The 922746-nt window shown below is 43.1% G+C and carries 814 protein-coding genes, 11 tRNA genes, 2 pseudogenes and 1 riboswitch (2 of these 828 running past the window's edge); of the genes and pseudogenes, 441 read left to right on the top strand and 386 right to left on the bottom strand.

Annotated elements, in window-relative coordinates; genetic code table 11:
* Positions 1-65, top strand: partial view of a 2-isopropylmalate synthase gene (locus tag DQQ10_RS00540; protein WP_112744849.1) — the 3' end only. It extends 1102 nt beyond the left edge of the window; only the last 65 of its 1167 coding nucleotides appear in the window; the start codon falls outside the window, past its left edge; the stop codon is at positions 63-65.
* 160 nt (positions 66-225) lie between these two features.
* The gene (locus DQQ10_RS00545) at positions 226-1074 is read left to right on the top strand and encodes a sugar phosphate isomerase/epimerase family protein (protein WP_112744850.1); all 849 of its coding nucleotides are present in this window, start codon (positions 226-228) and stop codon (positions 1072-1074) included.
* Here DQQ10_RS00545 and DQQ10_RS00550 read toward each other — a convergent pair.
* Entirely contained in the window at positions 1071-1493 is a 423-nt protein-coding gene (locus DQQ10_RS00550) for an acyl-CoA thioesterase (protein ID WP_245970211.1), read from the bottom strand. The genes DQQ10_RS00545 and DQQ10_RS00550 overlap by 4 nt on opposite strands.
* 73 nt (positions 1494-1566) lie before the next feature.
* On the opposite strand from DQQ10_RS00550, the gene DQQ10_RS00555 reads away from it, so the two are divergent.
* Together DQQ10_RS00555 and DQQ10_RS00560 are read left to right on the top strand one after the other, a co-directional pair.
* Positions 1567-2049, top strand: a complete 483-nt coding sequence (locus tag DQQ10_RS00555) for a hypothetical protein (RefSeq protein WP_112744852.1) — start codon at positions 1567-1569, stop codon at positions 2047-2049.
* A complete protein-coding gene (locus tag DQQ10_RS00560; protein WP_112744853.1) occupies positions 2046-3677 on the top strand; it encodes a WG repeat-containing protein in 1632 nt (543 codons plus the stop codon). The genes DQQ10_RS00555 and DQQ10_RS00560 overlap by 4 nt, the downstream gene beginning before the upstream one ends.
* Here the strand turns inward: DQQ10_RS00560 and DQQ10_RS00565 are convergent, their stop codons facing one another.
* The 5 genes from DQQ10_RS00565 to DQQ10_RS00585 all read right to left on the bottom strand — a co-directional run bounded on the left by DQQ10_RS00565 (position 3678) and on the right by DQQ10_RS00585 (position 7427).
* Complete coding sequence (locus tag DQQ10_RS00565) at positions 3678-4871, bottom strand: DUF3570 domain-containing protein (protein ID WP_112744854.1); 1194 nt, start codon at positions 4869-4871, stop codon at positions 3678-3680. It abuts the gene before it with no gap.
* Positions 4872-4883: 12 nt separating this feature from the next.
* Positions 4884-5102, bottom strand: coding sequence for a DUF4266 domain-containing protein (locus DQQ10_RS00570; protein ID WP_245970213.1), 219 nt, complete (start codon positions 5100-5102; stop codon positions 4884-4886).
* Entirely contained in the window at positions 5099-6037 is a 939-nt protein-coding gene (locus DQQ10_RS00575; RefSeq protein ID WP_112744856.1) for an FAD:protein FMN transferase, read from the bottom strand. The genes DQQ10_RS00570 and DQQ10_RS00575 overlap by 4 nt, the downstream gene beginning before the upstream one ends.
* Positions 6034-6468, bottom strand: a complete 435-nt coding sequence (locus DQQ10_RS00580; RefSeq protein ID WP_112744857.1) for a thioredoxin family protein — start codon at positions 6466-6468, stop codon at positions 6034-6036. Before DQQ10_RS00580 ends, DQQ10_RS00575 begins: the two co-directional genes overlap by 4 nt.
* Before the next feature lie 77 nt (positions 6469-6545).
* Positions 6546-7427 carry a DNA-3-methyladenine glycosylase family protein gene (locus tag DQQ10_RS00585; RefSeq protein WP_112744858.1) on the bottom strand — a complete coding sequence of 294 codons (882 nt, stop codon included), beginning with the start codon at positions 7425-7427 and terminating at the stop codon, positions 6546-6548.
* 146 nt (positions 7428-7573) lie between these two features.
* Between DQQ10_RS00585 and DQQ10_RS00590 the strand changes: the two genes are divergently transcribed.
* Genes DQQ10_RS00590 through DQQ10_RS00600 form a run of 3 tightly spaced genes read left to right on the top strand, consistent with a single transcriptional unit; the run spans position 7574 to position 9483 of the window.
* A complete protein-coding gene (locus DQQ10_RS00590) occupies positions 7574-8266 on the top strand; it encodes a 2OG-Fe(II) oxygenase (protein WP_112745710.1) in 693 nt (230 codons plus the stop codon).
* Positions 8267-8319: 53 nt separating this feature from the next.
* Entirely contained in the window at positions 8320-8580 is a 261-nt protein-coding gene (locus tag DQQ10_RS00595) for an Ada metal-binding domain-containing protein (protein ID WP_112744859.1), read from the top strand.
* A gap of 39 nt (positions 8581-8619) precedes the next feature.
* Positions 8620-9483 carry a bifunctional helix-turn-helix domain-containing protein/methylated-DNA--[protein]-cysteine S-methyltransferase gene (locus tag DQQ10_RS00600; protein ID WP_245970215.1) on the top strand — a complete coding sequence of 288 codons (864 nt, stop codon included), beginning with the start codon at positions 8620-8622 and terminating at the stop codon, positions 9481-9483.
* A gap of 143 nt (positions 9484-9626) precedes the next feature.
* Here DQQ10_RS00600 and panB read toward each other — a convergent pair whose 3' ends face one another.
* The 16 genes from panB to DQQ10_RS00680 all read right to left on the bottom strand — a co-directional run bounded on the left by panB (position 9627) and on the right by DQQ10_RS00680 (position 26770).
* The gene (panB, locus tag DQQ10_RS00605; RefSeq protein WP_112744860.1) at positions 9627-10445 is read right to left on the bottom strand and encodes a 3-methyl-2-oxobutanoate hydroxymethyltransferase; all 819 of its coding nucleotides are present in this window, start codon (positions 10443-10445) and stop codon (positions 9627-9629) included.
* A gap of 10 nt (positions 10446-10455) precedes the next feature.
* Positions 10456-10959 (bottom strand): phosphoribosyltransferase family protein, encoded by a 504-nt coding sequence (locus DQQ10_RS00610; RefSeq protein WP_112744861.1) that lies wholly within the window; start codon positions 10957-10959, stop codon positions 10456-10458.
* Positions 10960-10978: 19 nt separating this feature from the next.
* Complete coding sequence (locus tag DQQ10_RS00615) at positions 10979-11464, bottom strand: Lrp/AsnC family transcriptional regulator (RefSeq protein ID WP_112744862.1); 486 nt, start codon at positions 11462-11464, stop codon at positions 10979-10981.
* 92 nt (positions 11465-11556) lie between these two features.
* Entirely contained in the window at positions 11557-12642 is a 1086-nt protein-coding gene (locus tag DQQ10_RS00620) for a hypothetical protein (protein ID WP_112744863.1), read from the bottom strand.
* Positions 12639-13547 carry a glycosyltransferase family 61 protein gene (locus DQQ10_RS00625; protein ID WP_112744864.1) on the bottom strand — a complete coding sequence of 303 codons (909 nt, stop codon included), beginning with the start codon at positions 13545-13547 and terminating at the stop codon, positions 12639-12641. Before DQQ10_RS00625 ends, DQQ10_RS00620 begins: the two co-directional genes overlap by 4 nt.
* Complete coding sequence (locus DQQ10_RS00630) at positions 13544-14440, bottom strand: glycosyltransferase family protein (protein ID WP_133259498.1); 897 nt, start codon at positions 14438-14440, stop codon at positions 13544-13546. The genes DQQ10_RS00625 and DQQ10_RS00630 overlap by 4 nt, the downstream gene beginning before the upstream one ends.
* 278 nt (positions 14441-14718) lie before the next feature.
* On the bottom strand, positions 14719-15597 hold the full coding sequence (locus DQQ10_RS00635; protein WP_112744866.1) for an FkbM family methyltransferase: 879 nt from the start codon (positions 15595-15597) through the stop codon (positions 14719-14721).
* Positions 15594-16742, bottom strand: coding sequence for a glycosyltransferase family protein (locus tag DQQ10_RS00640; RefSeq protein ID WP_165823757.1), 1149 nt, complete (start codon positions 16740-16742; stop codon positions 15594-15596). The genes DQQ10_RS00635 and DQQ10_RS00640 overlap by 4 nt, the downstream gene beginning before the upstream one ends.
* Before the next feature lie 107 nt (positions 16743-16849).
* The gene (locus tag DQQ10_RS00645) at positions 16850-17707 is read right to left on the bottom strand and encodes an FkbM family methyltransferase (RefSeq protein WP_112744868.1); all 858 of its coding nucleotides are present in this window, start codon (positions 17705-17707) and stop codon (positions 16850-16852) included.
* Positions 17708-17716: 9 nt separating this feature from the next.
* Entirely contained in the window at positions 17717-18823 is a 1107-nt protein-coding gene (locus tag DQQ10_RS00650; protein ID WP_112744869.1) for a glycosyltransferase family protein, read from the bottom strand.
* Complete coding sequence (locus DQQ10_RS00655) at positions 18820-21108, bottom strand: N-acetyl sugar amidotransferase (protein WP_112744870.1); 2289 nt, start codon at positions 21106-21108, stop codon at positions 18820-18822. The genes DQQ10_RS00650 and DQQ10_RS00655 overlap by 4 nt, the downstream gene beginning before the upstream one ends.
* Before the next feature lie 24 nt (positions 21109-21132).
* Complete coding sequence (gene asnB, locus DQQ10_RS00660; RefSeq protein ID WP_112744871.1) at positions 21133-22998, bottom strand: asparagine synthase (glutamine-hydrolyzing); 1866 nt, start codon at positions 22996-22998, stop codon at positions 21133-21135.
* Positions 22999-23000: 2 nt separating this feature from the next.
* A complete protein-coding gene (locus tag DQQ10_RS00665) occupies positions 23001-23960 on the bottom strand; it encodes a glycosyltransferase family 2 protein (protein WP_112744872.1) in 960 nt (319 codons plus the stop codon).
* Complete coding sequence (locus DQQ10_RS00670; RefSeq protein ID WP_165823758.1) at positions 23945-24721, bottom strand: FkbM family methyltransferase; 777 nt, start codon at positions 24719-24721, stop codon at positions 23945-23947. The genes DQQ10_RS00665 and DQQ10_RS00670 overlap by 16 nt, the downstream gene beginning before the upstream one ends.
* The gene (locus DQQ10_RS00675; protein WP_221409648.1) at positions 24699-25940 is read right to left on the bottom strand and encodes an ABC transporter ATP-binding protein; all 1242 of its coding nucleotides are present in this window, start codon (positions 25938-25940) and stop codon (positions 24699-24701) included. Before DQQ10_RS00675 ends, DQQ10_RS00670 begins: the two co-directional genes overlap by 23 nt.
* Complete coding sequence (locus tag DQQ10_RS00680) at positions 25940-26770, bottom strand: ABC transporter permease (protein WP_112744875.1); 831 nt, start codon at positions 26768-26770, stop codon at positions 25940-25942. Before DQQ10_RS00680 ends, DQQ10_RS00675 begins: the two co-directional genes overlap by 1 nt.
* A 64-nt stretch (positions 26771-26834) precedes the next feature.
* Here DQQ10_RS00680 and DQQ10_RS00685 point away from each other — a divergent pair, with 64 nt between their 5' ends.
* Positions 26835-27926, top strand: coding sequence for a glycosyltransferase (locus DQQ10_RS00685; RefSeq protein ID WP_245970217.1), 1092 nt, complete (start codon positions 26835-26837; stop codon positions 27924-27926).
* On the opposite strand, the gene DQQ10_RS00690 is transcribed toward DQQ10_RS00685, so the two are convergent.
* Both DQQ10_RS00690 and DQQ10_RS00695 read right to left on the bottom strand, forming a co-directional pair.
* Positions 27875-29206: a hypothetical protein gene (locus DQQ10_RS00690; RefSeq protein ID WP_112744876.1), complete on the bottom strand. Its 1332-nt coding sequence runs from the start codon at positions 29204-29206 to the stop codon at positions 27875-27877. The two genes, DQQ10_RS00685 and DQQ10_RS00690, sit on opposite strands and share 52 nt — an antisense overlap.
* A 29-nt stretch (positions 29207-29235) precedes the next feature.
* Complete coding sequence (locus tag DQQ10_RS00695; RefSeq protein ID WP_245970219.1) at positions 29236-30489, bottom strand: tetratricopeptide repeat protein; 1254 nt, start codon at positions 30487-30489, stop codon at positions 29236-29238.
* 46 nt (positions 30490-30535) lie between these two features.
* Here DQQ10_RS00695 and DQQ10_RS00700 point away from each other — a divergent pair, with 46 nt between their 5' ends.
* Both DQQ10_RS00700 and DQQ10_RS00705 read left to right on the top strand, forming a co-directional pair.
* A complete protein-coding gene (locus DQQ10_RS00700) occupies positions 30536-31177 on the top strand; it encodes a hypothetical protein (protein WP_112744878.1) in 642 nt (213 codons plus the stop codon).
* 137 nt (positions 31178-31314) lie between these two features.
* On the top strand, positions 31315-34296 hold the full coding sequence (locus DQQ10_RS00705) for a glycosyltransferase family 117 protein (RefSeq protein WP_112744879.1): 2982 nt from the start codon (positions 31315-31317) through the stop codon (positions 34294-34296).
* A 267-nt stretch (positions 34297-34563) separates the two neighbouring features.
* Here DQQ10_RS00705 and lpdA (DQQ10_RS00710) read toward each other — a convergent pair whose 3' ends face one another.
* Positions 34564-35955, bottom strand: a complete 1392-nt coding sequence (gene lpdA / locus DQQ10_RS00710; RefSeq protein ID WP_112744880.1) for a dihydrolipoyl dehydrogenase — start codon at positions 35953-35955, stop codon at positions 34564-34566.
* A gap of 304 nt (positions 35956-36259) precedes the next feature.
* Positions 36260-37744: a LamG domain-containing protein gene (locus DQQ10_RS00715; RefSeq protein WP_112744881.1), complete on the bottom strand. Its 1485-nt coding sequence runs from the start codon at positions 37742-37744 to the stop codon at positions 36260-36262.
* A 258-nt stretch (positions 37745-38002) separates the two neighbouring features.
* On the opposite strand from DQQ10_RS00715, the gene fabG reads away from it, so the two are divergent.
* The 5 genes from fabG to DQQ10_RS00745 all read left to right on the top strand — a co-directional run bounded on the left by fabG (position 38003) and on the right by DQQ10_RS00745 (position 44252).
* The gene (fabG, locus tag DQQ10_RS00720; RefSeq protein ID WP_112744882.1) at positions 38003-38749 is read left to right on the top strand and encodes a 3-oxoacyl-[acyl-carrier-protein] reductase; all 747 of its coding nucleotides are present in this window, start codon (positions 38003-38005) and stop codon (positions 38747-38749) included.
* A gap of 209 nt (positions 38750-38958) precedes the next feature.
* Positions 38959-39939, top strand: coding sequence for a hypothetical protein (locus DQQ10_RS00725; RefSeq protein ID WP_133259499.1), 981 nt, complete (start codon positions 38959-38961; stop codon positions 39937-39939).
* A gap of 255 nt (positions 39940-40194) precedes the next feature.
* A riboswitch (SAM riboswitch) is annotated at positions 40195-40305 on the top strand.
* Between the two features lie 274 nt (positions 40306-40579).
* The gene (locus DQQ10_RS00735) at positions 40580-41902 is read left to right on the top strand and encodes an O-acetylhomoserine aminocarboxypropyltransferase/cysteine synthase family protein (RefSeq protein ID WP_112744885.1); all 1323 of its coding nucleotides are present in this window, start codon (positions 40580-40582) and stop codon (positions 41900-41902) included.
* A gap of 68 nt (positions 41903-41970) precedes the next feature.
* Entirely contained in the window at positions 41971-43017 is a 1047-nt protein-coding gene (locus DQQ10_RS00740) for a homoserine O-acetyltransferase family protein (protein ID WP_112744886.1), read from the top strand.
* Entirely contained in the window at positions 43014-44252 is a 1239-nt protein-coding gene (locus tag DQQ10_RS00745; protein WP_112744887.1) for a homoserine dehydrogenase, read from the top strand. Before DQQ10_RS00740 ends, DQQ10_RS00745 begins: the two co-directional genes overlap by 4 nt.
* 85 nt (positions 44253-44337) lie before the next feature.
* On the opposite strand, the gene DQQ10_RS00750 is transcribed toward DQQ10_RS00745, so the two are convergent.
* From DQQ10_RS00750 to recQ, 4 genes are all read right to left on the bottom strand, one after another.
* Complete coding sequence (locus tag DQQ10_RS00750) at positions 44338-44808, bottom strand: gliding motility lipoprotein GldH (RefSeq protein WP_112744888.1); 471 nt, start codon at positions 44806-44808, stop codon at positions 44338-44340.
* The gene (locus tag DQQ10_RS00755; protein WP_394341949.1) at positions 44805-46424 is read right to left on the bottom strand and encodes a PSP1 domain-containing protein; all 1620 of its coding nucleotides are present in this window, start codon (positions 46422-46424) and stop codon (positions 44805-44807) included. The genes DQQ10_RS00750 and DQQ10_RS00755 overlap by 4 nt, the downstream gene beginning before the upstream one ends.
* A 5-nt stretch (positions 46425-46429) precedes the next feature.
* Positions 46430-47716 (bottom strand): phosphoribosylamine--glycine ligase, encoded by a 1287-nt coding sequence (purD, locus tag DQQ10_RS00760; RefSeq protein ID WP_112744889.1) that lies wholly within the window; start codon positions 47714-47716, stop codon positions 46430-46432.
* A 110-nt stretch (positions 47717-47826) separates the two neighbouring features.
* A complete protein-coding gene (gene recQ, locus DQQ10_RS00765) occupies positions 47827-50019 on the bottom strand; it encodes a DNA helicase RecQ (protein ID WP_394341956.1) in 2193 nt (730 codons plus the stop codon).
* Positions 50020-50075: 56 nt separating this feature from the next.
* Here recQ and DQQ10_RS00770 point away from each other — a divergent pair, with 56 nt between their 5' ends.
* Positions 50076-51044 carry a KpsF/GutQ family sugar-phosphate isomerase gene (locus DQQ10_RS00770; protein ID WP_112744890.1) on the top strand — a complete coding sequence of 323 codons (969 nt, stop codon included), beginning with the start codon at positions 50076-50078 and terminating at the stop codon, positions 51042-51044.
* 72 nt (positions 51045-51116) lie between these two features.
* Positions 51117-52196 carry a mannose-1-phosphate guanylyltransferase gene (locus tag DQQ10_RS00775; RefSeq protein WP_112744891.1) on the top strand — a complete coding sequence of 360 codons (1080 nt, stop codon included), beginning with the start codon at positions 51117-51119 and terminating at the stop codon, positions 52194-52196.
* A 190-nt stretch (positions 52197-52386) separates the two neighbouring features.
* Here DQQ10_RS00775 and DQQ10_RS00780 read toward each other — a convergent pair whose 3' ends face one another.
* On the bottom strand, positions 52387-53304 hold the full coding sequence (locus DQQ10_RS00780) for a nucleotidyltransferase family protein (protein ID WP_112744892.1): 918 nt from the start codon (positions 53302-53304) through the stop codon (positions 52387-52389).
* 188 nt (positions 53305-53492) lie between these two features.
* On the opposite strand from DQQ10_RS00780, the gene DQQ10_RS00785 reads away from it, so the two are divergent.
* A complete protein-coding gene (locus DQQ10_RS00785) occupies positions 53493-54770 on the top strand; it encodes a sugar MFS transporter (RefSeq protein WP_112744893.1) in 1278 nt (425 codons plus the stop codon).
* A gap of 84 nt (positions 54771-54854) precedes the next feature.
* Here DQQ10_RS00785 and DQQ10_RS00790 read toward each other — a convergent pair whose 3' ends face one another.
* The 8 genes from DQQ10_RS00790 to DQQ10_RS00825 form a co-directional block, all read right to left on the bottom strand.
* Positions 54855-56474, bottom strand: a complete 1620-nt coding sequence (locus DQQ10_RS00790) for an NADP-dependent glyceraldehyde-3-phosphate dehydrogenase (protein WP_112744894.1) — start codon at positions 56472-56474, stop codon at positions 54855-54857.
* Positions 56475-56483: 9 nt separating this feature from the next.
* The gene (gene deoC / locus DQQ10_RS00795; RefSeq protein ID WP_112744895.1) at positions 56484-57137 is read right to left on the bottom strand and encodes a deoxyribose-phosphate aldolase; all 654 of its coding nucleotides are present in this window, start codon (positions 57135-57137) and stop codon (positions 56484-56486) included.
* A gap of 163 nt (positions 57138-57300) precedes the next feature.
* On the bottom strand, positions 57301-57669 hold the full coding sequence (locus tag DQQ10_RS00800; RefSeq protein ID WP_112744896.1) for a hypothetical protein: 369 nt from the start codon (positions 57667-57669) through the stop codon (positions 57301-57303).
* A gap of 170 nt (positions 57670-57839) precedes the next feature.
* The gene (locus DQQ10_RS00805) at positions 57840-58331 is read right to left on the bottom strand and encodes a thermonuclease family protein (protein ID WP_112744897.1); all 492 of its coding nucleotides are present in this window, start codon (positions 58329-58331) and stop codon (positions 57840-57842) included.
* 236 nt (positions 58332-58567) lie between these two features.
* Positions 58568-62047, bottom strand: coding sequence for a tetratricopeptide repeat protein (locus tag DQQ10_RS00810; protein ID WP_112744898.1), 3480 nt, complete (start codon positions 62045-62047; stop codon positions 58568-58570).
* Positions 62048-62271: 224 nt separating this feature from the next.
* Positions 62272-63078 (bottom strand): anti-sigma factor, encoded by an 807-nt coding sequence (locus DQQ10_RS00815; RefSeq protein ID WP_112744899.1) that lies wholly within the window; start codon positions 63076-63078, stop codon positions 62272-62274.
* Complete coding sequence (locus DQQ10_RS00820) at positions 63075-63629, bottom strand: RNA polymerase sigma factor (protein ID WP_317047920.1); 555 nt, start codon at positions 63627-63629, stop codon at positions 63075-63077. The genes DQQ10_RS00815 and DQQ10_RS00820 overlap by 4 nt, the downstream gene beginning before the upstream one ends.
* A 178-nt stretch (positions 63630-63807) precedes the next feature.
* Entirely contained in the window at positions 63808-64584 is a 777-nt protein-coding gene (locus DQQ10_RS00825; RefSeq protein ID WP_112744901.1) for a class I SAM-dependent methyltransferase, read from the bottom strand.
* A gap of 122 nt (positions 64585-64706) precedes the next feature.
* Here DQQ10_RS00825 and DQQ10_RS00830 point away from each other — a divergent pair, with 122 nt between their 5' ends.
* A complete protein-coding gene (locus tag DQQ10_RS00830) occupies positions 64707-65882 on the top strand; it encodes a GWxTD domain-containing protein (RefSeq protein WP_112744902.1) in 1176 nt (391 codons plus the stop codon).
* 740 nt (positions 65883-66622) lie between these two features.
* A complete protein-coding gene (gene rlmB, locus DQQ10_RS00835; protein WP_112744903.1) occupies positions 66623-67372 on the top strand; it encodes a 23S rRNA (guanosine(2251)-2'-O)-methyltransferase RlmB in 750 nt (249 codons plus the stop codon).
* A 91-nt stretch (positions 67373-67463) separates the two neighbouring features.
* On the opposite strand, the gene DQQ10_RS00840 is transcribed toward rlmB, so the two are convergent.
* From DQQ10_RS00840 to rocD, 5 genes are all read right to left on the bottom strand, one after another.
* A complete protein-coding gene (locus DQQ10_RS00840) occupies positions 67464-68336 on the bottom strand; it encodes an energy transducer TonB (RefSeq protein ID WP_165823759.1) in 873 nt (290 codons plus the stop codon).
* A gap of 63 nt (positions 68337-68399) precedes the next feature.
* Complete coding sequence (locus tag DQQ10_RS00845) at positions 68400-68810, bottom strand: energy transducer TonB (RefSeq protein ID WP_112744905.1); 411 nt, start codon at positions 68808-68810, stop codon at positions 68400-68402.
* 89 nt (positions 68811-68899) lie between these two features.
* Positions 68900-69604 carry a TapB family protein gene (locus DQQ10_RS00850; RefSeq protein ID WP_133259500.1) on the bottom strand — a complete coding sequence of 235 codons (705 nt, stop codon included), beginning with the start codon at positions 69602-69604 and terminating at the stop codon, positions 68900-68902.
* A 66-nt stretch (positions 69605-69670) separates the two neighbouring features.
* Positions 69671-70360 carry a TapB family protein gene (locus DQQ10_RS00855; protein WP_133259501.1) on the bottom strand — a complete coding sequence of 230 codons (690 nt, stop codon included), beginning with the start codon at positions 70358-70360 and terminating at the stop codon, positions 69671-69673.
* Positions 70361-70520: 160 nt separating this feature from the next.
* The gene (rocD, locus tag DQQ10_RS00860; RefSeq protein ID WP_112744908.1) at positions 70521-71759 is read right to left on the bottom strand and encodes an ornithine--oxo-acid transaminase; all 1239 of its coding nucleotides are present in this window, start codon (positions 71757-71759) and stop codon (positions 70521-70523) included.
* A gap of 211 nt (positions 71760-71970) precedes the next feature.
* On the opposite strand from rocD, the gene rmuC reads away from it, so the two are divergent.
* On the top strand, positions 71971-73287 hold the full coding sequence (gene rmuC / locus DQQ10_RS00865) for a DNA recombination protein RmuC (RefSeq protein WP_112744909.1): 1317 nt from the start codon (positions 71971-71973) through the stop codon (positions 73285-73287).
* Positions 73288-73658: 371 nt separating this feature from the next.
* Here the strand turns inward: rmuC and DQQ10_RS00870 are convergent, their stop codons facing one another.
* Positions 73659-74756 carry a redoxin domain-containing protein gene (locus DQQ10_RS00870; RefSeq protein ID WP_245970221.1) on the bottom strand — a complete coding sequence of 366 codons (1098 nt, stop codon included), beginning with the start codon at positions 74754-74756 and terminating at the stop codon, positions 73659-73661.
* Between the two features lie 173 nt (positions 74757-74929).
* Here DQQ10_RS00870 and DQQ10_RS00875 point away from each other — a divergent pair, with 173 nt between their 5' ends.
* Both DQQ10_RS00875 and DQQ10_RS00880 read left to right on the top strand, forming a co-directional pair.
* Entirely contained in the window at positions 74930-76054 is a 1125-nt protein-coding gene (locus tag DQQ10_RS00875; RefSeq protein ID WP_112744910.1) for a hypothetical protein, read from the top strand.
* Between the two features lie 4 nt (positions 76055-76058).
* Complete coding sequence (locus tag DQQ10_RS00880; RefSeq protein WP_112744911.1) at positions 76059-77135, top strand: trypsin-like peptidase domain-containing protein; 1077 nt, start codon at positions 76059-76061, stop codon at positions 77133-77135.
* Positions 77136-77206: 71 nt separating this feature from the next.
* On the opposite strand, the gene DQQ10_RS00885 is transcribed toward DQQ10_RS00880, so the two are convergent.
* The gene (locus DQQ10_RS00885; RefSeq protein ID WP_112744912.1) at positions 77207-80467 is read right to left on the bottom strand and encodes a S41 family peptidase; all 3261 of its coding nucleotides are present in this window, start codon (positions 80465-80467) and stop codon (positions 77207-77209) included.
* Positions 80468-80578: 111 nt separating this feature from the next.
* Between DQQ10_RS00885 and DQQ10_RS00890 the strand changes: the two genes are divergently transcribed.
* From DQQ10_RS00890 to DQQ10_RS00910, 5 genes are all read left to right on the top strand, one after another.
* Positions 80579-80953 carry a co-chaperone GroES gene (locus tag DQQ10_RS00890; protein ID WP_112744913.1) on the top strand — a complete coding sequence of 125 codons (375 nt, stop codon included), beginning with the start codon at positions 80579-80581 and terminating at the stop codon, positions 80951-80953.
* A gap of 41 nt (positions 80954-80994) precedes the next feature.
* The gene (locus DQQ10_RS00895; RefSeq protein WP_112744914.1) at positions 80995-81198 is read left to right on the top strand and encodes a hypothetical protein; all 204 of its coding nucleotides are present in this window, start codon (positions 80995-80997) and stop codon (positions 81196-81198) included.
* A gap of 396 nt (positions 81199-81594) precedes the next feature.
* A complete protein-coding gene (locus DQQ10_RS00900; protein ID WP_112744915.1) occupies positions 81595-82746 on the top strand; it encodes a helix-turn-helix domain-containing protein in 1152 nt (383 codons plus the stop codon).
* 89 nt (positions 82747-82835) lie between these two features.
* On the top strand, positions 82836-83672 hold the full coding sequence (locus DQQ10_RS00905) for a hypothetical protein (RefSeq protein ID WP_112744916.1): 837 nt from the start codon (positions 82836-82838) through the stop codon (positions 83670-83672).
* A gap of 4 nt (positions 83673-83676) precedes the next feature.
* Entirely contained in the window at positions 83677-84720 is a 1044-nt protein-coding gene (locus tag DQQ10_RS00910) for a S41 family peptidase (protein ID WP_112744917.1), read from the top strand.
* A gap of 42 nt (positions 84721-84762) precedes the next feature.
* Here the strand turns inward: DQQ10_RS00910 and DQQ10_RS00915 are convergent, their stop codons facing one another.
* A complete protein-coding gene (locus tag DQQ10_RS00915; protein ID WP_112744918.1) occupies positions 84763-85965 on the bottom strand; it encodes an acyltransferase family protein in 1203 nt (400 codons plus the stop codon).
* A gap of 193 nt (positions 85966-86158) precedes the next feature.
* Between DQQ10_RS00915 and DQQ10_RS00920 the strand changes: the two genes are divergently transcribed.
* Entirely contained in the window at positions 86159-87610 is a 1452-nt protein-coding gene (locus DQQ10_RS00920) for an aminopeptidase P family protein (protein ID WP_112744919.1), read from the top strand.
* A gap of 83 nt (positions 87611-87693) precedes the next feature.
* On the opposite strand, the gene DQQ10_RS00925 is transcribed toward DQQ10_RS00920, so the two are convergent.
* From DQQ10_RS00925 to pnuC, 5 genes are all read right to left on the bottom strand, one after another.
* Entirely contained in the window at positions 87694-88011 is a 318-nt protein-coding gene (locus tag DQQ10_RS00925) for a hypothetical protein (protein ID WP_112744920.1), read from the bottom strand.
* 65 nt (positions 88012-88076) lie between these two features.
* A complete protein-coding gene (locus DQQ10_RS00930; RefSeq protein ID WP_112744921.1) occupies positions 88077-89213 on the bottom strand; it encodes an AraC family transcriptional regulator in 1137 nt (378 codons plus the stop codon).
* Between the two features lie 3 nt (positions 89214-89216).
* Positions 89217-89489: an acylphosphatase gene (locus DQQ10_RS00935; protein ID WP_112744922.1), complete on the bottom strand. Its 273-nt coding sequence runs from the start codon at positions 89487-89489 to the stop codon at positions 89217-89219.
* Between the two features lie 2 nt (positions 89490-89491).
* Entirely contained in the window at positions 89492-90016 is a 525-nt protein-coding gene (locus DQQ10_RS00940) for an AAA family ATPase (protein ID WP_112744923.1), read from the bottom strand.
* On the bottom strand, positions 90013-90678 hold the full coding sequence (gene pnuC, locus DQQ10_RS00945) for a nicotinamide riboside transporter PnuC (protein WP_221409649.1): 666 nt from the start codon (positions 90676-90678) through the stop codon (positions 90013-90015). Before pnuC ends, DQQ10_RS00940 begins: the two co-directional genes overlap by 4 nt.
* Before the next feature lie 62 nt (positions 90679-90740).
* On the opposite strand from pnuC, the gene DQQ10_RS00950 reads away from it, so the two are divergent.
* A complete protein-coding gene (locus tag DQQ10_RS00950; protein ID WP_112744924.1) occupies positions 90741-91511 on the top strand; it encodes a hypothetical protein in 771 nt (256 codons plus the stop codon).
* On the opposite strand, the gene DQQ10_RS00955 is transcribed toward DQQ10_RS00950, so the two are convergent.
* Both DQQ10_RS00955 and DQQ10_RS00960 read right to left on the bottom strand, forming a co-directional pair.
* On the bottom strand, positions 91508-92950 hold the full coding sequence (locus DQQ10_RS00955; protein WP_112744925.1) for an aldehyde dehydrogenase: 1443 nt from the start codon (positions 92948-92950) through the stop codon (positions 91508-91510). The genes DQQ10_RS00950 and DQQ10_RS00955 overlap by 4 nt on opposite strands.
* Before the next feature lie 30 nt (positions 92951-92980).
* Complete coding sequence (locus DQQ10_RS00960) at positions 92981-93766, bottom strand: SDR family oxidoreductase (RefSeq protein WP_112744926.1); 786 nt, start codon at positions 93764-93766, stop codon at positions 92981-92983.
* A 92-nt stretch (positions 93767-93858) separates the two neighbouring features.
* On the opposite strand from DQQ10_RS00960, the gene DQQ10_RS00965 reads away from it, so the two are divergent.
* The 4 genes from DQQ10_RS00965 to DQQ10_RS00980 all read left to right on the top strand — a co-directional run bounded on the left by DQQ10_RS00965 (position 93859) and on the right by DQQ10_RS00980 (position 97592).
* Positions 93859-94389: a 3-hydroxyanthranilate 3,4-dioxygenase gene (locus DQQ10_RS00965; RefSeq protein ID WP_112744927.1), complete on the top strand. Its 531-nt coding sequence runs from the start codon at positions 93859-93861 to the stop codon at positions 94387-94389.
* Between the two features lie 3 nt (positions 94390-94392).
* On the top strand, positions 94393-94884 hold the full coding sequence (locus DQQ10_RS00970; protein WP_245970223.1) for a methylated-DNA--[protein]-cysteine S-methyltransferase: 492 nt from the start codon (positions 94393-94395) through the stop codon (positions 94882-94884).
* Complete coding sequence (gene kynU, locus DQQ10_RS00975) at positions 94884-96152, top strand: kynureninase (RefSeq protein WP_112744928.1); 1269 nt, start codon at positions 94884-94886, stop codon at positions 96150-96152. The genes DQQ10_RS00970 and kynU overlap by 1 nt, the downstream gene beginning before the upstream one ends.
* Before the next feature lie 105 nt (positions 96153-96257).
* Entirely contained in the window at positions 96258-97592 is a 1335-nt protein-coding gene (locus DQQ10_RS00980) for an FAD-dependent oxidoreductase (RefSeq protein WP_112744929.1), read from the top strand.
* Here the strand turns inward: DQQ10_RS00980 and DQQ10_RS00985 are convergent.
* The 3 genes from DQQ10_RS00985 to DQQ10_RS00995 all read right to left on the bottom strand — a co-directional run bounded on the left by DQQ10_RS00985 (position 97540) and on the right by DQQ10_RS00995 (position 103267).
* Complete coding sequence (locus DQQ10_RS00985) at positions 97540-99018, bottom strand: MltF family protein (protein WP_112744930.1); 1479 nt, start codon at positions 99016-99018, stop codon at positions 97540-97542. The genes DQQ10_RS00980 and DQQ10_RS00985 overlap by 53 nt on opposite strands.
* Before the next feature lie 226 nt (positions 99019-99244).
* Positions 99245-99970 (bottom strand): DUF4397 domain-containing protein, encoded by a 726-nt coding sequence (locus tag DQQ10_RS00990; protein WP_112744931.1) that lies wholly within the window; start codon positions 99968-99970, stop codon positions 99245-99247.
* Between the two features lie 27 nt (positions 99971-99997).
* Positions 99998-103267 carry a TonB-dependent receptor gene (locus DQQ10_RS00995; RefSeq protein WP_112744932.1) on the bottom strand — a complete coding sequence of 1090 codons (3270 nt, stop codon included), beginning with the start codon at positions 103265-103267 and terminating at the stop codon, positions 99998-100000.
* A 204-nt stretch (positions 103268-103471) separates the two neighbouring features.
* On the opposite strand from DQQ10_RS00995, the gene DQQ10_RS01000 reads away from it, so the two are divergent.
* The 5 genes from DQQ10_RS01000 (at position 103472) to lipA (ending at position 115563) form a co-directional block, all read left to right on the top strand.
* Positions 103472-106048 (top strand): M14 family metallopeptidase, encoded by a 2577-nt coding sequence (locus DQQ10_RS01000; RefSeq protein ID WP_245970225.1) that lies wholly within the window; start codon positions 103472-103474, stop codon positions 106046-106048.
* Positions 106049-106164: 116 nt separating this feature from the next.
* A complete protein-coding gene (gene ruvA, locus DQQ10_RS01005) occupies positions 106165-106758 on the top strand; it encodes a Holliday junction branch migration protein RuvA (protein ID WP_112744933.1) in 594 nt (197 codons plus the stop codon).
* A 116-nt stretch (positions 106759-106874) separates the two neighbouring features.
* Complete coding sequence (gene sov, locus DQQ10_RS01010) at positions 106875-114134, top strand: T9SS outer membrane translocon Sov/SprA (RefSeq protein WP_245970227.1); 7260 nt, start codon at positions 106875-106877, stop codon at positions 114132-114134.
* A gap of 121 nt (positions 114135-114255) precedes the next feature.
* The gene (gene gcvH / locus DQQ10_RS01015) at positions 114256-114630 is read left to right on the top strand and encodes a glycine cleavage system protein GcvH (protein WP_112744934.1); all 375 of its coding nucleotides are present in this window, start codon (positions 114256-114258) and stop codon (positions 114628-114630) included.
* Positions 114631-114678: 48 nt separating this feature from the next.
* Positions 114679-115563: a lipoyl synthase gene (gene lipA / locus DQQ10_RS01020; RefSeq protein ID WP_112744935.1), complete on the top strand. Its 885-nt coding sequence runs from the start codon at positions 114679-114681 to the stop codon at positions 115561-115563.
* A gap of 139 nt (positions 115564-115702) precedes the next feature.
* Here the strand turns inward: lipA and DQQ10_RS01025 are convergent, their stop codons facing one another.
* Entirely contained in the window at positions 115703-117208 is a 1506-nt protein-coding gene (locus DQQ10_RS01025; protein ID WP_112744936.1) for a M28 family peptidase, read from the bottom strand.
* A gap of 233 nt (positions 117209-117441) precedes the next feature.
* Here DQQ10_RS01025 and gcvP point away from each other — a divergent pair, with 233 nt between their 5' ends.
* From gcvP to queG, 6 genes are all read left to right on the top strand, one after another.
* Positions 117442-120324: an aminomethyl-transferring glycine dehydrogenase gene (gene gcvP / locus DQQ10_RS01030; protein ID WP_112744937.1), complete on the top strand. Its 2883-nt coding sequence runs from the start codon at positions 117442-117444 to the stop codon at positions 120322-120324.
* Positions 120325-120407: 83 nt separating this feature from the next.
* The gene (locus DQQ10_RS01035; protein ID WP_112744938.1) at positions 120408-120866 is read left to right on the top strand and encodes a hypothetical protein; all 459 of its coding nucleotides are present in this window, start codon (positions 120408-120410) and stop codon (positions 120864-120866) included.
* A 62-nt stretch (positions 120867-120928) separates the two neighbouring features.
* Positions 120929-121759, top strand: coding sequence for a Cif family virulence factor (locus DQQ10_RS01040; protein WP_112744939.1), 831 nt, complete (start codon positions 120929-120931; stop codon positions 121757-121759).
* Positions 121760-121837: 78 nt separating this feature from the next.
* Positions 121838-122749: an L-serine ammonia-lyase, iron-sulfur-dependent, subunit alpha gene (gene sdaAA / locus DQQ10_RS01045; RefSeq protein WP_112744940.1), complete on the top strand. Its 912-nt coding sequence runs from the start codon at positions 121838-121840 to the stop codon at positions 122747-122749.
* A 50-nt stretch (positions 122750-122799) separates the two neighbouring features.
* Positions 122800-125139, top strand: a complete 2340-nt coding sequence (locus tag DQQ10_RS01050) for an ABC transporter permease (RefSeq protein ID WP_165823760.1) — start codon at positions 122800-122802, stop codon at positions 125137-125139.
* Positions 125140-125161: 22 nt separating this feature from the next.
* A complete protein-coding gene (gene queG, locus DQQ10_RS01055) occupies positions 125162-126091 on the top strand; it encodes a tRNA epoxyqueuosine(34) reductase QueG (RefSeq protein ID WP_112744942.1) in 930 nt (309 codons plus the stop codon).
* 18 nt (positions 126092-126109) lie between these two features.
* Here queG and DQQ10_RS01060 read toward each other — a convergent pair whose 3' ends face one another.
* Positions 126110-126643 carry a hypothetical protein gene (locus DQQ10_RS01060; RefSeq protein ID WP_112744943.1) on the bottom strand — a complete coding sequence of 178 codons (534 nt, stop codon included), beginning with the start codon at positions 126641-126643 and terminating at the stop codon, positions 126110-126112.
* Positions 126644-127187: 544 nt separating this feature from the next.
* Between DQQ10_RS01060 and DQQ10_RS01070 the strand changes: the two genes are divergently transcribed.
* From DQQ10_RS01070 to DQQ10_RS01080, 3 genes are all read left to right on the top strand, one after another.
* Positions 127188-128642, top strand: a complete 1455-nt coding sequence (locus DQQ10_RS01070; protein WP_112744945.1) for a BatD family protein — start codon at positions 127188-127190, stop codon at positions 128640-128642.
* An 86-nt stretch (positions 128643-128728) separates the two neighbouring features.
* On the top strand, positions 128729-129802 hold the full coding sequence (aroC, locus tag DQQ10_RS01075; protein ID WP_112744946.1) for a chorismate synthase: 1074 nt from the start codon (positions 128729-128731) through the stop codon (positions 129800-129802).
* A 127-nt stretch (positions 129803-129929) separates the two neighbouring features.
* A complete protein-coding gene (locus DQQ10_RS01080) occupies positions 129930-130139 on the top strand; it encodes a hypothetical protein (protein ID WP_112744947.1) in 210 nt (69 codons plus the stop codon).
* Between the two features lie 70 nt (positions 130140-130209).
* Here DQQ10_RS01080 and DQQ10_RS01085 read toward each other — a convergent pair whose 3' ends face one another.
* The gene (locus tag DQQ10_RS01085) at positions 130210-131577 is read right to left on the bottom strand and encodes a dicarboxylate/amino acid:cation symporter (RefSeq protein WP_112744948.1); all 1368 of its coding nucleotides are present in this window, start codon (positions 131575-131577) and stop codon (positions 130210-130212) included.
* Between the two features lie 203 nt (positions 131578-131780).
* On the opposite strand from DQQ10_RS01085, the gene DQQ10_RS01090 reads away from it, so the two are divergent.
* The gene (locus DQQ10_RS01090) at positions 131781-132353 is read left to right on the top strand and encodes a NifU family protein (RefSeq protein WP_112744949.1); all 573 of its coding nucleotides are present in this window, start codon (positions 131781-131783) and stop codon (positions 132351-132353) included.
* Between the two features lie 315 nt (positions 132354-132668).
* On the opposite strand, the gene rpmA is transcribed toward DQQ10_RS01090, so the two are convergent.
* Positions 132669-132926, bottom strand: coding sequence for a 50S ribosomal protein L27 (rpmA, locus tag DQQ10_RS01095; protein ID WP_112744950.1), 258 nt, complete (start codon positions 132924-132926; stop codon positions 132669-132671).
* 43 nt (positions 132927-132969) lie between these two features.
* Positions 132970-133278, bottom strand: a complete 309-nt coding sequence (rplU, locus tag DQQ10_RS01100; RefSeq protein WP_112744951.1) for a 50S ribosomal protein L21 — start codon at positions 133276-133278, stop codon at positions 132970-132972.
* A 422-nt stretch (positions 133279-133700) separates the two neighbouring features.
* Between rplU and DQQ10_RS01105 the strand changes: the two genes are divergently transcribed.
* Both DQQ10_RS01105 and DQQ10_RS01110 read left to right on the top strand, forming a co-directional pair.
* Complete coding sequence (locus DQQ10_RS01105; RefSeq protein ID WP_112744952.1) at positions 133701-134684, top strand: ribonucleotide-diphosphate reductase subunit beta; 984 nt, start codon at positions 133701-133703, stop codon at positions 134682-134684.
* A gap of 56 nt (positions 134685-134740) precedes the next feature.
* Positions 134741-137200: a ribonucleoside-diphosphate reductase subunit alpha gene (locus DQQ10_RS01110; RefSeq protein WP_112744953.1), complete on the top strand. Its 2460-nt coding sequence runs from the start codon at positions 134741-134743 to the stop codon at positions 137198-137200.
* Positions 137201-137440: 240 nt separating this feature from the next.
* On the opposite strand, the gene DQQ10_RS01115 is transcribed toward DQQ10_RS01110, so the two are convergent.
* The 4 genes from DQQ10_RS01115 to acs form a co-directional block, all read right to left on the bottom strand.
* Positions 137441-138778 (bottom strand): hypothetical protein, encoded by a 1338-nt coding sequence (locus DQQ10_RS01115; protein WP_112744954.1) that lies wholly within the window; start codon positions 138776-138778, stop codon positions 137441-137443.
* Positions 138779-138908: 130 nt separating this feature from the next.
* Positions 138909-140852 carry an OmpA family protein gene (locus DQQ10_RS01120; protein ID WP_112744955.1) on the bottom strand — a complete coding sequence of 648 codons (1944 nt, stop codon included), beginning with the start codon at positions 140850-140852 and terminating at the stop codon, positions 138909-138911.
* Positions 140853-141074: 222 nt separating this feature from the next.
* Positions 141075-142967 (bottom strand): DUF4139 domain-containing protein, encoded by a 1893-nt coding sequence (locus tag DQQ10_RS01125; protein WP_165823761.1) that lies wholly within the window; start codon positions 142965-142967, stop codon positions 141075-141077.
* Between the two features lie 140 nt (positions 142968-143107).
* A complete protein-coding gene (gene acs, locus DQQ10_RS01130; protein WP_112744957.1) occupies positions 143108-145000 on the bottom strand; it encodes an acetate--CoA ligase in 1893 nt (630 codons plus the stop codon).
* 171 nt (positions 145001-145171) lie between these two features.
* Between acs and DQQ10_RS01135 the strand changes: the two genes are divergently transcribed.
* From DQQ10_RS01135 to DQQ10_RS01160, 6 genes are read left to right on the top strand one after another with little or no spacing between them, the layout of a single operon-like run.
* Positions 145172-146119 (top strand): nucleotidyltransferase domain-containing protein, encoded by a 948-nt coding sequence (locus DQQ10_RS01135; RefSeq protein WP_133259502.1) that lies wholly within the window; start codon positions 145172-145174, stop codon positions 146117-146119.
* Positions 146116-147579, top strand: coding sequence for a B12-binding domain-containing radical SAM protein (locus DQQ10_RS01140; protein WP_112744959.1), 1464 nt, complete (start codon positions 146116-146118; stop codon positions 147577-147579). The genes DQQ10_RS01135 and DQQ10_RS01140 overlap by 4 nt, the downstream gene beginning before the upstream one ends.
* Positions 147579-148376, top strand: coding sequence for a methyltransferase domain-containing protein (locus DQQ10_RS01145; RefSeq protein WP_112744960.1), 798 nt, complete (start codon positions 147579-147581; stop codon positions 148374-148376). The genes DQQ10_RS01140 and DQQ10_RS01145 overlap by 1 nt, the downstream gene beginning before the upstream one ends.
* A gap of 15 nt (positions 148377-148391) precedes the next feature.
* Complete coding sequence (locus DQQ10_RS01150) at positions 148392-149195, top strand: class I SAM-dependent methyltransferase (protein ID WP_112744961.1); 804 nt, start codon at positions 148392-148394, stop codon at positions 149193-149195.
* A gap of 8 nt (positions 149196-149203) precedes the next feature.
* Positions 149204-149989 carry a class I SAM-dependent methyltransferase gene (locus DQQ10_RS01155; RefSeq protein ID WP_112744962.1) on the top strand — a complete coding sequence of 262 codons (786 nt, stop codon included), beginning with the start codon at positions 149204-149206 and terminating at the stop codon, positions 149987-149989.
* 49 nt (positions 149990-150038) lie between these two features.
* Positions 150039-151772 carry an ATP-binding cassette domain-containing protein gene (locus DQQ10_RS01160; protein ID WP_112744963.1) on the top strand — a complete coding sequence of 578 codons (1734 nt, stop codon included), beginning with the start codon at positions 150039-150041 and terminating at the stop codon, positions 151770-151772.
* Here DQQ10_RS01160 and DQQ10_RS01165 read toward each other — a convergent pair.
* The 3 genes from DQQ10_RS01165 to DQQ10_RS01175 are packed head-to-tail and all read right to left on the bottom strand — an operon-like array spanning position 151753 to position 155031.
* Positions 151753-152886, bottom strand: coding sequence for a glycosyltransferase family 4 protein (locus tag DQQ10_RS01165; RefSeq protein ID WP_112744964.1), 1134 nt, complete (start codon positions 152884-152886; stop codon positions 151753-151755). The two genes, DQQ10_RS01160 and DQQ10_RS01165, sit on opposite strands and share 20 nt — an antisense overlap.
* Positions 152883-153989, bottom strand: a complete 1107-nt coding sequence (locus DQQ10_RS01170) for a glycosyltransferase (protein WP_165823762.1) — start codon at positions 153987-153989, stop codon at positions 152883-152885. The genes DQQ10_RS01165 and DQQ10_RS01170 overlap by 4 nt, the downstream gene beginning before the upstream one ends.
* Positions 153982-155031 carry a glycosyltransferase family 4 protein gene (locus tag DQQ10_RS01175; protein ID WP_165823763.1) on the bottom strand — a complete coding sequence of 350 codons (1050 nt, stop codon included), beginning with the start codon at positions 155029-155031 and terminating at the stop codon, positions 153982-153984. The genes DQQ10_RS01170 and DQQ10_RS01175 overlap by 8 nt, the downstream gene beginning before the upstream one ends.
* 281 nt (positions 155032-155312) lie before the next feature.
* On the opposite strand from DQQ10_RS01175, the gene DQQ10_RS01180 reads away from it, so the two are divergent.
* Positions 155313-156827 carry a B12-binding domain-containing radical SAM protein gene (locus DQQ10_RS01180; protein ID WP_112744967.1) on the top strand — a complete coding sequence of 505 codons (1515 nt, stop codon included), beginning with the start codon at positions 155313-155315 and terminating at the stop codon, positions 156825-156827.
* Positions 156828-156830: 3 nt separating this feature from the next.
* Complete coding sequence (locus DQQ10_RS01185; RefSeq protein WP_112744968.1) at positions 156831-157517, top strand: methyltransferase; 687 nt, start codon at positions 156831-156833, stop codon at positions 157515-157517.
* Here DQQ10_RS01185 and DQQ10_RS01190 read toward each other — a convergent pair.
* Both DQQ10_RS01190 and DQQ10_RS01195 read right to left on the bottom strand, forming a co-directional pair.
* Entirely contained in the window at positions 157488-158510 is a 1023-nt protein-coding gene (locus DQQ10_RS01190) for a radical SAM protein (protein ID WP_112744969.1), read from the bottom strand. The genes DQQ10_RS01185 and DQQ10_RS01190 overlap by 30 nt on opposite strands.
* A 106-nt stretch (positions 158511-158616) precedes the next feature.
* On the bottom strand, positions 158617-159411 hold the full coding sequence (locus DQQ10_RS01195) for a ZIP family metal transporter (protein WP_112744970.1): 795 nt from the start codon (positions 159409-159411) through the stop codon (positions 158617-158619).
* Positions 159412-159525: 114 nt separating this feature from the next.
* On the opposite strand from DQQ10_RS01195, the gene ruvB reads away from it, so the two are divergent.
* The 3 genes from ruvB to DQQ10_RS01210 all read left to right on the top strand — a co-directional run bounded on the left by ruvB (position 159526) and on the right by DQQ10_RS01210 (position 162833).
* Positions 159526-160560: a Holliday junction branch migration DNA helicase RuvB gene (gene ruvB, locus DQQ10_RS01200; protein WP_112744971.1), complete on the top strand. Its 1035-nt coding sequence runs from the start codon at positions 159526-159528 to the stop codon at positions 160558-160560.
* 88 nt (positions 160561-160648) lie between these two features.
* Positions 160649-162229, top strand: coding sequence for an FMN-binding glutamate synthase family protein (locus DQQ10_RS01205; protein WP_112744972.1), 1581 nt, complete (start codon positions 160649-160651; stop codon positions 162227-162229).
* Between the two features lie 97 nt (positions 162230-162326).
* Positions 162327-162833, top strand: coding sequence for a hypothetical protein (locus DQQ10_RS01210; protein ID WP_112744973.1), 507 nt, complete (start codon positions 162327-162329; stop codon positions 162831-162833).
* On the opposite strand, the gene DQQ10_RS01215 is transcribed toward DQQ10_RS01210, so the two are convergent.
* The 4 genes from DQQ10_RS01215 to DQQ10_RS01230 are packed head-to-tail and all read right to left on the bottom strand — an operon-like array spanning position 162814 to position 167277.
* A complete protein-coding gene (locus DQQ10_RS01215; protein ID WP_112744974.1) occupies positions 162814-163350 on the bottom strand; it encodes a hypothetical protein in 537 nt (178 codons plus the stop codon). The two genes, DQQ10_RS01210 and DQQ10_RS01215, sit on opposite strands and share 20 nt — an antisense overlap.
* A gap of 2 nt (positions 163351-163352) precedes the next feature.
* A complete protein-coding gene (locus DQQ10_RS01220) occupies positions 163353-165380 on the bottom strand; it encodes a sensor histidine kinase (protein WP_112744975.1) in 2028 nt (675 codons plus the stop codon).
* A gap of 5 nt (positions 165381-165385) precedes the next feature.
* Positions 165386-166363, bottom strand: a complete 978-nt coding sequence (gene hemB / locus DQQ10_RS01225; protein ID WP_112744976.1) for a porphobilinogen synthase — start codon at positions 166361-166363, stop codon at positions 165386-165388.
* A 20-nt stretch (positions 166364-166383) separates the two neighbouring features.
* Positions 166384-167277 carry a DUF3667 domain-containing protein gene (locus DQQ10_RS01230; RefSeq protein WP_112744977.1) on the bottom strand — a complete coding sequence of 298 codons (894 nt, stop codon included), beginning with the start codon at positions 167275-167277 and terminating at the stop codon, positions 166384-166386.
* A 93-nt stretch (positions 167278-167370) separates the two neighbouring features.
* Here DQQ10_RS01230 and DQQ10_RS01235 point away from each other — a divergent pair, with 93 nt between their 5' ends.
* Positions 167371-168321: an alpha/beta hydrolase gene (locus tag DQQ10_RS01235; protein ID WP_112744978.1), complete on the top strand. Its 951-nt coding sequence runs from the start codon at positions 167371-167373 to the stop codon at positions 168319-168321.
* 15 nt (positions 168322-168336) lie between these two features.
* On the opposite strand, the gene DQQ10_RS01240 is transcribed toward DQQ10_RS01235, so the two are convergent.
* Positions 168337-169122 (bottom strand): Rossmann-like and DUF2520 domain-containing protein, encoded by a 786-nt coding sequence (locus tag DQQ10_RS01240; protein ID WP_112744979.1) that lies wholly within the window; start codon positions 169120-169122, stop codon positions 168337-168339.
* A gap of 73 nt (positions 169123-169195) precedes the next feature.
* Positions 169196-170062 (bottom strand): peptide chain release factor N(5)-glutamine methyltransferase, encoded by an 867-nt coding sequence (prmC, locus tag DQQ10_RS01245; protein ID WP_112744980.1) that lies wholly within the window; start codon positions 170060-170062, stop codon positions 169196-169198.
* A gap of 29 nt (positions 170063-170091) precedes the next feature.
* On the opposite strand from prmC, the gene ribD reads away from it, so the two are divergent.
* Positions 170092-171129 (top strand): bifunctional diaminohydroxyphosphoribosylaminopyrimidine deaminase/5-amino-6-(5-phosphoribosylamino)uracil reductase RibD, encoded by a 1038-nt coding sequence (gene ribD / locus DQQ10_RS01250; protein WP_245970229.1) that lies wholly within the window; start codon positions 170092-170094, stop codon positions 171127-171129.
* On the opposite strand, the gene DQQ10_RS01255 is transcribed toward ribD, so the two are convergent.
* Positions 171130-171834 carry a glutamine amidotransferase-related protein gene (locus DQQ10_RS01255; RefSeq protein ID WP_112744981.1) on the bottom strand — a complete coding sequence of 235 codons (705 nt, stop codon included), beginning with the start codon at positions 171832-171834 and terminating at the stop codon, positions 171130-171132.
* A gap of 47 nt (positions 171835-171881) precedes the next feature.
* Here DQQ10_RS01255 and DQQ10_RS01260 point away from each other — a divergent pair, with 47 nt between their 5' ends.
* From DQQ10_RS01260 to DQQ10_RS01270, 3 genes are all read left to right on the top strand, one after another.
* Positions 171882-172247 carry a cupin domain-containing protein gene (locus tag DQQ10_RS01260; protein ID WP_112745721.1) on the top strand — a complete coding sequence of 122 codons (366 nt, stop codon included), beginning with the start codon at positions 171882-171884 and terminating at the stop codon, positions 172245-172247.
* An 11-nt stretch (positions 172248-172258) separates the two neighbouring features.
* Positions 172259-172744 carry a GAF domain-containing protein gene (locus tag DQQ10_RS01265; protein ID WP_112744982.1) on the top strand — a complete coding sequence of 162 codons (486 nt, stop codon included), beginning with the start codon at positions 172259-172261 and terminating at the stop codon, positions 172742-172744.
* Positions 172745-172809: 65 nt separating this feature from the next.
* The gene (locus DQQ10_RS01270; RefSeq protein ID WP_112744983.1) at positions 172810-174597 is read left to right on the top strand and encodes a MutS-related protein; all 1788 of its coding nucleotides are present in this window, start codon (positions 172810-172812) and stop codon (positions 174595-174597) included.
* A 122-nt stretch (positions 174598-174719) separates the two neighbouring features.
* Here the strand turns inward: DQQ10_RS01270 and DQQ10_RS01275 are convergent, their stop codons facing one another.
* From DQQ10_RS01275 to glmM, 3 genes are all read right to left on the bottom strand, one after another.
* On the bottom strand, positions 174720-175655 hold the full coding sequence (locus tag DQQ10_RS01275) for an NHL repeat-containing protein (protein WP_112744984.1): 936 nt from the start codon (positions 175653-175655) through the stop codon (positions 174720-174722).
* A 27-nt stretch (positions 175656-175682) separates the two neighbouring features.
* Complete coding sequence (locus tag DQQ10_RS01280; protein ID WP_112744985.1) at positions 175683-176822, bottom strand: cysteine desulfurase family protein; 1140 nt, start codon at positions 176820-176822, stop codon at positions 175683-175685.
* A gap of 65 nt (positions 176823-176887) precedes the next feature.
* Positions 176888-178291, bottom strand: coding sequence for a phosphoglucosamine mutase (glmM, locus tag DQQ10_RS01285; protein WP_112744986.1), 1404 nt, complete (start codon positions 178289-178291; stop codon positions 176888-176890).
* A 232-nt stretch (positions 178292-178523) separates the two neighbouring features.
* Between glmM and mazG the strand changes: the two genes are divergently transcribed.
* The 12 genes from mazG to DQQ10_RS01345 all read left to right on the top strand — a co-directional run bounded on the left by mazG (position 178524) and on the right by DQQ10_RS01345 (position 197888).
* Complete coding sequence (mazG, locus tag DQQ10_RS01290; RefSeq protein ID WP_112744987.1) at positions 178524-179339, top strand: nucleoside triphosphate pyrophosphohydrolase; 816 nt, start codon at positions 178524-178526, stop codon at positions 179337-179339.
* A gap of 111 nt (positions 179340-179450) precedes the next feature.
* Positions 179451-181631, top strand: a complete 2181-nt coding sequence (locus DQQ10_RS01295; RefSeq protein ID WP_112744988.1) for a cation:proton antiporter — start codon at positions 179451-179453, stop codon at positions 181629-181631.
* Between the two features lie 329 nt (positions 181632-181960).
* Positions 181961-183268, top strand: a complete 1308-nt coding sequence (locus DQQ10_RS01300) for a sensor histidine kinase (RefSeq protein WP_112744989.1) — start codon at positions 181961-181963, stop codon at positions 183266-183268.
* A 145-nt stretch (positions 183269-183413) separates the two neighbouring features.
* The gene (locus DQQ10_RS01305) at positions 183414-184703 is read left to right on the top strand and encodes a sensor histidine kinase (RefSeq protein WP_112744990.1); all 1290 of its coding nucleotides are present in this window, start codon (positions 183414-183416) and stop codon (positions 184701-184703) included.
* A gap of 72 nt (positions 184704-184775) precedes the next feature.
* Positions 184776-186317, top strand: coding sequence for a glycine--tRNA ligase (locus DQQ10_RS01310; protein ID WP_112744991.1), 1542 nt, complete (start codon positions 184776-184778; stop codon positions 186315-186317).
* A 4-nt stretch (positions 186318-186321) separates the two neighbouring features.
* Positions 186322-187119, top strand: coding sequence for a zinc-dependent peptidase (locus DQQ10_RS01315; protein WP_112744992.1), 798 nt, complete (start codon positions 186322-186324; stop codon positions 187117-187119).
* A 12-nt stretch (positions 187120-187131) separates the two neighbouring features.
* A complete protein-coding gene (locus DQQ10_RS01320) occupies positions 187132-187722 on the top strand; it encodes a phospholipid scramblase-related protein (protein WP_112744993.1) in 591 nt (196 codons plus the stop codon).
* A 124-nt stretch (positions 187723-187846) separates the two neighbouring features.
* The gene (locus tag DQQ10_RS01325; protein WP_112745722.1) at positions 187847-189169 is read left to right on the top strand and encodes a deoxyguanosinetriphosphate triphosphohydrolase; all 1323 of its coding nucleotides are present in this window, start codon (positions 187847-187849) and stop codon (positions 189167-189169) included.
* Positions 189170-189343: 174 nt separating this feature from the next.
* Positions 189344-190945: a sensor histidine kinase gene (locus DQQ10_RS01330; RefSeq protein WP_165823764.1), complete on the top strand. Its 1602-nt coding sequence runs from the start codon at positions 189344-189346 to the stop codon at positions 190943-190945.
* Positions 190946-191053: 108 nt separating this feature from the next.
* The gene (locus DQQ10_RS01335) at positions 191054-193486 is read left to right on the top strand and encodes an efflux RND transporter permease subunit (protein WP_165823765.1); all 2433 of its coding nucleotides are present in this window, start codon (positions 191054-191056) and stop codon (positions 193484-193486) included.
* A 164-nt stretch (positions 193487-193650) separates the two neighbouring features.
* Complete coding sequence (gene ileS / locus DQQ10_RS01340) at positions 193651-197124, top strand: isoleucine--tRNA ligase (RefSeq protein ID WP_112744995.1); 3474 nt, start codon at positions 193651-193653, stop codon at positions 197122-197124.
* Between the two features lie 44 nt (positions 197125-197168).
* Positions 197169-197888, top strand: a complete 720-nt coding sequence (locus tag DQQ10_RS01345; RefSeq protein WP_112744996.1) for a lipoprotein signal peptidase — start codon at positions 197169-197171, stop codon at positions 197886-197888.
* On the opposite strand, the gene DQQ10_RS01350 is transcribed toward DQQ10_RS01345, so the two are convergent.
* Positions 197864-198694 carry a DNA-methyltransferase gene (locus DQQ10_RS01350; RefSeq protein ID WP_112744997.1) on the bottom strand — a complete coding sequence of 277 codons (831 nt, stop codon included), beginning with the start codon at positions 198692-198694 and terminating at the stop codon, positions 197864-197866. The two genes, DQQ10_RS01345 and DQQ10_RS01350, sit on opposite strands and share 25 nt — an antisense overlap.
* A gap of 222 nt (positions 198695-198916) precedes the next feature.
* On the opposite strand from DQQ10_RS01350, the gene DQQ10_RS01355 reads away from it, so the two are divergent.
* Positions 198917-200431 carry an amino acid permease gene (locus tag DQQ10_RS01355; protein WP_112744998.1) on the top strand — a complete coding sequence of 505 codons (1515 nt, stop codon included), beginning with the start codon at positions 198917-198919 and terminating at the stop codon, positions 200429-200431.
* Between the two features lie 70 nt (positions 200432-200501).
* Here DQQ10_RS01355 and DQQ10_RS01360 read toward each other — a convergent pair whose 3' ends face one another.
* Positions 200502-200921, bottom strand: a complete 420-nt coding sequence (locus DQQ10_RS01360; RefSeq protein ID WP_112744999.1) for a nucleoside-diphosphate kinase — start codon at positions 200919-200921, stop codon at positions 200502-200504.
* A 185-nt stretch (positions 200922-201106) separates the two neighbouring features.
* On the opposite strand from DQQ10_RS01360, the gene DQQ10_RS01365 reads away from it, so the two are divergent.
* The 7 genes from DQQ10_RS01365 (at position 201107) to secDF (ending at position 208737) form a co-directional block, all read left to right on the top strand.
* Complete coding sequence (locus DQQ10_RS01365; RefSeq protein WP_112745000.1) at positions 201107-202117, top strand: DHH family phosphoesterase; 1011 nt, start codon at positions 201107-201109, stop codon at positions 202115-202117.
* A 46-nt stretch (positions 202118-202163) separates the two neighbouring features.
* A complete protein-coding gene (locus DQQ10_RS01370) occupies positions 202164-203057 on the top strand; it encodes an FKBP-type peptidyl-prolyl cis-trans isomerase (RefSeq protein WP_165823766.1) in 894 nt (297 codons plus the stop codon).
* A 23-nt stretch (positions 203058-203080) separates the two neighbouring features.
* Positions 203081-203986, top strand: a complete 906-nt coding sequence (locus DQQ10_RS01375) for an FKBP-type peptidyl-prolyl cis-trans isomerase (protein ID WP_112745002.1) — start codon at positions 203081-203083, stop codon at positions 203984-203986.
* A complete protein-coding gene (gene rdgB / locus DQQ10_RS01380) occupies positions 203983-204570 on the top strand; it encodes an RdgB/HAM1 family non-canonical purine NTP pyrophosphatase (RefSeq protein ID WP_112745003.1) in 588 nt (195 codons plus the stop codon). The genes DQQ10_RS01375 and rdgB overlap by 4 nt, the downstream gene beginning before the upstream one ends.
* Before the next feature lie 26 nt (positions 204571-204596).
* Positions 204597-205226: a uridine kinase family protein gene (locus DQQ10_RS01385; RefSeq protein WP_112745004.1), complete on the top strand. Its 630-nt coding sequence runs from the start codon at positions 204597-204599 to the stop codon at positions 205224-205226.
* Positions 205227-205303: 77 nt separating this feature from the next.
* On the top strand, positions 205304-205657 hold the full coding sequence (locus DQQ10_RS01390; protein ID WP_112745005.1) for a hypothetical protein: 354 nt from the start codon (positions 205304-205306) through the stop codon (positions 205655-205657).
* A 98-nt stretch (positions 205658-205755) separates the two neighbouring features.
* Positions 205756-208737, top strand: a complete 2982-nt coding sequence (secDF, locus tag DQQ10_RS01395) for a protein translocase subunit SecDF (RefSeq protein WP_112745006.1) — start codon at positions 205756-205758, stop codon at positions 208735-208737.
* 115 nt (positions 208738-208852) lie between these two features.
* On the opposite strand, the gene DQQ10_RS01400 is transcribed toward secDF, so the two are convergent.
* Positions 208853-209026: a FeoB-associated Cys-rich membrane protein gene (locus DQQ10_RS01400; RefSeq protein WP_112745007.1), complete on the bottom strand. Its 174-nt coding sequence runs from the start codon at positions 209024-209026 to the stop codon at positions 208853-208855.
* 188 nt (positions 209027-209214) lie between these two features.
* On the opposite strand from DQQ10_RS01400, the gene DQQ10_RS01405 reads away from it, so the two are divergent.
* Positions 209215-211620 carry an ABC transporter permease gene (locus tag DQQ10_RS01405; RefSeq protein WP_112745008.1) on the top strand — a complete coding sequence of 802 codons (2406 nt, stop codon included), beginning with the start codon at positions 209215-209217 and terminating at the stop codon, positions 211618-211620.
* Positions 211621-211698: 78 nt separating this feature from the next.
* Here the strand turns inward: DQQ10_RS01405 and DQQ10_RS01410 are convergent, their stop codons facing one another.
* Positions 211699-212085 (bottom strand): hypothetical protein, encoded by a 387-nt coding sequence (locus DQQ10_RS01410; RefSeq protein WP_112745009.1) that lies wholly within the window; start codon positions 212083-212085, stop codon positions 211699-211701.
* Between the two features lie 12 nt (positions 212086-212097).
* A complete protein-coding gene (locus DQQ10_RS01415) occupies positions 212098-213231 on the bottom strand; it encodes a hypothetical protein (protein ID WP_112745010.1) in 1134 nt (377 codons plus the stop codon).
* Positions 213232-213320: 89 nt separating this feature from the next.
* Between DQQ10_RS01415 and DQQ10_RS01420 the strand changes: the two genes are divergently transcribed.
* From DQQ10_RS01420 to recO, 4 genes are all read left to right on the top strand, one after another.
* A complete protein-coding gene (locus DQQ10_RS01420; protein ID WP_112745011.1) occupies positions 213321-213647 on the top strand; it encodes a 2Fe-2S iron-sulfur cluster-binding protein in 327 nt (108 codons plus the stop codon).
* Between the two features lie 78 nt (positions 213648-213725).
* Positions 213726-214325 (top strand): thymidine kinase, encoded by a 600-nt coding sequence (locus tag DQQ10_RS01425; protein ID WP_112745012.1) that lies wholly within the window; start codon positions 213726-213728, stop codon positions 214323-214325.
* Positions 214326-214335: 10 nt separating this feature from the next.
* Positions 214336-216564, top strand: coding sequence for a type IX secretion system anionic LPS delivery protein PorZ (porZ, locus tag DQQ10_RS01430; protein ID WP_165823767.1), 2229 nt, complete (start codon positions 214336-214338; stop codon positions 216562-216564).
* A gap of 3 nt (positions 216565-216567) precedes the next feature.
* The gene (gene recO / locus DQQ10_RS01435; protein WP_112745014.1) at positions 216568-217233 is read left to right on the top strand and encodes a DNA repair protein RecO; all 666 of its coding nucleotides are present in this window, start codon (positions 216568-216570) and stop codon (positions 217231-217233) included.
* A 6-nt stretch (positions 217234-217239) separates the two neighbouring features.
* Here recO and DQQ10_RS01440 read toward each other — a convergent pair whose 3' ends face one another.
* Together DQQ10_RS01440 and DQQ10_RS01445 are read right to left on the bottom strand one after the other, a co-directional pair.
* A complete protein-coding gene (locus DQQ10_RS01440) occupies positions 217240-218124 on the bottom strand; it encodes an SMP-30/gluconolactonase/LRE family protein (protein WP_112745015.1) in 885 nt (294 codons plus the stop codon).
* A gap of 181 nt (positions 218125-218305) precedes the next feature.
* A complete protein-coding gene (locus DQQ10_RS01445) occupies positions 218306-218935 on the bottom strand; it encodes an L-threonylcarbamoyladenylate synthase (protein ID WP_112745016.1) in 630 nt (209 codons plus the stop codon).
* An 87-nt stretch (positions 218936-219022) separates the two neighbouring features.
* Between DQQ10_RS01445 and mltG the strand changes: the two genes are divergently transcribed.
* The 3 genes from mltG to DQQ10_RS01460 are packed head-to-tail and all read left to right on the top strand — an operon-like array spanning position 219023 to position 221510.
* Positions 219023-220087 carry an endolytic transglycosylase MltG gene (gene mltG / locus DQQ10_RS01450; RefSeq protein ID WP_112745017.1) on the top strand — a complete coding sequence of 355 codons (1065 nt, stop codon included), beginning with the start codon at positions 219023-219025 and terminating at the stop codon, positions 220085-220087.
* Positions 220087-220494, top strand: coding sequence for an acyl-CoA thioesterase (locus DQQ10_RS01455; protein WP_112745018.1), 408 nt, complete (start codon positions 220087-220089; stop codon positions 220492-220494). Before mltG ends, DQQ10_RS01455 begins: the two co-directional genes overlap by 1 nt.
* Positions 220491-221510: a YihY/virulence factor BrkB family protein gene (locus DQQ10_RS01460; RefSeq protein ID WP_112745019.1), complete on the top strand. Its 1020-nt coding sequence runs from the start codon at positions 220491-220493 to the stop codon at positions 221508-221510. The genes DQQ10_RS01455 and DQQ10_RS01460 overlap by 4 nt, the downstream gene beginning before the upstream one ends.
* 45 nt (positions 221511-221555) lie before the next feature.
* Here DQQ10_RS01460 and DQQ10_RS01465 read toward each other — a convergent pair whose 3' ends face one another.
* The gene (locus tag DQQ10_RS01465; RefSeq protein WP_112745020.1) at positions 221556-222572 is read right to left on the bottom strand and encodes an SPASM domain-containing protein; all 1017 of its coding nucleotides are present in this window, start codon (positions 222570-222572) and stop codon (positions 221556-221558) included.
* Positions 222573-222647: 75 nt separating this feature from the next.
* Here DQQ10_RS01465 and DQQ10_RS01470 point away from each other — a divergent pair, with 75 nt between their 5' ends.
* Complete coding sequence (locus DQQ10_RS01470) at positions 222648-223844, top strand: lipoprotein N-acyltransferase Lnb domain-containing protein (RefSeq protein ID WP_112745021.1); 1197 nt, start codon at positions 222648-222650, stop codon at positions 223842-223844.
* Here DQQ10_RS01470 and DQQ10_RS01475 read toward each other — a convergent pair.
* The 4 genes from DQQ10_RS01475 to DQQ10_RS01490 form a co-directional block, all read right to left on the bottom strand.
* On the bottom strand, positions 223834-225186 hold the full coding sequence (locus DQQ10_RS01475; RefSeq protein ID WP_112745022.1) for a sensor histidine kinase: 1353 nt from the start codon (positions 225184-225186) through the stop codon (positions 223834-223836). The two genes, DQQ10_RS01470 and DQQ10_RS01475, sit on opposite strands and share 11 nt — an antisense overlap.
* Positions 225187-225239: 53 nt before the next feature.
* The gene (gene lpdA / locus DQQ10_RS01480; protein ID WP_112745023.1) at positions 225240-226637 is read right to left on the bottom strand and encodes a dihydrolipoyl dehydrogenase; all 1398 of its coding nucleotides are present in this window, start codon (positions 226635-226637) and stop codon (positions 225240-225242) included.
* Positions 226638-226784: 147 nt separating this feature from the next.
* Positions 226785-228314: a 2-oxoglutarate dehydrogenase complex dihydrolipoyllysine-residue succinyltransferase gene (odhB, locus tag DQQ10_RS01485; RefSeq protein WP_112745024.1), complete on the bottom strand. Its 1530-nt coding sequence runs from the start codon at positions 228312-228314 to the stop codon at positions 226785-226787.
* Positions 228315-228399: 85 nt separating this feature from the next.
* Positions 228400-231132 carry a 2-oxoglutarate dehydrogenase E1 component gene (locus DQQ10_RS01490; RefSeq protein ID WP_112745724.1) on the bottom strand — a complete coding sequence of 911 codons (2733 nt, stop codon included), beginning with the start codon at positions 231130-231132 and terminating at the stop codon, positions 228400-228402.
* A gap of 193 nt (positions 231133-231325) precedes the next feature.
* Here DQQ10_RS01490 and DQQ10_RS01495 point away from each other — a divergent pair, with 193 nt between their 5' ends.
* The 10 genes from DQQ10_RS01495 (at position 231326) to DQQ10_RS01540 (ending at position 238635) form a co-directional block, all read left to right on the top strand.
* Positions 231326-231865, top strand: coding sequence for a 30S ribosomal protein S16 (locus DQQ10_RS01495; RefSeq protein ID WP_112745025.1), 540 nt, complete (start codon positions 231326-231328; stop codon positions 231863-231865).
* A gap of 107 nt (positions 231866-231972) precedes the next feature.
* Positions 231973-232488, top strand: coding sequence for a ribosome maturation factor RimM (gene rimM, locus DQQ10_RS01500; protein ID WP_112745026.1), 516 nt, complete (start codon positions 231973-231975; stop codon positions 232486-232488).
* Positions 232489-232555: 67 nt separating this feature from the next.
* The gene (gene trmD, locus DQQ10_RS01505) at positions 232556-233236 is read left to right on the top strand and encodes a tRNA (guanosine(37)-N1)-methyltransferase TrmD (RefSeq protein ID WP_112745027.1); all 681 of its coding nucleotides are present in this window, start codon (positions 232556-232558) and stop codon (positions 233234-233236) included.
* A 92-nt stretch (positions 233237-233328) separates the two neighbouring features.
* On the top strand, positions 233329-233682 hold the full coding sequence (rplS, locus tag DQQ10_RS01510; RefSeq protein ID WP_112745028.1) for a 50S ribosomal protein L19: 354 nt from the start codon (positions 233329-233331) through the stop codon (positions 233680-233682).
* Between the two features lie 341 nt (positions 233683-234023).
* Complete coding sequence (locus DQQ10_RS01515; protein WP_112745029.1) at positions 234024-235094, top strand: class I fructose-bisphosphate aldolase; 1071 nt, start codon at positions 234024-234026, stop codon at positions 235092-235094.
* 67 nt (positions 235095-235161) lie between these two features.
* A complete protein-coding gene (gene accD, locus DQQ10_RS01520; RefSeq protein ID WP_112745030.1) occupies positions 235162-236004 on the top strand; it encodes an acetyl-CoA carboxylase, carboxyltransferase subunit beta in 843 nt (280 codons plus the stop codon).
* Positions 236005-236134: 130 nt separating this feature from the next.
* On the top strand, positions 236135-236677 hold the full coding sequence (locus DQQ10_RS01525; RefSeq protein WP_112745031.1) for an AAA family ATPase: 543 nt from the start codon (positions 236135-236137) through the stop codon (positions 236675-236677).
* Positions 236674-237924 (top strand): MFS transporter, encoded by a 1251-nt coding sequence (locus DQQ10_RS01530; RefSeq protein ID WP_112745032.1) that lies wholly within the window; start codon positions 236674-236676, stop codon positions 237922-237924. Before DQQ10_RS01525 ends, DQQ10_RS01530 begins: the two co-directional genes overlap by 4 nt.
* A gap of 40 nt (positions 237925-237964) precedes the next feature.
* Complete coding sequence (locus tag DQQ10_RS01535) at positions 237965-238402, top strand: DUF2721 domain-containing protein (protein WP_112745033.1); 438 nt, start codon at positions 237965-237967, stop codon at positions 238400-238402.
* A gap of 5 nt (positions 238403-238407) precedes the next feature.
* Positions 238408-238635, top strand: a complete 228-nt coding sequence (locus DQQ10_RS01540) for a hypothetical protein (RefSeq protein WP_112745034.1) — start codon at positions 238408-238410, stop codon at positions 238633-238635.
* A gap of 78 nt (positions 238636-238713) precedes the next feature.
* Here the strand turns inward: DQQ10_RS01540 and hemH are convergent, their stop codons facing one another.
* The 3 genes from hemH to DQQ10_RS01555 form a co-directional block, all read right to left on the bottom strand.
* The gene (gene hemH, locus DQQ10_RS01545; protein ID WP_112745035.1) at positions 238714-239718 is read right to left on the bottom strand and encodes a ferrochelatase; all 1005 of its coding nucleotides are present in this window, start codon (positions 239716-239718) and stop codon (positions 238714-238716) included.
* 69 nt (positions 239719-239787) lie between these two features.
* Positions 239788-240957: a hypothetical protein gene (locus DQQ10_RS01550; protein WP_112745036.1), complete on the bottom strand. Its 1170-nt coding sequence runs from the start codon at positions 240955-240957 to the stop codon at positions 239788-239790.
* A complete protein-coding gene (locus DQQ10_RS01555) occupies positions 240954-242789 on the bottom strand; it encodes a PAS domain-containing sensor histidine kinase (protein WP_112745037.1) in 1836 nt (611 codons plus the stop codon). Before DQQ10_RS01555 ends, DQQ10_RS01550 begins: the two co-directional genes overlap by 4 nt.
* A gap of 330 nt (positions 242790-243119) precedes the next feature.
* Here DQQ10_RS01555 and DQQ10_RS01560 point away from each other — a divergent pair, with 330 nt between their 5' ends.
* Complete coding sequence (locus DQQ10_RS01560) at positions 243120-244049, top strand: YdeI/OmpD-associated family protein (protein WP_112745038.1); 930 nt, start codon at positions 243120-243122, stop codon at positions 244047-244049.
* Positions 244050-244069: 20 nt separating this feature from the next.
* On the opposite strand, the gene DQQ10_RS01565 is transcribed toward DQQ10_RS01560, so the two are convergent.
* Positions 244070-244444 (bottom strand): helix-turn-helix domain-containing protein, encoded by a 375-nt coding sequence (locus DQQ10_RS01565; RefSeq protein ID WP_112745039.1) that lies wholly within the window; start codon positions 244442-244444, stop codon positions 244070-244072.
* 135 nt (positions 244445-244579) lie between these two features.
* Between DQQ10_RS01565 and DQQ10_RS01570 the strand changes: the two genes are divergently transcribed.
* Positions 244580-245032, top strand: a complete 453-nt coding sequence (locus tag DQQ10_RS01570) for a SpoIIAA family protein (protein ID WP_112745040.1) — start codon at positions 244580-244582, stop codon at positions 245030-245032.
* A 69-nt stretch (positions 245033-245101) separates the two neighbouring features.
* On the opposite strand, the gene DQQ10_RS01575 is transcribed toward DQQ10_RS01570, so the two are convergent.
* A complete protein-coding gene (locus DQQ10_RS01575) occupies positions 245102-245521 on the bottom strand; it encodes a 6-phosphogluconate dehydrogenase (protein WP_112745041.1) in 420 nt (139 codons plus the stop codon).
* Positions 245522-245717: 196 nt separating this feature from the next.
* On the opposite strand from DQQ10_RS01575, the gene purN reads away from it, so the two are divergent.
* Positions 245718-246305, top strand: a complete 588-nt coding sequence (gene purN, locus DQQ10_RS01580) for a phosphoribosylglycinamide formyltransferase (protein WP_112745042.1) — start codon at positions 245718-245720, stop codon at positions 246303-246305.
* A gap of 123 nt (positions 246306-246428) precedes the next feature.
* On the opposite strand, the gene DQQ10_RS01585 is transcribed toward purN, so the two are convergent.
* Together DQQ10_RS01585 and DQQ10_RS01590 are read right to left on the bottom strand one after the other, a co-directional pair.
* Complete coding sequence (locus DQQ10_RS01585) at positions 246429-246863, bottom strand: acyl-CoA thioesterase (RefSeq protein WP_112745043.1); 435 nt, start codon at positions 246861-246863, stop codon at positions 246429-246431.
* 31 nt (positions 246864-246894) lie between these two features.
* The gene (locus tag DQQ10_RS01590) at positions 246895-247374 is read right to left on the bottom strand and encodes a DUF456 domain-containing protein (protein WP_112745044.1); all 480 of its coding nucleotides are present in this window, start codon (positions 247372-247374) and stop codon (positions 246895-246897) included.
* A 45-nt stretch (positions 247375-247419) separates the two neighbouring features.
* On the opposite strand from DQQ10_RS01590, the gene gloA2 reads away from it, so the two are divergent.
* Both gloA2 and DQQ10_RS01600 read left to right on the top strand, forming a co-directional pair.
* Complete coding sequence (gloA2, locus tag DQQ10_RS01595; RefSeq protein WP_112745045.1) at positions 247420-247809, top strand: SMU1112c/YaeR family gloxylase I-like metalloprotein; 390 nt, start codon at positions 247420-247422, stop codon at positions 247807-247809.
* A 182-nt stretch (positions 247810-247991) separates the two neighbouring features.
* Positions 247992-248657, top strand: a complete 666-nt coding sequence (locus tag DQQ10_RS01600) for a DUF4230 domain-containing protein (protein WP_112745046.1) — start codon at positions 247992-247994, stop codon at positions 248655-248657.
* An 88-nt stretch (positions 248658-248745) separates the two neighbouring features.
* On the opposite strand, the gene DQQ10_RS01605 is transcribed toward DQQ10_RS01600, so the two are convergent.
* The 5 genes from DQQ10_RS01605 to DQQ10_RS01625 all read right to left on the bottom strand — a co-directional run bounded on the left by DQQ10_RS01605 (position 248746) and on the right by DQQ10_RS01625 (position 253270).
* Complete coding sequence (locus DQQ10_RS01605) at positions 248746-249489, bottom strand: LytR/AlgR family response regulator transcription factor (RefSeq protein WP_112745047.1); 744 nt, start codon at positions 249487-249489, stop codon at positions 248746-248748.
* A gap of 44 nt (positions 249490-249533) precedes the next feature.
* The gene (locus DQQ10_RS01610; RefSeq protein ID WP_112745048.1) at positions 249534-250667 is read right to left on the bottom strand and encodes a sensor histidine kinase; all 1134 of its coding nucleotides are present in this window, start codon (positions 250665-250667) and stop codon (positions 249534-249536) included.
* 224 nt (positions 250668-250891) lie between these two features.
* The gene (locus DQQ10_RS01615; protein WP_112745049.1) at positions 250892-252088 is read right to left on the bottom strand and encodes a pyridoxal phosphate-dependent aminotransferase; all 1197 of its coding nucleotides are present in this window, start codon (positions 252086-252088) and stop codon (positions 250892-250894) included.
* 251 nt (positions 252089-252339) lie between these two features.
* A complete protein-coding gene (gene recR / locus DQQ10_RS01620; RefSeq protein WP_112745050.1) occupies positions 252340-252948 on the bottom strand; it encodes a recombination mediator RecR in 609 nt (202 codons plus the stop codon).
* Positions 252949-252988: 40 nt separating this feature from the next.
* A complete protein-coding gene (locus DQQ10_RS01625; RefSeq protein WP_112745051.1) occupies positions 252989-253270 on the bottom strand; it encodes an ATP-dependent Clp protease adaptor ClpS in 282 nt (93 codons plus the stop codon).
* A 130-nt stretch (positions 253271-253400) separates the two neighbouring features.
* Between DQQ10_RS01625 and DQQ10_RS01630 the strand changes: the two genes are divergently transcribed.
* Positions 253401-254843 (top strand): sodium:solute symporter, encoded by a 1443-nt coding sequence (locus DQQ10_RS01630; RefSeq protein WP_112745052.1) that lies wholly within the window; start codon positions 253401-253403, stop codon positions 254841-254843.
* 170 nt (positions 254844-255013) lie between these two features.
* On the opposite strand, the gene DQQ10_RS01635 is transcribed toward DQQ10_RS01630, so the two are convergent.
* Positions 255014-255319, bottom strand: coding sequence for a hypothetical protein (locus tag DQQ10_RS01635; protein ID WP_133259503.1), 306 nt, complete (start codon positions 255317-255319; stop codon positions 255014-255016).
* A gap of 83 nt (positions 255320-255402) precedes the next feature.
* Positions 255403-255798 carry an MGMT family protein gene (locus DQQ10_RS01640; protein ID WP_112745054.1) on the bottom strand — a complete coding sequence of 132 codons (396 nt, stop codon included), beginning with the start codon at positions 255796-255798 and terminating at the stop codon, positions 255403-255405.
* A gap of 57 nt (positions 255799-255855) precedes the next feature.
* Here DQQ10_RS01640 and DQQ10_RS01645 point away from each other — a divergent pair, with 57 nt between their 5' ends.
* The 5 genes from DQQ10_RS01645 (at position 255856) to DQQ10_RS01665 (ending at position 259620) form a co-directional block, all read left to right on the top strand.
* Complete coding sequence (locus DQQ10_RS01645; protein ID WP_112745055.1) at positions 255856-257397, top strand: Ig-like domain-containing protein; 1542 nt, start codon at positions 255856-255858, stop codon at positions 257395-257397.
* Positions 257398-257516: 119 nt separating this feature from the next.
* A tRNA-Ser gene (locus DQQ10_RS01650) sits at positions 257517-257601 on the top strand.
* A 127-nt stretch (positions 257602-257728) separates the two neighbouring features.
* Positions 257729-257881: an AraC family transcriptional regulator gene (locus DQQ10_RS01655; RefSeq protein ID WP_112745056.1), complete on the top strand. Its 153-nt coding sequence runs from the start codon at positions 257729-257731 to the stop codon at positions 257879-257881.
* 72 nt (positions 257882-257953) lie between these two features.
* Positions 257954-258268, top strand: a complete 315-nt coding sequence (locus DQQ10_RS01660) for a VOC family protein (RefSeq protein ID WP_221409650.1) — start codon at positions 257954-257956, stop codon at positions 258266-258268.
* A 371-nt stretch (positions 258269-258639) separates the two neighbouring features.
* On the top strand, positions 258640-259620 hold the full coding sequence (locus tag DQQ10_RS01665) for a BtrH N-terminal domain-containing protein (protein ID WP_112745057.1): 981 nt from the start codon (positions 258640-258642) through the stop codon (positions 259618-259620).
* 317 nt (positions 259621-259937) lie between these two features.
* Here the strand turns inward: DQQ10_RS01665 and DQQ10_RS01670 are convergent, their stop codons facing one another.
* Positions 259938-260297 carry a hypothetical protein gene (locus tag DQQ10_RS01670; protein WP_112745058.1) on the bottom strand — a complete coding sequence of 120 codons (360 nt, stop codon included), beginning with the start codon at positions 260295-260297 and terminating at the stop codon, positions 259938-259940.
* A gap of 224 nt (positions 260298-260521) precedes the next feature.
* On the opposite strand from DQQ10_RS01670, the gene DQQ10_RS01675 reads away from it, so the two are divergent.
* From DQQ10_RS01675 to DQQ10_RS01690, 5 genes are all read left to right on the top strand, one after another.
* Complete coding sequence (locus DQQ10_RS01675) at positions 260522-261175, top strand: CPBP family intramembrane glutamic endopeptidase (protein WP_112745059.1); 654 nt, start codon at positions 260522-260524, stop codon at positions 261173-261175.
* A 68-nt stretch (positions 261176-261243) separates the two neighbouring features.
* Complete coding sequence (locus DQQ10_RS01680; protein ID WP_112745060.1) at positions 261244-261450, top strand: hypothetical protein; 207 nt, start codon at positions 261244-261246, stop codon at positions 261448-261450.
* Between the two features lie 504 nt (positions 261451-261954).
* Positions 261955-262028, top strand: a tRNA-Gly gene (locus DQQ10_RS27830).
* Between the two features lie 5 nt (positions 262029-262033).
* Positions 262034-262105 (top strand) — tRNA-Trp (locus DQQ10_RS27835).
* Between the two features lie 61 nt (positions 262106-262166).
* The gene (locus DQQ10_RS01690; RefSeq protein WP_112745062.1) at positions 262167-262808 is read left to right on the top strand and encodes an RNA ligase family protein; all 642 of its coding nucleotides are present in this window, start codon (positions 262167-262169) and stop codon (positions 262806-262808) included.
* Positions 262809-262926: 118 nt separating this feature from the next.
* On the opposite strand, the gene DQQ10_RS01695 is transcribed toward DQQ10_RS01690, so the two are convergent.
* From DQQ10_RS01695 to DQQ10_RS01710, 4 genes are all read right to left on the bottom strand, one after another.
* Positions 262927-263124 carry a hypothetical protein gene (locus DQQ10_RS01695; protein ID WP_112745063.1) on the bottom strand — a complete coding sequence of 66 codons (198 nt, stop codon included), beginning with the start codon at positions 263122-263124 and terminating at the stop codon, positions 262927-262929.
* Positions 263121-263399, bottom strand: coding sequence for a hypothetical protein (locus DQQ10_RS01700; RefSeq protein WP_112745064.1), 279 nt, complete (start codon positions 263397-263399; stop codon positions 263121-263123). The genes DQQ10_RS01695 and DQQ10_RS01700 overlap by 4 nt, the downstream gene beginning before the upstream one ends.
* Positions 263400-263775: 376 nt before the next feature.
* Positions 263776-265152, bottom strand: a complete 1377-nt coding sequence (locus DQQ10_RS01705; RefSeq protein WP_112745065.1) for a hypothetical protein — start codon at positions 265150-265152, stop codon at positions 263776-263778.
* A gap of 130 nt (positions 265153-265282) precedes the next feature.
* Positions 265283-265885 (bottom strand): FMN-dependent NADH-azoreductase, encoded by a 603-nt coding sequence (locus DQQ10_RS01710; RefSeq protein WP_112745066.1) that lies wholly within the window; start codon positions 265883-265885, stop codon positions 265283-265285.
* 120 nt (positions 265886-266005) lie between these two features.
* On the opposite strand from DQQ10_RS01710, the gene DQQ10_RS01715 reads away from it, so the two are divergent.
* A complete protein-coding gene (locus tag DQQ10_RS01715) occupies positions 266006-266383 on the top strand; it encodes a winged helix-turn-helix transcriptional regulator (protein WP_112745067.1) in 378 nt (125 codons plus the stop codon).
* Between the two features lie 189 nt (positions 266384-266572).
* Here the strand turns inward: DQQ10_RS01715 and DQQ10_RS01720 are convergent, their stop codons facing one another.
* From DQQ10_RS01720 to DQQ10_RS01760, 9 genes are all read right to left on the bottom strand, one after another.
* Positions 266573-269356, bottom strand: a complete 2784-nt coding sequence (locus DQQ10_RS01720) for a tetratricopeptide repeat protein (RefSeq protein ID WP_112745068.1) — start codon at positions 269354-269356, stop codon at positions 266573-266575.
* Between the two features lie 240 nt (positions 269357-269596).
* Entirely contained in the window at positions 269597-270496 is a 900-nt protein-coding gene (locus DQQ10_RS01725) for a hypothetical protein (RefSeq protein ID WP_112745069.1), read from the bottom strand.
* A 192-nt stretch (positions 270497-270688) separates the two neighbouring features.
* Positions 270689-271543, bottom strand: coding sequence for a DUF2911 domain-containing protein (locus DQQ10_RS01730; RefSeq protein ID WP_112745070.1), 855 nt, complete (start codon positions 271541-271543; stop codon positions 270689-270691).
* 8 nt (positions 271544-271551) lie between these two features.
* Positions 271552-271953 carry a VOC family protein gene (locus DQQ10_RS01735; RefSeq protein ID WP_112745071.1) on the bottom strand — a complete coding sequence of 134 codons (402 nt, stop codon included), beginning with the start codon at positions 271951-271953 and terminating at the stop codon, positions 271552-271554.
* 39 nt (positions 271954-271992) lie between these two features.
* Positions 271993-272562 (bottom strand): dihydrofolate reductase family protein, encoded by a 570-nt coding sequence (locus tag DQQ10_RS01740; RefSeq protein ID WP_112745072.1) that lies wholly within the window; start codon positions 272560-272562, stop codon positions 271993-271995.
* Positions 272563-272604: 42 nt separating this feature from the next.
* Positions 272605-273723: an epoxide hydrolase family protein gene (locus tag DQQ10_RS01745; protein WP_112745725.1), complete on the bottom strand. Its 1119-nt coding sequence runs from the start codon at positions 273721-273723 to the stop codon at positions 272605-272607.
* Between the two features lie 230 nt (positions 273724-273953).
* Positions 273954-274745, bottom strand: a complete 792-nt coding sequence (locus DQQ10_RS01750; protein WP_112745073.1) for a helix-turn-helix domain-containing protein — start codon at positions 274743-274745, stop codon at positions 273954-273956.
* Positions 274746-275038: 293 nt separating this feature from the next.
* Positions 275039-277639 (bottom strand): ABC transporter permease, encoded by a 2601-nt coding sequence (locus DQQ10_RS01755; RefSeq protein WP_112745074.1) that lies wholly within the window; start codon positions 277637-277639, stop codon positions 275039-275041.
* A 3-nt stretch (positions 277640-277642) separates the two neighbouring features.
* On the bottom strand, positions 277643-277969 hold the full coding sequence (locus DQQ10_RS01760; RefSeq protein ID WP_112745075.1) for a PadR family transcriptional regulator: 327 nt from the start codon (positions 277967-277969) through the stop codon (positions 277643-277645).
* A gap of 390 nt (positions 277970-278359) precedes the next feature.
* Between DQQ10_RS01760 and DQQ10_RS01765 the strand changes: the two genes are divergently transcribed.
* Positions 278360-279094: a hypothetical protein gene (locus tag DQQ10_RS01765; protein WP_133259504.1), complete on the top strand. Its 735-nt coding sequence runs from the start codon at positions 278360-278362 to the stop codon at positions 279092-279094.
* Positions 279095-279154: 60 nt separating this feature from the next.
* Here DQQ10_RS01765 and DQQ10_RS01770 read toward each other — a convergent pair whose 3' ends face one another.
* From DQQ10_RS01770 to DQQ10_RS01785, 4 genes are all read right to left on the bottom strand, one after another.
* Complete coding sequence (locus tag DQQ10_RS01770) at positions 279155-279520, bottom strand: DUF2200 domain-containing protein (protein WP_112745077.1); 366 nt, start codon at positions 279518-279520, stop codon at positions 279155-279157.
* A gap of 141 nt (positions 279521-279661) precedes the next feature.
* Positions 279662-280027 carry a nuclear transport factor 2 family protein gene (locus DQQ10_RS01775; protein WP_112745078.1) on the bottom strand — a complete coding sequence of 122 codons (366 nt, stop codon included), beginning with the start codon at positions 280025-280027 and terminating at the stop codon, positions 279662-279664.
* 5 nt (positions 280028-280032) lie between these two features.
* The gene (locus tag DQQ10_RS01780) at positions 280033-280614 is read right to left on the bottom strand and encodes an FMN-dependent NADH-azoreductase (protein WP_112745079.1); all 582 of its coding nucleotides are present in this window, start codon (positions 280612-280614) and stop codon (positions 280033-280035) included.
* 45 nt (positions 280615-280659) lie between these two features.
* The gene (locus DQQ10_RS01785; protein WP_165823768.1) at positions 280660-281487 is read right to left on the bottom strand and encodes a sigma-70 family RNA polymerase sigma factor; all 828 of its coding nucleotides are present in this window, start codon (positions 281485-281487) and stop codon (positions 280660-280662) included.
* Between the two features lie 114 nt (positions 281488-281601).
* Here DQQ10_RS01785 and DQQ10_RS01790 point away from each other — a divergent pair, with 114 nt between their 5' ends.
* Together DQQ10_RS01790 and DQQ10_RS01795 are read left to right on the top strand one after the other, a co-directional pair.
* A complete protein-coding gene (locus DQQ10_RS01790; protein WP_112745081.1) occupies positions 281602-282390 on the top strand; it encodes a hypothetical protein in 789 nt (262 codons plus the stop codon).
* Positions 282390-283505, top strand: coding sequence for a serine hydrolase domain-containing protein (locus tag DQQ10_RS01795; protein WP_112745082.1), 1116 nt, complete (start codon positions 282390-282392; stop codon positions 283503-283505). The genes DQQ10_RS01790 and DQQ10_RS01795 overlap by 1 nt, the downstream gene beginning before the upstream one ends.
* A 10-nt stretch (positions 283506-283515) precedes the next feature.
* Here DQQ10_RS01795 and trhA read toward each other — a convergent pair whose 3' ends face one another.
* Positions 283516-284160, bottom strand: a complete 645-nt coding sequence (gene trhA, locus DQQ10_RS01800; protein ID WP_112745083.1) for a PAQR family membrane homeostasis protein TrhA — start codon at positions 284158-284160, stop codon at positions 283516-283518.
* 102 nt (positions 284161-284262) lie between these two features.
* Between trhA and DQQ10_RS01805 the strand changes: the two genes are divergently transcribed.
* The 10 genes from DQQ10_RS01805 to DQQ10_RS01860 all read left to right on the top strand — a co-directional run bounded on the left by DQQ10_RS01805 (position 284263) and on the right by DQQ10_RS01860 (position 299343).
* On the top strand, positions 284263-285408 hold the full coding sequence (locus tag DQQ10_RS01805; RefSeq protein WP_112745084.1) for a helix-turn-helix transcriptional regulator: 1146 nt from the start codon (positions 284263-284265) through the stop codon (positions 285406-285408).
* 73 nt (positions 285409-285481) lie between these two features.
* Positions 285482-288352, top strand: a complete 2871-nt coding sequence (locus DQQ10_RS01810; protein WP_112745085.1) for a M1 family aminopeptidase — start codon at positions 285482-285484, stop codon at positions 288350-288352.
* 514 nt (positions 288353-288866) lie between these two features.
* Positions 288867-291329 (top strand): PAS domain S-box protein, encoded by a 2463-nt coding sequence (locus DQQ10_RS01820; RefSeq protein WP_112745087.1) that lies wholly within the window; start codon positions 288867-288869, stop codon positions 291327-291329.
* A gap of 1 nt (position 291330) precedes the next feature.
* Positions 291331-292080, top strand: a complete 750-nt coding sequence (locus DQQ10_RS01825) for a LytR/AlgR family response regulator transcription factor (protein ID WP_112745088.1) — start codon at positions 291331-291333, stop codon at positions 292078-292080.
* A gap of 168 nt (positions 292081-292248) precedes the next feature.
* Positions 292249-292683, top strand: coding sequence for an ATP-binding protein (locus tag DQQ10_RS01830; RefSeq protein ID WP_112745089.1), 435 nt, complete (start codon positions 292249-292251; stop codon positions 292681-292683).
* A gap of 353 nt (positions 292684-293036) precedes the next feature.
* Positions 293037-293324, top strand: a complete 288-nt coding sequence (locus DQQ10_RS01840; protein ID WP_133259505.1) for an STAS domain-containing protein — start codon at positions 293037-293039, stop codon at positions 293322-293324.
* 28 nt (positions 293325-293352) lie between these two features.
* Positions 293353-293745 carry a response regulator gene (locus tag DQQ10_RS01845; RefSeq protein WP_165823769.1) on the top strand — a complete coding sequence of 131 codons (393 nt, stop codon included), beginning with the start codon at positions 293353-293355 and terminating at the stop codon, positions 293743-293745.
* Positions 293746-294174: 429 nt separating this feature from the next.
* Positions 294175-297198, top strand: a complete 3024-nt coding sequence (locus DQQ10_RS01850) for a S8 family serine peptidase (protein WP_112745093.1) — start codon at positions 294175-294177, stop codon at positions 297196-297198.
* A 107-nt stretch (positions 297199-297305) separates the two neighbouring features.
* A complete protein-coding gene (locus DQQ10_RS01855; protein ID WP_165823770.1) occupies positions 297306-298208 on the top strand; it encodes a helix-turn-helix domain-containing protein in 903 nt (300 codons plus the stop codon).
* Positions 298209-298344: 136 nt separating this feature from the next.
* On the top strand, positions 298345-299343 hold the full coding sequence (locus DQQ10_RS01860) for an aldo/keto reductase (protein ID WP_112745095.1): 999 nt from the start codon (positions 298345-298347) through the stop codon (positions 299341-299343).
* A gap of 62 nt (positions 299344-299405) precedes the next feature.
* On the opposite strand, the gene DQQ10_RS01865 is transcribed toward DQQ10_RS01860, so the two are convergent.
* The 4 genes from DQQ10_RS01865 to DQQ10_RS01880 all read right to left on the bottom strand — a co-directional run bounded on the left by DQQ10_RS01865 (position 299406) and on the right by DQQ10_RS01880 (position 302009).
* A complete protein-coding gene (locus DQQ10_RS01865) occupies positions 299406-300080 on the bottom strand; it encodes a type 1 glutamine amidotransferase domain-containing protein (protein ID WP_112745726.1) in 675 nt (224 codons plus the stop codon).
* Between the two features lie 193 nt (positions 300081-300273).
* On the bottom strand, positions 300274-300840 hold the full coding sequence (locus DQQ10_RS01870) for a Crp/Fnr family transcriptional regulator (RefSeq protein ID WP_112745096.1): 567 nt from the start codon (positions 300838-300840) through the stop codon (positions 300274-300276).
* 54 nt (positions 300841-300894) lie between these two features.
* The gene (locus DQQ10_RS01875; RefSeq protein WP_112745097.1) at positions 300895-301533 is read right to left on the bottom strand and encodes a hypothetical protein; all 639 of its coding nucleotides are present in this window, start codon (positions 301531-301533) and stop codon (positions 300895-300897) included.
* The gene (locus DQQ10_RS01880; RefSeq protein WP_112745098.1) at positions 301530-302009 is read right to left on the bottom strand and encodes an RNA polymerase sigma factor; all 480 of its coding nucleotides are present in this window, start codon (positions 302007-302009) and stop codon (positions 301530-301532) included. Before DQQ10_RS01880 ends, DQQ10_RS01875 begins: the two co-directional genes overlap by 4 nt.
* Before the next feature lie 293 nt (positions 302010-302302).
* Here DQQ10_RS01880 and DQQ10_RS27725 point away from each other — a divergent pair, with 293 nt between their 5' ends.
* Positions 302303-302491 (top strand): hypothetical protein, encoded by a 189-nt coding sequence (locus DQQ10_RS27725; protein WP_133259506.1) that lies wholly within the window; start codon positions 302303-302305, stop codon positions 302489-302491.
* A gap of 56 nt (positions 302492-302547) precedes the next feature.
* Here the strand turns inward: DQQ10_RS27725 and DQQ10_RS01890 are convergent, their stop codons facing one another.
* Positions 302548-304509: a PAS domain S-box protein gene (locus DQQ10_RS01890; protein WP_112745100.1), complete on the bottom strand. Its 1962-nt coding sequence runs from the start codon at positions 304507-304509 to the stop codon at positions 302548-302550.
* A 160-nt stretch (positions 304510-304669) separates the two neighbouring features.
* Positions 304670-306751 (bottom strand): prolyl oligopeptidase family serine peptidase, encoded by a 2082-nt coding sequence (locus DQQ10_RS01895; RefSeq protein WP_112745101.1) that lies wholly within the window; start codon positions 306749-306751, stop codon positions 304670-304672.
* A 127-nt stretch (positions 306752-306878) separates the two neighbouring features.
* On the opposite strand from DQQ10_RS01895, the gene DQQ10_RS01900 reads away from it, so the two are divergent.
* Positions 306879-307430 carry a dihydrofolate reductase family protein gene (locus DQQ10_RS01900; protein ID WP_112745102.1) on the top strand — a complete coding sequence of 184 codons (552 nt, stop codon included), beginning with the start codon at positions 306879-306881 and terminating at the stop codon, positions 307428-307430.
* Positions 307431-307432: 2 nt separating this feature from the next.
* On the opposite strand, the gene DQQ10_RS01905 is transcribed toward DQQ10_RS01900, so the two are convergent.
* Complete coding sequence (locus tag DQQ10_RS01905) at positions 307433-309019, bottom strand: ABC-F family ATP-binding cassette domain-containing protein (RefSeq protein ID WP_112745103.1); 1587 nt, start codon at positions 309017-309019, stop codon at positions 307433-307435.
* A gap of 254 nt (positions 309020-309273) precedes the next feature.
* Between DQQ10_RS01905 and DQQ10_RS01910 the strand changes: the two genes are divergently transcribed.
* From DQQ10_RS01910 to DQQ10_RS01925, 4 genes are all read left to right on the top strand, one after another.
* A complete protein-coding gene (locus DQQ10_RS01910) occupies positions 309274-309849 on the top strand; it encodes a Crp/Fnr family transcriptional regulator (protein WP_112745104.1) in 576 nt (191 codons plus the stop codon).
* Positions 309850-309926: 77 nt separating this feature from the next.
* Positions 309927-310667 carry an SDR family oxidoreductase gene (locus DQQ10_RS01915; RefSeq protein WP_112745727.1) on the top strand — a complete coding sequence of 247 codons (741 nt, stop codon included), beginning with the start codon at positions 309927-309929 and terminating at the stop codon, positions 310665-310667.
* A gap of 252 nt (positions 310668-310919) precedes the next feature.
* Positions 310920-311426 carry a hypothetical protein gene (locus tag DQQ10_RS01920; RefSeq protein WP_112745105.1) on the top strand — a complete coding sequence of 169 codons (507 nt, stop codon included), beginning with the start codon at positions 310920-310922 and terminating at the stop codon, positions 311424-311426.
* A complete protein-coding gene (locus DQQ10_RS01925) occupies positions 311423-312469 on the top strand; it encodes a bifunctional transcriptional activator/DNA repair enzyme AdaA (RefSeq protein ID WP_112745106.1) in 1047 nt (348 codons plus the stop codon). Before DQQ10_RS01920 ends, DQQ10_RS01925 begins: the two co-directional genes overlap by 4 nt.
* Here the strand turns inward: DQQ10_RS01925 and DQQ10_RS01930 are convergent.
* Positions 312463-312711, bottom strand: a complete 249-nt coding sequence (locus tag DQQ10_RS01930; protein WP_112745107.1) for a DUF3820 family protein — start codon at positions 312709-312711, stop codon at positions 312463-312465. The two genes, DQQ10_RS01925 and DQQ10_RS01930, sit on opposite strands and share 7 nt — an antisense overlap.
* A gap of 101 nt (positions 312712-312812) precedes the next feature.
* On the opposite strand from DQQ10_RS01930, the gene DQQ10_RS01935 reads away from it, so the two are divergent.
* Complete coding sequence (locus DQQ10_RS01935; RefSeq protein WP_112745108.1) at positions 312813-313274, top strand: DUF4268 domain-containing protein; 462 nt, start codon at positions 312813-312815, stop codon at positions 313272-313274.
* Here the strand turns inward: DQQ10_RS01935 and DQQ10_RS01940 are convergent.
* The 4 genes from DQQ10_RS01940 to DQQ10_RS01955 all read right to left on the bottom strand — a co-directional run bounded on the left by DQQ10_RS01940 (position 313266) and on the right by DQQ10_RS01955 (position 317945).
* Positions 313266-314627 (bottom strand): serine hydrolase, encoded by a 1362-nt coding sequence (locus DQQ10_RS01940; protein ID WP_112745109.1) that lies wholly within the window; start codon positions 314625-314627, stop codon positions 313266-313268. The genes DQQ10_RS01935 and DQQ10_RS01940 overlap by 9 nt on opposite strands.
* Before the next feature lie 104 nt (positions 314628-314731).
* Complete coding sequence (locus tag DQQ10_RS01945; RefSeq protein WP_112745110.1) at positions 314732-315034, bottom strand: antibiotic biosynthesis monooxygenase; 303 nt, start codon at positions 315032-315034, stop codon at positions 314732-314734.
* Positions 315035-315061: 27 nt separating this feature from the next.
* Positions 315062-316534 carry a GlxA family transcriptional regulator gene (locus DQQ10_RS28070; RefSeq protein WP_221409651.1) on the bottom strand — a complete coding sequence of 491 codons (1473 nt, stop codon included), beginning with the start codon at positions 316532-316534 and terminating at the stop codon, positions 315062-315064.
* Between the two features lie 4 nt (positions 316535-316538).
* A complete protein-coding gene (locus DQQ10_RS01955) occupies positions 316539-317945 on the bottom strand; it encodes an RtcB family protein (protein ID WP_112745111.1) in 1407 nt (468 codons plus the stop codon).
* Between the two features lie 418 nt (positions 317946-318363).
* Between DQQ10_RS01955 and DQQ10_RS01960 the strand changes: the two genes are divergently transcribed.
* The 4 genes from DQQ10_RS01960 (at position 318364) to DQQ10_RS01975 (ending at position 321060) form a co-directional block, all read left to right on the top strand.
* Positions 318364-318816 carry a hypothetical protein gene (locus DQQ10_RS01960; protein ID WP_133259507.1) on the top strand — a complete coding sequence of 151 codons (453 nt, stop codon included), beginning with the start codon at positions 318364-318366 and terminating at the stop codon, positions 318814-318816.
* A 7-nt stretch (positions 318817-318823) separates the two neighbouring features.
* Complete coding sequence (locus DQQ10_RS01965; protein ID WP_112745113.1) at positions 318824-319411, top strand: Crp/Fnr family transcriptional regulator; 588 nt, start codon at positions 318824-318826, stop codon at positions 319409-319411.
* Between the two features lie 173 nt (positions 319412-319584).
* Positions 319585-320052 carry a DoxX family protein gene (locus DQQ10_RS01970; protein ID WP_112745114.1) on the top strand — a complete coding sequence of 156 codons (468 nt, stop codon included), beginning with the start codon at positions 319585-319587 and terminating at the stop codon, positions 320050-320052.
* A gap of 114 nt (positions 320053-320166) precedes the next feature.
* Positions 320167-321060, top strand: coding sequence for an NAD(P)-dependent oxidoreductase (locus DQQ10_RS01975; RefSeq protein WP_112745115.1), 894 nt, complete (start codon positions 320167-320169; stop codon positions 321058-321060).
* Positions 321061-321129: 69 nt separating this feature from the next.
* Here the strand turns inward: DQQ10_RS01975 and DQQ10_RS01980 are convergent, their stop codons facing one another.
* A complete protein-coding gene (locus DQQ10_RS01980; RefSeq protein ID WP_112745116.1) occupies positions 321130-321504 on the bottom strand; it encodes a winged helix-turn-helix transcriptional regulator in 375 nt (124 codons plus the stop codon).
* A 132-nt stretch (positions 321505-321636) separates the two neighbouring features.
* Between DQQ10_RS01980 and DQQ10_RS01985 the strand changes: the two genes are divergently transcribed.
* Positions 321637-322266 (top strand): DUF2306 domain-containing protein, encoded by a 630-nt coding sequence (locus DQQ10_RS01985; protein ID WP_112745117.1) that lies wholly within the window; start codon positions 321637-321639, stop codon positions 322264-322266.
* A gap of 17 nt (positions 322267-322283) precedes the next feature.
* Here the strand turns inward: DQQ10_RS01985 and DQQ10_RS01990 are convergent, their stop codons facing one another.
* Complete coding sequence (locus DQQ10_RS01990) at positions 322284-322874, bottom strand: Crp/Fnr family transcriptional regulator (RefSeq protein WP_112745118.1); 591 nt, start codon at positions 322872-322874, stop codon at positions 322284-322286.
* 99 nt (positions 322875-322973) lie between these two features.
* Between DQQ10_RS01990 and DQQ10_RS01995 the strand changes: the two genes are divergently transcribed.
* The 3 genes from DQQ10_RS01995 to DQQ10_RS02005 all read left to right on the top strand — a co-directional run bounded on the left by DQQ10_RS01995 (position 322974) and on the right by DQQ10_RS02005 (position 325150).
* Positions 322974-323420: a GlcG/HbpS family heme-binding protein gene (locus DQQ10_RS01995; protein ID WP_112745119.1), complete on the top strand. Its 447-nt coding sequence runs from the start codon at positions 322974-322976 to the stop codon at positions 323418-323420.
* Between the two features lie 17 nt (positions 323421-323437).
* On the top strand, positions 323438-324433 hold the full coding sequence (mgrA, locus tag DQQ10_RS02000; protein ID WP_112745120.1) for an L-glyceraldehyde 3-phosphate reductase: 996 nt from the start codon (positions 323438-323440) through the stop codon (positions 324431-324433).
* A 315-nt stretch (positions 324434-324748) separates the two neighbouring features.
* A complete protein-coding gene (locus DQQ10_RS02005; protein WP_112745121.1) occupies positions 324749-325150 on the top strand; it encodes a response regulator in 402 nt (133 codons plus the stop codon).
* A gap of 39 nt (positions 325151-325189) precedes the next feature.
* On the opposite strand, the gene DQQ10_RS02010 is transcribed toward DQQ10_RS02005, so the two are convergent.
* Complete coding sequence (locus tag DQQ10_RS02010; RefSeq protein WP_112745122.1) at positions 325190-327607, bottom strand: PAS domain-containing protein; 2418 nt, start codon at positions 327605-327607, stop codon at positions 325190-325192.
* 14 nt (positions 327608-327621) lie between these two features.
* Positions 327622-328122 carry a response regulator gene (locus tag DQQ10_RS02015; protein WP_245970233.1) on the bottom strand — a complete coding sequence of 167 codons (501 nt, stop codon included), beginning with the start codon at positions 328120-328122 and terminating at the stop codon, positions 327622-327624.
* A gap of 127 nt (positions 328123-328249) precedes the next feature.
* On the opposite strand from DQQ10_RS02015, the gene DQQ10_RS02020 reads away from it, so the two are divergent.
* Positions 328250-328648 (top strand): hypothetical protein, encoded by a 399-nt coding sequence (locus DQQ10_RS02020; protein ID WP_112745123.1) that lies wholly within the window; start codon positions 328250-328252, stop codon positions 328646-328648.
* 46 nt (positions 328649-328694) lie between these two features.
* Here the strand turns inward: DQQ10_RS02020 and DQQ10_RS02025 are convergent, their stop codons facing one another.
* From DQQ10_RS02025 to DQQ10_RS27840, 3 genes are all read right to left on the bottom strand, one after another.
* On the bottom strand, positions 328695-330101 hold the full coding sequence (locus DQQ10_RS02025; protein ID WP_112745124.1) for an RtcB family protein: 1407 nt from the start codon (positions 330099-330101) through the stop codon (positions 328695-328697).
* Positions 330102-330156: 55 nt separating this feature from the next.
* Positions 330157-331257, bottom strand: a complete 1101-nt coding sequence (locus DQQ10_RS02030; protein ID WP_112745125.1) for a slipin family protein — start codon at positions 331255-331257, stop codon at positions 330157-330159.
* Between the two features lie 382 nt (positions 331258-331639).
* Positions 331640-331700 (bottom strand) — tRNA-OTHER (locus tag DQQ10_RS27840).
* Positions 331701-332205: 505 nt separating this feature from the next.
* On the opposite strand from DQQ10_RS27840, the gene DQQ10_RS02035 reads away from it, so the two are divergent.
* The gene (locus DQQ10_RS02035; RefSeq protein ID WP_112745126.1) at positions 332206-333924 is read left to right on the top strand and encodes a phytanoyl-CoA dioxygenase family protein; all 1719 of its coding nucleotides are present in this window, start codon (positions 332206-332208) and stop codon (positions 333922-333924) included.
* 2 nt (positions 333925-333926) lie between these two features.
* Here DQQ10_RS02035 and DQQ10_RS02040 read toward each other — a convergent pair whose 3' ends face one another.
* The 3 genes from DQQ10_RS02040 to DQQ10_RS02050 are packed head-to-tail and all read right to left on the bottom strand — an operon-like array spanning position 333927 to position 335004.
* Positions 333927-334439 carry a GldL-related protein gene (locus tag DQQ10_RS02040; protein ID WP_112745127.1) on the bottom strand — a complete coding sequence of 171 codons (513 nt, stop codon included), beginning with the start codon at positions 334437-334439 and terminating at the stop codon, positions 333927-333929.
* Positions 334429-334725, bottom strand: a complete 297-nt coding sequence (locus tag DQQ10_RS02045; RefSeq protein WP_112745128.1) for a HigA family addiction module antitoxin — start codon at positions 334723-334725, stop codon at positions 334429-334431. Before DQQ10_RS02045 ends, DQQ10_RS02040 begins: the two co-directional genes overlap by 11 nt.
* 6 nt (positions 334726-334731) lie before the next feature.
* Positions 334732-335004, bottom strand: coding sequence for a hypothetical protein (locus DQQ10_RS02050; protein WP_112745129.1), 273 nt, complete (start codon positions 335002-335004; stop codon positions 334732-334734).
* Positions 335005-335548: 544 nt separating this feature from the next.
* Here DQQ10_RS02050 and DQQ10_RS02055 point away from each other — a divergent pair.
* The 3 genes from DQQ10_RS02055 to DQQ10_RS02060 all read left to right on the top strand — a co-directional run bounded on the left by DQQ10_RS02055 (position 335549) and on the right by DQQ10_RS02060 (position 336055).
* Positions 335549-335623, top strand: a tRNA-Pro gene (locus DQQ10_RS02055).
* A gap of 28 nt (positions 335624-335651) precedes the next feature.
* Positions 335652-335735, top strand: a tRNA-Tyr gene (locus tag DQQ10_RS27845).
* Positions 335736-335872: 137 nt separating this feature from the next.
* Positions 335873-336055, top strand: a complete 183-nt coding sequence (locus DQQ10_RS02060; protein WP_133259508.1) for a hypothetical protein — start codon at positions 335873-335875, stop codon at positions 336053-336055.
* Here the strand turns inward: DQQ10_RS02060 and DQQ10_RS02065 are convergent, their stop codons facing one another.
* Genes DQQ10_RS02065 through DQQ10_RS02085 form a run of 5 tightly spaced genes read right to left on the bottom strand, consistent with a single transcriptional unit; the run spans position 336056 to position 338751 of the window.
* The gene (locus DQQ10_RS02065; protein WP_112745131.1) at positions 336056-336433 is read right to left on the bottom strand and encodes a sensory rhodopsin transducer; all 378 of its coding nucleotides are present in this window, start codon (positions 336431-336433) and stop codon (positions 336056-336058) included.
* 2 nt (positions 336434-336435) lie between these two features.
* Positions 336436-336630 carry a hypothetical protein gene (locus DQQ10_RS02070; protein ID WP_112745132.1) on the bottom strand — a complete coding sequence of 65 codons (195 nt, stop codon included), beginning with the start codon at positions 336628-336630 and terminating at the stop codon, positions 336436-336438.
* Between the two features lie 27 nt (positions 336631-336657).
* The gene (locus tag DQQ10_RS02075) at positions 336658-337200 is read right to left on the bottom strand and encodes a DUF2721 domain-containing protein (protein ID WP_112745133.1); all 543 of its coding nucleotides are present in this window, start codon (positions 337198-337200) and stop codon (positions 336658-336660) included.
* Positions 337193-337570 carry a sensory rhodopsin transducer gene (locus tag DQQ10_RS02080; RefSeq protein WP_112745134.1) on the bottom strand — a complete coding sequence of 126 codons (378 nt, stop codon included), beginning with the start codon at positions 337568-337570 and terminating at the stop codon, positions 337193-337195. The genes DQQ10_RS02075 and DQQ10_RS02080 overlap by 8 nt, the downstream gene beginning before the upstream one ends.
* On the bottom strand, positions 337567-338751 hold the full coding sequence (locus DQQ10_RS02085; RefSeq protein WP_165823771.1) for a D-arabinono-1,4-lactone oxidase: 1185 nt from the start codon (positions 338749-338751) through the stop codon (positions 337567-337569). The genes DQQ10_RS02080 and DQQ10_RS02085 overlap by 4 nt, the downstream gene beginning before the upstream one ends.
* 89 nt (positions 338752-338840) lie before the next feature.
* Between DQQ10_RS02085 and DQQ10_RS02090 the strand changes: the two genes are divergently transcribed.
* The 4 genes from DQQ10_RS02090 (at position 338841) to DQQ10_RS02105 (ending at position 342809) form a co-directional block, all read left to right on the top strand.
* Positions 338841-340466 (top strand): alpha-amylase family protein, encoded by a 1626-nt coding sequence (locus DQQ10_RS02090; RefSeq protein ID WP_112745136.1) that lies wholly within the window; start codon positions 338841-338843, stop codon positions 340464-340466.
* A gap of 4 nt (positions 340467-340470) precedes the next feature.
* Complete coding sequence (locus DQQ10_RS02095; RefSeq protein WP_112745730.1) at positions 340471-341448, top strand: TIGR03885 family FMN-dependent LLM class oxidoreductase; 978 nt, start codon at positions 340471-340473, stop codon at positions 341446-341448.
* Positions 341449-341478: 30 nt separating this feature from the next.
* Complete coding sequence (locus tag DQQ10_RS02100; protein WP_112745137.1) at positions 341479-342336, top strand: helix-turn-helix domain-containing protein; 858 nt, start codon at positions 341479-341481, stop codon at positions 342334-342336.
* A gap of 83 nt (positions 342337-342419) precedes the next feature.
* Positions 342420-342809 (top strand): DUF5367 family protein, encoded by a 390-nt coding sequence (locus DQQ10_RS02105; protein WP_112745138.1) that lies wholly within the window; start codon positions 342420-342422, stop codon positions 342807-342809.
* A gap of 46 nt (positions 342810-342855) precedes the next feature.
* Here the strand turns inward: DQQ10_RS02105 and dctA are convergent, their stop codons facing one another.
* Positions 342856-344091: a C4-dicarboxylate transporter DctA gene (gene dctA / locus DQQ10_RS02110; protein WP_112745731.1), complete on the bottom strand. Its 1236-nt coding sequence runs from the start codon at positions 344089-344091 to the stop codon at positions 342856-342858.
* Positions 344092-344419: 328 nt separating this feature from the next.
* Positions 344420-346198 carry a M14 family metallopeptidase gene (locus DQQ10_RS02115; RefSeq protein ID WP_112745139.1) on the bottom strand — a complete coding sequence of 593 codons (1779 nt, stop codon included), beginning with the start codon at positions 346196-346198 and terminating at the stop codon, positions 344420-344422.
* A gap of 197 nt (positions 346199-346395) precedes the next feature.
* Between DQQ10_RS02115 and DQQ10_RS02120 the strand changes: the two genes are divergently transcribed.
* A complete protein-coding gene (locus tag DQQ10_RS02120) occupies positions 346396-347226 on the top strand; it encodes a substrate-binding periplasmic protein (protein WP_112745140.1) in 831 nt (276 codons plus the stop codon).
* 79 nt (positions 347227-347305) lie between these two features.
* Here the strand turns inward: DQQ10_RS02120 and DQQ10_RS02125 are convergent, their stop codons facing one another.
* Positions 347306-349600 carry a GH92 family glycosyl hydrolase gene (locus DQQ10_RS02125; protein WP_112745732.1) on the bottom strand — a complete coding sequence of 765 codons (2295 nt, stop codon included), beginning with the start codon at positions 349598-349600 and terminating at the stop codon, positions 347306-347308.
* Between the two features lie 282 nt (positions 349601-349882).
* On the opposite strand from DQQ10_RS02125, the gene DQQ10_RS02130 reads away from it, so the two are divergent.
* Positions 349883-350230 (top strand): hypothetical protein, encoded by a 348-nt coding sequence (locus DQQ10_RS02130; protein WP_112745141.1) that lies wholly within the window; start codon positions 349883-349885, stop codon positions 350228-350230.
* 157 nt (positions 350231-350387) lie between these two features.
* On the opposite strand, the gene DQQ10_RS02135 is transcribed toward DQQ10_RS02130, so the two are convergent.
* On the bottom strand, positions 350388-350834 hold the full coding sequence (locus tag DQQ10_RS02135) for a cold-shock protein (RefSeq protein WP_112745142.1): 447 nt from the start codon (positions 350832-350834) through the stop codon (positions 350388-350390).
* A 243-nt stretch (positions 350835-351077) separates the two neighbouring features.
* On the opposite strand from DQQ10_RS02135, the gene DQQ10_RS02140 reads away from it, so the two are divergent.
* Positions 351078-351527 carry a DUF2214 family protein gene (locus tag DQQ10_RS02140; protein ID WP_112745143.1) on the top strand — a complete coding sequence of 150 codons (450 nt, stop codon included), beginning with the start codon at positions 351078-351080 and terminating at the stop codon, positions 351525-351527.
* A 2-nt stretch (positions 351528-351529) separates the two neighbouring features.
* Here the strand turns inward: DQQ10_RS02140 and DQQ10_RS02145 are convergent, their stop codons facing one another.
* Positions 351530-351952, bottom strand: coding sequence for a secondary thiamine-phosphate synthase enzyme YjbQ (locus DQQ10_RS02145; protein ID WP_112745144.1), 423 nt, complete (start codon positions 351950-351952; stop codon positions 351530-351532).
* A 154-nt stretch (positions 351953-352106) separates the two neighbouring features.
* Between DQQ10_RS02145 and DQQ10_RS02150 the strand changes: the two genes are divergently transcribed.
* Positions 352107-352532, top strand: a complete 426-nt coding sequence (locus tag DQQ10_RS02150; RefSeq protein ID WP_112745733.1) for an SRPBCC family protein — start codon at positions 352107-352109, stop codon at positions 352530-352532.
* A complete protein-coding gene (locus DQQ10_RS02155) occupies positions 352532-352828 on the top strand; it encodes a helix-hairpin-helix domain-containing protein (RefSeq protein WP_112745145.1) in 297 nt (98 codons plus the stop codon). The genes DQQ10_RS02150 and DQQ10_RS02155 overlap by 1 nt, the downstream gene beginning before the upstream one ends.
* A 15-nt stretch (positions 352829-352843) precedes the next feature.
* Here DQQ10_RS02155 and DQQ10_RS02160 read toward each other — a convergent pair whose 3' ends face one another.
* Both DQQ10_RS02160 and DQQ10_RS02165 read right to left on the bottom strand, forming a co-directional pair.
* A complete protein-coding gene (locus DQQ10_RS02160; RefSeq protein ID WP_133259509.1) occupies positions 352844-353503 on the bottom strand; it encodes a hypothetical protein in 660 nt (219 codons plus the stop codon).
* A 24-nt stretch (positions 353504-353527) separates the two neighbouring features.
* Positions 353528-354196 carry a hypothetical protein gene (locus DQQ10_RS02165; protein WP_112745147.1) on the bottom strand — a complete coding sequence of 223 codons (669 nt, stop codon included), beginning with the start codon at positions 354194-354196 and terminating at the stop codon, positions 353528-353530.
* Between the two features lie 244 nt (positions 354197-354440).
* Between DQQ10_RS02165 and DQQ10_RS02170 the strand changes: the two genes are divergently transcribed.
* Complete coding sequence (locus tag DQQ10_RS02170) at positions 354441-354947, top strand: response regulator (protein ID WP_112745148.1); 507 nt, start codon at positions 354441-354443, stop codon at positions 354945-354947.
* 79 nt (positions 354948-355026) lie between these two features.
* The gene (locus tag DQQ10_RS02175; RefSeq protein ID WP_112745149.1) at positions 355027-356502 is read left to right on the top strand and encodes a sensor histidine kinase; all 1476 of its coding nucleotides are present in this window, start codon (positions 355027-355029) and stop codon (positions 356500-356502) included.
* A gap of 45 nt (positions 356503-356547) precedes the next feature.
* Here DQQ10_RS02175 and DQQ10_RS02180 read toward each other — a convergent pair whose 3' ends face one another.
* A complete protein-coding gene (locus DQQ10_RS02180) occupies positions 356548-357081 on the bottom strand; it encodes a DinB family protein (RefSeq protein WP_112745150.1) in 534 nt (177 codons plus the stop codon).
* Positions 357082-357307: 226 nt separating this feature from the next.
* Here DQQ10_RS02180 and DQQ10_RS02185 point away from each other — a divergent pair, with 226 nt between their 5' ends.
* Complete coding sequence (locus tag DQQ10_RS02185) at positions 357308-358393, top strand: adenylate/guanylate cyclase domain-containing protein (RefSeq protein ID WP_112745151.1); 1086 nt, start codon at positions 357308-357310, stop codon at positions 358391-358393.
* 110 nt (positions 358394-358503) lie between these two features.
* Here DQQ10_RS02185 and DQQ10_RS02190 read toward each other — a convergent pair whose 3' ends face one another.
* Both DQQ10_RS02190 and DQQ10_RS02195 read right to left on the bottom strand, forming a co-directional pair.
* Entirely contained in the window at positions 358504-359307 is an 804-nt protein-coding gene (locus DQQ10_RS02190; protein ID WP_112745152.1) for an SDR family NAD(P)-dependent oxidoreductase, read from the bottom strand.
* Positions 359308-359631: 324 nt separating this feature from the next.
* Positions 359632-360054 (bottom strand): DUF1801 domain-containing protein, encoded by a 423-nt coding sequence (locus tag DQQ10_RS02195; RefSeq protein WP_112745153.1) that lies wholly within the window; start codon positions 360052-360054, stop codon positions 359632-359634.
* Positions 360055-360145: 91 nt separating this feature from the next.
* On the opposite strand from DQQ10_RS02195, the gene DQQ10_RS02200 reads away from it, so the two are divergent.
* From DQQ10_RS02200 to DQQ10_RS02240, 9 genes are all read left to right on the top strand, one after another.
* Entirely contained in the window at positions 360146-360955 is an 810-nt protein-coding gene (locus DQQ10_RS02200) for a HipA family kinase (protein ID WP_112745154.1), read from the top strand.
* Positions 360933-361316 carry a DUF3037 domain-containing protein gene (locus tag DQQ10_RS02205; protein ID WP_112745155.1) on the top strand — a complete coding sequence of 128 codons (384 nt, stop codon included), beginning with the start codon at positions 360933-360935 and terminating at the stop codon, positions 361314-361316. Before DQQ10_RS02200 ends, DQQ10_RS02205 begins: the two co-directional genes overlap by 23 nt.
* 203 nt (positions 361317-361519) lie before the next feature.
* Positions 361520-364909 carry a ThuA domain-containing protein gene (locus DQQ10_RS02210; protein ID WP_221409652.1) on the top strand — a complete coding sequence of 1130 codons (3390 nt, stop codon included), beginning with the start codon at positions 361520-361522 and terminating at the stop codon, positions 364907-364909.
* 145 nt (positions 364910-365054) lie between these two features.
* Positions 365055-366671, top strand: a complete 1617-nt coding sequence (locus DQQ10_RS02215; RefSeq protein WP_112745157.1) for an amidohydrolase family protein — start codon at positions 365055-365057, stop codon at positions 366669-366671.
* Between the two features lie 79 nt (positions 366672-366750).
* Positions 366751-367635, top strand: a complete 885-nt coding sequence (locus DQQ10_RS02220; RefSeq protein ID WP_112745158.1) for a DMT family transporter — start codon at positions 366751-366753, stop codon at positions 367633-367635.
* A 74-nt stretch (positions 367636-367709) separates the two neighbouring features.
* On the top strand, positions 367710-368006 hold the full coding sequence (locus DQQ10_RS02225) for an antibiotic biosynthesis monooxygenase (RefSeq protein ID WP_112745734.1): 297 nt from the start codon (positions 367710-367712) through the stop codon (positions 368004-368006).
* Positions 368003-369172, top strand: a complete 1170-nt coding sequence (locus DQQ10_RS02230) for an iron-containing alcohol dehydrogenase (protein ID WP_112745159.1) — start codon at positions 368003-368005, stop codon at positions 369170-369172. The genes DQQ10_RS02225 and DQQ10_RS02230 overlap by 4 nt, the downstream gene beginning before the upstream one ends.
* Positions 369173-369252: 80 nt before the next feature.
* Complete coding sequence (locus tag DQQ10_RS02235) at positions 369253-369663, top strand: hypothetical protein (protein ID WP_112745160.1); 411 nt, start codon at positions 369253-369255, stop codon at positions 369661-369663.
* Positions 369664-369779: 116 nt separating this feature from the next.
* Entirely contained in the window at positions 369780-370658 is an 879-nt protein-coding gene (locus DQQ10_RS02240) for a hypothetical protein (protein WP_112745161.1), read from the top strand.
* Positions 370659-370715: 57 nt separating this feature from the next.
* Here the strand turns inward: DQQ10_RS02240 and DQQ10_RS02245 are convergent, their stop codons facing one another.
* Both DQQ10_RS02245 and DQQ10_RS02250 read right to left on the bottom strand, forming a co-directional pair.
* Entirely contained in the window at positions 370716-373373 is a 2658-nt protein-coding gene (locus DQQ10_RS02245; protein ID WP_221409653.1) for an ABC transporter permease, read from the bottom strand.
* 15 nt (positions 373374-373388) lie between these two features.
* Positions 373389-373733 (bottom strand): PadR family transcriptional regulator, encoded by a 345-nt coding sequence (locus tag DQQ10_RS02250; RefSeq protein ID WP_112745162.1) that lies wholly within the window; start codon positions 373731-373733, stop codon positions 373389-373391.
* Positions 373734-373973: 240 nt separating this feature from the next.
* Between DQQ10_RS02250 and DQQ10_RS02255 the strand changes: the two genes are divergently transcribed.
* Complete coding sequence (locus tag DQQ10_RS02255; RefSeq protein ID WP_112745163.1) at positions 373974-374378, top strand: DoxX family protein; 405 nt, start codon at positions 373974-373976, stop codon at positions 374376-374378.
* Between the two features lie 121 nt (positions 374379-374499).
* Positions 374500-375054, top strand: a complete 555-nt coding sequence (locus DQQ10_RS02260) for an RBBP9/YdeN family alpha/beta hydrolase (protein WP_112745164.1) — start codon at positions 374500-374502, stop codon at positions 375052-375054.
* A 22-nt stretch (positions 375055-375076) separates the two neighbouring features.
* Here the strand turns inward: DQQ10_RS02260 and DQQ10_RS02265 are convergent, their stop codons facing one another.
* From DQQ10_RS02265 to DQQ10_RS02280, 4 genes are all read right to left on the bottom strand, one after another.
* On the bottom strand, positions 375077-376000 hold the full coding sequence (locus DQQ10_RS02265) for a ribose-phosphate diphosphokinase (protein WP_112745165.1): 924 nt from the start codon (positions 375998-376000) through the stop codon (positions 375077-375079).
* A 114-nt stretch (positions 376001-376114) separates the two neighbouring features.
* The gene (locus DQQ10_RS02270) at positions 376115-377017 is read right to left on the bottom strand and encodes an NUDIX domain-containing protein (protein ID WP_112745736.1); all 903 of its coding nucleotides are present in this window, start codon (positions 377015-377017) and stop codon (positions 376115-376117) included.
* A gap of 99 nt (positions 377018-377116) precedes the next feature.
* Positions 377117-378220 carry an AAA family ATPase gene (locus DQQ10_RS02275; RefSeq protein ID WP_112745737.1) on the bottom strand — a complete coding sequence of 368 codons (1104 nt, stop codon included), beginning with the start codon at positions 378218-378220 and terminating at the stop codon, positions 377117-377119.
* A gap of 26 nt (positions 378221-378246) precedes the next feature.
* Positions 378247-378933, bottom strand: coding sequence for an RNA ligase family protein (locus DQQ10_RS02280; protein WP_112745166.1), 687 nt, complete (start codon positions 378931-378933; stop codon positions 378247-378249).
* 512 nt (positions 378934-379445) lie between these two features.
* Between DQQ10_RS02280 and yiaA the strand changes: the two genes are divergently transcribed.
* Positions 379446-379862 (top strand): inner membrane protein YiaA, encoded by a 417-nt coding sequence (gene yiaA / locus DQQ10_RS02285; RefSeq protein ID WP_112745167.1) that lies wholly within the window; start codon positions 379446-379448, stop codon positions 379860-379862.
* Between the two features lie 51 nt (positions 379863-379913).
* Here the strand turns inward: yiaA and DQQ10_RS02290 are convergent, their stop codons facing one another.
* The 3 genes from DQQ10_RS02290 to DQQ10_RS02300 form a co-directional block, all read right to left on the bottom strand.
* Complete coding sequence (locus DQQ10_RS02290; protein WP_112745168.1) at positions 379914-382202, bottom strand: transglycosylase domain-containing protein; 2289 nt, start codon at positions 382200-382202, stop codon at positions 379914-379916.
* Between the two features lie 179 nt (positions 382203-382381).
* Positions 382382-383524, bottom strand: a complete 1143-nt coding sequence (locus DQQ10_RS02295) for an MFS transporter (RefSeq protein WP_112745169.1) — start codon at positions 383522-383524, stop codon at positions 382382-382384.
* 147 nt (positions 383525-383671) lie between these two features.
* A complete protein-coding gene (locus DQQ10_RS02300) occupies positions 383672-384841 on the bottom strand; it encodes a vWA domain-containing protein (protein WP_112745170.1) in 1170 nt (389 codons plus the stop codon).
* Between the two features lie 177 nt (positions 384842-385018).
* Between DQQ10_RS02300 and DQQ10_RS02305 the strand changes: the two genes are divergently transcribed.
* Positions 385019-386968, top strand: a complete 1950-nt coding sequence (locus DQQ10_RS02305) for a tetratricopeptide repeat-containing sensor histidine kinase (RefSeq protein ID WP_112745171.1) — start codon at positions 385019-385021, stop codon at positions 386966-386968.
* Positions 386965-387702, top strand: coding sequence for a LytR/AlgR family response regulator transcription factor (locus tag DQQ10_RS02310; protein ID WP_112745172.1), 738 nt, complete (start codon positions 386965-386967; stop codon positions 387700-387702). The genes DQQ10_RS02305 and DQQ10_RS02310 overlap by 4 nt, the downstream gene beginning before the upstream one ends.
* A 21-nt stretch (positions 387703-387723) precedes the next feature.
* Here the strand turns inward: DQQ10_RS02310 and DQQ10_RS02315 are convergent, their stop codons facing one another.
* The 8 genes from DQQ10_RS02315 to DQQ10_RS02350 all read right to left on the bottom strand — a co-directional run bounded on the left by DQQ10_RS02315 (position 387724) and on the right by DQQ10_RS02350 (position 399523).
* Positions 387724-388239, bottom strand: coding sequence for a class I SAM-dependent methyltransferase (locus tag DQQ10_RS02315; RefSeq protein WP_112745173.1), 516 nt, complete (start codon positions 388237-388239; stop codon positions 387724-387726).
* A 4-nt stretch (positions 388240-388243) separates the two neighbouring features.
* A complete protein-coding gene (locus tag DQQ10_RS02320) occupies positions 388244-390229 on the bottom strand; it encodes a tetratricopeptide repeat-containing sensor histidine kinase (protein ID WP_112745174.1) in 1986 nt (661 codons plus the stop codon).
* 77 nt (positions 390230-390306) lie between these two features.
* The gene (locus DQQ10_RS02325; RefSeq protein ID WP_112745175.1) at positions 390307-391836 is read right to left on the bottom strand and encodes a GAF domain-containing protein; all 1530 of its coding nucleotides are present in this window, start codon (positions 391834-391836) and stop codon (positions 390307-390309) included.
* Positions 391837-391975: 139 nt separating this feature from the next.
* Positions 391976-392395 carry a hypothetical protein gene (locus DQQ10_RS02330; protein WP_112745176.1) on the bottom strand — a complete coding sequence of 140 codons (420 nt, stop codon included), beginning with the start codon at positions 392393-392395 and terminating at the stop codon, positions 391976-391978.
* A 449-nt stretch (positions 392396-392844) separates the two neighbouring features.
* Entirely contained in the window at positions 392845-394437 is a 1593-nt protein-coding gene (locus DQQ10_RS02335; RefSeq protein WP_112745177.1) for a GAF domain-containing protein, read from the bottom strand.
* Positions 394438-394603: 166 nt separating this feature from the next.
* Positions 394604-396376: a SpoIIE family protein phosphatase gene (locus DQQ10_RS02340; RefSeq protein WP_165823772.1), complete on the bottom strand. Its 1773-nt coding sequence runs from the start codon at positions 396374-396376 to the stop codon at positions 394604-394606.
* Between the two features lie 232 nt (positions 396377-396608).
* Positions 396609-397937 (bottom strand): cellulose binding domain-containing protein, encoded by a 1329-nt coding sequence (locus tag DQQ10_RS02345; RefSeq protein ID WP_165823773.1) that lies wholly within the window; start codon positions 397935-397937, stop codon positions 396609-396611.
* 215 nt (positions 397938-398152) lie between these two features.
* Positions 398153-399523 (bottom strand): glycosyl hydrolase family 18 protein, encoded by a 1371-nt coding sequence (locus DQQ10_RS02350; protein WP_112745180.1) that lies wholly within the window; start codon positions 399521-399523, stop codon positions 398153-398155.
* 356 nt (positions 399524-399879) lie between these two features.
* Here DQQ10_RS02350 and DQQ10_RS02355 point away from each other — a divergent pair, with 356 nt between their 5' ends.
* Entirely contained in the window at positions 399880-402582 is a 2703-nt protein-coding gene (locus tag DQQ10_RS02355) for a PQQ-dependent sugar dehydrogenase (RefSeq protein WP_112745181.1), read from the top strand.
* A gap of 224 nt (positions 402583-402806) precedes the next feature.
* On the top strand, positions 402807-403160 hold the full coding sequence (locus DQQ10_RS02360; protein ID WP_112745182.1) for a response regulator: 354 nt from the start codon (positions 402807-402809) through the stop codon (positions 403158-403160).
* A 1-nt stretch (position 403161) separates the two neighbouring features.
* Here DQQ10_RS02360 and dinB read toward each other — a convergent pair whose 3' ends face one another.
* The 4 genes from dinB to DQQ10_RS02380 are packed head-to-tail and all read right to left on the bottom strand — an operon-like array spanning position 403162 to position 406571.
* Complete coding sequence (gene dinB / locus DQQ10_RS02365) at positions 403162-404280, bottom strand: DNA polymerase IV (RefSeq protein WP_112745183.1); 1119 nt, start codon at positions 404278-404280, stop codon at positions 403162-403164.
* Between the two features lie 20 nt (positions 404281-404300).
* A complete protein-coding gene (locus DQQ10_RS02370) occupies positions 404301-404594 on the bottom strand; it encodes a YciI family protein (protein WP_112745184.1) in 294 nt (97 codons plus the stop codon).
* Positions 404595-404638: 44 nt separating this feature from the next.
* The gene (locus DQQ10_RS02375; RefSeq protein ID WP_112745185.1) at positions 404639-406018 is read right to left on the bottom strand and encodes an energy transducer TonB; all 1380 of its coding nucleotides are present in this window, start codon (positions 406016-406018) and stop codon (positions 404639-404641) included.
* Positions 406011-406571: an RNA polymerase sigma factor gene (locus DQQ10_RS02380; RefSeq protein ID WP_112745186.1), complete on the bottom strand. Its 561-nt coding sequence runs from the start codon at positions 406569-406571 to the stop codon at positions 406011-406013. The genes DQQ10_RS02375 and DQQ10_RS02380 overlap by 8 nt, the downstream gene beginning before the upstream one ends.
* Positions 406572-406658: 87 nt before the next feature.
* Here DQQ10_RS02380 and DQQ10_RS02385 point away from each other — a divergent pair, with 87 nt between their 5' ends.
* Positions 406659-408530, top strand: a complete 1872-nt coding sequence (locus DQQ10_RS02385) for a vWA domain-containing protein (protein ID WP_112745187.1) — start codon at positions 406659-406661, stop codon at positions 408528-408530.
* A gap of 58 nt (positions 408531-408588) precedes the next feature.
* Here the strand turns inward: DQQ10_RS02385 and DQQ10_RS02390 are convergent, their stop codons facing one another.
* On the bottom strand, positions 408589-409554 hold the full coding sequence (locus tag DQQ10_RS02390) for a glycosyltransferase family protein (RefSeq protein ID WP_112745188.1): 966 nt from the start codon (positions 409552-409554) through the stop codon (positions 408589-408591).
* Positions 409555-409803: 249 nt separating this feature from the next.
* On the opposite strand from DQQ10_RS02390, the gene DQQ10_RS02395 reads away from it, so the two are divergent.
* The 6 genes from DQQ10_RS02395 to mnmH are packed head-to-tail and all read left to right on the top strand — an operon-like array spanning position 409804 to position 415582.
* Positions 409804-410397: a sigma-70 family RNA polymerase sigma factor gene (locus tag DQQ10_RS02395; RefSeq protein WP_112745189.1), complete on the top strand. Its 594-nt coding sequence runs from the start codon at positions 409804-409806 to the stop codon at positions 410395-410397.
* A 6-nt stretch (positions 410398-410403) separates the two neighbouring features.
* Positions 410404-410679: a zf-HC2 domain-containing protein gene (locus DQQ10_RS02400; protein ID WP_245970236.1), complete on the top strand. Its 276-nt coding sequence runs from the start codon at positions 410404-410406 to the stop codon at positions 410677-410679.
* On the top strand, positions 410679-411248 hold the full coding sequence (gene gmk / locus DQQ10_RS02405) for a guanylate kinase (protein ID WP_112745190.1): 570 nt from the start codon (positions 410679-410681) through the stop codon (positions 411246-411248). Before DQQ10_RS02400 ends, gmk begins: the two co-directional genes overlap by 1 nt.
* Before the next feature lie 21 nt (positions 411249-411269).
* Positions 411270-411854, top strand: a complete 585-nt coding sequence (gene nadD / locus DQQ10_RS02410) for a nicotinate (nicotinamide) nucleotide adenylyltransferase (RefSeq protein ID WP_112745191.1) — start codon at positions 411270-411272, stop codon at positions 411852-411854.
* A gap of 16 nt (positions 411855-411870) precedes the next feature.
* Positions 411871-414531 (top strand): DUF5686 and carboxypeptidase regulatory-like domain-containing protein, encoded by a 2661-nt coding sequence (locus tag DQQ10_RS02415; protein WP_112745192.1) that lies wholly within the window; start codon positions 411871-411873, stop codon positions 414529-414531.
* Between the two features lie 46 nt (positions 414532-414577).
* Entirely contained in the window at positions 414578-415582 is a 1005-nt protein-coding gene (gene mnmH / locus DQQ10_RS02420) for a tRNA 2-selenouridine(34) synthase MnmH (RefSeq protein ID WP_165823774.1), read from the top strand.
* A 76-nt stretch (positions 415583-415658) separates the two neighbouring features.
* On the opposite strand, the gene DQQ10_RS02425 is transcribed toward mnmH, so the two are convergent.
* Positions 415659-415964, bottom strand: coding sequence for a hypothetical protein (locus tag DQQ10_RS02425; RefSeq protein WP_112745194.1), 306 nt, complete (start codon positions 415962-415964; stop codon positions 415659-415661).
* A 154-nt stretch (positions 415965-416118) separates the two neighbouring features.
* Positions 416119-416511, bottom strand: a complete 393-nt coding sequence (locus tag DQQ10_RS02430; protein WP_112745195.1) for a GxxExxY protein — start codon at positions 416509-416511, stop codon at positions 416119-416121.
* Positions 416512-416566: 55 nt separating this feature from the next.
* Here DQQ10_RS02430 and selD point away from each other — a divergent pair, with 55 nt between their 5' ends.
* On the top strand, positions 416567-417598 hold the full coding sequence (selD, locus tag DQQ10_RS02435) for a selenide, water dikinase SelD (RefSeq protein ID WP_112745196.1): 1032 nt from the start codon (positions 416567-416569) through the stop codon (positions 417596-417598).
* Positions 417599-417610: 12 nt separating this feature from the next.
* Here selD and DQQ10_RS02440 read toward each other — a convergent pair whose 3' ends face one another.
* Positions 417611-418483, bottom strand: a complete 873-nt coding sequence (locus tag DQQ10_RS02440) for a geranylgeranylglycerol-phosphate geranylgeranyltransferase (protein ID WP_112745197.1) — start codon at positions 418481-418483, stop codon at positions 417611-417613.
* A gap of 92 nt (positions 418484-418575) precedes the next feature.
* Positions 418576-421041: a TonB-dependent receptor gene (locus DQQ10_RS02445; RefSeq protein ID WP_112745198.1), complete on the bottom strand. Its 2466-nt coding sequence runs from the start codon at positions 421039-421041 to the stop codon at positions 418576-418578.
* Between the two features lie 411 nt (positions 421042-421452).
* On the opposite strand from DQQ10_RS02445, the gene DQQ10_RS02450 reads away from it, so the two are divergent.
* The gene (locus DQQ10_RS02450) at positions 421453-421950 is read left to right on the top strand and encodes an acetyl-CoA carboxylase biotin carboxyl carrier protein subunit (RefSeq protein WP_112745199.1); all 498 of its coding nucleotides are present in this window, start codon (positions 421453-421455) and stop codon (positions 421948-421950) included.
* An 89-nt stretch (positions 421951-422039) separates the two neighbouring features.
* On the opposite strand, the gene era is transcribed toward DQQ10_RS02450, so the two are convergent.
* Entirely contained in the window at positions 422040-422924 is an 885-nt protein-coding gene (era, locus tag DQQ10_RS02455) for a GTPase Era (protein ID WP_112745200.1), read from the bottom strand.
* A 338-nt stretch (positions 422925-423262) separates the two neighbouring features.
* Here era and DQQ10_RS02460 point away from each other — a divergent pair.
* From DQQ10_RS02460 to DQQ10_RS02475, 4 genes are all read left to right on the top strand, one after another.
* Positions 423263-423335 (top strand) — tRNA-Met (locus tag DQQ10_RS02460).
* Between the two features lie 114 nt (positions 423336-423449).
* Positions 423450-424760 carry a ribosome biogenesis GTPase Der gene (gene der, locus DQQ10_RS02465; protein ID WP_112745201.1) on the top strand — a complete coding sequence of 437 codons (1311 nt, stop codon included), beginning with the start codon at positions 423450-423452 and terminating at the stop codon, positions 424758-424760.
* Between the two features lie 74 nt (positions 424761-424834).
* Positions 424835-425032 carry a hypothetical protein gene (locus tag DQQ10_RS02470; RefSeq protein WP_112745202.1) on the top strand — a complete coding sequence of 66 codons (198 nt, stop codon included), beginning with the start codon at positions 424835-424837 and terminating at the stop codon, positions 425030-425032.
* A 77-nt stretch (positions 425033-425109) separates the two neighbouring features.
* Complete coding sequence (locus DQQ10_RS02475) at positions 425110-425736, top strand: SprT-like domain-containing protein (RefSeq protein WP_112745203.1); 627 nt, start codon at positions 425110-425112, stop codon at positions 425734-425736.
* On the opposite strand, the gene DQQ10_RS02480 is transcribed toward DQQ10_RS02475, so the two are convergent.
* The 4 genes from DQQ10_RS02480 to DQQ10_RS02495 all read right to left on the bottom strand — a co-directional run bounded on the left by DQQ10_RS02480 (position 425718) and on the right by DQQ10_RS02495 (position 428322).
* Positions 425718-426290, bottom strand: a complete 573-nt coding sequence (locus tag DQQ10_RS02480; protein WP_112745204.1) for a hypothetical protein — start codon at positions 426288-426290, stop codon at positions 425718-425720. The two genes, DQQ10_RS02475 and DQQ10_RS02480, sit on opposite strands and share 19 nt — an antisense overlap.
* Positions 426277-427092 (bottom strand): N-acetylmuramic acid 6-phosphate etherase, encoded by an 816-nt coding sequence (gene murQ / locus DQQ10_RS02485; protein ID WP_112745205.1) that lies wholly within the window; start codon positions 427090-427092, stop codon positions 426277-426279. The genes DQQ10_RS02480 and murQ overlap by 14 nt, the downstream gene beginning before the upstream one ends.
* On the bottom strand, positions 427092-427943 hold the full coding sequence (locus DQQ10_RS02490; RefSeq protein ID WP_112745739.1) for a BadF/BadG/BcrA/BcrD ATPase family protein: 852 nt from the start codon (positions 427941-427943) through the stop codon (positions 427092-427094). Before DQQ10_RS02490 ends, murQ begins: the two co-directional genes overlap by 1 nt.
* 136 nt (positions 427944-428079) lie before the next feature.
* A complete protein-coding gene (locus DQQ10_RS02495; protein WP_112745206.1) occupies positions 428080-428322 on the bottom strand; it encodes a cytochrome b5 domain-containing protein in 243 nt (80 codons plus the stop codon).
* Between the two features lie 35 nt (positions 428323-428357).
* On the opposite strand from DQQ10_RS02495, the gene DQQ10_RS02500 reads away from it, so the two are divergent.
* Together DQQ10_RS02500 and DQQ10_RS02505 are read left to right on the top strand one after the other, a co-directional pair.
* Complete coding sequence (locus DQQ10_RS02500) at positions 428358-429716, top strand: dipeptidase (protein WP_317047914.1); 1359 nt, start codon at positions 428358-428360, stop codon at positions 429714-429716.
* A gap of 201 nt (positions 429717-429917) precedes the next feature.
* Positions 429918-432758: a S8 family serine peptidase gene (locus DQQ10_RS02505; RefSeq protein ID WP_112745207.1), complete on the top strand. Its 2841-nt coding sequence runs from the start codon at positions 429918-429920 to the stop codon at positions 432756-432758.
* Here the strand turns inward: DQQ10_RS02505 and DQQ10_RS02510 are convergent, their stop codons facing one another.
* Both DQQ10_RS02510 and DQQ10_RS02515 read right to left on the bottom strand, forming a co-directional pair.
* Complete coding sequence (locus tag DQQ10_RS02510) at positions 432759-433793, bottom strand: DUF6807 domain-containing protein (protein WP_112745208.1); 1035 nt, start codon at positions 433791-433793, stop codon at positions 432759-432761. It abuts the gene before it with no gap.
* 99 nt (positions 433794-433892) lie between these two features.
* A complete protein-coding gene (locus DQQ10_RS02515) occupies positions 433893-435506 on the bottom strand; it encodes a S41 family peptidase (RefSeq protein ID WP_112745209.1) in 1614 nt (537 codons plus the stop codon).
* A 232-nt stretch (positions 435507-435738) separates the two neighbouring features.
* On the opposite strand from DQQ10_RS02515, the gene DQQ10_RS02520 reads away from it, so the two are divergent.
* From DQQ10_RS02520 to rodA, 11 genes are all read left to right on the top strand, one after another.
* Positions 435739-436494 (top strand): iron-sulfur cluster repair di-iron protein, encoded by a 756-nt coding sequence (locus DQQ10_RS02520; protein WP_112745741.1) that lies wholly within the window; start codon positions 435739-435741, stop codon positions 436492-436494.
* An 8-nt stretch (positions 436495-436502) separates the two neighbouring features.
* Positions 436503-436916, top strand: coding sequence for a Holliday junction resolvase RuvX (gene ruvX / locus DQQ10_RS02525; RefSeq protein ID WP_112745210.1), 414 nt, complete (start codon positions 436503-436505; stop codon positions 436914-436916).
* Positions 436917-437001: 85 nt separating this feature from the next.
* A complete protein-coding gene (gene def / locus DQQ10_RS02530; RefSeq protein ID WP_112745211.1) occupies positions 437002-437556 on the top strand; it encodes a peptide deformylase in 555 nt (184 codons plus the stop codon).
* Positions 437557-437737: 181 nt separating this feature from the next.
* Positions 437738-438874 carry a methionine aminotransferase gene (locus DQQ10_RS02535; protein WP_112745212.1) on the top strand — a complete coding sequence of 379 codons (1137 nt, stop codon included), beginning with the start codon at positions 437738-437740 and terminating at the stop codon, positions 438872-438874.
* 156 nt (positions 438875-439030) lie between these two features.
* A complete protein-coding gene (locus DQQ10_RS02540) occupies positions 439031-439855 on the top strand; it encodes an amidohydrolase (protein ID WP_112745213.1) in 825 nt (274 codons plus the stop codon).
* Positions 439856-440058: 203 nt separating this feature from the next.
* A complete protein-coding gene (gene purH, locus DQQ10_RS02545; protein ID WP_112745214.1) occupies positions 440059-441585 on the top strand; it encodes a bifunctional phosphoribosylaminoimidazolecarboxamide formyltransferase/IMP cyclohydrolase in 1527 nt (508 codons plus the stop codon).
* Between the two features lie 195 nt (positions 441586-441780).
* Positions 441781-442806, top strand: coding sequence for a rod shape-determining protein (locus DQQ10_RS02550; protein WP_112745215.1), 1026 nt, complete (start codon positions 441781-441783; stop codon positions 442804-442806).
* Positions 442807-442873: 67 nt separating this feature from the next.
* Positions 442874-443713, top strand: a complete 840-nt coding sequence (gene mreC, locus DQQ10_RS02555; RefSeq protein ID WP_112745216.1) for a rod shape-determining protein MreC — start codon at positions 442874-442876, stop codon at positions 443711-443713.
* Entirely contained in the window at positions 443713-444222 is a 510-nt protein-coding gene (locus DQQ10_RS02560; RefSeq protein WP_245970240.1) for a Rod shape-determining protein MreD, read from the top strand. The genes mreC and DQQ10_RS02560 overlap by 1 nt, the downstream gene beginning before the upstream one ends.
* Before the next feature lie 70 nt (positions 444223-444292).
* Positions 444293-446116 (top strand): penicillin-binding transpeptidase domain-containing protein, encoded by a 1824-nt coding sequence (locus DQQ10_RS02565; RefSeq protein ID WP_112745217.1) that lies wholly within the window; start codon positions 444293-444295, stop codon positions 446114-446116.
* Between the two features lies 1 nt (position 446117).
* Positions 446118-447395: a rod shape-determining protein RodA gene (gene rodA, locus DQQ10_RS02570; RefSeq protein ID WP_317047915.1), complete on the top strand. Its 1278-nt coding sequence runs from the start codon at positions 446118-446120 to the stop codon at positions 447393-447395.
* 124 nt (positions 447396-447519) lie between these two features.
* Here the strand turns inward: rodA and frr are convergent, their stop codons facing one another.
* From frr to DQQ10_RS02595, 5 genes are all read right to left on the bottom strand, one after another.
* Complete coding sequence (frr, locus tag DQQ10_RS02575) at positions 447520-448074, bottom strand: ribosome recycling factor (RefSeq protein WP_112745218.1); 555 nt, start codon at positions 448072-448074, stop codon at positions 447520-447522.
* Between the two features lie 23 nt (positions 448075-448097).
* Positions 448098-448805 carry a UMP kinase gene (pyrH, locus tag DQQ10_RS02580; protein WP_112745219.1) on the bottom strand — a complete coding sequence of 236 codons (708 nt, stop codon included), beginning with the start codon at positions 448803-448805 and terminating at the stop codon, positions 448098-448100.
* A gap of 177 nt (positions 448806-448982) precedes the next feature.
* Positions 448983-449354, bottom strand: coding sequence for a VOC family protein (locus DQQ10_RS02585; protein WP_112745744.1), 372 nt, complete (start codon positions 449352-449354; stop codon positions 448983-448985).
* A gap of 92 nt (positions 449355-449446) precedes the next feature.
* Positions 449447-450223, bottom strand: a complete 777-nt coding sequence (locus DQQ10_RS02590) for a helix-turn-helix domain-containing protein (protein ID WP_112745220.1) — start codon at positions 450221-450223, stop codon at positions 449447-449449.
* 13 nt (positions 450224-450236) lie between these two features.
* Positions 450237-450950, bottom strand: a complete 714-nt coding sequence (locus tag DQQ10_RS02595) for a superoxide dismutase (RefSeq protein WP_112745221.1) — start codon at positions 450948-450950, stop codon at positions 450237-450239.
* A 145-nt stretch (positions 450951-451095) separates the two neighbouring features.
* Here DQQ10_RS02595 and DQQ10_RS02600 point away from each other — a divergent pair, with 145 nt between their 5' ends.
* Together DQQ10_RS02600 and DQQ10_RS02605 are read left to right on the top strand one after the other, a co-directional pair.
* Positions 451096-452067 carry an isopenicillin N synthase family dioxygenase gene (locus tag DQQ10_RS02600; RefSeq protein WP_112745222.1) on the top strand — a complete coding sequence of 324 codons (972 nt, stop codon included), beginning with the start codon at positions 451096-451098 and terminating at the stop codon, positions 452065-452067.
* Positions 452068-452100: 33 nt separating this feature from the next.
* Complete coding sequence (locus DQQ10_RS02605; RefSeq protein ID WP_112745223.1) at positions 452101-453375, top strand: chromate transporter; 1275 nt, start codon at positions 452101-452103, stop codon at positions 453373-453375.
* Positions 453376-453390: 15 nt separating this feature from the next.
* Here the strand turns inward: DQQ10_RS02605 and DQQ10_RS02610 are convergent, their stop codons facing one another.
* Positions 453391-453645 carry a hypothetical protein gene (locus DQQ10_RS02610; RefSeq protein ID WP_112745224.1) on the bottom strand — a complete coding sequence of 85 codons (255 nt, stop codon included), beginning with the start codon at positions 453643-453645 and terminating at the stop codon, positions 453391-453393.
* A 218-nt stretch (positions 453646-453863) separates the two neighbouring features.
* On the opposite strand from DQQ10_RS02610, the gene DQQ10_RS02615 reads away from it, so the two are divergent.
* The gene (locus DQQ10_RS02615) at positions 453864-454826 is read left to right on the top strand and encodes an SIMPL domain-containing protein (RefSeq protein WP_112745225.1); all 963 of its coding nucleotides are present in this window, start codon (positions 453864-453866) and stop codon (positions 454824-454826) included.
* Between the two features lie 71 nt (positions 454827-454897).
* On the opposite strand, the gene DQQ10_RS02620 is transcribed toward DQQ10_RS02615, so the two are convergent.
* Positions 454898-454976: transfer RNA gene (locus DQQ10_RS02620), tRNA-His, on the bottom strand.
* 169 nt (positions 454977-455145) lie between these two features.
* A complete protein-coding gene (locus DQQ10_RS02625) occupies positions 455146-456483 on the bottom strand; it encodes a dihydroorotase (protein WP_112745226.1) in 1338 nt (445 codons plus the stop codon).
* A gap of 25 nt (positions 456484-456508) precedes the next feature.
* On the opposite strand from DQQ10_RS02625, the gene DQQ10_RS02630 reads away from it, so the two are divergent.
* Positions 456509-457771, top strand: a complete 1263-nt coding sequence (locus DQQ10_RS02630; RefSeq protein ID WP_112745227.1) for a DEAD/DEAH box helicase — start codon at positions 456509-456511, stop codon at positions 457769-457771.
* Between the two features lie 132 nt (positions 457772-457903).
* On the opposite strand, the gene rho is transcribed toward DQQ10_RS02630, so the two are convergent.
* Positions 457904-459526, bottom strand: a complete 1623-nt coding sequence (gene rho, locus DQQ10_RS02635; RefSeq protein ID WP_112745228.1) for a transcription termination factor Rho — start codon at positions 459524-459526, stop codon at positions 457904-457906.
* Between the two features lie 268 nt (positions 459527-459794).
* On the opposite strand from rho, the gene serS reads away from it, so the two are divergent.
* Complete coding sequence (serS, locus tag DQQ10_RS02640) at positions 459795-461069, top strand: serine--tRNA ligase (protein ID WP_112745229.1); 1275 nt, start codon at positions 459795-459797, stop codon at positions 461067-461069.
* 105 nt (positions 461070-461174) lie between these two features.
* Here the strand turns inward: serS and DQQ10_RS02645 are convergent, their stop codons facing one another.
* From DQQ10_RS02645 to DQQ10_RS02675, 7 genes are all read right to left on the bottom strand, one after another.
* On the bottom strand, positions 461175-462650 hold the full coding sequence (locus tag DQQ10_RS02645) for a glutamate synthase subunit beta (protein ID WP_112745230.1): 1476 nt from the start codon (positions 462648-462650) through the stop codon (positions 461175-461177).
* A gap of 38 nt (positions 462651-462688) precedes the next feature.
* Positions 462689-467248, bottom strand: a complete 4560-nt coding sequence (gene gltB, locus DQQ10_RS02650; protein ID WP_112745231.1) for a glutamate synthase large subunit — start codon at positions 467246-467248, stop codon at positions 462689-462691.
* A 326-nt stretch (positions 467249-467574) separates the two neighbouring features.
* Positions 467575-468261, bottom strand: coding sequence for a tRNA (5-methylaminomethyl-2-thiouridine)(34)-methyltransferase MnmD (gene mnmD / locus DQQ10_RS02655; RefSeq protein ID WP_112745232.1), 687 nt, complete (start codon positions 468259-468261; stop codon positions 467575-467577).
* Positions 468258-468743: a 2-C-methyl-D-erythritol 2,4-cyclodiphosphate synthase gene (gene ispF, locus DQQ10_RS02660; protein WP_112745233.1), complete on the bottom strand. Its 486-nt coding sequence runs from the start codon at positions 468741-468743 to the stop codon at positions 468258-468260. Before ispF ends, mnmD begins: the two co-directional genes overlap by 4 nt.
* Before the next feature lie 17 nt (positions 468744-468760).
* Complete coding sequence (gene truA / locus DQQ10_RS02665) at positions 468761-469507, bottom strand: tRNA pseudouridine(38-40) synthase TruA (RefSeq protein WP_112745234.1); 747 nt, start codon at positions 469505-469507, stop codon at positions 468761-468763.
* 106 nt (positions 469508-469613) lie between these two features.
* Positions 469614-469973: a four helix bundle protein gene (locus DQQ10_RS02670; protein ID WP_112745235.1), complete on the bottom strand. Its 360-nt coding sequence runs from the start codon at positions 469971-469973 to the stop codon at positions 469614-469616.
* An 82-nt stretch (positions 469974-470055) separates the two neighbouring features.
* Positions 470056-471255 (bottom strand): acetyl-CoA C-acyltransferase, encoded by a 1200-nt coding sequence (locus DQQ10_RS02675; RefSeq protein ID WP_112745236.1) that lies wholly within the window; start codon positions 471253-471255, stop codon positions 470056-470058.
* Positions 471256-471347: 92 nt separating this feature from the next.
* On the opposite strand from DQQ10_RS02675, the gene DQQ10_RS02680 reads away from it, so the two are divergent.
* The 4 genes from DQQ10_RS02680 (at position 471348) to DQQ10_RS02695 (ending at position 475757) form a co-directional block, all read left to right on the top strand.
* A complete protein-coding gene (locus DQQ10_RS02680; protein ID WP_112745237.1) occupies positions 471348-471821 on the top strand; it encodes a DUF4293 domain-containing protein in 474 nt (157 codons plus the stop codon).
* 119 nt (positions 471822-471940) lie between these two features.
* Positions 471941-472384, top strand: a complete 444-nt coding sequence (locus DQQ10_RS02685) for a hypothetical protein (RefSeq protein ID WP_112745238.1) — start codon at positions 471941-471943, stop codon at positions 472382-472384.
* Positions 472385-472910: 526 nt separating this feature from the next.
* Entirely contained in the window at positions 472911-474818 is a 1908-nt protein-coding gene (gene htpG, locus DQQ10_RS02690; protein ID WP_112745239.1) for a molecular chaperone HtpG, read from the top strand.
* A gap of 114 nt (positions 474819-474932) precedes the next feature.
* On the top strand, positions 474933-475757 hold the full coding sequence (locus tag DQQ10_RS02695; RefSeq protein WP_245970241.1) for a toxin-antitoxin system YwqK family antitoxin: 825 nt from the start codon (positions 474933-474935) through the stop codon (positions 475755-475757).
* Between the two features lie 8 nt (positions 475758-475765).
* Here DQQ10_RS02695 and DQQ10_RS02700 read toward each other — a convergent pair whose 3' ends face one another.
* Both DQQ10_RS02700 and DQQ10_RS02705 read right to left on the bottom strand, forming a co-directional pair.
* Positions 475766-477286 carry an outer membrane protein assembly factor BamB family protein gene (locus DQQ10_RS02700; RefSeq protein ID WP_112745240.1) on the bottom strand — a complete coding sequence of 507 codons (1521 nt, stop codon included), beginning with the start codon at positions 477284-477286 and terminating at the stop codon, positions 475766-475768.
* A 124-nt stretch (positions 477287-477410) separates the two neighbouring features.
* A complete protein-coding gene (locus DQQ10_RS02705) occupies positions 477411-477767 on the bottom strand; it encodes a YraN family protein (protein ID WP_112745241.1) in 357 nt (118 codons plus the stop codon).
* A 41-nt stretch (positions 477768-477808) separates the two neighbouring features.
* Here DQQ10_RS02705 and DQQ10_RS02710 point away from each other — a divergent pair, with 41 nt between their 5' ends.
* From DQQ10_RS02710 to DQQ10_RS02725, 4 genes are all read left to right on the top strand, one after another.
* A complete protein-coding gene (locus tag DQQ10_RS02710) occupies positions 477809-478816 on the top strand; it encodes a bifunctional phosphoglucose/phosphomannose isomerase (RefSeq protein WP_112745242.1) in 1008 nt (335 codons plus the stop codon).
* 64 nt (positions 478817-478880) lie between these two features.
* Positions 478881-479600 carry a lipoyl(octanoyl) transferase LipB gene (gene lipB, locus DQQ10_RS02715; RefSeq protein ID WP_112745243.1) on the top strand — a complete coding sequence of 240 codons (720 nt, stop codon included), beginning with the start codon at positions 478881-478883 and terminating at the stop codon, positions 479598-479600.
* On the top strand, positions 479597-480001 hold the full coding sequence (locus DQQ10_RS02720; protein ID WP_112745244.1) for a hypothetical protein: 405 nt from the start codon (positions 479597-479599) through the stop codon (positions 479999-480001). The genes lipB and DQQ10_RS02720 overlap by 4 nt, the downstream gene beginning before the upstream one ends.
* Positions 480002-480153: 152 nt before the next feature.
* Positions 480154-480870 (top strand): 3'-5' exonuclease, encoded by a 717-nt coding sequence (locus tag DQQ10_RS02725; protein ID WP_112745245.1) that lies wholly within the window; start codon positions 480154-480156, stop codon positions 480868-480870.
* On the opposite strand, the gene DQQ10_RS02730 is transcribed toward DQQ10_RS02725, so the two are convergent.
* A complete protein-coding gene (locus tag DQQ10_RS02730; RefSeq protein WP_112745246.1) occupies positions 480865-481554 on the bottom strand; it encodes a metallophosphoesterase in 690 nt (229 codons plus the stop codon). The two genes, DQQ10_RS02725 and DQQ10_RS02730, sit on opposite strands and share 6 nt — an antisense overlap.
* A 94-nt stretch (positions 481555-481648) precedes the next feature.
* Between DQQ10_RS02730 and DQQ10_RS02735 the strand changes: the two genes are divergently transcribed.
* From DQQ10_RS02735 to DQQ10_RS02745, 3 genes are all read left to right on the top strand, one after another.
* On the top strand, positions 481649-482635 hold the full coding sequence (locus DQQ10_RS02735; protein WP_112745247.1) for an AAA family ATPase: 987 nt from the start codon (positions 481649-481651) through the stop codon (positions 482633-482635).
* Between the two features lie 329 nt (positions 482636-482964).
* Positions 482965-484224: a hypothetical protein gene (locus DQQ10_RS02740; protein ID WP_112745248.1), complete on the top strand. Its 1260-nt coding sequence runs from the start codon at positions 482965-482967 to the stop codon at positions 484222-484224.
* A 296-nt stretch (positions 484225-484520) separates the two neighbouring features.
* On the top strand, positions 484521-487328 hold the full coding sequence (locus DQQ10_RS02745) for a TonB-dependent receptor domain-containing protein (protein ID WP_112745249.1): 2808 nt from the start codon (positions 484521-484523) through the stop codon (positions 487326-487328).
* A gap of 101 nt (positions 487329-487429) precedes the next feature.
* On the opposite strand, the gene DQQ10_RS02750 is transcribed toward DQQ10_RS02745, so the two are convergent.
* Entirely contained in the window at positions 487430-488128 is a 699-nt protein-coding gene (locus DQQ10_RS02750) for a hypothetical protein (protein WP_133259510.1), read from the bottom strand.
* A 60-nt stretch (positions 488129-488188) separates the two neighbouring features.
* Here DQQ10_RS02750 and DQQ10_RS02755 point away from each other — a divergent pair, with 60 nt between their 5' ends.
* The 4 genes from DQQ10_RS02755 (at position 488189) to DQQ10_RS02770 (ending at position 491846) form a co-directional block, all read left to right on the top strand.
* Positions 488189-489103: a TIGR01777 family oxidoreductase gene (locus DQQ10_RS02755; protein WP_112745251.1), complete on the top strand. Its 915-nt coding sequence runs from the start codon at positions 488189-488191 to the stop codon at positions 489101-489103.
* A 93-nt stretch (positions 489104-489196) separates the two neighbouring features.
* Complete coding sequence (locus DQQ10_RS02760; protein ID WP_112745252.1) at positions 489197-489949, top strand: LOG family protein; 753 nt, start codon at positions 489197-489199, stop codon at positions 489947-489949.
* A 57-nt stretch (positions 489950-490006) separates the two neighbouring features.
* Complete coding sequence (locus DQQ10_RS02765) at positions 490007-491023, top strand: lytic transglycosylase domain-containing protein (protein ID WP_245970242.1); 1017 nt, start codon at positions 490007-490009, stop codon at positions 491021-491023.
* Positions 491024-491072: 49 nt separating this feature from the next.
* Complete coding sequence (locus DQQ10_RS02770) at positions 491073-491846, top strand: creatininase family protein (protein WP_112745253.1); 774 nt, start codon at positions 491073-491075, stop codon at positions 491844-491846.
* Positions 491847-491856: 10 nt separating this feature from the next.
* Here the strand turns inward: DQQ10_RS02770 and DQQ10_RS02775 are convergent, their stop codons facing one another.
* On the bottom strand, positions 491857-492630 hold the full coding sequence (locus DQQ10_RS02775) for a segregation and condensation protein A (protein WP_112745254.1): 774 nt from the start codon (positions 492628-492630) through the stop codon (positions 491857-491859).
* Positions 492631-492868: 238 nt separating this feature from the next.
* Here DQQ10_RS02775 and dxs point away from each other — a divergent pair, with 238 nt between their 5' ends.
* The 3 genes from dxs to DQQ10_RS02790 all read left to right on the top strand — a co-directional run bounded on the left by dxs (position 492869) and on the right by DQQ10_RS02790 (position 496464).
* Entirely contained in the window at positions 492869-494797 is a 1929-nt protein-coding gene (dxs, locus tag DQQ10_RS02780) for a 1-deoxy-D-xylulose-5-phosphate synthase (RefSeq protein WP_112745255.1), read from the top strand.
* Between the two features lies 1 nt (position 494798).
* Entirely contained in the window at positions 494799-495563 is a 765-nt protein-coding gene (locus DQQ10_RS02785) for an alpha/beta fold hydrolase (RefSeq protein WP_112745256.1), read from the top strand.
* Between the two features lie 151 nt (positions 495564-495714).
* The gene (locus tag DQQ10_RS02790) at positions 495715-496464 is read left to right on the top strand and encodes a hypothetical protein (protein WP_112745257.1); all 750 of its coding nucleotides are present in this window, start codon (positions 495715-495717) and stop codon (positions 496462-496464) included.
* An 88-nt stretch (positions 496465-496552) separates the two neighbouring features.
* Here DQQ10_RS02790 and DQQ10_RS02795 read toward each other — a convergent pair whose 3' ends face one another.
* On the bottom strand, positions 496553-497290 hold the full coding sequence (locus DQQ10_RS02795; RefSeq protein WP_245970243.1) for a hypothetical protein: 738 nt from the start codon (positions 497288-497290) through the stop codon (positions 496553-496555).
* 74 nt (positions 497291-497364) lie between these two features.
* On the opposite strand from DQQ10_RS02795, the gene DQQ10_RS02800 reads away from it, so the two are divergent.
* A complete protein-coding gene (locus tag DQQ10_RS02800; RefSeq protein ID WP_112745259.1) occupies positions 497365-497769 on the top strand; it encodes an OsmC family protein in 405 nt (134 codons plus the stop codon).
* Here DQQ10_RS02800 and ytxJ read toward each other — a convergent pair.
* The 3 genes from ytxJ to DQQ10_RS02815 all read right to left on the bottom strand — a co-directional run bounded on the left by ytxJ (position 497759) and on the right by DQQ10_RS02815 (position 502511).
* Positions 497759-498100, bottom strand: a complete 342-nt coding sequence (ytxJ, locus tag DQQ10_RS02805) for a bacillithiol system redox-active protein YtxJ (RefSeq protein WP_112745260.1) — start codon at positions 498098-498100, stop codon at positions 497759-497761. The genes DQQ10_RS02800 and ytxJ overlap by 11 nt on opposite strands.
* Positions 498101-498103: 3 nt before the next feature.
* Positions 498104-500458 carry a hypothetical protein gene (locus tag DQQ10_RS02810; RefSeq protein WP_133259511.1) on the bottom strand — a complete coding sequence of 785 codons (2355 nt, stop codon included), beginning with the start codon at positions 500456-500458 and terminating at the stop codon, positions 498104-498106.
* 76 nt (positions 500459-500534) lie between these two features.
* On the bottom strand, positions 500535-502511 hold the full coding sequence (locus DQQ10_RS02815; protein ID WP_112745262.1) for an alpha-ketoacid dehydrogenase subunit alpha/beta: 1977 nt from the start codon (positions 502509-502511) through the stop codon (positions 500535-500537).
* Positions 502512-502635: 124 nt separating this feature from the next.
* Here DQQ10_RS02815 and DQQ10_RS02820 point away from each other — a divergent pair, with 124 nt between their 5' ends.
* The 5 genes from DQQ10_RS02820 (at position 502636) to DQQ10_RS02840 (ending at position 510260) form a co-directional block, all read left to right on the top strand.
* Positions 502636-505668: a sensor histidine kinase gene (locus DQQ10_RS02820; protein WP_133259512.1), complete on the top strand. Its 3033-nt coding sequence runs from the start codon at positions 502636-502638 to the stop codon at positions 505666-505668.
* 56 nt (positions 505669-505724) lie between these two features.
* On the top strand, positions 505725-506963 hold the full coding sequence (locus DQQ10_RS02825; protein WP_112745264.1) for a M16 family metallopeptidase: 1239 nt from the start codon (positions 505725-505727) through the stop codon (positions 506961-506963).
* A 170-nt stretch (positions 506964-507133) separates the two neighbouring features.
* Complete coding sequence (locus DQQ10_RS02830; protein WP_185147021.1) at positions 507134-508846, top strand: ABC transporter ATP-binding protein; 1713 nt, start codon at positions 507134-507136, stop codon at positions 508844-508846.
* Positions 508847-508913: 67 nt separating this feature from the next.
* Positions 508914-509636 (top strand): hypothetical protein, encoded by a 723-nt coding sequence (locus DQQ10_RS02835; RefSeq protein WP_112745266.1) that lies wholly within the window; start codon positions 508914-508916, stop codon positions 509634-509636.
* Between the two features lie 48 nt (positions 509637-509684).
* The gene (locus DQQ10_RS02840; protein ID WP_112745267.1) at positions 509685-510260 is read left to right on the top strand and encodes a hypothetical protein; all 576 of its coding nucleotides are present in this window, start codon (positions 509685-509687) and stop codon (positions 510258-510260) included.
* On the opposite strand, the gene DQQ10_RS02845 is transcribed toward DQQ10_RS02840, so the two are convergent.
* Positions 510257-512050 (bottom strand): ABC transporter ATP-binding protein, encoded by a 1794-nt coding sequence (locus DQQ10_RS02845; RefSeq protein ID WP_112745268.1) that lies wholly within the window; start codon positions 512048-512050, stop codon positions 510257-510259. The genes DQQ10_RS02840 and DQQ10_RS02845 overlap by 4 nt on opposite strands.
* A gap of 153 nt (positions 512051-512203) precedes the next feature.
* Here DQQ10_RS02845 and DQQ10_RS02850 point away from each other — a divergent pair, with 153 nt between their 5' ends.
* The 5 genes from DQQ10_RS02850 (at position 512204) to DQQ10_RS02870 (ending at position 516536) form a co-directional block, all read left to right on the top strand.
* Positions 512204-513304, top strand: a complete 1101-nt coding sequence (locus DQQ10_RS02850) for a Glu/Leu/Phe/Val dehydrogenase dimerization domain-containing protein (RefSeq protein WP_112745269.1) — start codon at positions 512204-512206, stop codon at positions 513302-513304.
* Positions 513305-513474: 170 nt separating this feature from the next.
* Positions 513475-514584 carry a transcription antitermination factor NusB gene (nusB, locus tag DQQ10_RS02855; RefSeq protein WP_165823775.1) on the top strand — a complete coding sequence of 370 codons (1110 nt, stop codon included), beginning with the start codon at positions 513475-513477 and terminating at the stop codon, positions 514582-514584.
* Between the two features lie 105 nt (positions 514585-514689).
* A complete protein-coding gene (locus DQQ10_RS02860) occupies positions 514690-514998 on the top strand; it encodes a YtxH domain-containing protein (protein ID WP_112745271.1) in 309 nt (102 codons plus the stop codon).
* A gap of 19 nt (positions 514999-515017) precedes the next feature.
* Positions 515018-515524, top strand: coding sequence for a DUF1573 domain-containing protein (locus DQQ10_RS02865; protein ID WP_165823776.1), 507 nt, complete (start codon positions 515018-515020; stop codon positions 515522-515524).
* A gap of 100 nt (positions 515525-515624) precedes the next feature.
* Positions 515625-516536 (top strand): S66 peptidase family protein, encoded by a 912-nt coding sequence (locus tag DQQ10_RS02870; protein WP_112745273.1) that lies wholly within the window; start codon positions 515625-515627, stop codon positions 516534-516536.
* Here DQQ10_RS02870 and DQQ10_RS02875 read toward each other — a convergent pair.
* From DQQ10_RS02875 to DQQ10_RS02910, 8 genes are all read right to left on the bottom strand, one after another.
* Positions 516528-517148, bottom strand: a complete 621-nt coding sequence (locus DQQ10_RS02875) for a LysE family transporter (protein WP_112745274.1) — start codon at positions 517146-517148, stop codon at positions 516528-516530. The genes DQQ10_RS02870 and DQQ10_RS02875 overlap by 9 nt on opposite strands.
* Before the next feature lie 31 nt (positions 517149-517179).
* Entirely contained in the window at positions 517180-518223 is a 1044-nt protein-coding gene (locus tag DQQ10_RS02880; RefSeq protein WP_112745275.1) for an ATP-grasp domain-containing protein, read from the bottom strand.
* 14 nt (positions 518224-518237) lie between these two features.
* Positions 518238-518759, bottom strand: coding sequence for a DinB family protein (locus DQQ10_RS02885; protein ID WP_112745276.1), 522 nt, complete (start codon positions 518757-518759; stop codon positions 518238-518240).
* A gap of 160 nt (positions 518760-518919) precedes the next feature.
* A complete protein-coding gene (locus DQQ10_RS02890; protein WP_112745277.1) occupies positions 518920-519390 on the bottom strand; it encodes a regulatory protein RecX in 471 nt (156 codons plus the stop codon).
* A 63-nt stretch (positions 519391-519453) separates the two neighbouring features.
* Positions 519454-519930, bottom strand: a complete 477-nt coding sequence (locus DQQ10_RS02895) for a YcxB family protein (protein ID WP_112745278.1) — start codon at positions 519928-519930, stop codon at positions 519454-519456.
* 27 nt (positions 519931-519957) lie between these two features.
* Complete coding sequence (gene nadC, locus DQQ10_RS02900; protein WP_112745279.1) at positions 519958-520815, bottom strand: carboxylating nicotinate-nucleotide diphosphorylase; 858 nt, start codon at positions 520813-520815, stop codon at positions 519958-519960.
* Positions 520816-520865: 50 nt separating this feature from the next.
* Positions 520866-521375 carry a DUF1648 domain-containing protein gene (locus DQQ10_RS02905; RefSeq protein WP_112745280.1) on the bottom strand — a complete coding sequence of 170 codons (510 nt, stop codon included), beginning with the start codon at positions 521373-521375 and terminating at the stop codon, positions 520866-520868.
* Positions 521376-521378: 3 nt separating this feature from the next.
* Positions 521379-521780, bottom strand: coding sequence for a DUF4783 domain-containing protein (locus DQQ10_RS02910; RefSeq protein WP_165823777.1), 402 nt, complete (start codon positions 521778-521780; stop codon positions 521379-521381).
* A 193-nt stretch (positions 521781-521973) separates the two neighbouring features.
* On the opposite strand from DQQ10_RS02910, the gene gpmI reads away from it, so the two are divergent.
* From gpmI to DQQ10_RS02935, 5 genes are all read left to right on the top strand, one after another.
* Entirely contained in the window at positions 521974-523500 is a 1527-nt protein-coding gene (gene gpmI, locus DQQ10_RS02915) for a 2,3-bisphosphoglycerate-independent phosphoglycerate mutase (RefSeq protein WP_112745282.1), read from the top strand.
* 14 nt (positions 523501-523514) lie between these two features.
* On the top strand, positions 523515-524144 hold the full coding sequence (locus DQQ10_RS02920) for a hypothetical protein (protein ID WP_133259513.1): 630 nt from the start codon (positions 523515-523517) through the stop codon (positions 524142-524144).
* Positions 524145-524146: 2 nt separating this feature from the next.
* Positions 524147-525931: an ABC transporter ATP-binding protein gene (locus DQQ10_RS02925; protein WP_112745284.1), complete on the top strand. Its 1785-nt coding sequence runs from the start codon at positions 524147-524149 to the stop codon at positions 525929-525931.
* Positions 525928-526344 (top strand): Fur family transcriptional regulator, encoded by a 417-nt coding sequence (locus DQQ10_RS02930; protein ID WP_112745285.1) that lies wholly within the window; start codon positions 525928-525930, stop codon positions 526342-526344. The genes DQQ10_RS02925 and DQQ10_RS02930 overlap by 4 nt, the downstream gene beginning before the upstream one ends.
* 160 nt (positions 526345-526504) lie before the next feature.
* Entirely contained in the window at positions 526505-527536 is a 1032-nt protein-coding gene (locus DQQ10_RS02935) for a TerC family protein (protein WP_245970244.1), read from the top strand.
* Positions 527537-527630: 94 nt separating this feature from the next.
* Here the strand turns inward: DQQ10_RS02935 and DQQ10_RS02940 are convergent, their stop codons facing one another.
* Genes DQQ10_RS02940 through DQQ10_RS02965 form a run of 6 tightly spaced genes read right to left on the bottom strand, consistent with a single transcriptional unit; the run spans position 527631 to position 533424 of the window.
* Positions 527631-528902: a co-chaperone DjlA gene (locus DQQ10_RS02940; protein ID WP_112745286.1), complete on the bottom strand. Its 1272-nt coding sequence runs from the start codon at positions 528900-528902 to the stop codon at positions 527631-527633.
* Positions 528903-528960: 58 nt separating this feature from the next.
* Complete coding sequence (purE, locus tag DQQ10_RS02945; protein WP_112745287.1) at positions 528961-529473, bottom strand: 5-(carboxyamino)imidazole ribonucleotide mutase; 513 nt, start codon at positions 529471-529473, stop codon at positions 528961-528963.
* A gap of 1 nt (position 529474) precedes the next feature.
* Positions 529475-530617 carry a 5-(carboxyamino)imidazole ribonucleotide synthase gene (locus DQQ10_RS02950; RefSeq protein ID WP_112745288.1) on the bottom strand — a complete coding sequence of 381 codons (1143 nt, stop codon included), beginning with the start codon at positions 530615-530617 and terminating at the stop codon, positions 529475-529477.
* A 41-nt stretch (positions 530618-530658) separates the two neighbouring features.
* Positions 530659-531042, bottom strand: a complete 384-nt coding sequence (locus DQQ10_RS02955) for a hypothetical protein (protein ID WP_133259514.1) — start codon at positions 531040-531042, stop codon at positions 530659-530661.
* 28 nt (positions 531043-531070) lie between these two features.
* Positions 531071-533191: a ferrous iron transport protein B gene (gene feoB, locus DQQ10_RS02960; RefSeq protein WP_112745290.1), complete on the bottom strand. Its 2121-nt coding sequence runs from the start codon at positions 533189-533191 to the stop codon at positions 531071-531073.
* Positions 533191-533424 (bottom strand): FeoA family protein, encoded by a 234-nt coding sequence (locus DQQ10_RS02965; protein ID WP_245970245.1) that lies wholly within the window; start codon positions 533422-533424, stop codon positions 533191-533193. Before DQQ10_RS02965 ends, feoB begins: the two co-directional genes overlap by 1 nt.
* 114 nt (positions 533425-533538) lie before the next feature.
* Between DQQ10_RS02965 and DQQ10_RS02970 the strand changes: the two genes are divergently transcribed.
* Positions 533539-533721 carry a hypothetical protein gene (locus DQQ10_RS02970; protein ID WP_112745291.1) on the top strand — a complete coding sequence of 61 codons (183 nt, stop codon included), beginning with the start codon at positions 533539-533541 and terminating at the stop codon, positions 533719-533721.
* 54 nt (positions 533722-533775) lie between these two features.
* Positions 533776-537036 (top strand): T9SS type A sorting domain-containing protein, encoded by a 3261-nt coding sequence (locus DQQ10_RS02975; RefSeq protein WP_112745292.1) that lies wholly within the window; start codon positions 533776-533778, stop codon positions 537034-537036.
* Here the strand turns inward: DQQ10_RS02975 and DQQ10_RS02980 are convergent.
* The 3 genes from DQQ10_RS02980 to DQQ10_RS02990 all read right to left on the bottom strand — a co-directional run bounded on the left by DQQ10_RS02980 (position 537023) and on the right by DQQ10_RS02990 (position 540919).
* Positions 537023-538021 (bottom strand): sulfite exporter TauE/SafE family protein, encoded by a 999-nt coding sequence (locus tag DQQ10_RS02980; protein ID WP_245970247.1) that lies wholly within the window; start codon positions 538019-538021, stop codon positions 537023-537025. The genes DQQ10_RS02975 and DQQ10_RS02980 overlap by 14 nt on opposite strands.
* Before the next feature lie 130 nt (positions 538022-538151).
* Positions 538152-540587: a bifunctional UDP-N-acetylmuramoyl-tripeptide:D-alanyl-D-alanine ligase/alanine racemase gene (locus DQQ10_RS02985; RefSeq protein ID WP_112745294.1), complete on the bottom strand. Its 2436-nt coding sequence runs from the start codon at positions 540585-540587 to the stop codon at positions 538152-538154.
* A 2-nt stretch (positions 540588-540589) separates the two neighbouring features.
* The gene (locus DQQ10_RS02990) at positions 540590-540919 is read right to left on the bottom strand and encodes a tRNA-binding protein (RefSeq protein WP_112745295.1); all 330 of its coding nucleotides are present in this window, start codon (positions 540917-540919) and stop codon (positions 540590-540592) included.
* 183 nt (positions 540920-541102) lie between these two features.
* Between DQQ10_RS02990 and DQQ10_RS02995 the strand changes: the two genes are divergently transcribed.
* Positions 541103-541468: a hypothetical protein gene (locus DQQ10_RS02995; RefSeq protein ID WP_133259515.1), complete on the top strand. Its 366-nt coding sequence runs from the start codon at positions 541103-541105 to the stop codon at positions 541466-541468.
* 65 nt (positions 541469-541533) lie between these two features.
* Here the strand turns inward: DQQ10_RS02995 and DQQ10_RS03000 are convergent, their stop codons facing one another.
* On the bottom strand, positions 541534-542526 hold the full coding sequence (locus DQQ10_RS03000; RefSeq protein ID WP_112745749.1) for an aspartate-semialdehyde dehydrogenase: 993 nt from the start codon (positions 542524-542526) through the stop codon (positions 541534-541536).
* 52 nt (positions 542527-542578) lie between these two features.
* Between DQQ10_RS03000 and DQQ10_RS03005 the strand changes: the two genes are divergently transcribed.
* Positions 542579-544906, top strand: coding sequence for a lamin tail domain-containing protein (locus DQQ10_RS03005; protein WP_112745297.1), 2328 nt, complete (start codon positions 542579-542581; stop codon positions 544904-544906).
* Here the strand turns inward: DQQ10_RS03005 and DQQ10_RS03010 are convergent.
* The gene (locus DQQ10_RS03010) at positions 544903-545622 is read right to left on the bottom strand and encodes a pyridoxine 5'-phosphate synthase (RefSeq protein WP_112745298.1); all 720 of its coding nucleotides are present in this window, start codon (positions 545620-545622) and stop codon (positions 544903-544905) included. The two genes, DQQ10_RS03005 and DQQ10_RS03010, sit on opposite strands and share 4 nt — an antisense overlap.
* A 65-nt stretch (positions 545623-545687) precedes the next feature.
* Between DQQ10_RS03010 and DQQ10_RS03015 the strand changes: the two genes are divergently transcribed.
* The 11 genes from DQQ10_RS03015 to DQQ10_RS03065 all read left to right on the top strand — a co-directional run bounded on the left by DQQ10_RS03015 (position 545688) and on the right by DQQ10_RS03065 (position 555533).
* A complete protein-coding gene (locus DQQ10_RS03015) occupies positions 545688-546140 on the top strand; it encodes a GatB/YqeY domain-containing protein (RefSeq protein ID WP_112745299.1) in 453 nt (150 codons plus the stop codon).
* Complete coding sequence (locus DQQ10_RS03020; protein ID WP_165823778.1) at positions 546137-546634, top strand: CvpA family protein; 498 nt, start codon at positions 546137-546139, stop codon at positions 546632-546634. The genes DQQ10_RS03015 and DQQ10_RS03020 overlap by 4 nt, the downstream gene beginning before the upstream one ends.
* 62 nt (positions 546635-546696) lie before the next feature.
* On the top strand, positions 546697-547449 hold the full coding sequence (locus DQQ10_RS03025) for an alpha/beta fold hydrolase (RefSeq protein ID WP_112745301.1): 753 nt from the start codon (positions 546697-546699) through the stop codon (positions 547447-547449).
* 80 nt (positions 547450-547529) lie between these two features.
* On the top strand, positions 547530-548168 hold the full coding sequence (locus tag DQQ10_RS03030; RefSeq protein ID WP_112745750.1) for a CBS domain-containing protein: 639 nt from the start codon (positions 547530-547532) through the stop codon (positions 548166-548168).
* A 77-nt stretch (positions 548169-548245) separates the two neighbouring features.
* On the top strand, positions 548246-549121 hold the full coding sequence (locus tag DQQ10_RS03035; RefSeq protein ID WP_112745302.1) for an NAD kinase: 876 nt from the start codon (positions 548246-548248) through the stop codon (positions 549119-549121).
* 53 nt (positions 549122-549174) lie between these two features.
* Positions 549175-550236, top strand: coding sequence for a DUF6089 family protein (locus DQQ10_RS03040; protein WP_112745303.1), 1062 nt, complete (start codon positions 549175-549177; stop codon positions 550234-550236).
* On the top strand, positions 550236-550922 hold the full coding sequence (gene porG, locus DQQ10_RS03045) for a type IX secretion system protein PorG (protein WP_112745304.1): 687 nt from the start codon (positions 550236-550238) through the stop codon (positions 550920-550922). Before DQQ10_RS03040 ends, porG begins: the two co-directional genes overlap by 1 nt.
* A gap of 109 nt (positions 550923-551031) precedes the next feature.
* Positions 551032-551724, top strand: coding sequence for an isoprenyl transferase (locus DQQ10_RS03050; RefSeq protein WP_245970289.1), 693 nt, complete (start codon positions 551032-551034; stop codon positions 551722-551724).
* Positions 551724-554411, top strand: a complete 2688-nt coding sequence (locus DQQ10_RS03055) for a BamA/OMP85 family outer membrane protein (protein ID WP_112745306.1) — start codon at positions 551724-551726, stop codon at positions 554409-554411. Before DQQ10_RS03050 ends, DQQ10_RS03055 begins: the two co-directional genes overlap by 1 nt.
* Positions 554412-554413: 2 nt before the next feature.
* On the top strand, positions 554414-554950 hold the full coding sequence (locus tag DQQ10_RS03060; RefSeq protein ID WP_112745307.1) for an OmpH family outer membrane protein: 537 nt from the start codon (positions 554414-554416) through the stop codon (positions 554948-554950).
* A gap of 13 nt (positions 554951-554963) precedes the next feature.
* Positions 554964-555533 (top strand): OmpH family outer membrane protein, encoded by a 570-nt coding sequence (locus tag DQQ10_RS03065; RefSeq protein WP_112745751.1) that lies wholly within the window; start codon positions 554964-554966, stop codon positions 555531-555533.
* A gap of 72 nt (positions 555534-555605) precedes the next feature.
* Here DQQ10_RS03065 and hpf read toward each other — a convergent pair whose 3' ends face one another.
* The 4 genes from hpf to DQQ10_RS03085 all read right to left on the bottom strand — a co-directional run bounded on the left by hpf (position 555606) and on the right by DQQ10_RS03085 (position 558466).
* Positions 555606-555908: a ribosome hibernation-promoting factor, HPF/YfiA family gene (gene hpf, locus DQQ10_RS03070; RefSeq protein WP_112745308.1), complete on the bottom strand. Its 303-nt coding sequence runs from the start codon at positions 555906-555908 to the stop codon at positions 555606-555608.
* Positions 555909-556023: 115 nt separating this feature from the next.
* On the bottom strand, positions 556024-556899 hold the full coding sequence (locus DQQ10_RS03075) for a tyrosine-type recombinase/integrase (RefSeq protein ID WP_112745309.1): 876 nt from the start codon (positions 556897-556899) through the stop codon (positions 556024-556026).
* A gap of 149 nt (positions 556900-557048) precedes the next feature.
* Positions 557049-557246 carry a 30S ribosomal protein S21 gene (gene rpsU / locus DQQ10_RS03080; RefSeq protein WP_112745310.1) on the bottom strand — a complete coding sequence of 66 codons (198 nt, stop codon included), beginning with the start codon at positions 557244-557246 and terminating at the stop codon, positions 557049-557051.
* 50 nt (positions 557247-557296) lie between these two features.
* Positions 557297-558466: an acyl-CoA dehydrogenase family protein gene (locus tag DQQ10_RS03085; RefSeq protein WP_112745311.1), complete on the bottom strand. Its 1170-nt coding sequence runs from the start codon at positions 558464-558466 to the stop codon at positions 557297-557299.
* Positions 558467-558627: 161 nt separating this feature from the next.
* Here DQQ10_RS03085 and DQQ10_RS03090 point away from each other — a divergent pair, with 161 nt between their 5' ends.
* The 12 genes from DQQ10_RS03090 to gldJ all read left to right on the top strand — a co-directional run bounded on the left by DQQ10_RS03090 (position 558628) and on the right by gldJ (position 575674).
* Positions 558628-559941, top strand: a complete 1314-nt coding sequence (locus DQQ10_RS03090) for a UDP-glucose dehydrogenase family protein (protein WP_112745312.1) — start codon at positions 558628-558630, stop codon at positions 559939-559941.
* Positions 559934-560923 (top strand): UDP-glucuronic acid decarboxylase family protein, encoded by a 990-nt coding sequence (locus DQQ10_RS03095; protein ID WP_112745313.1) that lies wholly within the window; start codon positions 559934-559936, stop codon positions 560921-560923. The genes DQQ10_RS03090 and DQQ10_RS03095 overlap by 8 nt, the downstream gene beginning before the upstream one ends.
* 25 nt (positions 560924-560948) lie before the next feature.
* Positions 560949-562007 (top strand): dTDP-glucose 4,6-dehydratase, encoded by a 1059-nt coding sequence (rfbB, locus tag DQQ10_RS03100; RefSeq protein WP_112745314.1) that lies wholly within the window; start codon positions 560949-560951, stop codon positions 562005-562007.
* 25 nt (positions 562008-562032) lie between these two features.
* Positions 562033-562893 (top strand): glucose-1-phosphate thymidylyltransferase RfbA, encoded by an 861-nt coding sequence (gene rfbA, locus DQQ10_RS03105; RefSeq protein WP_112745315.1) that lies wholly within the window; start codon positions 562033-562035, stop codon positions 562891-562893.
* A 6-nt stretch (positions 562894-562899) separates the two neighbouring features.
* Positions 562900-563523, top strand: a complete 624-nt coding sequence (locus tag DQQ10_RS03110; protein WP_112745316.1) for an HD domain-containing protein — start codon at positions 562900-562902, stop codon at positions 563521-563523.
* Positions 563524-563652: 129 nt separating this feature from the next.
* Positions 563653-564120 carry a ribosome maturation factor RimP gene (locus DQQ10_RS03115; RefSeq protein ID WP_112745317.1) on the top strand — a complete coding sequence of 156 codons (468 nt, stop codon included), beginning with the start codon at positions 563653-563655 and terminating at the stop codon, positions 564118-564120.
* Positions 564121-564128: 8 nt separating this feature from the next.
* Positions 564129-565397 carry a transcription termination factor NusA gene (nusA, locus tag DQQ10_RS03120; RefSeq protein WP_112745318.1) on the top strand — a complete coding sequence of 423 codons (1269 nt, stop codon included), beginning with the start codon at positions 564129-564131 and terminating at the stop codon, positions 565395-565397.
* 123 nt (positions 565398-565520) lie between these two features.
* Positions 565521-568364: a translation initiation factor IF-2 gene (gene infB / locus DQQ10_RS03125; protein ID WP_112745319.1), complete on the top strand. Its 2844-nt coding sequence runs from the start codon at positions 565521-565523 to the stop codon at positions 568362-568364.
* Between the two features lie 87 nt (positions 568365-568451).
* Positions 568452-569105, top strand: a complete 654-nt coding sequence (locus DQQ10_RS03130) for a lipid-A-disaccharide synthase N-terminal domain-containing protein (RefSeq protein WP_112745320.1) — start codon at positions 568452-568454, stop codon at positions 569103-569105.
* A gap of 24 nt (positions 569106-569129) precedes the next feature.
* Complete coding sequence (locus DQQ10_RS03135) at positions 569130-570305, top strand: class I SAM-dependent methyltransferase (protein WP_112745321.1); 1176 nt, start codon at positions 569130-569132, stop codon at positions 570303-570305.
* A gap of 282 nt (positions 570306-570587) precedes the next feature.
* Positions 570588-573962, top strand: a complete 3375-nt coding sequence (mfd, locus tag DQQ10_RS03145) for a transcription-repair coupling factor (RefSeq protein ID WP_112745323.1) — start codon at positions 570588-570590, stop codon at positions 573960-573962.
* Positions 573963-574453: 491 nt separating this feature from the next.
* Positions 574454-575674, top strand: coding sequence for a gliding motility lipoprotein GldJ (gene gldJ / locus DQQ10_RS03155; RefSeq protein ID WP_112745325.1), 1221 nt, complete (start codon positions 574454-574456; stop codon positions 575672-575674).
* Between the two features lie 436 nt (positions 575675-576110).
* Here the strand turns inward: gldJ and DQQ10_RS03160 are convergent, their stop codons facing one another.
* Complete coding sequence (locus tag DQQ10_RS03160) at positions 576111-576698, bottom strand: LemA family protein (RefSeq protein ID WP_112745326.1); 588 nt, start codon at positions 576696-576698, stop codon at positions 576111-576113.
* Positions 576699-576805: 107 nt separating this feature from the next.
* Positions 576806-577882, bottom strand: a complete 1077-nt coding sequence (gene prfA / locus DQQ10_RS03165; RefSeq protein WP_112745327.1) for a peptide chain release factor 1 — start codon at positions 577880-577882, stop codon at positions 576806-576808.
* 108 nt (positions 577883-577990) lie between these two features.
* Here prfA and DQQ10_RS03170 point away from each other — a divergent pair, with 108 nt between their 5' ends.
* The gene (locus tag DQQ10_RS03170; RefSeq protein ID WP_112745328.1) at positions 577991-578491 is read left to right on the top strand and encodes a hypothetical protein; all 501 of its coding nucleotides are present in this window, start codon (positions 577991-577993) and stop codon (positions 578489-578491) included.
* Here the strand turns inward: DQQ10_RS03170 and DQQ10_RS03175 are convergent, their stop codons facing one another.
* Positions 578492-578740, bottom strand: coding sequence for a Kazal-type serine protease inhibitor family protein (locus DQQ10_RS03175; protein ID WP_245970248.1), 249 nt, complete (start codon positions 578738-578740; stop codon positions 578492-578494).
* 100 nt (positions 578741-578840) lie between these two features.
* On the opposite strand from DQQ10_RS03175, the gene DQQ10_RS03180 reads away from it, so the two are divergent.
* The gene (locus DQQ10_RS03180) at positions 578841-580427 is read left to right on the top strand and encodes a M20/M25/M40 family metallo-hydrolase (protein ID WP_112745329.1); all 1587 of its coding nucleotides are present in this window, start codon (positions 578841-578843) and stop codon (positions 580425-580427) included.
* A gap of 98 nt (positions 580428-580525) precedes the next feature.
* On the top strand, positions 580526-581731 hold the full coding sequence (locus DQQ10_RS03185) for a DUF763 domain-containing protein (RefSeq protein WP_112745330.1): 1206 nt from the start codon (positions 580526-580528) through the stop codon (positions 581729-581731).
* Here DQQ10_RS03185 and DQQ10_RS03190 read toward each other — a convergent pair.
* Complete coding sequence (locus DQQ10_RS03190; protein WP_112745331.1) at positions 581723-582313, bottom strand: DNA-3-methyladenine glycosylase I; 591 nt, start codon at positions 582311-582313, stop codon at positions 581723-581725. The two genes, DQQ10_RS03185 and DQQ10_RS03190, sit on opposite strands and share 9 nt — an antisense overlap.
* Positions 582314-582317: 4 nt before the next feature.
* A complete protein-coding gene (locus DQQ10_RS03195; RefSeq protein WP_112745332.1) occupies positions 582318-582770 on the bottom strand; it encodes a GNAT family N-acetyltransferase in 453 nt (150 codons plus the stop codon).
* A gap of 153 nt (positions 582771-582923) precedes the next feature.
* On the opposite strand from DQQ10_RS03195, the gene DQQ10_RS03200 reads away from it, so the two are divergent.
* The 7 genes from DQQ10_RS03200 to DQQ10_RS03230 all read left to right on the top strand — a co-directional run bounded on the left by DQQ10_RS03200 (position 582924) and on the right by DQQ10_RS03230 (position 588039).
* Positions 582924-583250: a hypothetical protein gene (locus DQQ10_RS03200; protein ID WP_112745333.1), complete on the top strand. Its 327-nt coding sequence runs from the start codon at positions 582924-582926 to the stop codon at positions 583248-583250.
* A gap of 19 nt (positions 583251-583269) precedes the next feature.
* Positions 583270-583947 (top strand): hypothetical protein, encoded by a 678-nt coding sequence (locus DQQ10_RS03205; protein WP_112745334.1) that lies wholly within the window; start codon positions 583270-583272, stop codon positions 583945-583947.
* Between the two features lie 68 nt (positions 583948-584015).
* Positions 584016-584810: a sensor histidine kinase gene (locus tag DQQ10_RS03210; protein ID WP_112745335.1), complete on the top strand. Its 795-nt coding sequence runs from the start codon at positions 584016-584018 to the stop codon at positions 584808-584810.
* Positions 584797-585453 (top strand): response regulator transcription factor, encoded by a 657-nt coding sequence (locus DQQ10_RS03215; protein ID WP_112745336.1) that lies wholly within the window; start codon positions 584797-584799, stop codon positions 585451-585453. The genes DQQ10_RS03210 and DQQ10_RS03215 overlap by 14 nt, the downstream gene beginning before the upstream one ends.
* Positions 585454-585681: 228 nt before the next feature.
* Positions 585682-586083 (top strand): response regulator, encoded by a 402-nt coding sequence (locus DQQ10_RS03220; RefSeq protein ID WP_165823779.1) that lies wholly within the window; start codon positions 585682-585684, stop codon positions 586081-586083.
* A gap of 229 nt (positions 586084-586312) precedes the next feature.
* On the top strand, positions 586313-586762 hold the full coding sequence (locus DQQ10_RS03225) for a nuclear transport factor 2 family protein (protein ID WP_133259516.1): 450 nt from the start codon (positions 586313-586315) through the stop codon (positions 586760-586762).
* 35 nt (positions 586763-586797) lie between these two features.
* Complete coding sequence (locus DQQ10_RS03230; protein WP_112745339.1) at positions 586798-588039, top strand: BaiN/RdsA family NAD(P)/FAD-dependent oxidoreductase; 1242 nt, start codon at positions 586798-586800, stop codon at positions 588037-588039.
* A gap of 48 nt (positions 588040-588087) precedes the next feature.
* Here DQQ10_RS03230 and DQQ10_RS03235 read toward each other — a convergent pair whose 3' ends face one another.
* Positions 588088-588882: a DUF4382 domain-containing protein gene (locus DQQ10_RS03235; RefSeq protein ID WP_112745340.1), complete on the bottom strand. Its 795-nt coding sequence runs from the start codon at positions 588880-588882 to the stop codon at positions 588088-588090.
* 167 nt (positions 588883-589049) lie between these two features.
* On the opposite strand from DQQ10_RS03235, the gene fumC reads away from it, so the two are divergent.
* From fumC to DQQ10_RS03265, 6 genes and pseudogenes are all read left to right on the top strand, one after another.
* Positions 589050-590444 carry a class II fumarate hydratase gene (gene fumC, locus DQQ10_RS03240; RefSeq protein ID WP_112745341.1) on the top strand — a complete coding sequence of 465 codons (1395 nt, stop codon included), beginning with the start codon at positions 589050-589052 and terminating at the stop codon, positions 590442-590444.
* Between the two features lie 69 nt (positions 590445-590513).
* Positions 590514-591155, top strand: coding sequence for a coiled-coil domain-containing protein (locus DQQ10_RS03245; RefSeq protein WP_112745342.1), 642 nt, complete (start codon positions 590514-590516; stop codon positions 591153-591155).
* Between the two features lie 119 nt (positions 591156-591274).
* Complete coding sequence (locus tag DQQ10_RS03250) at positions 591275-592057, top strand: hypothetical protein (RefSeq protein WP_165823780.1); 783 nt, start codon at positions 591275-591277, stop codon at positions 592055-592057.
* Between the two features lie 5 nt (positions 592058-592062).
* Complete coding sequence (gene recJ / locus DQQ10_RS03255; RefSeq protein ID WP_112745344.1) at positions 592063-593763, top strand: single-stranded-DNA-specific exonuclease RecJ; 1701 nt, start codon at positions 592063-592065, stop codon at positions 593761-593763.
* Between the two features lies 1 nt (position 593764).
* A pseudogene (lptB, locus tag DQQ10_RS03260) lies at positions 593765-594487 on the top strand (LPS export ABC transporter ATP-binding protein); the annotation flags it as partial.
* 140 nt (positions 594488-594627) lie between these two features.
* Positions 594628-596148 carry a GH3 auxin-responsive promoter family protein gene (locus tag DQQ10_RS03265; protein WP_112745346.1) on the top strand — a complete coding sequence of 507 codons (1521 nt, stop codon included), beginning with the start codon at positions 594628-594630 and terminating at the stop codon, positions 596146-596148.
* Between the two features lie 37 nt (positions 596149-596185).
* Here DQQ10_RS03265 and DQQ10_RS03270 read toward each other — a convergent pair whose 3' ends face one another.
* Both DQQ10_RS03270 and DQQ10_RS03275 read right to left on the bottom strand, forming a co-directional pair.
* Complete coding sequence (locus tag DQQ10_RS03270; RefSeq protein WP_112745347.1) at positions 596186-597091, bottom strand: DUF6263 family protein; 906 nt, start codon at positions 597089-597091, stop codon at positions 596186-596188.
* A gap of 58 nt (positions 597092-597149) precedes the next feature.
* Positions 597150-597758: a DUF2179 domain-containing protein gene (locus DQQ10_RS03275; RefSeq protein ID WP_112745348.1), complete on the bottom strand. Its 609-nt coding sequence runs from the start codon at positions 597756-597758 to the stop codon at positions 597150-597152.
* Positions 597759-597909: 151 nt separating this feature from the next.
* Between DQQ10_RS03275 and DQQ10_RS03280 the strand changes: the two genes are divergently transcribed.
* The 5 genes from DQQ10_RS03280 (at position 597910) to tatC (ending at position 602653) form a co-directional block, all read left to right on the top strand.
* Positions 597910-598575 (top strand): TPM domain-containing protein, encoded by a 666-nt coding sequence (locus DQQ10_RS03280; RefSeq protein ID WP_112745349.1) that lies wholly within the window; start codon positions 597910-597912, stop codon positions 598573-598575.
* A gap of 26 nt (positions 598576-598601) precedes the next feature.
* A complete protein-coding gene (locus DQQ10_RS03285) occupies positions 598602-599372 on the top strand; it encodes a TPM domain-containing protein (RefSeq protein WP_112745350.1) in 771 nt (256 codons plus the stop codon).
* 31 nt (positions 599373-599403) lie between these two features.
* A complete protein-coding gene (locus DQQ10_RS03290) occupies positions 599404-600375 on the top strand; it encodes a TPM domain-containing protein (RefSeq protein WP_112745351.1) in 972 nt (323 codons plus the stop codon).
* An 81-nt stretch (positions 600376-600456) separates the two neighbouring features.
* Positions 600457-601725: a serine hydroxymethyltransferase gene (glyA, locus tag DQQ10_RS03295; protein WP_112745352.1), complete on the top strand. Its 1269-nt coding sequence runs from the start codon at positions 600457-600459 to the stop codon at positions 601723-601725.
* Between the two features lie 52 nt (positions 601726-601777).
* Entirely contained in the window at positions 601778-602653 is an 876-nt protein-coding gene (gene tatC, locus DQQ10_RS03300) for a twin-arginine translocase subunit TatC (RefSeq protein WP_112745353.1), read from the top strand.
* Between the two features lie 86 nt (positions 602654-602739).
* On the opposite strand, the gene DQQ10_RS03305 is transcribed toward tatC, so the two are convergent.
* A complete protein-coding gene (locus tag DQQ10_RS03305; protein ID WP_133259517.1) occupies positions 602740-604134 on the bottom strand; it encodes a hypothetical protein in 1395 nt (464 codons plus the stop codon).
* A 91-nt stretch (positions 604135-604225) separates the two neighbouring features.
* Here DQQ10_RS03305 and rbfA point away from each other — a divergent pair, with 91 nt between their 5' ends.
* From rbfA to DQQ10_RS03320, 3 genes are all read left to right on the top strand, one after another.
* Positions 604226-604594, top strand: a complete 369-nt coding sequence (rbfA, locus tag DQQ10_RS03310) for a 30S ribosome-binding factor RbfA (protein ID WP_112745355.1) — start codon at positions 604226-604228, stop codon at positions 604592-604594.
* A gap of 17 nt (positions 604595-604611) precedes the next feature.
* Complete coding sequence (locus DQQ10_RS03315) at positions 604612-605838, top strand: ABC transporter permease (RefSeq protein WP_245970252.1); 1227 nt, start codon at positions 604612-604614, stop codon at positions 605836-605838.
* A 153-nt stretch (positions 605839-605991) separates the two neighbouring features.
* The gene (locus DQQ10_RS03320) at positions 605992-608937 is read left to right on the top strand and encodes a DEAD/DEAH box helicase (RefSeq protein ID WP_112745356.1); all 2946 of its coding nucleotides are present in this window, start codon (positions 605992-605994) and stop codon (positions 608935-608937) included.
* On the opposite strand, the gene DQQ10_RS03325 is transcribed toward DQQ10_RS03320, so the two are convergent.
* Positions 608938-609888 carry a TolB family protein gene (locus DQQ10_RS03325; RefSeq protein ID WP_165823781.1) on the bottom strand — a complete coding sequence of 317 codons (951 nt, stop codon included), beginning with the start codon at positions 609886-609888 and terminating at the stop codon, positions 608938-608940.
* A gap of 71 nt (positions 609889-609959) precedes the next feature.
* Positions 609960-610814 carry a lysophospholipid acyltransferase family protein gene (locus DQQ10_RS03330; RefSeq protein ID WP_112745358.1) on the bottom strand — a complete coding sequence of 285 codons (855 nt, stop codon included), beginning with the start codon at positions 610812-610814 and terminating at the stop codon, positions 609960-609962.
* 69 nt (positions 610815-610883) lie between these two features.
* Between DQQ10_RS03330 and DQQ10_RS03335 the strand changes: the two genes are divergently transcribed.
* Complete coding sequence (locus DQQ10_RS03335; RefSeq protein WP_112745359.1) at positions 610884-611690, top strand: SDR family oxidoreductase; 807 nt, start codon at positions 610884-610886, stop codon at positions 611688-611690.
* Positions 611691-611692: 2 nt separating this feature from the next.
* On the opposite strand, the gene DQQ10_RS03340 is transcribed toward DQQ10_RS03335, so the two are convergent.
* Positions 611693-613609 (bottom strand): DUF3857 domain-containing transglutaminase family protein, encoded by a 1917-nt coding sequence (locus tag DQQ10_RS03340; RefSeq protein ID WP_112745360.1) that lies wholly within the window; start codon positions 613607-613609, stop codon positions 611693-611695.
* A gap of 4 nt (positions 613610-613613) precedes the next feature.
* Entirely contained in the window at positions 613614-615569 is a 1956-nt protein-coding gene (locus tag DQQ10_RS03345; protein ID WP_112745361.1) for a transglutaminase domain-containing protein, read from the bottom strand.
* Positions 615570-615680: 111 nt separating this feature from the next.
* Between DQQ10_RS03345 and radA the strand changes: the two genes are divergently transcribed.
* A complete protein-coding gene (gene radA, locus DQQ10_RS03350; protein WP_112745362.1) occupies positions 615681-617054 on the top strand; it encodes a DNA repair protein RadA in 1374 nt (457 codons plus the stop codon).
* Here the strand turns inward: radA and DQQ10_RS03355 are convergent.
* Both DQQ10_RS03355 and DQQ10_RS03360 read right to left on the bottom strand, forming a co-directional pair.
* Positions 617051-618331, bottom strand: a complete 1281-nt coding sequence (locus DQQ10_RS03355) for a T9SS type A sorting domain-containing protein (protein ID WP_165823782.1) — start codon at positions 618329-618331, stop codon at positions 617051-617053. The two genes, radA and DQQ10_RS03355, sit on opposite strands and share 4 nt — an antisense overlap.
* 206 nt (positions 618332-618537) lie before the next feature.
* Positions 618538-619560 (bottom strand): isoaspartyl peptidase/L-asparaginase family protein, encoded by a 1023-nt coding sequence (locus tag DQQ10_RS03360; protein ID WP_112745364.1) that lies wholly within the window; start codon positions 619558-619560, stop codon positions 618538-618540.
* Between the two features lie 470 nt (positions 619561-620030).
* Here DQQ10_RS03360 and DQQ10_RS28190 point away from each other — a divergent pair, with 470 nt between their 5' ends.
* The 3 genes from DQQ10_RS28190 to DQQ10_RS03375 are packed head-to-tail and all read left to right on the top strand — an operon-like array spanning position 620031 to position 622533.
* A complete protein-coding gene (locus DQQ10_RS28190) occupies positions 620031-620444 on the top strand; it encodes a TraR/DksA family transcriptional regulator (protein ID WP_245970290.1) in 414 nt (137 codons plus the stop codon).
* 42 nt (positions 620445-620486) lie between these two features.
* Complete coding sequence (scpB, locus tag DQQ10_RS03370; RefSeq protein ID WP_112745366.1) at positions 620487-621074, top strand: SMC-Scp complex subunit ScpB; 588 nt, start codon at positions 620487-620489, stop codon at positions 621072-621074.
* The gene (locus DQQ10_RS03375; protein WP_112745367.1) at positions 621058-622533 is read left to right on the top strand and encodes a pseudouridine synthase; all 1476 of its coding nucleotides are present in this window, start codon (positions 621058-621060) and stop codon (positions 622531-622533) included. The genes scpB and DQQ10_RS03375 overlap by 17 nt, the downstream gene beginning before the upstream one ends.
* 53 nt (positions 622534-622586) lie before the next feature.
* On the opposite strand, the gene DQQ10_RS03380 is transcribed toward DQQ10_RS03375, so the two are convergent.
* Positions 622587-623963, bottom strand: coding sequence for a sensor histidine kinase (locus DQQ10_RS03380; protein WP_112745368.1), 1377 nt, complete (start codon positions 623961-623963; stop codon positions 622587-622589).
* A gap of 147 nt (positions 623964-624110) precedes the next feature.
* Positions 624111-624183: transfer RNA gene (locus DQQ10_RS03385), tRNA-Phe, on the bottom strand.
* A gap of 113 nt (positions 624184-624296) precedes the next feature.
* On the opposite strand from DQQ10_RS03385, the gene DQQ10_RS03390 reads away from it, so the two are divergent.
* The 4 genes from DQQ10_RS03390 (at position 624297) to DQQ10_RS03405 (ending at position 629009) form a co-directional block, all read left to right on the top strand.
* Positions 624297-625607 (top strand): (Fe-S)-binding protein, encoded by a 1311-nt coding sequence (locus DQQ10_RS03390; RefSeq protein ID WP_112745369.1) that lies wholly within the window; start codon positions 624297-624299, stop codon positions 625605-625607.
* A gap of 42 nt (positions 625608-625649) precedes the next feature.
* Positions 625650-626417 (top strand): (Fe-S)-binding protein, encoded by a 768-nt coding sequence (locus tag DQQ10_RS03395; protein ID WP_112745370.1) that lies wholly within the window; start codon positions 625650-625652, stop codon positions 626415-626417.
* A gap of 102 nt (positions 626418-626519) precedes the next feature.
* Positions 626520-626942, top strand: a complete 423-nt coding sequence (locus DQQ10_RS03400) for a hypothetical protein (protein ID WP_133259518.1) — start codon at positions 626520-626522, stop codon at positions 626940-626942.
* Between the two features lie 36 nt (positions 626943-626978).
* Positions 626979-629009, top strand: a complete 2031-nt coding sequence (locus DQQ10_RS03405; protein ID WP_245970254.1) for an OmpA family protein — start codon at positions 626979-626981, stop codon at positions 629007-629009.
* Here DQQ10_RS03405 and DQQ10_RS03410 read toward each other — a convergent pair.
* On the bottom strand, positions 629006-629329 hold the full coding sequence (locus DQQ10_RS03410; protein ID WP_112745372.1) for a DMT family transporter: 324 nt from the start codon (positions 629327-629329) through the stop codon (positions 629006-629008). The genes DQQ10_RS03405 and DQQ10_RS03410 overlap by 4 nt on opposite strands.
* Positions 629330-629625: 296 nt before the next feature.
* On the opposite strand from DQQ10_RS03410, the gene DQQ10_RS03415 reads away from it, so the two are divergent.
* Positions 629626-630009 (top strand): hypothetical protein, encoded by a 384-nt coding sequence (locus DQQ10_RS03415; RefSeq protein ID WP_133259519.1) that lies wholly within the window; start codon positions 629626-629628, stop codon positions 630007-630009.
* Here the strand turns inward: DQQ10_RS03415 and DQQ10_RS03420 are convergent, their stop codons facing one another.
* The 5 genes from DQQ10_RS03420 to DQQ10_RS03440 form a co-directional block, all read right to left on the bottom strand.
* Positions 630010-630303: a hypothetical protein gene (locus DQQ10_RS03420; RefSeq protein ID WP_133259520.1), complete on the bottom strand. Its 294-nt coding sequence runs from the start codon at positions 630301-630303 to the stop codon at positions 630010-630012. It abuts the gene before it with no gap.
* Positions 630304-630512: 209 nt separating this feature from the next.
* Entirely contained in the window at positions 630513-632315 is a 1803-nt protein-coding gene (locus tag DQQ10_RS03425) for an acyl-CoA dehydrogenase family protein (RefSeq protein WP_112745375.1), read from the bottom strand.
* A 67-nt stretch (positions 632316-632382) separates the two neighbouring features.
* A complete protein-coding gene (locus tag DQQ10_RS03430) occupies positions 632383-633558 on the bottom strand; it encodes a thiolase family protein (RefSeq protein WP_112745376.1) in 1176 nt (391 codons plus the stop codon).
* Between the two features lie 3 nt (positions 633559-633561).
* Entirely contained in the window at positions 633562-635961 is a 2400-nt protein-coding gene (locus DQQ10_RS03435) for a 3-hydroxyacyl-CoA dehydrogenase/enoyl-CoA hydratase family protein (protein ID WP_185147019.1), read from the bottom strand.
* Positions 635962-636009: 48 nt separating this feature from the next.
* Positions 636010-636453, bottom strand: a complete 444-nt coding sequence (locus tag DQQ10_RS03440; RefSeq protein WP_112745378.1) for a MarR family winged helix-turn-helix transcriptional regulator — start codon at positions 636451-636453, stop codon at positions 636010-636012.
* Between the two features lie 157 nt (positions 636454-636610).
* On the opposite strand from DQQ10_RS03440, the gene DQQ10_RS03445 reads away from it, so the two are divergent.
* Positions 636611-637081 (top strand): MOSC domain-containing protein, encoded by a 471-nt coding sequence (locus tag DQQ10_RS03445; protein WP_317047917.1) that lies wholly within the window; start codon positions 636611-636613, stop codon positions 637079-637081.
* Here DQQ10_RS03445 and DQQ10_RS03450 read toward each other — a convergent pair.
* The 9 genes from DQQ10_RS03450 to DQQ10_RS03490 all read right to left on the bottom strand — a co-directional run bounded on the left by DQQ10_RS03450 (position 637078) and on the right by DQQ10_RS03490 (position 648801).
* Positions 637078-638979: a tetratricopeptide repeat protein gene (locus tag DQQ10_RS03450; protein ID WP_112745379.1), complete on the bottom strand. Its 1902-nt coding sequence runs from the start codon at positions 638977-638979 to the stop codon at positions 637078-637080. The genes DQQ10_RS03445 and DQQ10_RS03450 overlap by 4 nt on opposite strands.
* A 257-nt stretch (positions 638980-639236) precedes the next feature.
* A complete protein-coding gene (locus tag DQQ10_RS03455; RefSeq protein ID WP_112745380.1) occupies positions 639237-640925 on the bottom strand; it encodes an Ig-like domain-containing protein in 1689 nt (562 codons plus the stop codon).
* Positions 640922-641806, bottom strand: a complete 885-nt coding sequence (locus DQQ10_RS03460) for a class I SAM-dependent methyltransferase (RefSeq protein ID WP_112745381.1) — start codon at positions 641804-641806, stop codon at positions 640922-640924. Before DQQ10_RS03460 ends, DQQ10_RS03455 begins: the two co-directional genes overlap by 4 nt.
* Positions 641803-643665, bottom strand: coding sequence for a tRNA uridine-5-carboxymethylaminomethyl(34) synthesis enzyme MnmG (gene mnmG / locus DQQ10_RS03465; RefSeq protein ID WP_112745756.1), 1863 nt, complete (start codon positions 643663-643665; stop codon positions 641803-641805). Before mnmG ends, DQQ10_RS03460 begins: the two co-directional genes overlap by 4 nt.
* Before the next feature lie 105 nt (positions 643666-643770).
* Positions 643771-644190 (bottom strand): rRNA maturation RNase YbeY, encoded by a 420-nt coding sequence (ybeY, locus tag DQQ10_RS03470; RefSeq protein WP_112745382.1) that lies wholly within the window; start codon positions 644188-644190, stop codon positions 643771-643773.
* Positions 644190-644594, bottom strand: coding sequence for an ATP-binding protein (locus tag DQQ10_RS03475; RefSeq protein WP_112745383.1), 405 nt, complete (start codon positions 644592-644594; stop codon positions 644190-644192). The genes ybeY and DQQ10_RS03475 overlap by 1 nt, the downstream gene beginning before the upstream one ends.
* Before the next feature lie 15 nt (positions 644595-644609).
* Positions 644610-647981 (bottom strand): DUF4175 family protein, encoded by a 3372-nt coding sequence (locus DQQ10_RS03480; RefSeq protein ID WP_245970255.1) that lies wholly within the window; start codon positions 647979-647981, stop codon positions 644610-644612.
* Positions 647982-648080: 99 nt separating this feature from the next.
* Positions 648081-648467 (bottom strand): hypothetical protein, encoded by a 387-nt coding sequence (locus tag DQQ10_RS03485; RefSeq protein WP_112745384.1) that lies wholly within the window; start codon positions 648465-648467, stop codon positions 648081-648083.
* Complete coding sequence (locus tag DQQ10_RS03490; protein ID WP_112745385.1) at positions 648460-648801, bottom strand: carboxymuconolactone decarboxylase family protein; 342 nt, start codon at positions 648799-648801, stop codon at positions 648460-648462. Before DQQ10_RS03490 ends, DQQ10_RS03485 begins: the two co-directional genes overlap by 8 nt.
* 240 nt (positions 648802-649041) lie before the next feature.
* Between DQQ10_RS03490 and DQQ10_RS03495 the strand changes: the two genes are divergently transcribed.
* The gene (locus DQQ10_RS03495) at positions 649042-649593 is read left to right on the top strand and encodes a ComF family protein (protein WP_165823783.1); all 552 of its coding nucleotides are present in this window, start codon (positions 649042-649044) and stop codon (positions 649591-649593) included.
* Positions 649594-649639: 46 nt separating this feature from the next.
* On the opposite strand, the gene DQQ10_RS03500 is transcribed toward DQQ10_RS03495, so the two are convergent.
* Both DQQ10_RS03500 and DQQ10_RS03505 read right to left on the bottom strand, forming a co-directional pair.
* Complete coding sequence (locus tag DQQ10_RS03500; protein ID WP_112745758.1) at positions 649640-650257, bottom strand: thioredoxin family protein; 618 nt, start codon at positions 650255-650257, stop codon at positions 649640-649642.
* A gap of 22 nt (positions 650258-650279) precedes the next feature.
* Positions 650280-650750 carry a TlpA family protein disulfide reductase gene (locus DQQ10_RS03505; protein WP_221409654.1) on the bottom strand — a complete coding sequence of 157 codons (471 nt, stop codon included), beginning with the start codon at positions 650748-650750 and terminating at the stop codon, positions 650280-650282.
* A 320-nt stretch (positions 650751-651070) separates the two neighbouring features.
* On the opposite strand from DQQ10_RS03505, the gene DQQ10_RS03510 reads away from it, so the two are divergent.
* Positions 651071-652024: an NAD(P)H-dependent flavin oxidoreductase gene (locus DQQ10_RS03510; RefSeq protein WP_112745387.1), complete on the top strand. Its 954-nt coding sequence runs from the start codon at positions 651071-651073 to the stop codon at positions 652022-652024.
* 53 nt (positions 652025-652077) lie between these two features.
* On the opposite strand, the gene DQQ10_RS03515 is transcribed toward DQQ10_RS03510, so the two are convergent.
* Entirely contained in the window at positions 652078-652341 is a 264-nt protein-coding gene (locus DQQ10_RS03515; protein ID WP_112745388.1) for a hypothetical protein, read from the bottom strand.
* Between the two features lie 136 nt (positions 652342-652477).
* Between DQQ10_RS03515 and recG the strand changes: the two genes are divergently transcribed.
* From recG to hutF, 8 genes are all read left to right on the top strand, one after another.
* Positions 652478-654571 (top strand): ATP-dependent DNA helicase RecG, encoded by a 2094-nt coding sequence (recG, locus tag DQQ10_RS03520; protein ID WP_112745389.1) that lies wholly within the window; start codon positions 652478-652480, stop codon positions 654569-654571.
* A 95-nt stretch (positions 654572-654666) separates the two neighbouring features.
* Complete coding sequence (locus tag DQQ10_RS03525) at positions 654667-657399, top strand: triple tyrosine motif-containing protein (RefSeq protein WP_112745390.1); 2733 nt, start codon at positions 654667-654669, stop codon at positions 657397-657399.
* A gap of 38 nt (positions 657400-657437) precedes the next feature.
* On the top strand, positions 657438-658151 hold the full coding sequence (locus DQQ10_RS03530) for a hypothetical protein (protein WP_112745391.1): 714 nt from the start codon (positions 657438-657440) through the stop codon (positions 658149-658151).
* A 13-nt stretch (positions 658152-658164) separates the two neighbouring features.
* Positions 658165-660837 (top strand): PAS domain S-box protein, encoded by a 2673-nt coding sequence (locus tag DQQ10_RS03535; RefSeq protein ID WP_112745392.1) that lies wholly within the window; start codon positions 658165-658167, stop codon positions 660835-660837.
* 113 nt (positions 660838-660950) lie between these two features.
* Entirely contained in the window at positions 660951-662243 is a 1293-nt protein-coding gene (locus tag DQQ10_RS03540) for a D-alanyl-D-alanine carboxypeptidase/D-alanyl-D-alanine-endopeptidase (protein WP_112745393.1), read from the top strand.
* A gap of 10 nt (positions 662244-662253) precedes the next feature.
* Positions 662254-663528: a glycoside hydrolase family 3 N-terminal domain-containing protein gene (locus tag DQQ10_RS03545; protein ID WP_245970258.1), complete on the top strand. Its 1275-nt coding sequence runs from the start codon at positions 662254-662256 to the stop codon at positions 663526-663528.
* Positions 663529-663544: 16 nt separating this feature from the next.
* Positions 663545-664348 (top strand): N-formylglutamate amidohydrolase, encoded by an 804-nt coding sequence (locus tag DQQ10_RS03550; RefSeq protein ID WP_112745394.1) that lies wholly within the window; start codon positions 663545-663547, stop codon positions 664346-664348.
* A complete protein-coding gene (gene hutF, locus DQQ10_RS03555) occupies positions 664345-665709 on the top strand; it encodes a formimidoylglutamate deiminase (RefSeq protein ID WP_221409655.1) in 1365 nt (454 codons plus the stop codon). The genes DQQ10_RS03550 and hutF overlap by 4 nt, the downstream gene beginning before the upstream one ends.
* Positions 665710-665715: 6 nt before the next feature.
* On the opposite strand, the pseudogene DQQ10_RS03560 reads toward hutF, so the two are convergent.
* The 3 genes and pseudogenes from DQQ10_RS03560 to DQQ10_RS03570 all read right to left on the bottom strand — a co-directional run bounded on the left by DQQ10_RS03560 (position 665716) and on the right by DQQ10_RS03570 (position 671892).
* Positions 665716-666722, bottom strand: a pseudogene (locus DQQ10_RS03560) (DUF3500 domain-containing protein).
* A gap of 23 nt (positions 666723-666745) precedes the next feature.
* Entirely contained in the window at positions 666746-671581 is a 4836-nt protein-coding gene (locus DQQ10_RS03565) for a hypothetical protein (RefSeq protein WP_133259521.1), read from the bottom strand.
* A gap of 98 nt (positions 671582-671679) precedes the next feature.
* The gene (locus DQQ10_RS03570; protein ID WP_112745396.1) at positions 671680-671892 is read right to left on the bottom strand and encodes a DUF2905 family protein; all 213 of its coding nucleotides are present in this window, start codon (positions 671890-671892) and stop codon (positions 671680-671682) included.
* A 21-nt stretch (positions 671893-671913) separates the two neighbouring features.
* Here DQQ10_RS03570 and DQQ10_RS03575 point away from each other — a divergent pair, with 21 nt between their 5' ends.
* Positions 671914-672624, top strand: a complete 711-nt coding sequence (locus DQQ10_RS03575) for an SAM-dependent methyltransferase (RefSeq protein WP_112745397.1) — start codon at positions 671914-671916, stop codon at positions 672622-672624.
* Positions 672625-672708: 84 nt separating this feature from the next.
* Complete coding sequence (gene metK / locus DQQ10_RS03580; protein ID WP_112745398.1) at positions 672709-673965, top strand: methionine adenosyltransferase; 1257 nt, start codon at positions 672709-672711, stop codon at positions 673963-673965.
* Between the two features lie 183 nt (positions 673966-674148).
* On the opposite strand, the gene DQQ10_RS03585 is transcribed toward metK, so the two are convergent.
* Positions 674149-675504, bottom strand: a complete 1356-nt coding sequence (locus DQQ10_RS03585) for an acyl-CoA dehydrogenase family protein (RefSeq protein WP_112745399.1) — start codon at positions 675502-675504, stop codon at positions 674149-674151.
* A gap of 454 nt (positions 675505-675958) precedes the next feature.
* Here DQQ10_RS03585 and DQQ10_RS03590 point away from each other — a divergent pair, with 454 nt between their 5' ends.
* Positions 675959-677767 carry a M2 family metallopeptidase gene (locus DQQ10_RS03590; RefSeq protein WP_112745400.1) on the top strand — a complete coding sequence of 603 codons (1809 nt, stop codon included), beginning with the start codon at positions 675959-675961 and terminating at the stop codon, positions 677765-677767.
* 22 nt (positions 677768-677789) lie between these two features.
* Here DQQ10_RS03590 and DQQ10_RS03595 read toward each other — a convergent pair whose 3' ends face one another.
* A complete protein-coding gene (locus DQQ10_RS03595) occupies positions 677790-678320 on the bottom strand; it encodes an RNA methyltransferase (protein WP_112745401.1) in 531 nt (176 codons plus the stop codon).
* Between the two features lie 83 nt (positions 678321-678403).
* On the opposite strand from DQQ10_RS03595, the gene DQQ10_RS03600 reads away from it, so the two are divergent.
* The gene (locus DQQ10_RS03600; RefSeq protein WP_112745402.1) at positions 678404-679810 is read left to right on the top strand and encodes a GAF domain-containing protein; all 1407 of its coding nucleotides are present in this window, start codon (positions 678404-678406) and stop codon (positions 679808-679810) included.
* 114 nt (positions 679811-679924) lie between these two features.
* Positions 679925-682534, top strand: a complete 2610-nt coding sequence (gene mutS / locus DQQ10_RS03605) for a DNA mismatch repair protein MutS (RefSeq protein WP_112745403.1) — start codon at positions 679925-679927, stop codon at positions 682532-682534.
* A gap of 72 nt (positions 682535-682606) precedes the next feature.
* Here the strand turns inward: mutS and DQQ10_RS03610 are convergent, their stop codons facing one another.
* The 5 genes from DQQ10_RS03610 to DQQ10_RS03630 all read right to left on the bottom strand — a co-directional run bounded on the left by DQQ10_RS03610 (position 682607) and on the right by DQQ10_RS03630 (position 688673).
* A complete protein-coding gene (locus tag DQQ10_RS03610; RefSeq protein WP_245970262.1) occupies positions 682607-685021 on the bottom strand; it encodes a TonB-dependent receptor in 2415 nt (804 codons plus the stop codon).
* Between the two features lie 157 nt (positions 685022-685178).
* Entirely contained in the window at positions 685179-685790 is a 612-nt protein-coding gene (locus DQQ10_RS03615; protein WP_112745404.1) for a Crp/Fnr family transcriptional regulator, read from the bottom strand.
* A 38-nt stretch (positions 685791-685828) separates the two neighbouring features.
* Positions 685829-687058 carry a DEAD/DEAH box helicase gene (locus DQQ10_RS03620; RefSeq protein ID WP_185147020.1) on the bottom strand — a complete coding sequence of 410 codons (1230 nt, stop codon included), beginning with the start codon at positions 687056-687058 and terminating at the stop codon, positions 685829-685831.
* A gap of 141 nt (positions 687059-687199) precedes the next feature.
* A complete protein-coding gene (locus DQQ10_RS03625; RefSeq protein ID WP_112745406.1) occupies positions 687200-687970 on the bottom strand; it encodes an acyl-CoA desaturase in 771 nt (256 codons plus the stop codon).
* Positions 687971-688076: 106 nt separating this feature from the next.
* Positions 688077-688673: a sigma-70 family RNA polymerase sigma factor gene (locus DQQ10_RS03630; protein WP_112745407.1), complete on the bottom strand. Its 597-nt coding sequence runs from the start codon at positions 688671-688673 to the stop codon at positions 688077-688079.
* 217 nt (positions 688674-688890) lie between these two features.
* Between DQQ10_RS03630 and DQQ10_RS03635 the strand changes: the two genes are divergently transcribed.
* The 4 genes from DQQ10_RS03635 (at position 688891) to DQQ10_RS03650 (ending at position 690814) form a co-directional block, all read left to right on the top strand.
* A complete protein-coding gene (locus DQQ10_RS03635; protein ID WP_112745408.1) occupies positions 688891-689850 on the top strand; it encodes an acyl-CoA desaturase in 960 nt (319 codons plus the stop codon).
* 68 nt (positions 689851-689918) lie between these two features.
* Positions 689919-690473, top strand: coding sequence for a DUF1572 family protein (locus DQQ10_RS03640; protein WP_112745409.1), 555 nt, complete (start codon positions 689919-689921; stop codon positions 690471-690473).
* A 102-nt stretch (positions 690474-690575) separates the two neighbouring features.
* Positions 690576-690648, top strand: a tRNA-Gly gene (locus tag DQQ10_RS03645).
* Positions 690649-690728: 80 nt separating this feature from the next.
* Positions 690729-690814, top strand: a tRNA-Leu gene (locus tag DQQ10_RS03650).
* 81 nt (positions 690815-690895) lie between these two features.
* Here the strand turns inward: DQQ10_RS03650 and DQQ10_RS03655 are convergent.
* Together DQQ10_RS03655 and DQQ10_RS03660 are read right to left on the bottom strand one after the other, a co-directional pair.
* Positions 690896-691402, bottom strand: coding sequence for a GRAM domain-containing protein (locus tag DQQ10_RS03655; protein WP_112745410.1), 507 nt, complete (start codon positions 691400-691402; stop codon positions 690896-690898).
* A gap of 75 nt (positions 691403-691477) precedes the next feature.
* Positions 691478-692755 carry a flavin monoamine oxidase family protein gene (locus tag DQQ10_RS03660; protein ID WP_112745411.1) on the bottom strand — a complete coding sequence of 426 codons (1278 nt, stop codon included), beginning with the start codon at positions 692753-692755 and terminating at the stop codon, positions 691478-691480.
* Between the two features lie 613 nt (positions 692756-693368).
* Here DQQ10_RS03660 and DQQ10_RS03665 point away from each other — a divergent pair.
* Positions 693369-693791, top strand: coding sequence for a KGG domain-containing protein (locus tag DQQ10_RS03665; RefSeq protein ID WP_245970263.1), 423 nt, complete (start codon positions 693369-693371; stop codon positions 693789-693791).
* 59 nt (positions 693792-693850) lie between these two features.
* Here the strand turns inward: DQQ10_RS03665 and DQQ10_RS03670 are convergent, their stop codons facing one another.
* The gene (locus DQQ10_RS03670; RefSeq protein WP_221409657.1) at positions 693851-695020 is read right to left on the bottom strand and encodes an AIR synthase related protein; all 1170 of its coding nucleotides are present in this window, start codon (positions 695018-695020) and stop codon (positions 693851-693853) included.
* A 154-nt stretch (positions 695021-695174) separates the two neighbouring features.
* Positions 695175-695918, bottom strand: a complete 744-nt coding sequence (locus tag DQQ10_RS03675; protein WP_112745413.1) for a 1-(5-phosphoribosyl)-5-[(5-phosphoribosylamino)methylideneamino]imidazole-4-carboxamide isomerase — start codon at positions 695916-695918, stop codon at positions 695175-695177.
* A gap of 148 nt (positions 695919-696066) precedes the next feature.
* Here DQQ10_RS03675 and DQQ10_RS03680 point away from each other — a divergent pair, with 148 nt between their 5' ends.
* On the top strand, positions 696067-697644 hold the full coding sequence (locus DQQ10_RS03680; protein ID WP_112745414.1) for a PD40 domain-containing protein: 1578 nt from the start codon (positions 696067-696069) through the stop codon (positions 697642-697644).
* Here DQQ10_RS03680 and DQQ10_RS03685 read toward each other — a convergent pair whose 3' ends face one another.
* A complete protein-coding gene (locus DQQ10_RS03685; RefSeq protein ID WP_112745415.1) occupies positions 697645-698199 on the bottom strand; it encodes a DUF2911 domain-containing protein in 555 nt (184 codons plus the stop codon).
* A gap of 254 nt (positions 698200-698453) precedes the next feature.
* Between DQQ10_RS03685 and DQQ10_RS03690 the strand changes: the two genes are divergently transcribed.
* Together DQQ10_RS03690 and DQQ10_RS03695 are read left to right on the top strand one after the other, a co-directional pair.
* Positions 698454-699002: an LOG family protein gene (locus tag DQQ10_RS03690; protein WP_112745416.1), complete on the top strand. Its 549-nt coding sequence runs from the start codon at positions 698454-698456 to the stop codon at positions 699000-699002.
* Between the two features lie 46 nt (positions 699003-699048).
* A complete protein-coding gene (locus DQQ10_RS03695) occupies positions 699049-700278 on the top strand; it encodes an aspartyl protease family protein (protein WP_112745417.1) in 1230 nt (409 codons plus the stop codon).
* On the opposite strand, the gene DQQ10_RS03700 is transcribed toward DQQ10_RS03695, so the two are convergent.
* Positions 700275-700748: a hypothetical protein gene (locus tag DQQ10_RS03700; protein ID WP_133259522.1), complete on the bottom strand. Its 474-nt coding sequence runs from the start codon at positions 700746-700748 to the stop codon at positions 700275-700277. The two genes, DQQ10_RS03695 and DQQ10_RS03700, sit on opposite strands and share 4 nt — an antisense overlap.
* 128 nt (positions 700749-700876) lie before the next feature.
* Here DQQ10_RS03700 and DQQ10_RS03705 point away from each other — a divergent pair, with 128 nt between their 5' ends.
* Complete coding sequence (locus DQQ10_RS03705; protein ID WP_112745764.1) at positions 700877-701989, top strand: NAD(P)/FAD-dependent oxidoreductase; 1113 nt, start codon at positions 700877-700879, stop codon at positions 701987-701989.
* Between the two features lie 94 nt (positions 701990-702083).
* A complete protein-coding gene (locus DQQ10_RS03710; protein WP_245970264.1) occupies positions 702084-703073 on the top strand; it encodes a sugar phosphate isomerase/epimerase family protein in 990 nt (329 codons plus the stop codon).
* Positions 703074-703082: 9 nt separating this feature from the next.
* Here the strand turns inward: DQQ10_RS03710 and DQQ10_RS03715 are convergent, their stop codons facing one another.
* On the bottom strand, positions 703083-703976 hold the full coding sequence (locus DQQ10_RS03715; protein ID WP_112745419.1) for a UbiA family prenyltransferase: 894 nt from the start codon (positions 703974-703976) through the stop codon (positions 703083-703085).
* Between the two features lie 71 nt (positions 703977-704047).
* Here DQQ10_RS03715 and DQQ10_RS03720 point away from each other — a divergent pair, with 71 nt between their 5' ends.
* The 4 genes from DQQ10_RS03720 to DQQ10_RS03735 all read left to right on the top strand — a co-directional run bounded on the left by DQQ10_RS03720 (position 704048) and on the right by DQQ10_RS03735 (position 709168).
* Positions 704048-705151 carry a type III polyketide synthase gene (locus DQQ10_RS03720; protein WP_112745420.1) on the top strand — a complete coding sequence of 368 codons (1104 nt, stop codon included), beginning with the start codon at positions 704048-704050 and terminating at the stop codon, positions 705149-705151.
* Between the two features lie 2 nt (positions 705152-705153).
* Positions 705154-705861 (top strand): methyltransferase domain-containing protein, encoded by a 708-nt coding sequence (locus DQQ10_RS03725; RefSeq protein ID WP_112745421.1) that lies wholly within the window; start codon positions 705154-705156, stop codon positions 705859-705861.
* 87 nt (positions 705862-705948) lie between these two features.
* Positions 705949-706512, top strand: a complete 564-nt coding sequence (locus DQQ10_RS03730) for a hypothetical protein (protein ID WP_133259523.1) — start codon at positions 705949-705951, stop codon at positions 706510-706512.
* Positions 706513-706633: 121 nt separating this feature from the next.
* Positions 706634-709168 carry a M14 family metallopeptidase gene (locus DQQ10_RS03735; RefSeq protein ID WP_245970265.1) on the top strand — a complete coding sequence of 845 codons (2535 nt, stop codon included), beginning with the start codon at positions 706634-706636 and terminating at the stop codon, positions 709166-709168.
* Between the two features lie 86 nt (positions 709169-709254).
* Here the strand turns inward: DQQ10_RS03735 and tpx are convergent, their stop codons facing one another.
* The gene (tpx, locus tag DQQ10_RS03740) at positions 709255-709755 is read right to left on the bottom strand and encodes a thiol peroxidase (protein WP_112745423.1); all 501 of its coding nucleotides are present in this window, start codon (positions 709753-709755) and stop codon (positions 709255-709257) included.
* A 158-nt stretch (positions 709756-709913) separates the two neighbouring features.
* On the opposite strand from tpx, the gene rnr reads away from it, so the two are divergent.
* Genes rnr through DQQ10_RS03755 form a run of 3 tightly spaced genes read left to right on the top strand, consistent with a single transcriptional unit; the run spans position 709914 to position 713564 of the window.
* Positions 709914-712073 (top strand): ribonuclease R, encoded by a 2160-nt coding sequence (gene rnr / locus DQQ10_RS03745; RefSeq protein ID WP_112745424.1) that lies wholly within the window; start codon positions 709914-709916, stop codon positions 712071-712073.
* A 41-nt stretch (positions 712074-712114) separates the two neighbouring features.
* Positions 712115-713080 (top strand): polyprenyl synthetase family protein, encoded by a 966-nt coding sequence (locus DQQ10_RS03750; protein ID WP_112745425.1) that lies wholly within the window; start codon positions 712115-712117, stop codon positions 713078-713080.
* A gap of 28 nt (positions 713081-713108) precedes the next feature.
* Entirely contained in the window at positions 713109-713564 is a 456-nt protein-coding gene (locus tag DQQ10_RS03755; RefSeq protein WP_112745426.1) for a YybH family protein, read from the top strand.
* Between the two features lie 28 nt (positions 713565-713592).
* Here DQQ10_RS03755 and DQQ10_RS03760 read toward each other — a convergent pair whose 3' ends face one another.
* The 5 genes from DQQ10_RS03760 to DQQ10_RS03780 form a co-directional block, all read right to left on the bottom strand.
* Positions 713593-714780, bottom strand: a complete 1188-nt coding sequence (locus DQQ10_RS03760; RefSeq protein WP_112745427.1) for a glycosyltransferase family 4 protein — start codon at positions 714778-714780, stop codon at positions 713593-713595.
* A 108-nt stretch (positions 714781-714888) separates the two neighbouring features.
* On the bottom strand, positions 714889-715719 hold the full coding sequence (prmA, locus tag DQQ10_RS03765) for a 50S ribosomal protein L11 methyltransferase (RefSeq protein ID WP_112745428.1): 831 nt from the start codon (positions 715717-715719) through the stop codon (positions 714889-714891).
* Between the two features lie 12 nt (positions 715720-715731).
* Positions 715732-716496 (bottom strand): triose-phosphate isomerase, encoded by a 765-nt coding sequence (gene tpiA / locus DQQ10_RS03770; protein ID WP_112745429.1) that lies wholly within the window; start codon positions 716494-716496, stop codon positions 715732-715734.
* A gap of 111 nt (positions 716497-716607) precedes the next feature.
* Positions 716608-717630, bottom strand: coding sequence for a gliding motility lipoprotein GldB (gldB, locus tag DQQ10_RS03775; RefSeq protein WP_112745430.1), 1023 nt, complete (start codon positions 717628-717630; stop codon positions 716608-716610).
* Between the two features lie 24 nt (positions 717631-717654).
* A complete protein-coding gene (locus DQQ10_RS03780; RefSeq protein WP_112745431.1) occupies positions 717655-718143 on the bottom strand; it encodes a DUF6702 family protein in 489 nt (162 codons plus the stop codon).
* Between the two features lie 211 nt (positions 718144-718354).
* On the opposite strand from DQQ10_RS03780, the gene DQQ10_RS03785 reads away from it, so the two are divergent.
* From DQQ10_RS03785 to DQQ10_RS03820, 8 genes are all read left to right on the top strand, one after another.
* Positions 718355-718939: a HupE/UreJ family protein gene (locus tag DQQ10_RS03785; RefSeq protein WP_112745432.1), complete on the top strand. Its 585-nt coding sequence runs from the start codon at positions 718355-718357 to the stop codon at positions 718937-718939.
* 31 nt (positions 718940-718970) lie between these two features.
* On the top strand, positions 718971-721193 hold the full coding sequence (locus DQQ10_RS03790; protein WP_112745433.1) for a M1 family metallopeptidase: 2223 nt from the start codon (positions 718971-718973) through the stop codon (positions 721191-721193).
* Positions 721194-721225: 32 nt separating this feature from the next.
* Positions 721226-723454: a M1 family metallopeptidase gene (locus DQQ10_RS03795; protein ID WP_112745434.1), complete on the top strand. Its 2229-nt coding sequence runs from the start codon at positions 721226-721228 to the stop codon at positions 723452-723454.
* Between the two features lie 114 nt (positions 723455-723568).
* Complete coding sequence (locus tag DQQ10_RS03800) at positions 723569-725758, top strand: M1 family metallopeptidase (RefSeq protein ID WP_112745435.1); 2190 nt, start codon at positions 723569-723571, stop codon at positions 725756-725758.
* A 213-nt stretch (positions 725759-725971) separates the two neighbouring features.
* Complete coding sequence (locus DQQ10_RS03805; protein ID WP_112745436.1) at positions 725972-727261, top strand: peptidoglycan DD-metalloendopeptidase family protein; 1290 nt, start codon at positions 725972-725974, stop codon at positions 727259-727261.
* 104 nt (positions 727262-727365) lie between these two features.
* Complete coding sequence (locus DQQ10_RS03810) at positions 727366-729663, top strand: patatin-like phospholipase family protein (RefSeq protein ID WP_112745437.1); 2298 nt, start codon at positions 727366-727368, stop codon at positions 729661-729663.
* A 90-nt stretch (positions 729664-729753) separates the two neighbouring features.
* Positions 729754-731787, top strand: a complete 2034-nt coding sequence (locus DQQ10_RS03815; RefSeq protein ID WP_112745438.1) for an OmpA family protein — start codon at positions 729754-729756, stop codon at positions 731785-731787.
* Positions 731788-731798: 11 nt separating this feature from the next.
* Positions 731799-732497, top strand: coding sequence for an OmpA family protein (locus tag DQQ10_RS03820; protein WP_112745439.1), 699 nt, complete (start codon positions 731799-731801; stop codon positions 732495-732497).
* Positions 732498-732533: 36 nt separating this feature from the next.
* Here DQQ10_RS03820 and DQQ10_RS03825 read toward each other — a convergent pair whose 3' ends face one another.
* Positions 732534-733343: a hypothetical protein gene (locus DQQ10_RS03825; RefSeq protein ID WP_112745440.1), complete on the bottom strand. Its 810-nt coding sequence runs from the start codon at positions 733341-733343 to the stop codon at positions 732534-732536.
* Positions 733344-733466: 123 nt separating this feature from the next.
* On the opposite strand from DQQ10_RS03825, the gene DQQ10_RS03830 reads away from it, so the two are divergent.
* On the top strand, positions 733467-734900 hold the full coding sequence (locus DQQ10_RS03830; protein ID WP_112745441.1) for an aldehyde dehydrogenase family protein: 1434 nt from the start codon (positions 733467-733469) through the stop codon (positions 734898-734900).
* Positions 734901-735024: 124 nt separating this feature from the next.
* The gene (locus DQQ10_RS03835; protein WP_112745442.1) at positions 735025-738006 is read left to right on the top strand and encodes an AsmA family protein; all 2982 of its coding nucleotides are present in this window, start codon (positions 735025-735027) and stop codon (positions 738004-738006) included.
* Between the two features lie 78 nt (positions 738007-738084).
* Here DQQ10_RS03835 and DQQ10_RS03840 read toward each other — a convergent pair whose 3' ends face one another.
* The 4 genes from DQQ10_RS03840 to DQQ10_RS03855 form a co-directional block, all read right to left on the bottom strand.
* Positions 738085-740250, bottom strand: coding sequence for a hypothetical protein (locus tag DQQ10_RS03840; RefSeq protein WP_112745443.1), 2166 nt, complete (start codon positions 740248-740250; stop codon positions 738085-738087).
* A gap of 17 nt (positions 740251-740267) precedes the next feature.
* The gene (locus tag DQQ10_RS03845) at positions 740268-741821 is read right to left on the bottom strand and encodes an Rne/Rng family ribonuclease (protein WP_112745444.1); all 1554 of its coding nucleotides are present in this window, start codon (positions 741819-741821) and stop codon (positions 740268-740270) included.
* Positions 741822-742074: 253 nt separating this feature from the next.
* Positions 742075-742878 carry a tetratricopeptide repeat protein gene (locus tag DQQ10_RS03850; RefSeq protein ID WP_112745445.1) on the bottom strand — a complete coding sequence of 268 codons (804 nt, stop codon included), beginning with the start codon at positions 742876-742878 and terminating at the stop codon, positions 742075-742077.
* 39 nt (positions 742879-742917) lie between these two features.
* Positions 742918-743253 (bottom strand): HU family DNA-binding protein, encoded by a 336-nt coding sequence (locus tag DQQ10_RS03855; RefSeq protein ID WP_112745446.1) that lies wholly within the window; start codon positions 743251-743253, stop codon positions 742918-742920.
* Positions 743254-743349: 96 nt separating this feature from the next.
* Here DQQ10_RS03855 and mutY point away from each other — a divergent pair, with 96 nt between their 5' ends.
* The 4 genes from mutY to gldD all read left to right on the top strand — a co-directional run bounded on the left by mutY (position 743350) and on the right by gldD (position 746590).
* Entirely contained in the window at positions 743350-744411 is a 1062-nt protein-coding gene (gene mutY / locus DQQ10_RS03860) for an A/G-specific adenine glycosylase (RefSeq protein ID WP_112745447.1), read from the top strand.
* 63 nt (positions 744412-744474) lie between these two features.
* Positions 744475-744921 (top strand): single-stranded DNA-binding protein, encoded by a 447-nt coding sequence (locus DQQ10_RS03865; RefSeq protein WP_112745448.1) that lies wholly within the window; start codon positions 744475-744477, stop codon positions 744919-744921.
* Positions 744890-745972: a CBS domain-containing protein gene (locus DQQ10_RS03870; protein ID WP_112745449.1), complete on the top strand. Its 1083-nt coding sequence runs from the start codon at positions 744890-744892 to the stop codon at positions 745970-745972. The genes DQQ10_RS03865 and DQQ10_RS03870 overlap by 32 nt, the downstream gene beginning before the upstream one ends.
* 33 nt (positions 745973-746005) lie before the next feature.
* Entirely contained in the window at positions 746006-746590 is a 585-nt protein-coding gene (gene gldD, locus DQQ10_RS03875) for a gliding motility lipoprotein GldD (RefSeq protein WP_112745450.1), read from the top strand.
* A gap of 257 nt (positions 746591-746847) precedes the next feature.
* Here gldD and DQQ10_RS03880 read toward each other — a convergent pair whose 3' ends face one another.
* Positions 746848-747498, bottom strand: a complete 651-nt coding sequence (locus tag DQQ10_RS03880; protein ID WP_112745451.1) for an RNA polymerase sigma factor — start codon at positions 747496-747498, stop codon at positions 746848-746850.
* A 91-nt stretch (positions 747499-747589) separates the two neighbouring features.
* Between DQQ10_RS03880 and DQQ10_RS03885 the strand changes: the two genes are divergently transcribed.
* Both DQQ10_RS03885 and uvrA (DQQ10_RS03890) read left to right on the top strand, forming a co-directional pair.
* Complete coding sequence (locus DQQ10_RS03885) at positions 747590-748078, top strand: hypothetical protein (protein ID WP_112745452.1); 489 nt, start codon at positions 747590-747592, stop codon at positions 748076-748078.
* A gap of 190 nt (positions 748079-748268) precedes the next feature.
* A complete protein-coding gene (gene uvrA, locus DQQ10_RS03890) occupies positions 748269-751109 on the top strand; it encodes an excinuclease ABC subunit UvrA (RefSeq protein ID WP_112745453.1) in 2841 nt (946 codons plus the stop codon).
* A gap of 229 nt (positions 751110-751338) precedes the next feature.
* Here uvrA (DQQ10_RS03890) and DQQ10_RS03895 read toward each other — a convergent pair whose 3' ends face one another.
* Entirely contained in the window at positions 751339-753204 is a 1866-nt protein-coding gene (locus DQQ10_RS03895; RefSeq protein WP_245970266.1) for a M1 family metallopeptidase, read from the bottom strand.
* A gap of 131 nt (positions 753205-753335) precedes the next feature.
* On the opposite strand from DQQ10_RS03895, the gene DQQ10_RS03900 reads away from it, so the two are divergent.
* A complete protein-coding gene (locus tag DQQ10_RS03900) occupies positions 753336-753626 on the top strand; it encodes a DinB family protein (protein WP_112745455.1) in 291 nt (96 codons plus the stop codon).
* A gap of 43 nt (positions 753627-753669) precedes the next feature.
* Here the strand turns inward: DQQ10_RS03900 and DQQ10_RS03905 are convergent, their stop codons facing one another.
* Positions 753670-754236 carry a hypothetical protein gene (locus tag DQQ10_RS03905; protein ID WP_112745456.1) on the bottom strand — a complete coding sequence of 189 codons (567 nt, stop codon included), beginning with the start codon at positions 754234-754236 and terminating at the stop codon, positions 753670-753672.
* Positions 754237-754358: 122 nt separating this feature from the next.
* Complete coding sequence (locus tag DQQ10_RS03910) at positions 754359-754718, bottom strand: phage holin family protein (protein WP_112745457.1); 360 nt, start codon at positions 754716-754718, stop codon at positions 754359-754361.
* Between the two features lie 67 nt (positions 754719-754785).
* Between DQQ10_RS03910 and DQQ10_RS03915 the strand changes: the two genes are divergently transcribed.
* The 3 genes from DQQ10_RS03915 to DQQ10_RS03925 are packed head-to-tail and all read left to right on the top strand — an operon-like array spanning position 754786 to position 758529.
* A complete protein-coding gene (locus DQQ10_RS03915; protein ID WP_112745458.1) occupies positions 754786-756156 on the top strand; it encodes an exonuclease domain-containing protein in 1371 nt (456 codons plus the stop codon).
* A gap of 9 nt (positions 756157-756165) precedes the next feature.
* A complete protein-coding gene (locus DQQ10_RS03920; RefSeq protein WP_112745459.1) occupies positions 756166-757116 on the top strand; it encodes an SMP-30/gluconolactonase/LRE family protein in 951 nt (316 codons plus the stop codon).
* 54 nt (positions 757117-757170) lie between these two features.
* Entirely contained in the window at positions 757171-758529 is a 1359-nt protein-coding gene (locus tag DQQ10_RS03925) for a dipeptidase (protein WP_112745460.1), read from the top strand.
* A gap of 42 nt (positions 758530-758571) precedes the next feature.
* Here DQQ10_RS03925 and DQQ10_RS03930 read toward each other — a convergent pair whose 3' ends face one another.
* On the bottom strand, positions 758572-759639 hold the full coding sequence (locus DQQ10_RS03930; RefSeq protein ID WP_112745461.1) for a PA0069 family radical SAM protein: 1068 nt from the start codon (positions 759637-759639) through the stop codon (positions 758572-758574).
* 122 nt (positions 759640-759761) lie between these two features.
* On the opposite strand from DQQ10_RS03930, the gene DQQ10_RS03935 reads away from it, so the two are divergent.
* A complete protein-coding gene (locus DQQ10_RS03935; protein ID WP_245970268.1) occupies positions 759762-760664 on the top strand; it encodes a 1-aminocyclopropane-1-carboxylate deaminase/D-cysteine desulfhydrase in 903 nt (300 codons plus the stop codon).
* A gap of 104 nt (positions 760665-760768) precedes the next feature.
* On the opposite strand, the gene DQQ10_RS03940 is transcribed toward DQQ10_RS03935, so the two are convergent.
* Genes DQQ10_RS03940 through corA form a run of 4 tightly spaced genes read right to left on the bottom strand, consistent with a single transcriptional unit; the run spans position 760769 to position 764752 of the window.
* Positions 760769-761530 (bottom strand): sulfite exporter TauE/SafE family protein, encoded by a 762-nt coding sequence (locus DQQ10_RS03940; RefSeq protein ID WP_112745768.1) that lies wholly within the window; start codon positions 761528-761530, stop codon positions 760769-760771.
* A gap of 31 nt (positions 761531-761561) precedes the next feature.
* The gene (locus DQQ10_RS03945) at positions 761562-763064 is read right to left on the bottom strand and encodes a cryptochrome/photolyase family protein (RefSeq protein WP_112745462.1); all 1503 of its coding nucleotides are present in this window, start codon (positions 763062-763064) and stop codon (positions 761562-761564) included.
* Positions 763065-763124: 60 nt separating this feature from the next.
* Complete coding sequence (locus DQQ10_RS03950; protein ID WP_112745463.1) at positions 763125-763757, bottom strand: deoxynucleoside kinase; 633 nt, start codon at positions 763755-763757, stop codon at positions 763125-763127.
* A gap of 44 nt (positions 763758-763801) precedes the next feature.
* Complete coding sequence (corA, locus tag DQQ10_RS03955; RefSeq protein ID WP_112745464.1) at positions 763802-764752, bottom strand: magnesium/cobalt transporter CorA; 951 nt, start codon at positions 764750-764752, stop codon at positions 763802-763804.
* Positions 764753-764942: 190 nt separating this feature from the next.
* On the opposite strand from corA, the gene DQQ10_RS03960 reads away from it, so the two are divergent.
* Positions 764943-765812, top strand: a complete 870-nt coding sequence (locus DQQ10_RS03960) for a hydroxypyruvate isomerase family protein (RefSeq protein WP_112745465.1) — start codon at positions 764943-764945, stop codon at positions 765810-765812.
* Between the two features lie 57 nt (positions 765813-765869).
* Here DQQ10_RS03960 and DQQ10_RS03965 read toward each other — a convergent pair whose 3' ends face one another.
* Genes DQQ10_RS03965 through DQQ10_RS03980 form a run of 4 tightly spaced genes read right to left on the bottom strand, consistent with a single transcriptional unit; the run spans position 765870 to position 772451 of the window.
* Positions 765870-766403 carry a DinB family protein gene (locus DQQ10_RS03965; protein ID WP_112745466.1) on the bottom strand — a complete coding sequence of 178 codons (534 nt, stop codon included), beginning with the start codon at positions 766401-766403 and terminating at the stop codon, positions 765870-765872.
* A gap of 10 nt (positions 766404-766413) precedes the next feature.
* Positions 766414-769437 carry a ligand-binding sensor domain-containing protein gene (locus DQQ10_RS03970; protein WP_112745467.1) on the bottom strand — a complete coding sequence of 1008 codons (3024 nt, stop codon included), beginning with the start codon at positions 769435-769437 and terminating at the stop codon, positions 766414-766416.
* A gap of 53 nt (positions 769438-769490) precedes the next feature.
* Positions 769491-770372: a fructosamine kinase family protein gene (locus DQQ10_RS03975; RefSeq protein ID WP_112745468.1), complete on the bottom strand. Its 882-nt coding sequence runs from the start codon at positions 770370-770372 to the stop codon at positions 769491-769493.
* Between the two features lie 3 nt (positions 770373-770375).
* Positions 770376-772451: a TonB-dependent receptor gene (locus tag DQQ10_RS03980; protein ID WP_165823785.1), complete on the bottom strand. Its 2076-nt coding sequence runs from the start codon at positions 772449-772451 to the stop codon at positions 770376-770378.
* 162 nt (positions 772452-772613) lie between these two features.
* Between DQQ10_RS03980 and DQQ10_RS03985 the strand changes: the two genes are divergently transcribed.
* A complete protein-coding gene (locus tag DQQ10_RS03985) occupies positions 772614-772823 on the top strand; it encodes a hypothetical protein (protein ID WP_112745470.1) in 210 nt (69 codons plus the stop codon).
* Positions 772824-772842: 19 nt separating this feature from the next.
* Here the strand turns inward: DQQ10_RS03985 and DQQ10_RS03990 are convergent, their stop codons facing one another.
* The 3 genes from DQQ10_RS03990 to DQQ10_RS03995 all read right to left on the bottom strand — a co-directional run bounded on the left by DQQ10_RS03990 (position 772843) and on the right by DQQ10_RS03995 (position 775852).
* Positions 772843-774072 carry a 4-hydroxy-3-methylbut-2-enyl diphosphate reductase gene (locus DQQ10_RS03990; RefSeq protein WP_112745471.1) on the bottom strand — a complete coding sequence of 410 codons (1230 nt, stop codon included), beginning with the start codon at positions 774070-774072 and terminating at the stop codon, positions 772843-772845.
* Between the two features lie 116 nt (positions 774073-774188).
* Complete coding sequence (locus DQQ10_RS27850; protein WP_165823786.1) at positions 774189-774362, bottom strand: hypothetical protein; 174 nt, start codon at positions 774360-774362, stop codon at positions 774189-774191.
* Between the two features lie 14 nt (positions 774363-774376).
* Positions 774377-775852 (bottom strand): Do family serine endopeptidase, encoded by a 1476-nt coding sequence (locus tag DQQ10_RS03995; protein ID WP_112745472.1) that lies wholly within the window; start codon positions 775850-775852, stop codon positions 774377-774379.
* A 662-nt stretch (positions 775853-776514) separates the two neighbouring features.
* On the opposite strand from DQQ10_RS03995, the gene DQQ10_RS04000 reads away from it, so the two are divergent.
* A complete protein-coding gene (locus tag DQQ10_RS04000) occupies positions 776515-777702 on the top strand; it encodes a class I SAM-dependent rRNA methyltransferase (RefSeq protein WP_317047919.1) in 1188 nt (395 codons plus the stop codon).
* A gap of 14 nt (positions 777703-777716) precedes the next feature.
* Here DQQ10_RS04000 and DQQ10_RS04005 read toward each other — a convergent pair whose 3' ends face one another.
* On the bottom strand, positions 777717-779015 hold the full coding sequence (locus DQQ10_RS04005) for an amidohydrolase (protein WP_112745473.1): 1299 nt from the start codon (positions 779013-779015) through the stop codon (positions 777717-777719).
* A gap of 59 nt (positions 779016-779074) precedes the next feature.
* Between DQQ10_RS04005 and DQQ10_RS04010 the strand changes: the two genes are divergently transcribed.
* Positions 779075-779395 carry a Rieske (2Fe-2S) protein gene (locus tag DQQ10_RS04010; RefSeq protein ID WP_112745770.1) on the top strand — a complete coding sequence of 107 codons (321 nt, stop codon included), beginning with the start codon at positions 779075-779077 and terminating at the stop codon, positions 779393-779395.
* Between the two features lie 53 nt (positions 779396-779448).
* Positions 779449-780435, top strand: a complete 987-nt coding sequence (locus DQQ10_RS04015; protein WP_112745474.1) for a hypothetical protein — start codon at positions 779449-779451, stop codon at positions 780433-780435.
* Here the strand turns inward: DQQ10_RS04015 and DQQ10_RS04020 are convergent.
* The 7 genes from DQQ10_RS04020 to DQQ10_RS04050 form a co-directional block, all read right to left on the bottom strand.
* A complete protein-coding gene (locus tag DQQ10_RS04020) occupies positions 780427-781464 on the bottom strand; it encodes an MBL fold metallo-hydrolase (protein WP_112745475.1) in 1038 nt (345 codons plus the stop codon). The two genes, DQQ10_RS04015 and DQQ10_RS04020, sit on opposite strands and share 9 nt — an antisense overlap.
* Positions 781465-781539: 75 nt before the next feature.
* Positions 781540-782133 carry a hypothetical protein gene (locus DQQ10_RS04025; protein ID WP_112745476.1) on the bottom strand — a complete coding sequence of 198 codons (594 nt, stop codon included), beginning with the start codon at positions 782131-782133 and terminating at the stop codon, positions 781540-781542.
* A gap of 21 nt (positions 782134-782154) precedes the next feature.
* Positions 782155-782958, bottom strand: a complete 804-nt coding sequence (locus tag DQQ10_RS04030) for a hypothetical protein (protein ID WP_133259525.1) — start codon at positions 782956-782958, stop codon at positions 782155-782157.
* Positions 782959-783080: 122 nt separating this feature from the next.
* Positions 783081-785258 carry a TonB-dependent receptor plug domain-containing protein gene (locus DQQ10_RS04035; RefSeq protein WP_112745478.1) on the bottom strand — a complete coding sequence of 726 codons (2178 nt, stop codon included), beginning with the start codon at positions 785256-785258 and terminating at the stop codon, positions 783081-783083.
* 374 nt (positions 785259-785632) lie between these two features.
* The gene (locus DQQ10_RS04040; RefSeq protein WP_133259526.1) at positions 785633-786340 is read right to left on the bottom strand and encodes a hypothetical protein; all 708 of its coding nucleotides are present in this window, start codon (positions 786338-786340) and stop codon (positions 785633-785635) included.
* Positions 786341-786443: 103 nt separating this feature from the next.
* Positions 786444-787196 (bottom strand): PrsW family intramembrane metalloprotease, encoded by a 753-nt coding sequence (locus DQQ10_RS04045; protein WP_112745480.1) that lies wholly within the window; start codon positions 787194-787196, stop codon positions 786444-786446.
* Between the two features lie 104 nt (positions 787197-787300).
* A complete protein-coding gene (locus tag DQQ10_RS04050) occupies positions 787301-787849 on the bottom strand; it encodes a TlpA family protein disulfide reductase (RefSeq protein WP_112745481.1) in 549 nt (182 codons plus the stop codon).
* An 85-nt stretch (positions 787850-787934) separates the two neighbouring features.
* On the opposite strand from DQQ10_RS04050, the gene DQQ10_RS04055 reads away from it, so the two are divergent.
* Complete coding sequence (locus tag DQQ10_RS04055) at positions 787935-788669, top strand: class I SAM-dependent methyltransferase (RefSeq protein WP_112745482.1); 735 nt, start codon at positions 787935-787937, stop codon at positions 788667-788669.
* Here the strand turns inward: DQQ10_RS04055 and DQQ10_RS04060 are convergent.
* The gene (locus DQQ10_RS04060; RefSeq protein ID WP_112745483.1) at positions 788664-789257 is read right to left on the bottom strand and encodes a nitroreductase family protein; all 594 of its coding nucleotides are present in this window, start codon (positions 789255-789257) and stop codon (positions 788664-788666) included. The two genes, DQQ10_RS04055 and DQQ10_RS04060, sit on opposite strands and share 6 nt — an antisense overlap.
* 114 nt (positions 789258-789371) lie before the next feature.
* Here DQQ10_RS04060 and DQQ10_RS04065 point away from each other — a divergent pair, with 114 nt between their 5' ends.
* Positions 789372-790112: a hypothetical protein gene (locus DQQ10_RS04065; RefSeq protein ID WP_133259527.1), complete on the top strand. Its 741-nt coding sequence runs from the start codon at positions 789372-789374 to the stop codon at positions 790110-790112.
* Positions 790113-790119: 7 nt separating this feature from the next.
* Here the strand turns inward: DQQ10_RS04065 and DQQ10_RS04070 are convergent, their stop codons facing one another.
* Positions 790120-791223, bottom strand: coding sequence for an amidohydrolase family protein (locus DQQ10_RS04070; RefSeq protein ID WP_112745485.1), 1104 nt, complete (start codon positions 791221-791223; stop codon positions 790120-790122).
* Between the two features lie 216 nt (positions 791224-791439).
* Here DQQ10_RS04070 and DQQ10_RS04075 point away from each other — a divergent pair, with 216 nt between their 5' ends.
* The 4 genes from DQQ10_RS04075 (at position 791440) to DQQ10_RS04090 (ending at position 794863) form a co-directional block, all read left to right on the top strand.
* Positions 791440-792546, top strand: a complete 1107-nt coding sequence (locus DQQ10_RS04075) for a tetratricopeptide repeat protein (RefSeq protein WP_112745486.1) — start codon at positions 791440-791442, stop codon at positions 792544-792546.
* A 21-nt stretch (positions 792547-792567) separates the two neighbouring features.
* Positions 792568-793467, top strand: a complete 900-nt coding sequence (locus tag DQQ10_RS04080) for a diacylglycerol/lipid kinase family protein (RefSeq protein ID WP_112745487.1) — start codon at positions 792568-792570, stop codon at positions 793465-793467.
* Between the two features lie 98 nt (positions 793468-793565).
* Positions 793566-794165 carry an outer membrane beta-barrel protein gene (locus DQQ10_RS04085; RefSeq protein WP_112745488.1) on the top strand — a complete coding sequence of 200 codons (600 nt, stop codon included), beginning with the start codon at positions 793566-793568 and terminating at the stop codon, positions 794163-794165.
* A gap of 68 nt (positions 794166-794233) precedes the next feature.
* Positions 794234-794863: a response regulator gene (locus DQQ10_RS04090; protein ID WP_112745771.1), complete on the top strand. Its 630-nt coding sequence runs from the start codon at positions 794234-794236 to the stop codon at positions 794861-794863.
* Between the two features lie 61 nt (positions 794864-794924).
* On the opposite strand, the gene DQQ10_RS04095 is transcribed toward DQQ10_RS04090, so the two are convergent.
* The gene (locus DQQ10_RS04095; RefSeq protein ID WP_112745489.1) at positions 794925-795896 is read right to left on the bottom strand and encodes a YpdA family putative bacillithiol disulfide reductase; all 972 of its coding nucleotides are present in this window, start codon (positions 795894-795896) and stop codon (positions 794925-794927) included.
* A 110-nt stretch (positions 795897-796006) separates the two neighbouring features.
* Here DQQ10_RS04095 and DQQ10_RS04100 point away from each other — a divergent pair, with 110 nt between their 5' ends.
* The gene (locus DQQ10_RS04100; RefSeq protein WP_112745490.1) at positions 796007-796954 is read left to right on the top strand and encodes a pyridoxal-phosphate dependent enzyme; all 948 of its coding nucleotides are present in this window, start codon (positions 796007-796009) and stop codon (positions 796952-796954) included.
* Between the two features lie 18 nt (positions 796955-796972).
* On the opposite strand, the gene DQQ10_RS04105 is transcribed toward DQQ10_RS04100, so the two are convergent.
* From DQQ10_RS04105 to lysA, 3 genes are all read right to left on the bottom strand, one after another.
* Positions 796973-798913, bottom strand: coding sequence for a S9 family peptidase (locus tag DQQ10_RS04105; protein ID WP_221409658.1), 1941 nt, complete (start codon positions 798911-798913; stop codon positions 796973-796975).
* A 104-nt stretch (positions 798914-799017) separates the two neighbouring features.
* Positions 799018-801108 carry a protein-disulfide reductase DsbD family protein gene (locus tag DQQ10_RS04110; RefSeq protein WP_112745491.1) on the bottom strand — a complete coding sequence of 697 codons (2091 nt, stop codon included), beginning with the start codon at positions 801106-801108 and terminating at the stop codon, positions 799018-799020.
* Between the two features lie 82 nt (positions 801109-801190).
* A complete protein-coding gene (gene lysA, locus DQQ10_RS04115; RefSeq protein WP_112745492.1) occupies positions 801191-802423 on the bottom strand; it encodes a diaminopimelate decarboxylase in 1233 nt (410 codons plus the stop codon).
* 62 nt (positions 802424-802485) lie between these two features.
* Here lysA and DQQ10_RS04120 point away from each other — a divergent pair, with 62 nt between their 5' ends.
* From DQQ10_RS04120 to DQQ10_RS04130, 3 genes are all read left to right on the top strand, one after another.
* Entirely contained in the window at positions 802486-803268 is a 783-nt protein-coding gene (locus DQQ10_RS04120; protein ID WP_112745493.1) for an alpha/beta fold hydrolase, read from the top strand.
* 12 nt (positions 803269-803280) lie between these two features.
* Positions 803281-804213 carry a DMT family transporter gene (locus DQQ10_RS04125; protein WP_112745494.1) on the top strand — a complete coding sequence of 311 codons (933 nt, stop codon included), beginning with the start codon at positions 803281-803283 and terminating at the stop codon, positions 804211-804213.
* Positions 804214-804312: 99 nt separating this feature from the next.
* The gene (locus tag DQQ10_RS04130; protein ID WP_112745495.1) at positions 804313-804963 is read left to right on the top strand and encodes a YciI family protein; all 651 of its coding nucleotides are present in this window, start codon (positions 804313-804315) and stop codon (positions 804961-804963) included.
* A gap of 8 nt (positions 804964-804971) precedes the next feature.
* On the opposite strand, the gene DQQ10_RS04135 is transcribed toward DQQ10_RS04130, so the two are convergent.
* The 6 genes from DQQ10_RS04135 to polA form a co-directional block, all read right to left on the bottom strand.
* Positions 804972-805583 carry a 2'-5' RNA ligase family protein gene (locus tag DQQ10_RS04135; protein WP_112745496.1) on the bottom strand — a complete coding sequence of 204 codons (612 nt, stop codon included), beginning with the start codon at positions 805581-805583 and terminating at the stop codon, positions 804972-804974.
* Positions 805559-806482 (bottom strand): TIGR01777 family oxidoreductase, encoded by a 924-nt coding sequence (locus DQQ10_RS04140; RefSeq protein WP_112745773.1) that lies wholly within the window; start codon positions 806480-806482, stop codon positions 805559-805561. Before DQQ10_RS04140 ends, DQQ10_RS04135 begins: the two co-directional genes overlap by 25 nt.
* 73 nt (positions 806483-806555) lie before the next feature.
* Positions 806556-806927, bottom strand: a complete 372-nt coding sequence (locus DQQ10_RS04145) for a hypothetical protein (RefSeq protein ID WP_112745497.1) — start codon at positions 806925-806927, stop codon at positions 806556-806558.
* Between the two features lie 18 nt (positions 806928-806945).
* A complete protein-coding gene (locus DQQ10_RS04150) occupies positions 806946-807347 on the bottom strand; it encodes a hypothetical protein (RefSeq protein ID WP_112745498.1) in 402 nt (133 codons plus the stop codon).
* A gap of 50 nt (positions 807348-807397) precedes the next feature.
* Entirely contained in the window at positions 807398-807901 is a 504-nt protein-coding gene (locus DQQ10_RS04155) for a GbsR/MarR family transcriptional regulator (protein ID WP_112745499.1), read from the bottom strand.
* A 65-nt stretch (positions 807902-807966) separates the two neighbouring features.
* Entirely contained in the window at positions 807967-810702 is a 2736-nt protein-coding gene (gene polA, locus DQQ10_RS04160; RefSeq protein WP_112745500.1) for a DNA polymerase I, read from the bottom strand.
* A 143-nt stretch (positions 810703-810845) separates the two neighbouring features.
* Here polA and DQQ10_RS04165 point away from each other — a divergent pair, with 143 nt between their 5' ends.
* Positions 810846-812480 carry an AMP-binding protein gene (locus tag DQQ10_RS04165; RefSeq protein ID WP_112745501.1) on the top strand — a complete coding sequence of 545 codons (1635 nt, stop codon included), beginning with the start codon at positions 810846-810848 and terminating at the stop codon, positions 812478-812480.
* Between the two features lie 16 nt (positions 812481-812496).
* Positions 812497-813825, top strand: coding sequence for a hypothetical protein (locus tag DQQ10_RS04170; protein ID WP_112745502.1), 1329 nt, complete (start codon positions 812497-812499; stop codon positions 813823-813825).
* Between the two features lie 20 nt (positions 813826-813845).
* Here DQQ10_RS04170 and DQQ10_RS04175 read toward each other — a convergent pair whose 3' ends face one another.
* Positions 813846-814316, bottom strand: coding sequence for a DinB family protein (locus tag DQQ10_RS04175; protein ID WP_112745503.1), 471 nt, complete (start codon positions 814314-814316; stop codon positions 813846-813848).
* An 89-nt stretch (positions 814317-814405) separates the two neighbouring features.
* The gene (locus tag DQQ10_RS04180) at positions 814406-815020 is read right to left on the bottom strand and encodes a 2OG-Fe(II) oxygenase (protein WP_112745504.1); all 615 of its coding nucleotides are present in this window, start codon (positions 815018-815020) and stop codon (positions 814406-814408) included.
* Positions 815021-815072: 52 nt separating this feature from the next.
* On the opposite strand from DQQ10_RS04180, the gene DQQ10_RS04185 reads away from it, so the two are divergent.
* Positions 815073-815543 carry an LEA type 2 family protein gene (locus DQQ10_RS04185; protein WP_165823787.1) on the top strand — a complete coding sequence of 157 codons (471 nt, stop codon included), beginning with the start codon at positions 815073-815075 and terminating at the stop codon, positions 815541-815543.
* 87 nt (positions 815544-815630) lie between these two features.
* Here the strand turns inward: DQQ10_RS04185 and proC are convergent, their stop codons facing one another.
* Positions 815631-816428, bottom strand: coding sequence for a pyrroline-5-carboxylate reductase (proC, locus tag DQQ10_RS04190; protein WP_112745506.1), 798 nt, complete (start codon positions 816426-816428; stop codon positions 815631-815633).
* A gap of 191 nt (positions 816429-816619) precedes the next feature.
* Here proC and DQQ10_RS04195 point away from each other — a divergent pair, with 191 nt between their 5' ends.
* Together DQQ10_RS04195 and DQQ10_RS04200 are read left to right on the top strand one after the other, a co-directional pair.
* Positions 816620-817237: a hypothetical protein gene (locus tag DQQ10_RS04195; protein ID WP_133259528.1), complete on the top strand. Its 618-nt coding sequence runs from the start codon at positions 816620-816622 to the stop codon at positions 817235-817237.
* Positions 817238-817307: 70 nt separating this feature from the next.
* Positions 817308-818645 carry an MATE family efflux transporter gene (locus tag DQQ10_RS04200; RefSeq protein WP_112745508.1) on the top strand — a complete coding sequence of 446 codons (1338 nt, stop codon included), beginning with the start codon at positions 817308-817310 and terminating at the stop codon, positions 818643-818645.
* A 1-nt stretch (position 818646) separates the two neighbouring features.
* On the opposite strand, the gene DQQ10_RS04205 is transcribed toward DQQ10_RS04200, so the two are convergent.
* The 3 genes from DQQ10_RS04205 to DQQ10_RS04215 all read right to left on the bottom strand — a co-directional run bounded on the left by DQQ10_RS04205 (position 818647) and on the right by DQQ10_RS04215 (position 820908).
* Positions 818647-819564, bottom strand: a complete 918-nt coding sequence (locus DQQ10_RS04205; RefSeq protein ID WP_112745509.1) for a hypothetical protein — start codon at positions 819562-819564, stop codon at positions 818647-818649.
* Between the two features lie 38 nt (positions 819565-819602).
* Positions 819603-820544 (bottom strand): hypothetical protein, encoded by a 942-nt coding sequence (locus DQQ10_RS04210; RefSeq protein WP_133259529.1) that lies wholly within the window; start codon positions 820542-820544, stop codon positions 819603-819605.
* Positions 820545-820668: 124 nt separating this feature from the next.
* Positions 820669-820908 carry a DUF3253 domain-containing protein gene (locus DQQ10_RS04215; protein ID WP_112745511.1) on the bottom strand — a complete coding sequence of 80 codons (240 nt, stop codon included), beginning with the start codon at positions 820906-820908 and terminating at the stop codon, positions 820669-820671.
* A gap of 159 nt (positions 820909-821067) precedes the next feature.
* Here DQQ10_RS04215 and DQQ10_RS04220 point away from each other — a divergent pair, with 159 nt between their 5' ends.
* Positions 821068-822093: an RluA family pseudouridine synthase gene (locus DQQ10_RS04220; protein ID WP_112745512.1), complete on the top strand. Its 1026-nt coding sequence runs from the start codon at positions 821068-821070 to the stop codon at positions 822091-822093.
* Between the two features lie 66 nt (positions 822094-822159).
* Here DQQ10_RS04220 and DQQ10_RS04225 read toward each other — a convergent pair whose 3' ends face one another.
* The gene (locus DQQ10_RS04225) at positions 822160-822363 is read right to left on the bottom strand and encodes a hypothetical protein (RefSeq protein ID WP_112745513.1); all 204 of its coding nucleotides are present in this window, start codon (positions 822361-822363) and stop codon (positions 822160-822162) included.
* 214 nt (positions 822364-822577) lie between these two features.
* Between DQQ10_RS04225 and yajC the strand changes: the two genes are divergently transcribed.
* The 17 genes from yajC to DQQ10_RS04310 all read left to right on the top strand — a co-directional run bounded on the left by yajC (position 822578) and on the right by DQQ10_RS04310 (position 844978).
* Positions 822578-822889, top strand: coding sequence for a preprotein translocase subunit YajC (gene yajC / locus DQQ10_RS04230; protein WP_112745514.1), 312 nt, complete (start codon positions 822578-822580; stop codon positions 822887-822889).
* A 58-nt stretch (positions 822890-822947) separates the two neighbouring features.
* The gene (locus DQQ10_RS04235) at positions 822948-823889 is read left to right on the top strand and encodes a YbbR-like domain-containing protein (RefSeq protein WP_112745515.1); all 942 of its coding nucleotides are present in this window, start codon (positions 822948-822950) and stop codon (positions 823887-823889) included.
* A gap of 4 nt (positions 823890-823893) precedes the next feature.
* On the top strand, positions 823894-824490 hold the full coding sequence (gene coaE / locus DQQ10_RS04240) for a dephospho-CoA kinase (protein ID WP_112745516.1): 597 nt from the start codon (positions 823894-823896) through the stop codon (positions 824488-824490).
* Positions 824491-824552: 62 nt separating this feature from the next.
* Complete coding sequence (locus DQQ10_RS04245; protein WP_165823788.1) at positions 824553-825620, top strand: efflux RND transporter periplasmic adaptor subunit; 1068 nt, start codon at positions 824553-824555, stop codon at positions 825618-825620.
* A gap of 38 nt (positions 825621-825658) precedes the next feature.
* Positions 825659-828772 (top strand): efflux RND transporter permease subunit, encoded by a 3114-nt coding sequence (locus DQQ10_RS04250; RefSeq protein WP_112745518.1) that lies wholly within the window; start codon positions 825659-825661, stop codon positions 828770-828772.
* Positions 828759-830075 (top strand): TolC family protein, encoded by a 1317-nt coding sequence (locus tag DQQ10_RS04255; protein WP_165823789.1) that lies wholly within the window; start codon positions 828759-828761, stop codon positions 830073-830075. The genes DQQ10_RS04250 and DQQ10_RS04255 overlap by 14 nt, the downstream gene beginning before the upstream one ends.
* A gap of 137 nt (positions 830076-830212) precedes the next feature.
* Positions 830213-831025 carry a purine-nucleoside phosphorylase gene (locus tag DQQ10_RS04260; protein ID WP_112745520.1) on the top strand — a complete coding sequence of 271 codons (813 nt, stop codon included), beginning with the start codon at positions 830213-830215 and terminating at the stop codon, positions 831023-831025.
* Between the two features lie 4 nt (positions 831026-831029).
* Entirely contained in the window at positions 831030-831449 is a 420-nt protein-coding gene (locus DQQ10_RS04265) for a VOC family protein (RefSeq protein ID WP_112745521.1), read from the top strand.
* Between the two features lie 128 nt (positions 831450-831577).
* Positions 831578-834427 (top strand): excinuclease ABC subunit UvrA, encoded by a 2850-nt coding sequence (uvrA, locus tag DQQ10_RS04270; protein ID WP_112745522.1) that lies wholly within the window; start codon positions 831578-831580, stop codon positions 834425-834427.
* A gap of 48 nt (positions 834428-834475) precedes the next feature.
* Positions 834476-834724 carry a hypothetical protein gene (locus tag DQQ10_RS04275; RefSeq protein WP_112745523.1) on the top strand — a complete coding sequence of 83 codons (249 nt, stop codon included), beginning with the start codon at positions 834476-834478 and terminating at the stop codon, positions 834722-834724.
* 84 nt (positions 834725-834808) lie between these two features.
* Positions 834809-835873 (top strand): sensor histidine kinase, encoded by a 1065-nt coding sequence (locus DQQ10_RS04280; RefSeq protein WP_112745524.1) that lies wholly within the window; start codon positions 834809-834811, stop codon positions 835871-835873.
* Positions 835851-836573 carry a LytR/AlgR family response regulator transcription factor gene (locus tag DQQ10_RS04285; RefSeq protein WP_112745525.1) on the top strand — a complete coding sequence of 241 codons (723 nt, stop codon included), beginning with the start codon at positions 835851-835853 and terminating at the stop codon, positions 836571-836573. Before DQQ10_RS04280 ends, DQQ10_RS04285 begins: the two co-directional genes overlap by 23 nt.
* A 66-nt stretch (positions 836574-836639) precedes the next feature.
* Positions 836640-837521: a carbon-nitrogen hydrolase gene (locus tag DQQ10_RS04290; protein ID WP_112745526.1), complete on the top strand. Its 882-nt coding sequence runs from the start codon at positions 836640-836642 to the stop codon at positions 837519-837521.
* 193 nt (positions 837522-837714) lie between these two features.
* Positions 837715-838752, top strand: a complete 1038-nt coding sequence (locus DQQ10_RS04295; protein ID WP_112745527.1) for an agmatine deiminase family protein — start codon at positions 837715-837717, stop codon at positions 838750-838752.
* A 98-nt stretch (positions 838753-838850) separates the two neighbouring features.
* Entirely contained in the window at positions 838851-841529 is a 2679-nt protein-coding gene (locus DQQ10_RS04300) for a TonB-dependent receptor (protein WP_112745528.1), read from the top strand.
* Between the two features lie 2 nt (positions 841530-841531).
* Entirely contained in the window at positions 841532-842641 is a 1110-nt protein-coding gene (locus DQQ10_RS04305) for a DUF4249 domain-containing protein (protein ID WP_112745529.1), read from the top strand.
* Complete coding sequence (locus DQQ10_RS04310; protein WP_112745530.1) at positions 842642-844978, top strand: hypothetical protein; 2337 nt, start codon at positions 842642-842644, stop codon at positions 844976-844978. It abuts the gene before it with no gap.
* On the opposite strand, the gene DQQ10_RS04315 is transcribed toward DQQ10_RS04310, so the two are convergent.
* From DQQ10_RS04315 to rimO, 3 genes are all read right to left on the bottom strand, one after another.
* The gene (locus tag DQQ10_RS04315; protein WP_112745531.1) at positions 844975-845547 is read right to left on the bottom strand and encodes a 5-formyltetrahydrofolate cyclo-ligase; all 573 of its coding nucleotides are present in this window, start codon (positions 845545-845547) and stop codon (positions 844975-844977) included. The genes DQQ10_RS04310 and DQQ10_RS04315 overlap by 4 nt on opposite strands.
* Positions 845548-845560: 13 nt before the next feature.
* Complete coding sequence (bshC, locus tag DQQ10_RS04320; RefSeq protein WP_112745532.1) at positions 845561-847126, bottom strand: bacillithiol biosynthesis cysteine-adding enzyme BshC; 1566 nt, start codon at positions 847124-847126, stop codon at positions 845561-845563.
* 177 nt (positions 847127-847303) lie between these two features.
* Complete coding sequence (rimO, locus tag DQQ10_RS04325) at positions 847304-848617, bottom strand: 30S ribosomal protein S12 methylthiotransferase RimO (protein WP_112745533.1); 1314 nt, start codon at positions 848615-848617, stop codon at positions 847304-847306.
* A gap of 105 nt (positions 848618-848722) precedes the next feature.
* Here rimO and DQQ10_RS04330 point away from each other — a divergent pair, with 105 nt between their 5' ends.
* Positions 848723-849970, top strand: coding sequence for a DUF6452 family protein (locus DQQ10_RS04330; RefSeq protein ID WP_112745534.1), 1248 nt, complete (start codon positions 848723-848725; stop codon positions 849968-849970).
* Entirely contained in the window at positions 849954-850637 is a 684-nt protein-coding gene (locus DQQ10_RS04335) for a DUF6048 family protein (RefSeq protein ID WP_133259530.1), read from the top strand. Before DQQ10_RS04330 ends, DQQ10_RS04335 begins: the two co-directional genes overlap by 17 nt.
* A gap of 2 nt (positions 850638-850639) precedes the next feature.
* Here DQQ10_RS04335 and ftsY read toward each other — a convergent pair whose 3' ends face one another.
* The 6 genes from ftsY to DQQ10_RS04365 all read right to left on the bottom strand — a co-directional run bounded on the left by ftsY (position 850640) and on the right by DQQ10_RS04365 (position 855371).
* On the bottom strand, positions 850640-851596 hold the full coding sequence (ftsY, locus tag DQQ10_RS04340) for a signal recognition particle-docking protein FtsY (protein ID WP_112745536.1): 957 nt from the start codon (positions 851594-851596) through the stop codon (positions 850640-850642).
* Positions 851597-851738: 142 nt separating this feature from the next.
* Positions 851739-851894, bottom strand: a complete 156-nt coding sequence (locus DQQ10_RS04345; protein WP_112745537.1) for a DUF4295 domain-containing protein — start codon at positions 851892-851894, stop codon at positions 851739-851741.
* Positions 851895-851896: 2 nt separating this feature from the next.
* Entirely contained in the window at positions 851897-852079 is a 183-nt protein-coding gene (gene rpmG, locus DQQ10_RS04350) for a 50S ribosomal protein L33 (protein ID WP_112745538.1), read from the bottom strand.
* 18 nt (positions 852080-852097) lie between these two features.
* Positions 852098-852337, bottom strand: coding sequence for a 50S ribosomal protein L28 (gene rpmB / locus DQQ10_RS04355; RefSeq protein ID WP_112745539.1), 240 nt, complete (start codon positions 852335-852337; stop codon positions 852098-852100).
* 168 nt (positions 852338-852505) lie between these two features.
* Positions 852506-853162 carry an HAD family hydrolase gene (locus DQQ10_RS04360; protein WP_245970271.1) on the bottom strand — a complete coding sequence of 219 codons (657 nt, stop codon included), beginning with the start codon at positions 853160-853162 and terminating at the stop codon, positions 852506-852508.
* A gap of 25 nt (positions 853163-853187) precedes the next feature.
* Positions 853188-855371: a T9SS type A sorting domain-containing protein gene (locus DQQ10_RS04365; RefSeq protein WP_112745541.1), complete on the bottom strand. Its 2184-nt coding sequence runs from the start codon at positions 855369-855371 to the stop codon at positions 853188-853190.
* Between the two features lie 112 nt (positions 855372-855483).
* Between DQQ10_RS04365 and DQQ10_RS04370 the strand changes: the two genes are divergently transcribed.
* Together DQQ10_RS04370 and DQQ10_RS04375 are read left to right on the top strand one after the other, a co-directional pair.
* Entirely contained in the window at positions 855484-856767 is a 1284-nt protein-coding gene (locus DQQ10_RS04370) for a UDP-N-acetylmuramoyl-tripeptide--D-alanyl-D-alanine ligase (RefSeq protein ID WP_112745542.1), read from the top strand.
* A 136-nt stretch (positions 856768-856903) separates the two neighbouring features.
* On the top strand, positions 856904-857566 hold the full coding sequence (locus tag DQQ10_RS04375) for a DUF2461 domain-containing protein (RefSeq protein ID WP_112745543.1): 663 nt from the start codon (positions 856904-856906) through the stop codon (positions 857564-857566).
* Here the strand turns inward: DQQ10_RS04375 and DQQ10_RS04380 are convergent, their stop codons facing one another.
* Entirely contained in the window at positions 857567-859978 is a 2412-nt protein-coding gene (locus DQQ10_RS04380) for a TonB-dependent receptor (RefSeq protein WP_112745774.1), read from the bottom strand.
* A 152-nt stretch (positions 859979-860130) separates the two neighbouring features.
* Between DQQ10_RS04380 and DQQ10_RS04385 the strand changes: the two genes are divergently transcribed.
* Positions 860131-860433, top strand: coding sequence for a DUF4286 family protein (locus tag DQQ10_RS04385; protein WP_112745544.1), 303 nt, complete (start codon positions 860131-860133; stop codon positions 860431-860433).
* Here the strand turns inward: DQQ10_RS04385 and DQQ10_RS04390 are convergent.
* The gene (locus DQQ10_RS04390) at positions 860430-860912 is read right to left on the bottom strand and encodes a GNAT family N-acetyltransferase (protein WP_112745545.1); all 483 of its coding nucleotides are present in this window, start codon (positions 860910-860912) and stop codon (positions 860430-860432) included. The two genes, DQQ10_RS04385 and DQQ10_RS04390, sit on opposite strands and share 4 nt — an antisense overlap.
* A 109-nt stretch (positions 860913-861021) precedes the next feature.
* Between DQQ10_RS04390 and DQQ10_RS04395 the strand changes: the two genes are divergently transcribed.
* Together DQQ10_RS04395 and DQQ10_RS04400 are read left to right on the top strand one after the other, a co-directional pair.
* Positions 861022-863526, top strand: coding sequence for a zinc-dependent metalloprotease (locus DQQ10_RS04395; protein ID WP_112745546.1), 2505 nt, complete (start codon positions 861022-861024; stop codon positions 863524-863526).
* A gap of 84 nt (positions 863527-863610) precedes the next feature.
* Positions 863611-864363 carry a TspO/MBR family protein gene (locus tag DQQ10_RS04400; RefSeq protein WP_112745547.1) on the top strand — a complete coding sequence of 251 codons (753 nt, stop codon included), beginning with the start codon at positions 863611-863613 and terminating at the stop codon, positions 864361-864363.
* Here DQQ10_RS04400 and DQQ10_RS04405 read toward each other — a convergent pair.
* Genes DQQ10_RS04405 through hemW form a run of 3 tightly spaced genes read right to left on the bottom strand, consistent with a single transcriptional unit; the run spans position 864360 to position 866947 of the window.
* Complete coding sequence (locus DQQ10_RS04405; protein WP_112745548.1) at positions 864360-865394, bottom strand: nucleoid-associated protein; 1035 nt, start codon at positions 865392-865394, stop codon at positions 864360-864362. The two genes, DQQ10_RS04400 and DQQ10_RS04405, sit on opposite strands and share 4 nt — an antisense overlap.
* A gap of 8 nt (positions 865395-865402) precedes the next feature.
* Positions 865403-865771 carry a hypothetical protein gene (locus DQQ10_RS04410; protein ID WP_112745549.1) on the bottom strand — a complete coding sequence of 123 codons (369 nt, stop codon included), beginning with the start codon at positions 865769-865771 and terminating at the stop codon, positions 865403-865405.
* A 36-nt stretch (positions 865772-865807) separates the two neighbouring features.
* Entirely contained in the window at positions 865808-866947 is a 1140-nt protein-coding gene (gene hemW / locus DQQ10_RS04415; protein WP_112745550.1) for a radical SAM family heme chaperone HemW, read from the bottom strand.
* Between the two features lie 109 nt (positions 866948-867056).
* Between hemW and DQQ10_RS04420 the strand changes: the two genes are divergently transcribed.
* The 7 genes from DQQ10_RS04420 to porN all read left to right on the top strand — a co-directional run bounded on the left by DQQ10_RS04420 (position 867057) and on the right by porN (position 874745).
* Positions 867057-868151, top strand: coding sequence for a DUF4271 domain-containing protein (locus DQQ10_RS04420; RefSeq protein ID WP_112745551.1), 1095 nt, complete (start codon positions 867057-867059; stop codon positions 868149-868151).
* Positions 868152-868169: 18 nt separating this feature from the next.
* Positions 868170-868946, top strand: a complete 777-nt coding sequence (locus DQQ10_RS04425; RefSeq protein ID WP_112745552.1) for a uroporphyrinogen-III synthase — start codon at positions 868170-868172, stop codon at positions 868944-868946.
* 165 nt (positions 868947-869111) lie between these two features.
* Positions 869112-870062: a PorP/SprF family type IX secretion system membrane protein gene (locus DQQ10_RS04430; RefSeq protein WP_112745553.1), complete on the top strand. Its 951-nt coding sequence runs from the start codon at positions 869112-869114 to the stop codon at positions 870060-870062.
* Between the two features lie 132 nt (positions 870063-870194).
* The gene (porK, locus tag DQQ10_RS04435; protein WP_112745554.1) at positions 870195-871286 is read left to right on the top strand and encodes a T9SS ring complex lipoprotein PorK/GldK; all 1092 of its coding nucleotides are present in this window, start codon (positions 870195-870197) and stop codon (positions 871284-871286) included.
* Positions 871287-871344: 58 nt separating this feature from the next.
* Positions 871345-872163 (top strand): type IX secretion system motor protein PorL/GldL, encoded by an 819-nt coding sequence (gene porL, locus DQQ10_RS04440; protein ID WP_112745555.1) that lies wholly within the window; start codon positions 871345-871347, stop codon positions 872161-872163.
* Positions 872164-872221: 58 nt separating this feature from the next.
* Positions 872222-873820, top strand: coding sequence for a type IX secretion system motor protein PorM/GldM (porM, locus tag DQQ10_RS04445; protein WP_112745556.1), 1599 nt, complete (start codon positions 872222-872224; stop codon positions 873818-873820).
* Positions 873821-873827: 7 nt separating this feature from the next.
* Complete coding sequence (gene porN, locus DQQ10_RS04450) at positions 873828-874745, top strand: type IX secretion system ring subunit PorN/GldN (RefSeq protein WP_112745557.1); 918 nt, start codon at positions 873828-873830, stop codon at positions 874743-874745.
* Positions 874746-874795: 50 nt separating this feature from the next.
* Here porN and uvrC read toward each other — a convergent pair whose 3' ends face one another.
* From uvrC to porW, 3 genes are read right to left on the bottom strand one after another with little or no spacing between them, the layout of a single operon-like run.
* Positions 874796-876580 carry an excinuclease ABC subunit UvrC gene (uvrC, locus tag DQQ10_RS04455; protein WP_112745558.1) on the bottom strand — a complete coding sequence of 595 codons (1785 nt, stop codon included), beginning with the start codon at positions 876578-876580 and terminating at the stop codon, positions 874796-874798.
* A gap of 8 nt (positions 876581-876588) precedes the next feature.
* Positions 876589-878919 (bottom strand): transglycosylase domain-containing protein, encoded by a 2331-nt coding sequence (locus DQQ10_RS04460; RefSeq protein ID WP_112745559.1) that lies wholly within the window; start codon positions 878917-878919, stop codon positions 876589-876591.
* Positions 878870-881458, bottom strand: coding sequence for a type IX secretion system periplasmic lipoprotein PorW/SprE (porW, locus tag DQQ10_RS04465; protein WP_165823790.1), 2589 nt, complete (start codon positions 881456-881458; stop codon positions 878870-878872). The genes DQQ10_RS04460 and porW overlap by 50 nt, the downstream gene beginning before the upstream one ends.
* 96 nt (positions 881459-881554) lie before the next feature.
* Here porW and DQQ10_RS04470 point away from each other — a divergent pair, with 96 nt between their 5' ends.
* The 12 genes from DQQ10_RS04470 (at position 881555) to DQQ10_RS04525 (ending at position 890027) form a co-directional block, all read left to right on the top strand.
* Positions 881555-882403: a M23 family metallopeptidase gene (locus tag DQQ10_RS04470; protein WP_245970273.1), complete on the top strand. Its 849-nt coding sequence runs from the start codon at positions 881555-881557 to the stop codon at positions 882401-882403.
* A gap of 11 nt (positions 882404-882414) precedes the next feature.
* Positions 882415-882849, top strand: coding sequence for a bactofilin family protein (locus DQQ10_RS04475; RefSeq protein WP_112745561.1), 435 nt, complete (start codon positions 882415-882417; stop codon positions 882847-882849).
* Positions 882803-883039 (top strand): AtpZ/AtpI family protein, encoded by a 237-nt coding sequence (locus tag DQQ10_RS04480; RefSeq protein ID WP_112745562.1) that lies wholly within the window; start codon positions 882803-882805, stop codon positions 883037-883039. The genes DQQ10_RS04475 and DQQ10_RS04480 overlap by 47 nt, the downstream gene beginning before the upstream one ends.
* Positions 883036-883395, top strand: a complete 360-nt coding sequence (locus tag DQQ10_RS04485; protein WP_112745563.1) for a hypothetical protein — start codon at positions 883036-883038, stop codon at positions 883393-883395. The genes DQQ10_RS04480 and DQQ10_RS04485 overlap by 4 nt, the downstream gene beginning before the upstream one ends.
* A gap of 101 nt (positions 883396-883496) precedes the next feature.
* Positions 883497-884558, top strand: a complete 1062-nt coding sequence (gene atpB / locus DQQ10_RS04490; protein WP_112745564.1) for a F0F1 ATP synthase subunit A — start codon at positions 883497-883499, stop codon at positions 884556-884558.
* A gap of 65 nt (positions 884559-884623) precedes the next feature.
* Positions 884624-884872, top strand: a complete 249-nt coding sequence (gene atpE, locus DQQ10_RS04495) for an ATP synthase F0 subunit C (protein ID WP_112745565.1) — start codon at positions 884624-884626, stop codon at positions 884870-884872.
* Between the two features lie 73 nt (positions 884873-884945).
* Positions 884946-885440, top strand: a complete 495-nt coding sequence (locus tag DQQ10_RS04500) for a F0F1 ATP synthase subunit B (RefSeq protein ID WP_112745566.1) — start codon at positions 884946-884948, stop codon at positions 885438-885440.
* Between the two features lie 3 nt (positions 885441-885443).
* On the top strand, positions 885444-886004 hold the full coding sequence (gene atpH, locus DQQ10_RS04505) for an ATP synthase F1 subunit delta (RefSeq protein ID WP_112745567.1): 561 nt from the start codon (positions 885444-885446) through the stop codon (positions 886002-886004).
* A gap of 12 nt (positions 886005-886016) precedes the next feature.
* A complete protein-coding gene (gene atpA / locus DQQ10_RS04510) occupies positions 886017-887591 on the top strand; it encodes a F0F1 ATP synthase subunit alpha (RefSeq protein ID WP_112745568.1) in 1575 nt (524 codons plus the stop codon).
* A 32-nt stretch (positions 887592-887623) separates the two neighbouring features.
* Positions 887624-888511, top strand: coding sequence for an ATP synthase F1 subunit gamma (gene atpG / locus DQQ10_RS04515; protein WP_112745569.1), 888 nt, complete (start codon positions 887624-887626; stop codon positions 888509-888511).
* Positions 888512-888579: 68 nt separating this feature from the next.
* Positions 888580-889383: a UbiA prenyltransferase family protein gene (locus DQQ10_RS04520; protein ID WP_112745570.1), complete on the top strand. Its 804-nt coding sequence runs from the start codon at positions 888580-888582 to the stop codon at positions 889381-889383.
* A complete protein-coding gene (locus DQQ10_RS04525; protein ID WP_112745571.1) occupies positions 889383-890027 on the top strand; it encodes a methyltransferase domain-containing protein in 645 nt (214 codons plus the stop codon). The genes DQQ10_RS04520 and DQQ10_RS04525 overlap by 1 nt, the downstream gene beginning before the upstream one ends.
* A 58-nt stretch (positions 890028-890085) precedes the next feature.
* On the opposite strand, the gene DQQ10_RS04530 is transcribed toward DQQ10_RS04525, so the two are convergent.
* The 6 genes from DQQ10_RS04530 to gltX form a co-directional block, all read right to left on the bottom strand.
* A complete protein-coding gene (locus tag DQQ10_RS04530; protein WP_112745572.1) occupies positions 890086-891300 on the bottom strand; it encodes an NAD(P)-dependent oxidoreductase in 1215 nt (404 codons plus the stop codon).
* Positions 891301-891331: 31 nt separating this feature from the next.
* Positions 891332-891895, bottom strand: coding sequence for a DinB family protein (locus DQQ10_RS04535; RefSeq protein WP_112745573.1), 564 nt, complete (start codon positions 891893-891895; stop codon positions 891332-891334).
* Positions 891896-891952: 57 nt separating this feature from the next.
* Entirely contained in the window at positions 891953-892534 is a 582-nt protein-coding gene (locus DQQ10_RS04540; RefSeq protein WP_112745574.1) for a Crp/Fnr family transcriptional regulator, read from the bottom strand.
* A 6-nt stretch (positions 892535-892540) separates the two neighbouring features.
* Positions 892541-893314 (bottom strand): TIGR00266 family protein, encoded by a 774-nt coding sequence (locus DQQ10_RS04545; RefSeq protein ID WP_112745575.1) that lies wholly within the window; start codon positions 893312-893314, stop codon positions 892541-892543.
* Between the two features lie 63 nt (positions 893315-893377).
* Complete coding sequence (locus DQQ10_RS04550; protein ID WP_112745576.1) at positions 893378-893596, bottom strand: hypothetical protein; 219 nt, start codon at positions 893594-893596, stop codon at positions 893378-893380.
* 25 nt (positions 893597-893621) lie between these two features.
* Positions 893622-895157: a glutamate--tRNA ligase gene (gene gltX / locus DQQ10_RS04555; protein ID WP_112745577.1), complete on the bottom strand. Its 1536-nt coding sequence runs from the start codon at positions 895155-895157 to the stop codon at positions 893622-893624.
* Positions 895158-895347: 190 nt separating this feature from the next.
* Between gltX and DQQ10_RS04560 the strand changes: the two genes are divergently transcribed.
* Positions 895348-897006 carry a glutamine--tRNA ligase/YqeY domain fusion protein gene (locus DQQ10_RS04560; RefSeq protein ID WP_112745578.1) on the top strand — a complete coding sequence of 553 codons (1659 nt, stop codon included), beginning with the start codon at positions 895348-895350 and terminating at the stop codon, positions 897004-897006.
* 78 nt (positions 897007-897084) lie between these two features.
* Here the strand turns inward: DQQ10_RS04560 and DQQ10_RS04565 are convergent, their stop codons facing one another.
* On the bottom strand, positions 897085-897465 hold the full coding sequence (locus DQQ10_RS04565; protein WP_112745579.1) for a RidA family protein: 381 nt from the start codon (positions 897463-897465) through the stop codon (positions 897085-897087).
* A 67-nt stretch (positions 897466-897532) separates the two neighbouring features.
* Here DQQ10_RS04565 and DQQ10_RS04570 point away from each other — a divergent pair, with 67 nt between their 5' ends.
* Positions 897533-898198: a 3-hydroxyacyl-CoA dehydrogenase family protein gene (locus DQQ10_RS04570; protein WP_112745580.1), complete on the top strand. Its 666-nt coding sequence runs from the start codon at positions 897533-897535 to the stop codon at positions 898196-898198.
* A 32-nt stretch (positions 898199-898230) separates the two neighbouring features.
* Here DQQ10_RS04570 and glmS read toward each other — a convergent pair whose 3' ends face one another.
* The 3 genes from glmS to DQQ10_RS04585 are packed head-to-tail and all read right to left on the bottom strand — an operon-like array spanning position 898231 to position 902472.
* Entirely contained in the window at positions 898231-900066 is a 1836-nt protein-coding gene (gene glmS / locus DQQ10_RS04575; protein WP_112745581.1) for a glutamine--fructose-6-phosphate transaminase (isomerizing), read from the bottom strand.
* 5 nt (positions 900067-900071) lie between these two features.
* Positions 900072-901685, bottom strand: a complete 1614-nt coding sequence (locus DQQ10_RS04580) for a DUF4270 family protein (protein WP_112745582.1) — start codon at positions 901683-901685, stop codon at positions 900072-900074.
* Positions 901669-902472 carry a glycogen/starch synthase gene (locus DQQ10_RS04585; protein WP_112745583.1) on the bottom strand — a complete coding sequence of 268 codons (804 nt, stop codon included), beginning with the start codon at positions 902470-902472 and terminating at the stop codon, positions 901669-901671. The genes DQQ10_RS04580 and DQQ10_RS04585 overlap by 17 nt, the downstream gene beginning before the upstream one ends.
* 120 nt (positions 902473-902592) lie before the next feature.
* On the opposite strand from DQQ10_RS04585, the gene panC reads away from it, so the two are divergent.
* The 8 genes from panC (at position 902593) to DQQ10_RS04625 (ending at position 910219) form a co-directional block, all read left to right on the top strand.
* The gene (panC, locus tag DQQ10_RS04590) at positions 902593-903435 is read left to right on the top strand and encodes a pantoate--beta-alanine ligase (protein ID WP_112745584.1); all 843 of its coding nucleotides are present in this window, start codon (positions 902593-902595) and stop codon (positions 903433-903435) included.
* Between the two features lie 60 nt (positions 903436-903495).
* Positions 903496-903843, top strand: coding sequence for an aspartate 1-decarboxylase (gene panD / locus DQQ10_RS04595; RefSeq protein ID WP_112745585.1), 348 nt, complete (start codon positions 903496-903498; stop codon positions 903841-903843).
* A gap of 41 nt (positions 903844-903884) precedes the next feature.
* Positions 903885-904895 (top strand): lysylphosphatidylglycerol synthase transmembrane domain-containing protein, encoded by a 1011-nt coding sequence (locus tag DQQ10_RS04600; RefSeq protein WP_112745586.1) that lies wholly within the window; start codon positions 903885-903887, stop codon positions 904893-904895.
* Positions 904896-904969: 74 nt separating this feature from the next.
* A complete protein-coding gene (locus tag DQQ10_RS04605) occupies positions 904970-905665 on the top strand; it encodes a zinc metallopeptidase (protein ID WP_112745587.1) in 696 nt (231 codons plus the stop codon).
* Positions 905666-905789: 124 nt separating this feature from the next.
* Positions 905790-906929 carry an acyl-CoA dehydrogenase gene (locus DQQ10_RS04610; RefSeq protein WP_112745588.1) on the top strand — a complete coding sequence of 380 codons (1140 nt, stop codon included), beginning with the start codon at positions 905790-905792 and terminating at the stop codon, positions 906927-906929.
* Positions 906930-907035: 106 nt separating this feature from the next.
* On the top strand, positions 907036-909036 hold the full coding sequence (locus tag DQQ10_RS04615; RefSeq protein ID WP_165823791.1) for a formylglycine-generating enzyme family protein: 2001 nt from the start codon (positions 907036-907038) through the stop codon (positions 909034-909036).
* The gene (locus tag DQQ10_RS04620; protein ID WP_112745590.1) at positions 908978-909598 is read left to right on the top strand and encodes an RNA polymerase sigma factor; all 621 of its coding nucleotides are present in this window, start codon (positions 908978-908980) and stop codon (positions 909596-909598) included. The genes DQQ10_RS04615 and DQQ10_RS04620 overlap by 59 nt, the downstream gene beginning before the upstream one ends.
* A 51-nt stretch (positions 909599-909649) precedes the next feature.
* Positions 909650-910219 carry a hypothetical protein gene (locus tag DQQ10_RS04625; protein WP_112745591.1) on the top strand — a complete coding sequence of 190 codons (570 nt, stop codon included), beginning with the start codon at positions 909650-909652 and terminating at the stop codon, positions 910217-910219.
* 20 nt (positions 910220-910239) lie between these two features.
* On the opposite strand, the gene DQQ10_RS04630 is transcribed toward DQQ10_RS04625, so the two are convergent.
* The 5 genes from DQQ10_RS04630 to DQQ10_RS04650 all read right to left on the bottom strand — a co-directional run bounded on the left by DQQ10_RS04630 (position 910240) and on the right by DQQ10_RS04650 (position 914247).
* Positions 910240-910995, bottom strand: a complete 756-nt coding sequence (locus DQQ10_RS04630; protein ID WP_112745592.1) for a geranylgeranylglyceryl/heptaprenylglyceryl phosphate synthase — start codon at positions 910993-910995, stop codon at positions 910240-910242.
* Positions 910992-911396, bottom strand: coding sequence for a hypothetical protein (locus DQQ10_RS04635; RefSeq protein ID WP_112745593.1), 405 nt, complete (start codon positions 911394-911396; stop codon positions 910992-910994). The genes DQQ10_RS04630 and DQQ10_RS04635 overlap by 4 nt, the downstream gene beginning before the upstream one ends.
* Before the next feature lie 3 nt (positions 911397-911399).
* On the bottom strand, positions 911400-911756 hold the full coding sequence (locus DQQ10_RS04640; protein ID WP_112745594.1) for a phage holin family protein: 357 nt from the start codon (positions 911754-911756) through the stop codon (positions 911400-911402).
* A gap of 97 nt (positions 911757-911853) precedes the next feature.
* A complete protein-coding gene (locus tag DQQ10_RS04645) occupies positions 911854-912978 on the bottom strand; it encodes a Na/Pi symporter (protein WP_112745595.1) in 1125 nt (374 codons plus the stop codon).
* 81 nt (positions 912979-913059) lie between these two features.
* On the bottom strand, positions 913060-914247 hold the full coding sequence (locus tag DQQ10_RS04650) for a M20 metallopeptidase family protein (RefSeq protein ID WP_112745596.1): 1188 nt from the start codon (positions 914245-914247) through the stop codon (positions 913060-913062).
* A gap of 316 nt (positions 914248-914563) precedes the next feature.
* Between DQQ10_RS04650 and DQQ10_RS04655 the strand changes: the two genes are divergently transcribed.
* The 3 genes from DQQ10_RS04655 (at position 914564) to DQQ10_RS04665 (ending at position 920082) form a co-directional block, all read left to right on the top strand.
* Complete coding sequence (locus tag DQQ10_RS04655; RefSeq protein ID WP_112745597.1) at positions 914564-916462, top strand: family 16 glycoside hydrolase; 1899 nt, start codon at positions 914564-914566, stop codon at positions 916460-916462.
* A gap of 13 nt (positions 916463-916475) precedes the next feature.
* Complete coding sequence (locus tag DQQ10_RS04660) at positions 916476-918419, top strand: c-type cytochrome (RefSeq protein WP_112745776.1); 1944 nt, start codon at positions 916476-916478, stop codon at positions 918417-918419.
* Between the two features lie 100 nt (positions 918420-918519).
* A complete protein-coding gene (locus DQQ10_RS04665; protein ID WP_112745598.1) occupies positions 918520-920082 on the top strand; it encodes a hypothetical protein in 1563 nt (520 codons plus the stop codon).
* Here DQQ10_RS04665 and DQQ10_RS04670 read toward each other — a convergent pair.
* From DQQ10_RS04670 to secA, 3 genes are all read right to left on the bottom strand, one after another.
* Positions 920079-920819: a toxin-antitoxin system YwqK family antitoxin gene (locus DQQ10_RS04670; protein WP_112745599.1), complete on the bottom strand. Its 741-nt coding sequence runs from the start codon at positions 920817-920819 to the stop codon at positions 920079-920081. The genes DQQ10_RS04665 and DQQ10_RS04670 overlap by 4 nt on opposite strands.
* A 70-nt stretch (positions 920820-920889) precedes the next feature.
* Entirely contained in the window at positions 920890-921447 is a 558-nt protein-coding gene (locus DQQ10_RS04675) for an SPOR domain-containing protein (RefSeq protein ID WP_112745600.1), read from the bottom strand.
* On the bottom strand, positions 921410-922746 hold the end of the coding sequence (gene secA, locus DQQ10_RS04680; RefSeq protein WP_112745601.1) for a preprotein translocase subunit SecA. It continues 2020 nt past the right edge of the window; only the last 1337 of its 3357 coding nucleotides appear in the window; its start codon lies beyond the right edge, outside the window; the stop codon is at positions 921410-921412. The genes DQQ10_RS04675 and secA overlap by 38 nt, the downstream gene beginning before the upstream one ends.

Here is a 922746-nt window from a genome sequence, read left to right on the forward strand (position 1 = left end):
ATGTAAATGATGAAGACCTTGTTGCGCTTGTAGCCAACACACCGATACTCGTTGCTCAGAAATAATAACCAAACCAATTAAACCCGTCAATTTTCAAAAGTGCCCTCAATCGGGGGTACTTTTGATCTTGATGTCGCTCCGACGCTCCTACTTTCTCCTTATCGAGCGAATTGTTTCTTCAAAGCCTTTAATTATCTTCGGACCAGAGACTAAACGCTCCTGTCTATGCGGCTTTCTACCCCTCTCGTGATCTTGTCACTCGTTTTCGCTATTTCCATCCAAACGGTATGCGCGCAAGAAATTGGACTGCAACTCTATAGTCTACGCGAGCAATTCTCGAAAGACGTTACCGGCACCATGGCAAAAGTGAAAGCAATGGGTGTGACCGAAATCGAAATGGGCAGCACGTATGGACTATCTTTTCCAGAATTCATCAAGCTCATTGCTTTAAATAATCTAAAAGTCATCAGCTTTGGAACCAACTTCGAACGCTTAGAAAAATTTCCGCAGGCGGTTGCAGACGAAGCAAGATCTTATGGCGCCAAATATGTCGTTGTGTTTTGGATTCCCCACGATGGTGACATCTTCACTATCAACGACGTTCAACGGGCAACCGAAGTCTTCAACAAGGCAGGTAAGGTTATGGCACAAAACGGACTGCTCCTATGTTATCATCCACACGGTTATGAATTTCAAATTCACGAGAAAGGAACGTTGTTCGATGTGATGATGAAAAGCTTCGACAAGCGATATGTTTATTTTGAGATGGACGTGTTTTGGATCAAACAGGCTGGCCAAGATCCATTAGCGCTTCTTAAAAAATACAGTAGTCGATGGATTCTAATGCACTTGAAAGATCGCAAGAAAGGCACGCCAGACAGTATGAACGGACAGGTGGATCTCGACAGCAACGTAGTGTTGGGTACTGGTGATGTGGGCATAGAAGCGCTCTACAAGGAAGCGAGAAAGAATGGCATCCAACACTTTTTTATCGAAGACGAGTCGTCTGTTTCTGAAGAGCAAATCCCAAAAAGTATCGCTTATCTGAAAACGCTCAATTCAAAAAGTAATTAGAGCCCAAGCTTTTCTCGAAACGATTCGGGAATCACCGCTACTTTCTTGAGGTCATAATTAAAGCAGACAATGCCCGTCTTACCACGCGCCACTTCCTTTCCTGTGGTTTTATTTTCGACTTGATAGAGCATGTCGAATCCATACTTCGTCACATCATCGATAAAAATCTTCACCGTCAATACGTCGCCTAAAAATGATTCTGATTTGTATTGCAATGCAGCGTCTGCAATAATTTGTCCTACCGCTCCCTCGAAGCTAAGTTCATCTTTAAATCCAACACTGCGATAAAAGCCGATTCTTGCTTCTTGCATTAACGTGAGAATCGAATCGTGACCAACATGGTTACCGTAATTGAGATCGCTCGCGCGAACGATTATTTCGGTGATATAAATAAATTTCTCCGGAAGGCTAATATTCATGCGAGGCATGATTCAAAAATAAAAAGACAAGCCCGAAAGTCGGTAGTTTTATATATTTATAATATTACAGCTTATGGATTTTCCAAAATTTGCTTACGCTGTCGCCCTTGCCGTTTTCATTACACCAGCCATAGTAAGCTACGGCCAATGTGATTCGACTCTTCAATCACCATTAGCCCGCAAAATAACATTATGGCATTATCAGATCGGCAACGGAACAGATGCCGTTGATGCGCAACATGGGTTAGCCGACGCCAAGAATTTTAAAGTATTTGGAACCATGAATGGTGACGCGTGTTCGCCAGATAAAATTGCCTCGTTGATTGCGCTTCTCGATGCCGGAGTAAAAAAATTAACGCCTGAGGAAATTGATAAGTTAAAGAAAAATCAGTCGAGTGTTAGTTGGGGCATTCGCGGCGGCGTGGTTATTAAGTTTCGAACGCCTATTACTACCGCTCACCTTTTTACTATCCTGAATCAATGTCAGCACCATGAGGTATATGCCGATCTCATCGCCAATGAAATTTTAGTAACGACAAGAATACTTAAACAATGAAACAGATCAGTGCACTATTCTTAATCCTGGTATTGGTTGCTGAGTTTGATGCAGGGTTCTGTCAAGAAAAAACATCTGTCATTCAAAGCACCACAATGTACTTGCCTGGTGCAGATACCCATGGAAGTTTCGAACAGTATACAACAGCAACGCTGAAGGAGAGAAAACGTCGCTCTACAGAGGTTCTTTCAATCGCCTTCACCGTCAACTCATCTCCCGATCAAATCGACAAGCTACTGCAGAAGCATAAAACTTTACAGCTTTCAGAAAACAAAAAAGAAAAAGAAGCAAAAATACTCCGAACTAAAATCACGCTCCATCCAGCAGTACCATTGCAAAAATTCGTGGCCCTGGTTCATAAAATTGGTGAGCATACACAAACGTATGATATTGATTTCTCACGTAATGAGATATTCGTATACATTCTAGCGCAAGACGATCCTAAACGTGGGTGGCTATCGGGAAAATTTGAAGTTTTTGACGTTGAGTCTAAAAAGGGCGCACTTGACTTTAATGGTGATACGCTCATCCAACCTATCTATGACGAACTCGATTTCCGCGGCGATATTATTATCGCTACACGAGATCAAAAACAAGGAATACTCTCAACGACAAACAAAACGATAATTCCCTTGCGCTACGATGCCCTCGAAATTCTAAAAATGAAAGATGCCAGCGAAGTTGTAAAAGTTAGAGAAGGAGAACGATGGGGCATTGTTTCGATGCATGATGAGCCTTTACTACCGATCATCTACGATCAATTGGATTATCTTAATATCGACAACTTATTTCTCTTTTCTACAGAAGGCAAACAAGGGTGGCGGACGCTTCAAAAGGAGTTGACGACGCGGCGATATGATAGCGTAGATCCATTCTTCACGACGGGTTCAGTACTCTTTTTTACGAGCAATGATGGCTATTTAGATATTCGCGACAAGGATGACAAAGTAAGCCTCGTTCCGATGGGTACTATTATTGTCGAAAGATCAGGAGATCATTTTATTGTTAAGAAAGACAAAGCGGAAGGCGTGATGGATCTTAATCAGAAAATTGTACTGCCGACCATTTATGAAAACGTTTTTGCCACGCATAGCAATCGTTATTGGTTTGTGATGAAGAACAAAAAATATGGGCTAGCAGATTTAAAAACTAGTGACAATACGCCATTGATCTACGACGAAAAAGTAGAAAGCTTTGGATCCGAAGAACGCGGTATTTTCTGTTTCAAGTTACGAGTTAATAAAGCCAACGAGTTGAAATGTGGCGCGATCGATACAAACGGTAAGATTGTCGTTCCATTTAAGTACGATGCTATTGCGTCTCACGATGGTAATTTCATTGTAGTAAATGACAAACAAAAATACGGTGCATTCAATTTGGAACTCGGTGTTACTATAAACTTAGAATATGATTATTTGGAATCAGCATCTGACGTTGTCGCACAAGTGTATAAGCGCAATGGAAAATATGGATATCTGTATGAAGACGGACGTAAAATGACAGAGGCTTTATTTGATGAGCATCAGGCTTTTTCTACATCGGCCATGAACATCAGTGTTTTAAAAAACGGTAACGAAGTTTGTCTTACAGCCGAAGGTCAAATGTCGGATGGCGCCTGTGAAGAATAGTTATTTTCTTTGCTTGGCGTAGCTAAGAAAAAGCGACATCATGTGCGCGACGAGCCCATCCGATCGACCGTACACACTATAGCGAAACTCAATTTCTTCAAACGTTCTTCTCTTCTTCACAATAAAAGGCGCATAACGAAATCCCATTCCAACTTTCACACTTTCGAATTGTGAAAGGTCATAGTCCGAAGTATAAAAATCTTCGGCAGGAGCATGTGCTTTGTAAGGTTTAAAATAGTCGGAAGCAGACTGTGTATAAAACCTCACGGATGGAAGTAGTGTCCAAACACGTGACATTTTGTAAGGGGCATCAACGGATAGTGTATGCGCAGAAATACCAAAGTCATCCCAATAGAAACGATAGCTCGCTTTCAAAATAGTTTTGAATCCCAAAAACGTATTCAATTCAACACCGATCGGAATTTTTATTCTTGTATCCGGTAATACCTCTACCCTTAGGGCATTGTCCTCGAAATACACGCGATGAAAAGGTGTAGACAGAAGCCCTTGTTGAAAAACAAACCCCGGATAGAATCCAAGTGTCGTTCTTTTTGATATTGTCTGATGAAAATAGATCTCAGCATTTACCGAATACCGATTGTGTTCATCGAACCATTCTTTATACCGGAGCTCAGACGGGTAAAGTAATTTCTGAGCGCGTCCATTATCCAATCTACCCCACCGTAAATCATCTGCAAAACCTTGTATACTAGCCCCCAAAGATCGCGATTGATCGGCCGATACGTGAGCAACGTTTGCGCCGAGGCCAAACGATGTATAGTCCGATTCAATCGAAAACGCGCCATTAACACCCGCAGAAAAATTATTTTTTAGAACGCGGTCATACGACAAGTTTACATGTGACCTCACATCTTCGCGAGAGGCGGAGGAAAAAACGAAATTGATATTGTCCGTAGACGCCGAGGAAATTATATCTGCTCCACCATCAAGTGTAATGGTGTGTACCGAATCTTGTATCCACGCCATAGACAACGACGTTGCATAGACTTGGAGATCTTCCGTACCGATACCGCCAGTTACTGCGGAATGATCATTGTCTTGTGTGTAAAACGACATCAGCAACGATACATCTTTCGATCTTAACGACTGCTTTGTGTAGGGCGCTTCGGTCTGTTGAGCTTTCGCCGACAGAAATGCTGCTAAGAGTCCTACCACGATGTATCGTTTCTTCACAATCGAGGCGAATTAATTACAACCACAACCGCCACTAGTCTTTCCACTGCCGCCGCCCGAGGCACCTTCACGATAGGTGAACGCGTTTCGTTCCTGCTTTGTCGACGCGCGTTGACCTGGCTTCATCTCATGATCATTCAAATAAACGCGTTGATAAGGTTTCACCGTTTGACATGAAGAGGCGTAGATCAGTATCCCTAATGATAATATTGAAAACATTCGACGCGTCACATTCCCGTTGTGTTAAACTTCATATGTGACGTTGCTAATATTTTATTCTCCGCTGTAATCATCAGCGCATGAACTTGTGGAAGTTGCTCAATGAAATTCATACCTACATCAGGTCCCATAACAAACACAGCTGTCGCCAATGCATCAGACAACTCAGCGCTTGGACTCACAACAGTCACGCTCTTTACGTTGCTCACCGGTATTCCTGTCTTGGGATCTATTGTATGAGAATATCGCTTTCCATTCATTTCGAAATATTGTTCATAGTCACCCGAAGTTGCTAACGAAGCATTTTCTAAAGGAATAGACAACAACACTTTTGATTTATTATTAGGATCCGCGATTCCAACTTTCCAAGGAGAACCATCCGCGCGTTTTCCCCACACTGTTAAATCGCCGCTTGCGTTGATCACACCGCTTTCAACACCTTTTTGCTGCAACAGCGCTTTCACTTTGTCGGCCGCGTAACCTTTTCCGACACCGGCAAAAGTTAAACGCATGCCTTTATTCTTCAAGAATACATGCTGATCATTATGCATTTCAATCTTGTCGGTGCCAACAAGCGTTAACGTTCGATTGATATCAGATTGATCTGGAAACTTAAAATCACCGCCCTTAAAATTGTAAAGCTTCTTTAATGGTGCCGCGGTGATATCAAAAGCCCCTTGTGAAAGGGAGGAAATTTTCTTACAACGTTGAATGAGGGTAAACACTTCGTCGTCGACACGCACCGGCTTGAGACCGGCGTTGTCATTGATCATTGCTGTTTGAGACGTCTTCGAGAATTCTGTGAGCAACGCCTCGAGCCGTATTACCTCATCAATAGCATGCGTTAAATATATTTCAGACGAATCATCACCAACTACAACAAATTCAAAAGCCGATCCCATAAGGCGAGCTTGCTTTCGAAATTCTGTCTGCAATGTCGCGCTCATGGTGTTGAGGAAAGTAAGCGTTTGACGGAAGTAATAAAACTGTCGGCGTTCTGATGTTTGAAAGGAACGGTGGCTATCAAAGAGCGATCACCACGAACCAGCAACAACAAGGGAAAAATTCCTTTCGGATTATATTGCGTAGCGAGTTCTTCGTTTTGCGCTTGAAGTTCGGCAGATAATACTTTGCGCTGTGGGAAATCGGCTTTTAAAACGACCAACGATTGATCTGCAAAACTGGTAAACGAATCTTGCTGCATCACGTTCTTATCAAACTCAACACAAGGGGCGCACCAATCAGACCCAGAGAATACCAATAGTACTGGCTTACCAGTTTCTGCAGAAGTCTTAAAAGCTTCCTTAGCATTCGTAAAAGATTGGGCATTCGCTACTGCACAGACGAAGAGGAACACACACGACAAAATATACTTCATCACAAATCAATTACTCCGAATTTATAAAGGTAATGATTTCAATAAATATCTTACAATAGCTTAGAATACGTGACTGGTCAGAGGCTTTTCCACAGATACAGCGTTGCATACGCCTCCCAGCCTTTGTATTTTTTGAACGCACGTCTTACCTGATCTAAAGTCGGCTTAACTTTCATGTTCTTCAGATTCTTAATAGCATTATGTACGCCGGCATCTTCCAATGGAAATGCCTCAGGATAATGGAATGTTTTCATCAGCGCATAATTAGCCGTCCAATTACCAATACCCTTTATTTTCATGAGCGCTGCTTTCGCTTCTTCAAATGGTAATTGTTTGATTTGATCTTTCGATACTTGGCCACTCGCAAAAGCCTCCGCAAGAATTACCACGTATTTGCTTTTCTGTCGTGAAAATTGAAGTGGCAGAAGGTGACTATCATTCAACAAGGCAACAACTTCAGGCTTGGGGAACAAATAATAATCTTCATCGCGCATGACGAGCTTTTCTCCAAATTGTTCTACAAAACGTTGTTTCAATGTATAGGCAAAGGTGAGGTTGATTTGCTGGCCGAGAATAGCCCACGCAAGAGATTCAAAAAGATCCGGCTGACCCACGATTCTGTATCCGTAGAATTTTACAACCAAATCCTTCAACAACTTGTCATCGGAAGCCAATTGATAAAACGGTTTTAAATCCGTTTTCAGATCAAACCATTCACCCACGTAACGCACCACGGCCTGTTTGGTTTCCGGCGTCGCATCAACATTTAACACCTTCGCTTTCATTTTATCGCGCTGTCCGGAAAGTTCGAACAAAATCGTATCCTGCCCTTGGCGAATGAGTTTTCGCACTGTCACCTCGTTACAGCGGTGTAACAGTTCGCGAGGAGACCGCTTCAAAAAATCAAGACACAATTCGAAATCGAATTCTTGTGGCGTCGGAATATTAAAAGACTTCATGCTATCATTTTATCATGTTGTTCATGAGGAACGCGATAGCAATTTATAAGTTTTCAATGGTGTATAATGGTGAGGCATCCATAAAAATGATAAGCAAGAATCGGGTTGGCCTGGCTTTAGCTTGTTACGATTTTTGCTTGAAAAAAATGGATAACAATATTTCGTGGAAACATGTTTCACGTTCGCTTGATGAAAACGGTTATGCTTTGTTAAAAGGCGTTTTAAATGAAAGCACTTGCAAAGAATTCATCGCGATGTACAACAACGACACCTTATATCGCAGTGTAATTAAGATGGAGCGTTACCGATTTGGCAAGGGAGAATATAAATATTTTAACTATCCCTTACCTGATGCACTTTCCACGATGCGCGAAAAGTTTTATCATCAGTTGGCGCCGATCGCAAATGGTTGGATGAAAATGCTTTCTATCGATACAGAATTTCCGACTAAACATCACATGTTAATTGATTTGTGTAAGACAAATCAACAAATGCGTCCGACACCACTCATCCTTCGTTACGAAGCAGGAGGCTACAATACGCTACACCAAGATCTTTACGGTGAGGTGTATTTTCCGTTTCAAGTTGTATTCGCGCTTACACAAGCAGGAAAGGACTATACAGGAGGCGAGTTTGTATTGACCGAACAAGTTCCCCGGGCACAGTCGAAAGCACGTGTGATATCGCTAGACCAAGGAGACGCACTAATTTTTACAACGAACTTTCGTCCGGCCAAAAGTACACGCGGATATTACCGCGCTACCATGAAACATGGTATCAGTGAAGTAACCGGTGGTGTGCGCTATGCATTGGGACTAATTTTTCATGACGCAACTTAAAAGTATTCAGATGTTATACATCGCATACTGTAGATCACATCAATACCATTCTTTTGTTTCTTAATCATACAATATCAAAACGCGATATACTGCGCGCCATTAGGCGTGGCGATATTGTTTTTGCGGGCCATGCAAAGTTGAAAATTTTTGGACGTTTAAATTGTCGTTCTGGAAAGCGAATGAACAAAGTGCATCGCGTATTTTTTAGAAGTGAAGGTGAAGCAATTGCTGCGGATTTTCGTCCTTGCGGCCACTGCATGCGACAACAATATCTGCACTGGAAGAACGCAAGTTCCGGGTTGAAAATAGGATGATACAACGCGAAGTTTGAGTCACAAATTGATATTATCTTTATGGCAACAATCATGACTAACGCCGACGGACAATCGAACTACAGCCGCATTGAAAAGGCGATTCAATATTTAGAAGAAAACTTTAAGCAACAGCCCGACCTTGACGCTGTGGCTGAAAAGGTTCACCTGAGTCCTTTCCATTTTCAACGGATATTTAGTGAGTGGGCCGGTATAAGTCCAAAGCGGTTCCTACAATTTCTTACCGTAGATTTCTTAAAAACAAAATTAAGCGAGTCCAAAAATATCGTAGAACTTGCCGATGCTGCCGGGCTCTCTTCTCAATCACGCGTGTATGATCTTTTCACAACACTTGAAGCCGTAACACCACAAGAATATAAACAGCACGGTGCAGGTATTCGCATCAACTATGGGTTTCATGAAACGCCATTTGGTTTGTGTCTTCTAGGCGTCACCGAAAGAGGAATCTGCTGGCTTTCATTTTTACAAGCCGATGGAGATCCTAGGAATGAACTTGACAGTATGAAACATCATTGGAACAATTCAGTGTTCTATCAAGATCAACCATTGACCGCATCGTTTATCGATCAGATTTTTTCAAATCAACGTACCGCCACGAAAAAGCTTCATGCATTTGTAAAAGGTACTAACTTCCAAGTAAAAGTGTGGGAAGCGTTGCTCAGAATACCCATGGGTAACGTTGTGACATACCAAGACATCGCTGCACAAGTGAACAGTCCGAAAGCCGTACAAGCTGTTGGATCAGCGGTGGGCGCTAATCACATTGCGTTTTTAATTCCGTGTCATCGGGTTATCAGAAAGGATGGTATCCTTGGCGAGTACCGTTGGAGTGCAACGCGGAAGAAAGGAATTATCGGCTGGGAAATGGCAAAGTTTAAAGCTTAAAGCAGAAAGCGGAAAGCAGAAAGTCGACGATGGCGCCGTTAGCGACACGCAAGCTTGAAGACAGTACCATCAAGTTACACGAAGAAATGCAGCGAGTTTCGCGAAGGAATGTTTTAGATGTATTGCATCAACAACACATCACTTTAATACTTTTCATCTTGATTGGGAAAGTCTTTTGCTTTCACATCTGAAACGTACTGCTTTACGGCGCCATTGATAATATTGTTTAAATCGGCATAGCGACGAAGGAAGCGTGGTTTGAATTCTTGTGTAATGCCGAGCATATCTTGCATCACAAGCACCTGACCATCCACGTCGGGACCGGCACCGATGCCTATGGTCGGGATACGAATTGATTTGGATACTTCAGCTGCAAGTTTCGCCGGAATTTTCTCCAGCACCACGCCAAAGCATCCGCACTCTTCTAACATCTTGGCGTCTTCAACTAACTTCTTGGCTTCGGCTTCTTCTTTTGCGCGTACTGTATACGTTCCGAATTTGTAGATCGACTGTGGTGTAAGTCCAAGATGCCCCATCACAGGAATGCCAGCGCTGAGAATGCGAATCACAGATTCTTTTACTTCACTACCGCCTTCGAGTTTTACGGCATGAGCGCCTGACTCTTTCATGATGCGAATAGAGGATCGCAATGCTTCACCAGAACTACCTTGGTAAGTTCCAAAGGGAAGATCAACGACAACCAGCGCTCTCTCTACTGCACGCACAACAGAAGCTGCGTGATAGATCATTTGATCGAGTGTGATCGGCAAAGTAGTTTCATGTCCTGCCATCACATTCGAAGCAGAATCTCCCACGAGTATAACATCAATACCACCGCTGTCGATAATACGCGCCATGCTGTAATCGTAGGCTGTAAGCATCGCTATCTTCTCACCGCGATTCTTCATTTCTTGAAGCTGATGCGTGGTGATCTTCTTGATCTCTTGTTTGTGAACAGACATTGGAAAACTTTTAGTGCAAGTATACGGCTGTGTCCTTTCCGAGAACTACTTCGATGTGATCTTTAATTGTAGTCGACAATTCGTATCCGGTATATTGGGCATGGACTGGAAAAATAGTTAATCCACGGTCTACCAATACTGCCACTTCAATTTTTTTTACTTCCGTATCGAGAAACGGTTTTATGCCATAGGTAAAAGTGCGTCCGGTATTCAATACATCATCGACGAGGACGATACATTTTTTCCGAAGTTCTTTCAGATCACAGTCGACCGTGATTTCACTTTGTGCTGGCGCCGACTTATCGAGATGCAGCAGGACCAGTTTTACTTCCAAAGGTGAAATGTTTGCTACTTCTTTTGCCAGAAGTTTGGCCAATACATATCCTTGTCCGTCGATGCCTGCAAGCACAATTGTTTTTTCTTTCACATTGCGCTCATAAATCTCGAACGCCATGCGGCGAATCTTCTGCTTTACTTGCACGGCATCAAGGATGAGACTTTTCTCTGTTGTCATAAAACCGTAAACGGAAATATTAAGCTTGTTGGTTCGGCAAAGCTAACGATTTGCTGTCCTTGAACGTCGAAAGAATGACCATCGATTGTAGGCTATCGACGACTTCGATGTTGGATACTTTTTCAAGCATTAATTGCTGATACGCAGCGATATCAGCGCATACGATCTTCAAAATGAAGTCGCCTGCACCGGTGATATGATGACACTCTACAACCTCATCAATGCTTTTAATGGCAGAAATGAATTTGCTGATGTTGTCTTTGTTGTGACCTTTGAGAGATACCATCACGAAAGTGCTTACACCTAGTCCGACAGCTGCAGGGTCAATAACCGCGTGATAGCTTTTGATCACGCCCGTAGTTTCCAATTTATTGACACGTTCAAGCGTCGGCGCAGGAGATAATCCGATTTCTTTAGCCAATTGTGCATTGGTAATGTTGGAATTCTTTTGCAGGATTTCCAGAATTTTCTTATCTGTTGCGTCTAGTTTTATATTGCCTTTCATGGTTAATGAGGGGTTTATTCCAAATAAAATTTGGTCAAAAATAATGGAAATCACAACACTTTGCCTAACAGATGTTCAATAATTCTTAGAATTTATTGGGGCATTGAAGGCGAGGCTCGCAAGAAATCGAGGCTTCTATATTCGCCGACAATCACCAGCGTATCACAATGGCCCTTTGCAGCCATCACATTGGCAATAGATTGCTGGGGCGCCAGGTATTTATTGTAGTATGCAATGACGTTCTTACGCATTTCGGCCACAGCCGATGGCGGCATCGTAAGCGCTTCTTGAAGCTTGGCGACCAGGGTATGTTCATTTGAAAAGGCTAGACAATTTTCGCCGTCTACCAATGCAGGATGGTATTGCAGCGGGTTTTGAATAATCGGGATGCTGCCGAATGCCATGGCTTCAACAACGTTGTGACAGAGCGGCATCACCACGCCAGCGAAAGAGAGGAAAAATTCAGCCTTACTCAATGCCTTGTAAAGTCTATGCGGTGGGACGTTCACAATATCGCGATCAACAATAACAATGTCGCTGCGTTGTTCTTCAAGGACGTCAAGTGTGGTGGGTGTAATAACCATTCCCGTAAAGTTTTTCTTCACTAATGCGAGCTGCTCCAATCTACTATACATATTGAAATAGTCTTTTAACTCCGACCGGTTATATCCATCGCGCACAAATCTACCGGCAAAAAACACTTTTAGATTTCTAACATCATTTTGCTGATACTCTTTTGCGTATTGAAAGATCGGGTCGACATAAAACGAATCAACCATCGGCATCGATAAGTACCAAGCGCGTTCATGGTTGGTGAAATAGTCATGCGTAAGAAAAAAATCGAAGGCATGTTGCTTCCCACTGATATTGGTAACAGTTAGTACAGCGCTATCTGGTTTAGAGAAAGAAAAATATGCATTGACGTTTGCGCGAACTATCATCGATGTTGCCCAGCTCCCCAACAAACCATAGCGCATGCGAAACACAACGTTGTATCCGCTAATCTGAAAAAACAAACACCATGAATAGAGATAGCGATCGTAAGGATTACGCTCTAAGTCTAAATATACTATTCGTTTTTGATCGCTATCCCTTTGATAAAACCTCCCCATTCTCACCACATCTTTGATATTGATAAGAAACCATTTTAACCTTGAAACTCGATTGCGTAGGCTCATAGGTTTATCTTTTTCGATTTCTCGATTACCAAATTCTCGAGCTCGGGTATATCAACAAAAATATCGCCAGTCGCCAGCGTATTATCATTTCCCGACGAGTCACAAAACATAGCTCGATACTGGACATTCATAATCTCGCACAAGTCTTGGTACAAAACATCTTTTTGCATACCGGGGGCCGGATGATGCTGCAATTCTATCACATGTGAATTTTCGGATAGAAATAAAACGTTACTTAACCCAGCACCATGAATAGAAATCAACAGCTGAGCTTCGCACATCAATTGAACTTGTTCCCAAAACGTACGGTCTTCAAAGCATACTATTTCAAATCCGTATTGGTGCAACATGTGCTCTACCGCCACTTCGTTTTCGACCCGTCTGCGTGCAGCCTTCTTTCGCGAAATATATATCCTTTTTGACGGCACCAATTGTAGATTCAAGTACCCCATATAAAGCTCACGTAGCGCCTTCATTAGTGATGGTTCATAGCGTCCACTAAACGGATTCTCCGGAATCAGTAAGTCATCGACCAATAAATTTTTACTCTCTGGTATCCAAAAAATCTCGCCTTGATATAATGGTGCAAGGCTTGCGCCAAGTTTCTCTTGAAATGAAATTGGCAGCACCAGTATCCGATCTTCAAGCATCGTATGTACAGACAAAAGTCGTGGTAGTGCCTCTGTGATCCAATGGTAGTAGCCCGGACACCAATGATTATGAATCACAAAATATTTGCCTTTCAACTTAAGTTTCTTTCGAAAAAAGAATTGAAACAATGTGTATTTCCAAAAGTGTCTACGCTTCCCGGGATAGCGATGAATGGATTCGTCGATCAAACGAAATGCCTTCATGGCAATACCGCTCCGGGTCAGAAAAACATTATGAGCAACAATGGTTTTCATCCTATAAATTCATGAATGATACGATGATATGCTTTTTCCAATAACATGACATTGCGATATTGTCTAGCCAAAGCAAACTGCTTTTCACGCACATTGCTGTCGCTAAGTTGCATGGCAATTTGATGAAGGCCCGCAGCACCATCTTTATCCTCAAAACTAAAAATAGAGCCGCATCCCGAAGCATGTATAATGTCAGCATCGTCGCCAACGCCTTTGGTTAGCATAACAGGCAAGCCACATGACCAATATTCGCCTACCTTAATCGGGCTTAGAAACCGTTTTGACGGTGAAGGTTTATAGGTTGCAAATGCAAAATCAGACATCGACAAATATCGAGGCACATCGCGATAAGGAACATTTTTTACGATGTATTCATCTTCATCGAAGCCTGCACGCGTCATTTTCAAGGTAATTTCTTCGCTTGGGTGAGGCGTTAACACGATCATTTTAAACTTCGGAAAAATTTTCCGTGCTAGGGCGAATATTTCAAAGGCCTCACGATCGTAGTATAATCCATCAAACTTGCCAACGTAAATTCCGACAGTCGCGTCTTGTGAAATATTTAAAGCATTTCTTCCTTCTTGTGTGTGCTTCCTGACGAACAAGTTATGATCAACAACACAAGGAACGACCATTATCTTGCTTTTCGACACCCCCTGTTCTTCAAGAAAACTTGCATAATGGCTAGAAACTGGCAAAAGAAACGTAGCGGTTTTATTTTGTAATGCTTGAAAGGCTCTTTCAAGCCAGTATCTCGGATCCCATTTTTTCCACACCTTCGACTCTAGCATATAAAGCGCGTGTGGTTCATACGACTCCACGATGTACTTAATCCCCGTAGCCCGATGAACGAGATATCCAATCGCTCCGGCCAATGATGTCCGACAGATCATCAGCCCCACATTTTTTTCTCGAACAAGTTGCTGAATCGATTTACTGAATGTTACGAAATCGCTGACCTTATTTACGATTACGTTACTATAATTTTTGGATACGAGTGGCACATGTAAAATCTTCTCCCATTGAAATAGCGAAAAGGATGACTGTCGTTCAATTGTGCACAGCACAACTGATTCGACGCTTTCAAACGAAGCCAACAACTTTACATGCGGCACGACAGTGGATTGTGTCAGACCCTCGTCAATTCCCCAATATGATAAAAAAAGAAGCGTCAATGGATTTCGTTCATGTTTAGTAGTTCGGGCGTAACTAAGAAATTACGACCTTGACGGAAGGCAAGTGATTGCACTTTATTCAGTCCACCAGATTCGTGTATCGCATAAAACTGATAACCGGGAACAATTTCGTGAAGCAATTTTCCAACCGCTTCACCAGAATGCTCCGAAATCTCAATCACGATGGCAGGTTTAAACTTAGCGATGGTTGACCGCGCACCTTCAATCGCCGACAACTCATGCCCCTCGACGTCAATCTTTAAAAGGTCAAGCGCTTGAATGTTTGATTTTTCTACATAGCTATCAATTGTAATGGTTGGTACCGCTGTTGGTAGTAATGCTTTGTGATGGCGATGGCCAAGAACAAAATCCTTATCGAATGAGCCTATTGTATTGTCGTAGTCATCCATGTCATAGAAGGTGAATGTTCCTTCTTTATTAGACACGGCAGCCTGCACCACTGTAATATCATAACGATTGATTTCATTGTTCTTCGAAATTAAGTCGCCGTTTCTGCGAAGAGGCTCGAAACAAAACACCTTGCTATCAGGACGTATGCACTTACTGATCAACCCGAACAAACCAAAATTAGCGCCGACATCAAAAATATTCTTAGCCTTCGCGCTAAGTTTCACCCACAACTTCAGCGTTTCTGGCTCGTAGCCGTCGATACCTTTCCAAAATAACAAGGTAGGAACAGTGAGATTGTTATTGAAAATTCTAACGTGCCGCTCGCCGAAATGCATTTTAAATACGCCCTTGAACTTCAGGTAGCCCGCAATCGAAGCCCGCGGCTTATACAATAATCTTACGAAGTGATAGAACTGCGTCTTAAACGGGACAGCGAAGTATATTTTTTTGACTATCCGATTCATCCGATTTTAGCTAAGTGTGTAAAAAGGTCGACTAAACGTGAGGCATTAAACTTCGCCGAATACTCACTACCAACTTCTGACTTGGTAAAAAATGCCGCATCGTTCTGTAGGTATCGTTGATAAACGTGATACAAGAACGTTGCTAACTCTTTCACTTCTGTGAATGAAAAGCAATCTCCGAGTTTACCATGAACAACATCGTGCGTTGTACTGTGACGATTTGTTATGGCGATAATTCTACGCTGCGCAACCATATAGTCGAGCAACTTCGACGGAAAAAAAACGGCATGATTTGGATCGGGAATATCAGAATCAATATTCACCAAGATGTCAGCCTCGCGTTGCATCGAAACCACATCGCGATAGGCGATTACACCGCGGTGATTGATCCAGGAAATATGTCGATAGCGATCGAATATCTCTGTATTCGCGCGGGTCATCTCGCCTGTGAATAAAAATTCAATAGCGTTTCCAATTTCTGGCTGATGCGCTTTCCACAGGCTAGCAATAGCTTCAAGATATGGCAACGGCGATCGCGCATCGCCAAATCCGCCGTTGTACACGATCTTAAGCTTTTTACCACGAGCATATGGATTCGACTGAATCAACTCGTCATCAAATACATTCGGATAGTACACAAACTTCTCACGAAATTGTGGATAGATCTTCGCATAAAGGTCTATCGTTTTCTGTGATGTTAACGAAATCCGATCGGCGAGAGAAAAACATAACAACTCTTGTGCTTTATTCCACACCCTAGCACTCTCTGTAAATTTTGTTGCAGGAGAAAGAAAAGACGATGAAGACTGCGCCCAGGGATCACTCAGATGAAGCACCCAAGGGATATCCCACTTCTTTTTTAGCTGAAGCGCCAGAAGCGTCGAACTCACCGGATATGATCGCGAATATAGAATGTCGGGCTTATCCTTAATCGATGCAATTGCGCGCTGACTTTGCCACCAAAATGAAAATTTGCTATCGGGTCGCTGCAACCATGCGGGATTTACTTTTCGGATCAGATAGTTAATGTAACGATTCTCGACAATGTTTAAAGTAGTTGCTACATCTATACCTTCACCATAGTGAGAGAGTGAAGCATCAGGCTCCATGAACAGTGTCGGGTCCTTCGACGTAATGACCGACAAAGCAATTCGATTGTCCCGTTTCAAAAAACTACAATACTTAGCTACCTGTAGCGACTCGGGATCCCGCTTCGGTGGAAATGCGATGCTAGTTAAAAGTACCTTTACAATCATTTCACCGACGTTACACGTGAGAAGATACTTTCAATTGTTTTGATATTTTCATCAGATACAAACAAATAATTTGAATCATCAAGTACATCATGTACCCCAATGTCGTCGATCGGTTTAAGCGAGCCTGTGGTTTCAATACGAAAAATTTTATAGCCCGCTCCTTTCATTGCCATCACCAACCGCTGCTGTCGTTCAATACGAAAAGTATTTTGATTGGAATACGCTGGCAAGATCTCACAAATCACGTACGGATGGTCTTTTTCAATGATTGGCATGAAAGCCTCAACAACATCAACTTCGGCTCCCTCAACGTCAATTTTAATCACGCCCACTTTTCCAAGTCCAATATTTTGAATCGTCTTTGTTGATATGGTGGGTACAATCAACTGCTCCTTTCCAGCGGTATCTCTGAAATGCTGTATGATAGTTGCTTCGCCATCGTCCATTTGATTTTTGCTTCTGTAAAGGACAGACACGCCGTCCGATGCGCCAACTGCCGCCGGAATGATTTTTACATCCCGTATGTTATTACACTCTACGAGCCGTTTGAGAATAACAACACACGATGGATTAGGTTCGAAACCGAGATAGGCCAGACCACTATCAACACTCTTTGCCGCGAGCATGGTTTGACCAATATTCATCCCAACGTCGACAAACACTTTTCCTTTTACTTCAGGAATTAATTTTCTGAGAATAGAAAGCATCCAAGGCTCAAAGTCACCTAAGAGACCAAGGCCTGTTCGTCCATGCAGGGGAATACTATAACGTACTCCGTTGTACACCTTCCCCGACGTCAGGTTAAGGAATGAAAGAAGATTTAACTTATTTAAGATGCGTAACAACAGCAACATAATTGAAGTTTAGGTACGATTAATGGTTAGCGACCTATCGCTTAAGTTACGAAGAAGTAATTCAATCTCGCGTATTCGATCTTCATAGGTATTCGACTTCGCAAAATTTATTCGACTGCTGACTAGTGCTTCGCTATTGAGCTCCGTTAAGTGCGACAAAACATATTGAAATACATTTATAACAGAACGATTTTCATCGGACATCTCAAGTAAATGGCGCTTATCGGCATAGTCAGACAGATAGCTGCTTACAATCGCCTTACCCGCAAAAAGATATTCAAGTACTTTGTGCGCGTTGGTAAGTTGATCTGGAAACCGTTTCCAATCGTAGAGTAACAGAAGAATATCCGCTTGTCTGAGGTAATTCATAAGCAGATGATTTGGAATTACACCGCACTTAACAACATTTACACGTTCAATGATATGCTTACCACCCGAGCCAAAAAAAATAAAATCCACGTTTGGATAATCTTTTATTAGGGCGTTCAAACTTTCGTAGTCGAGGTACATGCTATCTAAATTACCCGCATATACCGCTTTCAATCGATTCGCGCCTGGCAACGTTACAGCTACTGTGGTGTGATTCGTATGGATGCCGTGAGATACGAGATACGCATTGTTGTTGAATTTATTTAAACGGCTCACGATTACGGGAGAAACTCCAAAACAAATATCAGCAGTGCGGGCAGCGCTTGCCAGTTGAAAATCTTGCGAATAGTCAACAATATGATTGATGGCCAGCACATGTTCTGGTAAAAATGTATAGTCAAAGAACACAGAATTATCGAAAGACCACACAACGTCGAATTTTGTCCCGGCAAGGTTTTCTAGTTGTTTATATTTTTTCCGAAAACACAGTCGTTGAAACCAAGACGGAAAAAAACGCAGTCCTTTTATGAAACGAGTATAGTTTATTTCCCATACATTCGAGTATGACGTTTGGTTAATCGACCACTGATCTCCCGGAGGATTAAGAAAAAAAACAGTATTACCGAGAGTAGCCAAAGCGATACTGTAATTATGTTTTGATACGAACAAGTGACTCCAAGATTCTGGAGAGATCAACAAGATCTTCTTTCCTGTCAAATAACGCTTATCTCGGATCGACAACTTCATGAAACGCCTCTCAATCGTTTTAACAATAGCCACATTGGCCGAACAAATTTTATTACCGGGAAGCGATCGTAAAAGCTCGGTTCTACACCATAAAATGAATGTGGCTTCACGGGGAGATTCATAATTTCTGTAAATTCCTTTTCCGATAGGTTAAGTTTCTTTAACACGAAATCATAATCGCTTTTGAAAAGCGCTTCAGGATAGGGGGCGGCCTTCAGTTCCTCGAGTGCCTCATCGCGTGTTAGCTGACGAGAACAAATTAGATTTGATAAATGAGCGCGACGTTTGTCTATTCCAAATTTTTTCGGAAGAATGTATCCCTGATAAAATCTTGTAAAGATCGATTCATAGTGTTTTCCACCATAATCGCGCCAGCCAAGTTCTTCTGTAATCAGTTTTTTTACGGCCTTCTTCTCGTAGGGTAGTGAGTCGAGTAGCGCCACACTTTGAATTCCTGCCCAAACCACACGCAACTTACGCGCGGATGTAAACAACGGGTATGTCTTCATTGGGACCTTCCCAAATTGTCTGTGGATATTTCGTATGTTAACATGATCCTTCTTACTATGAATCCATGTCGACGGCAGAATTGCCTCCGTCACAATGTTCGTTCCGCTCAACACGTAATCAATACTATGTTCCAGCGCTAAGTCATACAATTTGGTAATAATAGCATGGTCCGTCACCATCTCAATATCGACAACTGAGGCCTTCAGTACGGCCAGTTGAATATCACGAAACTCTTCCCAATCCACTACAAAAGTTTGCAAAGGAATATTAAGTTTCGTCACGATCCGTTCGATATTTCCAACGGCTAATTCTGAGTTCCAGCCATTATCAAAATGCACGGCCAGCGGCCTTAAGCCGAGCTTTTTAGCGATGTATGCAAGGTAGGTACTATCGACACCACCGCTGAGTCCGAGTATGCAATCATAGGGCTTGTCTTTGCCTTTTTCCTTGATCGTGTCAACAAGTTCAGTGAGATATTTTTCTGCCACCGCATCGCGACGAACATATTTAAACTCCACGATGCGATACGCTTGACAATGGTTACAGATGCCCGTGATATCAAAGATAATAGCGGGGTCATCATTTGTGTTGAGAACACAATTTACGCATTGTTGATACACACGTTCGCCATCATTTAACACGCGCTGATAGAAGCCAAGTATATTTCGCTCGAATGTTTCCTTTGAAAAAGCTGTCACAATTCGATCACGGTTTCTCTTGCTGTATCCAACTGTAGAGGCTTTATGAATTGCTTCAACGTACGCTGCTATATTTTTCTCAGGCGATAGAAATACCTCCTCATTACCGCCAATAAGCTCGCGAATACCGGAATGGTAAGTAGCGACTATAGGAAGTTCCATCGACATCGCTTCCATAATGGCGTTTGGAATTCCTTCCTGATCGTTGTGATCGGACGTGATGCTGTTATGAACAAATACATCGGTCTGTTCAAGTAATGCCAGAATCTCTCCCGGAGAAACCTTGCCGGGAAAATTTATCCTATCAGCAATAGGTCCTTTTTTTGCTCGGTCTATAAATACTTGTGCTTGCGCATCGATCCCTCCCGCAAAGTTCACTTCGAAATTCACTTCGGGATATTGCTCGGCAAATTTTTCGAATGCCTCAAGCGTATAGCGATGCCCCTTTTTCTCTCGAAAGTTGGAAATCTGTGTGAACACGATTTTCTCACGAGTTGCCTTATACGTCTTTCGCGTATAAAATTCTGTATTCGTGTTCGAATACACGACAGCACGTACCGGGTTCAGGGCAATAGATTTTTCCTGTAAGTTGTACATCAATGCATGACATACGAACACAGGATATACATTGGGCTTCGACAAATAATAATTGAGTTTGTCTCTGTATTTACTTAAGATCAGCAGCAGACTCGCATCGAAACCACGAAAAGTAATTACATACTTACGATCATCTCTGTAAAAGTTATCGAGCATGATCAAGGCATCGTAGCCGTACTGACAATGAATAATATCGGGATTAACATCAAGGACTACACGTTCAATTTCAGATGCTGTACGGGCGTCATATAGGTTCAAATACAGATCACTTAACTCCAGCTTTGTTTTAAGACGTTGCCACCTTCCCTGTTTCTGCTCGGAAAGCTTAATCACTTTAACATTCGAAATCTCGAGAGCCTTCGGCCGATCTATATCGAAGCAAGCATAGTAGCAGGTATGCGTGTCCGATACTTCGGTAACCTGACTGCCTATGAACGACGTGCTTTCAAAAACCCTCGAGAAATAAAGAATCTTCTTCATAAAGATTGTAAGATACGGTACGGATCAGAATTTATTCTCCTGTGCCCAGGTGTGAAATACGTATAACGCCCAAAGTTTTTCCGCATGATCCTCGCCCGACTTATGCTTCGCCAGTAGCTGTGCAATGAGCGTGTAATCAAGGTCTATATATTTTTGTTTTCCTTCCAATACACGTTCACGGAATTTTTTTTCAAGATCCTGTCGAAACCACTGCGCCATCGGTACGCCGAAACCCATCTTGTGACGATGCACGAAATTCTTCGGAAAATACTTTTCAGCAATCGCTTTCAATACTGACTTTGTTCCATGAGCTGCAAACAAGTCGTTACGCGTAAGCGTGGCTGCAAAACTAGCCAGGTCGCGGTCAAGGAATGGCGAACGCATTTCTAGCGATGCAAACATTGACGCGCGATCTACCTTCACCAGGTAATCATTCACCAATCTTGTATGAAGGAATGTCGCGAGAAGATTTTTAGATAAAGATTCTTCCTTTTTTGACGCATTATCCCAAATTGCACGGTGCTCGACTGTGGTAGCATTAACTGCCTCAGTGCATGTCGTTAATCGAGACATATCGGCGATAGAGAAACTCATATTACGATGGAGCAGCATATAATCATCCTTTCGCGCTGCGTCTAGAAGTTGCTTGAGTAGTCTTAAACGATACGATGGTGCAATTCGCGCTGCAGCATGGGCGAATGGCTTTAGGAATCCAAGATGCTTGACGCTATCGAGCTTATTTACAAAATGGTTGATGTGATAGCCAGCAAACAATTCATCGCCGCCGTCACCACCGCATACAACTTTCTCGGTTTTCGAAATTTCTTTACATACGAGATAAGTCGGCAACATAGAAGTATCCGCAAAAGGCTCACCGTACTCAGCGATGATGTCATCAATTAGACCAAGATCCATTTGCGACAGCTTGATTTCTGTATGATCTGTTCCAAATCGCTCCGCAACGAGTTTCGCATATTTACTTTCGTCAATCGATTCATCATCGAAAGAGACATTGTATGTTTTCACAGGACCAGACTGCAAACCGGCCATCATAGCAACCACCAACGAGGAATCTATCCCACCACTTAGCTGCGCCGACACCGGTACATCTGCAACAAGACGTTTGCGTACGGCCTCGCGAAGCAATTCTTCAGCGCGCTCTACGGTATCTGTCCATGGCAAATTGTTGCTACTACTGAAATCAAGCTTCCAATATTGCTGCTTTGTCAGACCTGATGCATCGAATTTAGCAAAGTAACCCGCGGGGAGTTTCTTAACTTCATTCCAAATAGTGTGCTCCCCCGGGCTCGAAAACTCGTACAGAAAATAGCCTAAACTATGATAATTGATTGTCAACGACAGCGACGGAATTGCTTGAAAGGAACGTACATCAGAACTTACAATGAGTCCTTCTTTTGTGCGAGCATACAAGAGTGGTTTTTTTCCAAAGCGGTCGCGTGCTAACCAAGTTTGGTGGGTACGTTTATCGAAGAGCATGATCGCGAACATTCCATCGATCAACTGCATGAGCTTCTCAAAACCCCAATAACGATAGCCATGGATTAACACCTCCGTATCGGATGAAGATTGAAAAGAAAATCCAGCTTGTAAAAGTTGCTCGCGTAGCAGCTTATAATTATAGATTTCGCCATTAAAAACGATCGCTATTTCCTCTTCACGATCCAACATCGGCTGGTGCCCCGTGGGTTGCAAATCGATGATGCTCAGCCGCGCATGAAACAATGACACGTTCACTTTATCATCACGATACTGCCAGTCACCTTGATCATCCGGCCCACGATATTGTAGGCATTTCGTGAATTGCATATGACGATTCCCCGGTAGGAGCTCCTCTGTACTAAAATTGATCACACCCGCTATTCCACACATATCTAATTACGGATTGAAGACAGTAAATATTTTCGAATACAATATTGCAACGTTCGCCAGTTTACGAACTGCATTGGTCGCAATCGAATCGCGGTTACCGACGCACCGATCGCTTGACGATAAAGTCTACCATACATGTAATGACTGGCATATTCGCGGTAAAGCCGCGCAGGATCATCAGCATAAGGTTGTGACAAGCCATCAAGAAATTGATTAAGTGCTTTCAAATTACCAGACTGAATGTCGTCTTTTCCGTTTTCCCTACGTTGCTTGGCGAGGTGCTGCACCAACGCACCACTGATCGAACGCTTAATACTTATTTTTTTGGAATTACCGCTCTCGCTTTGTCGATAATAATATAAGCGGTGGGGGATATTTATACTCTTATATTTTTCGGCAATACGATACGCCCAATCATAATCTTGATAAGCATAGTCGTTAAAAAATTCGCGATATCCACCGATATCCTGATATACTGACGCTCGGATCATGATCGTCGCGCCATTGAACTGACTAGCCGTTGGAAGCATCTGAAGAATTTCTTCATACGACGTTTTGCGTTCATCGGCATCGATAAAATTTCCGGTTAGATCAACGATGTTTGCCCATGTTCCCACCATCCCTAATGTAGGATCTTCGTCGAAAGCATGGCGTTGTTTTATGAGACGCTCCGGGTCGGCATAATCGTCGGCATCTTGAAACGTGATATACTCGCCACGGCATAAAGCAAATAACTTGTTGCAAGTTTTCAGATAGCCTAGGTTGTGATTGTTAGACAACACCGTGATACGCGGATCTGCAAAATTTTTGGCAATGGCTAACGTATTATCACGCGACCCATCATCACAAACTAACAATTCGAAGTGCGGGTAGGTTTGCCCGAGAACAGATCGAATAGCTTCAGCAATGTATTTCTCGGCATTGTAGGCCGGCATGATGATCGATATCACTGCTTTTTCCATGCCCTAAACTTTTGTCGTAGCCTGAGACAGAGTTTAAAAAAGAATGGAAAATAATATTTCCTATTCACCGCTATGATCCACCCACGATTAGGTGACTGATTTAAAAATACACTAACAAGCCCGGCTCCTGCGAGTTTGTTCACCAGTTGTTGTGTTGTATAGGACGAAGGTGCAAGATCTTCGTGATACAAGATTACAGCACATTTGATTTTTGCTAACAATGTGTCGGGACTGTTGATGAGAATATCGAACTCGGCACCCTCACAATTAAATTTAATTAAGTCTATTTCGCGAATTTGTTCCTTGCTCACAAACGTGGAAAATGCCAAGCCATCAACAACCTCAGAGGAGGCAGAAATTTCTTTTGAAATTGTATGCCCCCAGTTACCGTCCACAAGATTATGATAAAGCGTCACAGGTTGATCTATTGAGCAAAGTGCATTGTGAAAAACCTTAACTTGAGGGATAAGCTTATTCTCGCGTACATTGGTATCAAGAAGAGAAAAGGTATCCCTGCTCGCCTCAAATGCAAAGATCTTGGATGCAGGATATTTCATGCTGCTAAACATGGAAAATGTGCCGATATGCGCCCCTACGTCGACAATAACAGGCTTATCGCTTACTTTCAGGTAAGGCAGCTCTTGGTAAAAAATATCATTATCGAAGCTATCCGCTAAGACTTTCTCGTCTTCAGTTTTTTCTCTGAAGCGAATATTCAAATTTTTATATTGATGCTGATTAATTGACTGCACTCCACTCATTGCGTACGAAGAAAAATCCGTGTTGATTGATGTTGTGTATTTTGCCGGTTTGGAACACATCACTCTTTTCCACCTCAAACTTAAAGGCATTTTCCACAGTATGAAATGTTTCATAACCATCAGAACACCATAAATTAACGAAATAATGCGACGGTAATAATGGAAGGTCTTGAAGCACACATACAACAGTCTGCCGCCCGGTATGTAGCGTAAGCGGTTGGTTTGTGTACAAATTATCAAGCGTAAACAACTTATTCCCTCGATTATCAAAAACTGTTATCGCTATATACGTTTTTACGTGATGGGGTAAATCATTTTCGAGTGTTACTTCAAATCCAACATTTCCACTCGTGGCAATGCTGTTAACGTATCGCTTTTCGGCATTTTCAGATTGAAATAATTTGATCTCTGTAAACTTTACTGCCTTCGTTCCTGAAGCATTCTCTGCTGATATAATTCCGGAACTCGTGTACTTACTAGCTTGCAATAGATATTGCTGTACAACGTCGGATGCACTGCCCTGCATTTTTATATTGCCTTTCTCAAGTAAAATCGCACGTGAACATATATTGGTAATGGCTGCCATATCGTGACTTACCAACAGTATGGTTCTCCCCTCGGCCTTGTTCACTTCATTCATTTTACCCATGCATTTTTTTTGAAACTCTGCATCGCCAACAGCAAGTACTTCGTCGATGATGAGTATCTCCGGTTCCAGAAATGCAGCCACGGCAAATGCCAGACGCAACTGCATGCCACTTGAGTAATGCTTCAAAGGCGTATCGAGAAATTGTTCAACGCCAGAGAAATCGACGATCTCATCGAACTTACTAACGATCTCTTTTTTTCTCATACCCAAAATAGATCCGTTGAGAAAAATATTCTCCCGTCCTGTAAGTTCTTGATGAAACCCAGTGCCAACTTCTAACAAGCTCGCCATTCGACCGCGTGAGATAATCCGGCCCCGTGTTGGCGGCGTAATTTTCGAAAGCACTTTTAAAAGTGTTGACTTGCCCGCGCCATTCCGGCCGATGATCCCAACGGCTTCGCCAGGCTGAACATCGAACGAAACATCGTCGAGTGCCCAGAAGTTTTCCTTCTTGCTTTTACTGGCTTTAAACAAGTCTGTGATTTTATCGCGAAAACTGAGATAAGGACCTTGTTCGTGACCTATCGTAAATCGCTTTCCTATATTTTGAATTTCTAAGATGGGCTTCATCACGCGAGGTCTGCAAAGTAGCGTTCGGTTCTTTTAAAATATCCCGTGCCTATTAAAAACAGCAGTACTCCGCTGATGACACTCACAAGCAGCAATGTATTGGGTGTTGTATCAAACATCATTGGAGTTCTAAAAAACCAAATTGCTGCGAACATGGGGTTCATAGCCATGACGTACGTTACCCAGATGCTCGTACGTGGTGTGATCGGATAAATAATAGGCGTTAGAAAAAGAAGCGCTTGCAACAAAAAAGGAATGACGTATCGGAAATCGCGATACTTTACCATCAACGCGGATAACCAACAGCCTGCGCCCACCGACGCAATCAATGTTATCAATATTGCCGCTGGCCAATAATAAACTACGGAAAGGTTAACAGGTACTTGAAAAAAAAACAGTGTGATGATAAAAATCAGTAGTGCTATGAGCATATCAAAACCAGCGCTGATGACCGCCGATAATGGAATAACGAGACGTGGAAAATAAATCTTTTTGATAATATTCGATTGACTGACCATACTGTTACCAGCGTTGTTAACACCGGCGGAAAAAAAATTCCACAACACTAAACCTGAAAAAACAAACACCGGATATGGAAGTGACGATTCATAGTTCAACACCATTCGAAGTGAAAATGTAAAAATGAGCACCATGAACACAGGTTGCAGAAAAACCCAAATCAACCCCAGGGCAGTTTGCTTATATTTTACTTTGACATCTCTCCAAGTAAAAAAATAAAAAAGCTCACGATAGTCCCACAACTCTTTCCAGTTAAAAAAACTGGTATTATCTGGACCTATCACATATTCACGCTTTGACGCTGTTTCCATAATTACAGATCACAAATTAAGAGTAACTGATAGAAAAACAGGAGATTTTCACTTTTTTTGTTTTATGTCCGTGCTTCGTATTGTGTTCATTACGCCTTATCCTCAGGGTGAGGCACCCTCGCAAAGATTTCGATTTGAACAGTACTTCCCACTTCTCGAAAAAGCCGGATTTAATATTTCCATCAAACCATTTTTAGAAGGCGCCGACTGGAAGGTAATTTATCGCCCTGGTGAATGGACGAAAAAGGTGAAACTGCTTATTAAGAGTTTTTTTAAGCGCAGCATGCTCATCTTCACTTTGTTTTCTGCCGACTTTGTATTTATCCATCGCGAAGCTATGCCTTTCGGCCCGCCCATTATCGAATGGGTTATTGCTAAAATATTACGAAAAAAGATCATCTACGATTTTGACGATGCCATTTGGGCCACGGATAAAGTATCGGAGTCGCTTGTCAGTAGGATCATAAAATGGCGTTCTAAGACAAAAGCCATTTGCCAGTGGAGTTATCGCGTAAGTTGTGGCAACCAATATCTTTGCGACTTTGCCAGCCAATACAATAAGAATGTAATTAGAAACCCTACGACCATCGACACGGTCAACGTTCACAATAAAGAACGATTTGACAATTCCAAAAAAGACAACACACGCATCGTTATTGGGTGGACAGGCTCGCATTCTACGCTAAAATACTTGACAGCAATACAACCTGCGTTGAAAATTATTGCTGAGAATTTACCGCAGGTAGACTTTATGGTTATCGCCGATCGCGACCCACACCTTAATCTTCCGCGTTACTATTTTAGACCATGGTCGTTACAAACTGAAATCACTGATCTGTTGAAATTTGATATTGGCATTATGCCATTGCCCGACAATGAATGGTCACGTGGCAAATGTGGATTTAAAGCGCTTCAATATATGTCGCTAGGTGTTCCGGCTGTTGCGACACCCGTGGGCGTTAACACTGAAATCATCGATCATTCCAAAAATGGTTTTCTCTGTGGTCACGAAAGCGAATGGGTGGCTATACTCACGCGTCTTGTTGAAGATGCCGACTTGCGAAAGAAAATTGGTGCCGCCGGAAAAGAAACGGTTATAAATCATTACTCTGTTGAATCCAACGGCACTACCTTCTTGTCGTTCTTCCAAGCGTAATAAATAATACCAAGACCGATAAGGTAAAATGGCATCAACGGAATTTTATACCTTGCTAACGTTCCAAAATTGTAGGTCGAAACGCCCACACCAAAGGCAAAGATGATCGCAAACACCACACAAAAGAAAACTTCTGGAATCTGCATGTATCTAAAAATCTTTGTCCTTATTTTAATAAGGATAAACAGTGTGAATAAGAAATTCAATAAACTCTCCAAGGCAGAAAGGAGCATTAATGGATTTTTGACTTCCCACAAATAAGGTCTGAAGAGTGAAACATTCACGGCGGCAGGCGCAAGCCTAGCGACACTCCCAAAAGTACCGTCAAGTTCACCCAACGAATATCCCGACCCTGCATCTTTCCCCGTCCAATAACGAATATCATACGCCGTAACCCGCACAGTCTCTGCCAAATTATTCAGAGAGTAACGCGGGTCATCTTCTACAATTTCACTAATTCCTTTATATCCCATAAATGAAACACATAACACAACGAAAGGAATTGCCAGTAGTCGCAACGCGATGTTTTCGATTCGAAAATAAAACTTCGAAAAAATCCACAATAACGCACCCGCCAAAAAGCACATGAGAATGTATACCTTAACCGAAAAAATGACAAACAAAGAAAACAACAACAGAAAAATAAATCGAAGATTAATCCGCCATTCTATAAACAGTCTATTCACGCAGTAGGTTGCTATACAAAGGAATGATAATGTGACGGTATCTTTTAAAATTCCGGAGCCCCAAAAAACAATAGAGGGAATAAACAGACAACTGAATGCCAGCCAACCATGTAGCGCCGGATACTTCTTATAAAATGTTAGAAACAACATCCACCCACCTACAAAACTCAATACCGCAAACAATGTCGCAGTACCGCTGTAAGATGAAAATGTTAGCAGGTCCAGGACCGTTGCAATTCGAATGATCACGAAAGATTTCTGATCTCTAAAATACCAGATCTTTTCGCTAATGTCCCAGTTGCGACCATGCATTTCACCATTGGAAAAAAGGAGCTCAAATCCTCGCTCAGAAGATTCCATAAAAGCTTCCCATATGTGCCGGCTACCATGCGTATGATAAGCAAATGTATCACCTCCACCATAATAAAACTGGTAAATCACGCCCAACATGATAGCGCCAAATATCTTGAGGGAGAGTGCGGGAAAATAATACTTGTAATTAATGGAGTCCGTTACAAACGGCCTGATAATATACGCCGCCAAGAAAACTAGCAGAACAACAATAGGCGTTACAATTAGATCACGAAGCTCCAAATGAAAAATGATTTTCGAAAGATACCTTGTTAGTCACCTTTCTCCAAGCCCTTCAACCTGCGCTTAGCATCCTTGAAGGCTTCATCTTTCCGATCTGCCTTCTTTTTAACCAACTCAAAATATCGCTTCGCTTCCTTTTTGTCGCCTTGTTGCTCGGCAATTTCTCCCAATGCAATGAGGGAGTATAAATAATATCCTGTTTCTGTCGCTTCGATCTCTTCTGCATATTTCAAACAACGTAGATAAAATCCTTTCGCTTCTTCGGGCTTGCGACGCGCTTCGTAGATCTGCCCTAAAAAGAATGAGGCATAACGGCCACTGGTAGCTTCATATCCAACTTGCGCCGAGTCAATTCGAGCAATAATATTTCTGCATTCTGGCTCAGCTTCCGTAAACCTTCCCATCGAATAAAGCATGCGCGCATAATAGCGGTGGAAATAGGGATTGTCAGGATACTGTTCATGTAAGTACTTACTAATCTGGAAAGCTTGCGGCTGATCATTTTCGTAGCTGTTCAATATCCGCATCAGCCAAACCATCGCCTCCGTGCGTGTATAGAAGGCGTTGTAAGAAACTTCTTTGAGCTGTTTTAATCCTAAGGCCTTATCACCTTTTCTAAAAAACCACAGCACAGGTTTAAGCGCAGGATAATTTTCCGGCACCCACACAGAAAAGTAGTTGTACAGGGCATCGCCAAACAGCAACTCGGGACTTAAATTCTCTTTCGTTTTTCCTTCTTCAAGATAATCCAAGGCATCTTTTCCTGCAGAGGCCGCCTTGCGCCAATTTTTTCTTTCTTCATCAGAATACAATCGCCCCTTAAATCCATACGCGGCGGCTAAAAAGAAAGAAGCTTCCACTCTATACTGCGGGTAGTCATCATAAAGCTCTTCACCTACCTCGATTGTCGAATCCATATAGGCCAGGAATTTTTCATCGTGAGAGGTATCTTTTGTATTTGGCATGATCTTCCACCATTCGATAAGCCCCATCAGAAAGTAGGGTAATGGATGCCACTTGTACTTCGCGCGGAGATACTGAAACTGATATTCCGCTGCTGGAAATTTGAAATTATAAAGATCGTTTAACGCTTGTGTGCATTCGAGTTGGACGTTCGGATCGGAGATTAGAATGATCGTGGTATCTTTATCCGTGATATATTGTGCCGAAACTTGATTTTGCGCGACGAATAGAAAAAACGCGATGATCACGTAGCGAAAAGAATGTTTGACAGACCTGATGATCATTCGAAAAAATAATATAACGTCCTGATTTTTAAACATAGCAAGTTAACGCAAGATCGCCTCGACGGTTACGACAGCCTTTCCCATGAATCAACCTTCCTCAACACCCGAAACTAACGCATTCTTTGCAAGCGACAAAAGACTATTGTTTTTGCTGCTCTGCTTAACCACCCTGGCCCTGCTGTTCGTCAAAATAGCGTTCATCGAAAACGAAACCGCCGCTTTTGAATTCCTTCAAGATCGTCCTGAAGGGACCATTTTACGCCTGATGAACACCATCAAATATGTGTCCATTCCATTAATCTATGCCTGGAAATTTTTAGTAATCGCCTTCGTGATATGGGTGGGGTGTTTTATGTTCGGCTACCGCGTGAACTATCGACAATGCTGGGGTGTAGTTATCGCCGCTGAATTCATTTTCATGATACCCGAAGTGCTGAAAATTGCCTGGTTCATGATCGTTGAAACAGATCCGACTTACCACGACATCCGCGCATTCTATCCTTTATCGCTCATGCACTTTGTGGACTACCAAAGTATCCATCCCCGCTGGGCTTACCCCCTGCGCGCGTTAAACCTCTTCGAAGTGGCGTATTGGTTCTTGTTAGTCGCTGGCATTCACCACTATGCCAGAAAAAGTAAGCGCTATGTCTGGATCATCGTGGCGTGTTCCTACATCCTCATTTTCTTTCTCTGGCTGTTATTTTACGCTGGCGTCTACAAGTAATGATTCAACCCCCCTGCTCCCAAAACATCAAATGTCGCCGTTAGCAGCGAATAGTCGCCCACCAACCAACTAAAAGCTAACGGCTTAACGCCAAACGCCTTTTTTACTATCTTCGCCCCTTAAGTTTTTGAAAAAATATGAATTCAAATTTTCAGAAGTACAATAACATCGTTGGGTGGATTGTTTTCATCGTATCGCTCGGAACCTACTGGCTTACGATGGAAGAAACTGCAAGCTATTGGGACTGCGGTGAGTTTATTGCCGTTTCCTATAAATTAGAAGTGCCTCACCCTCCTGGCGCCCCATTCTTTCTACTCATTGGAAGAATCTTCTCCTTCCTCGCGTTACAAGATGTTACGAAAGTTGCCTACTGGATCAATTTCAGTAGCGTACTCGCGAGTGCATTCGCGGTACTATTCCTCTTCTGGTCAATTACCTTGTTCGGCCGTAAAATTCTCAATATCAAATCTGACGACGAAATCACTTCAGATAAAATCATTGGTCTCCTCGGTGCTGGCGTTGTTGGTGCATTGGCGTACTGTTTCTGTGACTCTTCATGGTTCTCGGCAGTCGAAGCTGAAGTTTATGCTATGTCTTCATTCTTTACGGCGTTCGTCGTATGGGCAATGCTGAAGTGGGACGTTATCGAAGATGATTCGAAAGCTAACCGTTGGCTCATCCTCATATTCTATATGATGGGACTTTCCATCGGCGTTCACTTGTTGAACTTGGTGACTATTCCTGCGCTCGCACTGGTATACTACTTCAAAAAATATCAACCGACATTCATCGGTGTTGTTATCACGATGATCATCAGTCTCGCGATCATCTTTTTCATCAACGACATCATCATCATCTGGCTTCCAAGTATTGCAGGCGAATTCGAATTATTCTTCGTCAACAGTATCGGATTGCCATTCGGACTTGGCGCTACTTTCTTTGCACTGCTTCTTTTCTCTGGATTGGCGTTTGCCATTTACTACTCACAACGAGAAGGCAAAGTGGTGTTGAATACATTCCTTAACGCGTGTGCATTCATCCTCATTGGATATGCGTCTTATGCATTGGTCGTTATTCGCTCGAACGATAATCCGCCGATCGATGAAAATGACCCACAAGATGTGATGAGCTTTGTGAGCTACCTAAAACGCGAACAGTATGGAAGCCGCCCTCTATTAGTTGGTCCTTACTTCACAGCACAGCCTGTAGATTATAAAGAAGGCGCTCCGATATACATGAAAGGGAAAGATAAGTATGAAATCAAAGATCGTAAAGGTGAGTACGTTTACGCGCCAGAAGATCAGACTATCCTTCCACGGATTTATTCAAGCGACCCAAGCCACGCCCAACTTTACCGTGAAAGTTTGAAACTCGGACCAAACGAAAAACCTACGTTCGGCGACAACATTAAATTCATGATCGATCATCAAATTGGTCATATGTATATGCGCTACTTCCTGTTCAACTTTGCCGGAAGAGAGAGCGACATTCAAGGTGCAGGTGTGCCATCGCCAAGCGAATGGTTTGAAAAACTCCCTCCAACCATTGCAGAGAACAAGGGATTGAACAACTTCTTTTACATTCCTTTCATTCTCGGCTTAATTGGTATGTTCTACCAAGCAGTAACCAATACCAAGAATTTCGTGGTTGTTGCCCTACTCTTCGTACTCACTGGTGTAGCCCTTGTTGTTTATTTGAACTCTCCACCTACAGAACCACGCGAACGCGACTACATCTACGCAGGTTCATACTATGCGTACTGTTTCTGGATTGGGTTTGCTGTAATCGGCATTGCACAAGCACTGACAGCCGTGATCAAAAATTTCAAAGTGTCGGCAATCATCGCGATCATTATCGGACTGACTGCACCAGCACTGATGGCTAAAGAAGGTTGGGATGATCACGATCGCTCTGATCGCTATTTCTCAGTTGACTCGGCTATAAACTATCTACAGTCATGCGCGAAAAATGCGATACTGTTTACGGGTGGTGATAATGACACCTTCCCTTTATGGTATGCACAAGAAGTGGAAGGCGTACGTACCGATGTTCGCGTGGTCGTGTTGAGCTATTACAACACCGACTGGTATATTAAACAATCCCGCGATCAGCACTACGATTCGCAGCCTTTCCAATACACGCTCACAGACAAAAATTATCAGCAAGGCGGATTAAACGATTATCTACCACGCGTTAAAACAGGCGTAAAAGAAATTCCGCTTCAACGCTTCTTAGAACTTCTTAGAGACGAGAATAAAAATCTCCTCCACCCAGAGTATCGTGGCACACGCAACATGCTCCCAGCAGATGAGATTGTCTTGCCTATCGACGTTGAGAAGATCAGAAAAATGGGTATCGTGCCTGCAGAACTCGACAGCTTGATCGTTCCTGAGCTTCGTCTTAAAGTTCGTGGTGGTGGTCTCGAGAAGAAAGATCTCGCCATGCTCGATGTATTGGCAACATCCGATTGGACACGTCCGATCTATGTTAACAACACGTCACTTTCGCAATTCTCCGTGGATCTTGCCCGCTGTGTTGTTCAGGAAGGAAATGCCTACAGAATTCTTCCGATCTACAACCCGCTTCCAAATGTATCGGCTACCAATGTGCGTATTGCCAATACAAAAGTTGCGAAAGAAAATATGCTCAAGAATTTCCAATACCGGAATCTTGACAATCCAAATGTGTACTACAGCGACGACTACCGCAAGTTCGTTCTCAATCACCGCAGTAGTTTGAATGCACTCGCACAAGCGATGATCGACCAAGGAAATACAGCTGAAGCACGTGAAGTCATTCTCTTCTCGTTAGCCAAAATTCCTGATGCCGCTATTCGTTACGATTACATTTCAGCGTTCACAGTTCCACTGTTGCTAGAGGTAGGTGAAAAAGAGAAAGCGCTGGAAATTGCAGAAGTGATGTCAAAACGTGCGGATGAAGTATCAGCCTTCTATATAGCAAAAGGTGAAATCAACGAGAGCGTTCAAGAGAGCATGCAAATCTTAAGCATCTTGCAACGTGCACTCTTGCGCTACGGAGAAAAAGACCTAGCCACTAAAATCGAAGAGATGTACAACCGAAACATCGGCATGTACGAAAAAACGCAAGGCGCGTTTTAGTTAGTTATCGGTTAATAGTCGATGCAACAAACCGATAACTAATAACGGATAACTGATAACTATCCCAAAGGGCTCATGGAGAAATCTGTGAGCCTTTTTAGTTGGTTATTGGTTATCGGTTATTTGGCATTTGTCAGTAGTAACCAAACCGATAACAGATAACAGATAACCGATAACAACCCACAAGTTGGAAAAAAAAAGAAAGGATACCGGTATCCGATATCCTTCTAGCAAAACTTATCGCTTATCGCTTGTAGCTTGCAACTATTAAATGTGAATCACTTCACCATAGGCCGCAGCAGCAGCTTCCATAATCGCTTCGCTCATCGTTGGGTGAGGGTGAACTGTTTTGATAATTTCATGACCTGTAGTTTCGAGCTTCCGCGCAGCAACAACTTCAGCAATCATCTCTGTTACGTTAGCACCGATAAAGTGCGCACCTAACCACTCGCCATACTTCGCATCGAAGATTACTTTTACAAAGCCATCTGTTGCACCTGCAGCTTTTGCTTTACCGGATGCACTGAATGGGAATTTGCCAACTTTGATTTCATAACCTGCTTTCTTCGCGCCTTCTTCCGTGTATCCAACAGAAGCAATTTCAGGTGAGCAATATGTACAACCTGGAATATTATTGTAGTTCAAAGGCTCAGGATGATGTCCTGCGATTTTTTCAACGCAGATAATTCCTTCCGCAGAAGCCACGTGCGCCAATGCTTGTCCTTTTACAATGTCGCCGATTGCGTAAACACCAGGTACATTTGTTTTATAGAAATCGTCGACGATAACTTTTCCTTTGTCTGTTTTTACACCCACTTCTTCAAGACCGATACCTTCAAGGTTTGTAGCCACACCTACTGCAGAAAGTACTACATCGGCCTCGAGCTTAACTTCACCTTCCGGTGTTTTTACCGTAGCAACACATCCGCTTCCTGATGTATCCACTTTAGTCACCTCAGAATTCACAAGCACCTTGATGCCGCTCTTCTTGAAAGACTTATCTAACGCTTTCGATACCTCTTCATCTTCTACAGGAACAATGCGCGGAAGGAATTCAACGATGGTAACTTCTGTTCCAAGTGAATTATAGAAGTATGCAAACTCAACGCCGATTGCACCTGATCCTACGACCAATAATTTTTTCGGCTGTTGTGGTAACACCATGGCTTCACGGTATCCAATAATTTTCTTTCCATCGATTTTCAATGCAGGAAGTTCACGTGAACGACCACCTGTTGCCAAGATGATATGTTTTGCTTCGTAATCAACTTTCTTACCAGCAGCATCAGTCACTTCTACTTTGCCACCTTTCTTCAGTTTACCGAAGCCTTCGATCAAATCGATCTTATTCTTTTTGAAAAGGAACTGCACGCCCTTGCTATTGCTGGCAGCTACATCGCGGCTACGTTTAATGATACCACCGAAGTCGGCACTAAAGTCTTTTACCTCTATACCATAATCTTTCGCATGGCTGATATATTCAAATACCTGCGCACTCTTCAAAAGCGCTTTGGTTGGAATACATCCCCAGTTCAAACAGATTCCACCAATCTCAGCTTTCTCAACAACGCCTACTTTCATGCCCAGCTGCGACGCTCTAATAGCGGCTACATATCCACCGGGACCGCTCCCGATTACAATCAGATCATATTTTGACATAGTGTGCTTTTTTAACAGCGGGTAAAGATAACAGCGGAGGCCGAATCGTGAAAATGAAATACAGGTCCGGGAGTCCGAAACACCGGAAGTCCGGAAGAAAAGACCGCCGATTTAGAAATTTATGGGCAATACCCGCGAAACGCTGGCCCGGGCTATCCGCTGTACTCCTCGTACCCCCGCACACAGCCCCTGCTACTGCGGGGTGCCGCTCCTATCCCTATTGCAGTTCGCCTATAATTCCCACAAAAAAAAGGGCCTGTCATCCAAAATGACAGGCCCTTTGCTATTTAAATCTCCTTAATATCTACTCATTAAAGAGCACCTGGATTTCGTCAACAGAAAGTGGTCTGTTGTAAATCCTGATGTCGTCTATTTTTCCAGTAAAGAATCGGGCAAGTTGGCCGCGTGAACCGATCGAGAGCGGCGCATCGTTAGCCGGGTTACACCATCCGCCATCGTAGGTTGTCGGATCTGTCGTTTCCGCTGCAAGCTCTCCATCAATAAATGTTTTTAAACTTGATCCGTCTTTTTGATAAACAATGTGAATAAATTGATTGCGTGGCACTACGGCTGTAAACGATTGTCCAATGTTACCACAATTCAATCCGTCTTGACGAACCGTTACGATTGAATTTGCATTGTACGGCGCACTTTGATCGAGCGATGCAATGCAATAAGGATAGCCTTGGTGATCGCCAACCCATTTTCTGATGATGTCGTTGATGCCGTTTGCATCTGTCTGATCACTGCTGATATCAACCCACACCGAGATCGAAAAGTTTTCATTGTATCCAAAGTCGATAAGGTCGTTGTCTTCAACAAGAATGTAGTCATAATCGCCATCAAAACGATAAGCAGCGTTTGCATTACCATGTCTATCCGTGGTGAGCGTAGCGCCTGTAACAACACCATGTAAATTGTTACGACTATCGTTGGCGTTTCCGTTGAAAAGGTATTCCGCCACAAGGCCATCGGTAGGAATGGTGTTATCATTTGGCCAAAGTTTTACGATCAACACATGGTCAGTAGTGTAGTAGGCCAATGAATCTTGAGAATACGTGGCCGTGAAAGGAGCATAACCACTCTTTGAAACGGTAAGTTTATACTGAGCATCTTTCTTCACAGAAACGCGATTTGTTTTTGCCGGAAGTTCTCCGTCAAAAAGAACGATGGCGTTATTGGCAGATGTAACCGTTACGCTGCTTGAGGTTAATTCAAAATTTTCTGTCGAAGGATCGTAAACGAACACACCGAGTTGAAAGCTCACTGTTTCCACTACGTTGAATGAGAACGTTGTGTAACCAAAATCTTCTGCATCTGAAAGTTCATCAATCGCGAGAACTTCAGGCGTAATTTTTTCGGTCTGATCGTCGGTGACATCAAAACTAATTGGAAGCGGATCGGCAACAAGATGCGCTAATGCCGAGCCTTCGAGAGGCGTAGCATAGATCACGTTACCATTGCTATCGAGCACAAGAAACTCAGTCAGGTTATAATGTCCGGGTTTGAGTTCAATTGGTTCACTAACAAAGTTGTTCCCAAATGCATACAAGGCAATTTTTTTCTTGTCGTACACTATGTTGCCAGCATCACTTTTAACAGACACAAGGAGAAATGCCGCATCAGTGTTTTTGACGCGTCCGTTGACAGATGTGCTTTTATTTCCAAAACTAAAAGTGACTTTGCCTGCTTTGTTTTCGGCGTCTTCCTGAAAACAAGAGGTGGTGATCAACGCCGTGGTCATGACAACGACGAGCGTCAAACTGCGATAATTCAAAAAACGTTTCATAAGATTTTAGTTGATTAAGAGGCGAACTGTTATTCCGAAAGGCACAGTGACGACCGCGAACTTAAGACGAAGAGATATTGGCTAAAGCAGCGTCCATTTGATGGCTTAAATCGGGGTTGAAACAAAAATAACAAAAATTTCGACACCGGATAGTCGTTGAAATTTAGGTGCAACTAACTATCCTTTCACGAATAAAACTATTAACGATTAACGGATAACGATTAACTTTGCTCCCGCCATTAAAAAATCCATTTAAGAATGAAATTACTCCAAGGCAAAACCGCGCTCGTAACAGGCGCTTCGAAAGGTATCGGCCGTTCCATCGCCATCCGGTATGCAGAACAAGGCGCAAACGTAGCCTTCACCTACCTCTCCAGTGTCGAACAAGGTCAGGCACTTGAAGCTGAACTCGCTGCAAAAGGTGTGAAAGCTAAAGGTTTCAAATCTGATGCATCTGATTTCGCACAAGCTGAAAAACTCATCAACGATGTGATCGCAGAATTTGGATCGCTCGACATACTCGTAAACAATGCTGGTATCACACAAGATACTTTGCTACTCCGAATGACGGTTGAGCAGTGGGATAAAGTAATCAACGTCAACCTCAAGTCTTGTTTCAACACCGTGAAGGCGGCGACGAAACAAATGATGAAACAGAAAAGCGGCTCCATCATCAACATGACTTCTGTTGTTGGTATTAAAGGAAACGCTGGACAAGCAAATTACGCTGCGTCGAAAGCGGGTATCATTGGTTTCACAAAATCAGTGGCGCTTGAATTAGGCTCACGCGGCATTCGTTCAAATGCGATTGCCCCTGGCTTCATTGAAACAGAAATGACCGCTGTGCTTGATCCGAAAACTGTACAAACATGGCGCGATGCTATTCCATTGAAACGCGGTGGCCGTCCTGAAGATGTTGCTGATGCCTGCGTATTCTTAGGATCAGATATGTCGAGCTATATCAGTGGACAAGTATTGCAAGTGGATGGTGGAATGCTTACTTAGAATGTATTGAGGTGTTGGTGTTCGGTGTACTTATTGCAAGAACTCACCTCACCCATTGCGAATGATTCAGAGAAAACTGTACAGCGGAAAGGCTGTTTAATTTAACAACTATGCGCCTTTCAAACATATGTCAAGAATTGTTAAATATCACGCGTTAGGAATCATTGGCGCGTGATATTTTTGATACTGAAGATCCCCAATTCAATAAAATGAAATTCATTTCTTTTAAGTTATCGATTGTTCTATTCTCCTGCATTATTATTTGTTCTGCGTGTGACAATAGCGACGACGAGGACAGCACTCCATCCAACAACATAACCGCTACCGTGAGAGGTGTCGTATCGGGTATCCTTAGAAATGGTGAACCGATAGAAGTTCCCTTCGAGTTATTATCTAAAAACGTGCATTCAATCGACAACTTTCTTAGTAGAAAGCAAATCCATATACATGCGGAAAACGATCCTCAATCGTTTACAAACATCAGATTAATTTTTGACCTCGACGGAAATCAAATCCTTGCACCAACATTGGAACATTTCGACCTAAGTCTTATGTCTCCCCTTTCACCCTCATCAATATTTTCACTTGGTGCAACTGCTGATTTTTACGAGCGCGATGCACTCGTTTTGATAAGTGACGAAAATAATGCGCCTTATAAATTGACTTATCTTGAGCACAATATGGATGTTGGTACTGGTCAGAGCGTTACCGTGAATACGCCGCTGGGAGCTTTTGTTCATGAACTTGGCAACTATTGTCACATGTTTAGAACATTAGATGAATCAAAGGAGATATATTTTTCTTTGCAACCCAACGGATACAATGAAGAGCTGGATTTAGACTATCATAGTTTTGTTGGAATCAGAGACGTTGCCTCTGGAGAATTTTCAGAAACATCAGCACTTTACGGTAGCTTGAAACTGGCTAGAAAAGTGTATAAGAATGCACAAGGGATGATTTTACTAGACGGCAATTTCACTGATCTTTCCACCACTACACTTTTGTCACGCGACGAAGCGTCAATAAAAAATATCGATTACGATCCAAACGACGGAAAGTTGTCATACGATTTTGTTATAGAAATGATCCGTCAGGATTTCACGGTTGATGGGAATCGAATTAACACCACGCACCATCCTCTAAAAATAACCGGAACGGTCGATTGTAAAATCTACAATGTAGTTCGTTAACACAATATTTACCGTGTCAAATCCACTATGCTATTTTCAGACATATTTCAATCATTGTTAAAATATCACGCGTCAGGGACCATGGCGCGTGATATTTTTCGGACTTCACGACTTTCGGACTCTACACACTGATTCTCAATACATTCCGAACGTATGTAAGGAAGACGTGTAAGATTTTTTCAACTTTTAATTTGGAAACACGTTATTCCAATTCTAGTTTTGTGTCCTCAAGTCGAAGAAGCGATCCGCTTTATCGATTTATAAAGAAGCGTGGAGAGACAGGCTCTTAGAAACGCTAGCAACCTCCTGAAAACAGAAAGGTGCTAAATCCTGATCCGATCTCAATTGGGACGGAAAATATAAACCGATTAAAAAATGAAAAATTTCATTTCAAACATTGCCGGTAACACCCTTAGCAGGTTGCGTTCGATCCATTCCACCAATTTCCAAATTATTTGTTGCTGCATGTGCGCCATGTGTTGTTGCGCATGCTGTTGCTGCTAATTCGTAAGCGCTCCGCTTCCAACAGCAAACTAGCCAATGACCTTGCCAAGTGACAAGCACGGTTACCGCTACGTCTAACATCGACTATCCAAAACAAGAGTTCCACGCGTCTTAAAACATTTAAAATTTTACAGTTATGTCAAACTTACATTTCGAAACCCTCCAACTTCACGCCGGACAGGAAATTGATCCTACTACACGTTCACGCGCCGTTCCGATTTATCAAACAACATCGTATACTTTCCGTGATTCTGAACATGGTGCAAACCTCTTCGCATTGAAAGAATTCGGAAACATCTATACACGGATCATGAATCCGACAACAGATGTATTCGAAAAAAGAATTGCTGCCCTTGAAGGTGGTGTTGCTGCACTCGCTACAGGGTCTGGACAAGCTGCACAATTCTTAGCACTCAACAATATTTTACAAGCGGGTGACAATTTCGTCTCGACATCGTTTGTGTATGGCGGAACTTACAACCAATTCAAAGTCGCTTTCAAACGACTTGGCATCGACGTTCGATTTGCTGATGGTGACAAAGTAGAATCATTCGAAAAACACATCGATAAAAATACGAAAGCACTCTACCTCGAAACGATTGGGAATCCTGGCTTCAACATTCCTGACTTCGAAGCCATCGCGGCGCTTGCGCGTAAACATGATCTTCCATTGATCGTCGATAATACTTTCGGTGCCGCAGGATATCTCTTCCGTCCATTGGAACATGGTGCCAACGTAGTAGTAGAGTCTGCAACAAAATGGATCGGTGGTCACGGTACTTCCATTGGTGGCGTCATCGTTGATGGTGGAAATTACAATTGGGCAAATGGTAAATTCCCGCAATTCACTGAACCATCAGAAGGCTATCATGGATTAAAATTCTGGGATGTGTTCGGCGAAGGAAATCCGTTGGGATTGCCAAACATCGCATTCATCATCCGCGCACGTGTTGAAGGTCTTCGCGATTTCGGACCCGCGTTAAGTCCATTCAATTCATTCTTGTTATTACAAGGACTCGAAACATTATCACTTCGTGTCCAACGTTCGGTAGATAACGCGCTTGCACTAGCGCAGTGGCTTGAAAAACATGAGCTCGTCGAAAACGTAAATTATCCAGGACTTGCGAGTAGCCCTTATCATAAGCTCGCGAAAAAATATTTACGCAACGGATTCGGCGCTGTACTCTCTTTCACCATAAAAGGAACGAAAGAACACTCCGCAAAATTCGTCGATCAATTGAAGCTTGTGAGTCACCTCGCCAACGTAGGCGATGCAAAAACATTGATCATTCAACCATCGGCAACAACACATCAGCAGCTTTCGGATGAAGAACAACTTGCCGCGGGTGTATTGCCAAACCTGCTTCGTATTTCAGCTGGTATTGAACATATCGACGACATCAAAGCAGATCTTCAACAAGCTTTCGCTAAAGTTTTTGAAGGTGAATTAGTATCCTAAGTTAAAGTTTAAATAGTGCTCCGACCTCTCCCGATTGTATTGGGAGAGGAAACGGAGAAAAGTAGAAAATGGAAAAGCACGATCACACCTTCCACCACAACCAAACCTTCACGCTCGAGAGCGGTGAAACTCTTCCTGGTTTTCAGTTGAAGTACACCACGCTTGGGAAATTGAATCATGAACGTAGCAACATTGTTTGGGTTTGTCATGCACTGACAGGTAGCTCTGATTTTACCGATTGGTGGGGAGAGCTTTTTCGTGAAGGCAGTACATTCGATCCGCAGCATTACTTTATCATCTGCGCGAACATGCTCGGTGGATGTTATGGATCAACAGGACCTCTTTCATTGAACGCATCTACCGGGAAACCTTTCTTTCATAGCTTTCCAACCTTAACGAATCGCGATACTGTTAAAGCGTTCGATCTTCTTCGTCAAGAATTAAAAATCGAAAAAGTTCATACGCTACTCGGAGGCTCACTTGGTGGTCAGCAAGTATTGGAATGGGCGATACAACAACCAGCGGTATTCGAACACATTATTCCCATGGCTTGTAATGCTGTGCATTCACCTTGGGGTATCGCTTTCAACGAAGCGCAACGCATGGCCATCGAAGCCGACCCTACGTGGAAAGAAAATGATCAGCGTGCAGGTAGTGAAGGACTAAAGGCAGCACGCGCGATTGGAATGATTTCATATCGTCACTATGAGACATTCAATCAAACACAAGCTGAAAAATCTAATGATAAGTTGGACGACTTCAGAGCAGCAACTTACCAACGTTATCAAGGCGATAAACTCGTTAATCGTTTCAATGCGTTCTCGTATTGGACATTGAGTAAAATGATGGATAGCAACAACGTGGGTAGAAACCGCGTGAGCGTTAAAGATGCATTAGCGACGATCAAGGCAAAAGCTTTGGTGATCGCCATCGACAGCGATATCCTTTATCCTCCAGTAGAACAAAAATTCTTAGCAGAGTATATTCCGAATGCCCAATTGAAAGAGATCACTTCACTTTATGGTCACGACGGATTTTTAGTTGAGTTCGACCAACTCGACACCATACTTAAACAGTTTTATCAACAAAAGAAATTTAGCACGGTATTATCATGAGAAAGAAATTGAAACTTGGGTTATTCGGATTTGGTTGCGTCGGACAAGGATTGTATCACGTACTTCACGAAACACACGGTGGTGTTCAGGCAGAAATAAAAAAGATCTGCGTAAAGACAAGAAACAAAGAACGTATTCTACCAGATCACTTCTTTACATTCGACCGTGCAGAAATCCTAAACGATCCAGAAATTGATGTTGTTGTTGAATTGATCGACGATGCTAGCGTCGCTTACGAAGTTTTAAAAACCGCCCTGGCACATGGCAAAGCAGTCGTGACGGCAAACAAGAAAATGCTTGCTGAACATCTTGAAGAAATTTATCATTTACAGAAAAAATACAATAAACCCGTCATCTACGAAGGAGCCGTTTGCGGGAGCATTCCTATCCTTCGCAACTTAGAAGAGTACTACGACAATGATTTGATCAGTAGCATTGACGGTATCTTCAACGGCTCTACAAATTTCATTCTTACAAAAGTATTTGAAGAGAAGAAAAGTTATGCTGAAGCGTTAAAGACTGCGCAGGAACTCGGATTTGCTGAATCCGACCCTAGCCTTGATGTAAAAGGTTTCGATCCAAAGTTCAAATTGGTCATCGCCATTGCGCATACCTTTGGACTTTTCGTTAAACCTGAGAATGTCATCAATATCGGTATCGATCACATCTCAGATCTCGATCTCAAGTTTGCACGTGAGAAGGGCTATACAATCAAATTGATTGCACGAGCATTCAAACAAAATGGAAACATCTACGGATTCGTAGCACCACAATTTGTCGACACACACAATCCGCTTGCTTCTGTGCGCAATGAATATAACGCCGTTCAGGTGCAGGGAGCGTTCGCAGAAAAGCAATTGTTTATTGGAAAAGGTGCCGGAAGTTATCCAACAGGATCAGCAGTATTATCTGATATCTCTGCATTGTCTTACGACTACTCTTACGAATACAAAAAGCTACACCAGGAAACTGGACTTACATTCTCTAATAACTTGTTACTCGACGCGTTTGTAAGCTTCGACCTCGATGTAAATATCACCGTTAAAGATTTTGAAAGACTTGATTCCGGCTATGCTGCCAATGGAAAACAATACATGGTCGGACAAGTGAAACTTGAAAAACTTCGCGAGTGGAGCCTCATTCCAAGTGTCGGCGTTATCCTTGCACCGGAATGCAAATTCGTATCGCAGGACGCTTCAACTAAAGAATCTCTTCTAGAGTTAAAAACTGTTTAAGATCATCTATAAAAAAAAGAGATTGGCTATCACTAACCAATCTCTTTTTTTTATTCCAATTTGAATATAATCTCTGCTTTAACCCTTACTTCGTCGCCCGTTCCACACGAAGCCCTACCGCCAGAATTCCTTCCAACGAATCCGTTCTCATGTAATGCTGGTACTCAACGGTAAATTTTCCTTTATATGGAAACTGAAAATCTTTCAAGAGCAGAAATTGATGATCAAAAATATCACCCAGGCCACTATTGCCGAAAGGCTCGCCTGACTTCGCATGAAACAGAAATTCGTTCAGCAAATTTTGCTTCAGTACAGCTCCTGTTGAGTCTTGCAGGGTGTAGTTCATAAAAAAACGTGACCATGGATACGAGACAGAGTTGCGCACGTTGCTGTAAACATTGTATCGCATGCTAGGATCGTCTATCACAAAATCAAACTTAGGTTTCTCGGCCATCTTCCATTGCTCTTCGTCGAAGTCATGGTACTGCTCAAACACGCGCGCATCATCGCACGACATACAGAGCATCATCAACGAGATTATCAACAAGTTTCTCATTCTTGATCTCCCGTTTTTGGTTGTTGATCATCAGAACGTTGTTCGCGCGGAGGACGAGGTTCACGTGGCTGTTGGTTTCCACCTTGACGCTGTTGATTCCCTTGACGCGGCTGACCTTGATTACCTTGGCCTCCTTGGCGATTTTGGTTTCCCTGATTTCCTTGGCCTCCCTGTCTATTCTGATTTCCTTGACCGCCCTGCTTATTCTGATTTCCTTGATTGCCCTGACCGCCTTGACGATTTTGATTGCCTTGCTCTCCTTGGCCACCACCTTGACGATTCTGATTTCTCTGTTGCCCCTGACCGCCCTGACGATTCTGATTGCCTTGACGATTTTGATTGCCTTGATTTCCTTGCCCCCCCTGACGATTCTGGTTTCCTTGCTGTCCTTGACGTGGCGGCTGATTTTCTCGACGCGGCTGTTGTTGCGTTTGTTGTTTCGGCGCTTGCTGTTCTGCAGTAGGTTGCGACTGCTCTGCTCCTCCTTCCGGCGCCTGGCCCTCCCGTTGTGGACCTTTCTTTTTCTTCTTCTTATTACGCGACTTGCTCTTGAACTTCTTGTCCATGCGATCGAGGTCGCTGTTCAACGTACTCGTCGGTATCTTTTCTTCTTCTTGATCGATATCTAAAGTAGCCGGACGTTTTCCCTCACGATTCATGCGAAGAATGTGATTAACACGTTCGATGTTGACTGGATACCAAGTGTTCTCTTCTTGAAATCCAAACCACATGATCTTTCTAAAAATATCTGTTTTCTGAAGTGTTGCCTCACCTTTTTCCGTGAGCAACGGTCCTTCAATTTTCGGAATATGCTCCAACGCTTCCATGTACGTATCAAGCTCATAGTTGAGACAGCACTTGAGCCTTCCGCATTGTCCTGAAAGTTTGCTTGGATTAAGGGAAAGATTTTGATAGCGTGCAGCACTTGTTGCAACGTTTTTAAAATCACTCAACCACGTTGAGCAACATAATTCACGTCCGCATACGCCAATACCGCCCAATCGACCTGCTTCTTGACGCAAGCTAATTTGGCGCATCTCTACACGGATTTTAAACTCGCCAGCAAGAATCTTGATGAGTTCGCGAAAATCTACGCGATCGTCGGCAGAGTAGTAGAAGGTTGCTTTTGTATTGTCGGCTTGATACTCAATGTCCGACAATTTCATTTGCAGTTTGAGGTCACGTGTAATTTCACGTGTGCGGTATAGTGTAGGAAGTTCGCGTTTCTTTACTTCCTCTAACTTTTCAAGATCTTTTTGCGTTGCTAAACGGTATATTTTTTTGATCTCGTCGTCGTCAGCAATTTTCTTCTTTTGCATTTGAAGACGAACCAATTCACCTTGCATGGAAACATATCCAACATGGTGACCATTCGGAACTTCAACGACAATAGCATCGCCCGTATGAAGGTTTAATCGTTCTGTATTTCTATAGAATTCTTTCCTTCCGTTTTTAAAGCGTACTTCTGTAATCGGAAACTTATCTTCTTTTGGCATATCCATGTTAGACAGCCAATCAAACACATTCATTTTATTACAACCACCGGTACCACAAGCGCCGTTGTTATTGCAGCCTGCTGTTTTTCCGTTCTTGGTTGTTCCACATGCACATCCCATCGCACTTAACTTTTATAGTTCATTAAATCCTGGCCGATGTCTTGTCGATAATACAATCCATCCCAATCAATTTGCGCGGCGGCTGCGTATGCTTTTTTACGAGCATCATCAAGCGAATTTCCTTTGCCTGAAATAGCCAACACCCGGCCACCATCGGTAACAACTTTTTGTTGATGTCCTTTAGTTCCTGCGTGAAACACAATCGCCTCGGTTTTCTTTTCCAAGCCGTTAATTTCTTTCCCGCGTTCGTAGTCGCCAGGGTAACCGCCGGATACCAATGCCAGTGTAACAACATGGCTATCGTCTATTTCAATTGTTTTTTCTTTTAAGCCCGTGCCTGCAGCTGCCACCAGAAGATCGAGAAAATCGCTTTTGATTCTCGGCATGACCGCTTGTGTTTCCGGATCACCCATCCGCGCATTGTACTCGATCACGTACGGCACGCCACCAACATTCATGATACCCACAAAAATGAATCCTTTGTAAGGAATACCTTCTTTGTGAAGTGCATCAATCGTCGGCTTCACGACTTCAGTTTCTACGCGTTTCATAAATACCGTATTGGCAAACACAACAGGCGAAACAGCGCCCATGCCACCGGTATTCGGTCCTGTGTCGCCTTCGCCAATGCGCTTGTAATCCTTCGCTTCAGGAAGAATCACATAATCTTTTCCATCGGTGAGCACAAACACAGATACTTCTATTCCGCTGAGGAACTCTTCAATCAATACCTTCGCACTTGCTTCACCAAATTTCTTGTTCACCAGCATGTCCTTTAAGACTGCTTTTGCTTCCGCCTGACTAAGGCTGATGATCACACCCTTACCAGCAGCCAATCCATCGGCTTTCAATACGATTGGTGGCTTGCATGTTGAGATATAATCGAATGCTGGATCAAGGTCGTTGGCGGTAAACGTTCTTGCTTTCGCGGTAGGAATACCGTTGCGAAGCATAAACTGCTTAGAAAAGTCTTTGCTGCCTTCCAATTGAGCGCCAAGTTTTCCTGGGCCAATCATGGGAATATCTTTGAGCGATGAGTCTGCTTCAAAGTAATCGCGAATACCTTCAACGAGTGGGCCTTCAGGACCGACCACCACGAGTGAAATGGATTCGTCTTTGCAGAACTGTCCAAGCTTCGCGAAATCATTGATCGCTATGGGTACATTTTGAGCTACCTCGGCTGTACCAGTGTTACCGGGGGCGACATATATTTTGCCACAAAGTGGGCTTTGGCTAATCTTCCAGGCAAGAGCATGCTCTCTACCTCCATTACCAATCACGAGAACGTTCATTCAGGTTGGGTTGAACCCCAAAGATAACCGCGAAATCGGTTAAATAAAACCCAAAAAAAGACCCCGGCAACGTGTTCGCTTCCGGGGTCTTCAAGTCCTAATGTAAACTCCTAATTGGCGTATTCCGACATGAATTTGATACGCATCAACCGAATCTCCTCTTCGGAGTAGTCGCCCATCGAATCATCATTCAAGGCAGCCTCAATGCTATCCGTATCGGCATTCATGAAGTAATCATGGATGTCTTCCTGCTTATGTGAGTCTATCACCTGATCAATGTAGTAGTTCAAATTCAGTTTTGTTCCAGAGTAGCAAATGTTCTCGATCTCTGTCAACATATCTTCGAACGAAAGCGTGGTCGTTTCGGCAATCTCCTCCAAATCCACTTTCCTGTCGATTTGTTGAATGATGAAGATTTTAGTTTTCGATTTATTGACCGACGACTTTACAACAACATCGTTGGCTGTTTCAATATCATTGTCGTCGACATATTGTTGTATTGTTTCTAAAAACTCTTTACCAAACTTATTCACCTTACCCATACCCACACCGTTCACTTGTGCGAGATCTTCTTTTGTGGTTGGATAAGTCGTGGCCATTTCTTCCAGTGACGGATCTTGGAAGATCACGTATGGTGGAAGATCTTTTTCTTTTGCAATCTTCTTGCGAAGCGCCTTCAGTATCTCGAACAGCTTAACATCATACGACTTCGCATTCACGGGAGCCTTCTCTGCTGATTCCTCCTCCTCATCGATATCGGTTGTGAAATCATGATCACGTGCGAGTTCCACTGGATGAGGATGCTTCATGAATTCAGTACCTTTCGCTGTAACCCTCAACGCGCCGATGTTATCGATATCTTTCTCAAGGTATTGATATATCAACGCTTGACGAATTACTGACTTCCAGTAATCTACGTCCTCATCACTTCCTTTGCCGTATACAGCAAGATCGAAATGACCATAGCTCTTCACGTATTCATCTTCAACACCGCGAATAACATTCACCAAGTGATTTAATCCGAAGCGTTCGTTAGTAAGTTTTGTTGTTTGAATAACAAGCTTCACAGCATCTGTTCCATCGAAGCGCTCACGAGGATGAACGCAATTGTCGCACATGCCGCAGTTCTCTTGCTTATATTCTTCACCGAAATAGTGAAGGAGTTGTCTTCGGCGACACACGGGTGACTCCGCATAGTATTCCATTTCCTGTAACAGGATGCGCGCATTCTCGCGCTCTTGCACAGGTTTATCTTTGTTGAATTTTTCGAGCTTGTTCAAGTCGTTATGACTGTAGAACATCAAACAGTGTCCTTCAAGTCCATCACGGCCAGAGCGACCAGTTTCTTGGTAATAGCCTTCAAGAGATTTTGGAACATCATAGTGCACCACGAAGCGAACATCTGGCTTGTCGATTCCCATACCAAATGCGATCGTTGCTACGATGATATCAACTTCTTCATTTAAGAAATCATCCTGATTTTTCATACGCACGTCTGGATCTAAACCAGCGTGGTAAGGTGCAGCTTTGAAACCGTTTACATTGAGAAGCTGTGCGATCTCTTCTACTTTCTTTCTGCTAAGACAATAGATTACACCTGACTTTCCTTTATTGTCTTTCAGGAATTTGATCAGTTGTTTCTTCGTTTCTTTTTTAGGGCGAACTTCGTAGAAGAGATTTTTTCTATTGAAAGATGAAATGAAGACATCGGCTTCTTCCATCTGCAAGTTCTTCTGAATGTCGATTTGGACTTTCGGTGTTGCTGTTGCCGTGAGTGCGATCACGGGCATATCACCGAGGTTCTGAATCATAGTTTTAATTCTTCTATACTCAGGGCGGAAGTCATGCCCCCACTCGGATATACAGTGCGCTTCATCAATGGCAACAAACGAGACATTTACTTTCTTGAGAAATTCGATTGTCTCTTCTTTATTGAGTGACTCAGGTGCAACGTAAAGAAGTTTTACGTTGCCGTTCATACATTCTTTTTTGAGTTTAGTGATTTCCCCTTTGCTTAGCGTAGAGTTCATGAAGCGAGCGTTGATGCCGTACGCGTTCATTTGATCTACTTGATTTTTCATGAGGGCAATAAGCGGGGAGATTACGATGGCAAGACCATTCGTAACCATGGCTGGCAACTGATAGCATAAAGATTTACCAGCGCCAGTAGGCATAATGACAAAAGTATTTTTTCCTTCCAGTAAATTCCGGATGATAGTCTCTTGATTTCCTCGGAACTGACTGTAACCGAAAATTTCCTTGAGTCTTTCTTTTAACGCGTCTTTCTCTTCGACCAACATCATTTCGTCTTGATAAATTGTATCTTTGCCCATAGGACAAAGCTAACTTTGAAAAGGAATTGAATTTAGTAAAAAATATTAAAAAAATTGCACAGGATGTGTTAATAAATGAATCCCGAGCAATTCACAATCTCATCAATTTTATTGATGACAACTTCGAAGCTTGTGTAAAAGAAATTTATTCTACAAAAGGGCGAGTTGTCATTACAGGCGTTGGCAAGAGTGCCATTATTGCCAATAAAATTGTTGCTACGTTGAACTCTACTGGAACGCCTTCAATTTTCATGCACGCTGCAGATGCGATTCATGGCGATCTTGGCATGATTCAAAAAGATGATATCGTGATTTGTATTTCCAAGAGTGGAAACACACCCGAGATCCGCGTTCTAGTTCCGTTATTGAAACGAAGAGGTTCAAAGCTTGTTGCCCTTGTGAGCAACACAAATTCATATTTAGCACAGCAAGCCGATTTCTTGTTAAATGCAACGATTGCAGAGGAAGCTTGTCCTCACAATCTCGCACCCACGACAAGCACGACAGCACACCTTGCTCTTGGAGACGCACTCGCGGTGTGTTTATTGGAGCTTCGCGATTTTTCGAGCAAAGATTTTGCAGAGTATCATCCCGGAGGATCATTGGGCAAACAACTCTACCTCAAAGTGTCTGACATTTACACACACAATCAGCTTCCCGCGGTAACGCCACACACATCCCTGAAAGATGTTATCCTTGAAATTTCCTCGAAAAGGCTAGGTTGTACGGCTGTTTTATCACCGGACAATAAATTGATGGGGCTCATCACTGACGGGGACCTTCGTCGAATGCTGCAAAAAAATTCCAACCTAACAGATGTAAAGGCGAGCGATATCATGTCGACCAAGCCGAAGACCATTGAAAAAGATGAATATGCGGTCAAAGCCTTACATCAAATGCAAGAGGCAAATATCACACAACTTGTGGTTGTCGATGGCGAAAAAGTTGCGGGATTTATACATTTGCATGACCTACTCAAAGAAGGAATCATTTAAATTGCGCAGAAATTCTTTGTAAAAATTTTGTGACACACCTCATTTACGAAACGTCTTACGTTTAAAATCCGAATGAACAAAAATTTATATGTAGTACTGATGGCTGGTGGCGTCGGCGTACGCTTTTGGCCATACAGTCGTAACTCAAAGCCGAAACAATTTCTGGACGTACTTGGCACCGGAAGAACATTACTTCAATCAACGATCGATCGCTTCTTGCCGATTTGCCCGGTTGAAAACATATACGTCGTTACGCATGAAGAACACACTGCATTGGTGAAAGAACAACTTCCTCAATTAGGGAGTCATCAAATTCTTTCCGAACCGATGCGTAAAAATACCGCTGCTTGTATTGCGTATGCGAGCTACAAAATCGCTCAGCAAAACAGTGAAGCCGTAATTGTCGTGACGCCATCCGATCATTTGATCCTGCGCGAAGAAGAATTTCAAGAAGTTATTCGCAAGGCAGCAGATCAAGCAAAAAGTCAAGACAAACTTATCACCCTTGGAATTTCACCGACAAGACCTGAAACAGGTTACGGTTATATTCAATATCACACCGAGAAATCTTTTGCAAAGAAAGTGAAAACCTTCACGGAGAAACCTGAGCTTTCGCTAGCAAAGAAATTTCTTGAAAGCGGTGACTTCGTATGGAACTCTGGAATTTTTATTTGGGGCGTTCAAGCCATTCTCCAAGCGTTTCACCTTTACTTACCAGAGATGGCGGAAGTATTCGACGAACAAGTTAAAGCACGGCTCAACACGAACGACGAACGCGAAGCTATTCTTAGCGCTTACTCGCAATGTAAAAGTGTGTCCATCGATTACGGAATCATGGAAAAAGCACAAAACGTTTTCGTCTGTTTAGGAAATTTCAATTGGTCTGACCTCGGCTCGTGGGGATCAATTCACGAAATCTCTTCGAAAGACGAAAACAATAACGCGATCAGCGCCAACGCCATTACGTACGAATCACGCAATTGCATTGTTAAAGGTTCACCTGATAAACTGATCGTTGTTCAAGGTTTGAACGGCTATCTGGTTGGCGAATTTGGCAACGTGGTAATCGTCTGTGAAAAAGACCGCGAAGATCAGTTTAGACGCTTCGTGAACGACGTAAAGGCAAGACCTAATTCAGGGGAATATATTTAAGTTTAAAGTTCAAAGTTCAAAGTTCAAAGTTTTGCTACATAGACATAGAAGACTTTGAACTTTATAACTTCAACTTTAATCTACTTGCGAAATCCATTTAGGTTAAAAGTCTAAGGTTTGAAGTTTTGTTACAGATGTACATTAAAGAACTTTAAACTTTTAACCTTAAACTTTAAACTTTGCACTTTCCTTACCAAAGCACCTCAGGATAGTCTCCCTTCTTAATCAATTCCTTGATCTTTGAAGAAACTTCTTCCTTATCTTCTTTATAGGTAACACCGAACCAGATATTTCCGCCACCGAGTACTTTTACTTTTCCTTTACCTGTTTGAATCATTTGATTGGCAATGAGGGGAACGTAAAATTCTGACTTAAGATTATCGTGATTGGTTTTCAAAAATTCATCAAACATTTCTGATGCAACATCCAATACGTTTGGACGGAAGCCCCAGAAGTTCATCGACGTTGGCGCAGTTGCGCTTAACTCTCGATCACCCTCCTTCTCTTTCGAAATGATCTTTCCATTTTCCTTCACAATGGTTGTGCGCTCAACAACAGATTTTAAGTAACCGTCTGCATCAGCTTCACCTACACCACGCGAAACACTTCCATGCTCAGAGAGAACGTTCTTCAACGTGAAACCTACCATCGCGTGTGAACCAGTAGTATCGTTGTTGAAAAAGTCAGCCATGGCCGCGAAAGAATCTTTACCATAAAAATCATCGGCGTTGATCGCGACGAATGGTTCTTTCAAAACATCTTTTGCGCATAACACGGCATGCCCTGTTCCCCATGGCTTGACACGCTCTGCATTTTGATATTCCGCAGGGATCATTTTATCGAGTGACTGCACCACATACGCTACTTCAACTTTGCCTTCAAGTTTCGGTTGAAATTTTTCGCGCACGATGTCTTTGATTTCATCACGAACGATGAACACTACTTTCGTAAAACCGGCACGTACAGCATCGAAGAGCGAATAATCCATTATTGTTTCACCGTTCGGCCCAAAGCCGTCGATTTGTTTAATACCACCGTAACGGCTTCCCATGCCGGCAGCGAGGACGAGTAAGGCTATATTTTTGCGTGTGCGATTTGGTGTGTCCATTATTGTTTCTTTTATTTAAAACTGTGTTTGCGCAAACATTAAGCTAAAATTGATATTTTGAAGCTTTATCGAATTCAAAAAACGCTATTTGGGCGCAAATTAAAGGATTCTAATTAAACATTGTGTGCGAAAGGCACACATTTAGCGAAGCAAACAAATACCTCAACCTTTAACCTATACCACGCATCATGACGAATCAGAAAAATTCATATGCCGTCCCGATGATTATCATTGGTTCGCTGTTCTTCATCTTCGGCTTTGTTACTTGGCTCAACGGTCCACTCATCACGTTTGTAAAACTTGCATTCAACTTACAAACCGATGGAGAAGCTTTTTGGGTAACGACAGCTTTTTATATGTCATACTTCGTTCTTGCACTTCCTTCCTCATGGATTCTTGAGAAAACCGGCATGAAGAAAGGTATGGCACTCGGATTACTTGTTATGGCTATAGGGACATTTTTGTTCGGGCATTTTGCTACAGCAAGAAATTATCACATGTCATTGTTTGGGCTATTTGTCATCGGCTCTGGACTAACATTTCTTCAAGCAGCTTCCAATCCTTATATCAGCATCATAGGGCCGATTGAAAGTGCTGCGCAAAGAATCAGCATCATGGGGATCTGTAACAAGATCGCTGGAATTTTAAGTCCAATCATCATAGGCGCATTTGTTCTTACCGGCGTTGATGAGTTCGAAAAAAATGTGAAGGCTGCGACAGACGAGGCTACGAGAGAAGCTTTGCTGAATGAATTTGCTGCCAAAATTTATACGCCTTACATGATCATGGCTGGCGTGCTCGTCCTACTTGCTTTTTGGATACTTAAATCGGGGCTACCTGAAATTAAAGCATCAGAAGTAAATCAAGAACCTGTCGGCACGTCTGAGAAAGGAAAGACAAGTTTGTTTCAATTTCCGCATGTATTACTTGGCGCCTTATGCCTTTTTCTCTACGTGGGCGTTGAAGTTATCGCCGGGGATGCAATCGGTACTTATGGCAAAGGTTTTAACATCCCGTCAGATGAAACCAAGTATTTTACATCCTATACATTGGGCGCAATGTTGGTTGGCTATCTCATCGGATTGTTCACAATTCCGAAGTACTTATCTCAGGCAAACGCATTGAAATTCTCCGCCATATCAGGCGTGATTTTCACAATTGCCGCAGTATTTACACAGGGATATACATCTGTAATTTTTGTCGCACTGCTTGGACTCTCAAATGCATTGATGTGGCCTGCTATTTGGCCACTTGCAATTAGCGGTCTTGGCAAGTTCACCGAAAAAGGTTCTGCGCTCCTGATCATGGGTATAGCAGGTGGAGCTGTCATTCCAAAAATCTTTGCTGAAATTAAAACTGACACTAACTTCCAGATGGTGTTTCTTGCACTCATGCTACCATGCTACCTTTTCATCCTCTATTATGGATCGAAAGGTTATCTCGTTGGCAAGACTAGCAAAGCATAGAAACAACTATTTTATAATCTAAAAATATCCTTGCGTTCCGCAGTTACCTTTCAATTAACTGCAAAAACGCAAGGATATTTTTTTCTAAAAAATGTAGTCTGTGCTTAAAAACTGTGATTCGTGATTGCGAATAATATTACTTATGATCTGTTTATTCGAATCGATATTCTTCGTCGCGACTATCGTTCTGATCGAGAACACACGGAGCGCATCGGCAATCGACAACGTTCCCTCCGCTGAATCTTTTCTTCCATTGAATGGGAAAGTATCTGGACCACGCTGACTTTGTGCGTTCAGATTGATTCTTCCAACCTGATTGGAGAATGCATCGATCAATACTGCAATTCTCTTCGACGTCGTGCCGAAAATACTTACTTGTTGTCCGAAGTTTGAGTTCACCACATAGTCAATCGCTTCTTGATCATCATCGAAAGGTACGATCGGAATAACCGGACCGAATTGCTCTTCAGCATACAACCGCATTTTTGCGTTCACCGGATATACCACCGCAGGATAAAAAAATGAGTTCAAATGTGCGCCGCCATTTTCGTTCATCACCTTTGCTCCATGCTGTTTCGCATCATCTACTAGCGCTTGTAGATATTCAACTTTACCGGGCTCTGGCAACGGCGTTAAAGCTGCGCCACTATCCCAAGGCATGCCGGGTTTCAACTTCTTTACACTATCATTAAACTTCGATATGAATTGGTCAACGACGCTGCGATGCACAAACAATATTTTAAGCGCGGTACAGCGTTGGCCATTAAAAGAGAGACTTCCTGTGATGCATTCATTTACAGCATTATCAAGATCTGCATCCGGCAATACGATGGCTGGGTTTTTCGCATCAAGTCCTAATATTGCCTTTAGACGGTGTGATTTCGGGTGAAGCTTCTTCAGTTCATTCGCGCCTTTGTTTGTTCCGATAAAAGCGAAGACATCGATTTTACCTGTTTCCATAAGCGCCCCTACTGTTTCACGTCCGCGTCCGTAAATGATATTGATTACACCTGCGGGGAAGCTTGTGCGAAAGGCTTCGATCAACGGCCTGATCAGCAGCACACCATATTTTGCAGGCTTAAATACAACCGTGTTGCCCATGATGAGTGCTGGTATCAACGTGGTGAATGTTTCGTTGAGTGGATAGTTATAAGGTCCCATACACAACGATACGCCTAGTGGCACGCGACGAATTTGCGCCATGAACCCTTGGTCTTCTGTTAACTTAGCCGACTCGCGATCAAGTTCTTTGTAAGCCTTTATCGTATCGACAATATAATCGCACGTACGATCGAATTCTTTCTCTGAATCCTTCAATGTTTTTCCAATCTCCCACATCAACAACTTGACAACGGACTCACGTTGCGCGCGCATGGCCACTAAGAATTTCTCAACGTGTTCAATACGTTCGGTAACGCTCTTCGTGGGCCACTCGCCATTTCCGAGGTTATATGCTTTCACGGCAGCATCCAACGCTTCAAGCGATTCCTTCGTTGTTAACAACGGGGTGCTTCCGATTACTTTCTGTTTGTATTCATTGCCTTCCTTTATAAAAACAGGACTCAACACTGGATTGAGATTCCCGTTCCAGATCTTCATTTCGCCATTGATAAGATATTCGCGTTGATCAACCGTCTCGTTGATTCTAAACTGCTCCGGAATGTTTTTTTCTTCCGGAAAAATCGTTGCTAAAAATTCACTCATTCTATTTGGTTATAATTTGGTTGTAGTCACAATTGAAATTCCCGACGATGTCCCGATTCTCGTAGCACCAGCGTCTATCATACTAACAGCACTTTCATATGATTTAATTCCACCCGATGCTTTTATGCCAACGCTTGCGGGTAAATTATTTTTCATAATTTTTATGTGTTCTACTTTCGCGCCATGGGGAGCAAAGCCCGTTGATGTTTTTACAAAGTCGGCACCGGCATCTGCGCAAATTTTGCACGCCTGTTCTATTTCGCTATCCGAAAGATAAGCGGTCTCAATGATTACTTTCAAAAGTTTCTGATGATCGTGCATTAGTTTGGCGCACTTCGCCACTTCAATCTTTGTCCATGGAATACCTGTTTTGAAAGATGTGATATTCCATACCATATCAACTTCATCGGCACCATTATCGATTGCGCGCTGCATTTCATCCAGCTTCGTCTCTGTCATGTTGTAGCCAAGGGGAAATCCGGCAACCGTGATCAGTGCAATTTTTGCACTGCCAATTTCCCGCTGCGCACGCTTCACCCAAAACGGAGGAACACAGATGCCGAAGAAGTTGTACTCAATAGCTTCCGCTACCAGCTCATCGATATCTTTAATGGTAAGCGTAGGACTTAGATTCGTGTGTTCGATGAAGGACGCAATGTTCATTACTACAAGTTACATGCTTGCCACTGAAATCCCAACGAGACGCCGAGTGTTACCACGATCAACGACTGTGTTCTCGTAGTTTATCCAATATTATTGGTGAAATCTACATGTCCCGTCATCGACAAATAAAAAACGCTTCCTTGTTAAAGAAGCGTTAGTATTGTTAGTGACGTATCCCACACTCTTTGCAAAACTTCATTTTGCGTGCAGATCTTTTCTTGGGTGGTCTTTTATGGCCGAAGTATGAAGGATCTGAATACTGTGGTTTCTCCATCATCTTTTCATTATGCCGTTTTGTTTTTTCCATCTGCTCACGGCGTGCATAATATTCTTGCTCTGAATCGTAAGTAGGGCCTTCATCCTTTCTCTTCGATGACTTCTTACGTGATGGCTGGTAATCTTTCTTTGGGTAATACGGCTCTAACGTATTATCGCTTTTCCGAGGGGAATCCGAGGACTTTTTCTTCTTGACAGACTGAGCCTGCGCTACACCGACTATCAGTGTAAAGCACAGCATGAGGAATAAACGCATGGCAGGTTTAAGGGACACAAATATATTAACTTGATCGAGCTGGAAAAATTATGTGCGTGTAGGTGAGCGGTTGTTTTCGTCGTTATACAGAAGTTGCTAACGATTGTAATGGTTAGCGCAATCGCTCGTTAGTCAATAACTGTAGGCGTATTCACAATTACCTTAAAAGTTTAGAGGCCTTTTGCCTCTAGCATCGTCTGCTGGCGACGATAGGTCCATGGCGGTGTCGGATTTTCAGATTGCCAAAGGCCTTTTCCTTTTTCTTGCGCCTTTAATTTGTATCCATCCAATTCCGGGTCAGAATTTTTTTCCGCTGTCCAAGCAAGCCCCTCTTTCAAGAGGTCGATACGTGGATCTTTGACGCCTTTTATTTTTACAACGGCGAGCCTATTGCCCCACCTGTCCTTCCCTTCCACTGCTATCGTCACATTTTTATGGAGAATCATTTTCTCAAGAAACGACTTTGCTTCTTCACCATATGCTTGACCGAGCTCTGGACAATCTATGCCCGTCAGCACGAGTTTATACTTCTGTTGATCTTTGCCAGCAACCTCGATGGTGTTACCATCTAAAACCGACACCACAGTGCCTTCCACTAAGTCATTTGCGCAAGCGCTAAACGCGCTCAACACCGCAAGCAAAGCCATCAATATGAATTTCATAAGCGATTCGGTTTAAACCATTTCAAAGCTGCAATCATTTCAGCAACTAATATCAGATGTTACTGCAACCGTCTTTCGTGTGTAAGAATTCAGCAGGAGTTGAAACGGATTTCAAAAAGGCTGCAAAAATTTAACCAAAACGCAGATCGTGCATTTCTAGAACGAAAAAAACATTCGCAACTTGTCTTATCGCGAATGCTTTTTATTATGGGAAGATTAGAGAATAGTTTGAGACGCTATTTGCAATAGGTATCAATCTGGAATTTTGCTTTCTGATCACCAAATTCAACGGCTTTACGCCAATCGAAGCATGCCTTTTGTTTGTCTTGCATCTGGTAGTAAAAATTACCACGTTGCTTGTAATAAGACGCATTCTTCGGTTCGAGTTTGATGGCTTCGTCCATGTCAGAAACGCCTGCACCGTAGTCATCCATGTTCGCTTTGCATGATGCGCGGTTGTAATACGCGATGGCGTCGTTAGGGTTCATATTGATTACCTTGTTGTAATCGAGGATAGCGCCTTCAAAATCTTCAAGTCCTTCTTTTACCAACGCACGATTAAAATGTGCATCAACATTTTTCGGATCAAGATCAACGGCTTTATTCAGTTCAAGTACGGCAGACTTGGGATCATCTAACGCAATGTAAGCGCGACCACGATTCAAATAAATCGCAACGGTCTTCTCTCCTCCTTTAATGGCATTTTCAAAATCACTTAAGGCACCCGTGTATTCTTCAGCTTCCATTTGCATGAGGCCACGTTTGTAAAAGACGTCTTTATCCTTAACACCCGCATCGACTAACTTATCGTAGTAGTCGCGCGCCGGCGTAAACTTTTTCACGTTGTAGTAAGAATCTCCCAACACTTTATAAAGTTCAGGCTCTGGTTTTTCGGTGAGCTTCTCCACCTCGCGATAATCTCTGATGGCTTCTTCAAACTTGTTTGACTTATAATATGCTTGTCCGCGGTTATCATACGCTTTGGTATAGTCGGGCTTACGATCTATCGCTTCTGTAAAATCCTTGATTGCAGCAGCGTTGTTGTCGGTTTTGAAATAAGCCTTACCACGATTATTGAAAAGGATGGGATCCTTAACGCCGAGTGTAATCGCTTGTGTATAATCTTCAATGGCTCCAGGTAAATTATTCAAACTAAATTTTGCATCGCCGCGATGGTAGTAGGCACTGCCAAGTTTCGGATCTTTTTCTATGGCTTCAGAGAAATCACGAATGGCTTCATCATAGCTCTTTGCATCATAGCGGCAATGACCACGCATATCGAAAGCAAGTGCATCTTTCGTACCGGTGTTGATTGCTTTATCAAGATCTGGGAATGCGCCTTTAAAATCACGCTGCTGATACTTCGCCGCACCACGGTGATAGAACAATTCGGTATCTGTCATGCCGCCGTCAATAGCTTTCGTGAAGTCGGGAATCGCTTTTTCGAAATCCTTCAGTTCGAAATAAGCGTTACCGCGTGCTGCGAGTACCTTCATATCTTTCGAACCCCCTTCTGCGGCTTTTGTTAGATCTGGCACTGCACCTTGGTAGTCTTTGGTGTTATATCGCGACAACCCAAGCATGGTATATTCATCGACGCCAGCTTCAGCACGCGCCGCTACGATGGCGAGATCGGCAATCGTTCCGGGATAGTCTGCAAGTTTATACTTTGCCGCTGCACGATTTTTCAAAGCTTGTGTATAATCCTTTTTTAAACCCAACGCGCGATCATAATCGACGATTGATTCTTTCACTTGGCCAGCGTTGAATTTCGCTTTACCACGATTATTAAAAATCACTTCATCGTTAGCTCCTAGTGTTACGGCTTTATCGTATGCTTCAATTGCGCCTGTAAAATTATTCTGCTTGAACCGTGCATTACCGAGTTGATAGTAGATGTCTTTATTTTTTGTTCCGAGCGCCGACGACTTCTCTAAATGCGGCAAAGCTTCTTTATCCTTTTGCAAGGCCATGTACGACAGCGCAAGATTTTCGTATGCAACGAGATCAGCCTTACCCTTTGCCACAACTTTCTCCAAGTCAATTGTTGTGGCATTGTAATCTTTCAGTTGGAAAGCCGATTTACCACGCTTCAAATAAATATCATCATCTTTTTCACCACCCATCTCTGCTGCAGTAAGCGCATCGATCGTTCCTTTGAAATCATTTGCATCAAATCGAAGGTAGCCTGCATACAGTGCAACTTTACTGTCCTTCACACCTGCTTGCAGCGCCTTATCTAAGTTCGGCTTCGCTTGATCTTTCTTCCCTGTGAGATAGTAGGACAAGCCAAGCATTTTTAAGAGATCAGCATTTTCACCTTCTGTCGTTTTCGATTTCTCTAAATCTGGCAGCGCTCCGGCATAGTCCTTTGTAGAAAACTTGGCTATCCCTCTATTGGCGGTAGCTTTTACAAGGTCAGGTTTAAGTTGGAGTGCCTTATCAAAATCGGGAATTGAACCTGCAAAATCATTTTGATTCATCTTCGCCTTACCGCGATTGTTAAACAAGATAGGATCGGTACTTCCTCCGGCAATCGCTTTATCATAGTATTTAACGGCATTCGGGAAATCACTCTTTAGAAATTTGATATCGCCGAGATTTTTAAACGCTTCTACATCTGTAGCACCAAGAGTGATTGCTTTCTCCAAATCTTTTACGGCATTGTCATAATCTTTCTGGTAGAAATGAGCATTGCCTTTCATCAGAAAAACTTCTTTCGACGCAACACCTGCTGTCACGGCACGACTAAACGATTCTATTGACGCGACGTACTCTTTGTTTTTATATTGACACGCTCCCAATTGATAGAACACATCTTTGTCGGTGAGTCCCATCGAAACAGCGGCGCTTAAACTCTTGGCCGCCTCTGTACATTCGCCTTGTGCCGTTAAGCTTAGGCCAAGCATTCTAAATATCTCTTTATCCTTTACGCCTTTTTGAACTACTTTCGATAGTGCATCCGAAGCAGCTTTGTTGTCTTTAAGATTGTAGTAGGCCGTTCCTACTTTCTGATAAATTTCAGTGTCGGATCTTCCACTGCTGATCAATTTCTCAAAATCAGTAATGCTTCCTTTCCAGTCTTGTACTTTATAGCGCGCTTCACCGCGATTTTCGATGGCCTTATCGTTACCCGGTCTTAGTTCAAGAGACTTATCAAAATCAGGAAGTGAGCCTTTGAAATCTTGAAGGTTAAATTTCGCCTTACCACGATTGTTATAAATGATGGCGTCTGCTTTTCCTGCAGCAACAACTTTGTCGTAATTGGTAATGGCTTCGCGATAATTATCCATGCGGAATTTAGCATTGCCCAGGTTTGTAAAAGTCTCCACACCGTTGGCACCCATCGACACCGCCTTATCGAGGTCAGTAGCGGCACCTTGATAATCATCCAAATGATACTTGGTATTTCCGCGGTGTTCAAAAAGTTCGGCCGTATTGATACGTGCCTTTACACTTTCATCGAAGTCAGCCTTAGCTTTTTCGTACTCTTTTAAATTGTAATAAGCTACACCACGTTTAAGGTAGATTTCCTTCAGTGGAAATCCGGCATTGATGAGCGACGTTAAATCTGTACTGGCGCCCGCGTAATCGGCGGACTTAAGCTTCTTTTGTGCTGCGTCCCACTGCAGTTGTTGCAGCGAATCGAGCTTAACTTGCGAAAAGGCTGGTGAAAGCAGGAATAGTAAACCGGCAATCAAAATGGATTTTCTCATGGTATGCAAATTACAAAAAGAAAGCCAAGGTTTGCAGGGTACGAATGCTGTTGCCAGTTGCCAGGGAGGCAGGTTGCCAGTTGGCGGAGTGTTTGCTAATCAGTGGAAAATAATCGCGATTTGCCGGCGACCACGTTGCCCATTACTCGTGAATATTTTTTGTGATTACGCTGCTAACCAAAACTGGAAACTGGTAACCGGAAACCGAAAACTAGCGAACCAAACTACCCCGCAACTTTCCCAGCAACCTGCATAGTCGAAAGTGTTGGCGATTCTTTTCCACCACGGGGCTCTATTGTAACAGCAAACATGGCAGCGCCATTAGCCACCTTTTTCATTTTAATAAGACCTGACATATCGGCATCAAAAACACCAGCGTCAACAGGTTTATTGTCTATAATTGCCCAGAGCTGGAACTGATTTTCTTGTGAGATCTCTTTCAAACTTTGAACATCGAGATATACCTCATTCGTGTTTTTGTTCCAATACACTGTTGCCAATGAGCCATCAGGAACGGCAGCAGGGCTCGTCATCGCTACGCGTTGGAAATCAGGATTTGAAGTGATATCAAGGTCGACTTCAATTTTATCGAGACGTTGATTTACTTGATTGTATTGTTCTGCAACACGTTCGTTTATGGCTTGTACTTCGGCAAGCTGCGTTCGCGTTTCAACCCATTGTGATCGGTACATAAACGCGAAATAAGACGCAATTAACGCTACGGTAACGGATGCTGCGGCGACCCATTTCCAAGGATTTACAGATGGCTTATCGCCATGCAACGGAATAACCTTTGCTTCTTCTTTACGCGAATCAATTTTTTCGAACAACGCATGCTTCACAGCTGCGCGCGGATTGATGGCCGCACTCATCAGCAACTGTTCCTGAACCTCTTCGATGCGTGCAAGCTCTTCCCTCAACTCAGCATAAAGGGCAAGGTTTTTCTCCACCTCGCTGCGCTCCGTTGCTGAGAGTTCTCCGAGTGCATACGCCTCTAGGATTCCGGACGATATGTATTCGTGTATGTTCACGTGAGTCCCAATGTCGTTCTTAATGTTTGCATCGCCATGCGTAGGCGTGTTTTCACCGTTCCCAACGGAATATTATACTCCTCAGCCAACTCCGACTGCGAGTATCCTTTCAAATACAAATATTCAACGACGAATTTTTGCTCCTCCGGTAGGGAATTCAACACCTCTTTTACGCCAATACCATCAATGCGCTGCTCTATATAATCTTCGCTATCGATTCTATTTACGAGATTATCGATACCGCTGGTTTTCTGTCCTTTGCTAATTTCTTTCGATCGTGTTTTATCGATAGCCTGATTGCGCGCAACATTCAATAACCACGTAAAAAGCTTTCCTTTCGAGGCCTCGTATTGATCAAACTTATCCCAAGCTTTCAGAAATACATCCTGAAGGACTTCTTCGGCAACTTCTTCCTTCTTGATGATTCTGAAGATGACGCCATACAACGCGCCGCTATAGTGGTCGTAGAGATAATCCAGCGCCGCGCGATCTTTGGCCTTTAGCCGTCTAACAAGATCGTGTTCTTCAATATGTGATTCGCCGCGGCTGATGGGTAGTCGATTTTATCCTAAGTAAGGTAAAAGAGTTGAGAGTTTAAAATCAGCTTGGAACTTCTTCAGCAATCAGGGTCACCGGTAATTCCAATAGTTGCCGTGTTAGGGCAAATCCCTCGATTCCTCGGGCCGCGCTATCCGCTATTGCAAATACCGCTTTAAAACAACGACCAAATTACTTCCTTACAATCAGCAACAAATCCAACGCATCTTTCGCATCGTCTACTACAATGTAGTCGCTATGATGAATGTCAGACACAAGTTTGTTATCGCCCGACTGAAGTTTGTTACGGTTGTAACGATTCAAGATCTCGTACGGAATTCTCAGGATTGATGCCGGGAGACGATATTGCAAATTGAATATATCAAAACGTGTAATCTTCTCTACCGACTTTTTATTCTCTTGATAGTAGCTCATCACTTTATTGTTGCCTGTGATGCCCTTCATTTCCACCGACGGAAATATTCTCTTGGCGAGGTCCGCTAATTCTTGTGGCAGATATTCACGAATGTGCCACGGGTTTCTCGACAACGACATTTTGCGATTCGGTGTCGTAATCAATGCAACACCACCTGGTTTAAGTACGCGGTGAATTTCCTTGAGGTACAGAAAGTCATTTTGAATGTGCTCGATTACTTGAAAACTAAAGATGCTGTCGAAAGTATTATCGTTCAGGCCAGAAAGCGGCGGGATATTCATACTCATGAACTTGCCAGCAGGAAAACGCTGCTGAAGTTCATCTATTACTGGCTTGATCTTATCTACTGCCGTAAATGATTTCGCTTTCTTCATTAACGTCTCTACACCGCGACCTTCGCCACAGCCAACTTCCAAAACATCGCCCGACACATAGTCTTCCGCCACAACATAAGCCTTAAACAATCGTTGATGAATAGGATTATCGGAGGCAATTTGCTCGCTCGCGATCTCGGTAGTATAAACTTTAGCCATATCGGCGGCAAAAATAAGGAATCTCTACATATTTAGAGGCCAATTATAGCAATCGAAGCGATAAAGAATTACCTCAGATTTATCCTTTGTTTTTTACTGTATCGGCCAATATTTTTACATCCATGCGATCTTTTTATACGACTATTCTTCTACTCGCCATAACGATGGCAGTGCAGGCGCAAACGTTACGCGACATTAACTACCGGTATCTCTACAATCCCGAAGAACCATTCACCTTCCAGATGCATCCCATTCGAACAAATGATGGCTGGACGACATTATTCAAGCTAACCCTACGCGACTCGTTGGCGGACCCGAAAGAATATAATATCCAATGGGAAATCAGAACGGACTTATCTGACAAGGAAGGAAAACAAGTCACTGCCGACACTATCGGCACTGCGTACCGTGTACAAAAGCATGGCTTCCGTGGTCAAGTCAATACAGCCTTCCAAACTGGCAAGGTCTACCTTACTGCAAAAGTTGTTCATCCTGGTCAGAAAAGGGCTTGGTATTTCTATCAATTCCTTGCTGAAAACCTTTCAACGAATTGTTACATTCAAAGCAACGGTCAGGCTATACTCGATGCGTATCTAAAAAAAGAAACGCCATTTCAAATTGCAGGCACAGGGGCATCATCGATCATCACCTACTATCGCGATCCTTTTCCCGCAGCTGCGCCACCATTCTCCGAATCGCAAGCGCGCGTCGCCAAACGTATTCAAGCTGACTCCATCTTTCAGTGGCAAGCCGGTATAACGTCGTCGCTAAAAAGCAAAGGGCTTTATCTCGTTCAGCAAGATACCGCATCACAAAACGGCATAGCCTTTCGCATCGAAGACGATTATCCTCGTTTAGGGAAAGTTGAAAGCTTGGCCGATCCACTGGTTTATATCTGCACAAAAGACGAATTCATCAGAGTGAAGATGGCCAAAGGAGATAAGAAGGCGTTCGACAAAATCATTCTCCAAATCACGGGCGATGCTGAAAGAGCAAAGACTTTATTCAGAAGTTATTTCCGCCGCGTCGAGCTCGCGAACGATTATTTTTCATCTTACAAAGAAGGCTGGAAAACTGACCGTGGAATGTGCTTCATCATCTTTGGATTACCAGAACAGGTATTCAAATTTGAAGACCGCGAAGTTTGGGTCTATAAGCAAGATGACTTCAAGCTGAATCTCAATTTCACACGCTCATCTACCTTGTTCGATCCTGACAATTTCGTTCTCACACGCGCTAAACGCTTCAATGAACTCTGGTTCTCGACAATTGATTTGTGGCGGAATGCGAGATTCTAGAGATGAGGTGAGTAAAAGTGTTCAAGTGTTCAAGTGTTCAAGTGTTCAAGTGTTCGAGTGTTCGAGTAGTGCAGGTGTTCAAGTGTTCGAGTGTTAAAGTGTTCAAGGGGAATATAACGGCATCTTTGAAAGAGCCAGCGGCCAGTACCATAACCCTGTGGCTGTTTTCTCGTAGCTCGCAACTCAAAACTCGCAGCTAAATAAAGTGTTCAAGTGTTCGCGTGTTAAAGTGTTCAAGAAATGCAATTGCATCTTTAAGGAAGCATAGTTTTTTTCGCTTGCCTCGTAGCTATTCCAGCCAGAAACCAGTAGCTCTTTTCTCGTAGCTCGCAACTCGCAGCTCGCAGCTAAATAAAGTGTTCAAGTGTTCGGGTGTTAAAGTGTTCAAGGGAATCGTAGCTATTCCAGTAGCTCTTTTCTCGTAGCTCGCAACTCAAAACTCGCAGCTAAATAAAGTGTTCAAGTGTTCGAGTGTTAAAGTGTTCAAGGGAATCGTAGCTATCCAATAGCTCTTTTCTCGTAGCTCGCAACTCAAAACTCGCAGCTAAATAAAGTGTTCAAGTGTTCGAGTGTTAAAGTGTTCAAGGGAATCGTCGCTATCCAATAGCTCTTTTCTCGTAGCTCGCAACTCAAAAGTCGCAGCTATTTTAGCATGAATAGATTACCAAATTAATGCTAGCTTCTCGCCAGTAGCAATAACGGTCGCAAATTGTTATTTTCGCGGCTGATAATACTTTACAATGGAAAAAGCGGATATGATCTATGGTACACGCGCGGTGATTGAAGCCATCGTTGCTGGAAAAACCATCGAGAAAGTGATGGTGCAGAGTGGAATGAACAATGATCTCATCCGCGAACTCATTCAAGTAGCACGCGAGCATAAAGTGCATGTCACGTTTATCCCGCCGGAAAAATTCAAGAAGATCTCCGCGAAGAATCACCAAGGTGTCATTTGTATTTTATCGGCGGTCAACTACGCATCCGTCGAGAATATGATCGACAAAGCTTTTAGCGAAGGACGCGAACCCTTCTTGCTACTACTGGATCGCATCACAGACGTAAGAAATTTTGGCGCCATTGCACGCACCGCCGAGTGCGCGGGTGTCGACGCGATTGTTGTTCCTGATAAAGGTAATGCACCCATCACGAGCGATGCCATGAAAACTTCCGCCGGTGCGTTAAACCATATCACGGTTTGCAAGGAACGCGATTTGAAACGCACCATGAAAACACTTCGAGAAAGTGGTATTCGTGTAATTGCCTGTACCGAGAAAACAGATAAGAACATTTATGACATTAATCTGAGCGGTCCCATTGCCATCATCATGGGATCTGAAGAAGATGGTATTTCAGATACACTTCTTCGCGATGCGGATGAGTTGGCAAGAATTCCTTTGCATGGGAAAATTGAATCGCTCAACGTATCGGTTGCTGCTGGTGTAGCAATGTATGAAGTGATCCGACAGCGAGGAAAAGAAAAGTCAGCCTAAAAAAGCTGACTTTAGCACGCATACTTTTTTCATTTATCTGTCTTCGTCTCACCCTCATTTGTAGGTCAAGTAAAAGACTCATCTTTCATTTTTACTTCTTTTCTTCCGGCAATTTAAACTTCACGGGAAGTACAAATTTTGTTCGTACAACCTTCCCCTGGTTCGAACCCGGCGTCCACTTGGGAAGCGTTGAAAGAACTCTAATGGCTTCTTTGTCCAACAATTCAGAAGCACTTTTCTTTACAACCTGAAAGTCCACCAACGAACCATCCTTATTAACAACAAAAATGACGAACACAGTACCTTCAACGCGATCCTTCAGTGCTTTCTTCGGATACTTCAAGTTGTCTTTTATTGTTTGATTCAACTTGGCCATTCCTTCTACTGGCTGCGGTGGTGTATCAACAACTGTGTAAATATGATTTTCATCGTAAGTCTCTTCTACCACAGGCGCAGGCTCATCAAACGATATTTCGTCAACACCCCTGACGTTTTCGGTACCAACTGCTGGTCTCTTCTCTTCTTCTGGTATTTCAAATTTTATGGGCAACACATAACGTGTGTCGACTTGCTTTCCATTTTTCATACCAGGCTTCCATTTGGGCATCAACGAAACAATCCGCAATGCTTCTTGATCACATTCCGGCGTTAATCCCTTGATGATCTTCGCATCGCTTAAACTGCCATCTTTTTTTGACACAACAAAACCAACAAATACTTTTCCTTCCTGACCTTGTAATTTGGCAACCGCTGGGTATTCCATCGTTTTCTTGATGAACCGGTCCATCGCAACGGTACCACCGGGATATTCTGCAGCAATTTCTACCGAGGTGAAAACAGTATTCTCTTCATCAGCCGTTGCTGTTTCCTTCTTTTCAACAACTATATCTTTTTTATCTTCCACTTGCGCATACGTGGAAAGCATCGTTAGTACTAATATTACCAGGAAAGTGTATTTTATCATACTTCTTGAATTTACGTGCATATAACGATCGTTCGAATTAGCTCATCGCCAGTGGAGACAAGGCTAGTTTGTCTTTAATTTCTTAGGTAGTCCGGTCAATTTAAAATTTATGGGACACACGTACTTAACCTTAACCGGCACGCCATCCTGATAGCCCGGCTTCCATGTCGGCATCAATTTAATGACACGCTCGGCCTCTGCATCGAGCAAAGTGCTAACGCCCTTTATCGTTCGGACACTTGTAATTTCTCCGGTCTCTGTGATCACAAATCCTACATAGACCATTCCTACTTCTCCTTTTTTTCGGGATTCTTTGGGGTAAGAAATATTTTGCGAGAGGAATTCCAGCATCTTACTCTGGCCGCCAGGATATTCTGGCATTTGTTCAACAACTGCAAAAATTTCGTCTGATGTTGTTTGTGAAAAAACTGTTGTGCCCGCGATCAGGCAAATAAGAAGTGCCAAGTATTTCATAACGTTAAATTGGGTTTACAAAGATAAACTAGCCGATACCAACTTTACTATTCGCACCCTTTATTTTATCGCGTCGACATTACCAAACATTATTTACTGACACTCAGCTTTGTCAGCTTCCAAGAAGAAACGTTCTTGTCCTTCTTATATACTTCAGATTTTACAACACCAAAGCCAGGCACAAACCACTCTATTAATTTTTGTTCCACGGGCGCATAATCGAGTTTATTATCCAGCGTCGTTCGACTTGTAATCTTGTATGCACTGAACGTACCAGCTGGCGTTGTCACCTCTTCTTTCATTTCAACTACGCGGCTTTCGATGGTAAATGTGGCCGTTGTTCCAACTTGATTATTTTTCGCCACCGCCGGACCAGCTTGCGTTGCTACCTTCGGCGCTTTTACCGCTACATACACGATCGTGGCGCGACGCAATTCTTGTCCAACTTCTAATCCTTTAGGATAAGCAATGAAAGATGGCTCTGTGCGCCACTTGTACGAAAAATCATCCCGCATCATGAAGTAATTTTTCATATCAACAAACAAGGTATCATGACGATCATGATTGGTCATGTCTATTTTCCTGGTTTGCTTTCCCTTCGCATCAAAACTTGTTGTTGTTATACGAATCTCTTTTTTGACGGTATCAACACGAACGACTTTATATGTAATGCGCTCGACTAACTTTCCTTTTTCGTTGTGCGTTTCTTTTTCCCACGTATTTCCCTCGCGAAACGTTGTTTGCGCACTCATGGATGACATCACAAAGAGAAAGAGGATAAAACAATATTTCATATCTGACCGTGCTTGTTAAATAACATGTAAAGATAAAATTTGATTTTATTCTTTCTTAGTCCATCCTCACGTCCTTTTTGTTAACACCGTCGAGCCATTGAGCTTACCATTCTTGTTATAGGACTCTGTCTTCACCATGCCAACCTTTGGCGCAAGCCATTCTACAGTTGAAAACTCAAACGTCATGTTAATACCCATTTGATTTTTGAACGTTCCCTTGCTGGTGATTTTATAACAATCGAATGTACCCGCCGGCGTAGTGACTGACTCTTTCGCCTCCACTTTTCGATCGGTGATGTTTACCGTCATCTTCATCGGCATCGGCGCGTTGGTAGCCGTTAGCGTAACTGTTCCGTTCTTTAACGTTTGTCCTACTGATAACGCGCTTGGCAATTCAAGATTTTCCGATTCCACCTTAAGCTCATAACTCTGCAACGCTTTCATTTGATCTTCATTGATGAAATTTCGCATGTCGATGTAAACCGTACCGCCCGCGCACTTAAGTTCAAGATCGCCCTTCATCAATTCTTTTCCCTTTTCATTTAAGGTCGTACTGTTGATGGTTGCTGTAAACCCACTTGCCGTACCATTGTACTGTATTACCCTTTGCTGATTTTTTCCCGTGAGCTTACCCTTGCCGTTGTATGTTTCCATTTCCCAGTAGCTACCATTTTGAATCGGGTAAAACTGATTGCATTGCGCTGCCGCAGAAGAAATTATAGCGATAGCCATAAGCATTGTTACAAGTATTTTCATAGCGTCGGTATTTTTGTTGAGACTAAAGACGCCATTATTGCGGTAAAATGGTACCGGGTTATCACCCATTGTGTCCTATCACAAACAGGCGTGGTAAGCATAGCGCAAAAAAAAATGCAGCACGGACGTACTGCATTTTATATTTCATTCGGAAATAATTCTATTTCTTGAACGCGAGCACGCACCGTTCGATGATGTCACAGCATTCGTGAACTTGCTCTTCTGTGATTACCAGTGGTGGCGCCAAACGAATAATGTTGCCATGCGTAGGTTTTGCAAGCAGTCCATTTTTACTGAACTCAATACAAAGTTTCCACGCTGTATCACTTGAAGGCGAATCGTTTATCACGATAGCATTCAACAAACCTTTTCCGCGCACGAGCGTGATCAAATCAGATTTCACAATCAACGACTGCATGCGTTCGCGGAAGATTCTTCCTAAGCGTGTTGCATTTTCTGCAAGGTGCTCGTCTTGCACAACTTGTAGCGCCTCCATACAGACCACGGCCGCCAATGGATTTCCGCCAAACGTAGAACCATGTTCTCCAGGTTTGATCACCAACATGATTTCATCATCGGCGAGCACACAAGATACCGGCAGTACGCCGCCAGATAACGCCTTGCCTAAAATCAAAATATCTGCGCGAACATCTTCATGATCGGATGCCAACATTTCGCCAGTTCGTGCAATACCGGTTTGTATTTCGTCCATCATGAGAAGGACGTTATGCTTGCGGCACAATTTCTCTGCTGCTTTCAGATAACCATCTGATGGAATGTAAACACCGGCCTCACCTTGTATCGGCTCAATCCATAAGGCGCAGACGTCCGGATTCGCGAGCGCACGTTCCATCTCTGCAAGGTTATCGTATTCGATAATCTCAAAGCCGGGCATGAACGGACCAAATCCGTTACGTGAATCCTGATCTGTAGAAGCAGAAATTATCGTTGTGGTGCGACCGTGAAAGTTACGTGTTGCTGCGACAATAACAGCCTGATTATTCGGGATACCTTTTTTTGTATAGCCCCATTTGCGAGCAAGTTTGATAGCTGTCTCATTGGCTTCAGCACCGCTGTTCATAAACAACGATTTTTGATAGCCAAACATGTCGCAAATAAATTTCTCTGCTAGTCCAAGCTTGTCGTTATGAAATGCACGCGAAGTAAGCGTCAATTCTTTTGCTTGATCAATTAATGCCTGAACGATTCGCGGATGACAGTGACCTTGGTTAACAGCGCTGTATGCCGATAGGAAGTCATAGTAGCGCTTTCCTTCAACGTCCCACAAGAAAACACCTTCGCCTTTGCTTAGGACGACGGGCAGCGGATGGTAATTATGCGCGCCATACTTGTCTTCCAATGCGATTGCCTCACGGCTCGATGTTATTGATTCTACCATACTGAGTGTATTTTTTTTCCAAAGCGAACTGCAAAGTTAACCAAACATGCCGGAAAACCCTAGCTGTTTTCACCGGAACGAAGAAGGCAAACAAATTGTTTATTTAAACTTTAATTTCGAACCTTTTTGATGATGCTGTATTGATAGATTTTTAATTCGATGCGAATAAAATGAAAGATTGCTACGTTCAAGAAATGAATACCTTTGCTTTATGGAATTCATTTTTTTAGCGCTCGGGGTCGGCACCGGCCTATTGTTGGGATGGTTTATTGCGCGGGCCAAGTCTGCACGTGATGTTAATGCCACGCAAGCAGGGCTTTTGGTAGAGCAAGAAAAAACAAAAAGTCTTTCATTACAGATTGCCGATATCAAACAAGAGCTGCAGTCAGCGCGACATCAACTGCTTGAGTCTAATAACGCATTGGCGGCCACAGAAGCCGACTACCGTAATTTGCAGGAGAAGTTACTCGATCAAAAACGAGAGCTTGAGTCAACCCACGAGAAGTTAGCACTGCAATTCAAGAATCTTGCAAATGAAATTTTTGAAGAGAAGAGCAAGAAGTTCACCGAGCAGAATAAGACACACATCTTCGATTTACTAAAACCGCTCGGCGAAAAAATTATTGACTTCGAAAAGAAGGTTGAAGAGACGCACAAAGACTCGATCTCCAGAAATTCAGCCCTCAAAGAACAGCTGGAGAATTTGCAACGGCTGAACGTCCAAATGACGCGTGAAGCCGAGAATCTTACAAAGGCGCTCCGTGGTGATTCTCAAACACAAGGTGCATGGGGTGAATTTATTTTGGAAAGTATCCTCGAGAAATCAGGGTTGGAACGCGACCGCGAATTCTTCGTACAAGAATCTTTTACCACTGCAGAAGGAAGACTTAGACCAGATGTTGTCATTCGTCTTCCGGAAAAGAAACACGTCATTATCGATTCGAAAGTAAGCTTAACAGCGTATAACAATTTCGTGAATGCTGTAACCGACGAAGACAAAATTGTATTTCTGAAAAGCCACTTGACTTCTGTTCGCCAGCACATGCGTTCTTTAGGCGACAAGAACTATCACAAGCATATCAGTGAAAGTAGTCTAGATTTTGTGATCATGTTTATTCCGATCGAACCTGCTTACATACTTGCAATACAAACTGAAAAGACTTTGTATGAGGAGGCCCTTGAACGACGTATTGTATTTGTGAGTCCGTCGTTGCTCATTCCGTCGCTGCAATTGATTAAGAATACTTGGAAACAAGAATATCAAACACGACACGTACTTGACATTGCAAATAAAGCTGGCGACTTGTATGATAAGTTTGTTGGCTTCACCGAAGATCTGATTACGCTAGGAAGGCACCTTGACACCTCAAAGAAGATGTATGAAGAATCGATGAAGAAACTTTCTATCGGCAGTGGAAATCTGGTACGTCGCGTAGAAGATCTTAAGAAACTCGGCGCAAAAGCGAGTAAGAGTATCGATCCGGGTTTACTGAAGCGATCGGAGGATCAGGGTGATCTTTTTGGGTAGGGCGTTAATCGTTAATCGTTAATCGTTAATCGTTAATCGTTTAAAGTTTGCAGAATTCGGTTCGCCAAAAAGAGCACGAGGAACACAACGCGGTACTTCGGCATTCCATTGTGAACATTGTGTTCTTCGTGGCTAAACTTATACACGCTCAGTAGATACCAGAATTCATTTCGCAACGAAGAGCACGAGGAACACAAGGCGGAACTTCGGAATTTACTTGTCGACGAGGTCACAAGCTAACCCGTAGACCTCGGACTGAAGTCCGAGGAAACATGAGTGCGAAATCCTACGGACTAAAGTCCGAGGCTATAGGGCTCAACAAGATTCTTTTTACGTCAACACCTCAACACATCAACACGTCCACAATCAAATCAATATATCCTGCCAATATGTTCGACGATGATTTTTTTAAGTTCGAGCGCATCGATTAAACCGGGTTTGCCGTAGATGATCTTTCCGCCAGGGGCAATAAACAGCGTATAGGGTAATGCGCCTTGCCAGTTCTTGTCAAGTGCTTCGATGAAGGCGTACTTGTTGCCGTTGAAAATGAAGTTTTTCATTGATGCTTGTTTCCGGGTAAGGAAATTCAATGCATTTGTTTTCTTTTCAAGATTATCCATACTGATCGTGATGAGTTCAAACTCGCGATTGCGATACATACGATTCATGTTCACGAATTCGGGAAACTCAGTAACACATGGTCCGCACCAGGTAGCCCACACGTTGATGAGCTTGTAATTTTGTCCCTCGTTTTTGAGTAAGGTGCTCAGTTGCTCAACCGTCAGTTCATCAAGCGCTACTTTTTCAGCGGCCCATTCATCTATTGCTTTGGCCGCATAGTCGCGTTTGTCAGGCCATTTGATAGAGCATCCGAATGTTTTAGTTTTTTCTACTGTTACTGGTTTACCTGCTAGCATTGCATCGATCGCTGCTTTTGCATCGTGCGTTTTAGCAGACCCGGGCTTTTCGCCGTCGTCAATTCTGCCTGTATAACGTAGTGTACGATTCGCATCGAATATAAAAACATGGGGCGTGGCCTGTGGTCCATATTTGATAGATGCCTCCGAGTTTTCGCCATCATAGAGATAGGGAAAATTAAAAGCGTGATCCTTCGCCCGTATCTTCATTTCGTCGAAGCTGTCGCTCACGTCAGTATAACCAAGTTCGTCTAACCGCACACTCATGGGGTCATTGGGAGATATGGCAATTACAGAAACACCTTTAGATTTGTAGTCGATCACCATCTGCTTGATCCGCGCTTCATAAGCTTGCGCCGTTGGGCAGTGATTGCACGTAAACACGATGACGAGGATTTTAGCATCGGCGAAATCCTTCAACGTGTATGTTCTGCCGTCGACACCAGGCAAGGAAAAGTCTGGTGCTTTGGCACCGATCGCCAACGGTTGTGGATCGATGCAAAAAGCTAAGGAGGCGATGAACAGCGAAAAGATGGTGAGCATTGTTTTCATAGCGTGAACATTTGATTAACGACTGGTGAATTTAACGATAAAATCATCAACTATTTTTCGTCATTTTGTTAACGATATGAGGACACTTTTATTTAAGTTTAAAAATTGTTGACGAAATTTTCTCCGTTGAAACATTTGTCCGCAAAGGTCATATTATAAACAATCAACCCTCTATGAACACCACTCCAATCTTTCATCGCACGTTGTGGGGAAACTTGCAGTCGCGTATGGACAGTTCGTATTGGCCCACTGCCACCGATGCGTGGAAGGAAGGTCGATACCTCGATTCTTTTTTTGCCGTTCTTGATTACATCAATCCTACGCTACGGAAGACGCGTGGCAACACTACCCAAAGCGATTTCAGTATTCCGCATGGATCTGTCGTCGTGAATCTTTCTATTAAGAATGATTCCCTTTATGTACATACGCCGTTTGTCAGTACTGCCGGCGCGTTACGAGTGCCGTTGTTACGTCGCGTAGCGGAATTAAATTTTTATCCGCTCGGTCTATCGCAAATTAAGCTTGAGGGAGAAAATCTCAACTTCCATTATCAATGCACCTTGGATACGTGCGAGCCTTTTAAGATCTACTATGTGCTGAAGGAAATTTGTAAAACCGCAGACCAGTACGATGATGACTTCCGCGAGAAATTTAAGACTAAAAATTTAGTTGAGCCGAAAGTGACGCCGTGTACGCCTCAAGAAGCAGAACAAGCATGGAAGACTCTTCAAGATATTATTACAGACACGCTAAATTTTGCAAACTACTTCGACAGTCAGCGCTGGTACAATCAAACTTTTGATATTCTGAACATCGGTTTAAAGCGGATTGATTTCGCTGTTCAGCCGCAGGGATTTCTGAAGAATGAAATCGAGCGTGTAAACGCAGAGATGGGAAATCAAAATGCAAACGTGATGGACCGCAATAAATATGCGCGTACGTTACTTGCGCAATTCCAACAACTCACGAAAGAAAAACTGGCAGAGAGTCTTTATAAGACAGAGGTCTTTGTTCCTGAAAAATGGAATTTGAATCTCGAAAGCACCCAGAAGAATTTAGAAGGGTTTGGCAACAATGCACGCAAGTATTTGAATGAGCAAAATTATATCATGGCGGTGATGGAGTGTATGTACGCATTCTACAATTTGTACTACAGCAACTACGTCGAGAAACGCATCTCCGATGAAATCAACGCGGGCCTTGAGGCAGCATCAGGTAAATCGTGGCAAGAAGCTGCGCCTGCGCTTGTTGGTGCGCTGAATAATGTAATGAGCGGAATATTCACTGTTAAAGCCTGATCACATGACACATAATTTTGAACCTTTTGTTTTCAAGGTAATCACTGCGTCCGGTTCAGGATCGAGCTTTTACCTGCGCGATAAAAAGATATTTGTAACCAACTACCACGTTGTTGGACAGTTTAAGAATGTTTCTCTTCAAGATCCGACGGGATCACGTCACCTCGCGCAAGTGATCTTGGCTAACCCGTACGAGGACATTGCGTTCTTGAAAGTCGAGCAAGATTTTGAAGTACCGTCACTAAACCTGCAAATGAATCCGGTGGCGCGCGGTGAACAAGTTTACGTAGCAGGATTTCCATTTGGAATGCCCTTCACGGTTACTGAAGGTATTGTTTCTGCACCAAGTCAATTGATGAATGGAAAGAACTATGTGCAAACCGATGCTGCTGTAAATCCTGGCAACAGTGGTGGTCCTGTTTTCAATCAGCATGGCGACGTCATCGGTATCACGACATCGAAATTCACCAGTGCCGATAACATGGGTTTTGCTGTTCCAATTGCGTCACTCGTTGAAGAGTTCGATAGTCTGCCGCACCTCGTTAACAATACTTTTAATCTCGTATGTGAATCGTGCTCAGCATTGATTCAAGAGCGTTCTGCGTATTGTAACAATTGCGGACAAAACATCGACGAGAAATTATTCGATGAACCATCCTTGACCGATCTGGCGATCTTTTGTGAGCAAGCCCTTGTTGAACTCGGTGTGAATCCGGTGCTTGCACGCCAAGGTCATGAGTTCTGGGAGTTCTATCACGGTTCTTCGCTTGTGAGAATGTTCGTCTACAATCAAAGTTATTTGTATGTAACCTCTCCGATCAATCAATTGCCAATGCAAAATATGCAAGCCTTGTTAGAGGAGATCACTTCGAAAGACGTTGAGCCTTATAAGCTAGGTATCTGGGAGAAAGAAGTGTATGTCTCGTATCGTATTCACATCACAGACATCTATGGACCACGCCATAACGAAGTGAAACAGAATATTGCTGGTCTCTATCGTAAAGCGAATGAGCTAGACGATTATCTGGCAGAGAAATTCGGCTGTAAGTTCTCCGTTCATTCTTTGAAGAATAGACAATAAAAACAGACTTCCACAAAAAAAGAAAGCCTCCATACTACTGGAGGCTTTTTATTTATCGCGAATTATTTTGATCAACGTACTTCGTATGCTGGCGTTTTTGGTGCCGTGAATTTTTTCGTTTTCAACAAGCTTTCTATTTCAACAATTGCGCGTTCAAGTTGCGCATCTTTTCCTGAAGCTGCTTGTGTTAAATCTTCTGGTACGGAAATATCAGGATCGACACCATGACCTTCCTTGAACCATGTACCATCGAGGTTATACATTCTGAAAGTCGGAACGGTGATGCTGCCACCATCGATCAATTGAGGCACACCACTGATGCCGATCAAACCACCCCACGTGCGCGCGCCGATCAATGGCCCAAGTCCTGTTTTACGGAAGTAATCTGGGAAAGCATCACCCCCCGAGCCACTCCATCCGTTGATCAACATTACTTTCGGACCGAAATGTCCTGCTGGTGGCCACGGCCATGATTGCCCATCGCGCGTTGCCCAAAATACCAATGGCGGACGGTTCAACATTTCAATAAAGCGATCAGGAATTTGTCCACCACTATTAAAACGTTCATCCACGACAAGAGACTTTTTGTTTAGCTGCGCGTTTAACTGACGTATCAATTCATTCTGCCCATCAATACCCGTACTTCGCACGTACACATACCCCGCATTACCGTTGGTAGCAACCTCAACGCGTTTACGATTTTGTTCGATCCACTCGAGGTGACGCAGACGTGATTCATCTTTTAGTGTTTCAACCACCGCCGTTTTAGCGCCCACTAGCGATGCCGTTGTATTGTAAGTGATCTCAATTGTTTTTCCACTCAAACCCTGAAAGGCAGCGAACGGATCTGACGTTGTTGACAACTTGATTCCATTAATGGCTAGGATGTAGTTGCCTTCTTGAATATTGATACCTGGTGCATCAAGCGGAGACCTAACTTCTGCATCCCACGGGGCGCCACGAACGATCCGTTTCACTTTATAAAACTCACCATCAGTTTGCCAATCAATACCCAGATATCCGACAGCAACAGACTTAGCAGATTCTTCACTTCCACCACCCTTATAGGTATGTGATGCATTCAATTCACCAATCATTTCACCCAAGATAAAATTCACCTCTTCACGCGTCAGTGCGCCTTTCAACATGGCAAGGTATTGCGTCTTTATCTTGTTCCAGTCTACACCATGCATAGTCGCATCATAGAAGTAATCACGTTGTAGTCTCCACGCGTCTGTCAAGATTTGCGTCCATTCCTCTTGTGGATCGACCAACAACTGCATTTCATCTGTGCGAATCTTCTTTTCTGTTTTTTGATTTTCTTCAGGTTTGATCACAAACAAGCCGCCTTCTTTATCGATCAGAAGTTTGTTACCGTCGGCAGAGAGTTGGTAGCCATCAACGTTTTCCATGATCGTTTTCTCTTCACGCTTCTTAAGATCAAAATACTTCAAGAAACGTTTACGATCGCTTGCACCCGTGTTCGCGAAATGATGATAGATAATTTTACCTTTCACCGCCGTAACGTTTCCATAATTGCCTGGCGATGGTGGCAATACAACAAGTCGTGACTCAAGACCATCAATATCAATATCAACAGGCGACACTTTCTTTGCAGGCGCTGCCTCTGATTTATCGTCCTTTCCTTTCTTATCTTTTTCTTTCGAAGGTTCTTCGGTTTTCTCTTCCTTTTCATTCACCTCATCATTCTGCGCGAACAATGGCGATTGCGTAGTCTTCTTCAAAGCAATGGCAGCGAGCTTCGTTGAGTTTGTGTAGATAAAAGTATTATCAAAGTCGCTGTAAGAAGGTTCAAAGAAGTTGCTTGTGAGCAAGTAGAGATATTTTCCTTCTGGATCGAAGTACGGTTCGAAAGCATTATAGTATCCGCTTGTTACAGGGTACAGTTTTTTACTTTGGTAGTCATACAAAAATACACCTTGGTGGTAGTTGTCTACGTCGCGGTCGTACGTTAACCATCGGCTATCTGCGGACCAGCTTGCAGAAAATCCTTCCAAGCCACCATGCATCATGCGCAGTCCTTGATCCACTTCTGTTGTTTGATTTGTTGCAAGGTCAAAGATTTTAATTTTCATGGCCTTGTCTATAAAAGCAATCTTTTTGCTATCGGGTGACCAGAACAAATGGTACCTGAAACCGGGGCCGTAAGAAGTTAGTTTCTTTTCAACGGAAATATTTTTGGTTTCGCGAAGGGTGAGTTCATACTCACCACTTTTGTCGCTCCAGTAAGCGATGTGTTTTCCATCGGGCGAGTATGATGGATAGCGTTCAAATGCACCCGACGATTGCGTGATGTTTTTAACAAAGCCATTTTCCGTAGGGAGTGTAAAAATTTCGCCATGCGCCTCGGCAAGTACACGATTTGCATCGCCGGCAATACCAACGTGAACGGGGGTACCAGCGGAAACCACCGATGGCTTCAAGCGCATACCATCTGTGACCACATCCACTTTTACTTCTTGGTATTTCGCATCTGCGATATTGTACAGGTATAGTTTTCCTCCGGCTTCGAATACAATTTCTCCTTGTCCAAGTGAAGGATAGTGTACGTCTACGTCAGCAAACTGCGTGATTTGTTTAAATGATTTATTGGTAGTACTGTATTCCCAAAGATTCATTCGCTTTTCGTTGCCGCGATCGGACAAAAAGAAAATACTCGTCCCTGACCACATCGGAAGTTCATCTGCCGTATTGCTGTTAAGGGAAATGTTTTCCGACGCATAGGTTTCCAAATTGAACGTATGAATTGCGGCGTTCCACCCACCGCGATAGCGCTTCCAGTTTCTAAATACTTGGGATCGGAACGTTAGCGCGATTTGTTTTCCATCGGGCGAGAAAGACGCAAATTCACCATAGGGAAGCGGAAGTTTTTCCGGTAGGCCACCCGTTGCTTTTGCTTTAAAAAATTGATTAAATCGTTCGCGGCCGCTTTCACGTGGGGACGCAAAGAGGATGTTTTTTCCATCAGGATACCAGTCAATCACGCGATCAGATTGTCCATGATAGGTTACGCGGGTAGGCACACCACCAAGCATCGGCATGGTGTAGACGTCATCATTGCCATCGTAATTGCCGGTGAAGGCAATCGATTTTCCATCAGGAGAAAATTTTGGAAATGATTCTATACCCGCAGGTGAACTCAAGCGATAGGCAAGTCCTCCACTTTTTTGAACGATCCAAAGGTCGTTTCCATAAGTAAATACGATATGCGTCTGCGAGACATCCGGGTACCGAAATAATCCGGCATGGATCTGCGCATTGGCCGCATGAAATCCAAAACACAATAACCCAATTAATAAGAGTCGATTCATAGCAAGCTAATTTTAGGGTGGGAAAGTAAAAGATACGATCTCGACAAAAGTATGTTTCATTGAAAAACTTTTTATGCGACATTTGCCTTTCTCTATATAAATGGTGAAAGAATGAAAATTACTGCCGATAATAAATTGAAAAAGTTGATTGTTGTGGGTGACAGGGTGTTGATCAAACCCACTCAGCAGAGCGAAAAAACCGCGAGTGGCCTCTATCTACCACCTGGGGTTCAAGAGAAAGAAAAGATTCAAAGCGGATATGTGATTAAAGTCGGCCCCGGATATCCACTACCGCTACCGGCGGATGAAGATGATGTTTGGAAAGGTAAAGAAGAGCAGGTGAAGTATCTTCCTTTACAATCGCAAGAAGGCGACCTCGCGATATTCCTACAAAAAGGCGCGATCGAAGTAATTTATGAAAACGAAAAGTATTTCATCGTTCCACAAGCGTCGATCTTGATGTTAGAACGTGAGGAGGATTTGTAATTGGCATTTTAATTTTACAGACACAAAAATTATCGGTGACTATGGCAGGGCTATCACTAGATGTACTACGGGCAGGCAAGAAATATCGCTTGATCAACTTCGGCGAGCGACATGATTTTGAAATTGAAAACGTGCTTGCCGATGGCGATTTCGAAGTGAAAGACCTTGATACGCTTGAACGTTATAATCTTAAAGAGTTGATCAGCTACGGCAAAGGCAACGACTTTTTGCTTGAAGAGCTATAATTGTAGGCCATCGCTTTCGCATTACTAATCTCCGGAGAAAGGTTTTTCATCTCGGCCCAAAAGCCGGATCGCACTTTACTCTTATCAACGCTTTGAATCTTCTAAATGAATTGATCTGATTTGTTCATGCATCGTACGCTGGTTACTTTTCTTTTTTGCCTCCCAAATAGAAAAGTAACAAAAGAAAAAGGGGAAACTTATCCCGATAGCTATCGGGAGCTGCCCATCACACATGCAGCCCCCCGCGTTTAAGTTGGGCCACCGCGCACACGCTTATCAAAATGAGTTTTTCGAGACGCCCTCTTTTTTAAGAACTTCACAAAAGATCGATTGGAGATTTGAAGCGCGCATTATTTTCAATACGAAAAATTCCCCGGACACCAGTACATTCGCCCCGTGAACATACTCTACACAGCCGCCACCCTACAAGGTATTATTCTCGCTGTCCTGCTTGCACGGACAAAAGTCAATCAGCCTGCAAACAAGGTGCTTGCCGTTTTATTAATCCTGCTATCATTTCATTTGGTGCTGGTTGGCAATGATAACCGCTCTTTCTTTATGTCATATCCACATCTCAGTCGTGTATCGTGGATAATTGGTTCGCTATATTGGCCCTTGATATTCTTATTTGTCCAAAGTGTAACCGAGAATGGCGAACGACGCAACCGTTACGACACATTGTGGTTTTTCATCCCGTTTGTTGTCTTGCTTATTTTGATGCTACCGTACTATATGTTACCTGCTTCAGAAAAGCGTAGTCTGCTGAATGACTTCAACAAGGCATCGGAAGCGGACTTTGGCCTCATCAATCAGATTGTGTCGCTCCTTCATCTTTTTTTTCAGACGTTTAATTTGATCTACTATTTAAGGCTTGAAAAGAAATGGCGCAATGAATATTCTGCCGTAGAATCTATCCGCATCGGTTGGCTAAAACAATTTCTCATGTTGACGTTAATCGCGACAATCTTAGCGGTGATGTCATTCTTTTTCCGAACGTGGAATATTCCCGTTTTTTCAAATCTTTATTCTTACCACTTCATCGGCATCGTCGCGATCTTCTACTGGATGTCGTACAAAGCGCTTAGCCATCCCGTTATTTTCGGATTAAGTCATGTTCCGAGCGTTTCCCCGGAACCCGTCACCATTACAGTTCAGGCACAGGAGAAGTATGCTAAATCTGGTGTTGATGAGCATCGCTTGCAAGAAATTTTTGATGCCGTTCAGACCGTTTTACGCGACGAGAAAATTTATACGAAGAAAGATTTGACCTTGAGCGAACTGGCGGACAAGATCGGCATACAACGTCATCAAGTCTCGCAAGCCATCAATGCAATTTACGACGGCAATTTCTTTGACCTGATTAACGCTTATCGTGTTGACGAATTTAAGCGTCTAGCGTCCGATCCTTCGAAAAAACATCTCACGCTATTGGGGATTTCGCAAGAATCTGGATTCAATTCGAAGGCTTCTTTTTATGCGATCTTCAAAAAGAAGACAGGGCTTACCCCTTCAGAATACATCGAAATGCAGTCTAATGAAGCAAAATAGTCCAAACGGATAGGATTGGACTCCTTTGCAATGCGGGCGGAGCAACTTTTCAGAGTGCGCGCGTTCATTAGCGCAAACAAATTTTTGACATGTTGAAATTCAAGATCACACTACTTCTGCTTTGCCTCTTTTGGAAGGTATCAGCACAAGAAACCGCCCCACCGTGGATGCCGATGCAAAACTGTATCGGGTTGGCTATTGGACTCGGCACGGTAAGCTGGCTCGACAAAAACAGCTCGCCCATCGATTACACCAGTAAACCCAAGCACGTGCGGCTTTTCTATAACCTCGAGGTGAAATCCATGTTGTTCACTGTCGACTTCGATATTAAGCTGGGTGGCATGCGCGCTAAACACCTCGCACAAAGAATGGTCTATTTCCAAGAAGAAAACTACAAAGGCAAAAAAGAGGACAAAAAATTTCCGGTTGGAGCATCCTTTCTTGCTGGGAAACTTTCTTTTGGTGCTTACTACAAAATGAAACAATCAGCTTCAGCTGAATTCAGGGTGGCCCCCGGCATTAAACTCTCAAATGAAATGTTCTATCCGCAAGGATGGGTATCGTCGGGATTGTTCAATGCGATCAGTTTCAGCCCTGCAGCGAATGTTCAGCATCGGATCGATGCAGAACATGATGTGACAGCAACTGTTAGCCTTCCCGTTGCGACTTACCTTGCAAGGTTAGCCTATCACAATACCGTATCGGCACCGAACAAGAGTCTCATCGAAGGCTTTATAAGAAACTCGGCGTGGGCAGGGCTCGGAAGGTTCTTCTCCCCTGCTGCGGAGTTGCAATATCACTATCAATTTCACAATCACATTGGAACCAGTTTAACATACGGATTCAATTATTATCTTATTGAGCAATCTCAACCGATGCGCGCTACAAGTCACACATTCCTTGCTGGTATTCACAATCAATTCTAAAAGTATGAACGCAATCAAAATATATTTTAAACGCACTACGATCATATTGATCTGTTGCACTGTGCTGATGGCAGCGCATCCGCCAAAACCGACACCAACAGAGAACTTCGAATATTTTTGGAAAACGTTCGATACACACTACGGACTTTTCGGTGTGAAGCACGTGAATTGGGTTGATGTATACAACCAGTTCAAGCCGCGTGTTCACGATAGCATGACCGACGAAGCATTGTACGCTTTACTTTCAGAGATGATCACACTACTAAATGATAATCATTTAAATCTTTATCCGACCAATGGAGATCTGCCTGCTTTTCCTGGCGGTATTCTCCGATACGTAAACGGTAAACTCACTATCTTAAAAGCGCAGGAAGATTACGATCTAGACGTTGTTAAAAAATATCTTACGAACTATCACGAGGCCACTGGAAGCGTACGTTACGGGATTCTGCCTGACAACATTGGCTACATCACCATAACATCGCATGGAGATTCGCGAAAAGACATTCAACAATCGATGACGACGATATTGGGAGCGCTGAAGGATACGCGAGGCATGATCATTGACGTTCGCGGTGACTATGGCGGGCACGACGCAATCGCCCAACTTATCGCAGGGTATTTTACGGCGGAAGAAAAGTTGTACATGATTACAAAGAAGAAAAATGGCCCGGCACATGATGACTTCACACGGCCGGAGCATTGGACAATTGCTCCTAAAACAAAAACACCGTATCTAAAACCGACCATCGTACTCACGTCGCGTTTCACCCAAAGCGCTGGAGAAACATTTACACTTGCTTTGCGTGAGCTATCGCATGTAAAGATCATGGGCGATACAACGGCAGGATCATTCTCTGATAATCCAACCACAGAGATGCCCAACGGTTGGATGTTCACCGTGTCTATTGGTGATTACCGCGATGCGCGTGGCAAAAGTTTTGAAGGCATAGGTATTGCGCCCGACGAATTCATTCGAACAACCAAAGAAGATTTACTGCAAGGAAAAGATGTGGCGCTAGAGGCAGCGCTCAAGAAATTTCAGTAGTGAAAAAGCGATGCGTTGTTAGTTTAACGCATCGCTATTACATTATTCCGCTGTTGCTACGGCACTCGCTGTTTGCGTTACCTCAACGGCTTTGCGATTTGGTTTCAGTCCAAAGAATAGTCTCATGATCGCGAAGGGTCTTATGCATGTCACATAAAACATAATGCAACTTATGCCAGCTAAGAGACTTATCGTCCAGAACTTCGCCGTTATACTCCAACTCCATTGACATACATAATATCCGATGGCGATGATTGCTGTTTGATGCAAAATATAAAAAGGGTAAACACCTTCATTGGCTCGCGACAACCAAGGATGCGGTCGATTGAGATAGCGTTGACCAAATGCAACGATTGTAACTACCCAAAACCAGCTACCGATGTTAGCGGATACATGGAAGACTACCTCGATCGTTTCCGGCTTCCAGGGCAACGTAATCGTCTTATAGAAATTAAAGAACATGAGATAGAAAGGGATCAGTACAATTACACTCGCGACCAAAAGGAACTTTCTATTTTTTTCAATGGAGCACCACAAGTTTTGATTTGAATAGAAGATCATTCCGAAGATGAAAAATGAGAGGTAGTAAACAAAGTAGGCCCAATCGTTAACCAACGCATGCGTTTCTTCTGGAAAGAATGGTCGCAGAAGTACTTGAGACATCACGATGATCGCGGCAGGTATGAGCAACATTCCCGCGGGACTTCCCATCGTTTTCCAAAGTTTATCACGAAATGACTGTGACCGAGGAGATCTTAAATAGGAAAGCAACGGGAGTGCGATCAATGAATAAATCAACAAGTAAAGTATAAACCACAGGTGGTGCCAACTGAAGCTCCCGCCTTGAGGGTAAGGTTTGAATTCGAAAACAGTTTTATAGAAGTCGCCATAGTTTTGGAAGCGGCTGATGAATTCAAAGTAGATCTGTGGCGGTACGACGACGAAGATTCCAAAAACGAGTGGGATAAAGAGTCGTCGAAAACGTTCCCCTGCAAATTGCGCCACTGTTCTTTTGCCGAGCGCCATATAGGTGCCTGCTCCCGAAATGAACAATAGTAGTTGCATACGCCATGCATGTGACCAAGCCATCCAGTAGCCGAAAGTGCTGCTGGTTTCGGCATTCTTAATATGAAAGTCCCATTTGTTGAAGATCATTCCTGTATGGAAAAAAAGGACGATGGCAATGGCGATTAGTCGGAGCCAATCCAAGTCGTACCGGCGTTCGGAAGCGTTGGTGATGTGCATATTTTTTTCTTCCAAAAGACGCGCGGGAAAGAGCCTCGCAACGACTTTTCTTATAATGTGGACGTACGATCTTATAAAAAAGCACGTCTATGGCAGCAAAAATGCCATTCACCAATTTAAAACTGCCGGAAATAAAGTCGGGAGGATGACGCACGGAAAAAAATTGCGACTTTAGGGCATAACTCATTAAACAATGAAACGACTTCTAACCCTACTCCTGACGGCCATTATCTCGGTAACGTACGCACAGGTTGCTGAAAAACCACAAGATTTTCTTACCAAGGAATTTCATAAAGATCGCCGGGCAAAGCTTCGTGAGAAACTACCTGCAAATTCGGTGGCGGTATTTTTTGCAAATGCTGTTCGCAATCGGTCGAATGACGTAGATTATGTCTACCATCAAGATCCTGATTTCTATTATTTCACTGGTTACAAAGAACCGAATGCCGTGTTGTTGATCTTCAAAGACAACCAAACTGCCGCTAACGGTAGTACTTACAACGATATCATTTTCGTACAGCCACGTGATATGCAGCGCGAGATGTGGAACGGAAAACGTCTTGGCACCAACGGCGTGAAGGATGAGCTCGGACTCACCAATGCGTTCAACAACGATGAGTTCAAAAAATACAATGTAGATTTTTCGAAATTCGATCAGATACTCTTCACCGATTTCCAAAACGATGTTCGTGATGAGCCATACGATTCAGCAGACCTTTATGATCTCATCGTTCAATTCAAAGGTAAGACAGGTTATCCATCGAAAGATAAGACGACATTGAACCTTGAGCCAAAAAAATCTAATCTCAACACGAACGACCTTGAAGGTATCATGAATGCTCTTCGTGGTATCAAAACAAAAGAAGAACTCGATCTTCTTCGCAAGGCTGTGAGCATTAGCTGTATTGGTCAACGCGAAGTAATGAAAGCGATCAAACCTGGTATGTCGGAGCGCGAGATTCAGGGTATTCATGAATTCGTATTTAAAAAGTATCAAGCGGAAGATCTTGGCTACCCTTCAATTGTCGGTGCCGGCAACCACGGTTGTATCCTGCACTACATCGACAACTATACACCGATGGTTTCGCCAAAAGATTTGATCTTGATGGATCTCGGTGCTGAATATCGTGGCTATACTGCAGACATCACGAGAACTATTCCGATCTCAGGCAAATTCACAAAAGAACAAAAAGCGATCTATGATCTCGTGTACAAGGCACAAGAAGAAGCAATGAAAGTTTGTAAGGCTGGTGGTAGCTTCAAAGATCTTAATGTTGCTACACGCGTAACGATCAACAAAGGACTGAAAGAGCTTGGCATCATCAAAACTGAAGATGAAAAGAATCAATATTACCCACATGGTTGCTGCCATCACATCGGTTTGGATGTACACGACAGAGGTGCTTATAAATTACTAGAAGAGAACATGGTGATTACGATCGAACCTGGTATCTACATTCCCGAGAATTCACCATGTGATCCAAAGTGGTGGGGTATCGCTGTTCGTATCGAAGATGATTATTTGATCACGAAGACTGGTTACGAGCATCTTTCATCAGGCGCTCCCCGTAAGTCGGAAGAAATTGAAGCGCTTATGAAGCAATCAAGTGCACTGGATGATTTTAATCTTCCTGCATTGAAATAGTCGAAAGATAAAATGACAGTAAAAAAGCGGGCTAGGTCCCGCTTTTTTTTATGCACGGTGTTCGCGCGTTATCGCGATAATATTTAGGCAAGTAGAAGGATCAGCAGGATAATCAGCAGCAATGCACCAACGCTGATGTAAACGCCACCGCTTATTTGCGCCATTTCTTTTTTAATTGCGCGGACCTCTTTTCGAAGGGCTCTCTTTTCGGCAGCAGAAAGACTTTTGTGATCCATTGATTTAATCTCTTCCAAGCGATGCTCAAGGCGTGCAACTTGTTCGGCTGGTGTCTCTGTCGGCGTGGCAGGAACCACGGGCTTCGTATCGACTGCAAATGAAGGATTGAAAGTAGTCAAGAGGATGGCCACGATCATGAATTTTACAATGTTGTGCGTTTTCATATAGAAATTTCTTTGCACACCATGACTAAAAAATTGGTGCCTTCGATCGTCTCGACGACTGCTCTCTACTTGCTACGAAATTCCGACGGTGTGAGCCCTGTGATTTTCTTGAAAGCCGTGTTGAAAGAAGATTTCGACATGTAGCCTACTTGCTCCGCGATCTCCTCAACTTTGATATTGGGTTGTTCTTTTAATAATCGTTGCGCTTCTTGCACACGGTACTCAGCCGCCATCTCGAAAAAACTCTTCCCTAAACTTTCATTGATTACTTGTGAAAGAACATGAACCGATACACCTAATCGTTGCGCAAGATCTGGCAGCGAAAATGAAGGCTCCTTATATGGTTTATCATTCTCCATTAGCCGTTTCAGACGCTCTAATGTCGTGTCATTGATCTCGGGTTGGAGTACCGTTTTATATTTCTTTGTGGGTTCAGTAAGGGTTGGCTGCGTAAAGAAACCAGAATGTTTCATCACGTCGAAACTAGTAATATAAACCATAATCGACGAGTAGGCAGCAAAAAGATGATCACCGGTGTCGTGTGACTTAATGAGTTTCACAATCAACACGAGTACAGACACACTGATACATTCAAACACACCCAATCGAAGGGCTCTCAGTACAGGATGCTTTGGTCGAAGCCACGATTCTCTTCTCGCACGGAATGCTTTGATCACGGCAATCAATCCGAGTATCGCATATACCGCTAAGCTGATCAAGATTACTGTCGTCGCATGATTCGTCACGCCATATCGGCCGTCCGTAATAAACACTTCTCTATACGGAAGTTCCGGATGATATGAGTAGATCCATGCATTGTATTTGGTATCTTCTCCGCGAAGCAGAAATTGAAGTTGCAGTATCAAATAAATGATAGGAACAATAAAATGCAACCATTGTCGACGATCCACCTTTCCATGGATTAAACTCATGGCCATGAGATAGAATGCTGGACCGATAATCAACGCAACAGATTCGGAGAAGTCTACCAGGTAAAAACAATGGACGATGTAGCCAGTATACATCAAAAATATTTCGAGCATGCACGCCGCCATCGACAGCAACATGATGCCATGAAAAACATTTGCTTGATTTTTTCTATTGGATGGAGAAAAGAAGAAAATAGATAAGAACACAGCCTGAACAATGCCAAGAAAAATAAAGACTGCAAACAAGTCTATTCGATAAGATTGTTCAATCATACGTTATCTTCTCACTTCGAAATTTTTAAATCCAGTTAGTGAAGCTTCGATTATATCGACAGCATTGACGTTGGCCATACGTGGACCTTGTTTACACCACGAAACAAACTGCTGCAATACGGCATCGTCACCCTCGACTTCGATATACACGCTGCCGTCATCTTCGTTTCTCACGAATCCTGTAAGCGCAAGTTGATCTGCAATTTCCTTGGTCGAAGCGCGGTAGAACACGCCTTGCACTTTTCCTGAGACTTTGATAATAAGATGTTTCTGCATGGCTACCGTTTCGGATGGATGTTCAGATTTCGTTTGATCCAGTTTACGATTACGTCTTCACGTTCGCGAAAGTCACCCTGCAACAAGGTGTAAGCAATGTTTCGTTTTTCCAACGCCGATTTAAAGATAGCAAACATCTCCTCACGTTTATGCCCTAAGTCGCGCAGACCATCGGCTACCCATGGAACATCGATGTCCATTAGAAAATAATGATCATACGACATTTCCGCTTCCAACTTGTAAAGGATTTCAGGAACGACCTGAAGATAATATTGCGCGTAAATTTGTGTGGTGATCACATCTGTATCACAAAACAGTATTTCATTCGCTGAAGAAAGTTTATCATTGATTCTCTCCGCGTGCGCTACGCCGATGTTGATAATATCTTGCTCAGAAAAATCGTTCGTGATCAGCATTTCTCTGGCTACTTCAGGAACGAAAGTGGTTTCAAAACGATGCGCAAGATTAATTGCAAGTGTGGATTTACCTGTGCTCTCCGGGCCGTACAAACAGATTTTTTTTATCATGCTCGCACTTTTTTATAGTCGTTGTGTTCTCGAATCCAATTGAGCAGTCCATACGATGCGAGGAAACAGAACACGAGGTATTCGAGCCCAAGGAATTTGACATCTTTAGAAAAGTATAATACCGTCGCAACAATATCAACGGCGATCCACATGATCCACGATTCAATTTTCTTTTGAATCATGAGAAAGGTGGCAAAAATACTCACGACCATCACGAAGGAGTCGGCGTATGGGAACGCGGTAGGTTCTTTGAAGATTTCAGGAAATAATCGATTGAGATTTTCGGCAAACATTCCGAGTACTACCGTGCCGATAGCCGATCCAATGGCGATCAACAATAGATCGCGTTTATTCATGTAGCTTATTTTCAGTTCGTGTTTTTGATCTTCTTCCTCCGGTGCAGGATGTGCCCATCGCCACCATCCGATCACGTTGGTAATCAGGAAAAACACCTGAAGAAACATATCCGGATACAATTGTATTTGATAGAACAGGAAGAAAAGCAGAACGACATTAATGACACCGATAGCCCAATTCCAGATGTTCGCGCGCGCCGACAACCATACGGCTACTGCTCCGGCGATGGTTCCAAAGAATTCGAGGTAGCTCATGGGATACCCCCAAACAGTAAAAAAGATGTGATCGATGTCGAAGAAGCTCATAAAAACAGGTTATCAAAGATGAGCAAAATTTGTATTTTTGAGGTCCCCATTTGACGACTTCTATGAAATATCTCCTTGCAGCACTCCTGCTGACCAATTCGTTACTGCAAATAACCGTCACAATCTCGGTCGCGCAAAAGAACGAGCCTCTAGTACATATGGGCCTCAACGCTCCATGGCAAAAAGGTAAAATCACATTACTAAACGGCGATATTCTTTTGGGGAAGATCCGTTACAACGATAATCAGCAAATTGTTTCTTTCCGATCCATCGTTGATGGTGAAGAAATAATGCACTCTTTCCGGACCAAAGATGTGATCTCTATGGTTCTTCTGGACAGTGTAACGAAAGAGAACAGACATTTTTTATGCCTTCAATTTAATCCTCGTGATAAAGAGGAGTTCAATGGAAATTTTGACGCCAAAGTACTCGTATCGTTTTTTGAAGTTCATTATGAAGGAAAAAAATTCGCAGTAGTGTCTCACATCAACGCTATAGAAGCTCAGCAACGTTACAACACTACCTCTTACGGTCCTGGTACGGCGCCGACAATAACTAACTCCTACATGCTAATAGAACAGCAAGAGTACATTTTCTTCGTCGATGAAGATGGCATCTTCGATCGCTATGTATCGATTAAAAAGCGTTCGATTGATGACAGAAAAGCAAAAACGAAAAGCTATGCACGCGAATTTAATATACTCGAAAAATATCTCGGAAACGATTGGCCGGTACTGAAAGAAATGGCCAAACAAAATGACCAAAATTTAAAAACATTGGAAAGTCTGAAGTGGCTCCTAGCGGAATACGATAAGATCTTACAAAGTCGCTAAAGCTTAATACAAACGTTCTTCGTGTCTGTAAAAAATTTCAGAGCGTCCCATCCACCTTCCCTTCCAACACCCGATTGTTTCATACCACCGAAAGGCGTACGCAGGTCACGGAAGAGCCAACAATTTACCCAGATGATTCCACTCTTCACCTTTGAAGAGATTCGGTGCGCGCGTTTTAAATTCTCTGTCCAAATTGTTGCCGATAGCCCATACGTTGTACTGTTTGCATACTGTAACACTTCATCTTCTGTGTCAAATGGCATAATGGTAACCACAGGACCGAAAATCTCTTCCTGATTTGTTCGGCAGTCATGTTTCAACCCAACGATTACAGTGGGCTCTACAAAAAATCCATCCGCACATCGCCCTCCAACGTGAACTTGGTTTCCGCCCGTCAAAATTTTTCCACCTTCTGTTGTCGCAAGATTTACATACGAGAGAACTTTCTTCATGTGTACTTCTGAAACAAGTGCACCAAGCTTTGTCATTTCATCCAACGGATCGCCAACCGTGAGCATTTTTGTTCGTTTCACAAATTCATCAACAAACTTTTCGTATAACGGCCGCTCCACAAAAATGCGCGAGCCACACAAACAAATTTCGCCCTGATTAGAAAAAGATGATTGCAACGAAACCGCAATGGCGTTTTCAAAGTCACAATCCGCGAAGATGATATTCGGATTCTTCCCGCCGAGTTCTAATGAAAGCTTCTTGAACATCGGCGCAGCGGTCGCGGCAATTTTCTTTCCTGTAACCGTTCCCCCTGTAAATGATATTGCATTCACGTCGGGATGCTCAACAATAGCTTGCCCGGCTTTTGCACCTAGACCATGAATTATATTCAGCACGCCTGCAGGCAACCCTGCTTCCATGCACAACGAAGAAAACAAAAACGCTGTCATGGGCGTGAGCTCAGAAGGTTTCGCTACAACGGTACATCCAGACGCCAATGCTGGCGCAATTTTCCACGTAAACAAATACAGTGGAAGATTCCACGGTGAAATGCAACCTGCAACACCCACCGGTGTGCGCGTTGTATAGTTGATAGCATCTTCATCGGTAATGTGCGCTTCGCTTGCAAAATGAATAGATGCTGTGGCGAAGAATCGCATGTTTGCAGAGGCGCGTGGAATATCAACAACCTTCGCCAGCTTCACGGGCTTACCGTTGTCAATACTTTCCGCAAGTGCGAGCTTTTGATGATCGCGATCGATGAGGTCTGCAATTTTGTTCAGGATTAAACTTCGTTTTTCCACGGGCATAGTAGACCACGACACGAACGCCTTCTTTGCAGCAGTAACAGCACGATCTACATCTTGCGCCTCCGAATCTGGAATCTGAGCATACACTTCTCCGGTAGCGGGATTAATGTTATCAAAATACTTTTCCGATACAGGGGGATGAAGAGCGCCCGCGATATAGTTTTGAATTTTAATCAAAGGAATTGTTTTTACATTTTGACTAGCACGCTACAAAGTTCCGGTTCTTCCGCCATCGACAGGAACATTTATGCCGTTGATATATCCCGCTGCCGGCGTCGCAAGAAATGCTACCGCTGCAGCAACTTCATAGGCATCCGAAATTCTCCCCGCAGGTATTTCACGAACCATTTCTTCCTTCACTTCATCGTATGACTTTCCTGATTGCTCAGCTTTGTTTCTGATAATGGCTTCTAAGCGCGATGTCATCGTAGCTCCAGGCAATACATTATTTACGGTAATGCCATAGGGCGCGAGTTCTACCGACAGCGTCTTCGACCAATTTGCAACCGCGCCGCGTATTGTGTTCGAAACGCCGAGGCCGCGAATAGGAATTTTCACTGAAGTAGAAATAATATTAATGATCCGCCCGTAGCGTTCGTTCTTCATTCCAGGTGTAAAGGTTTGCGCTAAAATTTGATTGCATAATAAATGACTCGCAAACGCTTTGATAAAATCCTCAGGATGTGCATCGATGGCTAAGCCGCCAGGAGGACCTCCGGTATTATTCACCAAAATATTCACTGGCCATTTCGCCGCATAAGCAGCCGACACCTTCTTAAGTTGTTCGGGCTCGCTAAAGTCAGCCACGAAATAATCATGCTTTTGTCCTGAATATACTTGCAGCTCTTTTACGGCAGCTTTCAATTTTTCTTCATTACGCGCAACGAGCGTAACGTGCGCACCGAGCAGCGCCAATTCTATTGCGGAAGCTTTTCCAATACCTTGTGTGCTTCCACAAACGACGGCGCGCTTACCATTCAAATCAAGATTCATATTCCGATCCAATAAATTCTTTAGTAATTTTAATGAATTATTGGATCAATCAATAGCGTGATGGTACGCTGTTCACTTAACAAATTAAAGCCATGCCTGTAAGAAGACCTTTCAATCTTAAGCAGTGGATCCAGGATAATCGCGATCTGCTGAAACCTCCCGTTGGCAATAAGAATCTCTATGCCGATGCTGGAGATTATATTGTCATGATCGTTGGCGGGCCAAATGCGCGAAAGGATTTTCACTTCAATGAGACAGAAGAACTGTTCTTCCAGCTAGAAGGTGACATCAATGTAAGGATACAAGAAGACGGCAAACCTGTTGATATTCCGATTCGCGAAGGTGAAATGTTCTTACTCCCGGCGCGCGTGCCTCATCGTCCAGAGCGACCAGCAAACACGGTTGGTTTGGTGATTGAAACAAAACGCCCAGAACAAGATGTTGAAGATGGATTAATTTGGTATTGTGAAAACTGTAATCACAAACTTCATGAATACCGGTTCCACCTTGATAATATTGAAAAAGACTTCTTGCCAAGGTTCCGCGAATTTTATGGCTCCAAGGAATTTCGGACCTGCAAGCAGTGCGGCACGGTGATGGAAGCTGACCCTCGCTTCATTTAGATTATGAGCATGCATCACCAAGGCATTGGTTATTATGAATCGCCGGTTGGAACGTTGCTGATCGAATCGCAAGACGACGCCATTACCACCGTTAACTTTTTAAAAGATATTCGACGACAACCGATTGTAACACCCGTTATAACACAGTGTATTGAAGAGCTCGATGAATACTTTTATAAAGGGAGAAAATTCTTTACGGTGGAGATCCAACTTAACGGCACCGATTTTCAGAAACGTGTATGGAATGAACTAACGACAATACCATTTGGTACGACAACTTCCTATGAGGATATCGCGCTTCGCATTGGCGATATTAAATCTATTCGTGCGGTAGGGGTAGCGAATGGTCAAAATCCTATTGCAATAATTGTTCCCTGCCATCGCGTGATTGGAAAAAATGGCGATCTTGTTGGCTACGGCGGTGGGATGGATAACAAAGAATGGTTGCTTCACCACGAAGGCTCACTGCTTAAACAACTTAGCCTATTTGATTGATGAAATTTGAGAACGCACTACGTTTTGCAAAGTCCTTAGATCAACAAGATCCACTTCAAAAATTCCGTTCACAATTTTTACTACCAAAAGTAAACGGTAAGACTGCAATCTATATGATCGGCAATTCATTGGGATTGCAACCGAAAGGAACGAAAAGATTCATAACAGAGGAGCTTGAAGACTGGAAGAATCTTGGCGGCGAAGGTCATCTACATGCACGAAGACCCTGGCTCTACTACCATAAATTTTCGAAGAAGGTCTTGGCTAAACTCGTGGGTGCGAAACCGACTGAAGTCGTCGCGATGAATCAGCTGACAGTTAACCTGCATTTAATGATGGTTTCGTTTTACAGACCAATTGCGTCACGGTACAAAATCATTTCTGAAGCTGGGGCTTTTTCTTCAGACCAATATGCATTCGAAACACAGATACGTTTTCATGGATTCCATCCTGATGATGCGCTTATTGAATTGCATCCGCGCGAGCATGAGGTCACACTTCGCACAGAAGACATCCTCGCTACCATATGTGAGCACGGTGATAGTGTCGCACTTGTTATACTCGGTGGTGTGCAATATTATACAGGCCAATTCTTCGATCTGAAAACCATCACGAAAGCAGCGCATGATGTTGGTGCAATCGCCGGATTTGATCTCGCTCATGCCATTGGAAATGTGCCTTTATCACTTCATCAAGATGATGTCGACTTTGCTGTTTGGTGTAGCTACAAATATCTTAATGCTGGTCCAGGCGCGATTGCGGGTGCATTTGTCCACGAGCGCCACGCAAAAAGCAACCGTCAACGTTTTGCCGGATGGTGGGGACACAACGAAAACGAACGTTTTCAAATGCAGAAAGGATTTCACCCGATAGAAGGCGTGGATGGATGGCAAGTATCGAATGTTCCTATTTTACAAAGTGCAGCACTACTTGCCTCGCTGGATGTTTTTCAACAAACCAATATGACAGCACTCCGAAAGAAAAGCGTTCTACTAACGTCGTATTTGGAATTTCTTCTGCACGACATTGATCCTGATCATAAACAGTTTCACATTCTCACGCCAGCTGACCATAAAGCTCGAGGATGCCAACTGTCAATTTTCATGAAACAAAATGGGAAGAAAGTTTTTAATGCATTAACAAAAGCAGGCATCATTGTCGATTGGCGAGAGCCCAACGTAATACGCGTGGCGCCTGTGCCGCTTTATAATACGTTTGTTGAAGTTTACGCATTTGCAGAAACATTGAGGAAAAGCTTGAAAGCTTAAAGCAGAAAGCTTAAAGCTTAAAGTTGAAAGTTGAAAGTTGATGGGCGGAAAGTATAAACAATAAAAATCACATTTAACCACCTCATTCATTAACCCGTTCACATTATGAAGAAACGAATCGCTATTGTTGGGGGAGGTCTTGTGGGTTCGTTGTTGGCCATCTATCTCGTGAAGCGTGGCTATGTGGTAAATGTATTCGAGCGCCGTCATGATCCTCGTAAAACTGATCTCTATGCAGGGAGATCAATTAATCTTGCGCTCAGTACACGTGGATTGAAGTCACTCGAAGAAGTGGGACTCGCTGCGAAAATTCGGCAAGAAGCGATTCCGATGCACGGGCGGATGATGCACAATATAAAAGGTGAACTGAGCTTTCTTCCATACGGGAAAGAAGGTCAATTTATCAATTCAATTTCTCGTGCCAGCTTGAACGTGATGCTGATTAATGAAGCTGAAAATCTCGGCGCCCAATATACATTCAACCATCGCTGCACACATGTCGATCTCGATAAGACTACGCTAACATTTCAAGACGAAGATCACCACATCACGCAGAAGCAGTTTCATCAAATTGTCGGTGCCGATGGTGCCTTCTCAGCAGTAAGGGGTGCAATGCAATTCACCGATCGTTTTGATTTTAGTCAAGACTACATCGATCATGGATACAAAGAGTTAACAATACCGGCTGGTCATTACGGAAGTTTTCAGCTCGAAAAAAATGCGCTCCATATATGGCCTCGCGAAAGCTTTATGATGATCGCATTGCCTAACCCGGATGGTAGTTTTACGTGCACACTCTTCTTTCCGTTTGAAGGAAAAAAATCTTTTGACGCACTGAAAGACTTATCCAACGTAGAAAAATTCTTTCAAGATCAATTCCCCGATGCTGTCAAGCTGATGCCCGATCTGTTGAAAGATTTCCAAGAGAACCCGACATCCTCGCTCGTAACCATGCAATGTTATCCGTGGTGCAAAAACAATACGTTGCTCATTGGCGATGCTGCACATGCGATCGTACCATTCTATGGTCAAGGTATGAATGCTGGCTTTGAAGATTGCCGCATTCTCAATAAACTGTTAAATGAAACGCACGATGATTGGTCCGCCGCTGCTGCAAAATTTCAAACACAGCGCAAACCAAACGCCGATGCAATCGCCAAGCTGGCGTTGGATAATTTCGTCGAGATGCGTGATCTGGTTGGAGATCCTGAATTTCTACTACGAAAAAAGATAGAATCACATCTGCACACCTTGTTCCCGACACAATGGATTCCGTTGTATTCCATGGTGACTTTTAATGAAAATATTGCCTACGCAGATGCATACGCGATTGGTCAGAAGCAAAAGAAAATCATGGATGAAGTAATGCGTGATCCGAACATTACCACTACCTGGCAGTCACTACCGTTTCAACAGATAGTTGATCAACTGAATCTCTGATGTGAACTTTGTACTCATCGTACCGGCTCAACACATGACGCACATAATTCACAGGTTCCTCACATTTGCAATAACCTGTCTTCGCCAGAGGATCACGGTAGTATTGTGGATCGGATTTCTTCAATAAGTAGTACTCTACATTACCATTCCAACGCGTCGAATCCTTTCCATACTTCGCGGCGAGCTTCTTTGCGTCGATAATATGTGACAAGCCAACGTTGTACGAAGCAAGAATAAACTTCAAGCGCTCATTGGGATCAGCAACAGATTTCGACCAGAATTTATCCAAATACTTAAGATACTTTACACCGGCTTTAATATTTTGAACAGGATCGTGAATATCCTTCACGCCATACTGACGCGCTGTTTCGGGCATCAACTGCATCAATCCTTTTGCACCTGCCCATGATTCATCGTCGGGAACAAATTTAGATTCTTGATACACCACCGATGCAAGTAATCGCCAATCCCAATTGAGCTGTGCCGCGCCGTCACGAATGAGATCATCATAAGGAGAAAGTTTATTTCCACCCAATGAAGAGTAATCACTATTCATGCGCATCACCGATGTGCGGGGGCTTTTAAAGTAGCGATTATAAATTACCATGAACGTTGGCTGCTTCTTCACTCTTGTTAACCACGTGTTGGTTGCCTTTAGTAACAGCGGCGAATTTTTGCGTACTGCCCATGCTATTTGTTGTGCAACACTGAGCACTGTACTCACATCAATGTTCGGATAGTATGAAGCATTTACACGCGCGATGGTATGATCAGAAACCGTGTACTCAATATCACCCATGGCCACACGACGAATAAGCGACTCACTCTCTGCGTTAAGAGTATCGAGCTCAATGTCGATGTCACCACCAATTTCCTCAGAAAGATTTCGAAGACGTTGTTCGTAGCTCGTTCCAGTAATCACACTCACTTTTTTTCCAACCAAGTCGACAGGGTTTCGAATCAAGCCTTCATTGATTTGATCTTCATTCATTTTTCGCCAGCCATCAGGTTTGCGTTGTACAAGAACTTGAAATGAGTTGTAGTGTGGCTTCGTGAAAGAGACAAAGTCTGTTCTATTTTTTGTTACTGTTAAAGGGAAAGCGAGTAAGTCGCCCTCACCACGATTAAGTTGATCGATCGCGTGCTCTACACCTGAAGTAACCTTTATGCGAAGTTCAACGTCGAGCTCATCAGCAAGCAAAGTGAGTAATTCGTACTCATAGCCCATCGGTTGTCCTTTGTAGATGAAATAACTAATAGAATTATTATCAACAAGCACATTGATGAAGCCGCGTTTCTGAATTGCATCAAGGTCCAATTCTACTCGTGGATTGGAGACGAAGGTTTTATTCTGCGAGGGATTGCAAGAAAAACCAAACAGTAGCAAGACAGCGACTAGAGATAAATTGCGCGATAAAGCAACCATAGCAACCCCAAAATTATTTATTTCTATGTTGAAACAAAAAGATGCCAAGGGCACACGGCATCGCAAATCGCTTACTACAATTTGTTAGGGGCGATTAAACGCCGTCTGCTAAGATTTCGAGACGTTGCGGTGGAAAAAATATTCTCAAAAAAAATTTCATGCCAGGGCTAAAAATAAAAAAAGAGGCTTCGGAAGGGAAGCCTCTTTTTATCAACCAAAATTATTATTAGTGTTTGAACACGCCATACGAAACAGCGAGATCAACAGTTCCATCAATAATTCCTTTCGCATAAAGCGTATAGATGCCTTTTGAATCAAGTTTCAAATTGTTGACAACAAAGATCACCTCATCATTTGCGTTTCGTGCTTCGAAATTATATGTGCCAGCGGGTATTGTGGTAAACCTTGCAAAGTCTGCTTTTGCATCATTAAATTTTCGTATTGAAAATGTAGTCGTTCCATCAGCTGTATTAACGATTTTCAAATCTGCAACACCATTCGCAAAATGGAAAAATCTCAATTTCGCCATACCAGGATCAGGCAATACTAAATCGTCAGCAACGCGTGTGACTACAGTTTTGTCACCATTAAGAACAATGAATGATGTGTTATTCGTTGCTGCTGTAGCGGCATAACGATCTGTCACGATATATGCATCGCCCGTATATTCAGTAACGGCAATATTTCTGTTTGGACCTGCTGGCACTGCGAGCGTAATTGTATTGTACAACTTACCATCAGGAGCTTTCACAAAACGGACCGTATCTTTTGCAGTAAAACGATTATCAACTCTGATTTTAAATCGTTTGTCCGTTGGATGCACATCGATGATCGTGAGCTTCGATGACAGCGTTGTTACTGACGGTGTTGGCTCTGGATAATCTGGTTCGCCGCAGCCTACCATTACGAACGCAAGCGAAAAAATTGAAATAATGTATATGAAATTTTTCATGTTATTGCTTTATACGTTGAGCGTTGATTAAAATATATATCGCAAGCCAAACTGCATTCTCCAAATAGATCCTACATTCGACACTTGATATGCTTCTGTCTTAGAATTATCGAAGCTATACACCGGACGTCCAGTGTTTCCTGGCCCTTCATAACCTTGAAGTGCTAGCAAATTGTAGCTATTGTTCAATACAAAATAATCGCGGCCATAATCCTGGTCTATAAGATTACCAACATTCTCAATATCTGCAGTGAGTTGAAGTGTGTGCTTATACTTTCCAAACTTCGCAAAGAACTCCATCATAAATCGCAAGTCAAATTTGCTTTCCCAAGGTGTTCTGGCCGCATTACGTGCCGCAATTTGTCCACGGTGGCTGTTTAGATAATCATCGTTCGCAATGAAGGCGTTAAGCTGTGACCATATCTCATCCGGAGTGCGAAGATCCGATGCAGACATTGGTGCTAGAAGAATTTCGTTCTTGTGACGCGGGATGTAAACCAAATCATTGCCAAATGCGCCATCACCGTTCAAATCACCATTGATCGTATACGAAAAAGGTTCACCAGATTGCCCATTGTAAAACACCGATACCGTAGCGGCCATAAAGCCCAGGAACTCTTTGCGATAGGAAATATTACCCACCACGCGATGTCTTAAGTCCCAAACAGAATAACTCAAGAATTGATCGTTGCTGTAACCTGGTGTTGGATTAAATTCCCATCCTGATAACGCTGTTGTATTGGTACCGCTATTCACATCACGAGACTGTCCATAATTGTACGCGATAGAGGCAAAAAGACCTTTATCCCAAGACTTCTGAAGTGATCCCGTCAAACTGTATTGATATCCTTTATTGGTGTTGTTGATCAACAACAAGTTCTGGAATTTAGAGTTCGCCAACGCAGCTGTATGACGTGGCCTTCCATCGCCCACAACTTTTTCGGTTGGATAAGTAAGGTTGACGTTCTCGTAATTTATTTCATTGATTGTTTTCGAATATATCGCCTCGAGTGTTGCTGTAATTCCCAATGGAAGTTTAACATCATAGGCGACGTTTGCACGGAACACTTGTGGGAGACGGAAATTACGATCCATCAAGTTCACTTCGGATGTCGGAATATTTTTCAATTCACTTTCAATTTTCGTGCGCACGGCGGGGTCATTCACATCAACGCCGAGTTGATCAGCCCAATAGTATTCGAGTATGCGATTGCCATCCGCATAAAGTGGCATAGCGCCATTGTTGCGATTAGCACGAATATCCAATGTTGCGAGCGTAGCACCAGAATTCGTGTATTGGTTTGCGACCCACACAAAAGGAATACGGCCAGTAAAAATTCCTACACCACCACGAATTTGGTGCTTACCTGATTCATTAACGTCATAGTTAAAGCCAAATCTTGGCGACCACAGGAGTTGACCTGATGGTACATCACGTGTATCTAGGCCGTATTCATCCATGAGTCCTTGATTAGCATTTGGTTTATCAATGAACACCGGAATATCAACACGTAATCCTGCTGTTAGACGAAGGCCTTTGCCTGCATCGAATTCATCCTGTGCATAGAATCCTGTTTGAAGAAAACGTAGTGTAACAGCCTTGAAGCGGTCATTAAAGTAATCGAGAGAATAAGACAAGCGAAAACGCCCCGTAGATGTAGTGCTTCCAAGTAAGTCGTTCTCAAAATCATTCAAGGTGGCATATTCGTAATGACCGTTGTAGCGATTTACGAACGAGTTGAAAATTTTATAATACTCGTTGTGTGTTCCAATGGTAATGGTATGCTTGTTCTTAAACCAAGTAAAGTTGTCGGTAATTTGGAGAATATCTTGGCTCTTTAAATTTCCTTGTGAGCTACGCTGACCACCAGCGCGAATAATTCTATTGCTCCCTAAGTTAATATCAAGGTGTGGAAATAATCCGTTCTTATTTTGTGATGACACGTCGCGATTGTCATCTACTGTTGTCCATCCTGCGATAAAACGATTTGAAGTTGTCGGCGAGAATCTGCTGTTTAGCTCGAGAATTGTCGAGTTGTTTTCATAATCAATAACAAATCCATGGCCCGAAAATTCTAACACAACCTGTGATCGCGCCAAATCATCTTGCTCTGCCTTTACGTAATTGTGTCGCAAAGTAAGCTGATGTTTGTCGCTGATGTTCCAATCTAAACGAGCGAATATCTTGTTATTTTCTGACGCTGGTGTAAATTTTCCATACGTACCTGGATCGTAACTGTAATTATCGATGAGATGCTTCCGAACGCGTTCTGCTTCTTCTTCCGAAATGAGCGATACGTTTGCTGGCAAACCATTCTTTTGAAGTTCTGTGAGCTCTGCTTGTTTCACCAGGTTTACCGCAAATGGTGTTTCTGCTTTCTGCTGCTCGAAACTTCCAAAAAAGAAAAGTTTGTTCTTAATGATGGGACCACCGATGCGGGCACCTGTTTGCCTATTGAAAAACTCGTTTTGACGCTGCCTGGTTTCACCCAACGTTTTTCCTGAAGTCTTCTCATTTCTAAAAAAATGGTAAACAGATCCTTCAAACTCATTTGTACCGCTCCGTGTTACGGCATTGATACCGCCCCCCGAAAATGATCCTTGGGTTACATCATAAGGAGATACAACGATCGAAACTTCTTTGATCGCGTCGAGACTCACGATTTCCGTACCTGCATTACTTCCTGGTTGACCACTTGAATTGAGACCGAAAGCGTCATTGTTCACAGCCCCATCGATTGTCACATTATTGTAACGACTATTTTTTCCTGCAATAGAAGTACCTCCATTACCAAGGCCTGATGCGGCTTGTGGCGTAAGTCTGGTGAAATCGCTTAGCGACCTAGAGATCGATGGATTTCTTTCAATAGTAGCTGAACTAATATTAGTTGCTGCTCCCGTACGACCTGAGTTGATCACATCATTCGGATTTGCCGTCACGACGATCTCGGTAAGTGTATTGCTTGCTTCTGATACCGTGATCGAAAGATTTCTATTTTCCCCAAGCGCCAGGGTAAACTCTGGTTCTTCGTAATCGGTATAACCAACGAACGTAACTTTCACACTATATGGACCGCCAACACGCACGTTGGGAAAATAAAATTTCCCGACTTCGTTTGTAACGACACCATATTGCGTTCCTGTTGGTTTGTGAACGGCCACTACCGATGCACCTGGCAAGGCACCTCCATTCTGATCTTTTACAACACCATTGATGGCTGATGTTGTAATACCTTGTGCCCACGCCGCGCTGGAAGCCGTGATCACAAAGAAAATTAACAGTAGAATTCTCTTCATAAGATGGGTTTAGATTAAAGGGTTATTGAGTCGGGCAAAAATACCGGAAGCAGAACAAAAATGCTTTACTGCTCCTTTAATTCTTTCCACAAAATGTTTACAATAAGTTAACAGGATTTGCGATGGATTTGACAAATTATGTACTGTTGTGTTAAACCAAAACCAACATTTTTTCGCTATTTGACCTTTCTAACGATTGCACTCATGATGACAAGAATTTTTGCACTGCTATTTTTTTTATCGGCGATCACCTTTCATTCACACGCGCAGCCTGCACTCGGTTATTATTTACCAGAAAATATTTCTTACAATCCACAAATTCCAACGCCCAAATCCATCGTCGGACATGAAATCGGCGCGTGGCACTTGTCACACGACAAGCTCATTCAATATCTCAAAGCCCTCGACGAATCTTCCGACCGAATTTCAATGAACGTTACTGGCGCTTCTCACGAAATGCGTCCACTCATTAATCTCATCATTACTTCTCCACAGAATCATCAAAATCTTGAAGATTTACGACAACAGCATGTCGCCCTTACAGATACAAAACTTTCCACCAACTTAGACACGCGAAAAATGCCGGCCGTTTTCTATATGGGCTTTAGCGTTCACGGCGATGAAGCGAGTGGAACAAATGCCGCCGCACTTACGGCTTACTACCTCGCAGCGGCCCAAGGAAAAGAAATTGACTCGCAGTTACAGAACGTCATCATCATTCTCGATCCATGTCTCAATCCCGATGGCATGCAACGTTTTAGTAGTTGGGTAAATGTACGAAAAAGTATCACACCTTCCGCAGATCCAAATGACATCGAGCATCGCGAAGCATGGCCCGGTGGACGATTTAATCATTATTGGTTCGATCTCAATCGCGATTGGCTGGTCGCGCAGCATCCAGAGTCGCAAGCACGCGTCAAAGTTTTTCATCTTTGGAAACCAAACGTACTAACAGACCACCATGAGATGGGCACGAACGCGACGTTCTTCTTTCAACCCGGTGTGCCATCGCGAAACCATCCGCTTACACCTTCAAAGAATTATGAACTTACCAAACGCATGGCATCCTTTCACGCGCGTGCGTTAGATGACATTGGCTCGCTGTATTACACGCAAGAAGACTTCGATGATTTCTATTATGGAAAAGGATCAACTTTCCCCGATGTACAAGGTGCTGTTGGAATTTTGTTTGAACAAGGCAGCGCTCGCGGACATGCGCAAGAAAGTGTGAATGGCATCGTGCGTTTTGAGTTTGCTATCCGCAATCAGTTTGTTACCTCGCTGAGTTCTTTGCGTGCCGTACATAATCTTCGTGAAGAACTCTTGAACTACCAACGTCAATTTTACAAAGATGCAACAAGCGAAGCCTTGAAAGATCCAATCAAGGCAATTGTTTTCGGCGCAAATGACGATAAAGTTCGCGCATTACACTTTGCTGAAATTTTACACCGCCAACAGATCGATGTGTACCCGCTTACTGCATCACAATCGATCAATGGAAAAAATTTTACGAACGAATCGAGCTACGTCGTTCCACTTCAACAAGCACAGTACAAACTCATCAAAAGCATGTTCGAGAAAAGGACGTCTTTTCAAGACAGCATTTTTTACGACATATCCGGTTGGACATTGCCGCTAGCATTCGGCCTTGATTATGAAGAACTCAAAACGGTGCCACAACACAATAACAAAACACCGACGTTTTCAATTCCTGCAGGAAAACGTATCGGTGATAAAACAGACTATGCCTACGCCATTGAAACCAAAGGCTTCTACACACCACGATCACTTTTCAAATTACTTGCGCATGGCGTGCGTGTTAAAATTTCAACCGCGCCTTTTAATCACGAGACAGGGAAAAAGTTTTCGAATGGTACCATCCTCATACCGCTGGACAACCAAGACCGCGTCAATGCAAACCAAATTGAATACCTCCTCGACGACATTGCAACGCAGGATGGAGTCGACGTATATGCATGTCGCTCGGGATTAGATCTTGAGGGAACGAGTTTAGGCAGCAACAGTTTTCAGGCGTTACGCAAACCAGAGATCGCATTGATTGTAGGCGAGGGTGTGACGGCTACAGATGCTGGTGAAATTTGGCATTTGCTTGACACGCGTTACCGTATACCCGTAACGTTGCTTTCTACTGATGTATTAAACCGCGCAAATCTTAGTCGATACAACACGATTATTCTTCCCTCCTACAGCGGAACTTCCATCAACGAGATTGGGCGCGAGAAATTAAAGGCTTGGGTTCAAAATGGCGGTGTATTAATCGGTTTTGAAAATGCTGTATCGTGGATCAACAACAATGGTTTGGGGAGATTTGAAATGAAAAAAGACGAAGTCGTTGCCGAAAAGAAAAATGACGTATTGCTCCGACCGTATGCGTCCATTGCGCGTTACACCGATGCACAAGCTACGAGCGGGGCTATTTTCGAAGCGCAAGCGGATCTAACGCACCCGCTACTGTACGGATATGACCACCTGACAATTTCGGTGTTTAAGTCGAACAACATCTTCATGGAAAAGTCAAAGAATCCCTACGCCAACCCGCTTGTGCTCACTGGCGCACCGCTCCAAAGTGGCTACATCTCCAAAACAAATTACCCAAAAGTGAAGGACACAGCCGTCGTGGGCGTTACCGGCATTGGACAAGGGCAAGTGATAGGCTTCACGAACAATGTTTGCTTTCGCGCTTTTTGGTTCGGCACGCACAAGCTTTTAACGAACGCGATCTTCTATGGGCCAATCATCAGCAGCAAGTCATCGCGGTGATCGGGGTTAGTATGATGAGAAAAATGTGAAGAGCCAAAAAAAGGTGCATTTCCCTGATAGCGAATCACGGATAAGCGATAAATTTTTCAAATCTTTGCACCGCAAAAAAACGATCCATGATTGCATTTTTAAAAGGTAGATTGGTGCATCTCGACCCAACGCATGTTGTAATCGACGTGAATGGTGTTGGCTATCACGCAAACATTTCGTTACAGACCTACTCGGACATAAAAGAGCAGGAAAATATTAGCCTGTTTACACACTTATCGATTCGAGAAGATGCGCATGTTCTCTTTGGTTTCAGCGGTGAAGCTGAGAAAAAGTTATTCCAGCAATTGGTATCGGTGAGTGGTGTTGGGCCAAGTACGGCGATCGTGATGCTGTCGTACATGAACAGCAACGAATTGAAGACTGCGATTGTGCGTGAGGATGCTGCAGCGCTCCAATCGATAAAAGGTATTGGTGGCAAAACCGCACAGCGTGTGATCATCGAATTGAAAGACAAACTGAAGAAAGAAACGTGGGAAGATTCACAGCCCGTTATTTCTGTGGGGCCTCACAATACATTACGCAAGGAAGCGTTATCAGCTTTGCTTACATTGGGTCTACCGAAAGCTGCGGCTGAGAAAAGTGTTGATGCTGTTCTGAAAAAATCAGGAAATACCATTACCTTAGAAGATTTAGTGAAGCAGTCTTTAAAAAATGCTTAATCAATTACCTAACCTGAAGTGCCATGTTGCTTGTGGCGTTGGTCTGCACATTCCGGCGGGTGGATATTGTTTGATTAACGACACAATTTAGTAACAACCTAAAACTACGGGTACGTTTGGCGCGCTCTATACTGAAGAATCAGATTTTGCTAACATGCAGACAGCTATTAGCATTTTGCTTGTTGTTCCTATGCCTTTCCATTCAAGTCGCGGCGCAGCAACGCCAAGACTCCACACGAAATGCGCAGGACACAACGAAGAATAAACCCTATCAGCCCAGTAAGAGGCCAACTTTCCGCCCTAACGATCGCTATGGCGATCCATTCTCCAATACACAAACTGAGTCGCCGCTTTTTCTGAAAGATCCCAATCAGATGAAGCTCGATGTTGAGATCGATACTGCCCTCAACTACACGATCTATGAAAAAATTGGCGACCTCAACTATCGCCCTACCTCGAGCATGTCGTTCGAAGAGTTTAAGCAATATCAAGACCGTCAAATACTAAAAGATTATTGGCAGAGCCGCGCGCGTGCTCAGGATGGCGAAAGCGCAGTAGCAAGCCGTGGTCTTATTCCGAAAATTTTCATTAGCCCTATACTCGACCGCATTTTTGGTGGCAGCTATGTGGAACTCGTACCCCGTGGATTTGTGACGTTGGATTTCGGCGTCTCTTCACAGCGTGTGAACGCCCCAGGTATGACGATACGTCAACAACGCAACACTGGTTTTGAGTTCGATCAACAAATCAACATGAGCGTGGTAGGTAAAGTCGGCGAAAAACTACAAGTCACCGCCAACTTCGACAACAACAACTCTTTCGACTTTCAAAACAACATGAAGGTTGAATACACCGGATACAAAGAAGACATTCTGCAAAAACTTGAAATCGGTAACGTCAGTCTTCCATTGAACAATACCCTCATTCAAGGCGCACAAAATCTATTCGGTATTAAAGCAAAACTACAATTCGGTAAACTCGACGTTACAGCAATCGCAACAACACAACGCGGAAAGACATCCTCCATCGACATCGGTGGTGGTGGCCCCGGTGGTGGTGGACAAGGAAGACCATTTGAAATCATTGCATCAAACTACGATGACAACCGCCACTTCTTCCTCGGGCATTTCTTCCGGGATCATTACGAGCAATGGCTCAGAAATCTGCCTCAGATTTATTCGCAAGTAATCATCAATCGTGTTGAAGTATATGTGCTCAACAGAACAACTGATACACAAACGTTAAGAAACATCGTCGCTTTCACCGACCTTGGGGAATATCGTCGATTGTTCAACAACGCCATTATTGCGCAGGGACCGAAAGGAACCGGCTCATTCGCATCGAACGACAACGAATCGAATTCACTGTGGAATCTCATCAAAGATTTAGATCGCACGAATATCGAAGCTGGTCTGCAAGGTTTGGGAATCAACATGCAAAACGAGTTCGACTATGAGAAGATTAATGGGGCACGTAAACTGTCACCGACAGAATTTACATTCCATCCACAACTCGGTTACATAACACTGTCACGTAAACTCCAAAACGACGAAGTGCTTGCCGTCGCATACGAATACACCTACAACGGACAAGTGAGAACAGTTGGTCAGCTTTCAGATCAGTATGGAAAACTAGACGACGAGCAGTCTATCTTCTTAAAACTTCTTCGTCCGCGCAGGCCAGCTATTCGCGACAACCAATCACGCATCTTTCCAACTTGGGATTTGATGATGAAAAACGTGTACAGTTTGAATGTAACACAACTTTCGCGTGAAGGCTTCCAACTGAGACTTATCTATCGCGACGATCGCACCGGTATTGACAACCCGCAGTTTCAAGATGGACCAACATCCGTACGAGAAAAGCAGTTGATAGAAATATTTGGACTCGATCGACTTAATCCATTAAATGATCCGGGGCGCGATGGCAACTTTGACTTTGTTGAGGGCGTAACTGTTAACACGGCGACAGGCCAAATCATCTTCCCTTACCTTCATCCTTTCGGAAGTCAGAAAGATGGGCCACTGCATCGTGCTTTCTCCACTACACCAGCATTACTTCAGAAATATTCTTACGACACACTTTACAGAACCACCAAAGCGGATGCTGAATTATTTGCAACGAAAAATAAATTTTGGTTGAAGGGACTCTACAATGCAGGATCTGCTAAAGAGATTCTCGTTCCTGGATTTGGATTATCACAAGGGTCCGTAAAACTTTTTGCTGGTGGAATTCCATTAGTCGAAGGCTCCGATTACACGGTAGATTACACCTTCGGAAAAGTTACGATCCTCAATGAGTCTATTCTCAGCTCAGGACAAAACATAGAAGTGCAATACGAACAATCAGATCCCTTTGCTTTCCAAACACGAAGCTTATTGGGAACACGCCTCGATTACCACTTGAACGAAGATGTCAATCTCGGATCGACGTTCTTGTACTACAACGAAAGGCCGATTATTAGTCGCAACCAAATTGGAACAGAACCTGCGCGCAACATGCAGTATGGCTTTGATTTTAACATCAACAAAAAAAGCAGATTACTCACGCGGATTGTCGACGCGATTCCGATCATTCAAACCAAAGAAGAATCCAGTGTTAACCTCACGGGTGAATTTGCGCAGCTCATCCCAGGTACATCCAACAAAGTAGATGGAGAGGGTACTGCATACATTGACGATTTCGAAACATCAGCCACGCCTTATTCTTTGATGAATCCGTCAACCTGGAAACTTTCGTCTATTCCGAAAGATTCGAAGTATGATCCATACAATGGCGCCGTTGACAATAACTTGTCTGGTGCATGGCGTGCAAAAATGGCGTGGTATCAAGTCGACAATCAATTCTATCGTGGTACAGGGCGCTTCAAGCCAGACAACATCACGGATGAAGACACGAAAAACCACTACGTGCGTGGAATCGGGCCAAAAGAAATATTTAAAGAACGTCAGCTTCCTCCGGCAGTGTACTTCGAGAATATTTTTGACATTGCGTACTACCCAGATTTACGCGGCCCCTACAATTACGATCCACAATTTAAAACAACCGGCGCTGCCGATCTGCGATCGCATTGGGCAGGGATCACAACAGCGGTAAACACCGAGGTCGACTTCGATAAAGCAAACATCGAGTACATTGAATTTTGGATGCTTAACCCATTCTTACCAGGTAAATACGGAAGAGTAATTACAGAAGGAAGAGACGTTGGGAAAAACAACGAAACCGGTGGAAAGCTTGTACTTCACTTGGGTAACGTATCAGAAGATGTTACGCGCGATGGACGACATGCATTCGAAAATGGACTACCTCCGTCTGGTGATACCAATCAAGCTGTTCAAACACAATGGGGATATACGCCAGGCACAAGCTATCTCAATAATGCGTTTGATAACAATGCTTCGAATCGACCTAATCAAGATGTTGGCTTGGATGGTATGTCTGATGGCATTGAAAAATCTGCTTCGAGTCCTATTCCAACAGAACTGAAAAACCTTGAAGATCCTTCAAGCGACAACTTCCGATATTTCTTAGACTCTTACTACGATGGGCGGAATGCACAAATCCTCGAACGCTATCGTGACTTTAACGGACATGATGGAAATACCCCAGTAATTACCGGAAGCGATCTTTTTACGCCTGCCGGAAGCACGATTCCAGACAACGAAGATTTAAACGCCGACAACACTTTAAGCACCTCTGAAGGGTACTATCAATACACCGTCAACTTAAAACCTGCCGACATGGTTGTAGGTCGTGGATACATTGTAGACAAAGCAGATCATACCGATGAGGCCACTGGCGAAACAGTGCGCTGGTTCTTATTCCGAATTCCGGTTCGTACACCTCCGTATGAGACCGTTGGAAATATCGAAGGCTTCAAATCCATTAAGTATTTACGAATGATCGCGACTGAATTTAGTGATCCAGTCGTTATGCGTATGGCGAACTTCCGGATGGTAGGAAGTCGCTGGAGAAAATATACAGGAACGTTACGTGAAGACGGTGTATCGAACACAACCGACTTTAGCAACATTACCGTTTCTGTGGTGAGCTTGGAAGAGAACGTTGCAGGCAGCGAAACAAAATCTCCTTATCGTGTTCCGCCAGGCATCAACCGTGATCGTGATCAAACGGCAGCGAACTCAAGACTGCTGAACGAGCAATCGATTCAAGCATGCGTTGAAGATCTTGAAGACGGCGATGCACGTGCTATCTACAAAAACCTTTCCGTGGATCTTTTCAACTATGGTCGTGTTAAGATGTTCTTGCATGCCCACAGTCAAAATACTGAAGACGGCGAGGTCAGCGCATTCTTAAGAATGGGGACGGACTTTGATCAGAACTACTACGAAATTGAGATCCCTTTGAAAGTCACAAGTCCTGCTTCATTCGAAGGCATGACCGACCGCGATGTTTGGCCAGAAGAAAACGAAATAGATTTAGCATTGAGCGAACTTTATCAACTCAAAGCCGAACGTGATAAAAATAACTTCACACTTTCAGAACCTTACCCAGCCGGTGGACGCGTGATCGGCAAACACAAAATACGCATCTTCGGTAGACCTGATCTTACGAGTGTTCAAGTGTTAATGATCGGGATCCGTAACCTTGAATCAAGCGATAAGAAATCACACTCCCTCTGTATTTGGGCAAACGAATTACGCGCAACTGATTTTAACAGAACCGCTGGATGGGCCGTAAGTTCTACGTTAAGTGCTAAACTTGCCGACTTCGCTACGGTTAACGGCGCAATCAGACATACATCATTTGGATTTGGTGGTGTAAGCTCGAAAATTTTTGAGCGCACACGTTTCGAAACTACCGCTTATGATGTTTCTGCCACGGTTAATCTTGATAAACTTATTCCTGGAAATACAGGAATTAAAGTACCGATGTTCTTGGGATACCAACGCGAAACCATCACGCCACTTTACGACCCTGCCAATCCTGACATGAAATTAAGTGATGCGCTGGAAGGTTTTGACTCGGAGGCCAAGCGTGAGAACTATTTGAAAATCGTGCGAGATCAACTTACAACGCGAAGTATAAACTTTGTGAATGTTCGAAAAGTCAAATTAAATCCAGAATCAAAAGTTCGTCTTTGGGATATCGAAAACTGGGCTTTCAGTTATTCTTACAGCGATCGCATTCGAACAAACTTCAATACGGCAGAAGATTTTCAACAATCGCACAAAGGTTCTGTTGCCTATACGTTCAGTCCGAAAGAGACAGGCATCGAACCATTCAAAGATTCTAAATCACTTTCTTCTCCATGGATAAAAGTGATTAAGGATTTTAACGTAAGCTTTTTACCGAGCAACATTTCGGTCCGTTACGATCTCGATCGTTCATTTGGACGACTTGTGTATCGAAATTCTTCTGGTGACGGAACCTTCGTGACATCGGCACCAAACTTCTTAAAGTATTTTACTTTCAATCGCACGTATAGCTTGCGTTGGAATCTTTCCAAAAATTTATCCTTCGAATACAGCTCACGCGCGAATGCCGTTATTGACGAACCTGACGGTGAACTTGACTCCCAAGAAAAGCGAGACAGCGTAATGCATAACCTTAAAAAGTTTGGTCGTATGAAAAATTTCGACCAGAGCGTTACCGTGAACTACACACTGCCGCTGGATAAAATACCCGTAACGGACTGGGTAGGCGCAGACTATCGTTATCAAGTAAATTACAATTGGAAAGCAGGGCCGGTAAATAAGCCAGACAGTCCAAACAAAGATCCATTCGACCTTGAACTCAATGATGCGTACGACTTCAAGAATACCATTCAGAACAGTCGCGAGCAGAGCTATACGGGGAAACTCGACATGGTTAAGCTTTACAACAAGATAAAATTCTTAAAGGACATCAATACACCGAAGAAGCAAAAGGCACCAACAAGGCCAACCACACAACGAACGCAACCTGTCAGGGCACAACAGCCGGATACACTGAAGACTAACACCACACGAGAAACGCCACCGTTGGCAAGAGGTTTTTTCAGAACGCTAATGTCATTGAGATCGATCAATGGAACCTATACGTTGAATGAAGGAACTATACTTCCTGGGTTTACGGAGACGCCCAAGTTCATGGGAATGGACGGCAACTGGTCATCGCCAGGGTGGAGCTTTGTATTGGGAAGTCAAAATCCGAACATCAGAAAAGAAGCTGGAGAGAAAGGTTGGCTCACCACCAACAGTAACCTTACGATTCCATTCCAGCAAGTAAAAAACCAAGTGATTAATATTCGCGCGAATGTAGAGCCATCGGCAGATTTCAAAATCCAAGTAGATTTCAGAAAAGAAAAAGCAGCGATGTATCAGGAAATTTACCGCAACATCGATACCACAGGCGCCGTTAATTTCGAGTCTCAAAATCCAGGGCGAAGTGGAAGCTATAAAATATCTGTACTGACAATTAACACGGCTTTCAATTCGTCTAATGGGAAAGTTGACTCTGATGTCTTCCGGGAATTTGAGCAAAACCTCACCGTTATTCAACGCCGGTTTTTAACAAACATTTACACGGGATCAAATGAAGAAGAAGTTTCAACCACATCACAAGATGTTTTGATTCCGGCTTTCATTGCCGCCTATACGGGCAAAGATGCAAATAAGGTATCACTCTCTCCGTTCCCAAACATGCCCATGCCAAATTGGCGAATTGATTACACGGGCTTAAACAAAGCAGCATTCTTCAAAGATATGTTTCAGTCGATCACGTTGTCGAATGGATATCAAAGCACGTATAGCGTAATGAATTATTCAAATTCACTTACAACCCAAGCTCCAGTAGAAAATCTTGAGCTTGATCGATCCATTGAAAGTTATAACTCAACCTACTTTGGAAATGTTGTTGATGGTAACTTGCAAGCAGCTTACGTCATTAGTCAAGTTGTTATTTCTGAACAATTCTCGCCGCTGATCGGTATTAACATCCGTACGAAAGGACGGTTATCAGCAAACTTCCAATACAAAACGAAACGTGATCTGGCGTTGAATATTTCCAATGCTCAAATCACGGAACTCTCGAACAAAGATGTTGTCCTTGAGCTTGGGTACACGAAGAATAATATGCGTCTACCATTCAAGTCGCAGGGGCGCACGATCGTGTTGAAGAACGACGTCACTTTCAGAATGAACTTTACGATTTCTGACAGCAAGACCATTCAACGTAGAATCAACGAGCTGGCTGTTATCACAAATGGAAACATCAATATTCAGCTTCGACCAAACATTACTTACGTGGTGAACCAAAAATTAAATGTGCAGGCATATTTCGAACGAAATGTAAATGAACCGCAAATATCGAGTTCACCTAGACGGGCCAATACCCGATTCGGTATACAAATCCGATTTAGTCTCGCACAGTAGATATCTACAGCCATCGAGAAGTCAGGTCAACCGCCTGACTTCTTCGTTTATAAGCGTGTACATTTTCAATGTCTTTAATCTTTCGTTATTTTTGCCGCTTACAAAACATAACTCATTGATCATGAACATTCCTGAAACACTTCAGTATACCAAAGACCACGAGTGGGTAAAGGTTGACGGCAATATTGCAACCGTTGGTATCACAGAATTTGCACAAAGCGAGTTAGGAGATATCGTCTACGTGGATATTGCTACAAAAGGCCAAGATCTTAAAGCACATGATATTTTTGGAACAGTTGAAGCGGTAAAAACAGTGTCTGATCTTTACATGCCACTTACAGGTAAAGTGGTGGAATTGAACGCGATTCTCGAGAAGAACCCAGAAAAAGTTAACGAAGATCCATACGGAGACGGCTGGATGATCAAGATCGAATTGAATGGCGCAGCATCAGGATTGCTTAGCGCAAGCCAATACAAGGAACTAATCGGCAAATAATTAGTTTATATTCCAGACCAACGCTGGTCTTGAAGTAAATCGACAACCATGATAGAGCTTCCTGTTATTTCTCCCGATGAAACCCGGAAACGCAAACCCGATTGGCTTAGAGTAAAACTCCCTGTTGGTCCGGAATATGCAAAAGTGCGTCGCCTGGTAGATAATTATAAGCTTCACACGATTTGTGAAAGCGGCAATTGCCCGAACATGGGCGAATGTTGGGGTGCAGGCACAGCTACATTCATGATCCTCGGCAATGTTTGTACACGAAGTTGCACCTTCTGCGCAGTAGCCACCGGAAGACCAACAGAGTACGACATGGATGAACCTAAGCGTGTTGCTGAGGCGATTAAATTGATGGGCGTAAAACACGCCGTCATTACCTCCGTCAATCGCGACGAGTTAAAAGATCGCGGTGCTGAAGTATGGTATCAGACTGTTATTGAAACAAAAAAATCAAGTCCGGAAACAACCATTGAGACACTCATCCCCGACACGAAAGGGAATTGGGATGCCTTGTATCGCATGATCGAAGGCAAACAAGAAGTTGTATCACACAATATGGAAACTGTTGGCAGACTTTACCGCATGGTTCGTCCGCAAGCGAAATATGAGCGAAGCCTTGAACAGATCCGAAGAATTCGTGAAGCGGGTATGCGTACCAAAACCGGTATCATGCTTGGCATTGGCGAAACAAAGGAAGAAGTTTTCAAAGCAATGGATGATCTTGCCGCTAACGGCTTAATGATCCTCACGCTGGGGCAATATCTGCAGCCAACAAAAATGCACCTCGAAGTCGCCGAATTCATTCATCCAGATACATTCGAGATGTATAAAGAAGAAGGCCTTAAACGTGGACTCAAATATGTGGAGTCAGGACCGTTGGTACGCTCAAGCTATCACGCGGAAAGACACGTGAATGTACCCCTTTAAGGGAGTGTTCAAGTTGCAAAGTGTTCAAGTGTTCAAGCGTAAAGCACACTAGCATTTATTAAAAAAAAAGGCGGAAGTAAATTCCGCCTTTTTTAGTTTATTTCAACTTGAGCACTTTAACACTCGAAAACTTGAACACTTATTTCTTATCTACCGCCAATCTCGCATCTCTGTTTGCAACTTCCCATGCTGTATAGAATACGGCTTGAGCGCGTTTTGACAAAAGATCGAATTCGATTTTAGAAACTTCATCCGAAGGCTTGTGATAATCTTCGTGAATTCCATCGAAGTAGAATACGATCGGAATGTTGTTCTTGGCGAAGTTCCAATGATCAGAACGATAGTACAATCTCTCCGGGTGATTTTGATCGTTGTAGGTGTAATCAAAAATCAAGTTCGTGTAAGTCTTGTTCTGATTCTCGTTGATATTATGAAGCTCAGTAGAAAGCTTATCTGATCCAATCACATACACATAGGGAGCAGAATCTTTGTGCTGAGGGTCTCTTCTACCAACCATGTCGATGTTTAAATCAACAACCGTATTGGCCAATGGAAATACAGGATGTTGGGTATAGTAGTCTGATCCTAGCAAACCTTTTTCTTCACCTGTTACAGTCATGAAAAGAATGCTGCGGCGTGGACCTTTACCATCTTTCTTCGCGGCTGCAAAAACCTTCGCAAGTTGAAGTACCGATACTGTTCCTGATCCATCATCATCAGCACCGTTGTTGATCAAGTCACCTTCTCCAGATGGCTTTTTGCCGATGTGATCGTAGTGCGCAGTGATTACAACGAGTTCATCTTTCTTGTCTGTTCCTTCCATGTAACCAAGTACGTTATCAGACTTCAATACTTTCACGTCAAGTGCAGTCTTGTAGCTGATCGTTGCAGGTTTGAACTTCTTCAATCCGTTTTTAGCAGCATCTTCAGCAGCGAGTGCTGTTAGTTTTTCAATTTTTGTATTGAAGATTTTTGCTGTTGCATCCGGTGAAAGGAAAAATACACCAGCGCTTTTTGCCGCACCAGGTTCCGGCTTGTTTACCGACATTGTACCGCCGCTGAGATACTCTTTAAATTGTCCGAGCAATTCATCGAACTCTTGACGATTCGGATTATAGAAAAACGCAATTTTAGCTTTACGCTCGCGTGCAATTTCAAGTGGCTTGCGGAAATTTTCATCGCTGGCGATTTGAATCACCACTGCTTTTCCTTCAACATTCAACTGATCGAAATCCTCTTTACGGCCACGGCCAGCAAATACAATTGGAAGCGTTTGTTCTCCACCACTGTCGGCATTTCCGTAATAAACTACTTCACTAAAGTTTGCCCATTTGTTTTGGCCAGCTTTGATATAAATATCTCCGGGGATACTGGTGTAAAGTTCAACTGGCTGATAGTAGCTGCCATCAACAGGTCCAGTCAATCCGAGTTCTTCGAAATGCGCGCGAATGAAAGCGGCAGCCATCTTCTGGCCACGTTTTCCGGTCTCACGACCTTCTAGCGCATCAGACGCCAAAATGGACAGATTTGCTTTTAGATCTTCGGGGGTAATCTGGTCACCGTACTTTTTGGCAACCGGGTCCTGTGCCTGGAGCGCAAAACTCGTTAGCGTTCCTGCCAGCACCATCATCTTGAATTTATTCATCGATTAATGAGTTAAATGTTAACGGCGAATATGTGGAGGATTTTTCAATTTTGTAACACCCTCCACACGGCACTTTTGCTTTTTTATAATGGCGGTCATTCAATTGTTTTGCGTAAGCGAGACTTTTCTATGGGCGGTCGACGGATAGCATTCAACTATATATTACCTTTGTGCCCTTACAGCCGTTTGGGGCTGGAGGTAACATATAAACATTTGATAATCACAATTATAAGATGAATATTGATTCACAGTACACCGAAAAATTTGAAAGTCGTCACATCGGACCGGATGCGCAACAGACAGCAGAAATGTTATCTGTAATCAAAGCCAATTCAGTGGATGAACTAATCGCGCAAACTGTACCTGCCAACATCCGTTTGAAAAAGGCACTACAACTCCCTGCCGCAAAATCTGAATTCCAATTCCTCCAAGACTTCAAAAAAACGGCTTCTAAAAATAAAATCTACAAGTCTTTTATCGGTACTGGATACTATAACACAATCACACCGGGCGTAATTCTCCGTAATATTTTAGAGAATCCAGGATGGTACACAGCATACACGCCATACCAAGCAGAAATTGCCCAAGGACGACTTGAGGCATTGATCAACTATCAAACATTAATCATCGACCTTACCGGCATGCAAATCGCCAATGCGTCCCTCCTCGACGAGGCTACCGCTGCCGCAGAGTCTTTGCATCTTCTCTACGCTTCTAAAAAATCTTCTAAGAAAGACGCCCATAAATTCTTCGTCGATCAAAATACATTCCCACAAACCATCGATGTATTAAGAACACGCTCTACGCCTATTGGTGTTGAGCTGGTGGTTGGTGATTTAAAATCATTAGATCTCGCTGATGCAAACTTGTTCGGTGTATTTGTTCAGAACCCGGATAACAACGGCGCGATCCACGACCATACAAACTTGATTGCTGCAGCACATGAGAAAGATATTTTTGTAGTCGTCGCTGCAGACATCATGAGCATGGTGTTGGTTAAATCTCCAGGAGAGATGGGCGCCGATGTTGTTGTCGGATCGTCACAACGTTTTGGTGTTCCAATGGGCTTCGGTGGTCCTCACGCAGCCTTCTTTGCAACAAAAGATGAGTTCAAGCGTCAAATGCCAGGACGAATCATTGGTGCGTCGATCGATGCCTCAGGAAATCCAGGCTACCGCATGGCACTCCAAACACGTGAACAACACATCCGTCGTGAAAAAGCGACGTCGAATATTTGTACTGCCCAAGTGCTCCTCTCCGTTATGGCAGGTATGTACGCGGTGTATCACGGCGCTGATGGCCTCAAAAAGATCGCAGGACGAATTCATGGCCTCGCCCATACACTCGATGCTGGTTTGAAAACCCTTGGCATCAAACAAGTAAATGAGTTCTTCTTCGATACACTCAAGGTTGACGTTGCTGATACGAAGGCTGTGCTCGCAGAAGCTGCAAAACAGCAAGTGAACTTCCGTGCATTCGACGACAACCATATCGGAATCTCCATCGATGAAACAACCACGGCAGATGACATTAACATCGTGCTGGCGATCATTGCCAATGCTTCCGGTAAAAAAGCGGCTGCCGTTTCTGCTAATGGAAAACAATTGAACTGGCCTGCATCGCTCATTCGCAAGTCGACTTTCTTAACACATCCAGTATTTAACACGCATCATTCAGAGCACGAAATGCTGCGTTACATTAAGCGTCTCGAGAACAAAGATCTTTCAATGGTACATTCCATGATTTCTTTGGGATCGTGTACGATGAAGCTCAACGCAACAGCAGAGATGATTCCTGTTACGTGGCCGGAACTCGGTGGCATTCACCCGTTCGCGCCAGTAGACCAAACGTTAGGTTACCAGGAAATGATCACGCAGCTAGAAGATTGGTTAAAAGAAATCACAGGCTTCACAGGTGTATCGCTTCAACCAAACAGTGGTGCTCAAGGCGAATATGCCGGCTTGATGGTTATTCGCGCATATCACCAAGATCGCGGCGATGATCATAGAACGATATCGCTTATTCCTGCATCTGCGCACGGCACAAATCCAGCAAGTGCAGTAATGGCTGGTATGGATGTCGTTGTCGTGAAATCTGATGAAGAAGGTAAAATTGACGTTGCCGATCTCAAAGCCAAGGCAGAACAATACAAAGACAAGCTTTCTTGTTTGATGGTAACCTATCCATCGACACACGGCGTATTCGAAGAATCAATCGTAGAAATTTGTGAGATCATTCATCAGAATGGTGGATTGGTTTATATGGACGGCGCCAATATGAATGCGCAAGTCGGATTAACATCACCAGCAAACATTGGTGCTGACGTTTGTCACTTAAATCTTCATAAAACATTTTGTATTCCGCACGGTGGTGGTGGTCCTGGTATGGGCCCAATCTGTTGCAACGACAAATTGAAACCATACTTACCAGGACATGCTGTTGTAAAAACCGGTGGTGATAAATTCATCCACGCAGTTTCTGCAGCACCATGGGGTAGCGCAAGTATTCTAGCGATCTCTTATGCTTACATTGCTATGATGGGCGGCGATGGATTAACAAACGCGACCAAGTATGCGATCTTGAATGCAAACTACATCAAAGAGAAACTAGCGGGACATTACAAGATCCTTTATACCGGATCAAAAGGTCGTTGCGCACACGAGATGATTGTGGATTGCCGCGACTTTAAGAAAGCCGGAATTGAAGTTGAAGATATCGCAAAACGTTTAATGGACTATGGCTTCCATGCACCAACTGTATCATTTCCAGTAGCCGGTACGTTGATGATCGAGCCGACAGAAAGCGAACCAAAAGAAGAACTCGATCGCTTCATTGAAGCACTGATTGAAATCAGAAATGAGATCCGTGAAGTAGAAGAAGGTAAGGCTGATAAAGCAATTAACGTATTGAAGAATGCGCCACACACAGCGGCTGTCATTACAGCCGACGAATGGACTCTTCCTTATACAAGGTCAAAGGCTGCGTATCCACTTCCATTTGTGAAAGAAGCGAAATTCTGGCCAAGCGTGAGTCGCGTCGACAATGCGTATGGTGACAGAAATCTGGTTTGCAGTTGTCTCCCACTTGACGTCTACGAAAAGGAGCTTACCGCTTAAACAATATCAGAATGAGCAGCATCCCTGCTCATTCTTTTTTTAAGGCACTATGTTTGTTTGATCATTCAAGAAATCGATTTGTGATGAAAACTTTGAGGATACTTATTTTGATTTTATTTCCGATTGTAGGATTTGCGCAGAAAAGCACATACAAAGGATTCCCTTCACTGATTTGGCCCAAGCTTTACGACATCACCTTCGTGAAAGCGACGGATGATCTTGGTGAATTTGACAAACCTGTTTTCACCGACAAAGTGAAGGCATTAAATGGAAAGTTAATCACACTTCCGGGATATATGGTTCCATTTGAGAATGGCATCAAAGGCGCGCATTTTATGTTTTCATCGATGCCGCTAAATGCATGTTTCTTTTGCGGCGTAGGCGGTCCTGAAACTGTTGTCGAAGTATTCAGTAAGGAAGTCGTTACCTATACCGAAAAACCGATTGAGATAAAAGGTATTCTTCGACTGAATGAAAAGGATCCTGAAAAGATGATTTACGTGATTGAAGGCGCGGAAATCATGGGAGAAGCAGGCTTTTAATAAGCACGAGTGCCGCTGTAATTTTGATGCGTTTTTTTCTACCAATTCGCAAATTCAGGCACATGAAAAATCTAATCTCTACCGCATTACTCCTGGGCTTGGTGGTGCTGGTTCGCGCGCAAGAATTCGAAGACAAAAACCTTCAGTCACTCGTCGAAACAGAGATTGATTTCGCGACACTCGCAAAAAAGAAAAACAATCGAGAGGCTTTCCTAGCCAACGTCGATCAGCAGTCAATCACGCTAAGTGAAAAAATTCAATCAACAAAAAGCAATTGGGAGAATACACCTGTAGATTCAATGTGGTTGAATTGGTATCCCTCGTTCGCCGATATTTCGATCCGGGGCGACATGGGATACACGTATGGTCCTTGGAGCGGGCATCCTTCAAAAACATCCGCTGCGCAGTTCGGCGGGCACTATGTAACCATCTGGAAAAAACAATCTGACGGTGCATGGAAAATAGCGATCGATGCCGGTATCAATTACGAAACATTTGCGCTAGTATCAACACATCCAGTAAAGACCACGAACTTAGAATCAAAATCACGCGCGAAAACAGTTAACGCAAAAAAGGAACTTCTCGAAACGGATATCGCATTACAAAAATCTCTCAAGCGAGATGGAGCTAAAGCATATCAATCTGTGATTTCTACCGAGATCAAATTTTTCCGACAAAATCACGCGCCGTTCACAGTTATAGACGTAGAGAAAATTGGCACTATCGGAACTGTAGGCCAACACGCGTGTGACGTATCTAGCGCTGGCGATTTTGGCTACACGTATGGCTTGCACGAAATACAAACCGGCCCTACTAACGCTCGAACATTCCTTCGCATTTGGAAAAAACAAGATGGCAAAACTTGGAAGCTTGTCTTCGATGCGGCATTCTAAATTCGTGACAGTTCCCTGCAATTATTCCCTGTGAACTATCCACTAATTTTCCGACCTTAGGGCAATAACGCATTAACCATGGCATTCCTTTTCGAATCATTTGAAGGGTGGAAAGAGTATTGTATTAAGCATCAACGAACACTTGAGCAAGTTGTTCTCGAATACGAGCAGCAACAAAAGGGACGAACACCCGAGGAAACACTTTCAGGATTACAAAAAGCTTGGGATGTTATGAAGGATGCTGTTCATACAGGACTTGAGGAAGATATGACGTCGCGTTCCGGAATGATTAACAACGGCGCTAAGAAAGTTTACCGCTATCCAAAACCTGTACTTTCAAAAGAATTTCAACAGCTCATCTCGCGTGCGTTAGCGGCAAAAGAAGTGAACTCATGTATGGGCCGCGTAGTGGCCGCGCCAACGGCTGGCGCAAGTGGTATTATGCCGGGTGTACTCTACACGCTGCAAGAAATACATCACCTCGGTGATAAAAAAATAATAGATGCGATGTTAGTGGCCGCTGGCATTGCGTTGATCATGGAACAGAAGGCTTCTATTTCCGGCGCCGTAGGAGGATGCCAAGCGGAGACAGGAACTGCCGCTGCCATGGGCGCAGGCGCGATTGTGTTTTGCTTAGACGGAAATATTGATCAAGTTTTTAATGCTGTAGCCATTACCGTTCAATGTATGCTTGGACTCGTCTGCGACCCGGTTGCAGGGCTTGTTGAAGTACCTTGTGTGGTACGCAATGCAAGTGCCGCTGCTATTGCTAATAGCTCTGCACAAATAGCGTTAGCCGATGTCAGCAGCGTTATCCCCGTGGATGAAGTAATTGAAGCAATGGGCGAAATTGGGGCGAGCATGGAGACGCGCTATAAAGAGACAGCACTCGGCGGACTCGCAGCAACCAAGACAGGGAAAGCAATCGCAAAAAAGGTTTTAATTCATGATATCGAAATCTTACCCAACGAAGAAAATACATCCGCTTAAATAACAGTTGTCACAAGTCGACCATGCTCCAAAACTTTATCAAAATCGCGATGCGCATTTTTTTGCGCCAAAAATTTTATTCATTTATCAATACCTTCGGTCTCGCCACAGGGTTGGTTTGCACGCTGTTTATCTCACTCTGGATCTACGATGAATATCGAAAAAACAAATTCCATGACGATGTTGACAATATTTATCAGATCGTTAGCAATGTAAAGTTAGATGGCCGCATCGTAACATGGGGCACGACACCTGGGCCGCTCGCCGATGAAATCCGTCTCAATATTCCTGGTATTGATCATGCCGCACGGACAGCAAACTATGGACAGTTGCTCATTCAATCGGAAGAGAAAGATTTTTTAGAAAACGGATTATTTGCCGATCCCGAATTCCTGGAGATCATGAGCTTTTCGTTGGTACAAGGCGACGATAAAAATCCACTTCCCAATCAGAATGCCATTGTTATCAGCACGCGTCTAGCAAAAAAACTTTTTGGTGATGAATCCGCCTTGGGTAAAGTGATCCGTGTCAATCAACAGTTCGATCAAAAAATCACTGCCGTTGTAGACGACCATGCCAACGAATCATCAATTTCATTCGACTTCCTCATGCACGTTGATCTATACAAAAAATTTAGAAATCCGGATTGGGGTAATTTCGAATATGATCTCTTTCTAAAACTGGCACCCAAAACTGACCATCGCGCAGTGATCGATAAAATTAACGCCCATGTCGCGCATGTTGCTGGAAAAGATGAAGACGATTATAAATCGGGAGATATTTCATTCTACATGCAACCATTCAACAACCGGTACCTATATGGAACTTTTGAGAATGGCATGCCTACCGGTGGAAGAATCGACTACATCAAGATTTTTGCATTCGTTGCAATCTTCATTCTCCTTATTGCGAGCATTAACTTCACGAACATGGCAACGGCACGCGCTGCTAATCGAAGTAAAGAAGTAGGCATTAGAAAAACAGCAGGCGCCGTGCGTTTCGGACTCATCTCGCAATTCATTTTAGAGTCGATACTCATCAGCGCTATCGCATTAATATTTGCATTGATTGTTGTTCAACTACTGTTGCCGATGTTCAACATGTTGGTCTCCAAAAATATTGTACTCCCATTTGATAGCGTTGCGTTCGTACTATCGCTGATTGCAGTTGTGATCGCCACAGGGGTATTAGCCGGAAGTTATCCTGCATTCTTTCTATCTGCATTCAGTGCAGCTCGCGTGCTGAAAGGAAATACAACGGCTAACCTAAGTGGCAGCAGACTACGCAAGTGGCTCGTAATTTTGCAATTCAGTCTAACGGTTATTCTCATTGCGAGCGCCCTGGTAATCTCTTCTCAAGTCGAATTCATTTACAATAGAAATCTTGGCTACAGCCGAGAATCTATTCTCGCATTTGATGGCCGGGCCATTGATCGTGACTTTGAAGCGTTCAAAAACGAAGCGTTAAAAAATCCAAATATCAAAACCGTCACCCGCGCAAGCGAAGTGCTGGTGCAAGTAAATAATCAAAACGGAAGTGTTCGCTGGCCCGGCAAACCGGAAAACACCCGCCAACTTTTCCGAACGGTGGTGGCTGACTATGATTTTATCGAAACGATGGGATTGCAAATAAAGGAAGGGCGATCGTTCTCAAAACAATACCACGATACCGCCAGTTTTATCCTTACACAAACCGCGGTTGACGTGATGGGGCTTCAACATCCAATCGGCACACAACTATCGCAATGGGGCACACAAGGAACGGTTGTTGGTGTGATTGAAGATTTTCACAGTCGATCGGTGCTTGAGGAAATTGATCCCATCATTATCATGAGCAAACACCGCGAAGTCAGCGTCGAAATAATCCATGTCGCATTCAATCCTGGCGCTTCCGAAAATGTTCTTCAAACGTTGGAATCCCTTTATAAAAAAGCGAATCCAGCATATCCATTTGATTACTCATTTTTGGATGATCGATTCGATAAACTTTATCAAAACGAAAAAGTAACATCATCGCTAGCGCTCGCCTTTACATTCATGGCCATTATCATCTCTGGGCTTGGCATGTTGGGGCTCGCTGCATACACGGCCGAACGCAAGCGGAAAGAAATTTCTATTCGTAAATCACTGGGAGCATCGGTGACTGGTATCGTCTCTTCAATGTCGATTGACTTTGTAAAGCTTAGTTTCGTTGCCACACTGATAGGATGTCCGATTGCCTACTTTTTGATGCAACATTTCTTGGCGGGATATGCCTATAGTACACCACTGAAGTGGACCGTCTTTTTGTATACCGCGATTTTTACCATGATTATCACAGTGCTGACAGTTGTATTTCAAGTCACAAAAGCGGCTTTGATAAATCCGGTAGAAGCCCTGCGGAGCGAGTGAGATAAAGCAATACCTTTGTCATATGCATCTTGCTGCACGAACACAATTTATTAAGGAAACGGCAAAGTCGTTGGGCTTTAGTTTCTGCGGCATCTCAAAAGCAGAATTCCTGGACGAAGAAGCGCCCTTACTCGAACAATGGCTGCGCAAACAATACCAAGGAAAAATGCTGTATCTCGAAAATCATTTCGACAAGAGACTTGATCCTACATTGCTAGTGCCTGGTGCAAAATCCGTGGTGAGTCTGCTTTACAACTATGCGCCTGAAAAAGATATTGCTGCAGAAGGAGACTTTAAAATCGCCAAGTACGCGTACGGAGAAGATTATCATTTCGTCATCAAAGACAAACTGAAACATTTTCTCCATCTGCTCGAAGAAAAAATCGGTCATGTTGAAGGGAGAGCGTTTGTTGATTCGGCGCCGGTCATGGAACGCGCATGGGCCAAACGAAGTGGACTCGGATGGATTGGAAAAAACAGTTTGCTTCTCAATCGCGGCATGGGCAGTTTCTTTTTCATCGCCGAACTCATCATCGACCTGGAACTTGACTACGATGGACCGATAAAAGATTATTGTGGTACCTGTACCGCATGCATGGATGCTTGTCCTACAGACGCCATTCCTCAACCTTATGTAGTCGATGGAAGCAAATGCATTTCCTATTTCACGATTGAACTTAAAGAAGAAATTCCTGCAGACGTCAAAGGAAAATTCGAAAACTGGATCTTCGGATGTGACATCTGTCAGGATGTATGCCCTTGGAATAGTTTCGCCAAGCCTCATCAGGAACAAAGATTTCAACCTTCCTCAACATTACGAGAAATGAGTCCAGGAGATTGGCGAGAAATAACCGAAGAAGTTTTCAAGACACTTTTCAAGAATTCCCCGATTCAGCGAACGAAACTGACTGGTTTGAAACGGAATATCAAGTTTGTGTCGGAATCAGGTTAATCGTTAATCGTTAATCGTTTAATTTTTGATTTTTTCTTTGTTATCCGGCTGCAGATAGAGTTGTGCTAATGGTTCTCCTCTTCTTTCGAAAGCAAGCAGAAAATTTTTTGTATCTCCGTTCATGACGAGTACATATTGTTTTTGGGGGTCGACGTAAACTTCATCTCTGGTTGCGCTTTGTAGTCGCGTTAAATTCTTTTCTCGAATAAATTGCTCAAGCGCTGCACTATCGAATTGTGAAGTAACCGACGATGCGTGTACAATATTTACACCACCTCGTGTGGCAAATCCAATGGCGTTGCAGTTCGCGCGATACTCCCACAGAATCTGTTTACCATACGCGTCGCGCCATCCTTCGCGGGTATACAGCATACTACTTTTTACTGAACCATCAGCTTTCACTTCTAGCGCTGTCCATCCTTTATTCTGCAGCAACAGCGGTGCAACTGTAGCGGAGCTATTAAATACTTCGAACACCTCATCTATGGATTGAGCGGCCAATGTATAAGAGAACAACAACTGCAATAGCAACAGAGGGATTTGTGTTCGCATGATGAATTAACATTCTTAATCTTCCTCTACGGATGATGGTCGATGATTATAAGTTTCAATAAAAAGTCAAAGCCTCCCTTGTGAGGAGGCCTTGTAGGTTTAGGTTTAGGTAAGTCAATTTGTTTAAGCAACCACGAAGCATCGATTCAATATCGCCTCATGTTCCATCCCAAATCTGGCATAGCACCAGTTTTTGAGTTCATTTACTTCATCGGCTATCAGCGCTCTGATCGCCTTTTTAAGCTCTTTCTCGAAAAGAAGAGCGTCAAAACTCACTTTAGTGAGCACAGTTTTGACATAGTTGAGCATGGCAAAAGTTAGATAGTTAAAAAAATCAAAGTCCTAACGAGCGTTAAGGTATAAAATTCTGTAGACATCCAAAAGAAGAATTTAAACTTTCGATCACAATCCTTAGCGGGTGCCATTTTATTTGGCAGTGTTCTACCTCCGATTAGGCCGCAAATTTGACCGTCAGGTATCTATTTTGTGCATCATTCCGCGGTAAAAACATATTTTTACAACCTTCGTATTTTTGAAAAAATTTATGCGCTTAAGGCTCTTCTCGATCATCTTTTTCTGTCTTCTGGCTGGCAACGCCCTAAAACTTAATGCCCAACAAATAAGTATTGTGTTGGGCCCCGACGAGATTGGCGAAAACCAATCCTGGACAATTACGATTACCGTACAAAATGAGCGTATTAAAAGCTATGACAATTTTCCTGAGATCGACGGCTTTAGAAAAAGAGGTACATCAAGCCAGCAAAGTGTGTCGATCATCAATGGACAAGTTTCAAATTCGCAAAGTCTAACGATGACGTATCTGCCAACGAAACAAGGCAAGTATACCATACCCGATTTTACGATGAAGGTGAATGATAAACCGATTCGCGTCGCGGGTAAAAAAGTAAAAGTTGGTCCACCACAGCAACGACAAGCTGATCCTTTTCAAGATTTTTTTGGACGACCTGATGACTTCGGCGGAAGAAATGAAACAGAGTTCGTCGACGTTAAAGACGAAGCATTCTTAGCCGTGCGATCAAACAAAGACGAAGTGTATGCGGGTGAAGGTGTCAATGTTACATTGGCATTTTATGTTCCGCGTTTCAACGAAGCACCACTTGCATTTTATGAACTCCCTCGACAACTCGGAGAGATTCTTAAAAAAATTCGCCCCGTGAATTGTTGGGAAGAAAAATTTGAAATCGAAAGCATCGAAGGCGAAAACGTTACCATCAACGGAAAGGATTACATGCAGTATAAAATCTATCAAGCAACGTTGTACCCGCTGAATTCCGAACCCATTCGTTTCCCGACCGTTGGACTTGAAATGATCAAATATAAGGTGGCGAAGAACCCGAGCTATTTCGGACAAAATCGTAAGGAAGATTTCAAAACATTTTATTCGAAGCCGAAAACGATCAAGGTAAAAGAGCTTCCACCACATCCACTCCGCGATGTTGTTTCCGTGGGCGATTACCATCTGCAAGAAGCATTGGGTAGCACTGATCTTGAAACTGGAAAAAGTACGCCCTACAGCTTCAACATTTATGGCGAAGGAAACATTGCATCGATTGAAAAGCCGACGGTACGTACGTCAAGCGCGTTTGAATTTTATGAACCCAATGTGCGCCAGGATATTAATCATGCAAACAATCGCGTAACGGGCACCAAGTCGTTCAACTACTTCATCATCCCGAAAGAACCAGGGCAATATAAAGTTGGTGATTATTTTCAGTGGGTATTTTTTAATACAAGTAAAAAACGATACGACACATTACGTTCAAACCTTACGGTATTTGTGAAGGGAGAAAGCAAGAAAAATCTGGCGATTGAATCGAATGATGCCGGTAGTTTTTACGATCGGATCAATGGTACCGAAAACACAATTCATCACATCCGGGATGATCGCTGGATGCGCTGGACCTTCAATGGATTTATTGTGCTTACGCTCGGCGCATCAATCTTTTTGCTTACACGTAAGCGCCAACGTAATTCATAAAACACAACCGGGATTTTGAAATTATTTGAATTTGTCTGCGCTCATTTGGAGCGACTATCGCAGCATCCTTATCTTCAAGGCTTGATATGAGTAACACGTTCGGAAAAATTTTCAAGATTACAACTTTTGGCGAGTCACATGGTGTTGCCATAGGCGTAACAATCGATGGATGTCCTGCTGGCCTCGATATAGATGAAGTTTTCATTCAGTCGGAATTGGATCGCCGCAAACCGGGGCAATCAAAGATCACCACACAGCGAAAAGAAGCCGATACCGTTAAGATATTAAGTGGCGTTTTTGAAGGGAAATCAACCGGAACACCTATTGCTATGGTCATCGAAAATGAAGACCAGCGCAGCAAAGACTATAGTCACATCGCAGAAACATTCCGACCATCACATGCCGATTATACATACGACGCAAAATACGGTGTCAGAGATTACCGTGGTGGTGGAAGAAGCTCAGCAAGAGAGACTGCTGCGCGTGTTGCTGCAGGCGCCATCGCGAAATTGTTCTTGAAAAAAGTCGGCATCGAGATCAACGCATTTGTATCTCAGGTTGGTGACATCAAAGCGCCGCATTACACCACATTAGACCTGTCTAAAACAGAAGATAACATCGTTCGCTGCCCTGACGCAAAAACAGCAGAGGCGATGATTGCCCTTATAGATGAAGTGCGTCAAGATCGCGATACCATCGGTGGGCTTGTAACCTGCGTAATCAAAAATACGCCTGTAGGTTTAGGAGAACCCGTATTTGATAAACTGCATGCTGAACTTGGCAAAGCGATGTTGAGCATCAATGCAGTGAAAGGTTTCGAATATGGCAGCGGCTTTGAAGGAATTCGTTTAAGAGGATCTCAACACAATGACGAATTTTATAACGACGCCGGAAAGATCAAGACGAAAACAAATCACTCTGGAGGTATTCAAGGTGGCATCTCTAACGGTGAGGACATTTATTTTAATGTTGCCTTTAAACCCGTTGCTACCATTATGCAAGATCAGCAAACCATCAATAAAGCTGGAGAAGAGGCCACAGTAAGCGGTAAAGGAAGACATGATCCCTGTGTCGTTCCTCGTGCGGTTCCTATTGTTGAAGCGATGGCTGCGTTGGTGTTACTTGACTTTCACCTCCGTAACAAGTCCTCTAAAATTTAATCGCCATTCTTCCTTAACAGGGGTAAATCTGTGGAAGATGTACCCCGTAATCGCCGTTCGCTCATGCATGGCACACGTGCTGCCATAGGGCACACACTTTTCTGCACGATCAGAAAAGATTACAACTATGAAAACAATTGGAATTGTACTCATCGTCCTCGGCGGAATCATGACCGTATTCACAGGCTTTAACATCATCACAAAAAAGGAAGTGGCAGATATTGGTCCGATCGAAATCAACAAAGAAGAAAAAACACCGATCTATTGGTCACCCATCACAGGCGCAATCCTGCTCGTCGCGGGGATCATAGTAGTGTTGAGTGCTCGGAAAAAATAGCGTCGACCATGAAGCTCCGAGTTTTATCCTCGGTCCTACTCTTGTAGCTCGAAGCCAGTAACTCGAAGCCTTACTCCGCAGAATCAGGAAACTCCCCTTCCCATCTGGCAACTACTGCAGTAGCTAGACAGTTACCAATCACATTGACAGATGTTCTTCCCATGTCCATGATAGCATCGACGGCAAGAATGGCAAATGCTTTGAAGGGATCTAGGCCCAGTTGCTCAACAGTACTGATGAGAATCAAGAACGATGCACCGCGTACACCGGCAACGCCTTTACTCGTCAGCATGAGTATGAGCACCATTTGGATTTGTTGCCCGATCGTGAGTTCCACACCGGAAGCTTGAGCGATAAACACAGATGCAAGGGAAAGGTATAATGTACTTCCATCGAGATTGAAACTATATCCCGTGGGTAACACGAACGCTACGATCTTCCGTGGTATGCCAAACTTCTCCAGATTCTCCATGGCTTTTGGCAAGGCCGCTTCACTCGTTGAGGTAGCAAACGCAATGGATACAGGCTCACTTATCGCAGCAATAAATCGTTTGAAAGGAAGTCGAATGATAAACCCTACGGGTACCAGCACCAATAGGATGAATGCGATCAGTGCCATATACAATGTGCCGACCAACATGAAAAGATTTTTGAGCACGCCGAATCCCATCGAGGCGACCGCGTAGGCCAACGCACCGCCTACTGCAAATGGTGCGACGTACATCACTAAATCTGTAAATTTGAACATCACCTCTGCCAAGCTCTCGGTGAAGTGCAGCACAGGTTTCTTTTTTTCTTCTGTGAGTTTCGCTAGCGCGACACCAAAAAGAACGCTGAATACAACGACTTGTAGCACACGATTCTCGCCGATTGCCTTCGCTAGATTTTCAGGAAAGATCTCAAGGATAAAATCGTGCGATTCTTTTCCTTTCTTCAAGCTCTCGGCCTTTTCAACCTGAGCTTGTTCTACTTTCATTTCAGCGCCTTCACCAGCGCGGGTAAGGTTGATCGCGACCAACCCCACAACCAAGGCAATGGTAGTGACAATTTCAAAATAGAGAATTGCCTTCAATCCCATGCGACCAACTTGTTTTAGGTTGGAATGTGCGGCAATACCAACTACCAACGTCGCGAAAATGAGCGGCGCAATGATCGTTTTTATCAAGCGAAGAAAAATTCCGCTGAGGACATTCAGTTTCAAAGAAATTTCCGGAAAAGAATATCCGAGTTCACACCCGAGAAACATACTCACCACGATCCAGGTTGTAAGTGATCGTTTTTGCACGGCAAAGGCAATAAAAGATAGCCAAGTGATCCACCGTGCGCCGGTGAGAATTTGGTCAGCGACACCTAAATTAAAATAGTATTGGGCGAGATGGAGAGCGGTTGCAATCGTGAAAAGGATAGCCGCGGAAAACACAATATGCTTCTGTTTCAATGGTCTTCGGTTTAGCAGTGAACAACTGTTAGGTCGCGAATATAGTGCTTAAAAGCAGAAAGTCGAAGACGGTGCGTTTCGCGATGCTAAAGCTTACAGCAGAAAGCGCGTTTCATGTTTATCCCGACAAAGATGGACGGTTGATAATACTTTAGTTACGAACTTTAATTCCGTAATTTTGTTCGCAGTATAAATCTGACATTATGTTACAGGCAGCTCCTAAAAACGTCCATATTTATTTGGAATCAAATCCCAATCCAAATTCATTAAAATTTGTGGTTAACGAAATGTTGGTTCCAGAAGCCATGAGCTTTGATTTTCCAGATGCGGAAAGCACGGGAATCTCTCCGCTCGCGAAGGAACTGTTTACCTTTCCCTTTGTGGACCGTGTATTTTTTGCTAGCAACTTCATCACGGTTACAAAAAAAGAGGACGTTGAATGGCTTGAAATTCAGAACACGTTAAAAGATCATATCAAAAAATATCTGGAGGCGGGTAAATTCATCATTGAAGTAAAAGAAGAAGAGGCGCCTTTAGAAGAAGAGACCGAAACGATCAAGAAGATCAAAACGATTCTCGATGAATATATCCGCCCTGCAGTGGAGCAAGATGGTGGTGCGATCACTTACCATTCGTTCCAAGAGGGTATTGTAAAAGTAAAACTTCAAGGTTCTTGCAGCGGTTGTCCGTCGTCGATGGTTACGTTGAAAGCTGGAATCGAGAATCTGTTTACACGCATGATGCCTGGCGAAATTAAGGCTGTGGAAGCGCTGTAAGAAGCTGCGAGCTTTGAGCTGCGAGCCACGAGTTTCTTTTAGAAAAGTTTTAAACAAAGTGCCCACACGCGTGGGCTTTTTTATTGGTGTGGATAAAGTCTGAACATGGGGCGTTTCATTGCCTGCAGCGGTCAAGCTGTCTCGCCGTCTTAGAAAGATCCGATAAACCAATACTGGATTTTGATTCGGTCAGAATCTCAACTTTACTAATGGCTTGTAACTTACGGCTTGCAACTTGAAGCCTTAACCCGTCTAAAAAGAAAAAGCACTCCGAACCTAATCGAAGTGCTCTTTATAATAATGTATTCTTACAAATTAAGCTTCTGCTACAACAGAAACGTAAGATTTGTCAGCTTTACCTTTTTTGAAAGTAACGATACCGTTAGTCAAAGCGAATAACGTGTGATCTTTACCGATACCAACGCCAGCGCCGGGGTGGTGTTTAGTACCACGTTGACGAACGATGATATTACCAGCGATAGCTTTTTGGCCACCGTAGATTTTAATGCCGAGGCGTTTGCTTTCCGATTCGCGGCCGTTCTTTACTTTACCTTCACCTTTTTTGTGTGCCATGGTATTGTGTCGTTAAGTCGTTAATGATAATGGAGGCTGCGGATTATCCGATGCTCTCGATCTGTACTTTTGTGAATTGCTGACGGTGACCGTTTCTCACGGCATAACCTTTTCTGCGTTTCTTTTTGAAGACAATAACTTTATTGCCTTTTACATGTTCCAGTATTTTACCAGAAACTGCGAAGCCACTAACAGTAGGGGCGCCAATAGTGATCGAACCACCATCATCAACGAGAAGAACTTTGTCGAACTTTACAGTTGCGCCAGCTTCTCCATCCATTTTGGGGGCATAGATATATTGATCTTTAGCCACTTTGAACTGTTTGCCTGCGATGTCTACGATTGCGTACATAGCTTTTTGAAAAATTGGACTGCAAAGGTAGCAAAAGAAACCAGATACACCTTATAGGGTTGAAATATTTTAGCAATCCTAAGGGGGAAAAATCCGTGAAAAAAAAGTTTAAAAATTTTAACCCGATATTTCAGGGATTTTAGGTGGTAACCGAGATGATTTAAGCAGCTATTTTACAGGAACTTATCTATCCACAAACCATCAACAAGTTATCCACAATCGTTGAAATCAAATCAAAAATGCAGTTTTGCATAATTAGCGGCGATCCCTTTCATTTGTACACTTGTCGCTGAGCAGGGCGATTTTCTAACTGCTCAACCAAGCAATCAAAGATTTTATTAAGAACTAAATACGGGTGTTGGCCTGCCTAACGTCCGAATTGATATTTTATTGGTTAGTACCCTTAAAAACCCATTTGTCGCATGAGCCAACTTGAAGAACCTATCCTCAAAGAGAACAAAGATCGCTTCGTTCTCTTTCCTATCCGACAACATGAAATCTGGAAGTTCTACAAGCAGGCGGAAGCAAGCTTTTGGACTGCCGAAGAAATCGACTTAAGTCAGGACCTCACGGATTGGGCTAACCTCAATGATGGCGAAAGACATTTCATCACACACGTGCTCGCTTTCTTTGCTGCAAGCGACGGTATTGTAAACGAAAACCTCGCCGAGCATTTTGTTTCAGAAGTACAGTATACAGAAGCGAAGTTCTTCTATGGTTTTCAGATTGCAATCGAAAACATTCACTCAGAAACCTATTCGCTCCTCATCGACACTTACGTTAAGGATCCAAAAGAAAAAGATAAGTTGTTCCACGGTATCGATACCATGGAATGCGTACGCAAAAAAGCAGATTGGGCACTCCGTTGGATCAGCCAGGGATCATTCCAAGAAAGACTTATCGCTTTCGCGGCCGTTGAAGGAATTTTCTTCTCAGGATCTTTCTGTTCGATCTTTTGGTTGAAGAAACGCGGACTCATGCCGGGTCTCACTTTCTCAAACGAGTTGATCTCTCGTGACGAAGGACTTCATTGTGATTTCGCTTGTCACCTTTACACTTCGCACGTAGTGAACAAGTTGCCAGAACAGACCGTTATCGACATCATTAAAGATGCCGTTGAAATCGAAAAAGAATTTGTTACCGACGCGTTGCCTGTTAACCTCATTGGTATGAATGCAGCACAAATGCGTCAATACATTGAATTCGTTGCTGATCGTTTATTGAATGAACTCATTGGCAAGAAAGTTTACAACGCTACTAATCCATTCGACTTTATGGACATGATTTCTTTGAGAGGTAAAACCAACTTCTTCGAGAAACGTGTAGCGGAATATCAGAAGGCAGGTATCATGAACAGTACAGAAAAAGATTCTGCACCTAAGTTTTCCCTGAACGAAGATTTTTAATTACATTCAGTCACTTTTTAATCTATCCTCCCACAACAACCACACTATTTTCAGAGATGCTTGTACTAAAACGCGACGGACACAGAGAATCAGTTAAGTTCGACAAAATCACCGCTCGTATTGAAAAACTCTGCTACGGATTAGATCCGAAGTTCGTCAACCCAGTTGAAGTGGCCATGAAGGTGATCAATGGCCTGTATGACGGTGTTTCAACTCAGGAGTTAGACAACCTTGCTGCCGAAATCGCAGCAACGATGACTACCAAACATCCTGACTTTGCAAAGCTTGCTGCGCGTATTGGTGTTTCAAACCTGCACAAGACTACAAGCAAGTCCTTCTCGAATACGATGAAGAGACTGTACACGTACGTTGATCCGAAGACTGGCCAAAATGCGCCGCTCATCTCGAAGGAAACGTGGAAGACTATTAAAGATCACGCGCAAACGTTAGATGACGCTATCATCTATGACCGTGATTTCAGCTACGACTATTTCGGATTCAAAACCCTGGAGCGTTCTTACCTCATTCGCATCGATGGCAAAGTGGTAGAACGTCCACAGCACCTGCTCATGCGTGTAGCTGTTGGTATCCACGGAGAAGATATTAATGCGGCGATCGAAACTTACAATCTCCTTTCAGAGAAATGGTTCACGCACGCAACGCCTACATTGTTCAATGCGGGCACTCCGAAGCCACAGTTATCATCTTGCTTCCTCCTCACGATGCAGGACGACAGCATCGACGGTATCTATGACACATTGAAGCAGTGCGCTAAAATTTCTCAGTCTGCGGGCGGTATCGGACTCAGCATCCATAACGTTCGCGCGAAAGGTTCATACATCAAAGGAACAGGTGGTACTTCAAATGGTATCGTTCCAATGTTGAGAAACTTCGACATGACTGCTCGTTACGTTGACCAGGGAGGCGGTAAGCGTAAGGGAAGTTTTGCGATCTATCTCGAACCATGGCACGCCGATATTTTTGATTTCCTTGACCTGAAGAAAAATCACGGTAAAGAAGAAATGCGTGCACGTGACCTTTTCTATGCACTTTGGATCTCTGACCTTTTCATGAAACGTGTTGAGAACAACGAAATGTGGTCGTTGTTCTGTCCGAATGAAGCGCCAGGTCTTGCGGATGTTTACGGAGAGGAGTTCGAAAAATTATACGAGAAATACGAGAAAGAAGGAAGATACCGTCGTCAAGTGAAAGCACAGGATCTTTGGTTCGAAGTGCTTGAATCACAAATCGAAACTGGTACGCCATACATTCTCTATAAAGACGCAGCAAACAAGAAGTCGAATCAGAAGAACCTCGGTACGATCAAGTCAAGTAACCTTTGCACAGAGATCATCGAGTACACTTCAGCAGACGAAGTAGCGGTTTGTAACCTTGCTTCTCTTGCCTTACCTAAGTTCGTAGACGAAAACGGTAAATTCGATCACCAGAAATTATATGAGATCACTAAAGTTGCTACCCGTAACTTGAACAAAGTGATCGACATCAACTACTATCCAGTAATTGAAGCTAAAAATTCTAACATGCGCCACAGACCAATCGGTTTGGGTGTTCAAGGATTAGCCGATGTATTCATTATGTTGCGTATGCCATTCGATTCAGAAGAAGCACGCCGCCTCAATGAAGACATTTTCGAAACCATCTACTTCGGTGCGATGGAAGCTTCAATGGAACTTTCAAAAGTTCAAGGTCCTTACGAAACCTTCAAAGGTTCACCTGTATCGAAAGGTATTTTCCAATTCGATATGTGGGGTGTTAATCCAAAGAGCGGTCGTTGGAACTGGGAGCAATTGAAACAAGATGTTAAGAAACACGGCGTACGCAACTCATTATTGGTTGCGCCGATGCCTACAGCTTCAACATCGCAGATTCTTGGAAACAACGAGTGCTTTGAACCATACACTTCAAACATCTACACACGCCGTACGTTATCTGGTGAGTTCATTATCGTGAACAAGCATCTCATGAGAGATTTGATGGCTGCTGGTTTGTGGAGTGAAACAATGCGTCAGAAATTGATTGCAGGTAACGGTTCAATTCAGGGCATTCCTGAAATTCCTCAGAACATTAAAGACATTTATAAAACTGTTTGGGAAATTTCTCAGAAAGCAATTATTGATATGTCAGCAGATCGCGGTGCTTACATCTGCCAATCACAGAGCTTGAACATTCACTTGACGAATCCAAACTTCGGTAAGTTGACGTCAATGCACTTCTATGCTTGGAAGAAAGGTTTGAAAACAGGTATGTACTACCTCCGCACGAACGCTGCTGCTGATGCGATCAAGTTTACACTTGACAAAGCTGCTATCGCGCAACCAGCCGCTGTTGAAGCAACTGTTGCCGCAGAAGGTGAAGTTGTAACAGTAGCAGAGCCAGTAGTTGTAGACGCATCACAACAGACATTACAATATGGCGGAATCAGCTACGAGCAGAAATTGTCAGATATGGCATGCTCGCTGGATAATCCAGATGCTTGTGAGGCTTGTGGAAGCTGATTAGAAGAAGTAAGAAATAAGTAGTAAGAATTAAGAAGCCTGGTCGAGAGACCGGGCTTTTTGTTTATCGCTGCGCTCAGCGCATTCGCGTTTTTGTGGTGAAAGAAGTTATCAACCATCTTGTTCGTAATTTCAATAAATGAAACGCTTTTTCACCGCGGACGAACAGGGGCGCAAAGATTTCGCAGAAATAAAAAAAGCCGCCTCTTACGAGACGGCTTCTTCATGAACAAATATCATCTAGTGGATCTCACAAAAGCGCTTGCGTTTTGACTTGCTGGCTGACCTTCCATTCGGACTCGTATACTTGTAAGTAATCTCTGTATACACGGTACCTGGACTGTTGAAGGCATTGATACCCGCCTCCTTTTTGCCGACGAAGTCGAGAAAATCATTGTATGAATCGATCGATTCGTGTTCATTTATTGTGTACTCTAACGGTGCATCAAATTCAGGAAAATATTCTTTTAATGCTTCTGGAATTTCGAATGCTGGTACTGATCTGCTTGTTGAGCTCTTTGGCAATAAATAATACCAATAAGCCTTGTCGCCGTCATTGTCATATCTGAACCCAGTGGTCAGAAAATCGAACTCACCGGTTGCAGCGTAAGTCAGTTTACCATTGCTAAAATCCATCGTCACATCAGATGTAATCTCCGGAAAACCAAGCGTTGCTGTCAGACGCGCGCCGTTGGAATATTCTATCGTTTCATTCTCCATGAACGTTTCGACATAATACTCCTGAAAAGCATTTCCTGGAAATAATATTTTATAACTCGGATCTTCCGGACCATTGCGGTAATAATCACCTATTCGATAAGGGTTACTATAATCCTTTTCATTTGGAAAGGCTGTCAATTCAGAATTCATGTAAGACATTCCGTCTGGCACCTGAACGGTTACAAACATATGCTCTTTACTTACATCGTTAAGATTGATCGTATTATTTCCCACAACGACATTGGAGAACACATTGTATCTAATCGTACCTTCGCTATTTCTTGTGAGATACAGCAAGCTTGGCGATTTTATCAGTCTTGCCGACGGAGTTCCTTCCCCATTGTAATCAACTTCATCTCCATTTGTCGTACCGTAATAGTAGCTGTCTTCGGCGTAGTTGGTAAACGTAAATTTTGCATCACCGACATACTCTGGGTCCTGTGCTGATTTCTCATAGAAAACAGACCAATCCTGGCCGCGTTGAAAATCAGCGTATGTCCATGCATTCACCTGAGTTTCGTCTATGCCATCGCCATTTACGTCACCGTCATAATAAACTACTTGTGTTAGGTAAAATTTATCACCTTTAAATTCCGAAGACGTTAAGGTAACGTTCTCGCCGTTCTTGTATTCTTTAGAAGTAATCAGTTTTCCATTTTCATCTGATAAGAAAACGAAACCGCGTTCTTTCATTTCCTCGCCATCCCAAAGTGCATCGTTAGGCACAGTAAAAGTTAAGAGTGCGTTTTCTTCAACGGAGGGTTCATTTTCATCATCGCTGCAGGATTGAAATCCGATTGCAACGGTAGACATGAGGATAAACGCAGCAAGCTGCTTTAGAGGATTCTGTAAAAGCATAATAACGGTTTTAAATTCTAAACGACAAAACTATCGCAAGGGGTTAGAGAAAAAACAGAATACATCCGAAAATAGTACATGCGTCGACCACGATGCCAACATCAAAGGAATGAAGCCACCGAGATAATTGTTATAACTCAAGAAAGATAAACTCAACACGCCTATTCAACAGTTTTCCTTCAGGGGTTTTGTTTGATGCAACAGGCTTCGTATTTCCATAGCCACGCGACGCAATACGATGACGAGCAACACCTTTTGAAGCGATGTAGTTAGCAATCTCTTGCGCAACTTTCAATGTTGAAGTTTTCACACCACTCTCCACGTGCGCACCAAGTTCTATTCTAATTTTCGGGTGAGCTGTTAAAAACTTCGCGAGACTATCAAGTTCGGGATATGACTTGGTAATATCCACCTTGGTACCAACATCAATCGTATTCAATCGAACAACTTGCCCGCGCTCAATAGGAGTTGCTGTGAGATCTTTTGCAATCACAACTTCGGAAGTCTCCTTGCTCACATCGATGATTTCATTTACCGGATAATATCCTTCAGCAGTAATTCTGATAATATGCTTTTCTTTTAACGGAAGTCGAATTTCATAATTTCCTGTGAGTGAATCGATCGCTGCTGTCAATGACTCAACACCTTCGACTTCCACTTTCAGCTTCAGTGAAGAAGACAACGGCTGTCCCGTTTTCCGATCGCGCAGTGCACCTGAAATGATCGCCATCTTCTCTGCATCGGCCTGGAGGTCGAGTTCGATTACTTCATAGCCATCAATATCCTTCAAATCCAATATCGCGGGAAGCGATTCAAATCGTTTGGCTACTACTTGTACATAGTAGTGCGTTCCATGATTCAACTTTAATTCATACTCTCCGTTCGACTTTATGATCGCTGAGTCTACTTCCATTCCGTCAACAACAATTTGTGGTTCTGCTTGGATAGGAATTGGTCGATCCATATTTTTTATGAGCGTTTTGCCTTTCAAAAGCACATATGGCGTTGGTATTTCTTCGAGGTCAAGTTTCATCGTTGTGTATTCTCGATATGCCGTCGCATCGACGGTAAATGACACAGGCTTGTAATGATCAATCGCGGCTACGACTGCATACTTTTTACCAAAAGGCAATTGCACCTGATATGTTCCCGAGTCTTTGTTTACCTCGAAATTCTTCGCGATGGTTCCATCGATCATAATTTGAACATCCTTCTTGCGAACAGATCGTTTGCTGACGTTGTTCAGTATTCTTCCAGAGACCAATACATACGGATGATCTTCGTACAACTTCACAACAAAAATATCTGACTTGCCCGTGGCCGTAACGGATGCATAATATCCCCAAGCTCCGTTGGGTGTTGTGTGCAACGCAGACTCAGATGCTACGGTGTTTATTGTATCACTTAAGAATACAGGCGTTTCCCAGTTGTTCCAATCTGTTCCGATACGTTTCGACTTGCAAAGATCAAGTGATTTGGTTTTTCTCGTCACCGAAAAAAACAAAGTACCATCGTCGAGTAGTACGGGTGATGTTATTTTTCCAATTGTAAACGTGTGGATCAATCTCGGAGCAGACCATGTCGCATCATCAAGGCGTTCTGTGAGATAAAGCTTATTCGACTTACTGAAAACTATTTGCTTTCCGTCGCCCGTCATGGATGCGTCGTGTGTGGCCTTTATCTTTAGTGGGCTGATGATTTTTTTATCAGCATCGTATAGCGACAATCCTTTATCATTGAACAACAAGATTTGTTTGCTATCATTTGTAATCGAAAGCACTTGATTATGTTTTCCTTCATTCAAGTGAGGCGCAAGCGATGCCGCAGACCAGATTCCTTTTTCGTCGCGTTGGGAGATCCAAATCGCAGAAGATTTTTTCGAAGCAATGTTATTCTCAGGATGATTGACTCGTGTGAAATACAAGGTTGATCCATCGGGAGAAATGAGCGGATGTGTTTCGTCAAAAGGTGTGTTAATGGCGAGCCCGAGATTCTTAGGAATAAATGACGACTGCGCGCTAGCAAACGAAACCCCAGACACAAAAAATGCAGAAAGTAAAAGTATTCTTATCATCGAAAAAGCCTTGTTAACTCGAGGTGCCTAAATTAGGATGTAGTCTTGGCTGGCGGAATAGGATGTAATAAAATAGAGGAAGTCGGAGAATCAGGAGACAAGAGTCAGGAGTCAGAAGCCAGAATTTTAAGGAATTTCAGATGAAAAATTTTACGACGGAAGCACAGGACACGAAAAGTGCCCTGCGCCTGGTTGTAAAAAATGTATCTATACGCACGTTTTTTACTCCAGAACCATCTGGTTTTGCTTTGGATAGCGAATGGCATATTTGAATTTCAGCAATTCAGATTTTCCAGGCTCAACTTCTTTCTTCCATTTCAAGATGCCGGTTTGTTCATTGTGCTCCGCCTTAGAGTCTTCAATTTTATCGACCGTGATCTCTTTGGTGTTCGGAATTGGCAGTTGGTCTTCGACAACGATTGTGATCGGAAAATTCTTTTTGTTTCGAACGGTAATGTCGTAAGCGAAAACAGACTTCTGGTTGGCGCCAATGAATTGCTTTGAAGAAAGATCCTTTACTTTCTCGCGCGTTACCACAACGTTTGCATCTCTGCCTAGCGACAGCGTAAGCGTATCGCCGGTGTTGTGCGCATCCATAATCGACTTGCCAATGTACTTTCCTTCAAAGAAGAGACTTGCTTCACCATCCAGAAAATTATACTCTTCCCAACCCAATACTTTCGCAACAAGAAATGCATCGTTATCCATCTTGGGCACGCAATAGTATTCATACAGTGCATCAAGATCGTATTCAACCATGTCAGTGATTCTGAATTCTCCATCGGAAGCGATTGTAAATTTATCTTCCAAAGTAAATTCAACTGTTGTCTGACGTACAACCGGCGTCGCGGTGATTATTCTTTTTTGTTTGAGTTCTTCTGCTTTTACGGTAGCGACCGCACCTGTCATCATACTTTTTTTCTGTGTACCATATCCCATCACCACAACTTCGCTCAACATTGATTGATCAGCGATCATTGAAACATTTACAACTTCGCGATTTCCAATGGGTTGCTCAATAGCCTGATAGCCGATAAAAGAGAACACTAATGTTTGTGCATCACGCGTGAGCATCAGCGAATAGTATCCTTCACTATCTGTAACAGCACCTACCGTTGTTCCTTTGATCATGACATTGACGCCAGGCAATGGTTGTCCTGCGTCGTCTGTTAAACGGCCGCGTACCATTCCCAAGGTAGCGTGTGATCCATCGGAGTTTGCAAGTGAACTGATCGCGCTTTTACTTACCTGATTATTGAATCCCAGAAGCCAGGGTTTGATCTCGGGCTTTGTTCCCGCCTGTGTTGGATTGCCCGAGGATATGGTAAGTTTAACGTTGTCCCAATCTTCTCCCGACTGTTGTGATATATTTGCTTTATAGGTAATGGCGACGGGCGATTTGATATCTTTTGCACGGATGTCGTAAGAAGGAAACCACTTTGCGTTTTGTACAAGATAACTCAGTGTCAGAGTTGTTTGCACGGCGCTCTTGGCCGATAATTTCACAAATATTTCACCGACTGATTTCAACTGTGCTTCACCACTAAGTTCCTTGATCTGCGCTTCGATTTTTCCAAGAGCTTCATTATGTTGTCGTATATTTCTATCAATCTGCAGTTCTTTTTGTTTGATCTCCGAGAATCTTATCCTGAAATAATCAGCAGCGGCTTTCAACTCATCTACTGCTACACCTTTTTGTCCACCCAATGATCGGTTGGCTTTCAGAACAGCTTCTTCCTCTGCATATACTTCGCGTTGTGACTTCTCTTCCGCAATCCTTTCCATTAATTTTCTTCGCTCTGATTCGAGAAGGGTCAATCGTTCTGGCTTTGTCGTTCCCTGAAGATAGTTCACCTGAAAAGATACTGACAAGATCTTTACCGCATCATTCGACGATTCCGCCCGTAAACTTTGCTCGATAATGACTGGCGCGATTTCCGATAGCTTGACAACCGAAACGCCTGCTTTCAATGTAAGTGGTGCCTGGCGCGTAATCTGCGCACCTTGCAGAAAAACGGTGACCTGTCCGATCCGGGACTTTGCATCAACCGTAATTTCCTGTGCATTAACTGCCGACATGATGATGCAGCACAACGCGGTAAGCATTCGTTTCATAAGCATTTGAGTTTAGTTCTAATGCCATGATGCCGCTTCTGCCGTTATTCCATAAAAATTAAAAGAAAATTTACGGCTGTATCCATAAAAAAACAGCATCACCGAAGCAATGCTGTTTCCATAAATTTCCTGTTTCTAACTTAAAGCGCTCCGGCTTTAATCTCATCCACAACATTGGGGTCCAGTAATGTTGTTGTGTCGCCGAGATTTGATGTATCACCTTCCGCTACCTTACGCAGAATGCGTCGCATAATTTTTCCAGAACGTGTTTTCGGAAGGCCACTTACAAATTGGATTTTATCCGGCTTTGCAATCGGACCGATGATCTTCGAAACCTTCTCTTTTATTTCCGAACGAAGTTTTTCTTCCTCTCTTGGCTTGTCGTAACAAATCACAAACGCATAAATGCCTTGGCCTTTGATATCGTGCGGGAACCCTACTACAGCGGTTTCACATACTGCCGTGTGTTCATCGATAGCACTTTCAATTTCAGCAGTACCGAGATTATGACCAGATACGATGATGATGTCATCGACGCGGCCGGTAATGCGATAGTATCCTTCATCGTCGCGCTTACAGCCATCGCCAGTGAAATATTTCCCTGGGAACGTCGAGAAATACGTATCCTTAAAGCGCTGATGATCGCCGTAAATTGTACGCGCCATCGATGGCCATGGGAATTTAATCGCAAGGCGTCCTTCAATATTGTTGCCTTGAATTTCCAGACCGCTTTCATTCATAACGGCGGGTTGAACTCCCGGTAGGGGTAACGTTGCAAGCGCAGGTTTCAACTTTGTTACGTTCGCGATTGGCGCAATCATGAATCCACCGGTTTCAGTTTGCCACCATGTATCGATGATAGGACATTTTCCTTTGCCTATATTTTCATCGTACCAGTGCCATGCTTCTTCATTGATTGGCTCGCCTACGCTTCCCAAAACTTTCAATGACGAAAGATCGTGTCGTTTAACAAACTCGGGCGGTGCTTGCTGCAAAGAACGAATGGCAGTGGGTGCTGTGTAGAATATATTTACTTTATGTCTTTCAATCGCTTGCCAAAATCTTCCCCAATCTGGCCATGATGGCACGCCCTCGAACATTACCGTTGTTGCACCGGCCGAGAGTGGTCCATAAAGAATGTATGAGTGTCCTGTAATCCATCCGATGTCGGCGGTACACCAGTAAACTTGTCCTTCTTGATATTGAAATGTTGTGCGAAATGTATAGTTCGTGTAAACCATGTAGCCGCCGCAAGTATGAACCATTCCTTTTGGTCTACCGGTTGAACCCGAGGTGTACAAAATGAAGAGCATGTCTTCAGCATCCATTTCTTCCGCATCGCATTGTGCTGAAGCCTTTTGAATTTCATCGTCCCACAGCACATCACGACCTTCCTTAATGGCAGCTCCTTTACCGATGTACTCCTTCACAATCACGCGCGAAACATCAGGACAACTTTCGAGTGCGGTATCAATGATACCTTTTAAGTTGATCGTTTTATCACCGCGATAAGATCCATCCGATGTGATGACGATTTTACATCCTGCGTCATTCACGCGATCACTTACCGATTTTGCTGAAAAACCTGCGAATACTACGGAGTGAACAGCACCGATGCGCGCACAGGCCAATATCACATAAGCGAGTTCGGGAATCATGGGTAAGTAGATGCAAACGCGATCACCTTTTTTCACGCCATTTGCTTTTAACATGTTGGCCGTTCTGTTTACCTCTTCGAACAACTGTTTATAGGTAATGTGTTTTGCTTCGTGCGCGGGATTGTTAGGTTCCCAAATGATCGCTGTTTGATTTGCTCTGGTTGCCAGATGTCGGTCGAGGCAATTTTCCGTGATGTTTAACTTGCCGTTGATAAACCATTTTACATCGGCATTGTTGAAATCCCAGGCTAATACCTTGTCCCACTTTTTTCTCCACGTGAATTCGTTGGCTATCTCACTCCAGAAAGCTTCGGGCTGGTCGATACTTTTTTTATACTGATCGTGATAATCTTGAAGGCTTGCAATACTGTGCATAGGGTCGGTTGTCGTTGTTTCTTAAAGTTTTTCTGATTGTTCCGTCACAGTTTTAGTGACACACTTTCCGGATAAAATTCTACTCTTTTTCCGGAAATTCAAATATTGTTACGACGTGTGTCTTCAACACATGATAGAATTTTCGTAATTTTCATTTTACCCTATAACACATTGAAAGAAGTTGAACACGATATTGAAACCAATGTGCTTCAAATACACATTATCAAGGCGCTTCTTTATTACGATATCTTCAATTATCCGCTAACGGCCTCCGAAATCATGCGTTTCCTAGGCACGCAACAAAAAGACCTTGCATCACTGCGGCATGAACTCGCCGTACTCACCGCATCCAAGCAGATATTTCAGTTCGATGAGTTCTACTCCATACAGAACTCACGTGCCAACATCGAGCGGAGGTTGCGGGGCAACGGAGAGGCTGCACGCTTCTTACCCATGGCAAAAACTAAAGCCAAATTTATCGCCCGCTTTCCATTTGTCCGTGCGGTGTTTGCTTCTGGTTCTTTATCAAAGGGTTATATGGATGAAAATGCAGACCTCGACTTTTTCATCATTACCAAACCCGGACGACTCTGGATTGCACGTACACTCTTGGTGATGTATAAAAGAATTTTCCTCTTCAATTCTTACAAGTATTTCTGCGTGAACTATTTCGTCGACTTTGATCATCTTGAGATCGAAGAAAAAAATCTGTTCACGGCAACGGAGCTTGCCACCGTGATACCATTGTACGGCGCTGAGTACTATCATCGCTTGCACAACAGCAACACGTGGCTCGGCTCGTATTTTCCCAACTATTCGAAACGGCCAACACAAGATGTGCCATCATCCGCGACGAATTGGTTTACACGTACGGTGGAAAATTTAATGAACGTATTGGGAGGAAATAAACTTGAAGAATACTTCATGAAAATCACCATGAACAGATGGCAGCGCGTACATGGCGATTCATATGGCAGTGATGATTTTAAGATCGCATTTAAATCGAAGAAGTACGCTTCAAAAAATCACCCGAGACATTATCAAAAGAAAATTATCAGCCTATATGCTGAAAAGCTTCAAGCGTATAACGACAAATTCAATCTCACGATGAAATTATGAAGGGCTCTGTTCTTTTTACGCATTCTTATTTTTACAAGTTAGACCCGAAGCAATGGCGATTCAAACAGCCTTATGCACCGCTTGCTACCCTACTGGCTGCTGCTGTTATTCGTGACGCTGGGTTTAATGTATCCATGTTTGACACCGGCTTAAAAGATTCGCCTTCAGAAATTATACCATCGATTCGTTCTCACAAGCCGGAATATTTGGTGATCTACGACGATGGATTTAACTACCTCACGAAAATGTGCCTCACCAATATGCGTGAAGCCGCTTTCATGATGACAAAAATCGGGAAGCGTTTTGGCTGTACCGTAATTGTATCGAGTTCCGATTCTTCAGATCACTACGAAAAATATTTACAAAACGGCGCTGACTATGTCGTTCGTGGTGAAGGTGAGGAAACACTGAAAGAATTGCTTTTAGCTTTGAAAGCGCGAAAGACTACGAGCGAACTAGCAGGCATCGCCTACTTACGTGGATTAGAAACCGTAGTTAATCCTGCGCGCCCCGTCATGCGCGAGCTCGACCATCTTCCGCTCCCCGCATGGGATCTTGTCGACCTTGATCCATATCGAAAGATATGGATAAAGCATCATGGCTACTTCTCGGTAAATCTCGCAACCACACGCGGTTGCCCTTACAAGTGTAATTGGTGCGCCAAGCCGATTTATGGCAACCGCTACAACTCGCGATCGCCGCAGCACGTGATTCGCGAAATTGAAATGTTATTATCGCAGTACAAGCCAGATCATTTTTGGATGAGCGACGACATCTTTGGATTAAAACCGGGATGGGTACAGGAATTCAACAAACTTGTTAACGCGAAAAAACTTTCCTTTAAATATAAAATTCAATCGCGTGTAGATTTGTTATTAGAGGAAGATAATCTTGCCGCGCTCGCTGAATCTGGTGCGGAAACGATTTGGGTGGGCGCTGAATCCGGCTCGCAGGCGATTCTTGATGCGATGGACAAAGGAACCAAGGTTGAACAAATTTATACCGCAGCTCGATTGATGAAGGAGAAAAACATTCGTGTCGCATTCTTCCTTCAATTTGGCTACCTCGGAGAAACAAAAGATGATATTGATGCAACCATTCGAATGGTGCTCGATTTAATGCCCGACGAAATTGGAATTTCCGTTTCATACCCGTTGCCTGGAACGAAATTTTACGAAAAAGTAAAAGGACAACTGAAGGATAAACAGAACTGGAGTGATTCTGACGATTTAGCATTGATGTTCTCGAGTACATTTAACAACCAGTACTATAAAGAGCTTCACCGTTATGTGCACAGCGTCTACCGAAAACATAAAGGTTATGATAGTTTGGGGAAACTGTTTGCCAATCCATTGCGTCTAACGTATAAAGATGTACGTGCTGGCCTCGCTACTTTGTATTATCTGCCAGCAAGTTTGATGCGCGAGAAAAAATTAAAAAAGCTGCAGACTGCTGAATAATGGCATTGCCCTTCGACCATATTGACGTAAAAAACGACACGCTCCTGACGCCTTACGCGGTTGGTCAATTTCAGCGTAAAATCGTGTGGGACTACCTTAGCCAACTCGCTATTACATTAGACGGTTTCGAGATTTTAGAGTTGAATGTGGGCAGCGGCGACGACGCACTTCTCTTCAGCGAAAAAGATTTTAACATCGTTGCAACAGACATTTCTGAAGCAACACAGCAAGTTACTACACAACGAAACACCACGCTCACATTTCAGAGAAACATCAGCTCTCAATATCTTGATCTTGAGGGTATCAATGAGACTGTGTTTCATAAAAAATTTGATTTGATATTTTCAAACTTCGGCGGCATCAACAGCATGAGTCCGGAAGTAGCGCAGAAACTATTTCAACGTATTCCTGCTATCCTAAAACCTGGAGGCCGCATTGTAGCGTTGGCGATGTCGCGATTTTGCCTTTGGGAGTCGCTGTATTTTTTACACCGATTTCAATTTAAAAAAGCATTTCGGCGTTGGACAAACACTGATGTAAAGGGATACTTGAACAATCAACAGTGCAAAACTTGGTTCTATTCTCCGGGACAAATCGGTGCTTGGTCGAAAGAACGTTTCAAGGTAAAGCGAATTATTCCTGTTGGAATTGCGCTACCTCCATTAAGTCTTGAGGGACTGTTTACGTCGCGAAAAAAATTACTACTGAGATTGAGTTCCATCGAACAACGTTTCAAAAACATATCTTTATGTTCGCGCATGTCGGACAATTTTTTAATCGATCTACAGCTCATTTGAAGTTCTTAATTGCAGATGATGTCTTCTGAAAATTTTGATGCAGTTAATAAAGCATTTAGTAAGCAATCGGGTACATTCGATGCCGACGATCGCGCAAACATTATCCTCACCGATATGCGCGAACAGGTTTATGCACACGTCAATACGTTCATAAAACCAAAAAGTGTAGTGCTTGAATTGAATGCAGGTACCGGCATAGATGCGTTGCATTTCGCTAGTCAAGGACACAGCGTTCACGCCACCGATCTTTCTGATGGAATGATCGAACAATTGAACGAGAAAATAAAAAAACACTCATCCCTATCCATCTCAAGTCAACAGCTCTCTTACGATTCGCTTGACGTTTTACATAAAAAAAAATTTGACTATGTGTTTTCAAACTTTGGCGGATTGAATTGTATTGATGATCTGAGAAAAGTAACGAAACATTTGCCGGGGTTACTTCATGCTGGAGCTTACGTAACATGGGTGATCATGCCGCCGGTTTGCCCTTGGGAACTCGCTGGTATTTTCAAAGGAAGATTTCGCGGTGCACTTCGACGTTTTCACCGCGACGGTGTGATGGCACATCTCGAAGGCGAATATTTCAAGACATACTATTTTTCGCTTCAGCAGATCAAGGAGGCTTTCGGAAATGATTTTGTTTTCATAAAATCAGAAGGACTCGGCGCTATCATCCCGCAGCCTCATCGACCTGATTTTCCGGTGAAGCATCCATCGCTTTACAAAGTGTTGCGTGCAGTTGATAAGGGGGTGAGGAACAATATGCCATTTAACCGCTGGGCTGATCACATTATTGTTACCTTTCAACGCAAATAGTTTTATCGATGTCAATTCAATCCTTTCTTGCAAATCATCCTGATTTCTATCGCGAGGGTTTGTTATTCTTCCAGCGACGTCTTGCAAGAGAATCGGATTTCGAAAAAGCCTACATTACGTTACGTGAAAAAGAAGGCCGTGTATATTCGGATGATGTAGTGAAAGCTCTGCCCGTTTATCGAGGTGGCGCAATGCTTGAAAAGGAATGGAAGATTCGAAAACGCTCTGCCGATAAACTGATTGGATATCTGAAGAAGAAGCCATTCAATTCTATTCTTGAGGTCGGTTGCGGGAATGGATGGCTTTTAAACTATATCAACCAATCGATGAAGATTGGCTTACTGGGCATTGATATTAACGAAACAGAACTTCGACAGGCTGCAAGCTTATTTTCTCCTAACATCTCATTTGCTTGTGCCGATGTGGATAGCGATCTACCGTCTAGCTTACGTGCTGATGTAATCTTATTGCCCAGTGCTCTGCAGTATTTTGAAAACCCTATAAAACTAATTACAACGTTGATAACTAAACTAAACCCGAATGGAGAGTTGCACGTCTTCGATTCACCACTGTACAATGCCAACGAAGTCGACGCTGCCCAATCGCGATCAAAAGAATATTTTACGAAACAGCGCGTCGAACCGATGAAGGGCATGTACTATCATCATGCCTGGAATATTTTAGAATGCTTCGAGCACGTAATCATGCACGATCCGCGTTCTATTCGTAACCGAGTTTTTGCGAAGGTGGGAACTGTGTCGCCATTCCCTTGGATAAAAATCAAGGCTAAGTAGTATTTATCGAATTATATGGCGAATATCAAACTCAAAACATCAACATTTTATGCTCAGGCATACGATCAGGGATGCGTTCAGATTGATTCGTCCTACGCAACGCACTAAGGGTGGACTGATCCTCTCGTTATTAATGATCCAATCCCTTCTTGACTTTTTGGGGTTACTATCATTTTTGCCGCTTTTTGGACTCATCATAAACCCGGATTTGCAAGATAGAATAGGGAATTATGGGAATGTATTCCCAGCTCTCAGCCAGCAAACATTGCTGATCGCCCTAACTCTTGCTGTTCTCCTTTTCGTTTTGATAAAAAATTGGCTAGGGCTGTTGATTGCAAAAACAAAAGCAAAATTTATTTATAATGTAGCCAAAGATTTATCTGCCCGTGCGATTGAAGCCTATACACGTCGGAATTATAATTCATTCTCGAAGACCGACTTCAGCAGAGAAGTGAACATCATTGCAAACTACCCATTCGTTTTTGCAACAAACATTATAACGCCGATAGCAACGTTGATATCAGAGACATTGGTAGCAACATTAATTCTCATAGGCCTGATCATCCTTGATTTTAGAATACCGATTTTACTGTTGCTGCTGGCCGCACCGCTATTCTTGCTGTATCGATCGCGAAAGAAAAAACTCGCTGCCGTCCGAGATACGTTGAAAGAACAGTACCCGTTACTTTTGAAAAACTCGCTTCAGCTTATAGAAGGGCTGATGGAAATTAAATCTTCAGCAAAGGAGCATTACTTCATAGATAAGCAGTCTGGGCCAAGTGCAAAACTGTCAGAAGCCTATGTGCGTGATCATGTAACGCAAACCGGGACAACAAGAATTACCGAAATCGTTGCAACCTTTATCATCTGCGGATTGATTCTTTACACCACGCTTGCTACAACGCACTATCAGGATACCATTTTTATGCTCAGCATCTACGCCAGTGCTAGTTTCAGAATCATTCCGTCTATCAATAGAATTTTATTAAGCATATTACAGTTTAGGACGCATGATCATGTGATCGCAATTTTGGGTGAGGCGACTAAGGCAGACGACACCATCAAGTCCTCCCCTGCCGAAAGCGTCCCATTATTTAATCGTCAAATTAGGCTTCAAAACATTAGTGCGAGATATGCAGGCGGCCCTTGGATTTTAAGAAATGCGAATATCACGTTGAACAAAGGGGATCGCATAGCGCTTACAGGTAAATCTGGTGAAGGCAAATCTACTTTGCTACTAGTTCTTCTCGGGCTTCTCGAAACAGAAGAGGGAGAATTTTTTATCGACGATGTGGCTGTAGGTGCATCATCGCTCAGGGATCTCATCGCTTACGTTCCACAAAACCCTTACATTCTTGACGCGTCTCTTATAGAGAATATTGCGCTGGGAATTCCTGAACAACAAATCGATCGTTTGAAGATCACAAAGATCATTCACGAGTTAAGACTCAATGACTTAGTTGCCCTGCTTCCTGAAGGAATGGATCAGGGCATCGGAGAAAGAGGTGTAAAGCTTTCCGGTGGTCAACAACAACGTTTGGCGATTGCGCGAGCGCTCTATTGCGACAAGGAAATCCTACTTTTTGATGAAAGTATGAATCAAATTCATGAATCGCTGGAAAAGGAAATTCTAGACCTTGTTTCTGGCTTGTCGTTAAAAGGAAAGACTGTTTTGATGATTACGCACAAAACGCATAACGCGAGTTTCTTCGACACTGTCTACACACTTGACAAAGGTAGTTTTACTAAAGTTAATGATACCGTCACTTTTTCCGACCGCTAATCCCATCCAAAAAATTCAGATAATTAAGGTAAGCATACCGGGCATCATGTTGTTTGATCCAATCACGGGCTGTGCGTGTGATCGAATCGTAACGGTGCTGATCGTGCACGAGCCGCAAAATTTCAGCAGCCAATTCATCTGTCGATTGGGGTTCAACGATGTTCGCATACTGATTTCCAAGATCGGCTAATATTCCAACATTCGTTCCACAAACGGCAACGCCACTAGCCATAGCTTCTTGAATTACTGCACAGCCGGTCTCGAATCGTGCTGTATGTAAAAGTATATGTGCGCGATCGTAGTATTCATGTAACTTCGCACGCGGAACAAACCCCACCCGCGTAACTTTATTTTCAACACCTAGTTCCGTTAACATCGCATTCACTTTCACATTATCGAAGCCGTAGCCGACCACAGTGAGATGACAATCTATTTGTGTAGCAACTTTGGCGAACGCTTTAAACATCGTATCCTGATCTTTCACGATACCATAAAACCCAACCTGAATAAAATGAACAGGGTATTCAATTTTTCGTTTACGGTAAACAAAATCATTGACGTTAATACGTAACGGTAACACGTCTATATGACGTGTGGTCGGGAGACTGGTTACAGCTAGCGTGCGCTGATAATCGGCAACGGTGATTAGCCTATCTGCGTGTTTACAGACAAATTTTGTAATAAATCGCCGCCACGGAATCACGAGTTGCACACTAACATCTTTAATCCGCGTCGCTTCTGAGGCGATCAATTGTACGAGCACTGGTCGATTTATAAGCTTACCCAAGACCAATGAAAAAAGTCCAGAAGGATACACCGAAACCGAGAACAGCAGAGTAAACCGATTTTGGATATGATCCGCTAGGGCATGAAAAAAAAGAATTAGATATTTTAAGCGCCAAGGAAATTTCATCGCGATGATTTGGCGCACGACAATATTCGTAGGAATATTGTCCTTCCTCACACGCGTAAAAGAATAGTAAACAATATCATATTGCTCAGACAGCCGTGAAAACAAATCAGCGATCACAGGAATTCCTTCGCCGGACTGATCTCCCCCAAGTGAGCCCACTCCAAAAAGAGCGATCCGAGGTTTATTGTTAGCATTGCTCATAGCGCCCGATAGATTTGTCTTGTTCGATCAATCGTCCAGTGAATGTCCTGTTGTGTTGCCCACCGACGAGCGTACATCAGACAATCATCGATCGCTTGATGATTCTTTAGTATTTCTAAAACCAATGTTGCAAGATGTTTATGATCCCCTACATCAGCGGTGAGGCATCCTTCACGCACATCAAACATTACGCCTACTCGGGTCCCACACACCAATAGTCCACTGCTCATCGCTTCTGTGACTACCTCACTTTGCCCTTCCGATAAAGATGTATGCAACAACACATCAGCAGCATCGTAATATGCTGGCAATGATTCGTAAGCCAACGGTTTCAATAACGTGACATCGTTCTTGAGTTCAAGTTCATTGACCAAATTAATAACTTTATTGTAGTCTGTTCCTTCTCCGATCATGGTGAGATGACCATCAACGTTATCCCGAATGATCCTAAACGCCCTAAGCAAAGTAGTTTGATCTTTCACGGGTGTTAAGTTGCCAATATGCAGGAACTTTACTGGTGCCGATATCTGTCTTGTCTTGAATGAGAACAAGGAGGTGTCTATTCCCCAGGGAACAACGACGATCTTTCTTTTCAATCCATGGCGTGTGAGGTTATCGACAAGATATTGCGTGAGTGCCATAGGGTGAGTTGCGTTGGTCAGTGTCCATAAGACCAATTTCCTAGTAAGCGGCTTTCGCAGCAGTCCATAGTTTATTTCCGGTACGGAAGCACCATCTCCACCTAAAACGCTTACAACACTTCGAATACCAAAAAGTTTTCCAATGAACACAGCGAGAAACCCTGAAGGCAAAGCCCAGAATCCATGAATGGCAACAAATTTATTTTGACGATGGAGTTTTCTGAATGCGTGCAGAAGTGCGACGCTTTTTCTAAATGTACTGCGAAAGGGAATACTGATTACCTGAAACCCATCAGGAATATAATCGGCATTCACCGGAAATAAGGAGAAGACCGTGATATCAAAATCCTTTGCCAGCATTCGAACTTGTCGCTCCAGTACGGGCACGCCAATGTTGTTTGCACCGGTGCCAATCCCACCGGGAACAATAATGGCTATGCGCAGTCTTTGTCGTTCATCCATCCGCACCGTCATTAATTACTGACAACATTTTGTTAGCAATCGCATCATGTGAAAGATGTTTCGAAAATTGCTGGAGAACTTGTTCGCGATATTTTTCGACATCAATGAATGAGCTCTTTTCTAACGCGTTGGCTAATGCTTGCGCGTTGCCGCGTTCAAATAAGAAACCAACTTTACCACGGCCCGTCATAAAAATAAAAGAAGGAATCTCTGACAGTACGGGAATGCATCCGCACGACATCGCCTCACAAACAGCAGTACCGCTTCCTTCGTAGTGCGAAGTGGCGATTACAAAGCTACTCTGATTATAATGATGTTCTAGTTCAATGTGCGGAACATCTTCAATCAAGATCACGGAACCTGAGAGTCGTTCCTCTTTTATTATTGCTTCAACTTCGCTTCTAAGTGTTCCGCCACGAAAAATAATTGTCAGAACGCAATGTGGATTTTTTTTCAAGAAAATTGAAAACCCATTTAACAATGTAAGCGGATCTTTATTGTGATCCAATCGTCCAACCCAAAGGTATCGTTTCTTATCCCGATCAACATTCGTGCATTGAAAGGAAGATGACACCTCCATTACTTCATGAACTTTTTCGTTACGTTTGATTTGCTGAGCATCTATCCACGGGCGAGCAAGTCCCGCTTCGGTAAAAAAATATCCCTCAATGCGTTGGTCTGCATAACGCTGAAAAAAAGCTTTATGAAATCGAAGCGGTTTCTCTGCGTGATGCTGCACAAAAATCCTTGAAGATTTACGTAACGTGTTCTGGAGCTGAATCAGCTGCCAAGGAAATATTAATCCATGAACGATAACAACATCAGCATCGAGTTTTGAAACATATTTATGTAGGCGCAATGGGAAAACGATTCCCAATTTTAATAGGCGTAAGAAATGATAAGTAACGTCATGCTGTTCAAGGGTACCCTCGTAATCGATACAATGCACGCTTTCAACTTTTACTTTTCGTGCCATGGCCTCAGCAATTCCAGTATAAAAAATTATTTTTTGAAGCCATGTTTTTGGATCTGACTGATTCATGACGCGCGCGTAAGAGAGAAACACCACCTTCATAAATTCATTAACATAGTGAGGAGAGTAGATATCCCACGCGTGAGGGTATTGGCCATAAACCGCACTGATACTTCTGCAGAACAGAGTGACCGTTAAGCAATTTCCGCAGCCGGTTCTTGAGCATTAAAATATGACGATTGTTTTGAGTAAAAATAAGACATCGTCATTTGGAATCAAAAGCTACGTTGTGATGTATTAAGTGTCATTAAATAATTGTTGGCGCCAATTAGGTTGCTTACTTTAGAGAGATGAATAAGGTTATACTATTCAATCCGAAGAGCGCGCGATCCAAACATCGCATACCGAATTCTATTTTGCAGGTGGCGGCATCCATCCACGGTAAATTCGAATATGTGATTGTAGACGGAAACATGGAAAAAGATCCATGGATTAAGATCAAACATTATCTCGACACAGGCGACTTCCGGTTCTTTGGTTGCACGGCGATGCCCGGACCACAATTGCGACAGGCCATTCCTTATACAAAACAAATCAGGCAATTATATCCAAAGGTGATTAACATCTGGGGTGGATACTTTTCTTCGAATCAACACCCGTCGGTATTGAATTCAGGCTACGTTGATTTCGTGATTAACGGCCCTGGCGATGAGGTTTTTCCACGACTCCTTGAAGCGCTTATTGAGGGGAAGCCGCATCATGAGTTTGAAAACCTGATTTATAAAGACAGCAACAACAAAATAATTAAGACAAGACAATCTGCCCTACAAGATCAGGATACGTTGCCGCAGCTACCCTATGATTATCTGAATCAATTTTATCCTGTCAGGAATTATCTTGGTAAGACTTTCCTTGGAAAACGGACCGCTGCGTATCATTCCAGTATGGGTTGTCCCTTCACCTGTTCATTCTGTGCTGTGGTTCCATTGTACAATGCGCGATGGAAGGGAAAATCTGCCAAGTTGATTTACGAAGATGTGAAGTATCTCAAAGATGTTCATGGTGCTGATGCGATTGAATTCCATGACAACAATTTCTTCGTGAGTGAAAAGCGTACAGTGGAATTCGCAAAGCTCGTCCGCCACGAAAATATCAGCTGGTGGGGCGAAGGACGAATTGACACCATTGACAAATATTCCGATGACTCACTCGCCATCATGCGCGATGCCGGGTGCCGCATGATCTTCTTCGGTGCTGAGACAAGCAATGATGAGCTTCTGAAAAAAATGGACAAAGGCGGCACACAGACAACTGCGCAAATGAAAAAGTTTGCTGCACGCATGATGAAGTTCGATATTATTCCAGAGTATTCATTTGTACTGGGTTTCCCTGGCGAAACACCAGAAAAAGTAATGGAACAAATCGATCGCGATATTGCCTACATCAAAGAAATTAAAGCGATCAATCCGAAGACAGAGATCATCATTTATGTATACAGTCCTGTGCCTGTTGAGGGTTCGGAGATGTATGAGATGGTGAAGAAGTCGGGATTCAAATTTCCCGAAGTGCTTGAAGACTGGCTTGGCGCAGAATGGCAAAACTTCGATTTGCGAAAAAATCCCCTGACGCCCTGGCTGACACCAAAGATGGTAAACAAAATACTTGGATTTGAAACGGTGCTCAACGCGCAATATCCGACGGTTTCTGATTTTAAAGTGACAAACCTCCAAAAAAAGGTGATGCATCATCTTTCCTCCTTTCGTTATCGATTCAATGTATTTGCATTCCCTTATGAATTAAAAGCGCTACAAAAGTTTTGGCTGCGCTATCGTCAGCCGGAGATTGAGGGATTTTATCAGGAATAGTGGATGAGAAAATTCTTTACAACCCTCGTCGGATTTCCGTTGCGTGTAGCCACACAGTGGTATCTTTCCAAAACCAGAATCTTTCGTTATGACGCGTTACGAATTCGAGTCTCTTCCGGGGTATTCCATCCAGGTTTTTTCTTTAGCACGCGTTACCTTCTTTCGTTTCTAAAGACGCAACAACTTACGGGTAAAAAATTTCTGGAGCTCGGGTGTGGCAGTGGTGTAATCTCCGTTTTTGCCGCAAAGAAAGGCGCAAGGGTCACGGCTTGCGACATCAATGAAAAAGCCGTTGCTGATGCAACCGAAAATGGCCTATTTAACAAAGTCCCATTAACCGTTGTGCATTCAGATCTGTTCAGCAACTTGACAGAATCATTCGACTGGATTGTTATCAATCCTCCTTACTATCCTGCCGATCCAAAAGACGAAGCACAACATGCGTGGTACTGCGGTGAGCATCATCAATATTTCGAAAGATTATTTTCTGATGTAGGAAAGTATACAACCCAAGATGGTAAAGTACTGATGATACTTTCTGAAGTATGCGATCTTCAAACGATATTCAATATTGCGGCGAAACACAAATTTGCATTTGAGACGATCAGCGAACGCAACGTATGGGCCGATGGAAAGAACTACCTCTATTGGATTGTCCCGTCAAAGCATCTGTCGAAGTCCGAGGTGTAGAGAACACACACATTTTTGACATGTGGCGTTTTCACGCATATTAAGATTCTTTCGATAAGCAATCGCTTGTTGTGAATTGACTATCTCAGAAAAGGAGTGTTTGTAAATATTCCCGTAAGCAGGAAGAAAGAAGCATGGCTTAACCTCGCCATCAGTTTCAATCACCGCGGATACCCAGGGCGCATTGCATTTTTTTGCAGGAAAATCAATCAGCCCTAATGAGGCACGATAGTATTGCACGATATCTAGCATCTTTTTCTTGGATTCCGCGACGAAACGTTGCTCATACAATTCCGCATAGTCCAGGAATGATTTCTCAATGATATCTTGAAGTTCATCTGTTTCATTTTTATCAAGACCAACCTCCACAACTTTGTCTTGCGTCCACGGATTTTCGCGATTGAAAGCGGTTGATGAAAGATCGGCGGGCAGGAAAGATATCTGATCTACCGCTAAAGATTTTGCTGCTTCCAGGATGTGTGGGAAGTCACGGTAGTTTAATTTCTGGATAACGGTGCGGGCGGTAATTCTAAAATTTGTCTTGATTATTTTTATAGCCGCGATTCCTTCCTGCAATTTCTCATATGCTCTTGGAAGGTTTCTGATTTGATTGTGAACATCATGCGATCCATCGAGGGAGACCGTTACCTCATCGCACCAATGTACGACTTCCTTTGCGTGATTTTTCAGCGTTATCCCAGTGGACAGCAAGGTGATTTTGACTCCAATAGTTTTGAGTTGTTCACACAGCTTCCAGAGATTATCATGCATCAACGCTTCACCACCGGAAAAAGCTACATGCTTCACCCCGAGTTTTCTAAAAGAATCAATGTGCAGCGCGAGTGTATCTGAATTTATCTCTTGTTTGTTATGATTTGCTTTCCAGATGTCACACATCACACAACGGCAATTGCAACGGCTATGCGGCATCAGCACCAGTACGGGTAGTGCAGAAATTCTGTTCGTCGCTAATGTCAGCAATCGATTAAGCATTCGGACAAGTTACGCAAGGAGATTAGTTCACAAAAGGTATGATGTCACTAAATAGTATCCGATCACGTGCCCACGTGGCGTACCTCTTTCGCGTTAGCGTTATTGGCTAATGCATCATCTGCTCCACCACCACAGCAAGCAATGCGCCCACAACGGCCACGGCCATCTTCTTTGCATTAAACCTATGCTCGGGACTGCTTTCAAAAACGATCGTTGTGGAGATATGCAAGAAATTACCACTCACCAATGCATTCAGTGCGATCATTCCTGAGGCCGTTAAAATCTCTTCGTTGGCGAGGTAGGTGCTGAGTAAAAGTCCGGCTGGGGCTGCAATTGAAAATACCAATAAATGCGGAAGGGCTTTTTTACGGGACTTCAACTGAAATGCAAGAACCGTCATCAAAGCAAAGGCTGCAGGAGCACGGTGTAACGCAATGCCCAAAAGAATTGCATTCTGATCGTTGTGCGTTCCGCCGAATGTCATTTGAGGTTGCGCTAACATTCCGCCTTCTAAAAATGCGTGAACGCAAAGGGCAATGAGCAATACGATAGCCGATACGGATTGCTGGGTTTGATCGAAATGATGATGGTGATGATGATCGTGGTTATGGCTGTGATCGTGGCCGTGGGAATGTAAATGGCCGTGCTCAATACCCGAGGTGAAGTATTCCAATAGCTGTTGCAGAAAAAATCCGCCCAACACAAACAAACCAATCCACTCGTATGATCCACTTTGGCGATAAAGCTCAGGAAGGATGTGGATGATGGTAATTCCAAATAAATAAGCGCCGGCAAAAACGAGTAAAAGCTTAAAGCTTGAATTCTTTCCCTTTGGAACAAAAAAAATAGAAAGTCCTGATAGTAACGGTGTTAAGAAGAGGACGGCGAGTTTGATTAACATCTCCTATATGCAATATTGTTGCAATTTAGCCCCTTTGACTTATTCTGCATACTCCATTAAGATTTTTGTTTTGCGGGCCGAAACAATCGTACTTTTGGGAAACTTTTTACGAGCATGCGCGAAGACTATTTAAAAGGAGAGAACGAAGGGTTAAGTGCCGGTGAAAAAGAATTTGAGAAAGCACTTCGTCCACTGTCTTTTGACGACTTCACAGGTCAGCAGAAAGTTGTTGACAACATCAAAGTATTTGTATTGGCGGCAAAACAACGTGGCGAAGCCTTAGATCACGTTCTACTCCATGGCCCTCCGGGTCTCGGCAAGACAACATTGTCGAATATCATCGCGAATGAACTTCAGTCGAATATAAAAATCACGTCCGGTCCTGTACTCGACAAGCCCAGTGATTTGGCTGGATTGCTTACGAATCTTGAACCTCATGATGTGTTGTTTATCGACGAGATCCATCGCCTAAATCCTATCGTAGAAGAGTATTTATATTCGGCAATGGAGGATTTTCGTATCGACATCATGTTGGATGCCGGTCCGAATGCTCGCTCTGTGCAAATCGGGTTGAACCCATTTACCTTGATTGGTGCCACAACACGCGCAGGACTCCTTACCTCTCCGCTTCGCGCACGATTTGGCATCAACGCACGGTTGGAATATTATGATTCGACATTGCTGACACAAATCGTAAAACGCTCGGCGACGATACTGCAAGCTCCGTTTGAGGATGACGCTGCGTTTGAAATTGCTAGGAGAAGTCGTGGCACACCACGTATTGCAAATAATTTACTGAGAAGAACGCGTGACTTCGCGCAGATTAAAGGTGATGGTGTCATTACAAAAGCGATTGCAGAGATGGCCTTGAAGGCACTTGATGTTGACCAAAACGGACTTGACGATATGGACAACAGGATCTTGCAAACCATTATCGAAAAATTCAAAGGTGGGCCTGTTGGCTTAAGTACCATTGCCACGGCTGTTGGCGAAGAGAGCGAAACGATCGAAGAAGTTTATGAACCCTTTCTAATTCAAGAGGGCTACATCAAAAGGACATCACGCGGAAGAGAAGCAACAGAGCTTGCGTACAAGCATCTTAAAATTGTGACGCCGCTCAATCGTAGCAAAGGTCTCTTCGACGCCTAACCCACATGTTTTTTCACGCCAATTATCGCTCATTGACATTCAATGAGTTCTAACAGAATTGTATATTTGATTCTATAGCCTCACCTCTATGAGAAAACTTTTCATTCTTACCAGTGTCATCCTTTCCGCATTATTGATGCTGTGGGCGATCTTCTGGCTTCCAGCACTTTTCGGATTTGCCATTGTTTTGCCGCTCATCATCATGGGCGTGCGCGATATGAATCAGACCAAGCAGTCTATTCGCAGGAACTTCCCCGTGCTTGGAAGATTGCGTTATGTTTTTGAAGATATGCGTCCAAAAATTCAGCAATACTTTGTTGAATCTGATACTGATGGTGTTCCGATCAATCGGAACGATCGCTCTGTCATTTATCAACGTGCGAAAAAACAAGTAGACACAACACCTTTCGGAACACAACTCGACGTCTATGCGGAAGGCTATGAATGGATGGGGCATTCTATCGTGCCGGTTGATTTTCACAAAGTAGATCATCATCCGCGCGTGTTGATCGGCAATAAAGATTGTAAGCAACCGTATAATGCCAGCGTGCTTAATGTTTCGGCGATGAGTTTTGGATCGCTCAGCGGAAATGCCATCGAAGCGTTAAATGCCGGTGCAAAATTAGGTGCGTTTGCGCACAACACGGGTGAAGGCGGAATCAGTCCACATCACTTAAAGAATGGTGGCGACATCATCTGGCAAATTGGTACGGGCTACTTCGGTGCGCGCGATGACAATGGAAATTTCTCGGCCGAAGCATTTAGCAAGAATGCTACGCGACCTGAGGTGAAAATGATTGAGTTAAAAATTTCACAAGGTGCTAAACCAGGCCATGGTGGAATATTGCCTGCAAAAAAGAATACACCTGAGATCGCAGCCATACGCGGCGTGAAAGCCGGTACGACCGTATTTTCACCGCCGTTTCATAGTGCCTTTAATTCACCACGAACGATGGTGTTGTTCCTAAAGAACCTGCGAGACCTTTCTGGTGGAAAGCCAGTAGGCTTCAAGTTGTGCATCGGTCGAAAAACAGAGTTTATTTCTATTTGTAAAGCGATGGTCGAGCTCGACATCTATCCGGACTTCATCACCGTTGATGGAGGCGAAGGTGGTACCGGTGCTGCGCCGCCAGAGTTCTCGAATTTCGTGGGCATGCCGCTTCTTGATGGTCTGGCATTCGTGGAGAACATGCTGAAAGGCTTCAATATTCGTCAGCACATCAAGATCATTGCCTCAGGAAAAATTCTCACCGGCTTTCAAATGATCCGTGCTATCGCGTTGGGTGCCGACATGTGTAACAGCGCGCGTGCCATGATGATGGCGCTGGGATGTATTCAAGCATTGGAATGTAACAAGAACTCCTGCCCTACTGGCGTTGCGACGCAAGATCCGGAATTGGTTAAGGGACTTGTGATTGACGACAAGAAGATACGGGTAGCCAATTACCACAAGCATACCGTTGAAAGCTTTGTAGAATTGCTGGCAGCCTCGGGGCTAGATAACCCGCGCAAATTGAATCGCCATCAAATCAGTCGCCGGGTATTTATGAACGAAGTCAAGACGCTCGAAGAGATTTATCCATCGGTGGAAGCAGGCGCGATGGTGAATGGAAATGTTCCGGAACGATACAAAATGTCGTACGAGCACTCCAGCGCGGATGAATTCTAAAAAATCTGAAAAAAGATTCCCAAAAATTTAGGGAAGAGACATCTTTACTTCAGTCTGTAAAAGGTTTTTTACTACTTTTGGGAAACTCTTAAAACCTGTGCTTCGAAAGTTTTTCCCCCGCGACAAAAACTACATTCTTGAACAAGCACAATTGTCTCTTGAAAGCAGCCTATTGCAGCACCTGGTTGACTTTGTAAAAGTTGAGTACCTGCTCAATTATAACCCACTGGGTATTTCCGACGCTGCTTCTGATAGAATTCAACACCATACCGGCACAGAGTACATCCAACTCCACGAGTTTTACCTGAACCTTGCTGGTGTATTCCGGTATAAGTACTACGGCGACAATCAGCTCGAATTTATTTTCGACGGTCGTGATCCTTTTGAGCGCTACACAGACGAATGGCAGACCGTTTTCAAACAATGGATTAAAGAATTTTGCAAGCACGAAAACTTCATCAAGGCCGTTCTTGAATTAACAGTTTTCTACCCAGAAGATTATACGCCACAGATGGCCGGCTTGCGCCTCAGCAACTTCATCACCAAGTTTTTCGACCTGAAGATTGATGGTCAAAAGGGTATCGTTAAGCACAAAGTAGCTTAGCCTGCTGCTCTGCCTTCACTTTTATTGCACGCAACATTTCTTTTCGAATCAAGCCGCTGAAAGGTCTGATAAAAAACCAGTATCGCGAAAATGATTTCTTGATCGCCTCATCGTTGCACGCAATTCTAGTTTCGGTAATTAATCGATTTCTTTCACCTTCTTTGACTAATGCAAAATTCCAAGTCGCTTTCGCATACGGGCCATGAAATGATTGAAATTCATGAGGCTCGAAACTTTGGAGTTCGCCAGTCGGTTTCCAGAACTGTCCAATCAACCCGATCAGTATTTCTTTATATTGAAGTTCTTCGAGGAGATTAAATTTCTGATCGCCCAAAACTTTGATGGTCACACCTTTTGCGGGTAATCCACGGAGAAAAAATAATGTCCTGATAATCCACGACCCACTGAAATCTTGATTCCGTATGATTGGGTAAATAATTTCCGACGATGCGTTTATTGTGGTTTCATGTACTTCATGAAAGTCATAAGCCGGAAGATATTTATCGTGCAGGCTCATCGTCAACCGTGTGAAGCCGTTGAAGGTATCGGCGCAGAGACTGGTGTATCGGGGAGCTCACAAGTAGCTTCTTTTGGCAGCGAGAAAAAGAATGTTGTGCCTTTGCCTTCTTCAGAATCGAACCAAATCTTACCGCCATTCTTTTCAATGAATTCATGGCAGAGCATAAGTCCAAGGCCAGTTCCTTTTTCAAGCTTCGTTCCTTGTGTGGTGATGCTTTCGATTGTGAAAAGTGTGTTCCTGTTCGCCAACGGAATGCCTACGCCTGTATCCGCCACGGAGATGATTACTTGCTGATCATTCATCCAACAGTTCAGGGCGATGGTACCACGCGCGCCCGTAAATTTCACAGCGTTCGTCATCAAATTACGCAGCACAGAACGAACCATGTTAGGGTCAGCAAATGCCGGAAAGTTTTGGGAAACATTATTCCGAATGGTGATTTCTTTCTTGCGAATATCTAATTCAAGAAGCCCTACTGTTTCATTAACAATCTCTGAAAGATCGATCGTCGTCGGCTCGAATATTTCACCTTTCAATTGGAGCGTTGCCCACTGCAGAAGGTTCTCGACAAATTCAGTTGTCTGTCCAAATCGCGTTTCGAGTGCAGAGGTCAGATGTTGAAATTCTTCAGGACTCACTTGACCGGTTTTCATCATCGTCAGGGCTAAGCGCAACGACCCGAGTGGCCCTTTGATATCGTGCGACACCAGAGAAAACAACTTATCTTTTACGCGATTCACTTCTTCGAGTCGCTCGCTCTTGGTTTGAATTTCTTCCGTCCGAACTTTTACCTCGTGTTCCAGTTTAACTTTCTCTTGCTCGCGGAGTTTAAGTTCAAGTTCTTTAGCCCGTTCCGTTTCACGCAAAAGTTGATTCCACCGATCGCCAAGCGCGAATGAGATGAAAAGCATCTGCAAAATACAGCCGATCATCAAACCGCTATAGTTTGTACTGAGGTATCCTGGTACAAAACCGAGATTACTCATGGTGAAAATAACAGTTGCTAACAAAACGCTCACCCACGCCAGCAAGTAGTATCGCGCTGGTTTATAATCGCGGTAGAAGCAGTATCCAGCCGCTGCTAAAACCAAGGTACAATGGATCAATACAAAGTAGTGATGATAACGATAAGAGATTTGGTTGTCAGAAAAATACATGGCAATACCGGCAACAACGTCGATTGTCATGTTGGCCAGCAACACCTTATCGAGAACGCCGCTGAAATATTTCAGGCTCAAGAATTCTCTGGTCAGCAGCGTTGAGAACAATAAGAAAATTGGTCCGGCAAACATCGCCATCACATCGTTGTAACTTGGTGTAGCCGGATAGACATACCAAAACGAATATCCTTGAAACATTGCGACTACGTTCGTCATCGACAATAACGCCATGACATAAAAGAAGGTAATCTTATCGCGGATAGAAAAGAACAAGAAAAGTTGATACAATGCCATCAACAACATGGCGCCGTAGAAAAGACCATTGATGATCTGTACATGAAATGAGGCCTCTACAAATTTATCGGGTACCCATAACGTAAGCGGAAACTGTATGGAAGAGTTACTGTTCACTTTAAAATAAACAGTCTTCGTTTCACCTTTTGCAACCGCCACTGGAAATACCGGGTGACGATAATCAATCTCGCGCTGCCTGATGGGAATGTGATCACCAGAAGACTTCACAATCCACTTACCCGTTGAGTCAGACTCATAGAAATCTACACGATCGAGCGGTGCAAAAGGCACTTCAAGAAGCCAATCTTCTTTTTGTGTTTTATTTTTTATCTCAAGCCGAAACCAATACGTCGCTTTGTCGAATCCGAAGTTAGGCGCTTCGGAGTGTCGGAGTGTTTTCATTTCCTGCCCTACTACCTCTTGAATTGTAGCAGTGCCTTTTGAATCTCGCCAATAAAATAAATCGTCGTGTACATCCATTCTGGCGCTGTCGCCAACAATGAATGCTTGCGCCGACGCTTGGAACGAGAAGGCAATAAAGAGAATGAACAATGAGAGGGTCCTGCAGATCACATTTTTTACGTTTTATTTAAGGCTGCAAATTCTTTTGCGAAGTAGGTGAGAATAACATCGGCTCCTGCGCGTTTGATGCTTAACAGCGATTCTTTCATGACACGCTCACCATCGAGCCATCCTTTTTGTGCCGCTGCTTTAATCATCGAATATTCACCACTCACATTGTATGCTGCGATGGGAAGGTTCGAATTATCTTTCAATAACCTGATGATGTCCAAATAGGCAAGCGCAGGTTTCACCATCAGAAAGTCTGCACCTTCTGCTGTGTCGAGCTCCGCTTCTATCAACGCTTCTGTTCTATTCGCTGGATTCATCTGATATGTTTTCTTGTCTCCAAATTTTGGTGCCGAATCAAGCGCATCACGAAAAGGATTATAAAATCCACTCGCATACTTTGCCGTGTAGCTCATAATGGAAACTTCCGTGAACCCATTCTGATCGAGAACTTGTCGCAGATAACCCACGCGACCATCCATCATATCAGAAGGCCCAAGTATATCTATTCCAGTTTCCGCCTGCGCAAGTGCCATCTTACCGAGAATCTCCAACGTCTCATCGTTCACGATCTTGCCGTCTTTCACCAAGCCATCGTGTCCGTCGGAGCTGTACGGATCCATCGCCACATCGGTGATGATACAAGCTTCCGGAAACCGTTGTTTAATTTCTTTCAACGTCTTTAAGTAAAAGAAATTACTATCGTAGCTCTTCGTGGCGTGTACATCTTTAAACTGATCTTCTACAGCTGGAAAAATATCGAAGGCTCTGATGCCCAAACGAAGGCATTCTTCAACCTCCTTTAACATGAGATCCGACGACAAGCGAAAGATGCCAGGCATCGATGCTACTTCTACTTTTTTATTTTTGCCATCAATCAGAAATAAAGGAAAGATCAAATCGTCGGTGGTGACTTTTGTCTCTTCGACCATTGCTCTAACGGCTTCACTTTTTCTGTTTCTTCTTGGTCTTCTAATATTCAACATGTAAAAAATAACATAAGGTTTTAAGATACATTCAAGAGGGCAATCACCATGTAGGCGACAAATACAAGGCCCAACCCAAGCAGGATCAACACGGTGGCAATCAATGACTTTAAAATCGTTTTCCACCACGATTGTTGATATAAATATCGTAAGGATATTGTTGTATAAACCATAATTAATCCATAACTGCTCCATTTAAGCGGCGAGTCGAGTATGGGAATTAAGAAAGCGAGGAGGGTAAAGACCAATTCACTCAGGAATGCAAACGACTGCAGGTGCATCGCGTAGATCAAATGATCTACATAGAACGATTTTCGACGGATATATAATATCTTGAAAATGAGCGCATAAAGAGGAAGTAGTCCGAACAGAATGAACTTCAGGTGACCGATGAACCGATCAAGGCCAATTGAAATTTGCTCCCGAGCATCACCACCCTTTTGCGCTTTTAAGGCATCAACATCAGTTACCGTGGAATCCGGAATATCTCTGGTCCAGGAGATAGATGCGCCGCTATCTTCGCCAATTTGCACCTTGGTTGTGTCATTGTCGGTAACGGTCGTCTTAATTATCCGGTCTTTGATATCATTCTTATAGTGCTCGAAAAATATCCCGCCCATCAGCACACCGATGACGACGATAAAAAAATACAAACGCAACGGATGGATATACGCCACGCGTCTACCGTCCCAATATTGCTTTGTTAAAAATCCAGGTCGAAAAAAAAGAAGCTTCATGCTCCTTAAGAACTTTGAATCGTAATGAAAATAGTCGGCCACAAAATGGCCAACCAAGTGAAAAAAGCTATCGTGTACTTCGATATTCTCTTGTCCACACGCGGAGCAAAATTTGCCTGTTACCTCGGCACCACAGTTTAGGCAGTCGGTTTCAGTACGATACTTGTTGTGGCTCATTGCGTAGGCGTTTTTTAGGGAGGTTAAAGGTACATCATCCGATAGATCAAAAAAAACCTGAATAGCATGACCTCCGTTTGATAACCATCCCCAATGAGCATGAAGAAATTATTGAAGAAACTCGCACTACTCATCGCAGCCGTATTTATTTTGATGAATGTTGTCGCCTACATCCACGCTTATCGTTTCACCCATTTTTCTACTACTGCGACAGCCCGAACGAAAGATCCTACTGAATTAACGATACTCGATAAATTGAAAGTGCTTTTTACTGGGATCGCCAATCCCCGGCCACTGCATCAAACAATCCCGAGCAATGCTTACGAGACGTTTTCAATCGCCAGTTCCGAAAAACTAGAATGCTGGCGTGCGCAAGTGCGTCACGCAAAGGGAACGGTTATTATGTTTCATGGCTATGCTGGTGAGAAATCATCGCTGCTGGAGCGTGCTGAAATTTTTCAATCCATGGGATTCAACACGATACTCGTGGACTTTGGTGGCTCCGGTGGTTCCGCAGGAAATAGTACAACGATAGGCTTTGATGAAGCACAGCAAGTAAAAGATTGTTATGATTTTATCGCACAACAGTCGGAGCCGATAATTTTGTTCGGCACTTCGATGGGCGCAGCAGCGATTCTAAAAGCGATTGACGATTACAAGCTCAATGCAAACGCCGTCATCCTGGAATGCCCTTTCGGATCTTTAGCAAAAACTGTTAGCGCACGTTTTACGATGATGAATGTTCCGCCATTTCCCATGTCTACGCTTCTTACTTTTTGGGGTGGCGTTCAGCATGGCTATTGGGCTTTTGGACACAATCCAATATCATATGCGAAGTCGGTCTCTATCCCTACTTTAATTCTCTATGGCGAACAAGACGAACGGGTAACACTCGAAGAATCGCAGGAGATCTATAAAAACTTAAACGGCCCTAAACGATTGGTCACCTATCCTCATGCAGGGCACAACGTGTTCTTGGTTGACAATCAAACTCGGTGGAAAAAAGATGTTACTGATTTCCTTCACCAATACAGTTCGCGTTAACGCATAGCCAGTCCGTTATTGATGATAGGTATTCACGATATGCTGACTTACCACTTTATATATGTCCGAAACCTCCTCGTCTTCATTTAAGAATTCCATATGACGATCTAAAATCTCCAGGTCACCTCTTCGGGCCGGGCCTGTCTGCGCTTTTTGAGGTCCTATTTCCAACCCCTTGTTTAATGTCTCGGCAATGAGCGGTTTGAGAAGATCAAAACTAAGGCGATGATGTTCCATTATATTTTCCGCTATGGTGAACATATGGTTCGTAAAATTGGAAGCAAACACCGCAGCAACATGGAGCGCCTTTCGATCATCGGAAGATATTTTCAATACCTTCTTACTTATCGCTTTGCCCATCGCAAGCAATATTTTTTCAGTATCAACATCTTCGCTTTCTACAAAAAATGGCACGTGCTGAAAATCGATCAGTTTACCTTTGGTAAAGGTCTGCAAGGGATAGAATACGCCGACCTTCGTTGTTGGCGCATAACCCAAAGCACTCAGCGGTTGGCTACCTGATGTATGTACCAAAATTGCGTCGTGAGGTAACTTCAAATCGCGCACTACGTCTTGAATAGCATCGTCAGCAACGGCAATGATAAAAATCTTAGACGTGCTCTCAGAAAAATCAAGCGTGGGATTGACTTCAGCTTCATATAATTTATCGACAATAGCAGCAGCATGTTTTTCATTTCTGCTGTAAACTTCACGGACGGCAAACTCTGTGTTGTCAAGCGCGGGTGCTAAATGCCATGCTACATTTCCTGCACCAATAAAAGATACTGTCGTCGATTTCATAGTGCGGTAAAAGTATATAGAAATGCTGAACCGTTTTTTAATTCTTTGATTCAAATCGGCAACACCGTCGGAATCACTGTTGAGGGTCGATGAACAGCCCGGACACAAATCGATCCTTACCGCTGGCATCCTTGTGGATGTTTACGTCGACGAATCCCGCTCGCTGCATGCATTGTGCCACTTCTTTCCCAAAACGTTCGTTGATTTCAAACCATAGACTTCCGTTAGTTTTCAGCATCAACTTCGATTTGTCAGTAATGACATCGTAAAAGAGCAGCGGGTTCTTATCGTCAACAAACAAAGCCAAATGCGGTTCATGATCGACTACATTCGAATGCATTGCTGATTTTTCTTCATACGCTATGTACGGTGGATTACTGACTACGATATCAAGGTCGCTGAGTACAGGTTGCTCGTGAAGAATATCACATTGCATAAAGTTCACAACAGCGTTTAACCACTCTGCATTTCGTCTCGCGGTAGCCAGTGCTTGGTCGCTAATATCAATTGCTGAAACCTTTGCGTGTTTATGCTCAAGGTTCAGCGTTATGGGAATACAACCGCTCCCTGTTCCAATGTCTAAAATGTTAAGTTGGCGTTCGTCTTTGGCATGGGTCGATAAAATCAAATGAACAAGTTCTTCCGTTTCGGGTCTCGGAATAAGCACTGATGGATTGACGAAAAAGTATCGGCCGTAGAACAAGCTTTTCCCAAGGATGTACTGCACAGGCTCATGGTCATTGATCCGTTGTGCGATCTGTGACAGTTTACTCGTTGTGAACGCGTCTGCAGGAATAGACTTTCCCAGCAAGATATCTGTTCGTGAGAGATCAAATTGCGCTTCGAACACCAAGTATGCCAACGCTGTTATTTCATCACGGCTTTCCGGAAGTGTTATTTCTTTTATGAAATCATCAAACAGTATTTTGGAATTCTTCATGGGTTGGCAATCTTTGCAATAATACGCCAATGAAGAAAGACAATCATCGCGAACACGAAATTTTCATGCGCCGCGCCTTAGAACTTGCCGGTCGTGGACGCGGTAAGGTGAGCCCTAATCCATTGGTTGGTTGTGTGATCGTTCACGATGGGCGAATTATTGGCGAAGGATGGCACCAGCAATACGGCGGACCTCATGCCGAAGTCAATGCTATCGCATCGGTTCAAGAAAAAGCGTTGTTAACAACCAGTACAGCGTACGTAACATTGGAACCTTGTTCGCATTTTGGGAAAACACCACCTTGCGCCGATTTACTTATCCGCGAGAAAATTCAAAAAGTAGTGATTGCCAACGTTGATATCAATCCACTTGTTTCTGGTGCAGGTATTCGAAAACTACGTGCCGCTGGAATTGAAGTCATCACGGGCATTTTAGATCACGAAGCAAAAGAATTAAATAAGCGCTTCTTTACTGCTATTTCAAAAAATCGTCCGTACATCATTTTAAAGTGGGCACAAACAACAGACGGTTTCGTAGCGCGAGAAAATTACGACTCAAAATGGATTAGTAATGAATATTCGAGGCAACTCGTACACCGATGGCGGACGGAAGAGGATGCCATTCTGGTCGGCATGAAAACCGCGCAACACGACAACCCCCAATTAAACGTACGCGATTGGACAGGTCGGAACCCAACACGTGTTGTCATTGATCGGTTTTTAAAATTAAGTCTGAAGCTCAATCTTTTTGACGGCACTCAGAAGACCATCTGCTACAACGTATTGCTGCATGAGGAGCGTGACAACAACTTGCGCATTCGTATTGCTGAAGAGAATTTTCTACCTGAGATGTTACAGGATCTTCATAAGCGAAAACTTCACTCATTAATTGTCGAAGGTGGATCACAAACACTATCGGCATTCATTGCATTGAATCTGTGGGATGAAGCACGCGTTTTTGTTTCTCCGCAGCGTTTTCAAAAGGGAATTGCTGCGCCAATAATCAAAGGAGAAACGCATTTTCAACAAATTGCAACAGATGTATTGCAAGTGATTTACAATCGCTAGTTACGCGTCAAAAGAACATTCATGAAGAAAGTCTAATACCAACGGATTGGGTTGTTCGAACGACGATACCAACGGTGGCTGAAACAATGTGCCGCGATAAAAACGATGCGCCTTTAATTCGAAAGCGCGAGCTTCTCCTGTAGGTGAAAACGCTGTGAACACAAATGGATATTGATTGATCATGCGTTGGTGAACAGGATTCACACCGTAATTGCAGTTAAAGTGCCCGGTGATCTTATTGGTTTGTAAGATCTTGTAAAGCCAAGAATCGAGATCGGTGATATGAACTTCCTCTTGTTGTCCCTTCAGCGAACAGCTTAATTTAGATACGATAAGTTGCTCTGCATTTGGATCACTTTCTTCATGAGCGGCATTTTTAATACCGATTACATGCTGAGCATATTCGATCACCATGTATTGAAACCCACCACATGTTCCCATGGCAGGAAAGTTATTTTCTCTACTCCAACGAATGGCCTCGTACACGCCATCATCGTTGAGGTAGGGCGAACCTGGGGTGAACCAAAATCCTTTATAAGGATTGTCGGCAAGAAAAAAACTATTTACCTCCTTTGTTGGAACCCACTCCGCTACTAATTCAAAATGTAGTTTCTTTCGGCAATGTTCAATACAATCATTTAGCGCGACGTGTGTATGTTTATTCGCGCTGAAATCGCCAATCAGTCCGACATGAATTCGTTTCATTGTTTATTTTTAATGGAAATTACGGTTTCAAATTATTTAAAAAGCCTATGACACCGAAAAAAGTTATCATCGCCGACAAAATGAATCAGTTCAGTGATCACTGGAACCCTCGTGTGATTGGTGAACTTAACGGCCAGCAAGTCAGAGCTGTAAAGCTGAAGGGGGAATTTGTATGGCATGACCACGACCACGAAGATGAACTTTTTCTCGTGATCAAGGGTATACTTAAGATGGAGTTCCGTGACCGAACTGAAACAATCTATCCAGGAGAATTCATTATTGTGCCACGCAAAACAGAACATCGACCTGTGGCCGACGAAGAAGTAGAGCTGTTACTCTTTGAACCCGCATCGACAGTAAACACTGGAAATGTTGTCGATGAAAGAACAAGAACTACCTTGCAGAAGATTTAACGAATTGATTTATGGCTGAAGAACTTATTGTGTCGACAACGGCAGACAAAGAAACGAAATACAACACGCTACTTCCACAGATAGAAGCCTTGGTAGCTGAAGAACCTGATATGGTTGCCAATCTTTCGAACATCGCGGCTGCGCTCAAACAAACGATGAATTTTTTCTGGGTAGGTTTTTACCTCGTCAAAAACGACCAACTTGTGCTGGGTCCATTCCAAGGGCCTATTGCTTGCACAAGAATCAATTTTGGGAAAGGCGTATGCGGTACTTCTTGGAAAGAAAAGAAGACGATTCTTGTGCCTGATGTTGAACTCTTTCCTGGACATATTGCATGTAATTCCGCATCAAAGTCTGAAATCGTATTGCCTGCCTTTAAGAATAATGAGGTTGCCCTTGTTCTCGATGTCGATAGCGACGCCTTAAATGATTTTGACCAGGTCGACCAAGTCGCGTTGGAAAAATTAATGCGGATCATTGAAAGATTTGTCCTCTAACCATTTCCTTAATGTTGTAATGGAAGCGTCGTTAGAGCGACTCATACCATATTCACTTGTCCGTCATGAATTCAAAAGACCTTCACGCGTTTTACACAGAAAGGGAAGAACGCTTTTCGCTCTCGCTCAAAGACATCACCAGCAAGATCAATGTTGTTTCTAACATCAGGTTGACGACGGCAGTATTATTTCTGGGATGCATATACCTTGCGCTCACCAAAAGCACTTCGTTCTTTTACCTTTTGCCAGTACTCCTCATTGCGTTTGTATGGATGATCTTCAAGCACGCACAACTTTTTAAACAAAAGGTTCATCTTGAAAATCTTGTCGCGATCAATGCGCGCGAACTAAAACTTCTTGAAAATCAGTATGAGAAAATATATTCAGGCGCTGAGTTCAATGACCCAACTCATCCGTATGCGCATGATTTGGATTTGTTTGGTGAAGGTTCATTTTTCCAAGCCGTTAATCGATGCAATACAATTCAAGGCAAGCATAAATTTGCGCATGGATTAAAGACACCGCTTCAGCACAAGCAAGCCATCATCGCGCGTCAGGCGGCTATCAAGGAACTAAGCCACCGCGTAGACTTTCGTCAGCATGTTGCTGCTGCAGGAAATGAAACTGAAGAAGAACGTGGCGACTACGATGAACTGTTGGCTTGGCTCAAGCAACAGCCTTTCGTTTATTCAAAGAAAGGATTTAAATTTTTACTCGTCATCATCCCCGCGATTACGACCGTGGCCGTGGCTGGAGCATTCTTCAATCCGTGGGTGAAGACGCTGGCAATTCTGTTGGCGATTTTTCAATGGGGCTTTTTAGGAATCTACATCAAACGTGTCAATGCCTTTCATGAGAGTATTGGAAGAAAACGCGGCATCCTCGAAAAGTACGCGCATGTACTTCACTTCTTGCAGCGGGAAAAATTTGAGTCGCCCGTTCTCACTGGGCTCACAAACAACGCACAACAGGCGGATCAAAAACTAAAACACCTTGCAAACTTAGTAGGATCATTCAACGCCAGATCAAATGCGCTAACAAGCATCTTCGTCAACAGTATTTTGATGTATGATCTGCAATACGTCTACCGGCTAGAACGTTGGCGTTCAGAAAACGAAAATAATCTTCGGCGATGGTTAGAAGCAGTAAGCGACATCGAAGTGCTAAATACATGGGCAACATATGCTTTTAATCATCAGCAATTTGTTTATGCCGACATCAGCGAAAACCTCGCGTTAAGCGCACATGAACTGGGACATCCGTTAATTGAACCGACGTCGTGCGTAACAAACAATGTCCAACTTGGTGAAGGAGAAAGTATTTTGATTATTACCGGCGCAAACATGGCGGGAAAAAGTACATTCTTGCGAACTGTCGGAATCAACATTGTGATTGCGCTGAATGGTGCGCCTGTATTTGCAACAAAGTTTAACTGTCCGTTGATACTTCTGCAGACCGGCATGCGCACAGCGGATTCGTTGAAAGATCATCAGTCGTACTTCTATGCAGAATTAAACCGGCTTAAATCAATTGTCGACCAACTTCGTAGCAAATTACCATTGCTTATTTTATTGGATGAAATCTTGAAAGGCACAAACTCCACCGATAAACAAGCCGGATCGATAGCGCTGGTGAAGCAATTGATACCACACCATTGCTTGGCGATGATTGCCACACACGATCTTGCATTGGGCGAGCTCGAAATTGAATTCCCCGATCATGTTAAAAATTTTCATTTCGAACCCAACATCGAAAACGATCAACTATCATTCGACTACAAGTTGAAACGCGGTATTGCCGAAAAAATGAACGCTACTTTCTTGATGAAAAAAATGGGTATCATCCCTAATTAAAAGGTCGTATGTTCATTATAGCTTAGAAAAAAGAAATCACCCGAAAACGGGTGATCCTATGATTGTGATTGATGGTAGAGCTTACGTTACTTATTATCAAAAAGCGCCATGGTGATGAGTGACTACTGATTATCGAAACGCAGAACAATGTGGTAAGACTCTACGCCTGTTAGTACCACCTCTACATCTCCTGTGCCATCAATATTTGCGCGCTTAATAACTTTGTTTGTTGGTTCTGTCCAATAAATTTTTCCTGAACCCAGGTCTACTGCAATACCAGCAGGGCGTGTAATATTGTCTTCGTCATCATAAATCATTTGATACGCCAATGACTGACCGTTGCCCACTGCCAACGTATTGAGTGTTTCGTCTGCCCAATAAACATTTTGGGAACGATCGTCAAAGAAAATCTGTGATGGATTTCTAAGCAAATAACTTTGCGCGAATAATCTGGACGGGCGTGTTGTTGTCATATTTCCAAGCGGGTTGACATAATATACACCTGCATATTGGCCAAAATCAGAAAAGAAAAAACCTTTAGTCTCATTATTCCAGGCCATCCCATAACTGTAGGTCAACACTTCTGCAGAGTCGTACATCTCATTCACGCTTGCAGATCCATCTTGGCTTCCTTTACTCAGTCGGCCTGTACCAGAGTTCGCCCAATACAAATCATTTGTTTCCGGATCGAACGTAACGGCAGTAGGCTCGTATACTGAGCTGTCACCGTTAGACAATTCATACAACACGTCGAGTGCGCCTGAACCATCGAGATTGAAGCGAACAATTCTATGCTTCAATTCTTCGGCTGCATACACTTTACCATTCACAAAATCGATAGCGATTCCAGCAACCGTATCCAATCCATCGGTTTCATCCATGATGGTTGTTGCCGTGTTCAAATTATTTAAATCAACAACGCCAACTTTCTTTCCACCAAAATCAGAAAAATATAAAGACGTAGCCTTCGGATAGGGTTGTTCGCCATCGTCGTTACTACATGATGTAAATACCACAACGACAGCAAGAAGACAGATAATGGACCAGCTAAATTTCATGATATGGATACGAATTGATTAATAGTGTTATGCAGGAATTTTACAGAGATCTGCAAGTGCCTTAACGGCAACGTCGACCTCCTCAGGTTTGTTGTATTTGCTAAATGAAAATCTTACCGCGCCGCGTTTTGAATCCGGATACAATGTTCCCAACACGTGCGATCCTTGTGTTGCGCCACTAGAGCAAGCACTACCACCCGACGCAGAGATACCTTGAAGATCAAGATTAAAAAGGATCATATCGTTTTCTTCCGATTCTGGTAAACATACGTTCAGCACGGTATACAAACTGCGCTCAATATTGTCAGAGTCTCCATGGAAACTAACACCTGGTATAGTGGCCTTTAGTTTATGGACCATTCTGATTTTTAATTCTTCAATATGTTTTTTATGATCAGCCATCTCGCGATAAGCAATCTCCAAAGCTTTTGCTAAGCCGATGATACCGTACACATTTTCCGTTCCGCCGCGCATATTACGCTCTTGCGCTCCACCATACACAAAGGGCGCAATCTTTTTGTCCTTTCTGATGAACATAAAACCCGCGCCTTTCGGACCATGAAACTTGTGCGCCGCAGCAGTGATACCATGTACATTGATCTTACTCAAGTCATGCACATAGTGTCCTACTGTTTGCACCGTATCTGAATGAAAATAGGCTTGGTAGTTTTTGCACATCGCACCAACACGTTCGATATCAAGCACATTTCCGATCTCATTGTTCGCATGCATCAATGATACCAGCGACTGTGGATTTTCTTTCAAAAGGGATTCAAGGTGATTAAGATCAACGTGCCCCTTTTCATCGAGATTCACCCACTTAATATTCACGAGTCCGCGCTTAGCAAGTGTTTCCACCGTATTTTCTACCGCATGATGCTCGATATGTGAGGAAATCACCGTTTTCAGACCATACGATTGAATACTGCTGGTAATAATCGCGTTATCTGCCTCGGTACCGCCTGAGGTAAAGATGATCTCACCCGCCGTACAGTTGAGTAATTCCGCAATTTTTTTTCGCGCCGATTCAATCGCAGCCCGTACTTTACGGCCGTGGCTGTGCGTTGACGACGGATTCCCAAAATCCTCCAACATAAAAGGCTTCATAGCCTCAAATACTTCAGGATCAAGGGGGGTAGTAGCCGCGTTATCCAAATAAACTCGCATGGTCTCTCTGCTTTTCGGGGTGCAAAGTTAATGGTAAAAGCTATTGGCTGTTAGCTCTAACCACCCTACGTAAGCGATTTTTCAGAAATGATTTCTTTGATATCCGAGATGATCTTCTTGGCGAGATTATCGGCTTTTATCTCCATGTCCGACTCGGCATAGATTCGAATGATCGGTTCTGTATTCGATTTGCGCAAATGAACCCACTCTTTATCAAATTCGATCTTCACACCATCGATCAAATTGATGGGCTGCTTCTGGTATTTCGCCTTTACCGCTTCCAATACCTGATCGACATTAATATCTGGTGTAAGCTCTATTTTGTTTTTGGAAATAATGTAGTTCGGATAAGATGCTCTCAAACGCGAAACGGATATGTTTCGCTTCGCCAACAGAGAAAGAAACAATGCGATTCCCACGAGTGCATCGCGTCCGTAGTGTAGCTCAGGATAAATCACGCCTCCGTTACCTTCTCCACCAATCACGGCATTGCTTTCCTTCATCATCGTCACCACGTTAACTTCTCCTACCGCCGCCGCAAAATATTCGCCGCCAGCTTTTTCAGTCACGTCACGTAGCGCCCGCGTTGACGACAAGTTCGAAACAGTATTTCCTTTTTTCTTCTTGCCTGCATTTAACACGTAGTCAGCAACGGCAACGAGTGTATACTCTTCGCCGAATGGCGTACCATCTTCATTGATCAACGCAAGGCGATCAACATCTGGATCGACAACAATTCCGAAATCGTATTTACCTTTCTTTATCTCACGACTGATGTCCGTGAGATTCTCCGGGAGTGGCTCTGGGTTGTGTGGGAAATGGCCTGTCGGTTCACAATAAAGTTCCTTTACTGAAACCCCTAATGCTTTCAACAGCATGGGCACTGCAATACCCCCAGATGAATTCACTGCATCGACTACCACTTTAAAACCCCTTGCGCGAATCGCTTCTACATCTACTAGTGGAAGGGCTAAAATCTGGTCAACGTGTTTTTGTAGATATGTATCGTTCTTCTCGTATTTACCGAGTTTTGTTACTGGCGCGAAATCAAATTCTTCTTGTTCGGCAATTCGCAGTACTTCTTCGCCGTCTTTGCCAGAAATAAATTCTCCTTTATCGTTAAGCAATTTTAGCGCATTCCACTGTGCCGGGTTATGACTCGCTGTCAGAATAATACCACCGGCCGCTTTTTCTATTGGCACAGCAATCTCAACGGTAGGGGTAGTGGACAAACCAAGATCGACTACATCAATGCCCAAACCTTGCAGAGTTGAAACGACTAATGCGTTTACCATTTCGCCAGAAAGTCTAGCATCTCTACCAATCACCACCTTCGTAGTACCTTTTTTCTTTTTCAACCACGTACCAAATGCGGCTGAAAATTTCACAACATCAACAGGCGTAAGATTGTCGCCCGCTTTTCCTCCAATAGTTCCCCGGATACCCGAGATCGATTTGATTAACGTCACTGAGATTTTTTTTAATTAGGTGGCAAATATACAAATGTTCATGGTTTACGGGACACAGGATGTATTCGTACGCATTCAAGTTTGTGTCATCATTTCATGGCAACGATCATTAACGTGTTAACTTTTTCACGACTTTTGTAGCTGTGTTTCCGGAAACATCGAACATAATTTGTGCTTCGCGTAAATTCAGCGTACTTGTTCACGCCAAACTGCCAACACGTCAACTAATCTTATGAAAAAAAATCTTTCCGCGCCTGATCCAAATCGTCAACAGAAACTTCAGGCCTTTGATCGTTTGCTCACCATCATGGATGAATTGCGGGAGAACTGTCCATGGGATAAAAAACAAACACTGGAAAGCTTACGACATCTCACCATCGAAGAAACATACGAACTATCGGATGCCATTTTAGAAGGCGACTTGCAGGAGATCAAAAAAGAGCTTGGCGACCTCATGCTTCACATGGTGTTTTACGCGCGCATTGCTTCTGAAAAAAAATCTTTCGATGTTGCCGACGTACTGCATTCCATTTGTGATAAACTCGTTGAGCGTCATCCGCACATTTATAGCGACGTCGTGGCAAATGATGAAGAAACCGTGAAAGCAAATTGGGAGAAGATCAAACTCAAATCTGGCAACAAATCTGTTCTTGAAGGTGTGCCTACATCACTTCCCGCCCTTGTAAAAGCAGTACGCGTACAAGACAAAGCACGCGGCGTTGGTTTTGATTGGGAAAAGAAAGAACAGGTGTGGGAAAAAGTCGAAGAGGAGATGCAAGAGTTCAAAAATGAATTCAACGTTAGCGACGATAAACCCATCGATCAAGAAAAAGCCGTAGCTGAATTTGGCGACCTATTATTTTCATTAGTGAACTATGCTCGCTTTATTAATATAGATCCTGAAGAAGCGCTGGAACGTACCAATAAAAAGTTCATCAAGCGTTTTCAATATCTCGAAACAGAATCGGCACGCGACGGAAAAAAAATGGGAGAAATGACGCTGGCAGAAATGGATGCCTACTGGGAACGTGCAAAATCAATTCGATAAAATAACCCTTCATCGCTAACAACAACGACTGGTGGAAACCTATCGTAGTTGTCTGGCAGTTTTTTGCGAAATCTTTATTTTTGACGGTTCGAAATATTTTAGCGAAGGCTCATGACGAAAAAACTTCTATTCTATCTTATTCTCATAGGGGTCTTCGGTGGACTGATTTATTGGGTAACCATCCAGGGAAGTCTGTTGGAAAGTCAGAAAGCTGTGAGTGACGCAACGCAAATAAAGGGCGACTACACACCCTTTGAAATGTTTCAGGATACTTTCCATCACAATCTCGTTCATCCGCTAGCAAGGTTAATTCTTCAGATTATTTCGATCATCTTGATTTCACGGATATTCGGTTTCATTTTTAACAAAATTGGTCAGCCAACGGTCATCGGAGAAATCATCGCGGGTATTGTGCTCGGGCCTTCTGTGCTTGGTATGTTCTTTCCAGAATTCTCATTGTTTCTGTTTCCTCAAGAATCACTCGGCAACCTGCAGTTTCTAAGTCAAGTCGGATTGATTTTGTTTATGTTCGTGATTGGGCTTGAACTCGATCTTAAAATCTTGCGCGGCAAAGCTAACGATGCTGTCGTGATCAGTCATGCGAGTATTATTATTCCCTATTTTTTAGGTATGCTACTCGCCTACTTCTTGTACGAAGAATTCGCGCCGGCTAACATTTCTTACATTTCTTTTTCTTTGTTCATGGGAATCGCGATGAGCATTACGGCATTCCCTGTACTCGCGCGGGTTATTCAAGAGCGTGACTTGACGAAAACGCGTCTTGGCATTATCGCCATCACCTGTGCCGCTGCCGACGATGTAACAGCGTGGTGCATTCTCGCCGCCGTAATCGCCATTGTGAAAGCTGGTACTTTTGTTAGCGCGCTGTACACCATAGCGCTCGCGTTGGGTTATGTTCTATTCATGCTCTTTGTTATTCAACCATTCCTAAAAAGAATTGGTACGATATACTCCGATCGCGAAACCATTAGCAAAACAATTGTCGCAGTTGCGTTTCTTGTACTACTCATTTCTTCTTATCTGGCTGAAATTATCGGCATCCATGCGTTGTTCGGTGCATTCTTAGCCGGGGTGATTATGCCACCGAGTTTTAGCTTCCGAAAAATTTTAACAGAGAAAATTGAAGACGTGAGCCTTGTGTTGTTGCTTCCGCTCTTTTTTGTGTTTACCGGATTACGAACGCAAATCGGTTTACTCAATGAATCTCATCTCTGGATCACGTGTGGTTGGATTATCCTTACAGCCGTAGTCGGAAAATTCGGAGGAAGTACATTGGCGGCACGTGTCGTTGGCACAAGCTGGCGCGAAAGTTTGGCGATCGGGGCATTGATGAATACGCGTGGATTGATGGAGCTTATCGTATTGAACATCGGCTTCGACCTCGGTGTGTTGTCGCCACCTGTGTTTGCCATGTTAGTATTGATGGCGCTCGTAACCACTTTTATGACAGGGCCTGCGCTGGACCTCATCAATTACTTTTATCCAGAACGCGATGGTGAAACATCGTCGGCAGCAAAGCTTTATAAAATACTCATCTCGTTTGGGCCACCTTTAAAAGGAAAAATACTATTGCGTCTAGCGGATCAAATCACGCACAAGAAAAAAGAAGAAGCTGCCATTACAGCTTTTCACCTCACACCAAGTGCAGATATCAACCCGAAAGAAGCACGCGAATATGAATTAGAAAGTTTCAAACTTGTGAAACAAGAAGCTGACCAACTGAAGATAGACATCACAACGCTTTACCGCGCAACAAATGATATCAGTAAGGAAATCACCACACAAGCCAATCGGGGCAAATACGATCTGTTGTTGGTGGGTGGATCTAAGTCGCTATTCTCCGCCGACGTTTTGGGCGGAAAAGTCAAGGACTACTTAGAAGATGTACATTGTCAAATAGGTGTTTTTGTTGACAAAGATTTCGATGTCGCTGATAAGATTCTGGTGCCGCTACAAGACAACACCGATTTATATCTAATTTCTTTCGCCGAAAGGTTCATTCAAAATAACAATGCCAAAGTCGTGTTGTATGACCGGAACCGACTATTGAAAACGAACATGATCTTCAGCATGGCTGTCGAAAAAATAAATACGGAGTATGCCGATAGCATTTCAGTTTTAGAAAGTCATCAAATCTCTGGCGATTATCTCAAGGCTTTTAATTTGGTGATGATGAGCTATGGACAATGGAAAGATTTTTCCCGCCAAAAAACTTCATGGATAAATTATACGCCGTCTGTGCTCATCTTGAAATCTCAAGAGAATACGTAGCCCATTCGTAAATCAGTTTTAAAGTTGCTGATTCCAACATTTTGGCACATTGTAGAGACTGAGCGCGATTCAGTATGGTTAGGTAAAATATTATTTGCCGTGTGCTCGTGCGGTCCAGAATAAAAATTCAATTGCCTGAATATCAAGGACTGAATTTTTGCAAGCCGATCGATAAAACGTAATTCGGGATTTTTGAAAAATGTCCGTCACACCCGAATATTCCGGCAAAACCTTATAAATCTTTTTGCTTTCGCCGGAAAAACTTGCACACCTGCCCTTCCGGTGTCAATGAAAAAGTCTGAGGCTGATGTTCGCCATAATTTTGTAGTGTGAATAAGCCGACAGAAATAAAATTATCACCGTTCAGGAAGTGGGTTAGGAATCTGATCATCGGGCCGGATACCTATATTGAGTCTTACGGCGAATTTAAACAGGTCATTCTCTCTGGACAGTTTGCGCTCATTGGCATCGTGCTCTGCCTCATGTACGCAACGGTTGGCGCTTGCCTCGGTAGCTACGTAGGCTTACCAATATTCATCACAACCATTTTTTTTCTCGGTCTTTCCATCTTCATTCATCGTCAAGGAGATCATTGCCTTGCCAATTATTTTCTGCTTCCTACCATAAACATCGCAGTATATCTTTTCGCCGCGAGTGAATCCGCAGGTAGCGGCGCTTTCTTGTTTTTTATCGTCAATACACTTGCCGCTTTTTGTGTATTCAATTACAAGCAGCGCCTGCTATCAATACTATTTGCTGTCTTCACGTATTTTCTTTTTGCACTCGCCTATTTTGTTGACTTCAGCATATTGCCATACCGTCACTATTCAGATGAAATTATGCTCTTCAAACTCGTGCTTAATTTCTCTGTTGCGCTTCCTTGTGTTACCATGGGGGTGTATCTTTTGATCAGCCTGAACCACTACAACGCTTTACAGTTAGTGCAGAGTAATGCCGAACTCGTCAAGACAAACACGGAGCTTGATCGCTTTGTATACAGTACATCACACGACCTTCGTGCACCATTATCGTCTGTACTCGGACTCATCGATATCGCCCATCGAAGCAACAGCGAACGTGAGGTGAAGCAGTATCTGGGAATGATGAAAGACCGTATCCATTCACTGGATAAATTCATCAAAGACATTACCGACTACTCGCGTAACAATCGACTTGAGATTATCCGCGAGCGAATCAATCTCCATGAACTCGCCAGCGAAGTGTGGGATAGTCTGAGATTTTCTCCAGAAGCCGAGCATATTAAATGTGAGATCGATATTCAAGAAGATCTTTACATTGAAACGGACAAAAATCGCTTGCGCGTAATCCTTGCAAACTTGATATCAAATGCCATCCGATATCACGACGTTCGGAAGAACAATAAGTTTATCCGTCTGCATTACCAACTCAATGGACGTGTTTTCTTTCTAAAAGTAGAAGACAACGGACAGGGTATTGCCCCTGAATATCACAACCGCATATTTGACATGTTTTATCGCGGCAATGAGCAATCGAAAGGATCGGGGCTTGGTTTGTACATCGTTAAAGAGGCGCTTGTCAAATTGTCGGGATCAATCCGTTTAGAGTCCGCACCCGGTGTCGGTTCTACCTTCATCGTGAAGTTGCCGCAGAAATAGCCTGTAGTTCACGGCTTTTCCGTTCACAGTTTACCGCATTCAGCTTACTGTCACTAATCCGTGATCAGGTTCTCGGTTTTATTGTATAGATTGTCTGTAATGTAAAACCGTATGCCGTAAACGGCACCTAAAGACACACCCCTCCATGAAATTCAAAATGCGGGATATCCTGCTTCGCAAAGACCTTTTCATTGCGTCGCAAAACAATTTTAAGCGTGCTATCCTTACCGGCTATCTCGCCTTGTTATCTACCCTCGTCGGTGTGTTTTACACAATCTATCACACCGCTTATCTTATCGACGACGCCTACTTTGGTTACTATATCCTGATGACAGGCGGCATCAGTTCACTTATCTTAAATCGTAATGGCTATCATACTATTGCCAAATCTATAGTGTTGGCTATTGGCACATTTGTAATTTTTCTATTCACGACAAAGTCTGATTTTGTAACCGACGCCCATTTCTACTATCTCATTCTCGCGATGAGTTCATTTGCCATCTTTGGGTATGAGAACCGCGGTTTCGCCATTGGGTATTGCTTCATTGTTGTCATTTTATTTTGGGTAAGCTTTGTAAGCGGATTTTCCATGTTGCCCAAAGCTGGCTACCCCGAGGCGTATGTAAAGTCAAATCAACTAATCAATTTTAGCATCGGCCTCCTCACGTCGGCAATGGTACTTTACTTTATGGTTCGTTTGAACTTCAAATCAGAAGCGATCCTCAATAGAAAGCAGGAGGAGATTAGTAGGCAAAACCAAGCGCTTACAAAAGCGAATGCAGAACTCGATCGATTTGTTTACAGCGCCTCTCACGATATGCGTGCACCGTTAACGTCAATGCTCGGCCTCATACACATCGCTCGAAAAACGGAAGACCCACGAGAGGTCGACCAATGTCTTCAAATGTTGGAATCACGGATCCATCGCTTGGACGAATTTATTCACGAGATCATTGATATATCTCGAAACGCACGAATCGATGTAATCAAACAACCCATCCACTTAAAGGGATTATTGAACGAGGTGCTCGAAAATTTACGGTACGCAAAAGATTCGTCGTTGCAGGTGAATGTCGAAATACCGGCTGACTTTAATTTCGATACAGATCCCGCGCGCATCAAAATCATCTTGAGTAACCTCATTGGCAATGCCTTCAAATATCAGGATCGACGTAAAGACACACCGACCGTATCGATACAAGCGCTTGCCGACTCACGCGGAATGACCTTGGTGGTTGAAGACAATGGTATTGGAATTTCGCCCGATCACCACGCCAAATTATTCTCCATGTTTTACAGGGCTAGCGATCAGGCCGAAGGGTCGGGGCTCGGCCTTTACATTACCAAAGAGGCTGTTGAAAAACTCTCCGGCACCATAAAATTCCAGTCGACACTTGGCCAAGGTTCTACTTTTACGGTTTGGCTCCCACGCTAACAGGCGTTAAGCCCCGCATTTTTTTTTACCTGGCTCACCGTCAACTGATCCCTAATATTATCTTTGCCCCTTATGGCAAATCAAGAAGACAACCTTTTTAAGAATGTAATCGCCCATGCGAAAGAGTATGGCTTTATCTTCCCTTCCAGCGAAATATACGATGGCTTAAGCGCGGTGTATGACTACGGTCAGAACGGGGCCGAGCTCAAAAATAATATCAAAGAGTACTGGTGGAAGTTCATGACGCTTCTCCACGATAACATTGTGGGTATCGACGCGGCTATTTTCATGCACCCCACGACTTGGAAAGCATCAGGTCACGTTGACGCGTTTAACGACCCGATGATTGACAACAAGGATTCTAAAAAACGCTATCGTGCCGATCAGCTTATCGAAGGATACATCGAGAAGCTTGAAGAAAAGATTGAAAAAGAAGTTGAAAAGGCTGCGAAACGTTTTGAGAATTTCGACCGCGACATGTTCATCGCTACGAATGGTCGCGTTGTAGAATACAAAAAGAAGATCGATGAGGTAAACGAGCGCATGAAAAATGCGATGGGTAGTGGCGATATGGTAGAGATGAAAAAGATCATCGACGACCTTGAAATTGCCGATCCTATTTCCGGTACACGTAACTGGACAGAAGTCCGTCAGTTCAACTTGATGTTCTCTACCGAGATCGGTTCATTGGCAGACGATGCGAATAAAATTTATCTCCGCCCTGAAACTGCGCAAGGTATTTTTGTAAACTTCCTCAACGTACAAAAAACCGGTAGGATGAAAATCCCATTCGGTATTGCACAAATCGGTAAGGCATTCCGTAACGAGATCGTTGCACGCCAATTCATTTTCCGGATGCGTGAATTTGAACAAATGGAAATGCAGTTCTTCGTTAAACCAGGCGAAGAAGGAAAATGGTACGAGTACTGGAAAGAGAAAAGAATGCGCTGGCACCAGACCCTTGGTTTGGGTGCAGCGAATTATCGCTTCCACGATCACTTGAACTTGGCGCACTACGCGAAGGCAGCTTGCGATATCCAATTCAATTTTCCGATGGGCTTCCGTGAACTGGAAGGAATTCACTCACGGTCCGATTTTGATTTGAAGAGCCACGAAAAATTCTCCGGCAAGAAATTACAATACTTCGATTCAGAAGACAACCAGTCTTACGTGCCCTATGTCGTTGAAACTTCTGTTGGCCTTGACCGCATGTTCCTTTCGGTGCTTGCGAATTCATACAAAGAAGAAAAACTTGAAGATGGCAGCGATCGCGTGGTATTAAGAATTCCTGCACCCCTTGCACCACATAAAGTCGCTATACTTCCATTGATGAAAAAGGACGGCCTACCTGAAAAGGCAGCTGAAATCATGAATGACTTGAAGTACGACTTGCGTTGTTTCTACGAAGAGAAGGATGCGATCGGGAAACGCTACAGAAGACAAGATGCCATTGGTACTCCTTACTGTATCACGATCGATCATCAAACACTCGAAGACAACACGGTAACCATTCGCGATCGTGACACGATGAAACAAGAGCGTGTTCACGTGAAAGATTTGAGAAGCAAACTCATCGATGCTTGTTCAATTAACAATCTTTTGAGAAAGATTTAATCCAATGGAAAGCGTAGTGATCGTATTGATCATTGTTGTGTTAGCCATGATGCGATACGCACAACATATCAAGCACGGTTACCAATATGTCGATCGGCAAGCGGCACCTGTGAAAGCAAAAGTTCTTCCGGTGCCGCAAGCTTATCGCGACATCCTTCAAAAATACTTTAAGTACTACCAGGCGTTATCACCTTCTGCAAAACTTACTTTCGAACGCAAGGTGACTTTGTTTGTGTACAGCAAACAATTTATACCACGCATGATCGACAGCATTACGCTCGAAGCAAAAGTGCTTATCGCAGCCTCGGCGGTGCAACTTACTTTTGGACTTCCCGATCATCCGTTACAGCATTTTAATAAGATCTTAGTCTATCCCAACGATTATTACTCCGGCATCACAAAGCGTTATCACAAGGGAGAAGTCAACCCACGGTTCGGCATCATCGTGCTATCGTGGCAAAGTTTTATCGACGGCTACATCAATCCTAACGATGCATTTAATGTGGGCCTTCATGAAATGGCACATGCCCTTCGATTAGAGTCGATGATGCGTGAAGAATCGCAAGTATTCGATGAAAATCTTTTTGATACATTCGATGATTATGCCGATCACATTTGTTTACAAATGGAAATTATCCCGAACAAAATCATTCGGCCTTATGCTTGCACGAATCGTCATGAGTTTTTCAGTGTAGCGGTAGAAAACTTCTTCGAAAGGCCTGCACAATTCAAGGCAGAACTACCTGAAGTGTATGGCATTCTTGGAAAGCTTTTACGACAAGACCCCTTAAATCTTAAATAACAAAACGTTTATATGAACCCCATCTTACAAAAGAACATCTTCTTTGTTAAAGAACATGTTGGCTTATTCAAAGCGTCAAGTAACTTCGATATCTACGATCCAACGTCGCAGCAAATGATCATGACCTGCCGCGAAGAAAATCTTGGTTTCTTCACCAAGCTCTTCCGTTTTACCGATTACAAGCGCATGACACCTTTTGACATCACGATCAAAACTGCCGAAGGTGCAAAAGTGATTGCAGTACGTCGCGGTGTGTCTTTATTCCTCTCCACTGTTGAAGTGCTCGATGAGAATGACATGGTTATTGGAAAGTTCAAACAGAAATTCTTTTCTATCGGCGGAAAATTCGAAGTACTTGATGCACAGGAACGCTCCCTATGTATGCTAAAAGGACATTGGGCAAGCTGGGATTTCAAATTCGTTTCGAGCGATAACCGCGAGTTTGCCAGCGTATCCAAAAAATGGTCAGGATTCGGTAAGGAGTTCTTCACGTCTGCTGACAATTATGTTCTGCAAATCAGCCCCGATGTACCTGAAAACAGTCCACTGCGCCAACTTATTCTCGCGGCCGTGATGTGTATCGATTTTGTTCTAAAAGAGTAATCGGTGACCGCTAATTTTTTACAGTTCGCGAGAGATCATGCAACGCGACATATTGCGCTATTACGCGAACTGTAAAAATTGTTAACGATGAACTTTCGCTACCTTGCACACCAAATTGAAATCTGTGAATTGGAAGTCCTTACTCTCTGCACAACGCTCCGAACGCACACCTGCATATTCAGAACCATCGCGGAGTGCCTTCGAACAAGATTATGATCGTATCATTTTCTCACATCCTTTCAGACGACTGCAAGACAAAACACAGGTGCATCCGCTACCAGAACATGATTTCGTACACACGCGCCTTACCCACAGCTTAGAGGTATCGAGTGTTGGAAGAAGTCTAGGTAAGAAAGTTGGTTCCGTTATCCTGGACAGAAACCCATCGCTAAAAACTGACTTTACGTTATACGATTTCGGTGCTATTGTGGCGGCGGCTTCTTTAGCACATGATTTGGGTAACCCGCCTTTCGGTCATGCAGGCGAAGATGCGATCTCAGATTTTTTTAACCTTCATCCGATCGGAAAATCTTTTCAAGACAAACTTTCGGTAGAAGAATGGTCCGACCTAACACATTTCGAAGGTAACGCTCAGGGATTTCGTATCGTGAATAAAAATCAATATGGTTTAAAACTCACGTACGCTACGCTTGGCGCTTTTACAAAGTACCCATGTACCTCCCATTTTCCTAATCGAGACAAGTCTAAACGGAGTCAAAAGAAATTCGGTTTTTTCGAGAGCGAGAAGAAGATATTTCAATCCATTGCCAGTGCGCTTCAACTCAAACAGCAAGATGAAAATAGCTGGCACCGCCACCCCCTCACGTATTTAGTAGAAGCCGCTGATGATATTTGCTACAGCATTATCGACCTGGAAGATGGTTGTAGCCTGGGACTGGTTCGCTACGAAGACGCGCGTGAATTATTCATGGGGGTGATCTCGAAGAATAAAGACAAACTGGCAAAGCTCGATCAACTATCAAGTCAGCAAGAAAGAATTGGCTACCTCCGCGCGTTGGCGATTGGTGATCTGATGGAAGAATGTAGTACACTCTTCCTTGATCATGAGCGAGAAATCTTGGATGGAAGCTTTGACCAAGCGTTGGCTGACCTTTGCTTTTCCCGTCATGCGTTAAAAGATATCATTGATGTTTCTGTAGACAAGATTTATCGCGCACGAAAGGTTGTAGAAATAGAAGCTGCAGGGCATCAGGTGATCCCGGGACTGCTAGAAGAGTTTACAACAGCGGGTGTACACTACATGGAGAAGTCCAAAAATCGAAAGTATAGTAATCTGCAGAAGCTTCTTCCAGCGGAGTTTGAACCTGCGATGGCCATTCATCCGAGCGATTACTATCGCATGCTAAGGCTCATTGTTGATTTTGTCTCGGGACTAACTGACAAGCACGCAATTTCGCTTTACCAACGTATCAAAGGTATGGCGTAGATGATGATTATGTGTGGAACTTTTGCCTTAGCTACTCCCTTTCTGCTGAGTTTGCGCAAACATATTTTGGCGAGGTGCATGTGCTTGCAAATAAATCCGCTCGCTTCCTTCGCGTCTTCATTGTTTCATCCTAACTTAAATCAATGATCGTGTGCGTCAATGACCGATCGAGGCATGACAAATCTGCGTGAGAAAAATTTTATTTATGTGGTGGTGGCGATCATTAACCTGCTCTTGCTCGCCGACATCCTGCTGACGTACTATAACAATACGATCATTGAAAAAAATCGTGCGCTCCAAAACGAGGCCGAGACGATCAAGCTCTTCACCGAACAAATTGGAAAGTCAACCATCCATGGTATCGACATCGGTATTCGTGGTTATGCCATCATTCGCGAAGAGAGATTCTTTTCACCTGTCGACAGTGCATTACTCCGAAAGGATTCTATTCTCAACAATATCGAAACGCGCCTTGTAAAACAGGGATACGATAAACTGGGTGAATTTCACGCCTTGCGCGATTCGCTGCAAAGTTACGTTAAGTTCTGCCTCGAGATGCGAAACCTACTCGCACAAAATCGCGACGATGATTTCAAAAAATTATTCACCTCCGACAGAGGCCTCTACTTATGGCTACAATATCTTCAATGCCAGAAAAATATTGCAACCTTCGAAGATCGCATCAATGCCGAAGCACAATCGCAATACGAATCGGCCTTAAAGCGAAATCATATTCTTCAAATCGTTCTCTTCTTAATCTGTTTACCGACATTACTCTACACTGCCTACCACACGCGTAAAACTTTCAAATTATCAACACTGTTGCACGAGTCAGAAGCCGACAAGAACAAACTGCTGACCGAGCAAAATCAGCAACTTGAAACCAATGTATCGGAACGCACCAAAGAGATACAACAGCAAAGCGATGCTTTACAACTTCAGTCAGAAGAAATTGCTGCACAGCGTGACGCCCTTGCTGAGCAAAACAAAAAGCTCCAGCACGCGCACAACATCATTGAGCGCCACAACGAGGTGTTAGAGGCAGAAGTAGACCTACGAACACAGCAGCTTAAACAAGCCAATCAAGAGTTGATTGAACAGAACAATCAGCTCGAACAATTCGCTTTCATTTCAGCCCATAACCTTCGCGCACCGCTTGCTCGAATATTAGGTCTTGCCCACGTGATGGAGCTCTCAGATTCACCACAGGAAAAAAATTCGGTGATGCAAAAGCTCGTCAGTTCAACAAAGGATCTTGACAATGTCATCCGCGACTTGAACACGATCTTGGACATCAAAAAACACACGAGTAATTTCATCGAGGTTGATCTTCAGGCTTCCCTTGACCGTGTGAGTAAAATATTAGAGCGCGAGTGTGAAGAAACAAATGCGCGGTTGAGCAGCAATTTTACTGAAATGCGAAAAGTTTACGCCGTTGGTCCTTACGTCGATAGCATTCTGTACAACCTGATCAGCAATTCGATCAAGTATCGTCATCCCGACCGTGTACCGGAAATTCAAATACAAACCCAACTCGAACACGAGTATGTTAAGCTGTCCGTTGTCGATAATGGATTGGGTATCGATCTCACCAAGTACGGCAACAGCATGTTTAATCTTTACAAGCGCTTTCACCTTCACATGGAGGGCCGCGGATTGGGATTGTATCTTATCAAAACCCAGATGGCAGCTTTAGGGGGAAAGATCCACGTAGAAAGCGAGCCGGAAGTGGGCACCACCTTCTCCGTTTATTTTAAGAAGGAAGCACTGGTGTAAAAAGCCCAGAAAAATGAGGGTCCAAACCAAAATTCGTTAGTTTTGGGACGGTATTTTGCGCTGTCGTCCAGACTACCGACCACAACCAAACTTTAAAGCGAAAAGAACATGTGGAATCGTCTTTCACAATGGATTATTGACTATCGATTAACCTCAATTTTGGTCATCATCGCCATTACCGGTGTAATGGGATACTATGCTACCAAAGTTGAAATGAGTTATGACTTTGCGCGCACCGTGCCCCTCGACGATCCTGACATGGTGTATCTTCAAAAATTTAAGGCGCAGTTTGGCGAAGATGGCAATATCATCGCCGTTGGCGTAAAGGACAGCGCACTCTACAAACTCGATAACTTCAACGCATTTCGTCAACTCACCAAAGAAATACGAACCATTGCCGGCGTAAATGAAGTCGTTTCATTGCCTGTTATAAAAGCAATCCAAAAAGATACTGCCAACACCAAGTTTTTCTTGGAACCGATCTTTCCAGAAACAATCGACTCCCAGCAAAAACTGGACACCGCTTTGGCTTTCGCACGCGGACAAAAAGTGTACATGGACCGCATCGTGAACACAGGAAACGGTGCAACGATGATGCTCATTTCCGTTCAAAAGGAAGTAATGAATTCATCAAAGCGTGAAGCATTGACAGAATCACTTCTGGCCGCAGGAAAAAGATTTGAAGACAAAACAAAAATCACACTCCGTTACGCAGGCCTACCTTTCATTCGCACGATTGTAGCCAACAAAGTAAAACGCGAGATGAATATTTTCCTCTATGCGTCAGCCATCATCACGGGCGTAATCATGTTCCTGTTTTTCCGTTCGTTCCGCGCCGTGATTTTTTCGATGATCATCATTGGCATCGTGGTGATTTGGACAATGGGCACACTCGGCATATTCGGTTACAAGATCACGCTTCTCACAGGTTTAATACCGCCCGTGATTGTTACGATCGGAATTACAAACGCCATTTATCTTCTCAACAAATACCACCTCGAATACGCGAAATCAAAAAACAAGCTTGAGGCTATTCGGGTCGTGGTGATGAAAATGGGATTGGCAACATTTCTCACCAACCTCACGGTGGCCATCGGCTTTTTAACATTACTCGCAACAGACATTATCATTCTTCGTGAGTTTGGTATCGTGGCCGGGATCAACATCATGTCGCTCTTCTTTGTAAGCCTCGTCATGATTCCAGGAATCTTCTCGTGGCTTCCTACACCATCCGAGAAACATTTGCGCCATCTCAACTTCAAAGTCATGGGTGGCTTCTTGCAATGGGTAGATGGAATGGTTCATCGTCACCGCGTCGCGATCTATGTTACGTCGATTGTATTTGGATTACTCTCCGTGTATGGCATTACCAAGCTGCATTCTGTGTCGTATATGGTTGATGACATTCCGGAAGAAAGTCAGATCAAAAAAGATCTCAAATTTCTTGAAGAAAACTTCAGTGGTGTAATGCCATTAGAAATTGTTGTGGAGGTTAAAACGAAGAAGAAGCGTCCCCTTATCGATTTAAAGACCATGACGAAAGTAGAAGAACTCGAAACGTTTCTTGACTCACTTCCTCATGTATCAAAACCCCTTTCAGTTCTCAGCTTAGTGAAAGCTTCACGACAAGGATTTTACAATAACAACCCTGCACGGTACGCTCTTCCAGACAAAGGTGATAGAAACTATGTCTTGAATTACATGAAGGGACAGAAAGACAACAGTGGTCTCTTCAAATCATTTGTCGATTCATCATTTACAAAGATGCGTATCTCCTGCCAGATCGCAGACATTGGTTCGGTAAAGCTAGATTCATTGGTTCACAACACCATCGAGCCGCGCATGGAGCAGATTTTCAAACCAACAGGTAAGGACACCATTCGCGCAACCGTAACGGGGTCTACGAAAATCTTTATCAAGGGAAACAAATTCTTGATCGACAACCTGAAAGAAAGTCTGCTCCTAGCATTTTTACTCATCACCCTCTCGATGGCAATCCTTTTTGCTAACGTAAGAATGATTGTTATATCGCTCGTTCCAAACCTTCTCGCGTTGATGATCACCGCAGGCTTGATGGGCTTTTTCGACATCCCGCTGAAAGCAAGTACGGCACTTATCTTCAGCATTACGTTCGGAATTTCCGTTGACAACTCTATTCGCTTTCTCGCGAAGTATCGTCAGGAAATTTTGTCGAATAATTTCTTCATACCAAAAGCTGTTAGCGACAGCATTCTTGAAACCGGTAAGAGCATCATGTACACTTCGATCGTGTTGTTTGCAGGCTTTATCATTTTTGCATTCTCCGATTTTGGAGGAACAATAGCCCTCGGGTTATTGACCTCCACGACGTTGGTGATTTCAATGTTTACAAACTTGATTTTACTACCAGCGTTGATCATGACGTTCGATAAACCGAAGCGAAAAAAAGGTGAGCACTTGCTTATCGACGAGTTTGACTCGGACTTCTATGGCGAATCTGAGGACGAAGAAATTGATCTCGACAAGATCAAAATTCACAATAGACATTCGGCAGCAGAGTAAACCGATTTCACTTATGAGGTTGTGACATCCTCATGAAACTCCCTGTCCCTTTGTGAAATAGCGTCTAAACTGGATGCATTTCTTTCCCACTTCCGGACCTCGGACTTTCGGACTCTTTGTTATCTTTGCCGTCTTATCAAAGAACCGAAGTCTAGTTAGTAATCATGGCGGGTAAGTACCAGGAGTTTAAAGAGTTAAATTTTGCAAAAATTGCGTCCGAAATCCTCGATTTCTGGAAAGCAAAGCAGGTTTTCGAAAAGTCAGTGTCAAACCGGGAGGGCGCCCAGACGTTCACGTTTTACGAAGGTCCTCCTTCTGCGAACGGTACGCCGGGTATTCACCACGTGATGGCCAGGACTGTAAAAGACATCTTCTGCCGCTATAAAACATTGCAAGGCTTTCAAGTGAAACGCAAAGGCGGATGGGACACCCACGGTCTTCCCGTTGAATTGCAAGTCGAAAAGCAACTCGGTATCACCAAAGACGACATCGGCAAAAAAATTTCCATCGAGGAGTACAATCAAAAATGCCGTGAAACGGTAATGATGTACAAAGATCAGTGGGACGACCTGACCATGAAAATGGGCTATTGGGTTGATCTTGAAAATCCTTACATCACTTACGAGAAGGAATACATCGAATCGCTCTGGTGGATTCTGAAACAATTCTACAACAAAGGATTGCTGTACAAAGGCTACACCATTCAGCCATATTCGCCGTCGGATGGAACGGGCTTAAGCTCACACGAACTCAATCAACCGGGTTGTTACAAAGAGGTAAAAGACACATCGATCGTTGCCCAGTTCAAAGTGAAACGCGATGCAAAGTCTGAATTCCTTTTCAGCGCACCGAAAGGAGATGTATTCGTTCTCGCTTGGACAACCACACCTTGGACACTCCCTTCGAACACGGCCCTTGCTGTTGGTGAGAAAATCACTTACGTTCAAGTCAATACGTATAACGCCTACACTCATCTTCCGATCAGCGTGGTGATGGCAAAAGACCTTGTTGGAAAATATTTCTCCGAGAAAAATAAAGACCTGAAGCTTGAAGACTACAAGAAGGGCGACAAAGCTGTTCCTTTCCAAGTCGTGCAAGAATTTACCGGCAAACAGCTTGTTGGCATTGCGTACGAACAATTGATGCCATACCTACTACCCGCATACGACGCCGATAAAGCTTTCCGTGTGATCGCTGGTGATTTCGTGACAACAGAAGACGGTACGGGTGTAGTACATACTTCACCAACCTTCGGTGCTGACGACTTCAGGGTAGCGAAACAAAATGGTATCCCTGGACTCACCGTAAAAGATGACGCAGGCAACGAGATGCCTACGGTTGATAAAAAAGGAAAATTCATCAACGTGATTGGTGAGAAGTTGAAAGAAGGTGTCGCCAAATTCAACATCAAAACACATAAGCCACTCAACGCCGATGATTTCTATGTGAAGAACTATACCGACGAAGATGAAAACCATCCCGACTACAAAACGACGGACGTTATCATCTCGATCATCTTAAAAGAAGAAAACAAAGCATTCGACGTTCGCAAGTACGAACACACCTATCCACATTCGTGGAGAACAGATAAGCCAGTGTTGTATTATCCGCTTGATGCATGGTTCATCAAAACCACGGCAGTAAAAGACAAGATGGTGAAGTTGAACAAAGATGAAATCAATTGGAAACCCGAATCAACCGGAACAGGTCGTTTTGGTAATTGGTTGGAGAATCTTGTTGACTGGAACTTATCGCGTTCACGCTATTGGGGTACACCACTTCCGATCTGGCGTTCGAAAGATGGTCAAGAAGAAATCTGTATCGGCTCCATTGCTGAATTGAATACAGAAGTGGCAAAAGCAGTAAAGGCCGGTTTGATGAAAACTGAACTCGCCAAAGATTTCGATTTGCACAGGCCATACGTTGACGACATTGTTCTTGTGTCGTCTACAGGACAAGCCATGTACCGTGAACCAGACTTGATCGACGTTTGGTTCGACTCCGGTGCAATGCCCTACGCACAATGGCACTACCCATTCGAGAACAAAGATATTTTCGCAAAGAGTTACCCAGCAGATTTTATTGCCGAAGGTGTGGACCAAACACGTGGATGGTTCTTTACACTCCACGCGATTGCGGCCATGCTAAGCGAAAGCAGCGACGAAATCAAAGCCGTAAACAAACAAGTTGGCAACGGTGGTGTTGCGTTTAAAAACGTAATATCCAATGGACTTGTACTCGACAAGAACGGCGAGAAGATGTCGAAGCGAAAAGGGAACGTCGTGAATCCTTTTGAAGCACTTCCTAAATACGGTGCAGATATCGTGCGCTGGTACATGATCGAAAACGCGCCACCGTGGGATAATTTGAAATTCGACATGGACGGCATCACAGAAGTTCAGCGTCGTTTCTTTGGAACGTTAATGAATACCTACTCTTTCTTCGCACTCTACGCCAATGTGGATGGATTCGTGAAGGATGAAATGAACAACGTTCCGCACAATAATCTCACACACTTAGATCGTTGGATCATTTCTAAATTGCAGTCACTCGTTATTGAAACGACAAAAGCATACGAAGAGTACGAACCGACACGTGCCGCACGGGCAATCCAAGATTTCGTCAATGATCATTTGTCCAACTGGTATGTACGTTTAAATCGTAAACGTTTCTGGAAGGGTGAGATGTCGGAAGATAAGAAAGCAGCGTACGAAACCTTGTACACTTGTTTATTGGTCGCTGATCAATTGATGTCACCGATTGCACCGTTCTATGCAGAATGGTTGTATAAAAATCTTACTGACAACATTCGTGATCGCGCGGTTGCAAACAAAACGCCGCTTCGCCACGAATCCGTTCACTTGACAGATCTAGTAAAGCCTGAGACTCAGTTGATCGATGTGGAATTGGAAAAATCAATGGAGTATGCACAACGCATTTGCTCTTTGGTTCACTCCATCCGCAAGAATGCTAAGGTAAAAGTAAGAACACCTTTGCAGCGCATCCTGCTTCCTGTGTTGGACAATGCATTCGCGAATAGAATTAAATCGGTAGAAGAAATTATTCTCGCCGAAGTAAACGTGAAACACATTGAATACATCGACGACACGTCTGGTATCGTCGTGAAAAAAGTAAAACCGAATCTTCCAAAACTTGGCAAACAATATGGCCCAAAGATGAAGGAAGTGTCGACTGTCATCAGTGCATTCACAAAAGAAGACATTGCTGCAATCGAGAAACAAGGAAAATTATCGAAGGACGGCTTCGACTTGGTACTGGAAGATGTGTTAATTTCTTCGGAAGACATTCCCGGATGGTCTGTGGCGTCTGAAGCAGGTCTTACAGTTGCGCTCGACATCACCATCACGGAAGCGTTGAAGAAGGAAGGTATTGCACGTGATTTCGTTAACCGTGTTCAGAACATCAGAAAAGACATGGGCCTTGAAATTCTCGACAAGATTAACATCGAAGTAGAGAAAGATGGTGAAGTTGTAACAGCCGCGCTTACCGAATTCAAAGAATACATCAGCACCGAGACACAAGCCTTATCGCTGGAGTTAAAAGAAAATTTGGGCAACGCTACGGAAGTCGACATGGATGAATTTATGTTGAAAGTGAAAGTGAGTGTAAAGAAATAAGTTGTTCGCAACAAGACGCAAATCGTTAAAGAACCGGCATTACCATGAAGATCTATAAATATTTTTTGCTCGCGCTGTTCATCATTCTCATCGACCAAACATCTAAAATTCTCGTGCATGAGTATATGCAGGTGGGTGATGAAATCAAAATCATTGGCGACGGTCAATATGGATTTCGTCTTCATTACTTGTTAAATCCGGGGATGGCACTTGGCATCCGCTGGGAAAATGAATTTGGTAAACTTGCGCTTACACTTTTTAGAATCGGCGCCATGTTCGTGATTGGCTATTACCTTTATAAGATGGCCTTGAAAGGTGCACATGCTGGTTTTCTCTGGTGTATGGCTTTGATTCTTGGCGGTGCTGTTGGAAACGTGATAGACAGCACATTCTACGGTGTCTTATTTGACAATCATCTCGTTGATTCGCCCACACCATGGTTCCACGGGCAAGTGATCGATATGCTATTCTTTCCGCTGTTTGAATTCACGTGGCCGTCGTGGATCCCTAAACTTGGCGGTGATTCATTCTTATTCTTCAGTCCAGTTTTCAATATCGCTGATTCTTCCATCTTCGTCGGCGTTGTTCTCATTTTGATATTTCAGCAAAGATTTTTCGCGCAACATGTTGATGGCGATGCAGAGGTCAGTGAAGGAGAACGCGCAATTCCTACTGTTGAAGACGCTAATGGCGCAGCAACGAGCAACGATGCAAGTGCATCAAACTCCGTACAGCAGGATCAAGAAACTGAACCGAAGCCGTGAGTTTCTTGCGCTTTAATTCGGTCTTGACATATTTTGATATAATCGACAGGTGCTACTTTATGAAGTAGCACATTTTCATTTTTTTCGATTCCAATAAATTTCCGATTTTCTAACAGCGCTGCCAGCAGGAAGCTACCGCTGCCGCACGCATTATCGAGCACTACATCACCAGGATTGGTAAACGTTCGAATTAAATATCGGCCGAGTTCGATCGGTTTTTGCGTTGGATGAACAACAGGGCCTTCTGTTTCTGCCGTCTTGACATAGACAAAATCATCAATATTTTGTTCTTCAATAAAAATCGTATCACTCGGATATCGAACGCCGTCGCTACGCACGTGCATTGGTTTAAACTCGTTATAACACCCAGTGTATTGATCTTTCCGAACGCCTTTATCATACGCGTTGCCGTTGATCATCTGCGGATGATAAACAGGCTGCTTCTTGTAGAAAACACAAATGTCTTCGTGCTTTCGGAGTGGTTGTTTTTTCGCGTTTAGAAAATTGGTCGACTTTGATTTAATCCACACAATTTTATAACGAAAGAGCTTTTCGTTGCTTAGAATCAGCTTAGCCGTAAAGAGACCCTGTGACGTAAGGGCAATGACGCCGTGATCTTTGATAATGCGTTCGTATTGGATCCACAACTGAGAAAGGTCTATCACCGAGTCCCACTTGTTCTGAGTGGTGCCATACGGAAGATCACAGAGAATCATATCGATACTTTTATCTGGGATCCCCGTCATCACCGCAAGGCAGTCGCCTTGGATGACTTGGTTGATATGGTGGCTCAGGTTTTGTTCCATGGGAAATTACCCTCCCTGGAAACGTTTGATATAAGATAAGTAAAAAGTAGCGAAGTGGAAGGTGGGGATGACGGATTTCGGTGGGGGGGTACCAGACTTTCAAACTTTCGGTCTTCCTTTCGCATAACACGCGTTAGCCAAATAGATTATTCTTCCTTACTTTAGGGCCGAATAACTTTTGACCTATAAACCTAATTTTCACTTTTAACCTTAGAAGAATTCATGAGTTTGTTTATTAAGAAGCCTCTGGAGCAGCTCCTTGCTCAGGCGGGGGACTCAGAAAAGGGAGGCTTGAAGCGCACGCTAGGTGCCGCCAACCTTGTGGCCCTTGGGATTGGTGCCATTATCGGTGCAGGCTTGTTCGTAAGAACTGCTGCCGCCGCTGGTCAAGCCGCAGGCCCTGCCGTAACCCTATCATTTATCGTTGCTGCCATAGGTTGTGCTTTCGCAGGATTGTGCTACGCTGAATTTGCCGCCATGATTCCGATCGCTGGTAGCGCTTATGCCTACAGCTACGTTACAATGGGTGAATTTGTAGCCTGGACCATTGGCTGGGCGCTCATCATGGAGTACGCACTCGGTGCTGCAACGGTATCAATCGCCTGGAGCGAATATCTCAACAAGCTCTTAGATAATCGAATACCCTACGAATGGTGTCACGCGCCCGCGGAAAGTTTTACAGACTCTGCCGGTGTACTACACCAAGGTATGGTTAACGCACCCGCGTTAATTATCCTGTTAGCCCTCACGTTGCTTCTCATCAAAGGAACGTCGGAGTCGGCTTTCGTCAATGCGATCATCGTATTTATTAAAGTGAGCATCGTTCTCATCTTCATCTTCGTAGGTTGGAAGTTTATCAATCCAGCAAACCATACACCTTACATGATTCCGGAAGGAACGCCAGCCGTTACTGATTCAGCAGGAAAAGTCATCGCCGACTATTCTGGTGTATTTAAACATGGTTGGGGTGGTGTTCTGGGTGGCGCTGCTATCGTATTCTTTGCATTCATTGGATTCGACGCCGTATCAACTGCTGCACAAGAAGCAAAAAATCCGAAACGCGACATGCCTATCGGAATTCTCGGGTCACTCGTGGTTTGTACAATCCTTTACATCTTGTTTGGCCACGTATTAACTGGTGTCGCCAACTGGCAGGATTTTGTTGATCCAGAAAAAGGAAGGGAAGCTTCTGTTGCTTATGCAATCACCACGTATATGCATGGCTACGGATGGTTGTCAACAGCTGTTACGGTTGCAATTCTTGCCGGATTCTCATCTGTAATTCTTGTGATGTTACTTGGCCAAAGCCGTGTGTTCTACACGATGAGCGGCGATGGTCTCATTCCAAAAGTATTCAGCGAACTCCACCCGAAATTCAAGACACCTTACAAAGCAAACTGGATCTTATTTGTATTCGTAGGATTGTTTGCCGCTTTTGTTCCAGGGCACGTAGCAGGTGATTTAACGAGCTTCGGTACCTTGTTTGCGTTCGTGTTAGTAAGTGTTGGCGTTTGGATTCTCCGTATGAAGTCGCCTAACATCGAACGTCCTTTCCGTTCACCACTTTCTTCACCAACGCTTCCGCTCGTACCGATTCTCGGTGCTGTGATTTGTACGGGTATGATCGTCGCACTTGACATCACAACATTGAAAGTTGCCTTCGGTTGGATGCTCCTCGGATTTGTAGTGTATTTCCTCTACAGCAGAAAACACAGCAATCTCAGAAAAGGTAAATAGGCTCACCCCTTTTAGAAAATAAAAGAGGCTGCTCCGAAAGGGCAGCCTCTTTGTTTTAAAGCTTTTGATATTAGAACTGTTCCGTTCCAGCAAAGAAGAAGCTACCTTCAATTGCAGCATTCTCGTCACTGTCAGAACCGTGAATCGCGTTTGCCTCAATTGATTTTGCAAAAAGATTACGAATCGTTCCAGGAGCTGCTTTCGTTGGATCAGTTGCTCCGATCAACTTTCTGAAATCTTCAACAGCATTGTCTTTCTCAAGAATCATCGGAACGATCGATCCAGATGACATGTATGCGCAAAGCTCACCGTAGAAGCCACGTTCCTTATGAACTGCATAAAATTGACCTGCACGCTCTTTGGTAAGCTGTGTTTTCTTCATCGCTACGATACGGAAACCAGCTTCCTCAATCAACTTCGTGATTGCGCCAGTATTGCCTGCTGCTACTGCATCAGGTTTGATCATTGTAAAAGTTCTGTTTCCAGCCATATTCAGTATTTGTTATTTTAATCTCTCTTAGGGCCCGACGGCCACAAACGGCCGCAAAAATAACAGATTAGTCCATAGTGGGCGAATGCCGGTACGTAGATTTTGAACTTTTCGGGCGCAACGGATCTTTTACAAGGTTTCGCATCTAAAAAATTCCCATTTTTGCGCCTCGCTTTCACTGACCTATGGAGAATATTTCCGAATTCAAGCAGTTTTTAAGTCAGCCGAGAAATGCTGTAATCCTTACACATTTTAAACCTGATGCCGATGCCTTAGGGTCGTCGCTGGGACTGGCTGGATATCTTAAGAAACGGGGCCACCAGGCTACGGTTATCACGCCAAGTGACTATCCGGATTTCTTGAGTTGGATGAAGGGCAACAGTGAAGTTGTTGTTTTCCAGAAGGACAAAGCAGCCATCGCACAGCGTATCATCGATCAAGCCGATATTATTTTTTGCCTGGATTTCTCAAGCCTTAATCGCATCAACGAACTTGGCTTAATGGTGAAAGCATCGTCGGCAAAAAAAGTGTTGATCGACCATCACCTCGAGCCAGAACGTTTTGCTGATTTTGAGGAATGGGACACAACTGCCGCCTCCACTGCACAGCTCGTTTATCACGTGATCAAAAACCTGGGTGATCAAGCATTTATTGATGCCGACCTTGCCGACTGCTTATACGCAGGCATCATGACTGACACGGGTGGCTTTCGACATGGCAACACGAATCATAAAGTGTTCCTTGCCGCCAGTGAGTTGGTAGCGTTGGGCGCGAACCCGTACCAAGTGTCGAAATTTATTTACGATACGAATTCTATCGAACGACTGCGATTGATGGGATACGTGCTCAGCGAAAAATTGAAAGTACTTCCAGAGTATAATACAGCGTACATTGTGCTGACAGCGGAAGACTTAAAAAAATACAGTTCTCAAACCGGCGATACCGAAGGACTTGTGAACTATGGTCTGTCGATAAAAGGTATTCGTTTGTCGGTGTTAATCTCTGATCGAAAGGAAAACATTAAATTATCATTTAGATCTTTAGGAGATTTCTCAGTGAATGACTTAGCCCGGAAACACTTCAATGGTGGCGGTCATCGAAATGCTGCGGGAGGACAAACCGCTTTAACGTTGGATGAAACGGTAAAACAATTTTTAGACTTATTACCGGCGTATCAACAACAACTTAAAAATTGAAAATCAATTACAACTTTATAATTCAAATTAGTGTCAAATCATGATTATGACGAAAAAATCTAGCGTGCTCATCGCATTGCTTGGGTTGTGCCTCTGCATGGCCTGTGAAAAACCGACTGAGAAAGTAACACCGAAGGGTGTAAAATTCACCGTCGTAAAATCGGGTACTGGAGAGAAAGCCAAAAAAGGTGAATCCATTGTATTCCACTATATCATCAAAGACTCAAAAGATTCTGTTTGGAATGATTCGTACATTAACGGTATCCCAGGCATTCTTCCAATCGAAGATAGTTCATCGCTTGAGCAAGAAATCGGAATTCAGCACATTGGTCGCATGATTTCTCCGTTGGACAGCGCAACGCTAACGCTACCCGCATCTAAATTCTTCAGTGAGATTTTCGGCGCCAACGTTCCTCCTGGTTTTGACACGACGCTGACGTTCACGCTTACTTTCCGCGCGAAAGAGATTATCGAATCGCACAAGGCACCGCAATACCTGGATGAACTCTTCAAGAAAAGAGTGCCCCTTCAAAAAGCCAAAGACATCAAAAAGATTGATGACTTTTTAGCATCAAAAGGTATTAAAGCAGAACAAGATACAAGCGGCTTACGCTATGTGCTTCACTCCAATAAAGGTGGTGTAAAACCTACTCCAGAGAGCTGTGTTGAAGTTTCGTATCAAGGTTTGTTCTTAGAAAATAATCAAGAGTTCGACAGCGCACCGAGTGCCGTATTTCCATTAAGACAAGTTGTTCCAGGATGGACATATGGCATTCCTAAACTTGGTGTGGGCGACTCTGCAACACTTTATCTCCCATCGGGCCTGGCATATGGCGCGCGTGGTAGAGGAAGAATTCCACCTGATGCCATTCTTGTCTTTAACGTGAAATTGATTCGCGTAGGCAATGCATTTGATCAGGCGACTGGCGCATGTCAATAAGTGAATCTTAAATAATTGATCGTATGAAAGTGAAGTATTTATCATGTCTGCTTCTCGCAGCTGGTTTAAGCTTGGGATTGCAAGGATGTCTTTCTGACCCACCGGAAGAAGACAAACAATTAAAAGCCGAGGTACTATTAATCGACGACTACCTGAAAGCAACAAATGCGCAGGGCGTATATTATGATAACACAAATGGTATTCGTTTTCAAATTTTGCAACCAGGTTATGGTGTGATGCCGAAGACGTCACAATCCATCGACGCTGAATACTTTGGTTCAATTCTTAATCCAGGTGGCACACTCTCTCCTTTTGATAATGACATTATCGAGGATCAGCTTTCTGACGTAAAACCAGAAGGATTAAAATTTATGTACTCTATCATGCAAGAAGGGGCGAGAGCGCGTATTTTTCTTCCCTCAAAATACGCCTTTGGAGAGGCTGGTACTTCGGGCGTACCGGCAAACTCTACCATTGTGTATGATGTTGAGCTTAATGAAGTGGTACGCAGTACAGCGGAACAAAACCAGTTTGTTGCCGATACAACAAAAATCGGGGAGTATGTACGCGAAGATGATCCTACAGCAGTGAAGGATCAAAGCGGTATCTACTACAAAATCACAGCAGTAGGATCAGATCTGAGTCCTACACCTTACGATGTAGTGACCTTCAATTACAAATTGAAATTGTTAACCAACGATGGTCCAAGTGCAAATCCGATCCAAAGTAGTACGCTAACACAAAGCTTGTTAGGATTAATTGATGGCTTTAGAATCATCCTACCAAAGATAAAAGAAGGTGGTAAGGTTACATTCTACGTTCCGTCATATCTTGGCTACGGCGCAAGCCGCGATCAGTCTGGCCAAATCCCAGCTAATTCAATTCTGATCTTCGAAATCGAGTTAACGGATGTTGTGAAACCACAATGATCGAGATTTGCTTCGCGACGAATAATAAGCATAAAATCGAGGAAGTTCAGGCGGCATTGGGAAACCAGTTCCGCCTGATCAGTCTCGATGAAATTAATTGCAAGGAAGAATTACCCGAAACACAAGACACGCTAGAAGGCAACGCACTACAAAAGGCCAACTATGTGTTTCAAAACTATGCAACACCTTGCTTTGCCGATGATACCGGCCTAGAAGTTTCTGCACTCAACAATGCGCCTGGCGTCTACTCCGCTCGCTATGCTGGCCCGCAAAGAAACAGCGACGACAATATCGAGTTGTTGCTCTCTAATCTCTTAGCACACAAAAACCGGAGCGCGCAGTTTCGAACTGTTATTGCGCTCGTTGGACTAACACCAGATCCCTCATTATTCGAAGGCGTCGTAAAAGGTATTATCACCCCTGAACGTCATGGTAGCCATGGTTTCGGCTATGATCCCGTATTTATGCCAGAAGGACGACAACATACCTTTGCCCAGATGGATCTCGTTCAAAAGAATACCCTTAGCCATCGCGGACTCGCCGTAAAAAAATTAGCTTCCTTTCTCAAAAATTATAAGCCCTGATTTCCGGTTCGTAATTTTACGCCACTATGGGCAAACCATTTATCATTGGCGTTACTGGCGGAAGTGGTTCCGGCAAGACACATTTTCTTAAACAACTCGAAGCATCGCTACCAGAAGGTATGTTATGCGTGATTTCACAAGACCACTACTACAAGCCCATTGAGCAACAAATAATCGACAAACAGGGCGTCCATCATTTTGACCTCCCCGAGGCTATTGATCGTGAGAAATTTCACGATGATGTAGTGCGCCTGAAGCATGGTGAAACGATCCATAAAAAGGAATACACTTTTAACAACCCACACGCTACCCCCACCTTCATCACATTCAAGCCCGCGCCTGTTATCGTTGTTGAAGGCTTATTTGTTCAGTATTTCGAAGAAGTTGCCAATGAGCTGGACCTGAAAATCTTTATCGAAGCAAAGACCCATTTGAAGCCTACACGCCGGATTATCCGCGATAACGATGAGCGTGGATATGATTTAAACGACGTTCTTTATCGCTTCCAACACCATGTAATGCCCGTCTACGAATCGCTTATCAGCCCCTTGAAAGACACAGCCGATCTGATTATCCCCAATAACAAAAGCTTCGAAAACGCACTTAAAATCGTTACTTGGGCCATCCGCTATAGACTCACTCAAACAGCGGAATAGCTCCCGGGCAATTCGCTTGCACATTTGAGCCAAATTTCTACTTTTGTACCCCGCCCTTGGGCAGGTTTTATCAATTTATGGGAAGAAAGCCACATTTAAGGATTTTTGCACTGATCATCGGTCTCATCACCGTTGGTGCAATCGTCTTTTCGCAGCTTTTCTATTTCCAAAATTCAGCCCAGGCGAAGGTTAAAAAGGAAACTAAAACGGAGCAACAGGAAGAAAATGAGCACGATGATGTCTTCATTTCTCTGCCGTCGCCAAGCCTCCCGTCGTCATCACACGTTATCCTTCAATTAGAATCATTTTGCCTTTTTGAAACGTCTTCTAACGACGAAGAAATTTCTGACAACGACACAGACATCCGTGTCCCCGTCACACAATTTTTCCAGACGCTCGTCGGCGCAATCATTTCGCCAAACGCTCCCTGATCTTCAAACCATGCCGAAGATTTCGATAGGTTGATTTCTTCGATCTATCTGCACTTGTATCTGTATTATTTTTCTTGAATTCTTATTTATAACCCTATATGCAAAACAAAGGTCTAGTCGTTTTCCTTTCTGTAGTCACCACGATATGGTGCTTCTACATGTTCTCCTTCACGGTCGTCTCGTACCGTGTGCAATCTAAAGCGGTGGCAGCGGCTACCGACAAGGATGGCAACATCGATTTATTAAAGAAGCAGAAATACCTTGACTCAGTATGGACTGCGCCTGTATACAACTTCCTCGGAATTGAGTATACATACAAAGAAGTTAAAGATTATGAATTGAGCCTTGGTCTAGATCTTCAAGGTGGTATGCACGTGACGCTTGAAATTTCACCTGCTGACATTATTCGCTCACTCGCCGCTAACAACCAAGATTCAGCCTTCAACAATGCATTAAAAACTGCATCGCTTCAAGCAAAGTCTAGCACGAAAAGCTACAGCACACTTTTCTTCAATGCATATCAGAAAGAAAACCCAGGCAGGCGTTTAGCATCAATCTTCAACAACGCTTCTACAAAGGGCATGATTTCCTCTACGGACACGGATGCAGATGTTATTGCAGCGGTAGAGAAATCAATCGAAAGCGCTATCTCTCGCTCGTATACGATCATCAGCAACCGTCTTGACAAATTCGGCACATCACAGCCTACAGTTCAAATTCTTCCTGGAACAGGACGTATTCAAGTAGAGATTCCTGGTGCCGACAACCCACAACGTGTTCGCAAACTCCTTCAAGGTGTTGCAAAACTTGAATTCTGGGATGTAGTAGAAGTTGGACAAAATCCACAATTGATGAACGCGCTCGCACAGATCAACAAAATTGTTGTTGACGAGGCGAAAGCTGCAAAGAAAACTACAGCTACAGCGGCAAGTGATTCTTCAAGCAATGAAAATCTTTCGTCTCTCCTTGGCGCCGACTCAACAGCGACAGGAAATGATTCAACAGCAACAAAAGGACTTGATTCACTCACCAATACAGACACATCGCCATTGTATGCTTTGAACGTTGGTATGAACTCACTTCGTTACCAATTAAAAGATACGGCACAAATCAACGACATTTTCAGAAAGCCACGCGTACGTGCGCTCATCCCACGTAACATTGGAATCTTCTGGGCTAACAAAGCCGACAAGAATTATCCAGGAATGCCTGAAGCGCTTGATCTATACTTCTTAGAACTTGGCCGTAAAGGCGAAGCGCGCCTTGATGGTTCTTCAATCACTTATGCGAAAGAAGATATCGATGATAAAGGAAGACATGCTGTAAGTATGAGCATGAACGCAACAGGTACACGCACATGGGCAGGGTGGACTGAAGAAGCGGCTAACAAGAATCCGCAAGGAAGAATCGCGATCATGCTCGATAACGTAGTATTCTCTGCACCGGTAGTAAATACGAAAATTCCAAATGGTCAGTCTGTTATCAGCGGTAACTTCACACTCGAAGAAGCAAAAGACTTAGCAAGTGTACTTCAAGCAGGTTCACTTCCAGTACCAACCAAGATCGTAGAAGAAACTTCTGTTGGTCCAACACTAGGAGCTGAATCCATTCGCAACGGTATCATTTCTATTATCGTTGGTTTCTTGATCATCATACTCTTCATGTTCGTTGTATACAATGCGTCAGGATGGGTTGCCGATTTGGCCGTAATTCTCAACTTGATTTTCTTATTGGGTATTCTTGCGTCTTTGAACGCAGCACTTACACTTCCTGGTATTGCCGGTATTCTATTATCACTTGCCATTGCCGTAGATGCTAACGTGTTGATCAACGAGCGCGTTAAAGAAGATATCAATTCTGGCAAAGGCATGGATGTTTCATTACGTGCTGGTTACAAAGGAGCATTCACAGCCATCATTGACTCGAACGTTACAACCTTGATCAAAGGATTTGTGTTGTTGGTATTCGGTTCCGGACTTATCTACGGATTCGCTGTTACCCTGATTATCGGTATCCTCTGTTCGTTCTTCACATCGGTATTCTTTACCCGTGTTATTTTCGAATACTACATTCGCAGAGGAAAGAACATCAGCTTCTCACAAGGCTGGTCTAAGAACTTGTTCCGCAGTATCAATATCAACTTCATTGGTAACAGAAAAATATACTACACTATTTCTTCAGCTATCATTGTAGCAGGTATCGCATTGGTTTCTATTCAAGGTTTCAACTTTGGTGTTGACTTCAAAGGCGGTCGTACTTATGTTGTAGGTTTCGAAAAATCACTCACGTCAAATGAAATCCGTGAGACGCTTAGCAAAAACTTCCCTGGATCACTTGAAGTGAAATCTTATGGTGGTAATGCGAAATACAAAATCACAACAGACTTCCTGATCGACGACGATTCTGACGATGCTACAGCAAAAGCAGAACAACAATTAACCGGGGGATTGGCGTCATTTGCTGGTAATAAAGCAACGATCCTAAGTTCTTACAAAGTTGGTCCAACCATCGCTAACGACATTAAGATCAACGCGGTCGTTTCATTGTTGGTCGCTGTTGTATTGATGTTCCTTTACATTCTTGTTCGCTTCAGAAAATGGCAGTTTGCATTGGGTACAATTGTAAGCTTGTTCCACACTGTATTTGTATTGCTTGCGCTGTTCATCTTACTTGAGCCGATTATGCCATTCACCATGGAAATCGATCAAGCTTTTGTGGCGGCTATCTTGACGGTAATTGGTTACTCAATCAACGATAGTGTCGTGGTGTTTGACCGTGTACGCGAATTCCTCGCGGGCAAGAAGAGCAATGAATCAACTGCGTTCGTTGTTAACAATGCCTTGAACGATACCTTAAGTAGAACACTTATCACCGGTATGTCGACGATTTTCGTAATCTTGATTCTCTTCATCTTTGGTGGAGAAAGTATCAAAGGCTTTACATTCGCGATGTTGATCGGTGTATTGATCGGTACATACTCTTCACTTTGTATCGGTACGCCAGTATTGGTTGACTTCTCTAAAGAAGACCTCAAGCAACCTGATAACAAACCAACTGCAAATAAGGCTGTAACAGCTTAAGCATGTTCGCTAAAAAGAAAAGCTGCTTCGAAAGAGGCAGCTTTTTTTATTTTCATCTAACTAACACATGAGAGGCTAATCCAAAATCATATGCGATCAATAAAATGGGGACAAATTAGATTTTGCTTTTCGCTTTCTCCGCTTTCAAAATAGCGTCAACATCCAGCGCGCCACATTTGCCACAGCCAGACGCACAACCAGATTTCGCTGTAAATTTTTGATAGATCATTTGGGCGACATAATACACCGCACCAATGAAGATTATGCCGATTAATATCTGCTGAATCATATTACAAAGGTAAGCAACACCAGCTAGTAACAAATCTGTTCATGGATTTAGTTCACGTTCAAAACCGGACGCCTTTGAGCATGAAGCGAACATTTCCAGAAATCAAAAACCGCTAAATTCTTACCAAATTGCATATTTCTGTCGTGGCATTGTACTTGGATAACGGACATCTCATAACTTAAAGTACGATGCTCAAAAACTATATCAAGACTGCCTTCCGTAACTTGCTAAGAGAGAAAGGAAGTACATTTATCAATATCGCTGGACTTACGTTGGGTATCACCAGCAGCTTGATTCTCTTTCTGATCATCACTTTTCATACAAGTTTTGATCAAGATCTTACGAAACGCGATCGCATCTACCGCATCGTGAATCAATCCAATGGAAATCAAGGAACAGAATATCAGTCTGGCGTACCTACCGTATTACCCGACGCTTTTCGCGTTGACTTTCCAGAAGCGGAAGAAGTAGTATTTTTCTCTTACCGTTCCGGCGTGCTAGTGCTCATTCCACAACCCGGCGGAGAATCCAAAAAATTTCAAGAAGACCGCGGCGTTGTATACACAGAACCGTCATACTTTAAAATTTTCGACCGCGTTGTCAAACAAGGTGACGCCATCAAAAGTCTTGACGAACCGAATGAAGCTGTCATCTCAAGTTCATTCGCGAAGAAATACTTCGGTCGCGATGAAGTGATTGGCGAGCTCGTTCGCGTTGAAAACAATGACTACAAAATATCTGCCGTCATTGACGACGCTGTGTCCAACAGCGATTTCCCCTTCAATCTACTCCTTTCCTACACGACGATAAAAAAAGAACGAGAAGAGAATGGATGGAATAGCATCTGGAGTGACGAGCAATGTTATTTCCTTTTGAAAGAAAACGCACAGATTGCTAGTGTAGAAAGTCGTATGGATGCGTTTTCAGTAAAACATCTTGGCAAGGACGATCCCGACAAAACCAGATTCTTCACACAGCCCGTTACCGAGTTACATTTTGATAAGCGATTCGACACGTACACATACATCAAAGCACCGCGCGCCATGCTGGTTTTCATGGGAACGGTCGCACTCGTACTCATTATCACCGCGTCAATCAATTTCATCAATTTATCAACAGCAGAGGCTATCAAACGCTCAAAAGAAGTTGGCATCAGAAAATCGCTGGGCAGTAGTCGCGCGCAACTCATATTTCAATTCCTCGGAGAAACAACATTCATCACGATCATTTCAGTTTTTCTGTCACTGGTTATCACCCAAGGATGCTTGTCATTTGTAGCGAACTTCTTAGAACTCGATCTACAAGTTGTATTCGGCTCTAACATGCTGATGTGGACATTCTTGATTTCAATCACAGTGGTTGTATCGCTGCTCTCAGGAATTTATCCCGCATTTGTAATCTCGGGGTTCAGTCCAGTGCTGGTTCTCAAGAATAAGATCAGCAATAAGAATTCCTCAAGCTATCTACTGCGCAGGATGCTAGTCGTTGTCCAATTCACTATCTCACAGCTACTCATCATGCTTACCATTGTCATAATCTATCAGGTGGACTATTTCAGCAGTAAGGATTTGGGATTCAATCAAGAGGCCATTGTCATGACCTCCGTTTCTACTGAACGTGATCGCGATGGAAAAAGTAACAGCAACACGATGCGCGTATTGCGAAATGAGATGGAACAAGTTCCTGGAGTTGCGTTGGCTAGTTTAAGCAGCGCACCGCCATCATCAGGGAACGTATCAGAAACAAATTTCATTGTAAAAGGTGAACCAGAAACCTATAGTACACAAGTTAAACTAGTAGATAAAAATTATATTGAGCTGTACGGATTAAAACTCCTTGCCGGTCAAAATGTACAAGACCTAGACACTACGGTTGGCTTCCTCGTCAATGAAAAGTTTGCACATGTTGCTGGTGTCCAAAATGCATCCGATATGATTGGAAAGGTGATTCGAATTTGGCGAAAAGAATATCCTGTTGTAGGTATCATTCAAGATTTTCACACAAGAGATTTGCACGAGACGATCGAACCTACCGTGATGTTTAATCGATCAGATAGTTATGATGTTCTTGCGTTGAAAATCGATCAAAGTAAAGCCGACGACATTTTGAGAGTATTAAAGACAAAATGGGAAGCCGCGTATCCTGATCAATTATTCAGCTACGAATATCTTGATGAAAGCATTCGCGAAATGTATGACAAAGAAAAAAAGATGTACTCAGTACTCGTAGCATTCACGATTATCGCAATTTTAATTGGCTGCCTTGGTCTTTTTGGATTGGCAACATTCATGGCAAATCAAAAAACAAAAGAGATTGGTGTGCGAAAAGTTCTTGGCGCTTCCGTTGAAAGTATCGTGCTGAGCTTCTCGAAGGAGTATCTAAAACTTATCCTCATTGGATTTCTGATTGCTGCCCCGGTTGCATATTTCGCTATCGAAGGATTCCTCTCCTTGTTTGAATTTAAGATCGACACCGGACCGGGCATTTTTATCATGGGACTTGTGATCACGGCATTTATCGCGATGTTGACAGTGAGCTATCGGTCTATCAAAGCTGCTGTTGTCAATCCCGTGCAATCGCTCCGATATGAATAGAAAATCGTAGTAGTTAGTTGTTATAAATGGTAAAAGGTCTTCGGGAAATCTGAAGACCTTTTTTATTTCTAGCGTTGGTCATTTAGTTTCTTGTGCATGAGATTTTCCACGGCCTTTTACGAAATGAACAACCATGGAAATCAGAAAGGCTAGTGATGCGAAAAAGCAAACATAGGGCAATCCTTGCTTACCTTCCTTCAAATACAAATATCCAACGAGCGCGATCACAATGCTCTCGAGCAAAAAAACATATGCCTTAAAATTCTTAATAAGGTGCTCAAACTTATGGTGAAACAAAGTACCAAGCGCGATCAATATTCCGACAATAATAAAGAAAATTGAAAACGCAAGTTTGTCCGGGTTCTCAAGTTTAGCTACACCTTTCATGATCACTACAAAAGCAGTGAGGTAGTGAGACACATTTTCAAGAAAGTGGAGTCGTTGCGTGCGCGCGTCGGTGCTCATGCTAGATGTACGTTAAGCAAAACGCCTTTCGACGAGTTCCATAAATTCATGAAACTCTTCGCTATCGTGATCCCATGTAGAAGCATATTCTTCTTCAAGATAACGCATTGCCGCTTGGATCGTGTCGAACTGATCTAATCTATCGATCGCTTTGCTGAATAAATCGAAGTCGCCATGAAACAATACTTTCGTAAACATGAACTTCTGATTGATCGTCAAGCTATCCTTTATGCGCGCAATCTTCGCGAGATTTTGAACGACCGTTGGTTTTTGTTCACGCACAGGCTCCGATACAATATGATTTTGTCTTGGAACATTGGCAGCCTTAGGCTGATTAACCTTTATCGGCTCTTGCTTGGGAGGCTCAGGTCTTGGTTGTTCAACCACTTTAGGCGCTTCCACCTTCGGCGGTTCTACTTTTGGAGGTTCTACTTTTACAGGTTCCTGCTTCGGCGATTCAACCAATATGATCGGCTCCGATTTTGTTTGCGGAATAATTTCGTCTAATGAATTCTTCGGTACATAGAAAGCAGAAGGATCAAATGGTTTCACCGCGGAAAACTTCGCGATGTAGTCATCAACATCTTCTGGCGTAAAATTCACTTCTTCTAAAATGATATCCAGCACACTGAATGCTTCATTCCCTGAAATTTCTTTCACACCTTTCTCTTCTAATTTGATCAACATTCGCTCTAGCGGCGCTTTGTTGATCTTTAAGTACTTGATCTCCTCCCGGAACGGTTCCACCTCCAGCTTGTTATTTTTTCCCGTGATAATCATTGAATAAAAATCGTACGGGTCGAAAATTACAAGCAAAGCCTGGCTTGTAGCTTTCTTTAAAAGCGGCGCGAAATGTGTTTTATGAATTGCGATATGTTGAGAAAGCACGTTGATAAAGTTATCAAGCGCTTCTTTGACGTCGGCGTTTTCGTAATCAAAATAAGGACTCTTCAGTTTTTTTGTTTCTTCCTTCCAGACTTTGAAGAGTTCACGTACTACAAACAAATTCACTTGCTGTACATTACAGAGTGTGAGAATCTCCTGGCCCGTAATCTTCTCCCGGTCGGCAAAAAACTTTTTCAACACATTTTCGGCATAGGCATCCCCATACAGGGCAATTGCTTCCAGACTGATCTTTTCGTCCATGTAGTGGTTATCGGTTTTAATGACTTATTTAGTCGGCTATAAAGTTAATGGATATTATGTCACCGCAAACTGCTAAGCAATAACGTTTTATGGCGTCAATTCTGATAGAAAATTTGGACCAACGGAAAGTTGAGGCGATCGACCTTTCTAGGCCTGTGTTGAAGCATCTTCAGGATCAACAAATTGACTGGATGTTTGCCTGCGGTGGCAAAGGGCGCTGCACGACATGTAAGTTTGAATTATGCTCTGATGCGCAGGCACTTGAACCCGATTCGGAAGCAGAAACTCGCTACCGACGGCAAGGAGCCCTAAAGAAAAATGAACGCTTAGCATGCCAGGCAAAGCTCACCGGAGACATTCGCATCAGAGTTCCAGACGAATGCAAGCTGCCCCATATGCACTACTCCGATGAGTAGGCCCGCATAAATCGCAACCAGCTTCGGAAACCTTTGTAGGTTCGTCGCACATTGCCGCATTCTTCATAATTTTAGCACATGTTTATTGAACCACACCTGGGCAGTAAATCACGCCAGGGAAACGCTGGATGGATCGAAGTCATTGCGGGATGTATGTTCTCCGGAAAGACAGAGGAACTTATCCGTCGCTTAAACCGGGCACTCATTGCCAAACAAAAAGTCGAAATCTTTAAACCCGTTGTCGACAAACGCTACGATGATGAAAAGATCGTGTCACATAACGCCAACGCTATACGCTCGACGCCCGTAAATTTTGCCAACGATATTCTGCTCCTCGCCGGAGACTGCGATGTGGTCGGTATTGACGAAGCTCAATTTTTCGATGAAGCAATCGTTGACGTCTGCAATACATTAGCTAACAGTGGAAAGCGTGTTATCGTTGCTGGACTAGACATGGACTTTGAAGGAAAACCGTTTGGCCCAATGCCTTTTCTATTGGCTGTGGCCGAATTCGTCACAAAAGTTCACGCCATCTGTGCTCGAACCGGAGAGCTGGCTTCGTTCTCTCATCGTCTTATTGAAAATGATAAACAAGTAATGTTGGGTGAAAAGAATGAATACGAAGCGCGAAGTAGAAGCGCATTTCTTGCCGGTAAACAACAGAAAAAAAGTAAATAACCCGTTGATCATGAAACGTCGCTGTGTCAACACGCTGATCGCCGCCTTCTCTATCCTGTTGTCAATTCTGTCAACGACTAAAAATTTTGCGCAAGATATCCCACTGGGTACATGGCGAGCACATATTTCCTACCAATCAATCAATAGCCTATCCATTACAAACGATAAAATATTTGCAGCTTCCTCCTCCGGATTGCTCGTCTTAGACCGATTGGACAAAAGCTTTCAAACTTTCGATAAAGTAAATCAGAGCTTATCTAACGTGGGAATCTCTGATATTGAATTCAACGATAGTCGCGATGAACTTATCGTTGCTTACGAAGACGGAACATTAGATGTAATACGCGACAATGACCTGATCACGATTAACCCCACCAAGAACGCTCAAGTTACCGGTTCGAAAAAAATTAATCATATCCTCATTCATCAAGCACTCGCCTATCTATCGACAGACTACGGTGTCGTTGTGATCAACCTCGCGCAAGGTGAAGTGAAAGAAACGTGGCGTGATCTTGGCCCGACTGGCGAAACATTAAAAGTTTTACAGGGAACCATTAAAGGCGATAGCATCGTATTTGCCACAGCAAAAGGTGTGATCATGGGCGATCTCGACGATAACTTACTAGATTTCAATAGCTGGAAACGATTTGACTCTGGCGCATTCAATACAACAATCAATTCCATTGTGCTCTTCAACAACCAGATCTATGCACCGATCAACGGCGTGGGAATCATGGCGTATGCAAACGGCGCTTGGATACAAGCTCCTTTTTTACCAGCCTTAAATTATACATCGTTAACAAATTCTCTAAATCATCTGTTCGTAATAGAGAACAAGAATGTTTGGCGTATTGATACTAGTAATGATGTAATTCAAATTGTTGACGACCACATCACACAACCGATGATGGTTACAGAAGATGCCGCTGGCGCGATGTGGGTGGGTGACAATGAAAACGGTTTACTTTCTAATGAAGATGGCCTCTTCAAAAGCTATCTCCCAAACGGGCCATCCATTACAGTACCTTTCCGACTCAAATATGCTTTTAATAAAATGTATCTCATGCCAGGTGGATATTCATCAACCTTTCAACCGTTAAGACGCGATGGCACCTTGAACATTTTTAACAACGGCATTTGGGAACAAGTCAAAACGAATATCAAAGACATCACCGACGTTGCGATCACTGAATCTGGCGATACATATATCAGCTCGTTTGGATCTGGTGTTGAGAAAAGATCGCGAGAAAACGATGTAACCTTGTACAACACGGAGAACAGCACATTGATCAACACAAGTCCTCCTGGTGATTTTATAACCGTGAGCGCTGCTGAAAATTCACGCGAGGGGATTTGGTTTGCCAACTACGGAACAGCAACCTCCCTTCATCTAAAAAAGAATGACGATAACTGGGAACAAGTTTCATTTGCTACTTCTGCGGCGAGATATCCAACAGACCTCGCTGTAGATTTTCTCGGCCAAGTTTGGATGTTGATTAACCCTTCTCAAGGCGGAGGGCTTGTCGTGTACGATCCGGCCAGCAAAGCAGAACGATACATTACAGAGGCTAATAATAACGGAGAATTGAGTAGTCGATCGGTTCGCTCAATCGCACTGGATCGTGACGGAATGTTGTGGGCAGGAACGGACTTTGGTGTTTGCTACTTTTATGCTGCTGATCAAGATGCCATCCGCCCGATTTTCGAAAATAGATTTCTCTTGCGTGATGATCGTGTAACGGCAATAGCTATCGATGGTGGTAATCGAAAATGGATGGGTACTGAACGCGGCGTTTGGTTATTTGATCCGACTGGCGAAAAACTCATTTATAACTTTACGACCGACAACAGTCCCCTACTCTCAAATGTTATTCATGATATTGAAATCCAAGGCGAAACCGGTGAAGTATTTATTGCCACACAACGAGGATTAGTCTCGTTTCGTGCGGATGCTACTGAGAGTACAAGTCGTTTTCAGAATATTAAAATTTTCCCCAACCCCATTTTAAGTACATTCACAGGAACGGTAGGCATAAGCGGTCTTGCTACTGACGCGACTGTAAAGATCACGGACATCAGCGGTAAACTCATTTGGGAAACCAAAGCTCACGGTGGCACCGCGAGTTGGAATGTAAAAGACTACAATGGCCGACGTGCTTCAACAGGTGTTTACATCGTATTCTGCGCTTTGTCAGATGGCAGCGAACATGCCGTAGGAAAAATAGCTGTCGTTAATTAGATCATGTTACACAAAACACAAGGCGTAGTTTTCAGATTCACGAAGTATGGAGAAACATCCATTATCGTTACAATTTTTACAACGCTTTTTGGAATCCAAAGTTATATCGTAAACGGCGTAAGAAGTAAATCACTGAAGAGCAAGATTGCGCTTTATCAACCGCTTACGTTGCTCGACTTGGTGGTGTACTATAAAGAGAATGCAAGCATCAAGCGGATAAAAGAATTAAAATGTTTGCATCCCTATCAGACAGTGACGTCCGACATTCGAAAATCATCTATCGCGATGTTTATTGCTGAAATTTTAAACAAAACGGTAAAAGAAGAAAGTCATGCGCAAGAGCTTTGCGATTTCATTATCACGTCTATGATCATTCTCGATACACACGAGAAGACCGAAAACTTCCATTTAATTTTTCTATTAAAACTTAGCCGCTATTTAGGATTCGGAGCGCAGTTTGTCAATGAAGTATTGGGCGGAAGATTTACAGATGAAGCAATCGAAAAAATAATTGACCAGCTGATCAAGGCCGACTATACAGATGTCATTTCGATGACCATAGCACAGCGAAGAGAAATCCTGGAATTACTGGTAAGCTTTTATGCCGATCACGTTGAAACAATTGGTGAACTAAAATCACTTGCCGTCCTTCGCGAAATCGTTAGCTGATGTCAACTAGAATTCTTTGCCCGCAATATCGTTCCGGAACATCTCCATACCTTTGCGATCTTGTAACGTGACAAATACTAGCTTTCCATTGAGGCCTCCAAAAACTAGATTGCTACAATTTTTTCCTTTCAATGTTACTTCACGAATAAGATCACCCGATGGTGACAGCACAGCGATCACACCCTTACCATAGCGCGTAACATATAGATTACCTTCTTTGTCGCATTTCATGCCATCGAATCCAAAATCTTCAAACGCTTTAAACAATCTTTTGTTAGAGATATTACCCTTAGCATCTACGTCAAACGCCCAGATTTTACGCTGCACACTTTCATTCACATACAACGTTTTTTCATCCGGACTTAACTCAATACCATTCGTAGTTCCCATTTGATCCGTTAATAAAACAGGTTTTCCTCCGCGATCAATTCGCCAAAGTTTCCCTGTGCTTTCCTTCCAATTCGGATCGGATGCAAAGAGCTGATTTCTGCTATTGATGCAAAGATCGTTTGGCTGATTAAACTGATCGGTATGTGCATACACGGAGACTTTCTTTGTCTTCATGTTTACTTTCAAAACATTATGCGCGGAAAAATCGGCGAGATACATATTTCCCTTGCTGTCAAATTTGATACTGTTTGCCGTTGAGCCTGCAGGTAAGGTGAGAAACAATTCAACTTTTCCATCCGGCTTTACTTTGCCAATCGTGCCATCTTTTTGAAAATTTACAACGTAGAGATTTCCGTCGTCATCGAAACACGGACCTTCAATGTTGTTGGTAAAAAGATTCTCTGCCGTGAAATCTTCCACCAAAAACAAACGCTGCATATCCTGTGCTTTTGCGGTGAACGTTACCATCAAAATCACCAACAAAGAAGTTACTTGTTTCATATCTATCATTTTAGGAAGCTTAAAAATACATCGCGATTCGAATCGTCGCGCATGAAGAATTATTTTTTGTAATTTTTTTTTACTTCTCCAACGTAGAAGTGTTACCAAACTGCACCTGTTCTTTCGCCTTTAACACATCACACAGTTTGCACACGCACACTACATTTTTTCAACAACTGAGTTATAAGAACTGTTCAATATCACCAAGTCCTTGTCGAAGGATTTGGATGTCATCGCTTGTACAATCGACAATTGTAGAAGGTACATTACCGCCAGGGCCACCATCAATTACCACATCAACGACGTGTTTAAAATCTTCATAGATCTCTTCAGGGTCGGTTGTGTATTCCTTGATCTTATCATCGTCCTTGATGGAAGAAGTAATCAACGGATTGCCTAACAGTTCTACAATCGTGCGCGGAATCATATGATCCGGAATACGGATTCCAACTGTTTTTTTATTCACATCTAAAATCTTCGGAACTTTTGTGCTCGACTCAAGAATGAATGTAAAAGGCCCGGGAAGGGATTTTTTCAACAGTTTAAATGTTGAGGTTTCAAGCCTTCTTACATACTCGGAAATATGACTAAGGTCGTTGCAAATAAAGGAAAGATCCAATTTTTGAGGTTTAATGTCCATGATTTGACATAACCGGGCGATAGCTTTCCGATTCATTAGGTCACAACCAATGCCATAAATGGTGTCGGTTGGATAAACGATTATACCGCCGTCACGTAAAACATCGACAACATGATTGATCTTCCGCCGTTCTGGATTTTCGGGATGAATTTTAAGTAATTCTGCAGCCATTTCAGGGGAAAGATAACGAATCGGTAGCTTAAAAAAACCGGCTGATCGTTACGCCAAGATTTGTTATTTTTGACGTTCACTTTTACTATGAAACCGAATAAGCGCCTCATTATTTTTATTGTCCTCTCTGTGTTGGGGATTTCATTTGCTTTCTACGCCTATCAAATGATTTATACGCCAAACATCCTGGTAGGCGATCATCCACAAGCAAGACTTTTTATCGTCGAGGATTCCATGACGTTTAAAGACATCCAAAAGAAGATGCATGAAGAACGTATCGTAAACGATTTGATGTCGTTCAGTTTCTTGGCCAAGCTCGCTGGATTCGATTCTGAAATTAAGCCTGGCCGCTACATTTTGAAACCTGGCATGAGTAACCTCGAAGCGTTGCGTTTAATGCGTTCGGGCAAACAAGAGCCTGTACAAGTAACATTCAACAATGTCCGGGTCATTAGCGAGCTCGCTGAAAAAATTACACGAAATCTTGGCATGCAGCCTGCTGAGTTTGAAGCTGCCATCATTAAGTTCTGCTCCGAGAATAAATTCGGCTTCAACGAGAACAACGTCATCTCCATGTTCATTCCGAATACCTATGAACTCTATTACAATACATCACCAGATCGCTTGATCGAAAAGATGCACGAAGAGTACGTGAAATTTTGGAATGAAACACGCGTGAATCAAGCGAAAGAAGTAGGGTTCACGCCACTAGAAATATCAACACTTGCATCCATTGTTCAAGCCGAGACTATTCGCGCTGATGAAGCGCCGATCATCGCAGGACTTTACATCAATAGATTAAAGAAAGGTATTGCATTGCAGGCCGATCCGACACTCGTCTTTGCTGTAGGTGACTTTGGATTAAAGCGCGTGTTGAATGAGCACAAAGCGATAGACTCGCCATTCAACACCTACAAATATCCAGGTCTTCCTCCGGGGCCTATCAGCATGCCTGAAATCAGATCGATCGATGCTGTATTGAACTACACTAAATCAGACTACTATTACATGTGCGCGAAAGAAGATTTTTCAGGGCGCCATAATTTCACCAATAGCTACCAGGAGCACATGCAAAATGCGGCGCGCTACCAAAAGGCACTTACTATCGAGCAGCGTAAGGGTGAAGCATTACGGAAAAAGCAACAGCAATAATGTATCAATCCGAAACTTCTGTACGTGTGCGCTATGGTGAAACCGATCAGATGGGCTACGTCTATTACGGATTTTATGCGATGTATTACGAGGTAGCGCGGGTTGAAAGTCTTCGCCAATTAGGATTGACGTACAAGGAAGTCGAAGAAATGGGCGTGATCATGCCGGTACTTGAGAATCATTCGAAATACATGGCGCCAGGGCGTTACGATGAACTTCTTCGAATTGTCACTACCATCCGTGAGAAACCTGGTGTAAAAATCAAATTTGAGTACGATATTTATAACGAAGCGAATACGCACATTCACCATGGCGAAACGTTGTTGGCATTTATCGATAAGAAATCCAATCGACCTTGTCGGCCGCCAAAAGCTATGGCAGATGTGCTCGAACCGTTTTTTAAATGAAGTATAAACACAAGCGCCTACTACTTCAATTTAACCCTGCGCGTGGAGTTTTCACGTGGATGAAACGCGTGCGATTTCAGAAATACGAAAACGTTTCGCTTTACAAAATCTTTAGGCTGTTCATCCAAAATCTAATGGATGATGAAATTCTCGATCGCGCGAATGGCGTTGCTTACAACTTTATTCTCGCTGTCTTCCCCGCGATCATCTTTTTATTCACACTCATTCCGTACGCCAATAACTTCTTCGCAGACGTAACTACAGAAACAATTATGGCGCGATTGGGTGAAGTGATGCCGCCCAGTATGTTTGAGGTGATCTCCCCTACCGTGTTGGACATCGTTAGCAACCAACGAGGAGGCCTGCTCTCATTGGGTTTTGTTTTCTCTCTTTACCTTTCGACAAACGGTACACTCGCTTTGATGCGCGCATTTAATGCTTGTTACAGAACTGTAGAGAGGCGCAGCGGATTTAAAACAAGACTGATCGCAACTGGTCTTACCATCAATCTTGCGCTTGTCGTTTTTTTAGCGATCGTATTGCTCGTCGTGGGGCAATTGGTGCTCGATTACATTACACAACTGGCGTGGTTTGACTTATCAGACTTTACTGTATTCCTGCTCTTCTCGGTGAGATTCTTGGTGATCTTTATTGTCTTCTTCATCGCAATCTCTACACTTTACTATTTCGGTCCGGCAATTCACTACAACTGGCGTTTCTTCTCAATAGGTTCTTTCGTTGCAACGCTTCTCACGATAGCCGTTTCTTACGGATTCTCTTACTACGTTACAAACTATAGTACGTACAATAAAGTATACGGATCGATCGGTGTACTCATCGCTATCATGGTATGGATTCAATTGATCACTGTGGTGCTTTTAATTGGATACGAAATCAATGCAAGCATTCACAATGCCATCCGCAAACAAGCGCTGTGGAATGCAAGAATGTATCGGAAAGACAAATCAAAAATTGATGTTCCAATCAGCACCGGAAGACCATCAAGCTACGAATAGGTTCCCAACTCGCCGTACACATTAAATGCGCGACCATACCATACCTTAACTATAAGTGCCTTCAGTACAATTCCGGCAAATATCAATTTCACTTCTCGAGCGAAATAGCGAAGCTCTGAAATCACCGTAAGCTTCTCCTCTCCAGATTTCGGAGAATGTGTTTTTAGAAAGATCGCCCAGTACATACTTTCCATCTTTATCGAAGCAGCATGGAACAACTTTACCATCCCAGGTTATTACACAGCTGTGCCACATCTTCCAACAACGATCATACATTTCGTTTTTAATCGCGTATGTACCATCGCCATTTTTTTGATATCGAGAGTATTGATCTTGTGTCGGTATGAAAGGAGACCCATTCTTGTAATCATAAACCTGCGCCGTCTTCAATACAACCTGATCAACACCAAGTTTCTTTGCGAGCGCAGACACGTCTGGAATCTGATGTTCATTCTGTCGAACCACGAGAAATTGAAAGATCACATGCGGCGTCTTCGCTTTCAACTTTTTTTTCCAACGAATTACATTCTCTGTTCCTTCAATCACTTTATCCAGGCTTCCACCAACACGATAGGATTCGTATGTATCCTGAGATGTTCCATCTATCGATATAATGAGTCTATCAAGACCTGACTCAACTGTAAGACGTGCTTGCTCATCTTTGAGATAATGTCCATTGGTCGAGGTCGCTGTATAGATCCCGCGCGCAGACGCATATGACACCATCGGAAGGAATTGTGGATGCAGATACGGTTCACCTTGAAAGTAAAATGTGAGGTATGATAACGTTGGTACAAGCTGATCAATTACGCGCTCGAACATGTCGCGATTTAACATTCCGGTTGGTCGTGTAAATGAACGTAATCCGCTGGGACATTCAGGGCAGCGAAGATTGCACGACGTAGTGGGTTCGATGGAAATACTGATCGGCAGACCGTGAATCTGAGGTTTTTGCAATGACCGCGATAGTTCATAGCTGGACATGATCTTCAATGCATTCAGTGCCCGACGCGGCGTCACCTTCTTTGCAAAATTCCATTGATCTGTCCATCCTCCCATCATAGACGCAAGATACTCGGTAATTGGCGTTTTGGATATTGATAATGTCGTTATCTTTCGAACGGTTTGAATCACATCATGAAACGAATTCTCCTTTTCGTCCTACTTTCGCTACCTGCCTTGTCAGGCGCGGCACAAATCAAGCTTTCACCCACTGCCAGAATTTCAGCCATCACCTGCGGGCCCGGCCAAGAAGAACTTTATTCTGCGTTTGGACATAGTGCATTCCGTGTTTACGACTCTACACAACGCCTTGATGTCGTCTTCAATTATGGCATGTTTGATTTCGATCAACCACATTTCTATCTCAACTTCACCCGCGGATACCTCTACTACCATGTTGCGGCTTACGACTATCGCGATTTCCAATACAACTATTTAGCGCGTCAACGATTCATTCACGAACAAGTATTGAATTTTACACCAGAACAAAATCAGCGTGTGTTCGACTACCTGGTGGATAACGTTCAACCTGGAAACGAATCTTATCGATACGACTATTTCTACAACAACTGCGCTACCAAACTACGTGATGTTCTTATCGCGGTATTGGGTGAAGAAATTGAATTTGATTATAGCCACATTAAAACACAGTACTCTATACGTGATCTCACCGACCTCTACATTGAAAAACAACAACCCTGGGGCGATTTAGGAATAGACATTTGCTTGGGACTACCGATGGATAAAATCGCTACACCATTCGAGTACATGTTTCTACCCGACTACATTGAATCATGCTTCGATCATGCTACGCTGTCGCGAAACGGCGAACGCGTACCGCTGGTGAAAAGAAAAGTTGATGACACAACTTTGATCAGAAGCGAATGGGAACCTGAGCAATCGTCGCTATACATTCATCCACTCACGGCAATGATCGTTTTCATGATGGTGTGCATCGCGCTTTCAATTTTTGAAATTAAACGAAATAAGCTCACAAACTGGCTCGACATCATCTTGCTCGTCATCACGGGATTGATCGGCCTTCTATTAACGATTCTTTGGTTCTTTACCGACCACGCTGCTGCTGCTAAAAATTTCAATCTCTTATGGGCATTTCCTTTAAATGCAGTTGCTGCCATGTTTGTAAGAAGAAGTTTCAACTGGCTAAAGTTTTACTTCCTCTTCATTGCTGTGATCGCGATGGCCGCTGTTGTTTTCTATAAACTGCTACCGCAAGAAATACACTATGTTTTAATTCCGCTGATGATTGGAATCAGCGTGAGAGGATTCACACAGTATTGGATCAGAAATAAGAATGCAATTAAAGGATAGTTGCATTCTCCTTTTGTTGCACAGGAATATCAGATGTGCGTGATGGGAGCGCTAATTTGAAAGACGTACCAGTTCCAACTTTCGAGAACACCGTTATTTTTCCGCTCAACTTTTCAACCGTTTCCTTTACAATGTAAAGTCCTAAACCGGAGCCCTTGGATTGGTTTGTGCCTCTGAAAAACATATTGAATATCTTAGGCAATAGATCCTCTTCAATACCCTGCCCGTTGTCAGCCACCGTTATGTTAAGCATATCGTCTGCAAAACTCGCATCGATGCGAATCCAAGGATCTCTAATGTCAAGGCGATGATAGCGAATGGAATTAGAAATGATATTGTTTAGAATGACCATCAGCCGCACGCGATCAACTTCAACCTGATGATCAAACTTAAAATTCTTTTCAAAGCGAATACGATCAGCGCCTTTAATGAAAGTAAAATTCTGGAGAGCATCTTCAATCAACAGCGCTACGTCGACCGGCTCAAGCTTAACTCCCATTTCAGAATTTCTTGCATAGTCGATAATGTCGAGCAAGAAACCATCGAGTTTTTGTGCACGCTCTTTCAGTAGCTGAAAGTATTCTAAGATGTGTTGATCTTGGACTTCACTCATCGCCGCGTTTATCACGCCCTTTATGTCCATCACAGGGATCTTCAAATCATGCGATGCACTATAGAAGAATCGATCCAGTTCGCGATTTACTTTTTCAAGATCATTATTCTTTTCTTGCACCTCCTCGGCCAACGCCATCAATTTAACTTCCGATTGCTCATTCATGTTCACCATGAATACAATGAAAAACACCAACACAGCAATACTGGAAACGAAATTGATGATGAAGGAACGCTGAATATCAACCGCCGCAAAATCTGCCGTACCAAATGCATCGAAGTCTGTTGCGAAAAGCATAATGGTAAGTACAATGGAAAGCCCAATGAAAAAGAAGCGATAGAAGTTCTCATCAATTTCGAAGACAACCGCGGCTAATCCAACCCAAGAAAAGTAATATAAATAAATACCAAGCTCATGATTCGCCAACGAAGAGTAAACGAAAAAGAAAAGATTTAAAAACGACAGCAATACTATTCGTGCGAGTTTATGACGTCCGCTTTCATTAATAACATAGCAAATGAAAATGGACACAGCCATGATAAAATCCATCATGGGCATAAAGCGTTGTCCGTCGATGAGGTCCTCTACGGCATGCAGCACGCCGACCACAGCGCCAAACAACGCAAACTGAGACAATAAGATGACACGCTTGTACTTGCGCAATCCTTCCTGATCGCCAGAAAACTGTCGGCTATATCTCGACCAATTTTTAGGAAGAAGGATATTCATAACGAGTGAAATTTAAAACAACGCGATAAAACACACGGCCAATACCGTTGCCATTACATATGGATCGGCCTATTTTCTGTAGCTGCCAAACAAGCTTCCTTCACTGCTTCCATGTACGTTGGATGCGCATGTGACATTCTTGACACATCCTCAGCAGAAGCGCGGAACTCCATTGCCGTTACCCCCGCCGCGATCATGTCGGCTGCGCGTGCTCCAATAATGTGAATACCCAATATTTCGTCAGTCTGTTTGTCCGCCAAGATCTTTACAAGACCATCAGTGTCCATACTCGCGCGAGCACGACCCAAAGCTTTATACGGGAAACTACCAACTTTGTATGCTTTACCGGATTCTTTCAACTGCTCTTCAGTGTATCCTACACTTGCTACTTCCGGCCAAGTATACACAACACCCGGTATCAAATGATAATTCACATGTGGCTTCTGACCAGCGAGCGTTTCTGCAACGTATACGCCTTCCTCCTCAGCTTTGTGTGCAAGCATTGCGCCACGCACTACATCGCCAATGGCATAAACATTATCAACCTTCGTCTTCAAGTGATCATCTACCGGAATTTGTCCTTTCACGGTTTCTATCCCGATTTTATCTAAGCCAAGTCCATCTGTGTAGGGCTTTCTTCCGATACTCACTAAGCAATAATCACCTTTCAATTCAACAGGTGCGCCACCGTTCTTAGGCTCTGCCTTTACGGTTACTTCGCTACCTTTATTTTCGACCGCAGTTACTTTGTGACCAAGGAACAAATCCATCTTTAATTTCTTGGCAATCTTTTGAAGCTCTTTCCCGAGGGTTGCATCCATCGTAGGAATAAGGTTATCCAAGAATTCTACAACCGTAACTTTTGTACCGATGCGCGCATAAACCGAACCTAACTCCATCCCAATTACACCACCTCCAATAACAATGAGGTGTTTCGGAATTTCTTTAAGCTCGAGCGCTTCAGTGCTCGAAATAATTCTCTTCTTATCGAATGCTGCAAATGGAAGTGGCGTCGGCTTGGATCCTGTCGCAATAATCACTTTCTCCGTCGTAATCGTCGACTCCTTACCATCTTTTGTTATTTTGATCGTGTTCTTATCCACAAAAGACCCGACACCTTTTAAAACGTCGATCTTATTTTTTTTCATCAGGAATGCGATACCGTCGACGTTTGCTTTCACCACATCACCTTTTCTTTTGATCATCTGACCAAGGTTAACTTTCGGTGCTGGAATTTCGATACCGTGTTCCTTAAAGTGTTCTTGCGCATTGATAAAATGCTCCGAAGAATCAAGCAGTGCTTTAGAAGGAATACAACCTACGTTAAGACACGTACCACCGAGTGTATCGTACTTCTCAATAATTGCTGTTTTAAAACCAAGTTGCGCGCAACGAATCGCTGCAACATATCCACCTGGGCCGGAGCCAATAACTGTTACATTGTATTGCATAATGATTTCTATTCAAGGTTGAGGTATCATGATTCACTTGAGACACCGGCACCGGTACGATGATTATTTTAAAAGATAAACGCCTGATTATACAAACAACACCCAGTCAGCATTTGTCGCGAAAGGGTGTTGTTATAAATGTTCTAACTAAACGCCAAGAATTAATCTTCCTGGATCTTCCAACAGTTCCTTTACGCGAACAAGGAAACTTACAGACTCTCTTCCATCGATAATTCTATGATCATATGAAAGCGCCACGTACATGATTGGCCTTACCACCACTTGTCCATCTTTCACTACGGCACGTTCTACGATATTGTGCATACCGAGGATAGCCGACTGTGGAGGATTAATGATTGGTGTCGAAAGCATTGACCCGAATACACCACCGTTGGTGATCGAGAATGTTCCGCCTGTCATTTCTTCGATAGAAAGTTTTCCATCTCGACCCTTTCCTGCCAAACGAATTACTTCACCTTCAATTTGTGCGAAGTTCAATTGATCCGCATTACGAATCACTGGAACAACAAGTCCTCGTGGTGTTGATACGGCAATTGAAATATCACAGTAGTCGCGATAGATTACTTCATCTTTATCGATAGAAGCATTTACGGCTGGAAACTCTTTCAATGCCACACAAACTGCTTTCGTGAAGAACGACATGAAGCCAAGGCCAACACCGTACTTCTCTTTGAATTTATCTTTGTATTTCGAACGAAGATCCATCACGGGCTTCATGTCAACTTCGTTAAAAGTTGTCAGCATGGCCGTTTCATTCTTCACTGACACAAGACGTTTTGCAATCGTCTTACGGAGTGATGTCATTTTTTCTCTCTTCTCTGTACGGCTTCCAGCGCCTGCAATGACAGGAGGGCCTGATGCCGCAGGTTTTGCCTCTGCAGGTTTAGTTGTTGGCGCTGATTGTGCCTTCTGCGCATCTTCTTTCGTGATACGTCCGCCGACACCTGATCCCTGTACCTGATTTGCTGCGATACCTTTCTCGTCGAGAATTTTTGCTGCGGCTGGCGAAGGATGTCCTGCTGCATACGTTTTATCTTCAGAAGCCGTTGCTGCCGTTGCAGATTGCGCTGCTTGCTTTGTAGAGGTTGCTGGCGCGCCTTCGGCGATTTCAATTTTGCAAATCAATCCACCAATTGGAAGGGTTTCCTTTTCCTTTGCTACAATCCGCAATATTCCTGTTGCTTCAGCGGGCAGTTCAAAGGTTGCTTTATCAGATTCAACTTCAGCAATGATGTCGTCTGTTTTCACAAAGTCACCATCCTTTTTCAACCACGTTGAAATGGTTACTTCGGTGATCGACTCACCGACAGCTGGCACTTTCATTTCTTTAACACCACCCGTTGCTTTCGGTGCTGATGTTGGCGCGGCTTCCGCTTTTGCCGGAGTAGCTGTGGGCGCAGATGATGCTGCTTGCGCGGCTTTTCCTTCCGCGATTTCGCAGATGACTTCACCAATTGGAACTGTGTCGCCTTGTTGTTTTAAGATTTTCAACACACCGTCGCTCTGCGCGGTTAGTTCAAATGTTGCTTTATCGGATTCAAGCTCTGCAATTACTTCATCGAGCTTAACGGTATCGCCATCTTTCTTTAGCCAGTTTGCAATAGTGACTTCTGAAATTGATTCACCTACTGCTGGGACTTTTACTTGTAATGCCATTTATCTTAAATGTTTACGATGTATGGATTGTTATTTAGCAACAAGGGTCTATTTCAACAAACAGACCCTTGTGTTTCTATTCTGTTTAGATTTCGAACGCCTGATTTACGATCTTCTCTTGTTCCACTTTGTGAATCTTAGAGAACCCGGTAGCCGGTGAAGCACTCGCTTTACGCGATACATATTCGATATCAACTTTCGGCATCATGCGCACGATATATGATTGCGCACCCATGTTTGCGGGCTCTTCCTGTGCCCAGACAATTTTAGCGTCTTTGTATTTTTTCAAAACAGCTTTCAACTGCTTCTCTGGGAATGGCGCAAGTTGCTCGAGACGAACAATAGCCGTGTCTTTATTCTTGCGTTTCTGTTGCGCTTCTAGAAGGTCGTAGTAAATTTTACCACTACATAAAATCACGCGCTTCACTTCTTTCGCAATAACACTGTTGTCATCCAATACTTCTGTGAAGGCTCCGGATGTAAAATCTTTTAAAGGAGAAATTACAGCAGGATGACGTAGCAATGACTTTGGCGAGAACACAACACATGGCTTTCGGAACGACCATGTAACCTGCCTTCTCAATAAATGGAAGAAGTTCGCTGGTGTCGTCGGGTTAGCGACGATCATGTTGTACTCTGCAGCTTGTTGCAAAAATCTTTCAGGACGGCAACTTGAGTGCTCAGGACCCTGGCCTTCATAACCATGCGGAAGTAACATCACCAAACCATTCATGCGCTGCCATTTTGATTCAGCACTTGAAATAAACTGGTCGATCATGACTTGCGCGCCATTCACGAAGTCCCCGAACTGCGCTTCCCATAATACAAGAGCACTCGGTGATGACATCGCATAGCCGTATTCAAAACCTAACACACCGAATTCTGATAGCAGTGAGTTGTAGATGTGGAACTTCGCTTGGCTCTTATCAAGGTTATTCAGTCCACAATATGGATCGTTCGTGTTTGCATCGAAGAAATAAGCATGACGATGGGAGAATGTACCACGCTTCACGTCCTGGCCAGACATACGAACTGGTGTCTTCTCTAATAAAAGCGATCCGTATGCTAGCAATTCCGCTTCCGCCCATCCGAGCGTTTTCTCTTCAAAGAACGCTGTCGTTCTATCCTTGATTAACTTCTCAATCTGTTTGAGCGGCTTAAATCCTTCCGGAATGTTTGTTAACGCCTTGCCTACTTTTTCAATAACGCTCTCTTTGATACCGGTATCAGGCGACTTATCAAAATCATCAGGCTTTGCCCAACGCATCTGCTCCCATTCCGCTTCGATCTTCTGCGGCTTATAGGGAAGAGGCTTCTGCTTCACTTCGTTGAGGCGATCTTGAAGTTGATTTCTAAAATTCTTATCAAGTTCATCTGCTAAAGCTGCATCAACTTCACCACGCTCAACGAGTTTCTTTACATAGATCTCGCGTGGGTTCGGGTGCTTCGCGATAATGTTATACAATTTCGGTTGCGTGAACTTCGGCTCATCACTTTCATTGTGACCGTGACGACGATAGCAAAGCAAATCGATGAATATATCTTTTCCGTATTTAATTCGATACTCGACAGCAAGGTTCGCCGCGAAACTTACTGCTTCTGCATCGTCGCCATTGACGTGAAGCACTGGTGCATCAACAATCTTCGCGATGTCCGTACAATAAATACTAGTACGTGCATCATCATAATCTGTGGTGAAACCAACTTGGTTGTTGATCACAAAATGTATCGTGCCCCCAGTCGTATAGCCTGGAAGTCCGGACATCTGCACCACTTCGTATACAATACCTTGCCCAGCAACCGCTGCATCACCGTGAATGAGGATTGCCATTCCTTTAGAAAGCTCTCCTTTATATTCATCGTCAATTTGACCACGCGTATATCCCAATACCAATGGATCGACGGCCTCTAAGTGCGAAGGGTTTGGCGTGAGCTTCACATAAATCTTCTTACCAGATGGTGTATTGATATGACTTGAATATCCCAAGTGATATTTCACGTCGCCGTCACCCATCGTTTGCTCGGGACTTACATTACCTTCAAACTCAGTGAAAATCTGTTCGTATGTTTTCCCTAGAATATTGGTCAACACGTTCAAGCGACCGCGGTGCGCCATCCCGATAACCACTTCTTTTACGTCCAGCTCTGCCGACTTATTAATGATTGTTTGCAGCGCAGGAATCGTATTCTCGCCGCCTTCAAGCGAGAATCTTTTCTGACCGAGGAATTTAGTATGAAGGAAGTTTTCGAATACTACCGCTTCGTTAAGCTTACCCAGAATACGCTTTTTCTCGTCTTGACTTGGGTTATAGGTGTAGTATTCCTTTTCAATTTTCTGATAAAGCCATGCGCGGATGTCGTCGTTACGAATGAAGTTGTGCTCAAAGCCGATTGGGCCAAGGTAAACCGCATTCAATTTCTCGATGATTTTGCGCAAGGTTGATTTTGGCATCCCTATTTCTGCAGCTACGTCAAATTCGGTGTCGAGATCGGCATCTGTAAGTCCGACGCTCTTATGATCGAGATTAACGTTGTGATTCCTGCGTTCGCGCACTGGATTCGTGCGTGATTTCAGGTGGCCAAACGAGCGGTATTGGAAAATAAGGTTTCTGACCTGCGTTTCTTTGATAGAAAGGGAGTCCGAAACTGTGGCGGTGGCGCCATTTCCGTTTTCGCCGTAACGTTGTTGGGAGAAGTCGTACCCTTCGAAGAACTTCTGCCAGGTAGCATCAACAGAGGTCGGATCTTGTTTGTAATTTTGGTACATCTGATCGAGGTATCCGACGTCCGCATTCGATATATATGAATATTTATCCATGTTTTTATTTTGAAAGCCAACAAATGTATAACGCGGAAATAACTTTAAAAAATTGCATAAACGAGTATACAAATACTCTTTCTGAAGAAGTTTTTTAGGTTTCTTAACGGAGTTGATTGCCAGGATTTCAAAATCCACTATCTTTGCGTCCTTTAAAAATTAGGACGAGTTCCAACATTTTAACAATTAACAAATGGTTAAGATTAGATTGGCCCGCAGAGGCCGCGCAAAACTGGCGTTATTCGATGTAGTCGTAGCAGATGCCAGAGCACCACGTGATGGTCGCTTCATTGAAAAACTTGGTACGTACAATCCGTTGACAAACCCTGCAACGATCAACATTAAAGATGATCGCGCTTTCCATTGGGTAATGAACGGTGCGCAACCTACCGACACTGTAAAAGCTATGCTTTCCCTACGTGGTATCCTTTTGAAAAAACACCTTCAAATCGGTGTTAACAAAGGTGCAATCACACAAGAAGCTGCCGACAAGAAACTCAACGAGTGGATTCAGGCTAAGGAAGCAAAATCTCAGTCTAAAGTTGAAAAACTTACTCAGTCTAAACAGGCTGAAGCTAAGGCTCGCAGAGAAGCTGAGACTAAAATCAAAGAAGCTCGCGCTGAAGCTATTCGTAAGAAAGCTGAAGTTGCTGCTCAAGCCGCTGCTGCTGCTCCTGCTGCTGCAGAAGGTGAAGCTGAAGCTCCTGCCACTGAAGGCGAAGCACAAGCTTAATTCGAACAACGATTATTCGAAATGCCAATGCGAAAGCGTTGGCATTTTTTTTAATACGCACGCCAACTTATGCTCAGGTATCGAAGCAATTCATTGTCGTTAAAAGAATGGACATTAATTCAAGCTATAAAGTAGGATACGTCCTCAAGCCCCATGGCCTTAAAGGCGAAGTAACCATTTCGCTAGAAGATGACGCGCCAGATTTCTCAGCAATCGAATCCGTCTTCCTCGAAAAGGATAATCGTCTGGTTCCTTATTTTATCGAGTCGATTTCTATTCGCGATGCTAAAGCCTTTGTGAAATTTGAAGAAGTAGACACCATGGATGCAGCGCAAGCTATTTCCAAACGCGCACTTTATCTTCCCAAATCATCGCGACCAAAATCTGGTCGTGGCGAATTCTACGACGACGAAATCCTAGGCTTCGATGTTGACGATGACGCTGCAGGAAATCTCGGAAAAGTTACGACTGTGGTCGACGCCGGCGCAAACAAACTACTGGTTGTCGTTGACGCCAACGCAAAAGAAGTATTGATCCCCGTGAACGGCCCTTTCATTACCAGCATCAACAAGACTAAAAAGAAAATAGCAGTTAGTCTTCCCGACGGTTTTTTGGATATTTGACCTATTCCCAAAAAGCTACACGCACACAGCCCACGCGAGCAAACATTAAGATTGAGACCACGCTATCATGCATATTGACATTATAACAGTATTGCCCAAGTTGATCGAAAGCCCTTTCAATGATTCGATTTTGAAACGCGCACAGAAGAAAGGACTCGTCACTGTCAACGTAATTGACCTTCGACCTTACTCGACCAACAAACACAACACGATCGACGACTATGCCTTTGGTGGTGGCGCGGGAATGGTAATGATGGTGGAACCCATCGATCGCTGTATCACTGACCTCAAGTCAAAACGTGAATACGACGAAGTGATTTACATGAGTCCCGACGGCACGCTATTAACGCAGCCCATCGCAAACGAACTCAGTATGAAAAAAAACCTGATTCTCTTGTGTGGGCATTATAAAGGGGTTGATGAACGCGTAAGAGAACACCTCATTACACGCGAGATCAGTATTGGCGACTATGTTTTGTCGGGCGGTGAATTGGCTGCGGCTGTGTTGGCCGATGCCGTTATTCGCCTCCTTCCAGGGGTGCTGTCGGATGAAACTTCGGCGTTGAGTGATTCTTTTCAAGATAATTTAATTGCGCCCCCAGTCTACACGAGACCGTCCGAATATCGAGGCTGGAAGGTTCCGGACGTGCTACTTTCTGGTCATGAAGCGAAAATTCAGGAGTGGCGTCATGAAAAATCCCTGGAACGAACCCGCGAAAGGCGCCCTGAATTGCTTAAAAAGCACTAAACCAGGCTTTTTTCAAAAACAATGAGGCCGACCTTCTGAAATGTCAATACTTTCTATACCTTTGCAGTCCAAATTTTGAAAACCATCGAGTTATGGCAACAAACTTCATTCAAGTAGTAGAGCAGGAATTTGCTAAAGTCCGTGAATCACATCCAAGCTTCAAGCCTGGTGATACAATCAACGTTCACGTGAAAATAAAAGAAGGTAACAAGGAAAGAGTTCAGCAATTCCAAGGCACTGTGATCCAGCGTCGTGGTGAGGCGAATGGCGAAACTTTCACAGTTAGAAAAGTATCTAATGGTGTCGGTGTAGAAAGAATTTTCCCTTTTGTATCTCCTTCAATCGATAAAATTGAATTGATCAAAGAAGGTAAAGTTCGCCGTGCGAAATTGAACTACCTCAAAGGACGTCACGGTAAAGCAGCACGTATCAAGGAGAAAATCTAGTCCGGAAGGATTATTTATCATACCAAAAAGCCATTCCAAATCGGAGTGGCTTTTTTATTTCCCTTCAGGTATAAAGCTGCAGCTCAGTTGTGAGCTTTGCGACACGAAATGAAATCGGTAACAACTACATTTTTTTCGTTCCCGTTACTACGCTTGTTTCATCTGACCGTTACGCGTTCGTTCGATCGCGCCAAAATTTAATTTTGCACTGTCACCGTTGATAATCTAATTCGATTGCATACGGTCAAAAACAGCGAAATTTTAATGGGTTAGCATACATTCAATTATTTAATAACTTTGTCCCCGCTCATTAAATTCCAATAACCAGACCGTAACCATTTATGGCTAAAAACATCGCTGAACTTTTGGGAAAGGATGCAGATTTCCTTCTCAAACACCAAAGCAAAACCGTCTCTAAAGACAGACTACACTTACCTAACCCGGAGTCCGTTGCTAACATCTTCGGACAATCAAATCGCTCTCCTCAAGTATTGAGAAGTCTTCAACAACTTCACAGCACTGGACGCTTAGCCAATACTGGATTTGTTTCTATTCTTCCAATCGACCAAGGTATCGAACACAGCGCAGGTGCTTCTTTCGCGAAGAATCCTGATTATTTCGACCCTGAAAATATCGTGAAGCTTGCTATCGAAGGTGGTTGCAACGGTGTGGCTACTACATTCGGCGCCCTTGGCATGGTGTCAAGAAAATATGCTCACAAAATTCCATTTATTGTTAAGATCAACCATAACGAACTTCTCACTTATCCAAATAAAGCTGATCAAATCATGTTCGGCTCTGTGCGTGATGCATGGAACCTTGGTGCTGTAGCAGTTGGTGCTACTATCTACTTCGGGTCAGATAATGCAACACGCCAAATCGTAGAAGTTGCTAAGGCTTTCGATGAAGCACATCAGCTTGGTATGGCTACTATCCTTTGGTGCTACACACGTAACAATGCTTTCAAACAAGGAGGCATCGACTACCACGTATCATCAGATCTTACAGGTCAGGCAAACCATCTTGGTGTAACGATCCAAGCGGATATCATCAAACAAAAGCTTGCTGAAAACACGGGTGGTTACAAAGCATTGAACACTGGCGGAAGCAGCTACGGAAAACTTGACGAAAGAATTTATTCTGAACTTAACTCAGATCACCCAATCGATCTCTGCCGTTACCAATTGTTGAATTGCTTCAACGGTCGCGCAGGTTTGATCAGCTCAGGTGGTGAATCTAAAGGCGCGAGCGATTTAGCAGATGCCGTTCGCACAGCCGTTATTAACAAGCGTGCTGGTGGTATGGGCTTGATCTCTGGCCGCAAAGCATTCCAACGTCCTTTGAAAGAAGGTGTGGAGATCCTCAACGCTATTCAGGATGTTTACCTCGACAAGTCAGTCGATATAGCATAATTTTATTACCTTTCAAGCCGGTGCTGTTCGCGGCGCCGGCTTTATTTTTTTATTTAAAACGATCAGTATGTCTTGGTTCAAACGCAGTGATAAAGGAATTCTAACACCTACCGAATCAAAACGCGAAGTTCCCGATGGACTTTGGTTCAAATCTCCTGCAGGAAAAATTGTTCATACACGTGAACTGAAAAATAACGCCTTCGTCGTACCCGATGAAGAATTTCACGTACGCATCGGCTCCGCTGAATACTTCGAACTCCTTTTCGATGAAAACAAGTTTACAGAACTCGATGTCAACATGGAGTCTGCTGATCCGCTTAAATTCAAAGACACTAAACCATACCCGAAACGCATCAAAGAAACTCAGGATAAAACTGAACTGAAAGATGCAGTGCGTACGGCCTATGGTAAAATGAATGGACTTGATATCACCATTGCTTGTATGGACTTCAGCTTCATCGGTGGTTCGATGGGATCTGTTGTCGGCGAAAAAATCGCGCGCGCAATGGACCACAGTATCAAGAACAAAATTCCATTCTTAATGATCTCTCGTTCTGGTGGGGCGCGTATGATGGAAGCAGGTTTATCGCTGATGCAAATGGCGAAAACATCCGCGAAGATCGCACTCATGGACGAAGCAAAAGTTCCTTACATTTCGCTACTCACAGATCCTACTACAGGAGGCGTTACTGCTTCTTACGCGATGCTTGGCGATTTCAACATTGCTGAACCTGGTGCACTCATCGGATTTGCTGGACCTCGCGTAATTCGCGAGACAATTGGCAAAGATCTTCCGAAAGGATTTCAAAGCGCGGAATTTGTACTTGATCATGGCTTCCTCGATTTTATCGTCGATCGCCGTAGCCTCAAGAATAAATTATCGACACTCCTAAGAATGATCGCACAGTAACTGGCTGCGAGTTTTAAGCTGCGAGCTTCGAGTTTTTTGTATTTACCTTTGCGTAACTTCACTTCCTTTGTGAAGCTTGTGGAATCCATTGCCAATGGTGGCGTCTACATAAAACGCGTAATAAAAAGACATGAACGCATTTGAACTTCCCGTTATAAAAAAGGTCGCGATCATCGGGCCTGAGTGCACAGGCAAATCAGACCTGTCAAACTTCCTTGCCGAGCACTTTAAAACGGTCTGGGTTCCAGAGTATGCACGTGCCTATATCGACCGCTTAACCCATCCATACCAAGAGCATGACTTGCTGACCATCGCGCATGGCCAATTGCGTTTAGAAGACGAATGGCTTCGTGATGCTAAAGATGTGCTGATATGCGACACAAACTTATATGTGATCAAGGTATGGAGTGAGTTCAAGTTCGGAACAGTTCACAAACAAATATTAGAATCTCTCGCAACACGCAAATACGATCTATATCTTTTAACATACGTAGACATCGCGTGGGAAGACGACCCTCAACGCGAACATCCTGAAAAACGTCAACAACTTTATGACATTTATTTGAATGAAATGAAGCAACAATCTGTTCCTTTCGTAGAAATCAAGGGCGAGCGTGATGAAAGAAGAAAGATAGCCGTTGAAGCCATTGATAATTTGCTAAAGAAAGGATGACCGAAATTAAGAATGATCCCTACGCACCGCTGCGTATTCCAGACTTCTCGCTTTTTATATCGGCGCGTTTTTTGGTGACGCTTGCTATTCAAATTCAGGGCACAGTAGTAGCATGGCAACTTTATGAAATCACGAAAGATCCCTGGGCTGTTGGACTTATTGGCGCAGCGGAAGTAATCCCTTCCATCACGGTGTCACTACTTGGTGCTGGTCACATTGCCGATGTAGTAGAGCGAAAGAAAATCATTCTCGCGTGCCTCACAACGTTGTTGTTGTGTTCAGCGCTGTTGCTTTCGTTTACCGTGAAGCCCGAAGCAACGATTGGCGTCTACGGCGCTATGCCGATATATGCTGTCATCTTTCTCAGTGGTATTGCACGTGGATTCTTAACTCCTGCACTCTTCGCATTCATGCCACAACTTGTGTCGCGCGAATTGTATAGAAGCGCAGTCACACTCAATAGCACGCTCTGGCAAATCGGATCCATTATCGGTCCCGTAATCGGTGGGCTCATTTACGGGTTCTATGATGTAACCGCAGCTTACATCGCCGACACAGTCCTTGTACTCGCGGGCGTATTGCTTGCTTTGAATGTAACGCGTAAACCGCTCCCTCCGCCAAGCCACAAAGAAGAAAGTATCTTTGATAAACTTTCTGCGGGACTGCGATTTGTATTCAACAACAAAATTGTACTCAGTGCAATTTCCTTGGATCTATTTGCTGTGCTATTCGGCGGCGCCGTAGCGATGCTCCCATTCTTCGCCAACGAAATTTTACATGCTGATAAAATCGGGTTAGGATTCCTTCGTGCTGCTCCCGGTGTTGGCGCAGTGATGATTGCGTTTTATCTTCTTCACTTTCCGTTGAAGAAAAACGCTGGAAAGATATTATTCCTTGCCGTCGGCGGATTCGGACTTTGCATGATTGGCTTTGCGCTCTCTACGTCGTTCTGGCTTTCACTATTCATTCTTGCGTTAAGCGGTGCTTTCGACGGTATCAGTGTATTGATACGGGGAACATTACTGCAAACTCTTACACCCGAAAATATGAAGGGCCGTGTTTCTGCGGTCAACAACATCTTTATTGGTTCTTCTAATGAATTGGGGCAAGTTGAATCTGGAGCCGCCGCGAAATTAATGGGTGGTGTGGTGCGTTCTGTTGTATTTGGCGGATGTGTTACGCTTGTCGTCGTCGCCTTCACCGCCTGGAAGAGTAAAACGCTACGCAACCTCCAAAAGCTAGATTAATTTTTATTATTTTAGACTACACTGTCCCACTACAGGAGATATGATTGCTACAACCCTATGCAATATATGGTCTAGTCCCCATAACATTTCGATTAATACTCCCGCACTTCTTTTTCCGGCGATCACGTTGCTAATGCTAGCCTATACCAATCGCTTTCTCGCCTTGGCAACATTAATCAGGAATCTTCATGCGAAATACAAAACGATTCAAGAAGAAAGAGAAATCATTAAGGCGCAGATAAAAAACCTCAGTCGCAGATTAAACTTAATCAAACTCATGCAAGCAGCGGGTATCATAAGCTTCTTCTTTTGCGTGCTCTGTATGCTGTGTTTTTATCTTAACTATGAGATGGCAGCAAACATTATTTTCGGTCTAAGTCTGGGATTCTTGCTGTGCTCGCTTATTCTTTCGTTGACAGAAATCTACATCAGCACGAAAGCACTTGAGATTGAACTAAAAGACATGCTCGACGAATAATCATCATGAGAACCTTCAAACTTGTGATCAGTTATTTGCTGATGTTTGCGGGCATCGGCCTCCTGGTTTTTGCGAACCAACGCGGAAAGCTTCCTTACAATGAAAGGGGAATGTATTTCGACACAGAAAACATGATTGTTTACCACCAACAAACTGTAGAGGTCATTGTATTTATTGGCGTAGTGTCAATTATTGTAGGCTTTGTAATCTGGGCTGTGACGGCTAGGATATAGTTATCGGTTATCAGTTATCGGTTATCGGTTGTTAAGCAAAGTTTCACCGGGTTTAAACCCGGTGAAACTTAAAACTCTTTAGCGTACCGCCAGGTCTTTCAAACACGCTATCCATGTAGGGTGCTCATTCAAACTTTCTACCAATTGAACTTTTTCGCCGCCATGTTCGTGGAAAATTTCCTGATACTCGTCGCCGATCTCAATGATTGTTTCAAGACAATCTGCCGTAAATGCAGGCGAGAAAATAAGTAGTTTCTTCATGCCCTTACGACCACATTCGCGAACCACTTCATCGGAAAAGGGCTTCAACCATTTTTGGTCTAGTCGCGATTGAAAACTAACGGTATATTTTTCTTGAGGGATATTCAATTTTGCTGCGAGCAATCTTGTTGTCGCGTAGCACGTTGCTTTGTAACAATATTCATTTTCTGCGGTGATCTCGTGTTCGCAATCATGATCTGAGCAAAGTCCTTCATTGTAAACTTTGTCCACTTGTCGTTCCGGCAGACCATGGTAAGAGAAAATCACATGATCATATTCATGGTGATTATATTTTTTGCCTCTTTCAACAAAGGCATCAATATAAAGCGGATGATCATAGTATTGTGAGATGATTTTCAGCTCTGGAATTACCCACCAGCTTTTCATGACACGCATAACTTCTTCGATGGCAGATCCTGTAGATGCTGATGCGTATTGCGGAAACATTGGAAGCACTACAATTTTTTTATACTGCTTCTTGCGCATCGTTTCCAACACATCAGGGATGGATGGATTTTTGTATCGCATGGCCAAGTGCACATCGTATCCTTCACCCAGAGATTGTTGCAATAGCTCCTTAGCCTGTTCGCTATAGTACAGTAGTGGCGACCCTTTATCGGTCCACAATTCTTTATAAACTTTGGCTGACTTAGGAGCGCGAAAGGGAACGATAATCAAATTGACTAACATCTTCCGCGATAGCCAAGGGATATCGATTACCCGCGGGTCGTTAAGAAATTGTGATAAATAAGAACGCACATGCCCAACTGACGGACTATCGGGTGTGCCAAGATTGATTAAAAGAACTCCTGTTTTTGTCATAACGGCAATTGCTGCAAACTTAGCATTAAACCATCCGAGATGAAAGAAGTTTATAAATCTTGAAAGATTCTATTTCAAGATCGGCGCGCGTTTAAAAGGCTTTGTCTCATCAAACAACTTCCTATACGTAGCATGCTGTTTGGACATCCTTCCTCCTACCTGAAGCACAACGTTGATCATTTTAGGATTAAAGTCGCCGATCCAATTCATCTCGTAGAAATCATATCGATCGTATTCCTCTTGGAGAACTCTCCGCGCCGCCATCACCATCGCGCCATCTAAACCTTTTCCTTGATGCTCAGGAACAATCCCAAACAGAATTCCGAAGGCCTTGCGATTTGTTTTTCTGAACGTGTGCCACAGAAACTTAAACTTGCCTATCAAGTCTAACTTGCCATTTACATACTTAAAAACTTGGTTGAGTTCGGGGAGCGAGATAAAAAACGACACAGGTTCTTTTTTGTAGAAACCAAAATAGATGAGCTTTAGATCCAATATCGGTTTCATTTGCTTTACCATGATTTTTGCTTGCGCCATCGTCAGCTCTGGATTCTCGGAACGATTTGCCCAAGCCCCGTTATAGACCTTTAGGATGTATTCTGGCAGCTGATCAATTTCATCCTTACGAATGTGTCGGAATTCATAATCGGTGTTCTGAGCAGTAATATCGGCCTTCTCCTGCAACCTCGGATCCAGACCATCTCTGATAGGACGGAAGTACGTATTTTGATAGAAGTAAACCTGAAACCCGTACGATTCAAAAAAATCCTTGTAGTAAGAGAAATTGTAATTGCATTGGTAGTTGGGCTCATGCTCAAACCCTTGGATTAACAGTCCCCACCAACGGTCGCGGCTTCCGAAATTAATCGGACCATCCATCGCTTCCATTCCCTTCGACTGCAACCAACTTTTACAGGTATCGAACAGGGTGAACGCAGCTTGGCGATCGTTGATACACTCAAAGAAACCCATACCGCCTGTGGGTTGGTCATTGCCTTTCTTCACGATCTTGTCGTTTACAAAAGCAGCAACACGACCAATTGTTTTGCCTGCGTCCGAGCGCAATACCCAACGAATACATTCGCCGTGCTTGAACGTTTTATTCTTCTCCGGATCAAAAACATTTTCGACGTCTTTGTCCAGTGGACGAATCCAATTTTTCTCCTGTTTGTACAGTTTAACGGGGAATAGCAAGAACTCCCGAATCAACTCGGGTGTAGTAACTTCAATAATTTTCATTGTTGTTGTTCAACGGCTCTAGGTGAAACACGTGTCATCACGCTATTGATTCGATTCGGTAGTACGATACTAAATCGCGTACCATGGTTTGGCTCACTAGCAACAGTCATTTGTCCGCCCAATTTATCGACGGCATTTTTTACGATGTATAAACCGATTCCGGATCCATCGGATTGTTCTGTCGCACGATAGAACATCTCAAAAATGCGTGCAAGGTTTTGTTCATCGATTCCAATACCGTTGTCGGCAAAGCTGATTTCAGCACGCAGATTATCGATCAGAATCTTGATCTTAATTTCAGGATCAGCAATGCTTAACTTCCGATACTTAATGGCATTGGAAATCAAATTGCGCAAGATTTCTGAAATTCTCCAAGGGTCACTATAGAAATCGATACCTTCAATCTTCACAATACGATTCATCTCTTGTGCACCGATCAGATAACTAAGCTCATTAAAAGTACGATCGATAATTTGCTCGAAGTCAACCTTACTCGTCGTGACTTCCATTTTTAAATTTTTCGAATGACTCAACACATCACCGATAAAATGATCCAGGTGTTCTACCTTGTCACCGATGATGTCAATGTAGTCACTTGGATTATCGGTATTACCGGGAAGTTTCGCGAGGTTTACCAATCCTAAGATCGACGACAATGGTGCACGAAGGTCATGAGAAACCTTGTACACAAAATTATCGAGCTCAGTGTTTCTGATTTTTAGTTCCTCCTCTACTTTCTTACGATCTGTAAAATCAACGTAAACACCGTAAATACCGAGTGTCTGATTTTCCAACACCACGGGCATACCGTAGAGAATTACATTGATAAATTTTCCACTGCGATGTTTTCGAATCGTCTCAATACTCACCACGCGATTGCTGGTAATTAAGTTATTGAGATCAACGCCTTCATGAACGAGATCTTCCGGAACGATAAAGTCGTTGATGCTATTGCCGCGAAGTTCTTCAAGACTATAGCCGAACATTTCTTCGAAGCCTTTATTTACTTGTTCTACTTTCCCAAGATCATTCAAGAGCACAACGGCCATTGGAATATTCTGGAAGAGTTGCGCAAGGAGTGTTTCGTTTTTCTTGATGCGTGCTTCTGTTTGCTTACGCTCAGTTACATCGCGGAAAATTACCTGAACAGATTGTTCTCCTTTAAAATTAAAGGGGAACGCCATGGTTTCAACATCAATCACTTTTCCATCGAAACGAACATACTTCTGTTCCGTCATCGGGAAAGGCATTCCTTCGGCAACTTCTTTCATGCGACGAAGGATACGCTGATGATAATCCGGATGAACAAAATTCATCACGTCGGTACCGATCAATCCTTTTGTTGTTTTACCGGCTGCAAGAATCAGATGTGCCTGTGCATTCGCGAAGAGTAGCTTGCCATTTTTATGAACTACTACACCGATGGGCAATCGCTCCATCAGTGAGAGATATTTTAATTCAGTCTGCTTGGCAGATTCTTTTCTTTCAGTGATATCCTGAATGATACCTCGTCGGATAATGGTACCGTCAGTTTGAAGTTCATGGTTTGATCGTACATCGACCCATACTACTTTTCCAAACACCATCATCCGGCCTTCCCAACTCCATTCCACTGCTTCGCGAATGCTGCGTTCGGAGCTTTCTTTTAGGCTTGCCAAATCATCTTCGTGCACAATAGCTTCGAGAACACTCGGATCTGCCATGACCGATTTCGGCGACAATCCCAAAATACTTTTCGATGCATCACTGATGAAAAGAAAGCGTGTGGTTCCGTCCGGATAGACAGCGTATTCATAAATTACGGCTGGAAGGTGCCTGATTAGATCCTGCATAGTTTACGATGACAATCAATTGACATTAATTTCACAGGGGGCCTTCGTTTAGCGTACAGATGGGTTCAGCAAACTTCGCAAGATAACCCGTTGGCAACCATAAAACAACCGTAAATGCTTCATTATCAAAATATAATTGTGCAAACCTAGCAGGCTATCAAAAACCGATTGCAAACAGCTTTTTTCCATTTCGTACATTAATTCATCCCCAAATTTCCGCATCTTCAGCTTTGGACACGGCCTTGAAATGAACCAAAATAGATTAGGAAGTAGCGGACAAGAAAATTCTCGGCATGCCAACGTCAATCACTATCGAAATAATTATCAGTCATGGCAAACGCTATTTTCGCTAAACTCAAAATCAAGCCTGGTCAGAAGGTACTGATCTTGAGCGGTCCTGCTGGTTATGCAAAAGCAACGGCCGACGTTCATTTAAAGATTGCCGCAAAACAGCAATACGATGCCATTCAACTATTCGCAAAAAATATCGCGGACGTTAACAAGCACATCGGCGCCGTACTCAAAGCATTGCATGACGATGGCCTGTTGTGGATTTCTTATCCGAAGAAAACATCTACTATTAAAAGCGATCTTTCGCGTGACCATGGTTGGGATAAATTAATTGCAGCCGGGTACGAAGGCGTGTCACTGGTGTCAATTGATGAAACGTGGTCGGCATTCCGTTTTAAAAAAACTAAAAAGCAGAAAGTAGAAACTTCTCAATCGAAAAAGGCGGTGAGCGAATCGAAAGACGAAGTTCAACGCGGGAAACTGGATACAAAAATCCAGGTCTTTAACGCAATCCTTGTAAAAGACCCAAAGGATAAAATGGATACTGCCTTTGTCAATATTCCATTCGATGTGGAAGAAGTCTATGGAACGAATGGCTTGGTAAAAGTAAAAGCTTTGTTTGATGGCCATCCGTACCGTGGAAGTCTCGCAAACATGGGCACGGGCTCTCATATTCTTATCGTGCGCAAGGATGTACGCGATGCGATCAAGAAGAAAGTGGGTGACAGAGTGCATGTTCAAATTCAGCGCGACACAGAAGAACGCGTCGTAGAAATGCCTGCAGATTTATTGGTGGCCCTTGGCGATAATCCTAAGGCAAGTGCAATCTTCGATAAACTATCTTTTACAAATCGTAAAGAATATGCGTCTTGGGTCCTATCCGCCAAGCGTGATGAAACGCGGTTGAAAAGATTACGAGAAACAATTGAGAAACTCATCAAAGGTAAGAAGAATCCCAGTGAAAAATAGCCCTCAGAAAAACGACAAACTTAGAAACTAACCTTCCCTTCCATCTGCTGAATGAGTTCTGATTTCTCTTCCATCAACTTGATGATCTTGCGGAGATAGTCAACTTCTTTTTTCGACAACTCAAGTTGATTACGATAGTCTGAGGCTTCGTGTTTAAGTTGTGTAACATTCTCGTTGTCGCCTTGTCCCTTTGGCGTCTCCACGTAGTATTGAAAGAAATTATGGTGCAGAACCTGGGAAATTTTCAGGAGTAGACCCGTATCGAGGTGACGTTTGCGAAATATGCGGTATACATTCTGGCGAACTGTGCCCAATTCGTCAGCGAAGTCAGTGAGTTTAATCTGACGGCTGTCAAATACTTCTTTGATTTTCTGACCAATCTCGACGTGTGCCATAAAGATGTGGTTAATGGTTTTACAAAGGTATGTAAAAAATAAGTTTACAGTCACGCTTTTAGGCACCTCGGGATGTAACTAAAAATTTTACAGTCCCGTTATTTGTCCGTAAAATTACAAACCAAAGCAGCTACCATGAGCTTTGCACAAACCCTCACAAGTTCACCGTCCATGATTAAGCCGTTTTACCAGGATGAATACGCCACGATTGAATTGGATGATTCCATTCCATGTATTCGTCTTACGCTAAATGGCCTTCCGCGTTACAGCGAGCACTACGAAATGGTGCAACAAAAGCGTCTTGAATTGATGCGCCAAGAAATCAAGAACTATCCCAAGCTACACATGCTTACTGATAGCAGCACAGCAGGCCCGGTTCTCGATGAGGATGTTCTTCACTTTAAAACGAAGGTGATGCCGGAAATGGAGAAAGCTGGTGTTCGCTACCTCGCCATAGTGATGCCGACCAGCAAGTTTACTCAGCTTACAATTCGGGAAATGACAGAAGATGTACGGCAAATTTCTGTCCGCTATTTTGATTCTATGCGTGAAGCAAGAGCATGGCTCCGCAAGATGACGCTGCTGTAATTAGATCGTTAATCGTTTTAATCGTTAATCGTTAATCGTTAATCGTTAATCGTTAATCGTTAAATAAAATTATTTACTAAGTCGTTCGACGCGTACGGCAAAATATTTTGTATCGCCACGCCAAGGGAACGCAGCATAGCGTTTGATAAAATGTAGGTTCACGTGTTCACCATTGAGGGCGGCGTCGCTCAAGTCTTTTATCAGTGCATCGTTACCCTTCTCAACGGAGAAATCAAAAGACTCTGCAATTGGGCTGGCTCCTTTTAGCGCACCAAATGTTTCAAGGTTGATCTTACCTTCATAGGTCTTGAAAATAACGCCTTTATGACTGATGCTGATGATTCGTCCTGACTTGAATCCTTCATCATAAGTTCCCCAGTAATAGAATGAAAAAATGCCAATGGCAGCAATCACAAGCGTTATGATGATAACACGAATTACCTTCTTTGTTGTGCGTTTTACTTTCGATCCAAAGCTTTCTGATTCCATCTTAATCGTTAATCGTTAATCGTTAATCGTTAATCGTTAATCGTTAATCGTTAATCGTTAATCGTTAACTATAAAACAAAAATAGCATTTAAAATGATCTTGGCTACTTTTCAGCTTCAAGTCGGTATTCATAAAAGCTCAGCCCGCTATACTTTAGACTTTAAACTTTAAACTTTACCACTATTTTTGCACTTCAATGTCAGATCATAAATTTCGTATCGCTATTCTCGCATCCGGGAGTGGATCAAACGCTGAAGAGATTTTTAAGCACTTCAAAAATCACCCTGCAATCGAAGTATCGTTACTTCTGAGTAATAATCCAGGAGCTTATGCGCTTGAGCGTGCTAAAAAATTTAATATTCCCGCAGCTGTTTTCACGCGGGAAGAATTTAAAAACGGCGCCATTATTCAGTCGCTTTTCGCAGAACACAAAATCACGCACATTGTTCTTGCTGGATTTCTTTGGCTAATTCCCGATTATCTGATCAAAGATTTTCCGAATAAGATAATCAATATTCACCCTGCCCTTCTACCAAAATTTGGTGGCAAAGGCATGTACGGCATGAAGGTTCACGAAGCGGTTAAAGCAAATCTAGAATCAGAAACGGGAATTACTATCCATGAAGTGAACGAACACTACGACGAAGGAAAAATCATTTTCCAAGCGTCATGTTCTGTTACTGGCGATGACACGCCGGAAAGCATTGCAAAGAAAGTTCATGCGTTAGAATATGAACACTTTCCAAAAGTGATCGAGCAATGGATTACTGGGTATCGAGCTTAAAGCAGAAAGCTCAAAGCAGAAAGCTTAAAGCTCAAAGCAGAAAGCTTAAAGCACAAAGTAGAAAGTTTAAAGTAAAAAGTTTAAAGTAGAAAGTCGGGTGTCTCGCGACTATCCGCCCTTACTTTATTTCCACTCGAATTCCGGCGACTTTGGAAATTTTTCGAAGACGTGTTGTACAAATTCATTAGGGATTGCAAGCTTTCGTTTTTCCATATCAATCCACGCGCCATCTAGATTGAGAATAGCGGCAAGTGTCCCATCCGCTTTAATGAATTGATGGCGCAGACTCCAACGTGAATAATCCTTTGTGGACTTTAAGAGCTCGACTGTAATGGTTACTTGATCTTCAAGCTTGATCTCTCTTTTAAACAAAGCTTCTTCCCGAAAAAGAATGGGACCAATTTTGAGTTCCTCAAGTTTCTGCGTTGTCAATCCTTGCGAATACAGCACGTGCATACGCATCATCGCTCCATAATCATAATAAACGGAGTGGCGCATGTGACGATTCTGATCGATGTCGGCCCAACGAATTTGCACGGGCATAGTGAAGTCAGTCATAGGTAGTATAGAGTTATCGCAAAGATAATGATCACGCGATGATTGTGTATTTGATAAAGTAGTAGGACATCACAAAACAAGCAACGAGTTTGATTAGCGTTCCGACCAAAAATCCTACAAACGATCCAAAAGCTGCGCGCCAAGCTTGTTTTGTATTTGTGTTAGCTATCAATTCGCCGATAAACGCACCGATAAATGGACCGAAGATTATACCCAGTGCGCCAAAAAATATTCCGATCACCAGTCCAATTGTACAGCCCCATACGCCATACGTAGAGCCGCCGAATTTTTTGGTACCATAAATTGGCACATAGTAGTCGAGGATCGTAATCGCGATGGTGATGCCTGCCCATACCCATAAAAACTCAGCGGTAAATGGCGGATCTGTTTTAAGCTGCTGCAATAATAACCCGACGAAACAGAGTGGCGGTCCTGGGAGAAAAGGAAGTACCGAGCCAGCAATTCCGCCAAGCATGCATAAAATTCCGAGTGTTAACCAAAGCCAATCCATTGTATATCGTTAAACCTTCCTGTAATTTATCATTAAATCTTTGTCATGCTTTACCTTCAGCATATTCATCACATCGCAATCATTTGTAGTGACTACCAAGCTTCAAAAACATTCTACACGAACGTGCTCGGGTTTCAAGTGCTCGCCGAACATTACCGCGTAGAAAGAAATTCTTATAAACTTGATTTAACCTTGAACGGACAATATTGCATCGAGTTGTTCTCTTTTCCATCTCCGCCTGCGCGACCGTCGGGCCCCGAAGCGTGCGGATTAAGACATCTTGCATTTCAAGTGCAGAATATTTCCGAGGCCGTCAACAAATTAGAAGCGGCAGGCATTGAAACTGAGCCGATTCGCCGCGACGAATTCACCGGCAAATATTTTACTTTCTTCAGAGATCCCGACAATTTACCGTTAGAACTCTACGAGCAATGATCGATTCCATCCACAGAAACATTTACTTGATACTTACGACGGTGTGACAAGGTGTGGCAGCAGAATTGGGGCAACTGCAGCGTTATCACTTGAAGACTATAGTACGCAGAAATCCATTGTGAAACGATTGGATTTGGTAGAACAGGTTCGGTATATTGCTTGACGAGATTCACTAACACGTTATGTTTTCGAATAGGAAAATCATTTTGCTGATCATTTTGCTGATCACGATTTGCTGTACGGCGTATTTCATTGTGGTGTACGTACCAGCGTCGTTAGCAAGAAAGAGTTACGATGGTGCAAAAGAAATTGGGAAAGATATCCGCGATCTTTTTCATTTCACGCCGGAGGTGAAAGTAAATAACACCGTTGTTTTGCAACAGCAAACACCCATATTAGAACTTGCCACGATCAACCAAACTTTTCAACACCGCCACGAATGGATGAACACGTGGATGAAGAGCACCAAAAAAATTACCATTACGGGTACCATGGAGGCGAAGGCGGGATTCGATCTCAATCAAAAATTTAGCATCGACATTCGAGATGACAAAGCTTATGTGACGTTACCTCGTGCAAAGCTGTTATCCATCGAAAGCAAAGGCGACATCGTATTCAAAGACGAAAACGGAATTTGGAATTGGGTTGACGCAGCAGATCGCTCAAAAGCCATTAATGCATTCACGAACAGTGCGCGTGATTACGCAGCAAATGCTAACTTCATTCAGGAATCTCAGAAGCAAGTCGTGGATAAGCTTACGCAAATACTTCAGGCGCATGGAAAAACGGTGATCATTCAATTCGACGATATGCCAGCAACTACGCCTGGGCCATTTATCGAGCAGTAGCGTAAGCTTTCAATACGTTCGCTAAAATGTTACCATGAAAAAAGGTCACCTTGCGAGTGACCCTTCTTGTATTCCTAAAAACAATATCTCAGACAACTTTCTTACGGATAAGTTTCGCATATGTGCGACTCACCGGGAAGCTTTTGCCGTTTTGCATTTTCACAACCATTCCGCCGTTAAAATGCTTTTCGATTTCTTTCAAGCTGTTGATGTTGATAATCGTACTGCGGTGAACGCGGATAAAGATCTCCGGATTCAAAATCTCTTCTAGCTTGCCAATACCTGACGAGCTTACGAACTGGTCATTTTTCGTTGTTAGTATTGTATAATCACCAGACGCTTCGAGGTACACGATTTCGTCTACAGGCAGATTGAGAAGCTTCTCAGATTTCTGAACGAAGATGTGGCTATCGTAGGAAGTTTTATTTTCTGTTTTAAGATTCCGTAGCAGTTCACCCACATTGTTCTGCTCCATCTTCATGCGGGCAATGGCGCGTTCTACGGCTTGTCTGAAACGTTCTTGATCGAGTGGTTTCAGAATGTAGTCGACTGCATTTTTCTCGAATGCTTTGATGGCATACTGATCATACGCTGTACAAAAAATCACATAAGGATCGTGCGTGATCTCGTCCAAAACATCAAAGCCGGTCATGCCAGGCATTTGTACATCCAGAAAAACGAGGTCTGGTTTCACCTTGTCGATAGTTTCAACCGCTTCTTTTCCTTTTGAACACTCAGCAACGATTTGAATGTTTGGAATCTGCTGAAGAAATTCCTGGAGAAGATCGCGGGCTAGTTTTTCATCATCAACGATGACACAAGTTATGTTCATGTATGTAGCGTTTTAGTAGGATTAATTGTTGTTGTTGTTGTTGTTTATACGGCTTGACTTTTCAAGGTTTCCTCGGATGAAGTTTGGCCTTCTTCCTCAAAAGGTATGAAGAAACTTACGGAATATCCCCATTCGTTAGAACGAATACGGAGACTAGATCCTGGACCAAAAATACTTCGTAAGCGTTGATCTGTATTTTTCATGCCTACACCGCTGGAACTACCATCGATTACCTTTTGGGCATTCGATCCCAGTCCATCGTCTTTTACCTCGAAGAAGATCATGTTGTTGAAACGTTTTACGGTCAACACAATTGTACCGCCGTCGTCTTTTGGTGCGATACCATACTTCACAGAGTTTTCAACCAATGGTTGTAAGATCATCGGTGGAATTGGAACATTGAGACAAGAGAAATCAACTTGTTTGATAAATTTCAGTCGATCGCCAAAACGCACTTGTTGGATGCGAATGTAGTTGTCGATAAAGTCGAGTTCTTGGATAAGTTTTACCATTTGATCGCCATGAGAATCCAACGCATAGCGGAAAATATCAGACAGTTGCGTGATCACTTTTCGCGCTTGCTCTTTACTTGAACCGATCAACGTATTGATTGAGTTTAGTGTATTGAACAAAAAGTGCGGATTGATTTGCGATTTCAATAGTGAAAGCTGCATCTCACGATTTTTGAGATTAAGCTCGCTCTTCTCTGTTTCTTCTTTTTGCAATCCAAGGAAATATCGGATTACGTAGTACACACCTATAGTAATGATATATTGATCATGGAAATGAAGACCTTCCCACTTCAGCAGACTAATGATGTGCGCCTTCCAAAATTCCCAACCGCTGTAACCGACCACATGATCTTCCACGATATACGACAGCGTTCCCATGATAAAGAAGTGCGTCATTGCGCCGGCCACGTGTCCAGCAACCTGGAAATAGACACTAAAGCGAAAGAGCCAGTTTGAATAAAAGAAAATAGCGATGATGAGTAGGCAGAGTGCCTCAAACATGTATAACGCGTTCCAGAAAATATATGGATCCCGAAGCTCTAATTTCCATTCCAAAAAGGTACCGACAGCATACTTTGCCGCATACCAAATACACAGGAGTAGATAAGCTCGCTTCCAAATCCGCGGTATGTCCTCTATAAATTTCAAGCCGATAAAATTCTGCATTAAAGTTACGCCATTCAAAGTAAAACCGTTTAGAATTGGTTTCCGGCGGTAAATCCTCGATTTAGGGGATTATAATACACATTATTTTGGTCGAGCTGCCGTCGGGTTATCTCTTTGATTTATAATGTGTTTGTGTGACGCGTCTTTTCCGCCATTCAATAAAAAAAAGAAGGTTCACAAGATTGCCCCATGAACCTACTCAGTCTTTATAAAACCTGTATGACTTATTTGAACGTTGCAAGCGTCGTTTTCAAACGCTTCATGGCCTCCACGAGGTCTTTTTCAGAGGCTGCGTAAGAAAGTCTTACACATGTTTCGTCACCAAAAGCGCCTCCTGGAACAAGTGACACGTGCGCAAGCTCAAGCATATACAAACAGAAGTCGTCGCCATTTTTAATGGTGCGTGTTCCATCCGATTTGCCGTAGTAGTAGCTCACATCAGGGAAGAAATAAAAAGCACCTTCAGGATAATTTGCTTTCACACCAGGAATTTCTTTCAAGAGATTGTAAACTACATCGCGACGCTTGCGATACTCTCCGACCATTTGATTTGTCGGTGCAATATCGCCCGTTACAGCCGCAAGTGCAGCACGCTGTGCGATAGAGCAGTTTGCTGAAGTCACTTGACCTTGCACTTTGTTACAACCATCGGCAATCCATTTTGGTGCTGCGATGTAACCTACTCTCCATCCCGTCATAGCGTACCCTTTTGCAAAGCCATTCACCGTGATGGTACGATCAAACATACCCGGGAAAGATGCAATACTTACTTGCTCTCCAGTGAAGTTGATATGCTCATAAATTTCATCAGCAATAACGAGCAGGTCTTCGTGTTTCAAGATTACATCGGCAATTGCCTGAAGTTCTTTTTTAGAAAACACAGATCCTGTTGGATTACACGGTGATGAGAAGATCATCAACTTAGTCTTTGGTGTGATTGCCTTCTCCAGCTGAGCCGCTGTTACTTTGAAATCATTTTCAATTCCACCTTTTACAATCACAGGCGTTGCTTCTGCGAGGCGCACCAATGCATCGTAGCTCACCCAATACGGAGAGAACACGATTACTTCGTCGCCAGGATTAAGGAGTGCGAGCATCGCATTTGAGATAGATTGCTTTGCACCATTCGACACAACAATATTTTCGGCCTTGTAAGGGACGTTATTTTCTTTCTGATATTTCGCTGCCAATGCTTCACGAAGATCTTGGTATCCTGCTACCGGAGGATATGCGAAATACTTTCCATCATCTATCGCTTTCTTCGCTGCATCACAAATGTGAATTGGTGTTTTAAAGTCAGGTTCTCCAAGACTTAAACTGATCACATCGATACCCTTCTGCTTAAACTCACGCGCTTTCGCGGCCATGGCCAGGGTTGCTGATTCTTCGATAGCTTCGATTCTGTTAGAAAGTTTTTTCATAAGCGGGTAAAATTAAACCGGGCAAAGAAAAGCATTATCTCCGTATGGTGTGTCGGAGACGTTATACTATTTTTTAGTCCTAACAATTGTTGGTTACGTTTTCCACGGAGGCCGTGGGCGTTAATCGTTAAAATGGTTAAACGTTAATTGTGAAAGCAAGGAGCTGCTCACGCTCCGTTCGATGTTAATCGTGCTTCCGGCTGATCTGCCAAACTTACTCGTGGCTCGAAGCTCGCAGCTGCATTAAAAAGCTATTGAAAAAGTGTTCGTCCGGCAATACTTCTTCCCAAGGTAATTTCGTCTGCATATTCGAGATCGCCGCCAACGGGTACGCCACGGGCTATCACACTCACCTTTACAGTGAAATCTTTGATCCGTCGGTTGATATAAAATGCTGTTGTGTCGCCTTCCATCGTAGGGCTCAAGGCAAGGATGATTTCTTTTACTTCGTTTTGTGCAGCACTGATGCGCGTTACGAGTGAGTCAATTTTTAATTCGGACGGGCCAATGCCATTCATCGGAGAGATTACGCCGCCAAGCACATGATAGAGCCCAACGAATTGGGCCGTATTTTCAATGGCCATCACATCTTTTGAATCTTCGACGACGCATATTACGGAGCGATCACGGCGCTGGCTTAAGCAGATAGAACACACATCGTGATCGGAAATATTATGACAGCTAGAACAGAACTTAATATTGCCGCGTAGCTTCACAAGCGCGTCGGTGAGGGCGTAGGTGTTTTCTGATTTGTCTTTGATAAGGTGCAACACCAAACGCAACGCCGTTTTTTTTCCAATGCCAGGAAGCTTTGCAATCTGGTTGACGGCATCTTCAATTAATTTCGATGGATACTCCACTCAGCTTTTATTCAACAAGATGGAAAAAACTAACGGTCGCTTACAGAATACGGGCGTCAATACCGGCTTCGCAGATCGCTTCACGCAAAGGCTTTAAGAATTCAAAGCTCCCGCTCTTAACAGGGCATTTTCCTTTGTAATGAATGATAATAGTACACTGCTCGGCTTGTTCGTTGGTGTGCTTACACACCCGGATTAACGTGTTGATCACGTGATCGAAAGTATTGAAGTCATCATTAAACACAACAAGATCCATCAGATCCGTGGTTTCCACGGCCTCCATCACATCGACTAACTCTTCTTCTTGGAATGCGTGCTTCATACGATTTGGGCAGATTTCATACAAAGGTAACAAATCGCACCGTCATTTTAATTCTTTCCACCGCCGATTTTCTCGACTCCATTTTGCTTTTCGTGGGAATTCACATTCTTTGCCAAAATATTTTTTTCTCATGACGCCCGGATTAGTTCTCTCCATCATGATTGTGTACTTCGGCATGCTGATCACGATTGCTTTCGTGACCGCCCGCGGTGCCGACACGAACACCTTCTTCACCGCTAACCGGCAATCGCCATGGTTCCTTGTTGCCTTCGGTATGATTGGCTCCTCGCTCTCCGGACTTACCTTCATTTCGGTTCCAGGAAATGTGGGCAAGATCGGCTTCACTTATTTTCAGATCGTGCTCGGATACCTCGTCGGCTATTGGGTTATCATCGGAATCTTGATGCCGCTTTATTATCGACTGAACGTAATATCTATTTATTCCTACCTGGAGCAACGCTTTAATACATGGTCGTATAAAACCGGTGCCTTTGTTTTTCTTGTGTCAAGAACACTGGGATCGTCGCTGCGACTTTTCATCGCTGCACAAGTACTGCAAATATTTCTTTTTGATGCGCTTCATGTTCCTTTCGCAGTCACCGTCGGCATCACGATCGCACTCATCTGGATTTACACTTTCAAAGGTGGCGTAAAAACGATCGTGTGGACCGACTCTTTTCAAACCATATTCCTCGTATCGGCAGTGATCATCGCCGTGTGGCAAATCACCGACCAACTCGGATGGTCATTCTCAGAAATGGTGAGCACGGTGAGCGCTAGCGACTACAATAAAATTTTTCAGTTTGAAGACCCACTTGCTGGATCATACTTCTGGAAACAATTTATCGGCGGTGCATTCATCACGATAACCATGACAGGTCTCGATCAAGAGATCATGCAAAAAAATCTGACGTGTAAAAACATCGGCGAAGCTCAGAAGAATATGTTTTGGTTTAGCATCATTCTCGTTATCGTCAATGTACTCTTCTTGATACTCGGCGCATTACTTTATTTCTATGTACAGAAAAATGGCATCAACTATACAGGGCCATCCGACGAATTGTTCCCCACACTCGCGTTGAACAACCTTGGACTCGCAGTGGGAATATTTTTCTTACTCGGTATTACAGCTTCATCATACGCTAGCGCGGATTCCGCTCTTGCCGGATTAACAACATCGTTTTGCATCGACTTTCTTGATTTCAAGAACAAGCCTGAGCCTGTTCGCAAACGTCAAAAGTTTATGGTCCACTTAGGATTCTCTGTTTTGTTTCTGCTCATCATTGTGGTCTTCCGTGAAATCAACAATCGATCTGTGATCGATGCAGTATTGGGCATTGCCACATACACTTATGCGCCGTTGCTTGGATTATTCTCCTTCGGATTATTTACAAAACGTCAATTGAAAGGATGGGCTGTACCGATTGTTTGTGTGATCGCACCAACACTTGGATACTTGCTGAACTTATATTCTGTAGAAATCTTTAACGGCTACAAATTCGGATTGGAGATTCTCTTGGTGAATGGCGTTATTACGTTTGCGGGACTCTTTGCTATTTCAAAGCGGGCATAAGGTAAATGCACAGAGATACAGAAAAAATACCTCTGTGTGACTTTGCGGTCTTCACGTTTGTCTGTGGAACAACCTGCATTAAAAAGGAAAAGGCTACCTCAACCCGAAGCAGCCTAGACCCGATTAAAACCAACCCCACTTATTTTGCAGTGCACATCGTGCAGCTGTTGTTATCGTTTTACAAAATGAAACTCTTTTGTTTCATCACCTTTTGAAACCCTAATCGTATACGTTCCGAATTTCACAGCATTGAAATCGATCACCACTTTTCTTTTTTCAAGATTTCCGGAAGTGATCACATTTCCGTTTGCGCTCAACACTTCGACTCTTGCACCGCGAAATTTTTTCTCGGCTTTCATGACGAATAAGTTGCGCTGCCTTTCTTTTTCATAATCACTTTCTTCTCTATCATTCGCTAATGCATGCGTAGATAAGAAGAGAAAGAAAATGGCGAGTATGTTGATGAGGGTCTTCATAGTCGATTCTTTCGGAATCACTATAGCGAAGGGTATGCCATCAGGAGAAAAATGGCATTTTCAGGAATATTTGAGCGATGAACCTATTGGCCCTCTCCAGATTTGGGACGTTTTTTGGCTCGTTTCTTCTCATTCAGAGACAGCTCTTCCGACGGATTCCAGAATACTTCTTTGAATCGCACAATTTTATCGTTAACCACCACTAGCTTTTCTTTTTTCAACAGCTCAGCCATCTTTGAAGGTGGTTTAAAGTGATGTTTTCCGGTGAGTAGGCCCGCACTATTCACCACACGATGTGCAGGAACATCTTTCGGGCAACCATGCATAGCCCAGCCTACCATTCGTGCGGAAGATTTTAATCCAAGGTAATGGGCGATTGCCCCATAGCTCGTAACGCGTCCAGAAGGAATTAATCGCACCACCGCATACACATCATCGAAAAAATTGTAATCCCCAGGCTTCTTTTTTATCGGTGGCATATCATACCATTTCGTTCTTGTTAAATTTACGCCGCATTAACAATACACAAAATTATCGTGAAGCGCATTGTCCTTTCTTTTTTGTTGATCCTCTCAGGTTTTTCATTTCTAAACGCACAGAACAACGGTCTGATCTTTCCTGATTCTGCCGGCTGGAACACGCTTAATGAAAATGAATTGCTTTCGTTTCAAGTGAAAAGTTCTCATGAAAGCGTGAAGAAGTTTTCCATCGAGGGCACAGAAGGTCTCGACATCCACTTCGATACATTGGGATATTTCTCATGGAAACCATCCTTCGACATCGTTGATCGTGTTACGAAATTCAAAGACTTCACCGTCATTTTCCAAGCACAACTTGCTGATGGCAAACGTGAACGAAAAGCAATTACGTTCACGCTCAATCACGTAAACCGTCCTCCTGTTGTTGACGAACTTCCAACAGCTTATGTCAAGCAATCGAACTTAAACACCTATCAGATCGCATCCGATTTTGTTTATGATCCCGATGGCGATCCCCTTGTGTTTAAAAGCATTCAGTCGCAGATGCCAGAAGGTGCAAGCATTTCTTCTGCTGGTCAATTTACATGGACTCCATCACGCACTCAGTTTGCCAACTTAAAGAACAATCCACTCAACATCGAGTTCATCGTACAAGATCAACCTGACAAAGCCGAGACGAAAGGCAAGATCAAAGTATCACAAACTCAACAAGACCTTCCTTCAGAAATTAACATCGTCCCTGGAGACACTTTGTTTTCGATCAAAGAAGATGAGACCCTCAACCTGAAGCTCTACATCTCAGATCCGAATGGCGACGACAACATCCGCAGCGCAGGATTTATTCCAACCGACAAGCGTATCGCGGCAACATCGCTTAAAGAAAACACTGCACAACAATATGAATTCATCTGGACACCAGGGTACGAATTCGTAGACGACACGCAAACATCATTAACCTCCGAAATCATTTTCTTCGTTCTCGACAAGTCCAACAACCGCGTTCAGAAAAAGGTAAAGATCAAAGTCTTCGACACCGAGAATATGGTGAAGAAAGATGCACATCTCTTCCAGAAGTACCGCACAAACCTCGTCGACGCTATGGTGCTGATTCAGCAACTCGACGCGCACCAGAAAAAATTAAATGGTGATTACAAAAAAGCGAAGAAAGGAAAGAAACATCGCTCTATCGTAAACGCATCGCTTGGCGCCGTAACAGGTTTTACGCCTATCGCCGTAGATAATCCGGATCAAGCGAAGGTGGTATCGGGCATTGGCGGAACAACGGTGTTGACGTTGGGTACACTTGAAGCGACGGAAGTGATCGGTCGTTCGAAGGAGAGTATTATGGACAAGATCAAGATCGGAATTGACATCCGGAATAAGACGCAAACAATGGGCGACGAATTTGCGCGTAAGTATGCGTTGAAGTCATCGCGTCGTAGTGCCGAGTTTGACAAGGACATTGAAAAGCTTCGAGCCGCGTTGAACGACCAGCGTATCGTGTTATTGGAGCTCGACGCGTATAATAAGAATGCCGGAAAAATCGACGATAAGGATATCAAGAAGGTTTTTCTTGATTACGGCGAAGAATCGAAGTAAAAAATGCACAAAGTTTGCGTTTTGGATTTGCCAAAACCCCGAAAACGTATAAATTTGCAGCCTCATTTTAGATAAACCGAGTCCCACCTGCGCTTTCAGAAGCTCGGGAGGGTAAACACAGAGGAGTGGTAGAGCGGTTTATTGCACCGGTCTTGAAAACCGGAGACCGTAACAGGTCCGGGGGTTCGAATCCCTCCTCCTCTGCTGAGTAAAAGTCAAACAAAGTCAAAACCTCGAAATCATCACGATTTCGAGGTTTTTTCGTTTTGGGGCCTACCAAAACAACCATAAAATCATAATCCTCTGGCGCTTAGAAAGGTAAAATGCATCCATGTTCGCCAATATCACCGAAGAAAAACTCAGAAACCTCGCGTTAGATTATGGCTATTATGACCAGTCACATTTGAATCACCACTTCAAAGAATTCACGGGCATAAGTCCAAAAGCCTACTTTAGCAATTTTATTTCAGCCGACAACGCATGACTCAATGTCGTTTTCATACAATGCAGCCTTTGCAACAGCGCCGACATTTGTATCACATTAAAAACGACACAAATGAATATTACTTCTTTATCTGTTTCCCTCACGGTGAATGATGTAAAATCTTCTAGTGATTACTTGATGCGCCACTTTGGCTTCAAAAAAAAAATTGCCGCCGATGGTTTTGCCTCGCTAATGCATGAAGCCTCTGGGATAAACATCATCTACATGCAAACGGGACTTGAAGTACTACCCACATTTTTAAGAGACGTTCCTGTTCGCGGTACTATACTCGCATTTGTTACCAACGACATTGAAGCAGAAGAAGCAAGACTGCAAAACGAGGGCGTTAGAATCTCACTGCCGCTGCAAAACCGAGGAATGGGGTGAAAAACTATTTATGGTTACGGACCCCAATAGCGTTGTTATCGAGGTCGTGGAATGGGTAAACCAACCAGAAGGTTCGTGGAATGGATAAGTTTTTTGAGTGATGGGCAATTGGTTACTAGCTAGTGTCCGTAAAAAAATTTTCATCACGGGCACAAAAACCGGATCGCACTTTACGCTTATCAGCTTTTGAAAGGCCCACTGAGTCGTCTAATTCAAGGCGTGGATTATTTGCAAAAATAAGAATTCCCCCAGGACACTCGTAGCCATTGGTAGCATGCTGTAAAAATCCGTTCTAAAGTTCTCGTGAATTATTTTGGCTTTATAAAGGACTGCTGACATACTGTTGACAGTGCGTCAATCAACTTTGTATCATGATCATAAAAAACATAGCAGCATTTGACGGACAGCATTGCGAAACCACTACCACTGGCACGTTGCTGCGTCAATTGGATATTAACCTTTCTGAGCCGATGTTGTTCGGGCTCGGCGAAGGATTAGCCTTCATCTTCTGGAAGATGAAGGCTATGGACTATCCTTTCATCGGGGGTCGTGTTAAACCAGATGTTCTTACACAAAACATCTGTCGTCATTTGAAGCTTGACTTAGTCTCGCAAGAAACGACTTCTATTTCAAAAGCGTGGGAGAACGTTACGCAACAACTCGACAAGGGAATTGTCGTGGGATTAAAACTGGATTGTTATTACCTAGAGTATTTTTCACACGCCATTCATTTTGCCGGCCACTATGCTGCGATGTATGGCTATGATCAAAACAACGCATACATGGTAGACACCTGTCAGCAGGGTGCCCTGGTGAAGACAAGTTTAAAAAGTCTAGCGTCGGCGAGAGCAGCAAAAGGTCCTATGTCATCCAAAAATTTATCGTACACCATCACTAAAACAAGTCGGACTTTTGATCTTCAAGTTGCTATTCAAGAGGCGATCAGAAATAATGCAAACGCTTACCTCAATCCGCCCATCAACAACATCAACTTCAAAGGGATAAAAAAAGCTAGCACTCAAATCATCAAATGGTTTAAGTCCAGCCGTGACATCACCGGTGACTTTAGCGGTGCGGCAGCACTCATGGAAAAAGCAGGCACAGGTGGCGCGCTGTTTAGAAATTTGTACCGTGATTTTTTGAAAGAAAGCTTCGCGCTATTGAAACACGAGTTGCTCGAAGAAGCACATCAAGATTTTATCGGCATTGCCGGCGATTGGACCGAAGTGTCAAAATTGTTCTTGAAAACAAGCGAAACCAAGGACATTAAATATATCGAACAGGCTTCCGAAAAAATGAATCTGTTATCATCGAAAGAAAAGGAAGCGATGGAGAAGCTTGCGCGCATTTAAAGTTTGACAAGTTGCGCTGAAAATCTCTTTCGCATCTGGAGGAAGTCGATGGTTTTAAACGGATCAAATGTTTCCATATGTGAAACGTGTAGACTTGCCGAAAAAACTTGATTGACTTCGCGTGAGGGATGGAGGCATTTGTTTGAGCCCGAAATGGCCCCGATAGCTATCGGGAAGTGGGTGGACTGGCGAGTGCCGAGAGCCCGACCCGAAGGGGCACGCCCTATTACAAGCACTCTTGCAAACCACATCTCACCGAGTTTAAAACTGATGAAACATGCCACTGAAGAAAACACTATTCAACGCAATTTCACCTCTTACAAATAACCCAAATCTTTCAAGGGCTTGTTAAAGTGTACGTCGTTTGTATTTGGATTAAGACACATTGCCACTGCCGTGTCTAGTGCGACAATTTTTTCTTCGTAGTCGTAGTACTCCTGTTTACCTTCGTATAAGGATAGGTCGTGATAGAGCGCTGGCACAACGCCGATCAGCTGATACATCACGTCTTTGGGAACGTCTTGTTTTGTTGCCCATTCTTTTTTTACAGTCTCTAAAAAATCATACAGCTTGTCAAGAAGATGGTAGTCTAGCCCGCGATTAAAATGGTACTTGATAAGTAGTCCATTCTCTTTGTTATATAGTAATTCGACCAGTTGATTTGCAAAATTTTCCATGTGTGATTAAAAGTAAAATTTCCTTTGAACTACCGCAATTATCGAAAGGTCTTCAAATAAAAAAAGCTCGCTAAAAAAGCGAGCTTAAATAAGCAGGGCAAAAGGCGATAAGCGAACGTTTTGGTGCTCTATCCGCTTTTTTTGGGATGGCCAGCGTGATCGTATTTTTCCAATACTTGATCCGGAGCCAAGAAAGGCGTTAACTTTAATAAATACTTTCTACGATGAACCCCACACCTATCATCAGTGACAAACGTCGACAACTCGAAATCTGCGCCGTAGTTTCTACTGGCATCGGGAAATTTGTTTTTATGGACTGGCTGGGTTGGAAACTTCCATTCATATCCGTCGCCATCATAGCGTGGGTCGCTTATGTGATTATCCGCCAGCGTCAAGAACCGGGTATTTTATCTTACTGGGGCTTTCGTACTGACAATTTTAAAGAAGTACTACGAATTGTATTGCCCTTCGGGATCGTGGCCGTGGTGCTTTTCTTCATCGTAGGTTGTTCCTTAAACACGATAAACCTATCATGGCATATACTACCGATACTCATATTGTATCCGATATGGGGCACGATACAACAATTTTTGGTGATTGGTCTCGTAGCCGGAAATTCAAAAGACCTGGAGCGTAACAAATTCTCCAACGCGTTGATTATATTCTTAACCGCGTTACTCTTCGGACTGCTACACTATCCGTTTTATTGGCTTGTCGCTGGCACTTTCGTACTCGCACTATTTTATGGTTATGTGTATTTGAAAGCGCGCAATGTTTACGTGATGGGAATATTTCATGGCTGGTTAGGTGGATTATTCTTCTACACTGTCGTTGGGCGTGATCCGCTCCAGGAAGTATTTGGAAAGTTTCTACATTAACGTAAGTAGTTGAGCGTTTCTTAGATCCTAAATTGTGATCAATTTCAACTTCAAATTGTAAACCATTCATGATTTTATTGATTGTAAAAATTCTTATCGCTATCGCAGGCACACTTGCCGCAGGCTTCTTTGTCGTGGTGGGTTTGACTAATCGCAGTCGGTCTTATGTTAGAACTGGGTTAATTGTTTTTCTTGTCACTGTTGCGATTGTGGCGATAGTCACTTGTCTGAATGGTGATTTCGGGGATTTAATGATGGGCGTTGACCGATATTGAGGAGATGTAACAATGGTAGAATCATTTTTTTAAGAAGCGCGACATTTGTCTTCTCCGACTGAAAATCAATTTACGTTCTAAAGTACAGTTGGGGCAATTAGAGCTTGATATCGAACTTACCTTAAACACATGATTCGAAATCAGAATAAAAAAATATTGTTACGCTTTAGGTAACAACAGAAAAGTTGCTTTACCTTTGTATCACAAGAAATCAAAAATGACAATGAAACTCGGCATCAATACATTACAACTCAGCTCATGGCTTCAGGGCACGCGTTTTTCAGCGGCTGGGGGGTCATGGCATTATCCGGGGACGTCTATATTATAGATAGAAATTCGATTCGCAAAGAATAGAAGCCCTGGGTAATCGCTCGGGGCTTTTTCTTTTTAAAGCTCCCGACTCGCATCAATAAGCATTCACATTCAAGGTTGATTTTATCATCCTCCTGGAAAGCTATTGCCTTGCGCATAGCGCTCACGTTGGATTGCCAAAAAAATTCATTTGCAGCATACGCATACATGGTGGTGCACCTGGCCTCCAACTAGGAATAGAGTCGGTTCGAATCCGACATGCTGCACATTTACATCGGAATGCCAATGGTGGCGAACTGGACTCCAAATCCGGTTGTGGTGAGTTCGATTCTCACGCGATGTGCAACAGCTACGGATCAAACTGTGCTGTTTATATTTTATAAAAACTAAAATTGGAGGTAACTATGAAAGAGTACCACAAAATTCAAACGGTGTTCCTGCGTACGCCGGAAAGTAAATTTAAAACCTTGATGGAAGGTCATTGGGCACTTCCTGAATTTGAGCTATTAAAGGATGTTCAATGGGTATGGTCAGAAAAGATTGATGGAACTAACATCCGGATTATGTGGGATGGAGAACAAGTCCGTTTCGGCGGTAGAACCGATGATGCTCACATTCCATCATTCCTACTAAATGTACTGCAAGAAAAATTCACACCGTCCCTATTGCGAGCTGTATTCAAAGACGCGAAGGCCGTCTGCATTTACGGAGAGGGATACGGTCATAAGATTCAAAAAGGCGAGCACTACATCGCCAACGGTTGTGATTTTATTCTGTTTGACGTGCTTGTTGATGGATGGTGGCTAACCCGTAGCAATCTCGAAGATGTATCCACAAAAATGAATATTGCTATCGTACCACTAATCGGTAAAGGTACACTGATGGAGGCTATCGACTTTGTGAAGAAAGGTTTTACATCAACGATCGCACAAAATAAAGCATACGTTGCCGAAGGTTTGATCTGCAAACCAGCGATTGAATTATTCAATCGACAAGGCACCCGGATTGTTGCCAAGATCAAACACCGCGATTTTATTGGCAAGTAATGATCAGGGCACACTACCTTGTGTGACCCTGATACATTAAACACATTTTACATAACCAAACCCGAATTGGTGCGTGTATATTACTTTTTTGATTATGGTCGAAGAACACATTATAGAACTAGAACGTCCAGCGCACTTGAGCTTCTGCGGAAATCTCTTCCGACTTCGCCTCAGGAATGTCTGAGATTTTAAAAGACGAAGACGTCATGATGTCGATGACGGTACAGCAAATGGTTTTTAATAACAGAACAGGAGAGATTACCGTCGTGAAGATAGAATAGCATTCGTGCATGGGTTGGGCGATGATTCCTCTCATCCCCCACTTCCAAATACTTCCTCAAACTTTGTTTTTATTGCCAACGCGGCCTTGTCGGAAATTTTATCGCGACTGTCATCGACGGTGTAGGTAAACTTGGCTGACGCATGTTGACGAACATTCACAAAAACATAAACAAGCTTCTTCACTTTGGTGGCTGCCTCCGCTCGCAATATCTCAGTGACGGCATCGGAGAAACGCTCTACCTTCGCCATCAATAGTTTTTCCTGAACGCTATTTTGTTTTATATCTGAAGCGAACTTTACGTGGGACATCGTTTGGTAAGGTTAATCGTTAATCGTTAATCGTTAATCGTTAATCGTTAATCGTTAATCGTTAATCGTTAATCGTTAATCGTTATTCGTTAATCGTAAAAAATTAATCTCTTCAAGAGAACACCATTGCAGGGCGGCTTGTTATCGTTATACGTTAATCGCCGTCAATTTAAAACAAACTAATGATTTCAATGTATCCAGTATAAATTATTTGCAACAAGGGCACGTGGAAACTACAGGTAAAAAGTAGTCGCGGCGTGTGTGGCACTTTTGCGTAAACACAAGAAAGAATGATGAAGAGAATCTGATTGTCCTCTTCATCATCATACTTGACGTTTTTAGATTTCCGATTTGTGAGGAAGATAACTTACTCTTCTTACTTTGCTGCCTTTCCGAAGGGTGTGTAGTCGCCATACTCTACATCTTGCAGCCAGAGGACGCGACCACCTTTGATCGCCGAGAAGTAGGCGTTGTATGTTTTTGGCTTATTCTCAATTTTCGAAAAAACAACTTGCCAATTTCCTTTCATCGTAAAAGTACCTGAAGACTTCGCGTTCTGTGCCACAGTGCCCCCATTCGTGCTGTTGGCCGTCCAGATCTGCCAATTGTAAGTTCGGTTAGTGCCGAATGAAAAATTCTGGCTCGATGAGTATGCATTGTATCCTGCATAAGACCCCGTGAATGTATTGTAATATTGCAGCGACGACGAAAAATCTGACGTCCACTTACCTTTCAAGTCATCTGACGACACTGCAAATCGATTGAGACCGGAAAGATTAAATAGTGCTTGCCATTCACCAAAATATGAATCCGGTCGATCCACACCGAACACTTTCACAAAGTCCGCTTTGGTAGGCATGATGACCTCAATCCAACCTGATTTCGCTTTCGAGAACAACGCAACGAACTGAGTCTTCCCGCTTTTATCGGTGAGATTTGCTGAAGCAAAATAGGCCGGTTCAAACGACGTATTGTATTCATAGAAAAAGAAATCGCTAGCACTTACATATCGCGGAGCGACTAAAAGATCCCAAAAACGTTTCGTTCTATCTACTTGCTGCGAGATATATTCACCGTCTTCCTTCCTTGGATAATGCAACACCACTTTGACATTGCCTTTGGTCGACTCAACCCAATCGGGTTTCACAACACTGGTCCAGCCATCATCAAAGTTTGTGGTACTGAAGTGAAATCCATCGGCAACGGTCGCGTCATTTCCTACCGGTAATTTTGATTCCGCGGGTTGCTGCTTCGACGACGTGTTCACAACCGTCGGCTGAGAAATTTGAATCGATGCAATGAATGCGTCGAACTTTGCACCATAGGCTGTTGTATTGCTCATGATAACAAAGCTTATGCAACGTTGACCGTCACTAAAACTGCTTAAGATGAGATTTGCGTTCTCGTTATTGAAAACAAATTTTCCACTGCCACTCCAGAAGTTCCATCCATTAAAGACTTGTTTATCGATCGCCTGTGGCTGTTGACTTGTACCGTATGGTGTTACGGCAAGATCTTTCCATTCACTTTGAAAATCGTTTTCCATGTTGCCTTTGCTAACAGTACTTTTCACAATACTGATTTGAGCCCACGTACGCTTCACATTATCAGTGAAAGAAAAGGCAATTGCATTTTCGCGTGTAATTTTAGTCCAACCGGAAGGTGGCGTGAACGAGAGCAAATCATAAGTCTGTTGCTGCGCAAAACTACCAACAGCCATCAAAAGCGAGAATGTGAAGATGACGTATTTCATACCAATGGAATTAGGGTATGCAAATTTCAATCAAAAACCAGATAAATAAAATCCCCGAAAAAAGGGATATACAGCACCTTCAATGTCTCTGTGCGATTTCCATCTTATGGGCTACTTAAACCACGCCCGTTCAGTCAATCACAATACTTGCTACGCCCCTTTCAAATCCCTGCTCTTTAATTCCCGTCACCTTCAAACCCTCGGCTCTAAATACGGATACGTCCGTTATGCCGAGGAAGCTAAAGAATGTTGTCAAGTAAGGCGCTACAAAGTCATACCCTTTCGCAGGACCTTCCGAATATACGCCGCCGGAAGACATCGCCACATACACTTTCTTACCCATTAATTTTCCCACCGGACCATGCTCACTATATGCGAACGTAATACCTGCGCGTGTAATGTGATCCATCCACGATTTCAGCGCACTGTGTACTGAAAAGTTATAGAGCGGCGCACCGATCACGATAATGTCAGATGCCATGAGTTGTTGCACCGCTTCGTCCGAATATCGTAATGCTGCTTTTCCTGCTGACGTCAGTTCTTCTTCAGGTGTAAACATCGATTGTAATGTAGCGGCATTAAGGTGTGGGAGTTCTTTCTCCACCAGGTCCACCCTCTCGACGGTACTGCCAGGATATTTCGCGATCACCTTCTCGACGATGGCGTTGCTGAGTTTTGTGCTGTATGCATTATTGCCTTGGATGCTTGAAAGCAAATGAAGAATCTTTTTCATTATCAGATAGTTTGTTTCGTTTCAATTTGTGATGACAAAATTATGCACAGCAGCTATGCAAAGGATAGTACTTACCTAAAGGAAAGCGCTTACGTTTAGGAAAGTGTGTACCTTTGCTCCATGGATGATCTTAAACTCGCGAGCAAAGAAGAATGTAACAGTTCATTGAAATATGTTTTCGACGCGCTGTACGTACTGGGTGGCAAGTGGAAGTTGCCGTTGATTTTATGTTTGATGCAATCGCCGAAGCGCTTCAACGAAATACAGCACGAGATGACCGGCATCTCTCCGAAAATACTGGCGCAAGAATTAAAAGATTTGGGACAGAATGAATTCATTACTCGCAACGTATATGCTACTACGCCTGTCACAATCATCTACGAAGCGACAGACTACAGCCGAACATTGAAGAGCGTGCTGAATGAATTGAGCAGCTGGGGCATGCAGCATCGGGAGCGGATTATGCGCGGACGAGTTGTGGAAGAAAAGATGGACTAAGCTATTCGATGAATAGATTCGTTAAGCCATTGTATGCTCCTCACCCAAGCGAAGGATTGCCGCCGAAAAAAAACGCAATGGAACACGAACCTCGTCCAATGATGCTAAATCTTATTACAAAGTCTCAAGGCCACTAAGGTTCGCTAAGAAACGGGGCTTCGTGATTTCTTGGTGGCAAGATAAATTTCCTCACACTCCACTAACTTGATTTAAATTCTTATTGGTTAATGGCAACCTAACGGTAAAGGTTGTGGCGACATTGACGATTGAATGAAGCGTGATATAACCATTAAGTCGAGAAGTAGCTTTGCTCGCAATATACAAGCCGAGGCCGTTACCTTTCGAGGATGCGTTCGCACGGAAATACATATCGAATACGCGCGGCTGGAATTCTTCAGCAATACCCTGCCCATTATCTTCAACTTTAATAACAATAAAGTCATTTTCTACCCTCGTCGTGATCTTGATATATGGGGCCTCGGTTGTTGAAAAATGTATTGCGTTCTCGATCAGATTTTCAATAATCACACGTACCAGTGCGGGATATGAATAAAACTGCGTATGATGTGATGTTTCTTCTAGCGTCAACTTTATTTTTTTTCGATCGACTTCCTCTTGAAATTCCACCATGATTTTAGAAATGACTTCGCGGATAACAACTTCCTTATAAATCAAATCTTGTGAACCCAGGTCGCTGATCGACTGCAATTTCTTCAACATCTTATCTAATCCCTGAGCGGTCTCTTTCACTTTTTCAAAAAGTTCGATAGCGTTATCGTCTTTAACCGTAATCTTTGCTACTTCTGCCAAACCCATAAATGTGGTCAATGGTCTTCGAAAGTCATGCGACGATCGGTAGAAGAAAGTGTCAAGTTCAAGATAGGCCTGACGCAATTGAGATGTTCTCTCGGCTACTTTTTCCTCAAGCGTCTTGTTCATCTGGGTAATAAAATCGTTGGCATCTTTCAATTCCGCCGCCTGGCTAGAAATCTCTACCTGCTTTTGCTGAATGTCCGCATTTAATAGCACCAGCGCTTCATTTGATTTAGACAGCGCTTCTGTTTGTACCAAAATCTCTTCTTGCTTTTCGGATAATTTCTTATTGAGCGTCGACAACGACTCATTTGTCTCACGCAACTCTATGGTGTGCGTATTTAATTGGTCATTCAACTGTCCTTGTTCCTGTCGCGCTAATACCAATCGCCGATTGAGTTTGATCACATAAGCGCTCACGAACACAACCAACACAAGGAGCAACGACCCGATAAAAATTATAATGGTTTGGTTTCTGATTCGAGCATCTTGCGATAAGATACGGCTTTCATCTAATGCCTTTTGACTATTCAGTAACTCAATCTCTTTTTCCTTTCGCTCTACCTGATAAAGACCTTGCATGTCGGCAACTTTCCGGCTGATGTTTTCCGAGAAAATACTATCATTAATGGACTCATACTTTTTCCTGAAAGCAACGGCTTCTTGAAAGTCATGTTTTCTTTCGAACAATTCAGCAAAATATTGATAACCCTTTCTTCTAATCAATTTCGAATTTGTAATCTGAGAAAGAGAAACAGCTTTCTCAAGATACGCTTGCGCTTCGTTTAGTCGATTTTGCTGCATGAGTACATGTGCTATTCCGAAGTAGGAATTAGCCACGCTATTTTTATCAATTACATTTTGCTTAAGCTGAAGCGATTCGTGCTGAAGTTGCAGTGCTTTGGTGAGATCGCCCAATGCTTCATAGTTGAGCGCAAGGTTAAAAACAGACGCGGCTACACCCTCCGTGAAATTGATCTGCTTGCGTAGCACGAGTGCCTTACGATGTTCCTCTATCGATTCCTTATATTTTTTTTCAGAAAAAAGCACTGCGCCGCGTGTGCCATGACTATCGGCAATTCCCTTTTGATCTTGGATACTATTGAAAATCATTTGTGCGCGATCCACATATTGCGTCGCCAATGCAAGATTTCCCAGGTCTTTATAATTCCATCCTATTTCATTATAAAGTTCCGCATTCAAAGGTTGCAATCCCGAAGTTTCCGTAATTGCTAAAGCCTTAAAATAAAAGCTTTGCGCAAGATCGTAGTCCGAAAGTTTCCGATAGATCTTTCCTATCCTAAAGTATAGCTGCGCGCGTTGTAAATGATAGTTAAATATTCTTGATGACCAAAGTGCCCGAAAGCAATGATTAAGCGCATCCTCGTAATGACCCTTTGCATAATCGAGATCTGCTTCGAAAAGAAAACACATCCCTTTGTGATAGTTATCGTCGATCTTCGCTGTAATTGCACACAGCTTATTCGCATATAACATCGCGTTTTCAAAGTCGAGGATATTGATGTACACCTTTGTACACGTCGCATAAAAATCAGTTCGACTATAGGCTGTTGAGTCTTGCTTGATCTGTTTTACGCGACTTAAATATTCAAGCGCTTTTTGATTCTGCCATCGTTGCGTAGAGAGCCTGGCGTAAGCGCAGTAAATGTTGGATAGCCGTGTAGTGAGATTATTTGTCGCTGCGATTCCTATGGCATTGTCAAATGCTAACGCGGCACTATCATATTGACCAACGTTGGATAACACATTTCCCCACTGTGTTAAATTGTAAACCGTATTATCAATTGATTCTTCCGAAGGGATTTCATTGGAAAGGCGAAAATAACGCAGCGCTTGCTGGTAATTTCCGAATGCATCTTCACCTATTGCCAATAGGGTGTAGGCATATTTGAGACCCCGACGATAATCCGACTTTTCCGCAATTTGAAAAGCTTCTTTTGCGTAGTTAACGGCAAGACTGTCGTCGAAGTCGAAATATTCCCAAGCGAGATTGTTCAGCGCGTCCACTCTCTCTTCCGAAGTCCTTGCTTTTGTTAGGCTGTCCTTTAATTTTCTTTTAACCTCGTAGGTCTGGCCCAATACGCGACTGCCGTTCACCAGAAACGAAAAAAAAATAAATATGAAAATTGCAGATTTCAAGACCCACTCATGGCTAAGACTCAGTTAAAATAAGACTATTATTTCAATCAAGTTTAAATTCGTCGAGAAGAATGTGATCGTGCTATCCTTCTCCTCAATGAGGCTACGCATTTAATCGATTGGCGGCCAAAATGTCTTAAATTGGCTGTTCAGAAAGCTTCGGTAATTGCATTTGTACATACAAAAAATGCGCACCGTTAACCAGGTACGCATTTCATTCTTACTGACGTTCATGTTTTTCTACCGAACTACATAAGCAAAAGTTCCAGTCACGGTCTTTTTCCCATCACAAGCGTTGGTATTGTTAGGCGTAGTAGCGGTGATCAAAAAATGTCCAGTGACTAATTCGCCAGGCGTAGTCGAAAACCTAGTAAACCTCCATCGCGAAGATCCATCCTTCCGGTAGTAGCAGTTATTAATCGCGGGTTCAACAAATACGGTATTGACCGTATCACTAGCCGTACCGTTGGATGTTGTAATTCGACCTAAGTAAGAACTGTGTGTTTCGTAGGCACTTCCCATCACTGTTGAATCTATACCCGCACGAAAATAGAATTCATTATTCTGCGCGCGAAAACTGGCGGGATTGGGATTCTTCGTTGATCGCAAAACAGCAAGTGTTAAATTCTCGTGATCAACGCCATCAACAGAAAAATTTAATGTCCCGTCAACAGCGATAATTGTCCAATCGCTAAAATGATCGACTTGTGCACTTAAGGTTTTATCTTCCTTATCAATTGTAAAACCATCGACCACTTGCCAGGCATCGGCAGAAGATGGACGTGTCATCAAACGAAGTAATTCGGGATGTGATTTTTTAGCCGCTACATCAGCGTCAGTGTACTTCAACTCAAGGGTTACGGGCTTCAAGAATTCCTGCGAAGTGAGTGAATATATTTTTCCCACACCATTCGTAAGGTCACTTACTGATTCCTTCACCTCTATATTCACCGATTCACCAACGGCGCCCGCAGGGATTTCCACGGAAATATTTTTATCGGAAGACTCGAGTGATCCACCATCTTTTGTAACCGTTGTGCCGGCAGGTTCTGGCTCAGGATCTGATTTTGAATCATCGCTGCAGCTAAACTGGACAAGGAGCATGCAAACAACTGCGTAGAGAAAGTGCTTTTTCAACATAGGGCTATTTTATAATTTATTAAGAATAGCCATAAATCGCAGTAATCAACATGATGTAACCGCCAAGATTAGTTTATGGCGTTGATCGTTCTTGAAATCCGACTAAACGCAAGGCTGCGTTTTAACCAAACCATACGTTCACTCCCTCATGAAAGCGCGCGACGCAACCGCTCCTTCATCGACACTGGGCAATTACTCCAAAGATTTAATTAAATTTTCGTTCAACTTAACGTAGTTATTCCTATTGTGATGTTCCTTTGCTTGTTGCAATGACAACTTCGCAGAAACTAGCGCTTCCTTCCCTCGCCCCAAGTCTTTCAATATTTTCGCTTTGTAGTAATGTTGCCAATAAGGCTTACCGTTTACTTTCTCCCATCCTTCAATGGCTTTATTAATCATCTCCAATGCAACCATTGGTTTGTGATCGTACTCATAATAAAACTGAGCAGCATACCAGTAATTGGGATTTGTGTTTTTCAAATCCGATTCGATCTGCGCGCGAAGTTTGTTAGTAATATCCGTTTTGATTGGTATCGTAATCGACCAATCTTCCCAGCTTAGCACAAGGTCACAGCGTTCCGCTTTAACATTATTAAACTCAAATGTAAGTGTCTCTCTAAAAAGTTTAGAATCTTGTTTGTTGGTTTGAACCCTACACACATCATCGCTTATGCTATAGCCATCGGAACCCCAGTTTTGCACGCCCTTATTAATGATAACAGTCCAGGTCTTCTTTGATGGGATTGTGTAGAGTACGTATCTACCAGAGTCGATTTTACATCCTTCAATTTCCACAGCATCAAAGAATGTGATCTTTGTTGCTGCATTTGCACCTGTCCGCCATACCGAATCGAAAGGTTCGACATAGCCGATCATCTTTCTGCCCTTTACGCCCGGTCGGGAATACTGCAACTTAATCTTCGCCATGCCGAAATCTTGAATGATCGTCTGCATTGGACTTGGATTCGGAAAATCAACTTGCGCGTTTGCACCGAGACAAAAGATGAATAACGCACAAGTGATGTTTACATATATTATTCTACGCATGAAACAAATTATTGTACTACGTGTGTAACCGCGATAACGGCGCCAACAGGGTCCTGAAGCATAGCATACACGTGATTACCATTGGCATCAAATACTTCTTTGATAATCTTACCACCAAGACGCTTACATTTTTCAACACTGTCCTTCACACTATCAACATTGATGTAAACAATCCACTGTGGTGGAATGCCCATGTTGCCACCTTGTGCATGACAAACGCCTGCTACCCAACTTCCCGCTGAGTCCTTCATGATGTAATCCACATACGACTGTTGTTCGCCCATTTTTAGTTCACCGGGTGTCCATCCAATTACTTGCGTGTAAAAATCTTTGAGTTCACCTGCATTGGGGACAGTTATGTCTGCAGATACAATTGCACCGACGTTATACTTCTTAACATTCTCACTCATATCGTTTCTAAGTTTAAGGAATATGCTAAATAGCATTTTCTAAGTTCCGATACTATAGTGAACAGCAATTTCGCCTTGCGAAAAACGAGTTGAATTCAAAAGCTTCATCCGCTTTACATCTTGTGGTTTGTCGAACAACGAAATCCCGTTGCCTAGCAATACCGGGTACATAATAATGCAGTATTCATCAATGACGTTAAGTCCTGCGAGTAGTTTATAGACCGACGGGCTGCCGAACATCAAGATATTTTTCCCTGTTTTGTTCTTCAGGGCGTTAACATTTTCAACGATGTGATCGGATATCACGGTGATACCACGAGCCTGTTCTTGACGTAAAGAATTTGACAACACGATTTTGTTGGCACTGTTATACCAATTCGAATATCTCACTTCACTGCTTGAAGCATTTTGATTAAGGTGCGCTGTCGGCCAGTAGGTGTCTAACATTTGAAACGAAACACGTCCAGCTAAAAGAGCGTCGGCGTCATCGGTGAGAGAACACACGAAGTCCAGATTCTCCGGACTTTGTGTTAGTTCATCAAATTCACCGGCTTCACCAGCGACAAATCCATCTATGGATGTATGAACGACGAATATCAATTTTCTCATATTCCTTTATTAACGTCTATACTTCATACGCGTATTCATCCCTTACTTCAGGGTGAAAAAGAATTTCTTCAACTCGGCTGCAAATACATCAGGAACCTCAAGTGCTGCAAAATGTCCTCCTTCTTTCATTTTTGTATAGCTAACAACATTCACAAATCGCTCTGCCCACTCTTTTGGGAACTGTGCTTCTCTCGGAAACACAGCAATGCCTGCGGGCACATTCGACTTCTGTAGTGGTGGTGTACCGCTCCACTGCGCTATTGCATCTGCCTTATACATTCGCATTGAGGTACCGATCGTTTGTGTGAACCAATAGATTGAGATGTTCGTCAACAATTCGTCTTTGCCACCGAACGCATTCTCTAAAATATCAGGTGTGGCACCGGCCGCGCCAAAGCTAACGATCCATGCTGCTAATCCCGTTGGAGATTCGTTTAAACCATATGCCAATGATTGAGGTTTCGTTGCTTGAACCATCGCATAAGCTCCTTCCGTATACCACCATTGTTGTACGAATTGAGCAAATTGTTTTTCATCCTCACTCATTGTAGTAGGATCTTCCTGTCCCATGGGGTAGCCGATATCTGTGAAGTGAACACCTGCAACGACATCAGCATATTTTGACGCTAATGCTTTCGTAACGCCCATACCTACATCACCGCCTGCAGCGTAGAATTTCGTGTAACCAAGATTTTCAGTCATCAACTTCTTCCAGAGATCTGCTACCGCTTCGGTTGTCAATGATTTTTTTTCGGAGAATCCGAAACCAGGAATCGAGGGAATCACTAGATCAAAGCTCTGCTCACCTGTTGTAAGCTGCGGAATAATTTTATGAAAGCGATAGTAGCTATCAGGCCAGCCATGTGTAAGAATGAGTGGCTTGCTATTTTTACCACTACCCTTTATGTATTGAAAATGAATTTTTACTCCGTCTACTACGGCAATGTATTGCGGGTATTTGTTCAGCGTCGCTTCTTGCTTACGCCAGTCGAAAGTTGTTGCCCAGTAGTTTACAAGTTTCTTCAAATAGATTTCGCTTGTGCCAAAAGTCCAGTCAGATCCTTGTTCTTCCCCGGGCCACCGCACATTCTTCAAGCGTGCTTTCAAATCATCAATGTCTGACTGTGGGATACTAACTTTAAATTCTGTTACGTTTTTCATAGTGCTTGTCTTCATGGATTGTGAATAAGAAATTTTAATACTCGCCACAATTGATAGCAAGATCATTGCAGTGCATTTCATCATCGTTTTGTTTTTTGAGTGTCCGTTAAATTGTTCTTCGCAGGAAAGCATCCGCGCATTATGCTCGATCGCAGGCTATGCTGTAAAAAATTCAGATGCTGTAAAACAAAAAAAAGGCAGGAAAGAAGTATAGAATAAATCCGACATCGTCACCCTGCGAGGAGTGATCCGCTTTCGGCAACAAGCTCATTTTTTGCACCTAAAAGCAAAGGCGTTAAGCCAGAAAATTGTTTGAACTCACGATTGAAGTGTGATTGGTCGGAATAGCCTAATTCGTAGGCTAAATTTGAAAGTGTTTGATAGTTTCCGCGTTGAATGCGAGAAAGCGCTCGCTCGAAACGAACAACTCGCTTATAATACGAAGGCGTAAACCCGATAGACTGCAGAAACTTACGTTCGAACTGCCGTTCACTAATGCCATAATTCTTCAACAGTTTGCCATAGTTCACGCTTGGGCAAAGATTCAAAAAATTCACTACCCGGGCATCGATTGACTTCAGTGCATAAAGGCGTTTCAGCAAACACGCTTCCAAAATCGCAATCCGCGAACGCGTATCTCGCGCAGCCATGATTCTTTCTGTGACATCATCTGGAAAAAAATGTTTCAACTCCATCACAGCGTCGAGCGTTTCATGGCCGTCGATTCCAAATAATGCTTTGACACCATGTGAGAAAAACGAAACAGCAAGGTGCGAATAGGTAGGCTCCATTTGAAAGAATGCTGGTTTCGATGTGATGCCTTTCAAACTTGCGGCATAGAGACAACTGTAGTGAGCGCTATGAAGAGCATTCTTGCCGTTTAAACATTGAATAACAATTCTTGGATAACGGTCGGCCATCACCTGAAGATTTAGCATCGATGCGCCGGCGGCATAGATGTCCAACGACCAGTAATACCTTACGTACGGTTTGAGAGCTGGGTGCGGTTGATAGATTAGCATCGGTAACGTGCGCTACTTTCGTTCAAGGGTAAAATGTGCGAGCATCGTGTTGCGCACAAACAAATTATAATAGAACATTCAATTTAAGCCAAACACACATTAAGTGTTAAATGAAAGTTCCGATGAATAAAACGCTAGTGCCGCTAAAACGTTGCTGGATTAGAATCAGAAAGATAAACAGATACAATACACTTATTAGTTTGCCCGTGCAGTACGTTTAAACATGCCACATGAATAAATAACGTTTTGCCCTTACGTTTTAGATCGCGCTAACCATGAGGCAGCATTACTTATCATTCACTCTTCAAACTATTCACGGGATTGTCGTATGCCGCCTTTGCAGTTTGCGTCGTCACGGTAAATAAGGCGACAAAAAGAATGAGAATTGTTGCCAATACAAAAATCCAAACTTCAAGATCTATCCGATAGGGAAACAATTCAAGCCAAGCAGTCATGGCAAGCCACGCTAGTGGTGCAAATATTAGAACAGAGATCGCGATTGGCTTCAATGACGAAATGCTCAACATCTTGATAATGCTGTACACCGATCCGCCCAACACTTTACGAATACCGATTTCTTTTTTCTTCACTTCAATCATGTACATCGCCATACCAAGCAGACCGATACTGGCAATGAAAATAGCCAACAATGTCGCTGCTGCGGAAACCATCTTCATAGAATCAAGAATTTCGAACTTCTGAGCATATTCCAGATCAGCAAAATGTAGTTCAAAGGGATAATCAACATTATACTGACGATGTATCTTCTCGAGACCATTCTTTAATTCAGCGAGAGATTTGGTATCATCAAGTTTAATATAAACAAATGACAGCGCTTCGCTGAACTCACATCCAAACAACACGACCGGCGACTTCCTCATGAACGGTGATACAAAAACGAAATCTTTCACGACGCCGACAATCTTCCAATCCTTGCCGTTATCTTTTATTGTTTCACCGATAGGATTTTCAAAGTTCATCAATCGCCATGCACTTTCGTTAATTACAACGGCATTCGAATCGCTGGGGAACTTATCAAGATCCAGGTCTCTACCGGCGATCAGCGTGAGCGATGACGTCGAGACGATTTCTTCATCCACCACAATTCTTTCTATATTTGTACGCTCTTCAGGGTTCTTGCCCGCCCATTGCATACCACCTGTACTGCTCCACTGTTCTGTAAAAGGTGTGCTCGTACGTGTGACTGAAGTTGCGAATCCTTGTGTCAATAATTCGTTCTTAAAGGCAGTAAAATTCTTGAGCATGTCGCCTGTGATGGGAACGTACGCGAGTCGATTCGTATCATACCCTTGATCCATTGCACGGAGAAATTGTGATTGCCTAAATACAACAGTAGCACCAACCATGAGCATGATTGCAAAACCGAACTGCACAACGACAAGACCGCTACGCATCAATTGATTCATTTTTCCAGAACCACTGAACTTAAAAACACGAATAGCACTAAGGGAAGAAAGATAAAAAGCAGGATAACCTCCGGCAACCAATCCAACACTCAGCACAGCAGCAGCAAAGCAGCCCCAAAACCAAATCGGTGCTTCTTGGAAACTAAGCTGCTCGTACATCATGATATTGAACCATGGAAGTAATAGATACGATAAAACGAGAGACAATGAGGCTGCAAGCGAACACATGATAATGGACTCAACAATAAACTGCATGATCAGCGATCGTCTAACCGCGCCAGTTACTTTTCGAACCGATATTTCCTTTGCTCTTTTCTGCGCGCGTGCCGTACTCAGGTTGACGAAATTAATACATCCGATGAGCACTAAACATACGGCGAGAATGCCGATCACTTTCAATTCATCAATTTTTCCACCGGTTTGAACGCCGTTCTCAAATCCAGAATACAACCGGCTCTTGAGGAGTGGGTGCAAGAATATTTCAATATGCTGACCATCTTTGAAGTGCTTTTTTTCTACATCCTTAATTTCCTCGGCAAGTTGGCTTTCGTCAATACCTTCTTTCGTCATCACCAGTGTTGTCACTGAATTATTTCCCCAAAATTCATCCACACCTGAAACGCTTTCCAGGAATGCGAAGGGTATAATGTAATCAAAATTAAACGCCGTGTTGCGCGGTAGTTTTTTAAGAACGCCTGTCACCTTTAATTCGAAAGTATATTCACCTTCACTTACTGTTATCATTTCACCGAAAGCTTCGTCATCGCCGAAAAGGTCATACGCAAAATCCTCGGTAATCACGATCGATTGAGGGTGCTCTAATGCAGACTCAGCATTACCTTTTATCAATGGGAATGAAAGCATTTTTAGAAATGCAGGATCTGTATAAACACCGCTAGTCTTTAACATTTTCTTATCGCCAACTTTGAACCGTTGCGTACCTTCCCATTGCGCAAAGCTCACCGCATGATCGACTCCAGCGAATTCGTTTTGTAATGTTGGCGCCAATACACGTGGGGTTGTGTTCCAGCAATTAATTTGGCCATTTTCAAATGACCTATTCCAAGCAATGTAAAGGCGATCTTTATTGGTGTGAAATTGTTCGAAACTGAATTCGAATTGTATCCAAAGAAATAAAAGTAAGGCACTGGTAAATCCTAAAGCAAGGCCGGAAATGTTTATTGCAGAAAACGTTTTGGTCCGCGCCATGACGCGAAAGGTGATCTTCGTATAATTTGCTAACATATGCGTGTGTGATAAAGGGTTCGAGAATCGATTTCTGAAGAGTATCCCTGGCCTGAAAAAGCGCAACGCATTCAAGAGTAGTCGCCACTTAGCCTTCCGCATACCGATATCTTTTACATCGTGATGATAAAGTTCAATTAAATCACCTTCTATCTGATCAACCAAGTGATCGGGACAAATCGCGCGGATAATTCTTTCTGCTAACGTCGGATATTCCTTCATGCATCAGATCGTTTTAAATTGCGGCATCATTCCCCAAAGCTCAACACGCTTTTCACGCATGGCTCTTAACACGGCTGTTCCAGCATTGGTAATCGTGTAGATCCGTTTACTCCTTCCCCCGCGTTCATTTGTCGCGCCACCAACTTTTGATTTGAGGTAGCCTTTGTCTTCTAACTTATACAAAGACACGTGCACCGCGCTAAGCGTTACTTTACGTTCAAGCCACTTCTCCAACTCCAACGTAATGGCCGCGCCATATGCGTCATCTTCCAAGACTGCAACACTGGTCAACACCAGTTCTTCAAACTCGTTTAAAAATTCACGGGCCATTTCCTTCTCATTTCAGAATCAAATAAAACTATCTTCGGTGAACATTGCAAATGCATCCAGGAAACTCTTTTTGAATAACGACCCTTCTAGCCAAATCAATATAGAGTTCTAAAGCCTGTAAAAAAGGCAATTGCATATGAAGATGGGCCGCATCCATACAAAATCATCTTTCTAACCGACGAATGTTAGTAGCGAGGCACGAGCACCGGATACACATTTTGTCGATATTAGTATGGTCAAAAAAACTGGTTGTGGTTATGGATTTATGGAAATGGCAACCAGACATTCTTACTCGCCTCCAAATGAATGATGATCCGCGTTTAATCTATGATGACCATTTGATGTAAAAACGTTATTATATTGGTCCTCAAAAGCTCATAACGCAAACAAATGAAACGACTGTCACTACTCTTCTTCGTCATCATAGGGGTGGCTACTAACCTGGCCGCACAAAACCTTTGGATTCAATCTTCCGGGAAGACGAACCGAGATTGCGGCAGAACAATTATGCATAAATCCGCAGACACGCTATATTTTTTTGATGCAGGAAAAGAACAGTGGCTTGGAAAATTCGAAGGTAACACCATCTCCTATACCATGCGGCATGACAGCATTTTTAGAAAGCCACTTGCCGGCGCGGAGCTCTATGCCCTGTCATCAACGCCTGAGACGTTACCTGATTCAATTAAAGGTGAACTATACCTCGGCATCATTCAAGGCGATAGTGTATTGACCTTTGAGATAAAAACAGCGTACGGCGTGAACAAGGAAATTTTTCTCAAACCATCGCCAACGAAAAGACAAAAATCATTCGAAAAAGAAATCATCACGTTGCTAACAACAAACAGTTTGATGATCGATGCAGCAGCCCTTGTAGGCTCCGACGATTCGGATGTGAAAACAATCGCGTATCCAGCAAAAAAAAATGCAGCATTTGAAGGCGATCCTTTTCCTCAAATTGATGGTGTGTATAAAATAAGAGGTATTTACTTTTTATTCGTGCCGTTCCGAGGCGAGAAACTTTTTCAAATAATCGAAGTTAATCAACAGGGGATGCTCATAGAAACGGTTTGTACTACCCCGCGTCGGCGCATTCAAATTTCGAAAGCGCCCAGAAAAAAATAATTTTTATATACTTCGCATACGACATTCATTTCTCTGACGAACACATTGTCTACAATGACCTTACGCGCTTCGTAAAATCTTCTCCATTTTTTTACCTTTCGCCAATTCATCCACAAGCTTATCCAAATATCTGACTTGTTGCGTTAATGGATTCTTGATCTCTTCAACACGATATCCACAGATGACACCCGTAATAAGATTTGCATGACGATTGATCGACGCTTGTTCAAAAAATTCCGCGAACGTCACCTTTTTAGAAACTAGCTCTTTTAACTTTTTGTCATCAAATCCTGTAAGCCAGGTAATGACTTCATGCAACTCCTCTTTCGATCTTCCTTTCTTCTCTACCTTCTGGATGTACATGGGATACACCGATGCGAATGTCATCGTTGCAATACGTTTGTCATGGTCTCTTGAATCGTTCATAGGCGAATCTGCTTTCTATTTTCGAATTTAATATAAGTTAGCAGTATACCGAACAGTACAAGCGTTTGCAAGCAAGCCACTCCAAATATAGGCACATCATGAAGTTGCCTCGACATTCACGGGCAACTTTCAAAACCGGATCTACTTCGGCACAATCCTTGGAATGTTATGAATAACTTTCCATTGACCGTTCGTATGGCACAAGTTTATCGTCGAATTGAATTTCAGGCGAGAACTTTCTAATTGTACTGTCGCATAGGCAAGATTTCCATCAATATTCACAGAATCAAATTGAATCGTTCGCGGTGCGCCGCCGAATCGTTTCGATCCTACGAGCGCCTTGTAATCTTCTTTTGAAAAAATGAAGATACCATGCTCATTGAAAAATCCATCCTGAACATTATGAAACTGTGGATGCAAGATATGTTCAAGCAATGAAACATCATTTGTATCGCCCGCTTTAACAAAAGTTGCAATTGCATCTTTTACCTGTTCTGTTGTATTCATAGTAATTAAATTATTTTCGTTATTCTTTGTTTAAGCAGCGGCAGCGTTTGGCTTAGGTATTCAGGATTAGTGGTACCATCCGCACAAAATATATTCGTATTCGACAAGCCGATGAAAGCAAGGATGCCTCTCAAGTAATGTTCGAAATTTTCATCTTGTGTGATGTCATCTTTTTTTCCACCCATTGTTGTGATCAGGTAGGAAGACTTATCGCGCAACAATCCCATATATTGTCCATCATTGTAAGAGAACGTCTTGTTCACACGAACCACATGATCCAAGTAGGATTTCAATGACGACGGGATTTGGAAATTGTACATCGGGCACGTGATCAAAATATCATCGCACGCAAGTAGTTCATTGATCAACCCATTCGACAAGGCTAGTTCATCATTATCCAACCCAGAAAAGAACGCTTGTACCGTCGCTTGGGACAAGTGCGGAACTTGCTCACTTTGCAAGTCGCGGGTAATGACGCGCGCTCCCGGAAATTTCTTCAACCAGTGCGAAACAAAGTGATCACCTAAATCTCGGCTAATGGAGCCAATATGTCTGATGCTCGAATCGATCCTCAAAAGTGTCTTCATATTTTTTGTATAAAGACAAATAAGTCCGCCACGAACGTGACAAGTTTATGTTGTTTTGATCAGTTTTAATTTTTCAGGATCTACTATCGAATAGATCGAATCTACTTTGCCTTCGTCATCGAACGAAAATACTTGACAATTATAGAGACGATTATTCTGCCAAAAACAAATGGCTGGCTGATGATTGATCATCATAAACGTATATTTTTTACCTTCGAGAAAAAGTGCATACACATGTTGAAGCATATGAAGCGTAGCATCGCGACCGATAGCGACATCGGCCACTACACGAACAGAGGCACCTCCGTCCGCCATTACTTTGATGTCGTTAGCCAAAAGGTTCTCAAGTGTTTTCACATCGGCATTCACAACTGCCTCAATGTAATCCGACAGCTTCTGTTGATGTTTCAGATGATCTTGAGGAGTATAATCCTGGAGTTCTTTCTTTGCACGACCATATAACTGTCTGGCATTATCGGGAGAAATCTCAATTGCCGCAGCAATTTCTTCGTGGGAATAATTGAATGCTTCCCGCAGAATGTAGACAGCGCGTTCCTTGGGATTCAATTTTTCCATGAGCACAAGCAATGTGTATTGGGCGAGTTGTTCGCGGTTCAATTGTGTTTCCGCTGTCTCGGTTGACACAGGTTCGGGTAACCAAACACCATACTGAGTACTTTTCTTAAGGCGTCCCTTAACATTGATGGAGTGATTGATTACCATTCTCGTGAGATAATGCACTTCGTTGTCGATCTTACTTTTATCGAGGTGGATGTATTTCTCCATCACGTCTTGAACGGCATCTTTCGCATCTTCAAAAGAACCTAAAATATTATACGAATAGGTGAGTAGCTTTCGATATGCCGCGTCCATAGTCATACTTTTCAACACTAGACAAATAGCCTGATCCAAATGTGACAAAAAAAGAACTTGTTTGAAAAAATAAATTCTTGCAATGCTTCTTCATGGAATTCACTATTTTAAGCTATGATTCTGAAACCGTTGGCTATCATCTTTCTACTATCGCCCCATGTCGTGTCGGCACAAATTGACGTTGACCTTGAAAAAAACATGGGATCCATCTCAATTGACTTCGGGATAGCCCATACACGTACCATCAACGAAGGGCTCGCGTTTGACAACTTTTTATTCGCTGGCAACGGCATTCCTGTTTCTATTCAATACGCAAATACAAATTCCCATCGACGCACCCGTGCATCATTCAAAGTTCTTCAATCAAACCTAAAGGCAAAACCTGACATTCCTGCCACACTTCTTCACGGTGCAATCAAGATCGATCACGTCCGTTCAATCACGCATTATCGAATCGCTAATCGGCAAATCAATCTCATGCTTGGCGCAAAGTTCAGCACCGACGTAAATTATTTTGAATCTCCGGCGCTGGACAATGAAGACGTTCTTACCATCAATGCACTGCACCTTGAAATCGTAAATACGATCGCACTTCCGAAGTCAAAATTGCTTACCGTTCAACTATCAATTCCAACGGTCGGTCTATGCAACAGAATCATACTTGATGGTGGGCTCCATGAACCTCAAAAAGAAAATGAAAATGTACTCGACGTTCTATTTCGCGACAGCGAACTCTGTTTCGCCAATACATATTCTCTAGAGATCGCGTATCAACATCCGCTGACAAGATTGACCCGATGGTCAACAATATATCAATTTGGCTATATCAGGAATAATACAATCGAAGCCGCACGGCTTTATCGAAACGAAATCAGAACAGGATTCACTTTTAATTTCCGATAATGAAAATTATCTCAATTGCATTCATAAGCGTTATTGCGTTCACATCTTGCGACTCGGTGCTGCTTGGCGATGATGACGGCGTTCCCTCACGCGAAGAAAATCTCGCAACCCCGCCGTTTTTGCAGGATGGCTTAGCCGTGGCATCGATGGATGATGAAGGAGTCGACGGTCAGCGGATTCGAGAATTGATTGCACAATTGCAAACAGATTCGCGCAACATTCATAGCATTCTCATCCTTAAAAACAACAAACTTGTCGTAGAGAGCTATTTCGGCGGATGGCACCGAAATAGATTTCAAAGTCTGCGGTCAGCCACGAAAAGCGTAACCTCCGCATTGATTGGAATTGCCATTGATCAAAACTATCTAAAAAACGACGAAGTCAAGATATTCGACATCTTCTCTGAGTATGGCGATCTAAGAACTGAAGCGAAAGAAACGATTCAGCTCAATCACATTCTCAGTATGTCGGCAGGACTACAGTGGGACCAAACGCGTTTTCCTGATGACGATCCTCGAAACGATGAAGCAAAACTTAGCGAAAGCGACGATGGGTTTCGCTACACACTTGAGAAAAAATACGTCGCTACACCCGGAACGCTTTTCAATTATAGCAGTGGTAACTCTGATTTGCTCGCCGGTGTTATACACCACACATCTGGATCATATGCGCACGAATTTGCAGAGAGATTTCTTTTTGCTCCACTACAAATCGACGACTATGGATGGCGCATGAACAGAAATGGTCATCCCAATGCTGGTTTTGGTTTACATCTCTACCCACGCGACATCATGAAGATAGGTAAACTATTTCTTGATAGTGGAGCATGGAATGGTCGACAAATTATTTCGAAAGCATGGATCAAAAAATCTACTTCAAAGCAAATCGCGTATCCACAAGATCCAAAACAGTTCTACGGTTATCAGTGGTGGATCCGCGAATGGTCGATACAAGGTGAGATTTTTTACACATTTCAAGCACAGGGTAACGGCGGTCAAGTTCTTTGTATTATCCCCGAAAAGCGCGCAGTAATTTTACTAACAGGAGGAAACTATGGTGAAAGGAGTCAAGTGCCTTATGCGCTGCTGCGAACGCACTTGCTTCCAGCCTTGTAAGAAGAAAAAATTATATCAGTAGCAATACCGAAAAAAAATGTGAGACGGTTCCTGCGAGAACAAACAAATGCCAAATGCTATGGTAATATCGTTTTTGATCTTTCAAAAAGAAGTATGTGCCCATCGTATAAAAGGCGCCACCTGCCATTAACAAAATAAAAGTCCAAAACGGAACGGCATCATACAGTGGTTTAATTGCAGGGAGAATAATCCACCCCATCATTACATAAAGGAACGTCGAAAGCTTTTCATATTTCCCTGTATGAAACGCTTTGACAACAATTCCAGCTGCGGCGCATGACCATACAATTCCTAATACAGTCCATCCAATCCAGTTGTTCAACACCGTAAGACAAAATGGTGTATACGTTCCGGCAATGAGCAAGAAAATTGACATGTGATCAAATTTTCTAAAGAGGTGTTTAGCACGATCATTCGTAAGTGCGTGATAGAGTGTCGACGACATGTAAAGAATAATCATGGTCGCACCGAATATTGAGAAACCGGCAACGTGCCACGCGGTTCCATGAATAGCACTGACCACGATGAGCAACACGAGCGCTGCAATAGAAAATAGGGCACCGATACCGTGGCTAATCGCATTCGCTATTTCTTGGCGGGTATCGAATATACTTGAAGGTGTCGTGGCGTTCATATTGCTTTGAACGCAAATCAAATCGAATTAGTGCCACGAGACAAAACATTTATAGGCCCTTTGGCATTGTCTTTGATATTTTCAGATACCGACCACCAACCTATGCAACTTAATTTCACTTGGATAAACCTGCTCATTCTTTTTGGCGCGCTCCAAGCGCTCATATTCACAATCGTCCTGCTATTTCAGAAACGACATCCCGGTCATAAATTTCTCGCGGCGTTCGTCTTTGCTTTTGCCTACAATGGTTTTGAAACATTTAACTGGAGTTCCGGCCTTGACCAACACTTTCTCTTCTTCGACATGTTTGGATTCATCGTCATCTATTTGATCGGGCCCAGTTTATACTTGTATGTTTGCAAACTAGTCGATGCAGAAATTTACTTTTCGAGGAAGCAAATATTCCTGCACTATTCAATCCCACTGTTTCAGTTCGTCTCCCGTCTCGGAATTATTGCATATCACATCTTGTGGATCAATAAAATTATCATAAGCGACGTAACATCGATGCAGCTAGTGAATATCGTTTGGTTTTACGCAGAGCCACTCAGTGTAATCGTGTTTGTATCTTACTATGTAGTAACAATCTTAAAGTTTAAAAAATACAAACAAAATCATGCAGCAAAGCTGAACACAAAGGAAAAGCAGATCACATCAAATTGGATCATGTCATTAATGATAAGCATGGGCATCCTTGCGGTAGCCTGGCCTATTACAGTTCTTGCGCCTGATGTATTCGAAGTTTCATTCGGCTCGCACTATTACCCGATAGAACTTGCTCTGGTCGTGTTTAGTTATTGGATCGTTTTCTACGGATTTCACAAGGTAAAAATGATCTCGTCAAAATTAACGACAGCGGCGCGTTCGAATGCCGTCGATGATAACAAAGTAGCGGCCTACCTATCGCGGTTGATTAACTGTATGGAAGTGGAAAAGCTTTACCTCGATCCGGACCTTACCATCCATAAGGTCTCGTCTCATACGGGTATCCATGTGAAAATAATTTCTACCGTGCTCAACCAACATAGCCAAGTCAATTTCAACGATTTTGTTAACAGTTACCGTGTAAAGGATGTACGTGATCGCCTTATCAATCCCGACAATCAACATTTAACGATTTCAGGAATGGCAATTGACGCGGGATTCAATTCCCAAGCGACTTTTCAGCGGGTATTTAAAAGCACGACAGGTATGACGCCTCGTGAATACATGATTTCGCACGCAGCAAAAACCACTCACATCGCATAAAACTTCCTCTCAAATCATGATTTGAGAAGATTTACAATCAGCCAGTACGGTTCTTTGGTTCAAAAAAAATCAAATGAAACGTATCATTATTTTATGCCTCATTGCTTTCGTCTGTAGCCGCTCGATGTACGGGCAAGAAAAATATGTAACGATAACAGGTCGTATTCTTGATGCGCAAACAAAAAAAGGACTTCCCTTCGCGAATTTGTATTTGAAGAAGTCCGGCGCAGGAACAGCAACGAACGCCGAAGGGGAATTTGTTTTCAAAATCCAACAATCGGACTTACCGGATACATTGCAAATCTCTTGCATCGGCTACACAACGCTTAATACCACCCAACATGTAGACAGGCAAACATTGAACATCGAACTTCAACCCGCAGTGGTAACGTTAGCCGCGGTCAACGTAAATGTGCAATCAGGACTTGACATTATCAAAGACGCGTTGCAGCACATACCACAAAATTATGACACTTCCGCCGTTCAATTCACTGCATTTTACCGCGAGCAAATTGTATTGGGAGATTTCGAACTAAATTTCAACGAAGCAGTTTTGGACATATACAGGCCATTCAAAGCAAGTGAAAAATTAAACGATCAAATTCGCATTTTAAAAGGCCGAAAGAAATCTATCGACTTTGGGAAAGAAGCTCAACTATACTATTGGATCAGTGGAATTTCAAATGGCGCGCGCGGGAGCCTATCTGAAGACTTAATCAAATATCGCGAAGCAAAAAACAGCCCATTCAATCCTAGCAACTTTCGTCACTACGACTATGATTATGTCGAGACAATAAATGAAGGTACGAGAAATATCATCGTGATCGACATTGTGCCAAAGCCAAAAGCCAGAAAGGGATACCTCCGTACAAAAGTATTTCTCGATGAGAAGTCTTTGGCAGTGATGCGCTATAATTTTGAGTTGACATCGCGCGGCCGACGAATGGTGAGTCGTAAAGATAAAGGTGTTGCTTACGCGATCATGTCGAAAGTAGTTGGCGCCTCACTTGAATACGATAAATTTCAATACACTATTGCTTATCAGGAGCATCAAGGAAAATGGTATCTAAACCGCGTGACACGTCATTGGGAAATGTTGGTTGACAGTAGACGAAGAGGATGGCAAGATCGTTTGTGGCGCGCAGACATGGACCTGATCATGACTGATTTAAAGACGGAAAATCCCGAACCCATTACTACAGGAGACATTGGCAAGCTTGAAGGCTCGATGAAATCTTTTATTGGGTCTGACTTCGATGAAAAATTCTGGGAAAATTACAATTACATCAAATCAGAGAAGATGGATTCCATTCGAAGAAACGACATCGGACGTCTACCTAACGTAGACTCGACAAAACAACACAGCAAACCAATTTCAAATCGCATCAACGGTTTTACACGCGCAGATACATTACGTGGGAAACTTACACCCATGCGAACATGTTATGACGTAAATTTCTATCACCTTGACGTTGTAATTGATCTTGACGAGCATGCTGTGAAAGGTAGTAACACAATTCGGTTCAAAACCATCACACCATTCACCCGTATGCAGATCGACCTATATGAAAACATGAAGATCAATCGTATCGAGCACAGGGGTAAAACACTTGCTTTCGAAAGAGCATACAATGCAGTGTTCGTTGACTTCCCAAAACCATTTACAATCGGAGAACAATCTGAGATCACGGTCTATTACGAAGGAATTCCACAAGTTCCTGATTTTAATATTCCGATGCATGGAGGCATTTTATGGGATCAAGATTCGTTGGGAAATCCGTGGCTGCAAGTCGTATGTCAAGGATCTGGCGCAAGTCTGTGGTGGCCAAACAAAGATCATCAATCAGATGAGCCCGACAGCATGAAGATATGGATCACCGTTCCAGCGGAGTTCACAGAAATTTCTAACGGTAGGCTTATACGCAAAAGCCCTATGCCGAATAACCACACCCGCTACGAATGGTTTGTGAGCTATCCTATTAATAATTACAACGCCACCTTCAGCATTGGTAAATATGTGCACTTCTCCGATCATTATATTAGTGGCGACACCCTCACCATCGACTACTATGTGATGCCTTACAATCTAACGCGAGCAAAAAGAATGTTTAAGCAGGTTATACCGATGTTGAGAACATTCGAAAAATATTTCGGAAAATATCCATTCCCACGTGATGGGTTTACGCTGGTTGAAAGTCTTTATCCAATGGAGCACCAAAGCGGTGTATGCATCGGAAAAATTACCGCAGAAAATTCTTCGGATACACATCCACTGATGTGGCATGAATCTGCGCACGAGTGGTGGGGTAATGCCATCACAACGAAAGATATTGCCGACATGTGGATTCATGAAGCGTTTGCAACGTATGCCGAAACGATCATCATTGAGGATTGGTTCGGAAGAGAAGACGCGAACGTTTCAATGCTCGATCAAATGGATGCCGTGATTGGAGAGGAACCTGTAACAGGTGTATACGGTGTAAATCATATCCACTACAACATTGGCGATATGTATAGCAAAGCGAGCTTGATGCTTCACACGTTTCGAAATATCCTGGACAATGACAGTAGATGGATTAGATTGCTTCACGGTATCATGGACCGTTTTAAATACAAGACTATTACTGCACAAGAACTCATTACCTTTATCAACCAAGAAACAAAGACAGATTACACCTATTTTTTCGATCAGTACCTCCATTTTGTGGACATCCCTCGATTACAAATTGAGCTAAAGGAAATCGGTAACAACCTACAAGTGAAGTACCGATGGGAGGCTGACGTGAAGAACTTTCGCATGCCCGTAAAAGCGACTCAGGCTGAAGGACGTTTTGCATTCATCTTCCCGACACCTGAATGGAAAACCATGACATTGAAGAATGTGGGACTTGAAGAGTTCGATGTTGACGACGAGAACTTTTACATCGATGTGCATATAGAATAGTTCGCATCAATTCATAGCTTACTATCGTCATGAACAAAATGTAAATAGCCAGTTGTCTTCCGCGAAGGACAACGTTGAAGTCGCTGTTTATAATACTGGTTGAAATTATCTTATTGATTGGTTCCGCTTTCCTTATTGGCAAGCTACCTCATTGAGGACCATACGCTAAAAATGGGTTTTACCCTTCCGTTAGGTTTTATCTTGTTGGCAGGTAGCAAAATGCTCAACGATCTGCAACGATTGAACGTTCTAAACCCTACGGTCGCACCTAAAGAATTGCACTTCGAAAACTATGGTTTGCCTGAGCGCGAGAAGGATCCACGCCGCAAGGGAACTAACAAATTGCCGTCTTTTCATGTCGTTTTATACGGCAGCAACGCTTAATAGTTTGAGTACACTCCGTCGCGATATGATATTGACGCCAACTTTTCTGAAAAGTCAATGACTCAAATGTTGATTTTTTTCTCACTACTGCCGTAAAAAATGTACCTTCATAATCCCAAATATTTGCACCGTGCGTAAGTTATTTCCTAAGCTCATTAATGTTGGCGTAACGCACGCCACGTCTATACGTCAGAGACGCAACATTCAATTGACCAACTTTATTGCGTTGGGTTTGATTAGCTGTATGATCCTTATCATCATATTTCGCTACCTCAACGGTGAGTTGCAAAATTGGTTTTTCTTCCCCTTAATTTTCGAAACGATCTTATTCGCCGTGTTGATCCTGCTTAATCACGTCGGCGCTACCACCGTAAGCCGCATATTGATTTGTTGGGCCCCTGCCATGATTCTTTTAATCGATGTCAAAATTCTATTCACTCATCTTCGAGTAGCAGAAAGTTCTCAGTATGTCGGATTGCGATTATTCCAAGTAGCATTTTCTTTTTTTCCGTTCTTGGTTTTTAATCTTTCGGAAAGAATACTGTTAACCATCGCAGCTTCTGTTCCGGCATTTTGCGCCATCTTCTACGACAAAATTTTAGAGGCATTGGGTGTAGGATATACGCAGGTGGGGCTTCATGAAACATCCTACTACTACAACAATTTCCGAACGATATTATCGCTCTCTCTGATTGCGGCTGCATTCATCTTTCTAAAACAACTTTTGGAGCGACAGGAAAGAAGAAACGAACATCTCATTCAAGAACTTGCGGTAAAGAACTTAGAACTACAGCGAAGCACAGAACGAGAATTGAAAAGAGCTTATGATCGCTTGAGTTTCCATATCAACAACACGCCGCTGGCGGTCATTGAACGTGATAAAAACTTTAACATCATCTTTTGGAATCGTCGCGCACAAGATTTGTTCGGATGGTCCGCCGATGAAGTGATGGGAAAACGACCAATGGACTTTCTCATTGACACACGTGACTTGGATTTTTCCATGCGTGCGATGATGGCGGCCATCGACACAAAAAGCGAGGCCGATCTTATGGAATTACGAACCGTGACCAAGTCGGGTGAGGTGAAAAATTGTTTGTGGTATTATTCTTTCCTACGTGACGAATCCGGCGAGCTCGAAACGATACTCTCGTTCGCAAGTGACATCACAGCACAACGAAGTGCAAACTATTCATTAAACGAAAGAATAAAAGAACTTCGCACCTTATATAGTGTCAGCCAACTATTAACCACATCTGGTAAATCTATGCCAGAAGTATTCGCGACATTTCCCGCACTGCTTCCGAATGGATGGCAATATCCGGAACTCTGCGCCGCACGGCTTACCGTATTCGACCAGTATTTCGAAACTGCAAATTTTGAAGACACACGCTTTCAACAATCGGGTGTGATCAAGATCGATGACCAAGTGATCGGATCGCTACAAATTGTTTATCTCAAAGAAACTCCGAATGAATACGAGGGACCATTCTTTAAGGAAGAACGAGACTTGTTGACGACGATTGTACAAATGCTTCAAGTATATATCGAACGTAAAATTGAAGAAGAGCGACTAGAGAAAGAGCGCGCAAACATGCACGCTACGATTAACAACACGGAAATCATGATCTGGTCGGTGGATGATAACTTCAAGTTGCTCTCTTACAATGAACCTTTCAAACGATACAACGAAGGTAGATTCAAATTCAAAGTATACACCGGTATGGATCACCGTAATTACTTTGATGCAGCGCTCGCGAAAAAATGGACAGAGCGTTATATGCGTGCGATGGCAGGCGAAATTGTATCCATAGAAGAAACTATTCAGGGAACGGACTATCGATTTTCGCTTAGCCCAATCATAGAGCGTGGAAAAGTCGCAGGCGTGAGTGTTTTTGCTGACGACATCACGAGTAAGAACCAACAAAACAAAGCGCTTACCGAAGCAAACAAAAAAATCTCCGAATTGCGGATGATGGCGCTGCGATCGGTAATGAACCCACATTTCATTTTCAACGTATTGAGCTCAATTCAATTCTTCATCACTAAGAATGATCAACTCAACGCATTAAATTATCTCACTTCGTTTTCAAAACTTATGCGCACAGTGCTGACGCGCTCGGTGGCAGAAACCGTATCGGCAAAAGAAGAACTCGACATGCTTCAAGAATACATCTGTCTTGAAATGTTACGCTTCGATGAGAAATTCGATTTTAAAGTAGAATACGACGAGGAGCTCGACCTTGACTCGTATCAAATTCCATCTTTGCTCATCCAGCCGTATGTGGAGAATGCAATCTTGCACGGCCTGTATAATAAAGAGTGCGCGGGTATGCTCACTTTGCGTGTGAAAACGGAAGAAGAGTATATTATCTTTGAAGTTGAGGACGACGGTATCGGTAGGGCACTGGCCGCACAAATAAAAGCGCGTAATGTCGTTTCTCGAAAATCCATGGGAACACAACTCACCGAAGAGCGCCTGAAATTATTCAATGGGACAGATGAAAATCCCGTGACCTTCTACGATCTTATGAAAGAAGGTAAAGCTGCCGGCACATTGGCCTGTATAAAAATAAAAGCTCACCTGAACTAATATGCTAACCTGTATCGTCGTCGATGATGAATCGAAGAGCCGTGAAAGTCTAAAATCTTTGATTGAAAATTTTTGTGATGACGTCGTCGTAAAAACAACCTGCCAAAATGGGAAAGAAGCCATAGAAGCAGTTTACATGCATCATCCCGATATTGTATTTCTCGATATTCAGCTGCAGCGCGAGACGGGATTTGATATCCTTGAACGAATCGACAAGATCAATTTCGAAATCATCTTTACCACAGCATATTCTGAATTTGCTGTGAAGGCATTTAAGTTTTCTGCTATCGATTATCTTTTGAAACCGATTGACATCAACGAACTCAGAAAGGCTATTGGTAAAGTTCAAAAACGAAAGGTCGGAGAACTCAATCAGCGTATGGAGTTGCTCGTTAACGCCATCCGCGGAAATGCTACACGCCCCTCGCGACTAGCTATACCTGCGAGTGACGGGTTAGTGTTTGTGAACATCGATCAAATTCTGTACTGTGAAGCATCAGGCAATTACACCAACATTCACTTAGACGACAACCGAAAATTTGTTGTCAGTCGCACATTAAAAGAGTATGACGATCTGCTATCGGAACACGACTTCTTTCGCATCCATAATTCATACGTCATCAACCTAAACGCGATCAAAAAATACATTCGCGGGGAGGGTGGCCAAGTAATCATGATTAACGACAAATCCCTCGATGTATCGAAAGCGAAAAAGAAGGGATTTCTCGAAAAGATTAAAATGACTGAGTAGCATTTTAATCGAGATATTCGCCGGTTAATCAATAAAAGCACCCAGTTACTCATTGGAAGTAAGATGGCATCATGGGTCTGCTATTTTTGAAATAAGCCCATTCTCACGTGTGGACTCTCAATCCCAAGTTGCACCTGCGCGTATTTTTTGGCAAGATCCCTTTCACTGATGCAACAAATTGACCAGCCCAAAAAAATCGAAATTCGCGAGTATTTGAGCCGTATTATCGATGTGATCGTAGCAACGCATCGAAATCCGCACCTCACGGTTTCATTTCAGCTTGACATCAATCCGATTGAATGTTCTCCTTATACAGCGATGAATATTGCGCAGCTCGTCAAAGAATTAATCGAAAATTCATTACGGCATGGCTACAGGGGCCGCGCTTTCGCGCAAATCAGCATTACCTTAAAAGAACAAGGGAGCCAATGTTCGTTAGTTGTTGCAGATAACGGCGGCGGCATGAACGGAAATAGCGATCCCTATAAAGATGTCTCATCGGGACTACATCTCGTTTCTGTATTTGTTGCCAATTTAAAAGGGCACGTCCGAATGATTCAGTCACACGGAACACGGTTCGAAATTGAATTTCCGAAAAATTAATTTCTACGCGCCTTCATTTGTCTGCTTAATCAGAAAAGCCGCCCACTTACTCATTCTCGATTCCCACCGACGCAATTTTTCTCGAACATTGTTTCATGATCGCGAAGTCAAAATTGGTTTTGAAAGTTTTGCAGCTTGGTAAAAGCTTGCAATCTCTTTTTAACACCATGGAGATTTTTCGAAGTGCGATGCTAATCAATAATGTGTGGTTGATCACGGCGGTGATGTTGACAGCATTCTTATCGATGCTATTTCTGCAACGAAATCAAAACGCGTAATCCGTATAGCGCACACGAGTGCGAAGACTTTGTTGTTTCACTGAATGATTTGGTGACCGTTTTATGAATACGAACATGACTATTGAAAGGGATGAAGATGGCACGCGCATAATTTGCAGCGGCGAATTTAACGCAGCGCGGGCAATCGCAATAGAGCAACTACTCGGGCAGAGCATGACGCGACGTGGTCAGGAGACCCTCGTGTTGACGCATGTTACGACAATGGACATCACGGGTATCAGGCTCGCGTACGCATGGCGTCGTGCGTTGGAGCTACAAAACAGAAATGCAAAAGTTGTGTTGCCAGCAAGTGGTGTAATCGGTAACCTTTTGGAGAGAACTGGAATTGCAAAATTGTTTTGATTAAGGATAACGATCGTAAATGAAAGAAATGAAGAAACGTATACTCGTAGTCGAAGATTTTGCAAGCATTAGAAAGTTTGTTTGTGAAACATTGGGGCGACGGGGATATGCGACGATCGGAGCATCCAACATGAAAGAGGCTTTGTCGCTTCTCGAGTTGGCTAGCGATCAAATTCATTTGGTGCTTACAGATTACAACATGCCTGATGGCACAGGCCTTGACTTGCTTACATTGATAAAAGAAAATGACGCGATAAAAAATATTCCCGTGATCATTCTCACAGCGGATACAAATCCAGATCGAATCAGAATGGCAAAAGCTGCGGGGCTTGCTGCATGGGTGAAGAAGCCTTATCGCGCGGAAACATTATTTACTGAAATTGAACAAGCTATAAAGGGCGGATGCCCACACATAGTTTAAAGGTCTCATACTAGGGGTTAGGGACGGCATCAATTACTTTTTCTTCATTAAGATGCCAAAAAACTGAGATTGGTAGCAGACGGTTGGCAATCTCTTTCTTTTTTTAAAGCGCGTGTGTATTCCGATCTTCTAACTGGTATAGTGTTTGTCGCCGCGCGGAAAATTCCGGTAGCATCAGCGCTAACGGTATGAGTACACGTCGATTACATTTTTCAAAAATTGTTATAACGCCATACCGTCTCATCATCTTTCACCTGAAAAATCGAGTCGTGATGTTACCCTCTACACCGCGGTCTTTTTCCCTTTTGTATCTCCTCCTTTTTCCGCTTACCTGAGTGGCTATACGCACAATACTTTTACTGCCGAATCGATTCACAGCGGATTCTGAAAAGCTGCAAAAGAGTAAGAGTTAAAACATGATTAAATGTTATGCAACCACAAACGTTACTGTTCCATTTATCTGGGTTGTTCCCCCAACGTCTGCACATCGTGCGCTTAGGTCTGCTTCTCATCGCGATGATCACAACATCGATGCAACTGATCGCTCAAGAATATTTTTACTATTACAAGGGCAAGAAGCAACCACTAACACTCAACACCGACTATGCCTACATTGTAGCACCGGGTAGCATTGGCGATGTTCAACAGCTGAACGCAATGCTGAATAGTAAGGCCGTAAGCACAAAACTAAATCGCATCGAACAAACACGAACGTTGAAATCTGTAGATGCAAATCTTCCTCCACAAGGTTTTTGGGGAGAATTGAAACTTCAAAACAAATTATCGTCTACACAATACCACAGCTATCTGAATCAATTAAAAGGAGCTGGCTTTAAGATTGCTTCACCATACTTCAGCAACGCCGCGGAGAAGAAGATTGGACTCACACAATATTTTTACGTGAAGATTAAATCCGCAAACGATATTGCATTGCTCCAAAAATTTGCACGCGATAACAAAGCCGTAGTAGTTGGTCAAAATCAGTTTATGCCTTTATGGTTTACACTCTCTACAACAGAGGCATCAACCAAAAATGCACTTCAGTTAGCCAACAGTTTTTATGAATCTGGATTGTTCACTTACGCAGAACCAGATTTGATGACCGAAAATGACGCCACAGCGCCCAACGATCCCCTATATGCGAGTCAATGGGGACTCAGCAATACAGGACTCTATGGTGGTACCGTTGGAACAGACGTTAATGCAGAAGCCGCATGGGAGTTGACAAAAGGATCACGCGACGTAATCGTTGCTGTTCTTGACGAAGGTATCGAGATGACACATCCCGACTTAGCAGGAAATATTTTCGGAACAGGCTTCGATAGTGAATCGGGAACTTCACCCGCGTTGGTTCTTGGTAATCATGGCACGGCCTGCGCTGGTATCATTGGCGCGATACAAGACAACAACGTTGGCGTTACAGGTGTTGCGCCGAATACGAGATTGATGTCGGTTAGCAATTCGCTGTTAGGCACACCGTTGTCTAGACAAAAACGTGCAGATGGTATCAACTGGGCGTGGATGAACGGTGCAAGTGTCATCAGCAATTCATGGGGATCTGGTGTTGCTTACGCGGTGATCGACGATGCAATCGACAACGCGTTGACGAATGGCCGTGGCGGACTCGGAACGATCGTCGTGTTTGCTTCGGGAAATAACAATGCAGGCGTATCATATCCTGCTAATAGCAATCCAGACATCGTTGTTGTTGGTGCAATGTCCGAGTGTGGTCAACGTAAGAGCCCGACATCATGCGATGGTGAAACCACTTGGGGAAGTAACTTTGGTCCTACACTCGATGTAGTAGCACCGGGCGTGCTCATGCCTACAACGGATAGGCAAGGCGCAGGAAGTGGCTACAATAGTGGTAGTGCGATACATCCCGGAAATAACGGAACTTGGTTAGCGTCAGATTTTGCCGACACAAATTATACAACATGGTTCAATGGAACATCATCGGCGACGCCTGTTGTTGCCGGTGTTGCAGCATTGATTCTCTCTGTTAACCCTTGTCTAACACATGATGAAGTGGAAGACATCATTGAAGCGTCAGCACAAAAGGTAGGTGGTTATGCGTATGCGGTTTCAGCCGGTAGACCAAACGGAACATGGTTCAATCAAATGGGATACGGTCTTGTAGATGCAGAGGCTGCCGTTCAAGATGCGCTTGACTTACTTCCGTCTAAAAGTGGCTTCGATCTTTTCACAAAAGATCGTCCATTTGATACTGGTGTCGAGCCGAATGCCGATACCGGGCCGATGTGGATCAGTGAAGACATCTGGGTGAGAAGAAATGCAGATGGCGGTGCATCACATCAAAATCCAGAATATAAAACATCATCACCGAACGCAGTATATGTACGCATTACAAACCGTGGTCGCTTAACCAGTACATGTGCAAATCTCTCGTTGTATTTTACAAAAGCATCAACAGGACTTGTATGGCCGACACATTGGTCTAATTATTTCCAAGCTACTTCTGCGGGAAGCATTCTTCATGGCGACAAAATCAACACCGTTTCCATCCCAGAAATTGCTCCTGGTGCAAGCTATGTTGTAGAGATCCCTTGGTTCCCACCTAACCCATCAGATTTCGACGCCGACATACACCACTTCTGTTTGTTATCGCGCATTGAATCACCTTCCGATCCGATGTTCAACGAACAAAATGGTGTAGGCGTAAGCATCAACGTAAAAAATAATAATAACATCGCATGGAAAAACGTAAGCGTCCTTGACGAAGAATCAGACGGAAGTGAAGCCGGAACTGCAGTCTTTATCCGAAACGTCGAACGTAAAGAATCTTATCTTGCGCTTCGCTTCTTTGACAGAGGATTCAAAGAAAACTTTAAGATCCGCTTCTTCGAGCGTGGTGGACAAGCGATCATTACCGGCGACAAATATTTCATGGAGCGACTCAAGACTGCAAAAATAAGCGGTAGTGTCAAACAGCTCGATGAAAAGACCATCCTCATCTACGGAGCAGACGCAGCCATTGGCGCGCTATTGGTTAAACCAAAAGAGACATTCTTGATTCAGCTTAAAACGAAAATTGATTTGGCCGAAGGAGAAGAGACAGTGCTGGATGTATTTCAACAAAATGAAAACACGAAAGCACTTGAAGGTGGGGAGCGATTTATCATCCGCCCAGGAAAAGATCAGAAAGGTTTGGCAATTATTGCTGACGATAAACGATCAACGATCACCACGTATCCTAACCCTGTAAAAGATGAGCTAACGGTTAAGTATACGACCTCAACCGAAAGCAGCGTTGTGAAAATTTCAGTGAACGCACTTTACAATACTTCGAAACAATCTGTGTTGTTCGAAGGCAAGCGACAACGCGGTGATCATCAAGAGCAGTTTAACGTGAAGAGCTTACCGAAAGGAATTTACTTGATCACCATACAAGTAGATGACCAGGTTTTGACCGAGCGATTCGTCATCGAATAGAAATAGTTGGCTTTAATCACGAAACAGGTGTCTTTTATCGGGCACCTGTTTTTTATTTGTAAACACTGGAATCTATCTTTGACCTGTTCGGTTTACGTTGAATGCACATGAAAAATGAAATTCCTGTCCTTGCGTCAGACTCCGTTTTCACATCCGTTGATCTCAAAAAATCAAGCAAAACAAATTCTGTTCAGCAATTTACATTTCAATATAAATGCTTGTGGCGCGATAAAATTCCTGTGCACCGCACTGACCAATACATGGTCGTGATGGTATTTGAAGGCGAAGGTATTCAGACTATCGGGCTTCGTGAGTATAGCATTGCGGAAAACATGATCTGTTTTATTGCACCGAATATGGTTTCATCGTGGCATGCAACGAGCGATAGCAAGCGAGGCTTCTCACTTACGTTCTCTGAGGACTTTTTTAATATTGGCAGAACTGACAAATCGTTCCTGTCATCACTTCCGTTTTTTCAGCTCGACGGCAATCCAGTGTTTCATTTGACGCCCGAAAGTTTTGCATATTTCGAATCATTATTCAGGCTACTCGAAGCAGAGTCGTTGAATCGTGAAGCTGCCAGTGATGATGTAATCCGTGGATTTCTTTTTTCACTGATGAATAAAGCGTTGTCACTTGAAGCAAATTCTCATCGTGTTGTGAACGTTACCAATCCGAATCTCCGTTTACTCAAACAGTTTACAGGTTTGTTTATGCAAGATTTTAAACCACTTGAAAAAGGAGAAAGTATCAGGCTTCAAAAAGTTTCAGCATATGCCGATTCCCTTGGCGTTTCCCAAAACCATCTGAACGACATCGTTAAAAAATTGACAGGAAAATCAGCGGGACAACTAATACAACAACAGCTTGTGAGCCAAGCAACTGTTTGTTTAAAGCATTCGTCGAAGACCGTTTCTGAAATTGCCTACCAATTTGGATTTGAAGATCCTTCGTACTTCGCACGATTTTATAAAACACAAACAGGACAAGCTCCATCGGCACTTCGTTAACATCTTTCCTGGGGCAACTTAGATTTTCATCTTCCATAAAAAGTACCTGACGATCCGTAAATCGTCCTAACCACGCCGTGACACTACATTGCACCTTTGTTCCACGACAACGACGTCGGAATCAAATAATGTAGTTATGGAATATAGACAACTTGGTCATTCGGGGCTTCGTGTTCCGGTTTTAAGTTTGGGCACAGGCACATTCGGCGGAACAAATGCGTTCTTCAAAACTTGGGGCGAAACAGATGTCAAAGAAGCATCACGACTCATCGACATATCGCTGGACAATGGTTTGAATTTTTTTGATACAGCCAATGTGTACTCTGGCGGCGACGCTGAACGCATACTGGGTGCTGCGCTAGAAGGCCGTCGCGACAAAGCAATTATTGCTACGAAATCCACCTTTACAACGGGACCTGATGTAAATGATTCCGGATCTTCACGCTTCCATATTCTAAGAGAAGTAGAATCTAGTTTGAAAAAATTAAAAACAGACTACCTCGATCTCTACATCATGCACGGATTCGATAGCCGAACCCCACTGCATGAAACATTGTCAACGTTAGACCAGCTCGTCAAGAGTGGAAAGGTTCGATACATTGGTGCATCAAACTTTACTGGTTGGCAGTTGATGAAATCGCTTAGCGTTTCAGAGAAGTTGGGTCTAGAAAAGTATGTTATTCATCAAGCGTATTATTCACTGATCGGAAGGGATTTTGAATGGGATTTGATGCCAGTAGGTCAAGACCAGCAGATTGGTACAATGGTTTGGAGTCCGCTTGGCTGGGGAAGACTCACAGGAAAAATACGTCGTGGTCAACCTCTCCCTGAAGGTAGAATAAAATCTGGTGGCGCAGCGGGCGGTCCAGAAATTGACAACGAATTGCTTTATAATGTTGTTGACGTACTGACAGAAATTTCGAAAGAAACAAACAAAACAGTTTCACAAATCGCATTAAACTGGCTTCTACAACGACCTACTGTTTCAAACATCGTCATTGGCGCGCGCAACGAAGACCAACTCCGGGAAAATCTTGGTGCGGTTGATTGGAAACTTTCAGTCGAACAAATCGAGAGACTAGAAAAAGTATCTGCACAAACACCGCGATATCCATATTGGGTTGGTGCACGATAAACAACTCAAATGGCAAACAAGAACTGGATCGTAATGCCAGTTCTTGTTTTATCTTATACAAATTAACGGCTTAGTAAACTCAGCATTGCTTCGCCAACAGACTTCGCTGATTGAGGATTTTGCCCCGTAACGATACGGCTATCAGTCGCTACATGGTTCTGCCATAGTCCAGACTTTTCAAACTTGGCGCCGCGCTCAATGAGTTTCGTTTCTAGTGCAAAGGGCACAACCTTCTCTAACCCAACAGCAATCTCCTCTTCATTGGTAAACGCATTTATCTTTTTGCCCTCTACCAGATACTTGCCATTACTCAGTTTAATATTCACCAAACCAGCGGGTCCGTGACACACCGCACCAACAACACCGTTGCTCTCGTAAATAATTTTTGCAATCTCCGCCAGGGTAACGTTTTCTGCAAAATCCCACATCGCACCGTGGCCACCAGCATAAAATATAGCAACATATTCCTTCGGATTGACTTGTGAAGGTTTCAATGTATTCTCTACTTTATGGCGATGTGTTTTATCATTCCAAAACTTATTATTCACCGAATCATCGAGATTAAATCCATCAACAGGAGCTTTTCCACCTTGAGGACTTACAAAATCAATTTCATATCCGGCATTGTGAAGAACTTCCCAAGGATGTGAAACTTCACCAAGGTAATAGCCAGTTGGCTCGCCAGTACTTCCCTTTTTGTCGTGACTGGTTACAACGAATAGAATTTTCTTTTTCATAGTCTGTGATTTTTTTGATTGCGCACCTGCCAGATTGAATACAAATATTGTTAACCCAATCGCAAGTAGGAGGTTCTTAAAATGATCATAGATGCTGCCCATATTTTTTATTTTTTTGATACCTCAAAATTGGGCAACGGGAAATCAATTGTCACAGGAGGTAAATCACAAGTTTCGTGTGACCTATATCACACTACTGAGCCGAGAGGCGGCTCAGCGTTTCTCTCGATACACCAAGGTAAGAGGCGATCAACGTTTTCGGGACACGTTGAAACAACGATGGGTGCTGCTTAAGAAGTTGTTGATATCTTTCTTTTGCATCATTATTCATCAACGACAAAATGCGCTGTTGTAAAGCAATGTATCCGAAGTTTGACTTTCGTCGAAAGAAGTGTTCAATCTTATGAAGATCAGCACACAACTTCTCACGATTTACCAATGATAAACAAAGGACTTCTGTATCCTCGAGGCAATCAACGTTCAACGTGGCATTTACCTGATTGAAGTATGCCTGGTAATCACAAACCCACCAATCTTCCATCGCGAATTGCAAGATATGTTCCTTCTGCTCATCATTTGTAAATGATGCCTTTACAAGACCGCTCACAACAAAAAAATCATTTGGCACAGCGTTGCCTTCTTGCACCAGAAATTGATGCTTTCTAAACTTCTTCGGCGTGAAATGAGAAAGTATATATTCGAACTCCTGGTCAGATATTGGCGTAATTCGTTCGATATGATGTTTGAGGGGATGAAGCATACGCGAAGATAACGATGAAAGATATGCTAAGCGAGTTCCGGCTGCGTCGCGCTTCTAATCCAATTCTTTTATGACGGCCTTCAATTGATCTAACTCATTTAGATCATCCTTAAATTTTTGGCTCTGGCGATCTTTAAACGCGCCGAGTTTATAGGCTATGAAGAGAATTAAAAAAGCAATTGAAATAGGAATAAGACGTTCAAACATCGCCGGCCAAAAGCCAAGATTGTCGATATTCTTTGGCAAGAAAGACAACGGAAATAAAATCGTTTGGCTTACAATAAATACATACAAAATATATTTCATGAATTTCTGCGGCCGCTCATAAATGGCAATGATCTCAGCTAGGGCGCTCCTTACACTAGCATAATCGATCGTGATATTATTCAGGCGTCGATACGATAAAAACATATTTACCACGATCACCACCAAGCACACACAATAAATAATCATCGGAACGAACTGGATTAGATACGTATAATCAAATGGGTTTCCAATGATTACCATGAGCCCGGCGCACATACAAAATGCTAACCAGCCAAAACCTATCCAGTAATTGCGTTTCACCGATTGAAATCTATTTTTTGAACGGTCGGCAATCATCGATAAGATGAGTCTTTCATTCAACAAATTTGTCGCTTGTACTTTTCTATCAAGCTTCTTCCATGCTTCCTTTAAGGCATCGGTATTCATAAGTCTAATGCTTTTACGATTTTTTCTAACTTAGATTTGATGCGGCTGATCTTCACGCCCACATTCGACAAACTAATCCCCAGAATGTCGGAGATCTCTTGATAACTTTTCTCATCGAGGTAGAGCATGATAATACCCTTCTCTACCTGTGTCAATTGTTGAATAGCCTGCTGCAATACCTCCATATCATCAGCCTGCTCCATCTCTGGCAACTGAAGCTCACGCATTGAAATACGCTGCGATATGGGCATACGTTTTTCCTTTCGCAAATATGAAATTGCCGTATTCAACGCGATACGATACATCCATGTGGTGATTAAAGCTTCATTTCGGAAGGATGGGTACGCGCGCCAAATCTGCATGACGATCTCTTGAAAAAGATCCTCCTGATAGTCACGATCGGCGCCATACAAGTGGCAAACCTTGTAGATCAGGCCTCTATGCTGATTGATCAGTGCGACAAACGCTTCTTCCATTGCTAAATTTCGACATAAGTCTCAACCAAAGCGCGCTTTCTTACACGACAACCGCATTATTTTTTCCGGCATTGGGATTCAACAGAAACGTCATCTAGTGATAATAGCCTTTAACTTCAAATACATCCTCCTGAGAAACAACGGCTAACAAAATGAAAAACTTCCAGTCGTGCGACTATTTGATTTATTGTGTTTGCTGCAAAAAAATAATTTACAATTCAAATGAATTTCTAATTCGCGAATTGGAACACTGGCAACGTTTACTGCGTTTTGACTACAAATTAAATAAAGACATGAAAGCGAAACGCACAATGTTAGATTATTGTCAGGCGATCTTAGAGAAAATGAGTTTTAGTGAAAAGCTTTTCGTCAAAGAGTATCGCAAAAGTTTGCAGTGGCTTTCTAACGCAGAGGCTATCCTTCTCAACCAGTGGGTTTATCGAACATTCGAACCCGCGTTGGTAAGACAGTTGCATTCCTGACTTCTTCTCCCGTCTTCATTTTGTCGAAGGCGGGAGAAGATATTTTTAATCGATAACTATACCCGCGCAGTAATATTCATTTGATCCAGTTGTTGCTCATAGAGCCGCGTTGCCAAATCCTCATCTTCAATCACATAGCGAACACCAATGTACTTGATCGGATTGCGATCATCATCTAATACAGGCGAGATCACTGCGTCAACCCAATAGTGGGTACCATCTTTTCTTCTATTTTTAACAATACCACGAAAAACTTCTCCTTTTTTTATCGAAGTCCACATTGCTTTGAAAACCTCTTTTGGCATATCTGGATGACGGACCGTTTTATGCGGTTTCCCGATCAGCTCTTCGCGCGTATATTGCGACACCTCGCAAAACTTATCGTTGATGTATGTAATTGTACCGAAGAGATCAGACTCAGACATAATTGTTGACGTATTGAGTGCAACAACACGCGCATCTAATTCACGATTCAACTTCGCCGTCTGCTCCATCTGTCGCTGAATTTCGTCTTGCGTTGCCTGCAGCTCTTCCATGTTCTGCTTCAATTCTTCTTCTTGCGCCTGTAACTCTTCTATATATTGCAGTTGATCATGTTCCGCCTTCACGCGATCTGAAATATCGCGTACAATCAGTGTGTAAATGCGTGCATCACCCAAGTCCGCGCTATTAACAGAAAACTCCGCAGGGAACATCACGCCGTCTGATTTTACAGCGTCTAGTTTTTGTGTCTTACCTGCACCATGTTGTTTTAATAAAAAATCTTTGAACGAAACTTCCTGATGATCTTGATGAGCAGGCGCGACGATGAGGTCTACATGCTTTCCGATGATTTGATCAGCATCATAACCGAATAGTTTGACACCTGCGTTGTTGATGGTTTCTATTATTCCCTTTTCATTGCTGGTAAGGATAGCATCAACAGCGGAGTCCAGAACTGCGTTTAGCTTGCCGTTCTGCGCAATGGCTTCCCGCGATTTCCGTTCAACAACTTCCTGCGTTGCGTGGAGCTCCTCTAAATTCTGTCGAAGCGTTTCTTCCTGACGCTGCAATTGTTCCCCTTGCTCGCGACTTTCAACCAAAAGTTTTTGTGTGCGCTCATTTACTTTGATCGCGTTGATCGCCGAACCTAGTATTGCTGCAACTTGAACAAGGAAGTCGATCTCAAATTGACGCCAAACTTGAAATGAAGCAAGCTCCAAAACGCCTTCCTTATCTTGATGATTTTTCAAGGGTACCAAAATCAAACACGACGGCGTTGCTTGGCCTAATCCCGACGTAATCGAAATATACTCTTTCGGTATTTCTTTCATGAAGGTCACTTCACCCTCAAGAAATGCCTGCCCAACCAAGCCCTCGCCGAGACCGACGGTTTTCTTTAAAAACTTCTTTCTCTCGTAAGCATAGCATGCCCGTAACTCCAAATTTTCATCACCTTGTACATCGGTAAGAACAAAAATCCCGCCTTGATTGGCTTTCATGTATCGAACCAACTCGCAAATAAAAGTGTCAAGAATTTGATCGAACGACTTATTCTGCGCACGCACAATCTCAGAAAATTTGGCAACGCCCACAGCTGCCCAATTACGTTGCTGCTCTTGCGAAGAAACGTCAATCATACTTGCCTTCATGCGGACCAACTCGCCGCTCAATGTTCCGGCATTTAAGTGCAACACTGATTGACCCATCCCCGGGTAGTCGTGGTTATAATTCCCGTTTGCAATGTGACGTACAAATGTCGCCGCATTTTTAAGATAATCGTCAACATGTTTCGTAGTCACGATCTGGTTCGATCCATCATTAAAAAGCTCCTTACGAATACTGCCGGTTACATCTTTTTGAACAAGAATTAAATTGCGATCAAGTTGACGCAACGACAAGTAAACAACAACGATCGACAACACACCTAGACAAAGTCCCGCGTAGAAATAAAGTTCATTCTGCGTAACATACAACAAACCAAACAGCACTAAAGCGCTGCCCATCATTGGCACTCCCAACATTCTTCTCACCATCATTCTATTCTTTTGCTCAAAATTAAAATGAGGCTGTTGGGATGACTATGTTGCCGATCATTGGAAATCCTGATTTTCGTCAGGTTTCTAAAAACTGACACAAGCAAAAAAAGCCACCTGCTGAAGACAAGTGGCCTTAGTAACGGTTACAGTGCGCTGAAATTTACCCTTTTAATTTCATAAGCAAATAAGAGAACTGTAGCGCGGCAATTTTTGCGCGTTGGTCGTTCGTAGATGATCCTGCATGCCCACCTTCGATGTTTTCAAAATAATAAACCGGATAACCGAATTCCGTCATGCGGGCTACCATTTTTCGTGCATGTGCCGGATGAACTCTGTCATCGCGTGTAGAAGTATAGAAAAACACTTCTGGATATTTTGACTTTTGTTTGACGTTATGATACGGAGAATATTTGCTGATATACTTCCATTCTTCAGGTTTATCTGGATCACCGTACTCACCCATCCAACTTGCACCCGCAAGCAAATGATTGAATCGTTTCATATCCAGGAGTGGCACAGCACAAACTACAGCGTTAAATAATTCAGGTCGCTGCGTGAATGCAACACCGACCAAAAGTCCGCCATTACTGCCGCCAGAGATCCCCAAATTTTTGCTTGATGTAATTTTCTTCGAGATAAGATCTTCTGCAACAGCGTAAAAATCATTGAAGACTATCTGTCGTTTTTCTTTGAGTCCGTCTTGATGCCACTTCGGACCAAACTCACCACCACCACGAATGTTAGCCAACACATAAACGCCGCCATTTTCCAACCACGCATTTCCAATAACCCCAGAGTACGATGGCAACATTGGAACTTCGAAACCACCATACGCATACAGTAATGTTGGATTCTTTCCATCATACTTCACATTTTTTGAAGCGACAACGAAGTAGGGAACCAACGTTCCGTCTGTAGATTTCGCTTTGTATTGCTCGACCTTGAATTTGCTTGCGTCAAAAAATGAAGGCAACGATTTATATACTTTCATACTATTATCGTTGGCATCTGCGACATACAGCGTTGATGGCGCTAAGAAATTTGTGAAGCTGAAAAAATAAAGATCAGAGAACTCATCGTCGGTAGCATTAACAGCGATGTTTCCAAAATCTGGTGCATTGACCTTCTTACGCGTCCACATACCATTATCAAACGAATAGATATATAGCTCACTTTTCACATTCGTCAACAGATTAACAAGTAATTTCGTTTTAGTTGTTGAAGAACTTGTAACGCTTGTAAATTCATCTGGCTGAATAATTACACTAACACGATGCTCTCCTGTTATAAGCGCCTTAAAATCAAGACTGATTAGCGATCCCTGCTTATAGGTGTTCCCACCCACATTCCAATCAGATTTAAGTTCTACAATCAATTGATTATTAAGAATGCCGTTGATACTTGCATCATCCTGAAGGCTAAGCTTAATAAGTTTTGAATCAATACGAACAAAATTAGAACGGGTATAGAACGTGATTCCTCTTCCGAACATGAGATATTTATTCTCCCCGTCACGCATCAGATATCCGTATGCCGATACATCTGTCGAATCGCCCTCCATCACAAGCTGCGCATCTTTCAACGGTGTACCGCGTTTCCAAATTTTAACTTGACGCGGATACCCAGAAGTGGTCATTGTACCTTCTCCGAAATCGACAGAAACAATCAATGTATTTTCATCGAGGTAACTTCCACCACCTTTAGACTCTGGAATGAAAAAACCATCCTCTATGAAAGCTTTTTTATTCACATCGAACTCCCGCGTCTCTGTGGCATCGCCGCCGCCCTTCGACAAACTGACAAGAAAACGATCGTACTTCGGATACAAGCCTCCCGCTCCTTTGAAGACCCATTTTACATTATCCTTTTTTGACATTTCATCTAGATCAATGAGTATATCCCAAGACGGATTTCCCGAGAGATAACTTGCCTTCGTCGCGCGTCGCCAAATACCCCTAACGTGTTCTTTGTCCTGCCAAAAGTTGTATACAAATTGATCGTATATGGCTGGCATCGCAATGCGCTCATTAGAATTGTAGATTTCTAAACTTTTGTCATATATCTTTTGATACGCCTTTTCGCGCGTGAGCTTGTTGATAGTCATTTCATTTTTTTGCTTGACGAACTCAAGTGCTTTTTCGCCGTTGACTTCTTCGAGCCATAGATAGGGATCTTCGGACTGTGCTTGGGACATGCTTTGATAAAATATAAGTAAGGAAAATAATAGGATGGTTTTCGTCATGTTCAGCTAGGTTAGGTTATCGGTCTAAAAGTAAACATTTTTTATATCGTGCTACCAGCCGCTGATACACATCAGGTATCATTTTTTAGATTTCACGCACTACTCGCTACATTCTTAACTTAACATTATGGCAAAGATCTTTGCAATCGAATGGCTGTCGGCAGATGGCTATATGGCTGGCCCCAATAATGAAACAGATTGGTTTGCTTGGGATTCAGACATCGCCGCTTACTACAAGAACATCCAAAAGCAAATGAGTACTATTTTGATAGGACGAAAAACATACGAAACCATGGTTGCCTATTGGCCAACGGAAGCCGCCAAAGAAGAAGATCGAGACATCGTTACGCACATGAATGACAGCAAGAAATATGTATTCTCTACATCATTACATGAGGCGACCTGGAAAAATACATCGATCATCGAAGCGATCGACACTAATTCTATCAATGAAATCAAAGCAAGTTCAAGTAGAGACCTTGTCCTGTATGGAAGCGCTTCAATACTAACACAACTTGCCAGTCATAACCTGATTGATGAATATCAATTCATGGTCAGTCCAATTGCGCTTGGAAAAGGGAAGACTGCGTTTTCCCATATTGCACAGCCTATCCCCTTGAAACTCAAAAATGTCGTTCATTTCAAAAACTGCGGCGCACTACTCGTCTATGCGCCATAAGATCACAGTGCAATTGACGCGGTTATTCCTATCGCATTCAAAAAATGTACGTCATGAGAAATAACCATCACTGTTCCTCTATAATCATTAATGGCGTTCGTCATGATCTCAATATTTTTTAAGTCTAAATTATTTGTGGGTTCATCTAACACCAGCAGGTCCGGAGTCTGATCACCGATGGTTAACGCACATAATATTAGTCGCATCTTCTCTCCGCCACTGAGCGACTTGCAAGGTTTATCCCAATCATCTTTCGAAAAAAGGAATCTTTTTAAACGAGCTTTGATTTCATGCTCCGGTAACGCACGCTGATTGAATTGTTGTGTCTGATCGTAAACAGACAAATGATCATCGACCACACTATACTCTTGGTCAACATACATTGATTTCAACATTGCGCGTTCGACAACGCCTACACTAGGCTGGATATTTCCTAAGATGATATTAAGCAAAGTTGTTTTTCCACTGGCATTTACGCCCTTGATAGCAACGCGATCTCCACTTCGAATCTGAAAACTTTTTGGCTCTTCCCATAACATTTCCTCACCGTACGAGAAATTGATCGATTGCGCCGTTACCAACACTTTTCCATCGTGAAGCTTTGAATTCAGAAGATCGACTTTCATCTTGTCAGTAATGGGCAAGGTGCTTCGAAGGTCATGCAGTTCTTTCGAGAGTCCACGCAATTTATCAGCATGTACTTCTTTCATTTTCGCAGTACTTCTTTCTGCGCTATTCTTCAAAGTCTTCATCATGATTGTTGGAAGCCCCGCCTTCTCTTGCTTTTTCTTTCCCCGTGAGTCTAATTTTTGTTGTCGTTCCATCGATTCGTTCTCGATCGCCGTCGCCTTCCGTAACGACCTCTCCTTGCTCCTCACGGTTTCCATCAGCGCCTCATTCTCAATTTTTTTCTGCTCCATGTAAAAATCAAAATTTCCGCCGTAGTATCTCAGGCCACGTTTACTCAATTCAGCGGTAACGTGTAAAAGATTGAGCAACGTACGATCGTGACTAACGACGACCAACGTCTTGGCGGTAGCGGTTAAAAACTGATACAGCAAGTGTCGTGCATCTCGATCTAAATGGTTGCTGGGTTCATCAAGTAAAATAATATCGGGTTGATGCACAGTTATACCCGCGAGAAACACCTTGGTCTTCTGTCCACCACTAAGCGATTGCATTTCTGTTTGCAGATTGATGTCGCCAAGTTGCCATTGTAAAAAAGCCTCATGACAACGTTCTTCTATTGACCAATCATTATCGAGCGATTGCATATTAGTGTCGGATACATCACCTTGAAGAATAGCAGACAGTGCCCGAAGTTTCGAATCAACACCCAACACCTCGGCAACTGTCAAATGATTAAACTGCCCGACGATTTGTGGAACGTAGTATGGACGTGACGCCGCGATGACAACGCCATCACTACACGCAAGTTCACCCGCTATGATTTTCAGCAACGTAGTTTTACCGACGCCGTTATCTCCGATAAGCGCAGTTTTATCGCCGCTTGACACGGCAAAATTTAAATTGGTGAATACACCATCACCATTAGGATGTTTATAGGTAACACCTTGTAGCGTAAGCATAATATTTCTTTCTTATTGAATAAAACAAAATCAAAAAAGCCTTCATACGGCTGAGATCCTTGTTTGAAAGAAATGCTACATGTGTATTGAATAGATTTTGTGCTGGCAAAGATATGGATTTTTCAGGAAAAATTCAGAATCTTTAATCAATGTCGTTGACATAAGCAAACTCCTTCAGGTATGGATTAAGCTTTGATTATCGACCCGCCGTTGTTGAAACAAAACCGTGAAAAGATTTCATATTTTTGCAATCCATGAACTCCGCCCTCGTACGTGCTCTTCATATGCTTACTCACCTTCCGCCGGAGGAAGAATCAAAGCTTCTATCGATAACACACGTCGTTGCGATTAACAAAGGTGAGCCTTTTATTCGCGAGGGAACGGTACCTCAAAAGTTTGCATTTGTGAATAGGGGACTTTTTCGATACTACTATTCAAACGAAAAAGGTACCGAATTTACAAAAGGGTTCTTCGCCGAAAACAGCTTCATCGTTTCGTATACTGCCATGAGCAAACAGTTACCATCGCATTATTCGATTGAAGCGCTCGAAGACGCGGAAATAATGGTCATCGACTACGCCGAATGGTTAAAGTTATTCCGCGCCCATCCTTGCTGGACGAAATTCCTACTCTCGCTTATCGAGAAGGGCTATATGAAGAAAGAGGCACGTGAACGCGAACTTCTTATTCTTAACGCATCGGAACGGTACCGCATTTTTCTAAGGGACTACCCACAATTAGAGCACCGCGTGAAACAACATCAAATCGCTTCATACCTTGGCATTACACCGGTCGCTTTGAGCAGAATCCGTAAAGAGATGACCTTATAAAATGCAAAAAAATACTTACTGTCATTAACATAGGTTAATGCAATTAGTGCGGGCGTCGTGTTCTTTCGTAAATGAATATGAAGCTACACAAACAAACCATCCTTATCACGGGCGGAAGTTCTGGTATTGGATTAGAACTTGCCAAGCAACTTGTTGCAAAGCAAAACAACGTTATTATTTGTGGGCGCTCTTCAGAACGCCTATCACAAGCGAAAGCTGAAATTGGAAATGTCCACACATTCACTTGCGACGTTTCTCAAGCCAGGGATCGCATCGAATTAATGGCATGGATATCGGCTTACCATCCCGCATGCAATATGCTGGTTAACAACGCAGCCATCGTTCACCGGACTAACTTTTGCGATGATCCCGAGATGTTGGAGAAAGCGGAACGTGAAATCAACACCAACTTATTTGCGCCGATAGCGCTGACAAAAATGTTTCTTGCCTTCAGAGACAACAAACCCAGTACTGCCATCGTCAATATCACAACGGGGTTGGTATACGCACCGCGGGCAGTCTACCCGATCTACAACGCTACAAAAGCCGGGTTACATGCATTTACACAAGTACTTCGTCATCAAAATGCGGAGTTGCCTTTAAAAATTATCGAAGTAATGATGCCTGTCGTGAATACACCATGGCATCAAGGGCATGCTCCAAAAATAGCGATCACGCCTGCGAAAGCCGTTCGCGAAATGATCACGGGTATTGAAAAAGGTAAACAGGAAATCAAAGTTGGTGCAGTAAAGCTTCTTTACATCCTCGCGAGAATTGCGCCATCTTTTGCGTTCAAAAAAATCAACCAGATATCTTGATGAACCTAACTCAACACAAACTCCCGTGTACAGCACAAAAAGTGCAAACCACGTCCCCATTAGTTTCGACGTAAGTTGCAAAAAGCCCTGAAAATTCTTGCGCCCTATGTAAAGCCAGGCATGACCGCCCTGCTGCTCACGAAAATTGTTCGACTCAAAACGTAACACCTCCTTTGAAAAGCTAAAAAAATGGTTGTCAATTTTTCGGTAGCCAATTACCGACGCCTATAGTTTCTTCGTGCAAAGAAATTTATGATCCGAATCGTCGTTTGTACCATCGCATGTAGTTTTATTCCCATCGTGACAGCCAACTGTCAATCTTCTATTGACCTCTATGGCCGCCTACCGCATATCATCAATTATCAATTCTGTGAAACCGCTGTTACCTATTCGCAAGCCGCTTCTTTCGGTCTTACTTACCGGTATAAAAAATTCTTCAACGATTTCGGTGCTTATGTCGCAAGCGATAATCACTATGGATACTACTGTTACTTTGGCCATCCCGTGGTCGAAAAACCGCTATCACATCGTATTTTTGCAATGAACATATTCGGTGAAGTGGCTTATGTTCCAAAACAACAAGAACAATTTCAGACTTGGGTGAAAATGGTAGGTGTCAGTCCTGTGTTTGTTGTACCCATCGATCACGGAGCGTTGGCCATTGCGATAACATGTGGCGCTGCATTTTCTAACGAAGTAAGTTTGACTACGCGCATCATTTTCAATTATTCACTTCCAATCATCAACGGCAAAAAATGACAACGTTAACGTTTCAACAAAAATATGACGCCATGTATCGTAAGGATGCATCTTTTGATGGCGTGTTTATCACAGCTGTAAAAACAACCGGCGTATTCTGTAGACCTGTATGCACCGCACGTAAGCCAAAGCCAGAAAACGTCGTGTTCTATGACACTACCGAAGAAGCGATACTTCATGGATTCCGACCTTGTCAAGTCTGCAAACCTATGCTCCAGCCAGATCAAATGCCTGATCACATCAAAGCGCTTGTCGATGAAATAGTAGCAAATCCCGAGCTGCGTTTAAAAGATGGAGACCTCAAGCTTCGTAACATAGAGCCGTCGCAACTTCGTCGTTGGTTTAAAAAGAATCACAACATCAGTTTTCAATCATTTCAACGTCAACTGCGAATTAACAACGCCTTCACAAAACTACACTCAGGAGAATCCGTCACAGCATCTGCATACGATGCAGGTTACAACTCACTAAGCGGATTCAATGAAAGTTTCAAATCCATATTTGGCGAAGCACCTACCTCAGCAAAAGAAAAAAGCATCATCAATATCGCACGTTTCACGACGAAGCTTGGACCGATGTACGCGTGTGCCACACAAAGTGGCATTTGCCTGTTAGAGTTTACAAACCGCAGAATGTTAGAACGTGAGTTCAACGATTTAAAAAGATTGCTGAACGCAGTGATTTTGCCTGGAAAAAACATTTATCTCGCTCAGGTTGAACGTGAGATAACGGAGTACTTTAACGGCGTAAGAAAAGAGTTTACTGTTTCTCTCCATACACCTGGAACAGAATTTCAAAAATCAGTATGGGATACATTAAGACGTGTTCCATACGGAGAGACGCGTTCCTACAAAACACTTGCTTCGTCCATGAACAATCCGAATGCTGTACGCGCTGTCGCTTCCGCAAATGGCTTCAACCGCGTAGCCATCATCGTTCCTTGTCATCGCATCATTGGTGAAAATGGAAACCTAACAGGTTATGGCGGCGGCCTTCCAAGAAAAAAATGGCTAATCGATTTCGAACGCGAAAAAAATCAATAACCCCCGGAATTATGAGCCTTACGTTTCAACGGTTCAAGTAAATAATCCAAACCATTGATTTTGATTTCATAAATTGTAGCGAGTAACATGCCTAATTTTCCAGGTGGGAAACCTTCTTTTGCAAACCACTCAAGGTAACTTACTGGTAGATTACAAAGCGTCGTGCCCTTATACTTTCCAAATGGCATGGGCATGCGTACGATTGTAAGAAGAATTTCTGAATTTGGTTCGGCTGTTTCCACGCATTTATCAAGAAGTAGCAAAGGTAAGAAGGTTTATCGTTGGCGCAATGAATATACATTCACCATTAATCAATTCTTGAAAGCATGCTGTACATTGCGACATGTTTAGTCGTGAAGAAACATCTCGCATTAAAGAAGAGTTTTGGACAACTTTCGGAAGATACATGAGCCCTGTTCCTTCCGTAGAGGGTAATAAGATTAATTGGATAAACTACCACACCGGCTTGAAGCACGTTCATTTCAGAATGATCACCGAATCCAAATCTGCGCTCATCGCCATCACCATCGAGCACAGAGACCTCGAAATACAATCGTTATTTTTCGAGCAATTTCTCGAACTAAAAACATTACTGCATGCAACACTACAGGAAGAATGGCATTGGAAGCTGCATGAAACAACGTCGTCAGAAAAGATTATTAGCAAGATCTACAAAGAACTAAACGGAGTTTCTGTGCTTAACAAAGCGCAATGGCCAGAACTCATCTCCTTTTTTAAGCCACGCATCATTACGTTAGATGAGTTCTGGTCCGATGCCAAGTACAGCTTCGATAGTTTACGGTAGTCTATTTGCTTCTACCCTGCGCGTGTCGCCCATAATCAACGCGAGTTTATAAATCATCCCGTCTTCATTTTTATCGAATTCTACTTGCATATCGCCTTCCAGAAAATAAAAGCGATTTGTGCCATGCTCTGCGCGTAGCGTAAGCGTTGGTTGTCCATCTGCCACCAATGAAAGCCTACCATCGACGACTGTCACTTTTATGTCAAATCTCGAACATGTATAATTGCCTTCATATTTCCTAAGATCCTCGTGCGACAACATCTCCTCCGTTTTAGTGAAAGGCAAAACATATTTCTCATTAGAAAAAATATTTAGAACAGCGCTGATGATCGATTGCATACCATAGCGTACTCCATTGGTGCAATACGCGATCGCTAATTTGTCATCGGGATAGTAGGTTAACATTGCATGAGACGCGAGATATCCGCCACCGTGACCGAACCCTTCCTTTTCCAAAAACGGCATGTTAAAAATTCCAAAGCCGTACATGTCACGCATCGTAGTCATTTGCGCTAACGATGCTGACGCAAGAAGTTTCCCATTAAATAAACTATAAATAAACTTTGCCATATCTGTGGGTGTTGCCACGATACCGCCCGCGGGCCCAGGAATAGGTGCACCAAATTCTCCCTCATCAACATATTGCCATGCATCGTTCGCATATTGATATGTTTCCGCTTTGTTTACAACCTTCTTTAATGTAGGAGATCCATAATAAGTATTCTCTAATCCAATAACATCGGCGATTCTTTTAGTCAATATTTTTTCGTAAGATTTTTTCTCGAGTCGCTCAAGGATATATCCCAAGAGTACATAGTTAGAGTTGCTGTACTCAACACGCTCACCAGGAAAAAAATCCGCAGGATACGAAGCGATCTTTCCCACGATACCCGGGTCATTTTCGATCACCTTTTCTTTTAATGAATCTACCGGATGCGTGAAGTCATGAATCCCGCTCGTATGACCAAGCATGTTTGCAATCGTGATACTATCTGCATTTGTTACTTGAGGAAAATATTTAGCGAGCGAAGTTTTCAGGCTAATCTTTCCTTCGGCAATGGCTTGTAGGATCATCGTAGCGGTATACATTTTCGTTATGGACCATATACGATATTTGGTGTCCACGTTAGCGAGAATCTTCTCACCGGTACGCACCGTTCGAAAACCTATGGCGCGTTGATAAGCAACTACGCCATTCTTCATTACACAGATACTTCCCATGGCTTGATCGTTTTTTGATAGCCAATCGAAAAGATCATCTAATTTCCTCTTCTGTGTTTGCTGACCAAAGGTCGCTGGGGGCGTAAGCAAGAGCAAGTAATACGCCATTGCTAAACATACATATTTTTTCATGTCGATATTTTTTAACAACAGTACCGACAATTTGAAAGTCAATTGAAAAAATGTGACTAACAATCTTGATTTTGTGATGAAGATGCGCGCTAACCGTTCGAATGTTAGACATTAAAAGATTCGTAGTGGAAAACTTTCTCTTCGAACTCGAGCAGCACACCGTCGTCCTCTGGGTAGTAGACAGCGCTCTCGTATTGATCGCCGGCAAACTCTTTAATGGAAGCAATGCTATCCCATTCGGTGACCGTATAAAAATGTGCACAATCCGGATCGATGCGACGCCAAACCTTTACCGATATGTTGCCGGAAATTTTCTTATAATCCGCCGTGCCCTTGTGAAGCAAAAAATTAAGATAGCGATCTGCATTTTCGAGCGACGTTCGCCCATGCCAAACTCGAGTGATCATTGAAGAAAACTTTAATGGTAATTGATTCTAGAAAATTGTAAAGGGAGATTGACTCTTTCTATCAATGTCGATTTGAAATGTCTTAGAACAAAATAGCGCGATGTCCCGATCGGAATACTTTTCAACCAGGTAGAGCATCAAATTTAAGAATGAAAACGCGCCACCATTAGTATATACGCCGCCTTGATCTGTAATGATTCGATCGTACACCAACTTTACATTGGGAAACAATTTTCGAAAATGATTGTACGCAGCCCAATGTGTCGAACATTCTTTGCCGTCCAAGATTCCAGCAGATGCAAGTAAAAATGCACCGGTACATATACTCGCAACTTCTGCACCTTGATCATAACGATTCTTTATCCATTCTACCAGCTTTTGATTTAATGGGATTGACTTTTGGTAATTGTGATTAAGCGACGGAATGATAATCAAATCAGTACGTTTAATCTTCTTAATATTTATGGGGTGAGCTGAAAACCAGTTTCCATGAAAGCGCACCGTATCCGACAGACCTGCCAATTCAATTTTAAAAACCGGTTGTCGACCTGCGCGTGTCATCACATCGTTCGCCCTGGAGAAAATTTTTAAGCTACCAACGATGCTACTCAAATTGTTTTCTCCTTCTGGTACCAGGATCGTAAGATGTTTCATGTTATTAAAGTTACACCTCAACATTATGCGGACCAACATTTTCTCCCATAGTTTGACAGAAGTGGCGCCGACCGAAAAACAAAAAACCCCGGGCATTCCGAGGGTTTTGCACATCTTTTCGTTGTTAGTGTCAGGCGCGTATTCGTTGAGGATATCCGCGAACGACCTGTTGTGAAGCGGATCGCGGTACTTTATTGGATCGCCGTCATGCGAGCGATAAGTATTACCGTTCAATAATTTCACAAGACGATCGCGCCGGTTACCAAACACAAAAAAGCGATCGATGTCGGCTAGTCTTTGTTCAAGATCAAAATCTTTTACACGAACTTTTGTAATCATATTTGGTTGCACGCGCAAAACAAATCGCCAAGGCTCAATAAATCTGAACATCTTCACTGGCTTTTTTGAATATTGAAAGTGAACGGTAACTTCATGGAAGTAGAAACGCTCTTGCTCCGTAAACTTCATTCGGTCAAATTGCCACGCATATAAATCCTGCAACCGCTGATCACGGTCTACATAAATCTTCTTTCCTCTGTGTCGACGTTTCTTTAAGAAATCCTTTCGCCAACTCCATTGTCGTGTGTTGATCTTTCGCAATAACTTTTCAAAAAATGGCCCTTGCTTTGATCGCTTCACATCGTCGCGTAACACAAATGTTCTAACGTATCCCTGTTCTACCGGAGGCTTAAGATCGACATATCCTAGTGCACGTATATCTTTCCGAATGGCGCGTTCTTCGCTGTACATACGGCGCAGCATTTTCTCCTCCGCTTCTATCTGCGATCGCTTCCGTGCTCTCGCCGATCGGAGTCGACTATGTACTATAAATTCGTTGCTATCCATACACTTAATCTTTTGCCATCCTTACAACGCGTGGTAAAAATTCGCCTTCGATAGCCACAAGCGTCGTCTGGCTTTTCATCACCAAATCGATGTCTTTGTATGCCAGCGGTGCTTCATCAACCCCACCTCCAATCAGCGTCACATTTTTACTTTGTAGTTCCTTTTTCAAACTGCTCATGGTGAAAGAATTTTTTGCGCGATCACGCGACATCTTTCTGCCGGCTCCGTGTGCCGCAGAATTTAACGACACATCATTTCCAAGTCCACGTACGATGTATCCTGCCGCGGTCATACTTCCCGGAATAATCCCAAGAACATCTTTCGCAGCCGGAGTCGCACCTTTCCGATGAACAATGTAGTCGTCGTCACCAATTCGTTCACGCCAAGCGAAGTTGTGATGATTTTCAATGTTTAATACTTGCTGAATACCCAGCGCCTCACAAAGATTCTTATGAATCCTATCATGACATGCTTTTGCATATTCACCTGCCAGATTCATAGACCGCCAATATTCTTCACCGGCCTCACTATTAAGGTCAAGCCATGCCAGATGTTTTGCCTCTCTTGGAAGCTTACATGTATTCATGGCAATGTTCGTGTAATGCTGCGCGATGTTCGCGCCCAAACTTCTTGATCCTGAGTGCGACAATAGTGCAGCATATCTTCCAGCAGGCAACGAGGTTTGATTGCCCTCATATAAGGTCACCACACCAAACTCCACGAAGTGATTTCCAGATCCTGAACTGCCCAGTTGTTTCACAGCTTTTCCATGCAGCTTTTTCAAGAGTGGCATTAGGGAAAAATCCGGATGATCAAGAACGTCATGATGTTGATCGAAGTCAAGAAAACCGTCATTACCAAAGTGTGTGTAATTTTCAAGCGCCTTCTTCAATTCATATCGTTTGTCTTCCACATAAGCATCGGTTTGTTCCAGAATCGTGAGACTCATTCTGCAGCCAATGTCCATACCGACCCCGTATGGAACTACCGCATTCTTCGTGGCAAACACGCCGCCGATGGGAAGTCCATAGCCCTGATGTGCATCCGGCATTAAAGCTCCCTTCTCAGCCACTGGAAGTCGCATCGCAAGCGCCATTTGATTGATAGCACTTACTTCAATATGCTTACTTCCAAAAACATCAAAGTGCTTAGGTTCATCATTAAGTTGAAACACTTCAAAAGGTTCCGCTAGTAGTATTTTAGCCGCAACTTTATGAGCCAGTAGCCCTAACGTTGCATGTTGCAAATACGATTCCGGGGTTTCCAGTACATGCTGAATAATTTTTAACTTCTCATCATTCGGTGTATGCTTAAAATGCCTGTTCATAATATTTAAAGCCACGCTTCGTGCAACATCCGACGGAAAATCAATTGCCGATAATAATTTTATATCTAATTTCTGTTTGGCCATAATTATAGCACCTCAGTTTTCGAATGAAAATGAGTATAGAGAATCATCAATCGTGCGCTTCTTAGTAAAAGAGCGTAACAGAATGATGCTCAAAGCGTGTGCTGAGCTCGGTTATTAAGTAAATTTTTAGATGACGACAGCTATCGTGACAAGTATTTTGTCCGTGCTGTTAAAGGGCGATATGTAAACTTAAGACCAACATAATTTCCTCTATTTAGATTGAACACAAGAGGTGAAATGCTTTTACAAAGCTAGCCGAAGTTTTTTGAACCACAATAGGAAGTTACAAAAAACGATTATTTAGATCGTTTCAACGATAAAGTACGAAACCTGATGCGCCAACCTCGCCAAACTTTATGACGAAATATTTATGGAATTCTACAAGGTTATGCATCTTCGTAGCATCAAATCCATCGATATGAAATTATTTCTAATCGCAATCATCTTTTTTATGGCAAGCTCCAATGTTCTAGCGCAAAACGACGATGCATCGTGGGGAAAAGATTTTACCATCACATTTTCTTTCACCGGAAGTATGGATGGGAGTCAAACAAAACTAACGTTCACGTACGACTCCATGATTTATACACGAAATTCAGGAATGACGGCACCGAAAACAGATCTGCATACAATGACTGCTTCGGATCGGACAATGATCATCAAAAAAATGAAAGCGCTAAAAATTAAAGAGGTTACTTCCGAAAGTAACATGGCGCCTGTGAATGATGGGTGGTCGGAAATGCTTTGTTATGGAAGTCATTGTATTCAAGGCGGAACCTCCGCAAAGATGACTGAGAAGAACAAACAAATATTTTCGGAAGCGTGCGAATTCTTACAAACATTTGCCAACGGAAAAAGTAAATCAAAATAAACGATCAATGTTCGATCTTCTCATTGAGAACATCAGGCGACGCGACGTGAAATTAACTCCGCGTCACATCGACACGATCAAATCGCTGTTCGTTCATAAAAAACTTAGAAAGCACCAATACATTCTTCAAGAAGGAGAGATCGCGACGCATGACAATTTTTTAATTAAAGGTCTTGCAAAAATGTATCGCGTTGACGAAAAGGGACAAGAACACGTTTTACGATTTACACCAGAAGAGTGGTGGGCAGGAGATCTGGCTAGCTTCCTGAGTCAACAGCCTACTATTTATAATGTTGATTGCGTAGAAGACACCGAAGTTCTTCGCATTAGCGCCAAGGATCTCGAAGTACTATTCAATAAAATCCCGGAGATGAACAAATACTTCAGGTTGCTTTATCAACGATCAATAATTTCTTACAGCAACAGACTCACATCCAATCTCAGCAAATCCGCCAGCGAGCGCTACAGTGAATTCATTCAGCAATATCCACTAATTGAACAACGCGTGCCGAATCATTTAATAGCATCCTACTTGGGAATCACCCCACAGAGCCTAAGTCGAATACGACGTCTACAAACAAAACGAAAAGTATAATCAACAGGATATCGTTTTTTCAATCAGAAAAAACATTACCCTATGTTAACGAAATTAGTTAACACACGCGCTTCAACTTCACGCTCACATTCTCGTTCATTTGTACCATCGATAGGCACTGACTAACACTTCTTTCGTGCCCATCACAAAGGTCTATTTAAAATTAAACAGAAATGAAAACATCTAAGATTTCAGACATTAGTCTGCTGATTCTTCGCGCTTCGTTAGGAATTATTATCGCAGCACACGGCGCACAAAAATTACTCGGCTGGTTCGGAGGATTTGGTTTCGATGCATCGATGGCATTCTTTACTAACACAATCGGGCTACCCTATGTACTGTCGCTTCTTATTATTCTGGCCGAAAGTATTGGCATGATTGCCTTAGCACTTGGATTGTTCAGTCGTGTATTTGCTGCATCCTTGATCGCCATCATGCTTGGCGCAATATTGACGACGCATGGTGAATATTTTTTTATGAATTGGTTTAACGCGCAGCCCAGCGAAGGCTTTGAGTTCCACATTCTAGTCATCCTCTTATCACTGGTCGTCGTATTAAATGGCGGTGGATCCTACTCCCTTGACGCGGTCATTCACGCGAAAATATCTACTAAACGAAAACTGGCGGCGCTTTTCTATTGAAGAAAAGCTGATCCTTTATTCCACGAGCAGAGAAAAATTATTCCCCATGGCAATAATTTTTCTCCGATTGTATGCATGATCGGTGATTATGATTTTTGATTAAAAGAAAATTTTATGAACACAGAAGGTCATGCAACAAAAAAAGTAACCGTTGTTGGTTTAGGACAGATGGGATCAACACTTGCCAAACTTCTCCTACAATCGGGTTATAACGTAACCGTTTGGAATCGTACACAAACTAAAGCTGAAGCATTAATACAAGCTGGCGCGCATTATGAAGCTAATGTATCGAGTGCGATAAAACGCAGCGACGTTATTGTCGTGTGCGTTTCCGATTACGCGACAACCCATACCATTCTCGCAGGTACCGACAAGGAAGTATTTTTAGGAAAAATATTCATTCAATTGACAACAGGAAGTCCACAAGAAGCTACCACAAGCTCCACATACTTCACCGAACGACATGCGCAATATCTTGACGGTGCCATTCAAGTTGCTCCAGACCAGATGGCAAAACCTGATACGACCATCTTCATTTCCGGTAATAGTTCAGCATTTAACCTCGTCAAGGAATTGCTCTCCGTATTCGGTGGGAACATTAAATATCTTGGCGAAAAAGTAAGTGCCGCCTCAGCAATGGATCTTGCTTCCTTATCTTATTTATATGGAGCACTCTTGGGCTTCTTTCACGCGGTGCAAATTGCAGATGTCGAAGGATTTAATATCGAGCTATTGGGTGAAGTTGTAAAAGACGTCTCACCTGGTTATGCTGAATTCATGGCTTATGAATCAAAAGTGATACAGTCTAAAAACTTCGAGATCACGCAAAGTCCACTTGCTATTAGTGTAGACGCCACAGAAAGAATACACCAGGCTTCACTGTCCTATGGAATTAATACCGAGTTGTCGCAGCTTATGGCTAGTTTTCTAAAACGCGCGAATGATGCTGGATTAGCAAGGCAGGAGCTTGCTTCTATTGTGAAAGTTTTCAACGCTCATCGGAATTAAGAATTCAAAAAACTGATCATTCCAAAATACCACGCGCCGGGATCGAGGTTCCGACGCGTGGTATTTTCGTTATCGAATAGCACGAAGCACCTTCATTGTCTCGTCTGCCTTCTTAACATGATCCTTATGCTGTATGCCCCACCGATCTAACATCGCGATAATGGGCAGAATCGTTTTGCCAAATTCCGTGAGCGAATATTCGACTTTTGGAGGAAGGCCAGGATAAATCTTTTTGCTCACAACGTTATAGCTCTCAAGTTCGCGAAGCTGCATATTCAATACACGCGGTGTAGCTGTTGGTATTGCACGATGAATTTCACTCGGCCGCAGACTACCACCCTTATTGATAAAATCAATCAAACATGGTTTCCATTTACCACCAAATATTTTCATAGACACCTCGATTCCACAATCGAGATCTTCTGGTTTCTTTTTGCTATACATGTAACAAATGTTTCAATACAAACCGATATCTGCAACCCAGGGCATAGGGAATAATTTTTCCCTACCGCAATAATTTATCCCTGATTGCGCAACCCAGGAGCCCTTGCCAGTTTTACAAAAACATCACAACTCATGGAAAAGATCACTAATCCCCTACTGTTCAAGGGAAATCGCGTCCGCATAATTACAACGGTGGCACTACTGGCGTCAATCGTGTTTTTTATGCGACAATACCATCACCTCTTTCAGTTCACACCTGCTGCACTTGGAAAATATTTCGACGTGAAGTGGTTGTTGTATGGCCACATCGTTCCAGGAAGTATTGCATTACTCACAGGACCATTTCAATTTATAACGGCAATCAGGGCAAAATATGAATCGTTTCACAACTGGGTGGGACGAGTTTACATACTCGCCATCCTTGTCTCCTTTATCTGTGCTACGTCGCTAACATTTATTACGACAGACCAAGTAAGCAAACTGTACACAGTATCGCTGTGGTTTCTACTTTTTATATGGATCACATCGACAGCCTTAGGCTATTGGACTATCCTAAAAAGAAAAATCATTGAACATGAAGAATGGATGGTACGAAGTTACCTCACGACATTTGCTTTTATAATCCAAAACTATGTATTGAAAATTCCTGGGTTATATTCACTTGGAAGCTTCACCGACGTATCACCCCATATTTTTTGGTTCTCGTGGGCTATTCCGCTTTTCATTTACCAAGCCTACCTCACCGTGAAGAGAACGCTTTAGGTGCAACTATGAAATAGCTAAGACGTTGTATCATTTTTTTGATGTCGCTTTCTGAGTCTGCTCAAAAATTCGGGCGATATACCGAGATACGAAGCAATGTAATGCTGCGGAACACGCTGGCTGATGGTTGGATATCGCTTCGTAAAAGCAATGTATTTGTCCATGGCGGTATCCGACATTGTTTTGAACAAACGGGTTTGAACTACCGTAAGATGTCTTTGGATCATCAATCGAAACATGCGCTCCAATTTCGGCACACGTCTTAGCAATTCCTCTTTTGATTTTCGTGACAACAAAAGCATCTCACAATCTTCCAGTGTTTCAATAAACATATTGCTTGGAGATTGTGTCTCAAAGCTCGTAATGTCGCTTACCCACCAATCTTCCACGGCAAATTCCATCGTTAACTCGACGCCCTTCTTGTCGATAAAATATTCCCGAATACATCCTTGATTGATATAACCTTCGAAGTCACAAATATCACCCGCACGCAACAGCATGGTCTTTTTCGGGATAACACGACGCTCAAGGCACTGGTCCACAACACTTAATTCTTCTGAAGTGAGCTGGACAAATCTCGCGATGTAGCGGTGAATATTTTGGTGCATAAATCTTCAATCGTGAACATTTCTTGATCTAGTTCAATGCTTTTCCTTCAGGAACATTCGAGTTTCGCGAAGAAAAACAGTTGAAATACCTGATAACCGATGACAAATCAAAATACAGCTACTGCTATCAATCAAATTCTCACCACCGTCGAAACACTCATTCCAACATACATGGCGGATCCGCTCGATCGTACCATTTCAAATGGTAATCTCGCCATTTGCATTATTGATGAACAAGGATTGGTGCATGGACGAATGTATGGCGTCGATAAACCACGCTTGCGCCATTCTTATCGCGTTGCTTGGACAAAAGCAAGTCAAGTTTGGCTCACGGGAATAAAAACCGGAGAGTACGAACGCAGATTATTCAACGGTGAATTTTCCGAAAATGCAAATGGCATAGAAGCACCAGATCTCATCGGATGGGTAGGGGGGCAACCTGTTACACTTTCGAATGGAACAACACTCGCTATCGGATTCAGCGGCTTCCGCGGTACCACAGATTTAGACATTGTCGTTCGCGCTATTCAAGCTAATAACCTTTAACATCAATATAACTACGCATGAACTACTTCGCATCTTCAAAGCGCTATCAAGACATGACATACCGTCGCTGTGGAAAAAGTGGATTACTCCTTCCAGCGTTGTCGCTGGGGCTATGGCACAACTTCGGACAGATTGATAGTCTTGACAACGCACGAAACATTCTCCGTCTTGCATTCGACAATGGCATTACACATTTCGATTTAGCCAATAACTATGGTCCTCCTGCGGGATCAGCAGAAGAAACATTCGGAACCATCTTCAAAAGCGATTTCAAAAACTATCGCGACGAACTCATCATCTCGACAAAAGCCGGATGGAAAATGTGGGATGGACCTTACGGTGATTGGGGATCAAAAAAATATCTCGTAGCAAGTTTAGATCAAAGTTTACAACGCATGGGGTTAGACTACGTGGACATTTATTATCATCATCGTCCTGATCCCAATACACCGTTGGAAGAAACAATGTCTGCTCTTGATCTCATTGTCCGTCAAGGAAAGGCACTATATGTCGGCATATCAAGTTATAGCCCATCAGAAACATCGCATGCTGCCGATCTCCTCAAGCAATTAGGAACACCTTGTGTAATTCATCAACCAAAATATTCAATGTTTGATCGATGGATTGAAGGGGGGCTACTTGATGTTTTAGAACAGAAAGGTATAGGCTGCATTCCGTTCTCGCCACTGGCGCAAGGACTCCTTTCCAATAAATATCTCAATGGTATCCCTAAAAATTCACGCGCCGCAAGTCATCGTGGTAATGGTGCGCTCGAAGAAGATCAAATTTCAGAAGAGAAAATACAGAAAGTTAAACGCCTCAATGAAATCGCGATGAAACGCGGTCAAAATTTGGCACAGATGGCACTCGCATGGATTCTCAAAGATCAACGTATCACCTCAGTATTGCTCGGCGTAAGTAGGCCTGAACAATTAACGGATTCATTAAAAAGTCTAGCGAACATTTCATTTACAAAAGACGAACTGGAATCCATCAATACAATTTTGAAATAAAAATTAAAACAGAGCACGTGATAGTTACGCGTGCTCTGCCATCACAAAATTTACAGATGGTGATTGGAAAAACTTTTCTTTCAAAGCATATCGATTGGCCTCATCACTAGACGAATGAATTCGGCATAAATAAGACCGCTTGACCTGCTACTTACAACCTAACAAGCAGCCATTAGAACAAAGTTATTTTTCTAGATTTTGCTTCATTCGCTTAAAACATAAAGCAGTTATGGTTAAATAATTCATCGTCGTTGATCAAGCAGATCAACTTTCGTAAATTCATCGATCTAATTCCGTTAACCAAACTCGACTGCTATGAAAAAATATTCATTCCTAAAGATTCTCATTGTTGAAGATGATGAAACCAATCAGTTGATTGTTCAAAAGAAATTAGACTCTGTGGGCATTCGTCATGAAACAGTGAATAACGGGGTCGAAGCAATCAAAGCGCTCAAAACACACGACTTCGATTTCGTGTTAATGGACATCAACATGCCTGAGACCGATGGACTAGATGCTGCACGATGGATTCGTGAAGAACAAGACGAATACTCTCGTACTGTTCCAATTTTCGCATTGACGTCGTATGATACAAAAGCTCACACAGTAGAAATCAAAGAGGCTGGTATGAATGAGCATTTACCGAAGCCGCTGGATCTTTTCGAACTTGGAAAACTAATCGAAAAGTATTTTTGGAATAAAGTTGAAAACAAATAGTAATAAAAGCACGCATCACATCCTTGAAGCGAAAATGAATCATTCAGGGAGGTAAATATTGAAAGTAGCACCCTCACCCAACATACTTTCCGCTTCAATAAATCCATTATGATTTTCGACAATCTTCTTTACGATAGCGAGTCCAACGCCAGTTCCTGAATATTCATGGCGACCATGAAGTCGTTGGAAAACTTCAAAGATTTTGTCTTTGTATTTATTATCGAATCCGATGCCGTTGTCGGCTACGATGATATGCGTGTAAAAATGATCCGGTGCTAAAAATTTATCCTTTAATAAAGCGCCTGGAATATGTGGCGTAGCCGTAATTGCAATTTTTGAAGTCCTGTCTTTTTTCGAAAACTTGATCCCATTGCTTATCAAGTTGTACATCACTTGTCTGAATTGAAGCGGAATTATTCTCACCACTGGCAAATGTCCAAATTCTATAATGATGTTGTTTTCAACGAGCGATTCTTGAAAATCATTACGCACTTCTTCGACGATCAAACTGAGTGACACTTCTTCAAATTCGGGTTCGACTTTACTCGTTCGAGAATACGCCAATAGATCTTGAATCAAATTCTTCATTCTATTTGCCGCATCTTGCATGCGATTAAAATAATCTTGCCCTCTCTCTGAGAGATTTTCTTTCTCTTTAATTCGCGAAGCAAATGTCTGTATTTTCCGAAGTGGTTCCTGTAAATCGTGACTTGAAACATAGGCGAATGACTGCAGCTCAGCATTCATTTTCTCAAGATCTCTATTCTTAAATTCAAGCTCACGCGTGCGCTCAAACACTTGCCGTTCTAATTCCGCGGTAAAACTTTTTTGAATTGCTTCTTGCTGCTTTTGCTCAGTAATATCGCGCAATGTACCCACCATGCGAATTGGAGCGTGTTGATCATCAAAAAATACCTTCCCCTTGCCTTCCATCCAATGCGTAGTACCGTCATTCCAAATTAAGCGTGCCTCGTAGTGTAGGATACCCGTTGCAAGTGCTCTTTTATATGCCGCTTCTCTTACGGGCATGTCATCGGGATGAATATGTTTGAGAATCTCCGCGTGCGTTAGTGATACCCTTTCTTGGTAGCCTAAGATCTGCAAGTATCGATCCGAATAGCTAATTTCTTGATTTACGAAATTTACCTCCCAAATACCTAACTCACTTGCATCAATCACAATGTTTAATCGTTGTTGACTCTCCTCAATACGTTTCCTGGCTTCTACTTTTTCTGTTACATCATTCACCGTAATCATGATTCCCCAAACGTTACCTGACACATCATGCAACGGTGTATATTCGAAATCAAGATAAAACATTTTGATACCATCATCTCCATGTACCAACGCTGGAGCCTCTTTCTCATTATGAATGATTCCCGTTGTATAAACTCGTCTTAGCAGGGCTGGATATTTCTGATCATTCAGTTCCGGAAAGACTTCAAGTATTTTCTTACCAACAACATCGTCAGGATTCTTTCGCCAAATTTTTTCGAACATTACTTTGTTGGCAACCTCTACAACAAAGTCCTCACCTTTGAAAATAGTCATGGGGATCGGCGACATCATCACCAGATCTTTAAACTTCTTTTCGCTTTCTTGAATTTTGAATTTATCAGCAATCTGATCCGTGACTTCCGAAGCCACCGCGATTACACCCGATATCGCACCGTTGTGCTCCCGTAGTGGGTGGTAAACAAAATTAAAATATCGCTCTTCAATGATGCCACGACGAAGCAAATTCACTTTAAACTCTTTTCCGTAGTAGGGAACTCCACTTTCCATCACCTGCATCAGCAATGGTCCTATGGTTGATTCTATTTCCGGAAGTATTTCGAAGAAAGGTTTATTGAGTACAGTTTCCTCGTGCTTATCGATTAGTTCAAGATACGTTTCGTTGGCCATCTCAACAATGAACTTCGGGCCACGAAAAATAACAATACCGATTGGCGCTTGATATACGATGTCGCGAAACTTGTTCTCGCTTTTCTCAAGTCTCTGTGTGTTCAATACCTTCTCAGTAGTCTCATGACAGATCACGAGAACACCGCAGACTTTTCGATCTACATCTGGAATGGGACTGTAGCTAAACGTCCAATAAATATCTTCGATTCTTCCGTTGCGATAGAAAGGTACGAGCAAATCTTCACGCCATATCGCTTCGCCACTTAAAGCCTGATCAATCAGGGGCTTGATGATCTCCCATATTTCTGACCATCCTTCACTACCACGACTTCCCAAAATAGAAGGATGTTTACCATTTACACCCAGGCTTGGTTTGAATGCGTCGTTGTAAAAACAAGTAAGTTCAGAGCCCCAAAACAAAAACATCGGAAATTTTGAATGCAGCATCAATTCCACCATTGTGGTAAGCATGGGTGGCCAGTGCTCACGCGCGCCAACAGGTGTGCTAGACCAGTCTTTACTGTAAATAAGATCTTGCATTTTCTGATTCATCGCCGAAGGTCACGTTAAGGTCTGATCACAAATTTATCCAATGCTACGCTTCCGTCGTTCTTAAAATCGTGATCAAGGACTTTACTGATTACTTTCTTAAGGTTGGTGAAATCGTCGGGCTTGCGAACGTACAAGTGAGCGCCCTTACTGTGAAGAAGTTTGACAACATCAAGATCAAAAGAGGTCGAAAAGATGACGACGGGCAATTCGTCGATGCGCGAATCTTTCTTGATCTCCTTGAGACAGTCGAAGCCGTTCTTCCGTGGCATATTTAAATCTAAAAAGAGAATGTCGGGTAGTGACGATGTCTTGGCAAGAAAGCTCAATAATTGTTCGCCATCATGAACGAGCGACAATTTCGACTGAAAAGGAAGTTCGGCTAATGCATCTTCAAACAGAAGGCAATCGTCCCGATCATCATCGGCAAGAAGTACATTTATTGGATTGCTCATCGGAAGATTTGCAGCAAAAAGATTTATGTCATCACCCTCGGGCACAACTAGCGAAGGCGCCACGTGATAACAGTGGGCCAAGGTAGTTATTTAGCTGCACTTCACAAATGAATGAACTACTGGTTTTTCATAGGCAGATCAGCTTTTACGATGCTTTTGAATTCAGTAATTTTTCGGCTCAATATTTCAAATGAATACAAAAATCCTCCTCTCTTCCAGTGCAATCGTTGTTGGCGTATTAGGACTCATCTGCAGTTTTGCACCACAGGAACTTCTTGCCAGCTTTGGTCAGCAAAGTGTTGACCTATTACCAACCATGATCCAGCTTCTCGGCGCCGCATATCTTTCGCTTGCCATCTTAAATTGGATGTCTAAAGGAATCATCATTGGAGGTATCTATGCAAGACCATTAGCACTCGCAAATTTTCTTCACTTCACCGTCGGTGGACTTGCACTCGCAAAATCATTGACCTACATCAGAACGGACGGATACGTGATCTACATACTCACCGCACTCTATTGCGTTTACGCGTTATGGTTTGCACGCGTACTTTTTACCCATCCGCTTAAAGCCGAATCAAAAACTTAACAATAAAAAAACAGGACCGAAACTTCTGTCCCGGTCCTGCTCCTTACTAATCTACTTCTTGAAATCGTTTATCGCCACACATTCTAACAATTTTCGGCATAAATGACCCCAGCACTTCGACAAGATCTTTTTGATGATCCATCACCTGATGAATATCCTTATACGCCATCGGGGCTTCATCTAGCCCGGCGCCAATTAGTTCAACACCCGCTGCTTTCAAAAACTTGTTCACCGTACCCTGCAAAATTGTTTGCTTTGCCTTGGTACGCGACATTGTTCTTCCTGCGCCATGCGATGCAGAATTGATTGATGCAGCAAGTCCTTTACCACGTACAATAAATCCAGGGGTCGCCATCGATCCAGGAATAATTCCGAGAACGCCTTTACCCGCAGGTGTTGCTCCCTTACGATGCACGATCAATTCATCACCCTGCGCATCTTTTTCCTTCCAAGCAAAGTTGTGATGGTTCTCGATCATCGCTAGCGGCGTAGTTCTAAGTCCTATCGCAATTCGTTCATGAATTTGATGATGGCAAGCCGAAGCATAATCACCAGCAAGATTCATCGCTAACCAATATTCTTGTCCCGCTTCGCTATCAAGATCTAACCAAGCTAAATGCTTTGCTACCTGTGGAAGCTTGCAAGTATTCATCGCTATTTGCGTGTAGTGCCGCGCGATATTTGCACCTAAACCTCTCGATCCCGAGTGCGATAACAAGGCAAGATAAATCCCTGGTGAAAGGTTAAATTCATTTATGGCATTCGTGATTTCCACTACCCCAAATTCAACGAAGTGATTACCACCACCTGAAGATCCGATTTGTTGCCACGCACGATCCTTTAAAGAACGAACAATCTCCAATTCAGAAAACTCTTTTCTCTCGAAGATCGCATGATCTTTAGGTCTCTTGAAAGTGGCTACACCAAATTGCGTATTGTTCAACAATATCTTTTTGAATTCATCTACGCGTGTTTCTAGTTGCGATGGTGGAATATCATAAATCGTCATGCACATTCTGCATCCGATATCAACGCCTACGCCGTAAGGTATCACCGCATTCCGCGTAGCCAGCACACCACCAATCGGCAATCCATAACCTTGATGTGCATCTGGCATCAACGCACCGGCTACCGTCACGGGAAGTCGCATCGCCGTTTCCATTTGGTCTAACGCACCTTGCTCAATAGCTTCAGCGCCATAAATCTGATAAGGCATTGCCGAGGCATGGAGTTCTTTCACATCAATGGCCGGCTTTTGCAACGCAACGGCTACTGGGCCAAATGTTTCGTCATCAATGAAAGCCTCCGTATTGGCAACGATCTTTTTCAGTATCTGGATTTTCTCCACTAATGGCGCAGTCGAATATTTTTCTTCTATCAACGTCAACGCTAACCCCAACGCATTCCCTTCCGGAAAACCTATTGCCAGCAAGTCATGTCCTGTCAATTTCATTTTGTAATATTTTTGTAGGCACCCAGCAAATTTACGCTAGGTGCCTGATGTAAAATTATTTTCTAGGGATAAAGATCTCTTTTAATTGGTCAACAATTTGCGTACCGCCAGACAAAGAGATCGTGTTGATTTTGTCGGCAATCTTTTCCACGTATTCCATTTCTTTCAATTTAAATAACATGGCGTTGTCCTCCATCAACTTCGCGGTATTCAGCAAGCTTCGCGTAGACGCTGTTTCTTCACGACGCATAATCACGTTGGCTTCCGCTTTTTTCTGCGCGACCAACACTTGATTCATGATCTCTTTCACCTCGCCTGGCAAGATAATATCACGCACGCCGCAATCTCGAATTTGTACGCCTAGGCGATTCGTCTTGTTCTTCAAGGTTTCGATCACGTAACCAGCGATAGCATCTTTTTTCTCAAGCAGATCATCCAGCGTATGCGTGCCCACAATTTCTCGCAGTGCAAGTTGCATCAAGATATAAAGCTGCTTCTCGTAGTCTTTGTTATCTACAAGTGCTTTCTCAATGTCAACAACTTGATACTGCGCAAAAAAGTTAATCCGCAAAGCCGCCTTGTCCTTCGTAAGCATTTCTTGCCCAGAAATCTCGAGCTGCAATTGCCGTAGGTCAATCTTCACCACCGTAATCACTATGGCATTATTCCAGAAGTAATACAGCCCGGTGTCGAGTACTTTAATCAACTTACCATCAACCATTAAAATTCCTTTCTGGAATGATTCGACTGTAAATACACGGACAAATGGCGCAAACTCTTTTCGTGGCAACGTCGCCACATCGATCGCTTCATTAATATCGACTTTGGTTAAATCCGCTTTCACAAAATCATACTTCGTAACACCCTTCCAGAATGCGTATCGTCCTGCTGTTAACACCGTTTTAAAATTTCCGTTCTCATGCTGCAACACAATTTCATTATCGCGAACCTCAACAACGATCAGCAACTCGGCTAATGCCGCGTCACGCAAAAGTATATTTAAATCAATCGGCGATTGAAAAGGTTTTGTAAGATCGTATTGGTATACCGTCTCATTCAGCATCAACCAATGAGCACCTTCCGATAACACGCGTTTATAGTTTTCGTTTTTGAATACTAAACCTACTCTGCCAGTTGTAATCCTGATCCTTTTCATTTTTTTAACATTTTACTTTATCTATCTCATTATCGTTTAGACGACTATGATTCTGTTTTAAAAAAAGGTAATCCGGTGTATGTCATCAAATGAATACGGAACGCTGATTTAGAAAGGTTTGTCTGAAAAAGTTTCATCACCGTATCATCACGTAAACAAGTGTCTTACGCAGAAGGCGACGTCGATAAAAGTTTTCCGCGTCACCTTTCGGTATCCTCACCGATCTAGTTTTCAAATGATTGATGGTGTATTTCCGCAGGCGGCATGAGATACATACATCAAACACACTCCGAACTACCTTCAAGAGTGACCATTTTAGAAGGGGTCGCCTTCTGCTGGGTGGATAAAAGTCCACTGCTCTACCGTTGAGCTACCACTGTTCAGGTGGGTAGGATTCGAACCTACAACGTCAACCTACTGCTCTACCAAATGAGCTATCTCACTTAAAGCGAGAGAAGGATTCGAACCTCCTGCACGTAGATGGTTGAAACAACATCGCACTAAGCAGCATATTGAGAAGCATTGCCGTCAATACTATGGCGCAAAAAAAAACGCACATCAGGTCTTAGTGTCCTGTCTTTCTTCGCTTTCACGTTCCTTTTGAATCGTGAAAGATTTTTCGCCGGCATTATTTGCACGACGTTGTGACTCTACCTGGATTCGAACCAGAATTCCCTCTCGGGCAACAAGGCTATAAATGCGCTTCCTTACTTTGTTTCTCCGAGCGACATTTCAGTGCATCTGCAAACGCTAGCCACTACTACGCGAAGTTGTAGCGGCGTATTACCTGTACACTATGGAACGTACTTTTACCATAGACTTTTCCTTTTAAGCTATAGAGCCATTTACAATACCATTCCGTTTGAATGATGACTCAAAGGTGAACCCCTTCTACGCAGTCTTTTTGCGCAGTGAATATTTTTTAGTTTTTTTATCAAAATTCTTTTTATGCCCGTCAATAGGAACGCCCTGATTCGTTATCGAACCATAGACAACTGCCTGAGAAACAGACAACGCCGTTGGACGCTAGAAGACTTGATAGAAGCGTGCTCTGAAGCACTTTACGAATATGAAGGTATTGACAAAGGCCTAAGCAAAAGATCTGTCCAGATGGATATTCAAATGATGCGCAGCGACAAACTCGGATACAATGCGCCCATCATCGTGCTTGAAAAGAAATACTATACTTACGACGATCCCGACTATTCGATCACCAACATTCCTTTAACAGATCAAGATCTCAATAAGCTTACTGAAGTGGTTGAGATTTTACGGCAGTTTAAAGGATTCAGTCATTTCCAAGAACTGAGTGGAATGGTGCAACGACTTGAAAACAAAATTCATTCCGCCAAAACGAAGCAAGAACCCATAATTGATTTTGAAAAAAATGAAAACTTGAAGGGCCTTGAGTACATCGAAACATTATATCAGTCCATCATTAATAAGTGCGCAATTGAAATTGTATATCAATCATTCAAGGCACGAAGCGCCAATACTTTTAACTTCCACCCTCACTACCTGAAAGAATATCGGAACCGATGGTTTGTTGTGGGCGTAAAAAAGAAGAACACACCGATCATGGTTCTTGCATTGGATAGAATCATTTCCGTTTCACCTTGCGCGCTTAAGTATGTTTCAAACCAAGTTAGTTTGCCAGAATATTTTAATGACGCACTCGGTGTAACGATAAATGTTAACGCAAGAGTTGAAAACGTTGTGCTGCTAGCAGACCATGAAACAGCGCCCTACATCGCAACGAAGCCGATCCATCACTCACAAGAAAAAATATCCAGCGATGCGAGTGGCGTAGTGTTCGCATTAAAAGTGCAAATTAACCCCGAACTTGAAAGGGAAATACTCGGTTTTGGCTCACGTGTTAGAATATTGGCTCCCGAGAAACTAAAAAAGCGCATCACTGGAATTTTCGCCGATGCCTTAGAATCGTACATGCACGAGTTCAGTCCGATAGCGCTCACTAACGCCGCGCAAAAATTAATTCATCGAGGATCCTCTATCATCAATCATGTATTCAACCGTAAAGAGGTGAACTACATGCGCACTGCCATCTACGAGTATTTTAAGAAAGCAGCGCTTCCAACCGACACCCATGCCGTTAGAAATCTATTTCAAGAAATTCCTGCATTAAATTTTTTGCTGCAGCACACCAATATCAAAACCATTTTAGACGCTGTAGCACCCAATCTTCGTTTAACGAAAGCCATCTACTTTGACAAAACACCCACTAGCAACTGGTACGTAACTTGGCACCAAGACATCATCATCAATGTGTCAGAAAAAATTGAAACGGAAGGGTTCACGGGTTGGACAAAAAAATCCGGCGTCCATGGTGTGTGCCCTCCTGATGAAGTTCTTAAAAATACCCTTACGATCAGAATACACCTTGATGACACAGATGAAAATAATGGTGCACTGAAAGTACTACCCGGATCACATCATAAACGATTTACAGACGAAGAGATTTCAACGATCACGAAGAACAGTATACCCAACGTTTGTGAAGTGAGAGCTGGTGGCGTTCATTTAATGCGTCCGTTGATTTTACACGCGTCGTCGAAAGCCACCTCCCAAAATCGGAGACGCGTTCTTCATCTCGAGTTTAATACAATGACGCTACCAAATGGCTTACAGTGGGCAGAACAAGAATAATCCTAAAAAAGTGAACGACGTCGGATGCCTTGATAGATGAACAACCCAAATGTTCCCCACACGAGGACATGACCGATAATCATTACAATTAACACATCGGTATCGCTATGAATCACAAAATCTTCGAGAAGCGGCTTCATCACGAATAGGAAAAACATCATGCAAGCTTTTAAATAGTCAAGTGTATTCTTTTCTGATTTAGAGAAGAAATAGATCGTATAGACAACGCCGACAGAAAATAGTGATATCACCAAGATCTGGTCTGCACCTGTGAGATGAAGTATCTTAAACAGTACGCCAATGATGAGTGCCGTAAAACAGAGCTGCATATATCTAAAGAACTTGGACTTACGAAGCGCGCTGTTTTTTAACATCATGACAAAAGCAAGAAACTGCGCTAGCGATAACGCATCAAATGAAGCGGGCCTATCGTCATTCGTAGGCAACAAAAATGTATCTACCAAACCGAATATCGCAAGTAATACTATTAATACAAATAGAAACTTATTCATCATCTTTTATCAATCGTTTCACCTTTATGTTCTTCGATTCTTTATACCCTCTTGCCAAATCGAAATTCAGTTGTGCTTGTAACCAAAACTCCGGCGTTGTATCAAATGCTTTGCTAAGCTTAAAAGCCATCTCGACAGAAATCGAATACTCTCCTTTAATAACGGCGTAAAGATTTTTCCGCGCCACACCCAATGCCTCGGCCACCTCGGTTATCGTTAAATGATGAGGCTTGATATAAAGCTCATCGAGAATTTGACCGGGGTGGCTTGGACTGTGTATACTGGGCATAAATGCTTATTTAAGGTCCTGTCTATAATTGAGGCGGCGTATCTCTCCGTCTACAAATTGAAATGAAAAAGTGCCCAGACCTTGAACGTAGAGACGATAACTCTCTCCGTCTTCTTCAAGGGTGCTCACTTTTGAAATGGTAACGTCACCAAGATCTTTTGCCGCATGCATGATGGAAAGCCATAGTAATAAAGATTTTTTCAACGTAGCCGAAAGACCGCGCGATGTACCTTTATCGAAAAGGTTCTTCAATTCACTATGTTTAATGGATGCGATCATCACGCAACTTTATACTTTGTTGACAACCCGTCAACGGATTTTTACGTTAGGGTCACAAAAGTAAAAAATAAATATTGTTACCCGTTAGGTAACAAATAAAAAACTTCACTACGTTTGTATCGTTAAAATAAAAAACATGACACCGAATACTACCATTCAAAATTCCCCCAGACACGAAGCGATTCGCTTTACTGTCATAGGTGGTTATTGGACGTATTTTCCGGGGCTAATGTATTAGACTAGATTCACTTGTATCTATAGAGCCCCGAGATTTCTTGGGGCTTTTTTATTGACCAAGCTTTTCCATCCCTACTCTTCATTATTTGATGAGGTGGAATTGCTTTGCCAAAAGAATAACGTACAAATGATGATGACCAATAATGCGTCAATCACAAATTGAAACGAAACTTTTTTGAATGAAATAACATGAAACAAACTTCATAAAATTTTAGCACCCGAATGTTCCTTGGTGGCGAATGTCAATTTTCATTGACGTTGAGGCAGGTTCAATTCCAGCCGGGTGGGTTCTTAAATATTCTTCTTACAGGGTGTGGCGTAGTTGGTCGAGCGCGCTTGCATTGGAAGCAAGAGATCGGAGGTTCGAATCCTTCCACCCTGACAAATATTTGTATTGCTCGATAAAGTTCCGGAGAGTAGCCCGTAAGTGGAAGCGGACCGGTCTGTAAAACCGATGCTTTTAAGCCTTGGGTGTTCGATTCACCCCTCTCCGACACAACCACGACTCACGTTCTGATTGGATTTGATGCTCATCACGAATTCCAGAATGCCGTTGTGCATTAGTCAGGCTTCCGAAGAAATTCGTGAAGCCTTTTGGCATGTTATTTTGGCTTCACCTCTAAAAGACAACATGAAAAAAGAAAAGAACAAGCAACCATCTTTGGACAAAAAGACAACTGCACTTAACAAGATGCCTGATCCAGATATCAATCCAGGTGAAGGAAAAAAAATCTCTGACACGCTTCGTCAGTACCCAAAGAAAATCGGAAAACATGGAATAGACGACGAGCGTACGTTGAATCCTGAAGAATAATTAATCCATCGGGAATGCCATCGTACTCATCAATGCATTCTCCGCTTGGCGTGAATCCAATCGTGTGTGCTGTACAACGATAGGCCTATCCGCCGTAATGACCGACGCATAATCCGTATCCGTGGGTATAGGTTGAGGATCGTACAAGTCATTAAATCGAACATGCTTCGTCCGGCGTCCTTCTACTTTTACTTTGTATGGACCGACTGGATCTTTATCAGCGAAATAAATTGTGATTTCGACATGAACAGCTTCTTCGTTTGTGTTGAGTATGCATGCCGTTTCATGACTCGTCATTTGTGGTGATGGACCGTTACTCCTCGATGGAATGTATCCTTCCGGAATAGCCCAAACTTTATGTCCAATAGCTGTTTTCATAGTCACTTACGTTCATCGTTTCTATCCGTAGATTTTTTTGCAGGCGGTGCTCCGGCCTTTACCCCTTCATATCCACCCATTTGCGGAAGCTCATTCAGGTAACTCAAATCTTTCCCCGTTGACGAATCCTGGAGATCCTTTCGAATTTCTACGGCCTCTTTCTTCGGTAAACTCGTATTGCTTTTACTTTTTTTCATACGCTATACATCAAAAAAGAAATGCCATCACATCTTTAACCACGCTCGCCAGTTTCTTCGAACAGATTTTTTCATCAACTCCGGGGCATGATTCTTACTTGATTCAATCACATAATCTACCTCGTCAGTGATCGCACTATAGGTAAGCCTGGACTCAACAATTAACACCGCCGCACTAAAGAAAAGAAATACAGATCCGATCAGCCCAAGTGCTGTAGGAATCCAGGTAAATCGAATATGTGTTATCGACACGATTCCGATTGCTAAACTCGTAGAAATAAAAATACCCAGACTCAAATAAAGGGTAGTCATCGCCCTCGTAAGCAACTTACTGCGTCTTGCACTTTTGCGAAGGAGCGTGTACAGAATTCTTCTTTTCCGTTCGTTATCAGATTCCTTATCACTGCTCTTTTCGATCTTCATGAATTCTTCGGAGATTTTACGCACGCGCTCAATCACGCGACTCAATCTTTGAGATGTTGTCATGATGAGCGAACCACTTGCCAAAATCAACACGGCCGGCGTAATCATACTCGACAAAATTCCAAGCATTGGTGTAGCGTCATTCATGGGGATGATAATAAGGTGTGACAACGATTCCAGCCAATTCGCGTTGTGCCGTAATGACACGACTAAATTGTACGATCACTGGAACACTTGATACAAGCACAAACGAAAACGGGGTATCCAACGGAATGGGTAGCGGATTGATTAGATCGTTAAATCTGATCTTCCTGAGCCTCTCCGATTTTACAACTATGCTCTTTACATCCATTTCACGATCATCCTCATAAAAAATGCTGATCGCTATATCGGCATCGCGATTCGTCATATTGAGAATGGAAATTTTATCATGACTTGTAAACATGGGCTCAGGTCCATGAGAATTTAGCGGAATACGTCCTGCCGAAAAACTCCATATCGTTTTACCGTGCATCATTTCTCAAAGACTTCTTTTAAGTGGTTGTTCATGTAAAAACCATTGGGATCGATCTTTTTTCGCAACGCATGAAATTCATTCCATCGTGGATAAAGTTTTTGCAACTGTGTTGATCGCATGTTATGCTTCTTAGCCCAATGCGGCCGCCCTCCGTACGCAATAAAGATCGGTTCGATATCATTGAAATACGCTTCGTATGGTAAACCCGCATTATGATGCAACGAAATAGAAATACTATCACGCCCTTGATGCGGACTTAGATAATTTTCATCCGCTGCGATTGACCTCACTAAAATCCTCCACGCAACATTTTTACGATGTCGTGCTTTCACACGCTTTCGAACTTCTTCGAAACACGATAACCCTGCCTCCCAAGGCAAAGCATATTCCATCTCATCAAATTTTAAAGTTCGCTTCTTCGGTAAAATCTCGCCTACATTTCCCGCTTCATCTTTTCGACAGTAGTACGAAAAATGAAATTGGTCTGTACCTTTTCCTGGTTCATTCAAAATTCGAATCTTCGTTTCGTCACTCCTCGGGTACCAGTAGAAATCAACATTTCTATTTACATTCGCGAGTTGTTCAAAGTTTTCAACGCACGTATTTGTATCCGTGAACATTTCAGTGCGATGTAGTTGGAACAATGGCACAACTGCCACGGTAATTTCCGTAAAAATTCCAAAAGCTCCCAACGACACACGCATCGCTTTCATCACATCAGCATTTTTGTCGTCATTAAAATCATGAACGTCGCCTTTATAGTCGATCATTCTTACACCTTTCAATACCGCAGCAAGGTTTTGCAACCTCCTTCCGCTTCCATGTGTTCCTGTCGAAATTGCGCCCGCTAATGTTTGCACGTCGACATCTCCCGTGTTAAAAAGTGCCAGATTATGCTGCTGTAGTAACATATTCGATTCATGTACCGTTGTGCCTGCATAAAGCGTAGCCGTTCCATTATGATGAATATTTTTAATTCCCTTCATTTGATTTAGATGGACTAATAATCCATCGGTTTCTACCAAAGGAGAGGATGAATGCCCTGCCGCTGCAAGCTTTATTTTTCCGCCCTTCGCAGATTGTCGCGCCACAATGTCTCTCAAATATTCCTCATGATCGGGTGTCACAAATTGTGCAGGCGAAAATTTCAGTGAACCACTCCAGTTTTCCCATTCCATCATGTCGTATACTCTTAAAATTGAATGCCTAATCAGGAAAACCAACTGGCGACAATAATGACTCATTTGGTACAAGTTTATTAGGATCTCAAATGATGACACGATGGTTTAAAAATGCGATTGTCTATTCGTTAGACGTAGAAACTTATCTCGATTCCAACGGTGATGGTGTGGGCGACTTTCAAGGACTTATTTCCAAGCTCGACTACCTTTCCGGTCTGGGCATCACATGCATTTGGCTGTTGCCATTCTTCCCATCGCCCAATCGAGACAATGGCTACGACGTGAAAGATTATTACAGCGTTGACAGTCGCCTTGGTGATCTTGGCGATTTCGTTCAGTTCATGTCCAAATGCCACGACCTCGGCATTCGCGTGATCATCGATCTTGTTATCAATCACACATCGATAGAGCATCCTTGGTTTTTAGACGCAAGAAAAAGTAAAGATTCCCCTTATAGAAGTTTTTACATTTGGTCAGATCGTCCGCTGCCGTTTAAGAAAAAAGAAATCGTATTCCCAGGAGAAGAAGACCAGGTGTGGACGTACGATGATGCTGCGCAACAATATTACTTCCATCGTTTCTATGCAGAACAACCAGATCTAAACATTGCCTGTGAACAACTGCGCAAAGAAATTCTGCGCATTGTTGAGTTCTGGCTCTACTTGCGGGTAGACGGATTTCGAATTGATGCCGCAGAACGCGTCATAGAGCTCGACGGTGCAAGTGGCAATCAACGAAAAATGCTAGATGATTTTTTTGAAACGCTACGGTCATTCGTCGCTTCCAAAAATCCAGATGCTGTATTGCTTGCGGAAGCAAACGTCGCTCCGAAAGATATCGGCTTATATCTGCGAAGAAACCAACGCATGCATATGTTGTTTAACTTCTACATCAACCAACATATATTTCTGTCGCTGGCAAAAGGCGATGCGAAAAGTTTACGCGCTGCATTTGAAAAATTACCGTTGTGCGATGATCAACAGCAATGGTTAAATTTTTTGCGTCACCACGATGAACTGACATTGACATTGCTTTCAGACGAACAAAGAGCGCTCGTGTTTTCCCAGTATGCACCACAAAAAACAATGCGCATATACAATAGAGGTATCCGACGACGTCTCGCGCCTATGGTGGCAAATGATCCGCGTCTATTGCATTTATGTTACAGTATCCTATTTGCATTGCCGGGCGCAGTGTTACTCCGTTATGGAGATGAGATCGGTATGGGCGATAATCTCAACTTGGATGGACGCGTCTCCGTGAGAACGCCTATGCAATGGTCGTCTTCTCATAATGCAGGATTCTCGACAGCAAACGCGCGAAAAATTGTCCATCCTATCATCAAGGAAGGCGAATATTCCTTTACCAGGATCAATGTACTTGCACAACAACGCGACCCCAATGCCTTGTTGAATTTCATTGAAAGAATGATCACCACGCGAAAACAGACTCCTGAAATTGGAATAGGAAAATACAGCTTCTCTAAAAATACGCCATCAGGGATACTCGCACATACATGTGAACATGACAATGTGAAGATGTTTTTCTGTCACAATTTCAAAGACGAAGTTACAACGTTAGCGCTATCCGACTTTATACCAGAGCATAGCGCAGTATTCGAAATACTTTGCGACGGTGAAAGCGCGGTTCACGACGGGTTGATCATCCTCGACGGCTTTGGGTTTATATGGCTTCGTGTTGAAAACAAAATTTAAACATATGGCATCAATTGGATACCACGCCTCGCATGAACAGTTCAAACCAAGTGAATTGTTACGTTATGCGTCACTTGCTGCACAACATGGATTTACATTCATAAACTCTTCTGACCACTTTCACCCATGGAGTAAGCGACAAGGGCAAAGCGGTTTTTCTTTCGCGTGGCTCGGTGCCGCCATGTATGCCGTTCCACTTCCGTTTGGCGTAGTGTGTTCGCCTGGCCAACGATACCACCCCGCAATCGTTGCACAAGCTGCAGCAACAATAGCGGAGATGTTCCCCGATCGTTTCTGGATTTCTGTAGGTAGCGGAGAAGCACTAAATGAAAGAATCACAGGCGAAAAGTGGCCCGCAAAAGCAGAGCGAAATGAACGCCTCAAAACAAGCGTTGATATAATCCGAAGTTTATTTCGCGGAGAGACGGTAACGCATCATGGCGTCGTAAACATTGAGGAAGCAAAACTATACACGCTCCCGCTTAGTCCGCCGCCTATTATAGGTGCTGCCGTTACCGCCGAAACTGCCGAGTGGATGGGCAACTGGGCCGATGGACTCATTACAGTAAGCGCGCCGTTACCAGATCTCCAAAAAGTTGTCGACGCCTTTTATCGTGGTGGCGGAAAAAACAAACCGATGTATTTGAAAGTACAGTTGTCGTACGATAAAACAGAAGAAGGTGCTATGCGCGGCGCCTATGATCAATGGCGAACCAATATTTTCGCTGGTACTGTACTCGCTGACCTCTGGAAGGTAGAACAATTTGACGCGCTCGGCGAGATGGTACAACCCCATGAACTCACCAAGATGATTAACATCTCACCTGATTTAGATGTACATGCCAATCATATCAAAAACTATATCGACATGGGCTTTGAAAAGATTGTGCTTCACAACGTAAATCGAGAACAAGAACTTTTTATAGAAGATTTCGGCAGATATATCTTACCAAAACTCAACGCATCGCAAAATAAAATGTAGTGATTTACGTCGATAAGAAAAAATATCGAAATGATCACTGACGTTATTTCTCTTGGAGCATATACTGTTTTAGTCGAGCAGTCCAATGCAAAAAAACCAAAGTTGGTAACATGTAACTTTCGTAGTGATGCCATTGGATTTGCTTTCTATGGTTCCGCCAATGTCCAACTCAAAGTGACGGCTGGGGATGCCAAGTACAGTTTCGAAAATACAACTGGAAAGGCAATTTCTTTCTTTGCAAATTCAAAGGTATCGTTCACTCACGCCATTGCGAGTGACAGACGGCTCCAGTGTATTACTATTTTTATTGAACGAAAGGACATCGCATTCTTACACGCCCATGAGCGCAATGTTTTTCATGATTTGCTTTTGAACTTAGTTGAAACAGAGAGCGACTTTCTAGGAGGCCCTCAATTGAGGATGCCGCCTACAATGCAGCAAGCTGTTCAAAAGATTTTAAGTTCAACATACCAAGGCGATATGCGTGTTATGTTCATCAAGAGTCAGATCACCGAACTTCTTGCACATTATTTTTACATGCTCTCGACGTCTACGCAAGAAAAAATCAACCACCGGAATAACGATAAGGTTTTACAGGCAAGGAATATCATGATCGACCACATAGACGCACCGCCCTCATTGGCTGAGCTCGCGAAACTGGTCGGCATTAATCAACAAAAGCTCAAGACAGATTTTAAAGCTTTTTATGGCGTTCCTATCTTCAAATACCTTCAGCATGAACGACTGGACAAAGCTTTCTCGCTCATTCAAAACAATCATGTCAACGTTCAGGAGGCCGCATCCGCTGTGGGATACGAAAGTTTAAGCTCATTCTCGAATGCATTTACCAAGAAGTTTGGCATGAGGCCAAGCGCTGTAAGACAGTAGTTTCTTCTCGAACAAATCATCCTTCTTTTCAAACAAGGTTCAGGCAGAAGAACATTTTCATTTTTGAAGAAAATTCAAACAAGATGAAAATCCTAAAAGCCATCGCGGCCGGTGCATTTATTTGGATGCTTGCCGTCACGTCTTTCACGATTCTAGAAAATATTCCCGGCTTTCGTGAATCTACGACTCGCCAAGGAATCGCAGTTCTTCTTGCAATGCCATGTTACGCGTGGCTTGTTGCCTCGCGATATTATCGGCACGTTGCGCAACCCAATGGTTTATTTGTGGGTTTGATTGCCAGCGCGACTGCGCTTTGTTTGGATGCTCTCATCACCGTTCCGTTTATAGAAATACCGAGAGGTCGCAGCTACGATCAATTCTTTACCGACCCAATACTCTGGATACTCGTGGCCGAAAACCTGACTACGATATTTCTCTATTGGAAATTCTCTGTGCAAAAAAAGCGTTTGTAAAGTCTAGGTAAGTCAATCGCTCACGGTAGTTATTTCTTGCGCACAACTACTCAACAACATTACGGTAAACAGTCATATCAATTTCATTTTCACTACGTGCAATCACAACGGTGGCCACGGTGTTGCCAATTAAATTTGTAATGCTCCTAGCCTCACTCATAAAACGATCGATTCCGATAAGCAGCGCAAGTCCACTCATCGGAATTGACGGCCAAATTGCCAACGTCGATGCCAGTACGATAAATCCTCCACCAGTAACCGCAGCAGCGCCTTTACTTGTGAGCATCAAGATTGCAATGATTGTAAGCTGATCTACCAACGAAAGTGGCACTTCAAACACTTGCGCCAAAAATATAAAAGCCATGCTCAGGTAAATGGCGGTACCATCTAAATTGAACGAATATCCGGTCGGAATGATTAACCCGACAACATTTTTCCGAATTCCGGCAGACTCAAGTTTTTCCATGATCGATGGAAGAGCGCTTTCACTCGATGACGTACCCAACACCAAGAGTAATTCGTCTTTGACGTACACCAATAATTTCCATAAACTAAGTTTGTAATAGGCGAGAATTGCGTTAAGAATAACAAACACAAATAGCGCCATTGTCGCATAAACACACAACATCAATTTACCCAGTGGCACGAGCGCCGCGAATCCAAATTTTCCGATCGTATAGGCCATGCCTGCGAACGCACCAATGGGCGCGACTTTCATAATCATTGCCATCATCTTAAAAAGGACAATGGAAATTTTTTCCACGCCTAGTTGCACCTTCCTACCCACGTCGCCCAGTTGCGTTAGTGCCGCGCCGAATAGAATGCTGAAAAAGAGAACTTGAAGAATATCCCCTTCAGCAAAAGCTTTGAAAATATTTGATGGAATGATGTGCGCAAAAAACTCGCCCCAATTTAATTGCTTCGCCGACTTTGCGTACCCCTCCACTGCAGACGTGTCTAAGTTATCGTGCGCTATGCCTGCACCGGGCCTCATCAAGTTTGCAACAAACAAACCAATCACCAACGCAATTGTCGATACGATTTCGAAATACAAAATACCTTTGCCACCTATCCTCCCAACTTTCTTCATGTCTCCCACACCAGCAATGCCCAGCGTGACCGTTGCGAAAATGATTGGTGCAATGATCATCTTGATCAAATTGATGAACGTATCGCTAAGGAGTTTAGCAGTGGGTGTAAACGCCGGGAATAAAAATCCAACGAGAATACCAACAGCAATGGCAACAATTACTTGGATGTAGGGGATCTTAATGTATTTCACAAACAATGGTTCTGGTACGGGCGTAGCAATCTCCGCCACAATCGTTAACCGAAGCTACAGCGTGTGTAGGCGTAAACCAACTTGACAAGAAGTTTCTTCGGCATCACTTTTATAGCTTTTAGAAAAAATAATCAATCATGAATAATCTTTTACGCGGACTCATTGCAGGATATGGAGCCAAAAAGCTAGGCGGTGGCTGCCTCGGTACAGTGATTGTGTTTATACTGATATGGGTTGCGCTCGGTCAGTGCAGCTAAAAAAACCGGGGACCAAAATCCCCGGCCTGTTACGCCACCTTCATGCGTGTTTCGTCTAGCATGGGCTAACGCTATAGTTCAATACCCACTGGATAGAGCAAGTACCGCCCGTCAACAAAAGGTGACCTTTCGTAAAACCACGTGTAGACCGCCCGTTGATCATCCAAAAATTTGGGATCTTGTTGTTTCTTAAGCGCAAACTCTTTTCTCAAATTTTCATCTTTAGCCAGCATCATTCTCGCTAATGGTTCAATCGCATACTCTTCGATGTATTCCGTTTGCGTGAAGATTTCCGGAAAAAATCCCCAGGAGAAAAAGCTGTCCGGAGAAATGGGCTCAAGTAAATGAATAGCCAAATCCCCCAATGGTTGGTCTGTCGAAACACGAACCGATCCATGATAAAATACCTCGGTGTGTGACTCTCGCTTTGTACCTGTTGCCGTTACTGAGAAATGTCCCTCAAAAGGAACATTGGAAAATTTATGCCCGTCAATACGATACAGATCAACTTTTACGGTTGTCGGCGTGGTAATCTTTTCTACTTGAACACCATGCATTATTAATCGTGATATTACTTCCTGGTGAGTCGCCGGAATCCAATATGCTTTTGGTCTAGCGACAGATTGCCCAGGCTTCGAATAACGGATGTACGGGATCTTCTGCGTTAACGTCTTACCTGTCCAACGAACAAAATCACCATTCGTAACTTGTGATTTCTCGATGCGTGATTCGATCGCGGCAAGCATCATCGTATCAGGTTTGTCGGTGGCTGTCCACGTGAGCACGACCGATTCGTTTCGCACATTTCTATCTTTTTCAATTGCCATTTTCATTGACGCGTATTCTTTTCCAATGGCCTGCAAAAGCGCTTCTAAAAAAATATATGTTCCAAGTACGCGTTGCTTAAAAGGTTTTAAAGAATGGTTCTCCACAAGTATGGATGGAATTCTACGCAGATCACCATAGTTGTTCGAGAACCGTGGACCGAAAGGCATATCTAAATTACCCTGTGAAAAGTCACGATCGTTCGTAGCAAACATGAGCGGACCTGGTATATGACCATAGTCTTTCAAATTTTTATCAAGCACTGGTTTTATCGCTGTATTCAAAAATGCGTTGATCGATTTTGAATAACCCGTATAGCCATAGGTGATGTCATACTGATAGTCGGCGCCATCGGTAACGTGCAGATCAACGTAAAACGCTGTGTTGTAATCATTCATTACCGTTGTTACAGTGCGAATTTCCTCAGTGTCCAACTTCATGTAGTCGCGATTGAGATTGAGATTACGTGCATTGGTGCGCCAACCCATGTTAGATGGGCCACGTTGATTAACGCGGTTGAATGGTGATTTACGCTCATGACCGTCTACGTTTAGGATAGGAATAAACAAGAAGTTTACATTCTTCAACAGATCACGTTTCTTTCCAAAGGCGATATCGCGCAAGAGCATCATACCTGCATCTTTTCCGTCGATTTCACCAGCATGAATACCGGCCTGCACAAAAACGTTTGGCTTTGATGAAGTCTTCACCGATGTAGGATCGGTAGAAGCGATAACGAGAACGATCTTTCTCCCATTTGCGCTATGCCCTACCGTTGTGAGATCCAGCACCTCAGAGGCAGCACACAGTTTTTCAAGCCAAGCGATGGTCTCCTCATGTGAAGGCGTGTTTTGAAAATTGCTTGTCTCAGTGGGTGTAATCCAAGCATCGTTTGCTTTTGCGACGAGTGATAAACTTTTACCTTTCCAGGGTTGTGTTGGCGGAAGAATTTCTTCTTGCTGAGCATGCGCCACAGTGATCATCGCACAGATAAGGCACGACAAAAAAAGTAGGGTTCTAATCATGATGGTTAATGAATTATGGAAGGCGAATATCGGAAATTTACCTCCACGACCAATTGATAAACCTCAAATGCCATGCAGCAGACGACGAAATGCGCGAATACACCCGTTTGCAGAAGAATCTTTATTACATCATTATTACAATCATCACTTTGCTGTGATAATTACTTTTATATTGTCACAAACCCATTTTTTACCCCATGAAACAATTTTTAATCCTTGCGCTACTTTTTATATCCTTTTCTACGCATGCTCAAAAATATCAAGGCGATAGTTGGGCAAAGGTAAAGGCATCAGGGAAGGGCACACTTACTATCGTATACTACGAACAACCCGGCTTGATCTATCTTGAAAACGGAAAAATGAAAGGGATGTGCGTTGACATTATCAGCGACTTCGCTGAATTTGTCGAAAAGACATACGGCAAGAAGGTTGAAATCAAATACGCGGGCGAAGAAACCGTGTTTACCGACTTCCTCAAGATTGTACAAAATACCAAAGACATTTTAGGTGTAACAAATGTCACCATCACGGAAGAAAGAAAAAAGATCTTCAAGTTTACACCTCCTTTCCTATCGAACCCACTCGTGTTGCTCACCCATAAAAACGCACCCAATATCGAGTCGTATGGCGACATCAATACGCAACTGAAGGGCTATACGGCGGAGATCATCGCTGGAAGTACACACGTAAAACGCATCGAACAAATCAAGAAGCAACATGCACCTGCGCTCAAAGTTGAATATGTCGAAAACGGCCCCGGCATTTTAAAGGACATCAGCGCCAATCCGAAGATCTTTACCATCTTAGATTTCACCGAATATGTTGACGCTGTAAGAAAAAGTCTTCCGGTTAAAAAACAAAAATTAGACTTAGGTGACGCCGAAAACCTGGCGTACGTCATGAGCAAACAATCTGACTGGGAAGAACCTTGGAATGCCTTCCTTACAGACGCATATCGCAAGAGTTCACGCTACCGTAAAATAATCGTTGATAACCTCGGTGCAACATTTTTGGGAATCGTAAAGTAACGCAGCGCACACAGCTTATAAATAAAGAAACCCGAGCACTTCATTCGGGTTTCTTTTTAGTTCATTATCAAGACTCATCTTATTTCGACCCACTCATCGAGAATGGTCGCGCAGATTCTGAAATTCCTCTATTTGTATTAGCAACAGAGTCCATGTCAAGCGAAAGCGTTCCACCCTTCATGATCACGTCATGATCAAGCCAATTCGCATCAAGCGCAGCACCGTTAAGTGACGCATTTTTGATATAGATGTTACTTGCATTGTTCGCGGTTGCATCAATCACGAATTGTTTACCGTTCTCAAGGGTTAATGTCACCTTGTTGAATAGCGGAGAACCGATTACATATTGATTTGATCCCGGGCATACCGGATAAAATCCCATCGCACTAAATACGTACCAAGCCGAAGTTTGTCCGTTATCTTCGTCGCCACAATATCCATCCGGACCTGAGTGATATAATTTCTTCATGATATTACGTACATGCAATTGTGTTTTCCAAGGTTGGCCTGCATAATTATAGAGGTAAACCATGTGCTGTATCGGTTGATTGCCGTGCGCATATTGTCCCATGCCCATCACTTGCATTTCACGTATCTCATGAATCACAATACCATAATACGATTCGTCAAACACCGGAGGCATCGTAAAAACGGCATCAAGTTTATCAACAAACGCTTCGTCACCACCCATCAATTCCACTAGTCCTTTTATGTCTTGAAATACTGACCATGTATAATGCCAACTGTTTCCCTCCGTAAAAGCATCGCCCCACTTAAATGGATTGAAGGGTGTTTGAAATTTTCCATCTTGATTTTTGCCACGCATAAGTTTTGTTTCCGGATCAAACAGATTCTTATAATTCATAGCTTGCTTCTGGAAGCGTGTTACATCTTCTGTTTTGTTCAATGCTTTAGCAACTTGCATCACCGAAAAATCATCGTAGGCGTATTCAAGTGTCCTTGCTGCACTTTCGTTAATGCCTACATCGTATGGTACATAGCCAAGCTTGTTATACTGATCAGCACCGAGTCGCCCAACGGAGCTCATCGGGCCCGCATGGTTTGCGTTCTTCAGCATCGCCTCATAGAGCACGTTAATATCGTACCCACGAATTCCTTTCATGTATGCATCGGCGATAAGTGATGCGGAGTTTGATCCGATCATACAATCGCGATGCCCTGGACTCGCCCACTCCGGTAGCCAGCCACTTTCTTTATAAGCATTCACCAAGCCTTCCATAATTTTCGCGTCAAGGTCGCGATACATCACGGTAAAAAATGGAAATACCGCGCGGAACGTATCCCAGAAACCATTATCGGTAAACATATATCCCGGAAGCACTTGCCCGTTATACGGACTATAGTGAACAACTTTATTATTGACGTCGTACTCATAGAAACTGCGCGGGAAAAGTAAGATTCTATAGAGGCACGAATAAAATGTCTGTCTCTCTTGTACTGTTCCTCCTTCAACACGAATGCGGCTAAGCTCTTTTTCCCAACGTCCTTCAGCCTTTACTTTTGTCGCATCAAATGAATCGCTAGCCAACTCGCGGTCTAAATTTAACTGAGCTTGTTCAGCGCTTATAAACGACGAAGCAACACGTACATTAACCTGCTCTCCTTTTTTCGTGATGAATTTTACTACGCCACCAACATGCTCACCACTAAGCTCAAGTTGATCTAATGATATTTTCTTTGGATCCCAAGTTCCAGCAGCAACAAAGTCGTGATCAAACTGCATCACAAAATAGTTATGAAAATTTTGCGGCACACCACCATGGTGATTTCTACTGTAACCAATAATCTTGCGTTCAGCAGGAATAATTTTCACATAAGACCCTTTATTGTACGCGTCAACAATAATGTAAGCAGAATCCGTTGAAGGAAACGTAAAGCGAAACTGCGCCGCACGATCCGTTGGTGTAACCTCAGCCTTCACGTCATAATCCGACAAGTAAACACTGTAGTAGTATGGCGTAGCGGTCTCTGCTTTGTGGGAAAACCACGATGCGCGTTTCTCTTCATCAACAACGAGTTTTCCGGTGATGGGCATCAATGAAAAAGCACCATAGTCATTTATCCAAGGGCTCGGTTGATGGGTTTGCTTCAAGCCACGAAGCTTCATTGCATTATAGTTGTACTGCCAGCCATCGCCCATCTTCGCGGTTTGTGGCGTCCAGAAATTCATTCCCCAAGGCGTAGCGATTGCCGGATAGGTATTACCATTTGAAAAACTAAACTCCGACGCCGTACCCATCAATGGATTGATGTAGTCAACAAGTTTTTCTTTTGATGAACTGACGGTTTGTTTTTCAGAATTGCAGGCCACCATCAACAACGCCATTGCAATCGCAAATAAAATTTTCTTCATAACAGATAAAGGTGATAAGTAAGAATCCATTACATCATAAGACGATGTGCAATATGGAAATACTAAACTGATTTAGCCGAAATGCCATATTTTTTTGTGTCGTGCGGCAAAATCAACCCCTGAGATCGATTGTATTTGAATGCAAACTTGAATAACCTTCATGTTCTATTTCGCGCGTGACTAAGAACACAGCACACGCTGAGAAACGCGGTGGAATCTTAATATGAAAAATATTGTTGAACTTTGACGAGGTAATAATGCAACACCAAACAACCACGCGACATGGATTCACGATTTTATAGCACACCTACGCTGCAGGTATATGCATCGTTATGGAATAAATATCGCCCTGTTGTCATCCAATTGATGATGGGAACTGAGGCCGGAGCACAATCATATAAGTTGTCGGCTCACGAATTCCGCGCGCTTAATCCAAAAGAAAAATCTTATTCTTTCAGCCTGCAGGCATTTCAGGGAAAGGCAGTCAACGCTGTTAAAGGGTCTGCAGTAGCACAAGATCTTTTGAGCGTACTCAATGCGTCAAAAAAGGCAACCGAATTAATGGACGCCAATACCTTTGAGTTCACACTCAACAAAAATTTTATATTAGAAGTAACGCGCATTTCATAAATGCTGCGATTTGGGTGTCGGCGAAATTAAGCCACCGCCAAGGTTATCAACCAAAGCTGCGTGCCTCATGGTAGCTTCGCGACTAAATGCAAGCACGATTAAAAATAGAAAAGCCACGCCTGGAAAGACGTGGCTTTTTTTTGGCGCTATGCCAATATTATAATTTTTTAACGCGAACGGCGTTCAATCCCTTAGGGCCACGCTCACTTTCAAACGTAACGATGTCATTCTCTTGAATCGGCGACAACAGACTGTTCACGTGTACAAACAAATCTTCACCCGTTTGCGAGTCTTTGATAAAGCCGAAACCTTTTGAAGTATTAAAAAATGTAACACGACCTTTTTTTACAGGATCTTCTCCCGTAGAAGACTGTACGTTTCGGGAACCGATTACAATGTCCTCAGTTTTAACTTCCTTCTTCTTTGTTGGATCCGGAGGTGTAGAGGTAATGTTGCCATTTTCATCCATGTAGGCAATCATATCTTCAAACGAAGTCTTCTTTTGGTTTGACTTCCGTTCCTCTTTCTTTTGCTCTTTTTCTTTTTTCTTCTGAAGACGTCTTTTTTCTAAGTCCCCTTTGTTAAAGTCTAGCGGTCGCGCCATAATTTTGTTAAGTAATCAAATCTGTAAATCAAATTTAATAAATTTTTCTTTTCGATTTATCTACAAATGTCAGGAACTGTTTTCAGGCCACAGCCCATTTCCGGTCGCTACTGTCACCAAGGCATCCGGCCGTTTTTTCTGGGACGTATTTCTTGACTTTAATCACCACGATCAGCGGATATTTTTAAGATATTTCGGCAACTGAAATATTCACTGAACATTACTTTTTAAGCCTGCGCACTTATGACTACCGAAATCATCCTTCGTTATCTCCATTTCATCAGCATCTTTACAATCGTTGGAACGCTCACAGCAGAGCATTTGCTCCTCAAAAAGTCGCTCACACGCGCTGAAATCAATAAGCTTTCGCGAATCGATGCGATATACGGTGTAGCAGCCCTTACGCTACTCGGCGTCGGACTTACGCTCTGGCTTGGCGGATTTGGGAAACCGTCTATTTATTATACTAAAAATTGGATCTTTCACACCAAATTAACCTGTTTCGCCCTGGTTGGATTTCTCTCCATCTACCCAACCGTCTTCTTTATAAAAAATAGAAAGGGTGACCCGACGGAAGTTGTCGCTATTCCGAAAGCTATTGTTATGATGTTGCGCCTCGAACTATTACTACTCGTAATCATTCCATTGCTCGCAGGTCTGATGGCCCACGGAAAAGGTTATTTCGGCAAGTAGTCTTAGATCCCAAACGCCGTAATCACAATGTCGCGATTGCCGCCGTGATCACGATGTTCGCATAAGTAGATCCCCTGCCACGTTCCTAAATTAAGCTCACCGTTCGTAATGGGAATTGTGACCGAACTTCCCAACAACGATGCCTTGATGTGGGCGGGCATGTCATCAGATCCTTCCATGGTGTGTTTGTAATAGGAAGCATTCTCGGGAACCATCACATTAAAATGTCTTTCAAAGTCGCCACGGACTGTGGGATCTGCATTCTCATTGATCGTTAAGCCCGCCGATGTATGCTTGATGAACACATGGAGCTGTCCCGCTTTGATTTGGTTTATACCCTTCAACGCTCCGACTATACGCGGCGTAATTAAATGGAAGCCTCGCGGATAGGCAGGTAGTGTAAGCGCTGTTTGAAGAACAATCATATTGTTAAGAATAATGGAATCGTCATACCCGTTACAACAACGCTTACTGCATGTCGCATTTTACCCGCACAAAAGTCGCTTTCGACCATTCGCCCGATTCGTACACCGCCGTAAGTTTGTATCATTAAACAAAGAAATAAAAACAACAACCAATATGGAAACAACAGCAAAAACATCAATCACGGTAGACGCAACTGTAAATGCACCCGTAGAAAAAGTTTGGGCTTACTGGAATGAGCCTGCACACATTACCAAATGGTGCGCCGCGAGCGATGATTGGCATGCGCCTTACGCCGACAACGATGTGCGCGTTGGTGGTACTTTCAAAACTACCATGGCAGCAAAAGATGGCAGCTTCAGTTTCGATTTCGGTGGAGAATACACCAACGTAGAAGACAAAAAATTAATAGCCTATAAGATGAGCGACGGCCGTGGAGTGACAATCAAATTTGAAGCAAATGGCAATCAAACAAAAGTTACGGAAACATTCGACGCCGAAAACACACACAGCATTGAACAACAACGCGCTGGATGGCAAGCTATCCTCGATAACTTTAGAAAGTATACTGAATCCAACTAATGCCGAAGGGTAATTTAAGAATCTGCAAAGAGGGCCATCGCTTTTACAAAAGTAGCGATTGCCCTAATTGTCCGATATGTGAGCGCGCGAGAAAACCAAACACAGGATTTCTCGCATTGCTTTCAGCTCCCGCACAACGCGCGTTAATTGGTGCTGGCATCAAAACATTAAAGTCATTGGCGCGTCATTCGGAGACACACATTGCTAGTCTTCACGGCATGGGGCCAACAGGGATAAAGATTTTACGTGAAGCACTGCGAAAGGAAGGGCTGAGTTTTCGGACAGAAAAAAAGTGATCGTCGACCCGTTGATTACTTTACCATCGTAGCTGCTGCCGAAGAAGAAATGCCAAGACCGAGTAGAATATTCTTAACCACGTTATTCGCATTGTGGAAACTCCAGATCAGCATCCCGATCTGTGGTTCCAGTTTCGTGAGCACATAACTGCTCATCACAAACAAAAACAAGTTGAAGCTGAAGTAATACAGGATTCCACTGTTGATCCAAAAGGAGGCATGGTTTTGCATCACGGTGCCTGCCGAAAACAAGTACACGACATAGGACGAGCTGAACAGTATCATGATCATGCCCGAGATTGTCCAAAGAAATGTTTGGTATTCTAGAAACGATTGCAGGTACACAGACACCAACACGAAGGCAACCGCATAAATAAATAATCCCCCGAGTACGGTTGTTCTGCTCTTTTTGGTTTTGGCCAGTTCAAAGTAAAACCAAGTCAGCAAGAAAAATTGAACAACATAAAAGCTATTGAATAGTACAACAGTTGACCTACCCTGCGAAAAGTAAATCCCACCCACCAGATCGGAAAGTGCAGACGCAAGCGTAAGCATGCCGATCAAGTGAATGGGCTTTGAGGCATACCTGAATTTTATCAGGTACGATACTAGCGGAAAAGCGACCGAAACAATGGACGCTATCCGAAGTATATCAGAAATACTTTCCGACCTCATTGATTATATAATGTGGTTGAAACTTTAGTTCACTGGACAAGGAGGACAAGGACTTGACGCATCATATACAATACCCGCGTCGGCAGTTCTGCTAAGAATTCCCAAAGGATTATTTAGAATTATCAAAAGCAGCTGAGGAGACAAGTCCAAATCATTTAATGCTGGTACAATATTCACATCATCAAGGTAGGGAATTTCGGAAATCTCTTCAAATACGTTGCTCCCGAAGAAGTGGAACCAAATCTCGTTCGGGTTAGCCTCCTTATATCTGGCAGTCCATTCTGATGCCTCAGATACAGCAATTTCCGCATCAGTGTTCGCGTCGATAAATACTTTACCCTCTGCATCAGACCAAACTTGTAAATCCTCACCCACAGCGCTTAAAATAAAATGATGCGCACCTTGATCGTCGATCGCATGATGAAAAGCTATTCCGACTAAGCCTTCTAGTGATCGAAGCTTGGCCAAACTATTCGCAGAAGCGCCATAGGCCGATAGCGGCAAGCGTGCTCCGTTGTTTTTCTCGTTATACTTATCAATCCACCGCATTCCTGTCTCATTAGAAATTTGATGACCGATTTGTTTGTACGCTGCCAACGTCTGACGATCGTACTTAGCTTCGTCTTTAGAGTCCTGGCACGCCAACACCGAAAGTGTTACAGCGATAATGGAAAGTGTAAGTAGTTTCTTCATAGATTAATTTTTATAGACAGGTTTTGGATGAGCCGACGGGTGATGTCTATTTGACTTTATGGTCGATAGTGCACGGGTTGTAACCTGCCTCTCGACCAACCTTCTAATCACAGACAAGGAGCCGTAGGAATACCATTATCGATAAAAATATGATGCCACGAGTTATCAACATTTCCACATCGGTTGTCGACAATTCACAAATTTGTACTTCATGACGAAGAAAGCGTTTTGGCAGCATTGACATATGATTTTCCTTAGTGTATTTTTCGAGCCGAACGACGATCAAATCTCTTTTGTAGATAATTCTACCCTTACAGACCTAATGAGCATCGAGAAAATAATTTTGCTGGCTGACGACGACGCGGATGATGCTGAAATGTTTGCATCGGTTTTCTCAGAAGTAGATCCGACTATAGGAGTGACAACTTTCACAAGCGGCCTCGGCATTCTTGAATACCTAACACAAGCCGCTGGACCTCGACCACTCATTATTTTTTTAGATATCAATATGCCTGAAATGACGGGTTGGCAATGTCTTACGGCGTTAAAATCAAACGCCTCACTCAAAGACATACCCGTAATCATGTATTCCACATCCTCACATCATCGCGATAAACAACTGGCCACCGAGCTCGGTGCAGCGGCGTTCATTACTAAACCCTCTGATTTAAAAACCCTCCGCAATATCCTTACAACTGTTTCAGAAAATTTGCGTAACGACGGTTACCGCAGCATTCATAAACTTCGTTGAAAGTCACCCTCCGAAGTTTTCATCCAACAATTAAAATCTATTATATTGGCTTCCCGCTCTTAGCAAGATCGGCCTGTCGATGGAGTCTTCAAGACGTATCATTTATTCGCGAATTATTTTCATAACAGGAATTATCCTGCTTACGTCTTTGTCAATTCTATTCCTTTACGAAACATTTGAAGAAAGCTCCTCTTCCGATGTCGTGCACAATACAAACCTCACACGTCAATCACTCGACAAGATCTATGCAATCCTAAAAGATCACGAATCTGCGCTCCGCGGATATGCACTAACGCACGATACAACCTACCTACTCAAACAAACCGCTGTAAAGGAAATCCATCAACACATCGCACTCATTGATTCTCTGCTCCAAGACAATCAAACGCTAAAACGAGACCTCGCGCAGCTTGAGTCGATGATTCAAATTGAAATCGCACACGACGCCTTTGTGATTCAGCGACTGCAAGAACACGCATATCGCCAAAACACGTTGCTTTACGACGATTTGAAAAAATCAGAGATCGGCATGGACAGCATTCAAGCGTTGATGAACAACATGCAGCGTGTAGCCTCCAAGTTGTCGGCAGATCGCGCGCTTGATGCTAAGAAACATACCGTGCTCGCCACCATGGTTAGCGTTGCCGTAAGTATGTTCTCCATTCTTATCTTCATCATCGCGTTCTATTTTGTAGACCAAGAACTAAAACGTTCTCATAGACACATTCAAGAAAAAGAAAGCTTGTACACCCAAATCGCCGCGTTTAACACAGCACTGGAATCAGCAAACAAATCTCTCCAACAGCTCAACTCAGAGCTCGAAGGGAAAAATTTCCAACTCGAAAAATATGCTGCCGAACTCAGCTCGTTCACGCACATTACGAGCCACGACATGCAAGAGCCGTTGCGCAAAATCGAGTTCTTCATTTCCATCGTAGAGGAACGCGACGAAAAAAATCTCTCCGACAATGGAAAAAAATACCTCGATAAAATTCGAGAAAATGTAGGTCGCATGCGTCAACTCTTCTTAAGCATGTTAGATTTTTCGTTGGCGAACACCATCGACAAAAACATCGAAGATGTAGACCTCAACGACGTACTGGAGCAAACTATGGCATCACTCAAAATCTACCTCAAAGATACCCATGCCATGATTGATAGCGACACACTCCCCATAGTGAGCGGGATCCGCTATCAATTCCTCCAGCTGTTTGAAAACATCATTAGCAACGCGATTAAATTCCGTCGCAATGATGTCGTTCCCGAAATTCAAATTTCATGGGAGTACATCCGTCCAAGCGAACATAATTTGAAAGGATTAAAAAATAACGTCGCCTACTATCGCATCAACTTTAAAGACAACGGCATTGGCTTCGATCCGCTGAACGCAGAAAAAATATTCGGAATTTTCCAACGCTTAAAACACGATTCGTACGGCGTCGGAATTGGCTTAGCGATATGCAGAAAAATTGCAGAGAACCACGGCGGCATCGTCGTTGCTGAATCGAAACCTCAAGAAGGCGCGACGTTCTCTCTCTATCTACCAAAAAAATAATCGTCAAGAATCCCCGACGATTATAATATCAACAAAGCATAACGACTACGCTACTTTCAATTCGTTTTTGAAAGCCAGTTTATCCACTGCCATGTTGAAAAAATTATAGTCCGTCATCGGCGCATCTTCAAGGCCCGCATGTCGTCCTATCGTAACAACTTGCCCACGATGATAGGTGCTATGCGTAAAAACATGTTGTATAAACTCGTATTGTGGCAACTCGCCCTTCACCCAAGGCGTATCGAGAAAACGAAGGTCCGCTAATTCTTCTTCTGATAATGAATTAACATATTCCTCAATCTCGATGGATTGCGCGACCAAAGCATCCATGGCTTCAATAGGCGTCCCTGTGTATTCCACAAACCTAAAAGAGGGTGGCGGCGGAATTTGCTTCAGTACACAGTTCCAAAATCTCTCGGTATCCCAGATGTGAACGATCGTTTTTGTAATCGATGAAAAACTTGATGCAACTTCTTTGTCCCAGCTCGTCGCAGGTTTTGTTTTTAACCATGTTACTAAAGTGGTGTTCGCCCATACATTGTAACTAGCGAAGTTAGAGATCAGTTTTTTCAAACTCATAACGATATTGTTTTGTTTTATAAACAAAGATCAAAGGTGATTGCGACAGCTGTATGTCAGCAGGAATGTGAGGCTAAAGATTTTTTTTCACTTTTTTCTTAAAACCCTAAAAACACTTGAAAACAGCGCTGAAAATGTCGTAAACACCCTCCGGATATGTCAGAATTACACCCGCTTTTCATGATTCTGACACAGTAGGTTTGTAGTGTACAAAACACTTTTGTGTATGAGTAACCGCAAACAAATTCAATTCAAGCAGCTGACGGTCATCGCCGGAACATGGATTGTCGCAGGTGTGCTAATAGCTTTATATGACCACCTCGTGCTGATGACCGCAAGTCCAAAAGGCGCAGCAGCTTCATACTCTTTGCTATTCTCAATTTGCTTTAGCGCCGGATCTGGATTGCTGGGCGCATTACTCGGTGGAAGCTTCCTGATTTTTTATATCAATGTTAAATACCAAGACAAACCTTATGGCTACACCATTCTGTCTGTCATCAGCTCATTCCTGTTGATTGTCCTATTGGTTAGCCTTATCCGTGGAGCCATCACACTTCCGAACATTTCTGGAAAACCTCTCCTTCATGCCGATACTTTGTCACTACTTCCAAGTTTCCTTTTAGATGCTACACGCGCCAAAAATATTCTGGTGTGGTTAAGCATTGTCTCCATCACACAATTACTGCTTCAATTCAGCAACAAGTTTGGACAAGGCGCATTCGCGCATATCATTCGCGGAAAGTACAACACGCCACAGCGTGAGGAAAAAATATTTCTATTCTTGGATCTCAACTCATCCACCCAAATCGCCGAGCAGCTAGGCGACGAAAAATATCACGCGTTGTTGAAAGATTTTTTTGCCGATATCACCAATCCCATTCTCGATAACAAAGGTGAGATCTATCAATATGTCGGCGACGAAGTTGTTATCTCGTGGGATTATCAAGTCGGTATCTTCGACAACCGCTGCATTCGTACCTTTTTCGATATCAAAAAATGTATCCACGACAATCAAGACAAATACTTGAAACGTTATGGCCTTGTTCCCGATTTCAAAGGTGGCGTACATTCCGGCAAAGTGATCGCTGGTGAAGTAGGTACGATCAAGAGAGAAGTGACTTATTCCGGTGACGTCCTCAACACCACATCAAGGATTCTCAGCATGTGTCGTCAACTTGGCGCCGAAATTCTTACCTCGGCAAGTCTTAGCAATGCATTGACGCTCGACAAACAATATGTAGCACATTCGTTAGGTGCTATTAAACTGAAAGGAAAAGAAAAAGAGATTGTATTAAATGCAATCTCTGCTTAGCGAAATTCTCAGGCGTAGTTAATTCCAACTTACAATTGACATGCTGCAACGCGAACACGATCCGACTTCTCCTCATCTAACCGTTACTATATGATAATCGTTGCAGCGAATCAAAAAGGGATTTGAGCCGCCGTATAATTCAGTGCACTTGTTGTTCCCGACGTTACATCGATCGTAACGCCTGTAATTTTCCCTGCTTTATCGGACGCAAGAAACGCAGCGACATTTGCGATGTCTTTAATCATGGGAAGTGTTTTCAACATCGTGTCGTCTTCCAGTTTATGAATGAAATCCAATGCAACCTCGCCCATATTGGCAATCGCCTCCGTAAACGGTCTTGAGTCGGGAGAGCCTGCAGAGCGGATGTTAATAACACGAACACCCATCGGCCCAACTTCAGAGGCAAAGTTTCTTACTAGTCCTTCGATGGCGCAACATGCTGGACCAAAACCTCCAACTTTCGGATAACCGATCCCACCGGGTGTTGCCGTCACGGAAAGAATAACACCAGATCCTTGTTTCGACATCACACGCGCAGCCGCCGTACCCGTAATAAATTGTGTTCGCATGGCAATCTCTATAGGCCGATAAAAATCTTCAAGCGACATATGCACCAACGGAATATCTTGTTTATCCTGAAGACCAATCGCATTAAAGGAAACATCCAAATGGCCATACTCCTCAACGGCAAATCCAATGAACGTTCGCACAGCCTTTTCGCTGAGCGCATCAAGTTCAAATACGTCTGCTTTTCCGCCCACCTGTTTAATCTGCGAGGCAACCTTTTCTAGTGACTTCGAGCGTATACCCGTAAGCAGAACATGAGCACCTTCCGCGGCGAATGCTTTCGACACCGCGCTTCCCAGCGAACCCCCAGCGCCATATACAATGGCAACCTTATTTTTTAGTATCATAGTGTGTTGTGATTAATTCGTAGATAGTATTCTTTCACCTTACAAAATTAGTCCGCGACAACCCGCTGGTTTAAGTGCGATCACGACAATTACCAGGTCATTTGCGACAGCAATTCAATACATCCAGCATGTCCACGATACAGAAGGATATACTGACAGTATAGCTACCGTTTAGCTAAAGTCAGGTTCCTTTAAGGTGTGCGTCATTTTGTCAGCGCAGGATTGCGCTCTGAAAGTCGCATTTTACAGCGCGTGATGAATTAAAAAGAAGGCTGAATCACTTCGTCAACGCTTGGGAGCTACTTCAACTTTTAAAACACAGTATCATTTCTGCGGGTATTTTTTCTTCAAGCTATCGACAGAAAATGCAATCAATTCCGCTAACGCCGTAGCATCTACATCCGACAGCTTTTTGATATACAAACAACCTTTCCCCGCCTTAAACTTTCCAAGCGTTTCAAGCAACTTTGCATGTTCTGCAAATCCAGGCATCACATACAAACTGATGTTTTGTTTTCGCGGTGAGAATCCTGTTAAACATGAATATCCTTCATGACCACTTTCGTACTGATAATGGTAGGTACCGAAGCCAACGATATTACCGCTCCATAATTTCGGCGAATCGCCCGTTACTTTTTTCATTATCTTAATCAACGATCGACAGTCGTCGCGTACAGTTTCGTCTGCCAAACCATCGATAAATTCAGTTACCGACAATGCCGTGGGTTTTGTTTTCTGATCTGCCATACGACTTGCTTTTACTTACAATTTATCACTATTTTTTCAAGCCGATTTCACACCCGTTGAGATCGAAGATTAAATTGTACTTTTGAGGTTGATGAATTTACAGAATGAGATAACCGACTCAACGTTGTTGTTGCGAAATGTTAATGTAACCCGATACGTCACGCCGCTTCGGGAAGGTGGGTCACTTCCTGCGATCGTAGAAGCTGATGATCAATTTTTATACGTATTGAAATTTCGCGGCGCCGGACAAGGCACTAAAGCGCTTATCGCTGAATTAGTAGGCGGAGAGATTGCCAGACGACTCGGCTTTCGTATTCCTGAAATTGTATTCGCCAACCTTGATAGCGCCTTTGGAAAAATTGAAGGCGACGAAGAAATTCAAGACCTCCTAAAAGCCAGTACAGGACTAAATCTCGGCTTACACTATCTCTCCGGCGCGATTACTTTCGATCCGTTGGCAACACCAATCGACCCTCTACTCGCGTCAAAAATTGTATGGCTCGATGCATTACTCCTCAACGTCGATCGCACTGCAAGAAACACAAACTTGTTATGGTGGCACAAAGAACTCTGGCTTATCGATCATGGCGCTTCACTCTATTTTCATCATTCTTGGAATGACTGGGAAAATCCTAAACGACTTTTTCCCAATGTAAAAGATCACGTGATGTTACCTAAAGCATCTATGATTGATGCTGTCAATGAAGAAATGTCGAGCGTATTAACACCTTCACTCATCGAAACTATTGTGGGAACGATCCCAGACGAATGGCTTAATGATCCATTCTTCGAATCACCAGCATTAACACGGAAAGCCTATGTGCAATTTCTTCAAACAAGAATTGCCAACAGCATTTTTTTTGTAAACGAAGCGAACCATGCAAGAAAGTCACTTATTTGAATACGCCGTTATTCGCGTAGTGCCACGTGTGGAGCGCGAAGAATTCCTAAACATCGGCGTGATTTTACTTTGCGCTAAACAAAAATTCCTGCGCTGTAGAATTACGTTGCAACCCAATCGCCTCAACGTATTGTGCGCGACAATGGACTGTGACGAACTTCATGGATACATCGCCGCATTCGAGAAAATTTGCGCGGGCGGAAAAGAAGGCGGCACGATCGGCGCGCTCTCTATCGCCGAACGATTTCGTTGGCTAACCGCTACGCGAAGCACGATCGTCCAAACTTCTAAAGTGCATCCTGGGCTCTGCCACGATCCACAAGAAATGCTCGACAGATTATTTGAAGAAATGGTCGCGTGACATAAAACTAAATCACGGCGCACACTTAATACAAATTTAGCGACATCACCATTCATCAGGTTTCTACGCCGTATCTTTCGGATCAACATACGACGTGGTGTTAGGTTGTAAATTTTTTCTTTCAGAATTTTTCCAACGAACATGAAAGGCAACTACCTTTACTTGGAGTCATAATGACTATAATATCGAACCAATTTATAAGAATGAAATATTATGTTACACTGTTGTGCTTCTTGCTTCTGCTCGCAGGCTGCGCAAAGAAAAGATCCGGAAATCCGCGCGTGCTTGTATTCAGTAAAACAGCAGGCTATCACCATGAATCCATTCCACAGGGCGTTGCCGCCATTCAAAAGCTTGCCGCACAAAACAGCTTTGATGTCGACACCACAACAAACGCCAATTGGTTTCATGAAGACAGTTTAAAGAAATATTCCGCCATCATTTTTCTGTCAACGACGGGCGATGTGTTCAATCAGTATCAAGAAAGAGCCTTCGAGCGGTACATACAAGCTGGTGGCGGCTTCGTCGGAATTCACGCGGCCACTGACACCGAATATGATTGGGGATGGTATACCAAACTCGTAGGAGGACAATTTGCTGATCACCCACAAATACAAGACGCAGACTTACACATCGTCGACAAAGATCATCCTGCAACGAAACACCTTCCCGAAACATGGACACGAAAGGACGAATGGTACAGCTTCAAGAAAGTTAATACCGACACAAAAGTGTTAATGAAGATTGATGAGAAAAGCTACCAAGGCGGATCAGACATGGGTGAACATCCAATGTCATGGTACCACAACTACGACGGCGGAAGAGCGTTCTATACGGCGCTCGGCCATACAAATGAATCGTATCAAGAAGAAGCATTCTTGAAACATTTACTGGGCGGTATTCAATATGCCATCGGCGATAATCACGAATTGAATTATAACAAAGTCACAACGGTACTGATACCCGAAGAAGACCGTTTCACAAAAACGACGTTGGTAGCGGGAGAATTCTTCGAACCGGTGGAAATGACTATCCTTCCTAATCTTGATATCCTTGTCGCACAACGTCGCGGCGAAATTCTATTGTATAAAAATGGAAGTAATGCCGTCAAGCAAGTTGCCTTTTTGAATTCCTACAACAAAGCAACGCGACCAGATGTTAACGCAGAAGAAGGTGTACTCGGAATTCAAGCGGATCCTAACTTCAGCAAAAATCATTACGTGTATGTATTCTATAGTCCTTCCGACACATCGGTGAATAGGCTTTCAAGATTCAAATTCGAGAATGACATTTTTGATCTTAAATCCGAAAAGATCGTACTTCAGTTTTACTCGCAAAGAAACATTTGCTGCCACACCGGCGGGTCTATCGCGTTCGACAAAGATGGTTTGCTTTTCGTTTCCACCGGCGACAACTCCACACCATTCGACGAATCTAATCAACGTTATGTAAGCCATGGCTATGCACCGCTCGATGATCGAAAGGGACACGAACAATATGATGCGCGTCGCACATCGGGTAATGCAAATGATCTACGAGGTAAAATTCTCCGCATCAAACTAAACGAAGATGGATCTTACACTATTCCAGAAGGGAATTTGTATCCGGAAGGTACCGCGAACACACGCCCTGAAATTTATGTACAAGGAAATAGAAATCCCTATCGCATTTCTGTCGATAAGAAAAATGGGTTTCTGTATTGGGGAGAAGTTGGTCCCGACGCCAATGTAGATAGTCTTGAAACACGTGGTCCTCGGGGTTACGATGAAGTTAATCAAGCACGCAAAGCTGGCTTCTTTGGCTGGCCACTGTTTATCGCAAACAACATTCCTTACCACGCATTCGATTATGAAACGGGTAAAACAGGTCCGCTCTTCGATCCACAGAAACCTGTAAACACATCCTTAAATAACACCGGTATCAAAGAACTACCACCAGCACAACCCGCTTTCATTTGGTACCCTTACGGTCCATCATCTGATTTCCCACAGGTAAAAGCGGGAGGACGAAATGCGATGGCCGGCCCCGCTTACTACACTGACATGTTTCCAGAAGCAACACGTCTTCCTGAATATTTCAATGAGAAAGTATTTATCTATGATTGGGTTCGCGGTTGGGTAAAAGTAGTAACGCTCGAATCAAATGGCGACTTCTCTAAGATGGAACCGTTTATGGAAAACACGAAACTAAACGCACTCATCGACATGGAAGTTGGCCCCGACGGAAAACTGTACTATCTCGAATATGGCAACGGATGGTTTAGCAAAAATAAAGACGCGGCAATCTCACGCATCGACTACAACGCGGGAAATCTTGCCCCGAAAATATCGTCATTCAAAATCGACAAGACTTCTGGAGCGCTGCCCTTCACCATTGAACTCAACGCTGTAGCGACAGACCTCGAGAGCAAAACGCTTACGTACCGTTGGAATCTTGGCAACGGCGAACAGAAGGAGACGCAAGAACCAAGGTATACGTATACCTATAACAAACCCGGTGAATTCAAAGTGTCGTTAACAGTGATCGACAGCGAAAAACAAACCGCATCAAGTGACGGTGTTACTATTTTCGCCGGCAACGAAATGCCAGAAGTAGCGATCGACATCGCGGGGAACAAATCATTTTATTTCCCGGGCAAAAAAATTAAGTATACCGTAACCGTGAAAGACAAAGACGATCCGGCTGCGGATAAAAATACGGCCGGGCTATACGTAGCTGCTGATTATCTCGAAAGTAGCGATCGCGTAAGCGCTTCTATCGGTCATCAAGGTGTCTCCGAAACGATGATTGGAAAAAATCTCACACAGTCTTTGGATTGCAAAGCGTGTCACAAAGAAGCAGAGAAATCAATCGGACCATCCTATGCCGATGTTGCTGCGCGCTATCAAAAAGATCCAGACGTATTCAATAAGCTCTCACAGAAAATAATAAAAGGTGGTAGCGGCGTGTGGGGAGAAACAAACATGCCGGCTCATGCCGACTTGAAAGAAACAGAAGCGAAACAAATTGTAACATGGATTATGTCGCTGGTAAAAAGTGAAAGTAAGAAATCACTACCGGCATCTGGCGTTGTGAACGCTACCGTTGACAAACCAATTTTAGACCAAGGTATATTATTGCTTTCTGCGAGCTACACCGATATAGGAGGTAAAAACATCACACCCCTTACAGCATCTACGGAAGTAACACTGCGCAACAACAAAGTGTTTATGAACGACACGAAAAATCGTAAAGACTTCCGCTCTTATTATGTCAACGGTGTTCGTATGCTAATCACACCACAGGTAACGGGTTCTTTTGCGATCGAGAAGGTTGATTTGACCGGAATCAAAACACTTGACCTTAGTACGTTTTGGGACATCGCTCCGGAAAATGATTACACCTACGAAGTGCGTTTAGATAGTCCCGACGGAACCAAGGTCGGGTCGGGCATATTAAAGTCCCCGAAAAAGGACAACGCAACGCAAACGCTTGTCATTCCTATCACGACCGTAACCGACGGAAAATTCCACAGTGTCTTCATTGTGAGTCACTCGTCGGGTACACTAGACAAAGGATCCTTCAAGCTGAAGACATTAACCTTTAAAGACTAGCCACAGGAGAAACCCGGTAATATGTAGGCGTGGTTGTAAAAGTGTAAGCGCTTCCCTACTTTTAATTGCAGAGCCCATCTGTTTGTTGTTGCGAAAGCAACGGCGGAGAGATGGGTTTTCCTTTTTCAACAGAACCGTACACCTCATGAAATACTTTGACCTGCACCTCCATCCTTCATTGAAGAGCTCGCTTTGCATTAACAAGTCTGCTTGGGACACTGTAAAAATTAATGATGACGCACCGGAGTGGTTACGAGGGTTTCGAAATGTAATCGACTCCCAAGCTAACTTATCCCAAACGGTTGGCAAGTATGAATTGATTGTTGCGCCCATGGTAAGTTTGGAACGCGCATTCGCAAAGAACCTACTCATCAAAAATATTCTACCAAAACACAGTGCACTTAACCACGAATTGATCAAAGATATTCAGCATAACAAAGTATCGTATTTGTCAAGCCTAGAGCGCGATCGCGATACACTTGTCAACAGTATTGCACAGCAACCACAAAACGTTGTGTTGGTAAACAAGATTTCCGACTACGATCCAAATAAATTAAATGTACTTCTTGCCGTAGAAGGCGCACACAGTTTCAAACACGGCACAACAGATCCCGTCGAGAACTTTAAGAAGTTCAAAGACAAGCATCGCGTGTTCTATTTAGCGATTACGCACCTTAGCCGAGAAGAAGCCAGCACACATGCCTACGGTGTGAAAGTAAAAGTCGGCATCACCGGAAAAAATACCGATGAAGAATTCGATGACCTTGAGATAACAGCACTGGGCAGTAGCCTCAACTTTACACCAGAAGGAAAAGGATTAACGCCGCTGGGTGCGCGATTTATTGAAGCTTGTCTCAATCAACCCAAAGACAAGATTACGTTGGTAGATATCAAACACATGAGTTTTTATGCGCGTCAATATTTTTATCAAATGCGCATAGCCCGCCAGTGGACAAAAATTCCAATCATCGCGTCTCACACAGGTTTCACAGGCACGTCGCTGAATGGCGAAACATTCGTGAGAAGGATGCCGCCGTCAACAGGACACGAAATTACACGTCTCAAGTTCTGGCGAAAAAAAGGACTCGGAAACACGATGTTTAATCCATGGTCAATTAATCTCTACAAAGAAGACATCTTGACCATTCTTGATTCCAAGGGTTTGATCGGTCTCAGCTTTGATCAACGCATCGTGGGCGCCGGAAAAATATATCCAGAAGTGTTCAGCGCGAAAGAGCTACTGAAGAAAGATCCGCTGTCGCTGTGCTACTACATCAGTAAATCGTCCAGAAATCCAGACAAGAATCGCTACGAATGTTGGAACGAAGTTGAAGTTGGAAGCGACAACGAAGAATCCTTCAAAGACTATCTACAAGACATTTTAGAGGGGGAAGGCGATCTTCCTGAAGTGTCGAGCATTACATCATTTATTAATAATCTGTTGTACGTCATCAAAGTCGGTTTACTGCATGGCTACAACGGTACAAATGGAAAAGTTCACGTCTGGGACCATATCTGTATTGGATCGGATCTCGATGGCTTGATTGATTCGCTCGATTTTGCTCACGATAAATACAACTGCGTGAACGCACTAACGATCGACCTGTTAGTAGAGAAATTACGCGTCGACATTCGCATCATGGCCAAATATGATCCAACGTTCGACTATCAAATACAAGACATTGACAACAAACTCGAAAAGCTCTTCTACGCAAATGGTGTCAACTTCACTAAAAAGTTTCTTGACGGAACGCTTTTTTAAACTGAGCATTCGTTAGCATAAATAGAGTTTAATTTTCGACAACCTTTTGTATTCGTTATTCGTGTGATATTTTCACGCGATGCAAACAGAGAACGAAAGCAATCGAAAACTTTTTCTTTTAGGGATGATCCTTAGCATGACGTGCTGGGGTTTTAGCTGGACTGCTGGGAAGTATCTTTCTTTCTACGGGAATCCAATCACCATATCTTTCCTAAGGTTTATCACCACGTTCGTGTCGTTATATTTTTTGTTGCTATTTCTGAAGACACCACTCACCATTCAGAAAAAAGGTTTTCTAGACCTTTTCATAGCAGCCGTTCTCATCTCGGTATACACCTACTTATTCTTTAAAGGTATAACGCTCGGTCAACCCGGTGCTGGTGGCGTATTGGTCACCGTGTTAAATCCAATCATTTCGTATGGCATCATGCTCGTCATGGCGAAACGAAGACCGACAAGAAACGAAACCATCGGACTAATATTGGGCCTCCTTGCAGGTGTTGTATTGTTGAAGCTTACAACGGAAGCCGAAAACATTTTCAAAGCTGGCAACATTTATTTTCTACTCGCATCATTTAGCTGGGCGTTGCTGAGTTTATTTACAGCCAAAGCCTCGCGATATGGCTCACCTTTTACATTTAGCTTCCTGATGTATGGCCTGAGTACCGTTCTTCTGACACTCGTTTCTAACTTCGATGATGTACGCTCAACCCTTGCGAAAGGTGATTTGGTTTTCTGGTTCAACCTGATATTCAGCGCCACCATTACCACCTCGCTGGCCACAACTTTTTACTTTTATGCAACCGCGCGTATCGGTGCAAGTCGCGCCAGTAGTTTCATTTTTATGGTGCCGTTGTCTGCCGCACTCGGCTCGTGGATCTTTCTTGACGAGGTCGTGCAATTGCATACCATCATTGGTGGTCTACTCGGCATTGCCGCAGTTTATATACTGAACAAAAAATGATATAGTTGCCAGGTGCATTCATCATTTTCGTTTCGACATTCTCTTTTATTACTTTTGATTCACATTATACGCCTATGTTTGTAACCATTGTACACGTTTATGTTAAGCGGGAATTTGTTCAAGATTTTATCGCTGCAACCAAGATCAATCACGAGCAGTCTGTCAAGGAAAATGGCAACCTTCGATTTGATATTCTTCAAGATGCGCAAGACTCAAACAAGTTTGTGTTGTATGAAGCATATGCCTCGGAGGCATCCGTAGCTGCCCATAAAGAAACATCACATTATTTGCAATGGCGCGACACCGTTGCGCCTTGGATGGAGAAACCACGAGAGGGCGTAAAACATAAAATGTTGTTTCCTGCATCATGATCAAAGGATTCAATTTCGCCGCTACGCCAGATGTCCACTTTGGGATAGACAAACGCAACCTCATCCCATCGATCGTGAAGGGATATGGAAATCGTGTGTTGCTTGTTACAGGCGCATCTGCATTTACGTCTTCACCTCATGCACAAGAAATGCATGACGCATTTTCAGCGAACCAACTCCAAGTGACGCATGTGGTCATAGACCGCGAACCATCTCCTGCAATGATTGATGAGGCTGTTTCAAAATGCGTCGATATACCAAATGTTGTACTCGCCGTTGGCGGTGGTAGCGTGCTCGATGCGGGCAAAGCTGTTTCCGCCATGCTTCGATTACGTGAGCCTGTAAAACATTATCTCGAAGGCGTCGGCACAAAATCGCATCCAGGCATCAAAGTTCCTTTCGTCGCTGTGTCGACCACGTCAGGAACAGGTAGTGAGGCTACAAAAAATGCTGTGCTCTCGGAAACAGGCCGCGATGGATTTAAGAAATCGTTACGGCACAATAATTTCGTTCCTGACGTAGCCATTCTTGATCCTGAGTTAACGTTGAGCTGTCCTCCACATATCACGGCCTCCAGTGGCATGGATGCATTTACACAGCTACTCGAATCGTATGTATCCACTGCAGCAAACCCCATCACCGACGCACTTGCCTTAGAGGGACTAAAAAGAATTTCTACTTCGCTACGACTTGCCTATCGCGACGGTAGCAATATCGACACGCGAAGTGATATGGCCATGGCTTCTTATTTCTCCGGTGTAACCCTTGCCAATGCGGGCCTTGGATTGGTGCATGGATTTGCCTCAGCCCTTGGTGGATATTTTGATATTGCGCATGGTGTAATATGCAGCTCGTTGATGAGTGCAGCCAACAGAAGAACCGTTGAGAAACTACGTGTTGAAAAAACAAACCCAGAAGCGCTTAGAAAATTTGCTGTTGTCGGAAAAATATTTTCGAAAGAAAATCACAAAACAAAAGCATACTATGTCGATTTTCTTCTTGAAGAAATCGCTTCCTTAAAAAATGATCTGAAAATTCCAACACTTTCAGCATGTGGTGTTGAAGAAAAACATTTCGAAAAAATATTAAGCGCTTCTGATAATAAAAATAATCCTATAAAACTGTCATTAGATGAAATGAGAGCGGTTTTAAAAGAATCGCTATAATAAAGTTCAATTTGCCGACGCAACAAGAAGGTTACATCCGCGTTAAAAACGGCATATAAAATTGAACTAACCCCAACATTGTGAAAAGAACAATTACGCATTCTTTGACACTTTTTACACTGCTCGTTTCTCTTTCATCTTTTAACATTACCACGGAACCCGAAATCGTCGGTATGTGGGTTCGCAAAAGCGACAATCTTCGAATCAAAATATCCGCACATAACGAGCACATTCTCGAATCTTTTATCATTGAAGAGGGCAAAGAAAAATTTCCCTGCGAAGTATCGCAAATGCCGATTTACAAAAACATCATCAAGGCCGGTCGCAATTTGTGGTATTGTGATTTTCTAGTTGTCACAATCGGAAATTGTGCTACTAACTATGAGTCTGGAATTATTCAACTCATGAAAAATGGTGATCTCGAAATTACCTGCCCTGGGTTTGAAAAAAAGATCTACGCGAAAGCTAAGCCTAGATTAGAAAAGCAATAGCCACCCGAATGCTCATTCAATATCAAGAATCTCTTCTACTTTTTTTCTGATCGTTTAAACCTTAGACTAACTACATAGTCTAAAGTCATGGTATATCATTTGTAATCCATTATATCATGAAAAAATCAGCCTTTATCGTATACGCTCTACTCATCGCTGCAGCCTCGACGGCGCATGGGCAAAACAAGAATGATTCAACCGGTCTTCCTGGCGACAATTTCAGTTTAAATGGTGCGCTAGAATTATTCAAGCAGTCAGAATCGCCGGAAGAATTTGAAAAGAAACTAAACGCCGAAGACAGCAAAGTAAACAACCTAGATTTAAATGGTGACGGGGAGATCGACTACATCAAAGTAATCGACAAAGCCGACGGTGATGCGCATGCATTTGTTTTACAAGCTGCCGTGTCGGAAAATGAAAGTCAAGACATCGCCGTGATTGAAGTTGAAAAAGAAAGCGACGAAAAAGCAACACTTCAAATTATTGGTGACGAAGACTTATATGGCGAAGAAACAATTGTTGAACCTACCGAAAAAGTAAAAACAAACGCTGGTACAACGTCGTCGAATGTTACGGTGAACGTCTACACATGGCCATCTGTAAGATATGTCTATCGACCAGGTTATCGTGTCTGGGTTTCTCCTTGGGGATGGCATGCACGACCGGTTTGGTGGAGACCTTGGAGACCAGTGCACTATCATGTGTTTCATCCTTATCATGCGCATTATCGCCATCGCTATGCTGTGGTACATACCCACCGCACAGTTGTCGCACACCGCGTTTACCGCCCTACAAGAACAACATCGGTAATCGTAAGAACAAGACATCAAGAACCTGTGAATCGATATCGAACGCAACGCGTTGATCGGACAACAGTGATTCGACACAATGATAATCGCGCTGTACGAAAGTCAACAACGACCCGTCGCGACAATGGCGCGCGAAAAGGTACGACAACGAAAACGGTGAAACGAAAGTCACGATCTCGCGACTAATTAAAAGAAACGCCTGCTCCCAATGCAGGCGTTCTGATTAACGGACAACAAAGCAACTTATTCTGAGCGCAAATTCTCAGCTGGCCTCATCAGTGATGCATGAATCGCTTGATAACTTATTGTACCAAGCGCAATAACAAGTGCGATTAGCCCTGAGTAGATATAAACGTCTGCGCCGATCGCTGCCTGTTGCTTAAACTGCAATACCCATGATTTCATGATGTACCATCCCAACGGTGCTGCAATCAAAAATGATATCACGATTAAGATTACAAAGTTCTGTGTGAGCAATCGAAAAACGCTTTGCACGGATGCGCCCAACACAAGTCTGATGCTAATTTCTTTTTTCCGTTGCTCAACCATAAATGATGAGAGTCCATATAATCCAAGACACGCTACGATGATCGCCAGTACGGCGAAGGTTGTAAAAATCTGCCCCATGCGCAGCACGTCTTCATACATCATTCCAAAACTGTCATCCAAAAAGGTATAGCGAATGGGTTGATCGGGGGCAAACTTATTCCATGTTTCCGTTATGCGATCCATCGCGCCGTGCAAATCTGAAGTCTTCATTTTGACCGCCATAATGGAAGGACTATATCCTAGCGTCATACTAAGTGGACGGATATCTTGTTTGAGCGATTCATAATGAAAGTCTTCAACAACCCCGATCACCGTCCAGACACTTCGGTTTTGGATACGTTTTCCTAAAGGCTCCGGTCCTAAATTTAATTCCTTAACCATCGCCTGATTGATGATGATTCCACTAGAATCAGAAGCGATGTCGGCAGAAAAATTTCTCCCAGCAACTACCTTCAAACCGAGTGTAGGAATATAATCGTGATCGACGCGCCAAAATTGTGCGCCAATAGCATGATCTACATTTCGTTTTCCTTCATTCCAAAATCCATTGCCGTCGCGTTTCGTGCCCTCAACTGGAAGAAAGTCGCTAATCGTTACGTGTTGAATTTCACGATCCGATTTTAACGCATCCTTAAATGTTCGCACCTGATTGCCCAACTGATCCGCGCCTTGCACCAACAACACTTGTTCCTTATCAAATCCGATTTTGGTTGTCAGGATATGCTGCATTTGTCGGTAGATGATGAATGTGCCGATGAGTAACACGATGGAAGTCGCGAATTGAAAAACAACAAGTGTACTTCGCAAGGCAGAATTTTTTGTTCCGCTTGTAACGTTTCGCTTCAAGACTTGCGCCGGTCTGAATGATGAAAGGTAGAATGCCGGATATATCCCCGCGATCACACCAACAATGAGGGCGCCGCCAACAAGCGACGGAATTAACCACCATTCATGCCAAGGAAAAACAAGATTCTTACCTACTAACCAATTAAAATATCCGAAGAACAGTCGCGCAAGAACGAGCCCTAATGCAAACGATAAGAACGCAAACATCACTGACTCCGCTAAAAATTGATTGATAATGTTCGCGCGTTGTGATCCAACAACTTTTCGTAGGCCAACCTCTTTCGCACGGTTTGAAGATTTCGCAGTCGAAAGGTTTACAAAATTGATACAGGCAATGAGTAGGATAAAAACTGCAATCGCGCCTGCAAGTTTAATGAACCGCATATCACCGTGACTGATACCCTCTGGATACACCCCCATTTCATTCAGGTAAATATCTTCTAAGGGCTGCAACTTGTGTGAAAGATGTGATAACGCTTCCTCCACGTCGGCCATACCAGATTCTTTGAGCGGTTTGAGAAAGTGTCGCTCCTTTAGCATCAGCAATTTTTTCTCAAACGCATGAACATCCACACCTTCACGAAGAAGAACATAAGTATGATAGTTACTGGCACGCCAATTCGTTTGTTCTCCCGGATAGAACTCACGTCCAGAAAGCGTCACAAAAAAATCAAACTTCAGATGGGTATTTTCCGGAAAATCTTCGACAACACCACCGATTGTCAATGCACGTTCCTTATCGTTATTCACGATCATCACCTTACCGATTGGATTTTCACCTGGAAAATATTTATCGGCTTTCTTTCGCGTGATCACCAACGATAGCGGCTTGGATAATGCGGCCTTTGCATTTCCATAAACAAATGGCGTGTTCATCATCTGGAGTAGCTCCGGATCTGCGTACACGAATCCGCCTTCGTATGTATTTTCTACGCGATCCTCAGGACGAATATTATTATGTCCGGCACCAAACAATTCTACTGGATTGATACGTGCCACCATTTCGATTTCAGGATAGTCTGGTCCGAGAACAGTTCCAAATGGCGCGGGCATATGTACATCGCGATCGACGGTCTCAGGGCCCTCGTAAATTTCAACTACGCGAAAAATTCTGTCTTTGTTCGGAACATGCGCTTCAAAACTCAACTCCTCACGAATGAAGAGCGCGATCAAAAGACACGCTGCAACACCTAATGCAAATCCTCCGATCTTAATAGCAGAGTAGGTTTTTTGACGCGACATACCACGCCAACTGATCTTGAAATAATTGTTCAGCATTGTCATATGATTAAAGTGGTGACGCGCGCGGCGAATAGCAAAAGGTCGCAGGTAATGAAACACCTCATACCAATCGTTCAGCTTCGCGCGAAAACTAGATTTATCGCTTACGACTTGATAAAATTTTTCATCCAAATCGCCTTCAACTTCTTCGGCTAATTCTGCGCGCAAAAACCAGCGCAATAACCGTCGTGAGAGACGAGGAGGTTCAACATTTGATGCCTTCATCTTATTGACGATTACTCACAGATCGAATTTGAGTTTACCTGTCGCAAAGTCAGGAAACTGTTCCCATAGCGACACCTTGAAATCACGCGACTCCTTTAATACTCTTTTACCATAAGCCGTGATGACATAAATACGTTTTCGACGACCACCACGCTCGGAGGTCGCGTTACCCATTTCGGATTTAAGAAAACCTTTCTCTTCAAGTCTGTTCAACGTTGAGTGCACGGCGCCGATAGAAATAGCGCGCCCAGTTTGTGACTCAAACTCCTCTGCCATTTTAAAAGCATAAGCCTCTTCACCCAATATGCCAACAAGCAATAGAATGGTTTCTTCGAAGTCCCCGATCTTCGTTTCTTTCATTTGATACTAAATTGTAGAACTAATATACGCGTGTTGACTTTATTTGTTATACATTTTAGTATCAAATCATAAAAAATATTTTCAAAAATACATTTCCAACTTGTTTTCGACATTTCTGTGGCGACCGCGGAATCGCTCCAGTAGGATAAAACAATCTTTACACCCTGCAGACAACAACAAGCGTTTTCTAGAGAATCCTTGAAGTAGTATATTGTAGTTTAATCAACATCAATCCCTCACATGAAAAAGTTACTTCAATCAGCATCACTGGATACCGACGCCGCCACGCTTCTCTTGCGTTTGTTGTTTGGTATTTTGTTTGTGCGCTACGGCTACAACAAATTAATCGCGTACGATATGTACGTTGCAAATTTCCCCGACCTTATCGGCATTGGTGGAAAGCTTTCTTTTCATTTGGTAATTTTTGCTGAACTTGTTTGTGGACTGCTCGTCACGATTGGTCTGCTTACACGCTTCGCGGTGATTCCGATATTAATCACCATGATTGTAGCGTTCTTCCTGGCACATGCAAAAGATCCATTCGACGCCAAAGCAATATCGTTTGTTTTCTTAGGACTGAGCGTTGTCATCTTCCTATTGGGAAGCGGAAAATATTCCGTTGACAAACTGGTTCTCAAAAAATAATTTACCAAGAAGGCCTGCACTGCGGGCCTTTTTCATACCCCATATTTAATCACAGAACTTTTGTATATTCAATGCGCTCAACAGCGACAACGGCGTATAGAGGCACCGTTGTATTCCACACATGACAACGACAATCCTTTTTATCCACAGCGCAGGTACGCAAGCGCCAAATCAAGGAAGCTACGATTTGGTTGGCTGGCTCAGAAAAGTCCTTGACCCGTCCTACCGGATTGTTTTTCCACTGATGCATGACCCTGAAACGCCGGAATACAGCGCTTGGCGAGACCAAATTGAACGGGAGCTAGCACTCATTGACGAGACCGTCATCATGATTGGTCATTCCCTTGGCGGATCTGTCGCATTAAAATATCTATCTGAAGAACGTATTCAGAATAACATCGCCGCACTATTTCTTATCGCGGCTCCATTCTGGGGATTCGATGAGGAGTGGAATGTCGGAGATTTTCTTTTAGAAAAAGGATTTGAAGAAAAGATCGGAAACGTGAAAACGACAATCTATCACAGCGTCGACGACCCATGGGTACCATCAGAACATGCCACATTCTATGGAGAGCGATTGCATCACGCACGTGTGAAGCTAATCGAAGGAGATGATCACGAATTTAGGAATGGCCTACAACAACTTGCCAATGATATTTTGAAGACGCAAAGCTAGTCTATTTACACTCTGGAATTTTTTACAATTGCGCCAAGCTCTTGTTCTCCATCAAATATTCGATTGCTTTTGCCAGGAAGCGCGCACAGCTCACGATGTTAACTTTACCATCATCGATTTCATCTTTCACCGTGTCTGAAATACAGATGCTTTGAATATTTGACTTGCGAATCGTTTCGAGTGCGCTACCACTAAGTACACCGTGCGTACAATATGCTTGAACACTCGCGGCGCCATGTTCCATTAGAAGATCTGCAGCCTTACACAACGTGCCTGCCGTATCAACGAGGTCATCAATGATAATGACGTTCTTACCGTTCACGTCGCCGATGATCTCCATGTGTGCAATTTGATTCGGCTTTAGGCGTTCTTTATTAATGACAGCGATGTCTGCTTCAAGATACTTTTTATAGAGTTTCAAACGTTTTATTCCACCAAAGTCGGGGCTGCACAAACACAGGTGATCGATTTTTTTTGCCTGAATGGACTCGATGAACAGCTTATGCGAAGAAAGTGGATCAAGCGGAATTTTATAGAATCCCTCAATTGCGTTCGTATGAAGATCCAATGTAATAATTCTATCGGCTCCCATCTGCTGAATCATATCGGCGATGATTCGTGACGAGATTGCAGTACGCTGACCATCGCGACGCTCCTGACGACTGTGAGGTAGATACGGAATCACCAACACTACCTCCTTCGCTGAAGATCGCTTGGCGGCATCTACTGTCACCAAAAGCTCAAAGAGGTTTTCGTAAGGCATGTGTACTTTCGCGATGATGAACAACACCTGACCACGTACGCTTTCATTAAATCGAACGAACAATTCTCCGTCGGAAAACTTCTCAGAGTGAATCTTGTAAAGCGGCTGACCTAAGTGAGAGGCTATCTGCTCCCCTAATTTGCAAGCAGTAGATGTGGCGTAGAGCCTAATATTGGATTCCATGAATGACGTACCAGTTTGTAGATCTTCAGTCTATAACGACTAAACATCAAAGGTAATTTTGTTTTGGGATTTCCCTTTGCGAAATCAGTTTCAAAAGCAAAAAAAATATCTTCGCTAGTGTAGGTATCGCGTCAACAGCAGCTCAAAATGAGGTGTATGCTCCTTCGCTAATTTACCTTGCACCATCATCTTATGGACGGTGTGCATTTCAAACCATTGTACTTCCGCGATATCATCGTTTCCAACCGGATCGCCAGAAACGTGGTCTGCAGAGAAAAGTGTCGTGATAATTTTATCGCGTTCGTTCTTATATCGCCAGTCTTTTACCCTAAACGAACCTTCGTAACGTAGGGGCGATACGATCATCTTTCCACATTCCTCCTCAAGCTCACGCAGAGCTGCCGCTTCAAAACTTTCGTCGGTAGGATCAGAAAAACCACCGGGAAGTCGCCAAACTTGATCAATGGTCTTCATCCCTAACAATATCTCGGTTTGATTCTTTCTAAAGATCGCCACGTCTACGGTCGGGTGAACCTTCGGATAGGGCTGCGCATATCCATAAAGCATTCCGGCCTGAAAATGTGGATTGTTGACGCCATCTCGCAACATGGCTTTAATCTGATCGGCATCGTTTTCATGATGCAACGGTAGGTCTACTGTACCATACTTTCCAGTGTAAAAGCTACTGAAGCGGTCACTGCTTCCATAGAGTAAAAAATCTTGACCAGGATATTTCTGCTGCAAGACCGCATCCAGGTTGAGCGACCATTGTGTATCCAGTGGATGATCCGACAGCGACAACACTTCCAGTGAGGGGTATTCCTGCTTTATCATTTTTTCGCGCTGGCTAAAATCAAATGGGTTGAATACACTTCCTTTTACCGGAGTCGTACCCAACACCAACACAATTTTATCATGTTTCTCCTGTACGCGTTTGATTAATGTATGATGCCCATCTGCTAAGCGAAGCACTTGAAAACGAGCAATAATTACGCCTAAAGTGGAAAGCTTTTGCATGTGATTTTTGTTTACCAAATATATGTCGAAGGGTCCTAAAAGCAATAACTCCAAATAACGGTAGAAGGCTTGCAAGCGTTAACTGCCTGCAAGCTGTTATTAAAAAATCCATTCTACTGTTTGAGCTTCATAGGAGAGCGGCACCTCCAGCTTCTGCAACATGCGTTGGATTACTTTTTCAGGCACTGGATGATCGCGATCACGATTTTGTTGCAACCATTGCTGATAGGGAACTTCCATATACAACAATTTTACGCGTGCTTTATAAGTGGTAAATAAATCAATCCAAATCGAGCGCATCTGTTTTGTGATGTTTGTCGCATTGAAAATAAAAGGTTCGCTTCTGCGAAGCAGAATCCTTGCATGTTCTTTTGCTTGTTGAATCACCCAACCATTACCCGCTGCATCATCCGGTTTAATTTTATTCTTGCGACGGATTTCGTCTAAACTAATCACTGTCATGCCTGGATAGTTCCGCGTGATGAAAAAGTCTTTTCCCATCCCAGGAAGTCCACTCAACATAATGACATCATTTTTGTAATCATCAAAAGGAATATAATCGACACTACTATCGTCCTTTCGAAAGTAATCGAACCGTGCTAGGCCAGTCTCAAAATATCGCGGTGTAAACCAACATTGCTGTTCTCGACATAATGCCTCGAAAAAATCAATACGTTCCAGGAGATCCTGTTGATCATTGCAAGTGCGCCCAAGCACATCCGCTTTCGCCAACAGCGCCAACTGGGTGGATCCACCCCGAAGCGACGATTCAATCACCGCTTTCTGCGGATCCCGTTTCTCCATCACCCAAAGTGGTAAACCATGGTGTCTTACAAGAGCAGCAATTTGCTCTCGCATTTGAACCGGCGCGCCAAGCTCATATAAAATTTGGCGCGTCGTATATTCACCTTTCTTAGCATGTCCTTTCGATGTGATTGATCCATCAAATTCCAACACCGTTGTTGAACGTTTTTCCACGTCATGCAATAACGCAGCGGTCCATAAGATCTCTTTTGCGCTTTCTGACAGTGCTTCGAACTCAACGCTATTTTGCAGCGCGTCCAACACCATTTGCGTATGGACGGCCACATCTCCCTCCGCATGATGTCGCGGATCCTGACGTACGCCAGACATATCGGCAACCCACTCAAAATTTCTTTCGAGTGATTGCCAAGATTTATCTTTTATTAATACCCAATTCATGATTCTGTCTTTTAAGTTAACATTCGTTACGCACGTTCCCAATTCAACTTTGCACGACGCCAGTGACGTGTCCAGTGCTCATCAGTTTTTACGTGACCTTTTCTAACATACTTGAATACGTTCGCAGCAAAAGTATCGACATGAAATTCATCACCACTCCTACTGACGATGCCTTCACGCGAACATGCTTTTCCTGTTGCAATGTCCACTGATTCAAATTCACTTTCTTCTGAAGCGAATTGCAACACATCGGCCTTTATCAGTTCCACTTCGGCCGACTTTGTAATTTTTATTTCCGGCACCACAGGAAATTCGAAAGCTGTCGCGTAGAACTTTACTTCTTCCCAACTTAACCAACGATCACCTTCGCGAATTGCAAAGACATGAAAATGCTGATCGATGTTTAGGTACTCGATGGAGTGAATCGCATAGAGATTCTCCCCAAAGATTTCTAAGTCTCCCAGATCGTTCTTCAACAAAGCCCATCGCTCCCTGATCGCTTTCGTCCAGGGTGATACGGTTGGTGCTGCATGCGATCTTGCAAAAACACCATAACGATTAAGGCAATTGTTCTCGCCATCTAATTTTTCGGTATGAACTATCGTTCGCCATTTCGAAACATGTTGCGCGTAGTCGTGTGCAATGCGATCATCGCTTGTCGTTCCTGGTGAAAAAGGAAAATGATATGTCCTCCCATATTTTCTTGAGTTCATCGTAAATACATTAAGTAATAAATAAAGAATTAGAGCGTGAATGCCGTACGGCCTCACCTTAGCGACCACGTATTCAGTGATCAACACGAATAGTCATGAGCACGCGGACCATAAATTATCTAACAGTCAATGCCTGCGCTGTGACTTTGTCTTAATTTTACCAATGAAGAATGGCATCCGGTGTGGATGAGAATGTGATCGCGAATGTCGATTAAAAGATGAGCATCTTTGATAATCCCTGTTTATGCGTTAAACATTGGAAGCGCGAAGATATTGAAATTTCAATTCATCAACTAAAAATTTCGACACAACCCAACTTCGTGGACTTTCGTATAAGTGTCAAATACAATTAAACGGTAACCATACCCATGAAAAATTTTTACTATCAGTATTGATAGTTCAATTGAATCTCTCGAATTCCATTTGTTTTATCTTCTGATACTTTCAAAATGTTTTTACGTGGTAAAAAGCGCATCAGTGTTTTTTGTCACTAACCATAAACAATTATGACTATGTATCAAAAACCATCGAATGCATTTATTGGAGCATCATGGCTCACGCTCGGAACAGGCATGACCGGTTTCATTATTGGGCTGTGGCGCTCAACGATGCAGTTAAATGAAAAGGGCTATTACTTCACCGTATTAATGTATGGTCTCTTTTCCGTGATCTCGTTACAAAAAAGTGTACGCGATAAACTCGACAACCTGCCCGTAACAGACATCTACTATGGACTCAGCTGGTTCTCAACCATTCTCGCGGTGGTGTTACTAACCGTGGGATTGTGGAATGCTGAGTTGATGCCAAGTGAAAAAGGATTTTATGCATTCGCTTTTCTGATGTCACTGTTTGCTGCCGTTGCCGTTCAAAAAAACACGCGCGACATACAAGCCGCCAATAAACAGGAACAGCTGGAGCAACATCCTTAAAAAAAGAATGGACACTTTCACTACGCATAGTAGTAGAAAGTGTCCCTATCATTAACGGCCCGTTGAATAATCCGCGGCAGAATCGTCGCTAGCACCATCGCAATCGAAGCTTCGCGTAAACTGTTTTGGCTGTTTAAAATATCCCTTGCGATACCCTATCTCCGGGTGCGCATAAATTTTCGACATGAAGCGATCCCAAATTGGCAATGCCGACCGTGTTGACGCTCCTTCACCCCAGGAAGGAAAACGAATCGATCTTTCATCGCCACCAACCCACACGCCGGTAACAAGGTTATGAGTAATTCCAATGTACCATGCATCGGACGCGTCATCGGTTGTGCCGGTTTTTCCGCCAACTTCATTTCCAAGCGTAACCGCTGTACTTAAGCTGGCCGATGTACCGCCCTCTTCTTCAACACCACCTTTTAACATGTATACCATTGTGTACGCCGTATTCTCGTCGAGCACTTGCTCTGTTTGTGGAACAAAGTTTTGTAGCACATTTCCATTTTTGTCTTCGATACGCGTGATGTAAAATGGTTTCGTGCGAATACCTAAATTCGCGAATGTGCAATAGGCGCCAACCATTTCAAACAAAGAAACATCGCTTGTGCCGAGCGCTAAAGAGTAAACTGGATCAAGCTTCGCGGTGATACCCAATCGCACGGCGAAGTCAACAACATTTTTAGGTTGCATCTTCTCCATCAACTGCATGGTAATGGTGTTTAATGATTTTGCTAACCCATGTCGCAAAGTATATTTCGTTCCATCACCATAGGTACCATTCGCATTTTTTACGCGATACACGGTGCCCGACACTTTCAATGTTGGTGAAATATCCAACAACTCCGTACAAGGAGAATATCCGTCCTCCATCGCCTTTCCATATACAAACGGCTTAAAGGTAGATCCCGCTTGGCGCATACCCTGGCGCACATGATCGTATTTAAAATAACGATGACTCAATCCACCTACCCATGCTTTTACTTCTCCAGTCTGCGGATTCATCGCCATCAAGCCCGTTTGCAAAAATCTATTGTAGTAACGCAACGAGTCATAAAAACTAAAATCGACAAACTTATCGCCACCCCAGGCAAATACTTTCATTCGCTTCTTTTTCTTCAAAACAATCTCGATAGAATCTGCACCGGCACCGTAGCGTTTCTCAAGTGTTTTATAAATATCCGTGCGTTTTATTTTCTTCTGAAGGAAGTCCGTGATCTCTTCACCACCTGCGCCCTCCCAAGGGTTTCTACTACCCAGTGCAGTTTCAAAATCGCGTTGCACCTTGCTCATGTGTTCTGCAACAGCTTGCTCCGCCAACATTTGCATCCTACTATCAATGGTGGTATAAATTTTTAATCCAGATTCAAGCAAATCTATATCTCGCTCTTTACACCACTTATCTAGATCTTGACGAAGCACTGTTCTGAAATAAGTTGCTAAACCTTCATTGTGGTTTTGTACCGAAAAATTGAGATCAAGTGGAAGCTGCTTTAATGAATCGTAAGCTTTTTCTGTCTTGATGTAACCATGATCCAGCAGTTTGTGAAGGACTTGATTACGTTTATTCAATGCACGCTCCGGATGTTCCCGAGGGTTGAAACGCACAGTACCTTGCAACATTCCCACGAGCAAAGCAGCTTCGTGCAAGTCAAGTTTCGCAGGACTCTTACCAAAATATGTTTCCGACGCTACTTTGATTCCGTAAGCGTTATTGTTGAAAGGAACGGTATTTAGGTAGAGGCAAATAATCTCCTCTTTCGTAAAGTTCTTTTCAAGTTGAACAGCAATAATCCATTCCTTCGTTTTGCTAATCAACATATCCAACGGACTGGCTAGATAACCAAAATGACCGCGCAATTCTTCACTTCGGGTATGAAAGAGATTCTTTGCGGTTTGTTGTGTTAGTGTGCTTCCTCCGCCTTGACCACCTCCCAACACCACACCTTTCACTACACGAAAGTAAGATTGCAAGTCCATTCCTGCATGATCATAAAATCGATGGTCTTCTGAAATGATCAACGTCTTCACCAACAGGGGTGGCAACTGATCGTATGTTACAGCGCTTCTGTTGAAGCGAAAATATCGTCCGAGTGACGCGCCATCGGCAGAGATAACTTCCGAAGAAAGATCGTTTTGTGGATTTTCCACCATCCGAAAGCTAGGCATCTCACCAAAAAGGTTGAAGGGATTCCAGATGACAGAATAGATATACAGGGGCACGCCAACGAGCACGACCAAGAAAGCTATCCACGTGAACTTGACAACTTTATTAAACCAAGAGGTTTTAAAGAGAAGGATTTTTGAGAACATCGAGCTTGATGAAGCTTTGGCCATAGGAAACTATTTGTAGCGAAGATAATTCAAATAACAAATCTAGATGGAAACCTTGAATCATTCTCAAAGAAACGGTCGGATAAAATGGAATCTGTTGGATAGATCTCCAAACCTGTCGTAATGATAGTGAATGATGTTGAAGGGCGGTCCTGCGATCGTCAACGCAGCCGATTATCCATTCATTCCAAAGACCTTTTGTGCCTGAAAAACAACTGCGAAATCGGGATAAGCATAAATGCAGCCAGCGCAAACGTGATAAAGGCCAGTTTCAAATTTAAGGCTTCAGAAATGTAGCCAATCAAAGGAGGCCCGATAAGCATCCCCACGATACTGTATGTTGCCAAGAGCGAAACGGCCATTCCTGTGGAATACTTTCGTGAGCCACCCGCTAATAGAAATGTCATCGGGATAACCGGTCCGGTGCCAAAACCCACTAGCGAAAAACCAATCAATGTTGGCCAATAGTAGGGAAAGACTATCGCGATAAAAATTCCGACGATGATGAGCAACGCACTAAGCGCATACATCTTCGGCATGCCAAGTTTTACAATGAGATAGTCAGACGCGAATCTTGCCAGCGCCATCCATACCATGAATAAGAGATGGCCGGTCGTGTACACTTCAACGCCTATCACATCATGAAAATATTGACCACTCCAATCGAACATTCCGCCCTCACAAATGGCTGCAAAAAATATTAACAATCCTAAATAGCCAATGTACGGATCTGGCTTACCAAAAATGATTTTGTTCCCAGACGTAGCGCGATCGTTGGTAACGAGAAAACGATAAGTAACAATGGTCGTCACAATGGTGATGGCCGCGATGATTGACAAATGAATATTCATCGGGATGTTCCAGCGAAGTAAAAGCGTTGCAAACAATAAGCCCACGATACCACCCGTGCTCCAGAGTCCATGAAACGATCCGTTGATTTTCTTATCGAACATCTTCTGTAACGTAATCGCTTGCGTGTTCATGGAAACGTTCAAGATCCGCAGTGAAAATGAAAACACTCCCAGCGACATGACGAGGAATATTACTTTTGGGGAGAAGGCTATTCCAAAGACAGAAACACCCAGCAGTGTGAATGCAATCGACAGCGGAACCCGACTATCAAATCTGGCAACAAGCCATCCGGAAATAGGTAGACCGATCATCGACGCGATGGGCATCGTGAGTAAAATCGTGCCAAGCTCGGCGTAACTAAGCTGGAAAATATTTTTAAGGTTTGGAATTCTCGAGGTCCAAGATGCAAAGCAAATACCCGAGAGAAAAAAGAACACACTTAATGCAATCCGCTGCTTGTTTTTCAATTCCATTTCGCCACAAATTCCGGGCAAAGATAATCAATGAGACCAGTCTAAGGTATTTGCCGTTAGAAATTGTTGCACGCCGTAAAAAATTAAGCCACCGACACTCGTCGATGGCTCTTAGAATTGTCGCGAAAGAAGGCGGATTCTTTCTGACTATTTCCAACTTAAACGTTTCGTTTTCGCTTGTGTCTTAATTGCCTTGATCATCGTTCCCTCCAACGCGCTTTCTTGTGCATCTGCCGCGGCATGTTGATCCTGGTAAGCTTTTCGTTGTTGATTTAGCTTTTGGATTTCAGCTTGAATTTTTTCACGCTCGGCACTTTTCTCCTTCACATAGATTTTTCTTTGCTCAACCGTCATCCCCTTCATCTCAGCTGGAAGTGTTTCTTCAGAAGCTTTCTCGACAGCCTTCACATCATCCTTCGTTGCGTCAACAAGATCCCATGATGAGTTCGAATAAGCACTTGAGCTCTTTGATACAGCGCGCTCAACCACATTTGAAGTTCCGTAGCTACCAGCATTTCTATCCTGTGTCGATTGCAATGCTTTCTTCTTCACACCACTGCTGCCATAAGCAATGTACGTTGCATTAAGTTGCTCGTTAAGCGCCGCGATCTTGTCATCGTAAGGCGTTGGAATGTACACGGTCTTTCGATCCTGATCAATTGCCATGTAAGAACCACCCGTCAGGTCTGCACCACGTTTCCAGCTTGTTCCCATGCCTTCATCAAAATTTCCACAATAAATAGTATTCACCACCACATCTTTTTCCTTCGCCAGTTCACAAGCCGTTTGATATGGAACACTACCTTGCGTGAACGGCTCATTACCCGCAATGAAGATCATTTTTAAGTCCGCTTTTGAGGAAGACCAATCCAACTGTTGCAACGATGTTCGAATAACATAACCACAAAATTCGTTACCACCATTCGTTGTGAGCGAAAACAGTTTTTCTGAAATCACATCCAAGTCATTTGTCAACGCACTCACCTGGCGAACAAATCCTTCCGACGAGGGAAGACCATCGTTACCGTATTCATACAGCGCGATCTGAATGTTTGGTCTCGAACCATCGTCGCATTTTGCGGCAGCAAGTTCATTTACTATTTTCCAAAGTTGTGATTTCGCTTGATCAATCAATCCATCCATACTATTGCTCGTATCAATGAGCAATGCAAGCATAATAGTTTGCTTTCCATCGGGCGGTGTTTTCGTTGATGGTCCCTCTGCTTTTATCGGTTGGCATTGCACAGCAAAAAGTGCTGTTAAAATGATACTGAGTAGTAACGTATAGTGCTCCGCAGCTTTTCTAAAGGTTTTCATGGCGTTAATGTTTGATCAAATTTTACGGAAGATTTTTGCTTTTGATAGGAAGACTACGCCGAGCGCCATATTGTATGAGTGAAACATCCGTTTCACTTAGTGAAAGCCGTGAATTGGGCTTGTTGTACTGTAAACCGGTAAAAATTAAAGTATTAACTTTCTGACGAGCTGCAAAAAATGAGGAAATCTGTTCTAATAATTGGTATTGTAATGAGCCTGATGTGGGTACCTGATGTGGTAGCACAGAACAAGGTAGAATCTAAATCCAAAGAGCGTTACAAAGCCTATAAGTCAAGTAGCCAAAGCGAAGCGTCATCGTTGTTAAACGATGCCTACGTTTTGAAGGATAAGAACCCTGGCGAAGCGCTGAACAAAGTGCAAGATGCATTAGGCATTAGTATCGCGACGAAGGATGAATTCAACGAAGGAAAATGTTATGTTCTCATAGGAGAGATCAACGAATCAATCCAAGAATGGAAATTAGCGCGCGACAACTATGAGTCCGCTTACGAACGACTGAAGACTTTGTATAGCGGAACACCGGAATTTCGACAAACGCTTAAAGGACTAGGCAACACTAACTTGAAGCTACGTGATTTTGAAGCATCCTTAAGATACTATAACCAAGCGCTGGCCTCAAAGGGTGGTCGTCAGGAAAACAATAGTATTCTAGTGCTCATGGCCGAAGTCTACTATCAGCAAGGCAATACTGATGCGGCTTTGGAAACGCTCAAGAAAATTTCATACGGGAAAATGGTCGACAATGATTTAGACGCGAGTGTCCAAAATTTAAATGCGCGCATTTTAGCCAAGCGAAATGAATACGACAACTCGTCAAAAGTTTTGGACAAGTCACTGAACACGCTTAGCGCAGAGCCAAGTGTGGCCCGCAGTCAAGCGCAGTCGATACAAGAAACGAAAGAAGAAATCTCTCAAGGACTACGAGGACAACAGCGTTTTGATGAAGACATCGACCTACGAAATAAGTCAATTGCATTCAACAACAGCATCAATAATTTAGAAGAAGTAACGAAAGACAAGCTTGCCATAAGCAAATCGTTAGTCGACATTGGCGAGACATCTGCCGCCAGGAAGGAGCTCGAAGAAGCAGCTGCCATTGCGGATTCGATCAACAACCCGGAAGCAAAAGCTAATGCATATTTAGCATTGGCAAACTTCTATGACAAAAGTGGTGAGACTAAGCGCGCGGTTACGGCTTATAAAAAGTATAGTGAAGCTGTTGCTTCGACGGAAACAAAAACCGAGGCAGAAACCCAGGAGCGTGATGCCTTGCTCAAAAAGCAAAAGGAAATTGAGTCTTTATCGAAAGAAATTTCCATCAGCCAACAGCAAGAAAAAATTGAGCAGACCACCGTGAGCAGGCAGAAGATTATCATTTACGGATTGATCTTGATGATCGTTATTACGCTCACGACTTCATATTTCATTTACAAGAATGCCGTTGCTAGCAAGATTGCCAACCAATTGCTTGCCTTGAAATCGCTTCGCAGCCAAATGAACCCTCACTTCATTTTCAATGCATTAAATTCCGTGAATCATTTTATCGCACAGCAAGATGAAAGAACTGCGAATAAATTCCTCTCTGAATTTTCTCAGCTTATGCGGCTTGTTTTAGAAAATTCGCAAGAAGATTTTATTCCACTTCACAAAGAGCAAGAGATTCTATCACTTTACTTGAAACTTGAACATTATCGTTTTCGCGATAAGTTTGAATATACAATAGACATTGACGAGAACATCAACGCCGACGTAATCGAGGTTCCCCCAATGTTAATTCAACCCTATATTGAAAATGCCGTGTGGCACGGACTCCGTTACAAGGACACGATCGGTCATTTACACCTGAAAATTCGTGAGGCAAACAACTACTTGCTGGTCGAAATTCAGGACAACGGAATTGGGCGAGTAAAATCTGCTGCCTTAAAAACAGCGAACCAGAAAAAACATAATTCAACTGGCATCAAGAATATTGAAGAACGGCTCAAAATATTGAACACCGTTTACAAAGCAAACTATCGTGTAACCATTGAAGACCTCGCTGAAGGTACGGGAACGCATGTTCGCATTTTTCTTCCGATAAACCAACGCAAAAAATCTTTCGCATGAAGGCAATCATTGTAGATGATGAAAAAGACAGTCGCGATATCCTCGCAAATTATCTTAAGAAATATTGCCCGGATGTTACTGTCTGTGGTTTCGGCGAATCTGTTGCTACAGGCCTAGAAGCGATTCGCCAGCATCAACCCGATATTGTTTTTCTTGACATTGAAATGCCTTACGGTAATGGGTTCGATCTCCTTGACAAAGCAGATGACCACACCTTTGAGACGATCTTCGTTACAGCGTTCGGGAACTATGCGATCCAAGCACTCAATCAAAGTGCCGCCTACTATTTATTAAAGCCTATTGATATCGATGAGCTAATCAAAGCAGTAGAAAAAATTAAACATGAACGACGCGGCGAAAATTATCTTCAACATTCGCGCGTGTTGTTAGATAACATCAAAAGTACTTCGCAGCAGAAGATCATGCTTCCAACTATGGAAGGATTTGAAATTGTGTCTATCAATACAATTCTCTACTGCGAAGCCGTTGACAATTTCACACGTTTCTATTTTGAAATCGGTCAGCCGCTGCTAATCTGCCGAACGTTAAAATATTTTGAAGAGGTATTGAAAGACCATGGCTTTCTAAGGATCCACCGTTCATACCTGATCAACCCAAATTTTGTAATACGCTATTCAAAAGGGAAAGGCGGCTATGTTACCATGAAAAATGAACAAGAACTAGAAGTGTCGCCTAATAAAAAGAAAGAGTTCCTCGACCTATTCGAGCGATAAAAGTTTTCCACCCATGGCAATTTACTTTTTACGGAATATGCTGGAGTAGATCCCTCCCGCATGATAAACCGACGGCGTCGTATTGATGAGTATCACTTCCGCATCAAGCTTTTTCCCAAGGGCATGCAGCGATTCGAAACTTACAGGGTAGGGCACCCACTGATTGGCCTCTTCGGTGTCGTACTCAACGATGAGAAAAAATCCATCATCGTTTAACCGACGGCTCCAAACTTCTAAAAAGGAAATTTTGTCTTCCACATAATGCAAGGCGTTTGCGAGCATGATACCATCCAACATCTCTAGATCATTTGGTGGCGACACAATATCAGCTACAATCGGTTTAACCGAAATACGTTCACCAAGAATTGATTTCACTTTTTGATCGTGATCGATCGCATAGATCAGGGATTCATGCGCGAGCAGCGAATCCAATATTTTCGTAAAAAATCCACTACCGGCACCAAGATCCGCCCACACTTGCGGTCGTGTTTGATCAATCGCATCCTCTATTAACTTCCTTCCTATTTCAAATTCCATTGAACTACTTCTTCAAACTAAAATAAAATGTTGATCCCTTACCTACTTCGCTTTCTACGCCAATATGGCCACCATTCTTCTCTACAAATTCCTTGCACAGAATTAGTCCGAGGCCGGTGCCCTTCTCATTCGCCGTTCCCTTTGTTGAATGCTTTGTGTCAATACGAAACAGTTTTTCCATCACTTCCTTCGGCATACCTACACCTGTATCCGCAATGCTAACGTTCACAGATGTTCCATTCTCTTTTGCGTTGAGCGTAATAGTACCCCCTGGGGGTGTAAATTTAATTGCGTTTGATAACAAATTCCGAACAACCGTCGTGATACTATTTTTATCCGCATGCACCCGTAGCGGAGTAACACAAAGGTTCGCAATGGCGATTTGCTTATTCGCGGCTTGCGCCTCTAACAACGATTTATTGACGTCAAGTACCTCCATCATGTCGATTACTTCAGGTTTAAATTCTATGTTCCCTGTTTGTGATCGCGACCACTCTAAAAGGTTCTCAAGCAATGCAAATAAGTTCTTTAACGATTTGTCAAGATCTTGCGCTAGCATTTTGATTTCTTCTTTGCTTAGACTATCGCTATGATTAATAAGCAAACCAGAAAATGATGTCAGCGAATTTAATGGCCCTTTCAAGTCGTGGCTGATAATCGAAAAGAATTTGTCCTTCGTTGCATTCAAAGCAATCAGTGCTTCATTTTTTTCTTGGACAGCGGTGTTCGCAACCTCCAGTATTTTATTGGATCGCTTCTTCGACAAATACATGTAGAAGATAAGCGCTACAATCACGCAACCCAAGGCGATTAATACGAACAAAAAATTTCTGAACTGCTGCTGCTCTTCAATTTTTTCTTGCTGAACGATACTCTTCGTTTCAAGTTTATTGATACGCACTTCCTTCTGCTCTAGCGTAAACCTGTTGGTTACTTCAAGAAGTTGCTTTTCGTTAGCATCGTTTAAGATGAACTCGGTAATCGCAGCAAGCTCTTCTTGATATTCGATTGCTTGACGATAGTCGCCAATCAATTTGTAAGACTGATATAAATAGTCGACGCTTTTTCGAATTTCTATCTGATTTTGAGATTCGCGTGCAGCTTTCAATCCAAGTCTAAGGTTTGCAATGGCTTGTTGATAGTTCTTTTTCTCAAAATAAAGTTCGCCAACATTGTTGTATGAAACGGATAAACCGTGATCATCTTTTAAGCGCTGCCGGAGTTTAAGTGCGATCGTATGATTAGCCATCGACTTTTCCGAATTCTTCATGCGGCGATACAGCTCGCCAATATCGTTCAGCAAAAGCGCTTCATTTTTTTTGTCACCGATACTACGGTAAATTGTTAGAGACTCTTTGTATCGTTCAAGCGATTCGGAATATTTACTTTGCAACTCGTGCACTTGTGCTATTTGAAAAAGTGTTTTTGCTTCCACAGATGGGTCAGCTACAACGTCTTTATATTTGAGCACCAAGTGATAGTTCTCCAGCGCATTGTCAAGCTTACCCTGAAGCGCGTTAATATTTCCCATTTCGTTTAAAATTCTTACCAACCGCACAGGACTTTTGTATTGCTCATCGATGGCGAGTGCATCTTGTAAGAAAGTGGTGCTTCGTTCATAGTCACCGACTTCCTCCCATAACTTTGCAAGTCCCAAAAACGTGAACAGCTGTTTGTCTTTGAGATCTAAGGAATCCTCCAGGTGTAACGCGCGAATGAAGTTATTCATGGCGTGCTCGACAAGGTGGGTTTGCGTGAGGTGAATCAGCGCTATTGATTTCAGCGACTTAATTTCACGCGGAAAGTCGCCGGCACGATGTGCCGATTGAAGGTCATAGGTAGCCTCCTCAAGTGCCTGATCAACTGACTTTGATTTCTTTTCTTGAAAATGGCGCTCGTACCACGCGATCTCCGGATCAACCTCTAGTTGAGCAAAAGCTTGCGGCGTAACGAGTAAAAGACATAGCAGGCTAAAAATTACCTTTATCATAAAGGACACTGCAATTTGATCGTAAAGGTCATCAAAAATTTACAGTATTAATACGAAGACTCTGGTCTAATATTACATTATCGCTTGCCGGAATCGCCCAGTGTGTTTTTTGTGAGGATATCTTCCCGCGTCATGCTATCGTTCTTTGCTAAGGTGTCGCCAATGCGATGAATTATTTCGTCGAGCTTCTTGCCAGACTCCGCGAGATGGCGAACTAATTCTTGTTCTCGATTGGAAAGATCTGAATTATGGAGGAGATTAACTAAGCCGAGAATACTCGAAAGTGGTGCACGAAGCAGATGTGAATTGATGAATGCATACTCTGATAGTTGCTTATTTTGTGCTTCCAACTCCGCCGTACGCGACGCAACACGATCTTCAAGCGTCTCATTTGCTTGTACAAGCTTCTCGTTCATCTGATTGATTTCTTCGGTTTGATCTTCGAGCGCACTCTTCTTTGACTCAATCTCAGAAATGTAAATCGTATTTTGCATCGCTTTGAATGCGATTGTTAAAACGTCACACGCGGCACTGGCAAACAACAATTCTTCGCCATTCCAATGACGCTCCTCCATGTCCTCACAGCAAAGAATCCCGACAAGGTTCCCGTTGATAACAATCGGGGCATCCATCATCGACTTAATCTTTTGAGCGGCCAAGTACGTCTTCCCAAATTCCGCGGTATTTGGATCCTCTGCCGCATTGCTTGTGTGGATGATTGTCTTCATCTTCAAGCGCGTAGCATAGCGGGGAAAATTTGCAAGATTGTGAACTGTGTTTCGGCTTCTGTTTTCCGGGAATGTATACCGACAGGTAATTGTGTTGGCGTCATCCTCATACGTCCAATAACTAACTTGCGTAACCCTCAACAAGTAATCCAGAGTCTGACACATTCGCTGAACTGCGCGTTCAAAATTTCCATTAATGACCTCTTGGCTTTGTGAAAGCTCGGCAATTGCTTTAATGTAGGACTCCAGTCTGCCGTTTTTCAGATTCGTTTTGTCACGCTGTAGTTCGACCTCACGCTTTAAATTGGCAAGCTCTTCGTTTTGCAGTATTAACGCTTTCTTCTTTCTGGCTTGAATGTAGCTAAAGAAAGTCGCCACGGAACACGTTAAAAGTAGGAACAGAAATCCGCCGGCAATGAAGCGCGTCGGATATAACGTCACCGTATAAGATCCGTTCGTTGCTCCGTCGGCATATAATCCCATGCCGATCATAAAAACTACTAGGAGTACACTCCAAAAAATAGTTTCTCTCACGCGTTGTATGAGTACAGCAATCAGTAAAGGCATCAATGCAACCCAATAAACTAACACATGAAATGCTTGGGGATTGAGATAAATCTGAATGCCATTGCCAAGGAAAATGAACATCATATTGCAAAAGAACAATACGCGATAGGATAACCCTGTGTGGGATGCTATCAACAATAAGGATGGGATTGCCATCAATGCAAGAAAGTGAACGATGGAGGATGCTTGGAAGTCGATGAGAAACTCGAGGACAGCACCCACCAGGTATACAAAAATGAGTATGATAAGGTAAACCCTGAAAATGGACATCAGCGATTGTTCGTCCTGGAGCTTGTCATCTTTGGGGAACATCCTTATTAGTGTAAATGGGCTGACCGAAAATAAGGATCTAAGCCGATACTCTACATGATTTCAGACAAATAAATTCACTTTGTATGATGAATGGTTGACAGTGAAATGGATACGAAAAGAGGACACTACGAAATCGTCGTTATTTCTTGACAGCTGCTACTTGAAAACTGTGAAGCCATTCATAAGCTTCGGGGCGTTTGTTAAATAGCTTGGTAACGATGGGAAATTTATTGACGGCAGAAAGTATCAGGTTAATGTAATAGAGCTTAAAAGCATTTCCGTTGGTAACGATCGCTGCGCGTTTCAATCCCGCTTCCACCGCTTGGGGCATCATCTCCTTTTCAAACCACTTTCGGTTATCGGGGCTAATAATTCCTTGCTGCGATATATCAGATAGCATGCTGTCGACGCGCGTTTTTCGGCCGAAGGCGATCATAGCCAAAAAGGGTTGCTTGTATTCGTCTTTGGTTGGACTTCCATTCCATACTAACGTGATGCACAACGTTTCGGAATCGTAGCTAGCAGTAGCGTAGGGCGCGCTAAATACTTCGGTTATCATACATACCAAGTTACAAAAAATCGATGTCGCGCAAAAGCTGCTTCGTGGTGAGTATGCTAAGTTGGTGCGCGGTGTTTTCCATTCAATCATTGAGGCAAAGCGACACGCCGCAGACTTCCGTACCTGGATGAATCAAACTAACTGAATACATGCTGCAAAACCCATTGCCACAATCGTGCGTTAGTGTTCATTGAATTGTGACAATATACTCATTTGCACAGCTACATTTAATGCAATAAATTAGTCTTCAATTGAAAACTTATAAATCCTAATCATATGTCAAAAACGCACGACGCTAAAAAGGAAACGAAAAAGAAGCCTGCCAAAACGCTGAAGGAAAAGCGCGCGGAGAAAAAAATGAAAAAAGCTGGCAAGTAATAAGGTTGCCACATCAAATAAAAAGGCAGCGTAGTCCGCTGCCTTTTTTTATATCATACTCACCGCCGGTATTAGAACGAATCTTTCTCCTGGCGACGCATAGCTTCCTGAGTTGCTTCCATCTCTTCCATGTTCTGACGCAACTCTTCTTCTTGTGCGCGGAGTTGCTCCGTCTGAGATTTAAATTGATTTACAAGATGTTGCATCTTCTCTGTATTCTTCACTGACCCTAACGTGGACGCGGTAATCTCACCAACCTTTTCCATGAACTCGATCTGATACTTCTCGAATTTGTCAAAACCGGCAAGTTCGATAACAGCTTCAACCTTTTGATTGTATTTCATCGGCACAACCAAGATCGAAGTCGGTGTGCTATCGCCAAGCCCCGAAGTAATTTCGGTGTAGCCATTTGGAACGTCAGTCAATAAAGACGGCGTGCCTTCTAAAAACACCTGTCCTATAATGCCAGAACCAATCTCCAAACGCTTGGTCATATGTTTCTTGCGGTTGAAAGCATAACACGCTGTCATCTCAAGATATTCATGTCCGTCTTCAAGATCCTCTTGCACAACGAACAAACATCCCTGTTGCGCGTTCATATATTTCGTCAAAAACACCAGCACGTCATAGCTCAGTTCAACGATATTATTATTGTTTTGACGGATAACGTCCGAGAATTTTGCCAAGCCCTCCGTGATCCAATTTCGAATTTCATCTTGAGCCTTGATCGCCTTCATTCGATCACGCATTTGCATCAATTCACCCGCGAGGTTGCTTGTATTCAATTTTTCATTATCCTTCGAAATCCCCTCCCATTGAGCAGCAAAATTTCCATTCGATACCTGGCTGATAAAGGCCGTCGCTGCCTTGAAATTTTTAATCGAATTGTCAATCACCTCATTTTCGTTCACAACTTTACCCGAGCTTGCACCACCTGGGTTGAATAAAAACTCCTTGTTATTCTTCTCTAGTTTCAAGAACAAATCTCTTCGGGCAATGCGGTCATTGTTGATTTTATAAATCATAAATATCAATGTTGGGAATGCAATCAATCCGAGTATAATTTGGAAAACTAAGTTTAACTGATTCGCACGTTCGTATGACTTCATTGCCTCGCGGTCTAACTCTTCCTCGAAGGTTCTCACGAGCGAGTTTGCTTTGTCGTAGCGCTCCCAAGATTTTTTACCTGGGTCGCTGCGCAAAACTCTACGGAATTGGTCCATCTCGTTGTTTTTGATCATCGTGACCATTCCTTCTGCGGTAGCAATAAAATCCTTCGCTACATCATTAAGACTATCGATAGCGCTGGGATGCTGGAATTTTTGTCGGGTGGTAATCTTACGGAGCCGCACGATAATGCTATCCAAATCATTCTTCCCTGTGCTCATCGGACCAAGTAAATCCTGAACTTGCTTTTCCGTTGTTAAGCTGTCATTCCGCACAAGCGCATAACCCCGCATACCAATGTCTACATTTCGAATAACCTGATCCCATATCTGAGTGGATTGCCGAATGGCCTCGCGGGCTTCAACCGTTACGGCATCTTTACGCTGCAATGCAAAGTGATTAAAAAATGCGATCACGGTATTGGCCAGCACAAGTAACAGCAATAGCACGGCAGAGGAAATCAGCGCGTGTCTTTTGATCAGATTAATAATTTTCATAGGTATTATCCTTGAACCTAAGGTAGTAGTTTTTGACGGTATAAAAGTGGAAAAAAATCTCGGTTCTCATCCAAGATGGTAAGGATTTATTGAATAATGCAAAAAACCTAACAATGGGCTCATTGTCAATGTGCTTTCGCGTCTACGACAAACCAGACTTCACGGACTACACGACACCTGCAGGATAAAGCTTAAATCCAATAACCATAATATCGTCGGTTTGTGGATGACCAGATTTCCAACTTTCGATTCGTTCGTCTAATATTTTCTTTTGCTCGTCCATGGGTTTCTGGTGAATATCCAACAACAATTGATTGAAGTTCTTCGACAGAAATTTTGTGCCCTCTTTCCCACCGAACTGATCGCGGTAGCCATCTGAAAAAAGATAGACAATGGTTGGTTCTTCGATCGGTACTTTATGTTTTCGATACGTAAACTCATGCTTCCGCTTACCACCACCAATCGGATGGATGTCGCCTTTTATTTGCGTAAGTTTTCCATTCTGAATGTAAACAAGCGGATTCTTTGCCCCGGCAAATTCGAGTATGCCTTTTTCCTTCCGGAAAATACAGAGCGCTACGTCCATCCCGTCGTTGTTTCCCGTCTTGTCCTGTTGCAACGCGTTTCGAATATCGCGATCCAGTGCCTGCAAAATTTGATCAGGTTCCGCCATTCCACCACCAACAATCCCATTGAGCGCATTGATGCCAATCATTGACATAAAAGCACCCGGTACACCGTGCCCAGTACAATCAGCTGCGACAATTACTACGTCGGGACTATACCAACTTTTTATCTCAGAGAACCAATAAAAATCACCGCTCACGATATCGCGTGGTTTGAACAAGACAAAGGATTCAGCGAGCAGTTTTTGTTGAGCGTCGCGCTTTGGAAGCATGGCTTCCTGAATCCGCTGTGCATAATTGATACTACTTTTAATATTCTTATTCTGCTGATCAATCTTTTTGTTTACCGCAATCTTACGACGGTAGTTTGTGACCAAAACAATACTAAGTATTGCAAGGAGTACGACAACGGCAATAATTGAATTCCGGAACAACGCTTCATTCTCAAGTCTCGCCTCTTGTTCCTGCAATCGTAAGTCGGCGAGTGCCTTGTCTTTACTTAACAAATCAATCTCAAGTTGACGTTTTTCATTCACGATACGCGCTTCCTCGAGTGAACTCGTTGTTTCTTTAAGAGAATAACGGGTTGCTAACAAAGAATCTTCTGCCTTTCTCAGTTGCTGCGATTGCTTTTGTAGTGCTGCGGCCGTATTCTTTTGAACAGCATCCTTTTCCTGCACCTGTTTCTCAAGGGCCTGATGTTCCTGCTGCTTAGCAAGCTCTGCCTGTTGGCGATCGTCGAGCTTCTTCGTGAGTTCGCGGTACTCGTTAGCTTTGTCTGTTAATCCGATTTTGCCACAATATTCGGTCAGCAACGCATAGCACTGCCGTTGTTTCAAAGCATCGCCGTTGTTTAAAGTGATTGCCAATGCACGCTCTAAAGGATCGATTGCCTTTTTATATTTCTTGACCGCGCCGTAGGCTGTTGATACATTGAGCAACGATTCTAATAGATAATCGGATTTTTTTAATTCTTCCGCTACTGCTAACGCATCGAGGTAGTATTCCAATGCTTTGCTGTAGTTTTTTTGATTGCTTAACAGCAAGCCCATTCGATCGTTGCAAAGGTAAAGCAATGATTTATCGCCAGATTTTCGCGCGAGTGAAATGCCTTGCGAAAGGTAGGGCGATGCTTTTTCAGGGTGCTGCTCGGCAACATGAATCTTGGCCAACTCATACGCATAGTACGCGGCTTTCCCGTTTTCTTTCGCTTTGATTGCAGCTTGCAAAAGCGGCTCCAATTCAGCGACTGTTTGCTGAGCTTCGCTGTCGATCACAATTAGTAAACTGGCAACAGCGAATAAAAAACGCATGCAATTTCTTTTCATATTATACCACTACCTACACCCGTTGTAGCGGAAAAAATTTAGGGTGGTGGTTAAATATAATAAGAAAATCCATGCTTAACTCACTGCTCTCTTCAGTGCTTTCAACAAACGCTAAAGAAAAAAAGACTGCCTTAAAAACCTCGTTTCTGAGACAGTCTTCAACATCAATTTTTATACGCCGGTATCATTCATGGAGACACACTAAACAGGGTAGTCTTCAATTCACGCTTAAACGTTTCTTATAAATCTTACGGTCTATTGCAGCGCTGATGAAATAAATACCCGGTTGAAGGGAACTGATGTCGAATACGACCTTACCATTTTCAATCATGTAGCTGACTGACTCTCCTTTGCCCATGTGGTTGTAAACGTTGAATTGTCCATAGTCGCGGGAGCTTGCGGGAAGTACTAAAGCGACAGTTCCATGCGCGGGCACGGGATAGAGTTTCAAGGCGTCATTATCCACATTATTTAAAGAAACCCCTTCTCCGACAGGAGGCTCGACTCCCCAAACCAGTTCACCATTACGATAGAGCGTAATATGATCGTTAAGTTGGTAGTTAAATTCATTTGCACTCGGTATGTATGAATAATCGTCTTCCTTACTTGTAAAATTTTTCCAGCCCTGTCTAATGATTTTGAATTTAAAATTCTTCAATTCGCTGAACGGTTGAACGACTAGACCGGGCGCGTCAAAAGCAATTTCGAGATAATGACTAGCACTATCGCGCGCGGGATCTAACGAAATGATATTACCAGTAGTGGTCACGTTGTCATGACCGATATAATGTTCAATGTACTGTAACGGTAATGCATCATTTTCGCTAAACCAATAACGCACCGTCAATTCGGAGATCGGTACAGCAGTATTGCCGGCGTTAACAAATCGTAGCGCGAAGGGAATTTGCGTAGTCGCTGTGGCAGATCCCCAACTGTACACGACCTTAAGATCTTCTACAACGGGAACTTCCGATGGTTCCGTTCCCCAAACCAAGTCGTCATCGAGATACACCGTCATTTTCTCATTGGCGAATGTCACTTGTGGTACACTATAGCTGTAGTCATTTAATTCGTTAAAGGGTGTGTAGTCGGCCTTACGAATTTTAGTCCGAATAAATGCGTCGGTGGTGTCGCGTGCCTCAAGTACACCTGCTGCTGAAGTGAATCCGAATTCTACATAATAGTTTGCATTTTCATGCGGCGCGCCAAGACCAACACCGCGAAGGGTAACATTCTCTTTGCCAAACTTTGCAAAAATTGTTTCCACCCGTATCGACGCACGTTGATCAACCGTAAACCAATAACGTACTTTCATGCTGCTGTAAGCAATTGGCGCATCGGTATGGTTGATCAATCGGAAGTCCGGACGAATGTTCATGTTTGTCGCCGCGGGTGATGGATCAATATCGGTATTGCGATACAACAAACTTACAGGACTACTGTTCTCAAGACGTGGTGATTTGGTAAGCGCCATAACATCCGTGGCTAGCATTATCAATAGAAATACAAAGACAGTTTCAAAAAACGTTAGTAATGTTTTTTTCATAGGGAAAGGGTTTTGATTAAACACAATAAAAACTACAGCCGTGTTCGGTGAAAAGGGATGGAATACCTCGCCTGAATATGCAAAAGCACACCTGCAAAAAAGAGGCATAGCAAGTTCACCAAATCTGATAGCGAAACCAATATCTAACCCAAGTAAAATTTAGGTATCATGAGCGCTCGAGAAGCTTTACTTGCTCGTGTACTTAGTACGACGTATCAATCCATCAGCTCGTCATCGATCGCTTTCAAGAGACTGTACTCGTCTTGCGTATCGCCAGCGAGTTCCCAGAACATGACACCCGCATAATGATGATCGCGGGCATAAGCAGCTTTCTTGGCAGCTGTTGCAGGACCATCGTAGTAGATTTTGTTGAATTTATCTCCATTGATATCGCCGCCAGCATTTTTCACCATCGTAACAATACTTTTATAATCTACGCTACCACCACTGGCATTAAAGTCACGACCATAGAACGGCATTCCGACAATCGTTTTAGCAGCGGGCCACTGACGATAACCTGTCCAATACGCCAGCCCCCAAGATTCGATTGTGTAATTCGTCGTTCCGTTGGATATTACTTCATCGTAAGCAGAATGTGGACCTTCTTCTGACCATGATCCACGTAAGTCGTAAAGCATGGTGTTGATGTACGTAACTTCGTTGACAATGGCATCGGCGTAGTGCTTGCCAAACCAATTTGATGCAAATACATCCGTCGAAATTTCAATGTTAGCGTCTAATCCCGCGCGAAGGTCTTTCAACAATGCCACTAAGCCATTGCTTTCGGCTGGGATAATGGCCGCGCCGCCAGTCCAGTGTTCCCAATCAATATCAATACCATCGAGACAGTTTGCTTGCACATAACATTTTACACGGTCAACAAACAAAGCACGTGTTCTTTCATTTTTAGAAAGTGTGATAAAACCTTCTGATCCGCCAGCACCACCAATCGAAAGATAAACTTTAACACCTTTTGCATGCGCCGCATTAACAAGCGTCGAAATGTTTCCCTGCACATCAGTTATATTGATATTACCATCGGCTTCAGGAATGGCAAAGGAATAATTGATGTGCGTCAGTTTGTCCCATGGAATAGAAGCAATCGATAACTCCGTTGTTTTCCAATAAGGAAAAAACGCCATCACCACATTATCAAAAGACTTCGGATTCTTGACACAAACTTCGTTACTATCGTCGCAAGAGAATCCCACCGCGGTGAAGATTGATGTGGGTCGTAGATTGGTTGCCCCTTTATCATCATATGCCATTACGGAAAAAGTGTAATGTCCACTTTGCGTGGGCTTCCAATCAAATTTGTACGGTGCAGCTACGGCTTGACCTACTACTTTTCCGTCGATCATAAATTCCACTCTCGTGATGTTTCCGTCGCTATCAGACGCATCTGCCGACAACGTGATTGCAGTTCCTTTAACACCCTTGATCAATGTTTCGCTTGACGGATAAATATTCGATACGGTTGGCGATTGATTTTCCGGCGTTGCATCACCACCATCGCTGCTGCCACAATGAGACAACATGAACAAGGCTAGCGGGGCAAGAAAGAGACATGACATCATTTTTTTCATCTGAGGTTCGGGGTTAGGAGATGGTTTTCTTCAATTTGATGTCGCTTCATTACATGACAATTTTGAATATACGTCCGCGCAATCACACCCAAAAGCGAAATCTCAAATAAATGTGTGCGCAAACATTTTTCAAAACACACACTTATTGCAACGACCCAAAAGACTGTGTATGGCTTTCGACTAAAATAATGTTGATCTGAGTAGATAAACTTGCCTCGGCAATACCTTACTTTTACGGGCGGCTTTAAACTCTAGACCGTGCAGAAATTCGTTGGTAACGCTTCACGTTGGAAGAATTTAAAGCCACAACATCGCGCTTATTAGTTCCTTTTTACCGAGACAAAACCCTCTTTCTTATGTGTCGCCTAAGCAGCCCGTTCTTGTGCATCATTGCATTGCTTTTCATCATGAACTTTCATCCCAGTGTTGCTCAGGTACTGCCCACTGGATTCAGTCGCGTTAGAATAGTAACTGGCATTAACAATCCCACGGCGATGGCATTCGCGCCTACATCAGATGGCCGCGTATTTGTAACAGAGCAAGCCGGGAAACTTCGCGTCATTAAAAACAATGTTCTACTTCCGACACCTGCGCTTTCTCTCACGGTGAGCTCACCTGGAGAACGTGGACTTACGGGTATTATTCTCGATCCAGACTTTTTGGTGAACCGTTATGTATATCTCTACTATTGCCTGCCCAATGGCGCCAATAATCGGATTAGCCGTTTTACATTCACGGGCGACATTATTGATCCAACGTCAGAAGTTGTGATTCTCAACCTTGATCCTTTAGGGTCGGCCACCATTCACAACTCTGGGTGTATGCGTTTTTACAATGGAAAACTGTTTGTTGCTGTCGGTGAAAACTCCGTGGGCGCCAATGCGCAAAATCTGGATAAGAATCTTGGCAAGTTGCTTCGCATCAATGCCGATGGGTCCATTCCCGAAGGCAACCCTTTTACGACAGGGTCAACACAACGTAGAAGTGTGTGGGCATACGGATTACGCAACCCATTTACATTCGATATTCAACAATCGACTGGCAAAATTTACATTAACGACGTCGGTGGTTCTAAATGGGAAGAAATTAGTGACGCAACCGTGGGAGGAAGAAATTTTGGTTGGCCTGCCGTGGAAGGCAACGGCACAAATCCAGCTTATGTAAATCCCATTTTCGCATATGCCCATGGTGTCGGCGATGGCATCGGTTGTGCGATCACAGGCGGCGCATTTTACAATCCGCAAACGTCGAATTATCCAGCGCAATATATTGGCAAATACTTCTTCCAAGATTTTTGTACCCATTGGATAAACTACCTCGACATTAACGCCAACGGTACGGTTACACGCCGGTCATTCGGAACCGGTATCGGAAATAATACGGTTGGATTAAATATTAGTCCTGATGGTAACTTACACTACCTCGATCGCGGATTAGGCACACTTTATAAAATCACATACAACGCTAATGGTGCACCCGCTATTGCCACCCAGCCTGCTCCCGCAAGTGTTTCTGCTGGACAACCCGCAAGTTTTACTGTAGTGGCCACGGGAAATTCGCTTCGGTATCAATGGCAAAAAAATAATGTAAACATCACAGGCGCCACCGCGGCAACCTATACCATCACCAATGCGCAACAAGCCGATGCGGGAAATTATCGCGTCATCGTTTCAAACACTGTGGGAAGTGTTACCAGTGCCAATGCACTCCTAACAGTTACCGCTTTCAATAATCCCCCTGTCGCTCAAATTACTGCTCCTGCAAATGGAAATCTTTACAGCGGCGGTGAAGTGATTTCGTTCAGCGGCACAGCGACGGACACTGAAGATGGTGTTTTACCCGCAAGTGCTTTCACATGGTTAGCGGTATTTCATCACGACACGCATAGTCACGACGGACCCCCTATTGCCACGGGTGTGAAAGCAGGTTCTTACCCTATTGCTACCGTTGGCGAAGTATCCGATAATGTCTTCTACAGAATTTACTTGGTCGTGAAGGACAGCCAAGGATTGTCCGACTCAACGTTTGTAGATCTTCTTCCAAGAAAGTCAACGATTACTGTGGCGTCAGAACCATCGGGACTTCAGATTACACTCGATGGACAACCCGCTGTTGCACCCTTCTCCGACCTCGGTGTAGAAGGTGTCGAGCGCGTGATTGGCCCAGTGTCGCCACAGAATATGGCGGGACAAACTTTTGAATTCGACCGTTGGGCTCATGGTGGACCGGCAACACAAACCATCATCACGCCAGTTGATGATGTGACCTACACAGCCATGTATCGCGTAACAGCAACTGGTGTTTTACGTGAACCGGAGAACCCCGTTACAACAGAAGCTGGACTTACTTACTATTACTATGAAGGTGTGTGGAATGCGCTTCCAGATTTTACAAGTCTTACTATCGTGAAGTCGGGGCCTATCGCCTCGGTTAATCTTTGGCCCAAAAATCGCGATGATGATTACGCATTCAAATGGTCAGGGTATATTAATATTCCCGCAGATGGTGAGTGGACATTTTATACAGCATCCGATGAAGGAAGTCAATTGCTCATTGGCGATAATGTTGTCGTCAACAACGATGGACTACATACCACACGCGAAGTTTCGGGGAAGGTCGGTTTAAAGAGAGGAAAGCATGCATTCAGTGTAACGTTTTTTGAAAGGCTTAACACCGCAAGCATCGCCGTTAGATGGGCGGGGCCTGGCGTGTCAAAACAAGTTATTGGTTCAACTGCATTCTATAGAATTCCGACAACTGCGGCACCGACTGCGAGTCGTTTTTCAGCGGAAAATGTTGATGAAGAAACGACGGGCGTATATCCCAACCCTGCACGTGCCGAGCTAAATGTAGAGGTGGTTGCTTCCCTCGGCGATGTCATCGATATTTCATTGGTAAACATCCATGGACAAGCTGTGAAAGCTTCTCAATTTCAAGCGCAACGTTCAGGAACGAACATCCTTACCACTGGCGTCGAAGAACTTAGTGATGGCATCTACCAAGTTATCGTTCAAACGCCAACAGGAACGCGCAGAACAAAAATTCTTGTCAGACGATAGATGAACATACTGCCTCGGAAATCCCGTCGCCCGAGGCAGTCTCTTGTTGAAAGCAACATTGTATTTGTCTAACAAACCATTCACCGAACTCGGCTCTTGAGTCAATTCATCAAACATTTTTTTGTATAAACTGTCGACGCCCTTGTCCAACCCGACGTATCGGATTTTTCGACTTGTATCTTGGCTTAGGAATTTAGTACTTTGTTTGACGAAAAAACTACACCGTGAAAATTTTAATCGTTGATGACGAATCGTTAGACCTCTTCATTGCAAAAAAACTGTTAGGCCTTGAATTCGAAGTGGAAGGATTTACTTCCTTACAAGAAACTGTTGCGTGGGCAAAGTCGAATCAGTTTGATGTGGTACTCGTTGATTACTACCTCGGCCCAGGAATCTTCGCACACCATGTCCTCAAAGAATTGCTCGCGTTGAGAAATAAGAATTATAAGGCATTTGTTCTTTCGAACCACGTCGACGACAATCAATCCCGTGAATTAAGGGCAGCAGGCTTTGATGACATCATCTACAAACCATTGACGCTCGATAAATTTAAAGATTATTTGAAGGGTATTCACTGATCTATAGATCATCATCGGTGAAGAGATAAAGTTGATCTTCGAAACCTTTGATCGTCGGCGCAAGGTTAAAATTCGAGAGCGAAATCCCCAATAAACGCACACGCACTGCTTCTGTGTCCGTAGCCATTAAAAGTTGACGTGCTGTTTCAGCAATCACATCTTTATCGTTTGTTCCGATCGGAAAAGATTGACTTCGCGTTACTTGTGAAAAGTCAGAATACTTTATTTTCAAGGTAATAGTTCTCCCCTTGAGATTCCGTTTCTCTAAACGATCATGCACGGTAGCGGCAAGTTTCTCAAGCTCCTCAACCATGTATTGCGTTTCTTTTAAATCATAGGGAAAAGTATCTTCAGCGCCGACGGATTTAATTTCCCGATGGGGTTGCACGGCACGATCGTCAATGCCTCTTACGATCTTATAGAAAAAACGACCTGACTTCCCGAAGTAGCGCGTCAAATCCGACTCTGAAAGTTTTTTTAGATCTGCGCCCGTATGAATTCCCATACGTTTCATTTTGTCGGCAGTGACTTTACCCACGCCAAAAAATTTTTCTACCGGGAGCGACTCCATAAACGAAACAATCTTAGAAGGTCCGATAAAAGTTAAACCATCCGGTTTCTGCATGTCGGACGCGATCTTCGCGACAAACTTACTAACAGAAACACCCGCTGACGCCGTGAGGTGAAGTTCATCTTTGATCGATTGCTTTATCAACTTCGCGATATCGATGGCGGAACCGATATTCAACTTGTCTACGGTAACATCGAGATACGCTTCATCGAGGGAGAGCGGCTCGATGAGATCTGTGTAACGCGAAAAAATTTCTCTAATCTTTCCTGACACTTCTTTGTACACCTCAAACCGCGGTCGAACAAAGATCAACTGCGGGCATAATTCCTTCGCACGTCGTGATGGCATTGCTGAACGCACACCATACTTTCGAGCTTCATAGCTAGCCGTCGCGATAACACCACCCCTGCCCTCGGGAGATCCGCCGACAGCGATAGGTTTACCTTTATACTCAGGATTGTCACGTTGTTCGATAGACGCGTAGTATGCGTCCATGTCGATATGAATGATCTTTCGAAGCGTCGGTTTATCTGAAGGCACCTCTTCCATGACCGATCAAACTGGATTGGTTACTCGAAGGTTGCAATCATGGGAAAACTCTCGAACTTGTTCACACCATGTTTCACACTTGGATCATTTGCTTCGATGGCCGCGAGTTGACTTTCGTCGTCGATGCGAACAATCGCCACACCGTAAACACCAGCAGGATCGAGCACCGGACCGAACGTAATACAGATGCCTTTTTGAATTAACACCTTCCAATAAAAAATATGCTCTTGCATAATCGCTTTTTCAGCATCGGTCATATCATGCGCAAACGTTGATCGCGGAGGAATCAACTTCATAAAAAATGTTTTCTTCATTGGCGATTAATTTCTGGAAAAGAATGAGCCATCGATGTGGCGCTTTATTTTGGAAGTCTAAACCGAACCTTCACCCTCATTTTGCCAGCAACCGGTTCGCCACCTTTGCGTGTGGGAGTCCATTTCGGTCCATTTTTTATCAAACGCATCACTTCGTCATCACAACCATAACCGATGCCGCGCACCACACGGAAATCGGATAAATCTCCTGATGCTTGCACTGTAAATTGAATTGTGACTTTACCTTCAATTTCATTGGTTAAAGCTTGCTGTGGATAACGCATATTACCTTCCAGATACTTCTTAAACTCAGCACGTCCGCCCATTGGTGTCGCAAACTCCAATCGATCTGGATCCTCTTCTACTTTTTCTGCGCCGTATCCGACAACAACAATTTCGTTTAACTGCGTCATGTCATTTACCATCGCAACGTTCACCTCGTTTTCTTGATTCACTTTCACTTCTTTGCTTTCCATCCCTATGAAAGAGAAAACCAAACTTGGATTAATTTCATCGACGTTCAACTTGTAGTTTCCTTCACCATCTGTTACCGTTCCATAGTTTGTTCCTTTCACCAATACATTTACGCCAGGCAAACCATCGCCATCTTCCGCGTCAGTTACTTTACCGATAATCACTTGCGTTGACCCATCAGCCGATGGTAACTGAGTTGCGTAACCTCTAATCGTAATTTGATCTGGTGATTGTTCCGTTTCTGCTTTCGCTTTCTTCGATTCGTGAATTATTCCAGAATTAGATCGACTTGCCGGAGCAATCTCATCATCAGATGTACGTCCAGCAAGTGACTCAACTGGTTTTGGTTCGAGCGTCAATGTAGAATCGCTTGCAATTTGATCATGAGCAGGTGGTGCAGCTGCTACTGGTTCACGATCGTTTTCTCGAACTGCGAGTTCTGCCGCGACATCTTTCTGTAGATCAGCTTCAGCCATACGTTTATCCTGTAGAGAATACGAACGTGCTAGAGGCTTCGTATCCGCGAAAAACGTGTCGGGAACAACCGCAGAAGGTTGAGCGGCATTATTCTGGGGAGCAAGTGACTCCTTCTTATGTTCTTCTGACGGCTTTTGCTTCGTTGCTTCGTTCTTCGAAAGCAATTGGTCTTCGTTATCTGTAAACTGCCAGACCACAAACGAGCCTATTATCACCAGCAACAACCCTGCGGCTATACGCAACGTCCAGGTCCAAAGCGGAATAACTTTTGGCTTATGCTCTACACGTTGCTGCAGTGATTTTTGAAGCGTGCTTAAATCAGCTGCCCATTCCTGTACATCGATGGAAGAAGCACCTTCCAACGCTTCGGCTAGGAAAGGATCTTGAAGCGCTTTCCGTTCCAAGGCATTCCGTTCGGCATAAGACAATTCGCCGCGCAAGTACTTATCGATATCGTCTTTCAAGTCACGCATTTTTTTCCATGCAGATCTTTAAATTACGTTTCCCATTTTGAATGTAGCTCTTCACCTTATTGTCGTCATATCCCGTGAGCGCCGAAATTTCACGATAACACTTTTGCTCCAAATAGAACAGCTGCACACACTGTTTTTGTTCGGCCACGAGCGTTCCCATGCAATCTTCCAATTTACTGAGGTTTGACTCCAATTCCGGCTCCTCACCAGGATGCTCAGTGGCGTCATTTTCCATAAGCAACGGAGAAATTTCTTCAAAATTTTTCCCCTTTCGTGCCCGAAGCTGCATTAAACAATGATTTTTCGCCATTACGTACACCCATGCCCGGAAATTAGCCACTTCATGCTGATGTAGACTGGTGGCCAGCTTTTCGAAAAGTTGCATCGTAGCATCCTTACTTTCGTCGCGATCTTTCAAGTATTTCAAGCAAACGCCGTATACCATGCTCATATAGCGGTTATACAACACACCCAAAACGGCGAGATCACGGCCCGCTTTGTACTGCTGCAAAAGCGCTGAGTCTGTTTTTATATCGAGGCGATCCGAAGACATGAAAACGAAAAATAAAAAAAATATCGAACAGTCTATGGAATTCTTTCGACGGGAGCATCCATTACAAAATAAATCACCGACTGACCAATGAGAACATTCATATTGATGATGACTATGCTGTTGTGTTACACGGCAGGCATCGCGCAAGAGACACGGAATATTACCGGCAAAGTGACTAATGAAAACGGTGACGCACTTACCGGTGTATGCGTTGTCGTGAAAGGCACCACGTATGGAATTGCTACCAACGCGGAAGGGATGTTCACGCTCACCGTATCCACATCGCCGACAACATTGATTTTTTCTTTCGTCGGATTCATTACGCAAGAAATTGAAGTGAAAGAACACACAATGGTTAATGTCGTCTTAAAAGAAGAAATCACAACGTTACAAGAGATCGTCGTCGTGGGCTACGCCGAACAAAAAGTATCTAACTACAATGCGGCAGCAGTATCATCAAAACCCAACAAAGGCGAACGCCGAAGAGCAGCCGCCCAAGCCAATAAGTTTTCAATTGCCGATGCTGTTCCTGAAGACTTTAACACTGAAGAATACGATGGTATCAACGAAAATATTTTTCATGGTGCGTTACAAAATCCACTTTCGACATTTTCCATTGATGTTGACGCTGCGTCGTATAGCAATGTAAGGCGTTTCATCAATCTTGGACAACGGCCTCCCAAAGATGCCGTGAGGATTGAAGAAATGGTAAATTACTTCAACTATGATTACGCTAAACCGAAAGATGAAGCTCCTTTTGCCGTTCATACAGAAATCTCAACTGCGCCATGGAACAGCAAACATCGATTGGTCTCGATCGGTCTTCAAGGGAAACAAATTCCAACGAAAGATCTTCCCGCTTCCAACCTGGTGTTTCTCATTGACGTATCCGGATCGATGAGCGATGCTAATAAGTTACCTTTATTAAAGTCGTCGTTCACCATGCTTGTGCAGGCATTACGAGAAGAAGATTTTGTTTCAATCGTTGTCTATGCAGGTGCCGCTGGTCTCGTATTAGAACCTACTTCCGGTGCCGAAAAGAATAAAATTATAGAAGCGCTAGATCGTCTTGAAGCTGGAGGATCTACAGCAGGTGGTGAAGGTATTAATCTCGCCTACGATATCGCAAAGAAACATTTTAAGAAAGACGGAAACAACCGTGTGATCTTGGCTACCGATGGTGACTTTAACGTTGGCGAGTCGAGCAACGCATCCATGGAAGAGCTGATAGAAGAGAAAAGAAAAGAAGGTGTATTTCTAACGGTGTTGGGTTATGGCATGGGCAACTATAAAGATTCGAAGATGGAAACGTTGGCGGATAAAGGAAATGGCAACTATGCATACATCGACAACCTGACAGAGGCGCGAAAAGTATTGGTGAATGAGTTCGGCGGAACACTCTTCACCATTGCAAAAGATGTGAAACTTCAAATCGAATTCAATCCCACAAAAGTTCAAGCGTATCGATTGATTGGATACGAAAACAGAGCAATTAAAGACGAAGACTTCAACAACGATAAAAAAGATGCTGGCGAATTAGGATCTGGACACACAGTCACGGCACTGTATGAAATCATCCCTGTAGATGTACAAAGTGATTTCTACAAAGTTGATCGTTTGAAATATCAAACAACAAAAATAACAGACGAAGCAAAAAAATCGGGAGAGTTAATGACAATCAAACTACGTTATAAGAAACCTAATGAAGAGACGAGCGCATTAATGGTTCATTCGTTAATTGATTCTGACACAGAATTATCTCGCACGAGTGACAATTTCAGGTGGTCAGCATCGGTGGCTGCATTCGGCATGCTCCTTCGTGAATCGGAGTATGTTAAAAATTTCAGCTATCATGATGTTGTGGAACTTGCACAGTCAGCAAGAGGGAAAGATAACGAAGGCTATCGCATTGAATTTATCAACATGGTGAAGGCATTTGGGCCGATCGCGCGCAAATAGTTACGAAGGGAATAATGGTTCACAAAGTGATGTTGCTTTGTGAACCATTGTAGCACCATTAAAAGAATCCTGATGGCGAAATTTTCGGTTTTGTAAGCTTATAGTTTCGAAATCCAAAAAGTTGCCGCCCCTGCAGAAGTCGCTGTTCGATAAAAGTCAGCAATCGGTATTTGGGTAGATCGTGCTTGTGAAGCGCCTTCTTGGAGCATGGAAGTTGAAGCGTTTCCGACCAATCCATCTTGGCAATCCATTCTTTCATGGCTTGAGGATGTTCATCTGTATAGACTTGCAGCTTATTCAAATCTCCGTATTCAAACTGCTCTGGTCTATTCTTAAATCGTTCAATCATCGCTTTTAGTCCACGATAATTTGCGTGATGATTTTTATTTTTTCGCTGCATGATTGCCGGCGGGCGAACAAAACCGTAATGATGAATACATGCGTCGATCGGCACCACGCTTAGTTTTCTCGTCCCTTTTTTCTGATAGTAATCAACACCATCAAAATCAGGAATTCTCCTGAACGACTGAGCGTCGCGCCACGAATGAATTTGAGGATCATTTCGAACAATTCTGATTTCTCTCGGATACCAGGCGTGTGACACTACATAATGATTATAGTCACCCCAAAAATGTTTGTAAGAAAATAGCAGCCCTTCGACAGACGGCTCGTGAAAATATTTTAGGCAGGCATCCTTCACTGCGGGGAAGTACTTTTCATGAAGCACTTCATCGCTCTGTATGTAGAACAGCCAATCGCCCGTGCATGCCCGCATCGCGATATCAGTCTGCCGAGCATACTCCATCCCGTGCGGGAAATGCTCGAGATCCCACGCCGTCCGAATGATTTTGATCTTAGGAGAATCAATGCTTAGAATTTCTTTCTCGGTGCTGTCGTCTGGATCGTTGTCACCTAGCGCGACAACGAATTCGTCCACTAACGGGAGAATAGAAGTAATAGAAGCCTTTACTGGATAGTAAAGTTTAGATGCATTTCGGGCGAACGTGAATCCAGAAATTCTCATAGGTTGGTATTCCTAAAATAAGCGAAAAATTTATATGCCAGAACATGCAAAAGGTTTAGTATACTATATTTTACGTTGCCTTAACGTGGGCTTCTCATGCGCGGCGGTAGCTGTTGGCGTTCCACACGATTTGTTTCGTCGGGAACAGCCTTTAAAGACGCGAAAGATGCATTTCTGATACGAAGTGCCGCTCGCATTTTACGCCTTGGGCTTTCTGCTTTCAGCTTTAAGCTTTATTTTTAGGCCCTCATGGAAGAATTCGAAGAGACCCCGCGGCAACATTATACAGAAGCCCAGAAGAATAGCATTTTTAATAACGAGTTTATGCCGCACATAAACTCGATGTACAACTTCGCATACCGCCTTACATTAGATGGGGATGATGCAAAAGATCTATTGCAGGACACATACTTAAAGGCCTATCGATTCATTGAATCTTTTCAGCAAGGAACTAATGCCAAAGCATGGCTGTTTCGAATTCTGAAAAACAGTTTCATCAATGATTACCGGAAGAAGAGTAAGGAACCTTCGAAGGTAGATTATCAGGATGTAGAGACGTATTACAACTCGGAAGATGTTGATCGCCAAATTACGCCCGATCTTCGCGTGGAGGCGCTGAAAGATATGATCGGCGATGAGATTTCGAATGCGCTCAACAGTTTGGATGTAGATTTTAAGACCGTAATTATATTGTGCGACCTGGAAGGATTTAAGTATGAAGAGATGGCGAAGATATTGGACATCCCCATTGGAACCGTACGGAGCCGCTTACATCGCGCACGCAATCTGCTCAAAGAAAAATTAAGTACATACGCCAAACAAATGGGTTATAAAAACGCCTAACTACCTATGAGTACACCTGACCCGAAAAACATGAAGCAGGATTGTTCGAACAAACGTGAATGCCTGGAAATGCTTCAGCTTATCTTGGATGGCGAAGCAACAGCCGAACAAAAGGAGCACTTCTTGAAAGAGCATCTTGAAGAATGCATGCCGTGCTACAAAAATTATCATCTCGAAGTAGCCATTCGCCAATTGTTAAAAACAAAGTGCTGCCACGAAGCGCCACAACAGTTGGTCGATGACATCAAAACAAAAGTTATTCAAAACCTTTCTCGTTCATAATGCCAGGTAAAGCGCTTATTTTTTGTGCCCCTTCCGGATCTGGTAAAACAACGATCGTGAAACATCTGATTCGTACGAACTCCGATCTTGGATTTTCAATCTCTGCATCAACACGCGATAAACGTGGACGCACTGAGCAAAATGGGAAGGATTATTACTTTCTTACACCGGAAGAATTCAAACAAAAGATTGACGAGAAGGCCTTCATTGAATGGGAGGAAGTTTACGAGGGAAATTTCTACGGCACACTGAAGACGGAAATCGAACGCGTTTGGAATGAAGGCAAAAATGTAATCTTCGACGTCGATGTTAAAGGCGGCCTTAATCTGAAAAAATATTTCGGCGACAAGGCGCTTGCTGTCTTTGTGAAAGTACCTTCCGAAGAAGTGTTGAAAGAACGACTGCACGATCGTGGCACCGAAACACCAGAAAGTTTATCACGTCGGTTGTTCAAAGCAAAATTTGAAATGTCGTTTCAAGATCAGTTCGACGTCGTACTCGTTAACGAAGTCCTTGAGCGCTCACTCGCTGAAGCGCAGCAACTCTACGACGACTTCAAGAAATCGTAAGCGATTCCTATCTTCACGCCGATGAACGCTCCACAAAAAATTGGTCTATTCTTCGGCTCTTTCAATCCCATTCACCTGGGCCACCTTATAATCGCAAACTTGATGGCCGAAACCACAGACCTCAAAAAGGTATGGCTGGTTGTATCGCCGCAGAATCCCTTTAAGCCCAGCAAGGGACTCTTACACGAGTTTGATCGATACGACATGGCACGTGCAGCGGTTTATGACAATTATAACCTCGAGGTGAGCGATATCGAGTTTAGTTTGCCGAAGCCGAGCTACACCATCCACACACTTGTCCATTTGAAAGAAAAACATCCCGATAAGGAATTCAAGATTATCATCGGCGAAGACAATCTCGAAGGATTTAAACGGTGGAAAAACTCAGAAAGAATCCTCGAAGATCACGGACTTTACGTTTATCCTCGACCTAACGCGCAACTTTCTGACCTAAAAACGCATCCTCAAGTTAGATTTGTGGAAGCACCGATGCTCGATATCTCTGCGACTTTCATTCGTCAATGTATAAGGAACGAACAATCCATCCGTTATCTCGTACCAGACGCTGTGGAAGCCATTATACGCGCGAAAGGTTTCTACCGGTAATTAAACCCTTTATCGCTTGAAAAAAAATTTACGAAACATTACGTTTCTTTCCCTCCTTTTTTTCTCATTCACCACACTTGCTCAAACGCCTGTAAGTGGTATTCGTGGCACGATCAAATCAGATGACGGAACGATACTCTCCTTCGCGACGATCTTCGTCAAACAAACTGGTACCGGTGTCGCAGCGAACGCCGAAGGTCAATACGAAATCACGGGCACGCCACGCCAATACGATCTTGTCTTTCAGCACCTCGGCTACAAAACCGTCGTGCGCACAGTGATGGTTGAAGCGGGGAAATTCATCACTTTAGATGTATCGCTAACGCCACAAGAATTTATGCTGAAAGAAGTTGTTGTCGGCGGCGACGGCGAAGATCCTGCCTACACGATTATGCGAAAGGCAATTGCCAAAGCAAACTATCATCGAAACCAACTCGACAATTACGCAGCGCGTGTCTACATGAAAGGCGCGGGTAAATTGAAAGATTACCCGTGGCTTGCAAAACGTCAACTTCAAAAAGCTGGCGTCGAAAAAGGTCGAGTCTATATTTCAGAATCGGTAAGTGAAATAAAATTTACACGCCCTAACAAATTTGAAGAAAAAGTAATCTCTATTCGTAGCGATGGCAAAGACGGGAACACATCTCCCAACCAATTTATCAATGCAAGCTTTTATGAACCGGTCATTGCTGAAATTGTATCGCCACTTTCTCCAAAGGCATTTTCTTATTACAAGTTCGAGTACATCGGAAGTTACACCGATCGCGACTATACGGTAAGCAAAATCAAAATCATCCCGCGATCAAAGGGGGATAACGTCATCGATGGTGTCATTAGCATTGTTGAGGACTGGTGGAGTATTCATAGCCTCGACATCCACACGCAGAAATTGGGGATCGATGTTAACATGAAATCTGTGTATGCTCCAATCGAAGAAAAAGCTTGGCTACCCGTGTCGCACCAATTCAAGATCGATGGAAAAGTTTTCGGATTCGAATTTGAATTCAAATACCTCGCAACCATTAGCGATTATAAAATCAAATTGAATCCAGCGCTGTATGTCGAGCCCAAAAAGATGGAAGTAATTGACGAAAAAATTGAAAAACAAGTAGCCAAAACAATACAGCAAAAAAATGCATCACAACCGAAATCAAAGACGTCGCCCGATCAATCTAAATTACAGGAACGATTAGCTTCTGGTGAAGAGATTACGCGTAAAGAATTGAAGTCTCTAATGAAGGAATATGAAAAGGAAGAGCAGAAGAAGCAGAAAGAACCGGAAGTAATGTATGAGACGACTTTCAAAATTGATAGTGGTGCGTACAAAAAAGATTCTACCTACTGGAATGCACTGCGTCCAATTCCCTTAACGCAAGAGGAAGTGAAAGGCTATCAAAAATCGGATAGCATGGCCGTGATCGAGCGAAAGAAAGAAGTGGGCGACACCGTTAAGACATCAAAACACAAAGGGTTTCAAATTACCGACCTAATCCTAGGTGACAGCTACAAAGTTGGCAAGCATTCGAATTTCAAAATTCATTTTCCCATGCCAGGATTTAATACGGTTGAAGGTTGGAATTTTGTTTACAAAGTTTCCTTCGGAACTATCCGTCAGGATTCAGCAAAAACGAGAATCACGATAACACCCGCATTCCGATATGCATTCGCGCGCGAGGTAGGAAGTGGCTACCTGCGAATCAATATTCGAAACAAAAAGCATCAATTCGTTGCCGATGGTGGGCGATATATCAAACAATATAACGGCGATCAACCAATACTTCCTATTGTCAACGACTTTACTACGTTGTTCATGGAAAAAAATCTCATGAAAATTTATGAGCGTCGTTATATCGACCTGAAATACACACGGAGAATTTCTGATTATGTAAGCGTGTCGGTTGATGGGTCATGGTCGCAGCGACATGAGTTGCAAAACAACACCAATTGGAAACTCATTGATTGGAAGAACGTAGACGGCTACACGCAAAATCGTCCCGTGAACGAAGAGCTTGGCAATACAGGTTTCCCCGACCATGAAGCATTTGTAGGGCATGCTAATGTCACATTACGACCATGGTTAAAATTCAAAAAGCGAAATGATCGTCGTCAAGAAATTGAGAATTCATCGCCGACATTTATGATCGACTATCGCTCAGGCATACCGGCGCTTGGAGGCGATGTGGATTTTAAACAAGTAGAGCTTGGGATAAGACATCAGTTTAAGGTAGGTGTTCGCGGCACTTTCGATTACCTCCTTCGCGCAGGCACATTCCTCACCCGCGAGCAAATGTACTTCATGGATTACAAACACTTCCTTGGAAACAAAACGCCTTTCAGTACTTCCGATCCAGTAGGAAGCTTCCGTTTACTCGACTATTATCAGTATAGCACCGATGCCGATGGGGCGTATTTCGCCGGCAGTGCACACTACCAATTCCGTAAATTTCTCGCCACGCGTTTTCCATTCATCCGCATGATGGGCATTCGCGAAAATGTATTCGTCAATTACTTGGCTACACCGGCGTCAAAAAATTATACAGAGCTTGGTTATTCCATCAATGGAATACTAAGAATCTTCCGCCTTGAAGCGGCTGCATCTTTTCTCGATGGCAAATTTCTCGATTACGGATTCCGCATTGGCATTGCTACAAATATTGTTGTTAACTTTAATGACTAAGTATGTTATTGTCATTATCGTTTAGTGTTCGTTAATGTATGACGTCGTGGCAACGCATAGTATCGACATAGAAGATTTTTTTAAGCTCCGAAAACAGTTTCCTGTGATCGATGTGCGCTCGGAGGGTGAGTTCGAATCAGGACATATTCCGCAAGCGCTCAACATCCCTATTCTCAACAACGCCGAACGTGTTGCCGTTGGAACGGACTACAAACAGAAAGGACAACTAGAAGCGATAAGAACGGGATTCCGTTTGGTTGGTCCGCGTCTTCCTGAAATCATTGACGCTGCGCAAGAGGTCGGCGAAGAGTTTATTGTTCATTGTTGGCGTGGCGGAATGCGCTCTAATAACTTTTGCCAGTTCGTAGGCATGGCGCGGCAAAAAACACATCAACTTAAAGGTGGATACAAAGCTTATCGGCAAGCTGCGTTGATGTCGTTTGAGCAACGTTTTGAAATCACATTGTTAAGCGGTAGCACCGGAAGTGGCAAAAGTGAAATTTTGAGAGCGCTAGCATCTCAAGGCGAACAAGTAATTGACCTGGAGACGCTGGCTTCACACAAAGGATCTGCGTTCGGAGGACTGATGATGCCGCCACAACCCAGCACCGAGCAATTTCAAAATAATCTCTTCGAAAAAATACTTACACTCGACCCATCAAAAAGAGTTTGGATAGAAGATGAATCAATTGCCATTGGAAAAATTTTCATTCCTCAACCGTTATGGCGCCAGATGAATAACAGTCCGGTGATTGAAATCGATGTAGCGAAAGAGATTCGTGTACAACGTTTGGTTAACGAATACGGAACATCCAATCGCGACCAATTTTTAGAAGCAATGACAAAGGTGATTAAAAAATTAGGTGGCCAACATTTCAATGCAGCGAAGGAAAAACTACTTGAAGGAGATATGGCATCAACGATCGATATCCTGCTTACCTATTATGATAAGGCATATCGGAATAACCTCGATAAGAAGTTAAGTCGAGTAATCTCGAAGGTTACCTGGACTGGAGAATCTGTTGACTTCGTTACTGCGCAATTGATGTAGCTAAACAAGGGTATTCCTTTATGCACATTGTGTTCTTCGAGCTAAACTTATGCACGCCAAATAGATAGCAGAAAATTCATTTCGCCACAAAGGGCACGAGGAACACAAGGCGGTACGTCGGTATTCCCTCGTGAACATTGTGTTCTTCGTGGCTAAACTTATGAACGCTAAATAGATAACATAATTCAATCGCCACAAAGAGCACGAGGAACACAAGGCAGTACTTCGGCATCCCCTCGTGAACATTGTGTTCTTCGTGGCTAAACTTATGCACGCTAAATAGATAGCAGAATTCATTCGCCACCAAGAGCACGAGGAACACAAGACGGTACTTCGGCATTCCCTCGTGAACATTGTGTTCTTCGTGGCTAAATTTATGCACGCTGAATAGATAGCATAATTCAATCGCCACAAAAGAGCACGAGGAACACAAGGCAGTACTTCGGCAATCCCTCGTGAACGTTGTGATTTCTCGTGGCTAAACTTACTGTGTACGCAAATCAAATGGCGGTTGTCTTTCCAGCAAGCCGATTAAGTCACAAAACAAAACGACGGATTCCCTCTTTCATTAGGGGAACATTGAAATTTATGAGAAAGCCCAAGCGAAAACCTGTTAACTTCAAATGACTAAGTACTTGCGCTTGCCAGACCGGGTTTACAGTGTCAACCGCCTTGACTTCGATAATGATGCATTCATCCACCAACAGGTCCAGTCGCAGGCCCTCGTCGAAGACGATACCATCGTACTTTATCGGGATCTCGACTTGCCTTCGTACGCGAAAACCTGCCTTGCGAAGTTCATGCGTCAAACAAACTTCATAGATTTTTTCAAGAAGTCCTGGACCTAAATCCAAATGGATTTTAATTGCGGAAGCAACAACTGTTCTTCCGATTTGCTCCTGAAGAGCATCTAATTTTTCAAATTGCATACAACGGTTTTTAATTTTAACCATTAAAATAATGACAAAGCTTTAACTTTATTCCATGGACGAAATCAAGCTCACCCAATACAGTCATGGCGCAGGATGTGGATGTAAAATCTCGCCCGCTGTTCTTGAAAAAATTCTTCACTCCGATTTTCCGAAGACTATGTTTTCTAATCTTCTGGTAGGAAATGAATCGAAGGACGATGCCGCAGTGTTCGACATGGGTAATGGCAACTGCATCGTGAGCACCACAGACTTCTTCATGCCTATCGTTGACGATTCGGAGACATTCGGCGCTATTGCCTCTGTTAACGCTATCAGCGATGTATACGCCATGGGCGGAACACCATTAATGGCCATCGCTATACTTGGATGGCCTATTAATAAGATAGCACCTGAAGTTGCTAAACACGTTTTAGAAGGAAGTCGAAAAATTTGTCTTGAGGCAGGAATTCCACTTGCTGGTGGTCATAGTATTGATTGCCCTGAGCCAGTGTTCGGGTTAGCAGTAACGGGATCTTTGCAAAAAGAAAATTTGAAACGCAATGACACGGCGCGAGCAGGAGACTTACTTTATTTAACGAAGTCACTTGGCATAGGAATCATCACCACAGCCCAGAAAAAGGGAATCGTGACAGCGGCACATTACGATCAGGCGGTCGAAAGCATGACGACATTGAATTGGTTTGGTGCAGAGGCAGGCAAGTTACCTTATGTTCATGCGATGACAGATGTGACAGGGTTCGGCTTGCTTGGTCACCTCGCCGAAGTATGTGAAGGAAGCAATCTTAGTGCACAGATAAATTTCAAAGACATTCCGATCTTCGATTTTCTCGATCACTACATCCAGCAAAAAAGTACACCCGGTGGAACCCAGCGAAATTGGGACAGCTATGGCAGCAAGATTTCATCAATCAGTGATACTCAGCGGGCCATCCTCGCCGACCCACAAACGAGTGGTGGACTCTTGATCACGATCGATCCCAAACATCAAAACGATTTTGAAACGATAGCAACCCATCATGGTTATGATCTCAAACCATTCGGGAAGTTATCGAACCATGGTCATGTGCTAATCGATGTGATCTGATCGATGTGATGTTTACAATAATCCCATACTTAGAATTCCCAGCAACATGATCAATTTGCAGAATGTGCTTAGCACTGAAAAATCTTTTTTCATGTCAGCGCGAATGAGTCTATATAGCATCCACAACAACGGCAGAAATAAAAAGATCACGAAATAGGAGAATGGCAGGGGTTTGTAAAAATAATTCAGCACAACAACGATAAAGGCAAAGACAGCAAGAATACCGTAGATAAAAAATTTCGTCTTGCGAATACCCCAAATGATTGGCAGTGTTTTACATCCGAAAGTATTGTCGCCTTTTAGATCTTCCATGTCTTTAATGATTTCGCGGACGAGCGTCATGAAGAAGGCAAAACTGGAATAAATGACGATAAGTGCGCTTCCTGTGCGATACAGTCCGTCAACGATCAAGATAGAAAGGCCCGTAAGAAACGCCACGGTAAGATTTCCAACAAACGGCAATCGCTTGAGATTATTGGAATAGAACCACAGCAAAAATACTGACATCACATTCACGGCGACAATTCGAAGCAACTTCGTCTCCCAGGAGATATAAAGACCGATGAGTATACCTAATCCCGAGAGAATGACATGAAAGAGAATCGCATGTCTACGTGGAATTTTTTTACCGACAACAACGCGATCAGGTTTGTTGATATAGTCAATTTTAACATCGTAATAATCGTTTATGACATAGCCTCCGGCGGCAATCAAAATGGTTGAACACGACAGCAAGAAAAGGAGCGGATCGTTTAGCGTGTGACGCCCGACAAGGAAACCTGCCGTGAAGTACTGCGCGAGACCAATAATGACAAGGTTACCAAAGCGTGTAAGCTTCAGCAGGGAGGTAACGAAATCGCTGAGGGACGTTCCTAGATTTGCCATAATGGATGAACGGCAAAAATAACAACGGGTTCGATAAACCAAGCAAAGAAAGTCCGGGCTTCGTTGTGAAAACCCGGACTTTATTGAAATAATTAGAACGTCAACGTTAGCATACCCATGAAATTCCTACCAGCCTGAGGAAAATAATAGTTTTCACGGTAGTGGTCGCCATCATACAAATACCCCCAAGTATACCCGTTCGATTCATAAACCTCATCGAATACATTGTTCACCAGAAGGCTAAAAGAGATCTGACGGACAATGTTGGTAGAAATAGTATACTTCAAGCGGATATCATTTACAAAATACGCATCAATCGTCCGCTCATCATTTTGAGTATTATCCAAGTATTGCTTTCCAACATATTTACTAAGCAACGTCGCTTCAAATCCCTTCGCTGGCATGTACGTGATGCATGACCCGGCAATTAAAGACGGAGAAAATGAAATGTCCGTATCGTCGACCGTTGCGGTCTTCACTTCCGCAGGTTCGCTAACGTAGTCGTAAAGCACCTCGGTAAACGTCGCGATTTTATTTCTACTCAACGTAACATTGGCATTCCACAAGAATCGACGCGATAGTTTCACGCTACCTTCAAGCTCTACTCCCATGCGATAACTTTTATCAACATTCGTTCTCACCGACGCACCTACGTCGTTAACAGCGCCCGTCAATACGAGTTGATCTGTGTAGTCCATGAGGTAGTAGTTCGCATGAATCATGTAGTTTTTTCCGGTGAACCGATAACCGGTTTCTACATTGATGAGCCGCTCCGGTTTCGGTGTACTACCAGGAGCATCAACAAAGTCATCACGAACGGGTTCACGATTCGCCACACTCAATGATGCGTAGAGTTGCTGTGACACCGATGGTGAGAACACAAAACCTATTTTCGGATTAAAGAAGTCGAATGTCTTATTAATATTTAATGCATTTTGCTTGTTCTCGATTCCCGATGCGGTGTATTGAATGCCGCGATATTGTACATCAACATAACCAGACAGCTTCGCGTTGAATTGATAGGTGTTTTTCCAGTAGATATTGTAGTCGCGCTTGTCGCCGAAATTATCATAGTACTTATGATTGATGGGAGCGATAGTCGTTGCGGCCCAGAGTATTTTTCCGAAGTGATCACCTTCATAACGATTCCATGCACCGCCCAATACAGAACTCAACTTGTCGGCTTCATAACTTAATCCAAATGTTATCCCATAGAAATCATTATCAAGCCATCTCCTTCTGATAATATCGGTAGAGAAAATTGTATCGTTGTCAGAAGGTTCATCATCATCGTTGATGATCGGATAATCGACGCCATAATTTTCGATGCCGTCATCAACTTTATATTCCTCATAATATCCTTTCCCTTTCGTGTAATGCAATGATGTATTCAACGTCAGCGCGGTAGCAAGCTTTTGCGAAAAATGAAGTTGATAATGATTTTGCCCATAGTCATCAACCTGATCTTTGTAGGTGTACGGATTGAAAGTTCGACCGGAGTTTAACAGGTTTTCCGCCTGTGCATCATTCCAACCTTCATTGCCAATCGTGCCTGCCATCGCATCAGCGTCATTCTCCAAGCGCGACTGCGGCACACCATACCAGCTTTGATACGTTCTTTCATGGCCACCAAATGCGATCGCTTTTAACATTGTGTTGCCACGATAAAAACCTGTTGAAAAGTAATACGATCTCAAGTCAGCAAACGCGCGGTCGATATAACCATCCGATGATATGTTCGAAATTCTTCCATCAATCACCCAGGTATCTTTAAGTAGTCCTGTTCCAAAGCTTAAAGTATTTCGGAATGTTTTGAAGGAACCTGCGGAGGAAATTATTTCAGCATAAGGCAAGTCATTGCGTGTATTGGTTTGCAGATTGATCGACGCACCAAATGCACCCGCGCCATTTGTAGATGTCCCTACCCCGCGTTGAATTTGAACACTCTGCGATGACGATGCGATATCCGGAATATCAACCCAAAATGTACCGAGCGATTCGCTGTCATTATAAGGAATACCATTGATGGTTACGTTGATTCGTGTTGCATCGCTTCCGCGGATACGCACGCCGGTGTAGCCGATACCCGTTCCTGCATCAGACGTTGTTACAACAGACGGCGTCCAATTCAACAAGAATGGAAGGTCTTGTCCAAAATTCTGATCACGAATTTCTTTCTTGCCAACATTGGTAAAGGTCGTAGGCGTTTTGTCATCGGCCCGCGTGGCGAGAACAACCACTTCGTCGGTGACAATAAAATTGTCATTCAGCGTGATAGAAATTTCGGCGTTTGCAGTCAGGTCGACGCGCTCCGTTTTTTCTTCATACCCAATCGATGTGATTACAACTGTATAGCTACCCGCCGAAAGCTTTCGAAACTCAAATTGCCCGAATGCGTCCGTGATTGTTACTATCCCGCTTTCAGATAGGCGGACCGTGGCTCCGATTAGAGCCTTCTTGTTTTTGCTATCTCGCACTTCGCCTGATAGCGTGAAGTTTTGTGCCAATACTGGCGTGACCAGCAACACAAAAAGTGCTGCGCTGAAAAATTTTAACATATGTGTTTCGTCGTGGCTTAAACCACAATTCGTCGGGGAATGAATTGCTACTGTTTTAACCAACCGGTGCATACCGGCATCTGCCTCCTCCCTTCGACCGCATTACCGGCATCAGGTTCTTTGGGTATAATCTCAGCCCGTGATATTAAGGCACCCCTACTCCAGATTTCTGGAACGGCACAAAGATATAAAAAAGTGTTGATGTGTTGGTGTGCAGACGGCTCATACTTATCTACCAATACCCCAATACCCAATCTCCCAATCCACCGATGCCTAATACCTAATCCCCAGTACCTAATCCCCAATACCCAATCCCCCAATGCCTAATCCCCCAATACCCAAAACCCAATGCCCAATACCTAACGTATTGTGTTTGTTTTTTTTGCAACTTTACCGACTTACAATTCGCTTATGGTAAAAGCTACAGTCGACAACAATGAAGTTTTTGAGATCTCCTCAAATGATGAAGGGTTTATCATTAACGGGAAACCACTGTCATGGGACCTGGCGAAAATTGGCGAGAATCACTTTCACCTGATCGTCGACAACAAAAGTTTTCGCGCGGAGGTAGTGAAGGCCGATCATGCTACTAAAGCTTTTACGATCAAGCTCAACGGAAAAAACTTCCAGATTACACTCAAGGATAAATTTGATCTGCTCCTTGAACAAATGGGTATGAATAACAGTGCTTCCAACAAAGTTAATAATCTGCGTGCACCCATGCCGGGACTCATTATCGATCTGAAAGTAAAAGAAGGCGACACGGTAAAGCAAAATGACCCACTGCTTATTCTGGAAGCAATGAAGATGGAGAACATCATCAAATCATCAGGCGAAGGTGTTGTGAAGCGTGTGAAAGTGAAGAAAGGCCAAAGCGTTGAGAAGGGGCACGTGCTGATAGAGTTTTAAGCAGATTTATCAATTACGATAACCGGTAGCCATCTTAATTAAAAGACAGGCTGCTAGCTACAAGCCTCTAGCTGCAAGCCCAGGAGCCGCTACTCTAGATATCCAAAGTGTCTTAGCTTGTGTTTTTCTTTCCTCCAGTTGCCGGCAACTTTCACGTGCGTTTCGAGGAAAACTTTTTTACCGAAAAACTTCTCCATGTCTTTTCGCGCTTCCATTCCGACTTTCTTTAATGAGCTTCCAGCTTTGCCAATAAGAATTCCTTTCTGACTATCGCGTTCTACATATATAGTAGAACTGATGCGAATGATATCGGGCTCATCTTTAAAGGCGGTGATCGCTACTTCAGTGCTGTAAGGAATCTCCTCTTCGTAGTTAAGAAAAATCTTCTCACGAATAATTTCCGATGCAAAAAATCGCTCCGTCTTATCGGTGTACTCATCCAAAGGAAAGAATGGTGGATGAAAAGGCATCAGCGCTAATAGTCTTGGCAACAAGTCTGCAACGTGCTCACCTGTTTTGGCAGAAACGGTCACAATATCATTTACATTCGGCAGCATTTCTTTCCAATAGGCAGCTTTATCAAACGCCTGCGATCCTTTTCCAAGATCAATTTTATTGATCACGAGGAGAATGGGTGTTTGCAGAAGTTTGAAACGATCAAAATGTTCTGGTTCATACTTATCCTCCAAACCAACAACCAATAGAATTGCATCAGCATCTTCGAGCGACACTTTCACATAACTCATCATCGCTTCCTGCAAAGAGTATTTTGGTTCGAGAATTCCAGGTGTATCAGAATAAACTATCTGATAATCGGCTCCTGTCAAAATTCCCATGATGCGGTGACGCGTCGTCTGAGCTTTTGCTGTAATGATGGAAAGGTTTTCTCCCATGAGTTTATTCATGAGTGAAGATTTTCCGACGTTCGGTTTTCCGACGATGCTTACAAATCCTGATTTAAATGAACTTTCCATAATGATTTTGCAAAGGTATTTGTTTTTTAACTCTGATCGATCTACTTTTGCAAACCATTTGAATGACAGCTGTGAATAGCAGCATAAACAAACGGCCAAATTCGCGAAAGCGCGATTTTACGACAGAAGTTGAAAACATTCGCCACGGCGGACACAAGCTCGAGTCAAAAAGAAAAAATAAGTGAACGGCAGATGGCCCTTCAAAAAAAATACATCGCGGGGTGAGTCCCGATAAAAATCGGGAGTAGCTCGTTGGGCTCATATCCGCCACGGCGGACACAAGTTCAAGTCAAAAAGAAAAATAGTGAACGGCAGATGGCCTTTCAAAAAAAATACATCGCGGGGTGGAGCAGTTGGTAGCTCGTTGGGCTCATAACCCAAAGGTCACAAGTTCGAGTCTTGTCCCCGCTACTAGAAAAGATAGGCGACTCAAAAGGTCGCCTTCTTTGTTTACAAACTTTATTAAATTCATTCCTGCTAATTCCAGCAGCAAGCTCAGTCAGGATCGACATAATCATAGGCATCATGGGAAACATTGTAGCAATTGTGGGAAGACCTAACGTCGGGAAATCGACTTTCTTTAACCGGTTGATCGAAAAACGTCAGGCAATCATGGATAACATGCCAGGTGTGACTCGTGATCGTCACTACGGATATGCAGAATGGTGCGGCAAATTTTTCACTGTCATTGATACGGGCGGATATGTGGTTGGCTCAGAAGACAAATTTGAATCAGCCATCCGCGACCAAGTAAAACTTGCCATCGACGAAGCTTCTGCGGTGATCTTCATGGTCGATTGCCGCGATGGATTGACGGGCTTCGATAAAGATTTCGCCAACATCCTACGTGCTTCCAAAAAATCTATTTTCATCGCCGCGAACAAAGCCGATACGCCTGATAAAACATTACTCGCAACCGAATTCTATGAGATGGGATTAGACGCCGAAATTTTCCCTATTTCTGCAGAGAACGGAAGCGGCACCGGTGAACTTCTCGACGAATTGATCAAGACTTTTCCAGAAGAAGGTATTGAAGACCCTAATGCAGGCATTCCGAAAATTTCAATACTGGGTCGACCTAATGTCGGCAAATCTTCATTCTTAAATGCATTGCTGGGAACAGAAAGATGTATTGTTACCGATGAAGCAGGCACAACACGTGATGCTATTCACTCACATTATAAAATGTTCGGTAAGGAATATATCCTCATCGACACGGCTGGTATTCGTAAGAAAGGAAAGGTAAAAGAAGACATTGAATTCTATTCCGTTCTTCGCTCCCTACGCACACTCGAAGAAAGTGACGTGGTAATTGTAGTGATCGACGCTGAGCGTGGTATGGAATCACAAGACGTGAACATCATCAGCTTGGCACACCGTCAGGGCAAGGGCATGGTGATCATGGTTAACAAGTGGGACTTGGTGCAGAAAGATTCCAAGACTGCCGACAAGTTTAAGAAAGATATCCTGGATAAGCTTGCTCCGATCGATTACATTCCGATCATGTTCGTCTCAGTTTTAGAAAAGCAGCGGATTTTTCAGGTAATGGAAAAAGCTGTTCAGGTATTCGAAAATAAGACCAAGAAGATTGCCACTTCGAAGCTCAACGACGCTATGCTGCCTGAGATACTTCACTACCCACCGCCAGCAACAAAAGGCAAGCACATTCAGATCAAGTATGTAACTCAGGTTAACGCGCGGTTTCCATCGTTTGCATTCTTTTGCAACTTGCCACAGTATATCCACGAGTCTTATGAGCGGTTCTTGGAGAACAAAATCCGTGAGAAATTCGACTTCGACGGGGTACCGGTGCGCTTAATCTTTAGGAAAAAATAAATTTTATTACCCCCTTGATCCAGAGTGGATTATTCCCCTTATATTTGCGGTGAATTTTTTAAAACCTGTAAACTATGAAAAAACTTATCGCATCTATCGCAGTATGTGGTTTCGCTTTTGCATTCGTTGCTTGTGGCGCGAAGAAAGAAGAAGCTGCTGCAACTGATTCTGTAGCAACTGAAACTCCAGCTCCAGCTCCAGCTGCTGCTGATACTACAGTTGACTCAACTGCAACATCTGCAGACACAACTGCTGCTCCAGCTGCACACTAATCAAATCAATCCGTAAGGATTGTTTTCCCGGGAAGGCTTTAGTTACTAAAGCCTTTTTTTATTTTTTATAGGTAGCTATGACGCTTGAGAAGGTAACACTCATTTTGCAAACGCATGTTCCAGCCACCGCTGTTGAGTACTGCGCCGGTCTATGGAAAGCTACTCCGTTTGAACTCAAGGTTTCTAAAAGTCGGCAAACGAAAGTAGGCGATTTTACAAGCCGCGGATCTCGCCGCCATCCGCGTATAACACTGAACAACGATCTTAATCCGTATCAGTTCTTACTGACCTATGTTCATGAAGTTGCGCATCTTCATGTGTACCTCAAACATGGCAATCGCGTAGACCCACACGGTGTCGAATGGCGAACCACTTTTACCGATTTGATGATTCCCATGCTTTGGGAAACTGTTTTTCCTGAGGAAATCTTACATGAGCTGCGCCGTCATATGATCAATCCAATGGCGAGTTCTTTTTCCGATCCTAAACTCACCCAGGTGATGCGTGCATTCGATAAAAACGCTAGCCAATACGTTGTATTAGGAACACTTCCCGAGGGAAGCATCTTTAACTTCCAAGGACGATACTTTATGAAAGGAAAACTTCGGCGCACACGTGTGCTGTGTCGTGAGATGAAATCGAAGCGTGACTACCTTGTACCTGTCGATGCACTCGTAAGCAACATTCAATTGAGTCTTCTTTGAACGAGTCCGTCAACCTTATCGAATAGAATGGTGGGTTGAAAAGTTCGCCAGTTATCAATCGACAATGTGCCACCAGAAAGAATGTAGTGGTCTAGTCTAAATCGGCTCATCTCGGCAAACACAAAATCTGGGAACGAAATCGCTGCAATCCAACCGCCTTCGTCCTCAACCTCTTCAAACCACTCCTCATAGTAGCTATCGTCAGATCCATGGAAGTTCATGATGTTTTCACCAATCAATATGAATTTGAAAATACCTTCAGCCATCATTGCTTCGATAATGTTCCGCTTGAGCGTCATAATGTCGTTGTTGATGGCATCGTTCCACTCACCAATGAATTCAATGATGGTGAAGCCTTGTTGATAGTCTGTATAGAGAATTTTAATGAAGAGTGTTTCTGACCCGATATTATCCCACGCAGGGTCGATGTAATAACCATAGATGGTTTCAGAGTATACATCGAAATTATATTGTTTCCCGAAAAAAGGAGATCGATCGTCTTCTGCGGGATTATAGTATTTCAGCCAATTGTAGTATGGTTCAATTTGATGCATGCCCTTGCCGGCCTTCAATCGCTTTTCTTACCGAGCCATATTGTTTCAACAATTGTTGTGCCTCGGCCTCATCAATCCTGAGTTCGTCCATAATCATGCGGACACCGCGGTCTACCAGCTTATTGTTGGTCAACTGCATGTCAACCATTTTATTTCCTTTCACACGGCCAAGTTTTATCATCACCGTTGTCGAGATCATATTGAGCACAAGCTTCTGCGCAGTCCCGGCTTTCATACGCGTACTGCCCGTAACAAACTCTGGGCCTACGACAACTTCAATAGGATGGTCAGCTTCCTTCGCTACTGCCGACCCAGCATTACAGACAATACAGCCCGTAGCGACGCCATTTTTTCGAGCGTCTTTTAATCCTCCAATGACATACGGTGTACGGCCAGACGCGGCGATACCGATCAACACATCCTGTTGATTAATGAGATGTTCTTCAAGATCTTTCCACGCTTGTGTCTCGTTGTCTTCAGCGTACTCAACCGCTTTTCGGATTGCTTGATCACCGCCTGCGATAATGCCTACAACCTTGCCCTGCGGCATACCATAGGTTGGCGGAATCTCAGAAGCATCAACAACACCAAGACGTCCACTCGTACCTGCGCCGATGTAAAAAAGTCGTCCTCCACCAGCCATTTTCTCGACGATGACATTTACCAATGCTTCGATCTGAGGCAGGACTTTATTGATGGCTTGCGGAACAGTTTGGTCTTCGCGATTGATATTCTTCAACAAATCTGAAACACTCATGTGCTCCAGATTCTGGTAATGCGAAGATGATTCGGTAGATGTCACTAGTTGATTTCCTTCTGGTGATATAAAGTAAGTCCAGCAATTGGACCTTCGAGAATATTTTTAACCGTGATGCCTTTATCATTTGCTACCTGGCGCAAAATGTCGCTGAAGTAAAATGCAATTGATCCCGTGAAATGAACTTTGAGATTTTTATAGTTCTCATACTGCATAACGTTGTTCTCATAAAACTCAGCAAAGCTGTTGTAGATGAGTTTGTAGCAATACTGGTCGTCGAGGTGCTGAAAAATAAATTTTGTAAAGCTAGCCAAGAACGCGCTTGGCCTTTCTTGCTGATAAATTTTTTCCAGGAACTCCTCACGTGTAAGCGGGAATCTTTCCTTGAATGCCTGTGCGATTTTGGCTGGCATTTTACCGCGGAGGTAATCAACCAAAAATGCGCGACCGATATTGGCGCCAGATCCTTCATCGGCCAAGATCCAACCTAAGTTTGCAACGTTATCAACGATTTTACCACCATCATACAGGCAAGAATTGGAGCCCGTCCCCATGATGCAAGCAATGCCCGGCTCGTGACCACACAAGGCACGCGCAGCAGCAAGTAAATCCCAACCAATCTCGATCTGTGCCTCTGGAAAAAACTCCAAGAACGCGCTCTTGATGGTTAATTGATTCTTAACTGACGACACACCTGCGCCATAGAAGAAAATCTTGTCAACGCTATCCTGATCTTTAATCTTCGGCAAGAGAATCTCCTGCACGTTCCTTTTGAGATCATCGATTGGTTGATAATATGGATTGAACCCGGGAGCACTTGCTTGACCTATTGTTCCATCATTTTGGATGAGTCTCCAATCTGTCTTGGAGCCTCCGCTGTCAGCTATAAGAATCATTTTTTCAGTGGCTGGTGTAATCATCGTACTTGAGAACGTCACACAATTTATGTCACTACAAAACTAAAACAGTCTATGCATAACAAAAAGCACCAAGCGAAAGTGTGTCCGTGTGTGGACGAAATTTTTAATCCTTTTAATTTTTTAGTCGACCGATTACTTGAAATTTATCAAAAACGTTTGCGTTGTGTGGCGCATCCTTCAACTCATCGGTTAAGTCTTGTCCTGCCCAATGTTCGTAATGCTTGCCTTCTCGCCATAACCGCGATCGCGTTACGTCATAAATTGACCCTTGAAATGCCACCCATATTTCCGGCTTGTCTTGTCCATTGCGTAACGCGAGCTGACTTTTTGTATACGTGGGTAATAAATCGCTCAATTGACTTCTCAGTTATTTTTAAGAACATATACCATGTGCATCCACTCAAACACACACAAACACCGTCGTCAGATAACAGACTTGGATGCGCAGCAAATTTGCATAACTTTTCGGCATTAACCATTATTCAGTCGCATACGCTTATGAAGCAACGTTCTACTTTGATCCTTACGTTTTCGATTTTGGTATTGTTAGGGTCGTGCACCAAGAAAGAGATTGATTACAGTGCACTCTCCAATGAAAGGCTGCAAACGATAGCAGACTCCCTCGCGCAAACAACGATCATCGTCGATGGACATGTGGATCTACCTTACCGGCTCCGCATGAAAAATTTCAGACTTGAAAAGGAATTTTTGGCTATACCACTCGAGAGTAAAGACGGTGACTTCGATTATGTTCGGGCAAAACAAGGCGGACTCGACGCGCCATTTATGTCGATCTACATCGCTTCGTCATATAACGCTACACCCGACAAAGGAAAAGTATATGCCGATAGTCTTATCACGATGGTCCAACGCATCGCGGCAGAACATCCAAGCAAATTCGCGCTAGCAAATTCGCCATCAGATATCGAAGCAAACACAAAATCAGGAAAGATTTCACTACCGATGGGAATGGAGAATGGTTCTCCTATTGGAAATGACATCAACAACGTGCGTTACTTTTATGACCGCGGCATACGCTACGTCACGTTAACCCATAGCAAAGACAACCAAATTAGTGATTCGTCTTATGATTCGCTTCACACCTGGAAGGGACTCAGTCCCTTTGGGGAAAAGGTTGTTGCAGAAATGAATGCTGTTGGCATCATGGTCGACGTGTCGCATATTTCCGATAGTGCATTTTATGATGTGATGCGTTTAACAAAAGCGCCTTGCATTGCCTCGCACTCCTCTTGCAGGCACTTCACACCTGGGTTCGAGCGAAATATGTCTGATGATATGTTGCGCGCGCTTGCCAAGAATGGTGGCGTTATTCAAATTAATTTCGGCGCTAACTTTATTGACTCTGTAGCGCGTACACATGATGCTCTTAGAGATTCTTTAGAACGCGTGCTTCAAGCGCACCAGCTTACCTCGAAAGATGAGGCTGCAAAACCAATTATCGCGAAATTTGGATTGGAGCATAAAGCTCTTTTTAGTGACGTAGAGCGTGTTGCTGATCATATTGATCATGTTGTAAAAATTGCAGGCGTTGACCACGTCGGGCTAGGCTCTGATTTTGACGGCGTGGGCGATAGTTTACCCCTGGGATTGAAAGATGTATCCCATTATCCCAATCTCATTTTTGCGCTCCTCAAACGCGGCTATTCTGTTGAAGACATTGAAAAAATCTGCTACAAAAATGTATTTCGTGTGTGGAATCAGGTGATTAGCATTGCCGGAGCCAAGTAGCGCTCACAATGAAAGACGGACAGTCTGGCATTCAGGATGTGCTAAATCATAAAATTTTTAGGGTCAAAAAATACCCTTGCCTAATTGACGGTTCGACGGTTACAGCGTTGGTGGATGCCATATTCATCGGCAAAGAAACCGTGTTAGTCTAGGCTTTTTTAAAAATATGGCCTGGACCCCTGCAAAGCTTTATCTTACACCATGAAATTCTTAGGAACCACCCTCCTGCTGATTGTGATGGCTAGCGTTCACATGCAAGCGCAGCCAGGAAAAAAACATTTTACCCTGCCACATGGTCTCACGGTTGACGATTACGTGCCGGGCAAAGTGTTGGTGAAGGTCAAATCTAAAGCTATCGGCTCTTTCACGGGCGGTGCTAACGGAAGAATGCAATCGGTTATGAGAACGAGCAAAATCAGACCGCTTGTTCCTTCTATTGCTCAATCTTCGGCAAGATTACGCACGCCAAAGTCGCCGATTAATATTGCTCAATATTTTGCTATCGACTTCGATGAGAACATTTCAGTCGAAGCCTTTATCAATCAACTTTATGAAACAGGCAATATCGAATACGCCGAACCTGTGTTTCGCGAAAAACTTATCGGCACGCCGAATGACATCCACCATACCGATCAATATTATCTTCAAACAATTCGAGCATATGATGCTTGGGACATCAGTGAGGGCAGCGAAGACATTATCATTGCAATTATAGATTCCGGCGTTGACATCAATCATCCCGACCTCGTCGATAAAATTTTCATCAATGACGATCCTGTAAACGGTGTCGATGATGACAACAATGGGTACATCGATGATTACCGTGGATGGGACTTCTCTGATAACGACAACAATCCTGGAATTTTTAAAAGTGGTGGAGGGTTTATGCATGGCACGGCGGTTGGCGGTTGTGCCGGTGCTTCTACGAATAACAACATTGGTATCTCTGGTGTGGGCTATCACAGCAAACTGATGTTCACAAAACATTTCAGCGATAACCAGCCCGCGAATTCAATTAACTATAGTTCCGATACATACGAGGGAGTGTTGTATGCTGCTCAAAACGGCGCGCGGATCATCAATTGCTCATGGGGAAGTTCATTCCGAAGCCAAGTGAGGCAAGACATCATCACCTATGTAACGTTGGAATATAACTGTCTAGTGATCGCTGCTGCTGGCAACGATGGTGTTTCGGCACCGTTGTATCCCGCCGCTTATGATTACGTATTGTCCGTTGCTGCTACCAATGGGTCTGAAGAGAAAGCGCCTTTTTCAAATTATGGTAGCACAGTAGATATCAGCGCACCCGGTGTTTATATTGTTAGCACTGGATACGACGACTCTTACATCGAGTTTGACGGGACTTCTTTTTCTGCGCCAATAGTTGCCGGCGCTGCTGCCCTGGTGATGGAACATTACCCGGACCTTACGGCGTTACAGGTTGGAGAACTCCTTCGGGTCACAGCAGATAAAAGTTTTTATGACGTTCCGGCAAACGCAGATTATGCACATGGACTGGGAAAAGGTAGGCTGGACATTATGGCTGCCCTTACGAAAGAATCTCCCGCTATACGTGCCATGAATTCAAGTATGGTAAATGAACTCGGCAACGTACCAGCACCTGGTGAGAAAGCTTTGGTTTCCTTTGATTTCACCAATTTCTTAAGCGCATCATCAGCTGCGCTCACCATCAAAATTGAAACAACATCGCCGCATGTCTCAATCTCAAAAGCAACAGTAAGTCCAGGCGCCATTGCGAGTGGCGTGACAGTAAACAACAGCGAGAATCCTTTTGAATTAACCATTGACAGTAATGTACCTGTTGATGAACAAATCTCCCTCCTCATCACATATGAAGATGGTGATTACGTCGACTATCAATTTTTTGATTTTGTTCCAAACCCATCATTCAGAACCATTGAAGAAAATCTCGTCACCACGTCAATCTCGTCGAATGGTAGAATCGGCTTTAGCGACCCCAGTAGTTCTAACGGAGGCAACGGATTTATCTTTGATGATCAATCGTTACTATATGAGATGGGATTGATTGCTGGAAGTTCGTCTTCAACATTGCTGAATAATGTAAGGAATGGTTCTGGTGGATTTGATACGGATTTTAAGGCATTGAATCTCATTCAAAAAATCACGCCTGGAGAACGATCATCTGCGGAGGTATTTGGTGATTTTTCTAATTCTACCGATGAAAGTCAACAGAAATTAAAAATCAATTATCGATCGTTGGTATGGAGTGAGGAGCCTCTTGACAAATTTGTGATGCTAGAATATACGATCACAAATACCACTAATGCGCCGGTAAGTAATTTTCATTTTGGCATTTTTGCAGACTGGGATATCGATAATAATGGTGCTAAAGATGCAGCAGGTTGGAATGAAGATAGTAACCTGGGCTACGTGTATCCCAAGCAGTCAACAACTTTACCCCATGCTGGCGTTCAACTTCTCTCTGGTAACGCGAAATATTACGCTATCGATAACGATCAAAACGTAGCAGGTGCGCCATTCGGCATTTACGATGGTTTTTCAGAAGGCGAAAAATTTACTTCCATTGCCTCCAACCGCCTTCAGGCTGGAACAGCAAATGGAGGCAATGATGTCAGTCACGTGGTTTCCTCCGGCCCTCATAATATTCCAGCAGGAAAACAAATTACAGTCGCATTCGCGATTCATGCTGCAAAAAATTTAGATGATCTTATTGCATCTGCTAAACATGCCGACACATTGTACGAATCGATCACGACCGTCACGGATGTTGAAAGTCCATTATCCAACAATTTGCTTGTGTATCCGAATCCAACCAGAAATCAAGCTATCACGATTGAAATGGAAGGTACGACGTCCATCGGCATTGAGATCGAATTGATAGACGCGAAGGGACAACAACTACTGAAAGAGCAAGCCGCGCTCGTAAACGGTTCATATGCAACCACTATTCCAACCGCGCATTACGTTGAAGGGATATACTTGGTGAAGGTGAAAACAGGAAACAAAATCGCTGTTAGAAAAGTAGTGATTAGCAAATAATCAAAATGATTCAAGCGTCTCAAAATCTCGTGTAGTAAGTTGCATTCCTTCGCGAACAACAACGCGGTACCGAAACGTAACAGAGGTCTTCTTTTCAAGTTTGAAGTTTAATTTTTCTTTGCCCTTCGAAAAAATCTCTTGCCCAAAAGGATTTGCAGCAAACAATCCATAGCCGCGAGCATGCCAATATGTTGGGTATCCTGGATTCTTGGGATGATCAAAGATTATAACCGAAATACGCTTACCATTAATCAATCCCGACAATTGAACCCAACGACCTCGTGTACCCCACACGTCATTACCTTTCAACCCCTCGCTACTTGTATACTCTCCTGTCACATCTTTTTTACTGATAGCCGCAACCGTAGTTGCATTGCCATGGTGGTCAACGTAAACAGTTGCTTCATCTGAAGGATGCTCCAATTCACGCGCTACACGAATTCCTAAAAGACCATCTTTTACATCTTTAAAAAACACGTCCTCATCCAAAGCGTTCAACGTTGTTACCCGATCAATAACAAAATTTCGATCAAGAATCCTAAAACGATAAACCGTGTTCTCGCGCAATAAAATTTTTCCGCTATGATCGACCCAACGAGCCGTTACTTCTAATTCACCCTTGTCGTCACCAGGAAGCGTCCTTACAATACCATCGTGTATAATGCTGCCGTACTTTGCACGATCTTTATAGGGAATCGCCGTCGAGTTGTTCCAGAAATCAAGACCATTCACGTATTCATAATTGAACCACAAACCGATGTGGTGTGGATGATCTACACGTTCTCCTTCTCGCGGATGAATTGGAAAGCCGCGCGTGACCGTTGTTGATGTTCGCGTTTTGATTGGAAACAGAACAGGCTTCATCAATGAATCGCCGTACATATATGACGTCAGTAACGTATCGTTGTAAAGAATATCGATACGTTTCTCCGCTATGAAATCATTAAAATGGAAACCAGGGTTTTTAACCTGTGCTAAAAGCGTTGATGTCGAGAGTACAACGAAAAATAGAATGTAGCTGAACGTCCTGGCCATAAATTCGAATTGTGTTTACACGTGATAACTGCCGATCAAGGATTAGCTTCTTCATTCCATCCTGTACCTTCATATCATTCGAAGCGCCGACCTATACCTTTACATCTTTGATTTACTAAGTTCCGGAATACGATCAAACATCTTAATAGACTGCAGGAAAATTTCGTTGGTCTCATTGAGTACCGGGTAGAAGCCTTCGTTGCCCCAAAGCTTTCTTGCAATTTGTGCTTTTACATGAATCTGGAAAAGTTTCTTCTTCAAGCGTAACTCCTTTTGATCGGGTTTAACATTGTTGCGTTGCCCTACTTTCACCAACTCTTGAATCATCGCATCCGTTACGACGAACTTTTTCAAGAACTCACTGAAATTTTCTTTCGTTAGTCGTTCCTTGTGCACTTCTGCGTAGCTGAAGGTATATTCTTGTATAGAACTCGAGGTGTAAAGTTCATTTAAGTAATGACTATTCAGTGATGTATCGAGTGGAACGAAATAGTCGGGCATAATTCCGCCGCCGCCGTACACCGTTCTTCCATTCATGGTAATGAACTTCAACGTGTCATTGAACTTGATGCTATCCGCATGAAAAAATTCTCCATGATTATAACGGCTAATAATATCCTGACCATACTCATCGATATCTTCATAAGGTTTTTGAATGGAACGACCACTTGGTGTATAGTAACGGCTGATGGTAAGTCTGAGCTCCGATCCATCGCTTAGTTCGAATGGCGACTGCACCAATCCTTTCCCAAAACTTCTTCTTCCAACAATAAGTGCGCGGTCGTTGTCTTGAAGCGCTCCCGATAAAATTTCAGATGCCGATGCACTGCCTTCGTTAATGAGTACGATCAGATCACCTTTTTCAAAATCGCCTGTCGCTGTTGCAAGTGCATCGCTGTCGTACCGCTTCTCTTTACCGTGTGTGAAAACAATTTTCTGACCCGCAGGCAAGAAATCGTCTGCCATGCTAATGGCAATATTCATATAACCTCCGGGATTACCCTGAAGATCAAGTACCAGCTTTTTCATACCCTTTTCCTTCAAACTGCTCAACGCTGTATGAAACTCATCATATGTAGTTGCGGCAAAACGGTTCACTTTAATGTAGCCAATATCAGGTGTAACCATGTATGAAACATCAACAGAATACTGTGGAATTTTGTCGCGGATGATTGTGTAGTCAATCTGCTTTTTGCCACGGAGGATAAGAACCTTCACCTCAGTTCCCTTGGGACCTTTTAGCGCTTTCATTACGTCGGGTGATGTAACGCCAACGCCAGCCAGACTTTTTCCATCTACTTTTACAATTTTATCGCCCGATTGAATTCCGAGCGCTTCGGATGGTCCACCGCTGAGGGCAGTCACTACGACCACTGTGTCATTAAATATATTGAACTCTACGCCAATGCCATCGAAGTTACCGCGCAAGTCTTCATTCGCTGCTTGCTTGTCCACTGCAGGAATAAAAGAAGAGTGGGGGTCAAGTTTGTTAAGCATGTGTTGGATCGCGTCGTCGACCAAGGTGCCGGTATTGACGGTATCGACATACTCATCTTGAATTTGCATGAGCACCTCACGGAATTTTTGAACGTCATCGCCAACGGCTTTCGTACTCTTTTTCGAACCGAAAGTGGCTCCCACAAAAACGCCCGCCGCTAAACCAAGGCACAATACAAGCGGAATAATAATTTGATTCTTCGAATTCTGACTCATGGGTCGATACCTATTGTAAAAACAGTAAAAACGAACAGCGAAAATAAATGTTTACCCCTGAAAGTGTCTAATTCCAGACCCGTTATCTGTGGATTATGGCCGTCGCCCTTAAAAAAATCAACGGTGACGTGCCTGTCACCAAAAATCGCGGTCTAGCCGCCAAATTTTCCGGTTTTTAACCTCACGCTGGTATCTGAGTATGCTCGGAAATTGCGTTATATTTACAAGAATCATGGGGAAAAGCGCACTCAAAGACAAGCTGATATCGGAACTGGTGGAACAAAATTATGTTCATGCCTACGTTCTTTTCTATTTCGGCATCCGCTTTTACGAATATTCAGAACTCACCCTTGAACAGGTTTGCAAACAGCAGGGCCTTCGCGTCGAACAAGTAATTAGAGAATTAGAAGCGCCTACCCACCTGCGAGAGGCCGATTTGCCGTTGGCATCCTACCCTACTGACTTAATCATTGAGTACCTGAAGCATTCGCACTTCCTCTTCATCAAACATAAGCTACCGTACATTGCGCGGCTTGTTGAAAACTTTCATGCGAACCACGACGATTATAAAAATGTAGAGCGCGATCTTAAACTCGTCTTCCCTTTGTTTGTAGAAGATTTTATAGAGCACATCTACGAAGAAGAAGACACGCTATTCCATTTTATACAAGCCATGGAACGTGCGTCAAAAGGAAAATTTGTTCCTACCCGATTGTATCATTTGCTCGAAAATAATTCCATTCAAAAATTCGCCATGGGGCATGAAGTTCATGACGATGAAATGGAAGGAATTCGAAAGATCACAAGCGATTATGCTGTTACGGTAAAAACGCCCCTCCACATTCGTGTACTTTTCAATGAGCTGAAAGCTTTTGAAAAGAGTCTCATTACCCATGCGCGTATTGAGAATGAAATTCTCTTTCCAAAAGCGATGGCACTCGAAAGCAAAGTGAAACAAATGTTGTTCGACACAGCGAAGTACAACTAATCGCGTTCATGGGAAGAATTCTTGCTGTTGATTACGGAAAAAAAAGAACCGGTATTGCTGTGACCGATGCCTTGCGAATTATTGCAACCCCACTCGACACGGTAGATTCCAAAGACTTGATCGATTTCCTGAAAAAATATACCACACAAGAAACGGTCGATGAGTTTGTGGTCGGCATGCCCAAAACGCTCCTTAACGAAGACTCAGAAATCGCACCATTGGTAAGACGCTTTGTAGAAGAGCTCAAGAAAACATTTCCAACCAAACTGGTTCACCTCGCCGATGAACGCTTCACCAGCCGCATAGCACAGCAAGCCATGATTACCGGCGGTATGAAAAAGAAAGATCGCCAAGTAAAAGGTAACGTTGACAAAATCAGTGCTACGATCATTCTCCAGGACTTTATGAAAAGCCTCGGCTAAAAAATCAGTTGATGCCATAAAAAACGTAATCAACTTGAACCGGCGAACGTCTCAACACTTGAACACTTTTTCATAACTTTGCCACATGATTTATCCTATAGTAATGTACGGAGACCCCGTTCTCCGTCAGCGCGCGAAAGACATTGAGCAAGGTACAGACCTCAAACAGCTGATCGAAGACATGTATGAAACAATGCATGGCGCGAGCGGCATTGGACTAGCAGCACCCCAGATTGGTAAAGCCATCAGATTGTTTATTGTGGACGGAACTGTGTTGGAAGATGAGCCCACCTTGGCAGATTTTAAGAAAGCTTTCATCAATCCATTGATCGTTGAAGAAAGTGGTGAAGCTTGGGAATATGAAGAAGGTTGTTTAAGCATTCCAAACATTCGCGAGAAAGTGGCGCGGAAAGCAAAACTCAAAATTCGCTACTTCGATGAGCAATGGAATCCTCGCGAAGAAGAATTTGATGGACTTAAAGCACGCATCATACAGCACGAATACGATCACATCGAAGGAAAACTGTTCGTTGATTATCTACCCGGTTTGAAGAAACGATTGCTGAAAGGCAAACTCGCTGACATCTCCAAAGGGAAAGTAGATACTGACTATCGGATTATTGCTCCGTTGAAGAAATAGTTAATCGTTAATCGTTAATCGTTAATCGTTAATCGTTAATCGTTAATCGTTAATCGTTAATCGTTAATCGTTAATCGTTAATCGTTAATCGTTAATCGTTAATCGTTAATCGTTAATCGTTCGTTTTAAAATATTGCAACATTCTAATTTTAATTTACCATTAACGTATAACGATTAACGAATGCATTCTCGCCTTCCTGAAGTCGGTACATCGATATTCGCGGTTATGTCGAAGATGGCGCTTGACCATCACGCCATCAACCTATCACAGGGGTTTCCTGATTTCGCGATTGACGACGCGATCATCGATCAGGTGTACCGTTTCATGAAAGATGGCAACAACCAGTATGCGCCCATGTCGGGTGTTCCCGCGCTACGAAACAGCATTGCCGAAGTACTGAAAAAAACTTTCGGCTTCGCTGCTGATGCTGAAACGAACATCACCATTACGGCGGGTGCAACGGAGGGTCTATTTGCCGCAATCTCTGCCGTCGTTGGTGCTGGCGACGAAGTTATCGTATTCGACCCGGCCTACGACTCTTACAATCCCGCAATAAGATTAAACGGTGGCGTTCCTGTACATATTAACTTACGATATCCAGATTACACTATCGATTGGGATGAAGTAAAGCGGAAGATCTCACCGCGCACCAAACTCATCATGATCAACACGCCGCATAATCCTTGTGGCGTCGTCTTATCGCACAACGACCTCGTGATGTTAGAACGCATCGTGCTCGAACATAATCTCTACGTGCTTAGCGACGAAGTGTACGAGCGTTTGATCTACGATGGAGAACGCCATCAAAGTGTACTGCGCTTCCCTGGACTAGCAAACCATAGTATCGCGGTTTTTTCATTCGGCAAGACTTTTCACGCAACCGGATGGAAAGCCGGGTATGTTGTTGCTTCTGAAAAGATCACTCGAGAAATAAGAAAAACACATCAGTTTATTGTGTTTAGTGTGAACACACCCGTTCAATGTGCACTGGCCGAGTATCTAAAGACACCACAGCACTATGAATCACTCGGGCAATTCTACCAGCAAAAGCGCGACTACTTTTTAAATGGTATCAAAGGCTCATCATTTGAACCATTGGCTTGTCGTGGATCGTATTTTCAATTGCTCTCTTATAAAAACGTATCCGCGAAAGGTGATGTAGCCATGGCTGAGTATCTCACAAAGGAGTTTAAAGTCGCCTCAATTCCGATCTCTGTTTTCTATCAGGACAAATCGGACCACCAGATCTTACGGTTCTGTTTTGCGAAAAAAGAAGAAACCCTCGCCCGCGCCTGTGAGATCCTTTCAAAATTCTAGTCATTAATAAATCTAAAGTACGTCGGACTTCGGGACTTGGATAGAAAAAAAGCCTCATCCATCCTTCCAGGGCATATTTTGAGTTACTATCAAAAATTGCCTTAAAATTTTCCCTTGCATTTGCTTTCTTTGCGGTCCGAATCACTACGCTTAGCCATGCAGGACTTAAAAATCACACTCATTCAATCCGATCTTCATTGGGAAGACATCGAGGCGAATTTATCCATGTTTGAAGAGAAGATCTGGCAGATCAACGGCTCAACAGATGTGATTGTCCTACCGGAAATGTTCACGACAGGTTTCTCGATGAATGCTTCGCGTTTGGCAGAACACATGAACATGAAAACTTTCAAATGGATGAAGCAAATGGCTGATCAGACCGGCGCACTCATCTTGGGGAGTTTTATCTGCACCGTGCACGGCAGGTTTTACAACCGCTTGCTTTGGATGGAACCAGGAGGCGTGTTTAAGACATATGACAAGCGTCACTTGTTCCGTATGGACAACGAACATAAAACGTTTACACCTGGGGAAAGTCTTTTGATCGGCACCTGGAAAGGATGGAGAATTTGTCCATTAATATGCTACGACCTCCGCTTCCCTGTATGGAGTAGAAACAAATGGGATCACAACACTCACAAGCTTGCTTATGATCTCGCGATTTATGTAGCCAACTGGCCGATGACACGCATTGATGCTTGGAACACGTTACTCAAAGCTCGTGCAATCGAAAACATCAGCTACGTGGTGGGCGTAAACCGTGTCGGTCAAGACGAGAACGGTGTAGAATACAACGGCAACTCCGCTATCATTAGCCCAAAAGGCGATTCCATTGTAACCATCGACGGAAGTGAATCGATCAGAACATTGGAGCTTAATGCCAACGCCTTGCATGCCTTCCGCGACAGATTCCCTGCGTACATGGATGCTGATGATTTCACAATTGAGTTCGAAGAATACGAAGAAGAGTCAGACGACTAGTTTGTGGTACGGCGTTCAAATTCGCGTAGCACTTTTAACCGTGAACACGTGAATTGATTCGATTTCCTTTTAAAGGAATGCATAGCTATTTCCGCATACGTGTGCATGCGTCGCATTTCCATCTTGAACTATTAACTGATTCACGATAACTTCTTTTGCCCTTTTTTGATACTTTTGCACCCTGTTTTAAACCACCCTACAAAATGTCCAACCGTAAGATTACCAGAGCCTTAATATCCGTTTTCTATAAAGACAACCTTGCGCCCATTGTTCACTTCCTAGGTAAACAAGGCGTTGAATTTGTGTCGACAGGCGGAACGCAAGATTTTATCGAGAAGCTCGGTTATCCTGTAACACCGGTTGAGAAATTGACAGGCTACCCTTCAATCTTCGGTGGTCGCGTAAAGACGTTACATCCCGCCGTATTCGGTGGCATCCTTTATCGCCGCAACGACGCTGGCGATGTAGCACAAGCAAATGAATTTAAGATCGGTCCTTTAGACTTGGTAATCGTTGACCTTTATCCTTTTGAAGAAACTGTTGCCAAGGGTGGTTCCGAAGAAGACATCATTGAGAAGATAGACATCGGCGGTATTTCATTAATCCGTGGCTCCGCAAAGAATTTTAATGATGTACTGATCGTTGCATCTCGCAATCAATATACTGAACTCCTTGAATTGCTTGAATCGAAAAGTGGATCATCAGACATTTCAGATCGGAAGAAGTTTGCTGCAAAAGCATTTGAAGTTACGTCTCATTACGACACTGCAATCTTCAATTACTTTAACAACGAGTTTCAAATTCCAGTTTTCAAAAAGAGTATTCAGCAAGGACGTACACTTCGATACGGAGAAAATCCGCATCAAAAGGGTACCTTCTTCGGTGATCTTGACGGCTTGTTCGAGCAGCTCAATGGGAAAGAGCTTTCATACAACAATCTCGTTGATATCGATGCCGCTGTTAATCTCGTAAAGGAGTTCGAAGGTGAAACAGCATTTGTCATCATCAAACATACCAACGCTTGCGGTGTAGCAATTGCGAGCTCCGTGAAGGATGCATATCTCAAAGCCTTTCAAGCCGACACTATCAGTGCGTTCGGCGGCGTACTTGCAACCAACAAGACTATTGATCTTGCCGCAGCAGCGGAAATTAACAAATTGTTCTTCGAGATATTGATCGCCCCAGCGTACAACGACGATGCCTTGGCTTTGTTGAAAAGCAAGAAGAACAGAATGATCCTTCTTCAAAAGCAGCCACTGACCGAGACACGTCAAAGCAAAACCATTTTGAACGGGATCATCGAGCAAGACCTCGACCTCCATACTGATAGCCGTAGCGACCTCAAAGTAGTAACGAAGCGCGCACCATCCGACGCCGAAGTAGACGCACTACTTTTCGCGAGCAAGGTTTGTAAGCACACCAAGTCCAACACGATTGTCCTGGCCGTGAAGGGTCAGTTGTTGGCGAGCGGTGTAGGACAGACTTCTCGTGTCGATGCTTTGAAACAGGCGATAGAAAAGGCAAAGTCGTTTGGTTTTGATCTCCAAGGAGCGGTCATGGCGTCTGATGCATTCTTTCCTTTTCCAGATTGCGTCGAGATAGCACATCACCAAGGAATCCGTTCCGTGATCCAGCCTGGCGGCTCAGTAAAAGATCAAGACTCAATTGATTTCTGTGATCAGCAGAATATGGCGATGGTCTTCACTGGGATTCGTCACTTCAAACATTGATGAGCGAACGTCTTCACGAAGGTTGAAGACTGGGTTGTTTCTTACCTGACTGATTGTATCCAAAAGGATTGATCTGCTTAAAAAACTTACATTTTTAAAGCAGTGCTTCCTTATTTTGGTAAATTAAATGCAATTTTGCATCGCGCAATTTATCAGTTACTCATAACCTTAACTTTTTAAAACCTTCGCGTAATAATGGCATTTTTTGACTTCTTCACCAGCGACATTGCAATTGACCTGGGAACAGCTAACACGCTCATCATCTACAAGGATAAAATCGTCGTCGATGAACCTTCTATCATCGCACTTGATAAGGTAAACAGCAAGGTGCTTGCCATTGGTCGCGAGGCCATGCAAATGCATGAGAAGACACACGACCACATTAAGACTATCCGTCCATTAAAAGAAGGTGTAATTGCCGACTTCCAAGCAGCAGAGATGATGATCCGCGGCTTGATCAAAATGATCGACACCGGCAAACGTCTCTTCCCACCTTCTTATCGCATGGTGATTTGTATTCCTTCTGGAATTACCGAAGTTGAAAAACGTGCCGTACGCGATTCGGCTGAGCACGCAGGCGCGAAAGAAGTATACATGATCTATGAACCGATCGCTGCCGCTATCGGAACAGGAATCGACATTGAACAACCTATCGGAAATATGATTGTCGACATCGGCGGTGGTACAACCGACATTGCCGTGATTGCGCTTTCCGGAATTGTATGCGACCAATCTATCCGCGTTGCCGGCGATACCTTCAATAGAGACATTCTCGACTATATGCGTCGTCAACATAATTTGTTGATCGGCGAACGCTCTGCTGAAAAAGTGAAGATTGAAGTTGGCTCTGCTCTTACAGAACTTGAAGATGGCCCGGACGACTATGAAATTCGTGGCCGCGACTTGATGACGGGTATTCCCAAGACCATCAAAATATCGTACTCAGAAATTGCCTTTGCGCTTGATAAGTCTGTTTCTAAACTTGAAGAAGCAGTGCTTAAAGCCTTGGAAACTTCTCCTCCCGAATTGTCGGCCGACATTTATGAACGCGGCATCTACCTTACTGGTGGTGGAGCGTTACTGAGAGGCCTCGACAAACGCCTTGCATTAAAAACTAAGTTACCGATTCACGTCGCTGATGATCCATTGCGCGCCGTTGTAAGGGGCACAGGCCAAACCCTGAAAAATCTTACTCAGTTCCGCGCGGTATTGATGACTTAATGATCAATCATTTTTTGCTTCTGTCTGTCGGACGCTTTTTCGAGGTTATTGCATTTAGATAGTTACCATGGAGCGGCTTATATATTTTTTTTATCAGTATCGGGCATTCTTTACTTTTTTGGTACTGGAAGTTTTATGCGCATGGCTGATTATTTCTAATAACAGTTATCAGGGTGCGCAGTTTTTTAACTCGTCGAACAGTGCCATTGCGTCCATGAATAATTTCTCGCAAGGTATCAGAAACTATTTCTTGCTTAGCGATCAGAATACTATTCTAGCGGAAGAGAATGCATCTTTACGCCGCGAACTCGAAAAAAACATTCAGCTAAAGCAACTAACAGACACGCTGTCGGGCGTTGATACAACGATCGTTGATCGCTTTGATTTCGTGAGTGCTAAAGTGGTGAACAACCAAGTTGATCGCTATAAAAATTTCATCACGATTAGTAAGGGCGCAAACGCAGGTATTACGCCTGGCATGGCCGTCATCAGTCCACTCGGTGCTATTGGGAAAGTTAAAGTGGTGTCGGATCACTACAGTGTTGTTACTTCTATTCTTCACATCGACGTGATGGTGTCTGCCGAATTAAAACGCACGGGTCACTTCGGCACCGCGCAATGGAAAGGTCGCAATCCACAAGAGATAAACTTACTCTACATACCGCCGCACGTAAAACCAGAAATTGGTGACACCGTGATTACATCAGGATACAACGCCGTGTTCCCGCCCGGTATCATGATCGGTACGATCTCACAAAAGGAGTTGGACAAAGAAGCGCTCTTTTATGAGCTGAAGGTTAAACTCTCTCAGGATTTTCAAAAGCTCTCTTACGTGACAGTGGTGAAAAGTCGCTTGAAACACGAACAAGATTCGCTTGAGCAAGCTGTCATTAAAATGGAAAAATAATGAGACTGAATATTTTCCATATCATATCGTTCTTTGTGTTCCTGTTATACCAGGTTCTCATCCTGCAAAACGTTGTGTTGTTTCATTCTGCGTTTTGTTTCCTTTACATTCTTTATCTACTCCTGTTGCCGGTCGAAACAAATCCACTTTTGTTGATGGGAATTGGTTTTGCTATGGGATTTGTAGTCGATCTGTTTTATGAAAGTTTGGGGCTTCATGCTTTCGCTTGCGTGATGGTCATGTATGCTCGAAACTATTGGCTTAATTCCGTAACGCCACAGGGAGGATACGACAACAATGCAGTGCCGTCGATGGCGCTTGGTGGTGTTCAATGGTTCTTGGTGTACACCATGCCGTTGATCTTCTTACACCACGCCATGCTATTTTATATTGAAGCCGGCGGTTTCGGCATGTTTTGGTTCACCCTTTGGAAGGTAATTACGAGCACTATTTTTACAACTTTGGTAATTTTAATTGCGCAGTTTTTGTTTCCCAGTCGCAGGCGCTAGAGAGGCTCGAACTTTCTGTCACTGCTAGGCTAATCGATAATTTTTTAAGCGACTCAAATCAGCTTCGATTATGAACGAAGGCAGAAAAGAAATCATACAAATTGTTTTTGTGTTATTGGGGTTGATCTTCTTGATCAAGTTGTTCTCCATCCAAGTAATCGACGGTCGCTACAAAGACCTTGCTCGCTCAAACGCGATTCGTACGGAAATTCAATATCCAGTACGCGGACTTATCCTCGACCGCAATGGGAAACTCATTGTCTACAACCAGCCAGAATACGACTTGCTCGTAATCCTTCGCGAAATTGAAAATTTTGACAGCGCTCGTTTTTGCCAAGTGTTCGACATCACGCAAGCGGAATTGAATGTACGTTTCAAAGATTTGTATACGCTCATCAGAAACAAACGCGCCAACGAACAGCAACCAACGCCTTTCATTCGACAACTCTCACATTACGATCTCGCCAAGATTCAAGATAACATCAACGAATTTCGGGGGTTCTTCATCCAAGCACGTACGACGCGCGCGTACGCAAGTGCAGCCGGTGCAAACGCACTTGGCTATGTTAGTGAGATCTCGGATAACCAACTTAAAAAATACAAAGACAATACCGTTTATCGCGCCGGCGACTATATCGGACAAAGTGGTATCGAAGCGTACTATGAAGAATACCTTCGCGGACGCCGTGGCGTAAAATATCTCATGCGAAATAAAGACGGTGTAATCAAAGGTCCTTACGATGAAGGCCGCGCCGACACCGTGTCAATTCCGGGCCAAAACCTGACATCAACTGTAGACGTGGCTTTGCAAGAATATGGTGAATTTCTAATGAAGGGTAAGGCCGGTAGCATCATCGCTATCGAACCCGCGTCAGGAGAAATTCTTAGCATGATCTCAGGTCCTTCGTATGACCCCAATTTGTTGTCGGGAAAAAATTACAGCGAGAACTATGTATTGATTAAGAACGACACCAATAAACCGTTGTTCAATCGACCGCTGATGGCAATGTATCGGCCGGGTTCTATTTTTAAAATTGCACAAGCGATGGTTGCTCTACAAGAGGGTGTGATATCACCCGAAACAAGAATTAGATGCGATCGCTCCATCATTAATTGCCACGGTGCTCATACTAATGAAGATCTTCGGGGTGCTATTACAAATTCTTGTAACCCTTACTTCCGCGATGTATTGCGCCGTATGCTCATGCAAGGAAAATCCAATAATCCCTTCGACGATACACGCATAGGTCTTGAAGAATGGGACAAACACATTATGAGTTTCGGCTTCGGTAAACGTTTAGGTATCGATTTGCCAAATGAAAAAGGCGGCATGGTACCAAGCCCTAAATACTATGATCGTGCTTACGGCGGAAGGCCGTGGAAGTTCTCGAACATCTATTCAATCGCGATCGGTGAAGGCGAAAATCTGGTCGTGCCTTTACAGATGGCAAACTTCGCCGCGACAATCGCCAACAAAGGATACTACATCACACCACATCTTGTGAAGTCGATTGGAACAAATGGCCAACCGCTACCACAGTATTTGCAGAAGCATTACACGACAATTGATTCGGCATATTTCCGAATTGCGCGCGACGCTATGGAGAATGTTGTAAAAGAAGGAACTGGAAAATGGCGTGCAAGCCTTCAAGATATTGTTGTTTGTGGAAAGACAGGAACGGTTCAAAATCCCCCGCTTCCTGATCACTCTGTATTCATCGCCTTTGCGCCAAAAGAAAATCCAAAGATCGCCATTGCAGTATATGTTGAATATGCTGGCCAAGGTGGTCGCGCTGCAGCATCTATCGCCAGCTTGATGATTGAAAAATATCTACTCGGCGGCACGAAGCGTCCTAATATTGAAGAGTATGTGTTAAAAGGAAAATTCGAATAGTATGATGCAGCAACGGAGAGAAGAAATATTAACACACAAAGTAGATTGGGTAACGGTACTCATCTATTGCATCATGGTGTTTTGGGGGTGGCTCAACATCTACTCAGCCACTTACGATGAAAACATAAGTCTATGGGACAACGACAAAGCGAAGATGCAACTCTTTTTCATCTTCGGCTCATTCCTGATTATAGGCGCGATTCTGATCATTGACATGCGTTTCTACGAAACGTTCTCCTACATTATCTACGGAACAATCATCTTCTTACTCATCCTCGTGCTGTTGTTCGGACACGAAGTCGGCGGAAATAAATCGTGGCTGAGGATTGGCCCCGTCGGAATTCAGCCTTCTGAATTTGCAAAGTTTGCCACAGCCCTTGTCGTTGCCAAGATTATCGGATCGATTGGGTTTCGAATGGATCAACTCAGGAACCAAGCGATTGTGTTCGGTGCGATCGGCCTTCCCATCATCATGATCTTATTGCAGAAAGACTACGGGTCTGCCATGGTGTTCTTGATATTCATCGTGGTGTTTTACCGCGAAGGCATGTCACCCTTTTTAATTCTCGTCGGCGTTGGCGTAGCTGTCATTTTTATTCTGACACTTGTCGTATCAAACAACTGGATTCTTTTCGGAATCATTGGCGTGATTTGGGGTTTAGTGATCTTCATGAATCGACGCAAGAAGATGAAACGACTAATCATCATCACCGTCGGGGCGCTTACGTTGATCGGAACAATTGTCTGCGTGGATCTCATTTTTACAAATTTGCTTGAGCCTCACCATCAAAAAAGAATTATGGTGTTACTTGATCCTGATCTTGATCCTTCGGGCGCAGGTTATCACGTTAACCAATCCAAAGTTGCCATTGGTAGCGGTGGTTTTTTTGGAAAAGGGTTTCTCGATGGCACACAAACAAAATTCAAATTCGTACCAGAGCAGTTTACAGATTTCATCTTTTGCACGATTGGAGAAGAACAAGGATGGATCGGGAGCCTACTTATCATCGGATTATTCATTGGACTGATGCTCCGTGTGATCTTTATCGCAGAACGGCAAAAGAACAGATTCGCGAGAGTGTATGGATATGCCGTTGCCTGTATTTTCTTTTTTCACTTCGCCACTAACATCGCCATGACAATCGGTCTTTTCCCTGTGATCGGAATTCCACTTCCTTTTTTCAGTTACGGAGGTTCGTCATTGTGGGGATTCACGACGTTGTTATTTATTCTCCTCAAGCTTGATGCACATCGCATGAATGTGTTGCAGCGGGTGTAGGGGAAGAAGTCAGAAGTAAGAAGTAAAAAGTAAGAAGTTGAACATGCAAAAAAATAAAAAGAGGCCTTACGGCCTCTTCTGTTTTATTCTGACTTCTGACTCCTGACTTCTGTCTCCTGATTCACTACACCGTCATGATCTCGCCTTCCTTTTTCTTCATGATGGCGTCGATCTTCACGATAGATTCATCTGTCATTTTTTGAACTTCTGCTTCCGCATTTTTGACGTCGTCTTCAGAAACACCTTTTATTTTTTTGAGTTGTTCGTTCGTCTCTTTACGAATGTTGCGAATGCTTACTTTACCGTGCTCGCATTCCTGTCCAACTTGTTTTACAAGTTGTTTACGTCTCTCTTCTGTAAGCATCGGAATATTGATGATTACTTGCTGGCCATCGTTCTGTGGATTTAATCCGAGATTTGCATCACGAATTGATTTCTCAATTTCAACAATCATCCCTTTTTCCCAAGGCTTGATAAAAATCGTCCTTGCATCGGGCGTAGTGAGCGACGAAACCTGACTTAGCGGCGTGGTTGTACCATAATATGAAACGGAAATACCATCGAGCATCGCTGTGTTTGCTTTGCCAGCACGAATCTTTGACAATTCACTTCCACAATGAACAAGTGCTTTGTTCATGAGGTCACGTGCTTCTTCAAGGTATAATTCAATTTCTTCCATAAAATATAGTTTGAAAATAATGCTTAGCTGATCAATGTACCGGCTTCTTCGCCTTTAACAACCTTGAGGAGATTTCCCTTTGTATTCATGTCGAACACAATGATCGGAAGTTTATTTTCCATACAAAGCGTGAAGGCAGTCATGTCCATGATATTGAGATTCTTTTCGTAAGCCTCTTGAAAGGACAAGGTTTTGTAGCGGACTGCATCCGGATATTTTTCTGGATCTTTTGTGTATACACCATCAACACGTGTTCCTTTTAGAACAACATCAGCTTGAACCTCGATTGCACGTAAACTCGCTGTCGAATCTGTCGTGAAGTACGGATTACCGATACCTGCACCGAATATTACAATTCTACCTTTCTCGAGGTGGCGAATGGCACGGCGACGAATAAATGGCTCGCAAACTTGTTCCATTTTAATACCCGCCATCAAACGCGTATACATGCCGTGGCGCTCCAATGAACTCTGCAATGCCATCGCATTAATTACTGTTGCAAGCATCCCCATATAATCGCCTTGAACGCGATCGATACCCAATGCCTCAGCTTGACCGCCACGGAAGATGTTTCCGCCACCGATCACGATAGCGATCTCCACGCCCTGGTCTTTCAATAATTTGATCTCAGCGCAGTATTGCTCAAGGATCGACGTGTCTATGTTCGTGCTCTTTGAGCTTCCCTGCAGCGCTTCGCCACTGAGTTTAAGGAGGATGCGTTTATACTTCATTCAGAATTAAGATTTCTAAGCCACAAAATTGGCGCAATATAAACGAAGTCTAAGGCTTTAAAAAGACTTGTGAGGTCGTCTGGCAGGCTTTTCTTTGGGAACAAAGAAACTTTCGCAAATAACGCATCCCAGCAAATTAAAATTAGCCAAAGCGTGGTCTGCCCACCCCACAAGATACTATCCTATCGGAGAGTTGACCCACCACACATTTCCAAATGGATCAGCAAATCCTCCACCGCGCCCGTAATCACGATCTGCTATTTCGTTTAAAACAGTGCCGCCCAAGCTGACAGCGCGTTGAAGTACTGCATCGACGTTTTCGACCCAAATGAAAGAGGCACTGGGAAATGGTGGATAAAGTGTGTTTGCCTCCATGTACATAATCACAGCCTCGCCAATGCGCAACTCCCCATGCTGGATCGTTTCGCCACTTCGGGCCGCATACTGAACCTTGGCGTGAAAAACTTCTTCCATAAATGTGGTAAAAGCTACCGCGCCTGACACGTTGATGTAAGGCATAATCGGAGAATACTGTTCTGGAATTTTCATGGTTTGTGTTTGTTTAATGATCGCTCGAAGATCATCACAAAACATTCTGAAAAATTGGAAAAACACGACACGTCAGGCATGCGTGTGAGGAATCAATCGTGCTTGATGGATGTAAAGTATTGCCGTGGGCTCACACCCGAAAACGTTTTGAAGTCCTCGATAAAATGCGCTTGATCGTAGTAGCCAAATGTATAAGCTAAGTCAGTTAATGTGGTTGGCGCGTTTTTGTACGTATGAACAGCATTCGAGAATCGTACGATGCGCGTATAAAGCTTTGGACTGAAACCTGCGAATTGTTTGAATGACCTTTCAAATTGTCGTACCGAAACGCCATACTCGGCAGCCATCTCTTTCACACTGATCTGCCCCCGTCGCTCCAATGTCTGTTTCACAGCTATCGACATTTTGCTCAACGGAGAATTACACTGTCTAAGTTTTCGTTCGATGAATCTCGACAAGATTTCAACGCGTGCCTGATGATCACTTGCTACCATCACTTGTTCTTCAAGCAGTGTCCCTTCATGGCCTAGCAATGAGTACAGGTCTGGCATCTCGCCACTCATGGCTTCGGGCGGAATATTAAACAGCGTTGTTAAGGTGTAGGGATACAGGTGAACGCCGAAAATCCCAAACGCTGAGTGCGTAACAAAGCGTCGTGCATACTGCGATTGCGCTTGAACACCCGAGCGCCAAGATAACTCTTCGCGATTATCAACAATCTCGTTGAACGTACCATGATAGTGAAAAACCATTTCAGCGAGACCATCAGCAAGCGCATGATGTTGGTAAGGGATATCACCTTCAAGAATCCAAAAACATCGAACGTAATTCGCTAAATGTTGTGGCGGCTTGATAACATGATATCCCATACTATAAATTGAATTATCCGAGTTTCTTCGCAGCTTCTTCCCAGTTTACAATGTTCCACCAGTTTGTGATGTACTCGGCACGCTTGTTTTGATACTTGAGATAGTAAGCATGTTCCCACACGTCAAGTGCTAAGATTGGCTTGCCTTTAAAATCGCTTACGTCCATCAACGGATTATCTTGATTGGCAGTGGATCCAATCTTTAGTTTGCCACCATCAACAACCAACCAAGCCCAGCCGGAACCGAAGCGGGTCGTAGCAGCTTGTGCGAACTGCTCCTTAAATTTCTCGAATGAGCCAAAAGCACTGTTAATTGCCTCTGCAATTTTTCCTGTCGGCGCAGCGCCACCATTTGGCTTCATCGCTTCCCAAAAGAAATTATGATTCCATGCACCACCCCCATTGTTACGAAGTTTAGCCGACAGCTTCGACGTGTTCGCAAAAAAATCTTTCTCGTTCTTATAGGCAACTTTCTCAGCTGCAATCGCTTCGTTTACATTCTTAATGTAGGTTGCATGATGCTTGGTATAATGAATTTCCATGGTCATCGCATCAATGGAGGGCTCAAGGGCTGCATAGCCATAAGGAAGTGGTACCTGCGAAAACTGAAATGAATCTGATGCTGTATTATTGTCTGCGAATGACTTCATAGCCAATGGAAGACTGAGTGATGTAATGGCAGTTGCTTTGAAAGCTTGCTGCATAAATTCCCTACGTGTTTTTTTCATCGTACAATTTTTAAGGTCGAAGGTTAAAAGAACAAGGCATCGATCGTTTTTGCAAACCCATTGTGCCGAACGGTGTACATTGGAATAGGACGGCATTAAAATTAACCAAAAATTTTTAGCTTGCGGCCTAACTAGAGACCACGTTATGGACGAAAAATTATACGACGAAATCCCGTCGCTGGACCTCGCCGATTTTACACGCGGTGATGAAAAGTCTCGGCAGAAATTTGTAGCCGCACTGGGCGATGCCTATCACAACATCGGCTTCGTCGCCATCAAAAATCACTTCCTTACTGACGAACAGCAGCAAAGGCTTTACGATGCCATCAAAAAGTTCTTCGCGCTCAGCGACGATGTGAAGAAAAAATACGAAGGCGCTCACATCGCTGGACAACGCGGCTATACCGGCAAAGGAAAAGAACACGCCAAAGGGCGAAACACCGGAGATTTAAAAGAGTTCTACCACGTCGGCCAAGAGTTAAGTGATAGCGAACTAAAATCCGAAGGCTACCCAGCCAACATTTGGCCAGCTGAAGTTTCTGAATTTAAAGCTATCGGCAATGAAGTATATCGCGCGCTTGAGAAAACAGGCACGTACATGCTTCGCGCAATCGCGTTATATCTGAACCTGCCAGAGCACTACTTCGACGATAAGATCAAGAATGGAAATAGCATACTACGTCCAATCCATTACTACCCGATCGAAAACCCTGACGCCGTACCTGCGGATGCTGTAAGAGCTGCTGAACATGGCGACATCAACCTCATCACACTGCTGATGGGCGCGAGCGCTGATGGTCTTCAAGTGCTTCGTCGCGATGGTAAGTGGATTCCGATAACAGCATTGCCGAACCAACTCGTCGTGAACGTTGGCGATATGCTTGAAAGGTTTACGAACAAGAAACTTAAGTCGACCATTCACCGCGTTGTAAATCCACCGAGAGAGTTGATGAATACCCCGCGCTACTCGATTCCTTTCTTTATGCATCCGCGATCAGAGATGAATCTCGCAGCGCTTCCATCATGTGTCGATAACGATAATCCGAAAATATTCGAAGACATCACTGCTGGAGAATTCTTAGATCAACGTCTTCGTGAAATTGGCTTGAAGAAGTAAAATGGTTTACACCTTGAAATACTTGACGGGTCTGTGATTCGCCAGGTTAAATACACCACTTTCTTGCGCGATGTGCTCGTGCTGGCCTTCACCACATTTGGAGGTCCTCAAGCACATCTTGCACATTTCCAAAAGATACTGATCGACAAGCGAAAGTATCTGTCAGAAGAGGATCTCATGGAATTGAATTCGCTCTGTCAGATGCTTCCTGGACCGACCTCAACACAAACGCTTGCCGCTATCGGCTATCGACTTGGCGGACCTAATCTCGCGTATCTAACGTTGTTGGTTTGGATCTTACCCGCCGTGATTGTGATGACAACAGCCGGCGTGATCATGTCGAGTATTCAAGAAAAAAATTGGTCTCTCGCGTTCACCAGTTTCATTGAACCCATGGCCGTTGGATTTATTTCGTACGGCGCATACTTTATCAGTATCCGCACCATCAATACAAAAACAGGAACCGCGTTGTTTGTGATTGCAGCAGTATTCTCCTATATCATTCAAACACCGTTCATCTTTCCTGCTATTCTCTTGGGGGCCGGATTAGTTACGGCATTGAAATACAAAGCGCAGCCTAAAGAGGAGAAAACAAAAATTGTAATCCCGTGGGCAAATTTTACACTATGGGCAGGCGTGCTTATTGTAGCAGCGATATTGGGTGGCGTTACCAAATCACTACATGTAAAACTCTTTGAAAATTTTTATCGAAATGGAAGCCTCGTCTTTGGCGGAGGACAAGTACTTACACCATTGCTCTACACCGAATTTGTTGAGGTCACAGAAGGTACGAAAGAAGATAATACGCGGGCTAACGAGCTAAAAACTAAAATCAAAAAACAATATAAACTTAAACCACTTCACCACCCCGTTTCGCATAATGAGTTTCTTTCTGGCTATGCTTTCGCGCAAGCTTTGCCCGGTCCCGTGTTCTCTTTCAGCGCATACATTGGTGCGTTGTCGGCGCGTGACTTCGGTGTTGGTGGTGCTATTCTCGGTGGCATAGTGGCCGCGCTTGGAATTTTCTTACCAGGAACATTTTTAACATTTTTCGTGATACGCTTCTGGGAGAGCTTAAAAAAATACCGCGGCGTGCGCGCATCGCTCGAAGGAATAACCGCCGCAAGTTGTGGACTTGTTGCCGCATCGGCCATCATACTATTTCAACCGCTCGCAAATACTTTTCTTAACTTCAGCGTAACCATTGCAACGTTCTGCCTTCTCGCTTTTACCAAAGTTCCGTCGCCCGTCATTATCGTTGGCGGATTGCTGTTGGGATTTGGTTACCGCGCTGTCTTTATGCAGTAGCAAGTGCACAAATACTTAGATCACATCGACTGGCAATTTGATTTGGTCGGAATAAAATTTCATCCGCGAATGATTCGTATCTAACAAGATAATACGCTCGATGATTGTGTTCTTATGATTGATAAATACTTCGAGATAAAAATTACCAAGAAGGTAAAGATTGATTTTGTATCCGTAGTAGCGTATAGCCATCACAAACGTACCTTCTTCATAAAGTACATCGATCTTTTCCTGAAGCGGAAGTTTCCTATAATCTGGCCACGCGATCATGCTTCAACATAAACGAAAAATAGTGGGTAAGCAATATTGACAGTCATGGAAGTTTTTATTTTAATATTCACACACGAGCTTGTCGAAATCGATTGAAAAAACTGTGCCGAATTTTACTCGATCATTCGTTCTCTTCGCGAAGTCAAAGGTACAGTCGACTTAATCTTCGTTTTATACGATGTTCATTTTCGTGAAACTCGGTCACTAAAATTTTCATCATGAAACATCTCACGATAATTACACTAATCATTTTTAACACGCCGCTTTTTGCACAGAAGTCCGGCAACTCAAATTTTCGGCAACATGGCGCCGCCGCACTGCCATCACTACAAACTCAGGTAAACGACCAGCACATCCTGTTTTCGGTACACGGACTTTTGAATGTAAAAGCAGATTATTATGTGGTAATCTTTAATGTCACGCAACTCGGCGAGACTGCACAAGAGACGGACTCCCTTCTTTCACGACGCGTCGACAAATTTGAAAAAGAAATGAGGCGTATGGGAATCGATAGCATTGAAATAGTGACAGATATGATAACGTTTGTACCACGCTATGATTTTAAAGTTGTTGAAAAGCTCTTTAGCAAAACTTACAATGAAGTGCCCGACGGCTTTGAGCTACAGAAAAATATTATTGTGACGTATAAAAAAACCGATCAACTCAACCAGATCATCACAGCAGCAGCAACAGCAGAGATTTATGACTTGGGAAAAGTTGACTACTTCATTAACGATGTATCCAAGCAACACGAGAAGCTACGTTTAAAATGCTTAGAATATTTAAAGGAGAAAATTAAATCGTATGAGATCGTCGGTGTAAAACTCGACGGAGTAAAACGTTCGCTCAGTGAAGACTTTGCCACCATGCTTCCACACAATCGCTATGAACAGTATACAGCTGTTGCGCGACCTTCGATGCGCGCCATTAAGAGAGCATCCGGTAACCTTGATAAAATCTCATATGCCGACTTAACACCTTCTCGTTTTTACAACGCAATTGCGTACGACCAATATGACGTCGTCTTGAATCCGGTTGTACGCGAACCAATGGTTCAACTCACGTACCGCGTGAACATACAGTTTGACCTGAAAGAAACTGCTGACACAAAGACTCAGGTCTTGTTTATAACACCCAACGGTCAATTACAAAATATTGATTTAACGAAAGCAATCCCATAACACCGGGTCCAGATACAACAGCGAAATCAGTAATAAAAAAAGCCTTCACATTTCGGAAGGCTTTATTTTTTTGGGGGTGAATGATGGGGCTCGAACCCACGACCTCCAGAATCACAATCTGGCGTTCTAACCAACTGAACTACAATCACCATGTACTCGTCCAGGCGTTACCGGGACATTTTGGGGACTGCAAATTTAGGGATTGAGCCCGAATTTGCAATATATCTTTACCATTATAGTCACTAATTACGCAAAAAACTCTATTCCACATGCGCAGGCCTGTAAACCGAGCCTAATTGTTGATTTCCCAACGGGAAAACTAGCGACTAAAAGTCAATCGTAGTCCTTTTACACTTTCGTCGAACACACCATTCTCGTAAGCAAGGTGACCAGAAACAAACGTGTGAGTAACTTGCGATTTGAATGTCACGCCTTCCAGCGGAGACCATCCACACTTTGAAAGCACATTGCCTTTCGTCACCGTCCAAGGTCTTTCGAGATCAACCAAAACGATATCTGCGAAATATCCCTCCCGGATATATCCGCGTTTGTTAATCTGAAATAAGATCGCCGGGTTGTGACTCATCTTCTCAACGATCTTCTCAAGCTTCATTTTTCCTTGGTGATAAAACTCCAACATCGCTGTTAAACTGTGCTGCAGCAATGGACCGCCAGAAGGCGCTTTGGAATAGGGATTGCTCTTCTCTTCCAAAGTATGCGGCGCATGATCCGTGGCAATTACATCAATACGATCATCTAGCACAGCCTTGAGAATTTCTTGCTGATCATTCGCCGACTTCACAGCGGGATTCCATTTGATAAAATTTCCGAGACGTTTGTAGTCATTATCATTAAACCAAAGATGATGGATACAAGCTTCGGCCGTGATCTTCTTTTTTTCTAATGGAATACTATTATCAAACAACGCGGTTTCTTTCGCAGTTGAAATATGCAGAATGTGGAATCTGGTGCCGTGCTTTTTTGCAAGACCAATAGCAAACGACGATGACTTATAACATGCTTCCGCATTTCTAATCAATGGATGGCTTTCTACAGGAATATCATCGCCATATTTTTCTTTGAAAGCCGCCGTATTATTTCTGATGGTTTGTTCGTCTTCACAATGCGCAGCAATCAGTGAGGGAAATTGTGAAAAGAATTGCTCAAGTTTTACGGGATCATCAACCAACAAATTTCCTGTCGATGAACCCATAAAAATTTTCAGTCCGCATACCTTGGTGATATCGGTCTTCATTACTTCATCGAGGTTATCGTTTGATGCTCCGATAAAGAACGAATGATTGGCGAGAGCTGTTTGTGAAGCAATTTGAAATTTCTGCTCCAAAAGTTCCTGCGTAAATGTTGGTGGATTTGTGTTTGGCATCTCCATGAAACTTGTTACCCCGCCGGCAACACCAGACCTCGCTTCCGTATAAATTGTTGCCTTGTGTGTGAGGCCCGGTTCACGAAAATGAACCTGATCGTCTATGACACCAGGAAGTAAATATTTTCCTTTTGCATCGATTACCCGATCAGCCTTCGTCGATGATAGGTCTTTGCCAATCTTTTCTATGTATTGTCCTTTGATCAACACGTCGCCCTGAAAGAGCTCGCCTTCGTTGACTATATTTGCATTGAGGATTAATGTAGTTCTCATCGTGTTGTAAAATTAAACGCAAAACGTGTCTGCCATCACATCTTTCGAAGATTTTAATCTGAATCGACAGCTGCTCAACGCCGTGAGTGACCTTGGATTTTCTGAGCCCACCGAAATCCAGCAGAAATGTATCCCACTCATCCTGGGTGGCCAGGAGGTGATCGGCATCGCGCAGACGGGTACTGGAAAGACAGCGGCATACCTTCTACCGCTGCTGATGAAAATTAAATATGCGCAGGGAACCGAACCGCGCGCGTTGATTCTCGCACCCACAAAAGAACTTACGATTCAGCTCGCTGAGCATGCTGCGCTTCTTGCAAAATATACTGACCTCCGCATACTTCCGTTGTACGGCGGTATTGGCCCGAAAACACAAATAGAAAAAATTAAAGCCGGTGTCGATATCATCATCGCCACACCAGGTCGCTTCATGGAACTTTACTTACGAAACGACCTGCCCACCAAGCAAATAAAATTCATGGTGCTTGACGAAGCTGATCGCATGATGGACATGGGTTTCATGCCACAGCTGAGAAAAATTCTTGAGGTAATTCCACGCAAGCGCCAGAACTTATTATTCTCAGCAACTTTCCCAGAGAAAGTAGACAGGCTGTCTTCGGAATTTTTGGAATTTCCAACCAAGGTTGAAGTGACGCCACAAGCCACCACGGCGAAACAAGTTGAGCAAGAACTTTACGAAGTTCCAAACTTGAAAACCAAGATCAACTTCATCGAGCACCTGCTTCAAGATAAAGAGACATTTAACCGCGTCATTATCTTCACGAGAACGAAGGAGCACGCCGACAATGTATTCAGTTTTATTGAGCGAAAAGGACTCGGCCCAGCAAAGGTCATTCACTCTAACAAAGGACAGAACACACGCATTAATGCGGTGAATGAATTTAAAGAAGGCAACCTTCGAATACTTGTATCAACGGATGTTACAGCACGTGGTATCGATGTTGTAAAAGTTTCTCATGTCATCAATTTCGATGTACCTGTGTTGTATGTCGATTATGTCCATCGCATCGGTCGAACAGGACGCGCCTTCCAAGAAGGTAAAGCGATCACATTAGTAAACATGGCCGAAGAATATCACATCGAAAAAATAGAAGAGATTATTCGCGAAAAGATCCCACGTAAAATTCTTCCAGGAGAAATTTTCATTGAGAAAACACCTTTTGAAGAAAAGCAAGACATGAAACGCGAAATCGATAATCAACGAAAAAGAGAAGACCCTACGTTTAAGGGAGCGTTTCACGATAAGAAAAATCTTCCGAAAAGCTGAAAGCTCAAAGCAGAAAGCTCAAAGTAGAAAGCGCTGCTACTCCAACAATATTCTCAAAAATCAAAAAAGGACACCGAGAGTGTCCTTTTTTATTGCAATAGCTTTACGCTTTTAGCTTTCTGCTTTAAGCTCTTACCCGTTCATCGAAAGCAAGAACTCTTCGTTGCTACGTGTGCCTTTCATTCTGCTTTGCAGGAATTCCATTGCTTCTACAGAATTCATGTCAGCCATAAATTTGCGAAGGATCCATACGCGTTGAAGTTCTTCTTCTTTCATCAACAGGTCCTCGCGACGTGTACCCGATGCAGGAACATCGATAGCAGGATAAACTCTCCTGTTAGAAAGTTTACGATCCAGCTGAAGTTCCATGTTACCTGTACCTTTAAATTCTTCGAAGATAACTTCATCCATTTTAGAACCTGTATCGATCAACGCTGTAGCAATGATTGTCAATGATCCACCGTTTTCAATATTACGTGCAGCACCGAAGAAGCGCTTAGGTTTGTGAAGTGCATTCGCATCAACACCACCGGAAAGGATTTTTCCAGAAGATGGCACAACCGTGTTATAAGCGCGTGCAAGACGTGTGATAGAATCCAACAAGATCACTACGTCGTGACCACATTCAACCATGCGTTTTGCTTTCTCCAACACGATAGCAGATACTTTTACGTGACGCTCAGCTTGCTCGTCGAAAGTAGAAGCGATTACTTCTGCTTTTACACTGCGCGCCATATCCGTTACCTCTTCTGGACGTTCATCGATTAGCAGCACAATCAAATAAACCTCAGGGTGATTTTCAGCAATCGCGTTAGCAATATTCTTTAACAACACTGTTTTACCAGTCTTCGGTTGTGCTACGATCATACCGCGTTGCCCTTTACCAATTGGAGAGAACAAATCGAGGATACGTGTAGAAAGATTATCGGGTGTTGTGCTGAGCTTTAATTTTTCATCCGGGAAGAGTGGTGTGAGATATTCGAAAGCTACGCGGTCACGAATTTCGTCAGTTGTTTTTCCGTTAACAGATTCAACTTTTAATAAAGCGAAATACTTCTCACCTTCTTTTGGTGGACGGATAAGACCTTTGCAAGTATCACCCGTTTTCAACCCAAACAATTTGATCTGCGATGGCGATACATAAATATCGTCGGGGCTTGCCAGGTAGTTATAGTCAGAAGAGCGAAGGAAGCCGTATCCATCTTGCATGATTTCCAACACGCCTTCATTGCTGATCGCGCCATCGAATTCACGAATAGCAAGACGTTGTGATTGTTGTTGATGGTGTGGACGTTGCTGCTGCGGGCGTTGCTCTTCATGACTCTCATGACGTTCGCTGCGCTGCGGAGCTTCTTCGGTCGTATTTTTATTATTGCTCTCTGACGACGAATATGCTTCAGACGAATCGTCGAAAGATGATACAGATGAGTTTCCGAAATCAAGATTGATAGAATCTAATAATTCGTCGGTTGACAAATCATCAGATGAACTTTCCTCGGCCTTCGGCGGTGTTGGTGCAACGTTCTCGCGACGACGCGGTCTCATCTTGCGTTCCGGTTCAGATTCAGTTGAGGCAGTAGGTGCAGATTTTTTTGCAGGTGCTGGGGCAGTTTCAGGGGAGGCAGCTTGTTGATCGAGAATCTTGTAGATAAGATCCTGCTTGGACAACTTCTTGGCGTTCTTTACGCCCATTCCCTCAGCAATCTCTTTTAGCTCAGAAAGGAGCCTGACATTCAGGTCGTCAATAGTGTACATGTGGATTAAAAATGAATTGTGTTGTAAAAATGATATGTTTTGAATTGCATATGATCGCAGCCTAAACGCTGACTATCATGAGACTGATAACTTGAAACAAAAATTAGATAAAATGTTACGGATTTAATTCAGAGGGCTTGAATAAGCCGAATGACCTTGCAATAATAGGGTAAAAATGCCTATAATCAAACGGATGGAAATATTTTATTGTTCCCCGCAACGTGCTGGCAACACAAAAAAACTAATTTTGGGACCTTAATTTCGATCCATGCTACAACTTGCAGTTATCCGCGAAAACACACAAAAAGTGCTTGATGGCCTTGCTAAAAGGAACTTCAAAGATCGCGAGGACGTCGTCCGTCAGGTGATCGACAACGATCAGCTTAGAAGAGATACACAAAAAATCCTCGACGAATTAAAAGCAAAATCTAATACTGATGCCAAGAAAATTGGCGAACTCATGAAGTCGGGAAAAAGCGAAGAAGCTACTTCGCTGCGAGCAAGCGTGGCATCCGATAAAGAAAAGGTAAAGGCTCTCGAAGTTGAACTCGATACCTACGAAAAGAAACAACTCGAACTTCTCTACAAGCTTCCCAATGTGCCCACTGAAAAAGTACCGGCCGGAAAAAGTAGTGAAGACAATATTGTTGTTCATGAGAAGGGTACTGTACCAACACTTCATGGTGACGCGCTTCCACACTGGGACCTTATCAAAAAGTATGACATCATCGATTTTGATCTCGGTGTAAAAATATCGGGCGCTGGATTTCCAGTCTATAAAGGTAAGGGCGCAAAACTTCAACGCGCGTTGATTAACTTCTTCTTAGACGAAGCTGAAAAGCAAGGCTACAAAGAAGTACAACCGCCGATCGTTGTCAATGAAGCTTCTGGCTATGGCACAGGACAACTACCGGATAAGGAAGGACAAATGTACTTCGTGACAGAAGACAATCTTTATTTGATTCCTACCGCCGAAGTTCCAATCACAAACCTTTACCGCGACGTGATCTTAAGTGAAGACGAGCTTCCTGTTAAAAATGCTGGCTACACACCTTGCTTTAGACGAGAAGCTGGAAGTTGGGGTGCACATGTTCGTGGTCTGAACCGCCTTCACCAGTTCGATAAAGTTGAGATTGTTCAAATTAGAAAACCCGAAGAGTCTTACCAGACACTTGAAGAGATGACAACGTATGTAGAAAGTTTGCTGACTAAGCTTGAACTTCCTTTCCGTCGACTACTACTTTGTGGTGGCGATATGGGTTTTTCATCTGCCATGACTTACGATCTTGAAGTTTTCTCTGCAGCGCAACAACGCTGGCTTGAAGTAAGCTCGGTCAGTAACTTCGAAACCTATCAGGCGAATAGGTTGAAACTTCGATACAAAAACAAAGATGGTAAAACGCAATTGCTGCATACGCTCAATGGTAGCGGACTTGCACTACCGCGAATCGTTGCTTCTATTCTCGAAAACAATCAAACAAAAGATGGTATTCGAATTCCAGCGGCATTAGTGCCTTATACAAAGTTCGATATCATCAATTAAGCTTCTGACAAGTCGCTAACCTTTAAAAATGTTGAACGTCCCGAAACCAAAAAAGCCACGCAATGCGTGGCTTTTTTATGATCGTTTACTTAAGTTCTTAACCGACTAGGCTTCTTCACCAATATGCACGAAAGATTCATCCTTCGCTTCAAGATTCGAAGAGCCCATCAACCATGTATCAACAGCGCGCGCCGCTTCGCGTCCTTCTGAGATCGCCCATACAACGAGTGATTGTCCACGTCGCATGTCGCCAGCCGAGAACACACCTTCTACCGAACTCATATAGTTGTTCGACTTGATGTTGCCCCGCTCGTCAAGTTCAATTTTCAATTCGTCTACGATACCGCCTTTTTCGGCACCCGTAAATCCAATTGCTAAGAATGCAAGCTCACAAGGAATAATGCGTTCTGTACCCGCGATTTCTTCGAAGCCCATTTTGCCTTGCGCATTTACGCCCCACTTGATATCGACTACCTTAAGGCCCGTGAGACGTCCGCTATTGTCTCCTAAGAATTCCTTCGTAAGGATAGCCCACTGACGTGTAACACCTTCTTCATGTGATGATGAAGTCATCAGTACCATCGGCCAAAGTGGCCAAGGATTGCTGGCTTCGTTTCTGGTCAACGGAGGTTTTGCAAGAAGTTCAATTTGTGTAACAGACTTGGCACCGTGACGATTTGATGTACCTACGCAATCTGATCCGGTGTCTCCACCGCCGATCACAAGTACATTCTTATCAGTAGCGAGAATTTCATTGGAGAATATTTTATCCCCCGCTACGCGCTTGTTCTGTTGCGACAGGAATTCCATCGCAAAGTGAACACCTTTAAATTGTCTGCCTGGAATCGGAAGGTCACGGGGCGCAGAGGCACCACCACACATGACGATTGCATCGAACTCGTCTTGCAGATGCTTGGCGCTGATGTTAACACCAACGTGCGCATTAGTACGGAATACGATTCCCTCTTGCTCCATCAAGCGAAGACGGCGATCCAATACGTATTTCTCCAATTTAAAGTCAGGGATACCATAGCGAAGAAGTCCACCAATCCGGTCACTTCTTTCGAACACGGTCACCCAATGTCCAGCCTTGTTAAGTTGTGCTGCAGCGGCGAGTCCAGCAGGGCCTGAACCAACAACGGCTACGCGCTTACCGGTTCTGGTCTTCGGAGGGTTAGCTTTAATATAACCTTTCTCATACCCTTGTTCAGCAATCGTCTTCTCGATGTACTCGATCGTAACAGGTTTGTTATTGATACTTAGCACACAACTTGCCTCACATGGCGCAGGGCAAATTCTCCCGGTGAACTCTGGGAAGTTGTTCGTGCTACTGAGAATTTTAATTGCTTCTTCCCATTTGCCGGAGTATACCGCATCGTTAAATTCAGGAATGATATTCCCAAGTGGACAACCGTTGTGACAAAAAGGAACACCGCAGTCCATACAACGTGCTGCTTGTTGTTTTACTTTTTCCTTGTCGAGCGGATTATATACTTCTTTATAATCATTGAGACGTTCTTTTGGGTCGCGTGATTTTGGCATCTCGCGATCGAACTTCATAAATCCATCTATCTGTCCCATCTTCTTAAATGTCTGGTGTAATTGTTAATTGGTCTCGATTATTTCACTTCTACTTTTTTGCCTTTCGCTACAGGCGCTTCAGCTTTTGTAGACGCACCGTTACGTGACGCTTTCAACTTCTGCAGCACAGCCTTGTAATCTCTTGGCATTACTTTCACGAACAAGTCTACAGCGGTTTCCCAATTTTCAAGAACCCATTCTGCAGGATCGCTACCCGTATACTTGAAATGCTTTTCGATCATCGCTCTCACTTCTGCCTTATCTTCGTCCTCCATCGTCTCGAGATCAACCATTTCGCGGTTGCATAATCTCTCAAGCGCATGTTCCGGATCGAATACATAAGCGATACCACCGCTCATACCAGCTGCGAAATTTTTACCTGTCTTACCCAACACAACTACACGACCGCCAGTCATGTATTCACAAGCATGATCACCAACACCTTCTACAACTGCTGTAACACCGGAGTTACGAACGCAGAAGCGTTCACCTGCTTGGCCTCTGATAAATGCTTCACCAGACGTTGCGCCGTAGAACGCCACGTTACCAATGATCATATTATCTTCTGGTTTGAATGATGCTTCTTTGTCTGGATAGATCACGAGCTTACCACCCGACAATCCTTTTCCGAAATAGTCGTTGGCTTCACCTTCCAATTCGAATGTTACACCCGGTGCAACAAACGCTGCAAAGCTTTGACCGGCAGAACCTTTGAAATGGAACTTAATGGTATCCTCTGGGAGACCTTTGCCTTTGTATTTTTTGGAAATCTCATTCGACAACAATGCACCGACTGAACGATCTGTGTTGCGGATGATAAATTTCTCTTGAACAGGCTCACAATCATCAAGCGCTGGTCTTGCGGCTTCAACCAATTTCCAGTCGAGTACTTTTTCAAGTTCGAAATCTTGCTCGATCTGCTTGAACATTCCAACACCCTCACGTCCTTCTTCTTTATGGAGAATTGGTGACAAGTCAAGTTTCTTAATCTTCCAATGTTCGATGTCTTGACGAACGCGAAGAAGATCGGTACGTCCTACCATTTCAGTTACTGTTCTGAAACCCAGTTCAGCCATGATCTCACGAAGATCTTGAGCAAGGAATCCGAAGAAGTTCACAACGTGATCAGGATCACCTGTGAAAAGTTTTCTCAAGCTTTCATCTTGTGTTGCGATACCTACTGGGCAAGTATTCAAGTGGCACTTGCGCATCATGATACATCCTTCAACAACAAGGGCAGCCGTAGCAACACCCCACTCTTCGGCACCCAACATTGCCGCTATCGCGATATCTCTACCTGAACGGATTTGTCCGTCAGTTTGAAGAACAACGCGGCTGCGAAGATTATTTTTTACAAGCGTTTGATGCGCTTCTGCCAGACCAAGTTCCCATGGCAAACCTGCGTGACGAATAGAGCTGATTGGTGATGCTCCGGTTCCGCCGTCGGCACCTGAAATCAAGATTGCGTCTGCTTTTGCTTTTGCAACACCTGCGGCTACTGTACCAACACCAGCCTGTGACACAAGCTTCACATTGATACGTGCTTGGCGGTTTGCATTCTTCAAGTCGAAGATCAGCTGCGCCAAATCTTCGATCGAATAGATATCGTGGTGAGGAGGAGGTGAAATCAAACCTACACCAGGTGTTGAGTGACGAACCTTACCGATCCATTCATCTACTTTATGACCAGGAAGCTGTCCACCTTCTCCAGGTTTCGCACCCTGCGCCATCTTAATTTGAAGTTCGTCTGCATTCGATAAGTAGTAGCTCGTTACACCAAAACGTCCCGACGCAACTTGTTTAATAGCAGAACGCTCCCAATCGCCATTCTCTTTTTTCTCAAAACGAATTTCATCTTCTCCACCTTCACCGCTGTTGCTCTTACCACCAATTCTATTCATGGCGATGGCAAGCGTTGCGTGTGCTTCGTGAGAAATAGATCCGAACGACATTGCACCTGTAGCAAAACGTTTGAAGATTTCTTCCGCCGGCTCTACTTCCGCAATTGGAATAGGATTACGTTTCTTAAATTCAAAAAGACCTCTGATCGTAATCTGATCTTTTGTTTGATCGTTGATCTTCTGAGTGTACTTCTTGTAGAGTTCGTAGTTATTAGTCTTGGTCGAATGCTGGAGCAAGTGAATAGTCTCAGGGCTAAACATGTGTTTCTCACCACGACGCTTCCAAGAATAAATTCCGCCCACCTGGAGTTCTTTGCTCTCCGCTTCAAAAGCAAGTTGATGACGCACCAATACTTCTGTTGCAATGTCGTCGAAAGACAATCCTTCAATTCGGCTGATGGTTCCTTTGAAACATTTTTCCATCACGTCGCTTCCAATACCCAGCGCTTCAAAAATTTGCGCAGATTGATATGACTGCAATGTGCTGATACCCATTTTCGACATGACTTTCAACAAGCCATTGCCAATACCTTTCTGATAGTTTGCGAATGCCTCTTCATCGTCAAGCGGCTTGTAGAACATGCCATGCTTGTTCATGAAATGGATAGTCTCAAGCGCGAGATATGGATTGATAGCACTTGCGCCATAACCGATGATGGTCGCGAAGTGATGCACTTCCCAAACGTCGCCAGCCTCGACAACAAGACCTGCTTGCGTACGGATGCGCTTGCTTACCAAATATTGATGTACGGCTCCTACTGCCAACAATGTTGGAATCGGCGCATATTCATCACTAATCTTTTTGTCGGACAAGATGATGATCTTCTTCCCCGCGCGGACCGCTTTTTCTGCTTCGGCACAAATGCGATCGATATTTTCTTCGAGTCTACCAGGAGCACCATCTGCCTTAAACACACATTGAATAACAGCAGCTTCGAAACCTTGATCTTGTAAGTGTTTCAATTTTTCAAGATCCTGATTTAACAACACGGGTTGTGAAATGTGAATCTGGTTTGTATGCTGGGGTGTCTCTTCAAGTACGTTAAGACTCGCACCAACTCTTGTAAATAATGACATTACAAGACGTTCGCGAATCGGATCAATTGGCGGATTACTTACCTGTGCAAAAAGTTGTTTAAAATAATTCGACAAGTGACGGCTCTCTTTCGAAAGGATTGCTTGCGGCGAATCATCGCCCATGGAGCCTATTGCTTCGTACCCCTTTTCCGCCAATGGAAGAAGAAGTACTTTAACATCTTCAGAAGTATAACCGAACGCGTTCTGGCGTTGAACCAATGATTTCTCATCGAAACTTGTTTCAATCCATTCTACTTCAGGCTCTAGTCTAAGCTTCAAGCGATTTTGAATGATCCAGTTGTAGTAAGACTTACCTTCGTATACTGAGCGTTTTACTTTTTCGTCGTCAAGGATTTTTCCTTGCTCGAGATCGATCATCAGCATTTTGCCTGGTGTGATACGACCTTTTTCGAGAATATCTTTTGGATCAACTGGCAATGCACCAGCTTCAGATCCAGCAATCACGCGACCTGAACGTGTCACACAATATCTTAAAGGACGAAGTCCATTGCGATCGAGGGTAGCACCAATGCGTGAACCATCTGTGAAAACCAATGCAGCAGGACCATCCCACGGCTCCATCATCGAAGCGTGATATTTATAGAAAGCCTTGCGGTGTGGATCCATCAACTTGTTATCCTGCCATGCTTCCGGAACAAGCATCATCATCACGTGAGGAATACTTCTTCCTGATAGTACGAGCATTTCAACCAATGCATCCAAGTTCGCGGAGTCAGAACCGTCAGGACTAGTGATTGGTGTTAATCGTTTAATTTCTTCATCTGTAAAAAGCGTCGACTTGAAAAGCGCTTCTTTCGACTTCATTTTATTGACGTTACCGCGAATGGTATTGATCTCGCCATTGTGCGCGATATAGCGGAATGGTTGGGCAAGTTTCCAGTTCGGGAATGTATTGGTAGAGAAGCGTGAGTGAACAAGGGCGAGCGCCGTTTTCATACGCGCATCTTGTAGATCGTCGAAGTAAGCACGAAGCTGCTCTGTACGAAGCTGACCTTTATAGATAATTGTGCGCGCAGAGAACGATGTGATGTAGAACTCATTGTTCGTTCCTTTCACTGTGCTCGAAATGGTATGAGAGGTGAAATTACGAAGAACGAAAAGGCGGCGTTCGAAAGCGTCACCCGTTAGTGAAGCGTCAACAGGTTTTACGAAAACTTGTTCGATCACCGGTTCAACTTCAGCTGCACCTGGACCAGGAATGCTATGGTCGACAGGCACGACACGGAAGCCGAGAACTTCTAAACCTAATTCTTTAATATTTTTTCGCAATACCTCGCGGCATGCATTCATTACCTTCTTATCGCGTGGAAAGAACACCATACCGACGCCATATGAACCCAGTGCTGGGATTTCAAATCCTAGGCGCGTTGCTTCTTCTACAAAGAAGTCATGCGGTATTTGCAGCAACACCCCAGCGCCATCACCGGTTTTAGGGCTACTACCTCGGCCTCCGCGGTGCTCCATGTTTTCGAGCATCGAGAGGGCATCACGTAAAGTCTGGTTCGTTTTGCTACCATTAATATTAGCAACAAAGCCAATACCGCAGGCATCGTGTTCCAGTTCTGGGGTGTACAAACCACGGCTGGTAATCTCTTTCATCTTCTTTCTTTTGTTTACTAGGTTGGGTGCGTTTCGGACGACTTGGGGCCAAACGAATCTCTAAAATACTTAACAAACCGATAGAAAATTTCGAGCTACTTAGGCAGCAACAGAATTTTTGGAATCTTTTTAGAAATGTTTCAGAATGTTTACAAATCCTGAAAACGTACACGATTGCACTGGCTTCACATTTGAAAAAATACAGGAACTCCGAAAACGATTGAAAAATTTTCAGAAAATCACTGAAAAAACACTCGAAAGTTCAAGATTTACAGAGAGTTATTGAATTTGAAACGTTTTGTAAAAATGCAGGGTTAAATTTGACCCTACTTGTCAAAAACACTACACTTTCTCGCGCGAACCATCTCTTTTTTACCCGGTGGTCCCGATAAAGTTGAAATTTCCAAGTTGAGCGCTTTGAGATCACGCTTGAGCTGTCCTTTTGCACAATATGTCACGAAAATTCCGCCCCTTTTTAAACTCGCCGAAACCTTGGAAAGTATCTCTTGTGTCCACATTTCCGGTTGCTTGTTTGGAGCGAACGCATCGAAATACACCACGTCGAAAGACTCGACCGGAGGCGTAAGGTCCTCTAATGATTGTTCGATCTTTCTGAGATAGAACTTCGGCGTTAGTTCCACGAACGTATTCCACTCCGCACGATGCAAGGCTACGAAACCAGCCTTGGCCCTGTCATCTGGTGCATAATTTAATTTCGACCAAAGCTCTTCTGGAATCGGAAAAGTTTCAAGCGATGTATAGTTAATTCTTTGTGAAGTTTCGAAGGACCGCTGCCATGTTAGAAACGCGTTCAATCCGGTACCGAAGCCAATCTCCAAAACATTAACCTCCGAAACATCCGGATGCTGCTCTAGAAAATGATCAAGCCCCATTTTAATAAATACGTGCTTCGACTCTTGCAACGCGCCATGCACAGAGTGATAGGTCTCATTTAATTCACTATTCCGTAATGAATGAGATCCGTCGGCCGTTGTGATAATTTCAATACTCATGAATCTTTGAATATTAATGCTACGGCATACGCGTTCACACCTTCTTCACGCCCCACATAACCTAATGTTTCTGTTGTCGTTGCCTTTATACTGATATCATCTTCTTCGATGTTCATCAACGGTGCCATTGTTTTTTTCATGGCGTCGATATGAGGATTCACTTTGGGTTTTTCAAGTGCTATCGTGCAATCTACATTACCCACGCGCCATCCTTTTTCGTGAAGCATACGCGTCACTTCTTTCAAAAAAAATTTTGAATCCATTCCCTTCCATCGCTGATCCGTATTCGCGAAATGAAAGCCAATATCGCGAAGGTTTGCTGCACCAAGCAACGCATCACAAATTGCATGGATCAAAACATCTGCATCTGAATGCCCCACTGCGCCTTTGTTTCCAGGCAATTGAACACCACCCATAAAAAATGGCCTTCCCTCTTCCAGTTGATGAACGTCGAAGCCCATCCCAACTCTAATCTTATTCATGATTTACGCTTGAGAACTTATATGTAAATATCATCGGGATATTTAACGTGCACCAAATATAACCCATACGGAGGAACATTCGCGCCTGCTTTTTTCCGGTCTCGATGGTGGATGATATTCTTAAACTCCTCGACAGAAATTTTCCCGGTGCCCACGTCTATTAATGTGCCTACGGTCGCACGAACCATACCCCGCAAAAACCGATTCGCTGCGATTACAAATTCCAATCTATCTCCCTGCACATGCCACTCCGCTTGTGTAACGTCACAAAGAAAATGTTTTACGTTAGTTTTCACTTTGCTAAACGATTCAAAATCGTGCTCGCCTAACATGTGCGATGCTGCTTCATTCATCAGATCTATATTGACGTGCCGGAAGTGATGCCAGGCGAGTTTATCAAGAAACGGATTTCTAACTGTTGTGATGCGATAATTATAGACGCGTTGTAATGCAGCGTATCGTGCGTGAACATCGTCACGAACGCGGCGTACCGATGGTAGATAAATATCTTTTGGCAGGAATGCATTCAGACGAAAGAGTAGCTGATCAAGGTCTTCAACATCTTGCTGCACATCGACGTGAAAAAATTGTTGCTCGCAATGAACACCGGCATCCGTTCTACCACTACCATAAATCTCGACTTGCTCTCTCAAGAGTTTTCCTAAAGAATCTTCAACAACCGACTGAATACTGATGCCGTCTTGCTGTGTTTGCCATCCGATATAATTGGAGCCGTTGTATTGGATTTCGAAGAAGAGGCGCATGTTGAGAAGTCAGGAGACAGGAGTCAGAATTTTTGAACTCAAATACAAGGATAGTATAGTATAAGGAATCTTTAATAGCGGCATTGAAAAAACTTTGTTTTCACAGTCAAGAAGATGCTTCGATTGCTTTTATATAGGCGTCAAGAAGTTTGCTGGTTTCTTCGGATGAATTTTGCAAAATTATTGTATCTGCATACCCTAAATCGTTAGAAAGTAACGCATAGTACTTACACTCCTCCAGCGATGCTTGTGCAATATTTAAAAACCGAATCTTTTCGGGCTTGGTCCTTTTCCGATAGCCCTCAACAATGTTTGCAGCAATCGAAACAGCAGCTCGCCGATATTGTTGGGTCAAACAAAATAATTCTTCCCGTGGAAACACTTTTGTCAACCCATACACAGATAAAACTAATTGGTGAGCTCTCTGCCAAACGACAAGCTCCTTAAAACTTTTTGATTTTTGCATAACGGTAAAATTTATTAGTATAACATATAAAACTATTCACGCTGCATTCTGACTCCTGACTTCTGTCTCCTGACTCCAAAATTCACAGCCTCTCAAAAACAATCGCTATCCCTTGCCCTACTCCTACGCACATGGTTGCTAAACCGTAACGCACTTTTCGCCTTTTCATCTCGTGAAGTAATGTGGCACTGATGCGTACGCCACTGCAGCCCAATGGATGTCCTAAAGCAATAGCGCCTCCGTTGACGTTGACAATTGCCGGATCAATATTGAGATCGCGAACGCAGGCCAATGATTGTGACGCGAAAGCTTCATTGAGTTCAATCAAACCAATGTCGCCTATTTTTAATCCAGCGCGTTGCAATGCTTTTTGCGTGGCGGGTACGGGACCGATGCCCATGTACGCAGGATCTACACCTGCGACACCGATCGCGACGATGCGGGCCATTGGCGTGAGATTAAAATTCTTTAGTGCCGATTCGCTCACAATTAAACTTGCGGCAGCGCCGTCGTTTATCCCCGAGGAATTTCCGGCGGTGACGGTGCCGTTCTGCTTGAATGCTGGTTTTAATGACGCTAGTTTTTCGAGCGAAGTCATTCTTGGATGTTCATCCGCGTCGAAAACGCGAGTGTTCCCTTTTTCATCCTTGATATCAACAGCAACCAATTCCGCTTTGAATTTTCCGTCGCTGAAAGCACGCTGATATTTTTCTTGCGATTGCAAGGCGAAGGCATCTTGCGCTTCTCGCGAGATGTTCCATTTCTTGGCCACATTTTCCGCCGTTTCACCCATTGAATAGGGATAGTAGAGATCCGAGAGTTTTTTGTTAATGAATCGCCACCCGATGGTCGTATCAAAAATTTCGGCTTGTCTTGAGAAAGCGGATGTCTGTTTCGGCATCACAAAAGGAGCGCGACTCATACTCTCGACACCTCCCGCGATGTAAGACACGCCATCACCCGATTGGATTGCACGCGCAGCATCCGCGATCGCTTGAAGTCCTGAAGCACAAAGTCTGTTCACTGTAACACCAGCAATAGTAGATGGCAATCCCGCCAGCAACAATGCCATCCTCGCGACATTGCGATTGTCTTCACCGGCTTGGTTCGCAGCACCGAAAACAACCTCTTCTATGTTATTGACATCGAACGACGAATTTCGTTGGAGCAGCGTTTTGATGACAAGCGCTGCTAAATCATCGGGGCGACTTGCCGCTAAGGCTCCACCGTATTTTCCGATTGGTGTTCTTAAAATATCAACGACATAAGCTGAAGTACTCATAAAATTTTATTTACGGGCGGCGAGGTACGAAATTTTTATACTTTTGCCCTGCCTTCGTCGACAGGACGAGGCCAAGTTAAACGAACACGCTTATGTGGCAAAGAATTCAAACCCTATTTCTCATCGTCGTTATAGCAAGTCTTGTTGGATCGCTTCTTATGCCTATTTGGGCGTCGCAGGTGTCGGAAAGCAAGACACACCTTCTATATGCGTTTCACTATTCCATAAAAGAAAAGACGGCTACAGGCGATACGCTTACAACAGCCTATTTGCCATACGCCCTCACGGCATGTTTAATGGTTGCCGCGATTACACTGGCCATCATCGAAATTGGGCGTTATAAAAATAGACTGCTGCAATTGAAATTGGGCGCATTGAATTCACTGTTTATCGCTGGAGCTATGGCGTCGGCATTATACTTTTCTTACCAGTTACATGGCCAATTGGGAGGTGCATTTGGTTTCGGACTATGGTTGCCTTTTGGTGCGGTGATCTCTAATTTCTTGTCCAACCAATTCATTCGCCGCGATGAAAAGCTCGTACGCGATTCAGACCGCTTGCGATAACTTTGTTTACAATCTAACCTTATTTGCGGCATTTGTTGGTTATGCCGTATGCTGCCGCCGATGATATGCAAACATTGGCACGATCACTGCGTTATAAGGCTTCATAAAATTTACCCTTTATGAAGAAGTTCTTATTCAGCCTCTTATTTCTGATTACCATTGCCGGAGCTGCCGTGGCGCAAGAGTATCGAATCATCACGACAATCGAATCGATTGTGCCTGCGGGTATCGGTAGGTCACGTATGCTCGATCCAAAACAATCGGCAGATTACAAACCATTGACGACATCGCGCACGGATGGAAAGAAGTCTGATCAAGGCGATGTAAAGCGCGACGATATTAAAATAGACGCTTTCGACGAAACCAAGCTGCTCAACTTTTTTAGTGTTGCAGGCATTAACTTTCAAAATATTGCCTCCAATGATGCTGTTGTTTCCTCCAAGCTTACAGAGATGGCCAAAGAGGGATGGACCCTTGTATTTGTCACCAGCGGCGTAGAGAGTGACGGCGGCGAAACTGATGGAAACGGAATTTTTATTACGCGATATATCTTCAAAAGATAGTTCAGAAAACTTAAAAGCTTAAAGCAGAACGTCGAAGACGGCGCGTTTCGCGACGCACAAAGCGGAAAGCTCTAAGCAAAGGTGTTTCAAGTTACTTGCGGCTACCCAAACGCGTGGCTTGAAACACTGCTATTTTCGCTTATCCACGGGGAAGCCCTCACTTTTTTGATTTTTTAATCCTGTCTGCTTACTCTATTATCCCTCCAATGCTGCTCCAAACAAGCTACGTTCGGCTGTACTCTATAAGTATAAGGTGAGTATAGGATAAGTACAGGATAAGTATAAAATCTTTAACGGTCCTCGGTGGGTTATCGAATGCGATATTAGCAAAAAATGCCGGGCAGTAACCTCTGGTTTCGGCGACGAAGCGACGATTGTATGCAAAGATGAAAATTACCGGGGCTTAATCGCTCTTAGCTCAAAGCTCGCAACTCACAGCTACCTCACCATTTGCTGTCATCCTGTCATAATTTTAGTCTTGGAACAATTTTGGACAGCTCGGAATACGTTCAAAAACAAAAAATTTATGGCAGAAGCACAGGAAAAAGGTACCATTTCAATTCATACTGAGAATATCTTCCCCATCATTAAGAAGTTCTTGTATTCCGATCATGAGATCTTTTTGCGGGAATTGGTGAGTAATGCCGTTGACGCGACTCAAAAATTGAAGAAGTTATCGTCCATGGGAGAATTCACGGGCGAGCTCGGCGACCTTACCATAAATGTTTCGTTCGACAAAGAAAAGAAAACCATCACCGTTAGCGACCGTGGCCTTGGTATGACGGGAGATGAGATTAAAAAATACATCAACCAGATCGCGTTTTCTGGTGCCACAGAATTCGTAGAAAAGTTCAAAGACAAAGGTGATGCAAAAGACATCATCGGAAAATTCGGATTAGGATTCTATTCCGCTTTTATGGTGGCCGAAAAAGTAGAAATCGTTTCTCGTTCCTACAAAGTTGACAATGCCAGCGAAGCTGTTCGTTGGGAATGCGATGGTTCGACAGAATTTGAACTCACGCCAGCTGAAAAAGCAGAACGTGGAACAGACATCATTCTACACATTAATGCAGACTCTGAAGAATTTTTAGACGAGTGGAGATTAAAAGGCATCCTTGACAAATACTGCAAATTCCTTCCTGTGGAAATTAAGTTTGGCATGGAGGGCGAAAGTGTTGAAGACGGCACAGACGAACAAGGCAAACCAAAATATAAGACGATCCAAAAAGATCGTATCATCAACAACCCGGCTCCGCTTTGGGCAAAATCTCCAGCCGAATTAAAAGATGAAGATTATCTAAAGTTCTATAAAGAGCTGTATCCATATACTGAAGATCCATTGTTCTGGATTCATCTCAATGTAGACTATCCTTTCAACCTCACCGGCGTATTGTACTTCCCTAAAGTAAAAGCCGATTTTGAACTTCAGCGAAATAAAATTCAACTCTACAGCCGTCAAGTATTTATTACCGATGAAGTGAAGGATGTCGTTCCCGACTTCCTCATGCTTCTTCACGGTATTCTTGACTCGCCAGATATTCCGTTGAACGTTTCTCGTAGCTACTTGCAGAGCGACGCGAACGTGAAGAAAATTAGCGCACACATTACCAAGAAAGTAGCCGATAAACTTCAAGAGTTATTCAAGAAGGACCGAAAAGATTTTGAGAAGAAGTGGGATGACATCAGCATATTCGTGAAGTACGGTATCATCAGCGACGACAAGTTCTATGATAAAGTAAAAGACTTTGCGTTGTTTAAGAATGTTGATGGTCAGTATTTCACTTTTGAAGAATACAAAGAGAAGGTTAAAGCCAACCAAACAGATAAAGACGGGCAACTTATTTATTTGTATACATCGAGTGCAGGAAAGCAAGACAGCTTTATCCAGGCAGCGAAGAACAAGGGCTATGATGTTCTTCAACTCGACGGTGTGATCGATAGTCACTTCATCAATACGTTGGAGCAGAAGCTTGAGAAAACTCAGCTGAAGCGTGTGGATAGCGAGATTGCCGACAAGTTGGTAGAAAAAGACGAGAAGCTTGAAAGCGTGTTAAGCGAAGATGAGAAGACACAAATTAAAGGTGTATTTGATAAAGCCATAAACAACACAACATTCACGGTAACAGTTGAATCGCTGTCGACAGATGAATTGCCGGTGGTTATTACCATGAGCGAATTTATGCGTCGTATGAAGGACATGGCTAAGCTTGGTGGTGGTGGCGGATTTGGTTTCATGGGCAATATGCCGGATAACTATGCTGTCGCGGTAAATGGTAATCACTCCATCATCCAAAAGATCTTGACTGCATCCAACGAAGAGCAAAAGATTAAACTCGCAAAACAAGCATACGATCTAGCGTTGCTATCGCAAAATATGTTAACAGGCGCCGACCTCACGAGCTTCATTAAAAGAAGTGTAGAGTTGGTGAGTTAATAGCTGCACATTAATGACGGATATTACAAAGGGGGCGATAAGCTCCCTTTTTTTTGTGGCCTCACGCCGAATACTTTTTTTTACTTACTTTCGTTTTGCTATTATTTACCGACCATGCGCCGCATTGCCTTAACACTTGGTATTACGTTGATCTCATGCATTTGTGCTGTTGCTCAGGAGCAGCAAGATCAGCAATTTACGATCGATACCCCAGCAAGTCTCGATTTCCAAAAGGAGGAAACACCGGACAACAATACGGGTAAGAAAAAGAAAGTAAAAAAACGCGTCTACTACGGCATTAAAACGAAGAAAGGATTTACGCGAAAAGGTTTTGGCGATAAGGTGACATACGAATTATTCTATTATCTAAAAAAATCAGAAAAGCCTTCGACATTCGTTCGCGATATCTATTGGTATGATTTCAGACAAAAGTCAATTCGTAAAACAACTTCCGCATCGTTCGATCCCAAAAATGGTGTACTCCTTCATGGACCTTATGAAAAACGCCAAGGCGAAGTTGTTTTAAAAAAGGGCATCTATTACAAAGGAACATTGCATGGACGCTGGTTAACCTACAACCGCGACAGCACGCTTACCGATAAGGAGAAGTATTATAGAGGTTGGCCGAAAGAATCGTTGGTTTCTTACTACGATCCACTGGAGCGAAAACGCATGAAAGAAATGACGCCCGTTGAGTTCGGTGAGAAAGAGGGATTTTATTATCTCTTTCATGACAATGGGACGCTTGCTGTGCAAGGTGAATATCATTGGGATTGTAAGGTTGGCGATTGGACAGAATATTATCCTACTGGAAAACGAAAGCGCATTCTTGCTTATCCTAAAGAGCCGTTCGATAAAGAGGTGACTCCTTATATCAAAATTGAATGGAACGATAAGGGAAAAGAAATCTATCGCAACACAAAAATGGCTGGCAGGTAACGCAGTGGCTATTGGCCAGCGTGATGGATTGGTTTCTTTTCAAAAACGCCTGTTCGATCATTACCCATGTAGGCACCCCAAGTTGGCACGGTGAATGACACGTTGGATGAAAGCCTGATCACTTGCATGCCTCTGAATTTATCGACTTCAAAATTATTACGCTGTATGGCGTAAACTACATCTAACTTTCCATCACTGTCGAGGTCACCGATCCAGGGTGTTGTCGAAACATTCTTAGCAGCTTGAGGTTTCGTGATGGTGATCGTCTTTCTATTATGAACATCAAAACAACGTAGCGAGATTTGATCTGAGTCGAGAATGGTTCCTGCCGCAAAGCCGGGGGGATTACATTCGAAGTCATTGACGGTAGTGAACACCTCATCAAAACCATCGTTGTTCACATCGTAGGAGACACCAGACGCATAGCCAAAACATCCGAGAGAATCAGCATACAGTACGCTCCCATCTTTTCCATCAAGCGCTAGCTGAATTGACCCTTTGTTGTCTGGCCACGCGCCTTTGCTAAACGTTGAGAAGAAGTCAGGGATATCGTCATCGTTAAAATAACCAGGCGTAACCGAACAATAAGATTCAGTCGTTCCAACTTGTCGCTCCCAAATGATTGCGTTACGTTTCCCATCGATCGCCATCATTTTTCCTGAGAAAGAATTGATTACTATATCTTTTACCTGATCACCATTGATGTCGACCAACGTGGGAGGACCAATAAAACCTTTCTCGATTACCGTCGCCAATTTGCGCGCGGAAGAAATATTGCCAGCCATCAATGAATCCAACGATACTCTAAAAAGATTGCCACCAAGTGTTTCACCTCCGGTACCGATAATGACGGAGAGTTTTCCGTCTGAGTCAAAGTCGTGCACCACGGGTGACATATAGGTTTCCTTTCCATCAGGAATTGTGTCAACGGCTAGCAACTTTCCGGTCCTGCTAGCGAACACAGCGAGTACACCAGGATACCTGTCCTTTTCAGCGTTCGGCCTTGCTTTAGCATTGCCACCATTAGAAACAAGTACATCTTGCAATTGATCGCCGTCTTGATCGGGAATGAATTGTGCATTGTAAAAATTGTATTGCAAGCAACACGCTTGAACGGGTGTTTCAGTTGAAGCCTTGAATTCCCAAACGGTATTGCCATCGATACCGTTTAGGCATTTGAGTGTTTGTCCTCTTCCACCAATAAATACTTCTGGTACGCCATCACCCGTAACATCAAGAAAGTTTGCGGAACCCACTACTTGATCAGATGATGGAACTTGCCAAAGTATTTTTCCCGTGGCGCCATCGAATGCAAGTATCCCGGTAGGACACGCTTCAAACTCTTTTAAGCCACTGCCCAATACGATATCAAGTATTCCATCTCGGTTAAGGTCTACACACTGCGGAGACGAATTTGTTCCAAGTGTCTCAGAGGTGTATATCCATTTGGTTTCAAATTTAGGCTTCGTGTTACACGCCCATGCCAGGAGAGATAGTAGTACGAGCTTCAGTAGTATATAACGGGTCATGCCAGGTCGACTACAGTAGTCGGCGAACGAAAAACATTGGTTATTACATTTCACGACGCAATCATAGTGAACGGAACTGAGTCGTACAATTTTTTAAGACAGATCGCAAAGTTATGCTGCGCATTCAATTAATGGCATCTTCGAAATGGCTGATTTCCGGTGCCGATTCATCTGCGAGCATGACAGACACAACATCGAAGCGAACATGGCCGCACCAATCTGTAGAAAAGATGTAGTGTTCGGCAGCGTCGTAAATTCTTTTTGCTTGGGTAAGCGAAACAAATTCCTCTGGTTGGCCATAGCTCACGGAAGTACGTGTTTTCACCTCTACAAATATTAACCAGTCCTGTCGCGTCACAATGAGGTCTATTTCTGCGCGGCCGTAACGAAAATTCCTTGCTACTACGTGGAAGCCCTTTTTCTTAAGGAATTCTGCAGCCAGCGCTTCACCTTTGGCGCCTGTTTTAATTTTATCGCTCACAATTAAATAATACCTTTGAAGTTGATTAGCACATACTCATTATGTCGGCAACAAAGAAATACATCGAAACTTTTACCAAGCAGCTTTCGGATGCACTGAAAATTGGTCAGGCATTAGACCTCGACAGACCTGGAAGTGATATCCGTAACATTGTAATCGCAGGGATGGGTAGCTCAGGTATCGCTGCAAACCTTGTTGAATCACTAACATTCGGCAGAATTCCAATACCTGTAACGGTTTGCAAGAGCTATAACATTCCCCAGTTTGTTAGTCCACACACACTATTTATTGCCAGCTCCTTTACGGGAAACACAGAAGAAACTGTGGCTGCCTTAAACAAAGCGTTGCTGAAACGTGCACATGTTATCGCGATTGCTTCCGGTGGAAAGTTGCTCGACATCTGCAAAGAGTATAATCTGTTCTACATACAACTTCCGCATGCATCTGAAAGCCCGCGTGCAATGCTTCCCTACATTATGACGGCCTTGATGTATGCACTTTATCATACCAATTTGATCGGCGCTGCTTTCATTAAGGAAACAGAAAACGCAATTGAATTTCTTAACCGCGGAGAAAAAGGAATTCAATCGGAAGCTGAATTGATAGCTAAAAAATTAAAAGGAAAACTTCCCATCATTTATTGCGACAACCGAATTCAGGCTATGGCGTTGCGCTTTCAGCAACAGCTCAACGAGAACGCCAAGCAAATGGCACATGTGAATACATTCCCGGAAATGAATCACAACGAACTCGCTGGGTGGAGATTTCCTGAACAACTCATGCCTATGCTTCAACCGATCTACCTGTATTCTGATCACGATCATGAGCGTGTAGAAAAAAGGATGGAACTTTGTCGCGACATCTTCGAGAAAAAATCCAACCCGATCATCGATATCATCGGTGAAGGCGCTTCGCTATTAGAACAATACTACTACCTCATCCACCTCACCGATTGGATCTCATGCTATCTTGCAAAAGAGAATGGCGTCGAACCAGATCCGGTGGACTCAATTGATAATCTGAAATCAGAGCTAGACAAATTAAGATAGAACTTGTTTCATTTCCGAAGTGTTTGCTATAGGAAAACCAGAAGATTTGAACAGGAAAATGCTAATGACAGATCTTGCGTTGAATAAAAAAACGACTTACGAAAACCTGGGGCTTATCGACTACAAGAAAGCTTGGGACTATCAGACGTCGCTCTTTGAGAAAATCTTAGCGATCAAATCAGCGAACCGCGACCTGCCTGTCGATCAACATCAGCAAACGGAAAACTATCTCCTCTTTTGTCAGCATCCACATGTTTACACGCTCGGAAAGAGTGGCAAAGAACAAAATCTTCTCGTGAAGGTTGATGATCTACACGCCATCGATGCTACCTATTATCACATTAATCGTGGCGGCGATATCACGTATCACGGACCGGGTCAACTGGTTGTTTATCCAGTGATTGACATGGAAAACTTCTTCACCGACATTCACAAATACATGCGGTTGCTTGAAGAAGCCGTGATTCAAACCTGCAGCCGATACAACATCAGCGCAGGTCGCATTAAAGGACTTACTGGCGTGTGGGTAGATTTTGAAAATGAAAAAACTGCACGAAAGATTTGTGCCATGGGTGTGAAGACGAGCCGTTGGGTGACTATGCATGGATTGGCATTGAATGTGAATACCAATCTCGAATACTTCAAAACAATTGTTCCTTGTGGTATTGAAGACAAAGCCGTAACATCAATCGGACAAGAAGTCGGTCATGCTATAGATTTTGCAGAAGTGGAAAACGAACTGAAGAAAAATATTGTACACTGTTTTGGAATGGAGCTGCTATGATTAAAGATATCACGATACCGGAAGTAAAAAACGTTACACTCGCAGTGGTGCGTATAAAAAATATTGGTGAGCAAGATGAATGGAAAGTTTATCTTATCAACAGCAACGATCACGCGATCGAAAATACACTTGTATCGAGCAAAGGCTATGGAGAGAAGGAAGGAGAACAACAAAAAACTTCAATCCTTCGTCATTATCTCGCTACCATCGATGCACACGCTGCTGTGTTGATTGAGCCTATCGACCCGGCATTGTTCCACCTCAACAACGAATACTGGGTGAGCTATTACATCGGCACTCAAATCTTCGACAAACGTTTTGTATTTGTACCGGATACAATCGACGAAAAGAATCTGACCTTTATCAAAGAATTGGAGATGGAGGGCGTTTTACATTCTTAGTCGTTTGTTAATCGGATGTTTAAGACGTATTGCTGCATGACGAAAATAGATTCACATCTTGTTGAACACCCGAACACTTTAAAAAAATTTACCTGACAATCTTCATCTCGCTATAGGATTATTCTCACATACTCCCCAATTTTCCACGCAGTATGCTATCCGAATTACGCGACATCGTTTTCCTTGATATCGAAACGGTCGCCAATACCTACGACTATCAAAACTTAAATGAGAGGCTTAAAACGCAATGGTCTCGCAAGGCAAACTTCTTCCGGAAGAACGAGCTTCAGACAGATGAAGACATCTATCATGAACGCGCTGGTATTTACGCTGAGTTCGGAAAAATAATCTGCATCGTCGTTGGTAAATATTTCATGAACGAACAAGGACAATTCGTGCTGAAGACCAAAGCATACTATGGCGACGATGAGAAAGCGCTGTTGCTTGATTTCAACAATATGCTTGAGAAGTTAGATCCGCGTTCAACGAAACTTTGTGCCCACAACGGAAAAGAGTTCGACTTCCCGTATTTGTGTCGCCGCATGCTGATCAACTGTGTTCCTCTTCCTTTTCTTTTAAACCTATCGGGAAAAAAATCTTGGGAGATACCTCATCTTGATACGATGGAGATGTGGAAATTCGGAGACTATAAACATTTCACGTCACTCGATCTGCTCGCAGCCATCTTTGATGTACCCTCCAGCAAAACAGATATGGAAGGGAGTCGCGTGAACCATGCTTACCATGTAGATAAAGAACTAGAAAAGATAAAGGAGTATTGCGTACGAGATGTGTTAGTTCTCGCCCAACTTTATCTCAAGTTGAAATGCATTTCTCTTCCGAATGAATTTATAGCGCAGCAATCATGAAAAACGTTGTCGCCCTTTTACACCTGGATAGAGTATAGGAACTGTTCCGCTGGTGAATACTTCTTTTGTGTTGATGTCCATCATCGACAACGCGCCCGACCAACCTGCACCAGTATCCATCAACCAAATATCGCCGGAGTGCATAGGAATGTTTTGTGCGATAGGCGTATGCCCTAAATAAACTTCGTCATAAGACGTCAGCTTGAAGTCCACGCCTGCAGGAAATGAATCGATTGCCAACCGCGCGAGACGACGATCCCAAAGCAGCGTTTCCATCGACTGTTCCTGTATTGGAAATTTCGGATCAAAGCCCGCGTGCACAAATAACTTCCTGTCGAGTTCGAAGTAAAGTCTGGCATCGCTCAAAAATCGGATATGCCTTTCCGGTACTTTATCGGAATAAGAGTTGACCGTGGCCTCACCGCCTTGGTGAAACCATGCTGGATCCAAGATGCCGGAAGTCATCCACTCCAGCGTCCACCAGTCGTGGTTGCCGAGGATATAGACGAGGTTTTTGATCTTTAGCAGTTCTTCAATGCATTCGAAGGTTTGCGGCCAACCGTCACAAACATCGCCGAGGGCAATAAGCCGATCGTGCTCATAATCAAACCCAGCGCGATCTAAACACTTCCGCAGAGCTTTGTAGGCGCCATGAATGTCGCCCATGACATATGTTCTTCCCATCAACCTTTAAACTGATTATACATCCTTTTGCTAAAAAATTAGGCCGCGATCACAAGTTTTCGGTTATTTTTACCCTGTTTAAAACCGCTAGTTAATGGAACAAGTTGTCGCTGAAAAGCATCAGGAACACAAAGAAAAGGTAAAACAAGTTTATTCCGAAGTTGCAAAAGTTGTTGTTGGCCAGGAGTACATGGTCAACCGTTTGATGATCGGACTTTTCACGAACGGCCATATTTTACTGGAGGGCGTGCCTGGTCTGGCCAAAACGCTGACGGTAAGTACCCTTGCCCAAGTTTTACACCTTGATTTCCAACGCATTCAGTTTACACCTGATCTTCTTCCCGCTGATTTGATCGGTACCATGATCTACAATCAAAAGGAAGGAAAGTTCGATGTGAAGAAAGGCCCAATCTTCGCCAACATCATTCTGGCTGATGAGATTAACCGCTCGCCAGCAAAGGTGCAATCGGCGCTGCTCGAAGCCATGCAAGAAAAGCAGGTAACGATCGGCGAGAATACCTTCAAACTAGATCGCCCATTTTTGGTGATGGCCACGCAAAACCCGGTTGACCAGGAAGGAACGTATCCACTTCCAGAAGCACAAGTCGATCGCTTTATGATGAAAGTGTTTGTCGACTACCCTACTAAAGATCAAGAAATTGAAATCATGCGCCGCATCTCGAACATGCAGTTCGATTATAAGGTGAATACAGTACTTAGTAAAGAAGATATTTTTGCTATTCGCGATCAGATCAACCGAGTAAAAATTTCGGATTCGTTAGAGCGATACATTATTGAGCTAGTCTACGCAACACGCCGTCCTTTAGATTACAACTTGAAAGATCTTGCGCAATACATTCAATTCGGCGCATCGCCACGCGCGAGTATCAATTTGAACTTGGCAGCAAAAGCCGTGGCCTATATCGACGGCCGCGACTACGTTTTGCCTGAGGATATCAAAGATGTTGCTGTTGATGTAATGGGACACCGCATTATTTTAAATTACGAAGCGGAAGCCGACAACATCAAAACAAGTAGCGTCATCAAGTCAATTCTTTCAAAAGTTCCGATCAGCAAGTAGTCATAACACCCGAACATAATTACGCTTTGCTTCGCGTCGACTTCTCTCGCGTAGCAAAGCGTTCTTTTTACGTGTCACCGAGTTTCACTTGATGAAACTTCTACTTGACTGTTTGATTCCCTAAAATTTCAAATTAACAATTTCGTAACCACGAAAAGTGGCTCCTCTGTGTATTCAGCGCTATCCACAACTGCGCGCTGAAAGGTCAATAATATTGTGTTAAACTTAGGTTAATGCTCTTTACAATTTGGTAATGGCCACCTCGGATTGGTTTAACATTAGATCCCCACCTTTGATGCGGAATTAAGTAAAACTAAAACTTATTACACATGAAAAAATTCTTATCCCTGCTCGCCATTGCGGCCATGGTTTCGTCTTTTATGGCTTGTAGCGATGACGACGATGATGAAGATCCGGTAAAACCAGATGCAGAAGTTGTTGTTGTAAAAGGATCAATCAATGCTAACACGACTTGGACAAAAGACAAAATCTATGAATTGGATGGTCGTGTTATCGTTACCAATGGCATTAAGCTTACAATCGAAGCGGGTACTATTATTAAAGGACAAGAAGGAGAAGGCGCTGATGCGAGTGCACTTATGATTGCTCGTGGTGGTGTTATTAGTGCAGTAGGAACGGCGGAAGAACCGATCATTTTCACCAGTGTGCTTGACGATATTCAGCCTGGCCAAAAAGCTGGAACAACACTTGACGTTGACGATAAAGGAAAATGGGGTGGTCTTGTTATTTTAGGTAAAGCTCCGATCTCTGTAGCTGGTGCAACAGAAGCTCAGATCGAAGGTGTACCTGCAGGTGAAACACTCGGATTATACGGTGGCGATGCTGCCAATGACGATTCAGGAGATCTTCGTTATATCTCTATCCGTCATGGTGGTACGGTGTTAACGGGTGGTAGCGAAATCAACGGCCTTACATTGGGTGGTGTAGGAAATGGTACATCCATCAGCGATATCGAAATCTTCGGCAACGTAGATGATGGCGTTGAATTCTTCGGTGGTACTGTAAACGTATCGAACATTCTTGTGAGCTACCAAGGTGATGACGGAATCGACATCGATCAAGCATACGCTGGTACAATCAATGGATTCATGGTTATTCACGGTGGTGATACAGACGAAGCCCTTGAAATCGATGGCCCAGAAGGTGCTGCCAACGCTGACGGTAAGTTTACGTTGAAGAATGGAACAATCGTAGGTGACCCAACACAAGCTAACGACGCATCAAGCCTTGCTGATATCAAATCAAAAGCACAAGGTTCATTCGATAACATCGTGTTCAAAGGTTATCCTGCAAACAAGGCAATCAAAATTGCTGCGAGCTACAACGGTGAATGTGGCTCTTCTTCAAATGCATATTCTAAACTTGTGAATGAGGATTTAACTTTCAGCACAGTACAATTCACAGGCTACGTGGTGAATGTATACAATGCTACAGAAGGTTCTGCTTGCTCGACTACAACGGATACAGAGAACGCGCGCGAACTGGTTGTATCGGCAGCTGCTACTGGCGGCCCTGCAATTGCAACATGGAACTGGACAATCTCTCAAGTGAAATCACTTATTAAATAGAGCGTAGTACCTCCAACGGCGTATATACACGAAGCCTCGACGACTGTCGGGGCTTTTGTGTTTTACTGATGTAGCAACCTTAAATTTTGTATCGTAAACTGTTTACTTTAATTCAACTTGTCGTTGTATATAAGCACAGTATTAAAATTCGTTATCGACAACGGTTGCTTCAAAACATGCTGGCAATGTTATGGTAATGTTATCAAAACATACCGAATCTTAAACAGGACGTAATGTCTTAAAATCCAGACTGTGAGTTACATCGGGTAACTTTGCACGCAATTCAAAGTCATCCAATGAAAAAATTAATGTTTGTAACGGCGATGTTTGTGTTAAGCATTTCCGCTATGGCTCAAAAAGGTTTTGTTAGAGGAAAAGTTACCGATGGTGAAACTGGCGAAGCACTATATGGTGCTGCCGTGATTGAAAGAGGTACTAGCAACGGCGCTGTTTCAGATTTTGACGGGAATTTTTCCGTTCCATTAGATCCAGGCATGCACACCCTCGTGATTACGTTCGTATCCTATCAAACGCAAACTATAGAGAACGTCGAAGTAAAAGCAGGTGCTGTTACAACGTTAGACCTCGTGTTGAAAGCTGATGTATCGCAACTTGCAGAAGTTGTCGTAACAGGTCAGGCCATGGGTGATAGCGAAGCCGGTATTCTAACGCTTCAAAAAAAATCAGCAAACGTAGTCGATGGTGTATCCAATCAAACCTTCCGAAACACTGGCGATAGAGACCTTTCTTCCGCGATGGGCCGTGTAACGGGTGTATCTGTGCAAGGTGGAAAATTTGTTTATGTGCGAGGACTAGGTGACCGATACACGCGCACGACATTAAACGGAATGACCATACCTGGTCTCGATCCTGATAGAAATGATGTGCAGATAGACGTGTTCCCGACGTCAGTGCTGGAAAATGTAATTGTATATAAAACGTTCTCACCAAACCTACCTGGCGATTTTACCGGCGGTATGGTTGATGTGGAAACGAAAAACTTCCCGGAAGAAAAAGTCACTTCTTTTTCACTTGGTCTTCGCTACAATCCGGAAATGAATCTACAGAAAGATTTCCTAAGCTATCAAGGCGGAAATACCGACTGGTTAGGATTTGACGACGGCACGCGTAAGTTACCGTTCTCTGAAAATGCTAAAATTCCAGATGAGTCTCTTCGTCGCCCTGAACTTGAAACCATGACGAGAAGTCTTAATCCACAACTAGGTGTAGATCGCAAGAGAAGTTTTCTCAACACGGTGCTTACATTCAATCATGGAAATCAGATCAACAAACAAAATCACACCATCGGTTACAGTGCTATCTTTAATTACCAAAGCAGATATGAGCATTTTGACGATGTGGAATTCGGTGACTACACGAAAGATGATGATCGCAGCGACAAAAACCTATTCGCAGAAGAAATTAGAAAAGGACAACTATCGCGATACAGCGTATTGTGGAGTGCGTTATTATCAGGTTCGTTAAAGTTTGAAAACCACACCCTCACGGCAAGCATCTTCAGAACACAGAATGGTGTGTCTGAAGCTTCTGAACGCATCAGCACAAACTACGATAGAACGAACGCTGTGCTCTACGACAACATCCTTACTTATTCACAACGTTCGGTTACCAATGGGATTTTATCAGGAACACATCAACTTGGCAAGCTTCGTGCAAGTTGGAAAAACTCCTTCACACTTGCCCGTACATACGACCCTGATTTCCGCGTAACGTCGATCGAGATCACAGATGAAGTTGCTACGCTCAATCCGGGTGCTGGTGCCGGTATCGGAAGATTCTGGCGCGATCTCAATGAAATGAATGAGAACTTGAAAGTAGATTTTACGCTTCCCTATGGAAAAGCAAACAAATTCCAATTTGGTGCAGCGGGAGTTTATAAGGACAGAAAATTTGATGTGTACAATTATCGCATCGATGCGACTACCCGCACGGGCGTACCTGTTGATCCAAATTATTTTCTTCAACCAGAAAACATCTGGACACCAAGTGAAGAACAAGGTTCATTCCTCGATGGAAATCCACAAGAAGCGAATAACTACGAAGGAACATCAAGTGTATATGCGGGTTATGTTATGACAGAAATGGTATTCGGAAACCTAAAAGCAATTTACGGCGCGAGACTTGAAAAGGCGGATATGCACTACACAGGTGAAGATACACAAGGTAATACGTATGATAAGGAGCACACGTTAGACGAACTCAATATCTTGCCTTCTGTAAATCTCGTGTATTCATTGAGCGAAACAATGAATGTAAGAGGTTCATTCGGTCAAACTGTAGCGCGTCCTTCTTTCAAAGAGAAGTCTGCTGCACAAATTTACGACCCGATCACCAAACGTCTCTTCAATGGTAATCTGGCATTACAGCAAACAGAGATCAGCAATTACGACCTTCGCTTGGAGAATTTCTTCACGGGCGGTGCGGGCGATATGTTTGCTGTATCATTATTCTATAAAGCATTCAATGGACATATCGAGCTTGTGACCTACGATGTAGCACCTGGAGATGTTAAACCGAGAAATGCTGGTGACAGTAGAGTGTATGGAACGGAAGTTGAGTTCAAAAAGAGACTCGGCTTTATCGCACCATTCTTGTCTAATATTGGCTTCGGTACGAACGTCACGATCGCGCGATCTGAAGTTGATATCAAAGAACTAGCCATCAACGAGAGCGGCTTCACTGAATTCGAATCACGTCAGCTTAATGCACGCGTCGGTGAAACGATTGAGGATACGCGTCCAATGACCGGACAATCTCCTTATCTTATCAATGCTTACCTCAACTACTCAGATAAAAATGATTTGATGAATATCAACTTGTCGTATAACGTTCAAGGCGAGAGTTTGTCGATCGTTGGTGTTGGAGCTAACGCTGACGTCTACACGCAACCATTCCATAGTTTGAATTGCAACATCTACAGAAACTTCGGCGTGAATAAAAATCACCGATTTACCTTTGGTGTGAACAATATCTTGAAAGCTGAAAGAAAAGATTTCTATAAATCGTACGGTGGCGAAGAAGCAATCTATTCGATATTCCGCCCTGGAAGAACTTTCAGCTTAACCTACGGCATAACATTTTAAATAGAGCGCAAAAATGTTTTGAAGCCGACTTACTTCAATAAGTCGGCTTTTCTTTTTTTGAATCAACTGTGTAGTAATTTTTGACAGAGGCGTGCTAGTACTTAGTTTACTTTACGCTGCTTTTCACGATGCATCTCAACAATCTTTTTTACTTGCACACCAGCTTGTACAACCGAATCTTGGTCTTGTTTATTCTTTTCTATTTTTTTAAGTAGCGCTTCATGCTCCGCTTTGTTTGCTTCCAACGATTTTTCCAATTGCGCTTTTTCACGCTTGTTATCTTCTAGACGCGTCGCGAGTGATTTACTTTCGTTCGATAACTTTTGTTGCTGACGCTCAACGGCCTGATATGCACGTGAAGATTCATCTACCTGGACTTGGATTTTGCTCCTATAATATTGGACACCAAAATCATGCAGCACGTTCTCCAACTCCTTCTCGAGGGTAGTCACCTGCTCCTTGGTAAGTGTTGATCGATCGAAACCCAGCCATACTGACGTCGTTGCGTTACCTTTCTCTTGTGTTATACCGTAGAGTGACGAAATGTATTTTATCCCCATTACTGTAGGTTCCGACACAGTAATCACATCGTTCTGCTTAACTTTTCCATATCCTTTCAAATATTTTGAGAACGAATTCGTCACATCAGCTAAAGCACCGTCTAATGTCACGATATAACCTGCTACACTTTGATTCTTTACGCCAGCACTTTCTTTTTTTACTTTCACGGTTTGACTCGATCCTGCTACGCTAATAGAAATGGCAAGGGCAAGGACGATAACCTTTTTTGGGGACATCATGTTTACTAGTAAATTGTTATTTGTTCAAAACTAATTAAAAAAATTGTCGACGCGGAAATTATGGCAAATCCAAAAAATATTTTGATCACAGGAGCATCAGGACTCATTGGCTCACGATTAACGGATATGCTTTTAGAACGAGGCTACAACGTCAGTCATCTCGGAAGAAAAAAACAATCAGGAAAAATCAAATCGTTTGTTTGGAATGTTGATCGAAACATCATTGAGCCTGACGCTTTCGATGGCGTTGATGCAATCATCCACCTTGCAGGCGCGCCGGTAGCAGAAAAGCGTTGGACGAAATCACGCAAATTGGAGATCATCAATAGCAGAACCTTATCAACACGACTGTTGCATGATACCCTGCAAGCCCGAAAGCACAACGTTAAAACCGTGGTGTCGGCGTCAGCAATCGGATACTATGGATTCGATCGCGAAGAGCAATTCACCGAGACAAGCACGCCAGGCGTAGATTTCCTCGCGCAAGTTACGTACGCGTGGGAGCAGGAAGCTGATAAGATTGCAAAACTTGGTATACGCCTGGTAAAAGTTCGCGTGGGCATCGTGTTGAGTAGCAATGGTGGCGCCATCAAAGAGATGATGAAACCGATACAATACTTTGTTGGTTCACCACTTGGCAACGGCAATCAATATCAAAGCTGGATTCACATCGATGACATCTGTGGAATTTTTATCAAAGCCCTTGAAGACGAAACGATGAACGGTGCAGTGAACGGTGCCGCGCCCAATCCAGTCACCAACAGAGAACTTACAAAAGCCATTGCAGCAGCATTACACAGACCGCTCTTTCTTCCACCGGTACCATCGTTCGTGTTGAGATTAATACTTGGTGAAATGGCGAACATCGCGTTGAAGGGTAGTCGTGTTATTCCTGAGAAGGCAGTACAACACGGGTATCGTTTTCAGTTCGCTGATGTAAAAGATGCGGTTAACGACCTCCTTAAAAAAGGGTGATCATCATCGCTGTGCGCATCGTCATGATCTTTGTGGATTACATTTTTTAACAACATCCTTGTATATTCGTTCGCAACGTTTTAGGTTAAGAGCATGAAAGCAAAAAAGAAACGCGTAGAAGAGGATTTGATCAAGGAAGCTTTAGAAGAAGAGCATCGCATCCGAAAAGCATTTAAAGACAAAGACTGGGCAGAGATAAAGGGTGCCAACAGTTGGATGATATTCAAAGTAATGTCCGAATTTGTTGAAGGCCTCGAGAAACTTGCCAAGATCGGTCCATGTGTAACCATCTTCGGTTCTGCTCGCGTGAAACCGACCAATCCCTATTACAAGATGGCCGATGAAATTGCATTTCAATTGGTACAGCAAGGCTACGGTGTGATCACAGGGGGTGGCCCTGGTATTATGGAAGCCGGTAATCGCGGCGCAAATCGCGCAAAAGGTAAATCAGTAGGACTCAATATTTATTTGCCGCACGAACAGAAAGGGAACATTTACATCGATCCAGATAAACTCATCACATTCGACTACTTCTTCGTGAGAAAGGTAATGTTCATGAAGTACTCACAGGGATTCATTGTGATGCCCGGTGGATTTGGTACGCTCGACGAACTCACAGAAGCGCTCACATTAATTCAGACAAAGAAGATTGGTCGTTTCCCGATCGTACTGGTTGGAAAAAAATTCTGGCACGGGCTGCTTGATTGGTGGAAGAAAGTTTTGGTTGCGGAGAAAATGATACACGAAGAGGACCAAGAATTGTTCGATCTCGTCGACACTCCTGAAGAGGCTGTCAAAGTAATTGACGACTTTTACAGTAAATACTTGCTTTCGCCTAACTTTTAGATCGCAGGCATTTTTTTTGAAAGTTCTCTACGACAAACTTTTTTCATTGTCGACACCATGGAAGCTGAAAACAACATTCCAAAAAAATCGTCCGTTTGGTCAGGCTTGAAAGAATTAAGCGTTGCCAATTTCCTTTCGATTTGCACGCTCATTATTCTCTTCGGTTACATCGGCTACAACGGTGTCACTAAGCGCCAGAGGGCTGCCGACATGATTTCCGACGAAGGTGTAATCGACAATGAGCCTGTAGTGCTTGACGAAGGATTGACACAAGAAGGAATACATCCTCTTCCTGCCATCTCATTTGAGATTCCAAAAGAAGTAACCTTCGCGGGTGAAGCGGTTCCACTCAACATTCCAGATGTTCACGAACGTCTTGATAAAGAACTCCAGATCAATTGTTACCTCCACAGCAACACAATCTTTTTGATGAAGCGTGCTAATCGTTGGCTTCCCCAAATGGAAAAGATACTCCACGAGTACGGCATTCCTGAAGACTTCAAGTACCTTCCGCTAATAGAGAGTAATTTAATGAATGTAATCTCCCATCGAGATGCAGTGGGTTACTGGCAAATCTTAAAGACATCAGGGAAAGAATTGGGCCTTGAAATTACCGATGAAGTTGACGAACGCTACGATCCGCTGAAAGCAACCGTTGCTGCATGCAAATACTTGAAACGCGCTTATTCAAAATTTGGAAACTGGACTATGGTCGCTGCCTCCTACAACAGAGGCATGGGTGGTATGGATCGCGCACTCGACGACCAACAAGTCGATTCTTATTATGATCTTTATCTCAACGACGAAACATCGCGTTATGTATTTAGAATCATCGCGATCAAAGAAATTGTTGAAAATCCGAAGCGGTATGGTTTTAAAGTAAATCCCCAACACCTCTACCCACAAGAATCGTTAAAGTTCGTGGAAGTCGATGAAACGATTAAGGACCTTGTCGTTTTCGCTAAGGGGCAAGGCATAAACTATAAGCTTTTGAAAAGACACAATCCATGGCTGCGTGAAGATCGGCTTACCATTAAAAAAGGAAAAGTCTATCGGATTGCCATTCCAGCATAACGTAGTCCCTACACGCCCCGGATTTCAACCCAATCATGTCTATATTATTATGAGTACCTCGTCGCGTCCTTACATTCTTGCCGAAAGTCATTGGCCCGAAGTGAAGTCAACATCCCATACATTAGCCATCTTACCATGGGGTGCATGTGAGGCGCACAACTACCATCTCCCTTACAATACAGATATTATTGAGGCAGAACATATTGCTGCGGAAGCCGCGCGCATTGCGTGGGAAAAGGGCGCGAAGTTGACGGTCCTTCCTGTTATTCCATTCGGCGTAAACACCGGGCAATTCGATATTAAGCTCGACATAAACATAAACCCAAGTACACAATTGTCGATTCTAGGAGATATAGTGGATGTTTTGAATCGACAGGGAATTTTCAAACTCGTCATTTTAAATAGTCATGGTGGCAATGACTTCAAGACGATGATCCGTGAATTGGGTTATCGGTACCCGAAAATGTTCATCGCATCAACCAATTGGTACCAGGCCGTCGATCAAAAAGAGTTCTTCGAAAACAAGGATGACCATGCTGGGGAAATGGAAACAAGCGTGATGATGCACTTGCGTGAAGACCTTGTAAAGCCGCTCACTGAGGCTGGCGATGGAAACGCTAAACGATTTAAATTCAAGGCGATACAAGAAGGTTGGGCGTGGTCAGAACGAAAATGGTCGCAAGTAACAAAAGACACAGGCGTGGGTGATCCACGACGTGCTTCAGCAGAAAAAGGCGCACGTTACTTTAAAGCCGTCACAGAAAAAGTCGGTGAATTCTTTTTTGACGTTGCCACTACTGATCCCAAAGATTTTTACGTGTGAAGGCGATGAATTAAAGCACCGTATCAGTTGACTCTGGTAAATTTTCGCCCTTTGTGATCCAAAAATTGTTAAATCCTTCACCAATTTGGATAGATAAGATTTGTTGCGCGAGCATTTCAAGCACCGCGAGAAAATTGAAAATCAAACCGATCCGTGATGGGAATGCTTCTAACAACTCGGTGAAAGAAAGCTTTTGTTTCCGCTTCACTTCATCTACCACGTACTTCTTTTGACCTTCGATCGTGTAAGGGTATTGAATCACCTGATGGACAGGCTTATTTTTTTCTGCCTCGAATCGCTTGAGAACTTTTTCAAACACCGTCATAAGCTTGAAGATGGTCACATCTTGAAGTTCAGCCTCCACATTTGTGCTTTCCGCAAGTGACTTCAATTCTTTGGTAAGATTTCCACGCTTTTCCTTCATTAGCTCGGTGTCTTCCATGTGATGGAACGTATCGACAACCGACTTATATTTCTTATATTCAAGAAGGTGCTTCACCAGTTCCTCACGAGGATCGATCTCGTTTCCAGCCTCATCAATTTGTGGTCTAGGTAAGAGCATTTTCGATTTGATGCGCATAAGCGTAGAGGCAACCAAAATAAATTCGCTAGCCACTTCTATGTTAAGCGTTTCGAGGTGCTTGATATAATCCAAAAAGTCGTTAGTGATTTTTGAGATGGGAATATCGTAGATGTCCAACTCATCGCGTTCGATGAAAAACAATAGTAGGTCGAAAGGACCTTCAAAAAGCGGCAGTTTTACTTCGAAATTCTCCTGTGTCATAAGCGCAAATCGAGTGGCAAATTTATCAAAAAGGTTAGGTTAAAGGTTACTTCTTGAAAGTTAATCCGATAAGTACCGCGGATGTCAGAAAATCGCCGAATACTACGTAATTTTGGAACCGAACCTTTCGATTTACCGTATTGCGGGCTGCAGGCGTAAAAAATTGCAGTTTAGGAATGCGTAAGCAAAACACTTAGCTTCCATTTTCTGTTAAAGGATTCACTATAAAACCAGATTCATGCTGATCACCCCTGGAAAACTCCTGGCAAACATCAATTCCCCTGACGATCTCAAGAAATTAGACCAGGCTCAGCTTGTTCAGCTTTGCGAAGAACTTAGACATTTCATTATCGACAACGTATCCGTTTACGGCGGCCATTTCGGCGCAAGCCTTGGCGTTGTCGAGCTTACTGTTGCCTTGCATTATGTCTTCAATACACCATCTGACCAACTGGTGTGGGATGTGGGCCACCAAGCATATGGTCATAAGATATTGACAGGTCGTCGCGATCAGTTTCATACAAATCGCGTCTACAATGGCATTTCAGGTTTTCCGAAGCGGAAAGAGAGTGACTACGACGCTTTCGGTGTCGGACACTCATCGACGTCAGTGTCAGCGGCCCTGGGAATGGCCGTTGCATCAAAATATAAGAACGAAGAAAATAAGCAACATATCGCAGTCATCGGTGATGGTGCGCTAACTGGTGGAATTGCTTTCGAAGGACTTAACCACGCGGGCGTTTCTGATTCTAATGTGCTGATCATCCTTAACGACAACTGCATGTCGATTGATCCAAATGTCGGCGCACTGAAAGATTACTTAACTGATATTACCACTTCTCGCACATACAACAAACTCAAGGACGACGTCTGGAATCTTCTTGGGAAATTATCAAGTTTCGGTAAGAGTGCGCAAGAGATCGTGTCGAAAGTTGAGAATGGGATTAAGTCTACCTTACTAAGTCAAAGCAATCTTTTCGAATCTCTAAACCTGAGATACTTCGGTCCAGTTGATGGACATGACGTTAATCATTTGGTTAACATTTTTAATGATCTCAAGAATATCAAAGGTCCAAAAATCCTACACTGTGTAACGGTAAAAGGAAAAGGTTACGGCCCTGCGGAAAAGGGGAATGCAACAACATGGCACGCCCCCGGTACTTTTGATAAGATCACGGGCGAGATATTTAAAAAGGTTCACGAAAAACCACAGCCGCCTAAATACCAAGATGTATTTGGCCATACGCTAGTTGAGCTCGCAAGGAAAAACGATAAGATCGTAGGTATTACACCAGCAATGCCCTCAGGTTCATCCATGAACATCATGATGAAAGAAATGCCAGATCGCGCATTTGATGTAGGTATCGCGGAACAACATGCCGTAACTTTTTCTGCAGGGTTGGCAACACAAGGCTTGATTCCATTCTGCAATATTTATAGCTCGTTTATGCAGCGTGCTTACGATCAAGTGGTTCATGACGTTTGTATCCAAAACCTCCCGGTGAATTTTTGTCTTGATCGTGCTGGCTTCGCTGGTGCAGACGGACCAACACATCACGGCGCGTATGATATTGCTTTCTTCCGATGTATACCGAACATCGTGATCGCTTCACCGATGGATGAATCTGAGCTAAGAAATCTGATGTATACGGCCCAGTTGCCAAGAACTGAATTAGCCTTTTCGATCCGATATCCACGAGGACAAGGTGTGATGGCGCAATGGCAAACACCCATGGAGGCCATTACTATTGGAACCGGTAGAAAAATTAGAGATGGTGAAGAGCTTGCCATCTTAACGATTGGACATATCGGCAACTATGCTGTTACGGCGTGTGAGGCGCTTGCAGAAAGGGGCGTCGACGTTGCGCATTATGATATGCGTTTCGTGAAACCACTCGATGAAGAAATGCTCCACGAAATTTTCAGCAGATTTAAGAAAGTTGTTACGATAGAAGACGGCTGTATTCAAGGTGGATTTGGAACTGCAATTCTTGAATTTATGGCAGACCATAATTATCAAGCAGAAATAAAACGACTCGGTATTCCTGACCGAATTGTTGAGCATGGTGAGCAAATTGAACTGCACCGTGAATGTGGATTCGATCCGGATGGAATCGTGCGCACCGTTGCTGAAATGTTAGAGCGCGTTCCTTCCCAATCCCGCTAAAATGACGAAAATTTTTGCAGACGTAAAGGGGAACGGTCATCCTGTGATATTGTTGCATGGCTTCCCTATGAGTCATCTCATCTGGAAAGATTTTTCGGCTGAACTTGCGAAAGATTTCCAAGTAATTACCCCCGATCTTCCGGGGTTTGGACAAAGTGATCTTCCCGGTCACCAAGTCTCCTTATCAGGAGTGGCTGATGCGATCGTCAATTGGATTCAAGCTGAAAAGATTATCAACCCAGTAATCATTGGTCATTCGCTTGGCGGCTATGTGGCGCTGGCGATGGTTAAAAAATATCCGGATTTCTTTTCTGGATTAGGCCTGTTTCATTCGACAGCACTTGCCGACACACCAGAGAGAAAGGAATCGCGGACAAAAGTTTTGGACTTTGTCGAGCGCAATGGTGCGGAGTCATTTAATACAAATTTTATTGAGCCATTATTCGCGACGAATAATAATCCCGCTATCTCAGACGTTAAGGAAATAGCAAAGCAGACATCTGCCAGGACAGTTATTGCCTATACTTTGGCGATGCGCGATCGAAAAAATGAAGAAGAGACGCTCGCGAAATTTCCGAAACCGATTTTTTTTCTTGGCGGTGAAAAAGATCAGGGAATTTCCCCTGACAGTTTGAAATTGCAAGCAGCGAAAGCACAACATTCTGAAGTTCATATCCTTAGTGATTGTGCGCACATGGCGATGTACGAACAAACGACGAAAGCTTTAACGATAGTAAGAGAATTTGTATACCGTTGTCATCAATAAGCAGGGCTTCGCATACTTTACCTTTGGCTTATTCCGCAAAACAGTGTTAAATTGGGGGTGATTTTCGCGCTCGCGTGTACCTGACACGTTAGGTTTAATTCATAATGAATTTTATATTTGCTAAGAGGAATAATATTAACCAACCCGTACCATGAATCAGATTGATCCAACGCAGTATGCATCTTGGAATGAAATGGCCAAAACCATCGCTCTCGTCGCCTGGGCGATATCCATTTTGATAGCCCTTTATCATGTGGTTAAGCTTGCTACGATGGGAGACGCGAAGTCGAAATACGATTATATCAACAGAATGGAGATCAAAACCCTTTGGTTGGCATCAATCGTGTTGATCGTAGGCTGCTGCTTCTGGGCTAACTCTAACATCGTTGAGCTCAACGCACTTTGGATTTTCGTACGCGGTTTCGTGACGTTTGCCATGGGAATGATCGTCGCTTTGATCATCCAAAACCTGTTGAAATTCTACTACCCTTTCTTCATCGAAAAAAGACTTAAAGTGCTTCGCTATAAGCCACGGGTTAGTCCTAAAACTGGCAAAGCAATGAAACTTCTCAGCGAAGAAGAAGAAGATGCTTACCTCGATGAAGGTATGCAAGCTGAAGAAGATGTTTTCTCTATCGACTACGATGTGTGGAAAGATGAAGAAACTGGTTATGTAAAAATCGAAAGATACTCTGGTCACTTGCATGCATTACAGTGCCCTGAATGTAACTATCAAACATTTAAAGTGGTTCGTGAGGAAATCCTTAAGGCACCATCACTTGATCAAGAAGGTGAGTTGTTGAAACACTACCAGTGCGGCTACTGCGGTTACAAAGCTAAGAAGACAGTAACCCTTAGAACGTCCCAAAAATTTGAAGAGTCATCTGCTGCAACAGCGTAAGACATCTAACATAGACAAAAGAAAAAGTCCTGGCAGAAATGTCAGGACTTTTTTTGTTTCAAATTCGGATCCGAGCAGCGCCCAAGTTCTATTTTCTCCCGCCATAGAAAAGCGTGATAAATAAAATTGGAAAAACCGAATAGGTTTTTGCTTCAGGCATCAATTCAATCTTTTTGGAATAGACATCCAGGAGAAATCCAGCTTCGAAACCAGTCACTTGACTTTTCGTCGTGCCCAACTCAAAATTTATTGCCGCTTTAAAATTCACGCCCGGAACGATCTTCGATTCGCCAATTCCTTGAAACAAACGACCCGTACCCAGGATTTGTCCTGTATTCATATTAGTGTTATCGGGGTCGTACTGACCAGTTGTTGTCCTTGCACCCCCGGGCGCAAGAGAATATTCAACATAATATGGAGCAACGACTCCGATTGATGGCCCTGCCGCAAAGACACTTTTAATTTCAACGCCTTGCTGCGATGCTTTTTTAAAAAGAATCAAATCGCGTCCGTATTGCAGGCGAATCGCATATAAATAATTGGCTTTTCCGAAAATGTAAAAGTTTCCACTATTAATGGCATTCACCCGACGTTCCAAACGATGCTTAACGTTCATCACTTCAACACCATATGTTTCTAAAACACGATCGTTCAATTTACGAGCCTTCTTAAATACTAGCCCTCCGATAAGTCCACCCGAAGTATTCTTATTGAATCCCCACGTAAATTCTGACTGATAATCGTAACTGTCCTGGGTTTGTGAATTTGCCTGAAAAGTGGTGATGGCCAACATTGTCAAGCAGAAGGAAATTTTAGCGATGCGCATTCGACCTCAATTCTTTAACAATAAATTTATGTTTTAATTTACCTAACGCAAATACATACTCTAAGTTATTCGACATGGTTTCAATGACAGCAATCTATTTGGGAGGACTGAGAACGGAAGCAACGCACCTTCGGTCGGGAAACAAAATAATAACAGATGCGCCTCCAGACAACAACGGACGAGGTGAAGCTTTTAGCCCCACGGACCTAACCTGCGCGTCTTTAAATAGCTGTATGATGACGCTGATGGGAATCCTGGCAGAAAGAGAATCTATAGATCTCACGGGACTCACCTCCGAAATTGTAAAAGTGATGGCGTCGAATCCTAGAAAAATTGCAGAGATACACATCACATTTACACACGCCTCGCTCAACGCAACGGATGCTCAAAAGGAAAAACTCAAAAGGGCCGCGTTAACATGCCCTGTAGCGCTAAGCCTCTCTGATAGCCTTGTTCAAAAGGTAGAGTTCAATTTTTAAACGATGACTGGAGGTGTTTGTAGTCAATATCGAAATGAGATCGATGATAGGTCGCCTTTCCCTTTTGTACGACGATAAGCTGCGGCGACTCATGTTCCACGGACAACAGATCTTGTATAGCATTTGAAACGTCGCGAAATGAAATGAGGTCTAGAAAATAGGGCTTAATGTGACCTACTTCATTTTCGTTCCAGTTTCGCTCTAAACGATCAAGCGCTGTTCTACTGATTGAGCAGCGTGTACTGTGTTTAAATATCAATACTGGACTTTCTTCCGATACTTGCAACAGTTCCTGTAACTGCTGCACGTTATTTAAATTATTCCACTGCATAAGTTAGTCATACCACAACCCATCTTCACCTTTATCATACCGCGGCTTTTTACCTTTTTCTTTCAAGTGTTCAGGCGCTGTTTCGTTTTTCTTAAATAAACGCGACCACCACAATTTAAAGTTCGTCATCGCATCTCTTTCTGAATCAACATTATTCTTATTGATCTTAACAAATTTAGAATCAGGGTGTAAGCGTTTGTTTTTTTCGAAGAGTTCAAATTTCTTCATCTTGATATTCCCCTGATAATCTGTTGAGCGTGCAAAGGCTTTCCCCGGCTCACGAACCTTCAATGCCTGATCGGCCGAACTTGGATTTTTAATATAGTCCCAATCACGGCGAATACTTCTTGAAAATTCACTTGCTTTAACTGATGTTTTAGTCGGCTTTATTCCTGGTAATGAACCTTCAGCGCCATGCTCTTTTTGACCGTATGCACGCTGCTTGACCTTTACTTGCAATTCTCCCGTTTGATAGGTACCACGCGTAGGCGCTTTTTTCAACAGCGATTCTTCCGCTGAATTTTTATTCTTCACATACTTACGCTGTCGCATCTTCACTTGAAGTTCGTCTGCCTCGTACGTTGATCGCGTAGGTGACTGCTTAGGCGTTGCTGTTTCTGGAAGGGATTTGTTCTTCACATATTTTCGTTGACGAACAACTACTTGGAGTTCACCAGTCTTAAAGTCTGATGAGGATGGACGCTTCTTTTTTAATGAGCCGTCGGCAGCCTTTTCGTTCTTGATATAGTCTTTCCAGAAACGTGGTCTTCTGATGTATCCCGTAAATTCTTCACCTTGATCATTAAATCCAGGGTCAGCCTGATAGCGTTTGAGTTTTCCAGGAAAGCCCGCGACTTCTCCGGCACGAGCACCACGCGGTGTTCGCGGGTTGAGTGCTTTTTCTTTGTTATTCCAAAGTTGCCCACTAACACTGCCGCCGCCTTTTACGGGTTTACCAGCTTTTATATTTCCTGAATAGCCAATCTTGGCAGCGTCTGCTCCTCGCGGAGTGCGCGCTGGAATTGCATTGCCTTTGTTGTTCCAAACTCTTCCACTAACACTTCCACCGCCTTTTAATGGCTTGCGTGTTTTCTTCGAACCACTGAATCCTTCACCTTGATCATTAAATCCAGGGTCCGCTCCAAAACGTTTTAGTTTGCCAGGGAAGCCGCCTACCTTTTGTCCATTGGCGCCAGGTGGTCGTACTGCTATTGGCGTGCGCCGATTATTCCATGATCCACCACTAACACTGCCTCCACCTTTGAATGGTCGTTGCGCTTTTATACGTCCGCGAAACCCACCAATGCCATTTGCCCCGATGCCAGGAGCACGACCAGGATTAGGTCTAAGTCCGACTCTTTTTTCACCAGGTTGTGATGCCGAGCGATATCCACCACCGGGGCCTCGGTAAGGTCGATCACCATAGCGGTCGTGTATTCTACGACGTGGAAACACAGGATCTCCAACCTGAGCATCTGGCTTACTTGATTTATTCCTATGACGAATTTTTCTACCTGTGATGTCGCCCGTCCAAGCATTCTCTTGGGTTCGCGGTGCCGGACGTTTAAACTTAGGTCCATTTGGATTTGGGCCGCGGTAAGGCTTATCGCTCACGCGTCTTGGTCGTGTGGCGCGTCCTCCCGACGACACGATGGCTGGCCGTGGCGTCTCAAAATTTTTCGTTCTCAATTTCCTACCGGCGATATCGGTTGTCACCGCGCGCTCTGGCCGTTTTTTTGAACGTGGGAAATTCGCATACACATTTATACTTCTGTTGCGAATGAATGATCGTGAAGCCGAGCGTGGAACGACTTTACGTTTCTTCTTCGGCGGTGACGGCTCCGGTCCTTGCAGTTTATTGAGTCTTGAAAGTGCGGCGCGATTGGACACGGCGCGCTGTGTATTTTTCGGAGCGCTTTTGCTCTTTACGCGCACATACCTACCATATTGAGGATAAACGTTCTTATTCTTCCCTGAATTACTTCTTACCGTTACACGATTTCCCGAGGCATTACCTTTCCAAGCGCGTTGTCTATCACCGGGATTTGTAACAGTTCTTGCAGGCTGGGGGTATACTTTCGTTTTTCCTGGCTTACTTGATCGACGTGCGCTGCCGGCGCGCGACGCGCCCTTACTCTGAGCTCGATTATAGTTGGGTGTCTTGGTTGCTGATTTCTTTTTCTTGAATGGAAGCTTAAATCGGCTTTCGCGCTTTTGGCCTCCGCTACCCTGCGGCCTATCCCCTTTCGTATTTTGAGCCATAGCAGGGAATACCAATAGCATCAGAATAATTACCAGTCCGATGAGTTTACAGGCATTCAAAAAATTAGTCTCGATATATGCGTGACGCGAGTTCAAAAAATTGGCGTTGAAACAAGGCAAGGTAATAAAATTATCCGGGTTTTAACCGACTGATTCCCTGGCTGTAAGTTCTTTAAAAATTAAGCAGAAATTCAATCTTCTCTTTTAACCTGATTTTAGGTAAAAAATTGTTTTCAAGCGTCGGTGCAAAGGGCACAGCGGTATCTAAACTCGCTACTCTAACAACGGGAGCGTCGAGTTCCGCGAAACAATGTTCCGTTATCCACGCACTGATCTCAGCACCAATGCCGCCTGTAAGCGTATCCTCATGAAAGATTAATACTCGATTTGTTTTTTTTACCGCCGCCATAACGGCTTCCTTATCCCATGGCAGTAAGGTTCTCAAGTCAAGAATTTCCGCTCGGCAATTGGCAATGTCACCCACTACTTCCAAGGCCCAATGCACGCCCATACCATAGGTGATGATGCTTAGATCCGAGCCTTCTCTTACAACGCACGCCTTTCCCATTTCAGTGGTGTAATATTGATCCGGCACAAAATCTTTAATGGATCTATACATGAGTTTGTGCTCGAAATACATCACCGGATTGGGGTCTTCGATCGCTGCACAAAGCAGTCCTTTTGCATCGATAGGGTTCGATGGGTACACAATCTTCAACCCAGGTGTGTGAAAAAACCACGCTTCGTTGCTTTGAGAATGGAAGGGCCCTGCAGCGGTGCCTGCACCCGTCGGCATGCGTACGACAACATCTGCATGTTGTCCCCAGCGCCAATGTGCTTTCGCGAGATTGTTTACAATTTGATTAAAGCCTTCGCTCACAAAATCCGCGAACTGCATTTCAACCATCGATTTCATTCCCTTTATCGATAGTCCGAGAGACGCGCCAACGATCGCTGACTCACAAAGGGGCGTGTTACGCACACGATCCTTGCCGAATCGCTCAACAAATCCCTCCGTGATCTTAAAAACGCCACCGTAGTCTGCAATGTCTTGCCCCATTAAAACCAGATTTTCAAATCGTTCCATAGACTGACGCAATCCGTCACTGATCGCGTCGATATATCTCTTCTCGGTTTTATTTCCTTTAGGCACTATTACTTCTTGCGAGAATGGTGCGTACACATCTTTCAGTTCATCGTCTGAATTAGGCTGCGGATGTTGTTCGGCGAAAGCAACTTCCAGATCATTCTCGATCTCTTTGCGAATTTCAATCCGAAGGTCGTCGCAGTACTTTTGATCAATGATACTTTCGGCAATCAAATACTGTTCGAAGTTTTCAACTGGGTCTTTTTTCGCCCAGGCATCCATCAGTTCTTTTGGAACATACTTCGTGCCCGACGCTTCCTCGTGGCCGCGCATGCGAAAGGTATTGCATTCTAGAATGATGGCCCGAGGTCGCTCGCGCAAACTTTCTGCAAGTGCGTGAACGGTATTGTAAACTTCCAAAATATTATTCCCATCCACTTGAATACCCTCGATACCGTAGCCGATAGCTTTGTCGACAAAACTTAAGCAACGAAACTGCTCGTGACTCGGCGTTGATAACCCATAACCATTATTTTCGATAACGAAGATCACAGGTAGATCCCACACGGCTGCCACATTTACGCCTTCATGAAAGTCTCCTTGACTCGTGCCACCATCACCATTGAAGACCGCAGTGACAGTTTTTTCTGACCGCAATTTTGATGCGAGGGCAATGCCATCAGCAACACCGTTTTGCGGACCGAGATGGGATATCATGCCGACAATGTGATGTTCTTTAGACCCAAAGTGAAAAGATCGATCACGTCCTTTCGTGTACCCCATTTTCGTACCTTGCCATTGTGCAAACAATTTATCGAAAGGCACGTTGCGTCCCGTGAAAACACCAAGGTTACGATGCATCGGCAAAATATAATCCGTTGGTTGTAGGGCTTGCGTTACACCTACAGCGATAGCTTCTTGTCCTATCCCACTAAACCATTTACTGATTTTGTTTTGTCTGAGGAGAATAAGCATTTTTTCTTCGATCAGACGTGGTAGCAAAAGTTCATAATGCAGCCTTTTCAATACATTGTCTGGAAGGTTTTTGCGATCGAATTTCATACGACTTATGTTGCGCACAAAGTTAAACGAGTTTTTGACTCTCCTTTGATGGTTGTGCCTTGCATTTGCTTTTCTTTATGACGAAAAAAAGTTATTATTCTATGCTGATCATAGCCTTAATTTGATGCGTTTGACAAGAGTTGGGATTGTTGTTGGTCTACTGCTGAGCTGTTCCGTGCACGCTCAGGAATATCGCTTTAAGCAATACCGTGTGGAACAAGGCTTACCAAGTGACGTGATCAAAGCGATTGCAGAAGATTCACTCGGATATTTCTGGATCGCAACAGATGATGGTCTTGTAAAATACGACGGCTTTCGATTCACACCTTATAAATCTGCATTTCATAGTCAATACACAAAAGGTTTTCTTGTCACAAAGAAAGGAAGACTTCTCGCGTTTGGAGATCTAGATTTAATTGAAATTAAAAATTTAAAAGATACCGTAATCTTTGAGACCCTGGCCATGGGAACGAGGAATCCAACAGACTCGACAATTTGGTTTCCAAAGGCCGCCTTCGAAGATCGTCATGGCAACATCTGGCTTGCTGAGCCACAATCGCTTACACGTCTGTCACAAAACAAACTTAAGCGATATGATCTTGGCACGCTCAATCGATCGACGGTCTTCATCCGATCTTTTATTTTGTTTGAAGATCGCCAGGGAATCTTGTATGCAATCAGTTATGCTGGCAAGTTGTTCCGATACGACGAACTTGACGATCGTTTTGAAGACATGGATGTACAACTACCCGAGGGTGTTAATCACGCGGCTTTTTACGACGACCTATTGTGGTTTGCATCAACAAGCGGTTTTTACAATTTGCACCTCAACAACGGAGAGGTCGGTGATGTGAACATGATATTGCCTGTTGAAAATGCATCGCACTTCTGTAAATCTCCCGACGGTGCGTGGTGGATCAGTACGTATGGCGATGATGCGTACAAGCTCTATCCGGACCAACGTCTCGAAGCGCTACTTTATAACTTTCAAGGAATCAACCAAAGCTATTTCAGTAAAGAGGGCGACGTTTGGGTTGCTACCGATAAAGGCGTTGTGCTTGTTCAGAAAAATCAATTCATCCTTGCCGATATAAATTCACAAGCCCATTTCGTAGAAGATATCGTGTACAATCACGATACCGATGTTCTCTACTATTGCTTTAAAGATAACCTGATCGCGCTAAAAAAGTCCTACGATGGTTTTACATGGGAAGGTGAGTCGGTGTATAACGAACAACGTGGTTATTTTCAGAGCTTACAATATGGTAAACGAGGTTTATGGGCAAGTAGTGCAACGCGTGTACTACTCTTTGTGAATGAAGCGAAAACTCGAGAATGGAACTTTGTAGACGATGGAAACTTTGTACATGACATCTTCTTAGATTCGAAAGAAGATCTCTGGCTAAGTCAAGCCGCGAGCAATCACATCATAGTGATCCGCAATAGAGATCTCGCGGTGGAAAAATTTGATGTGCCCATTTCAAACCAGAGTGAAGTGAATGTTGTGCGCGAAGGATTAGACGGTTTATATGCTGGCGCCAGCGGCCTCAATAACTACCTTTTCTTTAAGGCGGATGGTAGCAACACTTTCGTTAATGTGAGTAGACCCGTTACATTTAATGTTGAGGGTGATTTTAATATTGTCGACATCGCCATACAGGGAAATACGCTTTGGCTCGCCTCCACAGAAGGGTTGCTAAAATATGACCGCGAGAAAATAACTCGAATTGACCTGGGAGATGTATTTACCAACTTTTCGGTAACGTCTGTCGCACTGCTGGATTCTGCTAATATTCTTTTTTCAAATTCTCATGGTTTATTTAGATACAACGTCCAGCGCGGAGAGTATTGGCTATTCGATGAAAATGCTGGGCTGCCCTCGAACACCATTACCGATCACGGCATCTATGTAGACCAGAAAAAGCGAGTTTGGATTGGAACGTCATTCGGCTTGGCAACTGCCGTTCAGCCTGTCATCAACAATGGTCTTACGGTAAAACCAGTTTGCGTTGAAGCGCGTGTCAACGGTGTGGCTAAGCGCTTTGTCGATGGACTTAAACTACCGTATGGTGCGTTCGTTAATTTCCTGTTTTCGGCAATCACGTTTCCGGAGAATAAAATCATCATGCAATGGCGCATGGATCATGATTCCACCTGGCGCGTTGTAAGAAATCATGAAGTAAGCATTACAGATTTGAAGCCTGGTAAGCACACCATCGAAGTTCGGGCAAAGAAAAATTCGGGACAAGGATGGAGTCAATCCGAGGTGGTTACCCTCTTCGTCGATCGTCCATATTGGCAACATGCTGAGTTCGTTTTTTTGGTCCTCTTCATTTGTATCCTAATCGCTTGGATTTCGTATATCGCGACCTCGCGAATTATGAAGAAGCGAAAAGAATATCTTCAAAACCTCGTGCAAGAGAAAACCCATGATTTACAAAAAGCGAACGAAGAACTCCTTGTTCGCAATACTGAGCTTGACAGATTTGTGTATAGCGCATCACACGATCTTAGTGCGCCGTTAAAATCAATTCTCGGACTTATCAACGTCGCGCGACTTGACAAACCCAACGAACTTCAGACCCAGTACCTCGCCATGATGGAGCGCAGTGTACGCAAACTAGAAGATTTCATTAGGGACGTAGTGAGCTATTCACGAAATACAAGAATACCTGTTCGAATTGAAGGATGTCAATTTGAGGATATTGTTAGAAACTTATTGCATGATCATCAGTACACACCCAATTTTGAAAAAATAACTTTTACGATTACAGACACAACGCAGGGGTTACTGTTCACCGATCTTACACGGGTTAAAATCATCCTCAACAACCTCATCTCGAATGCTATCAAGTTTCACCGTTTCAACGATGCGACGATAAAACCGTTCGTAAAAATTTCGCTTACAAAAGATGATGCGAATTATTTGCTAACGGTCGAGGATAACGGCAGCGGCATAGAAGCAAAACACTTGGATAAAATATTCGAAATGTTTTACCGGGCAAGCGAAAAATCACAAGGTTCAGGCCTTGGACTTTATATCCTAAAGGAATCGGTAACAAAGCTGAACGGAACGGTAGAGGCAAATTCGGCTATCGATCAAGGATCGCGATTTACCATCACGTTGCCAATACCATCCGTGGCACCCACCGTTTAAACCATTTACAAACGGCAATAGAAGATTTCAAATCAGTTGCTATTTTTACACCCTTCATGATCAACTTTACAGAATTCACGCTTTCTAACGGCCTCAGGGTGATGGTCCACGAAGATCACACCGTTCAAATTGCCGTAATGAACATACTTTACGACGTTGGCTCCCGTGATGAGCATCCTGACAAAACCGGATTTGCCCATCTTTTCGAACATCTCATGTTTGGTGGTTCCAAGAATATTCCAAGCTACGACGAACCACTGCAGCGCGTCGGTGGTGAAAACAATGCATTCACCAACACCGATATCACGAACTACTACTTAACCGTTCCGGCTTCCAACATTGAAACAGGATTTTGGCTAGAAAGTGATCGCATGATGAGTTTGTCATTCGATCCAAAAGTTCTGGAAGTACAACGGAAGGTCGTGATCGAAGAATTTAAGCAACGCTACCTCAATCAACCTTATGGAGATGTTTGGCTTAAACTTCGTCCGCTTACCTATAAAGTACACCCTTATTCATGGGCTACTATCGGCAAAGAAATTAGTCACATCGAAAACGCTACGCTAGATGATGTAAAGGATTTCTTCTTCAAATATTATACACCTTCAAACGCAATTTTGGTTGTTGCCGGAAATGTGACGGTAGATCAAGTGAAGAAACTCAGTGAGAAGTGGTTTGGGCCAATTGCATCGCCAAAACTTGCCCACCGAAATCTTCCGCTCGAACCGAAGCAAATCACCAAGAGGTTTATGGAAGTGGAGGCCGACGTACCTGCGAATGCTTTTTATAAAGCGTGGCACATGCCCGGAAGATTTCACCAAGATTACTACGCAGCAGATCTCTTAAGCGATGTTCTGAGCAGAGGGCAGTCCAGCATTTTGTATCAGAAACTGGTGAAGGAGAAAGAGATCTTTACGTCAATATCATCCTTTGTAATGGGTACTATTGATCCCGGCTTACTCGTGATGAGTGGCCGCCTAAAAGAAGGCATTAGACTTGAAGATGCGGAAAGTGAAATTGGCGAAATCATTTCATCTGTGCTGAGTAGTGGTGTTCACGAGGGTGATCTTGAGAAGGTGAAAAACCAAGCAGAATCTACGTTGGAATTCGGTGAGATAGAGGTGATGAACCGTGCCATGAATTTGGCCTTTGCAAAACTATCCGGAGACGCGAACCTCGTCAACGAAGAAGGTGCACGGATTAATGCCGTAACCACAGATCAAATACTTTCTGTTGCAAAGGAAATTTTGCAGGAGTCGAACGCAAGCACAATGTACTATCGCGCAAAAAAATAAGCGCAAATTTTCGCTGTTGAATCCATCGATCAAATTTGTTCGTACTTATCGACTGAAGCCCTTGTATTGATGATTCTGAAAGGCTGTAATTTATATATGACAAAGTTTTTGTGGAGAAAGAAAAAGTAAGCAGCGGAAACATCATCGATTGGTCAGTCCTTCGGCGACTGATGAAATTCGTAATGCCTTACAAAGGGCGTTTCATCCTTGTTGTGTTGCTAACATTTTTGTTGGGCGTACTTACACCGACTAGGCCGTTCCTCATTCAGTACACGATCGATCACGACGTTGCCGCGGGCGACTACGGTGCCATGGTGAACATGATGTGGTTACTACTGGGGCTACTGGTTATAAATTCCATCGCTCAATACGTGCATACCTACGTGTCGGGCTGGCTTGGGCAACAAGTCATTCGCGATATACGCGCCAGGCTTTACCAACATATCATAAGCCTTCGTTTACGATTCTTTGACAAAACACCAATTGGGCGACTCGTCACAAGATCTATTTCGGATGTCGAGACGCTGTCGGATGTATTTAGTGAAGGACTTGCCGCGATGGTGGGCGACCTACTCCAAATCCTTTTTATTCTTGCTTTCATGTTTTGGTCTAACTGGCGGCTGTCACTGCTCAGTTTATCCACCATTCCGCTATTGCTTCTGAGCACATACGTCTTCAAAGAAAAAATAAAAGTAGCTTTTAACGATGTGCGAAACGCCGTAGCGAATCTCAACACGTTTGTGCAGGAGCATATCACAGGGATGAACATTGTGCAAATTTTCGGAAGCGAGAAACGTGAGTTTGAAAAATTTAAACAAATCAACGAGGAGCATAAGCAATCTAATCTAAGATCCGTCCTCTACTACAGTGTGTATTATCCCGTAGCAGAAATTATCGCGGCGTCGGGAATTGGTTTGCTGATTTGGTATGGTGCGAAAGGAATAATGGACCAGCAACAATCTAGCATCACGGTCGGTGAGCTCATCGCATTTATCATGTACATTCAGATGTTCTTCCGACCGATCCGAATGATCGCAGATCGGTATAACACGTTGCAGATGGGTATCGTCAGCTCATCCCGCATCATGAATTTGCTCGACGATCAAGAACACGTACAAAAAAATGGAAGCTTCAAACCGCATCATATCCACGGAAATGTTGATTTCGATAATGTTTGGTTTGCTTACAACGAAGAAAACTATGTACTAAAAAATGTTAGCCTTCACATGGCTGCAGGCGAAACCATCGCCTTGGTTGGTGCTACTGGCGCTGGTAAATCTTCCGTCGTTAATTTATTGAACAGATTCTATGAAATAAACAAAGGTTCGATCAAGGTCGATGGCGTTGATATTAAGGATTACGATCTTGGTCACCTTCGAAAGAATATCGGCGTTGTACTTCAAGATGTTTTTCTGTTCTCCGACACCATTCTGAACAACATTACGTTGGGTAATGCTGATGTAACGGAAGCAATGGTTTGGCACGCAGCAGATCTTGTTGGCGCACGAAAATTTATAGAGCGACTTCCCGGAAAGCTTTCGTATAATGTAATGGAGCGTGGGGCTACGCTTTCCGTTGGTCAACGGCAGCTCATCTCGTTCATACGCGCGATGGTTTATGATCCAAAAATTCTGGTGTTGGATGAAGCGACATCATCTGTTGACAGTGAGACGGAGGAAATGATTCAGCAGGCCATCGTGAAAATGATGCATGGTCGTACCTCTATTGTTATTGCACATCGACTTTCTACTATTCAAAAGGCGAACAAAATCATTGTGCTCGACCATGGTGAAATTAAAGAGTCGGGTACACACGAATCGTTGCTGGCACACAACGGGCATTATGCGCAACTCCACAGGATGCAGTATAAAGAGTTTATTTAATGCCAAGATCGATCAAGCGACAGGCACTGAACTGGTCAGCGATTGAAAACCGTTATATTTGCATTTTATGATCGTGCGTGCAACAATACTTGTGTGTATACTTAGTGTAATCAGCCTCAATTGCTGGTCACAGAAAAAAAGGGTCACGCATTCTGGCAGTAAGCACAATCGATCGGGCTTCAATGGATCAAAATCAAAAGGCAAGAAAATAGCTTGTCCTATCTTTGAAGATAGTCAGTATCCCTATCATGGGTTGGGCTTTAAGTTGGGCGACCCGTTCGCATTTACTTACAAGTTCTATCCTTCTAAGAAATTTGCTTTCGCCGCAGACCTTGGCAAAGCAGCCAGTGGGTTATACAATCGCTACTTCCGCGAAAAATTTAGTGAGTACCAAAATTTCGACACACTTACCAACAACTCGTTTGTACGCTATTTGAGTCATCGCGTAAAGGGCGACTTCATTGGCGAAATTAAAGCACTCTATCATATCGACGGGAAAGGAATTTCTCCCGGGTTGCAATTTTATATTGGTGCGGGTTGGGAATGGAAAAACACGCGGCTTTCTTACGACTATCTCTACGAAGGTGGTGCTGCAGGTTCAGAAACACTCCCTGGCAACTACCAGGTTTATCGTGGTACGCAAGGCCCACAAGGCGTACTTGGAATTGAATACTCCTACTTCAAACTCCCTATCTCTGCCTTTATGGAGCTTGAATATTTTGCTGATGTGCAAGCCGATCCAGGATGGCGCAATGTAGAAGGTGGCGTAGGATTACGTTACATCTTCTGATTATGCGGAGAATTTTGCAGATTTACAGTCTGTATCACACCGATCCTCATGAAAAAAATTGCCTTCTGCTCCTTATTCCTCCTCAACACATTCATCGTCGTCGCTCAGCATAACGGTCTGGGTATACGCATTGGCGAACCGATGGCCATCACCTTTAAGCGATACCTTCCGTCAAACAGAGCATTGGAGTTTATGATCGGCACAGCACCGAATGTTTTTGCATCTACTTACTACGAAAAGCAGTTTAACCGTCTTTATGACGACCTTGAGTACAAAGACCATGAAACACGAAGTGTATTTTACACGGCGGCACGTTACCTGTTTCAATTCCAGGTTCCAACTGAAGGAATCGAAGGGAAACTAGATTGGTATGTAGGCTTTGGTGGTGTGATTAAAACTGCGCGTGTTGAATATTTTTATAGAGACTTCGACATCAACGGCCGCGATATTTTTTCTACCAAGAAAAGAGATTTCGACGTCGGCCCTGAAGCTATTGGCGGACTTGAATTCACATTGCAGAATATCCCACTCGTGGTTTTTGGCGAGATGAGTTTCTTTTTCGAAGTGTCGAACCGCGCTTCGATGCGTGTATTTCCAGGCATTGGTGCACGATACAGTTTCTAGCTCGTTTTTTCCTCAGCTTCCTGTAACACCTGCTTTTCATAGAGATCTTTGTAAACACCCTCACGACCAATCAGTGATTCGTGTGTTCCTTGTTCAACAATGCTGCCGTCAACAAGTACAATAATTTTATTAGCAAGTTTTGCAGACGAAACACGGTGAGAAATAATAATCGTTGTTCTTCCTCGCATGATGCGTTTCATGCTGTTAAGAATATTGTTCTCGGTCTTTGTATCAACTGCAGACAACGCATCATCCAATATTAAAATCTTTGGTTCTCTCACAATTGCTCTCGCAATCGAGACACGTTGCTTTTGGCCACCCGAAAGCGTAATGCCTCTTTCTCCAACGCGTGTTTCAAAACCTGCCGCAAATTCCATAATGTTATGGTACACGTCTGCATCTTTCGCCGCTTGCTCTATTTTGCTTTGGTCAGAATCAACAGTTCCAAACGCGATGTTGTTGGCAACGGTATCGCTGAAAAGAAATACATCTTGTGGCACGTAGCCAATTTGTTTTCTCAACGATGTGAGGTTGTAGTCTGCAATCGGAAGGTCGTCGATCAACACTTCACCTCCACGCGTGTCGTACAAACGCGAAACCAAACTAGATACCGTACTTTTTCCCGAACCTGTTGTTCCAATGATTGCTAATGATTCTCCAGGTGCTATCGTAAAGGAAATATCTTTCAGTGCTTTGATGCCACTATCGGGATATATGAACGTGACATTTTTGAATTCAACTTTTCCGTTGATCTCGCGAACCAAATCCTTCTCGCTAACGATGTTGGTTTTTGTTTTTAAGAACTCATTAATTCTTTTTTGAGAGGCTTCCGCACGTTGAACAAGACTACTCGTCCATCCCAATGATGTTACGGGCCACGTGAGAATGTTTACGTACATGATAAACTCTGCAATAACACCTAGCTTTAGATTACCATTAATAACCTCCATGCTCCCGGCATACACGGTTAAGATTGTGCTCACGCCAATCAATGCCATGATCACCGGATAAAACATCGACTGTATCTTGGTTAACTTGAGTGATTGCTTTTTGTAGTCATCGAGTTCACGGTCAAATTTTTCCATCGACTGCGCTTCTCGATTGAACGACTTCAGTACACGAATACCACTAAAGGCTTCTTGCACAAACGTAGAAAGACGCGACTGATGCTCCTGGATTTTTTCTGATCTCCGTTCGACAATATTGTTGACGTAAAAAATACTTAATGCAAGAAATGGCATGGGGCTGAGCGCGTACCAACTTAACGTTGCACTTTTATGAAACATGAACGGAATGAGCATCATAAAGAGCGTGATGAGTGTCAATCCATACATGATTGCAGGACCGAGATACATTCTTACACGGCTGACATCCTCAGAGATTCTGTTCATCAAATCGCCGGTGTTATTTCTGCGATAAAAACTCAAGGGCAGCGACTGATAATGTTCAAATATTTCGTTCTTAAGATCGTACTCGATCAATCTCGACATGACGATCAAAGTTTGTCTTACAAAATATAGAAACACCCCTCGAAGAAAGGCCATCAATACGATCAATCCGGCAAAGACCATGATGCCAAAAGCCACAACGGTAAAGAACTTTTGCTGCGTTGCTGATTGTCCGAGCGATTGATAGATGTTAAGATTATCAACCACATAGTTAATCGCATCTCTGACGAGCATTGCTGGAATAATCTGGAAGATGTTGGAAATGATGACGAAGATTGTTCCGAGGAGAAAATGCCACTTGTATTTAAACAGATATTTATTCAGGTACTTCAGTTCGCGCATGAAAAAAAATTTGGTGGACCCACGTCAAAACGAAATATCCTACCAAATGTTAGTGCAAACGTTTGAAGGACCTTAATTTTGCACATCCTTAGTTGGATAACGCCCTTTCTCGGAGGGTTTAAAACTACAACAACAAACGCAAAATTAAATCGCATGGAGATCAAAGAACTGGAAAAAGTGCAGCACGCGGGTATCTTCGGAACCCTCTCACAACTGGGACATGAGCAAGTGGTATTTTGCCATGATGAGGTAACAGGGCTGAAATCGATCATTGCAATTCACAATACTGTGCTTGGTCCTGCACTGGGTGGAACGAGAATGTGGAATTATGCGACAGAACAAGAGGCACTTACAGATGTTCTTCGTCTTTCGCGCGGAATGACTTTCAAAGCATCCATCAGCGGAATTAATCTCGGCGGCGGAAAAGCAGTAATCATTGGTGACGCAAAAACAATGAAGACAGAAGCATTTCTTCGTCGCTTCGGAAAATTCGTAAACAGCCTTAACGGAAAATATATAACAGCAGAAGATGTGAACATGAAAACTTCCGATATGGAATACCTTTTCATGGAGACAAAACACGTTACCGGTCTTCCTGAATCGATGGGGGGCGGCGGTGACCCTTCACCTGTCACAGCATATGGCGTGTACATGGGCATGAAAGCTGCGGCGAAAAAAGTTTATGGGAACGACAGTCTAACAGGGAAGCGTGTAAGTGTGCAAGGTGTCGGTCAAGTGGGCATGCACCTCGTAGAATACCTTGTAAAAGAAAATGCTGACGTGTTTATCACCGATATTTTCGAAGATAAAGTAAAGGAGCTAGCACAACGATTTAACGTAACAGGTGTAGGGCAGCAAGAAATTTATGATTTAGATGTAGACATTTATGCGCCATGTGCGTTAGGTGCAACCCTAAATGACAATACTATTCCAAGATTGAAGTGTAACATCGTAGCAGGTGCAGCCAACAACCAGTTGAAGGAAGAAACGAAGCATGGCTATATGCTACTCGATAAAAGTGTAGTTTATGCGCCAGACTTTCTGATCAATGCTGGTGGACTAATGAACGTTTATCAGGAATACATGGGTAACTATAACCGTAAACGTGTGTTTGAGCAAGCGGAGAAAATCTACACAACGTGCTTAAACATTCTGAACCTCGCAGAAGCGGACAAAATTTCTTCGCAAGAAGCTGCCATACGGCTGGCGGAGAAAAGAATCGCCGACGTTGGTCGAATTAGAATGTCCCGATAAGGAGAAATTCGCGCCAGCATCCAGAAATGCGCGATAAAGCAATATTTTAACCTAAACTTTGAGGCATCCCGTTGGCGAACCTGACGGGATGTTTTATTTTTACGGCTCATTGAATCAACTACTCGTCGTTCTTTATCATGCTTAACAGAAGAAGTCTCCGGATTAAAGTAATGCAGAATCTTTTTGCGCTCCAGCAATGCAAAGATGCCAACTACGAATTATGTCTGGAAAATATTGGTGAAGCGTTTCTTCCAGATCTTAATTCGATGGAAGTACAGGACAAAGCTGCCTTAAACGCTCAGAAAAAAACTGCTACTAAACTTTTTGAGAAAGCCTTCGGCAAAGGCGAAACATCTGTCGATAGTGACGATGAAAAAATCAAAAAGACTGTTAACGCTGCGTTTCTATTTTATGCGAAGCAATCCAAGAAAGACACTGATTTCTTCAGAACAAGCCTCATCAGCGAAATCGAAAAAATTTATGATCAATACATTTCCGTATTGAGTCTGGCTACAGCGTTTGCAGAACTCGCAGAAGCCGACAAAAAAGTATCGCACAAGAACTTTGTTCAAAATACTTGGATCAAAGCACTTCAAAAAAATGAGGAGCTCAAGAAGAACGCCTTGAAGATGGGACGTCATTGGCAAGATAAACTCGATCGCGTTAAACTTTGGTTCCGCGATGTAGTACGCCAAGACAATGAATATTTAAACTATCTCGACAAGAAAAGCCCCTCCGCCGACGATCAGAAAAAGTTTGCAAACCATCTCTTCAAAAAAGTGATCCTTGGCAAGACTGTTATCAATGAACATTTCGAAGAAGAAGTGCTTCGCTGGGCAGAAGACAAAGAAATTGTGCGTGGCCTTATCGAAAAAACCATCAAATCGTACGACCCTGACACGATGCCGAATGGTATAGCACTTCACACACTTTCTATTAACTGGGAAGAAGATAAAGAGTTTATTGAGATACTGTATAAGGCAACAGCGGACCTCGACGGTGAATACAAAACACTCATTGCCAATAATACACGCAATTGGGAGGTCGACCGCCTACCGCTTACAGACCGTATGATCCTGGAAATGTCGATTGCTGAATTTTTGAATTTCCCGAACATTCCGGTAAAGGTTACCATCAACGAGTACATTGAGCTGGCCAAAAACTACAGCACGCCTAAAAGCCGACAGTTCATTAATGGTATCCTGGATGTGATTGCAAAAGAACTCCAAGACAACGGCACGCTGAAGAAAAGCGGACGAGGATTGATGGATAACAAATAGGTAAAATTCCGGCACAAATTTTAATAACCGGACATCCAAATCTGTTTGTTAAACTTTGTTAAAATTTTGAATTTGCGTCTTGACGTAATTTAATTTAAACGTTTTATGAGTAAAAAGAGTGGAAGTTTATTGATGGCCTTTCTAGTGGGAGCAGCGACAGGTGCAGTGCTGGGCATTTTATACGCACCAGACAAGGGCTCGAACACTCGGGAAAAGCTTTCATTTCAATTGGATAAATACCGCAAAATGCTTCAAGAGCTTGTAAATGATTTCGTGACTGGTAAAGAAACGCCGCTCACCTCTGAAGCAAAATCGCAAGGTCAGAAAGTCGTAGATGAAGCCAGAAATAAGGCTGAGAAATTATTGGAAGATGTTGATGAGCTGTTGGAACAAATCCGCGGCAAAAAAGCTTAAAATAGGAATTGAAAAAAATATGAAAACACAGATAGTAAGATCACTTGTCTTTACAGCACTTGTGGCGTTAACGCTCGGTGCTTGCAATAGCAAAGACGCTGAAAAGAAAATTGCCGCTGCAGAAGAGCAACTTCAAAAATCACCAGCGCCTACAGCGACAGTACCTCAACCTGAAGCAAAGCCGGAAGGTCCGCTTCCTGCGTTTCAATTCGAAACAACGAAACATGATTTCGGCACACTCAAAGAAGGGGATCCTGCGGAATTCACTTACAAATTCACCAACAATGGTGCAGCACCGTTAGTGATTTCGTCTGTTAAACCTTCTTGCGGCTGCACGGTACCTGAGTACTCTCAACAGCCAATTGCCGTAGGTGGAAGCGGATTCGTGAAAGTAAAATTCGACACGAACGGTAAAAGCAACGTGCAAAACAAAACTGTTACTGTGATTGCGAATACTTACCCTAAAGAAATCACGTTGAATTTTACGGCGGTTATCGTACCAAAAGCTGGACCATCAGCAAAATAAAAGTATTGCTTAAACGAATGAAAAGCTGCTCGACTTAAGGGCGGCTTTTTTTATTTATGGTGGCATAAAAAGTTTCTTCATCCTCTCTATCTTTCTTCCCATGATCCGTCCTCCTTTCCTTCAAGCCGGCGACAAAATTGGAATGGTCGCCCCTGGCCGAAAAGTTTCACCAGCTGATGTTGACATCGCCACGCAACATTTTAAATCGTGGGGACTGGAAGTTGTTCTCGCTCCAAATCTTTTCAGCCGCGATGAATATTATCTCTCCGCTACTGATGATCAAAGAATGGAAGACTACCAACAAATGCTGGATGATCCGCAGATAAGAGCCATCGTTAATGCGCGTGGCGGGTATGGGAGCACACGCATTCTTGATCGATTGGATTTTACCGCCTTCACGAAAAATCCTAAATGGATCGTCGGATTCAGTGATGTCACTGCGATTCATCTCGCGGTACATCGACTCAACGTTGAAAGCATTCATGGAATCATGCCAATTGTGTTTGGAAAAAATGATGCCCCCAACTCAATCAATTCTCTCAAAAACACCCTGTTTGGTATCTTACCCGATATTGATTTTCAGTCAAGCTTACCCAACCGCGAAGGCGCAGCGCGCGGAATTGCAGTCGGTGGAAACTTGTCGCTCGTAGTTGATTCAATCGGAACATCGTCGGATGTAGACACCGATGGTAAAATTTTGATTCTCGAGGAGGTTGATGAATACCTGTATCGTATGGATAGAATGATCGTTCACCTGAAACGCGCGGGAAAATTAAAAAATCTTGCTGGGTTAGTGATCGGTCATATTACGGCGCCACTTGACACAGAGTTAAACTTCGGATACAATTTTCAAGACATCATCACAGAACATGTCAAAGAGTACGCGTTTCCAGTGGCTTTCAATTTCCCTTCCGGTCACGAAAATCCAAATTTATCGTGGTTACATGGTGCGCATGCATCGCTTAGCGTGAGTGCAAACAAAGCAGGTTTATATTTTAACACGCTAGGATAAAAAGAAGTAGTCCACAAATCCGTAAAGACCTAAGGCGAGAAGCATGTATCCAGGTATTTTTTTCAGTTTACCCGGATCGCCAAATCGTACAACAATTTTTTGTGCGAAGTACGTGAAGATTAATAGCAATGCGACTGTGCCGAGTGATATCCCTAACAAGTAGGCATGTAATTCCCACGCCGTTGAAACCGTAAGGCTCCATTTCTCTTTTAAGTAAGCCGTTGCTACGATCCAAAACGGTATTGCTTGTGGATTTAAAATACTAAGCACAACACCACGACGGAAACCACTTTTATTAAAACCCTGAACAAGCGGAGATGCCTGCTGTTTTGCTGGCAACAATGTAATCACGGCAAAGATTGTAATGGCAACCGCCGTGATGAGTTTCATGTTTGCAATAATTACAGGCGAGGATGTGACCATATCGGCAAAAATTACCGAGATCCAAGCATAAGGATATTCAACGATTGCAACGGCAATGGTAAAGCGTATGGCTACCTCAATTTGTTTGTTGAGTCCAAGTTGAAAAACAATGAGATTAAGTGATCCCGGTGGTATAGATCCGATGAATGAAAAAACAAAACCTAAAGTAAACGCGACAACTATGCTCATTCGCGAAAGATAGTAATATCACGTCATGAAATTAAGCTGCGGTTCTCTGCTTAAATTTTTTATAGTGCTGTCGTGCTTCACCAACCGTCGTGAATCTAAAACCGCGTTGAGCATTTTTTTGTGCGATAAGAAAAATGTTTTTCCAATGTGACATTAATACCTTCATTCCTTTTAACAACGGGAAGCCTGGTTGATAAATATGTGCCGGCTCGGCGCCACACCCATTAAGCTCTAATATTTTAACATTGCCTTTGTACAAATCTTCGAGTGAAGCAACGCGAAGGTCGAAACGTCCGAAATAAAATCCCTCGATCTGTTTACTGATTACATCGAATGCATCAGAAAGTTCGTCATTAATCAGATGAGAACCATCCAAAAACTTTGTGCCGAGACAATGGTTGCCAATGGATACGAGCTCTAGCTTCTCACCTTCATGAAGTACCTCCTTAAGTCTATCTGCAAATGTCAGCTTCAATTTATCCCACTGAAGTTTTGCGCGATCAAGATTTAGGATTAAGTCTTGTAATGTCGTCTTACCATCGCCGGTTACGGAGAGCATTTCCTTCATCGTTACAGAAGTAACACGTCCTTTCTCTTGATCCGGAAAACGCGTGTAAAAAACACCAAACTCTAACGGATATGAAACAAGATCCTGAATAAGAAAATTGAATTTCATTTTCTGAATATAATTTTCAATGTCTTGATGCGAGGTAATTCGCTTCACCATAAATCCGCGTTCACCCAGTTCGGGTTTAAAAATTAAAGGAAGTGATAGTCCATTATTTTTAATCTGCTGAGCAACTTCTTCCGCGTTCGTCGGCCCAACAATCAAGAAAGTTTGAGGAATGTATTGCTTCGGAATTTTTTTGATAACGTCAAACTTCGATTCTCCAAACATACCTCCCATCGTTATGCCCGGATTCGATCCAGAAAAGAAAATGAAAGAACGTGCGCGCAACGACAGCCAGATGTAATATAATATCACGGGAAACTGCACGATGCCAAATGGCCAATACTCCCAATGTCGAAGCTTAATAAAAAAATTGCTTCGATAGATCTTCTCCCAAAATGTCATTTCTAAGGTAAGAATTAATGAGCAGAAGTGGATACGGTTTCTTTATGTCGGATCGTAGATGCGGCTATGCCGAAATCATCTGCCAACGAGATGTAGCGTGCAATTTCACGAACGCCGATCTTTATGATCGCCATGTGGTGTACGGCATGTTCAATATTATAAACAAGTTCGCGCGTGGCGTTTGTATCGATGGTAACAAACACATCTTTACTTACGTCGTAGCCAGCTTCAAGCTTCAGCGGCTTCTCATGCATGCCTTCGATAAAGGAAGATATTCTCCCGATAGCCGCGAGTGCTAAGTATTTATCGCTTTCGATTAACTTGTCATGCGCACGTTTGTCGTAGTTAATCAGCCCTTGCTGATAACCTTGTTGAAAACACAGAAAGAATTCCAATGTATGGCGGAGGTGCTGACCAATTGTTGACCCACTCAAACTTTCAACGGGTCTGGCAAAATCTGCTGCGGTAATTTGATGAACGAGTGACGAGAGTTGATTTAATATATGACAACACGCTTGGTGGAGGTGAACGTTCATAGACTGTTGGGTTATCGCAAGTTTAAAAGTAATCGACAAAAAATGTTATACCCATCCCGAAGGATTATGGATCAATCCATCAAGTTTGGCTCCCATTCTAACATGGCCCTACCTATGGAAGTTCTGAAATTACCGAATTGTTGTCGAGATTACAATGACGTTAAATGTTGTTCGACGATTTTATCACGCGCCATACTAAATCCGGTTCGAATCCTTTTTGAATGGCAAAACGCGCAACTTTATCACGTCTCACAAACGGATCTTTATCGCCTGTCTGCTGCGATTTCTTTTGAAGAATTTCGGTTAGTGTTTGAAGATAAGCATCGTCTTCTATCTCTTTCATTCCAGACTTGATGCAATTCGGCGTAAGGCCACGTGCTTCCAATGCATGAACGATCTTTATTCGTCCCCATTTCATGAGCCGAAACTTTCCACCCGCAAATGCTTTTGCAAAACGTTCCTCGTTTAGAAAACCTTCTGTGATAAGATGCGATAAAATTTCATCGACTTCATCACGATAGAGTCCATACTCATAGAGCTTATCGCGAACTTCACTGTGAGAACGTTCTTGATACGCGCAAAAGCGATAGATTTTTTGACGAGACTCAGAAACTGTCAGCCGCTTCTTCATGATGTCGAAGTTATCACAGCTTCAAAAAAAACAATAGCGGTTCGTCGAGAAATTTACACGCGATTATTTCACCAGTCCCTTAGCTTTCATCACACTACCAACAAACTTGCGTTCATTCTCAGTGTTGAAAATTCGGAATGGCCAGTACAGAATCTGAGCCTTATTGATATAAAGGACGAAGAAATCCTTTCCGATTTCTCCCTTTTGAATTTGATCCCACTTAATCGGAGCGCCTTCTCTTGGGTTAATCTTCATCAAGATTTGCTGACTGCTAATTTCGTAAGAAAACTTTTCGAACAACATCTTGCTCTGTTCGAGTTGCGTAACACCATAAAACTGGATATACCAGAATAACAGATAAAGTAAAATACCAATGAATGCCGCGATGAACCACCAAATTGACGCTACCCAAATATAACCCAAGCAGATAATGAATGCAGCAGCTGCTGCTATCCAACCCTGCTGCTTCATGATATTCTTAAAAGCAATGTTGATATAAATGTTCTTCTCTAGCTTATAATTTTTCGTCTTGACTACCATATACTATTCACTACAATTTTAATTTCTTTAGAATGCTTTCAAGCTTAAGTCTAAGCTTTTGATGGAATGTGTGAGCGCCCCTACCGAGATAAAATCGACACCACATTCCGCTATGGACCGAATCGTTTCTTCCGTGATTCCGCCACTGGCTTCTGTCTTGAACTTTCCTCCAATCATCGTTACCGCTTCCTTCATCTGTTCGACAGACATGTTGTCTAACATCACAACGTCAACTCCACCGATTGTCAATACCTCCGAAACTTCTTTCAGATTTCTTGTCTCGACCTCGATTGCCAATTGTCGATTGGTGGCGCGAAGATAATCTTTTGCTCGAATGATTGCCTGCTCTATCCCACCAGCCATATCAATATGATTATCTTTTAGCATGATCATGTCATATAATCCAATGCGGTGATTTCGTCCGCCGCCTATTACAACGCCCCATTTTTCAAGTAACCTGAAGTTGGGCGTCGTTTTACGGGTATCGAGAATCGCGGCTTTTGTGCCTGCAATCAGTTTCTTCAAGTGCGCAGCTTTCGTCGCGATGGCACTCATTCTTTGCATGCAGTTCAAAACAAGTCGTTCCGCCGTCAAAATAGACCTAGCGGGACCTTCAACCGTAAGTGCGATGTCTCCAAATTTTATTGACGAGCCGTCCTTCAACAAAACATTCACTTTTAAACGTGGATCCACCTGTTCGAAAATTTTCTCTGCAAGTTCCATCCCCGCCAGGACGCCGTTATCTTTCACAAGTAGGCGTGCGCGACTGATGGCATCTTCGGAAATAGCAGAAAGCGACGAATGATCTCCGTCCCCCACATCCTCGTTCAGGGCCTCTGTAATAAATTTCTGAAGAAATTGGTCAGTAATGTAAGGTGGCTTCACCGGGCAAAAATAGGACGGTTTCTGCTCCGGCAAAAGATGGCGGCAGGCTTTTATTCTTCCGGTTCTTTATGCTGTTGAATCATCTGATACATGTAGTATGAAACGACAGCTATTAACGCCAAAAGAAAGTAAATCATCAGAAACATATCTGCGCGTTCGTCATAACCCAATCCAACGCGAACCATTGAAACCACCAGCAGCGTGAAGAAAATGGCAATGATCACGCGTATCCATCGCATCATGCGCAAGCTCAGTTTCAAGAGCGTTGCCCGGTTAGCGTCGGTTACAGGAACTGGGTAATTCATTCGGTTTGAATATCGCTTTACGAGGAAAATCCCAACGTAAACAGCAGCGCCTAGCGCCGGCGCGATAAGCACATTAATCTTAGAACCTGTACCATTGGGAACGCCCGCAAAATCGAAATGAATTGGGATCACTGCAGGAAGCTTTTGGAAAAAGAATATTGGTATACCAATCGAGGAGAGCAGGAAGAGAGCGCCAAACACTTCCAGAATTTGATCAAACAATGTTAGCGCGGGAATCTGTACGTCTTTAGACATGACTTATTCCTTCACGAATGAAATTTCGTGCACCAATTGTTGGCTACTGACTGCCTTAATCTTCATAAAAACGCGGTATGTATTCGCGTTGCTTTTGTATTGCCCAATCGCGAAAGGCTGTCCGCCCTTAGAGGAACCTTGGTGGATGATATTAAATTCAGAAGGTGGATTTTGCTTAAAGAAATCGCGGAACACAAATTCAGCTTGCGCTTTGCTGTATGATTGCACGTTGTCGTCAATCGTTACGTCAATGGTTTGATTGAGATATTTCGATAACTCTTTCGCACTACCAGCCTTGATAGTTTCTTTAACCTGGGTAATAACGTCGGCCTGCGCATAGGCTGCTGCCAGGCAAGAAATCGTCATTGAAAAAATCAAACAAAAGCGAAAAATAGTCTGCTTCATGATGGTTTCTAAAGGGGCCAAAATTATGCCACACCCATAAAGGTAGGCAAAATAAATGTTGTTCCTTTTTGCAAACGTTTCCATTAGGATGTAATATTTCCGATGACTCGGTAGATATCTGAGCCTCCGACGAGCAAATCATCGCTATATTTGCGGCCGCAAACATAAACCGCAACTCAAAAAAGTCAATCTCATGAATAAGAAAGTATTGCTGATGATCCTGGATGGATGGGGAATCGCTAAAAACAAAGCCGTTTCAGCTATAGATAAAGCTCAAACACCATTTGTTAATTCTCTTTACACCAAATATTCGAACAGCAAACTTGAGGCTTCGGGGCTCGCCGTTGGTCTCCCGGCAGGGCAAATGGGTAACTCCGAAGTTGGGCACATGAATATCGGCGCCGGCCGTGTCGTGTATCAAGATCTTGTGCGCGTGAATAAGGCAATTGAAGACAAAGAGCTCGATCAAAATCCCGTGTTACTTGAAGCTTTCGCATACGCCAAGAAGAACAACAAAAATGTTCACTACATCGGACTTGTCTCTGATGGCGGGGTGCATGCGCATGTTGAGCACTTAAAAGGCCTCACCACCATTGCAGCCAACAACGGCGTAAAGAATCTTTTCATCCACGCCTTTACAGATGGGCGCGATACAGATCCGAAAGGCGGCCTTAACTACATCGCCGACATTCTTAACCACTTGCCAAAATCAACTGGAAAGCTTGCGAGCATTATTGGGCGCTACTACGCGATGGATCGTGACAAACGTTGGGAACGCGTAAAGCTTGCGTACGACCTGTTGGTAAAAGGCGAAGGTACAAAAGCAACGGATGGGCTAGCTGCAATTCGTCAATCTTACGAAAGCAATGTAACGGATGAGTTTATCAAACCGGTAGTGATTGTCGGCGCAGATCAGCAGCCGATTGGAACCATCAAAGAAGGCGACGTGGTCCTATGCTTTAACTTCAGAACCGATCGCGGTCGCGAAATCACAGAAGCATTAACGCAGCAGGATTTCCCAGAGCAACAAATGAAAAAGCTGCCACTTTACTATATCACGCTCACAAATTATGATGACTCATTCAAAGATGTGAAAGTAATTTTCGACAAGGACAACCTTGACAAAACGTTGGGTGAAGTCGTCTCTGCAGCCGGCAAAAAACAAATACGCATCGCTGAAACAGAAAAGTATCCTCACGTGACTTTCTTTTTCTCCGGTGGAAGAGAAGAACCGTTCCCTGGCGAATCTCGCTTACTATGTCCATCGCCTAAAGTGGCAACATATGATCTCGCGCCAGAAATGAGTGCTAATGATATTAAAGACAAGATCATTCCAGAGTTGGAGAAAAAATCAGCGGATTTCATTTGCTTGAATTTTGCTAACCCTGATATGGTTGGCCACACCGGTGTATTTGAAGCTGCCGTGAAAGCTTGCGAAACAGTAGACAAGTGTACTGAACAAGTCGTGACCACAGCATTGAAAAATGATTATTCCGTGATCGTGATCGCGGACCATGGCAATGCAGACATGATGATTAATGAAGATGGCTCGCCAAACACCGCACACACAACCAATCTCGTACCATGCATCCTTGTCGATAATAACTTCAAAGGCAAGATCAAGGACGGCAAACTTGGTGATCTCGCGCCAACGATATTGACGTTGATGGGTGTTGCAATCCCATCGCAAATGACAGGGAACGTATTGATCGAGCAATAGCGATAGTCAACGACATGCTTTCAAGAACAAGACATCAGCCTAACAGTTCACCACTTCGTAGATACATTCTTGTGGTCGTGAGCGGTATGCTGATGTTTTCGTGCAACATAAAAAAAGATCGATCATCATCGGGATATTATCCGATAGACAGTCTTCTCAAAGCCCAGGCAAATGCACTTCATCGTCATAGGGCCGAGGTGAGTAAGACATCGTCTCTAAGTGATGTTAACGAAACAAATACCTTTCACCCAAAAGACATTGCATCGTGGGAAAAAGAACTTGCCGCGCTGATGGAAATCGACGCGATCAACAGGCCAACCTATAACGGTCTTTATCAGGTAGACAAAGGGCTTGCAGACACGAGGAGCAATTTGAAGGTAGATGCATTCACCGCTCAGGGTGATCTTCCGGTACAATCACTACGGATATATTATCAGGACTCACCTGCAAAGGTTCGAAAAATCGAAGCGGTACTGAAGGAAGAAAATTCACTATACACCAGCAAGAAATTTTTTGAGTTGGAATTTCAAGACATCGACCGCCAAAATATTCTCACGGCATACACGGTGGAGGGCGAACAGAAGATGTACTTGAAAGACTCCGTTCATTACAAGATAGCGGTGGCAATTACATTAGCGAACTAACAATGGCAAAGCGAAGCGGCAAGGAACCCTTGCGTGAAGAAGAGAAGCGGAAGTTGACGAAAGACAACCTAAGAAAACTTGCTGTGATTTTCAGATTCATGGCGCCTTATAGATGGATCTTTGCTCTCGGGTTACTCGCGTTATTCTTATCATCATCCACACTACTCATTTTTCCAAGGCTGGCAGGCGAACTTGTTGACGTTGCCAATGGAAAATCGAATTATTTCACTTCAATCACGCAACTCGGATTGGCGTTGCTGCTGGTGCTCGTTGTACAGGGCATATTTTCTTTTGTTCGGGTATACACATTTGCCATTGTAACAGAGAAGGGGCTCGCGACACTTCGCAAAACGCTGTTTTCTAAATTGGTTTGGCTTCCATTAACATTCTATGATCAACGTCGTACCGGGGAATTAATGAGTAGGATTTCATCTGACGTTACCGTACTGAACGATCTCTTTTCAATTACACTAGCAGAATTTTTTAGACAAATCGTAATGCTTATCGGAGGCAGTGTAATCATCGCTGTTCTCTCTCCAAAGCTTACCGTTTTCATGCTGCTGATATTTCCGATAATCGTTGTTCTCGGCATTGTGTTCGGAAAGTTTATTCGCAAAACATCAAGCAAAAGCCAGGACAAACTTGCCTCGGCGAACGTGATTGTCGAAGAATCACTGCAGTCTGTCACCGCCGTTAAATCATTTACGAACGAACAATTTGAAATCGGGCGATATGTTAAGATGCTTGATGAAGCGGTTAAGGTATCGATCAGCTCCGCACGCTATCGCGCTATTTTTATTTCCTTCCTCATCACGATTGTCATGGGCGGTATTGTTGCCATTGCATGTTACGGCGCATCCCTTGTACAAAGCGGTGATTTGAAATCAGGCCAACTCTTCTCGTTCGTCCTCTACACGGCTATCATTGGAATTTCTGTTGCTGGTCTCGGCGACATCTTCGGTCAAATTCAAAAATCCATTGGCGCTTCTGAAAGAGTACTGGACATCCTTGATGAAAACGATGAGCAATCGTCCCTGCAGCATATCCCGCTTGAAGGAAAGATCACTTTCAACAATGTATCGTTTATCTATCCAACACGACAAGACCATCCTGTCTTAAAAGAATTAAATTTCTCCATCAGCCCGGGTGAGAAAATTGCACTCGTTGGACCCAGTGGATCTGGTAAGTCAACGATCACAAATTTACTGATGCGCTTTTATCCGGTTCAACAAGGGCAAATCTTGGTGGATAATATTGCTATTCAGGAATACAATCTTTCCGGGTACCGTCAAAACATAGGTATCGTACCACAAGAGGTGTTGCTTTTTGGTGGTAGCATTGCAGAGAACATCGCCTACGGTAAACCTGACGCATCCATCGAACAGATTCGTGAAGCAGCGCGCAAAGCAAACGCGCTTGAATTCATCGAGAGTTTCCCAGATAAGTTTGAGACACTTGTCGGTGAACGTGGTGTAAAACTATCGGGAGGGCAGCGTCAACGGGTAGCGATCGCTCGCGCCATCTTAAAAGATCCGGCCATTCTTATTCTCGATGAAGCGACAAGTTCACTCGATGCTCAATCAGAAGTTCTGGTCCAGCAAGCACTCGAAAAATTAATGGAAGGTCGTACGACGATCATCATTGCACATCGCCTCAGCACCATCAAGAAAGTAGACCGTATCTTTGTCATCAAGGAAGGCAGACTTGCTGAGACAGGTTCGCATGCAGAACTCACGCAGGTAGAAGGCGGAATTTATAGTAACTTACTCAAACTACAGTTGCAATGAACCCATCGTCCGAGAGGCTGCTAAAATCTTTCCGTTTAAGGCTAACACCAACACGGCAAGAAATTCTGCATCTTTTCTTGAAGCGCGACCACGCTTTGTCGCACGGCGATATCGAAAAAGAAATCAAGAATGACCTGGACCGTGTCACCGTTTACAGGACGTTGAAAACTTTTCTAGACAAGGGCCTCATTCATAAAGTTCTCGATGACGAAGGCGGGATAAAGTATGCGCTTTGTACCGAAGCTTGTTCGTCTAAGGAACATCATCACAACCACGTCCACTTTAAATGCACACATTGTGGACAAACCCATTGCCTCGACACCGAAATCCCTTCAATCAAGCTGCCCAAAGGATATCAGGCAGACGAAGTAAACATATTGATTCAAGGTATTTGTGAACGATGCTCGCGTTAAATATGAACGACTGCTTTACCGTATAAAAACCTAAAATAAATCGCTAATAGCCCCCTTTTGGGAATGAAATATATTTGTAGTTTTGGCATTCGCAGATTCCGAGAACTGCGTTTTTTCGATGTTTTAAGGCTTTAATTTCAATTAACCCCGGTATTCTCCCTTGTCATCCGCACTTAACATACTCCTTTTCTCGCTATTCGAAGATTTGAGTACAAAGGAGACTATTCTCTTTGGGATTTTTGGTTTCTTCATCCTGGTCTTCTTGGTGCTTGATTTAGGAATTTTGAACAAGCAAGCCCATGCGATTTCCACGAAGTCTGCATTGTATCAATCAATCTTTTGGGTCACCGTAAGCACGGTGTTTGGTGGCGTGATCTACTTCTATGGACCTTACGAACACCTCGAAGGAGGAGCAAAAGTTGTGTTGCAAGGTGCAGATGCCGCAGTACTCTATTTCTCAACTTACCTCACCGAGTACGCACTTTCAGTAGATAACATATTTGTAATACTTCTGATTTTAAAATATTTCCAAGTTAAGGATGAGTATTATCATAAGATCCTTTTCTGGGGAATCTTAGGGGCTATTGTATTCCGTGCAGTCTTCATTTTCGTTGGCGCATTGCTCATTCACCAATTCGAATGGCTGCTATATGCCTTTGGTGTATTCCTCATTTACTCCGGTGTTCGTATTTATTTCGAAGATGGAGATGAAAAAATCGAGCCTGAAAAAAATCCGATCATGCGTTTTTGTCGTCGGTACCTACCGCTGACAAAACAAGAGCATGGTGCAAATTTCATGGTAAGAGAGAACGGCAAAATTAGATTTACGCCATTGTTTCTCGTGATCGTTTTGATTGAAACAACGGATCTCCTATTTGCCGTTGACTCAATCCCTGCCGCTTTTGCAATCACCAAGAATCCATTCTTGATTTACACATCCAATATCTTTGCGGTGTTAGGGCTTCGAGCAATGTTCTTCTTGCTCGCAGGGATTATTGACAAGTTCTACCTTCTACAGAAAGGACTGTCTATCATTCTGTTCTTCATCGGCGCCAAGATGCTCCTCGAAATAGTCGACTACAAAGTAGACGTGTACATGTCGTTCGCCGTGATCATCGCTACGCTCACGTTATCGATTATTCTATCGGTGCTAGTTCCTCGAAAAGGCGACCAGGAAGAAGAGGGCGCCTAAATAATCGGCAGTATTCACATCCAAAGTTCGTAAAACGGAATTGCTGGCAGCCATCATAACATGGCAGCTTTTGTAATTCAAAATGTCGTTTCAATTAATCAGGAACACCGTCTGCGAAAAGATTCTTTGGTAGAATTTTAAGCAAGATGGGTAGTGTTAGAAACTTCTGCGGAAGCGCAATTATTACGAATGTCGGGATCGTTTTGAGTATGACGATAAGCTTCTCACGCATGGTTTCACGCTCCTCATTTGAGAGTTCGTTCGCGCGAGCTTTGCGCATGAGTTCAATCATTTCAGAATCACCTTGCATGGCCTTTACGAGGCGGCTTTTGTTACGCTCTGTGATTTTTGAAACACGCGCGATAAAATCATTGCTTACCTGATGATAGTCTTGCTTGTTTTGTAAATGCTCAAGCTGCACCCAGTGCTCAAGGATAAACCCTTCAATGGCGAGCATGCTGTTCTCAAGATCTTCTTCCGTAAAACCAAGGTAGCCGCAGAAAGCCTTTAAATAATCGAGTTCAGATTGCTCGACCTTCTTATCTGCCCATAGGGTAAGGATCGCTATCTCAAGGAAGAATTTTTTTAGGATCCATGAGTTTTCAGAAGGGAGATTGATTTCTTCGACGGTGATTCCTTCTTCAAAAATGCGCTGCGCTTCCTTACGACGTTCACCGGAAAAGTCGGTGCTTTGAAGGAAGTAGTCAAACAATTTTTTCTCTTCAAAAGCAATTACTTTGTTCGCATGGGCAGCAGAGGCAATCACTTTCACAACCGAGAATCGCAGCTCTTCACGTTCATATCTAAAAAAGTCAGCAACAATCTTGTCGGCGTTAGTGTGAATCCACTGACCAAAAATGAAAACGTCCAGAAATAAAAGTGTGTTATGGAAAAAATAAGTCCAGAAATTACCTTCATAAGAGCTCGTGTGTTCGATGCGCTTGTTCAGAATTATTTCCGCTACCTCCATCGGAGACTTTTTCTTTCCGAAGAGTGTCTTCGCTGGCGTGGCTAACTCTGGAAAGATATTGTTATAGAAATTGCCGATACTTTCAAGCGTTTTGGAAAATACGTTAGAAAGCTCGTCGACGTCACGGATGGGTTTATCATAAAATAAGAGCGAACTACTAATGAGACTTTCTGCCAACAGAATTTTCATTCTGTCTTTCTCGCTCCATTTTTCGTGCTCGGGTAGAGTAATGTCGCCTACGGACTGACCATACATTAACCCCGTGGGTTGAATGACGCGATAAAGCGATTGCTCCGGATGTGATCCTTTATGACCTTCTTCGGTCGTCAATTCTTGAAGTAAATCTTTCCTGAATTCGAGGTACTCTTTAAGCCAGCCTTTGTCGTGAGGTCTCATAGTCGCAGTTATGCAAAATGAAATTACAGAAATTTTACGCGATCTCTAAACCTTGAAATCACAAAGCGCTTTGCCAACCTTTCGACTCGATGTTTTTGGCGGCAGATTCCACTTTACGCTGCAATGACTGCTTAAACTTATCGAGTTTTTTTCCAACCTCTTTATCCGACGAACCGATAATTTGAGCGGCGAGTATACCGGCATTGCGCGCGCCATCTAGGGCTACCGTGGCAACGGGTACACCCGAAGGCATCTGCAAGATAGAGAGCACAGAATCCCAGCCATCGATCGAATTAGAAGATTTCACTGGAACGCCGATCACCGGTAACGACGTTAATGACGCCACCATACCCGGAAGGTGAGCTGCTCCGCCCGCACCAGCGACAATAGCTTTAATGCCGCGCTTTCTAGCGTTGGTAGCGTATTCTACCATTCGTAACGGCGTACGGTGCGCCGATACGATCGTTAACTCGTAACCGACACCCATTTCATCTAAAAACTCAGCAGCCTCTTTCATAACCCGAAGATCAGATTGACTACCCATGATAATACCCACGACTGGTTTGCTCATATCAGCTAATTACTTTTAATGTTTTCTTCACTAACGCGACTTTCTCTTTCAACGAATTGATATCGCGATCTACGATCGTTACATGTCCCATCTTTCGAAAAGGCTTCGTGAATTTCTTTCCGTAAAGATGCACGTGAACACCAGAAATAGCGATCACTTCTTCAAATCCTTCATAACGAGCAGCGCCTGCAAATCCATCTTCTCCCAACAAATTTACCATGGCGCCAGGAATGATCATCGCTGTATCTCCCAACGGCAAATTTAAAATTGCACGAAGATGTTGTTCATATTGTGACGTACCGTTTGCCTCAATTGTTTGGTGCCCGCTGTTGTGTGGTCGTGGTGCAATTTCATTCACCAGCACCTTTCCATCCTTCGTTACGAACATTTCAACTGCAAGTAGTCCGACCATATTCAGTGACGCAATAATTTGGCGTGCGATCCGGTCCGCTTCTTCAGCGACATCAGGCGATATCTCTGCCGGTGCAAAAAGATACTCTACCAAATTGTGCACGGGATGAAAAACCATTTCTACTACAGGAAATGTCTTGATCTCTCCTTTCTCATTGCGCGCCACGATGACAGAAATTTCTTTCTCAAAATCAATCAACTTTTCGAGTAAGCTCGGCGCTTCAAAAGCCTTCGCAAGGTCGGCTGCTGTTCTCAGAATTTGAACACCCCGACCATCATACCCTTCTTTGCCCAACTTATTTACTGCAGGAAGAAAGTTAGCATGGGCCTGCACCGCTGCAGCCGTATCGGTTAGAATAAAATCCGCCGTGGGAATATTTTGATCTTTGTAGAATTGCTTTTGAATGCGCTTGTCTTGTATAATTTCGATAACCTCTGGCTGCGGGAAAACTTTTTTGCCTTGCTTAACCAATGCTTTCAACGCGGGTGTATTGACATTCTCTATTTCGATGGTGATGATATCGCAATCTTTTCCAAAGTTCATCACCGTGTCATAGTCGGTTAACTTTCCGTGGTGAAATTCTGTGATGCCAGCGCACGGAGCATTTTCATCTGGATCAAGAACCGTGAAAGGTATGTTAAAATCGATACCTGACTGAATTAACATGCGGCCCAATTGGCCTCCGCCAAGTATGCCCAGTTTAAAATTTTGCTGAAATGTAAGTGAAGCCAAGTCGGTGAATTTTGCCCGAATTTATGAAAAGCGTTTGCAACCTATATCACTAGCGAGGGTGTACTTTTTGCGCGTGTTACAACTTCGTCGAATGCCACCCCTGCGCTCTTAATCGCGTACAGCAATAGCTTGATCTCCTTGATATCCACGCGGCCGTCAACTTCCGACATCTTATAGAGGAGCGCAAATACGTTGAGTTTCTCGGAAGAAGAGCATAATTGCAGTTCGGACATGGCAGCGTCGTAAACTTCACGCTCGGTCATGCCGCGAATTTTATCCTCAAACGCCATAAAAACAGCGTCTGAAATTTCTTCTGTCTCCCTGATCAGATAGAGCGCACGAAGCTCTCTCTCGTCGGTAATACCGTCAACATCGATCAAAAGCTTGACCAAGTAAAGTAGGCTGCACTGGTAATGTTGACTCATCGTTGAGATTTGATCCAAAGATAACGGATTACGACATGAACTGGAAAACGGCGAATGCCGAAACATATGCCAACACCGTCATGTACAGCAATTGAATCGCTGGCCATTTCCATCCTCTCGTTTCGCGATAGACGATGGCTAGCGTACTCATACATTGCATAGCAAAAGTGTAGAAAACCAATAGCGAAATACCGACGGCAGGCGTATAACGCGGACCACCAGTGTCAGGATTTACCTCCTGCGCCAAGCGATCTTTAATGGTGATGGCTTCATCTTCGGGCACGCTTCCAATGCTATAAATCGTTGTGATGGTACTGACAAAAACTTCGCGCGCAGCAAAAGAAGTAAGCAACGCGATACCGATTTTCCAATCATACCCAAGCGGCTTAATGACCGGTTCAATTGTTTTTCCAATGATCCCGGCATATGAGTTTTCGAGTTTGTATGCTGCAACGCGATCTTGAAAAGCCTGCTCAGTTAATCTTAAATTGGACGATTGATCGCGGACAACACTTTCTGCATTTTCCATTACGTCACCAGGTCCATAGTTGCCAAGTCCCCACAGAATTATTGAAATGGCGAGAATGATCTTACCCGCTTCCAGAACAAATGCTTTCGTCTTCTCAACAATCGTATAGCCAACATTCGACCATTTTGGAATTCTATAGGTAGGAAGTTCCATAATCAAGTAGCTCCTCTCCTGTACGCGAATGAGTAACTTCATGATATAAGCAGACATGATAGCAGCAACAAATCCGAGCAAGTACAAGCCCATGAATGCAAGCCCTTGTAAGTTGAAGACACCTAAAACGGTTTGCTCAGGAACAATCAGGGCAATTAAGATCGCGAAGATTGGAAGACGCGCAGAACAACTCATCAATGGCGTTACCATGATGGTAATGATTCGCTCTTTCCAATTATCAATCGTACGTGTCGCCATGATCGCTGGAATAGCGCATGCAACACCCGACATCAGCGGGACAACACTTTTGCCATTCAAACCAAACTTGCGCATAATTTTATCCATCAAGAATACTACGCGCGCCATATACCCCGACTCCTCGAGGATAGAAATGAATGCAAACAAAATTGCAATCTGCGGAACAAATATGACGATTCCCCCGATGCCAGGAATTACGCCATCGGTGAGTAGGCTAGTGAGTGGACCTGCCGGTAAAACATTCGTTAGATAGCTTGCAATCTGTCCGAATGTTTGATCGATAAAATCCATCGGCGCTTCTGCCCATGCAAAAATGGACTGGAATACAACAAGCAGAATAGAAAAGAAAATCAAATAGCCCCAAACCTTATGCGTGAGTATGCGATCAATTTTGGTGGAATAACTTTTCCAAGAATCATCAGCAGATTTTAAGATCGCAGAATTCAGTAGGTCTTGAATGACACCATAGCGTTGAATGGTTTCCGCACCTTGAAATTTACCAGGGAAGAATTGATGTTTTTCACGTATACGATTTACCGCAGCAATCTTTTCTTTTCCTAAAAAACCTATCGACTGTGGTTGCTCGAGGAACAGGTAAGCTTCGTAGTCGTTGTCTACTCCAAGTGATCCACGAAGTTCATTGACGGCCTCCTTTGCTTCTGGCCAAATATGAAAAATATTTTTTGAGATTTTTTCCGCAGGTGTCGCAAGTAGCTTTTTCAATTCATCGATGCCATCACCTTTTCTGGCGTTTAACGCGACAACAGGAATACCAAGCTTCTTTGAAAGCATGGTAAAGTCGTAAGAGATGCCAGCCTTAATCGCGAGGTCCATCATGTTCAACACGAGAATTGTTGGTAGCCCCATGTCTATCACTTGCGTCGCGAGCAACAGGCCGCGCTTAAGATTTGTAGCGTCGGCTACTACGACAACTTTGTCTGGTGTATTCGGCGAATGATGATCGAGCAAAATTTCAGAAACGATCTTTTCATCCAGGCTTCGCGGATAGATGCTATAGATACCTGGTAGGTCAACAACTTCAACAACACTGCCATCTAACAGCGTGGTGGTGCCCGATTTTTTTTCGACAGTTACGCCGGGGAAATTTCCGACTTTCTGATTGAGTCCGGTTAGGTGATTGAATAGCGAAGATTTTCCAGCATTTGGATTACCTACTAAAGCTATCTTAGAAGATGGCGCTTTTGACATTAATTCAGAATTGATATAGTGGCTGCCTCTTCAAGACGCAGTGAAAGTTCATAACCAGAAACACTGATACAAATTGGATCACCAAAAGGGGCTGCAAAATTAAATCTGACCGCGGCGCCAGGCAGGCAACCCATCTCCATCAGCTTTACAGAAAGTTGTTCATCTGTAAATCCCGCGACGATGGCCACCTCTCCGGGCTTCATTTGCGCCACATTTTTTACTTTTTCAGCCACTATTTAGATTAATTTTAAACAACAAAGATAGATGCCTGCCAATACCATCACAAAGATTTAAGGCTTTATTAATATTTTTCGGTGCTTTCGTGTTGATAAAGGCAAAGGGAAACTATGGTCGAAAAAGAAGAAAAAGACGGCAAAAACGAGGAAAAGAAAGATCTCGTTCGCGCTGACGACAAACCAGAAAATGCGTCGGAAAATAAATCGCAGGATGAAAAATCGGATGATGAAAGGCGATTTGACTTTGGTGGAATACCTGACAGAAACTTAAAGAAAAACCTCGGCTGCGGCTAAATGATTCGTTGGGCGTAAACGCGTAATTTTCTGTTACCGTTAGCCAACAATTCTATGAAATGCCCGATCTCAATACTGGGCGTCGTCAGCTTCATGCTACTCCATGCTATTGAGCTCCGCGCCCAAGTCACTACTATTAAAACAGGGCGATGGAGTTCGCCATCAACTTGGTCGACAGGTATCGTGCCCGACGCAAGTGTATCACAGATTGCTATCCTCCACGACGTTGCCATTCCTCGCGACACCGTTGTCAGTGCAAACGAGCTGACCGTTCGCGCGAGATTACTCATCGAAAAAAATGCTACGTTAATTCTCACACACGAAACCAATGCAAGTGCCGACCTTACCGTCGAGGATGGTAAACTACATGTGTATGGCAATATTGAATGTCAAGATGGAGCCGTTTTTTTCGGAACAACGGCTTCCAATACTTTTTTCTTTGACAGTGCTGTTTATGAACATCAATATTCGGCCACTGCGGGAGAGCCTCCGCTTGCGAGTTGGTCAAAAAATGCTGTGATGCTAATTACCGGATACACTTCAGGGAAATCTCTTAACAGCCCACGTTGGAATCAGTCATACGGAAACGTCATTTACGATTGCGCCGGTCAACGATCCGGATCTTTTGTTGAAATGCTTGGCAACATCCAACATGTAAAAGGAAACTTCATTGTTCGAAATACCAATAGCGGCATTCTGAGATTATCACTTGATAGAACAGCCCTAACAAATATTTTTATAGAAGGAGATTTGATCATAGAAGGTCATTCTGAATTTTGGGTTGGAAGGGATTCAAACATATCGTTACATGTCGGCGGCGATTTTGTATTTCATTCAACGGCCACTGCATCAACATACTTAACCACTACAGGCAATACGAAAGTTGTTGTTGATGGAAGTATGCTGATCAACAGTACTGCGCCGTTTCGATTTGCCTCCAGTGGCGGCGGGCACAGCGCGCTACATGTTCACAAAAATTTCATGCTCAATGCTGGTAATGTTACCGTGCTCCCCTTAGGAACAGGTGAAATAATTTTCGATGGTCATGGAGAACAAGTGTTTCACATCGGAGGCACACTCGCAGCGGGCATCGATGCAATTGCAGATTCAACGCGGGTTACGATCACAAACAATTCTCGATTAGGTGGAAACTTGTTACTGAAAAATGATGCGTCCCTAACGTTGCCTCCAACATTCTCTTTGGGTGGGAATCTGGAAATCGACAACAGTTCTTCAATCGATAACCACGAGGGTACGCTACGTTTAACCGGCGCCACGCATCAACAAATCAACGTCGCTGGCGACACATTGTACCACATTGATGTGGTCAAGAATTCTGGAACAACAATCCAGTTCACCGGTCCAATTCATCTTCGCGAAATGTTAGCGGTCGAGTCGCCAAACATTACCATTCAATCTGATGGTAATCTCGTTTTATTATCACAATCCGACGACGGCAACATTGATGGTTCAATTGGAAAACTTCCCAGCGGTAGTACTGTGACTGGAAACGTAGTCGTTCAGCGTTACATGTCAGGCGAAGGAAAAATATACCGATACATTTCATCGCCTGTGAAGGACGCGACGATTGCGGATTGTAAGGATGATTTTCCGGTGACAGGAACCTTTTCAGATCCAAGTAGTGGAAATGGTTTAGCATCGGCGAGTCCATCGTTATTTGCTTATGATGAATCACTCACGTCGAACGCAGGATGGTTGCCCTTTCCACTTTCCGGATTGAGTTCAGAAAATCATTTGGCTGTGGGTAAAGGCTACGCTACATTCATTCGAAAAGCAAACACCGCGACGGTATGGGATGTGACGGGTACGTTGAATCAACATGAAATTTCTGTTGGGCTAACATTTACCCCGAGTGGTGATGTTGCAAACGATGGGTGGAATCTTGTCGGAAATCCTTATGCATGCGCCATCGCTTGGGATGAGGGAACAGGATGGCAAAAATTCAATGTAGCCGACAAAGTTGCTGTTAAAGACAACGGCTCAGGAATATTTCGCTATTGGTCAGATGGAATCGGAAGTCTAGATGGCGGACGTATCGCAAAGGGCCAGGCTTTCTGGGTTCAAGCAATTGGTGCAAATCCAACAATTACAATAAATGAAAATGCGAAGGCCAACCGAAGCGCCGAATTCCACCGAATGCCGACACAAGTTTATGATTATATCGAAATCAGTCTAGAACATCAAGGCAATTATGACAACGCATTCATAAGACAAAAGCCAGGAACAACTTACAAAATGGATGGCGCCGATCTGATTAAATGGACGAACGATCATTATAACCTATCATTTCCAACGGATAGCGTCGATCTTGTGATTCAAAATATTGACCATGTCGATCATGGCGGCGCTATCCCGTTACGTCTTTATTTCGCGAAAGATTCTCGTGATCAATGGATCAAGTCACCGAAGGGAGAATATTCAATTGCAGCAACACGCAATGGAACGTTTTCGAATACAGAAATCTATTTGAATGATCAGTTTACAAAAAGAAGGTTAAAGCTCCATGAGACTTATGCTTTTCAAATTACCAACGACGAGGCAAGCTACGCTGATGATCGTTTTTTCCTAGACATTATTGGTGACACATCGATACATGAAATCAACGTGACGACAGAACATATCGATTGTGATTCGACACGTTTGTCGTTCAGCAATTTACAGGCCGGCATCGGCTACGATGTTGAATTAAATGGCCGGCGCATAGCACAATTCTTTTGTAGCCATAACGATCACAAGTCACGATCGATTACGATCTCCAAAAAAGAAATGAATGTGATCGCGAACCTAGTATTGGTGTCCGGTAGGAATGCCTTCCAACATAAAAAATTGAGCGCCATTACATTTGACACACCTCAGAAGCATGACCTAAAAATTCACGAGCATAACGGCGTCCTGTCTGTTGATGGTGTAGCTGGAAAAATTCAGTGGTATTTCAACGACGTGAAATTGGAAGGTGATACGCTCAGTACATCCGATGTCCGCACCTTTGGAACTTATCGTGTTGAAGTCACGAACAACGGTTGTGTATCATCAGCGTCACACGCGCTTGTTAACGGAGAAAATGAAATTCAATGTTATCCTAATCCAGTAAAACAGATGTTGACGATCGATGCGCGCGAGTCTATTCAATCCCTGCAACTGACAGACTCAAGAGGGCGAGAAGTTTTTCAAACAAGGGGCATTAATGCCAATCGTTTTTCTATCGATACAAATGGACTTGTCAACGGCATCTATACCATTATCGTGGAAGATGCGCGAGGGTGGCGAATAAAAAAGATTGTTAAGATAGAGTAGCAAACAGCGATTGGATCTTGTCGATCAACGGCGGCAATCCTTTGTAAACAATTCGGATGCTTACCAGAATTACAACAACCCCAACCACGAGCATGAGACGTTTAGTCGAAATCCTACTAGAGAGATAGGCAGCAATCGGTGCGGCAACTAGTCCGCCTAAGATAAGACCGGCGATAATTTGCCAATGTTCGATTCCTAAAACCAAAAAGAAAGTGAACGAACTTGCGAGCGCCACAAAAAATTCCGCCAGGTTAACGGATCCAATGGTATAGCGGGGATGACGTCCGCCAGCAATCAATGTAGACGATACGATTGGTCCCCAGCCGCCACCGCCAACAGAATCCATAAATCCACCAAATGCCGCTAAACCTGGTATTCGATTCGATTTTATTCTTCGCTTAATTCCAACGATGGCCTTTTGAATAATCACAATACCCAAATACAAAGTATAAAAACCAACAATGGGCTTCAGAATGTAATCATACGCCTCCAACGAACTGAGCACATAAGCACCAAGTGCGGCACCAATCACGCCAGGAAGCAAAAGCGTCTTCAGAAGTTTTTTATTGACATTTCTAAATTTCAAATGCATCAGACCCGATGCTCCGCTGGTAAAAACTTCAGATGCATGAATACTAGCGCTCGCAGCCGACAAAGGCACGCCGACAGTTAACAAGAATGTTGTCGCACTAACGCCATAGGCCATCCCTAAAGCGCCATCAATCATTTGGGCTACAAAACCCGCGAGCAGGAAAAAATAAAAATCACTGGAAAGGTCACCGAATGCGTCGTTGCTAATCGTGACGATATTTTCGTAGTAGAATGTTCCAAGAAATACCAGACTAAGTACAGCAACAACAATAGCTATCGTATATAACAATTTCCATTGAGACGACTCTGAACTTACTTCAGCCTCTTCTACCGGCGCAACCTCCTCCCGTTCCTGCACTTCTATTGTATCCTCTTGTAGTAAGTTTTTGCTCAAAATTGGTGGATTTATCCCTTAGTCTACAGAATTAGTAGACAAATATGCGGCCTCTTGAGCGAAATGTCAAAATAATCTTAAAACTACCGTAGATTCTTTTTACGCAAACGTTTGAAACGCGCCCATCTCCTTATAAACTACCCGCCACAAACACACGCTTTACCCTTTCACTGGTGTTTGTTAGAATTTCGTATGGAATCGTATTGATACTGCGCGCGATCTCTTGAATTGGCAAGCCATTACCGAAGATGATTACCTCGTCTCCTTCTACGGCCTCGATATCACTAAGATTGATCATCGTCATATCCATACAAACATTGCCAATCACGGGGGCCTTTTTCCCATTCACCAAAACATGACCGACACCGCGACTAAAAGCGCGCGTAAATCCATCTGCGTATCCTATCGCAATAGTGCCGATTCGCGTTGTTCGGTCTGTTACACCCCTTCTCCCATAACCAACACTTTCGCCGGCACTAATTTCCTTGATCTGTGAAATGACAGTCTTCAGTGTTGCAACTGGCTTGAGTTGATCGAATCCTTCGTTAGTTGGATCAACGCCGTAAAGGCCAATTCCAAGTCGAACCATGTCAAACTGAAACTGCGGCAAACGCAATATTCCCGGTGAATTCAAAATGTGAAACAATGGTCTATATCCAATTGCAAAAGCTATTTTCTCAGCGTGCAATTTGAACTGATCCGCCTGATGTTTCGAAAAATCATCATGGGTATGTTCATCAGCCCCAGCAAGGTGACTAAATATCGAAGCTACTTTTATATGATGATTGCTTTTTAGATGTGCAATCAATGTATCGACGTCCTTAGGTTCAAATCCCAGTCGATGCATTCCAGTATCTAATTTCAAATGAACTTTGCATGACCGACCATTCAGTTCCTTCAGCAACGCATCCAACAAACTAAAACTGTAAATCTCTGGCTCAAGATCGTATTGAAGCATAGCGTCAAAACTATCAGCACTGGGATTCATCACCATAATCGGCAATGACGAATTGTTTTTTCGCAATTCAATTCCTTCATCTGCGTAAGCAACACCTAGGTAATCGGCGCGATGATACTGCAACAAATTCGCTACTTCCGCACTACCACTTCCATAGGCAAAAGCCTTTACCATTACCATGACTTTCGTTTTTGGCAACAGCAGTGATTTGAAATAATTGAGATTGTGAACAAGTGCATCTAAATCAATTTCCATCACGGTTCCATGGACTTTCTTTTGAAGCCGCGCTGTTATTTTTTCAAATGCGAAACTTCGAGCGCCCTTTACTAAAATCACTTCATCCTGAAAATCGTCGAACGGATGATCGTTGAGAAAATCATCTGTAGATGCGTAAAAAAAATGTTTGCCCGTAAAAAAATTTTTATGCGTTGATAAAATGGGTCCGATACCGATAAACTTAGTCACACCACTGCCATTGATCAGGCTAGAAATTTGAGAAACAAGCGTTGTCGGTGTAAGTCCTGATTCAAGGATATCGGACAAGATGACCGTTTTGTTTCTCTTCTGATGTTGGTGCAACAAGAACTGAATACTAATGTCAAGTCCACCGAGATCGTTATTATAAGTGTCGTCTATTATCTGCGAACCATTGATACCGTCTTTTAGCTCAAGTCTCATCGGAATAGCGCGTAGGCCAGCGATGCGTTGCTGGATAGTATTAACATCGTATCCCTTGTAAATGAGCAATGTCACGATGTGGAAAATATTTTCTATGGACGCTTTATCAATGAAAGGAATTTGAATATCGATGCTTCTGTCGTCAATATTGATCGCGAAAGAATCGCCAATTTTTTTTACGACAAGGTCTGCGTCAGGCGACTCACCCCAACTTACGCTTGTGATGGATGTAGTCCGAATTACGTTGTCAATTTCATCGTGATCTTTACAATAGATCAATATTTCGCTATTGGCGAAAAGCTTGAGTTTTTCTTTGATCTTCTCAGTACGGCTATTGAAACCTTCATCATGCGCAGTGCCAATGTTTGTAAATATGCCTATGGAAGGTTGAATGATTTCTTCAAGCTGCGCCATTTCATCGCGCTGAGAAATTCCAGCTTCAAAGATACCCAACTGATGATGCGCTTGCATTTGCCATACCGACAGCGGCACACCAACCTGTGAGTTATAGCTACCTGGGTTTTTCACAACATTTAAGTTGCGCGACAAAATTTGATAGAGCCACTCCTTAACAATGGTTTTACCATTGCTTCCTGTGATACCAATTACGGGTATGGTAAACTGCGCGCGATGATAAGCTGCAAGGCGTTGTAATGCATGAACCGCAGAAGGAACTTGAATCACATTGCACTCTTCTGTAAAAGCACTCGCGTCAAAATGCTCAACAATAAATTGTTTTATGCCTTTAGATACGAGTTCACGCAAGTACCGATGACCATCATGCCGCTCACCTTTGATGGCAAAGAATAGCGCGCCTTGGTATGAAGATATTTTTCGACTATCGATATACAAGTGCTCAATCGAATCGTCGTGGTGAAACGCAACATGTTGTCCGCCGATAATATTGACGAGTTGTGAAAAGAGAATCATGCTTAGTATAATCTTGCCCCGTTTGGAACAGGTTTATCAACACTGGTTAAAATGACTTGATGATGGTCGTCTGCAAAACCCGTTACGAGTATTTCAGAAGTAAAGGGACCAATTTGTTTTGGCGGAAAGTTAACCACACAGATCACTTGTTTACCAATAAGTGTGTCGGGTTCGTAATGATGTGTTATCTGAGCGCTGGACTTTTTAACACCGAGAGGGCCAAGGTCGACCCAAAGCTTGATCGCAGGTTTCCGTGCCTGTGCGAAATGCTCGGCTTGAACGATCGTGCCCGCTCGTAAGTCAATTTTCATGAAGTCATCCCAAGTGACCATGGTCGTTTTTGTTAAATAGTTGTTAAGGAGTGATGGTAAAACTGACTAAAAGCTTAAAATTTCTTACATAGCATCCTATTCAGATGCTTGTATGCGCAAATAAATGGCAATACACGTTTAATTTCGTACTTTGTTGAAACAAAAAATAAAATTCTGACGTTAAGCAATCCACCTGAACTGAGCATGAAGCTTAACTATCGTCAAATACTGCTGGCTTGCCTCATAAGCTTATCCACCGTAGCTGTTTCCAGTGCGGCAAATGCTCAGGATGCCCACTATCCAACGATCGAGGAAATTAAAGACGATGCAACATTCACCACCTGGAGCGAAACAGATCCGAAGAATGGCCCGGTAAAAACACCAAAGGATTCCGCAGTCGCAAATACAAAATCCTCGGTTCGTCCTCTAAAAGTAGCAGATACCAAGACCTCTAAGACTGAATCAGAACAAAACGTAAAAGAGAAAGAAGAAGAAGACGATTCGGTTCTCTCATTCAATTTCCTTTACTACATCTTTCAGAAATACAAACTTCAAGATATCGTAGATTAACTACCGTCTCATAAAAAAAGAAACCCGCCATAAGCGGGTTCTTTTATTTCTAGTGGCATCGTCTATTAATAAACGAGGCTTCTTTCCATCATAAACTCAGCAATTTGAACCGCATTTGTCGCTGCACCTTTTCTCAAGTTGTCAGCCACAATCCACATGTTCAAAGTGTTTTCTTGTGATTCGTCTCTGCGGATACGTCCTACAAAAACTTCATCACGACCTTTTGAATTGATCGGCATTGGATAGATGTTGTTTTTCGGATCATCTTGCACGATAACACCTGGTGTGCTCGACAAGATTGAACGAATTTCGCTAAGGTTAAATTCTTCGTAGAATTCAACGTTCACCGCTTCAGAATGTCCGCCAATAGAAGGAATTCGAACCGTTGTTGAAGTCACGCCTATTTTTTGATCGCCAAGAATTTTACGTGTTTCATTGGTCATCTTCATTTCCTCTTTAGTATATCCATTATCTAAGAATGAATCGATGTGAGGAAGTGCATTCATATCGATAGGGTGAGGGTAAACCTTTGGTCCATCAACGCCTTGACGTTCGTTCATCATTTGCTGAACAGCGTCTTTTCCTGTTCCTGTAACAGATTGATATGTCGAAACGACAATACGCTTAATTTTATATTTAACATGGAGCGGCGCGAGTGCCATCACCATCTGGATCGTTGAACAATTTGGATTAGCGATAATGCGGTCGTCGATCGTCAACACATTACCGTTGATCTCAGGAACAATCAATTTTTTTGTTGGATCCATTCTCCAAGCAGAAGAATTGTCGATCACAATTGAACCTGCCTCCGCGAACTTCGGCGCCCAATCCAATGATGTACCTCCACCTGCGGAAAAAATCGCGATATCCGGAGCAAGCTTAACAGCCTCCTCGATGCTCTTGATTGTATATTCCTTACCCTTAAACTTTAACACTTGACCTACCGATTTGGCAGATGCAACCAAATACAATTCGTCGAAAGGAAAACTTCTTTCCTCCAATACGTTCAGGATTTCCTGGCCCACAAGTCCGGTGGCTCCTACTACTGCAAGTTTCATTTTGTTTGTTAAATTTAAGAGTCCGCAAAAATAAGATTTTACCGTTGTGCCCATGAAAAAAATCAATCAAAAATTCAGTTTTTGTATCCTGAAAACGTTTACGGAAAAGATTTTAATAACTTTTTTCGTCTTCTATTGCTCCCAACAAATGTTCGCTCAAGTGTCTGATAATTTTGCAGATGGCAATTTTAGCAGCAATCCAATCTGGCAAGGAAATGACTCCTCATTTTCGGTAATTGGTGAGATCCTTCAGCTAACTAGTTTGCCACAGTCGGCAACCAAGTACCTGTCAACAGTCAGCAGTGCAATCAACAATGCATCGTGGGTGTGTCGTGTGCGTTTAAATTTCAATCCCTCATCATCCAATTTTGCGCGATTTTACCTTGCTTCCGATCAACCTGACCTAACCCAAGATTTAAATGGATATTTTGTCTCGCTCGGTGGATCTGACGATGAAGTCTGTCTTTATAAACAAACCGGAACGACGGTCACAAAAATTATTGATGGTCCCGATGGTGAACTCGACAACGCAAGTGTCGATGTCGCCGTGAAAGTAGAACACGATGCCAATGGCCAATGGATTCTCTCGCGCGATTTATCACGGAGTGGCCAGTTTTTAGAGATCGGTCGCGCGGACGACAACCAACATATAAAGTCGCTTTTTTCTGGCATCTACTGTCGCTTCACCACCACAAGAAGCAGTCATTTCTTCTTCGACGATTTTCAAATCAATGGCGAACCCTACACGCCTCCTCCCGCGATCGACTATAAAGATTTAATCATCACAGAAATTTTCGCCGACCCATCGCCATCCGAACAGTTACCTGAAAGTGAGTTTATCGAACTTCTCAATCGTAGCAATAACACCATCTCATTAGAAGGCATCTCGATTTCTGATGGGACTACAACAACAAAATTCAGTGGCGATAAAGTACCCGCGGGTGAATACATCATTGTTTGTTCATCATCCAGTGCAAGTGATTATGCTCCGTTCGGAAGAGTTGTTCCCGTTGTATCGTTTCCCTCATTACATAACGATGGCGAGAGACTCACGCTAAAAAAGGATGAAAAATTAATTGAAGAAGTGGAGTACACAATAAAAAGCTATCATCATAATATAAAAGCCGACGGTGGATGGACACTTGAGCTAATCGATATCAACAACAAATGTAGTGATGAACGTAATTGGTCTGCGTCAGAAGATCAATCCGGCGGAACACCGGGCAAAATAAACTCCATTGCCGCCGAAAAACCAGATCGCACAGCACCTGTTGTCGAGCGCGCCGTCGCGTCAGCGGATTCTCTATTCATATCGTTTGATGAACGCATCGACCTTCCGACAGCAGCATCTTTTTCAATTCGTCCGACGACAGAAATCCAGTCTATCCATTTTATCAATGACCGAAATAAGAAGATCGTTGTAAAAGTCGGCAAGGCATTCGAACGCGATACAAACTACGAATTGATAGTGAACAACATTAGGGATTGCAGTGGCAACCTATTGGAGAATGTAGCAGTTCAATTTGCCGTACCTCAAGATGCCGATAGTATGGATATTGTCTTGAACGAAATCTTGTTCAACCCTCGCCCAACTGGAGTCGACTTTATCGAACTATACAACGCCTCCAAGAAACATGTTAACCTAAAAAATTGGACAATCTCAAGACAGCAGGATGGTAGAATAACCGATCAGCACGCGATCACCAACGAGGATATAATTTTTAAACCTGGCTCGTATGCACTACTCACGGTCGACGGTGATATTGTCAGCAGCGAATACGCCAATGCGAAACGTGAAAACTTTTTAGTTGTTGATGCACTCACGCCCATGAACGATGACGAAGGTGAGATCATTCTGCGGGATGCCGGAGGAAGAACGATCGACCAGTTCATGTACAACGAAACGATGCACGAACCTTTTATTAAAGATGAAGAAGGGGTGTCGCTCGAAAGGATAGAGGCAAATGCATCGACTCAATCTCCCAGCAATTGGAAATCTGCGGCTGCTACTGCTGGCTTCGGTACGCCTGGTCTAATCAACTCTATGACGAGGTCTACCGACGTTTCCGTTTCTGACAATATCAGCATTTCGCCACCGTCATTCGTTCCGCAGAATGCTCTCCAAAGCTTCACGCAGATCCATTACAATTTTGACAAAGGTGGCTTAATCGGAAACGTAAGAATCATAGACGCAAATGGTCGACCGATACGTACACTGGCTGTCAACACGCTACTCAGTACCAACGGTTTTTTCCGTTGGGATGGTGATCGCGACGACGGTTTAAAGGCCCGCGTTGGATACTACATGGTACACGTGGAGGTGTTCGATTCTACCGGAAACGTATCTACCTATAAAGAACCCGTTGCGATTGGTTTTTAGGTGCGTGACAGTTGACGCAGATATAATTGAATCGTGTTCTCCAAACCTAGATATAAAGCATCGCAGATAAGGGCGTGGCCGATCGATACTTCATCGAGAGAAGGAATGTTGTCTGCTAAGAATTTGAGGTTATCCAAATCTAAGTCGTGACCAGCGTTGACGCCTAGTCCGAGTTGCTTGGCAACCTTTGCGCTTTCAGCGTACGGTTTCACAGCGATGTCTCGTTGCACGGAAAATTCGCGCGCATAGGGTTCCGTGTAAAGCTCAATTCTGTCGGCGCCAATTTTTGCAGCACCTTCAACCATTCGCGGTGTAGGATCTACAAATATAGACACGCGCACACCAAGCGCTTTAATCGCTTTAGTAACGTCGGCGAGCTGAGATGCATTCGCAAGCGTATCCCATCCGGCGTTGGAGGTTATCGCTTCTGGCGGGTCGGGCACAAGGGTTGCTTGCGCTGGTTTCACCGTTCTAATGAGATCCATATATCGATCATCCGGGTAGCCTTCGATGTTAAACTCCGTTGCAACAACTGACTTTAATTTAAGCACATCGTCATATCGAATATGCCTTTCGTCAGGCCTTGGATGGACCGTGATTCCCTGAGCACCAAATCGTTCACAATCAATTGCTGTTTTGATTACATCCGGATTATTTCCTCCCCGCGCATTTCGGAGTGTAGCAATTTTATTAATATTGACGCTGAGTCTGGTCATGTATCTCGCGATTAAAGGTTACTTGAATTAATATTCAGCTCGAAAATAATACTAAACGGAAAACTATGAGTCTCAAACAACAAATTGATGGTGATATTAAGAAAGCAATGCTGGCGAAAAACAAGGAAGAGCTTGAGGCATTGCGCGCTATCAAATCGATGATACTGTTAGCCGAGACTGAGAAAGGTGTTTCTGCTGAAATTACTGCCGACGCTGAGAATAAATTGTTGATGAAAGCCGCTAAGCAGAGGAAAGAATCAGCTGATATTTTTTCACAACAAGGGCGGAACGATTTGGCGGAACGTGAGAATCAACAACTTGAAATCATTTCTAGATATTTACCAAAACAAATGTCGAATGAAGAGTTGGAAGTCGCATTGAAAGCATTAATTGCTGAAGTCGGTGCAAAGGGTCCGCAAGATATGGGTAAAGTGATGGGGAACGCGAGTAAAAAATTTGCCGGTCAAGCTGATGGGAAACTCATTTCGGAATTAGTTAAAAAATTGTTGACGCCTTGAGCAAAGTTGACCTTATACTAGCCTTAATAATTTGCGCTGGAGCCTACGGTGGCTTCAAAGATGGATTTATCCTTGAGTTAATTTCTTTCTTCGCCATCGTGATCGGCGTCTTCGCCGGATTCAAACTTATGGCCTGGGGGATGGTGTACCTTGAGCGCGAATTCGTGGTTGATCCCAACGCTGCTCCTTACATCGCATTTGGTGCCGTCTTCTTTTCCGTCATATTCTTAGCCAATCTGCTGTCAAAACTTATCCGACCGAGGTTTGAAAAACCAATGCTTGGCATTGTTGATCAATCCGTTGGTGCGGCTATCGGTTTTGTTAAAACAGCTTTTATGCTCAGTATTCTCCTCTGGCTATTTACTTCCATGAAGTTTTATTTTCCAGACGGCTGGGTTAAAGGATCATGGTTGCTACCCTTCATTGCCGATCTAGCACCTGGAACTACACACTGGCTCGCTACGTTTATACCTTTTTTTGAAGGCCTGTTTTAAGTTCCTTTAAATCTTTTCATTCTGAATTATTTTTTTGTTTACTTATCGCTAATAAACACATCATGCCTTTAGAAGTTAAAGCAGAGAACGATTTTAAATTTGTTGACGAGGGACAGGGGCCTGTGCTGCTCCTATTACATGGACTTTTCGGTGCACTTAGTAATTGGGAGGGTGTAGTGAGTCGCTTTTCTAAAAAATATCGCGTCGTTATTCCGATGCTTCCTATTTATGAAATGCCCATACGGGAAGCTGGACTAGAAGGCCTTCGCAAATTTGTTGAGGATTTTGTCGCTTACAAGAAATTGTCTGACATGACAATCATGGGGAATAGTTTGGGAGGACATGTGGCGTTGATCTATACGTTAAAGAATGCAGAAAAAGTAAAGAAGTTGATCCTCACTGGCAGTTCTGGACTTTTTGAAGATTCAATGGGAGGATCTTATCCAAAACGTGGAAATTACGAGTACATCCGAGAACGCGTGTCCTACACGTTTTATGATCCTAAAGTGGCTACTAAAGAACTGGTGGATGAAGTTTTTGAAACCACTAACAGCATTCCCAAATGTATGCGAATCGTGGCTATTGCAAAATCGGCCCAACGACACAACATGGCAGACGAAATTCCGAACATTAAAGCCCCAACCTTGCTCGTGTGGGGATTAAATGATACAATTACACCACCAATTGTTGCCCACGAATTCAACAGACTAATTCCATTTTCCGAACTGAAATTCATTGATAAATGCTCGCACGCACCAATGATGGAACATCCGGAAAAATTTAATGAATTGGTCGAAGACTTTTTAGCGCGCTAGCGTATATAGAGGAAATCCTCTCGGTATTGAATTTGCGTACATAAATATAAAACGTGATAGCTGAAGACCTCATAAACCACATGATCCCACCCTTAAAAGGATCGGACGATGCTCACAAAGCAATCGTTTGGATGGAGGAATTCCGCTGTAATTTTTTGCCAGTCGTCGACAACAATCTCTTACTCGGATTTATTTCCGAGGAGATCATTCTTGAAAAAAATGACATTGAAAAAAATGTCAAAGACTTTGACTTAGTTGGACAGCAATGCTATGTGCATCTCGACACACACTTTTACGACATTCTTAAAGTAGCCGCAGAACATAAATTGCAGATGGTTGCTGTACTCACAGAAGATAACGCGTACAATGGCGTCATTACTGTGCAAGATACATTGACATCTTTCGCACAAACGGCAGCAGTGCAGCTCCCCGGTGGAATACTGGTGCTTTCCATGAATCACGTTGACTACTCGCTGGCAGAAATTAGCAGACTCGTCGAGGAAAACCATGCTAAAATCCTCAGTAGTATCGTGAAAGAAGATCCACTTGATCCGGGCAAGTTGCGTCTTACACTGAAGATCAACCAGAAAGATCTATCCAGAATTGTAGCAACGCTCGAACGTTTCAATTACCGAGTTATCGGTCGCTATCAGGAAAATAAACCCGTTGCTGGCGAGAAGGATCGCATCGATATGCTCTTGCGATATCTCGATATTTAAGCTTGATGTTTTGCCCCTTCGCATGTGCTCCCTATCTTTAACTTAGGACATTCCTCTCATTTTTTAACTGACCTCGCATGCGGCTTGCCATCCACGGAAAAGAATTCAATAGACAATCGGCACCAGTGATCATCCGATTATTTGAAATTCTTACGATCCGGAAGATTGAATTTATTGTTTCCACAAACTTCAGTCGGTATCTCAAATCAGCCGCCTTCAAAAAATTCCGATTCAAAACATTTGAACCCGGCAACGCTTTAAAGGGCATTGATTTTTTTATCAGCATTGGTGGCGACGGCACACTACTCGAATGCGTAACCTTCATTGGAAGTAACGAGATCCCTGTGCTCGGTATCAACACCGGTAGACTCGGTTTCCTTGCTACCATCAATAAGGATGATACCGAACAGGCAATTACGCACCTCCTTTCTGGTGCATTTCGATTAGATAAGCGCGCAATATTGAAGCTTGAAACGAGCAAACCAGTATTCGGAAAAATGAACTTTGCATTGAATGATTTTTCTGTGGTGAAAAAAGATTCATCATCGATGATCACGATTCATACTTACATCGACGGAGAATTCCTAAATTCATACTGGGCAGATGGAATTATTGTATCCACGCCAACGGGTTCAACCGGATACTCCTTGAGTTGTGGTGGACCTTTGATTTTTCCGAGGTCGGGCAACTTCGTGATCACGCCGGTGAGTCCACACAACTTGACGGTAAGGCCTATTGTTGTTTCCGACTCTTCCGAGATTACTTTTAGAGTTGAAGGGCGGAGTAAAAAATTTTTGGTGTCACTTGATTCAAGAATTGCTTCCGTTGACGCTTCGATTAAATTGAAAGTATCAAAAGGTAATTTTAGTGTCAACCTTATCCAATTGGAAGGACAGCACTATTTTAAAACGTTGAGGCAAAAGCTCAATTGGGGGTTGGACATCCGTAATTGAATTTTTAGTATGTTTGTAGTCCGCTGATTTGTAATCACTTAAATTCTAAATCGATGAAGGTTCGCTACGTATTGCTCGTACTCGCCATGATCTTTCTAGCTGAAGAAGCAATTGCTCAGATGAATCGAAGAGCAATCAAGAGAAACAACAAACGCATTTCGAGTTATAGAGGAAGAAAATCAACCTTCAGTAAGGATAAGGTTTATTCGATGGTAGGTCTTTCTCTTAATGCCTTGAATTACTATGGCGATCTGGCACCAAAGCCTAGTCGCTTCAGTACCGATATCTCTTTTACAAAGCCAGCAGTTGGGTTGTCATTTGGACATCGCTTCGGTCCACGCTATACGCTTACAGCTTCATTCATGTACGGTGCTTTGAAAGGGTCTGACGCATCATCAGCGGATAGAGGTGATGAGGACAACGGTATTCACCGGTCCAACAGAAACGTTTCATTTAGAAATAGAATCAAGGAGCTTTCAGTCATAGCGAGCATCGACTTGTTCGAAAATCAGGCTACGTACATCAGTCGTGTTTCATGGACGCCATATGCATTCGCAGGTCTTTCCGTTTTTCATCATAACCCGCAGGCACAAGTTCCTGTTGCAGACATCTTCGGTGTTCCATTTGATAACGCAGGTGAGTGGGTGGATCTCCAGCCATTAGGAACCGAGGGGCAAAATGCAGACCTCGTAGACGGCGATGTGAACAAGGGTATTAGTCCATACAAAAGAATTCAGTTTGGTATACCATTTGGTATCGGAGCACGTTTTAGACTCAATCACGTGATCGATGTATCCGGAGAAATTGGTTTTAGATATACATTCACAGACTATCTTGATGATGTGAGTGGAAACTATGTTGACCTTGGTGTTTTCGGCGACGACCGACTGGCGCAGGCGATGTCGTATAGAGGATATGAAATCGCTGATGCATCTGTACTCACTGACAGTTATGTCGGAAGGGATGGTAAAACCTATACCGTCATTATGGGCCACGGACGTGAAAGCAAGCATAACATGAGAGGGAGCAAAAGTGATAAAGATATTTTCATGGTTACGACCATTCGCGTAACCTATATTTTAGGCAAAACTTTCCATCGCGCTAAATTTAGATAATGCGGATTATCCAACTTTCGACCTTCCTTACGTTTTCGGCGCTCTTCGTATTTGTGACGGCAAATGCCCAACGCTCAGAAGTTGGATTTGGGCTGGGTACGTTCAATTACACTGGAGATCTCGTACGCAATTACAATTTTAAATATTCAAAGCCAGCGGCGACTGTTTTCTATCGCAATAACATCAGCACCGTTGTCAGCTTCCGAGCAGCGGTAACAGCCGGACAGATCGGAGCTTCCGAAAAACCGATTGACGCATTCGCCGCGGTGAGAGATGCCTCGTTCGACATGTTCTTATTCGAAGCGAGCACAATTATGGAATATCATTTTCTAAACTGGCGCGACACGAAACGGTTTGTTCGGTTTACACCTTACTTTTTTGCTGGATTCGGCCTTTTTGCAATGTCTGGAAACAACAATAAGACATCTGAGTATAGCAATATTCAACCTTCTATTCCTTTCGGAGGGGGTGTCAAATACGTTTACAATCCAAAGTGGTATCTCTCGCTAGAATTCGGTGTGAGGAAAACGTTCTTCGACTATCTTGACAATATTTCTGATGACGATCCCAGAAGAAAGTTGTATCAAAATGGAAATCCAAACGACAATGACCAATACTTCTTCTTAGGTCTCACGTTAACGCGCACCTTCTACGACATTCCTTGCCCTAAAAATCCTTACAAATAGGGATCGCCCCGCCTCGCCAACCAAGCCTTTTTACTACTTTTGCACCCTTGTGGCTTCCTTTAAAGAACATATAGATTATAATAATCTACCTCAGCATATTGCGGTGATTATGGACGGCAATGGCCGTTGGGCCAAAAAGAAGGGCGCGATGCGCATCTTCGGCCATAAAAATGCGATACAGGCTGTTCGCGACGTCACCGAAGGCGCCGGAGAACTCGGGATCAAATTTGTGACCCTGTACGCATTTTCAACCGAAAATTGGGGAAGACCCAAAGCCGAAGTCGAAGGATTAATGGAATTGCTCGTCAATACCCTTAAGCAAGAGATCGGCACCTTAATGGACAATCAAGTCAAGCTCTTGACGATTGGAAATACCGCTCACCTGCCCAAAGAATGCCAAGAAAATCTTCAATGGGCAATGGATAAGACCAAGCATCATACCAAGCTCACCCTCATTCTCGCGTTGAGTTATAGTGGTCGCTGGGAGATCCTTAACGCTACAAAAGCAATCGCCGAAGACGTTAAAAACGGCAAACTGTCGAGTGACGACATAAACGAGAAGACTTTTGAAAACTATTTGACCACTTCTAACATCCCAGATCCTGAGTTGTTAATCCGCACGAGCGGTGAGTTGAGGATCAGTAACTTTTTACTGTGGCAAATAGCGTATACTGAATTATACATCACGCCTACGCTCTGGCCGGATTTCCGAAGAGAGCATCTGTACGAGGCAATCTGGTCCTATCAGCAACGAGAACGTCGATTTGGAAAGACCAGTGAACAAATGAACCCTGTAAGTTGATGAAGAAGTTTTTTTTTCTCCTCATTCTCCTAGTAATTACCGCTGACACGTGGGCGCAGTTTAGAAAAAGCCGCGGAAATGACCGCGCCGCTTCCGAAAACGGACTTAACTATGCCAGTCCAGCAGAATATACAATTGCTGCCATTGAAGTCACAGGACTGAACGTTCTCGACAAGAACGCGATGATCTCACTCACCGGTCTCAAGGTTGGTGACAAAATAAAAATACCCGGAGACGCTATCACGCAAGCCATCCGCAATCTTTGGAAACACGGATTGGTGGGCGATGTAACGATCCAAGTAGATAAAGTGGAAGGCAGTGACGTGTACCTCAACATCGTGTTAGCTGAACGCCCTCGTCTCACCGATTTTTTCTTCACCGGCATTAACAAATCACAAGAAAGCGGCCTCAAAGAAGATTTGACATTGATTCGTGGCAAAATTGTTAATGATGCCATGATCAGAAACACGGAACTCGCTGTGAAAAAATACTTCGTAAAAAAAGGCTTCTTGAATGCGGAAGTTAAAGTGCATCAACAAAAAGACACACTGAACAAAGATGGCATCAGACTAAAAATTGCAGTGAATCCTAAATCGAAAGTGAAGATCAACGCAATTTCGTTTACCGGTAACGATCATATCGACGACGCCAAGCTTAAGAAGAAAATGAAAGGGACACACGAACGCCCTAAGTTCTCGCTTCACCGTACGCTCATCACTGAATTGTTTACGATGAATCATAAGGAGTTTGCAACTTCGTCGAAACCCGTAACATGGAAGGAAACCAAAGAATTTATCAACGATAATATTAAACTCAATCTTTTTGTCACCTCTAAGTTTGTACAAACCGACTACGAAGACGACAAAAACAAAGTCATTGAGTATTACAATTCGAAGGGATACCGCGATGCTGAGATTATCAGCGACACCATTTACGCGCATGACAACAGAACCATCAACATCGATTTCAAAATCCATGAAGGCCCCAAATATTATTTCAGAAATATCATTTGGACTGGCAACTATATATACACCGACAAACAACTTAACGCGGTGCTGGCGATCAATAAAGGCGACGTGTACAACAATGAGTTGATCCAGCGTAAAATTACATTCAATCCGAAAGGGCTCGATATAACAGGCCTTTACATGGACGATGGATATTTGTTCTTCCGAATCGTCCCTGTTGAAGTTGCTGTAGCCGGCGATTCCATCGATGTCGAGATGAGAATTTCAGAAGGAGAACAGGCTACGATCAATGAAGTGTCGATCACTGGAAATGATCGCACCAGCGACCACGTAATTCGCCGCGAACTAAGTACTGTTCCTGGGCAGAAATTTAGACGATCTGATATTATTCGAACGCAGCAGAAACTTGGCCAGCTCGGATACTTTGCGCCCGATAAAATTGGCCAAAATATGGTTCCTAATCCTGCCAACGGAACAGTAGATATCGAATGGCAAGTGGAGGAACAATCCAATGACCAGGTAGAATTATCTGGGGGCTGGGGAGGATATTACGGATTTGTAGGAACGTTAGGACTTACGTTCAATAACTTTTCACTTCGAAACATTCCGCATTTTGAGAATTGGAAACCGCTTCCTGTTGGTGACGGTCAGAGGCTTTCTCTCCGCGCGCAAGCCAACGGTAGATCTTTCCAGAGCTATTCTTTCTCTTTCACGGAACCATGGCTTGGTGGCAGAAAACCACACTCACTTACAGTTAGCTTGAACAGTTCCTTCCAGAGAAGTTTGTATACCACGCGCTCCAACCAGCGTTTACAAGTGCATAGCGTAACGGTTGGTCTTGGACGTCTTCTTGAGTGGCCAGACAATTACTTCACGTTGACGAATTCTGTTTCATACGTGCGGTACATTCTTGACAATTGGTACTCCGGATTAGGTTATAACACGGGTGCATCAAATAGCGTTACGTTCAACACAACACTTGCCCGTAATAGTATCGACAATCCAATGTATCCTTCGTCGGGATCGACTCTTTCATTAAGCTTAACGCTTACACCTCCACACTCACTCTGGAGAGACGTTGATTACAATACAACGTCCGATGACCCCAATGCTAAAGCGGAAATCTATAAGTGGATTGAATATCATAAATGGATGTTCGATGCGAAATATTACCTTCCACTTGATAACAAGAAGAAACTTGTTCTCGAAGCAAAAGCACACTTCGGCTTTATCGGACAGTTCACAGGTAAAGCTGGTATTGGACCATTTGAAAGATTCTACCTCGGTGGCGATGGTCTGGCCGGAGGATTTAATTCATTCTTGCTAGGACAAGAAGTAATTGGTCTCCGCGGCTACGAAAACAATGTATTGACGCCACCTTACTTCGATGCTAGCCGAAACAGCGATGGTTCGGTTGTGGCCGGTGGTATTGTGTATGACAAATTAGGTCTCGAACTTAGATATCCAGTTACGACCGGAAATGCGGCAACGATTTATGGATTTGGATTTGTAGAAGCTGGTAATAACTGGAACAATTATGAGGACTTCAATCCGTTCAAGATGTACAAATCAGCTGGTTTAGGTGCCAGAATCTTTATGCCTGCGTTTGGTCTTATCGGCTTGAACTGGGCTTACGGATTTGATCCTGTACCGCTGAATTCAAACAGAGATGCTAGTGGCTCTCAGTTTCACTTTACTATCGGTCAGCAAATCAGATAATTATGCGGATCACGCTTATTACAATTTTTTTTCTCATTTTCGGCTCGACTTTTGTCAAAGCTCAGAGGTTCGGATACATCGATACCGACTTCATCTTGAACAAGATGCCTGAATACAAAAAGGCACAGGATGAGATCGGACAACTCTCTGCCGCATGGGAGAAAGAAATTCAGGAAATGTCGAAGAAGATTGAAGCGATGTATAGCACACTTCAGGCGGAACAGGTGCTTCTAACAGACGAAATGCGAAAGGAAAGAACTGCGCAAATCCAAAAGAAGGAAGCTGAACTGAAAGAGTATCAAAAGAAAGTTTTCGGATTTGGTGGATTGTTCTTTTTAAAAAAGCAGGAATTGATCAAACCAATCCAGGATAAAGTTTGGGATGCCGTGGATAAAGCAGCCAAGCAAAACAATCTCGCGATCGTATTCGACAAAGCTGGCGAGCTTGTAATGATTTACACAGACCCGCGCTACGACTACACAGATTTTGTGTTGGATGAGCTCGGTCTCGGAGATCCAAATGATAAGATTAAGAACTAAATTGAATATTGAAATGAAAAAGTTAGTACTCGTGATGGTGTTCGCATGCAGCGCCATACTCTCCCAGGCACAGACAGCCCCTACGAAAATAGGTTATGCTGACATCGACTACATTATGGGCGCGATGCCTGAGACAAAGCAGATTGAATCTGAATTGAATTCAACACAAACACAATTAAAAAATCAAATCGACGCAAAGTATGCTGAGTTCCAAAAGAAATATCAGGATTACAATGCAAACATCAATACGATGCTCGAAGCTGTGCGTGTGAACACCGAACGCGAACTTCAACAGTTACAACAAAACTTAGAAAAGCTTCAGCAAGATGCGCAAGCAAGCATCCAAAAAAAGCAGCTTGATCTCACGAAACCTCTCTACGAAAAAATTGGAAAGGCGATTGAAGCTGTTGCTAAAGAGAATGGATATGCAATGGTGTTAACAGCGCAAGTGGGTGGCCTTGATGTGGTACTTTACGCTGACGACAGTACAATTGTATCAGATCTCGTACTGAAGAAGTTAGGTGTAACACCTAAGCCAGCTGCAGCAGCCACGCCAGCAACAACTCCTGCCAAACCGAAATAGTTATTTCGAACGATAATATAAAAGGCTCCGATAACGGAGCCTTTTTCATTTTAAATTATCTCATCTCGATCATTAAGACCTTCCATTTCTTATTTTCGTTTTAAATTTTCGCAGCTGCATTTGTAATGCAGTTGCAGCGAGCCCAGTCGCTTCTTCAAACGAGCGCGCTTTTTCAGTGGCGAAGAGTAAACTTCCCGGCACACGCAGTTTAATTTCCACTGTTTTGTTTTCGATTCCCTCGTTGTTCAGCCTGAGAAAAACCTCACCGTCCACCACGCGGTCGTAAAAAGTATGGAGCTTATCCAGTTTCCTTTGAATAAAATCAATCAACTTCCTGTCCGCATCAAAATGGATGGATTGCACTTGTAACTTCATAGTCTTTAAATTTTAAGTTAAACATAAACAGTCTGGTAATTCATGACCTACCAGTAGTCGACGTTAGTAATGTTACTTCATTGGCGTTTGTTTGTTACTTTGTTTAACGTAGGCACTATGCCTTCGGATGAGCTTGATCGAAGGCTTTTTTTAATTTTTCGATTGAATTATGTGTATAGACTTGAGTCGCCGATAGACTACTATGGCCTAGCAAATCTTTTACTGCATTTATCTCCGCACCTTTATCAAGCAAGTGTGTTGCGTAGGTGTGCCGTAATACATGCGGGCTCTTTCTTGAGGCACTGGTCGATTGCAAATTTTCTTTCACAATCCGATAAATCATCATCGGATAACACGGGTCACCTTTTTCGGTGACCAATAGGCATCCATGGTCACCAACCTGTACATCTCGATTACGAATTTCTAAATATGATTCAATTTGTTTTCTCAGTGAGATGGTAAATGGAATAACACGCTCCTTATTACGTTTCCCTAAAACACGTATTGTCCGATTGTCCAAATCAACATTCTGTTCGCGCAGATTGATCAATTCTGATAAGCGGATACCGGTGCCATAAAAAAGCTCGAGTACCAGCTTTTCAGTTGCTCCAGTAAAGTCGAAAACGTGAGGGCTGTCCAACACCTTTTGCATTTCGGACTCCATGGCAAATGATGGGAGTCGTCTCGGCACTTTAAGAACCCTCACCTTCAGCATTGGATCCTTAGAAATATGTCCCTGGCGCATAAGGAATTTGTAGTAAGCACGGAGACAAGCAATTTTGCGGTTAACCGAAGCGGCGTCGAGTTTGGCTTCAACGAGCGAAACGATCCAAGCGCGAATTATTCCAAAGTCAGCTTGGTCTATTGTGTAGTCGGGAAATGTTTGGATTATAAATCTTTCAAATTGGCGGAGATCGGTGGCATACGCCACAACCGTGTTAGCGCTGAGACGCTTTTCAGATTGAAGGTATTTCAGAAAGAAATCAATCATGCTACAACTCACATCCGGTTCGATAGCACAATGTAAAAATAAAATCCCCTAACGGGAAACCGCAAGGGGATATGTGGATAAAATGACGAAATATTGTGGACAACCCCGTGGTTATCCACAATACGTATAGCTTATTTCAGTACTGAAAATTAACCGTTGTTGTGAAGAAGCTGCTGTTGTTCACGGTAAGCAGCACGGATAATCTGGTTTCTGCGTCTTACTGATGGCTTCTCAAATGCCGTACGTGAGCGCAATTCCTTCAAAATACCAGTTTTTTCGAACTTCTTCTTAAAACGCTTAAGCGCCTTATCAATTGATTCGTTCTCTTTTACGTTAACGATGATCATAATTTTTCTTTAGGGCTGCAAATATAGGACGAAGGTTGTGATAATCCAAACTACTTTAATAAGCTTCTGGAAATTACCAGCTTCTGGATTTCAGAGGTGCCTTCTCCAATGGTGCAAAGTTTTGCATCGCGGTAGTATTTTTCTGCAGGGAAATCCTTGATATAACCATACCCGCCAAACACTTGAACAGCGTCGTTTGCAACCTCGACCGCTATTTCGGAAGCGTATAATTTTGCCATCGCAGATTCTTTTGTAACGCTTTTACCACGGTTCTTCAGGTCGCCAGCGCGTAGCGTCAACAGTTTAGCGGCTTCTACTTTCGTGGCCATCTCAGCCAACTTAAAGCTGATACCCTGAAACTTAGAAATAGCCTGGTTAAACTGCTCACGTTGCTGCGAGTAAGCCAGGGCTGCTTCATAAGCACCTTGCGCAATGCCTACGCTCAAAGCAGCGATTGAAATACGTCCGCCGTCAAGCACTTTCAACGCTTGGACAAATCCATCGCCCAGCGAACCTATCATCTGTGATTTGTGAACACGGCAGTCTGTGAAAATCAATTCCGCTGTTTCTGACGCACGCATGCCGAGTTTGTTTTCCTTCTTCCCAGATGTAAAACCAGGTGTGCCTTTTTCAATGATGAATGCCGTCATCCCATGTGAATCTCCCCGCTCTCCAGTACGCACGATCACAACAGCAACATTGCCCGACTTGCCATGCGTGATGAAATTCTTTGCTCCATTGATTACATAATAGTCTCCATCTTGCACGGCTACCGTACGCATATTTCCAGCATCGGAACCCGTATTGGGTTCTGTTAATCCCCACGCTCCGATCCACTCACCTGTTGCAAGTTTGGGAAGGTAATGTTGCTTTTGTTCCTCACTTGCAAACTGTAAAATGTGGTTTGTACAAAGGGAATTATGTGCGGCGAGTGATAGGCCAATAGAGCCATCAATTTTCGAGATGCCAATAATTGCAGTGATATACTCTAAGTATCCAAAACCTGATCCACCGTAAGCTTCAGGAACAAGTACACCCATCAATCCAAGCTCCCCCATTTTCTTAAATACCTCCACTGGAAATTCCTGTGTTTCATCCCATTCCATCATCTTGGGTCGGATTTCTTTTTCACCAAAATCTTTTACCATTTGAGCGATCATTTTTTGGTTCTCGGTTTCATCGAAACCTATGTTGAGCGAGTCTTCGGCTACCAGTTGCATACACTTTTGTTTTTTTGGAAGTCGACAAAATTAACGAGTTAAATCGAAATAGCAAACGAGTGTTAGTTTGTAGATAATAATATTGATGTCAGCCTGGCGTAAGAAATTACTGCAGTGTTAACAAAAATTATAATTTCGCAAGTTCTAAAACCCATCAATTCATGAAAATAGCTGTAGTTGGCACTGGTTACGTTGGTCTCGTAACCGGAACTTGTTTTGCAGAAACCGGAAACACCGTAACCTGCGTAGACATTGATCAGGAGAAAGTAAAAAAACTTCAAAATGGCAAAATCACCATTTACGAACCTGGTCTAGAACAATTATTCGAACGTAACCTAAAACAGGGAAGACTAGCGTTCACAACCAATCTTAAAGAAGGTATTGAAGGTGCACAAATCATTTTCCTTGCACTTCCTACGCCTCCCGGTGAAGACGGCTCTGCCGATTTAAAGTACATCCTCAAAGTGGCCGATGATCTCGGACCATTGCTTAAAGACTTCACTGTAATTGTCGACAAAAGTACAGTACCCGTCGGAACCGCCGACAAAGTTCGCGAGCGTGTAGCCAAAGGCGCTAAAGTTGAATTTGATGTTGTATCAAATCCTGAATTTTTGCGTGAAGGTGTGGCCGTTGAAGATTTTATGAAGCCAGATCGCGTGGTTATCGGAACAAACTCTGCACGTGGCCGCAAAGTAATGGAGCAGTTATATCAACCATTCGTACGTCAAGGCAACCCGATCATTTTTATGGATGAGCGTTCTGCCGAACTTACGAAATACGCTGCTAATGCTTTCCTTGCAACCAAAATTTCCTTCATGAACGAAATCGCCAACCTTTGTGAATCCGTTGGTGCGGACGTTGACTCTGTTCGTAAAGGTGTTGGTACGGATAGTCGAATCGGAAAACGTTTCTTGTTCCCGGGTATCGGATACGGTGGAAGCTGCTTCCCGAAAGATGTGCAAGCACTTGCGAAATCAAGTAGCGACGTTCAATATGATTTCAAAATCTTGAAAGCCGTGATGGACGTAAACGCAGATCAAAAAACAAGATTGATCCCGCGCGTGAAAGAATACTTCAACAACAATTTGAAGGGCAAAACTATCGCTGTTTGGGGACTTTCTTTCAAGCCACATACCGATGATATTCGCGAAGCTCCGGCACTATACAATATAGATTTGCTTTTAGAAGCTGGCGCGACCGTGAAAGTGCACGATCCAGAAGGAATGGAAAATGTGAAGAAATTAGTGGGGTCGAAAATTCAATACTGCGAAACTCCTTATGAGGCAGCAGAAGGCGCAGATGCAGTCTTTATTGCTACAGAATGGCCTGAATTTAGAACACCAGACTTTGAAAAACTTTCTTCTTTGCTGAAAGCAAAAGTGATCTTCGATGGCAGAAATCTCTATGACCTGTCGGTAATGAAAGAGCTTGGTTACGCTTATTATAGCATCGGAAGGGAGGTAGTCCATGGCTAAGCAACGCATTCTGATCACAGGAGGAGCCGGCTTTCTCGGATCACATCTTTGCGACCGCTTTATCAAAGAGGGATTTCATGTTATCGCGATGGATAACCTGATTACAGGCGATCTTCGAAATATTGAACATCTTTTTAAACACCCTGATTTTGAATTCTATCACCATGACGTGTCGTCGTTTGTACACGTGCCTGGAGAGCTTCATTATATCCTGCACTTCGCCTCACCCGCAAGTCCGATCGACTACTTGAAGATCCCTATTCAGACGCTGAAAGTGGGTTCGCTGGGAACACATAACCTATTAGGCCTCGCGCGCGCTAAGAAGGCGAGAATCCTGGTTGCTTCCACTTCCGAAGTGTACGGCGACCCTTTGGTTCATCCACAGGTAGAAGAATATTATGGTAATGTAAACCCAATCGGTCCTCGCGGTGTCTATGATGAAGCAAAGCGCTTTCAAGAGGCGATCACAATGGCTTATCATACTTACCACAATGTCGATACACGGATCGTAAGAATTTTCAATACTTACGGACCACGTATGCGCCTCAACGATGGTAGAGTATTGCCTGCATTTATCGGGCAAGCACTCCGTGGTGAAGACTTAACCGTATTCGGTGATGGATCTCAAACGCGCTCGTTTTGCTATGTCGACGACGAAGTGGACGGAATCTACAGACTCCTGATGTCCGACTATCACCTGCCAATGAACATTGGTAATCCTGGTGAGATCACCATCAAGGAGTTCGCGGAAGAAATTGTTAAGCTCACGGGTACTAAACAAAAGATTGTTTACAAACCGCTGCCACAAGACGACCCGAAACAGCGTCAACCAAACATTACGAAAGCAAAAGAAATTCTAGGTTGGGAGCCAAAAGTGTCCCGGTCAGAAGGTTTGAAAATTACTTACGAGTATTTTAAATCTTTGCCGCAGGAAGTACTTTATCAGCGTGATCATAAGAATTTCGATAAATATATCCGTTAGAAATTTTTAACTCTACGTCAGGTAAATGTCAATTCGAAAAGTATTAATTACAGGTGGTGCAGGTTTTATCGGTTCACACGTCATCAGGTTGTTTGTCAACAAGTATGCGTCATATAAGGTTGTTAACCTCGATAAGCTTACTTATGCTGGCAATCTCGAAAATCTGAAAGATGTAGAGCAAAAACCGAACTATCATTTCGAGCGCGGAGACATTCTTGACGTAGAGTTCTTATTTGATTTATTCAAACGCCACGACATCGACGGCGTTATTCACTTGGCTGCGGAATCACACGTGGATCGTTCCTTACACAATCCCACAGAGTTCGCAACAACAAATATCATCGGAACATTAAACCTTCTTTGTGCGGCGCAAGCTGCTTGGAAAGGGAAAGAAGAAGGGAAATTGTTCTACCACATCTCCACCGATGAAGTGTATGGCTCAGCCGAGCATGGTGGTTTCTTCACCGAAACAACGCCACTTGATCCACGATCACCATATTCTGCTTCGAAGGCCGGCAGCGATCATTTTGTTAGCGCCTACCATAACAGTTTTCATTTTCCTTCTGTAATCAGCCGCTGCTCTAATAATTACGGACCTTATCATTTCCCCGAGAAATTAATACCGTTGATGATTAATAATATCATTAACAACAAGCCACTTCCCGTTTATGGCAAAGGTGAGAATATCCGCGACTGGTTATATGTCGAAGATCATGCACGTGCCATCGATTCAATTTTCCACCATGGCAAACCTGGTGAGGTTTATAACATCGGCGGAAACAACGAATGGAAAAATATCGACCTCGTTCAATTGCTTTGCCATATTATGGACAAAAAGTTAGGTCGCGACGAAGGCACGTCGGCTAAATTAATCACGTATGTGACAGATCGTCCTGGTCACGACCTCCGTTATGCGATTGACGCCTCGAAGCTTATTAGCGAAACTGGATGGCGCCCAGAGGTAACATTTGAAGTGGGTCTGGAAAAAACCGTAGATTGGTACCTTTCAAATCAAGAATGGTTGAAGCACGTCACTTCAGGTGCGTATCTGCAATACTACGCGAACATGTACCAAGGACGTTAGTTGGAGCATTCCTAAATTTTTCGTCATGAAAGGCATCATATTGGCCGGGGGATCCGGAACAAGATTACATCCGCTTACCATCGCTGTGAGTAAACAACTCATGCCGGTGTATGATAAGCCTATGATCTATTACCCGCTTTCAATTTTGATGATGGCCGGTATTCAAGACATTCTCATCATCACTACGCCTCACGATCAAGATACGTTCAAGAAATTGCTCGGAGACGGTAAACAGCTCAATTGCAATTTTCAGTACGCTGCACAACCGAAGCCAGAAGGTCTTGCCCAGGCATTTATTATTGGAGAAAAATTCATTGGCAACGACAAGGTTGCCTTGATCTTAGGCGACAATATCTTTTATGGCGCCGGAATCCAATCGCTGTTAAAGAATAATGCAGATCCCGATGGCGGTGTAGTTTTTGCCTACCACGTTCAAGATCCAGAACGCTACGGGGTAGTGGAATTCGATGCTAACAAGAAGGCTATCTCAATAGAAGAAAAACCTTCCAACCCGAAATCTAATTATGCGGTTCCGGGACTTTATTTCTACGATAATGAAGTTGTTTCAATCGCTAAGGCGTTGAAGCCGAGCCCCCGTGGTGAGCTGGAGATCACGGATGTGAACAATGCATACCTTAAAGCTGGGAAACTAAAAGTCGCACCATTAAGTCGAGGTACCGCTTGGCTCGACACAGGAACGTTCGACTCTTTAATGCAAGCTTCAAACTTCGTACAGACCATCGAGCAACGGCAGGGACTTAAAATTGGCTGTATCGAAGAAGTAGCATTTCGCATGGGATTTATCAACCGTGCCCAACTTGATGTACTCGCAAAGCCACTGGAGAAAAGTGGTTATGGCACCTATCTCAAAAATCTCCAACTGTAATTATTCATGGATAACCTGGAAACGACATTTAAGACCGTCGCCAGGACATTTACGAGTGATGGTGCGTTGATCGATCGTGTTTGGTACACGATCACAAGCGCACATGGCGAACGGACTCGTCACTATCATAATCTATCCCACCTTGAGCATTTGTTGAATGAACTGGCTGGTGTTCGTCAACATATTTCTGATTGGCCGAGCATCGTATTTGCCATTGTTTTCCACGACGTCGTATATAATAGCACGAGTAAAAGCAATGAAGAGAACAGTGCGCTTATGGCTGGCAAGCTCCTTACAGAAATGCACGTTCCGCTTCAAACCATTGGCCAGTGTAAAGACATCATTCAGGCTACCAAAAGTCATTTCATTAGCCCCAATACGGATATCAACTACTTCACCGACGCCGATTTGTCGATACTGGGCGCAGACTGGGACCAATATGAGGCATACACGAAAGCCATCCGAAAGGAGTATAAATTTTACCCGGCGGTACTTTACAATCCTGGACGAAAAAAAGTATTGACACATTTTTTATCGATGTCACAGATTTACAAGACCACATATTTTTTTGATCGATACGAAAAATCGGCGCGGCAGAATCTTGCGCGAGAGCTCGAAAAATTGAGCTGAAACGCTGTATTCCGAATATTTCAATAAACTTTTGTGGGAATGTCAAAAAACTTATAATTTTGCGCCGATTGTAAATCATTCTTTTAGGGGGGACGAACAAGTCCCCTCTTTGTTTTTAAAGTTTTTTGGATGGACTTGCTCGATCAAATAAAAAGTATTGCAGCGTCAAAATTGACAGACCCAAGTCATTTTTTGGTCGATGTAATCCTGTCGGCACGAAAAGGTCCAAAGAAGCTATTAATTGTAATTGATGGCGACCAAGGCGTAACGATCGATGACTGCGGAAATATCAGTAGAGATATCGCCAAGGTTTTAGATGAGTCGGATTTAATGGCTGATGAGAATTATTTGCTCGAGGTTTCAACACCCGGCGTTGATCATCCCTTAAAATTTCCACGTCAGTACAAAAAACATATTGGGAGAAGATTGAAAGTAAAACTTACCGACAAGACGATCGAGGGTAAGTTGATTGATGTAAAAGACAATTCCATTACCATTGGCCAAGAGGTAGGCGCGGGTAAGAAGATTGAAGTCACAAATTTGGACTTAACATTTTCGGAAATAGAAAAAGCTTTTGTGTTAGTTAGTTTTAAATAAGACGAACCATGGATGCACATGAATTAATTCAGTCGTTTGCTGAATTTGCAAAACAAAAAAATATCGATCGTCCAACGATGATCCGTATTCTGGAAGACGTTTTCCGGAATATGATTCGAAAAAAGTACGGTGAGGATGAAAATGGAAATCCTATACCGACGGATAATTTCGATATCATCGTTAACGCCGAAAAAGGCGATTTGGAGATCTATCGAATTCGTGAAATTGTCGACGACGACTCAGAGGATATTTGGGAGCATAACAAGATTAGTCTTTCCGAAGCACAAAGAATCGAGCCAGATTTTGAAATCGGCGAAGAAGTTTCTGAGCAAATTTTCATCGAAGATTTCGGCCGTCGTGCTGTTACAACAGCCAGACAAACGCTTATTCAAAAAGTAAAAGACCTTGAGAAGGACATCCTTTTCCAGAAATACAAAGACCTCGTTGGTGAAATCATTGCCGGTGAAGTTTACCAGGTGCTTAACAAGGAAGTTCTTTTGACCGATGGCGAAGGAAATGAAATCGCTGTTCCGCGTGGAGAGCAAATTCAAAAAGATCGTTATCGCAAAGGCGAAAATGTGAGAGCCATTGTTCACAAAGTGGAAATGGTGAATGGCAATCCGAAAATCATTTTGTCGCGTACTTCTCCGGTGTTCTTAGAAAGATTATTTGAACAAGAGGTGCCAGAAGTTTACGATGGCCTGATCACGATTAAGAAAGTTGTTCGTGAGCCAGGTGAACGTGCTAAAGTAGCCGTAGAATCTTACGATGATCGTATTGATCCAGTAGGGGCTTGCGTGGGTATGAAAGGATCGCGCATTCACGCTATCGTTCGTGAATTGCAAAATGAAAATATCGACGTCATCAACTATACAGAAAATCTCGAGCTCTACATTCAACGTGCCTTGAGTCCTGCGAAAATAACGTCGATCAAAATCGACAAGGACAATGGCAGAGTGTCTGTGTACTTGAAACCAGATCAGGTTTCCCTGGCCATAGGTAAGGGTGGTTTAAACATCAAGCTTGCCAGTCGATTGGTAGGTTATGAAATTGATGTATTCCGTGAGTTGGCGGAAGGTCAAGTTGAAGAGGATGTCGATTTGAGCGAATTCTCTGATGAGATCGAAAGCTGGGTTATCGATGAACTCAACCGTATCGGTCTCGACACAGCGAAGAGTGTTTTGGCATTATCGAAGGATGAACTTGTTAGACGCACAGACCTTGAAGAAGAGACTGTCGATAACATTTTGAATATTTTGAAGAAAGAGTTTGAATAAACGGGTTTTGCAATCGGTAAAGTCGCCAACAGCATTGGTAGACACGCCGTGAACTATCCGTTAATTTTTAGTGCTTTCATCATTTAGGTTTTAAAAGTCTTTAAAAAACAGGCATATTTGAATATGGCAGAAGAAAAATTGATCAGGTTGAGTCAGGCAGCGAGGAAGCTCAATGTGGGTCATAACACCATTTTGGACTTTCTAGCGAAAAAAGGCTTTGAGGTTGAGAACAACCCCAACGCTAAACTCACGCCCGAGCAATTCAATCTTTTGTCAAAAGAATTTGCTTCATCAGCAACCGACAAACTTGAAGCTTCAGGGCTTTCAATCGGCGCAAAACACGTCGATAACGTTGTGCTAGAAAGTCAGAAAGAAGCTGCGAAGAAACGTGTTGATGAAGAAGAAAACATCATGATCAAAAACCTTGGTGCAAGCACGAAAGACGTGAAGCCTAAGGAAGAAGTTAAATCCGAGAAAGTTGAACGCGAAAAGCCGAAGCTGGAAGGAATTAAGGTTCTCGGAAAAATTGATCTCGAAAAGAAACCTGCTAAACCAGAGGTTGAAGAGCCACCCGTGCAAACACCACCGGTTGTAGCAGAAGTTAAAGAAGTAAAAGAGGTTAAAGAAACCAAACCAGAAGTAGTAGAACCTCCAAAGGTTGTTGAACCTCCGGTAGTCGTTTCTGAGAAAAAGCCTGAAAAGAAAGAAGAACCTCCAGTAGTGGTAGCAAAACCCGTTGTTGAAAAACAACCCGAGCCTGAAGTTCAAGAAAACGAACTCATTAAGGCGAAAGCCGACCGTTTGAAAGGATTGAAGGTTGTTGACAAGATTGAACTTCCTGTTGATAAGAAAAAGGACAATCCGGTTGCGTCGTCAGACACATCGAAAGACGCGAAAGGAAAACGTCCTCGGAAACGGATTGCCAATTTTGACAATAATCAACAGCAACAAGGACAGGGCCAAGGTCAGCAACATGGCAACCAACAAAAAGGTCCACGTCCACAGCACCAACATCCGCAACGCGGCAAAGGACCACACGCGCCTCGCGTTCAGAAAGAAGAACCTTCAGAAAAGGAAATTCAAGACCAAATTCGCGCAACACTTGCCAAGTTAAGTGGCAATCAGAAGAAAGTGTCTTCTGCAAAATATCGTAGAGAAAAACGTCAGGCGATTTCCGACGCGCAAGAGCAACAAATGTTGCAAGAGCAGGAATCATCAAAAACATTAAAGGTTACTGAATTCATTTCGGCAAACGACTTGGCTTCATTGATGAACGTGTCTGTGAACGAAGTTATCTCAGCTTGCTTGAGTCTCGGAATGTTCGTTTCCATTAACCAACGTCTCGACGCTGAAGCAATCACGGTGATCACCGATGAATTTGGATACGATGTTCAGTTCACTTCTTCGGAAGAAGAAAATGCTGTACAGGAATCAAAAGACAGTGAACAAGATTTACTTCCAAGGGCTCCAATCGTTACGATCATGGGTCACGTCGATCACGGAAAGACGTCGTTGCTCGATTATATCCGTAACACAAAAGTTACAGCATCAGAGGCCGGTGGTATCACTCAGCACGTTGGTGCTTACGATGTAACAACCAAGAGCGGCAACAAAATTGCATTTCTTGATACACCAGGTCACGAAGCGTTTACCGCGATGCGTGCCCGTGGTGCGAAACTTACTGACATTGCCATTATCGTAGTCGCGGCCGATGACGACGTAATGCCACAAACCAAAGAAGCGATTAATCACGCTCAGGTTGCTGGTGTTCCGATCATTATTGCGATCAATAAAATCGATAAGCCAACGGCGAATGCTGATAAGATTCGTGAATCACTTTCAAAGATTAACATCCTCGTTGAAGAATGGGGTGGAAAGTATCAAAGCCAAGAGATTTCTGCTAAGTCTGGAAAAGGTATCGATGACCTTCTTGAGAAAGTTTTACTTGAAGCAGAGTTACTAAACCTGAAAGCAAATCCAAACCGGAATGCGACGGGTTCTATTATCGAAGCATCCCTCGACAAAGGACGTGGTTACGTTGCAACGTTGATGGTGCAAAATGGTAAGCTCAAAATTGGCGACATCCTTCTTGCCGGTGCTCACTATGGTCGCGTGAAAGCGATGTTTGATGATACCGGAAAGCGCATTCAAGAAGCCGGACCATCGACCCCTGTGGTTGTGTTGGGCTTGGATGGTGCGCCTCAAGCAGGTGAAAAGATCGCTGTAATGGATACTGATCGTGAAGCAAGAGAACTTGCTGGTAAACGTAGTCAGCTACTCCGCGAGCAAAGCATCCGTACGAAGAAACATATCACACTTGACGAGATTGGTAGACGTCTCGCGATTGGAAGCTTCAAGCAATTGAATGTGATCGTAAAAGGCGACGTGGACGGTTCAGTAGAGGCCCTCTCCGATTCATTGCTAAAACTTTCAACGGAAGAAGTACAAGTTGCTATTATTCATAAAGGTGTTGGCCAGATCTCTGAATCTGATGTATTGCTTGCATCGGCATCCGACGCAGTAATCGTAGGTTTCCAGGTAAGACCTTCAGGTGCAGCGAAACGACTTGCAGAAAACGAAGAGATCGAGATCCGTCTTTACTCAATCATCTACGACGCGATCAACGAAGTGAAGGCCGCTATGGAAGGTATGTTAGCGCCTGAAACGGAAGAAGTAATTGTTGGTAATGCAGAAATCCGCGAAGTGTTCAAGATCTCTAAGATTGGAACTATTGCAGGATGTATGGTGACTGACGGCTCAATCAAGCGTTCGAACCCGATCCGCTTGATCCGTGATGGTATCGTAATTTACGCAGGAAAACTTGGATCACTGAAACGTCATAAAGACGATGCAAGTGAAGTACGCTCAGGATTCGACTGCGGTATTGGTATCGACGGCTTCAACAATATGGAAGTTGGCGACGTAATTGAAAGCTACGAACAACGCGAAGTTAAACGCACACTTTAATATCGCGCGATAAATTTATGAAGAGGGCCTGGTCTAATTGACCGGGCTTTTCTTTTCATCATGATTTGTGACTACGACATCTAAGCGATGAAGGAAATACATTGGTATTACGCGTTGGGGTATCTTGCGCAGTCGATGTTCGGCGCGAGGCAACTCGTTCAATTGTTTCAATCTGAAAAACAACGAAAAGTAGTTTCACCCACATTATTCTGGCAGTTGAGTCTTGTCGGCTCTCTACTAACACTCATCTACGGAATCCTTTTAAACAGCTTGGTCGTTGTGCTAGGGCAGATATTATCATACTTCATTTACGTCCGCAACCTTCAACTTAAATTATACTGGCAGACACTCCCGCGCCCTGTTAGAGTTTTTCTCCTGCTACTTCCGTTCATGATCGTTGCATGGAGCATTTGGCAAAACAAGGACACGACGCATTCGCTGCTTACAACAACGGACTTCACCGATGCAATTATCCTCATTGGAACCGCGGGGCAACTCATGTTGAATCTCCGATTTATCTATCAGTGGTACTACTCCGAAAAACAAAAAGTATCGACACTTCCCTTGGGCTTTTGGATTATTAGCGCAACGGCGTCATTGCTCAATATTCCCTTTGCACTCTACGTGACCGAAACCAAAGTCGTCGACCTTGTACTGTTAACCTCCTCATCACTGGGTCTGATGGTCTATCTCAGGAATATTTATCTTCATTTTAAATCACGCAGCAATTCAAAATCGTAAGTAAAGGTGGAGTCAATTTTAAACATGAATATCCAAACTTTCATTCGCAGTCATGAAAATGACGATGAGCGCGAGTTGGTTCTAAAACACAAGGAAATTCATGGCGTCCCTACTGCTTTAATTGCTCAACAAATAGCAGGTCGTCGAAAAGCAAAAGATAAAATTCCGTCGTACTACCACAGTGACAACGTTGTTTACCCACCCGTGATAAATCTAGAGCAATGTTCTTCAGAAACAACAGCGATATTCAAAAACCAAATTCTAAAGTCATTAAACATTGCGCATAACAACGCGATAGATTTAACGGGAGGTTTTGGCATCGACAGTTTTTTTTTCAGTAAATATTTTGAGTCTATCATTTATGTTGAATCAAATGCGGAATTGTTCAGCATAGCGCAGCACAATCATCGTTCATTAGGCGCCACCAATATTCGACATGAAAACACAACTGCAGAACAGTTTCTTGAAAATGATTATCGTGTAGACCTCATTTACATCGATCCTTCACGGCGTTCACAGAACAATCAACGCGTTTTTAAACTATCGGATTGTACACCCGATGTGATAAATCTGCGGGAAAAAATACTTCGAACCAGTCCAAATCTTTTGATCAAAGCATCACCGCTACTCGATATTAAGATTGGTCTTCAGGAGCTTGGCATAACAAAACATGTGTATGTTATCTCGGTTGGTAATGAGTGTAAGGAAGTATTATTCTTTTGTAGTCCCAACGCGCCAGCAAAACCTGTGATTACCGCCGTTAATATCACTAAAAAAAATACGGACACGTTCACATTCACGTTCGAGGAGGAACAACAATCGACAACGCTCATCGATGATCCAAAAAGATATCTCTATGAACCGAACGCGTCTATTCTAAAAGCAGGCGCGTTTAAAATTGTTGGGCAAAAATTCGATGTTAAAAAACTTCAAACCAGTACACATCTCTACACCAGTGAAACATTGATAGAAGATTTTCCAGGGCGTATTTTCGAAATCACAGAAATGCTAAAGGCTGATTCAAAAATTCTTCAGTCAAAATTTATTAACCAGCAAGTAAATGTGATTACACGAAATTATCCGTTGTCTCCGGAGCAGATCAAATCGAAATTTAAGCTTCGCGATGGCGGTAATGATTACCTTATCGCCTTCTCGGGAATGCGTGAAAAATTTCTCGCTAAATGTTCCCGCTTAAAATAATCAGCGAACGATGAAAAAATATGTCGTGCAATAGACGATACAGGCAAATAATGCGATTGATCCATACAATTTGATCACCTGCCTCCTGTTTTGAACGTCTTCCCACCACAGCATTATCCACGGTTTATAAAGACCAATCAACATAAATACAAATGCTGTTACGCTAATGACGAGGAGCAAACGGTGAGCAAATTCCATGATTAAAATTAACAAAATAAAAATCAAACTATTTCCGCGTCGCTTCGTGTATGAAGTTATCTTTACAACCTGTTTTTTTAACGCGTGAAGGCGAACGATTTTCTGAAGATATATCAGGCAGATGGTCTAGTGAAGACCGTGGCTGCAGGAATTAAAGCGTCCGGCAACAAGGCTGTACGAATCAAGAATCTCTCTGGCAGTATTGACGCGGTGCTTCTTGCTGCGATTCACAAAATCGACCGTCAGGATGTTGTTGTTGTACTTCAAGACAAAGAAGAGGCAGCATATTTTCAAAATGACCTTCAAAATCTACTCGAAAGGGAAATTCTAATTTTCCCTATGTCTTACAAGCGTCCATACGAATTTGTAGACACCGAGAACGCCAACATTCTCATGCGTGCAGAAGTTTTGAACAAGCTTGCCAATAAAACCGCTGGTGATGTAATCGTGACCTATCCAGAAGCGCTCTGTGAGAAGGTTGTCAATAAACGTTCTCTCGCTTCTAATACGTTCACTGTAAAAGTTGGTGAAAAACTCGACATCAGTTTTCTCGAAGAGTTCTGTCATAACTATGATTTTGAGAAAACCGATTTTGTTTACGAAGCTGGACAATTCTCCGTACGCGGTGGCATCATCGATGTTTTCTCATTTGCCAACGAACTCCCCTACCGCATTGAACTCTTTGGCGATGAAGTCGACAGCATCAGAACTTTTGAGCCGGGTTCACAGCTTTCGGTAGATGTACTCGATAAGGTAAGTATCATTCCGAACATTCAAACGAAGTTAATCCAGGAGGAACGCCAATCGTTTCTTGATTTCATTTCTCCCGATACGAAATTGTGGTTTAAAGATTTTCAACTTACAGTCGACATCATTCAAAAGAGTTTTGAAAAAGCGGATAGCTCCTTCGAAAAAATTCTCAAGGAAAGTGGCACACAGGTCGTATCGTCACCAGAAAGACTATTCTCTTCAGGTGAGGAGTTTAGTGACCGCGTCTCGTCATTTTCAAAAGTTGAGTTCGGAAGTCGTGCGGTGTTTACTGCCGATAAAACTTTTGAGTGGCCATCATCTGCTCAACCTTCGTTTAACAAAAACTTCGAGCTCTTAACTTCCGATCTTTTTAATCATCAAAATCAGGGCTACAGTAATTTTATTGCAGCCGAAATGCCGAAGCAAAATGAGCGCTTGAAAGGCATTTTTGAAGAGATCAACATCACATTAAAATTTCAGCCGTTAGATTTTGCCTTACGACAAGGATTCATTGATCACAATATTAAGGTGGTTTGCTACACAGATCATCAGATCTTTGAACGTTATCACCGATTCAGAGCAAAGGAAAAATTTTCTAAGTCCAAGGCGCTCACGCTTCGCGAATTAGCAACCTTATCTCCAGGTGACTTTGTTACGCATATCGATTACGGCGTAGCGAAGTTTGCAGGTCTAGAGAAACGCGAAGTTAATGGGCACGATCAAGAAGCCATTCGCCTTGTTTTTCGCGACGATGATTTGCTCTACGTGAGCATTCACGCCCTTCATAAGATAGCAAAGTATTCGGGAAAAGAAGGCACGCCGCCACCGATCAGCAAACTCGGTTCGCAGGAATGGGAAAACAAAAAATCAAAAGTTAAGAAGCGCGTCAAAGACATCGCTAAAGAGCTTATTGATCTCTACGCGAAGAGAAAAACGGCCCCAGGATTTGCGTATTCTCCCGATGGATTTTTACAAGCGGAACTTGAGTCTTCATTCATGTATGAAGATACTCCAGACCAGGCCAAGGCTACCGACGACGTGAAGAAAGATATGCAGCAGGCTCATCCCATGGATCGCTTAGTCTGCGGCGATGTTGGTTTTGGAAAAACAGAAGTCGCGGTGCGCGCAGCATTCAAAGCGGCTAGTGAAGGAAAACAAGTTGCTGTGTTGGTGCCTACTACTATTCTCGCAATGCAACATTACCGCACCTTCAGCGAACGTCTTAAAGATCTTCCCGTAACGATCGATTATGTGTCGCGATTTAAGACCGATAAAGAGATTAAAGGAATTGTTGAGAATGTCAAGCTTGGAAAAGTCGATATTCTCATTGGTACACATCGAATTGTCAGTAAAGATGTAGCGTTTAAAGATCTCGGACTTTTAATTATTGACGAAGAACAAAAATTCGGTGTGAAAGTGAAAGATCGCTTGAAAGAGCTAAAGGTAAACGTCGATGTCCTAACACTCACTGCAACACCAATCCCACGCACACTACATTTCTCACTCATGGGTGCGCGCGACTTAAGTATTATCGCAACACCTCCTCCTAATAGACAACCCGTTACAACAGAACTTCACACGTATGATGAAGTGGTTGTACGAGACGCTGTCAGTCATGAGCTTAGACGGGGTGGACAAGTTTTCTTCGTACACAATCGCGTGAGTGATATTGAATCCGTTGCCAATACGATCTACAAATTGGTACCTGATGCACGCATTGGTATTGGTCATGGTCAGATGGATGGCGATAAGTTAGAGAAAGTAATGATGAGATTCATTGATGGAGAATACGACGTACTCGTATCGACTAACATCATCGAGTCTGGTTTAGATATTCCAAACGCGAATACGATTATCATTAATTCGGCCCACATGTTTGGGTTGTCTGATCTTCATCAAATGCGTGGACGCGTGGGGCGCTCGAACAAGAAAGCATATTGTTATCTTCTTACACCTCCGGCGTCTGTTCTCTCGGCTGATTCAAGAAAACGTCTTTCTGCTTTGGAAGAATTTTCTGAATTAGGTGATGGTTTCAAAGTAGCCATGCGCGACTTAGACATTCGGGGAGCTGGAAATCTATTGGGCGGAGAACAGACAGGTTTTATCAGTGATTTAGGCTTCGATACCTACCACAAAATCCTAGACGATGCCATTCAAGAATTAAAGGAAACAGACTTTAAAGAACTATTCGCATCCGAGCTTTCAGAAAAGGCGAAATTGATTGTGCAGGATTGCGTGATCGAAACCGATCTGGAGATTCTAATTCCTGAAAATTATGTGAGCAGCATCACTGAACGTCTCCAACTTTACTCACGACTCGACAACATCAAAGACGAAAAGGAGCTGCAGAAATTTGCTGAAGAGGTTAAAGATAGATTCGGCCCGATTCCATCGTCGGTTGATGAGCTCATTAACTCAGTACGCTTGCGTTGGTTGGGAGAGCGACTTGGTTTTGAAAAGCTGAGTTTAAAAGGCGAAAAGCTAAGAGCCTACTTTATCAGTACGAAAGACCAATATTTCAGCTCCGATATTTTCGGTCAGATCTTATCGTTCGTGAAAAAGAACTCACGACGATGCAAGATGAAAGACAGCGCAGGCAAGGCATTACTGGTGATTGAAGACATCAAGACGGTAGATGCGGCAATTGACTTATTAGGTCAAATGGTCGGTCAAGACATCAAATCAGGGAGCGAAATTTTATCTAAGTAAGGTGAAAGACCTACCGGTTGATCGAATGCATTTATCATTAAAACCTTTTGATGTTTTGGCGAATAGAACACTTCGATAAAAAAACCTTCAGCATAATAGAGGAAAACCTTACAGTCTGCGAGCGGCCTTTGCATGAGGTAGTTTCCTTGGAACGTAATTACATCACATTTCTTTTCAAAAGGCATTACGCGGAAGTGATCAAGGGTTAACATAAGATTCGGCGATTTCAGGCCGGTATTGACAAATCCGTGCCATCCTTTTAACCTTCAAATTTGTCAACTAAACGAAGGTCAGCCTCTAGAACCTTCCCAATTCTGGATACCATATTCCCGGAACAATAGAACCGGACTGCCATACGTTAAAAGAATCGTGAATTTGGTACAAGAAGTTGCTATTTCTCTTACATCAGCGATTGATCAATAAACTTGCGACTGCTTGGAAAACATGGTATTATCCGTTTAATTAGCATTCTGTTTAAAATTTTTAATGAAATGAAGTATTCTTTCAGGGTCATTTTGTATGTAATCGGCGGTTCAGTTGCCCTGTCTGCCTGTTCACTTTTTGGGGGCAAAGGCGGCAAGCCTACAGCTCAGAACCCAGGGCAAATGAGTACAGCTACTGGCTTAGCTTTCAATGATGAAGATCAAGGCGGCTTCATGGTGAATCCTTACGAAGGACAACCTGATGCACCAAACATGGTTTTCATTGAAGGTGGTCGTGCTGTAATGGGATCTTTCGAAGAGGATGTGATGTCTTATCGCGATAACATCGAAAGAACTGTATCTGTTGCTTCATTCTACATGGACGAAACAGAGATCGCAAACATTCACTGGTTAGAATACCTTCACTATTTGGCAAAAGATTCATCCCAAGAAGCATATCAAGCTGCGTTGCCTGATACAACTGTTTGGGTAGGTAAACTTGCCTTCAACGATCCTTATGTTGATCATTATCTTCGTTACCCTGGCTTCCGCTACTTCCCTGTGGTTGGTATCAGCTGGAATCAGGCTAACAAATACTCAGTTTGGAGAACACGCGCTGTAAACATCAAGCTTGCTGAAAATGCTGGTGAGGAATACGCAGAAAGTGATGGTCGCATTCCACTGGAATCTGGTATCGTAGTACCTGCGTACCGTCTTCCAACAGAAGCTGAGTGGGAGTATGCAGCACAAGCCCTTATCGGAACTCAGTGGCTAGAAGAAATGCAAACACACCAACGCATCTATCCTTGGGATGGTCACGCTGTTCGTAACCCTTATGGAAAGCAAATGGGTTTCATGCTTGCTAACTTCAAGCGTGGACGCGGTGACTATGCAGGTATCGCAGGCCGTCTGAACGACGGTGCTTTGATCACCTCATATATCTATGAGTTCCCTCCTAACGATTACGGTCTTTATAACATGGCCGGCAACGTGAGCGAGTGGGTACAAGACATCTATCGCCCTACTACTTATCAAGACTTCGATGATTTGAACCCGATCCGTCGCGATGGTTTCCTCGATCCATCATCTGGCTATAACAGTGACTTCGAGAAAAATCCCGGATCCTTCACATCACTTGTTACAGACCGTGCTCGCGTATACAAAGGCGGTTCATGGAAAGATGTAGCATACTGGATGTCACCAGGTACACGTCGCTTCCTCGATCAAGATTCTGCAACTGCAACCATTGGTTTCCGTTGCGCGATGATCAGAGCAGGATCGAACTACTAAGCAATTAGAAAATACTTCATACAGAAAGGGAATCGGAAACGGTTCCCTTTTTCTTTTGGGGAATATCGTTAATCGTTAATCGTTAATCGTTAATCGTTAATCGTTAATCGTTAATCGTTAATCGTTAATCGTTAATCGTTAATTGTTAATCGTGAATCGTGAATCGTGAATCGTGAATCGTTAGTTAATCAATAATGGCATTTGCGATGGGCCCTTGAGGGAAGTGAAGGATGCGCGGTGGCTTACGCATACGTTAATCATTTAATCTCACAATATCTGTCGGGTATCGGGAGCGTTAATGGCCTGCACTTGTCAGCGTTCTTTGAGACCATCATATAGCAAACCTGACACTATACGCTCCAATAAAAAAGCCCCAGCTTTGTCGCTAGGGCTCCTCTCTAATTTGCAAGCAGAGAGGTTTGAAAGTCCTTTATTACTATTTACCGCTGAAATCAACTGATGGAGCATCTTGCGCTGATTCAGAAGCTTCAAAGCCTTTACGTATGCTGAAGTCTTCACCTCCGCCGAAAAGCCCCAACGCGAAGCGTTTAAAAAAGCCTCTTACGTATGTGTTGTATACTTGAACGGTTTCATTATAACGCTGACGAGATACGTTAATTCGATTTTCAGTCCCCTCAAGTTGATGTTGTAGATCTTGGAAATTTTCTGTTGAACGAATCTGTGGATAAGCTTCGAACGCGAGATTGATTGCTGTATTAATTTTTCTTCCTGCAAGTTCTAGATCTTCAGGCGTTTGTGCATTAACGATGCCGGCTCTTGCTTGTGTTACCTGTACCAAAATTGACTTCTCATTCTCTGCAGCTCCTTTTACAGTAGCCACTAGGTTTGGAACTAAATCCGCCCGGCGTTGATATGCTGCTTGCACATCGGCCCAGCTTGCTTTTACAGACTCCTGTTCGGCCACAGCTTTGTCATATACGCCGGCACCCCACATGAAGAATATCACTCCAGAAAGAACGATTACGCCAACAAAAACGAGGACTGCAATTAATCCTTTACTCATATAAAATTGTTTTTTTAAGGTTTCCGATTATGAATCCAATATAGTGCCGATGATTGAAACATGACGTTTCGTTAGTCTCGACCAGGCAATATAACGGATTTGTTAGCCTATCGCGTTGCCCCTTCTGTCATTCTTTCTGCACTGTCAGCTATTCGCAGTTGCTCAATAAAATCATCTAATTCGCCATTCATTACAGATGGCAAATTATATACAGTATAACCAACCCGATGGTCTGTTACGCGGCTCTGTGGATAATTATAAGTTCTTATTTTCTCCGACCTATCACCGCTTCGTACTAACGATCTCCTTGCAGCGCCTATCTCCTTTTCCTGCTTTTCAACCTCCATTTCATAGAGTTTGGTTTTAAGCATTTTCAATGCGCGCTCGCGGTTTCCGTGCTGTGAACGTTCTACCTGACAGGTGATCACAATCCCCGTAGGTTTGTGCGTCATTTGAACTTTGGTTTCAACTTTGTTTACGTTCTGTCCACCAGCGCCGCTAGAGCGAGCCGTTTGAACTTCAAGATCCGCTGGATTAATGACAACTTCTTCTACATCTTCAACTTCAGGAAGTGCAACAACTGATGCTGCTGACGTGTGAACCCGTCCTTGTTGTTCCGTTGCCGGAACACGTTGAACACGATGAACCCCTGATTCAAATTTCAGCAATCCATACGCACCATCGCCAGTAATGCTACTGATAACTTCCTTATAACCTCCCGCTGTTCCTTCTGTAACGTCAAGTACAGTGAGCTTTAAGCCGCGGCGATCACAAAAGCGCTGATACATCCTCCAAAGATCGCCGGCAAAAATCGCAGCCTCATCTCCCCCGGTGCCTGCCCTGATTTCGAGCATCACGTTTTTATCGTCATTAGGGTCTTTCGGAATGAGAAGCTCTTTCAGCTCAGCTTCAAGCTGCTCGATGATCGGACCAAGGTCGTCGATCTCCATCTTCGCCAGCTCACGAAGTTCCGGGTCCTTCTCCTTTTCAAGAACCTCCTTCGCATGTTTCAGATTGCTCGTTGCATCTAGAAATTGATTGTATTTCACCACAACCTTTTCAAGATCTTTATATTCCTTACTGAGTTGAGAAAATTTCTTCATGTCGCTTACCGTATCAGGTTGCGCCAACAATTGTCCTACTTCCTCAAATCGAAGTTTAATTTCCTCTAGTTTTTCGATCATATACTTACCTACCTAATCTGGCAAAGTTAACGAATTGGTTCGAGTTATTTCCGGCATGCATATTTTTACCCACACGAAAATAGAATCAAAAACACCATATTTGCGGTCATGAGATACTTGGTATTAAGCGCACTTATCGTTGTGTCTGCTTGTGGACGACTTTCCGACGACGAAAGGAAAAAGCTCCGTGATGGCATGGAGCAGAATAAAATTGTAAAAGTTACTGACGATGAAATTGTGACAACGGCGCTGGACGAAGGAAGACTTGTTTTTCAGCTGCTAGAAAAGGCAAGATTCTCTTCACGTGCCATTGACTCCCTGTCGCGTGTGAAGGGCGTGCGAATTCATTGGACAAAACCAGGTGACAAAAATACCGAGGCTGTAGAACAACAATTGATTGACGCTTATGTAAGCGCGATGGTAACAGGCGATCTTCAAGACAACATTCAAAAATTGTATTTAAAGGAAGACCCAGCACAATTCGACTCGTTGGTGTATTCAAAACCGGTAGTTACACGCCAGGCCGATGGTGTAGAAAATCTGGAAGGCATGTGGAACGTTTACATCGCGCGAAAGAATGTTGTGATCAAGGCGAGTAGTAAAAATTAATTATGGGCAAGAGCCCGGTGTCCAAGTCAGAATTCCGGCAGCTTCAGCGTAACAATCGTTTTGATAGGTTTTACCATTGCATCCACAGACAGGATCGATAACTTCCGGGCAGGGCGATACTTTCGGCGTTCCAAGACACGAGTCTTTCTTGTCGTTATTATCATTTTCGCAAGCGACGGAAAACAGCATCACGAAGAAAAATATCTTGATAACTCGCATCATTAAATCTACGACTTTCAAGTCAGCCATCCATCTGCCGCTTTTTCGGCTAACACCAAAAAATTAAATAAGCGGTAATGCATCATTACCACGCGCAATTAATTTTGAACATTAACCTAAATCTTCCAACATGAAAAATCTCTTGTTTGGGATAGCATCTGCTATTTTCATTACGCCGCTTGCCTCGGACGCTCAGTCTATCGAAAAAGTCGATACGGCAACGATCTCTAAAATCAAAAACGAAGGAAACAACCGGTCTCAAGTGATGAGTATCTTGAGTATGCTCACAGACATCCATGGACCACGCTTAACGAATTCTCCGGGGTACAAAAGGGCAGCTGACTACGCGAAAAGCACACTGGAAGGTTGGGGTGCTCAGAATGTACACTTTGACGTTTGGGATGAAGATTTTGGTCGTGGGTGGCAATTGAAGAAATTCAGCTTAAGTGCGCTAGGCCCGGTGTATTTTCCATTGATTGCTCATCCGAAGGCGTGGAGCCCTGGTATTAAAGGAACGGTTCAAGCGGATGCAATATATCTCGACATTAAGAAGGAAGAGGATCTTCAACAATACAAAGGAAAACTGAAGGGAAAAATCGTGATGTTCAGTTTGCCTACGCCTGTGAAGCCGGGGTTCAAACCCGATGCAACACGACTCACGGACTCGACGCTATTGGTGATGGCCAACAGCGGTGCGGATGAAAACTTCGGTGGACGTCGTTTTACAGCACCATCCGAGCCACAACGGTTGGCCTACCTGAAATGGCAATTGTGCGAACAAGAAGGCGCCATTGCCGTTATTGAAGCTAGTCCCGCTGTTCGTTTAGAAGATGGTACGCTCATCGTAAGCGGTGCAACCGTACCTTATCCGGCTGACGCGCCGTTTGAAGGTCGACTTAACTCGCGAGATGCAAAAGCGCCTAAAATTCTTCCACAGATTGTTGTAGCCGCTGAACACTACAATAGACTGGTGCGTCAAATTCAAAACGGTCAGCGCGTAAAACTTGAGCTTGCTTTGGAAACAGAGTTTACGCCATCAGCACCCGGGTATAATGTTATCGCAGAAATTCCTGGAACGGACCTCAAGGATGAAATCGTTATGATTGGCGCTCACTTGGATTCGTGGCACGGAGGAACGGGTTCAACAGACAATGGATGTGGATCTGCAGTAATGTTAGAAGCCATTCGTATTCTAAAGTCTCTAGGTGTTAGCCCTCGCCGTACCATTCGCATTGCGTTGTGGGGCGGAGAAGAGCAAGGGTTATTGGGCTCGCGTAATTACGTGAAAAGAATTCTCGGACAACGCCTCGATAAAAGCTATCCATATGATTCTATCCAGCTTAAGCCTGCAGCACAAAAATTTTCGATCTACCTCAACATGGATAATGGATCTGGAAAATACCGTGGTGTTTATCTGCAGGGAAATCAGAATATCGCGCCTGTTTTCAGAGCCTGGCTAAAACCATTCGAAAAACAAGGCATCTCGACGCTTACACTACGAAACACGTCAGGCACAGATCACCTTTCGTTCGATGCCATTGGATTGCCAGGCTTTCAGTTCATCCAAGATCCGATTGAATACGGAACCCGCACGCATCACACAACAATGGATGTTTGGGATAAAGCGGTGGAATCAGACCTAAAACACAATGCAATTATAACGGCTGCATTTGCTTGGCTTGCCGCGAATCGTGACGGTTTAGCACCACGTAAGTAGTGGTTTTGAATTTTTCTTAGAAAGACCCTTCTATAACGGAAGGGTTTTTTATTTTTCGAACCTTACAGCACCGTAATCAGTTCAATATTTAACTGAGTATGTCCAAAACAAATTACGCGGATCTTCCACTACATTATGGCCACATACCACCTTGGCTTGCGGAGCGTATGACGTTGCTTGGAGGAGCAATGACGGAAGCCATCGTTATTGAATTTGGCGTGTCCGAGATGCTGAAAAGATTAAGCGATCCTCTGTGGTTTCAAGCTTTCGGTTGTGTGATGGGTATGGATTGGCATTCGTCAGGAATTACGACATCGGTGATGGGTGCGCTAAAAAGAGCCATCAATCCAAAGTCGCATGAACTTGGCATTTACATCTGCGGCGGGCGCGGAAAACATTCTCTTCAGACACCCAATGAATTGATGAAGGTTGCGGCCACGACCGGGCTTGATGGCAACGCTTTGGTGACATCAAGTAAACTTACGGCAAAGGTCGACAACACGGCCATTCAAGATGGCTTTCAATTATACCTCCACAACTTCGTCGTTACAAAGGATGGTGAATGGACCGTCGTTCAGCAGGGACTAAATGATACGAGCGGAATGGCACGTCGATACCATTGGCATTCGAAGCAATTTCAGTCGTACCTCAATTCGCCACACGCTGGCGTTACGGGCATCAATCAAGGTTTAATTCTAAATCTTTCAGACAGCAACGCATCGGCTACACGCTCAGGCATTCTCTCAATCACCAAAGAATCTCCGGATAAAATGCTTGGCGAAATCCGAAAAATTCTTCTTCCAAAGCATCACGAAGTTCGTGCAAGTGATGTCAATATGAAAAGACTCGGCGCTGTTCTAACATTGGCACACGAAAATCCCATTGACAATTTTGAATCTCTTCTCCTGCTGCAAGGCGTCGGACCAAGGACGATACAGTCTTTGACACTGGTGAGCGAAGTCATTCATGGAACGCCTTCACGTTTTACTGACCCAGCGCGATTTTCCTTTGCTCATGGTGGCAAAGATGGTCACCCTTTCCCTGTGCCTTTAAAAATTTATGACCAAACCATTGAAACACTCAAGAGTGCAGTCGAGAAAGCGAAGCTTGGTGACAACGACAAACTGAATGCAATTAAAAAATTATCGCAGCTGGCATTGCAAGTGGAAAAAGAATTTGAACCGAAGGATTTTTTGGAAACCGTTATAAAAAAGGAACGAGACGAATCTTACCAACATGGTGGCCAGACCGTTTTCGGGAAAGCGCGTCCTCCAAAACAAAATGAACAGCTTAAATTATTTTGATTTCGTTTGCACTGGTTTGTAACGCCAACAATCTACCAAGTGGTCATTCACCAGTCCACAAGCCTGCATATGTGCATACATCACTGTGCTGCCAACAAATTTAAATCCGCGTTTAATAAGGTCTTTGCTCAACGCATCTGATTCGGGTGTTGTCGCAGGGATTTCACTGAGTGATTTACGTTTATTGATAATGGTTTTGCCGCCCACGAATGACCAAATGTATTTATCGAAGCTTCCGAATTCCTTCTGGACTTCTAGAAATCGTTTTGCGTTGTTCACAGCCGCATAAACTTTTAGTCTATTCCGAATGATGCCAGGATCGAGAAGTGCTTTTTCGAGTTTAACATCAGTGAACTTAGCCACTTTCGTTGCATCGAAATCTGCAAACACCTTTCTATATCCTTCCCGTTTCTTCAAAATGGTTGACCAGCTCAAGCCAGCTTGTGCTCCCTCCAGAATTAAGAATTCAAAATGAACACGGTCATCGTGCACGGGTTTACCCCACTCCTCATCGTGATAACGGATATAGTCGTCAAACTTTAGGCACCAACCACAACGTATTTTTTCTTTTAGTTTGGCCATGCGCTTATTTATTCATCCATTCGAAAACTGTGTAATGATCACCATCCATACCCATCGCCCGATAAACGTGCATAGCCCGTGCGTTGGACTTATCAACGTAAAGGCGAAGGCCAATCACTGATGGATCGGCATTTATTTGCGCCAAAACATGTTCGTACATCACACGGAACACCCCTTTACCACGATGAGATTCAATCACATACACAGACTGTAACCACCAGACCATTCCATTGCGCCAGTCTGACCACTCAAACGTAATGAGATAACATGCGATCACTTGTTGATTCTCAAGTGCAACGTAGTAGACGCCTTTATGCTCATCATTGAGCAGTGCTTTCAGACCGGCAGAGAGTTTAGCTTCGTCAAGGGAAATACCTTCGGATTCTAAGGCCAGTTGAACCTGAAATTTTTGAAGGGTCGGTAAGTCATCGCGTGTAGCTTGTCGGATCTCAATCATATGTCAAGAACATGGTACGGTAAATCTACCGAAAAGGCAATTGGGAAGAATAAAAAAGTGAAGCGGTGTTATAAGCTTGGCATAGACCGCTCAAAAATTCTTAATTTTTTTTCAATACTTTAATGCCATGTTTAACTAAAACCTCAAAACATCATGTCGAAGTACAAATTCACTAAGAACGTTGGCGGACCTATCGATCAAAACAAAGCGAAGCAATGGATTAAGAAATATGGTGACAAGCACCCTGGAAACGTTCATGCTTATTTCTTCGGAACTGACATCATCCAAACAATTATCTCTCACCCCGAAGCAGTTGGTATGCGCGTATATTTCTCTTATGGCGATGAAGACAAATTGCAAATGGTACTCATTGGCGCCCGTGAAGACGGTTCGAACATCTGGCCAGAAGATGCTGGTAAAGATGCTGCCGCAGCTGGAACGGTAGCAGATATGGGACTACCTTGCCCTCCGTATTGTTAAACTATTCATACCTCGTACCGTGACCATAGAACAATTCGTTAAAATCGTTTTTGTTCAAAGTGCCCTATCGGCGTTAATCGCATTGGTATGTTTTTATCGTTACCGCGATAGAGACCTTTCGATCAAGCTGATAGGGTTTACTTTCCTTTTTGGAAGCGTCATCAATTTGACGCCGCTGATGTTAGTCCAATTCAAGGTGAGTGGATTTAACAATCTTCCGCCGATCATTTTCATTATATACTATTTCACTTTGGTAACCTTGCTTTATCGAGAGCAGTTCCAAAGCAAACGCATGTACTGGATAATACTGATCGGGGTATTTATTCTTGCGGTCATCATCAATTCAATCTTCTTTCAAAAACGCGATATTAATTCTTTCTCATATATCATATTGTCGGTCACAATATTGATTTATACGATAGCATTCTTTTATAAGCTGATGGAAGAACTTCCTACCAAGCATATCCATCAACTACCGATGTTCTGGATCAACTCAGGACTTTTGTTCTATCATGCTGGATCATTTTTTCTTTTTGCATTTACCGACTATATCGTTCGCGTTTTAAAAAATGATCTGATGATTTATTGGACGTTTCATAACATTCTAAATATTCTTGAGCATTCAATTATTCTGCTTGGCATATATTATGATGTCAAGCATCTGCCTCCGCGTACGAACAAACACATTGTCAGCTAAAGCACACATTTAAACTTTTATTTTTCTTCAATTCAATAAAATCCAGTCACCTTTTCTATTTTCGGATAATGGAGCAGGGTGTCTCTAATTTTGCGTTGATTTTTTCAATCGCCACAGTAGGCATGCTGCTCTTGGCTGGCGCAATTGTGCTGTTTGTTGTATTCTATCAAAAGAAAATGATACAAGAACAACTTAAACGTCAGCAATTAGAGCTTGATTATCAGCAGAAAATGATGGAGGCAGCACTTGAGTCGCAAGAAAATGAGAGACGACGGGTGGCTGCCGATCTACATGATAGCATTGGTGCGATGCTCTCGACTATCCGCGTCGGCATTACTACGGTCGCAAAACAGATTAACGATCCTCAACGTCTCGACCTTTCCAAACAGATGCTCGATGATACGATCACTTCGGTAAGAAGGATTAGTCGAGACTTGATGCCCTCAACATTAGAAAAATTCGGTTTCGCACAGGCCGTTAAAGAGATGTGCGAACGATTTCAGGCGACAACAACACTTCCGATGAATTGGCACGAACACGGGGAAATAAAGCCAATGGCAAAGAGTCGCGAGTTAATGTTGTTTCGCGTTGTGCAGGAGTTAATAAACAATGCTATAAAACATTCTCAAGCCACTGAGATAAATATTGATGCGTGGGGGGAAGAGGAAATTATCTTGTCGGTAGAAGACAACGGCATTGGATTCGATCCAGAAGCGTTTAAAAATTCGAACGAATCCGGTCGAGGCCTCGGGCTGTATAATATTGAAAATAGAACGCGATTACTAGGTGCAAAAATTGAGTTTGAACGAAATAGAAAGCAGGGCAGCAAAACGACCCTTTACGTCCCTTATGAAAAAGTATAAAGTCTATATCGCCGATGACCATACCCTCTTTCGTAAGGCCATGGTTAACCTTCTCCGCAGTTTCGATCGCGTAGTCGAAGTGAAAGATGCAGAAAACGGAAAAGAGCTCCTCACGCTTATTAAGTATGAAGAACCTGATGTTGCAATCGTTGATCTTCAAATGCCAATAATGGATGGCGCTGAGACATGTGAGCAGATCATTCGCCGAAATCCGAACGTTAAGATCATCATTTTAACCATGACCATGCATGACAGTGCGAAGTATATCCTTCACATGATGGAGCTCGGCGTTCATGCGTTCCTATTAAAAAACACAGAACCGGATGAGCTAGAGAAAGCGATCTATGCTGTAGTAGAAAAAGATTTCTATCACAACGATCTAGTCGCCGCTGTTCTTCGCAAAAATGTAACTGAAAAAAGATCTGGCCAGCGGCCCATGTTTCGTCAGGCCGAACTAACGGAACGGGAAAAGGAAATTCTCGCTCTGATTTGTCGTGAACTCACAATTCGGGAAATTGGCCAACGATTGTCTCTAAGTGAGAATACCGTGCGAAACCATCGTGTTAACATTATGGAAAAAGTTGGTGTTAATAATACGGTCGGCCTGGTTAAATTTGCCTATGAGGCCGGCATTGTCAATTAAATTCGTAAATCAGGGCATAGTATAATTGTACTAATTTTATAGTACTTTTTTACTAAGTACATCACTCAAAAGAGCCATTATCTAGCTATCCTTCAAGATGTTTTGTATCCACCACCTGATTATGCAGGTCGGTTTAGACAAACATCCGTCAACGAGATTCCCTTTTATTAACGAACTTTCATAAAAGGTTCAGGAAAAAAAATGTTTAACACTACGGTTCAAAACGTAATGAAAATTCTTGTTGTTCACAGGCAGAAAGAAACCGTTAGCCAAGTACAGTCAGTGCTTAGCGGAAGCAACCCTGTTGTGCTTCACACCGAATCTGGTTTGGATGGGCTCCTAACCTCGCGAATCGAACATTTCGATCTAATTATCTGCGGCACTGACCTGCCTGTTGTTACTGGTTTTGAACTCGTACGTTCTATTAGAACACATTCCGTTAATCGCAACACACCCGTTATCTTCATCGCCGATCAAGTTGACGAGAAAACACAACACCTTGGCAATGCCCTTGGTGTTGCCGGAATGCTTGCTGTAAAAGATGTTGACCATCATTTAGCAGAAATTGTCAGCGAGCGCGTTAAACCTGAATCTGATTGGAACGACCTACTTTCAGGAAAACTGAACTAGGTGTCGCCATCTTGCTACTCAAAGAAACATTAATTCGTTAGTTGGTAGATCATTGATGATCCTCTCGACCGGGCTTTCGCCCGGCGACCGAGGGGTTTTTGATCAACTGTGTCGTTTGGTTGTAGATAGTTGTTATTGAGCCTGTTTTCTCAACGGTTTATTCTCGTTGGCGTATACATCCAAGGCTAGACAACTAGAAAAAAAACTAACCATCAAACTTATCTTCGTCATGAAGCAAACAATCATTCCCTTCTTACTCCTGCTTTGTTCTCTTGCTGTTCAATCTTATGCACAACAACAATCAAGTGATGAGGCTGCTATCAAGCAGGTAATACAATCGGCATACATCGATGGGATTCAAAACGGCGGAAGTAGCGAGGTGATAAGAAGCGGGTTTCATCCTTCTTTTAACATGCTACGTTTCACCGACAACGACATAAAGCCATACGCTATTGAAGATTGGATCGCAGCCATCGAAAAGCGAAAAAAAGAAAATGCTACCGTGCCGCCTCCCGCGGTAGGAAACTTCGTCAGCGTCGATATTACGGGCACGGCTGCCGTGGTTAAACTCGAGCTATTCCGTGAAAACAAAAAGACGTTCACAGATTACCTGGTGCTCTATAAGTTCACCGATGGATGGAAAATTGTCAGTAAAACGTTCTACCGACATCCCAACTAATTGCGCGTCATCCATCGCTTATGTTACTTTGATGGATGAATCGATTTGACTTGGTCGTAATTGGCGGTGGCGCAGCGGGATTTTATGGTGCGATTCAAGCTGCCGAGATGCGGCCAGGTTTAAGAATTCTCATTCTTGAAAAAACAAATAAGGTTCTTTCGAAAGTACGTGTCTCTGGTGGAGGTCGTTGTAACGTTACGCATCATTGCTTCAAGCCGATTGAATTGTCGCACCATTACCCCCGCGGTGAAAAACAACTTCAATCCATTTTTAAAACGTACCATGCGGCACATGTTGTAGACTGGTTCTCCTCAAAAGGTGTCGAACTAAAAGTTGAAGAAGATGGACGCATGTTTCCCGTAACCGATAGTTCGGAAACCATTATCGATTGTTTCATCACCGCGGCCCATAATCATAAAATAAAAATTAATGTTAGTGAGGCGGTAATTGCCTTATCGCATGACGACTCGGGATTTACAATTGAAACTGCTTCCAGGCAATCGTATCGGGCGCGTCACGTATTGATCGCCCTTGGCGGAAGCCCAAAGGCAGACGCGTACGAGATCATTGCTTCTTTGGGACATAACGTCGTGCCATCCATTCCGTCGCTGTTTACTTTTAATGATTCTGAAAAGAGCTTTCAAGACCTGATGGGCATCTCCGTCCCAGATGCAGAGGTAAAAATCGTGGGCTCAAAGTTTGTTCAACGAGGGCCACTTTTAATTACCCATTGGGGATTAAGTGGACCTGCTGTGATCAAATTGTCAGCTTGGGCCGCCACATACCTCCATGAAAAAAAATACGAATTCAGTGTCCTCGTAAGTTGGGTTGGGCCCATCAAAGAAGATGACCTGCGTGCGCAGCTTCAGTCTTATCAAAAGAATCACGGAAAACAACGCGTTGTCGGAAATCCGCTTTTCAAACTTCCTTCTCGTCTATGGGAAAAGTTGTGTTCGCGTTCAGGTGTTGAGGAGGCCAGGATTTGGGCCGAGTTACCGTTGAAGAATATAAACCGGCTTTTAGAAAATTTAATGCGTTGTGATTTTTCCATTAAGGGAAAAACAACTTTCAAGGATGAGTTCGTTACTTGTGGTGGTGTAGACTTGTCGGAAATTGATTGTAAGACAATGGAGAGCAAAAAAATTCCGCGCTTACATTTTGCAGGTGAAGTTTTAAATGTTGATGGTGAAACGGGGGGCTTCAATTTTCAGAATGCCTGGAGCACAGCCTTCATTGCGGCCAGATCTATTACAGGAGTACAAAGTGAACATACTTAAAAGAGAAGAAAGCCAGGCCGAGCCCAGCCTTCTCTTCCTTTTTAAAGTTTATTGTGGCAAAGTGATAGTGCCTAGGTCAGTAACATTCCCCAACGTTACAACCACACCATTTTTCTGCGTCGGCGCGTAGTTACTGTTCGGAACGACGCTCACAACATAAGTATCGGCAGGCAATCCTCTTAACAAGAATGCACCGTTGGCATCAGCAAATGACGTTGCCAATGTATCGTCACCTACTATTGCATACACGGCAGGTGTCGACTCTTTGGGTGAAACCAGGCCTTTAATTGCGCCGTCCTGTGCCTCGGTAATGGTTCTTATCACCGGTTTCAGTTTGTACGTTTCATTGCCCATTAGTACTATAGAGCGCGCAACGTCGAAATCAAGCAAGATCTTATACGTCACGCCAGCGTTCAGCGTCTCGTGAATTTGAAGTTTTAACCCCGATTGCTGGGCGCTAGGCGTACCAAGATCAAATGTTTTGCCCGAGACTTTGATGCTATTCTCTGAACCCAGTACAAGTCGAATTTGCGAAATTTTTCCAGCTGGTATTTCGACCTCGCCAAGTAGCGTATCCAACCCATTGGTGAGTTGAAGAAGATCATACACGCCCTCGCGAATGTCGAGTGATTGCCAGCCTTTTTCATCGGCTGTTTCGCTTGTGTGAACTTCCACCCCCTGAATGTCAATATATACCGCCTCATAATCCCCTGGCGCATCAGTCAGCCAGACCTGTACTTTTGCATTCTTATCATCGTCTGTCTCACAAGCGAAAAAAAAGAGCGTGGATAATGTTGCGATACAGATGACGGTAGCGATTTTTTGAAATGTTCTTCTAATCATAATTAGTTTTAGTTCTTACACCCATTGATGCGAAAATTGTTCGCCGCGTGACTTCCTGAATTCGTATTTCTGGATAAATCGCTTTTATTGGCGACGAATCTTACCATGAAAAAGGAGACGTGAAAACCGGTCTTTTTCTATTTTTGCGGACAAACTTTTATTCAATTATGAGCTATCGCATAGAAAAGGACACTATGGGGGAAGTAAAGGTTCCTTCAGACAAGTATTGGGGCGCGCAAACAGAGCGCTCACGCAATAATTTCAAGATCGGACCTGAAGCCAGCATGCCAAAAGAAATTATCTACGCTTTTGCTTATTTGAAAAAAGCGGCTGCGATGGCGAATCAAGAGCTTGGCGTTCTTTCTGCGGAAAAGAAAGATCTTATCGCAAAAGCATGCGATGAAATACTGACCGGTAAACTAGACGGTGAGTTTCCATTGGTGATCTGGCAGACTGGATCGGGCACCCAAAGCAACATGAATGTTAACGAAGTAATTGCTTATCGTGCACATGTTATGCAGGGTGGACAACTGGCTGATGAAAAGAAAGTTTTGCATCCCAATGACGATGTCAACAAATCTCAATCATCCAACGATACATTTCCGACAGCGATGCACATCGCTGCTTACAAACAGGTCGTGGAGGTCACCATCCCTGGTATGAAGAAACTTCGTGACACGCTGCATAAGAAAGCTGAGTCATACAAGAATATTGTAAAAACTGGACGGACCCATTTCATGGATGCTACGCCACTCACGTTAGGCCAAGAGTTTTCAGGTTACGTTCAGCAGATCGACAACAGCATACGAGCAATTAATAATGCATTGGAAGTTGTTCGTGAACTCGCCTTAGGTGGCACCGCCGTTGGAACAGGACTCAATGCGCCAAAAGGGTACGATGTGTTGGTTGCAAAAAAAATTGCTGAGCTCACAGGTTATCCATTCATCACGGCTCCAAACAAATTCGAAGCGTTGGCAGCTCACGATGCAATGGTGGAGCTATCGGGCGCTTTAAAACGCGCAGCGGTAGCCTTCATGAAAATCGCTAACGACATTCGGATGTTAAGTTCAGGCCCACGGAGTGGTATTGGCGAGATCATCATTCCAGATAATGAACCTGGATCATCGATCATGCCGGGCAAAGTCAATCCAACACAACCTGAAGCATTAACAATGGTTTGTGCGCAAGTGATCGGAAACGATGTGGCCGTGTCTATCGGTGGTGCTACTGGGCATTTTGAATTGAATGTATTCAAGCCAGTAATCGCCGCCAATGTACTTCAATCGGCAAGGCTAATTGGTGATGCCTGCGTATCATTCAATGATAAATGTGCAGAAGGCATTGAGCCGAACAATGAAGTAATCAAGAAACACATGGAGAATTCCCTCATGTTGGTGACTGCATTGAACACTCATATTGGGTACGAGAACGCTGCGAAGATTGCTAAGAAGGCGCACAAGGAAAACAAAACGCTTCGTGAAGCTGCCGTTGAACTTGGACTCCTTACATCGGCACAATTTGACGAGTGGGTGAAACCAGAAAAGATGGTGGGAAGTCTTTAGAAATATTGGCTTTTGCCTTTTTATAAATTTTATTCGTACTTTTAATAATTGATAATTAATATTTAAGCCATGAAATACAGACTACTCGTAATTTTTTGTCTGGCTTGCATTTTTTCAGCTTCACAAAGTTTTGCTCAACTCTCCAAACAAGAAAAGAAGGAGTGGAAAAAGAAAGCCAAGGAGTTTTCGAAGAATCCTGCCAACCTGAAACAACTTACTGAGGACAAACAAGCTGCCGATAATCAGGTTGCTTCATTGAATCAGAAAGTGACATCAATGCAAAGCACGATCAGCGATAAGGATGCAAAGATCGCCGAATTAGAAGACCAGCTTTCGAAGAGCCAAGGCCAGCTTACTGCAGCGAAAGCAGAAATTGCTCAGCTTAAAGAGGCACCTGTAATCAACCCGATGGATTTCTCAAAGGGTATTGTATTCAAAGTTCAAGTTGGTGCTTTCAAGAATAAAGATCTTGCAAAGTATTTTGATAACAATCCAAACTTTGGTGGAGAAGTTAAAGAAGGTGAGCCTCAAAAAATCACAATCGGAATTTTCCGTGATTATTGGGAAGCTGATACCTTCAAAAAGTATATGCGTGAAATGGGCGTGAAAGATGCCTGGATAGTTCCTTATCGTGATGGACAGCGCGTAGAAATAAAAGATGTTCTTGAAGGCGTAATTAGTGACAAGCCAGCAACGGAAAGCGCAAACTGATTTTCCTGACAAATTCAAATAAAGGCAATGCGCGAGCGTTGCCTTTATTGCTTTGTATAGGGCTAATGGTAATTTTACAGTTCTTTTCAAATACGCCTTTACTCCGTTAACTTAGAGAAATGATCCGTTCACTCCTGATATCCATATTTTTTTTGCTGCCAACGCTTTTGGTTGCTCAAATACGGATGTCAAAACTCGTGATCAAATCAAAAGAGTCGTTTGACCTGGGCCAGTCGGATATCCTTGTGGCAGACACCTTAATCATGATGGATTCTTCTACGCTTATTCTCAACAAGCTAAAGAAAGAAAATTTCGTACGCGCGCAGGTTGTCATTTTCGGAAATCACTGCACAATTGATGGACGTGGCATTGACGGAAAGCCGGGGCGCGATGGTGTTCCTGGTGTGACGCCCATTGGACCTTGCCAAAGCGGTACGCCTGGACGCAACGCTTCAAAAGGCCTTGATGGCACCTCCGGAATTAATTTATTCCTGTATATTGAACAAGTGTCAATAAAAGGTCAATTAATCATCAACTTATCGGGAGGAAATGGCGGCCGTGGTGGTCAAGGTGGTCAAGGTGGCAGTGGAAGTCCTGGTACGGTACATTGCAAAGGTGGGGATGGCGCCAATGGTGGCAATGCCGGACAAGGCGGCAACGGTGCAAATGGTGGCACGTTGACATTGAGTAGTAAAAAACATCCCAACATCCAGGAATGGGTGGGAAGTAAAATTATAGTGAAGAATGCCGGTGGTGTCGCCGGCAAAAGTGGTCGCGCCGGGTATCATGGATCTGCTGGTCTTGGTCCGTCACGCAAAAATGGTAAAGATGGTCAGCCTGGTATTGATAGTATAAGTGGCCTCGCTGGAAATAAGGGTACTATCAATTTCGAATCGAACTAATTTCAATGGACAAACGCTGGCTCCGAAAGGAAATCCCTTCACAGGATTTAGTTGAAAAGCTTTCAAAAGCCATCAACATTAATTTCTGTTTGTCAGCCATTTTGTTGCAACGTGGTGTCGACGAATTTGACACAGCAAGAAACTTCTTTCGACCCTCTCTCCAACATTTGCACGATCCTTTCCTGATGAAGGATATGGACAAAGCTATCGAACGCATCACCCTAGCGCTTGAGAAAAAAGAAAACATTCTCATTTACGGCGACTATGATGTGGATGGAACAACGGCAGTATCACTTGTCTACAGCTACTTCAAAACATTTTATCCTCATTGCGAATTATATATTCCCGATCGATACGCAGAAGGATACGGTGTTTCACTTACCGGGATAGAATGGGCGGAGCAAAATGATTACTCATTAATAATCGCACTTGACTGTGGGATTAAATCGTCGGAACTCGTTCAGATCGCCAAGCGCAAGGGTATCGATTTTATCATTTGTGACCATCACTTACCTGACGATTATATTCCGGAAGCAGTGGCCGTTTTGGATCCCAAGCGGAAAGATTGCAACTATCCCTACAAAGAATTAAGCGGCTGTGGTATTGGATTCAAACTCATACAAGCCTATGCACTACGTCACCGCGATGTTTCAGCAACATACGAATATCTCGATCTCGTCGCGGTAAGTATTGCATCCGACATTGTACCCATCACAGGCGAAAATAGAGTACTTGCACACTTCGGGCTAAAAAAACTAAATGAGAATCCCTTACCCGGATTAAGGGCGCTGAAAGAAATCGCGGCCATAAAAAACGATCTAGACATTTCCGGCATCGTCTTTACACTTGGTCCACGTATCAATGCTGCTGGACGCGTCGCACATGGAAAGGCTGCTGTAGAACTATTAATTGCCAGTACCGAAAAGGATGCATTAGACCTCGCCGAGAAAATCAACTTGAAAAACGAAATACGCAAACAATTTGACAGCGATATCACTGAGGAGGCGATTGCGATGATTGAAGGTGATGAATCAAGGCGAACAGCGAAATCCACAGTTCTTTTTAAGAATACATGGCATAAGGGTGTAATTGGCATAGTTGCTGCTCGGTGTGTCGAGAAATACTATCGCCCAACTGTGATTCTTACTGAGTCAAATAATAAAATAACAGGATCCGCACGAAGTGTGAATGGCTTTGATCTCTATAATGCCATTCTCGAATGTAGCGACCTGCTTGAAAAATTTGGTGGCCATAAATACGCCGCCGGACTCACACTTGATATTAGCAACCTAGCGCAATTTCAACAAAAGTTTGAGCAGGTTGTGTCTTCTACGATCACCTCTGATATGCTCACACCCGTGATCGATATTGATATGCCCTTACACTTCGATTTCATCACGCCAAAGTTTGTCAATGTACTTCGGCAGATGGCGCCGTTCGGTCCCGAAAATCCGCGACCGGTGTTTGAAGCCAATCGGGTATATGTTTTTAATTCGCTCTCGTCGTTCAAGGACAAACATGTTCGTTTTCTAGCTGCACAGGAAGGATCAGACAACGTTTTCCAAGTTGTGGGTTTTGATGCCGTAGAGCACTATGACCGTTTGTCGAGACGTGACCCTTTTAAAATGGCATTTACTGTTGAAGAAAATACTTTCAACGGAACAACGTCTGTACAACTAAGAATCAAAGACATCAAATTTCTCTGACATGGTTTTACGCGCCGAAAATCTCATTAAAAAATACAAGACACGAACTGTTGTCAACAATGTTTCTGTAAAAGTAGAAACGGGTGAGATCGTAGGACTACTGGGTCCAAACGGTGCTGGTAAAACAACCACGTTTTACATGACGGTTGGGCTTATTAAACCAAATGAGGGACACATTTTCCTCGACAACGAAGACATCACCATGCTCCCGATGTACCAACGCGCCCGTCGTGGCGTCGGATACTTAGCTCAGGAGGCTTCCGTCTTTAGAAAACTTACCGTTGAAGAAAACATCATGTCCGTACTTGAAATGAGAGACATGACAGCTGCGCAGCGCAAAGAAAAAGTTGACGAACTCATCAATGAATTCAGTCTTCACAAAGTGAGAAAGAACATCGGCATGTCGTTATCGGGTGGTGAACGGCGGAGAACAGAAATCGCAAGGGCACTCGCCGTCGACCCTAAATTTGTACTTCTAGATGAACCTTTCGCGGGTGTGGATCCGATAGCCGTGGAAGAAATCCAAACCATCGTTGCTAAACTTAAAAACAAAAACATTGGCATCTTAATTACAGATCACAATGTGGATGAGACTTTGTCCATCACCGATCGTGCATATTTGATGGTTGACGGTAAATTGTTTAAGTCTGGAACGGCAGAAGAACTCGCAAATGACCCACAGGTTAGAAAAGTATATCTTGGACAGAACTTCGAACTTAGGAGAGCAAAGGTCACTTTTGAGAATAAGCGTGACGATAACCGCCAAGAAATTACGGGACTTGATGCCAACGACGGCTTCTGATAATTCTCTTTCAGCACCCCAATTCGAGCAACTTTATTATTTTTGAAATTACCGCAAACCGAATGGGGCTGATTAATTCCATATTGACCTGGGTGATGAAGCAACGCATTCATCAGATAGAGCTTTTCATTAAGTATCCAGATGAAGTGCAAGATGAGCTGTTCCGGAAACTTGTTTACGATGCACGTTTCACTGAATTCGGCCAGCGCTTTAACTATTCAAGCATCACGTCTTACGAAGATTATCGAAACCGCGTACCCGTTCACACATACGAAAATCTTTATCCTTACATTCAACGGTTGATGCGCGGCGAGCAAAATCTGCTGTGGCCAACGGAGATCAAGTGGTTTTCAAAGTCTTCCGGCACAACAAACGCGAGCAGCAAATTTATACCGGTATCCCAGGAGGCATTAGAGGATTGCCACTTCAAAGGTGGAAAAGATCTCCTGTCAATCTATGTTAACAATTTCCCTGATACTACCGTTTTTGACGGAAAAGGACTTGCTGTCGGTGGTAGTCATCAGATAAATGAATTCGATCCGAGTGCGTCTTCCTATTATGGCGACGTGTCGGCGGTAATCATGAAGAACCTTCCCCATTGGGCGCAGTTCATACGAACACCAAGTTTGGAAACTGCTCTCATGGGAAATTGGGAAGAGAAAATCGAGAAGATGGCGGCAGAAACAGCGGCTGTTAATGTTACCAATATCGCCGGCGTTCCCACGTGGACAGTATTGCTTATCCAAAAAATAATGGAGCTTCAAGGAAAGCCCATTACTGAAATTTGGCCAAACCTCGAAGTATTCTTCCATGGGGCTGTTGCTTTTGCACCATATCGCGCACTTTTTAAATCGCTCATTCCTTCGGACAAGATGCGGTATTGGGAGACCTATAACGCAAGTGAAGGTTTCTTTGGGATACAAGACCAGAAAGATTCAGAAGAATTACTCTTGATGTTAGACTATGGTATTTTCTACGAGTTCATTCCGGTGGAAGAGTTGGAGAATGAAAATCCAAAAGCCCTACGTCTTGATGAGGTTCAACTCGAAAAAAATTACGCGATGGTAATCACAACCAATGCTGGGCTGTGGCGCTACAACATCGGCGATACAGTTAAGTTCACCTCCAGAAACCCTTATCGAATTAAAATTTCTGGCCGAACCAAGCATTTCATCAATGCATTTGGTGAAGAAGTGATCGTAGAAAATGCAGAGCGCGCCATTACTCAAGCTTGTGAAGAAACCGGCGCTGTAATCGATAACTTTACAGCTGCGCCTGTCTATCTAGCCGAAGGGAAGAAAGGTAGACACGAGTGGATCATTGAATTTAAAGTAGAGCCCTCAAACCTGGAAACCTTCTCGAAAGTTTTGGACCATACGCTTCGATCCGTAAACTCCGACTATGATGCGAAGAGAAAGCATGACATGGCACTAATCGAGCCCATCGTTCATGTTGTTGAAGAAGGCACGTTTTACAATTGGATGAAGCGGAGAGGAAAACTTGGTGGACAAAACAAAGTCCCGCGTCTGTCCAATTCGCGCGACTATGTAGATGACATCCTTAAAATGATGGCGGAAGTATAAAAAAAGACCGGGATCACCCGGTCTTTTTTATTGATTGTTATTGCTTCACAGCCTGATCGTACTCGATGGTCATCTCAGTCGGCACATCCATATCTTCCGGAAGTTGTCCTCCCGCTAGGATCTTGATATTGCCTTTCAATTCTGAAACGCTTTTCAATTCAGATGGCCAGCCTGTATCAAGATTAGCTTTGCTTTTCACGGCCATTCTTCCTGTGATGTCTGACGTAGCTTTAAAACCGTTTGCATTAAACTGTTTGTCCTTCGGTGTGGTGAGTGTACCATCACCATCTATGGTTAACACCTTGCCGTCAATTTTAGTTAACGTTGATGTGATCTGAATATCATTAGGAAAGTTTACCAATGCTGCGTATGACGATTTCCAAGTTCCACCCGTCTCGACACCTACTGTTGGGTATTGAATAAAATATAATTGGAAGTAAGATGGTGCGGTAAATTGGTCGACAACCTGAGTAGCAGCAGCTTTCACGTTAGCATCTAAGGCAAGCGCTTCGATAGCAGCCTTAACTTTATCGACACCTTCAACTTTTTCGACAACCCCTAACGCACTAATGGTAAGCGTAAGCGGCGTTCCGGTCATTGCTTTCATCACTTTGTTGAACGGTGAGCCTTGATCACCTTCGCTATCAAGTGATACGTTGCCGATCATTGCTGATTTAATGTCAACAGTGAGTTTTGGAATAATCACTTCCAGTTTTGCGCCGGTAGATGTTTTCTCCAGGACCTTCACTGATAAACCACTCTTAACTTCAGTGTTCGTGTCCATGTCACCCATGCCTGGAATAGACTGTTTCATTGACTGCTTTACGTTTTGCGTCCACTCAACAGTAGAACCGACTTTAAAGTTATATCCGATTTTCGTTGGTTTCGGAAATGTGAACGCGGTGGCGATTAGAAACAATACGCCAAGTTTTAAAAATTTCATAAGCTCTTTTTTTAATAGGTAGTGAAGATGGTGACAAGATTACAACTATTCAAAAAAATCATCCTCCTTTAATTGTTCTCATCCAAGACGAAATACTCCAACGCGTAGTTTCTTGCACAACCGTTCCACTTTCACCAGCTCTGTTTACTTTTTCTACCGTATAGAATGCCGATGGTAGAATTTCTTTCAGCTTGACCAGCAAACTCTCAAGCCTTTCGCGTTCGAGCACGGTGAACACAAGGTTTTCATGGCCGTCAGGACCCACGGCATTTACATGGGTGTAGCGGAGTGACTCCGTTTTAAAATAGCTCAACAGTTCCGTTATTTCACGACGCGTGATAATTCTTACAATCACCTTTCCGTAAGCAATTCTTTCTTCTATAATCATGCCGACAAAAATTCCGCTTGCAAAGCCTGCCGGGTAGGCGATGTAGCAAATCCAGTTGTCCAGGTGTTCGAAAATTTGTCGGATTGCCATCAGCCAGATAAAAGATTCGAAGAAGCCCAAAAGCGTGGCCGTTAGTCGTCTGCCACCCAAGACGTAAATTATTCGGATTGTATTTATCGACACATCTCCGATGCGTGCAATGAATATCAAGAACGGTAGCAGCACATAACTAAAAATTGTTTCGTCCACGCCAAGCGTTTCTGTAAAGAATGTTTCCATGTAGAAATTTAACTAAAATCTCAACTTGAATTCCGTATGGAGCGTTCCATGTACAAGCATTTTTTACAATAACCCAGTAACGAACACGTCTGTAGACATGGTGTTTTTGAATCTTCGTTCCTTATCTTTGTTCAAAACCTGTAGATAAAATATGAGTGTTAAGAAACAATTTACTGACAGCGATCTCCAGCGCATAAAATCTGCTGTGAAGAATGCTGAAGATAAAATTTCAGGAGAAATTGTTCCCGTTATTGTCGATCGTAGCGGCATCTATTCCGTCGCGAATTATAAGTCCAGCCTCATGTTTGCCGCGCTGACTTTTGTTATCATGATTATTCTCGATCGCTATGTGATCGTCGACGCCGTGAATACTTTGTTTTACGATCCGGTGTTTGTTTTCATCATGGTCGTGTTGGGAGGTTTGTTAGGTTCCGTGATTCCGAATTTCATTTCGGGTTATAAGAGATTACTCATTAGCCAGGCTCAGTTCGATGTAGCAACACGTCAGCGTGCAGAAACAGCATTCTTGCAAGAAGAAGTTTTCAATACACGCCATCGTACAGGAATCATGATCTTTATTTCGTTTTTCGAGCACGAAGTAATCGTTATGTCTGACCGTGGTATTAGCAAAGTGGTAGAACAAAAACAGTGGGACAAAATCGTAGCCGATCTTATTGTAAGCATAAGAGATGGTAAAATGGTGGATGGTATCGAACACGCCGTGAAACGCTGTGGTGATCTCCTCCTCGAAAAAGGCTTCCATAAAACCGACGATGACGTCAATGAACTCAGAGATGATCTTCGAATAGACGGTTAATTAAACAATTCGCGCACCCACATCTCATGGCCAAGATCCATCCGCAGTTTTTAAAGTTTTTGCTCAGCATCAGCACGTTGCTTTTTATATTCATGAATGCTCCTGTATTGGCGCAGGTGAAGGTTCCTGCGCAGGACGGTCGCCATTGGGTTTACGACATGGCCAATGTATTGTCAGCGCAAGGCGCAGCCGAGATCGAAGCAATCTTAAAGGCAGAACGTGATTCAACGTCAAATCAAATTGCTGTTTTAATAGTCCCATCGCTTGAGGGCGAAGCGGAAGAGATGTTAGCCATGCGTGTGGCGAGAAAAGAGTGGAAGCTTGGTCAAGATAAAAAAGATAACGGTGTACTGTTGTTAATCGCCATTCAGGAAAGGCGAATCCGGATCGAAGTCGGCAAAGGACTTGAAGGTTCTCTAACAGATGTGGCCTCTAGCCGCATAAATCGCAATGAAATAAAACCATATCTGGGTCGCGGCGATTTTGATAATGGCGTAAAGGTTGGCGTGTTATCCATTATAAAAGCCATCAAAGGCGAGTATAAAAATGATGAACCACCGAAACGAAAGGGCAAAAAGAACTCCTCGCTTTTCACAATTCTGATCGTGCTTGCTATCATATTTCTGATTTCACGGCGTCGTGGTGGTGGCGGCGGTGGCTATTGGTCGTCGGGAGGAGGATGGATTGGTCCAATGGGTGGATTTGGATCCAGCGCTGGTTCGTGGGGTGATTCCGGCGGCGGTGATTTTGGCGGCGGTGGCGATTTTGGCGGTGGCGGTTCTAGCGATTCATGGTAACGATTAAGCAATTTTATATTTGAATTATAATATGACAGCATATACAAAAAGAATAGCAACTTACGCGAGCGCGCTTGCACTCCTGATGTTGACATTATTTCTTTTTGTCGAACGGGGATATTCACAGGAGCGCGGCACCCCTCAACGTTGGGATCATCGTGTAAAAGATGAAGCCGGTGTGCTCTCTGCCGATGCGCTGGCAACGCTTGAATCGATGCTTATCCAGCATGAAGATTCCACCTCTAATCAAATCGCTATCCTCATCATCAAATCACTTGATGGAAAGGTTCTTGAAGAATACTCCATGCAGGTAGCGCATGACGAACTCCAATTGGGAAGCAAGAAAAACGACAATGGTGTATTGTTGTTAATTGCCATTGACGATCACAAAATGCGTATCGAAGTCGGGAAAGGACTCGAGGGCGCACTGACAGATGCTTTAAGTAGTAGAATCATCAGAAACGAGATTGCGCCTTTCTTTCGGCAGGACAACTACGACGACGGTGTTATCGCCGGCACAACAGCGATCATCAAAGCCGTTCAAGGCGAATACACAGCAGAAGAAAGTGTGAATGAATCCCATGAACTAAGCTTGGCAGAAAAGATTGGGATTGGCGCATTTATTTTCGGCGTGTTGGGCATTTTCACGGTGGTGGCCTTGTTAATTCCTGACCGAACTGGCTGGTTTTTATATGCTTTTCTCATTCCTTTCTACGCAGTTTTTCCATGGGTTGTGTTGGGATTGGTCGGTGGAGGTATCCTTCTAACCATTTATCTAATTGCATTTCCAATTGCCCGCGTTCTGATTGGCAAAACCCAATGGGCAAAAAATTTTGCTTCTCAAAAACCAGGCTCACGTAGATCTGGAAGTAGCTGGTCTTCAGGCTCGGGGTGGTCTTCCGGCTCATCGAGTTCATCCTGGTCACGAGGATCCTCATCAGGTGGAGGCTTTTCTGGTGGCGGTGGTAGTTTTGGCGGTGGTGGAAGCAGCGGCTCTTGGTAGTTGTTGCGGAAATTATTCTTCCTTTCATTTCGCGCGGTTAATTCATAGTCCTATTTTTGGCACTTCAAAAAATCATCCATCATGAAGCGCGACAAAGTCATTTTTGATCTCATTGAAAAAGAAAAACAACGCCAACAACACGGTATCGAACTAATTGCCTCCGAAAACTTTACCTCATTACAGGTTATGAAGGCAATGGGCACTGTTTTGACCAACAAATATGCTGAAGGTCTTCCAGGTAAAAGATATTATGGCGGATGCGAGGTTGTTGATGAGATCGAACAACTTGCGATTGATCGCGCTAAACAACTGTTTGGTGCCGAATGGGTAAACGTTCAGCCTCACTCGGGGGCACAAGCTAACGCGGCGGTCATGCTTGCATGCTTGAAGCCTGGTGATAAAATTCTCGGTTTCGACCTTTCACACGGTGGTCACTTAACACACGGATCGCCCGTTAACTTTTCAGGGAAGTTATACCAACCTGTTTTCTACGGCGTCGAGCAAGAAACAGGTGTTATCGACTTTGATAAAGTGATCGAAACGGCAAAGCGTGAGAAACCAAAGATGATCATCTGTGGTGCGTCTGCCTACAGCCGTGATTGGGATTATAAAAAACTCAGAGAAGCCGCTGATTCTGTTGGGGCACTGCTCCTTGCGGACATCTCTCACCCTGCCGGCCTCATCGCGCGCGGATTGCTTACCGATCCAATGGAACATTGCCATATCGTAACAACTACAACCCATAAAACCCTTCGCGGCCCACGCGGTGGTATGATCATGGTTGGTAAAAACTTCGACAATCCATTCGGTCTCAAAACACCAAAAGGCGAGCTTAGAAAAATGTCATCACTCCTTGACTCCGGTGTCTTCCCTGGAACGCAAGGCGGACCTCTCGAGCACGTTATCGCTGCAAAAGCAATTGCTTTCCAAGAAGCTTTATCCGATGAATATTTAGACTATATCGTTCAGGTAGCCAAAAATGCAAAAGCAATGGCACAAACCTTCCTCGATAAAGGTTACAAGATTATTTCGGGAGGAACAGACAACCACCTTATGTTGATCGACCTTCGTTCGAAGAAACTCAACGGTAAGCAAGCAGAAGAGGCTCTAATTCAAGCCGACATTACCATTAACAAAAACATGGTACCATTTGATACTGAATCACCAATGGTGACATCCGGTATCCGTATTGGATCACCAGCTATTACATCGCGCGGAATGAAAGAAAAAGATGTGGTAAAAGTAGTTGAGTTCATTGACGAAGCGCTTCAAAAGCCATCTGATGCCAAGCATCTAAAAGCAGTGAAACGCAAAGTGAACCGCTTTACTGAAAAATTCCCATTGTACTAAGTTGATTTTGAGAACTCGTCATCAGAAATTTTTTACGGTTTAAATATTCCGCATGCCCTTAGATCAGGAACTGAATGAAGATTACGGAGAGAAAGAGATGTCGTTTCTCGATCACCTCGAAGAACTGAGATGGCATATCATCCGATCGCTTATTGCGATAGCCATTTTCATGGTGCTGGGATTTGTGTTTGTTGATTTTGTTTTCAATCAAATACTTCTGGCACCAGCTTCAAAGGATTTTGCAACCTGGAAGGGGCTCTGCGCGCTAGGGGAAGCGATTGGAAAACCTCAGCTTTGTATCGATGATATCAAACTTGAATTGCAAAGCCGCTACATGACGGGACAATTCACGATCACCATCGTGTCGGGTTTAATTATCGGTCTTGTAATGGCCTTTCCCTATGTCGCATGGGAGATGTGGAGATTTATCAGCCCTGGTCTAAAGCGAGGAGAAAGAAAGGGGTCGCGTGGCATTGTTGCGGCAATCTCACTCTTGTTCGCCGCCGGTATTTCTTTTGGCTACTACGTTATTGCGCCGCTCATGGTATACTTCATGGTAAGCTATCAGTTGAGCCCAATGATTCGAAACGAATTTGACATCACATCTTATGTGAGCACGCTTGTCACACTCGTGCTCGGAAGTGGTTTACTTTTTCAATTACCCGTCGTGGTGTATTTCCTTTCAAAGATTGGAATGCTCACGCCACAGTTTCTTAGAAAGTATAGAAAGCACTCCATTGTTGTTTTGTTGATTATCGCGGCGATTATTACACCTCCGGATCCGTTGAGCCAGACGCTAATTTTCATACCGCTTTACTTGTTATTTGAAGTGAGTATTCTTATTTCGGCCCGTGTTCAAAAGAAACGGTTGAAGGCCGAAGAGCTTGAAAGATTGGAGGAAGAAAAAGCAAGAGCATCGAAATCATAAAGTGACACCGAAACTTTAAAATGAATCGCTAAGGAAGTAAGACCTTAGCGATTTTTTTTGCTCGAGACAAACGTGAAGACTAGGAATTATTTTTTCAACTGTCTGTACTCTCCCGTACTATGCTTTTGATAACTACGCCGTAATTCAGGAATGCGCTTCAAATAGGATTCGAAAATATTGTCTGGATCGAGTACGCGTTGTGGTGGATCCTTCTTGAAAGCCTTACTTACCCGTACCACATTCTCATAATATTCAGGATGCTTGAAGATATCCTCTGATAAATTCCAATTCAAAAAACCAGTACCTAATCTGTTGTTCGCATACAATGAAGGTGTAGAATTTAACACGAGTATTTTTTCTCCCTTATTTTCAGTCGGCACGGTATGCACGCGAAGCGTTTCATAATCGACACCGGTATTATTATAGTACGATAAGTATCCGACTGAAATGATTGCGATCACTATTAGCCAAAGATTGATCTCAGCAAACTTTCGTCGCCTAATCATTAACAAGAAATGCGAAACGTAAAAAGAGATGACAGGAATTAATGTGATGAAGCTTTGTGGGCGAATTCCTTTGGAATAAAATATTTGCAAAAATGCGAAGACCATCCAAAAGAAAGTTGCCTGAACAAGTTGCGATTGATATTTCGTAAAACGTGCCTCGCGATTCAGGATTACAAAAGAGACAACCAAATAGAATGCTGGTACCGCGCCCAAGATCCACATGCTCTTCGCTCCGATATAATACGATGTTGAAAAACTTAAATTCGGGAGATAGTAAAAATCCCAGAGTGAATCTAAGCCATTGCGAAGGTAGAAGATGCTGACTAGCATAAGGTGAGGCACAAGGAAACCAATCACCATCAGCAAATACTTTCTTACCTCCAACCTTGTGAAGATTGCTAGAATGACAATTGACGCTAACAAATAGACGCTGAACGAGAATGCGAACAAGGATGCAAAACTGATATAAAGACCCAGGTTAAAAATCGACTCATCACGTTGTTCACGAAACTCAATTTCTTTAAAAAGGTTATTGAGTGCCAGTAGTAAAAAACCAGAGGCCAAGAGTTCCGGCGTTAATCCAACGTTATCATATGAGAAAGCGAAGAAAATGAGATATAGAAGCGAAGGAATAAAGGTGTTTTCAGCAAACGCCTTCTTGTTAATGAAAATGATACCCAGAAAAACAGCTTGGACAAGGATTACAAAAAGGGCGAACGATCGTCGTGCTATTAAGGAGCGACCGAAAACAAAGTCGAAAACACTATCGCACCACGCTGCGAGAGGCGCCGTATGATCGACTATGTCGATGTACATGGAATGGCCTTCCCGCATCTTTTCACCGATTAGCATGCTGTTCAATTCAGGCAAAGTGAGCCCTGGATCGGCTAAAAGCATCGGCAGAAAAACGGCCAGCATGATCACCAATAGGCCTAGAACACGGTAGGGGTCATTTATTCGAAAATACTGTAACAAGATTTGAATTTTTGAGGGTTCAAAATAGGGAGGTTTTTATAATTGCCAATGGTTCGTTGCTAATTGTTAGCTGATAAAAGATATTTGCTGTATGAGTGGAACAACAAGACAACAAAAGTACGCAAAGCTTCTCCTAAAAGAACTAAGCGAAATTTTTCAACGCGACAAAAAAGGGATTCTCGACAATACATTCATCACAATAGCAGACGTACGGGTAAGCACAGATTTATCGATTGCTAAAGTTTACATCAGCATGATGCTGGCAAAGGATAAACAAAAAACGTTGGAGAAGATCAACCTGCGGAAAAGTGAAATTCGAAAGGCCCTAGGCGATAGCATCGGTAAACAAGTTCGTATCGTTCCTGAATTAATTTTCTATATTGACGAAGTCGAAGAGAATGCAACCCGTCTTGACGACATCATTAAAAATCTGAACATCCCTAAAAAGACTGACGAATAGTGTAAACTCATCGCCGCTTGAACTTACCTTACTTTGTAGCAAAGCGATATCTCTTTTCGAAACGAAAGAAGAACTTCATCAACGTGATATCGATCATCTCGGTGGTGTCTGTCGCCATCATCACCGCGGCGATCATTGTTATACTATCAATATTCAACGGGCTCGGAGATTTACTCCGCAGCTTAAATGATTCGTTCGATCCTGAAATAAAGATCGAAGCTGCACTCGGAAAATCATTTCCAGTCAATGAAGTTCTCCTGAAGAAAGTACAAGGCGTACAAGGCGTTGAAGCCGTAACAGAGGTGATTGAGGACTATGCCTTCGCGCGATATAATCAGGCAAACCAGCCCGTAACGATCAAAGGTGTCAGTGATAATTTTATTACCCAACAGCGAATTCCCGAAGACAAGATTATCGATGGCGCACTAAAACTTCGTGACAACAACATTAACTATGCGTTGATTGGTTATGGTGTCGGTGCTGCATTATCGATCGATCTGCGCAATGATTTTTTCCCCCTGCAGTTATACTACGTGAAAAATGTCAAAGCAGGATCGCTTGATCCTTCCCAGATGTACACGCAAAAAAATATTACTCCCGGAGGTATTTTTTCCATCGTGCAAAACTTCGATGAGCGCTACATCATTGTTCCCTTAAAATTTGCAGAAGAACTTCTTAACTATGGCAACAAACGTACAGCCCTGGAAATTAAGTTGAAGAAAGGCGCTGATGTTACCAGGACACAACGTGCGCTAAAGGATGTACTCGGCGAATCGTTCAAGGTTCTTAATAGCGAAGAACAACATGAAGATCTTTACCGTGTTCTTCATTTGGAGAAATTTTTTGCTTCAATCGCCTCTGTTATCTTGCTGATCATTGGTTCGATCAATATCTACTTTAACCTGATGATGTTAGCGATCGATAAGAAAAAAGACATCTCGGTGTTAGCAGCCTGCGGCGCTGATGCCGGTTTACTTAAACGCATCTTTATCATGGAAGGTATTCTCATTGCATTGATTGGAACGGTAGTGGGACTTGCCGCAGGCGCATTAATCGTTTTTGTTCAGCAAAAATATGGACTTGTTTCTATGGGAATGGAGGCATCGGTGGTAGAGGGTTACCCTGTTCAGTTGAAGTTAACCGATTTCTTGTATGTCTCTGGGGCGATGCTGTTAATCACAACGCTCATTTCGTCAAGACCCGCCCTACTGGCTTCTCGGTTCGCGTCCGTACAAAATCTGTAGCCTTAATTTTTGGACGCATGCAAACCTGCGTTTCTGCGTGCTTAGATAGCATCTGTAAGATTCATGTACCTTCTGTTAATTTTTTCAATAATTTTTTAGCAGATTTCTAGCTATTTTTCGAATTACGTTTCCTGTAAAAATCTGATTCTTAGGATGAAAGTCTCTGCTTCACAACCTTTTCAGATCATTTACTCGCTGTATCAGCACGAGTATCTCGGATTCATTTTTGAATCGTATATCGTCCACCTCGACGATAAAGGAAAGCTCACGTACCAACATCAAAACATTTCTTCAAAAAATGCGCGGGAATTCTCGAAAGGATTAGACGATCGTGATTTCGAATTGATTGAGTTGATGGATTCTATGCAGCAGGAATCGGTCGTGAAAAAATTCTCTGCGAAATTCATGAAGCCGGAAGAGTTCTTCTCAAAGATTTACGACAAGGCTAAAGGAAATGAGTTGTTGCAAGAGCAAATAGACGACTACCTAGAAAAGCGTCGTTGCAAAATCCTTGATAAAATGAAGGGAAAGCAGCTTTTCGAAATGGGTAACGATGGAGAACCAACGTGGAAAAAAATTGAAGTTTTAGAAAAGCGCGCATCGATACAATTCCATTTCATGCGCACCGATGAAAACACCAATTATTATCCCACGCTTTTTTATCAAGGGAAGAAACTTGATCTGCCGAATGAATCAGCTTATTTGATTTGTAAACATCCCGCGTGGATGGTCCTTAATGGCAAACTTTACGGATTTGAAAAAGCCGTTGACGGTAAGAAACTTTTGCCATTCTTCGGTAAAAAGTTCGTGGTTATACCTAAAAACGTTGAAGAGACATATTACAATAGATTTATCGCACCACTGATTGCGTCATTCGATGACGTTGAAGCCAGCGGATTCGAAATCAACAAAACTGCGTACGATCCCCATCCGGTATTGACATTATCGGAATTACATACTACAACAACGGCGACCGCAGCCCCGTCGTTATTCGACAATAGCGCGCCACCAGAAGACACCAGCGACGAATCTGGAAAGATTGTGTTCGACCTTTCTTTCAAGTATGGTAAACATAGATTTCGCGGAGACAATATTGGACCCGTAAGTGTTACGCTTGAGAAACAAGGTGACGGATATATCTTCCATCGCGTTACTCGGAAAACAGACTTAGAAAAGAATTTCCTCCACACGCTGCAAAAACTTGGTTTAGCAACAAAGGGATTCCGTGTGGCTATTCCGAAATCAGAGGCTTTCTCCTGGTTGAATGAAAATCGCGTGAACCTTCTTAATCTTGGTTTTGAAGTAAGTCAGCCAGAAAGTCGCGATAAAAAATACTTTGTCGGAAAAGCTGTTATTGAAGTTGAGGTCAAAGAAAATATTGATTGGTTCGACATTCACGCGAAGATTCGGTTTGGCGAATTCGAAATACCTTTCAAAGACCTCAGAAAACTAATTCTAAAACGAAAGGTTGAGTTCAAGCTTCCAAATGGTGAAATCGCTATCATACCCGAAGCATGGCTTACGAAATATGCCGACTTGTTCGCCCTAAGTGAAACTGAAGGCGATCATGAAAAACCAGTATTGCGCAAGCATCACCTTAATCTGGTGAAAGAACTTGAAGAGGGAAATCTCGCGAAAGTGCACCTTAGTGAGAAGTTGCGTTCACTGAGTTCTTTTAGCGGTATCAAAAATTATGATATGCCCGTTGGTTTTAATGGTGAACTTCGACCATACCAAAAAGCGGGATACAATTGGTTGCGTTTTCTTCATGAGTATCGGCTGGGGGGATGTCTCGCAGACGACATGGGTCTTGGTAAGACTGTACAAACGCTTACCATGCTGCTCGCACAAAAAGAAGAGGGCGCAGGCACATCATTATTGGTGATGCCAACATCACTCATTTACAATTGGGAGATGGAGGCTAGGAAATTTACGCCTGATCTAAAAATTCTGAATTACACAGGCACACTTCGCAATAAGGACATTAAGCGATTTGAAAAATTTGATCTCGTTCTCACTTCTTATGGGATCACGCGATTAGATATTGAACTCTTACAGCAGTTCTATTTCAATTACATCATCCTAGACGAATCACAAGTAATCAAAAATCCAACGTCGAATATTTCAAAAGCGGTTCGCGAACTAAAGTCTAGACATAAACTGGTACTCACCGGAACGCCGATTGAAAACACGACGCTCGACCTTTGGTCGCAGATGTCGTTTATCAATCCTGGTATTTTGGGATCACAGACGTATTTCCGAAATGAGTATCAAAATCCGATCGAGAAAAAGAATGATGAAGGACGCTCCAAAAAATTGCATGCGACCATTAAACCATTTATTCTTCGTCGACATAAATCTCAAGTAGCAACCGAGTTGCCCGAAAAAGTTGAGAACATCCAATACTCGACGATGACAGCGGAGCAAGAAAAACGTTATGAAGAGGTTAAGACTCTTTATCGTGAAAAAATATTTAAACTCATCGAGTCTGAAGGTCTTGGAAACAGTCGCTTCATGATCCTCGAGGGTTTAACAAAATTGAGGCAGTTAGCAAACCATCCGCGAATGGTTGAGCAAGGTTACACGGGCGATTCCGGTAAGCTTGAGGATATTACCCATATGCTTGAAAATGCGATCGCTGAAGGTCACAAGGTTTTGATCTTTAGTCAATTCGTGAAGCATCTTGAGATTGTCCGTCAATATTTGAAAACAAACAAGATTGAGTTCACTTACTTGGATGGTTCAAGCACCGACCGGAAAGAACAAGTGGAACGATTCAATAAGGAAACAAAAATTAAAGTCTTCCTCATTTCAATTAAGGCAGGTGGTCTTGGTCTCAACCTAACGGAGGCCGATTATGTATTCATTCTCGATCCATGGTGGAATCCTGCAGTCGAAGCACAGGCTGTAGACCGTGCGCATCGTATTGGCCAGAAGAAGAAAGTATTTACATACAAGTTCATCACGAGGAACACCGTCGAAGAGAAGATTCTCATGTTGCAGCAGAAAAAACTTAGACTCACAACAGAGTTGATCACAACCGAGGAAAGCTTCATGAAACAACTCACGCGCGACGACATTGAACAAATGTTGATGTGATTATTTTAGGCTTTCGAGAACGGCCTTCATGCTCACCCAATAGATATTCTCACTTCCATTTTCTGCGGCATTTGTAAGCGACAAAAGTTCTTTATAAGTAATTGGTTTATCGAATGATTTTGGAATTTCGTAGCGGCCACCACTTGTGAAGAATAATACTTGCTGGTCAAACGAAACGAAGGGACAATAATCCAATTTTACGGAATTGATCAGTGCTACTCTCTTGGCAGATTTCCATTTTCCGCTCGCATCTTTGGTAGACATGTAAATATCACCACCGCCCATCTCGCCCTTCCTCCCATAGCTTGTAAACAATATCGTCGTTTCATCTGGAGACACATAGGCATTGAACTCCCACAACTTAGAATTAACAGCAGTATCTAATGGAATACTTTTTTGAAACTCACCATTCTTATACGCTGACATGAAGATGTCTTCTTTGCCAACGCCATGTTCGTACTCGGCCGTGAAATATAAGTTACCTGAATTTGAGATTGCCGGATAAAACTCATTGGCCGCAGTATTGATCGCAGGGCCCGCGTTCACGGGTTCACTCCATCCACGTTCATTTTTTTCTACATACCAAATATCATAATCTTTCGGATCACCACTGTTGGACAACGGCCGGTTAGAACAGAAAAAAAGTTTTTTACCATCACTGGTAAACGCAGGTTCGAGGTCGCCATACCTTCCTGAAAAAGATGCTACCTCCGGCGACGACCATGTGAGATCTTTGTTGCGTTTTTTGAAGACAATCACAGAGTACAAATGCTGGTTGCCCTGAATGGTGTAGAACATTAATGAGCCGTCGGGAGAGATTGCCATATCGCGCTCTTGCATAGGAGAACTTGCCTCGTTAAAAAGCGAAGGCTTAACGGGAATATTTTGCAATGACTGAGCCGATAGCGACGCAGAGAGCAACATGGTAATTGCCACAAAAATCTTCTTCATACGCATTTCTTTGATGTCAATAATATTATCGACAAAAGAAAGAATTGTCAACGCGTAGATTGGGTGATATCCTAAGTGTGCTTAATATGTCTCTTTTTCCAACGGTTATGGGACCATAGCCAGCCAGCGGGATCTTCATGAATTGCTGTCTCAACCGCCTTTATATAACGTTCGATCACAATTTCACTTTCCTTTGCGTAAGGCGGCTGCGCCAATTCTAAGGCTGTAACTTCGTAATGGCCACGTTTCACTTTTTTAATAATCTGAAAAAAAACAGGCATTTGCATCATCGTCGCGATTTGATTCGATCCATAAAAAAATACTGTCTCTTGATTCATAAAGGTTGCAGCGTAACGCTTGTCCTTTCCGAGTCCAGGATATTGATCCGCTACAATGCAAATTCCTCTGGTAAGTTGTTTTCTCCGAATTGTTTCTCTCGCCACCTCATCACGGCGCACCGCGTAGCCACCAAAACGCGTGCGAATTTTTAAAGTCAAATCGTTAAAAAATTTATTGTTTACAGGTTGGTATACAAAATCCATTTGATGACCCCACACATAGGAACCTTTTGCAAGTAACAACTCCCAATTAAACTGATGACTTGCTAAGTGAATAACAGATTGCCCGGCTTCTAGATACCTCAAGACCAAACCGGGGTTAGTAAATATCACGCGTCTTGAGAGTTCTTCCTTGTTAATGGTGAGAATCTTGAGTGTCTCAACTGCGTAATCACAGAGATTTCGAAAAAATTCTTTTTCGATCTTCGCGAGTTCATCACTTGATTTTTCGGGAAAGGCATTGCGTAAATTCTTCTGAACTAATTTACGCCGATAGCGAATGACGTAATAACTGAGTACGAAAAGAAAATCTGAAATGCCGTACAAAAGCCAGAAAGGAAAACGTGATATAAGTCGTATAAATAGCATTCGAATACTTTGAAGCTTCGAAGTTACTAACAATTAGTATTTTTGGCACTTGCAAATAACAGGTAGACTATGGTAGGCAAAGTCGTAATCATTACGGGCGGATCATCAGGTATTGGAAAAGCGCTCGCCGAAGTGTTTGGTAGACGCGGATCAAAAATTATTATCACTGGGCGAAATGGTTCCGACCTCAATGCTGTGGTTAATGAGTTGTCAAACAAGGGAATAACAATCACTGGAATTCAAGCCGACGTGACCTCGGTTGCTGACAATGAACGTATGGCTTCGGAAGCGATGCGTGCCTATGGAAGAATAGATGTGCTGATCAACAACGCTGGCATTTCGATGCGAGCCCTTTTTTCAGAAACGGATCTTGATGTGGTGAAGAAAGTAATGGACATCAACTTTTACGGCGTTCTATACGCCACGAAAGCTTGTCTTCCTGAAATCACAAAAAATAAGGGTTCGGTTGTTGGCATTTCTTCCATTGCAGGGTTTAGAGGTCTTCCAGGACGAACCGGATATTCTGCGTCAAAATTTGCGCTCAATGGATTCCTGGAAGTGCTACGAACAGAACTTTTAAAGCAGGATGTTCACGTGCTCACCGCCTGCCCTGGATTTACGGCTTCTAATATTCGCAAGCGTGCTTTAACAAAAGACGGTAGTGCGCAAGGAGAATCGCCACGGCAGGAAGAAAAAATGATGAGCGCGGAGGAGTGCGCTCAACATATCTATAATGCAACTGTAAAAAGAAAACGTACACTTGTGCTCACTACGCAAGGAAAGCTTACAGTGTTTTTAAACAAGTGGCTTCCTGGGTTAACCGACAAGTTGGTGTATAACGTAATGGCAAAAGAGGCCGACGCGCCTATCAAGTAACGCTACGTTTTCGTGAGGAAAGGCACTTTCAGATTATCTGCCTTACTCACGCCTTTCAGAAAATCTGCAAACTCTTGGTAGGAGGACGCAGGATATTTCCCTTTATACATGGTGAGCTTTCTAGTATACACCAATCGTCCTGCGGACATTTCATACTTGCTTTCGTATTCGCCGAAACGCGTCTTCAATTTTACAGCTGATGGTAGGTTTTCTGGATAAATCCCCTCCGGAACTTTGAATTCCACCGTATCGACGTCGATAAAGGAATGATGCCAAACTATATCGGTCTGTCTTGATTCTAGTTTTTCAGGAATGTGAGTCCATCTGTTCATTAAATTAGGAACAAGAAAGAGTCGCTTTCCGCTAACAGATGCGTATCGATTTAATGTGAGGTCAATATTAACCTCCGCGGCAGGAATCTTAGCCTTTCTATTTGAAATTGTAAAGGCATTTAAATTGAATGTAGGAATTTCTATATTCTCTTCAAGCCAATCTTTTTGTTTATCGTGTTGTTCGTGAAGCACGTGCGACAAGCGGTTGTTTTCATATTGCAATCCTTGGTATATAGTCTTCACATGTGCCTTAGCATTTCCGACGGCATCAACTTCAACGACAGCATGACGTGATTGAACATTTTGGTCAACGGAGTATCGGAGTGTATTCACAACTGCGGCTCCTTCATTTGTGATCATTAACGCTTTACGATCTCCGGTAAATTTGCCCTGGTAACCAAATGGATTAGTCTGACTTGTGCACTCCAACCAAATTGTATCGGCCCCGTTAGGAACAGCAACAATCGCATGATTGAATTGCGAACTTGGGAAATCCACTTGCATGGTTCGCGGAAATTCACCGGCGCTGATGAGCGTATAATTCGCATTGATGCCAACCTGTTTCAACATTGCCACCATATAATTAGAAAGTGCCTTACAATCTCCATAGCCCATTTTGTCGACGACAGATGCTTCAAAAGGTTGAAAACCGCCGATGCCTAGTTGTATGCTGACGTAACGCGTTCGATTTTGCATAAACTCATAGAGGATCTGAATTTTTTCCTCTTTTGTTTTCGCATTTGCGGTGAGTTCCTTCACTTTTGCAATGGTCGCTTCGGGAAGCACATCTCTTTCTTTGTTAAGCGAATGAATCCATTTGCCAAACGAATTCCAACTTTCCATTGAACCCGCGTAGCCGTCAAAATCAAATTGTGTCGGCGCCGCCATGATGCGCGGAATGATATCGCTAGGATCAGAATACGGCTCGTATCTTATTGATGATATATTTTTGAAAGTCCATGCGAGCGATTTCATTCCTTCTTTCGTTGTCGACTCCGTTGGGGCGTCGTTGACGTTAAACGTCTTATATCGCGGCCGCAGTTCATCTGGAAAAATTAACGTGTAATTGGCATACTGAACGGAAGTCTTCTCTGCGGCAGCAACGTAAAAGTTTGGAATGAAAAACAAAAACTTGTAGTCTAGTTCATACTCGAACTCCACCGTGTATGGATAAACGCCTTGAGAAAGGTCGGCCCTTTTAAATCTGTTATCACTGTAAAGGCTGAAACCATCAAATGCGCTTTGATCATAAATGTCACTTGTCTTTAACTTGTTAATGAGTTTTCCTGTTGCGTCGTAAACATAACCCTTAAACGATGTTACTTTACTCAGTTTGTCGTATCCAACGATTTCATATGCATGGTGCTTGCCATTCGAATTCAGGATGGTGACAACTTTATGAACATGTTCGGTCGCACGATTTTTTGCGTAAATCGTAAATGTCGACTGGTCTTTCCGGTAAACAACGTCGGCGTCTTTGAGCAATACCTCCGCTATTTGATTTAAGGGATATTTTGGGTCTTCGGCAGCAGAAGCACAAAATGAACTTATGACTATCGCCGCTAGAAAAAACTGTTGTATCCTCATGGCGTTATATTTTCTTTTTCAACACAATTTGCTCGGCTTGTTTTGCAACGACATGATTATAGAACTCCCGTAAATCGGCATATTCGCTCTGAACAAAAAGGCTTTTGTTAATCTGAAATATACTCACTGCGGTAATTACATTTCCTGTTACGCTTATGTTATATGTATAACGTGCGGCATTTCCTGGTAACATCAAGACGCGTGATTTCGGAATTTCATCTAACACAAAACCTTCGGGAATATTGATTTTCGCCATGTACGTCTCTTCTTGCGGCGACCCAAAATCTACAGGGTATTCACGTTGTTGCGCTTTAAAAACATTGTCTGTCAATTGATTTGTCACGAACGGATTGACGTACATAACGTTACCCGTAACTGTTGCATGCTCACTAATCACAACATCATGTATTTGCTTAGCTGGTGTATTGAAATCATTTACATTTTGGAACTCCGTTTTCTCGAAAAGCCATGATCGATTATTGAGAAAAGATTTTACAAAATCCTGCTCACCTTTTCCAAAATATTCTTGGCGCACATCATGCGCGTCATAGCCATCATACAAGAACGAAAGCTTTCCTTTTATGGATGCTGATTCGTCAATTGTTAAATCCGCACTAATAGTTGTCTTCGCCTTTATTTTAGTGTCGATGGTTATCCAACCATGGTTATCGCGCGATATTAACATTCCGACACCGTTTAAACAGCGCTCTGGTAGCACTCCCATTGGCAAAAGTCGATCTGTGGCGTCAATCAACATTGTCTTGTCTGCTATCTTTGTCGAGCAAATCACATAATTCAATTGCCTCTCCATCGGATATTGCTGACGGATAAAGCCGTGGTCTCGGGTGCTGAGTAAAACCATCTCAACCGGAATACCTACTTTCTCGAACATCGAGGCTAAGATGAAATTTATATCCGCCGACGAGCCTTTCTTATTCTCAAGTACTTCCTTTAAGTTATCCGGATATTTTTCCTTTGACCCGTCCCATTCAATGGATTGCTTTACATAATTGTATATCGCTGTTGCTTTGGCGAGTGGGTCAGTCATACCAGCTGTCAATTCTTCCGCTTTCTTTTTTAGAAAACCTGAACCGGTAATCAACTTTCCAAATTGCGGTTCATCAACAAGCGTATTATTAAGTGATGCCCATGACTTCATAACGTTTACAATTGGCCGCCCTGGTTGCACGATTTGCGAAACGGCGAAGTTTACCTTTGTAACATAATCTTTCTCACAAGTCATGAAAGGCTCCGTCTTAAATGCTGGCACGCGCTGCGCTTTCCAATGGTGTGCTTCAACCTGAAACGTCGAAGTATTCTGTGGTTTACTTTCGTAGTCCGTTATAGGAATGTAGCCTTGTTGGTATTTTGTGACGACGAGTACGTCTGGAATCAATGCCCAATATTCGCTACTGCGTACGGGAATTTTGTATTGAAATTGCCAATTGTGAAAATTGAACAGGAAGTCGGAGGTCACAGTATAAGACACTTCGATAACCGAGCCTACCTTAACATTCGGCAACGTAAATGTTTGAAGGGAAATATTCTTGTTAAACTTTTGCTTAAAGATTCCATCCTTAGAAAGCTTTGTTTCAACAATCGCACCATTTTCAAGATTGTAAGTCACTGCCTTGAGTGAAGTAACTTTCTCCTCATCTGTCCCGATATTTAACAATGGTATTTCTATATCGGCGGGACCGCCAGGATGCAGCGCGTCGTTGCTAAGGATTTTTATACGGAAATGTCTTTCGAAGTTTAGAATGAGCGACACGGCGTTTTCGGTGATATAACATTTGCCAAAATCCATGAGAATAACGGCAGAGGCACTGGAGTCATGATCATAAGTAGTCATTTTAATATCGTCCATCGGAATATCTCCAAATTTTGATGGCGATTTTTGTGCAAACAAAATTGATGAGTGTACAACGGTGAGCAGCAGCCCAACAAGAATGGTTTTCATAACTTTTAAACTGGGGTAGTAGGAAACAAAGATACAGAGAAAAAAAACTTCCAACTTCTGCTTCTATTTATTTTCTTACACACTTTTACGTTCCTTAAAAACTAAGCATCCGTGGCGAAAGCGAAATCCGTATTCTTCTGTCAGCAATGTGGTTATGAGTCAGCCAAATGGCTCGGAAAATGTCCATCATGTAGCGCGTGGAATACATTCGCGGAAGAGATCGTAACCAAAGAGGATACCAGCAAAAGCGAGTGGCGCCAATCCGCAAGTCGTCAAAAAATTGTTGAAGCAAAGACGTTAAAGGAAATTGAATCTTCGGCAGAAAAAAGAATCCTCAGCGGCGATCAGGAACTTGACCGCGTACTCGGTAGTGGTATTGTACCAGGATCTCTCGTGCTAATTGGCGGCGAACCCGGCATTGGTAAATCTACACTGATGTTGCAAGTTGGCTTAATGTTAAAAAAACAAAAAGTCTTGTATGTTTCAGGCGAGGAAAGTGAGCAACAGATAAAAATGCGCGCAGAAAGAATTGGGTTAGATTCTGAGCAATTTTTTATTCTCACAGAGACAAATACAAAAAGCATTTTTTTAGTGATCGAATCATTAGCGCCAGACATAGTTGTGGTCGATTCGATCCAAACGCTGTTTTCTCCCCTTATGGAATCTGCAGCAGGAAGTGTCGGACAAGTTCGACAATGTGCAGCGGAATTAATGAAGTTTGCAAAGGAAACCAACACGCCCGTATTTCTTATCGGTCACATCACCAAAGATGGACTTATTGCCGGACCAAAAGTTCTTGAACATATGGTCGACACTGTTCTTCAATTTGAAGGTGATCAACATTTAGCATATCGCATACTTCGGACGACAAAAAATAGATTTGGATCGACCGCCGAAATTGGTATTTACGAAATGCTTGGCAATGGACTAAGAGAAGTATCCAATCCATCAGAGATATTAATCACGCAAAAAGATTCTTCACTGAGCGGTGTGGCGATCGGTGCTACGCTTGAAGGCAACAGACCTTTACTTATTGAAATTCAAGCGTTGGTCAGTCCGGCATCATACGGAACACCACAGCGTACACCTACCGGTTTTGACCAAAAGCGATTGAACATGCTATTGGCAGTGCTTGAAAAAAGGTGTGGGTTCCGCATGGGTACACAAGATGTATTCCTAAACATGGCGGGTGGTCTGAAGATTGAAGACCCGGCTATTGATCTTGCGATCTGCATCGCGATTATTTCGTCGATGGAAGAAATTTCTATTTCCGACAAGATTTGCTTTGCGGCAGAAGTTGGCCTTGGTGGAGAACTTCGTGCTGTTAATCGTGTTGAGCAAAGGATTTCAGAAGCCGAGAAACTCGGCTTTAAAGAAATCTACATATCGAAGTTTAACACGAAGGCCTTCGATTCAAGCAAGTTTAAGATCGCTGTAAAACCTTTTGGCAAGTTGGTAGACGTTTTTCAAGATTTGTTCGGTTAATATTTCAAAATACTAAACCGTACAATCTCGCCACTGTTGCGTCGCATTCGCAGATAGTATGTTCCTGGTGGTGTCGAAGGCGAAAAGCTAAACCCGCGTGTTGAAGTTGTGATTTCAACCGAAGCGCCTTTAGCATCGCACACCTCGATAGTCGCTTTATCGACAGACCGCTCTATGTTTACAAAATCTATTGTTGGATTTGGGTAGGGAACAAATTCCTCTGGCTCTTCAACGAGGTTATTGAGTGAATCAATCGCAGAAGGGAGCTCAAGGGTGCGATTGATCGTGTTCAACAATATCGTATAGTCCTGATAGAAGGTATAGTTTCCTTTCGCTCCTAGACGCACATTCAAAAGGTAAGGGACATCTCGCTGAAGTGAAGTGTTGACATCGAATGAAATATTAACGAGCTGTCGTTTCACTGAACCTGTGTTTTCGTTAGAAATAACGACTGACACTAATTCACCAAGTTCCGAATACACTTCCGCTGTAAGCTCTTTGGCATTCAAACTTTCACCAAGCACGCTAATGGTGTTGAGACCAAGTGCGGTCTCAAAAACATTGTTTGTTTCATTGTCGTCTTCCGAATCCAGGCTGATGTCCGCCGGTAACGCTTCGTCCGTTAGCGTCACTTGGAAGTCACGCACCATTCTTCCAATAACTTTATCCTTGCGATAAGAAACTATTTCGACAGCAAGAATGAAGTCGCCAACGATTGTCATGGTCTTATACTTTCCATCCCATGAAATACAGCCCGTAAATGGATTGATTGTACAATTTTCCGGCAGGGAATAATCGTCTACCAATCTTTTGTAACCCATTTTTGGAACTACTAAACGGTAGAACAATTGCACGTCACTCTCGGTCTGATACGAAGCAACTGAAACAGACAATGGTTTACCGGCACGAGCAAAAAAGATGGGCGTGGTAAGACCAATCGGAGTGGATGATATTGGGTTGCTACCATCTATAACGATCGCCGTTTCGATGTGAAATGGCGTGTCAACTGAACGAGATATATTCATCACACCAGCATTCCTATTGATTTCAGAATATGTGACTGTGTAATAATCATCGGTTGGGAAGGTTATCTCCTGTGTATATTGGACGAACGCTAAATATTCATCGATCATTTCAAAAACTGAAGTGCCATCATCATTACTATACCTAATTTCAGGAACCTTTATTGATACGTGAAAGCCCGACGAGCCGAAAATTTGAAGAACGTCTTGATCAGATCCGCCAGCAGGTACAGTAGACTCCGTATCAATGTACATTTGCAACACGATCTGATATGACCGTAAAGATGTGGACGTTTTGCGTAACTGAATTTGACCGCCACGAACGTGTGTAGCGTATGCAGAAGTTGAACATGAACATATAAAGGTGCAGAGCAGCACCACTACAATTTGCGAAATCGGGGTTCTCATGATGGCGCAAATCTACAAAATCAACAAGCTTTTTTTAACACCGTTCGAATCGATTATTCTTTGTAGATAAAGACATGTGCTTCTTCTTTCTCACGGATGTAGCCTCGAAACATACCTGCAGTGTTAAAAGTCATTGTAAAATTTCCGGCGCGATCCAATGTGATCACACCGCCATCACCACCAAGCGCGAGCACTTTCTTCAAGACGACGCTATCAGCACACTGTTGAAGGTTCAGATTCGTGTATCGTTTCATGGCGGCGATGTCATGCGCCACGTTTAGTCGAATAAAATACTCTCCCCAACCAGTTGCCGAAACTGCACATGATTCGTTATCGGCATACGTACCCGCACCGATTATTGGAGCATCGCCTACACGTCCATATTTCTTGTTGGTCATTCCTCCGGTAGAAGTCGCTGCCGCGAGATTGCCATATCGATCCAATGCAACTGCACCCACTGTACCAAATTTCTTATCGCGCGTGACGTTGTCAAGAAGTGAGGTCGACGATTGCGCTTTTAACTTCACTTTCTGCCATTGTTTATAACGCGTTGAATCAAAGAAATAAGAGGGATCGACGATTGCAACACCTTGGTCATTGGCAAACTTTTCCGCGCCAGCGCCGATCATCATGACATGTTCGCTTTTTGTCATAACAGCATAAGCCGCTTGAATTGGATTTTTAATTGTGGTTACACCTGCCACCGAACCCGCCATTAAATTGCTACCATCCATAATTGCCGCGTCCATTTCATTTTTTCCCGATTCAGAAAAAACGGAACCTCTTCCCGCATTGAACAATGGATCGTTTTCTAAAATTGTAACGGCTGCGATAACCGCGTCGACACTCCTTCCTCCTCCGGCTAAAATTTGAAAACCTGAATCCAGTGCTGCCTGAAGTGTTTTTAAATACGCTGCTTCTTTCTCTGGCGCGATGTTTTCCTTCAGGATTGTACCAGCACCACCATGGATTACTAGGGTTATCGGTCCTATCGATTGTTCCTTTTCCGGTGTGTTGGGTGAACATCCGATCAGCAATGCGACCGAGATGGCAACTATTTTGAGCTGTAGATTCATGGTAGGATATTTCGAGCGGATTCCTGGAAGGCGGGAATTTATTACTTATTATTTTTTGTTTTCGAGGGCGACCTGATAATTTTGCGCATCTTTATTTAAAGGAAGAAAACCCTACTATGGCTAAGAGTAAAAAACCAACCCCAAAGGCCGCGAAGAAACCTGCGTCAAAAGCAAAGCCGGCCGCAAAGGTAAAAAAGGCGGCTCCAGCGAAGGCTAAAAAGGCTGCACCAAAAAAGGCAGCGCCAGCAAAGAAAGCCGCTCCAAAGAAGGTTACCAAAAAGCCGGTAGCGGTAAAAAAGGAAGTGGTAGCGAAAAAAGTAGCTCCCAAAAAAGTAGAGAAGGTAGAGAAGATAGTGTCCAAAAAAGCTGAAAAGACAGTAACGCCGCCAGTTGAAAAAGCAACACCGCCTGTTACACCAAAAGCAGCGCCACCACAATTAACCATTTTTCCTGTGCCAAACCAGAGACCAATTGCCCACAAACCTGCGAAAGCATCTTCTACAGAAGACAGAACCAGGTATTCAGACGAAGAGTTGAAAGAGTTCGAGTCACTGATCAACAGAAAACTCGACAAAGCGCGTGAAGAATATAAAATTCTGAAAGACACCCTCAATAGAAACAACGACGAAGGAACAGACGCAACCTCTGGTGGAAACACGAAAGTTCTGGAAGACGGCGCGGAAACAGCAGAAAAGGAAAACCTTAGCCAATTGGCAGCACGTCAGCAAAAATACATTACCAATCTTGAAAATGCGTTGATCAGGATTAAGAATGGTACCTATGGAATTTGTTCTGTAACAGGAAAACTTATTCCAAAAGAACGTCTCATCGCTGTTCCGCACACAACGCAGTCCATCGAAGCGAAGATGATGCAGCAAGATTAATTGCTGTAGCGAAGTGAAGTTTGAACCATAAATTTAAAGAAGTTGGATTTCCTGCAGAATCATGTTGAAGCATTGATCTTTTGTTCGCCATCGCCAATCAAGGTGGCCGAGATCAAATCATGTCTTTCCGAAATGTTCAATGCTGACGTTCCGGAAGATGATATTGCAGGAGCGCTTCAGCGAATTGAAGAGAAGTTTCTTGTAGAAGAATTTTCATTCCAACTTTTCAAAACCGCTGGCGGATATCAGTTTCTCACAAAACCAGCATATCAAGCCAGTATCGGTATTATGCTGAAGCAACAATCGAAAAAGAGATTGTCGACTTCAGCCATGGAAACACTATCGATCATTGCATACAAGCAGCCTATTTCTAAAACAGAAATTGAAAATATTCGCGGTGTAAACTGCGACTATGCGGTTCAGAAACTTCTCGATAAAAGTCTGATTGAAATTACCGGCAAGGCGGAGACTATTGGTCGTCCGATGCTCTATGGCACTACGCCAAAGTTCATGGAGTATTTTGGAATCAACGATCTTAATGAACTGCCTATTCCAAAGGAATTCACCGGAGAAGTAAATACTATTGGCGAAAATGTCGATTTAAAAGAACCAGATGCCCAGGCCGAATAATGCCAAAGGGTCGTCAAACCGTCGCGGGAATTCTACTGGAAAACCTTTCGGAAAAAAAGACGACTCATCTCGAAGCGATTTCAAGAAATCAAATCCTAAAAAATCATTCTCTAAAAAATCAGAATTTGGATCGGCTCCACGGCCGAAATCCGGATCACGAGGTTTTGGAAAAAAATCCGATAGCGATGGTTTTAAATCAGGACCATCCAAATCTCGATCCCGCGAAGATTTCGATAGACCGTTTAAAAAATCCTCGTCTTCACGGCGAAACGATTCCTCATCAGAAAGACCTTTCAAGAGTTCGGGTCCTCGAAGTGGATTTAAATCCAAACCGTTTGGTGCAAAATCCGACGAGTCTTCAGGGCGTCCATTCAAGAGCAGTCCAAAAAAAGGTTTCCGTTCAGATTTAGGTAAAGGATCATTCGGCGGAAAAAGTCGTTTTGGAAGTGAGAAGTTCGAAAAGCCATTCACCAAGAAAAGTGAAGGCGACGGATTTGATCAAAAGAAATCCAGACCTGTTCGCGAGCGCGGAGAAACAAAAGAACCTTCATCTTTTCAAGGCAAGCGCGTAAACAGAAAGGACTCTCAACGCGGAAATCCAAACTATGGTCTTCCATTCAAACGCAAACAGGGTGGTGATGATGGTTTCGATGCCGAAAAGCCAACGCGGCGAGTTCGCTCAGAAGCATCGTTCAAACCGGGATCAAAGCGTGGGAAGAAATTTGATGCGACCGAAGACGATAGTCCAAAAGATAAGCGCATTCGTCTCAATAAATTCATCGCCAACAGCGGCGTGTGTTCTAGACGTGAAGCCGATGAGCTTATTACGATGGGGCTGATCTCCGTCAATGGAAAAGTGATCACGGAATTAGGCTATAAAGTAAATCCGGGAGATGAAGTACGCCATGAGAATAAAGTGCTACGCGCAGAAAAACCTGTTTATATTCTGCTTAATAAACCGAAAGGATATCTGACGACAACGACGGATCCGCAAGAACGCAATACGGTGATGGATATCATCGGCGGTGCCGTGAAGGAAAGAATTTACCCTGTTGGACGACTCGATCGAAATACAACGGGCTTGCTCCTCTTTACCAACGATGGCGATTTGGCTGAACGTTTGATGCACCCCTCGTATAACATCAAGAAAATCTACAAAGCAGAACTTGACAGACCTTTGAACCGTGCCGACCTCGAAAAAATTATGGAAGGCGTGCAATTGGAGGAAGGTCGTGCAATGGTCGATGACGTAGCAATAGTTTCAGACGATGGTAAAACGGTGGGCCTAGAAATTCACATCGGTTGGAATCGCGTGGTAAGAAGAATCTTCGAAGCGCTGGACTATACTGTTGTTAAACTTGATCGTTCTGTTTATGCCGGTATCGATAAAAAAGACTTGCCGCGTGGACACTGGCGTTTTCTCACCAAAGAAGAGGTCATTCGATTAAAGCATTATTGATTGCCGAACAACAAGAAATATGAAAGACGCCAGGTGGCGTCTTTTTTTTGAGATTACGCGTCAGCAAGGATGATCGTGAAAACGCTACCTTTTCCGTAGCGGGATTTCACCTCAATAGTCCCATTTATTTTCGTGAGTGCCTCTTTCACAATATATAAACCGAGACCAGTCCCCTCTGTTATTGGCGACGCGCGATAAAACATATCGAATATTTTAGGCAAACTATCTTCTGGAATACCTTGTCCATTGTCTTCGATGCCTATCTCGACTGCATCTTTTTTACGGAAGAAAGTAACGCGGATGTAAGGATTTTCCTGGTGAATGTTATGATACTTCACGGCATTGCCCATCAGATTGTTAAGAATGATCTTCATCTGATTGAAATCCGACTTGAATTTATGTGACGACTCGTGTTTGTAGTCCAACGAAATTGCAGAAGCTCCCTTATTAAACTTGATGTCCATCACCGTATTGTCAATCATTTCCTTTAAATCAAGTTCTTCAATACGAACATCAATTTTCTTGCTTCGCGAGAGATTTAGGATGTCACTAATGATTAGATCGAGTTTTTTTATTCTCGTTTCGATCATGTCCATAAAGGTGCGCGCCTTCTCCTCCTCGAACTCCAGTTTTCCAAGATAGGTCAACCCCAATATAGACGCGATTGGGGCACGAAGATCATGTGAAGTACTGTATAAAAACTGATCGAGTTCGCGGTTAGCCTGTTCCAGTTTCTCTTGCTCATCTTCCAAAAGCCACATGACCATTCCTATACCAATCACTGCAATCAAAAAAAGGTCCGTCACACCCGGTGTGTACCAGTACGGATCGGCCACGTCAAGCATAACAATGATGAATGTGTATAGTTGGTAGACACTGTAAAATAAAAACGAAGCCGCCAGTAGCCGTTGACCAAAACCTTTCGTGAATTTTTTGTTATGCCACACCACCACGCCCGTGATCAGAAAACCGATGCCAGTTACCAGTGTTCTACTACCAACACGAAGCAAATGGCGTACGTATCCGTAATCATTGTCTTGCCGAAGAATAAATACAGTCAGCAACGCAATGATGATGGTCGAGATCAAAATCACCCTAAACTGTTTTTTACTGAAGGCACGTTCGTATACCATTTCATAAGTACCGCGCAACAAAAAGATGATTTGAAGAAAACTTGCCAGTTGAGAAACGACATTAAAAATGAATCGTGGAATGGATGGGTTTTGATTCGTCAATAAAATAACAACGCTGGTACAGGCGATATGAAGCGCAAACGCCAGCCAACTTAGCGACCACGTATATAAGAATCGACGACGGTAAAGATTTCCGAAATGACGGAAGATGAAAAAAAGAATAAATCCTAGAATGACTTCGGCGATGTACAAAAACAGGAGACGTTCAAATGCTTCTGATAGATTCGTCGAAAACATTGCATTGGATTAAGTGACCAAAATTTAATCGAACTAACGGGATACTTATCAGTAATTCGTTAAAATTGGGAAGCTAACTCATTACCAACAAAAAAACCTCTTCCGAGGCTTTATGCAATCTACACAGATAAAATCAACACTTGAAAGTGGTGATGGAGGGAATCGAACCCCCGACACAAGGATTTTCAGTCCTTTGCTCTACCAACTGAGCTACATCACCGAAACCACCGCAAACCTCGAAGAGGTCATTGACAGGGGCACAAAAGTAGATAAATTTAACTTTGGTGCAAAATACAGCCAACATTTCTTCAGATTTGACCCATTAAAACTTTTATGATATCACAAATAGCCTTCGTTCTCGTACTTGCCGCGGCCATTTACTTTATTCAGAAGCGTTTTGGCCGGATTCGGAAGAACATCAACCTCGGTAAAAACAGAGATTTTAAAGATCAAGTCGACAAAAGACTAAATAACGTTTTGCTCGTTGCCTTCGGTCAGAAAAAAATGTTCAAGCGACTGATACCGGCAGTACTGCATTTGATGATTTACGTCGGGTTTCTCGTAATCAATCTCGAGGTGCTTGAGTTTATGATCGATGGATTTGCCGGTACGCATCGAATATTCGCGCCTTTTCTAGGCGGATTCTATACCATACTCATGAATGTGTTCGAATTTCTTGCGATTGCTGTATTGGTAAGTTGTGTTTTCTTCTTGCTTCGGAGAAACATCACAAAAGTACCGCGCTTTTTTAACGCTGAAATGAAGGGGTGGCCACGTTTAGATGGCAACCTTATATTGTTCACTGAAATCATCCTGATGATTGCGATTCTAACAATGAATGCAACCGATCAATTGCTTCAGCCCATCAGCGATCATTACCCAACTACCGGAGAATTATTTTTCAGCAGTTTGCTCATGCCACTTTTTGCAGGGTTGAATGAGAGTACGTTGATAGTGATCGAGCGATTTGCTTGGTGGTTTCACATTGTGGGTATTTTGGGCTTTACGATTTACATCACGTACTCAAAGCACCTACACATTATCCTGGCTTTCCCCAATACATATTTTGCGAAAGTCGAGCCAAAAGGCCATGTTAATAACATGCCTGTTGTAACGAACGAAGTAAAATCCATGCTAGGGCTCGTTTCCGCCGAGTCGTCTGCTCCACCCACAGAGCCCGGTCGGTTTGGCGCGAAGGATATCAACGACTTGACCTGGAACAATTTGCTGGCAGCATACACCTGTACTGAGTGTGGTCGATGCACTTCGGAATGTCCGGCTAACATCACTGGAAAAAAACTATCGCCACGCAAAATCATGATGGATACACGTGACCGTTTAGAAGACGTTGGTAATAGTTTGGAGAAGGGCGGCCCTGGTCTGAACGACGGAAAGTCTCTATTGGGCGACTACATTACCAAGGAAGAAATCAATGCATGCACAAACTGTAATGCTTGTGTTGAAGCTTGTCCGGTGTTGATAAATCCATTGGAAATTATCACTGAGCTCCGACGATATGTGGCGATGGAGGAATCTGGATCTCCGGCATCCTGGAATTCTATGTATCAAAATATTGAGACGAACTTTGCACCCTGGAAATTTTCGCCAAGCGATCGCTTTAATTGGGCAGAAGAAAAAAAATAACGCAAGAATAAAACTACACCCTTACTGATGAATATAGTTACCATGGCCGAGTTTGCGGCAAAAGGCGAATCGCCAGAAATATTATTCTGGGTCGGTTGCGCCGGGTCATTCGATGATCGTTACAAACGCGTAACGCGAGCTTTCGCATCCATATTAAATTCACTCGATGTTAAGTTCGCGGTTTTGGGAACTGAAGAGACCTGCACCGGCGACCCCGCACGACGCGCAGGAAATGAATTTTTGTTCCAGATGCAGGCGATGAATAACATCCAGGTGTTGAACGGATATGGTATTAAAAAAATTGTCACCGCTTGCCCCCACTGCTTCAATACATTGAAGAATGAATATCCGGAGCTTGGCGGAAACTATGAAGTGATACATCACTCTACGTTTTTGCAACAGTTGATTGACAGCGGTAGACTCAAATTTGAAGGCGGCGCATATAAAGGCAAGAAAATAACATACCATGACTCTTGTTTCCTCGGACGGGCCAACGACGTTTATGAAGCACCCCGCGCTTTGCTCATTGCGCTCGACGCCGACTTAATTGAAATGAAACGCAGCCGGAAAACGGGGCTCTGTTGTGGTGCTGGTGGTGGTCAAATGTTTAAGGAGCCCGAGAATGGCAAAAAGGATATTAATGTCGAGCGTACCGAAGAGGCGCTTGAAACGGGAGCTTCAACAATCGCCGTCGGCTGCCCTTTCTGTATGACGATGATGAGCGATGGCGTGAAAAATAAGGAGCGTGAGCAAGACGTTAAGGTGAAAGACATTGCAGAACTTATCGCGGAAGCAAAAGGTTTATCGTAGAAATCTTATTTGAAGAATACTATGCTAGTCTCATTTGATTCTCTTCCGGGCCACAGTCGCCTTTGGATATATCAATCCGATCGAAAAATTAACGATCGCGAAATGGCTATAATTTCCGAGACCCTTCATTCGTTTATAGAATCATGGACTGTTCACGGACATCCGATGACTGCAGGATTTAAGATCGCGGCCGACTATTTTGTAATCATTGGCGCTGATGAGCAAGTGAATGCTGCAAGTGGATGTTCGATAGACAAAGCCGTTCGCGCAATGCATGAACTTGGCGATCGCTTACAGATCAATTGGTTTAACAGAAACAACATTGCCTTCTTGCTGGGTAATGAAGTAACGCTTTTCCAACTAAAAGATCTTAAACGTTGTCTTGAAAACGGAGCGTGGGGAGCGATGACAAAAGTATTTGACAATACGATCTCAACGAAAGCCGCTCTTGACGCTAAATGGATTGCGCCGGCACAAAGCACTTGGCTCAATCGGTATTTACCGCAAGAAAGGATGGCTCCATAAAATGAATATTTGTAGCTTTATCTTTATTTAATTTCTATGAAGTCGATTCCGGTTTTGTTGTGTTCTGTTGCGCTGGTTCTTTCTTGCAGTATAGAGAAGAAAGCTACGAAAGCTTTTAGGGTTGGAAAATATCAGAACGCCATTGATCTCAACAAAAAGATTCTTGAGAATAATCCAAACAACGCCAAGGCAAACTATTTCATTGCGGAATCCTACCGGTTATCAAATCGCATTAAGGAAGCTGAACCATTTTACGCCAAAGCTGGTGGTCGTCAGTTGGATCAAGATAGCATCCAGTTTTACCGGGCACAATCTCTGAAGGCGGCAGGAAAATATTCTGACGCTTCGAAAGAGTTCGATGCGCTTGTCGCAAGTACGCAGAATGTTCCCTTAAAAGATCGAGCCGCTGCCGAACGTAAGGGAATCGATTACCTTGCGCACCTCGACGAAAAGAAAAATTATTACAAAGTAAAAAACCTCGAAGCGCTTAACACTTCAGCGAGCGAATTTTCTCCGGCATATGTCAATAACGAATTATATTTTACTTCATCGCGGGGCGATGGTAAGATTTACGAAGCAGAAGGAAAACCATTTACTGACATATACAAGGTTGCAACAAGCGGTGCAAAAGTCGATGTAGCGACAATTACTAAACTTCCAACAACATTTAATGACGAAATCAGAAATGAAGGTTGCGCTACTTTTTCCCCCGACGGAAAGACAATGATATTTGCAAAAGGAAACTCAGAAAAGAAAAAAGGTGGTGGCGTTGATGTAGACCTTTACATATCTCGTAACAGAAATAATGTTTGGTCCGAGCCTGTTCCAGTAAATGTGAACACGGTGATTAAAAGCGAGGCTGATGGTGATGCACAAAATTTCAGTTGGGACTCGTCTCCATGTTTTGCTCCCGATGGACGCACGTTATACTTTGCTTCAAATCGCAAAGGCGGATACGGTGGGACCGATATTTATTCCGCGCAGATGGATTCGCGTGGCAGATTTTCACGCGTGCGGAATTTAGGACCTGAAGTGAATACCGTTGCCGACGAGGCTTTCCCTTATGTTGCTGAAGATGCAAAATTGTATTTCGCTTCTGATGGACATCCTGGATACGGCGGTTTAGATTTATTTGTTGTGTTGCGCAAGAATGGCAAGACAGTAATTGAAAACCTTGGCCAGCCCATGAACTCAAGCAGCGATGACTTTGGAATTTTCCTGTTCCGTCCTGATCGTGGATTCTTTACGTCGAATCGTGATGGTGGAAAAGGTGATGATGACATCTACACTTTCGTTAATGAGGACCCTGATCTCAAAGTTGTTAATTATTATCTCGCCGGTGTAACCTACACAAACGATAAGGATGGCAAACTCCAAATCTTGCCAAATGCCAAAGTGAGTCTCCTTGATGCCGAGGGAACAAACATGCAAGATTATGTCACTGGCAATGATGGTAAGTTTCTGTTCAGAGTTTACGAAAATGAAAATTATTCGCTGGTTGGAGACGCTGAAGGATTTATTGTAAAACGTCAAACTTACACGACACTTGGAAAATCTGTCGATCCTGCAACGCTAAAAGATCTCATCAATAACATTACGTTGGACACAACGATCGTACTTGACAAAAAAGAACAAGGCAAGAGCTTCGTACTTGAGAATATTTTCTATGAATTTAACCAGTGGTTTATCAGACCCGATGCCGCCGTCGAGCTAGATAAACTCGTTCAAATTTTGATCGACAATCCAGAACTCAAGATCGAATTGAGCTCTCATACCGATAGTATCGCTTCTGACTCCTACAATTTGGAACTCTCTCAACGCCGCGCGCAGTCAGCTGTTGACTATATTATTCAACGTGGTATCGCACCAGACCGTCTTGTGCCAAAAGGATATGGTGAATCAAAACCTATTGCAAGGAATACAAATCCCGATGGCAGTGATAACGCTGCAGGGCGGCAAAAGAATAGACGTACAGAATTTAAGATCCTTGAGATCAACGCTATTCCAAAGCCAATTGAAGACGAAGAAGAATTTGATGAGGATAAATATTTCCGTGGCGGTAATTAGTGGGGCTTCGACACGAGTTTAAGCCCCAGAATAGACCCGATCAGTAAGACTAAAAAAAACAGCCGCCAGAAATCTGAGGGCTCTTTAAAGAATACTATTCCGACGACGGCTGTTCCTACTGCCCCGATGCCTGTCCAAACGGCATAACCGGTTCCCAATGGAATGGTCTGAATCGCTTTGTTCAAGAACACAAAGCTTAAAGTGATGCTCACCAGAAACGCGACTGCCCAGGGTTTGTGTTGAAAGTTGTTTGAAAATTTCAAGCTCGTTGTAAATCCAACTTCAAATAGACCTGCCAGTACCAAGTAGAGCCACGCCATAATATTCTTATTTGATTGAACGCAAAGTTAATCAACCCATGTCACGGAAATGAAGGCTCTAATGAAGATCTAACGCTTGGGCTAGTTGTCGCCGAAGGTTCGCAATTTTTTAAGGACTGCTTATTTGAGCGTGAACGCATTCAATTTTGGAAAGCTAGGGCCGCAACGTATTTCTCTCAATTTGCAAATGTTCGAATTTCGCTTGCAAATGCCTGTTTTTCATTTTTAATCTCTTTTTAAAGTGATTCGAGAACGTTGGCATAGTCGTTGCGTTTAGTATAGGAAAGACAACGACTATGAGCAGGGTGATAATGATTGTTTGTTTTTCCTTTCTATTTTTTACAGCAAAAGGGTACGATTCAGGAATCGCTGTTCAAACAGAACACGGCACACCAATACAAGTTTTTGTAAATGGAAAGTTGTATAACAAAACGCCAGGAAGTTTTGTACGCGTGCGTGGATCGCAAGGTCTCTATCACGTTGAAGTAAAATTCTTAAACCCTTACACGAAGAAATGGGCCTCGATCAAACGAGATGTGAAAACACGGAAGGGCTTTGAATTTGTTTACAAGCTCGCGTTTGTAAACAAGAAGCCGGAACTGCGTGAAGTCAGAAAGAATCCTGTTTACTCAAAATACTTTTTGAATCCGGCCCTTTACAATTGGCATCCGCGCAGCTAATTATTGTTTGCGAGATTTTGACGCGATAATAATAGCAGCTACAATTGCCATGATTGCCCATACTTCAATATCCCAGCAGAATGGCCACCCAATTGACCAGTTGAAAATCCATCCAAAAAGACCACCAATAATGCCGAAGATGGTACCAAAGATGCCGGTAATTATTCCGAAGAAGCCACCGATTACGCCACCCACGATTCCAAAGGCGCCGCCTACGATACCTATCCAAATAGGGAACGTGAACAATAAAATTACTACAATCAACAATGGTGATAATGACTTCTTGGCTTCCATAAGTATTCTTTTCAATACTGGCCAAGCATTTACAAATGTCATGCAATATTTTAGAAGTCCAAGAATTTGATCAAATTCAAGGTTTTTCTTTAGCCACCTGGTATAAAGTGTTGAATTTTGAACACTGCTCGTTTACAAATCTGAACACTTCGCAATAAAAAAGGTCAGAAATTATTCCGACCCTTTTATTCAGTTTAGGCTAGTATTTTCTAAAAAGGATATTCTCCCTTTTCAATTACATGATTTGCAACTTTACGTCTTGCATCTTTCAAATTGTAGGGATCAATCTTAGTGAAGCGCTTCAATCCCATTAACATAAGACGCTGTTCGTCACCTTGAGCAAAAGCATTGATCGCTTCTCGTCCAGCAGCTGCGCCTTTATTAACTGCGTAGTGTAAGTAGATCATCGCCATTTCCTTTTCGATCCCACATGCTTTCTCACCACGAAGGGCAATTAGTTTTTCCACACGCAGAATTACTGACTCAGCGATGTATCCTTCAATTAACATATCGGCCAGATTCATGAGGATTTCCTGTTCTTCCGACAGCTTCATCATGAATTTTTGAACGGCTGCTCCTGAGACCATGAGGCCTGCTTTTTTCAAATTGTTCAACGCCTTTTTCTCTTTTACGAAAATGCCTTCTTCTTCAGATGCACCAAAATCAGGAATTGCGAGAAGTTCTTTTTGCACGGCCATCGCCGGCGTCATCAAATCCAACTGACCCTTCATCGCACGTTTCAATAACATGTCGATCGTAAGAAGTCTGTTAATTTCATTTGTTCCTTCAAAGATTCGATTAATGCGAGCATCACGATATGCACGATCCATCGGACCTTCCGCGGAGAATCCCATTCCCCCGTAAATCTGCACACCCTCGTCAACGACGAAATCAAGAACCTCTGAGCCGTGCACTTTTAATATTGCACATTCAATCGCAAATTCTTCAAGCGATTTTAACCGTGCTTTTGCAGAATCCATTCCACCAGCAACAAAGGCGTTGTAAGCGTCATCAATATTTTGACCAGCGCGATAGTGTGCTGACTCCGATGCAAACACCTTCGTTACCATGTCGGCAATTTTATGTTTGATAGCACCAAACGTAGCGATGGAAGTTCCAAACTGCTTGCGTTCATTAGCGTATCGCGTAGCTATTGAAATTGTTTGTTTACTTCCGCCGAGTGCTGCAATGCCGAGTTTGATACGACCGATGTTGAGAATATTCACGGCGATCTTAAAACCATTCTCACGTTCACTCAACATGTTTTCCGCAGGAACCTTGCAGTCATTGAAGAAAATCTGACGCGTCGATGACCCTTTGATACCCATCTTCTTCTCCTCCTCATTCATCGTTATTCCGCCAAATGACTTTTCAACAATGAATGCGCTGAGGTTTTTGTCGTTTTCAATTTTTGCAAAAACAACATAAATGTCTGCAAAACCGCCATTGGTTATCCACATCTTTTGCCCATTCAAAATGTAGTGCTTGCCATCCGCTGTTGGCATCGCCTTCGTCTTACCGGAATTAGCGTCAGATCCTGAATCCGGTTCGGTTAAGCAATAGGCTGCTTTCCATTCTCCGGTAGCTAGTTTCGGGATGTACTTCTTTTTTTGTTCTTCATTTCCGTAATACAAAATTGGAAGTGTTCCGATACCAGTATGAGCAGAGAGCGCAACAGCTACAGAATGGCCGGCACCAATAACCTCTGCAACAAGCATTGTCGTGTTGAAATCCATTCCGAATCCCCCCAGTTCCGCTGGTACGGATGTTCCCAATAAACCAAGTTCGCCAGCTTTGTCAAGAATTGATGGCATCAGCTTGGGATCCTTCATCGAATCAATTTCGTCGAGTCGTGGCCATACTTCTTTTGCAAGGAAATCCTTACACTGTTGCATGATCATCCGTTGTTCCTCGTTGAATTCTTCTGGAATAAAAATTTCCTGTGCCTTTGTTTCGCGGATGAGAAATTCTCCACCCTTGATCGCTTTGTTGGTTTCAACTGTCGTGCTCATAGTCAGTCAATTTTTTTTAAGATGTCGATCGTGAAATTCAGACATCGTGATTTAGTTATTGGAAGAATTAGTTCAATAGTTCGTAGATGCCAGCTACACCCTGGCCACCGCCAACGCACGCCGTTACCAAGCCATATTTTTTGTTACGGCGCCTTAGCTCGTTTAGAAGTGTCAGCGACAAACGTGCACCGGAACTTCCGAGTGGGTGGCCCATCGCAATAGCGCCGCCGTTCACGTTCAGTATTTCAGGATTAATATTTAGGTCCCTCACGACGGCGAGTGACTGTGCGGCGAATGCTTCGTTCAGTTCCACCAAGTCCAGATCGCTCATTTTCAAACCAGCCTTCGCTAATGCTTTGGGAACGGCTGCTACCGGACCAATCCCCATAATTCTTGGATCGACACCCGCAACGGCATAACTCATCATTCTCGCGATCGGTTTCAAGTTAAGCTGTTTCACGAGTCGCTCACTCATTACAACTGCGAACGCCGCGCCGTCATTCGTTGGCGAGGAATTTCCTGCAGTGACAGATCCGCCCAAAGCGAATACGGGTTTTAATTTTGAAAGCGCTTCAATTGTGGTATCCGGACGCGGACCTTCGTCAGTATCAACTACCGACTCTTTCGTTTTCTTCTTTCCACTTTCATCAACAAATATTTCTTTCACTGTGATGGGATGGATCTCTTCTTTAAAAATGCCCTGCTGTTGTGCTTTGATTGCACGCATGTGTGACTCATACGCAAACTTGTCTTGCTCTTCGCGTGAGATCTTATATTGTTTTGCAATTTCTTCCGCCGTTAGACCCATACTGGTATAATAGGTCGGGTTATCTTTTGCGATATTATAATTCAACGCTGTTTTCCAGCCCATCACGGGAACTAATGACATCGATTCTGTTCCCCCGGCAATGATGCAATCAGCCATACCTGCTTGAATCTTTGCTGACGCGATATGAATTGCTTCAACACCAGAACCACAATAGCGGTTGATGACCATACCAGCGTTATCAATTCCCAAAGCCATCAAGGCGATGATGCGCCCCATTTGCATTCCTTGCTCCGCTTCCTGAACAGCGTTACCGACAATGAGATCATCGACCATTTTGTTCTCGAGTCCAGGAACAGATGCCACTAACGCTTTGATAATTTCCGTTGCAAAATCATCGGGGCGGGTAAATCGAAATCCACCTTTCTTGGCCCGTGTATTTGCAGTCCTTTTTGCTGCGACAATGTATGCGTCCATAGTTTAATTTCTTAAAGGTTTACCGCCTGTTAATATTGATTGAATTCGTTCAAGAGTTTTTCTTTCACCTGTCAATGAGACAAATGCTTCGCGTTCGAGATCCAACAGATATTGCTCACTTACTTCTTGAGGTGACGTGAGATCGCCACCACACATTACGTTAGCAATCCATCGCGCGATTTTCATATCGTGATCGCTTATGTAATTACCCATCCGCATACCGTTGATACCGGCCATAAACAAGGCCATACCAGAACGACCTTGCACCTTTATATTTTTTGCGGGTACGGGCATCGTGTAACCAGCATCATATAAGTCCAGCACTGCCGCTTTTGCATCTAAAATTTGTCTGTCCTTATTGATCGATATTCTGTCTTTGTCTCGCAGTACGCCCATTTCACGCGCCTCTTCTGCTGACAATGCTACTTTGGCTGTCGCGATATTCATGAAAGCGTTTTGTAATGCATTCAACTCAACGTCTCCTTCTTGAATAGCATCGCTTACCCTTTTTGCAAATTCTTTTGTACCACCGCCCCCAGGAATAAGACCAACTCCAACTTCAACCAGACCGATATATGTTTCAGCCGCAGCTTGTGCGATGTCGGCGTGCAATGTCATTTCACAGCCACCGCCTAATGTTCTACCCTGTGGACATACGACTACTGGCGATGATGAGTAACGAATTCTCATGACGGAATTCTGAAACTGTCGAACCATGAAATCAATCTCATCGTATTCTTGTTCAATCGCAAACATAAAGACGAGACCAAGGTTTGCACCCAAAGAAAAATCAGCTCCTTGGTGACCGACTACCAAACCTTTGAAATCTTTTTCCGAAAGATCAATTGCTTTGTTGAGACCTTCGATAACGGAGCTTCCAAGGGTGTAACTTTTACTATGCCAAGAAAAGTTGATGACGCCATCACCAATGTCAGTGATTTTTGATTCGGCATTTTTCCAAACAACGTTGTCGGAGAGATTCTCAAGGATGATAAATGCGTCTTTACCCGGAATCGTCTTATACGATTTACTGCCAACATCATAAAACTTCCGCTGACCAGCTTCTACTTTGTAAAATGATTTGTGTCCAGCGGCGATCATATCATAAACCCATTGATTGGGTTTATATCCCGCGGCCTCCATTGCTTGAACCGTTTTATCTACACCGACAGCATCCCATGTTTGAAACGGACCAAGCTCCCATCCGAAGCCTGCGCATATAGCGTCGTCGATTTTATAAAGTTCATCTGCTATTTCTGGAATTCGATTGGATACGTATTTGAAGAGCCCGTAAAAAGAATCGCGATAAAAATCGCCGGCTTTGTCTTTGCCGCTAAGCAAAATTTTGAAACGATCTTTAAGATTTTCGATCGTCTTCGTTGTTTCAAGCGTTGCAAATTTCGCTTTCGCCTTTGGTTTGTATTCGAACGATTTAAGATCGAGTGTTAGGATTTCTGTCTCTCCTTTTGCGTTCTTCGATTTCTTATAAAATCCTTGTCCTGTTTTATCGCCAAGCCATTTGTTCTGTTCAAGTTTTCCTATTTCAGCAGGAAGCTTAAACATGTCACGACCTTCATCGTTAGGCAGACCGTTGTACAAATTTGTTGCTACTTTGATAAGTGTGTCAAGACCAACTAGATCCGATGTTCTAAAAGTCGCGGATTTTGGTCTTCCAATCACAGGGCCTGTGAGTTTATCGACCTCATCAATGTTGAGATCCAATTTGCGCATCGAATCAACTACCTTCATGATGGCATAAATTCCAACGCGGTTGGCGATGAATGCTGGCGTGTCTTTACAAAGCACCGTAGTCTTGCCAAGATATAAGTCGCCATACTCCATCAAGAATTTTTGTATTTCAGGATCGGTGTCTGGTGTTGGAATAATCTCCAATAATTTCAGGTAACGTGGCGGGTTAAAAAAGTGCGTACCACAAAAATGCTTTTTAAAATCATCGCTTCTTCCTTCGGCCATTAAATGAATGGGAATTCCAGAAGTGTTTGACGTGATAAGCGTTCCTGGTTTGCGAAATTTTTCTACTTGCTCATAAACTTTTTTCTTGATGTCGAGATTTTCTACTACCACCTCGATTGTCCAATCGTAATCTTTGATGCGATTCATGTCGTCGTCAAAATTGCCGGTTGTGATCCGCGACAAAAACTTTTTGCTGTAGATAGGCCCAGGGCTTGACTTCACGGAACGATCTAGCGAACCATTTACGATTCTGTTCTTAACAGCTTTGTGATCTAACGACAGACCTTTTGCTTTTTCTTCATCGGTCAATTCTTTTGGCGCGATATCCAGCAGTAGCACTTGACATCCGATGTTAGCAAAATGACAGGCAATGGCGGAACCCATGACTCCTGATCCTAGTACGGCAACTTTGCGGATTGAACGTTTCATAATTTTTATTTTGATACATCGCTCGAATTCATGAGCAACACTGAAATTTTATTCCGGCTTTTCGTAAATATTTCGATCAATAATTGAATTAATCTTCCGAAGCACTTCAAAAAATACGTTGATCTTGCTCTCCGGAATCTCTTGACGCACCACTTCATTAAAGCGCAAAACCGTGTCTCTTGCTTTTTCTTTTTTTTGTTTTCCTTCTTTCGTTAAAAGAATTCGGACCGAGCGCTTATCATTCTTATCAGCTTGGCGATAAATCAATTCCTTTTCCTCCATCGACTTTAGTAATCGCGTAAGGCTTCTTGCCTCGAGACCCATCAGCGGAGCAATTTTTGTCGCTGGTGTTCCTTCTTCTGAATTAATGTTAAGGAGGACGAAACCCATTGACATCGTCGCGTCGTATTTTAACGCTTGCTGGTTGTACATCCTAGCGATGCCATGCCACGCTGTCTTGATATTATGATCGACGGTTTCTTCTCTCCGCATACGTTTTCGATTGGAGTAGACGAAGGTAAAAAAAAATGTTATGCATGCAGAGTATCGGCAGCTTTTTTTTTGGAAGGCGATTTTGCCCTAATTCAGCCAATTTTTGAAGACATGGCCTGATAATTTTAAGTTAAATGATTTTTTCGACTTCATGATAATGAAAGAACTATTTGCTCAATTCAAACAAAACGGAGTCGTTCAATGGCTTGGTGTAAGAAGAAAAAGAAAGGAACCGATGTCGATAATCGATCAAGTTCATTTTATGGAAGATGTCGGCATTGACGGAGACCGTTACAAAAGCAATGGGGTTCGGCAAGTAACAATCATTCAGCGCGAACATTTGGATGCCGTTGCTTCGTTTTTGTCTATCGAGTCGCTCGATCCGAGTCTTGTCAGAAGAAATGTAGTTGTAGAAGGAATAAACCTGCTCGCGCTTAAAGGAAAACGTTTTACTATGGGCGAAGCGATATTGGAGTACACTGGCGAGTGTCATCCTTGTTCAAGAATGGAAGAAGCTTTAGGAGTTGGTGGTTATAATGCCATGCGAGGACATGGTGGAATTACCGCCCGCATAATAAAAAGTGGTCGTGTAAAGATTGGCGATGGTGTTTCTGTAACCGGCGATTAAAATTGCGGCGGTGGTTCATTTATAAAATCACCCCGTAGTGTGCGATACCTTTTACGTGCCTCGGCGGCGTAAACACTGCCCGGATAGCGGTTAAGAAATTCTCGATACATCTCCTTCGCCTTCTCACTATCTTTAATTTGTCGATCGTAAATTTCTGCTTGCAAAAAATAGGCGTCGTCGGCAAGTATATCCTCCGAGAATTGATTTAAGATCTGTTGAAGGAGCTCAATCGATTTTTCGAATTCGCCCCGTTTCATTTTCAAGTTCGCCTCTAACCACAAAATATCATCGAGCATCGCTGACAATGAAACAGCTTCGCCATTTGGAGCTACTCCCGTTTTCAATCTATCGATTGATTGCATCGCTGCATCAACTTTATTTTGATAGAGCAGTAACTCTATTCGCGCAAATTCCTTGAGCGCCAGACCCGCAGAGTCAAAGGCAATGTTTTCCTTAATTCTTAAACTTAGATCAATGGCATCGTTTGAGATTTCGCGGGTTGTCGCTTCTTTTAGAATATCAAGATGCTCTTGCGCCAGCTGAAAATCCCCTTTGTAGTACGATAGTTTAGCATTTTTCAATTTTGCTTCGTACCCGACAGGATTTTCCTTTTGCGTTTTTTCCACCTGAGAATATAACAATGTTGATTCCCATGGCTCTCCTTTTAGCAGATAAATATCACCCAGATCAAGTTTCGCTTTTGATTTGAGGTAGAGTGATGCGCGCGGATTTAAAATAAGAGATTGAAGAATGGCAATCGCACTATCTTTCTCGTCAAGATAATTAGCATACAGTGATGCCTCGCTTCGAGCCGCATCTAACGAATTCTGATTATCGGGGTAAAGTGAAATAAAACTTTTGTAATCGCCGACTAACACTTTGACGGAGTCAGCGTTGACCGGAAAGGTTTTCTTAATCCTGGCTTCCCGAGTGCGAATGAGGCCCAACTTCGACAGTAGGAAATTTGGCGAATTCGGATAGGTACGGATAATGTAGCGATAAATTTTGAGCGCGTTGTCGTAATCTTCGTTGTCGAGTGCCACACGGGCCACTTCCATCGTTTTTTCGCCATCTTGCTTGTACCGTTTGTCGTACGCACGTGCTTGAATGAACGACGCATTGAAGTCTTTTTGTTGCATCGTAACCCAGATAAGCAAGTCGGCGTAGACCTCGATGTTCGGAAATTCTTGAACCTTGTCGTAAAGTAGCTTTTCAAGGCTCTGTAGTTCTTCAGGCTTCGTTAAAAGCGCTTGCATGATGTTTTTAACGTACTGAATATTGGCGGCGTTCTGGGTCACGTACGTGAGGTATTCCTGCACCATCTTATCCTGGCTGCCCTGAATTCTGTAAAGCATTGCCAAATCCAGGCAATACAGAAATTCGTTGCCAAGGTGTCGCCTACTTTCGACCATGGCTTTAATGCCGTAGTCGATTAACGACCGGGACATAAAAAAGTCCGACATAAGTTTTATGCGCTGTACATTTTCTCTATTGTCCTGGATGAGTTTGTTAAAATGATTTTCAGCCTTGCCCATTTCGCCAGCCCTGATCAAGACAAAACCCAGGTCGAGATTGTATTGGATGTTGGCCGGGTCTTTTTTCGAAATTTTTTTTAAATACGATTGTGCGTCATCAAAAGCGCCAAGGTCGAGCATCGTGTTGATGTAGTTGTTGTAGATAAACGGCGTGTTAACATCACTTTTAGAAAGGTCAACAAAAAGCTCAAGCGCTTTTTTTTTGTCGCCCTTTAGCAAGTATTCATTGGCCAATTGTATCTCTGAAAGGTCCTGGCTAAAAACATCAAATGAGACAAGGAAAAGGAAGCATGCACTTATCCGGAATACATGTCCCTTTATATTATTTATATATATATATATATAGTTGTTAATATTAAGCATGTCGATTTGTGGATAACTGTGAATAGAAAAGTGTTGTGGAAGTTATGTAGAAATATTGATATACGTAAATTATTGATTATCAGATTTGTATAGCGTTGTCCACATGGTTGTATGGTGTGGATAGGAATGCTGTGGAGTACTTTGATGTGATAGAATGTTGGTAAGCGGAAAGTTATCCATAAGCAAAATCGTGTTTTTGTTTGTGTCGGAATTTGGCCACGTTTTAGGGTAAGTATTCCACATCGTTTAACAGGTTATCAGTATTTTATCAACATTGGTCCGAGTTCAAAATTGGCCTTAAGTTTAATTTGTGGGCCTGCTTTTTCAGTGGAATATAAGATGGTTGGTTCCGCGTCCGTGGCGGTAAGGAGATTGCCCGGTGTCCAAACTCTATCGTTGTTTTTGTCGATGACGAGTCTGAGTTGATAGTCGGCTGGGATGAGGTCTTGAAATGAAAACTTCTTAGCGTTGGCTACAGACTGAATGATCTTGAAATTCGAATCCAATAACTCTACTACGAATGACTGTTCGTTAGTTTGTACTTCAACTAAGATGATTCCTGTTTCGTCGAAATATATAGGACGGCGGTTTTCTGAGAGTTGCTTTGATGAGTCATTCTCAACTGAGACGAATGCGCCGTGTCCAAGCTTGAATGCGTAGTTGGGTGGCTTTTGTTGTTGGGGATTTTGGGTCGCGGGAGTATTGGTTGCTGGCGGTTGTGGTTTCGCGATGAGTGTGCGGTCGATTTTTTTGTCAATGAGAATTTTCCGACTTGTTGAATCTATTCGAATGTCTTGCGATGAGAATTTTATTGTGTTGAGAGAATCGATTTGATATAGAATGCTGTCAGGATTTATTGACATGATTGGTTTATTGAATGTGATGGACGCCTTAATGGACGCCTTAGTGTGTACTGCCTGAAAGGTTTCGAGCTTTACGTTGAATGGTTCCTTGGTAATTTTTTTGAAGTTGAATTTGGCGAACAATGTCGTGTCGATTTTGTTCGATGCGCTATCGATACCTGTTAATCGTATTTTGATACTATCGCCTTCTGCGGTTGATTGATTGTAGATTTTTACATTGTCATAAGTGTCGCCGTATACGGCAGCGATTGTAGTTGTGCCGGCGCGCACTGTGAATGCCTTTAGGCTTTTTGAGGTCTTGATGTTAAAGTATGAGTTGTAAGGTCTTGCAGAAATTAGCTTGAGTGGGCGTGTATCGAGTTTTTGAATCGGTATGGTAACGTCTGGAGTTTTATCTTTTAGCGTGATTGCTTTTGTGGTAAATCCGTACGATTCATTTTTGCTATCCACGATCAGATTTTTGTTTTTATCGAGAATGGCATAAATGTGATATCTACCTGGTTTTAGATTCTCGAGTAGAAAGTTTCCTTCGTCGTCTGTTTCTGTCAGGATCGTTGGTTTGTGTTTGAATACATTGAATGTATCTTGTTGGTATAAGGCAACAGTTGCTTGTTTTACGTCTTTGAAAGTTAGAGGATCTATAATCTTTCCTGCAATTGATAAGGAATCAATGTATGAGCCGGTACTGAATGCGGTTTTGATGTTGCGGGCAGGGTTGCGTTCGGTGATGTCTTGTATGCTGTTTCGGTAATTTACGGTATAGGTGGTGGTGTCTTTTAGTTTATTTTCAAAGGTGAGTGTAACTCGCTTTTTCTTTGCGACTACTTCATATTTTTTGTCCACGTCTGGCGTGATGATGATTTGTTCCTTCGGGTTATTGAGTGAGACGTACTCGTCGAATTCAATTTCTACTGTTTGACCGTTATAGTTTGTGGCTCCAGATTTCGGTATGGATAAGCTCGTTTGTAAGAGCGGTGGTATGGTGTCTTTTGGGCCACCGTTTGGCGTTGTTTGTCGTGCGCAAGAAACAAGCGATACAGCAAGCGTGATAGCTGAAAGGAAAGTGATATGTCGGTGTCTCATTTTTTGATAATGTAGATGAGGCTAGAATAATTGTTAGATCTGCTTGCAGAAATATTGGCCATGAGGCCTGCGATGAATGCCTTTGGTAGGTGGAAGAAGGATGACTTATTACCATTCTTATACTTCTCACTCAAAAGGCTTATGTAATACGAATCCAATTTCATGGGAATCGTTTTCACAATTCTGAGGCCATGTTTTAGGAAGAGATGTTGTAAACTATGTTGGTTAAAGTGCCAGAGATGCCTTGGTACGTCGTAGGCTGCCCAGTTTGCTTTGTATTTCTTACGGTCTGGAGAATCATGGTTGGGCACGGCAATCAAAATGATCCCGTTAGTGGAGAGATGTTTTTTAAGTGTTTCAATGGTTTGGTTTAAATCTGGTACATGCTCCAGAACATGCCATAGGGTGATTACATCGAACATGGATTCATTTAATTCCGCAATGTCACTAAACACGTCGTTGTGTGTTATGTGTTGAGCGATTTTGCGAGCGGCAGGTGATGGTTCGAACCCGAAGGTGTTCCAACCCTGGGTTTGCATGTACTGAATAAATGACCCCGTTCCACATCCGAAATCAAGTAAGTCTCTTCCGGAGGAATTTCTGTGAATGATGTTCTTCTTCCAACGTAGTGTGTATTGTCGTGCGATAAGGTAAAGTCTATCGATAATAGAGTTGGCCTTATTGGTATGCGATATGTAATCCTGTGAGATATAGTAATTCGCGAGATTCGCAGAGTCCGGCTGGGGATTTGTGAGTATGAATCCGCAGGCTTTACATGCTTCTATTGTGAATTGCTCGCTTGAAACAGTGTAATCGATGCAATTGTCAACGTGTTTAAATTCGGCGCCACTACAAACTGGGCATTCGATAATCCTTTTCATTTGCCCATGTATATTGTTAAGACAGATATATCGGAGGGGGAAACGCCGCTGATTCTTGCGGCCTGTCCAACAGTTTCAGGTTTTACCCTTTTGAGTTTTTCTCGAGCTTCAGATGATAAAGCTTTTACCCGGTCATAATCGAAGTCCGGCTTTATTTTGAAATCTTCCAACTCGCCGATCTTTTCCGCTAAACGCTGCTCACGTTCGATATAGCTTTCGTATTTCACCTTTATTTCAACTTGTTCCTGGATTTCTAGGGAATTCGATTCCAGGATTGTTTTGAGTTCGTGGTTTAATGTTTTGAGGCTATGAATATCGATTTGTGGTCGCCTTAAAAGATTGAGTGCGATTGTTTTTTCACTCAGCGTGGATGTGCCTAGTGAGAGCAATTGTTCGTTTACGTCAGGTTCTACTTTATGGCGTTTTAGTGAATTGTATAGATCGTCTGTACCTTTTCGCTTGTCGAGCATTTGCTTGTAGCGTTCTTTAGAGGCGAGTCCAATGTTGTGGCCAAACTCGGTTAGTCTTAAGTCAGCATTGTCTTGACGCAGCAGAATGCGGTATTCCGCACGAGAGGTAAACATTCTATACGGTTCCTGAGTCCCCTTGTTAATAAGGTCGTCAATGAGGACGCCGATGTAGGCGTCGGAGCGTTTAAGGATGAATGGATCTTTATGAAGGGCTGACAGATGCGCGTTTATGCCGGCCATTAATCCTTGTCCGGCGGCCTCTTCATAACCAGTTGTTCCATTGATTTGGCCTGCGAAGAATAGTCCAGCTATAAGATGCGTTTCGAGATTCGATTTTAACTGCGTTGGTGGAAAGAAGTCATATTCGATCGCATAACCAGGGCGGAACATCTTTGCCCGTTCGAAACCAGGGATCTTTGTTAAAGCTTTGTACTGGACGTCTTCCGGTAGAGAGGTGGAAAATCCGTTAACGTAGATTTCCACTGTATTCCAGCCCTCGGGTTCGACGAAGATTTGGTGACGTTCTCTTTCTGCGAATCTGTTTATCTTATCTTCGATGGACGGGCAGTATCGCGGGCCTAGTCCCTTAATGCGGCCCTGGAACATCGGGGACTTTTCGAATCCCTCTTTAAGTTGTTCGTGAACTGCATCATTCGTGTAGGTGATCCAGCAGCTGACTTGTTTTTCTAACGGAGATGTTTCATTGCTGTAGGAGAACTTGGATGGGTTTTCGTCTCCCGGTTGCTCCTCCATTTTAGAATAGTCTAAGCTCCTGCCATCGATTCTAGGAGGGGTTCCTGTTTTCATTCTTCCCGCTTCGAATCCTAGTCGTATCAGTTGTTCAGTTATACCTGTTGCTGCCTTTTCTGCGGCGCGACCACCGCCAAAACTCTTTTCGCCGATATGAATCTTTCCATTGAGGAATGTGCCGTTGGTAAGGACGACGGATTTCGCTTTTATCTCTAAACCGAGGCTTGTCTTTACTCCTACTGCTCTCCCGTCCTCTACGAGTATTTCTGACACCATCTCCTGCCAGAAGTCGAGGTTTGACGTGCGTTCGAGGGCGAGGCGCCATTCCTCTGAGAATTTCATTCTGTCGTTTTGAGTACGGGGGCTCCACATGGCGGGACCTTTCGATCTGTTGAGCATTCGAAATTGAATCATCGACTTGTCGGATATAATTCCGGACATTCCGCCGAGAGCGTCGATTTCTCGTACAATCTGTCCCTTTGCGACACCGCCCATGGCTGGGTTGCAAGACATTTGAGCGATGGTGTTCATATTCATTGTCACCATGAGTGTTTTCGAACCCATCGTGGCGGCGGCATGCGCGGCCTCACAGCCGGCGTGCCCAGCGCCGACGACAATTACATCATAATCAGAAAACATATATTCGTTTATTCTTTTTCTAGACGTTTCACGTGGAACGCAAATGTTCTCCACAAAATTCTCCACATTTCCACAAATCTTTCCGTTTCACGTTCCACGTGGAACCTAACGAAGAGACAGGCATTCATCTTCCTTGTTTGTCATTACCTTCTTCTTTGCTTTGGTCTTGTCGGTGTAACCCAAAAGGTGTAGCACCCCGTGAATTATCACACGGTGCAATTCTCTGTCGAATTCGTTTTGAAACAGTATGGCGTTTTCTCTAATGCGGTCGATGCTAATAAATATGTCGCCCTCGATGAGATTCTTTTCTTCGCTGTTGTCGAAGGTGATGATATCAGTATAAGTGTCGTGGTCTAAATATTCGACATTTATGGTATGAAGGTGCTTGTCTGAGCAGAATATAAAATTGACCTCTCCTAAGGAGAACCCCTCTTGGCCGATAACTTCTTTGATCCAAGTGGTCGTCTTTCGTGGATGTGGTAACTTAAAAACGATGTCTTCTGCGAAGTACTTGATGGAAGGCATTAGGAATTCATGTAAAAGCTGAGTTCTACTATTCGCCCACCTTCTTTGAATAGAACCTCATCTGACAAATGCTTCATGAGGAAAATGCCGCGTCCACCAATCTTTTCTAGGTTCTCGGGGGAAGTCGGGTCTGGAAGATTATCAAAGTTGAATCCTGGGCCCTCATCCTTTACGGTGAACTTCAATAGACTTTCATCTAAAGAAAGACTTAATGACACATTCTTGGATTTGTTTCCTGAGTTGCCATGCTTGATGGCGTTGTTCACGGCTTCCGTTACAGCGATCATTATGTTTCCATAAATGTCATCGTCCAAATGAAAACGTTCCTTCGCATTGTCAATGAAACTCTCGATCATTCGGATGTTCTCGATGATTGATGGAACCTGGATACTAATCGTATTCATCACTTCAATTTTCGCTTATTGGTTGCCCATTCTTTTAAAATACTCACCCACTTCTTTCTTATAATAAGGGTATAACTTGGGCGGTACGGTTTTCAGCAATTCTACTTCTTTTTCCTTGAGTCGCAAATATTCTTCGAACGCCTTAGGTATTTCTTTGTCATAATCTTTAGCCGTCTCGCCTTTTCTCTCTTCATCCATGTCTTGTTCACGCATAGACTTCTCCGTTTCTAGCAAACGAGTCAAAATATCTTGTTGGCGCTTGATCATCTGATCTGTGATTTGTTTGTTGACCAGGTCCATTTCGGTTTGTTCCATTTTCCCCGGTAAATCTCCCCCGGGCATCTTTCCATCATTCATCTTCTCCTGCATTTCTTCTAACGCCTTTCGAATACGTTCTTGCTCCGCCGCCATCTCAGCTAGTTCTTCAGACAGTTGACGACCTCCCTTCCCACTGTTTTTTAAGTTTTGGATTTTGTTGTTCAACTGTTGTTGCATCTGTCCAAGACTTTGCTGTTTTCCCTTTTGCTTAGACTTCATTTTCATATTGCCCTTTCCCTTGTTGTTCGCCATCATCTCCATAAGCATACTTAAATGATCATCAAGCATCAGCGCCAAGTTGTTCATCGCCGTCATCGCTAACTGCATTTCGTTAGAAGCCTGAGGACGTTTCCGTTCACGATTTGCCTCTATCACTTTGGAAACATGGCTGTTTAAATCACCAACTTCGCGTGTGATAATAGACCCCATGAAAGGATCCTTCTTTCCAAGAGCTAACAGGCTGTCTTCCAGCACTTTAGAATCATCCCGGAGTTTAATTTGCTGTTGTGCGAGGATGTTGAAACGCGGATCGCTTTGGGATAATTCATTAAACTGACGAATAAGATTTTCTTGGTCGTAGGATAATTTGACAAGTCCGTGGAGTATTTGCCGTAGCGATTCAATATTGGCCATATCCATCTCCATCATCATCCCCTCTTGTGACTGTTTCATTTGGCTTTGCATATTCTTCATTTTTTGCAATGCCTTCTGTTGAGATGATTTTGACTTCGATGGATTATTCTGTTTTAAGTCTTCTTCACTTTGTTCTTGATCCTTCTGAATTTCTTCCGATTCTTCCTTATCAGGTAACGACTCCTCTTTCTCTAATTCTTCACCGAGTTTCTTGAGGTCATCAAGATCCTCAGATGTTTTTTTAAATTCTTCTTTTACCTCTTCCTGTTCTGTTGCCAACTGCTCACTCTCTGAATTTTTTTCATCGCCTTCAACGTTCTTGTTGTCATTCTTTTTGTCCGACTTCTTGTTATCAGATTTTGTCTCTTTCTCAAAGTTTTCAGTTTTTTTCAGAAGTGCATCTTGCCTTTGGATGTTTTCATCCAATTGTTTTAGCGCTTGGTCTAGTTTGAAATCGTACTGCAGCTCTTTGAATAATTCAAGTGTCCTTTCCAATTCCTTTTCTAGGTTATTGGTATTCTGATTCATTTTGTCGAGTAGCTTTTGGATCTGGTTGAGCTCTGCGTTTTCTTGCAAGAGCTTCTGCAATTCCTCGAATAATTTTTTCGTTTCTTCATCCAACAACTCCTCCATAAGTTTTTGGATCTGTTTTGCTTTCTCCCGAATGCGTTCGTCTTGTTCAGTAAAGTTGTCTTTCTTCTGATCTAACAATTTGTTTTCCTCCTTAAGTTGTTCGACCATTTGATCTAACCCTTTCTTCTGTTGAATGATGTCTTCCAACATTTTTTTATCCTGCCAATCCATTGATTGCTTGCCCTTTAACTTCTGATTGGCCTGTTCTATTTGATCTTGCAGCTTTGTTGCCTTGTTTGAACTTTCATCAAGTTTCTGCTCTGTTTGAGCTTGTGATTTGCTGATTTCGGCGATAAGATTGTCTGCCGTCGGAATTAAGAATGTATAGCGCGTTGTCTTTGTAGACTTCCTTCCATTCACGCCGTCGTTGTCCCACACTTGTAAAAAGTAATCGAGCTGATCTCCTGGATTTAATTTCAGAGAATCTACAGACCAATTGTAAAAGAAACTTTGTTGAAGTTGATTGCTGCTGATAGGAATGTTAACAGCGCGCGATAGAACTTCTTTTTGTTTCTCATTCATAATCCTGAAATGCAGTGTAAGCTGACTTACACCGTAGTCATCTCCGATCGATCCACCCAAAATTATGCGCTTGTATAAAATTGAATCTCTGAAGTTATTGACAGCAATTTGCGGATACTGGTCCTTTAACACATCGACGTGATAAAGAATCTTCTCTTTGTTTTTGCTTTGCGCATTATTCAAGCTGATTTCATATTGGTCTGGATTTTTGAAAGTTTTTTCAAACGAAAACGCTTGATTGTCATCGGCAGTGAAGAAATGCTGCGATGAGTCTCCGGAGAAATAAATAGCGGCACGTTCTGTATTGGCCGCCGAAAGATTCCATTTTACAAGAGTTCCCTCAGGAATTTCCAAATTTCCAGCGTTGACAAGTTTTTGGTTTTGGCGTCGTAAGTATCGAGGGTATTGCAGTTCAACATTAAACTGAAGTAACTCGGGACGGTTTATAAGATTCACGTGAAAAACTTCTGAGTAGAAGCCAGCTGCTTCAAACTGAAAGTCAAATGCTTTCTGAATATTCTCGACTTTGTATGAGAAGAGTCCACCCGATTCGCTCACCAATTTCGTTCTTTGATTTTCACTGACGAGATAAACATCGGCAGGTATCGCATGTCCTTTTAACAGAACATTGATTGTGAAATCTTCATTGTAGTAAGCATTGAGTTTGCTCGCGTCTATTGTAAAAGCGAATGGTGCTTCAGGTGAATACTGCCTGCTAAAATGGACAATGCGATCGGCACTTTGCGTTATAATGCTGCTGTTGAAGGCCAGTATAACTACTATAGCGGCGATCGGTGCAATTAGAAAACGCAGATACTTTTTATTGTCATTCAGTCTAATGACTTCATCAAAAGAAATTGGTTCAAACTCCCTAGACTTTTGTGCGATTGACGCGTATGCCAAGGCGGAATTCTTTTGTTCCGAGTAAGCAAGTTGGATGAGATTTAACAGCCTGTCATTAATTGACGGGATGTATTGACCAATCATTCGGGCGCTCTGTTCTTCCGAAAGACCACGCTTAGCGATCCACCAGGAAATAGGCTCTTTGAGAAATCGGAACAAGCAGAAAGCGGCGGTCGCAAAAAATGCAAGAAAGATCAGGAATCGCATCCATGGACCAAGCCATAGATTATGTTCGACCACGGTGGCGAGTACTAAGTATGAAATGAGGATGGAGAGCGAAAGTATACTTCCTTTTAGAAACAGGTTGAGATAATACTTCCTCTTAAAGGAATGGATCTTCTTCTGGATATTATCAACACCTGCATCCACCATAGTCATCGGAATTACATAAATGAAAACGCACAACGATTATATAAAGTTGAGCACGACTAAGATAGTTGGTAAACATGTCGCAAACAAAACGCATATTCCTGGGTATTATTCTGCGGGTGGCATGCCCAGGTCTGGGGGAATCCAGTTGAATTCTTTTTCAAAATACTCCATGACGTGCATCTTCAGCAGCTTTTCTTGTTCCAATAGGTCGAAGTGCGGAAGTTTCTTAATCATTTTCCAGTGCGGCCAACCGTCATTATCCAAGAATTCCAACTGGTAGTAGCCCGAATAGCTCAGCACTTTGCATATACCAATGTGCATCAGGTCCTGTTTTTCTTCTTTGGAAAAGACTTGCTGTCCTTTTCCGAGTTCCTGCACACCAATCAAGAATAGAACCGCGTTTAAATCCTTAGGCTTTTTGCCAATCATGGTCTCTAATTCAGAGATTAGGGCATGCCATCGTCGGTCCAGATCTAAATCACGCTTAAACATTTTGCAATTCCTCCCAAAATTCAAAGGCGCGGCGAAGGTGTGGTATTACGATGGTACCGCCAATTAAAGTAGCAATTCCCATAGCTTCCTGAACTTGGTCTGTGGTTAACCCAACGTCTTTGCATTTTCCCAAGTGATATTTAACACAATCATCACAGCGGAGAACTAACGAGCAAGTGAGTCCGATGAGTTCCTTGGACTTGATATCCAAGTGGCCTTCTTGATAGGCGTTGGTATCGAGGTTGAAAATTCGCTTGATAATTAAACTATCAGAACTCAAAATCTTCTCATTCATTTTGCTTCTGTAACCATTGAAGTCTTCGACAAGTCCCATTTTTTTAAGATCTTAGATTGCTACTAATTTTTGAAGCGAAACCAAAGCTTTAGGATTTAGTTCACCGTTGTCGGCAAATATATCTTTTATATGAGAACTTCTGATTTTAACACAGTTGTTAACGACTTCGTCTCGTTGTTTTTTCCGCGGTATTGCCTCGCTTGCCAAGGTCCTTTAGTAAAAGGAGAAGACATGATCTGCACGGTTTGTATGTTGGAAATGCCCCAGACAAATTTCCACATGAAACATGATAATAGTCTTCGCGAGCGACTTCACGTTAGAATGCCGTTGCTATATGCAATGGCACTTTTCAGATTTTCAAAAAGTGGTCGTGTGCAGGAACTCCTTCATACATTGAAATACAAGAACCAACCAGAATTGGGAATTTCAATCGGTAAAATGTACGGCGAAAAACTCGCTACTTCTGGTTACGTTGGACAATGGGATTCCATCATACCTGTTCCGTTGCACGAGTCGCGTTTTCGAAAGCGGGGTTACAATCAAAGCTCGAAATTTGCAGAAGGTCTTTCAGACAAATTGCATTTACCCATTCTTGAGGATGTATTGTTTAGAAAAGTGAAGACAGACACACAGACAAAAAAGACAAAATTGAATCGTTGGGAAAACGTGCGAACTGTATTCGAGATGAACTCACAAGGAATGGCGCCCAATAATAGAGTGCTTTTGGTTGACGATGTTGTTACAACAGGCGCTACATTAGAAGCTTGCGCGCAAACGTTAATGGAGTCGGGGTGTTCTTCGGTGAGCATTGCCTGTATAGCCGAGGCATAAAAAAAGGGACACCCACGCGCCCCTTTTCCTTGGATATAAAAAATCCTTAAGAATTTTTCCATTTGATTGTACATCCAATGGCTTTTGTTTTAGCGACTGGAATTTCTTTTCCTTCAATCAACGCATTGACGGCATCTTCCACATATTTTTTGTCGGCAGCGCTACCGTCGCGTGAGTTGTTGTCTATCGCGCCGATGTACGCGACTTTAAATTTGTCGCCATCTTTTTTCAACACGAAAACGTGTGGTGTGTTAGATGCACCAAACGCTGTCGCTACTTCCTGATTTTCATCGGCGAGATAAGCAAAGGTGTATTTCTTCTTTTTTGCATAAGAAACCATTTCATCGAAACCATCACCCGGCGAAACTTCGGGGCTATTCGGATTCACGGCTACTACAGGAAATCCTTTTGATGCAAATTTTTGATCAAGGGCGAGAATTCGCTCATTGTATCCCTTCGAAACAGGGCAAGTGTTACAATCAAAAATGAGAATTACACCTTTTCCCGTTTTGTAATCACTGAGCGATACGGATTTACCGTCGACATTTTTCAGTTTGAAATCAGCTACCGTGTCGCCGACATTATAACCCATTGGACGTGCAGCCAAGAGTACAACGACGCTTAAAATCAAAAGCATTGCAGGTTTAATTTTTTTAAGATTCATGCGGCTTAAATTTATCGTTGGTTTAAAGTAGTTCATTCACGAGCAATTCAAGATCTCCTTCTTTTAATTCTTTTTCAACGAATTTTCTACGACCGGTTTTTGGATTAATAATAATGGTGGCCGGGATCGCACCACCCCATGATGGTTCAACTTTATCGATCCATGAATTTCCATCAGTTTCGTCGAGCAGAAGGACTTCACACTTCAAGTTCTTCTTTTTGACAAACGCATTTACTTTATCGACTTTGTCGGCGTAGTCCAAACTGATAAGTATAACATGTGCATTGCCAGCGTTTGCCTGTTGATATTGTTCAAAAATTGGAAGCTCCTTGACGCAAGGGGCACACCACGTTGCCCAAAAATTCACGATTTGGATTTTGTCACGAGTTCTGTCAGCCAACAATTTTTCGAGATGATCAAACTTTACGATGGTTGTCTGCGCTGATGCAAGACTTGCGAGAAGAATGATAGGAAGTAGTGTAAGAAATTTCATAATCAATTAATATATCGATGTGTCACAAAATTTATGCTGGGTTACAAAAACCTTAGAATACAGGTAGTTAGAAATATCCAAAAAGTGGTCAAAAAAGTATTCCACAAAAATCTTCATTTATCCACATTAACGATACATTAACACTTAACATATTGATGAATAATGATTTAGGAGGCTATTTGAGAATCAATTCTTTGTGGACAACTTAAAACCGTTTAAAAACCTCAAATAGTCTACTGGACATTTCTCTCAAAACATAAACGTCGATAATTGAATTTGCAAGCCGATATTTGAACTCGGATGATTAAATTTTTTAATGTATGACAGGAGACGAAAACCGCATCAAAAAGCTCTTTAACATTAGTGTTCCAATCATACAAGCGGGTATGGTATGGTGTAGTGGTTGGGAACTTGCGTCTGCCGTTAGTGAAGCTGGAGGTTTGGGAATAATCGGCGCGGGATCCATGTATCCGGAAGTTTTGCGAACGCATATTCAGAAATGTAAGAACGCAACGAATAAACCCTTCGGTGTGAACGTGCCATTATTATATCCCGACATCGATAAGGTTATTCAAATCATCGAAGAGGAACAAGTCCGAATAGTATTTACTTCAGCCGGGAATCCGGGAACTTGGACATCAAGATTGCACGATCATGGCATCAAGGTCGTGCATGTTGTTTCCAGTGTGAAGTTCGCGAAAAAAGCAGAGCAAGCTGGTGTAGATGCAGTAGTTGCTGAAGGCTTTGAAGCCGGTGGACACAATGGACGCGAAGAGACGACGTCGATGGTCTTAATTCCTCTGGTTAGCAAGGCCGTTAAAATTCCGGTAATTGCTGCAGGCGGAATTGCGTCGGGAAGAGCGATGTTGGCAGCCGAAGCGCTTGGCGCCGAGGGTGTTCAAATAGGCAGTCGTTTTGCAGCGAGTATTGAATCATCAGCCCATCAAAGTTTTAAACAACGTGTTGTTAATGTAGTTGAAGGAGAAACAATGCTGACTTTAAAACAGCTTACCCCCGTGAGATTAATTAAGAACAAATTCTACGAGGAAGTTTTGAAAGCGGAACGATCTGGTGCTAGTAATGAGGCATTAGAGGATTTACTCGGAAAACGCCGCGCAAAATTTGGAATCTTTGAAGGAGATTTAGAAGAAGGTGAGTTAGAAATAGGGCAGGTAGCTGCCGCAATCGATAGCATTCAACCTGCGGCAGAAATCTTAAAAGAAATTTGGGATGAATACCTTACCGTTCGAAAATCGATCACTGCTGCTTCGTGATAATCGGCAGTTTTAAGCGAGCAGTCAACGACATAAATTTATGAGAGAAAGCATCAATGTTGAAAAGCCAGATTCACGACCTCAGCTTCGCTCTCGGATTTCTGCAAACGATTTTTTGACGTTTCCTTGTAGATGTTTTCGTACCAAAAAGAGTAATCGGTGTATTGAAGGCAGTTACTAATAACTTTTCCGTCGATTAGAATTTTTATGAGATAATCACGATCAAGGCTTTCAAGTATTTTGCTGCGCTGCTCGTCTGGCAACTGGTTGAGTTGAATGTACTCGATGCCTTTGAAGTTCTCTGAATTAATTTTCATACGTTGTGGCCGGTTGATAACATTTGATCAAGATTTGTAACCTTAGCGCCGCCTGCATAACGATGTGGTTCAAATCGAAAAAAATTTTAATGTTTAACTGAAATTACGTTAACTATATTAGGTTTCGTTTATACGGATGACAGGATTTTTTGATACACCGATTGAATATCTAAAAGGAGTAGGCCCTCAACGCGCAGCCCTCTTAAATAAAGAACTGAACATTTTCACCTTCGGTGACTTAATACAACATTATCCATTTCGATACGAAGACCGCACAAAATTTGTGACCGTCAAAATGCTTGACGATGAGATGCTGAATGCACAGCTGAAAGGGACTGTGAAAAGCATCGGGGAAATTGCGTCGGGAAAAAAGAAACGGTTGTCGGTGGTCATGGTAGATGAAACGGGTGAATTGGAATTAGTATGGTTTCAAGGAATTCAATGGACGAAGGACCGCTTAAAAATTGGTGCCAACTATGTTGTGTTTGGAAAACCCGCTCGATATGGGTCGAAGTGGAGTATCGCGCATCCAGATATCGAGCCTGTAAACCCTCAAAATGAAAAAGGCCTTGCATTGCATCCGGTGTATCCCCTGACGGAAAAATTACGAGCACGCCACTTTGATAGTAAGTCTCTATCGAAACTGGTTTCCTTACTTTTTACGATGGCAACTAACAAGTTTCGCGAAACGTTGCCAAGCGAATTGTTATCAACGGAAAAACTACTTTTTAAGGAGCAGGCGATTCAGCAAATACATTTTCCAACAGATACGAAAATGTTACAGGAAGCACAACGCCGATTAAAGTTTGAAGAACTCTTTTACATCCAGCTGAGATTACTCAAGTTGAAATTAGTAAGAGAAGACAAATTCAAAGGACATGTTTACCAAGACGTTTCAGTGCTCACACAATTTTATAATGATCATCTCCCCTTCCCACTAACAGACGCGCAAAAAAAAGTTATTCGCGAAATTTACGCTGATCTCAAATCTGGTAAACAGATGAATCGTCTGCTGCAAGGTGATGTTGGTAGTGGAAAGACGATCGTAGCATTTATTTGTATGCTCATCGTGATCAGTGGAAAGTCACAAGCGGCATTGATGGCTCCGACGGAAATTCTCGCGCAGCAACATTTTAACAACCTGAAAAAGTTTGCTGACTTGATGTCGTTACCGATTGCCCTGCTTACAGGCTCAACAAAAAAATCAGCACGTCGCGAATTACACGCGCAGTTGCAAAGTGGTGAGCTGAAAATTTTGATAGGAACACATGCGTTGTTAGAGGAAGAGGTTCAGTTTCATCATTTAGGTTTAGCGATTATTGATGAGCAACATCGCTTTGGTGTGGCGCAACGATCGAAGCTTTGGCAAAAGAACACCACGAGTTATCCACATGTGTTGGTTATGACAGCCACGCCTATACCGCGCACGTTAGCGATGACGCTTTATGGCGATTTAAATATTTCAACAATAGATCAACTGCCTGCAGGTCGCAAGCCGATTAAGACTATTCATAAGTTTGATTCGCATAGACTCCAAGTGAATCAATTTTTACGTGATCAAATCTCGATCGGTCGGCAAGTATATATGGTGTATCCATTGATCGAGGAATCGGAAAAAATGGATTTGAAACATTTGATGGATGGATACGAAAGCGTTTGTCGTGCTTTCCCCGATGTCGCGGTAAGTATTGTTCATGGAAAAATGAAACCCGAGGCGAAAGACTACGAGATGGCGCGCTTTAAAAAAGGTGAAACCAAAATAATGGTAGCCACAACGGTGATCGAAGTTGGCGTCGATGTTCCCAACGCATCGGTTATGGTGATCGAAAACGCTGAGCGATTCGGATTATCGCAACTTCATCAGCTTCGTGGCCGTGTCGGTCGTGGCGCGGAACAATCATATTGTATTTTAATGAGTGGTTTCAAACTTGGCGCAGATTCGAAAACCAGAATTGAAACCATGGTGCGTACAAATAATGGTTTTGAGATTGCCGAGACAGATTTGAAACTGCGTGGCCCTGGCGATTTAACCGGCACACAACAAAGCGGGGCACTTGATCTTATGATCGCGAACCTTTCCACAGATGGGGAAATATTGCAACAAGCTCGCGATGCGGCAATTCGAATTCTTCAAAATGATCCTGATCTTACAACGCCTCAGAATCAGGCGATTCGATTGCAAATTGATTCAGCGCGTAAAACTGTAGTGAACTGGAGCAAAATCAGCTGATGCCAAAGTAATATTACATTAAAAGGCGTGTAACCTCTTCTTTGTCTTTAGGTTGTATATTTTTCATTTGCTAACTTTGACGGAAGCCCATCTTCATGCGTAAGATTTTTTTATTTATTGCCCTTCTCTGGTGCTTTCAAGCTGCTGCGCAAAATGGAAACTATTTCCTGTCGCACTATTCACCTGGTGAAAATCATTCCGATAACGTTTGTTTCGACATGGTGCAAGATCCCAGCGGGATGGTGTATTTCGCTACGCGTCGTGGCATTCAACGCTTCGATGGACGTAACTGGAAGATGATCACCGGGCAAGGTTCGGTTTATTCGTTGCAGCTTACTTCGGATGGCCAAATCGTTTGGGCCGGTGCTGCAGGTTTCGGAAAATTAGAAAGTAATGGCTTCGGCGACCAACGACTAGTAACCCTTTCGTCTGAAACACGCGATGTATTTGAATGTGTCGTCATTCAACGCACTGCATACTTTGTTACCGAAACGCAGGTTTTCGTTTATAACCTTGATAGTAATAAGACTGATATTATTCCGTCAACAAATTTGACGGGCGCACTGGTGGGAATATTCGAGCTGTTTGGTTCTGCATACTTGAATACTGAACGTGGTGGTGTTATTAAAATCGATGGGCAAAAATTTTCGAAGAGTGGTTTCAAATTTCCGGAAAATGAAGAAGTGATTTTTTCATGCGCGGGAGATCGACAGTATTTGATTGCCTTGTCGGACAACCGCATTTTGTTGTGTAACGAAAATCAAAAAATACGCGAGATCAAAATTCAGGATAGCAGCTATGTTGATGCGAGCGTAATTGTATCAGGAAGTTTTGTCAACAAGGATCTTTTTGTCTTAGGGACATTGCGTGGCGGAATGATTTTCATCCAAACAGCAACCGGACGAACACAAGAAATCATCAATTACAACACGGGCCTTCCAGATAATGAAGTTTATGCGTTGATGATCGATCGGAGTCAAGGAATTTGGGCTTCGCATGAATATGGTTTCACTCGCGTCGCTCCTTACTTACCGTTTCGCTCCTTTGGACACTATCCGGGACTATCCGGAAATTTACTTTGTGCAACGTCGTTTGAAGGTAATGTATATGTTGGTACTTCATTGGGTTTATTCAAGTTGGAGAAGCAAGATGTCTATGATGAAATTGTCTACTATGTAGATGTTGAAATTAAGCGTTCGGGAAAAACGTCGGAGCCAGTCCACGAAAAGGATTTACCAGAAACACCGCCGACCACGGAGACAGAATCGAAAAAGAAAAGTTTTTGGAAATTCTTTAAAAAAAGCAAAACAACTTCACCCGTAGAAGACAAAGCACCACTTAAAAAGGACAACGAAACAACCGCACCAAAATCTGAAGAAGCTCCACGGTATCAGAAGATAAAAAAGACTGAGCGCGTCCTTCGTGCTTCGCAGTTTGTTTATAAAAAAGTTTCAGGTGTTGATGCCAAAGTAACGCAACTTGTTTCAATTAATAATTCGCTGATAGCGATTGGACTGGGAGGAGCATATGAGATAAATGGCGTTGCTGCGAAACCTATACTAGAGGAGCCGGTGCGAATGGCTTATGCTTCCCGCGAGCGACAAACACTTTTCCTATCAACGTACGCGGATGAATTGAAAACCTACCAATCCGTTAATGGCGCATGGTTGTATAGTGATGCTCTAGAAAATTTAGATGATAGGATTACCTCCATTATGGAGGGAGAAAGAGATGAGCTTTGGTTTCTATCGATCAATAAAGTTTATCGACTTCAGTTTAGCGGCAAAACAGTGGCCGAAATAGAAACGATCGATGTTTCCAATCCAAAATTTGACGAGCAGCTTGGTGTGCATCTTGGACGCGATATCTATTTGGTGAATTCGGAAGGCTTTTTCAAACTCGATCGTTCAAAATCAAGCTTTGCACTTCTTGACTCCTTGCCGAAACCACTGCATTACTTTGCTGGAGATGGCGGTATTTTTTTTAATGATAGTCATACGTGGTCTACATTCGGATTGGAAGGTCAGCAGAATTTGAAGTTGATGAATCTGCTGCATGATATACGTTATGTTAATCAAGAACGCAATACCGAAAATTTATGGGTGATTACGAGTGAGAACGAACTGTACAAGTTTTTTGGAAATCGGTTTACGCCATATGAAGATGGCTTTCCTCTAAAATTGAAATCTGTCACGGGTAATGTGACGATTAACAAACGCGAGGTTTTCGAATTAGATCAAGAGAAAAGTGCACTCAATATCGAATTTGTTCAACCCGACTTTCTTGCAGCACAAGCGATCGAGTATCGATACCAATTAAAAGGGCTCGACAAAACATGGTCCGACTGGTCTTCACAGAATGACGCCGTAGATTTTGCCTATTTGCCGGCCGGCGATTATTCATTTAATGTGCAATCGCGCGACATTTTCGGCAATATTAAAGAGTTTGGTGCTGTTCCGTTTGAAGTACTCCCACCGTATTGGAAACGCCCTTGGTTTTATGCGCTAGAATTTTTTGTATTTGCGGCGCTGGTAATGCTTTCATTTCGCTTGAGTACCAGGTTCAGAATCATCAGTAGGTTGTTGTCATTGCTAACAATCATCATGCTGATTCAATTTATCCAAACCGTGATCGGTGAAATGTTCTCGACAAAGACCAGTCCGGTGATAGACTTTTTTGTGCAAGTTGTTGTGGCATTCATGATCCTTCCAGTGGAAGGATACCTAAGAAATTTGATGCTTCGCTCACTCGACTCAAAAAGTCGACTTCACAAGTTCCTTTCACCCAAGTCTAATCTGGCGTCGGGAGGAGATGAAGCGGTGCCATAATTTTCTTAAATTCACAAAAACGAAACCCAGACCCTCTTATGATAAAGTATTTTAAAGGCGCCATGCTGTTGGCGACTGTTTTTTGCACAATTATTTCGTGTAGTTCTCCGAAAGAAAAGCGCCAACCCTTACCCTTTGATCCATCGCACTCAGACCCCGCTGCTGTAGAGTTGGTGGATAGTGTTGTGTCCGCTGCGGGTGGTGTGAAGGCGTGGGATGATGCCCGTTACTTTTCATGGACTTCAGCCGCAGAGAGAAAAATTTTTTGGGACAAACATAACTCGAAGGTTCGTATCGAATCGGCTAACGAACTTTATTTGATTGATCTCAACGACAGCATTGTTCAAATAAAAGGAAAAGAGAAAACGACGCTAGAAGATGTGTCTAATGCGTTCGCAGTTTTTAACGAATGTGCGCAAGAACTTGCCCTTCCATTTCTACTAAAACAATTCGGCTCAACATTGGTGTACTTAGGCGAGGACAGTTTGTCGGACGGCACGCGTGTGAATGTATTGAATCACAAACCGGCCAGTGATACAAGTTTGACTTTGACGGTGCACATTGGCGTGAAGGATAATCTCATCAAACAGGTTGTAAAAAATCGGAAAGGAGAGACAACAACAAATAGTGGCTTCTGGGATAATTACAAAGAATATAATAACCTTTTGCTTTCCGTTGATCGGACAAGTGGTAGCGGTCCGAAAAATCTTAGCACTGAAGCAATCGACGAAAATAAATTCGTGAACTTTTAAGGATCGCTGGGTAATGAAGCCAGTAAAGAAAAAAATAAAGGAAACGGAATTGAACGAAAAGCGCTTTCGTGCATTAATAGAAAACGCGCACGAAGGTATTGTGCTGTATGATGTGCAAGGAAACATTGTATTTGGAAGTAAATCGATAAAAACCATTTGTGGATTTTCTGAGAAAGAAATCCTTGGTAAATCAGGGATATCTTTCATCCATCCCGATGATCATGAATTAACACGGGCGACGTTTTTTAAATTATTGAAGAAGCCTGGAAAGAGTGCTACCATTGTGCAACGCATTCGAAAAAAGAAAGGTGGCTACATTTGGGCGGAGTCTCTTCTAACTAATTTTTCTCACATTCCAGAAATCAACGGTATCGTCTCTAACTTCAAGGATATTACCGAAAAGAAAGAATCGGAAGAGAAAATATTTCAGACACAGGAGCTACTTCAAACGATCACGCGAAACCTATCGGAAGGATTATACCTTGGCGAGATAGGAACACGTCTCATGTACGTGAATGATGGATTCTTGAAACTTCTCGGCTATAAATCATTTAAAGAAGTAGAGAAAATTAAGCCGTCGGAGTTTTATGCCGATCAGCAACAGCGCGCCGAAATTGTGGAGGCGTTGAAGAAGCACCACGTTGTTGAAAATAAAGAAACGATTTTTAGGAAAAAGAACGGTGGACTGCTTCCGGTAATTCTAAATGTAAGGTTGTTAGTCAACGAAGGGAAGCCAACGTATTTTGTTGGAACAGTTCGTGACATTACGCGTGACAAAGCTGTTGAACAAGAGCTTACCTCGTCAAGGTCGTTTTTACGAAATATTGTTAACACTGTTGCCGCACCAATTTTTGTTAAGGACGCACGTCACCGTTGGGTCATGACTAATGAAAAATTTCAGCACCTGTTAGGTCAAACGGAAGAAGCGTTACTCGGTAAAACGGACAAACATTTTGTACCACCTGAGGAGGCAAAAGTTTTTTGGGATGTTGATGCTACGGTCTTGAAGACGGGAAAAACAATTGTCAATCTCGAAAAAATAACATCTTCTAAAGGTGAATCGCTGGAGTTGATGACGGTGAAGTCACGATTTGTGAATGAGAAGAAGGAAAAGTTTATTATAGGTTTTATTACCGACATCACCGAGCTACGAAAACGTGAGGATAGAATCCATCAACTGAATGCTACGCTTCAGGGAGTGCTCGAAAGTACAAAGGAGTCAGTCTATGCAGTTGACCGTGATTTGAATTATATCATGTTCAATAAGAATCATCGAAAGGTGATGAAAGATTTGTACAATGCTGATATCAAAGTTGGCGTGAACAAAATTCATTTTCTGAAAGGCTCGGATGAATTCAAGTGGGTGAAGACGGAACTTGAAAAGGCAATGAAAGGAAATCACTTTGCGACTGAGCACTACCTCGATCATCCCAAGTTTAAAGGTCATATCCAAACGACATATAATCCAATTTACGATCAGCAAAAGAAAGTTAAAGGTGTTGCGATCTTTGTAAACAATATAACTCAGCGTAAGGAATACGAATCAATCATCAAATCGATGAACGCAAATCTTTCGGCGGTAATCGAAAACACATCGGATCGTATCGTGTCGCTCGATAAAAACTACCGTTACATCTTATTCAATAGTGCGCACGCTGCTGCGATGAAAAGGTTATTTGGAAGGGACATTAAACTAGGTGATAGTTTTGTCGAGATTATTCCACCGCATCTGGGTGAGTCGGCAAAACAAGATATTGATCGAGCCTTGCGAGGCGAACAGTTTACACTTGAAACAGAACTCCAGCACGGAACAAGCATCGAAGCCACTTACAATCCAATTTATAACGATGCAAAGAAGGTTACTGGGGCTGCGATTTTCGTTCGTGAAATTTCAGAGCGGAAGCGTATCGAGGTAATGATGAAACATCTGAATGAAGAATTGATTCATCAGAACAATCAACTTGCCATGCAAGAGGAGGAGTTAAAGGTAACACTCGAGGAACTTTCGGAACGCAACTTTGAACTTGATCAATTGATGTACAAAACATCTCATGATTTACGGTCGCCGTTAAGTTCAATTATGGGTTTGGTAAATCTCGCACGTATAGATCAAGCTGATGGACACCAAACGGGTTATCTAAACAAGATCGAGGATCGTATCAAAAAGCTTGATGAGTTTATTCGTTCAATGCTTAACTACGCTCGCGTTAATCGTGTTGAGCTTTCGTACGAAAATGTTGATTTGCGTGCGATCATAAAGAGCTGTCTTAAGGAATTGGAGTACTTGGAGAATTTTCACGACGTCCATACGACCATCGATGTTGTCGGAGATGATTCAATGATGGTTACGGATCCGTTAAGGATAAATATAATCTTTAGCAACATTATCTCGAACGCCTACAAGTATACAAATCCTGAGGAGGCGTGTTATCTGAATATTCGTATCGAACCGCTGCCGGCGTTAACGCGGATTACCTTTAGTGACAATGGTATTGGTATAAAAGAAGAGTATCTCGATAAGATTTGCAACATGTTTTTCCGCGCGACGGAAAGATCACAAGGGTCGGGCCTTGGGATGTACATCGTTCAACAAGCGTTAGAAAAACTTCACGGCACATTAAAGATCGAGAGTCAATATGGCAAAGGAACCAGTATCATAATCAGTCTACCGAAAAGAAAGAATTGATTTTGATCTAAATCTTTACATTTACACATGGCCAAACTAGATTTTGCATTAAGTCCATTCTGCAAGCAAGTTTATTTCGGGAATGTATTGAAAGAACGCTATTCCGAAATGTGATGATGCGTCCACTGATAATACTTGTTGTTGTTGCCTCACTGTTTTCATCCTGTGTGTCAAGCATTCGGGTGGCGTTGGATAAAAATCTCGCCGCTACGGAAGCACGTTTTAAAGATCACACCGGGTTTGTTCTATTCGATCCGACTACCAATGAAGAATTGTATGCGTATAATGGTGATCGTTATTTTACGCCAGCGTCAAACACAAAGATCTTTACATTTTATACTTGCCTAAAAATCTTAGGTGATTCGATTCCCGGGCTTCGATACATAGAGAAAGGTGACTCTACTATCTTTTGGGGTACGGGTGATCCTTCATTCCTTTATAAATATGTTTATCAAAATCAACGCACCTGGAATTTATTAAAGACGGCGCCGGGGAGTTTGTATTTTTCTAACAGCAACTTTAATACTGCACACTTTGGTCCGGGTTGGGCTTGGGATGACTATAACGATTACTATTCTGCGGAGAGATCGCCGTTCCCGATATACGGGAATATTTTTTCGGTGGAAATCGATGAAGGCGGAAGCCACTTGAAGCCGCGCTATTTTAAAAACTTTCAATCTGTAGGTACTCGTCAATATCGCCCAAAGGTTGAGAGAAAGTTGGAGAGCAATGATTTTACATATTTTCCGGGAAGGAAATTAGATACGTTAGATGTTCCATTTAAAGTTGATGCCGACTTCATTACGACATTGTTAGCCGATACATTGCAACGGAAGGTAACATTGGTAAATAAGAGGATGGTTCATGGTGCGAAGACAACCTATAGTGCACCCGCCGACTCTATTTATAAAGTGATGATGGTTGATAGCGATAATTTCCTTGCGGAACAGTTGTTGCTTGTTTGCGCTGGTGTGATCAGTGATACGCTTCAGCCGGAGATAGCCATCAAGTATGCCAAGAAAAATCTCCTTGCCGATTTGAAAGACTCGCCAGTTTGGGTTGATGGTTCTGGTTTGTCGCGCTATAATCTTTTTACCCCGCGCACGTTGGTGGCGATCTGGGATAAAATTTATGATCTTGCTCCAAAAGTGCGTTTGTTTTCTCTCCTGCCTGTCGGCGGACAAACAGGAACGATCAAAAATTGGTATAGAGGAAAAAATGGAAAACCTTATGTCTTTGCTAAAACCGGTACACTAAGCAACAATCATAGTTTGAGCGGATATCTGGTTGCTAAGTCGGGACGGACGCTGATTTTTTCTTTTATGAGTAGTAACTATGTAGCATCAACGTCGGATGTTAGGAGGCAAATGCAAATTGTATTGGAAGAAGTTTATGAACATTATTAACAGTTTAGTTGTGGGAAGAAAATTGAAACGAAATTTATTTTTGGCGCTGACGATAGTATTGTCATGGCAACAGATGAAAGCAAATGCTCAAGCTGTCGATAGTCTTGATATAAAAATTGGTCAGATGATTCTGATCGGTTTCGCCAAGCCAGACATCGACTCTGCAGTGCTCAAAGAAATTCGAAGTGGGAAGGCCGGTTCGTTATTGATTTTCGAAAAGAATATCCCAGCGAAAAGTTCATTTGCATCGCTTAAGAAGATTATTTGGACGTATCAAAAAGCAGCGCCTATTCCATTAATCGTTGCCATTGATCAAGAAGGAGGCAGAGTTAATCGCTTGAAAGAGAAATATGGTTTTACACGTTCGATTACAGCACAGGCCATGGGGAAATCACCATCGCTTGATTCTGTTCAGTTTTATGCCGATGCCACAGCGGCCACGCTCGCGGGATTGGGCATCAACTTAAATTTTGCGCCCGTCGTCGATTTAGGATCAAATCCCGATAACCCGATCATTGCAAAAGTAGGAAGAGCTTTTTCTAGTCGTGAAGATTCTGTAACGCTGCTCGCGAAAGAATTCATTAAGCAACACCGAAAATATAATGTGCTCACTTCGCTGAAGCATTTTCCTGGACATGGAAGTTCCAAGGCAGATACACACTTGGGTATGGCAGACGTGACCGCTACCTGGGAAGAACGTGAGTTGAAACCGTACAAAGACCTTATCGACTCTGGTTATGTTGACGCCATTATGTCGGCACATATTGTGAACAAAAAATTAGATTCTATTGGTAACCCTGGAACATTATCGAAAGCAATTCTCACAGGGATATTGAGACAGCGACTTCATTTTAATGGTGTGATCTTTTCTGACGATATGCAGATGCATGCGATTACGAAACATTACGGTTTTGAAGAAGCGGTGAAGTTGGCCATTCAAGGTGGTGTTGATATTATGATATTCTCAAACAACATTTCCGGAAGCGATGTACGCACGGTGGACAAAGTACATGCTATCATACGATCACTCGTTGATCGCGGCATAATTTCACCCGCACGAATTGATGAGAGCTTTCGTCGCGTAATGCGACTGAAGAAACAAATTGTTGCTCCTGAAAAAACGGCGACACTGAAAAAATCTTTAAATCAAAAGGACGTTGAAATCGCTACGTTAAAGCAACAACTAGCCGAAAAGGAAGCAGAGGTTAGCAAGTTGAAGTCGGTGCAGGAATCAGAAAAGGAATCGACGTCTAAAAAGAAGCGTAAGAAGAAAAACAAAAAGTAATTATCGGATTGGCGGAATGACTCCCTATAAAATCATATCACCAACAGCATCGGAGGTTCCGATTATTGTAAGCGTTCCGCATTGTGGTGTTTTGTTTCCTGATGAGATTAAAGCACAATATCATTCGTCATTAATAGAATCACCCGACGATACGGATTGGTTTGTGCATCAGCTTTACGATTTTGTTTCGTCGATGGGCATGACGATGATTCATGCAGTGTATAGCCGGTGGGTAATTGATTTAAATCGTGATCCGAAGAGCAAACCATTGTATAACGACGGAAGGATTATCACGGCACTTTGTCCAACAACAAATTTCATCGGAAATCCATTATATACTGATGAGCGAAAAGAAGTCGATTCAGCGGAAGTAGAACGACGACTGAAAGTTTACTACAACCCTTATCACGAAAAAATTCAAGAGCTTTTGCAAGTCAAGCAAAAGAAATTTGGTAAGGCCTTGCTTTGGGATTGTCATTCCATTCGAGAATATGTGCTTACCATTCAGAAAGAAAAATTTCCAGATCTAATACTCGGTGACGTCGACGGAACTTCTGCTGACAGTAAACTAATCGATAGAACACTTGAGGCCCTCAATGGTAGTCGATATACCGTCAACCACAATCACCCTTTCAAGGGAGGATACATCACACGACATTTCGGAAAACCGGCGCAGAATATTCATGCACTACAACTTGAAATGACCAAGGTGAACTACATGGACGACGCTGAGAAAAAGTATGACGAGCAACGTGCGTCGCAAATGCGCACATTGCTGATGAAAACATTTCAATCACTGATTGACCAACTGAAGTTGTGAACCCTATAAAAAAATATTATTCGTTCGATTCGCTATTGTTATCCACTGGATGGCTTTCACCTGGGTATGTTGGTGTCGATGGGGTTGGAACGATTCAATATCTATCGGACAAATCACCAGTGGACAGTGTGGCGATAGAGTCTATTCATGGTTTTGCGTTGCCAGGTTTTCGTAATGCACATTCTCATGCATTTCAATTTGGAATGGCAGGCATGGCTGAGAAACATAGGCCAGGAACGAACGATGACTTTTGGAGTTGGCGCGAAGCGATGTATCGATGCGCGTTAAGTTTAGATCCTACAGCGGTCGAACACATTGCGGCGATGTTATACGCTGAGCTATTGAAGAAAGGTTATACGCATGTGGCTGAATTTCAGTATTTGCATCACGACAAAGACGGAAAGCCATACGCAAATTATGCAGAGATGGGAGAACGCCTCGTTGCAGCTGCAGAAACAGCTGGAATAAGAATTACATTGATTCCTGTTTTTTATCAGCAAGGAAATTTTGGAAAAGAACCGTTTCCTGAGCAACGTCGTTTTATCTCGAAAACGATAGATGAATATTTTCAATTGCTCGACGACTCTGCGCATGTTGTCGCACATGCACCACATGCGCGTTTAGGATTTAGTGTTCATTCGTTGCGAGCAGTAAAACCAAATGATGTCGTAAGAACTTTTGAGCAAGGACCATCTACTATTCCGTTTCATTTGCATGCCGCGGAACAAAAAAAGGAAGTAGCAGATTGTTTTTTATTTCATAAACAAACACCGATTGAATGGCTTTTAAACAATTTGCCGGTGAATGAAAGATTTCACATCGTTCATTGTACACACTTAACAGATCATGAGGTTGCGGCACTCGCGAAATCAAGGGCCCATGTAGTACTGTGTCCCGGAACAGAGGGAAATTTAGGTGACGGCATTTTCCGACTTACTGACTTTGCTTCACAGGGTGGTCAATGGTCGATTGGTACGGACAGTCATATTAGTTTAAATCCCCTCGAAGATCTTCGCTGGCTAGATTATGCCCAGCGATTCACGACACACAAGCGTAACACCTTTGATGACGGAGCGGCAATACTCGTCGATAAAACTTTTCATGCTGGAAATTCTGCGATGGGTTTTTCGTCGTCGGAATATTTTTCAGTCGGCCAAAAACTAGATGCCGTGATCTACGACGCTCATCGACCGTTGTTAAGTCAGGCAAGGCGAGAACATTTGCTTTCGGCCATTATCTACACTGCTTCGCCTGCTGAAATTTTAGGGACAATGATAGATGGTAAATGGATTGTGAAAAACAATTATCATTTCCGTGAAGGTGAAATATTTAAATCGTTCACATCAACGCATGCGAAGTGATTGCTTCTAATGATCGTTTTGGTAATGTTCTTTTAGAATGTCTTCTGCAAAATCATTGGTGAGATCGCGAACAGCTGTGTGAATGTGATTGCCGCCGTTTTGAGTGTTGTCATACTCTATTAAGAGCATCGGCCCCTGGATGCGATAGTAGTGGCCGCCATTTTCAGGCGTTGTCGTTCCCGCCCAAGCGAAACTTAAATTCTCAATGCCAGCGTTCTTAATCTTTTTCATTAACGTGCTTGAGAATCCGAGTTCATAGTTATTCACATAGGTTTCCACAAGCTGAAGAAAAATCTTCCGCTGTATTTCATTCATACTGCTGTAGCCAATACCGATTGGTGTTAACGTTTCTGCTTTGCGTTTGTTAAAAGAAAGAATTTCTGGAAGGGCCTTATCGGAGAATTTTGCAATTGAAAGCTGCGATGGCGTAAATGAGTTGACCAGTTGAAAAGCAAGATCCATTTCTAATTTTAAAACCTGTACACCACGTTTCGGCCCTTCTTTTACAATAGCAGGGTTGCATCCAAAAAAACTTGGCGTGCTAGATTGCATTTGGCCATTTGAAAAAGCAAAGTTCAGCGAGATATGATGTCCTTCAAATCGCCAACCCCATGGTTCAGTTTGATCCGGTGCACCGAAGATTGTAAAGTGATAATTTTCAGGATCTCGGTAAGTATCATTGGGCCCACGATTTTCTACTTGCCGTAATACATTTTCCAATGCCACAATGCCAGTAGCTTTTGTATATCCTGGGAGCTCAAACTGGACTTTAATAAGTTGTAAGCTGCCTCCCGTTGTGATTTTGAAAGGGAGTGAAATGATATTCCTAATCTTTCTCTAGGAACAAAATGCCAGTTGAAACGTTCGGCGCTTGAAAAATTGAAAACCGTTTTTGCTTTTTGGTTTTGCTCCAATTGCGCGATAAACTCTTTCGCGTCGACAACAGTTTGATTTTGTGCGTGGGATCTAAATGAAATTATACATAGCAATGATACGAGAAACCAATATTTCATCGGCGATTGTTTTGGATTGCGATCTAGAAACCGTCGTCCTCTTCTTTCTTCTTCTCCTCTGTGTTTTCTTCTTTTTTCTGAGTTGGACCTTGTTCTTGCGGAGGTCCTTCTTCTTTAGCAGGTGTTGCGCTCGATAAATCGCTCAGACTGTACGGGAAATCAATACCATAATATTGTTGCCTGAACTTGTTAATGAATGCCAACACTTCTTCATCTGTTCCGGGTATGAAAGCAACTTCACCAACCTTCGCTTTGCCAGCATTCGTTTTCTTTGAAACGATTCCATTGATCTCTCCATTGGATGTGTGTACCATTAAGCGAGCATCTTCATATCCGAAGTAATACCAAGCTTCTGGCGACACCTTCACAAAAACGTGAAATACAGAAGCACCGTCTTCATTTTTTCTTATTTCCATGAACCCTTCGAAGCCGCCGTTTACATCGGTGCGTCCGATGTTCGACATCCCAATGTTTCCCTCACTAAAGAATGATTTGTGCTTCGGTGACCACTTGAGATTTACATTCGAAAAGACCAGTGGTTTTGCCAATTGGGGAATCGTCGCGAGTGATACGTAACCCTGTAAGCTTTTTTGCTCGAAGTCTTTAGCAGCGCGTTCACCCACAATGTCTGCGATTTTGTAGAGGAGCTCTGTTTGATCACCTAATCCATCAGCAGCACCTTCATTTTTAATGACATCTGCAATTTGTCTGGCCATCAAATCGAAAACAGTTACCGGCACATTACTTTCTACAACGAGCAAGGAATTCATTTTTACATCATGACTTTCCATATTGGCTTGTCCAATCGCTGTAGAAATGATGTTAAAATCTTTCGATCCATTAAACAGTTTCACTGGGCCTTCGAAACGAACTTGTTGGTTTTCGTCTTTATACGCAAACACTTTTCCAGACAGTGCGTTGCCAGCAGCCTTCTCCAAGTTTTCGATTTTAAATTCATGCGAAGCAGTATCATAATAAAGCGTACCACTCGGTGTGAAGAAATCTTCGTCTTCCTCATGACGTTTGTCGCTGGCAAACGAAACGTATAAACTGTTGTCTGTACTTTCGAAGTGTAATCCGGCGTTCACACGTTTTCCGTCTTCTGTTACTGCTTCGTCGAAATTGATGTGTACATCAGTTTCATCGCCCGACTGACTATACTGAATCCAGGTGTTGTAGTTCTTTATTTTTTGGATGTCGAGTTTGACGTATCCTTTGAGCATCAATGCTGGTCTTGTTGCGTACATCACCATGTCGCCTTTGTAGAACATACCAGCTCCTAATACGAGGTTTTCTTTTTCATCGACTGCACCTGTGCCTACTGTTTGCTGTGTGGCAGCAGTTTCTTTTCGCTGCGCGCGGCGCGATGTATTTTCAGTTTGTTCGATTTGCTCAAGGTGAAAATCCGTCATCTTGATAGCAAAGGTGTCTTTCAATAAATTAACATATTGATATGTCGCATATCCACTGAACTCTTTTCGCGATACGATATCAACAACGCCGTCGGTTAAGCGGTGATAACCATTTAATGTATCGAGAACAATCACCGTATTTTTCAACGTGCCGATTTTTGCGTTTTCGAGAATGAGGACTTCATTGTTCTCTGGTGTAATCTTCGCGTCGGCGACAATGATATAGGGAATACCACTTACCTTTAGTTCTTGTTTTTTAAGATCGTACTCCGCTTTTTCAGCGAGGAAATTTAGAGAGTCAAGATCCTTTCGCGTTGTATAGAAGTAGGAGTTTTCGAGCGGCACATCTGGATCTTTATTCATCGTGATCTTCTGCTCTGTGATATCCCAATGCATTTCGGGAATGGACGTCTTAAATTGTGCGAATGGAAAATCGATCGCTGCAACGCCGGCCACCTCCGGACTAACATCTGCGTAATTTTTTTCAAGGTTAAACTTCACACGCACATCCGTACCTGTTAAAAGAGGTTTGTTAGGATCATCACTTTTAACCCGGAATTTTCCATGACGTGCGCCGAAATCTGTAGCAGTGAAGTTCATGTTTCGCGAAACTAGTTCGGTACCACGCGTCTCTAGTTTTCCTGCACCCGCCACACCTTCTTTTGAAACAGTCAACGTACCTCGCATTTGTGCGGTGGAATCGTAAAAGTTAAAGGGCTCTCCTTTATTCTTGAGCTTCATCTGATCCGACTTCGGATACCACTTCATCTCAAAGTCCGGCAATGAAGCTTGCGGAAATACGACCGAACCAAATTGTTTTTGAGCAATCGTAGCACGGTCACCCTTTGTAATTACAGAATCGGGATAGTAAACAAAATCAGGAGACGACACAGTTACCGCGAGGTATTCTATTTTACCCGTTCCTCTTAATCCACGATTATCCATGGTGAGGGATCCTGTCATTTTACCATCGCCATTGTAGAGTTGATATCCTTTCTTTGGAATGGTATGTTCAAAACCGAGTGACTTATCGGGTTGTGAATGAAGTTTTTCTTTGAACGCCGGGAACATTCCGCTCGATACGAAAGTACCTTCGAAGTTTATCGACGCCGGATCTGCATCATTTAAACTATCAAGCTTAAACGGCGGCACGACGAAAAACATGGATCGATCATATACGCCACCGAGAACCTCTTGTCTGTCAAAATAAATAACGCCACCAGCGCTCGCATCGAGTCGCGGATAATTCGGAATTTTTCTTTTCCCGGATTTATTATTTCCCCTACTGATAAAGAGTGTTCCCGATTTTTTTGAAGTGTCTCCCATGCCCCCTGCCTGCGCTGCCGTACTATCGGCGCCGACCATGGAGTTGTTCAGCTTTCTTCTGATGGATTGCCCCTTGGCATTTTTTTCCATCACAAAAAAGTTAATCGAATCGATGTGCGCCAGGCTAATAAAGAAGCTGTCATATTTAAGTGTAAACCCCTTCCCGCTGATTTCGAAATTACCTGCCCGTACGGTACCGTCGAATTTAATATCACGGTTTTGCATCAACGTGATGACACTACTATCTGGATCGATCCTCACGTTCAACGAATCACTAACGCGGAATTCTCCAACACCACGTACCGTCATGTAACCTTTTTTGAAATTCAGCGATGCATTTGCGGAGCTATCAATAACAGAATGAATTTTCAGATTGTCGTAATCCATCTCCCCTTTCGAAGCTTTGTAGAGAAGAATTGCCTTCTCTTTTACGCGCACTACATCCGTTTTCGGATCGTAGGTTAACATTCCTTTCTCCGCAAGAAATTCTATCGCGCCTTTTACCTCACGACCGTCTTTGTTTACAACGGAAGCCAATTCTCCTGAATAGAACTCACGCACTTTGTTTTTAATACAGTAGTTTGCTACCAATGACAGTGGATGAAAACTAAAGCCCTCACCTTTCAAGAGTCGGAAATCCTCGGGATCGTAAAAATCTACCGATTCGATAATCATCGGCACATCGTTTCGGCCGCCATCGGTAAGTAAGTCTAAGCTGTCAGAATATAAATTCCATTTGATGATGTCAGATGAAAAATCGATGTTGAAGAATGATGCAGAGTATGGCGTATTTTTCTTCGATCCTTTATCCTTGATGAGCATTAATCGCTGCGTACTGTCTGCTCCAAACCAATAACGCATACGTACAGAAGTATGTGTGATGGAATCATTTCTTTGGAGAAGACTAACCTTTGTTACGTTCGCGCTAATCGTGGAGTCAGTAAAGATGAAGTTTGGCGATTTTGCGATAAATTTCTTTTCGCCCGCATGGAACACTTCGATAGTAGAATAGTCATTGTCGACAGACGCGCCCGATACTTTTCGCCCGTTGAGTGAGAAACCACCGCGGTAACGAACATTCTCGTCGCCAATTCCTTTGATCTCTAAATTACTTTGAAATGATTTAAAGGTTGGGTACGACGACGGGACAGAATCTTTTCTCGGTTGAGATTTAAACTCAAATGTTCCCGGAATCGCGCCAGGTGTTTTTCCCACGTAATTCAGCTTAACGAGATCCGACTTCAATTCAGCTTTGTTTGCGTTGAAATTGTATTGCGTTAATGTGCAGTATACACTGTCCGGACTAAGTCCTGCCGATGTCCAGTCGAATGTTCCATTCTCACCTACAAATAAACTGTTTCGAAGAGATAGCGACCCTTTCGTATTCTTTAGTTGAACGGAATCGTATTTGGTGACAAAGAGTAGCGATACTTTGTTGAATTTTAATACAGGTCCGTCGAGAAACGGCTGAGGCGGAGGATTCATCCACAACGGCGCGTCAACAAATACGGAGTCCATCGGAGGTTCATTGCTGTCGGCATACTCATCAACAGTCTCCGAAGGGGCTTGTTCTTCACCCGTTGTTGGAATACTCGTCGTGTCGTTCATGTCAAACGTAGCAACAGGCGCGATGTAATCGAAGGTGTAGTCATCGTCTTTTGCATAAAGACGAAATGATTTCTCGTAGTGCAGGGCGTGATTTTGGAAGAAAATGCGGCTGATTTGAAAAAATGACTGCGCTTTTTGCGTAGGGTCATTGGCGATTACTTGTCCGGCAACTTTTAAAAATGCATCAATCTTTGAAGCTTCTGCTCTTTCCACACTAACGGCGTTAGCTAAGCAACCGAAGTAATTTACCAGTGCAGGTTTTGTCGGGTATTTCTTCTTCCGCATTTGAAATGCCTGTCGCTGAATAATCATTTGTTGGTCAACCGTAAAGGAAGTCCAAGCCGAGGCGAAGCTCGTTCCGATCACCGTTGCGTCGACATTCTTTGTGTTTTCAAAAACGATGCGAACACTGTCTGGAAAACTGAGCGGAATGGAAGTAGTTGCTTTTTGAGCTGTTGCTTGAAAAGTCAAAAACAGCACACAAAAGAAAAAATATGGTCTAACCTTCTTCACAAAAAAAATTGGAACCTTGAAATTCGGAAATAAAGCTTAAATAAACTAAGCCGGAATCGATGGTTTAACGATATGAGGTAAGTTCCGGTATAACATCGCTAGTTTTTATAACGGTTAATGAAATAGAATATCAGCGACAGCAATAAGCTTATCAGTATAGACGAGGTTATGGGGAGGAAAAGTTTAAAGTTCTCTTTTTCTATCACGACGTCGCCTGGAAGTTTGCCAGGTAACGGCAGCTTCGGGATGAAGATGACAATCAGTCCTACGATGATGAATACTATTCCGACAATTATCAGCAACTTGCCCATTGGAAAAAGCGCAATTAAATCATGAATAAAGGCATTTTGTATTTGATCCCCAACCTTATCGCACCCGATACGCATGACCAAGCATTGCCACCCGATATGAAAAGAACGCTTGCCACCTTGAAAGATTTTCTCGCCGAAGACGTTCGTAGCGCGCGAAGATTTCTCAGCAGCTTAAAGATCTATGAAAGTATAGAAGCGTTAAATTTTCAAATTCTGGACAAAGAAACGCGTTTCGAAACAATGGGGGCACTTTTGGATCCATTGTTGAAAGGAAATTCGATGGGTGTTCTTTCTGAATCGGGTTGCCCTGGCATTGCCGATCCTGGTGCCTTGGCGGCGCGATGGGCCCATGAGAACGGCGTAAAGGTTATTCCGTTGGTTGGTCCATCCTCTATATTATTAGCATTAATGGCCTCTGGATTAAATGGACAGCGTTTTGCGTTTCACGGCTACCTTCCGATCGACGCTAAAGATGCCGCGCAAGCAATCAAAACATTGGAAAAGGAATCGCGTTCGCGTGATCAGACGCAGATATTCATCGAGACCCCTTACCGGAATAACACCGTGTTTTCGAATCTGATCAAATCGTTGCAAGATCAGACCCGTTTGTGTGTTGCAGCAGATGTTACCGGAAAGGGGGAACTCATCATTTCTCTTCCGGTCAAAAAATGGAAGACGATTAACATCACGTTTCCGAAAACGCCTGCGGTATTTTTATTTCTGGCGTCTTAAAATCTATTGGCCTAATGGGGTTTTGCTTTTAGAGTTTTCAACCTAAATTTGCCCGCTTACAATCAAAAATTATTTCACAATACTATGCCCTATCTATTTACTTCAGAGTCAGTTTCCGAAGGACACCCGGACAAAGTTGCAGATCAGATTTCTGATGCGCTCATCGATTATTTCTTAGCCTATGATCCGAGCTCTAAAGTAGCTTGCGAAACACTGGTAACGACTGGTCAGGTGGTGTTGGCTGGTGAAGTAAAATCACAGGCATATCTTGATGTTCAAGACATCGCGCGTGAAGTAATCCGCAAAATCGGTTACACCAAGAGCGAGTACATGTTCGAAGCAAATTCTTGCGGGATCTTTTCAGCGATCCACGAACAATCTGCTGACATCAATCAAGGGGTAGAACGTAAGAAAAAAGAAGATCAAGGCGCTGGCGACCAAGGGATGATGTTCGGCTACGCGACAAACGAAACGGATAACTACATGCCGCTTCCGCTTGAACTTGCCCATCTTCTTCTTCGTGAACTTTCTGCGATTCGTAGAGAAGGAAAAGTAATGACATACCTCCGCCCTGATGCGAAATCGCAAGTGACGATTGAGTATGGTGATGATAACAAACCATCACGTATCGATACCATCGTGATCTCGACACAGCACGATGAGTTTGGTAAAGATGCTGCCATGTTGAAACAAATTAAAGAAGACGTTATCAACATCGTGGTTCCAAGAATTAAGAAGAAACTTCCGAAACGCGTTCAGAATCTTTTCGGAGATGATATCAAATATCACGTAAACCCGACTGGTAAATTCGTAATCGGTGGACCACACGGCGACACCGGGTTAACAGGTCGTAAAATCATTGTCGACACATATGGTGGAAAAGGTGCACACGGTGGTGGTGCTTTCTCAGGAAAAGATCCATCGAAAGTTGACCGTTCTGCTGCATATGCTACACGTCACATTGCAAAAAATCTTGTCGCTGCAGGATTGTGTGATGAAGTGCTTGTACAGGTTGCTTATGCGATCGGTGTTGCTAAACCAGTTGGTTTATATGTCAATACTTATGGCACTGCAAAAACATCATTGAGCGACGGTGAGATTGCAGAAAAGGTAGCGAAGATCTTTGACATGCGTCCTTACTTTATTGAAGAGCGCTTTGGTTTGAGAACGCCAATTTATGCAGAAACTGCGGCATACGGCCACATGGGTCGTGAACCAAAAACTGTTGAGAAGATTTTCAACAAAGGAAAAAACAACGAGAAGAAAGTAAAAGTGGAATTGTTCCCTTGGGAAAAACTTGATTTTGTTGATCAGGTGAAGAAGACTTTTAAATTGAATTAAGAAAAAGTCCGGAAGCTTGCCTGCCGTAGTGATACGAAGGCATGGATGGAAAATCCGGAAGAAAAAACAAGCTGCTCTTAATTTTTTTAGGAGCAGCTTTATTTTTGTTAACGATTAACGATTAACGATTTAACGATTAACGATTAACGATTAACGATTAACGATTAACGATTAACGATTAACCTAAACAAAAGCACTCTGCCCCGTAATCGCTCTTCCAACAATGAGTGTGTTGATTTCTTTCGTGCCCTCATATGAATAAATTGCTTCTGCGTCGGCAACGAAACGCGCAATATCATGCTCAATGAGTATACCATTGCCACCAAACAACTCACGCGCATGACTCACAACGTCGCGCGTTCTTAACGTACAGAACACTTTCGCGAGAGAAGCTTGTTCATCGGTAAGCTTGCCGGCATCTTGAAGTTGAGACAGGCGACACACCATCGTTTGCATGGCTGTAAGGTTGCTAAGCATTTCAACCAAAAGATCTTGTACCATTTGAAAGCTGCTAATCGTTCTTCCAAACTGTTTCCTTTCGTTTGTGTATGCGAGTGCGCTTTCGTAAGCACCACGCGCACAACCAACCGCTTGCCATGCTACGCCAGCGCGCGTCATGCGAAGTACCTTAGCAGTGTCTTTAAAACCATTCGCTTCTTGCAGTCGATTAACTTCTGAAACTTTGCAATCTGTTAGCGTAATGAGCGCATTTTGAACAATGCGCAATGCCATTTTGCCCTTTATCTTTTCAGCTTTGAACCCAGGATTTCCTTTTTCAATAATAAATCCTTTCACGTTTCCATCATCAAGGTCGCGTGCCCAAATAATGACAAGGTCAGCAAATGTTGCATTGCCGATCCACTTCTTTTGTCCGTTCAGAATCCAAGAATCGCCCTCTCTTTTGCACGTACACGTTAGTCCACCCGCTGCGCCGGAACCCACTTCAGGTTCGGTCAATCCGAAAGCGCCGATTAACTCCATTCGTTGCATCGGAGGAAGCCATTTTTGTTTTTGTTCTTCTGATCCGCAGAAATAAATAGAGCCCATCGCCAATCCGCTTTGCACGCCGAAGAATGTAGAAATAGAACAATCAACTCTCGCCATTTCCATCGCTAGAAATCCCTCTAACAAAGAAGATCTCCCTGGGCAACCGTATCCTTGATAAGTCAATCCGGTGATGTTAAGCTTGGCGACCTCGGGAATAATATGATGAGGGAATTCATCTTTTAGCCAATACTCGTTGGCAATTGGTTTGATCGTTTTCTGCATGAACTCGCGTACGCTCAATTGAATGGCGCGTTCTTCAGGCGATAGCAGTTGGTGCAAGTCGTAGAAGTCGCCATCGATGTCAGGAAACTCATGCTTCTTTTTTCCGCCTTCCATAAACTTCATCAATTTCTGAAGATCCTCGCTCTTCATGCTGCTTACGAGTCCAACCATTTTGTTGAGATCAACTTTTTCTGAAAGCTTGGCAATTTTGTCCATATCGAGCTGTTGAAGCAGATTCAGCGACGATTTTATTTTTTTGAAGAACGACATCTTTTATTGTTTAATGAATAACAAATTGATTAACTCCCGCCAGGATATCAAGTGAATTGATAACTTTAATGCCAACCTAATCTCGATTGTGATATCGTATGTGTCAGCCAAAATCAAAGTATATAGTTTTACGATTTCACCTACATCATCGAGTCCATGCCTAGTGTTTCTATGGTTTTCTACTAGTGTTCCTCCAGTCATCTTGTACTTATCCTATACTCTTCCTGCACTTATCTTACACAAAGAGAGTATAGCTAACTGGCGCATCTTTGCGGCTTCAACGGCAGAACAAGCTACTAATGCTTTCTACTACTTACTTCTTGCTTCTTCATGATCTTAAAACTGGTGTCACTTCGGAGCCGAACAGTTGAATAAATAAGAACACAGGCGGATAAAATAGTGTGATGATGCTAACGCGTTGTTTATTAATTTAGATTAACCTAAACAGATCGTTATGAAAAGCCTTCTCAAGTATTTCATTTTATCAGGTGTTGCCGTTTTGATGTCATGCGGGAAAAAGTCGGAGGAAGATGCGAATACGTCCTATCAAGATCGCGCCGATGCTTACCTTTCGGCCTATAGTGCTGAATACAAAAAGCTATACACGGCCTCGGGTGAAAAATCTTGGAACCTCAATACGAAAATTGTTGACGGCGATACGATCACGCAGCGCGAATACGAGGAAGCTACTAACAAGCTTAATCACTTTACTGGAAGCGACGCCAATATCGACTCCATTCAAAATCTACTGGCGATAAAGGAAAAACTTACCACGATTCAAGTAAGGCAGCTCAATCAAATGTTGTTTATGGCGGGTGGCAATCCTGCGAAAGCGGCCGAGATCGTCAAGGCCCTGACAAAAGAAAACGCGACGCAAACGCAGGTGTTGTTTGGTTTTGATTTTAAGATCGATGGAAAATCTGTTACCAAGAATGACATCAACGACGTGCTTACATCATCATCAAAACTTACTGAAAGATTGAAAGCGTGGAATGCGAGTAAAGAGGTTGGTGTGCCGCTAAAGAAAGGCCTTGTTCAGCTACGCGATCTTCGGAACAAAAGTGTGCAAGCATTAGGCTATGATGATTTCTTCAGTTACCAGGTTTCAGAATTTGGCATGACACGCGAAGAAATGACTGCGATGACAGAAGGATTTATCAAAGAAATCTGGCCGTTGTATCGTGAACTTCATACGTGGGCCCGCTACACATTAGCAAAAAAATATAAGCAACCAGTTCCCGAATATTTGCCGGCGCATTGGGTTACGAATCAATGGGGACAAGATTGGACGGCGATGGTATCCGTTGAAGGATTGAACATTGACGATACTTTAAAAAAGAAATCACCAGAATGGATTGTGAAGAAGGGTGAGGAGTTTTATGTGTCGTTGGGTTTTGATCCGTTGCCGAAATCATTTTATGAAAAGTCAAGTTTATATCCCCTTCCTGCCGACGCAACATACAAAAAAAATAATCATGCATCGGCGTGGCATGTCGATCTCGATCAGGATGTACGTTCATTGATGAGTATTCAAACCAATACGGAATGGTGGGAGACAACGCTGCATGAGTTAGGTCACATCTACTACTACCAAGCATACACAAGACCAGAAGTTCCGCTCGTGCTAAGAGCCGGTGCAAACCGAGCTTTCCATGAAGCGATCGGAACCCAAATAGGCTTGGCATCTTTGCAAAAGCCACTGTTAGAAAATGTAAAATTAATTCCGCCAGGCACAGCGACGAACGATACACTCAAGCTTTTGTCAGATGCGCTTCAACATATTGTGGTGATTCCATGGGGTGCCGGCGTGATGACGCAGTTTGAACATGATCTATACAGTAAGAATCTTCCTGAGACCGAATTCAATAAACGGTGGTGGGAACTGGTGAAAAAATATCAAGGAATTGTTCCTCCCACTGATCGCGATGAAAAATATTGTGACGCTTGTTCTAAAACACACATCATCGACGACGCGGCGCAATACTATGACTATTCTATTGCAGAAATTTTGCTGTTTCAATTTCATGAACACATCGCAAAAAACATTTTGAAACAAGATGTCCACGCAACGAATTATTGGGGAAGTAAAGAAGCCGGCGCATTCCTAAAGCAACTCACAAGCCCAGGCGCAACGGTCGATTGGAGAGAACATTTAAAAGCAACCATTGGGTCAGAAGTTAGTGCGAAGCCCTTGCTGAATTATTTTGCTCCGTTGATGACATGGTTGCAGAAAGAAAATAAAGGGCGGAGGTACACGCTTTAGCAGAGCATTCGCTGATCTTTGTTCAAAGTCGGAGTTTGCGAAAGATTTCCCAGAGCACGATTCCCATACACACCGACACATTGAAAGAGTGTTTGGTTCCTGTCTGTGGAATTTCAATCGCCTCATCGCCCTGTTCGATTGCTTCTTCGCTTACGCCGTTCACCTCATTGCCGAAGACCAGGCAATATTTTTCATGTGGTTCTGGTGTGAAGTGATGCAGCGGTATGCTGCTGGAGGTTTGCTCAACAATTAAAATTTTGTAGCCTTCTGATTTTAAAGTTCTTAGGGCCTCCTCCGTTTTCTCGGCATATACCCATTCAACGGACTCGGTAGCGCCCAGCGCGGTTTTTTGAATTTCACGGTGCGGCGGAGTGCCGGTGATTCCTGTTAGATAAATTTTCTCCAAACGAAATGCATCGGCGGTCCTGAAAGCCGAGCCGACGTTGTGCAGGCTGCGAATGTTGTCGAGTAAAATACAAACCGGCAGTTTCTCCGCGGTTTTAAAATCATCCACACTCATTCTTCCCAGCTCTTCAAGTTTTAGTTTTTTCATATTCACCGTTGTAATCCGCACGCGAAATATAGGGCGTTATCTTCTTATTCTGTAATTTCGGACGAAACCCGTTTGCTCGTGCTATGACCATGGAAGAAAAATCACTCTGGAAAAAAGTCTCCTGTCTCGGTGTAAAACTCGACATGGATTTCAGATTGTCGCGCAGGATCATTTTGTCGAATCGTTTTGGAATGCTCATCGCCTTCCTCACATCCTGCTTTATGATCGTATTTCTTTTCCGCGAGAACTCTGCGGTGTTGCCATTTTTGGGAATGCTTGTAGTCGCCCTTAGTATTCCTTTTTTTAACGCGCTGGATATGATTCATACCTCGCGTTTAATTGTAAGCATTATTCCTGCACTTGGAATTTTCATTTTGAATATCTCGCAAAAATTTGATGGTGCCGAAGGAATCGATATTCTCCATTATGCCACACCGAGAATGATAATCATCGGCTCGGTGGTGCTTCCTTTCACCATGTTTACCGCCGCCGAAAAACTCTATGTTTGGTTTTCGGTCGTCTTTATCGTGTCGCTTGGTGTTGGGTATGATTGGATTCATGAAGCGATGGATATCGATTATGTTTCACTCGGTTTAAAAAATGATCATTATGCAATCATCTTCGAAGATTCGCTGGTGATGACAATCATGACGCTTGCCGCAGCGGGTTTTATGTTTGGTATGGGCAACCAGTACGATTTGAAGGTGAAAAAAATGCTCGATGAAGCATTGGCGCAAACGGACTCGCTGAAGAAAAATGAAGAGTCGCTTCGGAAAACATTATCGGAATTAGAAGAGGCGCGCACAAAAGATGACCAACGAAATTGGGTTGCTAAAGGCGTAGCCGAGCTGAGTGTAATTCTGCAGTCGGAAAAAAGTGAGACGGTGTTCGATACATGGCTTTCGGCATTGGTCAAGTTCATGAAGGTTAATCAAGGCGGACTTTTTATTGCCGAGGAGAAGGATGATAAGGTTGTTGAGTTGAAACAGGTAGCAAGTTATGCTTACGAGCGAAAAAAATATTTGCAGCGTGCGGTAAAACCCGGTGAAGGTCTTCTGGGCCAGGTATTTATTGAAGGGCACAAAATGTATTTGAAGAAAGTGCCGAACGATTATGTTCATATTACATCGGGTTTAGGCGATGCTGCGCCTCGCGTTCTTGTTGTGATGCCGATTAAAAATGCCGGCGGGATTGAAGGCGTATTGGAGCTGGCCTCATTTCATCCAATGGAAGAACATCATTTTGAATTACTTGAAACGTTAAGCGAATCGCTGGCGACATTTATCAGCAATAGCAAGATAAATGAACGTACGCGCAAGTTACTTCAGCAAGCGCAGACCATGTCGGAAGAACTGCGTTCAAACGAGGAGGAGATGCGTCAAAACCTTGAGGAACTCACCGCAACACAAGAGGCCGTTGCGCGCAAAGAACGAGAATATCTTGACCGCATTGCGCAGCTGGAAGAGGAGTTGGCGCTTGTGAAATCCTGATTCTTTTTGCCTTAAACGATAGCATTATCCAACACTTTAATGCGCGAAAGTTGAAGCGCTATTTTCTTTTGCAGTAGCATTTTACATCTGAAAGTCAGCCTTATATTTGCCGTTATGGCTGAAACTAAATCCCCTGTAGAAACCCCGCTGATGAAGCAATACAATGTCATTAAGGCAAAGTATCCCGGCGCGTTGTTATTATTTAGAGTTGGAGATTTTTATGAGACTTTTGGCGAGGATGCCGTGAAAGCCAGCAAGGTGCTAGACATCGTCTTGACTAAACGTGGCGCAGGGTCTTCATCTGAAATCGAACTGGCGGGATTTCCCCACCATTCACTCGATACCTACCTTCCGAAACTTGTACGCGCGGGCCATCGCGTAGCCATTTGCGATCAGCTGGAAGATCCGAAAATGGTAAAAGGTATTGTGAAGCGCGGCGTGACAGAGCTTGTTACACCAGGACTTTCCTTTAATGACAACGTCCTCGAACGAAAACAAAATAATTTTTTGGCTTCGGTTTTTGGCGGGAAGAATGCATTCGGCGTTTCATTTTTGGATTTGTCGACAGGTGAGTTTTTTGCCGCTCAGGGCAATGAAAATTATGTGATGAAACTCATCCAGGGTTTTGCGCCCTCGGAAATAATTTTCAGCAAACAGTCGCGCGAAAAATTCGAACTCCTGTTTTCTGAAGAATATAGCACCTACGCACTTGAGGATTGGGTGTACGGATATGATTACGCCTATGAAAAACTCATCACGCAATTTAAGACGGCGTCGTTAAAAGGATTTGGTGTCGAAGATTTCGGTGAGTCAATTATCGCTGCCGGCGCAATTCTGCATTATCTGGAGGATACAGAACACAAAGATACGTCTCACATTTCTTCGATCTCACGCTTGGATGAAGATCGCTACGTCTGGCTCGATAAGTTTACAATCCGAAACCTGGAGATTGTACATTCACAGCAAGATGGTGGCGTGCCATTGATAGAGATTCTCGATCGTACTGTTACGCCGATGGGATCTCGCCAATTGCGTAAATGGATGATCCTACCTTTGAAAGATAAAGTCGCCATCGACGAACGTTTATCAATCGTTGACACATTTTATACCGACCATTTTCTTTCGGACAAAGTCTGTGATCCGCTAAAACAAATTGGCGACCTCGAGCGATTAATTTCAAAAGTCGCGGTGAACCGGATCAATCCGCGTGAGATGTTGCAACTCAAACGTTCTCTAAAATGTATTGAGCCAGTAAAGCAAGCACTTGCTTCTCACAACTCGGATGCTTTAAAAAAGCTTGCCGACCAACTTCACCCCTGTGAATTTCTTCTTGAGAAGATTGAAAAAGAACTGCGCGAAGATGTTTCCATTAACAGCAATCAAGGCGGTCTCATTAAGGAAGGAATTGATGCTGAACTTGACGAGTTGAGCAAAATTGCTTTTTCAGGAAAGGATTATCTCATGCAAATTCAAAAGCGTGAGGTTGAAAGGACAGGAATTGGCTCACTTAAAATTTCTTATAATAAAGTTTTTGGCTACTACTTGGAAGTGAGTAATGCCAATAAAGATAAAGTACCGCAAGATTGGATTCGTAAACAGACGTTGGTGAACGCGGAGCGCTACATCACTGAGGAGCTGAAAGTTTATGAAGAAAAGATCTTACATGCCGAAGAAAAACTTTTTGTAATTGAACAACGCATTTTTAATGCGCTCGTCACGACTGCCGCCGATTTCATTCCGCAGATTCAGCAGAATGCACGTGTGTTAGCAACGATTGATTGCCTGTTGTCATTCGCTGTTGTGGCGAAAGCCAACAAGTATGCTAAGCCCGTCGTCGATGACTCTCTTATTACTGATATTAAGGCTGGACGACATCCGGTTATTGAGAAAAAATTGCCGATTGGTGAATCGTATGTCCCGAATGATATTTTCTTAGACAGCGACAAGCAACAGATTATGATCATCACGGGTCCTAACATGGCTGGTAAATCGGCGTTGCTCAGACAAGTTGCATTGATTACACTGATGGCACAGATTGGAAGTTTTGTTCCTGCAACGTCTGCGTCGGTAGGTATTGTTGATAAAGTATTTACGCGCGTTGGCGCTTCCGATAATTTATCGAAGGGCGAATCAACGTTTATGGTTGAGATGACAGAGACGGCAAGTATTTTGAACAACCTCAGTCATCGCAGTTTAATCTTGATGGATGAAATTGGTCGTGGTACGAGCACGTATGATGGTGTATCGATCGCATGGTCTATCGTGGAGTATCTTCACAACCATAAGGACTTCAAACCGAAAACGCTTTTTGCAACGCATTATCATGAGCTTAATCAACTGGAAGAAGATCTTCCACGCGTGAAAAACTTTAATGTGTCGGTTAAAGAGGTGGGTGATAAAATTATCTTCATGCGAAAGTTGAAGGAAGGTGGCAGCGAACACAGCTTTGGTATTCACGTAGCGCAGATTGCCGGAATGCCAAATCGTGTTGTGTTGCGATCAAATGAGATTCTTCACTTTTTGGAGAAAGACAAACACAAGAATGAAGGCAAGCGTAAGATTGCAGAAATTCCGAAACCAACACCGCAAATGAACTTGTTTGAAATGGATCCGCGGCTGAAAGAAGTTCAAGAGATGATTGATAAGCTTGATATCAATACAATAAGTCCAGTGGAGGCGCTGCTCAAACTGAATGAAGTAATAACGCTGATGAAGAGAAAGTAGCTCTTCGACATCTCCTAAAAAATGACCACTGCCCTTGAAGAGAGCAGTGGTTTTTACAATCCGGTTTTGCAGTTAGAAAGTGAATCTCACAAAAGGCACCGGAAAGAATCCTTGTTGATATTGCGTAACGGTAGAGTTTGTCTTTACATTGTAGTTCTGGGAAAACACGTTTTGGTTATTGGTTACGTTTTGCAAATCCATAGCAATTTCTAACGTGCTTCGTTTGTACTCTTTTCTGTAAGAAAGTTTAAGATCAGTTCTGAAATAAGGATCTTGTTTGTCGCTGTAGGCCTGTCCATCTTTATAAATGGTTCGCTGATACTGTTGAGAGCGTGCAACATCAACAGGTGTCAAATATTTTCCACCGATTGTTGTCACTTTCAAACTCACTGAAAAGAATTTTCCATTCGATCCGATTTTCCATTCTTTTCCAGCCAGCACATTTAATACATAGCCCGTATTGAATGCTGTGTTCCGCTCAATGCCATCACTGCCTTTATATTTTGAATCAAAGATTGACGTCGTCACGAGGTAATAAAATCCTCGGTTATAGAATCGTTCGAGGGTTAATTCAATCCCATAGTTTGTACCTGTTCCATTGTTCACTAGACTGTCTTCGTCAACTGGACCAAAGCTTGCACCGGTGTTGAGGGCAGAGAATGATGATCGATGCGCTTCGACGGGTGCTTTATCGATGTTTTGGTAGTACGCTTCTGCTTTTAGTCTTGAGTTGGGTGTCACGTTCCAATCATATGTAAGCACATAGTGTTGGCTTCGTGTGAAATCTAAATCTTTATTTGTGAGTATTGGACCCGTCAGTGTTTTTGTCTGCATAAACGACGTTGTGATATTTTGCACTTGATGATGCAGACCATAACCTAAACTCAATGAGTGTTTCGGATTAACAATGTATTGAACGCTTACACGAGGTTCAACCGCCCACTGTTCATTAAGGGTATAGTACTGTGTATGAACACCCGTGTTAACGGAGAAGTTGTTGTTGAACCGATGGCGCCAGGTTGAAAATCCCTGAAAGAGTGTGGCAGATTCGTCTACATCTAAACGCACTGTATCTCGGCCTAGATTGGCATACGCTTCGCGGTTGTATAAACCGAATTGCATAGCATCTACCGTAACACCCGATGTAATGCTGTTCTTTGCACTAAACTTTGTTCGTGTTAAGAAATTAACGGAATATTTCGTGGTTGTGAATTTCGCCTCGCCTTCAAGATGTTTGCCGATCACGATGTTGTCCTGATTTCTCACGAGCGAATCGGAGTGCCAGTTTTCTTCAGTACTACTAATGCCTGCTGTAAACTTCGCGAATGTTTTGTCTGATAGATTTGTTTCATAGCTAAGACCAACGATGCCGGTTTGATATCGTGGATATGCATCAGCATTGGCGTCACCGTATAAATCATCGTCGCCTTCGATCTCGGCTTCGCTTCCCAGAAGATCAATTTCGCTTTTTCCACCGAGTCCGAACAACGTCCACTTGCCATTTCCGCTAGATGGTAGCGAGATTTTAAAATTCAAATCTTGATAATAAGGAATGTTTGATCCTGTACCGAACTCCATTCCCAATGCGTTGAATATGGCAAGCGTCGAGTACCTGTAGTTAACAATGTATGAAGCATCGGAATTTTTTTTGAATGGACCTTCTGCACCGAACTCAAATCCATTGAAGCCGACTTGTCCGATGAACTCAGTTTGTTGATTATTACCATCACGAAGTTTTAAATCGAACACACCAGCCGTAGCATTTCCATATTGTGCAGGGAACGCACTTGTCATAAAATCGGATTTATCGATATTATTATTATTGAGGATGCTAACGGGACCTCCGGTGCTAACGAGTGCTCCGAAGTGATTTGGATTTGGGATGTTTAATCCTTCGAGCTGCCATAGCATGCCTGTAGGGGAATTTCCGCGTACAACGATATCATTGCGTGAGTCGTCGCCACCGATTACGCCGGCGAAATTTGCTGCCATTCTTGATGGATCACCCAACGCACCGGCATAGCGCTTTGTGTCATCCACGTTGAATGATCGAGCACTTACAACAGCAAGATCATTATTCGTAGCAGTTTTATCCTCCTTACCATCTCCCGTAACAACAACTTCATTAAGATTATTGACATTCTCTACAAGCGATACGTTGAGAACAACTTCTTTTCCTGCAGTGACTACAGTGTTTGGAATGGTTTGTTCCTGAAAACCAACATAGGTAATCTTTAAAATTTGTCGTCCTACAGGTACGTTATCGATTCGGAAATTTCCCTCGGCATCGGTTATTGTTCCAAGTAATTTATCTGTTGATGTAGTGATCGTGATACTCACACCGACCAATGGTGTTTGCGTAACTTCATCGACAATGCGACCACGAATTGTTTGCGTTGACTGCGCCACGACATCATTGTAGTGCACGAGAAGAAGCATCGTGATTACAATGGAAATGGATGAGAAAAGGTTAAAGGTTTTTTTCATGAAGAAGTTTTGATTTTTAGCAAGACAAAAATGATCGTAAGTACCCCTACGTGCATTGATGTGAATTAACTAAAACCAACACTTTTGTTGATCTAGATCAACAGGTCACCAGGAGAATCCTCGGCGGAAGCGTGCGTTGAAAGTTGCAACACCGTTTTTAAACGGTTGTTGTCTGCGCTTGCTGGGATATTTTTCTGCGTACTCGACTCAGCGTTTCGGGCTCTATTCCGAGGTATGAAGCGATCATGTGTTGCGGCACGCGCTCAATAACATTTGGTCGTGATTCCAAAAGTTGCAGATAAGCTGCTTCAGCGGAGTCCTTCATATAAGCGATTTTTTGAATGCAAAGACCCCACAACGCACTTTCTGCCATGATGCGACCGAAGCGTTCGAATTTTGGTAGCTCTTTGTAGAGCCTTTCAAGGTCGCGAAAGTTAATGAGTAGTAGCTCGGCATTTTCTACTGCATCTACGCCGAAGGTTGTTGGGGACTTGCCAAGCCATGTCGAGTAGTCTGTGTACCACTCGTTCTCAAAGAAGAATTGGCCGCTGCGTTCGTTCCCATCTTTCATTAAGTACGTTCGTACACAACCACTCACGACAAACGCTACTTCGTTGCAAGCACTACCGGCTGTGAACCACGGCTCGCGTTTTTTCAAGCGCATCGGAAAAAAATATTGCAGCACTAGTTTCCACTCATCGTCATTTATATCAATAACTCTTGAGATGCTTGCTCTAAGCAGATTCGTGGATTCGGTACGGACAGTCATAGAGAGGGGGTTTCTATCACGTAAAGACGACGGAACAACTATTTTGTTGTACTTCCGCCAGATTGTTTCTTAAAATTTTTCTTGAAGTTCTTTCGACGAAATGGCTTCTTCGTTTTCACTTCTGGCGTATACTCTGGTCCCGGTCCTAGCCCTTCTGGTAGTGGCAATTTTGTGATCGAGTCGCCAATTAGATTTTCGATTGCGAAGAACTTCCGTTGGTCTTTTTGGTTGATCAACGTAACGGCGGTTCCTGTGGTAGCCGCGCGCGCAGTTCGTCCAATGCGGTGAACATAATCTTCTGGATCCGGAGGTACATCCCAGTTGATTACCAAGCTAATTCCTTCAACATCGATACCGCGCGATAACACATCAGTGCCGATGAGCATTGTAATTTGTTTGTTCTTGAATCCGCGGAGAATTTCTTCACGCTCGGCTTGCTCTAGATCAGAATGAAAAGCGCGCGCCGGAAGCTTTCCTTTTTGAAAAGCATGATCTAATTTTTTCACCGTCTCTTTTGTCGATGCGAATATGATCACGCTATTCCAGGGAATAGTTTTCAAAATGTGTTTTAGTACGGCGCCCTTCTGCTCATCATGAACAACATATGCTTGTTGCAGAATTCCAGATGCTGGCTTTGCAATCGCGATGTTGATCTCTTGTGGTTGGTTGAGAATTTTATTTGCGAGCTGACGAATTTTAGGAGGCATCGTTGCTGAGAACAACAACGTTTGTCGCTCTTTTGGAAGATAATTAATAATCTTCACGATGTCGTCATAGAAACCCATGTCGAGCATCCTATCGGCTTCGTCGAGTACAAGATGTTCAAGATGGTCGAGTACAATCTTTCCCGTTGCTAATAGTGCGATTAATCTACCCGGCGTAGCAATGATAATATCTGCACCTTCTTCCAGCGCTTTTCGCTGTTGGTCCCACGTTGCTCCGTCGCCGCCGCCATAAACTGGAATGGAACTTACGCCGAGAAAGTATGCAAAACCTTCAATCTGTTGATCGATCTGTTGTGCCAACTCTCGTGTCGGTGCGATGACCAATGTATTCAGGTGGCGCTTTTCTGCTTGAACGATGTTATTAAGAATAGGAAGTATATAAGCAGCGGTTTTTCCAGTACCTGTTTGAGCGCATGCAATAACATCTTTGTTATCTAGAATGAGCGGAATTGCCTGTTCTTGAATAGGCGTAGGCTTTGAATAGCCCATCGACAGTAACCCCTCTAGCAGTTTCGGGTCGAAATTAAAATCCTCAAATGTCAACGTATATAGTATTAGTCAAGTGCAAAGATCACGTATTCAAGCTGATAAAAAAAGCTGAATGTTTCGGGCGGTAATGGGTTGAAAAAAAGAAAGGACACCGAAGCGTCCTTCTTTTTATGATTTGTAAAGGGTCAGACCTTCTTACGCTGCTTTCTTCACATTGTCGACACGCAGCTCGCGCTGTGATGCAATCTGGATAATGTTAAACTTGTTAAGCACCTTGATCACAATGTAAGTCGGGTCAATCTCGTGCCAGCGGATACCGCCAAAGTTTGCGCGGCCACCGTTTTTGTGGTGATTGTTGTGATAACTTTCGCCCATCATCAGAAAATCTACTGGAAGGAAGTTCTTTGACGTATCGCCTACTTCGAAGTTTCTATAGCCATATTTATGTGCGAACCAGTTGATGATTGCACCATGAATAGGGCTCATTAGGAAATGAATCGGCAAAAGAAGCCATAACCACCAAGCGGTAGCGAATTGCGCATAAATCGCGATGTAGATGGCGCCCCAGAAAATTCTAGACGGCCATGAACGAGCGATTTTATCGAAAGTAGACCAATCAGGAACACCTTCAGTGAAGCGCTTGTCAACTTCAATACGGCGGTTGGCAATATCAGAATAGATGGTTTTGGTTTTCCACATCATCGCCCAGATGCTTTCATCGTACTTAGGCGAATGTGGATCGTTTTCTGTGTCTGCGAAAGCGTGGTGCATGCGGTGCATAACACCATAACCGTACGGGCTTAAATAATTTGATCCTTGGAAAATCCACGTTAAGACGTAAAAAACCTTTTCGGTCGTCTTATTCATGGTAAATGCTTTGTGAGACGCATACCGGTGAAGGAAAAAAGTCTGGAAAAAAAGCGACAGATACCAGTGTGCCACAAAAAATGCAAGAATGATAGTCATGCGAAAGTCTAGGTTTCAGTGAAAAATGTTTACGAATAGGTCCTTTGGGCTCTACAACATGTAAGACCGGCTAGGCGCGATTCTGTGACAGAAATGTTGAAGTTTTTTAGAATTTTTTTTCGGTGAAGGCAGAAATGTCCTTTTTGAGATCCTGAACGAGATCCGCGACATTTCCAAGGTGACAAGCTTTTTTAAAGCTGTCAATCCAACGGCTGGTATCGGGAAGCGTGATGCGCGAAGTTTCCTCGGTCAACTTTTGCTTGGCGCGGCACACGAGTTGTCGGCAATGCTCTTTCTTTTTGTCTAGTGCATGCTGAATATCATCATAATCGAAGTCAAAAACCTCTTTTAAAACAAATACGGCGCGTTCGAGGGGTTCTAACTTGGCCTGCAACACATGAATGGCAGCATCAAAATCTAAGTGTGCAAAGTTGTTTTCCTTAAAGCGCTGAAAGGCCTCAGAAACGTTGTCGAGATATTCCTCTTTTTTCTTACGGAGCGAGTCAAGGTGATTTAGGCAGTTATTCGTAACGGCGCGAATCAAGTACGCTTTTGTGTTTTGAATTTTTTGATGATCAACAGATAACCACTTAGTGAAGGTCTCCTGCACGATGTCTTCTGCATCTTCTTTACAACGCACGAGGTTGTATGCGATCGTGTGGAGCATCGGCTGGTAAAGCGCTATGGTTTGTGCGTGATTCATCCTGCTATAAGTCTACAAAGATAACGCTTTGAATCGACACATTCAGGATGATGTTATGCATGCCGCATAATATTATGGCTACCATACAGTTGTTTGTAATCAAACTGGGTGTCAGTCGGATACGGCATTCGCAATTATGGATTAACTTTGTGTGAAATATCACTTTTTTAACAAGCGACGGTGAATCAATTTTCGCTGTTCTGATGTTTGAAAAATCATGGCAACAACTTCTTCTTCACTACAACCTGAAATTCGCAATAAGCCGATCCTTAAACAGGAGGTTGCTTTTGCAATTGTTCACTTGGTTCCCCTGGCGGCGTTCTTTGTTCCTGTTACCACATTCGATTGGATCGTATGTGCTGTGCTCTACTTGATCCGCATGTTTTGGGTAACAGGTGGCTACCATCGATATTTCGCCCATAAGTCTTATAAGACGTCAAGATTTTTTCAATTCATTATCGCATTCATGTCGCAAACTTCTGCTCAGAAGGGCGCACTTTGGTGGGCTGCTCATCACCGCCATCATCACCGCCATAGCGACACGCCGGCGGATCCTCACTCGATGAAAATCTACGGATTCTGGTATTCACATATCGGGTGGATTGTTGGCCCAGACTTCAAGAAGACAGATTATAAAACGATTGGCGATTATGCAAAATATCCAGAGTTGGTATGGCTTAACAAGTATCACTTCGTTCCCCCATTGGCCCTGGCATTATTTGTAACGGCACTTGGTGGTATTGTTAATGGCGGTAGCATTACGGAAATGTTTACGCACCACGGTATGTCTACCCTTCTCGTTGGATTTTTCTTGAGTACCGTGATTCTGTATCATGCGACCTTCTCGATCAATTCCATTATGCACAAGATTGGTTTTCAGCGTTACGAATCCAATGATGAGTCTCGTAACAGTATCTGGCTTGCCCTTCTCACTTTAGGCGAAGGCTGGCACAACAATCACCACTATTATGAAACAGCGTCACGTCAAGGGTTTTTCTGGTGGGAAATTGATATTACATATTACATCTTGAGAAGCTTTGCTGCTGTGGGGTTAATCTGGGATTTGAAAGGTGTCCCCAATCACGTTAAGTATTCAAAGAACAAAGCGCACGCGGCACAACTTCGTAAGGAGTATGAAGTGAAGAAGGAGGAAATGGAGTTACAAAAATCTGCGTGATTCGAAAACTTATTTGTTAGAAAGCCGTCCTGAGTCATTGGGACGGCTTTTTTTATGGCCATGATTGTATGAATGAAAATTTTCTCACCAGCACCCGGAAGCTTTTCCTTTATTACAAATCGCTCGGCGACAAAGCCATTGCGCAAGTGAATGATCAACAAATAAACTGGCGTCCAAATGAAGTAAGTAATAGCATCGCGTTGATCGTACCCCACCTGAGCGGAAATATGATTTCGCGGTTCACAGATTTTTTAACAAGTGATGGAGAGAAGCCTTGGCGTAATCGTGAGGAGGAATTTGAAAAGGCCTTTTCTACGAAATCAGAAATGTTGGTGGCGTGGGAGAATGGATGGCGAGTTCTATTGGATGCGCTAGCGAACTTGAAAGGACCAGATCTTGATAAAGTTGTTTTCATCCGGAATGAAGGGCATACTGTTTTGGATGCGCTGCAACGCCAGTTGGCACATTATCCACATCACGTTGGCCAAATTGTTTACTTGGCAAAAATGTTGAAGGAGAGAGAATGGCAAAGTTTATCGATACCGAAAGGAGAATCAGCGAGTTACAACGCGGAAAAGTTTTCAGAGGATAAAGGAATGCGTCATTTTACAGATAAAGCGTAGCCACAGATTTGGAAATTTAAAATCGAGCTTTAAATTTGCAGTCCCTTTCGGGGAATAAGTCGCTGAAAAAGAGGTTTAGCCTCAAGATAGGCGGTTTTAAAAGCGGGAGTAGCTCAGTTGGTAGAGCATCACCTTGCCAAGGTGAGGGTCGCGAGTTCGAGTCTCGTTTCCCGCTCAAAAAGTGTGAGAGTAGTCTCGCACTTTTTTATTTAAAGGCCATACGTTTACGTTGCGCGTCAACAACAAACGGCAACCGCCCTGGTGGTGGAATTGGTAGACACGCAGGACTTAAAATCCTGTGGCTAGTAATAGTCGTGCGGGTTCAAGTCCCGCCCGGGGTACAAAAAGAAACCTGATGGATTAATCATCAGGTTTTTTTATGCCCATGCACGGCGATGAAATGCAATATGAGCTACCGTTGGCTATGTCGTAACGGGAAGAGAATTTCTTTCGATAATTGTTGTCACCCATTCGTCTGGTTCATTCACGATAAACTTATGCTTCTTGCCGTTGAACGTTACAAACAAAACGTTCTTTAAGAATACGAGGGACTTGTCAATCGAAAGCGATTCAATCTGGTTTAGCGGAATGTTTAGCTGATGTGTTTGTACGTTTAGTTTGTGCGACTTGAAAACTAACCTGTGATTTGTGAGTGCAAGCTTTCCACCAACGCCTTCATACTTTAAGATGTGATTGGCGCCACCTTCTTTCAACATGTCTTCCCCATCTTGCAATTCTACCTCGATGTTTTTCATCTGTCTCTTTGCAAACCATTCTGAAAACCACGTAAATGTTATTCCGAATAGTATCCCGTTGATGATCGCACTCACGACTAGCCCTGCAGAGAAGTCATCAAAGATCAACCTCAATCCAAACTGCAGGATAATGGTTGGAAGGCCAATGACTAAAACAGTTTTCCAAAATTTCATGTCACACAATTTTTGAGGAAGATACGCTTTGTGTAGCGTTGATCCAAAAGCGATGATCACCGGGCGTTTTAGACTTTAGCGATTATCACCGTTGATATTGCGTGCAACCAATTCGCTGCTCTGAAACGCAGCCTCTACAGTACCCATCGCAGGACCATCGTAATATGCTTCGCCGGCAAAGTAAATGGTATCTTGAATTGGCTGTGATAATATTTTCAATGTCTTGTTTCCCTCAACAGATCGATAAGCATACGCACCACCCGCGAGCGGATCATTACTCCAGTCGATAATCTTTATCCCCCGGATGTGTGACACCAATGCAGCTTTAGAGCAATTCAACAAATACATCAGTGACCGCTGACATCTCGCAAGCAGGGCCTCTGGAGAACGATCAATCTCTTTCAACACTGGCCCTGCAAGCCATCCGGTAAGAAGCGGAACATCTTTAGGTTTCTGCGTCCACCATGTTGGAATTTCTGCATCTGAAAAAAGAAAATGAAGATTGTTCATGGTTCTGAATCGATAGTCATCTTTTTCCCAATAAGCTTCTTTGAACTCGACAACAAATTTTATCACACCTCCAGTTTCAATTTTTTGAATTGCATCTAACTGTTGTGGAATATCTGGAGAAAAGATAATAGGCTTCGCTTTCAGCACTGCGGGTGGAACTGTTATTAGTACTCTTCTTCCTTCGAAGAAAGAGCCATCACTTAGCATTACCATCCCCTCACCTTTCTTCCATGTGATCGCGACTACTTCTTGATTTAGTTTGAAAGTGACATTCTGTTTTAAACATTCGTCATACAGAAAATTTATTAGGCCACCGTATCCTCCTTCAGGATGATATCCTGTAAGGTCTTCTTCAGCTAGCCACTCATCGCGCAATGATAATGCACTCGCTTTCTCAGGATCAGCGGCATCGTAGCCAGATACAAACTGTACTACCGATTCGCGCAGGTCTTTGTATTTTTCGTCATTGAAATAACGTTGTAAAAATTCGTTGATGCTGATGTCTTCTTGTAGTGCTTTTAATTTGGCAAGCATATCATCCCACCCTTCTGTGTAGAATTCCCCTTCGCTCAATTTTCCAGCATACACGTTCCAAACCTTACCCTCGCCTTTCCGTGATTTAATGCTCGCTTCTTCAAGCAAGGATTTCGTCACGGGTAGATCGCCGTGAATAAATTCAGCACCATACTCGATCGGCACTGAGAAGGTTTTGTCGTGAACAGTATGAATGCGACCACCGATACGGTCGCGCGCTTCGAGTACGAGGACTTTTTTTGTTTTGCCTAACGTTCGCGCTGCACTCAGGCCAGCGGCACCAGCACCTACAATAATAATATCAATCATGCATTACCTAATCCTTAGCGTTTCAAGTTACACAAAATGAATGCATGTGTTGTGACGAATTATTTTTCATCTTAATGCATGTTGTTGAAAAAATTCCCGACGTGTTTGGTTCTCCTCATTCGTTATCTGAATGGTAATATGCTCAGTGATATTAGAATGATGTTAGACGTGAGCGATGATGATGGCAGGCGTGGTTTCCGAACCAACCTTAAAAAAAGTTTATTTTATTCTGGTTTCTGCGTACGAAGGAGTAATCGCTATTGATCCGCCGTTTCTGTAATGTAATCTGCAATAAAAACTGTTCGACTGTTGAGTTTATCATCTGGCGGAATTTTTGAGTTGACCTTTCTTTGCAAGCGTCACGAGAAATTTTACTGTACATGCGAACTAAAACACATCGACGGTCGTTCGACATATTATACCGATTTCCCTATCAGTTTTTAATCGTTCGTGCAATTCGCATAGGTTGTTTTGTGGTGTTTTTTCGCAAAATGAAGTGGGTGATTCTTTAACCCTAATGCTTCGCAAATTCTACAAGTCAACTTTCACGCTGAGTGCAGGGATGCGGCATTATCTTTTTTAATTATTCGTAAAACAATTAATTGTAAAACCTATGGCGAGAACAAAAGAAGGAGGAGAAGGCAAGGGTACTGCCAACCGTGGTTTTGCTTCGATGAGCGAAGAACAACAACGTGCTATTGCCCGCAAAGGAGGTGAAGCAGTGAGCAGGAACCGTGCCCATATGGCTGCGATCGGTCGCAAAGGTGGCGAACGCGTAAGTCAAAATCGTGAGCACATGGCGCAGATCGGCCGCAAAGGTGGCGAGACTGTGAGCCGTGATCGGGAACATATGGCACAGATCGGCCGCAAGGGCGGTGAGACTGTGAGCCAGAATCGTGAACACATGGCAGAGATTGGCCGTAAAGGTGGTGAAGCTGTGAGTGAGGATCGCCAACACATGGCGAGTATTGGAAGAAAAGGTGGAGAAAGTGGTGGCTCTCGAAACGAAGCACCTAAGCAGGAAAATAATTCCTAACATATTCTCTTTACTGAAAGAAAGAAGGAGATGTTTCTATGGCGAAGCATCTCTTTTTTTTATTCGTAGATGAACGTTCCGCGATCAGATTGAACGGTCACTTTCTTTTTATCAGACGATTCCACATGACCTATAACTTTTGCGTCTATTGCAAACTGCTTGGCAATGTCGATTATCGTTGACGCATGTTTCTCTTCAACATAAAATTCCAACCGGTGTCCCATGTTAAATACTTTATACATCTCTTTCCACTCAGTACCACTTTGGTCGTGAATCATTTTGAACAATGGCGGAACATCAAACAGATTATCTTTTACAACATGAACATTGTCGACGAAGTGTAGCACTTTCGTTTGCGCACCACCACTGCAATGAACCATGCCATGAATTTGGCTGCGCAGTTGTTTTAAAACCTCAATCACTACCGGTGCGTATGTGCGTGTTGGAGATAGTACCAACTTGCCGGCGTCTAATGGAGATCCTTCGACGCTATCTGTAAGTTTATACTTTCCTGAATAAACGAGGTTGCGTGGGACGTTACCATCGAACGACTCAGGATATTTTTCCGCGTAGATATGATCAAACACATCGTGGCGTGCAGATGTTAAACCATTGCTTCCCATCCCGCCATTGTACTCGCTTTCGTATGTAGCCTTTCCATAAGACGCAAGACCGACAACCACATTACCTGTTTTAATCTTGCTATTGTCAATAACGTCGCTGCGTTTCATTCTCGAAACAACCGTACTATCGACAACAATTGTTTTTACCAAATCGCCAAGGTCAGCAGTTTCACCACCGGTACTGATGATGTTTAATCCATGTTTTCGTAGCATATCGAGAACTTCTTCCGTACCGTTAATAATAGCGGCAATGACCTCACCTGGAATTAGGTTTTTGTTTCTGCCAATGGTTGACGAAAGAAGAATATTGTCGATTGCGCCAACGCATAACAGATCATCGATATTCATGATGATTGCGTCTTGTGCGATACCTTTCCACACGGAGATATCGCCAGTTTCTTTCCAGTACAAATATGCGAGAGATGATTTTGTTCCCGCGCCGTCGGCATGCATTACTGTGCAATAGTTTTCGTCATGACCGAGGTAGTCGGGTACGATTTTGCAGAAAGCCTTTGGAAAAAGTCCCTTATCTAGCTTTTGAATCGCTTGATGAACATCTTCTTTGGAGGCGGAAACACCGCGCTGTGCGTAACGATCGGAAGTCAAACTCAATGAGATTTAATGAAAGGGCAAAGGTAGGAAAAGTGTTCAATGTGCCTGGCTGCCATGCGCGCAAATAATTACGCGACATTGACTTCAAACACGTTTCCGTCTTGGGCGCGCTTTTTACAATACCTAGAAAGCAGGCTGTAAAATTGTGCTAGATTTCTTTCTTAACCAGGAATTGCTCGAGGTCGCTTAGCTTTAGTATCCCTTCGTAGAACGCCTTTCCAAAGATTACAGCGAAAATTCCCATGTCGTTTAAACGTTTGATGTCGTCAACACCGCGAACACCACCGCTGGCGAGTACGCACATTTCGGGAAACGTTGTGAGAATATCTTGATAAAAATCGAACGCTGGCCCCTCCAACACACCATCGCGACTCACGTCTGTCGACTTAACGTACTTGAGCCCACGAGAATAAAAGTAATCGAGGTGATCGAATAATGTTGTTTGTGTGCGACGAAGCCATCCACGATAAAGAAGTTCTTTTGTGTTTCTATCTACAACATCGGCTCCTAACGTGATTTTTTCACGTCCATAAGAAATGATCCATGAAGCAAACAATTCTGGATCCGTAACTGCGACGCTGGCAGCCGTGATGTAGTCGGCGCCGTATTCGTAAGCTTTTGCGATATCGCCATCCGTTGAAATCCCACCTGTGAAATCAATCTTAAGATCAGTGTATCCTGAGATCGCTTCGAGTACATGCCAATTTACAGGGCTTCCTTTTTCCGCACCGTCCAGATCAACAAGGTGAACGACTTCGATGCCATGGTCTTCAAATCGTTTTGCTAGGTCCAATGGATTTTCATCATATGTTTTCTCGCTAGATGGATCGCCCTTGCGCATCTTGACTACTTTTCCTTTTCGAATTGCAATGGATGGAATGACTTGAATCATTGGTTATGAGTTGAGATACAGCATTAAAGTTACAATCGTCAGACTGAAAAACCCCCCGGATAGGCTGAAAATCTGAAAATATTTCACGGCAACGAATTTGCTTTATAGCGGACGGGAAATCGTTAATTTTATATATCTGACTACCCTTATGAGATATCAAATTGCCATCGTAATTACTTTCATTAGTATATCTGTTTTTGGCCAGGCGAAGACGCGTCGCTTACCAAGTATTATTAATCACCCCTCCAATAGTTTGTATGCACCATTCATTAGTCTTGATGGTAACGCACTACTATTTATTGCTAATACGGGCCAAGACGGAGCGTTAACGTTGAACTATACTTCGCGTGAATCCGATTGGAGCGCACCGGTAGAAGTTCCGAAGCACTTGACTTCGCGACTTAATTATCTGAAAGGGTTTGCACTGAATGCCGATGGGAAAAAAATATACTTCACGTCGGCAAAATCTCCGGTAGTAGGTGGTTATGATATTTTTGTTTCGGAACTGAAGGGAACCACATGGTCCCCGCCGGAGAATCTGACGGCACCGATCAACTCAAAAACGAACGATGGCGCTCCCTCTATTTCTGCCGATGGTAACACGATTTACTTTATGCGGTGTGAAAAGATGGATCAGAATAAGGCGAGTGGATGTCAAATTTTTGTAGCGAAAAAAAAATCTAATGGTCAATGGGAAGAGCCGATAGCGCTGGATGCGTCGATCAACACCGGTAACTCACAATCACCCCGTATCATGGCTGATAATGAGACGCTGATTTTTTCATCGGATAAAAACGGCGGACAAGGTGGAATGGATCTTTTTATCACACGCCTAAAGGATGGTGCATGGACAAAGCCTTCGCCACTTGATTTTGTCAACACGCCCAACGATGATCAACACGTTAGCGTAACGGCTTTAGGAAGATATTTGCTGAAGGAATCGCCAGGAGCACGCGACAACAGTGAGCTAACAGAATTTCTTTTTCCTGCCGAACAACGTCCACGTGGTATGATGAAAGTAGAAGGAAAAGTTTCGAATGAAGCTGGTGCTGCCGCGACTGCTTTTGTGATCGCCACGGACTTGAACACCAATAAGCGCGCCTACACCGGTAGGCCAAATGCAGATGGCACCTATGCCTTTTATCTCCTGGAAGGAACACGATATGAAGTTTCAATTGAGCCGGAACTTGGTAGTATGAACTTTGTATCGAAACAATTCGATCTTACCACCGACAAAATTCCGCAGAAAGAAAAGCTGAACGCGATCTTAAAAAAACCAACCATTGGCGAAGAACTATCACTAGATGTTGTGAAGTTTAAGCAGAGTAGTGTGCAGTTGGATCCGTCCAGTGAATCTGAGTTGAAAAGATTAGCACGTTTGGTAAAGGGTAATCCAGATTTAAAATTTGAAATCCAAGTTTTGTTGAGTGGCTATATAGAGGATACGGTTCAATCGAATACAGACCTGACTGAGAAAATTATCGATTCGATTCATGTGAAGGTTGACGATATTGATACCCTGGGACAACTCTACAAACGCGATACAGTAATTGCGAAAGTGTTGTATCACAACGATCGAACGCAGCAACAAGGACAGGTAATTGTTGACTACTTGTCTTCGCAAGGTGCACCCGCGTCGAACCTCACGTATTTCGGCAACGCGATTCCAGGGCGAGCACCCGAAAATAGAAAGCTCACGATTAAGGCCGCGGTACGAAAAAAATAATCAATACGAGAAGGGTGCGGCTACGAGCGTCGTATCCCAGATCAGCACCATTTCGGCATCTTCGCCGGTTTTTTCGAAAGAAATGGTGAATTGTTCGATCGGCTGGGGTGATGCAAGTACGGGCACATCGAATTTAAGAACATCTCGCGCGGCGTCACGATTGGCTTGTCCCTCAAAGTTTACGCCCCATTGACCGAACTCGCTGTTAAAAATGATGGTCCAGCTGTCTTTTCGTGGGATTGTCCAAAGGCTGTACTTACCTTTTGGCAAGGTCTTGCCATCAAATTTAAGTTCTTTAGTCGTTTCAAAGGTTGTAGCTTCGTTCGCCCCAGTTCTCCAAACCGTATCGAAAGGAACAAGCGCGCCAAAAACGTCACGGTTCTTTTTAAAAGGTCTATTATAAATAACGTCGATCTTTAAGTCGCCATCCGCATAAGTCGCCGATTCTTCTGGGCTGTAACTTTTAGTCTGTTTGCGCATAAAAAAGAATAGTGTGCCAGCCAGCACTACAATTATCGCAATGGCAATCGCGGAAAATGTGAGAAATTTTTTCATACTACCCAGGTAATTAAAGACTTCGGATTAAGTTCGCGAAACTTAAAACAAATTTTCAAGCCTTTTAGCATAAAATAATCGGGGAGGCGCTATTTTTACACTTCCAAAAAAATAAAGTTATGGACTTTGCGAACTGGTGGCCATTTTACGTAGTAATCTTCTTATTCGTTCTTGCTATTATCTCTCCATGGATCATTCCAAATAAAATGGTGAGCAAGAACAAGCACGACAACAAGTTCTAAGCTTCCCTTCTTTTGAATATTTGTGTTTTCTGTGGTTCATCGATAGGTCAAAATCGGGCCTTCGCTGAAGCCGCGAGAGAACTAGGTCGCCTCATGGCGGCACAATCACACACTTTAATATATGGTGGCGGCAAGGTAGGCCTTATGGGCGTCGTTGCTGATGCTGTATTGGAAAGTAACGGTGAGGTGATTGGCATTATCCCGGATTTTCTTTTACAACGCGAAGTAGGACATCGTGGACTCACCCGTCTAGAGGTAGTCGAGAGCATGCACGAGCGCAAATATCGCATGGCAAATTTGGCCGACGCTTTTGTCGCCATGCCCGGCGGTTGGGGAACGTTAGATGAGCTCGCTGAAATCCTAACTTGGCGTCAACTCGGATTGATCAACCACCCAGTAGCACTCCTCAACATCAATCAATTCTTTACGCCGCTGCTCGAACAAATGCAACACATGGCAAACATGGGTTTTCTTAAAGAAAACTATCGCGAGCACTTTCAAATTTTCGAAACGCCTCAAGCACTTTTAACTGAAATTCAGTCGCAAAAAATTCAGCGATAAGAACTCTGTTAAATTTATTCTATATTGTTCTTTCAGAGCGTTAACTATGATCAGAAAGATCGGTGTTTTGTTTTTCTTGTTTCTTTCGCTTCAATCCCGCGCGCAGAATCTCGGCTTTACCCTTCCGCCTGGTCAGCATAAAGTGGCTATACCTATTGAGATTAATAACAATCTGGTTGTTGTGCCTGTCGTTTTGAATGAAGCATTGCCACTGAAGTTCATTATCGATACCGGCGTGAGAACAGCCATCCTCACACAAAAAACGTTCGCTGATATTTTAAATCTTCCGTATACACGTAAGTATACCATTGCCGGTCCTGGCGCAACAAAATCTATTGAAGCATTCATCACTACAAATGTTACCCTGCGACTACCCGGCGTGCTGGGGAGAGGCCACGCGTTATTAGTGCTCGCTGAAGATTATTTGGAACTTAGAAATTACCTTGGGACAGATGTACATGGCGTACTCGGTTATGAATTGTTCAGCCGCTTTATTGTTGATATAGATTACGAACGGAAATTGATGACCTTACGCACGCCCGAGAAATTTAAGAAGCGCTCAAAATTTCATACACTACCCATGACTGTGGAGGACACAAAGCCCTACATTAAAACTTCGGTGGTGATGAAAGATGGAAAAAAAATAAGCGTGAAGCTGTTGGTGGATTCTGGCGCAAGTCATAGTCTTTTGCTCGACCCGAATTCATCGGATGAAATACAAGTTCCTGAAAATACCGTTAGCAGTACCATTGGCAGAGGCTTGGGCGGGGAAATCACCGGAAAAGTTGGTAGGATCTCGTCGCTTAATATTGGCACGTACAGTGTTGATAAGCCACTGGCAAATTTCCCAGATCCGAATAGTTACGTCGACACATTAAAAATGAGTTCTGTTTATCGAAATGGAAGTTTGGGCGGAGAGATGCTCTCAAGATTTCATGTCATTTTCAATTTTCCGAAGGAGGAATTGTACGTTAAGAAGAACTCATATTTTAGAAAAAAATTTCATTACAATCTTAGCGGGGTGATTGTAAAAGCAAAGGGATCGCGTCTCGATGTTTTCGAAGTTCAAGAGATTCGCGAAAAGTCGCCGTCTGATGTTTGCGGCCTTCTTCCGGGAGATATCATACTAAAATTGAACGGGCTCGAAACAAAGCAGCTTACGTTGAATCTGATCAACGGCTTACTAAACTCCAAGCCTGGAAAGAAAATAAGACTTGAGATTGAAAGAAATGGCCAGCGCGTTAAGAAAGAATTTTTGCTGGCAGATCAAATCTAGCGCATAACCTTGAGCAGTTGTTGCTTACGTTTCTTATAAGCTTGATACAAGTACAACTGTGTTCTCCTGAGTTTCAATGAATTTTTGAGCGTGTTATACAAAGCTTCTGGCGAAAGGTTTTGTTTGAGGAGGTAGTCAAGAATACTTGAAGACCCCATCGCCTCTTTGTAATTGGAATTTTTCAAGACTGTAATCGGAACATCACGCGTCTTTTTATTGTGCGAAAGCGATTCGACAGCGGCGAGAAGCTCATGCTTTCCAATATTGTCGTCGATCAAGATAAAATTTGGCCTGAAGCGCAGCAGGCGCTCCATGATCGATTTTAAATCAAAAGCACTTTCGGTAGTGATCTTATGGCCACGAATTTTATGAAGGTTATCGAGCACACGCCCCATTTCAATGGGGTTGTTACCAATCAATAGAACATTTACTTGCTCTTTCACTTCTGCATTTTGTAATACTGTTTCCATAAGCCAACTGATTAAATAAATATAACGTAAAACATAGCCCCTCAAGATTTGTTCCAGCGATATTTTTTTCACGAAATGAGTGTTTCTACCTTTAGGTAATCTCATTGCGGGAGAAAGAAATTTCCAGTTTGAAAAAGATAATCATCATCGGCGGTGGCCTTGCAGGATTAATTACAGCGGTTAAGCTAATTGATGCTGGAATACCTTGTACCGTGATCGAGAAGAAATCATTTCCTTTCCATCGCGTCTGTGGAGAATATGTCTCAAATGAAGCCGCGCCCTTTCTAAAAAACAACGGGCTTTTTCCGGTTGATATCGACCATAGCAATATTAACACCCTGTTGCTTTCATCTACTCAAGGCAAAAGTGTAACAATACCCCTTGCCATGGGAGGCTTTGGAATAAGTCGTTATGCATTTGATGATTTTATCTATCGTGAAGCCCTACGTCGCGGCGTAACGTTCATGTTAAACACGGAAGTATCATCTGTTCAATTCAACGAAGATCAGTTTGTGTTGAAAGCCGGGCACGAAACACTCGTTGCTGATGTAGTCGTTGGGGCTTTTGGAAAACGATCACGTCTCGATGTATCCATGCAGCGGGCCTTCACAAGACATCGGTCTCCCTATGTGGGCGTGAAGTATCATGTTCGTATCAATCATCAACCAAACGTAATAGGTCTTCATAATTTTCAGGGTGGATATTGTGGAATCAGTAACATCGAAGAGGGCAAAACAAATTTATGCTACCTTACCCACCGCGATCAGCTGAAACGATTCGGAAACATTCCACAATTCCAGGAAGCAATCTTATGGGAGAACCCGTATCTAAAAAATATTTTTAATGAAGCCGAGTTTTTATTTCACGCGCCCGAGACGATAAATGAAATTACTTTCGAGACTAAATCCGTTGTCGAAGATCATTTGCTGATGACGGGTGATGCCGCAGGGATGATTACTCCGTTGTGTGGTAACGGAATGGCGATGGCGATTCATAGCGCAAAGTTGTTATCTGAACTGTTGATCCGTTTCGTTCATGATCATCGTTTTACGCGTGAAAAGCTTGAACACTCTTACGAAGAGGCGTGGCGAAAACATTTTGCAATGCGCCTATGGCGCGGAAGACATATCCAGCGATTATTCGGTCACCCGTGGGCGTCATCTTTTGCTGTTTCATTGGCGAGAGGTAGTGCACCTGTAGCCAAACAACTGGTGCGGATGACGCACGGCGAAAATTTTTAGCTTCTCATTTTATTATTAGTTGCCGTTGATATAACAGAACCGTTTTCAATGACAATTTTGTTTTATCTTCCATCCGTACAAACCTAACCTTACTATGCAAACTGGAAATAATCGTCGCGATTTTCTAAAGTCATTGGGAATAATGTCACTTGGTGCTTTTGCTGGAAGTTCAATCGTTTCGGCCTGCGCGGGAAAAACGGGAGACGCAGCGCATGCGACAGATAGCGCCTCCGTTATCGCGACAGAGGCGAAGCCATTGTTCTTTAAAATATCATTGGCCGAGTGGTCTTTGAACAAATCTATTTTTGGCGGGAAGATGTCTAATCTTGATTTCCCTGCAAAAGCAAAAAATGATTTTGGTGTTTCTGCCGTTGAATATGTAAATCAATTTTTCAAAGACAAGGCAACCGATCAGGCTTATCTTGCGGAATTGAAGAAACGTTGTGATGACGTGGGCGTAACGAGCGTACTAATCATGTGCGATGGCGAAGGTGGACTTGGTGATACAGATGAGAAAAAAAGAATTCAAGCGGTTGATAACCATAAGAAGTGGGCGGATGCTGCGAAGTTTTTAGGGTGTCATTCTATTCGCGTAAACGCCTATGGTGAAGGTACTGCTGAAGAGGTTAGCAAAACGGCAACGGATGGATTACGTCGGTTATCTGAATATGGAAAGACGCTAGGGATAAATGTAATCGTTGAGAACCACGGAGGTTATAGCTCTAACGGACAATGGTTAAGTGAAGTGATTAAAAATACCGGCATGGAGAATTGTGGTACACTTCCTGACTTCGGAAATTTCTGTATAAAAGGACAGCCTGATAAATGCGATGAGTGGTATGACCGCTACAAAGGTACCGAAGAAATGATGACCTATGCGAAGGGCGTTAGCGCCAAGACATTCAACTTCGACGATGCCGGAAATTGTATCGAAACAGATTATGTGAAGATGCTGCAGATTGTGAAGAACGTCGGCTACAATAACTATATCGGTATTGAGTATGAAGGAAGTTCTTTATCCGAAGAAGAAGGTATTCTCAAAACGAAGGCGTTGCTCGAACGCGTTGGTGGTACCCTTTCATAGAAACAAACTTTACTGGAACAGTTGGATTAACTGTGTGCTGTAGAGCATGAGGTAGAGGAAAAATCCATTTAAACATGTGGCTGAAATAAAATTCAGCCACATCGTATGACTAAAATCTGCCTTCCTCTCATCGCCGAGTATTTGAAAAAACCAATAGGCAAAGAAAATTAACACAGGCGCGAGTGCTATCATGAAATGGAAAAAGTATTTCACGTTTAAGAAGGTGATAAAATAGTAGCCAAAGCCGGCGGTAGCAATTGCGAATGCAGCACCCGTAAAAAGAAAAGTGCCTTTGATACCCAACTTCAAACTCAGCGTGATGTCGCCGCGCTTGGCATCTTCCTCATGTTGATATACTTGAGTCATTGGATAGTTTGCCCATAACATCATTGTCGTTAACGCACCTGGAACAAGGACTTCAGGTTTTACGATGTTTTCAATTCCATATTTGTTAATGCCAACGTAGCACATCACAAAAGAGAAGAGTCCTTGAAAAATTCCAGCAACAAGCCAACTGGTAATGGCATATTTTTTTAGCCTGATGGAAGGATGACTATACGCTTTCGACACCAGTCCATAGACCAAGAGCAATATGGAGAAAGTGAGATTGATCTTAATGTAGCCGATGATCATGGCTAATAAATCAAAAAGAATTGAAAGATAATAGAGACCCTTATTCACAGGCGGAGGATTCTTTAACCCACCGATGCTTTTTTCGTCTTTGTCGAAGTAGCTGTTATAGCCATTACTCGCAGGGTACAAGAGAAAGTGTACAATAAGAAATGTCCAGAGTAAGGATGATTCGCTAAAGTTCGGTGACGATGCCGCGGAAAATAAGAAAACCGGAAGAAGGAAGTAGGAAAAAGGAATTCGAAGGTGTAGCCAAGAGGAACGTGAAAGCATAATAACAAATTTAATAGCCTCATCGGAACGTGGATGTCGAAAATATAGTTTTTTAAGATATATTGAAATGCATGAGTTATATCACCGCCATCGGTAAAGCAAATCCTTCTATTCGTATTTCGCAATCCGACCTTGCTGACTTTATGATCCAGGCGATGCAGCCAGACGCAGCTACCGCCAGGATACTAAGAACTGTTTTCAAAGCAAGTGGAATCGATTATCGTCATACGGTAATTGAAGACTACGCAAAAAAGAAAGACTACACTTTTTTTCCCAACACGCCGAATATCGAGCCATTTCCGTCCACCGAACAGCGGATGAAGATTTTTTACGAGCATGCACTACCCTTAAGTGTTGCCGCCGTAAAGAATATGGTCGTTAACAATCCGTCGTATGATCGAAAGTCTATTACCCATTTGATCGTTGTGTGTTGTACCGGAATGTATGCTCCCGGACTTGATATCGAGTTAGTAGAGCAGCTGGAATTACCGACAACGGTGCAACGTACGAGTATTACGTTCATGGGGTGCTACGCCGCATTTAATGCCCTGAAGGTTGCTGATGCATTCTGCGCAAAAGATGAAAATGCGAAAGTACTGATTGTTTGTACCGAGTTATGTAGCTTACATTTTCAAAAATCTATCAGTGAAGATAATTTGCTAGCAAACGCGTTGTTCGCCGATGGTTCTGCCGCAGTATTGGTCGAGGCGCAGTCTGACACCAAAGTAAAATTAAAGCTTGAAGCATTTTATAACGATCTTGCCAGAGAAGGTGCCAACGATATGGCGTGGCATATTGGCAATGTCGGTTTTGAGATGAAATTATCCACCTATGTTCCTGACATCATCAAGAAAGGAATTGGTGAATTAACTGATAAGCTGTTGCGTAAAATTCAGATGCGCATCGAAGATATTCGCTATTACGCGATTCATCCGGGTGGAAAAAAAATCCTTACTGCAATCGAAGAGGCGTTGCTGATTGGTCCAGGGCAAAACTTTGCAGCATATCACACGCTTCGAAACTACGGAAACATGTCATCGCCCACGGTGTTGTTTGTACTTCGTGAGATTTTTGATAAGCTTCAGCAGGACGATCACGATAAACATATTTTAAGCTTCGCGTTCGGTCCGGGGTTAACACTTGAGAGTATGTTGTTACAAATTAAAATGCGATAGACATGCCCAACTTCAATGTAAGGTCTGATGAGCTCGAAGTGATGGATGATTTAAACTGTGCGGGAGAAGTCGTCAGGCAAACACTTCATGAACTCGAAGTGATTAACACTTGGTTGGGCGGAAACGCAGTGACGATGGATGGTGTTAAGAAGTTGTTTAAGAATATAGCTACACAAAAGGAAATTGTGATTGCAGATTTGGGGTGTGGCCGTGGAGATATGTTATTGAGCATTGATCGATGGGCGCTAAGGAATGGGTATCGTGTGAAGTTGTTGGGATTCGATGCTAATCCAAATATCGTTGCAGAGGCCCGTAGTCATGCAAGATCAAATCCGAGAATTACTTTTGAAGTGCTCGATATTTTTTCGGCACGCTTCCAAGAATTACAATTCGATGTTGTCACTGGAACGCTTTTTTATCATCATTTTACTTCTGATCAACTTGCCGCATTTTTTACTGCCTTGCGAAAGCGAGTGAAGATTGGAATACTGGTCAACGATATTCATCGCCATCCTCTTGCTTATTATTCCATTAAACTTTTAACAGGCTGGTTTTCGCGGTCGCCGATGGTGAAGGCTGATGCGCCACTTTCCGTAATGCGTGCCTTTCATAAGCATGAATTAAAAGAAATATTTTCGGCGGCGGGCTTTAGACATGTCGAAATTCGCTGGAAATGGGCATTTCGATGGCAAGTGATTGCCCATGCATAAGGGGTCATGACAAGCGAAATGATCACGGTGGGAAAAATTTTATCTGGCACAATTTTTCGTACTTTCGTTATGAAAATGAAATGTCACATGAAGCCGCTACGCAATTTTTCAGCATTCGCTATCCTCTTCATTTTCTATTCTTGTGCCTCCAGTCCATTCGGTTCTAAAGTCAAAGAGCCCTTCCAAGGAAATGCATATGAATCTAACAATCGCTTTTGGAGAGGCACTGGAAAAGGAGAAAGCATAAAAGATAATATCGCGAGAAGTAAAGCAGATCTGGAAGCAAAATCTGTGTTAGCTGGCCAAGTTAATACGACGATGAAACAAGTGGCCGATCAATACCTGGGTCAAACAGAAAATGAGAATGCTGCCGATGTCGCGGATAAATTTCAAAGTTTGGTTCGTCAGGTGATGAACACTGATATCGCCGATTTGCGAAAAATTGGTGAGAAGAAATTTTTGAATGATAAAACGAAAGAATATACCGTGTTCATGGCATATGAGATAAAGAAAAATGCAATGCTTCGTTTCATGAAGAAGCAGGCAAAAGTTGACAAGACGATCGATGAACGTCAACGAGAAGTAATCGAAAAGATTATTGATGAAGAAATTGCGAAGGCAGATCAAGAAGATGCCGAAGGAAAGGATTAGAGATCAAGTTTTTACAGGTTGAGAAAAACCCCGATAAGCAAGAGCGCTGTCGGGGTTTTCTTTTTTATGGGCGGTTAAAAATACATACTGGGGTTTTCTTTCGGTGAAGTATATTGGCACCATGATGAAACGTAGTACTGTCCTCACAGCGATAGCGCTTTTATTTAGCTATCATACTTTCGCACAGCAGAAACTGGTGTCGCCACAAGAGTTTTTAGGCTATGAATTGGGTGAAAGATTTACGCGCCACTATCAGGCTGTAGGATATTATAAGTACGTTGCCGACCTCATGCCCAATGTCGTACTTCGGCAGTATGGTGAGACCAATGAGTATCGCCCCCTTGTATATGCGATCGTAACAGCGCCAGAAAATTTTAAAGACATTGAAACAATCCGTACTGATAACCTCAAACGTGCTGGTGTGTTGGACGGAACTCCGGCGGGTGAAAAGAAAGCAATTGTTTGGTTGAGTTATAATGTTCACGGAAACGAAGCCAGCGGGATGGAAGCGTCGCTGCTAACGTTGTTTGAATTGGCGGATCCGCAGAACGCAAAAACGCAAGCTTGGCTAAAAAATACAATTGTCATCATTGATCCATGCATTAATCCTGATGGCCGTGATCGTTACGCAAACTTTAATGGACAGTACAGCAATTCTCCTTATAACATGAATGAAGATGCAATGGAGCATCATGAACCATGGCCCGGGGGTCGATCAAATCATTACATGTTTGACTTGAATCGCGACTGGGCCTGGGCCAAACAGAAAGAGACGCAGCACCGATTGAAAATTTACAATGAGTGGCTTCCGCACGTGCATGTTGATTTCCATGAGCAGGGTTATAACAGACCATACTATTTTGCACCTGCAGCAGAACCTTTTCACGAAGTCATTTCGCCGTGGCAACGGAAATTTCAAACATTGATCGGAAAGAACCACGCGAAATATTTCGATGAACAGGGATGGCTCTATTTTACAAAAGAAGTTTTTGATCTCTACTACCCCAGCTACGGTGATACTTATCCGACCTACTCGGGTGCGATCGGTATGACTTACGAGCAAGGTGGTGGAGGCTATGCGGGTCTTGGCATTCGCACGCCTGAAGATGATCCGCTTACGTTGAAAGACAGATTGCTTCATCATCATGTAACTGGCCTCTCAACAATTGAGATTACTGCTCAGAACGCAACACAAGTTGTGGAGGAGTTCGAAAAATATTTTCGCGACAATAATTCAAATCCTTCAGGGCTTTATAAAACATATGTTATCAAAGGGGATAACAATTCCGATAAAGTTGCGCGGATCACAAGTTGGATGGATATGCATGGTATTCGGTACGGCAGTGCTGCTTCAGGTCGTACACTTTCAGGATTCGATTTTCAGACACAAAAGAGTGGAAGCGTTACGTTGTCGACGGAAGACATCGTTGTGAGTACAGCGCAGCCAAAATCTAGATTTATTTCCGCGATATTCGAGCCGAAATCAAAACTATCCGATTCGCTAACCTATGATATTACTGCATGGAACTTGTTTTATGCTTACGACTTGAACGGCTTCGCGCTGACAGAGAAAATCCAAGTAGCGAAGAAGTTTGAACCGAAATCTCTAGCACCATCAACCCGCGCGAAGCCTTATGCTTATCTGTTTCGCTATAAAACTTTAGACGATGCAAGTTTTGCAGCGTCGCTGATGAAGGCAGGAATTAAAGTTCGCGTGGCTCAACGAGCGTTTACGGCCAATGGACTCTCCTTTGATCCGGGCACCTTAGTGGTTACACGCCGTAACAATGAAGGTGTAAATGAATTTGACGAGCGCGTAACATCGATGGCAAAACTCATGGGACGCCAAGTTTTTTCAACATCAACAGGGTTTGTGGAAAAAGGAAAAGACTTGGGTTCAGCTGATGTCAGTTATTTGAAAGCACCTAAAGTCGCGTTGCTCTTTGGCGAGCAAACATCGTCACTCTCTGCTGGTGAAGTATGGCATTTCTTCGAGCGCGAGTTGATGTATCCGATTACGCCAATCGGAACGACGTACTTTAAGCGATCGAATTGGAAAGATTACAATGTGCTCATTATTCCGGACGGCAGGTATCGGTTGTTTGATGATGCGCTGCTTGAAGAAGTGAGCAATTGGGTTTCGCAGGGGGGAAAACTGATTGTCGTGGGTGACGCATTATCGACTTTTGCAGATAAGAAAACCTTTGGCTTAAAACAATTTGCCTCGAAGGAAGAAGAAGATCGCGCCGATGAAATTGAGAAGAAGAAGGTGGAAAAGGAACAGCTAACGCGCTACGAAGATTTTGAACGGAAGGAATTGTCGGGATACATCTTTGGGGCTATCTATAAAATTGACATCGACAATTCTCATCCTCTCGCTTTTGGTTTGCGAAATACCTATTTCAGTTTAAAGACTACAGAACGACGTTTTGCTTTTTTAGATCATGGATGGAATGTGGGCGTTATCCGAACGAAGCCTACACCTATACAAGGTTATGCCGGTTACGCTGCGAATAAGAAACTGGAAAACAGTTTGGTGTTTGGTGTCGAGGAAAAGGGATCAGGAAAAGTGATTTACATGATTGACAACCCGCTTTTCCGAGATTTTTGGGAGAATGGGAAACTTATTTTCGCCAATGCCGTGTTTATGAACTAATATCAGGGTAGGCTGCTGACTTCAGCAGCCTCCACCGTTGAGATCCGTTGACTGACAAGTGACGAATATCCGAATGCCCACGGATACTATCCCAGCGAAAGGATAGCTTTTTCATAATCTGGTTCCTGGCCGATCGTAGGAACAAGTTCTGTATAAATCACCTTTCCTTGTTTGTTGATCACGACTATTGCACGTGCAAAAAGGCCAGCCATGCCGCCGTCTTTCATTTCGAGACCATAATCGCTTCCAAAGTTTTTGTGTCGGAAGTCTGAAAGTGAAATCACCTTGTCGATGCCTTCTGCGCCACAAAACCTGCGAAAGGCGAAAGGAAGGTCTTTCGAAATACAGAGGATTGTAGTTTCAGGCAATGACGCCGCGCGTTGGTTGAATTCCCGTACAGACATCGCGCATACCCGTGTGTCTATACTTGGAAATATATTCAAGATGACGTTTGTGCCAGCGTAGTCGCTAAGGTTTACATCCTTGAGTTCGATTCCCGTAAGCGTAAAAGATGGCGCTTGCGTTCCGACAGCGGGTAAATCTCCGATCGTGTTTACAACATTCTCACCGAGTTTGGTTTGAGCCATGGTATTAAGTTTTAACTATTAACAAAAATAACATAATTGCAGCCGTATTGTTTTCCGACAATCGTAATACGTGAGGATAGCAGAATTACTTGTACCTTTAACGATAAGGAAAGATTAAACAACGATGCAATGTTGTTACATTAAATCAAGTCATTAAGATGTCTAAAAAAGATAAGAAGTCTAAAAGCAAAAAGACAAAAACGAAGGAGTTTAGAAATACGCTTCGTGAGAATATACTACAACTCTTGGAGTCGCGACCAGGTAAAGGTTATACAATAGCGCAGATTATAAAGAAGCTAACTTTAAAGAAGCGCGACGATATAAAGCAAGCCACCTTGCTTATTTATGGTATGGAAGATGACAATGTCATCAAAGAGCAAAGCAATGGAAACTTCATCAGTACGCGTGAACAAGAAGCGTTTACCGGTGCAGTCGATCATGTAAATGCGCGTTTCGCTTACGTTAACATTGGCGAAGGAAAGTCGGACGTATATATCAAAACGCAAGATCTTAAATCGGCCGTTGATGGTGATATGGTGAAAGTTGCCATACTACCGGGTCGTCATGGTGAGCACCCTGAAGGACGCGTTACAGAAATTGTACGACGCAACCGGACAAAATTTGTAGGCAAGATTGAGGTTTCAAAAAATTATGCATTCGTTGTGCCTGATGCGCGAAAGATCCACCAAGATTTCTTCGTGTATTTGGAAAATATCAAAGGCGCAAAAACCGGCGATAAGGTAATCATTGAAGTCACGTCGTGGGCGGAGGAAGAACGGAAGCCTGAGGCTAAAGTTGTTGATGTTCTCGGCCGCGCGGGTGAAAACAATGCGGAGATCCATTCGATTATGGCGGAGTTTAATTTGCCATTCCGTTTTCCAGAAAATATTCTGAAAGATTCGGAAAAGATCGATGAAGGCATTACAAAGCAAGAAGTGAAGAAACGTTGGGATTTCAGAGAGGTAACAACGTTCACCATCGATCCTTTTGATGCAAAAGATTTTGATGACGCGCTGTCATTCAAAAAGCTTGACAATGGAAACTACGAGATCGGTATTCACATTGCGGATGTAACGCACTACGTTCTTCCCGATACACCACTCGATCAAGAAGCGTTTGATCGTGCAACGTCAGTCTATTTGGTAGATCGTACAATTCCGATGTTGCCGGAAAGATTGTCAAATCAATTGTGCTCGCTCCGACCAAAAGAAGATAAACTCACTTTTGCGGCGGTGTTTGAAATGGATGACAAAGGGAAGATTAAGAAAGAATGGTTCGGAAGGACCGTTATTCACTCCGACGTTCGTTTCACGTATGAGGAGGCCCAAGAGATACTCGAAGGCAAGAAGCATCCATTATCAGAGGAATTACTAATCTTAAACTCACTCGCGAAGAAACTTCGAAAAGAGCGTTTCAATAAAGGCGCTGTGAATTTTGAGACCACGGAAGTGAAGTTTAAGCTCGACGAAAATGGACGCCCATTGGAAGTAGTTCCGAAGATCAGAAAAGATGCACACAAGCTGATCGAAGAATTTATGTTGTTGGCAAATAAGCAGGTGGCCACATTTGTGTACAATCATAAGAAGGGGAAAGAGAAGAATACATTTGTGTATCGTATACATGATTTTCCGGACCCGGAAAAGGTGAAGGATTTCTCAGTGTTTGCGAAACAGTTCGGTCACAAGATGAATGTTGATGAAACAGCCATCAGCAGGTCATTAAATAAATTGATGACGGAGATTGAAGGAAAGCCAGAACAAAATATTCTTGAACAACTGGCCATTCGTACAATGGCGAAGGCTAAGTATTCAACCGAAACAAAGGGACACTTTGGATTGGCCTTCGATCATTATGCGCACTTTACGTCACCTATTCGTCGCTATCCTGATATGATGGTGCACCGTCTGCTTCAACGTTATCTCGACGAAGAGAAGCCGCCGAGTCAGTCTGATTATGAAGAGAAATGTATTCACACTTCCGAACGCGAGAAGAGAGCCGCTGATGCAGAACGCGCATCCATTAAATACAAGCAAGTGGAATTCATGACCTATGCGGAGAATAAAGTTTATGAGGGATTGATCTCTGGTGTAACTGAATTCGGAATCTTTATAGAAATCGTAGAAACAAAATGTGAAGGAATGGTGCGCTTGGCGGATCTCACCGACGACTTCTATGATTTCGATGAAAAGAAATATCGTGTTGTTGGAAAGCGGAAGCATAAAGTTTATACGCTTGGCGATCGTGTACGTGTTCGTGTGAAAAAAACAGATATTGATAAACGTCTCATCGACTTAGTGTTCGAGAAAAACGAAGACTAGTTACGATATTTGCCCCAATCAAAATTTTCGAAAAATAATCCATGCTTGATAAGTATCTCGATTCGATTGAAAAAAGTATTGCAAAGAATCAATTTGGAAAGTCACCAGCGTCTCTTTATGAACCGATTCGCTATATCATGAATTTAGGTGGTAAGCGTTTACGCCCAATGTTGACGTTATTGGCTTACAACCTTTACAAGCAGGATTATAAATCCATTGTTCCGTATTCTGTAGCTGTCGAGGCGTTTCACAATTTCACTTTGATGCACGATGACATTATGGACAAGGCGCCGTTACGACGGGGCAAGCCTACTGTTCATAAGAAATGGAATACGAGTACGGCTATTCTTTCTGGTGACGTCATGTTGGTGAAGGTGTACGAGATGTTTAGCGATCTTGATCCGGGTCAATATAAAACGGTTATCAAAGCGTTCAACCAGTGTGCTGCGGAAGTTTGTGAAGGACAGCAATGGGATATGGAATTTGAATCGGAGAAGACAGTAGCTGAAAATGATTATATTAATATGATCAAGTTGAAGACAGCGGTGCTTCTTGGATTTAGCTTAGAGCTTGGCGCTATCCTTGCCGGCGGAAGTGAAGCAGACCGAAATTCTCTGCGTGCGTTCGGAACGAATATCGGTATCGGCTTTCAATTAAAAGACGATTTGCTCGATGCTTATGCCGATCCGAAGAAATTCGGTAAGCAAGTTGGTGGTGACATAATCGCCAACAAAAAAACGTTTTTATTGATTAAAGCGATTGAGAAAGCCGAAGGAAAACACAAGAAGGAATTGGCAGGCTGGCTTACGGCAACGAAGTTTAAAAAACAGGAGAAAGTTGCTGCGGTGAAGAAGATTTATGATTCATTAAACATTCCAGCGTTGACTGAAAAAAAGATCAACCAATATTTTGATAAAGGTTTTCAGCACTTGAATCAATTGCCACCGTCATCGCAGCGAGATTTCCTCGAACAGTTTGCGAAAAATCTAATTGAACGTCAGTCATAAGAAATATCGTTAACCTAAATTGTAAGCCATGAAAAACCTGTTCTACCTCTCAATCTTAGTTGTATTGTTTAGCTGCAATCAGAAACCCGCAACTCCGACGGAAGAAGAATTAAAAGCAATCGTTCATGCGCAGAATGAAAAACTGAAAGCGCTATTTACGGAAGGTGATGCCGAGAAGCTGTCTCAGTTTTATACGAAGAACGCCAAGTTATCGGGTGATGGTAATAGCGATGTTGTTCGCGGTCGTGAAGCTATTCGTGATTTTTGGAAGTCGATGTTGCAAGGAGCAAAGTTGGTCGAGATGAACACGGAAACCCTGTCGATAGATGCGTCGGGCGATGTAATTTATGAAACAGGAAAAGTCACGAATAAAATTCAAGTACAAGATTCTGTGATGACATTCAAGGCAAAATATGTGAACATTTGGAAAAAAGAAGATGGAGAATACAAACTTGAGGTTGATTCGTGGACTGACATTGAGTAGTCTTCATCAGTTCGAAAGTTGTAGGTACTCAACGGCTAAGCACTTCTTGAATAGCTTCCACAAAGCGTTCACTTAATTTCCGTCGCGCATATTTTGCTTGCGCTAATTTTCGTGAGGCTTGCTGATATTCAACTAACAAAGATGAGTTTTCAATAAACGGTTGTATCAACCTTGGGAACTCACTTTGTAATTTTTGGTCTATCACAATGCCGCACCGCTCTTCTTGAATTTCTTTGCCAATCCATCCACCGAAATTGGTGATGATCATTTTCCCAGCAGCAAGTCCGTCGAAATATTTGTTTGGTGAACCGGTTTCTAATACTGCAAACGGTTTGTAGCTAATCATCACTGCGTCGCTCACGTTGAGAATGTCTCTTACACCTTCGCGCGTTTGAAACGGAATGAAACTTACGTTTTGAAGTTGCATTTGACTCGCCCTTTCCATGAGTGATACTTTTACGGCGCCTTCTCCGCAGATCAAAAATTTAGCTGGTAAATTATGCTCCTGACTTTCAAGCGCGCAGCGTAAAATGTGCTCTAAGCCATTAGCAGCACCAAGTGCACCACAATACGTGATCACAAACTTACCCTCTACCTCAAACTTTTTAATTAACTCAGCAGGCTTCGACACGGGTTTGTAATAATCGACGTCTGCCATGTTGGGAATAAGATGCATTTTCTTTCCCGCTACTTTTCTTTCTATAGTTTCTTTAATGGCTGTGGACAAAGCCACGATCGATGATGCATTTTGGTAAATTTTCTTCTCAAGGTTTAGCAATGATTTTTTGAGAAGAATATTTTTTACATAACCCAAATCGATAGGCGCGTCTGGCCAAAGATCTCCTACTTCAAAAATGTAGGGGATTCTCCATCGACGTTTTACATAGAGCGCTGCTAACCCTACCGTTAGTGGTGTGGAGATAGCATAGCAAATCTTAATATGTCTGAGCTTCGTGCTCATCTGAATAACGGCAATAACATACCGTAGAAAAGAAACGCTACGCTTAAAAAAGGAAAAACTGTTGTCGTAAGGTATGGGTAGGTAATGAATTTCTATTCCATTCAAATTCTCGATCCGATAACGATCTTCATTATGAATAGTCAGCACCACGGGTTCAAAACCGAAATCCACGAGAGATTGAGCGAGGTAGTACGAACGAAGCGGACCACCTTTGGCGGGTGTATTGAAATGCTGATGAAGGATTAGAACTCTCACTTTCGAGTATAAAGTTAAAGGTTGAAAGTTAAAAGTTTTTTGCCAAGAGGTTTATCCCACGAGATCAGTTAAGATGGGTCGGCAACGTTACGCCTGCGTGAATACAGACTATCCCTTACGAAGAAGCAGTGACGCCCAAGTTTCTCTGTCGTCCCGGCGTACTTCGTTGAGATTGAATTTTGAAGCTTCTGCTTTGAGATCTTCAATATCATGCGTGTAGAATCCGCTTAGCAACAGGAGGCCGTTAGAAGGAAGGTATGTTTGATATGTTTGAATTTCAGCAAGCAAGACATTCTTATTAATGTTCGCAAGGATGATATCGAATTGTCCTTCGAGTTGTACTTCGGAAATTTTCCCCTGCTGCAGATTGATATTGGAAGTTTTGTTTACTTCCATATTCTCCTTCCCATTGATGACGCTCCACTCGTCAATGTCAAAAGCTTCGACAAAAGATGCGCCTAGCTTTGAAGCCATGATCGACAGAATAGCCGTGCCGCAACCTGCATCCATCACGCGTTTACCTTGGTGATCAATACCCATTTGTTGTTTGATCATCAGGTAGGTTGTTTGATGATGTCCCGTCCCAAATGACATCTTTGGCGTAATCACGATTTCATACGGAATATTTGGATTTGGCTGATGGAACTCAGCACGGATCAAGCATTGGTTTTCAACATTGATCGCTTCATAACTTTTTTCCCACTCCTCGTTCCAGTTTCTTTTTTCAATCTTGTCGAATACAAATGAAAAAGTAGTCTGTTCGCGATAGCGCTCCTGAATGTCATTTAGAATAGATTGGTCGAAGCGATCACCTTCGACAAAAGCTTCAAAACCATTGTCGGTTTCCATGAAGCTATCAAATCCCGCCTCAGCAATTTCGGCGATTAGAATCTCTGAAAATGCTGGGTCGCAAAGGACCTGAAGGCGGGTATAATACACTCTAGAATATTTTTAGTTTGCTCCTTTAATTACTTCGGTGAAGTCGCGCGACTTTAATGAAGCTCCACCTACAAGACCTCCATCAACATCTGGGCAGGCAAACAATTCTTTTGCATTTGCCGCATTTACGCTACCACCATAGAGGATGATAATTTTATCGGCAACCGCTTGACCATATTTCGATGCAAGATGTTTACGAATAACGGCGTGCATGTCTTGCGCTTGTTGTGCACTTGCAGTTTTACCAGTACCGATTGCCCAAACAGGCTCGTATGCAATCACCACTTTTTCAAGTGAAGCAGCATCAAGGTGAAAAAGCGCTTCTTCAACTTGTTTTGTCACCAAAGCTTCATGTTGGTTTGCTTCTCTTACTTCAAGCGGCTCACCACAACAAAAAATTGGCGTTAGTCCGTGCTTCAGTGCTACATCCGTTTTCTTTGCAAGAAGTTTTGCGTCTTCACCGAAAAATTGACGACGCTCGCTGTGCCCAAGGATTACATAAGGAATACCCAATGACTTTAACATGGGAGCAGAAACTTCACCGGTGTAAGCACCCCACTCATGTTCACTGCAGTTTTGCGCACCGAGTGCGATACGCGAATTATTTCCGAGCACACCTTTTATGGCGGTTAAGTATGGGAAAGGAACACAGAAAATTACTTTAGCATTACCGCGAACTTCGTCGGCTACCATTCCGCTAACCTCAGAAGCAAGAATGTTTGCTTCCTCGAGCGTTTTATTCATTTTCCAATTTCCGGCTACAATTTTTTGACGCATGGGTATTTAGTTTTCGCAAAGATATAAATCGGACGGTAAGAAGTAAGAGCAATTGATAAGTTAAGGCTACTTGGAAAGAAATCAACCGATTCCTTCCTACTGCTCGTGAGGTTATTTTTTTTGTTTCGGTTTATAGTGTGAGTCCTTAAAAAGTTTTTGCGCATCACCAACTTGCATCAATTGTTGAAGCGTCATCTCCGGATGAGAATCCATGTATGCTTTTACAATTTGCCATCCGATGAATAGACCAATTCGTCCAGGACATTTCTCACCTACCTGCGTTGTGATAGGGCGTTCGCCTAAGTAATTCCGTTTATCTTCATTACTTGTCGAGAAAAGTATTTCATCTTGCACGAAGCGCGCCCAAATTAGATCTTGATTATTTTTTGAACCCGCCATCTCCTGAGGCGTGTACCAGATAAAAGTACTATCCGGAACACAAGGCAACATATGTTTCGCGAAAGCAAACGCTTTGCCGTAAGAAATCATTTCCGCTAAAACAGTTTTGTCCTTTACATCTGTTGCGTTGAATCTTGTGTCGATTCCATACACCAGCATAAGTGACGCTACGATGTCCTCGGGGTCATATTTCGCGAGCTGATAATCGTATACACGCGGACGATATTTCCCCTCCTTACCAAGGAAGAAATCCAGGCTCACGATAATCACAGAATCAGAAACAATCATATCAGTATCGAGCAAGCCAGATATCATTGTCTTTACTTTTGGCGGATTGAAGTCCGGGTAGTAATGTTTGAAATTCGAAAAAGCCTGATTGAACTGTGCCTTCAATGTCGACAAATCACCATGAATGCGTTTCGTTTCAATCAATAGACTGTCGAAAGCGTTGCTGCTAAAACGTTTGTAAAGTGTGTTGATAAAAACGGAATCACCTGGGTACTCCCCACGTCGAAGCATGAAGTCACGAATCAACGGCTGTCGCGTTAAAAAACTAACGAGTTGTTCTTTTGATTGGATGGCAGCGATGGTGTCTTCAAACTGTTCGAACTCTATCGTTAAAGGAGTTACCGACGGCTGTGGAGCACATTCATTTTCATCTTTTGAATTGCATCCGATATGGAGGGCGGCGATGGAAATAAAAGCGGCGAAACTGGCTAATGATCTGAAGTGCATTACGTAGAAGTACTCTGTTTAGAATTATTTAACGTCAAAGGTAAGCTTATCCGTCAAATGATCCTTCGTCAACCGCATACTCTTTACATCATCGTATAGCGTTACGTGCACTAAATTGGATTGGTCGTCAAACATTTCGGTTAATAATGAATTGGTCGTCTGAATGGTCTTCCATTTTTTAACCTTTTCAATTTCTATGTAAAATATGAAAGCATCTCCATCGCGCTCATGACCAAGAAAGTGGATCACTTGAGCCTTTCCATCCAAGCTAACTTTCAAGTTTTCGTTGTAATAAGCTGTCATGAGTTGATTGACAGTTTCCTTCGGAGCAGCCAGAATATCAAAGGTCTGATTGCCGGTTCGCTTTCGTAATGTTTCCTCTAAATCGTCGGCAAAAATCCGCGACATGATTTCGAGTGACTTATTCTTTTCATTGAATTCGATTTCGGTTACCGACACATGAAGCGGGTGTACAAAGAGAAAGCTTAAAAGACAGGCGATCACGGTTTTCATAGTCTACTATTTCGGTCAGCTTTATTTCAAAAGTTATTCCAAGATGCCCAAAACACTGTAAGGTATTTGAATTTTCAGAATCGGGCGCGAATTTTTAGTTGAAAGGTCAATTGAAGGGAAACTGTCTGCGCTTATTGTTTTACCGTTCGTTAAAAATTGGTCCGCGAAATCAAAATTATCCGCTATACTTGGGGTTCTTCAACAAAAAACAATGTTTAGGACTTACTTTGAACTCGGACGCGAGCACATTCTCGATCTTGAGATGGGATATGATCACATCCTCTTTATCGTTTCGTTGTGCGCGCTCTATACTATGCGTGATTGGAAAAGGGTGCTCATTCTTGTAACGGCATTTACGGTAGGCCACTCCATTACGCTGGCATTGTCGGCACTTGAAGTAATTAAAGTCAATACGAACTGGATCGAGTTTTTAGTCCCAGTAACCATTTTTATTACGGCAGTGTCTAACCTTTTTAAGGACGAAGAGAATTTAGGCGACCGGAAAATTCAGATGAATTATCTGTACGCGCTCTTTTTTGGGTTGATCCATGGCATGGCTTTCTCTAATCAGTTCCAAGCAATTTTGGGGAGGAACAGAAGTATTGTATCCCAGCTTTTTGCCTTTAATATTGGTATTGAAGTAGGCCAGATAATTATCGTTGTTATCTTTTTGACCGTGACGTTTATTTTAGTGGATTTACTAACCCTGAACAGACGGGATTGGAAAATGGTAGTCTCCTCAGCTGTTGCCGGTATGGCTTTGATGCTCATTAAGGAACGATGGCTCTGGGACTAAAAGAAAATTGAATAACTCTTTAACCGACAATATGAAACGACTAGTAATAGTGGCCCTTTTGGCTATTACGCACACAGCTTTGGCGCAAGACGCACCGAAGTGGAAAGGTAAGTTTGAACAACTCGACCAAAAGCTGCCGACACCAAACGAATATCGCAGCGGATCCGGAGCCCCCGGTCCGAAGTACTGGCAACAAAAAGCAGACTACGTAATCAACGTCGAGCTTAATGATGATAATCAAAGCATCACGGGTTCAGAAACAATCACCTATACCAACAACTCACCCGATGTACTGAAGTTTCTCTGGCTTCAGCTCGATCAAAATAATCTTGCCAAAGGAAGTATGACAGAAGCAACTCGCACTTCTGCCGTGAGGGATTCTGCTGCCGTAAAAGTTGCCGCATCGACATTCAACTTGTACGATTTTGATGGTGGGTTCAAAATCAAATCTGTAAAAGCGACGGATGGCTCTGCGCTTCCATTTATCATCAATTATACAATGATGCGTATTGATCTTCCGCAGCCACTCAATCCTGGTCAAAAAGTTTCGTTTTCGGTTGCCTGGAATTATAATATCAACAATGGACTTCATCAGCGTGAGCGAACACAGTATGAATTTTTTCCAGACGACGGAAACTATGCCTATGTTATCGCACAGTGGTTTCCACGCATGTGTGTTTACGATGATTATGAAGGATGGCAGAACAAGCAGTTCCTTGGACAAGGTGAGTTCGCACTACCCTTCGGTGATTACAAAGTTAAAATTACGGTTCCGGCGGATCATATAGTCGGCGCAACAGGATCATTGCAAAATGCATCACAAGTATTGACGAAGGAGCAACTTGATCGTTTTGAGAAAGCGAAGTCGTCGTTCGACAAACCTGTTATTATCGCGACACAAGATGAGGCTGTAGATCGTGAAAAAACAAAGGTGAAAGAGAAAAAGACTTGGGAGTTTCATGCCGATAATGTTAGAGACTTTGCGTTTGCAACTTCTCGCAAATACATCTGGGATGCACAGGCCGTGAAAATCGGAAACAAGACGCCACTTGCGATGTCGTTCTATCCAAAAGAAGGTAATCCATTGTGGCAAATAGAATCTACCAAGGCTGTGAAGAATGCCCTTGAAGTTTATTCGCGCATGACTATCGACTATCCTTATCCTGTTGCAATTTCTGTTCACGCAGCGCATCAAGGTATGGAGTATCCCATGATTTGCTTCAACTATGGTCGGCCTGCAAGAGATGGATCGTATACGCCACAAGTTCGTAAAGGAATGGTCGGTGTAATCGTGCACGAAGTGGGTCACAACTTCTTCCCGATGATTGTGAATAACGATGAGCGCCAAACAACGTGGATGGACGAAGGGATTAATACTTTCGTACAGCTTGTCACAGAAATTGAACGTTATCCGGATATCGATTTTGATCGTGGAAAACCTGCAGCCCTTGTTCCATACTTAAAGGGCGATCAGAATATGATGCGTCCACTGATGACGAACTCTGAGCAGGTAATTCAGTTTGGAGCAGAGCAGTACGCGAAAGCCGCTGCTGGTCTTTTTATGCTTCGCGAAACGGTAATGGGTCGCGATTTATTCGACAGATCTTTTAAAGAGTATGCGCGTCGCTGGGCATTTAAACACCCTAAGCCTGCTGACTTCTTCCGTACAATGGAAGATGCATCGGCTGTTGATCTTGATTGGTTCTGGAATGGTTGGTTCTATACAACCGATGTTAACGATCAATCTATCGATCAAGTAAAGTGGTATAAGATGCGCACCGAAGAAAAATCCATCGAAAAAGATGTCAAGGCTAAGGCTGGTGATCTTTCAGGAAAAGACGGTGACAAGAAGTTCGATAATTTCAACAATGGACCGGAACCTTTCAGCTTGGTGAATACTGATCCAAGAATGTATGGTGAGTTCCGTGGCACGATCGATGATAAAGCGATCATGGGGAAACTTCAAGGTAAAAACATTTATGAAATCACACTCTCGAATAAGGGAGGCCTCGTGATGCCTGTTGTTATACAATGGACATTTAAAGATGGATCTAAAGAGATCGAACGATTGCCAGCGGAAATCTGGAGAATCAATGAAACGAAAGTGACGAAAGTGTTTGTGAAGGAGAAGGAAGTTGAAAGTATTGTTCTTGATCCAAACGTTGAACTTGCCGACGTGAATGCATCCGATAATGTGTTCCCGAAAAAAGAAGGCTCTTCGAAGTTTGGTGACTTCAAAAACAAATCGAAATAATTGACCCCAAAGAATAACTCATGATAAACCCGATGAAAGTATTTGCATTTCTCTCCATGATGTTCCTAGCAGTGGGTGCTTTTGCACAGAATCCTGCTTGGAAAGGTAAGTTCGAGCAACTTGACCAAGTCCTCCCAACACCAAATAGTTATCGCTCTGGCTCCGGCGCGCCAGGCGCAAGTTATTGGCAGCAACGTGCCGACTATGTTATCAATGTAGAAGTTGATGACAACACGCAGTTGCTCACGGGTTCGGAAACCATTACGTATCACAACAACTCACCAGAGACGATGACTTATCTCTGGATGCAACTTGATCAAAATCTTCTCGCGGAGAACAATCTTAGCGCACAAAGTAAAACCGGTGCTATTCGTGATTCTGTTCCTGCCGCATTCTTCCAAATGATGACAGGTGTAAATGTTTCCAACTATAAAGGCGGATACAACATCAAGTCCGTAAAAGACGCTACAGGAAAAGCACTACCTTTTACCATTAACTACACGATGATGCGTGTTGAACTTCCTGCACCATTAAAGACAGGTGAGAAGTTTGTTTTCTCTGTTGATTGGAGTTACACAGAATACAATCGCCAGGAATTTCACCAACGCGGTGGATATGAATTCTTCACAGAAGACGGAAACTACCTGTATACATTCGCGCAATGGTTCCCACGCATGTGCGTGTTCGATGACTACGAAGGCTGGCAGAATAAACAGTTCCTTGGTCAAAGCGAGTTTGCATTGGTATTTGGTAACTATCGCGTTCGCATTACTGTGCCATCCGATCATATCGTTGGCGCGACAGGCTCAATTCAAAATCCGAAAGAGGTCCTTTCGAAGGAACAACTTGAGCGATATGAACGCGCTAAAAAAACTTTTGATAAACCTGTCGTGATCGTTACACAGGACGAAGCAACGGCTAAGGAGAAAACAAAATCGACGAAAAAGAGCACATGGGAGTTTTATGCGGAAAATGTTCGCGACTTCGCCTTCGCTAGTTCTCGTAAATTTATTTGGGATGCACAAGCGGTGAAGGTTGGAGACAAAACGCCTCTTGCCATGTCACTCTATCCTAAAGAAGGTAATCCACTATGGGAAAAAGAGTCGACGAAAGCGATAAAGAATGCACTTGAACTTTATAGCGAGCGCACTTTGGTCTACCCTTATCCAGTTGCATATTCAGTTCACGCAGCAAATCAAGGAATGGAATATCCGATGATCTGCTTCAACTATGGTCGCCCCGGAAAAGATGGCAAATACTCACAACAAACTTTAATTGGTCTTGTGGGTGTTGTTGTTCATGAGGTCGGTCATAACTTTTTCCCGATGATTGTGAACTCTGATGAGCGCCAATGGACTTGGATGGATGAAGGCTTGAATACATTCCTCGAAAAGGAAACTTTCCGTGTTCGTTACCCTGAATTGTTTGACACTCATGGCACACCAAAAGGGATCATTCCTTTTATGAAGGGTGATAAAACACAAATGCGTCCAATCATGGCGCAAGGTGATAACATGCGTGGACAGGAATTCGGTGCAAACGGATATACAAAACCATCTGCTGCACTTACCGTGCTCCGCGAAACCGTTATGGGCCCTGAACTCTTCGATAAAGCTTTCAAAGAATACGCACAACGCTGGGCCTTCAAACACCCTAAACCAGCAGACTTTTTTAGAACCATGGAAGATGCATCAGGTGTTGACCTCGATTGGTTTTGGAGAGGATGGTTCTATGGAACAGAAAATGTTGATGTCGCTGTTGATGAAGTGAAGTGGTTCAAACTAAAAACTGAAAAGACAGATCTCGAGAAGAAAAATGTACAAGTGAAAAAAGGTGACCTTGGCGCAAACAAATCAAATAATGGAACAGACTTTACAAATGGTCCTGAAGAATTCACTTTGTTGAACACACCAGAGCAAATGTATGGCGAGTTCCGCGGTAAAGTCGACGACAATGCCATCAGACAAAAATTGGAAGGCAAGAATCTTTATCAAATTAAATTCAAGAACGTTGGTGGATTAATCAGTCCACTTGTAATTGAATGGACATTCAAAGACGGCTCGAAAGAGATTGAAAGAATCCCTGCTGAGATATGGAGAATTAACGAGAATGAAGTGACGAAGACTTTTGTAAAGGAGAAAGAAGTTGTGAACATCGCACTTGATCCTAACTTCGAACTGGCAGATGTGGACATGAAGAACAACGTGTTCCCGAAAAAAGCGGCTGAGTCAAAGTTCGACCAGTTCAAGAAGAGTAATTAAACGGTAACACTGCAGCGTAAGCAACTACCGGTAGTAAATATCTTAACGCCATCCGTCAATTTAGGATGGCGTTTTTTATTTTCGTTTGCCATATTCGTACAAACCCATTCTGCTATGAAGTTTTTAAAACCTCTCATCGTCTCTTTTCTGATGACGATCACCATCTTTGCACAAGCACAAAAACCGTGGCTAGGAAAATTTGAACAACTTGATCAGTTGTTGCCTACCCCAAATGAATTTCGAAACGGATCAGGTGCACCAGGTTATAAATATTGGCAACAACGTGCCGATTATGTTATCGACGTGGAATTGGACGAGCAGACAAATACGTTAAAAGGAAAAGAAACAATTACATATTTCAATAACTCACCCGAAGTACTGAGTTACGTGTGGCTCCAATTGGATCAGAATGTAAATAAAAAAGGTAACGAAGATTTCGGAAGTCTGTTTGGAAACGTGCGCGATTCTATCCCAGGAAGACAAGTGATGTTCATACTTCGACCGTTGGAATTCGAAGCAGGTTACACGATTGAATCGGTTACGGATAAGAGTGGCAAAGCGCTTCAGGTACTTACAAATAATACGATGATGCGTGTTGACCTCACAAGTCCAATAAAGCCTGGTGAGTCATTTACTTTCAATGTTGCATGGCATTATCCGATCACAGATCGCATTAAATTCCTCTTGTCGCGTGAAGGGTACGAGTCTTATCCAGATGATAACAATAACGCATATCTGATGGGTCATTGGTATCCGAGGTTGTGTTCGTTTGATGATTTTGAAGGCTGGCAAAATCAACAATTTCAAAGACTCGGGGAATTCGCTTTGGAGTTTGGAAATTTTACAGTGAACATGACGGTACCGTCAGATCACGTCATCGCATCGACAGGTGTTCTTCAAAATCCAAAAGAAGTACTCACATCAACACAGCTCGAAAGATTTGAAAAGGCAAAGACTTCATTCGACAAACCATTATTCATAATAACTGTCGATGAAGCAAAACAAAAAGAAAAAACAAAGGCTACTTCAAAAAGAACCTGGCGATTCAAAGCGGAGAATGTGAGAGATTTTTCTTGGGCATCGTCGCGCAAATTTATATGGGACGTGCAGGCGGTTAAACTAAAGAGCAACACGGTGCTTGCGATGTCATTCTATCCGAAAGATGGATTGCCTGTTTGGCCGGAAGAATCTACAAAGGCTGTAAAGAATGCTTTGGAAATTTATTCGGAACACACGTTCGACTATCCTTATCCTATAGCGATCTCGGTTAATACGAGCAACATTGGTATGGAGTACCCGATGATTAGTTTCAATGGCGGGCGTCCACAACGTGATGGATCGATGAGTGCTGCTGCTAAAAAAAGTATGATTGGGACTATTGTGCATGAAGTAGGCCACAATTATTTCCCAATGATTGTTAGCTCCGACGAACGACAATGGTTTTGGATGGACGAAGGCTTAAATACTTTTCTGCAAGAGATGACCGAAGAACAGAGATATCAGTGGGATTCGTCGCCAAAGGATATCGTTCCTTACATGAAGGGAACCAATCAAAGGCCAGTGATGACAGCGGCCGATCATGTTGCACTAACCGAGATTGGAAACAACGCCTACCAAAAGCCAGCGACTGCATTAATGGTATTGCGTGAAACGGTAATGGGTCCTGAACTTTTCGACAAGGCCTTTAAAGAATACTCAAATCGCTGGATGTACAAGCATCCAAAACCTGCCGACTTTTTCCGTACCATGGAAGATGTTTCGGGCGTGGACCTTGATTGGTTTTGGAGAGGATGGTTTTTTACAACCGATCACGTGAACCTGGCCGTGGTCGATGTGAAATGGTTTAAACTAAACAACGAGAAGCGTAAAGGAAGTCAAGCGGCAAAATTGAATATGGATCAGAAACACGATTTCAGCGGTGGACCAATAGCCTTCACGTTGACGGATACACCCGAACAGATGTACGGTGAGTTCCGCGGACGTATCGATGAGCAAGCAATTCTGGCGAAGCTCGACGGTAAGAACTTGTACCAGGTCACATTCAAGAACATTGGTGGGCTTGTGATGCCGCTTGTGATCGAATGGACATACAAAGATGGGTCGAAAGAAATTGAACGGATTCCAGCGGAGATTTGGCGACATAATGAGGCTGAAGTCACGAAAGTTTTTGTGAAAGCGAAAGAGGTCGTTAACATTGTGTTGGACCCGAATTTTGAGCTTGCCGATGCGGACATGTCTGACAATACATTCCCCAGAAAGGTAGCGGAGTCTAAATTCGACCAATTCAAGAAGGCCAAAGATTAGCCGGGAAGTAGCCCAAGTCCAAAAAAACTTACATTCCTGTAAAAAATCTAGAATCTTCGTTGGATTGGAAAAATCCTTTATTGCTTCATGATCAACACTTTACTATTTATTAACTATACTATATCTTTACATCACTGCGCGTCTGACCAGGGTTCAGAACCCAATTTTTTAAGACCGCTTAACTTTTTTGAAACCTTCTAAAAAACTCATGACATGCAAAAACGCTGGTTAAAAATCGGATTATTCCTTGTCGTCATCGCAGTCGCTGTAGTCGGCATGAACCGTTACTACCTGGCTACTATGCCGAGCTCGGTGGCCGCGCAAGATTCGGTAGGTTATTTTCCGCTTCAGGTGAAAGAACCCAGCGTATTATATGGAATGATCGTGGATGATCGCGTTGTGATTGCCGACAAGATCAAGCGTAACGAAGTACTCGGCGATATTTTGCAACAGTACAATGTACCCGCGAAATTGATCCACCAAGTGTCACTTCTCTCGAAGACCATCTTTGATGTACGTAAAGTTGCACCCGGTAAAAATTACACACTCATCTGCAGCCAAGATTCTTCTAAAACCGCAAAGGCTTTAGTGTATGAGCCAAACCCGATTGAGTACATCATCTTCCGATTTGATGATTCACTCAAAGTAGATGTTTGCAAGCGTGAAGTCACAACAGTAGAAAGAAGTATTACTGGCGAGATCAGAACAAATCTTTCAGAGACAATCGAAGAAATGGGAATCTCTCACGAACTCACCAATAAGTTTGTTGATATTTTCGGATGGCAAGTAGATTTCGCACGACTTCAGAAGGGTGATAAGTTCAAGCTTATCTATGAAGAACTTCAAGTTGAAGGCACGACCATCGGAATAAAGCAAATCAATGGAATTTATTTCGAACATTTTAAGACACCTTATTATGCGTTTCCTTTTGATCAAGGTGAAGGTGTGGACTACTTCGACGAAGAAGGAAAAAGCTTACGTAAAGCGCTTCTAAAATATCCAATTGAGTTTACGCGCATCAGTTCACGCTATTCATTAAACCGTTTCCATCCCGTACAAAAGCGTTGGAAAGCGCATTTGGGAACAGACTTCGCCGCACCAACAGGGACACCGATTCGTTCTGTGGGTGATGGTCTCGTGGAAGAAGCACAATACAAATCTAACAACGGTAACTACGTTAAAATCCGACACAACGGAACCTATACGACACAATACCTGCACATGTCAAGAATTGCAGCCGGTGTAACAGCTGGAACACGTGTAAGACAAGGTCAAACGATCGGTTACGTAGGCAGCACAGGTCTTGCGTCTGGTCCACACTTATGCTACAGATTCTGGAAGAATGGTGTTCAGGTTGATGCACTTAAAGCAGACCTGCCGGCATCTCAACCCGTGAAGAAAGACTATCAAGATGCTTTCAACAAGGTGAAAGAAGAATTGACCAACAAACTAAACAGTATTCCTTTCCAGGAAGCAGCTGCTGAACCGATGGCATCACTTTAAAGAATCATTTTTCACATCTGACGTTGATGTACTGGTAATTTTCTTTAACTTTTTCAGTTATAAGATGAAGCCTTCTAAGTTAGAAGGCTTCACTGTTTATCGTCATGAAACGTTTTTTCGTAATCGGTCTTCTCTTACTTCCGTTGTTGGCTTCGGCGCAACGCGTTGGGCTTGTGCTTAGTGGAGGCGCTTCTAAAGGACTTGCACACGTTGGTGTTATCAAAGCGCTTGAAGAGAATGACATTCCGATTGATTATGTAGTCGGTACATCGATGGGTGGCATCATTGGCGGATGCTATGCGGCAGGTATGAGCCCCGCGCAAATCGAGCATATGGTTCTTTCTCCAGAATTCTTAAGATGGGTGAACGGCTCGCCTGAAGAAGGTTATAATTATTACTACCATCAACAAGACATTAATCCAAGTTTCCTTAAACTTTCATTGGGGTTGGATTCAACTTTTAATTTTCAATTCAATTCGAGTATTGCAAACGATGTGTCGTTGAATTTCGTGCTCGCCGAAAAAATGGCGCAAGCTTCCGCGATTTCACACGGCAACTTCGATAGCCTCTTTGTTCCATTACGTGTTGTGGCCGCCGACATCTTTACTCAAAATGAAGTTATTCTTTCGAAAGGATCATTGAGTGATGCCTTACGGGCAACGCAAACAGTACCATTCTTCTACACCCCGATTCGCGTCGATGGCAAGTACCTGTTCGATGGAGGCGTGTATAATAATTTTCCCGTCGACATCGTCCAACGTGATTTTAATCCGGATGTCATCATCGGCGTGAACGTTTCAACAAAAGTGTTTGAAGAATATCCTTACAAACAAGACGAAAAGCTCATCTCAAAATCGTTACTATTCTTACTGCTTGATAAATCGGATCCTTCTCAGGTTCCTGAAACCGGTGTATACATTCAGCCAGATATCGCCAGTTATTCCTCCTTCGATTTTGCAAAAGCAAAAAGTCTTGTTGATAGCGGTTATGCGCAAACCATTCGGCAGATGCCCGATATTAAACGTAAAGTGCAAGCAAGAAGAGACTGTGATGAGCTTGCGGAACGTAGAAATAGATTTACCAGTAAGAGTGTTCCTTTCTTATTTGATGGTGTGACGTTTAATGGATTCAATTCCAAACAACGGATGTACATTCGGAAAACTTTCCGAACGCGTAGAAAGGATGATCCGTTGTTAAGATACTCTGAAGTCCGTCGTGGATACTTTAATCTTGTATCCGATTCATACTTTTCAAATGTCTATCCAAGCATTGTATTTAATGAAGAAAAAAAGACATTTAGTTTGCGCCTTGCAAAGCGTCCTCAACAAAATTTTCAAGTCGACTTTGGTGGTGTAGTGGCAACACGCGACATCAGCAACATCTTTCTCGGGCTAAATTACTATCACTTCGATCGCGTGCTTTCTCGATTCAATGCCAATTTTCAAACCGGAAATTTCTATAAATCAGCTTTACTTCGGACGAGATTTGATTTTCCGTGGCCAGTATATCTCGAGCCTTACGCTTCTTTCGATAGCTGGAATTATCTCGAAAATGACGACCTGTTGCAAGAGACATCAAATAACGCACACACTATTTTGAAGCGCGTCGACCGATACGCTGGTGTAAAATTCGGATTCCCAGTCGAGGCACTTTTCCGGTCGTCTTTTTATGTCGAAGCGTTTAATAATTTAGACCGCTATGCAAACTCAAATGTTTACATCAGCACCGACATTCTTGATCAATTGAAAGTTCAAGGGTTTAAAGCGGGTATTAATTTTTCAGCCAATACCCTAAACAGAAAACAGTACGCCACCGCAGGAAGACACTACGCAATATCGGGTGAATACATTCGCGCGGAGGAAGACTTCAAGCCAGGAAATACCTCTGTACAAACAATGCGTACGCGTAATACACACCAATGGGTCAAAGCAAAGGCAACCGCTGAACAATATTTTGGTGGTGGTCGGTATCATTTCGGATATTTAGTGGAGGGTGTAATCTCAACCCAACCGGTGTTTCAAAATTATTTTGGAACCATTATTCATGCTCCAGGCTTCTTTCCTATTCAAGATAGTCGAACACTTATTCTCCAGAATTTCCGATCGTTCAGTTATGGTGCGGTAGGACTTCGAAATGTTTTCACGTTTTATAATCGTTTTGATTTCAGACTTGAGGGTTATCTCTTCAAACCATTTCGTCATATTCATGAAGGGCTCAGTCAAAAGGCTATTGTGTCCGATGATATTAGGTCGTTGTATTTTGCTGGTTCCGCTGCCCTCGTATATCACTCACCACTTGGGCCGATCAGCCTCAGTACTAATTACTACGATGATGAAGAGAATCAACTCGGCGTGTTATTACATGTCGGGTTCTTGCTCTTCAACAAACATCCTTTTGATTGATATCACATCACACGTCAAATGCTCTAGCTTCTTCGGCCGTTCCTGAAATTTTAGTTAAGTTTATCCTTTGAATCATAATCTAGGCGGTTCATGAAGAGATCCTTACTAATCACCATCCTACTGGCTGGCTTTTCCCTATCAACAAGTGCTCAAGTTGTGCAGTGGGCGTCAAAAGTCATCGAGTTTTCATCCGAGCTAACACCTGTTCAATACTCAGCACAACAAGCGCTGGGAAAACCAAATGTTCTTCCCGCTGGTGGACAGAGTCCAAACGCATGGGCTCCGGATCGTCCTAAGCGCGCTGAATTCCTTAAACTAGGCTTTGCAAACCCCATTAGCATTCGACAAATCGCCATCGCCGAATCACATAATCCAAGCGCAATCTCTCGGGTTCTCGCATATGATGAAGCTGGAAAAGAATATGTGATCAATACATTGAATCCAATGCCTGTGCCTTTGAAAGGGAGGATGCTCAATCTTTTTGTTGAGATGACGTCATTCAAAGTAGCTGCCATCAAAATAGAATTCGATGGTGCGGCCGTACCTGATTATTTCGGCATCGATGCTGTTGCTATTTCCGATTCGAATTATCCCATCATTGCCGACATTCCTAAAATGCAATTGCTCGCATCAGGAATCGCTATTGAATCACTTGATAAAAATGTAAACAGTGATTACAGCGAGTTGAGTCCTGTCCTTTCACCCGATGGAAAGACGCTTTATTTCAGTCGCCAGAACCACCCTGAAAATGTTGGTGGCGTAGATGACAAGGAAGACATCTGGTACTCTGAACTTGACTCAACAGGTCGTTGGCAACTGGCGAAGAACATGGGTCCGCAATTCAACAACGCTGGACCAAACTTCGTGAACTCCATTCAAGCGGTAACGCCTGATGGAAAATCTGCTGTGATGGTATTGGGCAATCGTTACCTTGAAAACGGAAAGATGGCTGCAGGCGTGTCGATCAGTTCAAATGTTGGCGGCCAATGGAGTAAGCCTGTTGCTTTAAATATTAAGAACGATTATAACTACGCAGAGAAAGCTCACTACTTTCTGGCTAACAATCGCAAAACGTTGTTGATGTCGGTTGAGCGTGAAGATACACATGGCGATCGCGATCTTTATGTGTCGTTTATGAATGACGATAGCACGTGGACCGAACCACTAAATCTAGGTGACGTTTTAAATTCTGCTGCGGAAGAATCGGCGCCGTTCTTAGCGTCGGATGATAAAACACTTTATTTCTCATCGAAAGGATTCAGCGGCTATGGTGGAAGCGACGTGTATGTATCACGAAGACTTGACGACACCTGGACAAATTGGTCGGAACCCGAAAACCTCGGGCCTGAAATCAACTCACCACTTGAGGACCTATTTTTCAATATTCCAGTGTCGAGCGATTTTGCATATTACTCACGTGGTGTTACAGAAACCAATACAGATATATTCAGAGTGAAGCTTCCAATCGTCAAAAATCCGGAGCCATGGGTTACTGTTAAAGGAAAGATTATTGATAAAGCGACAGGAAAACCGCTTGGTGCGAAAATTGTGTATGAAAGACTTCCGGATGGGAAAGACGTCGGTATCGCCCAGTCTAATCCTGAAACAGGAGAATACGAGATTAGACTTCCAGCGGGACAATTGTACGGTGTAAGAGCGGAAGCTGCAGGAAAAATTTCCGAAAGCCAAAGTTTAGATTTAAGAGATGTGAAAACGGATAAGGTAATTGAACATTCTGACTTTAGCTTGTCACCAATCGAAGTTGCAGATGCGAAAGAGAATGTTGTTATCGTTATGAACAATGTGTTCTTTGAATTTGATAAAGCAACGCTGAAAGCGGAATCATATCCCGAGCTTGATCGTATCGTTGACTTCTTGAAGTCGAAGGAGACTATCGAAATTGAAATTTCAGGTCACACCGATGCCGTTGGTGAAGAATCCTACAACTTAGGACTGTCGCAGCGTCGTGCTAATTCGGTGAGACAATATCTTACAGGTAAAGGCGTGCCTTCAGAAAGAATTAAAGCTGTCTACTTTGGTGAAACGCGTCCAGTAGATAGCAATGAGACGAAGGAAGGCAGAAGAAAGAACAGACGTGTTGAATTCAAGATTTTGAAAATGTAAATTCATAAGCTATGGCCAAGCGATTTTTTTATCTTTTGCTGCTTTGCCTAGGTGCAACAGCGGCCCTTGCTCAAAACGACAGCTTGATTTACGCTGAGGGTAAAATTTTCAATGCTGCCACGAAAGAGCCTATTACTGCCAGAATTACCTACCAAAGTTTACCATATGGTAATCGCGTAGGGACCTTGAACAACAGCAACTATTCGTTTCCAATGTTCGACAATGAAAAGTATGCGATCATTGTTGAAGCACAGGGCTTCGCGACAGCAAAATTTATGTTAGATCCTGCTGAGGCAAACGGAGAAAGAAAAGTTCTGAAAGACATTGAACTTTCTGTCGGCAATGTTGGTCCGCGTCATCCGGTAGGGCACGTGATGCGGTTAGACAATTTGATTTTTCAAGTGAGTAGATCCAAAATCAGCGAAGATTCTTTTGAAGAACTCGACTTGTTGGTGAATATGATGCGTGAAAATCCAACCATGGTTATTCAATTAGAAGGGCACACCGATTATCAAGGTAATCCGAAGGATAACATGAAATTGTCTCAAGACAGAGTTGATGCAGTTCGTGAATATCTGATCGACAAACGAATCAACAAAAATCGAATCAAGACAAAAGCATTTGGTGGAACGCAGCCGCTCTCACGAGATGATACGCCGGAAGCACACCGGTTAAATAGACGCGTTGAAGTTCGAATATTACAAAGCTAGGTAGCTTATCTAATTTCTGAAGAAGAAGTGAATTGCCTATCGACTGGCAAGCGCGTTCAAATTGCGTTTACGAAGCACTTGAATTCTTCGAACACTTTCCTCTTTGAATTGGTCGTTCTGCTTGCTTTCGATGATCGACAACAAAACGATTCGCGTAAGTTCTTCCATACGTGGCGAGCAGTAGATCGCCGTGGCCTTATCAAGATGCTCGATTGTGTTCTGCAGGTCGTGATGATTGAATGCTTTTATCGCAAGATTGTAATGCAGAAGTCCAGTAAGCTCTTCTAATGCGACATGCTTGTACACGGAACAACTGAGGCGATAGTAATTATCTTTTTCGTCGCGTACGGCATTCGATTTGTATTTTTTAATCCTCGTTTCAATTTCTTTTTGATCTGTAATAAATCCATTTACCGGATCTGTCGTTTCAAGAAGAACTGTGCCCTCCACTGTATTCACCAGTATAAACATGTGATAGTTTGTCTCTACAATGTCATAGTCAAGATTAAAATGATGCAGTAGAAGTCCGTACGTCGCGCTAGCGGTTAAGCAGTTGTATTCTCCTTTGTTAATTGTTTGTGCGAACGATGCATATTCATCAAAACGTTTCAGAAATTTTTCATGCGTTCTGCTAAACAGCATTCTCAAAAAGTTCAATTCACTTTTCGCAGCCTCACGCTTTGTTTGCAGTTTGTCGATGTGTGATCGAAAGGCTTCTGTGGAGATAGAAGCGTTATCTGTCGATAAAAAAGCTTGAAGCGATTGCTCAAAAGTTTCCCGTGAGGAAACATCTCTCTGCCCGAAGGCGAAGATTGGCAAGAAGAATATCAACACCACCCATTTCATATTATGCCAATGTTACTATTGTGTTATCAAATTTAACAGAATAGTAATCTTTAGCAATTGAAAAGTGCTTTTTCTATGCTTTTGAAACTTTTGCGACCTCCTGATTTTGGGTTAACTTAGATTATGGCGGTAATTCAAGAAGAAACCACGATACACAAAGCGCAAGAAATTTTCCGCGACCAAAAGCAACACGTATTGACATTGCGGAAAGAATACATAAAGTTTCGGAAGGAACGTTTACAAAAGCTTAGGACTTGGGTGTTGAATAATCGTGCCGACATCCAGACTGCAGCGTATGATGATTTCCGTAAAAACGCAGCAGAGGTTGACGGCGTAGAAATATTCCATGTGATACAAGAGATCAATCACGCGATCGCTAACCTCGATGATTGGACACGTCCTCGGAAAATTGATGCACCAATGACGATGTTAGGCTCAAGAGCAACACTGCATGTTGAGCCACGTGGCGTTTGTTTGATTATCGCCCCTTGGAATTACCCGTTCAGTTTGGCAATCGGGCCCCTCGTATCGGCTTTAGCCGCTGGCAACGCTGTCATCATTAAGCCATCTGAATTAACGCCGAACGTTTCTGCACTTATTGCAAAAATGATTACCGAGCTTTTTCCTTCGGCGGTCGCGGCCGTGTGCGAAGGTGGACCCGAGGTATCGAAATTTTTGCTCTCCCTTCCGTTCGATCATATTTTTTTCACCGGCAGCCCTTCGATTGGGAAGGTTGTGATGAGAGCAGCTGCGGAGAATTTGACATCTGTGACGCTGGAACTTGGCGGGAAATCACCAGCGTTCGTGACAGAAAAAGCTGTCATTGAGGAGGCAGCAAAACGAATTGCTGTCGCTAAGTTTATTAACAATGGACAGACCTGCATTGCACCTGATTATGTATTGGTGCATGAACGCATTTTTGAAAAATTTCTTGACGCGTTAATCAAGCAGACCAAAAAGCTATTTCTGTCGGCCAATGAAACATTTGACACGACTTCTAATTATTGTCGCATTGTAAATGAGAAACACTTTTTAAGGTTGAACGCATTATTGCAAGATGCGCTAACAAAAGGAGCCAAGTTGGAATTCGGAGGACAGGTTGATCAATCGACAAGATTTATGCACCCGATCGTGATCTCCCAAATCCCGATGGATGCTAAATTGATGGAGGAGGAAATCTTTGGTCCAATATTGCCAATTGTTGCGTACAAAAATTTGGATGACGCAATTTCTATTGTGAACAGTAAGCCAAAACCACTGGCTCTATACATCTTCTCGAAAAATTCGGAGGAACAACAAAAGGTGTTAACAGAAACGTCGGCAGGAGGTACGTGTGTTAATGACTGCGCAATACACTTTTTGCATCAGGGACTTCCGTTCGGCGGAGTAAATAATAGTGGTATTGGAAAATCTCACGGCTATCATGGTTTCTTAGCTTTTTCAAACGAGAAGCCAGTACTTAAGCAACGGCATGGCGTCACATCCATTAGCCCATTCTATCCACCGTATACGAGTCTCACAAAAAAACTCATGAGCTTTGTATTGAAATGGATGTGATCAAAGGATGAACCGGCCGACAGGCATACATATCCTTCCATAAAACTTCAGTAAGAAACCTTTGTTCTTTACTAAATTTGGTCTCTTTTTGGATGAAACGACTTTTTAAAAATCTATAAGCGCTATGAAAAAAGCATTGAAATGGGTCTTTATCATTTTAGGCGGATTGATCGTACTGATCTTGGCAGCAGCCTTTATTATTCCGGTTGTCTTTAAAGATGAAATTAAGGCGGCAATTGATAAAGAACTTGCGAAGTCTGTTAACGCAACGGTTTATCTCGAACCCGATAATTTTAGTTTATCATTGTTCAAAAACTTCCCGAACATCTCCGTTCAAATGAAAGAGCTTGGGGTCATTAATAATGAGCCTTTTGCAGGCGAAGTTCTTTTTGCGGCGGAAGAACTGAACGTTGAAGTGAATTTATCGGATATTCTTTTTGGAGATCAACTCCGCGTAAAAGGAATTTCTTTGATCAAACCAGTCATCAACATTCAAGTGCTTCCCGATGGACGAGCCAATTACGATATCGCGATTCCATCTGCGGATACAGTTGAAACACCCACCGAAGAACCAAGTGATTTTTCATTCGGAATAGACCACTGGGAAATTGTTGATGGGGATGTTACTTACAACGATAGGTCTATGCCTTTTTTGATGGAAATAAAAGGACTTGACCACGCGGGAAGTGGTGATTTTACGCAAGATATATTTGACCTTAAAACAAACACTGAAGCCGATACCGTTACGATGGCTTATGATGGATCTGAATATCTGTCCAACAAGCGTGCGTTTATCGATGCTACCATTTCGATCAGTGAGCAATACACAAAGTATACGTTCAAAGAGAACACGGCAAAGATTAATGACTTTGCGATGAGCTTCGATGGCTGGTTTAAAATGAATGAAAATGATTTTGGAATGGATATCAGCTTTAAGAGTCCTGAAAATTCATTTAAGAGCCTCCTCTCAATTGTTCCCGGAATGTTCACAGAAAGCTTCAAGGATATTCAAACGAAAGGTGATCTTGCCTTCAACGGTTTTGTTAAAGGAACTTACAGCGAAAAGCAAATGCCGGCTTTCAATGTTAATCTATTGGTGAAAGATGGTATGTTCCAATATCCTGATCTTCCGACGGCCATTAACAACATCAATGTTGACTTATTGATTGACAATAAAGATGGTGTTATTGACAACACCGTAATTGACTTGAAAAAACTTCATCTTGATTTCGGTTCAAATCCAGTAGATGCGCGCGCCTTGATCACGAAAATGTACCCAACCAATGTCGATGCAAGTCTTTCTGCAAAATTAAACCTCACCGAACTTAACAAGATGTTCCCGATGGAAGGTCTAAGCATGAAAGGAAATTATTCTGTTGACCTCAAAGCAAAAGGTGTTTATGATAGTCTTAAGAAAACAATTCCTGCAATCGACGCAAACATGGCACTTGCTAACGGCTATGTGAAATCCGCGGATGTACCACTGCCACTAGATGATATCCATTTTACCTCTACGATTAAAAATACATCTGGCGTTTTAGCGGAGACATTTATTACGGTGAAAGATTTTACGGTACTGCTCGACGGCGAGAAGTTTTCCGCTGATCTTCTTTTGCAGAACCTCGACGATTATACGTGGGATCTGAAAGCGAAGGGTGGAATCGATCTTGAAAAGATGACAAAAGTATTTCCACTTGAAGGTATGACGTTAGCGGGCAAAATAAAGGCCGATATTCAAACGAAAGGAAAATTCTCGGACGTACAAGCAGAACGTTACGATAAGCTTCCAACCAGTGGCTCAGCGTCGTTGAAAGACTTTAAGTATGTAACAAAAGATCTTCCTACGGTTACCATGTCGCAGGCTACGATGGCATTCGATCCGAAAAAAATCGAGCTACAGAATGTAAATGGAACAATCGGTAAGAGTGATTTTAATGTTAGTGGCGCGGTTAACAATTACCTTGGCTATGTTTTCGGAAAGAACGAAACAATCAAAGGCGTAGTGAATTTTAATTCGACGCTTCTCGATCTGAATGAATTTATGACCGACACAGAAGAGACCACAGCTACAACCGATACCGCTGCGATGAGCGTTATTCCGGTTCCGCAGAACATCGACTTTGTGTTGAAGTCTAATATCAAGCAAGTCAAAATGATGGACTACAACATTACGAATGCTGCTGGAGACATTATCGTAAAGGATGGTATCGCCAACTTGAGTGGATTGAAATTTAATATGCTGGGTGGATCATTTGTGGTGAATGGTTCTTACAACACGAAAGACATTGAACATCCGAAGTATGATTTTGGGTTGAATGTTAACAGCGTTTCCATGAAGGAGGCGTCAAGTGCTTCGTCTCTTGTTTCCACTTACGCTCCAATTGCCGGACTTGTGAATGGTAATTTCTCACTTAAAGATTTCAGAATTAGCGGTGAGTTGTTGAAAGACATGATGCCGAACATGGCTACTGTAAATGGTGGCGGTGCGATTGAAATCGCGCAAGCTGCGTTAAAAGATTCTAAACTTGTTTCTGGAATTACATCGCTAACGAAGTTGGACAACACAAGTGAAGTAACGCTCAAAGATGTGGCGATGTCGGCGACAATTAAAGATGGAAGATTGAGCGTAAAACCATTTGATGTGAAGTTTGGTGAGTATAAAACGACTGTATCTGGAAGTACTGGGCTCGATCAATCGATCGATTATAACTTGAAGATGAACGTGCCTGCTGGTAAGTTAGGAACACAACTAAATAGTTTCCTTGCCGACAAAGCTGGTGCGAAGACAGATCCAAATGGAACAGTGCCTGTTAATATTGCTCTGGGCGGATCAGTCACGAATCCTTCACCGAAGCTGGTTGCCTCAGGTGAGCAGAAGCAGCAGGTAAAAGATGCTGTGAGTAACACGGCTAAAGAAGAAGCAGGCAAAGCTTTGGAAAAAGCTGCGAAGGGAACCAAAGCTGAAGATGTAATTGGTGGGCTACTTGGCAAAAAAGATACAACGAAGACTAAGACAGATTCGACCAAGACACCTTCACAAAAACAGCAAGCTGAAGAAGGCGCCAAAGATTTGATCAAAGGGCTGTTGAAGAAGAAAAAGAACTAGGCCGTTAACGATTCATCGATAACAAAAAGAGCACGACTTTAAAATCGTGCTCTTTTTTATTGTTGAAAGTTATAAGCTTTATTCTTCTACACTCTCCTTGCGAAGATATTCAATCAAATAAGCCTTGTCGTCGGTGTTAGTAGTGGTCTCGTCGTAGTCGACGTAGTTTAATGTACCCCACGTAGAAAGTTTGTTGGGTTCGAATGGACCAAAAACACCACGATAACTTTCTGCCTCATCAAAGGAAATATTTACCACGTAAAATTTCATTGGCTTTCCTTCGTACGTCTCAAGACCCTGATACGTAATCTCTACTTTCAATGGTTGGTAATCCTCATCTTCAAGATATGAATATACCTGCGCGATGACCAAGCTATCTTGGTTTGCATATGCCTTCGGAAAATATTGTGTCAGTCCATCTTCTTCAAGCCTATCAAACAGCATAATCCTACTAGAATTATTTTTTGCAAAGCCTTCTAATATCGATGGATCTACGCGCTGCTTATGTTTCAGCAATGTGTTGCTGGCCAATATTCCGATGTAATAGTGATCGCTGCTGACAAGTTCTGTTAAAGCACTGACTTGCTTTTTGTCAAGGGCTTCGTAGTATTTCATGATTTCCACAACGTCGTCGATGTAGTCGTACGTTGAATCCTTGCGGAAGGTCTTCATCTCGCTTTCAAAATCGGCGTTTATCGTTGGCCTCCAAGCCGCGACTTCCTGAATTTTTAATCGTTTGTCATGAAGAAGATTTTTCATGAAAGGATAAAGCGGCATCTTATAAGGAGGTTGCTTCAGGAGCGCAATAGTTTTGTCATAGAAGTATCGTTGATCAACGGAATCGACGGTATACATTCCAATCAATGAGTGATAATATTCATCAGCCGTCGGTGTGTGTTTCGTGAGAAGAACGATGCGCAAGTCCAATGCTTCACGTGTTGGTAAATGTGTGAGTACCCCGATGGCTGCGAATTCTTGCGACGAATTTTTGTTTAACGTCGGAAATAACTTTTCTATGAACGAGATCGATTTTTCTGACTCTATCTCCGCGAGCGCTTTCAATAGATATACTTTCCGACTGTTCTCGGTGTCTTTATCATCGGCATACTGTTTTCCGAGATAGGTAAAAATGTCTTCCAGATTTTTCTCAGTGAAGGATGCTAACCGCATATACTTTTTTGCCTCGTTTGAAATGCTGGTGTCGGCATTTACCAAATCTTGCAGCAATCGGGACGACTTGTCTGAAAACAAATCACCTTCTGGAGGTGCTGAGAATTTGATCCCTTTAAATATTTTCTCCGTATCCCTGTTTTGAATATGCGATGGATGTGCGCCGCCGAGTAGCAAATAGCCCGCGTTACCTCGCACGAAAGTCAGGTATCGATACCAAGCGTGTTTGGTTTTTTTAACGATCAATTCTTTTGCAGGTACGCCGTCGACAATAACATCACGCTCTTCATTTTCAGCATCATTCGCTGACTTAAACGAAGACAGATAGTCTGCAACCCATGTCGAATCATTTTCGAATTGTGCGTACTTGGAGTATCGGCTGATTAAAATCGAGTAAGAATCACCGGAGTTTTCATCTTGAAAAGCATATGCTTCCGATCCAAGATTATCTTCACCATTCAGTTCACCTGTGGTGGCCTTGTCAAAAACAGGTTTGCCCGGAAGATTCATCTTTATGGTGTTGCCAACATCATACGTAGCAAAACTTGCCGGCTGAAGCGGTAACAGCTTAAAAGAATTGACAAACTTATCGAGGTTAGATTTTTGTTTCTTTGGAAAAATCCCGGCGATTACATACGCGCGGTTAGAGCGGAGGATAACTTTGAAGTGTGCGACGACATCGTCAACACTGACGTCGATGGTTTTTCCTGGATATCCATCGAAGATGATGTCCTTTACTTGTGGCTTTTCAGCATCTGCGGCTGCATAACTATTCGAAACTTTACTCAACATTTCTTCGACCACCTGCGCGAGGTAAATGGAATCGCTTTGAATGTTCACGCCAGTTTCGAATGCATTGTAGATCACAAACGCGGTGACGGGTTCCTTCGCCATCATGTGGATATGCGCGGTTACCGAATAGCCCTCCGCGGTTTCACGCGTAAGATCTTTCATCTCGGGCTCCGCTGGAAAATTAACGGAGAATGCACCGGCCTTTGACGTGAAGGGATGCCATTTTTGCGCAGGCAATGCAATACTGATCAGCATGCTAAATGCCAACAACGTTGATCTCATATCGATAGAATAAAAAACTAGTTCAGTTGGATCTCCTCACCTTCTTTGTTGAGGAATTTAAATTCGGTAACGCCCATCGAAGAATCCATGATCATATTCACCCAACGCTTGTATTTGAAATACCATTTCACTCGTCTGGAAATAATTCCTTTAGTGAAAAACGCGTATACATATGGATGTACGGCAAGCACGAGATCTTTCTCATTTTGCTTCACCAATAAATGCTCGATATTCTTTTCGATGAGATCGGATACCAGGATCGACGCAGTAATCTTGCCCGTACCGTTGCAAGTCGGACAAACTTCCTTCGTTGCAATATTCATCTGCGGACGAACACGCTCACGGGTAATTTGCATCAAACCGAATTTTGACAACGGAAGAACAGTAGACTTTGCCTTGTCTTCTTCCATTTCATCCTTGATCGTCTTATAGATGAGTTTCTTGTTATCCTGATTCTTCATGTCGATGAAGTCGATAACAATAATTCCACCCATATCGCGCAGCCTTAACTGGCGTGCAATTTCTTTTGCAGCCTCAAGATTTACAGACAATGCTGTGGTTTCTTGATTCTCTTCGCGATTAGATTTATTTCCACTATTAACATCGATAACGTGGAGTGCTTCCGTATGCTCGATAATCAAATAGCCGCCACCTTTCAAACTCACGGTTTGACCGAAAGCAGATTTAATTTGCTTTTCGATGCCATAATGTTCGAAGATTTTTGCCTTGCCTGAATAAAGTTTGACAATTTTTTCTTTGTCGGGTGCAATGCTGCGAACGTATGCTTTTACGTCTTCAAAGATTTTCTTGTCGTCGACGTGAACGTTATCGAAAGATTCGTTCAGCATATCGCGCAGGAGAGAAGATGTCTTGCTGAGTTCGCCGATGATTTTGTCGCGGGAATTTGCTGTAACGAGACGCGTCATTCCTTCTTCCCATGTTTTGACCATGGAGCGGAGGTCGCGGTCGAGTTCGGCTACATCTTTGCCTTCAGCAACGGTGCGGATAATCACACCAAAGTTTTCAGGTTTGATGGATTGGATTAGCCTTAGAAGGCGTTTGCGTTCCTCGCTGCTGGTGATTTTTTTGGAAACACTTACGGCATTGGAAAAAGGCACCAATACTAAGTATCGGCCTGCCAGAGATAACTCACAGGATAATCGTGGCCCTTTTGTAGAAATTGGCTCTTTAACAATTTGAACCGGAACGACTTGATTCTTTGCAAGAAGCTGTGTGATCTTGCCGTGTTTGTCAATATCTGGTTCGGGATTGAATTTGTCGAGTTTTCCACCATTGATCTTTTTGGCGCGAACCAGTTTCGTAAACTTTTGTAACGAACCGAATTGTGGACCGAGATCAAGGTAATGAAGGAAAGCATCTTTATCGTAGCCGACATCTATGAATGCTGCATTCAACCCTTGGACTACCTTCTTAACGGTACCCAAGTAGATATCACCTACGGTAAACTTGCTTCCCTCTTCCTCGTTGTGAAATTCAACAAGCGTTTTATCTTTTAGAAGGGCTATACGACATCCGTCCTGAGTGGCACTAATTATTAGTTCATTACTCAAAACGTAAAAAATTAAAATGAAAAGATGTGTATAAGCTGAAAAGGCAGGAGTCGATTAGTAAAGACCCTGCCAGCAGACGAACGAATTACTTCTTCTTATGTCTGTTCTTTCTAAGGCGCTTCTTACGCTTGTGCGTTGCCATTTTGTGCTTCTTTCTTTTCTTTCCGCTTGGCATAGTAGTAATTTTTGCTCCTCCACGCCGATCTTAATCGGCAATTTCCTTTATGGATTATTGGAGGGGTTGGTTAAACAATTATTTTAAATCCTTTAGATAAGAATCCACTGTTTCTTGAACAGCAGGATCATTATCCAGTTGTTTCACTTTTTCGAGTTGCTCGCGAGCGCCTTTCTTATCGCCAGTTTCCATCAACGAGATTCCCAAGAGTAATCGTCCTTGAATGTGTTCTGGACTAATCTTGATTAACTTCTCAAGGTGCCCAACAGCTTTATCATACTGTCGAGACTGCACTGAGAGCATTCCAAGATTGTAGAGTGCTTCTTCATGCGTCGGATCCACTTCAAGGATTTCACGCAAAAGCGCAACACCCTGCATCGGAGCTTCCGTCATGTAGGTCATCGCAAGCTTTGTCTTAACATCTAGGTTCTTCGGATTCTCCGCTAAAACCTGTTTATAAATGTCTTGCGCTTTCCTCGCCAACATTCCCTGCTTTTTTGCATCAACGGCAAAAGTGTAAGCTTCATAATATTGGTCGCCGGCCTTTGTCCAGCTTCCAGGCGTACCATAAAACTTAGCAGCATCCTCGGCAAACCACGCAGAACTGTCAAATTTGCCAGCTTCGCGGTATAGGTCTGCTAAAGAGTCGGCAAAGATAGCATTTTTTTCTTTCTCAGAACTTTTCTCATACAGAGACCGAACAGCTTTAATAGCATTACCCGTTTCTGGGGCAATCGGTTTATGCATCTCTGGCTTCGTTTGAGCAGTTGAGTCACCCGAGGCTAAGGGTGCATCATTCTCAATGACTACTTTCGGAAGCAAAAAAATAATGGCGATCAGTGCGACACTGACCACCAACAATATTATCCGTGTTTTAATCATCTATTTTGAGGATCGAATGATCGACCGGGAAGGCAAAATTTAATCTACGTCTTCTTCTTTAAGGTTTTCTGGGCGATCCGCCATTAGTTTTACTTTCTCGCTGTTCTTAATCTTGCTCACAAAAATCTTTGCAGGCTTAAAAGCAGGAACATAGTGCTCGTCAATTACCAAGGCAGTATTGCGTGAAATATTTCGGGCAATCTTTTTCTTCCGCTTCTTGTTAATAAAACTTCCAAATCCGCGGATATAGATATTATTGCCATTGGACATAGAATTCTTAACAACGCTAAAAAATGCTTCTACGGAGGCTGTTACATCAGCCTTGTCAACTCCAGTTTTCTCAGCGATTTCGTTGATGATGTCTGCTTTGGTCACAATCGTATATTTAAGGTCTCCAAAAATGGGTTGGCAAAGTTATACGCCGCCCGTAGATTTAAAAATGAATATTGAAAAAATCTGATAATCAGGAGGATGGACAGCCGATATTTCTCTGATAAAGTCGTTAAATGGTATCTTCAAAATCAACGAGACCTGCCGTGGAGACAGACGCGCGATGCTTATCGCATCTGGCTTTCGGAAATAATTCTTCAGCAAACTAGAGTCAGCCAAGGCTTACCTTATTATTTAAGGTTTGTCGATAGCTACCCAACCGTAGAAGCACTGGCGAATGCCTCCGAGCAATCTGTACTTCGGTTGTGGCAAGGCTTAGGGTATTACACGCGCGCACGAAACTTGCATAAATGCGCAAAGGTGGTCGCTACAACGTATGCGGGTAAATTCCCGAATAACTTTGAAGCACTGAAAAAACTTCCTGGTATTGGCGACTATACTGCGGCAGCCATCGCTTCCATTTGCTTTAAAGAACCTGTGGCGGTAATCGACGGCAATGTGTTTCGTGTCTTGTCAAGGATTTATGGAATAGAGACAGCCATCAATTCGCCGGCAGGAAAAAAGGAATTTACTGACCTTGGTAACAAATTAATTCTCGACCAATCGCCTGACATCTATAATCAGGCTGTCATGGAATTTGGTGCCCTTCACTGTACGCCCAAAAACCCGAAGTGCGGGGAATGCCCCTTTCAATCAAAATGTGTCGCGGCGATCAATAGCCTGCAAGACAAGCTGCCGGTGAAAATAAAAGGCAAGCCAGTCCGCAAACGCTACTTTAATTATATCGTGGTGCGCAAAGGCAACTCATTGTTAATGCGGCGACGAGATCAAAAAGATATTTGGCATGGACTCTTCGATTTCTATATGGTGGAAACAAACCGTCAAACTGCGTTTTCGAAGATCTTATCAGCTGATAAATATCTAAGCAAATATTTGAGCAGGGAAGACAAAACAGAGATGGTTAAGAAATTTAAGCATGTTTTAACCCATCAGATCATCATTTCAACATTTACGGTTGTTGAGAAGCGCGGCGTGCCTTGGGATAAAGATCTTAAAATGAAATTCTTTAATAGGAAGCAAATTGCTGCACTTCCGAAACCGGTTTTGATTAGCAAATTCCTGGACGAATACCAGCTTTTGTAGAACGGGATTGGTATTTTTGTTAAGAGCCCTCCTCTTTCCAAATAGAAAATAAATAATAACAATATGTCAGGAGTAAATAAGGTAATTCTCGTTGGTCGACTTGGTAAAGACCCGGAAGTTAGGAATCTGGACAACGGTGCCGTGGTAGCAAACTTTAGTATCGCTACATCGGAAAGTTACAAGGACCGCACCACTGGTGAGAAAAAAGAAATTACCGAATGGCACAACGTCGTGCTGTGGAGAGGCCTAGCCGAGATTGCACAGAAATACCTGAGAAAAGGCGACATGGTTTTTATTGAAGGTAAACTTAGAACACGCTCATGGGAGAAAGACGGCGTGACAAGATACACGACAGAAGTAGTAGCGGATAACATGACGATGCTTTCACCGAAAACAGGTGGTGCCTCAGGTGGTGGAAGTTCTGACTATGGATCTGAGCGTTCTGGTAGTGAGCCGATGAGGACTGCAGCCACAACAAGTGATACGAGTACAGACGATCTGCCTTTCTAACCTCCATTCAGAATTAAAAAAGTTGGACGAGCCTCCCGGTAATAGTGACCCGTTGTTGATAGCAGGCGAGACTTTGGATAGCACCTTAAGCTTTTCCATTGTCGCTGGACTTGCTTTGATATGGTTCGTGATTGTTATCGTGGAGGCCGCACTCTTTACGCTATCGATCGAAGATCTTAACAAGCTCAGTCAACGAAAAAATATTTTTGATGCACCAGTTCTTTGGCTAATGAACTATCCACAACAAATGCAGATCACGAATTTGATGTTGCGTTGGGGAATTAAGGTTAGTGTGATTACGGTGCTCGTGTTGCTTCTCAGGAAAGATTTATATTCATCTTGGATTGTACTCCTAACCGGCGTCGCTGTGAGTATGGTTATTCTTTCTAGTGAAGTGCTCGCAAAATATTTGGCCAATCACTACAAGACGCTCATCGCGAGGAGTGCCGCGCCCGTTGCGATCGCAGGGGTTATAGCGCTTTCACCAATTACTTATCCGTTAAATTTTTTCCAAACATTTATCGTGAAAATCTTAGGGCGTAGGACGAAAGCATCGGAGAAGGCAGCCACAAGAGTGCTTCAAGAAACACTCAATGCCACGCATGCTCATGACGTACTTCCACAGCTCAATTTTGCAACGGTTGTGGTGAAACAATTAATGAAACCCGCAGGAAGTATCACTGCCGTTGAAATTGGAAACGATTTTGAGGCGCTACTGAGTTGTATCAATCGAACAGGGTTTTCGCGAATTCCAGTTTATCGCACAACGCCAGATAAAATAGAAGGTGTCATTTACATTAAAGACCTCATTCCATTTATTGAACAGACGCGTGGTTTTCAATGGCAGAAGCTTTTGCGGCCAGCTTATTTTGTGTCGGAATCTACAACGTTATCGACAGTATTGCGCGACTTCCAACAAAAGCATATTCAAATGGCGTTGGTGATAGATCGTTTCGGAAGAATTGCCGGTTTGGTAACGTTGCATGACCTGATCAAAGAAGTGATCGGCGACATTAATGAAGAATTTAATTCCGTAAACCCCGGCAGTTAGTAAAACGTGATACCTTTGCCTGATTCAATTATTATGAAGCTGAATTTTTTCGCCGTTTTGATCCTGGTCGTTTCCATGACCAGCTGTAACCGTGACTATTTGCCGAAACCACTTGGCTACAATCGTCTCGAGTTACCCACGCCAGCTTATCGAAACTTGCCCGATTCATTACCATTTGCTTTCGAATATTCTCAACACGCAACATTGCTCGACGACACCTCAAGTATTAGCGAGCGATTTTGGATTGAAATCTATTACCCAACACTGAAATCAAACGTCCACATTACGTATAAGCGTTTGAATCATGATGAAAAACTTTTGAAGGAGTTCATCAACGATGCCTATGTGCTCACGTCGAAGCATCAAATTAAGGCTTCTGCGATTGATGAGGTTATCACAAAAACACCAAGTGGTAAAACAGCTGTGATTGCAGAGCTAGAAGGAGATGTTCCGAGTCAATTTCAATTCACGGTAACAGATTCGGCAGAAAATTTCATAAGAGGCGCGTTGTACTTCAACACGAAGGTTGCGTCTGATTCGCTTGCACCAGCCATAGAGTACATGAAAAAAGACATCATGCATCTCATCAACACGTTAGAATGGAAAAATCAAAAATAAGATAGCTTGCGGCTCAATTCAAAGGCAAGCTGTTAGGGTGGCAAAACAATGTTGTCATCCAAATATTTTTGGATGTAGCCATAAAAATCCTACACCGATAGGACTATAGTTGCTTCTTCTGGGTGCTGCGTGAATATGCAAGGATATTGAGTACCGTGCTCGCAGATGGCTGCATCTGACTTTCATCAATATCCCTTTTCAGCGAGCAAAGCTCCTTATAAAGCGCTTGCAATTCGCTATCGCAGATCAAAGCTTTATCAATCTCCTTGCTCTCCGCCTCCGTAGTCTCGTGGTATAGATACCTGATCAGGTCCGTCTGGGTAAAAGTTTTTATCATAGGCTCTGTTTTTACTCATTTTCTTCCGGAGGTTGATCAGCGCATACCGCATTCTTCCGAGTGCAGTATTAATGCTAACACCTGTCCGGTCCGCAATTTCCTGAAAACTCATTTGAAGGAAGTGTCTCATGATCAGTACTTGCTTCTGTTCAACAGGAAGTTCTTTGATAAACGTGCGAAGTCGTGATCGCGTATCTTGGGCGACCTGTTTCAATTCCATTGAATCCTCAGCGAATTCCATTGAATTAAAAACGCGGCTTCCGTCTTCAAGAACAATTTCGGGGTAACGCTTATTTTTTCTGAAATGATCAATGGCAAGGTTGTGCGCGATCCTGCTGATCCATGGTTGGAATTTCCCCTCTTCATTATAACGCCCGCTGCGGATCGTGTTAATGGCCTTGACAAATGTTTCCTGTAACAAGTCTTCAGCAGTATATCGATCCTTGACGATCAGATATATAGCTGTATAAAGTTTAGATTTGTGACGGTTCAGGAGCATTTCGAAAGCTTCTTCGTTACCGATTTGATATAACGACACCAATTGGCTGTCGCTTAATCTGCTATCAATCATTCTATCTCTCTTTTAGGTAACGTAGAGGTCTTGCTCGATATTGTAGGGGTTTAAATTTTGTGATTGGAATGAAAAGATAGAAAGATTCTTGATGAGCGCAAAAAAAAATCTCAGAAATTCTTGCCTCTCAAATAATTTCTTCACCTATTTGCTCGCAGAATTCGCACACAATAATGGTATGGCTGTTAGTAAAAAGAAAGTAATAAAAAGTTTAGAAAATCTTTCCGAAGATTTGAAAGATCTGCTTCGCGATCAGTATCCAAACGGATATGAGGGAAGCATCACGCGTATCACAAACGCTAAAAAAGAACCAATTTTTGTTTTCCCATTGGAAACAGAAGACGCAACATACCTTATTAAGGTACCCGCTACTAAAAACAGCGAGGGCGAATACGACGTCGAGTCTAAACCCGAGGGCGACGACGATGGTGGCGACGACGACTACGGATCAAGTAGCGGTGGTAGCGACGATGACGACTTTGGAAACAGCGGCAGCAGTAGTGGTGATGACTACGATGACGATGGTGGTGGCCGAAAAAGTGGCCGCGAGCAAAGCTATGACCCCGATTTCGACGCATAATAATTACGATAGAACTCATCAATACAGAAATATCCGGCAGAACGTCGGATATTTTTTTTCCATTGACTCCAGCTTGTGTTGGGATGTATCCAACGCTGTGGAATTTTATATTTCAAATCAGCAAATTGAACTTATCTTTTCACATTAGCAGTTTATAGGTATTATTGACCCGAACAACAGCCGCAGCCACGTGAGTAAAGCATTATCGAAAACAGACGCCCATTTAGACGAACTCGATCCCAAAGAATACATCATCATTAAGCGGGCAAGAGTAAATAATCTGAAAAATCTTAGCGTCGCCATTCCGCGTAATAAATTGGTGGTCGTCACCGGGCTCTCGGGTTCTGGAAAATCATCGTTGGCATTCGATACTTTGTTTGCAGAGGGCCAGCGTATGTATGTAGAAAGCTTAAGCTCCTACGCTCGGCAATTTCTTGGTCGTATGGAAAAACCAGAGGTGGATTATATCCGAGGTGTATCTCCAGCGATTGCTATCGAGCAGAAAGTGAACACCAGAAACCCACGTTCTACGGTTGGTACCACAACCGAAATCTATGACTATCTAAAACTTCTGTTTGCCAGAATCGGAAAAACCTACTCACCTGTTAGCGGCAAAGAAGTGAAACGCGACACGGTGACAAGTGTGGTTGATGCAATTAACAAATTCCCAACCGGCATGCGCGTGATGGTAGCCTGTCCGTTGCATGTAAAGAAGGGAAGAAAAATTGCGGACGAATTAAACCTACTGCTCAGCAAAGGCTTTGCGCGTATCCTCATTAACGGTGTTGTGCAGTTTATAGAGGAACTTGTCGGAACAGAAACGGAAGGGACCAAGAAAAAGAAAGCACTGAAGATTGAGGGTGAAATCGAAATTCTTATTGATCGAACATCCGTTGACGCGGCCGATGAGAACACGATTTTTCGATTGTCGGACTCTATACAAACAGCATTCTTCGAAGGTGAAGGCGACTGTGTAATTTATCCCGAGGGTCATGCGAAGATGAACTTCACCGATCGCTTCGAGCTCGACGGTATGAAGTTTACCGAGCCCTCTGTAAACTTTTTCAGTTTTAATAATCCGTATGGAGCATGTCAAACATGTGAAGGATTTGGAAAAATATTAGGCATTGATGAAGATCTGGTGATTCCGGATAAATCGCTTTCTGTTTACGAGGGTGCTATTGCACCATGGCGAACGGAAACGATGAGCGAGTGGTTGAAGCCGCTACTGAAAAATGGAATTAAGTTCGACTTTCCTATTCACCGGCCTTACAACGAACTGACTAGAGCACAACAAGAATTATTGTGGACAGGTAATACGCATTTCGAGGGCATCAACGATTTCTTTAAATATTTAGAATCGAAAATGCACAAGATCCAGTACCGCGTGATGTTGTCGCGCTACCGTGGAAGAACCAACTGTCCTGATTGCCGAGGAACACGACTCCGAAAAGATGCACAATATGTGAAAATTGTAGATACATCGATTACGGATCTGGTGTTAATGCCAATCGAAGAAGGCTTGGTATTCTTTGAAAAATTGAAGCTGCCGGAATATGATCGAAAAGTGTCGGATAGAATTTTGACAGAGATCAAATCGCGATTAGAGTACCTAGAAAAAGTTGGACTGGGTTACTTAACACTCAATCGTATTACGTCCACATTATCGGGTGGAGAGTATCAGCGCATCAAACTTGCAACATCATTAGGTAGCGCACTTGTTGGATCAATGTACATCCTTGATGAGCCAAGTATCGGACTTCATCCAAAAGACACAGATCGAATGGTGAGTGTGCTGAAGACGCTTCGTGATTTGGGAAATTCGGTAATCGTTGTTGAGCACGAGGAAGAGATTATGCGGGCAGCAGATCAAATTATTGATATTGGTCCAGATGCAGGAAGTCATGGTGGTGAATTGGTTTTCCAAGGAACACTGAATGACATGAACGGAAAAGTAGCGTCTCACACAACGGACTACCTATCTGGTCGGGAAGAAATTGCGCTGCCAAAAATGCGTCGTCGCTGGAAAGATTCCATTACCGTTGTCGGTGCACGCGAAAACAACCTTAAGAATTTGACGGTGAAGTTTCCGCTTGGCGTTCTTACGGTGATCACAGGCGTGAGTGGATCTGGAAAATCAACGTTGATCAAGAAAATTCTTTACCCAGCGGTGGGTAGGTTAAACGGTTCTGTTGCCGAAGCGCCAGGACGTTTTGATAAACTGGAAGGTGATTTTGCAAAGATCACGCAAGTGGAATTTGTAGATCAGAATCCAATTGGAAAATCCTCGCGATCAAACCCAATAAGTTATGTGAAGGCGTATGATGCGATTCGTAATCTTTATGCGGAGCAACCGCTTGCTAAGCAACGCGGTTACAAACCCTCGCACTTCTCCTTCAATGTTGAAGGTGGAAGATGTGAGACTTGCGAAGGTGAGGGTGAGATCAAAGTAGAAATGCAATTCATGGCCGACATTTATCTGAAGTGTGAGAGCTGCCATGGAAAACGTTTCAAACAAGAAATTCTTGAAATCGAGTTTAATGGCAAGAACATCGCCGATATTCTTGATATGACCGTCGAAGAAGGAATGGATTTTTTCAAAGACAAAAAAACAATCTTCGATAAAATTCTTCCGCTCAATGATGTTGGGTTGGGATATGTTAAACTTGGACAGTCATCAAACTCGTTGAGTGGAGGTGAGGCGCAACGCGTGAAGCTCGCTTCGTTCCTAGGAAAAAATTCCGCCGAGGGAAACATCCTTTTCATATTCGATGAGCCTACTACTGGGCTACATTTTCATGATATTTCAAAATTGCTGAAAGCCATTAATGCACTCGTTGATCAAGGTCACAGCGTGATGGTGATTGAGCATAATCTTGAAGTAATCAAATGTGCAGACTGGATTATAGACCTCGGTCCTGATGGCGGGGAAAAGAAAGGTGGAACGTTGATGTTTGAAGGAACGCCAGAGGAAATGGTAAAAAAGGGTAAAGGGTATACTGCAGAGTTTCTGAGAAAGAAACTCACTTAGCTTTTGGCGATTAGACGGTCATACCAAAAAGCCCAGTATAAAGTCCGACGACGATCGCCACGACAATCCCAACAACGAGTAAAATTCTTCTTTTCAACAACATACAATCGAATATCATAACGCTTAGACACCAAAGGTGCCAAAGACGTTGCATCGACCCAAAAATTATTTCTTGGATCGACAATATTGTTTACTGAAGCGTCTGAATTTTGATCTGAAGTGGAGCGATTTAGTTAAGCAGCTTGTCAAACGTATTCGTTGCAACGAAATGGTAGTTAGGTCGAGCTTTCGCGTAGATATCCTTCGCGTACTGCTTGCCTTCCGGTGTTTTGACAAGTTCGCCATACAACGGACTCAAGAATTTTCTACGACCTGTATTGATCAAGAACTCCTCCATTCGCGGATATGCTTTCTTGTAATTGTGTTTGATCACGTGAACAAACCAAGCGCAAAGAATTTCAGCATTGCCCGATTCGGTAAATTTTCCAAAAGCATCCAACGCCGCCATTTGTTCAGCTGATAATGCGTCGGGTAAATTTTTGATGAAGTGAAGCCATTCGTGTGTACTCCACTGGGCTGCTGCTGTCGGATTAAATCTTCCATCAGCTTTCCATTGACTTAACGCTGCGTCTACTTTCTCGAGCAATGTCGATACCGGTTGAGGGCATGACGCCGGGAGGTCTTCTGAAAAAATCCACTCATTGAACAATGAATCGCTCAGTGAAATGTTGTTCTTCGTTTGATAGTAATCTTTGATGTATTTGATGAAGCCATCGGTATCAAGCGACTTAAATGCATTGTCGTGAAAATAGTTATTCAAGAAAGCATCAAACTTTTCGCGACCATACTGTTCTTCTATGAGGCGAAGGAAAAAATAACCTTTGTTATAAGCTATGTCAGTCACGCCGTCGTCAGGATTTCTTCCAACGAGATCTAATTTGAGCTTTGTGTCTTTGGACAAATTATCTCCTTTAAGATCGGCAATAGTTTCTTTTAGGTCTTGCAATGCGAGTGTCGCTTGCATTTCCGAATAGTCATGACCATAGAGTTTTTCCATGATGCGATGTTCGAAGTAAACGGTGAATCCTTCGTTCAACCAGAAGTCATCCCACGTTGCATTGGTAACAAGATTTCCAGACCAGCTATGGGCGAGTTCATGTGCGACCAATGAAGTCAGTGAACGGTCACCGGCCAATATCGTAGGGGTTGCAAAAGTAAGACGCGGATTTTCCATCCCTCCAAATGGAAAGCTTGGCGGAAGTACGATAAGATCGTAACGTTCCCATTGATATTTTCCGTACAGGGACTCGGCGCCAGCGATCATCTTTTCGAGGTCAGCAAATTCCCAAGCAGCTTTTTCTACTACCGATGGCTCAGCATAAATTCCGGCGCGATCACTGATCGGTTTGAACGCAACGTCTCCCACTGTCAAAGCAAGTAAGTATGACGCAATAGGTTGCTTCATTTCAAAATGATATTCTCCTTTCTCATTTTTTTCTTGCGGGTTCGATGCACTCATCATCGCCAATAAAGTGTTTGGCACTTTCACGTCAGCGTCGTAAGTGAAGCGAATACTGGGCGAATCTTGACATGGCACCCAGGTACGTGCAAGTATCGCCTGTGATTGCGTAAACATGAAAGGATACTTTTTTCCTGCCGTTTGTTGTGGCGATAGCCATTGAATTGCTTCTGCATCGGCCGGTACGGAATAATGTACGGCTACTCTTTTTGTTTCTGGTTTTATGAGAATGGCGAGTGCTTGTCCGAGGATCGGATCCTTTTCCGAAAGTCGAAATTCGGTTTTCTGATTATTATCGAGAAAAACTTCCTTTATCGTTAGCCCTTTAATATCCAGCGTGAGCAGGTCAGCACCTTCTGATTTTTCAATATTCCAAGTAGCAACAGCATCGATCGTTTTTGTGTCAACATGAATATCTGCTTTCCAGGAAAGATGGGTTACGCGTGCGTCAGTTGGAATGGAATAGGAATGTGGATCTTTGGGCATAGCAACAGGTGTAGATTCGTTTTTCTCAGGTTGGCAACTCTCCATGCTGAAGAGTATCAGCGCGACTAAACTTAAGCGAGTGAAATTCATAAGCATGATGTTGGCTTTAAAAATAGTACAAATTACCTGATTTGAACCCGCTTTGTGATGATCGGTTCGGTTGTAAAAATTGTAATTTCATTGACTAACAATATCTCCACATCGGTGAAGCAAATTTTGCAATGGTGGTTGGTGCTATCGAGAAGCAAGGTCCATATGGATTCGGTCCACTTGAAAAATCTAATAAGTACAATACAAAAGCTACGTTGGCTAAGATCGTTGGTGATAGCTATGATGGTGTGAAAGAAATGAACGATCAGAAATTTACAGAGACGTTCCAGTTATTCAATTGGAATGTGACGAAGGAAGCGGCATTTCAAAAAGCATTTGAACATCAAACGCATCATCGAGGTCAAACAACGGTGTGCCTACGGGTAAGGGGTATCAAGCCGCCTGAAGAGAGATTATTTTAGAAATCAATAAAAAGAAGAGGGACTTTAAAAGTCCCCTTCTATTTTACCATTCGTCGCAATGACGTCCACCGGGTCTTCTGTTATCTAAATATCCTGCGAAGTCATCGTCGTAGTAATCTACATTTGTACTAACAATTGTGCCTCTATCGGCGTAGTACATTCTCACCGGGATCTCTGTTGACACAGACCAGTTTCTGCCGGAGAAAGATATGTACACACGTCTTGTGTTGTCGTAGTAAACGTCATAATCGCGGTAGTAGACGTAACGAGGTTCATGATAAGCATGGTGATGGTGGTGATGAACGACTACCGGTGCTGGACGGTGTACAACAACTACCGGAGCAGGACGATGAACGACCACGATTTTTTTAGAGTGATGATGATTGTTGTGGTGATAATAGTTATGGTCAGTATGATGGTAGCGTTCTGAATGATATCGGTTATTATCATGATGATTGCTCTTACCATTTCCTCTACCGTTACCACGTTCGCCACCCTTATGATGACCCCCGCGATCATGTCCGTTACCACGTCCTTGTGCCCAAACAATATTTCCACTGGTGATGATCATCAATGCAATCACAGCGGATAAGGCAAACCTCGTTTTCATAATTTTTTGGCTTTAAATCTCGGAGTTGAGCTCCTTGCCTGGTATTAGGCAAAGGGAATGCCAAATCATTACTACACGAAAGATGCGATCAGACGCATTTGTGGTTCAACGAGTTATAAAAATCAATCCTGATTCCTTTTGGCTTTTTCGCCGGTTATATCATCGAATAGACTATTGAAAATCGCAAGGATTAAACTAAACGCGAGCGCCCACCAAAATCCATCAACGTTGAACCCGGGAACAAGGAAATCAACAAGTAAAATGATGAGTGCGTTGATGACGAGGAGGAACAATCCAAGGGTTATAAATGTAATGGGAATGGTAAAAAAAATGAGGACAGGACGAACGATTACGTTGGCGAGGGAAAGAACGGCGGCCACTAATAAGGCGTACCAATAATCGCGCACGTGAACGCCATTGAGCAAGTAAGAAGTAAGTAAAACGGCTAAACCAGAGAGTAAAAAGCGAAGAATGCCACTCATTTTCTTGATGTAAAATTTCCTTCAATTTCTGCTTTTACCGGAAGACTGCAAATTTTAAATTTCGAACATGTATGCGATTGTTGACATAGAAACTACCGGAGGCTATGCCGCCAATCATCGTATTACAGAGATCGCCATTTACTTACATGACGGTGGTCGTATTACCGACGAGTACCACACGCTGATCAATCCAGGACGTAATATTCCATACTACATTACCGGACTTACTGGAATTACTACCGAAATGGTGTTAGATGCACCAACATTTGAAGAAGTGGCTGAGGATATTTTTAATCTACTTGACGGAAAAGTTTTTGTTGCTCATAACGCGCATTTCGATTACTCTTTCTTAAAACGTGAGTTCGAGTTATCAGGCATCAATTGGACATCAAAAAAACTTTGCACAGTTCGCTTAAGCAGAAAAATTATTCCGGGGCTACGATCCTATAGCTTGGGAACACTTTCGGAAAGCTTAGGTATCGTAATCACGAACCGGCATCGTGCGGGCGGAGATGCTTCAGCGACAGCGAAAATATTTGACCTGCTCCTGCGCCGCGATCAAGACAGCCACATTCTGAAGGCGCTCAAGAAAAACTCAGGTGAAACAATTTTACCACCGAATTTAGCACGTGAAGAATTTGATAAGCTTCCCGCCAAGCCTGGTGTCTATTACTTCTTAAACAATCGTGGTAAGGTTATCTACGTTGGAAAGGCGATCAACATTAAAAAAAGAATTGCGGGCCATTTCACGGGTGATGCAAAAGAGTGGGGACGGTCGAAAATTAGAAATGAAATTCATCACGTTCGATACGAGCTCACGGGAAATGAATTGATCGCCTTGATACTTGAGTCACAAGAGATCAGAAGACTATGGCCAAAGTATAACATGGCGCAAAAGTACAAAGTGGAGGAGTGGGGAATTTATAACTACGAAGATCGAAACGGCTATCAACGATTTTCGGTGAACATGGTGTCGAAAGGAACGCAGCCGTTAATTCGATTTAGTACCAAAGGAGACGCTTGGAATTTTTTGTGGGATCGCGTTCGCAATTTTGATCTATGCCCAAAGCTGTGCGGCCTTCAAATCACCCCGGGTTTATGTTTTCATTATCAAACAGGTGAGTGTAAAGGTGCATGCATGTGCATCGAGACGGTGAAGAAGTATAACAAGCGCGCTGTAAAAGCTATTGAAAGCTTCAGACCGAAAGGTGAATCGGTGGCTATCATCGGGAGGGGGCGAAATCTCGAAGAGCAGTCATTGGTACTTGTGGAGAATGGGTGCTACCGCGGATTCGGTTTTTGCGACAAAGCTGTTTCCATCAGCACATTTGAATCGGCCGTTAATTTTGTCAGGAGAGGCGTAGAGACACCCACTGTGCAGAATCTAATTAATTCCTATCTTACCAACCCGCGCGATGCGGAAGTTGTTGTCTTCTAAAGTTGTCGTATGAAAAAAATCCTCCTCATCATGCTGTGCATGCCAGCAGCATTATTCGCGCAATTACGCAAACCAGAAATAGCTTTTACAATTCCCGAGAAGGATCTCTTTCCTGAAGGTATCGCGTACGACGCTGCATCTCAATCATTTTTCGTCAGCAGTATTTTTAAAAACAAAATTGTTAAGATCTCAGCAAAAGGAATTGTAGAAGATTTTGTGAAGTCAAATGCTGATGGTATTGAACAAGTGCTAGGCATGAGGGTAGATTACAAAGGAATGTTGTGGGCGTGCAATAATCCGCCAGAGCATGATTCGCTGAAGAAGTATTCTAATATTCATGTGTATGATGTAAAACGTAAAGCGTTATACAAGCGATATCAAATCAGCGACGGTAAAAGTCATTTATTCAATGATTTGATAATTGCTGGGAACGGCGACGTGTATGTTACAGATACGAACGCAGGCATGTTGTGGGTTATAAAACAAGGTGCAAACGACATTGAAGCGTTCACAAAGCCTGGGAGCCTTCCTTGGGCAAATGGAATCGTATTAACGCCGGATGAAAAGACTCTTTTGGTGTGCACAGGAAGTGGTATGGGGATCGCACGGGTGTCGATCGAAACAAAAAAGGTGGAGACATTTCCCGTTGAACGCTATTTGATTCTCGGCATGGATGGTATGTACTTGTACAAAAACTTATTAATCGGCGTACAAAACACAACTTTCCCGGAAGGCATTCTTCAAATGGATTTGAGCGACGATGTAACACGCGTAACCGAAGTGAAATTTTTGGCCTACGATGTCCCGCAATTCGAAATTCCTACAACGGGCGTAGTGGTTGGTGATTATTTTTATTTCATCGCCAACAGTCAGATGATGCATATCGTGGGGCAGGGTGGCCAAGTGAAAGATGCGCAACAGCTTAAAGACAATTTTATTATGAAGATTAAATTAAACTGAGCGAATGGAATCATTTGCAATTTTTAAGTTTGCACACTCATTAACCTAAAAAACATGATCAAAGAATATATCGCGTCCAATAAAGACCGCTTTCTCTCAGAATTGTTCGATTGGCTTCGCATTCCATCCGTCAGTGCCGACAGCAGACATAAGGGAGATGTTCGCAAGGCTGCAGAATTTTTGAAGGATAAACTTTCAAACGCCGGGGTCGACATGGTAGAGATTTGTGAAACGAAAGGTCATCCGATCGTGTACGCGGAAAAAATCGTTAATCCATCTCTTCCGACGGTTTTGGTTTATGGACATTATGATGTGCAGCCAGCAGACCCGATTAACCTTTGGACTTCAGGCCCATTCGAACCCGTTTTGAAAGAAGGAAAGATTTACGCGCGCGGTGCATGCGACGACAAAGGACAAGTGTACATGCACGTGAAGGCATTTGAAGCGATGATGAAATTGAATTTGCTTCCCTGCAATATCAAGTTCATGATTGAAGGTGAAGAAGAAGTTGGTTCCGATAACCTTGGCCTATTTGTCAAGGATAACAAATCGAAATTAAAAGCTGATATCATTTTGATTTCAGATACAGCGCTAATTTCATTGGAACATCCATCGATCACCACGGGATTGCGCGGACTCAGTTATATGGAGGTAGAAGTGACAGGACCGAATCGCGATCTACACTCCGGCGTTTACGGTGGCGCTGTGGCCAACCCGATCAATACATTATGTGCCATGATTGCGTCGTTGCATGATGCGAATGGAAAGGTTGCTATTCCTGGTTTCTATAATAAAGTGGCGGAGCTTACCGCGAAAGAACGTGAGGCTTTGAACGAAGCTCCATTTGATTTAAATGATTACAAGAAAGATCTTGATATCAATGAAATCAAAGGTGAGAATGGTTATACAACATTGGAGAGAACAGGAGTTCGTCCGACGTTGGATGTAAATGGAATTTGGGGTGGCTACACTGGCGAGGGGGCGAAGACCGTTCTTCCTTCGAAAGCCAGCGCGAAGATTTCAATGCGTCTTGTACCAAACCAAGTGAGCGCTGAAATCACAGAACTCTTTACAAAACATTTTCAGAAGATTGCGCCGCCTTACGTAAAGGTTAAAGTGACTGCGCATCACGGTGGCGAACCTGCTGTTACACCAACGGACTCCGCAGCGTATAGAGCAGCAAGTCATGCATTTGAAGAAGTGTGGGGCAAAACGCCGATTCCTACGCGCGATGGTGGTAGTATTCCGATAGTAGCATTATTTAAACGTGAACTTGGTTTGGACACTGTGTTAATGGGCTTTGGTCTTGATAGTGATGCTATTCATTCACCCAATGAACATTACGGTGTCGATAACTTTTTGCTTGGCATTGAAACGATCGTAACATTCTACAAGCACTACGCGAAGAAATAATTTTCTCATGTATTTCACCGGGGTTAAACCCGGTGAAATCTTTTAGAACAGACTTAGGTTTCCACCCTTTCTAAATTTTGTAAGATCCATTGCCGGCATAGACCTGTCGGTGAAGAATTTTCTTTTTGAAGTCACAAAAAGTTGATGAATTGTTCTAGCATATTCACCTTCACCGCTCATGCGTCTTCCGAATTGCGAATCGTTTACATTTCCACCGTGTAGCGCACATATTTGATTCCATACTTTCTCAAAGCGGTCCGGAAAATTTTTACGCAACCAATCTTCAAAAATTTTTCCAATAGAACCATTAAGTCTCACAACAGTCATTCCTGCATTTCGCGCGCCAGCATCAGCAGCAGCTTTGAGAATCGATGGAATCTCATGGTGATTTAATCCAGGGATGATTGGTGCGTTCATAATTCCTACGGGTATCCCTGCATTCGAAAGCAATTCTACAGTTTGCAATCTTTTTGTTGCACTTGCTGTACGCGGTTCCATTGTTCGACGAAGTTCTTCGGTGAGTGATGTGATAGAAATGTATACATGGACAAGATTGTCTTGCGCGAGATCTTTCAATAAATCGATGTCGCGTGTAATTAAACTGTTCTTTGTAATGATACCGACGGGGTGCCTGTACTGCGCCATGATCTTAAGCATTCCCCTGGTGATTTCCATTTTTCTTTCAAGTGGTTGGTAGCAGTCTGTGTTACCAGAGAAACTTAGTGGTGTAGCATGCCAATCCGGATGAAGAATAAATTTTTCGAGAAGCGCTGGCGCATTTTTTTTGACGATGATTTTACTTTCAAAATCAAGACCAGCGTTGAAGCCCCAATACTCGTGCGAATTTCTGGCGTAGCAGTAGATGCATCCGTGCTCACAACCTTGATAAGGATTGGCGGAGTACATCATGCTTAAATCTGGGCTGGTTACTTTGTTGACGATCTTCTTGGGCGTCTCGTAAAATATTTGTGTCGTAGGCGCGCTGAAGAGAGGCTCATCCAAACCTTCAACATGATCGGTAACGTATTGCGCTTTCAAAAACTTGTTGGCTGTTTTGATTTGCGCTCCCCGGCCCTTAAAATAATCTTCTTGTGATTCTTCCGCCTTCATTTCGCCTCCTTGAGTTAACAAAGTAACTAATATTTTTAGTCATTAAAACTAAAATAATTAGAATTATATTTGCCGTTGCGCATCCGGCACAATTGCTTTTTCTTTGGGAAAATTCATCTGCATTGCTGCAATACAACGAACCGCCGCTTCAGGAAATTAGTCTGCCTGTCTTACAAGAAGCCGCTGTTCGCCTCTTGGTGCTTCGTGAAGATTTGAATCATCCTGAAATTGCTGGCAATAAGTGGTGGAAATTGAAGTATAATCTCGCCCTCGCGTTGGAGCAAAGTCACGATACACTGCTGACATTCGGTGGTGCATATTCCAATCATATCGTAGCAACGGCCGCCGTTGCGAATGAAAATAACTTGAAGAGCATCGGTATTATTCGTGGGGAGGAAACCTTGCCATTAAATGATGCGTTGACATTCGCATGTTCAAAAGGAATGCGTTTACATTACGTCTCTCGCGAAGATTATCGCCATAAAACCGAGTTGAAATTCATCGACAGTCTTCGAGAGCAATTCGGTAACTTTTATTTGATCCCGGAAGGCGGTACCAACGACGCAGCGGTTCGAGGCACAGAAGAATGGGGCCGTAAAATTTCTCGCATTGATTTCGACTACTTGTGTTTGCCCATTGGAACGGGTGGCACAACGGCAGGGATACTGGCCGGTTTGGATGGACGAAAGTGTGTTCTCAGCATAAGTGTTCTTAAAGGTGGTGACTTCTTAAAAGAAGAAGTTGACACACTTACGAAAAATAATTTTCAAAAAGTTTATGGAAACTGGCAACTCCTAACATCCTATCATCACGGAGGCTATGCCAAGACATCGGAACCCCTGTTGTCTTTTATTACCGAGATGAAGAACAAGCATAACCTCCCACTCGATGTTGTGTACACTGGCAAGTTATTGTGGGCAGTGCTGGAGGAGGTGCGACTAGGAAGATTTGAGAGAGGATCCACGATACTTGCCGTACACACGGGTGGGTTAGGCAGTTATCGGTCATCAGTTAATCGTGAATAGTATTGTTTCGCGAAACTTGCTCTTTGCGACTTTGCCGTAAAAAAGAAATCGGCTCGTTCTCTGCCGCAACTAACGATAGTATGAAATCGGCAATGGAAAATATTTTACTTTCTAACAAACATCATCACGGCTGCCAATAAGGTCATGCCAATAATGAACCATCGATATGCTTTTTCCGGTAAACTTTTTACAATGATGATCCCCAGATAAGCACCAAGAAAAATCAACGGGAGCGTTGAGAGATCGAGTAGGAAGGTATTGAGATTAATAGTTTCCCAACGCCATATATGAAAAGGAACTTTCATCCAATTGATGATCATGAAGAACCATGCCGTAGTTCCGATGAAAGAATTTTTTGGGAAACGCATCGACAGAAAATACACGGCCATTACAGAGCCTGCCAAGTTTCCAACCATCGAAGTGAATCCACCAGCAATTCCTGTTAAGGCACCAAACCATTTTGCATGAGGAACTTCATCTTTGTGTCGTCCGCGCTCAAGCCAGATCATAATCCCAACGCTTACCAGGATGATCGTGGCCATGATAACCTTGAATACTTGATCGTCTATCTTTTCACCGATCACAGTTCCGAAAATTGTTCCCACCAGAGCCCAAGGGAGTAGTTTTTTGAGATGCCCCCACTCTGCGTGACGGTGGTAATACCAAACCCCGATCACATCGGCGAGGCAAAGCATCGGTAGCATAATACCACTCGACAATTGACCACCAAATACAGCGGCGAGCATTGGTACAGAAAGCATTCCGGCGCCATGCACACCAGTTTTCGACATGCCGACGAGCACGCCAACGATCGCGATGAAGATGAGGTCAGCATAGCTGAGGGTGAATCCAAAAATTGTGAGCAAGAAAAAATGTTTTGGCAAAACTAAGAAAATCTCAACGACGTGTCGTGAAATTAATTTGCGTCGAATGTGGATGACGTAGGTGTGCTAAAAATTCGTCTGCTACTTTCAAATGACGCTGCAGTTTTACCTTCTCCATTTTTCCCAACAACGACACAATCATGTTCATCCGTTGGTTTTGACGGAATGTGTCTTGATTTTTGAAAATATAACGCCAGTAGAGTGCGTCCCAGATATCACACCACTTTCCTTTCTTGTAATCACTCATTTTCAGAATGTAGTTGGATCCGGAAACATACGGCTTAGTGGTGATCAATCCACCATCGGCATATTGACTCATGCCGTAAACATTAGGCACCATTACCCAGTCATAAGCATCGATGAATAATTCCATGAACCAATGGTACACGTGGTTTGGATGGAACTGACAGAGTTGCATAAAGTTTCCGAGAATCATCAGCCGTTCAATGTGGTGGCAATAACCTGTCTTCAAGATTTTTTTGATCGTAGCATCAATGGGCTCGATGCCTGTATCACCTGTCCAAAATGTTTCTGGGATTTTGTTTGAGAAATTCTGGCTATTGGCTGTTCTTTCGAAGACTCCTTCACGCATGTAAATTCCGCGCATAAATTCTCGCCAGCCAATAATCTGACGAATGAATCCTTCGAGACAATTTAGAGGATAATGGTAAGTATTCACGAATTCAAAAACTTTATCGACGATTTGTTTAGGTGTAAGCAGGCCGATATTCAGGGCCGGCGTAAGAACAGCGTGAAATAGAAATGATTCATTTCTTACGATAGCGTCTTCGTAATCGCCAAACGAATGCATTCGATGACGAAGGAAATCTTCTAGCGTAATGATAGCTTCTTCATGCGTTGTGGGATAAAGAAAACTTTCGCACGTGCCATAATTTTCAGCGAAATGTTGATTAGCATAATTCTTCGCTTCCTTGACGAAATCATTTTCGCGTGGAATATAGATCGGCGGAATAGAAACGTTCTTTCCTACTTTCTTCCTGTTTTCCGTATCAAAGCTCCACTTGCCGCCGAGAGGTCCGCCGCTTTCATCAAGCAATATTTTTAGCTTCTTTCTTTGTTGAATGTAAAAGTTCGCCATGAAGTATTTCCCGTTTGTCATAGACGCGAATTCTTCATCGGTAATCAGAAAGTTTGGTGTGCGATGGACAACAAGTGTAATATCATTATGACTACTGTATCTTTTTAGGCGCCGTGTTAAAAGATAGTCCACAGCTTCAACACAATGAATTGTGGTTACTCGTTTATTCCTTAACCCTTCAAATAAAGTTTTTAGGTTATCATGCTCCGCATGCTCTACGTAATGAACTTTGAAACCTTGATGCTTGAGTCGTTGCTCATAATATTTCATCGATGCACGATGCAATACTAATTTCTGTTTATGAAACTTAAATTGGGTGAAGTATAAGTGGTCTTCGATAAGAAAGACCTCAACATTCTTTTTTAACCAAGATGTTTCAGCGAACAGCTGATGCGGAAAAATGAGTGCTGCTTCCATGACAAGGAAACAGTTGTTGCACTGAATTGTTTGCTCAGTGTTACATCATTCACAAAACGATTAACTAAACAAGTTATTTAATTCGAGGTCGATCTTGTTTACGATAAAGGAAAAGTCGTCGATGCGCTCTACAAAGTCGAGATCGTTCACATCAATAACCAGGAGCTTGCCCAGTTTATAGTTAGCAATCCAGTTTTCATAGTGTTGGTTGAGATTTTTTAAGTAGTCAATTCGAATGGCGTACTCATAGTCCCTTCCACGCTTTTCAATTTGTCGAACAAGTTTTGGAATGTCAGCTTTCAGATAAATCAATAAGTCCGGCGGCTGCACAAACTTGATCATCGAATTAAAAATATCTTGATAACTCTGATAGTCGCGATCAGAAATGAACGCACTTTTGTGAAGGTTGGCCGCGAATATGTAAGCATCTTCGTAGATCGTCCTATCCTGAACGGTTGTTTTTTCACTTGCACGAATCTCATTCACTTGACGAAAACGACTATTCAGAAAGAAAATTTGCACGTGAAAAGCCCACCGTGGCATGTCTTCGTAGAAGTCGCGGAGATATGGATTGTTATCCACCGCTTCAATCAATGCTTCCCATCCATAATGTTTTCCGAGCTTCAAGGCCAGCGTTGTTTTTCCGCTACCAATATTTCCGCAGATGGCAATGTGCTTAGGCAAGGGTTTCATTTTGTAGTTGGTAAAGTGATTGTTGTTCAACTAGTGCTAGTTGATTAAAGCCATTTCTTTCGCTTGAAATACCAAAGAAAAAGTAATGAAGATAAAATCATCAATCCAATGGCAAAAGGATATCCCGCTAGCCAACTTAGTTCGGGCATGTGTTTAAAGTTCATCCCGTAAATGCTCGCAATCAAAGTGGGAGGCATGAACACCACGGTTACAACGGTGAATATTTTGATAACCGTATTTTGCTCGATGTTTACAAGACCGAGAAAAGTATTCTGTAAATATTCAAGTCGTTCCGATATGAACTGTGCATGTTGAAGGAGTGACCCAATGTCTTTGATGATAACTTTGAGTCTCTCATTCTCAATTTTGTTGAACTCCGGAATTCGAATCAAAGAACTAACGACACGTTGTTTCTCGGTTATGGTCTCGTGGAGCAGCATGGTGTTTTCTTGCAACTGCGCGATACCCAAAAGAAGATCTTCTTTTAGTGAGCGCCGCGATATCATTTCCTTACTGATCGTATTTACTTTTCTGCTGACGTTCTCGATCAAGTCGGCGTCGCTATCGATGCGTGTCTCTAGGATCGTGAGGAAAATATCGAGTCCGTGTTCCTTGGTGTCAGCGTTCATCGATTTAAGTTTCCTCACCGTTTCGGCAAAGATTCTTAAATCACCTTGACGGTATGTGAACAGCACGTTGTCTTTGAGAATGAACGTAACGTTTTGAACAGACATTTCGGCGTCAGCGCCGATGAAGCCAAGGTTAATCTCTATCGTTTCTTCCGTTTCTAGAAAGCGCGAACTGCTTTCGATTTCTTGCACCTCTTGGTACGTGAAGAACTCAATCTTATAGGTCCTCTCGATGAATTCTTTTTCTTCTTGCGAAGGCGACTGGAGATCGATCCAGATAATACTTTTCAATGCCGAAATTTCTTCCCGCGGCAGATTTTTGAACTGCTCTAGTTTGCCCTGCTTGATGGTATATACTCTTACCATAAAAATTGCCGCAATTTATGACCATTATCGTAAAAATCTGGTGCCTCTTATCGAAATGATGAGATGAAATGAATTGTTTTTACCGGCAACGTTCTTTCATCAAATCGCAGAAGTGTGGCTCACACAATTCAAAACGATTGCGTTAACTTAGGCTACAATTTTTGATCTCCCGAGTAAATTAGACCAACCCATGAAAGTCACGCGTAAACAAGCATTAAAAACGATGGCCGTCAGTGCATTAGGTACGTTCGCGATACCTTCTCTACGGGCTACTGCCGAAGAACTTCAACCGTTACCCTTGAAAGGAAATATCAATCACTCTGTATGCCAATGGTGCTATAACAGCATTCCTTTGGAAGACCTGGTCGTTGCAGCCAAAGCAATCGGGATCAGTTCTGTTGAGCTTTTGAACAGTGAACAATGGCCCACAGCATTGAAACATGGACTGACGTGCGCGATGGGATACGGCTCGAGCATTGGATTAAACCGCGGGTTCAACGATCCATCGCTTCATGACCAATTGTTAAAAGACTACACGCAGTCGATTCCGAAAGCCGCAGATGCCGGGATCAAAAGTTTGATCTGCTTCAGTGGAAACAGAAACGGACTCTCCGATCAACAAGGACTTGAGAATTGTGCCCGTGGTCTTGAGCCGGTGCTTAAGATCGCGCAGAAACACAACGTAAAAATTGTGATGGAACTTTTGAATAGCAAAGTTGATCATAAAGACTATCAATGTGATCGAACACCATGGGGTGTAGAGCTCTGCCAAAAGACGGGCTCTGAGAATTTTAAATTGTTGTATGACATCTACCACATGCAAATCATGGAAGGCGACGTAATTGCGACGATCAATAAATACAAAGATTTCATCGGACATTATCACACGGGTGGCGTTCCGGGGCGTCATGAGATTGATGAAACGCAGGAACTTTATTATCCGGCGATCATGAAGGCCATTGTGAAAACTGGGTTTAAAGGTTTTGTAGCGCAAGAGTTCATTCCGGCGCATGAACCATTAAAATCCTTGAAAGCTTCTATTACAATTTGTGATGTTTAGAATTTAATGGAGTGCACGACTGTGGTCTATATCTGGGGCTGCTTGTCGTGCACTTTATTAATGAAATGAATTGAGTAGTCTGCGCACTTGCGGCATGTGATGGCGGAAATGTTCACGTAAGAAACAAACGGCTTGCGCAGCATCAAGCCTCCCGGCGATATGATGCTTGAAGATCTTTTTACGAGCATGCTCACTCGGAATCGATGCAAGAAATTTTTTGAGGTCTGCTCGCGAATCATCCCACTTTAAGATAAGCTCATCAAACTTTAGTGAAGTTGGCGTACTTGCAACCAACGACTTTGGTGCAGTAAAGCGAAACACAGGAACGCGTTGTGAGAATTTTAGCAAAAGCATTTTCAGTACTTCTAGCGCTCCTGAATCGTCAAGTTTGTCTATTCCCAACGACTTCTTCTTCATGTAAAGCAGCGATAGTCTCTCTGCTGTGAGTAAATGGGCAACAAGTTGGTTGATAGACCATTTTCCCCGAATACGAATATTACGTTGTTCTTCGCTGAGCGCCCTCAGTTCCGCGACAAGAATTTTACGCTCAATTTCTAGCAGGTCGAAATATTTTTGAAAGTAAGCGTTCATGGTTGTAATACTAGAATGATTTTCTCTTTAGCGTAATCAGCGTGCCTGATTCATTTTGTAAAACAAACTTTCCTTGAATGGCCTCTGCTCTTCGTTGCATGTTTCTCAACCCGTTGCCTTTTCCGTTTCCGTTTACATTCAACCCTTTCCCGTTGTCGTGAATGGTCATTGTAAACTCATTCCCATGATTAGAAATTCGAACCAATACTTTTGATGCACCTGCGTGTTTTACAATATTGTTGATTGATTCCTTGAAGATCAAATAGAGATTTTGCTTTTGTGCAGGGTCAAGCGTGACCTTTTCGTTGATGCCGTCGATCTTAAAATCGAGCTCTATATTTTTAGTTTGAAAAAGCTCTGTCGCTAAATCTTTCATCCTAAAAATAAGGGCACCCATCGTATCACTACGATTGTCGATGGACCACACGATGTCGCTCATGGTGCTCACGACTTCCCTGCTGAGTGAATTGATATTCTTCAAATATCCAGTACCCTCTCCGTTGGCGGTGCCATTTTGAAGAAGATCTGAATAGATTGAAATGCGTGTAAGGCTCGATCCAACCTCGTCATGGAGATCGCTCGCGATTTTGTTTCTCAAGCGCTCTATCTTGATGGTTTGCGCCAGCCGGTACCGGTGAAGTGAATAGATAATTGCACCGACCACGACAATCATCATGGCGCGGAACCACCAGGTTTTCCAAAATGGCGGTGTGATCACGATGTGAATAGACTCGCCGGGATCGCTCCAATAACCATCGGGATTACCGGCGCGTACTCTGAAAGTATAATGGCCGGGGTCAAGATTTGTGTAAACCGCCTCGCGTTTAACATTTGCATCACTCCAACTATTGTCAAATCCTTCTAGCATATAGGAGTACTTGATTTTGTGCGGTGCGGTGAACTCAGGCGCTGTAAAGTTGAACGTGATATAATTTTCGTGATAATCTAAGGCAATGGAATTCTTTGCCGGAAACAATTTGTCATGAATGGTGTAGGATTCGATGATCAGCTTGGGTGGAATATTGCTTTCCTCTACGCGCGTTGGATCAAAGACATTAAACCCATTCACACCACCAAAGTAGAGCGCACCAGAAGAACTTTTTAATGCTGCATTGGTATTGAATTCATTGCTTTGTAAACCATCTTCGTATGTGTAATTTTTAAAGCGGTACGAAAGCGTGTAGAACTTATTTAAACCGTGATCACTGCTGATCCAATAATTCCCTTCGTCGTCCTCGAGAATATCATACACTACGTTGTTGTTTAATCCATCTTTTTCGAAGAAGTGTTTGAATTTTCCGGTTTTAAGATTTAAGCGATTTAAACCGGAGTTTGTACAAATCCAATAGATGCTATCATTCTGTTGCCGTATGCTCACAACAACCTGATCACTTAGTCCATTCTTATTTTTTCGATCATAATTGTAATTCGTGAAAACGCCACTCTTTTTGTCGAACCGACTCATGCCACCACCCCAAAAGCCAATCCATAAATACCCATGAGAATCTTTCATGATCGTGTTGAGGAAGTTTGATCCGATTGCTGTTGGATCTTCTTTTTTGTAGACATAGTTTACAACGGAGTCGCTATCTGGGAAATAATGAATGAGCCCGTTTTCATTTGTGCCAATCCATAATGTTCCATCGTCATTATCCAAAATCACTTCGCTGATCAATGCTACTTTGCCAAGCACCGAGGGATGTTTGTTGAGAAAGAAATCTGACTTACCCGTTTTTCGGTTATAGCGAATGAGGCCCATTTTAAAAGAGCCCAACCACAGGTCGTCGTTGCGCTGAACGATCTGATGAATATTTTCACCCAAGTTCCCGCTGTTGTCATGCACATTGACGTGACGGAAATTTTTGAGCACGGGGTCAAATACATTTAATGGTCCACTCTCGGTTCCAACCCAAACGTAACCTTCATCATCTTCGCAGAATGACCACACAACGTTTTGTCCCAGACTTTGTGCGTCATCAGGATTATGGCGATAAGTTTCAAATAGATTTTTTCGCGGATCGTATTTGTCGAGCCCATTGCCCGCGATCCAGACAATACCACTTCTGTCTTGCATGATTGCGTAGATGACATTGCTGCTAATGCCAGATTCTACACGGGGATTGTGTTGAAGGAACTCAACACGATCAGAATTATGATGATAAATTCGAAGTCCGCTGTTCGTTCCCACCCATGTATTTCCGGTGGCATCTGTTACGATTTTATTGACGTCGTTGGCCTCGAATCCGGGAAGGCGCGCAAACATTGTTCTGCTGGCGTCCAACTTCACGATGCCGTCGCCGTAGCTTCCGATCCACAAGTTTCTGTCATGATCTTCAGAGATGCTTGTAATACGTTTACCGCCATCGGTTCCGTATTCACTCTTCTCGTTGAAACGCTGAAAGTGAATTCCCTTTTCATTTTCAATCACTTTATTCAAACCGCCATTCCATGTTCCTACCCAAATGGTTCCGCGATGGTCACAATACAATGTGCGTACAGCGTTGTCGCTCAACGAATGTTTGTCGTCTTCATCATATTGAAATCTTTGAAACCGATTTGTTTTCGGATCGTAAAGGTTCAGTCCGCTATTCCACGATGATATCCAGAGTCGATTTTTTTTATCGCGGAGGATGTAGTTCGGTCTGTTGCCACTGATGGAATGTGGATCTTCACTGTTGTGATAGTATTGTACGAATCGATCTTCATTCCTCAAATATTTACACAGGCCTTGAAAAGTGCCAACCCAAAGATTCCCGTCTACATCTTCTTCGACAGTCCATACCCAATTGTGCGTGAGTGTTGTACTATCGAAAGGATTATTCTTGTAAACTTTAAACGTGTGTCCATCAAATCGATTCAAGCCGTCTTGTGTTCCGATCCACAAAAATCCGTGGCTATCTTGAAAAAGCCAGAAGGCTTGTGATTGTGAGAGGCCATCTTTAATGGTGTAGTGATCGAATCTAAAACTAGTTCCCTGCGCTAGCGCCAAATGGGCGAACGCCACTAGAAAGAGCAAGGAAAGGAGTTTTCTCACGGTGTGATAGTAAAACGAACCATGAAATTAATAAAAATCGAAACGCGAACGAATTACACAAACCTTTTTAAAATGTTAAGGATTTGCGACAGGTATCCCTGACCGAATAAATTGAGATGCACGAGCAAGGGATACAAATTGTAAAGGTCGATTCGTTCAAGCCAATTCTTTTCCAGCGGAAATACTTCGTTGTAGGACGATAGGAAGGACGGGTCGAAGCCGCCAAATAATTGCGTCATGGCGATATCTACTTCACGATGGCCATAGTAGACGGCAGGGTCAATCAAACAAGGTGCTCCTTGGGACGTGATTAGATTTCCACGCCAGAGATCGCCATGAAGCAACGACGCTTTTTCATTTGGAAGAAGCGATGATAGTTTCCGGTATAGCTTTTCGAATTTGCCAATGATCATGTTATCGGCCATGCCGTTGTCAACTGCAATTTCAACTTGCGCGTTCAAGCGCGTTGTGATCAAGAAGTCAATCCAGGAATTATTAACATGGTTTACTTGAGGTAGTGATCCGATATAGTTGTTATGATCTAAGCCAAAATGGGCGCTCTGTGTTTGATGAAGTTGGGCGAGCTTTCGACCGAACATCTTCCAGTAGCCATCCCGTTGGTTGGTGTCATCGATAAATGACAGCAAGATTATTTGATGTGTTTCGTTCTGCGCGGTGCCTAAAACAGTAGGAATGTAGAAAGCATTTGCCGCCGAGAGTAGTGCAAGTCCTTTTGCTTCGGCTTCGAACATTCCCGGACACTTGGATTGCAAGTTCCACTTGACGAAAAATATTCCATTCGAAGTGATAAGTTTTCCAGCGGTGTTTATACATCCACCAGAGATTTCTTTAAAGCCGGATATGGTAACGCGCGTCGAGAATTTATCAGTCAGAAACGATTCAATTGTGCTCCGAAGCGATGGCGGGACATTCATGGGCTAGAAGATCCAACCGGTCTTAACACCGGTATAGAAGTTGATGCCGGGCGCTGCGTTGTAGTACCGTCCTCCGATAGCGTTTAGATCGTTACCCAGGCTGTACGTTGCGTCGAGTACATTATCCACGCCGCCAAAGACGTCCAATTGAAAATGCTTCCACAGTTGCTTGTAACCGAATCGACCACCAAGAAGTTTATAGCCATTCGCATAATTCCTGTTCTCATCATCCAACGGGAGTTCATCTACATAGTTAAACGTGATGTGAGTATATAACCCCAATGATGTAATGACATCGAGCCCACACACCACGGCATGTGGAGGTGTCCCCGTAAGCATGTTACCAGACAAGTCGATGCTATTTTTGGTGTTGTTTTCAAAGGTGTCCTTCATGTAGTTGTCGAAAGTATAATGGCTCAGCGTGTATGCGGACCAAATCTTTAGTGATGTAAGAAAGCTACTTTCAAATTTCTCGGTCCAAGATAGTTTTGCTTCTAGGCCGCGCTGCAATGTGTTGCCGGCGTTTTCAAAATATTCAGCGTTGTCGTCTGTGCGGCGAATAACGATCGTGTTATCGAGCGTGAAGTGATAAGCGGTAATATCTGCTTCGAATTTTTCAGCAAAGAATTTTCCCTTCATACCAACCTCGATATTTCGGCCTTTTTCAGGTTTTAAATCTGTATAGAATGCGCCCGTAGATGGATAGATCTCTTGCGTTGTTGGGGGTGAAAAACCAACGCTATAGCTAGTGTACAGCGAGAGACCTTGGTTGATTTTCTTCAACAGCGCAATTCGTGGAGACAACACAGGGTCAAAATCGGTTTCACCTTTTTCTGATGGTGTTGTTGACAAACGAACGAAATCAATCCGTAGTTTATTGATACTTCCGCCAACCGTGAGAAAGAAGTCTTTTGGTAAAAAAAATTCACTTTGAACGAAAGCGAAGTAAGTGGACGTTGTGATTTCATCCGCAGATTGCAAAGCGGCAGTTTTTCCCTGCGCGTTATCATACACATTTATCGGACTAAAGCCATGTTGATACTCTCCACCAAAGTTTAGTCTACCACGTTTGAATTGATACGTTGTATTTGTGCGCGCACCGAAACTTTGTTCGCTACGGCGTTCGAAATTTCGGATGGCGGGGTTTTTTAAATTCGTAAACGAGCCATAAATACCCGTTTCATTCGACCATTTTTTTCGTTCGATTCGATGGTGGATGCCGCCGTAAAAGGTCTGGTTATAGATAGCAGCCTTCTGTTCTATTGCGCCCGGATTTGGGCCTCCGGCAGGGCGTGCTTTTGTAGGATCAATGTTGAATTGTTGCAGCGTGAGGGCACCCGGTGTTTGGTAACTCAGATCGCTGTAGATAAAATTGGCGGAGAGACTTCGGTCGTCATCGGTGTGTATTTCTGCGAGGCCCTGGAAAACATCACGTGTCATCGCAGTCTGTTCTCGATAGCCGTCTGATTCGACGTGACTATGAAGTAATTTTACGGTAGCCTTACCGTTGTGTGCGATACCCTTTAACCCATAACCTAAAAGACCATAGCTTCCAGTAGTCACCGAAGCCTCTACCTTATTGCGATTTTCGGCATTGCTTTTCAACAGCAATACGCCGCCGGTGCCTGCGCCGTAGATGCTGGATCCTGGGCCCTTAACAACTTCCAATTCGTCAACACTATTGAAGTCGAGAACGTTGATGTAGGTGTTCCCACCGGGGTCCGTTAACGGAAGGCCATTCCAATAAAGCTTTACATTTCGGACGCCGAAAGGGGATCTGATAGCGCTACCGCGCAGCGATAATCTGTAGCTTCCTGGAGATCGTTCTTCCATGCGTGCCCCCGGAATGGTGTTGATGGCAGGCAGAAAGCTGATGTCATTAAAGCGCTGCAGGTCGGCACTACGCAGCGATCCCACCGCGAGTGGAACTTCCAAAATGTTTCGGTTATAGCTGTAGCCCTCAATTACAGCCTCCTCAAGCACGAACGTAGAGTCGGTTATCGCGTATACCGAGTCTTGACAGAATGCAGGAATCGCTGGTAATAGGGCACAAAGGAGGAGCAATTTTCTTAAGAACATGAGGGACGTTTTTACTACGGCCAAAAATAAGCCGGCAGTGTCACCCATGACAATCTCATACCAAATTTAATCGGTTGGCGTAGTATTTGCGGAAAAAGAACTAAACTGCTATTAGTTGGGTTATCTTTACGTTCGAAAGCATCACCAATAAACAATCAGATCATGGGAAGACCTCCTGTATTACCGAAGAAGAAAAAAGACGGATTTTGGCTTGAAATACGCAATAAAGGGGCAAAAACTGGTACGATTATCATCCGTGACACGCAAGAAGCGATGATGCAAGCTGCTCGGCAATACCAAAATACTAAGGACGTAATTCTACTTGGCGAGCATAAAAACGGCAAGAAAGTCGTTGCCAAAGGCGCCGCTTAAATAATTTTTGCAAACAATTTTAAGCACCCTTCTCGAATTCTTTTAAGACTTCTTGAAGGGATTTGCTGTTTTCAAAAAAGGCTAAAAGTTTCAGCATTACCCGGTCTACCAGCGTATCTGGACAAGATGCGCCACTGGTGAGTACTATTTTCGTGACCGGTTTTTCCGGTAGGAAGTTCGTTGTAAGAATCTTTTCCTTTCGATGATAGTTAAAATGCTGGATTTCATCTTTCGAGATAATTTCTCTCTCGGAATTAATAAAGTACGTTTTAAATTTTCGCTCGCACAGCTCAACAATGTGTGATGTATTCGAGCTGTTGTATCCACCTACAACAATCGCAAGATCTGCATCTGTATGGAGGAGTTGATAAGTGGCGTCTTGGTTATCGTTGGTTGCGTAACACAACGTATCACGTGTATCCGCGAAGTGATCTTTAATCTTATCTACGCCGAATTTTGTGATCATCAACTGACGGAAATAATCTGCAATACCTTGTGTTTCTGTCGCGAGCATGGTTGTCTGATTGACCACTCCTACACGATTGAGATGAACGGAAGGATCAAAACCATTGGAGACTTTTCCTTCAAAAGCTGACAGAAGTTCTGGTGCAGAACTACTCCCTTCGATGAACTTACCGATGATTTTGGCGTCCTCCATATCGCGTACAATAATGGAAGGTGCTGCCGCTGACGCATGCGAAAAAGTAGCGCGTGTCTCTTCATGTTTTGGCTTGCCATGAATGATCACAGAATATTTTTCGTCTCCTAACTTTTCGGATCGATTCCATACTTTCTCAACAAAGGGACAAGTTGTATTGTATTTCTGCACTTCAATGCCCTTGTCGAGCAGTAAACTTTCCATTTCGATGGTTGTACCAAAGGCTGGTACGATAACAATATCATCAGCATTAAGCGCCTCCCATGGGATGAATTGTTTGCCATCGGTGTCCATGATAAATTGGATCCCACGACTTTGCAAGTCGGCATTCACTTCTTGGTTGTGAATCATCTGGCTTAGCAAATAAACACGCTTGCCAGGATTTTCTTCCAATGCTTTATAGCTAATTTCTATAGCGTTTTCAACACCATAACAGAATCCAAAATGGCGTGCGAGAAAAAATTGCACTGGACCAAAGTCCAAGACAGTAGGCGAAAAATCCTGTTTGCGCAGGTCTTTTAGTCGACGCGATTCTTTGATCTTACCAGTGATCGAAGACCTGTAATAGGCAGGGATATCAAATTTTTTGATGGCCGTAAAATTTTAATACGAATCGCAAAAATAGCGATTTGTCTGGCAAGCGTGAAAAAGGAAATGGTTAGCACTTCGAAATTGATGGCCGAAATGCTAACCATGTGAATTTAATATTATGCTGCTTTGGAGAGTTTATCTTCCTTGATCTTGTTGATGCGGATTTCCTTCTTTTCCAAATCAAACCACTTTACTTCTACAAAGTTGTTTTTGATGTACTTTAAAACCTCCATCACTTTACCATCAATTTTGCTGCGAACGCGTTCGCCTTTTCTAAACAATCTCCTCATAACATTATATGGGTTTACATTCTAAAAGCGTAGTTAAACTCTCTTGGTGAGTTTTGGTAAACACCCGAGAGAATTACCAAGTCTCCTTCTTTTTTCTTCTTGAGAAGCGAGGTAAAGTCTTTAACGTTTTTAATCGGCTCATCGTTCACACTCGTAATAATGAACCCTTCTTGAATATCCGTGTACTTTGCCAACTTCCCATGCCCGAGGTCTTTTACCCGAACACCGTTCTCAATATCTAATTTTTTCAGAACATTTGCATCAATATCTTCAACTTCGAGGCCAAGAGTTGCAAAACCTCCCTTTTCTTCTGGTTTAACGGTTCCAGTCGATCCATCTTTACCAGTTAATGTTACGGGAAGGGTAATTTCTTTCCCATTTCTATTGACGATCACGTTTACCTTATCCCCAGGACGACGACGTCCGATGTATTCGATTAACGCACTGTTTGTACGGATCGGTGTCTCATCAATCTTCACAACAACGTCACCTTCCTTCAGTCCTGCAGTTTTCGCCGAGCTGTTCTGAGCAAAGCCCGATACATAAGCACCTTCGTTAACTTTCAAATCGTACTCTTTAACAAGTTCATTGTTGACGCTTCCAATGCTTACACCCAACCAACCACGCTGAACCGTTCCGAATTTTACGAGATCTTCAACAATTTTGTTTACGATATTAGAAGGTACTGCAAAACCGTATCCGGAATACGATCCTGTAGGACTCGCGATCGCTGTGTTAATACCCAAAAGACCTCCATTCAGGTCAACCAACGCGCCTCCACTATTTCCAGGATTGATCGCTGCATCGGTCTGGATAAACGATTCAATAGCCGTATTACCTTCGCCATTATTATGATTGAGAATATTGATGCTTCTCCCTTTCGCACTGATAATACCGGCCGTTACCGTTGAATTTAAATTGAAAGGATTTCCTACCGCCAAAACCCATTCACCAACTTTCGATAAGTCAGAATCAACAAAGGCTAAATAGGGTAGTGCTTTTTCATTGATCTTAATGACAGCAAGATCGGTGTCTGGATCTGTTCCAATGACTTCAGCGCGATACGTTCGGTTGTCGGCAAGTGTAACATCGACCGCGTCGGCATCTTGTACAACGTGGTTGTTGGTAACGATGTAGCCATTTTCATTAATGATCACACCCGAGCCGGCGCTTTGGCTTGGACCTTGTTGCATGCGTGGGCCAAAAAATTCTCTAAAACCTTCTGGAATTTCTTGGCTTTGCGGAACGCGACGAGCTTCACTTGTCGATTTGATATGTACAACGGCAGCGGTAACACGCTCTGCAGTTTTCGTGAAATCGAGCGGAACCGCTTCTCCTTTTTCGTTAACCGTATACGCTACTTTCGAGGTCGGCAATTGAGACAATGTCTGAAATTTAACCCCTTCATCTTTTTTTAGAAATTCAAATGTGGCAACAGTACTTGCACTTCCGAGTACAGCCGCTAGAAATAATGAAGCAAATCTTTTCATATGTTTTTTAAGATTTTATCCTGTGATTGTTAAACAAAAAATAAGCAAACCTCGTGCGAAAGAAATTTTGTCAGCTATGGTTTGGGTTTGCATGTGTCGGCAATGACTTTTTTACTGCCCGATGAATTAATTACGAAAAAAATTCCGCTCAAGTTCACGGTGTCTGACAAGTTTACACCAGCGGTTGATTTGTGACATGCGATTAAACTTTGCAAGATGATCATTGGATTTCAAATTTTGTCCCACCCGAAAGATGATGTTACTGTCGAAAAAGTTTTCGGCGTGCATGGATTTTAGTTGTCGAAATATCCTCCATTACACGTTCGTTAGGTAATGTTTTTTGTCACCCCCGTTGCGTGATTTTCAGGGGTATTAACATTAATTAACGAAAATCGTCGCTACTAAAGTAAACTCAAATTCGTCCCATCCGTAAAGCGACGTAATGGACAACCTATACCCTACCTACGTGCAAAGTACTTCTAACCATGAAAAGGAAAGTGCCCATCGAAAGCTGAAGCGACTCAAAGTTTTGCTTATTGTTTGGTTGCTCACTTTCATCATTACCATCGTCTGGTTTTCTGTCAGTTAAAACCGACAAGCCGGTTCCTGTATTCCTTTTTTTCTGTTGAACTGCTTACTTTTGTCCCTCGATATTCGGTACCATGGTGATAGCAGGAAAAGTAGTTTTAAAAAAAGGTAAGGAACATTCAATTCAGAGATTCCATCCATGGATTTTTTCAGGTGCCATTCAAACAAAGGAAGGCAACCTCGAGGATGGCAGCTTAACGGAAGTATTAGACTTTAAGAATAACACCCTTGGTTTTGGACATTATCAAAATGGAAGCATCGCGGTTCGTATGCTTTCTTTCGAAAAAAAATCTCCGGACGTAAAACTCTGGCAGCATAAATTGACAACGGCTATCCAACTTCGTCAAAGTGCTGGCTTGCCTTCCAAAACCACGAAAGCTTTCAGACTCATCCACGGGGAAGGTGACGGCCTTCCGGGACTCATTATAGATTACTACGACGGCGCTGCGGTAATGCAAGCGCATTCTGTGGGGATGCATTTATACCGACAGGAAATAGCAAATGCACTTAAGGAAACAATGGGTGATGACCTCAAAGTCATTTACTATAAAAGTCAGTCGACGGTGCCGGGGAAACTACGTGACGCCGAGTTGGACGAGTATCTCCACGGAATGGGTGTTGTTCCGCATGTCATTCCTGAGAACGGCAACAAATTCTATGTCGATTGGGAAGAAGGTCAGAAGACTGGATTTTTTCTTGATCAACGTGAAAATCGCAAGCTTCTTGGCGATTACGCGGTCGGCAAAAAGGTGTTGAATACATTCTGTTACACTGGCGGATTTTCTGTTTATGCCTTGAATGCCGGGGCGAAACTTGTGCACTCTGTCGATGCATCTGCCAAAGCTGTTGCGCTGACGGAAAAGAATATTGAGCTTAATGGCTTCAATGCGGAGATTCATAAATGCTTCGCGGTAGATACTTTTGACTTTTTAAAGGGTAAGGACGGGGAGTATGATGTGATCATTCTTGATCCGCCCGCATTTGCAAAACATCGTGATGCGCGACACCAAGCCGTCCGTGGCTATCAGCGGCTTAACGCAGAGGCTATGCGCGTAATTAAGCCTGGCGGAATTATTTTTACATTCTCATGCTCACAGGTTGTTGATCGTCAACTTTTCTACGATACGATTGTGTCAGCAGCAATTCAAGCGGGAAGAAGTATTAAAGTTCTTCACCACTTGACACAGCCTGCAGACCATCCCGTCTCTATTTTCCATCCCGAGGGCGAATACTTGAAAGGGCTGGTCCTGTACGTTGAATAAGACCAAATCTGTTGCTATGGTTGATGCATGTAATCTAACGTTACCATCAACATCGCTTTGAGTCCGGGTAACATCCCACGTTCGTCCATCATGAAATCGGGTGTATGGTGTGACGGTGCCTTCGCGGGATCAACCTCTGGTGGGCACGCGCCAACAAAGAAGAAGAAGCCCGGCACTTTTTGTTGAAAGAATGCGAAATCTTCCGCGCCTGTATCAGGAGAAATGCGAACGACATTTTGTTCACCAACAGCTTTCACTAAACTACTGGCTACTTTTTCTGTGACTACCGCATCGTTAAACGTGACGGGAGTTTTGTTAATGATCTCGACTTCTGCTTTTGCTCCCGCACTTTCTGCAATGAGTGTCGCTGTTCTTTTAATTTTTTCATGAATTTCTTTTTGCATAGCTGGATCGAACGTTCGAATCGTTCCAGACATCTCTGCTGTTTCTGGAATTATATTTTGTCTGATACCAGCATTGATCATCCCTACTGAAATAACAGCGGGCTCTTTTGTGAGCTGAGTTTGTCTGCTGATGATGGTTTGAAGACCGTTGATAATTTGTGCGGATACAACGATGGGATCTACGCCCAACCAGGGTGCGGCACCATGTGCTTGCTTACCGGTTACTTTGATCGTAAACCAATCTGAAGAGGCCATCATACCGTTGGGTTTGAAGGCGATCTGTCCAAGTTTACGAATACCTTGAATGTGCAATCCGAAGATGACATCGACCTTCGGATTTTCGAGCACACCCTCTTCAACCATGAGTGGTGCGCCTCCTTTTTCTCCTGCTGGCGGTCCTTCTTCGGCAGGTTGAAAAATGAACTTGATAGTACCCCGCAACGATGTTTTATTCTTCACAAGAATCTCCGCGACGCCCATTAGAATCGCCACATGCGAATCGTGACCACAAGCATGCATCACACCCGTTTCTTGTCCATTGAATGTCGTCGTTTCCTTTGATGCAAAAGGAAGATTGTTTCTTTCTGTTACAGGCAAAGCATCCATGTCGGCACGAAGCGCGATCACAGGCCCAGGCTTTCCTGTTTTCAGCAAACCCACAACGCCGGTATGTGCAATACCGGTCTGGACTTCTAGTCCAAGGGCTCTTAAATGTTTTTCGACGTAAGCTCCCGTCTTGAATTCGCGGTTCGACAACTCAGGATATTGGTGGATGTGACGTCGCCATTCGATGACTTTCCCTTCCAGTTGTTGTGCTTGTGCGAGTACTTTGGTTTGTACTTTCTCGTTTACTTGCCCAGTCGCCGTGAAGGAGCCAACGATTAGCAACAAAAAAAGAATGCTTTTCATGATAATGTGTTTGCTGGCAATCAAGATAGAGATAAATTCAATTGGAGATCAAAACGAACATGGAGTGGATAAAAATTTTTCCAAGTCTTGAGGAGGCACATCGACGTATTCAAACTGGCAAACCACAGTTGTTGATTGTCAATGGAAAACGAATCTGCTTGGCACTCCTTGACAACGGCTTTTTTGCAGTTCAAGATGCATGTTCTCATAACGGTGAGTCGCTGAGCAAAGGAAATATTAACTACTTGGGGGAAATTATTTGCCCGTGGCACAACTACAGATTTGATCTTCGGAGCGGTAAAGCATGCGATTCGTCATCGGCAGATCTTAAAACTTATCCGATTAAAGTGAACGAAACAGGATTTTTTATTGGAATTTGAAATAGATTGGATGATCTTTTCGTTGAAATTTCAGTACCCAAACCGAATAGACTGTGAGGTTCTTCATTATCGCGTTGTTTCTTTCTGTCAATGTTTTTGGCCAAAGTGCAGCAGAGAATATCCAATGGATTGATCAACTAAATTTATCAGGAGGCTTTCCGGAGAAACTTTTATCCACACGCACAGCGGTTTTTTACGACTACCGATTTAACGCAAAAGACAGGACCGACGCACAATCCTATTTTCAACGTACCGGCATTGATGCGGTAGTATATTTTCAGTTGGATATGTTAAAAGCAGGCGCTGATCCAAGCCGGGCATTTTCTGATTTTTTAATGAAACGCGAAATTCAAAATCTTGTCTTTATGGAAATTCGCGATGATGCAACGTATCGATTGACAGTAACACTTTTTAATGGGAAGGAAACGATTGTTGACCCAAAACAAAATGCTTGGTCTACATCAAACAAAGTATGGACCGAAGCACTGAAAACAATGTATCGATCTGTTGGTGGACTCAAGAAAACCAATCTTTTGATCAATGATTTTCCGGAAATGGATGGTAAAGTGGAGCCGATTGTCGGAAGGCGTAATGAATTCTATGCGATCGATTTGAAAGTTGATCCTTTGGCCGTTCCAAAAACTGGTGATGCGGCGGTTGATGCTGCCGTGGAAGAGATTTTCAAAGCAAATTATCCATTGAAATATAAAATGACGGAGCCGGGTCTCACGGAAAAAGAACTCCGAAAGCAAGGTAGCTTGTATGCGTTGTGTTACATTAAATGCCGTGCCGCTGCAGCAAAAGAATTACTCGGGTACGACATGACGAAATCAGAAAGCGCGCTGGTATCTGTTACCTATTCTAGTGGGCAAGCGCAATTGAAAAACATTCCATCCAATACAGTTGTTTATAAATTTTATTTTAAACACATCGATTCGGGAAATGTGTTCTTAGGAACCAAGTGGGATGCTGATTACACCTTTGAGCAAGCGTTGCTAAATCAACTGAAAGGTTTAAAAGCCGAATTGAAATTAAACTGATGGATAATCTTTAAACGACCCTTCATCAAGCTTAATGAATTGATGCAGCGGAATGTGTTGGGCTTTCAACGCTACTTGTAAATCCTCCTGCGCATCTTGCTGACCTTCGTCACCCAACGGAAATGTTCCGAAGTGAGAAGCGATACTATGACTTGCTTTTACATCACGATGAATTTTAACGGCCTCTTCCGGAGAGCAGTGAACGGGAGACATAAACCATTGTGGCTTGTATGCGCCAATCGGTATTATTGCAATGTCTATCGATTGAATACGGGCACCGATTTCAGAAAACGTTACTGGGTTATAACCTGTGTCGCCTGCGAAATAAAATGTGTGCGATCTTGATTTAAATACGTATCCACACCAAAGGGTTTTATCACGGTCTAAGAAACCACGTCCGGAAAAATGTTGTGCGGGTACCGCGGTGATCGATATATCTGCCGCCGCCGTTGATTGCCACCAATCTAACGTTTGCCATTTTGAAATTCCGATTTGCGTTAGGTAAGGCCCGACGCCAAGCGGAACAATAAACAGAGGATCATAATTTTTTTTAAGGGCGACAACTGTTGATTTATCGAGGTGATCGTAATGGTTGTGACTAAGCAACACCAAATCGATTTTGGGGAGGTCTGCGAATGCTATCCCAGTAGGTCGCATGCGCTTTGGACCGGCAAAAGAAAATGGACTCACGCGTTCACTAAAAACAGGGTCTGTCAAAATATTCACACCCGATGTTTGTATTAGGAAAGAAGAATGATTTATAAAAGTGACGCGTGTACCTGACGTAAATTTTTCTGCAGGCTTATGCTGCTTAGCATCCGATGTTTTAATCCATAGTCCACGCTCGCGATGTCTCATCCATTGAATCACCCCTTTCAATCCGCGAGGTTGGATGTTTCCGGGATTATTAAATTTCTTTCCATCGAAATGATCAGACACGGGTCCGCGGTAAACTGGCGCGGAAATAATTGCGCCAATGATTATTACCATTAACGCGAAAACAACCGGAGCAAGCAGAATGTATATCATGGATAGATTCGTGATTAAAAAACAAAAGGAGTCACGTTAAGATGACTCCTTCGTTAAGACGCGTATCAATATTTTTTATTGCACCATTTTTGCGATTTCCGTAACGGGAATGGTGTTGGCCAATTTAACCATGTCGGCTTCGCTAATGTCTTTCGCCGTGAATGTAATTAGCGTGGAATTTAGCGGAAGCTGTAGGGTGTAGTCTGTTTTGTTAGTCTCAGTGTCTTCTGTTTTTTGAAGAACAGCTTTGTACCCTTGCACTTTGATAATCTTTTGCGTTCCATCGCTGGAGTTTCCAACAAAAGGAATTGATAAAATTGCATTGATGGAAGCTACGAGTGGTGAGTTGCCCATAATTTCAATGTTCGCGGTCTTGTCGGCAGTGCCATAATCGCGATGAATTAACACACCCGTTAACCCAGTATTCGCCGTGACGTTGTCGGCTTTCGGATTTGATGCGCGCATATCCATTTTAGTGGGCAGTATTTTTAGAATTTCTTTCCCAACAAGGAGGTCAATGTCGGTGAGCATTTGTTGCATCGCGAACCGCGCGTCTTCGAGATTTCCCGCGTTATAGGCTGTGCGTGCTGATGCGAGATCTTTATTGAAATCTTGAGCAGTAGCTGATACTGCCGTGAGTAATGTGATGATTAAAAAAATATTCTTCATGATAATGATGTCTGGTAGTGATTACTTCTCTCCTAATGTTTTGATCAATCCGTCGATATCAAAAGCATTTGCTGCCGACATGACTTCTTGCTCGGTGGCAAAATTGACGGCGTCCCAAACGATAAGCGATGTTTGACCGAGCGGAACGCTCAACTTATAACCTGTCGATTCATCATACTCGATGACAGCGCGATGACCTTTCACTTTTGTTTGTTTCCATTTTTGCTCGCCACCTGTTTGTTGCGCATATCCGCCATTCGCGAGATACATGTTCACAGCCGACATCCACGCAGAGTTGTTTGCAATTGTGGTACGAAGCTGTTTGTCGTCTTTAAGATATTCACGTTGGATTGTAAGGCCGGCCCAGCCCCATCCCGTTGATGTGACTTGGTCAGATTCTTTTTGGCTGGGTAGTCCGGAAACACTTTCGGGAAGGGATTTCAAAACTTTGTTTCCAATTTCAAGTTCGACGCCAAGCATCGCTTGTTGAACAGCGTACCGCGCTTCTCCATAACTACTGGCTTTGTATGAAGTTTCTGCGTCGGCAAGATTTGCCTTCACATCTGGTGGCGTTGTGATAAGTCCGCCTCCACCTTTATTGGAAGGATTGCCACTGGAAGAGTTTGAATTGCCGGAAGAATTTCCGCTGCTATTTCCGGAACTTTGGTCATCGGGCACACCTGCTTTTTCTTTCGCTTTTTTCTCTAGTGCCTTTTCCGCAGCTTGCTCGGCCTTTTGTTTGAGTTTTCCCATTAGCCCTTGTGCATTTGCTGAGAAAGAGATCAGCAGCACGGCTAAACCCGCCAGTAGAATTTTAGACTTCATAAGTTTAGATGGATTGAATATTTCATCGAATCTAAAAGTACGAAGAAAATGAAATTCGGTTTCGGCAAACAAAAAAAAAGGGCGCCCGAAGACGCCCCATTATCATGTGGATAGACACATTATCAATTGATGTTAACTGCTGCGCCGAGTAAATACACTCCGCCGATTTTGTCAGTGCCGAAGTATTGGCGTGTTTCTGAATTTAAAATGTTACGGCCGTTCGCGAAGATGTTGATCTGTTTTGTGATCGCATAATTCACTTTTAAGTTAACCAACATGGTGCTTTTGATATCGCCGGCTTTACTTGTATTGAGATCATCTGATGCAGCATATTGACGGTGAGACGAGAAGAAATATCCGTTCAAGTTAATGTTGAATTTTTCAGAGGCTTTAAAGTTGATTAGGTATCCTCCATATACCGACGGCGTATGCGTATGCTTGCTGTCGTAAAAAGTCACATCAAATTTTGCAGGGTCGTAATAATCTGAATTCGGGTTTGATGTTTCTGGCGTCGTTTCCGTATTCAGCAGATCTTCTGTTTCCGTTTTTTGAATTGTGAAGAAAGGTTTGATCTGAATTTTTTCATTTGGAACATAATTGATCGAGAACGTAGCACCAATTTGTGTGGCGGTAGTAGGCACATTTCTGAATTGCTGCTGGTTGGGGACGTACACGCCGGGAATTGGTTGAGCGACGTTGGTCACGAGTATCGCGTTGAAATCTTTTGCATGTTGACGGAAGATATCGAAATCGAGCTGCAGTCCTTTTGTAAGTTGAGTTCTGAACCCAACCTCAACCATATTTACGGTTAATAATTTTACTTCTTCGTTTCCGGAGCGAACGACATTCAACCCAGGGATAACGACCACCAAGTTTAAGTTATTCACGCCAATGAAGGAACCACTGTTAGAACGTGTGACCGCCGCGCGAATTAGATTCTTGTCGTTGATTTTGTAGGTGCTGGCGAACTCATAAGCAAGGTAAACATCATCTGGTGATGAGAACTTATCGGCACGTACTGCAGCGACAATGCGAAGGTTTTTTACTGGACGCACATCAGTTCTTAAAAATCCAGAGGTGGTAGAGATCGATGCTGATGTCCCATTGAGAAATGCTTCGCGCTTTTCAAGATCGTTCGGATCATAATAATCGGTATCATCATAATTTACGTGTTGAAAACTGAAGCCCGGAACAATGCTTGCTTTTTCTCCGAGCTTAATTTCGTACTCAGCGCTCACATCTGAGATCGCGAAATCGTATTCATTTGGAGGTGCGTTCACATTCAAATCGTCATGGCCATTTTGATATTGCCCGCGAATGTGAAATCCATAAGCTTGCGCGCTAAGGTTAATGTACTTGCTATCGGTCTCACCTGTCGTGTACGGAGAACCATTTACTGAACCAAGGAAATTCTTTTGTGTTGTTGCATCTTGAAGGCCGAGGCTCAAGTCGAAATTGAGTTTATCACTTGGTGCGAAATTCAAAAATCCATTCACACCCCATTTCTCGAGCGCTAGTTTTGTGTCTTTAAAACGAAGGTTAGCAGCGGTAGAACCAAAGACGTCTTCTGCACTTGAATAGCTGTCATCTACAGGTTTGTAGTAGTCATCATCGAACCGCTCGCGATTTTGATAGTTCGCTGAAACGATGAAGTTGAATTTCTCACGAAGACGTGCACCTACTGAACCGTTTACGATTGTAGTCATAGGCGTTCCAGCAGAAACAGATGCGTTGGTGTAAAAGCCATCCTTCTCAATGCGTTTTGTAATGATGTTGATGACACCTGTTACGGCATTTGGTCCGAACAAGGGAGCCGATGGACCGCGCACAATTTCTATTCGTTCTACATCGTTGAGGTCGACTGGAATCGCTTCCCAAAATGTGCCGCCCAGATTGTGATTGAACACAGGCCGATTGTCGATCATCACAAGTGTAGTAAGATTCGATTTTGTGAAGTCTTCGCTCGTGCGCAGGATGTTGTCGAACCCTCGAAGGTGTATGTCGTAAACACCATTGGTTTGCTCACGAACAATTACACCAGGCGCGAGGCGCAATGCTTCCATAATACTAGTCGCACCCGATTTGTCGATATCGGCACGCGTGATGGTATAACTTGAAAGCGGCGCATCAAAGAGTGTCTCATCTTTTTTGGAAGCGGAGTTAATGGGTACGTTCATTAATTCTTCCAAGGACAGAGAATAGAGATCGACATCTTCGGCAGGTTGTTGTTCCTGCGCAAGCGTGGGTAGCGCTCCGAACAGGAAACAAAAAAGTAAGGAATAGTAGAGATGTTTTTTCATATTGTTTCTTTTCGATTAACAAAGATAATCAACCAGTTAACAACCGAACGTTAATAACTTTGAACATCGACTTCCGAACTTACACTTGCGCTATTAGCGCTTAACCCTCGGTTAATACCAGGTCAACTTACATAAGTTACGCAACTGCTTCGTTTGTAATAATCATGACTAAACGAAATTTGCTTGGTACTCCAACCGATAACGCAATTAGATTTTGCATAACCGTTAAACGCTTGATGAATACACTGAGGGTGTGAAAAGCACACTATTGGTGCTCACATGAGATGTGTGCGGGTAGAACGAATTAAGACGCAGAAGAAAATCGAGGCAGGACATCGGTTGCGCGCACCAAACCTTACGCGACGCTTTAACTTTTATTTCGGAACAGTAAAGATCACGTCGACTTGCCGAATGTAAATCGTTGTTTTGCCAGTGTAGGCCGAATCGGTTCCGATGATGAGCCAAAGCTCGCCGTTGCTGTCAGAACGGGCAATAAAAGGCGCGTTGTAGGTTGAATTACTTCGTTGAATGTAGTTGTAAGATGTAGCAGGATTGGCTGCAATATTTCCAAGAATAATCATGTTAGCGCCCGCGCTACTCGCCGTTAATCCTTTGTCTAGATTAAGCTCACAGTTGCCATTCGCAATTATTTTTTGCGGCTCGGTAGATGACGCACCGGCCTTCAAAAAAACATCGCTTCCCGGAGAGCCGTCCGTATCTTCATCTGTAGTAGCATTCGACGCGGCACGTACTTCAAATATCAATGAGTATTCCGTGTTTGGTGCAAGCCCCGTCACTTTGTTTTTAATGAACATGAACAAATGACCATCGATATTTTTGCCGGAAAGCATGAGGCCTTTGCCGCCCAGATTGTCGGGAAGCGTCGTGTAATCAAATTTTAGTTCGTAGGCGATTGAATCCTCGGCGGAAGCGGGGTATCCAGTGAAATCAGCGTCCCACCCGTCCTGGCCAAGATTGAGATCAGAATGCACCGAAAACACAGAAATACCGGGCATTTCGGCATCAGAGCAGCCGGAAAACACAGAAAGTACGATCAAGAAAGGACCAAGAACACGCCACATATCCATCAAATTTTTATCATAGACACTTGACAATAAACCGAGGTTGTAAGTTCCGTTTTAAAAATAACGATAGAACCGTTTTCACTCAACATAACGCGGTTTTTCATGCGTTGGGTGTTAAATCAGAAGGGTCTTTTTCTTGTGCACGCTCAATAAATGGCGACGATTGCTGGTGGAGGCGTATTGCTGCCCTGGATAGAAAGAATGCCGTAATCAATGAAATTAAAGCTCCAATCCAAATACCCGCCCACGCGCCGTTAACTTTTCCAACGAACAAGAAATAATCATAAGAGCCATGGAAAACAGTTGCTGCAATTAACGCAACAAGCGTAAAGAAAAGTGAATTATGCTGTGAGAATTTTGCCTTTCCAAGAAAGTAGCCCATCAATACTCCGAATGTTGCATGTGCGGGTACCGCCGTAAACATTCTCAAAATTCCAGTGATCAACCCAGACTCTGCTTGAAATACATAAAGTATGTTTTCGAGTGTCGCAAAACCCATACTCACCATTACAGCATACACAATGCCGTCGAAGGGCTCGTTAAAATTTCTATTGTAGAATAGGATAAAACGTACAAAAATGAATTTGCTGAACTCTTCGATAAGCGCAACTTTAAAGAGAGCTTCAACAAACTGGTTGATAAAATCGGCCTGAACTTCAACATCTTTCGATTCCACTAAGAAAGTGACCGAAAAAGTAATTACAAGAGTTACGATCGTGCTTAATGCGCCATAGAAAAAACTGATCAACAGTAATCCTAATGGTTCACGTTCGTGTTTGTCTTTTAGGTAGATATATATTCCGATAGCGGTTCCAGGGGCGAGCGCAAGGGCAAGAAGACTGAAGAAACTCATGGGCAAAAATTGACCAGTAAACTTACCGAAAATAGTGGGCTACGAAAAAAAATTCCGGCCGTTAGAGACGGACCGGAATATGTTTTAGGAGGCATCGGCTGGGATTACTCTTCGTCCATCACATTTTCGATTTTATCCATCTTGTCGGCGGTGTATTTTCCAGACGTTGCATAGACGATTTTGCCGTTCGCATCGAGTACGAAAAAGTAAGGAATGTCTTTCTTCTCAAAGTCAAGTGCTTCTTTATAAGGCTTCAACTCACCTTTATAAAACAATACATAGGGCAACAGTTGAGGATCGATATTTTTTAGCGCTTTACGTTTTGCTGTGCCAGTCGCAGCGGCATTTACACCTGTAAACATCGGAACGAAATAGACATTCACATCATAACTGAAGTTTGCGAGAAGTCCTGACGTTTTTTGGATGAATTTTTCAAACACAGGTTGAAACCAGGAATTCAATTCGTCTTCTGATTTTTTCGAGTATGCAAGCCCGAGCAGCGTGTATTTGCCTTTTACATCTTGAGGCAATTTCACCTTCTTGTCTTCAACCGTTTCGGCTTCCATATCAGGAAATGTTTTACCAATTACTTGTGCATTCACCGTAAAGGCCATGATCGCAAGCACAGCGGTAAATAAAAATCGCGTTATCATAAGTGTTTAAGTTTTGATTGAATCTATTAAATAACCGTCGTTGTAACCGTTACGTTAAGCAAAAATATTTCCACAATTTCGACCAATGAGCACGAAAAGACATTACGACAATCACCTAGGTAATATTTATGTATGGATGTGTGGTTCTTTTGAAGAAAAACGAGCTGCGCAACAATCTTATTTTGAGAATAATGATGTCACACCGAACAATGGTAAGCTTGCGATTGACCTCGGCTCGGGTCACGGAATTCAAACTGTAGCATTGGCGAATCTTGGCTTTGAGGTTACTGCCGTCGATTTTAATGTTCAATTGTTAAATGCGCTAAAAGAAAATATTGCACGTCGCGATGTAACGATTGTCTGCGACGATTTTCTCACCTACTTAAAACAATGTACAGTAGCCCCTGCGTTGATTGTTTGCATGGGCGATACGTTAACGCATCTGGAAAGTATCCATGACGTTGACAAACTATTTGAAATGGCACACGCCAAATTATTGCTACGTGGAAAATTGATCCTTTCGTTCAGAGACCTTTCCCAGGAACTAGTCGGAACGCAACGATTTATACCTGTGCAAAGTGATGCCACGCGCATACTCACTTGCTTTTTAGAATACCTTCCTGACAAAGTGGTCGTTCACGACTTGCTGCATGAGTTCGTTGGTGATCAATGGAAACAAAGTGTAAGCGCTTATTCAAAACTTAGGCTAAGTGAATCTGATGTGTCGACGCTTTTAGTCAAACATCAGTTCACATTGAAAAAGTCAGAAACGATCAACGGAATGACTTACATCACCGCAGAAAAGTCAACAACGTTATGATGTAATCCAGATGACTTTTTCTTCGATTGGTTTTCGTTTGCTGTCGGGTGCATTTCCTTTTGGCATGCCGAGGTAAAAAAAGCCGATCAGTTTGTCTTCGCTAGAAAGGCCAAATGCTTCTTTTGATTCTTCGAAATAAGTGACGCCACCGGTGCTTAGATAACCCGCTACGCCGTATGCAGTCATTGTTAAATACATGTTTTGAATTGCACAATAGACCGCGCCGACTTCCTCAATTTCTGGAACAGATTTTTTAGGATCTCTTTTCATCGCGATAGCAATAATGTGCGAAGACATCATCGGTTTTGTAAGGAGATTTTGATAACGATCTTCTTTGAACGTTCCATCAGCTTCTGTTACCGATTTATAAACGGCAGCTTGTACTTCGGCGAGTTTTTTGATGCCATCGCCAGTGTACACAATAAAACGCCATGGCTCAGTGAGACGGTGATTGGGTGCCCAATTCGCATTCTCTAGAAGCTGCGATACGATTTCGTCGGGCACACGTTCGCCAGAGAATTGTTGCTGAAAAACGGAACGTCTGTTGCGAATGAGGGTATTGAATTCAGAAGTATTAAAGCTATTCATATTGATTGAATGTTCGCAAAATTACGGTGGAAAGCGATGCGTTCATATAAAAATGCATCTTCGTTTACACCTTTTATGAGAATATCGTGTCCAAAGCGATGACACAAAAAACTTATGAGAACCCTGCCCCCTATTATGTCGACCATTGTCGGAGCGCTACTTTGTTCCTGCACGGCTTTCTATGTGCCCACCACACAAAACAACCCGATGCTGTCGAAGCAGGGAGATGCCATCGCATCCGTTTCTAGTGGCATTTCAGGTACGGGTGTTCAAGGCGCTATTGCAGCGACTAATCATTTTGCCTTTACCGCTAGCGGAATGTATGCCGACAACTCGATCGACAATGAGGGCGAGTTTCGAAAACACAAAGCGATTGAATTTGGCTTCGGGTATTTTCGAAAGGGTCGCGCCCACTTTGATATTTTCGGCGGCATGGGATGGGCGAAGGGGGAGGCCACAATTCAAACCTGGGGACTTCTATCTGACAGCTACGAAAAACAATTTTCGGGCGAATACAAAAAGTATTTTCTCCAAAGTTCGCTTGGGCTCAGCCGAAGGTATGTAGAGGGCGCAATCTCAACACGTCTTACAGCAATACGATTTTCGACATTGCATTATGCTGAAGAGGGAGAGTCTATTTGGGTGACAAAAAAGCCGCGCGTGTTTTTCGAACCGGCCTTTACCTTTCGTGTGTTTCCTGGTGCGCGAAAATTTTTCTTTGTGGGGCAAGCATCTCTTTCATTGTTTATGAACAAGAAAGATGAGATGATATATGACGATGATTACAACTTTCGCTATGAACCCCTTCACCTTTCGGTCGGCGCTGGATTTAAATTCGGAAGAAATACGGATTAAAATTTCTTCAATCCGGAAACTGTGAAGCATCAATATTAGGAATCACGCGTAATGCATTCTTGTAATATATCTTTTTCAAGATTTCATCTGACAATCCAAGGCCATACATTCTCCAAAACGCATGGTAGCGTTTATGGTATGGAAAATATTCGTCTTGCGTTTCAAGTACTCTAAAATAAGTAGGGTATTCATCGGGAACCCAGGAGTCCTTACCAAACAAAACACGATCTTGATATTTTGTCAAGAACGTATTTGCTGCTTTCGGTTGTCTTCCGAGTTCTGATATTACGGCACCAATTTCAGTATACATGTTGGGAAATTTGTCCATGATCTCGCCAAGCTTCTGGAGGTCATTTCCAAACCAGCCGAGATGCGCATTGATGAATTTAGTCTTAGGATGTTTTTTGAAGATGTTGTGTTGCTCAGAAATTATTTTCTCCCACGTTACAGTGTCGTTAGCGTGACTTCTCTCTGGGTGTGTTTTGAGTTCGAGCCATCGTTCGTTGTTGTTATCCATTGGCTTCCAAAATGATTTTGGGTCTGCGGCGTGAATGAGCACGGGAATTCCGAGTTCGCCGCATTTTTTCCAGATAGGATCAATACGCGAGTCGTCGATATGAATGCGTTTGCCTTTGCTATCGCGCGTAAACATGCCCAAGCTTTTGTAGATCTTTAAACCATTCGCACCCTTTTTCACGTCTTCTTCCAATTGCTTCAGCATTCGCTCCTGCCATAGAGGGTCGTCGATTGCCGAGAAGTCCATGTTTGTAAAAACGATAAATCGCTTTGGGTTTGTGTTTCTAACATTGGCGAGCGATCCTTCAAGATGCTCGGTGCTTCCGCGGCCGCGTCCACTGAGGTTAACCATCACCTTCATGTTCAGAGCATCCATCTGTTTGAGTAACGCAGTGAGATCCTGACTTGGCATGCTGAATTGATGATTGTGTACATCGATAAACGGATACTTCGCGTGCGAAATTTTATGCTCCGGAACAACCAAAGTCGATGGCGGATCATAGGATTCAAAGTCCATTGTCGTGACAGCTTGCTTTTCTTGAGCAACAGCGACAACCGCCGATAGGATTATTGCGCTGAGGAAAAAATGTTTCATAGCTTTGGGAGTCTGATCAATGATAATTCATGTTCGCCAATAACGGCGACGTTTTTTTCTAAAAGGCAGAATCCAGTGGCAAGCGTAAAAATCAGCCGATGTATCGTCGGAAAAACACATCGACCGATTAAATGCATCATATCGTTCAAAAATCCTGGTCGTAATTCCTACTCCTTGCAGCACTTTGTTATTTTCGCATTGTACTAATCAATATTCATGAAGAATTTTTTGTTTATCGTCCTCGCATTGCAAATCGGTTTCGTGGCTTCGGCGCAAGATCTATTGGAAAGCGCAAAGAAGAAGCTCGCGGCCAACGATTTTGCAGCGGCCAAAACAGACCTGACGAAAGTGCTTGATGGCACGCCGAAGAACAAGTTGGCACTCAACCTCCGAGGTCAAGCGCGTGCCGGCCTGCAGGATTTTTACGGTGCTGTGGGCGATTTTACGGCTGCGCTGGAAATAGACACAACATTTGCCGATGCATACAACAATCGCGGTGAAGCGAAAATGGCACTGGGTGATGACGACGGCGCGATCGCGGATTTTTCAAAAGCCATTAAGTTCAATCCTAAATTTGTTGACGCTTACACCAACCGTGGCTTGGCGCGTTATAACCTTGAAGAACTTCAAGATGCTTATTTTGATTTTACAAAAGCATTGGAGATTGGTCCAGCGGATGCTGATAAATATTTCAATAGAGGTGTTGTGAAGGCCGAGCTTGGCGAGTTCATCAGTGCAATCGACGATTACACAAAAGCAATTGAGTTGGATAAAAATGATCCAGCGCTGTACAACTATCGTGGCGTAGCCTACTACCAAACAACGAACATCGACCTTGCTATTGCAGATTATGATCAAGCCATTAAAAGTGATCCTAAAGATCCGCTGAAATTTGAGAATCGAGCTTTAGCGAAGGCAGCAAAGGAAGATTATAAAGGTGCCTTGGAAGATTACACAAAGGCTATAGAACTCAATCCCGAGGAGGCTGCAACGTACAACCTCCGTGGCGTGGTACGATACAACCTCGACGATCATGATGGCGCGATTGCTGACTATACGAAAGCCATCGAGATTGACGATACCGATCCGGCTTATTACGATAACAGAGCACTTAGTAAAAATGCCAAGGAAGATTATGCTGGCGCGATTGAAGACTACTCCAGTTCCATAGAACTGTATGCGAGTGATCCTGAAACATTCTATCAGCGTGGACTGGTGAAGATGAGCATGAATAACAAGTACGATGCTTGCCTCGATTTTAAGCGTGCCGAAGAGCTTGGTTCTGTTGAGGCGAAGGCGATGATTAAAAAGAGCTGCAAGTAAAATCAGTGCAGCTGTACTCAAATGAAAATTGTTGTCATCTTGAATGGTATTTCATTACACAAGAAGAAATTCTATCAAGATGTTTTTCCCTTCATAAAAGATGCATTCGATGTGCATGTGTGGGAGACTGCATCGCGGCATGATGCTGTGGCGTTAGCATCGAAAGCCGCGTCACACAACGTAGATCTTGTTATTGCAGCGGGTGGTGATGGTACGGTTTTTCAAGTCGCAAATGGTCTCTTACAAGGTCATGACGGTTTACCGGTGATGGCTGTGATTCCCTTAGGATCTGGAAATGACTTCGCAAGAAGTCTTGACCTGCCCAACAACAAAAATCAAATCATTGCCATGTTGCGTCAGATGAACGTGATGGAGATTGATGTGGGCAAAGTGACGTACACGACAATGCATGATGAAGTTGAATCGCGGTATTTTTTGAATGTTGTCGATGTTGGGATGGGGCCTGTTGTTGTTCAGAAGGTGTTAGCGAGTGGTAGACCATTCGGATCGGCAATAGCCTATTATAGCAGTATCCTCTCTACATTTTTTTCCTTTAAGCCGAAGCTCATGCGAGCTGTTTCGCCCCGCTGGACTTGGGAAGGTAAAGTGCGCACTTTTGCAGTAGCCAACGGGAAATATTATGGTCATGGTTTGTGCATCGCGCCGTCAGCCAAGTTCGATGACGGGATGTTCGAAATCTTTGCTTGTGGCGATGCATCTGTTGCCGATTTTATCTTACAAACGGCACCACTGAAACGCGGGAAACAAATCAATCACCCGAAAGTGTCATACTATTTTTCGGATCGTGTTGAGATGACTTCATCAGAGACCTGCTTAATCGAAGCGGACGGCGAGTTACTTGGAAAGCTTCCTGCAACAGTCTGTATGGCAAACCAAAAAATAAAATTCTTGCTACCTTAGCGGCGAAACCTGCTTTTAAGGATAGTAAGCTACATGTTCATGGGATTGTTGCGATAGATCGCGTAATTTAGCTTGCTCATAAATAACCCCCTTCAGCTATGAAACAATTACTATGCATTGCCCTTCTGTTGATGGTCGTTGTTGCCGTTAATGGACAAACCGCAAAAGGATCGAAAGCGCTCGGTGGTGGTATTTCGTATTCTAAGGATACATATACAGGTCCAGATGGTGACCTAGAAGAAAGTGAGCTTTCATTTGCGCCAAGCTTCGGATATTTTGTTGGTGACAAATTTTTGCTCGGACTTAATCTCGAAATATCACAGTCAACGGAAGATGAATATCCTGATGGTGAAACCAAGGAAACTGGTTTTGCGTTTGGACCATTCGCTCGGTATTACATTCATACATCGAATGAGCAGTTTGCTTTTTTTGGACAGGCATCCATCATGTTTGGATCTACGAAAGAATCTTACGACGGTGTACCGGACGATGTGAAAGGAAAAGTATTTGATATCAATGTGGCGCCTGGTTTTGCATATTTTTTCAATGAACATTGGGCACTCGAACTTGGCTTTAGAGGAATTGGATTTACGAGTGTAGATCCTAATACCGATGTTGACGATGATGACTATTCGTCTTTACAGATAGGATTGAATTCTTTGTCTCCATCGATGCTGGGAATTCGCTATCACTTTTAAATTGGTACAGAAACACGATGTTGAATATGATTGCTACCGCGCCTTCTACGCTTATACACCAAAATGCTATGATACTTGTCGGAATTGTTGAAGATGATGAACAGATTAGAAAAGGCGTCCAAACGTATATCAGCCGTCAGGAAAACTTTTCTTGTGAGTGGTCTTACGGATCTATCGAAGAACTGCTTGCAAATTTGAATGACAAAAATGTTCCGAACGTAATCATGATGGACCTCGGTCTTCCGGGGATGTCAGGTATCGACGGAATTAAGTTTGTGAAAGAAAAATATCCCGACGTAGACATCATCGTTTTCTCTGTATATAACGATACCAAAAGAATTTTTGACTCATTGTGCGCAGGTGCGACAGGTTACTTGTTAAAGAATACGCCACTCGAAGAAATTAAAGAGGGTATTGAATTGCTATCAAAAGGTGGTTCACCGATGTCGCCGCAGATTGCTAGAAAAGTAATCGATCATTTTAATCCGACGCCAAAGAAAAAAACGGAATCAATTCTTTCTCCTAAAGAAAAAGAAATTGTGGTCGGCCTCGTGGACGGATTGAGCTATAAATTGATCGCTGATCGCATGGATATCAGTATTGAAACGGTTCGTTTCCACATCAAAAACATCTACCGTAAACTGCATGTTCATGGTAAAGCAGAAGTGATCAGTAAATCACTTCGTGGCGAAATCTAATGCTGGATTCTTAATTTTTTGTTTATAAGGTATGTGCCCTCGTTTCAACGCGAGGGCATTTTTATTTCTTAGTTGCAACAATATGGTTGACAATCATGTCGGCATGAACTCTCGAATTTTCGATAAACCATTTATTAGTTTTTAGTCCACCGCAGACAACGCCAGCCAAATAAATGCCGGGCACATTTGTTTCCATAGAATATTCATCATAAACAGGTGTGTTAAATTCATCGCCTTGGAATTTAATGCCACACTTCTCCATAAAAGCAAAGGGAGGTTGATAGCCAGTCATGGCGAGAACAAAATCATTCTCAATGGTAACTTCTCCCTCCGGCGTAATTACCTCTACCGTATCAGCGGTGATTTGCTTGACGGTAGAATTAAAATATGCTGTAATAGATTTTTCAGCGATTCTATTTTCGATGTCGGGACGAACCCAATATTTTACGCTTTCGCGGATTGAGTTTTCACGAATCACCATAGTGACTTCTGCACCTTTTCGCCACGTTTCCAACGCCACGTCTACTGCTGAGTTTGCCGCGCCAATAACAACGATTTTCTGACCGAAGTATGGATGCGGTTCGTCGTAGTAGTGTTTTACTTTTGGGAGATTTTCACCCGGTACATTTAATAAGTATGGCAAGTCGTAAAAACCAAGTGCGAGGACAACAGACTTTGATATATAACTCGTTTTTTCTGTCGTGATCTGATGAAGTCCGTTCGTTGGCGTAATGGCAATTACTTTCTCGTAGAGGTTTACATGTAACTTCCAACTGGTGGTCACACGACGAAAATATTCGAGCGCTTCAAATCGATTTGGTTTTGGTTGATGCGAGATGAAGGGAACATCACCAATTTCTAGACGATCGGACGTTGAGAAGAACGTCATGTTTAACGGGTAGTTGAACAGCGAATTGACAAGGCATCCTTTCTCGACGATCAGGTAATTTAGCCCAGCTTTTTTTGCTTCAATACCGCAGGCTAAACCAATGGGCCCTGCGCCAACAACAAGTAAATCCAAGACCTTCTCCATAGTTGACAAATATGCGGTATATTCAGTTGCTTTGAAACAAAGTGTGAATCGATATCGTAACTTTCACGTTGGGTGCATAACCAGCAATTCAGGCTCATTAACCATCTCACATGATTACACGCGATTCAATTGTTCAAGCTCACGAGCGCATTAAGCCTTACATTCACCGCACACCGGTGATGACTTCACAAAGTATTGACGATCGTGTTGGTGGTAAAGTGTTTTTGAAGTGCGAGAATTTTCAAAACGTTGGTGCGTTTAAAGCGCGCGGTGCAATGAATGCAGTTTTATCGTTACGAGAGGATGAGCGCGCAAACGGTGTGGCCACACATTCATCGGGAAACCATGCGCAGGCCCTTGCACGTGCTGCAAAAGTGTTGGGTATACCCAGCTACATCGTAATGCCACGAAACGCGCCGGAGATAAAAAGAAATGGCGTGATTGGCTATGGTGGCATAATCACAATGTGTGAACCAACATTGCAATCGCGCGAAACAACATTGGCAGAAGTTGTTAAAAATACAAATGCAACGGAGATACATCCGTTTAACAATTACGATGTGATGACAGGTCAAGCAACAGCCGCAAAGGAATTGTTTGAAGAAGTGAGTGACTTGGATATTGTAATTGCGCCTGTGGGCGGTGGTGGCTTGTTGAGCGGAACAGCGATGGCAGCCAAATTCTTTTCGCCGGCCACGAAAGTTTTTGCTGGTGAACCCGAAGGTGCTGATGATGCCTACCGATCGATGAAAAGTGGTCAACGTGAAACTTCGCAAGCTAATTCTATCGCAGATGGTTTGTTGACATCGCTCGGCGATAAAACGTTTCCAATTATTCAAACATCTGTCGCTGATGTGATCACCGTGAGCGATGCAGAAATTGTCGATGCCATGAAACTACTTTGGGAACGTGTGAAGATCATCGTAGAACCTTCTGGCGCGGTTCCTCTAGCAGCCATTTTAAAGCAAAGAGAAAAGTTTATGGGCAAAAAAATTGGCGTTATACTTTCCGGTGGAAACGTTGACCTTCAAAAAGCGCTCGCTTTAATATCCGAATAGCGTCAGCATCTTCTTTCGCTACTTAAGCAAATGCTCTTGCAAGAACATGACGATTGCCCATTGCATGTGATCTACGTTCGCTTTTTTTCGGAAGCCATGGCCCTCATCTTTTGCAAGCATATACCATACTTTCTGTCCTTTACTTTGCATTTTCAATTTCATCTGCTCTGATTCCGACGCCGGTACACGCGGGTCATTTAATCCTTGAATGATAAAAAGTGGTTTCGTGATTTTGTCAACGTGATTTGCCGGGGAAATCTGAAGTAAAAACTCTTTCATCTTTGGATCACGTTCATCACCATACTCAACGCGTCGTAAATCTTTGCGATAATCTTCCGTGTTTTGAAGGAAGGTCACGAAGTTACTAATACCAACAACGTCGATGGCACATTTAAGTCTCGCATTGTAATGTGTCATCGATGCAAGCACCATGTAACCGCCGTATGATCCTCCCCAAACGGCAACGCGTGAGGCATCTAGCTCAGGTTGTTTTGCTATCCAATCCAAGAGTGCGCCAATATCTTTTACGGAGTCTTCTCTTTTATAACCGTTATCGAGTAGCAAATAGTTTTTTCCGTAGCCGGAACTTCCACGCACATTGGGCGCAATGATCGCGACGCCAAGCTCATTCGTTAAATATGCGTTGAATGAACTGAATGTAGGTAATGCTTGTGCTTCTGGGCCACCGTGAATGTAGATGATGACAGGTATCTTGCCCTTAACATTTTTCGGTTTGTAGTAGAATGCCGGAATCGTTCGTGGCTTGCCATTAACGTTGTCGAAAGACTCAAACGAAATTTGTTCTGGAGAAACAAATGTGCTGTTATCCAGACCTCCGACTTCACTTGCTGTCCACCGTGAAAGCGCAATGTTGTCAAGTTTAATTGAAAAAATGTCACTGGGTGTGGCCGGCGTGTTCAGCACGAAACCAAGTTCCTTTCCATTGGGATGAAACTTCAGCCCGCCAATTACACCCGATGGAATTCCCTTCAGCTCGTGAATATCTTTAGTCGACGTGTTCAGCGTGTAGATCTTTGAGACACCATTCTCATTAATTGTGAACGCTATTGTTGTTCGCTTTTTGTTGATTGTCATACCGGAAACGTCCCAATGAATTGAAGACGTGATCGGCGTCAATTTTTTAGAAGCGAAATCGTAGTACTGAAGCGTTTGAAATTCGGCATTGGCATCGGAGATAATAAATGCACCCTTTCCATCGGCACTCCAATAACCGCCAGCATATGCGATGGATTCGTTCGATGAATTGATCTGTTCAAGCGCTCCCGTTTCGACATCAAGCACGTGGACGAACGATTTGTTTGCTGAGATATAGTTCTGAACAAGAATTTTTTTGTCGTCTGGTGACCAATCCATCACCGACCATGAACCTCCTTGCTGTAAAATGATCTTTGCTTCTTTCGGATTTTTCATGTCGGCGACATAGATGTCATAGTCCTTTCCGTTTCGCTTGGTACTTACAACCGTGAATTTATTTCCCTTGTTCGACCAGGTTGGTAAGCTGTTCTGCGATCGTCCACCATCAGAAAGTAGCGTGTACTTACCATTCTTTAAGTCAAACCAATAGAGTTGTGAAAACTCATTACCACCGGCATCACGCGTGAACATAAAACCTCGATAAGTTGTGTCAGGACAAAAAGTTCCTCCTCCAACTGGCTCTTTAAAGAACGTGATTTGTTTCCGGTCGCCGCCGGGAAAATCGACTTGATGAAGTTGTGCGGTTTCGGCAAAACGTGTTAGCATTAAGATGCCTTTGCCGTTCGGAATCCAACTGCTCAATGCTGCCCAGCGCGTGTTTTGATATTGCGTCATGCGATCGACAAGCGATGACGGCACGTCGGGAACATTTTCTAGAACGAGTGAAGATGACTCTTTTTTATCTTGGGCGAAACCAATTGTCACGCTGAACAACATCAGCACAACCACGAAATTCAATTTCATAAACCAGCTTTTCTAAAAGATAGAAGCCTCATCAAAAAAATCAAACCACGATCTGAAATCAGGTCGACAAGTTTGATGATGTGTAAATAGAATGTGCGAACGGCTCAGTAGAGTGCCTTGTATTGCTTTACGCCACTGTCGAGGAACTCGGCAAATTTTGGAACACTGCTGTCGAAACCGTAGGGAGATACGAGAACACGTTCGTCTGCACCAACCAACACATAGAATGGTTGAGCATTGTTATTGAGATTTGTGATTTGAAGATCGGCGTTCTGTTTCCCGATAGTCTTTTTCACTTTGTTATCGTACGTCGAGGTATACCAAGCTTCTTCAGGCAGTTCTGTTTTGTCGTCGACGTACAAGGCAACGACAACAAAATCATTTTTCAATCGCTCAAGAATCGTTGGATCGGACCAAACCGAAGCTTCCATCAATCGGCAATTTGTACAAGCATGTCCAGTGAAGTCAATGAAAAGCGGCTTCTTTTGCTCGCGTGCACAGGCTAGCGCTTGACAGTAGTCGAAATATCCCTTGATGCCATGCGGAAGGTGAAGGAAGTCATCATACTTTGGTTCCTCACAAATTTGATTAGGCTGATCACGTCGCGCTGCAGAAAGCAAATCGAAATCATGCGTATACATCGGCGGTAAATAACCTGCGAGTGCTTTTAGTGGTGCTCCCCACATGCCAGGTACCAAATAAATCAAAAACGTAAACGTGATCATCGCAAGACTTATGCGCACAACGCTTACACGTTTGTCTTCCGCATCCTTTCCTGTGTCTCCAGGCAAACGAAATGCTTTCATCAAGTACAAGCCAATGAGCGCTACGATCACAATCCATATCGCAAGATTAATTTCGCGATCGAGTATTCTCCAATGAAACGCTTGATCTGCAACGCTCAAGAATTTAAACGCAAGCGCGATCTCGATAAAGCCCAGCACAACCTTCACACTGTTCAACCATCCACCCGATTTCGGAAGTGTTTTTAGCCAACCAGGGAAAAATGCAAACAAGGTAAAAGGTATCGCGAACGCAAGTGAAAACCCGAGCATACCAATGATAGGTTTTAAGAAAGCACCACCAGCTGACGACACCAAGATGCTTCCGACAATCGGCCCCGTACAAGAAAATGAAACGAGCACGAGTGTGAATGCCATGAAGAAGACGCCGAACAATCCACCTTTTTCAGCTTGCTGATCTACCTTATTCACGAATCCGCTTGGCAATGTAATGTCGAAAAGCCCAAGGAAGGAAAGACCGAATACAATGAAAACGACGAAGAAGAGAATGTTGGGTAGCCACTCCGTTGACAAGTGGTTTGCTGTTTCCGGTCCCATCAATGGCGAAACAGAAACGCCAATCAAAGTGTATATCACAACGATTGAAAATCCATAAATGATCGCATGAAATCTTGTTCTGCCCGGCGCAGTAAAATAACTTACCGTCATCGGGATCATAGGGAACACGCATGGCGTTAATAATGCCGTGAGTCCTGCGAGGAAAGAAATAAAGAAGAATGCCCAGAAGGAAGTGTTCTCTTCTTTCACGAGCGATTTATCGAGTATCGGTCCCTTACATTCGCCGATTGACTTTGCTGAAGTAGTAGTCGATGTTGTATCTACATTTTCAACATCGTTAGGAGAAGATGGTGTTGTAACGGGAGCAGCAATGTTATTGGCTGGAGACGCTTCGACCTTATTTTTTTCCTTCGGAACTGTTGCACCAGCTTTTACCTCGAATGACGCGATGGCAAAATCACCGTCGAAAAGAATACATTGTTCCTGGCAGACTTGTCCTTCATAGGTTCCGCTGATCTGTGGTTCTGTTGTTAATAATTTAACTTTCTGACGAAACTCACCTGCGTTTTCGAAAATGCGAACGTCGCAGTCGAAGATTTTGTCGTGTTTGAGTTTATCGTTAACAGCCACAAGTGGGCCAACAAGTTCATAGCTTGCATCTGTGTTGAAGGTAAATGCGGTTGGTAATGGTCCACAATCTTCATCGAAGCCGACAGTATACACGTACCATCCTTTTTCGACTTCAAGCTTGAATACCAAGTCGATAACGTCTCCCGTTTTATAGCTTCCGGTAGGCGTTTCGGCAAATATTTTAGCGGGCTCACGAACTTGTGCGAATACATTGCCGAGGGCAAGAGAAAAGAGGATGAGTATTAAGTGAATATACTTTTGCATACTTCAAAATTGGACGCAAAAATAACGAACAATCCATCAAAATAGTTGAAGGATGTGCTGAATGGTAATTGTTAAGAACTTGTTAAATGTCGATTTCGACCTGATTTCGTAGAATATCTTCAAAAGTCTCGCGCTGACGAATCAATTTTGCTTGCCCGTCGATGATAAGGACTTCTGCTGGACGTGGCCGTGAATTGTAGTTTGATGACATGGAAAAGCCGTATGCGCCAGCATTTTTGAACGCCAAGACGTCGCCTTCCCGTACCTCGTTCAGCAAACGATCGGATCCAAACGTATCTGTTTCGCAGATGTATCCAACAATGTTGTATTTTTTTTCAGCACCTGTTGGATTGGAGACGTTAACGATATGGTGATAGGCATCATACATCATGGGTCTGATCAGGTGGTTAAGGCCGCTGTTAACACCAGCAAAAGTGATTGACGGTGTTTGCTTTACGACGTTTACGTTGACGAGTAAAGTTCCTGATTCGCTTACCAGAAATTTTCCTGGCTCGATACGCAGCTCAAGTTTTCTGCCATAGCGTTCACAAAATTCATGGAACGACGCCGTAAGTTGTTTGCCAAGCTCATCGATGTTGGTGACAGGATCTCCCGCTTTGTAGGCAACTTTGAAACCACTTCCGAAGTCGATAAACTTTAGGTTCGGAAAATGCACGGCAGTCTCGAACAACGTTTGTGCGGTTTTGATGAATGCATCCGTTTCTTTGATGTCAGAACCCGTGTGAATATGAAGTCCGTCTACAACAATATTATACTGCGCAACGATAGCCTGTATTTCTGAAAGTTGCTGTACGGAAATTCCAAATTTAGAACTACTATGGCCTGTGGATATTTTGATATTTCCGCCTGCCATAATGCTCGGATTTAAGCGAAGGCTTACCGGGAATTTATCGCCGTACTTTGCTCCAAATTTCTGCAGTGAAGAAAGGTTGTCGAGATTAATGGGCAACCCAAGGGCTACACCTTCTTCGATCTCGCTGAAGTCAACACCACTTGGCGTAAACATAATTTCTTCGGGACGAAAGCCAGCGCGCAATGCAAGTTTTGCTTCTTCCGGAGAGACAACTTCGACACCGATTCCCTGCTTTCTGACAAATTTCAAAATGGAAATATTCGTGAGCGCTTTGGCCGCGTATTTAATCTTAAGATCAACGCCGCTATACGCTTTCTTCAGTTTTTCGATCTGTTGTTTAATAACATTGCCATCGTAAACGTATACGGGTGAACCAAATTCACGCGTAAGCTGTATAACATCTACACCTTGGATCGTATACTGTTGTTGCTGAAATTCCATGTCGAAATTTAAAAGGACCAAATATACGTGCACATTCTTAATTCTGAATCTATTTTAGCGCCATGAAATTATTTTTCCGCGAGTACAATCCTGCTTCGAGCACCGACAAACAACCGATAGTTATTTTACATGGCCTTTTTGGATCGTCAGATAATTGGCTAACACAAGCCAAGGTGTATTCTGAAACGTACAATGTTTACACTGTAGATCTCCGTAACCATGGCCAATCACCTCACGATGATGCATTCGATTATCAATCGATGGTAAATGATTTGGAAGAGTTTTTTGCAGACCATAATCTTAGCGATGTAACATTGATCGGCCACTCCATGGGCGGAAAAGCTGCGATGAATTTTGCGTTAGCGCATCCGGATCGTGTTGGAAGACTCATCGTTGTTGACATCGCTCCGCGCTACTATGACTTGGAGCACTACGTGATTGTGGACGGATTAAATGCTGTGAAACTCAACGAACTTACCTCGCGAAATGATGCTGATGCAGCATTATCAGAATATGTACCCGAACCTGATGTTCGTCAATTCTTATTGAAGAATCTACAGCGTAAAGCAGAAGGAGGATTTTCGTGGAAGATTAACTTGCCTGTTATCAGTGAAAAACTTTCTAACATCGGCGTCGACCTGGTCGTAGAAGGAACATTTGAAAAGCCAACGCTTTTCATTCGTGGCGTGCGATCAAAATATGTTCATGATAGTGACTGGTCGCGAATAAAAGAAATTTTTCCGGAGGCAGTTCTCGAAACTATGGAGACAGGCCATTGGGTGCAAGCAGAAAATCCACAAGGTTTTGTTGCGTTAACAAAACACTGGATTGAATCATTGGGTTAATATTTCTCTCTCATGTCTACACCCTCTGGCGCTATTCGTAACGATAAATCATACGGCGCTTACGTTACGGGTTTTTTGTTGTGTTTTGCAGGTGCAGTTTGCTTCTCGACGAAAGCCATATTTGTAAAACTTGCTTATCGCGAAACGCATATCGATGCCGTTACATTGCTCGCGTTGAGAATGCTATTTTCAATTCCCTTCTTTCTTATTTCGGCTGCGATTTCATCATCGAAAACTACGAATGTCAAATTTACGCTGCCACAATGGTTTGGTGTTGCGGGCATTGGTTTGTTGGGATATTATGTGAGTAGCTATCTCGACTTCGTTGGATTGCAGTTCGTGTCGGCAGGGATGGAGCGACTTATTTTATTCATATATCCTACATTGGTGCTTCTGATTACGGCCGTGTTCTTCAAAACGAAGATTAGACCGCGGCAGTGGTGGGCAGTGGTAATCACGTACGCAGGGTTGTTCATTGCTTTCTTTGGTGAGATCGATTTATCCGCTGCCCAAGATGAGCATTTCTATTGGGGCGCTTTCATGATTGTGCTTTGTGCGATCACGTATGCATCTTACATTGCCGGTAGTGGACAGCTCATTCCTGTGGTTGGCGCTTCTAAGTTTAACAGCTACGCGATGACCTTTGCGTGTTGTGGCGTGTTGATACATTATTTTATCGTCAGCGACACGTCTCTCCTTAATTTGTCAAATGATGTATACCTGTATAGCGCTTCAATGGCAATATTCGCGACCGTTGTTCCTTCATATTTAATAACGGCAGGCATTAAACGCATCGGCGCCGACAATGCTGCTATCGTGGGTAGTGTTGGCCCTGTGTCTACTATCGTACAAGCGTATTTCTTTTTACAGGAGCCGATTTTAGCGCTTCAATTGGTCGGAACGGCTTTGATACTGGTCGGTGTTCTCATGATCGGAAAAAAGTAAGCTTCAGGTTACGGTTCGGTATTCATCGATGAAAAGCAAGCGTTAAGATATCGTGCTTCATTATTTTTCTGTTAACTTCATTCATAAATCGAAAATCTCATGCGCCTTTTATTGGTCTTTACGTTTTGCCTGATCGGTGTAATCAGCTACGGTCAAAAAAATCAGTATGTTTTCGTGTTTCTGAATCATAAGCCTGACGCCGTGAAACTTTCGAAAGAAGAGTCCGATAAAATCATGAAAGGGCACATGGACAATATTAACCGCCTTGCAAAAGAGGGGAAACTAATTGCAGCGGGGCCTTTCGAGGGCGGTGGCGGAATTTTTGTGTTGGATACGAAATCGGTGGAAGACGGAACAGCGTGGCTAAGCACTGATCCCGGCGTACAGGCCAACCGTTGGAATGTAGAAGTACTGCCCTTTTACGTTCGCCATGGCAGTATTTGTCTGGCGAAAGAACCCTATGAAATGGTCACCTATAATTTTGTTCGATTTAAACCAACGGTAACAAAATCTACGGCGCCAGATTACCCGGAAATATTTGCTAAGCATGATGATTACCTGAAAGAAATAAAATCGACAGGAAGTGTTCTTATTGATGGGACATTTGGCGATCACGAGGGTGGTATTGTGGTGATCAATGGTGATTTACAACGCGAGGTTATTGAGCACGACCCAGGTGTACAAGAAGGTCTGTTTACTGTCGATATTAAAAAATTATGGATTGCTAAGGGCGCATTTTGTGAGAAATAGTGCGCGTCCTAGAGATGCATTTCCAATGAATTACTCGGTTGGTCTTCTGCGGTATCGGCAGCTTTAAAATAAAATGCTTTGAATGTCTCCCAAATTTTGCCGTTGTGTTTTAGCAAAACGATTTTTTCAACATCGAAATGAGCGGAAAAAGTTCGTGCTTGGAATTCTTCCCATGCTTTGAAGAATAGTGGCTTCTTGAGATCACGAAAAGCCAGCGTTAAATGCGGATGAAAACTTTGGTCCTTGTACGCCGCGTTGAATAAGTTAAGTTCACGTTTGCAGAATCGATGAAGGTCTTTATAGAGTTTCGTCAGCGAATCGTTGGCAACGATATCGATGAAGACTACACGCGGTGGAAATGCGCCGTAATTTTGAAGTTGTATTTTAAAATCGTCACGCCCTTGTGTGAACGAGTGCAGCGCCGTAACAAGTTCGAATTCTTTTTCTTCTTTCCACCGAAAAGGCATGTGAAGCGTAATGTGTGGCGGAGAATTTAACGATGCTTTGCTATTATACTGCTCACGAAAATAATTCTTCAACCGCCAGGCATCATCGTAAATAGGTGATGGCGGGATCAGGGCAATAAAATATTGTTTTAACTTTTCCTCTCGCGTCGACATAAATCCACTAGGGCAGATTTCAGATCTGGAAATTCGAAAACAAATCCGTGATCTAATAATCTTTCGGGATAAACTTTTCTGCTTTTTAAAATCAACTCAGTTTCAGTGCCGATTATTTTTGCACCCCATCGCAACAGAAATTCGGGCGCTGGTAACGCGAATGGAACGTGCATGGCTTTACAAAGTGAGTTCATAAATTCTTTATTCGTAACCGGTTGCATTGATGCGCAGTTATAAATACCACACGCTGTGGGATGTGTTCGAATCCATTCTATAACATTCACAAAGTCACGTTCGTGAATCCAGCTCACAAACTGTTCCCCGCTACCCTGCTGGCCTCCGAGACCGGCACGCACTAAATTCATTAGTCGCGGAAATGCGCCGTCACGTCGTCCTAACACGATACTGGTTCGTAAGATTACACCTCGCGTACGCGATAGTGGTATTGTATTGAACGTGTTTTCCCATTTCACGCATGCATTTTCAGAAAAGTTGGATCCTTTTTCGCCCTCGGCTTCTGTCATCATTAAATCGATTGAATGTCGATAAATCGTTGCCGACGAACTTTGAATCCAAAGTGATGGTGGTGACTTTAATTGCTGAACAGCTTCGCCTAAAATATGTGTGGACGCAATTCGCGATCGAAGTATTTCATTTTTGTTTTCTTCAGTATAGCGACAGTTTACACTTTTTCCAACGAGATTGACCAACATGTCTGCGTTTTCCAGTTCATGTTTCCACTCACCTAGTGTTGTCGCGTCCCACAACACTGTTCGAATTGGCGCTTCTGTTTTTTCGACACGACGGCTCAGAATTATAATTTCTGAAGCTTTGTCTTTATAAAAATCACAAAGCACCGTGCCAATGTAGCCACTTCCGCCTGCAATAATAATTTTCATTTGTTCTTTGTTGATGATATCTCCGAAAATGTTTGAAGTAGGAGCGCGAACAATGCGCTCCACTCCATCATAGTCACAATTGGGGTTTTACATGATGTAGCAACTGTGCTTTTCTTCTCAGGGCAAAAAGTACGAACAAGTTGAAGAAATGCATTGCACCGAGAACCAGGATGATCCAGCCAATCTTTTTGCTTAAGGTTTCTATAATAAGCTGAGTCGTGTCGATCGTGTTCCAGATTTTTAACGTGTACACAGCGTAACCAATATTTACAAGGTAGAATCCGACGAGAAGTAGTTTGTTCACACTATCTGCGAGTGCAGTATCCTGCGAGAAAATTTCTAGCAGCAGAACGCGCCCATTATGGAAGAGTGTTTTCGCTACCCAAACCGTGAGCGCAATAGAAACCGGTAGATAGATGCAGTAGGTTACGACGGTGAGATTCATAAGATGTTTGTTTTATGTTTAGAAACTGATGTGTCTGAGAAAGCTTCCGTTGTGCCTGTTGTTTGGAAAATTGAAGATCCAAGTCAGGATGAAATAGTATATCGCGAGTGCCCAGGGCGCAACGAACGTATAGATTATTTCGACAAGATCGGATACCGCAATTACCTGGGAAGAGCCGAGTAATAGAAAAATCAGGTATACCGTTGCAATGGTTAAGTGAGTGACTTTTGCATTTCGGAGAGTTGTGGAGGTAATGATGGTTACCAAACAACTGAAATATTGCAAACACCCAATGAGGAACTGCGCAAGAAGAACGAAGAAAAAGTATTCGTCGTCGATGGTGATTAGGCATGCGAAAATGGCTGCGGTTATAAGCAGTAGCAATTGTGCGAAGAAGTCTATTTTTTTAAATATTTTCATATTATCGTAATTTCAATAAAAATTGAAAGTTTGATTTAAAAAAAATTGTTCTATTTGAACAATTTCATAACGGCTCCCCAGAACCAGCTTTCTTCGGACTTTATGAACGTGTCGATCATTCCATCCGATTTTTCTCCGAAGTTCTTCAAATCCTTGACGATCTTTTTGAACTCTTTTGTCTCTTCCGTTCCATCATTAGGAACGTCGTGTACTTCGCGGAGTACTTTCAATATCGGCTCGAGTTCGCGGCTACGTCTTTCTTTCGCTACTTGTCTCGCCAATGTCCACACATCTTTCTCGGCTTTGAAGAACTCTTTTCTTTCACCCGCAACCGATACACGGTAAACAATGTGCCAATCGAGCAGTGCACGAATGTTCATGTTTGCATTTCCGCGTGAAATATTCAGTTCAGTCATGATTTCCTCCGTCGACAACGGCTTCGGTGCAATCATCAGCAATGCGTGAATTTGTGCCATCGTCTTGTTCAAACCCCAGCTGTAACCGAGATTTCCCCAAGCTTGGATCAATTCTTCTTTTGCTTCTGTGTATTTCATACGGATAAAAGTACGAAAAGTTATCAAACTTTCAATACTTATTGAAAATTAGCATAAATAAGGAATTAATGAGCGTCTAACCAGTTTGTTGCAATACCCACTTCAACTTCCATCGGTACTTCTAAATTGACGGCATGCTTCATTAGAAACGCCACGTTTTCCTTGACAACATCTACTTCATCTTTGTGTACATCAAATACCAATTCATCGTGTACCTGCATAATCATCTTCGATTTTAGATTCTCTTTGTTTAGCCAGCGATGGATGTTGATCATGGCGATCTTGATGATATCGGCTGCGCTTCCTTGGATCGGAGCATTAATGGCATTGCGTTCTGCAAATCCTCGCGTCGTGATGTTCCGCGAATTGATATCTCTCAAATATCTTCTTCTTCCCAAAATTGTTTCGACAAACTCCTTCTCACGCGCGGCATTGATGGCATCATCCATATAACGTTTAATGGAAGGGAATTCAGTGAAATATGATTGAATGATTTCTTGTGCCTCAGTTCGTGAGATCCCCAAATTTTGCGAAAGTCCGAAAGCCGTACTTCCATAAAGAATTCCGAAGTTTACTTCCTTAGCTTTCCGGCGCATATCTGGCGTAACGTGTTCCAATGGAACTTTGAAAACTTTCGCAGCGGTGGTCGTGTGAATGTCTCGCTTATTTCGAAATGCTTCGATCATAATTTCATCTTTCGCAAATGATGCTGCGATTCGCAATTCAATCTGCGAATAATCCGCTGACATGAAATGAAAATCTTCCCCACGTGCAACGAACGCTTTACGTATCAATTTCCCCTTCGCCGTACGAATAGGGATATTCTGCAAATTCGGATTGTTGGAACTTAATCTACCGGTAGCGGCAACAGCTTGTCTATAATCTGTGTGAATTCTTCCGTCGAATTTGCTGATCATTTTCGGTAATGCTTCAACATAAGTCGACCTTAGCTTATCGAATTCCCGGTAGTCAAGAATTTTTTGAACGATCTCATGTTTCGAGGCTAACGACAAGAGTACATCTTCACCGGTCGCATATTGACCGGATTTTGTTTTCTTCGGCTTGTCGATCAACTTCATTTTTTCGAACAATACTTCACCAAGTTGTTTAGGCGAACCTATGTTAAACTCGCTGCCAGCCATCGCATAGACGTCGCGTTGTACCTTTTCAATTTCGCTGCGAAGCTCTTCCGACATCTTGCCGAGCGCATTGACATCTACTTTAACACCCTCATACTCCATGGCAGCAAGTACCTTGATCAGCGGCATCTCCGTGTCTCTTAATAGCCGTACCTGACGACGCTCTTCAAGATCTCTTTTTAATTTTGCCTGTAGTTGCAACACAAGGTCAGCACGCTCGCAAAGTCTCTCTCTTAAATCCTGATGACTTTCAGGAAGTAGATCGTATTGTAAATATTGACTGCACAACGTAAAAATATCGTGCGATGCTTCCGGTTCGATGAGGTAGTGTGCGACCATGGTGTCGAACAAAGTTCCCTTTACTTCGGCGCCAATTTTTTTAAGCGCAAGCATTGTTACTTTAAGATTGTGGCCCGTTTTCGCGAGAGCATCATTCTTCAATGCATCGGCGAATATTTTGACAAACTGTTTGCTGTCTTCTTCGTTGCCCAGTGGAATGAAGTACGCTTCACGTTCTTTAAAGCTTATCGATAAAGCTTTGAGCTGGTAATCAAAATTGGTGGCATCGTCCATTAAAGAATCTAAGGCGATAACCGATTGTTCTTTTACTTTTTCAAGCAACGCAGCAAGTTGTCCTTCGTTTTCGATGCGGGTATACTGAACAATACTAGCGTCAAAATTTTTCTTTACGCCATCGTCAACGGGCGTGTTTTCACCGCCGCCACCGAACATTGAAAGCTGAGATCCTTGTGGCGTAGCCCGAACGGGAGCGGAAGCTGGCGCGGCTTCACCGAAAACGCGAGCCGAAATTGTCTTAAACTCTAAATCGTTAAATATTGGTTTCAAGACGTCGGCATTCGGCCCGGCGTAGGCTAAGGTATCTTCGTTAAACTCAATGGGTACTTCCGTGTAAATGGTGGCAAGTTTTTTAGAGAGAATAGCCTGATCGCCATATTGAAGAACAAGCTCTTTTTGTTTCCCTTTCAAATCATTTGCATGCGCAACAATGTTCTCAACTGTTTTGTATTGTTTTAGCAATGTGGCTGCCGTCTTAGGTCCGAATCCTGGAATCCCTGGAATGTTATCAGACGTATCTCCTTGTAATCCCAAGATATCGATTACTTGAGAAACGTTTTCGATATCCCACTTCTCACAAACTTCTTTCGGCCCAAGCACGTCGACAGCATTGCCCATGTAAGCAGGCTTGTAAAGAAATACACACTCGTTCACCAATTGTCCGAAGTCTTTATCGGGCGTCATCATGTACACGTCAAAATCTTTGGTACATGCTTGGCGCGATATCGTTCCAATAATGTCGTCTGCTTCATAGCCTTCCATTTCTAGGATAGGAATGTTGAAGCCACGAATAATTTGTTTGCAGATTGGAATACCGGCGCGGATATCTTCTGGCGTTTCCTGACGCGTTGCCTTGTATGCTGCAAAGATCTCATCACGAAAGGTCTTTCCAGGCATATCAAAAGCGACGGCAATATGGGTAGGACGTTGTTTCTGAAGAACTTCTAATAATGTATTTGTAAAACCAAATGCAACGGAGGTGTTGATGCCCTTTGAATTGATACGCGGAGTTTTAGTGAAAGCGAAATGGGCGCGATAGATCAACGCATATGCGTCGAGAAGAAAAAGTCGTTTGGTATTACTCATGCTGCAAAATTGGAAAAGTCGGGTAAATATTCGCTACCGTTGGAAGATTTTTATCGGCTACCGTGTTTTCATACCGATGAAATGGAAATAATACTTTTAGCAACCGACTACAATGGGTGATCAATTTGTTATTTTAGGTCACCATGACTACACCGTTAGATTTTTTTTACTACTGGGAATCACAAACGCCACAGCAACCATTTCTTCATCAGCCTATAAATGGACAGTGGAAGACTTACACGTATAGTTCGGCTGGAATTGAAGCGCGTAGACTTGCGTCGGCCTTGCGCGCGTTAAAACTTCCTTCTAAAACGGCGGTTGCGATTTTATCGAAGAATTGTGCGCACTGGTTTATTGCCGATCTCGCCATCATGATGGCTGATCTCGTAAGTGTTCCGATTTACCCGACCTTATCAGCAGCAAGCGTTAAGCCTATTGTAGAACACAGTGAATCGAAAGTAATTTTCATTGGTAAGCTCGATCAATACGCACACCAACGCGACGGTATTCCTGAGCATGTGATGAAGATCAGTTTTCCGGATTACGGACCGCACGACGGAATATCATGGAACGATTTTGTTCGTGATCACGAGCCTTTGAAAGAGAACAGACATCATACGTTGGACACTTTGGCTACCATCATGTATTCGTCGGGTACGACTGGTACGCCGAAAGGAGTCATGCTGACCTATGGTGCACTTGGGCACGTGGGAGAGCGCGTGCGTGATAATCTTAAACTTGTTCCAAGTGATACGTATTTCTCCTACTTACCCTTGAGTCATATCGCCGAACGTGCACTGGTTGAGATGGTGGTTTATGCAACGGGCTGTAGTGTTTCATTCAGTGAATCGCTCGAGAAATTTGCGGCTAACCTTGAGGAGGTACAGCCCACGGTGTTGGGTGGCGTGCCTCGCATTTGGTCGAAATTTCAAGAAGGTGTGCTGAAGAAAATATCACAGAAAAAACTAGACACACTCCTATCGATCCCGCTGGTGAGTGCGCTTGTGAAAAGATCTATTCGCAAGAAACTAGGTATGTCGCGGATACGTGTTGCAGTGTCGGGAGCGGCACCAACGCCGGTGAGTTTGATTGCATGGTTTCAACGCATCGGTGTAAATATTTGGGAAACATATGGAATGACGGAGAACACGGCGTATTCACATTCTAATTGGAAAAAAATTAAACTGGGCACAGTTGGTTCGCCCTGGCCTGATGTTGAAACCAAGATTGATGGTAATGGAGAGATTTTAATTCGTCATAAAGCTTTGATGACTGGCTACTACAAAGATCTGGAAACCACGGCGGCTGTTTTTACAAACGACGGTTTTCTAAGAACTGGTGATCTCGGCTCCATCGATGACGAGGGCTTTTTGACCATTACGGGGCGCGTGAAAGATCAATTCAAAACAGATAAGGCGAAGTTTATCGCACCAGCGAAAATTGAAATGATGCTTGCCGCGAACAAAGACATTGATCAAGTGTGCGTAGTCGGTACCGGTATCCCACAACCTGTTGCGTTGGTAGTGCTTTCTGATCTTGGCAAATTAAAACCGAAAGATGAGATCATCAGAAGTCTAACAAAGACGGTCGGCGAGGTAAACCCGACTTTAGAAGAATATGAAGTGCTTAAAAAAATAATTGTGATGCGCGACGCGTGGACTATCGAGAATAATTTCTTGACACCTACATTGAAAGTGAAACGAAATGCAATCGAAAATATTTACGTTTCGACATACCCAACTTGGTATGCACAGAATGGACTTGTTATCTTTGAGTGAACTTTAATTTTCCCCAATGAAAGCCGTTGTTTTTATTTTTCTTCTTGCTGCACAACAACTTCATGCGCAGCAACTGATTGCATCGCTGCCCGTGAAAAAATCAGCGTTGTCGTCAAATGCAGGAATGATTAGCGGCGACAGTCTTTTTTTAGCTTATCGCGCCACCATTTCCTCTCCAACCGAAACAGTTTGGATTTCTCCGAGCGGACGTGTCACGCGTCATCGACTTGCCGGGCTGGAGGGAAAATCTCTTTTGGCTGCTGTTCCATATGAGGATAGCACCTTCTATTACTATGTCGAGTCGTCTCGCAAATCATTTGTTGTGAAAGCACTAACGGAACATCGTGTCAACTTTGAATCGAAGGTCTATGCTAACGAAACGGATATACCTGGAACTTTAGTGGGATCTTTCATTGACTCGAAGCAGCAGCTGAACTTACTCTGTGTGGATCGAGAAAGTTTCTACTTACGATTAATTGTGATTGCACGGTTGGATGTGAAAGGCACAAAATCTTTTGCGTTGACGTCAAAAGCTTTGAACACTCGAATAATGAAGTCATTTATTCCGCAGCAAAGCGTTACCACAACGTACCAAGCGTTGGCGCCGATCAAAATCATGCAGTACGATCATGGCGTTTATCTAATGATTGACAATGAAAACGATAAAAACACAGGCAATACGAAGACAACCGTGACGAAGATAGATTTTACTTCAGGGGAAACGGAAACGAAGGCATTGTTTGATCTCCCGTATAGAAATAACCATACAGCTATTCTCGATGAGCAAATTTATCGGTTGAATGCCGACGGAATGCTGCGCGTGCAGTCCTTTAATTCGGGTGACGTAGTATTTGAAAAATCATTGCGTGACATTTTTAAAACAGATTCACTTTTTGTGCGACGTGATAAAGTGTATACTCGAAAAGAAGTTGCAGACCGTTGGCGTGGTTGCAATTTCTTGATCGTCGATAAAAATGAGATGGGTACAGTTAACGTAACATTGGGTATGCATACTGAATCAAGTTTTATCGTCGCACCTGCTGGCGTGCCCTTGGCGGCAATGTTATCTGCTTTTGCAGCAAGCTTGGTCATTGATCAATTGGCAGAGAAACCTGGAAAAGTTTTTTATAAAACTATTTCAATTTCAACCGATGGAATATTTGCTGTGGATCGCGCAAAGCATTCAATTCGGCAACGCATCGATGAGTTTGAATCGGCGACACGAACCAACTATCAATATCGTGGATATTGCATGAAGTCAAATTTAGCGTATTGCATTTATCAAGAGAAAGGTAGCGACCAACTGAAGGTGCATAAGTTCGACACAAAAAATTCAATACAATGATGGCAAGAGGGCATGTACAACTACTCTTTCCATTGTCCAGTAATCACACGATCGTAAGTAATGAAATCTGTGTTGATCGGTTCGAATCCTTTTTGTCGAAGTAGTAGCGCCACTTGAGCACGATGATAACTGGAGTGGTTAACCAAATGAATCATAATGTTCTCAACATTATTCGTGTAGGGGTCGTTGGTATAATTGCGATAGGTTAGTTCGCGATTGAAGTTGTCGGTTGATTCAACAAATTCAAGCCATAATTTCCCAACGTCATCAGCCATCTGCACAAGTTGTTCTAGCTTGTAATCTCCCCACAATTTTACTTTTGCAGCAGGCAGCCCTTTTATTCGGTGCAGCCACAAATACTGTGCGGCGACGATATGACCCATGATAGACATAATTTTTTCATCGCGAACATCTTGCCGAACCAACGTGTCCATTACCCGCTTGTTCGACCACGCATTGTAGCGGTAGAGCTTAAGGAAATATTCTTTCATGATAACTGAAATTATAAGATTGTGCCACGCAATCCTAACGCGAACAGTCGAATTATCTGCCGTCTCGTTTGCGAACAGATGATGTTACCTTAGATGTGCCGTAAGTCGGCGTGTTGATCCAAGATCCAACCTGTTAGGCTTAGTCGTTCGCGATTGGCAGGTTTGACTTCGTGCTCAATTTGGTCGCTTCGAAAACACACAAGCCTGCCGGCTAGCGGAAGGAAATCCTTTTCTTCATTTGGAAGATACATTCGAAGTTCACCACCATTGCTGTCGTTCCATGATTGGTTGAGGTAGCAGATCACAGAAAGCTTACGATGATCATCGCGCTTAAATTGATCGAGATGACGTTTATAAAAAGATCCCGTAGGATAGACCGTCATGTGCACTTCGTAATCTTTAAGACTCAGATATAACGCTTGATTTAAAAATGCGACCAACGCGCTTAATCGGTCTAAGTATACCAGCAACGCCGGCTCTGCTGAATTTTTGTCGAGCCATTGAATATAATCTCCACGAATTGCTTCGTTGATCTGATGGCCGGTATTTTTTCCAATGCCAGCTTTTTGGAAATGGGTTTCCGCATTTTTGAAACTTTCACTCCTTAATATATCATCAACTTCATTCTGGCTTAGAAATTGATCAATAACAGCATAGCCGTTTTCCGCCAATCCATCGGCTATGCGTTCAAATTGTTCGTTCATGTAACAAAGTTAGAGATTTAATGTCTATATAGACACCGAAATAAAAATGGAAATGAACTCAACACTTTTAAAATTTGCCAAGCCGTTGCTGGGCCTGTTTGTGCTGGCAATAGCCCTGGCAGCATGCAGCACACCGAAGGAAAAGATAGTATTGAAAGATATTCGCGATGTTGTTGTCGACGCAAACACCGATCCGCGTCTGAAAGCCAACGCTATTTTCTATAATCCCAACAAAGAACAAGGGAAGCTAAAAGGTATTCACGTTGATATTTTTATCAATGGAAAAAAGGCAGGTGTTGTCAATCAAGATTTGAAAGTTAAGATTCCGTCACGCGCAGAATTTACGGTGCCGTTGGAAGTTGAATTGGCCATTAAAGAACTCGGCTTCATGAACACATTGATGGGCGTACTCGGGGGAAAAACTTTTCAAGTGAAATATGAGGGTAACCTTCGCGTAACTTACCACGGTGTGCCTATCCGCATTCCGGTTAATCATACCGACGAAGTAAAAATTCGTTTTTAAACAGCATTTAAAACAAAATGCCCGAGACGATAATCCCAGGCATGTTACTGTGAAAAGCATCGCAAATAAAATGGCGATGCTTTTTTATTACTTCACGATCTTGTCGTACGATGCGCCGATACCCTTGATCAGCGATGAGCTAAACCCTTGATGCTCCATCTCGTTTAGTCCCACGATCGTACATCCTTTAGGCGTCGTTACTTTGTCGATCTCTTCTTCCGGATGACGATTTAATTTGAGTAGTAGTTCGGCCGCGCCTTTCACAGTTTGCGCGGCGATCAGGTTTGCTGTTTTTGCGTCGAATCCAATTTCAATTCCACCCTGCGTTGAAGCTCTAATGAAGCGTAACGCATAAGCAATACCACAGGCACCAAGTACGGTCGCGGCATCCATTAGTTTTTCATCGATGTTAATGGTGATGCCCAATTGATCGAACAAGTCGGAGACATACTTTATCTGCTCCTCACTTGCACCTTTATGACATAGACATGTTACCGATTCCTGTATAGCAATCGCTGTATTGGGCATCGCTCTAAAAATTGGCACACCATGATCAACGATGGCCGACAGATCGTTCAAGAACACACCTGTAACCACACTAATTACAATATGTTGTTTGGGATTGAAATTCGCTTTTAGACCATCAAGTACTTCTCTTACATTATAGGGTTTCAAGGCAACAATGATGACGTCGCTTTGCTTAATCGCCCCGGCGTTGTCAGACATGATGTTTACGCCTTGTGATTTTAGTTGCTGTAAGGCTTCAGTATTTCTTCGGGTTACTGTGATCTGCCCTGGTGCGACAAACTTACTTTTGATTAATCCCTCAGCAATTGCGCCGCCGAGATTACCACCACCAATGATGGCTATGCGTGAATTTTTCATAATCGAGATTTCCAGCGTGACTACTAACTGGATTGGTTTATTGAATATTGTTTGAAAATTAAAACACTTTCCACGACTTATCTGTAGTGCAGCCAAACTTTTAGAGAATTTGCAATGAGCTTACTGATGTTAGTTTAATTTGGTCGTTTGAAATGAGAATTCAGTACCTTTGGTGCTTAATCGAATCTGTCATGAAGAAGCTATGGTTTATGATTTTGCTGGCACTCAGTTTCGCTTGCTCAAAAGACGAATCAAAGGAATCGATAGTATCGCGAGATGATTATTTCCCCAATACGCCGGGCACAACATGGACGTATGACGGTCCATTGGAAGGAACGATGGTAGTGACCAGCGAACGCAAAACTTTCGGCGATAAAGTGTATTCGGAATTAGTGCAGGAAGGTGCGCAGTCGGGAGCCAGTTATCTTAACAAAGGATCGGGTGATTATTATTTGCGCGGTTTTGCCGGACTAGGTGAAATCGATTTGCTGGTGCTCAAAGACGATGTTGATGAAGGCGCGACGTGGGACCAGAATATTACTTACCAAGGAACAAGTGCCAAGGTCTACTACACGCTATCTCAGAAGAATATTGAGGAGACCATCGACGGTGAGACCTTTAATAATGTAATCGTTGTTGAAGTCAATGTTACCACATCGGCATTCGGCTCTGCATTAACGGTAGCGGCGCTTACTTTCCACTTTGGAAAGGGCGTTGGGATTGTTCGCATTGAAACGGACTATGAAGTACTTACAGGACTTTCTGGATTTAATGGTACTACCGATCTCGTCGATTATACCATCGAATAAAATATCTTCATCCCTACAACAACCTTTCTACTCACATATCCGTGAGAGCATAACTTTTTATCTCTGAAACATGGCCTTACAATTACAAACTGGTTACCGGCAAATTCTCGGCTTAGCATTGCCAATCAGTTTAGCCATGCTCGTTCCTCAAATAAATTTTATCACGAACAATATTTTCCTCGGTAGACTCGGTGAGCAAGAGTTGGCAAGTGCGGGACTTACGGGTGTGTATTATCTCATCTTTGCCGTGATCGGAAATGGGTTGAACAGCGGACTCCAAGCTTTGATTGCGCGTCGCGCAGGTCAAGATTTGCCAAAAGAAATCGGGAAGCTTTTTTATCATGGCGTGTGGATTTCATTGGTTATCGCATTCTTCGGTATTGCCGTTACATACACGGTATCTCCCATGATTTTGCGCAGTGTGATTCACAATCCTGCCACTGCCGATCAGGTGATTGACTTCTTGATGATTCGCATTTGGGGTTTACCATTGCTCTACCTGTATGTTATGCGTAATGCGTTGCTTGTGGGAACGAACCAAACTAAGTTTTTGGTGTGGGGAACGCTGAGCGAAGCCCTCACAAACATCTTTCTGGATTATGCCCTGATCTACGGACGTTTTGGTTTTCCAGAGATTGGCTTTAATGGCGCTGCTTATGCATCGATTATTGCCGAAGGCGTTGGTCTGTTTGTGATCTACGCGGTGATACACTTTAAAGGCCTTCATCGTCAATTTGCATTCTTTGAAGAGATGCGAATTAGTTGGAGTATGATAAAGTTGATCATGGTGCAATCATCGCCACTCATTGTACAGTTTGCAATCAGCATCATGAGTTGGGAATACTTTTACTTGCTTGTGGAACATCACGGCACATTAGCCTTGGCCATCTCGAACACCATGCGAAATTTCTTCGGGCTTTTCGGAATTTTTTCCTGGGCTTTTGCAAGTGCTACCAATACTATGGTCAGCAATGTGATTGGACAAGGTAAGATCGACGAAGTAATGCCGTTGATAAAACGAATTGCTGGACTAAGTTTCTTGATCTCCGCAGTAGTATTCGTTATCCTAAACGCTTTCCCGACTTGGTTCTTATCGTTCTATAATCAAGGCGATGCGTTTGTAGCGGCTTCTATACCTGTGTTGCGTATCGTTTCGTTTGCGTTGCTGCTGATGTCGTTTTCAACGGTATGGCTAAACGCCGTAACAGGAACGGGTAACACGGTGGTCAACCTCAGTATAGAGTTGGTGACCATTGTAATCTATAGCCTGTATGTGTTCCTTACGCTTGAGTATTGGGATCTTCCCATCACGTGGGGCTGGGGATCAGAATGGGTCTATTGGATCTGCATGTTTACGATGGCCTTCTTTTATCTTCGATCTGGCCACTGGAAAAAGAAAATCATCTAAGTCATTTTCGTTTGTAGAAATAAAGGAAGGATTTTTTGTCCTTCTTTTTTTCACTTAACGTATAAAATCCAGTTCCATTTTGCGCCCATGAAATAGCTTCACCTTGTGGTTCCATATCGTAGGGAATCATGATGGGTTTAATCTTAAGAATTTCGGACAACGGTTTCTTCTCTGGATTTTTCCAATACCAAATTCGCCTATAGTTTCTGACCAGTATTTCTTCGCCACTGATTGCTACGGCGCCGGAGGTAACCTTTGGTAAATTGTAAGCACCAAGATCTTCAGCAACAACGGTGTCGCGTTTAGGGTCACTCTCAATATTGTACGGATATTTTATTTCAAACAGCTTTGCTGAATCTTCCTTCGACAAGATGTAGAGATTTTTGCTGATCGGATCGAGCAGCATCGCTTCTGAATCTTTCGTTTGATACTTCGGCAGCTTGAAGATGATACGCTTCATTTCCTTGATCTCAACTAATTTTTTTACGGTATCGATCGCGGGTTCTTCAAATCGGTAAATCACTTTCGTTGGAAAAATGCCGAGGTTATCGCCGATGTCGGCAACATAAATATAACTTTTGCCCGCCTCTGGTCCGGGACCAACCGCCATGTCTTCCCAATCACGATTGAAAACGCCCTTCAGTTTTGCGGTGAATACAATTTTTAGATTTTTATCGACAAGGTAAATTTCTGGTGCGTTGCCACTATCGTTGTGTGCCCATAGGTAGCCTGGGTTTTTAATACTCGCCGCAATCCCCGACGTTTCATCGAGGCGTGAATCTGTCATTTCCGAAACCGCTACGCCTATTTCAAAATGGTTGGGATCACCAAACATTTGTTTCTTTTTGTCGCCCTGTCCTTGCGCTGATGCAGTGACAGTGATCGCGAACATGAATACGAGAAAAAGGATTTTATTCATAGCGGTTGTATGATTCAGTTAAGCAATATAAATACCAATTATGGCTTGGCCACAATGGAGCTCTTCCGTTGATAAAAGTAAAGATAAGTATCCATGGTAATGCTTTTCTCTCCTAACGTATAAAAACCGGAGCCATCGCGTGCCCAGGTAATCGATTCGCCTTGCGCTTCTTCTTCGTACGGAACATCCCATGGTCGTTCACGCAGGAGTTCTAACAAGGGCTTACCGTGTGGGTTGTTCCAATAATATACATACTCATAATTTTTTAGCAGTACTTGCTTTCCATCCGCAGAGATGTCGCCAGAAACAATTTGCGTGAGTGGAAGTGAAAGAACTTCTTTCGCGTGCAAAGTATCTTTGGTTGAGTAGGGATATTGAAGTTCATACACAAAAACAGGATCCTCGCGTTTGGATACAATGTACAGGTTCTTGGTGATGGGATCTATCATGAGCGTCTCTGCATCTTTTTTCGCGGGTAACCGAAAGATGATCGTGTCGAAATCAACGATATCCACAACACCTTGCTGAATATTTTCCGGCTCTTGAAAACGAAATACCCTTTTGAAACGATACTTCGCATTGTTGTCACCAATTTCGCCCACGTACACATAACTTTTGCCCGCTTCAGGTCCTGGACCAACGGCAATGTCTTCCCAGTCTCTGTTTTCTACCCCAACTAACTTACAGGTCATGGCAATGCGAAGTTGCTTGTCGATCAAATAAACCTCAGTGCCATTTTTGCTGTCGTTATGAGCCCACAGGTATCCATCATGTTGGATGCTCGATGCAATGCCAGACACTTCATCTAATTTTTTATTCGTTAACTCAGCGAGTCGTTTGCCCGGAAGAAAGTCATCGGTAGGATTATCCAATATTGGACGATCAGAGCAGCTCGCAGCGATAGCGACGATGAATATGTAAAGCCCAACGCGTGTCATGTAGTACAATCTGCACGCGAAGAAAAATGATTTATAATTCAAAGGGAAATTAAATTAACATGAACAGCACTTCACTCGATTGCAATCAATCACATTTCGAACGTGAACTTTCAAACGTGATTTGGGAGAGAGTGTTGCAAGCGTGCGCGACGTCATTGAATCGATACTAGTCGATGCCTTTGAAGCGTGGACCATCATGACTTTCAGCTTGGTTTTTTATTCCAGTGATTTTGATCTTGCCCTCTTTGATCAATGTTTCTGCAACGAGTTTTACTTGATCGATAAGCAAGGGCCAATTCTGTTGGTCGATCGCGCGCGCAACATCCGCTGGAGCAAAAGATCGCTCTTTGCCGGTTTCTTCGGCAAGTCGTAAAATTGTTTTTCTGATCTCTTCTGCAAAAACCATAAGACTTAGGAGGTCCTTGAACTGCCAATAAAACAATGCCAGGCCCCCGATGGTTTCCTGTCGTGAAAACTTTTATAGTCAATTTTTGAAAAACCATCGATTTACACGTGCAATAATTTTTAGCCGATTCTTATTAGTTTTGCCATCCATTAGCACCACATGATCGAAGAGGAAATTCCGGAAGAACAAGATGACGAGCTGTTTGAGCACCATCGAATCGTAGTAGATAGAAAGCAAGCGTTGCTCCGGATCGACAAGTTTCTACTGGCAAGGCTTCCGAACGTTACAAGGACGAAGATTCAATCCGGTATTCACGATGGCTTCGTGATGGTAAACGATAAGACGATCAAGCCGAATTACAAAATTCATCCCGGCGATGTCATCGTCGTTTCATTCCCTGAACCGCCACGCGATACGGAAGTTGTGCCCGAGAACATTCCGCTCAATATTGTTTATGAAGATGACCATCTATTGGTGGTGAACAAGGAAGCAGGAATGGTGGTACATCCGGCGTATAACAATTGGACGGGCACATTGGTGAATGCATTAACATTCCATTTTCAACAATTGCCAAACCTTCCCGGAAATGATGGGCGGCCTGGATTAGTTCATAGGATTGATAAAGATACTTCGGGGTTGTTGGTGATTGCCAAAGATGAAGCGACGATCAATGGCTTGGCGAAACAATTCTTTGATCATAGCATCGAGCGTCGATATTGGGCATTGGTGTGGGGTGTTCCACCAAGCGAAGGTACAATCAATGTAAATGTTGGTAGAAGTTTAAAAGACCGTAGAATTACAGCGGCGTTTCCTGCCGGCGACATGGGAAGATCTGCCATTACTCATTACAAGGTGATGAAAGATTTACGATATGTGTCGTTGATAGAATGTAAATTGGAAACAGGGCGCACGCATCAGATTCGCGCACACATGAAATACTTAGGGCATCCGTTGTTTAATGATGCGACCTATGGCGGAGATGAGGTTCTAAAAGGAACAACATTCTCAAAGTATAAGCAGTTTGTTGAAAACTGTTTCAAAACGATTCCTCGCCAAGCTTTGCATGCGAAGTCGCTTGGATTCATTCACCCAATTACCAAACAATTCTTGCAGTTTGAATCAGATCTTCCGCAAGATTTTCTGGATGTTTTGGATAAGTGGGATCACTATGTAAAATACAATTGACACAACACTGAAGAATCTTTCAGTGCGACGAATCCATGCGATCGACACTTACTTTTGCGAGCAAGCTCAAAAAGACAACTTGAGCGGCCTACTGTTTCCGAGTGCCTGCCTGATCTCCTTGATTGCTTCCCTTTTGAAACGTCGGTAATCAGCATCTTTTTTTGACGTCGACAAAAGTCCTTGAATGTATGCGAGGACCTTTTCTGTTTGTACTTGATCCAGCGAATCTAATGATGCGAGGATCTGGTGTTTTTGATTAATGGTTGTCATGCTTGTAGTGGTTGTATGACTTATTCTACATAACAGGAAACAACCCCCTGATGTTCAGGTCGTAAGGTCGCTTTCGCAGCAATACAACACGGCGGTAATATTGGGGTCAAAATGTCGCAGAATTGACGTAAATCGGGGAGCTTCGGTTAACTTTTACCGCGGACTAACCAGTTTCGAAACATTATCCTAATTTTGCGCTTTAATTCATCAAATCATGCTAAACATCTTATTGCAGGCTCAGGGTGGCGCTAGCTCCTACATGAGCTTTTTGCCACTCATCGGTATCGTGGTCGTATTTTATTTCTTTATGCTGAGACCACAGCAGAAAAAAGCTAAAGAGCAGAAAAAATTCACAGAAGAAATTAAAAGAGGTGATTACGTTGTCACGATCGGCGGTGCTCACGGAACGGTTGCTGAACTTGAAGGTGACACTTTCATACTCGAGGTTGAAAAAGGCGGAAAGATTCGCTTTAACAAATCTGCAATTTCGATGGAAGCAACGAAAGCTGCTGCCAACAAAAAATAATAAACGACAATAAGCAACGTGCTGGTGAGATAATCATCGGCACGCCTTATTTTGCTACATGAGTTTGCTCAATTCCATATTCGATTTCCTTCGATTCAACCGGAAAAACTGGAGAGCAATCATGTTGTGTTTTTTTGCAGCGGCGGTTTTCTGGATGTTCAACGCATTGAACAAGCGGTATACCACGAACGTAAATTTTCCTGTTGCCTTTGAGTACAATGAAGAGAACTACGTCGCTGTTAGACCGTTACCGAAAGATGTGCGCTTAAATGTTACGGGAATCGGTTGGAATCTGTTTCGACGATCCCTCGGTCTGCATGTTCCGCCCTTGGTAATTCCACTTGAAAAACCCTCCGAAGTAAAAAAAATTGTTGGCGGAACTCTTCCCCCGCTGTTTGCCAATCAACTTGAAGGATACGAAATCAATTTTGTATTGACCGATACCTTGCAAATTGCGCTTGAACCAAAAACGAAAAGGTGGGTAAGCCTGCGATTGGATACACCGTCAATCCTTTTTAGAAACGGTTATACCATCGTAAGCAAACCAAAGCTCGAACCGGACTCGATTTTTATTGAGGGTCCTTGGAAGTTGTTGAATAGCATCAACGAACCTGTCAATGTAAAACTTACACAACGCAACATCGACGAAGACTTTCGAAATGATGTGGAGGTTATGTTTTTGAACAACGAATTGATTCAAAGAAATCCGCCAACCATATTGATCACCTTTGATGTAGACAAACTTGTCGAAATAAATGACTCGTTGCCACTGCGATTGGTCAACATGCCAAGGGGCGCTCGGCCAATGATAAAAAGTTCCTTACCGGTGAAGGTCGCTATTCCCAAACGACAACTGGATACTTTTCAACGCGATTCTGTTTATGCCGAACTCGATTTGAATGGATTTTTAAAAGGCGAGCTTAAAATACTTCCACGCATTGTCGGATTGCCGCCTTATTCTGAAGTGCTGCGTGTAGATTCTGTAAAAGTTAAATTCTAACACCATGCCGTTACAAATCGGAATTACTGGCGGTATTGGCTCAGGAAAAAGTTTAGTATGTAAAATCTTTCGCGTATTGGGCGTTCCTACCTATGACGCTGACAGCCGGGCGAAAGATTTAATGACCACCGATGGAATACTCGTATCGGCCATTAAAAAAGAATTCGGAGAATTGTCGTACGATCAACACGGTGCTCTCAACAGACAGTATTTGGCGGATCGTGTTTTTAACCGGAAGGAAGAGCTTGCAAAGCTGAATAGTTTGGTTCATCCGCGCGTTGGTATTGACTATACACGGTGGAGTGAAGCGCAGAAATTCCCTTACGTATTAAAAGAAGCAGCACTCTTGTTTGAGTCTAGCGCTTACAAAAGTCTTGATAAAATTATTGTAGTGTCAGCGCCAAATGAAATTCGCATGGCGCGTGTTTTAGGAAGAGACAAACATCGCACCGCCGAGCAGATTGCGAGCATTATGAGAAATCAAATGCCCGAAGACGACAAGCTTGCACGTGCTGATTTTGTTATTACGAACGATGAAACTCACCCCGTCATACCACAGGTATTGGATTTGCACCGTCGATTTTTAATGCTTGCCTCATAGCATCAATTCCATCGACGCGCAATGCGATGGGATGTAACTTTGAAAAAATTTATAAACGTATAATGTATTCACGCCTTCCGCTTGTGCTGCTTATGGCGGCTTTATTCTCGTGTGGCTCGAAAGAACAAAAGAACACTGCTGCGGCTGTCAACCGGTCGTCAGGACCGATGTTGGTTGATGGTTTTATTGTTCACCCACAATCTGTTAGTGACGATATCCAGGTGCCAGGTTCTCTGCTACCTGCAGAGGAAACACAGATTCGCGCTGAAGTAAGCGGCCGCATTGTCAAGCTTAATATCGAAGAAGGATCAACCGTGCAAAAAGGAACGTTGCTCGTAAAGCTGTTCGATCAAGACTTGCAAGCGCAACTCAAAAAACTACAAGTGCAATTACAGATTGCACAAAAAACAGAAGAACGGCAACGCGAGCTTCTTAAGATCAGCGGCGTTAGTCAGCAAGACTACGATCTATCCGTGCTGCAAGTCGATAATTTGAAAGCTGATATCATGAGCGTTCAAATTGCGATTGACAAAACCGAAATACGCGCGCCCTATCAAGGTAAAATTGGATTGAGAAATGTGAGCCTTGGATCGTTCTTATCGCCGAATGACATTGTTGCAACACTTCGTCAGGTAACGCAGCTTAAACTTGAATTTTCAATTCCAGAAAAGTATGCGAAGAATGTGGCGAAAGGTTATCGCGTGCAATTCAAAGTAGATGGTGGAGACGACACGCATCATGCTACGGTTATCGCCACGGAAAGCGGCGTTGATCAGGCTACGCGTACGTTACGTGTGCGCGCGCTGGTGAATGATTCACATCCCGAGTTGGTGCCCGGTGTGTTTGCAAAAGTTGACCTTGAATTGGGCAAAGACGCGGACGCATTGATGATTCCGACACAGGCCGTTATTCCCCAAGCGCGAAATAAACAAGTGGTTGTGCTCAGAAGAGATAGTGCCGCGTTTGTGGAAGTGGAAACAGGCATTCGCGACTCCGCATTTGTTCAGATAACAAATGGATTGAAGCCTGGCGACACGGTGGTCACAACGGGATTGATGGCGATTAGACCCAGTAGTAAAATTAAGATTGGTAATGTGAAAAATTATCAGTCGATGCAGATAAAGCAATAGCATTCGCGTTCGATTTTTAAGAACACAAAAAGTTAAAAATGAATATTTCAGAGTTGAGTTTGAGACGCCCGGTGTTGGCTTTTGTGATGAACATTGTGCTCGTACTCTTCGGTGTAATTGGCTTTCGATCGCTGGGCGTTCGTGATTATCCTGCGATTGATCCACCGATTATCAATGTGAGCACATCGTACTCCGGCGCTAACGCGGATATCATTGAATCACAAATTACAGAGCCACTCGAGAAAGCAGTCAATGGTATTGCCGACATCCGAAATATCACCTCGTCATCGAATGTCGGTCGCAGCAATATCAACATCGAGTTTAATCTCGGCGCGGATCTGGAGGCTGCTGCAAATGATGTGCGCGATAAAGTATCGCAAGCAACGCGTGAACTTCCGCAAGATCTTACAAGCCCGCCAGTAGTATCGAAGGCCGATGCAAATGCGAATCCGATTATTACCATGACGGTTCAAAGTAGTAGTAGAAATCCACTGCAACTCACGGAGTTTTCAACGAACGTTCTGGTTGAAAGACTACAAACAATTCCAGGCGTAAGCGGAATTCAGATTTGGGGAGAGAAACGTTATGCCATGCGTGTCTGGTTGGATCCGGCAAAATTGAGTGCTTACAATTTGACACCACTCGACGTACAACTGGCATTGAACAAGGAAAATGTAGAACTACCATCGGGTAAGATCGCAGGAAATTCAACTGAACTTACGGTGCGAACTTTTGGTAGACTGCTGACGGAAGAAGATTTTAATAATGTAATCGTAAAGTCGGCTACCGATGGCGATATCCGTCTCAAAGATGTAGGACAAGCGTTACTTGGTCCGGAAAATGAAGAATCGGTATTACGCGAAAGCAATATTCCAATGGTAGGCCTTGCCATTGTACCACTGCCAGGCGCGAACTATGTTTCCATTTCCGACGAATTTTATAAGCGACTAGAACAGATTAAAAAAGATGTTCCAAAAGACATCACGTTAAATGTTGCGCTTGATCAAACCGTATTCATCAAACGATCTATTTCAGAAGTAGAAGAAACGCTGATCATTTCGTTTCTGCTCGTCGTGTTTATTATCTATTTGTTCTTCCGTGATGTAATCATTGCGTTGCGTCCACTGATTGATATTCCTGTGTCGCTTATTAGTACATTCTTCATCATGTATCTCGCAGATTTTTCGATTAACGTATTAACGATGCTCGGAATTGTGTTAGCCACGGGACTTGTGGTAGATGACGGAATCGTCGTAACTGAAAATATCTACAAGAAGCTCGAAAGCGGCATGAACAAATATCAAGCAGCGCGAGAAGGATCTAAAGAAATATTTTTCGCGGTCATATCAACCTCGGTAACGCTTGCTGTTGTATTTCTTCCCATTCTTTTCTTAGAAGGCTTTACCGGAAAATTGTTTACGGAATTTGGTGTTGTTGTCGCCGGTGCTGTACTGATCTCTTGTTTTGTATCGTTGACGTTGACACCCGTGTTGAGTGTAAAACTCACACGCAGCAAACACGAGCATTCATGGTTTTATAAAAAAACAGAACCGTTCTTTGAAGGGATGGAACGCAAATACCATGAGTGGCTAAGTGGATTCATGCGGGCGCGTTGGATTGCATGGGGAGTGATTGCAGCGTGTATCGTGACAACGATTTTTATCTTCAGCAACACACAATCGGAATTGGCACCAATGGAAGACAGAAATCAGTTTAGAATGCAGTTGCTTGCGCCGGAAGGAACGTCGTACGACTATATGGACAACTATGTTCAAACGATGGTGCAATTTGTCATGGACTCTGTTCCGGAATACGCTACAGCATTGTCGGTGACAGCACCGGGATTCTCGTCGGGTGGTGCTGCAAACTCTGGGTTTGTTCGCGCCACGCTCAACGATCCTAAATATCGTGATCGCTCGCAGCAAGAAATTGTCGACATGGCGAGTAAGAATCTGAAAAGTTTTCCACAAGGCCGCGCGTTCATTATTCAAGAGCAAACCATTTCTGTGGATAGACGCGGCGGATTACCGGTGCAATTTGTGATTCAGAACAATGACTTTGAAAAATTGAAGTCGGTTTTACCAAAATTCATTGAAGCTGCGAACGATAATCCAACTTTTCAAATGGTGGATGTCGACTTGAAATTTAACAAGCCAGAGCTCCGTGTGGAGATCAATCGCTTGAAGGCCTCGCAACTTGGTGTTAGTGTTCAGGATATTTCGCAGACACTTCAGCTGGCATACAGTAACCTTCGCTTTGGATATTTTACGAGAGAAGGAAAACAATATCAAGTAATTGGTCAGGTAACTAGAGCAAACCGCGATGACCCTGCTGATTTGAAAAGCCTCTACGTTCGGACAAGCTCAGGAACATTAATTTCAATTGACAATTTGGTAACCGTGCAAGAGTCGACAACGCCACCTACGCTGTATCACTTTAACCGATTTAAATCGGCGACCGTTTCAGCTGGGCTCGCTCCAGGCAAAACACTTGGTGACGGTATCAAAGCGATGGAAGAGATAAAAGGAAAAGTTTTGGATGATACCTTCGTAACGTCGCTATCGGGTACCTCGCGCGATTTTGCTGAGAGTTCAGGAAACACGGCATTCGCTTTTGTGTTGGCCTTGGTGTTGATCTACTTGATTCTTGCAGCGCAATTTGAAAGTTTCGTTGATCCACTAACAATCATGTTTACCGTGCCATTGGCAATCTGCGGCGCAGTAATTTCGCTTTACATATTCGGACAGACGTTGAACATTTTTTCGCAGATCGGAATGATTATGCTGATCGGTTTGGTAACGAAGAACGGAATTTTGATCGTTGAATTTGCGAATCAAAAACGCGATGAAGGTATGAAGGGATACGAGGCTGTGATCGAAGCAGCGCGCATGCGCTTAAGACCAATCTTGATGACGAGCTTAGCTATGGCGTTGGGTTCACTACCTTTAGCAATGTCACTCGGCGCAGCGTCAACGAGTCGTCAGCCGTTGGGTATCGTCATCGTTGGTGGAATCATGTTTTCTTTGATTCTCACTTTGTTTGTGATACCGGCGATTTATTCTTATTTCTCATTTAAAAGAAAACATGTTGAATTCGGTGATGAAGCAAAAACAGATTCACCTTCGAAGGAGCTCGTTTATGAAAGTCACTAAGCTTTTAGCCTCACTACTATTTTTATCCACGACCGCGTTTGCACAGGAGCAAGTAACGCTTGAGAAAGTGATTGCCCTGGCGTTGGAGGAAAATTACGATGTGCGGTTGTCGAAGAATGCATCGGAATCAGCCACACTAGTAGATGAAACGGCGTGGGGTGCCTACCTTCCTACAATTGATGGTAATGCGACGACGCTGTGGACAAACACGCCAGATCAACAGCTGGAATTCGCGGATGCTACAAGAAATCAACGCGGTTCTGTGCGAAGTCATGCTACAACGGCTTCGGTTCAGCTGAACTGGATTTTATTTGATGGCACGAGAATGTTTGCAACGCGCGAACGCTTTGCAGTGCTTGCGGCTCAAGGACAATTAGTCGTGAAGGATCAGATGGTAAATACCATTGCCTCAGCCATCAACAATTATTACGATATCGTGCAGCAGAAGCAACAACTGAGTGCTATACGTGAGCAGATGGCCGTGAGTGAGGAACGTGTAAAGCTTGCGGAAAGAAAATTGGAAGTAGGTACGGGAAGGAAACCTGAGCTACTCCAAGCACGTGTTGATTACAATGCACAGCGAACTCAGGCATTTCAAAAGGAAGCAGCCATTTTTCAATTGAAGGAACAATTAAATGGACTTCTTGGCTTGAAACTCCCCAGACAATACGATGTGGCTGACACGATCATGATAGATCTTAATTTGCAGCAATCACAAATTGAAGAGAATATTGAACAATCTAACTATGCTTTGCTGGCAACAAAAAAGAGTATTGATGTAGCAACATTGGCGCTACGCGAAAGCCGCGCACAACGATCGCCTGTAATTTCTTTTGTATCGGCGTATAATTACAATCGCCAGGACAATACAAAACTGTTGAATCCATTCGGTACGATTTTCAGCCTGAACAATGGATTCAATTATGGATTTACCCTTAGTGTTCCAATTTTAAATGGATTTAATATTCGCCGCCAAGTTGAGTTGAGCAAGATTGAACTTGATCGCCAAATGATCACCTATGACCAACAAAAAACAGTCGTGGATGTAGGTGTACGAAATGCTTACGTGAATTATGACAACGCAAAGAAAGTTTTACAGATCGAAGAAGAAACAATTCTTCTCGCGAAAGAGAACGTGTTCATCGCACTCGAAACTTTTAAGCGTGGCGTGTCAACATTCATCGAGCTCAGAACCGCACAGCAAAGTCTAGCCGATGCATATACCCGCCTCATTAGCGCACGGTATCTGGCAAAGCTCGCGGAAACCGAGCTGCTTCGCCTGAACGGTTCACTGCTGCGGTAACTATTCGGCAATGATTTCGCTAAACTTTGCGTTACAAACTCATTATAAGTGGCTCACCAACGTGCTCAAAACTGAGTTAGATTAAATACTTTTTACTTTTAACTTTAAACTTTCTCACGGGTTTCTATCTTGCCTCAATGATAGAAATTGTTCGGACAACTGACTTCTTACGCGCTCACGGCATCACCGCACCCGATATCGGCGTGATTATCGGAACAGGATTAGGCGCACAATTCATCAAGCTTATTCGGAATCCTATCGCGATCAGCTATGGACAGATTCCCGACTTCCCAACATCTACGGTCGAGTCTCACCATGGCAGACTGATATACGGGGATCTTCACGGTAAGAAGATACTGGCCATGCAAGGCCGTTTCCATTATTACGAAGGTTACGATATGAAGCAAATTACATTGCCCGTCAGAGTAATGAAGTTGCTCGGATGCAAATACCTGTTCATATCAAACGCATCAGGTAATCTTAACCTGAAATGGAAGAAAGGCGACTTGATGATGGTTGACGATCACATCAATCTTCAAACGGAGAATCCGCTACGCGGTAAAAACTTTGAAGCATTCGGTCCACGCTTTCCGGATATGAGTCAACCTTACAGCGATAAACTCAATAAATTAATTCAAGAAATCGCTGCCGAAAAGAAGATACCGCTCCGCAAGGGCGTTTATGTCGCGGTGAATGGACCTAATCTTGAAACACGCGCTGAATATAGATTTCTTCGTATGATTGGCGCTGACGCAGTTGGCATGAGCACAGTGCCCGAAGTAATTGTCGCCAATCACATGTCGCTGCCATGCTGCGCGATATCTGTACTCACCGACGATTGTGATCCTGATAATCTTAAACCTGTATCACTTGCCGAGATTGTTGCTACGGCTTCGAAGTCGGAAGTAGTGTTGACAGAACTTTACAGTGAATTAATCGCTAGACTTTAGCCACATGAGACAAAAATTGAATTTGATTACGCTCGGAGTTGATGACTTTGAAACTTCCGTAAAATTTTATGAAGCACTCGGCTGGAAACGATCCGCAGCAAGTGTTGATGGCCTCGCGCTATTTCCATTGGGTTGTATAACACTCGCACTTCATCCCCGACACGATTTGGCGAAAGATGCGCTTGCGGACGACCACGTTCGAGGTTTTAGTGGGATCACCATTTCGTTTAACGCGCATTCTCAGGTAGAAGTAGATGCCGTCATGCAAGAAGCTGAGGCCGCCGGGGCAAAGATTGTAAAACCAGCACAAAAGGTTTATTGGGGTGGCTATAGCGGATACTTCAGCGACCCGTCTGGGCATTTGATTGAGGTAGCGCACAATCCTTTTTGGGAACTCGATGAGAATAACAATCTTAAGCTGTAACGGAGAACCGGGCTTCAATAGCGTACGGCGAATAATTGTTTCGACAGGCGGAGAAACTCACTAATTTTTTTAGTAAGAAAAGAAACAAACAGGAGGTTATTTTTGTATTGTTGATCAGGTAATAATTCATGGCAAAATCATCAGCGGAAAAGAAAATCATCGACCTGTCAGGGCATGAAAATATTGAGGTAATTGGCGCTCGCGAGCATAATCTCAAAAATATCAATGTAACCTTCCCCAGAAATAAACTTGTGGTGATCACGGGTATTTCTGGTAGCGGAAAATCTTCGCTTGCATTCGATACGATCTACGCTGAAGGTCAACGCCGATATATGGAGAGTTTTTCGGCGTACGCCCGAAGCTTTCTTGGAAACTTAGAACGTCCGGATGTTGACAAGATAAATGGTCTTAGTCCGGTAATCTCTATCGAACAGAAAACTACTTCCAGAAATCCTCGCTCGACAGTTGGAACGGTAACGGAGATCTATGATTTTATGCGTCTCCTGTACGCACGCGCGGGTGAGGCATTTTCTTATCTGAGTGGCGAACGAATGATTCGCCAATCGGAAGAGCAAATTCTCGATGCCATTCTCAATAATTTCAAGAACAAGAAATTGGTACTGCTTGCGCCTATTGTGAAGGGACGTAAAGGTCACTACCGCGAATTGTTTCAGCAAATCCGAAAATCGGGCTACACGAAAGTACGCGTAGATGGCGACGTACAAGAGATCACGGCGAAGATGCAACTCGATCGCTACAAGATTCACGACATCGAGGTTGTAATCGATCGGATTGTGGCCGATGCTAAAGATCGTCACCGGATAGGTCAATCTATTTCTAAATCACTCAAAGAAGGCAAAGGTGTGATTATGGTCATGGAGGACAGTGGTAAAGTGCATCACTTTTCAAAGTACCTCATGGATCCTAAAACAGGCCTGTCGTACGACGAACCTGCACCAAATAATTTTTCTTTCAACTCTCCCTATGGCGCCTGCCCTCATTGCAATGGACTCGGTGTTATCGAGGAGATTACGGAGGAGTCGGTTATTCCCGATAAGAAATTAAGTATCAGTCGCGGCGGTATTCTTCCACTCGGTGAATACCGTGACATTTGGATTTTTAAGAAGATCGAAGCAATTCTAAAACGAAAAAAATTTACGCTAACAACACCCATCAAAGAGATTCCAAAAGATGTGATGAAGGTGTTGCTCTACGGAGACGATGAGCCTGTTGCCGTCGCATCCATGAAATATCCAGGTACAGATTGGAATACAAAGTTCGAAGGCATTATCAACTTTCTTGAGAAACAACGCGACGAAGGTTCGGAAACCATTCGCAAATGGGTAGAAGATTTTACCGTCACGAAAATTTGCCCCGAGTGTAACGGTGCGCGCTTGAAGAAAGAATCACTCCATTTTAAGATTGACGACAAGAATATTGCCGAGCTGGCGATGTTGGATATTCAAGCGTTACAAAAATGGTTTACAGGTCTTGAAAATCGTGTCAGCGAAAAGCAACGCGTCATTGCCACAGAAGTGTTGAAAGAAATTCGGAAGCGAATCGGATTTCTCCTTGATGTAGGCTTGGACTACCTCAACCTCAATCGACCGATCAGAACGTTGAGTGGTGGAGAGTCACAACGCATTCGATTGGCGACACAAATCGGAACACAGCTTGTTGGTGTTCTGTATATTTTGGATGAACCGAGTATCGGCTTGCATGCACGCGACAATGTGAAGCTCATCAAAGCATTGAAAGATCTCCGCGATATCGGAAATTCTGTCGTCGTGGTTGAACACGACAAAGACATGATGCTTGAGTCGGATTACATTCTTGACATCGGTCCTGGTGCCGGGCGTCACGGTGGCCATGTCGTAGCCGCAGGCACTCCACAAACTTTCATCAAGAATAAAAGCACCACGTCGCAATACTTGAGCGGTGAACTTGCTATTCAATATTCGAAAGAACGTCGTAAGGGAACTGGTGATAAATTGATCCTCGCTGGTGCTGCAGGAAACAATCTCAAGAATGTAACATTGGAGATTCCGCTCGGAACACTAACCTGTATAACAGGTGTCTCAGGAAGCGGAAAATCAACGCTGATTCATGAAACGCTTTTTCCAATCTTGAATCAGAAATTTTTCCATTCGCGTACGGAGCCCTTGGCGCATGAGAGTATCGATGGTTTGCAGCATCTCGACAAAGTGATCGAAGTGGATCAATCGCCAATTGGTAGAACACCACGCTCGAATCCAGCGACCTATACAGGAGCATTTAGTGATATTCGCGATCTGTTCGCACAACTTCCTGAAGCAAAAATTCGAGGCTATAAAACAGGACGCTTTTCATTCAACGTGAAAGGTGGAAGATGTGAAACCTGCGAAGGCGCTGGTCTTCGCTTGATCGAAATGGAATTCCTTCCAGACGTGTACGTGCCTTGCGAAACGTGCAAAGGAAAACGATATAACCGAGAGACACTCGAAGTGCGCTTCAAAGGAAAATCGATTAGTGATGTTCTCGATATGACGGTTGAAGAAGCAGTTACATTTTTCGAGAATCAACCAAAAATACTTCGTAAAATTCAGACACTTGGCGAAGTTGGTCTAGGGTATATTTCACTTGGACAACACGCTACAACATTGTCGGGTGGTGAAGCACAACGCGTGAAACTTGCAACAGAACTTTCTAAGCGCGATACCGGTAAAACGTTTTATATCTTAGATGAACCTACTACCGGTTTACACTTTCAAGATATTGCGCATCTACTTGATGTCTTACAAAAACTTGTAAACAAAGGGAACACCGTGTTGGTGATTGAGCATAACATGGATGTGATCAAATCATCGGATCACATTGTTGATTTGGGGCCGGAAGGTGGTGCAAAAGGTGGAAAAATTATAGCGAAAGGAACGCCTGAGGAGGTATCGAAAAACCCGGCATCATACACCGGAAAATTTTTGAAGATGGAGCTCAATTAGCGTACGCGATGTGAGTAGCGTTTGAATTTTGTTTTACTTTGCTCGTGAATGAAGATTTTTAAAGCGGCTTATATATTTCCAATTCTCTTTATCGCAATTGGGATTTATCAAATGTTCCGCGTCGACTTCCTAGAAGCGTCGCTTTATATTATTGCAGGTCTTGCATTTGTTTTCAATGCGATGGCAAGTGAAGAGAGGCTTGCAAAACACAAGAAAACACTCGTAACGATAACGTGGACGCTTTTGGGTATTAGCGTGCTCATCTTCTTCTGGGTACTTCAATTCAATACACCTTAGTGTCTACCTACAACCATCCATATAATCGGCGGTAATGGATTATGGTGGATTGGTTATTTTTAACAATGCGACGATTGTACCGCCATGGTGAGTAACAAGCAACGACTTTATTGGACGCTCCAAATTTCGGGCTGGATCATTTATGCCGGCGCGCAAATTGGCTCTAGTGTGGCTGCCACGACCTCAATAGCACCCTGGCGCATACCGTTCTTCATCATCGAAGCATGCTTGTGTTTATTGATCACACATTTTTTTAGAAAAATGCTCAACCATTGGCGATGGCTATACCTCCCGATGCCGAAGCTCATTCCCAGTGTGTTGGTCGCCGTGATGGTGATGGGCTTCATCATCTACTTCTTACGCATACCAGTTAGCTTGAGCTTAGGCCGAAGCGTTGAACCACGCACCGCGTTTAGCCTCGATCAGATCATGGGACAATCTTTCTTCTACGGATTCGTTTTCTTCCTGTGGACCGTATTTTATTTCACATACCATTATTTCGAACGATATAATAAATCATTGAAGTACGAGGCGTCTATGATTGAGATTGAGTTGAACAACTTAAAGTCGCAGCTTAATCCACATTTTATTTTTAACGCCTTAAATAGTATTCGCGCACTGGTGGATGAAAATCCGTCGAAGTCGAAACAAGCAATTAATCAACTTTCAAATATTCTCCGGAGTAGCCTTGCGTCCGATAAAAAAGGTTTAACCAAGTTTGACGACGAGATGAAAATCGTTCGCGACTACCTGGGCCTAGAAAGTGTCCGATTTGAGGAACGGTTAAAAACGGAATTTGATTTACACCCGATGTCGCACCAATTTTTCGTTCCGCCGCTCATGCTTCAAACCTTGGTGGAGAATGGTATCAAGCACGGAATATCGCGGTTAACGCAAGGTGGCATCATCCAGGTGAAAACTTATGTTGATAATGACCGTTTGAAAATCCATATTCGTAATAGCGGACACCTAGTGAATGGCGCCAAACGCAGTAAAACCGGACTCGGTATTAAAAATACGATACAACGATTGAAGCTCATCTACGGCGATGAAGCTTCTTTCCGAATTGTCAACGAAAACGATAATTTTGTCTTGACCGAAATCATAATTCCTCAACAACAAGCACATGAGAGCATTAATCGTGGATGATGAGCGCCTGGCGCGGAAAGAATTGATGAAACTTCTAGAGGACCATCCGATGATTGAGGTTGTCGGCGAGGCCATGAATGCTGAAGAAGCAAATCAGATGGTGAATGATCTCAATCCTGACCTCTTGTTTTTAGATATCCAGATGCCGGGTAAAACAGGATTTCAACTGCTGGAAGAATTGGATGCTGTTCCGTTGGTTGTCTTTACAACAGCGTATGATGAATTTGCGCTCAAAGCATTTGAGGTAAACGCACTCGACTACTTGTTAAAGCCTATCCAGCCAGAACGCCTTGCAGAAACAGTTTCGAAACTTTCCGAAAAAGAACGCGCGAAAGTTTCAGCAGCGCGTGGCGGCGAGAAAAAACTCGGACTAAATGACCAAGTTTTTGTGAAAGATGGTGATCGCTGTTGGTTTGTAAGCCTTGCCAACGTGCGTCTATTCGAATCTGATGGCAATTACATTAAAGTATATTTTGACGCAAACCGTCCTATGATTCACAAGTCATTGAACGCACTCGACGAGAAACTTGACGAACGTGCATTCTTTCGCGCCAGTCGAAAACACATTGTTAATCTTAGTTGGGTTGAAGGCATTGAGCCTTGGTTCAACGGCGGGTTGATGGTTAAACTTCGTGGCGGCGATAAGGTAGAAGTAAGCCGTAGACAAGCAGCAAAATTCAAAGACATGATGAGCCTTTGATCTCAAAAAAATATCTTTCATCAACCCGAATAACTTCCTAATTTTGCGACACTAAAATCTACGAAAGTGTCAGGAAAAAAAGTGAAAGTTGGCCTCGTTCAAATGACTTGTTCGAGTGATCCGAATGATAATCTGAAGAAAGCAATCGTTAAAGTTCGCGAGGCTGCCGCAAAAGGCGCGCAGATCGTGTGCTTGCAAGAGCTTTTTCGCTCGCTTTATTTCTGCGATGTTGAAGATTATGAAAACTTCAAACTCGCTGAACCTATTCCAGGGCCTGGCACAGAAACACTGGCGTCAGTTGCAAAAGAGTTAGGCGTGGTAATCATTGCTTCACTTTTTGAGAAGCGCACCGAAGGATTGTATCACAACACAACCGCTGTGTTAGATGCCGATGGAACTTACCTCGGCAAATACAGAAAGATGCATATCCCGGACGATCCGGCGTATTATGAAAAATTCTATTTCACACCTGGTGATCTTGGTTACAAAGTTTTCAAAACAAAATTCGCGACTATCGGAATTTTGATCTGCTGGGATCAGTGGTACCCAGAAGCATCACGCATTACCGCCTTGATGGGCGCAGAAGTACTGTTCTATCCAACAGCGATTGGATGGGCCACATCTCAAGATAAAGACACTAACGACGAACAATATGGTGCATGGCAAACCATTCAGCGTAGCCATGCCGTTGCAAATGGTGTGCACGTTGTAAGCGTAAACCGCGTAGGTTTTGAACAGAATGGCGCAATGAAATTCTGGGGCGGCTCTTTTGTGGCTAATCCATTTGGACGAATCGTCTATCAGGCGTCACATGAAAATGAAGAGGTTCATGTTGAAGAAATTGATCTACAAAAAACGGATCGCTACAGAACACATTGGCCTTTCCTTCGCGACCGAAGAATTGATTCCTATCAACCGATTACCAAACGTTACATCGACGAGGATTAGATAATCAGGATTTACTGGCGTCACTTTCCTTATGCGAAACGTTTAAATGCGGTTATTGCGCAGAGGATCACGAAGGTCTTCAGAGTTTCTTAACTTCAGATCCTCTCTATTAAAAAACGGAATAAACGAATTACTAACTAAATCTCGGTGAAACTTTGTGTTTCCTCTGAGAACTCTGTGTAACAACTGGACTATGACTCCCAAAGAACAAGGCTACTACTTCCCTGCAGAATTTGCGAAACACGATGCGATGTGGCTAAGCTGGCCACATAAAGAAGCATCATGGCCTGGAAAAATTGAATCGATATATCCCATCTATGCGCAATTTGTGAAGCTCGTCGCCGAAGGTGAAAAAGTAAATATCAATGTCGTCGACGAGGCGATGAAAGCAAAGGTACTGGGCCATCTTCAACGCGCAGGAGCAGACTTATCCAACGTTCAAATATTTCTACATCCCACAAACGATGCATGGTGTCGCGATCACGGTCCGGCGTTTTTGATCAATCCGAATGCTGCACAGAAAAAGATGATTGTCGATTGGGGTTATAATGCATGGGGTGGAAAATATCCTCCGTTCGATCTTGATGATAATATTCCAACGTTGATCGCGCAGCATTATAACATACCCGTCGTGTATCCGGGAATTGTAATGGAAGGCGGTTCAGTCGAATTTAATGGTAAAGGAACGTTACTCACAACAACGTCATGTTTGTTGAATGAAAATCGAAATCCCCACCTAAATCAAAATCAGATTGAAAAATATCTGAGCGATTACTATGGTGTTGACAATATATTGTGGCTCGGCGATGGAATTGTTGGCGACGATACCGATGGTCACATCGATGATATCACACGTTTCGTGAATGAAGATACTGTGGTAACCGTTGTTGAAGAAGACAAGAACGATGAGAACTACGAACCACTTCAGGAGAACTTAAAAGCACTGAAGAAAATGAGGTTAGAAAACGGCAAGCAACTTCATGTGGTTGAATTGCCGATGCCATCCGCGGTGGTCCATGAGGACATGCGCTTGCCAGCATCGTATGCGAATTTTTATATCAGCAATAAGTACGTGGTTGTGCCAGTGTTCAGAGATAAAAATGATGACCGAGCACTTTCTATTTTGCAATCTTGCTTTACAGATCGTAAGGTAGTTGGCTTAGACTCGGTGGATATTATCTGGGGCCTCGGATCGTTCCATTGTTTGAGCCAGCAAGAACCGGCTGTTTAAGCCTCTTAAATGAAATATTAACCCATCCAGGGTGAGAAAGTTGTTCGGTTGACATAAAATTAGTAACTCCGGCATTAGATCATGTAAGCCGTTGTTAATTGAAAAGGACCTTACTTCTTATCACATTTTTACTCCTTGGTGTAAATATTAAGGCTCAAGATTTACTTTCATTTAAGGTGGAGGTCGAACAATCACAGCCGCTACCAACCTATCTTTTGGCTCTAGAAGAGCGGCACGATGTAAAATTTTTCTTCGCCGAGGAGTGGCTTCTTCCGTTTGAAATTACTATTTCAGCCAACGGTAAAACAATTCGTGACGCTCTGAACCTGATTTTGGAAGACTCCGGGATTCACTTTGAGGAGCACTTCGGTTACGCAATTATTTTTGTCAAGGATCCTCGGAATGAAGAGCGACGTGATAGTATTCTCCGTGTCGCGACGATTACTCGAAAATCAGTAGATCAAACGATCATAGGAGATGCACGATCTTTCAAGCCTGGCAAGCGTGTCCAGTTAAAAGGGATAGTCAAAGATGAGGTTTCCGGAAATCCGATGAAGGACGTGATCGTAATGTTGAATGATCGAGAAGTTGCGTCTACCGATGAATACGGAGCCTATAAGTTGGTAACAATTTCGGGAGGCTATATCCTTTCCTTTAGCTATCCAAACTATCGTGAAAAAGTTATTGATCTTAGGATTTACGACGATGGTGACGTGAATGTTTTTCTTGAAGAAACGCCTGTTATACTCGATGAAGTCGTAGTGTCTGAACAAGCTTTGACTAATCGAATCGGAGAGTCGTCCCTCAAAATGACTGATCTGAAACGCTCGCCGACTTTCTTGGGTGAACGCGATTTGGTCAAGCAGATACAACTCCAGCCGGGTGTTACGACGGTGAGCGAAGTGGCTACCGGATTCAATGTTCGTGGAGGCGGAGTTGATCAAAATCTTGTGCTTTATGACAATATTCCTGTGTTTAACACATCACACGCGTTTGGATTCTTCACAGCTTTCAATTCCGAGGCAATTCAACAAGTACAATTTTATCGTGGCGGAATCCCTTCGCAATTCGGTGGACGGGCGTCGTCTGTTTTGGATATCACTTCAAAAGAAGGAGCATATGACCAATGGCATGGCTCGGGTGGTATCGGCATAATTTCAAGTCAGCTAGCGTTGAGTGGCCCAATCAAGCGCGATACGGCATCGATTCACGCGTCGTTTCGGACATCATATTCAAATTGGCTGTTACAATCAATAAAATCGGACTATGATCTCCGGTATGCTTCCGTCAAGTTTTATGATGCTTCAATTAAGCTGACACAAAAATTTACGGCACGGACAAAATTGACGTTATCGGCTTATTCTAGTTCAGATGAATTCAGTCTGACAAACGACACCACTTACATGCCTAGAAATCTAGCATCATCGATAAAACTTGATCATATTTTTAACGAAAAATTCTTTGGATCAGTCACAGCAAGCTTTGGGCAATTTAGCTACACTATGAGTGAACCGGAAGAACATCAGGCGTTTGAATTAAAATATGAAATCCAGTATCCGTCACTCAGATTAGACTTCCATGTCGAGAAGCAAAAACATAAGATTTCGTTCGGTGCTCAATCTACACTCTATACGTTTCAGCCGGGTGATTTAACCGGTTCGAAGAATTCGTCGACCGTTAATTTCATAATGCCCGATGAGAAGGCGCTAGAAAGTGGGTTATACATTTCTGATGCGTTGGAAATTTCGAACAAATTATTAATTGAAGCGGGCGCAAGGTATTCGATGTATCATCGGTTAGGGCAGGGTGTAACCTACCTCTACGACGACAATAAGGCGCGCGAGCCAATGAACATAAAAGATTCCATTACTTACACCGGCGGCGACGTGATGAAAATGTATCAGGGGTTGGAGCCTCGCCTTTCAATGCGCTACACATTGAATGACAACAGTGCAATTAAATTTGGTTACAATCGCATTTTTCAATACCTCCATCTGGTAACCAATACTGCAGCCGTTGCTCCCGTAGATATTTGGCAGACAAGCAATGAATATTTCAAACCGCAAAGGGCAGATCAAGTTTCGTTGGGGTACTACAAAAACTTTAACAACAATGTCTATGAAACGTTTGTCGAATCGTTTTATAAAGAAGTACAGAACACGTTAGATTTTAAGGATGGCTCTCAGCTCATTCTAAATAAGCATCTAGAAACGGCTCTTATATCTGGTCACTCAACGTCGTACGGCGTGGAACTATCAGCAGCAAAAGTTAAAGGCCGGCTAACGGGTACCTTTAGCTACACCTTTTCACGGTCGCTACGACAAACAGATGGTCGATTCCCGACGGAACGTATCAACGATGGTAAAACGTATTCTTCAAATTATGATCAACCGCACGTCGGCACAGTTACATGGCGTTATGCTTTTTCAAGAAGACATTTTTTCGCAGGAACATTCACGTACCATACAGGACGCCCAACCTCTTTGCCTACAAGCTTCTACCAAATTGATGGCGTTTCAATTCCTAATTTTTCAGAGCGAAATAAGTTTAGAATTCCAGACTACCATCGTCTTGATGTTGCGTTTATCATCGAAGGTAATCATAAGCGTAAAAAATTGTTAGACGGCACGTGGATTGTGTCATTCTACAATGTCTATTCGCGGAAGAATGCATATTCGCTTTATTTCGAAGATAATGGAAAGGGAATGGTGACTACATATAAGCTTTCCGTAATTGGCTCAATAATTCCGTCGGTGACCTACAGTTTTAAATTTTAATCATGAAAAAGCGCGCGATTATATTTGGTGTTGTTATAGTCATAGTGGCGAGTTCATGTGTCGACAAATTTGATTTATCTGGATTCAAAGTTGAAAATCATCTTGTCGTCGACGGTCTAATTACGAACGATCATGGGCCATACACGGTAGAGTTGTATATGTCATCCGGAATCGGTGACAATGTCGACCATCCGGAATACGTGACAGACGCAATCGTCACAATAAAAAATGATCTTGGTGAGTCAGAAATACTTTCCGAAGCATCCGACGGAATCTATCGCACTGCTGAAGACGGATTGCAAGGTGAAATTGGACGTAAATACCAATTACTGATAGAGCTTCCGGATGGACGGTCATTTCAGTCACCTATGGACGAAATGAAAGCACCTGGAAACATTGACGACCTATTCTTTGAGTTCAAGGCTAACTCAATTAATGGAAACGACATTGCTCTCCCGCAAGACGCTTTTTGGGTTTACCTAAATAGTAGTAGTGACGGGAGTGACGACCAGCATCTGTTTCGGTGGCGGTGGAACGGGACTTACAAAATAAAGACCTATCCGGAACTCCACGTCGTCGCGGTTGGCAATTCGTTCATACCGCGTCCCTTCCCGTGTAGCGGCTATATTGTAGAAGAAGGTAATGTTCTGCAAAAAATCCGAGACTGCACTTGCTGTGAATGTTGGAAGACGGAATACGGAGGTAGCGCGTTGATTTCTAAAAACGAATTTTTAGAAGGTGGAAATTTCCGACGAGTGCCGATTACAAAAGTTCCGATTCTGCGGAAGATATTTGAAGATGGATATTACGTTCAAGTGGAGCAAATGCGAATATCCGAAAGCGCCTATAATTTTTGGAAACTTGCAGAGGCTTACCAAGCAAGTGGAGGAAATATTTTTCAGCCAAACGCCGTGCAGATCAAAGGTAATATAAGTTCAACGGAAGGAAGCGATGAGGTGTTCGGGGTTTTTTCAGTGGCAGGGGTAACGCGTAAAGGAGTTTTTCTACATCGATGGAATATCCCATACGGCCTTGCAGAAGGTCCTATTGTTACATCTCCTTGTTACTCGGTGGAAGTTGGTGCTACAACAACTAAACCCATTTTTTGGTAAATGAATAAGAAGATATTTATGATACTGCTTTCGTTTAAAATCTTCTTGTTTGCTGCGGCGCAGGAGAATGACGAAGACTTTCCATTAAAAGCACAACGACTTCTTTCCGAGTTCTATGCAAAAACGGTTCCCCTCAAAATTCATGTCTTCTTTAATCAACCACAGTATGTTCCAGGAGACACCGTTTTTTATAGCGTGAGTCTATTGGCCGCAAGCTCTTACACGCCAATAAAAGGACGCCAAATTGTTAACGTTATCCTATCTGAACGAAATGGAAATGTCAAGGTAAAACATAATGTACTTATCCACGATGGACACGGGAGTAATCAGTTTATCCTGCCACTTGACCTTGAGTCAGGAACATATGTTGTAACCGCTTACAGCGAATGGATGCGAAACCATGACCAATCACTTTTTCATCACAGCACATTGACGGTAGGAGGAGACTTTTTGAGCTATCCAAAAAGGGATAGCACTAAATTCTATGTCGAGGGAGGTAAATTAATTTCCGGTACACGTAATAAAATCATTGCCAAGGGGCCCCCAAGCGTTGTTGTTATAAGAACAAACAACAATACCGAAATCACGTCGTGTCAAATTGGTCCCGATGGAATGGGCGTCTTTTATATGACGCCTGAATATGGGACGTCTTATAAAGCGCAAGCGACTAACGGGCAATTCTCGCAGCTCGCCGATGTTGAACCTGAGGGTGTTAGTATGATTGTGACGCCAGGCGATGGAAAGCGACCCTGTAATATCTCACTTGAGCGAAGTCGTAATTTTGGATCCCCGATCTCGTTATTACTTACTTCTGGTGACCGCGTTGTGTTTGCGGCGAAAGTAAGTTTGAAAGAAAAGCCCACTGCTCTCGTTAGCATATCGTCTGATAAATTGCCTGAAGGACTCATATTGGCTACGCTCTTCGATGATCAAGGAAATGAGCTTAGCGCTAGAATGTTCATTGAGAAGAAACGATCAGTAATAGCGGCTAATGTAGTGCTAGACAAACAGCAGTACACAACACGTGAAAAAGTGCGCTTAAAAGTTCAGCTGCGCGATGACTTTGGTAAGCCAGTGAAAGGGAAATTTGCCATCACCGTGGTAGGTGCAACGTCGCTGCCAACTCGATTACGTGAGGTAAGTGACCGTTCTGAAATTGAAGACGGAATTCCCTTTGGAGGTTTGGATGCTAACTATATAAATACCTTAGACGATTTCTCATTCAATAACTACCTCATTACAAAATGCTGGAAACGTTTTAATTGGAAGAAAATCCTAAACTCTGAGTTTGGTACCAGTTTCAGCGCGCAAAAATTTATTCACCTGTCCGGTAAAGCCGATATTCGAATTCCTCCGGACTCAGTCAAAGTTTCTTTTTTCCTTCAACGGAATGTAATAATATTTCAATCCTATCTGGATTCACTTGGACAATTTAACTTTCCCGTGGCGATTGATTTTGAAAACGAAGATCGTGCCTCCTACTGTGTTGAGCAGCGCGGACAGAAATTACCCTATGTTGAGCTCACCAATTTCATGATTCCACCAATCAATTTTAATTTAGGTGAAGAAAATGATACCCGAGAAAGAAATGTATATGCACATTTTACAACAACGAAAAGATCGATTGATCGTGCCTATTTTTTCGGGAGAAGGAACGGTGTGACACCAACTTCAATCGCAAAACCTCATGCTCTAATAGAAGATGAAGTGTTCGACGCTGATTGGGTTATTCAACTTAACGATTACCTCCTTCTTCCAACAATGGAAGAAACTCTTCGTGAAATCGTTCCTAAAGTTCAGCATCGGAAAATAAGGAACAAAAGTGAAGTTCGTGTATTCATTGATGACCTTGACAAAACTGGCGACGGACCTCCGTTCTATTTCATAGACGGTGTTATGACTGACAATACAGAATATTTCTTAAGCTTAAAACCCGAACAAGTATCGGTTATTAAAGTGATATGCACGTCTACCAAGTTGCGAACATTTGGTGCTTTCGGTCGCAATGGAGTGATCTTGGTCGAAACTAAAATACCCGATAACAGCAAAAATGTTCCGGTTTATTCCAATTCATTTCTGGTCAATGGAATCAACAAACAAATACCATTTCGTGCAGTCGATGAATCAGACCTACAACATCCTAGGTTACCATTAATTAAACATTGTCTTTATTGGAATCCGATGGTAGAAACTGATGAAAATGGTTTTGCTGAAGTATCGTTTTACACCGCTGATAATACCGGTATATTTAATATCAAAGCTTGCGGTGTAAGCGAAACAGGCGAGGTTATTAAACTTCAGCAGCAGTTCTCAGTTGCTTTTAAAAAGAATAATTAAGGGATAAAGATTTCCGATGGTGTGATGATTTTATGTAGCGGGATGTCATGCGTTTGGATATCGTGTATTCTCGCTACAGCCGTGAACATTGATAATCCGATTTTCTGACACTGCGGCGAGCATGACGCAAGTAGCTTATCGTAGAATCCTTTGCCATATCCTACACGATTTCCATTTTCGTCGAATGTAAGTAATGGTACCAGCACCATATCAATTTTTTCATCCGGGGTCGGAACCCCGTGTGTTGGTTCAGGAATACCCCACGTGTTATTTTTTAACTGCGATAGTCCTTCATAATAGAAATTTTCAAGTGTGCCGCTTTCTGGATTCACGCGCGGAATAGATAGTTGTATCTGCGGATAGTCGCGTTGGATGCGATCAATTATTGGCCATGTGTTGGGCTCTCGTTGTTTTTCTATTGTTAAAAAAACATGTAGCACGCGCACATTTGATAGGTCGATGAATTTAAAGAACTGCTCGTAGAGCCCTTGGTTAATGAGACGATACTCCTCGTCGGAAAGTTGCTTTCGCTTTTGTATGTACAGGGTTCGCAGTTCCTTCTTCGTCATGCAGATTTAAAAATTAATCGGGTACAATAACGTTGAATTGGAAATCGAATGGATCAAAGAATTCAATAAGCGTATCAATGAACGAACCATTCTCCGGATAAAAATTTAAGATGTTATCCACACGCTCTTGCAAACTTCCATTGGGAAATAGGGTGTCTTTCACGGCTTCAATTTGTCGAAGCTTGTCTGTGTGGCGTCTTTTTTCAGCGCGAAGAAACTTGCGCTCAATCTTTTCCAGGCTATTTAGCGCCCGTTTTGTTTCGGCGTTCATCATCATGATCAATGATTTGTCGATCGTTGCCGCTCGTGCTTCTAGTTTTTGGTAATGATCTAAAATGATCGCGCGCTCTTCACCAACAGTTACAGTGCGTTCCGAATTTTTAAGAACCCAGTGGTTAAAGAGATAATTTTTTTCTTCAAAAAGATCTTTAAGTGAAAGCCCAGTCTTTTCAAATTTTCGATAGGTCACGGCGTCCATCACCATTCCGAAATTTCGTGGCATCAATATCGGAAAAGGTGTGTTGAAATGTTCGAATGTGCCTTTTAACTGAAGCCAATAAATTACCTCTGCTGGCCCTCCCGCGTAAGCGAGATTGGGTAAAATCATCTCTTGGTAGAGTGGTCGGAGAATCACATTCGGACTAAATTTCTCCGGATGCTCGTCGATCAACTTTTCCATCGCTTCGCGCGTGAACGTCAATTCAGTATCAACCACCTGAAACTGTCCATCTTTTTCTTCTAGTCTACTTCTCAAATTTTTATCGAGGTAGAAGAAGTTAATCTCTCGGCAGTGTATTTGTGTCTTATAGTGTAAAGCCTCTAATGCCGCAGTCGCTTTCTCAACAATCGGTTTGTTGACTTGTTGCAATACGTCTTGCCGAATTACTTCTTTGAATGTTGACTTCAACGCTTTGTCATCCGCGTCAATTACCACGACACCTCTTTCACCGAACAAAGTAGTGACGTATTGCCTAACAGCGTCTGCAAGCGTTTGATTCTTAGCATAAGCATCAATAAACAACTTCGCATCGCTGGGTAGTGACTTCGCTAGTTCTGAAAGTCCTTGTGTAGAGAACCGACCTACCGCACCTTGCTGTGCTGTTTCCCAACTATATTTTTTTTCGCGGAGCCTGATGGATTTAATTTCTGCGTAGTCGTGATCTTCTGATGCCATCCAATATACCGGAACAAATCGCTGTTCGGGATAAAGCTTTTGCAACTGCTCGCATGTATTCAGTACCGTTACAATCTTGTAGACGAAATACAACGGTCCAGTAAAAATATTAAGTTGGTGTCCTGTGGTTACGGTAAATGTATTTGCTTGCTTTAGTGCAGCAATATTTTCTGACACGCGCGTAGGCGGCGTGAGATGCTTGTATTGTTGGTTCAGTGCATCGACTAATATTTGTCGCTGCTCTTGTGAAAAGGAAGCTGATTTTTCCGCGATCTGCGCCTTGAAATTTTCTGTGTTTGGAAACCTGTGATAGAAAGGTTTGAGTTTTTCGGCGGATTGTATATAATCGAGAAAAAAGGAATTGAAGGCGTGCGTATCTGAGAATGGAATTTTCTTAAGCTTCATAGCATGGGAGGACGTTGGTGGAAGCGAAACAACAAAATTTCAGCATAGCACGAATAACGCTATTTTTTTAAGAAAGTTTGCAGTGTTTACAGTATCGGTAAAGAACACGTTTGACCGCATTCTCGGGAAGCCTCTTGTCAACTGACGCTATACAAATATTAACAGGTCATTAACAATTTACTTCACCACCTCACCAGTGATATCAAATTCAGACGCCGCGTTAATTTTGACATTCACAAAGTCGCCCATTCGTAAATAGTTGTCTTTGCTTGTAATGATCACATCATTGTCAACTTCCGGTGAATCGAATTCTGTTCGTCCTATGAAGTTTCCACCTTCAAGACGATCGATAAGTACCTTGTAAACTTTTCCAATTTTCTCTTGATTGAGCTCCAGCGAAATTCCTTGTTGCAGTTCCATCACAGCATCGGCACGCTCTTGTTTCACTTCATCTGGCACATCGTCGGTGAATGAATGTGAATGTGTGTTTTCTTCATGAGAATAGTTGAAGATACCCAGCCTTTCGAAACGTGATTTTTCAACGAAGTCCATGAGCTGATCAAAGTCTTCTTCTGTTTCTCCAGGATGACCCGCGATGAAAGTTGTCCGTATGCCGATGCCCGGTACTTTCGCGCGGATGGTCTGCAATAATTCCTCCGTTTTTTCTCTCGTAATTCCACGACGCATCATCTGGAGCATTTTTGTAGACGCATGTTGAAGTGGAATGTCAAGGTATTTGCAGATGTTAGAGCGCTCCGCCATTACATCCAACGCATCCATTGGGAAACCCGCAGGGAATGCATAATGTAATCGAATCCATTCGATGCCCTCAACATCCGAAAGATTTTTGAGCAACTCAGCTAAGTTTCTTTTTTTATAAAGATCTAGACCATAGAACGTAGAGTCTTGAGCAATGAGCAACAATTCTTTTGTTCCCGTCTTGGCGAGATTTTTAGCTTCCTTCACAAGCTCTTCGATCGGGCGAGAAACGTGTTTACCACGCATCAATGGAATGGCACAGAAAGAGCAAGGCCGATCACAGCCCTCAGAAATTTTGAGGTAAGCGTAATGACTAGGGTTTGTCAATATTCTTTCGCCAACCAGTTCGTGCTTGTAGTCTGCTTTGAAAACTTTCAAAATCCTCGATAGGTCGCGTGTTCCGAACCAAGCATCAACTTCGGGAATTTCGTTTTTGAGGTCATCTTTGTAGCGTTCAGACAAACACCCGGTTACATACACTTTGTCGACAATTCCCTCTTCTTTCGCGTCGACGTAGCGTAAGATGGTATCGACAGATTCTTGCTTGGCATTGTCAATAAACCCGCATGTATTAATGACAACGACGCTTGCATCGTCGTTTTTGGACTCATGAACAGCGTCAATCCCATTGCCACGAAGCTGGGTTAACAGTACTTCCGAATCCACCAGGTTTTTAGAACAGCCCAGTGTCACAATGTTAACCTTCGTCTTTTTATTGCCTTTCGTCTTCAAAATGCTTATCCCTCTCTGATATGAATGCAAAAATACTAAAAATAACTGGGCATGGAATTTGGGCTTAAGGCCGTTAATTTATCTTTACAGCCGCGTGTGTCAACCATGAAAAAAGCAACCTGGTTCATTTTTTTGCTCATTATTATCGCATCCTGCCTGAACGATCCGGATTGCTTTAGAATCAACAGTAATGTCATCGGAATTTCCTTTCGCGTGATGGGAACCGGCAAGTCGGATACGCTGAGAATGTATGGCGTTACCACACAAAATACCGATAGCACTTTTTATCGGAATACGGCTGCCACGGGTATCGGCATCCCGCTTGACTTTACCACGACTGAAAGTGAGTATCTTTTTCAAACCACCCGCGGTGATTATTCAATTGCGTTAAAATACGATGTCAATGTCCAGTTTGTGTCCGAAGACTGCGGATCTAAATACGTCCTCGAAAATCTGGAGACCACCGGTCACACATTTGATTCCATTCGGTTGGTAAGTCGAACACCTGGAACAACTGCAGGCGGTAACATCGAGATTTTCAGATGCCCCAGAACAGATACCATGGCTGTTGCTTTCCGACAACTTACGCTTTCAGGAACAACAAAATCGAGTCAGGCACTTGTGGTTGAAACGAATGGCATCACCCCCGACTTTACGGGCGAAACGCTTTATGGCGGAGAGAAAGTTTCTATCGTGTATTTGCCTGTGAATTTAGATGTTGATAAACATGCGATGGTGATTGATTTTGATCAGGTTGAAGGTGGACTTCGAAAGCTTGATCTTAATTACACACTAACAGAGACACAGCGCTACAGGCCTTGTGGCGTTCAAATATTTGCGTCTGAAATGATAATCAATGCTGTTGAGTCCCAATATGCTTTTGACTCGGTTGGCTTCGTTCTTAACGAAACAAATTCGTCAATCCGATCGGTGCTCGATCCATTTGATCCGATGATTAACATCTATCGTTGTCCCGATCTCGATATCGCTGGAATCTATTTTAGAAATAGACAAGACAGGGCAGATTCGACAGTGTCGTTAAAGAGTGTGACGGTTAATTTTCAGACAACCAACTACGCGCCAACGGAACCGACAACTTTTATTCGTGTTCCCTTGAATAAGTCTGCGACGAACACAACGGTAACGATCGAATATCAAACAGGAAAGATTGAAACACTTGTATTAAGTTATACAGCCACACCGATTACTAGATTTAGAGTGGCGTGCTCAGATCAAAATACCTTGTTCACAAATTTGGCCGTTGTTGCTCAAGGAACAACGTTAGTCGGTTCGCAGGTTCCTAATGCAAGTCTTCAAAGTATACCAACAAGAAACATTGAAATATTTCCATAGCATAGCGATACTTTTATTCGTGACGGTCGGTGTTTCTGCGCAAACTAAAACTGACACCACGGAGACAAAAAAGAAGCCGACGAGCTTTGTTCCAACAGGGGTGCGCGTTGGAACAGATCTCATTGCTATCGGAATGACCCGATATGTCGACAGCTATAAAGGCTGGGAAGTAAACGCTGATGTCGATTTCTCTCGTTATTATCTGGCAGTCGATGTCGGTAGCTGGTCACGTGATTATGACAATGGTGCTGAGATCTATTCTAACAATGGTAATTATTTCCGCATCGGTGGCGATGTTAACTTTTTGCTGAAGGATCCTGATCGTAATATGTTCTTCCTTGGATTGCGTTATGGCAGGTCGAAGTTTTCGGAATCTTTGCAGGTGAACAAGATCGATTCGATGTGGAACAACAATCCGGTTAACGAACGGTATTCAAATAGCAACAGCAATGGATCATGGTTTGAATTAACCACAGGAATACGCGTGAAAATTTGGAAGGTGATTTGGATGGGCTACACCGCGCGATTAAAATTTGGATTGACGACGAATGAAGATGGTAATCTCATTCCACACGATATCCCTGGCTATGGTCGCACCGACAAGAATGTAGCGTGGGGATTTAATTACCAGATCTTTGTTCGAATCCCCGTACGAAGACAGCAATAACCTTAGTTCTTCTTAAACAAAGAGTCAACAAATTCTTCTTTGTTGAATACTTGTAGGTCGTCAACTTTTTCGCCCACACCGATATACTTCACAGGAATTTTGAACTCGTCTGAGATTCCGATGACCACACCACCTTTGGCTGTGCCGTCAAGTTTAGTAATGGCGAGCGATGTTACATCTGTTGCTTTGGTGAATTCACGCGCTTGAATCACTGCGTTTTGTCCTGTGCTACCGTCGAGCACAAGTAAAACTTCATGCGGTGCATCTGGAATTACTTTCTGCATCACACGCTTAATCTTGGTGAGCTCTGCCATCAAGTTTACTTTCGTGTGAAGTCGCCCTGCAGTATCAATGATAATAATGTCGGCATTTTCGTCGGCGCCAGCTTTCACAGCATCGTAGGCAACAGCGGAAGGATCTGTATTCATTCCGCGCGAAATTACCGGTACACCTACACGCTCTCCCCAGAGTTTAAGTTGATCCACGGCCGCAGCACGGAAAGTATCTGCCGCGCCGAGTACAACCTTGTTTCCTTTCTTTTTGAATTGTGAAGAGAGTTTTCCGATCGTCGTAGTCTTACCAACACCGTTCACACCAACCACCATAATTACATAGGGCTTTTTGTCTTTTGGAACTTCGAATTCGGAAAGATCAACCGTATTGCTTTCAGTCATCAGTGTGGCGATTTCTTCGCGGAGAATTCTGTCGAGCTCTGATGTGCCAAGATATTTGTCACGGGCAACGCGTGCTTGAATGCGTTCAATAATTTTGAGCGTCGTTTCAACGCCTACGTCCGAAGAGACAAGAATTTCTTCCAGGTTGTCGAGTACATCATCGTCGACAGTCGATTTGCCAGCGATTGCTTTGCCAAGCTTGCCAAAAAAACTGTCCTTGGTTTTTTCTAAACCTTTGTCAAGACTCTCTTTTTTTTCTTTCGAGAATAATCCGAAAAAAGCCATCGTTTTAAATTTATGTGAATCTCCGTGGAGCGTTAGTCTAACAATTGCCGCCTAAAATTCAGTTCCCGCATACGAGAGGAGAAGCTGCGTGTAACAAAAAAAGTCCCTCAAGGGGACTTTTCAAATTTTGATACCTGGCTAATTATTTTTTGGCAAGGGTTTCCTTTACCAAGTCAGCAGGGACGATTTCTTCTCTGAAGGTGTAAGCACCTGTTTTCTCAGATTTCACGGCGCGGATCACTTTTGCATAGCTCTTTCCGTCAGCCTTTTTCAGTGTAGCAACTACTTTCTTTGCCATGGTTATTTAATTTCTTTGTGAACCGTTACTTTCTTCAAGATAGAATTGTATTTCTTCAACTCCAATCTTTCAGTTGTATTCTTGCGATTTTTAGTAGTGATATAACGGCTCATGCCTGGCATGCCGCTGGTTTTGTGCTCTGTGCACTCCAGAATCACCTGAATTCTGTTACCTTTTTTTGCCATGATGCTTTAATTTTTTTGTTACAGAACCAGATTGCCGTTAGCCTTAGCCTCTTTCAACACTGCCGTGATGCCGTGCTTGTTGATGGTCTTGATAGCTTTTGTAGACACTTTCAAAGTGATCCACTTATCTTCCTCAGGCAAATAAAAACGCTTCTTCTGAAGATTAGGATAGAATCTTCTCTTCGTCTTATTGTTAGCGTGTGAAACATTGTTTCCGACCTGAGGTCTCTTTCCTGTAATTTGACAAACTCGTGCCATATCAGTTAAATAAATTTATACCCCCCTAAAAAGGGATTGCAAATATCGGAAAAACCAATTGAATATTCCAAGATCATTTTAAAAAACCACCGCAAAGCTATCCACGAATTCTCCACAATTGAACCAGATTCGAACGAAATCGCCCTTTCTAGCACCTTAACGCACTTTCTACTCCTTAAATAATATTGATAAAAGTCGCGAAACTGTGATCTCATCAAAGTCAGCGATGACCAAATCTGTTTGATTTAGCTCTTCGGCGCTATGGGTGGTAGATATGCCCACAACCTTGCAACCCGCTGCTTTACCGGCTTGAACGCCCGATAGCGAGTCCTCGAACACCACGCAATGATCCGGGCGATACCCTAAAGCAGCAGCAGTCTTTATATAAATTTCTGGGTCCGGCTTTCCTTTGCTCACATAAGCCTCATCTAAAATGGCTTTGAAGTACTTTTCAATTCCGGTATGCTGCAAGGTGAAGTCCACATTCGAGCGCGGCGCCGAAGTAGCAATCGCTTGATCGATTTTCAGTTCTTCCGCTTGCGCTAAAAAATTGAGCAGCCCCTTCAGTGGCTTTACGTCGTGCTTGTAAATCTCACGAAACATAGCCTCCTTCTCTTCTCCATATTCCGCCACCTGCTCTCGCGGAATATCACCAAATACATTTGGAATCCAATCCTTATTCGTTCGTCCGTAAATTTTCGAATGCAATTGCGCATCGTCAAGATCGTGACCGTAACGTTTACAAAATTCTTTCAACGCAATTTTATGGAATGGATTACTGTCGATAATCACACCATCCATGTCAAAGAGAAATGCATACTTCATGATGGACGTAAAGATGTTTTAATTTTTAGAATACTACGAACCGTTTTGAAATCCATTTTCCATTCACTGTTGCTCGGAAAATGTAAACGCCCGGTGCCAAGTTGTAAGTCAGAAGACGACCGGGATTATCTACGGTGAAAGAAATGTCACGCTGAACAAGTTGTCCACTGGAAGTGTAAACAGTTCCGAAGCCATTACGATTACTCTTGATGATTAACACCTCCTCATGTTGCTTAACAGGATTGGGAAAAAGTTCTATAGCCGCGCCTTCAGAAGGGAGTGGCGCTGAGTTATCATTTTTCAAGAGCATTAATCCGCCCATAATATTGCCGACTACAACGGAAGGCCTATTGGCGTTGAAAAGGTTGGCAACGGTTGGCCAAATGCGTCCACCCAATCCCTTTTCCGTATAGGTCTCGTCAATGTCGTTGTATACTATTTCTGTAGCAACCGCTGTTTGATTTTTATAGTCGCTGATCACTGAGAGAATTCCATCTTGATTTCCAAAGAGTAGATCACGTTTACCATCGCCATCCAAGTCGGAAACACTACAGGCAACGCTTTGCCGAAGAAGGCTGGCGTCGAAACCAAGATACGTGTCGTCAACAAGGGAAAAATTCATTCCACCATTGTTCGTCCACAATTGAAGTGAGCCGTCTGATTTTCCAATGATGATGTCCAAATTTCCGTCATAATTTTCATCAACTAAACAAATGTTTTCGGGTTGCGACATCGTAAAGTTAACCTCCTGAATATTCGCCGTATTAAAATCGTACGTAGCGCTTCCTGTGTTTAAAATATAGTAGAGATGCGTTTGTCCGTTTTCGGTACTGGTTGCAGTAAATATTAAATCTTGTTTACTGTCGCGATTCACATCGCCGAACTTGATTTTCAAATTGTAGAAACTTGTGCTTCTAAAATTCCAATAGTTATCACTTACAAATTCAAACTTCGGTTCACTCGCATTGCCTTTGTTCTCGAAAAAATATATTCCAGCTGTACCCGTAGTTGCCGCATGCTGACTTATAAAAAGATCGAGGTCATTGTCGTTGTCGAAGTCGGCAAGCGCTGGAATGGCGTTGTCGCCTACATCGATCATATGTTCCTGCAAGAAATTTTTCTTGACAAATTCAAAACTTGGTGCCGCGTCCGATCCCGTATTTTGATATAGCCAACTCGAATGGTTAAGATCTGCCGTCAGATAAACTTTGCTATATATATTAGGTGCAACCAGTAAATCTTTATTACCGTCGAAGGTTACGTCTTCATAATAACCTGCAGGAAAAATCAGAAAGTCGACCGGATCGATTTCTGGAAAGTCAACATCCGTATTGATTATGGGATTAAAAACGTCGCCTTCGTTGCGTAACAGTGACAAGTTTGAGCAGGAGGCTTCCGAGATAATCAGATCTAATTTTGTGTCGGCATCGGCATCCAACGCGAGAATACTTTTTCCAACAGCGTGTTTCACACGGCCATTCGTAGGGCATACGTCATTATTAAATGCGAAGTCTTCACAATTGCACTCCGTTAGCCCCGCCCATTTTTGAGTTTTGCGTTCAAATTCAAGGGAGTCGCAAGAGCCATAATTCTCTTTGCTGAGGTTTTGATGAAACTCAATTGTACCCGAGCCTGTAAATCGAAAATTGAAAATATCGAGGTCTCCGTCACCATCTACATCACTTATGCTGGGGAGGTCGTCGTATTGTAACTGAAGATTGGTACTTGTATTTCCCTTTGTGATGAGGGCAATGCTTTTCGGGATGTTAGGTCCCACATAAAACATAAACCTTTCCCAGCGAAGCTTTTCTCCAGGGGGCGTTGTGTTTCTATACACCTTGATCCCGAAGATGTCGCCAGTGAAGATGTCCTTCTTGCCGTCGCAATTGTAATCGCGTAGCAGTAGCCAATTTGTTAGGTCGGCCGGGAATTGATTTTCATATGCTGGCGCGTAGCTGTAGGCGAAACCTGTGTTTAAAAATGTCTGTATTTTATTCGCCATACGATCGTAGATCACCAGATCGTCTTTGCCATCGCCGTCTAAATCGATCGTATTATATTGAGACGCATTCATGCCGCCTGCCCAGGCCAACGGCAATACATCTTGATTAGAATTCAGGACCTGCACCGATTGATCGAGACGATAGGTAAATTGCGCCTGTACGAAAAGCGAAGAGAGGGCGAGAAACAGTAGTAAAAGATATTTCATCGAAAGAAAAATATAGCCAAACTATAACGTTGAGGACTGCGGCCTGTTATCTTGGCAGCAAGATAGTTTAGATCAATTTAAAACCCCCAGGGTAACCAGAAGCATTCCCGTCATGAATATTCAAGAACTTTACAGAAAGTATTTACAGTCAGGAAAAGTATCCACCGATACGCGGCAGATTACGCCGGGTTCTATATTTTTTGCTTTAAAAGGTGATCGATTTAACGCGAATGAGTTTGTGAGCCAAGCGCTTGAGAAAGGTGCTAGTTTCGCAGTTCATGACGATCCGAAATATGCTGTGGATGATCGTAGCATTGTTGTTCCCGACGTACTACAAACTTTGCAAGAGCTCGCGAAGTATCATCGTTCACAACTCACCATTCCGGTTCTTGGGCTTACTGGATCTAATGGAAAAACAACCAGCAAAGAACTCGTGAGCAGTGTGCTGGCAAAAAAATTCAAGACCTATGCGACGAAGGGTAATCTCAATAATCACATTGGCGTACCATTGACGCTTTTGTCGATCGATAAATCATACGAAATCGCTGTGGTAGAAATGGGCGCCAATCATCTTGGTGAAATTGCGTTGCTCTGTTCTCTTGCTAATCCAACACACGGATTCATCACCAATATCGGTAAGGCGCACATTGGAACATTCGGAGGATATGAAAATATCATTCGTGCCAAATCGGAATTGTATCAGCATCTGATTACCACATCCGGAACCGTGTTTATTAATTCGCAAAATGAGATTTTGGCAAACATGTCAAAACGATTCTCCGCACCCATATTTTATCCGGCCAAAGGCGACTACTACCATTGCGAGGTGATCGATGCGGATCCAAATGTGAAAGTCAAAGCAGAGAACGGTGAGGTCATCGAGACGAATCTCATTGGTCGGTATAATTTCGAAAATATTGCAGCAGCACTTTGCATTGGTAAATTTTTTGGAGTAACCGATCGTGATGCCAACGCAGCCATCGCTTCTTACCTGCCTACGAACATGCGCTCGCAAGTGGTGCAGAAAGAACATAACACGATTATTCTTGATGCGTACAACGCAAATCCAAGTTCAATGCAAGCTGCAATTGACAACCTGCATCAGATGAAAGCGGCGAGAAAAGTTGTCATCCTCGGTGATATGTATGAGTTGGAAGAGGAGGCCGAGAAAGAACATGCCGCGATCGGTAAGCTACTCCGTGAAAAAGAATTTCAAGAAGTATACCTCTGTGGTGCGTTGTTTAAGTCAGCGTTGGGAGAACTTCCCTGGGCACTAAACTTCGAGAAGAAGGAAGACCTCGCAAATTATCTCCGTGATCACAAGATCAAACATGCTACTATTCTCGTAAAAGCGTCACGCGGCGTCGGTCTTGAAACCATCGTCGACTATTTGTAATCACGGCGCATTACTATAAAAAATTAACGATTAACGATTAACGATTAACGATTAACGATTAACGATTAACGATTAACGATTAACGATTAACGATTAACGATTAACGAATCTCCAATAACGAACAACGATAACAAAAATGAAGGCAGAAGCCGTTTTTGATTTTTTAAAGAAACTGTCTCGTAACAACAATCGGGAATGGTTTGAAAAGAATAAGGGAAAGTACCTCGAAATAAAAGAGATGTTTGACGCCTTCGCGGTGGAGTTGTTCGAACAGATTGTCATGTTCGATGAATCCATTGCAACACAAGACCCCAAAAAACTCACCTTTCGCATTTACAGAGACGTTCGTTTTTCGAAAGATAAGACGCCTTATAAAACACACATGAGCGCGGCGTACTCATCGGTAGGAAAGGGTCTTGGAAAACCTGGATACTACATTCAGATTGAGCCAGGAAATAAAAGCTTTATCGGTATTGGCCAATATATGCCAGATGCAGAGAATCTTTCTCGCATAAGACAAGAGATTGACTACAATGGTGACAATCTCAAAAAGGCCTTTAAAGAAAAATCTTTCAAAAAATATTACGATGCTTTTTGGGACGGTGATGCCTTGAAAACATCGCCCAAAGGTTATCCTAAAGATCATCCGCACGCTGAATGGCTGAAACTGAAAAGTTTTATTATCACGCATGAGTTTAGCGATGCAGATGTGCTGAGTAAAACTTTCCTGAAGAACATTGCTGCAGCGGCGAAAGCTGGAAAACCTTTGAACGATTTCTTAAATGAGGCATTGGCGTGATTACAATTCAACGATCACGCCTATAGTAGGAAGTACATTGCCACTTGTACTTTGAATCATCTTTGATAGATAAGCAGACTCATCGGATGGATCAACAATTGGATTTTTATTATCGTCACGTTGAACGTCGATGTCATCTTGAAATGTCGTCACATAGTTATAAGCATTTTGCACATCGAAATAGACATTTAAACTCCATCGCTTAAAAAAATATTTTTTGTCGATACGAAAGTCTAATTGATGAAATGCACTGATTCGTTCTGAGTTCAACAGATCATAGTTAGGAATGCCGTAAGGACGAACATCCCAATTTTCACGACGCACGGTTTCTCGGAGGTTGTAGGGCGTATACGGCGAACCACCTGTGAATAACCAACGAACACCCAGTTCCCAGTTCTTGCCAAATTTTTTTCCGCCAGTAAGGCTCATCAACAATCGGTTATCCCACGACGAAGGACGATAGCGATTGTCGCGATGTTTAAATTCACTGCGAACATAGGTGCAAGAGAATAATCCGTAGTATCCGTTATAAAGTTTTTGCTGAAACAAGAATTCTACGCCATAGCTTCTTCCGACAGATGTCGAGTTAACGGGAGCGTTTCCGATGACGCCAAAATCAGCGCCGAGGTTGGCAAGCGAAATAGAATCTTCAAGTAAGAAGGGATAGCGATCATACCATTTATAGAAACCTTCAAGCGTGATGCGTGAATTCTTTTTCAAGTTGAATTCAACACCTGAAACAAGATGTTTGCTGCGAATGTAAGTAACATCGTTGTCTTTATTCGTCAATCTTCCACTTTGTGAATCGCGATAGCCAAGTACGGTGTATGAAGGTAGTTGGTAATAAATCCCAGTATTGAAATTCAAGTTGACGGCGTCTGTGAGTTTGTATGAAGCAGAAAATCTTGGAGACAATTGTTTTGTGAGATCATTCATCTCGTCGCTATAATCATTTGCATCTGTGCGTAGACCGAAAGATAGGATAAGCTTCTCGGCAAATGTATTGCTGATTTGCCCAAAGAATCCCCACTTGTTAATCGTCAACGTCGAACTAAAATCGCGCATCGTTACGCCTTGGGCGGTAACCAGTTTTGAAAAGTCTTCCGTGATGTATTTTCCCTGCTCGACGTTAAGACCCAGGTTTATTTTTGTTTGGTCGAGAACCATATAGTCCTCAGCGCGAAAACGCGTCTCCCGCTCTTGTGATTGGTACCGTTGAATTAAATTGTCGCTCGACGAGTCGTCGTTGTTTCGATATTTTTCCGCGTCGTTGTTAAGTTTATTTGTACTCACCACGATTGTCGTTGTCCCCTTTTCTCGGAAGTGGTCATAGCGTATACCCGTTGTGTAGTTCCATTGCGTTGAAACCGGTAGAATATTCAGGATGTATTCAGCTTCCTCGCGATCTTCAGGTGTATCTGCTTTTTGTGGTGCGTCGAGATTTAGAGAGAAATCGTCAATGGCACCGATTCCTAGAACAGTGATTTGATCTTTGTCTCCGAGTTTCCATTTGTACTTGAATTGGAGATCATTATAAACCGGAAGAAAGGGTAAGTTAAAAATGTTAAACAAGAATTTCAGATACGAACGTCGCGCTGAGAGGACTAAGGATGAATTTTTAGAAATAGGTCCTTCTAACGTGATGCCAAGATCAGTTGCACCAATAATGCCATTGGCAGTCCAACGATCGGTGCGTCCTTCTTTCAGTCGAAAATCGAAAACTGAACTCATGGTGTTACCACGATTTGCCGGAAACGCGCCGGAGTAAAAATCAACAGACTGCAGCAAATCCACATTGATGATACCGACAGGTCCTCCTGAGGATCCTTGCGTTTGAAAATGGTTGATGACTGGAATCTGAACCCCATCGAGATAAAAAGTATTTTCGCTTGGAGAACCGCCGCGAATGATGATGTCGTTTCGAAATGATGGTGTGGATGCTACGCCAGGTAATGATCGCACCACTTTAGAAATATCACGATTACCACCGGGAGTCCGCTTAATTTCTGTTGTACCTATGGTGCGTAGCGACAGTGGTGATTCATCAGATTGAACAAACGTATTCGATCCGCTCACCACTACTTCGTCGAGTGATGTTGCTTCTTCCTCCAGTGCGAAATCGACATACGCCGGACGTGAGTTTGTTACTTGAACTTCGAATTGAACTAACTTTTTGAATCCAACAAATGAAACCTCAACGTTATACTGCCCAGGTTTAATGTTGACGATCTCGTAATTACCGTCGGTATCAGTTGATCCCCCTGTAGTGGTCCCTTGAATAACGACGTTTGCAAACGGAACCGGCTCGTTGTTAATCTTATTAAACACTTTCCCTCGAATGATACCACTTTGAGCGTTAGCGAATTGAGAAAACGAAATGACGACGATGAAAAATGTAAAAAAGTGCTTCACAGTTTGTTTTTTGAACAGAACAATCAACTCTTAAAAATGTTTGCAAATTTATTCTACGCCGGTAATTCTTTGCTGTTTGTGTTAGTATCTGCAGGTTAATTATTGATTATTTTTGAAGGAAATTCACGCGCAGGATTTAAAAACAAATAGAAATGCTGTTATACAACGTTACCATTGGGATCGATAAATCCGTTGAGCAAGAGTGGCTAGCCTGGATGCGAGAGAGTTATATCCCTGGTGCACTTTCGTCAAAAATGTTACAGGACTGTAAAATCTTCAAAGTTCTTCACGACGAAGACGAGCCAACCGTGTCGTACAGTGTACAATTTTTTTCAGAAAGCATTCAGATGGTTAACCTCTACTTAGAGAAAATTGAACCGATTTTAAGCGAGGCTCTAAAGCAGCGCTACAAAGACAAACATGTCGCTTTTCGCACGCTGCTCGAGCAAGTTTAAGTTTTAGAGAGGTAGTCAATAATTTGTGCGCGCTCGAGTGTACAATTCACCCACTCTTGACTCATCTTCGTTCCGTATTTCTTATAAAAGTTTATCGCCGGTTCGTTCCAGTCTAACACCTGCCACATCATGCCTGAGCAATTTTTATCGAGCGCATGTTGCATGGTACGATCAAAAAGAAGTTTCCCCAGCCCTCTACCACGCGCGCGCTCCGTCACAACAATGTCTTCTAAATAAAGACGCTTTCCTGTCCAGGTAGAGTAACGCCAATAATACAAAGCAATGCCCTGGATGACGTGATCTTGTTCTGCAACGAAAAAACCAAACACAGGCTCGGGACCGAACCCGTCGGTCTCTAATTGCGGCAGCGTGTTAATAACTTGATCGAGTGCACGTTCATATTCGGCAAGTTCTTTAATGAGCGCCAATACGCTGGGTAGGTCTTCAATACGACCCTGACGGACAATGGGTTGATTCATGCTTCAAAATAAATAAATCCGCTCATCATTTTCTTTCACCATTGATCGGGTTGAAGAAAGTTTAAATGCAACGGGCCTTGTATCATCGTTATAAATTAACCTAACGCCTATGTCTTTTCGCGCGACCGGATTTGTGGCCGGATTATTCTTATTCATTGTACTTTTTGGCGCTAACCCTGCGTTTAGCCAGAAGAAAAAAAAGAAATCAGATACAAAAACAGCTGATACTCCTGCCGCTGAAAAAAAGGAGGAAAAGAAAGACGCTGGCGGCATTCAACCCTACGACAAGGTTATTACAAACAAAGCCAAGACTGACGATGGCCTTTTCAAGGTTCACCGTATAGACGATAAGTATTTCTACGAAATTCCTGATTCGCTTTTGCTTCGCGAAATGTTAATGGTGACGCGCATCGCTAGAACGGCTGAAAACATCGGCTACGGTGGAGAGAATATTAGAAATCAAGTTTTGCGGTGGCAACAGAAGGAGAAGAAAATATTGCTCCGCATTGTGTCTTTCAACAACGTCGCGAATGATTCCTTACCCATCGCACAATCTGTAAAGAATTCGAACTTTGAACCCATCGTTCAAAGTTTCGACATCAAAGCCTATGGCCCTGATTCATCCATTGTCATTGAGGTTACTTCTTTATTCAATAAAGATGTTCCAGCCTTAGGATTTGACGATGCACGCCGCAAGCAATATAAAGTGACATCACTTGATGATAGTCGAAGCTTTATCGAAAATATCAGAAGTTTTCCCATCAACGTTGAGAACCGACACGTTTTAACTTACAAAGCATCGGAGCCACCATCGAATGCGAGCACTGGATCAATCTCATTAGAGATCAATAACTCAATGATCCTCTTGCCAAAGATTCCAATGAAGCCTCGCTTAAACGATCAACGCGTTGGTTTTTTCTCACAAACACAAACGGACTATGGAAGAGAAGATCAAAAGGCATCAGCTACAACGTATATTCGCCGCTGGAGATTAGAGCCCAAAGATCTTGAAGCATACAAACGCGGTGAATTGGTGGAGCCGAAAAAACAGATTGTTTACTACATCGATCCAGCCACGCCTGCGAAATGGAAGCCTTATCTCAAACAAGGTGTTAATGATTGGAACAAGGCATTCGAAGCCGCTGGTTTTAAAAATGCGATCGTCGCGAAAGACGCTCCGACTGCAGCAGAAGATCCAGATTGGAGTCCAGAAGATGCTCGATACTCAGTGATCCGTTATTTTGCGTCGAACATTCAAAACGCGTATGGCCCCCACGTTGCAGATCCACGCTCAGGTGAGATTATCGAAAGTGATATCGGTTGGTATCATAACGTGATGAACTTACTTCGCAACTGGTACTTCATTCAAACTGCCGCTGTTAATCCTGATGCACGTGCAGTGCAATTTAAAGATGAGATTATGGGACAGCTTATTCGATTTGTTTCGTCACATGAAGTGGGGCATACCCTGGGACTACCACACAACTTCGGTTCAAGCTACGCTTATCCTGTAGATTCATTGCGCTCTGCGTCGTTCACCAAGAGTAAAGGTACTGCGCCGTCAATTATGGACTATGCGCGATTCAATTATGTAGCACAACCTGGTGATAAAGATGTAGCATACATGCCAAACATTGGCGAATATGATATGTTTTCCATTAAGTGGGGTTATACATATTTGCCGAATGCAAAAACAGCCGACGACGAGAAAGAGACATTGAATAAGTGGATTATCGAGAAGGCTGATAATCCAGTGTATTTCTATGGCCGACAAACCTTCAATCCGATTGACCCGCGCTCACAATCAGAAGACCTTGGCAATGATGCGGTGAAGGCTTCAACTTACGGCGTTGCAAACTTGAAACGAATTATTCCAAACTTGATCAAATGGACTTCCCAGAATGGAAAAGATTATGATGATCTCAACGAGCTGTATGGTCAAGTGCTGGTACAATGGAATCGTTACAATGGTCACGTGAGATCCAGCATTGGTGGCGTATACGAAACGTTTAAGTCGTATGAACAACAAGGACAAGTGTTCACGCCTGTTCCGAAGAAAATTCAGCAGGCTGCGATGGCTTACTTGCAGAAAGAAACTTTCGCGACACCCACTTGGATGCTTGATCAAGAAATTTTGAAACGCATTGAACATGCTGGAGCGCTCGACAGAGTTAGAAATTATCAGGCCGGTAACGTCAACCAACTCTTAGAATCTAGCCGACTTGCGCGACTACTTGAAGCGGAAGCAGCGCTCGGCAAGCAGACATACACCATTCTCGATTTGTTCAATGATCTTCGCACTGGACTTTGGTCTGAGCTGCCAACAGGGAAAACCGTTGATGCTTATCGAAGAAATTTACAGCGTGCCCACATTGAACGCCTGGAATTTTTGATGAAAGAAGAACCAGAAGCGCCTGCTGCCGGTGTTCGATCATTTGCTGGTTATACACCGATAGATATCAGTCAATCCGATATTCGCCCAGTCGTACGTGCTGAACTGAAGAAATTGAAAGCACTCATCGCGGGCGCTATCGCGAGGACAGCCGATCCTTTATCGAAATATCACTTCGAGGATTGTCTCGAACGAATAAATAATATTCTCGATCCAAAATAAAAATGAATGCCGCCGATAAAGCGGCATTTTTTTTGGCATAACTCTTTTTAGAAAACGTTGTTAATAGATCAAACATCAAATACAATGTCATCTACTGCACTTAGAATCGCTAGTACGGGCGCGTTATTGATTACGCTAGTTGTTAACGCACTGGCGAATATATTGCCGATTAACGGCCTCAACACAGGCGAAGTGTCGGCGCTATATCCCAGCCTCTTTACGCCGGCAGGTATCACATTCAGTATTTGGACTGTGATCTACATTTTACTCATTGGCTTTGTTGTATTCAGCTGGTTGAATCGAAGCGATGCGCGAATCGATCGACTTCAATCGTGGTTCATTGTCACTTGCGTACTTAATGCTTCATGGATTTTAGTGTGGCATTTTTTATTGCCAGCATTATCGGTGGTGGTGATGCTCATGCTGCTTGGAGCGCTCCTCACTATTTTTCGAATTATTCAATCATCACAATTTTTATCAACGAAGGAAATCATATGCGTGAGCTTGCCATTCACTTTCTATTTGGCGTGGATTTGCGTAGCAACCATTGCAAACGTATCGGCATTGCTGGTTTCTGCGGAGTGGCAAGGTGGATTTTTATCACCCGAAATTTGGACGGTGTTAATGATGGTGGTTGCAGCTATTCTAGGCTTTGTTGTTACAAGACAATTTGGGACGCCGGCTTTTATATTCGTCGTTATGTGGGCGCTACTCGGAATTTACATCCGCTGGCAGGACAGTGAATACAAATTGATTGTTACGTCGGCAATTTTACTAGAGGTGGTGCTTGCAGGCTTCCTTATTTACTATTTCAAATCCAGAAAGGTGTCGCACTAACTTTCTTCGTCGAAGTAAAGTTTATAAAAATGTTTACCCATCACTTCGTCGTATCCTTTCTCAACGAGTTGGCGGTTGCCATGAATATAGATGTGAAAATTCTTATCGAGCTTAAGAACTGTTTTAAAAACCTTTGCTTGCTGTTTTACTGCATGAACTGAGATCTGAAAATCATCAGCCATGTCGACGGGGTTGTGCGTCTGAAAAGTTTTTTCAAAATTCCGAAATGACTCGATAACATCAACATTGCCGAGTACTTCATTTTCAAATTCTGCTTTGTTAAACTGCTCACGCGACTTAAAAAAATCCATCGAACGATTTAGCAAGTCGATTTGGTCTGCTTTCGAAACGGAAAATTCTTCATCCAGCTGGTCTGAAACATATTGTTTTGTCAGATTCATGAAATTCTGAGTGTGATGAAAGTCATCCGCTACTGGCTTAATATTCAAGAAATCCTGCTTCCAGAACTGTGCTTCCGATTTGTTCGATTGATCTACAACAAGAATAGAGTAGCCTTCACCTTCTTCTGCTTCAAGAATAAGGCAACCTTTGTCAAGTTTACTGAGATTCATCCCCTCGTCTGATGTGAGGTCGAAATTGCGAAGACGTAAGTATGTTTCTTTGTTCTCGCATTTAAAGATGCCCACACCCTTCGATAGCTTTTCTCCAATAACAATGTCTGATATGTAGGCAACATACAAATCGCCCGGCTTAATGTTCGGGTGCTGCGACGACGCATAGAGATGTTTTGCGATGTCGATAGAACAATCATGAAATTCATCGGGCTCCGAAAAAATGCGCTGCGCAAATTGATGTACCGCATTTAACGAGATGTCATCGTTCGAAAAAGTGAATTCGTAATATTCATGTGTATTGAATCCTGACAGAAAATATTTCAGCAAAAGCTTATGAATTTTTTCGTCGTGTAGGTACAGCGGTTCTTCTGAAAGTGTAAGACCTTCTTGCTTTCCTGCGTTTCCCACGAGATGTACCGATACGTGATGAATTGTGCTTTGCGATGAGTCGATCATGATGGTTTCTACTTAAGCACTAATTCAATTAATTCTTTCTGAACATTCCAATCTTTCGCAAGCTTCAGCATTGCGGTTGCTTCCATCTCCGTAACGTATCCTTTTAAATTATTCGCCATCCAAACCATATTGATGAGCTCGATCCGTTTTTCCTTGGTGTAGTCACCAATAATTTCGTTGAGGTAGTCGCGTGCGCGATCAAATGCAGTAATGTAGTCTCGCTCGACAAAATCTAACGCCCAGCGATATTCCATGTTTGCTTCTAGTTCTACCGCCGTTTTTTCCAAGTCATTCTTTTCCTCATCGTCTAATCCGTGATAATGAAATATCACTGATTTCAACAACATATAGACCTTTTTCTCTTCGGAGGATTTCATGGTGAAACTTTGGGGCGCGAAAATTACAAAATTCCCTTATCCCTCTTCCGGTATTACGAATAAATCGGATGAGATTTTGTCGGCCAATAATTTGCCTCGCTTCGTTAATATCAATTTGCCATTTTCAAGCCGCGCCAGTGCACCGGAAAGTAATGATTCGATGTACGCATGCTGCTCTTTTTTGAGATCGTAACCCCATTTATCTTTTAGAAACGACAAATCAGTTCCCCAGGCTGTTCTCAGCGTGGTCATTAAATAGTCGTTAATGTTGTCTGCATTCGTCAGTACTTCTACCGTCGCCGGAATCTCGCTGCCCGCGATGGCCTTCAAGTACAACGGATTGTTGCTAATGTTGAATTGCCTGCTACTGGAATTATAAGAGTGTGCACTTGGTCCCACGCCTAAATATTTTTGTTGCTTCCAGTAACTGCTATTGTGTTTGCTTTCGCAGCCAGCCAACGAAAAATTGGAGACCTCATATTGGGCATAGCCGGCTGTGGCCAATTCGTCAATTAATATCTCAAGTTGTGTTGCTGCGATTTCATCATCAACAATCGAGAGCTTGCCTTGTTTGGCCCACTTCCCGAAAGCGGTTTTCTCTTCAATGGTTAAAGCGTAGGCAGAGATGTGTTGTGGTTGTAATGCAATTGCATCGTGAATGTTTTTTATCCAACGCGAATGATCTTGGCCAGGAATGGCATAAATCAGATCGATACTAATGTTGTTGAACCCTGCCCGCTGTGCCGACTGCACACATTCTTTAGCAGCCGCACTTTGGTGCGCACGGTTTAGATATTGTAGTACGCCATCATCGAAAGACTGAATACCAATGCTCAGTCGGTTGATCCCAATAGATTGAATTTCTCGCAAGTAAAATTCCGTGAGATCGTCCGGATTTGCTTCGATTGTAATTTCTGAATGTTCGTCGACGTCATAGTGTGCGCGAATGGTAAGCAACAATTGTTCGAGCTCTTCACGTGTGAGTAGAGATGGTGTTCCGCCGCCAAAGTAAATGGTCTGAATGCGTTCATTTTCGAGATAAGATTTCTGCATCACAAGCTCTTGGTCGATTGCCTGAACCATCAATGTCTTCTGATCTTGCTTGGTTGAAAAATGAAAATCGCAATAGTGACAAGACTGCTTGCAGAAAGGAATATGTAAATAGATGCCCGCCATGATTGTTCGGCAAAGATAGATTAGTGCTAAGTATTGTTTATACCTGTTGTTGTTTTCATTTTTGCACCACAATTCTGTATTTGGAAGGATTCTGATATTTTTGGCAATAATGATCAAAGCATTTCGAATTTGTCTGGCGATTTTTTTTCTCGGGGCCTTCATAATTCCGAGTCGCGGACAAGCCCTCGTGTTAAAAAAAGACCTAGCCACAGAATGGCTATCATTTGAAGACGGTGCCTATCACAAATTTGAAGGACCGCTTGAGACGGTTTACGTAGACCTGGATGCCAATCGGTATGTAGGAAATGTGTTGCTGATCTCGCATCCAGCGGGTGTGAATTTGTTTATTAATGGCAAGTTTGCCGGAAATGGAAAAGAAATGCAGCTTTCCATCGATAGTCTCGCAAAACGCTACACCGCGGCAATGCAGTTGAGCGTGCGACCAGAACAGTCTGGCGGAAAATTGACAACGCATGTCCTCGCATCGTCAACACCGGTCGACGATGGGTTGACACTCATGAAACATAAGGATGCATCGTTCCGCGATTTCAGCGTTGTCGCGGCCTTAATTATCATCCTCTTACTAATCGTTATCATTAGGCTCAACCCCAAGTTGGCGTCGGATTATTTTTCGATTCAGAAAATTTTTTCGCTGACAGAAGGGGAGGACTCGCAGACGTATTCGAGAATCACAAACAGTACGAATATTCTTTTTTACCTGTTCTGCAGTTTGATGCTAGGTTATTTTCTGATGGTCGTATTCCAATTTGTAGACGACCGCTATACACTAGCTTATGCTTTTGTCGCGGAATCATTCGGCATGGCGATTTGGCTTTGGATAAAGTTAAGCGTCACCATCATGTTGCTGTTCTTTGCAAAAATCATTTTGGTTTATAGCCTCGCTTACTTGTTTGGTATGCAGACGGTTGGAGGCGTTCATTTTTTTAATTGGATACGATTGATCCTTGTGATTTTTGGCGCGACGGTGATTTTGATGTCATTCTATTTTATGGGCCGTGGCGATAATGAAACATTCTTCAATGTTTTATTTCAATTTTTCGGATGGGCGCTTGCCGGATGGATGATAATTATCCTTTTCAAATTAAGAGGAAGAACCGATCACTCGGTGTTTCATTTATTTTCGTACATTTGTGCGACTGAATTGATACCATTTCTCTTCATCATTAAGATACTTTATAATTAGCCTTCGTTTCGTGTTGATATGAGTGATATTGCTACTGACAGGATGCGCAAAGTAAAGAGCATTCTGGTGACCCAAGAAGCTCCCGCTGATGCTAATTCTCCTTATTTAAAGTTGACTGAAAAATACAATCTCAAGATTGATTTTCGTCCGTTTATTCAAGTAGAGCCAGTACCGGTTAAGGAATTTCGTAAACAAAAGATTGAAATCCTCAATCATACGGCCATCATCTTCACCAGCCGAAACGCGGTAGATCACTTCTTCCACATCTGCCAGGAGTTGAAGATTGAAATGCCCCCTGAGATGAAGTATTTCTGCATCTCGGAACAGACTTCCAATTACTTGCAGAAGTACATTGTGATAAGAAAGCGTAAAATCTTTACCGGTTTAAAAACGGCACAGGATTTACTCGAGATTCTGAAAAAACATAAGAACGAGAAGTATCTCTTTCCGTGCTCCGATATCCGCAAGAATGACATTCCTGACTTTTTGAAAGATAACGGCTATCATTATACTGAGGCAATTATCTATCACACAGTTGCCGCCGACCTTTCGGATTTGAAGGAAGTTTTCTACGACATCCTTGCGTTTTTTAGTCCATCAGGGATCAATTCCCTATTTGTCAACTTCCCAGAATTCAAGCAAAACAACACACGCATTGCAGCATTCGGTCCGACCACGGCCAAAGCTGTGCGCGATGCAGGCTTGATTCTCGATATAGAAGCGCCACTTCCCAACGCACCGTCGATGACTGGCGCATTGGAACTCTATATTAAAAAGGCAAACGGGATAAAATAGGTCGTTAAAGGGATTAATCCCCTACTTCTTCATGGGGGCGTTAAAAACCAATAACTGCTTCATTCATTGAATTTTAGAAAGTGATCATTTTTATTACACTTTAATTACATTAGTTGAAAGTGTCATAAAAAAACCTTTACTTTAAATTCTACTTTTTAAACTTTAATGCTGAAGAAGACTTTTTATACCCTCTTACTCACCTTGATAGGTGCAGGAGCTTTTGCGCAGCAAGATCCCCTCTTCACACAGTATATGTTTAACAATCTGTATATGACTCCGGCATATGCAGGTGTTGATGGGGTTACTCGCTTCACGGCGATTCACAGAAGTCAATGGACAGGATACCAATCTACACTCGGCGATGGCGGTGCGCCCACGACTCAGATGGTTACGTTCAACACTCCTATTTATAAACTTCGTAGCGGGTTCGGCGCTTACGTAATCAACGACCGTCTCGGTCCACAAAACAATCTCGAAGCACAAGCGATGTACGCTTATCACCTTGGTATCAAGGAAACAAAACTAAGCGTCGCTGTAAAGGTTGGAATTTTTTCACAGCGTATTAATGGTAACGTCTATCGTTACATTGATGAAGATGATCCAGAAATTGTTAACACAAGACAGCAACAAACAAGACCTGATTTAGGCTTCGGAATTTTTTATCGCGCGGAAAAGTATTACGCTGGCGTAGGCTTCAATCATATCCTTCCTAATACATTAGAGTTTGGTGAAGATCCATCACGTGCGCCTTTGTCGAATCACGTCAATTTCGTTGGAGGTTACTTCTATGAAGTGAGTTTCGACTTAAGAGTTCAATTCAGTGCAGCTGTAAGATCTGACCTAAATAAGTCACAAATTGATTTCGCCGGTATCGGATATTTGAAGGATACTATGTGGGGCGGTTTAGCGTTTAGAGGAGGAGAAGCTGCTAGCTTATTATTAGGCTATAGCTTGTTGAAAGATAAGTCGTTGAAACTTGGTACCGCAGTTGATTTTGTATTGTTCGATCGAGAAGCCAAGGATAATTTATCGATGGAGTTTATGATTAGCTATGATCTGCCGGTCAGCATTAATAGCGGAAAAAGAATCATCCGAACCCCCCGCTACAGGCACTAATCGACATTTGATTTTGGTATTTTTAAGAATTTATGGAATTTGTAGTTCGTTTCTCAAAAAAATAAAGCGAAGAACAATTAACTTTCGCAGCTCATTAAATTTTTCAGCATAGTCAAACTGATGACAAGAAGTATGAATAAATCGGTTGTATCTAAAGTAGTGTTAATCCTCGCCGGTGGACTAGCCAGTGCCTGCGGTCTTCTCGGGCTCGGCGGAGGAAAAGGCGGTGGCAATGACCAAGGTGAACTCGTTGGTGTGCCAGGTCGCGAAGGCTGGGTGATGACAATCCCCTATGGTATGGTTCCAATTCCTGCCGGAACTTTCCACATGGGTCAAGCAGATGAAGATCCTGCTTCCACTCAGATCAACTTTAACAAACAGGTAACAATCGGTTCGTTCTTCATGGATGACACTGAAATTACCAACAACGAGTATCGCCAATTCACCAACTTCTTCTTGGTTGATAACGGTACCATTGAAGGTTTCGAAACAGTTGATGCTGAAACATTCCGTCAAAAGTATTATCCTGACACAACAGTTTGGGTTAGAGACTTTGCTCACCACATGGGCGATCCTATCCAAGACTATTACTACTGGCACCCAGGCTACGATGACTATCCAGTAGTCGGTGTGAATTGGGATGCTGCTGTATTCTTCGGTCAGTGGAGAACAGCATACCTCAACGATTACAGAAAGAGTGTTGGTGATTTTGAAATGCCTGCATTCCGTCTGCCATCTGAAGCTGAATGGGAATACGCTGCACGCGGCGATCGTCCTATGGCAAAGTACCCTTGGGGTAACCCGTACATCCGTAACTCAAAAGGATGTATGCTCGCAAACTTCAAACCTGGTCGCGGTAATTTCTACGACGACGGTTTCGCCTATACATCTCCAGTGATGGCATACTTCCCGAACGACTATGGTCTTTACGACATGGCGGGTAACGTATCAGAGTGGTGTCTCGACGATTTCAACCCAGCATCTGTTCCGACAGTATGGGATTTGAACCCTCAGTACATCGATCCAAGAACAAATCCTGAAAGCAATAGATACAATCCTAAAGTACCACCTAAGAAAGTTGTTCGCGGCGGCTCATGGAAAGACGTTGCGTACTACCTCGAAACAGGTACACGTACTTACGAATTTAAAGATTCAACTCGTGCTTATATCGGCTTCCGCTGTGCTATGACTCACCTCGGTCGCTCTTCTGGGCAAGAATTTTAATTAAATCTCTTATATTTATTTATTATCAAAAGGCAAAAAAACTTAAACCATTACTAAGATGAGCAAGAAAAAAGGCGGATTTGTTGAACTACTCTACAAAACCATAATGCCAAAAGTTTATGGTATTGGTGCAGCAGTCGTAATTATTGGTGCGTTGTTTAAAATCCTACACTTAACAGGTGCTGACGAAATGTTGATGATCGGTCTCTCTGTTGAGGCAGGTATCTTCTTTTTGAGCGCATTTGAACCGCCTCATGCTGAACCAGATTGGTCAAAAGTATATCCAGAACTTTCTGAAGATTACGAAGCGCCAGCTGCAGCACCAAGAATCTCTAACAAACAAGGTGCTAGCCTTACGCAACAACTCGATGCTTCCCTTGAAAAAGCTAAAATCGGTCCTGAACTCCTTGATAGCCTCGGAAAAGGTCTTAATAACCTCGCTGATTCAGCGAAGAAAATGGGTAGCCTTTCTGATGCCGCTGTAGCAACAAATGATTATGCTAACAACGTAAAGAAAGCTTCTACGCAACTTCTTGAAATGAACAAGTCATACGATACTGCTATTAAAGCTGTTTCAAGTATGTCTGAAGCGTCAAAAGATGCTGGTGAATACCATTCACAAGTACAGAAAGTAACAAAGAATCTCGCTGCATTGAACTCTGTTTATGAAATGGAGCTTAAGGATGCTGATAGCCACGTGAAGAACATGAACAAGTTTTATGAAAGCCTCACAGGTGCTATGCAAGGTCTTTCTAAAGTTGGCGACAACACTGCGAAGTTCACAACTGAACTTGGTAAGCTTTCTGACAACTTGACTGCTTTGAACAAAGTTTACGGCAGCATGCTTACAGCCATGAAAGGTGGCGGACAAGCCTAGTCTACGACTAGTACAATCTATTTAGGTTTCGAACGTTCAATTATAAAAAAAACGAAACATGGCAGGTGGTAAGGAAACCCCCAGGCAGAAGATGATCGGTATGATGTACTTGGTACTCACCGCGCTTCTGGCCCTCCAGGTAAGTAACGCAGTACTCGAGAAATTTGCGATCATTAACGGTACGCTTGAAGGATTAATTAAGGAATCCTCTGATAAAAATGAGACAAGCTTAGCAGGTATCGTGGAAGAAGGCTCTAAAAGCAATAAGCCCGAGATAGTCCAGGCGGTTAGCAATGCGAAGGAAGTTCGTGCGCTGACCGACAAAACAGTCAAGTACATTGATGGTGTGAAAGCCAAGATGATGGAAGAAGCTGGTGCTAAAACCATCGATGAGGGCTTTATCAATGATCACAGCTCAAAAGTAGCGACCTTGATGATTGACAAGAAAGAAGGACAGGGCGTTGGCGTAAAATTCGAAGCCGAGCTTCAGAAATATGTCAAAGAACTTGAGCGTCTTTCGGGTGAAAAATTTGCGCCATTAGCAAAATCACCAGCACAGCTTGAAGCTTTTAAGAATAACGAGAAACACGCTAATAAGGACTTCTTGACGTTCACTTTTGAAAACACACCTCCAGTGGCAGCACTGGCGTCTGTTACTCAAATTCAAACTGAAGTATTGGAGTACGAAGCAACTGCACTTGCTGCAATTGCGCGAAAGACTGGTAAAGTTCAAAAGAAATTCGATAACATCGTTCCGATGGTTAGACCAGTGTCTTCCGTTGTGGCGGCTGGCGCCGAATACGAAGCTGACATGTTTATCACAGCGTCTTCTTCAGCGATCATCCCAGAGATGTATTATAATGGAACGAAACTTCCAGTTGAAGATGATCCAGTTTCTAAAGTGAAAATGGGTAAGGTGAAATTCAGAGCACAGGGAGGGGGTTATGACAAGGATGGTTTTGCTAAGAAGACTTTCAAAGCTAAAATCGTAATTGATGGTGAGCCATTCGAACAGGATATCGCATATACTGTTGCGCAACCAGTTATCAAAGTAACAACAGGAAATGCCCCTACGCTTTATATGAATTGCGGTAACACCGTAACGATCGAAGTTCCGTCCCTAGGAACGTCATACAATCCAGCATTTAGCGGTGGTGGCGCGGCTGAGGTGATTAAAGGGGCGAAGGCAGGACAGGTGACTATCATTCCTAAGCAACGTAAAGTTACTGTGGGCGTGAGCAGCGGTGGTACACACATCGGCGATGCAAAATTCGATGTGAAAAACGTTCCAGATCCGAAGTTCATTGCTTACATCGGAAGTACACCTGTTGATTTAAGAAACGGTATCCGTGCAAATCAACTTGGTAACCTTACATTCAAGGCTGAGCCGGAAGCTAACTTCAAAGAAGAGGTGCCGAAAGATGCTCGCTATAGAATTAAAAAGGCTGACGTTATTCTTGGTCGCGGAACTGCTGGTGTTCAGCGTTTGAGCGCGACAAACGAAGTACCAGATCTCCGTTCATGGATTAGCCAAGCGCGTCCTGGCGATAGAATTGTAATCGACATCAAAGATGTTGTGCGCAAGACCTATAAAGACGATGAAGAAAAAGTGACCGTTAAAGGTTCTAGCGGTATTATCATGATTCCAGTGAATTAATCACACAATGAAAAAAGTAATTCTTTCCATTTTTTTATCAGCATCTTGTGTTGCCGGCGCCGTTGCGCAAGAGGTACAGGATCTTGAAGTTCAGTACAACCCGAACTCCTTGAATCCAATTCCACTCTATGAGCAACACTACAAAGTGCGCGTTTGGAGAAACATCGACTTGAAAGAGAAGCAGAACAAAGGCTTCTTCGCCAAGAACGGTGAATTGAGTAAGCTGATTTCTGATGCCGTAAAATCTGGTGAGCTCGCCGATATTTATGCTAACGACTCGCTTACGACCAAAATCTCGAAGGAGGATTTCCTTGGAAGACTTGTGGCAGAACAAGCTGCAGTGTACGACCAGTGGGATCCGAACAGAGATTGGTATACAGATGATCTAACGACGTATAATGGAAAAAATTACCGTGCTCTTCGCGATAACCGGGGTGTAACACCTGGAGCTGAAGGAACTGACGAAGACTGGGCTGTCACATCTCAGGGTAGCGGTATTGAATATCAAGTTGCCGATATGAGCAACGTTCACATGATGGAAGACATCATCTTTGATAGAAGAAGATCACGTCTCTATTATGATATTCAAGCTGTTGAAATCATCATTCCTGGTGCAAAAACAAACACAAACATCGACGTTTCTTTAGGATGGTTTAAGTACAAGGACCTCGAGAAATTGTTCCGTAACAATATTCCTAAAGCGGTTTGGTTTAACTGGCAGAACACTGCGCAGAATAAAAACTTTGCCGATGCATTCTTACTTCGTTTGTTCCACGGAACAATTTATAAAGTACAGAATCCTGATGACGAAACGATTGATGATGTTTACCGTGCTAACGGAAGACCATATCGTGAAGGTGTTTGGGCTCGTGAGTGGACAGAAGTTCAACTTATGGAGAAAGAACACAACCTCTGGGAGTTTTAGTTTTTTGCCTAAAATATGTAAGTCGAAAAAGGAGGTCTTGGCCTCCTTTTTCATTTTATACCTTTTATCGCCTCGGCTTTTTTCTGCCCGACTATCTTCGCCAGTTCTTCAAGCGGTGCTTCCTTAATTTTCTTTATTGACCGGAATTCTTGCAGTAGCCTCTCCGTTGTTTTTTTGCCTATACCCTCCAGTTCTTCAAGTGAGGAGGTGAGCTGTTTTTTACTTCTCTTCTGACGATGGAACGTGATAGCAAACCTGTGCGCCTCATCTCGAATCTGCTGCAATAGCATCAAGCCCGGTGATTTTTTATTCATGTGAAGCGGAACCGGATCGTCTGGATAATAAATTTCTTCAAGTCGTTTCGCTATGCCGGCGATTGGAACAGAACCATAGATGTTCAGCTCTTTCAATGCTTCAACGGCACTGCTAAGTTGACCTTTCCCCCCATCGACAAGAATTAAATCTGGAAGTGCTATCGCCTCCTCTTGTAATCGCTTGTAGCGTCGGCCAACAATTTCTTTCATCGACGCGAAATCATTTGGTCCTTCTACAGTCTTAATGTTAAAATGGCGATAACCTTTTTTGTCGGGCTTGCCATCGACAAATCTCACCATCGATGCTACTGGCGTTGTGCCCTGAAAGTTGGAGTTATCAAAACATTCAATTACCATTGGAATACTCGGTAGCTTCATGTCTTTCTGCAGTTGCAAAAGAATTTCTTTCTGTCTCGATCGCTTGCCCTCGCGTAGGATCACTTTCTCTTTACGGAGTTCCAACGCATTCTTGATCGACAGGTCAATTAATTTTTTCTTGTCACCGATCTTGGGGATCGTATTTTCGACGCCGTCTTCTAAGATCGTAATGGGAATGTTGCTGAGGATAGTTTTATTCGACCCTTTAATTTGTTCACGAAGTTCAAACGCCGTGAAACTTAAAAGTTCTTCATCGGGCTCGTCGAGTTTTTTCTTTAACTCAAGTGTTTTTGAAAAGATGATCGAGCCTTCTTTAATCTGCAAGTAATTTACGTATGCATATGATTCTTCACTCGAAATTGTGAAGACATCGATATCCGTAAGATCTTTATTGACCACAAGCGATTTTGATTGAAAGCGCTCGAGGGTATCTAGCTTATCTTTGTATTTCTGCGCGCGCTCAAACTCCATCGCCGCCGCCGCTTCTTTCATTTGATTGTTGAAGTGACTATAAACGATGCTAATGTTTCCTTTCAAAATATATCGCGCGTCTTCAATCTCATCAAGATATGTTTTCTCGTCAATCAAACCCTCACATGGTCCTTTGCAATTTCCAATGTGATATTCGAGACACACTTTGAATTTTTTTTGTTCAACATTTTGCTCGCTGAGCAATAAGCTGCAGGTGCGGATGTTGTAAAGTTTTCTCACGAGCTCAAGCACGTTTTTCATCGCCACCACGCTTGAGTATGGACCGAAATAATCTCCCTGCGAAGGATTGTAATTTCTGGTGTATATGATGCGCGGAAAACGCTCCTTTAAAATGCAGATGTATGGAAACGTCTTATCATCCTTCAGTAAGATGTTATACTTAGGCTGATTTTGTTTGATAAAGTTGTTCTCCAATAGCAATGAATCAAACTCAGTGTTCGTAACTGTGTAATCGATTCGTCTTATTTCGGAAACGAGCTTGAGTGTTTTACGATTTACACCTGTGCTTTTGGAAAAATAACTTGTTACTCTTTTACGAATACTCTTTGCCTTACCAACATAGATTAATGTGTCGTTATCGTCATAGAAGCGATAGATTCCAGGTGACTCTGGTAACCGCGCAACATCTTCTCTCAGGCGGTCCTGTGTCATAGCTTTATTTAGTTAGGTTTCCAGACTGGCTCAAGATCTGGAACATACGTTGAATCTTGATCTGCTGTAACGTAATCGCTACAATTTAAAGAGCCTTCCATTTTCGAAGGACGTTTGAAATATCCCTTCTTGTAACCTGTTTCCGGATGACGATAAACTTTCAGCATATACTTATCCCAAATAGGTCTCGCTGATTTTGTACCTGCTCCAAAATCCCACGACGGAAAACGTATACTTCTCTCGTCTCCGCCTACCCAAACACCTGTTACAAGGTTGTGTGTAACACCGATGTACCAACCGTCGGAAGCATTGTCCGTCGTTCCAGTTTTTCCACCGATTTCGTTGTCCTTTTTAAGATCATAGCTTAATCCCAACGAAGTTCCACCAGATTCTTCAACACCACCTTTCAACATGTAAACCATTTTATAAGCCGTTGCTTCATTAATTGCCAAAGTTGTTTTCGGAACAAAGTTTTCAATTACGTTTCCATTTTTGTCTTCAATGCGCGTGATGTAATACGGCTCAATTGCTAAACCGAGATTGACGAAACCACAATAAGCGCCGACCATATCGTAAAGAGACACATCACTTGTTCCTAAACAGATAGACGGAACAGCATCGAGTTTTGTTTTTATCCCAAGACGCTTGGCAAAATCCACAACATTATCAGGTTTAACTTTGTCAACCATTTGTGCTGTGATGGAATTGAGTGAACGAGCCATTGCTTGACGAATGGTCATCTTCTCTCCTGATCCGCGTGTACCATCAGCATTGTACGGCGTCCACGTGCCCCCTGGAACTTGAATCGTCGGTGATATGTCATAGAGTTCTAAACACGGAGAAAAACCATCTTCGATCGCTTTGCCATAAACGAAAGGCTTGAAGGTTGAACCGGGTTGACGTGTTGATTGCTTCACGTGATCGAACTTAAAATACTTATGGTTCAATCCACCCACCCATGCTTTCACAGCACCCGTTGTTGGGTCCATAGACATCATACCACTTTGAAGGAACTTATTGTAATACGCCAATGAGTCCATCGAACTGAACAAAGTATCACGCTCACCTTTCCAGCTGAAGATCGTCATCTTTTTCTTCTTGTTGAGCATGATTTCAATAGAGTCAGAATTCGTGCCGTAGCGCGAAACAAGATTTTTGTATGTTTCTGTCCGTTTGATTTTTTTTGCTAAGAAGTTTTTCACTTCACCGCCGGTGTTCTCATCGACCCAAGGGTTTCTATTCCTTAACTTCCACTGCTTTACAAATTCAGCTTGTAGTTTCGTCATGTGTTCCGTCATCGCCTCTTCCGCGTAACGTTGCATACGGCTATCTATCGTCGTATAAATTTTTAGACCTGAATCCCAGAGATCGTAGTTGTGCTCTTTACACCATGCGATTAAATCGTTTCGCAATACGTTTCTGAAATATGTTGCTAATCCTTGGTTTTGATTTTGTACAGCAAACTTTAATTCGATTGGTGTAACCTTTAGCGAATCGTATAATGATTTGTCGATATACTCGTAGCTATACAGTTTGTAGAGAACTTCATTACGTTTTTTAAAGGCTGCGTCAGGATGTAGATTGGGATTGAACGCTGATGGGTTTTGTAGCATACCCACAAATACAGCAGACTCAACAATATTTAGACTATCAGGTTGTTTGTTGAAATACGTTTCGGCGGCTACCTTAATGCCATAAGCATTGCTGCTGAATTCAGTTGTATTGAGATACATCGTGATGATCTCCTCTTTCGTGAAGTTGCGTTCAAGGTGAACCGAGATGATCCACTCTTTAGTTTTTTGGACAATTCGTCGCGGATACTTTCCAAGCTTCGCGATTGGGCCATCCATTTCTGGATTCAGCGTATATAAGTTTTTGGCAAGCTGTTGTGTTATTGTACTTCCGCCACCCGCTGGATCAAACGTTAACAACCCCCACACTACACGCACGTACGACCAAAAATCCATTCCGGAGTGCTTGTAGAAACGACGGTCTTCGGATAACAGTAATGTATTGACTAACTCCGGCGACAGTTGTTCGTAGGTTACCTGACTTCTGTTATAGCGAAAGTAGCGTCCAAGCGAAACACCGTCGGCTGAAATCAATTCTGATGAAAGGTCGTTCTCTGGATTTTCAATGGCTTTAAGGCTCGGCATTTCTCCATAGAGACCGAACATATTATAGCGGACCGAAAGAATGTACAGTGGAAATCCTATAGCGATGCAGAGGAAAAGTATCCAGATCACTTTAACTGTTTTCTTAAACCATGGTCGATGCAATAAAAGCGCATCATTGAACTTCTGCAGGATAGTTTTTTTCGAAGAATCGGAGGTATTCATCAAGGCCCTTTGTTCGGTAAAAAATGTCGAAATTGTCTTTCGTGATTACAAAAGTATTGAATTTATGGTTTCGTAATTCGGTAATGCTCGGAAGCTTTTGATTAAACTTAATCATAAACTCAAGTGCATCGGTAACCTGTGGTAAATCCGTGACCAGAATCAATCCATAGTCATCAGACAGTTGTAAGTTGCTCGTTTTAAGTTGTAGGCGCGCAAAGTTTTCACTGTTGAATTTCTCCAACACACTTGTGCCTGCGTTGCTGAGTTTTTCCGCCGACGGGTAAATCATTACAAAGTAATGCGCCTCTTCAAGCGACTTTATGTATTGTATGCCCTTTTGCTTTTCCTGATTCTGTTGGAAGTCTTTCGACGTTTGTAACAGACTCTTTGCATATTCCGTGATCTTCTCCATCGGATATTTTTGGATGAATTGATCAAGCTCGTATTGATACTGATTTATATTTTCAGTTTCACCGACAATCAAAATTCTGAGCAAGTCCAGCGTGGGTTTAAATGACGTTTCCCCCAAAGCCATCGCTTCATCGATGTATTTGGATGAAGTTGTAAAATCACCCTGCTCATAAGCCTCGTACGCAGACTTATAGATAACTTTTTGTTTTTCGACGGCGAGACTGGATTCTACCAAATAATTTGGATTGAGCAGAATTTTGGTATACGTCGAATTTGGATAGAGTTCTTTTAACCTTGATGCAAAGAAATCAGCTTTCGTCTGATCTGTTTCTTTAAAGATCAGATAGAGCTTATAGAGTACCTCGGCTTCATGATCGCTTCCAGGGAAACGTCTGAGCAATGTTGTATAGGAGTCTACTGCATTGTCTTTTTCTTGAAGCTTGAAATAGTAGATGTCTCCCAAATTAAAATAAGCCTCTTCAATTTTCTTCAAGGCCACCTTACGCTGTTCTTCGGTGCGAGGTATTTCTTTATTGACCCGATCATATTCTTGCGCAACCGGATCAGCTGCCGGCAGATCTTTCTGATTCGCAGCCTGAGCTGTTGTATCGGTTTCGGTCGGTGTAGGCAAACTGTTTGCCGTAGCTACCGCGATACGATTTGATCGACGCCAATTATCTTCTAGTGGAACATCTCCCCAAGTTCGTTTAAATTCGTTCTGCCCAATTGACATTGCTGACGAATTGCCGAAGTACCAACTGGTGTTTTCATTTTCGTTTTCGCCCGTTGAAAAAACATTGTTGTCGTTGGCTTCGATGCTGATGCGATTTGATTTTTTCTTTGCCTTTTCTTTCTTCTCTTCAGCAGCTTTCCGTATTTGATAAGCTGAATCAATTCTTCCACGAAGCTGTACCGAATCGAGGCTTGCCATTGCTAAGAGGCTATCCTGCCATTGAATCGTTTTTAGATTTTTGACAAACTCTGCTAAGATCAACTGTCGCTCTTTTATCTGAGCATATCCTTCATAGTCTTTCGAAAGCGCATTGATAGCACTATCATAATAAGCCGCAGAGAGTTCAAACTTGCGCAAGGTATCGTAATACACTTCGCCAAGGCGTAGGTACGCTTCTCCATCAATACGTTTATTATTTCCAGTGCGCACGGCGAGGTTGAAATTTTCAATACCCTCCTTTAGATTTTTCTGCTTGAGTTCAAACACGCCCATTTCATAATAGATCTTGTCTCTGAACTCTTTGTTCTTACTGTCTTTTAAGAGTTGCTTGAATGATTTCCTGGCTGCATTTACGTCGCGACTCCTTGAGATCTCTGTTACTTGGGCCATGTATAGACGAGCGTAAAAATCTACTTCATACGCAGGGTTGGTGCTAATACATTTTTTATAAAATCCATAGGCTTCATCTTCGAATCCTAATTTTTGATAGATCTGTCCGATGATGAAATATACGCGCCCAGGACGATCGCGTTTTTTTAACAATGGAACGGCGCTGGTGAGGTTACGAACCATTTTATCGAGATCTTCAAGATTTTGATAGTAGTAAGCTTTCTCAAGATAGAGTGCTTTGCGATTTGCTTTGTTCATGATAGGCTCCTCTTTCTGCAAAAAGTCTATCGCTGCTTGCGCATTATTGTATTCTTTTTTTTCGGTAAACGTTCTTACCAAATGAATGATGGCAGTATGTCGTGCGTGAATATCATCACTTTTGGTGTTAACATATTTAAAGGTTTGAATGGCATTGCCCCAGTCCATGCTGTAGAAACGCGCGCGACCTACGAGTATATAGTTATCATCCACCCATTTGCTGTTAGGGTGACGTTGTATGGCAATCGACGCCATCTTTACAGCCTCTTGAATTTCTTTATCATAGCCTTTGGCCACAGCCGAGTCCAACGCAGGGTAAAGACGGAGAATTCGGTTATAGTCGTCGGTAAGACTACCCCAAACGAGGTCGTCTACTTTTTTTAGTTCTTCGCGTGAATAATAATATCCATTATAATGGGCAGTAGTGTTGTGATACGCTTTGCTGGTCCAGGAACGACTTTCTGAGGAACATCTTAATAGTAGCGGTAAACAGCCGATGGAAATAATAAAGAGGGCAATCCTTTTCAAGCGGGTAGTATTTGTAAACAGTAAAAACGCAAAAAACCTACATTCCATATTATTATAGACCTCGGATTCTCTAATTTTGTCCGAAAATCTCAAATTTTGAAAGCAAAGAAAACACTATCGAACAGACTAACGACCCGGTATCAGCTCATTATTCGTAACGAAGAGAATTTTGCCGAGAAAACCAGCTTGGGTTTTACCTATTCGAAAGTTATTCTTTTTTCAGTGATTTTGTTTGCTGCTCTCTTCCTGTTGAGTCTTTTCATGACGAAGACCATTTTAGCGAAGTGGTTTGACCCGAAGCACGAGCAGATGGTTTTAAATAAACGGCTTTATGAATTGGCGCAAATGGTGGATTCGTTGGAAACGCGGAATCGGCAACGAAGCGAGTTCATCGCCAGTATTCAGCGTCGCTTAAGAGGTGAAAAAGATTCTGTCGTGGTGCAAAGCGAGGAGAGTACACCATCAACCACGCGGCCATCACTCAAAGCACCCGCAAGTGATTCAACTTTTAGGAAAGATTTTGAGGCGTCTGATTTGTCGCTCATTACCTTGGCAAATTCAAAAGCCAGAGAATTGCAGGGAACATTCTTTCCGCCGATATCAGGATTTATCTCTGATCATTTTGACGCGAAGAAGGGCCACATGGGTACCGACATTGTAGCGAAGGCAAATGAACCCGTGAAATGTATTGCCGATGGGACGGTCATTTTTTCATCGTGGACGCAAGACTCAGGTTATGTTATAATGGTGCAGCACCGCGGCAATGTGATATCAGCATATAAGCACAATGCACAACTTTTAAAAAAAGTTGGTACTTTTGTTAATGGAGGCGAAATTATTTCTATAGTTGGCAACAGTGGTGAGCTCTCCAACGGACCGCATTTGCACTTTGAACTGTGGTACAATGGGAACGCTTTAAACCCAGAAGAATTTGTCACTTTTTAAACAACAACGTCATGCTAACTTCTAAAGAACAAAAACGGGCAGCCGAAGAGATCAGCAACTCAAGCAATACCATCGGCAAGGGCACGTTTCTCGAGGGAAACATCGAGACTTACGGAAACATCCGTATCGAAGGCAAAGTTACCGGCAATATCAAATCGAAATCGAAGGTAGCACTAGGTCCTCAAGCACACATTCAAGGAAACATCATCGCGCAAAATGCTGACGTTGAAGGCGAGGTAAAAGGTAAACTTGAAATTTCCGAGCTTCTTGTACTAAAAGCAACGGCTGTTATCAATGGAGACATTGTTACCGGTAAGATGGTAGTTGAGCCAGGCGCAGTGTTCAATGGGACTTGTAAGATGGGCGCTGTAGTGAAGGACATTAAAATAGGAGCTGACAATGGCCTCACAAGAGCCATCCCACAATCCGAAGCCAAGACAATCTAACGCGTACCTCAAATATAGTGGCCTGGCCTTTCAGCTCTTGGCCGCTATTGGTGTTTTGGGATGGCTTGGTTATCTGCTTGATGCATACCTCGGATTAAAATTTCCTGCTTTTATGCTTCTTTTCGGATTTGGTGCATTTGGTGGCATGATGTACCAAATCTATAGGTCTATTAATCGCGATAATTCTTGACTAAGTTTTTTATTGCTCTACTGAGTTCAGCGATCCTGATCGCTACGGGGTGTCTTGTTGGTTCGGCTGAAGCCTATTGGCTTGTACCATCCTATTTTCTTGAGACGTTACTTCTTTTGGCGTTTGCCACTGGCTTCCTTTATATCTATTTGGATCGTGCGGCAAAAGATATGTTTGTTCAAATGTATTTGCTCACCATCACCGTAAAAATTCTCGCCTTTGGCGCATATATCCTTATCATTGTTTTGTCAGACCAAGCTCATGCCCTAGGAAATGTGGTGTTTTTTATGGTGGCTTATTCGGTATTTACGGCGCTTGAGATCGTGTTTCTCTATCGGAAAAAAACACGCTCCTGACACACGGTTTTTGGAGGCAAAATATTTTTAAAACATTTTTTTGTGGAGGTATAATGAATACCTTTGCGGTCGGATTTCAAAAGCCTCCGAAATAAGCCAAAATGAGCGTTTTCTCCAGCCTCCTAAGACAATCTGCCGCGTTTTGCATCATTTTTTTTGCAGTTTTTTCTTTTGCTAACGCACAAGAAGAACACACGCCTAAAGCAACAGAACACGCATCTGAAGAACATCCATCAGAGAAGAAAGAAAACATCAGTGACGTCATCCTTCACCACGTGATGGACGACCATATCTGGCACTTGTGGGACGGACACTATGGCACAATCTATCTGCCGGTGATTGCTTACACTAGCGAAGGCTTGAAACTGTTCTCATCACATAACTTTTACGATGACCATCACCACGCAACAAAAGAATACGAAGGGCTTAAGTTGGATCACGGTCACATTGTTGAAGTAAGTACAGGAAAGTCAGCATTCGATCTTTCGATCACAAAGAATGTTGCCATGCTCTTTATCAATGCCATTCTATTGCTTCTTATTTTCACAGCTGTTGCAAGAGGCTATAAGAAGAATGCTGGCAAAGCTCCTTCTGGAATCCAATCTTTCTTTGAACCGATTATCATCTTTGTAAGGGACGAAGTAGTGAAGCCAAACATCGGTCATCACTACGCGAAGTTTATGCCTTACATGCTTACATTATTCTTCTTTATCCTTTTTGGAAACTTGCTAGGGCTTCTTCCTGGTGCGGGTAACTTGACGGGGAACATCGCAGTAACATTGGTATTGGCCGTATTGACTTTCATTATCACCAATGCGAATGGAAATAAGGCATACTGGGGTCACATTTTCTGGACACCAGGTGTTCCGCTTCCATTGAGAGTGGTAATCCTTCCCGTTGAGATCCTGGGAATTTTCACAAAGCCAATTTCATTAACGCTTCGTTTATTCGTGGCGATCACTGCGGGTCACATCGTATTGCTGAGTTTGATTGGTTTGGCGTTCATTTTCCAGAGCTACTGGGTTGGCTTGGGGTCATCACTGATGGTATTGTTTATCAACCTCATTGAACTTTTGGTTGCAGGTATCCAGGCATATGTATTCACGCTGTTTTCGTCCTTATATATTGGGATGGCGATAGCAGAACACGACGATCATCATTAATAAATAGATTAAAGATTTTCTCTTGGGTGACCAGGAGATTTGTTTCACTTAAATAACTAAATATTATGCTTTTAGCAATTTTGTTGGACATCAGCCTCGCAGTTATGGGCGCTGGTATCGGTGTAGGTCTAGTGGCAATTGGCGCTGGAATTGGTATCGGTAAAATCGGTGGCTCTGCAATGGAAGGTATGGCGCGTCAACCAGAAGCATCTGGAAAAATCCAAGGTGCAATGTTGATCATCGCTGCCCTCATCGAGGTTGCTGCTCTTTTTGCACTAGTTATTTGCTTGCTGATTTCTCAGCGCACAGCGTAACAAACATTGAACTTGCCTTAGGCACTTGGCCGGGCAGGTTCTTTTAATTTGAACAAACACATTCAATAAACTTATGGAATTTCTCACCCCCGGCTCGGGACTAATCTTTTGGCAGTTTGTAATCTTTGTAGGATTATTTTTCCTTTTAAAAGCGCTGGCATGGAAGCCCATCCTTAGTTCACTTAAGGAGCGTGAAAATTCCATCGAAGAAGCTTTGTCAACAGCGGAGAAAGCACGTGCAGAAATGGCGCGCCTTAAGTCCGACAATGAAAAGCTTTTGAAAGAAGCGCGTGAAGAGCGCGACAGAATTCTTCGTGAAGCACGTGAAGTTGCTGCGCGTATGAAAGACGAAGCTCAGCTTGACGCAAAGAAAGCAGCCGATAAAATTGTAGAAGATGCGCGTGCGGCAATCAACATTGAAAAGCAAGCTGCATTGAAAGAAGTTAAAATCCAGGTGGCGACTTTCTCGCTTCAAATTGCAGAGAAGCTTTTGAAGAAGAACCTCGCTGGGGATAAAGAACAGAAAGAGTTGGTTGAAAACTTCATCAAAGACGCGAAACTTAACTAACCAATGGTAGATTCAAGAGCTGCATCGCGTTACGCCAAATCACTTCTGGGTCTTGCTATCGAGCAAAATGCACTCGATCAAGTGCAGGCCGATATGCAATTGTTTTCGAAAGTGGTTGATGGTAGCAAGGAACTTGGCCTTGTGTTGCGTAACCCTATCATCAAACACGATAAGAAAAGAGATATCCTTGAAAAACTTTTCAAAGGAAAGGTGCACAGCCTAACCATGGCCATCATCGACATCATTACAAAAAAGAATCGCGAACCATTGTTGCCTGTTATTGCAAAAGAATTTCAGGCGCAATACAACGAATATAAAGGGGTTGGTAAAGCTACTGTTACCACCGCAGTTCCGCTGGATGCAAAACTCCGCGGTGAAATCGAGAAAATCGTGAAAGATCTTAGCAATAAGAAGTCGATCGATTTGACCGAAAAAGTAGACGCAAGTTTAATCGGTGGATTTGTACTCAATGTTGGCGATCGCCAAATCGATGCATCTATCAAGAGCAAACTGAAGTCGCTGAAAGTAGAATTTACTCAGAACCCATTCATTAAAGAATTTTAATCTCCTATAACCATGGCAGAGATCAGACCGGAAGAAGTATCAGCAATTTTACGTGAGCAGTTATCGAATTCACGTACCGACGCTCAATTGGAAGAAGTTGGTACAGTATTAACCATCGGTGATGGTGTTGCTCGTATCTACGGACTTACACAAGCGCAAGCTGGTGAGTTGATCGAGTTCGAAACTGGACTCAAAGGACTCGTGCTTAACCTTGAAGAAGATAACGTAGGTGCCGTATTGCTCGGTGACTATAAAGATATCCGTGAAGGTGCAACTGTAAAGCGCACTGGTAAAATCGCCTCTGTGAAAGTTGGTGATGGTATGCTTGGCCGTGTTGTGGATACACTTGGAAATCCTGTTGATGGTAAAGGCCCAATCGCTGGTGACCTTTATGACATGCCATTGGAAAGAAAAGCTCCCGGTGTAATTTTCCGTCAGCCAGTAAACGAACCACTACAAACTGGTATTAAAGCGATCGACGCGATGATCCCGGTAGGTCGTGGTCAGCGTGAGTTGATCATCGGTGACCGTCAGACTGGTAAAACAGCTGTGGCAATCGACACGATCGTTAACCAACGTGAGTTCTACGAAAAAGGTCAGCCTGTATATTGTATCTATGTTGCTGTAGGGCAAAAAGCATCTACTGTAGCAAGCGTTGCTGCATCTCTTGAAAAAGCCGGTGCGCTTCCATACACTGTCATTGTATCAGCTGCTGCTTCTGATCCAGCACCAATGCAATTCTTCGCGCCATTCACAGGTGCTGCTATCGGTGAATTCTTCCGTGATACCGGTCGACCTGCACTCGTAGTATATGATGATCTTTCTAAGCAAGCTGTTGCTTACCGTGAAGTGTCTCTTCTTTTGAGAAGACCTCCTGGACGCGAAGCTTATCCTGGTGACGTATTCTATCTTCACTCTCGTCTTCTCGAAAGAGCGGCGAAAATCATCAACAATGATGCGATCGCTAAAGATATGAACGATCTACCGGCATCAATCAAGCACCTCGTTAAAGGTGGTGGCTCATTGACGGCGCTTCCAATTATCGAAACGCAAGCTGGTGACGTTTCTGCATACATTCCAACAAACGTGATCTCGATCACCGACGGTCAGATCTTCCTTGAAACAAACTTGTTCAACTCTGGTATCCGCCCTGCGATCAACGTTGGTATTTCTGTATCACGTGTAGGAGGTTCTGCTCAGATTAAATCAATGAAGAAAGTTGCTGGTACGTTGAAGCTTGATCAAGCACAGTTCCGCGAACTTGAAGCTTTTGCGAAATTCGGTTCTGATCTTGATGCGGCTACAAAACTCACCATCGAACGCGGTAGAAGAAACACTGAAATTTTGAAGCAAGATCAGTTCGCGCCAGTTCCTGTAGAGGAACAAGTAGCGATCATTACCGCTTCTACGCGTGGATTTATGGATAAAGTTCCAGTTGCTAAAGTGAAACAGTTTGAGAAGGAATTCATCGAGCTTCTTCGCGGTAGCCACAAGAATGTATTGACTAATCTTCAAGCTGGTAAATTTGAAGATGCGGATGTTGCTACGATGAAAGCTGTAGCAACGGACCTTGCTGCTAGATACTAAGCTTCACGAAGTACACTGAACACTGACTAGAAATGCCAAGTTTAAAGGAAGTTAAAGGCCGCATCACCTCGGTAATCAGCACACAGCAGATTACGAAAGCCATGAAAATGGTGGCGGCGGCTAAGTTGCGTAAGTCTCAGGATAGAATCACTCAGATTCGCCCGTTTGCGCAAAAGTTGGCCTCAATTCTTTCGAACCTTTCTGCTGCACAAAGCAACTCGGATGGCGAGAACTGGTATAGCCAGCAGCGTGAGGTCAGAAATGTATTGATTGTTGCTATCAGTTCCGATCGCGGATTGTGTGGATCTTTTAACAGTAACATTTTTAAAGGTGTTGCCCGTCTCGTAGAAGAAAAATATAAAAACGAGTATGCGAAAGGACACGTGACGATCTTACCAATCGGAAGAAAAGCGAATGAATATTTTGCAAAACGTAAGGTGGCTGTGGTGAGCGATTATGCTACGCTCTTTAGTAACCTTACTTTTGACTCTGCATCGGCGGCCGCTGAATTCATGATGAATGCATTCCAGCAAGGCAAATACGACAAGATTGAAATCGTATATAACGAGTTCAAAAACGTGGCTACACAAATTCTTCGTGCGGAACAATTTTTGCCAGTAGTACCACCAGCGACTTCACAGAACACTTCGACGCAAGTTGATTACATTTATCAACCAAGTCAGGAGGAGATCATTGACGGATTAATTCCAAAGTCATTAAAGGTACAATTGTTCAAATCGCTCTTGGATTCAAGTGCTTCTGAAAATGGTGCTCGTATGACTGCCATGGACAAGGCTACTGAAAACGCAGGTGAGTTGTTGAAACAACTCCGTTTGACGTACAATAGAACGCGTCAGGCCGCGATTACCAAAGAGATCCTTGAGATCGTGGGTGGTGCGGAAGCGTTGAAATCTGCTTAAGAGAAAATTACTATAACTTTAAAGTCTCGCTAGAAAGCGAGACTTTTTTGTTTTATGCTCATCGAACTATGCTGCTAAAATTGTACACCCGTTTCAATGTTCTTAGCCTAGATGTGGCGCTTGGGTCGTTGTGCGCGGCGTTGTTCTTTGGAAAATTACTGCACGTTCAAATTCTGGTCTTTGGCCTATTGTCATTGTCAGTGAGTGTTTGGATCATATATACGGTCGATCATTTACTCGACGCTAAACGAATTAAGGCCCCTGCGTCGACTGAAAGACATCGGTTTCACCAACAGCATTTCCAAGTATTATGTTGGATGGTAGTGCTTTCCATTATCTTGAATATCGTTGTCGTGATGTTTATCAGGCCAGCGGTACTTCGTGGTGGATTGATCTTGATCGCATGTTGCGCACTTTATTTAATAGTGCATCGTGTGATTAAATTTCCAAAAGAATTTTTAATTGCAATCCTTTATACAGCAGGTGTATTACTTCCCTCATTGTCGGTAACACAAATGGAACTTAGCCAGCTGCCACTCGTGATCGTTGTTCAATTTCTGTTAACAGCATTTCTGAATTTGGTTATTTTTTCGTGGTATGATCGTGACCGTGATCAGCGCGATGGAAGCGCATCGATCGTATTACGCCTTGGTGATAAGAAAAGTCGCAAGATTATCTTTATCATTCCGATTGTAAATCTTTTGCTGATGATGTGGACGACAGATGTTATTGCTTCGTTGACTGTGATGGTGATGAGCGCTACTTTACTGGCCGTGTTTCTTTGCCAATCGTTTCTGCGGGAGGATGATAGATTTCGTTTACTTGGCGACGCGGTATTCTTTCTGCCATTATTATACTTACTCATAAGTTGATGAAGCTATCGTCACTTAACAAGTTTGATAGAATTGCTCATGTTTACGATTGGCTTGCTAAAGTATTTATTGGCGAGGATATCAGGCATGCACAGCGATTCTTTCTACATGAAATTTCAGATGCCAAGAGAATTCTAATTATTGGAGGTGGAACGGGATGGATCTTGCATGATATTGGCAAGATAAATCCGACGGCCGAGATATTGTATGTTGAAGCCTCATCATCGATGATCGACATGGCCAAGCAAATCAATATCAATAACCCGATTACGTTCTTACATGGAATAGAGTCGGATGTAGATACGCAATCGAAATTTGATGCTGTGATTACCAACTTCTACGTTGATCTATTTTCAGATGCGTCACTTGAGCAAAAAATAAAAATCATACTGCCATTGTTGGATGTAAATGGGAAGTGGCTTGTTACAGATTTCGTACAATCGAAAAATGTATATCATCGATTCTTGCTTTGGACGATGTATCTTTTCTTTCGCGTCGTAACTAACATCGAAGCGCGGTCAATGCCGCAATGGCTGGAATGTATGACAAGGGAAAATTTGGATGTTCTAAAAAAGCAGTTCTTTAGAAATGGTTTTATTTGTTCTTTAGTGTTTCGTCGGGGATTAAAATCCGCGAAACATTAGACACGACAAGCTGAGTAGATTGCTTTTTTTGCCTTCTGTTAAGATTCAGATTAAAACGCTACTCTTTTCCATCGACGTAATCTTGCAAGTATTTAAAATGCTCCGTTAATTTCCCTTGATCACAGATGGTAGCTCTTTTGATAATATCATCTTGATCGGGATCTCGTAATAAAATCGGAAGTACTTTGTCAATAAGATCTTTGCCGAATTCTTCAGACGCGCTTCTTGGTAACTCACAGGGCAAGTTGTCCACGGCCATCACGGTTACAAACTTTTCATTTGAAAGCGCTGAACGAACTTCTCCCGTCGCAGGATCATAATCGTAAATCGGATCTGCAATTGTTGACGCCTTTTTTGTGCTTGGAATCGACCCATCGATATCACACGTGATGTCTGCGATCACCTTTATTTTAAAATCGGGAGAAGTCATGTCCGATTGTGTAAATAAAACGGGAGCTTTTGGATTCCAGTAAGCACCAGCCATCAATACATCCGCTACTTTCGTAAAAGTCTTAAAGATTGAATCGTACTTCTCGGGATGTAAGTGAAACTCTTCGCGGTTAAAATGCCCGCCCGATTTTCTTACGTGATAATCTGAACTGCTTAGCTGAACATAAACCGGCTCCGTATATTCTTTTGTCAAGAAATCACTCGCGTTAACTTTTCGAATACCTGCGCTGTCGAGGGTTTCCATCGATCCTTTGCCTACTCGCCCTGCGCCCGTGAGAATGATTTTAATTGGCGGTAGTTTTACTTTTCGCAATTCGAGCTTGAGATCATTAACGTCGAAGCATTCGTGTGCTCGTCGAATGTTGTAAAGCTTGAAGCGTTCACCGTACGTCCATAGTCCGTTATAAGCGCCGACGATGCCTGCATATCTCCCGAACGCAACCAATCGATTACCTTGCTTGTCTTTCAAGGCTTCGTAGTCGATCATGCGAATGTTTTTACTCAAGATCACACGCAGCAACTCGCGATTGTAAGGTTGCTTTTTGATAGTATGTGAAAAGAAGAGATACGTTTTTCCTGCAATGAGTTGTTCTTTGGGCACTTCTTTTATCCCCATCAAAATATCGCAATCATTTACAGACGCACGTACTTCTATCTCCAATGCTTGATATTCTTGTTCACGAAAACATCGGATGTTACTTTCTTGACAAATGACTTTAACACCAGCAAATCGCTGCTCGATTTCTTCAGCCTGCAATGGTGTAAAAGGTACGCGCTTATCTGGCGGCACTTTGCCTTCCTTAATCAATCCGATAGTGGTCATGAGTTATCAGTTGTATGCAAGGCAATTTACATTAAACCTTTAACACAGCCTCTCGATTTGATCTTTTTTCCAGGATGTCTCTTATCTGAAGTATATGACGTTGTTGATGAACGACAAGAAATTCAAACGCATCAAAAAATGGAATTGTTAATATCCTTAGAAATTCAACGCTAATGTTTTGTTTGCCTATCGATTTACTTGCGCTAGCATCAAGCATGTGCAAAAGTTTATCTTGATGCGCAAGAAACTCATGAAGTGTTGCAATGCTGAGCTTACTGTGAACCGGATTAAGATGCTTCATCGTCTTTTGCATCTTCCGATTCGAAGGATGCATCATCGAAATAAATTTTTTGCCGAGCCATGACGACTTGTTTACCGGTTGTCCATCGTTGGAACGCGTGAGCACATTATTGATCGCGACATTGTAATATCGGCAATAGCGATTTAGATGCTCGATACACTCAAGGATACTCCATCGTTCCGCGGATTGTTTCCAATTTAATAGCGTTTCATCCTGCGCATTTATCGCGGCGACAAATGCGATTGTTTCATCAATCTCTACTTTTAAATTCTTAATTCGATCCTGCGCTGTCATAAGTTGTTAATTTGGATCAAAATTATTTTTGAACGCGCATATAGAAATTGACGGCGATCAAGATTTTTCAGGGCGAATTCTGCTTAGTGTTTCGGGTGACATTCGAAGATACGATGCGATGTACTTGCGCGGTATGATCTGAAATACTTTTGGACTTCGTTGAATTAAACGTTGGTACCGCTCCTCCGGAGTGAACGTAAGCATCTCGGTTTCGCGTTCGATCTTACCCATCAACGCTTCTTCTTGTAGCTCACGCCACGCTGTTTCTATCTTGCGAAATGAGCTGAATAAATCATAGAAGTCTACTTTTCGAATAGACATCAGCGAAGTCGCGCTAAGTGCCTGGATGTAATACGTTGATGGTTGATTTCTGATGAAGGAAGGGTAAGAGCAAATAAGGCTGTTGTCGTAACCAAATCCTACGCAGATCTCTTCGTCGTTGTGCGGAAAATAGATACGAACACTTCCCTCGATGATGTAGAACAGATTCGTTTCTGTTTGATCTTTTTCGATCAAGAATTGATGACGCTTAAGCTTTACCGGATGCTTCCAATGATCCAGTAAAGCTTGTTGAGCGTCTGCGGGCAAAGGAGTGTTGCTGCCGAAGATGCGAAGTAATTTCTCCTGCCACGGTTGCATCACGAATTAATCTTCGAGAAAGCTTCCGAGAAGTGAGCTTCCTTCTTTCCCGCTATTGCGTCCATACGGCGCGAGTGCTTGTATTAATTTTCTGATTGGCATGGATTGTAAATATACTTTACCAGTTCCGCGAAGTGTAGCGAGAAACATACCTTCGCCACCGAAGATCATCGACTTAAGTCCACCGGAAGCTTGCACGTCGAAGTCAATTTGTGATTCGAATGCTACAACGCAACCTGTGTCTACACGAAGTGTTTCGTTGTTAAGCGTTCTTTCGATTACCGTTCCTCCGGCATGGACGAATGCTTTTCCGTCGCCTTGTAGTTTTTGAAGAATAAAACCTTCACCACCAACAAGGCCAGAACCGATTTTACGATTGAATGTGATAGAAACTTTTGTTCCAAATGCGGCGCATAGAAATCCATCTTTTTGAACGATCATTTCCTGGCCAGGCGACGTTGCGAGATCGATTGGAATCACTGTTCCCGGATAGGGTGCGGAGAATCCTACTTTGGCTCTTCTCGAACCGCGGTTGGAAAAATGCGTCATGAATAAAGATTCGCCCGTCAGCATACGCGATCCCGCAGAGAGAAGTTTATCGAACAATCCTTGGTTGGCATTTGAGCCATCTCCCATTTTTGTTTCAAACGCGATACCGTCCTCCATGAAGAGCATAGCACCAGCTTCAGCAATTACGGTTTCTCCTGGGTCAAGTTCAACTTCAACGATCTGAATACTTTCACCTTTGATTTGATAATCGATTTCGTGGGATCGGTTCATATTCTTTTTAAATTTTTACGAATTAAACGAAAAGCCCCGCGCGTTGGCGGGGCTTACAGCAATTTATTTCTTTTTCTTTTTGCCTTTTTTCATCTCATCGTAGTCGTCGCGTTCTGCAAGTTTTTTGTCGTCTACGTTTTTATCGAGGAATTCATTGATCTTTTCAATTCGCATGTTTGACGTAATCTCGCCAAACTGGTCGATTGACACATCGAAACCTTGCAGATCTTTGTGAACCTTTGGTTTCGGCTTTTGCTCATCTTTACCTTCTTTTTTAGACATAACAGAAAGGTTTATTGAATACTATTTACGCAACTTTCACCTTCAGGGTTTGTAGGGCGTATTGAATTCTTTTTACGACCTCCTGGGCACCGATAATTTCCATGATCATCATCAAATCCGGACCGCCGCCCGCACCGGTTAATGATACCCGTAACGCTTGCATAATTTTTCCAGAACCAATTCCTAACGTCGCGGTCACCTGCTCGAGTGCAGCTTTCGCCGTTGCTGCATCCAACGTTGCTGCTTTTGCAATCTCGTCTTTGAACGCACTGAGGACTTTAACGGCTTCGTCGTTCCATTTTTTTGAAATCACACCTTCATCGAATGTGGTTGGTGCAAAGAAGAAAAACTTTCCTTGTGACCAAAACTCGCCTGGGAACGTTACTCGATCACGCATGATGGTAACAATCTTTTTCGCTTTCGCTTCGTCACACGAAATATTCTCGCCTTTCAACGACTCTTGAAGGTATACAACAAGTTCGTCATCGCTCTTTGCGCGCAAGTATTGTTGATTAAACCACTGCGCTTTTTGAATATCGAAACGCGCGCCAGCTTTATTCACACGGTCAAATGAAAACGCCTCGATGAGTTGTTCCATCGAAAAAATTTCTTGTGTTGTTCCTGGGTTCCATCCAAGCAAAGCCAGAAAGTTAACCAGCGCTTCTGGCAAATAGCCGGCATCTTTATAGCCGACAGATACAGTGCCAGATACAGGGTCAGTCCATGTACGCGGGAATATCGGGAATCCATATTTATCAGCATCACGCTTACTAAGTTTGCCGTTACCGTCTGGTTTTAGAATTAATGGTAGGTGCACGAATTGTGGCATGTCTTGTTCCCATCCGAGAAAGCGATACAGCAATACGTGTAGTGGCGCAGACGGCAACCATTCCTCACCGCGTATGACGTGTGAAATCTTCATCAGATAGTCATCGACAACATTCGCCAAATGATAGGTCGGCATACCGTCACCTTTCATCAACACTTTGTCATCGATCTGAGAAGAGTAAACCATCACCCAACCACGGATGATGTCGTTCAATCTGATCTCCTCTTTCTTGGGAACTTTCAATCGGATTACATAAGGTGTTCCTGAAGCAATCAGGTTTTTCACTTCACCTTCGGAGAGTGTAAGTGAATTCCTCATTTGCATCCGCGTGACACTATTGTATTGGTAGTTGTCTACGCCAGCGGCCTTTAATCTTTCGCGCATCGCCTCGAGTTCTTCCGGCGTATCGAATGCGTAATACGCATTGCCTTCGTCGATGAGTTGTTGTGCGTATTTTTGATAAATAGGTTTTCTTTCAGATTGACGATAAGGAGCATGAGGTCCACCAACACCAACACCTTCGTCGATTTTGATTCCTGCCCATTTCAGGGATTCAATAATGTATTCTTCTGCGCCGGGTACAAAGCGTGTCTGATCGGTGTCTTCAATGCGAAGGATCATGGTGCCTTGATGCTGACGGGCAAGTAAATAATTATACAAGGCAGTTCTTACACCACCAATGTGGAGTCCGCCGGTAGGGCTGGGTGCGAATCTTACGCGTACTGGTCTCATTTCTCTTCCTTTCCTTAATCGATTCTTTCTGGAATCGTTTGTTTAGATAACAATAGCAAAGGTAAAATATGATTTACAATAACGTGGTTGGAATCGTATAAAAGGCCTAAAAAATGGTGCAGATAGCCAAAAAAATACCGACGGAATCAAAGGCTTTTATACCTTTACAACTTTCAAAAGCGAGCGTAGTATGACGGAAGAAAAAAGCCTGAACTTTCTTGAAGAGATCATTGAAAACGACCTGAAAGCAGGAAAGTATAAAAGCATCATCACCCGTTTTCCTCCAGAGCCAAATGGTTATTTGCATATGGGCCATGCCAAGAGTATTTGCTTGAACTTCGGCCTTGCACTGAAATATGGCGGGAAAACCAACCTGAGATTTGATGACACAAACCCTGTTACAGAAGAAACAGAGTATGTAGAGAGTATTAAAAATGATATTCAGTGGCTAGGTTTTCAATGGGCTGAAGAACTGTATGCTTCCGATTACTTCGAAAAACTTTATGCATTCGCGGTGATGCTGATTAAAAAAGATCTGGCTTACGTTGACGACAGCTCCAGCGAAGAGATTGCCAAACAGAAGGGAACGCCAACGCAACCTGGAACAAATAGTCCCTTTCGCAGTCGTAGTGTAGAAGAGAACCTAACACTTTTTGCAGACATGCGGGCCGGGAAATATAAGGATGGCGAGAAAGTACTTCGCGCTAAGGTTGACATGGCTCACATTAACATGCACATGCGTGACCCGCTGATGTATCGTATCAAGCATGCCCATCATCATCGCACGGCAAACAACTGGTGTATTTATCCGATGTACGATTTTGCTCACGGTCAAAGCGATTCAATCGAAACCATTACGCATAGTATCTGCACGTTGGAATTTATTCCGCACCGCGAACTGTACGACTGGTTTATCAAGAATCTCGAGATCTATCCGTCACATCAGTATGAGTTTGCACGTTTGAATATGACGTACACGGTGATGAGCAAGCGCAAACTTCTTCAACTAGTCAATGAAAAACATGTTGCGGGATGGGATGATCCGCGTATGCCTACATTGAGTGGCGTTCGCAGGAGAGGATATACGCCGAAAAGTATTCGCGAATTCTGTGAGAAGATTGGTGTTGCAAAACGTGAAAACTTGATCGATGTTGGGTTGCTTGAATTTTGTGTTCGCGAAGATCTCAACAAAATATCACAGCGTAGAATGGTGGTTTTCGATCCATTGAAGGTTGTGATCACAAACTATCCAGATGGGAAATCGGAAACGCTCACCAGTGAGGATAATACGGAAGATGCAAACGCCGGCCATCGTGAAGTTCCTTTCAGCAAGGAAATTTATATCGAACAAGAGGACTTCATGGAAGTTGCGCCGAAGAAATATTTCCGACTTGCTCCAGGACAAATGGTACGTTTGAAAAGCGCTTACATCATCAAGTGTGATGAAGTGATCAAAGATGTTTCTGGAAAGATCACTGAGCTTCGTTGCAGCTACATTCCTGAAAGTAAGAGTGGTTCAGATACTTCGGGCATTAACGTGAAAGGAACTATTCATTGGGTAAGTATTCCGCATGCCGTAAAAATCGAAACGCGCTTGTACGACAGACTTTTCAAAGTAGAAAATCTCGGAGAAGCAGAAGGTGACTTCAAAGAATATTTAAATCCCGACTCGTTGCAGGTACAAGTTGCTTATGCAGAGCCGGCGATAACTTCTGCAAAAGAATCTGAGCGCTATCAGTTTTTAAGAAAAGGATATTTTGCACTCGATCCAGATTCTTCAAAAGATAAATTTATCTTCAATCGCACGGTTACGCTCAGGGATATGTGGGCGAAGGAAGCGAAAAAATAGCTTTTGGAATAGATTCAAGTTACAAGCCTCAAGTTACAAGCATTCAAACTTGCAACTTGAGGCTTGCGGCTTGTAACTTTATTTAACGGCGATACACGAAATCTCTACATTCACATCTTTTGGAAGTCTGCTCACTTCGACCGTTTCGCGGGCAGGAGGATTTGCTGTGAAATACTTGCCGTAGATTTCATTGACCCTTGGGAAATTGTTCATGTCTTTCAAAAAGATCGAGCATTTCACGACGTTTGAAAAATCCATTTCTGCGGCAGTTAGAATTTCTTGGAGATTTGACATGACTTGCGCAGTCTCTTCTTCGATTGATCCTTTTAAGATATTACCTGTGGATTGTTGAATAGCGATTTGACCGCTTACAAACAGCATATTGCCCGATTGCACAGCCTGGCTATACGGACCTATAGGTGCAGGGGCCTTTTCAGAATAAACTATCTTTTTTGACATGATGTGCGTTTTAAAATTTAATTTAGGAAAGTCAAAAATAACGATCTACTGAGCATTTCTCTGAACTATGAAAATTTTAATCATTGGTGAGGATTCAAATTTGCAGGAGTGTAAGCAAAAATTCGGCGACGAGCATCAGTATACTTTATCAGATGCCCATCGTGAGGCCGATAAATTGTTGGAAGATTACGAGCTTGTAATTGATTTTATGATCGATGAAGCGCCGGAGCAAATCGAGATTTATTTCAATTATCAGGGTACAGTTTTGCTCAACACCACGAAGATTACACTTACAGAGTTAACCTTTCACAATAGGCACAAGATCAAGTCAAAAATATTTGGCTTTAACGGACTGCCTACTCTTGTTAATCGCGAGCTTCTAGAGGTTAGTTGCATTGATTCAAGTGATGAGATGTTACTCAAACAGCTTTGTGATGGCCTTAAAACAAAATTTACGCGTGTGGACGATCGCGTTGGCTTGGTTACGCCAAGGGTAATCTGCATGATTATCAACGAGGCGTATTACACGGTTCAAGAAGGAACAGCATCACGAGAAGACGTCGACATGGCGATGAAGTTAGGAACCAATTATCCTTATGGTCCTTTTGAATGGACTAAACGCATCGGCCTTCGACATGTTTATGAGGTGCTTGAGGCCGTTTACGAGGACACGAAAGATGAGCGCTATAAAATTTGCCCCTTGTTGAAAAAGGAGTATCTGCGATCAGTATAAAAAAAGGGACAGTTTCCCGTCCCTAATTTTTGTTATTCTACTGTCACTGATTTTGCTAAGTTTCTAGGTTGATCTACGTTACAACCTCTCATCACAGCGATGTGATACGATAGCAGTTGTAAAGGAATCGTAGATACCATTGGCATTAACGCTTCATGCACAGCCGGAACTTCGATTGTAAACTCTGACATTTTTGGAATCAGGTCATCACCTTCTGTAACGATGGAGATAACACGACCCTTACGTGCTTTCACTTCCTGAATGTTCGAAACAATTTTCTCGTAGGAAGAATCTTTTGTTGCGATAAACACCACAGGCATCTCTTCATCGATCAAAGCAATTGGTCCGTGTTTCATTTCAGCTGCAGGGTAACCTTCGGCATGGATGTATGAAATCTCTTTCAACTTCAGTGCACCTTCTAAAGCAACTGGGAAGTTGTAGCCACGGCCAAGATACAAGAAGTTTCGCGCGTCCTTAAAAGTTTCGGCAACAACCTGAATCTGCTCATTCAATTGCAATGCTTTCTCAACCTTTGATGGAATGTTTTCCATTTCTACCAGCAACTCATGAAGCTTTTGTTCTGTAATTGTTCCTTTCTTATTGGCGACAATGAGAGCAATCATGTTTAATACTGTGAGCTGTGCCGTAAATGCTTTTGTACTAGCCACACCAATTTCAGGCCCTGCATGTGTATAGGCTCCTGCATGTGTTGTACGTGCAATAGATGAACCAACCACGTTACAGACGCCAAATATGATAGCGCCTTTTGATTTGGCAAGTTCGATCGCTGCAAGCGTGTCTGCCGTTTCTCCGGATTGTGAGATAGCAATGACTACATCACCTTCACGAATAATTGGATTGCGATAACGGAACTCAGAGGCGTATTCAACTTCGACTGGGATTCGGCAGAATTCTTCGAAGAAATATTCTGCTACGAGACCTGCGTGCCACGAAGTACCACAAGCCACGATAATGATGCGATCTGCGTTGACAAGCTTGTTCACATACTCGCGAAGTCCACCGAGTACAAGTCTTCCGGTTTGTGAATCAAGGCGACCACGCATACAATCTTTAATGGAGCGTGTTTGTTCGAAAATTTCTTTAATCATGAAATGTTCGAAACCACCTTTCTCAATTGCCTCAAGCTCAAGGTCTACAGTTTGAATGTATGGCGTGAGCGGAAGATTAGCAGTGTTTGTAACGCTGAGTTTGCCATCGCGAATGACAGCGATCTCCTGATCGTTGAGGTACACGACTTCATTGGTGTATTCTACAATCGGGGTGGCATCTGACGCCAAGAAGAACTCGTCTTTACCAACGCCAACAACCAGTGGACTGCCCTTACGCGCTGCCACGAGAAGGTCAGGGTCTTCAAGCGACATGATCACGACAGCATAGGCGCCGACTACTTTTGTTAAGGCAAGACGTACCGCTTCTTCAAGCGAGCATCCTTCGTTGTCCTTGATGTCTTCAATGAAATGAATAAAAACTTCGGTGTCGGTATCGCTTAAAAACTCGTGTCCCTTACGAAGTAACTCTTGTTTTAAGGCGTTGTAATTCTCGATAATACCGTTGTGAATGATCGCAAATTTCCCGGTTGCTGAGTAGTGAGGGTGAGCGTTCTTATCGTTTGGTTCACCGTGTGTTGCCCAGCGGGTGTGACCGATGCCGATGTGGCTTATTAGATTTTTGCCTTTTAGATATTCCTCAAGGTCGGAAACTTTTCCTTTCTTTTTATAAACGTTAAGACCGTCGTTTAACAACGCTATTCCAGCGCTGTCATAGCCACGATACTCTAATCGTTTAAGTCCTTTAATGATTACTTCTTGGGCCTGGCGATGGCCGACGTATGCTACAATGCCACACATAAAAATTACTGGTTTGGTTCTACAGTAGGAATGGTATAGTAAATTCTAAGGACGATGTTATCCTTATCAAATGAAACCCTGTTTAATGTCTTTCCAGCGGTATGAAATCCATAAGGGATTGTTGTTGAAGAAGTCGGGCTATAAGGCGTTAGCAAAACTTTCGTGTAAGGCGTCTTTGCTTCATCTTTTTGAAGTAAGCTTTGAAAGAACAATCCCGCAGATCCTACATAACTCTTGTTGGTCTGAGAGTAGTTTAATGTCAAGAAGTTGCCGAGGTCATTCACAATATTTAACGTGCTATCGAATGGCACACCGTTGGCAGTAGAGAAACTATTTTGTCGATCGAAATTAACGTAGCCACGGTATAAGTTAAGGTTTGCAACCTCCTTGGTGTAATCGGAGTTCCGTCCCTGGTAACTGATTTTTTTGAATCGGTTATTGTCGTTAATGATCTTTACAATCAAGGTTGAAGGTGGACTATAGATGCCCGGTTCTTCAATATTTTTAATGACAAGTTCGGCAGAATTGACCAACATTTGGTCAATGGTATCAGCGAACTCTAAAACTTTTGAAAAGTCGACGACCGTGGCCACACCAGTGGCTCCCTGGATGTAACGTCGATCGTCAGCGGGTTCAAACGGCTGATAGAAGTTTGTTAGTCCATCCAGTGTTGTACCAGCACGGTCACCCTCAATCGCATTGTAACTTACTAACTTGAAGAGGGAGTGATTCCCAAGGCCGATATCGGTTCTATAAATGGTGTTCTTCCTTTTGTCTTTATAAGTAAGACGTATAGTAGAATTCGGCAGGAAAAATCTAATAATCTTATCAGAAGTTTGGGGGACGATCGCAATACCTTTAAAAACATCCATAAAAATTTTAGGCGCTTCAGCAATTGTATCACGAAATACCTTCGAATTCATGAGGGTAAACAGTTCTTGACCAAAAGCATTGTCAAGCGTTGCTGTCACGAATGTGGAGTCTAATGTTTCATCGTTGGCTTCAGTGATGTATTTGTCGTAATCAACTTCTACGGATGCGGTCGCGATTGGTGTTGCATGATGCGGTATGCTTGATTTATTGAAATAAATACGCCTCCGGCTCGTGATAAATTCCACTGGCTTTTGTTGGCCTCCAGCAGTAGTTCGGATTGTGTCTATCGTTGATGATGGAAGCGATTCTGACAGTTTATAAATGTTGTATGTCTGTGTCGTCTTGCTTTGCGCCCCATACACGTAGTAGTCTACAAGCAATCTAATTTCTGCGGAGACAAAAACAAGACTGTCGTTTAGTGTTAAACTGTCCTTCTTTGCGAGGTTAACTAGATTTGTGAGAGGATAAATCTGCGCAGTAGCGGATGCGGATACCTCACCGAATATAGGATCGATGTGTTTGCCGACAATCATTCGATTGAAATCGTTTGACGCGTCACCGTTTGAAGTACGAACCGAGTCAAGTAGTACAACACTACTTGTTACCGGTATTTCGACAAATCTACTTTGGAATTTTGGATTTGGATTTTTAAATCCGAGGGGACTGGTTTCTTCTGAGCAGGAGAAAAAAAATAGGGCAACGGCTAGTACAGCCAATTGCCCAAAACTCTTAACCGACAAGTTCATTATAGAGGTTGTAATACGATTCAGTATAATTTTCGTTTGTATCAATAGTTTCAACTTTCTTCTCTTTGATTTTCTTGAAGAGCCCTTCAAGCTTTTTATTATCGCCAGCGACAATAACGGCGTCAGAGAATTCTACACCAAGTTTAATGAATCCTTCGAAGTCGGCAGTCTTAAGATTACCAAGCATATTGTCTTCGATGTCCATCATTTTCACTTTGTCAAGAATGTCGCCCTTAAATTTGTGTGAGAAGGCATTGTTGTAGATCGTGAAAACTGTCTTCGTGTTTTTAAACAACGGATCGTTTTTGTAAGTCGTTTTCAAATACAACGGAATGAAGCTGGTGATCCAATCGTTGCAATGCACAATATCGGGAGCCCATCCGAGTTTGCGGACAGTTTCGATAGCGCCTTTACAAAAGAAGATTGCACGTTCATCGTTGTCTTCGTAAAAATTGTCTTCTTTGTCGTGGAAAACAGATTTACGGTGGAAGTAATCTTCGTTATCGATGAAATAAACTTGAAGTTTAGCATTTGGGATTGAAGCAACCTTAATGATCAAAGGTTTTTCTTCGTCGCCCACTGTAATATTGATACCGGAAAGTCTTACTACTTCGTGCAACCGGTTCTTGCGCTCGTTGATAATTCCAAAGCGCGGTACCAGGATACGGATCTCCATTCCTTTCTCCTGCATTGCTTGCGGGAGTTTGCGAACAAAGTCAGCGACTTCAGAGGTTTGCAGGAAGGGGTTGATCTCACTGGCTACATACAGAACGCGGAGTTTTGACATATGTTTAATTTTAAAGTAGAACGGAAATTTGAGCCACAAAATTACAAATAAATACCCCCATGATCAACTTATTTTCAGTTTTCCCTATATCTTTGCGACCCTTTGCCAAAATGGCCTAAAATGGAGATTTTCAACGAAATAGCCCCATTAAAAGCCTTCTTAAAGGCTAAAAAACAAGCGCTTAACTCCATTGGTCTGGTGCCGACGATGGGGGCGCTTCATAGTGGCCACATCTCACTGATCGAAGCCTCGAAAGCGGAGAATGACCTCACAGTCTGCTCGATCTTTGTTAACCCCGCCCAGTTTAACAATCCAAACGATCTTCAGCGCTATCCTCGTACACTAGATAAAGACACTTTATTGCTGAAAAAAGTTGAATGCGATGCGATTTTTTGTCCAGATAGTACGGAAATGTATCGCCATCAACCACTCATTAAATTTGATTTCGGCCATCTTGACAAGATCATGGAAGGAAAGTTTCGACCTGGTCACTTTAGTGGCGTTGCACTTGTCGTGTCGAAGCTCTTTAATATCGTCGAGCCGCATCATGCCTATTTCGGACAGAAGGACTGGCAACAATATTCCATTATTCGTCAGTTGGTCGACGATTTAAACTTCAATCTCATATTGCATAGTGTGCCGACGTCGCGCGAGCCTGATGGACTCGCGATGTCGTCGAGAAACTTGCGATTGAACGAATCTCAGCGTCAAAAAGCAATTGTTTTTTTTGAGGCACTTACATTCGCGAAAAGAGCGTTGAACGACGGTGCGCCGCTTGTGCAAGTGCAGCAGAAGGTGATGCAATTGGTAGAAAAAGATGCTGAAATAAAGCTTGAGTACTTTGAGCTTGCCGATAGCAAAAACTTAAATCTCCTTGAAAACGTTAAGGGTGCAAGTCAGCCAATTATGTGTATTGCTGGCTTTGTAGGAGAAATCAGATTGATCGATAACATGTTCTTGTGACGTGGACAAGATGTTGTTTGATCTATAGAAATGGGTTTAAAAATATAATTTTCAACCACCTTGAGAATAGAAGTTTTAAAGTCGAAAATTCACCGCGCGAAGATCACTCAGGCTGAGCTTCATTATGTAGGCAGTATTTCAATTGATGAGGATTTGATGGAAGCAGCAAATCTCATTGAAGGCGAAAAGGTAACGGTTGTAAACGTTAACAACGGCGAACGTCTTGAAACGTACGTCATCAAAGGTGACCGTGGAACAGGTATGGTCTGTTTAAATGGTCCCGCTGCGCGCAAAGCACAAGTAGGAGATATCGTCATCATTATATCGTATGCTTCAATGAAGTTTGAAAAAGCAAAGCAGTTCAAGCCTACGATCATTTTTCCGACACCGGATAATAAGTTACCTTGATGAAATTTTAACTTTATTTTCATCACAACCCCAAGCTTCGGATGTCTTCTCGCCAAAAGGCCATTATTCAATACATCGTCATCTTTGGCGTAACACTTTTTCTTCTTTGGTTTTCCATTAGAAATTTAGAATGGAGTGTTCTTCAAAAGAACTGGTATGTTGCAGACAAAACATGGTTGTTGATCATGGCTGTAATTGCGTTGGCGAGTCATCTCGTGCGCGCTGAACGTTGGCGTATGCTGATGGTTCCAGCGGGTTATCATCCTAAATTGTCGCATAGTTTTTATTCATTGATGGTTGGGTATTTGGTCAACTTGATAATTCCGCGTGGCGGCGAAGTGTCGCGCTGTTATAATCTCTATAAGCTTGATAAAACACCAGCCGATATGTCGTTTGGTACCGTGGTTGTCGAACGTATCGTGGATTTGATCTGTTTGGTGTTCTTGATTGCGCTCTGTTTTCTAGTAGAATCCGAAAAACTTTTGTCATTCTTAGATACACTTCCGTTTTCGGTAGGCAGTGGTAAATCACGCATCCAAACATTGTTGATCGGTGGTGCGATAGCGATGCTGATCCTCGCGTTGCTTTGGTTCATCGTGAAGCGTAATGCTAAACTTCAGGCCTTTGTAACGAAAGCATGGTATGGCTTTAAGCAGGGGTTAGTCTCTGTCTTCAAACTTGAACAAAAGGGGAAGTTTATTTTCTATTCCCTCCTGATTTGGTTTTTGTATTTCTTGACGAGCTATACGGTACTGAAAGCATTTCCATCCACGTCTGAACTAGGTGTTGGTGCTGTGCTGAGTTTATTCGCCATTGGTGCTATCGCCATGGCGGCGCCACTACCAGGAGGTGCAGGATCTTATCATATTTTGGTTCCGCAAGGCCTTGCTTTCCTTTATCATGTCCCCCTGAGCGATGCCGTCGCGTTCACTGTAATTTTCCACGGGTGGCAAACACTAATTATGATCATTGGTGGTGCTGCCTCACTTTTGATAACTTCGTATCAGGTAAAAAGAGCGAGTGCCAAGGCAGCAACGCAAAAGGCCGAATAAGCAGTGTCGTTTTGGCAGCCGAATGAATTTGGCGCAAACCTTGTTTAGATAGAAACAATAAAAATCAAACTACTATGGCATTAATCATTGGTCTCTTTTTTATGGCGGTCGGTTGGATTGTCAGCTCGAGATTGAAGAGTAAGTTTCGGGAGTATTCTCAAGTACATCTCACCAAAGATCTAACCGGTGCAGATGTAGCACGTTTAATGCTCGCCGATCATAATTTGCACGATGTCAAAGTTGTGAGTGTCGAGGGGGAGCTTACCGATCACTACAACCCTGCAAATAAAACAGTTAATCTTAGTCCCAATGTTTTTCACGGTCGCAACGCAGCCGCTACTGCCGTCGCAGCCCATGAATGCGGTCACGCAGTGCAACACGCGAAAGCATATAGCATGCTTGAGTTTCGTTCGGCTATGGTCCCGATTCAAAATGTAAGCGCGTCCATTTTAAACATTGTTTTCATTGCCATGTTTGCTGGATCGTTCTTCTTAAGAGGCGTGTTCCCTTTTCAAACTGCCCTTTTGGTGATCATTGCATGTTATGGAATATTTGCACTTTTTGCCCTGATTACACTACCTGTAGAATTTGATGCTAGTAAACGTGCGTTGGCTTGGGTTCAATCGAGGGGTATTGTAAATAACCAAGAATATGGCATGGCGAAGGATGCGTTGAAGTGGGCTGCGATGACGTATGTTGTTGCTGCAATAGGTGCCTTAACGATGCTCATTTACTACATTATGCTTTTTATGGGCGGTCGTCGCGACTAACCAACATCGTAAAGAATGATTATTTAAGAGGGCCTGAAATTCAGGCCCTCTTTTTTTGTTTCGCCATCAAATAAAACAGTAGATTGGTTTCAAGAATTGAAACTCAAACAACCTAGACACTTCTATGAATTTTCAACTTACTGAGGAGCATCTCGCCGTGCAACAGGCCGCTCGCGATTTCGCGCAGAATGATTTACTTCCCGGCGTTATTGACCGTGATACCGAACAAAAATTTCCCGTTGATCAAGTCAAGAAAATGGGCGAGCTCGGCTTTCTCGGCATGATGGTAGATCCCAAATACAACGGCGGTGGTATGGACACGATTGCTTATGTATTGGCGATGGAAGAGATTTCCAAGATCGATGCTTCAGCATCAGTGTGTATGTCTGTTAACAACTCACTGGTGTGTTGGGGATTGGAACGCTTTGGCACGGAAGAACAAAAGGAAAAATATTTGAAACGCCTTGCGACGGGTGAAGTCATTGGCGCATTTTGTCTATCAGAACCTGAGGCAGGATCGGATGCAACAAGTCAACGGACTATAGCAGAAGACAAGGGCGATCATTATTTATTGAACGGCACCAAAAACTGGATTACCAACGGAAACACTGCTAGCGTTTACATTGTGATCGCGCAAACAGATGTGGCCAAAAAGCACAAAGGCATTAACGCGCTCATCGTTGAGAAAGGTATGCCTGGTTTTGTCGTTGGCAAGAAAGAAGATAAGATGGGTATTCGCGGATCGGACACACATTCGTTGATGTTTACGGATGTGAAGGTTCCGAAAGCAAATCGCATTGGTGACGATGGCTTTGGTTTTACATTCGCGATGACGACTTTAAATGGCGGTCGAATCGGAATTGCAGCGCAAGCATTGGGTATCGCGTCTGGCGCCTACGAGTTAGCATTAAAATATTCAAAAGAGCGAAAAGCGTTTGGAAAGAATCTCTCAGAACACCAAGCCATTCAATTTAAGTTAGCAGATATGGCTACGAAAATTGATGCTGCGCGATTACTCGTGCATCAAGCTGCGTGGTTGAAAGATCAAAAGCGCGACTTTGTGAAAGCTGCGGCGATGGCCAAGTTGTTTGCTTCACAGATTGCACAGGATGTAACCACGGAAGCTGTTCAAATTCATGGTGGATATGGTTACGTCAAAGAGTTTCATGTAGAGCGATTGATGCGCGATGCTAAGATCACACAAATTTATGAAGGCACGACGGAAATTCAGAAGATGGTTATTTCTCGTGAATTGCTGAAATAAGCCAACAAAAAATCAAACGTAGAACCTCAGAATAAAAATCTGAGGTTTTTTTATGCTTTCATTGAACGTTACATTGATTCGTGTGTACAGCGTAAAAAAGAATAATATGAAATTATTGATGATTATATGGTGTGCATGTATCGCATCGCTGCAAATCCTCGTTGCCGAAGAACCTCAGTTGATTTTACCGAAGACAAAAGTTATCCATCCCTTAGGGTGGTACAGCGCGCAACAACAGCTATGGGCTGATGAAGTAAAACGTCACCGGAAGGATCCAAAAACTTGGCTGAATTATTATGCCGCAAGTCGATATGCAGGAATGGGTGACAGCGAACTTGATTTGATCGTTTCAAACATGGCCGGGGACGCAGCGCATTCATTTGAATTCGCGCTTGTGAAAGGTTGGCATTTGGGGAACACCCTAGAAGGATTTAAACAGATCGCACTAGCCTATAATCTGCAGCCACAGAATGCCTCGACATATGCATCGATGTTATTGTTCAGCGATATTGAAAACGATCGTTCAGAGCGCGCTCAGTTCAGTCAAAAATTGTTAGCGAGTGGTCTTTTATCTTCTTCGTTGCTTCACTATAGCTACAATGTTTTGATGTCTGTTGAGCAAGGTGGTGTGCTGATCACGGAAGGAGAGAACACAGCAGTCCCATTATATGTTCTACAAGACGTATTCGATGTGCGAGAGGATGTAAAGGTTGTGCAACTCGAGTTGTTGACCACCGCAGAACTTCGAACCAAAATATTGTCTAATCATAGATTGCTGTTAAATGATGGTGTTGCATCCGCGACAAACAATACGCAAGCGATTGCCATACAACTTCCTATTCAAAATCCTTCTTACAAATTTTTTTATGGATTGACGTTAACGCAAGACAACGTCAGTTCCATACGTGAGCAGTTATACGTTGTGGGATTGGCCTCGCAGAAAAGTTCAGAACGGCTTGACAATTTGAAGGTCATTCAGCGCAATATTGAATCGCGTTTCTTGTTAGATTACTTGACCGTTGACTTCAACGGTGAAAGTGAATTTGCTTCAGGGCGCGTACTCAGTGCCAACTACCTGGTACCAATGCTGATGCTTCATGAGTTTTATCGTGAGAAGAATGAAATGGAAAGGGCGAATGATCTCTATTTGCTGATCCAAAAAATCGCCATTCAAAGTGGAAAAGAACAGCTGGTGAATAATTATCTCGCCGGTAAACAAGCACAGGTTCCGTATTTCCCACATCAACTTGATTTGAAAGAGATTGAGGGCATTTTTAAAAAGGTTAAGGATAATGTTTACGCGCAAGAGTATGAAGTGACCAATGTTCAATACAATACATTTTTGAACTACTTGCATATAAACGGACAAGATGGACTGTATAGCAAATTCAACTTTGACTTGTCGCGGTATGAAGAGCCAGCGTTATCGTTTATGAAGACATATACGGCAAATCGTGTAGCAACAAAAAAAGACAAATATTTTACACGTTATCCTGCGGTGAATATCAGTTATGAATCCGCAGTCGCTTACTGCGAATGGCTAACGGATCAATACAACAAGCAGGCTGGGAGGAAGTATAAAAAGGTTAAATTTAGATTGCCATCAATTAAGGAGTGGCAGATTGCCGCGCTCGGTTATGCTAAAGTTCAGACATGGGAGCTGGATGAAAACAATGTCGAAGTTGGAATTCCAAAAAACGCTACCGACGAATTGACAAAAGATCATCGCACCATTCCGGTAAAGGGGAATGATATTTTGTATCCATGGTATCGGTCGTTTAATTATCGTAACAAGGTGCTCAACAGTAGAGGGTGTTCACTTGGGAACTTCAAATTTCCTGACGATCAAAAGCCATGCTTGCCGGCTAAAATGATTTCTGTTGATGGATTTGTAATGATGAGTATGGTGCAAGCTTATTTTCCAAACGACATTGGTTTGTACGACGTTGTCGGAAATGTTTCGGAGATGACCGAGGAAAAAGGTAAGTCATGCGGCGGTAGCTGGAATCATGTTCCGGAAGAATCCACAATCAGGAGTGTGAATAACTATGATAGACCTGATCCTGCCGTTGGATTCAGAGTTTTTATGGAAGTACTCGAACAGTAGAATGTTTTTTAGTTCTGTAAAGAAAAAAAGCGACGAGGAATTGATGTCCTTGGTGCAGCTCGGAGACGGCGATGCTATGACCGAGCTGTATCGTCGTTATGCGCAAAAACTTGTTCGCTACTTCCATCGGATGTTGTATAAAAATGAAGCGATGGCGCAGGACTTTCTGCATGACTTGTTCCTGCGCGTGATAGAACGCGCAGATCAATTCAAACAGGGATATCGTTTTTCGACCTGGCTCTATTCGATCGCGCACAACATGTGTAAGAACGAATACCGGAAGCAAGCCATTCGTGGTCGACAAGATTTAGAAGCAGAGCCGTTGAGCGAAGATCTTTATGAACGCTTTACCCAGACGGAATTTCGTTCTGCGCTTGATCGAATGTTGGATATGATGGAAGAAGATGATAAGAATTTGTTTGTTCTTCGTCATGAACTTGAAATGACTATCGAAGAAATTTCGAAAGTGGTAGACTGTCCGGAAGGCACAGTGAAGTCGCGGCTATTTTATTTGAAAAAGAAACTTGCGCTGGCGTTGATTGATCACAAAGTTGGAATGTAAAGAACGTTGATGCGTTAAAGTGTATAAAGGTTGAATTACAAAGCAGGAAAAATGCAACAGAAGAACAACGAAGATAAGTTAGATGAACTTCTTGTAAGTAAATCGTACGGTGAACTTACGAATGAAGAGAAATTGTTTGTTGAAGAAGAACTTGGATCGGCTGAGCAGTACAATGCGATGAGAAAGGTCAGTCTGGCTTTGATTACGTCGAAGAGTGATCTTTCTCCCGATCCTTTTATAGTGAAGTCACTTCAGAATAAGATGTACGATCATCGTGCATCAAAAGGTCGCTCTTCCCTTTTCGTGCGCGCGGTCCCAGCCTATGCAACGGCGCTGATGATTGTCGTTGCCAGTGCTATATCTTGGTTTCTCGCTTCAAGACAGATGCAGCCCATTATTAAAATCGTTGAAGTAGTAAAACACGACACGTTGTTTTTGAAAACTCACGCCGATACTATTTTTAAGGACCGCATTATTTATCGAACCATCTTAAAGAAAGAGCGCACGGCTAACAATATTCATGTTGCAAATACAATTGAAACGCCGTCGAGTGGAACTACTGGTGTGAGTATGAAAGAAAAACAAGACTTAGAGCTACTCCTTGTTTCGGGCACGCGGTAGTGGAGAATAGCTTGAATGAACTACGCGCCGCTTTGATTTCTTTCGTAAACATGATCGGAAATTTCCGTAAGCAATTCCGGATCTTTTTCCAGCGCATTACCGATAACAATCATGTCGGCGCCGGCGTCTAATGCGGTGCGTGCCTTTTGACTTGTGTTAATGCCGCCGCCAACGATCAGCGGAACATTGATTGATTTCCGTACAGCCGCAATCATGCGTGCGTTGATTTCTTTTTCGGCACCACTACCGGCATCAAGATAGATTGTTTGTAATCCCAACATTTCACCAGCCATCGCTGTGCATGCGGCAAGTGAATATTTATCATCGGGAATCGGCGTAGTGTTACTGATATAGGCTACAGAGGTAACGCGTCCGGAATTCACTAACATATAGCCGGTCGGGATCACTTCTAACTTTGTATTCTTGATGATTGGCGCGGCAATTACATGCTGTCCAATCAGTAACTCGGGATTTCTACCCGATATGAGCGATAGAAAAAGCAACGCGTCTGCAGTAGGTTCTATTTGCATAGTGTTACCAGGAAACAGAACAACAGGAATAGTGACGTTGTCTTTAATTTGTTTAATGACTTGCGATTGATTGGTAGTGGTAACCAAACTTCCACCAACGAAGAAGTAATCCACGCAATTTTCACTGGCAAGGTTTATCAGTTGCAGAAGACGAGATGGTTCTTCGACTTTGTCGGGATCGACTAAGACGGCAATGGACTTTTTTCCTTGCTGATGTTTTTCCCGTAAAGTCTGAAGGATGTTCATTCCTTTTCTTCTTTTGGTTGATGACGAGAAGCAAGATATTCGGCTAATTTCTCTTTTGCGAGATCGAGCAATATGACCGATGCTTGACTGGCAAGCGTTGTTCCAATTTGCGAAAGTACACCGGGTGATGAAGGTGCTTCGGCAACTTCAACAACATCGTCGTCATGCTCCTTTACAAGTTTAATTTTCCTGACCTTTTGTTTTGGCTTCGATTTTCCGCCAGAAAATTGATTAAGAAGAAAATAGGTAACCGCCAAAGCGCCGCCGATAACCAACGCGTTGGTAATTATCTTTTCAGTTTTTTCAGACACAAGTCTTACTTCATTCTGCAATTCTTCACGATGCTTTTCAGATTTCTTGACGAGCTCTCTTTTGAAATCATTTGATTCAAGTAATTCCATAGGCTATTTTTTCTTTAGCTTGAAGTTCTCATTAAACTGATTTTCCATTTTGTTTTTAAGACCTTCTCTGGAAAGCCATAAAACCAAACCTGCGATCAAGTAAAAGCCAGCCACGATCATAAAGCCGATAAATGGACTCGTAACTTCTGCGATTTTATAGGCCACCGCTGTGCTGACAAATAAAATAAAAAGAGCAAAGACAAAGGCGAGCGCGGCAAACACGACAGCTTTGGAAAGCGCTTTCGCAACGTCCTCTTTAATCTCAACTTTCATCAACTCGATTCGCGCTTCGATGTATCCTGTGAGATTACTCATGATACCATCAAGGCGGAGGAATTTTGCAATGGTTTCTTTAATCACGATGGAAAAATAACAATCATGCAATATAACCAGAAGATAGCAGATTTGGTCTTAAAGAAATTCAAACTTCCGCTAAAAGAGGTTAGACGGCGTAAGGCTACATCCTATCGAGGTAGATCAATGAGAATGGGATGATAAAGAATATAAGCAGTAGAAATAGAACGCCGGCAAATCTGTATCGCATGGAAAGGCGACCTAATGCTTCGGCGAGCTGAATGGGGATACCTTTGATTCCAGGCAAGAACATAAATACGATGACACCCAATAAATTGAAAAGAAAATGTGCCATGGCAATGCTGACGGCGCTGGGTGTAGTTCCGTAAAGGAAAGCCGCGATGATGGCGGTGACGGTCGTACCCACATTGGCACCCATGATAAAAGGAACAGCTTGGCGAAGCTTCGCGAGTTTTTTTGCAACAATCGGAACGACAACCGAAGTTGTGATTGTACTAGATCGAATGGCTGCCGTCGTTACCAATCCCCAGCCAAAAGACTTCCACGGGTTCAAGAAGAAAAATCGTGCAAAAGTTTCCGGTGATTTAGCTTTTACGAGATCTGAAATAAGTTTGCGAAACAACAATATTGAGGCAAAAAGTAAAATCAATGCTAGCCCGGAAATAACAAACGGGTTTGGTAAAATCGTTAAGAGGAAATCTACAAAATGATCGAGAAAGGTGAGCGACTTAGTTGATGTTCCTCGCACAAAAAAAGGTGCTTTCATAAAGTAGGCCGAAACTTGCGATGAAAGCTTCGAGAAAAAACCGTAGGAATACTCAAGTGGAAATAGGATGACCGTAGTTAGAAGATTGAAGAATACATGGTAGGCACCTGCAGCCGTGGCGCGTTTGAATTCTTTTTTCTTTGGAATAAACCCGAGTGACACAATCATCGCAGTAATGGTGGTTCCAATATTCGCACCTATGATGATGGGTATCGCGGCTTCAACCGTTAGCGCGGCTGATGCAACTAACGCAATCACAAGCGCGGTAATGGTAGAGCTACTTTGCAAGATTGCGGTCAATAAGAGGCCGATAAATAATCCAACAAACGGGTTCGTCGTCGCGAGCAGGATTGTGTCTGTAAGATCTTTTCCAAGATGACTCAACGATGACACCATTACTTCCAGGGAGAATAAAAAGAGCACAAGCGCGCTGAAAATATAGAGCGCTATTTTCAGATTGCTCTGAACAGAACTTGGCTTGGCAATGTTTGATGTTTCCAAAGGAGAAACTTATGCTTAAAGATAAGTCGGTGTCTAAAAATTGACCCTATCTTGATAAAAGAATAACAATTACTTAATGTTCTACAGTGCGAGCTCTTGAAGCGCCATCCACGCCATCAGGCCCGGACCTATCTTTAATGCATCTTCGTCAATATCAAAAGTTGGTGTGTGCACGTATGATGTGATTCCCTTCGCATCGTTTCGCGTTCCTAACCGATAGAAAGATGCCGGCACAACCTGCGAATAATACGCGAAGTCTTCGGCACCCAACGTAATGTCAATGTCCACCACATTTTCCTTTCCGACGTAATCCTGAGCTGCTTGTTTGATCCTTCGCGTGAGTGATGGATTATTTTCTAGATATGGATATCCCATGGAGATATCAACGTCACAGCGACCACCCATTCCTTCAGCAATACTCTCGGCCATCTTCTTGATCTTTGCAAGACCGGAAGCACGCCACTCTTCGTTCATCGCGCGGAATGTGCCGGCAATGTTTACTTCATTGGGAATGATATTGGTGGCCCCGAAACCTGTGATATTTCCAAATGTTAATACTGTAGGCTGCTTCGGACTCGCGTTACGACTGATTATTTGCTGCAACGCAATAATAATGTGTGATGCGATCACAATCGGATCGATAGCCAGATCTGGCGCCGCGCCATGACCTCCTTTGCCTATCACTTTTAAATAAATTTCATCGGCACTTGCCATATACATGCCTTCTTTGAATCCAATTTTTCCGGCAGGAAGCAATGGAAAAACGTGTTGTCCGATGATGCCAGAGGGTGTTGGATTTTCCAGCACGCCGTCGCGAATCATGTATGAGGCGCCGCCAGGATTCTTTTCTTCACCCGGCTGAAAAATGAGTCGTACTGTACCTTCAAATTGATCCTTGACTGTCTCTAGAATTTTAGCTGTACCGAGGAGGGAAGATGTGTGAACATCGTGACCACAGGCATGCATCACGCCGGGATTCTGAGATTTGTAGGGAACGTCGTTGGCCTCGTGGATCGGTAAAGCATCCATGTCGGCACGTAAAGCGATGGTTTTCTTTTGTGGATTTTTTCCCTTGATTTCAGCCACAAGACCAGTTGTAGCCAACGTTTCGACCTGGAGTCCGAACGATTTCAGCTGTTCCCCAACGTATTTTGCAGTATTGAATTCCTGGTAAGATAATTCCGGGTTCGCATGCAAATGGCGACGGTAGGCGATCACTTGTTCGCTGTATTCTATGGAAAGTGTCTTAATTTTTTCTAAGAGATTCATCGGAATAATTAAGGTGTCAAATTACAAACAAAATACGCAACTGTGGACCGGATTGTTGGATTCTGGGGTGCAATAAGGCTTGATCGACGTTAAAAGAATCCATGTCCGCGACAGATTTCAGCTTCGCGCTCAATCTTGTTTGAATTTCAAATGAATGCTTTAGGTAAAAGCCGTATTTTCTCGTCTTAGTAGAAAGCCGGCAATAACAGATGGTAACCGATTACATCAACTGTAGCCTAAACGACATCAGTGGTTTTGGGAATAAAACTTAACATCGGATATTGTGGCCGCAAGAAACATTTTTAACCCACTGTTCATGAAGAAAAAAAGTATTTTGTTTTCGCTGATGCTGTTCAGTGCTGCAGTCGCGGCACAAGAGACGCCAGTGAAAACCCTTCCCTTCAACGACATGTCTTCCTTTAAGCCCCAAGCAGGAAACTGGCAAGTTGTAGGCGATGTTGTGATGGATCGCAATGTTGATTCACATCCTGTTGCTAAATCGATTGAGCAAACGTCGCCGGGAAAGAAGAAAAAAGGTAAAGAAGCAACACCTCCACCAGCACCTAAAGCGGTTAGCTTTCAGCCAGGCACAGGCATTCTCCTTAACATGAATGACGACACACACAAAGACAACCTGGTGTCGGCTTTCGAACATGGCGATATCGAACTTGAATTTGAAGTAATGCTGCCCAAAGGATCGAACTCTGGCATTTACTTGCAAGGAAGATATGAAGTGCAGCTCTACGATAGCTGGGGCGTAAAAGAAGCGAAGTTTTCCGACATCGGCGGCATCTATCGCAACTGGGAGAATAAGCCTGGTAAAATTTATATGGGCAAGGCGCCGCTAAGCAATCCGGCAAAGGCACCAGGTCTCTGGCAAAAAATGAAAATCGTTTTTCGTGCACCTCGCTTCGACGCAGCGGGTAATAAAATAGCTAACGCGAAGTTTGTAACGGTTTCATTGAACGATGTAGTGATACACGACAACGTAGAGGTACCGTTGCCAACCGGCGGTCCGATTGAGAACAACGAGAAGGCTATGGGTCCATTGATGATACAAGGTGACCACGGCGCTGTGGCGTTTAGAAATTTTAAGTACAAGCTCACAAAGGAAATTAGCATCACCGTGAGTGATGTTACCTACAAAACATATCAGGGTGCATTTAAAAGTGTCGATGAATTTGCATCCCTTAAACCAGCGACCACCGGATCAAGCCCTGAGCTGACTGCAGAAGTAATTCCTGACGAAAATAATTACGGTGTGATTTACACAGGAAAGGTTACTGTACCGGAAGATGCAGAATATGAATTCTACCTTGCGGTGACAGGCGGTTTAAAGTTTGTTGTCAATAATCAAACGCTCGTTGATCATCAAACGAATTCTCGTGGAAGACGCGGACAGAAGATTACGCTAAAAGCTGGAACGTATCCATTTGAGATCTACAATTTCAAAACATCATCATGGATGCCGCCACGTCTTGGTTGGTATGCGCGCACAGAAAATTCTTATGTTAATACTTTAACGGCTTATAATTCTTTTCCACCGGATGATGAGCCAACGTCGCCAATTCTAATTCATGTTGGAAGCTCACCAAAATTGTTGCGTGCGTTTCTCGATTTCAAAAGAAACCGGGGACAGCGGCTTACTCATACCATTGGTGTAGGCGATCCTTCAGGTGTGAATTATGTGTATGATCTTGGCGCGGCAAATCTTGTTTGTGTATGGCGCGGCGATTTTGTTGACGCTACACCGATGTGGCACGAACGCGGCGATGGCTCATTCCGTCCTCTCGGTGCTGTGCAGTATCTACTCGCAGGTCCGTCGCTGGTATCGCTTGCAAGTGAAGCGGAAGATTTTCCGACTACTTACAAGGAAGGTAGTTATAAGTCGAAAGGCTATTCCATCGAAGAATCGACAGGACGTCCGATCTTTAAGTTTTCGCTTGATGGACTCGACGTTGATGATAAGATCACGCCTGATGGCACAATCATTACACGCGAGCTTACGCTAAAAAATAAAGGAGCACAACCACTTTATTTCAAACTCGCGGAAGGTACATCGATCATTAAAATGGCCGACGGTTCATACGCGATTGATGACAAACAATTTTACATTAAGACGGACCATGCAGCAACGATCCGCGAGTCAGGTGATAAAAAGTCACTCGTTGTAAAAGTAGAAGGCAATGCTGTTAAGTACACTGTCATCTGGTAAACTAGAAATGATCATGAACAAAAAATATAAGGATATGATTTTGTCATTGACATCCATGCTGATGTTGGTGACGTCGATGGCAGTTGCACAGAAATTGCCTGTTGAGGAAGATTATTATAAGATCATCACCATCCCAACGCCGGAAGGAATATTATTGGAAGTCGGGGGTGTCGCAACATTGCAAGATGGACGTATTGCTGTGAGCACGCGTCGTGGCGATGTTTACGTGATCGAAAACGCATCCATGGAGAACGGCGCATCTCCTACGTTTAAACTTTTCGCATCGGGACTGCATGAGCCGCTAGGTCTTCTCTACAAAGACAATGCACTATATGCAGCGCAACGTGGAGAGCTTACAAAGCTCGTCGATACTAATGGTGATGGTAAAGCAGATGTCTATGAAACTGTATATGCATGGCCTCTATCGGGACATTATCATGAATATTCTTTCGGTCCGAAACTTAGTCCCGACGGTGCATTTTTTGTAACAGGCAACGTAGCGTTCGGTGATGAAGAATGGTGGCGCGGCGAGAGTCGTAGACCTTGGAGAGGATGGACGATGAAAATTTATCCTGATGGCAAAATGGAACCATGGGCTACCGGGATGCGCTCACCTTGCGGATTAGGAATGATCAACGGAGAATTTTTCTATGATGATAACCAAGGTGATTGGATGGGATCAGGTGGTGTATGGCACGTTCGTAAAGGAGATTTTACAGGCCATCCAGCTGGTTTACGCTGGACAGGCGAACCGAATTCTCCCGTGAAATTAACGGTTGATCAGCTCTACGCGAAAGTAGATCCACGTAGAAACAAAATGAACGGCCATTATGTAAAGCCTGAAAATGTTGTGGATGAAAAACCAGATTTTCTATTCGAGGTTAAAAAACAATTTCCAGAAGTGAAGTTGCCTGCGGTGTGGCTTCCGCACGGTGTGTTGGGTATTTCGAATTCTGAAATTATCAGCGATGAAACAAAAGGAAAGTTTGGTCCTTTTGCCGGACAAATTTTTGTAGGCGATCAAGGACAAAGTAAGATTATGCGCGTGGTGTTAGAGGAAGTGAAGGGTGAACTTCAAGGTGTTGCTTTTGATTTTAGATCAGGCTTTCAATCAGGCGTGTTACGTATGAACTGGGGTCACGACGGATCGTTGTATGCTGGTGAAACAAACCGTGGTTGGGGATCGGCTGGTACTACAAACTCTGGATTACAGCGTTTAAAATGGACTGGTAAACTTCCATTCGAAATGAAAACAGTTAGCGCTCGTCCTGATGGTTTTGAAATAACATTCACAAAACCTGTAGATAAGAAGACAGCTGAGGATTTAGCATCTTATGGTGGACGCAGTTTTATTTATAAATATCATCCTGTGTACGGTAGCCCTACCGTGAGTGACGAGAAACTAAATATTAAAGGCGTGAAAGTTTACGAAGATGGACTTCGTGTTCATATTGTCGTCGAAAATCTTCGTCAGTATTATATTCATGAATTGAATTTAACGGGTATCCGTTCTGCGGATGGATTACCGGTGCTTCACAGTACAGCGTATTATACTTTGAATAACATTCCTGAAGGCGCTAAAATTCCGGCCAGTGAATTAAGTATCAAACGCTCTAAAGCGCCTGCAACATTGCCAGCACCGAAAGTGAAATCAACGGCATCAACAACGACTACAAAAGCACCTACATATGCTGAGATTGAACCGTTGTTAGTCAAGAACACTTGTACAGCTTGTCATCAAACCAAGAAGCGCCAAGTGGGTCCTTCATTTGTTGATGTTGCTAAACGTAAATATTCTAACGAACGGATTGTGCAGTTGATCTACAATCCTGAACCCAAAAATTGGCCAGAACATGAAACGCCAATGGCACCGATGCCACAGGTTCCGCGCGCAGAGGCGTTAAAAATTGCCGCATGGATTAACTCATTGCGTGTTGAAAAAGAGCCTACGCCATAGATTACAGCGACATCGAAAATTGAAAAGGGATGCGACTACCGCGTCCCTTTTTTATTGGTGACGATCCTATTACCTTTGTGTCTTTCTTAAGTGCCCCAATATGAAAAAGTTACTCTTCGGGATTATGTTTCTCATAATTCTCAACCCTTCCAGTGCACAAGATTCTTTGGTAAGTTTTGCTGAACTCAACTATACTTCTTCATTCGAGCAGGAGATATTTCAACAAACGCGTGTAAAATTTAAAGACCCATTTTCATTATTCATGGCGAATGGAGGTCTCTTAAAAGAGTCAAAAATTAAAGATAGCCGTGAACAGTTTTATGCATTCGTACGGAGCTTGGGTTACGAAAAATCGCAAGGAAAGCGCAATGACAAAAGGATAAATCCATTGTATGATGCGATACACAAGCGATTCTTGACCAAGTACGAAGAGAAGAATAAGTTCGAAGAAATTTTTTACAATGGAAACTATAACTGCGTATCAGCGACTGCCCTTTACGCCCTTGCATTCGAGGAATTGAAAATTCCCTATGTCATCAAGGAAGAGCCTACTCACGTTTACTTGATTGCATATCCAGGGTTGGAGCAAATTGTTTTACAAACAACGATGGCCGTTGGCGCCACACAAACCATCAGCGCGGAGTTCAGACAGCAGTATGTCAAAATGCTTCGTGATCAGAAAATTATATCCGCGAGAGAGTATAGTAGTTATGGCGCAGATGCGCTATTTCATAAGTATTATTTCGGTGAGAATACAGATATCAATCTTGAACAACTGGCTGGAATTCAATATTGCAATGAAGCTTTGTATTTGTTTCAAGAGAAGAACTATGAAGATGCTTTTCAGTCGTTGCAAAAAGCGTACTATCTATACCCTTCGGAGCGTTCGCGTTACCTTTTATATCTGTCGTCGATAATGTCATTTAACGAGCATCAGCAAATTGATTCAGTGCATGCGGTTAAGTTGGGCCGACTTTCGCAGTTCAAGTCGATGGGTATTCAGAACAAACAAATTATATCTGAATTTGCCACTGCAACACACAAGCTACTGAGTAATTCGACCACACGTGATAAAGAATTTTATGATCACTATCACCGTATTTTAACTGACGAGGTTTCAGATTCTACATTGGTGAAGGAGATTAATTTTTTCTATCAATATGAAAAATCGCGGTGGGCTTTCAATCGCGGGTATTATCAGGAATCATTAGTGCATGCTGAAAACGCTATTAACGTAGATCCGGCAGACGAAGAAGCACAGATGATGCTTATCTCCGCTTTGGGGAACACATTGCAAAATGAATCAGATGCTTCGGTTATTGAGTCTACACTGGAGGGCTATGCTGTGAAGTTTCCAGCGATCACAAAGAATAATAAATTCAATGAACTCCGTGCGGCCAGTTATATTCTGCAATTTAACATTGGATATACTGTTGGGAAGATTTCTACTGGAGAGCACTATCGTTCTTTATTTGAGCAAATCTCCAATCAATATCGTGGGATGATGGTTAATCCTGACTTAATTGGTCAAGCGTACTCGACGGCGGCCGTGTATTACTTTAAGAAGGGACAAAATGCAAAAGCAAAACAATTTATTGCGACCGGCCTGAAATATGCTCCAAATAGTTATGAGTTGATTTCACGGCAGCAGATGCTGCGCTAGAATTTTCTGTCGATAGCCAAGTTGTATTTCCCTTCCAATATTTTATAGTTGCTTTGAGCGGTTTTTACCTTGGCGATGATATTCAACTCTTTCATGATATACATACCGGGCTGAAGATTCATTCTCATATAGGCAACGCCTTGCTTGACATCAAAAAGTTGTGCGGCGTCATGGCCGATGTAACCTTCTTTTGTCAAAACGCCTTCGTAATATTCTACATTCCCTTTTGTGTCGTCAGAGAGTTTAATCTCTAACGTAAAATTTCCACTTGTCATCAAGTTGTCAACTTCTTTAAACACGATCTTCGGATACCGTGTTTTTAATTTCTGGTCGATTGTATATTCTTTTAGATCTTTGCAGAGATTGCTTTCGAAATACGGTATCTCGGCCATCAATTCTCCAGTTCTGCGATATCTTTTGACGACACCGTGTTTTTTGCCCTTGAAGTAGGGTGTCTCTTCTAAAATCCCGCCGTGCTCATAGTATTTTTTTGCAACGCCTTCTCTTTTCTTTCGAAGAAAAGTAACCTCTTGGAATAGCTGCCCATTTTTAAAATACTCTTTGTAAAATCCCGTTTGATCGGCATACATCTTTGTCTCTTTGTAGAGCGTGCCATCGGGATAGTATTCATGCGTTTCATCGTCAACAGCGCGTGTATCTTTTTTACTGCAAGCGCTAACAAAAAAGAAAATGGCAATGATGAATGGAAATAGTGACTTGGCGTGCGAGCTCTTCATGGCGCGAGTTGGGGTTGCGTGTCACAAAGATAAAAAAATACGGAAGGTGTGTTGGCCTTCCGTATCTAGATTATTTGATCGATATCTTTTCCGGGATGATAATCGCCGCAGGAAAAAAGCGCTTGACTTCACTGTAGTCTTGCTGAGCATCCAGCCTTGTGTAGTACTTGCCGACCTTCACTCGGAAGATTGGTTCCGTAAATTGTACCTCTGATTGAAGATCTGGGAACGCATTTGTTAACGTTTTTTTTGCGTTCAACGCTTCCTCGCGTTTCCCAGAATATACCTGAATTGTAAATCCATCGATCGAATTTTTACTCAGATTAATGCTGCTAATACTATCCAATACGCCATCCAACTTTTTATTAACGGCAACCTTAGGCTCAACGTACGACGTTGGTTTTTTATCCTCTGGTTTACTGTTGTCGGCAGTTGTAACTACTTCGGCTTTCGGACGGTGTACCGTCAGATCTTCCGAGTATCTATTTTCTTGTGACGACGTTGTGGTTGTCTTTTGCGTTTTGCAGCTCGAAAGAAAAACTCCGAGTATAAAAAGAAAACCGGCGAAACGTAGTATGCGCATAGTCATATTAATCGATAATGATGCAACGATTGTTGAGTAAATCATCTTCAACCTTTTTGTATTTCACATCGCGAAGCACCCGCCCATCGGTGTACTGAACACTCACTTTATCATTGCGATTAGCAAGCTTATCAGATTTTACGGGCATGACTTTCTCTTGTGCTGGGCGATTTTGTTGCGCTTGCTGTGGAGCACCGCCGCCGCTAAGCAAAGATTTTGATTCTTCTTTTTGTTCATTCAGGCGAACTTTCGCGCGTTGTGGTTGTCGTGCTTCTTGGACCTGATCAGGTTGCTGCACTGGCAAATCGGCCTTGAGTAAGAACGATATCGTCTCTTCGTTCACTTTCGCGATGAAGCGCTTGAATAATTCAAACCCTTCAAATTTGTAAATCAAGAGTGGATCTTTCTGCTCGTAAACAGCATTTTGAACGGACTGTTTAAGATCGTCCATCTCTCGCAAATGCTCTTTCCAAAGTTGATCGATGATGTGGAGCGTGATTATCTTCTCCATCGATTTAATCAACTCTCCGTTATTGGTCTCAACACATTTTGCAAGGTTAGCGGAAATTCCAATTTGTTTCTTGCCGTCGCTAAAAGGAACCATGATGTTGTCCACAGTAGCGCCACGTGTTTTATGAATCTCCTGCACCACGCCCAATGCTTTTTGAGCAATGGCACTATTCTTTTGTTGATAATGCTGCAGTGTTTTGTGGTAGAGGTCATCGGTAAGTTTCTCTTGTTTCGTACGATCGAAATCTTCTTTTGTGATTTCGTAGTCGATACCAAAAGTGCCTAATGCATTCAGTCGCAAACTTTCGTAGTCGCTTGCATTTTTTGCATTGATAATCATATCTTCCGATGTGTCGTACAGCATGGTGAGTATGTCAAGCTCGAGGCGCTCTCCGAAGAGTGCGTTTCTTCTACGCTTGTAAATCACTTCGCGCTGTGAGTTCATCACGTTATCGTATTCCAGCAAGCGCTTACGAATACCGAAGTTGTTTTCTTCTACCTTTTTCTGAGCCCGTTCGATAGAACTAGTGACCATCGAATGCTGAATCACTTCACCCTCTTTCAAACCGAGTCTATCCATGATGCGTGTAATACGCTCAGGCATGAACATACGCATCAAGTTATCTTCTAATGATACATAGAACTGTGACGTACCCGGATCACCCTGGCGTCCTGAACGTCCACGCAACTGACGGTCTACACGACGTGACTCATGTCGTTCTGTACCAATGATAGCAAGTCCCCCAGCAGCTTTCGATTCAGGTGTAAGCTTGATGTCGGTACCGCGACCGGCCATGTTCGTTGCAATTGTTACTGTACCTGGCTTACCAGCTT

Origin of the sequence: Pseudochryseolinea flava, assembly GCF_003286915.1 — a bacterium.
In the GTDB taxonomy this organism is placed as follows: Bacteria; Bacteroidota; Bacteroidia; order Cytophagales; family Cyclobacteriaceae; genus Ohtaekwangia; species Ohtaekwangia flava.

What these genes read in the sequence shown, in the direction of transcription:
- DQQ10_RS00545 (WP_112744850.1), top strand. Translation starts at nt 226, where the DNA reads ATGCGGCTTTCTACCCCTCTCGTGATCTTGTCACTCGTTTTCGCTATT.
- DQQ10_RS00550 (WP_245970211.1), bottom strand. Translation starts at nt 1,493, where the DNA reads ATGAATATTAGCCTTCCGGAGAAATTTATTTATATCACCGAAATAATC.
- DQQ10_RS00555 (WP_112744852.1), top strand. Translation starts at nt 1,567, where the DNA reads ATGGATTTTCCAAAATTTGCTTACGCTGTCGCCCTTGCCGTTTTCATT.
- DQQ10_RS00560 (WP_112744853.1), top strand. Translation starts at nt 2,046, where the DNA reads ATGAAACAGATCAGTGCACTATTCTTAATCCTGGTATTGGTTGCTGAG.
- DQQ10_RS00575 (WP_112744856.1), bottom strand. Translation starts at nt 6,037, where the DNA reads ATGAGCGCGACATTGCAGACAGAATTTCGAAAGCAAGCTCGCCTTATG.
- DQQ10_RS00580 (WP_112744857.1), bottom strand. Translation starts at nt 6,468, where the DNA reads ATGAAGTATATTTTGTCGTGTGTGTTCCTCTTCGTCTGTGCAGTAGCG.
- DQQ10_RS00585 (WP_112744858.1), bottom strand. Translation starts at nt 7,427, where the DNA reads ATGAAGTCTTTTAATATTCCGACGCCACAAGAATTCGATTTCGAATTG.
- DQQ10_RS00590 (WP_112745710.1), top strand. Translation starts at nt 7,574, where the DNA reads ATGGATAACAATATTTCGTGGAAACATGTTTCACGTTCGCTTGATGAA.
- DQQ10_RS00600 (WP_245970215.1), top strand. Translation starts at nt 8,620, where the DNA reads ATGGCAACAATCATGACTAACGCCGACGGACAATCGAACTACAGCCGC.
- panB (WP_112744860.1), bottom strand. Translation starts at nt 10,445, where the DNA reads ATGTCTGTTCACAAACAAGAGATCAAGAAGATCACCACGCATCAGCTT.
- DQQ10_RS00610 (WP_112744861.1), bottom strand. Translation starts at nt 10,959, where the DNA reads ATGACAACAGAGAAAAGTCTCATCCTTGATGCCGTGCAAGTAAAGCAG.
- DQQ10_RS00615 (WP_112744862.1), bottom strand. Translation starts at nt 11,464, where the DNA reads ATGAAAGGCAATATAAAACTAGACGCAACAGATAAGAAAATTCTGGAA.
- DQQ10_RS00620 (WP_112744863.1), bottom strand. Translation starts at nt 12,642, where the DNA reads ATGAGCCTACGCAATCGAGTTTCAAGGTTAAAATGGTTTCTTATCAAT.
- DQQ10_RS00625 (WP_112744864.1), bottom strand. Translation starts at nt 13,547, where the DNA reads ATGAAAACCATTGTTGCTCATAATGTTTTTCTGACCCGGAGCGGTATT.
- DQQ10_RS00630 (WP_133259498.1), bottom strand. Translation starts at nt 14,440, where the DNA reads ATGATCTGTCGGACATCATTGGCCGGAGCGATTGGATATCTCGTTCAT.
- DQQ10_RS00635 (WP_112744866.1), bottom strand. Translation starts at nt 15,597, where the DNA reads ATGAATCGGATAGTCAAAAAAATATACTTCGCTGTCCCGTTTAAGACG.
- DQQ10_RS00645 (WP_112744868.1), bottom strand. Translation starts at nt 17,707, where the DNA reads ATGTTGCTGTTGTTACGCATCTTAAATAAGTTAAATCTTCTTTCATTC.
- DQQ10_RS00650 (WP_112744869.1), bottom strand. Translation starts at nt 18,823, where the DNA reads ATGAAGTTGTCGATCCGAGATAAGCGTTATTTGACAGGAAAGAAGATC.
- DQQ10_RS00655 (WP_112744870.1), bottom strand. Translation starts at nt 21,108, where the DNA reads ATGAAGAAGATTCTTTATTTCTCGAGGGTTTTTGAAAGCACGTCGTTC.
- asnB (WP_112744871.1), bottom strand. Translation starts at nt 22,998, where the DNA reads ATGTGTGGAATAGCGGGTGTGATCAATTTTAGTACAGAGGAGCTCCTA.
- DQQ10_RS00665 (WP_112744872.1), bottom strand. Translation starts at nt 23,960, where the DNA reads ATGGAAAAAGCAGTGATATCGATCATCATGCCGGCCTACAATGCCGAG.
- DQQ10_RS00670 (WP_165823758.1), bottom strand. Translation starts at nt 24,721, where the DNA reads ATGAGTGGAGTGCAGTCAATTAATCAGCATCAATATAAAAATTTGAAT.
- DQQ10_RS00675 (WP_221409648.1), bottom strand. Translation starts at nt 25,940, where the DNA reads ATGAAGCCCATCTTAGAAATTCAAAATATAGGAAAGCGATTTACGATA.
- DQQ10_RS00680 (WP_112744875.1), bottom strand. Translation starts at nt 26,770, where the DNA reads ATGGAAACAGCGTCAAAGCGTGAATATGTGATAGGTCCAGATAATACC.
- DQQ10_RS00685 (WP_245970217.1), top strand. Translation starts at nt 26,835, where the DNA reads ATGTCCGTGCTTCGTATTGTGTTCATTACGCCTTATCCTCAGGGTGAG.
- DQQ10_RS00695 (WP_245970219.1), bottom strand. Translation starts at nt 30,489, where the DNA reads ATGTTTAAAAATCAGGACGTTATATTATTTTTTCGAATGATCATCAGG.
- DQQ10_RS00700 (WP_112744878.1), top strand. Translation starts at nt 30,536, where the DNA reads ATGAATCAACCTTCCTCAACACCCGAAACTAACGCATTCTTTGCAAGC.
- DQQ10_RS00705 (WP_112744879.1), top strand. Translation starts at nt 31,315, where the DNA reads ATGAATTCAAATTTTCAGAAGTACAATAACATCGTTGGGTGGATTGTT.
- lpdA (WP_112744880.1), bottom strand. Translation starts at nt 35,955, where the DNA reads ATGTCAAAATATGATCTGATTGTAATCGGGAGCGGTCCCGGTGGATAT.
- DQQ10_RS00715 (WP_112744881.1), bottom strand. Translation starts at nt 37,744, where the DNA reads ATGAAACGTTTTTTGAATTATCGCAGTTTGACGCTCGTCGTTGTCATG.
- fabG (WP_112744882.1), top strand. Translation starts at nt 38,003, where the DNA reads ATGAAATTACTCCAAGGCAAAACCGCGCTCGTAACAGGCGCTTCGAAA.
- DQQ10_RS00725 (WP_133259499.1), top strand. Translation starts at nt 38,959, where the DNA reads ATGAAATTCATTTCTTTTAAGTTATCGATTGTTCTATTCTCCTGCATT.
- DQQ10_RS00735 (WP_112744885.1), top strand. Translation starts at nt 40,580, where the DNA reads ATGTCAAACTTACATTTCGAAACCCTCCAACTTCACGCCGGACAGGAA.
- DQQ10_RS00740 (WP_112744886.1), top strand. Translation starts at nt 41,971, where the DNA reads ATGGAAAAGCACGATCACACCTTCCACCACAACCAAACCTTCACGCTC.
- DQQ10_RS00745 (WP_112744887.1), top strand. Translation starts at nt 43,014, where the DNA reads ATGAGAAAGAAATTGAAACTTGGGTTATTCGGATTTGGTTGCGTCGGA.
- DQQ10_RS00750 (WP_112744888.1), bottom strand. Translation starts at nt 44,808, where the DNA reads ATGAGAAACTTGTTGATAATCTCGTTGATGATGCTCTGTATGTCGTGC.
- DQQ10_RS00755 (WP_394341949.1), bottom strand. Translation starts at nt 46,424, where the DNA reads ATGGGATGTGCATGTGGAACAACCAAGAACGGAAAAACAGCAGGCTGC.
- purD (WP_112744889.1), bottom strand. Translation starts at nt 47,716, where the DNA reads ATGAACGTTCTCGTGATTGGTAATGGAGGTAGAGAGCATGCTCTTGCC.
- recQ (WP_394341956.1), bottom strand. Translation starts at nt 50,019, where the DNA reads ATGATGTTGGTCGAAGAGAAAGACGCGTTAAAAGAAAGACTCAAGGAA.
- DQQ10_RS00775 (WP_112744891.1), top strand. Translation starts at nt 51,117, where the DNA reads ATGAACAAAAATTTATATGTAGTACTGATGGCTGGTGGCGTCGGCGTA.
- DQQ10_RS00780 (WP_112744892.1), bottom strand. Translation starts at nt 53,304, where the DNA reads ATGGACACACCAAATCGCACACGCAAAAATATAGCCTTACTCGTCCTC.
- DQQ10_RS00785 (WP_112744893.1), top strand. Translation starts at nt 53,493, where the DNA reads ATGACGAATCAGAAAAATTCATATGCCGTCCCGATGATTATCATTGGT.
- DQQ10_RS00790 (WP_112744894.1), bottom strand. Translation starts at nt 56,474, where the DNA reads ATGAGTGAATTTTTAGCAACGATTTTTCCGGAAGAAAAAAACATTCCG.
- deoC (WP_112744895.1), bottom strand. Translation starts at nt 57,137, where the DNA reads ATGAACATTGCGTCCTTCATCGAACACACGAATCTAAGTCCTACGCTT.
- DQQ10_RS00800 (WP_112744896.1), bottom strand. Translation starts at nt 57,669, where the DNA reads ATGCGTTTATTCCTCATGCTGTGCTTTACACTGATAGTCGGTGTAGCG.
- DQQ10_RS00805 (WP_112744897.1), bottom strand. Translation starts at nt 58,331, where the DNA reads ATGAAATTCATATTGATGGCTTTGCTTGCGGTGTTGAGCGCGTTTAGC.
- DQQ10_RS00810 (WP_112744898.1), bottom strand. Translation starts at nt 62,047, where the DNA reads ATGAGAAAATCCATTTTGATTGCCGGTTTACTATTCCTGCTTTCACCA.
- DQQ10_RS00825 (WP_112744901.1), bottom strand. Translation starts at nt 64,584, where the DNA reads ATGGCTAAAGTTTATACTACCGAGATCGCGAGCGAGCAAATTGCCTCC.
- DQQ10_RS00830 (WP_112744902.1), top strand. Translation starts at nt 64,707, where the DNA reads ATGCGATCTTTTTATACGACTATTCTTCTACTCGCCATAACGATGGCA.
- rlmB (WP_112744903.1), top strand. Translation starts at nt 66,623, where the DNA reads ATGGAAAAAGCGGATATGATCTATGGTACACGCGCGGTGATTGAAGCC.
- DQQ10_RS00840 (WP_165823759.1), bottom strand. Translation starts at nt 68,336, where the DNA reads ATGATAAAATACACTTTCCTGGTAATATTAGTACTAACGATGCTTTCC.
- DQQ10_RS00845 (WP_112744905.1), bottom strand. Translation starts at nt 68,810, where the DNA reads ATGAAATACTTGGCACTTCTTATTTGCCTGATCGCGGGCACAACAGTT.
- DQQ10_RS00850 (WP_133259500.1), bottom strand. Translation starts at nt 69,604, where the DNA reads ATGAAATATTGTTTTATCCTCTTTCTCTTTGTGATGTCATCCATGAGT.
- DQQ10_RS00855 (WP_133259501.1), bottom strand. Translation starts at nt 70,360, where the DNA reads ATGAAAATACTTGTAACAATGCTTATGGCTATCGCTATAATTTCTTCT.
- rocD (WP_112744908.1), bottom strand. Translation starts at nt 71,759, where the DNA reads ATGGTAGAATCAATAACATCGAGCCGTGAGGCAATCGCATTGGAAGAC.
- rmuC (WP_112744909.1), top strand. Translation starts at nt 71,971, where the DNA reads ATGGAATTCATTTTTTTAGCGCTCGGGGTCGGCACCGGCCTATTGTTG.
- DQQ10_RS00870 (WP_245970221.1), bottom strand. Translation starts at nt 74,756, where the DNA reads ATGAAAACAATGCTCACCATCTTTTCGCTGTTCATCGCCTCCTTAGCT.
- DQQ10_RS00875 (WP_112744910.1), top strand. Translation starts at nt 74,930, where the DNA reads ATGAACACCACTCCAATCTTTCATCGCACGTTGTGGGGAAACTTGCAG.
- DQQ10_RS00880 (WP_112744911.1), top strand. Translation starts at nt 76,059, where the DNA reads ATGACACATAATTTTGAACCTTTTGTTTTCAAGGTAATCACTGCGTCC.
- DQQ10_RS00885 (WP_112744912.1), bottom strand. Translation starts at nt 80,467, where the DNA reads ATGAATCGACTCTTATTAATTGGGTTATTGTGTTTTGGATTTCATGCG.
- DQQ10_RS00890 (WP_112744913.1), top strand. Translation starts at nt 80,579, where the DNA reads ATGAAAATTACTGCCGATAATAAATTGAAAAAGTTGATTGTTGTGGGT.
- DQQ10_RS00895 (WP_112744914.1), top strand. Translation starts at nt 80,995, where the DNA reads ATGGCAGGGCTATCACTAGATGTACTACGGGCAGGCAAGAAATATCGC.
- DQQ10_RS00905 (WP_112744916.1), top strand. Translation starts at nt 82,836, where the DNA reads ATGTTGAAATTCAAGATCACACTACTTCTGCTTTGCCTCTTTTGGAAG.
- DQQ10_RS00910 (WP_112744917.1), top strand. Translation starts at nt 83,677, where the DNA reads ATGAACGCAATCAAAATATATTTTAAACGCACTACGATCATATTGATC.
- DQQ10_RS00915 (WP_112744918.1), bottom strand. Translation starts at nt 85,965, where the DNA reads ATGCACATCACCAACGCTTCCGAACGCCGGTACGACTTGGATTGGCTC.
- DQQ10_RS00920 (WP_112744919.1), top strand. Translation starts at nt 86,159, where the DNA reads ATGAAACGACTTCTAACCCTACTCCTGACGGCCATTATCTCGGTAACG.
- DQQ10_RS00925 (WP_112744920.1), bottom strand. Translation starts at nt 88,011, where the DNA reads ATGAAAACGCACAACATTGTAAAATTCATGATCGTGGCCATCCTCTTG.
- DQQ10_RS00930 (WP_112744921.1), bottom strand. Translation starts at nt 89,213, where the DNA reads ATGATTGAACAATCTTATCGAATAGACTTGTTTGCAGTCTTTATTTTT.
- DQQ10_RS00935 (WP_112744922.1), bottom strand. Translation starts at nt 89,489, where the DNA reads ATGCAGAAACATCTTATTATCAAAGTCTCAGGAAAAGTGCAAGGCGTG.
- DQQ10_RS00940 (WP_112744923.1), bottom strand. Translation starts at nt 90,016, where the DNA reads ATGATAAAAAAAATCTGTTTGTACGGCCCGGAGAGCACAGGTAAATCC.
- pnuC (WP_221409649.1), bottom strand. Translation starts at nt 90,678, where the DNA reads ATGAGCTTCTTCGACATCGATCACATCTTTTTTACTGTTTGGGGGTAT.
- DQQ10_RS00950 (WP_112744924.1), top strand. Translation starts at nt 90,741, where the DNA reads ATGAAATATCTCCTTGCAGCACTCCTGCTGACCAATTCGTTACTGCAA.
- DQQ10_RS00960 (WP_112744926.1), bottom strand. Translation starts at nt 93,766, where the DNA reads ATGAATCTTGATTTGAATGGTAAGCGCGCCGTCGTTTGTGGAAGCACA.
- DQQ10_RS00965 (WP_112744927.1), top strand. Translation starts at nt 93,859, where the DNA reads ATGCCTGTAAGAAGACCTTTCAATCTTAAGCAGTGGATCCAGGATAAT.
- DQQ10_RS00970 (WP_245970223.1), top strand. Translation starts at nt 94,393, where the DNA reads ATGAGCATGCATCACCAAGGCATTGGTTATTATGAATCGCCGGTTGGA.
- kynU (WP_112744928.1), top strand. Translation starts at nt 94,884, where the DNA reads ATGAAATTTGAGAACGCACTACGTTTTGCAAAGTCCTTAGATCAACAA.
- DQQ10_RS00980 (WP_112744929.1), top strand. Translation starts at nt 96,258, where the DNA reads ATGAAGAAACGAATCGCTATTGTTGGGGGAGGTCTTGTGGGTTCGTTG.
- DQQ10_RS00985 (WP_112744930.1), bottom strand. Translation starts at nt 99,018, where the DNA reads ATGGTTGCTTTATCGCGCAATTTATCTCTAGTCGCTGTCTTGCTACTG.
- DQQ10_RS00990 (WP_112744931.1), bottom strand. Translation starts at nt 99,970, where the DNA reads ATGAAAAATTTCATATACATTATTTCAATTTTTTCGCTTGCGTTCGTA.
- DQQ10_RS00995 (WP_112744932.1), bottom strand. Translation starts at nt 103,267, where the DNA reads ATGAAGAGAATTCTACTGTTAATTTTCTTTGTGATCACGGCTTCCAGC.
- DQQ10_RS01000 (WP_245970225.1), top strand. Translation starts at nt 103,472, where the DNA reads ATGATGACAAGAATTTTTGCACTGCTATTTTTTTTATCGGCGATCACC.
- ruvA (WP_112744933.1), top strand. Translation starts at nt 106,165, where the DNA reads ATGATTGCATTTTTAAAAGGTAGATTGGTGCATCTCGACCCAACGCAT.
- gcvH (WP_112744934.1), top strand. Translation starts at nt 114,256, where the DNA reads ATGAACATTCCTGAAACACTTCAGTATACCAAAGACCACGAGTGGGTA.
- lipA (WP_112744935.1), top strand. Translation starts at nt 114,679, where the DNA reads ATGATAGAGCTTCCTGTTATTTCTCCCGATGAAACCCGGAAACGCAAA.
- DQQ10_RS01025 (WP_112744936.1), bottom strand. Translation starts at nt 117,208, where the DNA reads ATGAATAAATTCAAGATGATGGTGCTGGCAGGAACGCTAACGAGTTTT.
- gcvP (WP_112744937.1), top strand. Translation starts at nt 117,442, where the DNA reads ATGAATATTGATTCACAGTACACCGAAAAATTTGAAAGTCGTCACATC.
- DQQ10_RS01035 (WP_112744938.1), top strand. Translation starts at nt 120,408, where the DNA reads ATGAAAACTTTGAGGATACTTATTTTGATTTTATTTCCGATTGTAGGA.
- DQQ10_RS01040 (WP_112744939.1), top strand. Translation starts at nt 120,929, where the DNA reads ATGAAAAATCTAATCTCTACCGCATTACTCCTGGGCTTGGTGGTGCTG.
- sdaAA (WP_112744940.1), top strand. Translation starts at nt 121,838, where the DNA reads ATGGCATTCCTTTTCGAATCATTTGAAGGGTGGAAAGAGTATTGTATT.
- DQQ10_RS01050 (WP_165823760.1), top strand. Translation starts at nt 122,800, where the DNA reads ATGCGCATTTTTTTGCGCCAAAAATTTTATTCATTTATCAATACCTTC.
- queG (WP_112744942.1), top strand. Translation starts at nt 125,162, where the DNA reads ATGCATCTTGCTGCACGAACACAATTTATTAAGGAAACGGCAAAGTCG.
- DQQ10_RS01060 (WP_112744943.1), bottom strand. Translation starts at nt 126,643, where the DNA reads ATGCGAACACAAATCCCTCTGTTGCTATTGCAGTTGTTGTTCTCTTAT.
- DQQ10_RS01070 (WP_112744945.1), top strand. Translation starts at nt 127,188, where the DNA reads ATGCGCTTAAGGCTCTTCTCGATCATCTTTTTCTGTCTTCTGGCTGGC.
- aroC (WP_112744946.1), top strand. Translation starts at nt 128,729, where the DNA reads ATGAGTAACACGTTCGGAAAAATTTTCAAGATTACAACTTTTGGCGAG.
- DQQ10_RS01080 (WP_112744947.1), top strand. Translation starts at nt 129,930, where the DNA reads ATGAAAACAATTGGAATTGTACTCATCGTCCTCGGCGGAATCATGACC.
- DQQ10_RS01090 (WP_112744949.1), top strand. Translation starts at nt 131,781, where the DNA reads ATGTTACAGGCAGCTCCTAAAAACGTCCATATTTATTTGGAATCAAAT.
- rpmA (WP_112744950.1), bottom strand. Translation starts at nt 132,926, where the DNA reads ATGGCACACAAAAAAGGTGAAGGTAAAGTAAAGAACGGCCGCGAATCG.
- rplU (WP_112744951.1), bottom strand. Translation starts at nt 133,278, where the DNA reads ATGTACGCAATCGTAGACATCGCAGGCAAACAGTTCAAAGTGGCTAAA.
- DQQ10_RS01105 (WP_112744952.1), top strand. Translation starts at nt 133,701, where the DNA reads ATGAGCCAACTTGAAGAACCTATCCTCAAAGAGAACAAAGATCGCTTC.
- DQQ10_RS01110 (WP_112744953.1), top strand. Translation starts at nt 134,741, where the DNA reads ATGCTTGTACTAAAACGCGACGGACACAGAGAATCAGTTAAGTTCGAC.
- DQQ10_RS01115 (WP_112744954.1), bottom strand. Translation starts at nt 138,778, where the DNA reads ATGCTTTTACAGAATCCTCTAAAGCAGCTTGCTGCGTTTATCCTCATG.
- DQQ10_RS01120 (WP_112744955.1), bottom strand. Translation starts at nt 140,852, where the DNA reads ATGATAAGAATACTTTTACTTTCTGCATTTTTTGTGTCTGGGGTTTCG.
- DQQ10_RS01125 (WP_165823761.1), bottom strand. Translation starts at nt 142,967, where the DNA reads ATGAAACGAATGCTTACCGCGTTGTGCTGCATCATCATGTCGGCAGTT.
- acs (WP_112744957.1), bottom strand. Translation starts at nt 145,000, where the DNA reads ATGCACAGTATTGCAAGCCTTCAAGATTATCACGATCAGTATAAAAAA.
- DQQ10_RS01140 (WP_112744959.1), top strand. Translation starts at nt 146,116, where the DNA reads ATGAAGGGCTCTGTTCTTTTTACGCATTCTTATTTTTACAAGTTAGAC.
- DQQ10_RS01145 (WP_112744960.1), top strand. Translation starts at nt 147,579, where the DNA reads ATGGCATTGCCCTTCGACCATATTGACGTAAAAAACGACACGCTCCTG.
- DQQ10_RS01150 (WP_112744961.1), top strand. Translation starts at nt 148,392, where the DNA reads ATGATGTCTTCTGAAAATTTTGATGCAGTTAATAAAGCATTTAGTAAG.
- DQQ10_RS01155 (WP_112744962.1), top strand. Translation starts at nt 149,204, where the DNA reads ATGTCAATTCAATCCTTTCTTGCAAATCATCCTGATTTCTATCGCGAG.
- DQQ10_RS01160 (WP_112744963.1), top strand. Translation starts at nt 150,039, where the DNA reads ATGCTCAGGCATACGATCAGGGATGCGTTCAGATTGATTCGTCCTACG.
- DQQ10_RS01165 (WP_112744964.1), bottom strand. Translation starts at nt 152,886, where the DNA reads ATGAGCAATGCTAACAATAAACCTCGGATCGCTCTTTTTGGAGTGGGC.
- DQQ10_RS01170 (WP_165823762.1), bottom strand. Translation starts at nt 153,989, where the DNA reads ATGGATGAACGACAAAGACTGCGCATAGCCATTATTGTTCCCGGTGGG.
- DQQ10_RS01175 (WP_165823763.1), bottom strand. Translation starts at nt 155,031, where the DNA reads ATGAATCAGTCAGATCCAAAAACATGGCTTCAAAAAATAATTTTTTAT.
- DQQ10_RS01180 (WP_112744967.1), top strand. Translation starts at nt 155,313, where the DNA reads ATGAATAAGGTTATACTATTCAATCCGAAGAGCGCGCGATCCAAACAT.
- DQQ10_RS01185 (WP_112744968.1), top strand. Translation starts at nt 156,831, where the DNA reads ATGAGAAAATTCTTTACAACCCTCGTCGGATTTCCGTTGCGTGTAGCC.
- DQQ10_RS01190 (WP_112744969.1), bottom strand. Translation starts at nt 158,510, where the DNA reads ATGCTTAATCGATTGCTGACATTAGCGACGAACAGAATTTCTGCACTA.
- DQQ10_RS01195 (WP_112744970.1), bottom strand. Translation starts at nt 159,411, where the DNA reads ATGTTAATCAAACTCGCCGTCCTCTTCTTAACACCGTTACTATCAGGA.
- ruvB (WP_112744971.1), top strand. Translation starts at nt 159,526, where the DNA reads ATGCGCGAAGACTATTTAAAAGGAGAGAACGAAGGGTTAAGTGCCGGT.
- DQQ10_RS01205 (WP_112744972.1), top strand. Translation starts at nt 160,649, where the DNA reads ATGAGAAAACTTTTCATTCTTACCAGTGTCATCCTTTCCGCATTATTG.
- DQQ10_RS01215 (WP_112744974.1), bottom strand. Translation starts at nt 163,350, where the DNA reads ATGAGCCTGCACGATAAATATCTTCCGGCTTATGACTTTCATGAAGTA.
- hemB (WP_112744976.1), bottom strand. Translation starts at nt 166,363, where the DNA reads ATGTTGAATATTAGAAGACCAAGAAGAAACAGAAAAAGTGAAGCCGTT.
- DQQ10_RS01230 (WP_112744977.1), bottom strand. Translation starts at nt 167,277, where the DNA reads ATGAGCCACAACAAGTATCGTACTGAAACCGACTGCCTAAACTGTGGT.
- DQQ10_RS01235 (WP_112744978.1), top strand. Translation starts at nt 167,371, where the DNA reads ATGAGCATGAAGAAATTATTGAAGAAACTCGCACTACTCATCGCAGCC.
- DQQ10_RS01240 (WP_112744979.1), bottom strand. Translation starts at nt 169,122, where the DNA reads ATGAAATCGACGACAGTATCTTTTATTGGTGCAGGAAATGTAGCATGG.
- prmC (WP_112744980.1), bottom strand. Translation starts at nt 170,062, where the DNA reads ATGAAGAATTCCAAAATACTGTTTGATGATTTCATAAAAGAAATAACA.
- ribD (WP_245970229.1), top strand. Translation starts at nt 170,092, where the DNA reads ATGAAGAAAGACAATCATCGCGAACACGAAATTTTCATGCGCCGCGCC.
- DQQ10_RS01255 (WP_112744981.1), bottom strand. Translation starts at nt 171,834, where the DNA reads ATGAAACGAATTCATGTCGGACTGATTGGCGATTTCAGCGCGAATAAA.
- DQQ10_RS01260 (WP_112745721.1), top strand. Translation starts at nt 171,882, where the DNA reads ATGACACCGAAAAAAGTTATCATCGCCGACAAAATGAATCAGTTCAGT.
- DQQ10_RS01265 (WP_112744982.1), top strand. Translation starts at nt 172,259, where the DNA reads ATGGCTGAAGAACTTATTGTGTCGACAACGGCAGACAAAGAAACGAAA.
- DQQ10_RS01270 (WP_112744983.1), top strand. Translation starts at nt 172,810, where the DNA reads ATGAATTCAAAAGACCTTCACGCGTTTTACACAGAAAGGGAAGAACGC.
- DQQ10_RS01275 (WP_112744984.1), bottom strand. Translation starts at nt 175,655, where the DNA reads ATGAAATTTAGCTGGTCCATTATCTGTCTTCTTGCTGTCGTTGTGGTA.
- DQQ10_RS01280 (WP_112744985.1), bottom strand. Translation starts at nt 176,822, where the DNA reads ATGCGAGTTTATTTGGATAACGCGGCTACTACCCCCCTTGATCCTGAA.
- mazG (WP_112744987.1), top strand. Translation starts at nt 178,524, where the DNA reads ATGAAAAAAAATCTTTCCGCGCCTGATCCAAATCGTCAACAGAAACTT.
- DQQ10_RS01295 (WP_112744988.1), top strand. Translation starts at nt 179,451, where the DNA reads ATGACGAAAAAACTTCTATTCTATCTTATTCTCATAGGGGTCTTCGGT.
- DQQ10_RS01305 (WP_112744990.1), top strand. Translation starts at nt 183,414, where the DNA reads ATGAAATTCAAAATGCGGGATATCCTGCTTCGCAAAGACCTTTTCATT.
- DQQ10_RS01310 (WP_112744991.1), top strand. Translation starts at nt 184,776, where the DNA reads ATGGCAAATCAAGAAGACAACCTTTTTAAGAATGTAATCGCCCATGCG.
- DQQ10_RS01315 (WP_112744992.1), top strand. Translation starts at nt 186,322, where the DNA reads ATGGAAAGCGTAGTGATCGTATTGATCATTGTTGTGTTAGCCATGATG.
- DQQ10_RS01320 (WP_112744993.1), top strand. Translation starts at nt 187,132, where the DNA reads ATGAACCCCATCTTACAAAAGAACATCTTCTTTGTTAAAGAACATGTT.
- DQQ10_RS01330 (WP_165823764.1), top strand. Translation starts at nt 189,344, where the DNA reads ATGACAAATCTGCGTGAGAAAAATTTTATTTATGTGGTGGTGGCGATC.
- DQQ10_RS01335 (WP_165823765.1), top strand. Translation starts at nt 191,054, where the DNA reads ATGTGGAATCGTCTTTCACAATGGATTATTGACTATCGATTAACCTCA.
- ileS (WP_112744995.1), top strand. Translation starts at nt 193,651, where the DNA reads ATGGCGGGTAAGTACCAGGAGTTTAAAGAGTTAAATTTTGCAAAAATT.
- DQQ10_RS01345 (WP_112744996.1), top strand. Translation starts at nt 197,169, where the DNA reads ATGAAGATCTATAAATATTTTTTGCTCGCGCTGTTCATCATTCTCATC.
- DQQ10_RS01350 (WP_112744997.1), bottom strand. Translation starts at nt 198,694, where the DNA reads ATGGAACAAAACCTGAGCCACCATATCAACCAAGTCATCCAAGGCGAC.
- DQQ10_RS01355 (WP_112744998.1), top strand. Translation starts at nt 198,917, where the DNA reads ATGAGTTTGTTTATTAAGAAGCCTCTGGAGCAGCTCCTTGCTCAGGCG.
- DQQ10_RS01360 (WP_112744999.1), bottom strand. Translation starts at nt 200,921, where the DNA reads ATGGCTGGAAACAGAACTTTTACAATGATCAAACCTGATGCAGTAGCA.
- DQQ10_RS01365 (WP_112745000.1), top strand. Translation starts at nt 201,107, where the DNA reads ATGGAGAATATTTCCGAATTCAAGCAGTTTTTAAGTCAGCCGAGAAAT.
- DQQ10_RS01370 (WP_165823766.1), top strand. Translation starts at nt 202,164, where the DNA reads ATGACGAAAAAATCTAGCGTGCTCATCGCATTGCTTGGGTTGTGCCTC.
- DQQ10_RS01375 (WP_112745002.1), top strand. Translation starts at nt 203,081, where the DNA reads ATGAAAGTGAAGTATTTATCATGTCTGCTTCTCGCAGCTGGTTTAAGC.
- rdgB (WP_112745003.1), top strand. Translation starts at nt 203,983, where the DNA reads ATGATCGAGATTTGCTTCGCGACGAATAATAAGCATAAAATCGAGGAA.
- DQQ10_RS01385 (WP_112745004.1), top strand. Translation starts at nt 204,597, where the DNA reads ATGGGCAAACCATTTATCATTGGCGTTACTGGCGGAAGTGGTTCCGGC.
- DQQ10_RS01390 (WP_112745005.1), top strand. Translation starts at nt 205,304, where the DNA reads ATGGGAAGAAAGCCACATTTAAGGATTTTTGCACTGATCATCGGTCTC.
- secDF (WP_112745006.1), top strand. Translation starts at nt 205,756, where the DNA reads ATGCAAAACAAAGGTCTAGTCGTTTTCCTTTCTGTAGTCACCACGATA.
- DQQ10_RS01400 (WP_112745007.1), bottom strand. Translation starts at nt 209,026, where the DNA reads ATGATTCAGCAGATATTAATCGGCATAATCTTCATTGGTGCGGTGTAT.
- DQQ10_RS01405 (WP_112745008.1), top strand. Translation starts at nt 209,215, where the DNA reads ATGCTCAAAAACTATATCAAGACTGCCTTCCGTAACTTGCTAAGAGAG.
- DQQ10_RS01410 (WP_112745009.1), bottom strand. Translation starts at nt 212,085, where the DNA reads ATGAGCACCGACGCGCGCACGCAACGACTCCACTTTCTTGAAAATGTG.
- DQQ10_RS01415 (WP_112745010.1), bottom strand. Translation starts at nt 213,231, where the DNA reads ATGGACGAAAAGATCAGTCTGGAAGCAATTGCCCTGTATGGGGATGCC.
- DQQ10_RS01420 (WP_112745011.1), top strand. Translation starts at nt 213,321, where the DNA reads ATGGCGTCAATTCTGATAGAAAATTTGGACCAACGGAAAGTTGAGGCG.
- DQQ10_RS01425 (WP_112745012.1), top strand. Translation starts at nt 213,726, where the DNA reads ATGTTTATTGAACCACACCTGGGCAGTAAATCACGCCAGGGAAACGCT.
- porZ (WP_165823767.1), top strand. Translation starts at nt 214,336, where the DNA reads ATGAAACGTCGCTGTGTCAACACGCTGATCGCCGCCTTCTCTATCCTG.
- recO (WP_112745014.1), top strand. Translation starts at nt 216,568, where the DNA reads ATGTTACACAAAACACAAGGCGTAGTTTTCAGATTCACGAAGTATGGA.
- DQQ10_RS01440 (WP_112745015.1), bottom strand. Translation starts at nt 218,124, where the DNA reads ATGAAACAAGTAACTTCTTTGTTGGTGATTTTGATGGTAACGTTCACC.
- DQQ10_RS01445 (WP_112745016.1), bottom strand. Translation starts at nt 218,935, where the DNA reads ATGGCTGCAGAATTACTTAAAATTCATCCCGAAAATCCAGAACGGCGG.
- mltG (WP_112745017.1), top strand. Translation starts at nt 219,023, where the DNA reads ATGAAACCGAATAAGCGCCTCATTATTTTTATTGTCCTCTCTGTGTTG.
- DQQ10_RS01455 (WP_112745018.1), top strand. Translation starts at nt 220,087, where the DNA reads ATGTATCAATCCGAAACTTCTGTACGTGTGCGCTATGGTGAAACCGAT.
- DQQ10_RS01460 (WP_112745019.1), top strand. Translation starts at nt 220,491, where the DNA reads ATGAAGTATAAACACAAGCGCCTACTACTTCAATTTAACCCTGCGCGT.
- DQQ10_RS01465 (WP_112745020.1), bottom strand. Translation starts at nt 222,572, where the DNA reads ATGATGGGAGGATGGACAGATCAATGGAATTTTGCAAAGAAGGTGACG.
- DQQ10_RS01470 (WP_112745021.1), top strand. Translation starts at nt 222,648, where the DNA reads ATGAAACGAATTCTCCTTTTCGTCCTACTTTCGCTACCTGCCTTGTCA.
- DQQ10_RS01475 (WP_112745022.1), bottom strand. Translation starts at nt 225,186, where the DNA reads ATGAATATCCTTCTTCCTAAAAATTGGTCGAGATATAGCCGACAGTTT.
- lpdA (WP_112745023.1), bottom strand. Translation starts at nt 226,637, where the DNA reads ATGCAATACAATGTAACAGTTATTGGCTCCGGCCCAGGTGGATATGTT.
- odhB (WP_112745024.1), bottom strand. Translation starts at nt 228,314, where the DNA reads ATGGCATTACAAGTAAAAGTCCCAGCAGTAGGTGAATCAATTTCAGAA.
- DQQ10_RS01490 (WP_112745724.1), bottom strand. Translation starts at nt 231,132, where the DNA reads ATGGATAAATATTCATATATATCGAATGCGGACGTCGGATACCTCGAT.
- DQQ10_RS01495 (WP_112745025.1), top strand. Translation starts at nt 231,326, where the DNA reads ATGGTTAAGATTAGATTGGCCCGCAGAGGCCGCGCAAAACTGGCGTTA.
- rimM (WP_112745026.1), top strand. Translation starts at nt 231,973, where the DNA reads ATGGACATTAATTCAAGCTATAAAGTAGGATACGTCCTCAAGCCCCAT.
- trmD (WP_112745027.1), top strand. Translation starts at nt 232,556, where the DNA reads ATGCATATTGACATTATAACAGTATTGCCCAAGTTGATCGAAAGCCCT.
- rplS (WP_112745028.1), top strand. Translation starts at nt 233,329, where the DNA reads ATGGCAACAAACTTCATTCAAGTAGTAGAGCAGGAATTTGCTAAAGTC.
- DQQ10_RS01515 (WP_112745029.1), top strand. Translation starts at nt 234,024, where the DNA reads ATGGCTAAAAACATCGCTGAACTTTTGGGAAAGGATGCAGATTTCCTT.
- accD (WP_112745030.1), top strand. Translation starts at nt 235,162, where the DNA reads ATGTCTTGGTTCAAACGCAGTGATAAAGGAATTCTAACACCTACCGAA.
- DQQ10_RS01525 (WP_112745031.1), top strand. Translation starts at nt 236,135, where the DNA reads ATGAACGCATTTGAACTTCCCGTTATAAAAAAGGTCGCGATCATCGGG.
- DQQ10_RS01530 (WP_112745032.1), top strand. Translation starts at nt 236,674, where the DNA reads ATGACCGAAATTAAGAATGATCCCTACGCACCGCTGCGTATTCCAGAC.
- DQQ10_RS01535 (WP_112745033.1), top strand. Translation starts at nt 237,965, where the DNA reads ATGATTGCTACAACCCTATGCAATATATGGTCTAGTCCCCATAACATT.
- DQQ10_RS01540 (WP_112745034.1), top strand. Translation starts at nt 238,408, where the DNA reads ATGAGAACCTTCAAACTTGTGATCAGTTATTTGCTGATGTTTGCGGGC.
- hemH (WP_112745035.1), bottom strand. Translation starts at nt 239,718, where the DNA reads ATGACAAAAACAGGAGTTCTTTTAATCAATCTTGGCACACCCGATAGT.
- DQQ10_RS01550 (WP_112745036.1), bottom strand. Translation starts at nt 240,957, where the DNA reads ATGAAAATTATTGAAGTTACTACACCCGAGTTGATTCGGGAGTTCTTG.
- DQQ10_RS01555 (WP_112745037.1), bottom strand. Translation starts at nt 242,789, where the DNA reads ATGCAGGATCTAATCAGGCACCTTCCAGCCGTAATTTATGAATACGCT.
- DQQ10_RS01560 (WP_112745038.1), top strand. Translation starts at nt 243,120, where the DNA reads ATGGCAAACGCTATTTTCGCTAAACTCAAAATCAAGCCTGGTCAGAAG.
- DQQ10_RS01565 (WP_112745039.1), bottom strand. Translation starts at nt 244,444, where the DNA reads ATGGCACACGTCGAGATTGGTCAGAAAATCAAAGAAGTATTTGACAGC.
- DQQ10_RS01570 (WP_112745040.1), top strand. Translation starts at nt 244,580, where the DNA reads ATGAGCTTTGCACAAACCCTCACAAGTTCACCGTCCATGATTAAGCCG.
- DQQ10_RS01575 (WP_112745041.1), bottom strand. Translation starts at nt 245,521, where the DNA reads ATGGAATCAGAAAGCTTTGGATCGAAAGTAAAACGCACAACAAAGAAG.
- purN (WP_112745042.1), top strand. Translation starts at nt 245,718, where the DNA reads ATGTCAGATCATAAATTTCGTATCGCTATTCTCGCATCCGGGAGTGGA.
- DQQ10_RS01585 (WP_112745043.1), bottom strand. Translation starts at nt 246,863, where the DNA reads ATGACTGACTTCACTATGCCCGTGCAAATTCGTTGGGCCGACATCGAT.
- DQQ10_RS01590 (WP_112745044.1), bottom strand. Translation starts at nt 247,374, where the DNA reads ATGGATTGGCTTTGGTTAACACTCGGAATTTTATGCATGCTTGGCGGA.
- gloA2 (WP_112745045.1), top strand. Translation starts at nt 247,420, where the DNA reads ATGCTTTACCTTCAGCATATTCATCACATCGCAATCATTTGTAGTGAC.
- DQQ10_RS01600 (WP_112745046.1), top strand. Translation starts at nt 247,992, where the DNA reads ATGTTTTCGAATAGGAAAATCATTTTGCTGATCATTTTGCTGATCACG.
- DQQ10_RS01605 (WP_112745047.1), bottom strand. Translation starts at nt 249,489, where the DNA reads ATGAACATAACTTGTGTCATCGTTGATGATGAAAAACTAGCCCGCGAT.
- DQQ10_RS01610 (WP_112745048.1), bottom strand. Translation starts at nt 250,667, where the DNA reads ATGCAGAATTTTATCGGCTTGAAATTTATAGAGGACATACCGCGGATT.
- DQQ10_RS01615 (WP_112745049.1), bottom strand. Translation starts at nt 252,088, where the DNA reads ATGAAAAAACTTTCTAACAGAATCGAAGCTATCGAAGAATCAGCAACC.
- DQQ10_RS01625 (WP_112745051.1), bottom strand. Translation starts at nt 253,270, where the DNA reads ATGAAGCACGCATTCCAAGAAGAAGAGTTAGTCGATGTGATGGAGGCC.
- DQQ10_RS01630 (WP_112745052.1), top strand. Translation starts at nt 253,401, where the DNA reads ATGACGCCCGGATTAGTTCTCTCCATCATGATTGTGTACTTCGGCATG.
- DQQ10_RS01635 (WP_133259503.1), bottom strand. Translation starts at nt 255,319, where the DNA reads ATGAAGACCCTCATCAACATACTCGCCATTTTCTTTCTCTTCTTATCT.
- DQQ10_RS01640 (WP_112745054.1), bottom strand. Translation starts at nt 255,798, where the DNA reads ATGCCACCGATAAAAAAGAAGCCTGGGGATTACAATTTTTTCGATGAT.
- DQQ10_RS01655 (WP_112745056.1), top strand. Translation starts at nt 257,729, where the DNA reads ATGTTCGCCAATATCACCGAAGAAAAACTCAGAAACCTCGCGTTAGAT.
- DQQ10_RS01660 (WP_221409650.1), top strand. Translation starts at nt 257,954, where the DNA reads ATGAATATTACTTCTTTATCTGTTTCCCTCACGGTGAATGATGTAAAA.
- DQQ10_RS01665 (WP_112745057.1), top strand. Translation starts at nt 258,640, where the DNA reads ATGATCATAAAAAACATAGCAGCATTTGACGGACAGCATTGCGAAACC.
- DQQ10_RS01670 (WP_112745058.1), bottom strand. Translation starts at nt 260,297, where the DNA reads ATGGAAAATTTTGCAAATCAACTGGTCGAATTACTATATAACAAAGAG.
- DQQ10_RS01675 (WP_112745059.1), top strand. Translation starts at nt 260,522, where the DNA reads ATGAACCCCACACCTATCATCAGTGACAAACGTCGACAACTCGAAATC.
- DQQ10_RS01680 (WP_112745060.1), top strand. Translation starts at nt 261,244, where the DNA reads ATGATTTTATTGATTGTAAAAATTCTTATCGCTATCGCAGGCACACTT.
- DQQ10_RS01690 (WP_112745062.1), top strand. Translation starts at nt 262,167, where the DNA reads ATGAAAGAGTACCACAAAATTCAAACGGTGTTCCTGCGTACGCCGGAA.
- DQQ10_RS01695 (WP_112745063.1), bottom strand. Translation starts at nt 263,124, where the DNA reads ATGAGAGGAATCATCGCCCAACCCATGCACGAATGCTATTCTATCTTC.
- DQQ10_RS01700 (WP_112745064.1), bottom strand. Translation starts at nt 263,399, where the DNA reads ATGTCCCACGTAAAGTTCGCTTCAGATATAAAACAAAATAGCGTTCAG.
- DQQ10_RS01705 (WP_112745065.1), bottom strand. Translation starts at nt 265,152, where the DNA reads ATGAAATACGTCATCTTCACATTCTCGCTTTTGATGGCTGTTGGTAGT.
- DQQ10_RS01710 (WP_112745066.1), bottom strand. Translation starts at nt 265,885, where the DNA reads ATGAAAAAGATTCTTCATTTGCTTTCAAGCATCCAAGGCAATAATGCA.
- DQQ10_RS01715 (WP_112745067.1), top strand. Translation starts at nt 266,006, where the DNA reads ATGGATGATCTTAAACTCGCGAGCAAAGAAGAATGTAACAGTTCATTG.
- DQQ10_RS01725 (WP_112745069.1), bottom strand. Translation starts at nt 270,496, where the DNA reads ATGTTGAAAAAGCACTTTCTCTACGCAGTTGTTTGCATGCTCCTTGTC.
- DQQ10_RS01730 (WP_112745070.1), bottom strand. Translation starts at nt 271,543, where the DNA reads ATGCGTAGAATAATATATGTAAACATCACTTGTGCGTTATTCATCTTT.
- DQQ10_RS01735 (WP_112745071.1), bottom strand. Translation starts at nt 271,953, where the DNA reads ATGAGTGAGAATGTTAAGAAGTATAACGTCGGTGCAATTGTATCTGCA.
- DQQ10_RS01740 (WP_112745072.1), bottom strand. Translation starts at nt 272,562, where the DNA reads ATGAGAAAATTGATATTCGTCGTTCATACATCCATAGATGGATTTGTC.
- DQQ10_RS01745 (WP_112745725.1), bottom strand. Translation starts at nt 273,723, where the DNA reads ATGAAAAACGTAACAGAATTTAAAGTTAGTATCCCACAGTCAGACATT.
- DQQ10_RS01750 (WP_112745073.1), bottom strand. Translation starts at nt 274,745, where the DNA reads ATGCTAATCTATCAACCGCACCCAGCTCTCAAACCGTACGTAAGGTAT.
- DQQ10_RS01755 (WP_112745074.1), bottom strand. Translation starts at nt 277,639, where the DNA reads ATGAAGGAATATCCGACGTTAGCAGAAAGAATTATCCGCGCGATTTGT.
- DQQ10_RS01760 (WP_112745075.1), bottom strand. Translation starts at nt 277,969, where the DNA reads ATGGCCCGTGAATTTTTAAACGAGTTTGAAGAACTGGTGTTGACCAGT.
- DQQ10_RS01765 (WP_133259504.1), top strand. Translation starts at nt 278,360, where the DNA reads ATGAAACGACTGTCACTACTCTTCTTCGTCATCATAGGGGTGGCTACT.
- DQQ10_RS01770 (WP_112745077.1), bottom strand. Translation starts at nt 279,520, where the DNA reads ATGAACGATTCAAGAGACCATGACAAACGTATTGCAACGATGACATTC.
- DQQ10_RS01775 (WP_112745078.1), bottom strand. Translation starts at nt 280,027, where the DNA reads ATGAATACAACAGAACAGGTAAAAGATGCAATTGCAACTTTTGTTAAA.
- DQQ10_RS01780 (WP_112745079.1), bottom strand. Translation starts at nt 280,614, where the DNA reads ATGAAGACACTTTTGAGGATCGATTCGAGCATCAGACATATTGGCTCC.
- DQQ10_RS01785 (WP_165823768.1), bottom strand. Translation starts at nt 281,487, where the DNA reads ATGGACGCGGCATATCGAAAGCTACTCACCTATTCGTATAATATTTTA.
- DQQ10_RS01790 (WP_112745081.1), top strand. Translation starts at nt 281,602, where the DNA reads ATGATTCTGAAACCGTTGGCTATCATCTTTCTACTATCGCCCCATGTC.
- DQQ10_RS01795 (WP_112745082.1), top strand. Translation starts at nt 282,390, where the DNA reads ATGAAAATTATCTCAATTGCATTCATAAGCGTTATTGCGTTCACATCT.
- trhA (WP_112745083.1), bottom strand. Translation starts at nt 284,160, where the DNA reads ATGAACGCCACGACACCTTCAAGTATATTCGATACCCGCCAAGAAATA.
- DQQ10_RS01805 (WP_112745084.1), top strand. Translation starts at nt 284,263, where the DNA reads ATGCAACTTAATTTCACTTGGATAAACCTGCTCATTCTTTTTGGCGCG.
- DQQ10_RS01810 (WP_112745085.1), top strand. Translation starts at nt 285,482, where the DNA reads ATGAAACGTATCATTATTTTATGCCTCATTGCTTTCGTCTGTAGCCGC.
- DQQ10_RS01825 (WP_112745088.1), top strand. Translation starts at nt 291,331, where the DNA reads ATGCTAACCTGTATCGTCGTCGATGATGAATCGAAGAGCCGTGAAAGT.
- DQQ10_RS01830 (WP_112745089.1), top strand. Translation starts at nt 292,249, where the DNA reads ATGCAACAAATTGACCAGCCCAAAAAAATCGAAATTCGCGAGTATTTG.
- DQQ10_RS01840 (WP_133259505.1), top strand. Translation starts at nt 293,037, where the DNA reads ATGACTATTGAAAGGGATGAAGATGGCACGCGCATAATTTGCAGCGGC.
- DQQ10_RS01845 (WP_165823769.1), top strand. Translation starts at nt 293,353, where the DNA reads ATGAAGAAACGTATACTCGTAGTCGAAGATTTTGCAAGCATTAGAAAG.
- DQQ10_RS01850 (WP_112745093.1), top strand. Translation starts at nt 294,175, where the DNA reads ATGCAACCACAAACGTTACTGTTCCATTTATCTGGGTTGTTCCCCCAA.
- DQQ10_RS01855 (WP_165823770.1), top strand. Translation starts at nt 297,306, where the DNA reads ATGAAAAATGAAATTCCTGTCCTTGCGTCAGACTCCGTTTTCACATCC.
- DQQ10_RS01860 (WP_112745095.1), top strand. Translation starts at nt 298,345, where the DNA reads ATGGAATATAGACAACTTGGTCATTCGGGGCTTCGTGTTCCGGTTTTA.
- DQQ10_RS01865 (WP_112745726.1), bottom strand. Translation starts at nt 300,080, where the DNA reads ATGAAAAAGAAAATTCTATTCGTTGTAACCAGTCACGACAAAAAGGGA.
- DQQ10_RS01870 (WP_112745096.1), bottom strand. Translation starts at nt 300,840, where the DNA reads ATGCTTCATCCCCTCAAACATCATATCGAACGAATTACGCCAATATCT.
- DQQ10_RS01875 (WP_112745097.1), bottom strand. Translation starts at nt 301,533, where the DNA reads ATGAATACCGATGCCTTAAAGGAAGCATGGAAGAAGCTTGATAGAAAA.
- DQQ10_RS01880 (WP_112745098.1), bottom strand. Translation starts at nt 302,009, where the DNA reads ATGGAAGAAGCGTTTGTCGCACTGATCAATCAGCATAGAGGCCTGATC.
- DQQ10_RS27725 (WP_133259506.1), top strand. Translation starts at nt 302,303, where the DNA reads ATGAAAGCGAAACGCACAATGTTAGATTATTGTCAGGCGATCTTAGAG.
- DQQ10_RS01890 (WP_112745100.1), bottom strand. Translation starts at nt 304,509, where the DNA reads ATGATGGTGAGAAGAATGTTGGGAGTGCCAATGATGGGCAGCGCTTTA.
- DQQ10_RS01895 (WP_112745101.1), bottom strand. Translation starts at nt 306,751, where the DNA reads ATGACGAAAACCATCCTATTATTTTCCTTACTTATATTTTATCAAAGC.
- DQQ10_RS01900 (WP_112745102.1), top strand. Translation starts at nt 306,879, where the DNA reads ATGGCAAAGATCTTTGCAATCGAATGGCTGTCGGCAGATGGCTATATG.
- DQQ10_RS01905 (WP_112745103.1), bottom strand. Translation starts at nt 309,019, where the DNA reads ATGCTTACGCTACAAGGTGTTACCTATAAACATCCTAATGGTGATGGT.
- DQQ10_RS01910 (WP_112745104.1), top strand. Translation starts at nt 309,274, where the DNA reads ATGAACTCCGCCCTCGTACGTGCTCTTCATATGCTTACTCACCTTCCG.
- DQQ10_RS01915 (WP_112745727.1), top strand. Translation starts at nt 309,927, where the DNA reads ATGAAGCTACACAAACAAACCATCCTTATCACGGGCGGAAGTTCTGGT.
- DQQ10_RS01920 (WP_112745105.1), top strand. Translation starts at nt 310,920, where the DNA reads ATGATCCGAATCGTCGTTTGTACCATCGCATGTAGTTTTATTCCCATC.
- DQQ10_RS01925 (WP_112745106.1), top strand. Translation starts at nt 311,423, where the DNA reads ATGACAACGTTAACGTTTCAACAAAAATATGACGCCATGTATCGTAAG.
- DQQ10_RS01935 (WP_112745108.1), top strand. Translation starts at nt 312,813, where the DNA reads ATGTTTAGTCGTGAAGAAACATCTCGCATTAAAGAAGAGTTTTGGACA.
- DQQ10_RS01940 (WP_112745109.1), bottom strand. Translation starts at nt 314,627, where the DNA reads ATGAAAAAATATGTATGTTTAGCAATGGCGTATTACTTGCTCTTGCTT.
- DQQ10_RS01945 (WP_112745110.1), bottom strand. Translation starts at nt 315,034, where the DNA reads ATGATCACTCGAGTTTGGCATGGGCGAACGTCGCTCGAAAATGCAGAT.
- DQQ10_RS28070 (WP_221409651.1), bottom strand. Translation starts at nt 316,534, where the DNA reads ATGGATAGCAACGAATTTATAGTACATAGTCGACTCCGATCGGCGAGA.
- DQQ10_RS01955 (WP_112745111.1), bottom strand. Translation starts at nt 317,945, where the DNA reads ATGGCCAAACAGAAATTAGATATAAAATTATTATCGGCAATTGATTTT.
- DQQ10_RS01960 (WP_133259507.1), top strand. Translation starts at nt 318,364, where the DNA reads ATGAAATTATTTCTAATCGCAATCATCTTTTTTATGGCAAGCTCCAAT.
- DQQ10_RS01965 (WP_112745113.1), top strand. Translation starts at nt 318,824, where the DNA reads ATGTTCGATCTTCTCATTGAGAACATCAGGCGACGCGACGTGAAATTA.
- DQQ10_RS01970 (WP_112745114.1), top strand. Translation starts at nt 319,585, where the DNA reads ATGAAAACATCTAAGATTTCAGACATTAGTCTGCTGATTCTTCGCGCT.
- DQQ10_RS01975 (WP_112745115.1), top strand. Translation starts at nt 320,167, where the DNA reads ATGAACACAGAAGGTCATGCAACAAAAAAAGTAACCGTTGTTGGTTTA.
- DQQ10_RS01980 (WP_112745116.1), bottom strand. Translation starts at nt 321,504, where the DNA reads ATGTATAGCAAAAAGAAACCAGAAGATCTCGATTGTGGAATCGAGGTG.
- DQQ10_RS01985 (WP_112745117.1), top strand. Translation starts at nt 321,637, where the DNA reads ATGGAAAAGATCACTAATCCCCTACTGTTCAAGGGAAATCGCGTCCGC.
- DQQ10_RS01990 (WP_112745118.1), bottom strand. Translation starts at nt 322,874, where the DNA reads ATGCACCAAAATATTCACCGCTACATCGCGAGATTTGTCCAGCTCACT.
- DQQ10_RS01995 (WP_112745119.1), top strand. Translation starts at nt 322,974, where the DNA reads ATGACAAATCAAAATACAGCTACTGCTATCAATCAAATTCTCACCACC.
- mgrA (WP_112745120.1), top strand. Translation starts at nt 323,438, where the DNA reads ATGAACTACTTCGCATCTTCAAAGCGCTATCAAGACATGACATACCGT.
- DQQ10_RS02005 (WP_112745121.1), top strand. Translation starts at nt 324,749, where the DNA reads ATGAAAAAATATTCATTCCTAAAGATTCTCATTGTTGAAGATGATGAA.
- DQQ10_RS02010 (WP_112745122.1), bottom strand. Translation starts at nt 327,607, where the DNA reads ATGAATCAGAAAATGCAAGATCTTATTTACAGTAAAGACTGGTCTAGC.
- DQQ10_RS02020 (WP_112745123.1), top strand. Translation starts at nt 328,250, where the DNA reads ATGAATACAAAAATCCTCCTCTCTTCCAGTGCAATCGTTGTTGGCGTA.
- DQQ10_RS02025 (WP_112745124.1), bottom strand. Translation starts at nt 330,101, where the DNA reads ATGAAATTGACAGGACATGACTTGCTGGCAATAGGTTTTCCGGAAGGG.
- DQQ10_RS02030 (WP_112745125.1), bottom strand. Translation starts at nt 331,257, where the DNA reads ATGAAAAGGATCAGGATTACAACTGGCAGAGTAGGTTTAGTATTCAAA.
- DQQ10_RS02035 (WP_112745126.1), top strand. Translation starts at nt 332,206, where the DNA reads ATGCCCGTCAATAGGAACGCCCTGATTCGTTATCGAACCATAGACAAC.
- DQQ10_RS02040 (WP_112745127.1), bottom strand. Translation starts at nt 334,439, where the DNA reads ATGATGAATAAGTTTCTATTTGTATTAATAGTATTACTTGCGATATTC.
- DQQ10_RS02045 (WP_112745128.1), bottom strand. Translation starts at nt 334,725, where the DNA reads ATGCCCAGTATACACAGTCCAAGCCACCCCGGTCAAATTCTCGATGAG.
- DQQ10_RS02050 (WP_112745129.1), bottom strand. Translation starts at nt 335,004, where the DNA reads ATGATCGCATCCATTAAACATAGTGAATTGAAGAACCTTTTCGATAAA.
- DQQ10_RS02060 (WP_133259508.1), top strand. Translation starts at nt 335,873, where the DNA reads ATGAAAAAAGAAAAGAACAAGCAACCATCTTTGGACAAAAAGACAACT.
- DQQ10_RS02065 (WP_112745131.1), bottom strand. Translation starts at nt 336,433, where the DNA reads ATGAAAACAGCTATTGGACATAAAGTTTGGGCTATTCCGGAAGGATAC.
- DQQ10_RS02070 (WP_112745132.1), bottom strand. Translation starts at nt 336,630, where the DNA reads ATGAAAAAAAGTAAAAGCAATACGAGTTTACCGAAGAAAGAGGCCGTA.
- DQQ10_RS02075 (WP_112745133.1), bottom strand. Translation starts at nt 337,200, where the DNA reads ATGAATGACGCTACACCAATGCTTGGAATTTTGTCGAGTATGATTACG.
- DQQ10_RS02080 (WP_112745134.1), bottom strand. Translation starts at nt 337,570, where the DNA reads ATGATGCACGGTAAAACGATATGGAGTTTTTCGGCAGGACGTATTCCG.
- DQQ10_RS02085 (WP_165823771.1), bottom strand. Translation starts at nt 338,751, where the DNA reads ATGATGGAATGGGAAAACTGGAGTGGTTCACTGAAATTTTCGCCTGCA.
- DQQ10_RS02090 (WP_112745136.1), top strand. Translation starts at nt 338,841, where the DNA reads ATGATGACACGATGGTTTAAAAATGCGATTGTCTATTCGTTAGACGTA.
- DQQ10_RS02095 (WP_112745730.1), top strand. Translation starts at nt 340,471, where the DNA reads ATGGCATCAATTGGATACCACGCCTCGCATGAACAGTTCAAACCAAGT.
- DQQ10_RS02100 (WP_112745137.1), top strand. Translation starts at nt 341,479, where the DNA reads ATGATCACTGACGTTATTTCTCTTGGAGCATATACTGTTTTAGTCGAG.
- DQQ10_RS02105 (WP_112745138.1), top strand. Translation starts at nt 342,420, where the DNA reads ATGAAAATCCTAAAAGCCATCGCGGCCGGTGCATTTATTTGGATGCTT.
- DQQ10_RS02115 (WP_112745139.1), bottom strand. Translation starts at nt 346,198, where the DNA reads ATGATTAGAACCCTACTTTTTTTGTCGTGCCTTATCTGTGCGATGATC.
- DQQ10_RS02120 (WP_112745140.1), top strand. Translation starts at nt 346,396, where the DNA reads ATGAAACAATTTTTAATCCTTGCGCTACTTTTTATATCCTTTTCTACG.
- DQQ10_RS02125 (WP_112745732.1), bottom strand. Translation starts at nt 349,600, where the DNA reads ATGAAGAAAATTTTATTTGCGATTGCAATGGCGTTGTTGATGGTGGCC.
- DQQ10_RS02130 (WP_112745141.1), top strand. Translation starts at nt 349,883, where the DNA reads ATGGATTCACGATTTTATAGCACACCTACGCTGCAGGTATATGCATCG.
- DQQ10_RS02135 (WP_112745142.1), bottom strand. Translation starts at nt 350,834, where the DNA reads ATGGCGCGACCGCTAGACTTTAACAAAGGGGACTTAGAAAAAAGACGT.
- DQQ10_RS02140 (WP_112745143.1), top strand. Translation starts at nt 351,078, where the DNA reads ATGACTACCGAAATCATCCTTCGTTATCTCCATTTCATCAGCATCTTT.
- DQQ10_RS02145 (WP_112745144.1), bottom strand. Translation starts at nt 351,952, where the DNA reads ATGATTGTTCTTCAAACAGCGCTTACACTACCTGCCTATCCGCGAGGC.
- DQQ10_RS02150 (WP_112745733.1), top strand. Translation starts at nt 352,107, where the DNA reads ATGGAAACAACAGCAAAAACATCAATCACGGTAGACGCAACTGTAAAT.
- DQQ10_RS02155 (WP_112745145.1), top strand. Translation starts at nt 352,532, where the DNA reads ATGCCGAAGGGTAATTTAAGAATCTGCAAAGAGGGCCATCGCTTTTAC.
- DQQ10_RS02160 (WP_133259509.1), bottom strand. Translation starts at nt 353,503, where the DNA reads ATGAGGTCGGAAAGTATTTCTGATATACTTCGGATAGCGTCCATTGTT.
- DQQ10_RS02165 (WP_112745147.1), bottom strand. Translation starts at nt 354,196, where the DNA reads ATGAAGAAACTACTTACACTTTCCATTATCGCTGTAACACTTTCGGTG.
- DQQ10_RS02170 (WP_112745148.1), top strand. Translation starts at nt 354,441, where the DNA reads ATGATTTTCCTTAGTGTATTTTTCGAGCCGAACGACGATCAAATCTCT.
- DQQ10_RS02175 (WP_112745149.1), top strand. Translation starts at nt 355,027, where the DNA reads ATGGAGTCTTCAAGACGTATCATTTATTCGCGAATTATTTTCATAACA.
- DQQ10_RS02180 (WP_112745150.1), bottom strand. Translation starts at nt 357,081, where the DNA reads ATGAGTTTGAAAAAACTGATCTCTAACTTCGCTAGTTACAATGTATGG.
- DQQ10_RS02185 (WP_112745151.1), top strand. Translation starts at nt 357,308, where the DNA reads ATGAGTAACCGCAAACAAATTCAATTCAAGCAGCTGACGGTCATCGCC.
- DQQ10_RS02190 (WP_112745152.1), bottom strand. Translation starts at nt 359,307, where the DNA reads ATGATACTAAAAAATAAGGTTGCCATTGTATATGGCGCTGGGGGTTCG.
- DQQ10_RS02195 (WP_112745153.1), bottom strand. Translation starts at nt 360,054, where the DNA reads ATGGCAGATCAGAAAACAAAACCCACGGCATTGTCGGTAACTGAATTT.
- DQQ10_RS02200 (WP_112745154.1), top strand. Translation starts at nt 360,146, where the DNA reads ATGAATTTACAGAATGAGATAACCGACTCAACGTTGTTGTTGCGAAAT.
- DQQ10_RS02205 (WP_112745155.1), top strand. Translation starts at nt 360,933, where the DNA reads ATGCAAGAAAGTCACTTATTTGAATACGCCGTTATTCGCGTAGTGCCA.
- DQQ10_RS02210 (WP_221409652.1), top strand. Translation starts at nt 361,520, where the DNA reads ATGAAATATTATGTTACACTGTTGTGCTTCTTGCTTCTGCTCGCAGGC.
- DQQ10_RS02215 (WP_112745157.1), top strand. Translation starts at nt 365,055, where the DNA reads ATGAAATACTTTGACCTGCACCTCCATCCTTCATTGAAGAGCTCGCTT.
- DQQ10_RS02220 (WP_112745158.1), top strand. Translation starts at nt 366,751, where the DNA reads ATGCAAACAGAGAACGAAAGCAATCGAAAACTTTTTCTTTTAGGGATG.
- DQQ10_RS02225 (WP_112745734.1), top strand. Translation starts at nt 367,710, where the DNA reads ATGTTTGTAACCATTGTACACGTTTATGTTAAGCGGGAATTTGTTCAA.
- DQQ10_RS02230 (WP_112745159.1), top strand. Translation starts at nt 368,003, where the DNA reads ATGATCAAAGGATTCAATTTCGCCGCTACGCCAGATGTCCACTTTGGG.
- DQQ10_RS02240 (WP_112745161.1), top strand. Translation starts at nt 369,780, where the DNA reads ATGAAAAAATCAGCCTTTATCGTATACGCTCTACTCATCGCTGCAGCC.
- DQQ10_RS02245 (WP_221409653.1), bottom strand. Translation starts at nt 373,373, where the DNA reads ATGAAGGCATCAAATGTTGAACCTCCTCGTCTCTCACGACGGTTATTG.
- DQQ10_RS02250 (WP_112745162.1), bottom strand. Translation starts at nt 373,733, where the DNA reads ATGAAAGAAACGAAGATCGGGGACTTCGAAGAAACCATTCTATTGCTT.
- DQQ10_RS02255 (WP_112745163.1), top strand. Translation starts at nt 373,974, where the DNA reads ATGAAAAAGTTACTTCAATCAGCATCACTGGATACCGACGCCGCCACG.
- DQQ10_RS02260 (WP_112745164.1), top strand. Translation starts at nt 374,500, where the DNA reads ATGACAACGACAATCCTTTTTATCCACAGCGCAGGTACGCAAGCGCCA.
- DQQ10_RS02265 (WP_112745165.1), bottom strand. Translation starts at nt 376,000, where the DNA reads ATGGAATCCAATATTAGGCTCTACGCCACATCTACTGCTTGCAAATTA.
- DQQ10_RS02270 (WP_112745736.1), bottom strand. Translation starts at nt 377,017, where the DNA reads ATGCAAAAGCTTTCCACTTTAGGCGTAATTATTGCTCGTTTTCAAGTG.
- DQQ10_RS02275 (WP_112745737.1), bottom strand. Translation starts at nt 378,220, where the DNA reads ATGAATTGGGTATTAATAAAAGATAAATCTTGGCAATCACTCGAAAGA.
- DQQ10_RS02280 (WP_112745166.1), bottom strand. Translation starts at nt 378,933, where the DNA reads ATGAACTCAAGAAAATATGGGAGGACATATCATTTTCCTTTTTCACCA.
- yiaA (WP_112745167.1), top strand. Translation starts at nt 379,446, where the DNA reads ATGTATCAAAAACCATCGAATGCATTTATTGGAGCATCATGGCTCACG.
- DQQ10_RS02290 (WP_112745168.1), bottom strand. Translation starts at nt 382,202, where the DNA reads ATGGCCAAAGCTTCATCAAGCTCGATGTTCTCAAAAATCCTTCTCTTT.
- DQQ10_RS02295 (WP_112745169.1), bottom strand. Translation starts at nt 383,524, where the DNA reads ATGGAATTGAAAAACAAGCAGCGGATTGCATTAAGTGTGTTCTTTTTT.
- DQQ10_RS02300 (WP_112745170.1), bottom strand. Translation starts at nt 384,841, where the DNA reads ATGAAAACCTTTAGAAAAGCTGCGGAGCACTATACGTTACTACTCAGT.
- DQQ10_RS02305 (WP_112745171.1), top strand. Translation starts at nt 385,019, where the DNA reads ATGAGGAAATCTGTTCTAATAATTGGTATTGTAATGAGCCTGATGTGG.
- DQQ10_RS02310 (WP_112745172.1), top strand. Translation starts at nt 386,965, where the DNA reads ATGAAGGCAATCATTGTAGATGATGAAAAAGACAGTCGCGATATCCTC.
- DQQ10_RS02315 (WP_112745173.1), bottom strand. Translation starts at nt 388,239, where the DNA reads ATGGAATTTGAAATAGGAAGGAAGTTAATAGAGGATGCGATTGATCAA.
- DQQ10_RS02320 (WP_112745174.1), bottom strand. Translation starts at nt 390,229, where the DNA reads ATGATAAAGGTAATTTTTAGCCTGCTATGTCTTTTACTCGTTACGCCG.
- DQQ10_RS02325 (WP_112745175.1), bottom strand. Translation starts at nt 391,836, where the DNA reads ATGTTCCCCAAAGATGACAAGCTCCAGGACGAACAATCGCTGATGTCC.
- DQQ10_RS02330 (WP_112745176.1), bottom strand. Translation starts at nt 392,395, where the DNA reads ATGATAACCGAAGTATTTAGCGCGCCCTACGCTACTGCTAGCTACGAT.
- DQQ10_RS02335 (WP_112745177.1), bottom strand. Translation starts at nt 394,437, where the DNA reads ATGAAAATTATTAATCTGATCAAAAGACACGCGCTGATTTCCTCTGCC.
- DQQ10_RS02340 (WP_165823772.1), bottom strand. Translation starts at nt 396,376, where the DNA reads ATGCGTTTTTTATTCGCTGTTGCCAGTTTACTAATTGTGATCGACAGC.
- DQQ10_RS02345 (WP_165823773.1), bottom strand. Translation starts at nt 397,937, where the DNA reads ATGAAAAAAACATTACTAACGTTTTTTGAAACTGTCTTTGTATTTCTA.
- DQQ10_RS02350 (WP_112745180.1), bottom strand. Translation starts at nt 399,523, where the DNA reads ATGAAAAAAATGATGTCATGTCTCTTTCTTGCCCCGCTAGCCTTGTTC.
- DQQ10_RS02355 (WP_112745181.1), top strand. Translation starts at nt 399,880, where the DNA reads ATGTGTCGCCTAAGCAGCCCGTTCTTGTGCATCATTGCATTGCTTTTC.
- dinB (WP_112745183.1), bottom strand. Translation starts at nt 404,280, where the DNA reads ATGGAAGAGGTGCCTTCAGATAAACCGACGCTTCGAAAGATCATTCAT.
- DQQ10_RS02370 (WP_112745184.1), bottom strand. Translation starts at nt 404,594, where the DNA reads ATGAAGAAAACATTTTTTATGAAGTTGATTCCTCCGCGATCAACGTTT.
- DQQ10_RS02375 (WP_112745185.1), bottom strand. Translation starts at nt 406,018, where the DNA reads ATGCGTGACTTGAAAGACGATATCGATAAGTACTTGCGCGGCGAATTG.
- DQQ10_RS02380 (WP_112745186.1), bottom strand. Translation starts at nt 406,571, where the DNA reads ATGTCTTCGGATCGCCTCGATATAAAAACAGACTCAGCGCTTTTGCAG.
- DQQ10_RS02385 (WP_112745187.1), top strand. Translation starts at nt 406,659, where the DNA reads ATGAGAACATTCATATTGATGATGACTATGCTGTTGTGTTACACGGCA.
- DQQ10_RS02390 (WP_112745188.1), bottom strand. Translation starts at nt 409,554, where the DNA reads ATGAGAATTTCTGGATTCACGTTCGCCCGAAATGCATCTAAACTTTAC.
- DQQ10_RS02395 (WP_112745189.1), top strand. Translation starts at nt 409,804, where the DNA reads ATGGAAGAATTCGAAGAGACCCCGCGGCAACATTATACAGAAGCCCAG.
- DQQ10_RS02400 (WP_245970236.1), top strand. Translation starts at nt 410,404, where the DNA reads ATGAGTACACCTGACCCGAAAAACATGAAGCAGGATTGTTCGAACAAA.
- gmk (WP_112745190.1), top strand. Translation starts at nt 410,679, where the DNA reads ATGCCAGGTAAAGCGCTTATTTTTTGTGCCCCTTCCGGATCTGGTAAA.
- nadD (WP_112745191.1), top strand. Translation starts at nt 411,270, where the DNA reads ATGAACGCTCCACAAAAAATTGGTCTATTCTTCGGCTCTTTCAATCCC.
- DQQ10_RS02430 (WP_112745195.1), bottom strand. Translation starts at nt 416,511, where the DNA reads ATGCAATTTGAAAAATTAGATGCTCTTCAGGAGCAAATCGGAAGAACA.
- selD (WP_112745196.1), top strand. Translation starts at nt 416,567, where the DNA reads ATGGACGAAATCAAGCTCACCCAATACAGTCATGGCGCAGGATGTGGA.
- DQQ10_RS02440 (WP_112745197.1), bottom strand. Translation starts at nt 418,483, where the DNA reads ATGGCAAATCTAGGAACGTCCCTCAGCGATTTCGTTACCTCCCTGCTG.
- DQQ10_RS02445 (WP_112745198.1), bottom strand. Translation starts at nt 421,041, where the DNA reads ATGTTAAAATTTTTCAGCGCAGCACTTTTTGTGTTGCTGGTCACGCCA.
- DQQ10_RS02450 (WP_112745199.1), top strand. Translation starts at nt 421,453, where the DNA reads ATGGTAAAAGCTACAGTCGACAACAATGAAGTTTTTGAGATCTCCTCA.
- era (WP_112745200.1), bottom strand. Translation starts at nt 422,924, where the DNA reads ATGGAAAGTTCATTTAAATCAGGATTTGTAAGCATCGTCGGAAAACCG.
- der (WP_112745201.1), top strand. Translation starts at nt 423,450, where the DNA reads ATGGGAAACATTGTAGCAATTGTGGGAAGACCTAACGTCGGGAAATCG.
- DQQ10_RS02470 (WP_112745202.1), top strand. Translation starts at nt 424,835, where the DNA reads ATGAAAAAACTTATCGCATCTATCGCAGTATGTGGTTTCGCTTTTGCA.
- DQQ10_RS02475 (WP_112745203.1), top strand. Translation starts at nt 425,110, where the DNA reads ATGACGCTTGAGAAGGTAACACTCATTTTGCAAACGCATGTTCCAGCC.
- DQQ10_RS02480 (WP_112745204.1), bottom strand. Translation starts at nt 426,290, where the DNA reads ATGCATCAAATTGAACCATACTACAATTGGCTGAAATACTATAATCCC.
- DQQ10_RS02490 (WP_112745739.1), bottom strand. Translation starts at nt 427,943, where the DNA reads ATGATTCTTATAGCTGACAGCGGAGGCTCCAAGACAGATTGGAGACTC.
- DQQ10_RS02505 (WP_112745207.1), top strand. Translation starts at nt 429,918, where the DNA reads ATGAAATTCTTAGGAACCACCCTCCTGCTGATTGTGATGGCTAGCGTT.
- DQQ10_RS02510 (WP_112745208.1), bottom strand. Translation starts at nt 433,793, where the DNA reads ATGGCCAGGACGTTCAGCTACATTCTATTTTTCGTTGTACTCTCGACA.
- DQQ10_RS02515 (WP_112745209.1), bottom strand. Translation starts at nt 435,506, where the DNA reads ATGAGTCAGAATTCGAAGAATCAAATTATTATTCCGCTTGTATTGTGC.
- DQQ10_RS02520 (WP_112745741.1), top strand. Translation starts at nt 435,739, where the DNA reads ATGGGGAAAAGCGCACTCAAAGACAAGCTGATATCGGAACTGGTGGAA.
- ruvX (WP_112745210.1), top strand. Translation starts at nt 436,503, where the DNA reads ATGGGAAGAATTCTTGCTGTTGATTACGGAAAAAAAAGAACCGGTATT.
- def (WP_112745211.1), top strand. Translation starts at nt 437,002, where the DNA reads ATGATTTATCCTATAGTAATGTACGGAGACCCCGTTCTCCGTCAGCGC.
- DQQ10_RS02535 (WP_112745212.1), top strand. Translation starts at nt 437,738, where the DNA reads ATGCATTCTCGCCTTCCTGAAGTCGGTACATCGATATTCGCGGTTATG.
- DQQ10_RS02540 (WP_112745213.1), top strand. Translation starts at nt 439,031, where the DNA reads ATGCAGGACTTAAAAATCACACTCATTCAATCCGATCTTCATTGGGAA.
- purH (WP_112745214.1), top strand. Translation starts at nt 440,059, where the DNA reads ATGTCCAACCGTAAGATTACCAGAGCCTTAATATCCGTTTTCTATAAA.
- DQQ10_RS02550 (WP_112745215.1), top strand. Translation starts at nt 441,781, where the DNA reads ATGGCATTTTTTGACTTCTTCACCAGCGACATTGCAATTGACCTGGGA.
- mreC (WP_112745216.1), top strand. Translation starts at nt 442,874, where the DNA reads ATGGAGCGGCTTATATATTTTTTTTATCAGTATCGGGCATTCTTTACT.
- DQQ10_RS02560 (WP_245970240.1), top strand. Translation starts at nt 443,713, where the DNA reads ATGAGACTGAATATTTTCCATATCATATCGTTCTTTGTGTTCCTGTTA.
- DQQ10_RS02565 (WP_112745217.1), top strand. Translation starts at nt 444,293, where the DNA reads ATGAACGAAGGCAGAAAAGAAATCATACAAATTGTTTTTGTGTTATTG.
- rodA (WP_317047915.1), top strand. Translation starts at nt 446,118, where the DNA reads ATGATGCAGCAACGGAGAGAAGAAATATTAACACACAAAGTAGATTGG.
- frr (WP_112745218.1), bottom strand. Translation starts at nt 448,074, where the DNA reads ATGGAAGAAATTGAATTATACCTTGAAGAAGCACGTGACCTCATGAAC.
- pyrH (WP_112745219.1), bottom strand. Translation starts at nt 448,805, where the DNA reads ATGAAGTATAAACGCATCCTCCTTAAACTCAGTGGCGAAGCGCTGCAG.
- DQQ10_RS02585 (WP_112745744.1), bottom strand. Translation starts at nt 449,354, where the DNA reads ATGAAAATTCCAGAACAGTATTCTCCGATTATGCCTTACATCAACGTG.
- DQQ10_RS02590 (WP_112745220.1), bottom strand. Translation starts at nt 450,223, where the DNA reads ATGGGATATCATGTTATCAAGCCGCCACAACATTTAGCGAATTACGTT.
- DQQ10_RS02595 (WP_112745221.1), bottom strand. Translation starts at nt 450,950, where the DNA reads ATGAAAAAAACACGTAGGGAATTTATGCAGCAAGCTTTCAAAGCAACT.
- DQQ10_RS02600 (WP_112745222.1), top strand. Translation starts at nt 451,096, where the DNA reads ATGGACGAAAAATTATACGACGAAATCCCGTCGCTGGACCTCGCCGAT.
- DQQ10_RS02610 (WP_112745224.1), bottom strand. Translation starts at nt 453,645, where the DNA reads ATGATCGCGTGGCCAGATTATAGGAAACTTCCGCTTCAGGAAAAGATC.
- DQQ10_RS02615 (WP_112745225.1), top strand. Translation starts at nt 453,864, where the DNA reads ATGAAACATCTCACGATAATTACACTAATCATTTTTAACACGCCGCTT.
- DQQ10_RS02625 (WP_112745226.1), bottom strand. Translation starts at nt 456,483, where the DNA reads ATGAGAACTACATTAATCCTCAATGCAAATATAGTCAACGAAGGCGAG.
- rho (WP_112745228.1), bottom strand. Translation starts at nt 459,526, where the DNA reads ATGTACACTATTGACGACCTGAATGTCAGGCTCCTTTCTGAGCTAAAA.
- serS (WP_112745229.1), top strand. Translation starts at nt 459,795, where the DNA reads ATGCTACAACTTGCAGTTATCCGCGAAAACACACAAAAAGTGCTTGAT.
- DQQ10_RS02645 (WP_112745230.1), bottom strand. Translation starts at nt 462,650, where the DNA reads ATGGGACAGATAGATGGATTTATGAAGTTCGATCGCGAGATGCCAAAA.
- gltB (WP_112745231.1), bottom strand. Translation starts at nt 467,248, where the DNA reads ATGAAAGAGATTACCAGCCGTGGTTTGTACACCCCAGAACTGGAACAC.
- mnmD (WP_112745232.1), bottom strand. Translation starts at nt 468,261, where the DNA reads ATGAGTATTGAAATTATCACAACGGCCGACGGATCTCATTCATTACGG.
- ispF (WP_112745233.1), bottom strand. Translation starts at nt 468,743, where the DNA reads ATGAATAAGATTAGAGTTGGGATGGGCTTCGACGTTCATCAACTGGAA.
- truA (WP_112745234.1), bottom strand. Translation starts at nt 469,507, where the DNA reads ATGCGCCTCTTCTTCGAAATCCAATACAACGGCTCCAATTATATCGGA.
- DQQ10_RS02670 (WP_112745235.1), bottom strand. Translation starts at nt 469,973, where the DNA reads ATGCAAAAATCAAAAAGTTTTAAGGAGCTTGTCGTTTGGCAGAGAGCT.
- DQQ10_RS02675 (WP_112745236.1), bottom strand. Translation starts at nt 471,255, where the DNA reads ATGAGTACTTCAGCTTATGTCGTTGATATTTTAAGAACACCAATCGGA.
- DQQ10_RS02680 (WP_112745237.1), top strand. Translation starts at nt 471,348, where the DNA reads ATGTGGCAAAGAATTCAAACCCTATTTCTCATCGTCGTTATAGCAAGT.
- DQQ10_RS02685 (WP_112745238.1), top strand. Translation starts at nt 471,941, where the DNA reads ATGAAGAAGTTCTTATTCAGCCTCTTATTTCTGATTACCATTGCCGGA.
- htpG (WP_112745239.1), top strand. Translation starts at nt 472,911, where the DNA reads ATGGCAGAAGCACAGGAAAAAGGTACCATTTCAATTCATACTGAGAAT.
- DQQ10_RS02695 (WP_245970241.1), top strand. Translation starts at nt 474,933, where the DNA reads ATGCGCCGCATTGCCTTAACACTTGGTATTACGTTGATCTCATGCATT.
- DQQ10_RS02700 (WP_112745240.1), bottom strand. Translation starts at nt 477,286, where the DNA reads ATGACCCGTTATATACTACTGAAGCTCGTACTACTATCTCTCCTGGCA.
- DQQ10_RS02710 (WP_112745242.1), top strand. Translation starts at nt 477,809, where the DNA reads ATGTCGGCAACAAAGAAATACATCGAAACTTTTACCAAGCAGCTTTCG.
- lipB (WP_112745243.1), top strand. Translation starts at nt 478,881, where the DNA reads ATGACAGATCTTGCGTTGAATAAAAAAACGACTTACGAAAACCTGGGG.
- DQQ10_RS02720 (WP_112745244.1), top strand. Translation starts at nt 479,597, where the DNA reads ATGATTAAAGATATCACGATACCGGAAGTAAAAAACGTTACACTCGCA.
- DQQ10_RS02725 (WP_112745245.1), top strand. Translation starts at nt 480,154, where the DNA reads ATGCTATCCGAATTACGCGACATCGTTTTCCTTGATATCGAAACGGTC.
- DQQ10_RS02730 (WP_112745246.1), bottom strand. Translation starts at nt 481,554, where the DNA reads ATGGGAAGAACATATGTCATGGGCGACATTCATGGCGCCTACAAAGCT.
- DQQ10_RS02735 (WP_112745247.1), top strand. Translation starts at nt 481,649, where the DNA reads ATGGAACAAGTTGTCGCTGAAAAGCATCAGGAACACAAAGAAAAGGTA.
- DQQ10_RS02740 (WP_112745248.1), top strand. Translation starts at nt 482,965, where the DNA reads ATGAAAAAATTCTTATCCCTGCTCGCCATTGCGGCCATGGTTTCGTCT.
- DQQ10_RS02745 (WP_112745249.1), top strand. Translation starts at nt 484,521, where the DNA reads ATGAAAAAATTAATGTTTGTAACGGCGATGTTTGTGTTAAGCATTTCC.
- DQQ10_RS02750 (WP_133259510.1), bottom strand. Translation starts at nt 488,128, where the DNA reads ATGATGTCCCCAAAAAAGGTTATCGTCCTTGCCCTTGCCATTTCTATT.
- DQQ10_RS02755 (WP_112745251.1), top strand. Translation starts at nt 488,189, where the DNA reads ATGGCAAATCCAAAAAATATTTTGATCACAGGAGCATCAGGACTCATT.
- DQQ10_RS02760 (WP_112745252.1), top strand. Translation starts at nt 489,197, where the DNA reads ATGAAAGCAAAAAAGAAACGCGTAGAAGAGGATTTGATCAAGGAAGCT.
- DQQ10_RS02765 (WP_245970242.1), top strand. Translation starts at nt 490,007, where the DNA reads ATGGAAGCTGAAAACAACATTCCAAAAAAATCGTCCGTTTGGTCAGGC.
- DQQ10_RS02770 (WP_112745253.1), top strand. Translation starts at nt 491,073, where the DNA reads ATGAGTACCTCGTCGCGTCCTTACATTCTTGCCGAAAGTCATTGGCCC.
- DQQ10_RS02775 (WP_112745254.1), bottom strand. Translation starts at nt 492,630, where the DNA reads ATGACACAGGAGAATTTCGAAGTAAAACTGCCGCTTTTTGAAGGTCCT.
- dxs (WP_112745255.1), top strand. Translation starts at nt 492,869, where the DNA reads ATGCTGATCACCCCTGGAAAACTCCTGGCAAACATCAATTCCCCTGAC.
- DQQ10_RS02785 (WP_112745256.1), top strand. Translation starts at nt 494,799, where the DNA reads ATGACGAAAATTTTTGCAGACGTAAAGGGGAACGGTCATCCTGTGATA.
- DQQ10_RS02790 (WP_112745257.1), top strand. Translation starts at nt 495,715, where the DNA reads ATGAATCAGATTGATCCAACGCAGTATGCATCTTGGAATGAAATGGCC.
- DQQ10_RS02795 (WP_245970243.1), bottom strand. Translation starts at nt 497,290, where the DNA reads ATGCGCATCGCTAAAATTTCCTTCTGCTTGACAATGTTGGCCATCACC.
- DQQ10_RS02800 (WP_112745259.1), top strand. Translation starts at nt 497,365, where the DNA reads ATGGTTTCAATGACAGCAATCTATTTGGGAGGACTGAGAACGGAAGCA.
- ytxJ (WP_112745260.1), bottom strand. Translation starts at nt 498,100, where the DNA reads ATGCAGTGGAATAATTTAAATAACGTGCAGCAGTTACAGGAACTGTTG.
- DQQ10_RS02815 (WP_112745262.1), bottom strand. Translation starts at nt 502,511, where the DNA reads ATGAAATTCGATCGCAAAAACCTTCCAGACAATGTATTGAAAAGGCTG.
- DQQ10_RS02820 (WP_133259512.1), top strand. Translation starts at nt 502,636, where the DNA reads ATGCGTTTGACAAGAGTTGGGATTGTTGTTGGTCTACTGCTGAGCTGT.
- DQQ10_RS02825 (WP_112745264.1), top strand. Translation starts at nt 505,725, where the DNA reads ATGATCAACTTTACAGAATTCACGCTTTCTAACGGCCTCAGGGTGATG.
- DQQ10_RS02830 (WP_185147021.1), top strand. Translation starts at nt 507,134, where the DNA reads ATGAAATTCGTAATGCCTTACAAAGGGCGTTTCATCCTTGTTGTGTTG.
- DQQ10_RS02835 (WP_112745266.1), top strand. Translation starts at nt 508,914, where the DNA reads ATGATCGTGCGTGCAACAATACTTGTGTGTATACTTAGTGTAATCAGC.
- DQQ10_RS02840 (WP_112745267.1), top strand. Translation starts at nt 509,685, where the DNA reads ATGAAAAAAATTGCCTTCTGCTCCTTATTCCTCCTCAACACATTCATC.
- DQQ10_RS02845 (WP_112745268.1), bottom strand. Translation starts at nt 512,050, where the DNA reads ATGCGCGAACTGAAGTACCTGAATAAATATCTGTTTAAATACAAGTGG.
- DQQ10_RS02850 (WP_112745269.1), top strand. Translation starts at nt 512,204, where the DNA reads ATGGAGATCAAAGAACTGGAAAAAGTGCAGCACGCGGGTATCTTCGGA.
- nusB (WP_165823775.1), top strand. Translation starts at nt 513,475, where the DNA reads ATGCAGAATCTTTTTGCGCTCCAGCAATGCAAAGATGCCAACTACGAA.
- DQQ10_RS02860 (WP_112745271.1), top strand. Translation starts at nt 514,690, where the DNA reads ATGAGTAAAAAGAGTGGAAGTTTATTGATGGCCTTTCTAGTGGGAGCA.
- DQQ10_RS02865 (WP_165823776.1), top strand. Translation starts at nt 515,018, where the DNA reads ATGAAAACACAGATAGTAAGATCACTTGTCTTTACAGCACTTGTGGCG.
- DQQ10_RS02870 (WP_112745273.1), top strand. Translation starts at nt 515,625, where the DNA reads ATGATCCGTCCTCCTTTCCTTCAAGCCGGCGACAAAATTGGAATGGTC.
- DQQ10_RS02875 (WP_112745274.1), bottom strand. Translation starts at nt 517,148, where the DNA reads ATGAGCATAGTTGTCGCGTTTACTTTAGGTTTTGTTTTTTCATTCATC.
- DQQ10_RS02880 (WP_112745275.1), bottom strand. Translation starts at nt 518,223, where the DNA reads ATGACATTTTGGGAGAAGATCTATCGAAGCAATTTTTTTATTAAGCTT.
- DQQ10_RS02885 (WP_112745276.1), bottom strand. Translation starts at nt 518,759, where the DNA reads ATGAACGTTCACCTCCACCAAGCGTGTTGTCATATATTAAATCAACTC.
- DQQ10_RS02890 (WP_112745277.1), bottom strand. Translation starts at nt 519,390, where the DNA reads ATGAAGAAGCGGCTGACAGTTTCTGAGTCTCGTCAAAAAATCTATCGC.
- DQQ10_RS02895 (WP_112745278.1), bottom strand. Translation starts at nt 519,930, where the DNA reads ATGGTAGTCAAGACGAAAAATTATAAGCTAGAGAAGAACATTTATATC.
- DQQ10_RS02905 (WP_112745280.1), bottom strand. Translation starts at nt 521,375, where the DNA reads ATGTCTAAAGACGTACAGATTCCCGCGCTAACATTGTTTGATCAAATT.
- DQQ10_RS02910 (WP_165823777.1), bottom strand. Translation starts at nt 521,780, where the DNA reads ATGAAGCAGACTATTTTTCGCTTTTGTTTGATTTTTTCAATGACGATT.
- gpmI (WP_112745282.1), top strand. Translation starts at nt 521,974, where the DNA reads ATGAATAAGAAAGTATTGCTGATGATCCTGGATGGATGGGGAATCGCT.
- DQQ10_RS02920 (WP_133259513.1), top strand. Translation starts at nt 523,515, where the DNA reads ATGCTTTCAAGAACAAGACATCAGCCTAACAGTTCACCACTTCGTAGA.
- DQQ10_RS02925 (WP_112745284.1), top strand. Translation starts at nt 524,147, where the DNA reads ATGGCAAAGCGAAGCGGCAAGGAACCCTTGCGTGAAGAAGAGAAGCGG.
- DQQ10_RS02930 (WP_112745285.1), top strand. Translation starts at nt 525,928, where the DNA reads ATGAACCCATCGTCCGAGAGGCTGCTAAAATCTTTCCGTTTAAGGCTA.
- DQQ10_RS02940 (WP_112745286.1), bottom strand. Translation starts at nt 528,902, where the DNA reads ATGAGACCTCACGACAAAGGCTGGCTTAAAGAGTACCTCGAATTCAGG.
- purE (WP_112745287.1), bottom strand. Translation starts at nt 529,473, where the DNA reads ATGAGCAAACCAGTCGTGGGTATTATCATGGGTAGTCAATCTGATCTT.
- DQQ10_RS02955 (WP_133259514.1), bottom strand. Translation starts at nt 531,042, where the DNA reads ATGAGTCAACATTACCAGTGCAGCCTACTTTACTTGGTCAAGCTTTTG.
- feoB (WP_112745290.1), bottom strand. Translation starts at nt 533,191, where the DNA reads ATGTCAAAAGCGCCATCTTCTAAGATAGCTTTAGTAGGTAATCCAAAT.
- DQQ10_RS02970 (WP_112745291.1), top strand. Translation starts at nt 533,539, where the DNA reads ATGGTCGAAAAAGAAGAAAAAGACGGCAAAAACGAGGAAAAGAAAGAT.
- DQQ10_RS02975 (WP_112745292.1), top strand. Translation starts at nt 533,776, where the DNA reads ATGAAATGCCCGATCTCAATACTGGGCGTCGTCAGCTTCATGCTACTC.
- DQQ10_RS02985 (WP_112745294.1), bottom strand. Translation starts at nt 540,587, where the DNA reads ATGATTCTCTTTTCACAACTCGTCAATATTATCGGCGGACAACATGTT.
- DQQ10_RS02990 (WP_112745295.1), bottom strand. Translation starts at nt 540,919, where the DNA reads ATGGTCACTTGGGATGACTTCATGAAAATTGACTTACGAGCGGGCACG.
- DQQ10_RS02995 (WP_133259515.1), top strand. Translation starts at nt 541,103, where the DNA reads ATGAAGCTTAACTATCGTCAAATACTGCTGGCTTGCCTCATAAGCTTA.
- DQQ10_RS03000 (WP_112745749.1), bottom strand. Translation starts at nt 542,526, where the DNA reads ATGAAACTTGCAGTAGTAGGAGCCACCGGACTTGTGGGCCAGGAAATC.
- DQQ10_RS03005 (WP_112745297.1), top strand. Translation starts at nt 542,579, where the DNA reads ATGAAAAAAATCAATCAAAAATTCAGTTTTTGTATCCTGAAAACGTTT.
- DQQ10_RS03010 (WP_112745298.1), bottom strand. Translation starts at nt 545,622, where the DNA reads ATGACCAGACTCAGCGTCAATATTAATAAAATTGCTACACTCCGAAAT.
- DQQ10_RS03015 (WP_112745299.1), top strand. Translation starts at nt 545,688, where the DNA reads ATGAGTCTCAAACAACAAATTGATGGTGATATTAAGAAAGCAATGCTG.
- DQQ10_RS03025 (WP_112745301.1), top strand. Translation starts at nt 546,697, where the DNA reads ATGCCTTTAGAAGTTAAAGCAGAGAACGATTTTAAATTTGTTGACGAG.
- DQQ10_RS03030 (WP_112745750.1), top strand. Translation starts at nt 547,530, where the DNA reads ATGATCCCACCCTTAAAAGGATCGGACGATGCTCACAAAGCAATCGTT.
- DQQ10_RS03035 (WP_112745302.1), top strand. Translation starts at nt 548,246, where the DNA reads ATGCGGCTTGCCATCCACGGAAAAGAATTCAATAGACAATCGGCACCA.
- DQQ10_RS03040 (WP_112745303.1), top strand. Translation starts at nt 549,175, where the DNA reads ATGAAGGTTCGCTACGTATTGCTCGTACTCGCCATGATCTTTCTAGCT.
- porG (WP_112745304.1), top strand. Translation starts at nt 550,236, where the DNA reads ATGCGGATTATCCAACTTTCGACCTTCCTTACGTTTTCGGCGCTCTTC.
- DQQ10_RS03050 (WP_245970289.1), top strand. Translation starts at nt 551,032, where the DNA reads ATGGACGGCAATGGCCGTTGGGCCAAAAAGAAGGGCGCGATGCGCATC.
- DQQ10_RS03055 (WP_112745306.1), top strand. Translation starts at nt 551,724, where the DNA reads ATGAAGAAGTTTTTTTTTCTCCTCATTCTCCTAGTAATTACCGCTGAC.
- DQQ10_RS03060 (WP_112745307.1), top strand. Translation starts at nt 554,414, where the DNA reads ATGCGGATCACGCTTATTACAATTTTTTTTCTCATTTTCGGCTCGACT.
- DQQ10_RS03065 (WP_112745751.1), top strand. Translation starts at nt 554,964, where the DNA reads ATGAAAAAGTTAGTACTCGTGATGGTGTTCGCATGCAGCGCCATACTC.
- hpf (WP_112745308.1), bottom strand. Translation starts at nt 555,908, where the DNA reads ATGAAGTTACAAGTGCAATCCATCCATTTTGATGCGGACAGGAAGTTG.
- DQQ10_RS03075 (WP_112745309.1), bottom strand. Translation starts at nt 556,899, where the DNA reads ATGATTGATTTCTTTCTGAAATACCTTCAATCTGAAAAGCGTCTCAGC.
- rpsU (WP_112745310.1), bottom strand. Translation starts at nt 557,246, where the DNA reads ATGATCATCGTTAACGTAAAAGAGAACGAATCAATTGATAAGGCGCTT.
- DQQ10_RS03085 (WP_112745311.1), bottom strand. Translation starts at nt 558,466, where the DNA reads ATGCAACTGGTAGCCGAAGACTCGCTCAACATAGGTTTCGATGAAACC.
- DQQ10_RS03090 (WP_112745312.1), top strand. Translation starts at nt 558,628, where the DNA reads ATGAAAATAGCTGTAGTTGGCACTGGTTACGTTGGTCTCGTAACCGGA.
- DQQ10_RS03095 (WP_112745313.1), top strand. Translation starts at nt 559,934, where the DNA reads ATGGCTAAGCAACGCATTCTGATCACAGGAGGAGCCGGCTTTCTCGGA.
- rfbB (WP_112745314.1), top strand. Translation starts at nt 560,949, where the DNA reads ATGTCAATTCGAAAAGTATTAATTACAGGTGGTGCAGGTTTTATCGGT.
- rfbA (WP_112745315.1), top strand. Translation starts at nt 562,033, where the DNA reads ATGAAAGGCATCATATTGGCCGGGGGATCCGGAACAAGATTACATCCG.
- DQQ10_RS03110 (WP_112745316.1), top strand. Translation starts at nt 562,900, where the DNA reads ATGGATAACCTGGAAACGACATTTAAGACCGTCGCCAGGACATTTACG.
- DQQ10_RS03115 (WP_112745317.1), top strand. Translation starts at nt 563,653, where the DNA reads ATGGACTTGCTCGATCAAATAAAAAGTATTGCAGCGTCAAAATTGACA.
- nusA (WP_112745318.1), top strand. Translation starts at nt 564,129, where the DNA reads ATGGATGCACATGAATTAATTCAGTCGTTTGCTGAATTTGCAAAACAA.
- infB (WP_112745319.1), top strand. Translation starts at nt 565,521, where the DNA reads ATGGCAGAAGAAAAATTGATCAGGTTGAGTCAGGCAGCGAGGAAGCTC.
- DQQ10_RS03130 (WP_112745320.1), top strand. Translation starts at nt 568,452, where the DNA reads ATGAAGGAAATACATTGGTATTACGCGTTGGGGTATCTTGCGCAGTCG.
- DQQ10_RS03135 (WP_112745321.1), top strand. Translation starts at nt 569,130, where the DNA reads ATGAATATCCAAACTTTCATTCGCAGTCATGAAAATGACGATGAGCGC.
- gldJ (WP_112745325.1), top strand. Translation starts at nt 574,454, where the DNA reads ATGAAGTATTCTTTCAGGGTCATTTTGTATGTAATCGGCGGTTCAGTT.
- DQQ10_RS03160 (WP_112745326.1), bottom strand. Translation starts at nt 576,698, where the DNA reads ATGAGTAAAGGATTAATTGCAGTCCTCGTTTTTGTTGGCGTAATCGTT.
- prfA (WP_112745327.1), bottom strand. Translation starts at nt 577,882, where the DNA reads ATGATCGAAAAACTAGAGGAAATTAAACTTCGATTTGAGGAAGTAGGA.
- DQQ10_RS03170 (WP_112745328.1), top strand. Translation starts at nt 577,991, where the DNA reads ATGAGATACTTGGTATTAAGCGCACTTATCGTTGTGTCTGCTTGTGGA.
- DQQ10_RS03175 (WP_245970248.1), bottom strand. Translation starts at nt 578,740, where the DNA reads ATGGCTGACTTGAAAGTCGTAGATTTAATGATGCGAGTTATCAAGATA.
- DQQ10_RS03180 (WP_112745329.1), top strand. Translation starts at nt 578,841, where the DNA reads ATGAAAAATCTCTTGTTTGGGATAGCATCTGCTATTTTCATTACGCCG.
- DQQ10_RS03185 (WP_112745330.1), top strand. Translation starts at nt 580,526, where the DNA reads ATGTCCAAAACAAATTACGCGGATCTTCCACTACATTATGGCCACATA.
- DQQ10_RS03190 (WP_112745331.1), bottom strand. Translation starts at nt 582,313, where the DNA reads ATGGCCAAACTAAAAGAAAAAATACGTTGTGGTTGGTGCCTAAAGTTT.
- DQQ10_RS03195 (WP_112745332.1), bottom strand. Translation starts at nt 582,770, where the DNA reads ATGATTGAGATCCGACAAGCTACACGCGATGACTTACCGACCCTTCAA.
- DQQ10_RS03200 (WP_112745333.1), top strand. Translation starts at nt 582,924, where the DNA reads ATGTCGAAGTACAAATTCACTAAGAACGTTGGCGGACCTATCGATCAA.
- DQQ10_RS03210 (WP_112745335.1), top strand. Translation starts at nt 584,016, where the DNA reads ATGGAGCAGGGTGTCTCTAATTTTGCGTTGATTTTTTCAATCGCCACA.
- DQQ10_RS03215 (WP_112745336.1), top strand. Translation starts at nt 584,797, where the DNA reads ATGAAAAAGTATAAAGTCTATATCGCCGATGACCATACCCTCTTTCGT.
- DQQ10_RS03220 (WP_165823779.1), top strand. Translation starts at nt 585,682, where the DNA reads ATGAAAATTCTTGTTGTTCACAGGCAGAAAGAAACCGTTAGCCAAGTA.
- DQQ10_RS03225 (WP_133259516.1), top strand. Translation starts at nt 586,313, where the DNA reads ATGAAGCAAACAATCATTCCCTTCTTACTCCTGCTTTGTTCTCTTGCT.
- DQQ10_RS03230 (WP_112745339.1), top strand. Translation starts at nt 586,798, where the DNA reads ATGAATCGATTTGACTTGGTCGTAATTGGCGGTGGCGCAGCGGGATTT.
- DQQ10_RS03235 (WP_112745340.1), bottom strand. Translation starts at nt 588,882, where the DNA reads ATGATTAGAAGAACATTTCAAAAAATCGCTACCGTCATCTGTATCGCA.
- fumC (WP_112745341.1), top strand. Translation starts at nt 589,050, where the DNA reads ATGAGCTATCGCATAGAAAAGGACACTATGGGGGAAGTAAAGGTTCCT.
- DQQ10_RS03245 (WP_112745342.1), top strand. Translation starts at nt 590,514, where the DNA reads ATGAAATACAGACTACTCGTAATTTTTTGTCTGGCTTGCATTTTTTCA.
- DQQ10_RS03250 (WP_165823780.1), top strand. Translation starts at nt 591,275, where the DNA reads ATGATCCGTTCACTCCTGATATCCATATTTTTTTTGCTGCCAACGCTT.
- recJ (WP_112745344.1), top strand. Translation starts at nt 592,063, where the DNA reads ATGGACAAACGCTGGCTCCGAAAGGAAATCCCTTCACAGGATTTAGTT.
- DQQ10_RS03265 (WP_112745346.1), top strand. Translation starts at nt 594,628, where the DNA reads ATGGGGCTGATTAATTCCATATTGACCTGGGTGATGAAGCAACGCATT.
- DQQ10_RS03270 (WP_112745347.1), bottom strand. Translation starts at nt 597,091, where the DNA reads ATGAAATTTTTAAAACTTGGCGTATTGTTTCTAATCGCCACCGCGTTC.
- DQQ10_RS03275 (WP_112745348.1), bottom strand. Translation starts at nt 597,758, where the DNA reads ATGGAAACATTCTTTACAGAAACGCTTGGCGTGGACGAAACAATTTTT.
- DQQ10_RS03280 (WP_112745349.1), top strand. Translation starts at nt 597,910, where the DNA reads ATGAGTGTTAAGAAACAATTTACTGACAGCGATCTCCAGCGCATAAAA.
- DQQ10_RS03285 (WP_112745350.1), top strand. Translation starts at nt 598,602, where the DNA reads ATGGCCAAGATCCATCCGCAGTTTTTAAAGTTTTTGCTCAGCATCAGC.
- DQQ10_RS03290 (WP_112745351.1), top strand. Translation starts at nt 599,404, where the DNA reads ATGACAGCATATACAAAAAGAATAGCAACTTACGCGAGCGCGCTTGCA.
- glyA (WP_112745352.1), top strand. Translation starts at nt 600,457, where the DNA reads ATGAAGCGCGACAAAGTCATTTTTGATCTCATTGAAAAAGAAAAACAA.
- tatC (WP_112745353.1), top strand. Translation starts at nt 601,778, where the DNA reads ATGCCCTTAGATCAGGAACTGAATGAAGATTACGGAGAGAAAGAGATG.
- rbfA (WP_112745355.1), top strand. Translation starts at nt 604,226, where the DNA reads ATGAGTGGAACAACAAGACAACAAAAGTACGCAAAGCTTCTCCTAAAA.
- DQQ10_RS03320 (WP_112745356.1), top strand. Translation starts at nt 605,992, where the DNA reads ATGAAAGTCTCTGCTTCACAACCTTTTCAGATCATTTACTCGCTGTAT.
- DQQ10_RS03325 (WP_165823781.1), bottom strand. Translation starts at nt 609,888, where the DNA reads ATGAAGAAGATTTTTGTGGCAATTACCATGTTGCTCTCTGCGTCGCTA.
- DQQ10_RS03330 (WP_112745358.1), bottom strand. Translation starts at nt 610,814, where the DNA reads ATGCTATTTATACGACTTATATCACGTTTTCCTTTCTGGCTTTTGTAC.
- DQQ10_RS03335 (WP_112745359.1), top strand. Translation starts at nt 610,884, where the DNA reads ATGGTAGGCAAAGTCGTAATCATTACGGGCGGATCATCAGGTATTGGA.
- DQQ10_RS03340 (WP_112745360.1), bottom strand. Translation starts at nt 613,609, where the DNA reads ATGAGGATACAACAGTTTTTTCTAGCGGCGATAGTCATAAGTTCATTT.
- DQQ10_RS03345 (WP_112745361.1), bottom strand. Translation starts at nt 615,569, where the DNA reads ATGAAAACCATTCTTGTTGGGCTGCTGCTCACCGTTGTACACTCATCA.
- DQQ10_RS03355 (WP_165823782.1), bottom strand. Translation starts at nt 618,331, where the DNA reads ATGTACATTGATACGGAGTCTACTGTACCTGCTGGCGGATCTGATCAA.
- DQQ10_RS03360 (WP_112745364.1), bottom strand. Translation starts at nt 619,560, where the DNA reads ATGAATCTACAGCTCAAAATAGTTGCCATCTCGGTCGCATTGCTGATC.
- DQQ10_RS03375 (WP_112745367.1), top strand. Translation starts at nt 621,058, where the DNA reads ATGCCCAGGCCGAATAATGCCAAAGGGTCGTCAAACCGTCGCGGGAAT.
- DQQ10_RS03380 (WP_112745368.1), bottom strand. Translation starts at nt 623,963, where the DNA reads ATGTTTTCGACGAATCTATCAGAAGCATTTGAACGTCTCCTGTTTTTG.
- DQQ10_RS03390 (WP_112745369.1), top strand. Translation starts at nt 624,297, where the DNA reads ATGATATCACAAATAGCCTTCGTTCTCGTACTTGCCGCGGCCATTTAC.
- DQQ10_RS03395 (WP_112745370.1), top strand. Translation starts at nt 625,650, where the DNA reads ATGGCCGAGTTTGCGGCAAAAGGCGAATCGCCAGAAATATTATTCTGG.
- DQQ10_RS03400 (WP_133259518.1), top strand. Translation starts at nt 626,520, where the DNA reads ATGGCTATAATTTCCGAGACCCTTCATTCGTTTATAGAATCATGGACT.
- DQQ10_RS03405 (WP_245970254.1), top strand. Translation starts at nt 626,979, where the DNA reads ATGAAGTCGATTCCGGTTTTGTTGTGTTCTGTTGCGCTGGTTCTTTCT.
- DQQ10_RS03410 (WP_112745372.1), bottom strand. Translation starts at nt 629,329, where the DNA reads ATGGCGTGGCTCTACTTGGTACTGGCAGGTCTATTTGAAGTTGGATTT.
- DQQ10_RS03415 (WP_133259519.1), top strand. Translation starts at nt 629,626, where the DNA reads ATGAGCAGGGTGATAATGATTGTTTGTTTTTCCTTTCTATTTTTTACA.
- DQQ10_RS03420 (WP_133259520.1), bottom strand. Translation starts at nt 630,303, where the DNA reads ATGGAAGCCAAGAAGTCATTATCACCATTGTTGATTGTAGTAATTTTA.
- DQQ10_RS03425 (WP_112745375.1), bottom strand. Translation starts at nt 632,315, where the DNA reads ATGAGCACGACAGTTGAAACCAACAAAGCGATCAAGGGTGGAGAATTT.
- DQQ10_RS03430 (WP_112745376.1), bottom strand. Translation starts at nt 633,558, where the DNA reads ATGGACGCATACATTGTCGCAGCAAAAAGGACTGCAAATACACGGGCC.
- DQQ10_RS03435 (WP_185147019.1), bottom strand. Translation starts at nt 635,961, where the DNA reads ATGAAACGTTCAATCCGCAAAGTTGCCGTACTAGGATCAGGAGTCATG.
- DQQ10_RS03440 (WP_112745378.1), bottom strand. Translation starts at nt 636,453, where the DNA reads ATGCGGAGAGAAGAAACCGTCGATCATAATATCAAGACAGCGTGGCAT.
- DQQ10_RS03445 (WP_317047917.1), top strand. Translation starts at nt 636,611, where the DNA reads ATGAAAGAACTATTTGCTCAATTCAAACAAAACGGAGTCGTTCAATGG.
- DQQ10_RS03450 (WP_112745379.1), bottom strand. Translation starts at nt 638,979, where the DNA reads ATGCTTAATATTAACAACTATATATATATATATATAAATAATATAAAG.
- DQQ10_RS03455 (WP_112745380.1), bottom strand. Translation starts at nt 640,925, where the DNA reads ATGAGACACCGACATATCACTTTCCTTTCAGCTATCACGCTTGCTGTA.
- DQQ10_RS03460 (WP_112745381.1), bottom strand. Translation starts at nt 641,806, where the DNA reads ATGAAAAGGATTATCGAATGCCCAGTTTGTAGTGGCGCCGAATTTAAA.
- mnmG (WP_112745756.1), bottom strand. Translation starts at nt 643,665, where the DNA reads ATGTTTTCTGATTATGATGTAATTGTCGTCGGCGCTGGGCACGCCGGC.
- ybeY (WP_112745382.1), bottom strand. Translation starts at nt 644,190, where the DNA reads ATGCCTTCCATCAAGTACTTCGCAGAAGACATCGTTTTTAAGTTACCA.
- DQQ10_RS03475 (WP_112745383.1), bottom strand. Translation starts at nt 644,594, where the DNA reads ATGAATACGATTAGTATCCAGGTTCCATCAATCATCGAGAACATCCGA.
- DQQ10_RS03480 (WP_245970255.1), bottom strand. Translation starts at nt 647,981, where the DNA reads ATGACTATGGTGGATGCAGGTGTTGATAATATCCAGAAGAAGATCCAT.
- DQQ10_RS03485 (WP_112745384.1), bottom strand. Translation starts at nt 648,467, where the DNA reads ATGTTTAAGCGTGATTTAGATCTGGACCGACGATGGCATGCCCTAATC.
- DQQ10_RS03490 (WP_112745385.1), bottom strand. Translation starts at nt 648,801, where the DNA reads ATGGGACTTGTCGAAGACTTCAATGGTTACAGAAGCAAAATGAATGAG.
- DQQ10_RS03495 (WP_165823783.1), top strand. Translation starts at nt 649,042, where the DNA reads ATGAAACATGATAATAGTCTTCGCGAGCGACTTCACGTTAGAATGCCG.
- DQQ10_RS03500 (WP_112745758.1), bottom strand. Translation starts at nt 650,257, where the DNA reads ATGAATCTTAAAAAAATTAAACCTGCAATGCTTTTGATTTTAAGCGTC.
- DQQ10_RS03505 (WP_221409654.1), bottom strand. Translation starts at nt 650,750, where the DNA reads ATGAAATTTCTTACACTACTTCCTATCATTCTTCTCGCAAGTCTTGCA.
- DQQ10_RS03510 (WP_112745387.1), top strand. Translation starts at nt 651,071, where the DNA reads ATGACAGGAGACGAAAACCGCATCAAAAAGCTCTTTAACATTAGTGTT.
- DQQ10_RS03515 (WP_112745388.1), bottom strand. Translation starts at nt 652,341, where the DNA reads ATGAAAATTAATTCAGAGAACTTCAAAGGCATCGAGTACATTCAACTC.
- recG (WP_112745389.1), top strand. Translation starts at nt 652,478, where the DNA reads ATGACAGGATTTTTTGATACACCGATTGAATATCTAAAAGGAGTAGGC.
- DQQ10_RS03525 (WP_112745390.1), top strand. Translation starts at nt 654,667, where the DNA reads ATGCGTAAGATTTTTTTATTTATTGCCCTTCTCTGGTGCTTTCAAGCT.
- DQQ10_RS03530 (WP_112745391.1), top strand. Translation starts at nt 657,438, where the DNA reads ATGATAAAGTATTTTAAAGGCGCCATGCTGTTGGCGACTGTTTTTTGC.
- DQQ10_RS03535 (WP_112745392.1), top strand. Translation starts at nt 658,165, where the DNA reads ATGAAGCCAGTAAAGAAAAAAATAAAGGAAACGGAATTGAACGAAAAG.
- DQQ10_RS03540 (WP_112745393.1), top strand. Translation starts at nt 660,951, where the DNA reads ATGATGCGTCCACTGATAATACTTGTTGTTGTTGCCTCACTGTTTTCA.
- DQQ10_RS03550 (WP_112745394.1), top strand. Translation starts at nt 663,545, where the DNA reads ATGACTCCCTATAAAATCATATCACCAACAGCATCGGAGGTTCCGATT.
- DQQ10_RS03570 (WP_112745396.1), bottom strand. Translation starts at nt 671,892, where the DNA reads ATGGGCAAGTTGCTGATAATTGTCGGAATAGTATTCATCATCGTAGGA.
- DQQ10_RS03575 (WP_112745397.1), top strand. Translation starts at nt 671,914, where the DNA reads ATGAATAAAGGCATTTTGTATTTGATCCCCAACCTTATCGCACCCGAT.
- metK (WP_112745398.1), top strand. Translation starts at nt 672,709, where the DNA reads ATGCCCTATCTATTTACTTCAGAGTCAGTTTCCGAAGGACACCCGGAC.
- DQQ10_RS03585 (WP_112745399.1), bottom strand. Translation starts at nt 675,504, where the DNA reads ATGTCGTTCTTCAAAAAAATAAAATCGTCGCTGAATCTGCTTCAACAG.
- DQQ10_RS03590 (WP_112745400.1), top strand. Translation starts at nt 675,959, where the DNA reads ATGAAAAGCCTTCTCAAGTATTTCATTTTATCAGGTGTTGCCGTTTTG.
- DQQ10_RS03595 (WP_112745401.1), bottom strand. Translation starts at nt 678,320, where the DNA reads ATGAAAAAACTAAAACTTGAAGAGCTGGGAAGAATGAGTGTGGATGAT.
- DQQ10_RS03600 (WP_112745402.1), top strand. Translation starts at nt 678,404, where the DNA reads ATGACCATGGAAGAAAAATCACTCTGGAAAAAAGTCTCCTGTCTCGGT.
- mutS (WP_112745403.1), top strand. Translation starts at nt 679,925, where the DNA reads ATGGCTGAAACTAAATCCCCTGTAGAAACCCCGCTGATGAAGCAATAC.
- DQQ10_RS03610 (WP_245970262.1), bottom strand. Translation starts at nt 685,021, where the DNA reads ATGAAAAAAACCTTTAACCTTTTCTCATCCATTTCCATTGTAATCACG.
- DQQ10_RS03615 (WP_112745404.1), bottom strand. Translation starts at nt 685,790, where the DNA reads ATGACTGTCCGTACCGAATCCACGAATCTGCTTAGAGCAAGCATCTCA.
- DQQ10_RS03625 (WP_112745406.1), bottom strand. Translation starts at nt 687,970, where the DNA reads ATGACTATCATTCTTGCATTTTTTGTGGCACACTGGTATCTGTCGCTT.
- DQQ10_RS03630 (WP_112745407.1), bottom strand. Translation starts at nt 688,673, where the DNA reads ATGAATCACGCACAAACCATAGCGCTTTACCAGCCGATGCTCCACACG.
- DQQ10_RS03635 (WP_112745408.1), top strand. Translation starts at nt 688,891, where the DNA reads ATGGCAACAACTTCTTCTTCACTACAACCTGAAATTCGCAATAAGCCG.
- DQQ10_RS03640 (WP_112745409.1), top strand. Translation starts at nt 689,919, where the DNA reads ATGAATGAAAATTTTCTCACCAGCACCCGGAAGCTTTTCCTTTATTAC.
- DQQ10_RS03655 (WP_112745410.1), bottom strand. Translation starts at nt 691,402, where the DNA reads ATGAAATTTTGGAAAACTGTTTTAGTCATTGGCCTTCCAACCATTATC.
- DQQ10_RS03660 (WP_112745411.1), bottom strand. Translation starts at nt 692,755, where the DNA reads ATGATTGATATTATTATTGTAGGTGCTGGTGCCGCTGGCCTGAGTGCA.
- DQQ10_RS03665 (WP_245970263.1), top strand. Translation starts at nt 693,369, where the DNA reads ATGGCGAGAACAAAAGAAGGAGGAGAAGGCAAGGGTACTGCCAACCGT.
- DQQ10_RS03675 (WP_112745413.1), bottom strand. Translation starts at nt 695,918, where the DNA reads ATGATTCAAGTCATTCCATCCATTGCAATTCGAAAAGGAAAAGTAGTC.
- DQQ10_RS03680 (WP_112745414.1), top strand. Translation starts at nt 696,067, where the DNA reads ATGAGATATCAAATTGCCATCGTAATTACTTTCATTAGTATATCTGTT.
- DQQ10_RS03685 (WP_112745415.1), bottom strand. Translation starts at nt 698,199, where the DNA reads ATGAAAAAATTTCTCACATTTTCCGCGATTGCCATTGCGATAATTGTA.
- DQQ10_RS03695 (WP_112745417.1), top strand. Translation starts at nt 699,049, where the DNA reads ATGATCAGAAAGATCGGTGTTTTGTTTTTCTTGTTTCTTTCGCTTCAA.
- DQQ10_RS03700 (WP_133259522.1), bottom strand. Translation starts at nt 700,748, where the DNA reads ATGGAAACAGTATTACAAAATGCAGAAGTGAAAGAGCAAGTAAATGTT.
- DQQ10_RS03710 (WP_245970264.1), top strand. Translation starts at nt 702,084, where the DNA reads ATGCAAACTGGAAATAATCGTCGCGATTTTCTAAAGTCATTGGGAATA.
- DQQ10_RS03715 (WP_112745419.1), bottom strand. Translation starts at nt 703,976, where the DNA reads ATGCTTTCACGTTCCTCTTGGCTACACCTTCGAATTCCTTTTTCCTAC.
- DQQ10_RS03720 (WP_112745420.1), top strand. Translation starts at nt 704,048, where the DNA reads ATGAGTTATATCACCGCCATCGGTAAAGCAAATCCTTCTATTCGTATT.
- DQQ10_RS03725 (WP_112745421.1), top strand. Translation starts at nt 705,154, where the DNA reads ATGCCCAACTTCAATGTAAGGTCTGATGAGCTCGAAGTGATGGATGAT.
- DQQ10_RS03730 (WP_133259523.1), top strand. Translation starts at nt 705,949, where the DNA reads ATGAAGCCGCTACGCAATTTTTCAGCATTCGCTATCCTCTTCATTTTC.
- DQQ10_RS03735 (WP_245970265.1), top strand. Translation starts at nt 706,634, where the DNA reads ATGATGAAACGTAGTACTGTCCTCACAGCGATAGCGCTTTTATTTAGC.
- tpx (WP_112745423.1), bottom strand. Translation starts at nt 709,755, where the DNA reads ATGGCTCAAACCAAACTCGGTGAGAATGTTGTAAACACGATCGGAGAT.
- rnr (WP_112745424.1), top strand. Translation starts at nt 709,914, where the DNA reads ATGTCTAAAAAAGATAAGAAGTCTAAAAGCAAAAAGACAAAAACGAAG.
- DQQ10_RS03750 (WP_112745425.1), top strand. Translation starts at nt 712,115, where the DNA reads ATGCTTGATAAGTATCTCGATTCGATTGAAAAAAGTATTGCAAAGAAT.
- DQQ10_RS03755 (WP_112745426.1), top strand. Translation starts at nt 713,109, where the DNA reads ATGAAAAACCTGTTCTACCTCTCAATCTTAGTTGTATTGTTTAGCTGC.
- tpiA (WP_112745429.1), bottom strand. Translation starts at nt 716,496, where the DNA reads ATGCGTCAAAAAATTGTAGCCGGAAATTGGAAAATGAATAAAACGCTC.
- gldB (WP_112745430.1), bottom strand. Translation starts at nt 717,630, where the DNA reads ATGCACTTCAGATCATTAGCCAGTTTCGCCGCTTTTATTTCCATCGCC.
- DQQ10_RS03780 (WP_112745431.1), bottom strand. Translation starts at nt 718,143, where the DNA reads ATGAAAACCGTGATCGCCTGTCTTTTAAGCTTTCTCTTTGTACACCCG.
- DQQ10_RS03785 (WP_112745432.1), top strand. Translation starts at nt 718,355, where the DNA reads ATGTTTAGGACTTACTTTGAACTCGGACGCGAGCACATTCTCGATCTT.
- DQQ10_RS03790 (WP_112745433.1), top strand. Translation starts at nt 718,971, where the DNA reads ATGAAACGACTAGTAATAGTGGCCCTTTTGGCTATTACGCACACAGCT.
- DQQ10_RS03795 (WP_112745434.1), top strand. Translation starts at nt 721,226, where the DNA reads ATGAAAGTATTTGCATTTCTCTCCATGATGTTCCTAGCAGTGGGTGCT.
- DQQ10_RS03800 (WP_112745435.1), top strand. Translation starts at nt 723,569, where the DNA reads ATGAAGTTTTTAAAACCTCTCATCGTCTCTTTTCTGATGACGATCACC.
- DQQ10_RS03805 (WP_112745436.1), top strand. Translation starts at nt 725,972, where the DNA reads ATGCAAAAACGCTGGTTAAAAATCGGATTATTCCTTGTCGTCATCGCA.
- DQQ10_RS03810 (WP_112745437.1), top strand. Translation starts at nt 727,366, where the DNA reads ATGAAACGTTTTTTCGTAATCGGTCTTCTCTTACTTCCGTTGTTGGCT.
- DQQ10_RS03815 (WP_112745438.1), top strand. Translation starts at nt 729,754, where the DNA reads ATGAAGAGATCCTTACTAATCACCATCCTACTGGCTGGCTTTTCCCTA.
- DQQ10_RS03820 (WP_112745439.1), top strand. Translation starts at nt 731,799, where the DNA reads ATGGCCAAGCGATTTTTTTATCTTTTGCTGCTTTGCCTAGGTGCAACA.
- DQQ10_RS03825 (WP_112745440.1), bottom strand. Translation starts at nt 733,343, where the DNA reads ATGAAATGGGTGGTGTTGATATTCTTCTTGCCAATCTTCGCCTTCGGG.
- DQQ10_RS03830 (WP_112745441.1), top strand. Translation starts at nt 733,467, where the DNA reads ATGGCGGTAATTCAAGAAGAAACCACGATACACAAAGCGCAAGAAATT.
- DQQ10_RS03835 (WP_112745442.1), top strand. Translation starts at nt 735,025, where the DNA reads ATGAAAAAAGCATTGAAATGGGTCTTTATCATTTTAGGCGGATTGATC.
- DQQ10_RS03840 (WP_112745443.1), bottom strand. Translation starts at nt 740,250, where the DNA reads ATGAGATCAACGTTGTTGGCATTTAGCATGCTGATCAGTATTGCATTG.
- DQQ10_RS03850 (WP_112745445.1), bottom strand. Translation starts at nt 742,878, where the DNA reads ATGATTAAAACACGGATAATATTGTTGGTGGTCAGTGTCGCACTGATC.
- mutY (WP_112745447.1), top strand. Translation starts at nt 743,350, where the DNA reads ATGGACAGCCGATATTTCTCTGATAAAGTCGTTAAATGGTATCTTCAA.
- DQQ10_RS03865 (WP_112745448.1), top strand. Translation starts at nt 744,475, where the DNA reads ATGTCAGGAGTAAATAAGGTAATTCTCGTTGGTCGACTTGGTAAAGAC.
- gldD (WP_112745450.1), top strand. Translation starts at nt 746,006, where the DNA reads ATGAAGCTGAATTTTTTCGCCGTTTTGATCCTGGTCGTTTCCATGACC.
- DQQ10_RS03880 (WP_112745451.1), bottom strand. Translation starts at nt 747,498, where the DNA reads ATGATTGATAGCAGATTAAGCGACAGCCAATTGGTGTCGTTATATCAA.
- DQQ10_RS03885 (WP_112745452.1), top strand. Translation starts at nt 747,590, where the DNA reads ATGAGCGCAAAAAAAAATCTCAGAAATTCTTGCCTCTCAAATAATTTC.
- DQQ10_RS03895 (WP_245970266.1), bottom strand. Translation starts at nt 753,204, where the DNA reads ATGAATTTCACTCGCTTAAGTTTAGTCGCGCTGATACTCTTCAGCATG.
- DQQ10_RS03900 (WP_112745455.1), top strand. Translation starts at nt 753,336, where the DNA reads ATGGTGGTTGGTGCTATCGAGAAGCAAGGTCCATATGGATTCGGTCCA.
- DQQ10_RS03905 (WP_112745456.1), bottom strand. Translation starts at nt 754,236, where the DNA reads ATGAAAACGAGGTTTGCCTTATCCGCTGTGATTGCATTGATGATCATC.
- DQQ10_RS03910 (WP_112745457.1), bottom strand. Translation starts at nt 754,718, where the DNA reads ATGAGTGGCATTCTTCGCTTTTTACTCTCTGGTTTAGCCGTTTTACTT.
- DQQ10_RS03915 (WP_112745458.1), top strand. Translation starts at nt 754,786, where the DNA reads ATGTATGCGATTGTTGACATAGAAACTACCGGAGGCTATGCCGCCAAT.
- DQQ10_RS03920 (WP_112745459.1), top strand. Translation starts at nt 756,166, where the DNA reads ATGAAAAAAATCCTCCTCATCATGCTGTGCATGCCAGCAGCATTATTC.
- DQQ10_RS03925 (WP_112745460.1), top strand. Translation starts at nt 757,171, where the DNA reads ATGATCAAAGAATATATCGCGTCCAATAAAGACCGCTTTCTCTCAGAA.
- DQQ10_RS03930 (WP_112745461.1), bottom strand. Translation starts at nt 759,639, where the DNA reads ATGAAGGCGGAAGAATCACAAGAAGATTATTTTAAGGGCCGGGGAGCG.
- DQQ10_RS03945 (WP_112745462.1), bottom strand. Translation starts at nt 763,064, where the DNA reads ATGGAAGCAGCACTCATTTTTCCGCATCAGCTGTTCGCTGAAACATCT.
- DQQ10_RS03950 (WP_112745463.1), bottom strand. Translation starts at nt 763,757, where the DNA reads ATGAAACCCTTGCCTAAGCACATTGCCATCTGCGGAAATATTGGTAGC.
- corA (WP_112745464.1), bottom strand. Translation starts at nt 764,752, where the DNA reads ATGGTAAGAGTATATACCATCAAGCAGGGCAAACTAGAGCAGTTCAAA.
- DQQ10_RS03960 (WP_112745465.1), top strand. Translation starts at nt 764,943, where the DNA reads ATGAAAGTCACGCGTAAACAAGCATTAAAAACGATGGCCGTCAGTGCA.
- DQQ10_RS03965 (WP_112745466.1), bottom strand. Translation starts at nt 766,403, where the DNA reads ATGAACGCTTACTTTCAAAAATATTTCGACCTGCTAGAAATTGAGCGT.
- DQQ10_RS03975 (WP_112745468.1), bottom strand. Translation starts at nt 770,372, where the DNA reads ATGAATGTCCCGCCATCGCTTCGGAGCACAATTGAATCGTTTCTGACT.
- DQQ10_RS03980 (WP_165823785.1), bottom strand. Translation starts at nt 772,451, where the DNA reads ATGTTCTTAAGAAAATTGCTCCTCCTTTGTGCCCTATTACCAGCGATT.
- DQQ10_RS03985 (WP_112745470.1), top strand. Translation starts at nt 772,614, where the DNA reads ATGGGAAGACCTCCTGTATTACCGAAGAAGAAAAAAGACGGATTTTGG.
- DQQ10_RS27850 (WP_165823786.1), bottom strand. Translation starts at nt 774,362, where the DNA reads ATGAGGAGATTGTTTAGAAAAGGCGAACGCGTTCGCAGCAAAATTGAT.
- DQQ10_RS03995 (WP_112745472.1), bottom strand. Translation starts at nt 775,852, where the DNA reads ATGAAAAGATTTGCTTCATTATTTCTAGCGGCTGTACTCGGAAGTGCA.
- DQQ10_RS04000 (WP_317047919.1), top strand. Translation starts at nt 776,515, where the DNA reads ATGGTGATAGCAGGAAAAGTAGTTTTAAAAAAAGGTAAGGAACATTCA.
- DQQ10_RS04005 (WP_112745473.1), bottom strand. Translation starts at nt 779,015, where the DNA reads ATGAAAAGCATTCTTTTTTTGTTGCTAATCGTTGGCTCCTTCACGGCG.
- DQQ10_RS04010 (WP_112745770.1), top strand. Translation starts at nt 779,075, where the DNA reads ATGGAGTGGATAAAAATTTTTCCAAGTCTTGAGGAGGCACATCGACGT.
- DQQ10_RS04020 (WP_112745475.1), bottom strand. Translation starts at nt 781,464, where the DNA reads ATGATATACATTCTGCTTGCTCCGGTTGTTTTCGCGTTAATGGTAATA.
- DQQ10_RS04025 (WP_112745476.1), bottom strand. Translation starts at nt 782,133, where the DNA reads ATGAAGAATATTTTTTTAATCATCACATTACTCACGGCAGTATCAGCT.
- DQQ10_RS04030 (WP_133259525.1), bottom strand. Translation starts at nt 782,958, where the DNA reads ATGAAGTCTAAAATTCTACTGGCGGGTTTAGCCGTGCTGCTGATCTCT.
- DQQ10_RS04035 (WP_112745478.1), bottom strand. Translation starts at nt 785,258, where the DNA reads ATGAAAAAACATCTCTACTATTCCTTACTTTTTTGTTTCCTGTTCGGA.
- DQQ10_RS04040 (WP_133259526.1), bottom strand. Translation starts at nt 786,340, where the DNA reads ATGTGGCGTGTTCTTGGTCCTTTCTTGATCGTACTTTCTGTGTTTTCC.
- DQQ10_RS04045 (WP_112745480.1), bottom strand. Translation starts at nt 787,196, where the DNA reads ATGAGTTTCTTCAGTCTTCTTGCCCTTGCGCTCGCCCCTGGAACCGCT.
- DQQ10_RS04050 (WP_112745481.1), bottom strand. Translation starts at nt 787,849, where the DNA reads ATGATAACGCGATTTTTATTTACCGCTGTGCTTGCGATCATGGCCTTT.
- DQQ10_RS04055 (WP_112745482.1), top strand. Translation starts at nt 787,935, where the DNA reads ATGAGCACGAAAAGACATTACGACAATCACCTAGGTAATATTTATGTA.
- DQQ10_RS04060 (WP_112745483.1), bottom strand. Translation starts at nt 789,257, where the DNA reads ATGAATAGCTTTAATACTTCTGAATTCAATACCCTCATTCGCAACAGA.
- DQQ10_RS04065 (WP_133259527.1), top strand. Translation starts at nt 789,372, where the DNA reads ATGAGAACCCTGCCCCCTATTATGTCGACCATTGTCGGAGCGCTACTT.
- DQQ10_RS04070 (WP_112745485.1), bottom strand. Translation starts at nt 791,223, where the DNA reads ATGAAACATTTTTTCCTCAGCGCAATAATCCTATCGGCGGTTGTCGCT.
- DQQ10_RS04075 (WP_112745486.1), top strand. Translation starts at nt 791,440, where the DNA reads ATGAAGAATTTTTTGTTTATCGTCCTCGCATTGCAAATCGGTTTCGTG.
- DQQ10_RS04080 (WP_112745487.1), top strand. Translation starts at nt 792,568, where the DNA reads ATGAAAATTGTTGTCATCTTGAATGGTATTTCATTACACAAGAAGAAA.
- DQQ10_RS04085 (WP_112745488.1), top strand. Translation starts at nt 793,566, where the DNA reads ATGAAACAATTACTATGCATTGCCCTTCTGTTGATGGTCGTTGTTGCC.
- DQQ10_RS04090 (WP_112745771.1), top strand. Translation starts at nt 794,234, where the DNA reads ATGATACTTGTCGGAATTGTTGAAGATGATGAACAGATTAGAAAAGGC.
- DQQ10_RS04095 (WP_112745489.1), bottom strand. Translation starts at nt 795,896, where the DNA reads ATGGAGAAGGTCTTGGATTTACTTGTTGTTGGCGCAGGGCCCATTGGT.
- DQQ10_RS04100 (WP_112745490.1), top strand. Translation starts at nt 796,007, where the DNA reads ATGATTACACGCGATTCAATTGTTCAAGCTCACGAGCGCATTAAGCCT.
- DQQ10_RS04105 (WP_221409658.1), bottom strand. Translation starts at nt 798,913, where the DNA reads ATGAAATTGAATTTCGTGGTTGTGCTGATGTTGTTCAGCGTGACAATT.
- DQQ10_RS04110 (WP_112745491.1), bottom strand. Translation starts at nt 801,108, where the DNA reads ATGCAAAAGTATATTCACTTAATACTCATCCTCTTTTCTCTTGCCCTC.
- lysA (WP_112745492.1), bottom strand. Translation starts at nt 802,423, where the DNA reads ATGGAATTTCAGCAACAACAGTATACGATCCAAGGTGTAGATGTTATA.
- DQQ10_RS04120 (WP_112745493.1), top strand. Translation starts at nt 802,486, where the DNA reads ATGAAATTATTTTTCCGCGAGTACAATCCTGCTTCGAGCACCGACAAA.
- DQQ10_RS04125 (WP_112745494.1), top strand. Translation starts at nt 803,281, where the DNA reads ATGTCTACACCCTCTGGCGCTATTCGTAACGATAAATCATACGGCGCT.
- DQQ10_RS04130 (WP_112745495.1), top strand. Translation starts at nt 804,313, where the DNA reads ATGCGCCTTTTATTGGTCTTTACGTTTTGCCTGATCGGTGTAATCAGC.
- DQQ10_RS04135 (WP_112745496.1), bottom strand. Translation starts at nt 805,583, where the DNA reads ATGTCGACGCGAGAGGAAAAGTTAAAACAATATTTTATTGCCCTGATC.
- DQQ10_RS04140 (WP_112745773.1), bottom strand. Translation starts at nt 806,482, where the DNA reads ATGAAAATTATTATTGCAGGCGGAAGTGGCTACATTGGCACGGTGCTT.
- DQQ10_RS04145 (WP_112745497.1), bottom strand. Translation starts at nt 806,927, where the DNA reads ATGAATCTCACCGTCGTAACCTACTGCATCTATCTACCGGTTTCTATT.
- DQQ10_RS04150 (WP_112745498.1), bottom strand. Translation starts at nt 807,347, where the DNA reads ATGAAAATATTTAAAAAAATAGACTTCTTCGCACAATTGCTACTGCTT.
- DQQ10_RS04155 (WP_112745499.1), bottom strand. Translation starts at nt 807,901, where the DNA reads ATGAAATACACAGAAGCAAAAGAAGAATTGATCCAAGCTTGGGGAAAT.
- polA (WP_112745500.1), bottom strand. Translation starts at nt 810,702, where the DNA reads ATGAGTAATACCAAACGACTTTTTCTTCTCGACGCATATGCGTTGATC.
- DQQ10_RS04165 (WP_112745501.1), top strand. Translation starts at nt 810,846, where the DNA reads ATGACTACACCGTTAGATTTTTTTTACTACTGGGAATCACAAACGCCA.
- DQQ10_RS04170 (WP_112745502.1), top strand. Translation starts at nt 812,497, where the DNA reads ATGAAAGCCGTTGTTTTTATTTTTCTTCTTGCTGCACAACAACTTCAT.
- DQQ10_RS04175 (WP_112745503.1), bottom strand. Translation starts at nt 814,316, where the DNA reads ATGAAAGAATATTTCCTTAAGCTCTACCGCTACAATGCGTGGTCGAAC.
- DQQ10_RS04180 (WP_112745504.1), bottom strand. Translation starts at nt 815,020, where the DNA reads ATGAACGAACAATTTGAACGCATAGCCGATGGATTGGCGGAAAACGGC.
- DQQ10_RS04185 (WP_165823787.1), top strand. Translation starts at nt 815,073, where the DNA reads ATGAACTCAACACTTTTAAAATTTGCCAAGCCGTTGCTGGGCCTGTTT.
- proC (WP_112745506.1), bottom strand. Translation starts at nt 816,428, where the DNA reads ATGAAAAATTCACGCATAGCCATCATTGGTGGTGGTAATCTCGGCGGC.
- DQQ10_RS04195 (WP_133259528.1), top strand. Translation starts at nt 816,620, where the DNA reads ATGAAGAAGCTATGGTTTATGATTTTGCTGGCACTCAGTTTCGCTTGC.
- DQQ10_RS04200 (WP_112745508.1), top strand. Translation starts at nt 817,308, where the DNA reads ATGGCCTTACAATTACAAACTGGTTACCGGCAAATTCTCGGCTTAGCA.
- DQQ10_RS04205 (WP_112745509.1), bottom strand. Translation starts at nt 819,564, where the DNA reads ATGAATAAAATCCTTTTTCTCGTATTCATGTTCGCGATCACTGTCACT.
- DQQ10_RS04215 (WP_112745511.1), bottom strand. Translation starts at nt 820,908, where the DNA reads ATGGTTTTTGCAGAAGAGATCAGAAAAACAATTTTACGACTTGCCGAA.
- DQQ10_RS04220 (WP_112745512.1), top strand. Translation starts at nt 821,068, where the DNA reads ATGATCGAAGAGGAAATTCCGGAAGAACAAGATGACGAGCTGTTTGAG.
- DQQ10_RS04225 (WP_112745513.1), bottom strand. Translation starts at nt 822,363, where the DNA reads ATGACAACCATTAATCAAAAACACCAGATCCTCGCATCATTAGATTCG.
- yajC (WP_112745514.1), top strand. Translation starts at nt 822,578, where the DNA reads ATGCTAAACATCTTATTGCAGGCTCAGGGTGGCGCTAGCTCCTACATG.
- DQQ10_RS04235 (WP_112745515.1), top strand. Translation starts at nt 822,948, where the DNA reads ATGAGTTTGCTCAATTCCATATTCGATTTCCTTCGATTCAACCGGAAA.
- coaE (WP_112745516.1), top strand. Translation starts at nt 823,894, where the DNA reads ATGCCGTTACAAATCGGAATTACTGGCGGTATTGGCTCAGGAAAAAGT.
- DQQ10_RS04245 (WP_165823788.1), top strand. Translation starts at nt 824,553, where the DNA reads ATGTATTCACGCCTTCCGCTTGTGCTGCTTATGGCGGCTTTATTCTCG.
- DQQ10_RS04250 (WP_112745518.1), top strand. Translation starts at nt 825,659, where the DNA reads ATGAATATTTCAGAGTTGAGTTTGAGACGCCCGGTGTTGGCTTTTGTG.
- DQQ10_RS04255 (WP_165823789.1), top strand. Translation starts at nt 828,759, where the DNA reads ATGAAAGTCACTAAGCTTTTAGCCTCACTACTATTTTTATCCACGACC.
- DQQ10_RS04260 (WP_112745520.1), top strand. Translation starts at nt 830,213, where the DNA reads ATGATAGAAATTGTTCGGACAACTGACTTCTTACGCGCTCACGGCATC.
- DQQ10_RS04265 (WP_112745521.1), top strand. Translation starts at nt 831,030, where the DNA reads ATGAGACAAAAATTGAATTTGATTACGCTCGGAGTTGATGACTTTGAA.
- uvrA (WP_112745522.1), top strand. Translation starts at nt 831,578, where the DNA reads ATGGCAAAATCATCAGCGGAAAAGAAAATCATCGACCTGTCAGGGCAT.
- DQQ10_RS04275 (WP_112745523.1), top strand. Translation starts at nt 834,476, where the DNA reads ATGAAGATTTTTAAAGCGGCTTATATATTTCCAATTCTCTTTATCGCA.
- DQQ10_RS04280 (WP_112745524.1), top strand. Translation starts at nt 834,809, where the DNA reads ATGGTGAGTAACAAGCAACGACTTTATTGGACGCTCCAAATTTCGGGC.
- DQQ10_RS04285 (WP_112745525.1), top strand. Translation starts at nt 835,851, where the DNA reads ATGAGAGCATTAATCGTGGATGATGAGCGCCTGGCGCGGAAAGAATTG.
- DQQ10_RS04295 (WP_112745527.1), top strand. Translation starts at nt 837,715, where the DNA reads ATGACTCCCAAAGAACAAGGCTACTACTTCCCTGCAGAATTTGCGAAA.
- DQQ10_RS04305 (WP_112745529.1), top strand. Translation starts at nt 841,532, where the DNA reads ATGAAAAAGCGCGCGATTATATTTGGTGTTGTTATAGTCATAGTGGCG.
- DQQ10_RS04310 (WP_112745530.1), top strand. Translation starts at nt 842,642, where the DNA reads ATGAATAAGAAGATATTTATGATACTGCTTTCGTTTAAAATCTTCTTG.
- DQQ10_RS04315 (WP_112745531.1), bottom strand. Translation starts at nt 845,547, where the DNA reads ATGACGAAGAAGGAACTGCGAACCCTGTACATACAAAAGCGAAAGCAA.
- bshC (WP_112745532.1), bottom strand. Translation starts at nt 847,126, where the DNA reads ATGAAGCTTAAGAAAATTCCATTCTCAGATACGCACGCCTTCAATTCC.
- DQQ10_RS04330 (WP_112745534.1), top strand. Translation starts at nt 848,723, where the DNA reads ATGAAAAAAGCAACCTGGTTCATTTTTTTGCTCATTATTATCGCATCC.
- ftsY (WP_112745536.1), bottom strand. Translation starts at nt 851,596, where the DNA reads ATGGCTTTTTTCGGATTATTCTCGAAAGAAAAAAAAGAGAGTCTTGAC.
- DQQ10_RS04345 (WP_112745537.1), bottom strand. Translation starts at nt 851,894, where the DNA reads ATGGCAAAGAAAGTAGTTGCTACACTGAAAAAGGCTGACGGAAAGAGC.
- rpmG (WP_112745538.1), bottom strand. Translation starts at nt 852,079, where the DNA reads ATGGCAAAAAAAGGTAACAGAATTCAGGTGATTCTGGAGTGCACAGAG.
- rpmB (WP_112745539.1), bottom strand. Translation starts at nt 852,337, where the DNA reads ATGGCACGAGTTTGTCAAATTACAGGAAAGAGACCTCAGGTCGGAAAC.
- DQQ10_RS04360 (WP_245970271.1), bottom strand. Translation starts at nt 853,162, where the DNA reads ATGAAGTATGCATTTCTCTTTGACATGGATGGTGTGATTATCGACAGT.
- DQQ10_RS04365 (WP_112745541.1), bottom strand. Translation starts at nt 855,371, where the DNA reads ATGAAATATCTTTTACTACTGTTTCTCGCCCTCTCTTCGCTTTTCGTA.
- DQQ10_RS04370 (WP_112745542.1), top strand. Translation starts at nt 855,484, where the DNA reads ATGAATATTCAAGAACTTTACAGAAAGTATTTACAGTCAGGAAAAGTA.
- DQQ10_RS04375 (WP_112745543.1), top strand. Translation starts at nt 856,904, where the DNA reads ATGAAGGCAGAAGCCGTTTTTGATTTTTTAAAGAAACTGTCTCGTAAC.
- DQQ10_RS04385 (WP_112745544.1), top strand. Translation starts at nt 860,131, where the DNA reads ATGCTGTTATACAACGTTACCATTGGGATCGATAAATCCGTTGAGCAA.
- DQQ10_RS04390 (WP_112745545.1), bottom strand. Translation starts at nt 860,912, where the DNA reads ATGAATCAACCCATTGTCCGTCAGGGTCGTATTGAAGACCTACCCAGC.
- DQQ10_RS04395 (WP_112745546.1), top strand. Translation starts at nt 861,022, where the DNA reads ATGTCTTTTCGCGCGACCGGATTTGTGGCCGGATTATTCTTATTCATT.
- DQQ10_RS04400 (WP_112745547.1), top strand. Translation starts at nt 863,611, where the DNA reads ATGTCATCTACTGCACTTAGAATCGCTAGTACGGGCGCGTTATTGATT.
- DQQ10_RS04405 (WP_112745548.1), bottom strand. Translation starts at nt 865,394, where the DNA reads ATGATCGACTCATCGCAAAGCACAATTCATCACGTATCGGTACATCTC.
- DQQ10_RS04410 (WP_112745549.1), bottom strand. Translation starts at nt 865,771, where the DNA reads ATGAAATCCTCCGAAGAGAAAAAGGTCTATATGTTGTTGAAATCAGTG.
- hemW (WP_112745550.1), bottom strand. Translation starts at nt 866,947, where the DNA reads ATGGCGGGCATCTATTTACATATTCCTTTCTGCAAGCAGTCTTGTCAC.
- DQQ10_RS04420 (WP_112745551.1), top strand. Translation starts at nt 867,057, where the DNA reads ATGATCAAAGCATTTCGAATTTGTCTGGCGATTTTTTTTCTCGGGGCC.
- DQQ10_RS04425 (WP_112745552.1), top strand. Translation starts at nt 868,170, where the DNA reads ATGAGTGATATTGCTACTGACAGGATGCGCAAAGTAAAGAGCATTCTG.
- DQQ10_RS04430 (WP_112745553.1), top strand. Translation starts at nt 869,112, where the DNA reads ATGCTGAAGAAGACTTTTTATACCCTCTTACTCACCTTGATAGGTGCA.
- porK (WP_112745554.1), top strand. Translation starts at nt 870,195, where the DNA reads ATGAATAAATCGGTTGTATCTAAAGTAGTGTTAATCCTCGCCGGTGGA.
- porL (WP_112745555.1), top strand. Translation starts at nt 871,345, where the DNA reads ATGAGCAAGAAAAAAGGCGGATTTGTTGAACTACTCTACAAAACCATA.
- porM (WP_112745556.1), top strand. Translation starts at nt 872,222, where the DNA reads ATGGCAGGTGGTAAGGAAACCCCCAGGCAGAAGATGATCGGTATGATG.
- porN (WP_112745557.1), top strand. Translation starts at nt 873,828, where the DNA reads ATGAAAAAAGTAATTCTTTCCATTTTTTTATCAGCATCTTGTGTTGCC.
- uvrC (WP_112745558.1), bottom strand. Translation starts at nt 876,580, where the DNA reads ATGACACAGGACCGCCTGAGAGAAGATGTTGCGCGGTTACCAGAGTCA.
- DQQ10_RS04460 (WP_112745559.1), bottom strand. Translation starts at nt 878,919, where the DNA reads ATGAATACCTCCGATTCTTCGAAAAAAACTATCCTGCAGAAGTTCAAT.
- DQQ10_RS04475 (WP_112745561.1), top strand. Translation starts at nt 882,415, where the DNA reads ATGCTAACTTCTAAAGAACAAAAACGGGCAGCCGAAGAGATCAGCAAC.
- DQQ10_RS04480 (WP_112745562.1), top strand. Translation starts at nt 882,803, where the DNA reads ATGGCCTCACAAGAGCCATCCCACAATCCGAAGCCAAGACAATCTAAC.
- atpB (WP_112745564.1), top strand. Translation starts at nt 883,497, where the DNA reads ATGAGCGTTTTCTCCAGCCTCCTAAGACAATCTGCCGCGTTTTGCATC.
- atpE (WP_112745565.1), top strand. Translation starts at nt 884,624, where the DNA reads ATGCTTTTAGCAATTTTGTTGGACATCAGCCTCGCAGTTATGGGCGCT.
- DQQ10_RS04500 (WP_112745566.1), top strand. Translation starts at nt 884,946, where the DNA reads ATGGAATTTCTCACCCCCGGCTCGGGACTAATCTTTTGGCAGTTTGTA.
- atpH (WP_112745567.1), top strand. Translation starts at nt 885,444, where the DNA reads ATGGTAGATTCAAGAGCTGCATCGCGTTACGCCAAATCACTTCTGGGT.
- atpA (WP_112745568.1), top strand. Translation starts at nt 886,017, where the DNA reads ATGGCAGAGATCAGACCGGAAGAAGTATCAGCAATTTTACGTGAGCAG.
- atpG (WP_112745569.1), top strand. Translation starts at nt 887,624, where the DNA reads ATGCCAAGTTTAAAGGAAGTTAAAGGCCGCATCACCTCGGTAATCAGC.
- DQQ10_RS04520 (WP_112745570.1), top strand. Translation starts at nt 888,580, where the DNA reads ATGCTGCTAAAATTGTACACCCGTTTCAATGTTCTTAGCCTAGATGTG.
- DQQ10_RS04525 (WP_112745571.1), top strand. Translation starts at nt 889,383, where the DNA reads ATGAAGCTATCGTCACTTAACAAGTTTGATAGAATTGCTCATGTTTAC.
- DQQ10_RS04530 (WP_112745572.1), bottom strand. Translation starts at nt 891,300, where the DNA reads ATGACCACTATCGGATTGATTAAGGAAGGCAAAGTGCCGCCAGATAAG.
- DQQ10_RS04535 (WP_112745573.1), bottom strand. Translation starts at nt 891,895, where the DNA reads ATGACAGCGCAGGATCGAATTAAGAATTTAAAAGTAGAGATTGATGAA.
- DQQ10_RS04540 (WP_112745574.1), bottom strand. Translation starts at nt 892,534, where the DNA reads ATGCAACCGTGGCAGGAGAAATTACTTCGCATCTTCGGCAGCAACACT.
- DQQ10_RS04545 (WP_112745575.1), bottom strand. Translation starts at nt 893,314, where the DNA reads ATGAACCGATCCCACGAAATCGATTATCAAATCAAAGGTGAAAGTATT.
- DQQ10_RS04550 (WP_112745576.1), bottom strand. Translation starts at nt 893,596, where the DNA reads ATGTCTAAAAAAGAAGGTAAAGATGAGCAAAAGCCGAAACCAAAGGTT.
- gltX (WP_112745577.1), bottom strand. Translation starts at nt 895,157, where the DNA reads ATGAGACCAGTACGCGTAAGATTCGCACCCAGCCCTACCGGCGGACTC.
- DQQ10_RS04560 (WP_112745578.1), top strand. Translation starts at nt 895,348, where the DNA reads ATGACGGAAGAAAAAAGCCTGAACTTTCTTGAAGAGATCATTGAAAAC.
- DQQ10_RS04565 (WP_112745579.1), bottom strand. Translation starts at nt 897,465, where the DNA reads ATGTCAAAAAAGATAGTTTATTCTGAAAAGGCCCCTGCACCTATAGGT.
- DQQ10_RS04570 (WP_112745580.1), top strand. Translation starts at nt 897,533, where the DNA reads ATGAAAATTTTAATCATTGGTGAGGATTCAAATTTGCAGGAGTGTAAG.
- glmS (WP_112745581.1), bottom strand. Translation starts at nt 900,066, where the DNA reads ATGTGTGGCATTGTAGCATACGTCGGCCATCGCCAGGCCCAAGAAGTA.
- DQQ10_RS04580 (WP_112745582.1), bottom strand. Translation starts at nt 901,685, where the DNA reads ATGAACTTGTCGGTTAAGAGTTTTGGGCAATTGGCTGTACTAGCCGTT.
- DQQ10_RS04585 (WP_112745583.1), bottom strand. Translation starts at nt 902,472, where the DNA reads ATGTCAAAACTCCGCGTTCTGTATGTAGCCAGTGAGATCAACCCCTTC.
- panC (WP_112745584.1), top strand. Translation starts at nt 902,593, where the DNA reads ATGGAGATTTTCAACGAAATAGCCCCATTAAAAGCCTTCTTAAAGGCT.
- DQQ10_RS04600 (WP_112745586.1), top strand. Translation starts at nt 903,885, where the DNA reads ATGTCTTCTCGCCAAAAGGCCATTATTCAATACATCGTCATCTTTGGC.
- DQQ10_RS04605 (WP_112745587.1), top strand. Translation starts at nt 904,970, where the DNA reads ATGGCATTAATCATTGGTCTCTTTTTTATGGCGGTCGGTTGGATTGTC.
- DQQ10_RS04610 (WP_112745588.1), top strand. Translation starts at nt 905,790, where the DNA reads ATGAATTTTCAACTTACTGAGGAGCATCTCGCCGTGCAACAGGCCGCT.
- DQQ10_RS04615 (WP_165823791.1), top strand. Translation starts at nt 907,036, where the DNA reads ATGAAATTATTGATGATTATATGGTGTGCATGTATCGCATCGCTGCAA.
- DQQ10_RS04620 (WP_112745590.1), top strand. Translation starts at nt 908,978, where the DNA reads ATGATAGACCTGATCCTGCCGTTGGATTCAGAGTTTTTATGGAAGTAC.
- DQQ10_RS04625 (WP_112745591.1), top strand. Translation starts at nt 909,650, where the DNA reads ATGCAACAGAAGAACAACGAAGATAAGTTAGATGAACTTCTTGTAAGT.
- DQQ10_RS04630 (WP_112745592.1), bottom strand. Translation starts at nt 910,995, where the DNA reads ATGAACATCCTTCAGACTTTACGGGAAAAACATCAGCAAGGAAAAAAG.
- DQQ10_RS04635 (WP_112745593.1), bottom strand. Translation starts at nt 911,396, where the DNA reads ATGGAATTACTTGAATCAAATGATTTCAAAAGAGAGCTCGTCAAGAAA.
- DQQ10_RS04650 (WP_112745596.1), bottom strand. Translation starts at nt 914,247, where the DNA reads ATGAATCTCTTAGAAAAAATTAAGACACTTTCCATAGAATACAGCGAA.
- DQQ10_RS04655 (WP_112745597.1), top strand. Translation starts at nt 914,564, where the DNA reads ATGAAGAAAAAAAGTATTTTGTTTTCGCTGATGCTGTTCAGTGCTGCA.
- DQQ10_RS04660 (WP_112745776.1), top strand. Translation starts at nt 916,476, where the DNA reads ATGAACAAAAAATATAAGGATATGATTTTGTCATTGACATCCATGCTG.
- DQQ10_RS04665 (WP_112745598.1), top strand. Translation starts at nt 918,520, where the DNA reads ATGAAAAAGTTACTCTTCGGGATTATGTTTCTCATAATTCTCAACCCT.
- DQQ10_RS04670 (WP_112745599.1), bottom strand. Translation starts at nt 920,819, where the DNA reads ATGAAGAGCTCGCACGCCAAGTCACTATTTCCATTCATCATTGCCATT.
- DQQ10_RS04675 (WP_112745600.1), bottom strand. Translation starts at nt 921,447, where the DNA reads ATGATTTACTCAACAATCGTTGCATCATTATCGATTAATATGACTATG.